The sequence below is a fragment of the Planococcus sp. MB-3u-03 genome (genome assembly GCF_002833405.1).
GTDB lineage: Bacteria > Bacillota > Bacilli > Bacillales_A > Planococcaceae > Planococcus.
In genome coordinates this window covers 852892-1775637 of record NZ_CP025135.1, presented here as the reverse complement: position 1 = coordinate 1775637, position 922746 = coordinate 852892, and the positions used below count along the sequence as shown (strand labels likewise).

The window sequence follows — 922746 nt, the reverse complement described above, 5'->3', positions numbered from 1 at the left end:
TTCAGTTCGAGCGATGATATGAGCGTGATGAGGGCCGATGAAAATCCGGCTCGCCAGTATCGCCGCTGCGACGCCAAGTGAGATGACAAACGGCGGAAAAGGATCAATTGCACGAAAAAGATGTCTAATGTGCTGAGCCATTGCATGATGATGCCTCCTGTTTAGCGCAGTTTTACGGGAAGACCCGCGTATCCTGATTTTAAACTAAGTGAATAATCTGTCAATAAAAATACTCATGTGAAAAGTTCGGGCTATGATCGACGGGCCGATGGAATCGCTCTTTTCGCAGATTTTCAGCAATAGAAAAAGCCGGCGCATCAAGCGTCGGCTTTCTTCCACGCAGCATCCAAGAACTCATCGCGCCCGGACTCGGCGCGGTCTTGTGCGTAATGATCTGGATTTTTCAAGTAGAAATCCTGATGGTAGTCTTCGGCTGGATAGAAAGGCTCGGCATCCTGGATTTCAGTGATAACCGGTTTATTGAAGCGGCCGCTTTCGTCGAGTTGTTTTCTGGAAGCAAGCGCCAATTGCCGCTGCTCTTCATTATGCACAAAGATGGCAGGGCGGTAGGAAGCTCCGCGGTCCTGGAACTGGCCATCATTATCGGTTGGGTCGATTTGCTGCCAAAAAATATCCAGTAGTTGTTCGTATGGGAAGACAGCTGGATCAAACATGATTTCAACCGCTTCCAGGTGGCCGGAATGGCCGCTTTTCACTTGTTCATATGAGGGATTCGCCAAATGGCCGCCAGTATATCCGGAGATTACGGACTCAATGCCATCGAATTGATCGAATGGCTTGACCATGCACCAAAAACAGCCGCCAGCGAATGTGGCTTTTTCTAACATCGGATTGCCTCCTTCTATAATATAGGCAGCCGTCTTTGCTTCCATTAGAAGATGTCCGCAGCTTCGGCAAGCCGGTCGGACATTTCCATAGAGGCAGAGTGGCGCGCCTGAGAATAAGAAGAATTTTACCACTCCAGTAAAGCGCAGACAATAAAAACGTGTTGCAAAGGGAAACCTCTATCTATTTATATACGTCTAAACAAGTTGTACAGCTCAGAAAGGAATGTAATCATCATGGAAGAACAATACGAAACAAGGCAGACTAGAAAGCGCAGACGATTCCGCCCGAGAGGCAAACTTTTCTTATTATTGATCATTTTATTGCTCGGAGCCGGAATTTATTTTTTCATCCAATATCAACAAGGGCAAAACATAGCCGGTGAAACCGAAATCGAACCGGAACCGTTTGCAGGAGATGCAGACAATAGCGGATACCAGAATATCCTCGTACTCGGGGTGGATTCGCGCGGAGAAGAACAGTCGCGTACGGATACGATGATGATGGTGACCCACGACCGTGAAAACAATGAAGTGAAGATCACATCGTTCATGCGTGATATTTATGCAGACATCCCAGGTTATCAATCCTATAAATTAAACACCGCCTATTATTTGGGAGGCGTCGATTTGCTGGCGTCGACTTTGCGTGAAATGTTTGGTGTTGAAATCCACAATTATGCGCTTGTCGACTTCACGAGCTTTGAAACGCTCGTCGATATCGCAGCGCCGAGTGGTGTCGAAATCGATGTTGAAAAAGAAATGTCCGAGAAGATCGGCGTGACTTTGTCTCCAGGCGTCCAGAATTTGAATGGCCAGGAATTGCTCGGCTACGCGCGCTTCCGTTCGGATAATGAAGGCGACTTCGGCCGTGTGCGTCGTCAGCAGCAGGTGATTGCCGCATTGAAGGATGAATTGATCAGCGTTTCGTCGATCCCAAAACTGCCGAAACTAGCAGGAGCGGCACAAGGCTATGTGCAGACCGATATGCCTTTGGTCGACCAAATCAAATTGGCGACACAGCTTGGAACAGGTGGCAGCGGGGAGATCGAACGTTTGACGATTCCGGTGGAAGGCGGCTACAGCTATGCGAATTACCCGCAGGCTGGCTCGGTTCTTGAACTCGACATAGAACAAAACCGCCGTGCGCTGGAAGAATTTTTGTCCCAGCCACTCAACTAATTTTTCAGATAATATGGTAAACTACAGGTAGAAGCCTATACAAAGAAGGGGATCGCCATGCCGCCAGATGACAATAGACCGCCGTTTTTTGCTACCAATTATATCCGCTTTTTGGGCGGGAGGAATACGCTCTTTACCTTACTGATTTTGATTTTGATCGGGCTTGTCGTATTCATCTTCAGGGAAGTGTCATTCATCTTCAACCCGCTCAATGTATTCATGAAAACGGTCGTCTTGCCGGTTGTCCTGGCGCTTATCTTGTATTATTTGCTGCGGCCGGTGCTGCGTTTGCTGGAACATTTCAAAATCCCGAGGATCTGGGGCATCCTCATCATCTTCCTCGGCGGGATTGGGCTCTTGACTTTGTTGAGCGTTCTGGTGTTTCCGTTTTTGAGAGACCAGTTCCAGAACTTGATCGAGGAATTTCCGGAATATTTCATGCGCTTATTGAACAATATCGACCAGTTCTTGCGCAATTCCATTTTCGGTGATTATTACCGGGATTCAAGCTTCAATATCGAAGCCTTGATCGCCACCTTGCCGACCAGCATAGCGGATACACTGCAAGCGACAGTGACGGGCATCATCGCTCGCGTCACGAGCTGGATTTCGACCATCACGGGCGTCATCCTGTCGATTGTCATCGTGCCGTTCATCCTGTTTTATCTATTGAAAGACGGCGATAAGCTTCCCGACTATTTCCTGAAGTTGCTGCCGCCAAGATTTCGGGACGATACAAGAGAAGTCCTAAGGGACGCAGACAAGCAATTGGGGGCTTATATCCAGGGGCAGCTGATTGTCGCTTTCTGTATTGGCGTAATGGTCTATATCGGCTTTTTGATCATCGGTATGGATTATGCACTACTGCTCGGCGCGCTGGCGATGGTGACAAGCATCGTGCCGTATATCGGGCCAGCTATTGCGATTACGCCCGCTGCGATCATAGCACTCGTCACTTCGCCGTTCATGCTCGTGAAACTCGCGATCGTGTGGACCGTCGTGCAGCTGGTGGAAGGCAATTTGATCTCCCCGCAAGTAATGGGCAAGACGATGTATATCCATCCTGTGACGATCATTTTCGTCCTGCTGACAGCCGGCTCCTTGTTTGGCGTCGTCGGGGTCATTTTGGGAATTCCGATGTACGCCTTGCTGCGGGTCATCGTCAGCCATCTGTATAAGCTGTTCAAACGGCGTTATAACCGTTACGAAACGGACTTGGATAATCAATACGACTACACCGAGCTTTAAGCTTCCTGTTTACAGGGGGCAGGAAAGTGGTATGGAGAATTATCAAATTTTGGGGGTATAGATTTTTATGAAATTCAAAGACTTTTATCTTCGATCGGCATCGGTTCGATCAAAGTGGACACTGTAGTGGAGAGGCCGCATCTTGAAGAAGGTGAAACCTTGAACGGCACGGTCTACTTGGACGGAGGAAGCGGCGATCAGGAAATCGATTATATCGAACTTCAAGTGATTCGCTTAGTGGAAGACTACCGGGAAGACAGTGATTTCGATTTTATGAAACGCCCGTTGCCAAGCAGAGCTTGGAATTTGCCGGATCTGTAAAATCGAAGAACACCGTCATGCAGCAATTCGAAATTGTACCGGATGAACGCTGGGTGCTCGAGAATGTGAATGCCAAGTTGATTTTACGGACGATCGTCCACGTGAAAACGGCGTCAATGTCCAGGACGAGGACGAAATCACTTACGGCAAAATCGACAGTTGAAGATAGTTTGATGATAATCTTATTATGTTAACCCAAACAACACCTCCGCAGTTGGATTATGAACTGAGCCCCATTTAGTGGACGATTTAATAAAGCACCCGGCAGCTAGGCTGCGATTAGATGACTTCGGTATTGTGCCGGAGTCATCTTTTAGGTTCCATTGTTTGCGCGTTCCGTTGTAATACTCCATGTATTCATCCACCAGCCCTTTAATTCGGCTAGGCTGGTCGCTTGTTTAAACTCGACTTCATCTTTAAAGTGACCAAAAACGATTCGATGGGGCGTTGTCGAGACAGTTGCCCCTGCGGGACATCGATTGGGTCAATTTCATTTTCTTCACGCGTCGTTGGTATTCGGGGTGGGTGTGGTGGAAGCCTTGATCGGAATGGATCATCGCTTCCGGGTGAACATTGTCATCAATGCTTCCTTCAGTTTTGTAACGTGCGGTACACAATTTCCATCGTAAGCGTCGTCGTCACTTCGTAGGCGACGATTTCGCGGGTGGCGATATCTTTTACAGCGGACAGATACGCCATTTGTCCCGACCAGTTCGGTAGATACGTGATATCCGTGACGAAGACCTTGCCGGGTTCGTCTAGTTTAAACTTACGGTCTAACAGGTTTGGACAGACGGCGTGTTCTGTGGGCTTTGGCGATTTGCTTATAAGGATTCGCTCGCCGGATTTTGGCAAAGAGATTGAATTTGCGCATAAGGCGCAGAATCTTCTTGTGATTCATCGGGGTTTCCAGCAGTTCCGTAAGGATCATGTAAAGGTGCGATACCCGACTTTCCCACGATGCGCATCGTAGATGCTTTTCAGCAACAGGTAATCTTCATAGTCCTGTTCTTCGCGAATGGCGTGCTGTTCCACTTTCTTCAGCCAAGCATAGTAGCCACTTCGACTGACTTCCGCTGTCTGGCAGAGGGCATCCACCATATTCTTCAGTTGGAATTTCCGGACCACCACATTGATCGCTTCGAATTTTCCGCTGGGGTCAGCTGCGTTTCTTCGCCTGCCTCTCGAGTTCCTCGAGCTTTTAGCAACTCATTTTCGGCTTCCAGGTATTTTATGCGCGCTTCCGCCTTTTCCAACTTTTCTCGGCAGAGAGCTTTTTGGGTAGACGGCCGGCCGGTACTGCCTTTTCCACGGCGCTCTTCCCAAAACCCTTCTTCGCCGTAAAGTCGGAACGTTTTCCGCCAACGTTTTAATGTCTCTTTCGGTTTGTCCGATCCAATTACCGTCAGGTCAAATCCATTTTCGGCAAAATTTGCGCCGGACCTTTGCCCTGCAAGTTTTCATTGACGGCTTTCACCTTAAATTCAGGTGTGTATTGAATCGTTCGATCCGAGACCGTTTTGACATTCGGTTCGCTTCCAATGTGCGTCGTTGATGTTCGTTAAAGATGATTTTACTCATGACAACCTCTCCCGTTCCAGTAGATATGTTCAGTATACCGGGGTCTGAAAACAGAAAAACCCCAAATGGGGCACTTTTAAAGTGTCTACCATTTGGGGTTCAGTTCATTATTCACTGCGGAGGTGTTGTTTTATTACGTCCAAAAAACTGCACTGCAACTTAAGGCGAGCACCAATGAAAACATGCCGAGCAATGCATAATCCTTGTGCCCAAGCTTGATTTCCTGGTAATGAGATCTTGCTGCGCCGGTAAACGCCCGCGCTTCCATCGCGAAGGCGGCGCGCTCGGCTTTTCTGACAGCACCGGCAAGCAGGGGGATGAGCAGGCGGCGCAAGGCTGTGATTCGTTTGAATGGCGTTGGTTTCGCACCCGGACCCCTGAGCCGGTGAGCTTGCTGCAACTGCTCGAATTCCGTTTTTAGAACAGGAAGGAATTGATAGCTGATCAGCACACTGAAAGCCAATTTCGGAGACAGTTTTCCTTGCTGCATCAAGCTTTGGATAAAACGGACCGGATTGGTCGTGAAGGCAAATAATAACGAAATGCTTGAAAACGCCAGGACGCGTAATGACAATGACCACGCATGCTCCCATTTTTGAGCGGTTATTTCGATCATGCCGATTGTCCATAATACAGGCCCATCACCAGACTCGCCGAACACCAAGGTCGTCCAGAAATAACCGAATGCGCCGAACACAAAAGGCAGCATAACGAGTGACCAAAGTTTCCAATTGGTTTGGCTAAACAGCAATTGCACCAGTACGATGCCTAGAAAAAACATCAGTGGCGTCCAAGGGTTGAAAAAAAACGCGAGCGCCAGCATACATGCAGTGACAGCAAGAAATTTTAAGCTGGGGTTCATTTCATGTAAAAGACGTCGCATAGGATTCCTCCTTTTCCGGCCAATATAACCGGTGCTCTGCCAGCAGGGCAGGGCTTGAAAAAAGCTCTTGTGGTTCAAGAGGAGCGGATAATCTGCCGTCTTTCATCAGGCAAATCGTATCCGCAATGCTCAAGGCAAAATTCATATCGTGCGTCACCACAATCAACGCGCAGCCGTCTTGCGCCCGGCTAGTGATTTGGTGATGGAGCTCCATCAATGCCTTGAGGTCTTGCCCTGCCGTCGGTTCATCTAGCAACAGGACTTGGCGACGGTCGGCTAGCATCGCGCCAATGGCCACACGGCGTTTTTGACCATGGCTCACGGAAAAAGGATGGGCTTGAGCAATAGGATCCAAGGCAAGTGCCTCGAGCAGACCTTTCACATCATGAGGAGAGGAATTTCCGGAATACGACAATTCTTCTTCTACAGTCTTCGACAGAAACAGCTGCTCGGGCGATTGTGGGACAAATCCGGCAAACGCTCCCGAAATCGTGCCGCTATCGGGTTTCATTATCCCGCATAAGGCTTTCAGCAAAGTCGATTTCCCGCTTCCGTTCGGCCCTGCAATGACCATCACTTCACCTACATAAAGTTGAAGGCTTGCGCCGTGCAACAAAGCTTTTGATGCTCGTGTAATGGATATATCCCTGGCCTCAAACAAGAGTTTTGTATGTTTTGCTGCCTCGCGTTTCGATAGTAAAGGCGCGTGTCTTTTGGTGTAGGCTTGGTCTTTTTGGATGGTGCCGTTTTCCGAAAGGCTGATCTCCCGTTCGAAAAATTCTCCCCATAGCTCTAATTTATGCTCGACGGCGACGATTGCAAGACCGTTTTCCTGTTGCAATTGATCCAACCAAGCGACAAACTCTTTCGCCGTCACCGGATCGAGGTGGGCGAGCGGTTCATCGAGCAACAAACAGTCAGGCTCCATGATCAACGCGCAAGCTGTGGCGATGCGTTGCTTCATCCCTCCTGAGTAAGTTTGGATGATGCCATGGCGAATTTCGTCTAGGCCTGTCAAGTGCAAAATCCGGTCGATGCGTTCAGACATATCTTCTCTGGGCACTTGAAGATTCTCCAAAGTAAACGCGAGTTCTTCTTCGACCGTCGGCATGCAAAATTGGCTGTCGGGATCTTGAAAAACGGTTGCGACTTTCCGGTTGGCTTCACCAGGTTCGTATTCTTGTGATGTACGCCCGAAGATCCTGACGGTGCCAGAAACTTGGCCATCGCAATTATGCGGGTACAGCCGGTTCAGCACATAGAGAAGCGTGGACTTTCCGCATCCACTTGGCCCTGTAATGACCAAGCGCTCCTGTGGATGAATCACCAGCGTAATAGTATGCAAAGTTGGCTGTGCCGAATCGGGGAAGCGAAAGCTGAAGTCGTCCAATTGAAAAATCGGCTTAAGCACGGGCATCGCCTTTTTCCGCTTTCGCGATGGCATAGCCCCGGAGTGACCCGGTCGCAAGTAGCGCATCAGCGATGTACTTGCCGCCAATACCGGCAATGATCGCCCCGCTCGCGACGCGCAGCGTGAACATCAAGGCAACGAAAGAAGGATCCAAGGCAGCATAGCCCGATAGGAAATAGCCGTAAACAAAACTGAAAACTCCTGCCCCTGCACCAGCAAGCATCAAGATACCGACATGGAAATGCCGATAGCGTGTAAGTGCGAACGCCGCTTCTGCCCCAAGCCCCTGAATGATGCCTGATAGGATAAGCCTCGGGCCGATCGCGTTGCCAAGCATCACTTCGATAGCAGCGGCCAAGGTTTCTGGCAAAAAAGCGGCACCGGGCTTTCTGATGATGTACATCGAAATGATGGACACAATAAACCAGATGCCGAACATCCATTCATAGGCAAGCGGCCCGATGACGCCTGCCCATAAGTTGCCGATATGTAAAAACAGCAAATAGACAATGCCGAACACGACGCCAAATAATGACATAAGGACAATTTCTTTCAGCTTCCATTCCTTAAGCATGATCCTCACCGCCTGTTTTGTGTGAAGGACTGTTGATGCTCATGGATAGGGTCATCACGAGATGGGGGTGTTTAGCGGAGCGCGCGCTGGAAAAGCTCGTTTCGTAAAAAGAAAAGACCTTATGGATATCCCCGTGGATGCCGCTAGCATAATGCATGGAATCGTTCCATACCCCGAACTCTTTTGCACGTTCCACTTCGCGGTAGATAACTTTCATATAATCGGGATTGTTCATCGGGTAAAGTGCGAATTGGGATGAAACGTATTGCTTGCTGTCGTCTTGGTTTGCCGGTTCATCCGGGGCGTCCAAATACGCATCGCCCGCGGTATCTCCTGGACATCCAGCTGAAAAGGTGCCGGACAGGGCGATATGTTCCTTCGTCTTCGCTGCATGCAGCGTGAGCGCCTTCGCGACATTGAAGACATGCTGTTGTTTGCCCCGGATGACGGTGGAGACATCATCGGTCTGCATCCACACATTGGACGTGTCGATGTCCTTTAACGCGCCTTTGATGATGTTGATGAAATTGCCGCTCATCGGATGCAAGGAAAAGCGAAATCCGACGATCGGGCTGGTGCCGCATGAATATGGTTCCATATGGAATCCCTCCTAAAAATATGCACAAAAAAGCCGCATCCGTGAAGATGCAGCCACTATTCCATATTTCGTAGTCATGTCGGAAAGTCACCGCACTTCCTCACGCAGGTCCTAACCTGATCGAGTCATAAGGGATCGGAGCGAAAGCTCTCATCTCAGCAAAATATGCACCCCCAGTGCAGAAAAACGGTATGCGGTTTTGAGTGTCGGGTTTTCCCGATGGCTAAAGTGTAAGTCAAATACTTTCCCAAGTAAAGGGATTCTACTATTTTCATCGAGAATGAGAAAATGATGGCTGAGGTGAATACTCCCTAAAAAATCGGGTAAACCTAAAGCAGACAAGCATTTGAGGAGGAATCCAATTATTATGGCATCAACAAAAAAATTCCGCGTCGTTTATCATTTCGGCGCAGGCGTCGAAGCGGTCAGCACCGTCGAAGCCGATACCCCGAAACAAGCGGTCAGCGGTTTGGATGCGGATGATTTCCGCGAATTTATCGGCGACAACGATACGTATTACCAATTCAAGATGGACGAAGTCAAAATGGTCAGTGTCTCTGAAGTCACAGACGGACAGTGATCGAATCGACAAGCACAATAGAGAAAATCCCCTGCCGATAAAGAGGCAGGGGATTTTTTTGGTTCATGTTCCGCAATAGGTCTGGTATGGAGGCGTCGAAGGCGGTGGAGGCGCCGTATACGGCTGCTGTTCTTCGGAATGGGCATATGGATTTCGAAGGATATCCAAAAGCTTTTCCATCACTTCATAATCGCCTTGCGCTGCCGCTTCCAGTGCCGCTTCCACGCGGTGGTTGCGCGGGATAACAGCCGGATTCCGGCTTTTCATCAATTCCAGAATTTCTTGTGCTGGGCGGCCTTCTTGTTGCTGGCGGGCTTTATAGCGGTTGTGCCAGGCTTTAAAAGCCGGGTCGTTTGCCAGTTGGGGCTCTTCAACTGCTTCGAAGGTCAAGGAACGGAATGTATTGGTATAATCCGCTTGCTTTTCCTGCATCAATTCCAGCAACGCATCGATCAATTGTTCATCTTCTGGCGTTTCTGTAAACAAGCCGAGTTTTTCGCGCATGCCTGCCAAATATAATTGCTTTTGCGAATTTACATATTCCTCGAGCGCTCCTTGGAGAGACGACAAGGCCTGTTTTTCCGGAATCTCATCTAAAAGAGGAAACAGAGACTCTGCAAAACGCGCTAAATTCCATCCGCCGATGAGCGGCTGGTTGCGATAAGCATAACGGCCGCCAGCATCAATCGAGCTGAAGACCGCGGATTCATCATAGCGGTCCAGAAAAGCGCACGGGCCATAGTCGATCGTTTCGCCGCTGATCGCCATATTGTCCGTGTTCATGACGCCATGGACAAAACCGGCGAGCTGCCATTTCGCGATGAGTGGAGCTTGCCGCTGCGCTGTCCGGCGGAATAATTCGATATAGCGGTCTGGCCCGGGGATGTCTGGGAAATGCCGTTTGATCGTGTAATCCGCCAAAGCTTTCAAGTCCTCAGTCGAACGGTATTTCGCTGCGAATTGGAAAGTGCCGACGCGGATATGGCTCGAGGCCACCCGCGTGAGGATTGCTCCAGGCTCTGCGGAGTAGCGCTGGATCTTTTCTCCTGTCAACACGACTGCCAGGCTTCTGCTCGATGGAATCCCGAGCGCATGCATGCTTTCGCTGATAATGTATTCCCGCAACATGGGCCCGAGTGCAGCGCGGCCGTCTCCGCTTCTGGAAAAGGGCGTGATGCCGGCGCCTTTCAATTGGATATCGAAAATCTCGCCATCCGGTGTATGCTGTTCGCCGATTAGGATGGCACGGCCGTCGCCGAGCATCGTAAATTGGCCGAATTGATGGCCGGCATAGGCTTGGGCGCGTGGGAAAGCGCCTTCAGGAAATTGATTGCCTGCAAACATTTGCAGGGATTCAGCGCTGTCTAGCTGTTCAGGGTCCAGGCCAAGTGATTTTGCCAATGCTCGGTTTGCGATAACAAGTTCAGGTGATGGGACCGGGTTGGCTTTCATCGGGGCATACAAGGTTTTTGGCAGGCCTGCATAACTATTACGCAGTTTCCAGCCGCTCTCTGTATGATTCATGCGAGCGCCTCCTATCATCGATTTTTTGGTATGTCTTTCCTGTTATTATAGCCGCAATGAAATCCATGAAACAACCAAAGGGGGCTAGCTGTTCAAATAGAAAAGCTTGAGCCATACACCCTAGTCGAAGGTGAGGCTCAAGCTTGTGCTAATTGATTTAACGTTCTTCAACCGGCACATAGGTCTGCATGCCAGGCCCGATGTATTCCGCACGCGGGCGGATCAAGCGGTTGTTCGAGTATTGCTCTAGGATGTGCGCGAGCCAGCCCGACGCACGGGATACCGCGAAGATCGGCGTGAACAAGTCATGCTCGATGTTCAACGAGTGATAGACCGAAGCCGAATAGAAATCGACGTTTGGCGGAAGCGGTTTTTCGCTGGTCACCAATTCTTCGATTTTCACGGACATGTCATACCATTTCGATTCGCCGCGAAGCTCTGTGAGCTTTTGCGACATTTCACGCAAATGCTTCGCGCGCGGGTCGCCTTTTTGGTAGACGCGGTGGCCGAAGCCCATGATTTTCTCTTTGTTCGCCAGTTTTTCTTTGATGACCGGTTCGACGTTCTCGACGGACCCGATTTCTGTAAGCATCTTCATGACTTGCTCGTTGGCGCCGCCGTGTAGCGGGCCTTTCAAGGCGCCGATCGCTGCCGTCACGCCGGAATAGACGTCAGACAAGGTCGCGACTGCGACACGCGCCGTGAACGTCGAAGCATTCAGTTCGTGGTCGGCGTGAAGTACAAGCGCTTTATTGAACGCTTCGACTTCGATGTCTTTTGGCTCTTCGCCAGATAGCATGTACAGGAAGTTCGCCGCGAAGCTGTAATCCGTTTTCGGCTGGATCGGTTCTTTGCCGGCGCGGATGCGGCCGAATGCCGTCACGAGCGTCGAGATCTTCGCCTGGATTTTGATCGCTTTGCGGTAGTTCGCCGCATCTTCCATCACTTCCGCTTCTTCGTCGAAGAGGCCGAGCATGGAGACCGCTGTGCGCAGTGCCGCCATTGGATGGACGTGTTTGATGTCGTATGTCTTGAAGTGGTCAAGCACCGCTTGCGGTACCGCCATGTTGTCAGCAAGCTGCTGTTTCAGCTCTGCTAGTTCGTCTGCCTTCGGCAAACGCTGGTGCCACAAGAGGTAGATCACTTCTTCGAAGCTGGCGTTGTCCGCCAGATCGTCGATATTGTAGCCGACGTATGTAAGGGTATCATCGATGATCGAGCTGATCGCCGATTGTGTTGCGACTACACCTTCTAAACCTTTAGTTGTTGCTGTCATAAAAATCTCTCCTTTTGATCATTCTGGTTTGCCGGTCAGGGGCTTTAAGTTGCGCTATTTTTAAAGCGCTTTCATCTGGTTTCAAAAATAAAGCCTGCGCTTTCACGACCGGATTTAACTGATTATTATGTAAGTTTACAGGAAATTAGCAAGTCGCAGGAATTGGGGAGCTGAAACACGGAAAACGGCTTGAGGCAGTTAATTGATGAGCTGAGAGACAGGGGAATTATAATTTATGCGCATCAAATGGTACAGTAAAGCATATAAGAAATTCACAAGGATGCCAGCGGGTCAGCTATCGGAATGTTTACGCGGTGTGAAAAAAGGGAAAAAGCTCTTGCTTGTGTTTTTGAAAAGGTTTTTCTTATAATAGGGCTAACCATATGAGAATGGAAATGACTTGAAAAATGGAGAAAGATGGACATACACAGAAGGAGTTAAACCATTGAAAACTACGGAACAAGGGATCCGCTATATTGAATTAATGGATGGAGAGCCGGGAATTGATATTCCGGCGATGGTGAAAAAAGCGAAAACAGCGTATAAACCGTTTAATTTCAAAGATAAAATTGAACTTCTTTTCTTTTACAATGAGCGCAAAGATTTCAGCCATGCGATCTTCACTGAATACGGCATCATCGACGATGAATTTGACGGCAAGAAAGCCGTCCATCATCCGTTTGGCGTCAAAAGCATCATCGGAATCGAAATATCGGGAGATGACACCATTCCCTTGATTGCCTTTGTCATCGGACAGGCAATTGAGCATTTCAAGCAGAACATGGACATCCGGCGGCATGCCGAATGGCAGGATTTGGACAAGAGTGACAGCTACCAATGCTGGCAGACGTATTTCTGTCAGGTCCATAGTTCAGTGATCCGACACGAGATGGAAGGCTCGGCAGATTTGTTCTTGAGAAGCTTGCCGTTTGTCTTGGCGAAAAAGGAAGAAAGTTTTTCTACCCCATACATTACAGGCACATTCCGCCATTTGATCCATACCTTAAGCGAGCTGTATGTCATGAGGCAAGCGGGCGAAACGGAACAGGCGGATGACTATACGAAAACGATCAGCGAACTCACCGACCCGGCATTCATGGAAATCTATGAGAAGCTTTACGCCGAACTGGCTGAATATTTGGAAACACTCGGCATCAAATACAATGAAGTGCACGATTGTGCAATTTTCACTGCCATCGAGCAGCGCAAAAGTCAATTCGCCACATTATACGGCTAAATTTCATTCGATACTATAACACCGTTCAGTAAAATTAAGATAGCTCGACTTCTGAAGAAGCCTTTGCAGTAGCGAAGGCTTCTTTTTTATTGAAAGGATATTCAGAAAATCAAAATGGTGGTAGCATTTTACTGCTTAAGTACGGTACACTTTTTATTAACGGAATGATTAAGGTTTATTTCCTTAAATACGAAAAGTAGGTGACAGCCATGAAACAACAAGCACAAGAGTTATTTGAAGAAATACGCGCGTTTCGCCGGGATCTCCACGAACAGCCTGAACTGAGCGGCGAAGAAATGGAAACTTCGAAAAATACAAGAAAAGCTCGATGAATATGGCATCCATTACTTTACTGGATATGCAAAACAGGTGTACTGGCCGTTATCGAAGGAGCAAGCCAGGAAAACGGTCGGCTTGCGCGCCGATATCGATGCCTTGCCCATTACGGAGAAAGCGGATGTTCCATTCAAATCCAAAGTTGATGGAAAAATGCATGCATGCGGACATGATGCGCACACAGCGATGCTTTTGGGCGTTGGGAAACTGCTCCAGCAACAAAAAGACGAAATCGCAGGAACGGTATTGCTCATTTTCCAGCCAGCCGAAGAAAATGCGCCGACTGGCGGTGCGGATCAGATGATGGCAGACGGCGTGTTCGAACGGTACCAGCCGGACGTCATATTGGCACAACACGTATGGCCTGGACTTCCGGCCGGTCAAGTCGGCGTCATTGACGGGGCGATCATGGGGAATTCTGACCGTTTTCACGTCACGATTCATGGAGCGGGCGGCCACGCATCGATGCCACATCAAACGATTGATGCAATCGTCATCGCCAACCAAGTGATGTCTGCTATCCAAACCATCATTAGCCGAAACGCCAACCCGATGGACTCTGGTGTCATCACGATCGGAAAAATCTCGGGAGGCTACCGTTATAATGTCGTGGCAGATAGTGTGGTGTTGGAAGGCACAATCCGTTCCTTATCAGACGAAACGAAGAAATTATTGAAAAAACGCTTCCACGAAGTCGTCAAAGGCACAACTGAAATGATGGGCGGCTCGTGTGAAATTGATTATTCGGATGGCTATCCGGCGACTGTCAATACGAAACGCTGGGCTGAAGTGGTTCGTGACTCTGCCAAGAGGCAATTAGGTACTGAATCTGCTCCAGAAGTGATCGGAAGCATGGCAGGCGAAGATTTCGGGCGCTTCTTGAAAAAATACGAAGGCGTTTACTACTGGCTCGGAACATCGGTTGGGGAGAACCAGAAGCCGCTCCATGACCCGGGCTTTATGATCGACGAACAGGCATTGTCGATCGGAACCGGCCTGATGGCACAGGCAACGCTTGATGTGCTCGCAGAATTGAATAAATAGGAGGAATGGACATGGCAGATGTTATTGAGCGGTTTATGGAAGAAATCGAACCGCATCTCATCGAGCAAAGGCGTAAACGGCATAAATATCCTGAAATCGGCTTTGCGGAATATGTGACAACTTACGAATTAAGTGAACAGCTAGCCAGTAAAGGCTTTGAACAGTTTTATGGCACCGATCTTTTGACGAGCGATGAACGCATGGGCGTACCGGAACAGCAATTTCTGGAACAACAAGAACAACGTGCACTCGACTATGGCGTACCTCCTGATTTTCTGGAGCGGATGAAAGGCGGGCATACCGGATTTGCTGCTGTGCTTGATACCGGAAAAAAAGGGCCGAATTTCGCATATCGCTTTGATATCGATGCCTTGCCGATTGAAGAAGACGATACCTCAGGCCATGTGCCGGCTCAGCAAGATTTCCGCTCGGATATTTCCGGCATGATGCACGCCTGCGGCCACGACGGGCATGCCGCTGTCGGGCTCGGGCTCGCTGAATACCTAGCGAAAGAAAAAGACAATCTTCGGGGCAAATATACGATTTTATTCCAGCCAGCTGAAGAAGGCGGGCGCGGTGCAAAAGCCGTTGTCGATAAAGGCTGGCTGGACGATGCCGATTATTTCCTGAGCGGCCATGTCGGTATACACGATTTGCCGTCCGGGACCGTCGCCGCGGCCACGTCCAAGTTTTTGGCAAGTTCCAAAATCAACGCGAAATTCAGCGGCAAATCGGCACATTCCGGATTAGAGCCGAATGCTGGGCGTAATGCTTTGCTCGCAGCGGCATCCGCCACAATGCATTTGCACGGCATTTCGCGCCATAAAGACGGGGCGACGCGTGTCAATGTCGGCACCTTGCATGCGGGATCGGGACGCAATATTATCGCCGATCGAGCGCTGATGGAAATCGAGACGCGTGGCGAGACCAACGAGTTGGATGAATACATGCAGGAAAATGCATTGCGCATCCTACAGGCGAGTGCAGCGATGTTTGATGTCGAACTGGAAATCGAGCATATGGGAAAAGCGATTTCGGCCGACGCAGATCTTGAGTTCGCTGAAATCGTGGAACGTGCCTGCACCGGGTCGAAACGCTTGAACATTGTGCCGTATTTGCCAATCGGCGCCTCAGAAGATGTTACCTATATGATCGAGCGCGTCCGCGAACGCGGAGGCAAAGCGACTTTCATGATTTTTGCCAGCCCGTTGCCAGCCGGCCATCACCATCCGCGCTTTGATTACGACGAACAGGCATTAACGGCAGGGTTGGAAACTTTGATCCGGACGACCGATCATTTGCTGAAGGAGGACGAAACCCGTGAAAAACTGGCTGATTGAGCAATTACAGCGGATGAATTTAAGTAATGTATTGGTCCAGCCGCAAGGGTTTACGCGGGAAGGTTATACAGCGGAAGAAACGGAGGCCATCGAAGTCTTTAAAGCGATCGCTGAAGGACTGGGGCTCGACGTTTCAGAGGATGCCGCTGGAAACGCCATCGCCCGCTGGAACGTCACGGGCGGGAATGCGGCAGTAGCAACAGGGTCCCATCTCGATACTGTGCCAAACGGCGGGGCATTCGACGGCGGGGCAGGTGTCGTCTGCGGACTCGGGGCTATCAAGATGTTGAAGGAAGCCGATTTTAAACCGCAGCGCCCGATCGAAATCATTTGCTTCCGTTCGGAAGAATCCTCGCGTTTCGGTGTCTCGACAATCGGCAGCAAAGCGATGAGTGGATTATTGGATCCGTCCATCGGCACGCTTAAAGACCAGCATGGCGTCACGCTCGCGCAGGCTGTCGAAAGCCAAGGGTTTGTATGGCAAGACCTGGTGAATGCGAAGCGTTCGAAACAAGAGTTGAAATGCTTTGTCGAACTGCATATCGAACAGGGGATGCACATCGTCAACCATGAAAAAGATTACGGGGTCGTCAAAGGTGTCGCCTGCCCAGTCCGTTTGGCGGTTACATTTAATGGAAAAGCGGGCCATACGGGTACGACGCCTATGGACCAAAGACAAGATGCACTGGCTGCCGCCGCGCCGTTCATTTCATTCGTCCAGGAGACGGCGCTTCAAATGAATGACGCCTACGAAAATCGCTGGTCGCGACCGTTTCGACCTTGACGGCTTCACCGAATTCGATGAACGTCATTCCGCAAACGGTCACGGCAGGCGTCGATATCCGCAGTGTGGATGATGTATTGAAAAACAAGATGGCAGATGCCGTACGGAGCGAAGCGAAGCGCATCGCAGAAACAACAGGCGTGCAGATCGATATCGAAGTGCTGGTCGACAACCCATCCGTGTTGCTCGATGACGGAATCGCCCAACAATTGGTCGATGCTGGCGACCATGAAGCTTATTTGGCACATCGAATGGACAGCGGCGCCGGACATGATGTCATGAACATGGCACAAACTTGGCCAAGCGGGTTGCTGTTTATTCCCTGCAAGGATGGATTAAGCCACCACCCCGACGAATTCGCGAGCGCTGAAGATTTGAAGATGGGCGTCGAATTATTGTCCCGCTTCTTGATGGAGGCCACCGGACATGACGGAAAACGTTAAAGTCGGGCTGATCGGGCCGAATGATTCGGTCAATGAAACGATGAAAGCGGCAGGCAGCTTAGAAGGCATCGAACTGATTCCTTTCATCTACCAGCACACTGAAGAAACGAAAAACATTATCAACCAACATTCGGCACGTATTGGCCATTGGCTCTTTTCAGGCCCGGCGCCTTATCATTTTGCGTTGAAAGAAAAATTAATCGATGCGGATCATGCGGATTATATTCTACTGCACGGGTCAAGCCTGCTCGGAACGATGCTCGACGCCTTTATGCAAGAAGGCGCTGTGTTATCGAGCATCAGCGTCGACTCGGTTCCGCGCCGCGAAGTGCTGAAAATGCTTAAGGATTTTGATCTGGAAAAATTGGAGATCCATACCGCGCCGGAGCTTGGCTATATCCCGGCAGAAGAATTGATCGATTACCACGAAAAACTGTACCGCTCCGGGCACATCCAAGCAGCGCTTACTTGCGTCCATGCCGCTTATAACGGCTTGAAGGAGCGCGGCGTGCCGGTCTACCGGATCAGCGTATCGGAACTGGCCGCCCATCGTGCGATTTCCGTCATCAAGGAAAGAAGCCTGTCAGACTTGTACCGAATGAAGCAATTGGCGATGATTGGCATCGAAATTATCTACCCGAGCCAAGCGCAGCAGCGCAAAACGCCGTTCAAAATTGAACGGCAGGAACTCGCGGTGAACCGGGTGCTCATCGATTTTGCCGAAGAAGTCAAAGGCTCAAAAGTCGGAATGGGCAATGGCATCTACTTCATCTATACGACTCGCGGAGAATTGGAACTTTACAGCAAATCACATCATCCGGAAGAGCTGAAGGAAGAGATTTTTGCCAACAGCAAGTTCCAGGTGCGCATCGGCATCGGCTATGGACGGACCGTCACGGACTCGGAGCAGAATGTCCGCCTGGCGCTTGACTACGCCCGAGAAAAAGAGAACGGCGTGGTCATCAATATCGACGAAGGCGGAAAAGTGACGGAAATCAACTCATCAGGTGAGCGTCTCCGCTACAGCCGCCGCAGTTCCGAGTCGAAATGGCAAGAAGCGCTGAAAGGCGCAGCGATTAGCCAGACCGTCATTTCCCGCATTGAATCATTGTCCCACCATTACGCGAAAGTTGAACTCACTGCGTTGGAATTATCGCAATGGATGAACAGCACAGAACGCAATGCGCGCAGGATCTTAACGGAGCTCGAGAGCATCGGCCTCGCCGAAGTGGCGGGGGAAGAAGCCGGGCGTCGCGGCAGGCCGCGGAAATTGTACCGTTTGCTATTCGGTGCATAAAACGAAAAGGGAGGAATGGGAATGGCGACACCGACAGAGCAACAAGACAAAAAAGGATTTTTGAATTTCATTGAAAAGTGGGGCAACCGCTTGCCCGATCCATTCTTCATTTTTGTATACTTAGCAGTTTTTGTCGTTTTGCTGTCATGGCTGGTCAGTTCGCTCGGGACGACCGTTGTCCATCCGGGAACGGGCGAAGAACTGGCGATTCAAAGCATCGTCTCAGGGGAAGGGATCCGTTATATCCTCGCAGAGACGATCAATAACTTCACCGGCTTTGCGCCGCTCGGACTCGTGCTTGTCATGATGCTCGGCATTGGTTTGGCTGAACGTGTCGGGCTGATGGAGACCGCCATCAAAAAATCCATCCTGAATGCACCGAAATCACTGATCACTTACGCGGTCATTTTCACAGGGATCATGGGGAACTTGGCGTCAGACGCTGCCTTTATCTTGGTGCCGCCTCTTGCGGCAATGGTCTTCGCCTCTGTTGGCAGGCATCCGCTCGCTGGACTTGCGGCAGGGTTTGCCGGAACGGGCGCAGGGTTCACTGCGAACATCCTGATTACCGGAACAGATGCATTGCTATCCGGGATTTCCACAGAAGCTGCCAGAACCATCGACGATACCATGATCGTAACGCCTGTCGATAACTGGTATTTCATGAGCGCATCCGTCGTCGTCATGGCGATCGTCGGTGCGATCATTACCGAGAAATTGGTCGAGCCGCGCCTTGGCAAGTACACGGGCAGAACCGATAACTCATTTGAACCGGTGACAAAACAGGAAAACAAAGGCTTATTGAATGCCGTGATTGCAGGTGCCGTATACATCGGCTTGATCGCTTTGCTGCTGTTCTTCCCAGGATCGCCTGTCCGTAACGAAGACGGCGGTATCATCCCGTCGCCATTCCTATCTGGCATCGTGCCGATCATCCTGTTCTTCTTCATTACAGTGGCTGTCGCATACGGCATCACTGTCAAGAAAATCACTGAATCCAAAGATATTCCTGCTTATATGGGAGATGCCATCAAGGACATGTCCGGCTATATCGTCTTGATCTTCGCCGCAGCCCAGTTCATTAGTTACTTTAACTGGAGCAACCTGGGCATCTGGCTCGCCGTCAATAGCGCTGAATTCTTGACGAGCATCAATATGACGGGCTTGCCGGTCATGGTCGGCTTCAGTATCCTCGCAGCCCTTCTGAATCTGCTGATTTTCAGCGGGTCCGCACAATGGGCATTGATGGCGCCAATCTTCATCCCGATGTTCATGCTGCTGGATTATCATCCGGCATTTGTCCAATTGGCATTCCGCATCGCGGATTCATCGACGAACATCATCACGCCGCTCAATCCGTATATTTTGATCGTGCTCGCCTTCATGCGCGAATACGACAAAAAAGCGGGCCTCGGCACCTTGATTTCTTTGATGCTGCCGTATAGCCTCATATTCTTTGGCGTATGGCTTGTCATGATGATCATCTTTGCATTGACTGGGCTGCCGATCGGCCCTGGCATCAGCTTGCGTATGTAAAAGAAAAAAATCCGCCTCTTGCAGGCGGATTTTTTGGGGAGTTGGGGTCTGATTCAAGATCAACTGACTAACGCTTTTATAGCGCAGCAAATGAAAATCGCTTATTTTGAAAGTTTTTTCCGTTTGTTAATAGTTTGTTCATAGTTGCCCTGTATACTGGTCTAGGAAGTCATCCGAGTGGAGGGTGTGTCGAATGAACCGTCAGTCCAATCAAATGAAGCAATTAAAGAGAATGTTCGATGAATCGTATGAAGCGTACAGAAAAACCAACGGCGCCATCGTTTCCGAACTGCGAAAACAAGGCGTCAACGCTTCACTTTGCAAAAAGCCGGCAATGCTTGAACCGTCTGTATAAACCTGTACGCGATCCGAATTGCCCCTAATGAACTTGAAATGACCAACAAAAAAGCTGTCCCTGCTGCCGATTCGGCAGAGGGGCAGCTTTTTCAGTTAATAGCTCAGCCCTTTTTCGTAAAGCCACATTTTCAGGCTCCCGAATGAAGGGAAGGAGATGGATTCGCCGGTTTCAGGATGCTCGGCGCGGACGATGATGTCCAATTCGTTCGGTGTAAAAGACCAGCCTTCTTCCATAAGGGAACGCACTACTTTCACCATCATGCTCGAACCTTTAATCGTACCCATTTCCATCGCTATCATCTCCTTCAGTGATATCTCCCATTATAACAGGGAAATCATTATTAGTAGTACACATATGCTTTCTGTAGTATTCCTGTAATCGCGTTTTTTTAAACCTGCCTTGAGAACAAAGGATAAAAGCAAGGAAAATTTGTGTTAAAAGGCTAACAGACCAGCTAGCGAGGAGGAATCTTAAGGAGTTTCTTTCCAGTGTGACGGGGAGAATGTAAGCTTTCGTCAAACAATTGGGAATTGGTAAAACTGGTTGACTTTGTTGGAAACCACCTATAATTCACAATAACAGCACCATTTATAAGGAAGAGTCTCTGGCCTTGTTTCAAACAATCGGCGATCGAGGAGGAAGACTGATGAAGTTCATGCCCAGAAAGCGGGAGGATTTCTTCCCGAAACTATTCCAAAGCGATTTGGATTCGGATTTCTTTGACAGATTCTTTAAGGAAAGCAATTATCCGCAAGTCGACGTAAAAGAAGCGAACGGGCAGTATGAAGTGGTGGTCGACGTTCCAGGTTTTTCAAAAGATGATATCCAGGTCGATTTTAAAGACGGTTATTTATCAATCAGCGGCAAAAAAGAAGAAAGCTCGGAAACTTCGGAAGACGAAGGCCATTACATCCGAAAGGAACGCTCTTTTGGATCGTTCAAGCGCAGTTTTTATGTCGGTGATGTCGATGACCAGGCCATCAAAGGGAATTTCAAGGACGGTGTCTTGCAATTGACGGTGCCAAAGCCGGAAGAAAAAGACTCCGGCAATGGCAAACGCATCGAAATCGAGTAAAGAGCCCGGCCAGAGGCTCTTTTTTCATTGAGCTAAGAATAGCGGAGTAAAAAGGAGGCGCATATATGGCAAGTAAGGAACAGGTAATCGCAGATGAAACGGCCCACAAACTCCAAAAGAGGAATTTCTGGTCCGGCATATTGTTCGGGATCGGCTCGATGGCGTTCGTCGATGAAGTGATCTTCCACCAATTGCTTCAATGGCATCATTTCTATGATTTGGCGACACCGCAAATCGGCATCTTTGCAGATGGTTTGTTGAATTCATTTGCCTGGTTTGCGGCAATCGGCGGTCTATTCATGTTTGCAGACTTGAGAAGGCGGCAAGCGGTCCGCATGCGGTATTGGATTGCCTCAATCCTCATCGGCGCCGGGGCATTCCAGCTGTTTGACGGCATCATTGACCATAAGGTGTTCAGGACCCACCAGGTACGTTATCAGGTCGAATTATGGCCTTATGACTTGAGCTGGAATTTATTTGGCGCAGCTTTGCTCATTGCCGGGATCGTCCTTGCAAAATCCGCCAAGGAAAGGCGGTCTGCATAACGCGATGATTCACCATTACCTCGGACCCATAGCACCTTGGTTTCAGTTGACAGCAGCATTATTACTCACCTGGGCGATGATATTTTACCCGATGCTGGCGATTTGGACCAATGAACGCTATAAAAGATGGCCCAGGCATCGTTATGTGTTTTGGTTTGCTGGCGTGATTGCGGCAGGCGCGTCATTGGTCGGCCCTTTAGCGGATGCAACACACACAAGTTTTTCCGCCCATATGACGGGGCATTTGCTGCTCGGCATGCTGGCACCGCTATTATTGCTTCATGGCAAACCGTTGACTTTAGTGATGAGGGGCTTGCCGACCAATTCCGCGCGCCGTCTGAGCCGTCTATTGAATAGCCGATTCATTGCAGTCGCCAGCCATCCTGTCAGCACCGCTTTTTTGAATTTTGGAGGATTGTTTATTCTTTATAGAACCGATCTGTTTATATGGATGCACCAATCGACATGGATTTATGCCTTGGTCCATATTCATATTTTATTGGCAGCTTACGTGTTCACTTGGTCGATTCTATATACCGACTTGACTGGCCATCGGCATTCGTTCCGTTTGCGCGCAGCGGTCTTGATCGTGGCGTTTGCTGGCCATAAAGTGTTGGCGAAGTCGCTTTATGCCATGCCTCCAGCAGGCGTCACGACCGGCGACGGGGAGACGGGAGCGCTGATCATGTATTATGGGGGCGATGTCATCGATCTGGCCCTCATCGTCCTTTTTTGCTATAGCTGGTATAAGGCGACTGCGCCTGGTCGAATCGTCCGCGCTGTTTGACAACCATTTCCTTCTAGGAGATGGTTTTTTTCTTGGCTATCATTCGTTTTGTTTGCCGTGGGACCGGGCGGAAACGGCAAAATGATGGTAGAATAGAAGAAAGCAATTGTCAGGAGGCACGTAATGAATAGCTACATCGTCATGCAGGGGGAAACCTATAGAGAAGAAAAACGCCTTGGAATTCTCCGGGCGCCTATGAAAGATAAATCGGGGGCCACGCCACATTCGTGGGAACGTGTAAAATCATTGCAAAAAGGGGATCGGACCTTCCATTATGTCCGGGGCGCACTTGTTGCGGTCGGCACTATCCAGGAAGATGCGCGCGAGCAGGCAGTAGGCACGCCAAATGCTGAATGGCTTGCACCTTGTGAATACTTGGAGCTAGACGATCCATTGGAAATTGCCTCGTGCATCAAAATAGTGGCAGAACACTTGCCGGTTAAGTATTCCGCTTTCCAGCCGGACGGCAACGGCAATTCAGGCTATGTATACCCGTGCAATGAATCATTGGCATTGGTGTTTTTGGAGTTATTATCGTCATCAAAATGGCGTAATATCGAGCAATTGGAGTTTGTTTACGATGCCGTGCGCGAGGAAAAATACAATTCCTTGACTGCCTGGATGATGGATTCCGAATACTTGCTGCGGCGAAAATTCAGAGATTTAAAGAGGCAGTTTAAAGCAGTGCAAATGGAGCGGTGGGAAAGAAAATGTGCCATTTGCAGCCTCGACAATCCTGCTCTGCTGAAGGCGGCCTACAGCAAACCATGGAAAGACAGCAGTGATGCAGAACGGATCGACCCAGCGAATGGTGTGTTACTATGCGCCAATCACGCAGCGCTTTATGAAAGCGGCCAGATTTCCTTTACCGGGGCAGGCACGCTCAGGATGTCAGCTGCCCTTCAACCACAAGCGAGCCGGTATGGCTTGAAGAAAAACCTGCGCATCGCAGCGAAGGATTCGAATACAGCTTTTTTCAGATGGCATAGAAATAATTTCTTTATTGATGAATAATGAGTTCAGCGTACAGCGATTGCTGTACGCTTTTTATTCATAAATTATTCATAAAGGTATAAATGATTAATTAACACCTAGGGTGAAGGAGCGAATCTCGAAAGGGTTAATAGCAAATTTTATTTGAATAAAATGAATAAAGAAGGGGGATTTTGAATAATTATATTCATAGAATTATTTTTAAATTCAATGAAACCACTTTGATTGATCACTATATTTCCTCGAGCAACTTACAGATCGCGGAAATTTTTGAATGTCCTCCTGAATATCGTGGTTAGATGTGGTATAGTATATTCAACAAAATGAATGAATGGAAAGGGTGGTAAAAATGGTATCGACCACAGAAGTTGCGAAGCATGCAGGAGTCTCTCAAACGACGGTGTCCCGGGTGTTGAATCGGCCTGAGCAAGTTAAAAAGGAAACTTATGACAAAGTGATGCAAGCCTTAGCTGAGTTGGATTACGGAAATGCCAGCACCACAAATGCTCAACCCGCCGAAACGCCAAAACGCATAGCCGTTGTTTTTTCGAAAGATTGCACCCCCGACGAATTCGCCCGCTTGCGCGAATTTGCTGAATCGGCACAGGCTGACGGATATCAGCTGACGGGCCATGCATTGACTGGCAGTGAATCAGTGGAAGACAGCAAAGCTATAGTGGAAGATGTTGCTGGAGTCATCGGCATCGGTAGCCTTCCTGTTGAATTGAAAGAATATTTGAATGAAACAAGTGCATTTTTGCAAGCCGAAGAAGCAGCGAATGAAGTAAAACCATTTGACGGGCGCAAAGCGGCATATCTTGCCACCAGCCATCTTGCTGAAAAAGACCACCAGCAGATCGCATGGGTAGGGAGAGATTTGCCGGATGGCGGTGAAAGGCTACAAGGTTATTATGAAGCCTTGGCACATCATCAATTGAAGCTGCGCAAAAAACGCATCCACTCGACACAAAGCCCTGCCGATTTCGATGCCATTGCGGCTGAATTGCGTTCATTCAAAAAACCGACAAGCGCGTTTGTCGCGGCGAGCTACGAAGACGGACTGCAATTATTCGATTCCTTGAAAAGCGCTGGATTCAAAGTGCCGAAAGATATCAGCATCGTGGTGGTGGGGGAACCTGAAGAAGGGGATGACGCCGAATTGACGGCCGTCAAGCCGCCAACCGCTGCACAGCCATTTGTCCAACAAGTAGTGGATCGCCTGCTGCAGCAGATCGAAGGAAAAGAGACAGAGATGCAAGCTGTCGAGGATGAATTGCAACTCGACAAGGGCAAAACGGTTAAGAAGTTTAAAGAGCGGCAAAAAAATAAAGCCTAACCATAAAAAAGCGTCGGTACAGTTTTCCTGTACCGACGCTTTTTTATGGTTAGAGTTCTTTATGCGAAAACGGGCATTTGCCTTTGACCGGCTCAACATCATCTCCGATGAAGAACTGCTTCCATTCATTATGTTCAGGGTCGCCAAAGTGGCTGATGTCTGGATGGGTCGGCAATTCATCCCATTTCTCGACACGTTCCCGAACCTTCTCGCGCGACATAATGCCGCCTTTTTCCGTCCCTGTCAGTCCTTCGAAAATCCTTCTCGGCTGGAATCCGAGCACCATCGAATTGCCGAGGTGGCGGGTGCGGCGCTGTTTGTAGGCAGGCGCATTGCCGAAGATGAAAATGGGTTCCCCTTTGAAGTTGAAATCCCATAAATAATGATCAGGATCACGCGGCGCTTGTTCCGGCCATTCGGTATCATCCATATCATGAAGATACTGCAGAATCTCCCAGAACTGCTCACGGTAAGCGTCCAGCGGCCCTTCCGATTCGAAAGGTTCTACGAACACGAACAGCCCATGCCGCTTATGTTTCGGGTCTTCGAATAAAGTCAAAAATTCCGCAACGGCTCCAGGCAAGTTTGACCAATCATCTTGGCTTATATATGCATAGCGCAGCTCGCTTTTCAATTCACCGCTTCTGCCGAAATAGCATGGGAAGGTCTTGTCTGTCACCGTCTCATGGAAAGTTTTGTATTCGCGCAGCAACCAGTCAGGCAAGTCGTTGCGGTTCGTGAAATCTTCTTTTGTCAATAAAGCAGGTATAGTCGTTTGCATTGATTAGCCTCCAATTTCAAAATCTCATCCCTCAAATTGTTCCCTGAAACTTTTAAATGAAACACCTTATTTTAATTTGTTGGAAACAACGACAAAACAGGAAATGAAAAAGCGCCAGGATCCGGCGCTTTTACAACCATCTACTTGTTTGCTTTGGAGCAGAAAAGCTATTTATTCATTCCAGGTCGTTTGATGTTCCTGGCCATTTCCTCGCCCGTCATTTCCACAAGGCCGAGGAGCTTTCTTCTGCGCCGTTCAAGTGATTCCATTGTTTTTCATAGGATTCTGCATTCACTGTGGGAATCGACGCGTCGAGGTTCGCAAGCACTTGATGGGGCGGAATCACGGTGGAGGCGTCGATCGATGAACTATGCAAAGTATCCAAATAACTGGTGATGCTGCTCGAGAGTTCCTGCATCAATAAGGTATTGGGCTGAATTTCTTCCGGAATGCCGTACTTCAAAAAAGTCAATGATTCATCCAACACGACGATATTGACCGGCAGCGAACGGTCATGCGTCGAGCTGCGGTAATAATGGAGGACTGGATAGGCGTTGTATTTCGACACTGCATTGCTTAATTCATTCGCGAATGTATCGAGCAATAGATTGAGGTTGTCGAAGTTTTTCCCGTTCCATGAATTGTTGACGAAGGAAGCGGGATCTTTTGCAATGCCGCTGATGCTCGATGCAAGCGAACGTTTTTCCGATACGGCGCTCAACACTTGCAGCAAATAAGTCACCCCAAATGTAATGAATAGCATGCCGGTGCCAGTCGCAAAGATCGCCACGATCTGCCAGATGCCGTCATCCGGGGCGAACTCACCGTTGCCGAGCGTAAAAATCAAGTAGCCTGCATAATAGGCATATTCAACCCACGACAAAGGCCCGCCGTCTTTGGTATCGACGATCATGTTGGAACTTGCAAAAATGAAGGTCCAGCCCGCCCATAGCAGGAAAATCCATGTCGCCAAGGTGGAGACCAAAATAATGGGCCCCGCGAGGCTCAGGAATTTCGAGTTGTTACGGCTCACTTGCTTATGGAGCGTCCAGTAGGCGGAAGTGAGCTTATGGGTCAATGGCCCAGCACCGCCGTCGACCCATAAAGTCGTCCAGATGAAATCGGTCAGCGTGAGGACGACGATGATGATGCCAATAACTAGATAAAGCTGATCCATCAACACCCCTCCTTTATGTTCTAGTTGTCCATACCCTTCCAGCCCTACAGGTTATGCATATAAGCATGAAAAGGGAAAAGAAACAGGCAGATATGCTAAAATAAAGAGATACGAAAGCGAGGGGGCGTGCAGAAGATTGGGCAAGAATTTCCGATCGAGTGCCCTTTATCAAAAGGCACTCAGACGTAAACAACGCAATGCGACAAGACCGCGACATATAGATAAAATCGTCATTCTTGGCGATTCCGTAGCTTATGGCTACGGGACAAAGGGCGGGATTGCGAGACATTTGGAAGACAGCTTTCCGGATAGCGAAGTGCTGAACTTCGGCATCAATGGATTGACGAGCGATGGCCTCGTCGAACGGCTGCGGGCCGATCATTGGCAGGCGGAATTGGCTCAAGCCGATCTCGTGCTGCTGAATATCGGCGGCAACGACTTGCTGCGTCAATACCGCGATGGGGGCGCAAGCGAGCTGATCCGCCAGTTTGCTGCATTGAAAAAGAAATACCGCCGCAATTTGTTGGAGATTTATGGATTCATACAAAAAAGCAATGATCAAGTGCTCATTGTCCAGAATAGTTTATATAATTCGATGAAAAAAGAAGTGCAGTATTTCGGTTTCACCAACCTGCTGTTCCGCATGTGGAATTCGGCGATCGGCGCGAAAGGCGTCATCGTCACGAATACGCGGAAAATGGGAAAAGTGCCGTCCATTTGGCTGGATTCGATCCATCCGAACGAGGAAGGCTATGCGATCATGCATCAATTGCTGCTAGAAACCTTGCAGACGACCGGTATAGCGGTCATAAAAGACCGTCGATAAACGACCAGACCCGGGCCATCCATGGTTTCCGGGTTTTTTTATGGCTGAAATAGGACAGCGCCAAAGCTCTAGCAGATAATGGGAGAAAATACTTGTGGTTTTAATGAAACGTGGTATATTATGTCTATAAATTTTAAATACAGATTAGGCTCATGGTTTATATTAGGTCTTTTGGCGAGTGTTTGAATTTGCGGTAGAGGGGTGGGGCGTGTGAGAAGAAAGCTGGTGCTGATTCAATTGTCCAGGGCATTGGTGCCGTTATTGGTCATGCTTCACCATTTATCGACGACCATGATGGATTACTACGGATTCAATATGTGGAATCTGGCTTATTTGCCGTTGACGGGCGGCGTCTATTATTTCTTTTCCTTGTCAGGGTTTATGGCTTATTATATTTACCGTCAAAAATTCGGCAAGAAAGGGCAATTAGCGGATTTCCTGATTAACCGTTTTATCCGGATTTATCCGCTGTATTGGGTCGTGACCTTGGTGTTCCTGATCTTGGCATTCCTGTTGCCTTGGTTCGCAACAGGGGCGGAGCGGGATATGGATGTCATTTTGACTTCGATCTTTCTTGTTCCGAATCCTGAATGGCAAGACCCGTTCTTGATCGTGGCATGGTCATTGGAATACACGATTTATTTTTATCTAATGTTCTCCGTGCTGTTTTTGAGCCCGCGCTTGATCGGCAAGGCGCTGTTCGCCGCCTGGGGCATTCTTTCGCTATTGGGCGTCATCGGCATTGTTTATATCGATCATTTTCTGTTCGATTTTCTGTTTGCCTCCTATAATTTAATGTTCATAGCGGGTGTGTTTTGTGCGTGGCTCATCCTCCATGCCAAGATACCGGTCATCATCGGGTATCTATTCATCGCATTTGGATTGATCGGTTTTCCTGTAACGTGGATGAATGCGTTGAACCCCTTCATGGAAGTCAGCTTTGAAATGAGCGCCAGCATTTCGATCATGTTGTTGTTGATCGGGCTTGGCGTGATCGATTTGAAAAAGGATGTCACTATTCCAAACGCGTTCCATCAACTCGGCAATGCCGCATTTGCGATTTATCTCGTCCACAATGTAGTGCTCGATGTATTCTCTGAATGGATGGACCAAGCCGGTTTGCATGAAGTATTGGGCAATATCGGCATGAGCCTGGTGCTCGTGGCTTTGATGATGTTTTTCGGGATTTTGGCGCATTTCAAGCTGGAGCTGCCGCTGCACCGGCTCTTTAAAGGCTGGCTGCAGAAAAACAAGATGCCTGCAGTCGCGCCAAGTGATAGAGACGCTGCGACAAAAAATACTTAAAAAACCCCTAAGCGCTAAGGCTTAGGGGTTTTAATCTTATTCAGGCTTATTCAATAAATTCTGCAAAGCCTTTTTCTCGCGGTTGATTTCGTCGACGGTGCGGACGCCCATTTTGCGGAAAATGACGATCGCCGGTGTCCAGCCTTGCAGCGCGTGCTGAATGATGGCTGCACTTGACGCTCCGGCTAGAAGCGCCCATTTTCTATTAGACCGGACAGCGAGAAGAGCGGAAACGGCTGCAACGGACGCCATATTTACTTTCATTAGGCGTTCAGTGTCCCATTCGTTGTCCAATTCGTTAATGCGCGTCCGGATCTCACTTTCGCCTTGGCGCTTGTAATAATTGACCGAGGCTTCCGTTTCCCGTTCGATTTGCTGATTGATGTGGTCGGGTGTGTGGTCGTTCACTTTAGATTGTGTCGATGGCAATTGTTCTTTTGCTAAATCAAGTTCCATGAAAAAATCCTCCATTTCATTGCAAGTCCTGCTTTTAGTATTCCGCAAATGGCTTTTCTTTAAACCCTTAAGTTCATGCAAGCCTTACGGAGAAACTTAGTCGATGCTGTCTGTCTGGTCTTTCATGATCTGTTCATCCATCGGGCCGACAATTTTTTGGGCGATTTCGCCTTTCGTGTTAAGGATGTAGGTTGTCGGCACGGTACGGATTTGATAAGTTTGGGCGGTGCTGCCGGTTTCGTCCATTGGAATGGAGAAAGTCAACCCGAATTCATCGATAAACGAGCGAATCGCTTCATCGCCGTTATCCTGTGCGGTCAGGTTAACTGCCAGGATAACGACGTCGCCGTCTGCGTTGTTTTCGTGGAATTCCTGCATATGCGGCATTTCAGCTCGGCATGGGGGACACCAGGTCGCCCAGAAGTTTAAGATGACTTTTTTGCCGCGGTAATCGGATAATTTGACCGTCTCGCCATTTTGGTCAGTCAATGTGAAATCGGGAGCTACCTGCCCTTGTGAGAGGCCTTCGGCAAGTGACTCGTCTTCTGCGCTTGCGGAAGTGGCGGATTCGCTCGTATCGATTGGCTGAGCATCTTCTTCAAAGAAATTGATGGCTATGATGGCGATCGCTGCAACCAGCAATATGCCGATGATAGCTTTTTTTATCATATGCTCGGTCCTTTCTGTTCAAAACGTATGTACATGGCGATTGTGAATGCGGCAACAACAATGAGCGTCGCATTTTGCCAAGTCACTAGCGGGCCGAATGCGCTTAGGATGAGCAGTTCCACTGTGAAAAATGCGGCAAGCAATAAGCTGTTCGGAACGTCTGGCCGTTTTCCCAGCACGCGGATGGCCACGATAGCTGCTGCGAAAAGAGCGGTTTGAAGGGCTGCTTGCACAAACTCGGCGTCAAAATATTGCAGGATGGACTGATACGCCAGAAAAAACAATAACCAGGCAGTGGCAGCCTGTTCCGCCACAGCAGCCTGTTTTCTTTGTGCCAGGGCCAAATAGCCGATAAGCAATGCTATGGCGAGCAAATGGCCGTACAACCCGCCGTTGAAATAAAGAATCGATAAAGGCATGTCAAGAAAATGCTGTAAATTGAAAACGATGTAGCTGAGCTTCCACGTCAAGATGTAAAGCGCCAAAGCGTTCCAGTACCATTCGCCAGGTTTATGCCCAATCGCGGCGCGCATCAGCAAGCTTACTGCAGCGGCTGCCAACAGCACAGAAACCCATACCGCAGGCACCGTCAAGTGAAGTATCCGAACATAGTTCACTAACTTTGTCCCGCCCGGTGTCTATTCATTATAAAGATACCTCCGTCCGTATTGAAAATCTTATGCCTGGCGATTTCCATTATAGCGGAAAGTATGAGCTTTTCATCTCTTTTGATTGTCAAAATAGTGAGCAGTTTTATCCAATAAATGAACAATAGCCTAGCTGCGAACTAGTTCACAGCCAGGCTATTTCACGTGACGATTTTCTGAACAAAGGATCACTCGTATTGTTTCCATACTTCCGGCAGCAGCTTTGCGATATCGTGTGCAAGCATTGTGTGGGGAGCGGGTTTTGATGAATTCGTCCGCACAGGCACCGTGCAAGTAGACGGCATTTAAGACGGCATGGCGCCAGTTTTCGTGACAGCACAGCATGCCGAGCATCATGCCGGTCAGCATATCGCCCGTGCCGCCTTTGCAAGCGCGGCATTTCCTGTCGGGTTGTGGAACAGTTCGCCGTCCGGGAAAGCGATTGTTGTGCGGGGCCTTTCAAGACGATGGTCAAGTCATGCTCCATGGCAAATGCCGAGGCACATGCACCGGGAGACTCGGCCATCTGGTCTGTTGAATATCCTGAGATCCGGCTGAATTCACCGGCGTGCGGCGTCAAGATGAGCGGTGCGCTTCTTTCACATAGCTTCGTTCACTCAATGCGCCGGCGTCGAGTATGAGAGGGGCAGGTGAATTCAGCAAACTGTCAATAGCCGCTTCGGTCACTGCATCCGGTAAGGTGCCAGGCCCACATGCGATGGCTTTATAGGAAGTGAGTGAATGGGTGCCATTGGCGATATGGATCAGCGCATCTGGCACATACGTCGCTTCGGCCGCCGCGTGAGCGATGCTGCGGATGGTTTCGCGGTAAGTCCCGATTGCCAATTTTCCGACGCCGCTTGTTAGCGCCCGAGCCCGAAATCAAGGCAGCCCCGGGCATGTCCGGGCCTCCAGCTACTAATAACGCAGTGCCAGAACACGCCTTTATGGCTGTCTTGTGCGCGTTTTGGCAATGTGCTGCGCACCATTTCCTGCGACCAGATGATGCTGTCTTGCGGATTTGTGGATCATTCATATGATAACCTCCAGTTTCTTCCTTGATGGTATAACTGTAGCCGATTCAGGGCAATAGGCAAACCCAAAAGCGCCAATTATAGAAACTGACGGAGGGACCAGTTTTTTACTGATGAATATCTTCAGCCTTCAACTGGATGCTGCGGGTATTTCGTCCCACGAAACAATGAAAATCAGCGAGCTCAAAATTTGCTCTCCGGCATTGGTAACGGGCGAAGGACGGTTGGCGCTGTGGATTATATATCCAAAGGACTGAAATTTCTGACAACTATAGGCAAGCTTAACAAGCTTTGCTATACTCAGCCTATTCAATTAAAAGGAGTGGGGATAGTGAAAAAACACATATTCAAGACAATGACCATGGCGGGGCTTTGTGCCATGCTTGCGATGCCAGTGCAAGCGGCAGAACCTGCACAGCCGACTGAACACCATCACGACAATGCCATTTCCGGGTTTATCGATTATGCGGAGCTGCAAAAAGAACTCCAACGCATCGAAGCCAATAGCAAAGGCTCAGTTTCTGTTGATGTTGCTGGCCAATCATTCGAAGGCCGCGATATTTATACTGCGACTGTCGGGACGGGTGACAAAGTGCTGCTGATCCAAAGTGAGATTCACGGAAACGAAAAAACAGGCACCGTGGCCATTTTGAATATGTTGAAAACCCTATCTGGCAACTCGAAAGCGGCTAAAGCCTTGCGCGATGAAGTGACGATCGTCTTCATGCCGATGATGAACCCAGATGCCTCAGAAGGCGATAAGCGCCGCAATAGCATGACATGGAGCGATGTCGTGGCGGATTATCCCGAACTCGCCGCTGCAACGCCATCATGGAATTATTTAGACCGCGGCGTCAGCCAAAGCTATGATTACGGCGCCAATCCAGGCTTTGATGTGAACCGCGACTTTAACCCAGACCTGGATTATGTACCACAAGCCGAAGATTTCCCAGGCGCATCGAACGAACCGGGCTGGTTTATCACGAAAGAAGCCCAAGTTTCACGCGACGTCTATAAATCATTGCAAGCAGAATACGGCACCGTCGACGTCTTTATCGACCTGCATCATCAAGGGATGTATTATGTCGATGGCACGCCAGATCCAGTCACATTATCGCTGTCCGCCCAATTCGTTCCGGACCCATCCAGTGCTGAAGGGGCGAAATACAGCGACTATGCAGACCAATACGATTATGATTTTTCACGCCAGTTGAATGTGGCGGCGTATGAGGAGCTGCAGTCCTACGGCAATTCGAAATTCACCAATATCTCGCTTTATTCACAAGGGCTCGATTTGCCGGGCACAGCGCTTGGCAGCTATGCATTGAATGGCAGCGGCACCGTGTTGTTTGAAGTACGCGGCCAAACCCAGTCGCTTGGGCAGAAAGAAAAAGGCCAATTGGTCAAATCGGTAGAGCGCGGCTTGACGGCCATTGTCGAAGGGGTAGCCGATGACAGCGTCTATTCATTGGACCCGGAAGACTATGAAGACATTCCATTGACTTCCTATAGCCCATCCAGCAATTGATGAGAAACGCCGCCGAATTCTGGCGGCGTTTTTATGTGCCGAGTTGTGGGGCAAGCAAGAGCTTTGGTAGACTGAAGACAAACAGAAAGGGGTGCCAGCATGGCAATCAGCAAGTTGAACGACCGCATTCAGTTGATCGATGGTTTCGATCTCGGCCTGGAACAGCGAACAGGCAGCTACGTCATCATGGAACAGCAGCTGACCATTATTGAAACAGGTCCGAGCCCGTCGGTGGAGCATGTGAAACAAGGATTGAAAGAACTCGGCATTTCACTCGATGAGGTCCGCTACATCATCGTGACCCATATCCACCTCGACCACGCCGGTGGAGCGGGCTTATTATTGCAGGACTGCCCGAACGCGACGCTCATCGTGCACCCGAAAGGCGCCAGGCATCTGGCAAACCCGAGCCGACTCATCGCCGGCGCACGCGCAGTATACGGCGACAAATTCGATGATCTGTTCAATCCGATCGTTCCGGTGCCCGAACACCGCATCGCTATCAAAACGGAAGGCGACCGGCTGCAAATCGGTCCGGACTGTTCGCTTGAGTTCTGGGATACGCCGGGCCATGCCAAGCATCATTTCGGCATCTTAGACCCGGTATCGAATGGGTTTTTCGTAGGGGATACGGCCGGCATCCGTTATGCACAGCTGATTGAAGACGGCATCGACTTTTACTTGCCGTCCACCTCACCGAACCAATTCGACCCGGAGGCGATGAAGGCATCCATCGAACGAATGGAAAGTCAGCAACTCGATGTACTTTATTTCGGGCATTATGGTGCTGCAATGAATCCGCAAGCGGCGCTTCGCCAAGTGCTGGAATGGCTCGAGCTGTTTGTCGAAGAAGGGGCGGCTGCCTATCGACATGATGAATCCGCGGATCAATTGGCAAAACGCCTGGCGGCACCCGTCATGGCGCAATTGGCGGAAAAAGGAGTCAAACAGCCCCACCGCGTGATGCCCTATATCGAAATGGATTTACAGGTCAGCGCACAGGGCTTGCTGGATTATTTCCGCAAACAAAGCTGAGGCTACTGTCCTAAAAAAAATTTATCCTCAGTCAATCGGCCGGTTTACCGCCGCCGGTTTAGGGGCAAAGACTAGGGCAGAGAAAATTCATTTAGCTGAAGGGCGGAAAATAAAGTGGGACAAGTGTTAACAGAAAAGACAGCAATCATTACAGGAGCAGGGCGCGGCATCGGCCGGGCAACCGCCCTGGCACTGGCCAATGAAGGCGTGGCCGTCGGGTTGATTGCCAGAACCCGAAAAGAAATCGAACAATTGGCGAAAGAGATCCGTTCATTGCGGGGCCGCGCAGCATTTGCGGTTGCGGATGTGTCGGATCCCAAGCAAGTCGAAGCGGCCGTCCAGAAATTGACCGGCGAACTCGGCACGATCGATATCCTCATCAATAATGCAGGAATCGGGAAATACGGCAAGTTCATGGAACTTGATACCGAGGATTGGCAAAATATGCTCAATATCAATTTGATGGGCATGGTCCATATGACAAAAGCGGTGCTGCCGCAGATGATCGACAAGCAGGGAGGCGATATCGTCAACATTTCCTCTTCATCAGGACTCAAAGGCACAAGCGGCTCGAGCGCCTATAGCGCATCGAAATTTGCGGTGCTCGGCATGAGCGAGGCCTTGATGCAGGAAGTGCGCCCCGACAATATCCGTGTCTTCGCTTTGGCCCCGAGCCGTGTCGTCACAGGCATGACCGATTCTGGCAATGAAACGGAACAGGAAAAGAGAAGTTCATGCAGCCGGAAGACATCGCGGAATACATCGTTTCGCAATTGAAATTGAATCCGCGGATCTTTATCCCATTGTCGAAACAATGGGCCACCAACCCATTTTGATCACAAAACCCTGAACGCCTTTGCGGCATTCAGGGTTTTTAGCTAATTCCTTTAACGTACGCTTCGACCTCTTGTGATGATGAAAGTGCAAGGATTTGGTCGGTATGCGAAGCCATTTCTTGTTTTGACAAACGGCTGATCTGTGCACGCGCCTTCAAGACAGAAGAAGCGCTCATGGAGAATTCATCCAAGCCGAGCCCGAGAAGAATCGGGATAGCGATTTCATCGCCGGCCATTTCGCCGCACATACCTGCCCATTTTCCTTCTTTATGCGCTGCATCGATGACCATTTTCACTAAGCGTAAAATCGCCGGGTTAAACGGCTGGTACAGATACGACACCCGTTCGTTCATGCGGTCTGCAGCCATTGTGTACTGGATCAAGTCGTTCGTGCCGATGGAGAAGAAATCCACTTCTTTGGCAAAGACATCCGCCATGACGGCAGTGGAAGGAATCTCCACCATGATGCCGACTTCAATGGAGTCGCTGACTGGGATGCCTGCATCCAGTAATTTGGCCTTTTCTTCTTCCAGCAAAGCTTTTCCTTGGCGGAATTCTTCTACCGTTGCGATCATCGGGAACATGATCTTCAAATTGCCATGCACACTTGCGCGCAAGAGGGCGCGCAGCTGGGTTCTGAAGAGCTCCGGCATTTCCAGGCACAAACGGATTGCGCGCAGGCCGAGGAATGGGTTCATTTCTGTTGGCAAGTCCAGATACGTGAGTTCCTTATCGCCGCCGATGTCAAGTGTCCGGACGACGGTCGGCTTGCCGTCCATGCCTTTCAAGACCTTTGAGTAGGCGTCAAACTGCTCGTCTTCTGTCGGGAAGGCATCTCTTCCCATATAGAGAAACTCGGTGCGGTAAAGGCCGATGCCTTCCGCGCCATGTTCGAGCACGCCGGCAAGGTCTTTTGGCGTGCCGATGTTGGCGGCAAGTTCCACATGTTGCCCGTCGGCACTTACCGTCGGCTCATCTTTGAGTTTGGCCCATTCGGCTTTTTGGGCGTCATAGGCCAACTTTTCCTGTTGGAACTCCTGGATGGTCGCTGCGTCGGGCTCGACGATGATTTTGCCTTCCAAGCCATCGATGATCACCGTTTGGCCATTGCGGATCGTTGCCATGGCGTTTTGTGCGCCGACTACTGCCGGGATTTCCAAAGTGCGTGCAAGGATGGCGGAATGCGAAGTGCGCCCGCCGATATCGGTGATGAAGCCTTTGACGAACTGGGCATTCAATTGGACGGTATCGGACGGTGTCAAATCTTCGGCGATGACAATGACTTCCTCATCGATCATGCTCGGGTCTTGGATTTTAACGCCAAGCAGATGGGACAGCAGGCGTTTACGAACGTCCCGGATGTCGGCTGCGCGTTCTTTCATATACTCATTGTCCATCGCTTCAAACATCGTGATGAACATGTCACTTGTTTCCTGTAGGGCAAATTCCGCATTGACGCTATCCGCTGAAATGCGCTCTTTGATCGGCCCAATCAGTTCAGGGTCGCTCAAGACCAGCAAATGGGCGCCGAAAATCGCGGCTTCCTTGTCGCTGATCTGTTGGGCGGTCTTTTCCTGGATGACTTCAAGTTCGGCGGCCGCTTGTATCACGGCCGCATCGAAGCGGGCGATTTCTTCAGCAGGATTGCCCACTTTTTGCTGTTCGACGGTCAATTCCGGATTTTCCAGGCGGAACGCTTTGGCGATAGCGATCCCGGTGGAGGCTGCGATACCGGAGAGGGCTTGTCATTGGTTGGAGATCCTTCCGCTTTCAGCACTTCGTCGATTTTAGCCATCGCTTCTTCTTCGTCCGTTCCGTCCGCAGCAATCGTAACGGTTGACCCCGAAGCAATGCCAAGCGACATGACGCCGAGAATCGATTTCAAGTTTACTTGCTTGCCGTTGAAGCCGAGCGTGATGTCCGATTGGAATTTCGAGATCGAACCGACCAGTGCGGATGCCGGGCGAGCGTGGATGCCTGCTTCGTCTGTAATTGTATATTGTTTTCTACCATGATGATTTCCTCCTATAATATGCGTGTATTTGAGCGGGATTCATTCTTTTTGAATGAATTTGACTGCTTATGAATGATTATGATTGATTTTGTAAACGATTTCAAGTATTATCTATTTAATCAGAAAAGAAAAGAAGGTGACTGAATGCTGACCACGGAGCGGCATCAACTGATTTTAAACCTTTTGAAAGAAAAGCAGAGCATCAAAATCCAGGAGCTGGTCGAACTGACAGCGGCTTCAGAATCCACCATCCGCCGGGATTTGACGGAACTTGAGGAATTGCAGAAGCTGGAACGCGTTTTGGCGGTGCCAGCCGGATCGCCTCAAATGTGCCGGAACCGAGTTTGTCGGATAAAGCGGCCAAGAACCTGAAGGAAAACAGCTGGTTGCGCGCTATGCGGCCTCACTCGTCAAAACAGGCGATTCGTTGTTCCTGGATGCAGGCACGAGAACAAGACTAGTAAGGTGGGCTAGGAGAAGTGAATAAGAGACAGCAAATGGCCTGAGCCATCTGGAAGCCTTGAACGAGCACGGGATCACTTCCTATTTGACGGGCGGATTCATCAAGTCGCGCACGGGTGCTTTGGTTGGTCCTCAGGCGACCCAGTCACTGGAGAATTACCGGTTTGATAAAAGCTTTCTCGGCGTCAACGGGATTCACCCCGGACACGGGTTCACAACACCGGACCCCGAAGAAGCGGCCGTCAAACGAAGGGTCGGCGAATTATCCAGAAGCTGTTACGTGCTTGCGGACCAATCAAAATTCGGCAAAGTCAGTTTTGCGCACATATTCGACTTAAGCCGGTCCGCACTTATCATCGACGGCTTGCCGGATGATGCATTAGAAGAAATCGAACGACAAACTACAATTAAGGTGGTGACACAATGATCTACACATGCACATTCGCTCCATCCATTGATTACACAGCCTATTTGCCGCATTTTGAAAGCGGCGCCTTGAACCGTTCGGAGGAAGTGTATTATTACCCCGGCGGCAAAGGCATCAATGTCTCGCGTGTACTCAGCCGTTTGGGCCTGAAAAGCCGGGCGCTCGGATACGCTGGTGGTTTTACAGGGCGCTTTATTGAAGAGTTCCTTGACGCAGAAGGCATTGAAACCGATTTTATCGACACCGGCGCCATCACGCGGATCAATGTCAAAATCAAGACCGACCAAGAAACTGAATTGAATGGGCCCGGCCCGGTGCTAAAGGAAGCGCAGCTTGAACAATTGAAAGAAAAGGTTGCCGTTATGGCACAAGGTGATTGGTTCGTCTTGGCGGGCAGCTTGCCGTCATCGGTGCCGACCCAATTCTTTAAGGATCTTGCGGATCGTTGCCAGGAGCGGGGCATTCACTTCGTGCTCGACACGTCCGGTCCCGCGCTGAAGGAATTGCTGGATACAAAGCCTTTCCTCATCAAACCGAACGAGCATGAACTGGGGGATATTTTCGGAGTCGAAATCACCACCCAAGCACAAGCTTTCCATTATGCCAGCCAGCTGGTGGAGAGAGGGGTCCAACATGTCGTCGTCTCCATGGGCGGGGCGGGAGCGATCTATGCTTCCCGTGAACATTACTACACAACCCAAGTGCCAAAAGGCAAAGTCGTCAACACTGTCGGCTCGGGAGATTCCTTAGTCTCAGGATTCATCGCTTCATATATTCAGCATCAAGATCCGAGCAAAGCATTCCAATACGGCGTCGCTAGCGGAAGCGCCACTGCTTTTCGGACAGATTTGTGCGAACAGGCAGATGTGGAACAATTGCTCTCTGAAGTGACCGTAACACCATTCGAAAAAAAGGATGTGACAAAATGAGAATTACACAATTATTGACGGAAAACACCATCATTCTGGATCTGAAAGCCGGCTCCAAACGCGAGGTATTGAACGAATTGGTCGAGCAATTGGACCAAGCCGGGAAATTGAACGACAAGAAGCAATTCACTAAAGATATCCTGGCCCGTGAAGAACAAAGCACGACAGGGATCGGCGACACGATCGCCATCCCTCACGCGAAGTCCGAAGCAGTCAAAGCGCCAGCCATCGCGTTCGGCCGTTCTTTTGAAGGAATTGACTTCGAATCATTGGATGGCCAGCCTGCACAGCTGTTTTTCATGATCGCGGCAACGGCAGGGGCGAACGATGATCACCTGGAAGCCTTATCACGCCTGGCGACTTTCCTGATGGATGAGAAATTCCGCGTCAATATCTTGGAAGCCGAGTCAAAACAGCAAGTGCTCGACATCGTCTCTGCGGAAGAAGCGGAAGTGGATGGGCCGGAACAAGCAGATGACAGTGCACCGGTTGCCGGCACAGTAGAACCCGCTGCAGGCGGCAAGATCCTGGCTGTGACGGCTTGTCCGACAGGCATTGCGCACACCTATATGGCGGCTGAGAAGCTCAACGGGCGTGCAAAGAGCGCGGCATCAATTTGAAAGTGGAAACAAACGGCTCGAGCGGCGTGAAAACCGTTTGACCGATGCAGAAATCGCGGAAGCGGACGCCATTATCGTCGCGGCCGATACGAAAGTTGAAATGGCGAGATTCGATGGAAAACATGTCATCCAGACGCAAGTCGGCAAAGCGATCTATGAAACGGACCAATTATTGGACCGCGCACTTGCACAAGATACGCCTGTCTATAAGCATGACCGCACAAAAGACGCAGATGCCGGCACAGAACCGAAATCCGGATTCTATAAGCATTTGATGAACGGCGTTTCGAACATGCTGCCATTCGTTGTCGGCGGCGGGATCTTGATTGCCCTGTCGTTCTTCTTCGGCATCAACGCGGCAGATCCGGATAGCCCGCAATACAATGAATTTGCCGCGATGCTCGACCATCGGCGGCGGCACGGCGTTCTTCTTAATGGTCCCTGTCCTTGCCGGATTCATCGCGATGAGCATTGCCGACCGTCCTGGTTTTGCTCCTGGTATGATCGGTGGCTTGCTTGCCATTACTGTCACGGGTGTTGAAGAAGCAAATGGCGGTTCTGGATTCCTTGGCGGCTTGATTGCCGGTTTCCTTGCCGGTTATGTCACGCTGTTGGTGAAAAAGTATTCGCTGTCATTCCACAAAGTCTTGAAGGATTGAAACCGGTGCTGTTCTATCCGGTCTTCAGTATCCTCATCACCGGGGTTGTCATGATGCTGATCAACCCGCCATTAACACAAATTTACACAGGGATTTCAGCATTCCTTGAAGGGCTTGGCGGAACCAACTTGGTCCTTGTAGGACTTTTGCTTGGCGGCATGATGGCAGTCGATATGGGCGGCCCTGTCAACAAGGCGGCTTTTACACGTTCGGCATCGCCATGCTTGATGCACAGAACTTCAATTTCATGGCAACGGTCATGGCAGCGGGCATGGTCCCACCGCTTGGACTGGCCATTGCAACGACGATGTTCAAAGAAGAAATTCACCAAGACAGAACGCGAAGCTGGTAAGACCGCGTATGTTCTCGGCGCTAGTTTCATCACCGAAGGCGTTATCCCGTTTGCTGCAGCCGATCCGGCGCGGGTCATCCCGTCAGCGGTTGCAGGAGCGGCAACGACCGGAGCGCTCGTCATGCTATTCGATATCGGGCTTCGTGCACCACACGGCGGCGTATTCGTCATCGGTCTGGTGGACGGGGAGCGGCAAGCATCTTGACGTACTTGGTTGCTATCCTCGCCGGTTCATTTGTAACAGCGATCCTCGTCGGCTTGCTGAAGAAAATGTTACGGTAGCTGCATAATTGAAAACCGCCATCCGGTAAGTTCCGGATGGCGGTTTTTGCGTTTATGGAAAAGCTATGGAAAAGCTATGGAAAAGCTATGGAAAAGCTATGGAAAAGCTATGCAAAAGCTATGGAACAGCGACTGCCAAATGCCTTCCGTGGCTGAAAGAGTTACTGTCCGGAATTGATCATGCCTTGCGCTTCCAGTAGGGTGGCTGTGCCAAGTATTGCTTTTTGTGCGTCCTGGCCGTCTGCATGGATCGTGATGGTAGAACGGGTCGGAATCCCAAGCCCCATGACGCCGAGTATGGATTTCAAGTTGACGGTCCGGTCTTTAAATTCTAGCGATAATTCGCAGTGGAAGCGGTTCGCTTCACTGACGAGTGCTGCAGCCGGACGCGCATGCAAGCCTTCTTCTGCGGTAATGAAAACTGTTTTGGCCATATGGATGTATCCTCCCAGTGCTTAATCTAATAATGCATTTTCCATTATAACCATTTAAGGACAGCAATGAAAAACAAGCTTTACAGGGAAAAGATCAAGCGGAAGAAACATGATAAAACGGAAACAATAGACTAGGCAGGGTGCAGCAAAGAGAGTAAACTAAAAGAAAGTTGAATATTCAGATAAAAATGATTTGCTGTCAAGTAAAAGAAGGTTTACCAGTGCGAGGGAGGAAAAACCATGAAGACGAGCAGCACCACCGACTTTTAAGGAGTTCAATGATGCTTTTTCAAAGGCAAGAAGGACTTCATTGAACAGCATGTTTCGGACGATGTGGAATGGATCATGGTCGGGACGATGCCTTTAAAGGGAAGGCAGGCATTAGTGGATGCGGCTTTCGGGATGCAGGATTACACAAAAATGGCGTTTGAGGTCGACACCATCATTGCGGCGGGGCAGGAAGGGGCGGTAAAAGGCGTCATGACCGCAAAAGGCGGAAATGACAGGGAGCGTAAATACTGCTATTGTGATTTTTATGAATGGCAAGGAGAAGGCGAGCTGCAAATAACAAAAATGACGTCGTTCGTGGTTGAAACGAAATAGAGCCGAAATGGGCTCTATTTTATTAGTGTCTTATTTTTTAATTTACATGTATTAAACTACATAAGGTTATTAAAGAATTCAAAAATAAGCACACAAGACAGTATACCAGTAGAGGCAACTGGATGCTGACAATTCTTGCGTTCTCGGGAAAACTTCGGCAAGATGGAATAATAAGCAACAAGAAAGGGTGCGAGACAGTGGATTATCTGAAATCACGAAAAAATGCATATGCCGTTTTACTGAGCGGGCTCGTAGTGGGCGTCGTCATCGCATTTTTAATCAACGATGACCCGGATACATCGACTTTGGTCGCTGCAGGGGCGATCGGTGTGGTAATCGGGGAAGCGATCATGTTCTGGCGCTGGAGCAAACAACGCAAAACGAAACAACGCGAAGATTGATGGCTAGCAGTAATGAATCAATTAGCAACGGAAGGGAAGTAGAGTACGATGACGATTATCTGCCTGATTCGGCACGGAGAAACAGAATGGAATAAAATCGGCCGCATCCAAGGGACGACGGATGTGCCGCTGAACGAGACAGGAAAGCAGCAAGCACGCGCGTGTGGATCTCACTTGACGGGAGAAGCGTGGGACGTCATCGTGACGAGCCCGCTCACGCGCGCCAAAGAGACCGCGGCGATCATCAATGAAACGATGCGTCTGCCGGTATTTGAAATGGAAGAGTTCCAGGAAAAGCATTTTGGCAAAGCAGAAGGCATGACAGCGGAGGAGCGTTATGGCTTGTATCCCGACAAAAATTACCCAGGCCAAGAACAGGCAAAAGAGTTCCACGGCAGGCTGTCAAAGGGGCTTGCACAACTCAATGAACGCTTCGGGAACCAGCGTGTGCTCGTCGTGGCGCACGGCGGCGTCATCAATGCCATACTTGAACAATTGGCGCACGGTGAATACGACGGCGAAGTTCGTTTGCAAAATGGCGGCATGAATCATTTGGCGTATGCTAGTGAGCGCTGGGAGATCCAAAAATATAATTTCATTGATCACCTTGAATTGAAAGATACGAACATAAAGTGATCGCAATAAGCTAAAAGGAGCTTGGCAGGCATATGGGGTACGGTGAATCGGAAAGTTTGCATGAGGAAATCGAAAAACTGAAGTTTCACAACCGGACTTTATTGGCATTGCTCGGGGATGTAATGGAAGATAAAATGCGTGAGCCGACCATCCATGAAGCCATTGTGGTGCATGATTTGTCAAAAACTGAACTCCAGCAATTCACGCAATTAATCCGTGGCTATAACGGCGATATAAACGCTTTTAAACAGCAGGCAGCTTCCATGGGCCCTAAATTCACGAACCTGACCGTTACGGGCTTGATGCAAGGCTTCGCTGGGTCTGGCATACTGTCCGGAAAATGTGAAGAAAATTCTTCAATCATATGAAAACAATTGAATGAAAAACACCGCCGATTTCAGGCGGTGTTTTACAGAGTATTGATAAATTGCTGATGGCGCCAAATCATTTGCGTTTTTTGGCAGGTTCAGACGTAGGCGCTTCTTTGGCATCGAATATGCCGCGCCGGTAAACAAACACGGCCAGCGCCGCCATAAACAAGGCGGAATTGAACCAGAACAAGAGATCATTTAAATTGCCGCCAAACAACAAAGTGTTGAGGACGGTCAATAGATGCATCACCAGTATAAAAATAAACAGAATCGTTGAGGTTCTCATCAAATCACTCCATAATCGTTTTGCTGTTTCCATTGTAACGGAATCAAAGGGCAGCAGTAAGCATTTACGAGAATTGTAGAAAAGAGTTCATGAAAGGATGAGAAAAATGGTCAAATGGAAAGAGCAAATGATTATCGACGCACCGATTGAAAAGGTTTGGAATTTGTTCCAGGACGAGCAGATCCAGCGCATTATGCCAAAAGTGGAATCGCATGACCTGCTCGAAGGGGAGAATAATGCCACAGGCGCTAAACACGCGCAAGTGTATACAGAAGGCAAACAGCAGCAGCGCTATATCGTTGAAACTTTATCCTATGTGGATGAACCCGACAGAAAATACCGCGAGACGGCTTTTGAGATGGGGCACATGTTCAAAGTGCGCTATGCGTTCAGTTTGAAACAAGAGTCCGCACAAAGCACGCGCTTTATTTATGAAGGGCAAAACAAAGGCATAAGCGTTACGGGAAAGATGATGCTTTTGGCCGGCAGTAAAAAAGCAGCCCGAAATACCGTGTTAAACTTCATGAACAGGGTTAAGCAACAAGCGGAATCGCAAAATGAATAAAAGATGACCGCATAAATAAGCTGGAAATCAAAAATAAATGTAATAAATTACATAAGGTACAATGCGGAAAAGAAAAACAGCCATCAACCAAAAAACATTCACCGCAAAGAAAAAGCAGGAAGGACTTACCGATACCTCGAAATTACTTATATGGAAGGGCTATAGCTTTATTCCAACGAAAGACAAACCGATAATTCATTGCATGTTCGGTGGTTCAGGGAAAGGAGTCCGCGAATGGTCATATATGTACGGATGATTGCTGAAATGCTGGTCATCGCCATTTTCATTTATTTCGTCAGCGGCCGGTTGATGGGGTCGAAAGTGAATTTCACAAAACGCATATTGTCCGTCGTGCTCGGGATCGTCCTGACGACATTTGTTTATTGGTATTCCTATTTGCGTTATACCGAATTCATGGACGATGCCTTCGCCACGATGCTGACAGACACAAGCACCGTCATTTGGATCGGCAGCATGTTAATGATTTCCATGCTATTTTACTTGATACTGGAACTATTCGATCCGATTGAACTTGGGGACCGCGGCGAACGCATCACGAACCGCAAATTCATCTGGAAACGGCTGCGCAGCCGCTGGAGACGCCAGAAACGCTTAAGCAAGGTACTTGAGATTGCGGTCAAGAACGGCATTTCCAGCACCTTGAAATATGCGCGTCATCGTGAAAACAACTATGAGCTGGCGGTCGCTTTCCGCAGGACGCTTGAAGAAGCTGGAGGTGTGTTCGTCAAATTCGGGCAAGTATTGTCAACCCGAACGGATTTGTTCGCACCGGTATTTATCGAGGAACTGAGCCAGTTGCAGCAAAACGTCAAAGCCTTGCCCAAAGAACAAGTAACGGAAATCCTGCGAAAGTCCATGACACAGCCCATTGAGGAAGTGTTTTCGAAGCTCGAAAAAGAACCGCTCGCATCGGCATCGATCGGCCAAATCCACCGCGGTGTGCTGCGCAAGACCAATGAAGAAGTCATCATCAAAATGCAGCGGCCAGAAGTGAGTGCCATCATGCGGGATGATTTGGACATTCTCGTGGAATTTGCCGAATGGGTGTCCAGTAAATCCACTTGGGCACAGAATATCGGTTTCCGTGAACTGGCGGTCGGATTCGCCAATGGCTTGCGTGAGGAAATCGACTTTGAAATCGAAATGCGCAATATGATCCAAGTGAGCAATGCCCTGGAAGACAGCAAAAATCACGTCAAAATTCCGAAAGTCTACCGGGAATACAGCAATTCGACGATTATTGTCATGCAGTATTTCCAGGGCAAGAGCATTTCAAAAGGCGATGCGGTGTTTCGCCATTTCAATGTCGAACCGAAACAATTCGGCCGCACGGTGCTGTTTTCATTTCTGGAACAAATGCTGTTTTCGGGTATTTTCCATGCAGACCCGCATCCTGGGAATATTTTCATCGACGAAACGGACGGCAAACCGATTTTGCTTGATTTTGGCTCGGTCGGTCGCTTAACAGCGCCTCAGCAAGAAGCGCTCAATCATTTCATCATCGGCATCCAGCAAAACGATGCAAGCATCGTCCATGATGCGGTCAGAAAGCTGGTGGAAAACAGTGAGAAGATTGATGGGGCGAAATTTGAACAAGCTATCGGGGAGATTTTACTGAAGATTTCCTATGTCGACCGCATACCGACCGCCGAATTGATCCATTCCTTATTCGATGTCATTCGCGAATTCGGCTTGGCGTTTTATCCGTCCGTCGGGATTGCGCTAAGGTCGTTGATTAGCCTCGACAGCACCTTGCACACCATCGACCCGAATTTTGATATGTTCACGGAAGCGAAAAGCTTCGCGAAAGAATACAAGACATCGGTGTTGAAAAACCATTTAAACAGCCGCTCGCGACAAAAGAACGCATCGAAGAGGAATTGGTGCTCATCTTGCCGGAAGTCGCCAAACTACCGAAACGCATCGACCAATTGATCCGGCGCGTAGAGGGCGGCAAGATCATTTTGCACCATGATGTGTTTTCCGATAAACACAACTCAGGGTTCGTCATGCAATTATTCTCCAGGTTTGTCTTGTTGATGTCGGGGATCACATTCGGGTTCATATCGGCAGCCTTATTGGCCATCGCCCAATTCATCGATACCGTGTACGCGATTTATTTGAATACAGCTGCATATGGAGGGCTGTTCTTATGCGTCATTTTGCTCGTCAGATTGTCGATTCAGGCAATTCGGGACATGAAACGCAGCAATCAGTATAAATAGCTTGAATAGTATTTGTCAGATGATAACAATACAGCGAAAAACCCCATTCTGGAATCAATTCCGGGATGGGGTTTTTTTATGGAGTGGATGAACTCCTTTACGTTATGGCGGATTTCCGGACAGCAACTGAAGGCTTCCGCTCAGATCCATTCTCTAAGCTGCGGCTCCACGCACTCAGCAACACGGCGCCAAGGACCATAACCGCACCAATCCAAGGCGTATGGATCAGGCCAATCGAATCTGCCACAGATCCGCCAAGCACCGCTCCAATGGCGATTCCTGCATTAAAGGCAGCAATATTGATGGCAGAAGCTGTGTCTACAGCGCTCGGCACGTACCGTTCAGCAAGCATGACCGCATAGACTTGAAGCCCCGGAACGTTCATAAACGCGAATAAGCCCATAAAGAGAATGGTGATCAAACCGGCGATTTTGAAAGGGGCTGTAAACGACAAAATGAGTAAGATGACGGCTTGAATCAAGAACATATAGAATAATGCCCGAATGGGGTTGCGATTGGCCAATTTGCCGCCGATTGTATTGCCCGCCGCAATGGCGATGCCGTATCCGAAGAGGATGATTGTGACGGTTCCAGCTGCAAACCCCGTGACTTGCTGAAGCAAGGGAGACAGATAGGTGAAGACGACAAACGTGCCGCCATAGCCGAACGCCGTAATGGCAAAGACCAACAGCAAACGGCCATTGGTGACCAGCTTGACTTGATCACGCAATGTGGTGCGCGCCGCTTTTTTCAAATCACTCGGCACGAGTAAAGCGTTTCCGATCAGTGCGGCAACACCAAGTGCGACAATCGCCATGAACGCAAAGCGCCAGCCGAACTGTTGGCCCAGGAAAGTGCCGAAGGGGACACCGGTCACCGTAGCTACCGTCAACCCGGTGAACATCATTGCAATGGCGCTAGCTCGCTTGTTTTCCGGTACCAGATCCGCCGCAATCGTTGCGCCAATTGCCATAAAAACGCCGTGCGCTAATGCGGAAACGACTCGTGCTGCGAGTAGAACGCCAACAGTCGAGGCTGTTGCCGCAATCAAGTTCCCGATAATGAAGACGACCATAATCCATAGCAGCAAAGACTTCCTAGGCATATTTGCGCTGACAGAGGTCAGTACCGGGGCGCCAATCATGACACCGAGTGCATATAATGACACAGTCAAACCCGCTGTGCTGACGGAAATCCCTAAATCTTCGGCGATCAATGGCAGCAAGCCGACACTGATGAATTCGGTGGTGCCGATGGCAAAGGCACTAAGCGCCAATGCCAATAAAGCGAAATTACTTCTTTTTTGTGATGCAGACATTTTTTCTCCTCCAAAAACGTTTTTATCGATCGATTTCGTTCGATACATGCTAGTATGGATGACGAGGATTTTAAAAGGAAGTACGTACTTTAAAGTGCTGTAGGTACTTTTTAGTGCCTATTGGAGGGATAAAACATGGTGAAAAAATACAATATTTCAGTGGAAGCCACGTTGGAAGTAATCGGCGGCAAATGGAAAACGGTGATTCTCTGTCATTTGACGCACGGCACGAAACGGACGAGTGAATTGAAGCGCCTGATGCCGAACATCACGCAAAAGATGATGACACAGCAATTGCGTGAATTAGAAGCTGATGGCGTCATTAACCGAATCGTCTACAACCAAGTGCCGCCAAAAGTCGAATACGAACTAAGTGAATACGGCTGGAGCTTGCAAGGTATTTTGGATTCGTTGTGCCAGTGGGGTGAAATGCATATCGAGAAAGTGCACGGTGATAAATTCGATGTGCTGGAAGAAGGAATCTTAAACGACCATTTGAAATGAACACCAGCCGGTCTACAGAAAGGCAGCGCTTGGGTGATGGGGACCGGCTGAATGTTCTTTAATAGGCTTTTAAATTTTAGTTTACATAATATAAATTATAGGAAGTTGTGTTTCATTTAATAAGTATACTCATGACAGTGAGACGAAAACCGAGATTTTCAGTGAAACCGGCTGTTTTCCATTCGCCGAGCGATTCGTTTGTTTTAGTGATTTTATCGGTTTTATCTAAGAACGCTGCGTTCTTTAAAATAATATGCGAATTTAAAACCCAAACCGGTTCAGCTGTTGATCAGCCGTTCCGATTTGGGTTTAATTGATTGTCAGCTTCTCAAAAATCAATTCGACTCGTAAGTCGTCAGCCTGCTGATGAATCCGTGGTTCATTTATGTATCGCTGTATTTCCGTAATCATTCAGTGTCTTTTGGTTCCGTCGGTTTTCAGTTGCCGTAAACCGCTCCGGCTGGCTCCTAGCTGTAGTTTAGATTTGGTTGCTGCCTGTTATCAATCCACAACATTCTTTATTCACTTAAATCCGCCATCATATTCCTTCATATGGCTTTTCCAGGAATTGCCGCTTCCTGCCGCTTTTCGGGCCAATTCACCAAGAAAATGCCTGTAAAGATCAACGCGCCCCAATAATCAGCGACACCCCGACTTGCTCCCTAAAACGAGCCATCCTGAGATGACACCAAAAATGGCGCCAGGAATAAAAGGCACTCACTTTCCCGGGATTGCCGTTTTGCAGCAGGAAAACCAAATCGCAAACTGGATGATCGACGCCGGAATCGCCAGCCAGAAAATGATGAAGAGCGATTCTGTATTGATGGCCAGTCGCTGGGTTTCCAATAAGCTGCTTGCCATCAGCAAAATCAAGCCGCCAAACAGCATTTGATACGCCGTCAGCACCCATGTATCAAGCTGAATGCCCCAATGCTTAATCAATAAGGTGCCGATTGCCCAGGACACGGCACTGCCGAAACCGAATAACGTGCCGACTTCCAAGTTCACTTGGCTGCCCATCGTAATGAAGACGCCGAAAAACCCGAGCAGCACCCCTCCCCATTGAATGATGCGGTAGCGGATGCCGAGTGCGACAGTGCCGAAAATCACCACCAATAAAGGATTGGTGAATGTCAAAATGGCGGATTCCCCGGCCGTGATCGTCCGCAGGCTCAGAAAAATGCAGCCCATGACACCAGCGGTCTGGAAAAAGCCGATGATGAGGATATGCAGCCATTCGGAACGCTGCAGTGGATGCTTGCGCTTGAACAGTTTGACGAATATGGCCATCAAGATGCCTGCAATCGTGAAACGGATCCCGACCAACAGCAGCGGCGAGACGTGTTCGAGGCCGATTTTGCCGACCGCGAACGAAGACCCCATCAAACTGGTGGTGATGATGACGAGAAACGCGAAAAGGAATTTATTGTTCACAGTACACCCGCTCCTAGCTGCATGAAAAGATTCATCCAGAAATAGTCAAAACCTTTGATCTATTCATCTATCGTACCGCAATTCCGCTCCATGTGCCTCCCTATCGTTGAAATCTGCCATTATTCATTCCAGGCGAAAGTCCATGCCACAGAAAAAAACCGGAAGCGCCTCCTGATGTGCGCTTCCGGTTTTACATTATATTAAGAAAACGGATTAAACATCCATCACCAAAAAGTTCCAGCGATGCCCATCCACATCTGAAAACCCCGCTCCGTACATGCCGTTTCGTTCACCCGGAGGCGCAAAGACGGTGCCGCCTGCCTGTTCGATGCGGAACATGAAGTTATCGACTTCTTCGCGGGTTTTTGCGGATAACGAAAACAAGACCTCTGAGCCGATCGATGTATCCGCGATCGCTTGCTGCGTAAAAGCTTCAAAGCTTTCTTCAGGAAACAGCATCACGTAGAGGTGCTGGCCCTCTAAATAAAATGCCGCCTGCTGGGCATTGCTGGCATCCGCTTTGGGGAGCAAAAAACCGGCTTGCTCATAAAAGGCTTGAGCTGCCTGCAAATCCTTCACCGGCAAATTGATTCATAATCGATTGTCCATGGTACTTCACCTCGCTTTCGTTCCTAAAACCACCATCTACCGGACCATTGAATACTATCTATTGAGTGTCTTCACATTTTTCTCCAGAACCAACTAGCAGCAGTCCGCAGACGTATTATCCTTCTATTCCCCGGCCCTTCTTCTACAAACCTTCTCAATTCCCTGCTAGATGCAAGCCGCTCCGTTGACTTTCCCGAAACGCTCCTTTAATATAATGTTTTATTCCCTACTATATCACTCAGAAAAGGATGTTTTACATGACAACTAGCACACGGGTCCAACCCGTCAATGAAGTAAACGATCCCGTCTACCGGGACACCACCGCCTTGAACGCACCGCAGAAATCCTTGATTGCCGGGGGCATCGCGGTAGCGGCGTTATTGACGGTGTATTTACTCGCCACGCAGCATATCGCACAAACCGTGCTGCTTGGCATCGGGCTGTTGCTCGGTTATACCTTATTCCATGCACGGTTCGGCTTTACCTCGGCGTTCCGCCGCTTCGTGTCGGTCGGCAATGGCCAGGCGATGCGCTCGCATATGCTCATGCTAGCGGTTGCCGTAACCTTGTTCGCGCCGATACTGGCGTATGGTTATTCGTTCTTCGGAACCGGGGTATCAGGTTACGTTTCCCCGGTCGGCGTGAGCTTAGTGGTCGGTGCGTTCATTTTTGGCATCGGCATGCAACTCGGCGGCGGCTGTGCTTCCGGTACGCTGTATGCGATCGGCGGCGGACGTTCGGTCATGTTCATCACGCTCTTGTTCTTTATTATCGGAACGACGATCGGCGCGTATCATCTGCCGTTTTGGACAGAAGATTTACCGGCTTTTGAACCGGTGTCACTGGCCACCTCGACCGGTCTTGGCTACGGCGGTGCGTGGCTCGTCTCGATCGCATTGTTTGGGCTCATCGCTTGGATTACCTTGATCATCGAGAAAAAGAAACGCGCACCGAAAATGGCGCCGCTTCCGACCACTACGGGATGGAAACGCATTTTCCGCGGTTCATGGCCGTTGTTCGCTGCAGCGATCGCACTCGCTGTATTGAACGCATTGACATTGATGACGCGTGGAACGCCTTGGGGCATCACGTCGGCGTTCGCATTATGGGGCTCGAAAATTGCTGAATTCTTCGGTGTAGACGTTGCAAGCTGGGGCTACTGGCAAGGGGCGAACGCAGCAATGCTTGAATCATCCATTTTCGCAGACTCCACGACCGTGTTGAACTTCGGGGTCATCCTCGGCGCCTTTCTCGCATCAGCGGCTGGCGGCTTGTTCAAGTTCACCAAAATCACGATGGGCAATTTCTGGGCATCCGTTGTCGGCGGCTTGTTGATGGGCTACGGAGCGCGTCTCGCGTTCGGCTGCAACATCGGCGCGTATTTCGGCGGCATCGCCTCGTTTAGCCTGCACGGCTATATCTGGGGCATTCTCGCACTCGCCGGTACGTTCTTCGCACTTTACTTGCGGCCTTTGTTTGGCCTGTCTGTCCCGAAATCCAACGATTCGGTTTGCTGAACATTCACGATCCGTTTTTAAAAGAGGTTTCCGCTCATCGGAAGCCTCTTTTTTTATGGGCATGCAGCGAAACGGGACGCAATATGACTCGCTTTTTTTTTTAGAAAATGGGCCAGTCTGTTAAATGAAATTCGCCCGGATTACCAATTCTTGCGGTTCATGCAGCGGATTTTGGTATTTCCCCCGAAAATTTTCCGTTCTTTTTCTTGTTTCTTGCTATAATAAACATATTCTTTCCCTGAAAGTTGGCTGAACATGACCCGTGATTTTGAATTGCATGCTATTGAATCGAAGACCGTCGCGACCGGACAGTCCGTGCATATCCCGCTCCACCGCCACCAGCAACTGGCAGAATGGCTATGGGTGGAGTCAGGTGAACTCGAACTCACCGCAAACGCTCAATGCCTAACCCTCGGGACAGGAGCACTCGCGCTGATTCCTCCTGGCCAATGGCATGCACTGTCTTTTTCTTCTAATGGTGAACAGCGCTATCAAAGACTGCTAGTTACGCATCCCCTTGAGTCAGTAAATGACACGATCTGTTTCACTTATCCTACTCACCCTGCTTTTCTCACATCCGTCTTGGACGAACTGGGCCGTGAACTGCAACAAGTGTGCCCTGCCTCGTCAAGACCAGTGCAGCTTTTGCTGAACTGGTTGTATGCTGCAGCCAAACCACCAAGCGCCCCGGTTCAAACGGTGGCTTCTTCCAAAACGGCACGCACCTTGCACCAAATGGAAGAAACCTGCCATTTACCCTTTTCACTTGAATCCATCGCTGCCGCTTCCGGACTCAGCAAATTCCATTTCAGCCGCCATTTCAAGGAGTCGGTCGGCCAGACACCGCTGCAATTTGTCATCAGCTGCCGCATGGAGCGCGCCATGCAGCTGCTCCTGGCTTCAGAGCAATCGGTTTCGGACATTGCCGGGCTCTGCGGCTATAAGAGCGCGACGCAGTTTCACGCTGCTTTTACACGCCATAGCGGCAGCACGCCGAAACGATTTCGCGAGCAGCAGCAAAACCTCGAGGCCAAACGATGAGACCCTCTTTCTTGCCCGTAAATGAGGTGACGCGCTAATGGATTGGCTTCTCCGCTTTTTGGAATTCGTCTTGTTGTTGATCGGTAATATCGCCATCGGCACGCTTGGGTTCATCCCGAGCATTCTCATCACCCCGGTCAACCTCGACCGCTTCGGATTAATCGGCGGCAGCGCATTGTCCATCAGCGGGGAAATCATCGGCGCGCTGTTTGGATTTTGGCTGTACCGCTACGGGACGAAACATATCCCAGTTGCGTGGCAACAGAGTTCGTGGTTCCGGTTTTCCGCAATCAACCCCCTGCAAGCGTATGGTGGGCGGTGTTATCGCTGCGCATCTTGCCGTTTGTCCCATCAGGCGCCGTCACGGCAGGCGCTGCCTTGACCCGCATTTCCGCGCTGGCGTTCTTTTGGGCCAGTTCGATCGGGAAACTGCCGGCGATGGCCATTGAAATCGCGGTCGCTTTTGGGCTGGTTTTGTGGCTGCCGCGCTCCGTCTTGTATAGCGTACTCGGCATGTGCTTGGTCATCTTGTTGTTAATTGCGATGATTCGCAAACGCAGCCGGAAAAGAATGCGCCCCATTAAAAAGCGAGAGCCCCCGTTGAGGAGTTCTCGCTTTTGAATCCCTAATTGACTTTCTTGCCGCCGCCCCAATACATTTCACGCAATTGGAACTTCTGCAGCTTGCCGGTTGCGGTCTTCGGCAAGGATTCCACGAAGTCGACCGATTTCGGCACTTTGAAGCGCGACATGTTGTCGCGTGTATAGTCGAAATTTCCTGCTCGGTCACTTCCGCTCCCTTGTGCAGCACAATGATCGCTTTTGGCACTTCTCCCCATTTCTCATCCGGTACGGCAATGACCGCCACTTCTGCGATCGCCGGATGCTTATAGAGCACGCCTTCGATTTCAGTGGAGGAGATGTTTTCACCGCCCGAGATGATCATGTCTTTTGATGCGGTCCTGGATTTCGATAAATCCGTCCGGATGCGTCACAGCGAGGTCGCCGGTATAGAACCAGCCATCGCGGATCGCTTCCGCGGTTTTCTCAGGATCTTTGTAATAGCCCGCCATGACGACATTGCCGCGGGTGATGATTTCCCCGAGCTCCTTGCCGTTCCAGGCGACTTCTTTTCCGTCTCCCTGATTGACGACTTTCGTTTCGCCGTTAAAGGCCAGTTCAATGCCTTGGCGCGCCTTGATGCTCGCTTGCTGGTCAGCATCCAGCGCATCGAATTCGTTTTTCCATTCGCAATACAAAATGAATGGCGAAGTCTCGGTCAGCCCGTAAACGTGCATCATGTTGAGGCCGAGCGTTTGTTGGGCCTTGGCGATGAGTGCCGCAGCAGGCGGCGCACCGGCCGTGCCCATACGGATTTTGGTCTTCAATTCAATGGTTTTTGCCTTCGGTTCATTGACCAGCATATTGACGACTGTCGGCGCGCCGCACAGTGAGGTGATGCCGTGGCTCTCAAACAGATCAAGGATGAGCGGCGGGTCGACTTTGCGCAAGCACACATGCGTTGCCCCAGCTGCGGTGATCGCCCAGACACCGCCCCATCCGTTCGTGTGGAACATCGGCAAGGTATGCAAATAAACATCGTCGAACTTAATCTCCAAATGATGCAGGAAGTTCGCGCCGTTCAAATAATTCGTCCGGTGCGTCTGCATGACGCCTTTCGGATTCGAGGTCGTGCCGCTCGTGTAATTGAGCGACAGCATCTGGTTCTCGTCGAGTTCGACGATTGGCAATTGCTCGTCGTCAGTGACCGCTCCGATAAATTCCTCGTAGCCAATGCCCGTAAGGCTTGTCTCATGCCCTTCAGCCGGCACGATGATGTAGTTCTCGATCGGCAAGTCGCCTTGGATTTCTTCGATGAACTTGGCGTATTCCGCATCGACGATCAGCATTTTCGCGTCGCTGTGCTTGATGATATAACCCAAGTCTTTGGCCGATAGCCGGTAATTGAGCGGCACGATGACCGCCCCGAGCGGCGGGATGCCATAGAACGCTTCGAGCATGTAATGGGTATTCGGCAACATCACGGCGACATGGTCTTTTTCCTTGACGCCTGCATTATGTAGGGCAATTCCCAACTGGTCGGAGCGGCGGGCAAACTCCTTGTACGTGAAACGCTTGTCTCCGTCGATCACGGCTACTTTCTCCGGGTAATACTTGACCGCGCGTCGTTTCCAGTCCAGCGGTGTCAATGGTACGATCATTTCGAAAACCCCTCTCGTGTCTCTTGTGTCCAACTGTTATATATCAAGTATAGAAAGGCAAACACGGGCTGTCAACGGAAGTTTCGGAATTGAAGGAAAAATCAAATAATATAGTTTGTGTGTTATAGCACAATTACATTCACTACAAGGGAATCAATTTCCCATCAGCTACTGATGAATTCAAAAGGAGCGGCAGGTATTCAAAACGGCGTGTCTTGTTGCGTCGTGCTGTAATCCTGTTTCAACAATGCCAAATAATCAATATCTTCATTAGCGCCGTCCATGAAAAACTCCTGTTTAAAACGGCCTTCAAACGCCATGCCCGCCTTCTCGAGCACCCGCCTGGACGCAGGATTGCGCACGAGGCAGCGGCCGAACACGCGGTTCAGGCCGTGTTCGGTGAAGGCCTGTTCCAGCACTTTTCGGCACGCTTCTGTCGCATAGCCCTGCCCCTACTCGGCGGGATCGATGAAATAGCCGATTTCTCCGGAGTGATGGGCTTTTGACACCGCGATCAATCCGCAATTGCCAATATAGCGGGCGGGCTGGCCTTTCGTGTAGACCGCGTATTCAAAGGCGTGGCCGATGTCAAAGCTTTTCTGGACATAGTCGAGCCACCTTTCGAGTTGTTTTCTCGGATACGGATGCGGAATCATCAGCATCGTATCGGCAATTTCGCGTTTTTGAACCACGGCGTAAACGCTATCCGCCATGTCCGCTTGATAAGGCTTCAACCACAGCCGTTCGGTTTCCAGTATCGTCATATACACGCCTCCTGTTTGATGCTTCATATTGGCTTGAATGCTGGCAAAAAGAATGTATTCAATACGCTATTCAGTGATCATTCTGGCGATTTTCCCAATGAATAGATGAATATATAACAAAAAGACGTTGAATGATTTATTCATTCAACGTCTTTTCAAACTATTCAGTAACGGGCACTAAGTAAGCTGCCGTGACGGCGCCGTCTGTTGCTTCGTCTATGATAAACGACCCGTTGGAATAACGGTCGACCGCTTTCAGGCGGCCTGGCGCAATCGGGATGCGCAAGCCTTTGGCCGTTTCGAGCAGAATCTCTTCTTTTCCTGTCGTGCCGATGACAGCAACCACACGGTGGGGATTGGATTTCAATTCCCGCAGCATGATGACGCCGCGTTTGGCACGGCTGCCGCTTTCGAATTCCGTTAGTTTCATCTTTTTGGCGGCTCCGCGCTGTGTGGCGAGCACAAGATCTGGCTGCTGTTCCGCGTCGATCATGACCGCAGACACCGCTTCGTCGCCTTCTTTCAAGTTCAAGCCTTTAACACCGGCAGTCCGCAGCCCTGTTACGGGCACTTCTTCGAGTGGGAAACGAACGCCGTACGCCATTTTCGTGGCCAGGAACAATTCGGTTTCGTTCGTCACGAGCCCTGCGAAGATCATGTCGTCGCCTTTTTTCAAGTTCATCGTCTTGATGGCGCGTGAATAGCGCTGCACCTGGTAGTCTTTCAGCGCCGAACGCTTCACTTGGCCGAATTTGGAGACGGTCAAAATGGTCGCATCCTGTTCAAAATCTTCGAACGGGAATACCGCGAGCACCGATTCGTTGGAATCCAATGTGACGATGCTCGACAAATGCTGGCCGAGGTCTTTCCATTTGATGTCCGGCAGTTCATTGACGGGCTGGAACACGAAATTCCCACCGGTCGTGAAGATCAAGACGGTATGCTGCGTATTGAGATTGCCTTCGAACAATAGATGATCGCTGTCTTTCATGGCGAAATCCTTGCCGTTCGAGGCCGCATGGGAGCGGGTGCTCGTCCGTTTGACGTAGCCTTCTTTCGTCACGGTGACGATGACTTCTTCGCTTGGAATCATGATTTCACGCGTAATGGTCAATTCTTCGATCTTTTCCTCGATTTCGGAGCGTCTCGGCTCGGCAAATTTCTTGCGAATTGCCTGCAATTCCTTTTTGATGAGGTTTTTCAATTTTGTCGCGCTCGTCAAGATGCCAGTCAGCTCTGCAATCAATTTGCGCAAGCTTTCCTCTTCTTTTTCGAGCTCGGTGATATCGGTATTCGTCAGTCGATAAAGCTGCAAGGAGACAATCGCTTCTGCCTGCGCTTCCGAAAACTCGAATTTCGCGATCAAATTGTTTTTCGCATCGCGTTTGTCTTTGGACGCACGGATCGTTTTGATCACTTTATCGAGGATGGATAACGCTTTGATCAAGCCTTCGACGATGTGCATGCGATCGCTCGCTTTTTGCAGGTCGAATTCCGAGCGTTTCGTCACGACTTCTTTTTGGTGTTCGATATAGGCATCGAGCATCGTCGGCAAGGTCATCATCGTCGGGCGGCGGTGATGGATTGCCACCATATTGAAGTTATAGCTGATTTGCAGGTCGGTGTTTTTGTACAAATAGTTCAAGATGCCGGCTGCCTGCACTTCTTTTTTCAATTCGATGACGATGCGAAGACCCGTGCGGTCGGATTCATCGCGCACTTCGGAAATGCCGTCGAGTTTGCGGTCGAAGCGGTGGTCATCAATTTTCTTGATAAGGCTCGCTTTGTTCACCTCGAACGGGATTTCCGTAATGACGATCTGTTCTTTGCCGCCCTTGAGCGGTTCAATGGCCGCTTTCGAACGGACGACGATTTTGCCGCGTCCCGTTTCATAGGCTTTTTTGATGCCTTCGACGCCTTGGATGATGCCGCCGGTCGGGAAATCCGGGCCTTTGATGACGGTCATCAATTCATCGATTGTCGCATCCGGCTTGTCGATGCGCATGAGGACAGCATCGAGTGCTTCGTGCAGCGCATGCGGCGGGATGTCGGTTGCATACCCAGCAGAGATCCCAGTCGAGCCGTTGACGAGCAAGTTCGGGAAACGCGCCGGGAGGACGGTCGGTTCGACGTCCACATCGTCGAAGTTCGGGATGAATTCGACGGTGCGTTTTTCGATGTCTCTTAACAATTCGCCGGAAATCGCGGAAAGCCGGGCTTCCGTGTAACGCATCGCGGCCGGGGAATCCCCGTCCATCGAGCCGTTGTTGCCGTGCATTTCCACGAGCATGTGGCGGATTTTCCAGTCCTGGCTGAGCCGCACCATCGCTTCGTAAACGGAGCTATCGCCGTGCGGATGATAGTTGCCGATGACGTTCCCGACCGTCTTGGCGGATTTCCGGAACGCTTTGTCGTTGGTATTACCTTCGTGGTGCATGGCATAGAGGATGCGGCGCTGTACCGGTTTGAGCCCGTCGCGGGCATCCGGCAGCGCGCGGTCCTGAATGATGTATTTACTATAGCGGCCAAACCGATCGCCGATGACTTCTTCTAAGGGCAGATCTTGGAAACGTTCGGTTTGTGTCATACGAGTTCCTCCTCAGCGTGAATCAAATCATTTTCTAGAATATTGCTGTCGTCTTCCAAACCGAAGTCGACATTGTTTTCGATCCATTTGCGGCGCGGTTCGACTTTATCGCCCATCAAAGTCGTGATGCGGCGTTCGGCGCGCGCGCCGTCTTCGATCGTCACACGGATCAAGGTGCGCGATTCCGGGTTCATCGTCGTCTCCCACAATTGGTCGGCGTTCATTTCCCCGAGACCTTTATAGCGCTGGAGCATATAGCCTTTGCCGATTTTTTTGATCGACTCGTCAAGATCCGCTTCGGTCCAGGCGTAATCGACGACTTCTTTTTTGCCGACGCCTTTGGACACTTTATAGAGCGGCGGCAGCGCGATAAATACTTTACCCGCTTCGATGAGCGGCTTCATGTAGCGGTAGAAGAAGGTCAACAGCAGCACTTGGATATGCGCGCCGTCGGTATCGGCATCGGTCATGATGATGACTTTGTTGTAAGCGATGTCGTCTACGGAGAAGTCGGAAGACACGCCGCCGCCGATCGCGTGGATGATGGTGGCGATTTCTTCGTTTTTCATGATTTCTTCCAGTTTCGCTTTTTCGGTATTGACGACTTTTCCGCGCAGCGGCAAGATCGCCTGGAATGTCCGGTCGCGGCCTTGCTTGGCCGAACCGCCGGCCGAGTCGCCCTCGACTAGGTACAATTCGTTCTTTTTGGCGTTGCGCGACTGCGCCGGCGTCAATTTGCCGGACAATAAAGTATCGGACTTCTTGCGTTTTTTGCCATTTCGGGCATCTTCCCGCGCTTTTCGTGCGGCGAGACGCGCCTGAGACGCCCGTATTGCTTTGCGGACGAGTGATGCACTGTGTTCGGCGTTCTCCTCGAGGAAATACATCAATTGCTGGGAGATCACCGCATCAACGGCACCGCGGGCTTCGCTTGTGCCGAGTTTGCTTTTTGTCTGTCCTTCAAATTGCAGCAAAGCTTCCGGGATGCGCACCGAGACGATGGCCGCTAAGCCTTCGCGGATGTCGGAGCCTTCGAGATTTTTGTCTTTATCTTTCAATAAATTGATTTTGCGTGCGTAATCGTTGAATACACGGGTCATGGCCGCTTTTGCGCCGGTTTCGTGCGTCCCGCCGTCTCGTGTGCGGACGTTGTTGACGAACGACAGGATCGTTTCGGAATAGCCGTCGTTGAACTGGAAAGCAAATTCGACTTCGAGGCTGTCGCTCTGGCCTTCCATATACGCCACTTTGTGGAGCACGTCTTTTTCTTCGTTCAAGTATTCGACGAAGGCTTTGATACCGGTTTCATAAAAGAAGCTCTCGCCGGTTTGGCTGCGCTCATCGATCAACTCGATGTTCATGCCTTTCATGAGGAACGCGGATTCACGCAAGCGTTCGCTCAGCGTGTCGTAATTGTATTTGGATACGCTAAAGATGCTTTCGTCCGGCAGAAAGTGAATCAAGGTGCCCGATTCTTTCGTTTTGCCGATCTCTTCCAAAGTTGTTACGGGTTTGCCGCCGTTTTCAAAACGCTGGCGGTATTTGCGCCCGTCGCGGTGGATCGTCACTTCCAAAAAACTCGACAAGGCATTGACGACAGATGCGCCGACGCCGTGAAGCCCGCCGCTCGTCTTGTAGCCGCCCTGGCCGAATTTCCCGCCGGCATGGAGCACCGTCAAAATGACTTCCGGTGTCGGTTTGCCGCTTCTGTGCATTCCGGTGGGCATGCCGCGGCCATAATCGCGCACGCTGATGCTATTGTCTTCGTGAATGGTCACCGTGATGCGGTCGCCAAATCCCGCAAGCGCTTCATCGACGGAATTGTCGACGATTTCGTAGACCAAGTGGTGAAGCCCGCGGGCATCGGTCGAACCGATGTACATCCCTGGGCGTTTGCGTACAGCATCCAGCCCTTCTAGAACTTGGATCGCTTCTTCGTTGTATGCATTGCTGTTCGTTTTTGCCATCTATTTCCCTCCAACAAACATTTGTTCGTATACTGTCTTCTTTTAATCGTATGCCATTCTAGGCGTTCCTGTCAATGTTCATAGAAAAAGAGCGCTAGGCGCCCTTCGTGAAAGCTGCTATTTCAGGATGGCATGTTCGACTTTGATGCAGCGGTCCATGATGACCGTATAGCCGGCGCCCTGGAGGCGATTGAAGACCTCTTCATCGACGACGTTCAGCTGCGTCCAGAACACCGGGGCTTCGATTTTGAGAAAATCTTCTGCAATGGCCGGCAAAAATTCGCTGCGGCGGAATACATTGACGATGTCGACCGGTTCCGGAATGTCCGTAAGCGTCGCGTAGCTTTTCTCCCCAGCACTTCATCCGCCATCGGATTGACCGGGATGATGCGGTAGCCGGCATCTTGCATCGCTTTGGATACCATATAAGAGGTTCTCATCGGATTCGGGCTCAAGCCCACCACCGCAATGGTTTTAGCCGTGTCGAGCACTTCTTTGATTTCTGTGCGGTCTGGATTCTTCAACAAAATCACCTGTCCTTTTAGTCTATCATACATGAAACGGGGCCGTTTGTTGAATAATCCGTCATCTATTGTTTCTGTCTCTTCGGTCATGGTAAACTGTAGAAAGAAAACAGTGTACGTCAAAGGAGTCAATCATGGACATTTTGCTTCCGGTAATTATCGCTTATTTACTCGGATCCATCCCTTCAGCGCTATGGATCGGAAAACTTTTACAATACGGACATTCGGACGAAGGGCAGCGGCAATTTAGGGGCGACCAACACATTCCGCGTGCTCGGCCCGAAAGCCGGATTTGTCGTCACCATCCTGGATATTTTAAAGGCACCGCCGCGACGCTGTTGCCGCTCGTGATGGTCACTGATGTTCACCCGCTTATTCTGGGCGTCATCGCGGTCATCGGCCATATGTTTCCGGTGTTCGCGCTTTAAAGGCGGCAAAGCCGTTGCCACATCCGGCGGGATCCTGCTCGGCTATCAATGGCCCCTATTTTTACTCGCCGTGGCGGTCTTGTTGATTGCGTTGAAGATCACCAAGATGGTATCCTTGTCGTCAATCATCTTGGCTGTCGTCTCGGTTATCTATACGATCATCTACACGATCAATACCGGTGATTACCTGTTCATGGCTGTCATTTTACACTGGCCACGTTCATCATTTACCGGCATCGCGCGAACATCGCGAGAATCCGCGCAGGCACCGAACCGAAGATCAAGTGGTAGAACCCGAAAGGACGTGTATACATGGAGATCCATTTGAGCAAAGATGCACGAGATTGGTTCCATAACGAAATGGAAGTCGAGTCTGGGGAAGCGGTGCGGTTTTTCGTCCGCTTACGGAGGCGCCGGCCTACAGCCGGGCTTTTCACTTGGTGTCACGAAAGACAGCCCTTACGAAGCGGTGGTCCGCCTCGAAGAAGGGGACGTGCTGTACTTTATTGAAGAAGCCGACCAGTGGTATTTCGATGAACACGACCTGCACGTCACTGTGGACGATGCATTAGGTGAATTAAGTTATTCATACGAACCAAAGAAGCATGACGCCAAATGGCGTCATGCTTCTTTTTATTCAAATTTATTCACTTTCATTTTGGTTAATCTATTCAGTTGATCCAAGCGGCCTTCTGCCTCCAGGATTTCGGCCTGTCTGTCGCCGAATAAGTCGAAATGCGGGTAGTCATTGCGCAAATCCAGCCATTCACGCTGCAAGCCGTAGCGGCTGCCCCAATCAGCGAGTTTGTCGATATCGCTGCAGCCCACTTTCGTTACCGTGTTGCAGCCAGGGAATCGATGATCCACCCAGTAATGGGTAAGAAAGGAAATATGGCCGTCTTGCACATCCTGTTTCCAGCGTTCTAATTCAGGTCGTCGGATTCCGAACGCCATCTGCTGCCCCCCTCACCACTTCCTTGTATTTTGCATCCCATTCAGGTGCCACTTTGGCTAGCGGAACTGGGCGGAAGTTGTCTTTTTTCACCACGACATGCTCTGATGTCGCTTTAGCGGCCAGTGTGCCATCTTCGTGGAGCACTTCGTAGCCGTATGTGGTCCGCAAGCGGCCGTGAGACTCCACCCAGGTCTTGACGCGTGCTTTCTGCCCGTAGCGCAGCGCTGCTTTGTATTGGATGGAGATATCCGTCACCGGAGACAAGAACCCTTGCGATTCCATCCCGGCGTACGTAAACCCGAGATCCTCGATCAATTGGGTACGCCCGAGTTCGAGCCAGATCAAGTAATTGGCGTGATAGACGACGCCCATCTGATCCGTTTCCGCGTAGCGGATTTCAATTTCTTTCTCGCTTATGTACATTTTCCTTCACCTCTCCTCTAGTATACAGGACATGTCTCGGGATCAAAAAGCACAATGCCCTGAAATCATCCTCGTGGAACAAAGCTCATCGCCCGTTTGCAGAAAGTACGCGGATAAGCAAGCTCTCTTGCTCACTTCTGGCTCTCCCTGCCGTCTTTTTACAGAAACGCGTGGCAATTATTGTTGGTCGTCAAATACTGTTCGATGTGTTGCTGTCCAAAATAAAAAGGCCGCCCGAAGGCAGCCTTTTTATTTTTTTTATGCTTCTAGCAATTTGTTGCGGAGCACCATTTGCAGGATGCCGCCGTGACGGAAGTAGTCGACTTCCACTTCAGAATCGAAGCGTGCGAGGACTTTGAATTCCGTTACTTTGCCATCTTCAGCAGTAGCTGTAACCGTCAGTACGTCGCGCGGTTTCACATCGTCGGACAAGTTGACGCTGATTGTTTCGTGGCCTGTAAGACCAAGGGAATCAGCGCTTTCGCCGTTGACGAATTGAAGCGGCAAGACGCCCATCATCACAAGGTTCGAACGGTGGATACGCTCATAGCTTTCCGCAATGACTGTTTTGACGCCTAGAAGGAATGTTCCTTTAGCAGCCCAGTCACGGGAAGAGCCCATGCCGTAATCTTTACCGGCTAGAACCACAAGGCCAGTGCCTTGCTGTTGATACTTCATGCATGCATCGTAGATCGGCATAACTTCGCCAGTCGGCCAGAATGTCGTGAAGCCGCCAGTAGTGCCTGGTGCGACTTGGTTACGGATGCGGATGTTCGCAAACGTACCACGCATCATGACTTCGTGGTTACCGCGACGGGAGCCGTAGGAGTTGAAATTACGCGGCTCAACGCCGTTTTCACGCAAGTACAATCCAGCTGGTGTATCTTTGCCGATCGCGCCTGCCGGTGAAATATGGTCCGTCGTGATCGAGTCAGCGAATTTCGCCATGACACGAAGGCCGGATAGCGGCTGGATCGGTGCCGGTTCTTTCGACATGCCTGTGAAGAACGGCGGGTTTTGGATATACGTAGAGTTGTCATCGAATGCATACAATGAATCATCGTTTGTTTCGATTGCATTCCACTCTGCGTTCTCAGTGAAGACATGCTCGTATTCTTTACGGAACAATTCAGGCGTTACCGTGTTGTGCACGACGTCTTTCACTTCTTCAGTTGAAGGCCAGATGTCTTTGAAGAATACATCATTACCGTCTTGGTCTTGCCCGATTGGGTCAACTTCAAAGTCGATATCCACTGTACCGGCAAGTGCATAAGCCACAACAAGCATCGGGGATGCCAAGTAGTTTGCTTTTACAAGCGGGTGGATGCGTCCTTCAAAGTTACGGTTACCGGACAATACGGATGAAACGAGCAAGTCGTTTTCAACGATCGCTTCTTCGATTTCAGGAAGGAGCGGGCCGGAGTTACCGATACATGTTGTACAGCCGTAACCGACCAAGTTGAAGCCGATTTGGTTCATGTAGTCAAGAAGGCCAGAATCGCTCAAATAGCCTGTAACGACTTTCGAACCTGGTGCCAATGACGTTTTCACGTATGGCGGCGGCGTCAAGCCTTTTTCAACTGCTTTTTTCGCAACTAAGCCAGCACCGAGCATCACGTACGGGTTGGACGTGTTTGTGCAAGATGTAATTGCAGCAATCGCCAAAGCGCCAGTATTCATTTCAGCTGTTTTGCCGTCGTTGAATTTTACGGTCGCTGTTTTGTTGATTTCGTTTTGATCCAACGCGAAGCCGTGAGGGCCTTCTGCAGCTGTAATTGCCGTGTTGAATTCTTTTTTCATTTGCGACAATGGAATCAAATCTTGCGGGCGTTTCGGGCCGGACAAGTTCGGTTCGATCGTCGTCAAGTCGATTTCGACAAGGTCCGTGTAAATCGGATCTTCGTTGTCGACTGTGAAGAACATGTCGTTTGCTTTTAAGTATTCTTTAGTGACAGCGATTTGCTCTTCAGTACGAGCAGTCAAACGCATGTAAGTCAGTGCTTCTTCATCCACTGGGAAGAATCCGCAAGTTGCGCCGTATTCAGGTGCCATGTTGGCGATCGTCGCACGGTCTGCAAGCGGCAATGTCGTAACGCCAGGCCCAAAGAACTCGACAAATTTGCCGACTACGCCTTTTTTACGCAAAGTTTCAGTGACTTTAAGTGCCAAATCCGTCGCAGTTGCGCCGTTTGGCAGTTCGCCAGTCATTTTCACGCCGATAACTTCAGGAATCGGGAAGTATGAAGGCTGTCCGAGCATGCCTGCTTCCGCTTCGATTCCGCCGACGCCCCATCCAAGTACGCCGATCCCGTTGATCATTGTCGTATGGGAGTCCGTACCGACAAGTGTATCCGGGAAGGCTTCGAATGTGCCGTCTTCATTTGGGATGGCGTGGACAACATTCGCCAAGTACTCAAGGTTTACTTGGTGAACGATACCTGTTGCTGGTGGAACCGCACGGTAGTTGTCGTAAGCTTTTGAGCCCAGTTAAGGAATTGGTAACGCTCTGCATTGCGTTCGAACTCAAGTTCCATGTTCGCGCGCAGTGCATCTTCAGTGCCGTAACGGTCAACTTGCACCGAGTGGTCAATGACCAAATCAACTGGAATTTCCGGGTTGATCTTGTCCGGGTCGCCGCCCATTTCAGCCATTGCTGAACGAAGCGCCGCCAAGTCGACAACTACCGGTACGCCGGTGAAGTCTTGAAGGATGACACGGGAAGGTTTGAATGGAACTTCCGCTTCTTTGTTCGCGTCTTTGCCCCATTTTGCTAGTTCTTCTACATGTTCGTCTTTGATGACATATCCGTCGTGCTGACGCAATACGGATTCCAATAGTACTTTTACAGAGTACGGAAGGCGAGATACTTTCGCGATCCCCGCTTCTTCGAGTGCAGCGAGACGATAATAATTATACGTCTTGCCGTTGAGCTCGAACGACGTGCGGCTGTTGTGCAAACTGCTCTTTGCCATAATCGTGTTCCTCCTTTAAATCTTCTGAAAAGGCGTGTTACCGCGTCTTTTCTCCTCTTCCATCATACCGAAACAACATGCATAAGTAAATTACATTAAAATTATACATTCCGATAAGTTTTTCTAATGACTATTTCTTTTTCTCATCGATTTTTCTTAAGGTCTCTTCCAGTTGAATTAGATGACGTTTCTCATGATAGCCGATAAATGGAAACCATTGAACAAGCGGCACGTCGCCAAAAACAGGATGCGGCATGGAGTTGTTCTGGAGCGTCTCTTCGTCTGTATGCGTGTAGACTTCATACAGGCGATTTCTTGATTCATTCAACTTCTCTTTCATTTCCTTTAAGGTAAAAAATTTCTCTTCAGGCACCGTATGATTTGGCGCGTCAACTTTCACTTTGCGGCTGACCGATAATTGGATCGGTTTCTTCATGGCTTTCTTGCGTTCGTTTTTCTTCGCTGTCTTTGCAACGCCTGCTGTAATCGCCTCCTCCATTTTAAGGAGATGATCCAAAATCTGCATGGCAGACCATTCGCCTTCCGATGGTTTTTCATTCAGCGCATTGTCATCGAATGATTCGACTTTCTTCAAGATGGTATGGCGTATTCTTGCGTTTTCTTCGTTTTGCAATTACTGCACCTCATTTCTAATTCCCATTATCTTTCTTTATACCCGCTTTGTCGATTATCATTCGTTTTTTCACTTCCATTTCGAACTCCTTGTGGGCTGCTTTTGATTTTTTTGTAATACCCTTAAGTAGTTTGTTACTTATGAATGAATAAAGAGCTTTTTCAGTCATTCCCTTGCTGGACAAGGGAAAGTACGTTCTATTTCATCCGAAAACTGGTACAATGAATAAAACCTAGTTAGAGAGGTGAATGTCCATGCCATACGGTTATGAAAAATACAGATTGGATAACGGCATCAGCCCGAACACGGTTATCCATGAAGTCCAATTGATCCGCGCGCTTTTTGCCTTTTTGCGAAAGACCTATAAAAAATCGGTGGAGCCCCACGAAATCCGACCTTCCGACATTCAGCAATTCCTATTGGAGCAAAAAGAAGCCGGCATCAAAGACAGCACCTTGAATCGCAAATTGATCTACATCCGTCGCTGGTTCGATTATATGTGGCAGATCGGCAAAATCCCGAATGATTTCATGCCGAAATTCAAATTGAACCATAAGCTTGATTTAAAACCCCACGACATCGAAGTCGATTACGGGCATCTTTTGGAAAAGAAACCGGACGTGTTGAAGTCCGCTAAACTGCCACTCAATGCCAAGCTGCTTTACGTCTTCTACTTGAGAGGCTTGCGCCTTCGCGATATGGTGACAATCGATATCGATAATTTCCTGAATGACGCAGACGGCCTCCACCTGGACGTCGAAAAGAAAGACGGTTATCATTGCACGCTGCATTTCGATGAACACGAAGAAGCAGTGATGGAGCAAGGGATCGAACGGGCGAAAACGCGCGGCACATCCTTCCTGCTATCGTCGAAAGTGAAAGACCAATTTACCAATTTTCAGATGGGCTCCCTATCCGACTATACGGAAGCACTCTCCGAATTTGTCGGCGCCCCGATGCGTTCGGGTGATATCCGCTTCGCCTATGTCCACCATTTGTATGCGGTCGAACACAAGAATCTGGAGGAGATCCAGGAAATCCTCGGCGTCTCCCTCGAATCCGCTTCCCGCATGCTGAAGGATTCGCTCGTGCGCATGAAACGCCAAGCCCATCCACCCGCATAAAAATCCACCCGTTCCATTAGGAACGGGTGGATTTTTATGGATCCGTTTTAATTGTCGGGTGATGCCCTTCCGTTCGTCCGTCTGTTAGGCAAGAAAACCGAAATCGAGCGCGAAGCTGAAAATGATGAGTGTGGATGACCCGTAAACCATAGTCCCTGTTTATTGAGTTTTCCAAGTTTTCATATTCCATGGAGCACACCCTCTTCTTTTATTTATTATAGTTAGTTTTCAGAATATTGGCAAGATATTTAACTGCGACTGCCCTGCACTTTTCGCATCCGTTAACAGTGCGTGTGGAAAGGGTATACTAGAAAAACAGGAGGCGATTCAAATGAAAAAGCATTGCTGGTAGTAGATTATACGGTGGACTTTGTCGCACAAGACGGTGCGTTGACATGCGGCGCACCCGGACAGGAAATCGAGGAGGCACTTTGCTTCATCACGGAGCAATTTCTCGAAAACGACGATTTTGTGGTCATGCCTGTTGATTTGCACGAGGAAAAAGATCCCTATCACCCCGAAACCAAGCTCTTCCCGCCCCACAACATCAAAGGAACGGATGGCCGCAAATTATACGGCCGTCTACAGGAAGTTTACGACCGCCATCAAGAGGACATCGTCTGGATGGATAAAACCCGCTATAGTGCGTTCGCTGGTACACGCCTTGAACTGATGCTGCGGGAACGCAGTATCGAAGAAGTCCATATCATCGGTGTCTGCACGGACATCTGCGTATTGCATACGGCGATTGACGCCTATAATGAAGGATTCCAAATCGTCATTCACGAATCAGCTGTTGCAAGCTTCGATGATGCCGGCCACCGCTATGCCATGCGGCACTTTGAAACTATTTTAGGCGCCCAAATACGATAATTTTTACTGTTCCATGTTTTAAAAGTCCTGAATGTGGTTATACCTAGAGTGTAGCACTTATAACAATAAAACACTTAGAAGGAGCTGGAAAAAACATGGGAATCATTTTATATCTAATCATGGGCGGTATCATCGGTTGGTTGGCCGGCCTAATCCTCGGGAAAGACATTCCTGGCGGCATCATCGGTAACATCATTGCAGGTATCATCGGTGCATGGCTAGGCGGCATGCTCTTAGGAGACATGGGACCAGTCATCTGGGACGTAGCAATCATCCCGGCATTGATCGGCGCATTGATCTTCGTCTTCGTTCTTAGCTTGATCCTTGGATCAATGAACAAAGGACGCAAACGCGCATAATAAAAAAAGAGTGGACTTCGGTCCACTCTTTTTTTTATCGAAAAAGTTAAGAAGGCGAATCCTCCGAAGCTTATCGCTCGCTTTCCGTGGGGCGGGAATCGAGCCTCCTCATTCGCTACGCTCACTGCGGGGTCTCTCAAACCCGCTAGTCCCACAGGAGTCGAGCGAACGCTTCTCCAAATATTTATAAATGTAGAGAAGCAATCATCGTTCTAATTTATAGCGTTTCATAGAATTCTTCAACAATTTGAAAAAAAGAGTGGACTCCGGTCCGCTCTTTTTTTTATGAATTATTATATTGTTCTTCAAAACGCCCGTAATAATGAAGGATGTCTTCCACGTATTCATCGCTATGGTTGTAGCGGTAAATCGCCCGCTCCAAATCCCCTTCTGCCGCACCGTTTTGCGCCAGATAATTGGCGGCGCTGTGGAGGGCATCTTCCAGGTCATACGGGTCGGCTACGCCGTCGCCGTCGGCATCCACCCCGTATCCCCCGTATTTCGCGATGACTTCCGGGTCGGTCTTGTCCGCTTCCGGTATTTCACCTTGCCCCTGTCCAGAACAGGTCGGGTGGCTCCAGCCCACGAACGTGCAGGGCATGAACTGCATATGCCCTTCTGCCCCGACCGGCGACAACAACGGATCCATCGTCGAGAATTTCGTTTCAATTCGGTGGTGTGCGGCCAATAATGTCCAAGGAATTTCGTAACGGTCTGCCGCTTCCTGGTAGAGCGTAATATTATCTTCCGGAAACGGCACTTCAAATACGCGGTCCTGCCCTTTTTGCACCGTTTCCTTCACTGTATCGCCGTAATAGGAATACGCCACCACCGCGACAAGCGTGAAAGCTACGATCGCCGCAGGAAATAGCATCAATAAAAAGAGGAACCTCAAAAGAAGCGAAGGTTTTTTTCGTTTTTTCTGTTTCATATGTTCACACCTATAGTTTCATTTGCCTCAGTTTACCATAGCCCGCAGGTCTTTGCCCATTTGCTGAAAGTTTTTAGAGGCCGGTGCAGGAGAAATTTTAGTTGAAGAGAATATGTATAATGACAACTGCAGAAAGGAGGAACAGCCTATGTGGGAAGATTTCAAGAAATTCGCCTTGAAAGGCAATGTGCTGGACTTGGCGATTGCGGTAGTCATCGGTGCGGCGTTCGGGAAGATTGTCACTTCGCTTGTCGAAGACATCATCATGCCGGCCGTGGGGATTCTGCTTGGCGGATTCAGTGTCGAGGATTGGACTTATACTTTTAATGGGGCAGAACTCCGCTATGGCGCATTCACGCAATCAGTCATCGACTTTTTCATCATTGCGTTCTCCATTTTCCTGGTGATCCGCTTGTTCACGCGCATGAAGCGCAAAAAAGATGTGCCGGCTGAGGAAGAACCGGAAGTGCTCGACAAGAAAGAAGAACTATTGATCGAAATCCGCGACCTTCTGTCAAAAGAAAAAACCGGCCAATGACCGGTTCTCCCCTGAGCTGCCGAAGCGATTCGGCAGCTTTTCATTTTGTTCATTCTGGCTTCACTGCGCCAATTCCTGCATGTCTTCGATGATTTCCGCTGTCGGCACATTCTCAAAGCCGTCATAATTGCCGACGACTTCCCCTTGCTGATCGACCAGGTAAAAAGAAGTGCCATGGATGACCTGGTCGCTGTTCGGGTCGTTCTTGACCAGGGATTTGAAATTCTCCGTGGCAAACTCCGCAATCTCATCCTGTGAATAACCGGTCAGCAAATGCCATTTGCTTTCATCCGGAATCGGGTAATGCGACAAGTATTCCTGCATTTTTTCCGGCGTGTCCTCTTTCGGGTCTACGCTGAAAGCGATAATCTTGTAATCACTCAAGCCCTTTGCTTCCATTTCCTTCTGCAAATCGGCCATATTGAACGTCATCGGCGGGCACACCGTCTCACAATTCGTGAAGACAAATGTCGCCAGCCAAGGCGTCCCTTCCAATTGCTGTTTGCTTACTTGTTCGCCGCGGTGGTCGGTGTAATTGAAATCTTCGACCGCATCCGCGCCGCATGCTGCGAGAAACAGCATCAGCGCCGACAGCAGCACCGCCCATTTCCACTTCATATGATTGCCCCCACTCTCGTAACTGCCTATATCATAGCCGAACAAAGGCTTGAAAACAATCCGGGTTCCCGCTTCAGAAATCACAACTTTGTGAATTACGGCGTCTTCATCATAATGAGCGCGTCATGGATCGCGACAAGCTTACCTTCCACGCGGTGCATCAGGTAAAACGAAACGAATATCGGAAATCCGAGTTCCTGTATCCATTGCATCCACTCCTGCATCCCAGCGCCTCCTTTCTTTCTAAAAAGCCTTCCCGCATTTGCGGAAGGCCCTGTTCATTAAACTTCGTATTCGACGACAGTGCGTTCGACGACGCGTGCGCCTTTAGCGAGCGCAAACGGCGATCCGCCGACTTCAAAATGTTCTGGTCGACGATCGTCTGCATGCCGGTGATGATTTCCTGCGCCGTCAAATCTTCGCGCGGCTCATCAACCGTTAAGGTGACCGCTTTGTTCGCGGCCGTTTCAAAATCAATTCCAGTGTTTTCGCCATGTTTCCACTCCCCTCATTATTGGTAGATGCTTGAACCGGAGATTTTCTCCAATTCCATAAGCGGTTTCGTGCCGAATGTCTCCAACACTTGCGCTGCCTGGAAAATCCCATCGGCAGTAGCCGCTTCCGCCACGTTCTGATACGCTTTCACTTTGCGCTTCAAGCGCCCTTGCTCGTCAAGCCCGTTATCGAACGTCAAGCGCATGCTCGCGTTCTTAAAATCGCTGAATGCCATATTGCTCACCCCTTTCATTCGCTATATAGACATAAACGCGAAAAAGGATACATTTCAGGTGAATTTTTCGTGGGCTTCTATAATGGTATAGAGAATGATTGAGGTGAGATGAAGTGGAATTAGAAGGCTGGTTTTATGGTTCATATTATTCTGGGTCGTTGTGTTGGTCGGGCTGTTCGCGATCGGCGGCTATTTTATGTTCCGAAATTCCTGAAATCGATGCCAAAAGAAGACGGCTTATCGGATCTGAACTGGGAAGAATACTACGTAGAAAAACGATCCACCTATGGGGAGCCGAAGAAAAGAGCTCTTGAACGAATTGGTACAGCCGGTGCCGGACCTTTTCCGCCCGGTGGCGAAACAGAAAATCGCGGGGCGCATCGGCGAGATCCTGCTGGAGGAAAAGCCAAGAAAATGGAATTGCAGCACATCATCCGCGGCTATATCCAAGCGACGCCGAAGCGTGACCACAAATTCTTGCGCAAAAATGGCCGAACTCGAAATCGATGTCACGCCATATGAGCAATATTTCGAATAATAACTATAAAAAGCTGTCCCCTTATTCGGGGACAGCTTTTTCAAAGTATTTATGAATTCCGTGATTTGCTGTGAATAAAAGGAGATCACTTATTCTTTATTTAAAGCTCAATATTCTCTCAAGTATTTGGAGAAGCGTTCGCTCGTAAACCCTTCTGCTCAATAATGCTGCGCATTACTTCCTCAAAGATAAGGTCTCCCGTAGGTCGACCTTGTCTTTCCAGTGGAGCAGCGTAAGCGACAAGACGACCGGGACCCCGCAAGAAATGAATGAGCGAAGCTTAGCTGAGCGCATTCATTTGCGACGCATCTGCCACGCAGATGTGGGAGCAAATTTTCTGCGATGCTCGAACGTAGTGAGAGTTGAGCACAAGGGTTTCAAGGCGGCTGAGGAGGTTTGGGCGCGAGCCCACGGAGTCGTGCGATAAGCTTCGGAAAATACGAGTTCTTACCTTCCTCGACAAGCTAAAACGCTGCTCCCTATTCGGGAACAGCGTTTTTGTCCTGCAATCAATTGGTATTTGCGCAGCATCGCGAGACGCCACGGCACAAGCATGCCAAAAGCGAGCAGCCAGAACATGCCGCCAAGCTCCCCGACGTCAATCGACGAGCTAAGGATGACTTTGCCAGCAAGCGCACGAGCAATAACCCAAGCAAAATGAATACGAAAGCTTTTGAGCGCTTTAAATAGATTTCCCCGTCACGCACTTCAAATTTCGATGTGCGGATCAAGATAATCGAAAACAAAGCCCCGACGAGCAGCGCTTCGGCAATTTGCAGCGGCGCTACCCGGAAAAACGGGAAAATGAACATCAAAGCTCCGGTCGACATGAACAAAGGCGGCAAAATGATCTTTTGACCGATGCCGGCTTTTTGCCGATTTTGATCGGACAATGATCGCGAGCGTACCCATGACGAGCGCGCCGATGGTCGTCACGGCCAAGAAAATGGCTGGCGGGATGCGATTGAATAATTCATCCATTCAATTCTGCCTCCAATTCGCCGAGGCGGCTCTCCAACTCATCCATGCGCACGAAACGGGCAAAGCGCAGCTGTTCTTTCCCTTGCTTGAAAAGGATGACCACAGGCGCCGTAAACAGCATCAACTGCCCGGCGATTTCCGGAACACGCGCTGCATTCACCAAGTAGAATGGAATAGATGCATTCGGCTCCAATCCCTCGACTTGCGGCTTCAGCCCTTCGCATACTGAACAATGGTCGGTTTTGACGAATAGCAGAAACGATTCGCTGCTTTCTATTTTCTGTTGGAATTGATCCATTGAAGAAATGGTTTCCATCTCGTCACCTACTTTTTAGAATCCTTGGAAATCCCCGAAAATCGGGCTCAAAATACGGATGATGTACGTCATGCCGTCAAAGAACAGCAAGATTCCTACCGCAATCATGACGAATCCGCCGACTTTCATGATCGTGCTGTGATGCTTGCGCAGCCAGCCGAGACGGGTAACGAAAAACGACAAAACGAAAAATGGAATCGCAAAGCCGAGGACGTATGCGAGCATATACCAGATGCCTGATCCGGGGTTGGCCGCAGCGAGCGCATAAATCGCCGCTGTGATCGGCCCGGTGCATGGCGTCCAGCCAGCCGCAAACGCAAGGCCGATAACGAAAGTGCCTAAAAATCCGGAAGGCCGGTTCTTGAATGAGAACTTGCGGTCTTGCATCAAGAATTTCGGCGTAAAGACACCGACGATCATCAGCCCGAAAATGATGATGAACAATGCGCCCACTTGGCGAATCAATTCATCGTAGCGCACGAACCATTCATAAAAGAATGATGTGCTGAAGCCCAACGCGATGAAAATGGTGGAAAAGCCCAATAGGAAAAATAAAGTATGGAACATTCCACGGCGCTGCATTACTTTTCGGTCATTTTTAATCTCATCCATGGTCATGCCCGTAATATAAGATAAAAAGGCAGGATACAAAGGCAATGTACATGGCGAGATGAAACTCAAGAATCCGGCACCGAAAGCCAAAAGTAAATTAATATCGGTTGCCATTCGAACACGCTCCTCTCTCTCACGAACTCTATCTTATCAGAGATAGTGCGCAAAAACCGCCAAATTGCCTGTGAAATCTTTATGGACATTTCCGTAATCTTCACGCTTTCGCCCTATATGTTAAGGATACACGCAAAGCGCCATAACGCCATAAAAAAACCGGCTCTCTTTAGGGGGAAGAGAGCCGGGCGCAAGTAACTTGCCTGTTGTACCGAACAGAACAAGCGCGCATATAAATGGACTAATGATCACCCGATGAGTTTCTTGGCTAGTCCCAATTGATGATGTACTTGATCAAATCCTGTGCCGCCTAGTGAGTTGCGGCGTTTGACGGCCGTCTGCGGAAGCAAGGTTTCGTAAATATCGTCTTCAATGAGCGGGCTGGCTGCCTGGAGATCCTCAAGCGGCAGGTCTTTCAAATAATAGCCGCGCTGGATGCACGTGAAGACCAGCTTGCCGGTGACATCGTGCGCTTCGCGGAACGGCATGCCTTTCGCCGCCAAATAATCCGCAAGCTCTGTGGCATTCGAGAAGTCGGAGTTCACCGCTTTTTCCATGGAGGCGGTGTTGACATTCATCGTCCGGATCATCCCTTCAAAGATCGGCAAAGATCCCATCAAGGTGTGGACCGTGTCAAACATCCCTTCTTTGTCTTCCTGCATATCTTTATTGTATGCAAGCGGCAGGCCTTTCAAAGTCGTCAGCAAGCCGAATAGATTGCCATAGACACGCCCTGTCTTGCCGCGGACAAGCTCCGCCATATCCGGATTTTTCTTTTGCGGCATGATGCTCGAGCCGGTCGAGAATGTATCATCGAGTTCGATGAAACGGAACTCTTCGCTCGACCAAAGGATGATCTCCTCTGCAAAGCGTGATAAGTGCATCATGAGCATCGATGAGTTGCTGAGAAACTCCAGGATAAAGTCGCGGTCGCTGACGGCATCCAGGCTGTTTTGATAGACGCCTGAGAAGCCGAGCAGTTCAGCGGACAGTTCGCGGTCGATCGGGAAACTCGTCCCGGACATCGCTCCTGCTCCTAAAGGCGACACATCGATGCGCTTTAAGGATTCCTGCATACGTTCTTTATCACGTTGCAGCATCCAGAAATAGGTCATCAGATGATGGCCGAATGAAATCGGCTGCGCGCGCTGAAGATGCGTATACCCTGGCACGACCGTCTCAACATGCGTTTCAGCCTGCTCGACGATCGCCGACTGGAATCCTTCGATCAGTTCGATGATTTCCGTCACGCGGTTTTTCAGATACAGATGCATATCCGTCGCTACCTGGTCGTTGCGGCTTCTGCCGGTATGGAGTTTGCCGCCGACAGGGCCGATCTCATCGATCAGGAGTTTTTCTAAATTCAAGTGGATGTCTTCGTTCGATACGCTGTACTCAAGTTCTCCGTTCTCCGCTTTTTTCTGCAGCGTCTGAAGCCCTGACAAGATTAAGTCAGCGTCTTGCTGCGGCAGGATCTTACAGGAAGACAGCATGGTGACATGCGCCATGCTGCCCTGGAGATCCTCGAGCACTAATTTCTGGTCAAAGGAAATGGAAGCCCCGAACTCGTCGACCCACTGTTCAGCTGTCTTTTGGAAACGACCGCCCCACAGTTTGGTCATAGCTGCACCTCCTCTTTGACTTGTGCCGTGACCGCAACTTCTTTCTTGTTGATTTTAGAGTTGACGACTGTCGGCAAGCCCCATAGCTCGATGAATCCGACCGCAGACTCGTGGTTAAAGGTATCATCTGTTGAATACGTCGCCAGTTCTTCGCTGTACAAGGAGTTCGGTGACTTACGCCCTTCCGTGATGGCATGGCCTTTGAATAGTTTTACACGCACGGTGCCGTTGACGAATTCCTGTGTTTCTTTCAGGAATGCTCCAAGTGCTACACGCAGTGGAGAGAACCAAAGCCCTTCATAGATCAATTCCGTCATTTTCTTCTCGATGACCGGCTTGAAATGAGCCATTTCTTTTACCAAGGTGATATCTTCAAGTTCTTTATGCGCGGCGATCAAGGTCATCGCTGCTGGTGCTTCATAGATTTCACGGGATTTGATGCCGACCAGTCTGTTTTCCACATGGTCGATTCTGCCGACGCCATGTTTGCCTGCGACATGGTTCAATTCAAAGATCAGATCCGTCAATTTATAGTCGATGCCGTTCAATTTGGTCGGTACGCCTTTGACGAATTCGATTTCCACGATATCCGGCGTATCCGGCGTGTCTTCTAGTGCGTTGGTGATATCATATGCGTCTGCTGGCGGTGTTGCCCAAGGATCTTCGAGGATGCCGCATTCGTTGGCACGGCCCCATAGGTTCATGTCGATGGAGAATGGCGAATCCAAGTTGACCGGAACCGGTACGTCATGCTGTTTGGCATAAGCGATTTCCTCGTCACGCGACCAGCCCCACTGGCGAACAGGTGCGACGACTTCAAGGTCAGGGTTCAACGATTTGATGGAAACTTCAAAACGAACTTGGTCGTTGCCTTTTCCTGTGCAGCCATGGGCAACAGCCGTTGCGCCGCTTTCCACTGCAATTTCCACGAGTTTTTTGGAAATCAACGGACGCGACAATGCAGAAACGAGCGGGTATTTGCCTTCATATAATGTATGGGCTTGAAGCGAAATGAGTGCATAGTCTTCGGCAAATTCGTCTCTTGCATCGATCATATAGCTTTCGACCGCTCCGACCTGCAGCGCTTTTTGTTTGATGAAGTCCAAGTCTTTTCCTTCTCCGATGTCGAGACAAACAGCGACGACGTCATAGCCTTGTGATTTGAGCCATGGAATGGCCACCGATGTATCTAGTCCACCTGAGTATGCGAGTACGATTTTTGTTCATATAATATGACCTCCTGTATTTTTATGCGTTATATGCGATTAATATACACATAATAACATGGCATTTTTATAACGCAAGGAAGACGCGCATAAATTTTCATGTTTTTAGGAAATATGCAAAAAAACCGTGTTTCTTCTATAGAAAGAACAACTTCTGTACACGCAAAAACCCGGACGGCTCGCTGCCATCCGGGTTTCCTGCTGCCGGGGTCTGCCGTTCGGCTTATTCCTCGGTGTCTTCTGCTTGTTCTTCCTCTTCTTCATTGCCCATTGTATATTCCAGTGTATTCATATCGATGCGTACTTCCATTAAATCGCCGGTTTCCATGTCATTGAATAAAAACCCGATTTCATCGCCGCGCACAAGCGGCTGGCCCATCAAAATCAATTTGGACAATTGCTCTTCATTAATGAATGCCTGCAAAGCTTCTGATTGGCGCTGGGATTCTTCGTCCTGCAAAATCGTGATCTTTTCCGCTTCGCCTTGCATCGGGAACGATTCTTCAAGCGGGCCAGTATAATCCGTCGTGACTTTCATGCCGGTACGCAAATCACTGATGACAGCTTCTGACGTTTCGCCGCCTTCTGCAAACTGGACTTCGACATCTTCCGGTACAGAGAAGTAAATATTGCCAATGAGAATGCGTCCATCCCCGATTTGCGTAATAAATCCTTCTTCCGTCATGCCCTCTTGTTCAACTGCAATTTCCGGTTCTTCTTCATTGCCTGCCGGTTCCGCCGGTTCTGTCGGTGCGGCATCATCGGAGCAACCCGCCAATAGCAGGAATCCTGCGAGAAATAAACTAGCTTTTTTCACTTTATCCCAATCCTTTACGCTTAGATTCTTGTTGCAACTCTTAATTTTCAGTTTACCTGCTGAAGCCTGCGCATGCAACTCTGTACATTAAGCCTGGCGGTAGACGAAAATGCCCCGGTCGTTCAATCGCTCTTCGATCAAGCCGTCTTCGAGCAGGTAATCGACCTGGCCGATCGTCTCGGACAGCGTCAGGCCTAGTTCTTTTTCGTAAGCATGCGGAAACAGCTGCTGCGTCAATTCATAAACTGACTGCTCGTTCGACCGGTCGAGCATGGCGAGCACTTTCATTGCCCGCAAGTGCTGTTTTTCAAGGCGTGTGGAAACGAGTTCGTGGACATTGCGCACATCCTCCCCATGTCCGCTGTAGATGACGTCAATCGGCATCTTCAATAGGCGGCTGAGGGATGCATTGTATTGCAGCAAGGATTTCGGTCGCCCTTCTTCCGGGTTATACGGCGGTTCAATAAGCGGGTTCGAGGACACTTTCGTGATGACATGGTCGCCGCCGATCATCGTGCGTTCTTCCGGATTCCAAAACGACAGATGGCTCTGGGCATGCCCCAAAGTCTCCATGACATGCCAGTCCGCGTGGCCCGGAATCGTATCGCCTTCATTGATGGCCATATCGAGCGGGCGGTTCCCCATCAAATTGAGCGGCCGCTTCATCTTCTTCATCCAGAACATCAAATCACCCGGCACGCCCTCTTCTTTCAAGCGCTCCTGATAGAACGCGTCATGATAATCGAAAAAAGCTTCGTCCCGGCGCAGCCATAGATCGTTATATGGATGTCCGTACAATTTGGCGGCGTCGAAGCCGTCGACCCATCCTGCGTGATCCGGGTGGTGGTGCGTCAAGACCACTTGCTCGATGTCTTCAGGGACGACATTCGCCGCTTTCAGCCCGGCCTTGAGCGCTTCCCAGGCTTCTGGTGTTTTCGGTCCTGCATCGATCAACGTCAACGCGTCGCCTTTCAATAGATAAGAATTGACATCTCCGACGGCAAATGGCGTCGGGATGGTGATTTTGATCGGTTCCATCATTCCCACTCCCTTAAAATGAATGTCTATTCACTTATCATACCTTGAATGGCAGGCGCCGTCACGCCGGCTGGCCAATTTGACAAATAAAATTTCTTTACTTATAATTTAATAACATATGTAAGCGTAGATGAAGATTAGTACGGAAGATGATGGGTACAAGAGAGTGCAGCCAACGCTGAAACGCCGCACCCCCGCTCCCTTCCTGAACCTGCTTCTGAGCTGCCGTGCAAACACGGCCGTCTGTCCGCGATAAGGATATCGAGTTGTGCAAATGTGCAAACTTAGGTGGTACCGCGGAAACAAGCGTTTTCGTCCTTGGAATAACAGGGATGATTGCGCTTTTTATTTTGAGAAAAGGAAGTGGAATGTATGAAAATTGTATGTGTAGGGGCCGGATCGATGGCCGAATCCATGATCCACGGCTGGATCAATAAGCGAATTATGAAACCCGATGAAATCTCCGTCATGAACCGGTCAGATCAGGACCGTTTGGAATTTTTGCATGATGAATACGGCGTCAATATCGTCTGCGACGACAAGACCGAACTGAGAGATGCTGATTTCATCCTGCTTGCGATGAAACCGAAAGATGTCGAAGTGGCATTGAAAGGCATCCGTGAAAAATTGACCGGCGATACCGTCATCGTTTCTGTCGCGGCAGGCGTTTCGATCGAGACGATCCAAAAGCATGTCGGCGATTTCGCCGTTGCCCGTGCGATGCCGAATACATCGGCGCAAATCGGCAAGTCGGCCACAGGCGTTGCCTGGAGCAAATTTGTCACCAAAGAACAGCAACACTTGCTGAGAAAGCTATTGTCGTCGATCGGCGGCGTGACGGTCGTGGAAGAAGACCAATTGCACGCGGTGACAGGCATTGCAGGAAGCGGCCCCGCGTATCTCTATTATTTCGCAGAATCCATGGTGCAGGCAGGGATCGATAACGGATTGTCTTCTGCAGATGCAAAGAAACTTGTGCGCCAAACCTTCGACGGCGCAGCGGAAATGCTCCAGCAGGAAGATTTCGGCGAATTGCGCAAGCGCGTCACGAGCCCGAACGGCACGACCGCCGCTGGACTTCAAGCCCTCTATGATAACGACTTCAAGCGCATCGTCGGCGATTGTGTCACCTCCGCCGCCAACCGCTCCCGGGAGCTCGGGAAAGAATTCGAATAATAAACCTCCCACAACCCGCAGAAGCGACGACTTTTGCGGGTTGTTTCCATTTACCGAAGGTTTTAAGCGTTAAAGAAGCATGCCAAGCAAGGCTTGCGAATCGAAGCCGCGTGAACTTTCCGGTATACTATTCTCTTGTATAGATACTGAAGGAGGAATTTCACGTGGCAAAACTTTTCGAAGAATTTGAGCTTAAGGGCGTCCATTTCAAAAACCGCATCGTCATGGCCCCGATGTGCATGTATCAAAGCGACAAAGAAGACGGGCATGTCACCGATTGGCACCGTGTCCATTATCCGACGCGCGCAGTCGGCGGCGTCGGTTTGATCATCACTGAAGCCACCGCCGTCCAGCCGATCGGGCGCATTTCATCGCGCGACCTCGGCATATGGGATGATGCCCATATCGACGGACAGGCGGAAATCGTCCGCTTGATGAAAGCGAACGGCGCAAAAACAGGCATTCAACTTGCCCATGCTGGCAGAAAAGCGACCGTCGACGGCGATATCCAGGCGCCGAGTGCGATTGCCTTCAACGATAAATACAAAACGCCAAAAGCGATGACGATAGAAGAAATCGATGAAACCGTCCAAGCGTTCCGAGACGGCGCTGTACGCGCCAAAAAAGCCGGCTTCGACGTCATCGAAATCCACGCAGCCCACGGCTATTTGATCAACCAGTTCTTATCTCCACTGACCAATCAACGCACCGACGAGTATGGCGGCAGCAGCGAAAACCGCTATCGCCTGCTGCGCCGCGTATTGGACGAAGTGAATTCAGTTTGGGACGGGCCATTATTTGTGCGCATTTCGGCAGAAGATTACACAGACGGCGGCATGACGCCTGCACAATACGTCGAGATGACCCAGTGGATGAAGCAGCAGAACGTCGATTTGATCGATGTCAGTTCAGGAGCTGTGGTGCCGGCACAAATCCCCGTATTCCCTGGCTACCAAGTGAATTTTGCGGAAACGATCAAAAAAGAAACACCCATCACAACCGGTGCAGTCGGCTTGATCACCGAACCTCGCCACGCAGAAGAAATTCTTCAAAACGGCCGTGCGGATTTCATCTTCCTGGCACGCGAATTGCTGCGCAACCCGTATTGGGCCTATACAGCCGCACGTGAGCTCGGAGCCGATATCGAAGCTCCTGTGCCTTATGAGCGGGGTTGGTTATGAGACAGTTGCAAAATAGCTGTAATTTAGTATACTGAAAGTAACGAAAAAAACCGGATGCTGTGTGCATCCGGCCAGCTGCATGCAGCCTTTCGAGGGCGGTCGGCTGGACACTATAGGTTTATGAAATAACCGTCAGCCCACGCCAATGGGACGGTTATTTTTTTTTCGGAATGACCAGAATCAAGGATAGGACAAGCGTCAATGCGCTGATCGTCAACCCGACACTCGTGAACACAAGCGAAAATGCTTCTGCCATGGTCATGCTACCACCCCCTTTCTATAGGGAATGGCCAAACCGCCCTCATGCAGCTGTACCTTTATTTTACCACAAACAGAACACTTGTTCTATTAATAACTGTAAAAATAATCAGTAAAAATAACCCAATTCCCCGTAGCCATCCTGATGCGAGATCGATTCGGATCGCAAGCTCTCGGTATATAGCACAGTTTACAAAGCCCCTTGCCACGAACGCGGCAAGGGGCTTTGTGCTTGAATGATGCTATTCTTTCAGGAACCAAACTTCCTTCATATCCACCAGCAAATCGATCGTTTCCCCGACTGCTGTTTTTTCAGCTTGGGAGGTGGTAAACACACATTCCAACAGCTGGCTGCCTGTTTTTACTTTCAGGCTGTACATGCCGCGGCCATATTTCATTTCCTCGACGATGCCGCTGATTCGGACATGGCCTGATTGATCCCCCTGCGCCGCTTTGATCGCTTGTGGCCTGATGACCATGAAATAGTTGCCATCTGCCAGCCTTTCATTGACAGCTGCTTCAATTATTCTATCGAAAGAGGCAAAACGGCCATTTTCTATCGCGCCGCTCAAGATATTCCGCAAGCCAAGAAAAGAAGCGACCGCAGTGCTTTCAGGGTGTTCATATAATTCTCTCGCACTGCCGACCTGACGCAATTCTCCTTCGCCCATGACCGCGATCCGGTCGGATAACGCGAAAGCTTCATCACGGTCGTGCGTTACGAACAGCACGGTCACACGAAATTCTTTTTGGATGCGGCTCAGCAAATCGCGCATTTCTTCCCGCAATCCCGGATCGAGCGCGCTGAATGGCTCATCCATCAACAAGACGCGCGGATTCGCCACTAAGGCTCTGGCGAGTGCCACGCGCTGCTGTTGCCCGCCGCTCACTTCGTCGGGAAAGCGGCTGCCGAATCCTCCAAGCCCCACGTGTTCGAGCATATCGCGCGCTGCTTTCAAGCGCTGCTGTTTGCCGACTTTCTGCATTTTCAAGCCAAACGCGACATTGTCTTCAATGGTTTTATGTGGAAACAGCAAGGATTGCTGAAACACCATGGCGAATTTTCTCGATTCAGGCGGCACATTCGTCAGGTTTTCATCCCCCACCCAAATCTCTCCGCCATCTGCTTCCAATAAGCCAGCGACCAGTTTCAGCAAAGTCGTCTTGCCGCAACCGGAAGGCCCAAGAAGCGAAAAGAACTCTCCTTCACGGATGGTCAGCTGGACCGGGCGAAGCATGAACGACGCTTCGTCTTTCGGCTGTGCAGCTCGGTAGCGCTTTTTCATATCGATAATGCGCAAATCGCTCACGGTTTCACTCCTCTCGCCTGATCCTGTGAGGCTTTATTCATTTGATAATAGCGTTTTAATGCGGCATCCATTCCAACCAATGCCGCAATGGCGATAGCTGCATAGAGCAATGAATAAGCTGATGCTACCGCTGGGTCTCCTCCACTGATGAACGGAAACAGCAAGATCGGCAAGGTGACCACTTGGCCGGCACCGATGATGAAGGTGATCAAGTATTGGCTCAAGGAAATCAAGACACTTAAACTCGCGCCTGCCATTATGCCCGGAAGGAGATGCGGCAGCACGACATGAAAGAATCGCGGCATCGCACCTGCCCCCAACATGCGCGCCTGGTCTTCCCAATCAGCTGACAGGGTTTGATAGCTGATCATGACCGCACGGAACATATACGGCAAAGTCGGCGCGATATGCGCCAATACAACCCCAAGAACGGTTTCAGTCAATCCGAGCCGCAAAAAGGTCAAGTGGATTCCCATGACCGAGATAAAAGGCGGAATGATGATCGGTGCAAAAATAATCGTCTCGAACAACCACCTGCCGCGGACCGGATAACGCGCCAATGCGTTGGCCGCCGGGACCGCCAGCAGGATATTCACAGCCGTTACAATCAGTGCGATCCATAAGCTGATACCGACCGCTTGCCAAGTACGCCCGTCATTCACGACATATTCCCATGCACGAAGGCTCCAGACTTGCGGAAAAACCTCCGGCCAGCGCCAGCCGAATGACAGGCTCGATAAAATCAAGGGAACAAACGGGACGATGACAAAAATGAATAATCCGATGAATAATAACAAGGACATAAGTTTCGGATGTTTTTTCATTAGCCCCACCCCTTCAGTACATTCCAGCGCTTACTGAAGTAATACGCTACCAAGCCCAGCAAAATCGTAATAGCCGCGAGGATCATATTGACCGCAAGCGCTTCCGGACGGTCCGAAAGCATGCCGCTTGTGTAAAGCTGATACGAATAAACCGGCAGTACACTTGGGTAGGTGACGCCGAGCAGATACGGCACTTCAAAAGCGGAAAAAGTAAACACAAAGACGATGAACGTAGCAATCGCCCATGCCGGCATCATGATCGGCACGACTACTTCCCTGACGAATTGCCAAGTGCCCGCACCGAAAACACGCGACACTTCACGCCAGGAGCCGTGGATCCGCGACAGCACCGGATATAGCATAAGTGCCACAAAAGGCGCTTCTTTCCAAGCGTAAGCGAGGATGATCCCCCACCCGAACGGGTCATTGACGAGCACTGGAAAATCCGTAATTTCGTCGATCCACCCAAAAGCCGCAAGAAGTCTCGATACAAATCCGCTTTGCATGAACAGCAGCACGACGATATAGCCAGCGACCAGATGCGGTATGGTCAATGGAAATTGGAACAAGCGATGCCATGCCTTCGGCGACGCGGTTTTCATCGAATCATTGAGAAAAAACAAAGCCACGGCAACGAGCGCCCCGATGACTGCTGACAACAGCGAAGACAGCGCCGCTACCCGCAGCGTGAGCGCCATCGATTCCCAGAAAGCGCTGGAATGCAAGAGCCTGTCATATGCCGCCACGCTCAAATCGGTCTCCCCGATCGCCGGAAAATAGCCAAAGCTTTTCAGCAGGCCATCAAAAATCCCCCCGAAAAACAGGAGGATGATCGTACCGGCGGCCGGCAGCAGTAAAAGATACGGTTTACTCTTTCGCCACATATTCCGTCCACCCTTTTTCGATGATGTCGATATAATCAGAAGACAATTCAGGCAATCGGTTTTGTTCCAATTCTTCTATTGAAAGTGTCGCTTCCCCCAGATCCACTTCATTCATCGCTTGTTGCTGTTCGGGCGATAATTTCTCCAAATCGAGCGCCGTCAAATCGCCCCAGTTCTCAGGCGATAATTTAGAGGTTTGAGCAGCTGGCGACATCAGTTCATTGATTGCGACAAGCGCTCCCGCTTTATCCGAAGCGTTGAAAGGAATTGACAGGAAATGCGTATTCGCGAGTGTTCCCCCGTCCAATAGATAGGTGCGGGTCGACTCAGGGAAACGTCCCTTCAATACTTCACTCGCAGCGAGTGCCGGATCGTAGCTCATGGTCATGCCAATTTCACCGCTCGCAAACAACTGATCTTGTTTTGCCAGGTTCTCCGGTTAAGTTTCTCCCCCGCGCCATAAATATGGCTCAATGCTATTCAAGTATTGCCACATCGGTTCAAGGCGTTGTTCCAAATCTTCAATATCTGCAGCGGGCTGCTGGTATTGCTCGTGTCCTCCGGTCGTTTCATACAATACCTGGCGGACAAAAGCGCTTCCTGTGAAATCAGGCGGTGCAGGGTACGTGAACTGTCCCGGATTTTCCTGTACCCAATCGGCGAGTTCAGCCATCGATGTCGGCGGGGATTCGTGTTTATCTTCTTCATGCACGAACACGAATTGTGCCTTGCCCCATGGTGCTTCCAAGCCTTCCACCGGTTCTCCGAAATCTTGGGAAACTTCCGGTGCATCTGCATCGATGTAGTCATTGAAGTTTGGCAATTGCCCGGTGAAATCTCCCCACAACAAGCCATTGTCTTTCGCGGCTTTGAAATTTTCGCCGTTGATCCAGACGATGTCCATGCTGCCGTCGGTTTTACCGGCCGTTTTTTCGTCGAGCAATTGGTTGATGATGTCTTGCGCGTCATTCATCGGCACACGGGTCAACTCGATGCCGTGCTGTTCTTTCATGCGCGGCGCGACCCACTCATCCAAATAAGTATTGATGTTGTCGTTCCCGCCCCACATGTACATATTGACTTCCTGTCCTTGCGCCGCGTCTTGAATAACGCTCCAGTCATCTGTCAATAAGCTGTCTGCATCGGTTGCGTTTCCTGCATCTCCGGATGAACAAGCTGACAAGGCGAGTGCCAGGATGCCCAATGACGCTATTGGATATTTCTTCATTAATTCCACTTCCTAATTCCTTTTATGCTAATCTATCTCTTCTACTGGTATTCATTGTGACTAGCATCGATTATGACTCTTGATCCAATTGCACTCGCTGGTTTTCCGCATTCTTACTGTTCCAACGATTGCGGATCAAAATCGGGATGACCGTCAAGATAATGAATACGGCGATCGCTGCCGTAATCACTTTTGGATTGCCGCTGACAAAGCTGCTGCCGAGAAAATTATAGGCAAAGGTTCCGGGGATGATACCGATCAAAGTCGCCAATGCAAACGAAGCGAAACGCACCTTGGCGATCGCCGCCATATAACTGATTAAGTCGAAATTGATGACCGGGATCAGCCGGAACAGCAGCACGTATAAAAAGCCGTTCTGTTCCATTTGCCTCTGAAATTTTGCCGCATTTCCTGTCCATTCTTTTGTAACGATGCTTTTGCCCACCGAATTGGCGACTAGAAAGGACAACATCGCGCCCAAAGTCGCGCCCATGATGGTATAAAGGGTGCCCATCCAGGCACCGAAAGCCAAGCCGCCGGCAATCGATAATACCGATGCCGGGAAGAAAATCAGCGGCCTGACAGTATAAACGATGATATAGATGACTGGCGCCCATAGCCCGAACGATAATATCCAGCTGCGGAGGTCTTCCGCCTCCACATCGAAGACTGAACGGCTGAGCCAGATGACCAAGCCGATGGCCACAGCCGCCAGCAGCCATTTTGCAATGCGCTTTTTATTCATGAATTGCGCGTGTGCGTCGAAATGCTTGAATAACGTTTTCTCATCTCATCATAGCGCTTGCGGTTAAGCCCTTGGTCTGAATAACCGACGCGTGATGAGGAGCGGAATTCGATTTGCTGCGCTGCGTCATTAAAATAAAATTCGATGTCATCCTTGAATTTCATCAATTTTGTCGTAGCAATTGCATAAACATAATCATTATTCACTTGTACAATCCGGATGCCTTCATAGCCTTTCAACATGCCGATCAAGTTCTTTTCGCTTGCTCTTTGCTGCCATTATACGGCCATGCTGGAACGAATTTGTCCCGGTCAGTCGTTTGCGACGAAACGGCATTGGGCGTGGAAGGCATTTCCTTGAAGGCCATTTTAACACCAAGTTCTGGTTTGGTGTTATTTTGGATCGCCATATTGGCGATGCCAAGACCTGCAGCCGCTGCTGCCCCGTATAAACCGATTTTTGACAGGCAACTCGCCCGCTTTTGCTTTATTGAAGGTTTTGACGACCGGTTGATTGAGCAGGTTATCGACATAGACTTTCTTGCCGATCTTCACCAGTACTTCGCTATAGGTCGGATACGGATGGATGACACTGGATAATTTACCCATATTGATGCCGAGTGTTTTGAGTGTCTGGATTTGGCTAATGATTTCGCCAGCTCTGTCGCCCAGAATGCTCGCCCCGAGAATATGGCCTTTTTTATCGAGCACGATCTTCACCTTGCCGATCGAGCCTTGTTTCGTATTGGCACGGTCGATATCCGCATAATCATGTTCATAGACGCGGATTGAATCGCCGTATTGTTCGCGTGCCTGTGCTTCGGACAAGCCAGAGTGGCCGAGTTCCGGGTCTGTGTATGTACACCAGGTCACATGGTCGTAATTCATTTTGCGGTTGATCGGCAAAATGGCGTTCTGCGTCGCTGTAATGCCTTGTGCGTTCGCCATATGCGATAGTTGATAAGGGCCGACGACATCGCCGATGGCATAGATGCCTTTGGCGGTCGTTTCCATATGTTCGTCCACTTGGATACGTTTCTTATCGTACTTGACACCGGCAGTTTCCAGGTTATAGCCGGAGACATTCGCTTGGCGGCCGAGCGCAACGAGAAGCCCTTCATTTGAAACTATGATTTCCTTGCCGTCTTTTTCGACAGTCAGTTCAATTTGACCGCCTTGTTGGGCAGCTTTTACCGCTGTTGCGCCGGCATGGATCGTCACGCCTTCATCGATGAGCCGCTGCTGGATCATCAGCGTGAGTTCTTCATCGTCGTTGGACAAGATGCGCTCTGATTTTTCAACCAGCGTCACCTCAACGCCAAGACGGTTGAGCGCTTGGCTCATCTCGACGCCGATCGGGCCTGCGCCTAGGATGGTCATCGTTTTCGGGAATGATGACAGTTTGAAGATCGATTCATTGGTCAAGTAATCTACTTCACTCAAGCCATCGATTGGCGGCACCAATGGAGTGGATCCAGTCGAGAGAATGATTTTTTTCGCTTCAATCGTTTCCCCTTCCACTTCCAATGTATTCGGCCCAGTGAAAGTGGCGTAGGCGTTCACGAAGTCGATGCCGGATTCTTTCAGCACTTCCGGTGATTCACCTGCGTATACTTTTTGAATGACTTCCTGGATATCTTTCAGCACTTCCGATGTATCGACTTTCAGCTCAGGTGAATATTTTTTGGCGTGATGGACTTCCTTCGCGATATTGATGAGCGATTTGCTCGGAATGCAGCCGGACCATGTACATTCCCCGCCTGGCAGATTCTTGTCGATCAGCACGGTCTTTTTCGAAAATCCTGCGGCTGTAAAAGCGGCTGTTAGGCCTGCTGCTCCCGCTCCGATAATTGCGATATCATACTTCTTGGTCATATCCGTCAAATCCTTTCTTGATCCTGAATTAAATATATCTTAACAAAGACTTCTATACACTTACCCTTATTTACCCTCGAATAGTCTGCTTATAAAAATCCTCTCAGTCTAAAGAGTTCTGTGGGGGTGTGAACGGTGATATGCTTTATACTTAGAATATCTTTTACATGAAAAGGTGAATTATATGCTCGATACATATGCCAGAAAACATGTACAACCAGCAGTCGACAAGACTGCCGACTATCTATTGAAAAAAGGATGGACCGCTGATGGCGTGACCAAGACGGCTTTTGCCATCGGTCTGTCATCAGGTGTCTTCATCTACTTGGACCAGCCGGTTTTGGCGCTCATCGCGCTTTGGCTATCCGGATTTTTGGATGTAGTCGACGGGACGATGGCGAGAAAAACAAAACCTTCTCCTTGGGGAACGCTCCTCGATATCAGTTTTGACCGATTGGTGGAAATCAGCGTTATCCTCGGCCTTGCCTTCCGCTTTCCGGACTCGATGTGGGCTTTATTGTTGTTGAGCGCATCGATTATTGTCGCCATGACTGTCTTCTTGACCGTCGGGGCATTATCCGAAAAACAAGGGATGAAATCGTTCTATTATCAAGCCGGGCTTGCGGAACGGACAGAAGGGTTTATCCTGTTTACTCTGATGATCGTCTTTTCTCCTTATTTGACGGCGATCACCCTATTGTTTATCGCCGTTCAGATTTTCACTATTTTTCAGCGCATGGCCGAAGCCAAACGGATTTTGTCCTAGATTGGAGTGTTGAACTTGAAGATTGTCGTCTTGGTTGGGGGCGGCCATGCACATTTGCACGCCCTTGCACAATTCGCAAAAAAGCCGCGAAAAGATATACAATTGGTGCTCATCTCGCCTGCGCTCCATCAATATTATTCAGGGATGTTTTCAGGATTCACTGAAGAGGTTTACGGATTGGATGAGATCCGTATTGACTTGCATCAACTCGCTGAAAAAATCGGCGCGGCTTTCTATCAAGACACCATCTGCGCCATCGATCCGGAATCCCGCACACTGACGGGCCAATATGGCGAGATCTATCCTTATGATGCAGTGTCCTTCGATATCGGATCACAGACGGATAGCCCGGAAGCGTTGAAGAAACACATCTCGCCGATCAAGCCCAATTACCATTTCCCAGATCAATTAATGAAGTTCCGAACATCCGCCGCCCCCGTCATTGTCGGGGGCGGCGCATCGGGCGTGGAATTGGCCTTCTCTACACACGCCTGGCGAATGCGGCGGCATTTTAGCGATGCGTTACTGTTTAGTTCTGGAGAGTTGCTATCGGCTCATGGAGCGGCCGCTTCTAGAAAACTCGAGGCGATTGCCCGGAAAAAAGCGCTGTCTTTTTTCACAAACGTAAAAATAGAAGACATCGACGAAACTTCTGTCACCGCAAGCAACGGTACATCCTATCCCCAGTCAGACGTGCTCTGGCTGACTGGCCCGAAAAGCCCTGCCTTATTCGAGCGCTCAGACATGCCGGTCGACCGTGCCGGATTTTTGGCCGTCAGTGAGACGCTTCAATCGATTCGTTTCCCCGAAGTCTTCGGTGCCGGAGATTGCGTCTCGATCGACCGTTATCCGGGCCTTGCGAAAAACGGTGTCTATGCAGTCCGCCAAGGCCCCGTGTTGTGGGGAAATCTACTGAATTTTCTCGACGGAAATCCATTATCGGCCTTCGTTCCGCAAAAACGCTATGTAGCCATCCTCTCCACGGGCGGCGGCGAAGCGTTCTTGACTTACGGACAGTGGAGCATGCACGGCAAACTCCCATGGAAACTTAAGCAGTATATCGACAAGAAATTCATGAAGTCCTATCAAGCGATCTATAAGTAAATTGGTCCATCCCGCATTCAAGATGGGGCCAAACTGGCGGAAAACCTGTTCACTTAATATCGCTTGGCGAAAATCTTCATGTGAGGCATGTGCCCATTCCGGAATAGCATCTTGAAATTTTTTCCCTTTCTCGCTATAATTCTTTATACAGTAGTTGAATCATCTCCCGCGAACATCTAGCGGGCTTCATCGAACAGTTGAGTGGAAATTAAAAATGCAGCACGGGCTGCCATATTGGAATTGCGCAGAGTATATACCTGACAATAGAGCTGGGAATAACGCCAAAGAGAATGAATCATTCTTTTTGGCGTCTTTTTTTATTTCATATCCCCGGCTTGAGTCGGCCGAATACCAGCAACAGTTGGATTTTCATTTCCATCTACCCAATAATGCCCCTTCCCCGTTTGGTTTTGACTAAAGATTTTAAACGGAATGAAGAACTACAGTTAAAAGAACCATTTTCTGGACGCTGAAAAGAGCGATTGAAAAGCAAAGAACTAGCCGGTCGTCACATGCCGGGAAGGAGCCAGTTATTATGCAGGAAGCAAGATCTATTCAATCAGAGGTTTCGGGCTATATTTCAAACCTACTCCGAAAGCATTTCGGAAAAGGGCCTGCTTCTGTTTACGTCACAATTAAAAGGCCTTATATCACCATACATTTCCGCGGATTTGTCAGTCCCATGGAAAAGATTCTACTCGATCAAGAAGAAGGCAAACGTGTATTGGAAACCAGGGATTTCATGTTCAATGCCTTAAAGCCTGAAATTTTAAATGAGCTCTTGGCTATCACGCAATTGGAATTTACCGAGTTATACGCCGATTGGAACTTGCCGCTAAAAAGCGGGATTTTTATCGGGGTAATGGGTGAAGAACACATCGCGGATCCATTAGGATGGCCGGAAGATGGAGAACGGGACATCTTCCATAAACAACTGGAACGTGTCAGTGAAGAAGCCGGCCGCATCCCGGATAGCATTGAAACTTTATGGATGAGCAATCGGACCTTGCTGTTGAAGCGCAGCGGCATTTTGGTAGGGATTGAAAAAGCTTTAATAGAGGGGGGCTTCTCTGAAATCCTCAAATTGACCAAACGCCCTCTTGAACGGAAGCTTCTCAAAGCTGCCCCCTTGAACCACTCTTTACAGAGGAACATCGATGAAGTTTTCATGGACTGGAATTTCAGCCAAGACGTCGGATACATTGCGTTCATCCTATCCGCTGACCCTCGGTAATTGAAATAAAGCAAAATCTTCTCTATGAATAAGCGGTTGGTACATACAACTTTAAAGTTTTCCCCCAAAAAATTGGATCCGCCGAGATTAAACGCTCTCCTTAGTTTTGTGTTAAAGATTGCCTAAAACGGGTATGGCTTAATACACAAACGAAAAAGGAGGAAGTTTATATGGACCCGATAATTTGGCTTTACATAGCACTAGGAATCATTGTCCTTGGCCTGATCGTCGCCGTCGTCGGTGTCGTGATGCTGCTATCCGGCATCAAGGAGCCGATGAAAGAAATGAAAGGTTCGGCAGATAACTTGAAAGGCCGCATGGACAAGCTGATGCTTGAAACGACTCATTTGCAGCACACGACAAATGAATTGAAAGAAGACATCCAACAAAAATCCGAGAAAGTGGCCGTCCTGGTCGACGGGGCGAAAGGAACGATCAATTCAGTCATCGATATGAATTCGGTGGTCCGCAGCATCACGTCGGGCATTTCGAAAAAAGTCGAAGACGACCCTGCCAACCGTTTCCAAGTCAACCAGTACAGTAATAACGCAGCCGGCTTGATGAAATACTTGGATAAGAAGAAAAGCCAGGATCAAGCTTATAATCCAGAATCCACCGTCCGAAAAGAACAAATCAAAACCTATTAATTGTTTTGCAAACAGCTCACCCCTTCCCGTCTCGATTACGGAAAGGGTTTTTAATGTTTTACGACTAAACGAATGTTTATTTATCCATACTTAATTTGACAATACATATTAATAAAAGATAATATGAATATATTACCATTTACATTATACAAATACGCCGCCCACTCTATTAGCGGCATTGATGGATTTTCACATTGACCTGGAGGTGCTTCTGTCCACATGATCAAAAATGAACAAATTATTTATTCTTCCCGCAACGCTTATCTGGTTGGCAGGCTGCTCTGCAGCAGATGACAATGCACAGCAAGGAGAAGAAACGGCCGTCGACTCCCCTTCTGCCACGGAAGATGCGGCTGCAGAAAACAATACAGGCGATAATACGGCTTCGCTTCAATTTTCAACGATTGAAGAGCGATTGAAGCTGGATTTAGCAAATGCACCGTATAGCGGTGAACACTATGAGAAAGACGCCGTGATGGAACAAATGGCAGATCAGACTGAAGACCAATCAGCAGAAGCTGTTTATTTGGAAATGCTGGCACTGGCCGGCGAAGATTACCGGGAATTCGAGGAATTTATCTCCAATGTCGATACGTCTTTTGAATCGGCAAGTGCACAGCCGGGCGAAGTGAATGGACAAGGATCCCCTGAACAACAAGTTAATATTGCAGTTCTTTTTGACTCCAGCGGTAGCATGGCAGGCGATGTCGGTGGTATCCCTAAAATTCAATCCGCAAAAGAGGCAGTCAGTTCCTTCGTTAGTGGACTGCCTGACTCGGCAAATGTCTCTCTCACCGTATATGGCCATAAAGGGACAGATAAAGCCGCGGATAAAGAACAGTCCTGCGAAGCGATTGAAGAAGTGTACGAATTGGGCGAATTCGATGAACAACAGTTCACCGCTGCGCTCGATTCGTTCTCACCCGCCGGCTGGACTCCCCTTGCCTCTGCTTTGGCCTCCGCACAGAATCATTTTGGTGACCAAGCGTCTGAAAACTTGATCTATGTGGTGAGCGATGGCATGGAGACGTGCAATGGCACCCCGGTAAAACAGGCGGAACAATTGAACCAGTCCGGCGCAAAAGCGATTGTCAACATCATCGGTTTCGACGTAGAAAATGATGGGCAGAAACAATTGAAAGATGTAGCTGATGCTGGCGACGGCACTTATTCCACCGTGCGCAATGACCAGGAGCTAAAAGCATTTTTTGAGAAGGAAACGACGAGAATCATTAACGAATGGTACCAATGGGAATCCGAGAATCTAAATAAAGTGTACAAATCCGAAACCGAACGGATCAACGAATTGTACGACCAGGAGACCGAATTCATCAATGCGACATATGACGAAGAAACCCGATTCAAAGAACTGACCTATGAATTGGAAGATACCGCGAAAATCGACGGGGCGGCAGTTCGCAAGTTGATTAGTGCAACGGCCATTGATTTGAGGCAATTTGCAAGAGACACTGCCACGAATTTGCGCAATGAACTCCGCAGTGGCGGCAATGAACATAGAAAAGAAACACGAGATCAAGCGAAAGAAGAACGTGAAGAGTTGCGGGAAGACGGCGATTGAAACGTAGCCGTTTTTAAATTTACGAATCTGCTGACTTCTTCGGCACTTTCAATGGTCAAGAATATAAAAAGACAGCCACTTGGCTGTCTTTTTATGAGCTAAATTATGATCCGTAAAAAAAGAACTTCCGGGACATTATCAACCCGCTTGCGAACAGCACTAAGGCCACGTACGCCGGCAGGATATGGATAAAGCTCGTATAGCCGATTACGTAATGAATGATGATGGCCGCCCCAAACGCCGGCAGCCCGCCGAACAGGAACGTGTACCAGACCCACCGCTGCCCTTCCTGAAATCCCCATAACGCGAGCATCAACACAAGCAACCCAACACTGATCAAGGCGCTGCCAAGCCCCGGCCGGTCATGCGCGATTACAGGAATGAGCCGTTCGTTGATGGCAGCGATTTGTTCAGGGCTCATGCAGATATAGGCGATGTCGGTTTGGACGAAAACGCCGTTCACGCCGATTGTCGAAATGACAAGCCCAGCTGCTGCGAGTGCAAATCCCAGTGAGACGAACGCCAGCTGTCCCCACAAGCTGCGTTTCCAGGCTTGGTGGTTCGTGCGGTTGCGCGAAGACGAATGTTCGCTATGGTTTTTGGATGCCTGGTAGCCTTTCCAGAAAAATGGCAGTAGAACGAGCCAAAGAAAGCCGTGGAGCCAGTCGAAATAACCGAATCCGATAAATAATAAAATACCGAGGAACCCTAATACCCCTGCGATGTGAATCGCGCGTTTTGCCCATTCTAGGCCGTAACGGACGCCATGCCTTGCCAATTGCATATAGAGAATGCCGCCCGAAACCATCGTACCGGCTACGGTCATCCGGTCATGCTGCATGAAATGATAAATATTCGGATTGATCGCAATGAGCTCTTCTCGCGATAAGTTCAAAAATGTCTCGTCATAAGGCATGAGGACGATGGTCATACTGACGAGCATTGCCAATGCCAAATCCAGCCATCGTACACAGGAGGCGCCGTTATTCGTTGATCCAGCAATCCTTCATTGATGCGCTTCGGCAAACCGGGGCCTGTCCTGACATAGCCGCTAGAGAGCATCACCAAATCCGCTCCTGCCCCGTATAAAGCCAGGGCGTCTTTCGGTTCAGCGATTCCGCCTGAGACGATGATCGGAATTGTGCTGGGCTGCCGAATGGCAGACACTTGTTCAGCCAGCAGTCCAGCTTGTTCGATTGGATATTCCATGCCTTCGCCCGTGTCTATTCCCAGTTCATCGATGACGATTCCGTCTATGTATATTTCATTAGCTGCCAGTCCCATAACAGCCGAATCGATTTCATCCGCTGAACTGGCATATAATAGCGGCTTGCTGCCGACTGCTTCTTTTAAAGACTGCCGCTGTTCCTCGCTGAACGGCTCTTCAATGACAAAAGCATCTCCATACGCAGACAGCTTGTTCAATAAAGAACGCGTTTGTTCAAAAGAACCGCTTTTCCCTATCCGGATGAAAATCGGCTTACTGAACGGTTTCAGCTTCTCGAGCTTATCGATCGTTCGCTTGAGGCCGGGTGATTCCAGATGGTATGGAAAAAGCAAATTATCTTTTGAGTCGGTGAATGCCGGCGAACCCGCTTCCACTGGCTTCCACGACACCGGGCCGATTTCGATAAAGCCCATTCCCAAATGGCTGAATGCCTTGGTTCCGGAAAGCAAGGGATCGATTTTTCCGCTTAAGCCGACGGGGTTGGCGATCTTTAAACCGAAAATCTCCGTTTCCAGCTGCTTAGCTGGAGCCGTGTGCCCCAAATATTCGATGAGTTTGCTTCCGCCGGGGATCGAGGCGATCCGATGCATGTCTTTATGGATAAATTCTCTCCCGGTTTTTGCCGGCAAGCGGGAAAGTGTGGGTTCAAACATCGTATGATAAGTCCAATCCGGCAAGAAAATCACGTCCTAAAACAAAGTATGCTGTTATTTTACCGCATTTCACGCAACGAAAGCGTAAATTTCATGAAAAACCCGTTTAGATCCACACATCATTTTCTGCCGTCTGCCCACTTTGAATATCGCCTGTATTGACGACGCCTTTAGGTTCAACCAGCAAGATGCTCGCTTGCGTTTTCGCAAATGGCTTATGCTCTGTATTTTTGGAACGACAAACATTTCGCCTGCTTTCAATTCCACTTTTCCGCCCCGAAATTCAATGGCCAGTTCTCCTTCTAACACAATGAACACTTCATCAGTTTCGTCGTGCTTGTGCCAGACGAAATCCCCTTGCACTTTCACGGTTTTGAATTGATAATCATTCATTTCTGCGATGACTTTCGGCGACCATAGATCGTCGAATTTCGAAAGTTTTTCGTTGAAATTGATCGAGTTAAAATTCATTAGATCCACTCCTCTCTATGCCTTTAATGCTTCAGAAAGTGCTGCTGTTGTGTACTCAGCGATTTCCCTATTTTTATAAATGAAGCAATGTTCCAATCCCAAATCGCCTTTCAGCAGCGAAGGCAGATAGGCACGTAAATTAGCGGCTACTCCGCGATTGTCTTTTTGCAGAATCCAGTCGATTGACTTCCAATCCAATATGCCTTCACGGGTTCCAAGAGGCGTAGCCAAAACTTGTGTTTCCGGCAAATCCGCCATAAACAAGTACATTCCTTGACGGCTGCTTTCATTCGTGAAAAGAACATTTCCTGCATGCAGCATATCTGTCAATCGAATGCCGGTCTCTTCAAAGGTTTCCCTGATGGCACTTTCAAGCGGCGTTTCGCCGGGCTCGATTTTTCCGCCGACGCCATTCCACATGCCGATTTGCGGCGGCTTCTCCCGGTTCAGGAGCAGAATCTTATCACCATTTCGAATCAAGCACAACGTATATTTCAACATGTGATGCCCTCCCGTAGCTTTCAGCTGGCTCAGCTGAACATTTTCTATACGTGCTTTTGATCCCATTGTGCTAAAGACATCATGTCGAATTCTTCCTCAACCTTGAAATCTAGCGGTGCGATAAATTCCAGTGAATTGCCATCCGGGTCATGAAAATAAACTGCTGCGTGGGCATAAGGACGGTTCGGCAAGATCACTGGTTGTTCTTCCGGTGAAAATCCGAAAGCCGTTCTTCCTTCGATTCCTCTTTCGGCCAACCAGTCCATAGCGTTGCGGATCGCTCCTATATCCACATGAAAAGCGATATGGCGAAGCGAAGGGGGATAAGGCGTTTCCATTTTATCCGTTTCCCATAAGCCCACCCAACTTTGCCCTTTGACAATCCAAAAGAAAGCCAGCTTTGGAGTCTCATAAGCGAGTTCCAATTCCAAACTAGTATAGAATTCAATGGAGCGTTTTAAATCCCTGACCGGTAAATGCGCTTCGTAAAGGCCTTTAATCATTGATTTGCCTCCTTTATTTTTTTAGATCACCTTGAAAAAAAGACTGAGTTCCTTCCTAATATTCCTACATAACCTGTTTCAAAAATAACCGAACTACTCCACCATCTTTTTCAAAATCCCCAAGTTGGTTCCATAGAATGCAAAATTCTTCTCCAGGCCCCGTCTTTGACTCCAGCCGATGCTGTTAAAGGCATCAATGAAGCGATAAAAGGGCAAGACGGCTCGCAAATCGATCATCGGCCGGATGCTGTTATAGCCCATCTGATAAGAATTCAGCAGGGCAGGATCCGACTTTAAAAAATCACGGTAAATTTTAGTGAAATCAATTTCCGTCGAACCGAAGCGCACACTTTCAAAATCGATCATGCCGGAAACCTGGCCTTCCTCCACAATGATATTAGCTGGGCGGAAATCCATATGGACAAAACTCGGCCCGTCTGGTGCTGGAAGTTCCAACTTCATTTGCTCAAACTTGCGCAAGCTGGCCATATATAAATCTTCATCCAATACTTCTTTTGCATCTTCCGCAAAGCTATAAAACTGCCTTTCGATGAATTCATGCCAATTGGGAAATTCATTTTGTATGGCGCCGAGTGCTGTTTTGTTAGAAGGTTTGATTTGATGCATAGATGCTTGCATTGTCCCGATTTGATACGCGATTTCCGGAGAAGCTGTTGCGGACAAAGGCTTCCCTTTCAGTTCAGACAGCAGTAAAGCTCCCGGACATTTAGCATCCCCCTCCCAAAAACCGAGCAGCTTTGGAATCGGGACATGCCCAGCGAGGATTTCATAAGCGGCCAGCTCGCGTTCATATTTCACGCGGGTATACGGAATTTTCACAAAGACCGATTCGCCATTCGATAAAGTGCATTTGTATACCGTTGAACTGAAAGAATCTTCGACTTCGTTGAAAGTAACGACTTCCAAACGGAATTGCTTCAACACTTGATCCAGCATAGGCCTCTCACCTCGTTTCTTATAAATGTCCTAACGTCTATCTGGCTGGTTTTATAAAAGGCCTACTATCGTTTTTCTACAAGGTAAAGCGATCTTTGATCGTTTTGGCGACAGCTTCTGGACCTAGATGTGTGTTATCGATTCGTATGTAATTTTCTTCTCGGATTTCATTTGGCCAAGAGTTGAGCCGGTTCAATTTATGTGTTTCGATTAAATGCACTTCGGATTCTTCGATATTGCGTTTCGTTGCCTTATGTTCGAGACGATGAGGCGTTTGGTTCCGTATCAAGCGTTCGCTTTGATTGGCTTCAAGTTCTACGAAATAGACTTCTCCACCCGCTTCTTCAAAAATAGAACGAACATGGTTTATGAATTCCCAATCCTTTTTTGACTCGAACGACCAGACGAAAGTGAAAACAATGCCTTCCAGATCACTTTTATCGGCCGCTTTAAATATTTCTTCCCGAATAATACTGGAGATTCGCCACGTGTCTTCACCGAATCCAAAGAACGGATGCAGCAAGTCAATCGTCATATGATTATGAAGTAATTTGAGGTGCGTTATCTTTTCTAATTCATGGCCTATGGTCATTTTGCCGACAGCTTGCGGGCCGAATAATAAAACGAGTTTCATACTGCCTCCTATTGTGTATGCCAGTAATCTATCCAGCCCAGCATCCACCTTTACTTGTAAATATTAGTATATCAAAAGCTCCTTCTCATCCGGCTCGTTTTCAGAACTTTTCCATAAAAGCTCGATCAACTTTATAATAAAATTAATCGTCGGATTAGAAAAACCCGAAGCCATTAAGCTTCGGGTTTTCTTCTTATTTCATATGCTTCCGCTGGAAATCGGAAATGCTTTCGTATTCTTCTGTCAGCAAACGCGACAAGCGGATGTAAATCGGAAGCAATTCACGGTAAATATTGCTTGCTTCCGTTTCCGGATGATTCGTATGGGTGCGGCTGATCATCTCAGAGACAATGCTGAAATCCTCGATCTCTCCAGTTGCATACACGCCGAGGACCACTGCGCCGAGACAGGAACTTTCAAAGCTTTCCGGGATGATGACCGGCTTGTCGAAGACGTCGGCCAAGAGCTGGCGCCATAACTCGGAGCGGGCAAAACCACCGGATGCTTGTATGCGTGCCGGTTCTCCCGTCAATTCTTCAACAGCGAGAAGCACAGTATAGAGATTGAAAACGATGCCTTCCAGTACAGCACGGATCATATGCTGCTTTTGGTGATGAATGCTGAGGCCGAAAAACGATCCTCTGGCATTGGCATCCCATAGCGGAGCCCGTTCCCCTGTCAAATAAGGGTGGAACAATAGCCCGTCAGCTCCCGGTTTGACCGTTGCGGCGATCTTTGTCAACACATCGTACGTATCGATCCCGAGGCGTTTCGCCGTTTCCACTTCGGATGACGCAAATTCATCGCGCAGCCAGCGCAAAATGATGCCACCGTTATTGACCGGCCCACCGATCACCCAATGGTTTTCCGTCAATACATAACAGAAAGTCCGCTCTTTCGGATCGGTTTTCGGCACAGGAGAGACCGTGCGGATGGCACCGCTCGTCCCGATGGTCACAGCAATGACGCCGGGGTCGATGGCATTGACGCCGAGATTGGCCAACACACCGTCGCTTGCCCCGATAACAAACGGAACGTCTTCCCGAACACCCATAAACGCAGCGAACTCCGGGGCGACTCCTGCAAATTGCTCGGTCGTTGGCACGAGGCGCGGCAATTTCTCGGCCGTTACACAAGATACATCGAGTGCGCCTTGGTCCCAGTCAAGCTGTTCCAAATTGAACAAGCCGGTAGCAGAGGCAATTGAATGATCTTCGACGTACTCTCCGAAGAATTTATGGAAAATATAGCTCTTGATGCTAATGAACTTCGCGGTCTGTTCACAGATTTCCGGTTTTTCATCCTGCAGCCACAAAAGTTTCGATAACGGCGACATCGCATGGATCGGGGTACCGGTCCGCAAGTAAATGTCATGGCCATTCAAGTTTTCTTTAATGTGCTTCGCGTGCTTTGAACTTCTCGTATCTGCCCAAGTGATGCTATTTGTTAAAAGCTCTCCTTGAGCATCCACCGCAATCAGGCTGTGCATGGCCGAACTGAACGACAAGAGCTTTAATGACTCCTTGCTGATGTCGCTTTTTCTCAAAGTTTCCCGGACAGCTGTCAGCACGGCGCGGAAAATTTCTTCCGGGTCCTGCTCGGCGGTCAATTGGTTCGGCGTGTGCAAGGGATAGAAAACTGTATGGCTGTCTTTGATTTGTCCCGCTTTATTGAATAGGACAGCTTTTGTGGAAGTGGTCCCTATATCGACCCCTAAATAATAGGATTGTTCAGGCATGTTCTTCTTCCTTCCTTATAACAGAAAAAGAAAAAGGAGGATCCCTTTTTCTTTTTCTGTACTCATGTGATAAAGAAACTCAAAATCAATACTACCACGAATCCGGTGAGGCCGATGATGGTTTCCATTACGGTCCAGGATTTCAAGGTGTCTTTGACGTTCATTCCGAAATAGCGGTTAACAAGCCAGAAGCCGGAATCGTTTACGTGAGACAAGACCGTAGCGCCTGCAGCGATGGAAATAACGATCAAGCCAAGTGCTGGGCCAGTTGTTCCGGTAATTTCTAGAAGCGGTGCGATCAAGCCAGCTGCCGTTACCATGGAAACGGTAGCTGAGCCTTGTGCCACGCGGACTGCAGAAGCAATCAGGAATGCCAGGACAATCGGCGGAAGCGCAGAATCGCCCATCATTTGGCCAAGCACATCACCGACACCTGAGTCGATGAGCACTTGTTTGAACACGCCGCCAGCCCCTGTAACGAGGATGATGATCCCTGCAGGTTCAAGTGCTTTCGTTGCAATGTCTTGAACTTCCTGGCGTGAGTAGCCGCGGCGTGTGCCGAGGAAGAAAAACGTCAGAATCGTAGCGATCGTCAAGGCGACGAATGGATGGCCAAGGAAAGTCAAAATCTCACGGATCTGGTTTCCTTCATCAAACACGACGGCTGACAAGGTGTTGAAGAGAATCAACACAAGCGGAATCAAAATCAAAGAAATGATCATGCCGAAGCTTGGCAATTCCTTATCGTATTCTTGTTCTTTGATATCCATGTAATCCGGAATCGTCAAATGAATACGCTTCCCTATGTAGCGTCCAAAAACAGGTCCCGCTAAAATCATCGAAGGAATCCCTGCAAGCACCCCGAACAGGATAACCCAGCCAAGTTCTGCACCGACCAGTTCCGCAACCGCAATCGGTCCCGGGGTCGGCGGGATGAAGCTATGTGTAACAGCAAGACCCGCCAATAGCGGAATCCCGTAATGCAAAAGCGATTTGCCGGTCTTTTTCGCCAAGCTGTAAACGATCGGCACCAAAATGATGAAACCTACATCGAAGAATACGGGAATGGCAACGATGAAGCCTGTCACGCCAAGAGCCCAAGGAGCTTTGTCTTCCCCGAATTTGCCGATCATCGTTGCCGCTAAGCGCTCAGCGCCGCCGGAAACTTCAAGCATTTTCCCGAACATAGCGCCAAGGCCGACGACCACTGCGACAAAGCCGAGTGTTCCGCCCATGCCGTTTTGAATCGATTGGATAACATCCCCAAGCGGCATGCCTGCCGCGATGCCGAGCAGTAAACTTACCAATAATAACGCCACGAACGCGTGCAATTTCGTGCGCATGACCAAAAATAGCAAAACGAAAATGCTTGCGACCGCGATCATGATCAATGTTGAACCAGCCATTTGACTTCCCCCTATCCGATAAACAATGGTTTATTTTTTGACGACTGCGTGCCCGCCGAATTCATTGCGAAGTGCTGCGACGACTTTTCCTGTAAAGGTATCATCTTCGAGCGAACGGTAGCGCATCATCAGCGACATTGTGATGACCGGTGCCGGCACATTCAAATCAAGTGCCGTTTCCACTGTCCATTTTCCTTCTCCCGAAGAGTTCATGACCCCTTTGATGCCATCGAGCTTTTCATCTTTCGAGAAGGCGTTTTGCGTCAAGCCCATCAAATAAGAACTGATGATTGAGCCGTTGTTCCAGACACCCGCCACTTTTTCGTAGTCGTAGTCGAAATCACTTTTGTGGAGGATATCGAATCCTTCAGCAATCGATTGCATCATGCCGTACTCGATGCCATTGTGGATCATTTTCATGAAATGCCCGCTGCCTGATTTGCCGGCATAGAGGTAGCCGCCTTCGACTGAGATGTCGCGGAAGAGCGGTTCGATGTCGTTGAACTTCTCTTCATCCCCACCGATCATTGCGCAAATGCCGTGGCGCGCGCCTTCTGTCCCGCCGCTTGTGCCGCAGTCGAAGAAATAAATTCCGCTCGCTTTCAATTCCTCGGCACGGCGCACCGATTCTTTGTAGTTCGAGTTGCCTCCGTCAATAATAGCGTCGCCTTTGTCCAAAAGCGGCACCAATTGTTCGATGACCGATTCCGTAATTTCTCCAGCCGGCACCATCAACCACACCGTACGAGGCGCCTGAAGGTTCTGCACCAATTCCTCGAGCGATCCTTCCACTTTGAAATCGCTTACTTCCAAGGCGTTTGCGTCATGCCCTACCACTGTATGGCCATGATCTGTTAAATTGAGTGCCAAGTTTTTCCCCATCTTGCCCAAACCGATAATTCCGATTTCCATCATATAACCTCCTGTTGAATAAAAGAATATTTTTCCTTAATGAACTCAGTATATCAAATATTTTTCCACATACAAGCATGTTATGATAGAAATATAAAAAAACTCCAAGTAGCAGAAAGAGGCGTGGCAGAATGAAACAACAACAATTCGCATTAGCAGCCATCCGTGGCAGTTACCGCAATTTCAGTGAAAAGGAAAAGAAAATCGCCGATTACATCTTGAATGACCCCCGCAACATCATCCATTTGACGATCAACCAAATTGCCGATGAGCTCGGGCTGGCAGAATCGACCGTCTTCCGCTTCTGCCAGCGCCTCGGCTTCAAAGGCTTCCAGGCATTCAAAATCGCCTTGGCTGCCGAAGTTGTAGCACCATTAAAAGATATCCATGAACAGATCGAAGAAGGCGACGAAGTTAAAACAGTGGCGGAAAAAGTGTTCCGCTCCAATATCAAGACACTCGAAGATACCTTGCAGATTATCGACGAAGAAGCCTTGAAACAAACAGTCGCTGCAGTGCTGTCTGCACGCAAGATCGAGTTTTTCGGAAACGGCGGGTCTGCGATGATCGCTATGGACGGCTATCATAAATTTGTCCGCCTCGGCCTTCATGTGGCGATGAATATGGACGCCCATTTGCAGCTTATGTCCGCATCCCAGCTCACCAAAGGCGATGTGGCCATTGTCATCTCCCACTCCGGCAGCACGCGCGATGTCCTGGAAGTGCTTCACGTCTTGAAGGAAAAAGAAGTGACGATCGTCTGTGTAACCAATTTCGCTAAATCACCTTTATCCAAAGAGGCGGATATTGTCCTGTACACTTTGTCGGAAGAAACGGATTTCCGCTCGGAAGCCCTCGCTTCCCGCATCGCGCAACTCAGCTTGATCGATGCGCTCTACACGAACGTCATGATCGCCCGTGGAGACGAAGGCAAGACGGCACTCCGCCATATGCGCGAAGCCATGTCACAGAAGCGCTTGTAGGCCTTGAAAACTTCGGGCAAATAAAGAAGCTGGAACCATTTTAGGTTCCAGCTTTTTTCAGGTTGTCGAGAAAGATAAGAAGTTGTATTTTCCGAAGCTTATCGCTCGCTTTCCGTGGGCTCGCGCCCAAGCCTCCTCAGCCGCTTCGCGTCTTGCGGGGTCTCGGTCGTCTCGCTGATCCACAGGAGTCGAGCGAACGCTTCTCCAAATACTTAGATAGATCATTGAATTTTGAATGTAGAAAAACAATTCTATTTTAATTCGTACTGGAATAGTAGACTTCTTCAACCCACATTCCACACGTAACTATCACAAATTATAAGATCGGGCTCAATAAGCGGGCAAAACCTTCGCGCAGCTTGATGGTCCAGTCGCGCTCTGCGTAGAGTTCTTTCGTCAATTTGCGGCAATCGGCCGTATCCGACTCGAACAAAGACTCCAGTTCCAGCGCAATCCGGCGGTTGAACACCAGCGTATTGATTTCGAAATTCAAGCGGAAGCTGCGGGCATCCAGATTCGTGGTCCCGACGGTTGAAATCTCGCCGTCCACGGTCATCGTCTTGGAGTGCAAAAAACCACGATCGTATAAATAGACGTCCGCTCCGTAATCGAGCAATTCGCCAAGGAACGACCAGGATCCCCACATAACAAATGGATGGTCCGGCTTGCCGGGAATCATAATATTCATTTTTACACCGCTCAGCAAGGCCATCTTACAGGCGTCCATAAAACTTTTATCAGGAATGAAATACGGTGTCTGGATGTAGATTTCACGTTTTGCCGAAGAGATCATTTTGATTTTCATGTTTTTCAAATGCTCGGTATGGGAATTTGGCCCGCTCGTAACGATTTGCATCGGCGAGAAGTTCTTGATTTGATGCGTGGGAAAGCAGAAAATGTCATCGCGGCTCTTATACTGGTTGGCATAATTCCAGTCCAAGACGAAACGGTCCTGGATGTGTTGGACGACATCGCCTTCTATGCGCAAATGGACATCACGCCAATACCCAAATTTCTCCACTTCGCCTAAATATTCCGTCCCAACATTAAACCCACCAATATAGCCGATTTTCCCGTCAACGATGCATACTTTCCGGTGGTTGCGGTTATTGAGGCGGAAATTGATTCCCAATTTGGACGGAAAAAAGATTTCCACTTCGCCGCCATGTTCGATCAATTCCTTGAAATCCGATTGTTTTAAACTCTTCGACCCGACTGCATCATAGAGAAGCCGTACCTTGACTCCGGCTTTGGCACGCTCGAGCAAAGCATCGAATAACCGCTGGCCGAGCGCATCTCGTTTAATGATGTAATATTGGACATTGACTTCTTCCTGCGCATGGCTGATGTCTTCGATCATCGTATCGAACTTCTCGTTGCCTTCAGAGAATATACGGGTTTCGTTGTAGAAGCTGACGAGCGATTTGGACGACCGCAAATTCATAATCAGCAATTGCTCATATTTGTTCAACAGCTCTTCATCATACTCCGCTTCCCCTGTCTGTATGCGCTGGACTTGTGATTCGACTTGCCGCGTGTAATAAGATTGTTCGTCTTCGCTCAAATTGTAAAAGTTGTTGTTGGTCAAATGCCTGCCGAAAAACAAATAGACAATAAATCCGAGAATCGGCAAGAAAAACAAAATCAATAGCCATGCCCAAGTAGTCCCTGCATCCCGCCTTTCATTGAAGATGATTACCAGCGCGAGCACGATATTCAACAGCAACAAAGAGTTCAATGTCCAGCTCAGTACGACTACCCAATCCATCCCCGCCACCCTTTCTTCTATGTCCCCTTCTATTCTCTAAATATGCAATTAGTCCTCTATTTAAAACCGAAAAGCTGCCGGAAACGGAAGCTTTTCCGTCCTCTGCAGCTAGTTTATGAACTGATTCAGTTGTCTTCAGAAACTGTTTTTAAAGAGGCAGCGGAATATCCCGTACTGAACCGCAAATAAAAAGAAAGCAACTAAGCATAAATTGATATAATACCAAACGCCGTCCCCGAAGAAATCCAAGGGCGAGACGGTAGATGGCCGCTGCGACAGGTAAAGATAATTCGAGCCAGTCTGTGGATTGACCCAAAAGCCGATGAACGCGGCATAGACGAGCAAAAGGCCATAAACCGAAAACACCGAGCGCCATGTAAGTGCGTTTGGCATAGCCAAAGCCAAAAACCAACATGCCCATGCGATAGCGGTATGATGGACAAAGAATTTCCAAAACCGGTAATGCTGGTAATCATACGGCATATCCGGCGTCACCAGTGCCAAAGCCGCGGGCACGATGCCGATGAAAAAAGATAGGCGGATCCAAAATGGGTGCAAAGTGACTAAGCCGATCATGGCGGTGATAGAAGCGACGCCGCATAGATGGAGCGGCATATAACGGTTGAAGCTCCAATACTCGTGGCTAATGGCCCAATATTGATAGGACACTTCAGAGATGAGCAGCACAAGAAAAAGCAGCCAGCGTAATTGCTGGAACAAGGCATTTTTAGCGGCTAAATTATCTCTCAAAAGGATCAGGCAAAGGAACCCTGTCAAAGCGATTGCCAGTACCACTAGATGGCTTACGGAAAAAAGCTCGAACGGATAATCGGATCTTGCACCAAACCACGTATCCATCGCTGCCCCTCCTTCTGTATCCAGTTCGAAAACCACTTCAATATGCGCTTAAAACCTTATTCCCCTGTCCCTTTCTTCAACACTTTATAAATGTCCTTCTTGTGTTGCAGAAACTCTTCTGTCAAAGTGATGTCTTCTGCTCTCGGCCTCGCGAAACCCACTTTAAACTCAGCGAGGACACGCGCAGGTTTTTCCGATAACACCAGAATTCGGTCTGCGAGAAACAAAGCTTCTTCTATATTATGCGTGACGAAAAGAATCGAGCGTTTATTATGCTGCCAAATATCAAGCAGCCATTTTTGCATTTCTGAACGGGTGAATTCATCGAGCGCTGAAAACGGTTCGTCCAGCAAAATGAGCGGCTGTGGGCTCAATAGGCTGCGGATAAAGGCGGCGCGCTGCTTCATGCCGCCGGACAATTGGTGCGGATACGATTGCTCATAACCTGCCAGGCCTGCTTTTTCCATCATTTGAATGGCTGCTTGCTGGTCTTTGTGACCGGCGATCTCAGCCCCTAACAAAACATTGTCCAGCACGGTGCGCCACGGAAGCAGCGACGGGCTTTGCGGCATATAGCTGACGGAGCCTTTTTGGCCGTTGATGTTCTCGCCGCCCAATAGAATACTTCCTGCATCCGGCTCATAAAGCCCGCCAATTAAATGAAATAACGTGCTTTTACCGCTGCCGGAAGGGCCGAGCACGGCGACAAATTCATCGTCTCCTATATTCAATGATAACTCTTTCAGCACTTCGGTCCCGTCAAAGCTTTTCGTCAATTGCTCAATCGCCAATTCAGCCATTCAAATTCCCTCCCCCGCTCGTTTTCCAGCGGATGACCCGCTTTTCGAGTAACACGATCGCCGCAAAAAATAGCATGCTCAAACACATGATCAACAGGATCGCGACAAATACTTGCGTCGTCCGGAATGACGACGAGGCGAGCGTCATATAGACGCCGATGCCTTCCTGCGCCCCGAGCCATTCAGAAATGACAGCGCCCATGACGCTATAGGTCGCCGCACATTTCCAGCCTGAAAAGATCGACGGCATCGCATGCGGCCATTCGAGTTTCCAAAAATCTGGCGTCTGTTAGCTCCGGCCATTTTCATATAATGCAGCAACTCGCCACTCGTCTGCCTGAACCCGTCAAGTGCCGCGATAGTGATCGGGAAAAACACACGAGAATGATGATAATCAGTTTCGGCACAAAGCCGAAGCCGAACCAAATGACCAATAGCGGCGCCAAAACGATAATCGGGATATTTTGCGATAAAATCAACAAAGGATAAAAGGTCTCCCGCAGTTTCGGCACGAGATGGAGGAGCATCGCGACGCCGAGCCCTATCGACGATCCGATAAAAAGCCGAGGATCGACAAACGAATTGTCGCAATCAGATGCCCGCTGTAGTTTTGGCCAACTTTTACCGCTTCCAGCCCGATCTGATAAGGGTCGGCAATAGCCAGTCCGGCACTTCAAACAGTGGCACCAGCACTTGCCAGATGATCAATAAAAGGATGAGGACCAGAACCGGTCTCCATCCTTTTCGCACAATCATCACGGCCGGTATTTCTCCGTCAATTTATCCATCGACGCGCCGCTCGGCTGATACAGCACTTTGATTTGTGAGATGACGTTCGAACTGCCGCACTCGATCATCGCTTCGTTCATTTCTTCGACGATTGAAAACAACTGCGCCAGATCCCCTTCCATCGTCGTCTCCAATGGATTGACTTGGTACGGGACGCCTGACTTTTCAATGACGGCAATCGCTTTGTCCACATACGGAATAACGTCTTCCCCGTTTTTGGTTTTCGGGATGATTTGAATACTTAATAGTGCATTGCCCATCAGTTTTCCTCCTCCGGTAAAAATTCATTGGTGTATGCCTGCTCGACGTCCAGTTCCTCATCCAGCAACCCGTTGCCGAACATCCAAGCTGCATAATCCGCCCACACTTGCTCTTGTTGTTCGCCGAATTTCGCGGCATCGTCCTGATATTTCGGCGACAGCCATTTCTGGCTCGCATTCACCAGTTCCGGGTCCAAATCTGGTACCGCTTCGATCAAGATCTCAGCTGCTTGTTCCGGCTCATCGATGGCGAATTCATAGCCTTGCGACACTGCTTTGGTGAATGCACGAACGGTTTCCGGATTTTCTGCAATCAAGTTTTCATTGGTCATCAGAATCGGGGTGTAATAATCCAGTTTGTCCGAGTAGTCCGTCAAATACTGCATGTTCAATTCATCGCCGCGCAGTTCGGCTTCAATTCCCGTCCAGCCGTAATAGATCCACGCAAAATCAATGTCGCGTTCGACCGCTGTGAAAAAGTCGCTATTGCCGATATTGACGATGTCGACTTTTCCCACATCGGCATCGTCTTGTTCCATGATGGACCCAAGCACTGCTTTTTCGACCGGCGCGCCCCATCCGCCGTAAGTTTTCCCTTCATAATCACTCGGCGATTCGATGCCTTTGTCTTTAGGTGATGCAAATCCGGACGTGTTGTGCTGGATGAGCGCCGCGATCGAGACGATCGGGATTCCCTGGACTCTCGCTTCCGTCAAGCTTTCCTGTGCCCCGATGCCGAATTCCGCCTGGTTGGAGGCGACCAATTGATTGGCGCCCGCTTCACCCGGCAAGATGATTTCGACATCGAGCCCTTGCTCTTCAAAATAGCCCTTTTCCTGCGCCACATACAATCCGGTGTGGTTGGTATTTGGCGTCCAATCCAACACCATCGTCACTTCTTGTAATCCCTGTTGTTCATTCGCCACATCGCTGCCCGGATTTTCCGCTTCGTCTGTACATGCCGCCAGCAGCAATACCGGCGCAATGGCAATCGTCCATTTTTTCATCTTGTTTCCCCCTCTGAATGAATTCATAAAAGATGATTTCAGGAGCTGATTCAGGGGACATATCCAATTGCGGATACAAAAAAGCGCCCAAGGTTATAGAAACCTTGGGCGCATATCATCGCAGAATAGACCGATTTGAATATGTTCCCTCCGCTGGTATTAGCCAGTTCAGGTTCCAAGGGTCAATATCTCACGGATATTCTCTCAATCGGCAACACCGATTCCCCACATGTGTTTTATGAAATTAGCATTTGTCTTTCAAGGTCTATCTTGTCACAGTTCACCGAGATGTTCAAGCACTGTCTGGCATCTCATTTGAACAAACAAGTTTTTCTTACATTGGGACAGCTTCACCGCTATAGACTTTGAGTTCCATCGGCGCGCTCATGAATCCGGCTGCTTTTTTCGAAAATGCCGTGAAATGCTCGCTCGCGTTATGGGCTTCGATTGCTTGCGCATCTTTCCATACTTCGACCATCGTGTAATGGCCGTCCTGCTCGACCGATTTCATCAAATCGTATTGTACATTGCCTGGTTCTTGACGCGATGCTTCAATAAGAGTTTTGCCTTCATCTAAAAACGCTTGTTCTTGGTCAGGTTTTACTTGCAAATGTGCGTGGATAATCATCATATGTTTTCGCCATCCTTTAATTTATATTTTTTTAATAATCAACGATATTGTCTTGCATACGTTGTAGCATATCGCTTAGCGCATCCACTTCCTCAGACGTGAAATCGTGGAGCATTTGCTTAACGAAGCCCATATTTTCTTTCCGGTATTCGATGATGCGCTCGCGGCCTTCATCGGTCAGGCTGACAAAAATCACGCGGTTGTCCTCTGGATTTCTGCGCTTCGTGACCATTCCGCTCGCTTCTAGCTGTTTCAAATGACGCGTAATCGCGGCGCCGTCGATATTGACCAATTTTTGAAGCGTCGATTGATTGATTTCATCCACCTTATACAGTTGGGACAATAATTCATAGCGTGACGCACTGATACCTGTGCAGCGCTCGAACTTTGGGCTGATCTGATTGGTCAGGCCCTTAAACTGGTGCAGCATTTGTTCCTGCTTTGAAAATGAACACGGCATAGAAAGACCTCCTAAATAATCGATGAAGTCAATTGATAGCTGTGCCCACTATTCATTGACCAGTCAAATATAATACATAAATACCGAATACTCAAGATTGGCTGGCTTAGCTCCAGGTCGTGGTCGTCTCGACCGGCAAGCGGTACGACTGGAAGCCTTCGTTGGCGGCTTTACCAATCGTGAGAAGCATGACTGGCACATACCGCTCTTTGTCCAGGCCGAACGTTTCAGCGATTTTTTCCTTGTCGTAGCCACCGATTGGGTTGGTGTCGTAGCCGAATGCACGGGCAACGAGCATCAATTGCATAGATACAAGCCCTGAGTCCAATAGCACGATGTCTTTCATCTGCTCTTTGGACATGCCTTCATACAAAGGTTTGAAGTAGCCGACTTGGAATTCTTTCACTTCTTCCGGCATATAACCGAGTTCTACAGCTTTTCCATAAATCTCTTCTGCGTACTCAATGTTGTTGAGGTCGCCGAACACGGCAATGACAGCTGATGCACTCATCACTTTTTCCAAGTTGAAAGATGCCAGCGGCGCAAGCTTTTCTTTTCCTTCTGCGCTGTCGATAACAACAAAACGCCAAGGCTGCATATTGATGGAAGATGGCGCCGTGGAAGCCTGTTTCAGGATTTCGGTCATTTCCTCGCGGCTGATTTTCACGTCCGGATCGTATTGTTTAATGGAACGGCGCCCATTGACGATTTCATTGAAATCATTGGTTTTTGTTTTGCAGTGTTCATGGTAAATTGCTCCTTTTCTATCCTAATTGTTTTGAGAAATATTAATTGACCCCTCATTAATTGATGCCTCACATAATATAAACCCGTTAAAGAAAAATGCAACCAGAAAGTTTTACAGGATTTTTATCCATAAAAAGAAAGGCTTCTGCAGCCTTTCTTGCTTTTGCTTTTGATAATCGCTTCGATAATTGCCATGATGATTTCGTCTGAAAACGCCCCGTTGTAATGGAGCACTACCCGCAAGACCCTTCTCTTTAAGCCGTTCTTTTCATAAGCGCGTATGCCCCGCTCATTATGGCTGAACACTTCCAATTGCAGGCGGTTGAGCTTCAGCACATCAAATACAAATTTCAGCTCCAGTTCGATCGCTTCTGTGCCATAGCCTTTGCCCGTCAGTGCCATCGCATTCATGGTGATCCTAAACCCTGCACTCTGGTTGCCCTGGTCAATATCCAATACTGACAATTCACCAATCAATTGATCCGTTGCGTACAAACAGATCGTAAAATCGTAGCGCGTGTCGTCCTGTTGGATCTGTTCGATATGGTCTTGGATTTGCTCAAGCGAAAACCTGGCTTTTGTTCCGGTCATGTATCGAATTTCCTCGTCTTCGGTGTGATCCAAGAACAGCTGTGCATCTTCTGCCTTAACTGGCCTCAAGTATATCCGTTCATTGATTAGCTTCATGATTCTATCTCCAATCAAAATATTAAGTTGAAGCATCTGGGTGAAGACATCACCCAAAAGAATTCTGGGAAAAAGGCATGGCACTATGTGTAAAAGACGCTGAGGAATTTATTCGGCTTAGCGAATTGGCATCAGCAGATTAATAAAGGGAGTCAAAATATATCAAGATTTTAATGAGCATCCCTTTAAATATAGAAAAGCATCATATAAAATAGGATTGGCAAAAACTAATGATTAATCCGTAAATGACTGTCTTTTGATGAAAGATAGAACGCACCCTATCCCCATACCAAGATGGGCAAAAGCCATTGGGATTTGGAAAAGCATTATCTGTATAATTTTCCCAAGCCCGCCGGATGCAAAAAGTAGAAATCAGAATAGTGACAGCTCCAGTGAGCAATAAATGAATTACCCGATAAATTTGAAAACCATTGTCTCCTCCTAGCCTATTTCTTACAAAAGCGTGAATTTCAAATCCTGAACTTATTTTTAGGTATCTCTTTTTTAAAAATGGGATTAAAACCGGTGAGCTAACATCAACAGAATACCAGAAATAACCATAAAAGGTTATCAATCTATTGTGTTTAACAAAATATAAACAGGGAGGCAGCCATATTATTGGTTGCCTCCTGTTTTATACAATCAATCTAAAAGACAATTTGATAACTCAATTGCGTTCAATTTGGAACATTGACGAATTTTTAGTAATAATCAGGAAGTTTCAAATAATTCTTCCCCAATAATTACAGCGTAGTTTATTTTTGGAGATTTAAGTATGGAATAGTAAAAGTGATCGAAGAAAGCAAAAGAAAATAAACGCCGATGAACATAGGGATATATGTATAGGCATCAATCAAATTGCTCGATGTTTCCCAAGATTCAGCTCCATAAGGTCTTGATGTTACAATAGCAAAGAGTCTCCGTTGAAAGCAACGATTAAAGAGATAAGTGCGATGAAAAGAAGACGATCGATAGAGCGAATGACTTCAACAAGCGAATAATCATAAGTGGTTCTCCTTTAATAGTTTTGATCAATCCTTCGGTTAAACCAAGATAAAAGACATCATAGAGTGAAGGTACTTTCTTACTTTTGAACTCTATTCAGTAATGGCTGTAAATATTATACCTTCCATGCTAATTTGAGTTTCCTTTTTCATTTCACCTATTTCAGCCCATCCGATATATACTATGCCGCTTATAAATGCAATAATACTCAAGGCATGTAAAGAAGTTCCTGTGTAAGACAAAATATATCGAATAACTCTTCGTCCCACGTGGTAGTGGCGCTTCCAAATATGGCTGCGCTTATATTTTTTGCAGAGTACAACATCGCAGCAATCAAGATAAAATCGTTCCAGTCCCTCTTCGATTCAATCTAATTACCCCTTATCTACTAAAATTTAGTATATATGCGTGTCTATTATATGTATATAAAAATCTTGTCGATTAAATAGATTTAGTAATAAAATAATTTATAGTAAAGAAGTTTGATACATAATTATCAGAACTATGGATATAGGCGTCATCAAATTCACCACTCAAACCTACGAACATCTCCAGGAAGAACTTTTCTAGAAACGCTATTTGTTCTGCGTTTAACTTGTAACCAATCAATTCCACTCCACAATGTTCAGACGAAAATAGCGGTTCGCCTTGCTTTTCTAAAAATAAGGAGAACCACTTCAGCCTGCCTTTAGTATCAAGAGAACGCGTAAGAATAAATTCTTTCGCTTTTTCATTTAATTGTCCACTTGCAATAAGCAACTGGCCATCGTTATCATGTTCTACATTCGGCAACGAATTTATAATATCTTCGAATTTTGCGCTTTCTTCTTTCCAACAATGGATTTCAAATGAATCTGCATACTCAAAGAAATACTCGATCATCGGTATCCAAAACGAATAGTCTTCTGCGTAAGAAAATGTTTCAGGCGTATCCGCCATGCTTGTAAGTTCATAATGCATATTGTCTTTCATCTTCAGCCTCCGAAATTTTAGTCATTCGACTAGATTCTCTTTCTTCACTAAAAAACCCTATCGTCTTATTAAATATAGTTTCAACTGCGCAACACTTCTGAAGATTAAAAGGTTATTCATTATTTGGAGTCGAAGCAGTACAATATAAAAAACCATCACATATTAATCATGATATTTTTTTAATTTCATGAAATTCTGCCATTCACCAGATCATTCCATCTGACAGGAGGCTTGGGTCATGCTGTTGATACCGTTCTTGATCGGCATAGTATTTATCTTGATCCATTTCTTCGCGAGCGTCCTGGTGCCTCGAGATAAACTGAAGCAAGTGAAATGGTTCTCGTTTTCAGGCAGGCTAGCTGTTTCGTATATTTTTATCTACCTGCTCCCCACACTTCATAAGCAGCAAGCGGCGATCGAAGAACCGTACCGGCAGCTAACGATGGAGTCGGAAATCTATTTCATCGGCCTTCTCGGTGTCGTCTTATTTGTCGGCATTCAAATCGTCATTCAGCAAAATTATATTTCCCACACCTCTACTTTCTGGTCTGTCATCGTGTTTTATGCTTTCTATAACGCGCTCGTATCCTACTCTGTCCTGTCATTTGAAGTGTCAGCCATTCAAGCTTTGTTCTACTGCGTCGCGATCGGTCCGCATTTCATGGCGGTCGCCCATGATATGTGGCGGAAGTTTCCTGTGGAGTACAATAAATACGGTCGTTATATACTGGCTGTCGGCATTGTCGCCGGCTGGATTGTCGCTTTGACGACTGAACTGACGCCGCTGTTCAAATCGATCGTCTTCTCGCTCGTTTCCGGCGCCATGATCTTCACCGTATTCAAGCACGAATTGCCGAGCGAAAAGGACACGCATTTCCCGACTTTCCTTATTTCCGTCATCCTATACTCTGCGATTACGATTACACTGAAATTTGTGTTCGAATGGTAGATATCAAAATAAGCCCGGCACAGTTATGAACTGAGCCGGGCTTGTTTATTTTCGCTTCTCTTTTTCATAAACCGGTTCCATCATTTCAAAACAGATTGATTGCTCTATAAGGAATGATGTCTGTAAAGAACAAAATAAACGAGAACACCGTAATACCTATTCCTAACCAAAAATACTTTTTCCAACATTGTATGACGACGCCGAGCAAGAACACTGCAGCGGGGATTAGCCAGAGTGGAAAGATAACTTCAGGTGATTCCGGTCCATATTCGGAGATGAAGCCAGCTGCAAACCAATAAGATATGGGAAGTATAAAAAGTCCAGCTATAGGAAGGTATACAATACGCAGAAGTATGATGGTTAATTTTATAAAGAAACCTCCTCTTCATAAAACTGAATACGAAGCATAAATAACCTTATTAATGAAATGTTTTCGTATTAAAGCAATCGATAACCCCTTGGTAATTTGGGTAATTATACCATAAAAGACAATGAGAGTTGCTGATGGTTTCAAGCCCCTTCTCCTACAGCCATTACACTTTCAATCTATTCAAACAGCAAAAAAACAGGCATTCATGAGAATACATGAATGCCTGCTTATTTAATATTTTCATACCGCTCAAATTAATGACGCTGATATGAGAGTGGATGCTTTTAGAGAATAATAAATTATTCTGCTGCAGTAATCTGGTAAATCAGACCGCCATCAGTGCTTGCGATAAGCGCGCCATCTTCAGTTACAAGAATATCACGGAAACGTTGGACTTCATCAGTTAATAGACGTTCTTCTCCAACGATGATGTCATCTTCAATAACGACACGTACAATATAGTTCGGCGCTAAACCACCGATGAACAAATTGTTTTCCCATTCAGGAATTGCGTCATTATCATAGAATGACATACCACTTGGCGCACTTGTTGGATCCCAATAATATCTTGGTTCGACAAAGCCCTGCGCCTCATGCTCTGAAATACCATCATTGATTAATTCACCAGTGTACTCGATACCATAAGAAACAATTGGCCATCCATAGTTGTTCGCTGGTTCAATGATATTCAGTTCATCCCCAGCTTGTGGACCGAATTCAACAATCCATAAGTCTCCTGTTTCAGGGTTGTAATCTATGCCTTGAATATTACGGTGACCATAGCTGTAAATACCATCCAGTGCGTCTTCATCTTCGACAAATGGATTTGAATCTACTGGCTCTCCATCTTGTGTAATGTGAATGACTTTACCTAAGTAAGCGTCCAAGTCTTGTGCACGTTCACGAATTGGATCGTCTGAACGCTCACCAGTTGTTAGGAATAGGTTGCCTTCCTCATCAAAGATAATACGGCCACCATAGTGTAAGTCACCCTCATATGCAGGTGTTGCTTGGAAGATCACTTCAAAATCTTCAAGTGAGGATTCATCTTCTGATAAAACACCTTTACCAACAGCAGTGACAGTACCACCTTCAACATCTTGAGAAAATGTCATGAATACTGCTCTTGATTCGTCAAAATCAGGTGCAACGGCTACATCAAGCAACCCGCCTTGGCCTGAGTTATTTACTTCTGGCGTACCTTCGATTGGATCTGAAACAGAGCCCTCTTCAAGGTTTACAATAAGAAGTTCTGCTGCATCTCTTTGTGTAACAAGTAAGCGGTTTGGTTCAAACTCTACCATACCCCAAGTCACGCCAAGACCCTCAACCACAACTTCCTCATTAAGTTCTGTTTCAGTCTCTACTGCAGGTGCTCTAGTTTGTTCTGGAAATGCTGGTTCAAACTCAGTGACTTTGGGTTCAGTTTCTGCACTTTCATTTGCGCCCTCGTCTGCACTTTCCTCTGTTGTAGCACCCTCATCTGTACTTTCTTCTGTTGTAGCATCAGAGTCATTCGTTGACTCTTCTTCTGAAGCATCTTCATTGCCACAAGCTGCCAAAGCCAACACAGAACTTAGAACTGTGAGGGACATTAATCTTGACCACGAATTTTTCGTCATTAGTGTTCCTCCCTTTTTCTATTTAACACACTATATTCCTTTCCCAAAACCCATTATTAAAACTTGGTTAAGAATTCCATATCCTAAGTAACATATGAAACTCCTTTGAAAATAATGTCATCATAATTACTTGAAAATGAAAATAGTGTGATCTTTTCATGATTAAAGGAAAAAGAAGTTTATGATAAAGAAATCACTTCTATAATCGTTGTTACATATTTCTCCATATTAAGAGCGGCTGTAAATGTGCTTTTAGGCAAAATAGCAAAGGAGAGATTCGGCTTACCGCTTTCTCCTCTCCCTTCTATATTTATAGCTTCCGATAATCCGGCATTATGTAAACGTACGGATATTAAAATTTTTACTTCCTAATTTTGTGAAACGGATATTTTCAATCATTTTGTTTTATTATGGTTAGTAACAATATTAAAGAAGACTATTCAATAGAATCTAAGGAGGTTACTTGATGTACGTATGGGCTAAGGAAGTCGAGGATGATTATAAGTTACCAAAACTTCAGAAGCAGAGATTGAAAAATAGAAAAGCAACTAGATATGGAATTGCCAGCTTCTTATAAAGAGATTCTTTTAGAACAAAATGGCGGTATTATACAGTACAACTCAGTGAAGAAGGAAAGTCATCTTGAAACCAATGCGTACATTGAGATTAATCACATTTATGGTTGTGGTCAAGGTGGTATTTTAGATTCAGATTATCTCATTGATGAATGGGGTCTTCCGAAAATATTCTTATTTTCAGCGGAGATGGGAATAGCTTTTTGCTCTTGATTACAGAAAGGATTCAGCAAACCCTTCGGTGATTTATTTGGAACCAGAAACTGAAGAAATTATTGAAGTAGCCCATACGTTTGATGATTTCTTAAATAACCTTTGAAAGAAGAAGTGTTTTTCGAAAATGACGAAGACGACGAAGATTGGGGCACTTCTGAAGAAGCAGCTGAAACTATCTTTTCGGGAATGATATTCTATTAATCGAAGAGACCTTATTAAATCTTCAATATCCAGAAAACCACAAATGGTATTTCGAACAGCTCTTGAAATGCACTACTCATTCAGAGGTACTAATTAGGGAAACTATTACTAATATCTTAAATAACAATCTTGAAATTTACATTATTGAGTCGGATAAAAGTTGCATTTTTACTTGAAGAAATAACCGAGAAATTAATCGCAGACAAGAACGAAAGCATAAGCTCAGAAGCCAGGGAAATAAGAAAAGAATAAAGTATAAACACTTTTGAGAAAAGGTATCCTATTTCCAATGTGTACTTCTTCTCTCAAGGATTCTCAGTGCTTGTAGGAGAATGTCCGGTAAATTTGCTAAGTAGTAGGAGATTAAATGAATACTACACTAAAAAGACTTCTTCTAAACAGAGGAAGTCTTTTTAAATATTCTTCAATACCGCAAAAGGACAACCTCTAGTTTAGCTTCTCCACTTCCGATAAGGGTCATATGTAAACTGGATAAGTGTTGACGTTATCAATACTTAAATTAAAGTCCCCAGCTTTCTTTTAGCAGCCGAATTCCCTCTTCGATTTCAAGTTCGGATAACCCGCCAAAACCCAGCAGCACTTCCGGTTCCGTTCTTTCCCTTTCGCCTCCGTAATACACCGAAGTCGGATAGACTTTCACCCCGTTCCGGCTGGCGCTTGCGATCAACTCGTTTTCGGACATGCCATTCTGGACGTTCAGGATGATATGCAACCCTGACTTCGCCGATGATTGTTACGCATTCGCCCAAATCTTCCTGTATTGCTGCCAGCAGCCGAGCCTGCTTTTTCCGGTATAAGGTCCGCATTTTATTCAAATGTGGCCCAATGTCCGTTGCTCATGAAGCGGAACAGCGTGTCTTGATGAAGACGGGATACCGTTTGTTTATACAAGGAAAATTCGTGCGGTATTTCTCAGTAAGCTTGACGGCAAAACAAGGTAGCTGATTCGAATCGAGGGGATCAACGATTTCGAGAACGTGCCCATGTAAATGACACGGCCATTGGAATCAAGCCCGTGCAGCGATGGAATCGGTTTTCCTTTGTAGCGATATTCACTGTCGTAATCATCTTCGACAATATAGTTATGTTGTTCTCCAGCCCAGTTTAACAATTCCATCCGGCGAGAAATCGGCATAACCATGCCATAAGGAAATTGATGGGACGGTGTGACAAAGACTACTTCGGCTTTACTGCTCGCCAACTCTTTCACTGATAGGCCCTCTTCTTCAACCGGAATCAACTCGACATCAACGCCTTGATCTTGTAAAGCGACCCTAGTCCGGTGGAACCCTGGAGACTCCAGCGCATATGTCTTCTCTTCCGATGACCATACACAACAAAACCAGTCAGCACTTGCGTACCGGCTCCGAGCAGAATTTGATCTGCAGAACACCGAACCCCTCTTGATTGGAACAGATACTGGGCGATTTGTTCCCGGAGACACGGCTCCCCTTGGGATTTCCGTTGTAAAAGTTCACTTCCGTCCAAATAAAGACTCTTCACCGACAATTTTCGCCAGACTGAATAAGGGAACTGCTGCAAGTCTACGTGGCCGGAATTGAAATCAATTTTGTATTGTAGGTTCTTCTCTTTCTTAGCGGTTTGAGAAGAAGGCACAGAATCGCCAATCAGCTCTTCTACCTCCTGTACGTAAAAGCCTTTCCGCTGTTCACTTCGGACATAGCCTTCTGCCACTAATTGGTTGAAGGCAGCTTGGATCGTGTTTACACTCACTCCTAGATGAATCGCCAAGTTTCTTTTAGAAGGCAGCTTTTCTCCAGCCGGTATGTTGCCTGCACCCATCTCCTGTTTTAAGAAAGACGCTAATTGGAGGTATAAAGGATTCTCTTTTCACTTTTGAAATCAAGGGTAATTTCAAGCATGCATATGCCTCCAATATATTCTGGTTCTTTTATTTTTCTGTAATCTGATACTTTTGATTATACCAGTTTGCTAATAAGATAGGATTTAAAGGAGGGAAAAATGAACCCATTATCGCTTTCAATCAAAGAGTTGATGACGGAGGACGACTGGCGCAAAGCCTTTCCGGTCATGAACCAACTGCGAACGCACCTGACGGAAAATCTCTATCTGGAGCTAGTAAGAGACGCCCGAAAACGGATGGCTACCGAATGGCCGCAATATTTGAGGAAGAACAGCTTGTCGCGGTCATTGGCTTTAAGCCAATGATCACTCTATATTATGGAAGATTTATTTGGGTCTGTGATTTAGTCACCGATCAGGCACGACGCTCAAAAGGATACGGTGAAAATTGCTTGCCCATGTACACCAATGGGCGAAGGAGAACCAGTATGAAAGCGTCGCTTTGTCTTCCGGCTTGCAACGGACTGATGCTCATCGCTTTTATGAGCAGAAAATGGATTATGAGAAAGTGAGCTATGTTTTAAAGCCCCTTTACACTAATTCTTTTACTCAATACTAGGGACTAGAGAAAAGGAATGGAATTGATTCATCCTCTTTCCGGTTCATCCCGTATCTTGAGGGTAGTACCTCTTCAATGAGATTTTACTTCGACGAACATCTCTTAAATACAAAAGGACAAATGGGAGAGAAAATCCATTTGTCTTTTATCGTTTTTACCAAGATCTAGCCTCAGCCTGCTTGCGCCTATCAATTCACTTCCGATAAATTGATGATATGTAAACTGATTTTGAAGAGAAAATCTCTTTATAAATTTTCCGGTACAAAATCACAAATCAAATATCAGTAAGGTTCCATCTGCCTGGAAATCAGTGCTGGATTAATTCTAAGTGGCATATCTAAATAAACCGGTTTCCTGTACTGAGTACAGTATTTCATCGCATCCATGGTATTTTCTAAAGTTCTACCTTGAAAACTTCCATTGATTCGACACGTCAATCCAATATTTAATGAAGTGTCAATAAAATTGTTATATAAAAACTCCATTTAAAAACGGATTTCATTTTAATTTTAATGAAATCCGCTTTTATTTTATTCAGCTATTTTAAATACTAACTAACTTAGTTGTTTTCTATTTGCTGATCCAAGTTTTGCTCGATGTATTCTTTGCCCCATTCGTACATGGAATCAAGAATTGGAATAAGGCTTCTTCCTTGTTCGGTAAGTGAGTACTCCACTTTCGGCGGAACCACAGGGTATACTTCCCGGTGGACAATCAAATGATCTTCCAGTTCACGCAATTGATTCACGAGCATCCGTTGCGTGATGCCTGGCATAAGACTTTTTAATTCCCCAAAACGTTTAGTTCCTTCTTTTCCTAAATGCCATAGCACTAGCATTTTCCACTTTCCTCCGATGATGGAAAGTGTCAGCTCTTTTTCACAATTAAAAACTTTCTCTCCTAAATTAGGCATCTATTTTCTTTCCTTCCTTGTTATATTTCTATCGTATACTTTTCGATACTATGTGATAAAAAAGTCAGTACTATAATTAATGTAACTTACTAATTATACTAGATATAGAATGGTTAGTAAATTTTTTTAGCATTGCAATAATGTCTTTGCAATTGTGGGCGATAATGCAATAAAGACAGAAAAGAGGATAAAAAATGATACGAATTGGCATAGTGGGTACTAATTGGATTACAGAAAGATTGCTTGAAGCGGCAAAAGGGATTGAGAATTTTAAATTAGCAGCCGTTTATTCCCGAACGTTGGAAAGAGCAGAGGAATTTGCCAGTCAATATGGAATAACTAAAATTTTTACCGACTTAGAAGAAATGGCAGTCAGCGATGAAATCGATGCGGTTTATATTGCCACACCCAACTCATTCCATGCTGACCAAGCCGTCTTGTTTTTAAAAAACTCCAAACATGTATTATGTGAAAAACCGATGGCTGCCAATGCAGCAGAAGCAGCGAAAATGATTCAAGAAGCGAAAGATCATAATGTGCTGCTTATGGAAGCGATGAAATCTACGTTGCTTCCAAACTTTAAGGCCATTCAAAATAATCTGCACAAAATCGGCCCTATCCGCAGATACTTTGCTAGCTATTGCCAGTACTCATCGCGTTATGATGCATACAAAAAAGGAACAGTATTAAATGCATTTAATCCAAATTTTGCGAACGGTTCATTGATGGATCTGGGCACCTACTGTTTATACCCTCTCATTTTACTGTTCGGCGAGCCAAAAGAAATAAAGGCCACAGGTCTTACCCTGGATTCCGGTATAGATGGCGAAGGAAGTGTCCTATTGAAATATGATGACAAAGATGCGGTTATCATTTATTCAAAAATCACAAATTCCACTTTACCAAGCGAAATCCAAGGGGAAAAAGGAATTATGGTGATTGATAAAATACATTCAGCCGAAAAAGTGGACATTCATTACAACGATGGCACTGTTGAATCAGTGACAGTAGAACAACCTCAGCCCGCTATGTATTATGAAGTGAAAGAGTTTATCGATTTAATCAGCCAAAAGAAAACGGAGTCACTTGTTAATTCCTTTGAAAACTCCTATACCACCATGTGCGTAATGGATAAAGTCCGCCAAGAAATCGGCCTGTCCTATCCAAGTGATTCCAAGTAAACGGTCTTCAATTGATCAGGCCGTCGGAAGCGAATCAGAATTTTTTTCTTCTATATAATTGGAAGTATTCACTGGCTCTAAAATAAACTTTTCTAATACGTGAAGCACCCCTTCTTCATTGTTCGTAAAGGTCGTATAATCAGCCATAGCTTTCACTTCCTTTACGGCATTTCCCATTGCTATACCGAGACCGGCTGTCTCAATAAGTTCGATGTCATTATAGTTGTCACCAATACCGATTATTTCTGAACGGTCTATACCAAGTTTTTTCGCTAAGCATAATAGGGCACTACCTTTGTTTGCCTCGGGATGGGTGATTTCAAGGTAGTGTTTTTTTGATTTTGCGATGTGAGCATACTTGCCGAATAAGGTTTGCAATTCATTTTGTAAGTAATCGAGGACGATTGGTTCTTCGATAAAAAGTAGTTTTGTCACGCCTTTTTGGGCAAGCTTGATGAGATTGGGCTCTATCCTATATGGCACTTTAACTGCTTCAGAATAAGCAATCAGCTTGTCATTTTCTACGGCACTGTAGAGAATATCATCTTGGTATATTTGTAGATGTAATTTTTTCTCACGAGAAATTTCGATTAACTTTTGTGCAATATCGGGAGGAACAGTGCGCTCATATATTACTTCTTTTTCATTAACATCCTTGATCAATGCACCTTGATAAGTGATGAGCGGTACATTTATACCCAACTGCAGGGCAATGAGTTTCGCAGAGGAAAACATGCGGCCCGTAGCAATCGTAACAATTGTCCCCGCTTCCACCGCTTTTTTAATAGCGGTTACTGTATTTGGTGAAATCATTAAATCGTCTGTGAGCAATGTCCCATCGAGATCGATCGCGACCAATTTATACATAGGCTCTCTCCTTACAATTATGTTTTATCTTTCATGGAAAAATAATTGAAACAGAAAAATTCAACTTAATCCTTCAAACAACAATACTCGCGCAGGTGAAGCCTCCGTACCTACTAATTTCAAAGGCGCGGCAACCATAAAGTATTGTCCCTGCTCCACTTCCTTCAATCTCAGGCCCTCTATGATGATGATGTCATTTGCAAATAAGGTTTTATGCGTCGGATGCCCTTCTTGGCTTCTTTCAATTCCAAGCGCATCTATTCCAACCCCGCGAATCCCTAACTCAGCAAGATAGCTTGCTCCATCTTTTGCCAGAAAGACAAAATCAAAATTAAACTTTTCCTCAAACGAGTTTTTCGTTTTTAATAAAATAAAATCTCCTTTTTGAAGCTTGAATCCTTCTAAGTCCGTTTTTGAAATTCCGTTCTTTACTGCCGTCAAATCGAGAACTTGACAAGGCCCTACAAGACTGTCCAGCGAAAGCGATTCGAATGTCTCTCCATTCACATTCATATGAAGCGGCGCATCGATATGCGTTCCGGTGTGCACATCCAGATCCAGCCGCGTTTCCGTAACATAGCCGTTTGTCTGCTGATTGATTTTTGGCTGTTTTTCCGGTTTGTCCTTGTAAACGGTCATGCCTTCATAGATCGCCCCTGTTACATCATACATTTTCATGTAATCCAACCTTCCATTACTAATATTGTCTTCAATGATACCTTCACCTTCGCATGCCATTTATACAGTTGTCCAATGAAAATACTTTGGTGCAAAAAAGTTCAAGCTTGATAAACAATTAAAAATAAGCTTGAGCTTAAAAAATCTTAAACTCAAGCTTATTCGTTGTTCTATTCTAAATTCGCATGTCTGCCATACATGACATCGGATTTGAGTCCCTTTTTATCCATGAATCTCAAAATCACCGCGTCATAAAACACAAGAAGCGACTGTTCAAACAATGATCCCATCGGTTGAATCGATTTGCCACTAGTGCCCTCCCCTTTTGCTTGTGCCGGTATTTCAATTCGAATATCCGCCAGTTTGCCTATTGTAGACTCAGGGTTTGTAGTAACAGCCACTATGGTTGCACCGATGCTTTTGGCTTTCTTCGTCATGGCTGCGAGGCTTTGGGTCTCCCCGGAACCAGAACCGACAATGAAAATATCATCGACTTCCAGGTTAGGTGTCACCGTTTCTCCAACCACATACGCATCCAGGCCTACGTGCATCATACGCATCACAAATGCCTTAGCCATAAAGCCGGATCGGCCCCCGCCTGCCACAAATATTTTCTTTGCACGCAGGATGCCGTCCACTGCCTTTTCGGCTTCCTCATCATCAATGAGAGCAGTGGTCCGCTTCAATTCAGCCAGTATTTCGTCTGTATAGCCCGCCGTGTTCATATTACGCCGTCACACTTTCTTTCATCATCTTTTGAATTTTTTCCGCTTCCGCGCCCTTGTTCTCTTTACTTGTAATTCCACCGCCGACAATGATTAAATCCGGTTGTGCTTTAATGACTTCCGGCAATGTCTCCAGTTTGATGCCGCCTGCAATAGCAGTTTTGGCATTTTTTACGACGCTTTTGATTGTACGAAGATCTTCGAACGAATCTTTCCCTTCCGCTTGCAGATCGTAGCCTGTGTGGACACAGATATAATCCGCGCCAAGTTCATCAAGCTCTGCGGCCCGTGTTTTGATATCTTTTACGGCGATCATATCCACCAGGATTTTCTTGCCTTGTTTTTTCGCTTCTTCAACTGCGCCCTTGATGGATGAGTCTTCTGCCTGAGCAAGAATCGTAACAATATCTGCTCCTGCAGCAGCAGCATTTGATACTTCATAAGCTGCAGCGTCCATAATTTTCACATCTGCAAGAACTTCCAGGTTAGGGAAAGCTGCTTTTATTTCTGCGACAGCTTTAAGACCTTCTTTATTGATGACTGGCGTTCCGATTTCAACGATGTCGATAAACGCCTCTACTTCTTTAACCACTTCGATTGCTTGTGGAATGTTTACTAAGTCTAAAGCTAATTGTAATTTCATACGTCATTCTCCTTGTTGTCGTATTTTTGATTCTAACTTAGTGTAAAACCTACAAGCATTGTTGTGAAGTACGCACTTTAATTTCACATACTGACAAAAAGTATACTGTCGGCGCCTATCACAATGGTAATCTGTTTAATTTCATATATGCATTTATTTCCTAATGTATCTGATTAACTTTATAGTTCTATTAAGACCGCTTTAAGATAATCCAATTACTTTTCCTTTCACTAAACACTCAACACGACTTATCCAGTTTGAAAATCAATTACTTGTTTCTTATCCGAATGAGCTATTGTAACTTTTTGCAATAGATTACTTTCGATAATGGGATTTAACCTTTGTTATTTCTCCCTCAAAATCCTAAATTCCTTAACTTCTAAAAATATTTCATGATAGAGATATTTTGTATATCAGATAAGTTTTAAGAACCGGATCCCTGGTGAATTTCCTCCTCTTTCCCTTGCGACAGTATACTTTTTGTAAGTATATGTTTATAAAGTGCGTACTTACATAAAAACTTTGAGTCATTATACTAAAACCTGTTGCGATTATCAGTCATGCCAGAGACACATGATTTTAAAAGTAGGAGGTTTTAACATATGCACACCGAGAATCTGCTTGAAGAATTTAATTTTCAAAATGATTTATTTGAATTTAAACAAGAACGGCCCCTGCAAAACATGACATTTGTCTTGTTCGGAGCAACAGGAGATTTAGCACAACGCAAGTTATTTCCCGCTCTGTACAATCTATACCTGGACGGGAAGTTACCTGAAACCATCTCCGTTGTCAGTACCGGCAGAGACTATTGTTCGGATGAAACCTTTCAGTATAAAGTGGAAAAAGCACTTCGCAGCTATTCGAGAAGAGCCATTCACGCTTCATCTTTGCCGGATTTCTTAGAGAAATCCGGTACTGCAGCTTTGATGCAACAGAAAAGAGTCTTACCACAAGTTGCGCGAACTTATAGAAAACAGGGAGAAAGAATTGGGCATTCCACAAAACCGGCTGTTTTATTTGTCTGTGGCCCCTGTTTAATTGATATTATTACGTCCAACCTTAGTAAAAGCGGAATCAGTCAAAACAACGGGTGGAAACGCCTCATTGTTGAAAAACCGTTTGGAAACAGCCTAAAAACAGCCAGAAAATTAAATGAACATTTGAGCCACGTGTTCCGTGAAGAGGAAATCTACAAATTGATCATTACCTCGGGAAGCCTATGGTACAAAATCTAAGAACTTTATTCTTAGCGAATCCGATCTTGGAATCTTTGTTGAATCATAAACAAATTTCAAATGTCCAAATTACAGCAAGTGAGACTGTAGGTGTAGAAAACCGGGCTGATTATTATGATAAGGCAGGAGCCATCCGGGATATGGTTCAAAACCACCTTCTTCAGTTGGTCACGATGACAGCCGTTTATCTATCGGATAACTTCATGGAAAATAAGGGCCGGGTGAAAAGACAGACATTATTGCCTCTCCAACCCATCCGGAAAGAAAAGCATACCAATGCGTTGTCCGCGGCCAGTATGGTCCGGGAGAGGTTCAGGGCAACCCTGTCATTGGCTACAAAGAGGAGCCGGGGTTAATGATTCCTCAACGAATGATACTTTTTGCGGCACGCCTATCTATCAATCATCCATCCTGGCAGGGGATTCCCTTTTATATACGAACAGGCAAACGGATGAAACTGAAGTCGACACAGATTGTCATTGAATTCGAGAACAAGGTGATGGATTTAAATACACAGTTAGGAAGCTCTCCAAATTTAATGATTCTTGAAATTAGTCCAAATGAAAGCATTTCGTTGCGCGTAAATTTAAAAGATCCATCCAGCACTCGATACAAACCTGTTTGGATTGATTTCTCAACCAGCTCAGAAAATCAGCCGGAAGCATATGAACTTCTGCTCTATGATGCACTGCGGGGCGATTCAACGTTCTTTGCCGATTGGAGAGAAGTGGAACTATCATGGAAGTGGATTCAACCACTATTAGAAGCTTACCAAGAGGAGTTATTGCCTTTATATTCTTATCCAGCCGGTTCAACAGGTCCAGAAATGGCAAATGAGTTATTGCTGACGGATCAATCGAATTGGTGGTAAAAAATAGTTCATTCAAAAGGAGAGAGATTACATGACCGTTTCATTTGATTTCACCAATGTATTATCGTTTATGACGAATAGCGAGTTTGAAAATATTAGCGAATTTGTCAAACAAGCGCATAACCAACTTCACCAGCAGACAGGACCGGGTTCTGACTACTTGGGGTGGATCGACTGGCCGATTAACTATGATAAAGAAGAGTTTCTCCAGGTGAAACTGGCTGCCGAAAGAATTCAGCAACAATCAGATGCGCTGATTGTGATTGGCATCGGCGGCTCTTATCTAGGTTCCAAGGCAGCAATAGAAGCCTTATCGCATACGTTCCATAACCAAGTTAAAGGAAATACGGAAGTTTATTTTGCCGGACATAACATTAGCCCAGCTTATATCACACATTTGCTTCAGATACTGGAAGGGAAAGACATTTCAATCAATGTGATCTCCAAGTCAGGCACGACCACTGAACCCGCTTTAGCATTCCGGATATTCCGCACCTTTCTGGAAAAAAAGTATGGAAAAAAAGAAGCCGGAAACCGAATTTATGTCACAACCGACCGGAGCAAAGGCGCGCTTCGGAATCTTGCAGTTGAAGAAGGATACGAAACATTTGTCATTCCTGATAATATCGGAGGACGATACTCCGTTTTGACTCCAGTCGGTTTACTTCCGATGGCTGTAGCCGGGCTTAATATCGACCAAGTGATGCAGGGGGCAAAAGCTGCTTACCACAAATACAACAATCCCGTACTAGCTACAAACGAAAGCTACCAATATGCTGCAGGAAGGAATATTTTTTATAATAAAGGAAAATCGATTGAACTGTTTGTAAGCTACGAGCCTGGCCTGCTATCTACAGCAGAATGGTGGAAACAACTTTTCGGGGAAAGTGAAGGGAAAGATGAAAAAGGACTCTTCCCCGCTTCTGTCAATTTCTCCACTGATTTACATTCAATGGGGCAGTATGTGCAGGAAGGGCGCCGTCTATTCTTTGAAACAGTTTTGCAAGTGAAGAAACCTTCCCTCGATCTTGTCATACAAGAAGATCCAGCCAATATGGATGGGTTGAACTTCTTAGCAGGAAAAACGATGGATGAAGTGAACAAAAAAGCGGCACTTGGAACTTCCCTTGCTCATGTCGATGGAGGTGTGCCGAATCTGGTCATTGAGCTAGACGAACTCAATGAATTCACCTTTGGCGAAATGATTTATTTCTTCGAAAAGGCCTGCGCGATCAGCGGCACTTTACTCGGTGTCAATCCATTTGACCAACCAGGAGTAGAGGCATATAAAACCAATATGTTTGCATTGCTTGGCAAAGAAGGATTTGAAAAAGAAAGAGAAAAGCTGGAAAATCGGCTGTTGCCGTCTGGCAACTCACAAAACGATGAGGTGAAAATACAATGAAGCAGCAAATTGGAGTCATCGGTTTAGGGGTAATGGGAAAAAACTTAGCCCTGAACATGGAGAGTAAAGGTTATTCTGTATCTGTCTATGATTATTGGACAGACCGAATCGACGAATTAGCTGAAAAAGAAGCACAAGGAAAAAAGATTTTGGGAGCATACAGTGTTGAAGAGTTTGTCCTTTCATTGGAACCCCCCCCGCAAAATCTTGTTGATGGTGAAATCTGGAGACACGACGGATTCGGTCATTGAATCCCTCCTTCCCCACCTTCAATCAGGGGACATTCTAATAGACGGAGGAAATTCGTTTTTTGAAGACACGAATAGGCGAACAGCAAAATTACAAGAAGCAGGCTTGCACTTTCTAGGCGCCGGAATTTCCGGCGGAGAAGAAGGTGCCCGCAACGGTCCTTCCATCATGCCCGGTGGACCGAAAGAAGCATATGAACAAGTCAAACCTATTCTGGAAGCAATTTCGGCAAAAGTAGATGACACTCCTTGCAGTGCCTATATGGGTCCTGATGGAGCTGGCCATTATGTAAAAATGGTTCATAATGGCATTGAATACGGCGATATGCAATTGATATCCGAAGCCTATTTCATCATGAAACACGCGCTTGGCCTTTCTGTCCTAGAAATGTCCACTATATTCTCGGATTGGAACAAAGGGGAGCTTGACAGTTACCTTGTCGAAATTACCGCGGATATTTTGAACAAGCGGGATGAAGATACCGGGAAGCCGCTTGTTGATCAGATTTTGGATGTGGCCGGACAGAAAGGGACTGGGAAATGGACAAGCCAAAACGCGTTGGATTTAGGTGTTTCCCTTCCAATCGTCACAGAGTCCGTTTTCGCAAGGTTTATTTCCTCGGTCAAGGAAGAACGGGTCGCGGCAAGCAAAATTCTGCAAGGCCCTGAACCGAAAAAACAGGCAGGCGACTCCCAAGAAATGATTGAAGCCATCCGCAAAGCCTTATACATGAGTAAGATTTGCTCGTATGCCCAAGGTTTTGCCCAAATGCGTGCGGCATCTGAAGAGTATGGCTGGAATATTCCTTACGGGGACGTTGCCATGATCTTCCGTGGAGGATGCATCATCCGGGCGCAATTCCTGCAAAAGATCAAAGAAGCATTTGACGGCAATCCCGAACTGCCTAACTTATTAATTGATCCATATTTCCAGGAGATTATAGGGGAGTATCAGCATTCTCTACGAAAAGTGCTGACGCTGGCCATTCAGCAAGGAATTCCGGCGCCCGCTTTTTCAAGCGCATTGGCTTACTATGACAGCTATCGCTCTGAGACATTGCCAGCCAATTTAATCCAGGCACAGCGGGATTACTTTGGTGCCCATACGTACCAGCGTGTAGACAAAGAAGGTTTCTTCCACACCGAGTGGCAAGTAAAATAACCAGAAACAATAAGTATGTAGAAGCTTGTTAGAACATCACGTAATCAGACTGAAAGGCCTGTTGGAAAAAGAAAGTTTTCCAGCGGGCTTTTTTGAATACATTGCAGCCTCCATGCTCATTGACGCCTTCTCCAATAGATTTTAATTGTCGATAAACAATTATCTGGAATCTGGAACCTTCAGGAAAATCATCTTTTTATGTTTGAAACTTTAACTCTATGAAAAAATTCTACCGTTAAAAGGGGCGGAATCCCTAAAAGAACCAATCTGCTAAAGGGTATGCTATTTTGATTATTTTTAAGTTGATAAACTACCGCAGATCTAAAATGATAGCACTCGCTCGATGCATTCCTACAGGAGCAAGCGAACCGGTAAATTCGGCAAAAAAACAAACGCCCCTAAACATTTGGGGCGTTTGTTCGTATAAAATCTCCATTTATTTATGGGGTTACGGTTTTAGGATGACTTTCGTGCAATCATCCGTATGGTCATTGAAAATCTTATAAGCATCGCTTGCTTTTTCAAGCGGCATTATATGGGAAATGATTTCACGCGGATCAAATTCACCGTTTTCAATTTTTTCGTACAGCATCGGCATCAAATGAATAACCGGTGCCTGTCCCATCTTCATCGTCACGTTGCGTTCGAATATATTGCCGAGTGGGAACATATTGTACGTAAGACCGTAGATACCGGTCAGCTGGATAACGCCGAATTTGCTGACGGCATCTTTTGCAATATCGATGGCACTAAGTGTTCCGCCCTGCAGCTTCAGTTTCTGCTGGACTGCTTCAGCCGTGGATTTTTTGCCGTCCATCCCTACACAGTCAATAACGACACGCGCACCGCCGCTTGTAATTTCATGAATGTATGCACCCATATTGTCATACTGGTTGAAATCGAATACCTCTACGTTATTCATCTTTTTCGCCAGATTCATGCGATATGGAACTTCGTCAACTGCAATCACGCGTTTGGCGCCTTTCATCCAGGCAAATTTCTGTGTCATTAAGCCAATCGGTCCACAACCCAGTACCACGACCGTATCGCCCTGTTTTACTCCTGCATTCTCCACGCTCCACCAAGCGGTTGGCAGAACATCTGACAAGAAAAGCAACGACTCGTCTTCAAGTTCTGAGGATTCCGGAATGACGTACGGCATGAAGTTGCCATAAGGAACCCGCAAGTACTCTGCCTGACCGCCCGAGTAACTACCGTAGCGTTCAGTAAATCCGAAGTAGCCACCCGTATCAAAGTGAGGGTTGCCGTTTGAGTTGTCGCACTGGCTTTCCAGATCATGGTTGCAATAGAAGCATTGCCCACAGCTGACATTGAACGGCAGTACAATCCGGTCGCCTTTTTTCACCTTGGTGACTTCTGGTCCTACCTCTTCTACGATTCCCATCGGTTCATGGCCGATGACATAATCTTTTCTGGCAGGTAAAGCTCCTTGATAAATATGTAAATCGGATCCACAAATCGCGGTTGAAGTAATTTTTACAATGATATCGTCCTTTTTTTCAAGTTCAGGATCTTTCACGTTTTTCACTTTCATGTCCTTCACGCCTTGGAAAGTTACGGCTTTCATCTTTATCCCTCCATTTCATCTTACTACAGTCTCCTTTCCCTTTCTCTATTTAAATAAACGTATTAATCAGGATACAGTGATTTACTCTCGGCTTCTCACAACACCATGCGTACCCTTCGGCACACGGTGGTTCATTTAAGACGCATAATCAGTTTCTATCAATTTCTTCTGCATTTTCAAAAGTTTTTTTATATGGGGCATTTAACTTCCTATATACAATTCAATGCGTTTCTCCTAATTATAATCAATCCAGAATTAGTTAACTATACAACAACGAAAATAGAACCGTTCGTAAAAGTACACCTTTGCGAACACATCAATACAACAAATAATGAAAAAAAATAACGTTCGTAAATGTGCAGAAACACTTTACGAACGTTCGGCAAATTGTAGCCACTATTGCGAACTATTTCAAGCTTATCAAGGAAGAAGTATCGTTTTAAAGACTAGTGAGCGAATATATTCCTTCCACTTGCTGGATCATTAAAAATATGATATTAAGAATTAATGAGCAGCCAATTTATTAAGTACTAAACTCTCGATTTTTCTATTCGCTTTCACTAAATTCAAAATCTGCAATCCATCACTTGGACCGCCACCTAAAAAGCGCGGATAAGTCCACGGAATTAATGACGTGATAAAGAGAATAAAGTTTACTCCTGCGCTATTGATGATGATATTTCCCTCTACTCCGTAAACAAAATGAGAGGCAATGAATAATGCCACAAAACCGAGCAATGACGCGATTGGCCCGCCGATGTAGAAGAAGAGTTTTTGTTTGTATGTAAACGCTGGATACTCTTTTGGAATGGAATACTCACAATAGCCAGATATGGCGACAGTCAGGTAACAGGTAATTCTTCCAAAAGATAGCCTTAGCTTATTCGCTTTGCTGGATGAACCCAGAAACACTTCGGCTTTGGAATTTTTGCTCGCCGTGACTGTTGCAACAGCATGTCCCATTTCATGTATAAATAAAGAACAGCTCACAACGAGTAAGACTATAATTATTTCAAGCAACATCAAATTAAATTCCCCGTTTCTATATTTATGCTTTTACAGCATTTTTTCTCGATCTGGCTCATTTGAAAAGACGTCTTCATCCATATCAAATCCTTCTGGCCGCCAACTGCTTTCAGGCAATTGACTTTCCTCAAACAATGTTCGGAGATAGCTGTGTGGCATGATAAAACGCATCTCCAGCCATTTGAAAAATGCCAAAAGTGTTTTCTGAAGTAATCTCCCAGTTTGCGTAGCCCAATTCATTGGAAAACTGGTCGTATTTTTCGAAAATCCACTTATGCAATACTTTCCACAATCGGTTCATCTCATCACTTCCCGACTTTACTGAACACGTAGAGAGCTTATCAGACCCATGTAAGACGGCAATCAGACGACATTAAAAAAGCCCCCAATTAACCTAACGATTCCCCTGACCGCCATAAAGAGGATTCTGAAGGGTAGAAATAGCAGTTCCGGGATCCAAAATAAGATTACCTCAAAAAAATCACTCTTATTCGTATTCTTCTTTTTCTGCTTGTTCATTGGTACAGTCCCCTTTCAATTTTACTTGCACCCTTATTTGTTTAGAAACGACTTGGCCATATAATAAGCGCTGGCTGTAAATAACTGAGTTTCGATAGTCCGATTCAGTATCAAATCGTCAAACTCTTCGAAATCGAACAGTTTAACATCGATTTTTTCGGTATCATCTAATTGCTGATTGCTCGTTTTGAATGCATCGGTGATAAGGTATGTAGAAATTTTATTGTTTTGAACGGCCGGATTCACCATATGTTCTCCGAGCAATATCGGGTTTTCGTTTGAAGTAAATCCGGTCTCCTCAAGAACTTCCCTTAGAATTCCTTCCTCATTAGTTTCGTTTTCTTCAAGCTTTCCAGCAGGAATTTCTAAATAAAAACCTCTTGTCCCGTGCCTGTATTGCTTTACAAGTACGAGTTGCATTCTCTGTAAGGACTACGGCATTCACCCAATCCGCATACTCGTTTACGTAAAAGTTATCAATGATAATTCCGTTTGGCAGCCTACATTGCTCTTTCCTCAAATTTCCGAATGTATTTTATATAAATATTCTGTAGAGAGCGTCGCCCATGTTTTCATCTTTGAATCCCCGCTCATTATGGTAGAGATACTATTAATTTATCAGGTCTATTTTTGCGGCTGATCCACTGCGAGATTTTTGGCTCAACACTTCCGGTTTCTCCCAATAGATATCGTGGGAAGTATCTTTCACTTCTTCCACAGAGAGCTAAGTACTGTTTGAGTCTCGCAGTTTCACTTTCACGATGGGAATTAAACTCCTGCGGCAAAGTGCTTCTAAGCAGCAAAACCGGTACTTCGACAGCACTTAAAGTATCAATGCTTGGCTCATTGAAATGTTGTTTCACATAATATCCGGCATGTTCACTCGTTAAAATCAACTTAATGGCATCAGGTTCTGTTTTCATACTCGGTTTCATCATTTCAATCAATCGTTCAGCCAAGCCTTCCTCGGCCCTCTTCCTCGAACTGAACCCAGGATGCAAAGGTGTAATTTTCACAATGCTCTTTTGCAAATCGAATCTCTTCAGTGATTGAACTACCCGGAATACTGCTTGAGCGTATATAACCGCCATCCAAGAGAACAACCGATTGAACTGAGAAAATTTTGGCAAACGCCAACGCTATATTTCCGCCTATAGAATGTCCAATTACATGAAGATCTTTAATATCAAGTTGTTCCATTGCTTCCTTTACCCACCTAGCCAAAGATGCCGCTGAAAAGGATTCTTCTGCTTGTTCAGCTGTTGATGAACCATGGCCAGGCAAATCTAATGCGATGATTCTGAATTCTGGAGAAAGTGGTTGGCTAGTTCAGTAAAGCTTGCTGCCGAACTCCCAGGCCGTGAAGAAAAGAAGCGTTATTTGGCTCGCATTCCCCATGAGCGCAGGCCTATCTGTAATCCAGTTTCAAATTTAATGATTTCCTTTTCATAAGATACCTCTTTTATACATACTTATTTTACCATTTAATGTTTTAAATACAGTACTAAAATCATAATTATTAAATAACTCGAGCTATTAATGAGCATGCAAAAAGAAGCTTCTCATCATCAGCTTCTTTTACGTTCTATATTTCATTTACTCAGTATGCTTTTCAACTCTTTTGTTTGTTCTTGATCTAGAGTATAGAACTCTTGCTTTTCTTCTCCTACCACTGCGTTTTCTCTATTGGACAAAACGGCACTGCCATCATCCATATACCATATGTACCGCCAAAGTTCAGAAGCATTTTCTTGCGGTTTATCCAATGTAAGAACGAGATCCGCGACTGGCGCTAACTCTTTGGGCGGTTCTATTTTCTCTTCCATTTCAATAATCGCCCGCAACTCAGATATTGTTTCTGAATCCGTGAAACCTGTATTAAACTCCGCTCCCGTCGTGCCTTCATCGTTAAAAGGAGTACCTACACGAACTATTTCCTCTTCAGAACATCCTATTACCATCATCACTGGAAGACATGCAACGAGTAATACTAGAAACTTCCTCATCCAAGTTCACCTCTTAACTATTATTACGATTCTTCACTCCGGGTTGTTATAATTAGATTAAATCAATAGCAGATTACTTGATGCTAGGAGCCATAATATGATAAAAGCTTTCTCGAACGATTTTCAGTGCGGTTATTTCTGCCCCGCTTTACGTAATGTTGATGTTCTTGTGGCAGCTCCTCATTATGAATGAACAGGAGCTGTTGTCTGATACCACATTATTTAAAGTGTTATGGTCAACTTACGTATTTATTTTCCCGGCATTTTTTGTGCTGGGTATTCCGATGTCGTATTTAGTGGACTTCCTGATGCGGTTCGTACCGTCCAGTAATTGGATCATCGCCTATTGCTGCAAGCTTGTCTTATATGTTTTGTTTACAAGCCTCGTATTCTTCGTGATGTTCCGGGTCTTTATACTTTCTGATGTTGAATTGGTAAACACGAGCCTAGTCCCTGCGTTAATTGGATTTCACGTTCTGTTTATGGTGCGGAAAGAATACCGAATGAGGCATTCGTAAAATTCGCTAAAGAGACTGCTGATAAAGCAGTCTTTTCTTATGAACAAAAATCTTGTTAGTTTAAGGTGTACTCCAAAACAATGTAGAGATAAATGGAATAATGACAGCTAAAAGAAGAACCAATGAATTTCCAACTAAGCCCACTACTCTGAGCGATCTGTTCTTGGCAAAGAGTGCTGCCACGATTCCGATTAGCGGCAGAGCAACAGCTACAATCATAGCTGAATTAGAGAATAGATTTTCATTAAAGAACCAAACTGTATAAACAGCCAAAGAAATCAAAAACGCTGCAACCGAGATTGTGCCTGAGTTCATTATTGTCTACCTCCTCTGGTCAAAGAATCAAATTCACTTTTTAAAATGGAAAAGATTTTGGTATCTCGAAATTCTCCCTTGATGCGTTCATTCTTTCTCAAAACGCCTTCAAAGGCCATGTCGGCTTTTAGCATGACTTTTTCAAATCCAATATTGTCTACATCGCAGCCGCCTTCGATCCGGTTCAACTGAAGCACGCCAAAACCGTAGCTTAGGACTTCCTTTAACGCTTCTGTGGCGATTCCCGCTCCCCAAAATCCACGATTTAACACGTAGCCTATCTCTGCTTTTTGATGTTCATTTGACCACCCAACCAACGAACAGGTCCCGATGACTTTCTCGCTATCTTTATAAACAATCGCCCATACACCGCTTTGGCCATCTTTGTATCCGTCCACAGTCGGCTGCAGGAAGTTGGATAGGGTTTATTCTTTGGAATCGTTCTTCTCCCAGGTCATGCGATGCGCCACTTCGGGGTCGGAAGAGAATTCGAACACATCATCTAGGTCGTGTTGCGTTACTTTTCTTAGTAGAAGACGCTCCGTTTCGAATGATGGCATGTCTTTTAAGTGGTTTTCAATTTTCATGGTGAACCTCCTTTCGTTACATACTTTGAAAACTTTTATATGTTTAGTTGGGAAATGTGAAACCATTCCTTATTTTGTCAGTATAACCATATAGATATAAATATATTGAGGAGCGAATAATTATGGAGTCTTTTGAATTTCTTAACTGGGGAGATATGATTTTCACCTTTGTATTTTTTATGGTATTGCTCATTGTAATCCGATTTTTCGTTAAAAAGAAGCCGATCTTAATTTTAGTAGGATTGATAGAGTGTGGGAGGATCAGCATTTCTTTCACGCTTTTTCATTTTATACTCAAGCTCATGCTGACAGTCTTTGTTGTAAAACCCATATTCTCATACATATGCACGGCTGGATTTTCAGCTTTTGCGCTTAACCGGACTTCTGTATATCCGTCCTCTTGAAAATGCTCGATGACCGCATTCATCAAACGTTTTGAATGTCCTTTGCCACGATATGGTTGTCGGATATACAGTTCGTAGATAAACCCGTTCGGCTTTTCGGTAAACTGGTCTTTGTCGTGCCTACTAGTACCCAGCCAAGGATTTTATCTTGTTCTTCCGCAATAAAATAAAATCCACCTTTTCCAATAGAGGCTGAACCAAACTTTCGACTTTTCATTTGAAGGCATCACTTCACCCAAAGTCCCATCGTAAATAGCTTGTGGCGATAAGGTTAAAATAGCGTTCAAGTCGCTGTGATCCGCTTTTCGGATGTTCATTTTGGTGACATCTCCTTTAATGGGGCTATATTTGTTACACGATTTTATCTTTTTTCACACTCGTATATTGGAAAACAGCTAAAAACATCGAGAGTTTTGCGTCGAATAGTCATCCTGTTTTATGAATGAAATTCGTATGACGTAAAATTACTTATCTGGATAAAAAATGTATGTTCTTTATACTATAATACATTAGCGATTAATTGGAGGAGATACAATGAAGAAATTTGCCATAGGATTAGGAATCTCATCCGTCTTGCTGGTGGCAGGATGCAGTGATTCTGAAGGCTCGGCTAATATTGGTGGTAATGAAAGTGAAACAACGCCTGAGGAATCCACAACTGAGGTCACGGCTGAGGAAGAGACTCCTGAACAAGAAGATGCGCAACTGGAATCTCCTTATCAAGAGATCAAGGAGCATTTCGACAGTTACGAACTGCCTGAGGAAGGTCGTTTGGCGGACAGTGAATTTGTGAATGCGGTTGAATACGAAAATGGCTATACCTTCGATCAAGACACGAAAGCCATGGTGGCCCGAATTCATTCGGAGTCTGGCCCCGCTGAACCAACGGATGGCCAAAATACGGGTGTCGTTATGGGCTGGCTTCAAGATGCTTCGGCAATACCGACGCCTGAGAATCGGACAAAAGGCAATGCCGCAGGACAAGTCGACCCTATCCTTAACAGGCTCCAGCAGATCAAAGAACTGAATGACTTTGAACCCTTAGAACAATGGGTTATCGAGACGGAAAACAGCCTTATGAACTTCGATGAGATCGAAACCGAACAAGAAAGAGCCGAGGTCTATGCAGATACCTATGAAAGGCTTGAGAAGATGAGCTCACTGATACAGGAACCTTGAGGAATAAGGAGGAATTACATGATTTTGATTTTAGCTGCCTATATCGCTATTTTAAGTTTTGCAGTCCATAAGTTTGCAGGAAAAAACAGGGAGAAGTGGATCAATGCCGGGTTTCTTACCGCTTTTGTCCTTCCTTTGGTTGTCTTCTTTCTCCTTCTTAACATTCTAGGCACTTTAACAGGAGCTGGAATGGGTTCCGCTGCTGCAGGATTGTTATTTGGAGCCGCCACATGCATCACTGGGTTCGTCTTTTTGTACATTGGGTACACTATGAAACCAGCAGGAAATCATTAATTTATAAAAGTATTGAAGATCAAAATGAAAGCAGAATGGAAGGATAGAATGCCTACTATCGAAATAAATAATGCGACATTATATTACGAAGTTAAAGGCGCTGGTGAAACGCTTCTTTTTACACACGGTGCTTCATGGGACCTTCAACAATGGAAACCTCAAGTGGAAGAGCTATCAAAATCCTTTAAAGTTATTACGTGGGATGTGCGTGGCCATGGGAAATCCTCATTGCCAAAAGGAAAAGTAGACTCCGAAGATTTTGTTAAAGATTTAGTAGGTTTATTGGAGCACTTAGGAGTAAAGCAAGCGCATCTTTGTGGGTTATCTATGGGTGGCCATATTTCGCTTCAAACTGCGGTCAGGTACCCCAAGCTGGTGAAATCCCTCATTTTAATTGGTACTCCCTACACCAATTCATATAATTGGATTGAAAAAGTGTTTGTACCTATAAATAGATGGTCAAATAAATTTATACCTATGTACATGATGGCTAGCATTCAAGCAAAAACTCTTTCAAAATTTAATCACAATAATAAGCAATATATTAAAGAAACCGTTAGTTCGATCCCTTTAAACTACTGGATACGTATATGGGACTCGGTTTCAAAATGGAAAGCGGAGAGGATTTAAGTAAAATAAATTGTCCTACTCTCATTCTCCAAGGTGACCATGACAATATGACTGAAAGACAACAGAAAGAAATGGCTTACCGTATTCCTCACTCTAAAATGATTTATATAAAAATGCGCACCATGCAACAAATCTCGACAATCCTAAAGATGTAAACTATGAGATTATGAAGCATTTGTCAGCCTTATCAGTACAACACTAGAGATTAGAAGAGCTCTTTTAGAAATTACAAAATCCGTGTTTCATTACCGTCTATCAGTTTAATGTGGATACTGAATGACGTCCCTGAGTCGATATGGTTGGGAACGTTCGACAAGTCGAGTAATTCTTCTAGATGAATATGCTTTTGACTATTGGGCGCCAAAGTAATCGTGTATGGACCCGCCAAGTTCATAAGCGACTCCATCCGCACGTATTTTCTTCCATAAATAACGAATCGATAAATTCCAATTCCACTGTCACAGCCTCATCACTGCGATTATGTAATACCAGATTACATTCGGCGTCCATGGAATCATCCATCGTGACAAAGTCGCACTGGCCATTTCCGTCATAAGAGATAGCTGAAATGCCATTTGCTAGTGTTTCCTGGTATGCCACAACCAATAGATTCGGTAAAACATATAGACAATGACGACTGCGAACACTATCCGAAATCGATATTTTCCAGGCTATTGAACAAGAAAATGATAGCGCCAATAAACATGATAGACCCAATGATTCCCAACAAATTATATCCTTCTTGATCTTGAATGGGAAACGACATAAAGACAAATTGAGCCTCTTTATCGCTGTATTTGAAAACGGAAAAATAAGTACATGCAAATAGCGAATATAATAAACGAACCCACGAATGCCGCTTTATTTTAATCATGGTTTTCCTCTCTTCTAGTCGTAGTCATCTTCCTTTGGATGTATCTTTTCCTAGAATAATAGTACGCGTCAAGTTGAGCATATTGTCTTGAACCTGCTCCGTATTTCTTTTCCGCTCAATTAAATAACCAATGTGGTAAACGAAGCCATCATGGTAGGAATAAAATTCGTTTGCGGCGGTACCGACGACATTCAACTGTTCTTCCTCTGCATCATATTCATAGTATCGGTACAATAAAGCACTATTTGTTGTCAGCACTTGCTGGAAAATAAAATCATCTCCGCTCAGCTCTTGTTTTCAAATCGATTTCCAACCGAATCAGTTGCTTCTGCAACTTCATAATTCTCAACCGGATTTTTCCATTTCAGTTACAGAGATAATAAAAACTCATCTACAATGCCCTCTTCCGATTTCCCGAGGTAGCTTAACTGGACTTGATGAGTCACTTTTCCGGTTCGGTCTTCGGAAGTGACTACATACGCATTTTCCTCATTTACTTCAAAAGGTATTAAATCAGAATCGATCCCTTTTCGAGCAGGTGATGTTCACCTAAAATCGAAGGAGGCAATTGATGTGCTTCTGCAGGTTTATAAAACTCCACATGTTCTCTCATTCAACCCGTCATAAGCATTGAAATTTTCGCTGAACGCCAGCCCAGTCCCCTCTACTTCTTCTAATCCGTCCGGAGCACTAGAACAGCCACTACATAGGAAGATACTCATCATTATCGACATAACAGGTACAGAATGGTTTCATCATTTGCGTTTTAGCCTCCCCAATATGGCTTCCAAAACAGTTCCACTTCTGCGATAACATGATGGCGTGAATTGCGTTAAATCCTGAGGCCACATCAATCGGTGTAGCTTCATCATTTACAAAACCTCAATGATTTCGTGATCTTCATCGAGGGTTAATTTATAGATGGTTTGTTCAGATCAGTTCTCCCTTCTTCAGCCACATTCAAATTCATTTTCATCGTTTTCCTTCTTCTTCAATATCGGCGGCTATTATCTCGTCAAACTGATAAACAACATAAGCACTATCTTCTCCTCCGTTGATAAGCTGGAGCGGGGCCGCGGGATCAATTAGGTTCTGCAGTTCTTCCTGAGACAATTTCAGTTCACTGAAACTGAGTACAGTATAGGTAAGCTGCAATAAAAACTCATTTCATCAGTTATGAAAATCTAATGAAATGAGTTTGCAGCTTAATGCTTCAGTTCTTGATGACAGACTCTAGAAGACCCGGAATGCCGTACATAGGAGCATCAATATTTTGGAGATACATGCCAAGCCCCACAACTAAAATGATGATAACAATAGATAAGATCAACTTCATGCTTTCTCGAGACACCCGGCCTTCGCTCCTAAATAGACTGCAACTAAAATTGAACTTGTTAGAGGAATTCGTTTACTATTTTAGCTATTAATAGAATACCACTAGTATTTGGAAAGTAAATATTTATTAGAAAATATTTCATTACTAGTTACAATGATCTTCATGAAAAGCCTGAATTGAGTCTAAATGACTTGTTTCTATCTTTACATCGATTGATATAGAAAAGTTTCACCAATGACCTTGAGCATTTAATCACCAAAAGAAAATCCAAATAAAGTAATCAAAAATAGCGCGAGTAAAATGACGCTAACAATCGTGGTCACCCAAGGTACGATGAGGCTTCTGCCGGATTCTTTTACTATGCCGCTTATTCCAAAAGCAGTCCGAGAGGTGCGGTAACAAATGAATACAAAATAATCGTTAAAGCCCTAAGCCATTGATGAACAACATGTTTACGATCGAGATGATTTGAATGATGAGAATCAAAAGCATGGCAAAAGAGATTTTGCCCATGTTCGTTCTTGGCACAGAATCCCTCCTTTTAAGCAAATCCGTACAGAAATCAAGTGAATTTTGCGGTGATGGCAATTTAGCCATTTCTTTTAAAATTCATGTTAATACTTATTAAGGTGTTGAATTTCAGTGAAACCCCTGCCTCTTCCAGTAAATTCATGATAAGTTCTCTCGATATACTCGAAGGCATAATAAACCGATAACGCTTATTGTCATCTAAAATAAACAACAATGTCCCGTTGTCCTGCAAAATGAATGAGAAGTGGGTTTTCATTTACTTCAACGCTCTTGATATCAACTATATTGAGTTGAAAATTATTTTATGCTTTAGTAGTTCTAGTTGATCGTTTTGAACTGCCTGGTCAATCTTGTTTTCGCTGCGCTTAGCTGATTTTTGTAAATCATATCACGCAACATGTAAATCAACCCGAATAGGGAAAACAAACGTCATTGTCCTCATCAGATTTATAGTCAATTTTAAAGAAGAAAAGCTTCCCTTCTTTAATAAACACTTTATAGCTCTTATCGAATGTAAAAGTACTTGGTTTCTTTAGATAAAATGACTGATGCATTTGGTGCTCCTTTTTTATTTGGTTTATTCTAATGTCCGGTTTATTAAATTAGATAAAACACAAGTACGGACATCAGGTCTTGAACAGCACTCCATTTAATGCATCTACATATCTTTTCGCCGAGTTTTGTACGGCTTCCCGCGCATCGTTCACTACGATTCGGTGAAATGCATCATCACGCGATCAAAGCGGATTTCATTAAACTGTGCCGCCATTCTTTCGACAGTGGACGCAGGCAACGGAATGAAGTTCGGGTAGCTATACATAAAACTGACCCACTGGCGGTCTGCTACAACGCGGACGATATCGCCTGTCAATAACACGCCTTTGCCGGCACTTCCATCTTTCCATTCCAGGATAGCTGCACCTTTGAAATGGCCACCGATCCGGTGCAGCGTGAACCCTTCTGCAACTTCGAGCGTTTCGCCTGACCAAAAGATAATGCGATCGCTTGTTCTCGTCACCCATTGCTTGTCATCTTCGTGAATATAGATTACCGCATCGAAGGTTTCAGCCCATTCCACTTGGGTTGAATAATAATGCGGATGGGACAAGGCGATGGCATCGATTCCTCCCAGAGCTTTAATTTTTTCAATAGTTGGAGCGTCGAGATATGTTAAACAATCCCACAGGATATTGAAGTTCTCCCCTTGAACCAAATACGCCGTTTGACCAATCGCAAAACTTGGTACAGTCCTTATGCTTGAGAGCCCTTTCTCTTCTGACAGAATTTCATTGCTATAAGTATTGGATGCGACCATCTCTTCCAAAGTCGTCCAACTTTGCCCTTTTACGCTGACGTATTGCCGCTCCTCGGTGCAGATTAAACAATGCTCAGGTGCTGCGCCAGCACTTTCGGTTTGTACGCCGCATGTATTGCAAATAAACTTGTTCATGTTCTCCATCCTTCCTATTCCAGTTATCTAGTTAAAATTAGTATATCCTAAAATTTTCAATTTAAATTCATTTATAGGTCTGGTTTTTCTATTTATTTGCAACTTCGACTTCGAATCAAAATAGAAAATACTAGCCGTAATCTTATGAATTGCCGTGTGAAAAAGCAGGTTTGTCTGGGAGCTTGTTTTGCTTAAAAAAAAAAAAAAAAAAGAAAAAAAAAAAAAAAAAAGAATCTCATAAGAAATTCTTTTTCGTTACTGGTTCTATCTATATTTAACTACATCTATTTATTCCCATGCCATTGCACTGTTGGTCAAAGAAACACAATGAATGCCAAAACGCTGGCGAGCACAATACGGTAAATGGCAAAGGGCACCAGCTTGATGTGTGAGATTAATTTCAAGAAAAACTTGATGGAAATCAATGCAAATACAAAAGCAGTGGCAAATCCTGCAGCATAGAAGCTGAGATGATCGAATGATATGGCTTCCCAATTTTTCACGAGCGAGACGATTGATGCCCCGAGCATGATCGGGACGGCCATGATAAATGTGAAATCAGCCGCGGTTCTATGGTCCAGCCCGAGCAGCACGCCGCCTGAAATGGTCGAGCCTGAGCGAGAGAAACCCGGCCACAGGGAGAAGCATTGAACGGTGCCTACGGTTAAGGCTTTAAGGTAACTGATTTCATCCAATGAATTGATCGACGGGTTTTTGGGTCCGAATTTATCGGCGATGATCATGAAAAATGCTCCTATGACCAAACCGATCAACACGGTTTCAATGCTGAATAGATGCTCATCGATGAAGTCTTCAAACATCAAGCCGAAAACCCCAGCTGGAATGATGCCGATCAAGACGTGCAAGATATTGAATGTCGTGGGCGTATCTTGCTTTAGTTTGTATAAGCCGACAAGGCTCAGCATGCGTTTCCAAAAGACGAAGACGACCGCGAGTATAGATCCGAGCTGAATGACGATTTTGAAGGTATTAGCTGACGGCCCGCCTAAAAACCCTTCGGTGTTGAGCCATAAATCATCAAAAATGATCATATGCCCTGTTGATGAGATGGGTGCAAACTCGGTTAGGCCTTCCACTATTCCTAGCACCAATGCTTTCAATATTTCGATGATCTCCATAGTTGCTCCTTCTAAACGTAGTAGACTGACAATATGAAGACGCTCATTTTTTAAAATTGGTTCCGCACAAAGTTCTCATTTTAAATTTATTTTTCTTCAGTCCAATTGGTTCTCGATTTCTTGCATAAACGACTGCTCCAGCACCTTTCTCAACTAATTTCTCTGAAAACCAAAACCCGCGAGTCGTCTGTCTATTAAGACAAACAACTCGCGGGTTTAAAAATCCTTATTCGTTAATGCCTACATCGTCAAATCCTTTAGCCGTCGCTTTTTCTTCTGCGCTGCCTTCTCCGTAGATGTCAGCCGCTGACTGGACAATGAGTTTGCGGGCTTCGCTGAAGTTGGAAGTTGGCGTCAAGTAGACCGTCAATGCGCGGTAGAAAATCTGGCCAAGTTTTCCTTGCCGATCTCTTCGCCGATCAAGTAAGCTGCGTGGTTGGTAATGGATGAATTGATATGGACGCCGCCGTTATCCAAATTTATTGGCAAGTCATAGAATTCATCCATATGGGATGGGTAATTGCCTTCCCCGTCGCCATACGGTACGTAATCTTCATTAACCGGGTATTTGCTTGGGTCGCTCAAGCTACGCAACGACACTCTACCGTCTTCTTTGGCATCAGGGCCCATGATGTCTTCCCCGACTTCCCAATCGTCTTCATCGACCAAAGCGCCGAAAATATCCGCAAAGGATTCATTCAACGCACCGGATTCAAAGCGGTACTGGAGATTCGCTGAATTGGAGATCACGCCGTGCGTCATTTCATGTGCTGCGACGTCCAAGCCGGCTGACAATGGCACCATGAACGAGCCATCGCCGTCGCCGTAAGTCATATGGCGACCATTCCAGAATGCGTTATTATAGTTTTCGCCGTAATGCACATAGGAAATGATCGCCATGCCGTTGTCGTCGAGCGAGTTGCGGTCGTGTTCATCATGGAAATATTCATACACTTGCTCCGAGTTATAATGCGCGTCTACAGCTGGGCGCAAGTATTCATCTTTCCACGAGGCACTCTGATTCGTGAAAATTTCACCATCGTTGGCATCGAAAGTATAGATGCCTTCCAAGCCTTCATGCGACTCATCGGACAAGCTGAAAGTCGTGCCTCCCTTGGCTTCTTTGCTCTTCGTTGTGTGAATCTTGCGTTGCTCGCCGAGTACACCTGTTCCGACAGACTGATGGATGTCTTCTGCATGCATGATCGCGTTGTACTGATCGATCACTTTACCGCTTTTCGCATCCACAAAGACAAACCAGTTGCCGGGCTTGTCCCCGAGGAAGTTGACGTTGACCTTATAAGCCAGATGGTTTTCACCGTCAAACGGATAGACGACGACTTCCGATTCAGGCGCATACTCGAGCTCTTCTGGAGCGTCAACTGCGCCTTTCGCTGTTTGAACGGCCTTGACGACGCTCACAGTCGGCGTTGTGTCAACGTTGCTGGCGGACGCTTCAGGGAAATGGCCGCCGTTAACGGAAACCAATTCGTCCTGTTCGTTGTAATGAACGACTACTTCCGCCCCTTCCACCGGGACGCCGTTGACTGCTTGGTTAAAGCGGACATGCGTCATGCCGAGTGCATCCTTTTCAATCTCTTTTTGCTTTAAGTTTTTCTTGGGATTTTTCAGTCCGGTCTTGTTCTCGTTTTCCGCTAGGTAATCAAGCGCATTTGACGCATTGCTTGAAGCCCGCTTCTCAGCGATTTTCTCTTTGACGAATACAGGGACATTGGCATTTTCATTCCATGTTTTATCTGAAGCTCCATTCCCCTGTTGGCCATTTGCTAATGTGGTGCTGGCTGTGAACGAACTTGCGACGAGAGCAGATGATAAAATGACAGGTACAATATATTTTTCTTCAAATTTTTCCTCCTCGACTTTGATAAAATTTAGTATACCGAAGTAAATTTGGACAAGCAATAAGATTACAGATTATTTGGTATATTTGAAAAATACTACCTAGCAATTTTGAAGAGCCTCTACCCTTTTACACAAAGGAAAATATTGGATTTATCAAAACAGCTCTATGCAGGATGAAAGGCATATGTATAAATGGAAAAGGAAACGCTGAATGTATCAGCATTTCCTCTTATTTGTGTGGACTTATTGAGAGTTTCATTTGCCATCCTCGTTTTATAAGTACTACTTTATAGCGAACTCAATTCTTCAACGCACTTCCACGACTTCGTCTAAAGGCAGTTCCAAGGCGCGCAGGCATAAGTCTTTCTTGAGCGTTTCCAAGGTTTCTGCTTCCTCCTGTGTGAGCAGGCAGTCCCTTTCTTTTTCACCAAGTCGTAAAACACAGCAGGCAGGAAATCTTTTTCAAACTGACTTCCACTTCTTCTCCTGTGGCCCGCGAAAAGATGAATGCATAGGAACTTTTCGTGTAAGGATCGAACCTGGCAGCGGGATAGTCTGGATCTACGAAGTATTTTCCGCGCGTTTCGGCTCTTGTGATGAATTCGAAGGCATCTCGGAATCCCGCGCCCCTGTCCTGCTTGGATGGATAGTTCTTGCCGCTCGGGCACATCCATGCCGTAGAGCGCCTCGAATGCGGCTTCAGCCATGCGGTAAGCGACGCCAACCGACGCCATTTCCTTGGCTCCGTGGTATTTTCGGATATCATCAAAAGCGATGTGGACCAATTCCTGTTCATCGTAGATTTGAATAGCTGTCATTTCCAATACCTCCTGCAATGAATGATGTGTATATAAGACTTTTCCGAATTCCTTATTCTAGCTCAATCAAATTCCTGCTTTTTCTTTTTGTTCAGCCAATAGGCGAATACAGCAGCGGCTACCATAACGGCAAGTGTCGTCTTATTTACCTTTCCTGCTTGTTCATCAATTTCTTCTTTGATAAGAACGTTCGTCTCTTGCCCGGTATTCGCAGACTTCAAATCACTTGAAGTAAAGAGCCACTCCAGCAGGTCCGCTGCTTCACCAGGGTTCTGCGCAGTTTCACGGCTTTCAATTTCAATCCTTGTATCCTGCAGCATTTCAGCAGTGGCTGTGCTGGAAAGCGACAAGCCAACAATCAACAAGAAGAGGAATTTTTTCATCTGCTCGCCCCATTTCTCCAGTGGAACTCAGCACCTTTTAAAAGACCCTGGCATAAGCCGAGGTTTCTCTATTGCTGTGCCACTTCAATCTACCACCACTGAGAACCGTTATCAACTAGGTGATTGATACTCATAACTGATTTTTCCCTTTTCGACCGTATGCTGCGGCTAGCTGCATTATTGTTTGTGATGGCACCATAAACATTTCTTATAATAGAAAAACTCCCCTCATTAAAATGAAGAGAGCTTTTCCGAAATGTGATCGCAATAGGCTTGTTCTGCTTCGGTTAATTGTTGTTCCGTATCAATGATGAGCCCGTTTTGCCGGACAATGCGCAGCCCTTTGACGGAACGGTAAACCAAGGAAGCGTCCGTTGAATCGAGCGCTTTTAGCGGAAGAAAGGAAACCGAATCACTTTGCCTCAGCGCTTTTTTGATGATCTTGAAATCGGTCATCTGCATATAGAAAGCCTCGACGCCTTTCGCTTCGAGCGCCTGCTGGATGAGTGTTTGCATATGCCTGCTTTGTGTCTGCAACACCGCTGCATGTTTGAGGTCTTTGGCATAGATCACTTTTCGGGTCGCCAAAGGATGGCTCGCGGAGAAGACCAACTGGAATTCTTCCTCAAACAAGCCTTGAATGTCATACGATTGGTGTAATTTCGCATCTGCAGGATAAATCGGCATGACAGCGAACTTGGCTTTCTTGGCCATTAACTGCCCACGCAATTCCGTATAGCAACGGCCGTTGATTTCAAAAGGGCAGGCCTTGCAGCAAGCCGCGTGGACATCGAATAATTCTTCGTAATAATTTTCGGCAATGTGGTTGCTCATATAAATGGCAACTGGCTTTTGGGCGGCAGGCGTGGCCATGAGTTGCTGCGTCGCCTCAAACAAGTCGAGCAGCTGCCTGGCTTGTTTTTGTAAGAGAATGCCGCGCTCTGTCAGCTCAATGTGCTGCTTTTTGCGGATGATGAGTTTCACGCCGTAGTATTCTTCCAAATAGCGGATGTGCTGGCTGACGGAAGGCTGCGAGCAATACAGCTGTTTCGCCGCCTCGGTATAGGACCCGCATTCAGCCAGCACTTGAAAGGTATGTAATTTCCCCAGCACAGCATTCACCCCTTTAACTGATAATAACTCTCAATTAATCATACCATAAAAATCCCGCTCTCCTGTTCGAAAGTAAGATTTGCAGCAGCTGCATTCATTTATTGAAAGCTTCAAAGCCCGAACCTTCGACGCTTTCGAGGGCATCATTGGATTGGTTGTCTTGCTTTGGATAATGGACGATTGCTTCATGTATCCCTCACATCCTCCGCTCCTTTTTATTAAACGGCTGCGGCATAAACAAAAAGACGGAGAACCCGCTCAATTTCAGCTAAGTTCCCATCTGCAAAAGCATGATTATCTTATTGAAGCCAACTATCCAAAAATGCCTGCTGGTCCCCTTCAAAATATGTCTCAAAGAACTCCTGAATTGTTGTTTCGTCACCCGCTGAAATTGAAACTCTTCGTAATAATCCGCTAGAAACTCCAGCGCGGCCTCGTTTCCGCCCCGTTCATCGAAAAGTCTTTCAGCAATAAAGGGACTTTGCCATAGACGGTCGCATAATAGGCCGGGGTGTCAAATTCATCAAGCGCCAAATCAGCATAGGTTTCCGTTTCGTAAGATTCTTCATAGGCTTTTGCATTTTGAAAACCGCCGTCCTCATCACCGTAATAGTCGTTAAGAAACAAGCCGGTACTAAACTCGGTCAAACTCTCATCAAGCCAAGCGTTTTCGTATGGATCATTAGCGACCAAATAGTAAAACCATTGATGGGCAATTTCGTGTACTAAGATCGAATCAAGTAATTCTTCATCCATCGGCACTTCCACAATGTTCGGATATTCCATATAGCCGTCATTCGCAATCAAATCCAGTTCAGCAAACGGATAATCGCCGATGTTTTCTTCGAAATAAGCAAATGCTTCGACTGACAGTTCAGCCGTCTCCTCCAGGATTTCCGACTCACCTGGCACAAACACACGCAACTCCGTATTTCCAGAGGTGCGTTCTGCGACTTGCCAATCGGTTGGATCCAAAACGCCGCATAAAATCCCTTGATGGCTTCTCCAGTTAAGGTTCCAGATGAACTGGCCTCTGCCAGACCGTCTGGTGCAGAAGTGGCGATCAGGTAATCCTCTGGCAATTGATAAGTGACCGTATAATCGCCGTACCCCGTTTCATAGGATTCTCCTTTAGGATCATAGTCATTGACTTGCCAGCCCCGTCATATTCAGCAAGCATCGGATACCAATGGGCTAAGTAATAATTGTTTTCCACCCGCGCCAAGCGCATGCCGTTTTCAGGTAAGGTGAGTGTGTATTCAATCGTGACAGCTTGTTGCTCGCCTGGTGTTAAATCGGATTCCAGTTCGATGAATAAACCACCGCCATTCAATTCATATCGCAATTCATCTTCACTCGAAGTGATTGAATTCACTTGCAGGTTTGTTGATTCGACCGAATAACCTTTAGTCATATTTTTATTCATAGCGTTGGGGACAAGGTGGAAGGCGATGTCTGCCCAACTTTCCTGTGAGTTGTTTGTAATTAGGATGTCTGCAGAAACCTGGAAAACTCCTGCTTCTTTCATATCGAGGTCAATGTTGTAGCTAGTGTTGCTTTGTGGAATGCTGGCATTTCCCGCCTGCTCACTCGGTTCCTCTGAATAATATTGAATAACCAAATAAATGAAAACTGCAATGAAGAACAGAAAAGCCGAGAACCCGATGTTCCTTTTCACTAGCACACCTCCTTCACTCAACAAGAAGTTGAATAATTATATTCATTTGCGGTATTTACCACTCCTCCTTTTTGAATAGTTCTATTCAATCAAATTTTAAAGACGCGCGTTCGCGTATGGCTGTCCCTATCAATGGTTCATTTTCATCTTGTGTTCGTTTTGCTGAGTTGATCATCGCCATAGCCAATTCTTCAGTGGGAAGCGGCTGTTGTGAACGAAACAATCCTGCTTTATTCATGAATTGAATGGCTTTTAAGCCCAGCACTTCGAAGGTGCGGTCGCTTCCCTTCCTCATCAAGATCGGCGGCTTGATGATGGTTAACTTCGGAAAGCCTAACTCTTTAACCGCTTCCTCCAACTGCCCCTTCATCTTCGAATAAAAGCTGCGGGCTTTTGGCGAGGCAAATTCAGCCGATACCAATACATACCGGTCGACTCCATTTTCTCTTGCGGCTTTCGCAAATTCATATTGATAGCCATAATCGACTTTCCATTGTGCCTCTTTGCTTCCTGCGGCTTTAATTGTCGTGCCCAAGCAGGAAAACAACACATCCCCTTTGACCAAGTCGCGCCATGTATCCGGCTGGTCAAAATCGATGACATGGACTGTTAATTTATCATGCTGATTATCCAGTGGACGCCTTACGAATACATCGACTCTTTCAAATGAATCATCTTTCATCAATTGCTCTACAAGGTCTTTTCCTGTCGCTCCTGTTGCACCGATTACTAATGCGTTCATAATGGGCCTCCTTTATTGTCTCTACTCATTTTAGTTTTTTCTCCAGCATCTGTGTTCGCTCAACCGCCTCTTTTAATCCTGGTGCGCGTTCAAGCATTTGTTTGTAAGGGGCTGACGCTTTGTTGTAATGCGCTTCTGCCAGATCCGCTTGGCCAGAAACTGCATAGACATCCGCTAATTGTTCGTGGGTCTTGCCAATGCTGTTATGCGAATAGATATAATCAGGTGTTTTTTCCATCACTTCAGCGCTTAGCGTTAACGATTCACTGAGGCTTGCGATCGCTTCTTCCACATGGCCTTGCTTCATATACAGCTTGCCCCTTTCGCGATAGGCAGAAGCGAGCCGATTGCGCGAGCCGCCTTGCTTAGGCGACAGCTCGATGGCCTTTTCGAATGCTTCGACGGCTTCATGGAATGATGCGTGAGCTTCGGAGAATAAGTTCAATTCGATTTGAAGATTCATATAATCGACTGCTGCATGGCCTTTTTTCTCCAACGCATCGATGAAATCAGGTGATTGTTCAAGTACTGCATCATAAATAGCCAAAGCACGAACAAAACTTTGAATTTTTTTTGCTGGTTCGTCTACTGCTGAATACTGCTCTGCAAGACGTTTATGGGCAAGTCCCATATTAGCTGTGATGCGGATGCTGTCTTGAATGTCTTCTGACCGGAGCGCCCGCTCATAATATTCAATCGCTTTCATATAGTACTCTTCGGCAGTTTTCTCGGCATCGATCTCAGCAAGCTCGCCTAGTTTTTCGTACGCCAACGCCGTCAATGCATCGATACTGGAAACGTCAGCGAGGCGATCTGTTGCCTGTTCGCCCGCTTGGATAGCGTGCCGGTAATTTTCCATTGCTTCCTCATAACGGGCGAAACGGATATTTAATTTCCCGAGCCGCACCGACTGCATCATTACGACTGTAAAATATGCTTCGTCTTTATTGCCGTGAAAATCCGTAATGTAGTTCTTCCCTTCGTGTAACTGGCGATAAGCTGTATCGTAATGACTCAACTGTATGCTGATTTCAGCTAAGTCGATAGAGCAACGGGCGAGCGATTTGGCGTTGTCCGGGTTCGCTTGCACCTTTTTATATTTGTCGAGGGCGGCCTCGTATCGGGAGACCCCTTGCTCGTAATTGCCTTGGAGCAAATACGTTTCACCGAATAGCTGATGAATGGCTCCCTGCAATTTTTCATGTCCATCCTCTGTTAAAGCCATTTGCAATTTCCCGTAATGGGCAGACAGCCACTGGAAATGGCCGCTATTTTTTAAGTGCTTCCCTATTGCGAGGAACCAGGACAAAAAATCATCTGTCGTAAGTGCGAGTTTGCCATGGTAAAACGCCTCTTCAAAATACAGTTGCTTAAATTGGCCGCTTGTTTTGGTTAATTTTTTATCATAATAAGCAAAGAGCACGGCATGCACTTGCTGGCATAGATCGGCATCTTGCTCGTGAACTTGTTCTTGCAGACTGGTGCGCATCATTACGTGCATTTGCCATTGCTGTTCGTTTTCTTTTGTAATGAAGGAAAAGCGGAACAACTCGGTGTACGCGGTATGCGGGAAGCCGGTATGGAATTCGGTCACCAAATGGCGGAACAGCTCAATCGTCCAATGCCTCGTAAACGACAACACTTTCAAGGTCTCTTTTTCAGGCAGCTCTAAATAAACGAGAAAACGGTCCAAGATTTTCTGTGGTGTTCTCGAAAATTCATGCAGTTGCGGTTCATGTGTTTCTTCCAATAGATTATACGTATCGACCATGAGATCAAGGTAATATGGAAGGCCGTGGCTCGCTTCAATGATTACCTTACGGATTTCTTCGGAATGGATGCCGCAAGATTGCAGGAACTTGTCGGAATCCATTGGCGACAAGGCACCGATCAAATGCTGTTCCAAATACAGTTCATCGTCCCAGGCCGGATTTGTTTTGGCCCATTGTATCTTTTCGCGTCCACAGATGACCCATAGCACTTCAGGCAATTGCAGCACCAATTCCTGCACCCACGCGTCTTTATCGTAAAATGACCCTTGCTGTCTCGATTTCTCCCATAGGGCTTCATATGTATCAATAAAAATGACCGCGCCCGCTTGCTTGCTAGCAAGATGCGCCCTCAAATCGGCTGCCCAATAAGCCGGCAGCCGCTCTTCTATTTCATGCGGCAATAAATCCTGCAGCTGTTCGAGAATTGCTTTTCCGTTGCCCATCCACCATTGCAGGATTTCTTTATATTTCGCAATGCCGCTGATGAACTTCAAGGTCTTCGGGAACCATTGTGCAACCGGGACATTCTCCAATTGATGGATGACTTCGCCGATAAAACTGCCTTCTTCCAAGAATGGAAGCGCCTCGTCTTTTGCCTTCATGCTGACTTGCGGATTGAGTTTTTTCCAGTAGATGATATACGCAAGGTCAAAACTAGTGAATTTGATGTGATGTTGTTTTTTCAGCTCTTCCCGCAGCCAGATCATGGCTTCGCTTGGCGTGCGGTGCTTTTCTTCCTTAAAATCCAAGATGGTTTTGACGATAAACGGATCACGCAATTCGAGCTTCCGGTCCAATTCACGAAGCAGCCTGGACTTGCCGATACCGCCGACTCCGTAATACGTCAGCACTTTATAACGTTCTTGTATCTTCTCATCCACCGCATCCATAAATGCTTTAGTCGGTTCCTCGCGGTCGGTAAATTCCCGCATCGCAGAATGTTTTTGGTTCTCTGGTGCATGTAATGAAAATCTCGGGCGCAGTTCCATCGAGTTCCCTGCTTTCTGAATGGTCTATTGGTATGTAAGAATTTTTTGTCAACTTATTTTACCATATAGAACTTATTGGAAACTGTGTTGGCTTCTATAAATATTTGCAGTACTTTAATTTCTCCTTCTATGTATTTTCTCCAAAAAAATAACGCAGATCCCTTTTAGGACCTACGCTCTTTTGATTTTATTTAACACCTAACAAATTTCCGCTTAAATCCAAGACGCCCTTCTCCAAGCCTTGCTGGATGCTGTCATAGGCATATAGCTGAGTCGGTTTCTTATTTTCCCGTTTGAGCTCGACTCTGCCGACAGCTCTTGCGGTTTCGGCCGCTTTGTTGCTCAAGGGCTTATAGGAAATGCCGACGGTGTAGAGAAAATTATTCATCGATGCTTTCGTCCGTTCAGGGGATTCGTGGATCGTTTCTTTCACCGTATCGAGCATGGCGGAAATTTTGTCTTCCGAGAATTCACTGTCCTTGCGGTTGCCGAGAAGCCAGCAATAACAGCTCCAGCCAGCAGACATTCTCAGCTCATCGCCGCTTGCAATCCATTTATCAGCAACTTGCTGCGCGATATCGGATTCCGACAAGGTAACCGCCACAACATAATCCGACACCATATAGAAATAAGCCCCGTCCATCCAGCGGTCGAAGTCAGCTTCCGTCATCGCTTTCGGGTCGGCAATGATGCCCGCAAAGTACATCGCGTCGTAATTGCCCGTCGCATACAACTCTTCTGCTAAAGGCTGGTCGATTTTGATTTGTTTAGCCATTGGCTTCATCGCGCCCGTAGCGACACCAAACACCGGCTCTTTCGCCCCGCTCGACAGGTACATGTTTTTCGTCCGTTCTTTCCCTAGCGCTTCGAGTTCTTGCATGACTGTATGGAAATCCATGATTTGCACTTCCCTTCAAGTATTCTTCTATAAATAAAAAACGCTTTCCTTGCTGCTTTATTCGATCTTATCGAAAACAACCGGAAAACGCGTATTATGTCAGTTATCTAGAATTTTCATCATTTTACGCTCTTTTTTATTCCATCCAAATTCATCAAAGTCGTGGGCGATTTCACTATCCTCGTGGACTTGGCGCATGCTTTTCAACAATTCTTTTTCATGTTCCACCATAAACCTCGCACTCATATGGTTGACGATGAGTTTTTGAGCACGGGCTCGTCTTGCCACATTGGCCGCATCCAAAGTCGTCGAATGTCCGTATTCCTTGGCGAGTTTTTCCGTTTCGCCGTCGAACGTCGCTTCATGGACGACTAGGTCGGCATCTTGCGATAATTGTTCCGACTTCGCGCAATACTGGGTGTCGCCGAGGATTGCGACCGTAAAGCCGGGTTCTGCCGGGTCGGTCACTTCTTTGGATTCCACTTTACGGCCATCCTCAAGTTCTACGGTTTCGCCCGCCTTTAACTTGGCAAGCAGCGGGCCTTTGGGAACACCGAGCTGTTTCGCTTTGTCCATATCGAGCTTCGGCAACAACGGTTTTTGCTTGATGCGATAGCCGTAAGTCGGGATGACGTGCGCCAAGAGACCCGCTTCGACGGTCATCGTGTCATCTTCAAAGATGATGCCTTCTTTCACTTCATGGAAACGGATAGGATAAGTCAAGTGCGTTCGGCTCAAGCGCAAGGTCATTTCCACATATTCCTTCAGCTCTTTCGGGCCGTATAAGTCGAGCGGCTCATCGCCGCCTTGAAACGATCGCGATCCCAATAGCCCCGGCAAGCCAAAAATATGGTCACCGTGCATATGGGTAATGAAGATCTTCTCGATTTTTCTCGGCTTGATGGTCGTTTCGAGGATCTGGTGCTGGACCGCTTCCCCGCAGTCAAACAGCCAGACAGCTCCCCGTTCTTCATGTAATTTCAAGGCAAGCGCCGAAGTATTGCGTTGTTTCGACGGCATGCCTGCCCCTGTTCCTAAAAATAATACTTGCATTAGCGTTTCTTCCTCTCGTGGTCACTCAGAAAATCTTTGCTTAAACTGGTTTGTGCGTCATGCTTCGACTGATGATACGGAATTCCTCTAGAGACAGAGCCTTTGCCAAAACGGCTTTCAAGCTTGGCGACCAAATCCAGAATTGGTTCATCTTTCGCATGCTCCTCGAAATTAAAGAGTGATAATTGCTCGGTCATGTCGCCTTTATCGACAACGTTTGAGACGGTCACGCCAACAAGCCGCAGCGGTTCGCCGTTCCAATGCGTCTCGAATAATTGCCACGCCTGCACCATGATGTCTTGCTCTTTCCATACGGTATTGTTCAAGGTGACGCTGCGGGTGCGGTTTTTCCAGTCTGCGCTGCGCGTTTGAATGCTGACAGTCGGCCCTGCCAGGTTTTTTGCATGCAACCTGGCTGCGACTTTCGAGCTTAAAGTCTTGAAGATTTTCTGTAAGCTTTCCAGGTCGGTTTCATCGAATGGCAAAGTTGTCGACGTGCCGACACTTTTGCGGTCATAGATTGAATCCGGGTCGACTTCGCGGCTATCTTCTCCTCTGGCACGCGCCTGCAGCCGCACGCCGTTTTTCCCCATTTTCTCCTTGATCAAGCCCTCGGGCGCATTCGCCAAATCGCCGATTGTATACAGCTTCAAGCTATTGAGCTTTTTCGCGGTACTTTCTCCGATGCCGTGCATTTCAATAACTTCTCTTGGCCATAGGATGCGCTGGATATCGCGTTTTCTGAGGATGGTGATGCCAAGCGGCTTTTTCATGTCGGACGCCGTTTTGGCCAGGAATTTATTCGGCGCGATGCCGATGGAACATGGCAAGTCGAGTTCTTTCAGGATGCGCTGCTGCAACTCTTTTGCAATGTCCACCGGATGCTGGTCAGCTGAGAGTTCCGTCACGTCGATATAAGCTTCATCGATCGACACTGGCTCGACGGCATCGGTATAGGTGCGCAAGATCTCGAACATTTGCCGCGACGCTTCCCGGTAGCGGTCGAAGTTCGGCGGCATCAGCAAGAGCCCCGGGTATTTCTTCTTCGCCTCGTGTACTTGCATCGTCGTGTAAATGCCATGCGCCCGCGCCTCGTAAGAACAAGTGACGATGATGCCTTTACGCTCTTTCGGATTTCCCGCAATCGCCAGAGCTTTTCCCTTCAGCGACGGATCATGCGCCTGCTCGACGGATGCATAAAAGCTATTCATATCAATGTGGAAAATAACTCGCCCCGCCATAACAATCGCTTCGCTTTCCTTTTTCTTTCAGTGTATCAAAAAAAAGGCGAACAGGCATCCTGTTCACCTTTTTGTTGTGGAGCATGGAGCACTGTTACATCAAGTATATCCGCTTATTGTAATTCTTAGTTGGACTTGTGAGTGTAGTGTTCTGGTTATTGTTTGTTTCATCTATTAAGTAGCCGCCTCCCGCTTTGGGCTGGCCTTTGGCAATAAGCCAAGAAAATCACTTGTCTTATTGCGTCGGCTCGCCCTTGTGCGCGGTTCGGCTTTTAGATTTCATTGGATGTTTCATGCGATGAAGCATCTCTATTGAATGGGATCATCCACTGGTCGATATCGCCTAGCTAGACTTGTGAGTGTGGTGTGTGGTTCGGTGTTTGTTTCATTTTTAAGTAGCCGCCTTCCACTTTGGGCTGGCCTCTTGCAATAAGCCAAGAAGAACACTTGTCTTATTGCTTCGGCTCGCCCGTATGCGCGGTTCGGCTTTTAGATTTCATTGGATAGTGCGTGCGAAGACGTATCACTATTGATTGAATTCATCCTCTGGTGGGGACGCTTAGCTAGGCTTGATGGTTATGAAGTTGCCGTGGCTATTCAATTTGAACTTACAAACCTGAACAAAACTATTCAAATTAATTCCATTGCCAGATGCATTTGATTTACTTTCTAAAACTAGAGATGAAGCGGAAAGGGGCACGCTTGCAGCGTATCTCCAGTACTAAAAAACTGCCCCGATAAGCCATGTGTAATGGCCTGTCGGGGCAGTTGTTATGGTTTGATTAACGTGTGGCTGCTTCTTTGACGATTTCGACCAATAGCTCGGTCAGTTTCTCAAGCTCTAGGACCGGCATGCGTTCGTTCGTTGTGTGGATTTCTTCATAGCCGACACATAGGTTGACCGTCGGAACGCCGTGGCCGTTGATGATATTGGCATCGCTTCCGCCTCCGCTTGTGAGGACAGGCGATGGGCGGCCGATGCGTTCAGCTGCGGCTTTCGCGATATCTACGACAGGGTCCATTTCATCAAAACGGAAGCCTGGGTACATGAGCTGGACGTCTGTTTCCGCACGCCCGCCCATTTCCTTGGCAATATCTTCGAACACCGATTCCATATGAGCCGTTTGGTCAGCCAATTTGTCTTCGCTGATCGAGCGGGCTTCAGATAGGATATGGACTTCGTCGCAGACGATATTGGTTGCCTTGCCGCCTTCAAAGCGGCCGATGTTGGCGGTCGTCTCTTCATCGATGCGCCCGAGTTTCATGCGCGCGATCGCTTTTGACGCAATGGTGATTGCGGAGACGCCTTTTTCTGGCGCAACGCCGGCATGCGCCGTCTTGCCGTAGATCGTTGTCCACAATTTCGCTTGGTTCGGCGCAGATGTCACGATGCCGCCGACTTGGCCGTCGCTATCGACTGCATAACCGAATTTCGCTTTCAACAGGGATGCGTCGAATTCTTTCGCCCCGACCAATCCGCTTTCTTCGCCAGCTGTGATCAGGAATTGGATATCCCCGTGCTCAACGCTTTCTTCTGACAAATGGCGTGCGAGTTCCAATAATGCTGCGACGCCAGCTTTATCATCAGCGCCTAAGATGGTCGTGCCGTCTGAATACACATAGCCGTCGCGGACTTCCGGCTTGATGCCTTTGCCTGGAACGACTGTATCCATATGTACGGTGAAATAAATCGGCGGCGCGTCTTTTTTCGTGCCTTCAAGCGTCGCCACTAAATTTCCTGCCCCGTGTCCTGTGCGTTGTTTCGAATCGTCTTCGATTACGCTAAAGCCAAGAGCTTCCAGCTTTTTCGTCAATATTTCCGCAATGGCGGATTCTTCTTTTGTTTCGGAGTCGATTTGCACAAGCTCCAAAAATTCTTCCAATAAGCGATCGGTTTTCATTCCAAAAACTCCTCTTCTATTCCATTTATTCCAGTTCCTATTATAGCCTTAGCACTTGCCGACTTCATGCAAAACGCATCAATCTCTTCCCTTTGACAGGAAGAGATTGGTTGCGAGATCTGTTATAGCGGCATATTGCCGTGTTTTTTCTTCGGCCGTTCATCTTTCTTGTTGCGCATCATTTCGAGAGCCTGTATGAGTTTGATGCGTGTTTCGCGCGGGTCGATGACGTCATCGACCATGCCGCGGGCAGCGGCGACGTATGGGTTAGCGAATTTCTCGCGGTATTCTTCGATTTTCGCTGCACGTGTCGCTTCGGGATCGTCGCTTGCGTCGATTTCACGGGCGAAGATGATATTCGCTGCGCCATTCGGGCCCATGACCGCGATTTCAGCATTCGGCCAAGAGAACACCAAATCCGCTCCGATTGATTTCGAGTTGAGCGCGACGTATGCTCCGCCGTATGCTTTGCGCAAAATGACGGTCATTTTCGGAACGGTCGCTTCCGAATATGCATAGAGGATTTTTGCCCCGTGGCGGATGATGCCGCCGTGTTCTTGTTTAATGCCCGGGAAGAACCCAGTGACATCTTCGAAAGTAATAAGCGGGATATTGAAGCTGTCGCAGAAGCGGATGAAACGCGCCGCTTTATCGGAAGAATCGATATCAAGCCCGCCTGCCATCACTTTCGGCTGGTTGCATACAAGCCCGACCGTTTCGCCTTTGATGCGGGCAAGGCCGATCACGATATTGCGTGCGAATTCCGGTTGCACTTCCATGAAGCTGTCCTTATCGACAACTTGTTCAACGACTTTCCGGACGTCGTATGGGCGAATCGCTTCGTATGGGACGATATCGGCCAGATCCGGACGGTAATCGTCTTCATTGTCGACTTCAAGGCGCGGTGGCATTTCCTGGTTGTTCTGTGGCAAATAGCTGACCAATTGGCGCACCATTTCGAGAACTTCCTGCTCTGAACCTGAACGGAAATGGGCATTTCCGCTGATGGCGGTATGTACACGTGATCCCCCGAGATCCTCAGAGGAAATTTTTTCTCCTGTAACTGTTTCGATGACTTTCGGGCCCGTGATGAACATCTGGCTCGCTTTGTCGACCATGAAGACAAAATCCGTAATAGCTGGCGAATAGACCGCTCCGCCTGCAGATGGTCCCATAATGACGGATATTTGCGGGATGACTCCTGAATAAATCGAATTGCGGTAGAAAATATGGCCGTAGCCATCAAGCGATAATACGCCTTCCTGGATGCGCGCACCGCCGGAATCGTTCAAGCCGATAAATGGAGCGCCGTTTTCGCTGCCATGTCCATGACGTTAGCGATCTTTTCGCGTGCATTTCACCCAACGCACCGCCAAAAACGGTGAAATCTTGAGAAAACAAGTAAATTGGGCGGCCGTTGACTTTACCGTAGCCGGTGACGACGCCTTCTCCTGGGCCTTTCCCATGCCAAAGTCGGTCGTGCGGTGTTCGACGAATGGGCTTAATTCGACAAAGCTGCCTTCATCGAGCAACAAGTCGATGCGTTCGCGGGCGGTCAGTTTGCCTTTTCGTGCTGCTTATCAATGCGGGCTTCGCCGCCCCTAATTCAATTTCTCTTTTCTGTCATACAACTCATTGATGCGTTCATAAATGTCCATTTCCCACTCCTCTGTCACTTCTTTTCGCAAAGTTCGTACAAGACGCCGTTTGACGATTTCGGGTGTAAAAGCGACCATTGCGCCGCCCGCTCCCGGTTTCGGTTCGTCACTCAATAAATTGACACCGTTTTCACGAAGTTCCGCCATGCGTTCTTCGATGCCGTCGACACCGAATGCGATGTGATGGATGCCTTCGCCTTTCTTCTCGATGAATTTGTGGATCGGGCTGTCTTCGCTCATCGGCTCAAGCAGTTCCAGCTTGATGTTGCCCGCGTCGATAAAGGCCACTTTCACTTTCTGCCCTTCCACTTCTTCGATTTTCATCAACGGACATCCGAGTGTCTCTGTGTAATAAGGCAGGACCTGCTCCAAATTTTTACAGCGATTCCGATATGATCGACTTTCTTCATCCTTATTCACTTCCTTTTTGGCTTCCTCTTTATTGTACCCATTCAAAGGCAAAACTCTAGTTGTTATCGAATATTAAGAAAATGGCAAAGCTGGCAGTTTAAAATCCTGCCTGGATGTGGTATGATTCTCTCAAAGTACAGGAATAAAGGAGCTATGCTATCCATGAGAAACCAAGCTTTCCGTAAAGTCATTGTCTATGCAATGGTCGGATTGATGCTGCTGTCGAGCCTGATGATGGGCTTAAGCTTCGTCATTTAATTTGAAATCTGCTGAAGGGCTTTTTACGCGCATGATTTACGCGCTGTAGAGGCCCTTTTTTCGTGTGCACACAAAAAAACGGCCAGAGCGTGATTTCTCTGGCCGGTTTTTAGGCTAGGCTTGGGTTGAGCCCTTTTTTATTGTGGAAGCCTTTATAGCTCTGCTTAATTTCGAGATAGGTTTCCATTTCCTGGATGATGGCATTCAAATCCGCCATCGCGAGGAATTTTTCGTGTGTGTCCGGAAGCGGCATTTCGGCGAAATTCGCTTTCAGCCGGTCCAATTTGGTGATGTACTGGTCGGCGGTATTGCCGGAATGCACGTGTTCTGACAAGTCTTCCAAAAAGTCAGCAACAAGCTGGGTCTGTCCGACGATCACCGGGAGTGCCGTGATTTTCGGCAAGATGCGTTCGATGATTTGAAGCTGTTGCTCGCGCATATCGAAATAATGATAATACTTGTTTTCGTGTCGCAGCAAGTGATTCTCAACATCCTGATAAGCGAGCGCTTTGGCTTTATCGATCAGCTTTTCCGATTCCATCAATTCCTTGCCGGTCCACCCCGATTCCCCGTGGCGCAAGTATATGGTCGTTTCACGGAAAATCGTCGAATAAAGCCGTTCGACTTCTTCACGGTAGCGGTCAAGCTTTTTCTCGATGCTCGGCATATACATATTGACAATCAACGCCGTACCGAAACCGATCATCATCAACATCACTTCGTTCAGGAATAATGCGCCGGTCAAATTTTTGGCGTCGTATAAATGAAGCAAAATGACCGCACTGGAGACGAATCCATCCGAAAACCCGAGACTGACGAGCACCGGAATGAACAGCAAGATTAAGATGCCCAGCGTAATGGGATGATACATGCCCAGTTCAAAAAAGACAAAGGCGAATCCGATGGCGATCATGCTGGCGACAAAGCGCGAGAACGCGGCACGGACCGACTTCTTTTTCGTCGGCTGGATGCACAGGATCGCCAAGATGCCGGCTGATACATAATATTCGAGTCCGATCAACTGGGCCAAATAAATGGCGATGGCGGCCCCGAGCGCTGTCTTCATAGTCCGGTAGCCGATGCGGTAAGGTTTCAGTTTCATAAGGCGTCTCCCCTCAAAATACAAAATGCCCCGCAACCGGGGCATTTTTCTTACATTCTTCGCAATGCTCTTCGAAAATTGACTGGATATGCGTAATGACCGACATCGGATCGTGCCCTTCGATTTCGTGGCGGCCGATTTCATCCACTAATTTGCCGTCCTTCAAGAAAGCGAACGATGGTGACGATGGCAAATGGTCATCGCCGAACAAGTCACGCGCTTGCGCTGTTGCTTCTTTATCTTGGCCGGCAAACACCGTATACAAGTGATCCGGGCGTTTATCGTAATGGACCGAGTGAAGAGCAGCCGGGCGTGCGATGCCGCCTGCACATCCGCAAACTGAGTTGATCATGACAAGGCTCGTGCCGGGTTTTGCGAATGCCTCTTGCACGTCTTCTGCCGTTTCGAGCTGTGTATAGCCACCGTCTGTTAGTTCTTGGCGGGCTTGTGTAACAATATCATTCATCAGAAAGTTAAAATCCATGCTCATCTGTACCACTCCTTCATTATTGCTGTTCTTATCATATCAGGACGGCGGCACAGTTGCAAAAAAGCTTACTTGAACAGTTCCGTGACCGCCTGTGAGACCGTCAATCGGTCATTGAGAATCCGCTGCTCCATGTCTTTCACCTGCTGTTTGCGCTCAGGGTCCCCGTAGAAACGCCCAAGCAACTCGTCGGTGATCATCGAACGGAACCAATCGCGTGTCTGTTCCTGGCGTCTGGTGCTCCAGTAGCCGCTTTCTTTGACCGCTTGCTCAAATTCCTTAACCATATCCCAGACTTCCTGCATGCCGGTTCCTTCGATGGAAGAAACAGCCAAAGGGCGTGTCGTCCATCCTTCAGTCGCCGGCTGCAGGAAATGCAACATCTGCTTGTATTCCCGCACCGTTTTCTTGGCGAGCGGCAAATTGTCCCGGTCCGCTTTATGGACGATCATCGCATCCGCCAACTCCAAGATGCCTTTTTTCATGCCTTGCAATTCATCACCAGCACCCGTCAACACAAGCAACAGGAACATATCGACCATGCCGCGCACGAGCGTCTCGCTCTGTCCGACACCGACCGTTTCGACCAAGATCACATCGTAGCCTGCCGCTTCGCACAAGAGCATCGTCTCGCGTGTCTTTTTATGGACGCCGCCGAGTGTTCCTGCAGTTGGCGACGGCCGGATGAACGCTTTAGGGTTTCGCGCCAGTTCTTCCATGCGCGTTTTATCACCGAGTATGCTGCCGCCGGTTCGCGAGGAACTCGGATCGATCGCAAGCACCGCCACGCGGTGGCCGAGCTCTGTCAGCATCGTCCCGAAGGTTTCGATGAACGTGCTTTGCCGGCTCCTGGAACTCCAGTGATGCCGATGCGGATGCTATTGCCCGTTTTCGGCAGCAGCTCATTCAATAATTCCTGTCCGCGCTTTTATGCTCGGGGTTGGTGCTTTCAAGCAAGGTGATCGCCTTCCCTAAATGTAAGCGCGACCCGCTTTCGACGCCGCGCGAGTTCGCCCAAATCAAACTGGCTCGTACTGGGTTTCTTGAATTTCTTCCTTGGCAATGCATTCATGCCATCATGCTTATCCGAAACACCCGACATGACCTGTCTGGACTGCTTCTCGCGATCCATCAGTCTGCCTCTTCCTCGTACCCGAGGCGCGCATAGATTTCTTCGATAACTTTTGGGCAGCAACCGGGATAACCGTCCCCGGACCAAAGATGGCACTGGCGCCGTTATTGCGCAGGAACTCGTAATCCTGGGCCGGGATGACGCCGCCGACGACGATCAAAATGTCTTCGCGCCCGACTTTTTCAACTCTGCCGCGAGATCCGGAACAAGTGTCATATGGCCAGCCGCAAGCGAGCTGACACCGATGACATGAACGTCATTTTCTGCTGCCTGTTGGGCTGTTTCTGCAGGCGTTTGGAACAATGGCCCGATGTCGACATCAAAGCCGAGATCGGCGAACGCAGTCGAAATGACTTTCGCCCGCGGTCGTGTCCGTCCTGGCCCATCTTGGCGATCAAGATACGCGGGCGGCGGCCTTCATTTTCAATGAATTCCTCCGTCATTTGTTTGACGATCTGCATTTCTTCCTGGTTGGAGAAGTTTGAACTGTATACACCGCTCACGGAACGGATCACCGCCTTATGCCTGCCGGAAGCTTTTCGATAGCATCCGAAATCTCGCCGAGTGATGCCCGGTGGCGTGCTGCTTCAATCGCGCAGGCGAGAATATTGTCTTCGCCGGTTTCGGCTGCTTTTGTCAGCTCGAGCAGCGCTTTCTCTACTTTTTTCTGGTCGCGCGTATCACGCATTCGATCGAGTCGCTCTATCTGCTTTTTACGCACCATCGTATTGTCGATATTCAAAATATCGATTGGGTCCTCTTCGTCAAGGCGGTAACGGTTGACGCCGATGATCGTCTCTTCATTCGAATCGATTTGCGCTTGCTTTTTCGCAGCCGCTTCTTCGATACGCATTTTCGGGAGGCCCGTTTCGATCGCTTTCGCCATGCCGCCAAGTTCCTCGACTTCCTCGATTAATGTCCAGGCTTTTTCCATCAATTCTTCTGTCAGTTTTTCGACGTAATACGATCCGCCCCATGGATCGATCGTATTGTTCATCAAGGTCTCTTCTTGAAGGAATAATTGCGTGTTACGCGCAATGCGAGCGGAGAAATCAGTCGGCAAGGCAATCGCTTCATCGAGTGCATTGGTATGCAAGGATTGTGTGTGGCCCATCGCTGCCGCATTCGCTTCGAGCAGCGTGCGCGTCACGTTATTGAACGGGTCCTGCTCGGTCAAGCTCCAACCCGAAGTTTGGGAATGTGTGCGGAGCGCCAAGGATTTGGCATTTTGCGGATCGAAGCTCTTCATCATCTTCGCCCAGATTTCGCGTCCAGCACGCATTTTTGCTACTTCCATGAAATAGTTCATGCCGATTCCCCAGAAGAATGACAGGCGCGGCGCGAACTGGTCGATGCCGATTCCTGCACCCAAACCGGTACGGACATATTCCAATCCGTCTGCCAAAGTATAGGCAAGTTCGATATCTGCTGTGGCTCCAGCTTCTTGGATATGGTAGCCCGAAATGGAAATTGAGTTAAATTTCGGCATGTGATCGGATGTGTATTTAAAGATATCCGCAATGATCTGCATCGACATCGCTGGAGGGTAGATATACGTATTGCGCACCATGTATTCTTTCAAAATATCGTTTTGGATTGTGCCCGCCAATTGTTCGGGAGATACGCCCTGCTCTTCTGCAGCGACAATGAAAAATGCCATGATCGGCACTACTGCACCGTTCATCGTCATCGAAACCGACATTTGGTCAAGCGGGATGCCGTCGAACAAGATTTTCATGTCTTCGACGCTATCGATGGCCACACCCGCTTTACCGACATCGCCGACAACGCGCGGATGGTCCGAATCATAGCCGCGGTGCGTCGCGAGGTCGAATGCCACTGACAAGCCTTTTTGCCCCATTGCCAAATTGCGGCGGTAAAAGGCGTTGCTTTCTTCAGCTGTCGAGAAACCGGCATATTGGCGAACAGTCCATGGCCGTGACACGTACATTGTCGGGTATGGTCCCCGGACGTTCGGCGCAAAGCCAGGAAAGCTCGTTTGTTCTTTATTCAAGTCTTTCGAAGAATAAAACGGTTTCACGGCAATGCCTTCATTGGTCATAAAAGCGCTCTCATCCCGGTCGCCCAATTTAGCCGTATCGAGTTTTGAGACGTCAATTTTCGTAAAATCAGGTATCGTCATTTACAGCGCCTCCTTTCCAAGTGACAAAACTGCTTCCAATTTGTCAATTAACGGTTTACCCGCATAAAGAGAGTCGCGGATGCCATTTGCTTCCCAGTTCTTCAAGAGATCAGCATCGATTTTACCGGCAACGTCAATCGCCGCTTTCGCATCGAGTTGCGGAATGATCTTGTCGAAGGTGTCACGGCTTCCGCACAGAACGGCGTAGTCGAGCTCTTCAGAACGGATGTATCGGTTGACTTCGTCAGCGGATGAAAGATACGGGCTGATTTCAGGTTCGATTCCTGCAACGGATAGAAAACCTTGTACAAAATCTGCCTGCGGTTTCACGGCTTTTAATGGCTCTAACAAGATAATGGCCGATTTGACGCTCGTTTCGCGGCTTTTCGCACGTAATTTTTCGAATGGCGTCGCCAAGCGTTTAGCTGTCATATACTCCAAATGGGCCGTATCGATTTTTGCATCTTTCACCGGCTCCTGGGGATTGGCGTAAATATTCGTGCCGATCAAGGAAGCTTTGCGGTTGGCCACTTGCTGTTCGCGATCGAGCCATTTGGCTTGAATATCGTCTGTCAGCCAGCCGCTCCTCTTGACTGCCGAATAGCCTCCTGCTTCCTGGATTTCCAAGAAATAGCTCCATGCGGCATCGACATATTCACGTGTTAGGCTTTCGATGTAATAAGAGCCAGCTGCAACATCGGTGACATGCGACACATGGGATTCTTCTTTAATAACTAATTGCACATTGCGCGCGATGCGCCGGCTCGAGCCGGTCGGAACTGTCAAGAAATCATGCGGATGCACGGTATGGCCGTCCGTTCCCGCTAGCACTGCGGAAAAGTGGGCATTGCCTGCACGCAGCAAATTGACGTAAGGGTCCAGTTTGGAATACGAGCGCACTGACGTTTCCGTAAATACCGGGATGCGCGGCGCTTGTTTTCCGTAAGCGGAACAGAATGCCTGCCATAATACGCGGAATGCCCGTATTTTGGAAATTTCCTGGAAGAAATGAGTGTCGACTGCAAACGTACCCAGAAGCTCTTCGCCGCTGATTCGAAATTCTGCTGGTTCAGTGCTTCGGCCATCATGCTAAGCGCCACGCCAAGTTCATGGATGATCGTCCCGCCGGCATTATGCGTCGGCAATGTATCAATCAAGCCGGTACGGACATTTTCCGGTGCCTGGATTGGCTCTTCCGTGAAAATGACGCCTTGTACGTTGGCCCGCTGTTCGTCTGACAACCGTTCTAACACACGTAAAATCGGATCTTGATCTTCCGTCAGCAGAAATAAATCGGATAGCGGACGATCAATTCCGCAAGCTGTTCGAGCTGCGCTTCGGTCCAATCGAATGGCTGCGCACCGGAATAGACGACCGCTTCATTGCCGCGTGCGGACAAATCATCTTCTGTCACGGCCAAAATTCCTCCGCATCATGCGCCGTGATTTCTTGTGCCACGATCCAGGAAGGGCCGAACTTTCCGCTCTGGACGGCGGCTACTTGCGCATCCACGTCGGATACGGATCGCTCCAGCATGTCTTTCGTATAGAGGGTTCGAGGGTGATGTCTTCAATGGTGCTGGTTTTCATCACCTTTTCAAAATCTTTTCCTTTCAGTGCAGCTTCTGCCGCTTGTTTCCATTCTTCGTATGTACGCTCAGGAAACTGAATGTTTTCATCGATTCAATCGTCAAACTATTCCCTCCTCAAAGCTTTCTGTCTCCATTTTACCTGACGTTGCAAGTTACTGAAAGAAAAAGCTTGAAGTCCGAAGACTCAAACTTTTCATCAATAAACAGATGTATTGTCTTTGTTCATTTTTCAAGGATTTCTTTGACGCGTGCCAAGAACTGCCCGCAAACGAGGCCATCGAGAACACGGTGGTCGAGCGATAGGCACAAGTTGACCATATCACGTGCAGCGATCATTCCACCTTGCATGATGACTGGGCGCTTGACGATTGACTCGACTTGGATGATGGCAGCCTGCGGATGGTTGATGATGCCCATCGATTGAACAGAACCGAACGAACCGGTGTTGTTGACGGTGAATGTGCCGCCCTGCATATCTGCCGATTTCAATTTGCCTGTGCGCGCTTTTTGCGCCAGTTCGTTGATTTCACGCCCGATGCCTTTAACGGATTTCTCGTCAGCATTTTTGATGACCGGCACGAACAAGGCGTTGTCTGAAGCGACAGCGATTGAGATGTTGATGTCTTTCTTCTGGATGATCTTGTCCCCTGCCCACATCGAGTTCATCATTGGGAACTCTTTCAATGCTTGGGAGATCGCTTTGACGAAGAACGCGAAATACGTAATGTTGAATCCTTCTTTTTTCTTGAAGTCGCCTTTGATGGAATCGCGGAATTGCGCAAGGTCCGTCACGTCGACTTCGATCATCATCCACGCATGCGGCGCTTCGTGCTTGCTCTTGAGCATATTGGCTGCAATCGCTTTGCGCACGCCGGTGACTGGGATTTCGATATCGCCAGGAGCTGATTCGATTGATTCTTCCTTAGCAGCTGGCGCTTTCGGTGCTTGTTGCGGCGCTGCTTGTTGAACAGGTTCAGCTGTTTCAGCCGCTTGCGGCGCTTGTGCAGTTTCGCCGCCAGCTTGTGGGATGTTGCCGCTGTCGATCAATTGCATCAAATCTTTGCGGGTGATGCGGCCTTCGTTTCCAGATCCTTCGACTTGATTCAAGTCGATGTCGTGATCTTGCGCGAGGCGAAGAACGGCTGGTGAATAACGCGCTTTGCCGCCCTGTGGCTTAGCCGGTTTTGACGAGCCTTGTTCACCTTCGAGTTTTTTCGTCGGTGCCGCGCCTGCAGCCGGCATTTCATTGGCTTTTTCGCCTTCAGCGGGTTTTGCTTCTTCCACTGGGGCAGAATCTCCGCCTTCAGTTTCGATCGTGCAGACCACTTCGCCGACTTCCAATGTATCGCCTTCAGAAGCGATCAATTCCTTGATCGTCCCCGTAAAGGATGAAGGAACTTCTGCCGTTACTTTATCGGTATTGACTTCCGCCAACGGATCATACTTGTTTACATGGTCGCCTGGCTGGACGAGCCATTTTTCGATCGTGCCTTCTGTTACACTTTCGCCAAGTTGGGGCATCGTGATTTTTTCAATAGCCAAAGGGATTCCTCCTTTTCAATCTGTGATGCGTATTCATTTATAAGGGTTATGCGTTAACGGCCAGCTTCTCGGGTCATAAGCCATCCCGGCTGTGCGGCAAAAAGCGCCGCTTCGCCAGCCTGCTTTATGCCTGTCGAAGCTAAACGGCCATTTCCGCTTTTCTTCTGTCTAGCTCCGTTGCCCAGCCCCTCGAGGTCGCTTCGGTCCCGCCTGCACTGGCAAAAAGCGCCAGTGCCGACATGACCTCCAGCGCTTGTCGGGGCTAGATGGGCAACTCCGCTTTTCTTCTTAAAACTCGGCTAGTTCTCTCATGGCTTTTTCTACTTTGTCCGGGTTGATCATGAAGAATTTCTCCATGGTCGGTGCGTATGGCATGGCCGGGATGTCCGGTCCTGCGAGGCGCTTGATCGGTGCGTCGAGGTCGAATAGGCAGTTTTCAGCGATGATCGCTGCCACTTCTCCGATGATGCTTCCTTCTTTATTGTCTTCTGTGACAAGAAGGACTTTACCGGTCTTTTTCGCTGCTTCGATGATGCCTTCTTTATCTAATGGATAGATGGTGCGCAGATCCAAGATGTGAACGGAGTAGCCATCTTCCGCTAAACGTTCTGCAGCTTGCAATGCGAAATGGACAGCCAATCCGTACGTGATGACGGTGATGTCTTCGCCTTCGCGTTTAACATCGGCTTTGCCTATTTCGATTGTGTAATCATCTTCCGGCACTTCGCCTTTGATTAGGCGGTAAGCGCGTTTATGCTCAAAGAACATGACCGGGTCTTCGTCGCGGATCGCGGCTTTCAGTAGTCCTTTAGCGTCATATGGAGTGGATGGGATGACGATTTTCAATCCAGGCTGGTTGGCAAATACCGCTTCGACGGATTGCGAATGGTAAAGTGCGCCGTGGACGCCGCCGCCGAATGGTGCACGGAAGACAATCGGGCAAGACCAGTCGTTATTTGAGCGGTAACGGATGCGCGAAGCTTCCGAAATGATTTGGTTGACTGCTGGCATGATGAAATCCGCAAACTGGAATTCAGCGATCGGGCGCAGACCGTACATGGCCGCGCCGATTCCGACTCCGGCAATAGCTGATTCAGCTAGCGGCGTATCGACTACGCGGTCTTCGCCGAATTCGTCGTAAAGCCCTTGTGTCGCTTTGAAGACGCCGCCTTTTTTCCCGACATCTTCCCCGAGTACGAAAACGTTTTCGTCACGCGCCATTTCTTCTTTCATGGCAAGCGTGATGGCATCGATATAACTCATAACTGCCATTATTCGTTTCCTCCTTCTTCAGCATAGACGTATTTCATTGCACTTTCTGCTGGTGCATATGGTGCGTTTTCTGCATAATCTGTCGCTTCGTTCACCAACGCCATAATACGGTCGTTGATTTCTTTTTCAAGTTCATCGTTCATGATGCCATTTTCTTTCAAATAAGCACCGAACAAGAGAATCGGATCTTTTTCTTTTTGTGCAGCGAGTTCGTCCGCTGAACGGTATTGGCGGTGGTCATCATCAGATGAGTGAGCCGTCATGCGTTCTGAAACCGTCTCGATCAAGCTCGGGCCTTCGCCGTTGCGTGCGCGGTCTGCCGCTTCTTTCACGTGTTTATAGACTTCGATCGGGTCGTTTCCGTCGATCGTCACGCCCGGCATGCCGTAGCTTGCCGCACGGTCTGAAACGTTTTTGCTCGCCACTTGGCGTTCAAATGGCACAGAAATCGCATAGCGGTTGTTTTCAACCATCGTGATTACCGGCAATTTATGGACGCCGGCAAAGTTCAAACCTTCATGAAAATCTCCTTGGTTGGAAGATCCTTCACCAAGCGTGTTGAACGTGATGAAATCTTTTTTCTTCATTTTACCTGCAAGCGCAACGCCCACTGCATGCGGAAGCTGAGTCGTTACAGGTGAAGAACCTGTCAGGATGCGGTTTTTCTTCTGCCCGAAATGCCCAGGCATCTGGCGGCCGCCGGAGTTCGGGTCTTCTGCTTTGGCAAATGCCGACAGCATCAGATCTTTCGGCGTCATGCCGAAATGAAGAACTACGCCAAGGTCGCGGTAATACGGTGCGACATAATCTTTCGTGTTGTCGAGCGCATAAGCCGCTCCGACTTGTGCTGCTTCCTGCCCTTGGCAAGAAATAACGAAAGGAATTTTCCCTGCACGGTTCAGGAGCCACATGCGTTCATCGACACGGCGTGCCGTCAACATCGTTTCGTATATTTTCAAGACATCTTCGTTCGTCAAACCTACTTCTTCGTGTTTCGTAGCCATTGAATTTCCTCCTTTAACTATGGATCGCTTTGCCGTCTACTGCTAAAGCTGCTTCGCCCATGACCTCTGAAAGCGTCGGATGCGGGTGGATTGTATCTGCAATTTCCCAAGGCGTTGCGTCAAGTACCATGGCAAGCCCGGCTTCTGAGATCATGTCCGTCACATGCGGCCCGATCATATGGACGCCGAGGATATCGTTCGTTTCTTTATCTGCAATGATTTTCACGAAACCATCCGATTCTCCGTAGACCAGCGCTTTGCCGATCGCCTTGAACGAGAATTTTCCAGTTTTCACATCATAGCCTTGCTCTTTCGCTTGGTCTTCTGTAATGCCCACGCTTGCCGCTTCAGGGTTCGAGTAGATGCAGCGGGACACAAGGTCATAATTGATGGCATGTGGTGCGTTGCCTTTGATATGTTCGATCGCTGTAATGCCTTCATGAGAAGCTACGTGCGCGAGCTGCATGCCGCCGATGACGTCGCCGATTGCGTAAATATGGGATTCTTTTGTTTGGAACGTGTTCTTCACATGAATAAAGCCTTTTTCGACAAGGATATCCGTGTTTTCAATCCCAATGTTTTCCACATTAGCTTGGCGTCCGACCGATACCAGCATTTTTTCAGCAGTGAAGGTTTCGTTGCTGCCATTGATTTCGGCTTGGATCGACACTTGGCCTTCGCCTTTTTCGACGGTTTCCGGCAAGACTTTCGCGCTAGTTGCGAATTTCACGCCTTTTTTCTTCAACAACTTCTGCATTTCTTTGGAAATGTCTTTATCTTCAGTTGGCACGATGCGGTCTGCGTATTCGAGAACCGTCACATCGACGCCGAAATCGTTGAGCATTGATGCCCATTCGATTCCGATAACGCCCCCGCCAACAATCAAAATGGATTTCGGCAGTTCGGTCATCGCGAGTGCTTCCTCTGAACTCATGACGAAGTCACCGTCGATATCAAGGCCCGGCAATGTCCGCGGTCGCGAACCTGTTGCAATGATGACGTTATTCGGAATAAGCATTTCGTTTTCTTCCCCGTTATTCATTTCGACGGAAATGGTTCCTGGGTTTGGCGAGAAGATCGATGGCCCGAGAATGCGGCCGATGCCTTCGTAAACATCGATTTTGCCTTTTTTCATCAAGCCTTGTACCCCTGCATGAAGCTGGTCGACGATTCCTTGTTTGCGCTGTTGCACGCGTGAGAAATCGAGCGATACTTCACCGGTATTGACGCCAAAATCGGCAGCATGGTTTTTTGTCGTTGCATATACTTCGGCACTGCGGAGCAATGCTTTACTCGGGATGCAGCCTTGGTGCAGGCATGTGCCGCCCAGCTTGCCCTTTTCGACAATCGCAGTTTTGAGGCCGAGCTGGGCTGAGCGGATTGCCGCTACATAGCCGCCCGTACCGCCGCCTAGGATGACGACATCGTAATTTTGAGCCATTGGGTATTCCTCCTTTGGAATGTTAACCGTTTGGATAGATTCTCGCTTGTTCTTCGCCGTCGAGAACTCGGCTGGCGCCTTCTGCGAGCGCTTGCAGTTCGTTTTCGCCCGGATGGACCACGACATCGGCGATCCAGGAAATCCGGTCTGAAATCGCTTTAACAAAGTCTTTTCCATAAGCGAGGCCGCCCGTTAAGATGATGGCATCGACTTGCCCTTTAACACGGCGCTTGCAGAACCGATTTCCCGTGCGACTTGATAAGCCATCGCATCGTAAATCAAGGCTGCTTCTTTATCGCCTTTTGGATGCGTTTTCGACCGTCACGGCATCATTCGTGCCAAGATAGCCTACTAATCCGCCTTGCCCGACTAATTTTTCATGATTTCGTGGCGGTAATATTGGCCCGAAAAGCACAACTCGACCAAATCACCTGCCGGCACCGTCCCTGCCCGCTCTGGGCTGAAAGGGCCGTCGCCGTGCAAGCCGTTATTGACGTCGATGACTTTGCCGTCTTCATGGACGCCGACCGTGATGCCGCCGCCCATATGCGTGACGATGAGGCGCAGGTCTTTATAAGCGCGCCCAGTTTCTTTGGCGTAGCGCCTTGCGACTGCCTTTGGTTCAGCGCATGGAAAATTGATTTACGTTCGATCAATGAAAAGCCCGAAACGCGTGCGATAGGCGACAATTCATCGACGACCACTGGATCGACGATAAATGCCGGAATGTTTAACCCTTCGGCAATTTCATGGGCGATGATGCCTCCGAGATTGGAAGCGTGCTGGCCTGAATAGCCTTCTCGCAAATCTTCCAGCATCGCTTCGTTGACAGCATAAGTGCCGCCTTCGATTGGCCGCAGCAATCCGCCTCTTCCGCATACTGCCGAAAGTTTGAGACGTTCATGCCTTCCTCATCAAGCGCTTCTAATATAGTTTGTTTTCGAAATTGAAACTGGTCAATAATGGCGGGAAATCCGCCAGCTCTTCTGTCGAGTGGCGGATAGTCTTTCAAGGATCTGGACATCGTTGTCAAAACGCCGATCTTTGTCGAAGTTGAGCCGGGGTTAATGACCAGAATTCGATTCAGCTGTTTTGCACATCGATTCCTCCGTTTCTTCCTTCAATCTTAACGTCTGCTTAAAATGTCATGGCCGTGGCCGTTGCGCAAGAATTGGCTTCTTGAGTTGCGTACGCGCTCAATGCGTTCTTCCGCCATGCGGTCAGCTGCGATATAGCTTGGGATTCCGTCGCGTTTAGCAATTTCAAAATGCGTGTAATGCTGTCGTAGATCGTTTCGACTCGCTTCATCGCACGTTCGTTATTGTAGCCGTAAAGCTCATCTGCTACGTTGATGACGCCGCCTGAGTTGATGACGAAGTCCGGTGCGTAAACGATGCCGCGTGCTTCGAGTTCATCGCCGTGACGCTGTTCTTTCAATTGGTTATTCGCAGATCCTGCCACCACTTTCACTTTCAATTGTGGAATCGTCTCATCGTTGATGATGGCACCCATTGCACATGGTGCGAAGATATCAGCATCTACCGAATAGATTTCGTTCGGCTCGACAGCCGTAGCGCCGAATGCTTCAACAGCACGTTGAACCGCTTCTTTGTTGATGTCAGTGACGATCAATTTCGCGCCTTCTTTGTGCAAGTACTCGCATAGCGGGTAAGCGACATTTCCGACGCCTTGCACTGCTACTGTTTTGCCTTCAAGTGAATCGTCGCCGTAAGCTTCCATCGCAGCTGCTTTCATGCCGATGTACGCACCGTAAGCAGTCACTGGTGACGGGTTGCCTGATGAACCGAATGCTGGTGAGATGCCTGTAACGAAATCTGTTTCTTCGTGGATCATGTCCATGTCAGCGACAGTCGTCCCAACATCTTCAGCTGTGATGTAACGCCCGTTCAAGCCTTGGATGAAACGGCCGAAAGCGCGGAACATTTCTTCGTTTTTGTCTTTCAACGGATCGCCGATGATCACTGTTTTGCCGCCGCCGAGATTGAGTCCGGCTGCTGCGTTTTTGTAAGTCATGCCGCGGCCAAGGCGGATGGCATCTTCAATCGCTTCTTCTTCAGTTTCATAGTTCCACATGCGCGTGCCGCCAAGTGCTGGCCCAAGCGTCGTGTCGTGGATGCAGATGATGGCTTTTAGTCCAGAGTTTTTATCTTGGCAAAATACCAATTGCTCGTAATCGTGTTCTTCCATCTTTTTGAAAATTTCCATCGTAAATTCCTCCTAATAGTGTATGCTGTGTGTTTTTATATAAATCCGGTTAGAGGCAGGCCAGCAAGGTTTCCCTTGGCTATGTGCTGCTTTTTATAAAGTCGCCGAGCGCAAGGCTAGGGCGAGAGAAAATAATTTACTTTCTGCACTGTCGGCGCGTGATGTCAAAACGATCGGTGCTTTAGCACCCGCAATGATGCCGCCGACTTTGGCTTTAGAAAAATAGACGAGCGATTTATAGAGGATGTTGCCGGCTTCGATATTCGGCACCAGCAGGATGTCTGCATGCCCCGCCGTATCCCCTTCGATTCGTTTATGCTTCGCCGCTTCAACAGAAACTGCATTGTCCAAGGCAAGAGGGCCATCAACGATACAATCCGTAATCTGCCCGCGCTTGTTCATAGCGGTCAGTGCTGCAGCATCCAAAGTCGCCTGCATTGCAGGATTGACGACTTCCACCGCCGCAAGTGCCGCTACGATCGGCAATTCAACGCCAGTCGAACGCGCCACCTGAACGGCATTGCGGATGATCTGCGCTTTTTCCTGCAGCGACGGTTCAAGGTTCATGCCGGCATCGGTGACGAAAATGAGCCGGTCATAGCCATCGACTTCAAAAGCCGCTACATGGGACAACACCGAGCCTGTGCGAAGGCCGTAATCAGAGTTGAGTGCCGCTTTCATCAATGTTGCGGTCGGGATATGCCCCTTCATCAAGACGCTGGCATCGTTCATGAAAACTGCCCGTACCGCTTCTTTAGCCGCTAGTTGAGGCCCTTTGACATGATGGATCATCAGTTTCGGATGGCCTTTCAAATGTGGGAACTCATCTGCGATTAATTGCTTCAATGTTGCTTCGTCATCATATAGATGAAAGCTTGCAAGATTCTGGTCGAGCGCTAATGAAATGGCTTCCATTACTGCGTGGTCAGCAGCTGCTGCTACTGCGACGGCGTGTTCATCCTGCAAGTCGATTTCATCGACGATGTTCTGCAAAGTGGTCATATCTATCACCTCATTCTTTTTAATTAAAACAGATGAAAGCCTGAGATATAAGGGATGTAAGCGTTTTATTTGCAAAATACGGCAGTTCTCTTTGCAAATTCTTGCAAAACCTTGCAAAGAGTTGCAAAACCTTATAGTAGTCCGAATTTTTCCAATTTATAGTATAAAGTACGCAATGAAATCTGAAGCTGTTTAGCGGTTTTCGACTTATTCCCTTTCGCTTCTTCAAGCGCACGGTGGAGGATGCCGCGCTCTACCGTTTCCAGCTGCTCCTGCAAAGGCGCAGATGCCGGAATGACCACTTCGTTCTTCGCTTCTTTCGCCTTCAGCATATTCAAAGGGATATGTTCTTCTGTCATCGTTTTATCGTTCATCTGCATGAAAATCATCGAGCGGCTCAGAATGTTTTCCAGTTCCCGTACATTGCCCGGCCAATCGTACATTTTCAAGAATTGCACAGCTTTCTCCGACACACTTTCGACGTTGCGGCCATATTCCTGGTTAAGCTTCAACAACAATCGGTCGACGATGCGCGGAATGTCTTGTTTCCTGCTGCGCAGCGGAGGAATCAAGATCGGCATGCGGTTCAGCCGGTAATACAAATCTTCACGGAATGTTCCGTCAAGCAGCGCTTTTTCCATATTGGCGTTGGTCGAAGCGATGACACGGACATTGACGGGAATCGGCTTGGTCCCGCCGATCCGCATCGTTTCGTGTTCCTGTAAAACGCGCAGCAGTTTGCTTTGGATCTGCGGCGACAATTCCCGATTTCATCGAGAAAGATGCTGCCGTTGTTTGCCTCTTCCAGCAAGCCGCGCTTTGCCCCGGTTCGGTGTTCAATCGTCGCGCCTTCCTCGTAGCCAAACAATTCGGCATCGAGCTGCTCACTCGACACCGCCGCACAATTGACACGGACAAATTTATTGAATTGGCGCTCGCTGGCGCTATGGATCGCATGGGCGAACAATTCCTTGCCCGTTCCCGACTCCCCGCGCAGCAGCACCGTCACAAGCGTCTGGGCAGCGAGTTTCGCTTGCTGCAGCGATAATTGCATTTCGGGGGACAAGCCGATAATGTCATCGAAAGTATATTTGGATTCAAGCGTCCGGATGATGCTCCTCGCCCGGCCCAGTTCTTTCATGAGCGACCGGATCTCCGTCGTGTCGTGGATGACCCCGACACTTCCTTTTAACTGGTTATCGACGATGATTGGCGCCACGTTGACGATGACTTCACGCTTTGCCGGGCCAACTTTTAAATTGACGCCGCGCACCGGTTTGCGGGTTTGCAAGGCTTTGAAGTGCATGCTTTCGCCTTCCGAGATATCCGCAGATGCCGGCCGGCCGATCACTTGCTCCATCTCGAGCCCCGTGATTCGTGTATAGGCCGGATTGACAAGCAAGCCATTGCCTTTTTCGTCCACCACCGAAATTGCATCGTCGCTCGATTGGATGATCGCTTGCAGCATCGTCTGGATTTCTTTCAAGTCGGTAATTTCCTCGGCGAGCGAAACCACTTCCGTAATGTCCTTGAACACGGCAAACGCACCGATCAACTCGCCGTTTTCATCGATCATCGGGAAACGGCTCGTGACAATTTTCGACCCGTCTTTCAGTTCGAGCTCCCGGTTCAATTCCGTCCTGCCCGTCTCGATGATCCTCGGCAATTCGCTCATCGAGATCAGTTCGTGAATATGGCGCCCGATGGCTTCGTCCTGCTTAACCGAGAGCATCCGTGCGGCACTACGGTTGATAAAGTTAATATGGTTGTCAAGATCGATACCGACCATGCCTTCATCGATTGAATTGAAAATGATCGATCCCTTATGGCTCTCGTTGCTTAGGCGATTGATATAATGCTCTTTCTCATCCATCAGGCGGACAAAGATATTCGCGACGCTCCCGGGAATGATGACAGTCCTCGGGGGATAATAGCGCCTTAGCCGCTGCGTTAAGTCATCGTCGCCAGTTACATTAAAGACGATGTCGACCGTTTTCGGCAATTCCCGGTAATCTGTGCCTGTGGCAATGCGAAACTTTTCAGCTTCTTTAATGCCGGCGCATCTGCATGAATATCCGCAACTCCCTCGACATGAAACCAGCCGGACTCGACGAGCAGTTTTAAGATTGCGGACCCGCCAATGCCGCCGCCGATAATGATCACTTTTGCAATTCTCTTCAAACCTTTCTGTCCCGATTCGTGCAATGGACTGCACACATATTTCTAGACTACCGCAGGGGACAATTCTTGACAACTTTAAGCGGATTGGAAACAATGGAACATGAAGGATGTGGAATAGATGGGACGATTGATTGCATTTATCATTTTGCTCATTCCTGGCGTCATGGCCGCTTACGGCATCAAACTAATGCGGGATACGCTTTTCAATAAATTGCTCGAACCGTATCCGGCCTTGTGGATGCAATTTACGTTAGGGACGCTTTTCACAGTGATCGGCATCGGCTTTTTCGCCGGGTTCCTGTTGAACCGCGACCGCAAAAAAGGCAATGTGTCTGAACGGTTCCAGAAGCGATAAATGACTGCAGGCATGTGAACAAACTAAAAAGAACGCCCGGAACTATGGTTCCGGGCGTTCTTTTTCCATTACGGTTGTAATTTTGTGGTTTCCTGTGCCCATACGGCTTTTACGCGTGCAGGATAATCTGTGATGATCCCTTTGACAGAAGGATGAAGACTCCGCAGCAGGCGTTCATTCCCCGATATGCCGTAAAGACGCACCGGTTTATCCAAATTGGCTATCGGTTCAAGCCATTTCGACTTATGGAATCTCTTATGGAAGTGAAAGCTGTCGAGCCACTGGCAATTCTCCAGTTCATTCCACTGCACGGCGCGTTTCAAGATCCACGCTATTTCAATATGCGGCAGCAAGCTTTTCATCTTTTTAAGAAGCTGCGCATCAAAAGAAGAGAGATGGACATCTTCTGCCCCTTCCAACAACGCGCAGACAATCTCAGGACCCTCCGGATGCCTGGCAACGGATGACTTCAACTCGATATTCAGCGGAATGTCTTTCTTTTTCGCCCAATCGATCACTTCATAGGCAAGTGGAATCGAATGGCGCCCGAAACGCTTGAACCTTTTGCGGATCGACAGCGACTTCAGCGAGTCATATGGCATTTCATAAATGTCTGCTTGCGTCCCCGCCAATCGCTTTAATTGATCATCGTGGTAAATGATCGCAATGCCATCCTGTGTCATCTGGACATCCAACTCGATGCCGACCTGCAATTGATGCGCCAATTCAAATGCTTGCCATGTATTTTCAAGCGCATGCCCCGAGGCGCCGCGATGCGCGTAAATTTCAATTTCAGACATAGCTTCCTCCCCTTTTTTGGATAGGACCTAGCTTTAATCATTTATTTTATCATTTCACTGACTGGCTGCAAGTGTTGGGCTTTCTTGTGGGCGGTTTTTTGTTTTTTCGTTATTACCTTATGTAGTTTAATACATTTATTACTGATGCGCTGCCGCGCAAAAAAAAACCGACGCTCTTAATAGGCGCCGGTTCGTAGTTATGATTATTCGTTAGTGCCAAGGCTGTCGACGATCATGGCGATAAATTCGGAATTGGACGGCTTCGACTGGAGGTGCGATTCACTATAGCCGAAGACACTTGCGATATGCGCGACGGACTCGCTGCGCACCCATACTTGCCCGATGGCATGGCGGATCGATCTTTCCACCCGCGCCGCCGTCGTATCGAATTTCAAGGCGATTTTCGGGTACAGCTCTGTCCCTTATAAACATCTGACGCTGACTGACGGAGGTTCATCCACGACAATCGACACCGCCGCTTTCAAATACATATAGCCCTTCAAATGCGGCGGCACGCCGATGTCTTTCAATCTCAAGGTAATGAGCTCATCTTTTGTCACCATGCCGCTTTTTGCTGCTTGATCACCATTTTTCATGATGTGGTTGATCTGGACGACCAGTCGCTCAGTCTCGAACGGTTTCATGATGAAATATGAAGCCCCGTAATCAGCAGCTTGGCTCATGATCGACTCCTGGCCGAATGCGGAAAGCATGATGACGTGGATTTTGCTCATACGCTCATCGGATCGCAAGACGTCGAGCACCGCGATCCCATCGAGATGGGGCATGATGATGTCGAGCAGCAAGATATCCGCTTCGGTCTGTTCCAGTATGCCGATGCATTCCCTGCCATCGTAGGCAACACCCACCACTTCCATATTCGGCTGTAATTCGAGAAATTCGGTCATCAATTCGACAAGCTCGCGGTTGTCATCGGCAATGGCGATTTTTATTTTCTCCATATTTTTCTCTCCTAAAATATAGGCTCCGGACCCTTATTTCATCAACAGCTTCCGGTCCCTCGCCAAAGTCAGCAATTCATCAGCATGCTGCAAGGTCAATTCGGTGATTTCCGCCCCTGACAGCATGCGGCTCATTTCTTCAGTGCGCTTGCGCCCTGCCAATTCTTTCACCGATGTTGTCGTGCGGTCTTTCGATACTTTTTTCTCGATAAACAGATGCTGGTCTGCCATGGCGGCGACTTGCGGCAAATGGGAAATGCACAGCACTTGTGAATGGCGGGCAATGGCGGCAATTTTCTCGGCAATTGCCTGCGCCACGCGCCCGCTGACTCCTGTGTCGACTTCATCGAAAATGATCGATGTGATGCCTTGGTGCTTGGAAAAAATCGTCTTCAGCGCGAGCATCATGCGCGACAATTCGCCGCCTGAAGCTACTTTCGTCAACGGCTTCAAAGGTTCCCCGACATTCGTCGAAATATGGAAGGCGATGCTGTCCTGGCCGAAACGGTCTAACTTGCCTTTTGGCAGCAAGTTGAATTGTACCGAAAATGAAGCTTTGCCCATATGGAGCTCTTTTAGCTGCTCCATGATGGCCTTCGATAATTTGGCTGCCGCTTGCTTTCTAAGCATTGTCAGTTCTTCCGCTTCGATGCGCAAATCCTCGGTCAATTCCTTGAGTTTCTCCTGATCGAGGCGCAAGCGCTGATCGCGGTTGAGCAATTTATCGAGTTCGTCCGCTTGCTCTTCCTGGTACAAAAGCATGTCTTCGACCGATGCGCCGTATTTCCGTTTTAAAGATTGCAATAATGCAAGGCGCTGTTCGATTTCATTGAGCCGTTCCGGGTCGAATTCCAACTGGTCCAGTATGCGCTTGATTTCCGTCGATGTGTCCTGGAGCTGATAGAATGCCCCGGTAACCGATTCCGACGCTTCTTTGAATTGCTCATCGACAGCAGCTGCGTGTTCAAGTTCGCTCATCGCATTGCCAACCCAATCGAGCCCCTTCGACTCCCCTTGAATCGCTTCATGGGCTTGTGAAATCGATTCGAAGATCTTGGTGAAATTCTGCAGTCGTTTGCGGTCTTCCAGCAAGGTCTCTTCTTCTCCCGGCACGAGCTGGGCTTCTTCGATTTCATTCAATTGGAATGTCAATAAGTCGATGCGCTGTGCGATCTGCTGTTCGTTTTCATTATAGCTGGCAAATTCACGCTTTAATTTCGTGTATTTTTCAAATGTATGGCTATAGCCTTCTTTGGCTTTGGTTAACAGTTTCCCGGCAAATTGATCCAATAGATGAAGATGCTGCTTTTCATCCATCAATTCCTGCGTCTCGTGCTGGCCGTGGATGTCGATCAATGCGGCACCGACTTCACGTAAAATGGAAATGGTGACAAGTTTTCCGTTAATGCGGCAGACGTTTTTGCCTTTGCCATTCAACTCGCGACGCAATAAGACATCCCCGTCACTTGCTTGGATCCCGAAATCCTCCAGTTTTTTATGGACCGGATGCTTTTCGCTTTCAATATGGAACAAGCCTTCAATTTCTGCTTTTTGGGCCCCGTGACGAATGAATTCTTGGCTTCCTCGCCCTCCGGCTAGTAAATGCACGGCATCGATGATAATCGATTTCCCTGCACCGGTTTCCCCTGTCAGAACTGTCATGCCTTCTGTAAAACTGACCGATAATGTATCGATAATCGCAAAATTGCGGATATCCAATTCTCGCAGCATATACATCCACCTCTTTAATTAAAGCATTTCAATCAAACGCTGTTTCAACACTTCACGATGTTCCACATCACGGCAAATGATCAAACATGTATCATCTCCGCAGATGGTCCCTAAAATTTCTTCCCAATCCAAATGGTCGATCAACGAACCGATTGCATGGGCATTGCCCGGCAAGGTTTTCATGACCAGAAAATGGCTGGCCCCATCGATGCTGACGAATGCATCGGTAAGCGCACGGTGCAGTTTCTGCATCGGGTTAAAGCGCTGGTCAGCCGGCAAGCTGTATTTATAGCGCCCGTCCTGCAACGGAACTTTCACCAAATGCAGTTCCTTGATATCGCGAGAAACGGTCGCTTGCGTCACTTCATAGCCCGCAGCTTTCAATAAGTCGACCAAATCATCTTGCGTTTCGATTTCGCGATTTGAAATCAAGTCGCGGATTTTGATATGACGTTGTCCTTTATTCATGGTGCTCCCCCTTGAGTGAATAATTATTCCATATACTTTATATCGTACATCTAAACCGCTTTGAAAACAAGGAAACTTCCTGCCCATACTAGAACTATTTACCCCTTATGAACAAGCTTCACTCATTTTCAACGGCCAAGCAGAAAAAAAGGGCGGGGAATAAATTCCCCTGCCCTGTTAATTGGATTGTGTGTTTTTTTCCTTAAATGCAGAATGGGCATGGTCGACCGTTTGTGCAATCGACTGTGCATCCGGCAATTCACTTTTTGTTGCCTGTTCATTGGAAACAAGATGGAATAAAAACTCGATATTGCCTTCTCCGCCGGTAATCGGCGAATGGGTCATGGCCTTCACTTCGAAACCGCAGTCGACTGCATAGGCAGCTACTTTTTGCAGCACTTCCTGATGCACTTTCGGATCGCGGACGATGCCTTTTTTGCCGACTTTCTCACGCCCCGCTTCAAATTGCGGCTTGACGAGTGCGATGCAATCGCCGCCTGGAACCAAAATGGTCTTCAGCACCGGCAGGATAATGCGCAGCGAAATGAAGGAAACGTCGATGGTTGCCACTTCCGGCAAGCCTTCCTGAAAATCTTCAGGTTTTGAATGACGGAAGTTGGTGCGTTCCATGACGGTTACGCGCGGGTCTTGGCGGATGGTCCATGCCAGCTGGTTATAGCCGACATCCAGTGCATAGCCGTGGCGTGCGCCGTTTTGCAACGCACAATCGGTGAACCCGCCAGTCGATGAACCGATATCAAGCATCATTTTGCCTTCCACCGTCACATCGAATTCAGCGAGAGCTTTTTCCAATTTCAAGCCTCCGCGGCTGACATAGCGCAGATCATTGCCCTTTTTTTCAAGCGGCGCATCTTCAGGGATTTTTTCGCCGGGTTTCTCGAGCCGTTCAGTCCCTGAGAAAATTACCCCGGCCATGATGGCGCGCTTTGCTTTTTCACGTGTCTCGCAAATGCCCCGCTCTACTAGCAGGACATCCACCCGTTCTTTTTTCACTTTATTCATAGAACGTTCGACCGCTCCTGCTGTTGTGAATTCTGCTGGACGCGAACTTTCACTTTCTTGACCACTTCGTCGCTATTGAGGTGGATTTCGTCCATCAATTCAGCGACATCACCGTGTTCAACGAAGAGATCCGGAATTCCCATGCGGTCGATGACAGCGCCTTCGTGGCCGTTGTCATGCGCGTATTCAAGCACTGCGCTGCCGAAGCCGCCTTGCAATACCGCTTCCTCGATTGTCAGAACCGGCACATTGCGGCCGAAAATCGATGCAAGCATTTCTTCGTCCATCGGTTTGATGAAGCGTGAGTTGACGACTTCCGCGTGGATTCCTTCTTCGCGCAATTGCTCAGCAGCATGAAGTGCCATCGGGATTGTCGTGCCGAATGCCAAAATGACGGCATCCGTTCCTTCTTCCAACACTTCCCAGCTGCCGATCGGAATCGCCTTCAGCTCATCGTCCATAGGCACGCCGAGGCCATTGCCGCGCGGATAGCGCAATGCGATCGGGCCGCCGTTATAATCGATTGCCGTTTTAACCATATGCTGTCCTTCGTTTTCATCTTTCGGCATCATCAAGACCATATTCGGGAGATGGCGCAAGAAGGCGATATCAAAGACGCCTTGATGCGTTTCGCCGTCCGCCCCGACCAATCCAGCACGGTCGATGCCGATAAAGACATTCAGGTTCTGGCGGCAAATGTCGTGAACGACTTGGTCATACGCGCGCTGGAGGAATGTCGAGTAAATGGCTAAGAATGGCTTCATTCCTTGCGTCGCAAGTCCTGCGGCCATCGTGGTCGCATGCTGCTCGGCGATGCCCACATCAAACATGCGCTCAGGAAACTCAGAGGCAAAGCCTTCCAATTTCGAACCGACCGGCATTGCCGGTGTAATGGCGACGATGCGCTCATCGGTGCGTGCAAGCTTGCGTGCGGTTTCAGCGATCAAGCCGCTCCACGAAGGCGCTGTAGATGAAGATTTCACTAAATCGCCCGTTTCCATTTTATAGGGCCCAATTCCGTGCCATGTGCCGATTTTATCTTGTTCAGCCGGCAAATAGCCTTTGCCTTTTTTCGTGATGACATGAAGCAAGACAGGGCCTTTCGTTTTCTTCGCATATTCCAGGTTGTCTTCGAGTTCCTCGAGGTCATGTCCGTCGATCGGGCCGAGGTACGTAAATCCGAGCTCTTCGAAGAACATGCCGGAGACGACCAAATATTTCAGGCTGTCTTTGACGCGCTCTGCTGTTGAAGCGAGCTTGCCGCCGACTGCCGGCACTTTTTTCAGCAAGTATTCAAGATCGTCTTTGACTTTATTGTATTTTCCGGCCGTCCGCATGCGTCCAAGAACGCTATGGAGCGCTCCGACGTTTGGTGCGATCGACATTTCGTTATCGTTGAGGATGACGGTCATATCGGTTTGCGCGTGCCCAATATGGTTCAGCGCCTCGAATGCCATGCCGCCGGTCAATGCGCCGTCGCCGATGATCGGAATGACGTAATTTGTATCTTTTTTGATATCGCGCGCTGCCGCCATGCCCATTGCTGCAGACAAAGAAGTCGAACTATGGCCGGTTTCCCAGACATCGTGATCGCTTTCATTGCGTTTCGGGAATCCGCACAGGCCTTTGAATTTGCGCAGCGTGTCGAATTGATCTGCACGCCCCGTCAAAATTTTATGGACATAGGACTGATGCCCGACGTCCCAGATCAGTTTGTCGTCTGGGCTGTCGAAGACACGGTGAAGTGCAATCGTCAATTCCACCACGCCGAGGTTCGGGCCGATATGGCCACCGGTTTTCGAAAGATTTTCTATAAGAAATCGACGGATATCTTCACTTAAGAGCTCCAATTGCTCTGGATTCAGCTCTTTTAGGAAAGATGGACCAGTTATTGAATGAAGATCCATTTGCCATCACACACCTTTTTTCTATATTTTCCTGTATTGTTGTCTCCCCATATTATAGCAAGACAGGGCAAATGTACAAACAAGAGCCCTATTTTCAGCTTTTTCGCTGGACGATCAGCTCAGTCAATTCCTTCAATAGCTGCTGTTCACCAGGCAATTCCGCAAGCGCATCGAGCGCTTGTTGTGCGTGATAATCCAGTTTTTCTTTCGCTTTCGGCAAGGTCAAAATGCCGGGGTACGTGCTTTTATCGCTTGTTTCGTCTTTGCCGGCTGTTTTTCCGAGCTCCTCGGAAGTGCCTGTGACATCCAAGATATCATCCTGGATTTGAAACGCCAATCCGAGATGGCGGCCGAATCTTGAAAGCGCCACCAATTGATCAGAACTGGCTCCTGCCAGGATGGCTCCTGAAATGATGCTATAGGTCAATAAAGCGCCTGTCTTCAATAAATGCACTTGCTCCAATTGTTCCAAGCCCAGCTGCTTTTCTTCCCCTTCGATATCCAGGACCTGGCCGCCGACCATGCCTTCTGCACCGGCCGCTGTCGACAATAAGTCGATGAGCCGCACTTTATCTTCTGCGGAAACATCGTCCAGACGCGCCAAGATGCCAAAGCTGAACGTCAACAGGGCATCTCCCGCTAAAATAGCGACAGCTTCCCCGAACACTTTATGGTTGGTCGGCATGCCGCGGCGCAAATCATCATTGTCCATGCTCGGCAAATCATCATGGATCAAGGAATATGTATGGATCATTTCGATCGCAGCCGCCACTTTCAAGGCATCTGGATGGGCTGCGCCTTGTTCATGCATGGTGGCGAGCACGAGCATTGGGCGGATGCGCTTGCCTCCTGCTTGCAATGAATAATGCATCGATTCTTTTAAAGATTCCGGAATGGCCAATTCACTGATCAATTCCGCCATCTCCTGCTGGATGACCGGTTCATAATGGGTTCTGAATTGTTTTAAGTTCATTGCGCATTTCCTTCCCCTTCGATTTCAGCCGGGACTTCTTTTCCGTCTTTCATCATCGTCACCAGCTGGGTTTCGGCATTTTTCAATTTATCGTGGCATAGCTTCGATAACTCCATGCCTTTCTGGTAAAGCGTCAACGCTTCTTCGAGCGGCACATCGCCTTGTTCGAGCAATTTGACGATTTCCTCCAACTGCTCCATTGCGTCGTTGAACATCATGTTATTTTCTGCCATTTAGTCGCGCTCCTTATCTTTTGGGTTGATCGCTTCGATGACGGTTTCGATTTCTCCGTCCTTCAATGAAAGGCTGAGCCGGTCGCCAAGCTCCAGCTGATCGACCGATTTCACCACTCCGCCCTCTTTGAACGGAATCGCATAGCCCCTGTCCATGATCTTCAAGGGGCTGAGCGCATCCAGCGTGCGGATGGCAGACTTCAATTGCTGCTCCCGCTGCCGGAAGACATGAGTGATGCGCTGGTCGAGCCGTTCTCCAAGAATGGCTAAATCGCGTTCGGACTGGCGGATGCGGTCAGTTGGGTTGCGATTTTCCAATTGGCGTGAAAGCATTGCCAGCCGGTCGCCTGAACGCCTTGCCGTCAACACGGTCTCGCGCTGCAGAGCATCCGTGGCCCGTTCGATGCGTTCGATGAATGGGCGGTAGAGCCGGTCCGGGTAGGCCATCGGATATGAATTTTGCAGCTGCGTCAGGCGGATGCGGCGCTGTTCCAAATCGTTCGACATGAGCCGGAACATCACTTGGCGCTGCCCCATGACGCGCTCGAGCAACTCGATGCGGCTCGGAACCGCGAGCTCTGCAGCGGCTGTCGGGGTAGCTGCGCGCAAATCGGCTACAAAATCAGCGATTGTCGTGTCGGTTTCGTGACCGACCGCCGAGATGACGGGAATGGCCGAATCATAGATTGCCCGCGCTACTGCTTCTTCGTTGAATGCCCATAGGTCTTCGATCGACCCGCCACCTCGCCCGACAATCAAGACGTCGCTGTCTGTACGGTTGGCTTGTTGGATGGACTGGACGATCGATTGGACGGCTCCCTGGCCTTGCACTAATGTCGGAAACAGCACAATTCGCGCAAGCGGGTAACGCCGCCTGAGCGTCGTGATGATATCGCGCACGGCAGCCCCTGTCTGTGCGGTGATGACTGCCACTTTTTCGGGGAACTCAGGCAACAGCTGTTTATGCGCAGCATTGAATAAGCCTTCTTTACTGAGCTTTTCCTTTAATTGTTCAAACGCCAAATAATAATCGCCGATGCCGTCGGGCTGCATCGACTGGGCATATAATTGGTATTGTCCCGACGCTTCGTATACGGAGATATCCCCGCGGATCAGGACGGTCATGCCGCTTTCCGGACGAAATTTCATCGATTTCGCTTTCGCCGAGAACATCACCGCCGGCATGCGTGCTTTCTGGTCTTTCAATGTGAAATAGATATGCCCGCTCGTATGGATTTTTACGTTCGACAGCTCCCCTTTTACGTAGACGTCACGCAAATGCGGGTCGGCATCGAATTTCTTTTTTATGTATTTCGTTAACGCTGCAACACTTAAGTACGGGTCGGTCGCCAAAATGTCAACCCCTGTCTATAGAAAGTAAAAAGCTGTCTTTCTTTCGAAAAACAGCTCTATTTGCTATTCATTTTACACGCTTTCGGCAGCTTTGTCTTTCGATAATCCTTTTTCAGCCGACAGCAATGTATTTTCCATCAGCATCGCGATGGTCATCGGCCCAACGCCGCCCGGTACAGGCGTGATGAAGCTGGCACGCTCGCGTACCGCTTCGAAATCCACATCGCCACAAAGCTTGCCGTTTTCGTCACGGTTCATGCCTACATCGATGACGACCGCGCCTTCTTTGATGTGGTCTGCCCCGATGAACTTCGCACGGCCAATTGCCGCAATGATGATGTCCGCCTGCTTGGTCATCGCCTTCAAGTCCGGTGTCTTGGAGTGGCAGTAAGTCACAGTCGCATCTTTTTGCAGCAGCAGCTGGCCGACCGGTTTGCCGACGATATTGCTGCGGCCGATGACGACCGCGTGCTTGCCTGCCGGGTCGATGCCGTAATGCTCAAGGAGCACCATCACCCCGTGCGGCGTACATGGCAAAAAAGTGTCTTTGCCGATCATCAAATTGCCGACGGAAATCGGGTGGAATCCGTCGACATCCTTTTCGGGAGCGATTGCCGTGATGATCTTGAATTCATCGATCTGGGCAGGAAGCGGCAATTGCACCAAAATGCCGTGGATGTCCGGGTCGTTATTCAATTCAGCGATTTTTTCAAGCAGCTCTTGCTCGGTCAGTGAAGCAGGGTATAAATGAAGATCCGAACGCATGCCCAGTGATTCACATGTTTTCTTCTTGTTTTTGACATAGGTTTGCGAAGCGGAATCATCGCCCACTAAAACGACCGACAGGCCAGGAGTGATTCCGTTTGCTTTCAGTTTCTCTACACGTTGTTGCACTCGCTCTTTAATTTTCAGGCTTACGGCTTTTCCATCAATCAATTCAGCAGTCACGTAGATTCCTCCAATGATTAGTTCGCAGTTTGGTCAGTGAATTTCGAAAGCACGCCGTTGACGAAACGGCTTGATTTATCGTCCCCGAAAGTTTTGCTCAGCTCGATCGCTTCGTTCAAGACGACGCGGCTCGGCGCATCGTCCATATATTCTAGTTCGAAAACAGCCATGCGCAAAATGGTGCGTTCGACTTTCGGCAAGCGCTCAAGCGACCAGTTTTCCAAATGGCCTTTCAGTTTTTCATCGATTTCCTGCTGCTTGCTGTTTGTGCCTTCTACCAGCAACTTATAGAACTGGTCGGTTTCCCCGTCCATGACATGTTCCATCGCTTCTTCAATTGTCAATTCGGTTCCATCGAGCTGGAATAGCGTCTGAAGCGCTTTTTCCCGTGCTTCGTGTCGTTTCATCATAATTCCGGTCTCCTTTTTCAAGCTGATTATCCCCCCATTATACAGGTAATCGCGTGGAACTTCCAAGTTTGAAATGTTCCAACAAATCACTGCGGGCACAGCGTATCCATAAAAAGAAGGCTGGCCGAAACATGCATCAGCATGTCCGGGCAGCCTGCTTATCAGTCCACTTGGGGATTGTCGAAATGTATACCGGTAATGTGTACATTCACTTCCTGCGTCTGCAGGGAAGTCATTGTCTCCAAGGTCTGGCGGACTTGTTCCTGAATTTTCTTGGCAGTATTCGGGATCGATACGCCGTAATCGATGACGCAATAGACGTCAATCGCCAGCCCTTCGTCCGACAGTTCGGTTTTGATGCCTTTGCCATGGACTTTTTTGCCCAAACGTTCAACGACGCCTGAAGCAAAATTGCCGCGCATGCTGGCGACGCCTTCGATATCGGTCGCAGCGATGCTGGCGATTATTTCCAGCACTTCCGACGCGACTTCGATATTCCCGAGATCCTGCGCACCGGGTGATTTCATTTTTACATAGGGGATTACTTTTTCTGCCATTTGAATGTTCCTCCTCAGGAGCCCATTACATCGTATTTTTCCAGGAATTTCGTATTGAAGTCCCCGGATTTGAACACCTCATGATCCATGAGGCGAAGATGGAATGGAATGGTCGTGAAGACGCCCTCGACAACGAATTCGTCCAGTGCGCGCTTCATCTTGGCCACGGCTTCTTCGCGTGTATCGGCGAATGTGATGAGCTTGGCTACCATGGAATCGTAATACGGCGGGATCGTATAGCCCGAATACATCGCTGAATCGACGCGCACGCCCATGCCGCCTGGCGGCAAGTACATATCCACGCGGCCTGCTGACGGCATGAAGTTTTTCAACGGATTTTCGGCGTTGATTCGGCATTCGATGGACCAGCCTTTGAACGTCACGTCTTCCTGTTTATAAGCGAGCGTTTCGCCGGAAGCGACTTTCAATTGCTGCTGGATCAAATCGATGCCCGTGATCATTTCGGTGACCGGGTGTTCGACTTGGATGCGTGTGTTCATTTCCATGAAATAGAATTTTTGGTTTTCTACGTCAAAAATGAATTCGACCGTTCCAGCACCGCGGTAATTGACTGCTTGCGCAGCTTTTACTGCTGCTTCGCCCATTTCGGCTCTTAGTTCGGGTGATAAAGCCGGTGATGGCGCTTCTTCGACGAGCTTTTGCATGCGGCGCTGGATCGAGCAATCACGCTCTCCTAAATGGATAACATTGCCATGCGAATCGGCAAGCACCTGGATTTCGATATGGCGGAAATCCTCAATGAATTTCTCGATATAGACACCCGGGTTGCCGAATGCTGCTGCTGCTTCTTTTTGCGTCATATTCAAGCCTTTGACGAAATCTTCGCGCGTTCTCGCCACGCGGATCCCTTTTCCGCCACCGCCTGCGGTCGCTTTGATGATGACTGGGAAACCGATCTTCTCGGCGATTTCCAAGCCTTCCTCTTCGCTTCCGACGATTCCAGTAGAGCCCGGAACGACCGGTACATTGGCTTTGCGCATGGTTTCACGGGCTACGTCTTTAGTTCCCATTTTCGAAATCGCTGCTGCTGTCGGGCCGATGAACATGATGTCGCACGCTTCGCATAATTCGGCAAAGCTCGAGTTTTCAGCGAGGAAACCATATCCCGGATGGATGCCGTCGCAATTCGTCAGTTTAGCGACGCTGATGATATTGGAAAAGTTCAAATAGCTGTCTTTTGATAGTTTCGGCCCGATGCAATAAGCTTCATCGGCCAGTTCAACGTGGAGCGCTTCTTTATCCGCTTCTGAATAAACCGCTACAGTTTGATATCGAGCTCTTTACAGGCACGGATGATCCGAACGGCGATTTCCCCGCGGTTGGCAATCAATACTTTTTCATCATCGTCAGCCCCCCTTAGTTTGCTTTTACGAGGAACAAAGGCTGACCGTATTCGACCAATTGTCCATCTTTGACTAGGATCTCAGCGATTTCCCCATCTACTTCTGCTTCGATTTCATTAAAGAGCTTCATCGCTTCAACGATGCAAACAACTTGGTCTGCAGAAACTTTCGTTCCGACAGCTACATAAGCATCTTCTTCCGGTGATGGCGATTGGTAGAACGTGCCGACCATCGGAGACAGGATTTTGTGCAAGTCTTCGTTCGATGCGTCGCTAGTCTCAGCCGCTTCCGTTTGCACCGGTTGTTCTGTCGGTGCAGCTTCAGCTGCTTCAGCTTGTTTTGGAGCTGCTGGTGCAGGTGCCTGAGCAGGCTCTTCAACCGCTTTTGACTTTACAGCTGTTGATTGTGAAGGGTTGGATGAATTTTTCTTCATCTTGACTTTGACGCCGTCGAATTCATAGCTGAATTCGTCGATGGATGAATGATCCACCAATTTGATGATTTCGCGAATTTCCTGGATTTTCATATTATACCTACTCCCCTGTTATGTATTTAATTTTAGCTACTCCACCATTTTAGACTTTTTCGAATCATTTTGAAATAGCAAGGCAGACATTTTAAAAAAGGCCCCTTAAAAGAGGCCTTTCCTACTTATTGGGCACGCGAGACGTATGAAGAATCGGTCGTATTGATGATTAGTTTATCCCCTTGGTTGATGAAGAATGGCACCTGGACAGAGAGCCCTGTTGTCAAGATTGCCGGTTTCGATCCACCGCTAGCCGTATCGCCTTTGATGCCCGGGTCTGTTTCAGCGACTTCCAAGACGACTGTGTTCGGCAGTTCGACGCCCAGCACTTCGCCGTGGTATTGGATGACTTGTACGTCCATGTTTTCCTGCAGGAATTTCAGCTCATATGCGATGCTCTTTTCCGGCAATTCGATCTGGTCGTAAGTTTCTGTATCCATGAATGCGTGCATATCGCCATTCGCATACAAATACTGCATTTTGCGGTTGTCGATTTGCGCTTTCGCCACTTTTTCGCCGGCGCGGAATGTTTTTTCATTGACCGCTCCCGTGCGCAAATTGCGAAGCTTCGAACGGACGAATGCCGCCCCTTTGCCCGGTTTAACGTGCTGAAATTCCATCACGCGCCAAATATCGTTATCCACTTCGATGGTCAATCCTGTTTTAAAATCGTTTACTGAAATCATATTAGTAGTTCCTCCGTTTGTTATAAAATGCGAAGCTCTTTTGAAGAATGCGTCAAGCGCTCATTCCCCGTTTCGGTAATCAGTATATCATCTTCGATGCGCACTCCGCCAATTCCCGGCAAATAGATGCCCGGTTCGACCGTGACCGCCATCCCGGGTTCAAGGACGGTTTCTGAGCGGAACGATAGTCCTGGGCCTTCATGGACTTCGAGGCCGATGCCGTGGCCGGTCGAATGCCCAAACGCTTCTCCGTAGCCTTTTGACTTGATGTAATCGCGTGCGATGGCATCCGCTTCGATCCCGGTCATGCCCGGCTTGATTTTCTCAAGTGCCAACACTTGTGAATCCAAGACCACCTGATAAATTTCCTTGAGCTTGTCGGATGGTTCACCGACTGCAACCGTGCGCGTGATGTCCGATACATAGCCATTATACAAAGCACCGAAATCAAGCGTGATAAGGTCGCCTTGTTCGATTTTCTTGTCTGATGCGACACCATGAGGCAATGCTGAACGCAAGCCCGATGCGACAATGATGTCGAACGAAGAAGAAGTTGCACCTTGTGAACGCATGAAGAATTCCAGTTCATTTGAAACTTCAAGTTCTGTCATCCCTGCCTTGATGTAGGAGCAAATATGCTCAAACGCATCGTCGGCGATCTTGGCTGCTGCTTTTAGCACTTCAAGTTCTTCAGGCGATTTCACCATGCGCAGCTTTTCGATCAACCCGCTGACCGGTTCGAGCGTAGCAGATAATTTTTCCTGATACTGCGAATAGGTCGCAAAGGTCATATAATCCTGTTCGAATGCCAGCCGCTCGACTGCCGCTTCTGTAGCAATGCGCGCCACTTCGTCAATCAAGCCTTTTTGCGCTTGGACCACTTTGAATTCTTTGACTTGCTCCCCTGCCTGTTCCGTGTAGCGGAAATCGGTAATGAACCAAGCATCATTCGGCGTGATGAGCGCAAGCCCAGCCGTTCCGGTGAAGCCTGTAATAAAACGAAGATTGTACGGATTTGTCACCAGCAGGGAATCCAGTTCCCGCTTTTGCATTTGTTCGCGCAGTTTTATCAATTTCATCAGTTTCATCCTTTCTGTTGTCGAAGCAAGAGCGACTGGAGCCCCAGCCGATAGACGTCCTTGCCGAAGCCGGCGATTTGCCCGATGGCTACGGGCGCGATATGGGAATGGTGGCGGAACTCTTCACGTGCATGGATATTGGAAATATGTACTTCAACGACCGGCACTTGGACCGATGCGATGGCGTCGCGTATCGCGATGCTCGTATGCGTATAGGCACCGGCATTCAAGACGATGCCGGAAATGGCATCATCGTCAGCACCGTGGATCCAGTCGATCAGTTCGCCTTCGTGATTCGACTGCCGGCAGATCAGCTCAAAGCCTTCACTTTCTGCGAAATCCGCCAGTTCCTGCTCCAGCTCCTGCAATGTAAAACTTCCGTACGCTTTTTTTTCGCGTTTGCCGAGACGGTTCAAATTGGGACCGTTCAACACCAGGACTCTCATGCCCTTGCACCCCTTTCTTGGCTTTCCTTTTCCATTTTAGCATACGATCAATTCGCAGCAAGCTAGAAGACGGTCTCAAGAGGGGACATAAAAAAAGCGGGAGCCTATTTGGCTTCCGCTTTTTGTCACTGGAGAATATTGCTCCGGCTATTTGAAGTTTTTTGTTACAGTCCGCATTTCAATTGGGCTGCGCAGTTCGTGCATGTATTGCATCCGCCCATTTCTTCCACTGTCCCTTTACGGCAGACAGGGCAAGTATTCCCTACTTCCGATCCGATCGTGACATTGGTCGAGCGCAAGTCTTGGATCGTGTCGATCAAGACGACCGGGCGCTTGCCAGTGTCTTCTTCTTGGTGGTCTTCTTCGAACGTATTGTCTTCAGCTTTTAATGTCAGCACTTGTGAATCACGGCTGCCGTCGACGTAGACTGTGCCGCCTTTGGCACCGCCTTTGTAGAGACGCTCATAGACACCTTCAACTTGTTCGACGGTATAGCCTTTCGGCGCATTGACCGTTTTCGAGATCGAGGAATCGATCCAGCGCTGGATGATGCACTGGACATCAGCATGTGCTTCAGGCGCGAGGTCCATCGACGTAATGAACGCCTGCGGCAAATTGTCTTCATCCGCGTCCGGGTTGTTCTTCAAGTATTCACGGACGATATCCGCTTTTACTTCGATGAATTTCCCGAGACGCCCGCTGCGGTAATAAGTAAATGAATAATATGGTTCCAAGCCTGTCGATACGCCAACCATTGTGCCAGTCGAGCCTGTCGGCGCAACCGTCAATAGATGGGAGTTGCGGATCCCTTTGTCGAGCACCGCTTGACGGATTTCTTCTGGCATTCCTTGCATAAAGCCGGTTTCGGTAAATGCACGGCGCAAGTTCTCCGTTTCTGCATCTGTTTCGCCGACGAGGAACGGGAAGCTGCCGCGTTCTTCAGCGAGCTCTGTAGAAGCTTCATAAGCTGCGACTGCAATCGTCTTGAAGATCTCATCGACCAACTCGTTGCCTTCTGGAGAGCCGTATTCACGGTCCGAATAGATGAGCAGGTCAGCAAGGCCCATGACGCCAAGGCCTACACGCCGTTCGCCAAGTGCCTGGATGCGGTTTTCTTCTAAGAAATAAGGAGTTGCATCGATGACATTGTCTTGCATGCGCACACCGACGCGCACCGTTTCTTTGAGTGCTTCAAAATCCACTTGCTTCGTTTTCGGATCTGCAAAGCGTGCCAAGTTGACGGCCGCCAAGTTACACACGGAATAAGGCGCAAGCGGTTGTTCACCACACGGGTTCGTCGCTACGACTTTTTGGCCGTATGCAGTGGCGTTCGTTTTTTCATTGGCATTATCGATGAAGAAGATGCCAGGTTCTGCAGAATATGTCGCGCATACATTGATCAAGTTCCATAGTTCGCGCGCTTTGATCACGCGGTATGTCCGGACTTTATGGCCCATTTTTTCCCAATCGCGGACATCGCCGATCTTATGCCATTCTTCGTTATAAACTGCCATTTCTTCTTTCGAATACGATTCAACTGCCGGGAAGCGCAATTCGAAATCTTCGTCTTTTTCGACTGCTTCCATGAAGTCTTTCGTCAAGGTGACGGAAATATTGGCGCCAGTGAGGAATTCTTCGTTATGAACGGAGAATGTGCCGCCATCGCGCAATTTCGTTTCCGCATCGCGCATGATTTTTTCATTGAATCCACCCATGCCCGGAATGGTCCGGTAGTTGAGCAAACCTTGATACATCGCTTCTTCCTGTTCAGTTAAAGGCTTGAATTTCAATTTATCGTTCGCCAGGCGTTTGATCGTTTCGTCTTCGCTGTTTTCGATCAAATAGCGCAAAATACGCGGGTTTTGCATTTTGGAAATGATGAATTCCGCGATATCCGGATGCCAATCAGCAAGCATGATCATCTGGGCGCCGCGGCGTGAGCCACCTTGTTCGACCAGATGCGTCAGCTTCGCGATATCATCGAGCCATGAAACAGAACCGGATGATTTGCCGTTGACGCCACGAGCCAGTGTATTGCGCGGGCGAAGTGTCGATCCGTTCGTTCCGACACCGCCTCCACGGCTCATGATTTCCATCACTTGCTTGCGGTGGTCTGAGATGCCTTCGCGTGAATCAGCGACAAATGGCATGACGTAGCAGTTGAAATACGTGACGTCGGTGTCAGCGCCTGCCCCGTACAGCACACGGCCGGCAGGGACGAAATTCAAGTTAACGAGCTGCTCATAGAATTTCGTGAACCATTCGCTTTGCTTTTCAGGGGTTTTCTCGACTGCAGAAAGCCCAGTGGCATTACGTTTGGCGATTTGCTCGTAAAATACTTCGAGCGGTTTTTCGATGACATCAATCGGTCGGTTGACGATGCCTTGCTCTACTTCTTCAGGGTTGTCGATGGCGCTGCGGTAATCTTCTTCGATCCAGACGCGTGCTTTGTTCGCGTCTTGGTCGATCGAGACGATATATCCGAGGCCGCGCGCTGGAAATTTCGGGTCTTCCTTGACTGTCAACACGACGAAATCGCCAGGCTTCAATGTACTTTTGCTAGTGTCCTTGAAGGAATAGCGGTCAATCATGACCAGGCGGGATACGCCTTTATGGGTTTTCTTCATGTCCTTCGTTACCGCGTGGACTTGCGGGAAAGCTTCAATGTCTTTGTTCAGGGACTCGACGTTTAATGTATATTCGGATTGTGTGGCGGAAACCATTTGACAAATCCTCCTTTATATTATATGGGCTTAACACTATATATAGTATTATTACAATTCCCATGATACTATATATTGAAACTCACTCGCAATAACATTTTTCTGATGGAAAATTTGCGCGGCGGGATAATCGAGCAATGGCAAGGGTTCTGCGTTTTCCCTTTCGTTAAAATGAGACGAAAGACACGTATGTTCGCATTAATCAGCACAAAAATCGATTTATTTTCCTGTTGAAAGCACTTGACAACTGAAAGTCCAGCCACAGCGCGCCTCCTGCCCACATGCTTCACAGGATTGCCTCTGATTTGCCCAGATTACTGTAACATAGCCATTGAATATCCGTCACCATATCTCTTATAATGAGTAAGTATAGAAAGGGGCAAGAACAGTGGAATTATTGTATATCACATTGGGTGTCGTCATTGCCATCCTCATCTTTGCGGTCGTCTCCTTCCTGCGCATCCGCAAAGCAGTCACCGATCTGAACCAGGAAGAATTCATTCAAGGCTACCGAAAAGCGCAGCTCATCGATGTCCGGGAACCAAAAGATTTCGCAGCCGGCCATATTCTTGGGGCGCGCAACATCCCGCAATCGCAATTGCGCCAGCGCTACAAGGAAATCCGTGCCGACAAACCGGTCTATCTTTATGACCAGAACGGGGCAAGAAGCGGACGCGTTGCACTGTTCCTGAAGAAAAAAGGCTATGAGCAATTATTCCAATTGCAGGGCGGCTTCAAAAAATGGACAGGCAAAATTAAATCCAAATAATCAAAAACCCCGGAAGCAATTGCTTCCGGGGTTTTTTTATATCATTCGCTGTCTGCAGGTTTCTGATAACGAAGAACTGGCTTACGAGCCGCTTTCGTTTCATCCAACCGGTTGATGACCGTCGTATGCGGTGCATTTTGGACGATCTCCGGGTTTTCTTCCACTTCACGCGCAATTTGGATCATCGCATCGATAAAGTCATCGAGCGTTTCTTTCGATTCCGTCTCGGTAGGCTCAATCATCATGCCTTCTTCCACGTTAAGCGGGAAGTAGATCGTCGGCGGATGGTAACCGAAGTCAAGCAGGCGTTTTGCCATATCGAGCGTTCTGACGCCGAGTTTTTTCTGGCGGCGTCCGCTAAGCACAAATTCATGCTTGCAATGGCGGTCGTATGGCAAATCGAAATGAGGCGCGAGGCGGCGCATCATATAATTGGCGTTCAATACAGCGTATTCCGTCACTTTTTTCAAGCCGTCCGGCCCCATTGTGCGGATATAGGTATAGGCACGGACATTGATGCCGAAGTTGCCATAGAACGGCTTGACGCGCCCGATGGACTCAGGGCGGTTGTAATCGAATGTGAAGCCTTCCTCGGTCTTGATGAGGATCGGCTTCGGCAAATACGGGATCAGGTCTGCGTTGACGCCGACTGGTCCGGATCCTGGGCCGCCACCGCCGTGCGGGCCGGTGAAGGTTTTATGCAAGTTCAAATGGACGACATCAAAGCCCATATCGCCAGGGCGTGCTTTTGACATGACCGCGTTCAAATTCGCTCCGTCGTAATACAGCTTGCCGCCGACTTTGTGGATGATCGATGCCATTTCAAGGATATCTTCTTCGAAAAGGCCGAGCGTGTTCGGGTTCGTCAGCATGAGTGCCGCTGTATCGTCTCCGACTACGCGCTTCAAGTCTTCCAGGTCGACAAGACCGTGTTCGTTCGATTTCACAGTCACTGTCTCGAAACCAGCGACTGTCGCAGAAGCTGGGTTTGTTCCGTGGGCAGAATCCGGCACAATGACTTTCGTGCGGTTGAAATCACCATTCGCTTCGTGGAAAGCACGGATCATCATGAGGCCCGTCCATTCACCGTGCGCACCAGCGGCCGGCTGAAGTGTCACTTCGTCCATGCCGGTAATTTCCTTCAAGTGTTCCTGAAGGTCATACATCAATTCCATCGCGCCTTGGACAGTCGATTCTTCCTGCAGCGGGTGGATGTTCGCGAATCCGGAGTAACGGGCAACGGATTCATTGATTTTCGGATTGTATTTCATTGTGCACGAGCCGAGCGGGTAGAATCCGGAATCGACGCCGTGGTTGCGTTTTGAAAGTGCTGTGTAATGACGCATGATGTCGAGTTCCGAGACTTCCGGCAGTTCGGCAAACTCTTCGCGTACTAGTTCTTGGCCGAGCAATTCAGTCAAATCCACTTCCGGCACATCAAGTTCCGGCAAGCTGTAGCCGACACGGCCTTGTTTGGTCATTTCAAAAATGAGTGGCTGGTTGTCTTTATGCATGGGAAGCCTCCGTTTCTCGCACGAATGCATCGATTTCCTGTACAAACGCGTCGATTTCTTCTTTAGAACGCTGCTCAGTGACCGCAATCAGCACATGCCCTTGCAGCTCGTCGTAGCTCAAGCCGAGATCATAGCCGCCGATCATGCCTTTTTCAAATAAAGCCACATTCAATTCCTTGACCGATGAGCCGAGCTTGACGGCAATTTCATTGAAATGGGCGCCATCAAATGCAATCTCGAAGCCGGATTTCTTCAGCTGCTGCTTCATGTATTGCGTTTTGGCGATGTTTTGCACCGCGATTTCTTTCGTACCTTCCTTGCCGAGCGCCGTCATGGCAACAGATGCCGCCAGGGCGTTCAATGCTTGGTTAGAGCAAATATTCGATGTCGCTTTGTCGCGGCGGATATGCTGTTCGCGCGCTTGCAAAGTCAATACGAATCCGCGTCTGCCTTCATCGTCTGTCGTTTCGCCGACAAGACGCCCCGGAACTTTGCGCATCAATTTCTGCGTTACGGCGAAATAGCCGCAATGAGGCCCGCCGAATGCTTCAGGAATGCCGAACGGCTGTGCATCGCCGACTGTAATATCTGCGCCGAATTTACCTGGAGGCGTAAGTGCGCCGAGTGCCAGAGGATTGGATGATACCGTGAACAAAGCGCCTGTCTCGTGGACGATCGGTTCGATTTCCTTCAAGTTTTCTATTTGACCGAAAAAGTTCGGGTATTGGACCATGACGGTCGCGGTGTTTTCATCGACCATTTCTTTCAAGGCATCGTTATCCGTGCGGCCGTCTTTGAGCGGAACCTCTACAACATCGATTGACTGGCCGAGTGCATAAGTGCGGACAACGTCTCTCGACTCCGGATGAACAGCACGGGAAACGAGGATTTTCTTGCGGCGCGTCTGGCCGGCTGCGAGCATGCCCGCTTCTGCTAGCGCTGTTCCGCCGTCGTACATGGAAGAGTTCGCGATATCCATGCCGGTGAGTTCAGCGATCATCGTCTGAATTTCAAAGATCGCCTGCAATTCCCCTTGGGAGATTTCCGGCTGGTAAGGCGTATAGGCTGTGTAAAATTCAGAACGGGAGATGACGTGATCGACAATGATCGGTTTGTAATGGTCATAGACACCCGCGCCGAGGAAAGAGGCGTAGCGGACAGAATCCGCATTCTTGCCGGCGAGCTGTGCCAATTCTTTCGTCAAGGCCGATTCGGATTTTGCAGGCTTGATGTTGTATTCGCCTTTAAAGCGTACTTTTCAGGAATGTCTGAAAACAATTCGTCGATCGATTGGACGCCGATCGTCTCGAGCATGTCTTTTCATCTTGGGAAGTCATTGGTAGATAGCGATGTTTCATCGTGTGCAGTCCCCTTCTTTATTCGGATTATTTAGAGCGTTTATAAAATGGCGCTGCGATAATTTTGCTTTAAGCCGCTTATTGCGGATTTCGACATCCACTTCCGTGCCCAGCTCATTATGCTCAGCATCCAGCAAAGCCAGCCCGATATTCTTTTCAATGTCGGCGACTGTGTACCGGTCGTGACTTCGCCGATTTTCTCATCGCCCTTGTAAACCGCATAGCCATGGCGCGGGATGCCCTTGTCGATCATTTCGATGCCGACGGATTTGCGGGGTACCCCAGCTTCTTTTGATCCATTAAAGCCTGTTTCCCGATAAAGTCGGATTCTTTTTCAATTTGACCGCAAAACCGATGCCGGCTTCGAGCGGCGTGATTTCTTTGACAATTCTTGGCCGTATAGCGCAAGCCCTGCCTCAAAACGCAGCGTATCGCGTGCACCGAGTCCTGCCGGTACGACGCCTTGTGATTCACCCGCCTCAAGAATCCGGTCCCATAGAGCCGTAACGGCTTCTGGACTGCCATAGATTTCAAATCCATCTTCTCCCGTGTAGCCAGTTCGCGAAACCAATACTTGCTGTCCAGCGACCGCTACTTGGTCTTTAAAGCGGAATGGACGGATTGATGACAAATCTTCTTCCGTCAACGCAGCCAATACTTTTCAGCCAGAGGCCCTTGCAGCGCCAACAAGCCAAAACGTTCCGAGGCGTTATCAAGTTCGACTTCGCCTTCGTGATGTTTTGCATCCATTCGAAATCCTTGTCGATATTCGATGCATTGACCACCAGCAAATAGCGCTCATCTTCGAGTTTGTAGACGAGCAAATCATCGATCGTGCCGCCATCTTCATAGCACATCGCCGTGTATTGCGCCTGGCCGTCCTGAAGCTTCGATACATCATTGGTCAGCAATTTCTGTAAATAAGACAGACTGTCCGGGCCCGAGACGAATATCTCGCCCATATGGGAAACATCAAACAATCCCGCTTTAGTGCGGACTGCTTCATGCTCGTCCTTGATGGAAGAAAATTGCACCGGCAATTCCCATCCGCCGAAATCGATCGTCTTTCCGCCGTAGCGGGCATACGAGTCAAACAAAGGTGTTCGCTTCAATTGTCCCAATCTCTTTCCCTCCTGTTTTCAAAGCACACAAAAAAGGACAGAAAATCCCCTTTACAATAAAAGGGAATTCTCTGTCCTGGCACCTGAAAGTTTACCGTAACGGCTTTCCTCATCGGTAGCTGCACATCGTCAGCATTCTCCAGAGATGCGTCCTGTACGAGTCTTTTTGCCTGAGAGATTCATGATTTACTCATTTGCTCCTTCGGCGACGCCAATGCGTTCTCTCCCCGTACAATCATCCGCCCAAATCAATGTTGAATTGGTCCATCCCGCTATACAGAATAGTATAACTTCGACTACATCCTAACATTGAATCGACGGAAGCGCAATCTTTTTTACCTTAATGCCTCAAACACGAATGTTTTGTTATTATGCGTGCTGATCATTCGTCTTCAGCCGTTTAACTTGAAATGCAGCATATTGGGTAATCTGCCGCAGCGTGCGGTGTTCGGTCCGGATGGTAATATGCGCCGTCCGTTTGTAATCGCGGTAACGCGATTTATGGAGCGCTTCGATTTCCTCGCGCGTCGAGCGCCTGACGATCGGGCGGTTCGGGTCTTTGTGAATACGCCGCCAAATTTCCTTGAAAGGCGCATCCAAAAATAACACGAGCCCTGTCTGGCGCATGAGACGCTGGTTCACTTTGCGCATCGTAACCCCGCCGCCAGTAGAGATGATGCAATGATCCTGTTGCAAATTTTGCAAAAATTCCGTTTCGAGATTCCTGAAATATTCTTCGCCGAAACGTTCGAAGATTTCCGGTATCGTCATGCCCATTTGACGGACAATTTCTTTGTCCATGTCATAATAAGGCATTTTCAATAAAAAACTTAGCCTCCTGCCGACCGCACTTTTTCCACAGCCCATAAAACCGATTAAATATATTCTGTTCATTGTTCCCACCCGTACTACCCTACTCAGGGATTTTATTTTGCCCAATTTCCATCAGTAGTTGTATAGTAGCATTTCTATGAACATTTTCCAAACTATCATAAGTTTGATATTCAATCGCATAAAGCAGCACCATATGGGATAACAAGGTCAGTGCGGACAGAAAAAACACGAGAGACAGTGGATAGACTGCACCGGATTGGCTAGTCAGGAAGCGCAAGCGCATAATCGACCTCCTCTTTTGCGCCGCTTTGGAATTCCAGCTGAATGGTTAAACGCTTGCCTTCTAATTGAAACATGCTGTTTTTCACATCGGTCAGCATGATTTCATGACCGAGCTGGTTTTTCCGCTTACGTACGACGCTACCGTACAATTCGACATCGTAAACAATGGCGCCTTGGACAATGCGCATGCCTTTCCCATCGCGCACGATATAAATTTGTTCGCTGCCATTCAGATACTGCTGCAGCTCCAGCGTAAACAAACGGAACTCCGTGGCGCCGGAATCCAGATCTAACATAAAATGTGTGCTGAATAAATAAAACAGGACGGCAAGCGGCAGCATAATCGACAATGCCAACAACTCCAATAGGCTGTCAAGAAACGTAAATCCTTTTGATGAACGAATGTTCACTCGATGCATAGACGCACCTGCTTGCCTTGAAAATCCACGTAGTCAACACAAGGGCCTTCCGCTTGCCAGGAATACAAGATGCCGTTCACTGAGCGCTGGCCTTCTGTACTGCCTGCAGAGGCAATGGTTTTTGCCGCTTCATGCAAAGTCTCATAAGCCGTGAGACGCTCTTTCTTCAGTTCGAGCCTGACCTGCATCTCATGGGCTAGCGGCAGGAGCGAACCGAATACGAGAAATACCATAAACAGGCTGAGCATCGTTTCCGCCATAGAGATGCCCTTGTCATTTTGAAACCACCACACGCCCTTTTCAAGATGGATTGTCACCGTCCTTTCACCGGTGCTGGTCGAAAAGCGCATTGTGCCTGGCTGGAAAATCGACCCACTCGGCGTGAAGTATACTTGACGAATATTGCTGGCCGCGTTCAAGTGGATCGATTTCGGCATGGCCCTGGAATATCCTGGATAGCTTAATCCATACGTCACTTCATAACCTGGCTTGTGGTTCCAAAACCAAAGTTACGGATGTACTGAGTGAATAACTCTGGCTTTGCGCATAATGAATATCTTGCTCCAGCAATGCGAAAAAACGGTCTTCTTCCCGCTTTCTTTCGAGCGATGCAGCAGAAGCCACAACAAGTGAGGCACTGATTCCGACCGCCATCAACACCAGTAGCATTTCAATCAATGTAAAGCCTGAACTGCTTTTTAGGATCCTTTTGATGAGCTCACCACGCCATCAACTGAAATATTGATCACTTCCCCGTTCGGGCAGCTCGTCTCACCTGTTTTTAAATAGCCTTCAGACACCAAATCTGCCATCGCCGGTATCGCTTTTTTATCCATTCGGTAAGATTCTACTTGGCCCTGAACCATCTGGACGAATGCCTTGCAGCCTTTTTCATCGACCGCTGATGTCTGTTTCGAGACATTCGGGATGGCGATTGCGATCAATACTGTGATGATCAACATGACAATCAACATTTCAATAAGCGTAAAGCCTCGTTGGTTTTTTAATTTGTTCATCGTATTCCTCCTTAAATCGTATGGACGAGATTGTACATCGGCAAGAGAATGGCCAAATAGGCGGCAACGATACAAACAGCAATCAACACAAAGAAACTGGGCTGGATGATTTTCAATGAACGTTGGGCTTGCAGTTCAATTCGGTCGAGCAACACTTCGCTATAGAGCATCAATTCTTTCCCGAGCATGCCGGTTGCTTCACCGTGGCGGATGAATGCCGCCATGTCGTTTGCCGCAAAGTCATGGCGCCCAACAGCAACTGACAGAGCGATACCGGTCTTGACTTCGTCGTGCAACGATTCAGCAATCTGGCTGATGATAGCGTGGTGCCGCTGGACGCGCAATAATTTTAGCGCTTCCTGCAAGGAAATCCCGCTATGCAATAACGTACCAAGTTCCCGCGAAGCGATTTGCGACCAATAAAGACGCATTACGGGGCCAATGACCGGCAATTTGATCAATAGTGAAATTTGACGCTCTGCAGGCTGCCGCTTTATATATTCACGAAAGCCAATAATTATTAACGCAACAGCCGTGAAAGCAGCGATTGCCACATCCGGAATGCGCAGCAAATAAACCGGAACCCCTTCGCCTTCTTCGCCGTGCTGCAGCGAAGAAATCAACGCAGTCAGATTGGGGACATAATTGGTTCTAAAAAACAAGAACAACGCAGCGGTAAGAATTAACAGCGAGACCGGATAGACAAGGATATTGCGCAGTTTTTTCTGCACTTCTTCGGTCCGCTTGAACCCTGCAGCGATGCCGGTCATCGCTTCACTGAGTTTGCCATGAAACTCGGCAATCTCAACCGGAAACAACACACGCTCGCGGAATCCGAGAAACTTTAGCACTTCTGCTGCGTTGCCGCCGCCTTTTAATATGCGGTCCATGCCCGCGAGCGCTTCATCTAATCGTTCTGTGTGCATGGGCAAAAGGAGCGTCATGGCAACAGGAAACAAATAACCTTCTGACATCAACACCGAAAGCCTTGTTAGAAATTGGCCACGTTCACGAAACGGCACGCGCCTAGAATTCGAAACCGGAATGAAGCGCACCGATCCTCACTCCTTCCCGGATCTGTCCGCCAAACGATAAATGCTCCGGCAATTGATAATCCTGCTGCTGTTTCGCGGAACGGATGGCGTCCGCTAAACTTTCATCGCATAAAATTTCATACAACGCGCGATGCTTCGTCTCGAGCTGCTCCAAATCCTCATACATCGGCACAATTTTCTGGGCTGCGATGCCGATGAGTGTCTGCAGCATGTCTTCGTATGGAATGCCTAAATCATGGAGTCTATGAAGACAGCCGACCGAATGCCTAGCATGGATCGTTGAAAACACTAAATGCCCTGTCAAGGCGGCCCTGACGGCTATTTCAGCGGTTTCGGCATCACGGATTTCGCCGATCATGATGATGTCGGGATCATGACGTAAAATGGCTTTCAAGCCAGTCGCATAATTCATTCCCGACTTTTCGTTTACTTGGATTTGAAGAAAGGCAGGATTTTGCCGCTCCACAGGATCTTCGAGGGTGATGACATTGCGGTTGAGCCGCTCGGAACAATGGCGCAAGAGAGAATACAAGGTGGTCGATTTGCCGCAGCCGGTCGGGCCTGTCAAAAGCATCAAACCCTGCCGTTCGCCGGCAAGCTTCTCGAGCAGCCTGGCCGAATCGCGGAATGCCGCCAATTCGTCGAGGAACAACGCTGTGCTGTCGGGAATGACACGGATGACGATGCTTTCTTTTGTCATCACGGAAGGCAATGTTGAAATCCGGAAATGATGGGTATGGCCATTCATCTGGAGATGGAATGAGCCGGTTTGGGGTTTTCGTTTTCGCTCATGTCCAAAAGTGAGAGGTATTTGAAGTAAGCAATCATGCGATCGCCTAAATCGAAGGGGATTTTCGCCACCGGCTTGAATTGGTTATACGTCCGGTAGGTGATGCTGTAATCGCGGGGTTCTGGCCTGATGTGTATATCGGTGGTTTTTCTTCTACGGCGGAATGCAATAGATCGAAGCATCGCCGTTCAATGATCTCTTGCATATTCACCTCCTGTCCGGGTCTCCGAGCGGAGGCTGCCTCTCCGCTCCCCATTATTATAAGCACATGGATGGCCCTTGAATATCGAAAATACCAAAATAATTATTTGAACGCCTTTACGGCCGGAAATCCAGGTTTTCAGGGCATGTATCCATAGCAAGAGAACGCTTTATGGATACGCCTACACCGCTTTGTCACAAACTACCCCGAAGTCCTTGTTTACACATAGACTCGTCTTCCTATATAATGAATAGGAGATTATTGTATTGTGGCAAAGGAGGGATTACCCATGGATAATATGTTTAAATTAATGGGATGGTGGACTGGAATCTTTGCAATTTTATTTTATGTCGGCGATATGGTAGAAGTATCATTGTTGATGGTTGCCAATACCGGCTTCTTCGTTCTTCTTGGATACTTAAACATTTCTGAACGCATGTACATGTATATTTTTGGAGCCTATCTGACAGTCTTTTTCGTTGGCTTTACTTACTACTCTACGTTCATCCACGTCCCAGGAGCAGGTCATTAATAGTAATTGAATGTGAACGCAAAAAAACGGCCATCTCGGCCGTTTTTTTTATGCCCTTTACATACGCAGGAAAGGATTATGCTGTTGTTCCTGTTTTGGGGTCGTTTCCGGGCCGTGCCCGGGGAACAGGAAGGTTTCTTCGGGCAACGTCAATAACGATTCACGGATTGATTTTAGCAGCACCTGTTCTGAGCCTTCCGCCAAATCGGTGCGCCCAATGCTTCCGGAAAACAAGGTGTCCCCGACAATCGCGAAACGGTCTTCCGGAAAATAAAAGCTCACGCTGCCTGGCGAATGCCCGGGTGTATGGAATAGCTCCATTTTGAACGGGCCGATTTCAAGCGATTGTTGATCGGTGATCAATTCATCCGCATCCGCTACACGGTAATCCGGCAATGCCGCATATTTACCCGAGCCATTCAAATTCGGGCGTCCAAGGAAATCGCGTTCTTTGTAATGAAGATAGACAGGGATTTTATATATCTCCCTCAATTCATCGACCGCCCCGATATGGTCGAAATGGGCATGTGTCAGAAGAATCGCAAGCGGCGTCAATTGCTTGCGTTTTAAGACTTCCTGGATTTTCCCAGCTTCCTCACCGGGATCGAAAATGACACATTGCTTGCCTTCCCCTGATATGATGTAGCAATTCGTTTGCACTGGGCCTAGTTCCAGCCGATCGATTTTTAACATGACTTTCACCTCATTAGCAGTATATCATGAACACATTCTTTTGCTTGTTCAATAGAATGACATTTTTACGCCTCGACAAACTTGCAGAATTTCTTTACAATATAAAGAGTAGAAGACGGCACTGGCTGTTAAAGTTGAAGGGAGTGTCATAAGATGAGTTGGATTTTGATGGTTATTTTCGGCCTCACTGCAGTTCTTGCTGCAATCGGTACAGTTCAAACCCTAAGAAACAAAGAAGTTTTAGGATTCTTATTTAATTTTGGGACCTTTGTTATTTTCGGCGGTTTCACCGTTGCAACTCTCATTACACAGGGTTACCCACCTGGCCTTCATTAAGAAAAAAGAAACCGGCGCATTCATTGCGCGGGTTTTTTTATTGGCCATAAAGAAAAGGGCTGCCATAACCATACCGGTTTGGCAGCCCTTTTTGTCTTACGGTTGTTCTTGTTCATCCAATGTTTTCAATTGGCCGTTTTCCTCTTCGTAGAACCTCAGCAAGTCGCCGTTGATGATTGATTCGGAATACTGGAGCTCCTCGAGGGCACGTTCAGCATATGGGTCGCACACGCTTTGGTCTTCCATCGGTTCGCCTGTTTCGATATCGTAGCAGACATTCGCTGCATAGACATATTCATCGGTAACAAAGCGCCCGTCACGGAAAATGACGAATTCCTCGTGTTCTTCAGAGAATAAATCTCCGCCGAATTGAATGTCTTTTTCGGTTTCCATGCCCATCAAATGAAGGATCGTCGAACGCATATCCACTTGGCCGCCGATTTCCTCATCTACATAGCCCTTTTCATAACCTGGGATATGGACGAAAAATGGCACTTTTTGCAATTGTGCCGATTCATACGGCGTAATTTCCTTGCCTAGATACTGCGCCATCGCTTCGTTGTGGTTGTCGGAGATGCCGTAATGGTCGCCGTACATCACGATGATGGAGTTTTCATACAATCCTTGTTCCTTCAAATCTTCGAATAATGATTTGACCGCTTCATCCAAATAACGCACCGTTTGGAAATAACGGTTCAACGTGCCGGAATTGGAGTCGAATTCGTCGATCAGTTTGTCTTCTTCATCCAATGTGAACGGATGGTGGTTTGTAAGCGACAACAGGCGCGTGTAGAACGGCTGCTGCATTTCAGACATATGGCCGACTGATTGCTCGAAGAACGGAATGTCCTTCATGCCCCAGTTGACGGCTTGCCCTTCGCCTACTGTGTAGCTCTGGATATCATAGAACTTGTCGATATTAAGCGATTCGTACATCATGTCGCGGTTCCAGAAACTTTTCGTATTGGCGTGTTGGACATTGGTCGTATAACCTTCGTTGCCCATCTTTTCCGCCATGGAATTGAATGTATTGCCGCTGTGCGTAAAGAACACGGCGCCTCCGCTCAACGGATACATACCGGTCTCAAGCAGGAACTCGGAGTCGGAAGTTTTTCCGAGCCCGGTCTGGTGGTAAAAGTTCGGGAAGTAAATCGTATCTTCATCTTGTGTCAATTCGTTCATGAAAGGCGTGATGGTCTCGCCGTTCATTTCATTGTTCAAAACAAAGGTCTGTAAAGACTCGAGTGTGACAACGATCAAATTACGCCCTTCCGCAGCGCCGAACATTTCTTCAGATGGTTCCGCTTGGTTCGAACGGACGTAGTTGGTCACTTCCGTCAATTCCGAGCCGTCCGCAAGCGCTCGTTGTGCTTGTGATTTCGATTGAATATAGACATCATACAGATGGTAATTGTACATCCCCAGGTTCTTGACGAGCATTTCGCGGTCAAAGCTTCTCGTCAATAATTGCGGGCGTTCTGCTTCGGCAAGGCCGAGGTTAAAGAACAGCACAGCTGCTGACAAGACAAAATATGCTTTGCGGTGTGTCGCTGCCGATTTGACTGCTGTCTCCTTCTCCTTCACGAAGCGCATCGCCAACAGGATGATGATGATGTCAGCGAAATAGAGAATATCGGTCCAGAAGATGCTCGCGGCAGCACTATTGCCGATGTCACCAAAATTATCCGTTTGGAACAATACGGGCAGCGTGATAAAATCCGTAAAGAAACGGTAGAACGCTACATTTCCGTATAAAATGACCGAAGTCAAAACGGCAATGGCTAGGATATAGCGATTTCTTGCTTTCTTGCTCTTGAAGAAGAGCGCGCCTCCATAGGCGAATAATAGTAAGCTTAAGGGGTTCAAGAACAGGATGAATTCCTGCAATGCATTGTCGATTGTAATGGAAAAGGCCGTTTTGTAGACGACATATGTCGTCAGCCATGTCGCTATGACTGCGATGGCCAGGACCGAATGCTTAGGCCATTCTTTGTTTTTCATTGCCGCACATCCTCCTCGTCTTACCGGAGCGTTTGTCCGGTTCGTGCGAATTTCAGTTTCAAGTAAAATGGAAATTCAATACCTTATAGTATAGAACAAATCACCCTCGAGCGAAAGCAATTACCCTTAATAGACGCGCCAAAACGCTTTCGGTTTCATGATTTTCCTTTTTTCTCATATTCTGTGCGTTTCTGCCGCAAGATCATCAAGGCAGACGCGTATTCGCGCGGCGTGATGAAATCGTGGTCGTACAGCTCGCGGATGTCGGATTCCATCAAATCGAGATCCGAAATAAAATCCGCCGTGTAGACGATCGTTCCGTACCTTTTTAGCAATTGCATTACATCGTAAAGGTCTTTCATGCTCTCACCGCCTTTGAGTCGATTGTTCTTTTTTCCGTGATGATGCCATCGACTGGGATGTCGTGGCTTTCGATAGGCAATTCGCCAGTCAGCTGGAAATCGAACGCCAGTGAACGGGTGTTGCCATTAAATCCGCTCAAATACCGATCATAATAGCCTCCGCCGAAGCCAATGCGGTAGCCGCTTTGCGTAAAGACAACGCCGGGCACAATCAATAAATCGAGGCTTTCCGGGCCGATAGCTTCCGTTAGGGCTTCGATCGGTTCCTGGAGGTCCATGTACACCACTTCCAATTGGCCGAGTCTGTTGAACAGCCGGAAATCCATCGTCCGGTCTTTTGCAAAACATTTCGGGGCGGCGACTCTTTTGCCCAGCCGCCAACACGTTTCGATGAGCGGAATCGTATCCACTTCCGGCCAGCGCGAGATGGTCACCCCGATAGTTTCGGCTTTTTGAAAATCGGGATCTTCCAGAAGTTTCTCCAAAATCACCGATGACATTTGGGCATGTTGTGATTTTGTAAGTTCACTCATTTGGCCGATGACCGATTTCCTCAACACTGCTTTTTCCATTACGCAAACGCCCCTTCTGCTGAACTGTGGGTTATCTCTATGTATAATTTCTATAGTAAACTGCGCATAACAAAAGAAAAAGCCAAAACCCCGAGAGGTTTTGGCAGTCAATTACTTACTTCGTTTCACGGTGTGTTGTCATTTTCTTTTCACGTGAGCAATATTTTTTCAATTCAAGACGCTCAGGGTTGTTGCGCTTATTTTTAACAGTGCTGTAGTTTCTTTCGCCACAGTCTGTGCAAGCTAGTGTAATGTTTACACGCATCGATATCCCTCCCAATTCTTTCAAAAAATCCATTTCATTAATAAGCGTGATCTATACGACTTAATTATTATAGCATACCTTCAGTGATTGTCTACTGAAAAATGCCGCTTCCCCATGATTTCCCTAAATTTAAAACCACAGCCCAGGCTATGGTTTTTTGTCATTTGTTCAGATCGTAATGGCGGCCGCGGACGAGGTAGAATAATTGCTCCGCGATATTGGTTGCATAATCCGCCGATCGTTCCATATAGCGGCAGATAAACGCCAGCTGCGTCACTTGGCTGAGCTGTTCAGGCTCTTTTGCGCTGTGCTGGAACAAAAGCCGGATCGCTTCGCCGTATAAATCATCGACTTCGTCATCGAGGTCCGCGATTTCTTTCGCTTTTTCCACATCTTCTTCTATCAAGGCATCAATACCCTGGCGCAGCATGGATGTTGCGAGTTCGTGCATGCGCTGGATCTTGTTGATTGGCTCAAGCAGGTCCTGCTGCCCGATGCGGATCGTCTCTTTTGCGATGTTGACGGCGTAATCCCCAACCCGCTCCATATCCGATGCGACTTTGATCGTGACGATCAAGCGCCGAAGATCGGTCGCAACCGGTGATTGCTTGGCGATCAAGAGAATCACCTGGTCGTTGAGCACTTCTTCGAGGCGGTTGATATTGGCATCATCGTCGATCACTTGAAGCGCCTTGTCGATGTCATGGGCGATGAGCGCCTTCATCGATTTGTCGAGTGCATCGATTGCCATCGTGCTCAGTGTAATCAATTGTTCCTGTGCTGAGTGCAGTTCATATTCAAACTTTTCGCGTACTGCCATTTAAAGTTCCTCCCATTCATCCATTTCTAACGGCCAGCAGGAAGCTCGTTCCCGCTGATTAGAGTTGCGGGTCAGCCGAATCGACCTGAAATATAATCCTCTGTCCGTTTATCGGCAGGGTTAGAGAAAATTGTATCCGTGCGGTCATATTCGATGACTTCCCCATTCAAGAAGAAGGCAGTTTTATCAGAAATCCGCGCAGCTTGCTGCATATTATGTGTCACGATGATGATGCTGTATTGCTCTTTCAATTCCTGCACCAATTCTTCAATTTTCAAAGTCGAAATCGGATCAAGTGCAGATGTCGGCTCGTCCATCAAGATGACGTCCGGTTCGATCGCCAAGGTCCGCGCGATGCAGATCCGCTGCTGCTGGCCGCCCGAGATGCCGTATGCATTTTCATTCAGGCGGTCTTTCACTTCGTCCCAGATGGCTGCGCCGCGTAAACTTTTTTCGACGATTTCATCCAGAATTTTCTTGTTTTTGATGCCATGGATGCGCGGGCCGTAAGCGATATTGTCGTAAATCGATTTCGGGAACGGATTCGGCTTTTGGAACACCATTCCGACGCGTGTGCGCAATTCTTCAACACCGTAACTGGATTCGAAAATATTGCGGCCGCGGTATTGGATTTCCCCTGAAGTCTTCACAGAAGGCACCAGTTCCACCATGCGGTTCAATGTTTTCAAATAAGTCGATTTCCCGCACCCTGATGGCCCGATAATCGCCGTGACTTCATTTTCCCCGATTTCCAAGTCAATGTTTTTCAAGGCATGGTTATTGCCATACCACAAATTCAACTGGCGCGTGCTATAGACACTTTCTTTTTCAGCTTGTTCTACTGAAGTAGGCTCTGCTGTATTGATTTTCGTTTTGATCGTTGCTGTGTTCATAATGAACTCCCCTTCCGCATGACACTTTAATAGGATTTATCGAATTTGTTTCGAATGAAGACTGCTATTGAATTCATGAATAACAACACGACCATCAAGACGATGATCCCGGCAGCTGCGACCGTCTGGAACTCAGCTTGCGGGCGGCTCGACCAATCGTAGATTTGCATCGGCAAGGCGGTGAATGTGTCCATGACGCCTTCAGGCAAAAACTGGATGATAACCGGGATGCCGACCACGATCAGCGGCGCCGTTTCGCCGATGGCACGCGACAAGGCCAAGATGCTGCCTGTCAGGATGCCGGGAATTGCTGCCGGCAAGATGATGCGCACGATGGTCTGCCATTTGGTTGCACCCATTCCGTACGATGCATCACGCAATTCGCCCGGAACCGAACGAATTGCTTCCTGTGCCGCTACGATAATGACCGGCAGGATGAGCAAGCTCATTGTAAATCCTGCTGCAAGGATGCTGTTGCCGAGCGCTAATGCGCGGACAAAAATCGTCAATCCCAAAAGTCCGAAGACCACTGACGGAACCCCCGCCAAATTGGAAATATTCATTTGGATAAACGTCGTGATGCGCCCTTTTTTGGCGTATTCTTCTAAATAAATCGCTGATCCTACACCAAGCAAAATGGATGTAGGAGCGACCACTGCCATCAGCCAGATCGACCCGACGAGCGCCGCTTTAATCCCCGCTTGATCCGGGAAGCGTGAAGCAAAATTAGTAAGGAAGTCGAGCGACAGATGACCCGCTCCTTGACTGACGATCCGGTACAGCAAGATCACCAGCGCCAGCAGCGCGAGCGCCGTCGCAAACATGAAGAGCCCTTGAAAGACCCGGTTGACGACCATCCGGCCGTTCATTCGCCGGACGACCTTTTCGTGTTCAATGTATCTCATATTAATATTCCTCCCGGAAACGTTTTGATATATACCCAGCCAGGATATTCATCGCCATCGTGAAGAGGAATAAGGTAAACCCGACCGCATAGATGGAATAATAGATCGTCGTTCCATAGCCGGCATCGCCTTTGGATACTTGCACGATATAGGCGGTCATCGTCTGGATCGAACCAGTGAAATCGCCATCGAATTTCGGCGTTGACCCTGCCGCAAGCGAAACGATCATCGTCTCGCCGATCGCACGGGACAAGCCGAGCACAACCGACGCAATGATGCCGGACAATGCTGCTGGAACGGTGATTTTCCAAGCGACTTCAAATTTCGTCGAACCCATGGCAAGTGCGCCATCGCGAATGCTTTTCGGGACAGACGACATGGCGTCTTCCGACAACGAAGCGATCATCGGGATGATCATGATGCCAACGACAATCCCTGGTGAAATCGCGTTGAAGATCTTGATTTCCGGAAAAAAGCTTTGCAATACAGGTGTCACGAACGTCAGTGCGAAAAAGCCATAGACGATGGTCGGAACTCCCGCCAGCACTTCAAGAACCGGCTTGACGATACGCCGTACGTTGTCAGAAGCGTATTCGCTCAAATAGATGGCAGCCGAAATGCCGATCGGCACAGCTACGACAATCGCGATGCCGGTAATTTTCAGTGTGCCGACGATTAATGGCCAAATGCCGAACTGCGCTCCGCTATTGGCGAACGGCAGCCAAGTCGTGCCAAAAATGAAATCAGAAAGCGGGACCCGTGTAAAGAACGTGACCGTTTCAATGATTAATGTCAGGACAATGCCGATTGTTGTCAAAACCGAAACAGAAGCGATCAAGAACAATAGAAACGGTATGAGTTTCTCAATAAATTTTTTACTTTTCTTATCTTTCGACTTTGCGATCAGTTCTTGAACCGATGTCCGCATAATAGAATCCCCTTTCAACCGCAAAAGGCGAGCAGCAGCTGCTCACCCTAAGACTGAACTTGCAACTTAATTTATTTCAACGCTTCAAGATCTGCCAGGCCTTGCTCGTAATCCTCTACTGCCAATGGGACGTATCCGACAGCTTCAGCCATTTGACCAGCATTCTCTAAAGTGAACTGCATGAAATCGTAAGCCGCTTCATCTTCAGCAATTTTCGCATTGTTGGCGTAAGTGAAGAGTGGGCGCGACAGTGGTGAATAATCACCGGATTCAATTGTTTCTGGAGTTGGCTCGACGCCATCAATCGTTACGACTTTCAATGTATCTTGGTTTGCGATGTAGTATGCATATCCGAAGAATCCGATCGCATTTTCATCTCCTTGGATTCCTTGTACGAGTGTGTTGTCGTCTTCAGACAATGTCGCCGATTCGACGATATCTTCTTCTTCTAAGATGACTTCATTGAAGTAATCGTAAGTTCCAGAAGCTGTACCTGGGGCATAAAATACGACTTCTTCATCCGGCCATTCCGGGTTGATGTCAGACCACATTTTTGTGCTGCCGTCTTCTACCCAAAGTTTTTTCAGATCTTCAACTGTCAAATCTTCCACCCAGTCGTTTTCCTGGTTGACGACTACCGAAAGTCCGTCATAAGCAAGAAGGAATTCCGTGTATTCGATGCCTGCTTCTTCTAGAGCAGCAACTTCTTCTTCTTTAATTGGTCTAGAAGCATTCGAGAAAGCTGTTTCACCTTGGACGAATTTTTCGAATCCGCCGCCCGTACCGGAAACACCGACCGTTACTTGGACTTCAGGTTGAACTGCTGCGTATTCTTCAACAATGCCTTCAAGGATTGGCGCGACTGTGGAAGAACCGTCACCAGTGACCGAACCTTCTACCACTGCTTCGTCTGAAGCGGAATCAGCCGTTTCGCTGCCTGTTGCAGTTTCTTCCGTGCTGCCGCATGCTCCAAGTACCAGTGCCGATCCAAGAATTGTTGATGCCATAGCGAACTTCCAGTTTCTCATTTTAATGTTTCCCCCTAATATGGTTAGTTGTTTACAAGACCAACTATACGATTCCATTGTTGAGGACATATGAAGCCATTGTTAAGAAATTGTAAATGACCAAAGTCTTATTGAAAAAAACAAAAACCGCCCAACCAGCGTCCGTTTCAGGACTTTGGTTGGGCGGTTTAGTTTATCTAGATAAAAAGCTTGTTTATTCAATTCGTGTTCCGCTGAAAGGCGGCTTGATTTCATTCGCTTCGTCTTCGCTGCGCTGTTCTTTCAATTCGAAATACTTGTCTGCCGCAGCTCGAGCGATTTCATTATTGGTCTTTGGCACTTTGGTTGGATCGGTCGTTACGTATGGAATGACAACCGCATACGCGATTTCCGGGTTTTCATATGGGGCGAAGCCAACATGCGCGATATTGACGTTCACCGTACCGTGCAATTCATGGCCGCGCTCAAAGAAATAAGCTTCTGCTGTACCAGTTTTGCCGGCTGCGGTATACGGCGTATCGCTGAACTGCGCGCGCGCCGAGCCGGAGCTTCCGATATACACATTGCGCATGCCTTCTTTAACGCGGTCGATTTCTTCTTGCGTATTATTGATGCGGTTCATGATCTTCGGTTCGATGACCGTCTCGATCGGCCCGAGCGTCTCGCCATCTGGAGAAGCTTTGCGGATCTCCTTGACGACATGCGGCTGCACACGGTAGCCATCATTGGCGATGGTGGAGATATACTGTGCCAATTGCATCGGTGTATACGTATCAAATTGTCCGATCGCAAGGTCCAATAATTTCGGCCCAGGATACGTGCCGCCAAGATAGCCGGTGCCTTCGTTCGGCAAATCGATGCCAGTCTCAACACCGAGCCCAAATTGCGCGAAGGAATTGCGCATAACGGCAAAACTTTCCGGGGCGACGCTCAACGGCCGGTTGTATTGATATTGCCGATCGGCGATATCCAAAGCGATTTTGAACATATAAACGTTGGATGACCGTTCAATTGCCATCAAATCGTTCATCGGGATGCGATTGAATGGAGTCGTATTGAAAATCGAGTTTTTCTGGGTGGTGCCCGCAAATTTCAGCGGTTCGTCGATCTGCACTTCCCCCATCTCCACGGCATCTTGTTCATATCCCGTCAGCAATGTGGCACCTTTGATGGTGGAACCCATCTCATGGGCAGCCGTGAACGTACCGAACGCATAATCATTGACGACGCGTCTGCCGTTTTCATCTTCGCCGACGCGTTTACCGACCATCGACAGCACATCACCTGTTTGCGGATTCATCATGACCAAGTATGCATCTTTGACAAGCTGTGAGTTTGGCCCCGCCTTCAATGCGAGCAACTTTTCTTCCACGATTTTTTCCAGCTCATACTGGAGTTCGCTGTCGATCGTCATAACCAAATCTTTTCCGGGTTCGCCTTCATCAACCGGTACCGTTTCGATGACGCGGCCTCGGCCGTCGGTAACGTTTTTGACGCTCGATTTCTGCCCTTGCAGCACATCTTCATATTGCTGTTCCAAGAAGCTCGTGCCGACGCGGTCATTACGTGAGTAGTCGCGGCTTAAATAATAATCGAGGCGGTTGGCCGGGATCCCTTGGTCAGGCGACGTCGTGCTGCCGAGGATCGTCAAATCGGTCATTTTCACGCGCTTCCAGTCAGCGACCGTATTGACACCTTCTAATTTCGGGTCCGTTAAACGCTCCGACACGACAGCGAATTCTTCGTCGGTAACGCCCTCGCCTTTGATGATCTGCGGCGACAACGCATAGCCAGAGGTCATTTCCCTGTATATCGCGAGAACTTCCAATTGTTCCTCCGTCAGGCTGTCGAGTTCTTCATCCGTGATTTTCTCACGGACCAAGGCATCAAGCTTCTGCTGCTTTTCCTTTTGAGGAATATCTTCCGCTTCAATCGCAGCGCGCTCTTCAGCGGTTACTTTTTCAGTTGCACTTTCGGTATTCAATTGTATGTAAAAGTCTTGCTTATCGCGCAAGGTCACTTTTTCAGTATCTTTTTCGATCAATTTAGCGAGCTCTTCAGCCACTTCCATCATCTCACTGCTTTTCGTCGTTTGCATCTTTGTGTAGGTAATGCTGTTGACGGGCTCGTTATCGACTTGCAAACGTCCTGCAGAATCAAAAATCCGTCCCCGCGGCACGCTGGTGTTCACGGCCACTTCCTCGGTTCTGGCAATTGCGCGGGCGTAATCCTCACCTTTAACGATCTGCAAATACCCTAGGCGCAGGATGAGCATGGAAAACAGCAGAAAAATAGCAAAAAAGAGGATGTTCATCCGGAAGGTCGTATTGGACTGGAGTTTGGACTTCGCCAGCGAAACACGCCGTTTTTGAGGGGTTTTCATGAGCGCGTAGCTCCTTTCAAAAAAATATCCATTTGCTAGTATAGCACCGGACATAAAAAAACACACACTTTTTCAGACGAAAAAGTGTGTGTCGAGGTTTCAATATTTAACAATTATTTAGTAGCTTCGTAGCGCTTGGACACTTCGTCCCAGTTGACAACGTTCCAGAATGCTGCCAAATAGTCCGGGCGGCGGTTCTGGTATTTCAAGTAGTATGCGTGTTCCCAAACGTCTACTCCAAGCATCGGCGTGTTTCCTTCAGATAGAGGAGAATCTTGGTTTGGCGTTGACGTGACTTCGAGCTCGCCGTTAGAAACGACTAGCCAAGCCCAGCCAGAACCGAAGCGTGTTTTACCTGCAGCTTCGAATTTTTCTTTGAACTCGTCAAAGCTTCCGAATTTGTTGTTGATCGCGTCAGCTACTGCACCAGTCGGCTGTCCTCCACCGTTCGGGGAAAGAAGCTGCCAGAATAGCGAGTGGTTCGCGTGGCCGCCGCCGTTGTTGCGGACAGCTGTGCGGATATCTTCCGGCACTGCGTTCAAGTCAGAAATCAATTCTTCGATTGATTTTGAAGAAAGATCGTCATGACCTTCCAAGGCCGCATTTACGTTTGTTACGTACGTGTTGTGGTGTTTCGTGTGGTGGATGTTCATTGTTTCTTTGTCGATGTGCGGTTCTAGCGCATCGTACGCGTAAGGTAGTTCCGGTAGTTCGTATGCCATGATTAAATTCCTCCTTGAGTCTATTGTTCTACTTTCCTAGCGTATCAAAATTTTCAGACCGACACAAATATAAAGCATATCGACCTGCCTTTTTCAGACCTTAGTCGGAGGCGGCAGTCAAATCACCCAGAAGAACAAACCGACCATCACTGCCTGAATAATACCTTTCGTCAGTGCAGAAGTGATAAAGCCGACTACAGAGCCGATTCCAGAGCGGATCGATTTTTAATCGACGATTTGTTGACGAGCATCTCTGCAATGATGGCACCGAGGAACGGGCCAATGAGGATGCCGGCAAACGGGATGACGAATGGCCCGAAGATCAATCCGACCGTGCTGCCCACCAAACCTGCTTTTGAACCGCCGAATTTCTTGACGCCGACCGCATTGGCCAAAAGTCTGCACCGAACAATAACAGGACGAATAAGATTTCGATGAGCCAGAACCACCACGGCAAATCAGCAAAGCTGAAAAACAGGCCATAAATGATAAATCCGCCGAAAATGAACAGCGACGCCGGGATGACCGGGTACACAAGTCCGATGAAACCGATGGCAAAAAACACAAGCACAAAAACCCAGCCGACAATTTCGAGCATCACGAGCCCTCCTTTTCCGATATAAAAACTCCCTTTCATCGTGCCCTACATTTCAAGAAATGTAAAGGATGAAAGGGAGTGTGGATCAAGTACGGTTACCGAGTATGGCTTCCGCGATATTGACGGAGTGGTCGCCGATCCGCTCCAAGTTGCTGACGATATCGACAAAGACGATTCCCGCTTGAGCGGAACATGCGCCTTCGTTCAGGCGAAGGATATGTTTTTTACGGAATTTGCGTTCCATTTTGTCGATCAAGTCTTCCTGCTCTGCCACTTCACGTGCAAGCTCATGGCTTGTCGTGTCAAGTGCATCAAGTGATTTCGACACCGTCGCAATGGTCAATGTGAACATTTCGTCCAAGTCTTCCATCGCTTCCCCGGTCAATTTCACTTTATTGGCTTCCTGGTAATCGATCAATTCGATGATGTTCTCGAAATGGTCGCCGATCCGTTCGATATCACGGACCGTTTCCATCAGCATCGTGTGGCGAGTGGAATCCGCTGCTGAGATCGATTCTGCAGAAATGAGTACCAGGTAATCGGTAATTTTGCCGTCCAGGTTATTGATGGCATCTTCTAATTGATAGCCCATTTCAGCATGTTTCTTGCTTTTCGTTTTCAAATATTCATACGTTTCTTCCAGTCCTTGCACAGAATATTTACCCATGCGCAATACTTCTTCTTTGGCTTGGCCAAGAGCGATCGATGGCGATTGCTCGATGAAGTTCAAGTCCAGATGCTTCGGCTTGAATTCGACAAGCACTTCGTCGCCAGGGATCACTTTTGTCACGAGGTATGCCCAAGCGCCAATCAACGGGAATTGGATCAATGTGTTCGCGACGTTGAACGTCCCGTGTGCGAATGCAATCTGCATTTTTGGCTCGAGATCCAAAACGCCCGTAAGCCACTCGACATACGCTGTAAACGGCACGAGCAGGATCAGGAAGATGACGGAGCCGATGACATTGAACAAGACGTGGACAGCTGCTGCACGGCGCGCTGCAATGGATGTACCAAGTGCTGCGAGCACCGCCGTAACGGTCGTCCCGATATTGTCACCGAATAGAACCGGCAATGCGGCATCAAGCGTAACCAAGTTCTCTGCATAGAGCCCTTGCAAGATGGCGATCGTTCCGCTGGAGCTTTGGACGATGAACGTGAAGATTGTCCCTGCTGCAACGCCGAGGATCGGGAATTCACTCAAGTTGACGGTCATGTCGATGAAAGCCGGCAATTCACGCAGCGGCTTCATTGCCCCGCTCATCGTTTCCATCCCGAAGAATAGTCCGCCGAAACCGAAGATGACTTGCCCGATATTTTGGATCTGGTTTTTCTTGACGAAGAAAATCAAGAATGCACCGACCGCCATGATTGGCAATGCGTATGCCCCTACGTCCAAGCCGATGATGAATGCTGTAACGGTCGTCCCGATATTCGCACCCATAATGACGCCGATCGCTTGTCTCAGCGTCATGAAGCCTGCACTTACAAGGCCGACGACGATAACGGTCGTGCCCGAACTCGATTGGATCAAAATCGTTACTACGATACCGACCAAGACACCCATGAACGGATTGGTCGTAAAACGGTCCAAAATGTCCCGCAGTTTATCGCCTGCAGCTTTCTGCAAAGCGTCACCCATATACTTGATTGAGAATAGGAAAATACCGAGACCCCCGAAGAAGGTAAACAGCAATTCCTGCCAATTCATTTCCACGATTCACATTCAACTCCTAATTATAACGTAATCACACCTCACCTATTATGAAGACTTCGCTAAGTAAATGTAAATACCTTTATTGAAAATTTACAAACCCGTAACATAAGCCCGAATTTTCCGTTTCAGGCATGATAATATTACAATACAACCGGAAAGGAAGATTGCTGTGAATCTCTACCAACTATTGAAAGCAAGCTTCATGGAACCGAAAAAACGGGCGGCGGTCCGTATTATGCCGATCGGCCGCATTTTGAAATTCGTTTTTTTGTTCATCACATTGCTTTCACTTATCTCATTTGCCGAGTTCGTGCTTGGCATCGGCTCGAGCTCCTCTGAACTAGAAGGCCTGCTGCAATTCATAGAAGAAATCGAATGGCTGCTCTACCCGTTTGCGCTCGTTTTTTTATTTGTCTCGACGACGCTCTACCATTTCATCAAAATCAGCGTCTTTGCGGTGTTCGGCTATGGCTTCCTCGCCTGGCTCAAGCGCCGCGGGGAATACCGCCATATGTGGCGCACAGCGGCACTCGCCGTTACTGTGCCGACTATCGCTGCGTATGTAGCGAGTTTCTGGGTCAATAGCTTGTGGATTTCGCTGTTGACGAGTTTATGGACACTGTTTCTTCTATATAGTGCAGCACGTTTCTATCCGAAAGCCCCACCTGTAAAAAAACCGAGCTAATATTGCATGGCTGTAAAGAATCTGCACGGAACAGCCGTCTTTCTTGTCTTTTCAAACGAGACACTGCTAAAATAGCTATAGGCAAGAGAAATAGACCCGCACGTGAATTGCGTGCAAGGGTAAGCTGAGTAACCGTCCGGATTACCGGAAACTCACAAAAAGGAGAGATTTTTAACATGAGCGAAATGACTCACCGTTCAAAAACACGCCCCGTCAAAGTCGGCGATATAACGATTGGCGGCAGTAATGAACTATTTATACAAAGTATGGCGACAACGAAAACACATGACGTAGAAGCAACGGTTGCGGAGATTCTCCGCCTCGAAGAAGCCGGATGCCAAGTCGTCCGTGTGGCTTGTCCTGATGAGCGGGCAGCTTATGCCATCGGCGAAATCAAGAAGCGCATCAATATCCCGCTTGTTGTCGATATTCATTTCGATTACAAACTGGCTTTGATCGCCATCGAGCAAGGTGCCGATAAAATCCGCATCAATCCAGGCAATATCGGCCGCCGCGAAAAAGTCGAAGCGGTCGTCAATGCAGCCAAAGCGAAAGGCATCCCGATCCGCATCGGTGTCAACGCCGGTTCGCTCGAACGCAAAATCCTTGAGAAATACGGCTATCCGACAGCGGACGGCATGGTGGAATCAGCATTGCACCATATCAAGATCCTAGAAGACCTTGATTTCCATGACATCATCGTCTCGTTGAAAGCATCAGACGTGAGCCTTGCTGTCGAAGCATATGAAAAAGCATCGAAAGCATTCGACTACCCGCTCCACCTCGGTATTACAGAATCCGGCACATTGTTCTCCGGAACTGTGAAAAGTTCTGCCGGGCTCGGGGCATTGCTCGCTAAAGGCATCGGCAATACACTCCGCGTCTCCTTAAGCGCAGACCCTGTCGAAGAAGTCAAAGTAGCCCGTGAACTATTGAAAGTCTTCGGTTTGTCTTCAAACGCAGCGACGCTCATCTCATGCCCGACTTGCGGACGCATCGAGATTGACTTGATTTCCATCGCGAACGAAGTGGAAGAATACATCTCCCACATCAAAGCACCGCTTAAAGTCGCTGTTCTCGGCTGTGCCGTTAACGGCCCAGGTGAAGCACGTGAAGCCGACATCGGCATCGCCGGCGCACGCGGTGAAGGCCTGCTCTTCATGCACGGGAAAACAGTCCGTAAAGTGCCTGAAGAAACAATGGTCGAAGAATTGAAGATCGAGATCGATAAATTGGCAGAAGAATATTTCGCCAAACAAGCTGAAGAGAAAAAGCAAAAGGAACTTGAACAACAACAAGCATAAGGTTGTGATCATATGTACCGATTTGGCATCGATATCGATGGCACCGTCACCTGCCCCACTTCATTGATTCCCCATATCAATGAAGCATTCGGCAGCGAGCTGACCATCGAAGATATCCGGGAATACGACCTGACAGCGGCCTTGCCGCAGCTCGATAAAAAAGAGTTCTACTCCTGGTTCAAAAAGCACGAACCGAAAATTTACGCGGCTTCTCCTATTTCGAAAGACGCCAAGCAAATTATCAATAATTGGAAAGACCAATACGAACTTTATTTTATCTCCGCTCGCGGAGATAACGTTCGAAGCGTTACATTCGATTGGTTCGAACAGCATGCCATTGCTTACGACCATATCGAATTGATTGGCACGCATAAAAAAATCAGCACCGCCAAAGCGCATAATGTCGATTTGTTCTTCGAAGACAAACACGACAATGCGGTAGAAATTTCCGAGGAACTGGACATTCCGGTCATCTTGTTCGACACCCCTTACAACCGTGAACCGGTGCCGAATAAGGTAGTCCGCGTCTATGATTGGCTCGAAGCCGAGCAATGGGTGAAAAAAGAGTTCGGCGTCCAACAGGAATTGCTCAAGCGGTAAACGAAGAGCGCAAGTCTAACTTGCGCTCTTTTTTATTTGTCCGTTTCTATTGTGAGCAGATAAAAAGGGCCTGGCAGCATTAGCTGTCAGGCCCTTTTTCATTACTAGCGTTTATTTACATTCCGGGCATTTCCCGTAGATTTCGAATTTGTGGTTGTCGATTTCATAGGCCGGCAACGCCGCACCCAACAAGTCCATCGGGCAAAGCGGAATTTCCTTGATCTTGCCGCAATCCATGCAAATAAAATGATGGTGGTGATGGTCGCTTTCGCAATGCATGCGGAAATGCTTTTCGCCGGACAACTCGGTCGCCTCCAAAATATCGAGCGACACAAACGTCGCCAAGTTGCGGTAAACGGTATCGTAGCTCATGCTTGGATAGTCTTTTTGCATGACATCCAAAATATCACGGGCGGTCAGATAGCGTTCGTCCCCTTCGAAAATTTCCAGGATCTGATTGCGTTTTGTCGTTTCTTTAAAACCGTTTTCTTTCAGGATGCCCCACGCTTTTTGTAAATTCATGCGGCTGCCCCCCTTTTCTTAGATAACGAGATTTTTCGATAAGCCAGAATGACCAGCAAAATGGCAATGGATGTGACGACAATCGTGCCGCCTGGCGCTAAATCGAAGTAAAACGCAGCGACCAGCCCGGTCAGGACCGATATTTCACCGAATAGGATCGATAGCCAGATGGTTTGCTTGAAGCTTTTGGCGACGCGCATTGCCGTCGCTACCGGGATGGTCATCAGTGATGACACGAGAAGTATGCCGACGATGCGCATCGAACCGGCAATGACTAAGGCCGTGACGATCATGAACAGGAAGTGGATCCATTTTGCAGGCAGGCCGGATGCCCGTGCGTATTCATCGTCGAAGGACAAGACAAATAATTCCTTGAAGAAGATACGGATAAACGCCAACACGATCACGGCGATTCCTGCGACGATAAATAAATCCTGCCGGCTGACGGCTGAGACCGTGCCGAAGAGGTAGCCGAACAAATCGCTCGAAAATCCTTCCGCCAGGGAAATGAAAATGGCCCCGAAGCCAATGCCTGCGGAAAGGATGATCGGGATGGCCAGTTCTTCGTAATGCTTATAGACACTGCGCAGCCGCTCGATGAGCATCGAGCCCATCACCGACGAGGCGATCCCGAGATACAGCGGGTTCAGTAACGCCAGTGCCCCGACACTTTGGCTTAGATAAAGGCTTCCGGCAATGCCGGCAAGCGTCACATGGCTCAAGGCATCTGCGATCAGCGACAGCCTTCTCACGACGATGAAGACGCCGAGCAGCGGCGCAATGACGCCGATGATCAAGCCGGATGCGAATGCGTTTTGCAGAAATTCATAGGACAGTATGGCGTCAAGCATGCGTATGGCTTCCTTCCGTATGATGGATTTTCCGGACGGAATGGCCATACCACGCTTCGCGCTTCTCATCGCTCATCATATGCAATTGGTCTTTAAAGCCGTGGAAATGGATGGTCTGGTTCAAGCATGCGACGTGCGAGATGCGATCGGTCACCGTATCGACGTCGTGCGTCACGAGCACCAGCGTAATATTACGTTCCCGATTGAGCGCAGCGAGCATGTCGAAAGCTTGGACATTCTGGACATCGATGCCGACTGTCGGCTCATCGAGTATAAGCACTTTCGGCTTGGCGACGAGCGCGCGTGCGATAAAGACGCGCTGCTGCTGGCCCCGATAGCTCACTGATGCTGCGGTTTTAAATGATTTCATGCCGACCGCATCGAGCGCTTCTTCGACTTGCTGTGATGTGTTTTCGGCAATTTATGGAACAGCCCGGCCTTTTCGCCAGGCCCCTGCCACCACTTCCTGCACAGTGGCCGGAAAAGCCGAGTTGAATGAATTCGATTTTGCGACACATAACCGATCCATTCGCGGTGTTTGGATTGCCTCGAATCAATGCCGAACAATTCCACGCTGCCTTCGGATGGCCGGATGAGCCCGAGCATGATTTTCAATAAAGTCGATTTCCCCGATCCGTTCGGGCCGAGTATCGCCAGGAAATCGCCTTCCTCCACCGTCATCGATATGTGGTCCAATGCTTTCGTTTGTTCATATTCATAGCTAACTTCTTTAATGTTGATCAATGGCGCTGCCATAGGGACGCCCTTTTCCAATAAGAATGATTACGATTTACTATAGAAAGTATAGAGCAGTTGTGTGCTCCTGTAAACCGTTTGGGCTTTTAAATAAAGCTTTGATAAGTTGGGACGGGAGAATGCAAATCGTAAAGACCCGTAATGCATGATCTTGCGCAGCTATTTTTACTGGCGTCTGCATTAGCTTTCAAATAGAAAAAGGCTGTCCGAAATGCCATGTTTCATGACTTTTCGGAATAGCCTTTACCCCTCATTATTGTGATTCGATCGGCAATTTCATCTTTTCGATGTCATCAGGCGCAAAGATGCCGTTTTTGAACATGTCGATTTCGTATGCATATGGCGCTTTTTTCTTTTTCGCATCCAGTCCGACATACGGCGTCTCGAGTATTTTCGGGACATGCATCAATTGTTTATGGTGGACAATCGAATTGAGTGCATCAAAACCGATCTCGCCGAAGCCGATGTTTTCGTGGCGGTCTTTCCCTGCCCCGCGCACGTTCTTGCTGTCGTTGATGTGCAGTACTTGCAATCGGTCGATTCCGATGATGCGGTCGAATTCCGCCAGCACACCGTCGAAATCTTCTTTGATGTCATAACCGGCATCGTGGACATGGCATGTATCGAAACATACCGACAAGCGCTCGTTATGCGTCACGCCGTTGATAATCGCTGCCAACTCCTCGAAATTGCGGCCAATTTCACTGCCTTTTCCAGCCATCGTCTCAAGGGCGATATTGACCGGAAAATCCTGCGTCAGCACTTCGTTCAAGCCGTCGATGATTTTCTGTGTGCCGGCTTCCACTCCCGCGCCGACATGCGCACCGGGATGCAAGACGATTTGTTCCGCCCCAAGTGCTGCCGTACGTTCGATTTCCGACTGCAGGAACTCAACGCCGAGTTCGAACGTTGCAGGTTTGGTCGTGTTGGCGATATTTATGATATAAGGTGCGTGAACGATGATATTCGACAGGCCGTTCTCCGCCATATGCGCCCGTCCCGCCTCGATATTTAGTTCTTCGATCGGTTTGCGGCGCGTATTTTGCGGTGCGCCCGTATAGATCATGAAAGTCGTGGAGCCGTAGGAAGCGGCTTCCTCGCTCGCGCCGAGAAGCATCTTCTTGCCGCTCATCGAGACATGCGATCCTCATAGCATTTGATTAACCCCTTACTTTTTGCGGTTTTTGCGTCGTTCCGCTTTTTTGATTTCGTCCATTTTCCATTTCATTTTCTTCTTGTACATCGGTTTTACGCTTTTCGGTTTGTGGACCATTGATTTCGCCTTAGTATCGGCTTCATTCTCCGTGCGCACACGTTTTTTACGGCCGTGGCGCTCTTTCATATCGACAAATTCGCCTTTGACGATATCCTTTTGCTGGAACGGGATCCCCATCTTCTCGACGCGGACAATGGCGTCTTCATCTTCCGGGCTGAACAAGGTGATGGCGACGCCTTTAAGGCCCGCACGCGCTGTCCGCCCGACGCGGTGGATGAAGAATTCCAGGTCTTCCGGCAATTCGTAGTTGATGACATGGCTGACGCCTTGGATATCGATTCCGCGTGCGGCAAGGTCTGTCGCTACGATGTATTGATACTCCAGATCACGTACTTGCTTCATCACCTTGACGCGCTCGCGCGGTGCCAGATCGCCATGGATCTTCCCTACGCGGATGCCGCTTTTCGATAATTCTTCAGCGATATAGTCGGCATTGGTGCGCGTGTTGACAAAAATGATCGCAAGGTAGGGATTGATGATTTTCATTATTTCCTGTAAACGCTCGACTTTTTTCTTGCTGCGCACTGGCACTAAATAAAAGTCCAGCCCTTCAGCCGTCGGGCGTTTGTCGCCGATTTTGATATGAGCCGGGTTGGCCATGTATTTCTTCAAGAACGGCTTGAGTTTCTCTGGAATCGTGGCAGAAAATACGTACATTTCCAGATCGTCGCGCATTTTCCCTGCGACTTGGTCGATCTCTTCGATAAAGCCCATGTCGAATGCCAAGTCAGCCTCATCGACGACTAAGATCTTAGCGGTATGGACGAGCAACGCATTTTCGTTGACGAGGTCTTTCAAGCGTCCTGGTGTCCCGATAACGATATGCGGCTGCGTTTTCAATTTATTGATCGAACGCTGTTTATCCGTTCCGCCGATGAACGATTTCACTTCGATGCCGGAATCGCCAATCAATTTCTGGATTTCGTTGAAAATTTGCGTCCCAAGTTCTCGCGTCGGTGCAGCGATTACTGCTTGGACTTCCTGTTTCGAAACATCTATGCGTTCGACGATCGGGATGATAAAACTATGGGTCTTGCCTGTACCTGTATGGGACTGGCCAATGGCACTGTTTCCACTCATGATTTGTGGAATCATTTCCTTTTGGATAGCTGTCGGTTCTGTGAAACCGAGTTTTTCGACCGCTTCAAGCAAAAATGGCTTGAGACGGTATTCGTTGAATTTTGTCATGGGATATAGTTCCCTCCTTAAGCTCTAGCTATTATAGCATAAAATGGCTCTCCTTAGCGATGCATCTTTTGTAAAGAGACGGCGTCTCCGTTATAATGAAGTCATGATGTTGAAAGGAGTGCGGTTTGATAATGAAAGTAAAAAAGATATCGCCAAGAGGCTATTGCTACGGGGTAGTGGACGCCATGGTCATCGCGAAAAATGCAGCCATGGATGAAACCTTGCCGCGCCCGATTTATATACTGGGCATGATTGTCCACAATAAACATGTGACGGATGCATTTGAACAAGATGGCATCATCACCCTTGATGGCACCAACCGCCTAGAAATTTTGGAGAAGGTTGAAACTGGTACCGTCATCTTTACAGCACACGGCGTATCCCCACAAGTGCGCGAACTGGCCAGAAGAAAGGGCTCGTTTCGATCGACGCCACTTGCCCGGATGTTACCGTGACGCATGACTTGATCCGTGAGAAAACGGCAGAAGGCTACCATATCATCTACATCGGCAAGAGCGGCCACCCGGAACCGGAAGGCGCAATCGGCGTCGCTCCGGACCTAGTCCATTTGGTTGAAAAGCTCGAAGACGTCAATGCCCTAGAGTTGAATGAAGACAAAATCATCATCACCAACCAAACGACGATGAGCCAATGGGATGTTGTCCATTTGATGGAACGCTTGAAAGAACGTTTCCCGCAGGCAGAAGTGCATAAAGAGATCTGTCTTGCTACACAAGTTCGCCAGGAAGCCGTCGCGGAACAAGCCGGGGATACCGATCTTTTATTGGTTATCGGCGACCCGATGAGCAATAACTCCAACCGCCTGGCGCAAGTTTCACAAGATATCGCAGGCACGCCGGCTTACCGAATCTCTGATTTGTCTGAATTGAAATTGGAATGGCTGGAAGGCATCGAAACGGTCGCCTTGACCGCTGGCGCCTCAACGCCTACACCGATTGTCAAAGAAGTGATGAAGTTCTTGGATCAATACGATCCGGAAGATCCGGAAACGCACACTCGAGCGTTCCGTACCACTTAATAAAATCTTGCCGAAGATCAAGCATCCGAAACCATCGGACCGCATCGAACCCTATCCGGTGAATGAATAACACGTAAAAAGAGGCCCTGAATGGGGCCTCTTTTCAGGCTGTCGAGAAACTCAGAAACCCGTATTTTCCGAAGCTTATCGCTCGCTTTCCATGGGGCGGGAATCGAGCCTCCTCGTCACTTCGTTCCTGCGGGGTCTCTCAAACCCGCTAGTCCCACAGGAGTCGAACGAACGCTTCTCCAAATACTCAGATAGCACATTGATTTTGAATGTAGAAATCGTATCTCCTTTTTCATTTATGGCGGATTATAGACTTCTTTAACACTCTTTTATATCTTCACTTTAAGCGAAACGGCTCTGTATTTACTTCAGACGGCAGGAATTCGCATTGCCAGTTTGCGCCCTTTTCCGTCATATGGTCTACGACTCCTGGATCATCACTTTCTCGACATGATGCCCAGGGTCGATTACCGGCAAGCCGATTGCCTGTGCATCCTGTGCCACGTGGAAATAAAGATCACCCGTTACGTAGACATCCGCTCCGGCGCGTTTTGCCTGCTGGATATATTTATTGCCGTCGCCGCCAAGCACCGCCACTTTTTTGATCGTTTCATCGCCAGTTCCGACGACACGGACAAACGGCACATCCAAACTTGTTTTCACATGCTCCGCAAACGTATCCAAGTTCATCTTTTCTTTCAAGCGCCCGATGCGGCCAAGCCCCATCGGCAGCTCTTTGTTTTCCAAGGTGAACACGTCATATGCCGGTTCCTCATAAGGGTGGGCTGCCATCATCGCACGGATTACGCGGTCTTTTTCGGCTTTCCTGACAACGACTTCAATTTTCGATTCCGCTGTCTCTTCCATTTTCCCTGCTTCCCCAATATACGGATCGGCTGAAGTATTTGGCCGGAAGCGCCCAGTGCCATACAAGGTATAGCTGCAATATTCGTAATCGCCGATTGCTCCGGCACCCGCTTCGCCAAACGCTTTTCTCACTTGGTCTTCATGGCTTTCAGGCACGAATACCGCAATCTTCACGAGCTCCGCTTCATAGGTTTTCACCAATACTTCCGTGTCGCTCAATCCAAGCGCATCCGCCAACAGGTCATTGACGCCGCCCCACGCAACATCGAGATTTGTGTGTGCTGCATATACCGCAATATCATTTTTGATCAATTTTTCCATCAATTGGCCATGAGGAAAATCTGTCTGGAGATTTTTCAAGGGCCGAAAAATCGGCGGATGGTGCGCAATGATGAGGCCAGCGCCTTTTTCGATCGCTTCGTCTACCACTGCATCATCGACATCCAGCGTCACCAGCACGCGTTCAATCTTTTTGTTCAAGGTACCGACGTGCAGCCCAATTGGATCTCCTTCCATCGCCAAATATTTCGGCGACCATTTCTCGAACTGTTCGATAATCTGTTGCCCGTTAGGAATTTTCATCCGCAAACACCTCTTCCATCAATGCGATTTTTTCGAGCAATTGCTCTTTTTTCGTACGAATGTCTTCGGTTTGTTGTGTGTTCTCCAAGCGCTCGGCGATCGCTTTCCACTGTGTCGCCTCGCGCTGCCACTTTTCCTTGAAAATTTCGGTTTGCTGTTTTAATAGCTCCGGGCCGAATAGCAACTCTTTCGCATCTAGCTGCACTTCTTCAGCAGTCGGCTCCAGCACTAGGATCTCATAGATCTTGTCTTTTTCCTTCAAGATCTCTTCTGCGACAATGTGCCAGCCGTTTTGGACTGCCCATTGCCGTATCGCTTGGGCGTGGACGTTCGGCTGCAGGATCAAGCGCTCCACGCCTTCGAGCCGGTCTTTTCCTTCTTCCAGGATGGATGCAATCAGTGAACCACCCATCCCGGCGATGGTCACCGCCGTAATCCCGTCTGCCGGTTCAATCGCTTCAAGCCCAGGGGCGAGCCGGACCGTAATTTTGCCTTCAAGCCCTTCCGCGCGTACTTGCTTTTTCGCCGATTCATAAGGGCCTTTGACGATCTCTCCGGCAACCGCACGGCTCGCGATGCCGTGATGGAGAAGGTGGCATGGCAAATAGGCGTGATCTGAGCCGATATCTGCCACGACCGCACCTGCTTGCACATATTCTGCCACTTTCATTAATCGAACTGATAATTGCTGCGCGTTCATAAAGTTCCTCCTAATTGACAAAAAACCCTTAGCTCCAGAAGAACTAAGGGTTTTTGATGCTATTCGAGTGAAAGTACCCACTCAGCCATTGCTGGTACGTTCTCTTCAGGGACAAGTCCAGCTGGCATTGTTCCTTTACCGTTGATCAGAATCTCTTCAATTTCTTCTTGCGAAAGTGCTGTGCCTACAAGTGATGGGCCGACTCCGCCTTCATAGCTTGAACCGTGGCAAGAAACACAGCTTGCTTGTGCTGTAGCTTCCGGGTCGAAGTCGCCGCTTGCCGCTTCTTCTCCGCCTTCGCCTTCAGCTGCTTCTTCTCCGCCGCCTTCTTCTGCCGCTTGTTCTTCAGCAATTTCAGCTTCATTGCCGACTCCTTCCAATGACAGGAAGAAAATCAGGCCAATACCGAAAGCCATGATTAAGATATAAGGTACAATTGCATTCTTTTGCATCCGTAACCCTCCTTCTACTGTGTTCTGCTTGATGATAGTATAAGTATCATTCATTATTGTACTGTATTATCCAGTAAACGAAAAGCCATAACGAATAATAATTGCCGTATTGTGACAAAATCGGTAAATTCGAAGGATTCAGTTGACGGCATCGAACAAGCAGTTAAAGCTTCACAGTTTTGCAAATCCGATCAGCAGCCGACAAGGCGTGAAATGACCATGCGCTGCACTTCAGATGTCCCTTCACCGATCTCCAGGAGCTTGGCGTCGCGCATATAGCGCTCCACTTCATATTCCTTCATATAGCCATAGCCGCCATGGATCTGGATCGCTTCGTCCGCCACTTCCATCGCCATCTCGGAAGCATACAGTTTCGCCATGGACGCTTCTTTTGTAAACGGGCGCCCTTGGTCTTTCAACCATGCCGCTTTATAGACCATATTGCGGGCGAGTTCAATCTTCATTGCCATATCGGCCAATTTGAATTGCGTCACTTGGAATTCCGACAAAGACTTGCCGAACTGCTTGCGCTCTTTTGCGTAAGCGAGTGCTTTATTGAATGCGCCTTGTGCAATCCCGACTGCCATCGCGGCGATGCCGATGCGCCCGCCATCAAGCGTCACCAAGAATTGCTTGAAGCCTTCTCCACGTTTGCCGAGCAGGTTTTCTTTTGGCACACGGACATTTTCCAGTACCAATTCCGTTGTATTGGATGCGTTCAAAGCCCATTTTCTCGTAATTATCGATGATCGTGAAGCCTTCTGCGTCCGTCGGCACGATGATCGCACTGATTTCTTTTGCCGTCGTTCATGCCGGTGATGGCCGTAATCGCCAAATGCTTCGCATGGCTTGCGTTCGTGATATATACTTTCGATCCATTGATGACCCAGTCGTCCCCGTCTTCTACTGCACGTGTCTCTGTTCCCCGGCATCCGATCCGGCATTCGGTTCAGTCAGACCGAACGCGCCGAACGATTCCCCAGAACAGATCGGCGTCAAATACTTCTGTTTTGCTCTTCTGTGCCGAACAGGCTGAGTGGAGCTCCACCGAGTGAAATATGGGCGGAATATGTGATGCCTGTTGAAGCGCAGACGCGGCTCAATTCTTCTGTGACGATGGCAAAACTTGTCGAATCCGCTCCAGCCCCGCCATAAGCTTCATCAAACGGCAAGCCCATCATCCCCATGTCGGACAGCTGCTTGAAGGCCTCTTTCGGAAATTCTTTCGTGCGGTCTCGGTCGACGGCACCTGGTGCCACTACTTTATCGGCGAATTCTCGCATCGTCTTCTTGATCATTTGCTGTTCTTGTGTCAAATCGAAATTCATATCTTACATCCCTTTGCTATGAATACGCTTACAATATTCATTATATAGCTAAAATTCCGACACAAGCAAGGCATAACGGAAAGTTATTCCAATATGCCGTTGTGCGGATGGAAAACATACTTGTTCACCAAGGGCTACGCCACTATCGCGATTGTATTTAAACACAAAAATCCTTCCAGGCTTTTGGCCCGGGAAGGATTCATTCAGTTTATTCCAAGAAATCTTTCAAGCGCTTGCTGCGCGATGGATGGCGCAGTTTGCGAAGTGCTTTCGCTTCGATTTGGCGGATGCGCTCGCGCGTCACGCCGAATACTTTACCGACTTCTTCGAGTGTCCGCGTGCGGCCGTCATCCAAGCCGAAACGCAGGCGCAATACATTTTCTTCTCTGTCAGTCAATGTGTCGAGCACATCTTCCAACTGCTCTTTCAGCAATTCATAAGCTGCATGGTCAGATGGCGACTGTGCATCGGAATCTTCGATGAAATCTCCCAAATGCGAATCGTCTTCTTCACCGATCGGTGTTTCAAGCGATACCGGTTCTTGGGCGATCTTCAGGATTTCACGCACTTTCTCAGGCAATAGATCCATCTCTTCGCCGATTTCTTCCGGTGAAGGTTCGCGTCCAAGGTCTTGCAACAGCTGGCGCTGTACGCGGATCAGTTTGTTGATCGTCTCGACCATATGGACCGGGATGCGGATGGTCCGCGCCTGGTCGGCGATGGCGCGCGTAATGGCTTGGCGGATCCACCACGTGGCGTAGGTACTGAATTTAAAGCCTTTCGAGTAGTCGAATTTCTCGACTGCTTTGATAAGCCCCATATTCCCTTCCTGGATCAAGTCCAAGAACAGCATGCCGCGGCCCACATAGCGTTTCGCAATCGAGACGACGAGACGCAAGTTGGCTTCTGCGAGGCGTTTTTTCGCTTCCTCGTCGCCTTGTTCGATCAATTTCGCAAGGCGCACTTCTTCTTCGGCCTTCAATAGGTCAACCCGGCCGATTTCTTTCAAGTACATGCGGACCGGATCGTTGATTTTGACGCCTGGCGGAACGCTCAAGTCGTTCAAGTCGAACTTCTCTTCCGTCGGCTTCATGAGACGATCCAAATGCTCTTCATCATCACTCTTGCGTTCGAGTTCGATGCCGTGCCCTTCCAATTGATCAATGAATTCCTCTACTTGGTCCGATTCCATTTCAAAAATAGCCAATTTATCGGCAATCTGTTCGTAGTTCAATTCTCCGGTTTTTTTCCCTTGTTCGATCAATTGCTTTTTCGCGTCTTCTACACTTGCTTCCGGGCCTTCAGCAGGCAACGGGATGCTGTTTGTTACGACTTCTGTTTGGCGTTCGGATTTCTCAGCCATACAACTTCCTCCTTTAGAAAAAACCGGAATAATCTACAATGATTTCCGTAAAGCAATCACTTCTTGTGCTAGAAGCAAAGCGCGCTTCAAATCATGCTGTTTTTCCGCTACTTTTGATTGCTGGATTTTTAAATTGATTTGTTGCTCGATACGGTGCTTGTTCAAATGCTTCAGGCAATCTTCGATCTCTTCTTCCGGATGTTCGGGATCTCTTTCGGCCATGGCCGTCTCCATCACTAACTTCCGGAGCTCCTGATCCGTTAGGGTTTCCAGGAACTTATGGAAATCCGCTTTTCCCATTCCTCATAAAACCGAGCAACTGAACGTAAAGCGCCTGGTATTCTTCACTGATGAACGGGATGGTTTCCACTTCACGGGCAAGCTTGTCCATCACGGCCGGGTCTGCAAGCGCGTGTGCGAACAGCAAGCGTTCTGCGCGGTGCAGCGACGTAATTTTCTTCTGCTCCCTTTTCGGGGCTGCCTGTACTGATTCAGCGGCTTTTGGCCGGCTGCGTTCGATGCTGCGTGTTTCTAAGCGCCTGTACTGCTGCAATATGGCTTCTTCCGAGAGTTCGTTTCTGCCGACAGCTGCTTAATATACAAATCCCTTTCAACAGGAGAGGATTTACCGGCCAATAATTGGAGCACCTCTTGGATATATTGAAGGAGATCGTTTTCATATTGAAAGTTCTTATGGCGGCGCGCATGCATCATCGCGAATGCGATAAAGGTTTGCGGCTTTTCGATGACGTTCTCCCGAAAAGCATCGGCGCCGTTTTAGCGGACATAGTCGTCGGGGTCCATGCCATTCGGCAGCACCGCAATCCCGACTTTGAAATTCGCTTCCTCAAGCGGCACCGCCGCCCTTTGGCCGCTTCCCATCCGGCATCATCACCATCAAAGCAAACGACCACTTCCTGCGCAAAGCGCTTCATTTGGCGGATATGCTGCGATGTCAGCGATGTCCCCATGGTCGCGAGCGCATTGTCGATGCCAGCCTTTCCGGCAGCAATGACATCCATGAATCCTTCAAACAGGACAATTTTCCGGTTTTTCCGGATGGCCCCGCGTGCTAGATGAACATTATAAAGAACTTGGCTTTTTTGGAAAATCGGTGATTCTGGGCTATTCATGTATTTCGCTTCCTGCTTCGACTGCTCAAGGACCCTTCCCGAAAACGCAATGGCCTTGCCGTTTTCGTTCATGATCGGAAACATGATCCTGCCGCGGAAACGGTCGAACCAGCCATCGGATTTCTCACGCTTGATGGCTAGTCCGCTCGCTTCCAATTGTTCATCATCGTAGCCTTTTCTGCGAAGGGCAACTTCCATATAGTTCCATTCAGGAAGCGCCCAGCCGATCCGGTATTTTTCGATGATTTCCTGGGTGAATCCCCGATTCTCCAAATAATCAAGAGCTGCTTGCCCTTCTTCCGTATTCAGCAAAATGTGATGATACATATCTGCAGCGAATTCATGCATCAAAATGAGCGGATCGTCATTTCTTGCCTGGGCCGCCCCTTTGCCTTCGCCTGGCTGGACATCGATTTCAATCCCTGAACGCTCGCCGAGTTTGGCCAGCGCTTCCTGGAAGCTGATGTTTTCGATATCCATCAAGAATGTGATGGCGTTGCCGCCAGCCCCACAGCCGAAGCAATGGAAAATCTGCTTATCGGCTGTCACAGAAAAGGACGGTGTACTTTCCCCGTGGAAAGGGCAGAGGCCAAACCAATTGCGGCCTCTTTTCGTCAATTGGACATATTCGCCCACGACGTCCACAATATCCGCTTTGGAACGGATTTCTTCGATCACTTCTTCAGGAATTCGATTGGACACCTTATCACCATCTTTATTTGCTTACTTTACTTTATTCGTTGAAATCCATTAAAATCCTTCAAATTTCGACAAAAAGATGGGAAAGCTCATCATGTTGTTATTAAGCTTTAGCCACAATTCTTCATTATAAAACGTTTTTGTAAAATCCATAGAAAGGCGTAGAAAACGGTCTTTCTATTATACAAGATAAGAAAACCGCCCTGATAGGCGGAATCCTCTTATTGTTTCTGCAGTTTTCCGAGAATTAAATTCGCAGTTTCCTCAACGGCGCGGTTGGTGACGTCTAGCGTTTCACAGCCGATGCGGTCGACCACTTTGCGGAAATGGACAATTTCTTCATGGATGCGGTCCAATTTTGCATAATTGGCATCATCGTTCAAACCGAGCGCAATCAAACGCTCTTTGCGGATATTGTTCAATTTCTCCGGCGAAATGACCAAACCGAAACATTTTTTCGGATCCACGTCGAACAGCTCATCCGGCGGGTCCACTTCAGGCACTAACGGCACATTGGCGACTTTCAGCCGTTTATGGGCCAAATACTGCGATAATGGGGTTTTCGATGTTCTCGACACCCCCACCAAGACGATATCCGCAAGCAAGATGCCGCGTGGGTCGCGCCCATCGTCGTATTTGACCGCAAATTCGATCGCTTCGACTTTCTTGAAATAATCATCGTCGAGCTTGCGCACCAGCCCGGCTTCACCGATCGGTGCCGAATGCAGCTCTTCTTCTAGCGCATCGAGCTATGGGCCCATCAAATCGATCGCTTTGATGCCGTGGCGCGCAGTTTCACGTTCAACGAAATGGCGCAACTCTTTGGATACGAGCGTATAGACGATCACTGCCCGCTGCCCTTCCGCCAGTTTGATGATCTCCTGCAAGTGTTCGATGGAATCGATGTACGGGAACCGTTTCAAGACGGCATTTTGTTCTGTATTTAAGTATTGGCTGATGGCCGCTTTCGCGACAAGCTCTCCAGTTTCGCCCACCGAATCGGAGACGATAAAAACACGCAATAAACTCATATTCTGCACCTCACAGTTCGTGGTTTTCCGAAAGGGACAAAAATGCCCGCGTAATATTGGTCTTTGTCAGCCTGCCGACGACCTTATACCCTTCCGGTTGTTCTTCGACGACCGGCAATGCGTCGATTTGCTGGTTGATCAGCCGGTTTGCAGCCTGTATGAGCGAATCATTGCGCAAACAATAAGTGATATTCGGCATGCGCGTCATGATGATATGTACAGGAATTGCATTCAAGTCCTGATTGCCGAGGCTGGTGCGCAATAGATCTTTGCGCGACAGGACACCTGCAAGGCAGGATTTTTTATCCACAACAAAAAGCGTCCCGACGTCATCCAGAAACATCTGGCTGATGGCATCGTATACGCTGACATCTTCCCTGACTACGACAGGGATTGACTGGAAATCCTTCACTTTCATATTGTTCATCGTATCGGTTATATCCTGGCCTGGTTTCTTGCCCGAATAAAAATAGCCGACACGCGGCCTGGCATCTAAAAAGCCTGCCATCGTCAAAATTGCCAGATCCGGCCGGAGCGTTGCACGCGTCAAATTCAGACGGTCTGCGATTTGCTCACCTGTAATCGGGCCATTGCCTTTGACGATCTGTAAAATTTCCTCTTGCCGCTTATTGAGTTCGATTGGACTCACCGCCTCAAATTCAAATATGTTATACTCAATACCAATTATTATATACTATTACATGCCATATTGCGAAGAAAAGATTGCCATGATACAATAATCGGGAATCAAATAATGGCAATGATGGATCGATAAGTACCGCGCATAAAGCGAGCAGGGATGGTGAAAGCCTGCAAAGCGGGAAACGGCAATCCGGAGCTATAGGTAATGCGAGCGGGCTGGACTTTCAGCCAATCGAGGTGGAACCGCGGGTAACGTACTCGTCCTCGGACATTTGTCCGTGGCGTGTGCGATTTTTTTATTTTATGGAGGTAATGAAGATGTCAATGGAAAAAGTAGTATCATTAGCCAAACACCGGGGATTCGTCTTCCCGGGCTCTGAAATTTACGGCGGGCTCGCCAACACGTGGGATTATGGCCCACTCGGCGTCGAGCTGAAAAACAATATCAAAAAAGCATGGTGGAAGAAATTCGTCCAGGAATCCGTCCATAACGTCGGACTAGACGCTGCCATCCTGATGAACCCTAAAACTTGGGAAGCATCCGGCCACCTCGGCAACTTCAACGACCCGATGATCGATTGCAAAGCCTGCAAATCGCGTCACCGTGCCGATAAGCTGATCGAAAACGCATTGGATGAAAAAGGCATTGAGCTGATTGTCGACGGCTTGTCGTTCGAGCGCATGAAAGAATTGATCGACGAACATGAAATCACGTGCCCGACTTGCGGCAAAGCTGATTTCACTGAGATCCGCCAGTTCAATTTGATGTTCAAGACTTTCCAAGGCGTTACTGAATCATCGACGAACGAAGTGTATTTGCGCCCGGAGACGGCACAAGGGATCTTCGTCAACTATAAAAACGTCCAGCGCTCGATGCGCAAGAAAATGCCGTTCGGGATTGCACAGATCGGCAAGAGTTTCCGCAACGAAATCACGCCAGGGAACTTCACGTTCCGCACACGTGAATTCGAGCAGATGGAGCTTGAGTTCTTCTGTAAGCCAGGCGAAGACCTTGAATGGTATGCGTACTGGCGCGACTTCTGCAAAAACTGGCTGGTCGAGCTGAACATGGGCGAGGACAATATGCGCTTGCGTGAGCACGACGCGGATGAGTTGTCCCATTACTCGAACGCCACTGTCGACATCGAATATAAATTCCCATTCGGCTGGGGCGAACTGTGGGGCATCGCTGACCGCACCGATTTCGATTTGAAGCGCCATATGGAATATTCGGGCGAAGATTTCAATTACATCGATCCACAGACCAACGAACGCTACGTGCCATATTGCATCGAACCATCACTCGGCGCAGACCGCGTAACACTCGCTTTCCTTGTGGATGCATTCCAGGAAGAAAGTTTGGACAATGATGATACACGCACCGTGTTGAAGTTCCACCCGGCACTTGCGCCATACAAGGCCGCGGTATTGCCTTTATCGAAAAAACTTTCTGAAGGCGCGACGGAAGTATTCGCAGACCTTGCGAAGCATTTCATGGTCGATTACGACGAATCCCAGTCCATCGGGAAACGCTACCGCCGCCAGGATGAAATCGGTACGCCGTTCTGCATCACCTATGATTTCGACTCGGTCGAAGACGGTGAAGTAACCGTGCGCCACCGCGATTCCATGGAACAAGTGCGCATGCCGATCAAAGACGTGCAAGCGTATATCGAACAGCATATCCAATTCTAATCCAAAAAAGACATCCCGAGGCTAGTCGCCTTCAGGGATGTCTTTTTTCGGTTCCGGGAAAAATTCCGGCGTCCGCTCGAGCTGCTCGAGAAACGAACGCGACTTGAGCCGGATGCCTGCCTGTTCCTCGTAAATGGTCCGGACGATTTGCTTGAGCAAAGTTTTCGACTCTTTCTTCAAGGTCAATGCCCCGACCCGTTCGATCGGCACGAAATAAAACGTGCGGATCAATTTCACGAGCGCCGGGCTCAAGCGGATGATGTAGCGGTCAAGATGGAAGCAGCGATGGCACAAAAAGCCGAGTTCCTGGAAAGAGAATGCGAATTCCCCTTCCGTCGCCCCGCAATTGGCGCATTCGTGCAAAGTCGGGGTCAGCCCCGCCACGCGCAGCATTTTCCATTCGACAAACAAGGTGATCGCTTCCGGGTCATAGCCGTCCGAAATCGCATGGAGCGCTTGATACAGCATATCGTAGATGGCCGGCTGCGGCTCATCCTGCTCCGTGAGACGGTCGATCAGTTCTGTGACGTAGCTCGCGTATGCTGTGGCCATGATGTCCTCGCGGATATGGCGCAGCGACTCCAATTGGTCGCCTGCCTGCAAAGTGCCCATGCCACGGCCTTTATAGATTGAGAAAACGCCATGTGTGAACGGCTGCGTGATGGCTGCCAGGCGGCTTGCAGGCTTTTTCGCCCCACGCGCCATGCAAGTGATTTTCCCTGCTTCTTTTGTGAACAAGGTGACAATTTTATTCGTTTCCCCGTAGGGACGCGTTCGGATGACAATGCCTTCGAGTTGGTTCTGCATGAGCCAGGCTCCTTAGTATTCGTCGTCTCTGAAACCGAAATCACGGAGATGCATTGCTTTATTGCGCCAATCTTTCTGGACTTTGACCCAAAGCTCCAAATATACTTTCGTGCCGAGCAAGTTTTCGATATCCTTGCGCGCACGCGTGCCGATTTCCTTTAAAAGCACGCCTTTTTTGCCGATGACGATGCCTTTTTGGGAATCGCGTTCGACCATGATCGTCGCCTGGACGCGGATCATGTTTTCGTTTTCTTCATCCTTGGCAATTTTATCGATGACCACAGCGATTGAGTGCGGGATTTCCTCGCGCGTCAAATGCAAGGCTTTTTCACGGATCAATTCCGAAATGATGAAACGCTCCGGATGGTCCGTCACTTGGTCGGACGGATAGTATTGCGGCCCTTCCGGCAAGCGCTCTTCGATTTTCGCGAGCAAGTTCTCGACATTATTGCCCTGCAAGGCGGAGATCGGAATCGCTTCAGCGAAATCGAATTCGTTGCGGTAGGATTCCACGATCTTCGGCAGATTGTCCGGATGCACTTGGTCGATTTTGTTGAGCACCAAAAATACCGGCACATCGATTCCTTTTAGCATATCGAGCACATAACGGTCCTGTTTACCGATGCGGTCCGCTGCACTGACGACAAATAGCAGCACATCCACTTCACGGAAGGTGTTTTTTGCGACTTTCAGCATGAAATCCCCAAGCTTATGTTTCGGCTCGTTGATTCCCGGCGTGTCGATAAAGACCATTTGGCTGTTTTCGTTCGTTACGACACCCTGAACTTTATTGCGCGTCGTCTGCGGCTTATCGCTCATGATGGCGATTTTCTGCCCGACCACACGGTTCAAAAAGGTCGATTTCCCTACATTCGGACGGCCGATGATTGAGATGAATCCTGATTTATATCCGTTATTTCCTTGATGCATAGTCTAAATCCCCCGTTGTGAAGGCGCCCGGAAGCAATTCTGCGATGGTCGTCTCAGACACCGCTCCTTCTAGATTCGTTAAATAAACCGGCATGTCCGGCGCACAAAATTCCACCAGCACTTGGCGGCATGCCCCGCACGGCGCGACCGGTCCTTTCGTATCAGCAGCCACTGCCAATGCTTCGAACTGCTTGACGCCTTCCGATACAGCCTTGAAGACAGCTGTGCGTTCTGCGCAATTGGTCAGCGAATAACCGGCATTTTCAATATTGCATCCAGTATAGACTTTGCCATCCTTGGATAATAGCGCCGCCCCTACCGGGAATTTCGAATACGGCACGTAGGCATTGCCGCGCGCCGAGATTGCTTGTTCCATCAATTGTTGTTTGTCCATTTTCATCACTCACTTTTCTATGATCACAGCAGCATCCAGCTGCCGGACGATGTTTAAAACCATTTAGGCAAAAAGATCAGCAAACCGATTATAGCACTTGTCACAGCAAATACCAAAACGGCTCCTGCTGCCATGTCTTTCGCTTGCTTCGCCAGCGGATGGCGCTCTGCAGTGACGAGATCGACGGTCCGCTCCAGCGCCGAATTAACCAGTTCAAGCGCCAACATGCCGCCGATCAGCACAATCACCAGCATCCACTCCGTGCGGTCGAGACCAGTCCAGATTGCGGCGATCAAGACAACCACTGCCGAGACCGCATGTACTTTCATATTCTGTTCCCGCTTTATGGATGTGCCAACCCCTTGCGCAGCAAAACGGAATGAGGATAGAAACCTACTCAGCTTCATGCGCATCACGCGTAACGCCAAGGGAAGCTAAAATTTCTTCCTGTCTACCAAACATTTCCTTTTCATCCTGCTCATTCATATGGTCGTAGCCGAGCAAATGCAAAAATCCGTGCACTGCCAAAAAGCCGAGTTCGCGTTCGAAGCTATGCCCGTATTCCTCTGCCTGGAGCTTGGTGCGCTCCACAGAGATGATGATATCCCCTAGCAGGCGCGGGCCTGTTTCACCGATGATGGCCACTTCATCTTCCCCTTGTTCTTCCATTGAAAAGGAGATGACATCCGTTGCCTGGTCCTTCTCCCGGTAATCGCGGTTGATCGCACGGATCGATTCATCATCCGTAAATGTGACCGATACTTCCGCTTCTCCTGTTTCTTCATGCTGTGCCGCATGCTCCAATACCTTGCTCACAAAGGCAAGCGCCTTGTCATCCAATTGTTCCGTTTCGTCTATGAAATCGATTGTCAGCATCGCTTTCCCTCCTCCATTAAATTATTTTTTATCATCGGGATAGGCGATCCTCGAATGGAAGATCCCGTTCAAAGTTTCGCACATGACGCTCTTGACCCGTTTCAGTTCTTTTAACGTTATATCACATTCGTCAAACTGTCCATCTTTCAATTTATCTTCCGTGATGGAATCGACCATCTTGCGGATCTTTTCCGTACTCGGTGATTCCATCGAGCGCACCGCCGCTTCTAAGCTGTCGGCCACCATGATGATGGCAAGCTCCCGCGTCTGCGGCTTCGGACCCGTGTAGCGGTATTCTTGCTCGGGCAGCTCCTCGTTATGCTCTTTCGCTTTATAATAGAAGAACTTCAATAAAGTCGTGCCATGATGCTGCTCTGCAATATCGATCAATTCTTTCGGCATTTTCTGCTTGCGCAAAATCGCCGCCCCGTCTTTGCCGTGCGCCAGAATGATGTCACGGCTTTGTTCCGGACTGAGTTGATCATGCGGATTGCCATGTGATTGATTTTCAATAAAGTACTGTGGGTTGATGGTTTTGCCGATATCGTGGTAATAACAGCCGACCCGCGCAAGCAAGCCATTCGCCCCGATTGCTTCGCACGCCGCATCCGAAAGGTTTGCCACCATGACACTGTGGTGGTAAGTTCCCGGCGTCTCGGTTAAAATCTTTTTCAGCAAAGGATGGTTCGGATTCGACAATTCGAGCAGCTTCATCGTCGATAGAATGCCGAATGCCGTTTCAAACAGCGGCAATAAACCGGTCGCAAGCGTCCCGGACAAAAGACCGGCTGTCAGAGCCGCTGCGACGTAGAAAGCAATTTCTTCCACCGTGTACTGGCTTTGGTTCATCAGCAGGTAAAATGCCACATACAGCAAATGGACGCCGCCGACTGCCAAGCTGATCGGCAAGATGCGGATACTTCTATGGCCATTACGTATTAAGTATATCCCCGTCAGGCCGCCAAACAACACATACAAAGCGGAATCCATCTGAAAAACGCCGGCATAGCCGCTTTGCAGCATCATTCCTGCACTGGCGCTAAGCAAAACCGTCACATAGACCGCTGTCCGCTCATCGATCAATAAACGCACCAAAATGCCGGCTAATGCTGTCGGGTAGATAAAATCGATGACCACCTCAAAATTGCCGCTGATGATTTCGAGCAGCTTCATGATTGCCAAAGACAAAGCGAAGACGACAAAAACAATCGTCAGCCGAATGGCTTTTTTAACGCCTTCGACTTTGGCGCTCTGCAACACCAGCAGCAATAAGCCCGCCGCGATCAGCACAAACAAGCTCAAGGCAAACACTGGACGGTAATTCGATTGCTGCTCGGTCATTCCCGCCAGTTCAAGCTGGCGGTAGACTTCACGGTCGATCAATTGGCCTTCCTGGATCAGGACTTGCCCCTGCAAGATGCGTGTCGGCTCGACACTCGCCCGCGCTTGTTCGGTTTGTTGCTCCGTCAATTCTTCATTGATGAGTTCATTCGGGACAATATTGGCCCTGGCAATCGCCGCTGCCGCCGGAATCGCAGAAGCAGGCACCTGGTCGTCCCCGCGGATTTCCTGCTCGGCTGAATTGCGCGCTTGCGTAAGCCCGGCCTCGCGGAGCGGATCCTGCAGAACTGCCAGCACCTGGTTGCGCACTTCACGTTCAACGCGCATAAGCACATCATCTTCCAATGCGAGCAGCGACAAGAGCATGTCGTCCGTCAAGCGAAGCCCGTTTTCATTTTGTTCGAGCAGGCGGATCGATTCACGAAGGCTGCTTAAAGCCTCATCTAAATTACGCGGATCCGGTTCATCCTCGTCGTCCGCTTCAGTTGTCCGCTTTGCTTCCAGCACATAGCCAAATAGCGAATCGACGACTGCTGCCTGGTTATCGGCGATTTCTTCGATATACCGGTAGCTCGGCTGCACTTCCGCTGCTGCCCGCTCGCGTTCAAGTTCTGTCCTCACCGGGTCTTCAACAGTTTTTGCCGCCCGTATCGTCTCCTCGGACAATTGGAATAATTCCACTTCATATGTATCGGTTGCCATCGTATCGTATAAAAATCCAAACATGAGCAGCGCTGTCATGAAACTGATGCCGATCAAGACTACAGGAGCCCCGAACCGCAAATAAATGCGCCTGATCCATCCCGCCATTTGACCACCTCACTATTCTTCTTTCATCATACCAATACCTCGTGCTTTTTTCATCGCCCCTTACAAATTAATAACAATTTCATGGACCTGGATGCGCTATTTGCTTATTCATTTTGGTGATAAACATGAACATAAACCCATTGGAAAAACTTTCAAATAAAAAGAACCAGCCTTAACTAGGCTGGTTCTCGTAAGCTTCGATAATTTTTGAGACGAGCGGATGGCGGACGACATCGCCTTTTTCCAGGTACTGAAATTCAATGCCTTTGACGCCGTGCAAATTTTTCTCTGCAGCGATCAACCCGGACTCCGCCCCGCGAGGCAAGTCAATCTGGGTTTTATCGCCGGTGACGATCATTTTCGAGTTAAAGCCGAGGCGCGTCAAAAACATTTTCATTTGTGCTTTCGTCGTGTTCTGGGCTTCATCCAAGATAATGAACGCTTCTTCAAGTGTCCGCCCTCTCATGTAAGCGAGCGGTGCCACTTCGATCGTTCCGCGTTCAATTAGGCGGTTGGTCTGTTCTTGACCGATGACGTCATGCAATGCGTCATATAAAGGGCGCAAATACGGATCGACTTTTTCCTTCAAGTCGCCCGGCAAGAACCCGAGGCTTTCTCCTGCTTCAACTGCAGGGCGCGTCAAGACGATCTTTTTGACATGGCCGTTTTTCAAGGCTTGCACTGCCAACACGACGGCTAGATAGGTTTTTCCGGTTCCGGCCGGGCCGATCCCGAAGACCATATCGCTTTTTTTGATGGCGTGGATATAATGGCGCTGCCCAATCGTTTTGGCGCGGATGGAACGGCCGGTCGCACTGCGTGCCACTTCTTCATCGTAAAGTTCAGCGAAATATTCAATCGTCCCGTTTTTCGCCATTTCAATAGCCGACACGATATCGCGCTGGTCGATATTGATGTTTTTGCGGATAACTTTCAATAATTGCTCCAACAACAACTTTCCGGTCTGTCGGCCTTCTTCGGACCCTTCGAGGCGAATCACTTCGCCGCGCGTGATGATGTGTATATCAAAACTCTCTTCGATCAGCGACAGATGGCTGTCGGATGTGCCGAGAAGCAGGACTGCTTCGTTCGGGTCTTTCACATGCAATTCGAGTAGGTTGTTTTCTGTCATTTAGACGCTCCTTGGATCGTGTTTTTACTTCTCTTCAACTCTATCATTTTCTTTATATAAATGTAAATTAATTCAGATGATATAAGTTTACATAATATTAATATGAGAATTAATTAATCAAAAAGAAAAGACCGGCATTAAATATGCCGGCCTTGCTTTTGACGTTTTGATTTTGGCGGCTGCAGAATCTCCGCCATGATGATGCCTTTTCTTACATCTTCTTCATTCAACGGCAATAGATCCCGCTCTTTTTCTTTTGCGACCGCCCGTTTCAATGGCTCTTTTTGATGAGCGCTCAATCTTCCAGGGCGGTTTTTCGGTTCAGCGGCTTGCTTCACCTGGGCTGGAGTCCGTTTTTCCACTTCGTCCATCGCCCGCGACTTGGCTCGTTCCGCCTGTTCCTTGACTTGGCGTGCCTGTTCTGCCCGTTTCGGGTCGCTCTCCATCTGGGTTTGAAATTCACCGTATATTTCCTTGGCGTAATCTTCAATGCGCTTAAAGCTTCGCTGACCGCCTCTTGGCGCCTGCTCTTGCCTTTGCTGTGCCTGTCTGGGAGGAGCGCCTGGGACTTGTTGGCGCTTAGTCTGCTGGGTAGTCTGCTGATTTGCATCAGGTTTCTTGTTTTTACTGAACAATGCACTGACAGCCGCAATGATCAGCATCATGATGAGGGGTTCCATTCCAAAACCTCCCTTGAGTTATGGCGGAGCTTGTTAGTTTTCGTCCTCTTGTTTTTCCGTTCCGCTTTTCGAAATGGATTCGCGCATGCTTGTATCAGCTTGGACATTCTTGTAATTGATATAATCCATCACGCCGATGTTTCCTGAACGGAGTGCTTCTGACATCGCCATCGGCACTTCAGCTTCTGCTTCGACAACTTTCGCGCGCATCTGGACGACTTTCGCTTTCATTTCCTGCTCGCTAGCGACAGCCATTGCACGGCGCTCTTCGGCTTTCGCCTGAGCGATTTTCTTATCGGCATCCGCTTGCTCAGTCTGAAGCTCGGCACCGATGTTTTTGCCGATATCCACATCTGCGATATCGATGGACAAGATTTCAAAAGCTGTACCGGAATCCAGTCCTTTGCCTAGTACGGTTTGGGAGATGAGGTCCGGGTTTTCTAGAACTTTTTTATGGTTCGTGCTTGAACCGAGTGTAGAAACGATCCCTTCACCAACACGGGCGACGATTGTCTCTTCACCGGCACCACCGACGAGTCGGTCGATATTGGCGCGCACGGTAATCCGCGCTTTTGCTTTCACTTCGATCCCGTCCATTGCAACACCGGCAATGAATGGCGTTTCGATAACTTTCGGGTTAACCGACATTTGAACCGCTTCAAGTACGTCACGGCCGGCAAGGTCGATTGCTGCTGCGCGTTCGAACGGCAAATCGATATTGGCACGGTGTGCTGCGATCAATGCGTTGACGACACGGTCGACGTTACCGCCAGCCAAGTAATGGCTTTCCAATTGGTTGATCTGTACGGAAAGACCGGCTTTTGAAGCCTTGATCAACGGGTTGACGATGCGCGATGGGATAACCCGGCGCAATCTCATCCCGATCAATGTGAAGATGCTGATGCGGACGCCGGCAGCTAAAGCCGAGATCCATAATGTGACTGGTACGAATGTGAAAAAGATGGCAAGTACAACGATAATACCAATTATCGCGGCGCCTAAGCCGATTGCTTCAAGTCCCATTTATTCTTCCTCCTCTTGTTTTTCGAGTTCACGCACAACGATGCGAGACCCTTCTACCTTGATAATCTTAACATCTTTGTTGCTGTCGATAAACCGTCCTTCGGATACCGCATCGATGTATTCATCATCGAGCCGGATGGTGCCAGAAGGCCTCAGGGCATTGGTCGTTCGGGCGATCTGGCCGATAAGTTCCGGCCGGTTGACGGCCGATACATAGCCATGCTCCGTATCGGTGGCATCGGTCAGGATAATCCGTTTGAACATGTTCAACTTTTTCCCGAAAAATTTCACTAAAATCACCATCCCTGCTGAAGCTACAAGTAATGCAATCAAAATTGCGACCGCTGTTGACTGGACGTCTTCACCCGCTAACAGAACACTTCCGATGACAGCCAGTATCCCGAGAATTCCGAGTATGCCGCCTGGAACGAAAAATTCCAGCAGGATCAGACCGAGCCCGAAGACCAACAGCAAAATCGATTCATACCCGGCAAGCCCTGCCACTAAATGCCCGTAGAAGAACAGCATTAGTGAAAACAAGCCGAAGAATCCAGGGATCCCAACTCCAGGCGTGAACAGCTCAAGCAGTAAGCCGAGACCGGCCACCGACAGTAAGATCGGGACCACAATCGGGCTCGTCAGAAAACGCGCGAGCGTCTCTGACCAGTTTTCTTCCACTTGGATGACCTCAGCACCTGAAAGGCCTTTCATTTCAAGAAGTTCATCGAGAGACGACACGGTCCCTTCCGAATAGCCGACATCGAGCGCTTCCTGAGCGCCGAGTGTCAATAAATCACCTTCAGCAGCCCGGTATTCCGGAAGGTCGATGCTGGCATCCGCCATCGCCAAGGCAAATTGCGGATCACGGCCTGACGATTCAGCAGCGCTTCTCATCGAGGACAACCAGGCAGAGTTCGCCTTATCGGCAGCCGCATTGCCCGACTGGTCGATGACTTGCGCCGCGCCCATCCGGCCATTCGGATGCATATAGATTTCATCATTATGCAAGGCCAGAAATGCGCCAGCCGAGAGGGCGTCCTGGTTGACGAAAGCAAGTGTCTCAGGCTCGGCTTCATCCAATAGGCGAGCGATGCCATCTGCTGCATTGACAAAACCACCCGGTGTATCGATCTCAAAGACAATGGCTTCCGCACTGGCTTCTTCGGCTTCATCGATGCCCTGCTCCAGAAACGACTGCAAGCCCTGCTCCACTTCCGCTTCAATCGGAATGACATAAACTTTTCCGTTATCCGCCGAGATGGCCGGAATGGCTAAAGTGAATGCCATCACCAGGAACAAAAAGCCGATCCAAGCTTTTTCTACGCACGGCAAGTTCCCCTCTCCTTCATGAAAACTTTAGGATAATTATGTATACGGATGAGTCGAGCTGCGGTTTCAAAAGTCGGCTTCTTTTTCATTATAAAGCAATTTTCTCAAGTTACGATGGAATGCGCTTACATCTTCTGCATTTAGTGACCGTTTTAAGTCATAAAAACCGGAAGCACATTTGTGCTTCCGGCCTTAGCTGTTCGTTGCTATTTTAAAAGTCATTTAAGATCAAAGTCAATTAAAATTTACGTTTACGCGCAGCTTCTGATTTCAATTTACGTTTCACGCTCGGCTTATCATAATACTCGCGCTTTCTTACCTCTTGCATTGTTCCGGACTTCGAAACAGTGCGTTTGAAGCGGCGAAGAGCATCTTCAATTGATTCGTTTTACGAACTGTAGTTTTGACATCTCTTTTCCCTCCCTCCGAACACACGTTGAAGCAAATAACAACAAGTGTTATATACTAGAAAATTATAACGCATGAACAGACCTTCGTCAATACTTAATAATCGTTGTCTGAAGTGAGGCCTTGCATGATCTGGACTCCTGAACTTGCGCCGATGCGAGTCGCTCCTGCTTCGACCATTTTCTCTACATCTTCAAGGCTGCGGACGCCGCCAGAAGCTTTGACGCCAAGGTCAGGGCCGACCGTTTCGCGCATTAGGCGCACGGCTTCGACAGTTGCGCCGCCAGTGGAAAAGCCAGTCGATGTTTTGACGAAATCAGCTCCCGCTTCTTTCGACAGGCGGCTGGCCAATTTGATTTCTTCATCCGTCAGCAAGCAGATTTCAAGGATCACTTTTACGATCGCTTTCCCTTTTGCTGCGTTCACGACCGCTTCGACATCCGCTTTCACGACATCTTCCTGGCCGCTCTTCAATGCGCCGATGTTCAAGACCATATCGATTTCGCCTGCGCCTTTTTCGATGGCATCCTTCGTCTCGAACGCTTTTGTTTCAGAAGTCGAGGCGCCGAGCGGGAAGCCGATCACCGTGCAGACTTTCACTTCGCTCTGGTCAAGTTGTTTTGCGGCAAGCGCGACCCACGCCGGGTTGACGCAAACAGAAGCGAAATGATATTCTGCCGCTTCTTTGCAAAGCTGTTCGATTTGCGGTGCTGTAGCTTCCGCTTTCAATAAAGTATGGTCGATTAAAGATGCAATATTCGTCATGATTCAATTCTCCATTCTACTAGTAGGTTTTCTTTCAGACAGGCAAACTGTCCATCACGCGGACAAACTGCCCTTCGTTCATCGGATACCCCGGCTTGGTGATTTTCACCTTGACGATTTTCCCAATCAGCGATTCGTCGCCCGGAATGGCGACTTTCAAGTAATTATCCGTGTAGCCGACAAGCATGCCGCCTGACGGATGGTCTTTCGACTCTTCTTCCGGAATGATTTCCAAGAGCTCGCCTTCATATCGGCTGGCGTATTCCTTCGCCAGCTGATCGTTCAATTCGATCAGGCGGTGGACGCGTTCATTTTTGACCGCTTCATCGATCTGGCCATCCATGCGCGCTGCCGGCGTGCCGGTGCGCATCGAATACGGGAATACATGAAGCTCCGAGAACCTGTGGTCGCGGATAAAATTGAAAGTGTCCATGAATTCTTCTTCCGTCTCTCCAGGGAAACCGACGATGACGTCAGAAGTGATCGCCAAATCCGGTAAGGCATCGCGCAGGCGCTCGAGGCGATTTGCGAAAAATGCCATCGTATATTTCCGCCGCATCCGTTTCAACACCGTATCAGAACCGGATTGAATCGGGATGTGAAGATGCCTCACGACAATGTCGGATTGTTTCAAGACGGCGATCACTTCGTCCGTCAGCTGGCTTGCTTCGATCGAAGAAATGCGCAGGCGTTTCAAGCCCTTGACGTCCGCTTCCAAATCGCGCAGAAGCTGCGCCAGATTATACTCCTTCAGATCTTCCCCGTAGCCCCCTGTATGAATGCCGGTCAAGACGATTTCCTGATAGCCGGCATCGACCAATTGCTGTGCTTGCCGGATGACTTCCTGGGGGTCGCGCGAGCGCATCAATCCACGCGCCCATGGAATGATGCAGAAGGTGCAGAAATTATTGCAGCCTTCCTGGATTTTCAATGAGGCGCGCGTACGGTCTGTGAAGGCGGGCACATCCAATTCTTCATAGACGCGGTTCTTCATGATATTGCCCACGGCATTGATCGGCTTGCGCTCTGCACGATATTGCTCAATATAGTCCAGCAGCTTTGTCCGGTCTTGCGTACCGACAACGATATCGACGCCGGGAATTGCCATGATTTCAGCGGGCGAAGTCTGGGCATAGCAGCCTGTAACGCAAATGACCGCATCCGGATTGGAGCGGACGGCACGGCGTATCACTTGGCGGCTCTTTTTATCCCCTGTGTTGGTGACGGTGCAGGTGTTGATGACATAAACATCGGAAAGACGTTCAAACTCAGTGCGCTCATAACCCTGTTCTTTGAATAACTGCCAAATCGCTTCGGTTTCATAATGGTTCACTTTGCAACCTAGAGTATGAAATGCGACTGTTGACATCGGTGGCCACCTCTTTCATTCAAATTCATAGGATATTGCAGACAATGCATAAAGCGGAGCCGTCTCTGTGCGGAGAATGCGCGGCCCAAGCGCAGTGAACTGTGCGCCAGCTTCCTTGAGTGCGGCTGCTTCTGTTTCCGAAATGCCGCCTTCCGGCCCGAAAACAAGCAAGATTGAGTCTTTATCATACAATGATTCCAGAATTTCGGCAAACCGCCTTCCGCCGCTCTTTTTCGCTTCTTCTTCATAGGCGACGATGACCGCATCGTAATTTTTCGCGGCGTTCGCCAGCTCTTTAAAGCTGTGTACGGTATGTATGGCAGGAATGCGGCTGCGATGCGATTGCTCAGCCGCTTCCTTGGCGATTTTCTTCAACCGCTCGATTTTCTTTACACTTTTGGCGCCGTCCCATTTGACGATCGAGCGCTCCGCCGAATAGGGCAATAACGCGCTCATCCCCAGTTCCGTCGCTTTTTGGGTGATCAGTTCGAGCTTATCGCCTTTCGGCAGTCCACAGGCGATCGTCACTTTTTTCGGCAATTCGCTTCGGTCCTCGAGCTCCCGGATGAGCTTGACTTGAACATCCAAGTCAATATCCGTGATCTCCGCCAAATGGACTTTACCGGAAACGACGGCAATCAATTGTTCACCTACTGATTGACGCATCACTTTCGCGATATGTTTGGCGTCGTCTCCTGTAATCGTCAAATAGCCATTGCCAGATTCTTTATCTTCCAAAAAATATCGTTGCATGGTCGCACCCCGTTATAGCGGTTTTTTTGAAATGATCGTTACCCAGTCTTCCATCATCATAATATCCTCAATGACAAAGCCCGAAGCTTCGAGCGCTTGCTTCACGTCATTTTTCTTCTGCGCGATGATTCCGGACGTGATGTAGATGCCACCCGGCTTGACGGCCTGGTAAGCGTCATCCGTAAACGACATGATGATCTCAGCGAGTATATTGGCCACGACTACATCTGCCGGGTCATCGATCGCTTCGAGCAAATTGCCATGGAATACATGGACATGGTCTTGTACTTTGTTCAATTTCACATTCAGCCCTGCCGCTTTCACCGCAATTTCATCGAGGTCCAGCGCTCTGACCGACGCTGCTTCAAGCAAGGCTGCACCGATTGCGAGTACGCCCGAACCGGTCCCCACATCGATGACCGTATTGCCTTGCTTGACATGCTTTTCGAGTGCCTGCAGGCTCATGACAGTTGTCGGATGCGTTCCCGTACCGAATGCCATGCCCGGATCGAGTTCGATGATCAATTCATCGCTTGAAACTGGATGATAGGTTTCCCATGTCGGCACAATGGTGAATCTTTTGGAGATTTTTACCGGATGGTAATACTTCTTCCATGACGTTGCCCAATCTTCTTCATTCACTTCACTGATCGTGACGACATTGCGCCCGACATTGATATTGAATTCCGCAAGATTGTTGATGGCCAGCTTGATGCCTTCGACGGCTTCCCCGAGAAAGCTATTGACCGGCAAATACGCTTTCAAAATGACGCCTTCCGTCGGGAAATCTTCAGGATCGAGTGAATAAATTTCACCGAATACGTCTTCACGGTCTTTCGTCAGATCTTCGGAATCCTCGATGACGACTCCGCTCGCCCCTGCTTCATGCAGAATGTTGGAAATTGATTCAATCGCTTCATTCGTTGTATGAATCGACAGCTCGGACCATTTCACTTACGACCAGCTCCTTTATCGAACAATTATGTAACAGACAGAAAACTCCCTATTGCACGGGAGTTTTCCATTTGTCCAAGGCTCTATCTGCCTATTAATCACCTTTGATGGTTCTTTTGATCTTGTCGAACAATGAACTGCTTTGCTCTTCTGGGATATCCCCGGAAATTTCGGCAAATTCGCGCAGCAATTGTTTCTGTTTCTCGCTCAACTTGGTCGGCACTTTCACTTTGATGGTGATGTGCTGATCGCCGACGCCATATCCGTGAACGTTTTGTACGCCTTTTCCACGCAAGCGGAAACGGGCGCCGTTTTGTGTTCCGGCCGGAATCTTCAGTTTCACTTTACCGGAAACAGTCGGGACTTCGATTTCATCCCCGAGCGCTGCTTGCGGGTATGTGATTGGCAATTCCAGATGGATGTCATCCCCGTCGCGTTCGAAATGCTGATGGGGTTTGACGCGGAACAGCACATAAAGATCTCCGGCTGGCCCGCCATTGAAGCCTGGGCCGCCTTGTCCTGATACGCGCAATTGCTGCCCGTCATCGACGCCGGCTGGAACTGTCACTTTGATCTTCTTCATTTTTCTCACTTTGCCTGCACCGCGGCAAGTTGTGCATTTTTCTTCGATGATCTGGCCGCTGCCTTCACAGTGATGGCATGCACGGCGGTTGACCATGCGGCCGAATGGAGTATCTTGCGCTACATTCAACTGGCCCGTTCCTTCGCAATATGGGCAAGTCTTCTTGCTCGTTCCGGGCTTCGCTCCTGAACCGTCGCAAGTTTCGCATGTTTCATCTTTCGGGATTTCAATTTCCGTCTCTTGGCCGAATACCGCATCCAGAAAATCAATGGTCATGGAATATTGAAGATCATCGCCTTTTCTAGGTGCATTCGGGTCGCGTCGGCGCGTGCCGCCGCCGAAGAAAGTACTGAAAATATCATCAAAGCCGAATCCTTCTGCACCGCCGAAGCCTCCGCCGCCAAAGCCTTGGTTCGGATCTTGGTGGCCGAATTGGTCGTATTGAGCGCGTTTTTGCTCATCGCTCAACACTTCGTAGGCTTCTTTGACCTCCTGGAACTTTTCGGAAGCATCCGCTTCTTTATTGATGTCCGGGTGATATTGTTTGGAAAGCTTCCGGTACGCTTTCTTGATTTCCTCTTTTGAAGCATCCTTAGAAACGCCAAGGACTTCGTAATAGTCTCGCTTATTCATAGGTCACTCTCCCTCTTGCAGTCAACTGTAATTGTACACGGTTTAAATTACGCTTGCAAAGACATTGAAAAAGCCAAAGCAGTTGCTTTGCTTTGACTTTTTCGGCCTTGCATATCTTACTTGTTTTTATCGTCGTTTACTTCTTCAAAGTCAGCATCGACAACGCCGTCATCGTTTCCTTGCTGCGCTTCGCCTTCAGCCCCTTGCTGGTTCTGAGCTGCCTGCTCATAAGCTTTCATGGCAAAGCCTTGAAGAAGCTCCTGCAGTTTGTCTTTCTTCGTACGGATATCTTCGATGTCCGTACCTTCTAGCGCTGTTTTCAACTCGTCGCGCGCTGCTTCAGCTTGTTTCTTTTCATCTTCAGAAACAGCTTCGCCAAGGTCTTCGATCGTTTTATCTGTCGTAAAGACTGCTTGGTCCGCTTCGTTGCGAAGTTCTACTTCTTCTTTACGCTTCGCGTCTGCTTCGGCATTTTCTTCCGCTTCTTTCACCATACGGTCGATCTCATCATCCGTAAGCGTTGTGTTGGATTGGATCGTGATTGTTTGTTCTTTTTGCGTGCCTAGGTCTTTCGCTTTTACGCTGACAATGCCGTTTTTATCGATATCGAAGCTGACTTCGATTTGCGGCACGCCGCGCGGTGCAGGCGGGATATCAGCCAATTGGAAGCGGCCGAGTGTTTTATTGTCCGCTGCCATCGGGCGTTCACCTTGCATGACATGGATGTCAACTGCCGGCTGGTTGTCCGCTGCAGTAGAGAATGTCTGCGATTTAGATGTCGGAATCGTCGTGTTGCGCTCGATCAATTTCGTGAACACGCCGCCCATTGTTTCGATACCAAGAGACAATGGAGTTACGTCAAGCAATACTACGTCTTGAACGTCGCCAGTCAATACGCCGCCTTGTACAGCAGCACCCATTGCGACAACTTCATCCGGGTTAACGCCTTTATGCGGGTCTTTGCCTGTTTCTTTTTTAACAGCTTCTTGGACAGACGGGATGCGTGTAGATCCGCCGACCAGAATGACGCGGTCAAGTTCTGATGCAGAAATGCCTGCATCTTTCAAGGCTTGGCGAGTCGGCCCCATCGTGCGTTCGACTAGAGAAGAAGTCAACTCGTCGAATTTCGCGCGTGATAGGCTCATTTCCATATGAAGCGGCCCTGCTTCACCAGCTGTGATAAATGGCAATGAAATTTGAGTCGATGTAACGCCAGACAAATCTTTCTTCGCTTTTTCAGCTGCATCTTTCAAGCGCTGTGTCGCCATTTTGTCTTTCGACAAGTCGATGCCGTTTTCTTTTTTAAATTCCTGGACTAAATAGTCGATGATCAATTTATCGAAATCATCGCCGCCCAGACGGTTGTCGCCGGCAGTCGATTTTACTTCGAAAACGCCATCGCCAAGTTCTAGGATCGATACGTCGAATGTACCGCCGCCAAGGTCATAGACCAAGACCGTTTCGTCTTTTTCCATTTTATCGAGTCCGTAAGCAAGCGCTGCCGCTGTCGGCTCGTTGATGATACGTTCCACTTCAAGGCCGGCGATGCGCCCAGCGTCTTTTGTCGCTTGGCGTTCTGCATCGTTGAAATATGCCGGTACCGTGATGACGGCTTTCGTCACTTTTTCGCCGAGATAATCTTCAGCATAGCCTTTGATGTATTGAAGAATCATCGCTGAAACTTCCTGTGGCGTGTATTCTTTGCCTTCAGCCGTCACTTTTTCCTGTGTGCCCATCAAACGTTTTACGGATTGGATGGTGTTCGGGTTCGTGATGGATTGGCGTTTTGCCACTTCACCGACTTGGCGTTCGCCGTTTTTGAACGATACGACCGATGGTGTCGTGCGGTTGCCTTCTGGGTTTGGGATGATTTTTGGCTCGCCGCCTTCTAAGACTGCGACCGCTGAGTTTGTTGTACCTAAGTCAATTCCGATAATTTTGCTCATTTAAAATTCCTCCATTAACATTAGATTCTTGAGTTTCAGTTATTCGTTCACTTTTACCATTGCCGGGCGGAGCACTCTGCCATTCAGGGTATACCCCTTTTGAAGCTCCTGTAACACCGTTCCCGGTTCGCTGTCTGCATCGCTTTCCTGCATGACTGCCTGATGGAAATGAGGGTCGAATGGTTCGCCGACTGATTTGATCTCTTCCAAGCCTTCCGCCGCTACAGCGTCAGCCAAGGATTTCTTGACCATTTCGAGGCCCTTCAAAAGAGAGGCGGATTCTTCGCTTTTCACTTCAACAGCAAGCGCACGGTCAAAATTATCCATGACTGGCAAAAGATCCGTCAACAATGATTGGGAACGGAATTGCTTTGCCAATTCCTGGTCTTTTTTGGTGCGTCGCTTGAAATTGTCATAATCTGCCAAAAGACGCAAGTATTTGTTCTGCTCTTCTTCAAGCTGTGCTTGAAGTTCGGCTTTCTCATCTACCGGCGCTTCCGTCTGTGCCTGATCGGACGATTCGACCGTGCCGGGCTCTGTTCCTTCAGTGGTTGCTGTTGTTTCATCCACAGCATCGTGCGCTTCTTGTTGTGCAGTATCCTGCTCTAGGTCTTGTTGTTTGAACGTTTCTTTTTCATTCGACAAAATATGTGCCTCCTTTGGTTCACTTTCCTTGAAACAGCCGTGTCAGCTCTTTCGATAAATCGCCGCTTACATAATCAAGCAACGAGACGATCCGGCGGTAATCCATTCTTTTCGGCCCGACAATTGCGATGGAGCCCATCTGCTCATCCCCGATATCATAAGATACCGTGATAACCGAGCAATCTTCCATGGCCGCCAGTGCATTTTCCGAACCGATGCGGATTTGAAGCCCTTGAGCGCCGATCGGCAGGATTTCAGGAATGTGCTTCCCTTCTTCTATCACATCCATCAACTCACGGATTTTTTGGATATCATGGAAATCCGGCTGCTTCAAAATATTCAGCTTGCCTCCATAATACACATTATCCGAGCGCGGAAGCAGCAATGCCTGCTGGAACGTACGGAACAATTCCCCGTAGCGTTCGATATGCTGGCGCAAGAGAGCGAGCGTTTCCTGCTCGAGGCGTTTGTGCAAATCATGCAGCGAGACGCCGATGAGCCGCTCGTTCAAGATATTGACCATCTTTTCGATGTCGGATGGATCCAAATCCGGCGGGATGGAGAATACCCGATTTTCCACGTGGCCTGAGTCGGTAACGATGATCGCCACCGCCATTCCCGGGGACAAGGGCACGATCGACAATTTCTTGACGACGTGTTTGCGGATATCCGGCCCGAGAAGAATCGACGTGTAATTCGTCAATTCGGACAGGATGCCAGCCGAACGTTTGATGATTTCCTCGGTTTCGGTCACTTTTTCCTCGAAAACCGAACGAAGCTGGACAATGTCCTGTTGCGGCATAGGATTCGGCGTCAGCAAATGGTCCACATAATAGCGGTAGCCTTTTTGAGACGGAATCCGGCCCGAGGATGTGTGAGTCTTTTCGAGGTAGCCCTGGCCTTCGAGCTCAGCCAATTCATTGCGAATGGTCGCCGAACTGGAAGTGATGCCCGGCTTTTTAGCTAGTTGGTTCGATCCTACCGGCTGCGCTGATTGGATGTAATCATCGACTGTCACTTTCAAAATGAGCAGCTGCCGTTCTGTTAACATGATCATCACCTCTGTTAGCACTCTATGAGTTCGAGTGCTAAGACTACACTAAAATTACCAAATCTTTTTTTGCTTGTCAACGGATGCGCTTCTAGGAAAGCAAAAATTGCTCGAAAACTTCATTGCCGACGAATCGGCCTTTATGCGTCAATTTGACATGGCCCTGTTCGACCGCCAAATTGCCTTTCGTTGTTTCATTTCGGAGAATCTCGCCGTACACTTTTTCCAGTGGCGCGCCGAACTTCTCTTCAAAATGGGCGATGTCGACACCGGCCGTTTTGCGAAGGCCAAGGAACATCTCTTCTTCCATCTGCGCCTTGGTGCTAACTGGTGTCGCGTCAAGCACCGGCCGTTCCCCTGATTCCAACGGCTCCATGTATTTTTTCAATGGCCCGTGATTGGAATAGCGGACGCCGTTCACATAGCCGTGAGCGCCGGCGCCGACACCGATGTATTCTTCATTGTCCCAGTACAGGAGATTGTGGCGGGATTCATGGCCAGGCTTTGCGAAATTGGAAATTTCATATTGATGCAAGCCATGCTTTTCCATTTCCTCCATGAGGCGCTCATACATATCGCCTTCTAAATCTTCCGTGACCGTATTGAGCTTGCCCTTGACCATCAAGTTGTAGAACACCGTTTTCGGTTCGATGATCAACGAGTACGCAGAGAAATGCGGCATGCCGAATGCAAATGCCCGTTCAAGCGTTTCGTCCCATTGCGCCATTGTCTGTCCGGGCAGCCCGTACATCAAGTCAAAGCTGATATTCGAAAACCCGACTTCCCGGGCGGTTTCAACGGCACGCAGCACATCGTCATTGGCGTGTGTACGCCCGAGCCGCTTCAATAAATCCTGGTCGAAAGTCTGGACGCCCATGCTTAGGCGGTTGACGCCGCCTTTATACAGCACTTCCATTTTCTCGCGCGTCAATTCATCCGGATTCGCCTCAGAGCTCCATTCGAAGCCTTCAGCCATCGGAACGTATTGATGGATCAACTCAAGCAAGCGCCCGAGCTGCTGAGGCGTCAGGGCAGTCGGTGTCCCGCCGCCGAGAAAAACCGTCTCAAGCGGATGGTCCAGCGCGCCTTCTTGCTTCCACAGCGCCAATTCCTTGCCGATCGATTCGATATAGGCGTCCACTGGCTGGTCTTTGAAGAACACTTTATTGAAATCACAGTAAAAACAAATCTGATGGCAGAATGGGATATGGATATACATGCCTTTTACCATAAAAAATCCTTCTTTCTAATAGGAAAAGGAGGCAGAAAAACCGCCTCCTTTTTTTCGTTTATTTGGATTGGTCATCCATTTTGAGAACAGCCATAAATGCTTCTTGCGGGACTTCCACGGAGCCTACTTGCTTCATCCGCTTTTTCCCTTCTTTCTGCTTGTCCAACAATTTACGCTTCCGGGAAATATCGCCGCCGTAGCATTTCGCGAGGACGTTTTTCCGGATGGCGCTGATGGTTTGGCGGGCAACGATCTTCTGGCCGATTGCGGCTTGGATTGGAACTTCAAACTGCTGGCGGGGAATCAATGTCTTCAATTTGTCGACAATGATTTTCCCGCGCTCGTACGCAAAATCCCTATGGACGATAAAGCTCAAGGCATCGACTTTCTCTGCATTCAGGAGAATGTCCATTTTCACCAATTTGGAATCCTTATAGCCGATCAATTCATAATCGAACGAGGCATAGCCTTTGGTGCCCGATTTCAATTGGTCGAAGAAATCATAGACAATCTCAGCGAGCGGCAATTCGTAAATGATGCTGACACGTGAGTTGTCGAGGTAATCCATGGTCATGAAATTGCCGCGCTTCTGCTGGCAGATTTCCATGACGGCGCCGACGAAATCGTTCGGGACCATGACAGTCGCTTTGACGTATGGCTCTTCGACGTATTCAATCTTTTGCGGGTCCGGCATCATCGCCGGGTTATCGATATTAAGAACTTCCCCGTCCGTCATGTGGACGTGGTAGATAACACTTGGTGCCGTCGTGATCAAGTCGATATTGAATTCACGTTCGATGCGTTCCTGGATGATTTCCATATGCAATAGGCCAAGGAATCCGCAGCGGTAGCCGAAGCCAAGCGCTTGAGAGGATTCAGGTTCGAATTGCAATGCCGCATCGTTCAGTTCCAATTTTTCCAGAGCATCGCGCAAATCATTGTATTTCGATGTATCAATCGGGTACATCCCGCAGTAAACCATCGGGTTCAAGCGGCGGTAGCCAGGCAATGCTTGTTGTGCCGGGTTTTCCGCAAGCGTGATCGTATCCCCGACGCGGGAATCTGAGACATTTTTAATGGAAGCTGTCAGGAAGCCAACATCGCCGACGGTCAATTCGTCGCGCAATGTCACTTTCGGCGTGAAGACGCCTGCTTCGACGACATCGAACTCTTTGCCGCTCGCCATCATCTTGATCTTGTCGCCTGGCTTGACTGTGCCTTCCATGATTCGGATATAAGCGACAACGCCGCGATATGGATCATACAAAGAATCGAAAATCATCGCTTTGAGCGGTGCTGATGGGTCGCCTGTCGGCGGCGGAACTTTTTCGACGATCTGCTCAAGGATCTCTTCGATGCCGATTCCCGCTTTTGCGGAAGCCAGCACTGCTTCAGACGCATCAAGGCCGATAACGTCCTCGACTTCCTGGCGCACGCGCTCAGGGTCGGCTGCAGGCAAATCGATTTTATTGATGACCGGAAGAATCTCGAGATCGTTATCGAGCGCCAAATAGACATTGGCAAGCGTCTGCGCTTCAATGCCTTGTGCCGCATCGACGACCAGTACGGCGCCTTCACATGCTGCGAGGCTTCTTGACACTTCGTACGTGAAATCGACGTGGCCCGGGGTGTCGATCAAGTGCATAATGTATGTTTCTCCGTCTTTTGCTGTATAATTGAGCTGGACGGCGTTCAATTTGATGGTGATTCCCCGCTCACGCTCCAAATCCATGGAGTCGAGCAATTGGGATTTCATTTCGCGTGCTGTCAGTGCATTGGTTCTTTCCAAAATGCGGTCGGCCAGCGTCGATTTTCCATGATCGATGTGTGCGATGATGGAAAAGTTGCGGATCTTCTGTTGTCTCGCTAATCTCTGTTCTTGGTCCATTTTCTTCACTCCCATATAAACTACTTTGAATTATAGCAGTCAAGCGGGTAATGGGCAATGAATCACCGCATAAAGCTTTTAGTGTCAAGGGAAACTTCTTTCCACGTAACTATTGCATTCGGCCAGCCGATTTGATAAAATAACTTTTGTTGTATAGAGACACTGAAGAGCAAGGGCTTGTGCCTGCCGCTCAAATTGTCTAGGAGGTGAAAGATATGCCAAACATTAAATCTGCAATCAAACGTGTTCGCACGAACGATACGAAAAATGCTCAGAACTCATCTGTTAAAACTGCAATGCGTTCTTCTGTGAAAAAGGCTGAGAAAGCTGTAGCCAATAATGAAGAAAACAAAGGGGATTCCCTTAAAGCAGCAATCAAACAAGTTGAGAAAGCAGCTTCTAAAGGTTTGATCCACAAAAACACTGCTGCCCGTAGAAAATCAAGCCTCATGAAAAAAGCGTAAAACGCATCAAAAAGCCGGCCCTATATTGGGTCGGCTTTTTTCTGTGCGAAAAACAACAAAAGCGCCGCCAGTTAGAGCAGGCAGCGCTTTTTTTCGATAGATGATTCCATATTCAAGAGGATTTCTTCGCATGCCCGGCGCGTTTCATGAGGAAGAACTCCACCACCCGCTCCCGGTTGCCGGAAACGGTTTTCAATTGCAGGTCGATGTCCGCCAAATCGCCGAGCACTTGAAGCAAGCGCGCCTCGGAAATCTGCCGGCGCTTTTCCACCAATAGCTTGACGCGGTAAGGATGCGCCTTGAGCTGTTTGGAGATTTGCTGCGCATGATAGCCTTTTTTCTGCAGATAATAGACATGCACCATGAAGCGGATCTGCGACGCGAGCAGCGCGGCGAGTGCGACCGGCTCTTCCTTTTGCCGCAGCAAGTCGTAATAGACGCTGAGCGCCGTCTGGATGTCTCCGTCCAGATAAGCCTGCAGCATCTTGAAGGCATCCTGCTCGAGGGTCCGTGCCGTCATGTCTTCGATGAGCGCTTGTGAGATTTCTTCTTGTTCCGAGCCGAGGTATAAGGACATTTTTCGATTTCCGAAGCGAGCAAAGTTAAATTGGTGCCCGCCATTTCTATGAGCTTTGCGCACTTTGCCGTTCCAGCGTCTTGCCATGGGATTTTGCCTCGTGCGCAATCCAGCTTTCCAGTTCATGCGGCTGCAGCGACTTCGCTTCGATAAGCACGACATTCTTTTCATCAGCTTGACGATTTTTCGTTCGTCCAATTTTCATATGGTGCCACGAAAACCGTCACGCTCGTCGCCGGTGGATTCTCGAGCCACGCTTCCAAGGATTTGAGGTCATGGTTGATCTTCTCTTTCCCGCGCTCCGCTGCTTTCAGGAACGACGCATTGCGCGCGATGATCAGCTTGCGGTCGCTGAAAAATGGGATCGTGTCCGCTTCTTCCAGCACATGGCCGACCGGCACTTCATCCAAGTCGAAATTGGAGACATCCGTTTCCCCCGCTTCCGCCATTTGCGCTTTTAGCAATTCAATCGTCTTGGTGATGAAATAGCTCTCTGTCCCGACGATCAGGTAAACCGGATCGATTTTATCCGCGCGTATCGACTTCCAAATTGATGTAATCATACGTTTCACTCCCTCTGCTCTTAACTATACCGGATTTCGCCGCATCGGTCTGCCTCGCAGGACAAGTCCGCTTTTGACAGTTGTGTGACGTCGGCCAAAATCGGCGGACATTGTTTAGTTCGATATGGATTTTTCGTTATCGTTCCCTTATAATAAAATCAACTAGGAGGGATTTTCAATGAATGAATTTGAACAGAACGTTCAGTCCAAACGCAACGATGCCATCGATGCAGGGATGGGCTTCGTCGTTTCCTTTGGTTTCTTCGCACTTATTTTCATCATCGCTGGCGTCGTACAATTCGTAGCCCGCTGATTATAAAAAAAGCTCCGGCCTACGCCGGGGCTTTTTTTATTTTCGGCTGGTCTCGGCAGAAACACTCCCGTCTTCTATCGTCATACGGATGGTCCCGTTTTCGGCTGTCGACAGAAGCCGCAAACGCAGTTCACTAAACCGCCCTGTCACTTCTGGGCTCGGATGCCCGTAGCGGTTGTCGATTCCTGCAGAGACGACCGAAACTTGCGGACGCAAGGCTTCCAGAAAAAGTTGTGAGCTCGACGTCTTGCTTCCGTGATGACCGACTTTCAGGACAGTCAGGTCGGCTAATTGTTCACCGTAGCGCTCAACCACCCCGGACTCACCTTCACTTTCCAGATCACCTGTAAAGAGGAATCGCTTCCCCTTGTGCTCCATCAACAAGACCAATGAATCATCATTGCCTTCATACAATTCATCATCCGGCGATAAATAGGTGAATTGCGTTTCGCCCACTTGCCAACCTGCACCGCTCTTGGGCAACTCCACACGGGCTTCACGGGCAGACGGCACAAGCTCGGCCATCAAAGCATTCGTTTCAGAGCCAGGCGTAATATGCAGGCGCTCCACAGCCAGTTCTTCAAAGACCTCATCCGCGCCTTCAGCATGATCCGCATCCGGATGGCTCAAGATGAATAGATCAACGCCGGAGACGCCGCGCCCTTTCAGATACGGCACCACCGTTTGCCGCCCAACTTCAAACGGCCGGCTTTTTCCCTGGAATGGCTGACTGTCAAAGCGCAGCACTCCCCCGGCATCGATCAAATACACCGCCTTGCGATAAGGCAGCTCAATCAACGCACTGTCGCCCTGTCCGACGTCGATGAAACTGACATGGAGCCTAGGATCGATAAATGGTTTCATCGTCAGCAGCAGTGCCGGAATCAGCAGGATGAGTAATAAACGCAGGCGGAAGCGTTTTTCCGCCTGGACGAAAAATAGCAGCACGCTGGCAGCCATGAACAACAACCAGCCAAGAGACGGCCTGCCCGGCGTCCATACTTGATGGGGCAAGCCCGCCAAAGACGAAGTCAGCCCTTCAATCCAGCTGCGCAGCGGCTCATAGGCCGCAAAAAGAATGGCATCGATGCCGAGCGGCAGAAAGGTCGCAGCCAATGGAATGAAATTCGCTGGCAATATCAGCAGCGTGAACAAAGGGACATAGATGGCATTTACCAAAAAGGAGGATAAGGAGATTTCAAAAAAGTGGTATAGCAAAAGAGGATATAGGCATAGCTGGGAAACTGCCGTGACAATCAAGCCGCTTTTAACGAAAGAAGCCCCTTCCATCAATTTCATCGAGGCGATGATCCCGAAACTTGCCCCGTAAGACAATTGAAAGCCGATATCCTGCAATAGGCCGGGATCCATCCATAAAAACAAAATAAAGCTCGCCGATAAGGCTTGGATGACGGATACATGCAGCCGAAAAAGCCGTGCGCCCAAAACTAAAGCCACCATGGCACAAGCCCTCATAACCGATGGCGCAGCTCCTGCCAACACTGCATACAAAGGCAGCAACACCAGCAATAATACAGCCGCGCTTTCTTTCCTGACGCGCAAGCGCAGCAAAATAAAATAGATCATGCCGGTGACGATGCCGACATGCAGCCCGGAAATCGCAAAAAGGTGGGTGATGCCGAGCGTCCGCTGGATCCTGGCCTGTTCAGCATCCATCCCGCTGCGATCCCCGAGCAGCAGCGCCTGGGCTTCTACTGCCAACGACTCGGGAAAGGAGGTCTCGATATGTTCGATCAAAGCGCTGCGCTGACCTGCCAAGCGCGCACGGAACCCTGTGTTTGATATTGCCGTCTCGAGCGATTCAATCTCGAGCATGCCCGATGCATTGTGGCGCTCCAGGTAGCCCAGCATATCAAACGCGTATTGATGAGCAGGCTTTCTCGGCTCTTCGTATGTCCCCGCCACTTGTAGCGTCGCTGATGGGCCCAATGCCTGCAATCGCTGCTGTTCTTCAATCGAACGGATCCGGTAGCTAGCATACATGACTTGGCCGGAATCGAAAGATGCAAATCCTGACAATCGGTCTCCGTCGATTGATAGTTCATCGAAAACAAGTGCCCCTTGAAAGCTTCCGCTTAACAAGGGACCTTGCACCTCACGGACATCCATATTAATGAAGGAAATCAATGAAACCGCTAGAACGATTGCCAGCCAAACTCTACTTTCTTTCTGGTATATCATCCAGCAAAAAAGCAGCACCATGAGCAAAAGCTTATCAGCTGAGCCATGTGCTGCTTGTGCGGCAATTGCCGTCGCAATTGCTGCATAGAGAAATAAAGCCTCCGTTAGACGAGAAGTTCTCCGAATAATTCCTTCACCCGTTCTTTATAATGGGACAACTCTTCTTCGCTCGCCCCTTTTGCGCCAAGCTTTTCAATCAATTCCATATAAAGCGCCGTTTTCTCGACGCTAAGGAAATCGATCGTCCGTTCATCGAACACCACTTGGATCACTTCAACATTTGCCTGTTCCAGCAGTTCGATCGCATATTCATGATTTTTATAATCAGCCGCATAATAGAGACGCGAAATGCCTGCCTGGATAATGGATTTCGTGCATTGGAGGCAAGGGAAATGGCTGACATACATATCCGCACCGCTCACGCTGACCCCGTATTTCGCACATTGTAATAGCGCGTTCATTTCCGCATGGATGGTCCGCACGCAATGGTTATCGACGACATAGCAGCCTTTATCGATGCAATGGTCCCCACCGGAAATCGAACCGTTATAGCCGCCAGCCATGATGCGCCGGTCTCGGACGATCGTCGCTCCGACGGCCAGCCGCGTGCAAGTGCTTCTTAGCGCTAAAAGATGGCTTTGAGCCATAAAAAATTGATCCCACGTTATTCGCTTCATCTGATTGCCTCCTGCTGTTTCGTTAAATTAAGTGTAGCAGAGGCAGTTGTTTCGTCAAGGGCCGTCCGTCCCTATCTAACACGGACCAGTTCTTTCAATTGTTCAAAACTCTTTTCGCCGATGCCCGTCACGTCCATCAATTGATCGGTGGTTTTGAAAGGCCCATTTTCAGTCCGGTGCGCCACGATTGCCGCTGCTTTAGCCGGCCCGATCCCGGGTAGTTCGGTCAACTCATCTTCGCTTGCCGAATTCAAATTGATGAGCCCCGGCTCTGCGCTGCCGCCCGGTGCTGCGGCTGCCAGCTCAACGCTTTCTTCGCCTTGTTTCGGCACATAGACCGATGATTCATCAAGCACGATGACCGCCAGATTGATCGAGCGGCTGTCTGCCTCAGGCAAAAAGCCGCCGGCAGCTTCAATGGCATCATTGATACGCGAACCGGCAGGCAATTCATATAAGCCCTCTTTTTTGACTGCGCCTTTCACGTCGATCATGACGCTTGTCGGGATCACCGGATCGGTTTCCGGTGGCGGCGGTTGTTCAATGGTTTCAGAAGTGAGTTCATCGAGGTTTGTGGCCTCAGGGGGATCGTGCAGGAGGAAGAAATAGAGAAGCGCCAAAACGGCGGCAATCGGCACAACGATGCGGCCGTATTTGGCGAATTGCGGAGACATATTCAGTGGGCATCCCTCGTTTCCGCAGAAAGCAAACAGCTGAAGCTGTCTGAATTATATAATAACAACCGATCGGAAGTCCATCTTTCCGTGAAAAAACCCGCATATAAAAATATGCGGGTTTGGTGTTGGTGATTATTTTTTCGCACGGAAAAAGATCCGTTCGCTTTCGTCGTTTGGTGCATCCGCAGTGAAATCAGCAGTTACTGATTCCACCGTGAATCCAGCTTCCGTGAGCCATTCTTTGTAAACGTCAACCGGGAAAGTCCGTTGTTCATGCGTTTCTTCAAAACGCTCGAACATCCAGCCTTCACGCACGAAAAATGTCAAATCGTGAATGACGCTGTGAGGCGCTGAGCCTTTTTCAGTGTGCCACATATAGGCAAGATCTTCTCCATCGTAAACGAACGGGCTATGCATGAAGATCTCGTCAACTTTGAACACCGAATGGACATCGAAAAAGAAATATCCGCCCGTATTCAATGCCGCATAAACCTGTTCGAAAGTCTTCTTGACCTGCTCTTCTTTCGCTAAATAATTCAAGGAATCGATCGCGATCGTCACGGCATCGAAGCCTTCCAGGCCTTCCAGATTGTCCATGGACAATTGTAGCACCGAAATATCCAGTCCTGATTCTTTGAATCTCTTTTGTGCAACTGTGAGCATGTCAGCGGATAAATCACTCGCCGTCACGTCATAGCCAAGTTCAGCCATCAATTCAGACAACACGCCGGTGCCGCACGCTAGATCGAGTACAGATCCGGAGCGCATCGTTTCAGCAATCCATTCCACATATTGTTCGTATGGAATATCTTCCATCAAGTCATCGTAAACTGCCGCAAACCGTCCGTAGTTCATACTTCGAGCTGCGGGGCGTCGCGCCATAGACGCTCGAGGTTGTAGTAAGAGCGCTCATCGCGATGGAAGACATGTGCCACGACATCGCCAAGGTCGACCAAAACCCAGCGTGCTGCGTCGAAGCCTTCGATACTTTTGACTTCATAGCCGGCTTCTCCAGCCTTATCCATCAATTCACGGGCGATCGACTGTACTTGGCGGTCTGAGTTCGCGCTGCAGATCAGGAAATAATCCGCCAAAAGCGAAATTCCTTCCATATTCAATACAACGATATCCTCTGCTTTTTTATCCTCTGCGGCTTGGTACGCCACTTGCAATAATGTATCTTTAGTCATTCTTCACGTTCCCTTTCTGTTGCTCAAAATGCTCTAGGCATTTCAAGGAATCCGGATAAACCGGCTGATTTTTTGATGCGAGAAATTCGATCGATTGCCGGATCGAGGCTTCCATCAAGCGATCGAGGCCATCATGTTTCATGGCTCTCAACCGGTCAACTCCCGGAAACTTGCGGCTCGGTTCGATCATGTCTGCAATGTAAATGATTTTTTCAAGATCCGACATGCCTGCACGCCCTGTCGTATGATAGCGGATGGCGTCAAGGATTTCTTCCTCTTCGACACCGAATTCATAGGAGGCCAGATAAGCGCCAACCGGGGCATGCCATAATTCGTGATGATAGTCGAGCAATAAAGGATCCATGTTTTCTTTTTCGATAATGCTGTGCATCCACTCACGATCGGCAAATTTCGCCACGTCATGGAGGATCGCCGCAATACGCGCTTGCTCTTCTGGCACATTATAATACTTCGCGAGCGCAACCGCCGTATTCATCACGCCCAGCACATGGTTGAATCGTTTTTCAGGAAGGCGTTCTTTGACTTTTTGGAGCATCAGGCTCGGGTCCATACAATCGCTCCTTCCGGATAAAAGTTTCCACTTGTTCGGGAACGAAAAAAGTCAATGGCTTGCCAGCCAAGACGCGCTCCCGCAGCATCGTCGAAGACAAATGCATTTCCGGTGAATCAATCATCATCACCGGATAATCCGTTTCAGCGATATAACCCGGACGCCCGATGCCGACGAACTGGACCAATTCAGCCAGCTCGCCGATCCGGTGCCAGGTATGCAGGCTCTCCACCATATCGCCGCCGATAATGAAATAAAATTCGCATTCTGGTTCACGTTCGATGAGCTTGACCATCGTCTCATACGTATACGAGACGCCGCCGCCCGACACTTCAATATCTTCTAGGCGGAAATGGGCCTGTCCCTCTATAGCAAGTTGCGTCATCTTGACACGTGTTTCCGTATCGATGCCGCTCGATTCCTTATGAGGGGCGATGGCATTCGGCATAAAACGCACTTCAGCCAAGCCCAGTGCGTAATAGGCTTCATTCGCCATGATCAAATGGCCGAAATGCGGCGGGTTGAACGTGCCGCCGAGAATGCCGATTTTACGTTTTTTCACGGAAGCTCAATCCGTTTATTGTTGACGGACAATTTGTATAAAACGACAGTATGGCCGATCAATTGCACCAATTCCGCTTTTGTTCCCTCTGCCAAATGCTTCGCCACTTCGTGCTTGCCGTCTTCATTGTTTTGCAGAATGCTGATTTTTACGAGTTCGCGTTTTTCAAGGGCTTCCCCGATCTGTACGAGCATCGCTTCATTGACGCCGCCTTTTCCGACTTGGAAAATCGGGTCCAAATGATGCGCTTCACTTCTTAAAAAACGTTTTTGTTTACCTGTTAACATGATTTCCTCCTAGTTTTTCCGTAATCAATTGAATCATTTCTTCTGTATCCGGGCGAATGCCGGTCCATTTCTCGAAAGCGATGGCGCCTTGATTGACGAACATGCCGACGCCGTTCAGCACCAGGCAGCCTTTCGCTTTCGCTTCTTTCAGAAATGGCGTTTCGAGCGGGTTGTAAATAATGTCCGCCACGACCGAGCCGCTTCCAAGATGTGTTAAGGACAGCGGCAATGCTTCTTCAGTCAACCCGACGGAAGTGGTCTGGACGATCGTAGCGAATTCGCTTAGATTCGCTTCGGCTTCTGCCAGCACAACCGCCTTGCTGCCGGTTTCATCCGCGAGTTCCTGCGCCCTGCGGAATGTGCGGTTGGTGATGGTGATATTGCTGAAGCCGGCACACGAGAGCGCAAAACTGATGCCTCTTGCTGCACCGCCTGCACCGATCACTAGCAACGCACGTTCTTTATCGACAGGATAACTTAATAGCGAACGGACAAACCCGTCGCCATCTGTATTGAATCCCTTCAACCGCCCGTTTTCTGCAGCGACTGTATTGACCGCATTCATGATGCGTGCCGTGTCGTCCAGCTCATCCAATAGCGGGATTGCCGCCTGCTTATGGGGCAAGGTGATATTAAACCCGCTGATCCCGAGCAATTTCATCGAACGAAACGCTTGTTCCAGCTGTTTCGGTTCGACATGCACTGGGATATAGGAAGCATCGATGCCGTGTTTTTCGAACCAATGATCGTGCATAAAAGGCGATAATGAATGAGAGATCGGATCTCCGATGACCGCATACCATTTCTTCATTGTGAAAACCTCCTATATAAGAGACGGGCGGACGATGACTTCTACCCCTTTTGGTGCGTGGGCAGCGATCGTCACGTCATCATGCTGGACCGTGATCCAACCGAGCCCGGAAAAGACGATGTCTGTCTTGCCTTCTTTGATGCGGAATTCATGGCGCACCAATTCAGGGAAATCTTCTTTATATTTAGCAGATGGCGGGGCAAGCATGCCACCCAAGTGCTGTTCATACAATTCATCTGCATTATCCAGTTTGGTCCGGTGGATATTCAATGAATTTGCGGCATGCACCGTAAAGGATGAACGTTTGCCGCTGATGAAATCAAAACGCGCCAACCCGCCAATGAATAATGTCTGTTCAGGATTCAATTGGAAAACACGCGGCTTGATCTCTTTTTTCGGCATGATCGCCTTAAGGTCTTCCGTGTGCAAATGATGCGCTAGCTGATGATGGTTGATGATGCCCGGCGTATCGAATAGCGAGCGCTCATCATCAAGCGGGATGCCGATCATATCAAGCGTCGTGCCAGGGAAATGGGAAGTCGTGATAACGTCCCCTTCGCCTGTCGCCTGTTTGATAACACGGTTGATGAATGTGGATTTCCCAACATTCGTACAGCCGACCACGTACACATCGCCCCCATCGCGGTATTGTTCAATCGCATCCATCGCTTCTGCGACGCCGGTTCCTTTATGGGCGGAAACAGCTAAAATGTCGGTCGGGTTCAAGCCCAATTTACGCGACTCCTGTTTCATCCAATTGATCAATTTTTTCTCTTTGACCGATTTCGGAAGCAAGTCCGCTTTGTTGGCGATCAGCAAAATCGGGTTGTTTCCGACAAAGCGGTGCAAGCCCGGAAGCCAGCTGCCGTTGAAGTCGAAAATGTCGACGATTTTACGATCAAGCCTTTACGTTCCCAAGGCCGTTCAAAATACGCAGGAAATCGTCATCCGTTAAGGAAACCGGCTGCAATTCGTTATAGTTTTTCAAACGGAAGCAGCGCTGGCAGATGATTTCTTCTTTATCGAGCGAAGACGGCGGCGCGTAGCCGATATTGTCTTTCCGCTCTGTTTGGATCTGTACACCGCAACCGATGCAATATGGCATTTCTGTCAATTTTCTTCCTCCCACATCAATTGTTTTTCTTTCAATCTCTTCATGATCCGGCGTTCGACCATCCGGTTAAAACGTGTAAAGAAGCCGTCCGATTGCGCGACCGGCAACACGAGAATCGTATGAAGCTTATTGCGGTTGCCGCCGAAAATGTCGGTCAGCATCTGGTCGCCAATAACGACGACTTGTTCGCGCTTAACGCTCATGATTTTCAGCGCTTTTCGGAAGGCTTTACCCATAGGTTTTCTCGCCTGGTAAATAAATGGAATGCCGAGCGGGTCTGAAAACGACTTCACGCGCATTTCATTATTATTGGAAACGATGACTACTTGAATTCCCGCATCTTTCATCGATTTCAGCCATTCGATGAGGCGCGGCGTCGCTTCAGGGCGGTCCCATTCGACCAATGTGTTGTCCAGGTCGGTGATGATGCCGAGCACCCCTTTTTCTTTCAATGACTCTGGCGTAATGTCAAAAACCTCTTTAACGTATTGCCTTGGAATAAAATATCGATACACACATAACAACTCCTGTTTCTAGGGACTTAAGTCCATTGATTATACCATATATGCAAGGGGTTCTCCCACCTTGACACGGTCGCCGGCATTGATTTTCGCATCGAATTGAAGATGTTCCCCTTCGAAGAATAAAGCGACCGTCGAACCGAAGCTGAAATAAGCGACTTCCTGGCCTTTTTTCCAAACCTTTCCGAACTCCGTCAATTCGATGGAGTTGACGTACATCGCCCCGACTTTCACTACTAATACGCGGCCGTGCGGCGTTTCAAGTTCAGTGATAAGCCGGCGGTTGCCGCTGATCGGTGATTTGCCGTAGGTCAGCCCAAGGCGATTGACCGGGTAGGATTTTTCGCCGAGCATGTATTGCTTCACGACTTGGCCGTCTGCCGGGCTATGGATCCGGTGATAATCTGCAGGCGATAGATAGAGAATCGCGTACTCGCCGTTCGCATAGCGCTTCGCCGATTGCTCGCTGCCGAGCAGTTCAGCTAGTGAATATTCGATGCCTTTGACCTTGAACCGGCTGTCGCCTTGGATAGCGCCGTGAATCTCAAGACGCCCGTCGACCGGAGATACCAGTTCGGCACCGGCAACAGGACGCGCGTCTGCTTTCAAACTGCGCGTAAAGAAGTCGTGCAAGCTCGTATACTGGCCGCTCGGGCGATCGATATCGCCCAGTTCGATTTTATAAGTATTAATGAATCCAGGGATGGCCTTTCGGCTGATTGCTGATTGGGCAAAGCGTTTCAACGCAGCGGAACTGGCCTTGCCGTTGCCCAATTCAATCATCGATTGGTATAGCCGTTTTTTCATGCTTGCACCTCCGTCGTTAAAATAGTCTACCATTTTTTGTCGATTCGCAGTATAATTGTCGAAAGCATATCGAAAAAGGGGCGCTTGCATTGATATTGATCGACAAAATGGATCACACCATTAAACGGCTGAAAAGCCAGGCAGCCAACACATTGACGATCGGCAATATGGTCTTCGGTGGTGCCTCATTGATGGCGACTTTGAACGAATACTACAGTTATAGTGTGCTGTTTATTTTTATCGCTGCGTTTTTGGATCGTTTTGACGGGATGGTCGCGAGAAAATACAATCAGGAATCCGAACTCGGCAAACAATTGGATTCCATGGGGGATATCATTTCGTTCGGCGTGGCCCCTGCGCTCTTGATCCATCAATTGGCATTGCAGGATTTCGGCCTGGCCGGCATGGTGTTTACCGTAATCTATATTTCATGCGGCGCATTCCGCCTCGCACGCTTTAATATCACCGAATCAAATGGTTATTTTACCGGCTTGCCGATCACTGCAGCCGGAACTGTGCTAACTTTGTCATATTTCGGGTTCAGCCATTGGTCGCCCGCTGTCTATATGTTCATCCTATTGATTTCTTCATTATTGATGATCAGCACATTTTCATTACGGAAAGTATAAAAGCTGAGGGCTTGATGCCCTCAGCTTTTTAAGGCTAAAAACCGTGTTTTCCTATGCTTACCGCTTGCTTTCCGTGTGGCGGGAATCGAGCCTCCTCACCCGCTATCGCGGTCTGCGGGGTCTCTCAAACCCGCTAGTTCCACAGGAGTCAATCGGACGCATCTCCAAACACTCAGATAAGTCGTTGATTATATCATACTAAACAAGAGTTAACTTTAAAAAAATAGATTAGATCACTACCCTATTTAACATTTTGAAAAGCTGAGGGCTTGATGCCCTCAGCTTTTTTGCTTGTTTTGGGATGAAGTTTCTTTTATATGCGCTGGAGCATTTTTTCGATGACACGCAGGACGATTTCAGTCGAGTGCTTGGCGGCAACCGGGAGAAATTCATCGAACGAGACCGAGGATTCCTTGCCGGCGATATCCGACAAAGCGCGGATGACGACAAACGCTGTATCGTATTGGAAACAGACTTGCGCGACGGCAGCCGCTTCCATTTCCGCTGCTTTCATCTCTGGAAACTGCTGCTTTACCAATGCTACGCGTTCGGGATCGCTCATGAACGAATCGCCCGTTGCGATAAGACCGACGGCATGCTGGTGTTCACCGATCTCATCGACCGCTTGGACCGCCAGTTCGATCAATTCTTTGTTGGCGATATAGGCAGCTGGCATTTGCGGCACTTGCCCCAGCTCATAGCCGAACACTGTCGCGTCGACATCGTGATGACGTACTTCATCCGAAATGACCACTGCGCCGACTTCCAACTCCTCATCAAAGCCGCCTGCAGACCCAATATTCAATACGAGATCCGGTTTGAACTCCTGCATCAGGATCGTGGTCGTCATCGCCGCATTGACTTTACCGATGCCGCTTTTCAAGAGGATGAGTTCTTGCCCTTTGTATGTACCTGTCGTGAATTCGCTATTGGCGATTTCACGGACTGACGTGTTCGCTAATTGATTGCGCAACAACTCTACTTCTTCTTCCATTGCGCCGATTACACCGATTCTCATTGTATCCGCTCCTTGCATCCATGATTACGCCGGAAAAACGGCGCCCTCTTAATAGGCGCCGTCCAGCGTTTTAAGTACATCCATTTTCTCAGGCTTCCAACCTTCACCGTCTACCCATTCGAGATAGACGCGATACTTCTCGGATTGGTCTTTCGACTGGACTGTCGCGATGGATTTTTGCGGGCCGCCGCCATTTTGGACCATCATGACATACATGTCATTTTGGGATAGGCCGGTAGCATAGGTGACCGCTTCAATTTTTTCGTTCCAATCAACCGAGTTTTTCTGGTATGAAGAAACATGGTCGCCGCTTTGGCTTGTGCCGACAGGCTCCCAGCTTGTGTTGACGATGGTTTCACTGACGATCGGGTCGTTGGACTCTTCACGTGTGATGGTACCGCCTTTGGTTTCTTCTTCCTCTTCTGCTTCTTCTTTTTCTTTTTCTTCAGCTTCTTTTTTGGCTGCTGCTTCTTCTTCAGCCTTGGCTTCCTCTTCAGCTTTCTCTTCAGCCTCGAGGTCATTTTCTTCTGCTGTCACTTGCGTATCATCATCGCCGCTCGTTTGACTTTCTGTTTCCGGCGTTGTTTCTGTGGATTCAGGATCTGCTGAATCGTCGCCGCCTCCGAATAGCAATGTCGCCCCGATGATAACCACCAAAGTAAATACTAAGGCGATCATGATATTCAGGATGGAATTCGAACGATTTTTATTGTTCTTATTCTTATTCAAACGAGAGGGATAAGATTTTTCTTCGTTAGCCATGAAATGCCCCCCTTTACAGATATTTTATCATATTTAGCCCATGACAAATTTGACGTTTCAACTAAAGTTTTGTTTCATCCATCAAAAAAACAGCCACTCCCAAAGGAATGGCTGGGTGCATCAACTGATCGAAACGATCTTGACTTCCATTTCCCCGCCTGGCGTCAATACTTTCACACGGTCTCCGACAGTGCGGCCAAGCATGCTTTTGGCAATCGGCGAGTCGTTTGAAATACGCCCTTCCAACGGGTCTGCTTCTGCAGAACCGACGATTGTGTAGGCTTCTTCTTCGCCGTCTGGAATTTCCATAAACGTAACTGTTTTCCCGAGGCGCACGACATCGTTGCCGGCTTCCTCTTCATTTATAATTACCGCATTGCGGATCATGGATTCCAATGTAGAAATACGCCCTTCGACAAAGGCTTGGTCTTCCTTGGCGGAATCATATTCGGAGTTCTCGGACAAGTCCCCGAAGCTTCTTGCGACTTTAATGCGTTCCACCACTTCTTTGCGTTTGACCGTTTTCAAATAATCCAGTTCATCTTCCAACTTCTGCTTTCCGGCAGCTGTCATCGGAAATTGTTTATCGTTTGCCATACTCTTCCCACTCCTTCAACTGCTGACTATGGATGCGCTAACACCCGTCAGTCTCGTATCATTCTATTATAAATTACCAATCTATTCAAGAATTGTTTTAATTTTTGTAACCATTAGATCAATTGCGACTTCGTTTTGGCCGCCTTCCGGGATGATGACGTCTGCATAGCGCTTGGTCGGTTCGATAAATTGATTATGCATCGGGCGGACCACCGTCAAATATTGTTCGATGACCGAGTCGATCGTGCGGCCGCGCTCATTGATGTCGCGCATCAAGCGCCGTATGATGCGGAGGTCTGCATCGGTATCGACAAATAGCTTGATGTCCATCAGCTCACGCAGGCGCTCGTCTTCTAGGACCAGAATGCCTTCAAGGATGATGACGTCTTTCGGGTCGATCACTATGCTTTCTTCTGCACGTGTATGCAATGCGTAATTATAGATCGGCTTTTCGATCGCACGCCGTTCAAGCAATTCGTTGACATGCTTGATCAATAGATCCGTATCGAAAGCGAGCGGATGATCATAGTTGGTCTCGAGGCGCTCTTCAAACTCGAGGTGGCTTTGGTCTTTATAGTAGTAATCCTGCTCGATGACCACCACGGAATGCTCTTTGAACACTTCATAGATGGAATTGGTGACACTGGTCTTGCCTGATCCTGAACCGCCAGCGATGCCGATGACGACCGGTCTGTTTTTAGACATATACGTTAACTCCTTGTGTTTCGATTTTCATTTTTTTCTGCAGACGAGAAGCCCGTCGCCGACCGGCAAAAGCTCACAGTCGAAGCCGGGATGCCCATCCATTGTTTCACGGAACGAGCGGATATTGCGGATCATCGTGCGTTTGCGTCTCGGCACTTGTTTAATCGGCTGTTCTGCCATGCCGTGCATCGACATATTATCGCAATAAATGATGCCCCCTGGGGATAGTAAAGTTTCGTATTTATTGAAGAAACGCTCATATTGCCCTTTGGCTGCATCGATGAACATGGCATCGTAAGAAGCGGTTAATTCGGCAATGTCCAGTTCGAGCGCATCGGCACAGATAGCCTGCACCCGGCCTTCCATTCCCGATTCCCGGATGAACCCAAGCGCCTTGCTGTGGCGGTCTTCGTCCCGTTCAATCGTGTCGATGCTGACATCAGGCAAGGCATCGGCCATCCGGAGCGCCGAATAGCCGATTGCCGTTCCGAGTTCAAGCAAGCGCATCGGCTTTTGACGCTGCAATAATTCCAGCAGCTCCTCCATACTCTGCTCTTCCATGATCGGCACATGATTCTCTACCGCATAGGAGCGCATCGTTTTGAATAATGCTTCTATTGTTGATTCAGGCATTGTGGATGTCCGCTCCTTTCGTGCTCTTTGCCTCATTTGAACAGAAAAGAAGAAGGGAAACGGACGCTCCCTTCCTTCTTAGATCAATTTCCGATATGTTCATCGCGGTATTCTAGATGCTGTTCGTAGCTGGTCGAGAAATAGTTATTGCCTTCTGAGTCAGCCAGGAAGTACAGATAATCCGTTTGGTTCGGGTCGAGCACCGCTTCGATGGATGATGCGCCAGCAGCGGCGATCGGCCCAGGCGGCAAGCCTTTATTCGTATAGGTGCTGTAAGGATCTTCGAACTCGTAATCCGAGTTGAACAGGCGGTCCTTATGCTCGCCCATCGCGTAAATGACGGTCGGGTCTGTCTGCAGCGGCATGTCTTCATCCATGCGGTTGTAGAACACGCTTGCGATGGTTTGGCGATCTGATTTCGCAGTCGCTTCTTCCTCTAGTAGCGAAGCGAAAGTCAATAGCCAATGAGGCGACTTTTCCTCTTCCTGCAAAACGCTTTGGTACGGTTCGATATTCGCTTTCGTGGCATCGAGCATTTGCTCAATCAACACGGTAAGTGAAGGATTTTCCTCATAGATCGGATAAGTGGCAGGGAACAGATAGCCTTCGAGCGCAAATTTGACGTTCTCTCCTTTGATTTCCTCTGTCAGCAAATCAGGGTATTTGACCATCAATTCGTCGATATAAGCTTCATCCTGCACTTGTTCCATAAATTGCTCGGCCGTGTATTCCGTATTTTCCGCAATCACGCGCTCGGCAATCTCTTCCAAGGTCAAGCCTTCAGGAACGTTGATTGTATATAAAGGTTCGTGGTAAACTTTCCCACTTTTTAAACTTTCCGTAATTTCGTCCAATGTCATCGATTGAGTCAAGCCGTAATTGCCTGCCTGAAATTCCGATTCATTTTTGAACTTGACGTAATACTTGTAGATTCTGGCATCTTTAATGACGCCATTGTCTTCAAGCAAAGCGGCAATGCTGTCCAGGTTGGAACCGATCGGCACTTCGACATCGATGACTTCCTCGGAATCCGGATCGACAGGTTCCAGTGCGTCGGTGACATAGCTATAAGTTTGCCAACCGGCCACCGCGACGACCACAAGAAGGACAAGCGCTACGATCAGCACGATGCGCCGCACGACTCTCACTTCTTTTTTTTCCTTCATCCTGTCGAACATGACATCTTTTTTTGACTGCTTTTCCACGGGTGTTCCCCCTCAGCTATTCATCTCTCCAAAACAGAAGACGATTCAAACGAAAGGGACGGAATCAAGGTTCAATTCCGTCCCCCTTATGGTTATTGCTCTTCGTTTTCTTCTTCATCCTCAAGGAAAGTATTGAGCATTTCTTCGATCATGTCCCATTCCTCTTCGGTTTCTACCGGGCGAAGTTCGCCGCCGGAAACTTTCTCGTCAGCATCCAGGTTTTCAGTGAAAGAAGATGCGTGGATTTCAATCTCGCCTTCTTCGTCCTCATCTGCCCCTACTGGGAAGTACAAAACGTATGATTTTCCGAAATCTTCCGATTCAAATGTGAACAACACTTCGAATAATTGCTCGTTCCCGTGCTCGTCCACTACTGTAATATGCTCTTGACCATGTTCCATTTGTGTCACCTCATCATTTTTTTGAATCAAGATAGCCTTGTAAAATCATCACTGCGGCCATCTTGTCGATTACTTTTTTGCGGTTTTTCCGGCTGACATCGGCAGAAATCAGCATTTTCTCTGCTGCCATCGTCGTCAGCCTTTCATCCCAAAGCACTACCGGTATATCATATCCTTCTTTTAGCAATGCTGCAAATTTTTCGGAAGCTTCCGCCCGTGGCCCGATTGAGTTGTTCATGTTCTTCGGATAGCCCACGACCGCTTCCGTTACTTTGTATTCCTTGATCAATTCGCCAAGGCGCTCAAGCCCGAACTGGCCGTTCGCCTCGTCGATTTTGACGGTTTCGATGCCTTGTGCCGTCCAGCCCAGTGCATCGCTGATCGCCACTCCGATCGTTTTGGAGCCGACATCCAATCCCATTGTTCGCATAATTATTCCTCGTTATTCTTTTTGATATAGAACTTCACCAGTTCTTCCAAAATTTCATCCCGCTCCAGTTTCCGGATCATGTTCCGGGCATCCTGATGGCGAGGGATATAAGCCGGATCACCTGAAAGTAGATACCCGACGATCTGATTGATCGGGTTGTAGCCTTTTTCCTCTAGAGCAGCATGAACTTGCAGCATGACCTGCTTTACGTCCTGCTCCATCGATTCATCGGATGAATCGAATTTCATCGTGCGATCAAATGAGCTCACGACAAGCACCTCACTTCCGGAATGTGTATTGGCAATTCGTTCCTCTTGCTGAATCCCATTATAACTGAAAGCGCAGATTTGTTAAACCTATTTGACTAAAGTGTAGACCGATTCGAGCGCTGCATCCAATTGCTCCGGATTTTTCGCCCCGGCCATCGCCATGTCCGGACGCCCGCCGCCTTTGCCGCCGCATTGTTCAGCGACCGCTTTGACGATATTGCCGGCGTGGTAATCCTTGCCGGCGATGTTTTTCGACACGCCCGCTGCGAGCATGACCTTGTCACCGTCGCTCGCGCCGAGAACGATGACCGCTTGCTCGAATTTCGCTTTCAGGTCATCGACCATCTGGCGCAGCTGATTATTGTCTTTTGCTTGAACTTTTGCGGACAATACTGTCACATCTCCGACTTTTCTTGCCGACTCCAGCAATTCACCGGACTGTGCATTGGCGATTTTCTGCAGCAGCGATTCGTTTTCTCGCTGCAATGATTTGATATCGGCTTGTGTGGATTCGACTTTTTGCACGAGGTCGCGCGGGTTGGCTTTCAATAAAGAAGCTGCCTCATCCAAAGTTTTCTCGCTTTGCTTCATGTTCACATAAGCGCCTTTTCCGGTCAATGCTTCGATGCGGCGGACGCCAGCACCGATGCCGCCTTCCGAGACAATTTTGAAGACGCCGATTTCGGACGTATTCGCCACGTGGATCCCGCCGCATAATTCGAGCGAGTAATCGTTGATGGCGACGACGCGGACGACATCACCATATTTTTCGCCGAACAAGGCCATCGCGCCCATGTCTTTGGCTTCCTGCAAGTTATGGTAGCCGGATTCGACTTCGATGCCTTCCCAGATCTTTTCATTGACTGCCTGCTCGATCGTCGCCAGTTCCTCTTTCGTCACTTGGCCGAAATGAGAGAAGTCAAAACGCAACCGGTCCGGGCCGACATATGATCCTGCCTGGTTGACATGCGTGCCGAGCACATCTTTCAACGCCTGGTGCAAGAGGTGGGTCGCCGTATGGTTCTTGATTGTATGGCGGCGCTCGGATGCATCGACTTTCGCTTTGACGGCCGTTTTTGTCAATTCGCCGGAATCAACTCGCACATTATGCAAGTTCTGGCCGTTTGGCGCTTTTTTCACATCGAGTACTGAAGCTGACACTAAATCATTCGACAAAGTTCCTTTATCGGCAATCTGTCCGCCGCTTTCCGCATAGAATGGCGTGCGGTCCAGCACGAGCTGCACTTCTTCGCCTTCTTGTGCGCTGTCGACCAATTCCCCATCTTTGACGATAGCGACGATTTCAGCGTCCGCGACTGTGTGCGAGTAGCCGATAAATTCGCTTTCTTCTTTAATATTGCCGAGCACTTCGGATTGTGTCTGCATGGAATTGACGTTTTGGCGTGCGTTTCTTGCACGTTCACGCTGTTCATTCATCGCACGCTCAAATCCTGCATGGTCGACGGTCATTTCTACATCTTCTGCATATTCTTCCGTCAACTCCACTGGGAAGCCGTACGTATCATACAAACGGAACACATCTTCACCAGGGATTTCACTATGGCCCGCCTGTTTTTGCTTTTCGGCAACCGTGGACAAGATTTCCAAGCCGTCATGCAAGGTTTCGAGGAAACGTTCTTCTTCGAGTTTCATGACGCGGACAATGAAATCTTCCTTGTCTTTGACTTCTGGATAGAAGCTCTGCATGATCTCACCGACAACCGGAACTAGCTGGTACATGAACGGTTTTTCGATGCCCAATTTCTTCGAATAGCGGACTGCACGGCGCAATAGGCGGCGCAGCACATAGCCGCGTCCTTCATTTGATGGCAACGCGCCGTCTCCGATGGCAAATGCGACGGTACGTACATGGTCGGCGATGACTTTAAATGCCATGTCCTGTTCCTGGCTTTCGCCGTAGGATTTGCCGGAAATTTCCGCTGTCTTCTCGATGATCGGCACGAATAGGTCCGTATCGTAGTTGGTTGGCACGTCTTGCACAACCGACGCCATCCGTTCCAAGCCCATTCCCGTATCGATGTTTTGTTTCGGAAGCGGCGTGTACGTATGGTCCGCATTATGGTTGAACTGGGAGAACACCAAGTTCCAGATTTCCAGGTAGCGCTCATTCTCGCCGCCCGGATACAATTCAGGGTCTTCCGGGTCATTGCCGTAGCTCTCGCCGCGGTCATAGAAGATCTCGGAGTTCGGTCCGCTCGGGCCTTCCCCGATATCCCAGAAGTTCCCTTCCAGGCGGATGATGCGTTCAGCCGGCACGCCGACTTCGTTGAGCCAGATGGCATAAGCTTCCTCATCTTCCGGGTGGATCGTCACCGACAACTTATCGGCATCAAATCCGATCCATTTATCGTCCGTCAGGAATTCCCACGCCCAATGGATCGCTTCTTTCTTGAAGTATTCACCGATGGAGAAGTTTCCGAGCATTTCGAAGAATGTATGGTGGCGTGCTGTTTTGCCGACGTTTTCGATATCGTTCGTGCGGATCGATTTCTGCGCGTTGACGATGCGCGGATTTTCCGGGATGACGCGCCCGTCAAAATATTTCTTCAAGGTTGCGACTCCGCTGTTGATCCACAATAGCGACGGATCTTCAAACGGCACAAGCGGCGCGCTCGGTTCCACGTCGTGGTCTTTTTCTTTAAAAAAGTCGAGATAGAGCTTTCTGATTTCTTCAGCTTTCAAATTCTTCATCAAAATTCCTCCTTCTGCATAATAAAAAGCCTTCATCCCCTAATAAAAAGGGACGAAGGCTCGATTCGCGGTACCACCCTGGTTACACAGGAAAAAATATCCTGTGTCTCTCAAGCGCCTTAACGCGGCGGGACGGCAGTGATTAGCTGCACTCGGGAGTAGCGTTCAAAAGATGCGGCAGAAGGCCCTTTCAGCCAAGGGGAGCCTTTTTCTAAGCAGCCGGAATCTCTTTACTGTCTCCGTCTAGGTGTTGTGTATCTGATATAAATTGAATTATAGAAAACCAAGCGGGCCTTGTCAAGCACGCTCACGCTTCTTGGAAGTCGCGCGGCGTGATGCCTTCCATGCCGATCATCGGATGGATGCGGTGGGCGTTTTGCTGCGTCAGGCTTTTCGGCCCTGCAGCTTCTGCTTCTGGCTCCGGTTTTTCGGCTGATGCTTCTAGCGCATCCGAGGCTGCGCCTTGATCTGGAACAGCCGCCGTGCCCAATCGGTCCGCCAATGTCGTCAGGCGGCTCGAATCATCGGTGCGCTCGACACCGTAGCGGAACACGCCCGGGTCGCCGCACAGGATGAGAAAATCCCGGCTTCTCGTGATGCCTGTGTAGAGCAGGTTGCGCCGCAGCATTTTCATATAGCCGCGGACGACCGGCATGATGACCGTCGGAAATTCCGAGCCTTGCGCTTTATGGATCGAACAGCAATAGGCGAGCGTCAACTGGTTCAAATCGCTGCGCTGGTAGGTCACTTCGATGCCATCAAACGACACGACGAGCAGGTCCTGCTTTTCCACCGTCTCTTTCGCTTTCATGATGGCGACCACTTCGCCCATATCGCCGTTGAAAACATTGCTCTCAGGCTGATTGACCAGTTGCAGCACTTTGTCATTGATGCGGTAAGTAATATCGCCGAACACCAGCTCTTTTCGAGAACCGTCATCGTTCGGGTTGACCATCTGCTGGATCATCTGGTTAAGCGCATCGATCCCGGCTGGCCCTTTATACATCGGCGCAAGCACTTGGATGTCTTTGATCGTATGGCCTTTTGACAATGCGCTCTTGACTACTTTTCGACCACCATCGGAATCTGGTCCGCGCCTGCTCGGATGAACGAACGGTCGGACGTCTTCGCCTCAATATTGTCGGGAAGCTTCCCGGCTTTCATCTGGTGTGCGAGTTCGATGATCGATGAGCCTGAGCTTTGGCGGTAGATTTCCGTCAGCTCAACCGTCGGAATGCGGCCGGATGCCAGCATGTCCCGCAGCACTTGCCCGGGGCCGACCGGCGGCAATTGGTCCTGGTCGCCGACAAAGATCAGCTGGGCGTCGACAGGGACCGCTTTTAATAATTGATGGGCAAGCCAAGTATCGACCATCGACATTTCATCGATGATGATCAATTTGCCTTCGATGTCTTTTTCAGTTTCCTCTTCCCGTTCCTGCCCGTTAAAGCCGAGCAGCCGGTGAATCGTCATCGCCGGCAAATCAGTCGACTCGCTGAGGCGTTTTGCTGCGCGTCCTGTAGGAGCTGCCAAAATGATCGGGAACGGTTCTTTTTTCTTGGCGTAGTCTTTCGGGTCAAGCGACAGGCCGTGCAGTTCTGCATATACTTCGACCAATCCCCGGACGACTGTCGTCTTGCCGGTTCCCGGGCCGCCGGTGAGGATCATGACACTCGAATTCAAGCTTTTCTCGATGGCGTCGATTTGCGTCTCTGCATAATTCACGCCGAGCCGCTCTTCGGCTTCGCCGAGCGCTTTGCGGATTTCGGATGATGGGAACCCATCGCGTGTCTCTTGCTCAGCAATCAAGGTTTCCAGCTTCGTCGCGATGCCGACTTCCGAATAATACAGCGACGGCAAATAAAGGCGGGTTTCTTCCCCCGCCACTTTGCCTTCTTCGTTCAATTCAATCGCTGCCTGGGAAATCGAATCGACCGGAATGTCTTCGCGTTGGCTCGCTTCGAGCATTTGCTTGACGAGCGGAATCAAATTCTTCGCATCGACAAAGACATGCCCTTCTGACAACGACGCCTGGTTCAATACATGCAGGATTGCCGCTTTGATGCGGTCGGGATGGCTGCCGGTGATGCCGAGTTTCGCCCCGAGCTCGTCCGCCCGGTGGAACCCGATGCCTTCGATTTCCTCGATGAGCTGGAATGGATTTTTCGTCAGGATATCAATTGTTTCCTCGCGGTAAGCCTGGTAGATCCTCATGCCGATTTGCGGTCCGAATCCCCAATCGTTCAATTGGATCATCACGCGTTCAAGGCCTAAGTTCATCTGCAATGTCGAGCGGATCGTGTCTTTTTTATCATCCGACAGGCGCGGGACGCCATCCAGCGCATCGGGGTCTTCCAGGATTTTCTTGATGGCATCGCTGCCGAGTTTCTTGACGATCGTCTCGGCGGTTTTACGCCCGATGCCGTTGAACAAATCGCTCGATAAATAATGGACGACGCCTTGTTCTGTTTCCGGCACTTCTTTCTTGAAGGTTTCAGCCTGGAACTGCACGCCGTATTTCGGGTGGTTCTTGACGCTGCCCGTGAACTTGTATTGTTCTTCAAGCGACAGCTTCGGGAAATAACCGGAGACGATGATTTCCTTTTCGGTGTACGGGGTGTTGGTTTGCTGGATTTTCACTTTGATGATGGAGAAGAGGTTTTGGGGATTGTGAAAAATCGAGACGACCGGACGCCCCAGCACAAATTCACTTTCTTTTTGGAATAAATCAATCTGTCCGGACATGCGGCCGTCTCCTCTCTTTCATTTGTTCAATTCAATCGTTCGTTAATCATATCGTAGGCATAGCGCGCCATTTCATTTTTATCATCCAATGTGTACGCACGCTGCAAATGGTACATGGCATCTTCGGTACGGTCGCTCGATACGGCATACAATACGCCCAAGTTGTAATGGACGTCTGAGTTATCCACATCGATTTCAAGCGCATAAACAAATTGTTCTTCCGCCATGTCAAACAACTCAAGCGATGCCAATGCGATGCCGTAGCTGAGACGCGCTTGCAGGTCATTTGGATCCAATTCGACAGCCCGCTGCAAATAAGGCAAAGCGAGCTTCGGCTGGTCGATGCGTTCGAAGCATTTGCCGACCATATAATGGGCATCCGATCCTTCGATGCCATTTTGGATCGCTTTTTCATATAGCTTCAACGCTTCTTCGTAGCGTTCCGCGTTGTAATAGAGATTCGCCAATCCGTAATAAGCAGTCGCAGACGTTTCATCGAGCGTCAAGGCTTTCTGGAAAAAGCGTTCAGCGCGCTCGGTTTCGTTCATCGACGCCAATACATGCCCGAAGTTGATATAGCCAAGCGCGTCTTCCGGCTGTTGTTCGATGGCGTTCGTGAACGCCTGGATAGCATCTTCCGCCCTGCCTTCTTGCAAGGCTTTGATGCCGATTTCGTTATAATTCATCGCCGATTCCCCCATTATCCTACATAGTCCAGCTGTGAACCGTTTTTGAAGACACGGTCGATCGTGCCGCCTCCGAGGCATTCGTCACCGTCGTAAAAAACGACTGCTTGGCCCGGTGTAATCGCACGGACCGGCTCATCGAATGTAACGACTGCTTCGCCGTTTTTCATGTCGACCGTGACGCCGACGTCCTGCTGGCGGTAGCGGAATTTCGCTGTGCACTGGAAACTCGCGGACGGTGCATCGCCCGTCGTGAAGCTCAAGTTGACCGCCGTCAAGCTATCGGAAAACAGTGCATCGTGGTGGATGTTCTGCCCAACATACAAGACATTTTTCTCCAGGTCTTTCCCGATGACGAACCACGGGTCGCCTGCTCCGCCGATGCCGAGGCCTTGGCGTTGGCCGATCGTGTAATACATCAAACCGTCATGGGATCCTTTTTTGACGCCTTCCAAGGTTTCCATAGAACCTGGTTGAGCTGGGAGATATTGGCTGAGGAACTCCTTGAAATTGCGTTCGCCAATAAAGCAAATGCCCGTTGAATCTTTTTCGTCGCTGTCGCAAGTCCTGCTTCAAGGGGCGATTTCACGTACTTCCTTCTTCTCGATCGCACCAAGCGGGAACATGACTTTCGACAATTGTTCTTGGTTCAGCTGATTCAAGAAATACGTTTGGTCTTTATTATTGTCAACGCCGCGCAACATGTGCGTGACGCCGTTTTCGTCGGTTTCGACGCGTGCATAATGGCCCGTAGCCAGATAATCCGCACCGAGGCTTAAAGCATGTTCAAGAAATGCCTTGAATTTGATTTCCTTATTGCACATGACATCCGGATTCGGCGTGCGTCCTGCTTTGTATTCCTCGAGGAAATACGTGAACACTTTATCCCAATACTGCTTTTCAAAATTGACCGCATAATACGGGATGCCGATCTGGTTGCAGACGCGGATGACGTCTTCATAATCTTCCGTCGCGGTACAGACGCCGTTTTCGTCGGTATCGTCCCAGTTTTCATGAAGATGCCGATGACGTCATAGCCTTGCTGCTTCAATAAATAAGCGGCAACCGAAGAGTCAACCCCTCCGGACATGCCGACGACTACGCGTGTATCTTGTGGAGCTTTTGTTTCCATTTTATTCACCTTTTCTATTTTGCGCCAGGCGCTTCGTGATTTGAGCCGTTTTTCGGCTGCTTGTGTAATATCCGTGGCGGTCAGGCCGATGCCGAAACTGAAGCGGATCGAATTGCGCAGTTCTGCGGCGTTTTGCCCGTACATCGCAACGAGGACGTGTGACGGGTCGATCGAACCGGCCGTGCATGCCGAACCGCTCGATGCGGAAATGCCGGACAGGTCCAAATTGACCAAAAACGATTCGATGTCGATGCCGTTCAAGGAGACATTGAAAATATGCGGCAATTGATCGATGCCGTTCTCTTTAAAATCGATGCCGTTCTCCTTGAATTCGGCCCGAAAATCTCCTTGAATCCGTTAAACGCTTGCCGTTTATCTTCCATTGTTTCCTGCGCGATTTTCACTGCGCTTGCGAATGCTTGGATGGCCGGCACGTTTTCCGTTCCAGCGCGGCGTTTACGTTCCTGTTCGCCACCGTACATCAAGGGCTTAAGTGCCGTGTTTTTGCGTTGGTATAAAAATCCGATGCCTTTCGGGCCATTCACTTTATGGGCAGAGACCGAAAGCAAGTCGACGTTCAACTCATCCACATCGATTGGCAACAGGCCATACGCCTGAACCGCATCGGTATGGAAAGTGACATTCGTCCCTTTCAATAGCTCCCCGATTTCGGCAATCGGCTGGATCGTGCCGATTTCATTATTGGCGAGCATGACCGTCACGAGAATCGTATCATTCCGGAGCGCTTGTTTCACGTCTTCCGGCTTGACGCGGCCCGTTTCATCCACCGGCAAATACGTCACATCATAGCCCTGTTTCGCCAATTCCTCACAAGCGTGAAGAACCGCGTGATGCTCGGCTTGCGTGGTGATGATATGGCGGCCTTCCTTGGCGCTTGCTGTTCCGAAGATCGCCAAATTATCCGCCTCTGTGCCGCCGGATGTGAAGATGATCTCGGTATCGTCTGCCTGAATGCTTGTGGCGAGCGTACGCCGTGCTTCGTCCAAAATGCGCCGCGCATCGCGGCCGGTCTGATGGATACTTGAAGGGTTGCCGTAATGCTCACTTAAGGCTTGGGCGAACACCGAAGCTGCTTCCGGATGCATCGGCGAAGTCGCCGCATGGTCCAAATAGATCTGTTTCATAATTCATTAACTCCTTATATATAGAACATATAATGTTCGGTGTCGCCTTCTTCTGTCTGTGCCAAATCCTCGATCGTCGTCGTGTCCAAGACGTTCTTCACGGCATCGCGTATGCGTCCCCACAGTTCACGCTGGGGCTGCTTTTCGTCTTCGATGCCTTCGACCGGCTGGATCGGCCCCTCGAGCACACGGATGACGTCTCCAGCTGAAATCTCTTTCGGATGGCGCGTCAGCATATAGCCACCGTATGCGCCGCGTACGCTTTTCACGAGCCCCGAATTGCGCAGCGGTGCCACGAGCTGTTCGAGATAGGCTTCCGACAACTCATTGTCCGCGGCAATCTTGCGCAGCGGCACCGGGCCTGCCCCATATTGTTTTCCTAATGCGATCATAATTGTTAAGCCGTAACGGCCTTTCGTTGATATTTTCATCTAAAACTACTCCTCTGGAACCTAATCGTCAATTCTTCAAATAAGTATAGCATATCTTACTGTACATAGGCTTTCAATGACTTTCGGCGCCCGATTCGCTATACTGATGGAATGAATAGACGGAAGGAGTTTTCCTCGTGCAAAATGAACCACTCGCGTTCCGTATGCGTCCGCGGACGATTGACGAAGTCGTCGGCCAAAAAGACGTCATCGGCCCCTCTACTGCATTGTATAAAATGATCAAAAGCGGCCACGTGCCGTCCATGCTCTTATATGGCGACCCCGGCATCGGCAAGACTTCTATCGCCCACGCCATCGCCGGCACGTCCGACCTGCCGTTCATCGCGCTGAACGCGACCACGTCCGGCAAGAAAGATGTCGAATCGGTCGTTCAAGAGGCGCGCATGACCGGCAAGGTGTTGCTGTTTTTGGATGAGATCCACCGCTTCAATAAATTGCAGCAAGACGCGCTGTTGCCTCATGTCGAATCCGGCTCGATCGTGCTGATCGGCGCGACGACCGAAAATCCGTTCCACGACGTCAATCCAGCAATCCGCTCACGCTGCGGCGAAATCAAGCAGCTTAAGCGGCTGACACAAGACGATATTGTCGAGCTATTGAACAGCGCATTGGCGGATGAAAAGCGCGGGCTCGGCCGCGAAAAAATTCGGATTTCCAAAGAACAAGTCACCCGCATCGCCGAAGGGACGAACGGTGACGCGAGAAAAGCTTTGACGATGCTCGAATCGATCGTCATCGCGTCAGATGAAGAAGACGGCGAATACCTCGTCGATGACGGAATCATCGAGCAGATGATCAAACGCGTCGGCGTATTCGGTGACAAAAAAGGTTCCCACTTCTTCAACCTGTTATCGGCTTTGCAGAAATCCGTACGCGGAAGCGACGTCAATGCGGCGATGTATTACCTCGCCCATTTGCTTGAAAACGGCGACTTGACCGCTGTGACGAGACGCCTGCTCGTCATGGCTTACGAAGACATCGGACTTGCCAATCCGGCGGTCGGCGGCCATGTGCTCGCGGCTTGCCAGGCAGCGGACCGGCTCGGGTTACCGGAAGCGCGCATCCCGCTCGCCCAAGCGGTCGCGGAGATGTGCCTATCGGAAAAATCCAACTCTGCTTACCGCGCCATCGATGCAGCCACCGCCGCCATCAATAAAGGCCAGGTCGGGGACATCCCGCCGCACCTGCGCGATACCCATTACGCGGGCAGCGCCGAACTCGGTCATCGCGGCTATAAATATCCCCATGATACGCCGATCGGCTCGTTCGGCGGCTGGGCCGACCAGGACTACCTGCCGAAAGAATTGAAAAAAGCGGAATTCTACAAGCCCGTCGTCGCCGGAGAAGAAAAGAAATTCGCCGGCATCTACGAAAAACTGAAAGGCTTCCGCAAAAAATAATGCACAAAAAAGGCCGGAGAATGTGATCATTCTCCGGCCTTTTTTCTATTGTCTATTGATTGACGCGCTGGATATGGATTGATTTGGTGATTTGGTTGACGACCCAGCTCGCGGCGATCAAGCCGACAGTCGATGGGGTGAACGCGTTGGAAGATGGCGGCATCTGCGCTTTGCGGATCGCTGCGTCTTTTTTGCCAACGGTTTCGACGACATCTTCACGCACCACAATCGGGCTTTCGTCAGAGAAGATGACCGGTACGCCTTTGCGGATGCCCGCTTGCTTGAGTTTCTTGCGAATCATTTTGGCCAACGGATCGGTATGGGTCTTCGAGATGTCCGCAATTTTAAAGCGCGTCGGGTCCGTCTTGTTGGCGGCGCCCATGCTCGAGATGATCGGAATGCGGCGGCTGTAGCATTCTTTGATCAGGTGCACTTTATAGATCAGCGTATCCGAAGCATCGATAACATAGTCGGGTTTGTGGCTGAAAAATTCTTCATAGGTCTCTTCTGTATAGAACATATGAAGCGTTACCACTTCACAGTCCGCGTTGACATCCAGAATGCGCTTTTTCATGACCTCAACTTTGGACTGGCCAACCGTGGAAAGATTCGCCACCAATTGGCGGTTGATGTTGGTGATGTCGACATCGTCTTTATCGACGAGGATGATTTTTCCGACGCCGCTTCTTGCGCAAGCTTCGGCTGCAAACGATCCGACCCCGCCGACGCCGAGAATGGCGACCGTCGAGCCTTTCACCAGGTCCATCCCTTCTTTGCCGATGGCGAGTTCATTTCTTGAGAATTGATGTAACATATTCACACTGCCTTTCCGATTCGATATTAAATAGGGATACTAGGGATTATACACATTGAAAATCCCTCCGGCAAATGCCGGAGGGATTTGGATTGCTTATGTAAGAAGAATCCCGATCGTGCCGTCCTTTGTGTTGCGCATCGTTTGAACCCGCTTATAGCAGGTGGGTGACCGCATCACCACTTATAACTTCCCGTTAAGGCATGTTAGCCATGGCGATATGTAGGTCTCCCGACGACAAAATGTTGGGTCAAAATCGAATTGCTAAAAACGTACACATCAGGATTCTCTCTACAAGTATAGTAGCATACCCGAAAAAGATGTACAAGCCTTTTACTCTGAATCTTTTTCACTATTCTGAATAGTTACCGATAGGTTTAATTCTTCCAATTGGGCCGATGATACTGCACTCGGCGCTTCCGTCAGCATATCGCTTGCAGAAGCGGTCTTCGGAAATGCGATCGTGTCGCGCAGGTTGGTGCGCCCTGCCAATAGCATCACCAAACGGTCAAGGCCGAATGCAATGCCGCCGTGTGGTGGCGTTCCGTATTCAAATGCTTCGAGCAAGAAGCCGAATTGCTCTGTCGCTTCTTCTTTCGAGAAACCAAGCACTTCGAACATTTTCTCCTGGATGTCACGTTTGTAAATCCGCGCCGATCCCCCGCCCAGTTCATAGCCATTCAATACTAGGTCATATGCTTGCGCACGGACGTTTTGCGGTTCCGTCGACAACTTGTCGAGGTCTTCTTCGAACGGCATCGTGAACGGATGGTGCGCCGCGTAGTAGCGGCCGTCTTTGTCGTCGTATTCAAGCAGCGGCCAGTCGGTGATCCACAGGAATTTGAAGATCGATTGGTCGATCAAGTCCAAGTCTTTGCCGAGCTTCATGCGCAAGGCGCCTAGCGCGTCCGCAACGACCGTTTTGGAGTCAGCGACAAACAACAGCAAATCGCCTGCTTCAGCTTCTGCTGCTGCAATCAAATTGTCAGCCGTCTCGCCTTCGAAGAATTTAGCGATCGGCCCTTTGACGCCGCCTTCTTCCACTTTCAGCCACGCCAAGCCTTTCGCTCCGTAACGGGCAGCGAATTCGCCAAGGGCATCGATGTCTTTACGTGAATAATTGGCGGCTTGTGCTTTGGCGTTGATCAATTTGACTTGTCCGCCAGATTCCACGGCACCTGTAAAGACTTTAAACGCGGAGCCTTTCACCAGTTCCGATACATCGGTCAATTCCATGCCGAAGCGGACATCCGGTTTGTCGGAACCGAAACGTTCCATGGCATCACGGTAGCTCATGCGCTCGAATCCTGCATCGATGTCGATGCCTTTGACATCCTTCATGACTTGTATCATCAAGCGTTCGTTCAATTCAATGATGTCTTCCATTGTCTGGAAGCTCATTTCCATATCGATTTGCGTAAATTCCGGCTGGCGGTCAGCGCGCAAATCTTCATCGCGGAAACAACGTGCGATTTGGTAATATTTATCTACTCCTGAAACCATCAGCATTTGCTTGAACAATTGCGGTGATTGCGGCAAGGCGTAGAATTCGCCGTCATGGACGCGGCTTGGCACCAAATAATCACGCGCGCCTTCCGGAGTGGATTTCGTCAAAATCGGTGTTTCCACATCCAAGAACCCTTCACTGTCGAGGAAATTGCGGATCGTTTTCGTAACGTCCGAACGCATTTTCAAGGTTTCGAACATCGCGGGACGGCGCAAGTCCAAATAACGGTATTTCAAGCGCAGGTCTTCGCTGACATCCGTTTGGTCTTCGATCGCAAACGGCGGGTTTTTCGCGGCATTGATGATTTCTACATTGTCCACTTGCACTTCGATTTTGCCGGTTTTCATCGCGGCGTTCACTTGGCCTTCTGCCCGTTCAACGACAAGCCCATCAATATGGACAACAAATTCATTGCGCAATGATTCCCCGATTTTTGACGCAGTTTCCGAAATTTCCGGGTTGAAGACCACTTGGACGATCCCTGAACGGTCGCGGACATCGACGAAGATCAATCCGCCGAGGTCGCGGCGTTTGCGGACCCACCCTTTCAATGATACGCGCTGGCCGATTGCCGTTTCGTTCACTTCTCCACAATAATGTGTTCTCGACATATTTATTCCTCCAATGATTTCTTTTTCTGGATGTTTTCAGCCAATTCACCGAATGGCACTTCTTGCTGGTCACGCGTCGCCATTTCTTTGACAGCCGCTTTACCGCTTTCGAGCTCCGATTCACCGATGACGATGACAAAACGCGCCTTTTTGCGGTCGGCAGACTTCATCTGTGCTTTCATCTTGCGGTCAGTGAAATCCATATCCGCCGAGATGCCATTTGCGCGCAAGTCGCGGACAATAGATACGGCTTTCTTTTTCGATGCCGCATCCATTGCGATGACGTATGCATCAAGCGATTGGTCTTGCCCGATTTCCACTTTTTCCATTTCCAGTGCGAGCAATAAGCGTTCGATGCTCATCGCAAAGCCGATCCCCGGGGATTCCGGGCCGCCGAGGTCTTCGACTAGCCCGTTATAGCGGCCGCCGCCTGCAAGCGTCGTAATTGCCCCGAAGCCTTCTGCCTCGCTCATGATTTCAAAAGCGGTGTGGTTGTAATAATCAAGCCCTCTTACCAGGTTCGGATCGACGACATAGCTGATGCCGAGTTCGTCCAAATAGTCCTTAACCTGCGTGAAATAAGCAGCCGACTCTTCGTTCAAATAATCTGCAAGAGAAGGAGCCGTCGCCATCAAGGGATGTTCGCGGTCCACTTTGCAATCGAGAATGCGCAGCGGGTTCTTGTCCAGGCGATTTTGGCAATCGCCGCAGAATTCTTCAATCGACGGCGCGAAATGTTCAATCAGCGCTTGTTTATGCGCCAAGCGGCTTTCGGTATCGCCAAGTGAATTCAAGACGAGCCGCAAACTTTTCAGCCCGCTCGATTTATAGACGTCCATGGCGAGCGCGATGACTTCCGCGTCGATGGCAGGGTCTTTCGAGCCGATTGCTTCCACGCCGAACTGCACGAACTGGCGCATGCGGCCGGCTTGCGGCCGCTCATAGCGGAACATCGGGCCGGTATAATATAGCTTCACCGGCTGGTCAGGTTGGCCGAAGAGTTTGTGTTCTACATATGAACGCACGACGGATGCTGTTCCTTCCGGGCGCAATGTCAAAGAACGGTCTCCACGGTCCTGGAATGTATACATTTCCTTTTGGACGATATCGGTCGTGTCGCCGACGCCGCGCTGGAACAATTCCGTGTGTTCGAAAACCGGCGTGCGGATTTCCTTGTACTGATACAGATTGCATAATTCATTGATCGTCCGTTCGACTTCCTGCCATTTGGCAGATTCTTGCGGCAGCACATCATATGTGCCGCGCGGTGCTTGGATATTGCCCATTTTCATCTCTCCTTTTCCATACAAAAAAGCCCCCGCCCCTTGCTTGCGCAAGGGACGAGAGCTAAAAATTAGCTTCCGCGGTTCCACCCTAGTTGACGCAAGTTTCTGCGCCCTCTCTGTCCGGATAACGGCCGGAACCGTCTTAGCCTATTAAGCGCAGGGCGCCGTTCAGTAAAGAACCTCAAGAGTGTTTTTCGTTGCAGATCTCTGCAGGAAAGCTTTCAGCCCAGGGCTTTCCCTCTCTTTTCAGTCGATGCCAGCAATTACTTTCTCCGTCTTCAGCAAAAATTATATAAGTAGAATAAATCAATCTTAATCAGCTGAAGAAATCTTGTCAAGCTTTTGCATACATTGCCTGATTTTTTTGATATTATGATGAAGATGAACTTAATTTAGGAGGGCCGCTATGCAACGACGATTATTACTCACCTTGCTGGTTTTTATTTTAGCCTTATCTGGCACGATCCCATTAGCCGTTTCGAATTCTGCCCATGCAGATAACGGCGAGGTGTCCGCGACTGGCTCGACGGTCAACATCCGGACCGGGCCGGGTCTGAGCTATGAAGTGATCGGCTCGATGAAACAAGGCGACAAAGCACAACAGGTTTCACGCAGCGGCGATTGGATCGAGATCCGCCACGGCAATACAGAAGGCTGGGTCGCTTCCTGGCTCGTCAATACAGAACAAGCACAAGACACATCAGCCCAAACCGCCGTATCGTCCGTCGACAGCTTGAACATCCGCGCGCAGGCAGATCTATCTTCTGCGGTGCTGTCAAAAATGAATGCCGGCGAACAAGCGGAAGTCATCGCGAGCCACGGTGACTGGACAGAAGTGCAATTCCGCAATGTCCGCGGCTTCGTCTCCACACAGTACATAAGCTTGACTGAGAAAGCTGCGTCTCCTGAAGACTCGTCTTCCGAAGAACCGGCAGAAACTGCTCAAGCTCTTGAAAAACTTTCTTCATTCCGCATCGCGGTCGACGCACTGAATGTTCGTGCCGAACCGAGTTTAAACGCAGAAATCCAGGCTTCCGTTAAAGAAGGCCAAGTGTTCAACGTAAAAGGCATGGACGGCAATTGGGTCCAGCTTGAACTTGCAGACGGCAAAACCGGATGGGTCTATGCCTTCTACGGCGAATTGTCCGACCAGCCGGCACAAAAAGCGAGCTCTACGGATGAACAAGTGACCGTCCTTACCGACGGCACGAATCTCCGCGCACAAGCGAACACATCTTCAGAAGTGGTCACGCGGGCTGATGCCGGCATGCAGCTGTCGGTGGCAGGCAAAGAAGGCCAATGGTATTTAGTGGCGCTTGAAGACGGCCGCCAAGCTTATATTGCCGATTGGGTCGTGCGCACAGGAAAAGCCATTGAAACAGCCGAGTCCGAAAAAGAGCAACCCGCAAGAAAAGCCGGCACACTGAACGGCTTGACGATCGTCTTGGATCCGGGCCACGGAGGCAATGACGGCGGCACAGTGGGCGTCCGGAAAACGAATGAAAAAGACCTGACCTTGAAAACTGCGGAAATCCTGTCCCACCACCTGCGCTCTGCAGGGGCGGAAGTCGTCATGACAAGACAATCCGATGTTTACGTCGATCTTCGCCACCGTGTTGCCGAAAGCCATCAAGTGGCAGCCGACGCCTTCATCAGCATCCATTACGATGCCACTGAAGACAGTACAGTTTCAGGCTTCACTTCGTATTATCAGCATCCGTACCAGCAAAAATTGGCCGAGCACCTCAACGGAGGATTGGCCGGTAAATTAACGCTCGATGACCGCGGCGCGAGAAAAGGCAATTACCTCGTCTTGCGGGATAATCGCCAGGCTGCGGTGCTCGTCGAACTTGGCTTCCTCAGCAATTTCAACGAAGAACGCATCGTCTCGAGCGACCAATTCCGCGAACAAGCGGCACTTGGCCTTTACAACGGCATTATCAGCTATTTCGATTCTGAATTAAGCGAATAAATATAAAGAGGCTGTCTGAAAAGATCATGAAACCCGATCTTTTCAGACAGCTTTTTTGCATTGAAATAATGGCAGATGTCCATTGCGACGGACGCTTTCCACGGGCACGGCTTCAGCCGCTTCCCTCACTACGCTCAGTCCAGGGTCTTCAGCTCGCGCTTTCCCGCAGGAGTCGCCGTCTTCATTCCCATCTAAAGTTCTACATCATAAATAGCGTAAAACTCAGGCTACAATAAAATAGCGGAAGAAAAGAGATTCTTTTCTTCCGCTATTTCATTTGAGGTATGCATGAGACATTTCCATCTATACGTTCATTTATTTCTTAGCACCATCCGAATCGACGATGATGGTGACCGGCCCGTCGTTGACGAGCTGGACGTCCATCATCGCGCCGAATACGCCGGTTTCAACCTGGAGGCCGTGGCTTGTCAATTCCTCATTGAATTTCAGCCATAACGGTTCCGCTTGTTCCGGGCGTGCCGCTTCGACGAAGCTCGGGCGCCGCCCTTTTAACGTCTCCGTACAGGGTGAACTGAAATCGACAGCACGCTGCCCCGCTTCCTCGATCGAGCGGTTCATCTTGCCGTCTTCATCTTCGAACAAGCGAAGCCCGGCAATTTTCTTGGCGGCGTATACCGCATCCGCTTGTGTATCGCTATGGGTGATGCCGACCAATAAGACATAGCCGGAATCGATTGCCCTGTAATTTGCCCGTCAACGGTGACGGACGCTTTTTGAACGCTGCAATACGACTTTCATGGCTCCTCCTTAATTCGTCACGCGTGTAACCGAATAAACGTCCGGAATTTGCTTGATGCGTTCCACGACACGATTCAGGTGGGAGATATGCGGAATCATGATCGACAAATTGATCGTCGCGATCTTGTCTTTGTCAGCACGTCCGCTGACGGCGGTAATCGTCGTCTTCGTCTCGCTGACCATGTTGCATCACTTCGTTGATCAAGCCGGTACGGTCGTATGCCTGCACTTCGATATCGATTTGATACGATTTGTTTTCAGGCGATCCTGCATTTTCCCACTCGACCGGAATCAGCCGGTCGGATTCATCTGCCTGGATATTCGGGCAATCCGCCCGGTGGACCGAGACGCCGCGGCCTTTGGTAATAAAACCGAGAATGGCATCACCCGGCACCGGGTTGCAACATTTCGACAAACGGATCATCATATTGTCGATGCCGCGTACGATGACGCCGGATTCCGTCTGTTTTTCGGCTGGCTGGACTTCATTTCCACGGTGATTTTTCGATGGCTTCTTCCTGCTCGCGCTTTTGCGCTGGCGCTCCGCCAAACGGTTGACGACTTGCTGGGCGGTGATGCCGTTGAATCCGACAGCCGCATACATATCATCTTCGCTGGCGAAATTATATTTCTCAATGACGCGTTTGATGTTCTCTGCTGTCAGCACTTCTTTTGAGTGAATTCCTGTGCTTTGATCTCTTTTTCGACGAGGTCACGCCCTTTATGGACATTGTCCTCGCGCACTTGCTTTTTGAAGAATTGCTTGATCTTGTTTTTTGCCTGTGTCGATTTGGCGATATTGAGCCAATCGCGGCTCGGGCCGACCGATTGCTTGGACGTCAAGATTTCGACGATGTCACCGGTATGCAACTCGTGATCGAGTGGCACCATTTTGCCGTTCACTTTCGCGCCGATCGTCTTATTGCCGATTTCGCTATGGACGCGGTAGGCAAAATCAATCGGGCAAGAACCGTCGGGCATTTCGATAACGTCGCCTTTTGGCGAGAACACGTAGACCATATCCGAAAACAAGTCGAACTTCAGTGATTCCATGAATTCTTCTGCATTGTCGGATTCGTTCTGGAAATCAAGGATTTCGCGGAACCACGACAGGCGGGAATCCACGGAGCTGAGCGGCTTGTCAGAAGTCTTGCCTTCTTTGTAAGCCCAGTGCGCCGCGACCCCGTATTCGGCGATGCGGTGCATTTCTTCGGTGCGGATCTGCACTTCCAAAGGATCGCCCTGCGGCCCGATGACCGTCGTATGGAGCGATTGGTATAAATTCTGTTTCGGCATGGCGATGTAATCCTTGAAGCGCCCCGGCATCGGCTTCCATGTGGAGTGGATGATGCCAAGCACCGCGTAACAGTCTTTGATGCTGTCGACAGTGATGCGCACAGCGAGCAAATCATAGATTTCATTGAATTGCTTGTTTTGCATCGCCATTTTCTTGTAAATGCTGTAAATATGCTTTGGACGCCCGAATAGATCGGCTTCAATGCCGACCTCATCAAGCTGGACGCGGATTTCGCCCATGACGTTATTCAAATAATCTTCCCGCTCCGTGCGTTTTTTCTTCATTAAATTGACGATGCGGTAATATTGCTGGGGATTTAAATAACGGAGAGCCGTGTCTTCGAGCTCCCATTTGATCGTATTGATCCCTAAGCGGTGTGCAATCGGCGCAAAAATCTCCAGCGTCTCATTCGCTTTGATGCGCTGCTTTTCGGCCGATTGGTATTTCAAGGTCCGCAAATTATGCAGGCGGTCAGCCAGTTTGATGAGGATGACGCGAATATCCTGCGCCATCGCGACAAACATTTTGCGGTGGTTTTCTGCCTGTTGTTCTTCTTTCGACATATACTTGATCTTGCTCAGTTTCGTCACGCCATCGACCAATAATGCGACTTCCTCATCGAATTCGCGGACGATGTCTTCGCGGCTGACGTCGGTATCTTCTACGACGTCATGCAAAAAACCCGCTGCGACTGTGGCCGGATCCATCTGCAATTCTGCGAGGATCCCGGCCACTTGCACCGGATGCACAATATACGGTTCGCCGGATTTCCGGAATTGGCCATCATGGGCTTCATAGGCAAGCTGGTACGCCTTCTTAATCGTTTCTACGTGCTCTGCATTCATATAGGACGCAACCATTTCGAATACATCTTCAACTGTTCTCACTTGATCTTTCGCCATAATTGCCCACCTTGCTTTATTTATTTCCAGAAGAGTATTTCTTTATTATAGATAACTTTCCGCTAAAAAGTAAAGCTTTTGCGTGTTTTCATCTATCTTCCAGAAATACCCCAGGGGCTACAGGCGGTCTGCTTTTTGTTTGCGGATGCCGTCGACCATGATCCATTTGCTGTCGTCGCCCACTGCGACGGTCTTGTTCGATGAGTCGACGCTCATGATGTTTTTGACGCGTACGTTGCGCGCGCTCTGCTGGCCGCCCATGATCGAGATGTCCGACCCCGCCGTGCGAAATCCGCGCACGACGCCATTTGACAGTGAAATGTGCTCGGCACGGTATTGTACGGCGGAAGCGGGCCGTCCTTTGTAATCATAGAGCGGGTCGCCTTCGAACAGGAATCGGTTAATCGCAACGTTGCGGTAACCGGAAATGACCAGCGAGCGTGGGGACGAATCTTTATAAAGCCGTGTTTCCACAGGCGCCAATGAAACAAGCCGCTGCGCCTTGATATTATAGGCCGACAAGGATTCGGGATCTTCCCGCAGGTGATGGCCGATATGGCGAAAGTTAAATGAGCGGTTGTCATTGACCGACAAATGGCCGGAAATGAAGACGCCGGACGCTGCCGAAGAATTGGCATGTGCTTTGATTTCGATGCCACCGAAGCAGCGCGTAGTGGAATTATTGCATAGCCAAACATGCCTGGAGCCGTCATCTATTTCAATGCCATTGGAATTTGAATAGCCTTTTTTATGGGCTTTTCCACTTGGATCGGAGAAATGGCAGTTCGAGACGAAGACATAATCGCTATGGTGGGTCGTCAAGCCATCGTCCCCGAAACCGAAGCCGTTCACTTTATCGACCCAGATATATTTGCTGCCGCCCCTACCGCGCATGCCGTCGCCTGCGTAATTATAAAGCGGCGACGTGATGTCGACGCAGTGCAGTCCGGGATTGATCGCTTCCACGTCTCGCACCCACCCGTACGTGACGCCCGCAAAAGTGACACAGCTCGAATAATTGCCCCAGGCATTGGTGCGTTCCGTCTGGCCGAGCCGTTCCACATTCCAATCGAGACTCAAGCTTTCGATCGAGATATTGCGGTTGCCGGTCACATAATTGGAGTTCGTCAATAAACGCGAACGCTTCGGTGCTTTCGGATGCAGCTTGATGACGGAAGCGGTCTTGCCCGCCCCGACGATCCGGCTCCATGACGGGACGCGGATGCCTTTGACAATATAGATGCCCGGCGGGACCGTCACTTCCACGCGGCCGTTGCCGATCGCTTTTTTGAACGCTTCGGTGCAATCCGTGATGCCGTCGCCGACCGCCCCGTAATCGCGGATATTGACGCGCCGGTTGATCGTCGAATCGAGCTTTTTGTATTCGCGGTCCAGTTTGCCTTTCCATTCCGGAAACAGGTCCTGGCCGAACACAATGGTGCCATAACCGTTATCATCCGCCACTTCATACTCATCGGCAAATACGGACCATAGTTTCTCGAAGAAATGGACCGGCCGCTTGATGCGTACGCGGGGAAGATCTTTCTTGATGTCATTGAACAGTGCTTCGGTCTCCCTGGTAGTCTGTTCTAGAGGAGTCGCATCGTTTAGCAGCTGCCCGATCAATTCATTATTTTGCCCAGGGTCATACCGTCTGTCCAATTCGATCATGGAAATCACCTCTCTCGCAAGTTTCTTTCTCTACCATACCCTACCGTCAGAAAAAAAATCACCTTGCCCAAAAAGGCAAAGTGATTTTCTTAATATTGCATCAAAGTTGTGACGTCATAGCCGTCTAGGTTCTTGCGGCCATCCAAATAAGTCAATTCGATTAAAAATGCGCAGCCGACAACAACGCCGCCAAGCTGTTCGACCAGGTTGATCGTTGCGTTGATCGTTCCGCCGGTAGCCAAAAGATCGTCCGTGATCAAGACGCGCTGTCCCGGTTTGATGGCATCTTTATGCATCGTCAATACGTCTGTCCCGTACTCGAGGCCGTATTGTGCGCGAATCACTTCACGCGGCAATTTGCCTTCTTTGCGGACTGGCGCAAAGCCGATTTCAAGAGCATAAGCGACAGGGCAGCCGATGATGAAGCCGCGAGCTTCCGGCCCGACGATGATTTCTGCATCAACTGTCTTCGCATATGCGACGATTTGATCCGTTGCGTATTTATAGGCTTCGCCGCTGTCCATCAAAGATGTAATATCCTTGAACTTGATTCCTGGCTTCGGCCAATCTTCTACGATGGTTATATATTGCTTTAAATCCATAATTCTTCCTCCTTGGCTGACACTTGGGCGTCAAACCAGTCTTTTAGATCCCGATAGGATGCATACAAGAGCTTTTGTTCCAAAGCAATCTGCCGCTCGCGCTTTTTATAAGCTGGCGCTTCTGAAAGATCACGTTTTCCCGGAGCCTGTGCAATCTCGGTAATTCCATTGTTAAGTGTAACAAAACCGAGTTCAAAAAACACCTGAAGCATGAAAAATAAAGTTTCCCGGCTCCAGCCTTTATGTTTGGCGAGTTCTTCGCCGTTCTTTTTGAAATCGAAAGTGCCGCGCTTCTTGACGAAACCGAACAGCCATTTGAATTGGTCACGGTCCGGAATGCGCTCGAAATACTGGGATTCCTGCGCATAGAAATGGGCATAGACGCGCTTCGGCCGCAACTGTTTGAGTACGGACGACAGCTGCTCTTCTGAATCCGGCAGATCCAATAGCACGAGATGGTCTTTCGCAGAATCTGATTCAGCGAGCGCTTGTGCCGTAACAATCGGCCCTTCAAGCAGCGAGCTGAATACCGCTTCCGTTTCTTTCTGGAAAGCGACGAATACCTGGTTCTGTTTTGGGATAAGCTTCGACCAGCGGCTGACTTGGCGAATGCCACGGATGTCGAATAATTGCCATTCGTCCGTACGGATATCTTCCACCAATAGCTGCGGTTTTTTACGCCCGTTCCATTCGTTGATCTGCAGGTCGCCGATGACATCGATTTTAACATCAGGCGTCAGTTCGTCGCCAAGCTCACCGATGCCGAAGCCGACTGCATCCAGGGTGGAGCCGTTTTGCGCCAGCTCCATCTTCAAATGCGCTTGGCTGGCGCCGATTTTACGGATGCCGGCAACCTTTACGCCGCTTAAATAAAATTTCGGCTTGGCAAAGCCCATGCCAAAGGGCGCTAGACGGCGCATGCCTTCGATCGTATCCGTATCCACTTCATCAAGCGTCACGGGAATATCGATCGACACGACCGGTACCAAATTTTCTGCGGTCAATGAAGTTTTCGCTTGCTCGTTCAAACGCTCGCGTAATTCGTCGACGTCTTCCGCGGCAAGCGTCATGCCTGCTGCCATCGGGTGGCCGCCGAAATGCGGCAGGATGTCACGGTTTTTGGCGAGTTCATTGTATAGATGAAAGCCTTCGATGCTGCGCGCCGAGCCTTTCGCTTTGCCGTTTGCCAAGTCGAGCGACAGCACAATCGACGGGCGATAGAACTTCTCGGTCAATTTCGAGGCGACGATGCCGACGACGCCGGGATTCCAGCCTTCCTGCGCAACGACGATGACATGCGGCAGCTGTTCCCCATAACGCGCTTCCACTTGCTCGATCGCCTGCTCGGAAATCGCCTTGACGATCGCCTGGCGTTCTTTATTCAAGACGTCCAAGCCATCTGCAAGCGATCTCGCTTCCGATGGATCGTCGGTCATGAACATCCGCACGGCCGGGTCTGCTGATTGCAGGCGACCGATCGCATTGATGCGCGGGCCGAACATGAAGCCAATCGTCTCTTCCGTAATGTCGCGTTGCTTAACGCCTGCAACATCCGCGAGCGCCGCAATCGCGGGCATCGGCGAATCCTGCAAGGCACGCAAGCCTTCTTTCACGAGCACGCGGTTTTCACCGTGCAATGGCACCAAATCGGCAATCGTGCCGATCGCGACCAGCTCCGTCAAATGGTCCGGGATGTCCCCGTAGAGCGCCTGTGCCATCTTGAATGCAACACCGACACCGGCCAGTTCGCCAAACGGGTAATTGCCTTCTGGATGCCGCGGATGAATGACCGCGAGTGCTGCGGGAAGTTCATCGCCGATATCGTGGTGGTCACTGATGATGACATCCATCCCCAGTTCATTCGCCAAGCGCACCGGTTCGATTCCTGAGACGCCGTTATCGACTGTGACGATCAAGTTGATGCCTTCCGCATGGGCTTCCTTGAACAGTTCTGCATTCGGGCCGTAGCCATGGTCGAAGCGGTTCGGGATCTTAAAGGACACATCAGCCCCCAGGTCCTGCAGCACTGTCATCATCACTGTCGTACTGGTCACCCCGTCTGCGTCGTAGTCACCGTAGACGAGAATTTTTTCTTCCGCTTCAATCGCCTGTTGGATACGCGCCACAGCGACGTCCATATCCTTCATCAGAAACGGATTATGTATGCCGGATAATTCGACATCCAGAAATTCCTGCGCTTTTTCCACCGTGTCGATCCCGCGCGTGACGAGGATCTTCGCCAGCACAGAGGACAAGGATAGCGCTTCTTGTAAGTTCTGGACGGATTGTTCATCCGGGCTTGTCAATTGCCATCTTTTTTTCGATTCAATCATTGGATCTCACTTCCTCACCCGTACATTATACAACATCAGCGGGCAGACAAAAACCTTTCGGCGCTTAGCCGAAAGGTTCATTTTTTACAATCCGTCGCGGCGTGTGTCCGGACGGCGGTCTTCTGTGTCGTTGACGCCGAACTCGTCGCGTTTAGGCTGTGACCGGAGCGAGTCGTCCGCATCTTGCGTCCGTTCTTCCCCGGTGACGACCATTGCATCAGGCGTAACGCCTGCGCGCTGGTATTCAGCGATTTCGTTCTGCTGTGTGGCGATAAGCGATTCCTTGACCGCCACTTCTTTTTGGAGCGTCTTCACTTTGCGCTTCAATTGGTAAGTGCGCGTCATGGCGAGAATGCTCGATAACAGGAAGCCGAGCAATGCGGACACGAGAATGACCAGGATCAATGGCCATTGTGATTCGCCGAACACATAATTGACCGGCACATTATCGACATTAAATACTGCAAATACCGCGATGATGATAGCAAAAACAAGTCCGAGCAATAAGAGCCATTGCAATTTCATGTGAACCATCCTTTCTTTTTTCAAGCTGCGTACACCGTGCCGCTTTTTTGCATAAAAAAAGGGACAAGGTATCAATACTCTATACCCTGTCCCTTTCTCCTATTAAACTTAAACGACCGGTTCGTCAGAGCCCCATTTGGACTCTTGTTCTTTCTTCTCGATATCGATCGGCCCCTTCTTGTTCAACTCGCGTTTTTTCAATACGAGCCATAGCTGGGCAGCGATGAAGATCGATGAATACGTTCCTGCGATCAAGCCGATCAATAATGCGATCGAGAAATTCGTAATCGATGCAGCGCCGAAAATCAGAAGCGCGAGCACGACAAGGAATACCGTCATGACGGTATTGACCGAACGCGTCAAGGTCTGGCGCAGCGAAGTATTGACGATTTTCTCCAATTGCTCCACTGTTTCCACCTTCTTGACGCGGCGCATATTCTCGCGGATCCGGTCAAAGGTGACAATCGTGTCGTTGATTGAATAACCAACAATCGTCAGAACGGCTGCAATAAACGTAATGTCCACTTCCAGCCGCAGCAAGCTGAATGCCGCGACAATGAAGAACGCATCATGCAGAAGCGCGACGACCGAGGCCACACCCATGCGCCATTCGAAGCGGAATGCCACATAGATGATAATGCCGACTGCCGCAATGGCAAGTGCCATCAAGGCATTTTGTGCGAGTTCAATGCCGACGGTCGGTGATACGGTCGAGACATTCGGCTCGATGCCGTATTCGTCTATAGCCGCAGATTTCAATTCTTCAATTTCCGTTTGGCTGAATTCTTCGCTGTATCGGACGACGCCGATTGAAGAATCTTCCCCTGCCATGACGATATCGTCAGACGGGTAGCCCGCACTTTCCACGAAGCTCTCCACTTCATCTTTTGTCAATGAAGATTCAGAAGTGACTTCGACGCGTGTACCGCTGGAGAAATCGATTCCTAAGTTCAATTGGAAAATCGACAGCACGACCATGCCTGCTAAAATGAGCGCAAGCGAGGCAGCGAAGAATTTGCGGCGGTTGCCGGCAAAATCAAAGCGGTCGTAAGGCGTCGTCAAATCCGTGATGTGAAGATTTTCTTCTTTTGAGTGAATCTTGTTTTTCGATAAGCCGAACCATCCCGGTTTATCATCCAGGAATCCGCTCCATACCCACAAACCAAGCAGAAGACGAGAACCCCATACAGCAGTCAGGAAGCTGGCAAGAATGGAAATAATCAGCATCGTCGCAAACCCTTTGACGGAGCTTGTGCCGAAATAGAACAAGACGGTGGCAGCTAGAAGTGTCGTGATATTCGCGTCGATGATCGCAGAAAATGAAGATCTTGCGCCTGTACGAAACGCATCCCGCACAGACTGACCCGTCCGCAATTCTTCGCGTATGCGCTCATAGGTGATGATATTGGCATCGACTGCCATCCCGACACCGAGCATGATAGCTGCGATACCTGGCAAGGTCAGCACCCCGCCAATCCACTGGAAGATCACAAGGATCAAATAGACGTAAGCGGATAGCGTGACGACTGCGATCGCGCCTGGGAAACGGTAGAACAAAAGCATGAAGATGAGAACTGCCGCGATGCCGATTCCGGCAGCGAAAGTCGTCTGGTCAAGCGCCTGTTCACCAAATTGCGCCCCGACAGAAGTCGAATACACTTCTTCGAGTTTTACCGGAAGCGCCCCGGCGTTCAAAATACCGGCCAAATTCTGCGTTTCCTCAACTGTAAAGGAACCGGAGATTTCAACACTTGGTGAATTGATGCGTTGCGACACACGCGGGTCGGAAACGAATTTCGGATCCGCTTCCAGGCGTTCTTCCTGATAGGAATCGACGCCTTCTTCAAAATCGAGCCAGATGACCAGGACATTATCCGGTGCCGGCTTTTGAGCGATTTCGCCCGTCACTTCAGCGAATTTGCCCGGTTCGTTCAGTTCAAGCGTGACGATCGGCTGGCCTTCCTGGTTGAAAGTAGCCGTCGCACCGCCTTGCGCGAGGTCATTCCCCGATAGCATGACATTATCATCTGCATCGCGGAACGATAAATTCGCTTCTGTTGAAAGCAGCTCACGGGCAGACGATTGGTCTTCAATACCCGCCAATTGAACGCGTATGCGGTTGCCGCTTTCGATTTGGATGCTCGGCTCACTGACGCCGAGCACATCGATGCGGCTTCTCAGCGCATCTGTCGTATCAGAGACGACTTCTTCTGTAATTTCCTGTCCTTCTTCGAGCGGTTCGACTTGATAAAGAACTTCAAATCCGCCCTGCAGATCAAGCCCGAGATTGATGTCTTTGGCAATCGGCAGGCTGGTCGTGCCAATCAGGCCAATGAGCATGAATACCAGCAGGAAAAAGGCGATGATGCGAGATCTTGCTTTCATATGTATAGTTCCTCCTCAATATAGAACACAGCACTTACATTATCGGTGACGTGCCAAAAGGTGTCAAATCCCACGCGGTTTCTGGCGCGCCGGACGAAGAAGCTGCTGCAGATCCTCCATGCTGTCTTCCGTGAAAAAGTTCGCGGTTTTAAAGGCTTCCACCTGATGGTAAGCGACAAAATCGGAGGCTGTCAGATCCATAATATCCGACACCATCTCATGCAAGCGCATGTCTTCGACTTTTTTCTTTTTCCACGCTTTTTTCAGGCAATAATCCCACAAGGCTTCCGGGGTGAATGTTTCATATTGCAAATACGTGAATTCGCTGCATTTGCTTTCCAATGCTGGCAGCACCTGCTCGTATTTTTCCGGATAGCTCATCATGTCGGTTCTCCTTTCTGCAGTTCTGTTTCCATTGTAACTCCCAGATGGAAATTTTAGAACAAATGCATAAAAATTTTTGGAAAATTGTTTAATTTATTTTGGTTAAAATAAGTTAATGAAATCGCTGCATGCGGACGCTTTCCGCGGGCATGGCTTGAGCCTCCTCGGTCGCTTCGCTCCCTGTGGGGTCTCAAGACTCATGCTATTCCCGCAGGAGTCGCCGCCTTCCGCTCTTTAATTTGAGTATATACATTAGATAAGAAACTAACCAAAATAGGCTACTTAATCTACAGCTTCATTTATTTTACATAATATTGTTCTTATAAAGGCTATAAATAGCTTTGTTCAGTTAGAGTATAGTGGATTTCCCAATGGACGAAAAACGCCTCCCGAAAGGAAGACGGTTTTGCGGTTACTTATTCAACGATGCGGGCGATTGCTTGGCGCTCGAATTGCATACGCGTGCCGTCAGCTACCGTGATGTAGATGGTTGAATCGTCTACTGCGTCGACTTGGCCATGCAAGCCGCCGATCGTCACGATGCGGTCCCCACGCTTCAATTCCGACTGCATGTTGGCTGTCGTTTTTGGCGTTTTGCGCCGGGCGGATGATGAAGAGCCACATCAGCAAGAACATCAATAGTAAAGGTGATAACGCAATTAATGTTTCCATTGTTCAATTTCCCCTTTCGTGTTCTCTATCGTTTCGAACTCAGAAATTTTTGCATTCGGCTTATTGAATCCGTACGCTTCAAAAATTCTTCGCGGAAATCTCCCAGGCGGTCTTCGCGGATCGCTTGACGCACCTGTTCCATTAAGTTTAACAGAAAATGCAGGTTATGATAACTCGTAAGGCGAATTCCGAAGGTTTCATCTGCACGCAATAAATGATGCACATATGCGCGTGTAATTGGTGCATGTATAGCACGTGCATTTCTCGTCGATCGGCGTGAAATCGCGCTTGAATTTCGCATTTTCAAATTCAGTCGGCCTTCACTTGTCATCAGCGTACCGTTGCGGGCGATGCGTGTCGGCAGTACACAGTCGAACATATCGATGCCGCGGATCGCACCGTCGATCAAAGAATCGGGCGAGCCGACGCCCATCAAATAACGGGGCTTGTCAAACGGCATGAATGGCGTCGTGAATTCGAGCGCACGGTTCATGACATCTTTCGGTTCACCGACCGACAATCCGCCGATTGCGTAGCCCGGGAAGTCGAGCGCCACCAGGTCTTCTGCGCTTTGTCTGCGCAAGTCCTCGTACTCGCCGCCCTGGATGATGCCAAAGAGCCCTTGGTCCTGCGGGCGCGCGTGTGCCTCGAGGCAGCGTTCCGCCCAGCGCGACGTGCGCTCGACGCTGGATTTCATGTATTCATGCGTTGCCGGGTATGGCGGGCATTCGTCAAACGCCATCATGATGTCCGATCCGAGGTCGTTCTGGATTTGCATCGCTTTTTCCGGGCTCAAGAACAGTTTATCGCCGTTCATATGGTTACGGAAATGAACGCCTTCTTCTTTGATATTGCGGAACTCACTCAGTGAGAATACCTGGAAACCGCCGGAATCTGTGAGGATCGGACGGTCCCAGTTCATAAATTTATGAAGGCCGCCCGCTTCCTTGATGACGTCATTTCCTGGGCGCAGCCACAGGTGATACGTATTGCTCAGGATGATGCCGGCGTTCATCGCCTTCAATTCTTCCGGGCTCATCGTCTTGACGGTCGCTTGTGTGCCAACCGGCATGAAGGCAGGCGTTTCGAAAGAGCCGTGCGGCGTATGGACGATGCCAAGGCGTGCGCCTGTTTGTTTACATGTTTTGATGTGTTCGTATGTTACTGCATGGGTCATGATTCGGTCTCCTTTTTCTGCGGTTCAATAAACATCGCGTCGCCGAAGCTGAAAAAGCGGTAGCGCTCTTGGACAGCTTCATTATACGCATTCAAAATGGCATCTCGGTTCGACATGGCGCTGACGAGCATGACAAGCGTCGATTTCGGCAAATGGAAGTTGGTGATGAGTCCGTCCACTGCTTCAAAACGATAGCCTGGGTAGATGAAAATATCCGTCCAGCCATTGTCTTCCTGCAAGTTGCCGCCGAATTTCTTCGCGACCGACTCGAGCGTGCGCGTCGATGTCGTGCCGACGGAAATGACGCGGCCGCCTTGCTGTTTTGTTTCATTGATCAGATCCGCGGTTTCTTTCGTGATGCGGTAGAATTCTGCGTGCATTTCGTGGTCTTCGATCGATTCCACTGATACCGGGCGGAACGTGCCGAGCCCGACGTGCAAGGTGATGAATGCGATATTGACGCCTTTGTTGCGGATTTCTTCCAATAATTCATCGGTAAAATGAAGCCCAGCGGTCGGTGCTGCGGCGCTGCCCCGCTCTTTCGCGAACACCGTCTGGTAACGGTCCTGGTCTTCCAGCTTTTCGCGGATATAGGGCGGTAGCGGCATTTCGCCTAATTGGTCAAGGATTTCATAGAAAATACCGTCGTAGATAAATTTAAAATGGCGCCCTCCATGGTCCAGGACCCCTGTGCATTCAGCGCGCAACAAGCCGTCGCCGAATGACACGACCGTGCCGATTTTCACTTTCTTGGCCGGCTTGACGAGCGTTTCCCAAACATCTTCTTCCGTCTGCTTCAACAGCAGCACTTCAATGTTGGCACCGGTCTCTTCTTTCGTGCCCATGAGGCGCGCCGGAAGTACGCGGGTATCGTTCAACACGAGTGTGTCGCCAGCATGCAGATGGCCGAGGATGTCGCGGAAATGCTTATGTTCGACCGCTCCTGTTTCTTTGTCCATCACCAGCAGGCGGCTAGACGTTCGGTCAAGAAGCGGCGTTTGCGCGATCAATTCTTCCGGCAATTCAAAATCAAAATCATTTACATTCAATTGCTGTTCATTTGTTAGTTTAGTCATTCAGGCATCTCCATTTTAAAGTGTTCGTATGCAAGAGGCGTCACAGTGCGCCCTCTCGGTGTCCGTTGAATAAAGCCGATCTGCAATAGATACGGTTCGTAGACGTCTTCGATCGTCGTCGATTCCTCGCCGATGCTTGCAGCGATCGTGTCCACGCCGACAGGCCCACCGCGGAAACGGCTGATCATGCCGGTGAGTAGCTTGTGGTCGATATGGTCAAGACCGAGCGGGTCTACTTGCAGCATCTCCAAAGCTTGCTCGGCCATTTCGGTCGTGATCGAGCCATTGCCGCGCACCATCGCGTAATCGCGCACGCGTTTTAGCAAGCGGTTCGCGATACGCGGGGTGCCGCGGGAACGGCGTGCGATCTCAATGGCAGCATGCGGGTCGATATCCGCTTCGAACAAAGCGGCGCTGCGTTCGACGATATCCGTCAAGGCTTCCGTGTCGTAATACTCGAGCCTTGATAAGACGCCGAAACGATCGCGCAGCGGGGCCGATAATGCGCCTGCGCGCGTCGTCGCCCCGATCAAAGTGAACGGCGGCAAATCGAGCCGCACAGAACGTGCAGTCGGGCCTTTGCCGACAACGATATCGAGGCAGAAATCCTCCATCGCCGGATACAGCACTTCTTCGATCGAACGGTTCAATCGATGGATCTCATCGATGAACAATACGTCTCCCGGCTCGAGTGACGAAACGATCGCCGCCAAATCGCCGGGCCGTTCAATCGCGGGGCCAGAAGTCATCTTCACGCCGACTTCCATTTCATTGGCGATGACGGTCGCCAGCGTCGTTTTCCCGAGACCCGGCGGCCCGTAAAGCAGCACATGGTCAAGCGATTCGTTGCGCATTTTCGCCGCTTCGATGAAAATCTCCAAATTGTGCTTTACTTTCTGCTGGCCGATATATTGCGACAAACGCTGTGGACGCAACGATTGTTCAAAGCGCTCATCAAATTCCGAAATCTCGCCGTCGATAATGCGTTCTTCCATGGCGTTCGCCTCCTTGTTAAGTTTGTTTCAATAATAATTGAAGCGCTTTTTTCATATAGCCTTCGGTGTCGAGTTCCAGGCCTTTCAATTGAGGCTTCACTTTCGTGATCTCGCGTTCGGAATAACCAAGCGCCCCAAGTGCGAGCATCGCTTCTTCAAGCTCTGATTCGTCGCCACCGAACAAGTCCGGCTGCCCGGCTTCTGCATAGGATTCCCCGAAGAAATCCGTCAGCTTGCCTTTTAGATCCAAGATCATCTGGCGGGCGGTTTTCTTGCCGACGCCAGGGAATTTCACTAAATACTTCTCATCTTCCTGCTCGATCGCCTCGATGACGAATTGCGGCTGGCCAGATGCCAAAATCGCAAGTGCGCCTTTAGGGCCGATACCGGAAACGCTGATGAGCTTGCGGAACAATTCCCGCTGCTCGAGCGTTGGAAAGCCGAATAGAAATTGTGCGTCTTCCCGCACATGATGATGCACGAAAATCTGCAGTTCATCCGATCCGAATGAATACGGGTTCGGGGCAAAGATCTGCCAGCCGACTCCCTGCTGTTCCACTACTAAATATTCAGGCGTCACACGCGTGACTTGGCCTTTTATGTAATCGTACATTGCACTCGCCCTTTCATTTTCAACCTATTGATTATACCATATTCCACCCGCTCCTACGAAGAAAGCTATCCGGTTCGGCTGGACATTGTGAAGCGCTAAAAGAGCTCCTCGCTGATTGAAGTTTCTCTTTATGTTAAAATAAAATTATATGGTGAAGTCAAATTCACTCACTCAACGCATTCCGCAAATCTGCTAAAAGAAAAGCTTTGCTCAACTCTCTCTGCGTTCGAGCATCGCAAACGCATGGACTCACTTACTTTCGTCCATTCGTTTCCTGCGGGCGAGCGCCAAGCCTCCTCAGTCGCTTTGCGACCTGCGGGGTCTCGGCTTTCTCGCTTTCCCGCGGGAGTCTTCGCAGTTTTGCTACATTATATATATTGCTGAACACACCAGGAGTGGCCTTAAATGATTTTTACAGAAAGGCAATTTCAGAGTACAATATGTAATTTGGTAATCAACGGAGGGTTTTCATGAAAAAGTTATACGGTGAAGAACGCCGCAATGTTTTATTGGATGAGCTGAAGCAGGCGGGTCGGCCGATGACCGGCAGCGCACTTGCAAAACTCGCGCAAGTGTCGCGGCAAGTGGTGGTCGGCGACATGACCTTATTGAAAGCGAAAGGCGAGCCCATCATTGCGACGAGCCAAGGCTACCTGTACTTGGACCCAAGCGGCAATAAACAAGTGAGCCGGCGCATCGCCTGCAATCACCAGCCGCAAGAGACGGAAGCGGAATTGCGTCTATTGGTCGACTGCGGCGTCACGGTCAAAGACGTCTCGATCGAACATCCTGTCTACGGCGAACTGACGGCTGGGATCCACGTCTCGACGCCGCTTGATGTCGATTTGTTCATGCAGCGCATACGCGATACCGGCGCCAGCTATTTACTGGAACTGACAGAAGGCACGCATATCCACACCATCACGGCAGACCTTCCTGAAACACTTGCGCAAGCAGTCGAAGCGATGAAGCAGCACGGCTATCTGCTCGAAGAAGTAGAATAAGCAAAATCCCCGGATGCCAATGAGGCGTCCGGGGATTTTTCGTGCGTGCTTCTTATGAATTATACGTATAGTAGGAACCGAGCGTCTTGACGCCGCAGCCGAGAGCCTTGAGCTCTTCGAAGGCACCGCGCATCATCGCCGCATTCTCATCTTCCAATACGTCGGCGATAAAGAAATAATTGCCGAGCCCTGTTTTCAAAGGGCGCGATTCGATCTTCGACAAGTTCAATTGGCGCCACGCGAATACCGACAATACCTGGTGCAAAACACCAGACCGGTCGTCTTTTGGCGGCGTGATCATCAAGGTCGTCTTGATCTGCGCTTCGTGTCCCGGATCGGTCAATTTATGGTTGCTTCTCGACAACACGAAAAAGCGCGTGTGGTTGAAATGAAAATCGTGGATGTCGCGCTGCACGATGTCCAAGCCGTATTTTTCCGCTGCGTAATCATTGGCGATCGCCGCAATATTGCGCTCAGGCAGTTCTGCCACCATTTTAGCAGCCGCCGCTGTCGAGCTGTATTGCTCAAGCGGCGTGTGCTTGTAAGTGTAGTACAGGAATTTATGGCATTGCGCCAAAGCGTGCGGATGTGAATAGATCGCTTCGAACGATTCCGCGCCGCGGTTTTCCGGATGGACCAGCAAATGTTGCTCGATCGGCGACAGCACTTCCGCCGTCACATAGAGCTCCGCTTCGTGGAACAAATAATCCACCGTCAGCGGCACCGATCCTTCGAGCGCATTTTCCAGCGGCACAACCGCATAATCGACCGTGCCATCCGCGACCGCTTCGATGCATTCGGGAATGGTCGTATACGGCATCAACTGTTCTGTTGGAAATACTTTGGAAGCTGCCAAATGCGTAAACGACGCTTCCGGGCCTAAAAACGAAATTCTCTTTTTCTCTCTAGTCATGGACTCATTCCCCCTACATTTATGACGAACCGCTCGATACCACATCGGCCGACTCTACAAAGTCGAGTTTTTTCAATTGCTGCAAGAACATGTCCAAGTCGACGTCCATCGCCGTCACATCGAGTGACAAGGTCACGTTCGCACGCCCTTGGATCGGAATGGTCTGATGGATGGTCAAAATATTGCAGCCCATTTCCGCAACGGATTGAAGCAAAGTTGCAAGCGTGCCGGAACGGTCTTCCAATTGCAGGAAAACCGTCAAGATCCGCTCTTTGACGATGGAATGAAACGGAAAAACCGCGTCACGGTATTTATAGAATGCCGAGCGCGACAATCCGGTCTGTGCGACCGCATCCAAAATGGACATCCGGTCCCGCTGAAGCAGTTTTTTCACTTCCAGCGTCTTGACCATCGCTTCCGTCAGTACATCTTCCCGCACCAGGTAATAGCGTTGTTCCGAAATATCCTTCATTCAAGTACCCTCCGCATCAGTCGGTGAATTCGAACTCAAATTCAAGCAAACGGACCGTGTCGCCGTTTTCTGCCCCGCGCTCGCGAAGAGCATCATCAATGCCCATGCCGCGCATTTGGCGGGCGAATCGGCGAATCGAATCTTCACGAGAGAAGTCGGTCATCTTGAACATCCGCTCGATTGCGTAACCGGAAAGAACAAAAGCACCGTCCGGGTCGCGTGAAATATCGAATCCGTCGCCTTGCAATTCGTGCTTGTAAAGAACCGTATCCGCTGCATCCGGATCTGCCTCGTCTTCCATCGGGAATTCAGGCGTCACTTCAAGCAAGTCGGCTACCGCAAACATCAGATTGTTCAAACCTTTTCTCGACAATGCGGAAATCGGGAACACTTTCGCGTCTTCCGGCAATTTTTTGCGGAACTCTTCCAAGTTTTCTTCCGCATCCGGCATGTCCATCTTGTTCGCCACAATGAGTTGCGGGCGTTCAGTCAAGCGCATATTGTATTGCTTCAGTTCTTCGTTGATGGTCACATAATCCTCATAAGGATCGCGGCCTTCCATGCCCGACATATCGATAATGTGGACGATAACGCGCGTCCGTTCGATATGGCGCAGGAATTGATGGCCAAGGCCGATTCCTTCATGTGCGCCTTCAATCAATCCAGGCAAATCGGCCATGACGAAGCTGCGTTGGTCTTCTGTTTGGACCATTCCGAGATTCGGGACGATCGTCGTGAAATGATACGCACCGATTTTCGGTTTGGCTGCAGTGACGACCGACAATAGCGTCGATTTCCCGACACTCGGGAAGCCGACAAGGCCGACATCCGCCAATACTTTCAATTCCAAGACAACATTGCGCTCTAAGCCCGGTTCGCCCTTTTCCGAAAGTTCAGGAGCCGGGTTTTGAGGCGTCGCAAAACGCGAGTTTCCACGTCCGCCACGCCCACCGCGTGCGATGACGGCCGTTTGTCCCTCTTCGACCAAATCGGCGATCGTTTCGCCAGTTTCTGCGTCTTTGACGACAGTGCCCGGCGGAACTTTGATGATTGTGTCATGTGCTTTGGCGCCGTGCTGGTTTTGCTCATGCCGTGCGTCCCGCGCTCGGCTTTAAAGATCCGTTTGAAACGGAAATCCATCAACGTGCGCAAGCCTTCATCGACTTGGAAGACGATATCAGCGCCTTTCCCGCCGTCGCCTCCGGCTGGCCCGCCGTTCGGTACATATTTTTCGCGGCGGAATGCTACCATGCCATCCCCGCCGTCGCCACCTTTTACATATACTTTTACGTGATCGACAAACATATTATCCCTCCATCTGTGCGTGGATCTCAACTTTCGAGCGATCCGATCCGCACGCTTTACCAATTGCTAATTGCGGTGAATCCAAAATCAGGGACGACCAATCGCCAGGACCTGACAGTTCCAGCGAAAACCGGTCGTCCGCTTCCATTATGTGCAGCTCTACCGGATACGGCCAAGCGTCAGAAAATGCTCTTTTGACACTATCCGCAAATGTTTCGAGCCAGCTGCAAAGCGCCGCATCCAATTCGCGCGGCGCCCGCTTAGCTTCGCAGAAAACCGCGAGGCGCAACTCCGGAAAACGCCAGCCAGCCGTCAATAGCCACTCTTCCGTTTCAGGCATAGAGAGAGCCGACAGCCGGCTTTGGTGCATAGCCGCTTCGGCATACGTACGAATGAGCGCCTGGGCTCTATCTGTGCGCCCCAAATCCAGATTCAATTTGATCATCTGCAGCTCATTCAAAAAATCATGGCGCGCATGCCGAAGCGATTGTGCCACCGTTAGCCTTTCGTCCATAATGCACTTCCTTTTCACACACTTTCCACCAGTATACCAAGTTTCCGGCCGGATTTCCCGGCACGGGTTTTGGCATATCTCTTGTTTCAAAAGAAAAAGGACTGCGAAAGCAGCCCTTTTCGTTTTTTATTAAGCTTCCTGAGCAACCGGGTAGACGCTCACTTTTTTCTTATCGCGGCCGTAGCGCTCGAAGCGTACTGTTCCGTCGATTTTCGCGAAAAGTGTGTCATCTCCGCCGCGTCCAACGTTCTCGCCTGGATAGATTTTCGTACCGCGTTGACGGTAAAGAATAGATCCGCCAGTTACGATTTGTCCGTCAGCGCGTTTTGCGCCAAGGCGTTTTGATTCCGAATCACGACCGTTCTTCGTTGAACCAACACCTTTTTTGGATGCAAAAAACTGAAGATTTAATTTCAACATATGTCCCACCTCCTAAGCTGTGAAGGTTATTTTTATAAAGTCTGCATATTCATGTTCAATCGTTTCCAGAGAAATGATCATAGCGCGTACCAGCAGTTGAACCTGCTCATCCGTCTTTTTGTCCATGTTCTCCGGAAAGGCGATTTTCAAAAAACCGCTATCCGCCTGTTCGATGTCCGGTTCAATTCCCGTCAGCTCCATAATGGCGTTCACTGCCCCGAAGGAAACAGCTGAAGCCCCGGCACATACAAGATCCTGGCCGTGTTCGGCAAAATCCGCATGCCCCGACATTTCAAAGCCATGAATATAGCTGTCGGTTTGATGAATAGTCACCTGGATCATTTTTACAGGTTGATTGCATCAACAGTCAATTTCGTGAATGGCTGACGATGGCCTTGTTTTTTGTGGTAGTTCTTTTTCGCTTTGTATTTGAAGACAGTGATTTTCTTGCCGCGGCCCTGTTTTTCAACTTTCGCTGTAACAGTTGCTCCTTCTACGAAAGGAACACCCACTTTAGTATCGTCTCCACCTACAAATAGAACTTTGTCAAATGTTACTGTGTCACCAGCTTCTGCGTTCACTTTCTCAACGTAGATTTCTTGGCCAGCTTCCACTTTGATTTGTTTTCCACCAGTTTCAATAATTGCGTACATATCCTTGCACCTCCTCTTAGACTAAGACTCGCCTATCCAGGTGATCTCGCGATGCTTCAAGACCTGGTTCGAGCGGTTGTAGCACGGGTGCGCTACAAACATAACATTAGAATAATATCATGCGGGAGAGACCCGCGTCAACAGAGAACTGAAAAGAGTTGGTGATGTGCTCTTTCGATTCCTGGGATTGTGGTCAAGGAATTAAATATCGCTTCTTTACTAGTTTGTGATTTTGGGAATGAAGAGTGCGGTGATGTTGTTTATGTTCGAGTTTGCGTCAATTTGGAACGTCGCCTCCCTGCTTTGGGTTGGCCTCTTGCCATAAGCCAAGAAGAACGCTTGTCTTTCGGCATCGGCTCACCCTTGGCGCTGGTCGGCTGGGAGATTCCGTTGATCCATGTTTGTTTAAACGGATCTGTTTCTAGAGGTAGTTGCCGGCTAGTGGGGAAATCGCTTCCCTGTCATGATGTGTGCTTTGCGAGATCCAATTTGAGCGGTGTTATGACCGAGAGAATACGTGTCATTTTGGAATATCGGTGCAGGGCATAGGGTTTTCGCCATTGCTAGACTTCTTGCCATGCTTTCCGTCATAGAAAAAAGACTATACATTTTTTGGTTTAGCACTAGCAAGATTCTGCGTTTATAAAAATCCCTGTTTCAACAATATGTTATGAATTGTTAACTACATCTCTCACTTCAAACTAACAGTGAGGTTGTAAAGATCCCGCTCACAACAATGGCTGGAGTGCAGGGCGGTGACTCCTGAGGGATCAGTGGGTTTGAGAGACCCCGCAGGAGCGTGTTCTTTGCGACGAGGAGGCTCGATTCCCACCCCTCGGAAAGCATCCGCCCGGAGCGCAAGCCATTCGCTACACTTCTTCTTTATTAAATTCTAGAAAACAAAAACGCCACCGCAAATGCAGTGGCGTTTCTACTATTGAATATTATTTGCTTGAGAAAATAGATTTGAGTTTGCCGAACATGCCGGGTTTTGGCTTATCCATGGTCATGAGCGGAACCGATTCACCTAGCAGGCGGCGCGCGATGTTGCGGTAGCCGAGTGCTGCAGGATTCGATGGGTCCATGACGACTGGTTCACCTTTGTTCGAGCTCGAAATGACGCGTTCGTCATCCGGCACGATACCGAGCAAGTCGATCGACAAATGCGTCGTGATCTCATTGACATCGAGTGCATCTCCCGCTTCCATCAAATGCGGGCGGATGCGGTTGATGATGAGTTTCGGCGCTTCCAGGTTTTCTTCCAACTCCAGCAAGCCGATGATGCGGTCAGCATCGCGCACTGCGGAGATTTCCGGAGTCGTGATGACAATTGCGCGGTCAGCACCGGCAACGGCATTTTTATAGCCTTGTTCGATTCCGGCCGGGCAATCGATGATGATGAAGTCGTAGTCCGCTTTCATCCCTTCGATCAATTCTTTCATCTGCTCCGGGTTGACGTCGTTCTTGTCGGCCGTCTGTGCTGCCGGAAGCAGGAATAATTTGTCTTCAAAACGCTTGTCTTTCACAAGCGCCTGATGGATTTTGCAGCGGCCTTCGAGCACATCGATCAAATCGTAGATGATGCGGTTCTCGAGGCCTAAAATAACATCCAGGTTGCGAAGCCCGATGTCGGTATCGATCAAGCACACTTTTTTGCCTTGAAGAGCCAATGCAGTGCCGAGGTTCGCAGTCGACGTCGTTTTGCCGACGCCTCCTTTGCCTGATGTAATTACGATAGCTTCTCCCACACTAGCTTCCTCCTTTAAACGTAGAAATTTGCGGACGCAGGAATCTCAGTTCCTGCAGTCGGTCGATGATGATTTTGCCGCTGGTATGTAAATAGGCGCATTCCATTTCCGGCTGCTCCGACAAGCTGTCGAGTTCATCGGTCATCGTCTCAAGTTCATCGGCAATCTTTAGATGCGTCGCTTCAAGCCAAGATGCGGCGATGACCGCTTCTTTGTTGCCGCTCGCGCCTGCATGGGCAAAGCCTTTGAGGCGCCCGAGCACATAGACGTTTCCGCCTGCTTCGATGCGGCCGTTCTGGTTGACGTCGCCGATGACGACGAGATCGCCTTTTGCCTTGACGACTTGCCCTGAGCGGACGATGCCGACGTAAGTTTCCGACTGGCGCTCAGCGATCATCCGGTTGCATTCTTCGACAGTGACGACATCGCATTTCGTGCCGATCACTTTCATCTTCGAATTGTCATGGATGACTTTCTTGATTTCTTCCAACTGGGCTTTGCTGTAATGGCGATTCGCCAATTGGACCTGTACTTCCGCGTCCCCTTCGAGCGCAGGGTCGGATACTTTCTTCTTCAGCTCATCGAGGATTTCCGTATAGGAGGCCATATCATTGAGCTGGATGAGAAGCCCTTTGTTCGTTCCTTTGATATTCACGATATTTTTCAAAAAACCTGTCACCTGCGCTTTCATTAATATAACCCGAACTTAGTGCCACGCTGTGGATCTTGCGTGACCATCATCGACCTGAACACCCAGCCAAGCAATCCTAAGTACAGGGCGTTGGCGATTAAGGTCGGCCACAATCTGGATGTCAGGAACGTCCCGGCCGGCGCATCGGTCAAGCCGATCAATTGGAAGAACAAGTAAAGTGCCACTTCCATTGCGAGCAGAAGACCGAGTGCCAGCAGCGTCGCCGATAGCAGATTTTGTGGAATCTTTTTGAAAAAGTACGCGGCGATCAGGCAGACGGCCGGATACAGAAAAGAATATAATCCAATAATATCAATGTAAAAGACATCATACAAGAGGCCGAAGAACAAACCGTAAAACAACGCATGGCGCAGTTCATAGAAAACGGTCAAAAAAATTAGGAATAAAATGAGGAAACGCGGGACGACGTAATAAAACGATCCACCGATCGACAGGGGCGAAAATAGCCCGAAGATCGGTTCGACAAAAAACAGCACGAGACAGACGATGGGAACGAGGAAGCGGATCATGTTTCCTCTTCCTCTTCTTCTGTCATTCCGTTGTCTTCACCGTCAACTTCCGGTACGAGACGGTCTGCGATGACGACGTGATTGAGCATTGAGAAGTCAGCTGCCGGTTTGACATAAGCCAGTTTCGTCAAGCCGAATTCATCGATCGTCACTTCCGTAATCTCCCCGATGACGATGCCTTTCGGGAAAATGCCGCCGAGCCCGCTCGAGACGACCTGGTCGCCTTCTTTCAAATCGACCGAGAAATCAATGCGCTTCAGCAGCAGCTCACGGCGCTCAGCGTCATAGCCTTCGATCAAGCCGAACACATCGTCCTCACCAAGCACCATCGCCGATACGCGGTAGTTCGGGTTTTGCGTCGTCACCAGTTCCACCGTCGACGTGGTCGGCGTGACGATCGTCACTTTGCCGATCAAGCCGCCGGCGGTCATGACGGCCATATTTTCCTTGACGCCGTGGTTGGTGCCTCGGTTCAAGATAATTTTCTCTTCCCATTGATCCGGGTTGCGGGCGATGACGACCGCCTGGATCGGGTTGTATTCACGTAAATCTTCTTCTTTGTCGACCAGTTCTTTCAGTTCCTCGTTTTCGGAACGGAGATCGGTCACTTCTGCCTGCACGCCCGCAAATTCCTCAAGGCGCGCTTTCAGCAGGCGGTTTCTTCAAATGTGTTGATCAGCGAGTCGATATTGTCAAAACACCGGTCACAAAATGTGCAGGCCGTGAAAATACCGATGGTCCGGCGCCTACCGCTTCCTGGACGATCTGTTCGGGCAACGACACTTGGCCGCGGTCCCGGAGCGTCAGGGAAATCAAGGCGACGAGCAGGATGACGCCGATCAACAGCAGGATAAGCCGCTTATTCGATAAAAATTGTGGCATATGAGGCCATCCTCCTTATTGATTGGCTCGTTTAGAGCAGTAAAACTCAGCGTCTTTCGATCGCCGTGCGGTAACGGTCGAAGTCCTCGAGTGCGCGCCCTGTTCCGAGCGCGACACAATCGAGCGGATGGTCCGCAGTGAACACCGGCATGCCGACCGCATCCGCGATCACCTTGTCGAGGTTTTTCAAAAGCGCTCCGCCGCCCGTCAAGACGATGCCGCGGTCCATGATATCAGACGCCAGTTCAGGCGGCGTCTTCTCAAGCGTGGTACCTAGGCCTTCAACGATGCGCGCTACTGATTCTTTCAGCGCTTCTTCCATTTCTGTTGCGGTGATCGTCAAGGTTTTCGGGAAGCCGGTCACAAGGTCGCGCCCGCGGATTTCCATATCCAGCTGAGCCTCTTCCTCACTTAAGACCGCAGCAGTGCCGATGCCCATTTTCAAGTTTTCGGCCGTACGTTCCCCGATGACGACATTATAGCGCTTGCGGACGTATTGCTTGATCGCCTCGTCCATCTCGTCCCCGCCGACGCGGATCGATTCACTCGATACGATGCCGCCGAGCGAGATGATGGCGACTTCCGCTGTTCCGCCTCCTATATCGACGACCATGCTGCCGACAGGTTCCCATACCGGAAGCCCTGCGCCAATTGCTGCAGCGAAGGGCTCTTCGATCGTATAAGCTTCCGCTGCCCCGACTGCACGCGCAGCATCGAGTACGGCACGCTGTTCGATGGATGTCACGCCGTAAGGAACACAAATCATCACCTTGCCGCCGCGCCATTTGCCAGGCGCTTTGCCGGTCGCTTCCGCGATGCAATGTTTGATCATCGCAAGCGTCGTGTCGTAATCGGAAATGACGCCGTCCCGCATCGGCCGCAGTGCGACGATATTGGCAGGCGTTCTGCCCATCATTTCGCGCGCGCGTTTCCCGACGGCGACGATTTCATTCGTGCGGGTATTTTTGATGACAATCGATGGTTCCCGGAGCACGATGCCGCGCCCTTTTAAATAGACGAGCGTATTCGCCGTCCCGAGGTCGATGCCGATATCTTTTGAAGCAAATCCAAACACATGAATCGGTCCTTTCTTATGTAAACCGGGGGTACCGGCAACAGCTTTGCGCAATACCACCCATTATAGAACATCCGGAAAAAAATATACAGTGCTACATGAACCCCTTTTCTTTTAATGAAGTGAATTGATGGTCGCCGATGATGATATGGTCGAGCAGTTCGATGCCGATGATCGAGCCTGCTTCCATAAGCCGCTTCGTGACATCGATGTCTTCAGGGGAAGGTGCTGGGTTGCCGGACGGATGATTGTGCGCGCACACGATTGATGCGGTCGAGCGTCTGACAGCTTCGCGGAAGATTTCGCGTGGATGGACGATGGAGGCGTTGAGGCTGCCGACAAAGATGGTTTGGCGGTGCATCACTTGGTTTTTGATGTTGAGGAATAAACAGACGAAATGCTCTTGCTTGAGCGAAGTCATATCATCCATTAAATACGTAGCGGCGTCTTTCGGGGAACGGATCGTGAATCGTTCATCGGTTTGCTTGGAAGCAAGCCTGCGTCCCAGTTCAATAGCAGCGAGCAGCTGAACGGCTTTTGCTTCACCGATGCCGTTGATAGCGGTCATTTCTTCAATCGCGGCGTGTTTTAATTCGTGGAGATGCTCGAATTGCTTGAGTACACGGTTCGCGAGATGCAAAACCGATTCTTCACGGGTGCCGGTGCGCAACAGGATGGCGATGAGCTCTTGATTGGACAGGCTCACCGCTCCTTGTTTAATGAGCCGTTCGCGCGGCCGGTCAGCAATGTGGACATCGCGGATCATCATCGCTTGGTCATTTGGCATAATCATGCGCCCCTTCGACTTTTACATAGCCCGCGCGTGTCAAGTGCTGGAGCAGTCGTGCGATAGGCAAGCCGACGACTGCGTTGTAATCGCCTTCGATTTGTTCCACAAATAAACCCGATACCGTTTGGATGCCGTACGCCCCTGCTTTGTCGTAAGGATCTTCTGTATCGGTATAGGCGTCGATCCAAGACTCTGGCAATTCGTAGAAACGCACTTGTACGCGTTCATGGAACGATACTTCCTCATCGCCTTGGCGCACGCAGACGGCAGTGATGACTTCATGGGTCTTCCCAGACAGCTTGTGCAAATACGCAGACGCTTGCTGTTTGTCTTTTGGCTTCAATAAAATTTCCTCGTTTAATACGACGACTGTATCCGAGCCGATGACGAGCGCTTCAGGGTGGTTCCCTGCGATATCATTCGCTTTTTGGACAGCGCATGCGTTGACATAATCGACTGGCGACTTGAAGCCTTGTGGATCCGGTTCCGGGATATCGCTTGGCACGATGTCGAACGGAATTCCGAGCAGGCCGAGCAATTCTTGGCGGCGCGGCGATTGCGAGGCCAGGATGAGTGGATGTTTAGCTGTGAACTTCATAAAAAATACCTCCTTTTTTCAAGCCATCATACCATTATCAAAAAGCCGGGGCAAAATGGTGAAATACTGAATTTCATCCGAAAACAGCTGATAAATATCGTTTTTTAAGATAGCGCTTTCATGTGAACTTGGGGTATTTCAATTTTTTTATTGTTTTATTAATGTTATTGCACACTTCTCTAGCCCCGTCCTAAGTGCATTCTCAAGACTTGTCAAACATTATCCAAAATTAGCGCAATTGGCACTTCCTTAAATTGCTTTTCTTATGTTTCTTAAGGTTTTATAATGGGTAGAGTCTTTAATTTTTGAAAATTACTATTACACAATAATTTGATAGTTGTTTTCATATTTATGTTGGAAGGAGTTTGTCTATTTTGAAAAACAAAACGAGGATTGTTCCAAAATCCCTCGACCGTATCGAAACGATCGGTAATAAACTGCCGCATCCGGTGACCTTGTTTGCGGTTCTCGCAATCATCGTCCTCGCGGTTTCCGCTTTGCTGGCGAATCTCGGCATCTCAGTCGAACACCCAGGGCAAGAAGGCGAAATCGTGGAAGTGAAGAACTTATTGAACGCAGAAGGCATTCAATACATCTTCGCGAGCATGGTCGATAACTTCATCGGCTTCGCACCGCTCGGCGTCGTGCTCGTCACAATGCTCGGGATCGGGTCGCGGAACGCACAGGCCTCATCTCCGCTGTCTTGCGCGGATTCGTCCTGTCGATTCCGAAATTCCTCATCACTGGCGGACTTGTCTTTGCTGGTATCATGTCGAGTGTCGCATCAGATGCTGGATATGTCGTCTTGCCTCCACTGGGCGCGGTGATCTTTATCGCACTCGGGCGCCATCCGCTTGCCGGCCTTGCCGCAGCGTTTGCCGGTGTCTCTGCCGGGTTCTCTGCCAACTTATTGCTATCCGCAACGGATGCAATGCTTGGGGAACTGACCATCGCAGCCGCTTCGATTATCGATCCGGGCTATGCTGAAGGCATGAACATTGCGATGAACTATTACTTCATCATCGTCTCCGTGTTCTTGTTGACGATTGTCGGCGCCGTCGTGACGGAAAAGTCGTCGAACCACGCCTTGGCGAATACAAAGGCGAGTTCCGCGAAGAAATGACCGGCCTGACAACGCTTGAGAAAAAGGCTTGCTATGGGCTGGTATTACGACTTTGGTCGGCGTCATTTTGACGGCACTCCTTATCGTTCCGGAAAACGGCGTATTGCGCGGAGAAGACGGCGGCATCGTCCAATCTCCGTTCATGAGCTCGCTCGTTCCGATCATCACCATCCTGTTCTTCTTGCCGGGCCTTGCTTACGGTATTGCCACGAAGAACATCAAGAGCGACAAAGACGTCGCTGCACAAATGTCTGACACGATGGCATCGATGGGCGTCTTCATCGTCCTGGCGTTCACAGCCGGACAATTCGTCGCTTACTTCGCTGAATCAAATATGGGCATGGTGCTCGGCGTCTACGGTGCACAAGCACTGGAATCCATGAGCCTGACGGGCATTCCGTTGATCATCGGCTTCGTCATCGTCGTCGGGATCATCAATTTGTTCATCGGCTCCGCTTCCGCGAAATGGGCAATGCTTGCACCGGTCTTCGTGCCGATCATGATGCAGCTCGGCTATTCCCGGAATTGACGCAAATGGCTTACCGTATCGCCGATTCATCGACGAATATCATAACGCCGCTTATGACGTATTTCGCGATCGTTATCGCATTCGCACAGAAATACGACAAGAAAATGGGCATCGGTACATTGATCTCGGTCATGTTCCCGTACTCGATTTTCTTCATGATTTTCTGGACATTGATGTTGATCGTCTGGATGTTGTTCGGCCTTGATCTTGGGCCAGCTTCACCGATTCGCTATAACGGTTAATAGTAAAAGCGACAGAACCGATTTGGTTCTGTCGCTTTTTGCTTTTAATATACTTTATATCATTATGTTTTCCGAAGCTTACCGCTCGCTTTCCGTGGGCTCGCGCCTTGAGGGGTCTCGGTCGTCTCGCTGATCCACTGGAGTCGAGCGAACACTTCTCAAACATCTAGATATCTCATTATTTTATGAAATTTTAATGCGCTTGAATATTGTAACTAAAACACTAACATCAGTAAATGTTTCCTTACTTTACATAATAAAATTATAATCTACATAAATAAATTAATGTACCAGCCGATGAATTGTTCGCCCCATAAATATACGAGTACGGCGGACAGGGCAATCGATGGGCCGAACGGGATCGGTGTTTTCTACCTTGTTTTCTCTCTCAGCAAAACGATGCCGGCGACCGCCCCGATGAACGATGCGAGGAATAAAGTCAGCAAGGTCCCGGCGGTTCCGAGCACGAGCCCGATGACGAAGAACAGTTTGATGTCGCCTCCGCCCATGCCGCCTTTAGATATTGTCGCAATCAACAACAACACCGAAAATCGACGGCTGCGCCGAGCAGTGAATCCCACCACGGATCGAGGTGGAATAACAAAACGCAACACGAGCAGCACCGCCGCGAATGGCAATAGCACTTTATCGGGGATGAGCATATAGGCGATGTCGGATACGGTGATGATGACGAGCATCGACACGAACAATAAACCGACGATGAGTTCTGGCGTAAAGCCGAATTTTAAGAAGACGGCAGTAAACAGTACGGCGGTGATCGCTTCCATTAAAGGATAAACCCAGTGGATGCTTGAACCGCATTTCCGGCATTTGCCGCGCAGGAACAGATAGGAAAACACCGGCACGAGATCGAGCGCCGTCAAACGCCGGTCGCAGGTGGTGCAATGCGAAGGCGGATAAGCGATTGACTCATTTTCGGCACGCGCAAGCCCACGACATTATAGAACGAGCCGAACACCAAACCGAAGACAGAAGCAAAACGGAATATACAGCAATCATAATGTCCCTCTTTACTAGTAGAATTTGTTAGCTATCAGTACAACTTAAATTTCCAGCTTTTTAATGTTCCGCAAAACTACTTCGCTTTCCTGCGGGCGAGCGCCAAGCCTCCTCAGAAGCTCCGCTTCCTGCGGGGTCTCGGCTGTCTCGCTTTCCCGCGGGAGTCTCAGCAGTTTTGCTATATAATATGGTGAGTTTTATTCTGCAATTTAGGAAAGTCTATAATCGAAGGATTTTCCAATAAATGAAGAAAAGGAAATCGCGATGATTTCCTTCACTCTTCCCCTGATGCACTTTCTTCGACCGTAACATCAACATCCACGTCAGAATCTGTTTCTTCCTCTTCGTCATCGGCGTATTCCGTGCCATCGTTCGCCGGCAGCGGATCTTGCTTATCCGCAGGCGCCGGTGCATCGATTTTCGGGACGGTGTCTTCCAATGCGATGAGGTCCGGGCGGTAATACGCCGCAAACGACAGCGTCACTTGCAGCCGTTCGGTTTCTTCAACGACTTCCCGCACTTCCGGATTGGCGCCGAAATTGATCGACTCGATGACAAGAATGCGTTCCATTTCCTCGATTTCAGAAATGAAGTCCGTAATTTCGTTATAATTTTCTGCCGTAAACGCGACAGTTGTTTCCACTTCTTTTAAATTCTCCAGTCCTTCAACTGGAACCGGGAGGGCGACGTCTGCTTCTGCGAGCTGGATCGCTTCGACGCGTGTTCCGGAAATGAGTTCTGCTTCTTCAATCTGCAACACCATCAACTCGGACAGCGGGTCGATCGATACTTTCTTCTGCAGTTCAAGGGTGCTGACGGCTTCGCCTTCCGGCAATTCCTTCATTTGTGTCTTCAAGGCCATCAATACATCGCGTTCCGAGCGCAGCGATTGCTGGGCTTGTTCGCGCGCATCTTTCGCCGGCGCATATAGCAAGAAGTATGAATAAAACCCAAGGGCCAGTAAGAACAAGACGGCTAATGCGATGAGCGCTTTTTCTTTTTGGTTTTTTGTCATGCTGCTCATGCGGATTCATCTCCCGATTCTGCATCGTCTGTCTCGACATCCACATCGACTTCAACATCGGTTTCTTCCGTCTCTGTTGAATCTGCTGGTTGTTCGGCCGGTCCGTCAGTTGGTGCCGCTTCGTCCACCGCTTCACCTTCTGCTTCTTCACCTTCTACCGGGATGCGTTCGTCCTGGAACAAGAGCGTGTAAGTCGCCAAATAGCGCGGTTTGCTCGGGTCGACAATGATTTCCTCTTCTTCTGCTTCGTCAAAAGTTTCGGTTGCGACGTTATCGAGTGTCGCGGAAGTGAGCAGTTCAGATGATTTCAGCTGCGCCAAATAATAAGCCGCTTCGCGCGAAGAGTCGAACTGGACGACAAGCTGCGCCTGGTCCAGCCCCGTATACGAGAAGGTCTGGAAAAAGCCGCGTGCCGGGAGCAGCGATACGAGTTCTTCTAATAGCGGAATCGTATCGAATTGGTAGCTTTCCGCCCATTCGACAGTCGCCTGCAATTGCTGTTCTTCGTTCATCCCTTGGCGCGCTTCGAGTTCACTGCGGATTTGCGCCTGTTCAGCCATGACGCCTTGCGCCTGGACTTGCAAAGCCTGTTGTTCATTCGCTTCAGCTCGTGACATCATAGCGAAAACTGCCCAAATAATGATCGCCAATAATAAAATCGCGACCGCCGCGATTAAAACAGCTGGCCGGTCGCGTTCTTTTTGTGGAAGTAAATTAATATCGACTAACATGCCTACACCTCTTTCAACGCCAGGCCGATTGCCCGGTTAAAGCGCGGTGGCACGATTTTGCCGTCCGCTTCAATGCCGTCTTTGACGAGCGGCTCAACGTCTATCAAAAACCGGTCGGACAAGCGCCCGCAAAATGCGTGCCAATCGCCGAACTCCCCGTTGCAGATGACTTTTGTGATACCTTGCTCGCCTTCATTCATATTATAACGGTAGAAATTGCCGAGCTTTTCAGCTTCTTCTTCGACAGCCTCAAGCAGTTGCGCCGGATCTTCCGGGTCGGCGACGAGCACAGTAAGGTCGACCGGCCGCATGAACATCGGGAAATGTTCATGGAAAATCGATACCGTCATTTTCTTGCCTTGCATATCGATGAGCATGATGTGTTCATCTTCCGGAAAATCATGTTCGAGATACGCCAAGCGGTAAAGCGCAAGCGGCGTAATATCCGCGACGAGCGGTTTTAGTTTGGCACCGTCGAATAGATCTTCGTAATCTTTGATGACCGATTCTTTTGAGGCGATGATGATTGCTTCCGGTTCATCGGAATCCAAGTGGTATGGCACCACATCGAATACCGGGTCTTCGAATGGCAAATACAAAGTGGATCCGATCTCGATAAAGAAATGCCCTTTTAATTCGTCGGCTTCGACGTCTTCGGGGTAAGGGACTTTGCGGATGATAACAAATTCGTCAGGGGCGAGGAATCGGACTGACTTTTTGGAGAGACCCCACTGATCGACCGCCTTACCGAGTTCCACAGAGAGCGCTTCTGGGTCTGCGATTTTGCCGCTGTCCATGATTCCTTTGGAAGAAACAATTCTTCCGCCTGGATCAACGACACCGGTTCCGCAGACTTCAGCTCAACATAGCGGATTGCATCTTCTTCTATTGTAATCGTCGCTACGCGCTTTTTCTGGAAAACGGTAAAGCCATTTGATCAGCTCCTATATTTTAAAATTATTCAGCAGTTGTTGTGACTGTAGTAGTAATAGTTACGGTAGCTACATCACTGCCTTTTGTAGTATCACCATTGATAGCGTCTAGAGTTGCCCCAGTAAAAGCAATCGTTTTGTCACCTGAGTATTCTAAAGATGGAGCCGTTAAAGTGTTCGGATTTGCTTTAGTTACATAAACATCAGTTTCAGTTGTAGCATCATCGAAAATACCTGCAGATTGAAGATAGCCTGCTTTTAGCTCTGTTAAAGTAGCAGAATCATCCTCAGGATTTTCTGTAAAGTAGATATTTGCTGCACTTAATACGTTAGATGCATCAGACTTCGCTGCACCATACCGGCTATTCTCAATAATATTTCCTATCGCAGGAATCGCAATCGCCGCGATAATCGCGATGATAACGATAACCGCCAAAAGCTCGATCAGCGTCATCCCTTTTGGTCTTTCAATTTCTTCTGAAGAAATTTCTTCATTCTCTTTTCCCCTATCATTTTGTTAAGTAAGTACCACTTTCAGTACAGCTTAATTATATCAATGGTCGCAGATTAAACAATATCTTTTAATATTTTTAGAAATTATTTCTTGTTAATATTGCTAAATTACCTACAAATTATCTACATTATTGAACATCTCGAACATTGGCATCATAATCGCCAAGACGATAGTCCCGACGAGAGCCGCGAGCACGACAATCATCAATGGTTCGATTAAGGCTTTCAGTCTGTCGGTTTCTGCTTCCACTTCTTTCTCGTAAAATTCCGCTACTTTAGCAAGCATATGATCGAGTGATCCGGTTTGTTCACCGATTGAAATCATATGCGGAATGAGCGGCGGAAATGCCCAGTGCTGCTTCATCGGCGCCGTTAATGAACCGCCGCGTTCGAGTGAATCGCGCGACGCGAGCAGCACTTTCGACATCACCGCATTGCCGACGACTTTTTCGGTCATCGTCATCGCCTGCAAGATCGGCACCGAACTGGTGAACAGCGAACTGAGTGTGCGGGTGAGCCGGGCGAGCGCGGATTTCTGCAAGAGCTTGCCGAAAATCGGGATTTTCAGCACGACTGTATCGAGCACCATACGCCCTTGTTCGCTGCGTTTCATGAGCCAAATCGCACCGACAAAAACGAGTGCGAACAGCACAAGCAAATACCAATACTGCACTGTGAAACGGCTCGCTCCCATGACGAGTTGTGTCACAAGCGGCAATTCACCGCCAAAGCCTTGGAACATATCGACGAACATCGGAACGATTGTCGACAATAGGAAAATGACAACACCGATTGCGAGAATGCCGACGACGACCGGATAGCTCATCGCCGAGATGACTTTCTGTCTCGTTTGGTACGCTTTATCATAATGCGTCGCAAGGCGGTCGAGCGAGTCATCGATATTTCCGGACAGTTCCCCTGCGCGCACTAAGTTGACCGTTAATGGTTCAAAGATCTTCGGATATTTCGACAACGAGTCGGATAAGGAATTTCCTTTACGCAGTTCTTCTTCGATTTCCGCGAGCGTTTTGCGTAATTGTTTCGATTCAACTTGCTGGGACAAAATTTTCACCGAATCGACGATGGTGACGCCGGCGCGCATCAAAGTCGAGAACTGACGCAAGAACATGATGAACTGGTCACGCTTGACCGGGCTGCCGAACGAAATGTCTTTTTGCAAAGCGCCGACTGGCACTTCACGGATATCGATGACACGAATGCCTTCTTCGCGCAATTTTTGCACCGCCTCCTTGCGGTTCGCAGACGTCACGTAGCCGGCGCGGATCTTTTTCCGATCGCGTCCTTCGTATTTAAAGCGCGCCACTTATTCTTCGCCTCCAATCAAATAAGGCGCCGCAATTTGTTTCGTGATGCGGCCTTTATTCAAAAGCTCCTGGACCGATGTCTGCATGAGGTGCATCCCCGCCGCCCGGTTCGTCAAGATGACGTTTGGGATCTGGTGGACTTTCTCGGTACGGATCAAGTTGGCGATCGCCGTGTTGTGGATCATAATCTCGGTCGCGGCGACGCGCCCTTTGCCATCCGCTGTCGGAAGCAGTCGCTGCGAGATGACCGCTTTTAAGATGCCGCCGAGCTGCGTGCGGATTTGTGCGTGCTGTTCTGGCGGAAACACGTCGATGATCCGTTCGACGGTCGAGGCAGCGCTCGAGGTGTGGAGCGTGCCCATGACCAAGTGGCCTGTTTCTGCGGCCGTGATGGCGGTCGTGATCGTCTCGAGGTCGCGCATCTCCCCGACCAGGATGACATCCGGGTCTTGACGGAGTGCGGCTCTAAGTCCGTTGGCGAATGATTTCGTATCAAAGCCGACTTCGCGCTGGTCGATGACCGATGAGCCGTGCTTATGCATATACTCGATCGGGTCTTCAAGTGTGATGATGTGCTTGGTCATATGTTCATTCATATGGCGGATCATCGCAGCTAAAGTCGTCGATTTCCCGGAACCGGTCGGGCCGGTGACGAGGATCAAGCCTTGATGCGTATCAGACAATTTTTTCAAGGTATCCGGCATTTTCAAATCGTCGATCGACGGAATGACCGTCGGGATTGTCCGGAACGCGTGTGAAATGGAGCCGCGCTGGTGGAACGAGTTGACACGGAAACGCGCGACGCCAGGGATCGAGTAGGAATAATCCATCTCGCCTTTTTGCAGGAAAGTGTCCCACAAACTTTCGGGCATCAAGGCTTTCGCGATCGCTTCAGTGTCTTCTGGCAACAGCCGCTCCTCCCCGTAGCGCTTGAGCGAGCCGTGCATGCGGAAAACCGGCGGGATGCCGGTGGTCATATGGATATCGGATACGTCGAGTTCACGCGCTGCGGTCAAAACTTTATCGATAAAATCAATAGCGGTTTCAGTCATATTAGTCACTCATGGCAACGCGGAGCACTTCTTCCGTCGTCGTCATGCCCTCCTTTACTTTTAATAGGCCATCATCAATGAGGAAAATCGTTTTATTGGCCACGGCGATTTTGCGGATCTCGGCAGCCGTGCCGCCGCGGTTAATGACGTCTTTGATGGCATCGTCGACAACGAGCACTTCGTGGATTGCCATGCGTCCTTTATAGCCGCTCATATTGCATTGCGGACAGCCCGTGCCTCGGGAAATCGTATCGATCGACAAGCCCCTTCTTGCGAAAATCTCTTTCTCACGGACGGTCGCCGGCTGGGTTTCCCGGCAATCCCGGCACACGCGGCGGATCAATCGCTGTGCGATGACAGCATTGAGCGACGCGGTGACGAGAAATGGTTCGATGCCCATATCCATGAGTCGTGTGATCGAGGCGATCGAATCGTTCGTATGGATCGTGCTGAGCACCAAATGCCCTGTCAGCGAGGCGCGTATGGAAATATCTGCTGTTTCCTTGTCGCGGATCTCCCCGACCATGACGATGTCCGGATCTTGGCGCAGAATCGAGCGCAATCCTGCCGCAAAGCTCAAACCGACATTGGCGTTCACTTGGATTTGGTTGATACCTTCCAATTGATATTCGACGGGGTCTTCAACGGTGATGATGTTCACTTCTTCGGAATTCAACTTATTGAGCGCCGCATATAATGTAGATGATTTCCCAGAACCGGTCGGGCCGGAAATCAACACGATGCCGTTCGGTTTATCGATTTCGCGCATAAAACGTTCCATATTCGTCTCGTTGAAACCGAGCTTGGAAATATCGGTTAAGTTCTGACTCAAATCCAAAATCCGCATGACGATTTTTTCCCCAAATACTGTCGGAAGCGAGGATACGCGGAGGTCGATCGCACGGAAATCGACAGTCGTCTTGATGCGGCCGTCTTGCGGGATGCGGTTTTCGGTAATGTCGAGATTCGCCAGGATTTTAATGCGCGCCGTGATCATCTGCTGCATCGATTTCGGCAAAGTCCGTTCGGTACGGAGCGTTCCGTCGATTCGGTAGCGCACCAATAACTTTCCTTCATGCGGGTCGAGATGAACATCGGATGCTTTCATCGCGACCGCATTCGACAGCAGCTGATTGACAAGGCGCACGATCGGCGCATCGAGGTCGGTCAGGGCATCCTCTTTGTCTTTTTTGGCATCCGGCATTTCCTCTAAGAGTTCATCGTAGGATTCTTCTTCGTAATATTTGGCGATTGTTTTCATGATATCTTCTTTCGACGCAATCGTCGGTTCGATCTGGAAGCCTGTCGCCAAGCGCAAATCATCAATTGTGATGAAATCGGTCGGGTCGGTCATCGCGATAAACAAGCGGTCGCCTTCCGTTTTCAACGGCACGAGCAATTTGCGCTTCGCGAATTCCTTCGGCACGACGTTGAACAGCATCGGGTCGAATGGATAGCGGAACAGCGAGACATGCGGAATGCCGAGCTGCACTTCAAGCGTTTCGATCAATTGCTGTTCAGTGATGAGCCCACGGGACAACAAGGCATCGCCTAGTTTCTGGTCATTCTGTTTTGAATCGAGCGTCCCTTGCAAATCTTCCTGCGTCAATAAGCCTTGCTCGACGAGGATATCACCGAGCCTTCTCCGTTTAATTACCATTCAAATCCCCCTTGCTCTAGCGTCATTTGTCGACTCGTTTTCCCGCTTTATCGTAAACTGGTTCATCGTCTTGCGATGGATCGTTTTCACTATTTGTCTCGTCATTTTCACCGTCTGTATTTGTGCCGCCATCTTGAGTGGAGCCGTCAGTCGCTTGTCCCGCTCCAGCATAAGCGCCTTCTTCATTTCCAACAACCGTTTCGTCTTCCGCACTTTGTTCTGCAGGGTCATGGATGCCGTTGTTGTTTGCATCAATAAAGCCTTCATCTCCTGGCTGCGGAATCGGTTCACCGTTGGCATCGGTCGCTGGTGCTTCAGGTACGTTGAGCGGATACACTTCGACGCGGTGGACCGGCGGATAGAAATCGCTCGACACCGGTTCGACGCGCACTTCTTTATCGCCTTCCAACACACTTCTCACCACTTCGATGCGCTTGCCGTCACGGCCTTGTTCTTTCACTTTTTTGCCGCTCGAGACGAATGCGCTGTATTGCTTGATGAGACGCGGTTCTACTTCTTTATCGGCTGCGCTCGAGATGTAATAGGTGTGGACGAACGGCTGCCCGTGGATGGATGCCGTCAGTTCCCCATTTTGCAGATAGACATTCAATGTGAATGAACTGGCATTCGGATTGGAGAAGGCGAAATCGACACCCAATGACCGGTTGATCGCCGCTTCTTCCCCGGCAGGCACATTTTCCGGCACTTGTTCGCTGATGCTGCGCTGCTCAATGAGGAAATTCGTCCGCAATACGGCTCCATAAATGGCTGAAGCGATTTCTGTCAGTTCCGCATCGGTCGCATCAAGCAAAGCCAATTCTTCAAGTTTTGACAGAAAGTCGAATTGCTCATCTGGAGCGATGACTGTGCCGTCGATAACCTCGATCAATTCTTCTGCGCCAGCGCTGTTTATATCATGGGAGAAACTCGATTGGGCCACTTCTTCCGGGCTCATTTCAAGAGAATCGCTGCTGATGTCGATGCGGGTCACTGACTGTCCGCCTTCAAGGGCCGTTTCAAGCTGCTGGTGAATGTTCGCGATATCCGCTTCTGTAAACGGCACATCGGTGAACTGCTTTTTCAAGAACGAACGCGTCGTCGTTTCCGACAAATCGAATACAAAGTCATTCTGAGAGCCGCTCTGTGCTCTTTCCAAAGTTTCATCCAATGAAATTTCAACATCTTTCAATGGGTATTTTGCAGTCGCATCCAAATACGTCACATGCAGTTCCGACGATTCCCGGACCGCAGAAGCCTGGCTCAAAAACAAAGTCTTGGCGTCCGCGACCGCCATATTCGATACGTCGGTCGTGCCGATATATGTATATTCACCGTATTCCGCCGACGGGAACACCCATTCATCGACCGCATACGCCCCGGCATTGGCTGTGCCAAATACGACAAGGGCGGCTCCGAATACGCCGCAAAACACTTTTCCGAATTGCTTATTGTCCATCTTAATTCCCCTTTCCGACCTGGCCGATGGACTCCATGCCAAATACCTTCTCGGATTTCTCTTTAACTGGTTCTGTTTCTCGTTCTGGCGCCTTTTCAGCTTCTTTTTCCGACTTTAGTGGTTCCGCAACTTGCTTCTTGCGATCTTTGCGCTCCTGTTTCAAACGCTCTTTTTCCTGCTGCTCGCGTTCTTCCATTTTCATGAAGAGAAGCGCTATCACAAGTGACAGACCGAGAATCGCGAGCAGGCTCATGTGCCAGGCGAAATTCCCTTGCATCCAAAGCGCCACGGCTGCAGCTAAAAGACTACCGACTGCTACAATATAGGTCTTTTTCTTATTCTCTATTTTCTTGAAAAAGACCACTCCTGCCATGACACCCGCTGCGATCATGACCCAAATTAATAGTTTAATCATTACTCTTCCCCCTACGCCTTGCTCATTTCTTTATTAATATTCAACTTCCAGACCAAAACCGGATCCGATCGGTTCTGGAACCGAGACATCAATCGGAACAATCTTGCTTTCTTTCATCGAGATGCCGCAGTTTTCTAAGAATGTTGAATAATCGCTGGCTCTCGTTACATAAATGCTAGTTAGTTCTTGATTGATTCTTCCTTTTTTATCCCTTAAAACAAAATTCTTCTCTGCCACTTCCGTATAATAGATCAAATGGCCGCTATCCGAGAACGCGACTTCTCTCCAAACGTGACAGATCATCCGGGTCAATTCGGTCAATATCTATGCAAAAGTTGGAATGATTCGAGACTTCAATATGGTTTTTCCAATCTATTTGCGCTTTTCTCGTTTTGTCTTGATACCCCAGTACGAGAAAATTTGTGTTGTACATGTTTTTCAGGTTTACGTCGACATCCAGCTCTTTTACGACAATTGTCTGTTTTTCTCCGTTCTTGCCAAGGTTTATAATATTATTTCCGACTGAGAGCTTGCCCGAAATAAATAAATTGGCATTGACCAGATTATTCATATTGTTAGGTGCCCCTGCATCGTTTTCGTTCACGACTATATTGATACCTTGGAAATCTGTATTGTTACAATTTTTCTCACAAACAAAGTCCGCATAGTCATTTGTAAAAACACGAAAATCTTTCGGATCCATATCATCATCAAGTGAGGCTAGAAATCCTTTTAACGTTTCATCGGCCTGTGCTTTGCATTCATAAGGTGCTTCCGCTGTCTTGTTTTTAACAGCAGTTACTAAGTCTGCGCACGAGATTGTAGGCGGTGTCAGCGAAAACACTTTATCGTACGTCAAGTCTTCATCTTCAGTGATGACTATGGTGTTAATCTTTCGTGTTTCTGTGCTGTCGAGGAAACTATCTGGAATTTCCACTTGAAAAATTGCGTTTAGTTCTTTTTGGTTACCCAATGCTTTTCCTTCAACATTTAGGACGATCTCTACCCATTTGACTTGTTTGTCGCTGACCAGAATATCATCCACATCATTTTGTGCTGCATTCATTTTCTTGGCAGTTGCTGATTTGACATGGTATTTCACTTGTTCTCCATCAAATGGATTTTCTTCACCAGCTAATTTCAATGCATCTAACTCATTGCTTTTTTCAAGAATCTTTTGGACGTAAAGTTCTTTCATTTCTCTATCGATCTTTTCTTCCCACATAGTGCGTTCTAATTCACTATCGCAAGTTGCGCCTAATGGCAATTCAATGCATGCAATGAGTTCGTTCAATTTGAGTTGTGTTTCCTGCTGCATTTCTTCTTTCAACAACTTCAATTCGCGTTCAAAGTCCGAACTATAATAGATCGTGCCCATTTCAGCGGCTGCGACCGCTTGGTTTCCCGTATCCACAACTTTTTCCTGTTTCGCATGATTCAATGAGCCCGCCATGAACGTGGCCGCTAACCCCATAAACAGCACGATGATGAGCAGGACGATGACAAGCGCATAGCCTTTTTCATTTTTTACCTTTTCCATATAGCGCCTCCTATGGCCGGTCAGTGCGGATGCGGGTCAACGTCGTCTGGATGCTCAAGTTTCGGCCGTTTTCGTTAAATTTAAATGAATATTAGCGTGTTCTTTTTCGGTTCGATCAATGTTTCAACAGTCAGGTCTGGATTGCCGGCTATTACAGTGCCGGTGTAGTCATATTCCTTATCGAGCACTCGCTCAAAACTCCCCACTCCTGTTGCATCTTCAGTTTTCATCATTAATTGGCCGCCTTCAAATTTGAGTGAATACGTCTCGTTCTGGCGATGAGCGGCCGATAACTTCGTAATGATGATATTGGCATCTTGCTGGATTTCCGTTTTGCTCGTTTCTGCAGTGGTGTGTTTCATTCCAATGGACAATGCCGTCAAAGCCGCAGTTGCAATGATGGATACAAGGAGAAGCGCTGCCAGTACTTCGACAAGGCTAACCCTTTTCATTTAGCCTCTCCATCAATTTTGTTCCTCTACACGGTATTGAAGATAGCCATATGTTTCACTATTCACTTGGCCGTCCTGATAAATTTTAAATGCATTTTGTGCAGCTGGGCAAGAGTAGGATCATCGCATTTTAAAGGCTCGTCTCGCTCTCAGTCAAAAAGGCGTACAGGCGAGTGCAAGTTCTACTTCGTATGTGTAGCCATCCTGCTTTTCGAATCGAGCATAACCGTTTTGTTCTGAAACTTTGTATAACTCAAACTGTTCATCGTCACTTCGTATTTATCGACGAATTTTCATAAATGACTGGATCCGCTTCGTCGCGGTCGCCCAGCCAGTCAGCATTGGTGATATTCGCCATCTCCTGCCTGGCCAAGTTCATCGTGTCGAGCTTCGCTTCGGTCTTGTTGTTGAACAAGGTCATTTGGGAAATACGGTCATGATGCCGACGAATACGATGCCGAGGATGACGAGCGCCGCCAGCACTTCGACGAGCGTTAAAGCCTTGTTGCGATTTCAGCTTGTTCATTTCCTGCATTCCCCTAAAATTGCATCGTTTATTGTAATTAATTTCCTTATTGTGAAGTCTTTATATCTAAATCCTGCTACGCCTATATTATTGCATGTTTACTTGGTTTTGACACGGTATTTTACAGGATAATCTATACTTTTAATAAAACTTTAGCTTTTATTCCCATCTTTCCTGAGAGAAAAAGACTACAGAATCGGCAAAAGCCGTTCTGTAGTCTTATTTCGTGTAGGCTGCGACCTTATTGCGTCCTGCCTGCTTGGCACCGATATACAATGCCCGGTCTGCATTTCGTATCATGGCCATGGCGTCATCGCTATCTTCTGGCGCTGAAGAGACGCCGATGCTCATGGTGATCTTGATGCCCACCGTACCGCGATGATCATCCAGGTCACTATGGATGGTGAACTCATGCTTCTCTATTTCTTTGCGGATATTCTCAGCGAACAGCATGGACACGTCCTTGCTATAGCCGGGCAACAAGATGACAAACTCTTCGCCCCCGTAGCGGGCAACGGTTCCTTCATCTCCGACCATTTTCGTCAGTAGATTGGCCAGCGCGACCAGAATTTCATTGCCGCTTTGGTGGCCGTATTTATCGTTGATGGCTTTGAAAAAATCGATGTCCATCATCACTACGGACAGATGGTCGAGTTGGCCGCTATTGACTTGCTCCATGCATTTTCCGATGGCTTCGTCCAAGTAGCGGTAATTGTACAATTTGGTCAAACCGCAGCGTTCACTCTTGGCGATCGCTTTTTGGACGAGGACCGCTTTTTCCAAGGATACGGCAAAATAAGTGCTCAAGATATCCAGAATTTGAAGTTGATGGTGGACAAACGCATGTTTTCTCCGTGCGGCGAGTACCAAGACCCCCTCGATTTTATTATTGCGTGAGATGGGCATCGCCATGAGGCTTTCCGAATCTGCACGGATATAATCCGTCTGAATGCTCTTCCACTGGGTTTTGCTGCTGAACATAAAGGAATCGTTTTCGATGATCGCTTTTCCCGCGATCCCTTGATCGTAGTCGAAGGGCTCTGCGTCGAGCGGCTTGAATTCATTGTCTTCGAACACTCGTAGCATGACTAGTTGTTCATGATTGCGGTAATCGATTACATAGGCATAATCCACTTTGAATAATTGAGCGACTTGAATGACGAATTGATCGAGCACTTCATCCGAAGACAGGCGGTCAGCCAATTGATGGCCAATCTCTCCCGCTTTTTTCAAATCGTTGTTCACTTTTTCTGAATTGGTGTACATGCGGATCACGGCGGTCATCGTAAAAAACGGGATGCCGAGAAGCAATAATGCTGCTAGGCCAAAATAAGCTTCTGACATATAGAGGGCGATGGAGAATGGAAACACCAAAAAGGTGATGGCAAAATCCCAAATGGAATCCAGCGAGAAAAAGTCCTTATGCTCCCCGAGGATCCGTGCATACCCATAGAGGATCAATTGATTGGAAATAACCGACACGGTCTGGAATATCAATCCGAATATAACGACATCGACCAGATTCAACGAACCGATCTGTCCGCCAGCAAACAGGAATGACAAGCCGGCAAGCACAGAAATGAAGTAGAACATCATCGAATTGAAAGGGATTCGGACCGACAGGCTTTCAGACGTGCGAAGCCTTAAAATGACAATGATCATTGTGATTTGGGACAGAACCACTTCCACGAAAAGCCCATACTTCAAAAATACTGCAACCGTCAGCCATTGGACGAGGTAAGTCGGCACGCCGCTGATGTTCATCGGGAACAGGCAAGCCAATACAAAAAAGGCCAAATAGGCTAAAACATCGGCCATTTCCATAGAAGGCGGCGGGTAATATTGATAGATGAGGTAAAGTCCTGGCGGAACGACTAATAACCATGCCGTCCACAGGATTCTCCTCCTTTTTGATAAAGGATCCATCGCTCTTCTCCCTTGCTATGTTCTCGCATCGCCCCCGTTTTTGCTGATCAGCGGTTTTTGTAATGCCGGAACATTTGATAATGTTGTTTTTTCAATAGGCTCAATAGATAAAGAGATCCTGTGACTATTGTCACTTCTCCATTGTTGCATACAGGTAATATATCATAATCATTTTGAATTGTCTTTATTTTACTTATATTTTCTGAAAATAAAATCTGTGCCGGCATAGCACGCTCATCAGCGAAATCAATAAAAGTAAAGTGACTGCTTATTTTTTCCAAACTCTTTAAAATGGATAAATAGTCCTTTTCTTTAATTAACCCCATAACGATATGGATTTCTCTGTTCGGATAATTTTCCGTTATGGTCTCCACTAAAGCATTAATGCTCGCTTCATTATGGGCACCGTCGAAAATGACATCATGGAAAACTTCTTCAAAGCGGAACGGAATGCTTGCTTGCGTGAGGCCGAAAGCGGCTTGTTCTTCTTCGAACGCTTGTCCCAGCAATTGTTGAACCGCCGTCCAGGCCAATGCAGCATTGGCTTTCTGGTGCTCTCCCTTTAATTTCAGCGGGCCTTCGTAACTGTGATCCACAGCTACGAGGGAGGAATTGTTTTCTTGTGATATTTCATCGATGATCTTGTGAGCTGATTGCGGCACTGGGCCGATGACGACAGGCTTGTCCTGTTTGATGATCCCCGCTTTATGCCAGGCAATTTCTTCAATACTGTCGCCGAGAAACTTTGTATGTTCTTTGGAAATGCTGGTGATGATCGCAATGAGCGGCTCGATGACATTGGTGCTGTCGAATCTGCCTCCCATGCCTGCTTCGATGATCATGTAATCTGGAGATTTTTCCTTCAATATAAGAAAGGCAGCCGCCGTCAACAATTCAAAATCCGTCAATGGCGTTTTTACTTTCGCCAGCTGCTCCATTGCCTTGTCGAATTCCGCTGCTCCGACCGGCTGCCGATCTATTTGGATTTGGTCATGGATATCTTCGATCGCAGGCGAAAAGAAATTCCCGACACGTTTTCCGTGCGCCATGAGAATGGATGAAACGAAAGCTGCCGTTGAGCCTTTGCCATTGGTTCCAGCAATGTGGATAAATGGCAGCCCGTGGTGGGGGTTCCCCAATTCAGCTAACGCGGATTCCATTGCTTCTAGTCCAGGTTGAATCGAAGCGTCCGACCGGACACCCCATTTATCTTTATAGTAATCGAGTCCTGTAATCATAAAAAAACCTCTTTCTGTAAGTAAACATGATACACTTTTTTAGTATGAGTATATCATGAAGGTGGAATGGAAATGCTGAGTTGTTGGGTTATCTATAACGGAAGCCTCGTTTCCGATAAATTTCAAGACCAAGCGCAATTGATGGCAGAAGCCGCCGAGCGCCAAGGCATCCAAGTGTCAATTATGAAAAATTATGAAATCCAAATGTCGCTGTCTGAACAGCAGATATTTCCGGATTTTGCCGTATTGCTCGACAAAGATATCTTGCTTGGCTATTTCCTGAAAAGCCGCGGCGTCCCTGTCTATAACGATCCTGCGATCATCGATTTATGTGACAATAAGGCAACGCAATACATTCGCCTGTCGGAACGAAAGATCCCGATGCCGAAGACGATCGTCGCACCGAAAGTGTACCCGAACTTCCCGATTCAGGGTTCGGGTTATTACGAAGGCGTCTTGGATCAACTCGGCTTGCCGATGATCATCAAGGAAGGGCACGGGTCGTTCGGCATGAAAGTGTATCTGATCGAAACCGAAGGACAGTTTTACGAAAAGTCGAAAGCTTATCGGGCATCGATTACGTGTTCCAGGAATTCATCGCAGAAAGCCGGGGCGCGACATCCGCGTCAATATCGTCGGCGAAAAATCGTCGCTGCCATGAAACGGCAATCCGATACCGATTTCCGTGCAAATATCACAAATGGCGGCCGGGCATTCCCTGTCGAACTAACTCCCCAGCAAGAACAACTCGCACTGGATGCGGCGCAAGCAGTCGGTGCCGTATTTGCCGGCGTCGATCTGCTCTACGGACCCGACGGCCAGACGCTCGTCTGTGAAGTTAATGCCGCTGCGCATATCCGCAATATCCTCAATGTCACAGGCGTCAATGTCGCAGATGCGATGATGCGCTATATCCAGGAGGATTTGGCATGATCGTTTTGTATGAATCCGCTGCCGCACAGCACAATCAAGGATTTATCGATGAGCTGAAGCGCTTTTGTTCAATTGAGTTACTCACCTGGGATGACTGGAGCAAAGATGGGCTTGAACAATTAATCCAGCGCGTCCATGGGCAATCGGTGTTTTATCGTGTACGCCAGCCTCATGCTGCCCGTTTTTGGAAGATCGCGGCGTCCGGCTCATTAACCGTGCGGAAGTGAACCGCATCGCCAACGATAAATGGCAGTGTTATCAATTTTTCCAAGTTCTTGGCCTCCCGCAATCCCGACGTATCGATCGGCTCCGCCGTACCCGTACATCGCCAAAAGTGTGGATGGCCACGGCGGCGCGGAAGTCTGGCTCGTCGAATCACAGCAAGATGTGCCTGCGGTTGAATCGCCGCTCCTCTATCAGCCTGTCGTTCCGCATATAGCCGATGTCCGAGCATATGTGATCGGCAAGAAAATCGTCGGCGCTGTCAAACGCAGTGCTACCGGTTCATTTAAAGCGAATTATTCGCTCGGCGCTTCCGTTGATCGCTTCGAGCTGACGGCCCCACAGCGAAACGACGTCGAAAAATCGCCAAAGCCTTGAACAGTGATTATCTCGGCATCGATTTTTGCTATTGGAAGACGGCCGCCATGTGTTCAACGAACTTGAAGACCCCGTCGGCGCCCGCTCCTTTACCAAACACACGATGACAATATTGCCGAGCTCTTGTCACAGCATTTCACGAACTTGGAACAAAACTATCCATTCCGTGACAGCGACCGGAACTAAAAAGTGATTTCCATTTAGGGGAATCATTTTTTCCAGAGCGTTGATTAAGTCAAAGCTTTTCATTCATAAATTATATATTCCATTTACTATTAATAAAAGGTATGTCAAAGAAATTCATCAATGCTAGTGAAGTGAAAGCCGGCGACTCCGGCGGGAACAGCGCGAGCCGAAGACCCTGCAGGAGCGTCAGCGACGAAGCGGCTGAGGCCGTGCCCGCGGAAAGCGTCCGGCTGTAACGGAACCTGAAAGACTGCAGAAGTTTCTCAACACCTAAAAAGCGATTCCCATTTAAAGGGAATCGCTTTTCCTATTACAAGTTCTTTAATTCTTCCATGCGTTTTCAACGGTTGCGTGCTTCTCGAGGTAATCCGCTTCTTTCTTGCGTTCTTCTGCCACTACCGCTTCCGGTGCTTTCGACACGAAGCGTTCGTTCGACAATTTGCCTTGAACGAGCTTGACTTCTTTCGCCCATTTGTCGAGTTCTTTTTGCAGGCGTTTCAATTCTTCTTCGATATCGATCAAGCCTTCAAGCGGCATGAACAATTCCGCTCGGACACGACTGCTGACATCGATTTCTCTGGTGCTTCGATGTTGTGGCCAATCGTCAAAGTCTCCGGATTGCAGAAACGTTCGATGTACGCGGCGTTTTCTTCGAGCACCGACAAAGTTGTCGCGTCTTTCGCGCTGATCGTCATCGGCACTTTCTTGCTCATCGGCGTCTGGACTTCGGCACGGATTGTGCGGACCGAACGGATAACGTCCATCAAGAGCTTCATGCTGTCAGCTTTCTTGTTGTCGCTAAGTTCAGCGTTCACTGTCGGCCAAGCCGCAATCGTGATTGATTCGCCTTCTGTCGGCAAGTTCTGCCAGATTTCTTCCGTGATAAACGGCATGAACGGGTGAAGCAAGCGCATCGTGTTATCGAGCACATAAGCGAGAACGGAACGCGTCATCGCTTTCTCTTGTTCGTCTTCTCCGTACAATGGCAATTTCGCCATTTCGATGTACCAGTCACAGAAATCATCCCAGATGAAGTTATAAAGCAGGCGCCCGACTTCCCCGAACTCATAGCGTTCCGCAAGGCCTGTCACTTGCTCGATCGTTTCGTTGAGGCGCGTCAAGATCCATGTATCAGCCACGGATTTCTCGCCTGACAAATCGATGTCTTTGTGCTCCATACCTTCCATGTTCATCATTGCAAAGCGCGATGCGTTCCAGATTTTATTGGCAAAGTTCCAAACCGACTCCACTTTGTCATTCGAATAGCGCAAGTCCTGTCCTGGAGATGATGCAGTCGCCAGGAAGTAGCGCAAGGAATCTGCGCCGTATTCTGCGATAACGTCCATAGGGTCTACGCCATTGCCGAGTGATTTCGACATTTTACGGCCTTCTGCATCCCGAACGAGGCCGTGGATGAGCACGTCTTTGAACGGTTTTTCGCCAGTGAATTCAAGCGCTTGGAAAATCATGCGTGATACCCAGAAATTGATGATGTCATAACCCGTCACGAGTGCATCGGTTGGGTAGTAACGGCTCAACTCATCGTTTTCTTCCGGCCAGCCGAGTGTCGAGAACGGCCATAGGGCGGATGAGAACCACGTATCCAGTACATCTTCATCTTGCGTCCAGTTTTCTGCGTCCGCCGGTGCTTCGTGACCAACATAGATTTCGCCGGTTTCGTTATGATACCAAGCCGGGATCTGATGGCCCCACCACAATTGACGCGAGATGCACCAATCGCGGATGTTTTCCATCCAGTGCAAATAGGTTTTTTCGAAACGGTCCGGCACGAAATTGACACCGTCGTCGCTCTTCTGGCTGTCGACCGCTTTTTTGGCGAGTGGCTGCATGTCTACGAACCATTGCGTCGACAAATATGGTTCTACAACAGCACCGCTGCGCTCGGAATGCCCGACCGAGTGAAGATGTTCTTCGATTTTGAACAGAACGTCCATGTCCTGTAAGTCTTTAATGATTGCTTTGCGGCATTCGAAGCGGTCCATGCCTTCGTATTTGCCGGCATTTTCGTTCATTGAGCCGTCTTCGTGCATGATGAGGACGCGCTCCAAATTGTGGCGATTGCCGATCTCAAAGTCGTTCGGGTCATGCGCAGGCGTGATCTTAACCGCGCCGCTTCCGAATTCACGATCCACGTAATCGTCGGCAACGATTTCAATTTCACGGCCGATGATTGGCAAGATGACTTTTTTGCCGATCAAATGCTGATAGCGTTCATCTCTCGGGTGAACCGCTACTGCTGTATCGCCGAGCATCGTCTCCGGGCGAGTCGTCGCGATTTCGATATGGCCAGAACCATCAGCAAGCGGATAGCGCATATGATAGAACGCGCCTTGTACGTCTTTGTAGATAACTTCGATATCCGAGATCGCCGTTTTAGTCGCCGGGTCCCAGTTGATGATGTACTTGCCGCGGTAGATCAATTTCTTCTCGTATAATTTGACGAATACTTCACGCACCGCTTTTGACAAGCCTTCATCCAAGGTGAAACGCTCGCGTGAATAGTCGAGCCCAAGCCCGAGCTTCGACCATTGCTGGCGGATATGGCCTGCGTATTCTTCTTTCCATTTCCACGACTCTTCAAGGAACGCTTCGCGGCCCATTTCGTGGCGTGAACGGCCTTCTTCTTTCAGCTTGCCTTCGACTTTCGCCTGTGTCGCGATGCCGGCATGGTCCATCCCAGGGAGCCACAAGGCGTCGTAGCCTTGCATGCGCTTCATGCGTGTCATGATGTCCTGCAAGGTCGTATCCCAAGCATGCCCCAAGTGAAGCTTACCCGTTACGTTCGGCGGCGGGATGACGATCGTATATGGCGTTTTGCCGCTTTCCGGTTTCGCTTCGAAGAATTTATTCTCCACCCACCAGTCGTAACGCCCTTGTTCGATTGCTTGCGGTTCGTATTTCGTTGATAATTGCTTGCTCATCCAAATTCCTCCTCTTGGCCAACATTCGGCTCTGTTTACTGTCGAACTTGAAAATGAATACAAAAAAACTCCTGTCGTCTCGTAAAGGACGAAGGAGTTTTTCGCGGTACCACCTTTATACACAGGCAGAATTCGCCTGGCTCTCAAGTTCGATAACGGATTCGCATCCGGTTCCCGCTACTCATTTCACGGCAACTGCTCCGAGGTGACATTCAAATGCGGAACATGGAAGCTTCTCACCACTCGGCTTCCTCTCTGAAATGTACCGGACACTTTACTATCCTCATCAACGCATCAATATCCTGTTAAGCTTATTGTACTCAATAGCCTGATTTAGCGTCAAGCTTTTTCACGTAGTAAGACACGAGCGGCGCCGCAACAAGCAAGATGAAGAACAGCCGGAACAAATGGAAGCTCGTGACCAGCGGCACATCCGCCCCCGCTTCGAGTGCGGTAATGGTCATCTCCGCCATGCCGCCGGGAGCTGCACTCAAGAAAAAGTCGAGAAATAGATAATCCGGCAATAACAGTTCCAGCCCGTAAGCAAGACCCGCTGAAAACGCGATGAGCAGTATGGTATTGAGGAGCACCGCCCCTGCAATCCGCCCGTCCAAGGAATCGCCGAGCTTTTCCATCGACAAGCCGAGATGCGTCCCGATCAACACTTGCGCGATGACGACGACAAGACTCGGCAGATCGACCAAATCACTACCTGTCAAAGTCTGGACGACCGCCATCGCAAGAACCGGCGCCATCAATTCACGCGCTGGAAAAGAAATGCGCTTCATGATCCAGTACAATACATAGCCGAAGACGAGCGCGATACCGAATGCATATGGTGAGAAACGGAAGCCTGCCTCCACGATATCACCAGGCGCACGTCCCGACAAGAGTCCTGCTGCGAGCGGCACGGTGAAGACAATGAGCAGGATGCGGAAGGTCTGCATGACCGACACGATCGTTACATTAGCGGATTTCACTTCTTCAGAAATGAGCACCATCTGCGACAAGCCGCCCGGCATCGAGCCAAGCAAGGCCGTCGACATCGTCACGCGCGTCATGCGCTGAAACAACAAGCCGAGCCCTAAGGAAAATGCGACGACCGCGATCGTCATGATGAACATATACGGCAAATCCGCCGCCATCAACAATACCGACTCCTGCGTAAAGGCTGCACCGATTTGAACACCGAGCAGCAATAGCCCGAGCGTACGGAACACTTTCGGCCAGTGGAACTTCATATCGGTCACTTGACGCAAGATAAGAAAAGCCGCCATCGGGCCCAACAGCCACGGCAGGAACAAGCCGGTCAAACTGAACAAAAAGCCAGCGCCCAGCGCGATGGCCAAAGTTATAAGAAAACGTTTCAATGCGTTACCAACTTTCACTAATTAAAATTACCATTAGTTTTATATTACCAGACTATTAGATAGAAAATGAACTTCTCAAAAATATGGAAGCGTATTAGATTTGAGAATATCGATTGAAGCAACTCCGAATCAGCTTTTTTATCATGGTATGTACGTAATAAAATTAAACTCTGAATAAAACAACGATATGGTTTATTTTACATACAGAGATGGAGCGGAAGGGGCCGACTCCTGGAGGAATAGCGAGACAATTGAGACCCTGCAGGAACGTAGTGACGAAGCGGCTCAATGCGAGCCCTCCGGAAAGCGTGCCCCTGAAGCGTAATCTCCAAACCCCACACTCTCTATTATTAATGCACAAGCCATGATTAAAATTTAACTCAACTACAAAAACCGCCCCCAAAAGCCAGTCAAACTGGCCTTCAAGGACGGTTCATTTCAGTTATCTCGCCAGTTTTGCAAACACATTATGGAATGCTTGGACGGTGCGTTCGATATGTTCAGGTGTATGGGCAGTCGATAAGAACATGCCTTCAAACTGGGATGGCGGCAGGAAAATGCCTTCTTCCGCCATCAAGCGGTAATAATCCGCAAACAATTCGAGGTCGGAACTGGAAGCTGTCTCGAAGTTCGTCACTTCCTGATCTGTGAAGAAGAAACCGATCATCGAGCCTGCACGGTTGACCGTGTGCGGAATATTGTATTTTTCAGCCGCTTCGCGGAAACCTTTTTCCAGCTGGTCTGCGCGTTCAACGAATGTTTCGTAGCTTGCTTCGTTCAACCGCGACAAAGTCTCAAAGCCTGCACGCATCGCGAGCGGGTTTCCGGACAATGTGCCCGCCTGGTAGATCGAGCCGCTTGGTGCGACTTGTTCCATGATTTCACGCTTGCCGCCGAATGCGCCGACAGGCAAACCGCCACCGATGACTTTGCCGAGGCATGTCATGTCCGGCGTGACGCTGTAATGGCCCTGTGCACAATTATAGCCGACGCGGAAGCCAGTCATGACTTCATCGAAGATCAAGACCGTTCCGTTTTCATGCGTTAAGTTGCGCAGCTCTTGAAGGAATCCTTCAGCTGGCGGCACGACGCCCATATTGCCGGCAACCGGCTCGACGATCACTGCCGCCAAGTCATCGCCGAATTCCTGAAACGCAAGGCGCACACTTTCCAAATCATTATAAGGAACCGTGATCGTGTTTCTCGCCACTGATTCCGGAACGCCTGGTGAGTCCGGCAAGCCGAGTGTCGCAACGCCAGATCCCGCTTTGATCAACAGGCTATCGCCGTGGCCGTGGTAACAGCCTTCAAATTTCAGGATCTTGTTGCGTCCTGTATAGCCGCGCTACGCGAAGTGCGCTCATCGTCGCTTCTGTACCGGACGATACCATACGGACCATTTCAATTGATGGCACGCGCTCTTGGACGAGTTTTGCCATATCGTTTTCAAGGATCGTCGGTGCGCCAAATGAAGTGCCAAGTGTTGCCTGTTCCTGGATGGCTTTCACCACTTCAGGATGGGCATGGCCCAGAATCAGCGGGCCCCAAGACAAGACGTAATCGATATACGTGTTACCGTCGATGTCCGTAATGGTTGCTCCGCTGCCGGATTGCATAAAAATCGGTTCCATATTGACCGATTTAAAGGCGCGCACCGGGCTGTTGACGCCGCCTGGCATCAGTGGTTTTGCTTCTTCGAATGCTTGTTTAGAGTGTTCGTATCCCATATTATTTTCCCTCCAGCCAGCGTACCGCGTCTTTTGCGTGGTACGACATCAGAATATCTGCCCCAGCACGTTTCATGCTGAGTAAAGTTTCAAGGACGATTTTTTCTTCATCGACCCAGCCGTTTTGCGCGGCTGCTTTAACCATCGCGTATTCGCCCGAAACATTGTAAGCGACGATCGGGATGTCAAAGTTATCGCGAACTTCGCGGATAATATCAAGATAAGACAAGGCCGGTTTGACGATCATGAAATCTGCGCCTTCATTAACATCGGATGATGCTTCGCGCAGTGCTTCCATGCGGTTTGCCGGGTCCATTTGGTAGGTTTTGCGGTCGCCGAATTGAGGCGTTGAGTGTGCCGCTTCGCGGAATGGGCCGTAATAAGCGGAAGCATATTTCACGCCGTATGACATGATTGGAATATGGCTGAATCCTGCTTCATCAAGACCGTAGCGGATCGCTGCGACAAACCCGTCCATCATGTTCGATGGCGCAATGATGTCTGCCCCGGCTTTCGCTTGGGATACTGCTGTACGCGCCAACAGGTCGAGCGATTCATCGTTCAAGATGACGCCGTCTTCGATGACGCCGCAATGGCCATGGTCTGTATATTGGCACAGGCATGTATCGGCAATGACAACGAGTTCCGGATGGCGCTGTTTGGCAAAACGGATCGCTTCTTGCGTGATCGCGTGGTCATGATAAGCTTGCGAACCGACTGGGTCTTTATCTTTTGGAACACCGAAAAGAATGACGGACGGGATGCCGAGCTCGACCACTTCGTCCAATTCTTCGCCAAGGCGGTCAATTGAATAATGGTAGACTCCTGGCATCGAAGAAATTTCTTTTTTATAGTTTTCGCCTTCCACGACAAATATTGGGTAAATGAAATCCTCTTTTTGAATAGAAGTTTCACGGACCATTGCACGAAGATTCGCTGAACCGCGCAAACGGCGGTGGCGATCGAATTTCAAGTCTTTCATAAGTTGCAACTTCCTTTCGCTATTGTCTGGATGATTTCAAAATAGGTATAGGTTTCAGGGCGGAAATCGACCTCTCCCCCTGCTTCCGTAATGGCTCGTTCAGTAATATGCCCAATCGCGGCAGTCTTGATGTTCTTGAAATTCCCGCCCGCTTCCGTATAAGCGGAAACTGCCGAAGGGCTGGCGAAAATAATCGTGACATCGGACATCCCGGCGAGCGCTTGTGCGTTGCTGTGCTTTTTGACGGTATCGTAGACGGTCCATTCATCGATCGCAAGAGGCATCGACAAAATGGTGTCTTTGGCGAGAGCCCCCCGGACAAGCAAACAGCGTTCCTTGCCGGCGATGTCCGGAAATTCCTGGACAAAGACATCGGCACTGAACGTTGATGGGATGAAGTCGACCGTATAGCCGTGTTCTTCAAGCATTTCAGCGGTCTTATCGCCGACAGCCGCTATTTTTGCATGAATTTCGGGACGCAGCTTGCAAAATGCTTGTGCGCTATTGCGGCTCGTGAAAATAAGCCAGCCGTAACGTTCGAAATCAGGCGCATATGTGTTTCGCAACACCGTTTCGATCAGCGGAAAATATTCCACTTGCGCCCCGTTTTGCTGTGCCAGCTCTGCCGCTTCTTTCGGTAGCCGGCTGCCGGTAAAAATGATGACCGGTTTTTTCTTACACATTGCTTTCTGCGATGACACGCTGGATCAAATCATATCCGCCGTGTGCACTCGTTTTTTCAGCTACGATGCGGCCCGCTTCAATCGGGTCTTTTCCAGCCGCTGATTCTTTATACACTTGGTCGCCTTCTGGGCTGAGATTAATCCTGTGAACGAAATTTCATCACCTGAAACCGTCGCGTATCCCGCAATCGGCACTTGGCAGCTGCCGTTCATGTCTTTCAGGAATTTACGTTCCGCCGTGACGGCAAGCTCTGTTTCTTTATCGTTCACTTTCGCAAGTTCCGCCAGAAGCTCTTCGTCGTCTTCGCGGCATTCGATGGCTAGTGCGCCTTGGCCGATTGCCGGCAGGCAGTCTTCTGTCGTCATGAATTCAGTGACGATGTCATCGCCCCAGCCCATGCGTTTCAATCCGGCTGCTGCCAGGATGATGGCATCGAAATCTCCTGCATGGAGCTTCGCGAGGCGTGTATCGATATTTCCGCGGATCCACTGGACATCAAGGTCCGGGCGCAGTAAAAGAAGCTGCGAGCTTCGGCGCAAGCTGCTTGTGCCGACGACAGCGCCAACTGGCAAATCCATCAATTTCACATGATCATTCGCGATGAATGCATCGCGCGGGTCTTCACGGTCCGGGATACAGCCGATGACAAAACCTTCGGGAAGAACAGCTGGCATGTCTTTCATGCTGTGGACGGCAAAATCGATTTCCTTGGCATAAAGCGCCTGCTCGATTTCTTTCACGAATAGCCCTTTGCCTCCTACTTTCGACAATTGGACATCCAGGATGCGGTCGCCTTTTGTGACGATTTCCTTGATCTCGAATTCAAACGGCGCACCTGCCGCTTTCATTTTCTCGATGAATTGGTTGGTTTGCGTCAACGCAAGCTTGCTTCTTCTTGACCCTACAATGATTTTTCTCAACTGAATCCTACCTTTCTATTAATACCAAAAATGAAATTCCGATAAACGGCTGCCGAAAAAGAAATTAAGCAGCAATAACAAAAATGCATACAAATGGGCCCAGGCATAATTCATGCCATTCAAGTTGCCCCGCCGGTGACGCCATAGAATGAAGCTATAGACAATCAACAGGATGAACGAACCCACAATTTTTACATCTAAAATGGAAAATTCCTCCAATGATACCACTGCCCATTGGAAGCCGAGAACGAGAGAGACGAACAACATCGGGATCCCGACCAGGATGGAAATGGTCATGCCCTGTTCGGTCTGCCCGAGTGACGGCAAGCTGCTCCATTGCTTCGTCCATTTTTTCTGCTTCAACAGCCTGTACAACAGCAAGTGAAGCGCGGAAAAGACGAACGACAGAGAAAATGCGGCATAAGACAGGATGGCGAACGTGATGTGGATGAACAACAACTCCGACACCAAAGCTTCCCCGACCGGCGACCGTTCGATCTGGACCGGCGCAAAAGTATGGATAACCATAAAGATGAATCCGATGATATTGATCAAAAATACCGCAAAGTCGAAGCGATAGAAAATCCGCAAGACGAGCGATAGCGTAACCAATAGCCACGCATAGAAATAAATGCCTTCAAACAAAGTCAGTACCGGGAAGCGCTGCGTCTCGATGATATAGAGCACCAGGAACACGGTCTGCAATAACCACACGGCCCCAAGAAGTGACATGGCGATCCGGATGGCTTTTTTCGTAGTATATAAATAATCGACAAAATAAAAGACAAGGCTGATAGCATATAGTATAACCATAGCTTCATGCAGCCTTGCCATTGTTATATCAGCCATCCTATTCCCCTTCGTTTCCATAATTAAAGGCGTTTCGCCTCTACATTTTAACATATAGATTCGAAAACGCCTCATTATAAGATAGCTCTATCCCGCTTTCGCGGCCCAGTTGGGTCATTTACGGCGATGGAGATGAAAATCCACGCCAATTGGAAATGCTTTTATACAGTATAGCCTGGATTTTCTTGTCCTTGCAGTGCTTCCTGTTGCTTTTCAAGGCGTGCACGCTCCGCTTTTTGGCGCGTCGCAAGCGCTTGTTTTTCACGCTGTTCTTCGACTTCATCTTCAATGCCGAAAATCTGCATGAACAATTCAAGCTGTTCGCGTGATTTCTTGGCCGTACCCATTTCCTTGGCCTGCAAAATCGGCTCTTTCAATAATTGGTTGATGATCGATTTCGTGTGCTTGTTGAGGATCTTCTTCTCGCGATCCGTCAAATCCGGCATTTTGTTCTCGATACTTTCCATCGTTTCCGCCTGGATGCCAAGCGCTTTTTCACGCAGTGCGGAAATGACCGGAACGACGCCGAGCGTACCAAGCCAGTCGTTGAACTGCTCTGCTTCTTGCTCGATCATGCCGGTGATTTGTTTCGCCGCACGTTCACGTTCAGCGAGATTCGCTTCGACAATGCCCTGCATATCATCAATATCATATAGGAAGACGTTCTGAAGATCGCCGATGCGCGGATCCATATCGCGCGGTACCGCGATATCGACCATGAACAATGGCTTGCCTTTTCTCAGCTTCTCGACAAACTGCATCAATTCGAGGTCGATGACAAAATCAGTCGAGCCAGTAGAAGAAATCAGGATGTCCGCTTCCAGTAAGGCGCATTGCAATTGATTCAAAGGTTTCGCCGTGCCGCCGAATTTACCGGCGAGCACTTCCGCTTTCTCGAATGTGCGGTTGATGACCGTGATGCGGTCCGCTCCGCTTCCTTGCAGGTTCTTGATGGCGAGTTCGCCCATCTTCCCTGCCCCGAGAATGACGACATGCTTGTTCTTCAATGAACCGAAGATTTTCTTGCCAAGCTCGACCGCTGCGTAGGAAACCGATACGGCATTCTCGCCAATCGCTGTTTCGCTATGCGCACGTTTCGCCAGCGTCACCGCTTGCTTGAACAATTGATTGAAGACGGTTCCCGTTGTGCCGATTTCCTGGCCTGCGAGGAAACTCGATTTCACTTGCCCGAGGATCTGCGTCTCGCCAAGGACCATCGAATCGATTCCGGCAGTGACACGGAACAAATGATCAATTGCTTCGTCCTGTTCATGAAGGAATAAATACTGGGAGAACTGCTCCATCGGAATGTCGAAATAGGAAGCCAAAAATTGCTTCACGTAAAAACGCCCGGTATGCAGTTGGTCCACGACGGCATAGATCTCCGTACGGTTGCATGTCGATACGATGACGTTCTCCAATATGCTTTTTTGTTGTTGCAGGGCTTGCATCGCTTGTGGAAGCTCGCTTTCGATGAACGATAGCTTCTCACGGATCGATACAGGCGCTGAACGGTAGTTGACCCCGACTACGAGTGTATGCATGGGCTTAAAACACCTTTCGCGTTCAATATTTCATTTCCCTAAGTATACCACTTTTCCATCAGATTATGCCTGCGATTTTGTGAACAAGGCATGAACCTACTTGAACTTTGCTTTATCGTACAAGGGTTTCCGCTGTGGAAACTCCACTTTATAATCATTCTAAACTTAAGCTAATTACAATTCTAGCAAAGCGATTATGGTGTCACAAGTATAACGCTCGTAGTCGGAATTAACTGTGAACTTATGCACAATGAATGATGATTTTCATGGTGTTGAATTAGGAAAAAGATATGTATATTATCAAAATTAAGTAGGAGATGTATGTGGTGGAGATTGCGCTTCAGGGAGGACGCTTGCCGAGGGGCGGGTGTTGAGCCAATGTGCCAAAGTGCGCGGCACATTTGTCTCGCCAGCCCGCGCAGTCCCTCCGGCGTCGCCTCCTTCCGCTCCATCTCTAGTTTTAGCGAGGAAATGAAATTCATCACACATTGAAGTAAGTGTGATGAATTTTGTTCAGCTTCGTAAATCCAAATTGAATAGCCACACAGGTTCATAACTATCAAGTCTAAATAAGCGTTCCCACAAGCTGATGAAGACAACTAACAGTGACACTTCCTCACAAATAACATCCAATGAAATCTAAAAGCCGAGCCGATGCAATAAGCCGAGTGCTCTTCTCGGCCTATTGCAAGAGGCATGCCCTAAGCGGGAGGCGGCTATCTCAAACGAACCCTACAAAACCAATCTATCTCACTCCACTTATCTAATTATCTCGTCCATATATTTCAGCTGGTTACTATTTGCAAAACAAAAAACAGGGCCCGGAAAATCATTGATTTTCCGGGCCCTGTTTTATTTCAAGCCAGTAAGGTGAACTGCCTACTTATTTACATGCGTTTTCGATTTCCTGCCAGGCGGCTTCTTGGCCGAGCCCAGTTTCGGAAGAAAAGACGATTAATGGATCGCCTTTCTCCATATCAAGTCCTTCACGGACGATTTTCTTGTGCTTGTCCCATTTGCCTTTCGGGATCTTGTCGGCTTTTGTCGCAATGATGATGCACGGAATATTGTAATGTTTCATGAAATCATACATCATCTGGTCATCTTTGCTCGGCGGATGGCGCAGGTCGACGATTTGGACCACTGCACGCAATTGTTCGCGGCTAGTAATGTATGTCTCGATCATCTTGCCCCATGCTTCGCGTTCGGTTTTGGATACCTTTGCGTACCCGTAGCCTGGAACGTCGACAAAAACAAGTCTTCTTCGATCTTGTAAAAGTTCAAAGTTTGCGTTTTGCCGGGTTTGGACGAAATACGCGCCATGCTTTTACGGCCTATCAGCTTATTGATAAAAGACGATTTTCCGACGTTCGAGCGTCCGGCGAGTGCAAACTCGGGAAGCTCGGTTTCGGGGTATTGCGCTGGACGAACCGCACTAATCACCAGTTCTACTTTATGGACCTTCATTCTTTTGCTCCTTCCAGCGCAATTTCGAGCGCTTGTTCTGCTTGGCTGACGAGGTGGAATTCCAATTCTTCACGGATGGTTTCCGGAATATCGTCGAGGTCGCGTTCATTTTCCGCAGGGACGATGATCGTCTTCAATCCTGCACGGTGGGCGCTCAAAGTTTTTTCCTTCAGTCCGCCAATCGGCAAGACGCGTCCGCGAAGCGTGATTTCCCCTGTCATGCCGACGTCGCGGCGCACTGGCCGCTTCGTGAGTGCTGAAACGAGCGCTGTCGCAATTGTCACACCGGCGGATGGGCCGTCTTTTGGAACGGCTCCTTCCGGCACGTGGATATGGATATCGTGTGCTTCCTGGAAATTCGGGTCGATGCCAAGCGATTCTGCCTGTGCACGGACAAACGATAGCGCCGTCTGTGCCGACTCTTTCATGACATCGCCTAATTTACCGGTCAATTGCAGCTTGCCTTTGCCTGCAGATAACGACACTTCGATCTGCAAGGTGTCGCCGCCGACATCGGTGTATGCAAGTCCGGTCGCAACCCACATCTGGTTTTGTGTTGCAGCCACGCCGTAGCGGAATTTCTTCTTGCCGAGATAGCTCTCGACTTCTTCCGCGCCGACCGTCACCTGTTCTTTTTCTTTCGAAACGATTTGCTTCGTCACTTTTCGGCAGACAGAAGCGATTTGGCGTTCCAGCCCGCGCACGCCGGCTTCCCGCGTGTAATAGCGGATCATAGAAACGAACGCTTCTTCTTGGAAATCCAATTGCTCCGGCGTCAAGCCGTGTTCTTTCAATTGTTTTGGTGCCAAATGGTTTTTGGCGATCAATTTCTTCTCAAGCTCTGTATAACCTGCAATCGAAATAACTTCCATACGGTCGCGCAATGGTCCTGGAATCGATCCGAGATCATTGGCGGTCGCGATGAACAGCACATTCGATAGGTCATAGCTTTCTTCGATGTAATGGTCGCTGAAGGAATTGTTTTGTTCCGGGTCCAAGACTTCGAGCATCGCTGACGACGGGTCGCCGCGGAAGTCATTTGACATTTTATCGATTTCATCAAGCAGGAATACCGGATTTACAGTGCCTGCTTTTTTCATTCCTTGAATGATGCGTCCCGGCATAGCGCCGACATACGTGCGGCGGTGGCCGCGGATCTCGGATTCATCGCGCACACCGCCGAGCGAGATGCGGACGAAATTGCGGTCGAGTGAATCGGCGATCGAACGGGCAAGAGAAGTTTTCCCGACGCCCGGAGGCCCGACAAGGCAAAGAATCGGCCCACGCAGCGATTTGGTCATCTGCTGGACAGCCAAATACTCAAGTACGCGTTCTTTTACTGTTTCAAGGCCGTCATGGTCGCGGTTCAATACTTCTTCTGCATAATTGATATCCAAGCGGTCTTCTGTTGCTTCAGACCAAGGAATCGTTACAAGCCATTCGATGTAATTGCGGATGATGCCGCTTTCCGCCGCAGCGGATGGCAGTTTCTCATAACGGTCCAATTCTTTCAACGCCGTCTTCTCGGTCGACTCTGGCATGCCGGCTTCTTCGATACGTTTTTTCAGGTCGGCCACTTCTGCGCCTTTGCCGTCCTTGTCACCAAGTTCGGTTTGGATCGCTTTCATCTGTTCGCGGAGATAAAACTCTTTTTGGGTTTGCTCCATCGCTTTTTTCACGCGGTCGTTGATGCGTTTTTCGATATCTGCCACTTCCTGCTCGTTATGCAGGCGGCTGATCAATAGTTCAAGGCGTTTCGTGATATCGAAAGTTTCAAGCACTTCCTGTTTCCCCTGCAACTTCAGCGATAGATGAGAAGCGATCATGTCCGCCAAACGGCCAGGTTCTTCGATATCTGCCACTGTATTGAAGGTCTCGGTCGTCACTTTTTTCGAGCCTTTGCCGAAGATTTCAAATTGCTCCAGCAAAATGCGCATCAAGGCATCTTGCTCTGCATCGCGCTCCGGTTCATCCGGGAATGACGTCACTTCCACTTGCGTGAATTTCTCGCCGTCCTCGTACTGGTTCCACTGGCCGCGTTCAAGGCCTTCCACCAACACGCGGATCGTACCATTCGGCAATTTCAGCATTTGTTTTACGTAAGCCAAAGTACCGATTTTATGCAAATCGTCTTTGTCTGGCTGTTCTACTGCCATATCTTTCTGGGTCGCCAAAAAGACGATTTGGTCATCCATCATCGCTTGCTCAAGCGCTGCTACTGAACGCTCCCGGCCGACATCAATATGCAGGACCATCGACGGGAAGACGAGCAGTCCGCGGAGTGGCAAGAGCGGGACTTGTTTTGTCACTTTTTTCTTCGCCATAATTAAGTGCACCTCCGTCATTTCTCTTTCTCTCTGTCAGTCTGCGCCAATTATCTCGAAGACTGTTGTTTTTTCGTGGAAAAAGGGCTGACTCCCATACGCGCGGATGTGCACGATTCAGAGTCAGCCCGTATCATCCTATTCTTGTGCATCAGCCCAAAACTTAAGCGGATGTTTTTTCGTTATTGCCGTTATCGTACTCAGTGCCGTCTTCCAGCATCAATTTCGGCTGTGAATTCTCGGTCACTGTTTCTTTCGTAATGATGCATTCGACGATATCTTCACGGGATGGCAAATCATACATGACATCAAGCATGATGTTCTCGATGATTGAGCGCAATCCGCGAGCGCCTGTTTTCCGCTCGATGGCGAGGCGTGAAATTTCGATCAGCGCGTCGTGTTCGAATGTCAATGTAACACCGTCAAGCTCCATCATTTTCTGGTATTGCTTGATGAGTGCGTTTTTCGGCTCTGTCAAAATCTGCACGAGTGCATTTTCATCCAATTGCTCAAGGCTTGCGAGCACTGGCAAACGGCCGATAAATTCAGGGATCAAGCCGAATTTCAACAAGTCCTCTGGGATTAATTGGCTAAGAAGGGACTTTTCATCCATTTCTTCTTTGTTCGGATCTGCACCGAAGCCGATGATTTTATTGCCGAGGCGGCGTTTGATGATTTGGTCGACTCCGTCAAACGCACCGCCTACGATGAACAGGACGTTCGTCGTATCGATTTGGATGAATTCCTGATGAGGATGCTTGCGCCCGCCTTGTGGGGGAACGCTCGCCGTCGTGCCTTCCAGGATTTTCAATAAAGCTTGTTGTACGCCTTCACCGGAAACGTCGCGTGTAATCGACGGGTTCTCGGATTTGCGTGCCACTTTATCGATTTCATCGATATAAATGATGCCTTTTTCTGCACGATCCACATCGTAGTCTGCAGCTTGGATCAATTTGAGCAAGATGTTCTCGACATCTTCCCCGACATAACCAGCTTCAGTAAGCGATGTTGCATCCGCAATTGCAAACGGCACATTCAGGATGCGCGCGAGTGTTTGCGCTAGCAAGGTTTTCCCGCTCCCTGTTGGCCCGATCAAGACGATATTCGATTTCGAAAGTTCGACATCGTCGATCTTGCTTTGGGAATTGACGCGTTTGTAATGGTTGTAAACCGCTACTGCCAAGGATTTTTTCGCCTTGTCCTGGCCAATTACATAACCACCAAGGATATCCATGATTTCTTTAGGTTTTGGTACTTCCTTGAACTCAGTTTCTTCTTCTGTTCCGAGTTCCTCTTCTACGATTTCCGTGCAAAGCTCGATGCACTCGTCGCAAATATATACACCTGGCCCTGCGACCAGTTTACGAACTTGTTCCTGCGGTTTTCCGCAAAACGAACATTTCAAATGTTCTTTTTCATCATTGAATTTGAACAATGTAGTCACCCCCTATTCAAGCCATTATCTTACAAGATTAATATGATTGTATCAACTAATTAGAACTATTCCAAAGAAACTGCCTTTATATGTAGGAACTTGAATTTGTCGGCAGTGTCATAACGCAGTTGTTTAGAAAACCACACTTCTTCAGCTGGTAAAATCGCCGTAAAACTACTACGCTTTCCTGCGGGCGAGCGCAAGCCTCCTCAGAAGCTACGCTTCTTGCGGGGTCTCGTCTGTCTCGCTATCCCGCGGGAGTCTCCGTAGTGTTACGGCTAATTTAAACTCATTAAAAGTATAAATATTTATGAGATCAGCAAAAGCCATTCATTTTTGTTTGCCATTATGTATAGAAAACAAGGTGCGGTTGCCGCACCTTGTCCTATTAAAAATCTTATGTGTTATTCAGCAGCTTTTGCGTCAGAGATTTTAGCGTTCTCCACTAGGAACTCAACCGTGTTCTGCATACGGATGTCGTTTTCTAGCATTTCAGTGCCGCCTAGAGCTGTTTTGATTTGTTCAGCGTCCATGTTGAATTGGCCAGCCATTTTCTCAAGCTCTTTGTCGATGTCTTCAGAAGTGACTTCCATGTTTTCTGCTTTCGCGATTGCTTCAAGCGTCAATGATACGCGTACGCGTGTTTCAGCATCAGCCTTCATTTGCTCGCGAAGAGCGTCTTCGTCTTGGCCTGAGAACTGGAAGTACAATTCCTTGTTCATGCCTTGCTGGCTTAGGCGTTGTTCGAAGTCTTGCATCATGCGGTCGATTTCAGAATCGATCATCGCTTGCGGGATTTCAACTGTAGCGTTTTCTGCCGCTTTTTGTACAAGCTGATCGCGCATTTGTGTTTCAGAAGCGTTGTCTTTCTCCGCTTTCAAGTTTTCTTTCATTTTCGTGCGAAGTGCGTCAAGGCCGTCTACTTCTTCGTCAAGTTCTTTAGCGAACTCATCGTTCAGTTCAGGAAGTTCTTTCGCTTTCACTTCGTTTACCGTCACTTTGAATGTTGCCGATTTTCCAGCAAGCTCTTCAGCGTGGTATTCTTCAGGGAAAGTGACTTCTACGTCTTTTTGTTCGCCCGTTTTAGCGCCGATCAATTGCTCTTCGAAGCCTGGGATGAATGAGTTAGAACCGATTTCTAGGGAGTAGTCGTTGCCTGCTCCGCCTTCAAACGCTTCTCCGTCTACGAATCCTTCAAAGTCGATGACAGCTGTGTCGCCGTTTTCAACTTGTCCGTCTTCTTTGACAGTCAATTCAGCCATGCGTTCTTGGCTTTCTTTCAATTGCTCTTCGATTTCCTCATCCGTCACGTTCGTGTCTTCTTTGGAAACTTCAAGGCCTTTGTATTCGCCAAGTTCTACTTCAGGTTTCACTGTTACTTTAGCAGTGAATACCAACGGCTCGTTCTTTTCCAATTTTTCAATGTCGATTTCAGGGCGGTCAACCGGGTTGATGCCTGCTTCTTCGACTGCGTTCGCGTAAGCGTCAGGCAGGATGAAATCAAGTGCATCCTGGTAAAGAGATTCTACACCGAAACGTTTTTCGAACATTTGGCGTGGCATTTTCCCTTTGCGGAATCCTGGTACGTTAATTTCCTTAACGACTTTTTTGAACGCTTTATCAAGCGCGCCGTTTACTTCTTCAGCCGGCACTTCTACTGTAAGAACTCCGACATTACCTTCTTGCTTTTCCCATTTTGCTGACATGTATAAGCCCTCCAAACATTTTTTTACAAAGTCATGTACGATATTTGTACGATTTTTGACAACCTCCACATTATATCACACATATGAGCAGGTTCAACTATTTCTATCCATTGCGCAATTCTATGTATGCCTCGGCCTGCATGAGCATTTCCAGCAGTTTCGGATCAGCTTTTACATCGGCGTCGCCGCTGAACAAACTATCGAGATACGCATGGTAGGCTTCAGCGATTTCCGCTTCCTCAAACTCTTCAAAGAAAAACGGATACAGCAGATAAATATGCCGGTCGACCAGTTCCATCGCCATCTGCAGCTTGGCCGGCTCTTTTTCCAACGCCTCTTCCAAACGCTTGCGAATCCCGAGGAGGCGTTCGTCCTTCAGCGGATCCGGCAACTCGCTGATGGCAAGCTCGTTTTTGTAATGGAATTTTTCAACACGCACAGTCCCGCTTATTTGCTGTTCACGCAGCATGAGCAAAAGATAAGATTTCGCCACCCAATCCACTTCCGGATGCTTGATCAATTCGATCAGCTGGTTCCTTATGGCACTATATGCTTCTTTCGGCAATTCAGTCACCCGCTGCTCCTGTTCGGCAGCACTAAGCGGCAAAAATTGCTCCAGGCTGAATTGGCCGGTTTCCCTTTTGGCAGAAGCTGCGCTTTCGGCGATGCGTTCATTGAGATCGCGCAATTGATGGAATTGCTCCAAACGCTCTTTCGGCAGGACGTTTTCCTCGATGAGCACTTCGATCATCTTCTCGGCTTCTTCGAATTCCTTTACTTGCATTAAAATGCTTATGTATAGCTCCATCGTCTCCAAATAATGGATCGGCCCGACGCGCAGCAATTCCTGCACGACTTCGAGCGCTTCCTCGAATTCCCCCAGCTCGTACAAGCTGTAGGCATATCCGCCGAGCGCCGCTGCATGGTCCGGCTCGTAGACGAGCACTTGGTACAGCTTATCGCGGGCGTCGGCGTATTGTTCATTTTTTAAACTCGTCATCCCTTCCGATAAAAGCCGTGTGACCGTTGTCGGAAAGACGATGACATTGCCCCTGCGCTTCAAATCCCCAAACTTCTTCCGCATCCTACCACCTCTTTGTCCATTCATCATACCATAGGAAAATACACTGTGAAAACGAAAGCCGGCGCTATTTTGCGCCAGCCTCTTCGCCGTTTAAAACCAGTTTGTACGCGACCTCCGCTTTTAAGGAATGGGCGACCGGGCAGTATTTCTCCCCGCTCACTTTGATGGCATGCCAGACTTTATCCGCGTCGATGTCCCCTTCCACGATAAAAGTCACCGTAATCGCCAAGAATTCCTTCGGCGGGTTCCGGCGCTTGTCTCCTTCCGTGACGATTTCGATAGAGCGAACCTCTTTCATCCTGGCGCGCAGAATCATCACGACGTCCATACCGACGCATCCGGCAAGCGAGCCGAGCAGCGCCTGCGTCGGAAGCAATCCTTGCTCGTTCCCGACTCCTTGATGGGCATCCATCCGGAGCGTATGGCCGCCTTGTCCCGCAGCCTCAAATACAAAATCCCCTTGCCATTTCGTGCTGAGCTTCAGTTGATCGGTTTCCATCTACAACACACTCCTCACAGCTTTTTATCAGTGTATCACTAGGGGCAGCCGTGTTCATCTGTTAAATTAAAAAACCTGTCCACGCATCAGCGGGACAGTTTCGTTAAATGACAGCGTGCATCGCGACGTAAGCCATATAGCAAACGACTTCACGCGCGAAGAACGGCGCGATGTTCGCAAAGCCCTTGAATTCGGTCGAAGGCGTCGGAGAGGAGTGGGCATCGATTCCGGCGTGTTCCGCCATGAGGAGTGCACGTTTCATATGTAAGGGATCGCTGACGACGAGAAAGCTCGACAATCCGTTTTCATCCGCCAGTTCACCGGCGAAACGGAAATTCTCTTCCGTGATGAGCGATTGGGTTTCGATCAGAATATCTTCTTCAGGGACATGATTGCGGATCGCGAAATCGCGGCTCACGACCGACTCAGCGAGGTCCGCTCCGTCCGTGAGGCCTCCTGTAAAGATGATCTTCTCGACATAGCCCGCCTCATATAGATCGATGGCGTGGCGAATGCGCTGCTCGAGCACCGGCGAAGGCTCCCCGCCGACGACTTTCGTGCCGAGCACGATCGCCGCGTCAGCTTCCATTAACTCAGATTCACTGGCAAAGGTCCAAATGCTCGTCGCCGTCGCCGCAATTAAAATGGTTTGTATGAGGGAAAGTACGATCAAAATCCGTTTCCATTTGTTTCTGAACACGTTTCATTTCCACCTTTTGGTATGTTTTTCTCTATCTTTTCCATTATACGACATACCTCGCAAATAAACAGCGAAAAATCAAATGTCCATCATTTCTTCACAAGCGTTTTCACAAAATGAAAAACCTTGCTTTCCCGATAAGGGAAAACAAGGTTTTGAGACGTCCCAGGAGGGATTCGAACCCCGACCGACGCCTTAGAAGGGCGTTGCTCTATCCAGCTGAGCTACTGAGACATGACTTTCCTCACGAAAGTGGGATTAGAACATTTCCCGAACTAAGACCGTTATTATCTTCTTTCCTTATTATATGTTAATTTCTATTTAACTCAATCCTTTATTTTAGTTCAATGCACTAACTATTGTTAATACAGCTGAAATAAAACCAACAATTTGCAAGATTATAAGACCTATTTTACAAATATCTCACTTTTGCTGTCATTTTCTTTTAAAATCCATATACCAACTTTAAAACCACTTACAAAGCCATACATTCCAAAAACAAAATAAAGATACTTATAAAGTTCAACCATGTATAAAGGAAATAAAAGTAGATGAAAGACCATACTATTAGAAACCCTAACCCCAAACCTAAATCATCAAAACCTATATTCTTCCCACCCATTTTAGACAATTCAATACTCAAAATAATAATCCCACTACAAGAGAGAAACTACACCTACAATGACAGTGAGAATTTCAAAATAAAAGAAAGTAGGCACAAAATATAATGCTGTTCCTATACCTATAAATACTATAGATAAACTAATTCCTTCTATAATGTCTTCAGCTCTGCTCTTTTCGCTTTTCTCTTTTTGTAAGTTTTCGATTACATTCACCTCATTCCTATTTACCAACTAAGCTGCTAACCATTCTATTTACACGGAATCATTGCCTCGTTAAAATGAGTTTTCCAGTAATCACTTTTACTTTAAAGTTTATTGTTTCCCTCCTCTAACACATAAATCATCATTTATTTTAAGAACTATTATGACAAAAGTTTAAGAATCATATAGTAGTCTATTTCATATTCTCTCTCATCGTTAGTATTTGTTCCATGTAAATACTTATTTCGAATGTCATGACCATTGGTGAACTTAGATTTATTTAGATAATAGTCAATGTAATCTTGTTCGTTTCTTGAAAAGAGACTAGTTTCTATATCAACAAGATTTCGACTTTCTAACTCCTCAATTAATACTTGTATTTCATGAGGATAATGCCAGTAACTCATTACTTCTGAATCATAGAGTTCTTTAAGAATATATTGTTTTCCAGTCAACAAACTCAATATGACCCGAGAAACTTTCAAAATTAAATCGTTATCAAACAACCATTGCAGCTTTCTCAATTGATGTTCGTGAAATTCACTTTTACTTAACTTTTCAGCATTTATCAAGTTGAAAAATTCAGTGTTTCTTACTTCTGTTCGGCAAACGAAATATGCCACTTTGGTCAGAAAACAATAAATTGGAAACTGTTTTAAACCAATTACTAGTTGAATAAACATATTTTTCTATTAAAGGATATAATCTCTTTAGTTTTAAAACTAGAAGATGACATTTGGATTAAGTCATGGTCTATCACTCCGTCTTCAACCAAAGTATTATACTGTTTAAAATTCTATCTATCTCAGGCAGAATAGTCCTACACTTTTCGAAGTAAGATGCATCTGTCGACGGCATTTTAACTATAAAATCATCAATTTGAAATTCTTCTTTCATATAAATGTCGAAGAACCATTCAATCATTTCTTCCAAATTTACCCCAAAACTCCTTAAAACTTGAGCATAACTCTGTATCTGAATATTAGACACCATTTCTTTGGTATCGAAAGTGGATGATTTATAATATAAGTGCGCTGCTTGTGGGATAAATAGAGATTCTAGAGCAGAGCTTTCTTTTCTAGAATCGAGAAATAACCTCATAGTTTCATCAACAAATCCAAATAGATAAATGAAATTGTTCCAAAGTGTAGGGTAATCAGTATTTTCTTCAATCCACTTTTACTCACCTTTATAGATATATTTCTACCTTCCGTTCTAAATGAGACTTCTTCTTCTTGGTCTCCCAAATAAGAAATCATTATTCTAGACTCGATTCCTGTTTCGTTAGCAAATACCCTTTCCTCCTCTTCGTTTACTTTCCTCTTAGCATACAACTTGATTTTGTCAGGTATTTTCATACCCTTATTAGGTGGAAAAGTGATTATTTTCCTTAATACATTTGTATTAACTTGTGGGGAAACTATATTCTTGAATCAAAATTAAGATATCTGATTCTGTCAAAGAAGGCGGCATGAACAATTCATTTTCTTTTAAATACTTTGACAGAACTATTTCTGCATTACTAGGGTCAGATATTAATACACTCCTAACTACCTCATCAAAAATTAGTTAGCCTCTTCGACTTTAGGAACGCGTAAATATGCACATTTTCTTTTTCGAAAATTGTTGGAGACATTCCGCTTTAATGCTTTTATATACCTTGTAGTCTTCAAAACTTCAAAGAAGTCATCTGAATTATCAAAGTCGATATTGTGGAATAAATGGAGAAAATCATCGTTGTGATTGCTTAGAAAGATACCAATTTTCCGCTTAATCTTTTCCTCGTATTTTTATATCTATCTTAGTTTCTTGGATAATATACTCTCTAAAACTTTCAACCTTTATGTATTTTAAAATATTATGAAATTCCAACAAATCATTAATATCCCACTTGGCATCAATATCTTCGTTGTTAATCTTTTCTGCTATTTTTCTAAATCTTCCATCATACCGAAACTATACTCAGAATAGAATTTTATTTTGGACATATAATCTCCTTTAAACCTTTCTTGTTAGTACGCATTTTTGAATAAAGGTATTTTTCCTAGGTACTCTCCACCTGAATATTTTTCATTATCATTTTCAAATTTTAGTTTATGTTGGTCTTCTTTTTCTCAATATATCAGTCTTATTACCATCAGTCTCAGATTCTATAATTACATCATCGTGGTAATTATGAATATGAATATCTTGCTCGTTTGCTTGCAAAAGTTTACAATTGCAATTATTGTAGCTATTTTATTAAGTAAATCCCATATATGCGCCTGCTATTTTAGTATCAATTGCATTACACATGTTTCTTAAAGAATTGCTTAGCTCGAAAAATCTCGATTTGTTCATGCGTCCATGTTAATAATTCCTGCTCAAATTCAGTTGGGTTAGACGTCACGTTAGTCTCAATATCAATGCGTGTATCCTCGAGTACATTATTCACTACCAATAAACTTTCACTAAAATCAAATGATTGTGTTTTAGATTTACTCTCTATAGAAGACAATATCTTTTGCAATTCAATTTGTTGTTGGTTGAACTCCTTAATTGGGCTTTTCCAACCTTGCACTATTGCATCTATTGTTCTTTGATGTTGGTTGAACTCCTTAATTGGACTTTTCCAACCTTGCACTATTGCATCTATTGTTCTTTTGATGTTGGTTGAACTCCTTAATTGGACTTTTCCAACCTTGCACTATTGCATCTATTGTTCTTTGATGTTGGTTGAACTCCTTAATTGGACTTTTCCAACCTTGCACTATTGCATCTATTGTTCTTTGATGTTGGTTGAACTCCTTAATTGGGCTTTTCCAACCTTGCACTATTGCATCTATTGTTCTTTGTTGTTGGTTGAACTCCTTAATTGGACTTTTCCAACCTTGCACTATTGCATCTATTGTTCTTTGATGTTGGTTGAACTCCTTAATTGGGCTTTTCCAACCTTGCACTATTGCATCTATTGTTCTTTGTTGTTGGTTAAACTCCTTAGAAAAATCATCCATTATCTTCCCCTCCTACAATCAGTCCATATATACTACAAATTAAATCATAAAAACCACAATATACCAATTTGTGTATTCAAAGTTTTAAAATAAGGATAGAGAGGCTCACCATATACTTTGTATAATATGCAATCCTATTCTGGGAGCGTAACAGCGTATGTATATAGGGTAGTAGGTAGTAATGATTTGGTCAAATGTACCCCCCATACTTTTTTGTAATTCGAAAACTCTTTCAACTTTTACTTACACTTCTTAACTAAAAATCTGTAAATACTAGACGCATCAATTCTAAACCTCATTAGAACTTATCTAACCTTTGCAACCATTCTTCAGAAGATGTATACAACCTGTAAAAAAATTTAATAATCATGAGTGCTAACGAAGAAGTTACAAGAGCTGCCGCTTTTCTTTTTTCTCTTTTATTGCTCTATAAATAGTTGCTTTGCTTATATTGGTAATCTTAGCAATTTCCTTTACGGTCTTCTTATTGGTCTTTCTTTGTTCATACAGTTCTATAGCGTGCTTTAGGCCACTATGCCTCTCTGTATAAGTATGCGGTCTGCCTTTATACACTCCTCTAGCCTTAGCTTCTGCTATACCTTCTATTTGCCGCTCCCGTATCATATCTGCTTCAAATTCAGCAATCCCAGATAACACCGTTATCATTAACTTACCAATCGCTGTGCTTGTGTCTACTCTGTCCCCTCCCATATTCAATACAATCAATGAGACTCCTTTGTTATTTAAAAGCTCAATAGTATGTAATGCATCCTTAGTGCTTCTGGCAAACCTATCAAGTTTTGTCACAACAATAGTATCACCTTCACAGACAGCATCAAGTAAGTTGTTAAACTGTTCTCTGTTTGCTGTCTTCCTGCCAGATACTTTCTCTTGGAAGATGGTAATACATCCTGCTTCTTTCAATTGATTAATCTGCGCAGATAAGTTTTGTCCTGTTGATGATACCCTTGCATACCCTATCTTTTTCATGTGTTATCCACCCTTCATTTTGATTCATGTATATGAGACTCTGTGCAGTCAATCATATCAATGACTCAGAAGTGTTTCAAGTAGGTGTAGTCAAATGATACACAATAAAAAAAGAAGCTCCTGCAACATCACAGGTGCTTCCTTATTTAATCTTTTCTTTTGCAGGAATCAAACTTATTAAAGCAAGCGATTTTATTTCTATATGGCTTTGTGCTGTCTATTCTTCGTATTCCAATCCATATTTATCATAAATTTTTGCAAGTTCATATCTTGGAACTTGAAGGTCATATACAAATTGTTCTACATCAACTGTTTCGCCTCCCATAGATTCGTTAAAGTTAGCGATGCCCAGGGTAGACAATTGAAGATGCATCAGATGAATATTTAGATTAACCAGTTCTTCTTCTTCTGTTTCAGATGACGCTGAATCAATATAGGAAATGATTTCACTTTCATTCGAAAAATGTTTATCAAATGCTATATCAACATGTTCCCCACCATCTAAAGCATCTGTTGCTTTACTCATTGATTCATAAAAAAACCAAGTTTCTTTTATGTAGGGTGGAGCTTTTTCTAAAGCACTTTCATTAGAGGAACATCCACATAGCAGAACTAGCATTAATAAGAGATTAACTAACATCAATTTCTTCATCTTTTTTCCTCACATTCATTTTAGTAGTTCAAATATATCACTTTTACTTCAGCATATACCTTTCTCGTCATAGTATTATGTAAGTTTTCCAATCTCAATTTTTTTCAGAAGCTTAATTCCTTTAATAAGTAAAACTTCGTGCATCCATTTAAGATAGTATTGTTACTCAACAATGATAAGCCTTTTTCAATTGATAGAAACAAAAAGAAAAACTCTATAATTTTAGGTTTTTTTCATACAATCAAGACTTTCAATCTTGAACTGTTTTCTTTTGTATTTTAATGAAGCGTCTAATGCTGATAAAATATTATAAAATCCATGGATAAAAACTTCTTTATCATAATTCGATATTTGGTCTGGTCTATTATGTCTTATATTAAACCTGTTTAAAACTTCAAACAGTTCATTTTCATCCTTTTATATAAGTTTAATTTACTTGTTTTTGTATTTTCTCAAGAACTCCCCTAATAAATTGATAGCAGCCCACTTTTTAACATCGTCTGATTTATGTGAAAGAAATAGGTTCTTCGCTTCCTTTATTTTTCTTGAATCTTCATCGTCTCTAACTCCTGTTCAGAGTCCACTAACACTTCTAATCCGTTACTTATTAAGTCGCGAATGTACCCCTCAATTGTTAATTCATACCCTAATCCATACTTAGATATAATTTTATTGATTTTGACACGATAAACTGCCTGTAAAATTCTTTTGGCAACACACTATCATCGATAAGTCTGTTTGGAACTTGTTGTCCGTTACTATAGTATGAAGGAGGACTTTCAAATTCCTCTAACTGGTCATAAAAGAACTCTATTAAATCAAACATCTCTTCTTCTGAGTATTCCTTTAACTTGTTAAATGGAAGTATACTTTTCTTATTGAAGTAATCAATTGAAAGTAATACACTTTCTCCACTCTCTTCTTGAGGTAGATTATTTAAGCCACCTTCTACTTTAAAGTGTTCATATACCTCACTTACATAATCAATTAACTCATTGAGGTTAATTGTTACTTTAGCTTCTAGAACCATTTTTCTTTCCGAGTAGTATAATTTTTTATTCATTCTAGTCTCCTTATCTACTTAAGTCCTAACTCATTTACAGGCTTTTTTTAAAAAACCTTTATAGGTTTTCATTAATACTTACTTTTTTAGCGTCATTAGTAGAGAAAAAGCCGCCCCTTTAAATTTTTAGGACAGCTTTTTTCTCAATCAAGTTACTGAGTATTGTTTTTACGCTTTCTCTTCCAGAAATACAATCCACCTACTGCTGGTGCTCCAATGGCGCCTACGGCTAACATGAGGTTACGTTGTTCTGTTTCACGCTCTTCTTTAATATCCTGGCCTTTTTCAAATAGAGAATCGTAAAGACTGATTGAGTCTTCATTGACCTGGTATTCTTCTGCAATGACGTACTCCTCGCTTTCTTCCCCAAGAGTTTGAGCATTCGCCTTTATCTCTTTGGCAATGTCATTGCTTTCGTACCCTTCTTTGTACCATGTACCAAGAACTTCATTATCTGTATAGGCTTCATCTACAAAATCTACTTGTTTGAAAGCAGATTCATATCCTTCCACCTTCACTTCTTCCTGTCGTTTATTCTTCCCTGCTTCATATCCTTCTTCAAAAGCAGCTTGATAACTTGGCTTTACTGCACCTTCAGGAACTACTAGTTCTGAAACTTCGTAACCCGCAACTTCGCCTTGTTGAGTCAGCTTCTCGATTTCTTCAGTATCCCTCTCCTCGACCCCTTCTTTGTGGCCTTGTTCAAACTCAGAACGTAAGGACTCTTCTTTGCAGTCTTCTGAAACAACTACTTCATCTTGCTTCATTCCTTGATTATATCCCTCTTCAAAACAGACTTCTTCATTCTTGGCTGTTTCCCATGAAGCAATAAACGTTTTATTATAAGCCTTGATATACGCTTCAGAGTCATCAACTTCGTGAGTGAAGGCATCTACCGCTTTTCCTGCAATAAAAGCGGCCTTTCCATCAACTTTGCCTTTTTCTGCACCCTCTTTTTTATCTTTCGCTAACTTTTCCTCAGCTTCTTTTTTCTCTCTTGCTAATTTTTCTTCAGCCTCTTTTTTCTTTAGGCCTTCTGCAAAGCCTTTATCATAGCCATCAGTCCATCCTTCTACATAGTCATCATTGGAATCTGTAGACTCCATATCAGCGTTACCGTCACGATAACCCTGCTCCATTCCTTTAGAGTAACCAGCTTTATATCCATTGTCATAGTAGACTTTCGGATTGTAAACTGGTTCCTGTACTTTCGGCGTTGTACTTGTACTTGGTTGGGAAGACTTTGGAGTTGTACTAGCTCCCCCACCATTGTGATAGTGATAGCCTGTACATAACCCTTTCGCCACGGATTTTTCCGAACAGTTATGTCCGCCATTACCATCTGTGCGACCAGAATGGGCTTCTGCATTTAAATTAAACGAAAAGAATAGCAATAAAACGAATAGCAAAGACCATTTCTTCATATATATCCCTCCAATTTGGATTACTTTACTATATTATACTATATAATTACCGTTAAATTGGTAATTATTTTGCGCATGTATTAAAAAATTTTTCATTCATGTGAAGTACTTTGAAGATAAATGACTATAAACTATTGCGCACGAAAAAAAGCCCTCATTTGAGAGCTTTATTAATGCTTTATTTAAGCTTTGCACGGTGCACTATTTAACAAGAGTCTGTAGCTGCTACACCTTTTATGGTTAAAACTGTTCTTTTAAATAGCTAAACTAAAACAATAACATCTTATGAAAGTAATTCAGTTTAAGGTACAAGAGAATTAATTACTAAAATATTAATACCGAAAATCATTGAACAAAGGGAGCTTTTCATTTAACTTTATGAACATAAAATCATTTCACAGAGCGTGAGATTAATTTTAGATAAGACTTCTACTTTCATTTCCAAATTATTGTCAATATAAAAACTGCTGCAAGAGAACATACTTTTAAAAGGTTTTCGAAACCAATATCATAAAAATATACACCCCAGTTATTTCAAAAATCTAACATGATTTCAAAACACTCTTAGATATCAGAATATTTTGATATAATATAGTCTACTCACTTTACTTTAGGAGATGACACGTTATGGTCAGAAAAGTAGGTATCACCGACCAAATGATTTTGAACAAGTATACTGAAGGATTTTCTAATGCAGAGCTTGCTGCTTATGCAGGTTTGACAGAGCGCGCAATTCAGAACGTACTGTATAAGAGCGGAATTGATAGCATTCAGCGTCCGCGCAAGCATAAAGTGAATGAGGATTTTTAAAACTTGGACTGATGACATGGCCTGGGTATTAGGTTTAGTTATAACAGATGGCTGTATTGCTAACGACGGTAGAACATTAATTTTGATTCAGAAAGATGAATTTATGCTTCAAAAGTAGCAGTTATTATGCAAGCTGATTTCGTAGTAGCTAGACATGAAAAAGAACCCCCGCACTATTAATTAATTCAAAAAGATTACAAATGACCTCGCTAATTATGGGGTTCTTAAGAGCAAGTCCATAAGTGTGGGGTTTCAAACGTACCTGAAAATATATGCCTCATTTCATAAGGGGTTGTGGATGGCGATGGTTGGGTGCAAAAACAGGCTACACAATGAACGTTACTTCTGGCAGTAAGGATTTTGCTAACGGTTTACATGATGTTTTCGTAAATGGAATCTTAACTCATCAATACGCATTTCTAAAACGCCCCTTGGTAGAGTATTATACAGAGTTTTGTTTCTGGTAAGCATGATATTCCAAGGTTAGCCGATATAATCTATAAAGATTGTGGAGAAATGTATGTCTTTCAAAAGAGAGAACGCATGTCACAGAGATGTTTTAAAATCCTGAACCTATGTAACTTAATATATTCGAAGACGGTTACCTTTGAATCAAATTTAAATCATAGAAAAGGAATTAAATATAGCTTATGAGGAAGTCAATTGTACTTAAGTATAAGACCTAAGCACAATAAACAGCATCTCTAGTTAAAATTACTACTTTAACTAGAGATGCTGTTTTGGTTATTTGGGATTTTGACAGGATATATTAGTTCACACCCTTTGTCCTGCCAGAAACCCATTTAAGTATTAACTTATATTTTCATAAGATGGCGTAGAAAGGATTTTTCAGTGCTCCAGTTGGCTGTCATTCTGGATACCAATACTTTTAGGGATACCTAACTTTTCTGCCCACAAAGTTATCGACAAATCCTCCCATTGTAAGCAATTTTTGTTCTAGTTGTGTTATTCATCTGCACTTTTTGAGTCGTCCATCTACAATTACTTGGCTGATAATTCCCATTTGAATCGATTCTATCGATTGACAACTCATCAGTATATCCATTGTTAAGAGACCAAATCATAAAAGGCACAAAGTTCAACCACTCCTCGCAAACCCTTATTCCGCGAGGCTCCGTAGTATTGATAATTAGTGCTACTAACTCTTCCACATCTACCTTTCATACCAGACCAGATATTATAAAGCCTACTTTTGACATACCATGAGTTATTCTAGCTGCTTTAATATTCTTTATGCTTGTACAACCACAACTTTTTGCCCTTTTCTCTCATTAACTCTGAAGCTAAAATGTAGCGGATATTTCCACAGCTACATTGACATCTCCACTTTTTACCATTTTGTCTTTTATGTCACTAAGATTTAAAACAGTAAATTCTTTAAATTTTGTCCTGTTAATTCATACTTTCTTTTCGTCATTTTTCCTTCCTTATTTTAAGTAAAGATATACATACCTCTTACTACTTTATTTTCCTTTCATATTTAATCTTAATTTTCATTCATTAACGTTTGAAATTCTCGATTAAATTTACGTTTTTATGTTTTATGTTTCACCTAAAGTTAATCCAAAATTTCAGAATAATTTAAACTTCTTGGTGTTTCCTTTCCTTCTTCTACGTACTTCTTTTGACGGATTATATAACTGAATCCCTTGCTATCAATATCTAATTCTATCTTTAAGCCTTTGTTCAAACGAATCCTTTCAAGGTCGTATCCTTCTATCATTTCACCCATGCAAATCTTAAATTGCTTTTTCTTAAATTTATTTTGTCCCTTGAAGTATAGTTGCACTGTATCAAGAATTTCTTGTTCTGTAGTAAAGCCATACTTTTCAATTAACTGCATAGTAGACATGGTGATAATCTTTGTTACGTGTTCACCCAATTTAGTAATGTTCCGACCTTTATCTTGGGGAAAGTTCTGTCTGCTTCTTCTAAACCAAAATTCCTTAAAACGCCTTCATAGTTCATTGAATTTGTTGTACAACCTTTTTCCAGCCAAATGATGCTCATCTTCTCCAGTTCGCTAAAGAAATCATAATTATGGAGTGGCAGTTCATAAGTGGAATTTCTATATTTATGTCTTTTCTTTGCTTGCTCGCCTGCTGTATTTCCAATAATTGGGGTGGCACTTCATGTGATTCAAGCTTTGTAACTAACTTAAAGAATGCAAAATATTAATTCTCGTATGTGTAGAACTGGTACTTCTCCCTAATTTCTTAGCTATGGTTTCAAGCGAATGATGAAATAGCAATCTAGGGTCATCTCCAGCAGGAAGATGTTCTTTTACTAAATCCAATATTACATACAAATCCGAGAAATAATTGTATCTCGAAAATAGTTTATAAAATTCGGATATAATTCCTCTAAGTCTTCAGACTGCAACAGCTCTTTATAACAATCGATTTCTATTCGCAACTTTTGCTGTGTTTCATTCTCTACCAAATTAACTCGATATACTTTCATCAAGAAATTTCTAGTTTCCCCATGGAACAGCCTAGCAAGGACTGCGCAATATGGAATATAGTCCCTACATAAGGGTGGGAGTCTGAGTGGCACTTATATAGTTGGTGACCGTTATCTTTACTTGACAGAAATATTCCCGCACTCGGCTTTGATTCATCGTGAAATACATCGATAAAACTTCCGCTATGTTCAATGCCTAGAAAAGACGTAAATCTTGTTGCTTTAGATAGTCCATCATTTCAAAGTTGTTATTCACTTCTCTTGGTTCTGCGTTAATTCTTCTATGTAATTCATTGAGATTCTTTTGTCTAATCAATTCTATGTTTTGGCTTTGTTCTTGTTACTATATGATTTTGAATCGGCTTTTGGTATTAGGGCTGTTTTGATTGTTTGAGGTTTTGACAGGATATATTAGTTCACCCTCTTTTGTCCTGCCAGAAACCCTATCATTAAAATCTGTTACCTTAATCCGATTGTTGTAATTAAACTCTATAATCTCTGTTCCACCATAAAACAATCTGGTGGAATCTTTGCACTGTTTGTCTGCTGCCGGATAAGCAACAAGTAACCGATTCAGTAATTTTCTAGTGCTTCAATACTGTATGTAGGCTTATCCAAAGCAAATACTACTCTAAACTTATGTCGATGTGCTGTATGCGAAAGGTTTTGTAGATGAATACAGCTTTGTCAGAAAATAAATTAACTGCTTCTTCTAATGTTACTCCTTCATCAAAATCTAATGCCACTACCTGCTGGGAATGCCAGTAAGACTTTTGCCTCTTCACTGCCCCTTCATTTTCTTGAAAATACGCCGGGGTAAATGCCTTCCCTTTAGCTATATTCTTTGCTAATTTTTTGGTGAAATATCTACAGGATATTTGATTATCCTGTTATTGATATTTCCTACTTCTCCCCTTCTGGTTTCTTCATAAACTCTTTTACGTCTAACATTAACTTCATCTTTATCCTTCCTTATTTTTATTTTTCTAGTAGTTGTATAAATCCATCAGCTAAACCTTTATAGTCTTCCGATATTGCTGTTAAAGGAAGACCTCCCAATTCTTCGTCAATACTTAGTATATAGACGATAACTTTAAATTTATTTGCTAGGCTTTCGTTAGTCATAATTCTCATTACTTTACTCAATGTTTCTGTGTCTGATGAATCTGTCAGCAAGGGGTTTTATTGATTTCATAATTTTCTAATTCCTCGAAATTAAAGACTGATTCATTAGACATTAGAGATTCGACAATTTTCTAATGTCATTTTGTTTTTCTTTCTTTTAGTAAACTCTTTAGAAATTCTATCTCATCTTCATAACTTTCTTTTATGTAGTAACCTTCTATTTTCCGACTTTCATTAGACGGAAGTTCAGATTGCTTCTCTGAAATACTTTTGATGTATTGCATTCGTATTTCTGTCATTTCTTCGAAATTTAATTCCTTTTGAAAATAATTTTAGGGCAAGAAAATAGATTCTCTAGCTGGTCTAGTCGTTTGTCTGGAATCTTCTTGTTTTATTGACCCAATCATTAAGTGTTGACGGAGTTACACCAAGATTCCTTGCAATTTCTTTGTAGTCCATTTTAAATTCTTTTGATATATTCTAAACCCTTCATTGATTCTTCATCTCCTTTTTCATACTCACCTCAAAGACCTTTAGTATGAGGTTGAATAAAATATAACATACCTCATTTAATGAGTCAAAATGTTCACTACCTAACTCTAACTTTTTCAAATTGTTATTTTTACTTGAAAGCTTCAGTCAAAATAAAAATCCAACCCCAAAAGGAGTCAGATTTTCTAGTCTTTTATAGTTTCTTTCTTGAAAGTAATCTTTATACTTCCATTCCTTTGTTTGTTACTCTTTTAACTCAAATTTGAAACTTCAAGATGCTAAGAATCTTACAACTCGTTTTATAAAAATCCCTTAATTTTTCGATACTTCCTCAATATCTAAATCTAAATACAGGGTCGTAACTGCTAAATTCAATGCGAAAGAGCCTTACTAATTAAAAAGCAATATCTGCCCCTTATCGAGTAGATTTTAGCGAACCCCTTCTATAGCATGTGGATTAACATTCTCCAAACAAAATTCCTGACTGTATTTGTGCAATCTTTTAGAAATTGCATTGTTTGTAGACTTTGTATTAAGAGATGTGCCTTTTTGACTAACAAATAGAAACCTATTTGTTTTACTAAACCTCCTTCTTACTTTCTCATTATGACTAATCAAAACTTTAAATAAATCTGCCATCTGTTTGTCAATTGGTAACTGTAGTAGCTTATGGTTTTCAAGATAGAACCATCAATATTTAAAGTTAAGTTATCGAAATCAATATGCTTCTCTTCCAACTGTCCTAGTGTGTTAATTCTTATGCCAGTCTTATATAGCGTTATTATAGCTACAGCGTCTCGTAGACCGACGAAAGAGTTCAAATCAAGCAGAGACAACAGAATTTCTATATCATCGCTTGTAGCCCCTTTTTTGACGTTTTTATCAACCTTGATACTAATTGTTTTCCAAAACTTCTGTTCTATCCATCCATTGTCGAAACATTTCGTTAGAATAGCCTTTAAACACTTCAAACGAGTGAGTTTCGTTTGATTGGTTACTGACATTGACTCAAGCCATATATAAATAGTATCTGCTGCTATCTCATTTAAATAAGTAGTTCCAGTGACTTTTTCAAAGTGACGCCAGTGCAGCTGGTAATCCTTCATCGTACGTTCTCTAAAGCCGCTCACTTGCATTTGCTTAACTATTACCTCCATTGCTTTCTCAAGTGTCACAGAGCCATTCTTGCTGCTTTGCCCCTGCCTATTGTTACGTATTAACTTGCTAACATCCACTTGTACATCAAATGCACCACTTCTTTTAGACATAAAAAAACCTCCTAATCAATTTTGATTAGAAGATAATTCCGGTCTGTGTTTGGTGAGTAGGTCGAAAACAGGGATATTACTATAAGGTTCGTATCCCCGTTCTATTCCCTACATGCTTCAAAACCCTATCACAGCAATGCTTAGTCAGCATTTCTTTTACGTCCCAGGAGGGATTCGAACCCCCGACCGACGCCTTAGAAGGGCGTTGCTCTATCCAGCTGAGCTACTGAGACATGACTTTCCTCACGAAAGACAATTTTAATTATAGAAATCATCAGAGGAAAAGTCAATGCTATTTCAAAAAAATATCTAAATTCTTATTTCAGCCACTCTGGCATCGCTTCGCTGAGCTCGCGTAATGCTTGGCCGCGGTGGGAGATGGCCGCTTTTTCTTCGGGTTCAAGTTCCGCCATGGCACGCTCCTGGGCAGGAACGTAGAAGATCGGGTCGTAGCCGAAGCCGTTGTCGCCTCTGCGCAAACGCAAGATTTCGCCTTCACATGATCCGGAGAAGGTTTGAGTTTCTTTACCCGGCGCCGCAACTGCCAGGACGCAGCGGAATCGCGCGGTGCGCTCGCCGTCAGGTACGCCGGACAATTTCTCCAGCACTTTATCGATATTGGCGTCATCGCTCTTTTCGCCACCCGCATAGCGGGCGGAATAGACACCCGGCTCTCCATCCAATGCATCGATCTCGAGGCCGCTGTCGTCGGCAATCACCGGGATGCCGAGTTCTTTGGCAACACCTTCCGCTTTCAGGATGGCGTTGGCTTCGAATGTCGTGCCGGTTTCTTCGATGTCCAGGTCTTGTGCCACATCTCTCAAGGTCAATACTTCATAACCTAGAGGAGACAACAAAGTTTCAAAGTCTTTGGCTTTTCCTTTATTCTGTGTCGCAATGACGATTTTTTTCATAGGGCAGATTCCACCTTTTCGCCGATCCGCGACGACAATTCGCCGATCGCTTGTTGTTGGATTTTGATCAATTGCTGGATCCCCGCTTCTCCGAGGTCGAGCATTTCGTTCAATTCCTTGCGGCTGAATGTCGCTTCTTCGCCGGTGCCTTGCATTTCGACGAATTCGCCGGATCCTGTCATGACCAGGTTCATATCGACCGCTGCCGTTGAATCCTCTTCATAGTTCAAGTCCAGGATGGCTTGCTTGCTGTTATTGATGCCGACACTTGTTGCAGCCAAATAATCCGTCACTGGGAATACCGGCACGTCTAATTTGCCGAGTGCGATGGTCATGGCGATAAAAGCTCCGGTGATGGACGCTGTACGCGTCCCTCCGTCCGCCTGGATGACGTCGCAATCGATCCACAGTGTACGTTCGCCGATTTTCTCGAGATCGACGACAGCGCGCAAGGAACGGCCGATCAGGCGCTGGATTTCCATCGTGCGCCCGCCAAGTTTGCCGCGCGTTGCTTCGCGTTGGTTACGGCTACCTGTCGCGCGTGGCAACATGGAATATTCCGCAGTTACCCAGCCTTTGCCCTGGCCTCTCAAAAAGCTTGGGACACGCGGCTCGATTGTCGCTGTGCAGATCACTTTCGTCTGGCCGACCGTAATCAGGACCGATCCTTCTGGATGGATCAAATAATCCGTCTCTACTTCCACCGGGCGCAGTTCATCTGCTTGTCTATTATCAATTCTCATCATATTGAATCCTCCTCATGTACTCAAAAATCTTACCATAATTCTGCCTTGACGACAAAAACCGGCGGCTATGCCGTCAGGTTTTCGGGAACTGGATCGAACGGATGCATGGATCTTCGATGGCAAGCCATTTTTGATGATCGTGCGGAAAATCTCCGTCGAACCGGATGTATAAAATTGATGGACGGGCGGTTTGCGGCGATCCGCAAATTTGTCCTGGTAGCTTAAGTGGCGAGAGACATCTTTGGCCGTTTCCTCAGCTGACGACAGAACCGTCACGGTGCTGCCAAGTTCTTGCTCGATAAAGCCCTGCAATAGCGGGTAATGGGTGCATCCGAGGATGGCGGTATCGAATTCCTTCGATTTGAACGCCGATAACGTTTCTGCCACCATGCGGCTGGCGAAATCCCTTCATACTCATCACTTTCCACGAGCGGCACAAACCGTGGGCATGCCAATTGGACAACGTCAGAAGCTGAAACGAGCGACTTGATGGCTTTTCGTAAGCCCCGCTCTTGACGGTTCCGGATGTGCCGAGCACCGCAATTTTCTTCGTCGAAGACGATTTGATGGCAGCGCGGGCACCCGGAAAATAACTCCGATAACTGGGATCGGCAATTTTTCTGCAAGGAATTGAGCGCTGCCGCTGTTGCCGTATTGCAGGCGATGACCAGCATTTTAATATTCATTTTCACAAGCGCTTCTGCCATTTGCCATGTAGCGCCGAACTTCCGCGAGCGGACGTGGGCCATACGGGCACCGTGCATTGTCACCGATATAAATAATTTTTCATTAGGCAAAAGTTTCATGATTTCCTTGGCGACGGTCAACCCCCGACGCCCGAATCAATGACTCCGATTGGCGCATTCAATGTCATAGCCCTGCTCCTATTTCATGTTGATGTGCATTTTCTCCAACAAGCTTGAAAATTGCTCGACTTCCTCTTCACTGAAGTCTTCCAGTACCGCTTCTAAATAATCCTGGCGCTTCTTGATGACTTCCTCAATGATCCGCTCGCCTTCTTTCAATAGCTTGATGCGCACCACACGGCGGTCCTGTTCTTCGCGGATGCGAACGACCAAATCGTTCTTCTCCATCCGGTCGACCAGGTCGGTCGTCGTGCTGAACGCCAAAACATTTTGTTCGACAAGTCGCCGATGGTCATGTCGCCATGTTCGAACAGCCATTGAAGCGCTACGAACTGGGGCGGCGTGATGGTATACGAATTGAGGATTTCACGGCCTTTTGTTTGATGATTCCCGATATAACGCAATTCCTTTTCCATAAATGCCACACGCCCAAGTCGTGGCGGCGGTTTGTTGTCTTCAGTCATGGACTTGGTTCACTCCCTAGCTACTGGTATTTGTTCCATCGTGACGCTTTCGTTCTTGCATGACACGGACGGCTTCATTTGCCGGAAGAAGCCATATTTCCACTTTGCAGCATCGTCTTCTCCTCGTCGCTCCACGGATGGCCTTTGCCGCTTGTTTTGGAAATCTGGACGATAGCACCCCTGCCGGTAAAACAAGTTTCCTGCTTATCGTTTACCGCCCAATAATGAATGTCTGCGGAAGAGCTTCCGATCGACTCGACTTTTACGTAAATCCTCAATTGTTCATCGAAGAATACCTGGCGGACGAAATCGACCTGCATATCCGCCACCACCGGGATCAAGTCACTGCCTTGTGAAAGCCACCCTTGCATCAAGCCCATTTCTTTCATGAACTCGATCCGTGCATATTCAAAATAAGCGATTGGCACCGTGTTGTTGACGTGGCAAACATATCCGTCTCGGAAAAGCGCACATGAACCGGCGCGTAAAAGAAAAGCCTTTCTGCCATTCATTGAAATCGTTTATGTAAGACGCTCTCATTCCAGTTCCCCTGTATACGTTACTCATTTTGTAAGTATAGCAAAACTGGCGCAAAGGACATCTGTTTCAGCCAAGCTTAAGGATTTTCAGTTGAAACAAAAAAACTCCGCCATAAAGGCGGAGTGTAACTCTTAGTCGACCATATGATCGCTTCCGAAGAAGTTGCGGAACATCTGGATGTTCGTGTCGCGGTTCAAAGCTGCGATGGACGTTGTCAAAGGAATGCCTTTCGGGCAAGATTCCACACAGTTTTGGGAGTTACCGCAAGCCGCAAGGCCGCCTTCGCCCATGATAGCGTTCAAACGCTCGTCACGGTTCATGGCACCTGTTGGATGCGCGTTCATCAAGCGGACTTGAGAAAGCGGAGCCGCACCGATAAAGTCGGATTTGTCGTTGACGTTCGGGCAAGCCTCGAGGCAGACGCCGCACGTCATGCATTTAGACAATTCATAAGCCCATTGGCGTTTGCGCTCTGGCATACGTGGACCTTCGCCAAGATCATGCGTACCGTCGATCGGCACCCACGCTTTGACTTTCTTCAGTGAGTCGAACATGCGGCTGCGGTCTACGATCAAGTCGCGGACGACCGGGAATGTTCTCATCGGCTGAAGGCGGATCGGCTGCTCCAGCTGATCGACAAGAGCTGTACACGACTGACGTGCTTTGCCGTTGATGACCATAGAACATGCGCCACAAACTTCCTCAAGGCAGTTCATGTCCCAGTTCACTGGAGTTGTTTTCTTCCCGTCCATGTTGACCGGGTTGCGTCGGATTTCCATCAACGCGGAAATGACGTTCATGTTGGCGCGATATGGTAATTCGAACTTTTCCCAGTACGAACTTTCGTCAGTAGAGTTCTGTCGTTCGATTTCGAAAATAACCGTTTTTGCTGCTTCACCCATGGTAAATTAGCTCCCTTCTTATTGCTATGCTTTCGCGGAATAATCGCGTTTGCGTGGCGGGATCAAGCCAGTGTCGACTTCTTCATAATGGAAGATCGGCGCATCGTAACCGTTGAATTTCGCCATAGTCGTCTTCAGGAATTCCTCATCATTACGTTCCGGGAATTCCGGTTTGTAATGAGCGCCGCGGCTTTCGTTGCGTTTGAGCGCCCCGATAGTGATGACACGTGCTAAATGTAGCATATTTTTCAGCTGGCGGGTAAACATTGCCCCTTGGTTGCTCCAAAGTTGTGTATCCGTCATGCTGATGTGGTTAAAGCGTTCAAGAAGCTCCTGGATTTTACGGTCTGTTTCTTCGAGGCGGTCATTATAGCGTACGACTGTCACGTTGTCCGTCATCCATTCGCCTAGTTCCTTGTGCAGGACGTAAGCATTTTCAGTTCCGTCAAGCGCCAGGATTTCATCCCATTTACGCTGCTCTTCAGCTTCGTGCTTCGCGTAAATATCGTTTGGCAGGTCTTCAGCTAGGACGTCCAAGCCTTTGACATACTCAAGAGCATTCGGTCCAGCGACCATGCCGCCATAGATGGCTGACAGAAGCGAGTTTGCGCCGAGACGGTTCGCACCGTGCTGGGAATAATCGCATTCGCCGGCTGCCAATACGCCAGGGATATTCGTCATCTGATGATCATCGACCCATAGACCGCCCATTGAATAGTGGACTGCCGGGAAGATCTTCATCGGAACTTTACGCGGATCGTCGCCTGTGAATTTCTCATAGATTTCGATGATGCCGCCCAGTTTGATGTCGAGTTCTTTCGAATCTTTATGGGAAAGGTCCAAGTACACCATGTTCTCGCCGTTGATGCCGAGTTTTTGGTTAACGCACACATCGAAGATTTCGCGTGTCGCGATATCACGAGGAACCAAGTTTCCGTAAGCCGGGTATTTTTCTTCCAGGAAGTACCAAGGTTTGCCGTCTTTATACGTCCAGATCCGTCCGCCTTCACCGCGTGCAGATTCTGACATCAAGCGGAGCTTGTCGTCGCCAGGAATCGCTGTCGGGTGGATTTGGATGAATTCGCCGTTCGCATAATAAGCGCCTTGCTGGTACACGATCGATGCAGCAGAGCCTGTGTTGATAACAGAGTTCGTGGATTTTCCGAAGATGATCCCTGGTCCGCCGGTTGCCATGATAACAGCATCCGAACGGAACGATTTGATCTCCATTGTCGTCAAGTTCTGTGCAGTGATCCCTCTTGAAACGCCTTCGTCATCGATGACGAGGCCAAGGAATTCCCAGCCTTCATATTTTGTGATCAAGCCTGCGACTTCATAGCGGCGGACTTGTTCATCTAGTGCATATAGCAATTGCTGGCCAGTTGTCGCGCCGGCAAATGCCGTTCTGTGGTGCATCGTGCCGCCGAAACGACGGAAGTCAAGAAGTCCTTCAGGCGTACGGTTGAACATGACGCCCATGCGGTCAAGCAGGCGGATGATGCCAGGTGCTGCATCGGCCATCGCTTTAACCGGCTTTTGGTTAGCTAGGAAGTCACCGCCGTAAACGGTGTCATCCAGGTGAATTGCCGGGGAATCCCCTTCACCTTTTGTATTCACCGCTCCGTTAATGCCGCCCTGTGCGCACACAGAGTGAGACCGTTTAACTGGAACGATGGAAAATAGATCGGCAGGTGCTCCTGCTTCGGCAACTTTGATCGCTGCCATTAGGCCAGCTAGGCCCCCACCGACGATAGAAATTTTGCCTTTCGCCATTGTAGTGTTCACTCCTCTTTTAATTCACCAATGTTTGGGACATCCTTAAACGAATGCAAACAATGCTCTGATACCAATGATCGATAATACAATAAAGACTAGAAGTGTGAAGTAAGTTGAGTAGCGCTGTGCTTTCTCTGAAACCGTGATTCCCCACGTCACAAAGAAAGACCACAATCCGTTCGCCAAGTGGAACGTCGCGGACAGGACACCCAATACGTAGAAGGCGAACATGAACGGATTCGACAGGATGTTTTCCATCATGTTGAAATCTGCCTCTGCTGCACCAATCGCAACTTGGAATCTTGTCTCAAACACGTGCCATGCGATAAAGACCACAAGGAAAATCCCGGTGTAACGCTGTGCAACAAATAAGATGTTGCGCATGTAGCTGTAATGCCCCGGGTTGTTTTTCGCTGTGAACGCTATGTATAATCCGTAAAAAGCATGATACATGAGCGGCAAGTAGATGACGAAAATCTCCAGGAAGATGACGAATGGAAGATTTGCCATGAAGTGGGCAGCTTGGTTAAACGCTTCCACGCCTTGCGTAGCGAAATGGTTGACGATCAAATGCTGCGTCAAGAACAATCCGATTGGAATGACCCCGAGTAAAGAGTGCAGCCTGCGCATTAAAAATTCACGATTGTTATCCAAAAATTTTACCCCCCTCAAAACATTAGTTGGCAGCGCAAAGTTTTCCTATATCAGGAAAATATCTCTGCATTGCTATAAGCATCATGTACAAGAATATGACATATTTATTGTACTCCCCCCCTCTAGGAGCGTCAAGGCAAGGAAGCCTTTTTGGACGCATCCAGTCTAGGGTCTGTGACGATTTTTGCGGATATTAAATAGGAAGGAATTCATGAAAAGCTATATTTTTATTTCGAAACAGGCGGGATACAGGCATCCGTTTCACTGTTATATAAGCCCATATAGGACCGTAACGGCATCATTTCAAATTTGAACAAATTGTGAATTTTTGCACAAACTTTAGGGAACATAAAAAAGCCCAGCTTGGCCGGGCTTTTTGCTTATCTGACAGACGCTGGCGTCAGTCCGTATGCATCGTGGAGCGCATTCGCTGAACGTTCCATTTCACTCGCCGGCACGACGACAGATACTTTGATTTCGGAAGTGCTGACCATTTTCACCGGTACGTCTTGAGCGCGGAGAATATCGAACATTTTTGCCGCGACACCCGGATTCGATACCATGCCGGATCCGACGATCGACACTTTCGCCAATCCGGTTTCGATATCGATGGCGTTATAGCCGATCTGCTCCTGCGCTTCCGACAATACGCGCTGCGCTTCTGCCAGGCTATCTTCTTTGATCGAGAAGGAGACCGACGGAGGAAATTCCTCACTGATGCTTTGAACGATGATGTCGACATCGATCAAATGATCCGCCAGAGTCGTGAAGATGTTGGCAAGCGACCCGTTAAATGGCTTCGTATAGCTGACAGTGATGCGGGCGATGTCTTTTTCGAATGCCACACCGCGCACGATTAGATTTTTTTCCACAGTGATCACCTCTTGTATGATAGTTCCCGGTTCATCCGAGTAGCTGGCCCTTACAGAGAGGGGCACTTGGTTATTCTTGGCGAATTCCACGGCGCGCGGATGAAGGACTCCCGCTCCGAGATTGGCCAGTTCGAGCATTTCGTCGTATGAAATCTGTTCAAGTTTGCGTGCGCCTGTGACATAACGCGGGTCGGACGTGTAAACTCCGTCAACATCTGTGTAGATCTCGCATTTTTCAGCACCAAGCGCCGCCGCCAGCGCTACAGCGGTCGTATCGGATCCGCCGCGGCCAAGCGTCGTGATGTTGCCGCTCTTGTCGACGCCCTGGAATCCTGCGACCACGCAGAACAAGCCGAGGTCAAGTGCCTCCTCCAAACGCTGGGTATGGATTGTTTCGATGCGCGCATTGCGCGGAACGGATTCCGTTTCGATGCCCGCCTGCCAGCCTGTGAAACTCAATGCATCGTGGCCGAGTTTTTTGAACGCCATCGCCAAAAGGGAAATGGTCACTTGTTCACCTGTCGCCAGCAGCATGTCCATTTCACGCTTTGGCGGCTCAGCGGAAATCTCTCCCGCAAGGCCAAGCAGCGTGTCTGTCGTTTTGCCCATTGCCGAGACAACGATGACGACACGCTTGCCTTGTTGTTTTTCCCGGATGGCACGTCTTGCCACGCCGACGATTTTCTCCGGAGACGCCACTGACGTCCCCCCAAATTTCATTACAATTGTTGTCATTTTCTCCACTCCCACTTAAGATAAGTGGCCCTCAATAAAAAAGAGGCAACTCGCCGATTGCCCGGCAAGCTACCTCTCTTCTCATGTACGATTTCAAACGTCCATGTGAGATAGCCCTCCAGAGTCAAACTCTGACAGCCCTGCATCTCTTAAATGCAGGACCAGCATACGCGCAAGCAGTGCGCCGTAAACTTCGGCGAGCGTCCCTTTTGGCATCCTTCACAGATTCTGCAAATCTCGGAATGCTTACTATTGACGTCCGCTCCTCTATCATCACTTTTTACAAGTGATTCAATTGTGTTATTACAATACCACGAAGTTATTCCTGTTGCAACGGCTGTTCTTTGAAATGCCGTTCAATTTCCATGGCCAGTTTCTCGGGAATGCCGGCCTGCTGGATCTCTCCGGCGTTCGCTTCCTTGATTTTTCGCACGGAACCGAAATGCTTCAGCAATTGCTGCTTGCGTTTCGGGCCGACACCTTGCAAACCGTCGAGCGCAGACTGAATCGAATTCTTGCCGCGCAATTGGCGGTGGAACGTGATGACAAAGCGGTGGACTTCGTCTTGGATGCGCTGCAATAAATAAAACGCTTCACTAGTCCGCTTGAGTTCCACCATTTCGACGGGGTTGCCGTACAAAAGCTGAGACGTTTGGTGCTTGGCATCTTTTGCAAGCCCTGCAATCGGGATATCGAGTCCGAGTTCGTCTTCGATGATTTCACGCGCCGATTCGATTTGGCCTTTGCCCCATCGATGATGATCAAGTCGGGCAGCGGCAAGCCGTCCTTCAACACGCGGCTGTAGCGTCTGCGGACTACTTCACGCATCGCCGCATAATCATCGGGCTTCTGAGCGGAGCGGGTTTGTACTTCCGGTAATCTTTCTTCGATGGTTTGCCGTCAATAAAGACGACCATCGCCGACACCGCGTCCGCACCTTGGATATGGGAGTTATCGAACGCTTCGATACGCAGCGGCGTGTGGATGTTCATCGCTTCGCCGAGTTCATTGCACGCACCGACTGTCCGTTCTTCCTGGCGCTCTAGCAATTGGAATTTCTCCTTGATGGCGATTTCCGCATTCTTGCGCGCAAGCAGCACCAAATCTTTCTTCTTGCCGCGCTGCGGGACAAGCACTTTCGCGCCGAGCCATTCTTTCAGGAATTCTTCATCTTCCGCTTCCTGCAGCAGGATTTCATTCGGTTTGATATGATCCGGCTTTTCATAGAACTGGCCGAGGAATGTCAAAAATTCTTCTTCAGGATCCCGGTATAACGGGAACATCGAGACTTCGCGCTCGATCAGCTTTCCTTGGCGCACGAAAAAAACTTGCACGCACATCCAGCCTTTATCAACAGCGTAAGCAAAGACGTCGCGGTTGGTGAAATCGTTCATGGCCATTTTCTGTTTTTCCATGACCGATTCGATATGGCTGATCTGGTCGCGGTATTCTTTCGCCCGTTCGAACTCCAGATTCTCCGCCGCTTCGCTCATCTTCTCGGTCAGGTCCTGCTTCACTTCGCGGAAGCCACCGTTTAGGAACCGGCTGATGCCGTCGATCATTTCACGGTACGTATCCTTTTCCACCGGCTTAACACAAGGCGCGAGGCATTGGCCGAGATGGTAGTACAGGCACACGCGGTCCGGCATCGTATGGCATTTGCGGAGCGGGTATAAACGATCCAGCAGTTTTTTCGTTTCGCTTGCTGCATAGGCATTCGGATAAGGGCCGAAGTATTTCCCTTTATCTTTTTTCACCTGTCTGGTGATGACCAATTTCGGGTGGCGTTCACCTGTAATTTTCAAATACGGATAGGTCTTATTGTCTTTCAGGCGGATATTGTATTTCGGGTCATGCTTTTTGATCAGGTTCAGTTCAAGGATCAGCGCTTCTTTGTCGGAAGACGTGACGATGTATTCAAAGTCCTCGATTTCATTGACGAGGCGCTGTGTTTTCGTATCGTGGCTGCCGGTAAAATAGGAGCGCACACGGTTTTTCAGCACTTTTGCCTTGCCGACATAGATGATGGTCCCTTGGCGGTCCTTCATCAAATAGCAGCCCGGCTGGTCCGGCAATACTGCCAATTTATGTTGAATCATCTCATTTTTCATTTCCTCACCCTATTTAAAAAACCGGGTTCCACGAATGGGACCCGGTTTTGGAATTATGCGTGTTTTTCAACCAATTCAGCCAAAGCTTCTTTTGGACGGAAGCCGACGACTTTATCGACTGTTTCGCCGTTTTTCATCAAAAGAAGTGTCGGGATGGACATGATGCCGTATTCGCTAGCTGTCTGTTGGTTTTCATCAACATCCAATTTCACGATTTTCACTTTATCGTCCATATCTGCATCGAGTTCTTCAAGAACTGGAGCGATCATTTTACAAGGTCCGCACCATGCTGCCCAAAAGTCTACCAATACGAGACCTTCTGAAACTTCCTGTTTGAAATTCTGATCTGTTCCTTTAACGATTGCCATGTATAATTCCTCCTTAAGTGATAACCAAACTATATTTCGATTATAGCAGACGTGATTTACGCTAGCTATTTATATGCCTAGTCCTTCCATACCCGGCTGTTGTTGGCGTTAAACTGCCTGGATTTGATGTAGTTAATGGATTTGATGTAGTCAATGTATTTAAAGACTGAGAGATTCCGCTACAGGGGCACGCTTTAGGCTCGCAGGATGCGAGTCATGCAGTGTATGCGACAGGACGTCGCGCTTTACACTGCCCGTGATTGGAGTGGGCATCGAGCCTCCTCATTCGCTACGCTCATTCCGGGGTCTCTCAAACCCACTTTTTCCGCAGGAGTCGGCCCCTTTCGCTCCATCTCCAGTTACAGACAAAAAAACAACCCGCATAAATGCGGGCTGCTTGGATTACATGACTTTCTTGAATTCTTCCGTGAGCAATGGGATGACGTCGAATAGGTCTCCAACGATTCCGTAGTCTGCCACTTTGAAGATATTCGCTTCCGGGTCTTTGTTGATCGCAACGATGACTTTGGAGTTGGACATTCCTGCCATGTGCTGGATCGCGCCGGAAATTCCCGCTGCGATGTACAGATCAGGTGTAACGACTTTCCCTGTCTGTCCGATTTGCAAGGAATAATCGCAGTAATCTGCGTCACATGCGCCGCGTGATGCTCCGACTGCGCCGCCGAGAAGGTCAGCCAGTTCCTGCAATGGTTCAAAACCTTCCTTGCTCTTGACGCCGCGTCCGCCGGCGATGATGACTTTCGCTTCAGAAAGGTCGACGCCTTCTGCGGATTTGCGGACGACGTTTTTGATGATCGTGCGCAAGTTCGTAATATCGACCGACAAGCTCGATACATCGCCAGAACGCTCTTCGCGCTCAAGCGGCGTGATGTTGTTAGGGCGCACGGTAATGAAGACAACGCCATTTTCTTTCAGTTTCACTTTTTCGAATGCTTTACCGGAATAGATCGGGCGGATGAAGACAGCGTCAGCACCTTCCCCTTCGATATCGGTTACATCGGAAATCAAGCCGGTTTGCAATTTCGATGCGATTTTTGGCGACAAGTCTTTGCCGACCGCAGTATGGCCAAAGACGATTGCTTCAGGCTGTTCCTGGTCAACAACTGCCATGAACGCCTGGCCGTAACCATCGGATGTATAGGATTTCAAGTGCGGGTGCTCAACTGTGATGACGCGGTCAGCGCCGTAAGCTACCAATTCGTTTCCAAACTCGCTCACTGCTTCCCCAAGCAAGACAGCAACAACTTCTCCGCCGCCTGAAATTTTCTTGGCTGCGGCAATTGCTTCAAATGATACGTTGCGCAAAGCGCCTTCACGCGTTTCGCCCAATACTAATACTTTTTTCGACATAGTCCGTTAACCCCCTAAGTAGATGTGAAAATGAATGATTGGCGTACGTTTATATAACTTTCGCTTCAGAGCGAAGCAAGCTGACCAGTTCAGAAACTTGGCTTGGAATTTCGCCTTCCAAAATACGGCCGGCTTGTTTTTTCGGTGGCAAGTAAACTTCGATTGTTTCCGTCTTCGCTTCTACATCATCTTCTTCAATATCCAGATCATCGAGCTCAAGCTCTTCAAGCGGCTTTTTCTTCGCTTTCATGATTCCTGGTAGAGATGGATAGCGCGGCTCGTTCAAGCCTTGTTGGGCTGTCACCAATAAAGGCAATGAAGTTTCAAGCTCTTCTGCATCCCCTTCGATATCACGGACGATTTTCACTGTTTCGCCTTCGATTTCAAGGCTTGTGATCGTCGTCACGTAGTTGATATCAAGCAAGTCAGCTACACGCGGGCCGACTTGTCCGGACCCGCCGTCGATCGCTACGTTACCTGCAAGAATCAAGTCCGCTTCTTTGTCTTTCAAGTACTCTGCCAGTATGTAAGCTGCCGTAAACTGGTCCATTTCCTCGACATCATCTTCTGTATTAATCAAGACCGCTTTGTCAGCGCCCATGGCAAGTGCTGTTCGCAATTGTTTTCAGCTTCTTCGTCGCCGATTGTGACTACTGTCACTTCGCCGCCGTGAGCGTCGCGGACCGTGATGGCCTCTTCGATCGCATACTCGTCATATGGGTTAATGATGAATTCAGCACCGTCTTCTTGAATCTGGCCACCGGAGACAACCAGCTTTTCTTCTGTGTCAAACGTACGTTTTACCAATACATAAATGTTCATGAACGTAAACCTCCCAAGTATTATTTCCCTTTAAATTGTGCTTCGCGTTTTTCCAGGAAAGCGCTAATGCCTTCCTTCGCGTCTTCCGATACGAAAACCGTACCGAACGAATCCGCTTCTGCTTTGACCCCTTCTTCAAAAGCCCCGCGCTTCGAATACTGAAGCATGTCGATAGCTGCCTTGACGGATACCGGGCTCTTTTTCGCAATTTTCTTCGCAATTGAAAGCGTTTGCGAAAGAAGGTCTTCTTCGCCGTAAGAACGGTTGGCAAGACCGAGCTGCACTGCTTCTTTGCCAGTAATCGGATCGCTCGTCAAGAGCATCTCAGCGGCTTTGGCCACTCCGACATATCGCGGCAAGCGCTGTGTTCCTGCAAATCCAGGAATCAAGCCCAATTGCAGTTCCGGCAATCCCAGTTTAGCATTTTCTGTGACAAAACGCATATGGCAGCTCATTGCAAGCTCCAAACCTCCGCCGAGTGCGGCGCCGTGTATAGCGGCAATGACCGGCTTGTGGAATGTTTCCACACGTTCGAATACGGCTTGGCCGCTCGCTGACAGTTTCGAGAATTCTTCGCCTGAAGTCACTTCCGTGAACTCCTTGATGTCGGCGCCTGCCGAGAAGAAACGGCCTTCCCCGTGCAAGACGATTGCACGAACATCCGAGTCGTTTTCCACTTCATCCAGAAGTGCATCGACTTCCAAGATTAGCGCGCGAGACAATGCATTTGCCGGCGGCCGGTTGATCGTCGCGATCGCTACCCCATCTTCTTTTTTCCAGCTGATAAATTCCACCTGCTCATCCCCTCCCTTTACGCTTGCATGCCTTTCAGCAATAAGCGCTGCACTTTTGGTGCGAGTTCGACCAAATCATACTTGTGATCGTTCATCACCCAGGTAGTAATGGTCTCATCCATTGTACCAAAAACCATCTGGCGGGCTAAACGAATATCCATATTTTGATCAAATTCCCCTGACTCGATGCCGCTGATCAAAATCCGGTCCATCAATTTCAAATACCCCCGCAAGACATTATTGATCTTCATGCGGATGTCATGATTGGATTGCCGGAGTTCAAGCTGCGTCACGATCGCCAGATGCAGATCGTTTGCGAGCAAGCTGAAATGGCTGTTAATCATCATGCCGAGCTGGTCGGCAGCGCTTGCGTCTTTCGCGATGATTTTCTCTAATTCGCTGACGAACACGCCCATCTTCTCCTGGAAGACGGAAATGAGAATGTCTTCTTTATTCTTGAAATACAAATAAATCGTACCGTCCGCTACACCGGCTTGCTTGGCAATTTTCGAAACTTGCGCTTGGTGGTAACCATTTTCTGCGATGACGATGACCGCAGCATCGATAATTTGCTTGTATTTCGGTTTATCCTTCTTTACCATCCTGTCACCACCAAAAATATGAAAATATGAATGGCGATTCATTCATATTTTCATATTATCGTTTTGTTTAAATTGTGTCAAGCTTTTGCCTTAGTTAAGAAGGAACTGCTTCATTGCGTTTGGCGATTTCTTCATCCACCAGCGATCTGCGCAATATTTTACCGACCGCCGTCTTCGGAAGTTCTTTACGGAACTCGTAGATACGCGGCACTTTAAACGCAGCGAGATGTTCGCGGCAATGTTTATCCAATTGTTCTTCAGTAACAGTATACCCTTCTTTTAGCACGATGTATGCCTTTACTGTTTCGCCGCGGTATGGGTCCGGAATTCCGGCAACGACGCATTCCTGGATCGCTTCGTGTTCATACAGCACTTCTTCGATTTCCCTTGGATAGATATTGAAGCCTCCTGCAATGATCATGTCTTTTTTGCGGTCGACGATAAAGAATTGCCCTTCGTCGTCCATATAGCCAAGATCTCCAGTTAATAGCCAGCCGTCAACAATCGTAGCCGCCGTAGCGTCCGGACGGTTCCAATAGCCTTTCATCACCTGCGGCCCTTTAATGGCGATTTCACCGATCTGGCCGTTTGGTACAGGATCAGTCGTTCCCGGAAGGAAAATTTCACAATCCGTATCCGGATACGGCATGCCGATCGAACCTTTTGTCCGTTCGCCCCATACGAGATTCGAGTGGGTGACCGGTGATGTTTCGGTCAGGCCATAGCCTTCGACAAGCTTGCCTCCCGTGATGCGTTCGAATTTCTCCTGCACTTCTGTCGGAAGCGGCGCTGATCCGCTCAAGCATGCTTCAATGGACGACAAATCGTATTTCTTGATGTCCGGATGGTTCAACAAGCCGATGTAAAGAGTCGGTGCGCCAGGGAACAAAGTCGGCTTTTGCTTGTTGATGGTCTTTAAGGCCTGCTCTGGGTCGAATTTCGGTAAGAGCACCATTGTATTGCCCTGCATGACAGATAAAATCAAGACCGTTGTCAATCCGTACACGTGGAACAAGGGAATGATGCCCATGATCGTTTCTTCGCCACGCTTCGATTTATAAAGCCATGCGTCGCACATCGTTGCATTGGAGATTAAATTGCGGTGCGTCAGCATGACGCCTTTTGGCGATCCGGTCGTTCCGCCGGTATATTGCAAAAGCGCCAAATCTTCTTCGAAATCAAATGGCGGCTTAGTAATTTGCGGCGAAGCTGTTTTCATGATTTCCGTAAAGAGGTGATTGATCCCCCGGTGTTCGACTTTCACCGTCATGCCGTATTGCTTTTTCTGGATGAACGGGTACACGAGGTTTTTCGGGAATGTCAGGTAATCCTTGATGCCCGTGACGATGACGTTTTCAAGATCCGTTTCTTTGATCACTTTGTTGATCCGCGGGAACAAAATATCAAGCGCAATGATTGCCTTGGCACCGGAATCTTTCATCTGGTAGGAAATTTCCCGCTCTGTATAAAGCGGGTTTGTCATGACGACGACTCCCCGGCATATAGGATCCCGTAGAAACTGATCACTGCCTGTGGACAGTTCGGCAGCATGATGGATACCCGGTCGCCTTTTTGGATGCCAAGCTTCTGAAGGTAATTGGCCATCTTCATGGCAGATTCGTACAACTCTTCATAGCTGAGGTCCTTGCCTAGGAAATGGATTGCGTTCTTTTGCGGAAAGTCTTCATAGGCTTTCGTCAAATATTCCTGTACTGGAATGCTCGGATACGTAAGCGTGTGCGGTACTTCCGGCGGATAATGGGCTAACCACGGTTTTTCGGACATACTTTCTACCTCCCCCTCTTTTATCGGAATCGTGAGAATATTCCTACTTTAAGTATAAAGAATTATGATAACGCTTTCAAACATTATTTTCCTTCGAAATGAATCCATAAAAAAAAACGGCGCACAGGCCGTTTTTAAAATACGAATAGGAAGATGATTCCTACAAGCACAAACAAGATGCAAAAAACGATTAAGATTTTGATCAGGTTTTCCATTCGCTCCAACTCCTATGAAATACTGGCACCGATCACATACGACAAGCCGACTGAGATGGTCATCGAAATCAAGCCGACCGAACGGTTATCGCGCGCGATTTCTTCATCCACTTTGAACTTCGGCGTCAAGAACTCAAAAAGGATGTAGGCAAAGATCAACAACACGAACCCGAACAGCCCCCAGCCAATCATCTCAAACAGCGTCGTGTGCTGCTCAATCGAAAAGCGGAAAATATTCGTGACGCCGAAAATCTTTCCGCCCGTCGCCATCGCTACAGCCAAATTGCCGCTCTTGATTTCTTCCCAGTTCTTATATTTCGTCACGACTTCAAAGATGACCATCGCTACGATCAAGCATAAAACCACCACACTGAAATAGCCAGCCGTCTCGACAAGCGGGTGGGTCCAAAATCCTTCTTCGAACATTTACAAGCTCCCCTTCCGCCCTTACTTCAATTCAGCGACCGTCACTCCGGATCCGCCTTCACCCGCTTCGCCAAAGCGGTAGCTTTTGACGCGTGGATGTTTCTTCAAATACTGCTGCACGCCTTGCCGAAGCGCACCCGTTCCTTTGCCGTGGATGATGGATACTTGGTGGTAATTCGCCAATAAAGCATCATCCAAATATTTCTCCACGCGCGACAAGGCATCCTCATAGCGCTCACCGCGAAGGTCCAACTCCATTTTCGTGTAGCCTTCCCGGCCTTTTAAGCTAGTCATCGTGCGTGTTTCTTTTTGCTTTTCAGGTTTTGTGTAGCTGAGGTCGGATTCAGGCAGCTTCATTTTCAAGATCCCGACCTGGACGACCCATTCAGTGTCGGAAACTTTTTCGACCAAGGTCCCTTTTTGCCCGTAAGACAGCACTTTCACTTCGTCGTTCGGTTTCAAGGCGACCGGTTCGTTTTTTTTCTTCGCTTTTTTCAAGACGCGGTTTTCCGGCATGGCATTCTCCAGCCGTTTTTTCGCATCTATCAGCTGGTGCTCTTTCACGCCGGTCTGCTGTGCAAGCTGCATTTGGCGCAGTTCCTTAATGACCGCTTCCGCTTCCGCTCGCGCCTGGTCGACGATTTTGCGCGCTTTTTCTTTCGCTTTGTCTTCCAATTGCTCTTTGCGGCTGTCATATTCTGCGAGGCGTTTCGCCAAGTCTTCTTTCAGCGTCTCGGATTCTTCAAGCACAGAACGGGTTTCTTCTGCATCGCGTTCCGCCTCGCGCCGGCTCTTCTCAAGCGAGGCGATCATCGAGTCGACTTCTTTGCGGTCGGTTCCCGTGAAGCTCTTCGCATGGGAAATGATATGCTCCGGCAAGCCGAGGCGCTTGGAGATTTCGAATGCGTTGCTGCGCCCCGGCACGCCGATCAGCAACCGGTAGGTCGGGCTCAACGTCTCTACATCAAATTCGACGCTGGCATTGGCGACGCCTTCCCGGTTGTAGCCATAAGCTTTCAGTTCCGGATAATGCGTCGTCGCGATAACACGCGCGCCTCTGCCATGCACTTCATCGAGCAAGGAAATGGCAAGCGCCGCCCCTTCCTGCGGGTCAGTGCCGGCACCAAGTTCATCGAAAATGACAAGTGAGTTCTCATCGAATTTCTCGAGGATGTCGACGATGTTGACCATATGGGAAGAGAATGTACTCAAACTTTGCTCGATCGATTGCTCATCGCCGATATCGGCGAAGATCTGATCGAACACGGCAAGTTCCGATCCTTCAAGCGCCGGCACGGGAAGCCCCGCCTGCGCCATCAATGTCGACAAGCCGACCGTTTTCAAGGTGACCGTCTTCCCGCCTGTATTCGGCCCGGTAATGACAATCGCCGTGATGTCCCGGCCGAACTCGATATCGTTCGGCACGACTTCATCTTGTGGAATGAGCGGATGGCGTGCTTTCTTCAAATTGATATAGCCTTCCGTGTTCATCTCAGGTTTCGAGCATTTATGCGCTTGTCCGTATTTCGCTTTTGCCAGGATCAAATCGACTTCCGCCAATACGCCGACCAAAGTGAACAATTCATGAGCGACTTCCTGCACTTTCATAGACAACATCAGCAGGATGCGGTCTATTTCTTCTCGTTCTTTCAGCTTCAGCCGCCGCACTTCATTGTTGGCCTGCACGACTGCATCCGGTTCGATGAACAGCGTCTGGCCCGATGAGGATTGGTCATGCACGATGCCGCCGTAATGGCTTCTGTATTCTTGCTTGACCGGGATGACGAAACGGTCATTGCGGATGGTGACAATCGAATCCGACAGCATTTTCGATGCATTGCGCCCGCGGATCAAACTCTCGAGTTTTTCGCGTACGCGGCTTTCCTGCGCACGCAGCGATTGGCGAATGCTGCGCAGTTCTGAGCTCGCGCTATCGACCACGGTCCCGTTATCGTCGATGCAGGCATTGATATCGTGTTCGAGCTGCGTCAAAATCGGCATGCTTTCTTTTTTCTCCATGAAATGCGGAATGTCGATATCTTCTTCCGCGTCGATGGCTTCTAGGAAATGGCGTAAAATGCGGCTTGCGCGGATCGTCGAGGAAACTTCCATCAACTCTACCGGGCTCAGACTTCCGCCGATTTGTGCACGTTTGGCGTGTGGGCGGATATCGGAGATCCCGCCCATCGGCACATTGTTCTTGATGCGCAATAATTGCGCCGCTTCATCCATTTCTTCCAGCAAACGGTTCACTTCCGCGATGTCAGTAGACGGCAACAATTCTTTCACTAATCCTTTTCCAAGTGATGAGGTACAGAATGCCGCCACTTCTTCGCGGATTTTATAGAATTCGAGAGTTCGTAATGCGCGCTCTGCGATCATATAAACTCCTCCTTTATCGTTTCAAGAAATCTCTTAACTTCTCAAGCGGCCATGTATTGACCACATTGTCTTTTTTCAGCCATGCTTTCTGCGCGTGGCGCACGCCTGTGGCCATGACCTCTAGCCCTTCGATTGCATGGGCATCGGTATTGATGGCGACCGGCACGCCTTTTTCCTGTGCCATGACCAGCCATTCGACGGCGAGGTCGAGGCGATACGGGCTCGCGTTCAACTCAACGATTTTGCCGTATTCTTTTGCCCAATCCAAAATTTGTTCAACATCCGGATTATAGCCGTCGCGTTTTCCGACGATGCGACCGGTCGGATGCGCGATCATATGCACATACGGGTTTTTCATCGCCGTCAAAATGCGTGCCATGATCTGTTCTTGCGGCTGTTGGAAACTCGAATGGATGCTCGCGATGACAAAATCCAATTGCGCGAGCACTTCGTCGTCAAAATCCAAACTGCCATCCGGCAAAATGTCCATTTCCGTTCCGGACACCACTTCGATGCCATCATGGCGTTTATTGGCCTCTCGCAATTTCCCGTTTTGTTCCATCAAGCGCTCAGGCGTTAATCCGTTCGCGACTTTCAGGTATTGTGAATGATCGGTGATGACCATGTATTCGTAACCGCGGTCTTGGCAAGCATTGATCATTTCATCGATGGAATGTGCACCGTCCGACCAGGTTGTGTGCATATGCAAGTCGCCGCGGATATCGTCGAGTGAGACAAGCGACGGCAATTCGGCAATTCGGTCGATTTCACGGCCATCTTCGCGCACGGTCGGCGGGATGAACGGCAAATCGAAATGGGCGAAAAATGCCTCTTCTGATTCGAATGTCAACACGGAACCGTCTTCCTGTTCCACGCCGTATTCGCTGATTTTCTCTTTTTTCGCTTTGGCCAATTGGCGCATGCGGACATTATGGTCTTTCGATCCGGTAAAATGATGCAGCGCCGTCGCAAATTCTTCAGGTGCAACGAGGCGGAAATCGACATCAATCGGCTCGACCACTTCTACTGCTACAGAGACTTTCGTGTCCCCTGATGCGATGGTTTCTTTTACCGGCAAGCCGGCAAGCAGCTGTTCTTTCACTTTTGCCGGTTCATCGGTCGCTACGATAAAGTCAAGGTCTTTGCTCGTCTCTTTCGTCCGGCGGAAGCTTCCGGCAACTGAAAACTCCGCAACATCGGAAATCGTCGTCAACAAGTTTTCGATGAATGCCACGGTTTCTTCCGTTTTCCAGATCGGGTGGCGTCCCGGGTCGGTTTCGAAGTTTTCCAGCTCAAGCAAGATTTTCTCTTCGGATTTTGCGCCGAACCCCGGAAGCGCTTGGACACGCCCATCGATGCACGCCTGCTTTAAGGATTCCATTGAATCCACGCCAAGTTCTTTGTAGAGCTTGGCAATTTTCTTGCCGCCAAGCCCTTGCAGTTTCAGCATTGGCACAAGCCCTTTCGGCACTTCTTCCTGGAGTTCTTCGAGAACAGAAGATTTGCCGTCGGTAAGCAATTCCGTGATGACATCGCCTGTGCCTTTTCCGATGCCTTTTAGCTTCGTGACATCTTCAATCTCATCCAAGCTGCGCTGGTCGAGTTCAAGTGCTTGGGCGGCTTTGCGGAAAGCTGATACTTTAAACGGGTTGTCCCCTTTTAATTCCATATATAACGCAATATTTTCCAATGTGCGGATAATGATTTTTTTATTCATGCCAAACAAACCTCCCTAATCGGTTCATAAAAAAACTTCCCTCGTAAGAGAGAAGTTCCTACTACATATAAATATACCACCATTCCTTCACTTTCTCAGAGAAATAAGGCGTATGTTCGAGGATGGCGCGGGCGATCCCGGAATTTTCGATCTGGTTTTGAATCCCATCGATCGGCAATAACGCAAATACGTAGAGTCCGATGAACAACAGGATGTGCGCTTCGATGAGCCCGAGGACCGCACCGAAAATGCGGCTCAGGAAGCCGAGCACAGGGATGTATTTGATGAAATCGAACATCGATGCGATCAGCGTCAGCAAAAATTTCACAACAAAGAAAATGAGTGCGAAAGCCAACAGCTGATAAAATGTCTCGTCCAAATTCAATTGTTCGACAGCGATCGCAAAGCGCGAGCTTTCGTCGACCGTCGGATATGGAACCCATAATACAAAGTTTTCCGATAGCGGTTTATAATACGTATAGGCGACAATGAGCGCGACAACAAAGCCGACCATGTGCAGAAACTGCAGCACCAGCCCTCGCTTGAAGCCGACCAAAATCCCCGCCAGAAGCAATACCAATAAGATTAAATCAAGCATATCCGTCAGCCCTTCAAGTTATTCAATTCAATTTCCATTTGTTCTAGCTGCTCTTTCAGTTTAAGATATTCATGTGTCGCATTTACCGCGGTCAATACGGCTAGTTTCGCTTGGTCAAGCGATGGATTGGCGGCGTTGATCTCCCGCATCTTGCTGTCGACCATGGAAGCGACAAGCCTCATATGGCCGGATGTCTCAGTACCGAGCATCTTGTATGTATGGCCATATATATCAACGACAGTGCGAATTTTATGCTGCTCTTGCAATGCGCGTTCCCCCTTTGGAATTCTATAGACCATCATAACACGAACTCGAGCGGATTGTGAATCATAAGAAAGGGGACTCCCAATGACCAACAGCGTCTTGAAACTGCCAGAAGAAGCCTTGAAACGGCTGATTGCACATTACCAAAACAAGGAAATAAACACCAAGAATCCCCATGCCCGCTTTGCTGCGAAACTGCCGGATGCGATGATCACCGTCTACACATCCGGCAAAGTGATGTTCCAAGGCGCCGGCGCTGAACGCGAAACAGCAAAATGGGGCGCTGCCGACAAGATCAAAGAGAAAACCGCAACAGCGAAAGGCGATCAATTGCCGCCCGATTTTGCCAACCGCTCTGTGCTCGGCTCAGATGAAACCGGCACAGGCGATTTTTTCGGCCCAATCACCGTCGCCGCCTGCTTTGTGCCCGCACAGCAAGTTGAACTTGCAAAAGAACTCGGCGTCAAGGATTCCAAGCAATTGACGGATGATTATATGCGGAAAATCGCGCCCGACCTGAAAGCGGCGTTCACCTATAGCGTGCTAACCTTGGACAACGAGAAATACAATCAAGTACAGGCACAGGGCTGGTCGCAAGGCAAGATCAAAGCATTGCTCCACAATCAGGCGCTGAAGCATGTATTGCGTAAGATGGCACCAGAAAAACCCGAAGCGATCCTGATCGACCAATTCGCAGAGCGCGGCATCTACTATCGGCACATCGCACAAGAACCCGACATCATCCGCGAGAATGTGCTGTTTTCCACGAAAGCGGAAAATCTCCATGTATCGGTCGCCTGCGCATCGATCATTGCGCGTGTCGCTTTCTTAGATGAAATGGACCGGCTCAGCACAGTTGCCGGTGTGGCCCTGCCAAAAGGCGCCGGGGCGATCGTCGATGAAGCTGCAGCAAAGATCTTGTTGTCGCGCGGCGAAGCCTTCCTGAAAAGTATCACGAAAGCCCATTTTGCCAACACGAAAAAAGCGCAAGCCTTGGCAGCAAAGAAAAAACGCAACTAAAAAAAGCTATCTTGGGCTCATCGTGAGCCCAAGATAGCTTTTTGGTTTTAACGGAGTTCCGCTCCTGATTCTGTGAGCGCTTTGATGATTTTCTCATGTGCTGCGTTCACTTCTTCATCGGTCAGTGTTTTCTCCGGGTCGAAATATCTTAGCGAGAACGCCAGGGATTTCTTGCCTTCATCCATGCGGTCGCCTTCGTATAGGTCGAAGACGCGGACATCTTTCAAAAGCTTGCCGCCCGCTTTGCGGATGACCCCTTCAATCGTCTGCGCTTCCACGATATTCGACAAGACCAAAGCCACGTCGCGTGAAATCGTCGGGTAGCGGGATACTTGTGTATAGACAAGCGCTTCCGTTTCGCGCGTCAGCAAAGTTGCCAAGTTCAATTCCACCACGATCGTTTCTTTCAAATCGCGTTTTTTCTGCTCGGACGGGTGCAAGGCGCCAATGACACCGATGCGCTTGCCATCGAGCAGGATGAATGCGGTTCTGCCTGGATGCAAACCGTCCATTTCGCCGCGTTCGAATGACAATTCAAGGCCCAGCTTTTCAGCAAGCCCTTCTACAATGCCTTTTGCCACGAAAAAGTCGACAGCTTTCTTTTCGCCCTGCCAGCTATGGTCGAGCCACAGTCCAGTCATGACGATCGCCAAATGTTCTTGTTCATCGAGCAGTTCATCCTGCCCCTTCAAGAACACCGAACCCGTTTCATACAATGCTGCCGAATCGATGCGGCGAGCCGTATTGTACGAAAGCGATTCGAGCAAATGAGGCAATAAGCTTTGGCGCAAAATGCTGCGCTCTTCGCTCATCGGCATCAAGAGACGGGTCGTTTCCGTAGGCTCCAGCGCAAATTGCGTTGCAGCCGCTTCCGAGGTCAAGGAATATGTCGTAGCCTGGAGTAAGCCAGCACCTTCAAGGAAATGGCGTGCAATGCGGCGTTTCGCCTGGTAAGGGCTCAATCCGCCAGGTGTAGCATCGGTACGCGGCAACGTTGCCGGAATCTCGTCGTAGCCGTAAAGACGTGCGATTTCCTCCACGACATCCTCTTCGATCTGGATATCCTGTCGGCGTGTCGGCACTTCAATGACCAATTGGTTGTTCACCGCTTCTGTCTTGAACTTCAAACGGCTGAGGATGTCGAGCATGTCCTCAAGGCGGATCTTCATGCCGAGGCGGCTATTGATGAAGTCCGGAGAAACTTTGACGATGCGCTCTTCTTTATCGAGCTGGTCGAAGATGAGCGATCCGGCAAGCACTTCCCCTTCTGCAAGTTCAGCCAGCAATTGGGCAGCGCGTTCTGCAGCCGGGATGACGCGGTTCGGGTCGACGCCTTTTTCATAGCGTGAGCTCGCGTCGCTTCTCAAGTTATGGTCTTTCGACGTACGGCGGATCGAATCTGAAGCAAAATAAGCCGATTCGATGACGACCGTTGTCGTCTCGTCGCTCACTTCCGAATTCGCCCCGCCCATGACGCCGGCAAGTGCAACAGGATCTGTGCCGTTGGTGATGACCAATTGATGCGCAGATAAGGTGCGTTCCGTGTCATCAAGGGTTGTGATTTTTTCGCCTTCTTTTGCCTGGCGAACGGTTATGTTGCCTGTCCCAAGGGAATCATAGTCAAACGCATGGAGCGGCTGGCCGTATTCCATCAAAATGTAGTTGGTCACATCGACGACATTATTATGCGGGCGCACGCCGGCTGCCATCAAACGCTGTTGCAGCCAAAGCGGGGATTCTTTCACTTTGACGTTGCGCACGACTTTCGCGACATAAAGAGGGTTCGCTTCTGGTGCATCCACTTCGAGCGACAGCATGCTTTCCGCAGAGTCTGCTGCTTCAGCATATTCGATTTCCGGCAAGCTAACCTCTTCTTCTAAAATGGCGCCGACTTCATAAGCGACACCGAGCATGCTCATCGCATCCGCACGGTTCGGCGTGAGGCCAAGTTCAAGGACCGTATCGTCCAAGTCCAGATAAGACAGCACATCTGTGCCAGGCTCTGCTTTTTCAGGCAAGACATAAATGCCTTCTGCATAACTTTTCGGCACAAGTTTCGTTTCAATGCCGAGTTCCTGGAGCGAGCAGATCATGCCGTTCGATACTTCTCCGCGCAGCTTCGCTTTTTTGATCTTCATGCCGCCCGGAAGCTTCGCGCCCGGACGCGCCACGATGACCGACTGCCCTTTAGCGATATTCGGTGCGCCGCAGATGATCTGGTCGATTTCCCCGCCGCCGACGTCCACTTGGCAGATTGACAGTTTATCGGCTTCCGGATGCTTCACGCAATCCGTCACATAACCGACGACTAAATTCGCCAGTCCTTCCGAACGGTCAATTACGGCGTCAACTTCGATTCCTGCGCGCGTGATTTTTTCCCCTAGTTCCGCTGGGGCCAAATCTTGTGTATTTACATATTCTTTCAACCATTTTGTCGATACTAACATGAAAGTTCCTCCTTAAAGTTCCGTCCGTTGAAATTGCGTCAAGAAACGCACGTCGTTCGTGTAGAAATGGCGGATGTCCTCGATGCCATATTTCAGCATCGCAATACGCTCCGGCCCCATGCCGAATGCAAATCCTGTAAGGCGCTTCGAATCATAGCCGGCCATTTCCAGAACGTTCGGATGCACCATGCCGGCGCCCAAAATTTCGATCCAGCCGGTCTTTTTGCAGACATTGCAGCCAGACCCGCCGCATTTGAAACAGGAAATATCCATTTCAACGGAAGGCTCCGTGAACGGGAAGAAGCTCGGGCGCAGGCGGATTTCGCGGTCTTCGCCGAACATCTTCTTGGCGAAGACGGACAAAGTCCCTTTTAAATCGCTCATGCGGATATCTTCGCCGACAACAAGCCCTTCGATTTGCGTGAACTGATGCGAATGCGTTGCGTCGTCATTGTCGCGTCGATAGACTTTGCCCGGGCAAATGATCTTGATCGGTTCCCCGCCTTTTGCTTCCATCGTGCGCGCCTGTACCGGTGACGTATGCGTACGCAGCAAAATATCTTCTGTTATATAGAAGGAATCCTGCATATCGCGCGCCGGATGCCCTTTCGGCAAATTGAGCGCTTCGAAATTATAATAATCTTTTTCGACTTCCGGGCCTTCTGCGATCTCGTAGCCCATCGACAAGAACAAGTCTTCGATTTCCTCGACGACCCGTGTCAACGGATGCGGATTGCCTGTCTTCGCAGGACGCCCCGGCAAGGAAATATCGATCGTTTCGCTTTGCAGCTTTTCGTTGATCGCCTGCTCTTCCAATAGGACCATGCGTGCATCGAGTGATTCTGTCACTTCTGCACGCACTTCGTTTGCGAGCGCGCCCATTTTCGGACGCTCTTCCGCCGGCAATTTGCCCATGCCTTTCAAGACGTCAGTGATCGGCCCTTTTTTCCCTAAATACGCTACGCGCACGTCCGTCAATTCCTTGACCGTTTGCGCCGCTTGGATTTTCTCCAATGCTTCATTTTTCAATTCCTGCAATCTTGCTTCCATTTTCTCTCCTCCTTGAACATAAAAAAGCCCCGCCCCCAAAAAGGGACGAGGCATTGATTCGCGGTACCACCCTAGTTATCGCACGCATGCGATCACTTCATTGAATAACGGCTCATCACCGGCCAGACTTTACGGCACACGGCCGGTCCCCGTCTAGCAGCTCGCGGGGTGAACTTCCGATGGCCCTGCATATCCGCGCTTTCAGTCGAGGGCGGACTTCCTAGGATGCAGGGGAACAAGGTACTTTTCCCGGTCAACGCTTTTGCTATTTCTCTTCAATTATAATGAACTTTCCCCCGTTAATCAAACACCAGTTTTCGGAACGAGGCTATACAATAGAATTCCAGTTGCCACGGCCACGTTCAATGATTCTGCCGGGCCGTACAGCGGCACCATCAAATTCTGGTCAGTTTGCTCGAGTAGCTGCGGCTCGACGCCGCTTCCTTCATTTCCGACGATGAGCGCAAAACTTTCTTTCGACTCAGCCTCGTACATCGGCACTGATTGGTAAAGCGCCGTTCCATAAACCGGAATGCTGCGGCTCTTCAAGCGTTCGACCCAGTCGAACAAATCACCTTTGACGATCGGCACTTGGAAATGAGCGCCTTGCGCCGAACGGACCGTTTTTGGATTGTACGCATCCGCCGAACCTTTTCCGAGAACGACAGCGTCAATCCCGGCCGCTGCGGCGGTGCGGATCATCGTCCCGACATTGCCCGGGTCTTGCACGGCGTCGATCAAGAGCAGCGTCTTCCATTGCTCTTGCATAGAGTCGCCATACTCCGGCTGAGCGCAATGTGCGAAAATGCCTTGCGTATGTTCGGTTTCCGCAATCTCTTTCGCAATCTGTGCCGTTACCACATAAAGCGTGAGGCCTTCGATGTCCCAAGCATCCGGAATATCCGTGCCTTCACGGACGATCAAACCTTTGATGCCGTCTTTCTTGTTCAATGCCTCTTCCGTCAAATGAAATCCTTCGATGAGGAATTCCCCGAATTTATCACGCTCTTTACGGGTCGTGCTCAGTTTCTTCCAATGTTTGACGAGCGAGTTCTGCAATGATTCAATTCGTTTCATAATACGTTCACCACTTTTTTCAGAATAGCTCCAGTATAGCATAGGGCCGATTTACGCAGTAAAGAAATCAAAGCCAAGTGCTGTCAAAATCCCAAACGCGAGCGTCCAGACCCCGATGCTGATAATCATCCATACGGTCGTATTGCGCTTCGTCGCACCCAAAGTCATGCCAATGAACGCCGCGATATGCGTACCGATCAGGATTGGCCCTAAAAGCGACAGCCCCGGCAGCCCGTATTTATTCCAGATGCGCACCGCGCGTTCGTTTTTCTTCGACGGCTCCTTGCCTTTCGCTTGCTGGCGCTTGTCGTACCAGATGCGGAATTTGTCGAAACCGATAATGAGCAGCATCACCGTCAGCATATTGCCGACGAAGGCCGTGATCATGACCCATACCGGCGACAAGCCCCAGACGATGCCGAGCGGGATGACGAGTGCGATTTCAAACCACGGAATCGCCGCCCCGAGGAATATTAATGCGTATTCATAAATCATTCAGCCGCCTCCTTCAGATGCCTGCGCATCTCCATATAGTAAATCAGGTTCTGGCCGAATGCGACCGCGAGGATTCCCCAGACGATAAAGAGTCTCGGAATCGGGAAAAGCATAACAATCAATGCGAAGAACGGCAATGTCCAGGTAATGAATGTATATACTTTCTGCACCGCTTTCCTTGTGATGAACGTCATTCCCTCGTCTTGTTCCATGTATTCAGGAGGGCGCATCGAAAAGGGGGGAATTTTCTTATCCGGATTCTTCCGGTTATAGGATTTCAGTGCAAACAAATAAATCGTGATCAGCACCAAATAGGCAATCAGGGCAGCGAAAGTCAAAAATCCTTCAAATGCCTGCGCTTCGATACTCAAGCTCGCCTCTGTCTTGGTGACATTGACGAAGCTTGAAGTGAATCCGACCGCCATCACAGCCAGTATCAATATAAACGCCATATTCCAAAGCGGGTACGTCATCCGAAAATCCTGTTTCATCATTATTCCTCCTCCAGCCAAAATAAGTCGCCTACTTCCACTTGCAAGACCTTAGCGAGCTTCAAGGCCAATGTAATCGATGGTGAAAATTCGCCTTTCTCAATAAATGCGATCGTCTGCCGCGTCACATCCACTTGCTTGCCCAGCTCGCTTTGCGTAAACCCATAGCGCGCCCGCAGCTCTTTCACCCGGTTTTTCAGCATCAGCATCCCTCGTTTCATGTATAGTTTATTTAACATAATGTAATGTATAATTAACATTAAGTCAAGTTTACCTAACATCTTTTTCCTAATGCTTAAGTGTGAAAGTGCATCAACCTTTTTTCGAACATCCAATTGGAAGTCGCCGCCCAGCTTTGGGTTGGCCTCTCACAATGAGCCAGAAAGAACATCCGTCTCATTGCATCGGCTCACCCCTGGCGCGCTGGGCGGCTGAGAGATTTCGTTGTTGTTAGCTTGTTCAACTGGTTCTGCTTCTATAGTTAGTTGCCGGCTAGTGGGGGAATCGCTTCCTGGAGCTAGCGTAGAACTCGAGAATAAGAGTTTTCCTGTGGATATGTTGCTGGAGTTGATGTGTGCTTCGCCTTGGTATTCGCCGCCCTGCTTTGGGTTGGCCTCTCACAATGAGCCAGAAAGAACATCTGTCTCATTGCTTCGGCTCACCCTTGGCGCTGGGCGGCTGAGAGATTTCGTTGTTGTTAGCTTGTTCAAATGGTTCTGCTTCTATAGTTAGTTGCCGGCTAGTGGGGGAATCGCTTCCCTTTTGAAGTATTTGAAACATGAGGAGGCATTGGCTTTATAAATACTCAAAGAAAGTTTAGATCCACACTGTTTGGTCATTGGCTTTTCGATTTTATTCTGGACATAAAAAAAGCCCGGCATCTGCCGGGCTTCAAAATCAGTCGAATGTAATTTTTGTTACCGTGTCGCGGTCGAGCTTCTTGATTACTTCAATGATCAATTTCACAGCATTTTCGTAATCGTCGCGGTGCAAGATGCCTGCGTGTGAATGGATATAGCGCGTCGCTACACCGATCGACAAGGCCGGTACGCCATTTGCTGTCAAGTGGATGGAGCCGGCATCTGTTCCGCCGCCTGCAATCGTTTCGAACTGGAACGGGATTCCTGATTCTTCCGCTGTATCGACGACCAACTCACGCAAGCCGCGGTGAGACACCATCGAGGCGTCGAACAACAGGATTTGCGGGCCGTCGCCCATTTTGCTGTTGGATTCTTTTGATGTGACACCTGGCGTATCTCCTGCGATGCCGACATCCACTGCAAAACCGATGTCCGGCTGGATGAATGAAGTCGCCGTTTTTGCGCCGCGCAGGCCGACTTCTTCCTGGACCGTTCCGACGCCATAGACGACATTCGGGTGGTCGACGCCTTTCAAGCCTTTCAAGACATCGATGGCGATGGCGCAGCCAATGCGGTTGTCCCAAGCTTTTGCCATCAACAGTTTATCGTTGTTCATGACCGTGAACTCGAAATAAGGAGTGACCATATCGCCTGGCGTTACCCCCCATTCTTTTGCTTCTTCACGTGAAGATGCGCCGATGTCGATGAACATGTCCTTGATTTCCACCGGTTTTTTGCGTGCTTCCGGAGACAGGATATGCGGCGGTTTGGATCCGATAACCCCTGTGATTTCTTTTCCACTGCGCGTTGTAATCGTCACGCGCTGAGCAAGCATGACCTGGTTCCACCAGCCACCGACCGTTTGGAATTTCAGGAATCCTTTGTCGTCGATTTGGGAAATCATGAAGCCGACTTCATCCAAATGTCCGGCGACCATAATTTTCGGCCCATCTGCAAGCCCTTCTTTTTTGGCGATCAAGCTGCCGAGATTATCCGTCTCGATCGTGTCGGCAAATGGCTCTATGTATTTCTTCATAACCTCGCGGGATTGGCGTTCATTGCCGGGAATGCCATTCGCGTCTGTCAAATCTTTCAACATTTGTTGTGTTTCATCTAATTTCGACATTATTTCGACCTCCTAAATAGTCATTGCTTTTTCAGTATATAGGAAAGCGGTTACGTTATCAAAAGATTCATTCAATACCCTTGCTGCTGGCGTTTGTAGTTGGTTTCATTCTTTTCAACATAAGCCGTCAGCACTTCCTCATAGCTGAAGCCGAGTGCTTCCGCCAGGGCGCCGAACGTCCGCCACAAGCTTTGGTATTCTTCCGGGGTCGCTTGTTCTGCAAAGCGTCCGACTCCTTGATGCGCAGAGAGGAACAGTTCCGTCAAATCTTGTTCACTGGTCGGAGCTGGCCATTGCTCTAGTGAATCAAAGCCCTTTTCAATGCCGAGCGACAGGATGAAATGAATGCAATCGACGTACTCCTCGAGCAAAACGCTTTTATCCGACGGGCCTTTCGTGCTCCAGAACTTAAAGCATCTCGTTTCATTAGCAAGCTCCGACAATTCCACTTGAAGCGCTAGCACTTTCTTGCGGAACACCGATTCCTCGACGTTTCTGTTCGATTGGATATAGCGGTCGAGCTCCCGCTGCATGTGAAATAATTCCTGAAGGTTCATAGACTTTCTCCTTTTCGATAAAAATTGTGAAACTTCCAAGCTTCTGTTACGTATTATACACAAGACTATCCTGATAAGGGGGGCAATCCGATGGCATTTTTGATCCGCTTGATCATCATCGCCTTGATCATCTACCTATTTTACCGTCTCCTCAAATTCATTTTTGACCCGAAGCGCAAGCTTGATGCCGCGCTCGAATCCGGCACTTATTATTTCCATGATGATGTGGGGAATGTCCGCAAGAATTTTTTCATCGCCATGCGTGGCGTTCTTTTTGAAGGCGAGAAATATTTAGGGACCACCAAAGAGGCATTTGATGTCGTATCCATTTTCATATGGACCGAGACGCCCGACAAGCTGATCGGCTTCTCTAAAGAGGATTTTCATTTTCTGGAGAAGGAGATCCGCATGAACTATCCGGATGCGGACATTTCCTGGAAAAGCCCAATCGAACAATTGATGAAAAAAGAGGAAGAAGCCTGAGCTTCTTCCTCTTTTTCTATTGAGACGCCACCCAAACAAGCAAAACTGCCTGTATCAATGCCAAGGCAAAAAAGCCAAGGCGGAAATTCGTGTGCTTCGTTTTATGCCTGAACAACATCATGCCTGCGTATGCCCCGATGCCGCCGCCAATTGCCGCGACAAGCCACAGGCGTTTTTCTGGGATGCGCGGCCCGCGTGCTTGCGCCTGCCGCTTGTCCGCCCACATCATGATAAAGGCAAAACTCGACATGGCGGCCAAATAAGCTGCCAATATGATCATTATCTTCCCTCCCCATCGGCTTCAATAAAAAAAGGCCGGCAATTAGCCGGCCTTTTTTCTATCGAACTAGGCGCTGGGCCCAGTGTGAATTAGTTGTTAGATGCTTTTTTCGCTTGGTCAACCAAAGCTGTGAAAGCAGCTGCATCAGATACAGCGATTTCAGCTAGCATTTTGCGGTTGATGTCGATGCCAGCAAGTTTCAACCCGTGCATCAAGCGGCTATAAGAAATATCATTCAAACGAGCTGCTGCGTTGATGCGTGTGATCCACAATTTGCGGAAATCACGTTTTTTGTTGCGACGGTCACGGTAAGCATAGTTACCTGACTTCATGACTTGTTGGTTCGCTACTTTAAATAGTAAGTGCTTGGAACCGTAATAACCTTTAGCTAATTTTAATACTCTTTTACGACGCTTGCGCGTCACTGTTCCGCCTTTTACGCGTGGCATATTGAATTACCTCCTGCTTGAATATGAAAAATTCGATTTTTGTAGTAGTTGGTGATGTCTAGACTTCAACGGCCAACTCCTCGGCCTTAAGCTGCCCTTCCTGTACGGCATAGAGCGCCGCTTCGGAAGTTCATCTTAAGTCTGCCGGAGCTGAGCGGCCGTTTCCGCTTTTCGTTCTTACTTCATGTTGTAGATCAATGATTTGATGCGTTTCAAATCGCCTGCAGAAACCAATGAGCTCTTGCGAAGCTTACGTTTTTGCTTAGTCGATTTGTTTGCGAACAAGTGGCTAGTGTGGGAACGGTTGCGTCTTACTTTACCAGTTCCAGTTTTCTTGAAGCGTTTAGACGCTCCACTGTGGCTTTTCATTTTCGGCATTTCGGGTTCCTCCTAAACAAATATACTGTTATTCCTTCTCGTTGATCGGGTTCAGCATCAAGAACATGCTGCGACCTTCCATTTTCGGGCGCTGTTCAACCGTCGCGACACCCTTGCACTCTTCTGCGAAGCGTTCAAGGACACGTTGTCCGATTTCTTTGTGCGTAATCGCACGGCCTTTGAAACGGATTGAAGCTTTCACTTTGTCGCCTTTTTCAAGGAACTTGATCGCGTTGCGGAGCTTCGTGTTAAAATCGTGGTCATCGATGCCAGGGCTCAAACGAACCTCTTTGACGTTGATGATTTTTTGGTTTTTACGAATTTCGCGCTCTTTCTTTTGCTGTTCAAATTTGAACTTGCCGTGGTCCATGATCCGTGCGACCGGCGGCTTAGCTTGAGGAGCCACTAGTACTAGATCCAAGTTGACACGGGCTGCAATCTCGAGCGCCTCGTTGCGTGATTTGATTCCGAGCTGTTCACCATTTTGGTCAATAACCCGTAATTCACGTGCACGAATGCCTTCGTTTACATTGTTGTCTCTGCTAATAATGATCCACCTCCGGGTAGTGTCGCGAATAGCTTAAATGTGTAAACCGGACGATCCGGTTCACAGGCGCAAACAAAAGCGGGCGAACCCCGAGGAGTTCGCCCGCCATAATATGACACATGCTAGTTGCATGTAAAGTCAATCGTGTCTACCTGCCAACATTCGGTCGATCAGGTGAGAAGCGGGCGCTCCTGCTTGCACATATAAGTATTCAATAACCTAAATAAGAATATCACGCAGCACTTTTACTGTCAAGCACTTTAGCGAAGTTCGATTGGACGAGTTTAAGGAACTCTTCAAATGGCATGCTCTCGGAGTTCTGCTCGCCATATTTGCGGACATTGACCGAGCCGCTTTCAAGTTCCTTATCGCCGATAACGAGCATATAAGGAACTTTCTGCATTTGTGCTTCGCGGATTTTATACCCCAGTTTTCATCGCGCTCATCGATGTCGACGCGCAATTTATGCTGCTGCATTTTTCCTGTAGCTCTTTTGCGTATTCGCTGTGCACATCGAGCGATACCGGGATGATTTCCACTTGTACCGGCGCGAGCCATGTCGGGAATGCGCCTTTGTATTCTTCGATCAAGAATGCGACGAAACGCTCCATAGTCGAGACGACCCCACGGTGGATAACAACCGGGCGGTGCTGTTTGCCATCTTCGCCGATATACGTCAAATCAAATTTCTCAGGCAATAGGAAGTCGAGCTGGACAGTCGATAAAGTCTCTTCTTTGCCAAGCGCTGTTTTCACTTGAACGTCGAGTTTTGGCCCGTAGAATGCCGCTTCGCCTTCTGCTTCGAAATAATCGAGGCCGAGTTCATCCATCGCTTCTTTCAGCATCGATTGCGCACGGTTCCACATGGCGTCATCGTCATAGTATTTTTCTTTGTCTGCCGGATCGCGGTAGGATACGCGGAACGAATAATCTTTCAAATCGAAGTCTTTGTATACTTCGATGACGAGATTGACGACACGTTTGAATTCTTCTTTGATCTGGTCCGGGCGCACAAAAAGATGGGCATCGTTCAATGTCATGCCGCGCACGCGTTGTAGGCCGGACAAGGCACCCGACATCTCATAGCGGTGCATCAATCCAAGTTCTGCGATACGGATCGGCAATTGGCGGTAGGAATGGATTCCCTGCTTGTAGATCATCATGTGATGCGGGCAGTTCATCGGGCGCAGCACCAAGTCTTCATTGTCCATTTGCATGACCGGGAACATATTTTCCTGGTAATGATCCCAGTGGCCGCTAGTCTTATATAGTTCGACACTGCCCATGACCGGTGTATACACGTGGTCATAGCCCATGCGCTCTTCTTTGTCGACAATATAGCGTTCGATGATGCGGCGGATTGTTGCACCCTTCGGCAGCCACATTGGCAAGCCTTGTCCGACTTTTTGGGAGTTCATGAACAAATTGAGCTCTTTGCCGATTTTGCGGTGGTCGCGCTCTTTCGCTTCTTCAAGCATTTCAAGATGGGCTTTCAATTCTTCTTTTTTAAAGAAAGCTGTTCCGTAGATGCGCTGAAGCATTTTATTGTCGCTATCGCCGCGCCAGTAGGCACCAGCGACACTTAGTAATTTGAATTCCTTCAATTTGCCAGTTGACGGTACGTGGATGCCGCGGCACAAATCGAAAAATTCGCCTTGTTCGTAGATCGACACTTGCTCATCTTCTGGAATTGCTTCTAGAAGCTCCAGCTTGTATGGGTCGTTGATCGCTTCAAAGCGTTGCTGCGCTTCATTTCTCGATACTTCCACACGGACGATGTCCAAGTTTTCGTTGATAATTTTCTTCATTTCTTTTTCAATGACCGGCAGATCTTCAGCTGTAATCGCCGACTCTGTATCGATATCGTAATAGAAGCCGTTTTCGATGACCGGCCCAACGCCAAGCTTGGCATCCGGATACAGGCGTTTGACTGCTTGAGCCATCAAATGCGCTGAGCTGTGGCGAAGTACTTCCAATGCTTCTTCGGATTCTGGTGTGATGATCGCGATGTCGCCATCCGCCTCAAGAGGGGCTTTCAAATCGACCAAGTTGCCGGAAAGCTTGCCTGCTACCGCTTTTTTGCGAAGGCCCGGGCTGATGGATTGAGCAATTTCTTCTGTAGATGTTCCTTTGGCGAACTCTTTTACTGCGCCGTCTGGGAATGTTAATTGAATCATGTCTGCCATATGAATCTCTCCTTTGAATGATATCGGGTGAATCGAGAACCACAGGGTCTGGTTCAGCGCTTCAGGTTTTTTGATGTCTAGCTTCAGCTTTTCTTTTTTTCCACACAAAAAGCCCCATCCCAAAAGGGACGAAGCTCTGTTCGTGGTTCCACCTTCTCTTCCGCACAATTTTGCGCGGAATGAAGCTCTGCATCGGCTAACGGGCCGGTACCGTCGCCTGTTACTGAAGTTCGCAGGCGCTGCTCGAAGGGGGTAAACGAAAACGCTGTGCCGGGAAGCTTTCAGCCATGTCTTCCTCTCTGTGTGCCGCGCGATCGCTCATGTCCTTGTCATTGCATGTAAATCATTATTGATGTTTCTTACTATACGATGAAAAATCAAAAGGCAATAGTTTCTCTTACTTGTTGCGGCGGTTTTCGCCTTCAAGTTTGACTGGGACGGTCAATGCCTGATCCGTTCCATAATGCGCGCCGCCTTCAGGTCTTCTTTTTCGCCACGCTGTGAATAGGTCAAATGGTGCGCGAGTTCAGAATAGCTGAAGTTCGAGCTCATGAAAGTCGGCAATTTTTCCGCCATCCGGTAATGAAGGATCGTACCGAGCACTTCGTCACGCGTCCAGCTCGACATCGCTTCAGCCCCGATATCATCGAGCATGAGCACATCGGCTTTTTGACGTATTCGATTTTCTCCTGAAGTGTATGGTCGCCGATCGCTTGCTTCATTTCGCGCATGAATTCCGGCACGAACACGAGAACCGTTTTCACGTTGATCTCTGCCAGCTCATTCGCGACAGCGCTCAGCAAATAGGATTTGCCAGTCCCGAACTTGCCATATAAATACAAGCCTTTTTCAGGAGCGAGTCCGGGCCTGTCGCTTTCTCCAGGAAATCATCAACTGCACGGAAAGCAGGCAGCCTGCGGTCGTCCAGCTCGAAGTTTTCGATTCTCGCCGCCATCACTTCTTTGGCATGTACATGCTGTGGATCAAAGAGGATGCATGCCGCTTATTGTCTTCAGCGGTCTTCAACCGGCATTTGGTGTACGAAATGCCGATATTGCCGCGCTCCAATACAAGATTCGGTTCGAATCCTTTTAAGTGATTGATGCATCCGCCGAGGTTCGGGCATTTATTGCAGTCATGCGATTGGTCGATATACTCGTATAACTTGCCCATCCCTTTTTCTACTGTCGGCCCGTCGATTTCCTCTTCGTGTTCTTTGAGGAATTTGAGGACGCCGGGATGTTCCAGCACTTCTTTCTTCATCGCATCATAGCGCTCGGAAAATGAGGGCGCATTGACCACTCGCTTCATCGTTTCACGAATCGGTTCCATCTAATCACCCTTCCTTTTCTTCAACGCAAGCTTCGCAAGCAATTTCTGTTTTTCCTGTTCGAGCTGTTCACTTGAAGCTCCTTGTCCAGGCGTTTCCACTTCGTCTTTCTTATTGAACCATTCAGGCAACTTTTCTTCGCGGATCGGCTTGCGGCCGGAAGATGCCGCTTTTTTAGGCGCGGCGCCTGATTCATTTTTCCATTTCATATACTGCGTATGCTCGATGCGTGCAAATTCCATTGCCTGCTTGGCTGTCGTGACATTTTTCCTCAACCAATGCGATGCAATTTTTTCTACATACGCTTTTGTCAGTTTCATATCCGTACGCAATAGGACGTATTGAAGCAATACATTAACGACAGCCGGCTCCATGCCATGCTGCGTCACCAACTGGTTCGCTAATTGCACATCGGCCGGCAGCGGTTCTTTGCCGTCTGCGATATCGCGCAGTACTTGAATCGGCGAGGCTGATTCCAAATATGCGATCAACTCGTCTTCTTTGTTTACAGGGCCTTGTTTTGCTTCAGGTTGTTGCGTTTTCGGTTCTGCCTTTTTAACCGGCTCGAGTTTCGGTGCAGTCGTCGTGACGGTCATTTTATAATAATCGGAAGCAGCCTTGCGCAGCCCTTCCTCATCTATCCGGTAATCATCTTCGATCGCCAACAATACGACTTTTTGCATTTCAAGCGGGCCGAAACCGTAGAGGAACGAAAGTTTTACGATAAAGTTGCGGATGGCCGGCGTCAGCACGCGCTTCGGCACGAGTTGTTCGGACAGGCCCTGGCGCAGCAGCGCAAAGTCAAAGTCCTGTTCCATCTCATATTCCCCGTCTGTCCGTGATTCAAGCTCTTTTTGGTCTGCAGGGTATCCGGACTTCGCATGCACCGGTTGGAAAATATCCGTGAAGGTCCTGGAGACTTCCTCGTATCCTGAAGCGAGCGGCGTCTGGATGACAAACCGGTCGCGGACCCAGCGGTAAGACGATTCCCCGATTTTACTGAACAGGAACATCGATAAAAGCGGATCGGCAAAAAAGGTTTTGGGGTCGAGCGGCGGACACAGCTCATATATGAAGGAACGGTTTTCCCCGTCTTTCCGGAAAGTTTTCAATAAGCCGATTGCTTCCAATTGGATGCGGGATTCGAAAATCGCCTTGACCGGTTTTCCGAGCGTGTTCATTAATGTATAATGCGTGGAATCCTCGGACCGCATTTCCGCATCTGCCCACAGTGTCAAGTAGAGGGAGATGGCATCCGATCCGATCATCGGCTGATAGAGAAGCGTCAGCAATTGTCGGTCGTAATTGGAAAATGGATACGGCATGCGGATCCGGTACAAGTCGGCGGGCTGGAGTTCTTTGTACATCGTCATGTGCTCACCGCCTTATTTGCTGTCCTTGTCACCGGGATTGCGGTCAAGCAGATCCTTGAGTTCATCGATGAAGACCGTAATGTCTTTGAACTGGCGATAGACGGATGCGAAGCGGACATAGGCCACTTCATCGATATCCGCTAACCGGTTCATGACCAGTTCTCCGACTTCTTCCGATTTCACTTCAGGATTTCCGCTCCGGCGAAGTTCTTTTTCGATATCGAAAACGACCCCTTCAAGCATGTCGAGCGAGACTGGGCGTTTTTCACACGCGCGAATCAAGCCGCGCAACACTTTCTCGCGGCTGAATTCTTCACGGGATCCATCTTTTTTCACGACGATCAGCGGCATCTCCTCCACCTTCTCGAACGTGGTGAAGCGATAGCCGCATGCTTCACATTCACGACGCCTGCGGATTGATTTCATTTCATCTATTGGCCGCGAATCTACTACGCGGGTGCCGTTATGCTGGCAAGCTGGACATTTCATGGTAGACATCTCCCCGAAAATTCTCTATCTGGTAGTAACAGTATAACAAAAAAATTCCCCAAACATTAGAAAAAGCAGAGGATTTTCTCCTCTGCTTGTGTTTTGCGTTATTAGCGGCCAGTTACACCGTTAGTGACACTTTTGTCGCTCCGGCGCCGACTGGTCCCATGCCGCGTGGCACTTCAGTTACTTCGCTTTGTTTTGAATCCAAAGCTTGTGCAATGTAATCAGCTGCAATTGTTGGATCAAGATCACCGCAAGTATACACATCGACACTCGCGTACCCGTGTTCCGGGAAGCTGTGGATAGTCAGGTGTGATTCCGAAATGATGACTACGCCGCTGACACCCTGTGGTGCAAATTTATGAAAAGCGACTTCGCGGATTTCCGCACCTGATTTGAGTGCTGCATCAACAAAAGTCTTTTCGATATAATCCATATCGTTTAATTTGTCAAAATCACACTGCCAAAGTTCTGCGATTACGTGACGTCCCATAGTTTCCATGGTTCGTTTCCCCCTTTGATAACATTTTGGTTTTGCGCAAAATATTCAAAGTTGACTACCACGGGGGAAAGTTAGTCCAGAGAGGTCCTAACCCTTTAAGCAGTCATAAGAATAATAATATACGCTCCTAATTCCTTGCTCTACATAATAAATAGAATTGAGAAGTGGTAGCCGTTTTTGGCTACGATTCATAGTATATGATGAATGTTTTCGAAATGCAATAAATAAATGCTCCAGCGGGCATTTTTTTTAATACAACGACAAAAAAAGATTCCGCTATTCTAATAAGAAGAAAAGCGGAATCTTTTTGCATTATTTTGAAGCGACAGCCATAGAATTGGCTACCTTTTTCATTAAGTCAACAACGCGGGCCGAGTAGCCCCATTCGTTATCGTACCAAGCGAGCACTTTCACTTTGCGGTCGCCCATGACAATGGTAGTCAAGCCGTCAACGATTGCAGAACTTGGGTTCGTATTGAAGTCGATCGACACAAGCGGCTCCATCGTCAAATCGAGAATGCCTGCAAGCGCGCCTTCCGATGCATCCGTGAATGCACGATTGACGTCTTCTACCGTCACATCCTGCTGGACATCAACGACAAGGTCGACGAGCGACACATTTGGCGTCGGGACACGAAGCGCTAGGCCATGCAATTTCCCTTCCAATTCAGGAAGAACGAGCGACAAAGCTTTGGCAGCCCCCGTTGAAGTCGGAATAATCGACTGTCCACAAGCGCGTGCGCGGCGAAGATCCTTATGCGGGTTATCCAAATTCTTTTGGTCATTGGTATACGCATGAACCGTTGTCATCAAGCCGTTTTCGATGCCGAATGCATCATTCAGCACTTTAGCGACAGGCGCCAAGCAATTCGTCGTGCAGCTGGCGTTGGAGATGATGTGATGTTTGTCGACATCCAATTTATCATCATTGACACCCATCACGATCGTGATGTCTTCATTTTTACCAGGAGCAGTCAAGATGACTTTCTTCGCTCCCGCATCCAAATGAAGCGCAGCTTTATCGCGCGAGTTGAACTTGCCTGTCGCTTCGATGACGATATCGACGCCCATTTCCCCCCATGGGAGTTTCAATGGATCGCGCTCGTTAACCAATTGAATACGCTTTCCGTTTACAACCAACGCATTTTCTTCCGCTTTCACTTCACCGGAGAAGGTACCGTGATTTGTGTCATACTTAATCAAGTGAGCAAGTGTTTCTGCCGGATAACCGGCGTTGACCGCCGAAATTGTCACGTCATCCATCAAAACTGCTTGTCTGAAAACCATACGGCCGATGCGGCCAAACCCGTTAATTGCAATCGAAACTGTCATGTATTTGTCCCCAATTAAATAAGTCATACTTATATTTTAATTCGATATATAGTATAACACATTATTTACTTAAGAGAACCTGAAAACAAAAGAAAGCGCATACTTTTTACGGATGTGTCTGCCAATTGTCTAATATGCGCATTAATTGGCGCTTTGTGTTATCAAGAGAACCGTTGTTATCGAGCACTTCATCCGCCCCTTGTTCTTTAACGCTTAACGGCAATTGCGAAGCGATCCGCGCTTTTGCTTCCTGTTCAGCCAATCCATTGCGCTCCATCAGGCGTTTTAGCTGTTCCTGCTCCGATACAGTGACGACCAGGATCTTGTCGACCATATGCTGGAGTTTGCTTTCGAATAACAGCGGAATGTCCATGATAACGGTTTCATATCCTTCATCCAAAAATGCTTGGCGCTGCCTAAGCATTTCCCGGCGTATTGCCGGGTGGATGATGTCATTCAATTTTTTTCGGCTCGCTGGATCGTTGAAGATGATTGCCCCGACTTTCTCGCGGTCCATCGACCCGTCAGCGCGTATCACTTCCGCGCCGAAAGCTTGCTCGATGCTGTTCAATGTTTCCGTTCCGGGCTCGACCACTTGTCTGGCGACCAGATCTGCGTCAACGACCGGATATCCCAATTCCTTGAGCATTTGCGAGACGGTGCTTTTGCCGCTCGCGATGCTGCCGGTCAATCCGATGATCATGTATTCTCCTCATTTCTGGCAAGATGGGCAATAGACAGACGCCCGGCTTGCGATTTTCACTGTTTTGGTCTCTGTCCCACAAACCGTGCACGTCTTCTTGCCGTACATGCCAAAACGATTCTGCATGCTGCCTGATTCTCCGTTGATCTTTCGGTAATCGGAAATCGTGCTGCCCCCCGCTTCGATGCTCTCGAGCAAAATGGCGGCAATGGCCTGGAACAATTCAATTTTACGCTTGCGGCTGATGCGGCTTGCGGCGCGTTTCGGGTGGATCTTCATGCGAAATAGCGCTTCTGTGGCGTATATATTGCCACATCCCGAGATGACCGTGCCGTCCATAATAACTTCCTTGATCGGCTTGTTGCGGAATTTCGGGCTTTCCGATTGCTGCAAAAACCATTCAAGTGCCCCGTCGGCAAAAGGCTCCGGCGCCATCAATAGAAGCGGCGGAAAATCCGCTTCGGTTCCGAGCACACGCATTTCCCCGAAACGCCGGATATCCGAGAATGCCAGCAAGTTGCCGTCATCGAGCGTCAGCACCACATGAACGTGCCGCCTGAACTTATCTTCCGGGATCGACAGCAGGCTATCGACGAAAAACCAGGCCCCCGACATGCCCAGATGGTTGACGAGCAGGAATTCCTGCTCGTTTTTCATGGTCATGTAAATATATTTGCTGCGCCGTTCGACGGCGAGTATTTGGGCACCGGTCAGACGCTCTTGAAAGTCATCCGCTTCGATGCGCTTCAAGATCGCTTCTTTGCCCGATTGCTTTGATTTTCGGATCGTATCGGACACATCGACCGAGACGATGCGTTTGCCGATCGACACAGGGCGGATTTGCCGGACCACCCCTTCTACTTCCGGAAGTTCCGGCATCATACATTCCTCCTTATTTTGTATCGTACCAAGTATCGCCTGATGCGATATCGACTTTCAATGGCACATTGAGTTTCACGGCAGACTCCATGACTTCCGGAACCAGTTCCATGAGTTTTTCGAGTTCTTCGGCAGGTGCTTCAAAGATCAGTTCATCGTGCACTTGCAAGATCATCTTCGACTGCAGCCCTTCGCGTTCAAGTGCAATATCCATTTCGATCATCGCCTGCTTGATGACATCGGCCGCACTTCCCTGAATCGGCGTATTCATCGCGGTGCGTTCCGCAAAACTGCGCAAATTGAAATTCGAGCTGTTGATGTCCGGCAAATAGCGGCGGCGGTTCATCAATGTCGTGACAAAACCATCTTTTTTCGCCTGTTCGACAATTGAGGTCATATAGCCCTGCACGCCTGGGAAACTTGCCAAATACCGCTCGATAAAGTCAGCCGCTTCTTTGCGGGTGATATTCAAGTTTTGCGACAAGCCGTAGTCGCTGATGCCATAGACGATGCCGAAATTGACCGCTTTGGCAGCACGGCGCATGTCGGAAGTCACTTCTTTGAGCGACACATTGAAGACGTCGCTAGCTGTTTTCGTGTGGATATCCATATCCGATTGGAAAGCTTCGATCAAGCTCTCGTCTTTCGACATATGGGCAAGCACGCGCAATTCGATCTGTGAATAATCCGCCGCAACCATGACCCATCCAGGTTCTGAAGGGACGAACGCTTTGCGGATTTTGCGTCCTTCTTCCAGGCGCACCGGGATGTTTTGCAAGTTCGGGTTCGTGGAACTGAGCCTTCCGGTTGTCGTCAAGGCTTGCTGGAAACGGGTATGGACTTTGCCGTCTTCGTGAATCTCTTTCAATAAACCTTCAATATACGTCGACAGCAATTTGCCGAGCTGGCGATACATCAGGATATGGTGGATGATTTCGTGTTTGCCTTCCAATTTCTCCAGCACATCCGCTGCAGTCGAGTAGCCGGTTTTGGTTTTTTTGATCGCCGGCAAGCCCAATTGTTCGAATAGGATGACCCCAAGCTGCTTCGGCGAATTGATATTGAACTCCTGTCCGGCAAGCGAATAGATTTCCTGTTCGATCATGCCGAGCTTGCGCTTCAATTCCACGCCCATGTCAGCCAATTGGCCGCGGTCCACTTTGACGCCGAGCGATTCCATTTGCCCGAGCACTTTTGCGAGCGGCAGCTCCAATTTATCGTATAAGTCAAATTGCTCGTTTTCTTCCAGCTTTTTGACGACCACGGGGCGCACATTATAGATCGCCCTCGCTTTTCTCGCCATATGTTCATTCAATTCAGCCGCTTCAGGAACTTTCTTCTTCGCCCCTTTGCCATAGACCTGCTCGTTGGTCGAGACATCCGAATAGCCGTATTCACGGACAATATCAGCCAAGTCCGTATACTTCAGCGACGGATTGACGATATAGGCGCCGAGCATCAAATCAAAGTCGACCCCATCGATCTTAATGCCTTTTCTGAGGAATGCCGCAGTCGCCGCTTTGAATCGGACATATTTTGTTGGCCGCCGCGTCTTCGAGCCACGCCTTCAGCGCTTCCGATTGTTCCGCCACTTCCATCGGGATGACATAAGTCGCTTTGTCGGATGCCAATGAAACGCCCAGTAAATCGCAGCTATGGTAATGCTCATCATATAGTTCCAGATGGACCGCCATGCCGTCTTCGAGCAAGCTCTTATCGACCGTTTCAAGCACTTCGAAATGCAGCTCTTCCTTCTCAGTTTCCTCTGCGGTATAATCCAGCTTCTCCAGCAATGATTTAAAGGCGAGCCTCGTTCCAGATACGCACCAATTCATCCTGGTCAGGGCCTGCATAATCAAGTTCATCGATCGACACTTCCACTGGTGCTTGACGTTCGATCGTCGCGAGCTTTTGGACAGATAGGCAAGCTCTTCATTTTCCACGAGCTTTTCTTTCATTTTGCCTTTTGCTCTTCGATTGCTTCAGACTCCTTCAACCGATCCGTGTTTGGCGAGCAGCTTCAAAGCCGTCTTTTCGCCGACGCCCGGCACTCCCGAATGTTATCGGAGGAATCGCCCATCAAGCCTTTCATATCGATAATCTGCAGCGGCGTCAGGCCGTATTTTCTTGGATATGGTCCACCGTATATTTCTCGATATCGGTGATACCTTTTCGTGTAATGTAGACGACTGTCGAATCTGAAGCGAGTTGCGTCAAGTCCTTGTCTCCCGAGACGACGACGACCTGATCGCCTGCCTGTTCGGCTTGAAGGCTCAGCGTGCCGATAATATCATCCGCTTCGTAATTATCAAGTTCGTATTGTTTGATTTGGTAGGCTGAAAGCAGCTTGCGCAAATATGGGAATTGCTCGGACAGTTCAGGTGGAGTCTTTTGCCGTCCACCTTTGTATTCTTTATATGCTTCGTTGCGGAAAGTTGTTTTCCCGGCATCGAATGCCACCATCATATGTGTCGGCTTTTCTTCCTCCAATAGCTTTTGCAGCATCGTCGTGAAGCCGTAAACTGCATTCGTGTGCACTCCGTTGTCGTTCGTCAATAATGGCAGCGCGAAAAATGCGCGGTATGCCAGGCTGTTGCCATCGAGCAATAAGATTTTCTTTGACACAAAATTACCCCTTTCCATAAAAAAGCCGTCATTCCCTTTATTTTACCACGCAGGCAAATAGAAGAGAAATGACGGCTCCAGGCGCTATTCAAGATTTCCGGATAACAGTCTTGCATATGGTGAGTCCGACGGCATGATGATGACCGTATCTTCACCGACCGTTTTCGAATACGATTCGAGTGAACGGTATAGCTCATAAAATTCAGGGTCTTTCGAGAACGATTCGTTGTAGATCTGGGCTGCTTCCGATTCGCCATCCGCTTGGATCAAGGCCGCTTCTTTTTTGGCGGTCGCAATGACTTCCTGGGCTTCGCGTTCGGCTTGCGCCTCGATTTCACGCTTGCGTGCATCTCCTTGCGACAAATAATCCTGCGCAGTCGAATCCCGCTCCGAGATCATCCGCGTAAAGACGGCTTGTTCGTTTTCCGATGGCAAATCGGTACGCTTCATCCGCACATCGACAACCTCGATGCCATATTGATCTGTGTTGAGCAATTCATTGACTCTTTCGGTGACCGTATCGTTTAAGCTTCCGCGCGATGAATTCTCATCGTTGATGATTTCGTCATAATCCAGCTGGCCGAGCTCGGTGCGCACGACGGAATAAATGAACTCTTCCATGCGCGACTCGGCATTGACGATCGTGCCTGCATTCGAAATCATGCTCAGGGGATCGGTCACTCGCCATACGGCGTAATTATCGATCAAAATACGCTTTTTGTCTTTTGTATTGATTTCCGCTTCCGACACATCATAGGTCATCTGGTATTTCGGAATCGTCGTGACGCTCTGGATGAACGGGATTTTCATTTTGATGCCTGGATCTTCCTGGATTTTGACGACTTCGCCGAACTGCCGGACAACGCGGTACTCGTTTTCCTTCACGACGTAGGTATTGGTCAGGACGATCAACAATGCGAAAAAGACGATGGTTGAGATGAGGATCGGTTTCCAGTATTTCCGGTAATTGATCGGTTCTCTTGGCTCTCTCGGTTTTTTGGCCCGATTTTTATTGCCGAAGATATCCGTCGTATTGGAATTGCCGAATGGCTGTTTTGGATCCATCAGTTGCCGCCCCCTTCTTCAGTTGTTTCTTCTTCCGCTGCCGGCGGTATTGCGGTCTGCATTTCACCGAGCGGCAAATACTTCATCGTTCCTTCATCGTCGTTCATGATATACAATTTGGCGTCCGGCAGCACAGACTCCAAGGTTTCCATGACCAAACGCTGCCTGGTCACTTCCGGATTGCTTTCGTATTCGGCATACAGTTTATCGAATACCGCTACGTCGCCACGCGCCTGTTCGACCCGTTCGACTTTCTGCGCTTCCGCCCGTGAATTAATGGCTGATTTCTCACCTAGAGCTTCGTTGCGTTTCTGGTTTTCGTATTTATTCGCTTCGTTGATTTTCGTATTCATCGTTTCCCTTGCGTCCGTCACGTTCGTGAACGCTGCGCGGACTTCTTCGTTCGGCAGCTCCACATCCTGAAGCTTCACGGCCAAGACGGAAATGCCGATATCGTATTCTTCGATAAGCGATGATAGCAGGTCGCGTGTTTCCGCTTCGATTTCCGCTTTTCCTGAAGTCAAGGCATCATCGATCAAGGAGCTTCCGATGATTGAGCGGATGGATGCTGAGGTGGCATCGTGAAGCATCTCCCGAGGGTCTTCCGCATTGAAGAGAAATTTTTTCGGATCGGTGATTTTCCACTGGACGACGAGATCCGTCAAGACGATGTTTTCGTCTCCTGTAATCATTTTGGTCTCTTTATCGTATGCAGTAACTTCGCCGTCCTCGTTTTGGTCATAGCCGAATTGAAGACTATAGGTTTCTTTCGACATCACTTCCGCTTTTTGGATTGGCCAAGGCATCTTGAAATGAAGGCCTGATTCCGTGACCGTTTCCCCCGCTTCTCCGAAGGTTATGATGACTGCCTGTTCCGATTCATCGACCGTATACCAGGAAGTAAAGACAGCGACCAATAAAAGTATGCCCGCAATCGATAAGCCAATAATCGTCAGCACTCGTTTCGTAGTCATGGTGTTTCCCCCTTTTATCTTTATAACTATGTATACGGAATGATAGTGAAATAGTTTCAGGAAAATAGAAAAAGAGCCCGGGGAGGGGCTCTTTTTCAAGTCATGCGGTTGAAGGGGGTTCTATTAAAGAATAGCACCTGATTGTGAAGCTGGTGTTAAGCCTTTGTAAACTTACCATTGATTGTTTTTGTATTTTTTATAATAATTCACTTGGCGCGCAAAAAGATACAGTTTGCGCTTCATATGGGTATCTTTTTTATAGAACAGCGGATTGCCGTATTTCTTTTCCTTGATCAAGCGCTTGATGTCTTTTTGAACAGCTTGGTTTTGGACGAAGTTGCGCAATACCACTTTCGGGACCACTGTGAATAAGAAATCTTCATTTAAATATGTGATCGGCTTTTCTGTTTTGTAGATCAAGTCATCGACCAAGTACTGTGCCATATTGTGGCCAAGCGCCGTCACGTAATAGCTCGAGCGCCCTTGGCGGATATTCACTTCGAAGACCTTGAACTTCTTGTCACGCGAATCGTATTTCAAATCGAAATTGGCGAAGCCGGTATAGCCGACCGCTTCGAGGAAATGCTGGAGCTTTTGCATCATTTCCTTGTCGAAGCGCGTGATGAGCGCCGTGTAATTGCCGATGGCCGTCACAGTATGCTCCTGCAAAACAACTTGTGCGAAGGTCACCAATTGCGTCTGGCCTTTCGAATTGGCGTAAATGACAGAATCCCACATATATGTATCATCGCCTGGAATGAAATCCTGAATGATCAATTCATCACGGTAGCCGCTTGCCTTGATTTTCTGAACGACTTCGAACAACTCTTTCGGGCTATCCACTTTATAGACTTTTTCCTGGCCTTCGAACTTATTGCGGCTGTATTCGATGCCATTGCTCGGCTTGACGACGACCGGATACATCATATCGCTATCGTCGAACGGCACATCCTGGCTGCAGTCGTAAAAATAAGTCGTCGGTGTATCGATGCCGTGCTCTTTGCATAATTCGTAGAAATTCGCTTTCATTTGCAGCTGGTTCATCAATGCTTCGTTTGGATAGTTGAACACATAATGCTCGCGCAGCACTTTGGCATTTTCGATGATCAAGCGCACGTATAAATCGTTCGTGCCGACCAGCAGCAAAGTTTTGCCGGGAGCTCTGTATTTATCCGCCATGCCGATTAAAATATCAGCGAAATGTTCCGGCTCGGATAGTTTTTTATCAAATTCGATGGTTTCAGTGATCGAGCTCATCTCCGTGAAGGATAATGGCTCTTTGCCGATCAAAATCGGCTTGATGCCGTATGCTTCATGAAATGAAATCGCCATATTATAAGCATTCATATCGGTGCCGACGATGATCGGCAAAAATGGGTGTTTGGTTTCCATATGTTCCTCCTAAATTTCTTCCGCAAGCGGCAAATAAACGGTAAAGGTCGTCCCAACGCCGACTTCGCTTTCCACTTCGACATTGCCATGATGCGCTTCAATGATATGTTTGACGATCGAAAGCCCCAGTCCCGTGCCTCCCGAATTCCGGCTGCGGGCCCGGTCGACTCGGTAAAAACGTTCAAATAAGCGGCCGATTTCGGATGCTTCGATGCCGATGCCTTGATCTTCCACTTTCACGATGGCCTGATCCCCTTCAGCATAAAGCTTCAGCGAAACTCTCGTGTTTTCCTGTGAATAAGTGGCGGCATTGATCAATAAATTGACGATTACTTGGATGAGCCGGTTCCCGTCGCCGTTCACGATAACTGGTGCCAGATCCAATTCAAGGCGAATATTCTTTTCTGTCAGTTTCGGGTGCACCGTTTCGACGGCCCGTTCAATGACGGCTTTCATGTCCGTCGGCTCTAATTCGATATGAAAAGCAGAACGTTCCATATTCGACAGGTTGAGCAAATCATTGATGAGCATTTCCAAGCGGTTGCTTTCCGTCTGGATAATTTCCAAAAATGACAATAAGGTATCCGTATCCTGGTAAGCGCCATCCAGCAAGGTTTCGGAAAACCCTTTGATGGAGGTGACGGGCGTGCGCAATTCGTGGGAAACATTCGCCACAAAATCCTTGCGCACTTGCTCCAATTTTTTCAACTCGGTAATATCGTGGAAAACGATGACCACACCGAGCCAGCGTTCGTGTTCGCCGATGACCGGCGCCCCGTAGACATCCAGGTTCTTCATTTTCAGCCCTTCGGCAAACTCGATTTGATCGCGCGAACGCGTTTCAGTCATGAACACAGTTTCAATGAAGGATTTCAGCTCGGGCGCAATATTAATTTCACGATACAAACTGCCAAGAACCGCTTCACTGCTCAAGCCGGTTTCTTCGAGAAAAGCCCTGTTGACCAAGGAAATCGTCCCTTGTCGGTCAATCATGACCAGTGCACTGCCCATATTCTCAATCAGGGTTTTCAGCCGCTCCTGCTCCATGAGGCGGACAGTCGCGATTTCCTGCAGATTGCGGGCAAGTACGTTGATCGTCTTGTTCAACTCCAAGCTGCCCTGGGCATCGGATTCATAAGCGCGTGCGCGGTAATTCCCCTTCACGAGCTCCACTGCGGTCGCCGTAGCATTTTCTACCGGCTCTACTTGCAAACGGATGATACGGTTTCCGATGACAGCGGATGCCCCGAGGCCTACCAAGAAAATAAGCCCCAACGCCAACCACACAGCGGATTTATTTGCCGCCTCCTCATATAAAGGAAGAAACTGAAGCACGATCAAATAGAGCCCGACGAGCAGCGTACCGATCCACAGCAGCAAGGAGATCAGCAGGCGGCGCCGGAAAGTCATGAACTTTTCGGCTCCTCGAATTTATAACCCAAGCCACGGATCGTTTTGATATAAGTCGGCTTGCGCGTATTCGCTTCGATCTTTTCGCGCAAATGGCTGACATGGACATCGACAATGCGTGTATCGCCGGCAAAATCGTACTTCCATACGGCACTCAATAATTGATCGCGGGTCAACACCCTATTTTTGTTTTCGGCCAAGTAGACGAGCAGTTCGAATTCTTTAGGCGTGAATTCCAATTGCTTGTCGTCCAAAAACACTTCAAATCTATCTGGGAAAATCTGTAATTCTCCGAACACATACGGGACAGACCCATCCTGCTGAATGACAGGGCTTGTCTCTGCCCGGCGCAATACCGCCTTGATGCGGGCAACTACTTCACGCGGGCTGAACGGCTTGGTCATATAATCATCGGCGCCAAGCTCCAAGCCAAGCACTTTATCGAATTCATCGCCTTTTGCCGTCAGCATGATGATCGGAGTGTTCACTTTCTGCTGGCGCAGTGATTTGCACACTTCCACGCCATCCATTGACGGCAACATCAAATCCAGCACGATCAAATCCGGCTTTTCGCTCAGCGCAAGATCGTAGCCTTGTTTTCCGTCATTCGCGATAATCGTTTCATACCCCGCCTGCACCAAATTATACGATAATAGCGTTGCAATCGAATGTTCATCTTCAATGATCAAAAGTTTCTTCGGCATTTTGCATCCTCCACACTCAATTTGGAACCCCCATCCCAAACCGCTTTAGAAATTCTCCATCGCCTGCGTCGTCAATTTGTTTGAGGTCTTCGGCGGTTGTGCCACGATCTTTCCTTCTATGCAAATGGCGCCTTCTTCATCTGTGCCTTCTACACGGATGGTCGCCAAATTCCCCCTTACATCCACATCGGTCACTTCCAATAGGAAATCGACTGTCGCGTAATGGTAGACAGGCTTTTTGAAAACCAAATGCTGTTCGCAAATATACGAACCTGGGCCTGGCATGTACTTGGATACCGCTGATGTGACGATTCCCGTCAACATGATGTTCGGCACGACCGGTTTTTCAAAACTGGTCGTTGATGCAAAATCATGCTGGATATACAAAGGATTTCCATCGTTCGTCAAGCCGAGATACAAGAGCAAATCCTTATCTTCGATCTTTTCCGTCAACTTCAACTTCTCGCCGACTGTAATGTCTTCAATCTTCCTGCCTAATTTGCGTTTTTTTCCGAGCAACACAGGCTTTCCCTCCCCTAAGTGGTTCATATCCTTATAGTATCAATTCCATGCGCACAAGTGCAAGTTCGCTCGCTTTGATGCCCATTGAACGAACGCTCGAATTAGCTTGTCTATATGTATAGAAAAAGCCGGACAGGAAATCCTGCCCGGCTCCGTGTTTTACGCTAATACATCCATGACCGCTTTGACTGATGCAGCGGACTTGTCGAGCGCTTGTTTTTCTTCTTCGTTCAATTCGATTTCAATGATCTTTTCGATCCCGGATGCACCGAGCACTGCCGGAACACCCAGATAGATTCCGTCCATGCCGTATTCTCCTTGAAGATAAGCGATCGACGGCAAGACGCGTTTTTGGTCCTTAAGAATCGCTTCAGCCATTTCCACCAAAGAAGCGGCAGGCGCATAATACGCGGAGCCATTGCCGAGAAGGTTGACGATTTCTGCCCCGCCTTTTCGCGTCCGCTCCACAATTTGCTCGATCCTGTCTTTCGGGATAAGGGTTTCAAGCGGGATGCCGCCAGCAAATGAATAGCGGACAAGCGGCACCATATCATCCCCGTGGCCGCCCAGCACGAATCCTGTAATGTCTTTGACGGACAGATTGAGCTCTTCTGCTACAAAACTGCGGAAACGTGCCGAATCAAGCACGCCGGATTGGCCGATGACCCGTTCTTTCGGAAAACCGGATTCTTTAAAAACAGTGTAAGTCATTGCATCCACCGGATTGGTCAGCACCAAAATTGTCGCATTTGGCGAATGGGCGACGATTTCTTTTGTGACGGATTTCATGACTTTCTGATTGGTCTGCACTAAATCATCGCGGCTCATGCCCGGTTTTCTGGCTACGCCCGCCGTGATGATGACGAGGTCGGAATCTTTCGTGTCCCCGTAATCCGAAGTTCCTGTAATATGTGCATCAAAATTCAACACAGGCGCTGCTTCCGCCATATCCAGCGCTTTTCCTTTGGCCGGATCTTCCATTGCAGGAATATCAACGATGATGACATCCCCCAATTCTTTCTGCGCCAGCAGGAATGCTGTCGTGGCGCCTGTGAATCCAGAACCGATTACCGAAATCTTTTTGCGTTTGAATGTCATGAAAAACTCCCCTTTCCGTCGGATGATACAACAAAGAGGAGGCAGAAGCCTCCTCTTTCATTTTACATGTTTTTAATTAGCTCATCAGCGAATGCAGATGTTTTCACTTCTGTAGCGCCGTCCATTAGACGAGCGAAGTCATAAGTGACAACTTTAGACGCGATCGTTTTTTCCATAGAAGATGTAATCAACTTCGCAGCTTCTGTCCAGCCAAGATGCTCAAGCATCAAGACGCCTGAAAGGATAACAGAAGATGGGTTTACTTTATCTAGTCCAGCATATTTCGGAGCCGTACCGTGAGTCGCTTCGAAGATTGCGTGTCCTGTGTCGTAGTTGATGTTCGCGCCAGGTGCAATTCCGATTCCGCCGACTTGCGCAGCAAGTGCATCAGAAATATAGTCGCCGTTCAAGTTCATTGTTGCAACAACATCGAACTCGCTTGGACGTGTAAGGATCTGCTGAAGGAAGATATCAGCGATGGAATCTTTAACAAGGATTTTGCCTGAAGCCAAAGCATCTTCTTGCGCTTTGTTCGCAGCATCTGTTCCTTTTTCGTCTTTGATTGCATCGTATTCGTTCCACGTGAAGACTTTGTCGCCGAATTCTTGCTCAGCCACTTCATAGCCCCAGTTTTTGAAAGCTCCTTCAGTGAACTTCATGATGTTCCCTTTGTGTACAAGCGTTACGGAATCGCGGCCTTCAGTCAACGCGTAGTTGATAGCAGCACGTACCAAACGTTTTGTTCCTTCTTCAGAAATCGGTTTGATGCCGATACCTGATGATTCAGGGAAGCGGATGTTTTTGACGCCCATTTCGTCAGTAAGGAATGAGATCAATTTTTTCACTTCGTCGCTGCCGTTAGCGTATTCGATACCAGCGTAGATATCTTCAGTGTTTTCACGGAAGATGACCATGTCAGTATCTTCAGGGCGTTTAACTGGTGAAGGCACGCCTTCGAAATAACGTACAGGACGCAAGCAAGTGTATAGGTCAAGCTCTTGGCGAAGTGCCACGTTCAATGAACGGATACCGCCGCCGATTGGCGTAGTAAGAGGCCCTTTGATTGCGATCAAGTATTCGCGGATAACGTTAAGAGTTTCTTCTGGAAGCCATTCGCCAGTTTCGTCGAAAGCTTTTGGCCAGCCAAAACTTCTTTCCAGACGATTGATTTTCGCCGTTATAAGCTTTGTTTACCGATTCTTCCAATACGCGTGAAGCTGCGTTCCAGATATCCGGTCCAGTTCCGTCACCGATAATGAATGGGATGACTGCATTGTTAGGGACGTTCAAGACGCCATTTTCTACTGAGATTTTTCGCCGTTCGTCATGTGTAAGTTCCTCCTGAGTTCAAAGTCATAGGGCTGCACATTGTGTCAGCCCCATCAAATTTTATTGTATTGCCTGAATTAACGTTCTTCAACCGGCACATAGGTCTGCATGCCAGGCCCGATGTATTCCGCACGCGGGCGGATCAAGCGGTTGTTCGAGTATTGCTCTAGGATGTGCGCGAGCCAGCCCGACGCACGGGATACCGCGAAGATCGGCGTGAACAAGTCATGCTCGATGTTCAACGAGTGATAGACCGAAGCCGAATAGAAATCGACGTTTGGCGGAAGCGGTTTTCGCTGGTCACCAATTCTTCGATTTTCACGGACATGTCATACCATTTCGATTCGCCGCGAAGCTCTGTGAGCTTTGCGACATTTCACGCAAATGCTTCGCGCGGGTCGCCTTTTTGGTAGACGCGGTGGCCGAAGCCCATGATTTTCTCTTTGTTCGCCAGTTTTCTTTGATGACCGGTTCGACGTTCTCGACGGACCCGATTTCTGTAAGCATCTTCATGACTTGCTCGTTGGCGCCGCCGTGTAGCGGGCCTTTCAGGCGCCGATCGCTGCCGTCACGCCGGAATAGACGTCAGACAAGGTCGCGACTGCGACACGCGCCGTGAACGTCGAAGCATTCAGTTCGTGGTCGGCGTGAAGTACAAGCGCTTTATTGAACGCTTCGACTTCGATGTCTTTTGGCTCTTCGCCAGATAGCATGTACAGGAAGTTCGCCGCGAAGCTGTAATCCGTTTTCGGCTGGATCGGTTCTTTGCCGGCGCGGATGCGGCCGAATGCCGTCACGAGCGTCGAGATCTTCGCCTGGATTTTGATCGCTTTGCGGTAGTTCGCCGCATCTTCCATCACTTCCGCTTCTTCGTCGAAGAGGCCGAGCATGGAGACCGCTGTGCGCAGTGCCGCCATTGGATGGACGTGTTTGATGTCGTATGTCTTGAAGTGGTCAAGCACCGCTTGCGGTACCGCCATGTTGTCAGCAAGCTGCTGTTTCAGCTCTGCTAGTTCGTCTGCCTTCGGCAAACGCTGGTGCCACAAGAGGTAGATCACTTCTTCGAAGCTGGCGTTGTCCGCCAGATCGTCGATATTGTAGCCGACGTATGTAAGGGTATCATCGATGATCGAGCTGATCGCCGATTGTGTTGCGACTACACCTTCTAAACCTTTTGATGATGTCATGTAAATCTCTCCTTCTACATTCTACTTCATCATTCCAAAAAGACAGAATAATGAGCCATCTGCTTTCATGCACTTTTCCGTAAATGGACTTACCTAGTCATTATAATCAACTTTGTACAATTTGTGAATGAAAACGCTTGGTAAAATTTAAAACGATTGCCTTATGATGAATGAACCCGGAATTATCCTACGATAATCCGGGTATTTTTCATCTTCTTCTGAAGCATCCGATAAACGAGAGGCTTGTAAAGTTTTTGCGTCGGGGTGAACAATAAGCTGAACCCGACTGCATCTGAAATAAATCCAGGCGTCAGCAGCAATGTACCGCCGACCAAAATAAAGGCTGCGCCAATCAGGCGGTCGCCCGGCGGCTGCATCTGGTTCATGCTCGATTGGATATCACGGATCGCTTTCAGCCCTTGGCGTTTTGCCAAGAAAGCCCCGAGCAATCCAGTCGCCACAATCAAGGCGAGTGTCCAGAAGAACCCGATCTGCCCGCCTGCCCAGATCAAAATCGCAAGCTCAAGAGTCGGTACGATCACCAATGCCAGAAAGATCCACTTCATCATAATAGTCAATCGACCTCCAAACTTTCTTTACTTATACACTTGCATGACCGTGATAAATGACGCCGGCATCTGCATCGATCGTGATATCCTGGCCGGATTCGACTTTCGTCACTGCATCTTTGACGCCGACGATTACCGGAATCCCAAGGCTTAACCCCACTACTGCTGCGTGGCTTGTCAAACCGCCTTCTTCAGTCACGATGCCTGCACAATTATTGATGGCGTCCATCATGTCGCGGTCAGTACCGTAAGTGACGATGATTTTGCCTTCGGTGTCCATTGCCAATGCTTCTTCAGCATTGCGCACAACCACTGCTTCGCCGAAGCCGACGCTCTTGCCGATGCCTTGCCCTTTCGCCAAGATGTCGCCGATGACGCGCAGCTTCATCAAGTTGGTTGTTCCTGCTTCACCAACTGGAACGCCCGCTGTGATGATGACAAGGTCACCGTGCTTGATCAAGCCGTGCTTAAGCGCTTCTACCACTGCGACATCAAGCATTTCATCTGTCGATTCAACGCGTGTTCCAACAATCGGCTGAACGCCCCAGATCAAAGTCAGTTTGCGTGCAGTCCGTGCAGTTGATGTCACTGCAATGACTGGCGAACCTGGACGGTATTTCGAAATCATTTTAGCCGTTTGGCCGCTTTCGGTCGGCGCTAAAATTGCCTGCACGCGCAAGTTAAGCGCGGTGTATGCAACTGCCTGTCCGATCGCTTCTGTCATATTCGATTCTTTTTCTTTGCGGCGGTTGGAAACGATTTGTTTATGGTCAAGTGCAGCTTCCGTTGTCTCTGCAATGCGGTGCATCGTTTCGACTGATTCTACCGGATAAAGCCCTGCTGCCGTTTCGCCTGATAGCATAATTGCATCCGTGCCGTCAAAAATGGCATTCGCGACATCGCTTGCTTCTGCGCGTGTCGGGCGCGGGTTGCGCTGCATGGAATCCAGCATTTGAGTCGCCGTAATTACCGGCTTCCCTGCACTATTGCATTTGTTTATCATCGACTTTTGAACAATCGGCACTTCTTCTGCAGGAATTTCTACACCAAGATCTCCACGTGCAACCATCAGGCCGTCTGAAACCATGATGATTTCATCCAAGTTATCGACGCCTTCCTGGTTTTCGATTTTCGGAATGATTTGGATATGAGATCCGCCATTTTTCTCCAGCAAGCTGCGGATTTCCATAACATCTGAACGTCTGCGAACAAATGATGCAGCGACGAAGTCGACATCCTGTTCAATGCCGAATAAAAGATCAGCCGCGTCTTTCTCAGTGATTCCTGGCAATTGAACGGATACGCCTGGAACGTTAACGCCTTTTTTCGTTTTCAATGTACCGGCATTTTCAACGACCGTATGGATTTGGCCGCGTTCTTTATCGATGCTTGTAACGCGCAATTCGATCAATCCATCATCCAGCAAAATCATCGAGCCTTCATGGACATCTTCAATCAGTTTTTCATACGTGATCGAAAACATTTCTTTTGTGCCCAGCACTTCTGTCATGGAAATCGTGATTTCCTGATTAGTTTCGAGTTCGATGGAATCATTTTCCATTTTATGAGTTCTGATTTCCGGGCCTTTTGTATCCAAAAGAATCCCTACTGTGATGCCAGTCTTCTCTGAAGCTTCGCGGATGCGCTTGATGCGCAAGGCATGCTCCTCGTGGTCGCCGTGCGAGAAGTTCAGACGGGCAACGTTCATGCCCGCTTTCATCAATTGTTCTAGTACTTCCGGTGATTCACTTGCCGGCCCGATTGTGCAGACGATTTTCGTTTTCTCAATAGACTCACTCAATTAACTGTTTAAATTGATAATTCTTTAGAAAGCTTGTACAAACTCATATCGGCATCGTGCTCTTTTTCGAACGCCGTTGTCATATCATAGTCTACCACCTGATGATTTTTCATGCCAATCGCCAGTCCGCCTTTTCCTTCGAGCAACACTTCTACTGCACGTGCGCCGAATAGGCTGCCGAGCACACGGTCGCGGGCAGTGGGCGTACCACCGCGCTGGATATGTCCAAGAACCGAAACGCGCGTTTCTACATTCGTCTTGCCCGAAATCAGCTCAGCCAGCTCCCCGCCGCTCATGACACCTTCTGCCACGATGATGATGCTGTGTTTTTTGCCGCGCTTGCGCCCGCTTTCGAGCCGTTCAAGCATATCGTCGATATCAAACGGTTCTTCAGGAATGAGGATCGTTTCGGCACCGCCTGCAAGCCCAGCCCATAAAGCCAAATCTCCGGCGTCTCTGCCCATCACTTCGACGATGAATGTCCGCTCGTGGCTTGTCGCCGTGTCGCGGATCTTATCGATCGCTTCGATGACAGTATTCAATGCCGTATCAAAACCGATCGTATAATCCGTCCCGGGAATATCGTTATCGATCGTTCCCGGCACCCCGATGCTCGGGAATCCTTTTTTCGTCAAAGCCATCGCGCCGCGGTATGAACCGTCTCCGCCGATGACCACTAAGCCTTCAAGCCCGTTTTTCTTCATCTGTTCGATTGCTTTCCATTGCCCTTCGTCTGTCCGGAATTCGTCACAGCGGGCAGAATAGAGCTTCGTGCCGCCGCGCTGGATAATATCGCCGACATCTCCTGCTTGCAAGTCTTTAATATTGCCTTCAATCAAGCCTTGGTAGCCATAATAGACGCCAGCCACTTCGATGCCATGGTAAATGCCTTTCCGGACGACTGCACGAACCGCTGCATTCATCCCCGGCGAATCGCCGCCACTTGTCAACACTCCAATTTTCTTCACCAAAACCGCCTCCTGCACTTCCTTTTTACTTTATTCACCTTACCACGCAGGGCTTGCGCTGTCAGTCCATAACTCCTGTTCAGCATGCGTTTTTTATTGAATTCCGAAAAATAAAAAGGCCGCTTTACGCGGCCTGATTTTTATTCTGTGAAAACACCGATTGCCCTGAATTTCTCATAGCGCTGTGAAATCAATTGTTGTGCGCTCAAGCCTTCCAATTCCTTCAATGAATAACGGATTGCGCCGCTGATCAATTGTGCTTGGCGGGCGGTATCGTGATGCGCGCCGCCGCGTACTTCGGGAATCATATGCTCGATGATGCCCATCTCCAAAAGATCGGGCGCCGTGATCTTCATGGCTTCCGCAGCAGTTTTCGCAAGCGCCGCATCTTTCCATAGGATCGATGCCGCTCCTTCAGGCGAAATGACCGAGAACGTCGAGTTTTCAAGCATCAAGATCTGGTTGCCGACGCCAAGCGCGAGTGCCCCGCCGCTTCCGCCTTCCCCGATGACGATCGACAGCACCGGCACTTCAAGCCCGGCCATCTCCACAAGGTTGCGGGCGATCGCTTCACTTTGCCCGCGTTCTTCTGCAGCTCTTCCCGGGTAAGCGCCTTTCGTATCGATCAGGCAAATGACCGGACGGCCGAATTTCTCTGCCTGCTTCATCAAGCGTAAAGCTTTCCGGTAGCCTTCAGGATGCGGCATGCCGAAATTGCGGCGGACGTTTTCTTTCGTATCCTTGCCGCGCTGATGGCCGATGATCGTCACCGGCTGCCCTTCAAAACTCCCGATGCCGCCGATGATCGCCTCATCGTCTCCGTAGACACGGTCGCCGTGCAGTTCGATAAAATCCTTGAAGACGAGTGGCAAATAATCCAAAGTCGTCGGGCGTTCCGGATGGCGCGCCACTTGAACGCGATCCCATGGTTTCATGTTCTCATAGATTTCTTCCTCGAGTTTTGCAAAACGTTCTTCTAAAGAAGTGATTTCCGAACTAAGATCGACATCCGCCGTTTTCGTATATTCCTTCAATTCTGAAATCTTTTTCTTAATTCAATCAAAGGTTCTTCAAACGCCATCGTCTTCATTTTCTTTTAGGCATCGGATCCAGCCCTTTCACATGCAATTGCACAATAGTCGACAGCGTCTCGCGCATTTTAGAGCGATGCACGACCGCATCGAGCTGGCCATGGTCAAGCAAAATTCCCGCCGTCTGGAAGTCTTCCGGCAATTTCTCGCGCACAGTCTGTTCGATGACGCGCCGCCCTGCAAAGCCGATCAATGCTTTCGGTTCCGCCAAATTGATATCGCCGACAGAAGCAAAGCTCGCAGATACGCCGCCAGTCGTCGGATGCGTCAAGATCGATACGAACAATAGGCCTTCATTCGAATGACGTTTTAATGCAACACTCGTTTTCGCCATCTGCATCAGCGACAGCACGCCTTCTTGCATGCGCGCTCCACCGCTTGCTGTAAAGATCAAAATGGCACTTTCAATTTAGTGGCCAACTCGACAGCACGCGTGATTTTCTCGCCGACCACTGAGCCCATCGAGCCCATACGGAAATGCGAATCCATTACGGCCACGACCACTTGCTGGCCATTGATTGCTCCAGTCCCCGTGAGAACGGCTTCGTTCAAGCCGGTTTTTCACTGTCGGCCTGGACTTTTCGCTGTATCCCGGGAAATTCAGCGGGTTTTCAGACTTCAAATGATCGTCTACCGAATCAAAGCTTGAATCGTCTAACAGGTGGGCGATTCGTTCACGTGCCGTCATCTTGAAATGATGGTCGCATTTCGGGCATACTTTGCCCAAATTCTCCAATTCCTTCGTCAAGGTGATGTGCTTGCAGTTCGGGCATTTCGTCATCAAGCCCTCCGGCACATCTTTTGCCGCTTTGGAAGGGATCGTCGCTTCTTTTCATCTCGTTTTCGCTTGAATATATCTCGTATCATTGCCATTGTGCATCTCTCCTTTAATTAAGACGCTGCTCCAGGCTTTAAACTCCCGGATGGCCGTTTCGGCATCCTGCTGCTCGATCGCCTGCAGGATGTTTTCAGCAAGGGTCTCTCTTCCGGCATGACTTCGCCGTCATAAGGGTTGCCCCATATTGTTTTAATAAGAACCAAATTTTCAGCGACAGGCGGTTGCCGGACAGCACCATCAATTCGCGGACAAAGTCTTCCCTTATGAATTCATCCCCATCAAGCCGCTCACGTAAACTTTCCCATACCGGAAGTTTGGACGCATCGCTTGCGCAGATGGCCTGGATTGCCGCGGTTTCGTGTATGCACATCGTCTCCCGCACATCTTCCAAGGTTTTATTGTCCTGCAAAATGAAGGTCGCCAGCAATTCGACGAGCCGATGCTTTCTCGGGTCAGCTAAAATGTCCCTTCCCTCGCCGGGTTTCGATAAGCCCCAGCAATTCCAGGCTGCGGGCGCTTCGGATCGTCGAACGCCCGACCGCCAACTTTTCAGCCAACTCCCGTTCGGAAGGGATCCGGTCGCCCGGCCGAATGTTCTGTTCCCGAATCATGTCCCGCATTTCACTTACAATATTTAAATAGCGTTTTGGCTGATTCATGAAAACTCCTTTTGTTTCCATTTTTGAAAGTGGTCTGACCACTAATCTTTCTATACCTTACAAAAATTTCGGCTGCCGTAAAGAAAAACTGCATTTCTTTTTGAAATGCAGTCCAGCTTGTCTAGAAAGGTAAAAGCCGTATTTTCCAGAAGCTTATCGCTCGCTTTCCGTGGGCTCGCGCCCAAGCCTCCTCATCTGCTGCGCGTCTTGCGGGGTCTCAGGTCGTCTCGCTGATCCACCGGAGTCGAGCGAACACTTCTCAAATACTTAAATAGCTCATTGATTTTGAATGTCGAAAAGATCATCCCATTTTAATTCATGACGTATTAATAGACTTCTTTAACACTCTGGACTGCATTTCTTTTAAGAAATGCAGTCCGTTGTCGATTCTGTTATATGAATGTGGCTCATTTTGTTCTTTCACAATGGTTTTGCAGATGATGGTCGTCTTGCCTTGGCGGATTTCAGCTGTTCCTGGATTTCGAGCAAGGCATCTTTATCCAGCATTTCGTTGTATTGCGCATACTCTTTCGGGAACAGCGTAACCGATGCCACCGGTTTCATCCTGCAAGGTGACAAAAGCCATCGCATCGCCTTTTTCGTGCGGATGCGCCGCACATCTTCCACCAGCCCGAGCACTTCCACTCGCTCGCGGTCTTTTTCTTCGGCAGGTCATTGAGCGCTATGTAGGCTTTGTTGCGCTGCTCTTTTCCGTTCCACGGGATGTGTGCTCAAATAAAAGCCGAGTGCTTCTTTTTCAAAGTCGAGCTTGAGCCCGTCCGGCATCGGTTCGGCTTTGGTGTATTTCGGTTTCATGAAGCTAGATCCCATGTCATCGAACAAACCGGGGTCTTCATTCGGCTTGACCAGTTCCGCATGCTTGATTGCGCTGTCAAGCGACGCGAGCAGGACGGCCCGGTCTTTCCCAAGATCGTCCAGTGCCCCGGCCTTGATGAGCGGCTCGAAAGCCTTGCGGGTGAAATGAACTGCCGATATCCGTTCCGCGATATTGAACAGGCTTTGAAAAGGCCCGTCTTTTCTCGCTGCGAGAATGGCTTTGACAGCTGTGCCGGGAACGCCTTTTACAGCGCTTAGCCCCGTGCGCACCTGTTTTTCTTCCGATGAAAAGCCGTAGCGGCTCTTCGCGATGCATGGCGCGGCGAGCTGAATTCCGCGTTCTTTCATTTCACGCATGAACTGTGCCGTTTTCTCATTATTTCCTTGGCTGTTCGATAACAGCGCGGCATAGAACTGCACAGGATAACGGGCTTTCATATAAGCCAGCTGATAGGAAATCATACTGTAGGCGACTGCGTGGCTTTTCGGGAAACCGTAATCGGCAAAACGCACGATCAAGTCATAGACGTCTCCCGCTTCATTTGCAGTATAGCCTTTTGCGGTAGCGCCGCCGACGAAATGCTGGCGCTCTTCGTCGAGGATTTGGCGATTTTTTTTGCTGACAGCACGGCGCAATAGATCGGCCTCGCCTAAGCTGAAGCCCGCCATTTCAGCGGCGATTTTCATGATCTGCTCCTGATAGACGATGACGCCGTATGTTTCCGACAAGATCGGTTCCAGCACCGGATGGATATAGGCAACCGCCTCTTCGCCATGCTTGCGGCGCGCATAAAGCGGGATGAAATCCATCGGGCCTGGGCGGTACAAGGCATTGACCGCGACAATATCGCCGAATGCGCTCGGTTTGATGAGCATCAAAGCGCGCCGCATGCCCGGCGACTCCAGTTGGAAAATGCCCGCTGTATCGCCTTTCGCCAGCAAGGCATATGTTTCTTTGTCATCGAGGGGCAGGCTTCGGTAATCGACCGAGAAATTCAAGTCGCGCTTCAGCATATGTGCCATGTTTTCCAAAATCGTTAAATTACGCAATCCGAGAAAATCCATTTTCAATAAACCGATCGCTTCAAGTTCCTGCATCGGCCATTGAGTGATGAAAACATCGTCATTCCCTTTTTCAATCGGGACATAATCCACCAAAGGCCCCGGGCTCAAAATGACGCCCGCTGCGTGAATCGAAGAATTCCGGGGCAGGCCTTCCAGCTTCAGCGCCGTCTTGAACCATCGTTCACGCGCTTCATTGCCGATGATCCATCCCTCCAGCGCCTTCGATTCGCGGAGAGCTTTGCGCAAGGTGATGCCCGGCCGGCTCGGGATGAGTTTTGAAATCTTCTCGAGTTCTTCAGCTTCAAAACCGAACACCCTTGCCGTGTCTCTCGCGACCGCTTTTGCGGATAAAGTGCCGAATGTGATGATTTGGGCCGTCTGCATAGCACCGTATTTTTTCGCAACGTATTCGACGACTTCATGGCGTCGGTGATCCGCGAAGTCAATATCGATATCCGGCAAAGTGACACGCTCCGGATTCAGGAAACGCTCGAATAATAATCCGTGGGCGAGCGGGTCCACATCCGTAATGCGCAGCGCGAAGGCAACGAGCGAACCGGCAGAGGATCCGCGGCCCGGGCCGGTCAGGATGCCCCTTTTTCTCGCATAGGCCATGAAATCGGAAACGATGAGAAAATAATCGATATAGCCCATGGCCGAAATGACGCCCAGTTCGTAATCGAGCCTGTCCGAATAGCTTTGTTCCAATTTCCCGAGACGCTCTTCCAGCCCCTTCAGGCAAACCGCACGGATGAGCTCGTTTTTGTCGTTGCCTTCCTTTACAGGATATTTCGGCAGCAATTGGCGGTTGAGCGGAATGGTGACATGACAGTTCATAAGCAGCGCCTTGCTTTGTTCCAGCCATTCAGGGTGGTCTGAAAACCACTCTGATAATTGTGCTTGCGTCGGCACGAATGCCGCTGAATGTTCGGGCTTCGGGCGTTCAGGGTCGCTTAACTTGAACCCTTCTCCGATCGACCTCGCCACTTCATACGCAAAGGCATCTTCTTGTTTCACATAACGGCATTCCTGGCTCGCCATGAATTGGAGTCCGAATGACGAGCAGAATTCGGTAAATGCTTCTTCGGTTTCCTGCACACTCCCCCCAGGCCGCTCGATACTGGCATATAAACGATCCCCGAATAAACGCGACAAGCTGCCGAGCGCTTCGCTGCGGTCTGTCAGTACCCACACCGCATTGTCGGGAATCACGCATAATAAGCCTTCCTGATAAGCTGCCAACCATTTTTGTGGGATGGCTTCCACATCGCGAGTCGATAATGCACTCGTCAGCTTCAATAGCATCTGGTAGCCGGTATTGTTCTGTGCATACAGCACCACAGGCAATGCGGCACCGTCAAAGTCGACGGGCACGGAAAGACCGAGCACCCCGTGGATGCCGGCCTTTTTGCAGGCGTCCCAAAATGGCAGGACGCCGTATAATTTGGAATTGACTAAGGCTGCCGCGCTCGCGCCTTGTTCGGTGAGAACTGCAAACAGTTCTTCCAGGCGAATCGTACTTTGCAGCGGATCAGCCGCCGTCACGATATGCGGGTAGACCATTTCAACACCTTCTTTCCTTATGCCTTCGCGCAAATTTCCTCCAGGCGCTGGATGACCCGGTCAGCTTCGTCCCAGGAATAGGCGACTGCGCCGGACGCCATCGGATGCCCGCCGCCGCCGAATTCTTTTGCGAGCGTATTGATGACTGGCCCTTTTGAACGCAGCCGGACACGTATTTCAGTGTCTTCTTCTATTAAAATGACCCAGGCTTTGATGCCTTTGACGTTTCCGAGCGAACCGACCAGCAAAGACGTATCTGTCGGAGTCACATCGAATTTCGCCAAAATGTCCTGTGTAATTTTTACAAAAGCCGCGCCATTTTCATCTATTTGGAAATTTTGGTACATATAGCCTTGTAAATGAAGCAATTTGCGGTCCATCTCGTACATACCGTTATGGAGCTCGTTGCGGTCAAAATCATATTTGATCAATTCGCCTGCCACGTCGAAGGTTTTCTGAGTCGTGCTCGGAAACAGGAAGCGCCCGGTATCGCCGATGATTCCTGCATAGAGCAGCCTAGCACCCGCATCGGGCATGGCCCAGTTTTCTTCCGCTTGCCCATATGTAAATAATTCATAGATCATTTCGGAAGAGGAACTCGCCTGTGTATCCACTTGGCAAATATCGCCGTAATTGTCGTCGTTCGGATGATGGTCGATTTTCACCAATTTCGCCCCGCTATGGTAGCGCTGGTCGTCGATTCGGTCCTTATTCGCGGTGTCCGTAACGATGACCAATGCCCCTTCGAAATCTGCATCTTCGACCATATCCGGAAAATCAAGGAAATCCATCGTGTAATCATGCTCTCCTGCGGCCAGCACGCGCTTGTTCGGGTAGTTGTGGCTCAGTATGTATTTCAGGCCGATCTGGGATCCATATGCATCCGGGTCGGGACGCACATGGCGGTGGATGATGATCGTATCGAATTGTTTAATTGTGTCGATGATTTGACTATACATTGCTTCAATCCTCCAGTGGACAGGGAAATCCATTCGCATTTTCTGATCATCCCCATTACAATGGAAATAGATTTGCATAACAGGAGGTTCCCCATGCTCATATTCGTATTTTTGATTATCATTTCTGCTGTATTCTATCTTTACTATAAAACGAAACAGATCCGCACGCGGCTGCCGGTGCGCAAAAACTGGTATGCAAGCCGCGCTCAGATTGCGCTCGGCAGTTTTATTACCTTTTTCGGCATCAACCAGCTGTTCGTTTTCCAAACCGTCGTCACTTACATCATTGCCGGCATCTTTATCGTTCTTGGCTTGGCGCTGATCGTCCATAATTTCAAGGCGAACCGCCATTACCAAGCGTTTCTCGACGAAGAAACCCGCTTGAACCCATAAAACAGCCCCTCCCTTGCGGAGAGGTTGTTTTTTTGTGGGCGCTTGTTGCACGCCAGAGGCTCCTATCCTGTCAAGCTAGCGCTCATTAGCGGTCGAGCAATTGGAAGGTCAGCATCGCTTTGCCGATCACTTGCTGTTCGTACAACACTTCGACATCGACTTTTGCTGATTTGCGGCTGATGTCCAGGATTGTCGGCCGGATGATCAATGCCGCATCCAGCTGCACCGGTTTCAGGAAATAAACGGTGATGTTTTCCAGCACGCTGTCTTTTCGGTTTTTCGTCTTGAGTGCTGTGGCCGCCGCTTCTGTTAGCACCATCGTATAAGCTCCGTAAGACAGCGAGCCGTATGCATTGGTCATTTGGGGCGTGACGCGGAATTCCAGGCTGAGCTTGTCTTCTTGCACTTGGTTCAATTGGCTTTTGATGATGTCGTCGATCGTCTCGCCTTGCTGCGGCTGGCGCTGGGCTGTTTGGATTGCTTTCAATACGTCCTGACGGCTGATGATGCCCATCAAATTATGGTGGTTATCAGTGATCGGCAGCAAGTCGATGCCTTCCCAGATCATCCGGTGCCCTGCTGCCGCGACGCTTGTCTGCAGCGACACGGTGATCGGGTCTTTGGTCATCACTTTATCGATCAATTCCGTATCTGACGCGCCGATGACATCCCGTGAGGTGACGATTCCGACCAGCCTGCCGCTGCTGTCGACGACTGGAAATCCGCCATGCGTCGTTTCGTTATTCAGTTCATTATAGCGGCTGATTGGATCTTTGACGTGCAGGAAATGAGTGTTTTCCAGCGGGATCAAGATGTCTTCAATGAGCAGAATCTCTTTTTTGATCAATTGGTCGTAAATCGCACGGTTGATCATGGTGGCCACTGTGAAGGTGTCGTAGCTGGTGGAGATGACCGGCAATTCCAGTTCATCGGCCAGCTTTTTCACTTGGTCAGAGGCATCAAAGCCCCCTGTCACAAGAACTGCCGCTCCTGCCTGCAAGGCATATTCATGGGCTTTGTAGCGGTTCCCGACAATCAGCAGGTTGCCCGCTTCCGTATAGCGCATCATGTCTTCAAGCTGCATCGCCCCGATAACGAATTTGTTCAATGATTTATGGAGCCCCGCACGCCCGCCGAGCACTTGGCCGTCGACGACTTTAACGATTTCCGCATACGTGAGCCGTTCGATATTCTCCTTTTTCTTGCGCTCGATGCGGATGGTGCCGACCCGTTCGATCGTCGAGACCAGTCGCTTGTTTTCCGCTTCTTTAATGGCCCGGTAGGCAGTACCTTCTGATACTTGAAGCTCCTTGGCAATCCGGCGAACGGAGATTTTCTCCCCCACAGCCAAAGTCTCGATATAGTCCAAAATCTGTTCGTGTTTCGTTGCCATTATTTCACCAATCTTTCTGCTATCCTTATCACTTAGTTTATCATAATCCGAATGGAAGTCGACAATCGCTGAAAGCGCCGTTGAAAATGGAATCCTCAAAATCGAGGCAATAAAAAACGGGCAAGGGAAATGGCTTCTTCCCCTCGCCCGCTTTCATATGCTTGTTACCTGTCAATGGCTTCTATAAGTCGATGCTGTCTCCAGGCTCCATGATCTTGACTTCCGCCTGCTTGACTGCCTGCTTGAATTGCTCCGGATCCTGCTTGATCGGCGGGAAGGTGTTGTAATGGATCGGCACCGCCGTCTTCGGATTGATCAGCTCCACTGCATAGGCCGCATCTTCCGGGCCCATCGTGAAGAAATCGCCGATCGGTACGAACGCCAAGTCGATCGAATGGCGTTTGCCGATGATTTCCATATCCCCGAACACTTCTGTATCCCCCGCATGATACACCGTCTTCCCTTCCGCTTCGAAGAGGATCCCAGCCGGCATGCCGCCGTAAATGACTTCACCGTCTTCTGTCGTATAGGACGAGCTATGGAACGCTTTCGTGAATTTCACTTTACCGAATTCGAACTCTTTGGCGCCGCCGAGGTTCATGCCTACCGCATCCAAGCCTTGTCCGCTAAGGTAGTTTGCCAGCTCCACAGGCGCCACAACGACAGCACCACTTGATTTTGCGATGTCCACCGTATCTCCGACATGGTCATTATGCGCATGCGTCAACAGGATCGCATCCGGCTTTTCTTCGCTTGCCGTCAGGTCCGTCAATTCGTTTCCGGTAATGAACGGATCGATGAGGATCGTTTTGCCTCCAGTGTGGATTTTTACCACCGAATGGCCGTGATATGAGATTTTCATGATATCCCTCCAATAGAGTTTTGGCTCATTGCTTTCTGCTGTTTTATACCCTGATTTTTGATATGCTACACATGAAGGGGAGGAATACATATGAACAAATTGACTAACTTGCAAAAATTTTTGAAACAGCAGCAACTAGACGCGGCGCTCATCACGGACCCGCACAATATCTTCTATTTGACCGGCTTTAATAGCGATCCGAAAGAGCGGCTGCTCGCCGTTATGGTGTTCGCAGAGGCAGAACCGTTCCTCATCTGCCCGGCAATGGAAGCGCCGGATGCGAAAGCTGCCGGATGGACGGGCGAAATTGCAGGACACGCCGATACGCAAGACGCGATGCAAGTGTTATACGAAACGGCAGCCAAACGCAACCAGCCGATGGAACGCATCGCCATCGAGAAAGCGCATATGATCGTCGAGCGCTACGACGCGATCAACCATTATTTCCAGTCGCCCGAAATCCATTCGATCGATGCCCAGATGAATGCCATGCGCGTCATCAAAGATGAAGCAGAACTCGACATCCTGCGCCATGCTGCCTCACTTGCGGATTACGCCATCGAAGTGGCAGCCGACGTGATGCAAGAGGGAATGACCGAAATCGAATTGATGACCGAAATCGAAACGGCATTGAAAAAACGCGGCATCACCCACATGTCATTCGATACCACCGTTTTGACAGGGCCAAAAGCCGCTTCACCACATGGCAAAACAGGGCAACGCCAAATCGAACGGGGCGATCTTGTGCTAATGGACCTCGGCGTCATTTATGAGGGTTATTGCTCGGATATCACCCGTACACTGGCTTTTGGCGAACCGAGCGAACAAGCGAAAAAAGTGTATGATATCGTCAAGCGCTCAGAACAAGCGGCACTTGATGCGGTGCGTCCTGGCGTTACAGCAGCTGAGCTTGACGGAATTGCCCGCAAGACCATCGAAGACGCAGGCTACGGGGAATATTTCACGCACCGCCTTGGCCACGGCCTTGGGATTTCTGTCCATGAATTTCCGTCGATCCACGGGGGCAACGATATGCCGCTCGAGGCGGGCATGGTATTTACGATCGAACCCGGCATTTATGTCACGGATCAAGTCGGCGTGCGCATCGAAGACGATCTGGTCGTCACTGAAGATGGCTACGAAGTGCTGACCAAATATCCGAAAAGAATTGACGATCATCAACCGAAAAGAGCTGTCCCGAAAATCCGTATGATGGATTTTCCTGGGACAGCTCTTTCCATTGTTATTGAAGCAGTTCGTCGACTGATTTGTATTCAAGGCCTTGATCATCGGCCACGGCTTTATACGTTACATAGCCGTCCATCGTGTTGACGCCTTTTTCAATGCTTCGTTATCGAGGACTGCTTGCTTGAGCCCTTTGTTGGCGATTTGCACTGCGTAAGGGACCGTTACATTCGTCAAGCCGATCGTCGATGTGCGTGGAACTGCACCCGGCATGTTTGCAACAGCGTAATGAACGACATCATGCTTCACATAAGTCGGCGCATCGTGAGTGGTGATGCGGTCGCTCGTTTCGAAGATGCCGCCTTGGTCTATGGCGATATCGACAACGACTGAACCTGGCTTCATCGATTTGATCATGTCTTCAGTGATCAATTTCGGTGCTTTCGCTCCCGGAATCAATACAGCTCCGATGACCAAATCCGATTTTTCAACCGATTGGGCGATATTCAGCGGGTTTGAAATCAATGTTTGCACATCTTTGCCGAACAGATCGTCCAATTGGCGCAAGCGTTCTGGGTTCAAGTCAAGAATCGTTACATCAGCGCCCATGCCGATCGCCACTTTTGCAGCGTTCGTTCCAGCTACACCACCGCCGACGATCGTCACTTTTCCGCGCGAAACGCCAGGGATGCCGCCGAGAAGGATGCCCCCGCCACCGTGGATTTTCTCAAGGAACTGAGCACCGATCTGTGTCGACATGCGGCCGGCCACTTCGCTCATCGGCGTAAGAAGCGGCAAGGAATTATTCGGAAGTTGAACCGTTTCATAAGCTACGCCCGTCACTTTCGACGCGAGTAAAGCATTCGTCAATTCCACTTCAGGTGCCAGGTGCAAGTAAGTGAAGAGCACTTGGCCTTCACGGAAATGCTTGTACTCGCTAGCTACCGGCTCTTTTACTTTCATGACCATATCCTGCGCCCACGCCTGGTCAGCATCGGCGACGATTACTGCGCCAGCTGCTTCATAATCGGCATCCGTAAAGCCCGATCCGAGCCCTGCACCGGATTGGATGAAAACTTCATGGCCGAAAAGTGCCAAGTTCACTACTCCCGCCGGCGTCATTGCCACACGGTTTTCATTGTTCTTAACTTCTGTAGGTACCCCGATACGCATTACAAAACCCTCCATTATATTGTGTCTGAAATAATAAAATGAACCAAACTATCAGTATTTGAAACCACATCCATTCTAACAGATTCTGTTTGATATTGCTCCATTAATTTGCCTTTTCAAAAGATAATTTTTAATGCGTCAAAACGCGGCATAATCCCGTTTGGCAGAAGAAGGAAAGATATTTCGAAATAGTGAATGAAAAATAAATCGATAAATTTCATTCTTAAAGAAGGAACAATTTGCCTATCCCTCGAAAGTTACAGTATAGACAAAGGAGGAATGTACAGATGACATTAAAGTATAATCAAATCATGGTAGCCGTCGACGGGTCGAAAGAAGCGGAATGGGCTTTCAAAAAGTCCATCGGCATCGCAACACGTAACCACGCGACGCTGAATCTGGTAAACGTGATCGATACCCGTTCGTTCGCCGCAATCGAAGCATACGACCGTTCGATTGCTGACCGTGCCCAGAAATTCGCTGAAGACTTGCTCGGGGATTATAAAAAAGAAGCCGAAGCCGGCGGTGTTGAAAATGTCAATATCGTGGTCGATTACGGTTCCCCTAAGACAATGATTCCCCGTGAACTGGCCGAAAGAGTCGAAGCCGACTTGATCGTCTGCGGCGCGACCGGTTTGAATGCAGTCGAACGTTTCCTCATCGGCAGTGTTTCAGAACACATCGTCCGCTCTGCTAAATGCGACGTACTCGTCGTCCGTACAGACGAAGCGCAAAGCGATGCACCAGACGATTATTATTCGGAAGACCGTTCCGGAAAACCTGAATAACACATATAAAAGCACGCGGCATCCAAGCCGCGTGCTTTTATATGTGTTATTGCTTCACTTTAATGACGATTTTTCCTCTGGCGTGATGGGATTCGCTTAATTCATGCGCTTCCCGTACGCCTTCTTCCGTCAACGGATAGATATGGCCGACTTCCGGCTTCACTTCCCCGCTGACGAACAAATCGCCCAATTTCTTCAATTGCTGGCCATTCGGCTCGAGCCAGAAACTGCTGACGTGGATGCCGAGCTTCTCCGCTTTTTCCTCATCAGGCTGTCCGGCTATGCTGACAAGCCTGCCGCCACGCTTCAATACGCCGTAACTTTTTTCGAGCGTTTCGCCGCCCATCGTATCCAATACAAAATCAAAATCCTCCAGCACTTCGGAGAAATCCTCTTCACGGTAATCGATGACGCGGTTCGCGCCGAGAGAAGTGACGAGTTCATCATTTTTATCGCTCGCGGTCGTCGCTACATAGCAGCCGATGCTATTGGCGATTTGGATCGCCATGCTTCCGACGCCGCCAGCCCCTGCATGGATAAGCACTCTATCGCCTTTCTTGATATGGCCGATCTCCACCAGGCATTGCCATGCGGTAAGCCCCGTCAACGGAATCGCTGCGCCTTCCTCGAAGCTCATGCTTTCAGGCATGCGCGCCAGTAGATTTTCATCTACCGGGACAAATTCTGCATAGGTTCCTTGCCGCGTTGTGTCAGGACGCGCAAAAACCCGGTCGCCTGGATGATAATGCCTGACCTCATCGCCGACTTCCTTGACGACGCCTGCGACATCCCATCCGAGAATGATCGGGAATTCCCATGGCAGCATTTCTTTCAAATAGCCTTCTCTCAGCTTCCAATCAATCGGGTTGACTGAAGTTGCATGAACTTCCACCAACACTTGATGCGCTGAAATAGCTGGCGTTTCCATCTCACGTTCCTTCAATTGCTCTTTTCCTCCGTACTGGTCAATGACTATAGCTTTCATCTGCAGCCACTCCTCCCTTTTACCACCTGTATACCCTGACACCATTTTGCTACACCTGAAAAAGCACAGGAACTTGCCTAATTATGCTATTATGGTAACTGTTTCATAAAAGAGGTTCGCAAACTCCCTCTCTAAAAAACTAAGGAGCTGTATTTAAATGAAAAATGAAAAAGCAGTCGTTGTCTTCAGCGGCGGGCAGGACAGCACTACTTGCCTATTTTGGGCGCTGGAACAATTCAGCGAAGTGCTCGCCGTCACTTTCGATTACGGCCAGCGCCACTCGCAGGAAATCGACCACGCAAAACGCATTGCCGAGACGCTCGGCGTGTCGCTTCAAGTGCTCGATATGGGGCTTATCAACCAATTATCCGCCAATGCCTTGACGCGTGATTCGATCGAAGTCGAAGAACAAAAGGATGGGCCGCCTTCCACTTTCGTTCCCGGGCGCAATCTATTGTTCCTGTCCTTTGCGGCGATTTACGCTGATGCATTCGGTGCGCGCCACCTCGTGACCGGAGTCAGCGAGACGGATTTCAGCGGTTATCCGGATTGCCGGGATACCTTTATCCGTTCGCTCAATGTCAGCCTTAATTTATCGATGGACAAGCAATTCGTCATCCATACGCCGCTCATGTGGCTCGATAAGGCAGGCGTCTGGGAATTGTCCGACCAGCTCGGCGCATTCGATTTCGTGCAAACTGAAACCTTGACCTGCTACCACGGCATTCCGGCAGCAGGCTGCGGCACATGCCCGTCTTGTGTGCTGCGAAACGAAGGATTGCAGACGTATTTGGCCCAAAAGGCAGGTGCGAAATCTTGATGCAGCAATTCTACCCTTCCGTCCCGCATCCCTATAGCTTTGAATTGAATAAAGACATGCATTTTTCCGCTGCGCATTATATTCCTGCCGATGAAGCCGGCAAATGCGCAAAAATGCATGGCCACACCTATCATTTGAATATAACGATTGCTGGCGACCAATTGAACAGCACCGGCTTTCTTATCGACTTTAAACAATTGAAAGACTTGATCCATAAACGCTACGACCATAGCGTGTTGAATGACCACCCGGAATTCACAGATACCTTTCCGACGACTGAACAGCTGGCACAGCAAGTGCACAAGCTGATCCAGGACACACTCGACCATTCGGACAACCAGCCGGCTTGCGTACAAGTCATCGTCCGGGAAACCCCGACAAGCTATGTCATCTACCGGCCGAAAGAGGTGTCTTCATGAAAATCCCTGTAATGGAAGTATTCGGCCCGACAATACAAGGCGAAGGCATGGTCATGGGCCAGAAGACGATGTTTGTCCGGACCGCCGGCTGCGATTATTCTTGTTCATGGTGCGATTCCAAGTTCACTTGGGACGGTACCGGAAAAAGCGTCATGTTGACCGCAGAGGAAATTGCCGAGCAGCTTGAGGAGCTCGGAAAAGACGCCTTTTCACATGTCACCATTTCAGGAGGCAACCCGGCACTTCATAAAGGCATCGCGGAACTGGTCGCATTGTGCCAAGAGAACGGCTGGCGCACAGCTGTCGAAACGCAAGGCAGCATCTGGCAGGACTGGCTCTCGGAAATCGATGAAGTCACCGTCTCTCCGAAGCCCCCGAGTTCGGGCATGATTTTGGACTACTCCAAGCTGGATGCGATGCTCGGCAAGCTATCCTCGGCTCAAGCCAGCCTGAAAGTTGTCGTTTTCGACGAAACCGATTTCTTTTTCGCGGAACAGCTGCACCTGCGTTATCCGTTATTCCCGTTCTTTTTGCAAGTCGGAAATGACGACACGCAGACGACCGAAGACGACAAGCTGGTCCAGCATCTGCTCCGGCGCTATCAATGGCTGATCGACAGGCATTTGGTTTCCGCCCCTCTCAATGACGCTAAAGTGCTGCCACAGCTCCATACACTGTTATGGGGCAATAAGCGCGGCGTGTAAATAGCAATAAAAAACCGGCCATTCCCGCAATATTTGGGGAATGGCCGGTTTTTATTTTATTGCGTTCAAAACTTAAAAGATCAGGCTTTTTTCACAAATTCCGATTTCAGCTGCATCGCACCGAATCCATCGATCTTGCAATCGATATTATGGTCTCCGTCCACGAGCCGGATGCTTTTGACTTTCGTGCCGATTTTCAAGGTATTGGAACTGCCTTTCACTTTCAAATCCTTGATGACCGTAACAGCGTCACCGTCTTGCAAAATGTTTCCAACGGCATCCCGCACCGCTTCTTCTTGCGCTTGTTCAGCCGGGTTCCATTCGTGTGCACATTCCGGGCAGACCGCCATTCCCGCATCTTCGTACGTATACTCAGAACCGCATTTAGGGCAATTCGGCAACTCCATCATCTATCTTCTCATCTCCCATAATTCACGATGCTCTAGGCACCGACAGATGCATTAAGTATACCAAATCAACGAGTCGCGCGGGACTGTTTTTACCTGACCACCAGGACCGGGCATTCTGCATGATTGACGACTTTATGGCTGACGCTGCCAAGCATCACTTCGCGGATCGGTGACAACCCCCGGCTGCCGATAACAACAAGATCGTATGCCTTTTCCTTGGTCATCTTGACGATGGCAGGGCCAGGAATGCCATGCAGCACTTCAATTTGGTAGAATATTTTTTCCCGGTCCAACATCTCAGTAACGGGCTGGATTTTTTTCCGCCTGGCCAAATCGAATTCCATCGCCGACGCGTCGTGGATCACTTCATTCTCATCTTCCTTATAATCGGAAACATAGACGACCGTCACTTCCGCTCCATCGACCAATCCTGCAATTTTTGTCGCTTCCTTGGCTGCACGTATCGAGTTTTCCGACCCGTCGACGGCCAATAAGATGTGCTGATACATACTCCCACTCCTTTCAAGCTGATCGTTCTCTCGTCTCTTTACGCTATTCGCCGTTTGCTTGAAAGTTCCTGCCTTTTTCCAGAAACGAAAAAACCAGCCCTATCCGGATAGGGCCGGCTTGTGTCATGATTTGTTTTCTTTGAACCATCCATTGACTTGCGTGAAGAACTTCGCCATCGTCTCCGGCTTCGACATATTCGGGACACGCGCAAGAAGCACTTCTTTCGGTGCTTTTAGGCCATCCTTTTTCTTCTGCAAAACCAACACGGCCTTAGCGTGCTGGGCATTTTTGAAGATGTTCTCCGGCAGCTCCATCACAGCCTGGATATGCGCCTGCTGTTTCAGGAAACTGTGCAATTGCCCGGCAAGCGGAGATTCGAAAATATTCCTTGGTATGACAAAGAACAAATAGCCGCCTTCTTTTGTATGCTTCAAGGATTGCTCGATGAACAGATGATGGGCGTAGGACATGCCTTCTTCCGCTTTCAATTCATAATTCGAGGCAGTTGCTTCGTCCGGGTAATAACCGACCGGCAAATCGGAAACGACGCAATCGACCGGATCGATCAGCAGCGGCTGCAGGGCATCCTGCAAATAAAAGGTCACTGGCTGCTCGATCAAATTGCCGATATTCGAAGCAAGGCGGATCAACAGGTCATCCAGTTCGACAGCTGTCCCGCTCATGCGGCCATCCAAATAATTCATCACCGTAAACAGCAGATTGCCCGTGCCCGCAGCTGGGTCCAGCACAGTCGCTTGTTGTTCCTTGACGAATAGCTCCACCAGATAACCGATCAACAGCCCGAGAGCATCCGGCGTCATCTGGTGATGGGGCTGGACATGCTCTTTCATGCCTTTCAAAATCGACAACTGAATCGCTTTTCGCATATCTTCTTTCGTTGCGCCTTCTGCGATACTCAATTGCCCATCCAGCCAGCGCTCGGTCGTCGTGAGCAAACTTTCTAAATAGGAAGTTTCTTCCTGTTTTTGGATCGATACCGTTTCATTGTCAATCGCCGTAAAAATGCTTTCCATCGATGAATTCATAAATCTCCGTCCTCAATAAGGAAACCCACTCGGCAAGAGTGGGTTTCCTGGTATTAGTTTGTTAGTTCTTTGACTGCTTCGAGTGCTTTGTCGTAATCAGGGTGATCGGTGCCTTCTGCTACATATTCCACATACGTCACTTTTCCGTCTTTGTCGACAACGAAGATGGAACGTGCCAATAAACGCAGCTCCTGCATCGTCAGTCCGTATGCTTCGCCGAAGGAAAGGTCGCGGTGGTCGGACAATGTCGTGATCGAATCTACGCCATTGATCTCCGTCCAGCGTTTCTGCGCGAATGGCAGGTCGCAGGAAACCGTCAATACTTCGACCTCGTCACCCAATGATGCCGCTTCATCGCTGAATCGTTTCGTCTGATCGGAACATACTCCTGTATCTAGCGACGGGACGACACTGATCAACAGCACTTTGCCTTTGAAATCGCTAAGTGTCTTCGGTTCCAGGCTGTTCGATAGCACCGTGAAATCCGGTGCCGCATCGCCTACTTTCACTTCATTGCCTGGCAATGTTACAGGGTTTTGCTTGAATGTGATTTGTACCAAATTGCAACGCCTCCCTTTCAGATTATCCCTATCATACTAAATGCTTTCACTCTCTTGCAACTGAGACCCTTCCAGCCGTTTTCTTGCCATCTGCTGTTTCCGGTAAGAATCCTCGTGGACAACGGTCGTATCTGCGATGAAATCATGCACGCCTTGCTTCAACGGCGTAAAGCCGACAATCCAGTACAAAGGCAAGATCGTTACCGAAATAAAGCGGCCGATCCATTCGCGGAACAATAAAGTGGACCATGATAAACGATCCGTTTTCAGGGAAACGACGCGCAGGCCGAAAATCATCTTGCCGACCGTCTGCGCGAAAAATTTGGTCATCAGTACAAAATAGCCGTAAAAGACAATCGCTGTCAAGATCGCATAAGGCGCGTACCATGACGTTTCAGACGTGTCCCACCCGAAGAGCGCAAACAGCGGGCGGATCAAAATAGACGAAACTGCCGAAATGACCAGGATATCGATCAAATACGCCCAGAAGCGCATCCAGAAACCAGCCGGCTTGCGTTCATAAAAAAGGATTCTATCGTTTTCCGGCCGGACCGGCGGAGTTGCAGCCGCTCGCTCCGCCGCATCATTATTGACGTGATCAGTCATGCTTCTCCACCTCCTTAGTTTTCACCGTATAGATACATCATGCGCGGACCGCTGTTTTGGGACAGCATATCTGAGATGAACTTCGTTTCCATGTCCATGCCGAAAAGTGAGCCAGCCTTCATCGCGAAGAGTGAAGACCAGTCATCGCCGGCACCGTACTCAAAGACTTCGCCATCAGCTAGATCGAAATCATCACGCATCGCCTGGATGACATCTTCTTCAAAGCCGAAATCGTCCGCGAGGTTCGCTTCAACAGCTTGGCGGCCGTTCATGATGCGCCCGTCCGCGTATTCTTTCACTTCCGCTTCGGTCATATCGCGGCCTTCTTCGATGACATCTACGAATTCCTCATAGGAACTGTCGAGCATATCCTGCAGGAGCGCCCGTTCATCATCCGTCATTTCACGCGTCGGGCTCATGATATCTTTGTAAGGCCCCGATTTAATGGTGACGAAATCCACGCCGTAGCGTTCGGCAAGTTCACCGTAATTGACGCTTTGCATGATTACGCCGATCGATCCCGTCAAAGTTTCTTCGCTGACGAAGATTTTTTCAGCCGGTGCGGCAATATAATAACCGCCTGAGGCAGCCATAGCGCCCATCGAAACGTAAAGCGGCTTGCCGGTTTCTTCCTGGATTTCCGTAATCTTGTCGTGAATCTGTGCAGACTCAACGACGCCTCCACCCGGTGAATTGACTTTCAAGACAACGCCTTTGACGCTGCTGTCTTCCTTAACAGCTTGCAATTGCTCCATGAACAAATCATGGTTATAGCCGGCAGCGGCAAAAACGGAAGCTTCCCCTGTATCCTGGATCGCCCCGTCCACGTTCAACACGGCAATCCGGTTGGAAGCATCGCCTGACTCAACCACTTGTTCGCCTAAAGCCGTTTGTTCCATGCCTGTCCAATCGTCAAATCCTGAAGTGAAATCCGACTGCAGCACTGAAAAGGCCGAGTTAATGACTAGAGATATCACCAGCAAGGCAGCAGCGGCCAGTAAGGCAATCCATCGTTTTGTGTTCATCATGTTTCAGTTCCCTCCTTAAGTATTCCATTTAACTATACGCTGTAGCATTCAAAATGTTTCACTTTCTGCTAAATTCGGCACCAACTAAATGGCGGTTCTTTCTCGTCCGCCTCGCTTCCATGATTTTTGAGCCGGTGAACAGGATCAAGGCACTCCAGATAAACGAGAAGGAAATGACCGAGACCAAGCCGAACTGCTCCCCGTACAGAAAGACGCCGATCAGCAGCATCAAGCTCGGGGCAATGTATTGAAGGAAGCCGATCATATACAAAGGAATCAGCGGCGCGCCCATGGCGAATAGCAATAGCGGCAAAGCAGTCAGGAAACCACTGAGGATGACGAGCAGGTCGGTCGACACGCCGCTATGCAGAAATGCCGCACGGTCGATCGAAAACAAATAGACGTAATAGGCCGTCGCAAACGGCGGCACGAACAGTGTCTCGATCGCAAGGCCCTCAACGCATTCAATTGAATGGTCTTCTTGATCAATCCGTAGAACGCAAAGCTGAATGCCATGCCAAGCGCCAGCCAAGGCAGCGTCCCATAGGAAATCGTGATGACCGAGACGCCGATTGCGGCAAGTACAAACGCAATTTTACGGCCGGCGACAGCTTTTCCTTTAAAAGAACGAGCCGAGCAGCACGGAGATCAGCGGATTGATGTAATAGCCGAGGCTCGTTTCGACGATCCGGTCGTTGGTCACGGCATATATAGAAAAACCAGTTGGCCGAAATCAGAAACGAAGCGAGCATGAGCAGGAAGAAGGTTTTCTTCGATTTCCACAAAGACTTTACATCATCCATAAACTGCTTGCTGCCCCTGTCAGCACAATAAAGCCAAGCGTCAGCCAAAACGCCCAAAAATACGGCCAGCCAATAATTCATCAGCGGGCACATGGTCGACTTGCTTCCAGAATATCGGGAGAAATCCCCAAATCGTGTAAGTTAAAATCGTCAACAATGTTCCTTTTTCTCATCAGTCATCTTCGCATCGCGCACCATTCTTAAAATATTTTATTCACGAAATAATAGACCCATTATATGCCTGCCCTATTGGAAAGTAAATACAGCAAAAGCCCCCGGTATAAGCGGAGGCTTTTGGCTAAATTATTATTTTTTTGCGTTTTCGGCTTGCCGCAGTTCGACGCGGCGGATTTTGCCGGATGCGGTTTTCGGTAATTCGGTGCGGAACTCGACTGCGCGCGGATATTTATACGGCGCCGTCAATTCCTTGACATGGTTCTGGAGTTCCTTGATAAGCTCTTCTCCGCCATCATGTCCTTGAGTCAAGACGACGAATGCTTTCACGATCGTCCCGCGGATTTCATCCGGCGAACCGACGACGGCGCATTCCTGTACGGCGGGATGCTTGACGAGTGCATCTTCCACTTCGAACGGCCCGATCGTGTAGCCTGAGGAAATGATGATGTCATCGCCGCGCCCTTCAAACCAGAAAAAGCCGTCTTCGTCTTTCGACGCTTTGTCGCCCGTTACATAATAATCACCGCGGAACTGCATTTGCGTCCGCTCGGCGTCTTTGAAATATTCCTTGAACAGCGCCGGCGTCTCGACGTGCACAGCGATGTCCCCGACTTCTCCAACGGCACAAGGCTCGCCGTTGTCGTCGATGATTTCCACCCGGTTGCCCGGCGTCGGTTTGCCCATCGAGCCTGTGCGCCCCTCTGTGCCTTTCATCGTGCCGACAAGCAATGTGTTTTCGGTCTGCCCATAGCCGTCGCGCACATCCAACTCGAAATGCTTCCGGAACACATCGATCACTTCGGCATTCAATGGCTCACCGGCCGAGACGGCACTGTGGAGCGCGCTTAAATCGTATTTCGCCAAAACTTTCTGCTTCGCCATCAGGCGGTATTCTGTCGGCGTGCAGCATAGCACATTGATTTTCCGCCGTTCCAGCAACTCCAAGTAAACTGCTGGGTCGAATTTGCCGTTGTAGACAAATGCCGTCGCGCCGCTTCCAAGCGTCGCGAGGAACGGGCTCCAGATCCATTTCTGCCAGCCCGGGCTCGCCGTCGCCCAGACCAGATCCCCTGTTTTTGCCCCAAGCCAATGCTCTGCAGAGGTGCGCAAATGTGCGTAAGCCCAGCCATGGCTATGGACGACGCCTTTTGGATTGCCCGTCGTCCCCGATGTGTAAGAAAGAAACGCCATATCGTCATTCTTGGTCGGTGCCGCATCGTAACGGTCAGAGGCTGAAGCCATTTCGTCTGTCAATGAAATCCAGGAATCCGATCCTTGGCCGATGACGAAATTCGTCAGCCCATCCATTTCTGCGACTCCCTCGAATTGGCCCAGAAACGGTTCATACGCGATGACCGCTTTGGCCTCGCTATGGTTCAGGCGGTAAGAGATGTCTTTCGCCCGCAACATTTCAGAACTTGGAATGACAACGAGCCCTGCTTTCAATGCCCCAGTGTAAACTACATAGGCTTCGATAAGGCGAGGCACCATGACCAATACGACATCGCCTTTTTTCAAGCCTGCCGCTTCGAAGCTGTTCGCTGCACGGTTCGCTTGTTGGATCAATTCGTCATATGTAAGTTCTTTCTTTTCCCCTTGGTCATTTTCCCAAATGATCGCTTTGCGCCCATCCCCTGTCGCAAAACGTTCGAATTCTTCCACCAAATTATAGCTTTCAGGTGCCAGCAATTGTTCGCGTTTCATTCCAATCTCCCTTTGCCAATGAACTAATATTATTCTTATATTATTATACAATGAATATTTAATTATTCAAAATAATTATTTAAAATAAAGCGAGCTCCAATTCGATTGATTTTCTCCTTAATTTTTTGACTCCATTGATTTCCTTCTAAAACCAATATCAATATTTCGTGCGATTGTTCTAATAGAATAACGAATTCTTCTCATAACAAAGCCCGGCCAAGAACAGGATGCTTGTTCTTAGCCGGGCTTTTCTGCTAAATCGGATTACAGCAAGTCTTCGAAGCGCTGTTGTTTCTTTCTCGGGAATTCGATGATCTCGCGTTCTGCTACCGCTTGTTCGATCATTTCGTCGAACGAGACAAAGCTTTCATAATGCTCTACTTTATCCGTTTTCGGTTTCGTTTTCGGGTTGGCTGGCGTGAAGATCGTGCAGCAATCCTCATATGGCCGGATGGAAATATCGTATGTGCCGATCGCTTGTGCCGTTTCGATGATTTCGAGTTTGTCCTGTGCGATCAAGGGGCGCAAAATCGGCGTCGTCGTCACGGCGTTGATCGCCTGAAGGCTTTCAAGCGTCTGGCTGGCGACTTGGCCGAGGCTTTCACCGGTGATGATTGCTTTGGCGTCCGTTTTTGCGCGCACGGCATCCGCTATGCGCATCATCATGCGCCGCGTGGACGTCATCGTGATATTATCCGGCACCTGTTTATGGACTTCCTGCTGGATTTCGGTGAACGGGATGATATGCAAAGTGACAGGGGATCCGAAGCCGCTCAATTTCTCCGCGAGATCGAGCACTTTCTCTTTTGCGCGTTCTGTCGTAAACGGCGGGCTGAAGAAATGGATCAGTTCAAGCCTTACCCCGCGCTTCAGCATATGATAGCCGGCAACGGGGCTGTCAATGCCGCCTGACAGCATCAATAGCGCCCTGCCGCCTGCGCCGATTGGCAAGCCGGCTGCGCCTTGGATCGTTTCAGCCATCATATAAGCGGCGTCTTGGCGGATTTCGACATTCAAATCGATGTCCGGATTTTTCATCGCGACTGTCAGTTCGGGCGTATTGCCGAGTACATAACCCCCGATCGTGCGCATGATCTCCGGCTTTTCGTAGGGAAATTCCTTATTCGGCCTTTTGACGGAAACTTTAAAGCTCTTGTCCGCAGTGTCCATCTTACTGACAATCGACAAAGCGGTATGCTTCATCTCATCCAATTCTAGGCTAGTCTGTGTCACAGGGCTGAATGACTGGATGCCGAATACGTAAGGCAAGCGAGACAAAATATCTTCCATGCCTTGTTCATCGTCGCAGAATAAGAACATCCGGTCGCGTTCTGCTTTGATGCGCAATGTCGGCGTGCCTGCGAACAAAGTCTGTATATTATTGCGGAGCCGTGAGATGAACGCTTTCCGGTTGCGGCCTTTTGTCGACAGCTCGCCGTAGCGGATAAGTATTTGATTGGTTTTCATGATTGTTCGACTCCTTTGATCAATTGATGCGCTTTATGGAAACGTTTCTTCAATTCGCTGATGTCTTCATGGGTGGTCATAGCGCCAAAGCTGATGCGGATTGTGCCGTCACGGTATTCGCGCGGCAAGCCGATTGCTTCAATGACGTGGCTTGCCTGCCTATTCTTGGAAGAACAGGCGCTCGAAGTGGAAACGATGACGCCTTCTTGCTGCAAGGCACCGACTAAAGTCTCCCCGCGCATGCCAGCGATCGCCACAGCCAGGATATGCGGCGCTGCACCGGATGGGCTGACGATGTAAATGTCTTTGTATCCAGCGAAAAAGCTGCGCAATTCCGCATTCCATTCTAGATGATCGGGGTTTGGTGTTGCAAGGCGCAATGCTTTTGCCAATGCTGCAGCATTCGGAACCGAGACCGTGCCACTGCGAAGTCCGCCTTCTTGGCCGCCGCCGAACAAGATTGGTTCGAGTTCCGCCTTATGGACGGCCAAAACCCCGCTGTTCTTCAACCCATGAAACTTATGTGCAGAGACGGTTAGTAAATCGGGCATCTCTTGCTCGCTTAGTGGCAGTTTACCGGCGCCTTGCACGGCGTCAACATGAAACAGCGCCCGGTGGTTGTTAAGCATGCGCCGAATGTCTGCCAGCGGATGGATCGTGCCGATTTCATTATTGACTTGCATCAGGCTGACGAGAATTGTATCTACCCGAAGCGCCTGCTGCAGGTCAGCGAGATCGATCGCGCCTTTTCTATCGACTGAAAGCAACGTGATTTCAAATCCTTCTTTTTCGAGTTGCTTCAACGGTTCCAAAACCGATGGGGGTTCGGTTTTGCACGAGATGATGTGCCGGCCTTTTTCTTGATTGGCATGAGCGGCCCCCCGAATCGCCAGGTTATTCGCTTCGGTGCCGCCGGATGTGAAAATTATTCGCCCATAGCCGAGCAGACCCTTGATCTGGCTGCGCGCCGACTCGAGCAAGTCTTCCGCTTGGTTTCCCAAGCGATGAAGCGATGCCGGATTCGCGAAATAGCGGCTGCTCGCCTTTACATAGGTTTCGAGCACTTGCGGGTCGGGTTCGGTCGTTGCGCTATTATCCAAATAAATCATTTGCAATCCCTCCGAAAAGAAAACCACCAGCTTATCTGCTGGTGGTTTCGTTATTTTCTTAGTCCTTATCTTTTACGAGCACTTCAATGCGTTTCATCGAACCGGGTTCGAAATTCTCGACAGCCGTCGCCGCTTCTTCGAGCGCTTTCGTATAGCGCATTTGGCGGAACGATTCTTCCGCTTCCAAAAGATGGGCGTGAAGCTGTGGATTCGTCTTCCGGTAACGGTTTCCGTACTGGATAATGCGTTCCACCAGCAAGACGTTTTCGACCATTTCTTTCGCTTTGATCTCCACATCCGTAATGCTAGTTTCTGCTTGCTCCATGTAATTATCGACTAGCTTCATATTAAGGGGCACTTCGCGAAGCGCGCGCATCGCAACAAACAAATGCTCTTCTGCTTCCTCGAGGCGGACATCCATGTCTTCCGGAATGCCCGGGATGTTCGCTTTATGCAGCATGCGGTCCGTTTCCTGAAGGCGGCGCCTCAATTCTTCTACATGAATACGGGCTTTGTTTTCCTCAACACGCAGGTTTTTCAATGCATCGGTGAAGTCCATCTGTGTGGAATCGACGATCGTCAAATCTTCACGGATGTGCATCAATTCGTCCTGAAGGCTCGAATAGGCGGATTGGTCTTCTTCCAAGCGGTTCGCCAATAATTCAAAGCGCTTTGCAAGCTGTTCGACTTTCTCTAAGCAAGTCTTCGGAATTGCCGCTTCTTGGACCGTGATTTTATAGCTGTGCTGCACATAACGGCTTTCTTCTTCCAGTTCCTGGGTATCGCGCGCAACCACTTGCAGGTGGCGCTCTGTGTCCATCAAATGCTGGTCGATATAATGTTTTGCCGCCACTTCTTTTTCAAGCAGGTCGTACATGGCGTCGATCCGGTCTTTAATTTCGTCGACTTGGTTTTTGCTATCGGTTACTTCTAAAGTTTCCAGTTGTTTTTTCAAGACAGCCAGCTCTTGCTCGATTTCTTCGATTTTCTCGGTCAACCCAAGATGGTTGAGGTAATACGACTGCTCTTCCATCTCTTGTTTGCCTTGGCGCAGTTGAGTCAAATCCTGCGGAATCTTCTCATCGATTTCCGTCAGCATCATCGGGATATCGTCTACCAGCATAAAGGCTTGTGCGCTGTCAGCCGACAAATTGATGACCGTCTCCCGTGCTCTTAAGTAATTGCCTTCTTCCGTCAACTGGTCGTATTCCTCGAAGCGTTGGACAAATGATTCCAAGCGCTTCTCAAGCGGCCCGGCAGCCGCGCCGTACGAAGACTTATGCGCGAGCAAGTTTTTGCGGGCGCGAACGTATTTATCCTGGATTAGATCCATTTCGCTGCGGTTCTTCTCTTCACTGCCGATCAACTCGTCCAGTTCCGCGAAAATGACCGCGATTTGCCGGTCGGCATCATCTATTTTCACTTCGGCTTGTTTTTCGAGTTTGGAAGCTTTCGGGAAATTAAAACGTTTGATCGATTCTTCTGCGTCATAGAGTGTTGCGTCTATTTTCGGGATATCGACATCCATGATTTCGTCCCATTTATTGCGCCAGCGCTCGAACATTTCTTCTGTCTGGCCATTCAAGTTTAATTGTTTCACTTTAGTAAGTTCTTCCATAATTGGTTTCTCTTTTAGTTGCAGTTTCAGTTGTTCCAGACGCTCGATTTCCGCATTGTGTTTTTTTCGAAACACCATGCCGATGATAAGCAGCGCCAATAGAATGATGACCGCAATGATGATATACTCCATCATAAGTCATTTAGCCCCCTGTTCCAAATACATTACCGGTTACATAAGTATGTTTAATGATTCTTTTATTTTAACATGTATTCTACTCTTTTGTTTGCCAAATTAGAAGAAAACAGGGAATAATTTTATCAAATTGAAAAGATGGTGAACTTTATGAATAAACGCGATGGCCATATCCACACCCCCTTCTGCCCCCACGGAACAAACGACCCGTTCCATGCTTATATCGAAAAAGCGGAAAAAAATGGATTCTCAGATATCAGTTTTACCGAGCATGCCCCTCTGCCTGCCGGCTTTACAGATACGACGCCCGATCAAGACAGCGGCATGGAGCTGGGCGAATTGAACACTTATTTCGAGGCGCTCGATGATGCGAAAGCGCAAGCTCCGGACATGCGGATCCGCAGCGGCTTGGAAGTGGATTTTATCCAAGGCTTCGAAAAACAGACAGCTCAATTGCTCGAACAAGCCGGGCCAAAACTGGAAGACGCCATTCTGTCGGTCCATTTCCTGCGCTATCAGGACCGCTGGATCTGTTCGGATTTTAGCCCGGAAGTGTTTATGGAAGTTGCGAAAGACATGGGTTCGGTGCAGGCCGTCTATGATCTCTATTATGATACGGTCGAAGCTTCCATATTGGCGGACCTCGGCCCCTATAAACCGAAACGCATCGGACACCCGACTTTATGCCATAAATTCCAGCACGTCCATCAGGAACAGATCGATGACGATGCCCGCATCCGCAAGATCCTCAGAATGATCAAACAACACGGCTACGAACTGGACGTCAATTCCGCAGGGCTGTCAAAACCAGGCTGCCTGGAATTCTATCCGCCGGAGCCTTATATCGCCTATGCACGAGAACTCGGCATCCCGCTCGTCTTCGGATCTGATGCCCATAGTGCTGAAGGCTTGCACAAATACGCAGATCGCTTTTATACTGAACACTATTAAATAGAAACTTTTAGAAATGAGATGATTCCATGTTTGCTACATCTACTTATAGCGGCACACGCGAAGAACAATACAATCTGCTCAACAAACAATTGGACGCCCTGCTTGCAGGCGAGCCGAACCGCATCGCCAATTTATCGAACGCTTCCGCATTGCTTGGCCAATTCCTCGACCGCATCAATTGGGTCGGATTTTATTTGATGGAAGAGGGCGAGCTTGTCCTCGGCCCATTCCAGGGAATGCCGGCTTGTGTCCGCATCCCGGTCGGAAAAGGGGTATGCGGTACGGCCATCGACAAAAACGAAACAATGCTCATTGATGATGTCCATGCTTTCCCTGGCCATATCGCCTGCGACGCAGCTTCCCGTTCGGAAATCGTGGTCCCACTATTCAAAGACGGTGAAGCTTACGGCGTGCTCGACATCGATAGCCCGGAACTTGCCCGTTTTACGGAAGAAGATCGCATTGGACTTGAAAAGTTTGCAGAAACATTATTGAAGCACATCTAAACGCATGAAAGATCCCGGCAGATTGTCTGCCGGGATCTTTTTTAGATTTCCTGCAAATTGGATTTGATTTGCGCGAAAGCCTGCTCAAGATCGGCCATTAAATCCTCGACGTTCTCAAGCCCGACCGACAAGCGCACAAGTGAATCGCTAATGCCCATCCTTTCCGCTCTTCCGGAGGTACGACCGCGTGGGTCATCGTTGCCGGATGCTGGATTAAAGTTTCGGCATCCCCAAGGCTTACGGCAATCTTGATGAGCGACAGGGCATTCAGAAATTCCTGCGCCTGTTTTCCGCCTTCTAGCTCGAACGAGATCAATCCGCCGCCGCGGCGCATCTGGTCTTTGGCAATCGACATTTGCGGGTGCCCCGCATCAAATGGATACAAGATGCGCTTGACCGCCTGTTCGCCATGGAGAAACGAAACGATCTTTTCCGCATTGTCGATATGGCGGTCCATCCGCACATGCAAAGTCTTCAATCCACGGATCAATAGCCAGGCATCGAATGGCGACATGATGCCCCCGAAATCTTTTTGGACGGTCATGCGGATCAATTGCATCTCATCCGCATCCGCCCCGACGAGTACCCCGCCGATGACATCGCCGTGGCCGTTTAAATACTTGGTCGCGCTATGGAGCACAAAATCAGCGCCGAACTCGAGCGGATTTTGCAAATACGGCGAACTGAAGGTATTATCGACCACCACCCGCAAGCCATGTTTTCTGGCGGCCGCTTCAACCGCGCGCAAATTGACCAGTTCCATGGTCGGGTTGATCGGCGTTTCGACGTAGATCACTTTTGTCTCCGGCCGGATCTCCTGCTCAATTTGCTGTTGTGTCGTCATCGCAATGAGCGAATGCGTAATGCCGTACTTTTCTTCCATGATTTCCAATAAGCCGAATGTGCAACCGTAAATCCCACGTGAACACAGCACATGGTCGCCTGCTTTCGTCAAATGGACAAGGATCGCACTGACGGCAGCCATCCCCGACCCAAATGCCAGCGCGCCTCCCCCTCCTTCGATTTCCGCCATGCGCTGTTCCAAGACGCGCACTGTCGGATTGCCGAGGCGCGAATAAATATTTCCGTCCTGTTCCCCAGCAAAACGGGCTTCTCCTTGTTCTGCATTCGCGAACGAATACGTAGACGTTTGATAAAGCGGCGTAGCCAAACTGTCATGATGCACAGAACTGTCATAGCCCTCATGGATTACGGCCGTTTCAAACTTCTTCTTTTGTTTCATCATCCATACACCCCTCGCTATAAATAGAAAGCGCTTACATTTACAACTATCTCCATTTTACTCTGAGGACGCAAAAAAAGAAAGCGCCATTTCTGCGCTTCTTGCCCATTATCCATTGACTGCCGTAGTTCATATCGGTTATACTAGCCTTTGTGTAAAATAATCGCAGCAGTTGTATGTGCGGGTTTGCCCATTTTGTTCCTTGTGCAGAAAAGCGTAATGCTTTCATCTGCCCAGAGGTGTATCGCGTAACTCTTGGCTGCTGAGCGAAGGTACATGAAAACAAAATGGCTTGCAGCATGAATACATCTGGTTTTTATTTTACTCTAAAAACCAAATTAGAGGAGGAGACTCACTATGTCTCGTTATACAGGTCCAGCATGGAAACTGTCACGTCGCCTTGGAATTTCTTTGAGCGGCACAGGTAAAGAACTCGAAAAACGCCCTTACGCACCAGGTCAACACGGTGCTAACCAACGCCGTAAAGTTTCTGAATACGGTTTGCAATTGCAAGAAAAACAAAAACTACGCTTCATGTACGGAGTTAACGAACGCCAGTTCAAAACTTTGTTCAACAAAGCTGGTAAAATGGAAGGCAAACACGGCGAGAACTTCATGATCTTGCTTGAAGCACGCCTTGACAACGTCGTTTACCGCCTCGGCCTTGCGCGCACTCGCCGCCAAGCTCGCCAATTGGTAAACCACGGCCACATCCTTGTTGATGGCAAACGCGTAGACATCCCGTCTTACGCTGTAAAACCAGGACAAACAATCGCTTTCCGCGAAAAGTCCAACAACCTTGATGTTGTGAACGAAGCGATCGAAGTAAACAGCTTCGTTCCAGAATACGTTTCAATCGACGCTGACAAAAAAGAAGGCACATTCGTCCGTCTCCCAGAGCGCAGCGAATTGTCTGCTGAAATCAACGAACAATTGATCGTTGAGTTCTACTCACGTTAATCGATTGACGAAAACCCTCCAGGTTCGCCTGGAGGGTTTTTTCTATGGCGTTTATTTCGCGAGTATCTTTTCAGCCTTTCGTTTGAAAAATGCCAGGTTCCCCTGGTTTCGTCGATTCCTTTCTCGAGCTGTGCTAAACTGAATCCATAAAGGAGGCGTCTTTATGCGAATCGTATCCATTTGCCCAAGTAATACCGAACTGCTCGCTTTTGAATGCCGATCATTTGCTGGTCGGCGTCGATGATTATTCCGACTGGCCGAAGAGCATCGAACAGCTTCCGCGTCTCGGACCGGATCTGTCCATACGCATGGATGAAGTCGAAACCCTCGCACCGGACCTTGTACTGGCATCACTCAGCGTGCCCGGCATGGAGAAAAATATCGAAGAGCTCGAAAAACGCAAGATCCCGCACCTCATCCTGGACCCGCAATCGCTTGCGGATATCCGCCACGATCTGGAGACGGTGGCCGAAGCGATCCATTTTGACAGCTCGCCTGTTCTCGCGGAATATGACGCAGCGATCGCGGAACTGAAAAAACGCGGCGACAGCGCCACTTCCTCCCCGTCCCTGTACTGGGAATGGTGGCCAAAACCTGTGTTCACCCCAGGAGGCGTCAACTGGCTCAGCGAAATCAGCCGGCTGGTGGGCGCCCGCAATTGTTTCGAAGATGAGGAAACTGCGAACATCCAAACAGACTGGGAAGCCGTGAGACAACGCGAGCCAGATTTTATCCTTCTTGCTTGGGTCGGCATCATGACCTCGAAAGTCAAACCGGAACTTGTCTTGAAACGCCCCGATTGGCAGTCGATGAAAGCGATCGAACAGATCCATGTCATGGAAGAGGCTTTGTTTTGCCGCCCGTCCCCTAGGCTGATCGAAGGGGCCATCAAGCTCGGCAAACTGGTCCATCCACAAGCATTCGAGGATTTCCCGCTCCCTTCCTTCATTAAAGAAAAACAATCGCATCTATAAATCCAAAACCTTAAAACCCCCGCGGCGCATAACAGCGCCGCGGGGCTTTTTCGTCTATCCAACTTTACAGCCGGTCGCGCCCCGGCCCGGCATCACCGCGAATATTTGTTGAGCGTTCCGTGTCGATCAACGGATCATCATTTTCTGTAAACCGGTCCACATCATTGCGGTCGGGCTGTTTCGCTTCATCGTCTTCCACTAGTACGAGTATCCGCCCTTCCTTGAACTGGGCTTCATAGCTTTTGGCTTCGTCTTCCGGGACGCCGAGACCGATCAAGGCGCCAGCTATCCCGCCGACGCCTGCTCCCGCTGCTGCTCCTGCTAAACCGGCTGCGATCGGTCCGGCTGCTACGATCGGCCCGATGCCCGGAATCGCCAGCGCCCCAAGCCCCGCCAAAACGCCGCCGAGACCGCCGAGCGCGCCGCCAGTAGCCGCGCCGGCTGCTGCTCCTTCGCCGGCTTGTGTACCGGTTTCTTCGGTTATATGCTCCACGTCTCTTTTATCTTTGCTGAGAACCGAAATGTCTTCGTCGCGGTAGCCTTGCCGCTGAAGATCTTCTATCACTTCCACCGCTTCCATTTCCGTACCGTAAGATCCGACAACTCGTGACATGTTCTTCGTCCTCCTTTTAATGGTTTAGAATCCTGTTGATGTGCCTAGTGATTGTCTTTCCCCGTCGAGGGAGCGTTAAACCTTCGCCTGCACGCAAAAAGCCGCCTGCATGTGCAAGCGGCTTTCGGGTTTAAACGAAATGGATCATATGGTATTTCTTCTTGCCACGCCGGACGATCGCGAATTCGTCATCCAGGCGGTCTTTTTCATCGACGACGTACTCGAGGTCGCGGATTTTCTCGCCGTTGATGGAAATCGCACCGTTCGTGATATCTTCACGCGCTTGGCGTTTTGAAGGAGACACTTTGCCATCAACGATCAAATCAACGATCGGCTTCGCTTCTTTTGGCATTTCGACAGAAGGAACGTCTTTGAAAGCCGCCTTCATTTCATCTGCACTCAAGCTTTTCAAATCGCCGCTGAACAAGGCTTTCGTGATGCGCTGTGCATCCGCGAGCGCTTCTTCCCCGTGGATGAGCTTGGTCATTTCCTCGGCGAGAACAGTTTGCGCTTTTCTGAGATGCGCTTCCGTTTCAACGCTTTCTGCAAGGGCTTCTATTTCTTGTCTTTCGAGGAACGTGAAGATCTTCAAGTATTTGACGACATCCGCATCCGCCGTGTTGATCCAGAACTGGTAAAACTCGTAAGGGGAAGTCTTTTTGGCATCGAGCCACACTGCACCGCCCGCTGTCTTGCCAAATTTCGTGCCGTCCGCTTTTGTCACGAGCGGGATTGTGATGCCAAACGCTTTCGCTTCTTCTTCGTGCGTCTTACGGATCACTTCAAGGCCAGAGGTGATATTGCCCCACTGGTCCGACCCGCCGATCTGAACGCGGCAATTGTATTCATTGTAAAGATGGTTGAAGTCGATCGCTTGGATCAAGGTATAGGAAAACTCGGTGAACGAAATTCCTCCTTCAAGACGCGATGCGACCGAATCTTTCGCCAACATGTAATTGACGGAAATCAATTTGCCGAAATCGCGCAGGAACTCGATAACGCTCATGCCGCCGATCCAGTCACGGTTATTGACCATTTTCGCACCGTTCTCCGTCTGGAAATCAAAGATCTGTTCCATTTGCTTTTGATCGAATCGACATTGCGGTCGATCTGTTCCGTTGACTGCAATTGGCGCTCTTCGTTGCGTCCGGAAGGATCCCCGATCATGCCGGTTGCTCCGCCCACCAAAAGGATCGGGCGATGGCCGTGCAATGGAAACGACGCAGCGTCAAAAGCGGCACGATATGTCCGATGTGCATGCTGTCAGCAGTCGGGTCGACTCCGCAATATAATGAAATCTTTTCCTGGTCCAACACTTCCGCCATGCCTTCTTCGTCTGTTTGCTGGTACAGAAGCCCGCGCCAGTTTAAATCGTCGATCAATGAATTCGTCATGTAAATTTCCTCCTTTTCTGCTTCGCCTGATTGCCGGGACACAAAAGCCCCTGCATGAAATTCATGCAGGGACGCATATGCGCGGTACCACCCAGCTTGGAGGACGCATCCTCCCACTCGAATGTGCCAGACGGGGCACTTCCGCAAACTCAGGCCTGTAATTCGACGCATGCATTTTGGCCGGTTCGCACCTTCCACCGGCTCTCTGGTTTCAAAATTGCATGCCCTACTGCGGGCCGTTCTCCGTTTGATTATGAAGATTCTATACTGTAGTGTACTTGAATCCTAAAGATTGTCAATATCTTTCGTTTCAATTATCGGATTATGCTATAATGAAAAGATTTTAGGAGGGGATAATGTGCAAGATAAATTAAGAAGATGGTTATTGAAGGCAGAGGAAACAACCGATAGATGGACTTCCCATAAGTGGTTCAAGCGTTTTAAAATTACCACGGGAGTCATTTGGAATTTGGCAATCATTCTAGCTATTATACTGGTGGCAGGCGGCGTATTTGCCGCATCGGCAGGAGCTGGCTATTTCGCTTCACTGGTGGACGAAGAACAGCTGCGGACCGAAGATGAAATGCTGTCGGACATCTATAGTTATGAAGAAACTTCCCAACTGTACTTCGCCGACAATACGTATCTTGGCAAATTGCAGACCGATCTTGACCGAGAAGAAACCACTTTGGAAGATGTCTCCGACGTGGCCATCGACGCAGTCCTGGCTACAGAAGATGAATATTTTTATGAACATGAAGGAATTGTCCCGAAAGCGATCATGCGCGGCTTGTTCCAGGATGTCTCCAATTCAGACAGCCAAACCGGCGGATCGACTTTGACGCAGCAATTGATCAAAAACCAAATTTTGACAAATGAAGTATCTTACGAGCGAAAAGCGAAAGAAATCCTCCTGGCCATGCGCCTTGAGAAATTCATGAACAAAGAAGATATCATGGAAGCTTACCTGAATATCATTCCATATGGCCGAAACTCGGCAGGCATGAATATCGCGGGAATCGAAACGGCAGCAAAAGGCATATTCAATGTGCCTGCAAGCGAGTTGAACTTGCCGCAGGCAGCATTCATCGCCGGAATCCCGAAAGCGCCTTTCAGCTATACACCATACGGGCCCGGCGGTACGCCTAAAGAAGGCGAAGCTTTAGAACCTGGCCTTAACCGCATGAAAACAGTGCTGTACCGCATGCTTGAAACGGGCTATATCACGGAAGCGGAATATCAAGAAGCTTTGGAATACGATATTGTCGCTGATTTCCGCAAAGATGAAACCCGTTCATACGAAGACTTCCCATTTGTGACAGCCGAGCTTGAAAAACGAGCCACCCGCATCATCATGGATGTATTGGCGGAACAAAACGGCGTAGATCCCGAAACACTGAAGCAAGACCAAAACCTTTATGAGGAATATGCGATTCTCGCAGACCGGGCCGTACGGTCGAACGGCTACCGCATCCATTCCAGCATCAATAAAGAGTTATATGTAGCGCAAGAAAACACACAGAAAGCCTACCAAGGATACGGCACGACTTTATCTGAAGATTATATTGATGAAGACGGCGAAACGCAAACCCGCCAATTGCCCGTACAAGTCGGCAGTGTCACATTGGAAAACGATACCGGCCGTATCTTGAGCTTCGTCGGCGGGCGTGACCACGAAATCGAGAACTTGAACCATGCAACGCAAGCTTACCGTTCGATCGGTTCGACGGTGAAGCCATTGCTAGTCTACGGCCCCGCACTGGAAAATGGCGTAATCGGCGCAGGCAGCCCAGTAGTCGATGTGAAGTTCACCATGAACGACAACGGCAGTAGCTACGAACCGGCAAACTTCATCCCGACAAGTGAACAAGGCATCATGCCGGCACGCGATGCACTCGCGCAATCCCAAAACCTTCCCGCTTTGCGTTTGTTTGCACAAATGCGTGATGAGATGCCGATCCAATACATGATCGACAACGGCTTCTCCCGCGTTGATGAAAACGATGGCGTCGTCTCAGCAGCACTTGGCGGCGGCATCGAAGGGTCGGTGGAAGAAGTCGCCAATGCCTACGCCACCTTAGCTAACGGCGGCAAGCATATGGAAACGACCATAATCGATAAAATCGAGGACGCAGACGGCAATGTCATCTATGAACATGAGGCCGAGGCGAAAGACGTTTTCACCCCTCAAGCTTCTTACGTATTGACCGATATGCTGCGCGATGTCTTCAAGACAGACCGCGGAACGGCAAACCGTGCAAACGGCATGCTCAAATTCAATGCTGATTTTGCAGGCAAGACCGGAACTACACAAGAAACACGCGACGTCTGGCTCGTCGGCTACAACCCTAACATCACGATGGGCGTCTGGCTCGGCTATGACAAGGAAAAATATTCGCTGGATAATTTCAGAAACCAGAACTTGCAGCCATCCGTCCGCGTCAACCAATTATGGGCGAACTTGATGAATACGACCTATGATGTTGCTCCTGACGCAATCGGTACCGGAGACAAATTCCAGGAACCTGACGGCGTCGTCACCCGCTCGTTCTGCGGCATTTCAGGCTACGCACCGAGCGATGCTTGTAAAAAAGCAGGTTTAGTCCGCTCCGACTTGTTCATCGCTGACATCATGACACCGAAAGACGGCGATGACAGCTTGAGCAGCGGATCGTATACGACCATCAACGGCAAACGCTATGCTGCCCTATCGAATACGCCAAGTGAATTTGTATCAGGCGGCGGCCTCGGTGTCTCGGAAGAATATGTCGACCGCATGCTCGCTCCATTTGGCGGAGACGCCGGCAAATTATTCCCTGGTAGCTCCAGGTTCAGCAATGTCGTTTCCAGCGCGAAATTCGACGCAGACAGCGCAGCCCCTGCACCGGTCGGAACATCGATCAATGGGCGCACAATCACTTGGAGCGATTCCGCTTCGAACGATGTCGTCGGCTACCGTGTTTTCCGCGGCGGCAGCAGAGTCGCTTCTGTTTCCGAATCAAGCAGCAACTCCTATAACGCACCTGGCCCCGGCACATACACAGTCGTCGCCGTGGATATCACAGGCCGGCAATCGGCCGCATCCAATGGCGTGACGATCGAAGCGCCAAAACCAGAGCCGAAACCGGAGCCTGCACCGGAACCGGAAAGAGAAGAAACTCCGGCTCCATCTCAAGAAACTGAAAGACAGGAACCGGAAGAAGAGCCGGAAGAAGAGCCTGTTGAGGAAGAACCGGCAGAAGAAACTCCAGCTCCAGAAGAACCGGAAGAAGAGGAAGAAGCACCACCTGAAGAACCTGAAGAACCGGAGGAACCAGAAGAGCCGTCAGAACCTGAGACGGAGGCTCCGGAAAGTGAAGAAGACGCAGCATAATCAAAGCCCCTCTGCAAATGCAGAGGGGCTTTTTTTAATCTTCCATTGTGGACAAATCGCCAGTCGGCAAGTCCAATTCCCAAGCTTTCAGGACGCGGCGCATGATCTTGCCGCTTCGTGTTTTCGGAAGCTTGTCTTTGAATTCGATTTCACGCGGCGCTGCGTGGGCCGCCAATTCCTTCTTGACGAACTGGCGGATGTCCTCGATCAATTCATCCGAAGGCTCATGGCCTTCAACAAGCGCGACGAACGCCTTGATGATTTCCCCGCGCACAGGGTCAGGTTTTCCGATGACGCCTGCTTCAGCGATTGCCGGATGCTCGAGCAGCTTGCTTTCCACTTCAAACGGCCCGACACGTTCGCCTGAAGTCATGATGACGTCATCCACTCTGCCCTGGAACCAGAAATAGCCGTCTTCATCCATGTAAGCCGAGTCACCGGATACATACCACTCATCATTCAGGAAGTAGGAATCATACTTTTGCGGGTTATTCCAGATTTGGCGCATCATGGACGGCCAGCCTTTCTTGATCGCCAGGTTGCCCATTTGGTTTGCCGGCAATTCCTTGCCTTGGTCATCGACAATCGCCGCTTTAATGCCTGGAATCGGTTTGCCCATCGAACCGGGCTTGATAGCCATCGACGGGTAATTGCAGATGACCTGCGCGCCGGTTTCCGTCATCCACCACGTATCGTGGATCCGTTTATCGAACACTTGCGCTCCCCATTTGACGACTTCGGGGTTCAGCGGTTCACCGACAGACAGCACGTGGCGCAATGTCGACAGATCGTATTCTTTCACCAATGCATCCCCGGCGCCCATCAGCATGCGGAATGCTGTCGGTGCACTGTACCAGACCGTAACGCCGAAATCTTCGATCGCTTGATACCAGGCATCCGGAGAAAAGCGGCCGCCGAGAATGACCGTGGTCACGCCGTTCAGCCACGGCGAGAACACGCCATAAGCCGTACCCGTCACCCAGCCCGGGTCAGCTGTGCACCAGTAAATGTCCTGTTCCTGGAAATCGAGCACCCATTTGCCTGTCTGGTATTGCTGAACCATGGCATATTGTGCGTGCAGGACGCCCTTCGGTTTGCCTGTAGAACCCGAGGTATAATGAAGCACCAACCCGTCTTCTTTGTCGAGCCATTCGACATCGAATTTATCTGAGCAGGAATGAAGATGCTTCAGCACATCGATATGGCCTTCAGTTTCTTCTGCCCCTTCCTCCCCGACAAGGAAGATCGTCTTCAAATTCGGAAGCCGGTCTTTCGGGATGCGCGGGAGCAATTCCGGCGTCGTGATGATCGATTTAGCGTCACTGTCGTCCAGCCGGTCATAGATCGCCCCTTCCATGAATGCTTCAAATAATGGCCCGACAATCAAGCCCATCTTCAAAGCCCCGAACATGAGGAAATACAGTTCAGGAGAACGCGGCATGAAAATGAAAATGCGGTCCCCTTTTTCCAAATCGGAATGTGCTTTCAACAAGTTCGCCGCACGGTTCGTCATCCGTTTCATCTCATAGAATGTATACGTTTCATGGCGATGCTGGTCTTTATAATAGAGAGCGACTTTGTTCTTGCGGTCCGATTCAGCGTGACGGTCAATCGCCTCATGGGCCATATTGATCTTACCGGTTTTCGACCAGCTGAACTCTTTTTCAACTTCCGACCAATCGAAATCCGCCGATTGCTCTTCGTAATTATGTAAATAATGCTCCCCTGGTTTTGCTGGTAACGCTTCCACTTTCACATAAATCACCCTTTCCCTTTGTTTCTCTATATTCTACATCAACCTGGAAGGGAAATGCTAATAATTTTAATTCTTTAGAAAATACGGTGTATTTACCCAAGCAACTTTCTTTTCCTGACGACCTTCATGTATAATGAAGCTAATTGCAACCACAGGCGGTGAAATGATGGAACATAAGAAGACGTATAATGCGATGGAATTGAAAACGAAACACGGGCCACTCATCATCGAAGGGCCGGTCCCATCAAAGGAATTGAAAGAGCTTGATTTCCATGAAGATTTGGTCGCTTTCCGCCCACCGGAACAGCAGCATAAAGCCATCACGGAAATAGCGAATTTACCGGAAGGGCGCATTTTGATTGCGCGCGACCAGAACACGATTGTCGGGTATGTTACATACCTCTACCCCGATCCACTTGAACGCTGGTCCGAAGGAAAGATGGAAAACTTGATCGAGCTCGGGGCGATCGAGGTCATTCCGAAATATCGCGGTGCCGGTGTCGGCAAAGCACTGCTGCAAGTATCGATGATGGATGATGCCTTTAACGATTTCATCGTCATCACGACCGAATATTATTGGCATTGGGATTTAAAAGGAACCGGACTGAATGTGTGGGAATATCGAAAAATTATGGAAAAGATGATGCAAGCAGGCGGGCTTGAATATTTCGCTACTGACGATCCGGAAATCAGCTCGCATCCAGCCAATACGCTGATGGCGCGTATCGGTTCTCGCGTCGATCCAGAGTCAGTTCAGAAGTTCGACCAGCTGCGTTTCATGAACCGCTATATGTACTGATTACTAAAGGGGTGTTTGTATGTTAGTAGAAGAAATCATGAAGAAGGATGTTTTCACGCTGCGCTCAGACCAGACCGTCCAAGACGTGCTGGATCTGTTCGAAGAAAAACGGATTCGCCACGCGCCCATCGTTGATGACGGGAAAGTGGTCGGCATCGTCACTGACCGCGACTTGAAAGATGCCATGCCCTCCATGTTCACGGTATCCCCGAAAGGCGAACCGTATAAAAAGAAAGTATCGGAGATCATGACCAAAAATCCGATGATCGCCCACCCGCTCGATTTTGTCGAAGAAATCGCCTTGCTGTTCTATGAACAGAAGATCGGCTGCCTGCCGGTCGTTAGCCAAAACGAACTCGTCGGCTTTCTGACAGAAACCGACTTATTGTATACGTATATCGAATTGACCGGCGCACACCAGCCGGGCTCTCAAATCGAAATCAAAGTCCCTAACCGTTCAGGCGCACTCTATGAAGTGAGCAAAGTGTTCTATGAGCACAAAGTCAATGTATTGAGCGTACTCGTCTACCCGGATCGGGAAGACAATTCCAATAAGATCCTGGCTTTCCGTATCAAAACGATGAACCCCATTTCCATTATTGAAGATCTGCGCAAAGAAGGTTTCGATGTCTTATGGCCGAATCTCATGCAGGAATGAAAAAACACGCTGTCTTCATCTATTCAGAAGATCAATTGGGGTATAAATTTTCTGATACGCATCCGTTCAACCAAAAACGGCTCATTCTTACCATTGATTTACTTAGGGAAATGGACGCCCTTCCAGAGGATTTGATTGTGCCTGCACGGACTGCAACAGATGAAGAACTATTGCTCGCGCATGACCAGCGCTATATCGATATCGTCAAGAAAGCAAGCCGCGGCGAAATCACTCCGGAAGCCGGGGAAGGTTACGGCATCGGTACGGAAGATACGCCGATTTTTGAAAATATGCATGAAGCGAGTGCCCGTTTGGTCGGCGGCACATTGACCGCTGTCGACCAAGTGATGGAAGGCAAAGCCGAGCATGCCTTGAATCTCGGCGGCGGTTTACACCACGGATTCCGAGGAAAGGCGTCCGGATTTTGCATCTATAACGACAGCTCGGTCGCCATCCATTACTTGAAAGAGAAATACGGTGCACGCGTCCTCTATATCGATACGGATGCCCATCACGGCGACGGCGTGCAATGGTGCTTCTATGACGACCCGGATGTATGTACCGTGTCGATCCACGAAACGGGACGCTACCTATTCCCCGGCACCGGCAATATCAATGAACGCGGAAGTGGCCAAGGCTATGGCACTTCATTCAACTTCCCGATCGATGCCTTCACTGAAGATGAATCGTTTTTGGATATTTACCGGACCGCCATGCGTGAAATCGTTGAACATTTCAAGCCGGATGTCATTTTAAGCCAGAACGGTGCCGATGCACATTATTTGGATCCCTTGACCCATTTGAGCAGCACGATGGAAATCTACCGCGAAATCCCGAAAATCGCCCATGAATTGGCGCATGAGTTCTGCGATGGCAAGTGGATAGCGGTCGGCGGCGGCGGCTATGACATCTGGCGGGTCGTACCGCGTGCCTGGTCGCTCCTATGGATGGAAATGAACAGCCATCCTTTGCCGCACGGGAAGCTGCCTGAAGCATGGCTCAAGCGCTGGCAGCCCGAATCCCCTGTTCCCTTGATCGAGACATGGGAAGATCCAGAGAATATGTACAAGCCGATTCCGCGAAAAGAGGAAATCACCGAAAAACCAGCAAATGCTCGATAAAGCGCTGTATATGATCCGCAATCAATAAGCCACGCATGGTTTAGTCGGAATATTCCGCAGTTTGAATAAAAACCGCCCTTGCTTCAGGATTGATTCAATCCCGTCGCAAGGGCGGTTTTCAATGGCCAAAATTTTGTTTAAGCCTATTCGTGTTTCGTCGACTGCCGCTCTTCGAGACGATAAGGCAACACGACTTGGTTTTCTTCAATTTCTTCGTTGTTCATGTATTTTGTCAACAAGCGCATCGACACCGCGCCGATATCGTAGAGCGGCAACGCTACAGCCGTCAACATCGGGCGTGCCATGCGTGCAAGCTTCGAGTTTTCATACGTGATGACTTCTACATCTTCCGGAATCCGTTTGCCGAGCGCTTCCACTTGATGGATGACGCCGATCGACATTTCATCATTGCTGACGAAATACGCTGTCGGTTCAATCGATTCCAGTGTGCTTACAGCTTCCAGGCCTTCCTCGTATGTGTTATTGCATTCGACGACAAGGCGCTCGTCATAATCGAGTCCTGCTTCCTGCAATGCATCCTGATAGGCTTTCAGCTTATGTTCCCGGTTGATCTCGGACGATAAGGGGCCTGAAATATAAGCGATTTTCTTATGGCCGCTGTCGATGAATTTCTTGACTGCTTCGTAAGCCGCTGCATAATAATCGATATTAACGGAAGCGATCGATGCTGTATCATCGATTGAACCCGCCAATACGATCGGTGTCGGGGAACGCTGCATTTCCTTGCGCAATTCATCCGAGATGACATCGCTCATGAAGACAATCCCATCCACTTGCTTGCCGAGCATCGTTTCAAGCAATTGAAGCTCTTTGTTCGGATTTTGATCCGAGTTGGAGAGAATGATATTGTAGCGATACATCGTCGCGATATCTTCAATGCCCCGTGCCAGTTCAGAATACGTGCTATTGGATATATCCGGTAAAATGACGCCGACCGTTGTTGTTTTCTTGCTCGCCAATCCACGAGCTACGGCATTCGGACGATAGCCGAGTTCTTCGATCACTTTTAATACTTTTTTTCTTGTGGCTGGTTTTACATTCTGGTTGCCATTCACTACCCGGGATACGGTAGCCATGGAAACATTTGCCTCACGTGCCACATCATAAATCGTAACGGTCATTTTGCGCCCTCCTGTTCCATTCTTTCATTCAATGATACGATAACAGCTTTATGAATATCAACTCTTATTATGTAATGCAGCAGCGCTATTCGGGAAAGTTCATGAAACTGTCCATCTTTAAATACTTATTCCATGACCTTTTCCCGCTGCCTGCCTTTTAAAACACAAAAAAGCCGGAACGAGTCCGGCTTTTGCTCATACTTTCAATTCGTACTGCTTCATGAATTTCATCAATGAATCGTAGTATTCATCGAATTGCGGCAAACTCATTTGCTGCTGTGCGTCAGAAAGTGCGACTGCAGGATCTGGGTGGACCTCTGCCATCACGCCGTCAGCTCCGATGGCGATTGCCGCTTTAGCTGCAGGCAATAGCAAATCGCGGCGGCCAGTAGAATGCGTAACATCTACGAAGACCGGCAAATGCGTTTCTTGTTTCAAGATCGGCACCGCGGAAATATCCAGCGTGTTGCGCGTCGCTTTTTCGTATGTGCGGATGCCCCGCTCGCAAAGGATGATCTGGTCATTGCCGTTAGCGATAATGTATTCAGCTGCTTTGATGAACTCATCGACCGTAGCAGACATGCCGCGCTTCAAGAGCACCGGTTTGTTAATCTGCCCAACAGCTTTCAATAGTTCGAAGTTCTGCATATTGCGTGCACCGACTTGAACGACATCCAGGTAATCCAACGCTTCTTCCAGATGATGCGGTGTCACGATTTCTGTCACAACGCCAAGCTTATATTGATCAGCTGCTTTTTTCAGCATCTTCAAGCCTTCTAACCCTAGTCCTTGGAAATCATATGGCGATGTACGCGGCTTGTAAGCCCCGCCTCGAATCAGTTTCAAGCCTTTGTCGCTGATAGCTTGTGCTACTTGGTCAACTTGCTCTTGCGATTCAACAGCACATGGGCCGAAGATGAACGATGGTGTGCCTTCGCCGATGTTCTCGCCGTTGACGGAAACGACTGTGTCTTCCGCTTTTTTCTTGCGGGAAACGAGAAGTGCTTTGCGGCTGTCCTCTTCTTGCATATCGAGTGCCGATTTGAAGATTTCCTTGAAAATATGATCGACCGTCTTTTGATCGAGTGGACCATTGTTATTGTCTTTCAATAGATTAAGCATATGACGCTCGCGTAATGGATCGTACTTAGTAGCGCCTTGCTTTTCCTTGATTTTCCCGATCTCTTGGATCACGGAAGCTCTCTCGTTGATAAGAGAAAGAATTTGCAGGTTTACTGCATCCACTTGTTCTCTAAGCTGTTCCAATTCTGTCTGACTCATTCTCCACTTCCCCTTTCAAGAGTGACCCTATAATAGGTGTCATATTAACACGATATGACCATTATAAGCAAACTATTCAGCAAAGTCACGAAATATGTTTAGCGATTCAACGCGCTAAAGCGTTTTCACAAGGTGTTTCGAAGGCAAAATGTACGTGTGGCGGGGCGCACAGCCGTTTCAAGAAATATTTTTTCCACAGAAAAACGGATGGAATAAATCCATCCGCTCTTCCTATTATTGCATTTGGGCTAGGCGATGAATGCTTCCATCGCTTTGCTTTTGATTTTATTATGGCTCGCATGCCAGTCAACTTGCTCGCTGGCAAAATGGAAGAGTTGAGGCGATTCATGGCGAACCCCTGTTATTTCCTCGATAGACGTCGAAAGTTCTTTATCTTCCTGGACGACGAGATAAAGGAATAATTGATGGGGATGCAATGATGCATACTCTGAATATTCTTTCCATGCGCCTGCTGAGACCGGGCAAGTGCTGCTATGTTTCAACAGCCAATAATGCTGTTCATTGCCGACCGCTTGCTTAAGCTCATCCAAGTTTCTCACATGTACGAAGTTTTCCATTTCAACCGCTCCCAAAATTAATTCTTTTTGTTCTGATTGCTTTGTGGATTTGAAGATCCCTTTGTATTCGAGGATCCTTGTGAATTAGAAGATCCTTTAGCATTTGAAGATCCTTGTGAATTAGAAGATCCTTTAGCATTTGAAGATCCTTGCGAATTTGATGATCCTTTTGCAGATGAGGATCCTTGTGAAGATGTAGAGCCTTTAGCGCTTGAGGAAGATTTTGCATCAGCCGAGCCTTGAAGGCTTGCAGAAGCATTTGTGCCCGCTGACGTATTCGAGTCGTTATGGCTCGATTTGTTTTCTTCCTTCACTTCTTCAACCGCTTCTTTTAAAGCATTGGCTGTAGATGTGAACGCATCGTTTCCGGCTTTGTCGCCGTTATCGACTTTGTTTTGTACTGTCTCCAGCAATTCTACGCTTTCTTCACCTTCAGATGAAGCTGTTCCGTCATCCATCGGTGAATTGCTGCCTTTCATGTTCTTCACTTTATCGACCACTTTTGTCGACTGTTCTTTCAATTGCTGCGTGAAGCCAGGGCCATCATTTGAATCGCTTGAGTCCTTCGACTGCTGCGCTTTTTCTTTGATAGTAGTCGCTTGCGTCTTCAAGTCAGCTTGCAATTCTTTGCCTGCTTTAGGCGCGAAGAACAATGCTGCTGCCGCCCCGACAAGACCACCGACGATCATGCCTGTTAAGAAGCCTGATCCACCGTTCGATTCTTCGTAATCGTATAAATCGTCATAGCGGCTTGATGAACCGTATGATTGCGGTACGTATTGGCTTTGTTCGTATTGTCCGCCTTGGTCGCTGTATTTGCCGCCTTGCGTATAATACTCGCCATTGTACTGGGATTCATTATAATCAGGTTTCGAATAAGTATTTTTGTTTTTTCCCATTGTCCATTCCTCCATTATGTTGGTGATTTGATGGTATTAGTACTGGTCGCTGCTGCCTGGCAATTTCTTCTGGCCAGGAACCGGCGTGTATTGCTCTGTGCTGCGTGTTTGGTATACTTTGCGCTCTTTCCATTTATCAGCAATGCCCATTGCAACATTGCTCCACTGGACCACTTGAGCAATTTTGTCTTCGTTCTGCTCAACTTGCACGCCGACGCGTGAAGTGATGTGGCGAACTGTAGAGTTCAGGTCTGTTACAGAGTTTCCGACTCCTTTGACTGCATCGACGACACCGTTCAATTTTTCTGATTTGACTGTGATGTCTTCTGCAAGTTCGTTCGTCTTATGCAATAAGTTCGTCGTCTCCAACGTGACTCCCTGCAATTGATTCTCTAGCCCTGAAACAGTGCCGGAAACCTCTTTTAATGTGTTCTTGAGTGAGTTCAAAGTCATCGCCAGCGCTACGCATAGAATTAAAAATCCAACAGCGGCAACAATCGCGGCAATGTAAAGCAAGATTGACCAATCCATTCTGTTTCCTCCTTCGGTTTAGTTAAATTTCGTATACCTGTTTTCTACCCTGCCCTATACAGGTTTAAACACGCCTCTAATATTATTCGGCAAAAGCTTTTAAATGCCTGCACGCATTGCCTAACATTTTCATATTTGCGACGCCTTTTTTGTCTCCATAAGAAAAAAGCCTAACCATATGTAATGGTTAGGCTTTTTTCGGCGTTGTTAAAGCTTCTTCATATGCTTGCTGGAATTTTGTTACATCTCCAGCTCCCATGAAAAGATATACTGCATTATTGTGGATAGCCAGTTTTTCGATATCTTCCAATTGCAGCAGCTGGCTGCCTTCGATTTTTTCCTGAAGGTCCCGGATTGTCAAAGTGCCGGCTTCTTCTCTAGCAGAACCGAAGATATCGCATAAATAGACATGATCTGCTTCCTGCAGGCAATCAGCAAATTCCTGGAGGAAGGTCTGCGTACGGCTGAATGTATGCGGTTGGAAAATCGCGATCAGTTCGCGCTCCGGATACTTCTGGCTCGCCGACTGCAAGGTTGCGCGGATTTCCGTCGGGTGGTGGGCATAATCATCGATCAACACGCGATCATCGATAACTGTTTCCGTGAAGCGGCGTTTAACACCTTCATAGCTCACGAATTGGCGCTGGATGATATCCGCAGGGATGCTTTCATACTGGCATAGCGAAATAACAGCGAGTGCATTCAACACAGCGTGATCGCCGTACATCGGAATGGTGAACGTATGGAAGAATTCATTGCGGATGACCACATCAAATGTCGTGCCTTCCGTCGTTTTGACGATATTACGCGCCTGAAAATCATTTTCCTCGCCAAAACCATAGTAGACGACCGGCACCGGTGCCTGGATTTGTTGCAAGTATTCGTCATCCCCACAAGCGATGATGCATTTCTTCACTTGCTGCGCCATTTCCTGGAACGCCTTGAAGACATCGTCGATGCTGCCGAAATAATCGGGATGGTCGAAATCGATATTAGTCATGATCGCATAATCTGGGTGATACGCCAAGAAATGGCGGCGGTATTCGCATGCTTCCGCTACGAAGAAATGGGAATCTTCCTGGCCCGAGCCTGTTCCGTCACCAATTAGGTAAGAAACTGGCTTATAGCCGTTCAGCACATGTGCCATAAGACCGGTCGTCGAAGTTTTCCCATGTGCGCCGGTGATGGCGACCGATACGTATTGCTTCATCAAATCGCCAAGGAATTGATGATACCTGATGATGGTCGCGCCGCTTTCACGGGCTTTGACCAGCTCTGGATGTTCGTCGTTAAATGCATTCCCGGCGACGATCGTCATATCCTGCGAAATGTTTTCGGGATCGAAAGGCAAAATTGTGATGCCTCTCTCCCGCAGCCGCTCTTCCGTGAAGAAATGCTGCGCGATATCAGAGCCTTGCACCGACTCGCCCATATCATGCATGATTTGGGCCAGCGCGCTCATGCCAGAGCCTTTAATGCCCGTAAAATGTAATACTGTCATAAATGAACCTCCTGTGGGAGTGGAAAATTAGTCTAGTCAAACCGCCTGTGCGGAATCAATAGCTGGGTGGTTTTTCACAATGCTCCGATTATATCACAAAGTTCGGAGGCACTGAAATAATCAATAATTCCTGTAATTCTGGCGGCGCCTAGGTTCAACGGAACACTTCTTCGATATCGCTTTCCGTAATTAGCACCGTTCTCGCCTTGCTGCCGTTCTGTTCGGAGATGAAGCCATATTCTTCAATCAGGTCCATCAAACGCGCAGCCCGGTTATAGCCGATATGGAATTTCCGCTGCAATAATGAAGTCGATGCGCTTCCTTGCGACATGATGAAACGGCACGCTTCCTCGAACAAATCGTCCTGTTCGGCAGGCGACTGGCTGCGCTGGATCAATTCCTCTTCTTTAAAAATATAATCGGGCTCTCCTTGTGCACGCACATGGGCAATAACTTTTTCGATTTCATCATCTGTCACGAAAGTTCCCTGCAAGCGGTTCGGCGCGGCCATGCCGTTCCCCAAGTAGAGCATATCCCCTCGCCCGAGCAAACGCTCAGCTCCTTGGGTATCCAAGATCGTCCGGCTGTCCACTTGAGACGAAACGGAAAAGGCGATACGTGTCGGGATATTGGATTTGATCAAGCCTGTAATGACATCCACTGACGGGCGCTGTGTAGCGATCACTAAATGGATTCCGCACGCACGTGCTTTTTGGGCGATGCGGCAAATGGAATCTTCCACATCTGAAGGCGACATCATCATTAGATCGGCCAATTCATCGATGACGATCAGGATATACGGCAGATGCTGTGCCGGCTGTCCTTTGTCATTGACCATTTTATTGTAACGATCCAAATCACGAACCCCTGTATGGGCAAAAAGCTGATAACGGCGTTCCATTTCCTCCACGGCCCATTTCAAGGAAGCGGTCGCTGCCTTGACGTCTGTGATGACCGGGCTGACCAGATGCGGAATGTGGTTATAAGGAGCCAATTCGACCATTTTCGGGTCGATCAACAGCATTTTCAAGTCGCGCGGCGAAGATTGGTACAGCAGGCTGACGAGCAGCGAATTGATGCATACGCTTTTCCCGGACCCTGTAGCTCCCGCGATCAAGCCGTGTGGCATCTTACGCAAATCAAGCGTGACCGGATTCCCTGCTAGATCTAGCCCGAGAGCTGCTTCAAGCGGTGAATCCGAAGCCTTGAAGTTTGGGCTCCCGATGACTTCCGACAAACGCACTGCGCGGCTTTGGCGGTTCGGGATCTCGATGCCAATCGAACTTTTTCCAGGAATTGGAGCTTGTATGCGGATATCCCGCGCCGCAAGCGCCAATTTCAAGTCGTCGGCCAAGTTGCGGATTTTGCTCACTTTGATTCCTTGCGCGACACGCAGCTCAAAACGGGTGACGGCCGGCCCTTGCACCGTTCCGACAATCTCCGCCTTGATCTGGAAATGTGACAAAGCTTCGACAAGGCGCTCGCCCTGTTCTTCCATCCACGTTTCATCTTTCAAGTCATTTTCAGGCTCTAGTAGATACTCCTGGCCAGGCAATTGATAGCCGGCATAGCTTTTTTCATCCTCACTTACCGGTTCAGCTGCGGGTTCCTCTATTAATGCCGTTTTTTTTTCCGCTGTCGGCGCTTGTTGCTGTTTCGGCAAACGCTCTTTATCCGATTTCAGCATCAACACATTAAATGGCACCGTTCGTTCCTTTTTGCCATTATCCTGTGTTTTCGGCTGCGGCAATACCGGTTTCGGCTCCGGGCTATGTATAGGTTCTTCACGCTCGGATTCCGGCTGGGCAGTTTGCGCCGCTTCTGTATGCGTTGCCGATTCCGTTAAAGGCGGTTCAGCAATTGCCGACGGGCCACCCTTTCCAGTATCTTCCTGGGTGATTTCCTCATTTTTTTCAGCGTTGCCGGCATCCTCCACCTCGTTCGATGGCTGTTCTTGATCTGTTGTGCGGTATACCGTTACTTCCGCTTGTTCAGATACTTGTTCAGGTGCTGCTGCGGCTTTTTGATTTTTCGGCAATAAGTCCTGAAGGCTGCGGTCTGCCCATTCATACTGGGGTTCAGGCTTTTTTTCCGCTTGCTGGTCTTCTTCAGGTTGCGTCTTTTCATGTGTTTTTTCGCTAACAGTTGCCATTTCTGGCGCTTGCTCTTGATGTTCTACAGGCTTATACACCGTTGTTTCCATGCTGGAACGCGGTTTTTTCGCCTGTGGCAACCGATCATCGCTTTTCTTGTACAATTCTTGGAGGCTGCGTTGCGACCAGTCATTTTTACGTTCAAGTTCGGCTCTCTTTTTCGCTTCCTGTTCCAATAATTCATCGATTGGCGCCGGACGGTCTGTAAATCCGTGCACAGGGGAAGCTACACGCGTCGGCTGGAAGCGCCGCGTCGTGTTGCCCGGCAAATCAAGGCCTTGCGGTTCAGCTGTTTTCGGCACATGGGGGCGCTTTTTCTTATTACGCCCTACATTCGGTTTCGGCAATTTACCACTCGGCTCCAAGGCATCGAGTTCGTATGCTTTTTCTTCCGTTTCTTTTAAAGGCGCATCAAAACGCGGCTTTTCTTCCCGTCGTTCAGGTTTACTGTTCTCTACAGGCATGCCTTTCGCTTCTTCATCGGAAATGAGCGGAAACCGGAACGGAGCCGGCTTGCTGTCCTGTGGTTTCGGCTCGACATGCTGTGTTTCTTCACTGCGCACGTACGGCTTTTCTTCTGTTTCCGTGTCTTCTGAGAACATTTTATTCCACATATTTTTCATCCAGCTCATCGTTACACCTTCATTTCAAATGGAGATCCTGTTTGCGCATCTTCCGGCAATACCAAAATTCCTTTTTCCGCCGGTGCATCCGGCAAGTCCAATTCTTTCCCTGAGCAGATCATGCCGCTAGAAGCGACGCCGCGTAGTTCTGCGTCGCGGATGATCATCCCAGAAGGCATGACCGCCCCTACTTTAGCAACGACCACTTTTTGGCCCGCTTCCACATTCGGCGCGCCGCAAACGATTTGCAAGGTTTCTTCGCCGACTGCCACTTGGCACACATTCAATTTGTCGGCATTCGGGTGCTTGTCTTTAGACTCCACATAACCGACGACAAATTTCGGGGTCAAATCGACTTCCAGGGTATGAGAAACACCGTTTTTCTCCAATGCATTTTGAAGCGCTGTCACGAGTGCTTCCGTCACTTCTACAGGCTGCCCTTCCTGTAAGTCTGCATAATCGCTTGCTTGGAACAAGTTGAAACCGGCGATTTCCTGTTGGTCATTTTTGATCAAGGTCACATCCCCAAATTGTTCCGTATGGATTTTTTCCGGTTTTTCCAATGTCAATTGGACGAGCAGCACATCGCCGACGCCTTGTTTATTATAGAATGCATTCATTTTTTATCGTTCTCCTTCTCGGGTCTGTTTTTCGCTAAGATGAATATCGGTTCAAGCGCCTCGTTTTCATAGACGAACGACAAGGACGTAATCGGCACTTTGCCATTCGTGAAGAAATGCATTGCCATCTGGGCAAGCACATCGTATCCGGTCTCGTTGCGGATATCACCGATGATCAAGACGTCCTGATGGGGCACTGAGACTGTCATGTCCCCTTGTACTTTCTTTTTCATGTCTTTCAAAAATGTTTCATTCAAGATGCGCGTGGCATCATAACCATCGTTTTCGTTCAGGAAATAGAAGACATTTCCTGCCACATGGTCTTCTTTGACAGCCGTCTTCAACTTCTTCACTTGGAATTTAGCGATCTCCTGCACTTGTTCCGCTGTCAGCGCTAGGCTTTCCAACACTTTTTCATCGATCAGCCGGTAAGTCGTCCCGGCATCGAGTGCGTAATAAATACGCGTTTCTGCTGTATGCGGCGAAGTCAGGAAGCGATGGCCTTCACGCGATTCTTCCGGAAACGAAGTCGAGCGGATGACCGGGTAAATATGTTGTTCGCCTGGCAATTCCCCTGCTGACTCCCGTTCCATCGCTTGGAAGGTCTCGGAAATTGTATAGGCGATTTCTTCGATTGCTGAATCGCCTTTCGTTTCGAAACGGTTGATCACTTGCGGCAAGGAAATGGTCATGCCTTTCCCCAGCTTTTTATGCCTAACATTTGCGATATCTTTTTGGCGGTCCAATGTCCAGCTCAACTGGTCATTTGCAACCCGCTCTTTCAGTATAGTAAATAACTCGGCGGATTTCATTCCTAATTTCCTCCTTTTCACAAACAAACGGTTCATCCTGCAGACAGGAGAACCGTTTTCCCTTTTATTTCGACAGGTTGGAGATAAACGATTCAATTTCCTCCTGCGTCTTGCGGTCGCGGCTGACGAAACGCCCTTGTTCTTGTCCCTCACGGAATCCGAGGAAGCTCGGGATTCCATAAATATCTTTTTCGATGCATAGATCGATGAATTCGTCCCGGTCGACCGAGACAAAAGTATAGTCGCTGAATTTCTTTTCAATGTCTGGCATGATGGGATCGATCACCCGGCAATCGGGGCACCATCCAGCCGTAAACATGAAGATGACGTTCTCTGAGTTTGCCAGCTGCGTGAATTGCTGGACTGACTGCAATTTTTCCATGTTGTTCACTCCTCTTGTGCCGCTTCGATGGAACGGGTGGTTTTCATCATCCATTCCATATGGTTTCGAAGCGCTGCTTGCTCTGTAATCGTTGAAAGTTTCGCGCCTCCGGAACTGACCACCAATTCATAGCGGTCTTCTGCAACCGTCCGCACAGTGACGAACCCGAACCGGCCATGCTGGCTGAATTTCTCATCAGCAAGCCATGTTTCTTCCGGATTCGCTTTTTGCAAATCATAGAAGAACGTGCTGTCCGGTGCTTCGTTTGGGTTGAGGAACAACGCAAACGCTTGGCTGCCGCGGGTGATCAATACATTATGATCATCTGAAGGCTGTTCCACTTCATAGCCCCCGGGCACATAGAGCTCCGTTTCGCCGGCCGTTTCATTCGGTTCCGGCGCTTCCTCTTCAAATGCCGCCCTGGCGCTTGAAACGCCTTCCACCAGATCGTCCTCAGGACTGACGCAGCCGGCGAGAACCAAGACTGACGAAAACAACATCATTTGTAAACCCATTCGAAGCACAGCATTTCCCCCTCTTTTCTCCATCGGCCGCCCGTTTCCTCAATAGCACAGCGAAATGGGCTTGATTGAATATGCTTTTCTTTTCTAGCTACATTTTAAAGATGTTTATGGGCACATGCAACTTAATCGCTGTTTGCCTGCCATTGCCCGAACAATAAAACGATGATTTGGGAAAACATCTCGACACGGTTCAGCTTGCCGGCAGTCAAAATGCCGATCGCCCCTTTATGATGGCGGATGCCTGTTTCCTGTGCATAGCGGTCCATGACAGGCCCGAGCTCTTCGCCAGCACGCAAGAGCATGGCAACTTCCGCAGGCAATGGAACTTGCGCACCGCCTGCAACATAAACTGCTCCACCAGACGTAACGAGTGCTCCCCAATTGCATAGATACAATGTCCCTTCGAGTTCAAAGACGCCGCCTTCCAATCCGATCGCCGCGTCACAATCCCCAAGCACATGATGCGCGCGATTGATCGCTCCCACTCTGGTTTCTTCAATGGAGAATGGCTGTGCTGAAACACCTGATTGTGCTTCTTGTTGATTAATCTCTGCCTGAATGCCTAATTTCTCAAGAGCTGATGCGACTGCCCCGGTTTTAGCCGGATTGGTCGATGCCACACATAATTTCATAGTTGCCTCTCCTTTACATCACGTCAAATTTGTATTCGTAACCAGATAAAAAGCGGCCCGGGGGCCGCTTTTCGTCAGACGTTTTGTTTGATTGTGTCAATCGTCGACCGGTCTGTTGCTTTCACCAGTTTCACGAGCAGCTCTTTGGCTGCTGCGTAATCGTCTGTGTGGATGACCGAAGCGGAAGTATGGATATAGCGTGAGCAGATGCCGATGACAGAACTCGGAATCCCTTCGTTGGCGATGTGGACTTTCCCAGCATCGGTCCCGCCTTGCGAGACGAAGTATTGATACGGGATGTTATGCGTTTCGGCCGTATCCAAAATGAATTCGCGCATGCCGCGATGCGTGACCATCGTGCGATCGAGGATGCGCAAAAGCGCCCCTTTCCCTAGTTGGCCGAATTCGTTCTTGTCCCCTGTCGCATCGTTTGCCGGGCTTGCGTCCAGCGCATAGAAGATATCTGGCTGGATCAGATTAGCTGCCGTCTGCGCTCCGCGAAGGCCGACTTCTTCCATGACCGTCGCACCGGAGAACAATTGGTTCGGCAAGGACTCGCCTTGCAATTCTTTCAGCAATTCAATCGATAAGCCGCAACCATAGCGGTTGTCCCACGCTTTTGCCATGATTTTCTTGTCATTGGCCATCGGCGTGAACGGGCTGAATGGGACGATTTGCTGTCCAGGGCGAACGCCCATTGATAATGCATCTTCCTTATCATCTGCGCCGATATCGATCAGCATGTTCTTGATGTCCATCGGCTTTTGGCGCGTCGCTTCATCCAGCAGATGCGGCGGGATTGACCCGACGACGCCCGGAACGATGCGGTCTCCTGCAACCACGTCCACACGCATGGCGAGCATGACTTGATTCCACCAGCCGCCGAGGGGCTGAAAGCGCAGCATGCCATTATCGGTGATTTGCGTGACCATGAATCCGACTTCGTCCATATGGCCGGCTACCATGACGCGCGGCCCATCTTGTGCGCCTTTTTGACGCCGAATATGCTGCCGAGGTTATCCGAAATAATGTCGTCCGAATATTTTCAAGCTCGCTGCGCATGAACTTGCGCACGGCGTGTTCATTGCCGGGTGCTCCTGGAAGCTCGGTTAAAGTTTTAAACATCGCTCTTGTATCCTGGTTCATTTTGTTCCCCTTGAAAAATATGTAAGTGTATCCTTTATCAGTTTAGAGCTTTTCCTTGTGAATGCCAGTTCAGGTAGTTCGATTGACGAAATATTTTGAGTGTTTACAGTTCGTGGCGTGTATTTTCCGCTTTATGGTACAATTTAGCCAGAATGCAAAGGAGGGTTTTCATGAAAATCGTGATTTGCTCGTTGGATTTGCTGCCGGTGCAGCCGCAGCCTATATCGCAAAGGAAGTTTACGAAAACAAACAGACGCTTTACCCGGCCGATGATGTGTTGAAGAAAGTCAAACAGTCCTTCAAAGAAGAAGGACCGATCGACGGTTCGTGGATCTTTATGAAAACCGAGCCTTACAAACAACATGCGGTCAAGACCGAAGTGTATAAAGGCGGCATCACGCGCCACCGCAACGATGAACTCGAGCAATATGAGTTTCTGGCCGATGCCTATACAGGAGCTGTCTTGAAGTCACCAAATCATAGAAGACCCACGTTAAAACGCCCTGCGGTATATCCGCAGGGCGTTTTGGCTTTTTATTCAAACACTTTATCTTTACGTTCCAGTGCATCAATGATTTCTTTGCCGTCCTCGTTCCATTTGATGAGGCGGTAAAAGCATCGTGATAGAAGCTGAAATAGAAATTGCCCGGCAGCGCTTCTTTCATCAGCTTGTCTTTTGCATAGATCGAGTCCATCGGGTAATCGTCAAACGCCAATACCCACAGTGGATTTTGGTGTGCATGGGTCGGCATGATGTCACCCATGTGGAGAACCGTCTCCCCATTCTGTTCAAATTTGATGACACTATGCCCGTTTGAATGGCCCCCCGTATGGATCATGGTGATTGCATCGAAAACGGTCACTTTGTCGGCAAAGGTTTCGACCTGTCCGGTGATCGGCTCCCAATTTTCTTTCCAATACGTATTGCGTGAGCGGATGTTCGGGTTTTGCATTTCCTCCCATTCCACAGCCGATACGTAAATTTTTGCGTTCGGGAACGCAGACACATATGCCTCGCCCTGCTTTTTCGTCAGGCCAGCCGCGTGATCGCCGTGTAGATGCGTCATCAAGACCGTGTCGATATCTTGTGCAGACAAGCCAAGCTCTTCCAGCTCCTCTTCCACACGTGATTCCGAGGAAACGCCCAGATTGCGCTTTTGGCGATCGGTCAATTTGCCATTGCCGAGGCCGCTGTCGACGAGGATGTAATGCCCATCGAATTGCACCAAAATCGGATGTGTCGGCAATTCGATCTGGTTCTGCTCATTTGCAGGATAGCGTTTCGACCACACCACTTTCGGGACGACCCCGAACATCGTGCCTCCGTCGAGCCAAGTCGTTCCCCCATCAAGCCAAGTTAACAACATGTCGTGAAATTGAAATTTCTGCATACAAACTCCCCCTTATGAGTTGATGTTACGCTTGGAATTTCGCCTCCAGCCGGTAGATCGGCTGCCCTTTTTTCAAAAACTTCTCTTCATATTCCGTCATGATATTCCATTCCGGTTCATTGGCATGAAGATCCAGCGATACATCCTTCAATAACATACCATATTCGGAAATGCTCGTGAGCGAATATTCAAAAAGCCCGCGGTTATCGGTCTTGAAATGAATTTCGCCCCCTTCAGGCAACACACGTTCATACAATTTCAAAAAACTCTCATGCGTCAAACGCCGTTTCGCGTGTCGCGTCTTCGGCCAAGGATCCGAAAAGTTCAAGTAAACGCGATCGATCTCGCCTGCTTCGAAAAACGTTTCAAGTTCCTGCGCGTTCACTTGCAAGAGGCGCAGGTTCGGGATGCCGCCTTCCGGCTCTAACGCCCCTTGAAGTGCTGTCACGATCACGCTTTCGAACAGTTCAATCCCAATGTAATTAATATCCGGATTGGCTTGTGCCATGCCCGTAATGAAACGGCCTTTCCCGCTTCCGGCCTCGATGTGGATCGGGTGGTCATTGCCGAACTCTTCGTGCCATTTGCCTTTTAGCGCTTCCGGGTTCGGAATGACGATTTCCGGATGGGCTTCGATCAAATCCGCCGCCCATGGTTTATATCTTGCTCTCATGTATAGACATCCTCTTTCTGCTTATAATTTTGCTTGTTGCCATTGTTTTGTTGATACGCGAAACTCGAGTGGTTCTTGCGCATCCGCCATTCCCGCATCGTCCCCATCCATATGGCGCGGCACTGGGCGATCCACTGCGAGCGAAAAATGTTTACCGCTGAACTGCACGACTTCCGAAAATTTCGTATGGCTTCCGCTAAATACCGTACCAAAAACGGCCAGTAGTTTCAATCTCGGCAGACGGTGAACGACCGTCAATTCGAGCTGGCCATCATGGACAGACGAATTAGGTGAAATCTTCATACCGCCGCCAAAATACGGCTGATTGCTGACGGTGGCGAGCCATACGTCCTCGTAATGGTACAGCGCTTCATCCGATTCGACCGTCAGGCGGAACTTCTTGAATGCAAACAATGTCGTGACGACGAAAATCAAATACGCCAATTTGCCGAGACCGAATTTATTCAGCCATCGTTTCATTCGCGAATGATTGACAGCATGTGCGACAGCTGCGTCAAAGCCGATGCCGGAACTGCTGGCAAATAGCTGCTCCGATTTAACTCCTACTTGCCCGATATCGGTCAGCAATCCTCCAGGGCATGCCAAAAAACGGCTGATTTCATGCGCCATGGCAAAACAGCTGAAGCTGCGGGCAAAATCATTGCCCGACCCGGCGGGAACCGAAGCGATGAATAAAAGCTCCGCCCCGGCCGCAGCTGCAGCAATTTCACGCATCGTCCCATCTCCGCCAAAGCCGATCACCAAGGTTTTCCGTTCCCTTTGTTTCAATTGTTCGACCAATTGAAACGCATGTCCTGGAGAACGAGTGACGAATTGTTCGTAGGGGAAATCGATCGTTTCGGAAAACTTGCGCCATTTCCTAAGTGCCGCCCCGTTGCCGGCTGTTGGATTAATGATAAAGACAATCTCCATAGTAGTTTCCCTGACGCTTAAGCGCCGCCTTTCAATCGATAAGTTTGAATTTCTTTGTATCGCGGGGTTTCGCGTGGATGAATCTCGAATAAAGAGAACGAATCGACCGGAAATTCCAGCTCTTCCAGCGGCCAGTTTTCCGGCAAGCTTCCGCCTTTCCAGCGGCTGGCGAGCGTGATATGAGGGACAAACGGTTTCGGATCAGTAGCAAGCTGCAATGGATCCAGCTGTTGCTGCACAGCGTGTTGAAGTTCCATCAATTCAGGGCTGTCAGAAAGTGCGGCATAGACGATGCGTGGAGTTTCGGGATTGCCGAACGTCTTCACGCCGGCGAGCTGTAAGCGAAACGGCGCTTGATCGATTTGCCTGAGCCGTTCGGCAATCTCTCCCAATTCATCGAAGCGGTCTTCACCAATAAAAATCAAGGTAATATGCATATCTGCAGGAGGCGTTGAACGCTTATGGGTAGTCAGCTCCCACGAATCTCTCGCTTGCCCAATTTTTTCAGCTGCTTGTTGCGGAATCCGGATCCCAATAAAATAATGCGTGCTCATTGTCATCACCTCTATTCATTATAACTGACGGGCGTAAAAAAAGGACCAGCTCTTTGCTGGTCCCGGGATTGCATAATAAGTGCAGGAATCAGGAAATAACGCCCAATTTAATCCGCGCTTCAAAAGCTTTTTGCAGTTTGCGCGTCAATTCGCCAGGCGTGCCGTCCGCAATTTTCTGACCAGAAATTTCAATGACCGGCATGACTTCGGAAGTTGTCGAAGACATGAAGAATTCATCCATCTCAAGTGCCTGCTGCTTCGTGAACGCCGTCTCCACTACGTCGATCCCCAATTCGTCGCATAGCTCGAAAATGACGCGTCTCGTGATGCCGTTCAAGATCAAGTTGGTCGCTGGGTGTGTGTAAAGAACTCCGTCTTTGATACCGTACATATTCGATGACGAACCTTCCGTCACCGTATCGCCGCGGTGAAGGATCGCTTCGAAATAGCCTTCTTCATAAGCCTGCTGTTTCGCCATCACATTGCCGAGCAAGTTCAAGCTCTTGATGTCGCAGCGCAACCAGCGTACATCTTCGACCAAGAGCGCTTTCACGCCGTTTTCCAGGAATTCCACAGGGCGCTCGACCGATTTCGTGTAACCGACAACAACCGGCTCAGCATTTTCCGGGAATTGATGGTTTCGCGGAGCCGCTCCGCGTGTAATCTGTACATACACTTGGCCGTTGTCGATATTGTTCAATTCGACTAAGTCATGGAGCATCTTATGGAACACATCTTTCGTGTAAGGAACCGTTATGCGGATTTTCTCTGCGCTGGCATAGAAACGGTCGATATGTTCCGTTGCCGTGAACAAGTCACCTTCGTAAACGCGGATGACTTCGTAAATGCCGTCGCCGAACTGGTACCCGCGGTCTTCTTTTGAAATCTCCAAATCCTGTTCTTTTACAATCTCTCCATTGGACAAAATCCATTCCATTGCCATTCCTTCTTTCCTGTAATTATTTGCAAGCCAGTTGATAAATGGCTTCTGCATATATCGCTGTTGCTTTTACCAAATTGTCGATATCGACGAATTCGTCTGCTTGGTGGGCGACATCCGGCTCTCCCGGGAACAACATGCCGAAAGCGACGCCTTTATCGAGCACGCGTGCATATGTGCCGCCACCGATCGCCAATAGTTCTGCCGGTTCGCCGGTCTGCTTCTCGTAAGCCTGCTGCAGTGTTTGAATGAATGGATCGGCTGCATCGACATGATGCGGTCGTGAGTTGGATAATATATCCATTTCAACCCCATCTATTCGATGGCCAGCCACCAAGTCATCGAATGGGCAGCTGACCGAGTAGCGCATGCTGACGCGAACAGCGGCAAGTTCCCCCGCCTTAAAGCGCATGATTCCGGCATTGAATGTCGTGTCGCCGGACGCTTCATCCGAAAACGAGAGCCCGAGTTTTCGGCCTCTGGAATCACCGCTGAAATAATGGGCGATGAAGCGGACGAATTCAGCTCCGTCTCCTGAAACTTTATCCTGCAAAAATTTCGCGAGCAAAATGCCCGCATTAACGCCTGCATCCGGTTCCATCGCGTGGGCCGATTTGCCATTTAGGGTCAAAATTGCACCATCAGCATTCGGCGTGCAGTCGCCCGACACCTTTTCCGTTTCGCAAAATTTCCGGAATGCCGCATCAATCTCGCCGCTTTCTAGTGCAACTCTTGCCACCGCACGGTCCGGCACCATATTGGTCCGTTCCCCTGAAGTGAATTCCAGCAATTCGCCAGTTTCTGCAGCACCAAGCGTGTACTTGATGTCCGCGATGCCTTTCTCTGCATTGATGATCGGAAAATCCGCATCCGGCGCAAATCCGATATCCGGCATTTCTTCTGTTTGGAAATAACGCTCCACGCAGCGAAAGCCGCTTTCTTCGTCAGTGCCGATGATCAACCTGACACGGCGTTTGAACTCGAATCCTGCATCTTTGACCATATTCAGCGCCATCCATGCAGCGATTGTCGGGCCTTTATCATCGATGGCACCGCGCCCGAACAATTTCCCGTCGGCGATTTCGCCGCCAAACGGCTCTTTTGTCCAACCGTCTCCGGCTGGAACGACATCGACGTGGCCAAGAATCCCGAGAAGTTCCGGCCCTTCGCCTGTCTCCAAATGCCCTGCGACATTGGCGATGTTTTTCACTTTGAAACCTGCACGGTCTCCTTTTTCCAAAAACCAATCCAGCGCTTGCCGAACTTCTTTTCCGTAAGGAGCGTCAGGATTTCCGTCTTCGCTTAATACGCTCGGAATTGCGATCAACTCCTGCAATTCACTGAGCAATTCTTCTTTACGCCGCTCTGCTTCCTGCTGCCAATCCATGCCTCACACTCCTTTTTGTTATGGCTATTGTACACCTTTTTCAAATAATTTAAAGAACAGCCGGTTATTTTCGGGGATTTTTTTCTATATCATTCATATTAAGTTCTAGTAAAGAAACCCAAAATCATGGAATTTGAGAAGTTTTTCCGATATAATCAAATTGTCAGACAAGTCAAATTGACGGATTTTCTAAAAAAAAGGAGCTGTCTACCGCTATTATTCCTTAATCGCTGTATACACCACACTCACGCGTCCGCTAGTCTTTGCCATTGGTACTAAAGATGAAGGAGTGGTTCTTAACTTATGAAACCCACAACTGACCGCATGCTCATTCGAATCAAAGACATGTACAAGTACATTCTCGAAAACGGGACTGTGACCACACAGGATCTGGTCGATGAATTCGGCATCACTCCTCGCACCATTCAAAGGGATTTGAATGTGTTGGCCTTTAACGAACTGATAGAAAGCCCGGTTCGGGGCAAATGGACAACGACGAAGAAAAAAGTCAAAATGACGTCCTGAAAACAAAGAAAATGACCGCCTAGGCGGTCATTTTCTTTGTTTTAATTTAGTTAATTCATCTTCCGTTAGTTCGCGGTATTCTCCGAGTTCGAGCGTTTTGTCTAATTGGAGCGTGCCCATCGACAAACGCTTCAAAAATACCACTTGCTTATTCACGCTTTCGAACATGCGCTTGACCTGGTGGAATTTCCCTTCCGTAATGGTCAATTCGATTTCGGATTCTTCCCCGCTGTGTAAAATGTGCAGCTGCGCAGGCTTTGTCTCGTAACCATCATCGAGCACGACGCCTTGTTTGAATGCTTCTATATCTTCATCCGTTACGGGGCTGTCGATTTTCGCGTAATAGGTTTTATCGACATGCTTTTCGGCGACAGCAGCTCATGGGCCAATTTACCGTCGTTTGTGATCAGCAGCAGCCCTTCCGTATCTTTATCGAGGCGCCCGACCGGAAACGGCTCAAAGCGCTGCTCACCTTCTGTCAGCAAATCGATGACGGTTTCATCGAAGCGGTCTTCTGTCGCTGAAATGACGCCTTGCGGTTTGTTCATCATAAAATAAATAAACTCCCGGTAGACGACCGGTTCACCGGCGACCGATACTTCATCCGCTTTTTCATCAACGTGAAACTTCGGATCGCGCACCGTTTCCCGTTCACTTCCACCGCTTTCGATTTAAGTAAGATTTTCACTTCTTTTCTTGAGCCGAATCCTGAATTCGACAATAGTTTATCGATTCTCATATTAGTTCCTCCTAGAAGCCGAAGCGTCTTGTAATGCGCGTAATTCTCGCGCCGAGCAGCTTCTGGGCAAGCCCTGTCTTCAAGCTGAGGTATCCGTAGACAATAGCGCCCACTCCGCCGATCAAGACGATGCGGATCATCGACAAGAATTTATTGTCCATGCCGATAATATAATCGAGGCCATTCATTGCAAAATACACAGCGAACGCCATGACGGCATTCAAGATGAGAATGAGTAAAATGCGGCGGAACACCATTTTCGAGCGATAATTCATCGTCTTCGAAATGACGATCATATTCATCGTAATTGCGACGACATAGCCGATGATTGTCGCAGCGATCGCGCCGTCCGTCTCGAACCACATAATCAGCGGCGTATTCAGCAAGGCCTTAAGCCCGAGGCCAATCAGCAAGTTGATGATGATCCATTTTGTTTGTTGATGCCTTGCAAGATCGATGCTGTCACAGGGAATGCGGCAAACAGGATCGCGACCGGCAGATAATGCGCCAAAATCTCAGAACCGACATCACTGACTTTGTAGAAGACGTGATACAGCTCATCCGACAGCATCGTCATGCCGATGACTGCAGGCAAGGTCAAGAACAAGATCAACTGGAACGACTGATCCAATGTTTTGGTCACTTGCAAGTGTTCATTGCGCGTGAAATGCTTCGTGATGAGCGGAATGAGCGCCATCGAAAAGCCTGTCGCAAGCATAACTGGAATCATGACCAGTTTATGGGCAGTCAAATTCAAGATACCGAGAAGGTCCGTCTCCATGATATTATTGCCGGCTGCCATTGCCCGGTTGAAGGTCATCAAATCGACGAACTGGAACAACGGGTTGGCGATGCCGAGGAAAATGACCGGTACGGCATATAGTAGGATTTCGCGGTACATATCACGCAACCGCACATCATAGGATTCAACGGATGTTGCAAGTAAGTGATTGTATTCCGGCTTCTTTTGCGCCAGAAATAATACAAGGTGACAAGCCCGCCAAGCGCCCCGACTGCAGCCGACAAAACGGCGAACTGGATAGCGGTCTTCGGCGTGCCATCAAAAGATAAATGACAGCGAACGCGCCGCCGAGCAGGAAGATGATGCGGACAATCTGCTCGATCAATTGCGAAACAGCGGTCGGCATCATGTAGTTATAGCCTTGGAAAAGCCGCGCCAAAGACTCATGAACGGAACGACGATCAAGGCGAAGCTGACCCAGCGGATCGCATCTGCGATATCATCTACCGAGTAGATGAGCTCATCTTCCGAAATGGTGATGCGTGCGAGTGGCTCAGCCAGCAGATAAAGTGCCAAAACGATAAGATGCCGGTAACCATCATCGTCAACAAACCTGAACTCAATAATCGCCTCCCGGTTTCGTAATCACCGAGTGAATTGTATTTAGCCGTGAACTTGGAAAAAGCGATCGGTGCACCGGATATCGCCAGTGCAAGCATCAAGTTGTACGGTATGTATGCATACTGGTAAAGTCCGATATTATCTTCCCCGACCATACTGTAAAACGGGATGATGTAGATGACGCCGAGCACTTTCGACAGAAATAAACCTAAAGTTAAAATGGCGGTACCTTTAATTAATGAGGACATTTTGCACTCCTGACTTTGTTCAAAATAAAAGCAATCTACACGATAGTTTACACCTATAGACAAAATTACTCAACGTGTTTTGCCTCATCGTGTATACTGAAAAGAAAAACGAAAGTGAGTTTTTATTATATGTATGACATCATCATCATCGGCGGAGGCCCATCCGGTTTAATGGCTTCCATCGCTGCCGCATCGAACGGCAAGCGCGTGCTGCTCGTCGAAAAGGCAAAAGCTCGGCAAGAAATTGATCATCTCCGGCGGCGGGCGCTGCAATGTGACCAACCGCCTGCCTTTGGAAGAAATCGTCCGCCACATTCCTGGAAATGGCCGCTTCATGTACAGCCCGTTTTCGGTATTCAATAACGAGGACATCATCCAGTTCTTCGAAAATCTCGGCGTTGCCTTGAAAGAAGACCACGGCCGCATGTTCCCTGTGTCAAACCGCGCACAAGACGTTGCTGATGCGATGTTTGGCGAGATGGACCGGCTCGGCGTTGAGCGAAAACTCGATTCCCCGTCAAAAGCTTATTGATGAACGACGAAAAAGTGACCGGCATCCGCCTGCACTCTGGCGAGGAATTCGAATCGCACGCAGTGGTGGTCGCAGTCGGCGGCAAAGCGGTGCCGCAAACCGGATCGACCGGAGACGGCTATCCTTGGGCAGAAAAAGCGGGACACACAGTCACCGACCTCTATCCGACGGAAGTTCCTTTGTTGTCGAATGAACCGTTCATCAAATCACGCGACCTGCAAGGGCTTGCCCTGCGCGATGTCGCCGTCACGGTGCTCAATAAAAAGCAAAGCGCTCGTCACGCACCAGATGGATATGCTGTTCACCCATTTCGGCTTGAGCGGGCCTGCCATCCTGCGCTGCAGCCAATACGTCGTCAAGGAAATGAAGAAAAACGGTGGCCAAGCTGTCACCGTCCGCATCAATTCCATGCCGGATGACAATGCGGAATCGGCTTTCCAGCTGCTTCATAAATTGATGAAAGACGAACCGAAAAAGCGTTGAAAAATGTCTGGAAAGGTTTGGCTCAGGAACGCTGGCTATTGTTCCTGTTGGACCGTGCAGGCATCGACCCGCAATTGACCGGCGCAGAATTGCCGGCAGATAAAGTCCGTGCGCTCGCTGCTGAAATGACGGCATTCACGATGACCGTCTCCGGAACACAGCCGATCGAAAAGCGTTTGTTACAGGCGGCGGCGTATCGATCAAGGAAATCGAACCGAAAACGATGCATTCGAAGAAAAACCCGGCTTGTTCTTCTGTGGCGAAATCCTCGACATCCACGGCTACACCGGCGGCTATAATATCACTTCCGCCCTTGTTACCGGGCACGTGGCAGGAAAAACGCAGCCGAGTTCGCTGCTTCTTATCAAACCCAAAGTCCCATTGCTTAAGCAATGGGCTTTTTATGGAATGAAGTTGAAAGAGCAAATGAGGACTCACTTCTTAAAGTAGACAGAATCAAAGATAGCGGGAGTTTTCTTGTGGAAATGTTACTGAATATTGAAGTACAGTTTCCTTCATAGTCGCCGCCCGGCTTTGGGTTGGCCTTTGGCAATAAGCCAGAAAGAACGTCTGTCTTATTGCGTCGGCTCACCCCTTTACGCTCGGCGGCTAAGAGATTTCATTGTATGAAGACGGTTTAAGCAGATTAGCTTCTTTATTCAGTTGCCGGCTAGCGGGGAACTCGCTTCCTGGATAAGTTTGGAATAGATAGTGAGAGTTTTCTTGCGGAAATGTTATTGAACATTGATTTAAGTTTCATCTTAGTATTCACCACCTAGCTTTGGGTTGGCCTTTGGCAATAAGCCAGGAAGAGCACCTGTCTTATTGCGTCGGCTCACCCTTGACACTCGGCGGCTGAGCGATTTCGTTGTGTGAAGACTGTTTAATCAACTCTACTTCCGTATCCAGTTGCGGGCTAGTGGGGAATCGCTTCCCAAGAAGCGGCGTCTGGTCATATGATGTTCTATTCGGCCAGCTTTTGTTGTATTTAGTGGACGATGACCATTTCCATTTTTATCTCTACATGAAGCAAGCTAAAAATGATGCAGTTCCACACCTTCTGCTGAGTGAGCTAAAGAAATTATTTTCCACTCTAAAACTAGGAGACGGAGTGAAAAGGGGCGACGCCTGGGGGACCGAGCGGGCTGGCGAGACAAAGGTGGCGCGCTATTTGCCACCTTGGCTCAACACCCGCCCCATCCCCGGGCAGCTGAAAACGCGACGTCCTGTCGCATCAGCTGCATGACTCGCATCCTGCGAGCCCCAAGCAGTCCCCTGAAACGCAGTCGAAAAGCGGAAGCTTTTCCACTCACTTTTCTAGAATTGACTCTTCCAGTCTCAAGAATCTCTAAAATTTCACTGTCCCATTGTTATTCAATATGAAAAAAACCGCCAGAGAAATTTCCCTGGCGGCTTTCATTTTTCATCCTACAACGATATTAACCAATTTCCCTGGAATGGCGATGACTTTGCGTACTTGCTTGCCTTCTGCCGCCTTTTGGACGTGCTCGTCGGCGAGTGCCGCTTCTTCCAGTTGTTCCTTCGTGCTGTCTTTTGCGACAGTCAGCTTGCTTCTCACTTTGCCGTTCACTTGGACGACGATTTCGACTTCGTCATCGACCAGTTTCGACTCGTCATATGTCGGCCACGCTTCATACGTTACCGTCTCGCTATGCCCAAGTTTGTTCCAAAGCTCTTCGGCCAAATGCGGCGCGATCGGCGACAGCATCTTCACGAAGCCTTCGATATACTCTTTCGGTAAGTTGTCGGCTTTATACGCTTCATTGATGAATACCATCATTTGCGAAATTGCCGTATTGAAACGAAGGCCGTCGAAGTCTTCGGTCACTTTCTTGACGGTCTGGTTGTAGATTTTCTCCAGTTTGCCGTCATTTTGGTCGCTGACTTTGCTCGAAATCGCATCGTCTTCGATCAGTAAACGCCACACGCGGTCAAGGAAACGACGAGATCCGTCTAGTCCGTTTGTCGACCAGGCGATGGACGCTTCGAGCGGCCCCATGAACATTTCGTACATGCGCAACGTATCCGCGCCGTGGCTTTCGATAATTTGGTCCGGGTTGACGACATTGCCTTTGGATTTCGACATTTTCTCGTTGCCTTCACCAAGAATCATCCCTTGGTTGAACAATTTCTGGAATGGCTCTTTTGTCGGCACGACGCCAAGGTCGTACAATACTTTATGCCAGAAACGCGCATACAATAAGTGAAGGACGGCGTGTTCCGCCCCACCGATGTAGACATCAACCGGCAGCCAGCGTTTCAATAACTCCGGATCTGCGATGGCTTCGTCGTTGGTCGGATCGATAAAGCGCAAATAATACCAACAGCTGCCTGCCCATTGCGGCATCGTGTTCGTTTCGCGGCGGCCTTTCATGCCGGTTTCAGGATGCGTGACATTAACCCATTCCTCGATATTGGCAAGCGGCGATTCGCCTGTCCCGCTCGGCTTGATATCCGTTGTGACTGGAAGTTCCAGCGGCAGGTCCTTATCATCGACCGGAGACATCGTGCCGTCTTCCCAGTGGATGATCGGAATCGGTTCGCCCCAATAGCGTTGGCGGCTGAACAGCCAGTCGCGCAAACGGTAGGTGATTTTCTTCTCGCCTACGCCTTGTTGCTCGAGCCAGTCGATCGCTTTTCCAATCGCTTCGTTTTTGTTCAATCCGTCAAGGAAACCGGAGTTGACGAGTTCGCCGTCGCCAGCGTAGGCTTCTTCGTCGATGTTGCCGCCTGAGACGACTTCGACGATCGGCAAGTCGAATTGTTTCGCAAATTCATAATCGCGTTCATCATGTGCCGGCACGGCCATGATCGCGCCTGTTCCGTATGTCGCAAGGACATAATCTGCAATCCAGATTGGCATTTTCTCGCCGCTTGCCGGATTGATCGCATAAGCACCAGTGAAGACGCCCGTTTTATCTTTCGCGAGATCCGTGCGCTCCAAATCACTTTTCGTTTTTACTTTGTCGATATACTCAACTACCGCTTCGCTCTTATCAGATGTCGTAATTTCCCCAACCAATTTATGCTCTGGGGCAAGTACCGCGTAAGTCGCGCCAAAAATTGTATCCGGGCGCGTCGTGAATGCACGGAATGAAAGCCCGGTGCCGTCAATCTTGAATTCGAGCTCCGCGCCTTCGGATTTGCCGATCCAGTTGCGTTGCATGTCCTTCAAGCTTTCCGGCCAATCGAGTTCGTTCAAGTCTTCCAGCAAGCGGTCTGCGTATTCAGTGATCCGCAACACCCATTGACGCATCGGGCGGCGTTCGACCGGATGGCCTCCGCGTTCAGAAACCCCGTCGACCACTTCTTCATTGGCCAAGACGGTGCCAAGTGCCGGGCACCAGTTGACCGCTACTTCATCGACATATGCCAAGCCTTTATTGTAAAGCTGGATGAAAATCCATTGCGTCCATTTATAATAGTTTGGGTCGGTCGTGTTGATTTCACGGTCCCAATCATATGAGAAGCCGAGTTCCTGGATTTGGCGCTTGAAGGTCTCGATGTTTTTCGCCGTGAATTCCGCAGGGTCATTGCCGGTATCGAGCGCGTATTGTTCTGCCGGCAAACCGAATGCATCCCAGCCCATCGGATGAAGCACATCAAAGCCTTGCATGCGTTTTTGGCGGCTTAAGATATCGGTCGCCGTGTAGCCTTCCGGATGCCCGACGTGAAGCCCGGCACCTGACGGATACGGGAACATATCAAGTGCGTAGAATTTTTCTTTGCCCGGCGTGTTCTCCGTTTTGAAGGTTTTGTTTTCTTGCCAATGTTGCTGCCATTTCTTTTCGATTTCCTTGTGATTAAAAGACATTTCCAATTTTCCTCCTCTAAATACAAGCGGATGTCCGCTAGCGTAGCAAGTTTTCAGCAAAATAAAAAAATCCCGCCCCTTAAACTAAGGGACGGGATTTTTCCCGCGGTACCACCCAAATTAGCGCTCTGGCGCTCAACTTGATTCCTTAACGCGGAAAACGGCGCAATCATTGCGCAGACTCCAAGGCGAGTTCAGACATCCTGCATGCCGGCTCGCACCATCCGCCGGCTCTCTTTTATGCATATATGTCCTACTGCTCCTCTTCACGGCCATTTGCTATTGATTTCATTTTAGCTGAGCGCCTGTTTTTATGCAATAGCTCAGTGTACTTTGACGCTATCAGTATTCAACTCGGCATCGGTTGCAGCGACGACGTCGTCGACCGAGAAGCCTTCGAATACTTCTTTCAACACGAGGCCAGTATCCGTCACTTCAATCACCGCGCGTTCTGTGATGATCAAATTAACGACCGCTTTCCCGGTCAGCGGCAATTCGCACGCTTTTTTGATTTTCGCTGAACCGTCTTTTGATACATGGTCCATGATGACGATGACTTTTTTCGCGCCATGGACAAGATCCATCGCGCCTCCCATGCCTTTGATCATTTTCCCTGGGATCATCCAGTTGGCTAGATCGCCGTTTTCTGCGACTTCCATGCCTCCAAGAATGGCGACATCGATATGCCCGCCGCGGATCATCGCGAATGACTCGGCGCTCGTGAAAAATGCGGAGCCTGGGATCGTCGTGACGGTTTCTTTTCCGGCATTGATCAAATCGGGATCGACTTGGTCTTCTGTCGGATACGGCCCGATGCCGAGCAATCCGTTTTCGGACTGCAAGACGACTTGCTTATTATCGGAAATGAAGTTTGCGACCAAAGTTGGCATGCCGATGCCAAGGTTGACGTAATCTCCGTCGTTGATTTCTTTTTCCGCTCGTTTTGCGATTCGTTCTCTGATAGCCTGTTTGTCCACTTCTGTCCCCACCCTTTCTTAACGCGTCGTCAAACGCTCGATTCGTTTTTCTTGGTCTGCTTGCAGCAAGCCTTGTACGTAAATGCTCGGCGTTTGCACGTGGTTCGGGTCGATATCGCCGATTTCCACTATATGCTCGACTTCCGCAATCGTCACTTTCCCGGCAGCTGCCGCTAGCGGGTTGAAGTTCTGTGCAGTCTTGTTGTAGACGAGATTGCCCATTTTATCTGCAGTATGTGCACGGACGAGTGAGAAATCAGCTTTCAACGCCATTTCAAGCACGTGTTCCTTGCCATCGAATTCGCGTATTTCCTTGCCTTCAGCGACGGTTGTGCCGACGCCTGCCGGTGTGAAAAACGCCGGAATTCCGGCTCCGCCTGCGCGCATTTTTTCAGCAAGCGTGCCTTGAGGCGTGAGCTCCACTTCGATTTCGCCCGACAACACTTGGCGTTCGAATTCTTTATTTTCGCCGACGTACGAGCCGATCATTTTCTTGATTTGCTTGTTTTTCAGCAATAAGCCAAGGCCCCATTCGTCGACCCCACAGTTATTGGAAATTATTGTTAGATCTTTTACCCCTTTATCGACAAGCGCTAGGATCAGCTGTTCTGGAATGCCGACCAGCCCGAATCCTCCAACCATGATGGTGGCACCGTCTTGTATCGGTTCGACTGCCTCTTTGGCAGAATTGTAAATCGGTTTCATCGCGCGTTTCCCCCTCTGCAACATTAACTGAATTTTGATTCAATAAAACGCTTCCATTAACAATTTAACCAAAACTCCATGGGAAACGCAACAAGGACAATGGGCACACGATTTTTGGCGGCTTTTCGGGCAGCAACTGCGTGTTATAATGACAGCTAAGGAGTGGTTTTATTATGGACAATGAATTCCCCTTCCCGAGTGACGGGAAGCGTTATTATACATGGAACCGCCATTTGCGCGGGCAGTTCGGCGAAAAGATCATGAAAATCTCGCTCGATGCTGGATTTGACTGCCCGAATCGTGATGGCACAGTTGCATTTGGCGGCTGCACATTTTGCTCTGTCGCTGGTTCTGGTGATTTTGCCGGAGACCGTGTTGACCCGATTCCTGTGCAATTCGAGCAAGTGAAAGCGAAAATGCACCGCAAATGGAAAGATGCCAAATACATTGCCTATTTTCAAGCATATACGAATACCCATGCGCCGATTGACGTTATCAAAAGACAATTTGAAGCGGCACTCGCACAGGAAAATGTGGTCGGCATTAGCATCGGCACACGGCCCGACTGCTTGCCGGATGAAGTTGTTGAATACTTAGCTGAACTCAATGAACGCACGTATTTATGGGTGGAACTCGGCCTGCAGACTGTTCATGAGCGCACTGCGCAGCTCATCAACCGTGCACATGATTTTGACACGTACAAACAAGGTGTCGACAAACTGCGTGCACACGGCATCAATATATGCAGCCACATCATCAACGGCTTGCCGCTTGAAGACAAAGACATGATGATGGAAACGGCACAGACAGTCGCAAAACTCGATGTCCAAGGAATCAAGATCCACCTCTTGCATCTATTGAATGGCACGCCGATGGTTAAACAATATGAAAAAGGCATGCTCGATTTTATGGAAAAAGATGCCTATATCCAACTCGTCGCCGACCAGCTGGAAATCATCCCGCCCGATATGGTCGTCCAGCGCATCACCGGCGACGGCCCGATCGATTTGATGATCGGCCCGATGTGGAGCACGAATAAATGGGAAGTGCTAAACGGCATCGATAAAGAACTCGAAACTCGCGGCAGTTGGCAAGGCAAGCATTATGCGGGGAGTGTGGCATTATGACCTTGCAACGCGTCTTGCCTTTCACCAAATCCTTGCTCGAACAAGTTGTCCAAAAAGGAGATACAGTAGTGGATGCCACTGCCGGAAACGGGCATGATACCCATTTCCTGGCTGGGCTTACCGGTGACTCCGGAAAAGTCTATGCATTCGATATCCAGCAACAAGCAATCGAAGCGACCAGGCAGCGCACAGAAGCGTTTCGTCATGTCGAATTGATTTGCGACAGCCATGCGAAAATCTCTCAATACGTAGCGGAACCGATTTCGGCTGCCGTTTTCAATCTTGGCTATTTGCCAAAAGGCGACCACACCATCATCACCAAAGCCAACAGCACTTTGCAGGCAATCGGGCAATGCCTCGAACGTTTGAAAGCTGGCGGCTTGGTGTTAGCCGTCATTTACTCCGGCCACGAGGGCGGCAGCGAAGAGCGCGACGCGGTGATGGATTACGTCAAGCAATTGCCGCAAACCCGCTACGACGTCATGAAATACGAATTCATCAACCAACAGCATTCTCCGCCATTTTTAGTCGCGATCGAGAAAAAACAGCAACGCCAAAAGAAATAACAGCTAAATCAAAAGAGCAGCGTGCATGTGCACGCTGCTCTTTCACTTATTTCTCGACAGGACCTTCGAGAACAATTTTCCCGATCGTCTTGCCAGCCATCAATTTTCCGTAGGCTTCTTTCAAGTTTTCCGGATTGATTGGCGCCATCTTTTCATTGAGCGTTGATTGGACCTTGCCGCTATCTGCCCACTCTGACAGCTCATTCAATAAATGATGCTGCTCGATCATGTCTTCGGTCTGAAACATCGAACGCGTGTACATCAATTCGTAAACGAAGGTCACGCTTTTTCCGAAGAATCCTGGATCAAGCGGTTCGAACGCTGGCAGGATTGAACAGATTTTTCCTTGCGGCCGGATCGCTTCGGCCATGCCTGCCATATGGTCATCGGTATTGGTCAGGCAGAAGATATAGTCCACGCCGTCCATACCCCGTTCCTTCAATTGAGGCAGCAATTCCTGGTGATGGTTAATCGTGTGATGGGCGCCATGATCTTTGGCCCACTCGACCGTCTCCTGACGCGACGCGGTTCCGATTACGGTGAGCCCTGCTAATTTGGCGATCTGCGTGGCGATCGAACCGACACCTCCCGCAGCGCCGATGATTAGAATGTTCTTGCCTTCGTTGTCCTGAGGGTTTTCCGAGATGCCCAAGCGGACAAACAAGGCTTCCATTGCGGTCAATCCCGTCAATGGCAAGGCGGCTGCATGCGCAAAATCCAAGTTTTTGGCTTGTGGCCGACGATGCGCTCATCAACTAAATGAAATTCGCTGTGGCCGCCTGCCCGGACATTGGTGCCTGCATAAAATACTTCATCGCCTTCTTTGAACAAGGAACAATCGCTTCCCGTCGATACTACAACACCCGCGACATCCCTGCCGACGATCGTCAAGGAATCGTCGTCCGGTTTTTTCGAATCACGCGTTTTGTAATCGGTCGGATTCACCGATACCGCCTTTACCTCCACAAGCAAATCGTGACCTTTTGGCTCTGGCTTGTCCAATTCCACCGCTTCGAACTGAGGCGGTTGTTCCGTATTCCCGGGTTTATAAAATCCAAGTGCTATCATTTTCGAATTCAATCCATTTCGCCTTCCTTTCATCTATTCATATGCCTGTTGCATTTTCTTCTATAATACAGCCGAGATGTCTTCCACGTATGCATCGATGACGACTGGCTGTTTGCTTGCTTTCGCTTTTGATAAAACGTCCTGCAATTCGGCACGTGTTTTTACTGTGTAGCCTTCACCGCCGCAAGCAATGGCAAACGCCGCAAAGTCGATATTGGCAAGCTCAACATTGGTCGGCTTATTGCCTGCCATTTTTTGTTCGTCTTCAATCAATTGAAGCTTCTGGTTGTTGAAGACGACGATGATCATCGGCAGCTCGTATTTAACTGCAGTGACAAAATCCTGCATGCCCATGGAAAATCCGCCGTCCCCGACGATGGCGATGGCCTGTCTTTCCGGATATGCCAGTTTCGCTGCAATGGCTCCCGGCAAACCGCAGCCCATCGTGCCGAGCCAGGACGACAACACCAACTTCTGGCCAGTCAACTGCAAGTACTTCGCTGTCCAGATGGTGATGCTCCCGACATCCAGTGAAACGACAGCGTCCCGCTCCATGATGTGCTGGATTTCCCCCAGCACTTGCTGGGGTTGGAGCATGTCGGTTTGCTTATCGATATCAGCACGCAGCTTGTCATGCCAAGCACTTCTTTTCTCCTGAAATTGATTCAAGAATCCTGGATCTTTTTCGCCGAGCTGGCTTGTCAACCAGGCAAGCGCTGGCCCGAGTTCCCCGACTACGCCTACCGTCGCCGGATAATATTTTCCGATCACACGCGGCTCGAGATCAATTTGGATGGCAGGCGCTTTGTCCGGCAAATACTCCCTGTACGGGTAGGCTGTACCGGCTAGGATCACCAGGTCGGCTTGTTTCATCGCCTGTTCAGCCGGTTCTGTCCCGAGTTGCCCAAGCTGTCCTAGGTTATTCGGGTGATCATCAGGAATCAGACCTTTAGCCGGAAGCGATGCAATGATTGGCGCTTTCAGCCTTTCCGAAAATGCCAATACTTCGCCAGGTGCGTCCTGTGCGCCTTTGCCTGCCAAGATGACTGGCTTTTTCGCAGTCTCCAATAGCTTCAGCGCTTCCTTCAAATCTTCTTCCGCCGCCCGGATATGCGGCACGGAATATTGCGGAGAGGTCATCTCCTTTTCCCGTTTGATTTTCGTGCTGAATAGATCGTCCGACACAACGAGCACAGCCGGGCCTTTTTCTGCGTAAGCTGCGCGCACCGCCTGATTCAGCATATCCGGCAATTGCTCGGCATTTTGCACGCGGCGGTTATAGACCGAAACGTCTTCAAACATTGATTCCAATTTCAACTCTTGGAAGGTATCGGTCCCGACAGAACTGCTTGTCACTTGCCCGACGATCGCGAGCATCGGTGTTTTGTCTTTCTTCGCATCATACAACCCGTTTTGCAGATGGATTGCTCCAGGTCCTGCGATCGATAGGCACACGCCGATGCGCCCAGTCAATTTCGAATAGGCCGAAGCAGCGAGCGCCCCTGTCTCTTCGTGGCGGATCTGGATAAAGCGAATATCCACTTTGCGCAGTTCCTCCATCAATTCATTGATGGAATCCCCCGGCATTCCGTAAATATGGTCTACGTTCCATTGCTTCAATAGCTCGACAACGTGGCTGCCTGCGGTGCGTTCAAACATATACATTCCCTCTTTCCTTATTTCTGCTCTTCCATCTCTTTATCCCTCCAGCTCATCTGTAAACCTTTTTCTACAAACATGCAAAAAAGCAGCCGGCTGTTTTTTCAGCCTACTGCTTTTTTTCGGACGTTCTTTTGCTCATTTCTTCAGCGATCAATCGGAACGTCGTTAACTTATCATTGAAATCATAGGCGACGGAAACGATCATCACTTCATCGGCGCCATATTCCTCTCCAAGCGCTTCCAATTGATCCACAACTTGCACGGCATCTCCGACGACCATGCGCCGTCGATTATCCGCAACGAGCAGCTTTTCGAATTTCGAGTATTCGTAAGCGGCTGCCTGTTCTGGAGGCGGGGTACCGTCAGACGGCATGCCCTGCGCTCCCATCGCAAGCGACAGGTCGAGTGAAGACGCGACATATTCCGCCTTTTCACGAGTTTCCTGGCAAACGGCGAAAATCGCAAAACCTGTATACGGTTCATTGCCATTATGGGAAATGAAATTTTTTCTGTAGTTGGCTGCAAATCCCTGTCCGCCTTCGCCGTTGATGAAATGGGCGAACATATAAGGCAAGCCTTTTTCTGCGGCCAATTGCGAAGATCCCTCCCCTGAGCCAAGCATCCAGATCGGCGGCGCTTGCGGCGGCACCGGGGTGGCGTTCATTCCATAATAATCATGACTTTCCGGAATGCTATTTTCCAAATACATGCGCAGCTCATCCAGCTGTTCAGGAAAGCGCCCCGCATCCCGCAAGCGGCCATTCGATAAAGCGAACGATGCTCTTGGCATGCCGCCAGGCGCACGGCCCACTCCCGCATCGATGCGTCCGGGATAAAGGTTCTCCAATAAATTGAAGTTCTCTGCCACTTTAAACGCCGAATAATGCGGCAGCATGACACCGCCAGAACCCAAGCGGATCGATAAAGTCCTGGCGCCGATATGGCTGATCAGGATTTCCGGCGAAGAGCCCGCCAAAGTTTTGGCATCGTGATGTTCTGATACCCAAAAGCGCGTATAGCCCCATTGTTCTGCGTGTTGCGCCAACCGGACCGTATCGGCCAAAGCTTCGCTAGCTGTCTGGCCTTGCGAAATTGGGGATTGGTCTAATATGCTGAAACGAAGCGGCATCTCCATCTCTCCTTTTTATCATTACCTATAATTATGAATATACTATAGGATTATTGGCTGCGGCGCATTCTTTCCGCTTCGGCTGCGGATTCGGCAAAGTATAGGACTGCCTTGAAAATTTCGTCCCGTTCCGGTTCCTGCAGCAGGTCGTGATAGCAAAACAGCCATTCCTTGAAATGGAACTCATTCACCGCTTGCTTGGACAGCCAAGTGCGCCCAGCTGATGTCCGTGTAATCAAATCGCGCTGGCCCACGTGGAGCATGACCGGCAAATCAGGAAGCTGTATTTGTGCGGCTCGCTCCAAATAGCCTTGCAATTCCTTCCACCAGGCCGGTGAACTGAGCGATTGGATCGCTCGATCGGCACCCACCGATTCGTCCTGGAACTTGCGTCTCGTCAAATGGCGCAATTCGATGCCATGATCGATTTTCCCTTTTCCGGTAAGCTTGCTGATTCCGGACAAGGCAAGTGTTGGCTTGCTCGGCACTTTTTGCAATTCAAACCATGGCGACGTGAGAATAAGCGCCGCTATCGGATGGCGGTTTTCAGCAAGGGCCTGGATGGCAATCGCTGCTCCGAGCCCGTGTCCTGCGAGTATGATCGGCAAGTCATTTCCCGCTGCCAACCGCAGCAGTTCAGCGGCTGTTTTATCATACGCGAAAAATGGTTCGCGGTGCACAGCATCATCTGCTGCTTGCGTCCCATGCCCCGGCAGATCGCCCATATAGACATGAAACCCGTTCCTGCGCCATTTCTCGATTTGCCATGCATAGCGCTTATGCTCCTCGTATGCACTATGGATCAACACGATAACGCCTTTCGCATCGCCTTCCGCTTGCCATTTCCACATAATCCGCGCCTCCCCTATACAGCTTGATCGATTGACCTTTTCCGTTGTTTTGATACGATTAGAACTAATTACATCTTATCAATGATAAAGGAGCTTTGCCATGATCTATCCATATAAAGACAAATCACCAAAGATTGACAAATCGGCATTCATTGCCGATTATGCGACCGTCACCGGCGATGTGACAATCGGCGAGAACTCCTCAGTATGGTTCAACACAGTCATCCGCGGCGACGTCGCCCCGACTATTATTGGAAAAAACACCAATATCCAAGATCTGTCGATGCTCCACCAAAGCCCGGACAATCCGCTCATCTTAGAAGACGATGTCACCATCGGCCACCAAGTGACGCTTCACAGCTGCAAAATTAGAAAAGGCGCTCTAGTCGGCATGGGCTCGATCATTTTGGATGGTGCAGAAATTGGCGAAGGAGCATTTATCGGCGCAGGAAGCCTTGTGGCACAAGGAAAGAAAATCCCGCCGGGCACATTGGCTTTCGGCCGGCCCGCAAAAGTGGTGCGTGAACTGAACGAGGCGGACAAAAGATATGGAACGCATCGTCCGAGAGTACGCAGAAAAAGCCGCTCATTATAAATCACTTCAATAGAAAAAGCAGGCGGAAAATATCCGCCTGCTTTTTCAGAGTGTAGAGGAAATTTACGATCTGCTATAAATAAAAGGTGCACCTACTTTTCTACATTCAAAATCAATGTTCTAGCTGAGTATTTGGAGAAGCGTTCGCTCGACTCCTGTGGATCAGCGAGACGACCGAGACCCCGCAAGGCGCATAGCGACTGAGGAGGCTTGGATGCGAGCCCACGGAAAGCGAGCGATAAGCTTCGGAAAATACGACTTATCACCTTTCTCGATAAACTAGAAAAAGCAGGCGGAAAAATATCCGCCTGCTTTTTTCTTATGCGTTAGCCTGTTGTTTCAAAGCATCCGCTTTGTCTGTGCGTTCCCACGGAAGGTCAACATCTGTGCGACCGAAATGGCCATAAGCCGCTGTCTGTTTGTAGATCGGGCGGCGCAGGTCGAGCATCTTGATGATGCCGGCTGGGCGCAAATCAAAGTTCGCGCGTACGAGTTCGATGAATTTGTCTTCGCTGACTTTCCCTGTGCCGAACGTATCGACAGCAATCGATACCGGATGTGCCACGCCGATTGCATAGGCTAGCTGCACTTCACATTTATCGGCAAGCCCAGAAGCGACGATATTCTTTGCCACATAGCGGGCTGCATAGGCACCGGAACGGTCGACTTTTGTCGCGTCCTTACCGGAGAATGCTCCCCCGCCATGCCGTGCATAACCGCCGTACGTATCGACGATGATCTTGCGGCCTGTAAGCCCTGCATCACCTTGAGGTCCGCCGATGACGAAGCGGCCTGTCGGGTTGATGAAGTATTTGGTTTCAGCGTCTAGCAGTTCAGCCGGCACGACTTCATTGATGACGTATTCTTTCAAGTTGCGCTGGATTTGCTCTAGGCTGACTTCTGGATGGTGCTGCGTCGAAATGACGATCGTATCGACACGCACTGGTTTATTGTTCTCATCATATTCAATCGTTACTTGCGTTTTGCCATCAGGACGCAAATACGGCAAGATTTCTTCTTTGCGCACTTCTGCCAAGCGGCGTGCGAGTTTGTGCGCCAGGCTGATTGGCAATGGCATCAATTCTTCTGTTTCGTTTGACGCATAACCGAACATCAAGCCTTGGTCGCCTGCTCCGATTTCATCCAATTCCTTATCGGTCATCTGGCCTTCACGCGCTTCGAGTGCTACGTTGACGCCTGCAGCGATATCTGCCGACTGCTCATCGATCGCTGTCAACACTGCGCTTGTCTCGGAATCGAATCCGTATTTCGCGCGTGTATAGCCGATTTCTTTAACTGTCTGGCGGACCACTTTCGGAATGTCTACATATGTGGATGTCGTGATTTCGCCTGCGACAAGGACGAGCCCTGTCGTTACAGTCGTTTCGCATGCGACACGCGCATTCGGGTCTTCTGTTAGGATCGCATCCAGGATTGCGTCTGAAATCTGGTCGCAAATCTTATCCGGATGGCCCTCTGTTACTGATTCTGATGTGAATAATCGACGGTTTGTCAAAAAAAGTTCCTCCTTATATCCTGCGAGATTGCTCTCGAAATTGATACGGTACTCGTTTTCCCATGTCAAGTCCGTTTCCGTTTATAGGAATTGAACTTCCAGCTTTTTCAGCCTGCACACGAGGATTAAGGGCATTCCATAAAAAAATCCCTTCACTCATCCATTAGTAATGAGGAAAGGAATAATCATCATAAGCACCTTTCACTCTTATCGTCCAAGGCATTCGCCTTGCTTCAGGTTGGGCACCATCGCTGCAATTGCAGCAGGTTGCCGGGTTTCATTGGGCCTGCACCCTCCACCAGCTCGGAATAAGAGTATCCGTTCAATTTCCCATCATACGGAATGCAGCAAGCACTGTCAACGTTTTTACCGGAAACGATTGTCAGACTTTTAAGCATGCATCTTTTTCTACTATTGAAAGAACACAAATCATGAACATTGACAGATTTCTAGTTATTAGTATAGACTAATCGCGTCAATGTGTTATACTAATGTTCGAATATACATCTTCCCCATTCATTTGGGAATAAACGAAAAGGAAGGTACATATATATGACTTCAGTGAACCTAACAAATGATTTGAAAGAGCTTTTGAACGGCTCGAATATCAATATGCAATTATCCGTTCCACAATTGGTGGAAGCTGCAACATCCCGTGGGGAGGCAGTATTGACGCGCGAAGGCGCAGTCAAAGCGGAAACCGGCAAATACACTGGCCGTTCGCCTAAAGACAAGTATATGGTAGAAGAGGCAATTTCGAAAGACAAAATTGACTGGGGCAGCGTCAACCGCCCGATCTCTGCTGAAATCTTCGAAAACCTATATGCTAAAGTCCTTAATCATTTGAAAGAAAAAGACGCTTTGTACGTCTTCAAAGGCTTTGCAGGTGCAGATCCTGAGTCCCGCCTGGCGATTCAGACGATCAACGAATATGCATGGCATAACCTGTTTGCCCATCAATTGTTCATCCGCCCGACTGCGGAAGAACTGAAGGCGCATGAAGCTGAATTCACTGTTGTTTACGCCCCGACTTTCCACGCAGACCCTGCGGTGGACGGAACGGATTCCGAAACATTCATTATCGTTTCGATTGAAAAGAAAATGATCTGGATCGGCGGTACGGAATACGCAGGCGAAATGAAAAAATCCATCTTCTCGATCATGAACTACATCCTTCCTGAAAAAGGCATCCTGCCGATGCACTGCTCGGCGAACGTCGGCAAAAACGATGACGTTGCTTTGTTCTTTGGCCTTTCCGGTACAGGGAAAACGACTTTGTCGGCTGACGAAGACCGCAAATTGATCGGTGACGATGAGCACGGCTGGTCCGATAACGGCGTCTTCAACATCGAAGGCGGCTGCTATGCAAAAACGATCAACTTGTCACGTGCTAACGAACCGCAAATCTTCGATGCTATCCGTTTCGGCTCTGTTCTTGAAAACGTAGTCGTTGACGAAGACACGCGCATCCCGGATTACGACGACGGATCGTTAACAGAAAACACGCGTGCAGCGTACCCGATCGATGCTATCGATAATATCGTTGTCCCTTCTGTTGCGGGCCACCCGAAAACGATCGTCTTTTTGACTGCGGACGCATTCGGCGTATTGCCTCCGATCAGCAAATTGACGAAAGAACAAGCGATGTATCATTTCCTTAGCGGCTATACATCGAAACTGGCCGGCACAGAGCGCGGGGTCACTTCACCGGAAGCGACATTCTCGACATGCTTCGGCTCACCATTCCTTCCACTTCACGCGACAGTATACGCTGAAATGCTCGGCGACAAAATCGACGAGCACGGCGCAGACGTTTACCTAGTAAACACAGGATGGACTGGCGGAGTATACGGCGTCGGAAGCCGCATGAAACTATCATACACTCGCACAATGGTCCGCGCGGCGATCCGCGGCGACTTGAACGGCGTCGAAATGGAACACGAATCCGTCTTCGGCTTGAACATGCCAAAAGAAATTCCAGGCGTGCCAACTGAAGTATTGAATCCGCGCAATGCATGGGCTGATAAAGAAGCTTATGAACAAAAGCACAGGAATTGGCAAAGAAATTCAAAGACAACTTTGAAAAATTCGGCACTGTGGATGCTGGCATCAGCCAAAAGGCGGCCCTACCCATAATTAATTACATCATAAAGGATGGAGAAAATCAATGATTTCTCCCATCCTTTTTATTCTCAACTACCGCGTTAAACTTATGCATTATTGCAGACAGCTTCGGTTAAATCTTCTTTGCGCTTCTCCTGCTCTTTCATCCATAGCGTCAGCGCCTTTGCAGTCTTGCGATTAGCCGTAGGAGGAAAAATGCGTGTACCCTGGGAAATACCACGTTTCACACGGCTGATGGTTAAGGTGCAACGCTTCTTCCAACAGGAAGGCTTGCTGGGGCGAAACATTGTCGTCTTTCAAGCCGTGAATGATCAAATAAGCGGCATCGCTTTCCCCGATGCGCATCAGAGGGTTGCGTTCTTCATATGCCGGAAGCGCAGTATTCGGCGTGCCGCCGTATAGACGCTTCATCATGCGGCGCATATCCAGCCGCTCTTTATATGTAAGCACCGTGTCTGTGACACCTGCCCATGTCACGACGGAACAAATATCGCTTCTCAGCACTGCGGTCCATAGCGCCATGATGCCGCCTCTTGAAAATGCCAGCAAATGCACTGGTCCTGCACTGAATTTTTCAGCACTTCCACGGCATTCACGGCGTCATAGCGGTCGCCACCGGCAAACTCATCTTTCCTTCGCCGCCGCGGTTGCCGCGGTAATAAGGGCGAAAACGGTAAATCCCATTCCCGCAAATTGCGCGATCCGTGCCGGCCGCACCATGCCGATGGACTGGATGCCTCCGCGCAGGTACAAGATGGCACTTTCGGCATCATCTGTTTTCGGCTGCGCCAGCAAACCTTTGATACGCAAGCCTTCAGACCAATACGTCACTTCCCGCAAGCGTACGTTCGGATTCGGTGACGGATACCATCTCATTGATTCAATATCACCATTTTTCAACAGTCTTCACCTTCTCTATAATCGCTTCCATGCCTTCGTCGCGCATCAGGAAGCTGTAATTTTCATCGATCACAAGGTCAGGCACAAGCACCGGACCGTCAGTTTCCATCCATGCTACTTTCTCCAAGCTCTCAATAGTGGCTGTAAATACCGTTTTACTGAAAGCTTTATCGGTATAAACCGTATATTCCGCTAGCCATTTTAATTTATTCACGCTGGCTCCGGTTTCTTCGAATACTTCCCGCTTCGCCGCCTGCTCCAGCGATTCGTCTGGTTCGGCTTTGCCCCCGGGAAATTCAAGGCCGCGCACGGAATGGCTCGTCAACAGCCAGTTGCCATTATATTTTCCTATCACCAACACATGCCGGCTTTCAATCTGTGACTGTCCTTTTTCAAAAAATAGGCGGCAAGCGCAGCCATTCAAGTCTTTATATTCCATCAAACATCCTCCCGGCTTCAGAAAAAGCGTACAACCGGCTAACGGTCGTACGCCCATTTCTTCTATTCTACTTCTTTTCGCCGAGAAATGCAGACAGCATCCACGAATGCTTCTCTAAGTTTTGATGGATGGCATTCAGCATATCCTCTGTCATGTCATCGCCGTCTTCAGCAGCAAGTTCCATGCCTTTTTTCAAGGATTTCATGATCTTATCGTAATCAGAAACGATGGTATCGACCATCTGCTCCGCGCTCTCGCTGCTGGTCGCTTCATCTACAACCGACAATTCCAGCTGCTCTTTCATTGTCGCTATCGGCTTGCCGCCGAGTGCTAGCAGGCGCTCCGCAATTTCATCCATATGGAGCGTCGCTTCATTATACAGCTCCTCAAACTTTACATGCAAGGTAAAGAAAGATGGCCCTTTGACATACCAATGGAAATTATGTAATTTCGTATAGACGACTGACCATGTAGCGACTTGTACGTTCAATTCTTCGTTTAATGCTGTTGACACAATTCATCACTCTCCATTTTTTGATAAGCTCTTATGCTTTATAATTACCTCTAAAAGCCCTACAATAAACATCAAAGAACCGCAACCAAACTAGAAAAGAGTGGAATCACGATGAAAACCGCATTAGTGAAGCTGTTCCGTTTCTATCAACGCTTCATCTCCCCACTGTCGCCGCCGAGCTGCAGATTCTATCCGACGTGCTCCCATTATGGGATTGAAGCGGTGGAAAAACACGGCGCATTAAAAGGCGGCTATCTTGCCATCCGCCGCATATTGAGCTGCCACCCGTTCCATAAAGGCGGAGTGGACTTTGTCCCGGAAGAATGGCCCCCTAAAAAATAGGCGGGTTTTTTTCTTGTGTTCAATCGGATTGTATTGTATGATTCTAAGAGTCAACAAAACGTAACGATTACATTTTATGAACACGCATTAAATTTGGAGGGACATTTTATGAAGAAACTAGCATATTTTGCAGGAATAGCACTCATTTTATTATTGGCTGCGTGCGGCAGCAACACAGAAACCGACAGCGGGGCTGAAGGCGAAGCGGCAGAAGGAAAACTCGACGTATATGCAACGGTTTATCCGCTCGTCTATTTTGCAGAACGCATCGGCGGCGAGCGTGTCGACGTCAAATCCGTTTACCCGGCTGGCGCCAACGAGCATAGCTTTGAACCAACTCAAAAAGACATGATCAATATGGCGGACGCCGATCTGCTCTTTTATGTCGGTTTAGGGCTTGAAGGCTTTATCGACAGCGCACAGGAAACGCTGCAAAATGAAGATCTCAGAATTTGTCGCTACGGCAGATGGAATCACCGATGAACAACTCGAAGCTGTGGCTGGTGCACAAACTGAGGCACATAGTGAAGACGAACAGGGGCATGAAGAAGGGCCACGAAGGTCATGACCATGGCTCCACTGATCCACACGTCTGGATCTCACCTGTCCTGAGCCAGGAACTCGCCGCTTCTGTCCGTGATGCTTTAGCGGAAAAAGATCCGGAAGGCGCGGAGGAATTCGATAAGAATTATGAAGAACTCGTCGCTGAACTAGAAGCGCTTGATGAATCATTCCAAAACTTGGGCGAAAAAGTCGAACGTGACACCTTCTTCGTGTCCCACTCAGCATTCGGCTATATTGCAGCACCTTACGGATTTGAGCAAGTGGCCGTCGCGGGCTTGAATAGCCAAGACGAACCATCCCAGAAAGAGTTAACGGAAATCGTCGACATGGCGCGGGAAAAAGACATTCAATACATCGTCTTCGAACAAAACGTCTCGTCGAATTTGACGGAAGTCATCCAAAACGAAGTTGGCGCCGAAGCGATTGAAATGCATAACCTCGGAGTGCTGACACAAGAGAATATCGACAACGATGAAACGTATTTCACTTTGATGGAAAAAAATCTGCAAGCACTGGAAACAGTCTTGAAATAGTAAAAACTCGCCGAATGATCGGCGAGTTTTTTATATGTTCAGCTTATATCCGATTCCTGGGCTTTCGCTTAATTTGATTTCCCCATGCTCCACACGGATTTCCGGAGAAACGATATCTGCCTGCCAAAAATGGCCTGAATCTGAAAAATCCCCAGTCAGTTTCACTTCGGGCAGCGATGCAAGCGCCAGATTATGCGCTTTCGATACGCCAAACTCGATCATGCCGCCGACCCACATCCCGATCTGTTCATTTCTGCAGAACTCGACGACTTTCAAGGTTTCTGTCCAACCACCGAGACGACCCATCTTCAAGACGATAATATCCCCTGCTTGCTGTTCTGCCATGCGTTTCACATCGTCGAGGCTATGGATACTTTCATCCAGGCAGATCGGCGTCGTCATTTTAGAACGTGCAGCACTATGGGCATCCCACTCCTGTTCGCTATAGGGCTGCTCGATCAACGCAAAACAGGCCTGGTCGAATGCCAGCAGCTCTTCCAATGCCCGCCCTGAAAAACTGCCATTGGCATCGGCATAGAACGAAATCTCTGGATTGGCCGCAACCAAGCTTTTCAATAAAGCCGCATCGGTTTCAGGTGAAATTTTCAGCTTGATGCGTCGATAACCTCTGCCGATCGCTGCTTTTACGTTGGGTGCCAGTTCATCGCTCTCTCCTGCAACAACCACACCTGCAGGGATTGTTTTCCGAACTCCCCCGATGAATTCATACAGCGGCACGCCTTGACGTTTCGAAAATAAATCCCATACAGCCATTTCTAAAGCGGCTTTAGCCATATGATTGCCTTTTACTTTGGAAAATAATCTTTCCAGCTCTGTCGGATGCTCCAAACGTTCATTTAGCAATAGCGGAGCCAGCACCTGTTCCATCACAAAGCGGCTGCCCGTTACGGTCTCTTCAGTATACCAAGGTGTATCAAAAGCAACACATTCACCGTAGCCTTCGCGCCCTTGAGCATCCCGGACGATCACTATTGTCACTTCCCGCTCCCGTACTTTCTGCAAGACAGTAATGAAGGGCTGGTTCAAAGGCTTCTTCACTTTACGAAATTCAATGCCGGCAATTAAAGCCATTTCTTCAATTCCCTTCTGAGCAGTTTATTCGATGCATTCCGCGGCAACTCATTCACTGCTCTGAACAGTTTTGGCACTTTATAGCCGGCCAGCTGACCGCGGCAAAATTCCGCCAGCTCATCCAACACTGCAGGATCATCGAGCACGACAAATGCAGCTGGCACTTCTCCCCACGTGCTGTCTGCCATTGCGCAAACCCCGGCTTCCCGGACGGATGGATGTGCCATCAAAACCTTCTCGATTTCTGCCGGATAAACGTTCTCCCCGCCAGAAACGAGCAGATCCGAGCGCCTGTCGACGACGAATAAAAATCCTTCTGCGTCTAAATAACCGATATCACCTGTTGCAAGCCAGCCGTCTTTTTGCACGTCCCGGTCTTTGAACTTGCCGATATAGCCAGGGGTCACTTGAGGCCCCTTTATGAGGATCTCTCCCGCTTCCCCTGTCTTTGCCCCGTCGATTTTTACTTGGTATAAAAATAGCGGCTTGCCGGCAGAACCGATCTTCGTTTTCGCATCAGCCGGCTGCAAAGTCGTCGTCTGCGAAGACGTTTCGGTCATGCCATAGGTTTGGAGCACTTGAATGCCATGCGCTTCCGCCATTTGCAAATAAGACACCGGAACCGGGCCGCCCCCCGCAAGAACCTGCTTGAAGCGAGTGGAAACGCTCAGTTCGCGCTGCTCGATTTCCCGTAGCACTTGATCAAGTGTGACAGCGACCATCGAACTGTGCGTCACTTGCCCTTTGCACAATTCATCCGCACACACCGCGGGGTCGAATTTTTCGTAAAGCCGGACGCCCATTCCATAAACAAGCGAACGCATCAAAATCGAGAATCCGCTGATATGGAATAAAGGCACTGTGCATAGCCAGACATCGTCGGGAGACACGCCCAAATTCAGCGCAGAAGACACCGCGCTCGAAAAATGGTTTTCAGCTGTCTGCCTGACTCCTTTTGGATTGCCTGTCGTTCCCGAAGTATACATGATCGACACGGTGCGGTTCCTCGCCCACTCCGCTTTTACTGTAAAGTCCACAGATGGCGCCTGTCTCAATTGTTCAAAAGAAACCGGCTGCGATGCCGCCACCTTCTCGCAGAGTTCACTAGTTGCAAATACCTGGTCCACCTTGGCATCTTCGATTTGGTAAGCAAGTTCCGCTCCAGCCAGCCGTTCATTAAGCATGACCATTTCACAGCCGATATGCAGGCAGCCGTACATGACAAAAACAGCTTCGGCATTCGATCTAGCGAGCAAGGCCACACGCGAATGTTCCGTAATGCCAAAATGGGCCAGCTTCCCGGCATAATCGAGCGCTATTTTGTTCACTTCCCCAAACGTCCATTCATCCTCGCCGAACGATAAAGCCAATTGATTTCCCGTCAGGTAAGCACGCTGCGAAAGCCAATTCGGATATGTCATTTTCAAAATCCTTTCCTCAAGCAAGTTCATTTATTCGCCGTTGATTGAAAAAAGCTGCCTTCGAAGAAGACAGCTCAATTCATTCATATAATCAAGGGAAACGCGGGAATTGGCCGAAGTCCGGTTTGCGTTTTTCTTTAAACGCATCGCGGCCTTCTTTCGCTTCATCCGTTGTGTAATAAAGCAAAGTCGCGTCGCCAGCCATTTGCTGAAGTCCAGCAAGGCCATCTGTATCCGCATTCATTGCCGCTTTGACGAAACGCAATGCAGTCGGGCTCATTTCAAGCATTTCCTCACACCATTTAACGGTTTCGTCTTCCAACTGCTCGTAAGGTACCACTGTGTTGACAAGGCCCATATCAAGCGCTTCCTGTGCATCGTATTGGCGGCACAAGTACCAGATTTCGCGAGCTTTCTTATGTCCGATGATGCGTGCCAAATAGCCGGAGCCATAGCCTGCATCAAATGAACCGACGCGCGGTCCAGTTTGTCCGAAGCGTGCGTTGTCTGCAGCAATCGTCAAATCACAAACAACGTGAAGCACGTGTCCGCCGCCGATCGCGAATCCAGCAACCATTGCAACAACCGGTTTTGGAATGACGCGGATCAAACGCTGCAAGTCCAAGACGTTAAGGCGTGGAATTTCATCTTCCCCAACATAGCCGCCGTGTCCGCGGACGGATTGGTCTCCGCCTGAACAGAATGCTTTTTCGCCTTCACCTGTCAAAACGATGACACCAACATCCGAGTTGTCGCGCGCGCGTGAAAACGCGTCGATCAATTCATGAACCGTTTTCGGGCGGAATGCGTTGCGTACTTCCGGACGGTTAATGGTGATTTTTGCAATCCCATTATATGTTTCGTATTTAATGTCTTCATATGTAAGTTCTGTAACCCATTGACGTGTTGACATACTAGTCCTCCTCATTAATTCCATTTAATCGTTCCATAACCATTGTAGCAAATTCAGCCGGTTTTTCCACATGAATCGCATGTCCCGCTGAAATGATGCGATGTTCCACATTCGGCAATAACTCCTGCATCTCAAGCGCGGTGGCGCAAAACTTCAGATCTAGTTCTCCGGTCACCAGCAAAACTGGCATCTCCAATTCCGGCAAACAGTCCCAATAAGATCGCTGTGAACCTGTGCCCATGCCTTTCAAGCTATTCGCCAAACCTTGTACAGTCTGTGCCAATCGTTCTTGTTTTACTTGCTGCCGCACATGTTCAGGCAATGATTTCTGGCTGTCGAACAACGGGATGTTCTCCCATTTCTCAACGAATTGCTCTAGTCCACCATCAAGGATATTAGTGGCTAGCTGAGCATCACGTTCTCGCCGCTCTTCTCTTGCAGCTTCTGATTTCAAGCCAGGTGAAGCACTTTCCAAAACAAGCTGGTCAATGCGGTGTGGAAATTCACAAGCATAGGCAAGCGCCGTGCGACCGCCCATTGAATAGCCGAGCAATGTGAATTTCTCCAACTTCATTTCCTTAAAAATGAAATCAAGGTCATCCAGTTGCCGCTCCATCGCATAACGGCTTTCGTCTGCCGGGCTTTCTGTCTGGCCATGCCCAATCAAGTCGATCGCCACTATCCGATAGTCTCTCCAGTTTTCAATGGCCGTTTTCCATGTAGCAGTGCTGCCCGTAAAGCCGTGAAGCAAAACCAGAACAGGATGGGCTCTATCTCCCACTACTTCAATATGGTAGCGGACACCATTCGCTATCAATTTCATGTATTTAGCACCTCATCGAGCCGGCCCCACAATTTCCGGTGAACCGTTACGTTATTGACGCGGTTTGTTGCCACTTCAATGATGCGCACCGGTTTGTCTTTCGGTGTTCTAAGCGCCGACTGCAATTCTTCCACAGTCTTCGCTGAGTAATATTCCGCATCGTACATTTCAGCTGCTGCTTTGAACTGGATTCCTGTCGGCGTGCCGAAGAGTTCCTCGTAGTAGCGCTCTTCTTTTGACTGCGGCAAATAAGAAAATATCCCGCCTCCATCATTGTTCATGACAACGATCGTCATATCGGCAGCTTGCAGTTTCGATGCAAGCAAACCGCTCATATCATGCAGCAAAGCCAAATCACCGATCAATAGATAGCTAGGCCGTTTATTCGCTGCCTGGATCCCGAAAGCAGTCGATACCACTCCGTCTATGCCATTGGCGCCGCGGTTGGCATAAATCCGGACGTCCCGTTGCGTCACCTGGAAATAGGTATCTGCATCCCGTATCGGCATACTGCTGCTCACAGTTAAATCACACCTGTCGAGCTCATCAAAAAAGGCTTTCGCCAATACGCCTTCATCCAATTCTTGCTGGCAATGGATAGACATCGTCTCCTGCACAAATTCCCCTGCTTTTATCCATTGTTCGAGATACGGATTCGACGATTTCGCTTCCAAACTCAACTTCCATAGGGCAGAAGCATGCTGTTGGATGTGATGCGTGACAGCTGATTGGGGGTCTCTGAGCATCGGGCTTTCATCGAGCACGACATAACTTGCAGGCTCGGCTTTCCCTAAAAACAGGCTGAGCGGCTTGGACACAGGCTGAGGTCCAATTCTTACCACCACGTCCGGCGCTACACTGTCAGCAAATTTCTCATTCTTCAGCAAGGCATCATACGAATCGACGATGATACCCATTAGATCATCAGGTACATTCGAGCGCAGATTCGACAACGGATCGGCAAGCACTGGCCAACCGAGCCGGCGGATAAACTCCCATTGCTCCGATGAAACCAGAGCCGTATTTTCCCCAGCGATCAGCAAGCCCCGTGAATGGCTGAACACTCCTCGTAAAAATGCCACAGCTTCATCAGTCAGCTGCTGACCGCTTTCAAAACGGTATAGCTCTCTTTTGCTTTCATAAGGCTGTTCGAAATCAATGCCAAGCGGTTCACGGAATGGCACGTTCAAATGAACCGGTCCCTTCGGCGCGGTTTCAGCCATTGCTGCTGCACGCCCCAAATGGCGCTTCAAAAACTCTAAACGGTTGCCTTGCTCAGGCAACGGCAAATCAGCCGACCATTTGACATGGGAGCCAAATAAATTGATCTGGTTGATTGCTTGTGGAGCTCCGACATCACGAAGTTCATGAGGACGATCCGCTGTCACCACGAGAAGTGGCACACGCGCATAATAGGCTTCCACAATCGCGGGAAAATAATTGGCTGCCGCAGTCCCTGATGTACAAATCAAAACAACTGGACTGTTCGAAGCTTTTGCCAAACCTAGTGCATAAAACCCAGCCGATCGTTCATCGATTTGCCGGTACGTCTCTATCCCCTCTTGTTTCATGAAAGCATAGGCAAGAGGCGTCGAACGCGAACCCGGACTGATAACCGCCTTTTTCACCCCTGCATGTAACAGCGAATGTGTAAATGCCGAAACATATTCAGTTAAAAACTCACGATTCGTCATGCAAATTTCCTCCCAGCACACGAAGCATCGGGCGGAACTTCACCCATGTCTCATCATATTCGGCTTCTGGTGTAGAATCTGCCACAATGCCGCCGCCTGCGAATAAATACGCTTTATCTCCATCAAGCAAAGCGGAACGGATCGCCACAGCGAATTCACCATCGCCTTTTGCGTCGATCCAGCCGATCGGCGCCGCATAATATCCTCTATTCAAGGGTTCATACGAACGAATTAAGCTCAATGCCTGCTGTTTTGGCTCCCCACCGAGTGCGGGTGTCGGATGTAGCGCTTCAACAAAATCCAGTAACGAACTGCCTTTTTTCAGCTTGCCTTCCACCGGTGTATACAAATGTTGTATATCCCGAATTTTCATCAGCTTAGGATTTTGCGGAATGCGCGGATCTGAACAATGCTCCTCGAACACGTCACCGATCATCTGGACAACATACTGATGCTCAGAACGGTTTTTCGAATCATTTAATAAGGCTTGCCCCAAGGCCTCATCCTGTTCAACGGATTGACCGCGGGGTGTAGAACCTGCCAAACACGTTGACAATGCTTTTTGTTGTTCCACTTTAACGAGGCGCTCCGGAGTCGCCCCAAAGAAGAATTGCTCGCCAGCTTCCAGCCCGAACAAAAAACTTTCAGGCTGTTCATTTGCTGCTTGGTAAAGGGCAGATGCCGGCGCCAAAGCTTTTGTAAAACGAAGCCCCAGTGCTCTTGCGATAACCACTTTATCCACTTCTCCTGCACGGATTACGTCCGTCACTTTTTCGATGGAGCGCATATATTCGTCTTTTTTCAGTTCCTTCTTTTCTGAAACTTGAGGTTTTTGATACGCTTTCGGCTCCGAAACTTGCGCGCCATGGATCAACCGGTCACGTTCTTTACGCAACATTTCAAAATCCATAAAGCTGTTTGGCTGCTTAGTAATCAAATGGACACTGACATACGCCTGCTCTCCTTTGATAATAAGCTGAAATGTCGGCACAGCAAAATAAGCCTGCGGGAAATTTCGCCACTCGCTCGGCTGATTATTCAAAGGATCAAATGAAAAACCGCCGAATAGCACTGGCTGAACGGCTGTTTCTTCATTCACCAATTGGGCACTCAGCGCTTTCCAGTCCTTCTGAATGCTGCTGAATCGTCCTTTATAATCGTCAGCCGTCAGCACATAAGCATGTCCAAGGCCCACCATCGTAAAGGACTTTTCACGATTCTGCCAAAACATGCGCTTACCTTCGTACTGTTCCTGCCCAGCTTCGAAAAATGCCAGAGCAGACATGGTCGATACTTCAATTGTTTCTGTATAGAAGCGATAGCCGCTGAAGCGATTCGCTTCCATTTGTTCAGTTGATGAATACGATTGTGAATTCACCGGATTACCTCCGTTTACTGCAGCTTCAATTCACTGCGATACATTTTATCTCTACCTTCTATCATACCCCTTTCTCTGGAATTCAGCACAACATATGCTGTAAATCTCTGTGTTTTGAAGTACAATATAGGTTGGATAGAAATGAATAGGAGAGATAGAAATGACACATTCCATACAAGCTGATAGTGGATGGCGCGTCTGGTGGCAGCTCACCCGGCCCCATACTTTAACGGCATCTTTTGCCCCAGTATTCCTAGGGACAATGATTGCAATCCATTATACCGCTTTAAATTGGGCGCTGTTCTTAGCCATGCTGATCGCAAGCCTACTGATTCAAGCAGCAACCAATATGTTCAATGAATACTATGATTACGCGAGAGGGCTCGATACTGAAGAATCCGTTGGCATTGGAGGCGCTATCGTCCGGAATGGTGTTTCACCGAAAACCGTTCTCGTTCTGGCATTCCTGCTTTACGCTATCTCTGCTGTATTAGGACTTTATATTGCAGCTTCCACCAGTTGGTGGCTATTGGCAGTTGGTGGCATTGGTATGCTAGTCGGTTATTTTTACACCGGTGGGCCATACCCGATCGCATACACGCCATTAGGTGAATTGTTTTCAGGATTGTTCATGGGCTTCCTTATAGTGATCGTAGCTTTTTATATCCAAACAGAAACAATTACCTCTACCGCTGTTATGTTAGCTGTACCCAGCACATTACTCGTAGCCGCAATTATGATGGCCAATAACATCCGCGACATGGTCGGAGATAAAAAAAGCGGTCGGCGCACTTTGGCTATATTGGCTGGCAGACCGGCTGCAGTTACCATCTTCATGTGGTTCTTTATCTTATCTTATGCTTGGATTATTTTATTGGTGATCCTTGGCATCGTTACACCTTGGGCTTTATTGGTGCTATTGAGTGTTATTAAGCCACTTAAGGTAATTATGGCTTTTAAGCGCTTCACTGAACCATTGCAAGTAATGCCTGCCATGAAGGATACAGGCATCACGAATACTTTATTCAACTTCCTGTTGGCAATCGGTCTACTAGTAGATTATTTTTTATCTTAATACTTAAAAGCTGATGGCAATGAGCCATCAGCTTTTAAATATTGAAAATAACTCTGGGAAGTCTTCTATTAATAAGTGTGGTGAAAACTCTTTGAATGCGATATATTGTATCTAATATATACAAAAGGGGTTTTCTATGAAACCAATTTTATTAGGCCTTGCCGGAGCAATGTTTTTGCAGTTACTTTTGTTGTTAATGCTTTAATGGAGGCACAAGGAGGCCATTGGGTATGGAGCGCGTCCCTGCGCTATCTATTTATGATCCCTTTCCTCTTATTAATTGTAATACTTAGGGTAATATACCCCCTCCTCCAGGAAATGAAGAAACATAAAGTAAAATGGTTATTGTGGAGTTTCATAGGATTCGGTCTTTTTACGCCCCACTGTGTTTTGCAGCAGCACACTCTCCAGGCTGGCTAATAGCTGGAACTTGGCAATTTACGATTATTGCTGGAACTTTACTGGCTCCTCTTTTATCGTTAAAATTCATATATCCGGTCAAACCGTAATACAAAAGCAACGCATCCCCATTAAAGGCTTATTATTCTCAACTATTATCTTAGCTGGAATAGCCCTTCTTCAACTTGACTACTTAACCAATGTTACTATTTCCACGTTGCTGCTCGGGTTAGTACCCGTTTTGATAGCAGCTTTGCCTACCCCTTGGAAATCGTAAAATGATGGAGGTTTGCGAAGGTCGTCTAGATGCATATCAACGCGTGCTTGGAATGACGATTGCCAGTCTCCCGCTTTGGTTGGTTCTCTATTTATGGGTTCTCGACAACTGGGTTGCCTTCTAACTCTCAAATTTATCAATCTTTGATAGTTGCCATCTGTTCAGGAGTAATAGCGACTGTTCTATTCTTTATGGCGACCGATATGGTCAGAAACAACATGTCAAAGCTTGCCGCAGTTGAAGCCACGCAATCTATGGAAGTTATATTTGCATTAATAGGTGAGTTTCTTCTTTTAAGCATAGCTTTTCCTTCCCAATAGCATTAATTGGCTTAACCATGGTAATACTAGGAATGGCAATACACAGTTTCGCTTCACACAATGAACAAAATTAGAAAAGAAAAAGCGTCATGCATATGAATGCATGACGCTTTTAATATGACCCTACGGGATTCGAACCCGTGTTACCGCCGTGAAAGGGCGGTGTCTTAACCCTTGACCAAGGGGCCAAATACTGGCGGAGAAGGAGGATTTGAACCCTCGCGCCGGTGTTACCGACCTACACCCTTAGCAGGGGCGCCTCTTCAGCCACTTGAGTACTTCCCAGTATGGCTCCGAAGGTGGGACTCGAACCTACGACCATCGCATTAACAGTGCGGTGCTCTACCACTGAGCTACTTCGGAACAATGGTGGGCCTAAGTGGACTCGAACCACCGACCTCACGCTTATCAGGCGTGCGCTCTAACCAGCTGAGCTATAGGCCCATTATTGGGCGGGTGAAGGGAATCGAACCCTCATCATCAGCTTGGAAGGCTGAGGTTTTACCACTAAACTACACCCGCAATATGGTGGGTCAGGACGGAATCGAACCGCCGACACTTAGAGCTTCAATCTAATGCTCTACCGACTGAGCTACTGACCCACATATTTATAAAATGGCGGTCCCGACCGGGATCGAACCGGCGATCTCCTGCGTGACAGGCAGGCATGTTAACCGCTACACCACGGGACCATTTGGTTGCGGGGGCAGGATTTGAACCTGCGACCTTTGGGTTATGAGCCCAACGAGCTACCGAACTGCTCCACCCGCGATAATAGTATTGAATAAAATAATTGTCCACTCATTTTTAAAATGGAGGAGGAAGAGGGATTCAACCCCGCGGGATTTGACTCCCCTGTCGGTTTTCAAGACCGATCCCTTCAGCCAAACTTGGGTATTCCTCCGTGATAAATATTAAATGGTGGACCTTGCAGGACTCGAACCTGCGACCGGACGGTTATGAGCCGTCTGCTCTAACCAACTGAGCTAAAGGTCCTAAAAGTGGCGGCAGAGGGATCGAACCCCGACCTTACGGGTATGAACCGTACGCTCTAGCCAGCTGAGCTACGCCGCCAGGATCTTTAAATTGTATAGTTGGTGGAGCCTAGCGGGATCGAACCGCTGACCTCCTGCGTGCAAGGCAGGCGCTCTCCCAGCTGAGCTAAGGCCCCATAAAGTGGTCGGGAAGACAGGATTCAACCTGCGACCCTTGGTCCCAAACCAAGTGCTCTACCAAGCTGAGCTACTTCCCGACTAAATAGGATGATGACAAAATATGGCGCGCCCGAGAGGACTCGAACCTCTAACCGCTTGATTCGTAGTCAAGTACTCTATCCAATTGAGCTACGGGCGCATAATATAAAATTTGATAAAACAGTTGGTGCCGAGGACCGGAATCGAACCGGTACGGTAGTCACCTACCGCAGGATTTTAAGTCCTGTGCGTCTGCCAGTTCCGCCACCCCGGCGGGGCATTGGACAGATAAAAATTGGAGCGGAAGACGGGGTCGAACCCGCGACCTCCACCTTGGCAAGGTGGCGTTCTACCACTGAACTACTTCCGCTTGGTGCGGGTGAAGGAGTCGAACCCCACGCCCGAAGGCGCTAGATCCTAAGTCTAGTGCGTCTGCCAGTTCCGCCACACCCGCGTGGCAATTATGAAATTAAAATGGTGAGCCATGAAGGATTCGAACCTTCGACCCTCTGATTAAAGTCAGATGCTCTACCAACTGAGCTAATGGCTCAAACATGAGTGGTGCCGGAGAAAGGACTTGAACCCTCAACCTACTGATTACAAGTCAGTTGCTCTACCAGTTGAGCTACTCCGGCATAGAGTAAAAATGGTGGAGGATGACGGGATCGAACCGCCGACCCTCTGCTTGTAAGGCAGATGCTCTCCCAGCTGAGCTAATCCTCCATATGTATGCCCAGCGACGTCCTACTCTCACAGGGGAAACCCCAACTACCATCGGCGCAAAGAGCTTAACTTCCGTGTTCGGGATGGGAACGGGTGTGGCCTCTTTGCCATCATCACTGGACTATAAGGTTTTGAAAGACAAGTTTTTTATTATACCAACTCTGACGAGTTTTACAAGTCTTTTTGCCTAAAGGCAAAAGTCCTTGTTCTTTCAAAACCGGATAAATCGACATTGGGGAAACGCGCGTTTCAGTTTGTTGGTTAAGTCCTCGATCGATTAGTATTCGTCAGCTGCACGTGTCGCCACGCTTCCACCCCGAACCTATCTACCTCATCGTCTTTGAGGGATCTTACTTGCTTGCGCAATGGGAAATCTCATCTTGAGGGGCTTCGTGCTTAGATGCTTTCAGCACTTATCCCGGCCACACATAGCTACCCAGCGATGCTCTTGGCAGAACAACTGGTACACCAGCGGTGTGTCCATCCCGGTCCTCTCGTACTAAGGACAGCTCCTCTCAAATTTCCTGCGCCCGCGACGGATAGGGACCGAACTGTCTCACGACGTTCTGAACCCAGCTCGCGTACCGCTTTAATGGGCGAACAGCCCAACCCTTGGGACCGACTACAGCCCCAGGATGCGATGAGCCGACATCGAGGTGCCAAACCTCCCCGTCGATGTGGACTCTTGGGGAGATAAGCCTGTTATCCCCAGGGTAGCTTTTATCCGTTGAGCGATGGCCCTTCCATGCGGAACCACCGGATCACTAAGTCCGTCTTTCGACCCTGCTCGACCTGTCCGTCTCGCAGTCAAGCTCCCTTGTGCCTTTACACTCTGCGAATGATTTCCAACCATTCTGGGGGACCTTTGAGCGCCTCCGTTACTCTTTAGGAGGCGACCGCCCCAGTCAAACTGCCCGCCTGACACTGTCTCCCAAGCCGCTAAGGCTTGTGGGTTAAGTTCAATACAACCAGGGTAGTATCCCACCGACGCCTCCCCGAAGCTGGCGCTCCGGGTTCTCTGGCTCCCTACCTATCCTGTACAAGTTGCACCAAAATTCAATATCAGGCTACAGTAAAGCTCCACGGGGTCTTTCCGTCCTGTCGCGGGTAACCTGCATCTTCACAGGTACTATAATTTCACCGAGTCTCTCGTTGAGACAGTGCCCAGATCGTTACGCCTTTCGTGCGGGTCGGAACTTACCCGACAAGGAATTTCGCTACCTTAGGACCGTTATAGTTACGGCCGCCGTTTACTGGGGCTTCGGTTCGCACCTTCGCTTGCGCTAAGCACCCCCTTAACCTTCCAGCACCGGGCAGGCGTCAGCCCCTATACGTCACCTTACGGTTTTGCAGAGACCTGTGTTTTGCTAAACAGTCGCCTGGGCCTATTCACTGCGGCTCTCTCGGGCTATTCACCCTACCAGAGCACCCTTCTCCCGAAGTTACAGGGTCATTTTGCCGAGTTCCTTAACGAGAGTTCACTCGCTCACCTTAGAATTCTCTTCTCGCCTACCTGTGTCGGTTTGCGGTACGGGCACCTCCCGCCTCGCTAGAGGCTTTTCTTGGCAGTGTGAAATCAGGGACTCTGAGGTAAACCTCTTGCCATCACTGCTTGATGTTATATAGAAACAGGTTTGCCTCGTTTCTCATCTCTAACTTGGACGTGCACAACCAACGGCACGCTCACCCTATCCTTCTGCGTCCCCATTACTCAAACGGCGGGAGGTGGTACAGGAATATCAACCTGTTGTCCATCGTCTACGCCTATCGGCCTCGACTTAGGTCCCGACTAACCCTGAGCGGACGAGCCTTCCTCAGGAAACCTTAGGCATTCGGTGGACGGGATTCTCACCCGTCTTTCGTTACTCATACCGGCATTCTCACTTCTAAGCGCTCCACCAGTCCTTCCGGTCTGACTTCAACGCCCTTAGAACGCTCTCCTACCACGGACATCTACGATGTCCATCCACAGCTTCGGTAATCCGTTTAGCCCCGGTACATTTTCGGCGCAGTGTCACTCGACCAGTGAGCTATTACGCACTTTTAAATGATGGCTGCTTCTAAGCCAACATCCTGGTTGTCTAAACAACGCCACATCCTTTTCCACTTAACGGATATTTGGGGACCTTAGCTGGTGGTCTGGGCTGTTTCCCTCTTGACTACGGATCTTATCACTCGCAGTCTGACTCCCAAGCATAAATCACTGGCATTCAGGTTTGTCTGAATTCGGTAACCCGGGATGGGCCCCTAGTCCAAACAGTGCTCTACCTCCAGGATTCTCTATCTTGAGGCTAGCCTAAAGCTATTTCGGAGAGAACCAGCTATCTCCAGGTTCGATTGGAATTTCTCCGCTACCCACACCTCATCCCCGCACTTTTCAACGTGCGTGGGTTCGGGCCTCCAGTAAGTGTTACCTTACCTTCACCCTGGACATGGGTAGATCACCTGGTTTCAGGTCTACAACTGCATACTCACTCGCCCTATTCAGACTCGCTTTCGCTGGGCTCCGGCTTCTCACCTTAACCTTGCATGCAATCATAACTCGCCGGTTCATTCTACAAAGGCACGCTATCACCCATTAACGGGCTCTAACTACTTGTAGGCACACGGTTTCAGGATCTATTTCCTCCCCTTCCGGGGTGCTTTTCACCTTTCCCTCACGGTACTGGTTCACTATCGGTCACTAGGGAGTATTTAGCCTTGGGAGATGGTCCTCCCGGATTCCGACGGAATTTCTCGTGTTCCGCCGTACTCAGGATCCACTCTGGAGGGAATGAACTTTCAGCTACGGGGCTATTACCCTGTCTTGCGGACCGTTCCAGGTCGCTTCCTTAATCCATTCCTTTGTAACTCCGTATAGAGTGTCCTACAACCCCAGAAGGCAAGCCTTCTGGTTTGGGCTGATCCCGTTTCGCTCGCCGCTACTTGGGAATCGCATTTGCTTTCTCTTCCTTCAGGTACTTAGATGTTTCAGTTCCTGAGTCTGCCTTCTCATGTGCTATGTATTCACACATGGATACTGCTCCATTACGAACAGTGGGTTTCCCCATTCGAAATCCCCGGATCACAGCTCACTTACAGCTCCCCGAGGCATATCGGTGTTAGCGCCGTCCTTCTTCGGCTCCTAGTGCCAAGGCATCCACCGTGCGCCCTTATTAACTTAACCACTGAGGGTCAAAATAAGTTGATCGCGAAGCGATCACGCTACTTGATGCTTGTTTCTTAATCAATGTCGATCTATCCAGTTTTCAAAGAACAAGTTCGAAAGTCAATCCTTGCGGAGTGAACCTTCAAAACTGAACGCAAAACGTCAACCCGATCCGAAGATCGGTTCCGATATAATCCTTAGAAAGGAGGTGATCCAGCCGCACCTTCCGATACGGCTACCTTGTTACGACTTCACCCCAATCATCTGTCCCACCTTCGGCGGCTGGCTCCCGTAAGGGTTACCCCACCGACTTCGGGTGTTACAAACTCTCGTGGTGTGACGGGCGGTGTGTACAAGGCCCGGGAACGTATTCACCGCGGCATGCTGATCCGCGATTACTAGCGATTCCGGCTTCATGCAGGCGAGTTGCAGCCTGCAATCCGAACTGAGAACGGTTTTCTGGGATTGGCTCCCCTCGCGGGTTTGCAGCCCTTTGTACCGTCCATTGTAGCACGTGTGTAGCCCAGGTCATAAGGGGCATGATGATTTGACGTCATCCCCACCTTCCTCCGGTTTGTCACCGGCAGTCACCTTAGAGTGCCCAACTGAATGCTGGCAACTAAGATCAAGGGTTGCGCTCGTTGCGGGACTTAACCCAACATCTCACGACACGAGCTGACGACAACCATGCACCACCTGTCACCGCTGTCCCCGAAGGGAAAGCCTAGTCTCCTAGGCGGTCAGCGGGATGTCAAGACCTGGTAAGGTTCTTCGCGTTGCTTCAATTAAACCACATGCTCCACCGCTTGTGCGGGCCCCGTCAATTCCTTTGAGTTTCAGCCTTGCGGCCGTACTCCCAGGCGGAGTGCTTAATGCGTTAGCTGCAGCACTAAGGGGCGGAAACCCCTAACACTTAGCACTCATCGTTTACGGCGTGGACTACCAGGGTATCTAATCCTGTTTGCTCCCCACGCTTTCGCGCCTCAGCGTCAGTTACAGACCAGAAAGTCGCCTTCGCCACTGGTGTTCCTCCACATCTCTACGCATTTCACCGCTACACGTGGAATTCCACTTTCCTCTTCTGCACTCAAGTCCCCAGTTTCCAATGACCCTCCACGGTTGAGCCGTGGGCTTTCACATCAGACTTAAAGGACCGCCTGCGCGCTTTACGCCCAATAATTCCGGACAACGCTTGCCACCTACGTATTACCGCGGCTGCTGGCACGTAGTTAGCCGTGGCTTTCTGGTGAGGTACTGTCAAGGTACCAGTAGTTACTTGGTACTTGTTCTTCCCTCACAACAGAGTTTTACGATCCGAAAACCTTCTTCACTCACGCGGCGTTGCTCCGTCAGACTTTCGTCCATTGCGGAAGATTCCCTACTGCTGCCTCCGTAGGAGTCTGGGCCGTGTCTCAGTCCCAGTGTGGCCGATCACCCTCTCAGGTCGGCTACGCATCGTGGCCTTGGTGAGCCGTTACCTCACCAACTAGCTAATGCGCCGCGGGCCCATCCTGCAGTGACAGCCGAAACCGTCTTTCCGTGCAGCCTCATGAGGGCCGCAAACTATTCGGTATTAGCACCGGTTTCCCGGAGTTATCCCGATCTGCAGGGCAGGTTGCCCACGTGTTACTCACCCGTCCGCCGCTAAACCAAAGGAGCAAGCTCAATGGTTCCGCTCGACTTGCATGTATTAGGCACGCCGCCAGCGTTCGTCCTGAGCCAGGATCAAACTCTCCATTATAGAGTAGTATTGATTGCTCAATAGTTGCTGGCGTATCGCCGTCTAAAAGACGCGCGATTCGCTTTGATCTGCATACGCTGATCAGTAGTTAAGTCACGAACACCGAAGTTTGGAATGGCTGATTGCTCCGACCGCCCAAGGGCGACCATCGCAAAAGCCGTTCGCGCGCCAAGGCGCTCGTGACGTCTTTCGTTGACGTTTTGCTGTTCAGTTTTCAAGGTTCATGTTGTGCGCCTTGTTTTGGCGACTTGATTACTATATCCTTTTTAAAACTCGATGTCAATACTATTTCAAAATATTTTTATCGGCTTGTTTCGAGGACATTTACAACTATAAACCGCATACTTAAAAAAATCAAGCACTTTTTCGAAAAAAGATTTTTCTAATTCTTCTATAATCAGTAACAAACAATAACAGCCCTGCAATCACAATGCTTCCACCAATAATTTGTGATTTGCTAACCAGTTCTCCAAGTATAAAATACGCCAATATTGCCGCCCCTACTGGCTCAAATAGAATAGCGATCGAAATTACGTTTGTGCTCACCCACTTTACTGCCCAATTAAATAAAGTGTGTCCAAGAAGATTCGGAATAAGAGCTAATAGAAGAAACCACATCCACTCTTCCTTAGGATAAGGACCAAACGACTCTCCTTTAGCAATAATATAGAAAAATAGCGTTACGGTACTAAAACCATACACAATAAACGTATAGGTCACTAAAGATAATCGTTTCCGGACATCTTGACCGAATAATAAATATGCAGTGATCAACGCACATGCAATGAGCGCCAATATGTCACCAAACAAAGCACTTCCACTTACCTGAAAGTCTCCATATGCAATTACAATACTCCCTGTGATTGCAACCGCCCCAGAGATTAGGGTTTTTGCAGAGAGGCGCTCTTTAAAGAAAAAGTATGTGCCGGCAAATGCAAAAAGAGGCTGCAATGTTACCAGAACAGTAGAGCTCGCTACAGAAGTGTAGTTAAGCGATTCAAACCAGAGTATAAAATGGAAAGCCAAGAAGATGCCGGCGATTGCCGAGAATACCCAGTCTCTTCTATTTAGTTTCTTTATTTCGGGCAGATAGCTATAGAGGAATACCGGGGACATTAATAGAATAGAAAATAACATCCGGTAAAAGGCAGTGACGCCCGCATCAGCTGTGGTCATCTTCACAAAGATTGCAGACATCGCAACTGAGATAACTCCGACCAGAATGGGTATATAAGGATGAATCGTTGGTTTTTCCATTAGGCACCTCTTGCTACATTAGATTTTGACATCACTTTTCAGTTTGCCATTTGCCGGCTCCACATTCAACCGCAAAGTGAAATGGAGGTTGTGATCTTGGAATTTTTCAGCGCGCTCGAAATCTCCTCATTCGAGACATTCATGAAATTAACGATTGCCGCCGTTTTAAGTTTAGTTATAGGGTTGGAAAGGGAATTAAAGAGGAAGCCTGTTGGTTTGAAGACAAGTATGGTCATTGCCACATTCAGCTGTTTATTGACCATTATTTCAATTGAGTCTGCTTATATTGCAGAATCGAGCAGCAATGAAGGTGTAAATATCACAATGGATCCGCTCCGGCTTGCAGCACAAATTGTTTCAGGGATTGGATTCTTAGGCGCCGGGGTTATCTTGAAACGAGGGAATGATTCCATATCGGGATTAACGACGGCAGCGATGATTTGGGGATCTGGCGGAATTGGCATTGCTGTCGCTGCTGGCTTTTACATTGAAGCATTGACCGCTGTCTTGTTAGTGCTCATTGGAATTGAGGTGATACCTCCTCTCCTCTTCCGTTTTGGCCCTAAACGACTGAGACAGACAGAAGCGAAACTGACTGTGTATGTTTCGGGAGAGGAGGCTATAAGCGAAGTATTGGAAGAGCTTAAACACAGTGGCATGACTATTGAAGACTTGTCGATTCTTCATCCGGAACAGCAAAATGGAACTTTGTACTACAAACTTTCGATCCGCATGTCCTACGCACAGGGAAAAGAAACCATCGACCTGTATAAGGAGATTTCTTCTATTAGTAGCGTGAAGCAAGTGGATATCGAAATGATTAACTAAAGGGGGAATTTTTTTGGGAGAATTTTTTGGATTGCTAAAGGGAGGAAATAAACCTTCACTTTACGCAGCACTCATTAATACGTTTATTGCTATCATGAAAGGCGTCGCCTTTACTTTTACCGGAAATGTTGCCATGTTCGCTGAAACGATGCACTCTATCGGTGACGCGGCGAACCAATATTTTGTTTTCATTGGATCTGCATTATCGAAAAAAGCCCCGACTAAGCGTTTTCCAAATGGTTTTGGCCGCCTGTTGAATTTAGTTTTGCTTGCAGCAGTTCTAATAGTTGGGATCATGGCTTATGAAACTATTCGTGAGGGCTGGCATCAGATGACCCACCCGATCGAAGCAGATGGCTTTATTATCAGTGTTGTTGTATTATCAATCGCTATTTTACTTGAATTATTCGTAATGTATAAAGCCGGAAAAGAAGTATTGCATGAAGCTGGCGTAAAAGGCGGCGCTCTTGCCCCGCTAACTACGAGCTTTGGGCATTTGAATCGCGCTAAACCGGCAACGAAACTCGTGTTTTTGGAAGATTTGGTTGCTACGGCTGGCGGAATTTTAGCTTTGATCGCCGTTCTAATCGCACACTATACTGGATTCCTGCAAATTGAAGGCGCAGCATCCATCGCAATCGGCTTTATGATGTTCTACGTCGTGACGAAAATTTTCTTGGATAATGCACGTGGTGTCATTGGAGAAACGGATGAACAAATGGTTAACCATATTGCACATCTCCTTTCCAATCGACCTTCCGTCAAAGACATCCGTGAACTGGAAGTAGTCAAAGAGGGTGAATTTCTTCACGTTGAAACCTTAGTGGAGGTTGACCCTAACCTGACCGTCAAAGAAGCGGACGAGTTGCAGAACCGTTTGGCTGAACTTATTTTGAGCCAGCCTAGCGTAGATGATGTAATCGTCTCACTCGATGCAGACGATGGTGAAAAACACTGGGTACACGTTAGTAAGCGTCCTGATTCATTGAAGAAACCCGAATAAAAAAATCCCGATGCATCATGCATCGGGATTTTTTATATTATAGCGAAGCTTGTAGGATTTTCTCTACATCTTCCCCGTTCAATTTATTGAAGTTACCGAATTCGCCGTAGACGAGTGTTTTGTCGACGATGTCTGAGAAACGGGAATCATCGATATCGTAATCTTTCAGGCTGCTTGGAGCCCCAATCGATGTCCAGAACTCTACGAGACGGTCGATTCCTTCGTTTGCGATTTCTTCCTCGGATTTGTTTGCAGCGTCGACGCCGAATACACGGACAGCCATTTGTGCGAATCGTGACGGGTTGACCGGCACGTTATGGCGCATCCATTGAGGGAACAAAATTGCCAAGCCGCCTGCATGTGGAATGTCATAAATCGCAGAGACCGCATGCTCGATATTATGGGATGCCCAGTCTCCGTTATAGCCCATCTGTAGGAAGTTGTTAAGCCCCATCGTTCCGGCAAATAGAATGGTTTCACGGTGCTCATAGCTTTCAAGGTCTTCCATGAGTTTCGGAGCTGTATCGATCACAGCACGCAACACGCCTTCGATCATCTGGTCTTGTACTGGCGTGTTCGTTGCATTATGGTAATACTGCTCGAACATATGCGACATCATATCCACTACCCCATAGACTGTATGGTCGCGCGGCACGGATTTCGTGTAGCTCGGGTCCAAAATAGAGAATTTCGGGAATGTCAGCGGGCTGCCCCAGCCGTATTTTTCTTCTGTTTCTTCATTCGTGATAACAGAACCGGCGTTCATTTCAGAGCCTGTTGCTGCCAAAGTCAAGACTGTGCCAAAAGGCAATACTTCTTCAGGTGTCGCTTTGCGTGTGACAAAATCCCATGCGTCGCCATCGTATTTAGCTCCGGCCGCAATAAGTTTTGTGCAATCGATGACAGAACCGCCGCCGACTGCTAGCAGCATATCGATGTTCTCTTTTTTGCAAATTTCAATTCCGCGTTTTGCTGTTGAGAGGCGCGGGTTTGGCTCTACACCAGAAAGTTCATGGATTTCGACGCCCATTTCATTTAGCTTGGCCATAACTTCATCGTAAAGGCCGTTTTTCTTGATGCTGCCTCCGCCGTATACGACCAATACTTTTTTGCCATAATTCGGCACTTCGTTTTTCAATGCTTCCAATTGCCCTTTGCCAAAAATCAATTTGACTGGGTTATAGAAAGAAAATGCGTTCATCTAATCTCCTCCTCCGATATACGTTCAGATTTCATTATGAATTTTCAATCCTGAAAAAGCAAAACATTGAGCATAAGAAAACCGCCCGGCAAATGCCGAGCGGTTGGTTTTTATACCCATCCACGGAAGCGTGAAGCTTCTGCAGTTCTCCTTGCACCGACCATATACGCGGCAAGGCGCATGTCGATATTCCGGTTGGTGGCTACATTGTATACGTTCTCAAAAGCTTCCACCAATTTCTTCTCGAGCTTCTCGTCGACTTCTTCCTGCGTCCAGTAATAACCTTGGTTATTCTGCACCCATTCAAAGTAAGAAACTGTTACACCGCCGGAACTTGCAAGCACATCAGGCACAAGCAAGATTCCGCGATCCGTCAAAATCTTTGTTGCTTCAGCCGTTGTTGGCCCGTTTGCAGCTTCGACTACGATAGAAGCTTTGATATCGTGTGCGTTTTCTTCTGTGATCTGGTTGGCGATTGCTGCCGGTACCAGGATATCACAGTCGATTTCGAACAATTCTTTATTGGTGATGGTATTGTCGAAAAGCGTTGTGACGGTCCCGAAGCTGTCGCGACGGTCGAGAAGATAATCGATATCCAAACCTGCTGGATCGTGCAGTGCACCGTAAGCATCGGAAATGCCGACAACTTTGGCTCCTGCATCGTGAAGGAATTTCGCCAAGAAACTGCCAGCGTTACCAAATCCTTGAATAACGACGCGTGCGCCTTTCATGTCAAGTCCGCGTTTTTTCGCCGCTTCATTGATCACGATCGTGACGCCTTGTGCAGTTGCTTTGTCACGGCCTTGTGAACCGCCCAGCACAATCGGCTTACCTGTAATGAATCCTGGTGAGTTGAATTCGTCAATCTTGCTGTATTCGTCGAACATCCAGGCCATGATTTGCGAGTTTGTGAAAACATCCGGCGCTGGGATGTCCTTGTTCGGCCCGACAATCTGGCTGATGGCGCGCACATAGCCACGGCTCAGCTTTTCGATTTCGTGCATGGACATTTCGCGCGGGTCGCAAATGATGCCGCCTTTACCGCCGCCGTATGGCAAGTCCACGATTCCGCATTTCAATGTCATCCACATGGAAAGCGCGATAACCTCGTCGCGGTTCACATCAGGGTGGAAGCGGACTCCCCCCTTAGTTGGGCCGACAGCGTCGTTATGCTGCGCACGGAATCCCGTGAACACTTTGGTTTTCCCATCGTCCATCCGGATCGGGATACGCACTTCCAAGATCCGCATCGGTTCCTTCAGAAGTTCATACATCGAATCTTCGTATCCAAGTTTATCCAATGCAATTTTAATGACATCCTGCGTTGACGTCAACAAGTTCAAGTTTTCAGCCATTGTTTAGTTTCGCCTCTTTGTATTTTAGTAATTACTCGCATCTAGTGTAACATGGCAAACTTCCATTTGCCACACCGATTGTTATTTTGTGAACACTTGGTGAATGCGCTCTAGTGCCCAGTCTAGCTCTTCTTTCGTGATGATCAATGGCGGTGCAAAACGGATGACTGTATCATGCGTTTCTTTGCACAAAAGCCCGAGTTCTTTCAGCTGTTCGCAGTAAGGGCGCGCAGCTTCAGTCAATTCCATTCCGATAAATAAGCCGCGTCCGCGGACTTCTTTGATTACAGGATGGTCGAGTTTTTTCAGTTCATCCATGAAGTAAGTGCCGAGCTCCTGCGAGCGTTCCGTAAGGTTTTCATCTTGGATGACTTGCATGGAAGCGATGGATACGGCGCATGCTAACGGATTGCCACCGAAAGTGGAGCCGTGTGAACCCGGATTGAATACGCCAAGCACTTCATTGTCTGCGACGACACAAGAGATCGGGAATACTCCGCCTCCAAGTGCTTTCCCGAGAATGTACATATCCGGATCTACATCTTCCCATTCGCAAGCGAACATTTTGCCGGTACGTGCAAGGCCGCACTGGATTTCGTCAGCGATGAACAAGACATTGTTTTCGCGGCAAAGTTCGCGTGCTGCTTTCAAGAAGCCTTTTGGCGGCATGATGATTCCAGCTTCGCCTTGGATCGGCTCGATGAGGAAGGCTGCAGTGTTTGGCGTAATGGCATTTTTCAATGCTTCCAAATCGCCAAACGGCACGATGTTGATGCCAGGAAGCATCGGGCCGAAGCCTCTGCGGTATTCAGGGTCAGATGAAAGTGAGACGGCAGTCATCGTACGGCCATGGAAGTTGCCTTCGCATGCAATGATTTCTACCTTGTTCTCTTCAACGCCTTTAACGTCGTATGCCCAGCGGCGTGCAGCTTTGATGGCTGTTTCCACAGCTTCCGCTCCCGTGTTCATCGGCAAGGCCATTTCTTTGCCAGAAATCTTACAGATCATTTCATACCACGGCGCCAATTGGTCGTTATGGAAAGCGCGCGACGTAAGAGTCACCCGGTCGGCTTGGTCTTTCAAAGCCTGGATGATTTTCGGATGGCGGTGGCCTTGGTTCACTGCTGAATAAGCAGAGAGCATGTCCATGAATTTATTGCCTTCCGGATCCGTTACCCATACGCCTTCCGCTTTCGAGATGACGATCGGTAGTGGATGGTAGTTCTTTGCCCCGTACTGCTCTGTTTTTTCAATGATTGACTGTGTTTGTGTCATTCCAAATTCCTCCTTAAATTAAGGCGAGACCCGCTGAGCCTGAAAGTTTTGTGAAATATTTCATCTAGATGAATGCGCTTAACGGTACCTTTTTTAAAAAAAGGCAGACACGGAGTCTGCCTTTTGTGCATCATTATACCATCAAACGAATAATCAAAACATCTCAGAAGTTGTTTGTGCTTGCATATGAAGAACCAAGTAATCTGGCCCGCCTGCTTTTGAGTCGGTACCGGACATGTTGAACCCGCCGAATGACTGATAACCTACGATTGCGCCTGTGCAGCCGCGGTTAAAGTACAAGTTACCGACATGGAATTCTTCACGTGCATACTCGAGGTGTTCGCGGTTGTTGGTGATCACGCCGCCAGTCAAGCCGTATTCTGTGTTGTTGGCGATGTCAATCGCTTCTTTGAAGTCTTTTGCTTTCATCAATCCGACAACCGGCCCGAAGATTTCTTCCTGCATGATGCGGGCTTGTGGATCCAAGTCCGCGAAGACTGTTGGGTTAACGAAGAATCCTGTTGAATCGTCTCCGTCTCCACCCGCAACTAGGCGGCCTTCGCCTTTGCCGATTTCGATATAATCCATGATTTTCTTGAATGAGTTTCCGTCGATGACAGGCCCCATGAAGTTCGATTGGTCAACCGTGTTGCCGATCGTGAGTTCATTCGTCAATTCCACAACACGCTCAAGTACTTCGTCGTAGACATCTTCTACGATGACAGCACGTGATCCTGCAGAACATTTCTGGCCGCTGAAGCCGAAAGCAGATTTGACAATGGATTGTGCAGCAAGCTCGAGGTCTGCATTGTTGTCAACGACCATCGTGTTCTTACCGCCCATTTCAGCGATCAAGCGTTTCATCCAGATTTGGCCTTCATTCACTTTAGAAGAACGTTCTGCGATGCGCAAGCCGACTTCTTTTGAACCTGTGAATGAAATGAAGCGAGTGTTCGGGTGGTCGACCAAATAGTCGCCGACTTCAGATCCCGGTCCTGGAATATAGTTGACGACGCCTTTAGGCATGCCTGCTTCTTCCAATACTTCGATGAATTTATAAGCGACAACCGGAGTTGTTGAAGCTGGCTTCAAGAGAACCGTATTGCCTGCTACCATCGCTGCAACTGTCGTACCCGCCATGATTGCGAATGCGAAGTTCCATGGAGAGATGACAACACCTACGCCGAGTGGAATATAGTCGTAACGGTTATATTCGCCTGGACGGCTTTCCATTGGCATACCGTCTTTGAGGCGCAGCATTTGGCGGCCGTAGTATTCTAGGAAATCGATCGCTTCTGCAGTATCTGCATCCGCTTCATTCCAAGGCTTGCCTGCTTCTTTTGTGAGTAGCGCCGAGAATTCGTGCTTGCGGCGGCGAATGATTGCAGCTGCTCTGAACAAGACATCTGCACGTACTTCAGGTTTCACTTTTTTCCATGTTTTGAATGCAGCATCCGCTTCTTGCATCGCTTTTTCTGCGAGTTCTTTATTTGATTTGGAGACGCGCCCAACGATTTCTTCTTTATCCGCCGGATTGAATGAAACGATTTTGTCTTCAGTCGTTACGCGTTCTCCGCCGATGATCAACGGGTAATCCTGGCCGAGGTATCCTTCAACCGTTTTCAGGCCTTCCAAGTATGCATTGCGATTCTCTTCGATCGAGAAGTCTGTAAATGGTTCATGTTTGTAGGGAATCATTGGGAATCCTCCTTATAATTGAGCGAGCGCAAAAAAAATTTGCACTCTTAATCTGTTTCCACTTATAATAATGCAAAAGATTGTTGCGTTTTTCAAGCATTTTAATCTAAAAAGTCAAAATAATTTTGAGGTGATGGCCATGAACGAACAGCAAATAGACTTGGCCCCTTTTTATAAATTCGCTGGAGATCACGTGGCTGTAGGGATACACGCCATCGACAGCAAAGGGAAAACCATTTTGTACAATCGCAAGATGCGGGAAATCGAAGGCTTCGATTTTCAGGAATTAACGGACCGGTCGCTCTTGGAGATGTTCCGTTTCGACCAAACGCAGAGCACATTGCTTCAAGTGCTGACGAGCGGAACCCCCATATTGAACATCAAGCAAACCTATTGGAACCGCAAAGGGCAAGAAATCACCACCATCAATGACAGTTACCCTGTCTTTGAAGACGAAGTGCTGATTGGAGCGATTGAGCTGGCACGAGATGTCACAACCTTGGAGCGCGTCATCTATCAACCGCTGAAGAAATACGAGGAACCGATTACCTTCGCCAGCCTGACTGCCGTATCCGCGAGCATGAAAAACATCATTGCCCGTGCAGAAAAAGCTGCCGCCGCCAAACTGCCGGTGTTATTGGTCGGCGAATCCGGAACGGGCAAAGAGTTGCTTGCAGAAGCCATCCATTCCGCCCATGCTTCTGAGCTTCCAATGCATATTCTGTATTGCCATGGGACCGATAGCCGGTTGATCGATGAGTTGGATAAGGAAATCGATCGCATGCAGCACGGCACGATTTATTGTGAGCGCATCGACTTGTTGCCGCGCGCCTTGCAAGTGCAGCTCCTAGAAGTAGTCGAACGGCATGCAGCGGGTGATTGTTATTTCGTTGCGAGTGTTGGCGATGATCCGGTCGAATTGATTTCTTCCAATACATTGGTGAAAGACCTGTATTATTTCTTCTCGGCGATGACCATCAAGGTGGAGCCGCTGCGCCGCAGGAAAGAAGACATTTTGCCGTTTGTCGATGATTATTTCTCCCGGCACCGGATGAAAGTCGGGTCGGTCATCCGTTCCTTGTCGGATGAAGTGGAGAAATTATTCCTCAGCTACGACTGGCCGGGAAACCTAAAGGAGCTTGAATTGCTGTTGATGAAATCACATCACTCGTCACGACACAGGAAATCGTGACGGCTTCCATGCTGCCGCATCATTTCAAGCTAAAACGCAAAGAGGCTCGCTGCAGCCAGAAGACTTCCTGGTCAGCTCCGATAAGGATTTGCTGCCGCTCGAGGAGTATTTGCAGGAAGCGGAAATGTATTATTTGGAGAAAGCGATGGATCTTTACGGAGGCAATGTGACGAAAGCTGCCCAGGCACCAGGCATGAGCCGCCAGAACCTTCAATACCGTTTGCGGAAAATCAAAAACGCACAATCGACTTAATGTCGGTTGTGCGTTTTATTATGCTTATTGGCCGGAACGTTTGATCCATTCCTGCATTTTGTCTTTCAATGAGTTGAAACCTTCTGAGTCGTTCTCGTTCACATGTGATTGAAGAGATTGACGTGGTTTTCGTTCTTTTGTGCTGCCGGCGGCTGTTCTTGCAACGCGGGATCGACAAGCTGATTTTTCGATTTAGCATCGACGTCCAAAACTTTCACGTCTACTTCCTGTCCAACAGACAAGTATTCGCTGACTTCTTTCACATAACCGTGCGTGATTTCTGAAATGTGGACAAGTCCTTGTGTTTGGTCGTCCAGTGCAACGAATGCACCGTATGGCTGGATTCCTGTTACTTTGCCGGAGACTTTATCTCCTGCTTGATACGTTTTTGTCATAGTTAACCGCCCTAGTCTATATCTAATTACTGTACACCTATTGGCATCTGTATATTATAGCACAGGTTGCATATAAGAGTAAAATCAGTAACTAGGAAACAACTCGAAGCGCCAGCCATCCGGCGTGAGGGCCATCTGTAGATGTTCATACCATTCTTCGGTTTCTTTTGTTTCATAAAGAATTTCCAAGCTGGCCTCAATCTCGTTTTGGATATTCAAATCCGTTGCCGTAAATGACATTGAGTTTAAGTTTTCAAAACCGGCGACCTGATGGCTGCTGGCAAAATTGCGCCAGAACGCGACTTCCTGTTCCTCAGATTCATCACTAAGCAAACTATTTGCGACCTCAAAATTTTCTTCATCTATCGCATGCAATAAGGCATAGGTGACGATGAGCGGTGACGTATCTTTTGGCAATTCTCCTTTATCCGCCAACGACTCATAAGCTTTCACGCCCTTTCCCTGTAACTCCGGATCCGATCCTTGAGAGAATTCTTGCTGCTGATATTGTACAAGCCAGATATGATCCTGCTCCGTCACCAAAGCAGGCTGCAGCGGATTGGCTCGATGGAATCCGATATCTTGCTCTTCATACGCCACCATTGGCTGAATCAACATTTTCTTATAGATGCGCTGTATGGCTTCTTGCTGGATTTCAACCCATAGAGCGTTTTCCGTCAGTTCTGGAAGCGGGTCCCAGTCTTCCATATACTGTTCCAGGCTTGGCTTGAGTTCACTGTCTGCCAAAAGATGGTACATTGTTTCCGGGTCTTTTATGTGATTGGCGTAAAAATAAAGAAAGTAGATGTCCAATGGCTGCACACCGGCAAGCAAGTCACGATCATAGGATTTTGTAAAACGCGCATGCAACTCCTTGACGCGGCTGTAATCAAAATCTGCCAAGTCCACCAATTCCGACTCTAATGGAAAATCACCGTTTGGCAAAGTTGAACTCAGCTGCCCTTGCTGTTCCAGTTTCAGCATTTCCAAGCTGTCTCCATATTCCAAGTTATCCAAGGAAGCGGATTGACGCCAGCCGCTGTCTTCCATTTCATCGATCACCGGCAGTAGGATGGCCGCTAATGGGTCGTAAGTGGTCAGCGTTTTCCAAAGCTTGCGAATTTCAGGTTTGACAACACCGTCTGCGTAAATTTCATGTTCCAAGCCTTTAGTGATTTGCCAGACTGTCTGTTCATACATTACTTCGATTTCAGCTTTTATCTTGCTATCGGTTGGCTCTGTGTTCAACAGCGACAACATTATGTGCAATGCATTGATGAGATGGGAAGGTTCCACCAGCCAGCCCTGTTCATCAAAATAAGGGTAGAACATGAATAGCTGTAAGTAGTCAAAAGCAAACGGATGCGTTTGGAATTGCGGGAGCTGCTGTAATTGATCAATATCTTTCGTCAATAAATGCATCCGCTCAGGATCCGCCAGACGAAAGCGCAGCCCGTATTCCAGCCAGGCAGCGAGCAATTGTTCCAGTTCTGCCGATGCGTCCGGGATATCTTCTATTAAAGCTGCGGCTCGCCGTAATGAGCGGATGCGGCGGGCAAATGTTCTTCATTATTTTCAAAATATTTTCTGCAAAGTCCTGCAGTTCGTTTGTTTTCGCGAAATACAGTTCCATAAAACGGTCCATTTCATCGACAGGCATATGGCCGGAATTTGCCAAGATTCGCCCATTCCTTTCGGCGTTTCAATCCTCCAGGTCAATTCTTCCATCTGTTTAGTGAAGAGTTCCGCATCGTCTTCGTGCTGCTTCAGGTTGCTGCGGCTAAATAGCTCGTCTTTTCTTGGTCAGCATCAGCGACGTAGGCAAACTCTGCAAATTCCCCCTCGCCCAACCCGAGGCGTTGTTTCGCGTTTTCTCTCGTCTCCGCATATTGTTGTTCCATTTCATTTGCCATTTCCTGCGTCAGCTGTCCTTCTGATGCTTCCGATGCAGCAGGCAAACGGAAACTGTCGAAGAAAAAAGAACTACCGACGACTGCTGCAAGCAAGGCTATCGATGCCGCGACCAACCAGATGGCCGGTCTTTTCACTTTCGGGACCTGCTCTATTCGCTGTTCGTCAGCACCCAGAGTTTCTTGAATCGGCGCTTCCCTTTCCGAGAACTTAATCCGCTTGATGGATTTCTCCAGGAATTGCAGCCGCTGCACAAGTTCTTGTTGATCCTCCACAGATAACTTTTCTGCTAATTTATGCTTCGCGCTGTCCGCTAGTTCGAGCAGCTCCCGTTCATCGAGGTGAAGCGCCTGGGCAGCAAACGATAATTCACGGCCATTTACCAAATACAGAACGGCAGCCATGCGCTCATTGAGCGGCAGTGACTGCAGCGCCAAATGGCTTTCCCGGTCTTCCTGAAACCCAATCGCGCTCCCATCGTTATGGAGCTCGGGATATTGAGCCAATTGCGCTGCAGCTGCACGGTGGAGCATCAGCTCTAAATTACCGCCTTTCTCCTCGCCGGCGGCAAGGTCCTGAACCCGATTGAAAAAAGGATTCGTCTTGTCCGCCGCCATGCCATTTTGATAGGCAAACCGCCTGAGCTCTTCTGCCAATTGAACCATTTCCCGATCTTCATTTCGATTATTTCCGCTTACCGGTTTGCTGTTTTCATCCATCTCCCCATCAGCTCTCTTTCTAGTGAATTTCCTTTTATTTCTATTATACAGAAGAAATTCAATGCATTTTTAAATAATTCTATTTTTTTCTGAAGGGCTCGTGTACAATAGTGAAATCTAATCGATTTAGGAGGAACCAATTATGATAGCACGTGAACAATGGACGTCCAAGACCGTTTTCATACTCTCAGCAGCCGGCAGTGCAATCGGCCTCGGGGCGATCTGGCAGTTCCCGTACTAACCCGCTGCCAAACGGGGCAGCGTTTTATTTTGCTGTTCATCTTGAGCACCGTCTTGATCGGTTTGCCGATCTTGCTTGCTGAATTCGTCATCGGGCGCCGCGGACAGGCAGATGCCGTTAGCGGACTCAAAAAACAAGCACCCGGAAAGCCGTGGTATTTGATCGGCTGGTCCGGATTTATTTTTTCTTTCTTGATCCTTTCCTTTTACAGTGTAGTCGGCGGCTGGGTGCTATCGTATCTGGTACGCGCCGTCACTTTGCAATTGTCGGGGCTGGGCGATGCAGATTTCGCCGAATTGTTCGGCGGCATCATCAGCAATCCATTGGAAGTGCTGATCGCACAAGCCGCATTCATGGCATTGACGATCTGGATCGTCCAAGGCGGCATCAAGGCCGGCATTGAACGCGCCAGCAAAATCATGATGCCAGCCTTGCTCATCTTCTTCGTCATCTTAATGATCCGTTCATTGACACTCGACGGCGCGATGGAAGGCGTTCGCTTTATGTTCGTTCCTGACTGGTCGTTCTTCAATTTCGAAACGGCTTTAGTGGCACTCGGGCAAGCGTTCTTCTCCTTGAGTGTCGGTGTTGCTGGAATGATCACTTATGCATCGTATTTGAAGAAATCCGAGAATCTAACGCGGTCAGCCGTCAGTGTCGTATCTTTGAATATTGTCATTTCCATCATGGCCGGGTTGATCATCTTCCCAGCAGTATTCGCACTTGATTACTTGCCGGATCAGGGGCCAGGGCTGGTCTTCATCATTTTGCCAGCCATTTTCGACCAGTTGTTCATGGGACAATTCCTGATTATCATTTTCTTCATCCTGTTATTGTTCGCTACCTTGACTTCATCCATCTCGATGCTTGAGATCACCGTGTCGATTGCCGTCAAAAACAAATACGACCGCCGCCGCCGTTTGGCATTCATCATCGGCTTGGCGATCTTTGTTGTCGGTATCCCAAGCGCCCTATCGTTCGGTGTTATGAGCGAACCTGTATTCTTCGGCTATACATTCTTTGATTTCGTCGATATCTTGACGAGCCGAATCGGCTTGCCGCTCGGCGCATTGTTCATCTCTCTATTCGCCGGATATGTCCTGAGCAATAAAGATGCGCATGATGAATTGACCCAGCAAAAGACATGGGTCGAAGTATGGCGTGTCTTAGTCCGCTACGTCGCACCGGCCGCTATCGTCATCGTCTTTATCAATGGCATCATCGATATCTTCAGTTGATTCCATTGTTCGAAAAATGCCACAACTCTTTATGTAAGAAAACACTCCCGCGTGGTATGATGGGGCTAGAAGGAAGTCTTTAAGAAAAGGAGTGTATGACTTTGAAAAAAGATTTGCACACCCAATTGAAAATGCTGCGGGAAGAACGCAACTTGTCGCTCGATGACTTGTCTTTAAAAACACGCATCGGCACAGCACGCCTTGAATCCTATGAAAGCGGCGAAGAAGTACCATCCGTCCAAACGATCCTAGTGCTATCGAATGCACTCGAAGTACCTGCTTCCAACTTGCTTGACGGACTGGAAACAACAAAATAAAAAAGCTTCGGCAATGTGCCGGAGCTTTTTTATTTTGGCTTTTTTCAAATGATGTGTTTCGCTTCATACTTTACAGCCAATAGCTTATAGGAGACTTCTACGCATTTCTCCAGTGGAATCCATTGCTTGAAGCTTGATTCGTATATGCCTTGGATCGCTTTCGCTAAATCTGACGGATGGTCGATATCGTGCAGCCTGTCGATGACATCGGCCGCTTCTGTCTTGTATTCGCCCGTGCCGACAGAAAAGGGATCCCACCCCTCCATGATCCTTAGCGCTCTTTTATCCATGTCCACCGTATCCATTCGTTTTCACCTATCATTCCTGTATCGTTACCAGCTATAATATCATAGAAACCCAAAAGAAATGAGGAGATTGCTTTGAATTTGTTCGAACAAGTGCATGACCGCAGGAAAAGCCGTTCCGTGAAATGGGAGCGGATGGAGAAAATATACGGGATCCAGGATGCATCCGACATATTGCCAATGTGGGTAGCGGATATGGACTTTCCGGCTCCGCCTCCAGTGACTGACGCTTTGCGAGAACGATTGGAACATCCGATTTTCGGTTATTCATACATATGCGAGGAGTGCAAGACGGCAGCTGCGAACTGGCTGAAAAAACGCCACGGCTTAACGGTCGAAACGGATTGGATGCTGTTTCATCAAGGCGTCATCCCGGCCATGGCAAGCATCATCGATGTCTTTACCGACGCCGGCGATCACGTACTGGTGACACCGCCTGTTTACCCGCCATTTTTCTCCATCCCTACAAATCTCGGGCGCGGGGTGCTGTACTCCGAATTGACAGAGCAAGACGGCGAGTACACCATCGATTGGCAAGATTTCGAAGCCAAGCTTGAAAAAGCCCGTTTGTTCATTCTGTGCAACCCGCATAACCCTGGCGGCAAATTATGGACAGCGGATGAATTGGAGAACATCGTCCAGTTATGCGCACGCCATGATGTCTTGATTCTTTCGGATGAAATCCATAGCGACTTGATCCATTCAGGGGAAAGCCATACCCCTCTACTGTCGGTTGCCGGCAGCGAGCATGACCGCATCTTCACGTGCATCGCCCCGACAAAAACGTTTAACCTGGCCGGCATTCAAGCGGCCATGATCGTTGCTCCCGATTCCGATAAGCGCATGCGGTTGGAACAGCATATGCAAGCACACGGCACCGGCTCTTTGAATGCATTTGCGCCTGTTGCATGGAAAGCCGTGTACGAACAGGGCGAACCGTGGCTGAATGAATTGCTCGAAGTGTTAGCCCACCATATCGATTATGCGGTGGAACGGCTCGAACGCGAAGTTCCTGGCTTGAAGATCCGCAAGCCGCAATCGACTTATTTATTATGGATCGATTACCGGGCGCTTGGTGTCAGTGAAGACGAAGTAATGCAACTCCTGCTCGAAAAAGGCAAAGTGGCGCTTGAACCGGGATCAAAATACGGTGAAGCTGGCCGCGGGTTCTTGCGCATGAATATCGGGTGCCCTCAACAGACTTTGGAAGATGGCGTCAGCCGGATCGTCCGCGCGCTCCGTTGATGATTCATCATAAACAGACAAAAAGCTATCGCTCGAGGCGATAGCTTTTTTCTTATTGCTCGATGATATCAATCGATTCGATGACGATGTCTTCAAGCGGTTTGTCTTTATCACCCTTTTCGACTGCAGCGATTTTGTCGACGACATCCATGCCTTCGTCGACCTGGCCAAAGACGGTATGCATCCCGTCCAGCCAAGGCGTTCCGCCCATTTCTTCGTAAGCGGCAGTGATTTCCTCTGGATAATCAGAGGCGCTGCCTTCTTCAATTTCTGTTGCCTGCACAATAAAGAATTGGCTGCCGTTCGTTCCCGGCCCTGCATTTGCCATCGACAAGGCGCCGCGGAAATTGAACAGCTGATCGCTGAATTCATCTTCGAACGGCTCGCCGTAAATGCTCTCGCCGCCGCCCCCTGTGCCTGTTGAGTCACCGGTCTGCAACATGAAATCCTCAATGACACGGTGGAAAATGACGCCTTCATAATAACCGGATTCGGCATGTCCAAGGAAATTCTCTACCGCTTTTGGCGCGATTTCCGGGAATAGCCGGATGCGGATCGTGCCTTCGGATGTATTCATATCCACTAGCGTTTCTTCCGTTATGCCTGGTTCAAGCTGCGGATAGCCTTGCACTTCTTCTGTTGAAGCAGGCTCCGTGCCGCTTGTTTCTTGTGGTTCCTCCGAGCTGCCGCAAGCTGCCAACGCAACTGCAGAGACCAGGAGCATTACTGACCATAAACTTTTTCATTTCGTTTCACCCCGCTTTATTCTAGCATAGAATAATTCAGAATACAGTGGTAATTTATTCTGCTTTTTCGGGTAACGAACTATTATATAATATAGGAAGAGTTTTGGTTTTCAGAAAGAAGGGGTTCCAACTGGATACTCAAAAAGAAATTTCTATATCATCATGTTTACCAATTTCCTGGTCGCCGGCAGCACGACGATGATTATGCCGTTTTTATCGCTGTACATCGAATCACTCGGCAATTTTTCGGATGAATATGTGCAGCGCTGGTCAGGGCTGGTATTTGGCGTGACCTTCGTTGCTGCGTTGTTCATGTCGCCGGTTTGGGGGCGCATTGCAGACAAATACGGCTTTAAACCGATATTGATCATCAACGGCTTCGGAATCGCCACCAGCATCTTTTTGATGGGGACGGCCGATTCCGTGCTCGGATTGTTTATGATCCGCTTGTTCATGGGGGTCGTCACGGGATTCATCCCGACTTCACTTGCTTTCGTCAGTTCCCAGACGTCCAAGGAGACCGCCGGCAAGACGCTCGGCACGCTTCAAATGGGCAGTGTGTCGGGCACTTTGTTCGGGCCGGTGATTGGCGGCTTGATGGCGGATGCGTTCGGTTTCACTTACACCTTCCTCATCACCGCCACCATCATTGGCATCGCCGCCTTGTTCGTCGTTTTCGGGCTGAAAGAAATCCGCAAGCCAAAACGAAAAGGTGCACATGTCTATGCGCGCAGCACCGTGATCCAAGGCATCTTGCACCACCGCTTGCTGCTGAATGTTATGATCATCACTGCTTTGATCCAAATCGGCAATTTCAGCATCCAGCCCTTATTGTCTTTATATGTGGCGGAATTGACGGAAGGCACCGCACAAGTGGCCTTTCTCGCAGGTGTCACGTTCAGCGCGACGGGCGTCGGCAATTTGCTGTTTGCTAGGCTCTGGGGACGGCTCGGGGATTCGGTCGGCTATGAGAAGATTCTCGGCTTGCTGTTGCTGCTCGCGTTCTTGTTCATCATCCCGCAAGCTTTCGTCACTGAGCTTTGGCAGCTGATCGTTCTGCGCTTGTTCTTCGGTGTAGCGGTCGGCGGCATGATTCCGACAACGACTGCCCTGATGCGCCGTGAAGCGCCGATCGATATTCAAGGCGAAGTGATGGGCTATAACACCAGCTTCCGTTTTCTCGGCAACATCGTCGGCCCGATGTTCGGCGGCATCATCAGCGGATTTATCGGGATTTCCTCCGTCTTCATCGTAACCGGCACATTATTCGTCTTCGCCTTCGCTTTCCTCTGGTATACAAAAAAACAACCAGACCAGGATTTCGAGGATGTGCTCTTGGAACAGGAATTAAAACATTCCTAGCTTCAGCCAAATAGCACCGGTTGAAAGAAGAAACCTTCCTTCAGCCGGTTCTTTTTTTGTGCTTTTTTAAATTCGCAATAGTCAGATTACTGAGTTTCTTCCTATTACAAAATGCGAGAAATCTTCACGTTCCTCCTCCTTGCCGCGAGGGTGTGCGGTGCAAAACCGCTCTGAATGCGTTATACTTTTAATTAGAAACTCATCACGTACCACTTTGGAAGGAGGATTCATTTTGTCTCTTGTATTTCTGATTTTCATACCGATCCTTGCAGCGCTGTTTATTCCGCTGCTATTCAAACGACTCGGCCAGATCCACACAGGCTGGTTCGTTTTGCTGGTTCCGGCAGCGCTGTTCTTATACTACGCCACCCGCCTTCCTTCAGTTATGGAAGGTGGCACTTATGTATCTGAACTTTCCTGGATCCCTTCCCTCGATATCGCCTTTGTCGCGTACCTCGATGGGTTGAGTTTATTGTTCACTTTGCTGATCACCGGAATCGGCGCGCTCGTCGTGCTTTACTCAATTTTCTATTTGGACAAGCACCGCGAACAATTACATAATTTCTATGTATATCTATTGATCTTCATGAGCGCCATGCTTGGCGTCGTTCAGTCGGATCATCTGATTACGCTGTACTTGTTCTGGGAATTGACTTCGATTTCCTCATTCCTGTTGATCGCCTATTGGTATACGCGCGACCGCTCTAGATTCGGCGCATTGAAGTCGATGATGATTACCGTCTTCGGCGGATTGATGATGCTGGGGGGCTTTGTGTTGCTCAGCATCATGGGCGGCACGTATTCGATCCGCGAATTGATCGCGCAGGCACCGGAACTCGCACAGCATGATTTCTTCATCTGGGCATTGGTCCTTGTGCTGCTCGGCGCATTTACGAAATCAGCACAGTTTCCGTTCTACATTTGGTTGCCGGATGCGATGGAAGCGCCGACGCCTGTCAGTGCCTATCTCCACTCCGCGACGATGGTTAAAGCCGGCATTTATTTGGTCGCCCGCTTGACCCCTGTGTTCGCCTTGTCTGAAGTATGGATGTGGCTCGTTGCCGGCGTTGGGTTGTTCACGATGGTGTGGGCATCATTCTTCGCCTTGAAGCAAAAGGACCTGAAAGGGATCCTGGCCTTCTCGACTGTGTCCCAGCTCGGGCTGATCATGTCCTTGCTCGGTGTCGCTGCAGCCGCTTATCACGTGGAAGGCGCTGCCGATAGTTATCTCAAATATGCAGCGTTCGCAGCGATCTTCCATTTGATCAACCACGCAACCTTCAAAGGAAGCCTGTTCATGATCGCGGGCATTGTCGACCATGAAACAGGGACGCGCGACATCCGGAAACTCGGCGGTTTGATGAGTTTGATGCCGGTCAGTTTCACGGTCGCATTGATTGGCTCCTTGTCGATGGCTGGCCTCCCGCCTTTCAACGGCTTCCTCAGTAAAGAAATGTTCTTGACGGCGATGCTGTCGCTGCAGGAATTCAATATGTTCTCGATGGACGTCTGGTGGGTCTTGTTCCCGATCATCGCTTGGATCGGCTCGGTCTTCACGTTCATCTATAGCTTGTATTTTGTGTTCCATACATTTGCCGGCAAACATCAGCCGGACCAATTGCCGAAACAAGCGCATGAAGCACCGATCGGCATGCTTATTTCACCGGTCTTCCTTGCCGCGCTTGTCGTATTGATTTTCTTCATCCCGAACTTGATCGGCGACTGGCTCGTCAAACCGGCCGTTGCGGCAATCCAGCCGTTTCTTTACGATTCCCCGCAGAATGTGGACATCCACGTTTCAGCGTGGCACGGATTCAATACCGAATTGTTCATGACGCTTGGTATTTTTGCGATCGGCGGCTTGATGTTCTGGACGCTGCGCAAGTGGCAGCACCTATACGATTTGTATCCCGATTCAATTTCACTGAACCGTCTCTACGATGAAATGATGCTGCTCAGCGACGGAGGGGCCAACCGCTTCTCCCGCATTTATATGACAGGGTTTATCCGTTCATACCTCGTCTATATGTTCAGCTTCATGACCTTCATTGTTTTGCTGACATTGTTCTTGAACGAAGCGTTCCAGATCGATTTCAGCAATTTGGCGCCAATTGGCGTCTACGAAATCGTCATTCTGCTGGCATTGGTCGGCGCAACCTTGACGATTCTCGGTTCCAAGTCCCGCTTGACCGCGATTATCGCACTTGGGGCTGTTGGCTATTCAGTGGCGCTGTTGTTCGTCATCTTCCGCGCACCTGACTTGGCGTTGACACAACTCGTCATCGAAACCATCTCGGTCGCCCTGTTCTTGCTGGCGTTCTACCATTTGCCACAGATCAGCCGCAAGGAAGAGCGCATGAAATTCCGTTTCGGCAATGCACTCGTTGCACTTGGCGTCGGCGTTACGATGACCTTGGTTGCATTATCCGCCCATTCACAGAAAGCATTGCCTTCGATTTCCGAGTTCTACAAGGAAACGGTTTACTCTGAAGCAGGCGGCGGGAATATCGTCAACGTCATTCTTGTCGATTACCGCGGGTTTGATACCTTGTTCGAGATTGCAGTACTCGGCATTGCGGGCATCGGGATTATTACGATGATCCGCCTTCGCCTCACGAAAAAGGAGGGTCAGCATGAGAACAAATGATGTCATGCTTCAAACCGCCACGAAAGTGGTGACCTTCATCATCTTGATGTTTGCTGTCCATATTTTCTTCGCCGGCCACTATACGCCGGGCGGCGGGTTTGTTGGGGGATTGCTAACCGCAAGTGCCATCGTCTTGTTGATGCTTGCGTTCGACATCCCGACCATCAAGAAGATCCTGCCGATTAATTACGTCGTGCTGACTGCTGTCGGCTTGTTGATTGCCATCGCAACTGCCAGCGCTTCGGTCATTTTTGATGTCCCATTCTTCACGCATGCCTATGATTATTTCGATTTGCCGCTGTTCGGCGAAACGTCCCTGCACTCGGCATTGTTATTTGATATAGGCGTCTATTTGGTTGTTGTAGGAGTAACGATGACCATTATTCAAACGATTGGAGAGGATGAATAATGGAAATAGTCATGTCGGTTGCCATCGGCTTATTGTTCATGGCAGCTGTATATTTAATGCTATCGAAAAGTTTGATCCGCATCATTATCGGCACAGGCCTCCTGAGTCATGGCGCACACTTGCTGCTGCTGACGATGGGCGGCCTAGGCGGCACTGCGCCGCCTGTTGTGGCTGACGGGGTATCGGTTAGCGATTATGCCGATCCCTTGCCGCAGGCGCTGATCCTGACAGCGATCGTCATTTCGTTCGCGGTCACTTCATTCTTCCTGGTGCTCGCCTACCGCGCCTACCAGGAACTTGGCACAGACAATATGGAGCTATTGAGAGGTACAGAAGATTATGAGTAATTTAGTCTTGTTCCCCGTAGTCATCCCATTGATTTTTGCCGCCATTTTGATGCTGTTCCCAAAAAAGCTGCACATGCAGCGCGCAGTGGCGATTGTAGGCGTTGTCGCGACACTCGCTTCGGCGCTTGTGCTATTCTCGAAAGTTAACAGTGACGGCGTCCAAGCCGTGACGCTCGGCAGCTGGCCTGCCCCGTTCGGTATTTCCATGGTATCCGATATGTTCTCGGTGCTATTGGTGCTAAGCTCCACCATCGTCACGCTGTTCGTGCTGTTCTACAGCATCCCGACGATCGGCGTGAAACGGGAGCAGTCGTTCTACTACCCGGCTGTGCTGTTCTTGATGACCGGAGTCAACGGCGCCTTCACGACAGGCGATATTTTCAACTTATTCGTCTTTATCGAAGTGCTGCTGATGGCTTCCTATGCATTGATCGTCCACGGCGGTGAAAAACCGCAGCTGCGCGAATCAATCAAATATTTGCTCGTCAACATCATTTCATCGGCCTTGTTCGTTTCCGCAGTCGCTTATCTATACTCTGTCACAGGAACGCTCAATATGGCCGACTTGGCTGTCAAGATCCCGCAAATCGAAGCAGTCGGCATCCTGACGGTCATCGCCGTACTGTTCCTGGTCGTCTTCGGTTTCAAAGCGGCGATTTTCCCGCTTTACTTCTGGCTGCCAGGTTCCTATTTTGCACCGCCAATGGCCATTCTTGCCTTGTTCGGCGCATTGCTGACAAAAGTCGGCGTCTACGCCATCATGAGAACCTATACCTTGTTCTTTACGATGAATACCGGATTTACCCACGAACTGCTGGCGATCATCGCAATTTTGACGATCCTGGCAGGCTGCGTCGGTGCCCTTGCCTATTTTGATGTGAAAAAGATCATCATCTACAACATCATCATCGCAGTCGGCGTCATCTTGTTCGGCATTTCGCAAATGAACGCAGCGGGCGTCGAAGGCTCCATTTTCTACTTGGTGCACGACATGCTCATCAAAGCGGCGCTGTTCCTTCTGGTCGGCATCTTGACCGTCATTTTCAGAACCAGCGATTTGCGCAAGATGGGCGGATTGATCAAGAGCTACCCAGTCTTCGGCTGGACCTTCCTCGTTGCGGCATTCGGCCTTGCCGGAATCCCACCGCTCAGTGGATTCCCCGGCAAATTGCTGATCGTCCAAGGCGGCTTTGAAGGCACTCATTTCTGGGGCAGCCTCGTGATCCTGGCGACTAGCTTGCTCGTGTTGTTGAGCGTTGTCCGGATCTTCATCTATGCATTCTGGGGCGAGCCGGTTAAAATTGCCACGATCGACCGGAAACATTATCTGTCGATGTTCGTCCCGACAGCTATACTCGTCGCCTTGACTGTATTCCTCGGCGCCGGTGCGGAACTCTTCATGCCGTTCATTTCGGACGCAGGTGAAGTGCTGCTGAATCCATCGCTCTATATTGATGCGGTATTAAAGGAGTAGGTCAATATGTCTTTACAAGTTCTATTGAATTTCTTCCTGGCGCTCGTCTGGATGTTCATGACCGTGTCGTTCACTCCTTCCGGATTCGTCATCGGCTTTTTGATCGGCCTCGGCATCATCGTCCTGATGCGCCGGTTTTTCTCAAAACGGTTGTACATTCTTCGCGTCTGGGCGTTGATCTCACTTTTCCTGTTGTTCCTTCGTGAACTTTTCATGTCGAGCATCCAGGTCCTTTCCATCGTCATCCGCCCGAAAATGAACATCAAACCGGCCATTTTTGAAATGGAAACGGAACTCAGCGACGACTGGCAAATAACTTTGCTTTCAGCGCTCATTACATTAACGCCAGGCACTTTGGTCATCGGCATTTCCGAAGACCAAAAACGCCTGTATATCCATGCCTTGGATTTTGAAGACATCGATTCGGCCGTGTCATCCATCAAGAACACATTTGAACGGGCTATACTGGAGGTGAGCCGGTCATGATCATGTTTTATTGGATCGCTTTGATGATTGTCAGTTTTTCTTTTGCTGGCCTTCTATTCCGCCTCGTCAAAGGCCCGACGGTTGCAGACCGCGTCGTCGCACTTGATGCGATCGGTGTGACGCTCGTGTCGATCGTCGCTTTATTGTCATTGATCATTGAGACGGAATTTTTCCTGGAGGTCGTTTTGCTGATGAGCATCCTGTCCTTTATCGGAACGGCCGCCTTTGCGAAATTCCTGGAGAGAGGGGAGATTTTCGATCGAGATCCTCGTTGATATCCTAATCATCCTTTTAATCAGCACTGGCGTCCTGTTTAGCGCCGCCACCGCCCTCGGGCTCATCAGGCTCCCGGATGTCTACACACGGACACACGCAGCCTCTAAGAGCTCGACACTCGGTGTGTTATCGATCCTGCTCGGCACCTTCGTCCATTTTTGGTTTAATGAAGGCATCTTCAATACGCAGATGGTCATTGCCATCGCCTTCCTGTTCATCACGCAGCCCGTCGCTGGTCATTTGATCGGCCGCGCCGCTTATATGACAGGTATCAAAGTCGCGGAAGAAACTGTGCGCGACGATATGGGCCCAGCAATTGGAAAACGCAAAAACAACCAGCAGGAAGAACTGGAAAACGAATAAAAAAACTGCAGCCGATTTGGCTGCAGTTTTTTTATTCCTTGTTACCCAACTTCTCCACAAATAACGCCAGTGTTCTTACCATGGCGCCAGTGCCTCCAGCAGGGCCCAAATCATGCGCCGCATCAGCGTGTGAGGTTCCGGCGATATCCAAATGGATCCACGGTGTGTCGCCGACGAACTCGCCGACAAAGCCGCCACCGAAAATCATATGGCCGTCGCGTCCCGGTGAATTGTTCAAGTCTGCGACATCGCTTTTGCGCAGCCGCTTTTTGTCGCTTTCAGTGAGCGGCAATTGCCAGATGAACTCACCCGTTTTCTTCGAGACGTCAAGCAACTTTTCGTAAAACGCGCCATCGTTCGTCAACGCGCCTGTTTTGTCTTTGCCGAGTGCGACGATGACGCCGCCTGTCAAAGTCGCCACATCCACCACTTGGCTTGCGCCGAGCTGTTTGGCGTACGTGACAGCATCCGCCAATACCAAACGCCCTTCTGCATCGGTATTGAGGATTTCGATGGTCTTGCCGCTCATCGACGTGATGACATCATCCGGTTTGAAGGCATTGCCTGACACCATATTGTCAGTGGAGGCAATGACAGCTACTACGTCCTTATCCGGCTTCAGCTCTCCGATGACACGCATTGCACCAAGCACAGCCGCAGCTCCGCCCATATCCCCTTTCATGCCGACGATGCCGTCTTTCGGCTTGAGGGAATAACCGCCGGTGTCAAAAGTGATGCCTTTTCCGACGAGTGCAAGCGGAGCTTCAAAACTGTCTGTCGCTTTGTATTTCATGACGATGAGACGCGGTTCTTCGACAGAGCCTTGGTTGACTGCAAGCAGCGCGCCCATGCCGAGCTCTTCGATTTCGCTGCGACCGAGGATATCCGTTTCAAATCCGTAAGCTTCGCTAAGCTCTTGTGCATATTCAGCCATTGCTGTTGGCGTCAGGATATTCGCGGGCATATTGACGAGCGTTCTTGCTTCATTGACTGCTTCCGCATGGACTGTGCCGACGAAAGCTGCCTGGCGGATGGCATCTGCTGACTGTTCTGTCAGAAAGCTCAGCGATTCCACACGGTGATCCACTTCATTGGAATTGGTTTTATAATCAGCAAAGCGGTAAGCGCCCATTTGGATGCCTTCAGCCGCTAGATGCGCGACTTGTTCGCCGGTCACTTCCCCATTTTCGAAAGAAGCCGTATAGATGGCGGCATGGCGAATTTTTTCTTTGACCAACTGCTTTCCTGCTATGCCGAACGAACGGCGCAAATCATCTTCCGACAATTTTTTGCGGTCGCCGATCCCGACAAACAACACACGCGGGATATCGCCTTTTAAAGTAGGATAAATGCTCAGGGAGTTCGAATCGAATGACAAGCCGCCTTTGACCCAATCAGCAAGGCGTCCGTCAAAGCGCTTCTCCAAGCCTTTCCAGCCATCCGCATTTTCGGGATGGCGGCTCAAGCCGACGATTAGAATTTCTGCTTCGTTCTGTTCTGTGGATTTCAATACATTGATTTCCATACGTATCCTCCTTTTAACTGCATATTTAGTGTAACATTATTTCGGCTTCCGGAATAGCTTGACAAAGCGCGTGTTACCACAGGCATATGGTATACTTTCTGTACGGAATTTAAGTGGAAGGGGCTGCTTGCCAAATGGAACTCTTATCCAATACGCCATTAATGATTGCGTTGTTCGCGATTTTTTTCGCCCAATTCGTTAAAATTCCCATTCAATATGCGGTCACCCGGGAATTGAATTGGGGGCTTTTCACATCGACTGGCGGAATGCCGAGTTCTCATTCTGCTGCGGTGACATCCCTAACGACCGCGGTCGCTTATGAGGCAGGCATTTCATCCACGGTATTCGCGGTGTCCGCCTTGTTTGCGGTGATCACCATGTATGACGCGACAGGGGTGCGTTTTCAGGCTGGACAACAGGCATTGACAATCAATCGCTTGCGCCAGGATTTGAATAATTTTATGGAAGAAACCCGTAAATGGCCATCGAAAAAAGAGGAAGAGAAAATTGAGGAGCTCAAAACGCTGCTCGGCCATAAACCGAGTGAAGTGTTCATGGGGGCGCTGACAGGAATTGCGCTGTCCGTTGTCTTCTATAGCATGCTCTAGAAAAAAAGCCGGCCCGCAAATGCGGACCGGCTTTTTCTATAAGCGGCATCAAAACATTTGATACCCCATCTTGCGCAATATTTTCATGACGATTCCAGAAGTGACTGCCCCGAGAAAGCCGGCCGTCAGTACGGCAATATCGCTGCCCGTTAGCGAGCGGATAGTCTCCCCGAGCATCGAAAAGGACTCGCCTGGGGCTCTAAAATAATCAAACACGCCAACGTCGTCAATGACGAGCAGGATGACAACCGGATACACGACCGCCATCAGCCACGTCATGCGCAGCAGCATGTTCAGCAAGAAGCCGATGCCGAAAAACATCACGTAAAAAAGCAGGATGGAAATGATCAATTGGACAATGGTAAATGAACTGTTCATGGACTCTAACCTCCGTTATTCCTTTCCTCAGTTTACCCGAAAGGCAAAGCCCTTTCAATGTGGAGGAACAGTATTCATGACTTTGTCACAGAAGCACTGTCCATATAAAAAAGAGCAGCTATCGCAGCTGCTCTTTCGTGTTTTCACAGTTTATTTGTTTTTCCCGGATCCTGAACAGCAGGAGCACGTTTCGGAGCCGCCCAACCGTAGTTGGAAATATCCTTGGCCCGCGCAGTATGGGCAATGGTTTGCAGTAGTTCTCTTCTTGAAGACTGTCATTCGAAACACCTCCTCTGTTGTTTTTAATATTCTGATAATTGGTAATATATCACGTATCGCAAATCGCTGCAAATAAAAAAGAACGTTTGTAAACGGATACAAACGCCTTTATCTCCATTATTCTCTTTTTTCCTTTATCATTCTATCTTTTTCTAAATTATCTGTTAATTATAATCTAGTATTTATGCCGGAAAAATAGTTTATAGTCTGTGTAGCCAAAAATATGCCCAGGGTCGACGTCTTCGATCGACTCAAACCCTTCCTCTACTATGTATGAAGCCATTTCATGGAGCATGACCGAGGCATCTTGATCTTCCGACAAATCTTCCGGAGAGCGCCATGCAGCTTCGTAAAGTTCTTCTTGCTGCGCTATGACGGGTTGTTCGTTTTCAAGCGGACGCAGCAGAAATACCGCCATATTATCGCTGATTCTGCCCTTGATGACCCCCGAGCGGAAACCGATCATGCCAAGCACCGTACAGTCGATCCCGGTTTCTTCTTTCACTTCCCTCAAGGCTGCTTGGTCGACTGTTTCATCTTTTTCAACAAACCCTGCTGGCAACGACCATTTCCCGTGAAGCCCGCCGTAGCGCTTCTTGACGACGAGCCATTCGTTCCGTTGGTTTACGACCAGCCCGGCAGCACCGAGCCAGACATCTCCCCTTTTGTTTCTCGACATGGCCTCCACTCCTTATCGCGATGTGAAAAAAAGCCCCCCGCACTGGGAGGCTTTCATTCTTATAGTACCTTGAATTTACCTTTTTTCAAGACCAATCCAGGGCCACCGATCATGTACAATGCACGGTTATCGATCATTTTCTTCATGAACGACGCGCGTTTGCCTGTTACTTTCTTGCCGAAGACAACGCCGATCGCATCTTCTTCTCCAAGTGAGCACACAGTTCCTTTCAAATTAGGAACAAACTCTTCTGTCGTACCGTCGCCTGCAAGTGCTTTGATGTTTTTCGCAATGCGCTCACCTTGCTGCATCGCAATTTGTGCAGTTGGCGGGTACGGGCGATTTGTTTCTTCGTTGATCATCAATGCGCAGTCACCGACGATGAATACATCGGAATAGCCTGGTGCACGCATGTCTTTTTCGACTTTAATGCGCGCGCGCATGCTTTCGATGGATGTTTCTTCAATCAAGCGGTTCCCGCGGACGCCTGCTGCCCAAACGACTGTACCGGCATAGATGAATTCGAACTCATCATCATTCTTCTTGATCTTCACGCCTTCAGGAGTCGCTTCAACGACTGGCGTTCCGATAGAGAATTCAATGCCTTTCGCTTGAAGATGGCCGACTGCATAATCCACCAATTCAGGGTCGAATCCTGGCAAGACCATCGGTGCAGCTTCTACACAGATGACACGTACTTTTTCGCGCGGCACGTCGAACTCTTTGCAAAGTTCCGGCACGCGGTTTGCAAGTTCCCCAAGGAATTCGATTCCTGTGAATCCAGCTCCGCCGACAACGATCGTCAAGCGGCTGTCGTTCTTCACTTCTTCAGTGGACCATGTCGCAAACTGGAATTCGATGTGCTCGCGGATATAGCGCGCAGCTTTGACATTGGCGATGGACAACGCATATGTGTCAAGGCCTTCGATTCCGAATGTTTCTCCTTCAAAGCCAAGCCCGATGACAAGGTAATCATATGTGAACTCCCCGTTGTCAGTCGAAACTTTCTTGCTGTCTACGTCGATGCCTTCGACAGTGGCTTGGACGAAATTCACTTTGCCGGTATCGATGACGTCTTTGATGTCGTAGCGCACTTGTTCCGGAAGCAATGTACCTGCTGCTGCTTCATGGAGCCATGTGCTTTCGTAATGATATTCGTTTTTGTTGATGAGCGTAATGTCCGCAGCGTCTGTCCCAAATTCTTTTTGCAAGTTCACTACAGTAGTCAATCCACCATAGCCTGCACCTAATACTAATATTGACGGTCTTTTCAACACAATCGCAACCACCTTCAAGTCATTTTATGTACCGGAAATAATAAAACAGATTCCAGTAAACACCTATCCTCTATATTAGCCCTTTTGCAAATGCTTTTCAACAGTTGAATGCCCTTACACAAGATGCGCGACAAAAGGGAAAATTGAAAAAACCCGCTTCTGTGAAGGAGCGGGTCGGTTCATCAGCAATTTTCAGGCGTTCCTGCTTTTTTCGCGGTGCGGAAACTCGTGCCGCAGCCGCATGAGGCGATGGCGTTTGGGTTGTCAATCGTGAACCCGCCGCCCATCAAGGACTGCTTATAGTCCACTACAGTCCCTTGCAGGATCGGGGCATCTTCTTTGTTGATCAGGATGCGGACGCCGTGCTGTTCGTATTGATCGTCCGTTTCTGCCACTTCCGGCTCGAAACCCATGCCATAAGTCAGCCCGCTGCAGCCGCCGCCTTTTACAGCCACGCGCAGGAAAGATCCTTCCTCTTCGTTATGGCGCATCATTTCCTTGACTTGGAAAGAAGCGGCTTCTGTAATTTCTACAACTTGTGTCATCTACGTTCACCCTTTCTTTTCCATTTTACCGCCTGTCTGATGGCGGACATAAAAAGGGACCTGCAAAAGGCCCCTGGACATTAAAAGACTTGTTCCACTTCAACGACGCCAGGAACTTCCTCGACAAGCGCGCGTTCGATGCCCGCTTTCAATGTGATTGTTGAACTTGGGCAGCTGCCGCAAGCACCGAGTAAGCGGAGCTTCACGATACCGTCCTCTACATCCACCAATTCACAGTCTCCCCCGTCGCGCAAAAGGAATGGCCGTAATTTATCTAAGACTTCCATTACTTGATCTTCCATCATAGCTTCAGTCATTTTTATCGACTCCTTTCATTACAATCATTATAATGTGAATAAGCACAAAAAGCCAATAATGAATTTCCAGGAGGCCAATATCCATGACAAAAATCCCGAACATCGAAGTTTACGGAACCGACCAGATCTGCGCCAGCTGTGTAAATGCCCCGTCGTCCAAGGATACCTACGAATGGCTCGAGGCCGCCATCTCGAGAAAATACAAAGACCAACCATTTTCAATAAGCTATATCGATATTGAGAAACCGCTGCAAGATGCCAAGCAGCAAGAGTATGCGGAGCGCATCTTGGAAGATGAATTTTTCTACCCGCTTGTGCTAATCGAAGGCGAAGTGGTCGGTGAAGGCTATATTCAATTGAAGCCTGTCTACCAGGAACTCGAGAAACACGGCTTTGCCGCTGCTGAATAAATAAAAAAAGCGCTTAGGGGAGCGCTTTTTTCCAGGCTGTCGAGAAAGGTAAGAAGTCGTATTTTCCGAAGCTTATCGCTCGCTTTCCGTGGGCTCGCGCCCAAGCCTCCTCAGCCGCTTCGCGTCTTGCGGGGTCTCGGTCGTCTCGCTAATCCACAGGAAAGATAAAGTCGACCTACGGGAGACATTATCTTTGCGAAAGTAATGCGCAGCATTATTGAGCAGAAGGGGTTACGAGCGAACGCTTCTCCAAATACTTAGATTGATCACTGATTTTTGAATGTTGTAAAGATATTCTCCTTTTAATTCATAATGGGTTGATAGACTTCTTCAACACTCTGAAAAAAGCGCTCCGGGGAGCGCTTTTTTCTTTACCCATTATGCCATTTGTACATCCACAAGACGCCCGATTTCATCAAACGCGCAATGCGTCCGGTGACGGTGCGGTCTGCGAGGTAGGCAAAGCCTTGTTTTTTCCCGAGCGAGCCGAGGAAGCCTTTTAGCTTGATCTCTGGCATTGTTTCAGGCAATTCCTCGCCTTTCCATTTCATGCGCAGCACTTTGACGATCTGTTCGGCTTGTTCTTCCGCCAGCTGTGCAGAAGGCGCCATCGGAAGTGCCGCACAATCGCCGACGACATAGACATTTTCATCGTTCGGCAATTGGTGGTATTGGTTGATGATGATGCGCCCACTGCCGTCGCTTTCCAGATTCAAGTCGCGTACCGGCTTGACCGGCTGGATACCCGCCGTCCAGACGACTGCGTCGACCGGAATCGTTTCTTCGTGGTTGTGGAGAAGGTTCGGCTCCACTTTCGTGATGTTCGAATTGGACACGACATCAACGTTATTATTATCGAACCATTTCTTGACGAAATTGCTGAGACGTTCCGGGAAGTCGCGCAAAATCCGCGGGCTGCGGTCGAACAGCTTGATTTGCAGGTCACTGCGGCTTTCGCGTAGTTCACTGGCGAGTTCGATGCCGCTAAGCCCAGCACCGACGACGCCGACAGTCGCGCCTGATTTCAATCCAAGCAAGGCTTCATAGGTTTTCCGCGAGTTGCCGATAGTTTGGATGCTGTAGGTGAATTCATCTGCCCCCGGAACACCGTGGTATTTATCGATACAGCCGAGCCCGATGATCAATTCATCGTATGCGATGCGCTGGCCATCTTCGAGGAAGATGCATTTTTCCTCAAGGCCGATTTCCCGAATCTCGCCATTGACGATTTTCAGGCGTTCGTGCTCCGGAAACGGCACACGCACTTCCTGGTCGGATTCGGTCCCTGCAGCCAGGGCGTAAAACTCAGTTTTCATACTGTGAAAAGGTGTACGGTCAATGAGAATAATTTCCATATCCTGCGGGAAATTATTCGGCAAGAGCCGAAGCAAGACCCGCATATTGCCGTAGCCGCCACCTAGTAAGACTAATTTCTTCATAAAATTCTCCTTTAGCCCGTCATTCTGCTCTTGATTCCAAATATGAGTATAGCTGATTGTGATAACTTTCACAATCCTTTCCGGGCAAAATCAATTAATTGACGGTTGCACGGAAACACGTTAGGATTTCCTAGTAGTGAGGTGAGCTGGAATGAACCCGATTATAGAATTTTGCATGAGTAATCTCGCCAATGGTTCAGAAGAGTCTTTTGCAAAATTAGAACAGGACCCGAATTTGGACGTGCTCGAATATGGTTGTTTAAGCTACTGCAGCCAATGTGCCGAATCCTTGTTTGCACTCGTGAACGGTGAAATTGTGGAAGCGGACAGCCCTGAAGAGCTGACCAAGAAAATATATGAGTTCATAGAAGAAAACCCGTTATTTTAAGCCGCCTTTTGGACGGCTTTTTTTAATGCTTCCAAAAACTGAGGTTCTCTAGCATGTGCGTCGCAGGATGGTCTTTTTGCATAACGGCATCCATCGGGGTCACTCCAGTGTTGACATGGACAGTATCAATACCGAAGCGGATGCCCGCTTGAATATCGGTGTCATAATTATCCCCGATCATCACCATTTCCCCTTTCTCGAATCCCCATTCATGCTGGATGGCTTCGAGCATATGGATTTCCGGCTTGCCGATAAATACCGGGTCGACGTCTGCCGCTTTGGATACGACAGCTGTTATGGCCCCGTTGCCTGGCAAAACCCTTCTTCCGTTGGATATGCCAAGTCCTGGTTGGTCGACAAGAATACTGCTCCTCTTTGCACCTCAAGGCAAGCGCGCGATAGTTTCTCGTAAGTAATCTGTGGGTCGAGCCCCATCAGGACGATGTCTGCCTGTTTCTCGACGCAGTCGATTCCTTCCGCATCAAGCGCTTCCTTCAAGCCATCTGAACCGATCAGGTAAACCGTGCGGCCCGGGTACCAACGCTTGATGTATTTTGCCGCCGCGACCGCTGATGACATAATGCGCGATTTATCGGCATTGACACCGACCCTTTTCAGCTTTTCATATAATTGCCCTTGCGTTTTGGAGGCGTTGTTCGTGACATAAAAAGCTTCGATGCCTTGTTGTTGCAAGCGGCTGACAAATTGCGCAGCTTCCTGAACCGGCGCCTCGCCCCGGTACACCGTACCATCCAGATCCAGGCAATACGCCTTATAGCGCTTAATTTTTTCCATTGTCGTTCTCCGGAATGAACGCAGAGACCGGCCCAAGTTCATGTTCAAGATAATGGGCCACTTTAGGGCCGAATTGTTTCAGGCTGTCTAACTGCGCATCCATTACGCGCTTGATTTCTGTATGGTCGACCGCAATGAATTCTCGTACAAGCATCTTGCGCAGGCCGACGAGTTCTTTCAAGGGCTGGTCCATTTCTTCGGTGATCACTTTTTCATCCACCAATATATCGATGATATCTTCGTAACTACCCGGATCGCGCATAATAAAACCATCGATCATTGAATTCCCGACATCGATCACCGCTTCAATCGCCCCGAGTGCCAGACGCTCCAAAGCCAATTGGTCTTTCAACGAATTCCACTGGCCATTCTCTTCATATAAAGCGATGAGCGCATCCATATACGTGATGGCTTCCTTGATTTTTCCGCGGTCGATAAAATACATAATGAGTCCCTCCATTTTGCTGTTTCTCGCTGTTGCGTTTCTTCTCTATCATATCATATGGGCACAAAAAAACCCCCAGCGGCTTAATCCGCCTCGGGGGGTTCCGGTTGTTCCTGCACTTCTGGTTCCGGCGCTTTTCCAGCCTTTTTCAAGACGAAGTAAGAGCAGCCGAAATTGCAGTATTCATATAAATAATCCTGTAGCGTGCTGATCTTCGTGTCATAGCTTGCTTTGTTATTGCTATCTTCAAAAAAACCTTTAAGGCGAAGCTGCCCGTATCCCCAGTCGCCCAGGATGTAATCGTATTTGGCCAGAATATCACTGTACCTGTTCTGGAATGCTTCTTCCTGAAATCCTTCGCGATGATCCTCGATCACCTCGTAATTCCACTTTTCAATTGTGATCAATGTCCTCACCACCCATACCTAGTAATGACAAAAGCCTGGGCCCGCATCATCCTGCTTTACCTGCTTACATCCTGCTTCAAATGTATCACACCAAGGCTTTGTGGACAAGCTGTGCTATCGTCGCATAAGTAAACAAAAAACCTCCAGCAAGCGTTCTGCCAGAGGTTTTCCATTTTATCCTAAGTCTTCTGCTTTGTTTGCTTTGCTCGATCTTACAGCGTGGAAAATGCTCGCTGCAAGCCCTCCCCAGAGGAGGATCATACCGATAATCATAACTACAATCGCGCTAACTGACATGTCGATCCCTCCTTATTCTTTTTCTCGTGCTGGATGCTCGGAATGCTCATCGTAATAGCGATAGTTTTTATGCCATTTGCCGAGCGAGAACAAAATCCCGAAGAGCAGAGCGCCCGCTGCGACGGCTACGCCGCCGAACAATGTGAACATATTCGAATAGCCTTCATAGTTCCCTGTTTCCGTTTCGAATTGCTGGAAAATATTTAGGCGCAGCAAGCCGAACATCATATAGCCAAGAACGATCGGAGTGATGACGCCCAAACTGAATTTCCACCAGCCACCAAGCCGGATATCGGAAATTGCATTGGCATGCTCTTGAAGGTCTCCTGTTTTGCGCAGAATCCATACTACCATGATAACTTCTACGAGGCCAAGAGCCGCTACACCGAATTGGTTGATGTAGTAATCAGCGATATCCAGGAAGAACAATCCGCCCTGCGTAGCAAAAAGTATTGAAATCAATGCTGCAAGACCACCGCCGAAGGCAACCGCTTTTCTGCGTGAAATCCCAAACTTCTCAGTAAAACCTGCGACATATGTTTCTGTGATCGACATAAGAGATGTCAATCCAGCAAGTGTTAGTGATAGGAAGAACAAGAAACCGAACAGCCCGTTCATGCCCGGGAATTCATTGATGATTGCCGGGAACACCACAAAAGCGAGCCCTACGCCAGCTGATGCAACATCCGCCACAGCTACACCAGATTGGGTCGCCATGAAACCGAGTACCGCAAACACCCCGATACCTGCCAGCAACTCAAAACTTGAGTTTGCAAAAGCGGTAATGAAAGCATTGTTAGTGATATCCGATTTTTTCGGAAGATAGCTGGAATAAGTAATCATGATTGCAAAAGCAATCGATAGACTGAAGAAAATATGCCCATAGGCCGCAACCCACACGGTTGGATCCATTATGGCGTCGAAATTCGGGCTGAAGAATGCATCCAGTCCGAGCATTGCCCCATCAAGCGTAACCGCACGGATAACGATGATGGTAAAGATGATGACCAAAGTCGGAATGAAAATCCGGTTCGCCATCTCGATTCCTTTTTTAACGCCTGCAAGCAAGATGCCCAGCGTAATGACCCAAACAAGAACTAACGGAATAAAGATTCCCCAGACGATTCCCCCCGTCTCGCCTGGTGACACCGTTAGTTGGAGAAAATCATTGAATAAGAAAGCTTCTGTATCCTCTCCCCATGCCTGATTGAATGAAAACAAGGTATAACGCATTGCCCAAGCAATGATGACTGCGTAATACACCGATATGACGAACGAAACGAATATTGCCCACCAACCGAGCCATTCAGATTTTTTCCCGCTCATTCTAAAGAATGACAATGGCGCTGATCCGCGATAACGATGGCCTATAGTGAATTCCAGAATCAAAATTGGAATCCCGGCAGTTAAAAGTGCGAACAAATAAGGAATTAAGAAAGCTCCACCACCATTTTCATATGCTACATACGGGAATCGCCAAATATTCCCTAAACCTACTGCTGAACCGACCGCCGCCATGATAAAACCGGCTCTCGTTCCCCATGTAGAACGTTCCATTTCTCTTCCCCCTTTGTTGTAAACTTCCAATTTTTTAACAGAAAAATAGGAAGTTTGTTTATATTCAGATTATTTTGGAATCTAAATTTAGTATAACTAGGACCCTGTTCAAAGTAAAGATAATTTCTGAAAATTTTTCAAAAAAACTATTATGACAATAATAAAAAGCCGGAGATAGAATATCTCCGGCTTTCAAATCTTAGTTCTGTTCATGTTTTTCCATTAAGGTTGTGCGCTTAGACCAGAAAACGAATAGTATTGCCAAGGTGATGGCCACCGCTCCAAGAGCCAATGGCAAGGAGCCGGTGAAGCCTATGACGATATACCCTACTGCTGCAATCGCTGCAGAAGTCAATGCATACGGAAGTTGCGTGACCACATGGTCCATATGATTGCTTCCTGCGCCTGTTGACGACAAAATCGTCGTATCCGAGATCGGTGAACAATGATCTCCAAATACTGCCCCTGCCAATACAGCCGAAAAGGAAGCAAGCAATAGTTCCGGTTCTGCCTGAATCATGATCGTGCCGGCAATCGGCAGCAAGATCCCAAACGATCCCCAGGAAGTGCCCGTCGAAAATGCCATGACGCCAGCTAACAAGAACAATAGGACCGGCAAGACACTCGTTGGCACATTGCCACGAGCCACAGCATCAGCCAAGAAAGTACCTGTTTCCAACGCATCAATCAAATACGTTAGCGACCAGGCAAAGATTAGGATGAAGACAGCGCCCGCCATCGATTGGATTCCCGCCCAGATGCCTCTGGCGATCCAATGCGCTTCTGCCGCTTCATTGCGCTTGATTTGCATCGCATACAAGACGATTGCAGCGAGCGCCCCGATCAACCCACCGGCAAGCAAGGACAAAGGAACATCCGTGTTTTCAAAAATGAGCCATATGTCAAATACTCTATCGGCATTTACATAACCCGTCCACATCATCGCTGCGACCGTTCCGACGATCAATAACAAGATCGGCAAGAGCAAATCGCGGACGCGGCCGTGTGAATGGCTCGGGAAATCTTCTTTCATTTCCCCAGGAATCACTTTATTTGGATTGAACAACTGGCCTTCTGTAATTGCCAGGCGTTCATGTTTTTTCATTTCCCCGAAATCCACATCACGGATTGCGACGAAGAACACGATGGCAAGTGCCGCGATGACGTAGAAGTTCATCGGTGCCATCCATAGGAACGCTTCCAGGGCAGAATAATCCAGGAAGGTCTGTCCAGCCAGGATCGTCCCGATGATGCCGATGATCGCAGCTCCCCAGCTGGATACGGGAGACACGACACAAATTGGTGCAGCAGTGGAATCGATGAAATAAGCTAGTTTTGCACATGATACTTTATAGCGGTCCGTAATCGGCCGTGCAACTTGCCCAACGGCCAATGCATTGAAATAATCATCAATGAAAATCAAAATGCCAAGAAATACGGTAACCAACTTCGCCCCGCGGCGTGTTTTCACGCGCGCAGATGCCCAATCGGCAAACGCATGGCTGCCTCCAGACAGGCTGACGAATGCTGTAATGACCCCTAGCAGCAATAAGAACAAGATGATGAAGACATTGTAAGCGTTAAAGCCTTCGTTCCAAAAGATCACCGCAAACGAAGTGAATAATTCATTCACTGCCTCAACCGGGGCAAACGATGTCAGGATAAGCGCAGCCGCTACGATGCCGACGCCGAGCGACAGCAATACACGACGCGTCAACAGCACCATCGCAATCGCGATAATCGGCGGCAGAATCGAAAAGATTGTATTTTCCATAATTAGATTTCCTCCTATTCATTTTGATGGTAAGGCTTAGACCAAAAAGCCGGCTTATCCAATGGATAAACCGGCTTCCTACAATTCGTCTGTGTGCACAAGCATCAAACAACCCTGTAGCTCTCCATCCGCAGTTAACTGCAAATGACAGTGGCATTCCTGTTCGAAATGTCCCCAATCGCCGCCCTTGACCCGGAGACGGTAATTTCGGCAAGCTTCCCTTTCGAATGCGGTCTACGCGGTCAAACTCGCACATTCTACTGATGAAGGCTGCAGCCTCTACCCATCGATATCTAATTCATAAAAAGCATAGCCCAAAAGCACTTGAAATCAACTAACAGTCCATTTTGAATGTTCCTTCTATTTAACAGTTTTCATGCGAAAATAATCACCAAAGACGTCACGCAGGAACTCAGGCATGAAATAGCTTTTCGGCGCACGCTTCAATGCCGGGAAAAATAGCCAAATGTAAACAGGTCAAGCGTCGCCAGCCGGTAGATGCGATCTGGGTCGGCAGGCTTGCCGCCGACCATCAATTGATGATCGTCCATAGCCATTCCGCTATGGATCATTCGGCCGAACACCGCTCCCCGAAAGCCCATGCCTTTGAGCTCGAGCTGCGGCCAGTCTTCGTTCAAGGATTGGAGGTAAATTTCCTTCAGCTCCGCGCCGCTGAGATCGATCACGCACGGATTGATCGGATGCGGCAGCATGCGGTGGAAATCATAGCGCGTCATCTCCCCTTGCGGCATATCTTCCATGAAAATGCCGGCATTGAACAATCCACAATCTGCCGAGGCGAACGAGACCAGTGCATCGCCAAACAGCTCAGCCATAGGAGAGGGCTTGAACCATTCAGCTTTCAAATGCTGTTCGTTGAAAAATACCGTCTCAGCCATTTGCTGCTTGCCGACGCCGACCAAGTATTCATTGAACCCTTCATCGGCTTCCGGCAACTGGTCGGTCTCGATCACTTCCGCTGTCATCTTGCGTGTCTTTATATCAATTTCAATATGGCCGATGTAATAGCCGAACTTGCCGGCTGCGCCGAGCAAGGTCCCGCCGATTTCTTTTCCTTGATGGAAGAGATGGTGGGTATGAGCCCCCAAAATGATGTCGAGTTCGGGGCATTCCGCTGCCAACAGTTCATCTTCCCGAATGCCGAGATGGGACATGCAGATAAGGAAATCGACCGATTGGCGGATTTCCGTCGCTTCCCGTTTGATGGCTTCCCTGCCGCTCGTCACTTGCCAACCGAGGCGGCGGTAAAACGGGGTGAATTCTGCAGTTGCAGCGATGAGCCCGATTTTCGTGCCATCATTCGTTACGATGATCTGATTCGGGCTTGCCCATTCTGGCTGCTTGCCGTCTAAGTCGAATAAATTAGCGACCACGACAGAAAAATCAGCCTGCACATATAATTCGTCCAGTTCTGCTTTGGACAGCGTAATCCCCTCGTTATTGCCGATGGTCACTGCATCATAACCTGCTTCATTGAGCAGCTGGACATTGCCTTTGCCGGCTGTGCCTTCCGTAAAAGGGTGCGAACGGTCAGCGTGGTCCCCAATATCGAGAACCAAACACACATCGCCCGCTTCTTCGTGCCAGCGCCTGCGCTCCGTCAGCAAGGATTTGATGCGGGGCCAGTGCGCAAAATGGCTATGCAGATCGTTCGTATGATAAATATGGATGATTTCACTCATGTCAAACACCTCATTATGAACTGAAAATTCCTTCGTAAATCGAGCGGAGCCCGAGTAATAATAATGCGAGCCGCAGCACGACAACCAGAGTCTCGGATTTGATGCTGCGGTTCAGCCTCGCCCCGATCTTCGCTCCGATATATGCTGAGGGGATGATGGCCAAGGTATAGATCCACGGGACATTGCCGAGCGAAATATGCGTGATGGAATTGACGATGGCCGACAGGAAGACCATCAGCATCGACGTTCCAACGGCTACGTGAGGCGGAAATAAAAATAACAGGATCATGGCGGGAACGAGGATCGAACCGCCGCCGATACCGAATAGCCCGGATGCAAAGCCGATGAAGAAGGTCAATGCGAGCGCGAACCATATCGGATAGCCGTAGACGTATTCCTGATCGGTTTTGCGGTCATAGAAACTTTGCTTTTTGCCGTTATCGACAAACCAGCTCACCGCCTTCAAGCGATCCCGGAGCAACAGGAGCAGCGATAAGCACACCAACAGCAGGCCGAAATATAATTGAAAGGACGGCACATCCAGACTGCGGTTGACGAGGGCGCCTAAAATCGTGCCCGGCGCACTGCCGAGAAAGAAAATGAAACCGCTCCGGTAATCGACAGTGCCCACTTTCATGTAGGCAATCGTCGAAGACAAACCGGTGAAAATCATCATGACGACCGAAAGCCCGACAATCTGTTGAGGGGATAAGTCTGGAAACAAGCTGACTGAAGAGCTGAGGAACAGCAGCACAGGCACCAAGATGACGCCTCCGCCAAGGCCGATGAGCGCTCCGACGACCCCTGAAGCAAGCCCGGTCACTAGAAGGATCACAAATACCATCAGAACCCGCCTTCGAACAGGTCAAGTTGTTTCGGGGATAATCCTTCAAAATGCAAATCGTTCAATTCCTGGAACTGTTTCGCATCGCCCGCTGCATGCCCGCCTGAATTATTGTTGAAAATCACATATACCTGCTCTGCCTGTCGTTCAAGACGCTTCACGGCCCGGCTGATCTCTTCTAGTTCCTCACGGTTATAATCGTATAGATAGCGCACTTCCCGCCATTTTTCGGCATTTCCGGGATTCAGCCAGCCGTGGACATTGCGCCCGTGCAGACGCAGCAGCACTTTGTCTTTGCGGCTGGACTCGGGGACAAGCGGAATGGAGCCATCCCCTGCCTGCGGCTCATCGCAGACCGAATGGATCAATCCATGTTCGCGAAGAAATTCCAGCGTCTTTTCTTTCATGCTGTCCGCATACCATGACTGATGGCGGAATTCGATCGCCAAGTCAAATTCTTGCAGCTCCGCGATGATCGCGCGTATTTCATCGACATGATCTTTCTGGCAGTCGAACCAGGGTGGAAATTGCAATAGCACCATGGCTAGCTTCCCTGCTTCTTTAAGCGGCCTGACAGACAACCTGTAAGCTTCGAACATCTCCTCGCGGGTGGCGAATGGATTCTCCCCGCGCTGATGCCCGGTCATGCCTTGATAAGCTTTTACGACGAACTGGAAATTGTCCGGCGTCTCGCGAATCCATTTGCTGATATTGCGCTCAGGCTGGACTGCATAAAATGAAGAATCCAGTTCCACAATCGGAAAATGCGCACTGTAATCGACCAATTTATCTTTTTGTTTCGACCCGGGGCTATACACATCTGGATGATCTCCCCAGCCCGTCAATCCAACATAAATCATCGCCCTGCCTCCATTTTCGTTATTATTTTATGATAGCATAGAACAAAACAGGCGTCCTTTTTGAGATTCGCTGAAGCACGCCAGGCGAAGCTCCCTATTTCGCACATGGTTACAATCACATATCAAGCCATTCTTTAGGAGGTTTTTGGAAATGAAAAAACCATGGAACACAGAGGCTCTTATCTCAAGCTTTGAGGACCATCGCAACCCGGAGCTTGCCGCTCCGATGGCCGCTTATATGAAACACAACTTCCCATTTTTAGGAATCCAGAAACCTCTGCGTACTGCGTTAATGAAAGAGCAGCTATCCACATATCTCCTCCCTGAAAAAGCACAATTGAAGTCCATTGTCCAAGCACTGTACGCACTGCCGGAACGCGAATTTCATTACGCAGCCATCGAATTGCTGGAACAAGCAAAAAAGGAACTGACTCCAGACGACTTGCCGTTTTTGCGCCTGCTGGTCGAATCCAATTCCTGGTGGGACAGTGTTGATGCCATCGCCCCCAAACTCGTCGGTCATATTGTGTTGCTTGACCGAACAACCACTGCACCGCTCCTTGTTGAGTGGGCACATGCAGAAAACTTATGGACCCAGCGCGCTGCAATTTTGCACCAACTGAAATTCAAGCAACGCACCGACACGGAAATGCTCGGCTCCATCATCTCTCTACATGCCGAATCCCGCGAATTCTTCATCCAAAAATCCATCGGCTGGGCTTTGAGGGAATACGCAAAAACCGATCCCATGTGGGTCTTGGACTTCGTCTCTGCCCATACGCTTCAGCCACTGAGCAAGCGGGAAGCTCTAAAACACATAAAAAAATAAGCTTCGGCATCCATGAAGAGACGCCAAAGCTTATTTTTTTAATTGGGCTGCAGGCTCTTAGAACAACCCGCCGAGCCCGCCGCCGCCGATTTTGGATTTAGCGAGTTCCATCAATTCGTTCTTTTCGTTTTCATCGATTTTGCCGTCGTCGTATGCTTGCTTGACTTGAGTGATGATTTCTTTCGCTTCTCCCATGTCAGCGTTGCTGATTTTCTCTTTTAATGCATCAAAAGTTTGGCTCATTAGAAAAATCCCTCCTCAATTTTTTGCTTCATCCTTTGTATACCCTTAGGAAAAACAGTAAAACGAAATTTATACAAATGAGGAAATCCACTCCTCCTAACCGGCATAAAAAATCCCCGGCATTTTCCATGCCGGGGATTGATTGATTGATTAACCGATTGAACCTTCCATCTCGAACTTGATGAGACGGTTCATTTCGACTGCATACTCCATCGGCAATTCTTTAGTGAATGGCTCGATGAAGCCCATGACGATCATTTCTGTCGCTTCCTGTTCAGAAACGCCACGGCTCATCAGATAGAACAATTGCTCTTCAGAGACTTTCGATACTTTCGCTTCGTGTTCAAGCGAAACGTTATCGTTCATGATCTCGTTGTAAGGAATTGTATCGGATGTCGACTGGTTGTCCATGATCAACGTATCGCATTCGATGTTCGAACGTGCGCCGTCCGCTTTGCGGCCGAAGTGCACGATTCCGCGGTAAGAAACTTTCCCGCCTTGTTTCGAAATCGATTTGGAAACGATCGATGAAGATGTATTCGGCGCCAAGTGGATCATTTTCGCGCCTGCATCCTGGTGCTGGCCTTTGCCGGCGATCGCAATCGACAATGTCATGCCGCGTGCGCCTTCGCCTTTAAGGAAGACTGCAGGGTATTTCATCGTCAATTTCGAACCGATGTTGCCATCGATCCATTCCATCGTGCCGTTTGCATCTACGAAAGCACGTTTCGTTACCAGGTTGTATACGTTATTCGCCCAGTTTTGGATTGTTGTATAGCGGCAATAAGCATCTTTTTTCACGATGATTTCAACAACTGCAGAGTGCAGTGAGTTCGTCGTGTAGACAGGAGCTGTACAGCCTTCTACGTAATGGACGCTTGCGCCTTCGTCGACGATGATCATCGTACGTTCGAATTGGCCCATGTTTTCCGAGTTGATGCGGAAATAGGCTTGCAGTGGCGATTCCACTTTGATGCCTGGCGGTACATAGATGAATGAACCACCCGACCAAACAGCCGTGTTCAAAGCAGAGAATTTATTGTCTGCTGCTGGAATGACTGTCTGGAAGTTTTCTCTGAAGAGGTCTTCATTTTCACGAAGTGCTGCATCAGTATCTTTAAAGATGATGCCCATCTCTTCCAAATCTTCTTTCATGTTGTGGTAAACAACTTCGGATTCGTACTGTGCAGAGACACCTGCAAGGTACTTCTGTTCAGCTTCAGGAATGCCCAGTTTATCAAACGTACGCTTGATTTCTTCAGGAACTTCATCCCATGAAGTCTGGCTCGCTTCAGAAGGTTTGACATAATACGTGATTTCATCAAAATCCAGCGAGTTCAAATCTCCGCCCCATTGCGGCATTGGCATGGAATAGAATAGTTTCAACGCTTTCAAGCGTGATTCGAGCATCCATTCCGGTTCTTCTTTAATCTTCGAAATTTCTCTGACAATGTCTTCCGTCAGACCGCGTTTTGATCTGAAGATGGAGACGTCCTTGTCATGGAACCCATATTTATAATCTCCGATTTCCGGCATTTTTTTCGCCATCGTCGTTCCTCCGTTCTCTGTTACGATTTTTCTTCGTCGTGCACACCTTTTTCCATGGCTTTCCACGCTAAGGTCGCGCATTTGATACGCGCCGGGAATTTAGATACACCTTGCAATGCTTCAATATCCCCAAGGTCCACTGAATCGTCGTACTCTTTGCCAAGCATCATGTCCGAAAAGATTCCGGACAGCTTCAATGCTGTATCTACATCTTTGCCTTTGACGGCTTGCGTCATCATGGAAGCAGATGCCATGGAAATCGAGCAGCCTTCCCCGTCGAATTTGGCGTCTTTGACGATGCCCTCTTCTACTTGCAGCGTCAATTGGATCCTGTCGCCGCAAGTCGGGTTGTTCATTTCGATATTGACACTGTCCTGTTCAAGCGCGCCCTTGTTGCGGGGCGTCTTGTAATGGTCCATGATCACTTGTCGATATAATTGATCTAAATTATTAAAAGACATCGCTAAAATACTCCTTTGCAGAACGCAAACCTTCCACTAGGCGATCGATATCCGATTCGTCATTATAAAGATAGAAGCTTGCGCGTGCTGTCGCTGTCACGTCAAGCCATTTCATCAATGGCTGTGCGCAGTGATGACCTGCTCTGACAGCGATGCCGCTCATATCGAGCACAGTCGCTACATCGTGGGGATGGACTTCTTTCAAATTGAAAGTGACGATCCCTGCACGTTTTGCTGGGTCTTTCGGGCCGTAAATCTCAAGCCCTTCAATAGCCGACATCTTGTCCATCGCGATGGCTGCCATATGGTGTTCATGTTTTTCGATTTCATCCAATCCGATTTCCTGCAGGAAGTCGATGGCCGCAGCCAGTCCGACTGCCCCAGCAATGATCGGCGTGCCGCCTTCGAATTTCCAAGGCAACTCTTTCCAGGTCGAATCGTATAATCCGACAAAGTCGATCATCTCGCCGCCGAACTCGACAGGCTCCATGGCTTCGAGCAAATGCTTTTTGCCATACAAGACGCCGATGCCGGTCGGGCCGACCATTTTGTGGCCGGAAAATGCGAAGAAGTCGCAATCCAAGTCCTGGACATCGATTTTCAAGTGAGGCGCAGCCTGTGCACCGTCCACCATCATGACAGCGCCATGTTCGTGGGCGATTTTCGCCACTTCCTTCACCGGGTTCATCGTGCCGAGCACATTGGATACATAAACCATCGACACAATTTTTGTCCGGTCGGTAATGGCTGCACGGACATTTTCAAGCGAGATGGTACCGTCTTCTTCGAGCTCGATGTATTTCAAGACAGCGCCGCGTTCTCTTGCCAGCTGCTGCCAAGGAATGATGTTCGAGTGATGCTCCATATACGTGATGACGATTTCGTCGCCTTCTTCCACATTGGCACGTCCATAGCTTTGTGCGACCAGTTGATCGCAGTCGTCGTGCCGCGGAGAAAGACGATTTCCTGCGTCGATCTGGCATTGATGAATTGCTGCACTTTCTCGCGGGCGCCTTCATATTTCTCTGTTGCCCGGTTGCCGAGCGTGTGGACGCCGCGGTGGACATTGGAATTATCAGACTCGTAATATTCTTTCAGCGCCTCGATGACTGGCGTCGGCTTCTGGGAAGTCGCCGCGCTGTCCAAATAGACGAGCGGATGTCCATTGATTTCCTGGTTGAGTATCGGGAAATAGCTCTTGATCTCTGGATTCATTAGCGGACTTTCCTTTCGATAACCTCCGTCAATTGCTTTTTAACGCCTTCGATTGGCAACACGTTTACAACCGGTGCCAGGAAGCCGTGAATAACAAGACGTTCAGCTTCTTGTTTTGTAATGCCTCGGCTCATCAAATAATACAATTGAAGCGGATCGACGCGTCCGACTGATGCCGCATGTCCTGCCGTTACATCATCTTCGTCAATCAAGAGGATCGGGTTCGCATCGCCGCGCGCTTTCGGGCTCAACATCAGCACACGTGATTCCTGTTCTGCGTTAGCTTTCGTTGCGCCGTGTTCAATTTTGCCGATGCCGTTGAAGATCGCAGAAGCGGAGTCTTTCATGACGCCGTGCTTCAAGATCTGTCCATCGGAATTTTTGCCCCAATGGATGACTTGAGTCGTGAAGTTCTGCTTTTGCGTGCCTCTTCCGACCACTACTGTTTTCGTATCGCCGACTGAATTATCGCCGATGAGGAACGTCGTGTTATCGGAAATAGTATCGCTATCGTTCATCATGCCGAGCGCCCATTCGATGCGTGCATCGCGCTGTGCTACTCCGCGGCGGTTCACATAAGTCGTGAATCCTTCAGCGAGTACGTCCACCGCACCGTAAGTGACAGACGCATTGTCTTCTGCAAATACTTCTGAAACGATATTCGCTTGGCCTTTTGCATTCGGTACTGTGGAAATATAGTTCTCCACGTAAGTTACTTCACTGCCTTTATCTGCAACAATCAATGCGTGATTGAACAGGGAAGCTTCCTCATTGTCATGCACGAAGATCGCTTGCACCGGATTCTTTATAGCAAGATTCTTTGGCACGTATAGGAACATCCCGCCATTTAGAAGCGCTGCATGAAGAGCCGTCAATTTATGTTCTTCAGCTTTGACTGCTTCTGTCATGAAATACTTAGCAACCAAATCACCGTGCTCACGGATCGCTGTTTGGATATCTGTCAAAATGACACCTTGTTGCTGAAGGTTCTTATCCAATGAAATATAAGCCGGTGTATTATTGTGCTGAATGTATAGATTTTTTTGATCAGTATCAACAATGGACTTTACCTGCTCCGGCAACTCATCCAATGACGCATAAGTTGAGCTTTCCACAGTATGGACCGGGAAGTCCGTGAAGTTCCAGTTGATGATTTTCGTTTTATCGGGTTTTGGGAGCGGCAACGCTTCGGCAGCAGCCAAAGCCTGTACGCGCAAGTTCGTAAATTCTTCTGGTTCTGAGTGCGAAGCCGAGAAGGAGCGTACATCCTGCTCGGTCATCGTTAGTTTTGTTTCAACCGTCACGTTAGTCTCTCCTTCCAATTATGCTTCTTGTCCGACAGTCTCGTCTTCGATGCCGAGTTCTGCCTTGATCCAGTCATAGCCTTCCGCTTCCAATTTATGCGCTAGTTCAGGTCCGCCGGATTTCACGACGCGGCCTTGCATCATGACATGGACGTGATCTGGCGTGATGTAGTTCAACAGGCGTTGATAGTGAGTGATGATCAAGCAGCCGAAGTTCTCGCCCTTCATTTGGTTGATGCCGTCAGAAACGACTTTCAATGCATCGATATCAAGACCGGAGTCAATTTCATCAAGTACAGCGAATGTCGGTTTGATCATCATCATTTGGAGGATTTCGTTGCGTTTCTTCTCGCCGCCAGAGAATCCTTCGTTCAAGTAGCGCTGTGCCATGTCCTGGTCCATTGCAAGAGTTTCCATTTTGCTGTCAAGTTCACGGATGAATTTCATCAATGAAACTTCGTTGCCTTCTTCGCGGCGTGCGTTCATCGCAGAGCGCATGAAGTCAGCATTTGTGACGCCGGAGATTTCGCTCGGGTACTGCATAGCTAGGAAGAGTCCTGCGCGTGCGCGCTCGTCGACTTCCATCGCCAATACGTCTTCTCCGTCCAATTCGATCGTACCTTGTGTTACTTCATATTTAGGATGCCCCATGATTGCTGACGCCAAGGTAGATTTCCCTGTACCGTTCGGCCCCATGATGGCATGGATTTCGCTCGTGTTAATTGTGATGTTTACACCTTTTAAAATCTGTTTTCCTTCGATTTCAACGTGTAGATCTTTAATGACCAAAGTTGACATGTAAATACCTCCATAATGTTATTGAAGAATGCCTCGCACTCTTAATTAGTATCATTCTAATCTTAACTTATATCGACTTCAGTAGCAAATGTTAAAATCGGCCGCAAGTCTTAGCCAAAACCATTTTGAAATCCGTATTTCCTAATGTCTACAAGCAAATTCCAGCTGGCCTCGCGGATTTCCTACATTTTCAATAAAGTTAGGCTAAATGAGAATTCATTTCAATAAACTTCGTGTAAGACACTAGATTCCACATGCTTGGGCATAGAAAAACCGGACAGAGAAATCACTCTGTCCGGCAGCTTCATTTTAATGTTTGAATGTATGTGGATCGTGTATCTATTGCTATTCGCGGTGCGCTTGGCGCTCGATCTGTGCCGCAACCGACTGGCCTTGGCGATAATCCTGCTCACGGCGCTGTTCAACTTCAAGGATTTTTTGCGGGTCATTTTGGTATTCGTTCAGTCCGTACCCGTGTACGTCTCTGAATGCCTGTTCCATTTTTTCCGTCTTTTCAATACCTTGAGAATCGATAATAAACCATTCCTTTCGAGTTATCTTATTTTTACTTTTACAAGTATACCCGACCGTCCAAAGATTAAACAAGATAAATAATCTAATTTATCTGAAAATAGACCTATCGTCATAGTTATTGGGAATATATAGAAAAAGCTGCCCGTTATACGGACAGCTTTCATAAATTATTGGCTTACTTCGTTATATAAATTAGATGCAACCAAGCCGTTTTCTTTCAATATTTCATTGAAAGTAGCATCCGCTTCGGCAAATTTATCAGCAGCCGCTCCGAATTCAGGTGCATCTGTTCCAAGTTCTTCGATTTTCATCTCGTAAGATGAAGCGATCGAAGCCAATGCCCCGTCGATTTCCTCTTGATGATCGCTTAGCGATTCAGGCACTTCGATTGATTTTACCGCTTGCATCGCTTGTTCAGCAGAGCTTGCAGCCGCTTCTTTCATCTCAGCAAGTTCTGTACCGCTTGGCAGTGTATCTTCAGCTTGGGCAATTTCAAAATCGTTCAGCTGTGCGTCTTCTTTATTTATTTCTTTGGAAACGGATAGATAGAATTGCATCAATTGGCTTTTGATGCTTTCTTTTCCGGATTCCATCGTGGCAGATCCAGAAGCCGTTTCAGTTGTGTCAGTGGATTGTTCGGTTCCGCATGCCGCGAGCAACAAGGCCGCAGATAGGCCGAGGATTGTGATTTTTTTCATGATCGTGCCTCCTGATTTTCATATCCAGCATATGATAGCATAGCCCGATTTATCCGTATAGAGAGCATGAAAAAGCCGGAATTCATTGAATTCCGGCATAATTCATGCTTTTTGGGATGGAGTGAAACGGTCGACGATATTCGCGAGCGCCCCGTCTCCTGTTACATTGGCTGCAGTTCCGAAACTGTCCTGAGCCATGTACAAGGCGATCATCAAAGCGACCATCGTCTTGTCGAAGCCGAGCATCACTTCCAGCAAACCAATGGCTGCCATGACAGCGCCGCCTGGAACGCCGGGAGCCGCAATCATCGTCACGCCAAGCATGAGGATGAACGGGAAGAAGCTGCCGAATGACGGCGACTGCCCTGTCAATAAAATCACGCCGATTGCACAAGTGACGAGCGTAATTGTACTGCCCGATAAATGGATCGTTGCAAACAATGGGACCGTGAAGTCAGCCACACGTTCTTTCACGCCCGTTTTACGTGCTTGGCGCAAAGTGACAGGAATGGTAGCTGCTGATGATTGAGTGCCGAGTGCCGTGAAGTAAGCCGGCAGCATCGTCCGGATCAAAGCGAACGGATTTTTCTTTCTCAATACCCCTGCAGTGGTGTATTGGCCCGTGAGCATGACCCAATGCAAAGCGATGATCAGGATGAAGACCACCGCAAATAGTGAAAGGATCTCCATTACAGCCCCACCGTACGCCATGTTCGCAAAAATACCGAAGATGTGGAATGGCAATAGCGGGATTATGATGTATGAAATAACTTTTTCAATGATCTCCTGGAACTCTTCGAAGAATGATGCCATCGTCTTGCTTCCTGTAGAAGCCATGCCGATTCCGAGCAAGAACGCCAAAATCAAGGCGCTCATCACGCCGAATAATTGCGGAATTTCCAGTTCAATGAAGCTTGAAGCAAGCGCATTTGCCGGGTCATCCAAGTTGTTCAGCGAACCGCCTTCCATCAAATTAGGCAAAATGGAAGAAGCTACGATAAAGGCCAGGACGCCTGCCACGATAGTGGATAGATACGCGACTGCAGTCGCAAGGCCCAATAATTTCCCCGAACCTTTGCCGAGTTTTGCAATACCTGGTGCAATAAAACCGAGAATGATCAATGGCACGATAAAATTCAAGAACCCTCCGAAAATTCCTGTGAACGTAGCAAATACACGGACGAGCGCTTCTGGCGCAACAGAGCCGATGAGTACGCCAAGCACGATGGCCAGCACAATCCGCGGCAGCAAACCGAATTGAAATTTCATAATCTTGTCCTCCCTGTGAAAACAGTTGTTTATTCGTTATTATGTGAAATTACCATAGTTTTCGAAAAGCTAATAGCTTTTTCCTAAATCACGTAATATTTTTATTATTTCGAAAAAATAATAAAATGTTTTGAAGGATTGCTGAAAGTGTTTTATTCCGCAAGCTCTTCCGTTCCCCCCCTGTTTTTCAACATAAAAAAACGCGATGCATTCCTCTCGGGAATGCATCGCGTTTTATGGTTTATTGTTCAACAGGAATGACAGCGCCGTCCCATTCTTCAAGGATGAAGTCTTGGATTTCTTGTGAAGTCAAGACTTCGACTAGTGCTTGAATGTCTTCGTTTTCTTCATCACCGGATTGAACGACGATCAGGTTGGCATAAGGAGAATCCGAACCTTCAAGTGCGATTGAATCTTCCATCGGCTTCAAGCCTGCATCGATAGCATAGTTGGCGTTGATGAATACTGCATCGCCTTCATTTGCTTCGTACATTTGCACGAGTAGCGCCGGTTCGTATTCTGTCTCGAACTGGATGTTTTTCTCGTTTTCAACGATGTCGCTGACTTCAGCTGTTGTTTTGTCAACATTTTCATCAAGCTTGATCAATCCTTCTGCTTCAAGAATTGACAGCATACGACCGTGCTCCGCGACAGAGTTGCTCATAAGAATCGTTCCATCTTGTGGAATCTCATCCAAAGACGCAATGTCTTTTGAGTAGATGCCCATTGGCTCGATGTGGACCGCGCCAGCATTGGCGAAGTCATATCCGTGATCGGCAATTTGTGCTTCCAAATAAGGAATGTGCTGATAATAGTTGGCATCCAGATCCCCTGATTCCAAGTCTTGGTTCGGAAGGATATAATCCTGGTATGTTTCGATTTCAAGCTCAATTCCTTGTTCTGCAAGGATTGGTTTTGCCTGTTCTAAAATCTCTCCGTGAGGCACGTTAGAAGCGCCGACTGTCAACGTGCTTGTTTCTTCGCCTTCTGAACCGCCGCCGTTGCTTTCTTCAGCGCCGCAAGCCGATAACGCCAATACTGCTGCAAATGAACCGAATACTAATTTTTTCATTACAAAATTCCCCTTTTCTTCTATTAAATGTAGTTTTATATAATACCGGGCAATGACTGCCCCTTTTTATTTAATCGATCCGCCCAAGACGGCTTAGCGTTTATCGGCTCTGCTGGTCAAGAAGTCACCGACAAATTGGACGGCGAAGACGATGACCAAAATCAAGATCGTCGAGACGAGAGTTACGTCTTCGCGGCTTCGTTGGAACCCGTCCAAGAACGCGAGCGTCCCGAGCCCTCCAGCGCCGATGATGCCTGCCATGGCGGTATAGCCAACCAAGGCGATGGCGGTTACGGTGATTCCGGAAATCAAAGCGGGTTTTGATTCAGGCAGCAGCACTTTGCGGATAATCGTCCACGTCGTCGCTCCCATCGAGCGCGCGGCTTCGATGACGCCTTTGTCGATTTCTTTCAAGGCGATCAGCACCATGCGGGCATAGAATGGAGCTGCCCCGATGATCAATGCCGGGAGTGCAGCGTTCGGCCCACGGATGCTGCCGATCAGGAATTTCGTGAATGGGATAAGCAAAATGATCAAGATGATAAATGGAATCGAACGGAATATATTAACGAACGCTCCTGATAGCCAGTTGACCACTTTATTCGCCCATAATTGGTTGGGTGCAGTCAAAAACAGGATAACGCCTAGCACGAGCCCGATGATAAAGGTGAACAGCGTGGACACTGCCGTCATGTAAATCGTTTCGAGCGTCGCTTCCCACATAGCTTGCCAATCAACGTTCGGGAACAAATTCTCAAGCATTGCCCATCACCTCCGTCTGTACATCATGCGCACCGAGGAAGGCAAGTGCCTTTGCGATCTCATCTGCTGTTCCCTTCAATTGAAGGATCAGTGTGCCATAAGCACCGCGCTGTGTGTGAGAGATATTGCCGTGGACGATATTGACTTCCACTTTGTATTCCCGGATCAGCTGCGTCAGGATCGGCTGCTCCGCCTGGTCACCGACGAATATCAATTTGACCAATTGCCCTTCCGGATATTGCTCGCGCAAATGGCGGACGGTCTCTGCCGAATCTTCCGTCTCGGTCACTTGGGCAACAAAGCGCTTCGTGATATTTTCCTTCGGATGCTGGAAGACATGCAGCACTTCGCCCAGTTCGACGACGCGGCCGCCTTCCATGACGGCAACCCGATGGCAAATCTTCCGGATGACGTGCATTTCGTGCGTGATCAAGACAATCGTCAAGCCAAGGCGCTTGTTGATGTCGACCAACAAATCCAAAATCGCATCGGTCGTTTGCGGATCGAGTGCCGATGTCGCTTCATCGCAAAGCAAGACTTCAGGGTCATTGGCCAGTGCCCGGGCTATGCCGACGCGCTGCTTCTGCCCGCCGGAAAGCTGGGCTGGATAGGCGTTTTCACGCCCTTCCAAGCCGACCAGTTCAATCAGCTCTGCAGAACGCTTGCGCCGCTCCTCTTTCCCCACTCCGGCAATCTCGAGAGGAAATTCAATGTTCTCCCGCACGGTCCGCGACCACAGCAAATTGAAATGCTGGAAGATCATGCTGACCTTCTGGCGGGCTTTGCGAAGCTTCGGTCCCGAAATCGCCGTGATGTTCTGGCCGTTGATCTCAACAGAACCTTCACTCGGCTTTTCAAGGCCATTCAGCAGGCGGATCAAAGTACTTTTCCCTGCTCCGCTATAGCCGATGATGCCAAAAATCTCGCCTGCCGGCACTGTCAAATCGACATGGTCGACAGCCGTCAAACGCACTTTGCCGGTATCGAATATTTTTGTCAATCCTTTTAACTCAATCATGATTGGGCACTCTCCTAAATCTTTTGCTAATAAAAAAACCTTCCTGCTCAGATAAGCAGAAAGGCACATGTGTAAACACAATAAACCGTTCTCTCATCTTTCAAAGCCTGAACTTTGAGTGACTTGGCACCATTTCATTTTCATGACGGTTGCCGGGCTTCATCGGGCACTTCCCTCCACCTCTCTTTATAAGAGTTACGCTATTAAGTTAATTTCAGAAATTAAATTTATCATGGCTGGCTATATTCGTCAACCGATTTCAATTTCTCATACAAATAAGGCACCGATTGGAAAGCATAGACCTTATCCGTCACTTTGCCATCCTGGGAGATCAGCAGGCATGGCACGCTTTCCACTTCGTAGAGCTCCGCGACTTCCTGTACATAATTCAAATTGGCTTTGCCCATCGGGAGGCCCGGCAAAAGTTCCGCAACTACGCCAAGCATCTTGCTCGCGACTTGGCAGGTGCCGCACATCGGCGTATACAGATAATACGCTGCCACAGGCTGTGTGTTTTTTTCCTTGAGCCATTCTTTATGTGTCCATTCGTTCATAATAGTCATTCCCTGCTACTGGATTTAAGACCTGTACATCGGCTGCGATGAGCACATCGATCAGCTTGCGCAGCGGCGTCGTCGCCACCTCTTTATAACTTCGGTCGATGTGGAAATGGCGGGCTTCCGGAAATTCGCGCTTGATGAGCTTGCGCAGTTTATCGCCGGAAGCGTCCGCATCGACCAGGATGATGATATCCTGACCTTCAAAAGGCAACAGCATTTCCTCGAGTCTTGTAGCACTTACTGTACCATTTGTGCAAAGAATCGTCACGGGTTCTGCAATCAAGGGAGCTATCCGGGTCTTGTCGCTGATCCCTTCAACCACTATCACTTTCTCCATACGTATCCCCCCAGAAAACGATATATGAAAAAAAGCGCCATAAAGAGGCGCTTTCCGAACTTACTCGTTTGTCATTTCTTTATATTCGTCAGCTGACATCAATGCATTGACCTCATCTTCGGAAGGGGCTTCCACAACGACCATCCACGCTTTTTCATAAGGGGATTCGTTGACGAATTCCGGGCTGTCTTCAAGCTCAGAATTGACTTCGACGATTTTGCCGCTGATCGGCGCATACAATTCCGATACCGTTTTAACGGACTCGACGCTGCCGAATGGCTCGTCTTTTTTCAGCTCGTCGCCGACTTGCGGAAGCTCGACAAATACGATGTCTCCAAGTTCATCTTGCGCGAAATGAGTAATGCCGATACGTGCTTTGCCGTCTTCGACTTTGACCCATTCGTGTTCTTTTGAATAGCGAAGCTCTTGTGGTGTGCTCATCCAAACCCCTCCAAATATGTAATTGACTCAATTTCAGTTTGCCACAACCAAGGATGAAAAACAAGACGACAAACTTGTCAACTCCATGTATTTGCGTATACGTCTTCCTTGAAGCCGAGTGTCGCCTGAGAACCGTCCCAAGCGAGCGGGCGTTTGATCAGCATGCCGTCCGACGCCAGCAATTCATATTGCTCATCTGCGGACATGTTCGGCAGTTTTTCCTTCAATCCGAGTTCGCGGTATTTCTTGCCGCTCGTATTGAAAAACTTCTTCAGCTCGATGCCGCTCGTTTCGTGGATTACTTTCAACTGTGCTGCGGAGGGCGGGGTTTGCGAGATATCGATGTAGTCGAACTCCGCACCATTCGCCTCAAGCCATTTCTTGCCTTTTTGGCAGGTCGAGCATTTCGGGTAAGCGTAATACTGGATCATCAAATCTCCTCCTGTCTTGTAACCAAGCATATCAAAATGCCCCGGGCCAGTCGACTGCCGAGAGATTGGTTTTATCCGAATAAAAACAGGAAGGGTTTCCCCTTCCCGTTCTTTGTGGTCGATTAAACGACGTATTTTTCTGTGTTGATCAATTTTTCGGATGCTTCGCGTTTTTTCGCGATCAAGTTATACGGTGTTGAACGCGTCAATTTGCGGAGGGCGGACAGCATCATGCGCTGATTGTCGCCATCGATTGCTGCGATCAAGGTTTCTTTCGCATCTTTTTCGATTTCTTCCAAAGCTTCCTGGCAGAAGATCTGCGTATAAAGAAGTTTCTGCTTCGCTTTTTCTTCGCCGCTTGCCGCAATGGCTTTTTCTGTGCGCAAGACGACAGATTCCATCGCGAACACATTGCTGACGATATCAGCGATGTTCACGAGCACTTCCTGCTCCGCTTCCAGTTTCTTGCCATAAGTTTGTGCGGCAAGGCCGGCTGCCAAGATGGCGATTTTCTTGGCGTTTTTCACCAAAGCTTTTTCCTGGGCCAAGGCTTCCGTTCCGACTTCTTCCGGCATCATCATCAAAAGCTCTTCCTGCAATGCTTGTGCATGCTCAAGAAGCGGCAACTCGCCTTTCATCGCTTTACGGAGCAGCGTACCCGGTACGAGCAGGCGGTTGATTTCATTTGTTCCTTCGAAGATTCGGTTAATGCGGGAATCGCGGTAGATGCGCTCGATTTCATACTCCTGCATGAATCCGTAGCCGCCGTGCAGCTGGACGCCTTCATCGACGATATAATCCAAAGTTTCCGTTCCGAAGAATTTATTCAATGAACATTCGATGGCAAATTCAGCGATGGAATCCGCGACCAGTTTGCCGTCAGCTTGCTGCTCATCCGTGAAGCCGCTCATGCGGTCTTCGAACAAGCCGACTGTACGGTAAACGGAACTTTCAACAGCATACAATTTAGAGGCCATTGTCGCCAACTTCTCTTTTGTCAGGTTGAAAGAAGAGATCGGCGTCTTGAATTGCTGGCGCTGGTTCGTGTAAGGAATCGTCAATTCCATTGCGCGCTTGGATGCGCCGATTGTGCCGACGCCCAGTTTGTAGCGCCCAATGTTCAAGATGTTGAAGGCGATGATGTGTCCGCGCCCTGCTTCGCCGAGAAGGTTTTCCACTGGCACTTCTGCATCTTCCAAGATCAATGTACGTGTGGAAGACGATTTGATGCCCATTTTCTTTTCTTCCGGGCCAACCGATACGCCCCCGAAGTCGCGCTCGACGATAAATGCCGAGAACTGTTCGCCGTCGATTTTTGCATAGACCACGAAGACATCCGCAAATCCTGCATTTGTGATCCATTGCTTTTCGCCGTTCAAGACGTAATGCGTACCCGCCTCGTTCAGTTTCGCGACGGTTTTCGCACCCAAAGCATCCGATCCGGAGCTCGGCTCAGTCAAGGCGTAAGCTGCGATTTTCTCGCCCGTTGCAAGAACCGGCAAGTATTTCTTTTTCTGTTCTTCGTTACCGAATAATACGATCGGCAGCGATCCGATCCCGACGTGTGCGCCGTGAGTGATGGAGAAGCCGCCCGCTTTGGACATTTTCTCAGCAATCAAAGCCGATGCGATTTTGTCGAGACCGAGCCCGTCGTATTGTTCCGGAACATCTGCCCCAAGAAGCCCGAGTTCGCCCGCTTTTTTCAAGAGCTTAACGGAATGCTCGAATTCATGGTTCTCCAACTTTTCGACCAAAGGCATAACTTCCGTGTTGACGTAATCCTCTGTCGTTTTGGCGATCATCTTATGCTCTTCCGTGAAATCTTCCGGCGTGAACACACGCGATAGGTCTGCATCTTCGATCAAGAAGCTTCCGCCTTTGATCAATGTTTTTTCTTGTTCCATTTTCCATTCCTCCCAATTTATCGTTTATCTTGAATCCCCTGTTAATCGTATCCCCCAAAGTTCTCTTTACAACATTTCAAAGACGCCGGCTGCGCCCATTCCGCCGCCGATGCACATCGTGACGACGCCGAATTGTTTGTTCTGGCGCTTCAATTCACTGAGCATGCGCAAAGTCAGAATCGAACCTGTTGCACCAAGCGGATGGCCGAGTGCGATGGCGCCGCCGTTCAAATTGATCTTGTCCATGTCCAAGCCAAGCTCGCGGATGACGCCGAGCGATTGAGACGCGAATGCTTCGTTCAGTTCCCATACATCGATATCGTCTTTCGTCAGGCCGGCAAGTTTCAAGGCTTTCGGAATCGCGACGACCGGGCCGATGCCCATGACTTCCGGCGGAACACCGCCTGTTGCGAATGAACGGAATTTTGCAATCGGCTTAAGGCCAAGCGCTTCCGCTTTTCACGGTCCATGACGAGCACTGAACCTGCTCCGTCAGAGGTCTGCGAAGAGTTGCCCGCTGTTACCGTGCCGCGCCGAGAATGCTGCGCGCAGTTTATTGAGTGTCTGGATGGAAGTGCCGTGGCGCACCCCTTCATCCATTTCGAACATAAATGATTTTTCCTGGTATTTGTTCTGGCTGTCGACATAGCGCTGGATCACTTCGACTGGCACGATTTCATCGACGAAATGTCCTTTTTCGATTGCCCTAGCCGCATTTTCATGGGACCGGACCGCAAAAGCATCCTGGTCTTCCCGGCTGAGGCCGTATTGTGTCGCCACTTGTTCTGCCGTATGGCCCATGCTCATGTAATATTGCGGGGCTGTTTCGGCGATTTTAGCGTTCGGACGCAGCACATTGCCCATCATCGGCACCATGCTCATCGATTCGACGCCGCCGGCAACGATTGCTTCGGCGTGACCGACCATGATTCGTTCAGCGGCATAAGCGATCGACTGCAGGCCTGATGAACAAAAGCGGTTGACCGTGACAGCCGGTGTCGTATCCGGAAGCCCCGCGAGCGCCCCGATATTACGGGCAATGTTCATGCCTTGTTCTGCTTCCGGCATGGCACAGCCCATGATCAAATCATCAATGGGACCGTCATATCCAGCCCGCTTCAATGTTTCCCGTACGACGAGTGCCCCGAAATCATCTGGACGCACCGAGGCGAGAGAACCTTTTTTTGCTTTCCCGACCGGCGTTCTGGCTCCGGCCACAATTACTGCTTCGCGCATATCATTTCCTCCTCTATCTAATCGGCGATCAATTGCGTAATGGTTTCCCTTTGACAAGCATATGCTGCATGCGCTGCTGTGACTTCGGTTCAGCAACGAGGCTCAGGAATGCTTCACGTTCCAAATCGAGCAAATACTGCTCATCGACTTTCGTACCGTATGGCAGCTTGCCGCCTGATAATACATAAGCCAGTTTTTTGGCAATTTTCATATCGTGTTCGCTGATATAACCGGACAACAGCATGCCTTCAGCACCTAGCAGCATCGCGGCATAGCCCGCTTCTCCTGCGACCGGCACTTTTTCTCTTCTCGGCGCCTGGTAGCCATTATCATGGAGCGACAATGCCAATTGCTTCGCATCGTAGATCAAGTGGTCGCTATTGACGCTGATGCCGTCGACGAAATTCAGGAAATTGTTTTCGCGTGCTTCATCTGCGGATGTCGACACTTTGGCAGTCGCGATCGATTCGAATACGCCCGCTGCCAAATTGACATAGTCTGCCGTGACATGGTTCGGCAAGCCTTTCAATTGCTTCATATACAATTCTTTGTTTCCACCGCCGCCTGGAATGAGTCCGACGCCTGCTTCCACTAAGCCCATATAGGTTTCCATAGATGCCTGTACGCGTGCTGCCGGCAGGATGACTTCCGCCCCGCCGCCGAGCGTCATGCCGAATGGTGCTGCAACGACCGGCTTCGAGCTGTACTTCAATTTTAGCATCGCGTTCTGGAACGTACGGATCGTCAAATCCAGTTCAAAGATATTGTCGTCTTGTGCTTCCATCAAAATCATGCCGAGGTTGGCGCCGACACAGAAGTTCTTGCCTTGGTTGCCGATGACGAGCCCTTTGTAGTTTTTCTCGACTTCGTCGACCGAGAAATTGATCATCTGCATGATATCGAGCCCGATCGCGTTCGAACGTGAATGGAATTCGAGCAATGCGATGCCGTCCCCAAGATCGATCAAGCTTGCACCGGAATTCGATTTGATGACGCCGTGCTTTTTCTTGTAGCGCTTCAAGTCGATCACTTTTTCATTGACTGGAACGGGCTGGTAATCTGTCCCGTCAAAATAATACAGATCGCCGTTCTCTTCTTTATAGAAGGAATCGAACCCTTTTTCCACTAGCGCTTGTGCAAATGCCGGCACTTCTAAGCCTTGTGCGGCCATTTTTTCTGTTGACTGCTTGACGCCGATTGCATCCCACACTTCAAAAGGTCCCTGTTCCCAGCCGAAGCCCCATTTCATGGCGTTGTCGATGGCGACGATATCGTCTGCAATCTCGCCGTGAAGCTGTGCGGAATAGACGAGTGTCGGAGCGAGGATGCTCCACAGCAATTCGCCTGTGCGGTCGTCTGCATAAACCAGCGTCTTCATTTTCGCGGACAAGCCTTTTTGCTGCTTGGCCAGTTCCTGTGAAGGCGTTTTCAATTTTTGCGATGGGCGGTATTCCATCGTGTCCGGGTCAAGCTCCAGAATTTCTTTGTCTTTCTTCTGGAAAAAGCCTTGTTTCGCTTTTGCGCCGATCCAGCCGTTTTCGACCATGTTTTTCATGAATTCAGGCGTTTTGAACACTTGCTGTTCTTCGCCTTCGGTTTGATCGTAGACGTTTTTCGACACATGCATGAAGGTGTCGAGCCCGACTACGTCCAGCGTGCGGAAGGTAGCGGATTTCGGGCGGCCGATCAATGGTCCGGTAACAGAATCCACTTCACCGACAGAATAGCCGCGGTTTTGCATTTCACGCACCGTGACGAGCAAGCCGTATGTGCCGATGCGGTTGGCGATGAAATTCGGCGTATCTTTTGCCAGGACGACGCCTTTCCCTAAGCGGTCTTCGCCGAATTGCTGCATGAATACAACGACTTCCGGAGCTGTCGCGTCTGCCGGAATGACTTCAAGCAGTTTCAAGTAGCGCGGCGGGTTGAAGAAATGAGTGCCGAGGAAATGCTTCTGGAAGTCTTCCGAGCGCCCTTCTGACATCGCATTGATGCTGATGCCTGATGTATTGGAGGAAATGATGGTGCCGGGCTTTCTGACTGCATCCATCTTTTCATATAGTGATTTCTTAATATCCAAGTTTTCTACGATGACTTCGATGATCCAATCCACTTCGGATAGTTTCTCGAGATCGTCTTCCAAATTACCTGGCGTGATCAGCTGCAAGTTTTTCTTTTGTGTCAGCGGAGCAGGCTTTTGCTTCAATAGTTTTTGAGTGGCAGTCGCTGCAATCCGGTTGCGGACTGCTTTGTCTTCTAGTGTCAGCCCTTTCGCTTGTTCTTCTTTCGTCGCTTCTTTCGGGACAATGTCGAGCAGCATGACCGGAATTCCGATATTGGCTAGATGAGCTGCGATTCCAGATCCCATGACGCCAGATCCGAGCACGGCTGCTTTTTGATTTTGTATGACACGAGCAAACCCTCCTATTTTGAATGAACACTCATTCATTTTCTGGGTAAAAAGAAATACTTTCCTTCTCGTTCTTAGTGTAAATTATTTTCCCTATTTTCGCAATATTTAATCGGAAGATTTTTCTGCCGCTTTTATTCAAGCGCTTGGAGAGAAAGCAAAAAAAGGGTAAGATTAAAAAGACTATTAAAGGAGGCAATTTAATGAAATCCCTAAAAACAACTGAACAGTTTAACGATACAATTCAAAACGGCCAACCGGTCATCGTGAAATTCCAGGCTGGATGGTGCCCTGACTGCACGCGCATGGATATGTTCATCGACCCGATCATCGAACAATACGACAATTACCAATGGTTTGACGTCAACCGCGACGAACTTCCGGAAATCGCAGAGCAATATGAAGTGATGGGCATCCCGAGCCTGCTGATCTTCAAGGACGGCGTAAAACAAGCACATCTCCATAGTGCCAATGCCAAAACCCCCGCTTCTGTCATCCACTTCCTGGAAGAACAGCAAGCTTAAAGGCGTAAACCCGATACATTCATGAATAATAAAAAGCAGAGGTGCCGAAATGGATCCACAACAAGAAATTAAGGAATTGCAAGATCTCGTGGCGTATTATCAAGACGTCATTTACAATATGTCGGCACCGATCATCCCTTCGATTGTCCCGAATACCATTCTCGTGCCGATTGCCGGGTACATCTTCCGCGACCGCTTCGAGACGATCCGGACGAAAGTGCTCGACTATGCCGATAGCCACCGCGATACAGAACAAGTGGTTTTCGACTTCACCGGTGTGGCGATGCAAGACGTCCAGTCATTTGATTTCAATGAACTCGCACTCGAACTGACCCAATTGAACAGCGCCTTGAAATTGATGGGCTTGCGCGGCATTTATGTCGGCTTTAACCCGCGTTTTGTAAGGGAAATAGTTCATGCAGGCATTCATGTCGATTTGGAAGTCTATACAACATTCCGCAGCGCCTTGCAGACTTTGCTCAATGAACGAGAAGCCAAGCTGCGCTGAACCGTTTAGAAGGAGGATGCATCATGAAAGTGCTGCTGCCTTTTCAATCAATGAACCAATACGCTGAACATGTACCGGCCGCCTACCGTGCTTCTGCATGCGGGCCGGTCACCGCTGCCTCCATCCTGCTCTACCACGAAGGCATGGCACCGGGGATCGGGCCGCTTTATAAAAACTCGGGACGACGCCAATCGGCTTGAGCGCGTTTTGCCTGATCCGGCGATTGAGAAAACTGGCCGGGCCGCGGTATGATATCAAACGGGTTCGCTCAACCGAACAGATCAAACAGCAACTCGATGCCGGCTATCCGCTCGCTGTGAAATTCGACCGTTATTTTTCATTGCGCTGGCGCCAAAAAACCACTTTCACTTATCATTGGGTCCCGCTCATCGGCTATGAGGAAACTGGGGACGATTTGCTGCTGTTCATTCACGACAACGGACAAAAAAACCGCCCGAGCAAGCTGCGGGCGGTGTCGTTCCGGGAAAACCGGGGCGTATTGAGTTTCGTCCAGATTTCACCGGTGTCGAAGTCAGATAAATGATTTTTCCAAAAGTCTTGCGAGCAGGCGGAATTCCCGTTCGTCGCATATCCTTACCAAATCAGAAGAATAATCGGGCACTGCGATTTCCTCGAGTGCCACATCGAGCTGGAGGTCATCTTTAATGACCGCCAGCTTTTTCGATAGCGCGAGCATATCCTGATGCTCTTCGATTTTCTTTTTCTGGGCCGGCTTCAGCTCCTCGATATGTTCAAGGACCCCTTCGACCGAACCGTAGCGCCGGATCAACTGGAGTGCCGTCTTAGGCCCGATGCCTTTGACGCCAGGATAGCCGTCGCTCGGGTCGCCCATGAATGCTTTCACATCAGCGAACTGTCCCGGCATGATGCCATACTCTTCCCCGAATCGTGCATCGGTATAGAGATCATAGATATGAAAGCCTTTTTTCATGAAGGCGATCTTGACCGACGGGTTCAATAGCTGAAGCATGTCTTTGTCGCCGGTGATGATCGTATAATCCGCCTCGTCCGGCCATTTTTTCGTAAACGATCCGATAAAATCATCTGCTTCGATGCCCTTTTCGCCGTAATTTTTCCATCCGAGAAGCTCGGACACTTCACGCGCCTGGTCGAATTGATGCACCATATCTTCAGGCGGCGCCGGCCGGTTTGCTTTATAGCCGTCGAACATCTCGGTGCGGAAGGTATGCGCGCCCATGTCCCAGCACACGGCGATATGGGTCGGCTTCATCAATGATTTTGCGGTGAGCACGTGGCGCGCGAATCCTTGTACGCCGTTTGTGGCGAGCCCGCTTTCTGTGCGGAAAAACTGCCCGACGCCTGCTGTTGCAAAATACGAACGGAACAATACCGCCATTCCGTCTACAAGCATAATATGTGGTTTTTCCAAAAAGTACTCCTCCATTCAACACGATTTCCATTATCCATTATACGCGACTTTCCATAGAAAAAGGGTGCCGGACTTCCGGCACCCTTTTCGTTCTGTGTTTTCCGAAGCTACTTGCTTGCTTTCCGTGGGGCGGGAATCGAGCCTCCTCAACCGCTTCGCGGTCTGCGGGGTCTCTCAAACCCGCTGATCCCACAGGAGTCAAGCAAACGCTTCTCCAAACACTTTGAAAGTTCACTGAATTTTTTATGCAGGATAAGCTTTTGCTCACTTTTACATATAGAGAGCTATCCTCTAGTTCAGCATCTTTTCATAGTTTATCGTTTGCGCTTGATTGCTTTGTATTCAAGGTTCAAGGCTTTGTAGAACGACGCCATCATCATTAGCATGATGAATGAGAACGGGAAGGCGGCGATGATTAATGCCGTCTGCAAGGACCCGAGTCCGCCTGCAAAGAGCAGGATGACCGCGATGGTCGATTGCGCAATCCCCCACGTCAACTTCACGGCGTTCGCTGGATCCAAAGATCCGTTTGAGCTTTGCATGCCGAGAACAAACGTCGCCGAGTCGGCAGATGTGATGAAGAAGGTCGAAATGAGCAAGACTGCAACAATCGACAACAACATGCCAAGCGGCAATTCATTGAACACCGCAAACAAAGTTTCTTCTGTCAACAATCCAGTCAAATCGACGCCGCTGCTTTGCACATCGATTGCCGTTGTACCAAATGCTGCGAACCAGATGAAGCTGATGAACGTCGGAATGAGCAAGACGCCAAACAGGAATTCACGAATGGTCCGGCCTTTGGAAACGCGGGCGATGAAAATCCCAACAAACGGTGACCAAGAAATCCACCAAGCCCAATAGAAGATCGTCCAGCCATCAATCCATGACCGGTTTTCCCCATTGATTGGAGCTGCACGGAAACTCATATTGATCAAGTTCTGGAAATAGCTTCCGAGTGAATCGGTGAACATATTGAAAATCAACAAGGTCGGCCCAAGAACGATGACCAACACCAATAGTGTAATGGCAAGCACCATATTGGTATTCGACAAGTACTTGATCCCCTTGCTGATGCCTGACCAAGACGATGCCATGAACAGCACAGTGACAACTGCGATGATGATGATTTGCGTGATCAGGCTATCTCCTGGAATGCCATCAAACAAATACGCGAGCCCTCCGTTAATTTGAATAGCACCGAAGCCAAGAGTTGTCGCAACGCCGACCGCTGTTGCAAATACAGCGATAACATCGACCAACACACCCCATGGGCCTTTCATGCGGTCGCCGAACAATGGGCGAAGCGTCGAAGAAATAAGCCCCGGCTCGCCTTTACGGAATTGGAAGTATGCCAACGATAACGCAACTACCGCGTAAATCGACCATGCATGGATGCCCCAGTGGAAAAATGTAAAACGCATGGATTCCCGGAACGCTTCCTGAGATCCCGGCTCAGCTGTCGCCGGGTCGATCGCAAAATGCGAAAGCGGCTCTGCCGCACCCCAGAATACGAGCCCGATACCCATGCCCGCTGAAAACAGCATCGCAATCCATGTTGCAAATGAGTATTCCGGCTTGTCCGTGTCTTTACCTAAGCGAATCTGCCCCATTGGGCTGACAAGGAAGTACAGGCAAAACAGAACCATTACTGAAACGATCAATAAATAATACCAACCGAACGAAGTAGTCAGGAATGATTCCATATTGCCGGTAACTTCCGCAAAATGTTCTGGAGCAAGCGCACCGTAGCCAACTGCCAAAGCAATTAGAACGATCGAGATCCAAAACACGTTTGTTACTTTATTCATATAGTCTCCTCCTTTTAATTTCTTCACAAGATATTACGCTACGGAACATTGGCGCGCTTGTCAACTGTCTGAATTATGTATCAACATAGCGCTTAGCTTCAATATCAAATACCCCTAGCCATGCGCCATGAAACAATGGAAAACAAGCCCAACTGCCCAAGACGACCGATAGGATTGCCTTGGGCAGTTGGATGCCCCATCTTTAAAACGGTTCGCTGAATCCGAGTGAAATGCAAATCAGCCAGAGAGGCAGCCGCCCCGTGCCTTATCGAGCCGCAGCAGCAAACAGGCCTGGCTTGTTTAGACAAACGGCGATTGCGGGTAAAGAAATGGGATGTCTATATTAAAGGATATTTACCATTATCTATAACAGAACTGGAGCTGAACAGAATATGGCACAGAAAAATACGGCAATCGTCACTGGGGCCAGCAGTGGTATTGGCCAAGCTACCGCAAAGGAACTGGCTGCAAAAGGCTACCATGTCATGCTCGCTGCACGGCGAGAGGAGCGCCTAGTGGAACTGAAGAAAGAAATCGAAGCTGAAGGCGGAAGCGCAGATTACAAAGTGACCGACGTGACTTCAGTAGACGACATGAAATCACTGGCACAAGAAACACTTGAGAAAACCGGGAGAATTGACGTATTTGTCAATAATGCCGGGCTCATGCCGCTGTCATTCATGAATAAGCTGAAAATCGATGAATGGGACAAGATGGTTGATGTCAACATTAAAGGAGTCCTCTACGGGATCGCAGCTGTACTGCCGATCATGGAACAACAAGAATCCGGCCATATCCTGAATGTCTCTTCTGTTGCGGGGCATCAAGTTTCAAAAGGCAGCGCCGTGTACAGCGGCACGAAATACGCGGTGCGCGCCATTTCAGATGGGCTGCGCCAAGAGATCGATCCATCGCATGAAATCCGCGTGACCATCGTATCGCCAGGTGCGGTCGCAACCGAATTGACAGATACCATCACTGATGATGATGTACTCGACAGCTTCAAGAGCATGTCCATGGAACCGCTACAGGCGGAAGATATCGCGAATGCTATCGGCTATGCGGTGGAACAGCCATCACACGTCGACGTTAACGAAATCTTGATCCGCCCGAGACAACAGCCTTAAGAAAAAGAATGGAGACGATCTAAATGAAAACCGATTTTTCCAAGATTTTTATAAACGGCGAATGGACTTCTGGGTCCAGCGACAGCCAAATGAAAAACACCAATCCGTTCACCGGTGAAGAGCTAGTGACGACACAAGCAGCCGATAAGAACGATTTGGATGCTGCCTACAAAGCAGCAGAAACCGCACAGCTTGAGTGGGCGAAGGAATTGCCGCAAGCGAAACAAGCGGTCATGGAAAAAGCCATTGAAGTCATGAAAGAAAACAAAGAATTGATCATCGAATGGCTCATCAAAGAAGCTGGCAGCACGAAGATCAAAGCGACGGTCGAATTCGGCGCATCGATGAACATTTTGAAAGAAGCGGCGACCTTCCCGTTCCGCATGGAAGGAAAAATCATGCCTTCCCAGCAACCGGGCAAAGAAAACCGCGTCTACCGCAACCCGCTTGGTGTCATCGGCATCATCAGCCCGTGGAACTTCCCGTTCCATTTGGCCATCCGCTCGATCGCGCCGGCACTAGCCACTGGCAATGCCGTCGTCATCAAACCGGCAACCGATACGCCGGTAACTGGCGGGCTCCTGTTTGCGAGCCTGTTCGAAGCAGCTGGGCTACCTAAAGGATTGCTCAATGTAGTCGTTGGCCGCGGTTCTGAAATTGGCGATGATATCGTCACTCATCCAACACCGCGTTTGATCTCATTCACCGGCTCGACTCCTGTCGGCAAACACATCGGTGAACTGGCTGGCGGCGCATTGAAGAAAACCGCCTTGGAACTTGGCGGCAATAATAATTTCATCGTGCTCGGCGATGCCGATATCGACCAGGCCGTAGACTCTGCCCTATTCGGCAAATTCTATCACCAAGGCCAGATTTGCATGTCGATTAACCGCATCTTTGTCCACAAGGATATTTACAATGACTTTTCTGAGCAGTTCATTGAACGCGCTGGCAAGTTGAAATACGGCAACCCTGCAGAAGCAGATACGCAAGTCGGCCCGCTTATCAACCGCGACCAAGTCGACCGTATCCTAAAAGATATCGATGCCACGGTCGAACAAGGCGCGAAGATCCGCCTCGGCGGTAAAGCGGACGGCAATGTCCTTGAGCCGACAGTCTTAACCGGCGTCACGAACGACATGCCGCTTGCAGAGAACGAAATCTTTGGCCCTGTCGCCATTCTCATTCCGTTTGAAAGCGACGAGGAAGTCATCGAACAGGCCAATAAATACCCGTTCGGTTTGAGCGGTGCTGTGCATTCAGCGAACATCGAACACGGCACGAACATCGCCCACCAAATCGAGACGGGCATGATTCACGTCAACGACCAATCGGTCAACGACGAAGCGCATATGCCATTCGGGGGCGAAAAAGACTCTGGCCTCGGCCGCTTTAACGGCGAATGGGTGCTTGAGGAATTCACTACCTTGAAATGGCTGTCCGTGCAACATCAGCGCAGACAGTACGGGGCATTTGTGGATAATACGAAGAAATAGAATAGAAATGGAAAACCGGCAGTTCCCACTATAGGAGCTGCTGGTTTTGCTCTAACAGCATATTTTATAAGGAGTAAATCTAGCTTATTATTTTGCTTGGTAATATACTCCTTTAAAATTTGATCATCATTGTTCTTTTCCAACTTCAAATACGCAACGAATTTATTATAGTAGAAGAGCAATGAAATTTTAACAGCCTATCCGCGGAAAGCATCCGCCTGAACGGAACTCAACAGCTTTCTATAAGGTACAAAAAAAAGCCAAAACCCTTAAAAAAGGGATTTTGGCTTTTCGTAGTAAACTCCATAAAATTCTATGGAGACGGCGGAGTCGAACCCGCGTCCAGAAACTCAGCTACTTGAGCATCTACGCGTGTAGCTTACTTATTTATTAAGGTTTAACTCGTTAAGGAGTATTACATATTTACGAACTTGGTTCAAAGACCTTCTATTTTTCATTATATACTAATTAACACTAATTTTATAGAAGAAACTCATAAAATGTTGCAAAGATGAGAGTGCTTATACCTTCAATTTTTGGGGCATAGATCATCCCCAGAAAAGTTTGTATCTCTGCTCTCATCCTACAGATTTTATAATTCTCTCTGCCCAAGGTTTCAAAATTTTTAAGGATGTATATGATCAGATCTTTCTACTTTTGGAGGGTCTTGAAATTTAGTTGCCTGAAACTCTAATTGATTTTCTATAGTAGAATTTATTTCTATTAATTGATAGGAAGAAATAATTGTATTCTTTCCTTTATTAAACGGTGCCACAATTAATCTTTTATCATATTCAGCAATAACTATATAATCTTCCCGTTATCTTTGAAAACAAGATATTCATCTTTTTGAAGCATTAGCCATACCTATTAGACTAGCGAAAGAACCAAGTAAAATAAAGGTCACAAAACAAGATAATTATAAAGCCTTTAGTAGATTCAAAGAACATAAATCGCATTACTTCTATAAACGGAGTTTTCTTTCATTATTTCACTTTTGAAGTTATTTCTATAATTTCTAATACCACCACTAAAAGAAGAAATGATTATCGGCAATATAATAAATAAAAGTATAGAGACCCTAACATAATAAGAGTAGTCCTACCCAAATTAAGGTAGGTTTGTAATACCATCCACAAAAGTAACGGCAACAGAATCAATATTTAAATATATAGCGACTGATAATTTTATTTTCATTACTTTTATCTAGCATAATTACTGTTTGTACAATAGGAGACAAATTAAAACGCCAACTGCAACAGCCAATATTGAAGCAATAGATATAATTATTGATGTTACTGTAATATCATTCATAAAATATCATCTAAATAGTAATGAGTTCTAAAACCACTTTGATATTTATAAGCTACCAAATAACCCATTATAGTTGTTAAACCTATTATTATTGTAGTGTCTCTAAGAAAATCTAGATGTAGAGGTTTTGCCATTTCTTTTTCATCTTCCATTTAGATTATCAGCTCCATTAAATAAACGTTTTAATATTCTCTTTGCTTACGTATTAAATGCTCATTACAATTAAAGAACACTTTTAGACAATATTATATTAATCCCCAAAATTCGCTAAAACTTACATCACTTTTAGGAAAGTCATCTTTGGAAGATAATTATCTATAGTTCTTGGCTTATTTAATCCGCAATACGAACAATTTAGACGGTGTTGTATACTCTGAGATTGAATTATACTATTTACTACTATAATATAGATTCTCGAACTTTGAATAAATCAATTTATTTAACGTAACCAAATAACTAAAGTTCTCCTTAAATAGATATTAGTATTTCTCTAAAGATTACATAATTTCTTTACTTCAAAGAATGCATCCCAAGCTTTTGTATTGGAAAATGAATTTCATCAAAACTATCATTTGACACTTTTGTTTGTATCTCTTTAAACATTTCCATTTCATCAGATATCAAATTCGTGTGATTTTCGATATTTTCGGTTTGATAAATTTCTGTTAATTCATCAATATTATCAACATTTAAAATACGCTCATTGAAATCTTCCCTAGTAAATTCATTAGTTAAATTAGGTAATACCTTATTTAATAAGTTATCGCTTGTATATTTATATAAGTTAATTTTTCTTGTAATTCAGTTAATTTAGAACTTATAATGTTCAAATTCATAATTATCTCTTTAGTATCAAGAAGTTCACTCGTATATTCATCACCTCTATTTTCATCTATGATATTATAACTTTTAAAATGGAATCTTTTATAGGTTGAATTGACAATCTTAAATCCATTGATTCTATTGTATTATGTTCAACACTACCTAATTTTAAATCTTTGAAATAATTTATACATTCTTGAATATCTTCTTTATCCGTCAAAATAACTCCTAACTCATTACTTTTGTTATAAACCAAATTTTGAGACCCTATGTAAACTGCATTTTCAGTTATCACCATCTTAGAATGGTTTTTGATTAAAATATGCCTTAAACCCTCTGAGACAATACTTTAATGGATTTAACTTCAAAGAATAATCATCTTTTTACCATTGGGTATATTAGAAACTAGTTGCACATCTATTGATTTAGAATAAGTAACTATTTTATTAAAATAGGATCTTTTTCAGAATCAGGCAAACTAAACGTAGAAATGTATAGAAAACTAGAATTTTCTATGTATTCCTTCATCTCATCCAATATGTTAGAAGGAATATTATCTTTTTATAATGACAACATTATTTTCTTTTAAAGATTTAATCATTTTGTTACTCTCCTTTATTTATTATTTCCAATCAATTTTAAATTTAGTTTTGCTAAGTTTCTCTAGTGCCTTTATTAAAGCAAAGCACACGCAGTTTATAAATATTTGTAATTTAGTCAGAGTTTATAGTATTCAAATCTTGTTCTACTTTTAGCAATTAAATTTAAATTGCAGCTTCTTCTGAATACTTTTAGAATATGAAAATATTTAAAGTTTTTACTCATGATTATTCGCTTTACAATTTCTACTAAAGCAATTTTGTTTTAATCCAAAACTTCTTCTTTCGACTGTTTTGAGACCGTCAATAATTATGTGTAAATAAGTAAATCCTTTTCTTGTATGTATACCGATTAGGCTTATTTGAACATCTCAGCCAGAGCTGCACGAGCTTGATCGAATCCGATATGGCAACGGGTGGAGAAATTCTGGTTATAGATTTCGAACTGGGAAACCAGGAAGCGATCGAAGGAATCTTCGTTCGGAAATCGCTCCTTGCGCTTGCTGTATTTCTTTACGTTCTTATTAAACGATTCAATCAGATTCGTTGAATAGATGCTTCGCCAAATAGATTTTGGGAAGCTGTAGAAGGTGAAAATATAGGGATTCGCTTCCAACGATTTCGTCACTTTGGGATAGACCGTTTTCCATTTATCGACAAATGTTTTCAACGCTTTTTCACCCAGTTGTCGATTCTCTGCCCGGTAGACCGATTTGAAATCATCGAGAATCTCTTTACGATCAGAGACACGAACTTTATGGTGGATCCCACGCGACAAGTGGACGCAGCACGCCTGATATTGAGCATCGGGAAAGACTGCGAAGATGCGATCAGTGATACCTTTCAAGCCGTCGGAGATAAACAAAAGCACCTCTTCGACACCGCGCTCTTTCAAGTCCAACAGGACTTCTTTCCAAACAAATGCGGATTCCATAGGCGCTACTGTATAGGCCAACACTTCTTTTGAACCGTCCTCTCGGATACCAACCGTAACATAGACGGCTTCCTTGGAGACCGTGTCGTGCTTGAGGGCAATGTAAGTTGCATCCAGATAGACACAAGCGTAGCGCTGCTCTAACGGACGAGATTTAAACGCTTCGACCTGTTCGCTCATCACTTTCGTCATATTGGTAATGGTTTGTGGCGTGTAGTGATGGCCGTACATTTTCTCGATCAGATCCGAAATTTCGGACATGGTGACGCCTTTTTGGAACATGTGGATGACGAACGACTCCAGCGTATCATTCGAGCGCTTGTACGGAGCGACCGTCTGTTGGTTGAATTCGCCGTTCCGGTCCCGTGGCATCGAAAGCGCTAAATCCCCATACTCTGTATGGAGTGTCCGCGTGTAGGCACCGTTCCGCGAATTGCCCGAATTGAACCCGATGCGGTCGTATTTTTCGTAATCCAGGAACGCCGTTAGTTCCGTTTGAAGAAGTGTATTCACCGCTGTCTCCAAATGCTTGCGAAAAACTTCGGGGATGTCTTCTTTTTTTACTAGAGCTTGCATAAGATCTGTTGTAAACTGAGTCATAGGGAAGGCCTCTTTTCTGTGAATTGGTTGTGGTGACTTAATTCTACAAGAAAAGGTCTTCCTTTTCTATTTATTCATTTACACAAGATAATTTACGCTCTCATTAATGGGTAATTTTAAGAATTTATGATTCTTTAATGTTGATCCGTCCAGATTCAAATGCAAACTATCAAAGTCAATATGAGATTCTCTCAATTCTCCTAAAGTCCGTATACGAATACCAGTTGTATACATCAGTTTGATAGCTGCCATATCACGAAAGCCAATGAACGAACTTTGGTCAATAACTGAAAACAATTTTCAATATCCGATTCCTTTGTTCCTTTCTTAACTTCTTTATCAATTTTGATATGAATGTTATTCCAAAACTTCTTTTTATCCATCCATTATCAAAAATTACTTAATACTGCTTTAATGGTTTTAAACGAATTAATTTTGTGCTCGCCGATACTTGTAAGTTATCAAGACAACTATAGATTGAATCAATGGTAATTTCATCAACATATTTTAACAAGGACATATCAGTAAACTGATTAAAAATATAACTGTAGCTTTCAATTGTCCGTGGATGGTTACCACTAATTCTCATTTGTTGGTAAATGGTTTCAAGGGCATCACTTATTGTTAAAGCATCCCTCCTTTTATCCTTTCTACCAACTGGAATTGATACCACTACCTCTTCACTAACTGCAAATACACCATGCTTTCTACTTTTAAACACAAAAAAACCTCCCAATTCATGGTTTGAATTAGAAGACCTATGAAATAAACTTGCTAAAATATGTAGGGATGAAAATAGGGATACCGCACAAGAGTTCAACTCCCGTACAATATCCCTAACTTCTTAAACCGTTGATACTACTGCCTTAAGCAGCTATCTCCAAATGGAGACGGCGGGAGTCGAACCCGCGTCCAGAGACTCCGTTACTTGAGCATCTACGCGTGTAGCTTATCTATTGGAGTTTCGCCGCTCAATCTGCCGACAAGCAGGCGTCATGAGGGCTAGTTCGAGAATCTCTTGCAGTCAGCTCAAACGGCACTGACTGCCGTATCCCACTAAAAGTGAGCTCTATGCAGCCACATGGGCGATGGTTACATAAAGCAGATCCGAGCTTACGCTGCGAATGCTAGGTTGTTGTTAGTTTTGCCAGTTGTTATAAGTTACGTTGATGACGGAGCCGATCCTCCGACGCGCAACCCAAGCTCGAACCATCCCTGTCGAATCCGTAACGTCCCCTCATTAAAAGAGAACACGGAAGTGGTTTAGCTTCGGTGTACTGTTACCAGTATAGGACAAAACAGGTCAGAGTTCAAGTTTAACGGCTTCTCTCTTTAAGCGCGCGGTCGATTGCCCGCTTCGCGTCTTTCTTCTTCAGGTCTTCGCGCTTGTCGTATTTCTTCTTCCCTTTACCGACGCCGAGCAGCACTTTGGCATATCCGTCTTTCAAATACATCTTGAGCGGGACGATTGCCGCACCTTCGACTTTCGATTTGCCGACAAGTTCGTTGATCTGCTTTTTATGGAGCAAGAGCTTGCGCGAGCGCAGCGGGTCGTGGTTAAACTGGTTGCCTTGTTCATACGGCGAGATGTGCATATTGGAAATCCAGGCTTCGCCATTCCGTACACGGACAAATGCATCTTTGATCTGTACTTTACCCTGGCGCGCTGATTTAATCTCCGTGCCGAGCAGGACAATCCCCGCTTCGATCGTTTCTTCAATCGCGAAATCGAATCCCGCTTTTTTGTTCTGGGCAATGACTTTGCCTTCTCCTTTGGCCATTTCTGTTCACCTCAAACTGTTGGAAAAAGCGGCACGCGGCCGCTTTTTTTATTTTTTCTTGCGGCGCTGCTGTTTTTTCGCAGCCCCTTCGTAAAACTTTTTCTTTTCGTTTTTCGGCTTGCGTGTCGGGCCGCCTTCTCCGCGCTTCTTCCCATCTTTCGGCTTGTCGCCGCCTCTGCCGGTACGGATCACTTTCGGGCTATCCTTGCGCGAGCTGCGGCGCGTATTTTGCGCCATGCCGACGATTTCGAAATCGATGGACGACTCTTCCGGTTTGACCCCGATCACGCGCACTTCGACTTCATCACCGATGCGGAACTGGCGTTTCGTGCGTTCGCCGATCATCATCATCTGGCGGTCGTCAAACTGGTAGTAATCATCGGTCAAATTGGATACATGTACGAGGCCTTCGATCGTGTTCGGAAGCTCGATGAACATGCCGAAATTCGTGACAGACGACACGATGCCCGTGAATTCCTCACCGACTTTATCTGCCATATACTGCGTTTTCTTGAGTGCATCCGTATCGCGCTCAGCTTCTACTGCACGTCTTTCGCGGTCGGATGTGTGCTGTGCGATATCATCCATTTCCGCTTCCCAGTAGCGGATTGTCTTTTTCGATAAGTCTTTTTCGATCAAATACGTACGGATCAAGCGGTGTATGATCAAGTCAGGATAACGGCGGATCGGCGACGTGAAATGAGTATAGTACTCTGTCGACAAACCGAAGTGGCCGAGACTTTCCGATGAATATTTCGCTTGCTGCATCGAACGCAGCATCATCGTCGAGACGACCGGCTCTTCCGGTGTGCCGGCGATGGAATCGACGATTTCCTGCAAGGCTTTCGGATGGATTTCATTGCCTGAGCCTTTGACAACAATCCCGAAGTTCGTGATGAACTCGAAAAAGCGCTGCAGTTTTTCCGGTTTCGGGTCTTCGTGGATGCGGTATAATGCCGGCACATCCATATGGTGGAAATGCTCAGCGACCGTTTCATTCGCTGCGAGCATAAACTCTTCAATCAAGCGTTCCGCCACCGTCCGTTCACGGACGACGATATCGACTGGATAGCCTTCCTCGTCAACGATCACTTTGGATTCCTTGAAATCGAAATCGATCGCCCCGCGGGTCATGCGGCGCTGGCGCAAGATGGCAGCCAAATCTTTCATCAACTCGAACATTGGTACGAGTTCTTTGTATTGCTCTTTCAAGTCCTGGTTGTCCTGTTCCAGGATTTCGTAGACGTCCGTATAGGTCATGCGAGCTGACGTGTTAATGACGCTTTGGAAAATATCGTGCGACAATACTTCCCCTTTGTCATTGAAAATCATTTCACAAGACAATGTCAAACGGTCGACGTTCGGATTGAGCGAGCAAATCCCGTTAGACAAGCGGTGCGGAATCATCGGGATGACGCGGTCCGTAAGATAAATGCTTGTCGCTCGGTCGTATGCTTCGCGGTCGATTGCCGACCCTTCCGTCACGTAATGGCTGACATCCGCGATATGGACGCCCAACTTATAAGTGCCGTCTTCGAATTTTTTCACTTGTACGGCATCATCCAAGTCTTTTGCATCCGCGCCATCGATTGTGACGATCTGCTCGTCACGCAAATCGCGGCGGCCATTCAGGTCTTCAGGGTCGATTTGGTCCGGTACGGCATTCGCCTGATCGAGCACATCCTGCGGGAATTCGACTTCGATACCATATTTATGGATGATGGACAAAATATCGACGCCTGGGTCGTTTTTGTGCCCGAGCACTTGTGTAACCATGCCCGTTGCGGACAAACGCCCTTCCGGCCAGCCGGTGATTTCGACGACGACTTTATGGCCGTCGACGGCACCAAGTGTATCGTCTTTAGCAATAAAGATATCCATATTCATTTTCTTGTCATCCGTGACGACAAAGCCGAAGCCTTTGTTCGCCTGGAACGTGCCGACGACTTTCGTTGTGCCGCGTTCCAAGATGCGGATGACGGATCCTTCGCGGCGGTCTCCAGATGACCCTTCAGAAACACGGATCATGACTGTGTCGCCGTTTACCGCTCCGTTGACTTCATTCGGTGGGATAAAGACATCGTCGAGGCCTGCTTCTTCAGGCGCAAAAAAGCCGAAGCCTTTGGCATGGCCGATGAATTTGCCGCGCATCAAGTTCATGCGGTCCGGCACACCGTAGCGATTCGAACGTGAACGCACCAATTCGCCTTTTTCTTCGAGCTTGACGAGTGTCTTCACCAATTCCTTAAATTCGTCGGCGTCTTCAAAGCCGAACTGTTCTTCAATTTCTGTCACCGTTAATGGCTTGTATGCTTCTTCGCGCATAAAGGCCAATAAACGCTGATCCAATGACTGTTCATTCTTGCCCAATCCTAACTCCTCCTTTTGAGACCGTCTCACACGCTCCAGTCGAGCGATTCGAGAAACTCGTATATATCTTCATGCAATTGCTTTTTCTCCTGATCCAGCGTAATGACATGGCCCGATTTCTCGTACCATTTGATGCGCTTGTCAGTCGACTCCGCTTCGTCGTGTATGATGTTTGCAGACTCTGTATTGATGACTTTATCCAATGAGCCTTGTACGACGAAAAGCGGTGCATAGACATGATCGACATGGTTCCGTACTTCACCGATCAACTCACGCAGCTCTGCGAGTGTTTCCATCGGCTTTTCCTCGAACTTCTTCATCTCTTCTTCGATAAGCTTATCATCTTTTCCTTCATATTTCTTGTATTCGCGGGCATACTCCAAAACGCCTTGGTACATCAGGTCGGTGGATTTCATGTGCATCGGCGCACACATCGTCACAATGCCCTTTATAGGCTTTGTATACCCCAGTTTCAAACTGAATACGCCGCCAAGCGACAAGCCGGCCACTGCAATCTCCTGGTATCCCTTGTCGACCAGTGTTTGATACGCTTGTTCGACATCTTTCCACCAATCCACAGGTCCTGTCTCCACCAGCTTCTCCGGCGCCACGCCATGCCCTGCATAATGCGGCGCGATGCTTGTATAGCCTTTCGTTTCCAAGAATCGCCCGAGCATCCGGACGTCTGCGGAATTGCCGGTAAAGCCGTGCAATAACAGAACCGCACGCGGCCCTTGCTCAAAGAAGAATGGTTTTGGTTGTGAAATGCGCATAAACTTTCCCTCCAACTAAATTTACTTACTATTATATAGGCCTGTGCCCAATTTCCCCTAAAAGAAAACGCCCAACCACTAAATGGTCAGGCGATGTGCTCTACATTATACTTTCGTTACGGCGATAGCCAGAATAAAGAATAAGGCAGCAAGGACGATCGTCACCCGGTGTAGGACAAGATCCAACCCACGGGCTTTTTGCTTGCCGAAAAGTTGCTCTGCTCCACCGGAGATGGCTCCTGAAAGGCCTGCACTTTTCCCTGATTGCAATAGAACGACAACAATCAAAGCGATCGAGACGATAAGAAGTAATGTCATTAACAATGTATGCATAAATACCACCTCCTGAAAAGAACCTTCACAACAAACTCTAGTTTACCAAAAATTGAAACCTCTAGCAATAGAGCCCCTAAAAAATACAAATAGTTTAGACCATTTCAATATTTTGTGTTCACTCTTTTTTGGAAACGGTTGATGAGTAGCATTTGCTTTTTTAGTACAGAGTAGAACAAGATTTCATTTAGACGTCAATACGCAAAATCGCTACAAAAGTTTTATTCAGCTCTTACTAAGTTCAAGCATCACAAATGAAATTATAAACGATTTTTATAGTACCTATCCTATAGGCGGAGTGTAGGGGCGACTCCTGCGGAAAAGTGGGTTTGAGACCCCGCAGGAAGCCGCAGCGAACGAGGAGGCTCGATGCCCACTCCGCGGAAAGCGTCCCCTGGAACGCAGCCTCTATATTCCTCGCATATTCTAACAGAAAAGCTGCCGGAAAAAATCTCCGGCAGCTTGTTCTCAGCTATTCGCTATTATTTCTTCAAGTTGTAGAAAGTTTTAACGCCCAAGTATTTCGCTGTGTCGTGCAATTGGTCTTCGATGCGAAGCAATTGGTTGTATTTCGCTACGCGGTCCGTACGTGACGGTGCGCCTGTTTTGATTTGTCCTGCATTTGTCGCAACTGCGATGTCTGCAATCGTCACATCTTCCGACTCGCCTGAACGGTGGGAGATGACCGCTGTGTAGCCTGCGCGCTTCGCCATTTCGATTGCATCAAATGTTTCTGTCAATGTACCGATTTGGTTTACTTTGATCAGGATCGAGTTGCCGATGCCTTGCTCGATGCCTTGCGCCAATTTCTTCGTGTTCGTTACGAACAAGTCATCGCCGACCAGCTGTACTTTATCGCCGATACGTTCTGTCAATAGCTTAAAGCCATCCCAGTCGTTCTCGTCCAACCCGTCTTCAATGGAAACGATTGGGTATTTGTTTGCCAACTCTTCATACCAGTCGACCATTTCAGCTGAAGTCTTGACCAAGTTGTCGCCAGCCAATGTGTAGACGCCTTTTTCTTTGTCGTAGATTTCAGAAGCAGCTACGTCCATTGCGAGCAAGACGTCTTGGCCTGGCTTGAAGCCGGCTTTTTCGATCGCAACCATGATCGTCTCAAGCGCTTCTTCGTTCGAGCCAAGGTTCGGTGCGAATCCGCCTTCATCGCCTACAGATGTGTTATAGCCTTTGTCTTTCAGTACAGTTTTCAAGTTGTGGAAGATTTCTGCACCCATGCGAAGAGCATGGCGGAAAGATTCAGCACCTACTGGCATTACCATGAATTCCTGGATGTCGACATTGTTATCCGCGTGCTCACCGCCGTTGAGGATGTTCATCATCGGCACTGGCAATTGCTTGGCGTTGAATCCACCTAGGTATTGGTAAAGGGGCATGTCCAGATAGTTCGCTGCTGCATGGGCAACTGCCATGGAAACGCCAAGAATCGCGTTTGCGCCAAGACGGCCTTTGTTTTCAGTTCCGTCAAGTTCGATCAACGCCTGGTCGATAGATACTTGATCAAGTACTGAGTAGTTTTCTTCCAACTCATCAGCGATTTCGTTATTTACATGATCCACCGCTTTGAGGACGCCTTTTCCAAGGTAACGGCTCTTATCGCCATCGCGAAGTTCAACCGCTTCGTGTTCTCCAGTAGATGCGCCAGATGGCACGATTGCACGGCCGAACGCGCCGCTTTCTGTGAATACCTCAACTTCAACAGTCGGGTTCCCTCTGGAATCGAGTACTTCGCGTGCTTGGATGTGTGTAATAATTGGCAATGTCAACAGCTCCCTTTTCAAATGGTTTGTACAATTTCGTTTATAAGTTATTCGAAATGTGCAGATTTTAAACTATATGAGTTAATGATAAGTTTTATTCATATTATTTCAATGCAAATGATATTCCACAAAACAGTTGAGATGAAAGAGTGTAAGGCAGCGACTCCTGCGGGAACAGCACGAGCTGAAGACCCTGGACTGAGCGTAAGCGAGGGAAGCGGCTGAGGCCGTGCCCGCGGAAAGCGTCCGCCTGAAACGAGTTCATCACTCTCTTTCACAAACATTTTATAACTATTTAAACTTTTTAATACAACGGTTTTCCAGTCATCTCTTCCGGCTGCTTAACATCAAGCAGTTTAAGAATCGTTGGTGCGAGATCCGCTAGAATTCCGCCGCTGCGCAAGACTTCGCCATGCTTGGTCAAAATGACCGGCACTTTGTTAGTCGTATGCGCCGTCATCGGCAAGCCGTCTTCTGTCAGCACTTCGTCTGCATTGCCGTGGTCGGCCGTGATGAGCGCCGATCCGCCTTGGCGGTGGAGTGCTTCAACAATACGGCCGAGGCATTCATCCACGACTTCGACTGCCTTGATTGTCGGTTCGAGCATGCCGCTATGGCCGACCATGTCTGGGTTTGCGAAGTTTAAGATGATCGCATCGTGTGCGCCTGCGTCGATTTGTTCGACGAGGCGGTCGGTCACTTCATAGGCGCTCATTTCAGGCTGCAAATCATAGGTCGCCACTTTCGGCGACGACACGAGAATGCGGTCTTCCCCTGGGAAAACTTCTTCTCGCCCGCCGCTCATGAAGAACGTGACGTGCGGGTATTTTTCTGTTTCGGCAATGCGCAATTGCGTCATGCCGTTCGCTGATAATACTTCCCCGATGGTGTTCACCAAATTGACGTTGCCATAAGCAATCATGGTCTTCAATTCTTCACTATAGGTAGTAAAACTGATGAACACCAGATCTTTCGGATGCTGGATGCTCAGCGGGAAATGCGCAAAATCAGGACGCGTCAACACAGTCGTCAATTGGATGGCCCGGTCCGGACGGAAATTGAAGAAGATGACGGAATCGCCAGAGTCGATGACTGCAGGCGCTTCTCCTTCTTTCACGATCGTAAACGGCAGGACAAACTCATCGACAATGCCTTCAGCGTAGGATGCTTCGACACCTGCAACAGCGGAACTGGCGCTTGGCCCGATTCCGTCAACTATCGCGCGGTAAGCAAGTTCCACGCGTTCCCAGCGCTTGTCGCGGTCCATTGCATAATAACGCCCGCTAATGGAAGCGAAACGCCCAATGCCGATTTGCTGCATTTGTTTTTCAGTTTCTTCAATATAATGGAGCGCAGTTTTCGGCCCGACATCGCGGCCGTCCAAAAATCCGTGTACATACACTTCGCTTAAGCCTTGCTGTTTCGCTAGTCGCAATAAAGCGAACAGGTGCTCATAATGGCTATGAACGCCGCCGTCGCTTAGCAAGCCCATGACATGCAAAGCTTTGCCGTTTTCTTTAGCGTTCATGACAGCATCCAAAAATGCAGGATTTTCATAGAAATCGCCATCTTTGATCGACTTATGGATTCGTGTCAAATTTTGGTAAACAACCCGGCCTGCACCGATATTCAGATGGCCGACTTCGGAATTTCCCATTTGCCCGTCCGGCAAGCCGACCGCTTCGCCTGAAGCCGTCAGCAGTTCATGGGGATATTCGTTCCAAAGCCTGTCGAAATTCGGTTTATGCGCTTGTGCAACTGCATTTCCAGCGGTTTCTTCGCGGCAGCCGAAGCCATCCAAGATGATTAACGCTGCCGGATGTGCCGTTTTACGCATTCGAACCCGCCTCCAACAATTTGACGAACGAGTCCGTTTCCAAGCTCGCTCCGCCAACTAATGCCACTGCGATATGCTCCATCGAGAGCAATTCCTGGATATTGGCAGGTTTCACGCTTCCGCCATACTGGATGCGGACTTTTTCGGCCGTTTCATCGCTGTAAAGTGAAGCGATTTTCTTGCGGACGATGCCGCACGCTTCGTTGGCATCTTCAGCTGTTGCTGTTTTGCCTGTACCGATTGCCCAGATTGGCTCGTAAGCAATGACCAGTTCTGCGATTTGTGCGTCGGTCAAGCCCTCTACGGCCTTCTCAACTTGCGCTTCCACGATGCTTTCCATTTGGCCCGCTTCTCGCTGTTCGTCGGTTTCGCCGACACAAAGGATCGGCGTCAATTGATGTGAAAATGCCGATTTCACTTTTGCATTGACTGTTTCGTCTGTTTCATTGAAATACTGGCGGCGTTCTGAATGTCCGATAATGACGTAGTCAACGCCGATATCTGCCAATTGCACAGGGCTGATTTCGCCAGTGAATGCGCCTTCGCCTTTGTCGTGCATTGTCTGTGCACCAATTTTCAATGCGCTGTTTTCAGCAGCATCGACTAATTGAGTCAGGTAGAGGGACGGCGCACAAATGACAGAATCAAGCTTGTCTGCATCCGGCACTAAGCCGTTTACTTTTTCTACAAATTCCTTTGCTTGTGATGCTGTTTTATACATTTTCCAGTTACCTGCAATAATCGGTTTTCTCACAAAAACACTCCCTTTATTTATCGGTTAATGCGGTGACGCCTGGCAAATCCTTGCCTTCCATGAACTCCAGAGAAGCTCCGCCGCCTGTTGAAATGTGGTCCATTTTATCTGCTACATGGAATTTCTCGACTGCCGCTGCGGAATCGCCGCCGCCGATGACTGTATAGCCTTCAGTTTCTGCCATTGCTTGAGCGACGGATTTCGTGCCATTTGCAAAAGCTTCCATTTCGAACACGCCCATCGGCCCGTTCCAGATAATGAGTTTCGACTGGTTGATGACATCGGCATACAACTTAGCTGTTTCCGGCCCGATATCCAGCCCCATCCAATCGGACGGAATTTCTTCGATTTTCACCGTTTTGGTCTCTGCGTCTTTTGAGAACTCGTTCGCGACTGTTGCATCAACCGGCAAATAAAACTTCACGCCTTTTTCCTTTGCCTTGTCGATAAACGACTTGGCAAGGTCGAGTTTGTCTTCTTCGACAAGAGAATTGCCGATTTCATGGCCGAGCGCCTTGATGAAGGTATACGACAGCCCGCCGCCGATGATCAAATTATCGACTTTATCGAGCAAGTGGTCGATGACGCCGATTTTGTCTTTCACTTTCGCCCCGCCGATGATAGCAGTAAACGGGCGATCCGGTTCGGATAAAGCTTTGCCGAGAACGTCCAGCTCTTTTTCAAGGAGCAGGCCTGATACTGCCGGCAAATGTTCAGCGATTCCTGCAGTGGAAGCATGCGCTCTGTGTGCAGCGCCGAATGCATCGTTGACGAAGACGTCGGCAAGTGCCGCAAACTGTTTCGCGAGTTCCGGATCGTTCTTTTCTTCGCCTGCATGGAAACGGACGTTTTCAAGCAACAGAATTGCGCCTGGTTCAAGAGCAGAAATTTCCTTCTCTACAGTGTCCCCTACAGATTCCTCTAGGCATTTCACGTCGCTGCCGAGCAATTCGGACAATCGTGCGCCTGCCGCAGCAAGTCTCATATCTTCGTTGACTTGGCCTTTCGGGCGCCCGAGATGGCTTGCCAAGATGACTTTTGCGCCTTGTTCGACCAAATACTCAATCGTCGGCATCGCCGCACGGATGCGCGTGTCGTCAGTCACTTTCCCGTCTTCCATCGGTACGTTGAAATCTACACGGCAAAATACGCGTTTTCCTTTCAAATCCAAGTCTTTCATGGTCATTTTCTGCAGCATGAAAATACCTCCCAATTATATTCAAAAAAATAAGGGGTGGGGTAAATTCCCCACCCCTTTTACCCTCTTTATTATAGAGGTTCATTGGTAATTAAGCTATGATTTTCAGCTTACAGCCCTTTTTTGTACATGTGAATTGCCAAGTCAATGCAGCGGCCTGAGTAGCCGGATTCGTTGTCGTACCAAGCAAGAACTTTAACCATGTTTCCGCCCAACGCCATCGTGGATTGTGCATCCACTGTTGAAGAAGCGGTATTGCCGTTATAGTCGCGGGAAACAAGTGGCAACTCGCTGTAATCCAAGTAGCCTTTCAACTCGTTTTCAGTCGCTTCTTTAAGCGCTTGGTTCACATCTTCGATTGAAGCGTCTTTTTCAAGTTCAGCGACAAGGTCGATCAAGGAAACGTTCGGCGTTGGCACACGGATAGCCATGCCATCGATTTTGCCTTCAAGTTCAGGCAATACTTTTGCAACGGATTTCGCTGCGCCAGTTGTTGTCGGGATCATCGACTCTGCTGCTGAACGCGCACGGCGGTAGTCAGAGTGAGGCGCATCAAGCAACGCTTGGTCGTTTGTGTAAGAGTGGATCGTCGTCATCATGGCTTTCTTGATGCCGAATTTTTCGTTCAACACTTTAGAGATTCCAGCCAAGCCGTTTGTCGTGCAAGATGCGTTTGAAACGACGTGGTGCTCTTCAGGGTTGTAAGTTTCTTCGTTTACGCCCATTACGAGCATTTTCATGCCGTTTTTGCCTGGTGCAGAAACGATGACTTTTTTCGCGCCGGCTTCGATATGTTTCGAAGCTGCATCTTCAGTTGTGAAAATCCCTGTAGATTCCACTACGATATCGATGTTGTGCTCTTTCCACGGCAATTGTGCAGGATCTTTTTCAGCGAATACTTTTACTTCCTTGCCGTCCACGAAGATCGAACCATCTTTAGCAGAAACGTCTGCATTCAAAGTGCCGTGCACAGAATCGTACTTCAATAGATGCGCAAGCATTTCCGCATCAGTTAGGTCATTTACTGCAACTACTTCCACTTCATCGTTTAATAGCGCTTGACGGAATACTACACGGCCGATACGGCCAAAGCCATTGATTGCTAATTTGATTGTCATTTATAATTCCTCCAATTTTGTTGTTGGGTTGAGTATTGCCCTAGCTGCACCTTCATCCGTAATCAGGATGGTACGTTCAGGCGCGGCCCGGAAATAAGATTCGATGGCGCGCGCTTTTGTGCGTCCTCCGGCAACGGCCATGATGCCCGGTGCTTTTTGGACCTGCTCTAATTGAATGCCCGCTGTTGGGATGCGATAAACTATGTTTCCGGTTTTATCGAAATAATAACCGAAGGCTTCGCTAACAGCTCCGCCTGTTTTGATCTTCTCGACTTCGTTCACGGAAGAACGGCGCCTGATGGCCATCTCTTCTGCATCGCCGATTCCATGGATGACTAAGTCCGTCTGGTCATACAGCTCCATCATTTCTTTGATGACGGGTTCCCTCATCATCATTTCGAGCGCTTCTGCACTCAAATGCTCAGGCAGATAAAGCGTGCGGACAGCTCCGCCTGTTTTTTCGGCAAAGGATGAAGCGATGGTGTTCGCCTGGTGAAGCATTTCTTCACCCAGGCCGCCTCGTGCAGCGATAAACTGCATGGCGGGGTTTTTCTTCGCCGTGCGGATTTCAGCTGCCACGGCGGCCATCGTACTGCCGCCAGTGACGGCGATTGTTCGGTAGCTTTCGAACATTTCTTCCGCAATGCGGGCGGCCTGCCTGCCGATCGCAGCTTTGGCCGATGACAGCCGGTCGCTGTCACCCGGAAGGACGACTGCTTGCTTGATGCCGAGTTTCGCCTGCAGCCCGGCTTCAAGTTCCGCCGTTCCGGCAAGTTCCTTGACCAGCTCACGGAGTTGGTCAAGAACATCGTCTCCCATTATCGTCAAGCTCATGCCGCTCTTGCTCATTTCGATCAAAGCTTGATCCCTCAATAAGTCGGTCTCTTTGCGGATTTCCCTTTCAGCTGCGCCTGTCATCTCGCTGATTGTGCGCCTTCCGACGGGCTGTTCGGTTTGAATCAGCTCGAGGATGCTATAGCGCTTTTTCAGCAAGCTTGGCAGTTCAGGCAATAAATGCACTTGCGCTTGCAGAACTGGATCCATCGCTCCACCCCTTTGTTGGACGTTTTTTGTCCCACTACATATAATTACGTCCCACTAGATTCATTGTAGCCGAGCTATTAGATTTATGCAAATAAAAAGAAGCGTTAAAGAATTAACGCTTCCAAAAGTTCGCCATAGCCAAAATTTCCATAGAGCAGCACTTTTTCCTGTTTCGTGAGCACTGGAATCATCAGCATATACTGTTCATGCAATTGTTCATCTTCTTCAATATTGATTTCCCGGAAGTCAATCGGGTAATCTTCCTGCAATAGCGTCAGTGCAGACTTGGCCTCTTCGCAAAGCCCGCAATTTGGTCGAGTATAGAGTGTATACATGCCATCCCTCCTTATTAGAAGCCTCGCCCGGCTCCGCCGCCTCCTGAAGAGCCGCCACCGCCGCCGCGGAAACCTCCACCGCCGGAACCGCCTCCGAAGCCGCCGCCAAAACTGCCGGGTCCGAAAAATCCGCCGCGCCTCATCGTTCTGCCGCGGCCGCGACGTCCACGGCCGCCGCCTCCTCCTGTAAACAGGAACAACAAAACAAGTACGATCAGGAAGGTGACGACCGGCTGCATAAAGCCGCCTTCACCTTCACCGCTGCCGGGCGTCACTTCATTGAGCGGCTGGTGGCTAACTGTTTCTCCGTCCCAACCGTATTCCGCAGAAACTTCACTGTACAGAGCTTGATACGTATTAAGGATTGCTTCGTCCGGCTGGTCTTCACGCAAATATGGAACGGCGTAATCATCCAAAATGCGCCCGACTTTTCCGTCAGGAAGCGCGCCTTCCAGGCCGTAGCCGATTTCGATATAGATCTCGCGGTCCGTCATCGATAGCACGACCAGAACGCCGTTGTTCTCTTCCGCTGAACCTACACCATAATGACGCAATGCTTCGTTGGCGTAGCTTTCGATGGGCTCGCCTTCCAAAGAATCGATGACCATGACAGCAATCTGTGCAGTTGTCGCATCTTCTAAGCCAGCGCCCAGGCTCTTGATCTCAGCTTCCTGTTCTTCGCTCAAGACGCCCGCGATATCCTGGATGTAAATATCATCAGTCAACTCCGGAAATTCTGCCGCCTGTGCGGTTCCGGCGATCATCAGCAGCAATAGGAGCAAAACAGGAATTCTTCGGATCATTCTTCGTCAGTCCCAAAGTCCACATCCGGTGCATCTTCCGCTCCGGCATCCGCTTCGAAATATTCCTTTTCGTCAAAGCCGAAGATTCCCGCTACCATATTGCCTGGGAAACTGCGGACTTCCCGGTTGAATTCCGTCACTGAGCCATTATAGTCCTGGCGGGCGACCGCGATCCGATTTTCCGTCCCGGCGAGTTCATCGGATAATTGCTGGAAGTTCTCGCTCGAACGAATTTCCGGATAGTTCTCGACGACAACGAGCAAGCGGCTGAGCGCCCCGCTTAGTTCGGCATCTGCTTCTGCCTGTTCTTCAACCGATCCGGCATTCGCCATGCTTGAACGGGCTTCTGTGACGCTATCGATGACCTCTTGTTCCTGGTCAGCAAAGCCTTTCACCGTCTCGACCAAGTTCGGGATCAGATCGAGCCTGCGCTGCAATTGGCTTTCGAGTTGCGCATACGATTGGTTGACGTCCTCTTCCAATTGAACGAAGTTATTATAACTTGAACCGAATACGGCAACGGCAATGACGATCAGCCCAACCACCAACAGCAATGGAATAAGTAATTTTTTCATTTTCCTGTCTCCTTTTCTTTTACAATAATATTTTTTGTTTTCCCTGATTGCCTGTTTCTTGAAACACCATACGTTGGATTCTACGTTTCAGCCGCTAAAAAGATTCAATAAAAAAACCGCATAGCCTTTGGCAGGCTATGCGGTTTTTCAATTTTTACACCCTCGGAGGGAATCGAACCCCCATCTCAAGAACCGGAATCTTACGTGTTATCCTTTACACTACGAGGGCAAATATTGTTCGCGACTTTTCTATTATACAAAAGCTTTCCCCTTATTTCAAGCGCCTATTTTCAATTCGTTAGATTTGACCTTCATTGACCATGATGTGTATGATGAATGTACGGCTGAACAGTGTTTCAGCAGCACTTACATTTACCCGAAGGAGGAAATTATCCATGAATTTAATCCCTACAGTAATCGAACAGACAAGCAGAGGCGAACGCGCTTACGATATCTATTCCCGCCTATTGAAAGACCGCGTTATCATGCTCGGCAGCGGAATCGATGACAATGTCGCCAACTCCATCGTTGCGCAATTGCTATTCCTTGAAGCGGAAGATCCGGAAAAAGATATTTCCATCTACATCAACAGCCCAGGCGGCAGCATCACAGCCGGTATGGCAATCTACGATGTTATGCAATTTATCAAGCCAGATGTCCAAACAGTATGCATCGGCATGGCTGCATCCATGGGTGCTTTCCTTCTCGCAGCCGGCACAAAAGGCAAACGCTACGCATTGCCGAACGCTGAAGTCATGATCCACCAGCCACTTGGCGGAGCTCAAGGGCAAGCGACTGAAATCGAAATCGCCGCAAAACGCATCCTGTTCTTGCGCGAGAAATTGAACCAAATTCTATCTGAACGCACTGGCCAGCCGCTTGAAGTGATTTCTCGCGATACAGACCGCGATAACTTCATGACTGCAGAGCGTGCACTCGAATATGGTCTCGTCGACCAAATCATCACGCGCAACAAATTGCCGGAAAACCACGAAAAAGAAGATTAAGTTACACAAAAAGAGCTGTCCCGCTTGCGGGGCAGCTCTTTTTTGGTGCTTAAAGCGCTTGGCTTTAAGCTTCTTTATCGATCAATTGCGCCAACGCATCAACGGCTGATTCTTCGTCAGCGCCGTCGGCCGAAATCGTCACGTTCGTGCCTTTGCTGACGGCTAGGCTCATGATGCCCATAATGCTCTTGGCATTGACTTTCTTGTCGCCTTTTTCTAAGTATACATCCGAACTATAACGATTGGCTTCCTGTACAAACAATGCTGCCTGCCTCGCTTGTAATCCTGATTTCAATTGCACTTCCACTTGTTTTTCTACCATGCATATCCTCCTCCGAAAACTTGACTCTCACGCAATCTATAGAAAAGAGCAGCCCTGTTACCGGCTGATCGTTTCGCCTTTTCTCAACGACTCGGCAATCTCATCGATTTTCCGTAGCCTGTGGTTGACACCTGATTTGCTCACTTTTCCTGTCGATACCATCTCGCCCAGTTCTTTCAGTGTGACATCCTGGTACTCCACACGCAAGCGGGCTATCTCTTTCAGACGGTCCGGCAATTGGTCGATTCCGATTACTTGGTCGATAAAGCGGATGTTTTCGATTTGCCGCAGCGCCGCATCGATGGTCTTATTCAAATTGGCCGTTTCGCAATTGACTAAGCGATTGACGCTATTGCGCATATCGCGGAGAATTCGGACATCCTCGAATTTCAATAGCGCCGAGTGGGCGCCTGTCAGGCTGAGGAAATCGGAAATTTTCTCTGCTTCCTTCAAATAGGTCACAAATCCTTTTTTTCGCTCGATCATTTTCGCGTTCAATTGGAAATGGTTCATCAGGATGACCAGCGCTTCAGCGTGGTCTTTATAGGAAGAATACACTTCCAAATGATAAGAGGAGGTTTCGGGATTGTTGACCGACCCCCCGGCCAAAAAGGCACCGCGCAAATAAGAGCGCTTGCAGCACGTCGTCGAGATCAGCTCAGGGGAGATATCCTGCTGAAATTGAAAGCCTTCCGACAAGATCAACAAATCCTCAAGCACGAATTTCGCGCCTTCCCGCAAGCGGCAAATATAGACATTGTTTTTTTTCAACCGCATCTTTTTGCGGACTAACAGTTCCACTGGATACGCTTTGTAGAAGCGCTTCAGCAATGTATAGATCCTTCTGGCAATAGCTGCGTTTTCCGTTTGGATATCCAGGCTTAACTGGCGATTGGAAAATGACAGCGTACCGTTCATCCGGATCATCGCCGACAGCTCTGCCTTGCCGCAGCAATCGTCTACTTCAATCTGGGTCATTTCTTTTTTTGTTTCTGATGCAAAAGACAATTATGCCCCCCCTTTCAAGCTTTAGGAATACCGGCGCTGCGAGGGTTCCTGCGATTCGCTGCTGGTGTATTCGAAAAGCCATTTCGCCACTTTCATCGGTTCATGCCGGACGGCTTCCCCGAAAATATTCGCAATGTCATGGCGATATACTTCAAGCCCCATATTTTTCAGGCGTTCTTCATCGTATTCCACCGGCCATGCTTTTTCTTTTTTGTATCTTTCGGCCACTCCTTGCGGCATTTGGACTTTATCGATCAAAATGGCATCGAGAAAGTTCACACCTACATGGTCGTACAGAGCTTTCACATGATCCGAGGCCGTATAGCCGTACGTTTCACCCGCCTGGGTCATCAAATTGCAAATATAGATTTTTCTCGCCTTCGCCTCAAGCAGCGCTTTTTTGATATCCTTCACAAGCAAATTCGGCAAGATGCTCGTGTACAAGGAACCCGGCCCGATGACGATGACATCAGCGGATTGAATCGCCTGTATGGTATCCGGCAAGGTCTTGACGCCGGCCGGTTCCAGGAATACGCGCTTGATCGGCTGCAAATAGGCAGGGATCTTGGATTCGCCTTTAATGATGGTTCCGTCTTCAAGCTCAGCGTTCAAGGTCACCAATTGATTGGCGGCAGGAAGAACGGTGCCGTTGACGTTCAAGACGCGGCTCATTTCGCGGACAGCGTGCGAAAAATCACCTGTCAAATCGGTCAATGCCGCAAGCATCAGATTGCCCAGTGAATGCCCTTCCAAATCAAGCGAATGCTTGAAGCGGTATTGGAACATTTCAGCTACTAAAGGTTCGGCATCCGACAGCGCAGCCATGACGTTGCGGATATCGCCCGGTGGCGGGATATCCAAGTCATCGCGCAAACGCCCGGAGCTTCCGCCGTCATCTGCCACTGTCACAATTGCCGTCAAGTCGAGCGGAAAAGTTTTTAAGCCCCTCAGCAAAGTGGACAGACCGGTCCCGCCCCCGATGATTACGACTCGTTTTTGCTGGAGACTTTTTTCCATATGCTCAGCCCTTTCTGATTTTCACATCTCTATGCGTAATGCTGACTTTGTTGTTTTTCGATAGGTATTTCCCGAAATACTCTGCAAGCGTCACGGATCGATGCTGGCCGCCTGTGCAGCCAAAAGCGATGACCAATTGCGCTTTGCCTTCTTGCTTGTACTGGGGAATCATGAAATCGAATAAATCCTCCAGCTTACTCACCAGCGTCTGTGTTTCCTGCCACTTCAAAACATAATCGGAAACCGGCTGATCCAAGCCCGATTGCGGATTCAATTCTTCTATATAATAAGGGTTCGGCAGGAAGCGTACATCGAAAACCAAGTCAGCGTCAATCGGCATGCCATGTTTAAAGCCGAAAGACATCAAATTGACCGTAAAGACATTGCTCGTTTTGGAAGCGAAATCCGACGTGATTTTCTCTTTCAGCTGGCGCGGGCTCATTTCTGAAGTGTTATACATATAATGGGCCCGTCCTTGCAAGTCTTTCAGCATATCCCGTTCTTTTTTGATGCCGCCGAGCACAAGCCCGCCTGGCGACAGTGGATGGGAACGCCGTGTTTCCTTATAGCGGCTGACGAGCGTCTGGTTTTCCGCATCGAGAAACAGGATGGTGATCGCCACTTCCGGTTCTTTCGATAGATCATCGATTGCATCGACGAGGCTGGCGAAAAAATCGCCGCCGCGAAGGTCCATGACCGCTGCGACGCGCTTCATCGATTTGCCCGAATCCCGCATCAATTTGATGAATGTCGGGAGAAGCGCCGGGGGAAGATTATCGATCGTGAAAAAACCGAGGTCTTCAAAACTTTGGATCGCCACTGTCTTTCCTGCACCGGACATGCCGGTGATAATGATCAATTCGGTTTCTTCGATATGCTTATCCATGCTGGCGGTTCACCTCTTCAGTCGATGATTGGATGTTCTCTTCTAGCAGTTCGAACTCTGGCGTATAATAGAAGGTTCCGTATTGGACCCCTTCCTGATAAGCCGCAAACAATAGGTTTGTCCGGTCCCCTTCCGCCATCGGCAGGGTATGCAGGCTTTCTACTGGATGCCATTCGAGAATCCCTTCACGCGTTTCTTCGAATGGCGTCCCGCGAAGCTGTGTCGCCCGGAACGTAAACAGCATCCATTCATCCACTGTCTGGCCGCTTTCCTGGATCATCATGGTGTAAACGCCTTTCAAGTGAACGCCAAACGGCTCTGCATCCGTTTCTTCCCTGAACTCACGGATGGCCGCTTCATAAATCGATTCGCCGCTTTCCATTTTGCCGCCAGGAGCTACGTACCAATCCCTGCGCGGCTTTTTCATCAATAATACTTTGCCATTCTCTATTAGCAATAAATTCGCGATTCGCTGCACATTTGCCACTCCGCATCTAATATAAACTATTTTCATTATACATCTATCCTGGCGTGTCATGCAAAAGAATGCAAAAAAAGAGGCCACTCCCCGGACAATCCGGAAAGCAGCCTGTCAAAAATAACTATATAAAAAGGGGGTTGATTTACATTACTTACTATACCTCTTTTGCATGACAATGCTGTTACAAAGGGATTAAGAAAGCGTTAAGCTTGCGCTTTTGAAGCGATCTTTTCTGCAAGCTCTTCTACATAATGCTGGACGCTTTGCGCGGCGATGCTGCCGTCGCCAGTCGCAGTCACGACTTGGCGCAAAGTTTTATCCCGTACATCGCCTGCCGCGAAGATTCCCGGCACAGAGGTTTGCATTTCTTCATTCGTTTCGATATAGCCCAGGTCATTCAAGATGCCCAGCGATTCAAATGGTTTTGTCAACGGCAGCATGCCGATGTAAATGAACACGCCGTCCGCTTCGAATTCCCGTTCGGAATCGTCTTTAGTCGATACCAAGGTAACGCTTCCGACCTTGCCGTCTTTATCGTGAATCTCTTTTACGGTATGGCTCCAGATAAAGTCGATCTTGTCGTTGGCAAATGCGCGGTCTTGAAGGATTTTCTGTGCGCGCAATTCATCTCTGCGGTGGACGATCGTCACTTTATCCGCGAAACGTGTCAAATAGACTCCTTCTTCAACTGCAGAGTCCCCGCCGCCGACAACGACCAGTTCTTTGCCTTTAAAGAATGCGCCATCGCACACTGCGCAATAGCTGACGCCGCGGCCGCCAAGTTCGTTTTCGCCTGGAATGCCCATTTTCTTATACTCGGCTCCAGTCGTCAAAATGATGGCGCGGGCTTTGTATTCTTTCGAACCGGCTTTGACGGTTTTGAATTCATCGCCGTCGATGATTTCAGTCACGTCGCCATAAGCATACTCGGCTCCGAATTTTTTCGCATGTTCAAACATTTTGGTGGATAGGTCAGGACCGAGAATATGGTCGAATCCTGGGTAGTTTTCAATTTCTTCGGTGTTGGCCATCTGTCCGCCAGGGATCCCGCGCTCAAGCATGAGCGTCGAAAGATTCGCTCGGGACGTATAGACCGCCGCTGTCATGCCCGCCGGCCCTGCACCGATAATTAACACATCATAAATATTAGTCGTTTCTGTCATTATAGGCCCTCCTCGTTATCACTAGCTAAATCGTAAAGCAATAAACTGCCGCCTTCAACTTTTATGCCTAGTCCTTGAAATTCGGCAAAAACCCGCTCAATTCATCGACATATTTGGACATCGTAGCGGCAGAAGTACCGAATTTCACGGCGACTGCTTTTTTTGTCGTTTCCCGTTTTTCCGCTGATTCAACCATATAGCTGACGGCAGCGGCAAGTGCTGTTGGATTGCGGAACGCATAATCGCCATCGAAAGCCCGTTCCGCCAGCATGAACCATAATTGGAAGATGGCGTCATTTTCGCGGTCAACCATCCCTTTCTGGTAATACAGACGCTCTGCTGTTTCCATCGCACGCAAAAAGGCTTTTTCTTCCTTGACCGATTCGCGGAATGGATGGCCAAGCGCATAACCGAGCATATAGGTTTCCAAAACGGAAGGCTGCTCGGATTTCAGCCAATTCGGATGCGAAATGATTTCTTGCTTGTGGGAAGATTTTCCAAGCAAGAACAAACCGTAAATCCGTTCGCTTAAATGAGGATGGTCAAGTTTGTGGATGAGAAAATCGCGGTCATGTTCAAGCGCATCGACATGCGGCATTACAGCCTGCTCTCCCCACGGCTCGTACCCTTCTTTTGCCGGGTCCATCCGCTTCAATTGCTCCCACGCATACTTTGCGGTTTCTTCATGGCCCGAATGGTACGCTGCATGAGACAACCAGAAATAAAACGCGGGGTCTCCGTCAAACCCACGTTTTTGCAAGCTTTTCAACCAACGATACGCTTCCTTGTATTTTCCGACCAAGGCGAAGGTCGCGCCCAATTTATAGCGATGCTCAAAGACATATGGCTGGATCTTTTTCAGCAAGCCAAGGATATCGTCCAACTCATCATTTTTCTCATAATAATGGAACACCGCTAAATTGCATAAGGCGTGCAAGTTGCCGGTGTTTCTGCGGAGCACTTCATGAAGCAGCGATTTCGCCATTTCCGTTTCCCCGATATAAAAATACGCCAGCGCCAGGTTATTATAAGCCCCCCAGAAATCCGGCTTTTCCTCGATGACTTCTTCCAATAACTCAATCGCTTCTGGAAACTTGCCCTGTTCCATCAACCGGCGCGCCTTTTCCTGCAAATAATAATACTCGCTATTATGGGCTTCGCCTTCGTCATCGAACAGCTGCCAGTCTTCCTGCTCGGCAAAATCGATGATTTCCATCGCTTCCGCCGCGTAGCTCCCGCGGGTATCCTTTTCAAGATAAGCCTTGGCATATTTCCGGGCATCAAAAACAAGCCCAGATGTGCATGGACTTCAGCCAAAAGAATAAAATATTCGGTTCTTCCGGATCGAGCTTATGGGCAGTGCGCAGTTCATCCATCGCCAGCTCAAATTCCTGCCGCTCCATCAGCACCACTCCGTAATGCATCAGGATGAGCGGATCATCCGAGTCAGTTCTTTCGCCCGCTGCAAATACTTATACGCTTTATCGTAGTGTTCGCACTGCAGCTCCTTGAGTGCTTTTGATAGTAAAATTCCCCTGTCGGAATGAATGACACGACATTATCGAAATTTTTCTTTGTTTTCTCCAAAATATGCCTCCGTAACAGGAAAAGGAACGATCGAAATCGTTCCTATCCCTAAATGTGCTGTTATTATAGCATATTTCCTATTATTTACTTGTCCTTTTCGCGGCATGGCGTTCTTCGAGCACACCCGTCACTTCTTTGAAATCAACTTTCTGTTCCTGCAGCAAAACAAGTAGATGGTAAAGCAGGTCTGCGCTTTCCGTTGCCAGTTCTCGTGCATCACGGTTTTTGCAGCAATGATGACTTCTGCTGCTTCTTCCCGACTTTCTTGCAGATCTTATCGACCCTTCTTCAAACAGATAAGTCGTATAAGCGCCTTCTGGCAAATCGCTTTCGCGTTGTTTGATCAAAGCGCTAAGTTCTGTAATCATGTCTGATGCTGAAGCCGTGCGTTCCCCTGCTAAGGTTTCATGGAAGCAGCTCGTCTCCCCAGTATGGCAGGCCGGGCCGTTCGGAATCACTTCATAAATCAAGGAATCGCCCGTCGCAATCGATCTGCACGGATTGGACACGCTGCGTATTGCCGCTGGTCGCGCCTTTATTCCATAGTTCCTTGCGGCTTCTTGAGTACAGCCAGGTTTCTTTCGTGTCGATCGTGCGCTTGACCGCTTCTTCGTTGGCATAAGCCAAAGTCAGCACTTGTTTTGTAGTTGCATCCTGCAATATGATGGGCACTAACCCGTTTTCATCGTATTTCACATTTGTCACCGGACATTCACTCCTTCTCGCTGCAGATACTGTTTCACTTCTCTGACGCTCGTTTCTTTATAATGGAAGATCGATGCCGCAAGTGCTGCATCAGCATCTGCCTGTTCGAATACTTCCTTGAAATGCTCACGGTTTCCTGCACCGCCGCTTGCGATGACAGGCACCTCCACGGCATCACGCACCGCTTTGGTCAGCGCGACATCAAATCCGTCTTTCTGGCCGTCGCTGTCCATGCTGGTCAAAAGCAATTCCCCAGCACCTAAAGCGACCGCTTTTTTCGCCCATTCGATCGCATCCCATTCGGTCCGGTTGCGGCCTCCGTGCGTGTAGACGTCCCAGCTATCGCCATTTCTTTTCGCATCGATAGCGACGACAATGCACTGCGATCCGAAGAAATCCGCGCCTTCTTTGATCAATTCCGGCCGGTCCAGCGCTGCTGTATTCAAGGATACCTTATCTGCCCCTGCACGCAACATGCGTTTCATGTCATCAAGCGTCCGGATGCCTCCGCCCACGGTAAATGGAATCGATAGTTCGGTGGCGACAATGCGCACTACTTCGACCATCGTCTCTTTGCCTTCGTGTGAAGCGGAGATGTCGAGGAAGACCAATTCATCCGCGCCTTGTTCGTCGTAGAATTTGGCGAGTTCCACAGGGTCTCCCGCATCCCGAAGCTCCACAAAACTCACGCCTTTGACGACGCGCCCTTCTTTAACGTCGAGGCACGGAATGATGCGTGTTGTCAGCATGATAGCGCCTCCTCGAGTGTAAAACGGTTTTCATACAAAGCTTTGCCGATGATGAGTCCGGCAATCGGGCTGTCGGCAGCCGCTTGTTTCACTTTCTTTACGTCATCGAGCGTTCCGATGCCGCCGGATACGATGACTTGCGAAGCGTCGTCGGCGACGAGCTTCCGGTTAGCGTCGATATTCGGGCCAGCAAGCGTGCCGTCCGTCGAAATATCGGTATAGATGAAATGCTTTGTCCCTTTTGAAGCAAAATAAGCGGCCACTTCAGATGCCGGCTTATGCGAAGTTTCGATCCAACCCTCTGTCGCCGCCATGCCGTCTTTCGCATCGATGCCGATGACGATCCGCTCTGCGCCGAATTCCTCGATAAATGAAGCAACCAGTTCCGGCTCCCGCACAGCCAGGCTGCCGATAATGACACGGGCAACGCCGTTCGATAAATAATGGTTGATGTCTTCACGGCTGCGGATGCCGCCGCCCACTTGGATGTTGGCATCGAGTTTCGCCGCTTCGATGACCACTTGATCGTTGATTCGGCTGCCATCTTTCGCGCCGTCCAAATCGACCATGTGGATCCATTTGGCCCCGGCTTCCACAAAACTTTTCGCCATTTCAACCGGCGAATCTGCATAGACCGTCTCCTGGCCGTAATCTCCTTGGAACAAGCGGACGCATTTTCCGCCCCTTAAGTCGATCGCCGGATATATTTGAAATTCACTCATGGAAATCCCTCCTGACATTTGCAATCCACTGCGCCAATAAATAATGCCCGAACTCGCCCGATTTTTCGGGATGGAATTGCATCCCCGTAATCAATCCGCCGCCGACAACACCCGGCACTTCAAGCCCGCCGTATTCGGCAGTCGCGAAGACTTCTGCGCGAGCCGTCTCTGTCGCGAGAAACGAGTGGACAAAATAGACATGTGTATCTTCCAGTACATCTTCAAGCCAATATGGCTGTTGCGTGAAACTCAGGCGGTTCCATCCCATATGCGGGATGCGGTAAGCGCCTTTTGGAAAGCGCCGGATATGCCCTTTCAATAAACCAAGCCCTTTAACCGCCCTGCCTTCTTCACTGTCTTCATATAATAATTGCATACCGAGGCAAATCCCGAGCAATGGGATCTTCTGCTCCGGCAGCGAACGGATGAATTCAGCTAAGCCTTTTTCATCCAAGCGCTTCATCGCATCCGGAAATGCGCCGACGCCCGGAAGTAAGATCGCATCCGCTTCTGCCAAGACTTGTGCATCGTCTGAGGTGATGACGGTGCAATCGAGTTTTTTCAATGCCTGTTCGACGCTGAATAAATTGCCCATGCCGTAATCGACAATACCGACGATCATGTTAATAGCCCCTTTGTCGAAGGGACGCCTTCTACGCGCGGGTCGATCATCGTTGCGTCATCCAGCGCGCGGGCAAGCGCCTTGAAAACCGCTTCGATGATGTGATGCGTATTGCGGCCATAATGGACGATGACGTGGACGTTCATGCGTGATTCCAATGCAAACTTCCAAAGAAATTCATGGACGAGTTCACTATCGAATGCGCCGACTTTCGCGTTTGGGATATCTCCCCGGAACTCCAGGTGAGGTCGGTTGGAGCAATCGATGACCACTTGTGCCAGCGCATCATCCATCGGCACAAAGGCGTTGCCGTAGCGGCGCAAGCCTTTTTTATCGCCTAATGCTTCAAGCACTGCCTGGCCAAGGACGATCCCGATGTCTTCTGTCGTGTGATGATCGTCGATATGGGTATCACCGTTTGCGTGGATGCGCCCGTCGAACTGGCCATGCTTGATGAAAAGATCCAGCATATGGTCCATAAATGGTACCCCTGTATTGATATCCGCCTGCCCTTTTCCATCGAGTGAGAAGCTGACGGCAATTTCCGTTTCATTGGTTTTTCGCGTAATGTCCGATTTCCTCATGATTGACTCTCCTTTTTCCAAGCGCGCGATTCGACTGCACGTGCGTGTGCTTCGAGGCCTTCTAGCCTTGCGAGCCTTGCAATTTTCTCTTGGTTTTCACGCCATGCCTGCTCGCTGTAATGGACGATGCTCGTCCGTTTAACAAAATCATAGACGGACAAGGCACTTGAAAAGCGCGCCGTGCTATTGGTCGGCAAAACATGGTTCGTGCCGGCGAAATAATCGCCGATCGGCTCCGATGAATAACGGCCGATGAAAATCGCACCGGCGTGATCGATTTCTTCCGCTACTGCTTCCGCATCTTCCGTCATGATCTCCAAATGCTCTGGCGCCAATTGGTTGGCTGCGTTAATCAATTCAGCGCGGCTGTCCGCCACATAAATAGCGCCGTGGTCACGGATCGACGCCGCAGCAATCGCTTCGCGCGGCAAAGTTGCCAATTGGCTTACCACTTGCGCTGCGACTTGTTCGGCAAACGCACGGCTCTGTGTCAATAATACCGCACTTGCCAGCGGATCGTGCTCTGCTTGGGACAATAAATCCGCCGCCACTTCATCCGCATATGCGCTGTCATCGGCGATGATGGCGATTTCGCTTGGCCCTGCGATCATGTCGATCGCGACGTCGCCGTTCACTTCGCGTTTTGCGAGCGCTACGAAAATATTGCCGGGCCCCGTGATCTTATCGACCGGCTGGATCGATTCCGTCCCGTAAGCGAGTGCCGCGATTGCTTGTGCCCCGCCAGTTTTATATAGTTCTTTAATGCCAAGGATATGTGCCGCAACAAGCACGCCGTCCGACAAATTCCCTTCGCTATCAGGCGGGGATACAACGACGATGCGCCCGACTCCCGCTACTTGTGCCGGAATGACATTCATCAAGACGGAGGATGGATAGGCCGCCGTGCCGCCCGGAACATACAATCCAGCAGATTCGATCGCTGTGACGCGCTGTGCGACATACGACCCGTCCGCCCGGTCTTGGCGGTAGCCTTGTTGCTGTTGGCCTTCATGATAGCCGCGGATATTGTCCGCCGCTTCTGTCAGGTCGGCAAGCAGTTGGGGATCGAAACGCTTAGCTGCTTGCTGGATTTCTTCTTGCGTGACCTTTAATGCGGTCAACTCCGCTTTGTCCCATTTTTTCGAAAAGCGGTACAAGGCTGCATCGCCTTCGCTCCGCACCGCTTGAATGATTTCTTTTACCGCTTGCAATTGCTGTTCTGTGCCATCGGCTAACTGGCGCCGAATCGACAACTCGTCTGTCAGGCGCTGGATGTTCATCGTTCCACCTGCTCCCGCAGTTTATCGACCAGCTCCGTAATGCGCTGCTGCTTCAAGCGATAGCTCACCGGATTCGCGATGAGGCGCGATGTGATGTCCGCGATCTTTTCGTATTCCACCAGGCCGTTGTCTTTCAACGTGCGGCCGGTCGATACGATGTCCACGATGCGGTCGGACAAGCCGATCAGCGGCGCCAATTCGATTGAGCCGTTCAATTCGATGATCTCGACTTGTTCGCCTTTGCTGCGGTAATAATGAGAAGCCACCGCTGGATATTTCGTCGCAATGCGCGGCGTCACTTCGTCCATTTCCGTATCCGGCAATCCGGCAGTCGCGATATAGCATGCACTGATGCCGAGGTCCAATAATTCGTGTACGTCTCTATCGTGCTCGAGCAAGACGTCTTTTCCGGCAATGCCGATATCCGCTACACCGTGCTCGACATAAGTTGGCACATCCATCGGCTTCGCTAGAATAAAGCGGAATTTTTCATTCGGCGCTTCGACGATCAGCTTGCGCGAGTCGTCGAGCTCTTTCGGCAGGTCATATCCCGCACCGACTAATAGTTCATAGGCTTCTTCAAAGATTCTGCCCTTTGGCATGGCAATCGTCAATTCATCCATTGTGCAGCTCCTCCCCTCTGATGACTTCGGTGAACAAGGCAGTGAATGGCTCCAGCGCTTTAACGGCCGGTGCATATTGCAAGGTCACTCGTTTTCCTGAATTTCTTAGTTGTTGTGCTTTATCGAATGCCTATTGCTCGTTTTGTTCATCGAATAAGATCAATGTGTGCGGTTGCTCCGCTTTTTCAGGTGTCACCGATTCCAGCAAACGGTCGACACGCAACCCGAATCCGGTCGCGCCGACCTGCAAGCCGAACTGCTCCATCAAGCCGTCATAACGCCCGCCGCTGCCGAGTGGAAATCCACTGCCGGCTCCGTAGAACTCGAACACCAATCCAGTGTAATAGGTCATGTGGCTGCTGAAGGAAATATCGAAAGTGACTGCATCCCCGAGTCCATTGCGTCCAAGCAATTGTTCAAGGCGCTCCATGTCGCGGTAAAGCTCGCGTTGTTCTTCGTTTTCTTCGTTGATCCACTGTTTCCAATCAGCTACTGTTGTTGCCTGCATCAATTTCAGGAACGATGACAGTTTACCTTCAGGGATCGGCAGCTCTTTTGCCAATTGTTCGACCCCTACACCGTTCTTCGCGACAAACAGTTCACGCACTTTGCCGCTTTGTTCCGCATCCAACCCGAAATCTGCCAATATCAGTTCAAGCAGCCTTGTGTGGCCGATGACGGTGCGTGCAGAACCAACGCCCAATTCCTTCAGAATGTCCCAAGCCAAGCTGATCACTTCCGCATCCGCATAAAGGGAATCATCGCCAATCAACTCGACGCCCATCTGCTCGAATTCTGCAGGGCGTCCGCCTTCGCGCTTTTGCGCACGGAATACATTGGAATAATAGCCGAGTCGGATCGGCATTTTCTCGCGCAATAATTTCGATGCCGCAACCCGTGCGATCGGGGATGTCATATCCGGCCGCAAGACGAGCGTCTTACCTTGGCTGTCGAGCAGCTTGAATAACGCGTCATCTGAAATCGCGGAGATCTTCCCAATCGTTTCGTAGTATTCCAAAGTCGGCGTTTGCAGCAGTTCATACCCTGCCCGCTCGATCAATTGAGTGCCTTGTTTTCTCAAATCTGCTTTTGCTTTGCAATTAAAGGAAAATCGTCACGCATGCCTAATGGTTTTCAAACATTTCGATGGTCATCGTTGAACACTTCCTATTATCGGTTATTTCACTTTAGTTCACTAGAGTGATGAATCGTTAAAGTGATTCTTATTTTAGCGCAAGCCGCTTTGGCCCGTCAAGCAAGGAGGATACAAAAATCCTGAAAGCGCTGAGCTTTCAGGATTTTGCTTTTGTCGATCGGCCATTTCTTCGGCTGTATAGATGATTTTCATCGGATTGCCGCCGACAAAAGCCCCAGCCGGTACATCTTTATGGACGAGCGTGGCAGCGGAGACGATGGCGCCATCCCCAATCTTGATGCCGGGCAAAATCGTACTGTTTGCTCCGATCATGACACGGTCGCCGATCAAGACGTCGCCGAGCCGGTATTCTTCAATCAAGTATTCATGTGCAAGAATGGTCGTATTATAGCCGATGACGGTATTATCACCGACCTGTATGCGTTCCGGAAACATGACATCGGGCATGACCATCAGCGCAAACGACGTTTCCTTGCCGATCTGCATGCCAAGAAATTGGCGATACAGCCAGTTTTCATCGGCAAGAACGGCGTGTAGCGCGGTCTGGATGACCAGAAAGTTTTCGCGACTTTCCAGAACGGCACAGTTTTGTAGATATGCCAAAGCGAATTCGCCCCTTGGACAGGATATCGCTCGGTGCGTCTCATTTTACGCCCGCTTTCGTCAATTCCAGGAGATCGGAAATATGCTGCAGCATGAAATCCGGTTCAAAGCTCGCTAAAACTCTTCTCCTTTGGCAGTCAAAGCAACACCCGCTGTCCGGACACCGGCATTTTTCCGCCTTCGATGTCATGTGAGTTATCGCCGATCATCAAGGCTTCGTGCTGATCCGCTTCCAATAAGCGCAGGGCCAACTCGAGCGGCTCGGGATGAGGTTTTGGATTCTGCACATGATCCAATGCTACCAAGGCATCGAACACATCATGTACCCCCATCAACTTCAAGCCGTGCAAGATCGTTTCTTCTCGTTTAGTGGAAACGATCGCCATTTTCAAGCCTCTGGATTTCAAAGTCCGCAAAGTTTCCGCAACCCCGTCGTATTCAGAGACCAATTCATCGTGGAGCGTCCGGTTCAAACGGCGGTATTGATCGCTCAGTTCGCTGACTTTGCCTGGAGCGATTTCAGTAAAAGTTTGTTCCAATGATGGCCCGATAAAATGCAAGACATCTTCCCGGCCGTATTCGCCGGGAAAATGTTCGCCGAGCACCGATAGGAATGTCTGGATGATCAATTCATTCGTATCGAGCAAGGTTCCGTCAAAATCAAATAATAAAGTCGTTATATCCTTATTCATGTAGAGACCACTTCCTTCCGATTGTCTTCAGCCCGCCGCCACAGATAAGAGATGAATATCGTCAAAGCGAGGGCGGTGATGACCCGAATCAGCAGCAGCGGCCAAATCGGGATGCCGAGAGGGATGAAAATCAAAGTATCCTCGACGATCGCGTGACATGCCACCAGGAAGATAAAGGCGAGTGTCGCATCTTTGCGGCTGACGCCGTCTTCCTGAACCGCTTGGATCATCACGCCCGCTCCCATTGCCAAACCGAAAATCAATCCGGAGGCGAGCGTCAATGAGGTATTTTTCTCGACGCCGATCAGCCGTGTGAGCGGCCCCATCATATTCGAGATTTTCTGCAAATAATGGCGATCTTTCAATATTTGGATCATCAGCATGAGCGGGATGACGATCATCGCCAGCTGAAGCACGCCGAAACTCGCTTTTTCCAAGCCCAGCAAGAAGATGCCCAACCAGGTTTCCGGAGCAGCGGCGACTTCAGGCGCAAAACCGTATTGCGCAATTTCCCCGCCGCCTGACCAGAACAGGTTAATCAAGATGCCGGACAAAGCCGCAAGCCCGAAACGCACCACTAAGACGACCCATAAACGGACGCCGACTTTCAAGGCGACGCCGGTTTCGATAAAGATGTTATGGGAAAACGATAACATGACCGCCAGGATGAATACTTCTTTAACGGTCAGTTCAAGCGATAAAATTCCGGCGATTCCGGCATACAGATTAAGCGCGTTGCCGAGCACAAGCGGAACGGCCGCTTCGCCGCTCAAGCCGAATATCCCCATGACCGGTGCGATTAAATCGATGATAAATGGCAATACCGGTGTGAATTGCAGCATGGTGATGAGCAAAGTAATCGGGAAAATGATTTTCCCGAGTGACCACGTAGTCTTTAATCCGGCTTTCAAGCCATTTTTCACTGTCGACATTCAATCTCTTCTTTCCTAGTTATTTATCCAAATAGCGCGGCGGGTTTTTGATGGCTACGCGCCGGTAGATGATGAATGCAAGCCCGATGACTATCGCCACGACCGACACAAGCTGTGCAGCGCGCAATTCGCCGATGACGTACAGGCTGTCGGTGCGCATTTCTTCAATGAAGAAACGGCCGACTGAATACCAGATCATATAGAAGAAGAACATTTCCCCGCGCACCAAATTGACTTTGCGCAGCAGCAGTAAAATAATGATCCCCACCAAGCTCCACATCGATTCATAGAGAAAGGTCGGGTGGTAGTAAGCACCATCTATGTACATATGATTGATGATCCAATCGGGGATGAATAGATTCTCAAGAAACTGGCGCGATACTTCTCCGCCGTGCGCTTCCTGGTTGATGAAATTGCCCCACCGCCCGATGGCCTGGCCGATCAAAATACTTGGCGCCAATATATCCGCCACTTTCAAAAACGGCGTATTGCGGCGTTTCGTGAATATATAGGCGACGATGACCGAAGCAATCAGCGCCCCATGTATTGCAATCCCGCCATTCCAGATGGCGATGATTTGGCCAGGCTGGTCTTTATAATTTTCCCATTCGAACATCACATAATAAATGCGAGCGCCAACAATGGCGAGCGGCACAGCCCAGATCAATAGATCGGTCAGATAATCCGGATGCAAGCCGCGCTTGACCATTTCTTTCTGGCCGACGAGAAACGCAATGACGATCCCGGTCGCAATGATGACGCCATACCACCGGACGTCGATCGGCCCGAGTGAAAACGCCACCGGATCGATCGCTGCTAAAACTGAATACATATAATGCACCTTCCCATTCGCTTAATTTGTATCTTGCGAGATGACATCATCAAGCCGCTTGGAGAATTCCTCAGCAGCGTTGACCCCCATCCGTTTCAGGCGGTAATTCATCGCGGCTACTTCGATAATGACAGAAAGGTTACGTCCTGGACGTACAGGAATCGTCAGTTTCGTCACATCCGTATCGATGATTTTCATCGTCTCTTCCTCAAGGCCGAGACGATCGTAAGTTTTATCTTGATCCCAAATCTCGAGATCAATGACAAGTGAAATACGCTTAAAGTTACGTACGGCACTCGCTCCGAATAAAGTCATAATGTCGATGATGCCGACACCGCGAATCTCGAGCAGATATTCGATCAGCTTCGGTGGATGACCAACAAGCGTGCTTTCGCCTTCTTGGCGGATCTCCACGCAATCATCCGCTACGAGGCGATGGCCTTTCTTGACGAGTTCCAAAGCAGTTTCACTTTTCCCGACTCCGCTTTTTCCGGTAATGAGCACACCGATGCCATAAATATCGACCAACACACCGTGTACGGCAGTCGTCGGAGCCAGCCGGCTTTCCAGAAAATTCGTCAGCAAACTGGAGAACCGGGTGGTCGTCATGTTCGTTCCGAGCACCGGCACATGTTTTTCAGAAGAGGCGATGACCAATTCCTCCGGCACATCGACGCCATGGGAGACGATGATGGCGGGCGTATCCTCCGCACACAATTTCATCATCCGGTCTAGCCGTTCTTCCGGTTTTAGCATGGCGAAAAACGACAGTTCCGTTTTTCCGAGCAATTGCATGCGATTCGCTGGATAATGGGTGAAATAGCCTGCCATTTCCAGTCCCGGTCTTGAAATATCACTGATGGCAATATGGCGCCCGATGCCTTCTTGTCCGCTGATCAGTTTCAAGCCGAACATCTCCATTACTTGTTTCACTGTTACTTGTCCCATAGTTTTCCCTCATTCCCCCGGCTGCGCAAATTAGATCTTCCAAATAATTCCTTCGTTTTGCGGTCGGTTTGTTTTTATTTTAACATGGAAAAAAAGAAATTGAAGAATTTCGTCCCCTTTCTCGCCCTTTCCTTCTATATAAGGAATGAAGGGGGAATGTTAAATGAAGATTATCATTGATGCAGGACACGGGCCGGGGACGATCGGCAAACGGACACCCGACGGCAGGATGCGCGAATTCCATTTCAACAACGCTGTCGCTGAAGAAGTGAAAAAGCGCTTGGCGGCAGACGGTTACACGGTGTTGTTCAGCCATCAGCAAGACCGCGATGTGCCCTTGAAAGAAAGGACGAATTTTGCCAACCGGTCCGGCGCAGAACTATTGGTGTCAATCCATGCGAATGCAGCAGGAAATAGCTATAGCCCCGCACAAGGCATCGAAAGCTTCATTTATTCGACAGCTCCTGCCCGTACGCGCAAATTGGGCCAGCTGCTCCAGGATTCGCTGATCTTGTCGACACAGCGGAAAGACCGCGGTTTGAAAACAGCGGATTTCGCCATGCTGCGGGATACCATCATGCCTGCGGTCCTTGTCGAATGTGGATTTATGACCCACAAACATGAAGCGGCTTTGCTACAATCCGACGAATACCGCAAGCGCTGCGCACGCGCCATCAGCTTCGCCATCACCTGCATGGAACTATAACGCAAAAAGCCCAGTGGAGAAAATTCTCCACTGGGCTTTTTTTATGTTGTTCAGTCGATTGTCAAATAACGCACGAGGATAGAACCGGTTTTGGTTTCACCGTAGACGAGCAATGGCCCGCCTGCAGACCCAACATCCCCTGTTTTCGTGAAATGCATTTTCTTCTGCATGAACTGGCCTTGTTCGTGGCTGCTGTTGATGTCCGACAACATGACGTCCATACGTCCAAGATTCGAAGATACTTCCCCTCGTAGCGCCAAATGCTGAGGGATGTAAATCTCCACATTGCCTGCCAGGGTTTTCGCTTCGAGCTTTTTCGCCTCTTTGCTGCGTGTCGTCGCAACGACATTGCCATTCAAGGACTTCGCATCGATGTCTTCGATATCCCCATCGACATAAATGCGTCCGTTCAAAGTTTCCGCTTCAACTTCACGGCCTTTTACTTCCATCATCTGGATTGGGCCGTTAGCCGTTTCAAGCTCGGCTTCTTCAAATTGGATCGTCTTCAAGTCAATCTTGCCGTTTGCAGTTTTGACTTTGATCAAGGCCGAATCGAGACGCTTCATCGTGAAGCCGCCATTGAACAGACGGACGACGATTTGTTCGAATGCCGCTGCCGGCACGTACAAGACGATATTCACTTGCGTCGTTTTCAGGTCACTGATGATGCGTAATTTGCGGTCATCCGCAATGAATACGAATTTTTCCAGAAAATCCTGTTTTGCCTGCTCCGGAGATTCTGCGCGGAATGCCTTGACGCTGCATTCTGCCCGGATCGAACCGTCCTGTGAAGGAAATACTTCCAATTGCCCGTTAGCGATATCGGCAATGATCGTGTGGAGTTCCGCACTTTCTTCCGTAAAAGTATGTTCAAAACGTACGGCTTCACCGAATGGCGAATCGAATTCCATTGTTTTCAGCTTATCGGCGGACGTCTGCATGAAATGCATCATCCGGTCTCCAAGTTGATTGAAATCCTTGGACATGTTCTTGGAAAAATCCTTCGAAAAGTCTTTCGAGAACTTTTTGAACATGTCTTCAGGACGGAAGAATCCGCGTTTCCCGCGTGAATTGCGGTAAGTTTCACGGCCATAATCTTTGGAAGAATTGCTCGTTTCCCCGCCATCGACCGCTTTCAATAGCTCAACCGCTTCGCGTGCCGAGATGGTACCATTTTCAACCATGTCCAAAATGCGTTCTTTTTCACTTTGCATATCGTTTGGCCTCCTCTTCGGATTTCTGCCTTCGCAGAAATTCCTGTTCTACTTTAATGATACGTTTGGACTGAAGGAAAGTTTCACTTTGCTTTTCTTTTCTTAGTGCTTGCCTTGCCGACAAGTTCTTTCATGCGTGCACTGTCCCGCTCGAGGATCGGCTTCAAATACATGCCTGTATAAGATCCTTTGACTTTAGCGATATCTTCCGGCGTGCCAGTGGCCAAGATCGTGCCGCCTTTGTCTCCGCCTTCCGGGCCAAGGTCAATCAAGTAATCGGCCGTTTTGATGACATCGAGATTGTGCTCGATCGTCAACACGGTATCGCCATTGTCCACTAGTCTTTGCAGCACTTTCAATAAGCGTGAAATATCATCGGCGTGGAGCCCGGTCGTCGGTTCATCCAGAATATAGAACGACTTGCCATTGGAGCGTTTATGCAACTCTGAAGCCAATTTGACACGCTGCGCTTCCCCACCGGACAGTGTAGTCGCCGGCTGCCCGAGTGTCACATAGCCGAGCCCGACATCGACGATGGTTTTCAATTTACGGTTGATTTTCGGGATATTCTCGAAGAATCCATAAGCATCTTCCACCGTCATTTCCAACACGTCTGCAATGTTTTTATCTTTATATTTCACTTCCAGCGTTTCGCGGTTATAGCGTTTGCCGTGGCAGATTTCACACGGCACGTAGACATCCGGAAGGAAATGCATTTCGATTTTGATGATGCCGTCGCCGCGGCAGGCTTCACAACGCCCGCCTTTGACGTTGAAGCTGAAGCGTCCTTTTTTATAGCCGCGCACTTTCGCTTCATTGGTCGTCGCGTAAACATCCCGGATATCATCGAACACGCCTGTGTAGGTCGCCGGGTTGGAACGCGGTGTGCGCCCGATCGGTGACTGGTCAATATCGATGACTTTTTCCAGTTCTTCGATACCTTCCACCGATTTGTGCTGGCCTGGCTTGACCCGCGCACGGTTCAGTTTATGGGCCAATGATTTGTAGAGGATCTCATTGATCAAGGTACTTTTCCCAGAACCCGAAACTCCAGTGACCGCCGTGAACAACCCGATTGGAATGTCGACATCGACATTTTTCAAGTTATTTGCGGAGGCTCCGCGGATTGAAATCTTCCGTTCATTCGGCTGCCTGCGTTCAGCTGGCAATGGAATGAACTTCTTGCCGCTCAAATACTGGCCGGTCAACGATTTCTTGTTTTTCATCACTTTTTCGGGCGTCCCGGCTGCGATGATTTCCCCGCCATGTACACCGGCTCCAGGCCCGACATCGATCAGGTAATCCGCTGCCATCATCGTATCTTCATCATGTTCAACGACGATGAGTGTATTGCCGATATCGCGCATATTTTTCAATGTGCTGATCAATCGGTCATTATCGCGTTGATGAAGGCCGATTGAAGGTTCATCGAGAATATAAAGAACGCCTGTCAGCCGTGATCCGATTTGCGTTGCCAGGCGGATGCGCTGTGCTTCGCCGCCTGACAATGTGCCCGATGCGCGGTTCAATGTCAGATAATCGAGTCCTACATTGATCAAGAAACCGACACGCTCTTGAATTTCGCGGAGGATCATAGTAGCAATCTGGCGGTCTTTCTCCGAAAGCGTCAAGCTGTCGAAAAACGCTTGCGCTTCCGTAATCGAATATTCAACAACTTGCCCGATGTGAAGATCATTGACTTTGACTGCCAATGACTCCGGTTTCAACCGGTAGCCTGAACATGTCGGGCATGGCTGCTGTCCCATGAATTTCTCCATCATGTCCCGAATATAATCGGAACTGGTTTCCCGATAGCGCCGGTCGACATTCGCGAGCACGCCTTCGAAGAAAATATGGCTGTCGCGGATTTTGCCGTAATCATTTTCATAACGGAAACGAATTTTTTCATTATCGGAACCATGCAGGATGATGTTCACCTGGTCTTCAGGCAATTCTTTCATCGGCACGTCCATTTCAATTCCAAAATGGCTGCATACTGCCTGCAGCAATTGCGGGTAGTATTGTGAACTCGTCGGGCGCCACGGGGCGATGGCATGATCCGCGAGGCTGACATCCCAATCCGGTATGACCAGTTCAGGGTCGACTTCCAGTTTCATCCCAAGCCCGTCGCATTCAGGGCAGGCCCCGAATGGCGAGTTGAAGGAAAACATGCGCGGTTCCAATTCGCCGATGGAAAATCCGCAAATCGGGCAAGCATGATGTTCGCTAAACAGCAATTCCTCTTCGTCCATGACATCCACCAGCACGCGCCCTTCCCCGAGACGCAAGGCAGACTCCAGCGAGTCGCTCAAGCGCGGGGCAATTCCGTCTTTCATGATGACGCGGTCAATGACCACTTCAATGGAATGCTTTTTGTTTTTATCGAGTGAAATATTGTCATCCAAATCGATGAGTTCGCCATTGACGCGAACCCGTACATAGCCTTGTTTCTTAACGTCTTCCAACAGTTTCACATGGGTGCCTTTGCGTCCTGATACGAGCGGCGCCAGCACTTGCATGCGCGTCCGTTCCGGATATTCAACTAAGCGGTCGACCATCTGTTCGACCGTCTGCGATGAAATCTCAATGCCATGGTTCGGGCAGATCGGCTTGCCGATCCGTGCGTACATGAGCCGGATATAATCGTAGATTTCCGTAACAGTCGCTACGGTCGATCTCGGGTTTTTGCTTGTCGTCTTCTGGTCGATCGAAATCGCCGGAGACAAGCCTTCAATCAAATCGACGTCAGGTTTGTCCATTTGGCCAAGAAATTGCCGTGCATAAGACGACAAAGATTCGACGTAGCGGCGCTGGCCTTCCGCATAGATCGTATCGAACGCCAGGGATGATTTCCCCGAACCGGATAAACCGGTCATGACGACGAGCTTATCGCGGGGGATCGTAACGTCGATGTTTTTTAAATTATGGGCACGCGCACCTTGTATGCGTATCTCTTGGTTTTTCAAGTCCTATCATCCTTCCGCTTTCAATTCCAACACTGTATCACGCAGTTCTGCGGCACGTTCGAAATCGAGCGCTTTCGCCGCTTCTTTCATTTCCTTCTCAAGCAATGTGACGAGCTTCATGCGGTCTTCTTTTTTGAGCTTCTTGCCTTCGACCGCTTTGCTGACATACTCTTCCGCTTCTTCCGCCGCTTCTGTTGCACGGATGACATCGCGGATCTTTTTCTTTATAGTTACCGGCGTAATGCCGTGTTCTTCATTATAAGCCGCCTGGATGGTTCGGCGTCGGGTTGTCTCATCGATCGCTTTCTGCATCGAATCCGTGATCCGGTCCGCATACATGATGACGTGGCCGTTCTCGTTCCGCGCAGCACGCCCCATCGTCTGGATCAAGGAACGTTCCGAACGCAAGAAGCCTTCTTTGTCGGCGTCGAGGATGGTCACCAATGAAACTTCCGGAATATCGAGACCTTCACGCAGCAAGTTGATGCCGACTAGCACATCGTATACGCCCATCCGCAATTCGCGGATGATCTCGATGCGCTCGAGCGTCTTGATCTCGGAATGCAGGTAATTGACTTTGACGCCCGCTTCTTTCAGGTAATTCGTCAAGTCTTCCGACATCTTCTTCGTCAAGGTCGTGACCAATACACGTTCCCCGCGCTCTTTGCGCTGCTGGATTTCGTCCATGAGATCATCGATTTGCCCTTCGATCGGCCTAATTTCGATTTCCGGGTCAAGTAAGCCCGTCGGACGGATGATCTGCTCAACCATTTCCGGTGTATGTTCGAGTTCATAAGGGCCTGGCGTTGCTGAAACGAACACCGCCTGGTCGATATGATCCTCGAACTCATCGAATGTCAGCGGGCGGTTATCCATGGCGGATGGCAAACGGAAGCCGTGGTCAACGAGCACTTTTACGCGCTTGGTCACCATTGAACATCCCGCGGACTTGCGGCAAGGTGACGTGACTTTCGTCGACGACCAGCAGGAAATCATCCGGGAAATAATCAATCAATGTATATGGTTGTGCGCCTGCCGGACGCAACGTCAAATGGCGCGAATAGTTTTCGATGCCTGAGCAGAAGCCCATCTCGCGCATCATTTCCAAATCGTAGCGCGTACGCTGCTCGAGCCGCTGCGCTTCGAGCAATTTATCTTCCGCGCATTTCCTTCAGGCGTTCTTCCAGTTCCGCTTCGATATTTTCGATGGCTCTGACCATCTTGTCTTCCCGCGTAACAAAGTGGGATGCCGGGAAAATAGCGACGTGTTCGCGGTCGCCGATAATTTCCCTGTCAGGCATCAACTTCCTGTATGCGGTCGATTTCATCGCCAAAACTCCACGCGCAAGCAGCGCTCATCGCGCGAAGCCGGGAAGATTTCGACCACATCGCCACGTACGCGGAATGTCCCGCGGATGAAATTGATGTCGTTGCGCTCATATTGCACATCGACCAATTTGCGCAGCAGCTGGTTGCGTTCGATCTCCATCCCTTGCGCAGTGAGACGACGAGTTCCCGGTATTCTTTCGGGGAACCGAGGCCATAGATGCAGGAAACGGAGGCGATGACGATGACATCATCGCGCTCGAACAAGGAACTGGTAGCTGAGTGGCGCAATTTGTCGATTTCATCATTGATGCTCGCATCTTTTCTATGAATGTATCGGACTGCGGCACGTATGCCTCAGGCTGATAATAATCGTAATAGCTGACGAAGTATTCTACGGCATTGTCAGGAAAAATTCCTTGAACTCGCTATAGAGCTGCCCTGCCAATGTCTTGTTATGTGCCATGACCAATGTCGGCTTTTCACTTGTTGAATGACATTCGACATCGTATAGGTTTTCCCGTACCGGTCGCACCGAGCAAGGTCTGGAACCTTTGCCGTCGATGATGCCTTTGGTTAATTGGGCGATGGCTTCCGGTTGGTCGCCCGCCGGTTCATAAGGGGCTTGCAGGTTAAATTCCTTTCATGGATATGTCCTCCCGTATTTTCACTACTTCTACTTTAACATATGCCTAAAATTCCCTAACAAAAGCGAACGTATGTTTTCTCAAGTATATTCAACTGATTGCCTGTTTACAGGACAGATTTTGCATTCCATTGAAGCACAGCTGCCCTAATCAGGCATAAAAACCGCCCGGAGAAACTCGGGCGGTTCTGTTATTCTTCCGCTTCAGCTCTTGCAGCTGCGCAGTATATGTGTCAAAAGATTTGCGGTCGTTATGATCCAGGGCTTCGTCGATAAGTGCCAGCAATTGCGTTTCCTGCTGTTCGCGGTGAACATGCTTCAAGAACAGATCCAGATAGATCTCATTCAGCAGCTTTTCCGCTTCCGTGATCTTTTCGTTTGAGCCATCGCTTTCATGAAGTCAGCATAAGAATAATAGTTTTCCATTCTTCTTCACCCCGAATGCTTTTCATTAGTATACACGAAAGCGCAAGAAAGAAGCAAGAGTTTTTGAAAATTACAACGAGATTGAAAAATAATTTTTCGAAAATAATTATTGTGTATTTTCCATTTTATTATAATGATGTATGTAAAGTAAATTTAGGGGTAAATATTCATGGGCAAGAAGAATCAATATCCTGTCTCTTATACAATTTGCAGCAATACGTATGCGCTGCTTCCGTATATGGACGGCCACCGGCTCTTGACACGGGTCATTGAAGACCGCAGCGAATTCCTGGTGGAGGAATCGGTCTATAAAATTGTGGCGAAATCGTGCTCTTTCTATCGCGGCTCCCTCGCCAGCGCCACACTCTACGCACAAAAGCGATTGGCGTAAACACAAGCCGCCGATCATCGTCGGCGAGTATTACGGCAATCCGTTGATTTTCTTTCCTACCCACTCTCCGAAAACAAGGATTCCATCTGGTTCAATTTCGATGCCATCGATTTGATTGCTGCGGATGACAGCGGGCGTGGCAGTTTGGTATCGCTCAGCAATGGCGTCGTCGTCCCTGCGGACATCTCTCCTATCGCGCTTCGCAGCCAGCATTCATTCACCGGGTCTTTGCGCCGCTATTTCAAAAGCCCAGCGCGTCCATAACCACCGGATGAATTATGTAACGAAACGTGCGTTTCCGCCTCGCAGCCAGCAGCCGCTGGATTAAAAGATTTAGCGGCTGCTGTCAGGTAAAGCCTCAATTGATCTTCAACGGCATTTTCAAACGGATATTCAAATAGCGGCGATGGTCTTCATAGCCGCCATGGCAAAATACATATTCCGAGAAATTGTCGTCTTTACCTCCCCGCCTCACCTTCATGCCATTGGCCCTCATCAACTCGATGGTTTCGGCCAGGTCGCCTTTGCCCGTTCGATCGCCCGGTCTAATAATTCCACATAAGGGGCTTTCAGTTTGAAGGGCTTTTGGATCCACTCGCGATCCTGTTCCAAAATGAGGAGCACCATCGGCAATTGCACCCGCTTCTCAAACACGGCTATTTCCGCCCTTGAAATCAGGGGCATTTCCTCACCCCAGTTAATAGGAACAAGCGTTCTTATTTTCATTTTAACCGGGAATTCTGAAATTGCAAGAGGCGCCAGTTAAAGGACGATTTCGTTTGATTTTGCTATAACTGAAGAACCGGGCAGAATTTGTCCACCGCATAAAAATCACCTTCGGCATGCAGGTCCATACCTGCATTTCGATAAGGCGATTTTGTTTACCTGATGGCACGGAATGCCCACAAGGAGCCGACGAAAAGACCGACGAAACCCAGAGGAACGGTTCGTGCCAGAACCAGACGGATAATGAAATCCCGGAAAACGATAATAGCGAGAAGATGCCAGCGAACATCCTGCTCTGCAGATTGCGCTGATGCTCGCGCTCCTGCCTTCCTTGTTCTCCAAGTAATGGCGGATGCGTTCCGGTTCATCGAGAAAGTTGATGAGTTTTTTCGGGAATGCCCGCGCCGGCCCTGTGGAATTGAGGATCCAGCGGAAGACGTCTTCCTTGCCGAAAATCCCTTTCCCTTCCCGTTTGGTCGAAGCCCATTCCAGAACGCGCGGACGTGCCAGCGCGAATAGATCGACGTTCGGATCCAAAACATGCAAGACGCCGACAAAGATCGAAGCGGCGCGGCCGAAGAATGCGAATTCGGCTGGCAGTTGCACCGGCTGCGTCCGGACAATATCCTGCATGTCCTTCAATAGCCTTTCGACGACAAAGCTGTCCATCTGCATCAATTCATTCGATTCGTAAGCAGCGACGAGCCGCTCCACAGCATCCGCTAGTAAGTCGCGGTCAGCATGCGGCAGCAGGAAACGCAGATCTTCCAAGCCATCGAGCACTTGTTCATAGTTTTTGAACAGGATGCCTTCTGCAATCAATAGAATCGCTTGCGAATCGCGCTCGGAGATCGTGCCAATCATGCCAAAATCGATCAGCACGATGGTGCCGTCCGGCTTCAAGAGGATATTGCCGCCGTGTGGGTCGGCATGGAACTGGCCGCCGTACAGCACTTGCTCTAAGAACAGGATGAACAACCGCTCGGAAATTTCGTGGCGGTTAAGCCCATGCTCTTCGATAAAGCTGATGTCGGTGATCCTTGCGCCTTCAATCCATTCCATCACCAATACGCGGCGCGTCGTGTATTCATCGTAATAGACCGGGATGTGGACACCGGACATTTCCGCGAAGCGGTCCGCAAAAGCACGGCCGTTCTGAAGTTCGCGGACGAAATTCAGTTCAGCGCCGATCGTTTCAGTCATCTCGACGTATAATTGGTCAAAATCGACTTGTTTGGTGAACGGGGTAAATTTTTTCGCGAGCCAGATAACGATGCGCATCGCCTGGAAATCGGCGCGGATGATGCGGTCGGTTCCTGGTCGCTGGACTTTGACAGCGACTTCGGTGCCGTTTTTCAATCGGCCTTTGAACACTTCGCCAATGGAGGCGGAAGCGATCGCTTGATCCGATAATCCATCCAAATAATTGCCGTGCTCGACATTCCATTCCTGCTCCAGCACTTCAATGATGTCTTTTCGCGGCACGGATGGTACGCGGTCCGTCAATCCCTCAAGTTCCGCCAAGAAGCTCGGCGGCATGATATCCGCACGGGTTGACAGGAATTGGCCCAATTTAATCATCAAGCCGCCCAGCTTGAGCGCCAGTTCCTTGTATTCTTTTGCCTGGCGGGTGACGAGCTCATTCCAGCGTTGTTCAACGACTGGAGTCCACTTGCCCCTATTGCGCCTTTGGAACAGCGCCACTTGCAAATAAAATCGGATCGCCATGGAAACGATGCGGTAAATACGGAGATATGTAACCTGGTTCATGAATGAGCTCCCCCTTGTTGTTCCCATTATAGAGTTTGGTGACAGATTAGTCCAAAAAGTGGTATGTTTTTAACGGATGGATTATCAAAGGGGGATGGATATGGAAACAATTCATTATGAACAAAAAGGAAATTTAGCGTTCATCACATTGAACCGGCCGGATGCGATGAATGCATTCAATTACGATATGCTCGCTGAACTCGGCCAAGTGGCAGAAGCGATCCGCATCAATCCGGACATCCGGGTCGTCGTCTTCACCGGCGCCGGCGACAAGGCTTTCAGTGTCGGGGCCGACTTGAAAGAACGCAAGACCTTGACGCAAGACCAGGTCAAGCGCAATATCTATAAGATCGGCGAAGTGTTCACGACCATCGAAAACTTGCCGCAGCCGACAATTGCCATGATCAATGGCTACGCGTTCGGCGGCGGTATGGAGCTCGCCTTGGCGTGTGATTTCCGCATCGCGTCGGACGACACACTGCTCGGCTTGACCGAAACGAGCCTTGCGATCATTCCGGGCGCTGGCGGCACGCAGCGTCTGCCGAGATTAATCGGCGAAGCGAAAGCGATGGAGCTGATCTTGACCGCGCGCCGCTTGAAATCTTCGGAGGCGCTTGATTACGGCCTCGTCACCCGCCTCGCTGCGGGCGATGACTTGGCGCAAGTGACAGGCGAATTCGCGGACTCGATTTTAGCGAACGGGCCGATCGCCTTGCAGCAGGCCAAATTCGCCATCAAAAATGGCATGAACGCCGATATGCAGACAGGCCTTCAAATCGAACGGAAAGCATACGAAATCACCATCCCGACAGAAGACCGCGTCGAGGCGCTGCTCGCGTTCGGCGAGAAACGCAAACCGGAATTCAAAGGGCGTTAACAAGAAAAAAAGCCAGGTGGAGAAATTTCTCCGCCTGGCTTTTTTTATACTTACAGTCGCTTCATCCAGCCGACAATTTCCTGCAAACGTGCAAAACGCAAATTCGGTTTGCCGGTGCGCGATAAATTATGGTCGGCTTCCGGGAAACGGACGAATTCAGCTTCCTTGTGCATGCTTTTCAGTGTGATGAATAATTGCTCCGCTTGCTCGATCGGGCAGCGGTGGTCGTTTTCCGAATGCAAAATGAGCAGCGGCGTGTGGATGTCTTTCGCGTATTTCAGCGGAGAATGCTCCCACAGCTTATCGACATTGTCCATGGCGGCTCCGTGCTGCCATTCGCTGAAATAATAGCCGATGTCTGAAACGCCAAAAAAGGAAATCCAGTTGCAGATCGAACGCTGTGTCACAGCCGCTTTAAAGCGCGCGTCATGCGAAACGATCCAATTGGTCATGAATCCGCCGTAGCTGCCGCCGGTCACGCCGAGACGCTCCGTATCCACCCAGTCATTTCCTGCGAGAACATTGTCGAGCGCCCCCATGATATCGCGGTAATCCCCGCCGCCGTAATCGCCGCGAACGGCATCGACAAAGCTTTGTCCGTAGCCGTGGCTGCCGCGCGGATTGACATACAAGACGCCATAGCCGCTTGCTGCGAGCACTTGCATTTCATGGACAAAAGTATTGGCGTACATGGCATGCGGCCCGCCGTGAATATTGATGACGAGCGGATATTTTCCGCCTGGCTCGAATCCACGGGGCTTCATGAGCCAGCCATGCACTTCAAAGCCGTCTTCTGTTGTATACGAGACAGTTTCCGGTGCAATCAATTCCGTTTGTTCTAAGTAATTTGAGTTGCAGGAAGTAAGTGCTTCGCGCTCTCCAGTCGAAATAACGAGTTTGTAAAGTTCTCCGGGTACTACCGGGTTGCTGATGGCGGCAAGCGCAAAGCTGCCATCTCGCGCAATGTCGTAGCCGTAGACATGTTCACCTTCCGGAGAAGCCGGATACACCGCGCCGTCAAGCGAAGCGAAATACAGACGCACATCGCCATCTGTAGACACCTGAAAGTATAAATGGTCATCTTTCGTCCAGACGACGCCTGGCGCCTGCGCGCCTTGTTGATGGTCCGCGACGACATAATCGCCGATTGGGGCATCGATGCCTTCTGTCAGGCATTGCGTCGTTTGGTTTGCCGCATCGTATACATACAGTTCGGCTTGTGTGGCATTTTCGTAAGCGCGTGAATGGCCGACAAACGCCAAGCGTGCATCATCGAAGGAAAACGCAGCATTCCCGTAATATCCGTCTTGTTCGATGATGGCCGTTTCTTCTCCAGTTTCCAGATCGCGCATGTAGAGCGACTGGCGGAAAATAAAATCCTGATTTTCTTCTTCGGCCGATCCATACACCAGTTTTGTGCCGTCATGGGAAATGGCTTCCAGGCCGAAATGATACGGCCCTTCCGTCAACTGCTCCACCGTTCCTGTCTCCAGGTCCACAAAACCGATTTGGCGGTGGTAGTCCTGCTTGACCAGGCCGTTGCCGTCCATTTTGTATTTCATGACTGTTGTGCGGTAAGGTTCAGGCTTTTTCTTGCCATCCTCTTCTTCCGGTTCTTGATCAGTGAATGTTTTGCCGTCCTGCGCCAGCGCATTGACCCAGATTTTCTTATTGCAAGGCGACCAGCGGAAACTGCTTACCCCTTTTTCAAAATCCGTCACAGCGCGTGCTTCCCCGCCGCCTGCCGGAAGGACGTACAATTGATTGTTGTCATCGCGGTCGGATAGAAAAGCGACGTGGCGGCCGTCTGCTGACCAAGCCGGTTGGCTATTGCCGTTTTTTCCGTAAGTCCAAGGAATCGACTCGCCGGTTTCCAGCGAGATATGGTGCACATGCGAATAATATGTATTTTCTTCTTCGTCCATCTTTGTTTGGACAAATACCGCTCGTTTCCCGTCAGGTGAAATCTTCGGGTCGGTCACGGACACTAATTCGAGTAAATCTTCTATTTCAACAGCTTTTTTCGACACACACTCAGCCTCCTGGATAATTATTTCGTTTTTCGTAGTAGTTGCCCTTTCACTATATCGATAATTGTCTGTCTTTTCAATTAAAGCTCTTTGGAAACATGGATATCGGGTGTTCCAATACAAAGAAAAACCGCTTTCCAGCAAAAGCGGAAAGCGGTCCATGGTTATTTTTTTACGGCCTGGTCTTTCAGCGAACGGCGCAAGATCTTGCCGGTCGTGTTTTCGGCAATTCATCGAGAATCTCCATATGGCGCGGCACTTTGTATTTCGCCAGATGTTCTGCGCAATACGCCTGCAGCTCCTCGGTGGAAACTGCGTCATCTTTCAACACCACATAAGCGTTGACCGATTCGCCAAAATCAGCGTCCGGCAAACCGACCACTGCCGCTTCGACAATCGCCGGATGGGCGAATAGCACTTCTTCCACTTCGCGCGGATAGACATTATAGCCGCCGACGATGATCATGTCTTTTTGCGGTCGACGATGTAGAAATAGCCTTCCTCATCGACTTTCGCCAGATCTCCGTGTAAAGCCAGCCGTCTTTGATCGCTGCTTGGGTTTCCTCCGGCATTTTGTAATAGCCTTTCATGACGTTCGGGCCGCGGACGATCAACTCGCCCACTTCCCGACCGGCACTTCATCGCCGAGTTCATTGACGACTTTGTTTTCGACATTGATGATCGACGTGCCGATCGATCCGGCTTTGCGTTCGCGGTCGATCGGATTGAAACAAGTGACGGGCGAAGCTTCGGACAAGCCGTAGCCTTCGGAGATCCGCACATTGAATTTGTCTTCGAAATTATGCAGCAATGCAACAGGCATCGCGGACCCACCGGAAATCGCCAAGCGCACAGAAGCGAAATCGGCCGGATCCACATCCGGCAATTGATACATAAAGTTGAACATGGTCGGAACGCCTGCAAAGACCGTAGCCTGTGACGCTTTTGTCGCGGCGAATACGTCTTGCGGCGTGAAGCGCGGAACGAGGACGATGGTTGCCCCTTGCATCAATGGGGCATTGACGACGACCGTCAAGGCAAACACGTGGAACACAGGTAGCGTCGCCACTACGCGGTCATCCGGCGTAATCTGGAGATACTCGGCGACATCCCGTGCATTGGAATAGAGATTGCCATGCGTCAGCATCGCGCCCTTTGGCTTTGCCGGTCGTCCCAGACGTATAAAGAATGACGGCGTTGTCATCTTGTGAAATATCAGCTGTTCCACCAAATGCATTGGAAGTTGTAAGAAGCTGTGTGAATGAACGGACCTTTCCTTTGACTGCTTCCGGCAGCTGTGCCATTTTTCAGCAGTCGATGGGTCGGTCTCACAAATGACGTATGTTTCCACTGCAGGCAAGGCCTGGTGCGCTTTTCAACGAGCGGCAGCAAAGCGTCCAGCGCGATGACCACTTTGCATCGCTATTGTTGACGATGTAAGCGATTTCATCTGGGCTATAGATCGGGTTGACCGGGACAGCTGTGGCGCCCAGGCGCAACGTCGCATAAAGCGAAATGAGAAAATGCGGGTATTGCTCAAAAGAAATGCGACGTGGTCCCCTTTTCCACGCCGAGATCTTGCAACGCACCAGCGAATTTCGATACCGATTGGTCGAATTCGCCGTAAGTTGTGTCTTTGCCCATGAACGTATAGGCAACTCGTCCAGCTTCCTGTTGTGCAATTTCGTGAACACGTTCTCCCAAATTCATTGAATATCCCTCTTTCTGTTGAATGAATACTCATTCATATTTACTTTTTCATTATAAAATAAATCTTCAGACAATACAACTACCCACCAAAATTCCCCAGTAAAATTCCCCAGCAAAAAACCGCCGGAATGATTCCGGCGGTTCGTTTAGGTCAATATGCTTTTAAATGGGCAATATAGCGCCAGCGGATCAAGAAGAAATAGAGAATCTGCATAAGCGTAAAACCGCCAAGCACAATCGACATCTCAGACAAAATTGACAGCTCTGCAAACTCATCCCACACCACTTGAAGCGAAATGAACGCAAAAGCACTGTGAAGAAGCGCGAGCGCCCAAGGCAGGAAAAACAGCGGCACGAGCTGGCGGTTGACGATTTTGCCAAGTTCCCGCTCCGTCATCCCGAGGCGCACCATCAACTGGTACTGCCTGCGGTCGCGTTCGAGCCCGGTGTACAATTTAAAGTAAATGAAGCTTCCGGCTGCCAGCAGGAACACCGCGGCCACCATCAAGCCGATGAACAATAGCAGCGCAAAGGAAGATTTGAACCAGCGGTATTCGTAGCCCGGATTCTCAAAATAATAATTGAGGCCGGCAAAATTGCCGCTGACCATTGCCTCGCTAATCGGGTAGCGGACGTTTTCGCCGATTGCCACGGTCTCTGTCCAATCCGGCACATGGAAGGCATAATAGCGGAAATCCGATGCGCCTTGTGGGTAGCCCATTAACGGTTCATCGACTTCCCCGAAATCTTCATTGTTCATGATGATCGTATTGGCATTCAAGGTATGCGCCGGAAACAGCACTTGCGGGTAGGTCTGGTCGATCGTCAGCTCCACCCCGCTTTCCAACAGTTCCGTCTCCGCATAACTTTTCTGCAGTTCACGGAGTGATTCCTGTGAAAACGGAACAAACATTGCTTCGCCGGCTTGAAGCCGTGCCGGTTCGTGGCCGAGAGCTTCGGCCAGTCGGTTGAACTGGGTCAAGGACATGATGTCGACGTCATTGCCGCTTGCGCTCGATGTCTGACGCTTCACTTCCAAAGGCACGAGCGTGTAAGCAAGCTGCTGTTGTTCAAGCTCTCGTTTCAGCTGGTCCAATTGCTGCTGCTCGAGTCCATTGCCTTCAAAAGAAACATAGATCAACCCGAGCGGATTGCTTTGGCGAAACTCCGCTGTATAGGAAGTGAACGAGGCAAGCGTCCCGACCGTCAGGAAGGCGACGGTCGAGACGATGGTCACGATAAAGAACATTTGCGCACTGTCTTTTAATTTGACCGCTGCTTCGGCAAGCGACACAAGGCGGGTTTTATGCCAATAGATGCTTCTGCGCTTCTTATACAATTGAAGGAAAGTATGGATCGAATGCGTGAAAAACAAATACGTGCCGATTGTCGCGAGCGGCGGGACGATGAACACCATGATGTAAACGGTGCGGTCGGACACCGTCGCCGCGAGAAAATAGGCAACGCCTAAAAGCACCAATCCGAACGCTGATAAAGCTGGTGAATACGCCGCTTCCTCTTCGGTCTTCCAAAAACCCTCCAATAAATCGACGACGCGTTTCGTGCGGATAAAGGAGACGCTGATGAGCGAAATGATGATGAACAAGCTGGCAAATGCGCCAACCGTCAGGACAAACGGTTTCCAGGAGAAATACAACGGCAATTGCTCCAATTGCATGATTTCGCGCCCGATCATGAAAAAGAATTTCGTGAATGCGAAACCGAAGACAATCCCTGCTGCTGTCGACAAGCCGCCAAGGATCATCGTCTCGAAAAACACCAATTTATTAAGCTGCTTTTTGCTCATGCCGAGATGCATCAAGACACCGAATTCTTTTGTCCGCGCCTGTAAAAACGCGCTTAAGGAATAGAACAGGAAAAACAGCGTGAAAATATACAGCACGATTTCCGCGATGAACATGCCGCGCACGGCCAATACACGGAACCCTTCTTCTTCGAATAACGGGTGGAAGATGAACATCGAATAGATGAAGAACACCATGACCGAAAAGACGCTGGCCAATAGGAAGGCTGCGTAGCTTCTCAAATTCCTGAAAACGTTACGGAAGGCGAGTTGGCGAAAGGTCATTGACGGAGCCTCCCAATAGAGATAACACGTTGAGAATCTTTTGATAGAAGGTTTGGCGGCGGTCATCACCGTAAATTTCATTGAAGAATTCGCCGTCTTTGATGAACAGCACACGGTCGCAATAGCTCGCTGCGATCGGGTCGTGCGTCACCATGATGATCGTCGTCCCTTCCTCCCGGCTCAAGCCGCTCAATAACTCGAGCACATCTTTCGAAGCTTTCGAATCGAGATTGCCGGTCGGTTCGTCCGCAAGTATGAGCGCCGGGCGGTGGATGAGCGCGCGGCCGATTGCTGTACGCTGCGCTTCCCCGCCCGAAATTTCATTCGGCTTCTTATGGAGAAATGGCTGCAAATGAAGCCGTGCCGCCAATTCCTGGACGCGGCTCTCCATTTCTTTGATCGGCATGCCGTCAAGCGTCAGTGGCAGCACCAAATTTTCTTCTACAGTCAGCATCTGCAGCAAATTGAAATCCTGGAACACAAACCCTAGCTGGCGACGCCGAAACAGCGGCAGCTCATCTTTATCTAACGAATGCGGATTGATGCCATTGATGAGAATGGTGCCAGAAGTCAATGAATCGATTGTTGAAATCAAGTTCAATAGCGTCGTCTTGCCGCTGCCGGAAGGGCCCATCACTGCTAAGAATTCCCCTTTTTCCACTTCGAAGCTTAATTGGTTCAACGCACGATGCGTCACTTTTCCTTCATAGACTTTGGTCACTTCATCGATTTTCACTACGGTCATGTTGATCCCCCTACATTCTGTTCCTGATAAGGAAAGACGATCGATACGGTCGTCCCTTCCCCTGGCGATGAAGTGATTTCCAGCTCATGGCCGAGCCGGTTGCATACTTCCTGCGCCAGATATAGCCCCATCCCGGTCGACTCGCCGCTCAGGCGCCCGTTCTCTCCCGTAAAGAAGGCTTTCGTAACGCGCGGCAAATCCGATGGCGGGATCCCGATGCCTTCATCCTGCACGGACAAGGTAATGGTTCCTTCTAGACAGCTGGCCCGGATGTATAGTTTCTTATTTTCTTCGAATGTATATTTCACCGCATTGGTCAGCAATTGGCCGATGATGAATTTCATCCATTTGCGGTCTGTCGCCACTTGGTAGCGTTCTTCGATATTGATTTCCGGATAGACGCGGCGCGAGATGAACAAGCGTTTGTTTTCCGTCACCATTTCGGACACCATCCCGCGCAGCGACGCTTGCTCGATTTGCATATCCTGCTCGAATGTATCGAGACGGGCATTCATCAATACTGTGTCGAGCCCTGCGCGCAGACGGTCCACTTCTTCCCGGATGCTCGCCTTATCCAGTTCTTCCGGTTCCTGCAATAGCAGATGCATGACGGATAGCGGCGTCTTCATCTGGTGAACCCATTGATTGATGAATTGCAAATGGCGGGTCTGCCCCGCATAAAGCGATTGCACTTCGTATTGATAAAGGCGATACAGCTTCTGCATATACAATTCTGTTTGCACCGTTTCCGGAGAACGCCCTTCGCGCTGCAAAGCATGCTCCATATTCGGCGGATCGCTGAGGAGGCGCTCGTAATAACGGTAGCGCATCGCAAAGCGGACGCCGAGAAAACTGGCCAATAGCAATAAGCTGATGATGAAGGAATAGATGGCCGTGTCCGTATTGCGGAATCCATCGAGCCAGTAAAGCATGAGGATGAACCCGACGAGCAGGAACTGGAAGACGATAAATGCGGCATGTTCACGCAGGAATAACCGCAGCATCATTGCTCCTCCCTGCCAAGGATCAACCGGTAGCCGGCGCCGCGCACCGTTTCAATGAAACTCTGGATGCCATAATCCGTCAATTTCTTGCGCACGCGGGCCATATTGACATTCAATGTGTTTTCATCGACGAACGCCTGGTCATCCCATAGCTCCTCTAACAATTGTTCACGCGTCACCACTTTCGGATACGCGGCAATCAACAGTTCTAAAATAGTGCTTTCTTTTTTCTGGAGCGGGATTTCCGTTTCCCGGCAATGCAATTCCAGCCGCTCCATATATAACACGAGCCGCCCTGCACGAACCGTGCGCTCTTCTTGTTTCGGTGCATATTCCCCATAAGCCCTTCTTAAATGGCTTCTTATTTTTGCAAGGACGATTTCATAATGGAAAGGTTTCGTAATGAAATCATCGCCGCCGTTTTCAAGCGCAAATACCTGGTCCATTTCCCCTGACCTGGCGGAGATGAACAGGATCGGGCAAGTTGTCTGCTGTCTCAACTGCCGGCACCAGTAATACCCATCATAAGAAGGCAAATTGATATCCAAAAGAATCAAATGGGGGTCGAACGCAGCGAATTCCTCCAAGATGCGGTCAAAGTCTTTCGCCGTTTCCACTTGGTAATGATATTTGCGCAATGTATCCGACAATAGCGAAGCGATCTTCGTATCATCCTCGACAATGAATATCCGCTGTTCACCCATATTCACTCCCCCTCCCGTTTCCTTCTATTCTAACAAAAGAGCCTGCTCGAAAGCAGGCTCCACAGAAAATCTTAATAAATCAACTTGAGGAAATCTTCTGTCGTGATCCCTCCGAGCAATTTCGGGATGTCGATGCCTTCGATTACTTCAGCCAGCGCGGCGCGTTCGTATTTCACGCCGGTAATCGCCTGTTCGATTTCCGATACATCGCCGACCCCGAAGAAATCGCCATAAATGTGCGCTTCCTGCACGATTCCTTTTTCCACTTGCAGGCGAACATCAATGCCGCCGACCGGGAAGCGATGGGATTGTTTGATATTGAATTTCGGTGATTTGCCGTAGTTCCAATCCCAATTAGCATAGCGTTCTTTCGACAATTCGTGGATATTGTTCCAGTCTTCATCGGTGAGTTCCCAGAAACGGACATTTTCCTCACCGGCAAAAATCGAATGCAGCACAGCTTCACGGAATTGTTCCACTGACATTTCCTGCTCGAGGAATTCTGAAATATTCGCTACACGGCTGCGGATCGATTTGATGCCTTTCGATTCGATTTTTTCTTTATTGACCTTCAAAGCCGACACGACTTCATCCATCTTCGTATCGAATAACAGCGTGCCGTGGCTGAACATGCGTCCTCTTGTCGCAAACTGGGCATTGCCGGAAATCTTGCGCCCTTCAGCGAGGAGGTCGTTGCGCCCGGAAAGCTCTGCATTGACGCCCATATCTTGCAAGGCTTTGACGACCGGTTCTGTGAACTTGCGGAAATCACGGAAACTATTGCCGTCATCTTTCGTGATAAAACTAAAGTTCAAATTGCCATGGTCATGATACACGGCCCCTCCGCCTGAAAGCCGGCGCACGACGTGAATGCCATTCGAATCGACATAATCGGTATTGATCTCTTCTGCCGTGTTCTGGTTTTTACCGATGATGATGGATGGTTCGTTGATATAGAACAGCAGGAATGGATTCTGGTCGACATCCATCGTTTTCAATAAATACTCCTCGATGGCCAGGTTGATGCGTGGATCTGTGATGCCTTTATTATCTACGAAATACATGATCTCTCTCCTTTTTTACTGTTGACTGACTTTATTTTAACGGAATTTTTAAAAATAATCACGGTTGAGGGTTGACGGATCTAAACTGTTATAATACACTGTGTTTATCACTTACAGTACTATAACAAAAAGGAGCTGGTAGAAATGATTGAGAACGTAGTCGAATTCTTCAAGAACTTGCCCCCGAAACAGTGTGCCACTTGCGGAGAGAAAATCGAAGAGCAGCACGAGTGCTACGGCAATCACTGCCAGACCTGTAACGAAATCTAAACAGACAAAACGGCCGGAGAAATTCTCCGGCCGTTTTTTTTTATGCGTTACCTTCCAACTGTTGTGCAACAGTAGCGAAGACCGAAGAATCAATGACCCATCTTTTCCATGGCATCTGCATCTTCGCTATCATCAGGCACAATCGTTTCAGGGTCCGGATTGCCTATCGTCAATTCCATTTTCGGCATAACGTGCATGCGACGGGCCGTTGTATGGGCTTGGATGAAATACAGCCCTTCTTCTCCTGCCGTCCATGCATATTCGTAAACCCCGTCTTGCGTATGGCTTGCCTCTAGCATCTCGCTATTGTCACGAGCTCCCGATTGCCATACTTCAAAGACCACTTCATCCGCATCTTCTACCGCCTCTGTGCCTTGCGTGACAGTGGCCGATAGCAACATTTCTTCGCCAGGGTCGGCGGTTTCTTGTGTATTGAATTCGACTTCCACTTCCTGCGGCAATTCTCCCGCACCAGCCGATGAATCTTCTTCGCCGCATGCTGCCAACAGCAATACCAGCATCAGAGCGATCCACTTTTTCATGTGATTTCCTCCTCGCAGCGGGCGCATATTGCGCCCACTAGCCGCAATTTCTGCCCATTCATTGATAAAACGCCGCCGCAGTTAACTGCCGAGCGGCGTTTTAATAACGGTTTATAGCTTGAAAGCTTGCATCCTAGACGATTTCGACAGGATTAGTTTTCGTTTAATTTGTTCAAGACGACATTGGCCATTCCATCGATAAACAATGGATCGACGTTCGGCATTTCCGGACGGCGGTATGTTGCGCCGATTTCATCACAGACGACTTTACATTCGTAGTCATTATCGTACAAGACTTCCAAATGGTCTGTAATAAAGCCTACTGGCGTGTAGACGAATGAGTTATAGCCTTTTTCTTCGTGCAACTCGCGCGTCAAATCCTGGACGTCTGGCCCGATCCATGGCTCTGGCGTCTGCCCAGCACTTTGCCAGCCGATTTCATAGTTTTCAACGCCCGCCGCTTCGGCGATCAAGTCCGCTGTTTCTTTCAATTGGTCTGGGTACGGATCGCCATTTGCGATGATTTTCTCCGGCAGGGAATGCGCAGAGACGATCAGGCAGGATTTCGCGCGTTCTTGTTCTGACATTTCAGCAAATGCCGCGCTTACTTTCTCGCTCCAGAATTGGATGAATTTCGGCTCTGTGTACCAGCTTTCCACTGAAGTCAGCTTGATGCCGAGTTTATCGGCTGTTTCTTTTGCACGGCCGTTATAGGATTTAACGGAGAATGTCGAGAAATGCGGCGCAAGAACGATTGAAATCGCTTCTTCGATGCCGTCTTTTTTCATCTCTTCCACGCCGTCTTCCACGAATGGCTCGATATGCTTCAAGCCGAGATACATTTTAAACTCGATGTCATCCTGCAATTCGTTCAAACGGTCACACAAGCCATTCGCTTGGTCTTCTGTAATTCTAGCCAGCGGTGAAATGCCGCCGATCGCTTTGTAGCGGTCTTTCAAATCCTGCAACGCTTCTTCGCTCGGCTTGCGGCCGCGGCGAATATGCGTGTAGTAGCGCTCGATGTCATCTTCAGAATACGGCGTACCATACGCCATTACCAATAATCCCATTGTCTTTTTCATCACAATCACCTCGTCAAAAGTTTGTTAGTTCTGTTGTTTATAAGCTGCACTGTATTCGTGGACAAATGCCGTCAGACGCTTCAGCGTGTCCGGCTGCACTTCTGGGAAGACCCCGTGTCCAAGGTTAAAGATATAGCCATCATTTTGCATGCCCATATCCAGGATTCTTTTCGTGCGTTCTTCGATGACAGACCAATCCGCCAGCAAATAAGATGGGTCGAAGTTGCCCATCAAGGCTTTCGTCAAGCCTCTTTCACGTGCTTCGGTGATCGGCAAACGCCAATCCAGTCCTACCACATCTACCGGCAGGTCATGCCATTCATTCGCCAGGTGGCTTGCACCGACGCCAAAAATCGTCATCGGCACGCCTTCTTCGCCAATTTCTTTGAAGATGCGGTCCATGACCGGTTTGATGAAAATGCGGTAATCTTCCACATTCAATGCGCCGACCCATGAGTCGAAAATCTGGATCGCTTTTGCACCGGCATGGATCTGTGCCTTTACGTAAGGGATGATCGTGTCGGCCAGTTTGTCCATGAGCGCAAACCACATTTCCGGTTCTGATACCATCATCGCTTTCGTTTTGTTATAGCTCTTCGATGGGCCGCCTTCGATCATATAGCTCGCGAGCGTGAACGGCGCGCCGGAAAAACCGATGAGCGGCACGTTCAATTGCTCTTCAGTCAAAATCTTGATTGTCTTCAGCACGTAGTCGACATCCTGCTCAGGATTGATTTCACCGAGGCGGTCGATGTCCGCTTTTGTGCGGATCGGATTGCTGATGACCGGCCCGACGCCGCCTTTGATCTTGACGTCCACCCCGATGGCTGGAAGCGGTGTCACGATATCTTTGTAAAGAATCGCTGCGTCGACGTCATATTGGTCGACCGGCAGCTTCGTGACGTAAGCGCAAAGTTCCGGCTGATGCGTGATTTCTTCCAACGAATATTTCTCTTTGATCTTGCGGTATTCTGGCTGTGAACGCCCAGCCTGGCGCATATACCATACCGGTACATGATCGGTCTTCTCTCCACGCGCTGCGCGCAGGTACGTATCATTAAAAATCATGAATTAGTCATCCCTTCAGTCTTTGCGGCTATAGTTTATCCTTCATTATCCGTCTATACTATAGACTCTCCGCCCCTTATTGTATAGAATCCGGCGGCAATTGTCATAAATTAGACCCGATTCCCTTCACCGATTTGACACCATCTGTTTCAAGCGCCGTATTTTAGGGAAAAGTGAGGTAGCAATTCAAAATGTATCCCGATGATTAGGAGGCTTTTTCAATGAATATTTATATGACGACAGGAACTTACGAATTCATGAAAAAAATGCGTGAAAAGCATGCGGATGAAACGATGGTGCTGATGCAAGGCGAAAACACGACTTTGCTATTGCACGAGACCGAAGGGAAATCCATTTTCCAAACTCCTCGCCGCTTTGAAGTGGTCGATGGCACGGGCGAGTTCCGCGAAAAAGGATTTTTCGTCATGAACAATATCCCGGTTGCCGACGAAGGGCGGCCTGTTTTTGAGCACCGCTTCAAGAACCGTGCCGGCGCGATTGAAAACGAGCCCGGATATGTCGCTTTCCGCGTCTTGCGGCCGCTCGATTCCGACACGTATGTCGTCTTGACCGAATGGGAATCACCGGCATTCTATGAGAAATGGAAAGAATCACAAGCTTTTGCCAAAGCACATTCCGAAAAACCACAGGAAGAAGCGGAAAAACCGCGCGCCAATATCTTCTCCGGTTCTTCTTACGTTACCATGTATAAAGCGAAACCTGAAGAAGACGAGTAATCAACGGCCGGCCAGCCCGGCTGTTTTACTGTGTATATAGAAGAAACCCATTTAGGAGGAACAACAATTGGTATTTATTTATTTTCTGCTGGCTGCGGCAGTCACCGTGTTCGCTGCCATTAAACTGTCCCAGTATGCGGACGTCATCAGTGAAAAATCAGCGATGGGCGGCATGATGGTCGGCACGCTCTTGCTTGCAGGTGCCACCAGTCTCCCAGAAATCTCCACAAGCTTCTCGGCAGCTGCCATCGGCAATGCCGATATCGCAGTCGGCAATATGATCGGCTCGAACTTGTTCAATTTATTCATTTTAGCCGGATTCGATTTGCTGCTGAACCGCAGACGCATGCTCGAGCGTGCATCTAAAGACCATACCTACTCTTCCCTGCTCGGCATCTTTCTGACCGTGCTATTGCTCTTGGCATTATGGCTGCGTACCGATGTCACGGTCCTCGGGATCGGCCTCGATGCGTTGGCGATCGGCATAACCTATGTGATCGGTATGCTGATCATCAATAAATTGCCGAACTTGGATACAATCGATATGGATGATGAGCCGGTCGATGCCAAGGCGCCTAAAAACCCGAGCGCCCATCTATCGCCAAAACACGCGGGCATTCGTTTCGCGATTGTGGCTGTGATCATCATGGCGGCAGGGACCGCCCTTTCCATCACAGGTGATGAAATTGCGGTTGTGACAGGAATCGGCTCGAGCTTTGTCGGCAGTTTCCTGGTGGCCGCTGCCACTTCCCTGCCGGAAGCAATTTCGGTTTTCGTCGCGCTGCGACTGTCCAATGTCAATATGGCGGTCGGCGCTGTTCTCGGAAGCAATATTTTCAACATGGTCATTTTGGCTTTGTCGGACCCGATTTATGTAGAAGGCTCGATTCTTGCTGAAGTTTCAGGCGCCAATTTCATTATTGCAAGCGCAGTACTCGTCATGAGCGTGCTGGTCATGTTCTCGCTCTACAGACCGAAGACCGCTTCCACATGGGCATATAGCGTGCCATCCATCCTGGTTATCCTGCTTTACTTTGTCGCTTCATATTTGAATTTCACTTACTGACAGGACGGGGCTTCCCCGTTCTGTTTTTTGCTATGTTAAACTAGAGAAAATCCAGAAAATTAGGAAGGATATGATCCAATGATTGAAAAGATCTTTGCTGAACTCGATAACGCCTACCCAAAGATGGTGGAAATCCGCCGTCACTTGCACATGAACCCGGAGCCATCATTCCATGAAACCAAAACAGCTAAGTACATCCGTGACTTCTATGAAGATCTCGGTGTCGATATCCGCCACGGCGTCGGAGGCAATGGCGTCATCGCGACTATCCGCGGAGGACAACCTGGCAAGACAGTCGCCTTGCGCGCCGATTTCGATGCCCTGCCGATCCAAGACCAGAAAGAAACCAGCTATAAATCCACTGTCCCGAACGTGGTCCATGCTTGCGGCCATGACGGCCATACGGCGACCTTGCTTGTTCTCGGCAAAATCCTCCACGGCTTGCGCGATGAACTCCCTGGCACGTATGTACTCATTCACCAGCACGCAGAAGAGCTTGCCCCAGGCGGCGCAAAACCGATGATCGAAGACGGGGCGCTTGACGGCGTCGATGTCATCTTCGGCACCCATCTTTGGTCGACGACGCCATTCGGGCGGATCGATTATCGGACAGGCCCGATCATGGCAGCGGCGGACCGTTTTGAAATCACTGTCCAAGGGCGCGGCGGCCACGGCGCGATGCCCCACGAAACTGTCGATGCCGTCGTAACAGGCGCACAGCTCGTGACCAGCCTGCAGCAGCTTGTCGCACGCCGTGTGGACCCGCTCGAGTCCGCAGTTTTGACGATTGCATCATTCATTGCAGAGAACCCGTTCAATATCATTGCCGACCAATCGAAACTGAACGGAACAGTCAGATCCTTCACCGAAGAAACGCGCACCCTTATGGAGCAGGAAATGGAGCGCGTTGCTAAAGGCACTGCAATCGCGACTAATAGCGACATCGACTTTAAATTCCATCGGGGCTACCCGCCGGTCGTCACTCACGAAAAGGAAACCGAATTCCTGAGAGACCTTGCTGAAGATGTGCCGGGTGTTGAGGAAGTCTTCAATTGCCCGCCGCAAATGGGCGGCGAGGATTTCGCCTATTACCTCGAAGAGATTCCGGGCACATTCTTCTTCACAGGCGCGATGCCGGACGGTGAAGTCTATCCCCACCACCACCCGAAATTCGACTTTAAAGAAGAAGCGATGCTGATTGCCGCAAAAACGCTTGGCAAAGCCGCAGTCACTTGCCACGAATAAATGACATAGCAAAAGGGCTGGAGAAAATGAAAATTTTCTCCAGCCCTTTTATGGTTATTATCGTTTTTTGAGCTGTGCTGACTTTCTTCTGGCTCCTGCAAGCGTCACAACAGAAACGACTGCAACGACTGCCGCGACAAGTAGCGCTGTCGCAAACTGTCCGAGTGCTAGCAACAAGACCAATGCCGCTGCAGCCTGGATCATCTGGACCGCGAGCACCCAATTCCATACCGCTTTTTCACGGCTATGCGTGCTAAGCGGGAATAATTGGTCCATGCGGAAATGCTGAGACTGATTCAAGCCTTGCCATAATTGGATCGTTGAAGCGAACGCCAATGCCCCAGCAAATAAAGCAATTGCGATTTGGAACGGGATGAGCCAAGCGCCGACCAGGATGATCAGCGTCAAACGAACCCATAGAAAGAACAATTCATCGGAACGAATGAACGTCCGGCTCACTAAATACAAATGGGCATTCGAAGCCTTGCTCTTGATCAGCCGGTAAACCGGGTTAAGCCATCTGCGTTCCCTCACCTTCCCTTTCAAATGCGGGACGTCGGTGAAATAATTGGCGAACTGATAAAAGCGCAGCATGCGGTTCTCTTCCAATTCGATGAAATGCCCATAGGGGAATGCTTTTCCCGCAGCACGGCGCTCCAGCCATTTGCCGTAGAAAATCATCGCGAACAAAAAGACGGCCGAAACAACAATCCATCCATCGACATACGACCAGGCAAACCCGGCAACGAGCAGAAAGCGGACCGCGCGCTCGAGCCATACCTTATGGCCATCGCTTGCTTTTCGCCAGTGGAATTCGCTCCTGACATTCCACCATTTCACAAGCAGCAATAGAATCGGAAACCCGATCAAATAAGACGAAGGCAAGCCGTATAAGGCGTTGATGAGCGGCAAGGAGACGATAAATACGACAATCGGCAAATACAGCTGCGACACATAAGTCCAGCGAAGTGCCGGTTTCAAATATTCATCAAGCCGGCTTTCAAGAGGGAGTAAATACACCCCGTCCGCCTGTTTCAATAAAGTTACCGGCGGGCTGTAGGACAATAGCGCCCCGAACAATACTGCCATCAATAGCGCTGCCGGAAATTCGGGCGGGACATTTTGCACCCATTCGCTATAGGCATACCCGGCCGCCCCGATGGCGAACAACATGACGACCGCAATATGGCCGGTGACGATGAATTTTAAATAATTCTGGACTTCAGCGGTATAGCGACGGAGCCGCTTGTCCCATACTTCATGCAGGTTCTTCATTATCGTCATCCTCGGTCATCGCAATATACAAATCATCGAGTGAGGCATCTGGCATGCCGAATGCCTGGCGCAACTCCGGCATCGTGCCGATTGCCCGCACGCGCCCGTTGTGGAGCAGAATGATACGGTCGCAATAGCGTTCTGCAGTCGACAGGATATGGGTCGACATGAGCACTGATGCGCCGCTGCGCTTTTGCTGTTCCATCTGGTCGAGAAGCGATTTGATGCCGAGCGGGTCGAGCCCGACGAAAGGTTCATCGATGATGTACAAATCCGGGTCGACTAGAAATGCACTCATGATCATGACTTTCTGGCGCATCCCTTTTGAGAAATGGGACGGAAACCATTTCAGCCGCTTCTCCATGCGGAATTCCTTCAATAAAGCTGCGGAACGCTGTTCGAACACCTCTTGTTCTAAGCCATAAGCCATCGCCGTCAGTTCGAGATGTTCGCGCAAGGTCAATTCCTCATACAGCACAGGCGTTTCCGGAATATAGGAAAAAGCGGAACGGTAAGCGTCAATGTCTTCCCCGAACGTCCGGCCATTGAGTCGGATCGTCCCGGATTTTGGCTGCATGATGCCGATGATATGCTTGATGGTTGTACTCTTCCCTGCTCCGTTCAAGCCAATCAAGCCGACCAATTCACCTTTTTCTATAGAAAAACTTACGTCTTTTAACACGGGCTTTCGCGTATATCCGCCCGTTAAATTTTCTACTTCCAATATTGCCACTTTCAACACCTCTTTCTTCGTTTACTATTGTATCAAAACTGCGTGGCGAATTCTTTCGGGAAATGGGACGCTTTATGAACCCGGTCGGGACCAGTTGAAATGTAGAATGACTCGCTCACTGAATATGGTAAACTGAAAAAAGAACGGCCAACCCCTTACAGAAAGGATGAGTTTATGAGCAATTGCATTTTTTGCAAAATCATTGCAGGAGAAATCCCGAGCGTCAAAGTGTACGAAGATGAGCATGTCTACGCCTTTATGGACATCATGCCTTTGTCAAAAGGGCATACGCTGCTGATTCCGAAAACCCATCGCGAGTTTGTTTACGATATGACGCCGGAAGAAGCGGGCCAGTTGTTCAGCGTGGCGCCGAAGATTGCCAGCGCCATCAAAGAGACCTTCGAACCGGAAGGCATGAATTTATTGAACAACAACGGGCCAAAAGCCGGGCAAAGCGTGTTCCATTTCCATCTGCATTTCATCCCGCGCTACGGCGCAAGCGATGGATTTGGCGCGAAATGGATGACCAAAGAAAAAGAGTACACCACGGAGAAGATCCAGGAGCTTGCTGAACAGGTAAAAACCAAGCTAGCCTCTGAGGCTTGATTTTCTGTGCTGCACGAGATAAGATCGTAATACGTTTTTCGCCGGCGGCCACGAGGGCACGTCCGGGAAAAAGAAACTAGCTTGAGCTGAGGAGAGATGAGAAATGAATACGAAAAATCTTGTGTTAATGGCGCTGCTTGTCAGCGTCGGTGCGACATTGTACGTAATGATCCCGGGCATCAACGGCGGGATGAAACCCGACTTTATGCTGACGATGATGTTTATCGGCATACTGCTATTCCGTGACGTGAAAAGCGTCTTTTTGCTCGCTGTCACTACCGGAATTATTTCCGGATTGTTTTCAAGCTTTCCGGGAGGCTTTTTCCCGAATATCATCGATAAATTCGTCACCGCATTCGTCTTTTTCGCGCTTGTGACATTATTGAAAAAGCATGCGGCCAAGCTGCCGGTTGGCATTGCGCTCGCTGCTTTCGGAACGGTGCTGTCAGGAACCATTTTCCTGTCGGCCGCCATCTTCATCCTAGGCGCCGATATTCCGTTCACGCTCCTGCTTGCAACGGTAGTCGTTCCGGCGACCATCATGAACGGCGTTGCCTTTGCGGTCATGTTCCCAATCGTCACAGGGCTCATGAAGCGCTCGAACTTCCAAAATGCCACAACCGCCAACGTCCGCTAATGCTAAAATACCTTTCCCTTTCACAGGGAAAGGTATTTTTTATTGAATAGCCATTCATTCCATGTTTTAATTAAGTGAAATAAAGGAAAAGAAAGATAGACGACGAAAGGAGCGCTTACACTTATGAAAGTTACGAATTTTTTTGCCGGCTTGGGTGCCGGTCTAATTGCCGGTGCCGTTACAGCCATCCTCTCCACTCCGAAATCCGGTGAGGAAATGCGCACTTCCATCAAATCAAGCGGCTCGGAATGGAAAGAATCGATGAACGAGCTGAAAGCCCGCATCAATGAATTGAAGGAATCGATCAACCATTTGACGGAAGAATCGAAAACACAAGTCCCTGAAGCGATGGATGGCTTGAAAGCATCCCTCCAATCATGGCAGGAAGGCACAGCGCCAGCGAAAGAACATTTGCAGCTCGAGATCAAAGCGATCCAGAATTCCATCGAGCAGCTGCAGGCGGCGATCAGCAAAGATAAAGACGAAGAAGAGAAGAAAAAAGACAAACCGACGAAAATCGACCAGAAAAAAGCGGAAGATGACGACGATTCCGAGACAGCTTGACCATCATTGGTCAGGTTGTTTTTTTTTGACTAAATTATTTTACTATTCTCACTTTAATTCACTTTGCTTTATTGCTATAATAAAGAAAATATTCCCGGTGAAAGTTGGTGCTCGTGTGAATGACAAAGAATATACAATGAAAGAAGCTATGCTGTACAGCCAAAGAATTGGGCAATTATCGAAAGCATTATGGAAAGCAGTGGAGAAAGATTGGCAGATGTGGATAAAACCTTATGACCTGAATATTAATGAACATCACATTTTATGGATTTCCTACCATTTGAAAGGAGCCTCTATTTCCGACGTGGCAAAATTCGGGGTCATGCACGTCTCTACGGCATTCAATTTTCGAAAAACTTGAAGAACGCGAATTGCTGTCCTTCTCGAAACGCGATACCGACAAACGCAATACATATGTAGAATTGACGCAAAAAGGCGAAGAGTTGATGCAGGAGATGATCGAACGCTATCACGACACGCCCCACTCGGTCATCGACGGTTCCCTCCCACTGCGCAATCTATACGGGAAATTCCCCGAGTTCATGGATGTCATGGCGATCATCCGCAATATTTACGGCGATGATTTCATGGAGATTTTCGAAGCTTCATTCAAAAACATCGAGAACCGTTTCAATGAGGAAAACCACGTTTTAACCGAGAATAAAAACGCCTGAAAAACACGGCAAAAATTTTCGCTGAAGAAGCTTGCATTCCCCCAGGAAACGTTGTATTGTATGTATCGGCTCAACAACACTATACATCAATGGGAGATACGCATATGCATTGCTGGAAAACAATCAACGTCAAAAAACAATACGGTTCTGACCGCCTGTTCTTCATTTCCGCGCTGATCGGCGCCGGGGTTTTCACCAGCTATTACATGCTGCTGGCCATCATGTATGCCGACCCGTTATCCGACCAGAACTTTTTGCTGTTCATGATCGGAATGCTGGCGATCTACCCTATCCATAAACTTTTGCATCTTCTGCCTTTGCTCGGAAGCCGCAAATGCTTGAAAATCAGCATGCGCAAACAATTGAAGCTGTGCCCGACGATTTCTTTGTATATCAAAGAACCGGTCCGGAAATCACGCTTCATGCTGGCGCTTGTGGCACCATTTGCGGTCATCAACACGACCATTATCGCGCTGAGCATCATTTGGCCGGCCTATAGCCATTATTTCGCCATTTTGCTTGCGTACCATAGCGCTTTGTCCGTTACGGATTTGATCTACATCCGTAATTTGGCGCGCTCGCCGCGGCACGCACTCATTGAAGAAACGGATACTGGATTTGAGATCCTGGTGCCGCAGCCAATTGCCTGACCTGCTTTTTTCTTTCCATTTTGCTATAATGGGAGTTAAGGTCAGAGGGGAGGAAACTCATGATAGTCGCATTCGTCGTAATGTTCTCCGTATTTTATCTATTCCAGATCAATCGGATGACATTAGCACTTGTTACATCCCGGGAAATTCCCGAAGAAAACCATGAAAAGATTTTTCGTACCATTAACATACTAATTCTAATCCTGCTCGTTTCATTATATGTCGGGGTTGAATTCACCCCGTAAGCACTTGCCCGAGCAAGTGCTTTTTCTATGGAATCAGCCACAAGCCTCCTACTCTTTAACGGATTCGCAATTTTTTGGAACTTTTTATTTTTTCATTCGTTTATGATATAGTAACTACGGCATCTATTGAAAATAAACGCAAAAATAGCCCGCTGCACAATGCTCGCGGCAATCATCCTTTTGCGGAAAATCAACAGCCCACACCTATAAATTCAACTTAGATTGAAAGAAAGTTAGGAGCGAACATTGATGAAGAAATCAGCCTTTACCCTTTCCATCGCGGCAGCGGTTCTTGCACTTTCCGCATGCAGCGACAATGGTTCCGATAGCGAAGTGCTCGTCACTTCCGATGCGGGAGATGTGACAAAAGAAGAACTATACGAAGAGATGAAAACCTCTGTCGGCGATCAAGCCATCCAAATCCTGATGATTGAAAAAGTATTGGGTGCAAACTACGAAGTTTCAGATGAAGAAGTTGAAGCGGAGCTTGAGAGCAATAAAGAAGAGATGGGCGAAAACTTCGAACAATTTCTCGCTCAGAACAACCATACAGAAGAAAGCTATAAAAAAGTCATCCGCCTGAACTTGCTTCAGGAAAAAGCGTTGACAGAAGACGTCGAAGTAACGGATGAAGAAATCGAAGAACAATACGAGCGCCAAGGAACTGAACTGAATGCGCGCCATATCCTGGTTGCGGATGAAGAAACAGCCAACGAATTGAAAGCGGAACTTGACGAAGGTGCAGATTTCGCTGAACTAGCGGAAGAACATTCCACAGACCCAGGCTCTGCCGCTAACGGCGGTTCCCTTGACTGGTTCGGCACAGGCGCCATGGTTCCTGAATTCGAAGACGCGGCTTATTCGCTTGAAGTCGATGAAATCAGCGAACCTGTCCAATCCCAGCACGGTTTCCACATTATCCAAGTGACCGAAACCCGTGAAGTCGAAGGACAGGAGCCGCTTGAAGACCAACGCGAAGCTTTGCGTTCTGAAATCGCCATGGCCAATGCAGATCAATCCACGCTGCTCCCGAAAGTCGCAGCTTTAATGGAAGAAGCGAATATCGACATCAAAGATGAAGAACTTGAAGGCGCATTGGATGAAATCCTCAATACGGAACCAGCTACTGAAGAAGGAGCCCCAACTGAAGAAGAGACGGAAGAAACTCCGGCTGAATAAGCAAAGCAAAACCCCCGACATCTTTGTCGGGGGTTTTTGTGTATTTCTGCTTTATAGTTTCGGCTTGTAGAATGAGCGGTTGTCGAGTGCGAAAACGCGTTCCGAGAACTCGCCTTCTTTCGTTTTTCCGAGCACACGGTCGAGCATCATCATTTTCGCATCGATATTGTCGATATAATGAAGGATTTCCGCCTCTTTCACCATCGGTTTTTTCGGGCTTCCCCATTCTTCCTTGCCGTGATGCGACAAGACGATATGTTGGAGGATCATGACTTCTTCCCCTTCGATGCCGAGCTCTTCCGCAGCTTTTGCGATTTCGGTCACCATGATCGAGATATGGCCGAGCAAATTGCCTTCTACGGTATAAGTAGTTGCAACCGGCCCTGAAAGTTCAAAGACTTTGCCGATATCGTGGAGAATGATTCCGGAATACAATAAATCCTTATCCAGGCTCGGATACACTTCACAAATCGCTTTCCCGAGCTTGAGCATCGAGACAACATGATCTGCAAGGCCTGACACATAATCGTGGTGATTGCGCGTCGCGGCCGGGAAGGTCAGGAATTGCTGCTGGTATTTCTTCAGAATATGGCGCGTGATGCGCTGAATTTGTGGGTTTTCCATCTCGAACAGGAATTTTGTCACTTCTTCGTGCAATTCATCTGCACTTTGTGACGCCGAAGGCAGAAACTCGGCAATCGTCAAGTTCTCCTCCGGCTTTGCCGGGCGGATGCTTTTAATGCGCAGTTGGTTTTTGCCGCGGTAATTATGGATTTCCCCGCCGACTCTGACAATCGTTTCTGCCGCATACATCCGTTCATGTTCGTCTTTCGTGTCCCATAACTTTGCCTCGATGTCTCCGCTCTTGTCTTGCAGAACGAGTGAAATGAATGGGTTGCCGGTCGTCGTGACGCCTTTGACCGATTGTTTGATCAGAAGAAAATCATCGACTGTCTCCCCGACAGCGCGGGTTGTAATTCCTTTTGTCATGCTTGGATGCTCCTTTCAGGATTCGCCACGTCGATTTGCTGGGCACTTGGCCAAGCTTGCCTCATCGCTTCGTGGCATGTGAAATAAATGAACTGATGGTCTGCCTGCAGCTCTTCCACTAATTTTATCACTTGCTGGCTTCTTCGGCGATCAAAATGGACAAACGGGTCATCCATGATGATCGGAAACGGATGGGATTCCTTCAAAGAAGATGCCAGTGCAAAACGCAATGCCAAGTATGCCTGCTCTTTTGTCGCTTGGCTGAGCTCGATGACGCGGAAGCGCAAGCCATCTTTCCGCAGCGCTTCAAAATTCCCTTCCTGACTGAGCAGCAAACGCACATACTCGCCGCCCGTCAATTGAGTGAAGTACGATTCCGAAAGCTTTAGCACTGCCGGCAGCTTCGTCTCTTTCAATTCATCCATCGTCTGCTTGAACACCTCGACGATCGCGCGGTTGACAGCCCATTCCTTGGCCGCGTCCTGGAACTCCGCTTTTTTCGCTTCCAGTTCCTGAAGTTTCATCGAATGCCCTTCGTCCGACAATAAATGCCTCGTCAACTGAAGCTTTTCTGCTTGCTCTTCCCATAATGACTGGCGTTCATCCTGTAATTCATCCAGTTGTTGCTGCGAACGCTCGAGAAATTGTTCTGTGCCCTCTTCTGCATCACCGAGCGCAGCAGGTTTTTCCACTTCTCCGATGGCAGAAAGCTGCGACAGGACCATTTGCAATTGTTCCTGTGCAGACCTTGCTTGTTCCGACAGTTTGGCAGCGCGGTAAAACGAATCCTCATCTTCCACTGCCGCCCTTTTGAATAGCTCATCCATCGCTTCGGAAAGCTTGGCCAATCGCTCGGCACATTTTCTGGATTGTTCCGCCAGCTGCTGGTTTTTTTCGCGGATTTTTCCGGCGTGCTGGAGTTTCTGCTGGCGGGCTTCCCATTCCGCACGAAGCACGCTGATGACATTGCTTGCACTTGCAGGCTTGCCGCATGCCTCCTGCGCCTGTCCCAGCCACGCCTGTTGTTCGCTTTCCAATTTCCCGATTTCTTCCGTAATGCGATCCAGCCGGCTAGAAGCTGCATGCACATCCCGCAATTTATCGAATAACGTGAGGACGGTAACGCGTGAGGTTTCTTCCGGAAAACCGAGCGATATCAACAATCCCCGATATTGCTGCAGTTCCCGGCTGCTGTCTGTCTGCGGCAGCGCAGCAATTTTCCGCTTGCTTGCCTCGATGGCGTCAAAACGTTCATCAAGCCCTTTATCGTATTCCGCTAGCTTGATGAGCAAAGCTTCGTATTCCGCTTCCTGCCCGCCGTAGCGTTCCACTAGATCATCCGTGCTGCCTTTTGGTGATTTCCTGTCACGCAGCCAGAGCCACACCGATGCGCCGAGCGCCATGGCCGCAAGAAGCCCCGTAAAAGCGTCTGCAGAAACCACAGCGATGATCAAGCCGGCAATTCCGATAGCCCCTAACAGAAATTGGGCAAGACGGTTATTGGCAGCCGTTCCCGCTTGCCGTTTTTGCTGCGCTTTAGCGAGCGTCAGCTGCGGCTCGATGTCGGCCCATTGTTCTGCGCGCCGCCGCTGTTCTTCGGGCGGCTCTGCTGCAAGGTATTGCTTTAAAGCGTATTCAGCTTCTGACAGCCGTTGCCGTTCTTCTTCCAATCGGCGCTGCCCGAAAGCTTGTTCTTGTTCAGCGGTTTGCAGCGCATCCAATACGATCTTCAATCGCTCTTCCTGTTCAAGCGAGGCATCCGAGAGGAGTGCCTGCTCTTTGTTCATGCCGCATAATTTCAATAGGCAGCCAAGTTCATCCTGTAATCGGCTGAGCTCTTCTTGTTTCACTTTCAAGGAAGAATTTATCTGATGCCATTCGGCTTCGCGCCCGAGCAGATCCGCCATCGAATCTGTTCCAGGCAGCTCGCCGGCCGGCTCTAACCGGCCTATTTCATTTTCCAGAAAGGCAGCTTCGGCCTGTAATTCATTTTTCTGGTCGAGCAATCGTTCATACTGACGGATGCCCGATTCCGGAAAATTCACCGGGCCGTTTTCCGCCAAGCGCTCGAGTTGTTGTTTTCGCGCTAATAGCGGTGCTGCTTGCTGCCATTTTTCCGCTTCCTTCATGTCTTGAACGAGCATGCTTTCAGCTTGGCCCAGCTCGGCCAATCGCTTTTTGATGTGCTCCAGCCGCTCTGTTGCCGGACGGAAGGTATCCGCGCGCAGCTTGTATTCACGCAACTCCATTTCAAGTTCCCGCAACTCTTCGGTCAAACGGTTGATTAGCGGCAACTTACCAGCTTTCTTAAACAACTCGCCCATTTCGCGTTCGAGCTGGCTTTCCATTTTCCCAGCATGGTCGACACCGGCAGTCCCGGAGGACAACAGCGTGCGCGTCAGCTCCTGTTCAGTCATTTGGTCGAGATCTTGGAGTTCATGGACAGAGAACGAATAAATCGCTTCATAGGAGGCTCTGTCATATCCTCTTAATAGCTCCGCCAGTTCTGTCTCGCCTCCGCGGCGCCCGTCTTCAAACCAGACCGTCACATCGCCTGCCGATTTACCGGCTGTCCGCTCGATCACGACACGGCCATAAATGGGATCGCTCAGCTGCAGCTGGCCGCCGTATTTGCCGCCCGCTTTCGGTTCGTAGCGTTTATGCGGCTGGTTGCGTGCCGAAAAGCCAAACAGCATCTGCAAGACAAATTGCTGGATGGTCGTTTTGCCTGCTTCATTCATTCCGTAGAATACGGCCATCGGTTTTTGTTCAGCTCGATGGTCCTGTTTTCGTGGCGGCCAAAACCGTAAATAATCAGTTTTTCAAGTTTCATCGCTGGTCCTCCAATGCCATCATCTTGCGGATCTTCGCTTCCGCTTCCGCCCGCAGTTCCTCCTGCAGCCCGTCGTTCAACTGCGGCAGGAAACGCCCGCTTTTCGGATGGTTGTAAAGCTCCTTCAATGCCTGTTTCCAGTCGCCCGACTCCCAGTGCGCCAGACGGCTGGCGAGCTGTTTGCCAAAAGGCGATAATTCCGCTGAGAGGGCATTCCTGTCCAGGTATACCTTAGATATATGAAGGAAATCTTCCCCCTCACTAAGCGCTTCACCCAAAGCATACACGAGCTCTGCATTCGGGATATCTTCAAGCATATAGATCGTTGCTTCGTCCAGATTTTGGAGCTCCAGTTCCGCCACGAGTGCCTCAGCATCATGCGCTTCGAGCTGCTCTTTGACAATGCTGAATAATTCATTCATATGCTGGACACTGCTGCAATCGACACTGATTCGATCAAAGCGCACCGCTTCTGCCGCAATGAATTTCAGATCGGCATGGCCATCCGTCAGCACGACGTCATAAAAACCTTTAGGGCCGGATTCTTTCCTGTGGCGCCCTTGCAGATTCCCGGGATAAACAATTGGTGGATCCGTCGATAACTGCTGCCGTTTATGGATATGGCCGAGCGCCCAATAATCGTAGTTTTTGGCTAGCAATTGCTCTTTGCGGAATGGCGCGTATACGGCGTGCTCGGTATCGTTTTCCTCAGAGCCATGGAGCATGCCGATCTGGATGACGCCTGATTCTTTGCTTGGATAATGTTCAATCATCGATTCCGTTACATGACGGCGGCCGTAGCTGAATCCGGCAATTTTCACCGTTGCGCCGCCCACTTGCAGCGTCATATTTTCTACACTGTCCTGAAAGACATGGACATTTGACGGCAATTCAAAACTAGCCGCACCCCCACTTAAATGATCGTGGTTGCCATGACTCAAAAAAACCGGGATGCCCGCTTCGTCTAATTGCTCCATGCCTTGCTGAAAACGATGCTGTGCGCGCAAGTTGCGGTCTTCCCCGTCGTAGACGTCCCCGACAATCAATAAAAAATCAGGCCGCGTTTCAAGCGTGTAGGAAATCAACCGTTCAAAAGCGGCCAATGTGCTGTTCTGCAGCTTTTTCCATTGCTCGCTGCCGAGCCCTTTCATGCCGCTGAACGGGCTGCCGAGATGCAGGTCGGCGCTGTGGATAAATCGAATGCTTGCCATCGTGATCCCCTTTTCAAAAGCGAATATTTGTTCTTATCTTACCATTTTCGCGGGCGAAAAAAAACTGCCTGCGGAAACTTCCCGCAAGCAGCATCTTCATTATTTTTCGTTGCCAAGCTTGATCGCCCGGCGGATATCTTTCAGTGATTGCGATGAGCCGTACATCAGGACGCCACCGCGATAAACGCGGGCGCCGAACCAGCCAAGTATGCCAATCGTCAACAGCATGATCGCAATGGACAAAAGTGGTTCCCATAACGGAATATCGAGCAGGCCGACACGCAGGAACATGACGAGTGGCGCGAAAAACGGGATATAGGAAGCGACCGTTACATAACCCGCTTCCGGCATGGAGATGCCGGAGAAAGCGATGAATGAGGCAATGATGATCAAAATCATCATCGGCAGCATCAATTGCTGGACATCCTCTGTCCGGCTAACGAGCGAGCCGAGCAACGCCGCGAGCACGGCATAAAGGAAATAGCCCAGCAAAAAGAACAGAATAGCGTAGAAGAACGTGCTGAATTTCACTTCAGAAAAGCCCATGACGCTAAATACGCCTTCGGTCAGATCCGATCCTGAACTTTGGATCGCCAAATATCCGGCAAGTGCAAAAATCATCATCTGCAAAATGCCGAGCGAGCCGATGCCTGCAATCTTCGCAAACATATGCTTGACCGGTGAGACGCTGGAAATCAAAATTTCCATGACGCGCGAAGATTTTCGTTCGCTACTTCCATGGCGATCATATTCGGATAGTAAATGACCGCGATATAGATGACCATAATCAAAATATAGACAAGGCCGCGCGCTTGGCTTAATTCTTCCTGAGATTTGGAGGATTCGGCAAGCGCTTCACGCTCCATTTCAACTGGCGCAAACAACTGGGCAAGCTCCGTTTCTTCCAGCTCCAGCTGCTCGGCTACCCTTGCTGTCTGTAAGCTCTGGAGGGCGTTTTCAAGTTCTGCCGCCTGAGCCGATTCAGTTGCGGACTCCACTACATAACGGGCAGTGATTCCATCAGCGCCTTCGATAATAAGAAAAGCGTCCATTTCACCTGCTTCCATATCCACCCTCAATTGTTCTTCAGAAAGTTCGCTCGCTTCTAATTGAATGGCGCTGTCTTGCTGGTCGAGCTGGGCTTGCAAGGCTTCAGTATACTGTCCTGTTTCATCCACCACTTGAAGCGTTTGCTGTGAACCATCATCTCCATCGAATGACTCGATGATCGACGGCAGATTGGCCAGCAGGAAAAATGAAGCGACAACGACCAGCGTGGTGATCATGAACGATTTCGTCATCGCTTTCGTTTTGAATGCCTGTTTGAAAATGATCCAGAAACTATACATGGGCACGCCCCACCTTTTCAATGAAAATCTCTTCGAGGCTCGGCTCTTCCAAAGCAAACTGGCGCACAGGGCCGAGCTCTAAGGCACGGGCGAGTAAGTTTTGGCCGACCGCTTCATCGGCAATGCGGAACACGCCGCCGTTGCGCTGAGCGGTAAATTTCTCGACGCCTGGCAATTCGCCAAGCGAGGTGATATCGGCATCTGTGTGGATGCGGACGTTCTGTTTGCCGAATGTGCGCTTCACTTCCCGTATCGATCCGTGGACGACAAGTTTGCCTTTGTCCAAGATGCTCATGTCGTCGCATAATTCTTCGACATGGTCCATGCGGTGGCTGGAGAACACAATGGTTGCCCCTTGTCTTTGAAAATCGAGTATCGCTTTTTTCAGCATTTCCACATTGACAGGATCCAGCCCGGAAAACGGCTCGTCCAAAATCAATAGTTTTGGGTTATGTAATAGAGACGCGATCAACTGGATTTTCTGCTGATTGCCTTTCGATAATTCTTCCACTTTTTTATTGGCGTAATGAGGCACTTCAAAGCGCTCCAGCCAATCCTTTGCGCCTTGCTCCGCCTGTTTTTTATCCATGCGCCGCAGCCGTGCCAAATAGACGAGCTGGTCCTGTACTTTCATCTTCGGATACAAGCCGCGCTCTTCCGGTAAATAACCGATGTCCGGGCTGTCTGCATAACTGATCCGGCGGCCCTGCCACAACACCTCGCCTTGTGTCGGCGTAAGGAGCCCGAGCGCCATGCGGAAGGTCGTCGTCTTGCCAGCCCCGTTCGCGCCAAGAAAGCCGTGCATCTGCCCTTCGGCTACATCGAGGGAGATATCGTCTACAGCTGTAAAATCGCCAAATTGTTTTGTTGCGTTTCTAATCGATAAAGTCATCATTCATATCCCCTTTCCACCTTTATATACGGCAGTAAAGCCGAAATGTTTCAAATTTGCAGGACATTTCCATGTAAACCCTTTATACTTAAACTGAATAACCGTTCAGAAAGGGGTGCCGAATATGAGAACTTATAAACTGACTGCTTTCGAAAAAACCGGCGAATTGATTACAGAAGAAACTTTCACCGCGGAGACGGACGACGAGGCGAAAGAACAAGGGCTTGCGCTGCTCGAAGAAAAAGCGCTGAGCGAAAAAACCCACCGGCTTGCATCTCCAGCCGGCAAACTCTTATTGTTCCATACCTAAAAAACACGGCAGCCGCCGTGTTTTTTCTAGCTTGTCGAGAAAGGTAAGAAACCGTATTTTCCGAAGCTTATCGCTCGCTTTCCGTGGGCTCGCGCCCAAGCCTCCTCAGTCGCTTCGAAAACCTTTTGCTCAACTCTCACTGCGTTCGAGCATCGCAGAAAACCCGTTTGCTCAACTTTCGCTTCGCTCAAGCGTCGCAAATGAATGCGCTCAGCTAAACTTCGCTCATTCATTCCTTGCGGGGTCTTGGCCGTCTCGCTGATCCACTGGAAAGATATGGTCGACCTACGGGAGACCTTATCTTTGCGAAAGTAATGCGCAGCATTATTGAGCAGAAGGGTTTACGAGCGAACGCTTCTTCAAATACTTAGATAGATCATTGATTATTGAATGTAGAAAAAACGACTCCATTCTAATTCGTAATGGATTAATGGACTTCTTCAATACTCTGTAACAAACACGGTTGTCGTGTTTGTTCTTTTTGTTCTTTTTTCTCCATAGAAAAAAGAATGGCGGAAACCCGCCATTCTTTTCATTTCCCTTTAAAAGCAGGCTTGCGCTTTTCGACAAAGGCTTGTATACCTTCGAGATGGTCTGCCGTTTTACGCATCGCCGATTGCCCGGCTGCTTCGCCTGCGAGCACTTCATCCAACTCCGAAAGCTTCAAGCCGTGCAGGATTTCTTTCGATTTCAGCATCGCAGCAACCGGAGAGGCAAGCACTTCATGCGCGTATTTCTCCGCCTGTTCCAAGCCCCTGCCTTCCGCCGTCACTTCTTCGATCAATCCTTTGGCGAGGGCATCATGCGCTGTCAGCACTTGGCCAGCCCAAATCAATTGCTTCGCCCGCGGTACGCCGACACGCTCTTTCAGGAAGAAATGGCCGCCCCCGTCCGGGATAAGCCCGATGCCGATGAAATTCATCGCCAATTTGCTGCTTTCTTCCGCCACCACATGGTCGCAGGCAAGCACCATGCTGAACCCGAGCCCCGCGGAAGCGCCGTTCACAGCCGCAATGGTCACTTGTGGCCGCGTATACAGCGCTTTGGCCAGGCGGCTGCCGTCTCCCATGACCACATCCATATCCATCGGGTTTTCGGGATCGACCATTTCTTTAATATCGCCTCCGGCAGAAAACGCCCGCCCTGCCCCGTGAATGATCAGCGCGTGAACCGAATGGTCATTTTTCAAGCTTTCAAAGCAATCCGCGAGCTCTCCCATCATTTTCGCGTTCATTGCATTCATTGAATCCGGACGATTCAGCACCAAGTGCGCCAAACGCCCATCTTTTTTCAGCATTATCGTTTGATACATAAGAAAAAGACACCCCTTCGTAAAAATGAATTAGCATTCATCTTTACGTATTCGGTGTCTTTTCCGTAAATCCTTTTTTTTCCTAAATTACATGCTTTCGTAAAGTTCTTGTACTGGCTTGATCAAAACACGATTTACTTCTTCGATCATTTGGCTAAGGGCCATTTCAGCTTCGAGCATAGACAAGATTTTCGGGTTTTCCTGAGCAGCTTGTGCTGTCGCTTGAGCACCCATCATTTCTTCTTCCGTGATTTCTTCGCCTTGCTGTTGTTTTTGCTGCAATGTAACTTGCAAATCGCGGAACTTCTTGAACAATTCGTTCGCTTCGCTATCTGCTGTTACTTGTGCAACCGCTTCTTGAAGTTTTTGGAATTCCTCTGTTGAACGGAATGTTGATTCCAATTTGTTAATGTCGTCATAAATGTTTACTGCCATGTAAATCTCTCCTCTACCCTAAATTCAGTACCGTGACGAGCAAACCCTGGAGTATGCCGATAAAGCCCCCCAGAAATGCGCCCAATACCGTGATCATCTTGAATTCTCTCCGTGAAATCCCGAGCACCAATTCTTCCAATCGGCTGAGCGGCAGAGAATCGACTTGCTGTCTGACCATATTTTCCATGTCGATTTTCAATATGGCCTCTTCTAACTTCTGCTCTCCCATTTCAAACGCGAAGTCCGTAATGAGAGGCGTAATATTGACACTTGTCCATTCTAACCCCCGAGGCCATGTCTCTGCAAGTGATGCGTCCAGCCTGCGTGAAATGCCTGCCTGATCGCGGACATACTGCTTGATGGCGAGAATGGCCGGCTCGGCGTCGAATTCTTTCAGCAGCTCGTCTGCACGCTTGTCCTGCAGCTTTTCCCATTCGCGGAACGCCAAGGTGCCAAGCAGCTCGAAAGTTTTCGGGGAATTGAGGAATTTGATGATTTCCGATTGGGTCTTATTCGTGATCGACTGCGAATCGCCGAATAAATTGTGGAGCACGGATCCGAAACGGCCGCGCGATACCAAAAATTCATCCAGTAAACTTTTGACGGTCTGACGCCCTGCAGGCGAGGCGAAATAATCTGTTCCTCTGCCGATAGTGTATTTGACGCCGCCGAAAATCTTTTCTTCGATTCCCGGCTTCCAGGCTTCCGGAAGCAATTCCCGGACGGTTTTTCCGGCGATATACTCATCTATGGCATCCCGGTTGCGGTCGACCAATCCATCGAGTTTCGCTTCAAGCTTTTGGTCAATGTGTTGTTGATTGGCAAGCTCCAGCCATTCGTTGAACGTGCGAGGCGAGGAAAACAGATGCAAGTCCAATTGGCGATTGAGCCAATTCTCGGTTTTCTTGTGCATCGCTTCATTGAAAAAACGCTTCTTAAACGTTTCTGGCGTCAGCAAATGTTCGACCACTGTGCGGCCGAGCTGGCGCGACAATTCATCCCGGCGCTTCGGGATCAGCCCTGGCGTAAACGGCAGGCGGAACTTGCCGATATATTTCGCTTCGTATGGCCAGAATAGCATCTTGATGGCCAAATGGTTGGTCATGCCGCCGATCAAGGCACCGATCAGCGCCATCAGCACTAATGTCAGTAGAATATTCAACTAAGGTCACTCATTTCTTCTTTGTCTATTGCGCCGCTTCCCCTATAATGGAAAGAGACGATCAAAGGGGGATTCCGATGCTGCAGCATTTTAAATTCAAGCCGATGTTCGAGGACAGCCGGCTTCCCGGCTGGAACATCTCATTCTTTTACCGCAATGAACGCATTCGCGGCGAGTATCATCCGGATGGCTCGATTGTTTGGCAATCCGCGCCGCCTCAGGACGAGGAAGCCATCAAGAAAATGGTCCATGAGCTGATGCTCTATCATGTATACGACTGAAGCGCCGGGAAAGTTCCGGCGCTTTTTTCATTTATGCCATGAGCCGTAGCTATATTATAAAGATAGAGCCGCCGGTTTCACAACAATAGCGTATTGCTTCCCCTAAAAAGAAAAAAAGGGGTGGCCCCTTACCCAACGTTCTGGGTAGAAGCCATCCCTGATTGGATGCGATACATCTGGCGGTAGATGCCATCATGATCCATCAATTGATCATGCGTGCCGGATTCAGCGATTTCGCCCCGGTCGAGCACCAAGATGCGGTCTGCATTCTTGATGGTCGACAGACGGTGGGCGATGATGAACGTCGTCCGGCCTTTCTTTAATACATCCATCGCATGCTGGATGATTTCCTCTGTCTCGGTGTCGATATTCGACGTCGCTTCGTCCAGGATCAAAATCGCTGGATCGAATGCGAGCGCCCGTGCAAATGACACGAGCTGGCGCTGTCCGGAAGAAAGCGTGCTGCCTTTTTCCACTACGGGCTCATCGATGCCATTCGGCAAATGCTTGGTGACCCGCTCGCCGCCGACCGCCGCAAGTGCCGCTTCCGCTTTTTCACGGCTGACGCGTTCGTCTCCGAGCGTGATATTGGATTCAATTGTTCCGGTGAACAAATATGGATCCTGCAGCACAATGCCCATGTGTTCACGCACTGCCTGCCTTGGCAGATCATTGACATTGACGCCGTCGATTAAAATCTGCCCTTTTGTCGCGTCGTAAAAACGGAACAGCAAATTCATGATTGAACTTTTCCCTGATCCTGTATGGCCGACAAGTGCGACAGTCTCCCCTTGCTTCGCTTCAAATGATAAATCCTTCAGTACATAGTCTTCATCTTTATACGCAAACCATACATGCTCAAAGCTCACATTGCCTTGGTAGCGTTCGACCCGTTCGTCGTTGACCGGTTCACCGGGACGGTCGAGCAAGCGGAACACACGCTCAGCTGCCACGAGTGATTGTTCCAGACGGCTGAATTGGTTGACGATGCCGCTGATCGGATTGAACAGCCGGATGATGTAGTCGACGAATGCATACAGGACGCCGACCGTCACTACCGTGTTGCCGCTCATCGAAGCACCGCCGAAATACCAGATGAATAGAACGAAAATCATCGAGCGCAAGACGCCGACCATATTATGCGAAGCGGCTGCTTCTAGCACCAATAATTTCTGCTGGAATTTGAAATGCTTTTGGTTGAGCTCTTCAAATTCGCCTTTCATCTGCTTCTCGCGCCGGAACGCCTGGATGATGCTCATGCCCTGGATCGATTCATTGATCATGGCATTCATCTCACTGACTTTTTCACGGACGACATGATTGAAGTTCGAAGCATACTTCCGGTAAATGAGCATCCATCCATACAATAGCGGCACGAGCACGAAGGCAATCGCCGCCATGCGCCAATCCAGATAGAAAAGGGCAGCATATATCCCTGCCATATACATGAAGCTTGTCGCGAATTGCGCAAGCACCGTGACGAATAACTCACGGATCGCTTCGGTGTCGTTGGTGATGCGCGCGACCACTTTCCCTGCCGGCAAATTATCGAAATAGCTGATCGGCAAACGTTGGACATGTTCAAAGACATCGGTCCTCATTTTACGGATGACCCGGTTCGCGCCTTTTTGCAGCAAGATATACTGCAAATAGCGGAACACTGCCGTGACGACCGATAAGCCGAAGAATAAGGCCAAAAGCTGTGCGATCGGGCCGAATTCGATTTCCCCGGCACCCGAGATGTGTTCATCGATGATTTCCATGGCAATCAAAGGCGCTGCCAAATCGGCGGCCACCGCCACCGCAAGGAACACCAAGCCCCAGATGATGACGCCCTTGAATTGCAATGCGTAATTCGTTAATCGTTTTCCTGTTCCCATCTTATTGCACCTCCCCGATTTGCTGGCGGAGGAATTGTTCATGATACCAGCCTTGTTTTGCCACTAATTGCTCGTGCGTACCTTCTTCGATGATGCGCCCATCATCCAGCACGACGATCCAATCGGCGTGTTTGATGGCAGACAATCGGTGCGTCGTGATGATCGTCGTCTTGCCTGCCCGTTCGCGTTGGATGTTCTCGATGATTTTGGCTTCCGTCTTGGCATCAACTGCCGAGAGGGAATCATCCAAAATGAGGATTTCCGGATTTTTGATAATCGCCCGTGCGATCGAAATGCGCTGCTTTTGCCCCCCTGAAAGCGCGACGCCTTTTTCGCCGACCAGTGTTTCCAGGCCGTTTGGCAACATTGCCAAATCTTTTTCGAAATAGGACAGCTTGATGGCCTGGGACACTTCCTCTTCCGTCGCATCCGCTTTTCCAAACAGGATGTTCTCCAGAATGGTCCGTGAAAATAGGACGTGATCCTGCGGGACATAGCCGACCCAATCGCGCAATTGCGCTTTGCTTAGTTCGTTGATTTCGATGCCGTTCATCGTCAAGGAACCTTCACCTGTCGGGTATTCCTTCAGAAGCTGTTTGACGAATGTCGTTTTGCCGCTTCCCGTCTTGCCGACGATGCCGAGCGTCTGCCCGCTGTTCATCGATAAATTGATGCCTTGAAGGTTGATCGATGTCGACTGTGGATATGTGAAACCGAAATCACGGAAGCCGATGCGCTCCGGATGCCCGGTTTCTTTTGTCGTTTTCGGGTCAACCACGTCTTCTTCGTAATCCAAAGTTTCATTGACGCGGTCGATCGATGCATTGCCGCGCTGCAGGATATTGATCAATTCACCGATCGCAAACATCGGCCAGACGATCATGCCGAGGTAAACGTTAAAGGCAACCAAATCGCCCAAAGTCATCGTCCCTTCGGAAACAAGAAACGCGCCATAACCGAGTCCGATGACATAACTGATGCCTGTCAGCACTTTCGTGACCGGCGCGAACAGCGCATCGATGCGCTCGACCGCCATGTTCTTTTCGTAAACATCTTGCGTCATGTCTTGGAATTCCTTTTCAGATGAACGTTCCTGCACATATGCCCGAACGACGCGGACGCCACCGACCGATTCCAAGACGCTGTCGTTCATATCCCCGAATGCATCCTGTGCCAACGTGTAGCGCTCGTGGATTTTCTTGCCGAGCAATTGGACGACAATCGCGAGAACCGGCAATGGCAAAATGGCTAAAAAGGTCAATTCCCATGACACGAGAATCCCCATCGCCACGATGATCGTCGCCATGTATAAAGTCGAGTCGACAAGTGTCAAGATCCCAAATCCTGCCGTCTCGGAAATCGCCTTTAAATCATTGGTCGAACGGGCCATCAAATCCCCCGTCCGGTTCTTCTCATAGAATGTCGGCGTCATCTTGAGGAAATGCCCCATCAGGCTTGAGCGCAATTGCCGTTCGATGACATAAGCCCCGCCGAACAATTGGTATTGCCAGATGAAATTGATGACATAAGCCAGCACCATCGCGACAAGTAAAACGACGACATACTGCCAGAGCAGATCACCCGTCAGCTCCTGCTGGGCGATGGCATCGATGGCCACCCCGATCAGCCAAGGCGGGACGATCTCGAGAATATTCGCTACAAATAAGAGCACCACTGCGATTGTATAGCGCAGCCAGTTTTCTTTAAAAAACCATTTCAATTTCCATAAAACATCAAACATACATTACGCCTCCTTTCCATTTTCAGTTTGGCTAATCGCCTTCAAGCGATTCCTTGATGAGTGCTTTTTTCACATGAGGCTTTTCCATAATGCTTCTCTCCCTTAGTTTCGATTATTTATTTAAGCAGCCAGGCTGTTTAAACCACACAAAAAGAGCGCATACCTGTTTTCAGGCATGCGCTCTTGAAAATAGGACTGGATGCACAGACCCAACCCGAATATTTCTAGTTACGAAGTAAATAGCAATTAAAAATCATCGGAGTGCCTGGCAATGCTATGCAATTGGTTTTTAACGCCTTTTGAATTTTTTTCATTGTCCAAACCTCCTTTTCCATATATTTGTTAGTTCAAGAGTACCACTCGTTTTTTTGAATTGTCAAGCTATTTTGAACTGAAATGACAATTCAGCCAAAAGTCGTACTGCCGCTCCCCCAGCTACCGCCAGTTGTGCCCGAAAGGTTTGCAACTACAATATTTGGGGGAACAAAAGAATAACAGCAAATTGAGGCGGTGAAAGAAATGTATAAGAATATTGCAATCGCATATGGCGGGTCGGAGGGCAGCCGGCTGGCACTGGACAAAGGCATAGAACTTTCCAAGATTCTTCCAGGCTCCAAGCTGACAGTCATCTACGTCAACGAAGAAGCGCAGGAACGCACAGGCTATATGGATGTAGGACATGCTTCAGCACCAGTGACTTCAGCAAATGTAGACAGTTCGTATGCACAATTCATGCCGCAGGGAATCGGCGATGATGGCTACCGGCCGCCGCCGGAATTGGATACAGCCCGTGCTTCGGAATACTCGAAGCATATGCACAACTCCATTCAACAGCAGCTCGACGCCAAAAACGCCGAAGCGTCTGTTTTGGCGCTTGAAGGCCCGGTCATCAAGACGATCACCGGATTTATAGACGAGCAGAACATCGATCTATTGATTGTCGGCAACAGCGGGAAATCCGGATTGCAGAAATTTTTCGTCGGTTCTGTCAGCAGCAAGCTGATCAAAGATTCCAATTCTACCGTTCTTGTGGTGAAATGATCCCCCTAGGATGTGGACTCCCCCATCCTGAGGGGATGTTTATTTTATGACATATTTTGACATAATTAAATGAATATCATATATTTATCTGTTTGCCAGATTCCCTACATGGGTAAAGAATACTAATTAAACCAGCTGGAAAATAAAGAAAGGAAGAAGGGGTCAGCCATGCCGAGACATACTGTATATTTTCTATCATCACATCAACATCGCGGGCTGATGGCTGAAATTTGGGCGAGCCGCTTAATGCTGCCGGACTGGGACATCAGAAGTGCGGCATGGAACCAACCATCTTTCAACGACATTCCGATAGAAGTGCTAAAAGAGATCATCTTGGAGATTCCGCCAGTCGAGCAGCGCGTATATAATCCGGACGAAGTGAAACAGGCGGATTTGATCATCGCCCTGCATGACGGGGAATTCGAACAAGCTGATATACCGGACGATTTGCCGATGCAGAAATTGGTGCGCTGGGATATCCCAAACCCTGAAATCCGCAGCACGGACAATAACGAAAATGGGCTTTATATCAGGAAGTCTGCGATGCCATCGCGATGAATATCAAGGAAATGGAACCGTTTCTCAGATCACAATATGCACAGTGAAAAATATAAAGAAAAGGCCGACAAGTCAAAATGGACTTGTCGGCCTTTTCTTTATTCTTTATACAGCACTGCACGAACAGGGCTGCCTTCCCCGCCGCGGATCTTCAAAGGCAATGCAGCCAGTTCGTAGACACCCGCCGCGACATCATCCAATACGATGCCTTCCAAGATGAAACGTTGATTGCGGTTCATTGCGTGATGCATCGGCAGCTCCTTGCTCGTCTCAGGATCGACAGACGGTACATCGACACCGAGCAGCCGGATGCCCTTGTCTTTCATCCATTCGGCGATCGCCGGGTCGAATACCGGCCAAGCTCCAGGAAACGCGCTGCGGTCTTGCCACGCTGCCGTCTTCAACAGGACCGCATTGACACCTTGCACGAGCTCATCCAGATCATCCAGCTGCACTTGTTCCAGACCTGACACGTCCATCACTTGGGCTGTCGTCAAATATACCTCAAGCGGCAATTCGTCAGTCTTCAAGCCATTTTCATCATAATGGAACGGCGCGTCAATATGCGTGCCAATATGCGTGCTTGAGCTGAGTTCGCCGATATTCACCGAACCGCTTTGCTGTTTCGTGACCGATAAGCGATAGGAAAACGGCGTATCCCCCGGCCATTCCGGAGTAGAACTGTCCAGCGCCATCGAAATGTCTATGATCGATTTTGCCATTTAGGCCACCACATTTCGTTCGTTGCTGAATTCTTTATAAAGTTCGTGCTCGATAATATCCTGCAAGGCGAGCGCTACTTTCTCTACATCTTCAAAGCTCGTGTAGAAAGCGATCGGCGCAAGGCGGATAATATCCGGCGCACGGAAATCCGGGACGATTCCTGCTTTTTTCAACGCTTTGCAGATGCGCGCCGCTTCAGGATGCGCGAGTGCGATATGGCCTCCGCGCTGTCCATCCGCTTTTGGCGTGACGTCTATTAAAGAAGGCACAAGAGCCGCAAGCCTTTCGCGCAGCATAGCCGTCAACTCCAGCGATTTGTTGCGGATCTCACCGATCCCTGCTTCTTCGAATAATTCCAGGCTGCCAATCAGCGGTGCCATGCTGAAAATATTCGGCGTGCCGACCTGATAAGCACCGGCGCCTTCAGCCTTCGTGAAACTATGGTCCATGTCGAATTGCTTCGCCTTGTCCGAACCGAACCAGCCAGCTATTCCAGGATTCAAATCGTGATGGCGCTCATGCAAATACAAGCCGCCTGTTCCGCCCGGACCGGAATTCATGTATTTATAATGGCACCACACAGCGAAATCCACGCCGTCCGCATGCAAATTATGCGGCATGGCGCCTGCCGAGTGAGCCAAGTCGAATCCCGCGATGATGTTGTGCTTGTGTGCAGCTTGCGTAATCTCACGGATCGGCAGCAATTGCCCGCTTCGGTAAAGAACCGACGGCAGCAACAGGACCGCAACATCGTCTTTCATTTCCGCTAAAATATCTTCCAGCTCGAGCGTATAGCCGTCGCGGCTTGGTACTTTGCGCATTGCGATTGCCGGATCTTGCCCGCGCAGGCGCAAATGGCTCTCTACTGCATAAATGTCAGACGGAAAATTCAGCTCGTCGACCAAAATGACATAACGCTCATCTGTCGGCGCATAGACCGTCGACAGCATCTGGTGGATATTCGACGTGATCGAGCCGGTGACCATCACTTCATGTGCTTCTGCCCCGAACAAAGGCGCCGCTTTTTCGCTCAGCGTCTCTGCCAGCGTAAACCACGGATGCTCGCCTTCTGTCCAGCCTTCGATGCCGAATTGTTTCCAGCTATCCATAAGCGCAACCAGCTTTGCTTCAGCACGCTTTGACATCAGGCCGAGTGAATTCCCGTCCATGTAAATGGTTCCTGGTTCTACAAAAAACTGTTCTTTGAATTTAGCTAACGGATCTTGTTGGTCTTTCTGCATTGCCGTATTCAAATCTCATCTCTCCATTTCTATAGAGCATAAGCCAGCGCACCGAGAAGCGCCGTAATCAAGACGACTTTCCACGGAGCCAGTTTCAAATAGACTAACATTCCGAAGGCGGCAATCGCAATGGCGAAGTCAACCGGCCCTTGAATGGCGGAGGTGAAAACCGGATCATACAGCGCCGCAAGCAAAATGCCGACAACGCCTGCATTGATGCCTTTTAAGGCTGCTTGAATGCCAGGCTTCGTGCGGATGACGCTCCAAAACGGCAAGGTCCCGATGACCAATAGGAATGAAGGCAAGAACATCGCGATGACGGCGATCAATACGCCGCCAGCCCCGTTCATCAATTGACCCAAATAAGCAGACAAAGTAAACAATGGCCCCGGAACAGCCTGTGCTGCACCGTATCCGGCGATGAAGGCGTCTGCCGTCATCCATTCAGGCACGACTTCACGCTCGAGCATTGGCAAGACAACATGGCCCCCGCCAAAGACGATCGCACCGACACGGTAGAAAATATCAAAAATCGCGAATGCGCTCGATTCGATGAACGGGCGCATAAGAGGCAAGCCGATCAGCAATGCCCCGAAAATCCCCCACGCGGCGAGACCGGTCTTTTGCCGAAGGTCAAGGCGAGCTTGACGGCCTCAGGCGCTTGTTCTCTCCGGTACAATAAAACCCGATGACGCCTGTCAATAGAATGACGACGATTTGCGCCCAGGCAGTCGGCACCAGCAAAATGGCGATGGCCGCACCAAAGGCGATCATCAACCGCTGAACATCCGGTGTCAATGATTTCCCCATGCCGAGCAAGGCATGCGCGACGACCGCCACTGCGACGATCTTCAAGCCTTGCAGCCAAGCAATGTCGACCGAACCGCTGCTGATCAGCATGGCGAAAATCATCAAGGCGACGACAGAAGGCAAAGTAAACCCGAGCCAGGATAAAATCCGCCCATAATCCCTCCGCGCAGCATGCCGATCGAGATGCCGACTTGTGAACTTGCAGGACCCGGCAAGAATTGGCACAATGCCACCAAGTCTGCATACGCTTTATCGTCTAACCATTTTCTTCTATGTACATATTCATCCCGGAAATAGCCGATATGGGCAGCTGGCCCGCCAAACGAGGTCAAGCCTAGCTTGGTCGAGGCTTTCAGGATTTCCATCCAGCGTTCTTTTCGATTCACTATCCATCTCCTTTCTCTTTGGATTCTTCTCTATCATAACGGTTTGCTTATATGTTTCAATATTAAATCCATGTAAATATTTTTACTGAATAATTAGTCTTTTGGTGGTATACTTTTAAAAGCTTTACCTGCCACAAAGGGTCCGATCCCACCCATGAATATGCCATGCATTTGCTAGCGGAATCGTCTTCATTTCTACCATCTTTCATTTTCAGGAGGTGCAAACTTTGCGTCCTTCCTTAACAGGACCGGCGCAAAGGAGTCATTTGGACATACCTTTTACGAATTGCGGCGATCGCCGCTTTGATCGGTTCTGCCGCATTCTTTTCTGCATGCGAATACGCCATCGTCAATATCCGCACGGCACGTCTTGATGAATCGATTGCCAATAATAAAAACAAGCACAAGCCGCCGTGAAAATTGCGGGGCAGGCCGATACGTATCTATTCGCCTGCCAAGTGGGCATCGCCTTATCGGTACTTGGGCTCGGCTGGGTTGGCCACGCGCTCGTACAGGAAACGGTGCAGCCCATTGCCGAAAATCTCGGATTCCCAGCAGCAAGCGCTGGATGGATAAGCTTTTGGCGGCATTTCTGGCGGTAGCTTTGCTATTAGTCATATTCGGGGAGCTGTTTCCGAAAGACCTTTGCCATCCGCAATCCGGAACAGGTCATTCTCTTGCTTGCTAAACCGCTTACTTTGCTTATGCCCTTTTATTTCCATTCATTTTCCTATTCAGCGCCATCGCCCGCTTGATATCGGCTTTGTTTGGCATCCAAAATTATCACGCAGCGAAATGGGCCATACCGAAGAAGAATTGAAATTGCTGTTATCCGAAAGCCTGAAAAGCGGTGAAATCAATGTATCTGAATTTGATTACGTCAACCGCATCTTCGAATTCGATGAGCGCATCGCCAAAGAAATCATGGTTCCGCGGATGGAAATGAGCACGATCGCCCATGATGTCAGTTTGCGCGAAGTATTTACATTGGACGGAATCGAGCAATTCACGCGCTATCCGATTACGGACGGCGGCAAAGACCATGTCCTCGGCGTCGTCAATATGAAACATTTATTAAGCGCTTACGTGAAAAACCGCGACACCGGGAATTTGCCGGTGTCCGCGTTTATCCAGCCGGTCATCCAAGTCATCGAAACAATGCCGGTTAATGAACTATTATTAAAAATTCAGCGTGAACGCATCCATATGGCCATTTTGCGCGATGAATACGGCGGTACTTCGGGGCTTGTCACCATTGAAGATATACTCGAAGAAATCGTCGGCGATATCCAGGATGAGTTCGACGTCGACGAAGCGCCGGACGTCCAAAAGCTCGGCGAAGACCATTATATTTTCAACGCCAAATTATTGCTTGATACCGTGAACGCCATTCTGGGGATTCACATCGACGAGGAAGACATCGATACGATTGGAGGCTGGTTTATGGACATGCATTTCGATGCAGTCGAAGGCCAGAAAATTATCGAACAAGGCTATGAATTCCGCATCCAAGAAGTCGACGGCCATCATATCCTTTATTTAGAAGTTCAAAAAGCACCTGCTGAAGATCTTCCTGTATAATAGTATTTGCGATACGGCCCTCTTTGGAGGGTCGTTTCCGTTTTCCCCACAATCCAATCTGGAGATGAATTGCAATGGAATTATACGATAATCTCCGCAAAGGAGAAAAAGGCGCCTGGCTCAGCATCGGGGCTTACCTGTTTTTAAGCGCCCTCAAACTCGGCGTCGGGTTTTGGGGCGGCTCTGAAGCGCTAAAGGCTGACGGATTGAACAATGTTACCGACATCGTCGCTTCCGTCGCTGTGCTGATCGGATTGAGGATTTCTCAAAAACCGCCGGATGACAACCATCACTACGGCCATTTGAAAGCAGAGACCATCGCTTCCCTATTGGCGTCGTTCATTATGGCTGTCATCGGCCTTCAAGTGCTGTTGAATTCAGTGAAGACGGTGTTCAATCCTTCTCTCGAACCGCCTTCCCCATTGACCGCTGTCGTCGCGTTTTTCTCGGCAGCCATCATGTATGGCGTTTACCGCTATAACTTGAAGTTGAGCCGCGAAATTAAAAGTTCAGCCGTCCGGGCCGCTGCCTACGATAATCGTTCGGATGCGCTTGTCAGCATCGGCGCCGGAATCGGCATCATCGGGGCCATCTTCGGGGCACCGCTGATCGATTCGATCACTGCTTTTCTCGTCGGGCTCATCATCATCAAAACGGCTTTGGATATTTTCCGCGAATCGGTGTTGACCTTGACCGACGCGTTTGATGAAGAAGCCGTCGAATCGCTTTCGGTTGTCATTCGACGCGTGCCGGGCGTACTGGATCTGCGCGATTTCAAAGGGCGCACACATGGAAATGTCATGTTCATCGACTTGACCGTCAGCGTCGCGCCTTATTTGAATGTGGTCGAAAGCCATTGGATCACCGAAGAAATTGAACGGAAAATCCAGAAAGTGAAACCAAATTGCGTCGTCCTCGTACATATAGAACCGGATTACTCGATAGAGGAGGACGAAGAGGATGGTTGATTTTTACGATCAGAAAAAAATCATTTTGGTTACGTTCGGCATCATTCTGCTTATTTCCGCTTTATTTGTTCCAGCTGCCGTGTTCTACCCGGCAAAAGTCGTCACCATCACACCGGAGGCAGAAATCGTCGGCACGTCGTTCTGGTCGCTCGTGCTTGGCGGTGTGGGCATGGTATTGCTAGCGGCCTCATTGTTCATCGCAGCACTGATCGAACGGCCCTTGAAATCCTGGCTATTGTCTGGCGCTGTTGCCGTCATCGGGCTCGTGTCGATCGCTTTTTCTCTCGGTGATTATTACTATATGACCAATGACGGCTTCACGTACAACCCGCCTCTCTCCTTCACTTCCTCTAGCTATACATGGGAAGAGTTTGAAAGGGTCGAAGAACGGCTTCAAAAACAAGACGGGACCAATTCGATCGAGTCGGTCGCCTATTATTTCCGCGACGGCGACATGATCGAATTCTCCAGCGGCCGGATTTTTGAAATGCACAACGACTTAGTTCACCGCGTCGAAGCGGCAGGTGGTGAATTCACCCGTATCCAAGCACAATAACAGAGAAAAACGCCTGATCTTCTGAGATCAGGCGTTTTTTCTTACTTTTATTCCGTTCTTTCGCCTGGTAAAGACGCAAGGCGAATGCCGTGTTCTACAAACAAGGCAGCGATGCCATGGCGGATCCGACTTTCTAAGCGGTCTTTCATTTCGACGTTCAAGACGCGCGCTTCCACTTGGAAATCCATCGAGGAATTGCGGAAATCGATGAACTGGGCGTCAGGCTTTTCATCAGGTACACCGTCGACTTTTGTGATTTCGCGTTCCGCTGCCTGCACCAGTAATTCTGAGACCAATTCCGTATCACAGCCGTACTCGACACTGACGACCACACGAGCGAACAGCCTTGCCCCCGAGCGGTTCTTGACGATTTGCTCGATAAAATACTGGTTCGGCACAACAAGCGTCCCGTCTTTGGAGGTTTCGACGATCGTCGAGCGCAATTTGATTTTCGTGATGCGCCCGATTTTCTTGTCGATTTCGACCATTTCACCGACTTCCATCGGCCGTTCAAATAAAATGATTATGCCCGAGACAAAGTTTGCGGCGATGTTGCGGACACCGAAACCGATGCCGATCCCGAGCACACTGAAGACAATGCCTACTGCCCGCAGGTCCAGCCCGACGATTGTAAAACTGACCGCAATCGCCAGAAACATCACGGCGTAGTAAATGAGCCGGTTGATCGTATAGCTCATGCCCAGCTCCACATCGAACTGGCCATAGACATAAGGCATGACAAAACTATTAAACGCCTTGACGACGCGGCTCGAAAACGTGACGATCATGATGGCGACGACGATCAGCAAAATGGAGACGCCGACCCCTTCCGTTTCATAAAAAGGCGTCGTCAGCCATTCTTCCTGCCCGAAATAAAACAGGAATAGCATAATGCTGCCGTATAAGGCGACCCAATTCAGAATATCTTCGAGAATCGGATAAATCCGCTCCTGATAACCGTCATGCGTCACGATCCGTTTCAGCACGGCTTGGGCAATCCATTTTCCGATGAGTATCAACAATAAATAAACAAAGAACAAGAAAAACTCAATGACCGATAAATTTCTCAGAACACCGATGCCTTCAAATAATTGCAGGTTTTGCATAAGTCCCTCCTTTACAGGCAGCACCATGAACCATCAGATGCTGGTGCTCATCATGCTTCCTGCTCCAGCAGGTAATCGCTGAGCAAAGCCGGACGACGATCCACCGCTTTTGCCAGCGCATCCAATTTCCCTTGGATGTATCTGCGGTCCAGACGTTTAAAGGGCGAACCCTTCAAATGTTCAAGCACGTGCAGCTGTGTTTCCCAAATGGCCTCGTGATTCGCCGCATCCGATAATTGCGCAGCGTTTGTCAAAGATTCAAGGATAGCGGCCACAACTGATACATCTTCTTTTCCGTAATGGATCAGTTGATGGAACGTCAGGTAAAGAAAATGCGGGAATGTGAAGAACGGATAGCGCACGCGGCCTCTTTGCTCTTCGTCCCGGATGGTGATGGCTCCGGTCTCGAGATGGCTTATCTTTCCGAGCAGCCGCCCGATCCGGATGATGATGCCATTCGCTGTATTCGGGTCGTTGATGCCTGGGGAAATCGCCCGCAGCGCCACTTCGACCATTTTCTGAATAGCAAAATCGAGATCCTGGTCCGTCGTCCGCTCCGTGCCGATCGTGATAAAGCGGCGAAGATCGATGTCTTCTTGCTGTCGTTGGTACACGCGGAATAACGGCGTATTCTCATGGACATACGAACCGATGCCGTGGAAAATTTCAACTTCCAGGTCGTGCTCCACCGCATACTCCGTCAATTTATCGAAATACAGGAATTGGATATACCCATCATTTTCTGCCAGGATGGTTTCCGCGAAGCCGTCGGGATTCCACTCTGTTTCAATCTCCATTTCCTGCTGTTGTTTTTCACTATACGTATCGATGATGCGCTCCGTATCTTCTTCAAGTTCCTCGATCAACTTCTCCACCTGCACGTTCGTTGCTATGTGATGGATAAAATATGCAAACGTCGCCAAACAGATAAACGCAATGACGATCCCAACAAAAGTGGAAATGACGTCATGCGTATAAAGGGCGTCGCGCATGAACAATAAAGACAACGTGTTATAGATGAAACCGCCCAAGAAGACACCGAGCACGCGCCATGTCAGGCGGTCGTGGACAAAATTCTTCAATGTCCTCGGTGAAAATTGGGAAGAATACATCGTCAGCACGACGAGAATCGTGGAAAACGTAAACGTCGTCATCGTCAACAACGCACCGGCGAGCGCGCCCATGATCGTTTGGGCCAATTGTACATTGGTCAGCAGGATATCCGGAATGAATTCACGGTATTGCCGAATGACCAATAAATCCACATAAAAAAATCCAATGGATAATAACACGGCAAGGAAGCTGTAGAGAGCTGGCGTCACCCATAATTTTTCCCGCCAATTGTAAAGAATCTTTTTCATAACTTCCCCCCCCCTAAAAAAATAGTCACTTGTTCCCCTATTCCATTTGGGGCAAACGCTGGTTGTACGGCACTCCACACCGACAGCAAAGTCGCTTACCTACTATAGCATTTTCGGACACTTATGGAATAAACGCTTTCACTCGTCGGAATATTGTCAAAATACTCTCAAAAAATTATTGACCTTCACTTCAATTGCGCTTATCATTATCTTAACTTATGGAAAGAGGTGAGGCAGTATGGTGACAATTTCAGTTCGTGCAACCCGCAACTTAATGATGTTTGCTATGATGTCTCCCTCTGTGTATCGCTGACGATACGCTTCTTTCCTATGCGCGGAGACCATGGCAGGCATTATTGCAGCCATGGTTTTTATTATGCATTTTATAGGAGGAAGTTACATTGTCGATTATCAAACAATACGGATGGAATGAATCATTCCAACAAGCATTGCCTGAACAGAAAATACCGGGCCGCGTCATTCTCGAACATAAGAGCGGCTACCGCGTCATGACCGATTTCGGTGAATGGCCGGCCACTTTATCCGGAAATTACCGCCATAGCCACAGTCGCGATGAATTCCCGAGCGTCGGAGATTGGGTGGCACTGGAACAAATGCCTGGAGAAGACAAAGGCATCATCCACCAGCTGCTGCCAAGAAGTTCGCGCTTCGCCCGAAAAGCGGCAGGGGAAACGTCCGAGATGCAGACCATCGCCGTCAATCTCGACTACGTCTTTCTGGTCATGTCGCTCAATCACGATTTTAATGTCCGGCGCCTTGAACGCTATATGGTCGCAGCTTGGGATTCAGGCGCCATGCCGGTCGTCGTGCTGACAAAAAGCGATCAATGCGAAGACCCGGCAGTTTACTTGAAAGAAGTCGCCGCTACTGCATTTGGTGTCGATGTGTTTGCCGTTTCAGCTTTGACTGGTGCTGGCATGGACGCCTTCAATCGCTATTTAACGGATGGCAAAACCGGCGCGCTGCTCGGTTCTTCGGGCGTCGGAAAATCATCGCTCATCAACGCCCTGACCCATAGCGATAAAATGGCGGTGCAGGACATCCGGGAAGACGACAGCAAAGGCCGCCATACGACGACACACCGCGAACTGGTGCTGCTGCCAGGCGGCGGTTTATTGATCGATACGCCGGGCATGCGCGAATTCCAGCTTGCCGATTCCGCCGACGGGCTTGATGCAAGCTTCCAGGACATCACGGGCTTCGCGGCCGAATGCCGTTTCCGCGATTGCAGCCACCAACAAGAACCGGGCTGCCGCATCCAATCCGCTCTTACTTCCGGCGAATTGCCGGAAGAGCGCTATGAAAGCTATTTAAAATTACTGCGTGAGCTCGACTATATCGAACGAAAAAGTGATGCTGCCAAACAACAAGCAGAACGCGCAGTATGGAAACAGCGCACGAAAGAATACCGCAGCCGCCCCGTCAAGAAAAGATAAAAGACTGCCGGATTTCCATCCGGCAGTCTTTTTCTAGTTCCATTCAATTGGCGTATTCCGTCAACCCATGCTTGACGGCGTAAAGCGCCGCTTGCGTCCGGTCCTGGACTTCGAGTTTGATGAAGATATTGGAAATATGCGTTTTCACCGTCTTCTCGGTCACGAACAAAGCAGACGCCACTTCCCGGTTGCTTTTCCCTTTGGTCAGCTCCGCGAGCACTTCCGCTTCCCTTGGCGTTAAAGGATGGAGAACGTGCGGCGGCGGGTCTTCCGGCGCTTTCGCCAATTCCGACGAAGCTTTCGGATGCAGCGTATTCTCCCCGCGCATCAAGCTGCGCAGCGACTCCACCAATTCGTCCGGTTCGATATCTTTCAACTGATAGCCTGCCGCTCCTGCTTCGATCGCCGGAAGGATGTGGTCGCGGTCGGAAAAGCTCGTGAGCATCAACACAATGATATCCGGATAAGACTCTTTGATTTTCCGAGTTGCCTGGATGCCGTCCATTTCAGGCATGACCAGATCCATCAAGACGATATCCGGCTGCAGCTCGCCTGCCATCTCGACAGCTTCGACGCCATTCGCAGCCTCCCCGACCACTTCAATGTCTTTTTGGGTTTTCAGGAAAAACAGCAATCCTCTTCTTACTACGTGATGGTCATCCGCAATCAATACTCTCATCTTGCCACTCCTTTAATACGGAATCCGGACAAGGATTTCCGTTCCTTTGCTTAATTCGCTGGACCAATCGGCAGTGCCGCCTTCTGCTTTCGCCCGATCGCGAATGCTCTGTATGCCGATCGACGGGATCGTGCCGTGTGCAGGGGAAAAACCGAGCCCTTCGTCTTTAATGACCAATAAGACATCTGTCGGTGTAATCGTCACATAGATTTGGGCAGCGCTTGTGCCCGCATGCTTGCGCACATTATTCAATGCTTCCTGCGCAATGCGAAATAAGGTTTCTTCTGTACGCGACGGCAATTGGATCACGCCGGTCACTTTCGTTTCCATCGACAGCCCGAGCATTTCCCCGTACGCTTTGATCGCATCGATCAAGCCGCTCTCCAGCCCTTTCGGCCGCAATTGCCAAATCAACGCCCTCATTTCGTTGAGCGCTTCCTGGCTGAGATGCTGGATGTCCCGGAACGTGCTCTTTTGCGCTTCGTCTTCCGCCATTTCGATGCCGCCCCTCGCCGTCAACGTGACCGAGAATAACAGCTGGTTGACGGAATCGTGCAAATCCCGCGCGAGCCTATTGCGCTCTTTGACGAGTGCCAGCTCTTGTTCTTGTTTGGTCAGGACGATGCGCTTGATGGCGGATCCGATCTGGAATGCTACCGATTCCAATAAGGCCAGTTCGTCTTTTGAAAAGCGCACCGTATCGGCCGCAGCAATATTGAGCAAGCCGAACTTTTCCTTGCCTGACTGGAGCGGTACAGTCGCGTGATGAGAAATATTACCGATTTTCCCGTGTGCTGCTTTGGCGTTTTCAATGCGCTGGCAGGCGATGATATTCGACGCCTTTTCCAAATCGCCGTCATGATAGCGTTTGACGCACCAGCAGCCGCCTTTTGTTAAATGGCGGCAGTCCCGCTCCTCGAGGGCATCCGGCAAATTGGCTTGTGCCACAAGTCTGTGCTTGCCTTTTTCATCTATGAAAAAGATCCATGCCGTTTCAAAATTGGAGTTTTGCAGCAGCTTGTCGATCGCACCGCCGAGCATGCGCTCCATATTCGTTTCTTCGTTCAACAACTCCGCGATCTCTTTCAATAAAATGACGTCCGAATGCTGTTCAGGCACCATGGGGCTGATCCCTCCTAGTTGCTATTGTAACCATAAGAACCGGCGTTTGCCTCATTCTTTCGAATGAAAAAGCTCCCTCTATGGGGAGCTTTTTCAGCGGTTCGCAACGATATCGAGAAATGATTCTTTCAATAGTTCGAGCTTTTCGTCGCTTTCCTGCTGGGTTGCTGCTTTGACGCCGAAATAGTATTTCACTTTCGGCTCGGTGCCGCTTGGGCGCACGCAGACCCACGAACCATCCGACAGGAAGTATTTTAGGACATTTGATTGCGGCAAGACGATCGCTTCACTCGTCCCCATATCGACAAGCGTCCGTGTCCGGCTATCATAGTCTTCGATTTTTTCGACCGCGATGCCGGCAATGGATTGTGGCGGCGCCGTGCGCAAGCCGTCGAGCAGCTGCGTGATTTCACGTGCCCCTTCGATGCCTTTTTTCGTCACGGAAACGAGCAATTCGCGGTAGAAGCCGTGGCGTTCATATAATTCATTCAATACGCCGTAAAGATTTTTGCCTTGCTTCTTATAGAAGGCAGCCGCTTCGACCAATAGCAATGTCGCTTGCACGGCGTCTTTATCGCGCGCAAAATCGCGGATCAAATAGCCGTAGCTTTCCTCGTAGCCGAATAAGAAGGTGAATTCGTGCTGCGCATCATTTTCACGCAATTTTTCGCCGATGAATTTAAAGCCTGTCAACACGTCTTCGCTCTCTATGCCGTAGCTTTGTGCGACCGCTTCCCCGAATCCGGAAGTGACGATGGTCTTAAAGATGCGTCCGTCTTCCGGCAGTTCGCCTTTTGCTTTTTTCTGGCTCAATAAATATTCCAGCAAGATGCCGCCGGTTTGGTTGCCCGTTAACAATTCGTATTGCGTACCGGTCCAAACCGCAGCTCCGACGCGGTCGCCGTCCGGGTCAATGGCAATCAATAGATCTGCGGTCTGCTCTTCACCGTATTTTCGGGCAAGGTCAAACGCTGATGATTCTTCCGGGTTCGGTGATTCCACCGTCGGGAATTCACCGTCTGGCGCCATTTGTTCTTCGACATAGCTGATGCCGCTATAGCCTGCTTCCTCAAAAACCCGGCGGACGGTCGTGCCTGATGCCCCATGGAGCGGCGTAAAGACGACGCTGATCGGCTCAACACTTGTTTCCTGAACCGTCAACACTTGGTCGATATAGGCGCGGTCGAGCTGTTCGCCGAGAATTTCCAATAAGGAGGAATCATATTCTTCATTTTGGATGGCTAGTTCATCTTCCACTCGGCTGACAAATCCGATGACCTGGTCTGCCGCTTCCAAATCCAATTGTGCGCCGTCTTCGCCGTATACTTTATAGCCATTGTATTCAGGCGGGTTGTGGCTTGCGGTGATGACGATGCCCATGAAGGCATTCAATTCGCGCACCGTGAACGATAATTGCGGCGTCGTGCGCGCCGCTTCATATACATAAGCACGAATGCCCGCAGCAGCAAATGTTCGCGCCGCTTCTTCGGCAAACTCCGGTGACATGCGGCGGCTGTCGAACGCGATTGCCACGCCACGCTTCATCGCCTCTTCGCCGAAGCTTTCAATATAATCGGCAATGCCTTTTGACGCTTTTCTGACGGTATAGACGTTCATGCGGTTCGTGCCTGGTCCAATTTCACCGCGCATCCCACCTGTTCCGAACACCAAGTCCTGATAAAACGCATCTTCTGCCAGCTGCTCGTCTTCCGATAATAATTGCAGCTGTTGTTTCGTGTTCACGTCCAGCCCCTCGTGTCCGAGCCATTTTTGCATTCGCTGTTTCCATGTCATGGTTCATCCCTCCAATTACTTATCAGTTTACCAAATTTTCCGCAAAAAAGCCGCCCCGATTCGGAGCGGCTAAAGTTAATCTTGTTTATATTCAACACGGTAGACGTCATGGCGGCGGTCCTTCAACTGCTTGACAGTGCCGTCTTGGCGTTGGCGTCTGAGGATTTCAAGGTCAACATCCCCGATCAACACCATTTCCAGGTTCGGATTGGTCTCTCCGACGATGCCATCACGCGCAAATTCGAAATCAGACGGCGCGAAGATGCCGGACTGGGCATATTGGATATCCATGTTTTCCGTTTGCGGCAAGTTTCCGACCGTTCCGGAAATGACTGTGTAGATCTGGTTCTCGACTGCGCGGGCCTGTGCACAATAACGCACGCGTAAATAGCCTTGGCGGTCTTCCGTACAGAACGGCGAGAATATGATATTGGCGCCCATATCGGTGGCGATGCGGGCCAGTTCCGGGAACTCGATGTCGTAGCAGATCTGGATGGCGATCTTGCCGCAATCCGTATCGAAGACGCGCACGGAGTCGCCTGCTGAAATGCCCCACCATTTACGTTCATTCGGCGTGATATGGATCTTGTACTGTTTATCGATTGAACCATCGCGACGGAACAAATATGCGATGTTGTAAATCTCATCGTCTTCTTCTTTAACGAAATGCGAGCCGCCGATGATGTTGACGTTATAGCGGACGGCGAGATCCGTGAACAGCTCGATATACTGAGGAGTGAATTCCGTCAGTTTGCGGACCGCTTGGCTCGGCGATGGTTCATTCAAGAACGACATCAATTGCGTCGTGAAGATTTCCGGGAACACGACGAAGTCCGAATGCGCATCGGAGGCCACGTCGACAAAGTACTCGACCTGGTTCGCCAAATCGTCGAATGAATTGATGGCACGCATCAAATATTGGACGACACAGATCCGCACAGGCAGACTCGTCTTGAAATGGCGCTTGGAGATCGGTTTGTAATCGACATTGTTCCACTCCATAAGCGTTGCGTATTTGCCCGATGCTTTATCGTCCTGCAAATAGCCTGGGTTGATCCGCATGAGCTGGAAACCGTTCATCAATTGGAACGTCAGCACCGGATCATAGATTTTATGGCGTGACACCGAATCGACGTATTCACGCGGCGACATTTCGTCTGCGTGTTTATGGTAGTTCGGGATGCGCCCGCCGATGATGATCGATTTCAAGTTCAATTCACGCGCGAGTTCCTTGCGCGCTTCGTACAAACGCTGCCCGACTTGCATGCGGCGGTATTCAGGATGCACCATGACTTCAATGCCGTACATATTATAGCCATCTTGGTTATGGTTCGTTATATAGCCGCCGTCTGTGACATCGTCCCATGTATGGCGGTCATCGTATTCATCAAAATTAATCAATAGGCTCGAGCAGGAGCCGATTACTTTGCCGTCAAGTTCCGCGACGATCTGCCCTTGTGCAAAAACGCCTAAATGGCTTCTGAGCTGCTCTTCTTTCCAAGGTTCCATGCCCGGAAAGCAAAGCTGCTGCATTTCCAGAATGGCAGGTATATCAGCATAGCTCATCTCACGGATGATCATGCTTTTTTCAAAATGGGATAAATCGAATTGTTCTGCCACGTTACCGCGCTCCTTCACAAAAGTTTCAAAGTTAATTATAGCCCATACGCCCGGTTGTTGATATTATTTTACTTGTATGGTTTTAAGAATTATACTTCAAAAGGAAAGCTTTCCGGAAAAGAGGGACAAAAGATGACGAAGCGTCAAGAAAACAGTTTGCTGTTCATGTGGGCGGTGTCCCTAGTTGCGACACTTGGCTCGCTGTATTTTTCCCAAGTGCGCGGGTACATTCCGTGTGAGCTGTGCTGGGTGCAGCGCATCTTCATGTATCCCCTCGTCTTTGTGCTCGGCGTTGCCTATGTGCAGAAAAACCCGCGCATCGCAATGACTTCGCTCGTGCTGTCCGTCATCGGCGGCTCGGTTTCGCTGTATCATTACGGCATCCAAAAACTCCGGTTCTTATCGGATTCCGCACCGTCATGCGGGCAAGTCCCATGCACAGGGGAATATATCAATTACCTCGGATTCATCACCATCCCGTTTCTCGCGCTCATCGCATTCGCTTTGATTGCCGGAACGAGTGTTTATCTGTGGAAATCATTGAAGGAGGAACAATAAGATGAAAAAATTGCTGATTATCGCCGGCGTCGTACTTGCCATTTTTGCCTTGATCGTCTTTTTGACCAATCAATCGCAAGACGAGAAACTGGCAGACAACCCGTACGGCACGGATGATTTGAACCCGGCCACCATCGATCAGCTCGATGACGAAAACTACCAGAACATCGCATTGCCGGAAGATGTGAACGAACAGATCCAAAGCGGCGATCCGACGACTGTCTATTTCTTCAGCCCGACTTGCCAATTCTGCCAGCAGACAACACCGATCTTGATGCCTGTCGCAGATGATATGGATGTCGAGGTGCTTCAATACAACCTGCTCGAATTTGAGCAAGGCTGGTCTGATTATGCACTTGAAGCGACACCGACACTTGTCCATTATGAAGACGGGCAGGAAGTTGCCCGCTGGACAGGCGCACAGCCGAAAGAGAATATCGAACAATTTTTCCAGGAAGTCGTGAAAAAATAAACTGAAACGGGATCATGTGCCGCGCGCATGATCCCGTTTTTATGGAGGACTGTATGATGAATTGGACTTACCAAATTCCGGAACAAGGCATGACCGTCACGGACTTATTGAAAAACGAATGGGGCCTTGGCAAAAAGACCGTGCACGAACTGCGCATGGCCAAAGGCATCCGCCTAGCCGATGGCACAGAACCGCGCTGGCAGGAACCGCTCGACAAAGGGACGGAATTGACTGTTACGATTCCCCAAGCTGAGTCGCCGTACCAGCCCAACCCATCGATCGAACCCGAGATTTTATTTGAAGATGAGCACTTCATCATCGCCAATAAACCAAAAGGGCTCGCCACCCACCCGAACGACAACCACCAGGATGATACATTCATCAACGGCTTGATGGCTTACGTCCAGCAATCCGGCGGTTCATATATCGAACATATCCACCGGCTTGACCAAGGCACTTCCGGCGTGTTGCTATTGGCAAAACACCCGATCGCCAAAAACGTCATGGACCGGATGGTTGAACAAAAGCTTGTTCAGCGTGAATACGAAGCACTCGTCAAAGGCTTGGTCCGCGGGCAATCCGGGACGCTCGACTTCCCGCTCGGCCGCGACCGCCATCACGCTACGCGCCGCCGCGTATCGCCGAACGGGCAAAGCGCCGTCACCCATTACCAGGTCATCAACCGTGCAGACGGCCGCTCCCTGCTTCATTTAACTCTGGAGACGGGGCGCACGCATCAAATCCGCGCCCATTTATCGCACGTCAAACACCCGATCATCGGCGATGAATTGTACGGAGGGCCGCCGACTGAAGACGGCGAATACTTCCTGCACGCATTCCGTATCGCTTTTAAACACCCATTTACCGGTCAGCAAATCGATATCGAAGCAAAACAATAGCAAAAGGCCAGCGAACCCATTCGCTGGCCTTTTTTCTTAAACTTTGATTTCATCCGGATGGGTTCCGCTGCGCCAATCCTGGTTAAGCGCTGAAATCTGTTTCATCTCTTCTTCACTTAATTCAAAATCAAAAACATCGGCATTTTCAACGATGCGCGACGGCGTCACCGATTTAGGGATGACAATCAAGTCATTCTGGAGATGCCAGCGAATGATGGTCTGCGCGATGGATTTCCCGTACTTTTCGCCGATTTCCGACAGCACCGGATCTTCGAGCAGGCGCCCTCTCGCAAGCGGCGACCAGGAAGTGACCGCAATGTCTTGTACCGCACAAAATTCGCGCAGTGACTCCTGCGTCAATTGCGGATGCAACTCGATCTGGTTGACCATCGGTTTCGTATTGGCCTTGCCCAAAATCTTCTCCAGGTGATGCTGCTGATGGTTGGATACCCCAGCTGCACGGATTAATTTTTCATCATAGAGCCGCTCGATCGCCCGGTAGGTTTCCTCGAACGTGTCGGGGATCGCCCAATGTGTCAAATACAGATCCAGATAGTCCATATCCAGCCGTTTCAATGAAGCTTCGAATGCACGCAAGGTCTGGTCGTAGCCCTGGTCGGTATTCCATACTTTCGACGTGATGAACAGCTTTTCACGCGGCACGTCTCCTGCACGGATTGCTTCCCCGACTTCTGCTTCGTTGTCATATACTGTAGCGGTATCGATCGCTTTATAACCTGTTTGGATCGCTTTTACCATCGCTTCGACCGCCGCTCCTTTATCGGTCATCTTGTAGACGCCAAGGCCGAAACGCGGCATTTCCACTCCATTATGTAAGGTTTTTGTTGATTCAATCGTCAGATTCATAAAAATTCTCCTCCTGTTCTTTTCCATTGTACAAATTGTCGAAAGGAATTTCGACTATTCGCCACCAGATTGAGAAAAGCTCTTGCATCCGATATTAAAACGAATATTATTAAACGTGTTGTTCAAAATGTTCGTGTTTATAAGGAGGATATTCCATGTTTCAGTTAAAGAACACGGAACTGACGTCAGAACCGAGATCACTGCCGGTATGACGACATTTTTGACGATGGCTTATATCGTCATCGTCAACCCGGTGATTTTAGGTGCTGCCGGCGTTCCGTTCGATCAGGTTTTTCTTGCCACCATCATAGCAGCAGTTATCGGCACATTGTGGATGGCACTGCTCGCCAATTACCCGATTGCCATCGCGCCGGGCATGGGGCTTAACGCATATTTCACTTCCATGGTGCTCGCCTCTGACGGCGCCATTGATTATACGACTGCTTTTGCCGCAGTCTTCGTTTCCGGATTGCTGTTTGTCGCGTTGTCTCTAACCTCAATGCGGAAAATCTTGATTGAAGCCATTCCGGAAAATTTGAAACACGCCATCACGGCAGGCATCGGCTTGTTCATCGCCTTTATCGGCATGCGCCTCAGCGGATTGATCGTTGCCAATGAAGCGAATCTCGTCGGGCTCGGTGACCTGACTTCGCCGCCTGTCGCATTGACACTCGCAGGGCTTGCCATCACGCTCATCTTCATGTCCTTGAACATTCATGGCGGGATTTTCTTCGGCATGATCGCAACCGGCATCATCGCCTTCTTCACCGGGCAATTAAAGTTTGCGGAAGGCTTCATGAAATTGCCGTCGCTTCCGGAAGGCATCATCGTCTGGAATCCCATCGAAGCCTTCCTGCTCGTCGCTGAATTCGGCCTCTACGGCGTCGTGTTCTCATTCCTGCTCGTCACGCTCTTCGACACAACCGGAACGATGATCGGTGTCGCGAAACAAGCAGGGCTCATGAAAGACAATAAACTGCCACGCGTGCGCCAGGCGCTTCTCGCCGATTCGGTTGCCGCCAGTGCAGGCGCCATGGTCGGCACAAGCCCGACCAGCGCTTATGTCGAATCTTCCGCCGGCGTCGCTGCAGGCGGGCGCACGGGGCTCACGACTTTGACCGTCGCCATCCTGTTCATCGCAGCCGCCTTTTTCGGGCCGCTCGTCGGCTCCCTTTCCGGCGTCGCCGCCATCACCGCTCCCGCTCTTATCATCGTCGGCAGCTTAATGATCGGCGCCGTCAAGCAAATCGACTGGGATCAATTCGATGAAGCGTTCCCGGCGTTTCTGATCGTTCTCGCCATGCCGCTCACATCAAGCATCGCAACCGGCATTGCACTTGGGTTTATCTCTTACCCGCTCATGAAGATCTTCAAAGGCAAATGGAAATCCGTCCACCCGATCCTTTATATTTTTGCTGTGCTGTTCACGATCCAGATTCTCATTGCACCGCATTAAAAAATCCCCTGCATTTTTCTTGAACTGAACCCCAAATGGTAGACACTTTAAAAAGTGCCCCCCATTTGGGGTTTTTTCTGTTTTCAGACCCCGGTATACTGAACATATCTACTGGAACGGGAGAGGTTGTCATGAGTAAAATCATCTTTAACGAACATCAACGACGCACATTGGAAGCGAATCCGAATGTCAAAACGGTCTCGGATCGAACGATTCAATACACACCTGAATTTAAGGTGAAAGCCGTCAATGAAAACTTGCAGGGCAAAGGTCCGGCGCAAATTTTTGCCGAAAATGGATTTGACCTGACGGTAATTGGATCGGACAAACCGAAAGAGACATTAAAACGTTGGCGGAAAACGTTCCGACTTTACGGCGAAGAAGGGTTTTGGGAAGAGCGCCGTGGAAAAGGCAGTACCGGCCGGCCGTCTACCCAAAAGCTCTCTGCCGAGAAAAAGTTGGAAAAGGCGGAAGCGCGCATAAAATACCTGGAAGCCGAAAATGAGTTGCTAAAAAAGCTCGAGGAACTCGAGAGGCAGGCGAAGAAACGCAGCTGACCCCAGCGGAAAAATTCGAAGCGATCAATGTGGTGGTCCGGAAATTCCAACTGAAGAATATGGTGGATGCCCTCTGCCAGACAGCGGAAGTCAGTCGAAGTGGCTACTATGCTTGGCTGAAGAAAGTGGAACAGCACGCCATTCGCGAAGAACAGGACTATGAAGATTACCTGTTGCTGAAAAGCATCTACGATGCGCATCGTGGGAAAGTCGGGTATCGCACCTTTTACATGATCCTTACGGAACTGCTGGAAACCCCGATGAATCACAAGAAGATTCTGCGCCTTATGCGCAAATTCAATCTCTTTGCCAAAATCCGGCGAGCGAATCCTTATAAGCAAATCGCCAAAGCCACACAGGAACACGCCGTCTGTCCAAACCTGTTAGACCGTAAGTTTAAACTAGACGAACCCGGCAAGGTCTTCGTCACGGATATCACGTATCTACCGAACCGGTCGGGACAAATGGCGTATCTGTCCGCTGTAAAAGATATCGCCACCCGCGAAATCGTCGCCTACGAAGTGACGACGACGCTTACGATGGAAATTGTGTACCGCACGTTACAAAAACTGAAGGAAGCATTGGATGACAATGTTCACCCGGAAGCGATGATCCATTCCGATCAAGGCTTCCACTACACCCACCCCGAATACCAACGACGCGTGAAGAAAATGAAATTGACCCAATCGATGTCCCGCAGGGGCAACTGTCTCGACAACGCCCCCATCGAATCGTTTTTTGGTCACTTTAAAGATGAAGTCGAGTTTAAACAAGCGACCAGCCTAGCCGAATTAAAGGGGCTGGTGGATGAATACATGGAGTATTACAACGGAACGCGCAAACAATGGAACCTAAAAAAGATGACTCCGGCACAATACCGAAGTCATCTAATCGCAGCCTAGCTGCCGGGTGCTTTTATTAAATCGTCCACTAAATGGGGCTCAGTTCATTTTTTGTACCTTAATCGAAAGGGACGCTTACAAACCAATTTTCATCGTCTTTACATTTGCCCACAAAAAACACCGATTTCTCGATGCTTTTCTTGTTAGACTCTAGCTGAACGCCCGGACATGGCTGCGGAGAGCAATAGCACGATTGCTGTCAATAAGTGCAGTGCCCAGCCGATCAACGGAATCCAAGCGAGTGCACTTGTAATGATCCCCAGAATCGAGCCGAACTTCGGCGAATATTCTTTAAAGCAAAAGAACAACGTAATGGCATGCAGCACGAACATGATGCCGAGCGGTGCATAGCCTGCAGAAATTACAAATCCGCCTCCGATGAACGGAATGGCCAGAAATGCCTCCGCAAGGCCCGTAATCCAAAGCAGTGCAACGGATGTCTTCATTTTCATATCAGTTCATCCCTTCCTTTTCTTCCTACCCCTATATACGCATCACATCCAAAAAAGTTTCAAGTTTCTTGGATGGACGGAAAATGTCCATATTTTCGAGTGGGTTCCATATTTCATTTTTCCCTTTGGTACGCTATACTAAACACAGATGCAAATTTCAAGGAGGTCGTCATTCATGAACTTGATCTTAATCTTGGGGATTTGTGTATCGTTTTTGGTAGCTATCTTCACTGCTGGATACGATGACAAACCAGGCACAGACAAAAGACAATAATGTGAAATGCAAAAGGACAGCGCCCACGCGCTGTCCTTTTTTGTCGTTTATTTCAAATTCGGGAAATCCTGTTGGCGCAGCGCTTCATACATCAAAATCGCTGCCGTGTTCGACAAATTGAGTGAACGGATATGTTCATTCATCGGAATGCGCAAACAACGGTCTAAGTTGGCATCAATCAATTCCCTCGGCAAGCCCTTTGTCTCCTGACCGAAGACGAAGAAATAATCTTCCCCGGTATCCGAAAAATTGAACGAACTGTATGTCTTCGTGCCAAACTTGGTGATGTAATGGTATTTGCCGTCAGGATAGGCTGTAAACAACTCATTGAGGCCATCGTGGTAATGAATATCCACGTGCTCCCAATAATCGAGCCCCGCCCGTTTGAGCATTTTATCGTCCGTCGAAAATCCGAGCGGCTTGATCAAATGAAGGCTGACCCCTGTCCCCGCACAAGAGCGTGCAATGTTCCCGGTATTCGCCGGAATTAATGGCTGATATAAAACAATGTGTATTCCCAAGTTTCTTCACTTATCCTTTCGTTTCTGCAGAAAAGAATGCCAGCCCTTTTTCGATCTCTGCCAGCACCTCTTCATCTTTCTCTTGCTGCCGTGCATGTTCAAGCGCTTGTCTCCCCTCATCCGTTCCGATGCGGCCGATCGCCCAAGCCGAGGTCCCCCGGATGACCGGACGCGGATCCGTGTTCATCAATTCGATCAATGCAGGCACCGCGGACTGTTCTTTAAAATGGGCGAGCGCCAAAATGGCGTTGCGCTGAATCGGCTTTTTGCCACGCCAAGAACCTGACACATGGCCGAATTTCTCTTTGAACTCCCGGTTGGAAATGGTCAACAGCGGCTCTAAAAGCGGCTTGGCAATTTCCGGGTCCGGGTCAAATTCCGGATGAATGCGATTGGCCTTGCGCTTATTTTTCGGGCACACGGTCTGACATGTGTCGCAGCCATAGATGCGATTACCTATTTTCGACCGGAACTCATCTGGCAGGAAGCCCTTCGTCTGTGTCAAAAACGAAATGCAGCGCTGGGCATTGAGCTGCCCGCCCTCGACAATCGCGCCGGTCGGGCACGTATCGATACATAAGCGGCAGTCGCCGCATTGATCTTCCATCGGCTCGTCGTATTCAAAAGGGATGTTGGTGATCATCTCGCCCAAATAGACATATGAACCGAACTCCGGCGTGATGATATTGGTATTTTTCGCACTCCACCCGATACCGGCCCGTTCTGCCACGGCACGGTCAGACAATTCGCCAGTGTCGACCATCGATTTCATGCGCGCCTCCGGATAATGGGCAGCGATAAAAGATTCCAACAGCGCCAGCCGGTCCCGAAGTGCCGCATGGTAATCCTTGCCCCAGGAAGAACGCGAGAAAATACCACGCCGTGCCCCTTTGACACCAGGCGTCGCCCCTTCCATTTTGGAAGGATAGGCAATCGCAATGGCAATGATGCTCACAGGCTCTTCCATCAATAATTCCGGACGCGTGCGTTTCTCCACATCCGATTCCTCAAAACCGGACTGGAAATTCAATTGCTGCTGGCGGATCAAACGATGCTTTAAACTAAAAAAAGGTTCGACCGAAGCAAAGCCGATTTTATCAATCCCGATTTCCGCGGCATACGCAACCAGTTGTTGTTGGAATTGATCCAAGTTCATGTCGATAACTCCTTGCTCCAATTTATGGTAAGATAAGGCTATTATTCACGGAAAGGATGATTGCTGTGGACTTTCGCGTAAACCCTGAAATTACAGAGATTGTGCCTGATTTCAAAATCGGCATTATTCATTATAACAATATCACCGTTTCGGATTCACCTCAAATGTTAAAAGGCCGCCTCCAACTGTTCCAGGAGCAATTGTTCTTCGATATGGACGATAAGGAATTGACGGATTTCCCTGGCCTTCTCGAATGGAAGCTGGCCTGGAAAGCGCTCGGAGGCGATCCGAACCGCTACCGGCCTTCTGCGGAAGCCTTGTACCGCCGTGTGCGCAAACAAAACTATCTGGCCCCTGTCAATTCAGCGATCGATATGAACAGTTTTCTATCGCTTCAGTACGAAATTCCACTCGGTTTATACGATGCAGCTCAAATTGAGGGCGATATCGAAATCGCCCTCGGCAAGCCTGACGACCGCTATGAAGGCTTGAATAACCGCGACAATACGCTCGATAACATCATCGTTACACGCGATGCAAAAGGCGCTTTCGGTAGCCCATACGTCGATTCAAAGCGCACTGCTGTGACACCACAAACAACAGACGCGGTACACGTATTTTACCTCCGACCGTCCATGAACCGCGACAATGCCCTTCAGCTATTGACCGCTGCCGGCAATATGTTCACCGGAATCAATGGCGGCGAAGCGACAAGCTACGTCCTTTAATTGCCTGAAGCATACGCTTCAGGCATATTCTTTTTATTCTCCTCAAAACTCTAGTATTCTTTTGATACTGAGATAAAAAAGAGGGATGCCACATGAAGAAAGTGCATAGCGACGTTATCCAATTCCGCGGCAGCCATTACGATTTCGGCTATCATCAAGGGGAATTGTTGAGAGATTCACTGCTATTGCCGAACCGAAAAATACAGCGCGGCCAGAACAGCAAGCAATTATTGGTCGACGAAACAAAAGCTATTGATATGCTCGAACGTTTCGCCCCGCGCATCTGGGAAGAAATCGAAGGCTTAGCAGACGCCCTGAAATGGCCATTTTACGACGCCTTGCGCGAATTCGGCGGCTATTATATCGAATATACACGAAGCGGCTGTTCCATCTTGAGCCGCTCCGATTTTCTAGTCAGGAATTACGATAGTTCTCCTCAAGGCTATGAAGGCAGGTTTGCCTTGTACGAACCGACTGATGGGGGCTACGCATCCATAGGGCCTTCTATGCAAATTACGGGGCGCACAGACGGGCTCAACGAGAAAGGGCTCGCCATGGGCTATAATTTCATCAATCGCCGCAATTCAGCAGACGGGTTTATCTGCAATATGATCGGCCGCTTGATCCTCGAGCATTGCGCAACGATTGAAGAAGCCGTCGATCTATTGAAAGAACTGCCCCACCGCCGTTCATTCAGCTATGTATTGCTCGATAAAAGCGGGCGTTCGGTCGTTGCCGAAACTTCCCCGCGCAATGTCATCGTCCGGGAAGCGGCCGTATCAACAAACCACTTCGAAGTGTTATCGGAAGAAAATCGCTATCAAATCGATGATTCCAAACGCCGTGAGGACGCACTGCTTACGCATGCTACCACTTCCAACGATGCGTATTCAGCTTTCCGCTTATTGAACGATTCAGACCAGGGCGTGTTTTCCACCAAATACAGTACCGCATCCGGCACATTGCATACAGCTTCCTATTTCCCAAATAGCCTGGAAGTCGGGTTCGCCATCGGGCCTGACCGCTTGCCGCTCATGTTCAATTTCCAAAAATGGCTTCAAGGCGAACGCTTGCTGGCAAAACGCATCAACGGGAAAATCGACACCCATTTCCCGTTTCCATATCTCGATGACCTGTCTGCATTGCAACAAAAAAACGGCTAGAGCACCCATGTGCTCTAGCCGTTTTTCATTTAAACAAGCTATCTGTGTGGGCAAACCCGATACCCGTATCGATCTGCCCGTGGACGGATTTAGTGCGCACAGGCTTTCCGGCAAGCCATTCTCCGAAATTGAACACTTCAGGCTCCTGGTCGCCGCCAAGCGCGAACCATACTTCCCCTTCTTTCGGCAAATAGACAGAAGTATGGATGGTCCCCGCCCAACTTTTATAAAGATCCGAAAACAAGCCGCGGCCTGTATCATTGAATAAGCGATAAGCACGATACGCTTCTGCTGCATCTTCCGCATTTCGCTCGATAACCGACAACCGGTCGTAAGAGTCTTTCAAATAATTGCGGTTTTCCTGATGCTGGATTTCAAAATGATTCGTACAAACTGAAGCATCACGCACTGCCACTTTGCGAGGTGTTGCCTCAATAACTTTTGTAACGCCGCTCTTATCCGTCACCACATAACTGAATGACCCGCGATGAGGGATATCTTCGACTAAAGCCACAGCCTCATCGACAGTTGAGCAGCTCTCGAGAATGATGCGCCCAATCATATAGCAAACAAAACCATCCCCTGGGTTTTTCCGGTGCATAAAATTATAGCCCATCACCAGGCCATGCTCGTTCATGCCATCCATGCGCCCTAGAATGCGCTGGCTTGGCCCAATGATGGCATTTCCCTCATCAGGCTGAAACAAACAGAACCTGCCTTCATATGTCTGCGGATGGAAATCGTAATTGCGTACCAAGAAATCCTCCCCGCTGACGATCGAACAGCCGGATGGCGGCGCATCAATCCGGTAACCGCCAAAATCACGAAGCACCTCATCAATCGGCAGCTTGAGGCTATCTTCAAGGCCCTTCAACTCCTCCCACAATTTCGGGGCATATGCGTTGAACGCAGCTTGCGCTTCAGCCGGGTCGATGACAAAGCGCGGCCTCTTGCTCTTCCACTGCCCCCTGCGGTTATGCAGCGTGATCGATTCTTTAAGCGCGTTGCCTTGCATCATTCCGTAATCATAATGGCTTCCTCTGAACTCGACGACTTCACTATGTATCTGTCTCATAATTCCTCCTCATTACTGATCGTATTTCTATTTATTCGAAAGATCAACATCCTTACTCATTCGGCGCACCACCCATTTTTCCAGCTCCACGATAATAAACACGCTCACCCCGATCAGCAACGGCCAAATCCAATACCTGAGCCCAATCGGTTCCGTGCCGAGCAGCGTATTCATAAACGGCACATACGTCACCGATAGCTGCACTAAGATCAATATGGCCGAGACGATAAAAGCCGCTTTATTGGAAAAGAAATCACGATTCAACGCAAAACGCCGCTCACTCCGGCAGTTGAATAAATAAAATAGCTGTGAGATGACCAGTGCCTGTAGAGTCATGGTCTGCAAGATGCCTTGATCATAATCTCTAGCTTCCAGCATACTGTTCATCCATAAGATGCCCCCTCCGATAATCGCCGATGCAAAAGCGATGCGGAAAACATAATAACCGCTGAGCAATGGGCTATTGGCTTTCCGAGGTGGCCGCTCCATTGTACCAGGCTCGAGCTTCTCAAATGCAATCGCCAAGGAAATCGTCACAGCCGTAATCATGTTGACCCACAAAATCTGTACCGCAGTGAGCGGAATCGTGGTGCCGAATAAGATGCTGATAAAAATGAGCAGCCCTTCGGATACGTTAGTCGGCAATATGAACAGGATGGTCTTTTTCAAATTATCATAGACGCGCCGTCCTTCCTTCACTGCATTGACAATCGTGCTGAAATTATCATCAACCAGCACCATCTCTGCCGCTTCTTTTGATACTTCTGTTCCTTTGATTCCCATCGCAATGCCGATATCAGCCCGTTTCAAAGCCGGTGCATCATTGACCCCGTCACCGGTCATTGCGCACACTTGTTCCTTGGCTTGAAGAGCTTTAACCAATTGCAATTTATTTGTCGGGCTGGTACGCGCGAAAATATCATATTCCATGGCTGCAGTTTCCAACTGTTGTGCGTTTAAGCCATCCAATTCCCTGCCTTCAAGCGCCTTGGCCCCATCGCCGATTCCAAGCTTGGCTCCAATCGCCACAGCGGTGTCTTTATGGTCTCCAGTGATCATCTTGACGCGAATTCCGGCTTTTTTGCATTGGGCAATTGAATCGATCACTTCTTCGCGCGGAGGATCAATGATGCCAGCCATGCCCAGAAACTCAAATCCGCACTTCATATCTTCGTGGCTTATGGCTTCCACTGTATAATCGACCTGCTTAACAGCAGCTCCCAAGAGGCGTTCTCCGCGTTTTGCATGGGAGGCTATCTTCGCCTCCCATTCATTCCTTTCTTCGCTTGGTATCATCCCCAACAGCTTTTCAGGGGCACCCTTTACATAGATCCATTTAGTTCCCTGCTCTTCCACCAAAGCAGCCATATATTTGTAAGAAGAGTCAAACGGGATCTTCTCAATCACCGGCAACTTCTCAACTGGGACATCCGCTTTCTCTGCAAGCGTCAACAAGCAGCCTTCCGTCGCACCCCCACTGATTGACCACTTCCCCTTTTTCCCTTTGACCAAATGAGCATCGTTAACTGTTATCACACAGGCTAAAAACTTTGCCAAGCGAGGATGGTCCGTTAAACGAATGCCTTCTCCGTTTTTCTTTAACATTCCTTCGGGTGAATAACCGACCCCACTAACATCGATCTCTTCGTCTGCCAGAATAACAGAAGTAGCCGTCATTTCATTTTTCGTCAAAGTCCCTGTTTTATCTGAGCATATTACCGTCACGGCTCCTAAAGTTTCGACTGACGGCAAGTTTCTTACAATGGCATTCTTTCCAGCCATCGTCTGGACACCCAAAGCTAAAATAATAGATAGAACCGCAGGCAAGCCTTCTGGAATAGCAGCTACAGTCAAACCGATAATGGCCAATAACAACTCAGCTGTGGCGTAGTCGTGGAACCAATAACCGATAAAAAACATGCCGATTGCACTCAGTACGATAACCACTGATATCAATTTTCCGAATTGAGCAGTCTGTTTTAATAATGGAGTCTGCAATTTCTCAACCGACTCCATGGCGCTGCTGATTTTTCCGAGTTCAGTATTTCCTCCAGTTGCAATGACAACACCGAACCCTGATCCGGATGCGACAGCAGTTCCTGCGAATGCCATATTGGAGCGATCGCCAAGCACCGTATCGTTCGATAGTCTTTCAGTCTGTTTATTTACTGCATCCGACTCACCAGTCAAAGACGACTCCTCCAGCTGGAGATTCGATGCTTCTATAAGCCGCATATCTGCGGGCACTTTATCACCAGCCCTTAAATAAACAAGATCTCCTGGCACCAAATCAGTCGCCAGAATATCCTTTCGTTTGCCCTCTCGCAATACTCCCGCTTTGACCGATAGCATTTCTCGTATGCTATCCAGTGCTTTCTCAGCTTTATTCTGCTGAATATAGCCAATTGCCGCATTGATTACGACTACAGCTAAAATGACGCTCGTATCAATATAATGTCCAAGTGCGACCGTAATAACTGCAGCTGCCAACAATACATATATCAGCACATCGTGAAAATGCTTGAAAAACTTTATAACTCCAGATTCTCGCTTTCCTTCAGGCAATTCATTAGCTCCCAAAGCCTCTAGCCTCTTAGCAGCTTCAGCTTCGCTCAAGCCTTCTTCTAAGCGGACTTCCTGATCATCGAGTATAGCCTTAAACTCCTGGTCAAACCCTTGTTCTTCAGCCATCTTGCCACCCCCGCCAAGATCGTAATTTTGCTTATTATAACACGCAGCCTACTATCTCCCACGGGTTCCTATTAAATATTCCAATACAGTAAAAGGGCAGCCTCAATGGAAGCTGCCCTTTTCTAAAACGCGAATGAAGGGACTCGAACCCACTGTGTTTCCACCACTGGCCTCTGAACCTGGCGTGTCTGCCAATTCCGTCATGATGAGACAAGAAAAGCCTAACTGAAGTTAGGGCTTTTCAATACATTGCGCAGAGCAATGAAATGATACCGGCGGTCGGGGTCGAACCGACACTCCCGTGAAGGAACGGGATTTTGAGTCCCGCGGTCTGCCAATTCCGCCACGCCGGCAAAATCAAATCCATAAGCATTTACTAAATGCTTTGAGGAACATTATATTATATTAGTAAACCGATTATTTTGCAAGGGCTATTCATTATTTTTAAAATTCTAGCTATGATGAACTTATAATTACTTACTTGAATAAAGAAAAGCCCTGACTTTAAGAGTCAGAGCTTCAAACTTTCAACACTTGGCAGAGGATGATCATGTGATACCGGCGGTCGGGGTCGAACCGACACTCCCGTGAAGGAACGGGATTTTGAGTCCCGCGTCTGCCAATTCCGCCACGCCGGCAAAATAGTTTGGAGGCGGCAACCGGACTCGAACCGGTGGTAAGGTGTTGCAGACCCATGCCTTACCGCTTGGCTATGCCGCCTAAATAATGGAGCGGAAGACGGGGTCGAACCCGCGACCTCCACCTCAAGGTGGCGTTCTACCACTGAACTACTTCCGCAAAGCTGGGGTACCTGGATTCGAACCAGGGCATGACGGGATCAAAACCCGTTGCCTTACCGCTTGGCTATACCCCAATAATACTGGGGCGGACGAGGGAATTGAACCCCGAATGCCGGAATCACAATCCGGTGCGTTAACCACTTCGCCACGACCGCCACGCTATTATTATGTATGATATTAAAATTTCTAGAAAACATGGGGCGGACGAGGGGAATTGAACCCCGAGTGCCGGAATCACAATCCGGTGCGTTAACCACTTCGCCACGACCGCCAACATAATATTTTAAAATGGCAGGGCAGTAGGAATCGAACCCACATCGGAGGTTTTGAGACCTCTGTTCTACCGTTAAACTATGCCCTAAAACTGGTGGTGGGGCAGATTCGAACTGCCGAACCCGAAGGAGCGGATTTACAGTCCGCCGCGTTTAGCCACTTCGCTACCCACCTAATGGTGCCGGAGAAAGGACTTGAACCTCAACCTACTGATTACAAGTCAGTTGCTCTACCAGTTGAGCTACTCCTGGCATGGAGAAAAATATGGTGGGTCAGGACGGAATCGAACCGCCGACACTTAGAGCTTCAATCTAATGCTCACCGACTGAGCTACTGACCCATATTAATTAATAAAATGGCGGTCCCGACCGGGATCGAACCGGCGATCTCCTGCGTGACAGGCAGGCATGTTAACCGCCACACCACGGGACCATTTGGTTGCGGGGCAGGATTTGAACCTGCGACCTTTGGGTTATGAGCCCAACGAGCTACCGAACTGCTCCACCCCGCGATAATATTTATTTTCCTTCTATATTATATGCATAAAGAAATGGTGGAGGATGACGGGATCGAACCGCCGACCCTCTGCTTGTAAGGCAGATGCTCTCCCAGCTGAGCTAATCCTCCATTGAATGGTGACCCCTACGGGATTCGAACCCGTGTTACCGCCGTGAAGGGCGGTGTCTTAACCGCTTGACCAAGGGGCCTTTATTTGAACTTAAGATACTGGCGGAGAGCAAGACTTCGAACCCTTGAGACGGTTGCCCGCCTACATGATTTCCAATCATGCTCCTTCGGCCACTCGGACAGCTCTCCATAATTGGCTCCGAAGGTAGGACTCGAACCTACGACCATCGCATTAACAGTGCGGTGCTCTACCACTGAGCTACTTCGGAATAATAACCAGACTAGCGACGTCCTACTCTCACGGGGAAACCCCAACTACCATCGGCGCAAAGAGCTTAACTTCCGTGTTCGGGATGGGAACGGTGTGGCCTCTTTGCCATCATCACTAGACTGCATTAATTTGAAAGACAAGATTTATTATATCAATAATACCGATTTTCAAGTATTATTTTAAAATTAATATCTTATTCTTTCAAAACTGGATAAATCGACATTGGGAAACTTGCGTTTCAGTTTGTTGGTTAAGTCCTCGATCGATTAGTATTCGTCAGCTGCACGTGTCGCCACGCTTCCACCCCGAACCTATCACCTCATCGTCTTTGAGGGATCTTACTTGCTTGCGCAATGGAAATCTCATCTTGAGGGGCTCGTGCTTAGATGCTTTCAGCACTTATCCCGGCCACCATAGCTACCCAGCGATGCTCTTGGCAGAACAACTGGTACACCAGCGGTGTGTCCATCCAGTCCTCTCGTACTAAGGACAGCTCCTCTCAAATTTCCTGCGCCCGCGACGGATAGGGACCGAACTGTCTCACGACGTTCTGAACCCAGCTCAGCGTACCGCTTTAATGGGCAGAACAGCCCAACCCTTGGGACCGACTACAGCCCCAGGATGCGATGAGCCGACATCGAGGTGCCAAACCTCCCCGTCGATGTGGACTCTTGGGAGATAAGCCCGTTATCCCCGGGTAGCTTTATCCGTTGAGCGATGGCCCTTCCATGCGGAACCACCGGATCACTAAGTCCGTCTTTCGACCCTGCTCGACCTGTCCGTCTCGCAGTCAAGCTCCCTTGTGCCTTTACACTCTGCGAATGATTTCCAACCATTCTGAGGGAACCTTTGAGCGCCTCCGTTACCTTTAGGAGGCGACCGCCCAGTCAAACTGCCCGCCTGACACTGTCTCCCAAGCCGCTAAGGCTTGTGGGTTAGAAGTTCAATACAACCAGGGTAGTATCCCACCGACGCCTCCCCGAAGCTGGCGCTCCGGGTTCTCTGGCTCCTACCTATCCTGTACAAGTTGCACCAAAATTCAATATCAGGCTACAGTAAAGCTCCACGGGGTCTTTCCGTCCTGTCGCGGGTAACCTGCATCTTCACAGGTACTATAATTTCACCGAGTCTCTCGTTGAGACAGTGCCCAGATCGTTACGCCTTTCGTGCGGGTCGGAACTTACCCGACAAGGAATTTCGCTACCTTAGGACCGTTATAGTTACGGCCGCCGTTTACTGGGGCTTCGGTTCCGCACCTTCGCTTGCGCTAAGCACTCCCTTAACCTTCCAGCACCGGGCAGGCGTCAGCCCTATACGTCACCTTCGGTTTTGCAGAGACCTGTGTTTTGCTAAACAGTCGCCTGGGCCTATTCACTGCGGCTCTCGGGCTATTCACCCTACCAGACACCCTTCTCCCGAAGTTGCAGGGTCATTTTGCCGAGTTCCTTAACGAGAGTTCACTGCTCACCTTAGAATTCTCTTCTCGCCTACCTGTGTCGGTTTGCGGTACGGGCACCTCCGCCTCGCTAGAGGCTTTTCTTGGCAGTGTGAAATCAGGGACTCTGAGGTAAACCTCTTGCCATCACTGCTTGATGTTATATAGAAACGGATTTGCCTCGTTTCTCATCTCACACTTGGACGTGCACAACCAACGGCACGCTCACCTTATCCTTCTGCGTCCCCATTACTCAAACGGCGGGGAGGTGGTACAGGAATATCAACCTGTTGTCCATCGTCTACGCCTATCGGCCTCGACTTAGGTCCCGACTAACCTGAGCGGACAGCCTTCCTCAGGAAACCTTAGGCATTCGGTGGACGGGATTCTCACCCGTCTTTCGTTACTCATACCGGCATTCTCACTCTAAGCGCTCCACCAGTCCTTCCGGTCTGACTTCAACGCCCTTAGAACGCTCTCCTACCACGGACATCTACGATGTCCATCCACAGCTTCGGTAATCCGTTTAGCCCCGGTACATTTTCGGCGCAGTGTCACTCGACCAGTGAGCTATACGCACTCTTTAAATGATGGCTGCTTCTAAGCCAACATCCTGGTTGTCTGAGCAACGCCACATCCTTTCCACTTAACGGATATTTGGGACCTTAGCTGGTGGTCTGGGCTGTTTCCCTCTTGACTACGGATCTTATCACTCGCAGTCTGACTCCCAAGCATAAATCACTGGCATTCGGAGTTTGTCTGAATTCGGTAACCCGGATGGGCCCCTAGTCCAAACAGTGCTCTACCTCCAGGATTCTCTATCTTGAGGCTAGCCCTAAAGCTATTTCGGAGAACCAGCTATCTCCAGGTTCGATTGGAATTTCTCCGCTACCCACACCTCATCCCCGCACTTTCAACGTGCGTGGTTCGGGCCTCCAGTAAGTGTTACCTTACCTTCACCCTGGACATGGGTAGATCACCTGGTTCGGGTCTACAACTGCATACTCATTCGCCCTATTCAGACTCGCTTTCGCTGCGGCTCCGGCTTCTCACCTTAACCTTGCATGCAATCGTAACTCGCCGGTTCATTCTACAAAGGCACGCTATCACCCATTAACGGGCTCTAACTACTTGTAGGCACACGGTTTCAGGATCTATTTCACTCCCCTTCCGGGGTGCTTTTCACCTTCCTCACGGTACTGGTTCACTATCGGTCACTAGGGAGTATTTAGCCTTGGAGATGGTCCTCCCGGATTCCGACGGAATTTCTGTGTTCCGCCGTACTCAGGATCCACTCTGGAGGAACGAACTTTCAGCTACGGGCTATTACCTATCTTGCGGACTGTTCCAGGTCGCTTCGCTTAATCCGTTTCTTTGTAACTCCGTATAGAGTGTCCTACAACCCCAGAAGGCAAGCCTTCTGGTTTGGGCTGATCCCGTTTCGCTCGCCGCTACTTGGGGAATCGCATTTGCTTTCTTTCCTTCAGGTACTTAGATGTTTCAGTTCCCTGAGTCTGCCTTCTCATGTGCTATGTATTCACACATGGATACTGCTCCATTACGAACAGTGGGTTTCCCATTCGGAAATCCCCGGATCACAGCTCACTTACAGCTCCCGAGGCATATCGGTGTTAGTGCCGTCCTTCTTCGGCTCCTAGTGCCAGGCATCCACCGTGCGCCTTATTAACTTAACCACTGAATGGTCAAAAATAAGTTGATCGCTAAGCGATCACGCTATGATGCTTGTTTCTTAATCAATGTCGATCTATCCAGTTTTCAAAGAACAAGTATTGGTGGAGCCTAGCGGGATCGAACCGCTGACCTCCTGCGTGCAAGGCAGGCGCTCTCCCAGCTGAGCTAAGGCCCCTAAGAGGAAATATGGTGGGCCTAAGTGGACTCGAACCACCGACCTCACGCTTATCAGGCGTGCGCTCTAACCAGCTGAGCTATAGGCCCTCTTGAGAAATCATCTATTATATAGAAGAAACACAAATCAACAGAGTTGATTCCTGAACCTTCAAAACTGAACGCAAAACGTCAACCCGATTCGTGAGAATCGGTTCCGATATTATCCTTAGAAAGGAGGTGATCCAGCCGCACCTTCCGATACGGCTACCTTGTTACGACTTCACCCCAATCATCTGTCCCACCTTCGGCGGCTGGTTCCGTGGGTTACCCCACCGACTTCGGGTGTTACAAACTCCGTGGTGTGACGGGCGGTGTACAAGGCCGGAACGTATTCACCGCGGCATGCTGATCCGCGAATTACTAGCGATTCCGGCTTCATGCAGGCGAGTTGCAGCCTGCAATCCGAACTGAGAACGGTTTTCTGGGATTGGCTCCCCTCGCGGGTTTGCAGCCCTTTGTACCGTCCATTGTAGCACGTGTAGCCCAGGTCATAAGGGGCATGATGATTTGACGTCATCCCCACCTTCCTCCGGTTTGTCACCGGCAGTCACCTTAGAGTGCCCAACTGAATGCTGGCAACTAAGATCAAGGTTGCGCTCGTTGCGGGACTTAACCCAACATCTCACGACACGAGCTGACGACAACCATGCACCACCTGTCACCGCTGTCCCCGAAGGGAAAGCCTAGTCTCCTAGGCGGTCAGCGGGATGTCAAGACCTGGTAAGGTTCTTCGCGTTGCTTCGAATTAAACCACATGCTCCACCGCTTGTGCGGGCCCCGTCAATTCCTTTGAGTTTCAGCCTTGCGGCCGTACTCCCAGGCGGAGTGCTTAATGCGTTAGCTGCAGCACTAAGGGCGAACCCCTAACACTTAGCACTCATCGTTTACGGCGTGGACTACCAGGGTATCTAATCCTGTTTGCTCCCCACGCTTTCGCGCCTCAGCGTCAGTTACAGACCAGAAAGTCGCCTTCGCCACTGGTGTTCCTCCACATCTCTACGCATTTCACCGCTACACGTGGAATTCCACTTTCCTCTTCTGCACTCAAGTCCCCAGTTTCCAATGACCCTCCACGGTTGAGCCGTGGGCTTCACATCAGACTTAAAGGACCGCCTGCGCGCTTACGCCCAATAATTCCGGACAACGCTTGCCACCTACGTATTACCGCGGCTGCTGGCACGTAGTTAGCCGTGGCTTTCTGGTGAGGTACCGTCAAGGTACCAGTAGTTACTTGTACTTGTTCTTCCCTCACAACAGAGTTTACGATCCGAAAACCTTCTTCACTCACGCGGCGTTGCTCCGTCAGACTTTCGTCCATTGCGGAAGATTCCTACTGCTGCCTCCGTAGGAGTCTGGGCCGTGTCTCAGTCCCAGTGTGGCCGATCACCCTCTCAGGTCGGCTACGCATCGTGGCCTTGGTGAGCCGTTACCTCACCAACAGCTAATGCGCCGCGGGCCCATCCTGCAGTGACAGCCGAAACCATCTTTCCGTGCAGCCTCATGAGAGGCCGCAAACTATTCGGTATTAGCACCGGTTTCCCGGAGTTATCCCGATCTGCAGGGCAGGTTGCCCACGTGTTACTCACCCGTCCGCCGCTAAGATAATGGAGCAAGCTCCACGATCTCCGCTCGACTTGCATGTATTAGGCACGCCGCCAGCGTTCGTCCTGAGCCAGGATCAAACTCTCCATTATAGAGTAGTATTGATTGCTCAATAGTTGCTGGCGTATCGCCGTCTAAAAGACGCGCGATTCGCTTGATCTGCCGAAGCTGATCAGTAAGTATGCCGCGATCACTCGCGGCTGTATTGTTGACGTTTTGCTGTTCAGTTTTCAAGGTTCAAATTCTCACGTTGCTTCAAGAGCAACTTCTATAATTTAGCATCGCCAGACGAAAGAGTCAAGTCTTTTTTATTATTGTAAAAAACTTAATCTGTTCGAGCGACATGTAATATCATAATACATTAGTTGTTTAATTGTCAACGCTAAAACCGAAAATATCTTCAAACTGTTTTCAAGTATGCCTATTCTTGTACAGTAATTTGCTATTCTTAAACTTGCTATAATGAAGAAAGCTGACAAAGTGACCTCCCTTGTCAGCTTTCTTCCTGTGAAAATTTTTAGCGCTTGTTTGAATAATAACGATGGAAGATACCTTCGCTTTTTGTCTTTACCCCGTTAATTGCGATTAAATCTTTTTCGATTAAAAACTCAATTAGCACTTCAAGATTGGAAGAATAATTTTTTAACTCTTCCTGTTCGTGCAATTCCTGAATCGTCCAGCTGCTTTGTTTCTCCATTACTTCACGAATATGCTGTGATCCGTCTTGTGTGCGGGAATGTATGAAAAATTCGCTAGCTAAGAATAAAAGCTCCAAGCGCTTGTCAATCGGCTCATCGCTTGAAATGAGCTCTTCGTATAATTTGTAGATTGCTGGCTCCATCTTCTTCACTTGTGACCACACTGTCACCTCAGGTGGAAGCCCGTTCTCAAGAACGGATAATCGAGCCAAATGATGAAGTGACTCTACCATGTGATGATACGCATCTAAATAATTTTTTTCTTCGAAGAACATTTTACCTTCTAGGTACCGGCGGATCAGTTTAGCAAACTCCAGCCCCATTTTGATTTTTCTGCCGTAGAAGGGATACTCTTTCAATTCTGTTTTAAGCTTTTCCATAAATTCATTGCGATCATATATGACACGGCCGTTAAAGAGCCAGTCGACAATTTTGCGGTTTGTTCCCAATAGAAGCCATTTGTGTAATTGCTTTTCTGTGATGATATGCATAGCTGCTTTTTTATCCATGTACGTATAATGTTTTGTAAAAACCGGTGTTTCATTTTCTTTTGTAATGATCAGAAGGATTGAATCGAATGTATCTGTAATTGGGCTGATGTCTTCTCTCTTCTCTATTAGGATGACACCGAGTGTTGTTTCCTGGCTCGCGCGTTCTTGGTATAGCGGTCTCAATATTTGTTCCATCCGTCGTCACTCCCTGCAGTCTATCTTTGTATGTTTTATCATGCCCTGTATGCTCGAGGCATGCAAATATTCTAAGGCGTTTTTCTTTATTTCGACATATTTCTCTTATATTCCTTTAACGGAATTAGCTTAACCCTTTTTACGGACGTTTATGATATAGTATGATGGACGCAAGGAGGAACCGCTCATGAAATCTTATAAAAACAAAATCAACCGCATCCGGACCTTCGCTTTGGCATTGATTTTCATCGGCATCGTAATTATGTATGTCGGTATATATTTCCGTAACCAACCGATTGTAATGGTCATCTTTATGCTGCTCGGTGTTGTCGCTATTATCGGAAGCACGGGTGTCTATGCTTGGATCGGCCTGCTGTCGATGAAAACCGTGCCTGTACAATGCCCGAATTGCGAGCGCCATACAAAAATGCTCGGACGTGTTGACATCTGTATGCATTGCAATGAACCGTTGACAATGGACCCTTCTCTTGAAGGCAAAGAATTCAACGAAGAATATAATAAGAAAAAGCCGCAACTATAAAAAGAATGCCCGCCAAATCGGCGGGCATTCTTTTTTATTGGGCTTTAGCTGACTCGCTATAACAATCGCGGCATGTACCGTAGATTTCCAAACGGTGGTAATCCACCTGGAAGCCTGTTACATGGGACGCCAGATGTTCCACTTCGTCCAATCCAGGATAATGGAAATCGACAATCTTCCCACACTCGTTACAGATCATATGATAATGATCGTGTGTGACAAAATCAAAGCGGCTTGAAGAATCCCCGTAGGTTAATTCTTTTACCAGCCCTGCTTTTTTGAAAACACGCAAATTATTATAAACGGTGGCTACACTCATATTGGGGAAGGCTTTTTCAAGCGCGCGATAAATATCATCTGCTGTCGGATGCGATGTAGAATGAATCATAAACTCCAAAATCGCATGACGCTGTGGTGTAATTCTGACACCTGTAGACTTCAATGTATCGAGTGCGTCTTTCAATTGGGCTTCAGACATCGCTGGGCACCTCACTTCATATATATTCTTACATTGTAATCGTTATAATTAGTGTACCTAAAAAAACCTTGGCGTGTCAAGAAATCGCTATAGGACGCTAATTTCCTGTTTATTCAACTGCCTAATTTTTGAATTAAAAAAGCAGCCGGGTATAGAACCCAACTGCTTGAAGTTTCTGCTTACTCTGCGTGAAGCCCTTTTTCTTTAGAACCTAGTTGCTGGTTGACGAATCGTGCTGCGACAAAGAGAAAATCGGAAAGCCTGTTCAAATATGCCAGTACGTTAGGCGAGACGCCTTCCCCTATTGCAATAACATTGCGCTCGGCGCGGCGCACGATCGTCCGGGCTACATGAAATGCCGCTCCTGCGGGGTGGCCGCCTGGCAAGATGAAGTTACTAAGTGGTTGGAGTTCTGCGTCATATTCATCGATCCAAGTTTCCAGTCGAGAGATATGTTCCTCCTCAAGTTTCCATTTCACTTCTTTTCCTGCTGGGGTCGCTAATTCTGCTCCAACGTGGAAGAGAATTGTTTGGATCTGGTGGAAGATTTCACAAAGAGCTTCTTTTTGCTCGAAAAATTCTCCATTCAAATGCCCTACACCGAGACCGATCATCGTGTTCGCTTCGTCGCACGTTCCGTAGGCTTCGACGAGCGGGTCGTTCTTTTTGACGCGGCTGCCGTATACAAGTGAAGTCGTTCCTTTGTCTCCTGTTTTCGTATAGATTTTCATCTTCAATAACCCCTTTTCATATCCACTGGATTTGATGGTGATTTATCGCCTTTGATCCAAGCGTGTAAATTCGGAATGAAAACATCCAAGGCGCGCTCGACGTATTTTCCCGAATGGCTCGAAACATGCGGGAAATGATGACATTGTCCATCTTCCAATACGGGTGGTCTGCCGGCAGCGGCTCTTCCGAAAACATCCAATATGGCATAACCAATTTCGCCGTTTTCCAGCGCTCCAAGCATCACTTGGTCTTCCACCAGATCACCGCGACCTAAATTCATGAAAATCGCATCTTCTTCATCGCCTGAAATGCTCTTTCTTCAATAGATGATAAGTTTCTTTCGTGCTCGGCAATACGGAGAGCACAATATCAGCATCTGGAAGAACAGCTGATACATTTTCAATAGAAACCATTTCATCCATATATTCAGCATCATTTCCCGAACGGTTGCAGCCGATCGTCTTAACTCCGAATGCTTGAAGCAAGCGGCCGATTTCCGAACCGATTGCCCCAGGTCCAAACAGGACGGCGGTGGAGCCTGCCAATTCGGATGATTGGGTTTTCCGGTTCCATTCTCCGTTGCGCTGGCTCTCATAAATAAACGGCAATGAACGTTTGAGTGCCAGCAAATGCGCTAAAGCGGATTCCGCCATCGGGGTTTTATGAATCCCTTTGACGTTCGAAACGATGATTTCCTTTTTTGCTATAGCAGCATGGGGCATTTTTTCGATGCCTGCACTTGCCACCATGATCCATTTCAAGTTTTCGGCACTTTCGATATCTTCCGCCGTTAAATCTTCTCCGTAAGTGACAACAATATCTGCTGTCGGCAGAAATGACTTGTTCTTATATAAGAAGCGGAAATTCACTTCAGGGAATTCGGCTTGAAGCTGTTCCTGCTGGTTCTCTCTTGGCACAAATGTAAATAGGACATCCATCAGATTCTTCCTCTCTTAGTCACCGCTGATTACTTTTACAGTTTCCAACACTTCTTCAATATGCTCTTTCACTTTCACTTTTCGCCATTCCTTGATGACGGTGCCTGTCGGGTCGATCAAGAATGTCGAGCGCTCGATGCCCCAGAATTCTTTTCCATACATTTTCTTCAGCTTCCAAACTCCGTAAGCCTCAGACACTTGGTGATCCTCGTCAACGAGAAGCGAAAACGGCAAGCCGTGCTTGTCGATGAATTTTTGATGGCGTTCTTTGGAATCTGCACTGACGCCCAAAATCTCTGCGTTAAGCCCCGAGAAATCTTTTTCGGCATCGCGGAAATCGCATGCTTGGGTCGTACAACCCGGTGTCATGTCTTTCGGATAAAAATAGAGCACGACATATTTTTTCCCTGCGTAATCCGATAGGGAAATTGTTTCGCCCTGTTCATTTTCCATTGTGAAGTCAGGTGCTGCCAATCCTTCTAATGTAGCCAAACCCATCACTCCTTTTCTTTCTTCTATCGTACCGGACGGTTTCATTACTTTCAATTTCTTTGGCGTTTGCGGCTGATTTTGTCTACAATAAGGAATAGATTATTTTAGGAGGCATTTTATGGATCACTCGATTTCCGAACAATTGCACCAAGAAGCGCTAGAACATATTGTCGGCGGGGTTAATAGCCCTTCCCCTCTTATAAAGCTGTAGGGGCGGCTCCCCTATCGCGATGGATTATGGAAAGGCGCCCATTTTTATGATGTGGATGGAAATAAATACATCGATTATCTAGCAGCTTACGGCCCGATCATCACAGGCCATGGCCACCCACATATCGCTAAAGCCATTGCACATGCTGCTGAAACCGGCGTGTTATTCGGCACCCCGACAAAGCACGAAGTGACATTCGCCAAAATGCTGAAACAAGCGATGCCTGCGATGGATAAAGTGCGTTTTGTCAATAGCGGGACGGAAGCGGTCATGACGACCATCCGTGTGGCACGTGCATACACGGGACGGACCAAAATCATGAAGTTCGCCGGGTGCTATCACGGCCATTCCGACTTGGTACTCGTTGCTGCCGGTTCCGGCCCTGCTACACTCGGTACTCCTGATTCGGCAGGCGTCCCGAAATCGATTGCTGAAGAAGTCATCACGATTCCCTTTAACGATCCGGGGGCATTCAAAGAAGCGATTGACCATTGGGGAGACGAAATTGCCTGCATCCTCGTCGAGCCGATTGTCGGCAACTTCGGCATTGTCGAACCGGAAGAAGGGTTTCTTGAAGAAGTCCATGCACTGGCTAAAGAGAAAGGTGCATTGATCGTCTATGATGAAGTCATTACAGCTTTCCGCTTTCATTACGGCGGTGCGCAGAATCTGCTCGGCCTCGAGCCGGACTTGACGGCGCTCGGAAAAATCATTGGCGGCGGCTTGCCGATCGGCGCATACGGCGGGAAGCGCGAAATCATGGAAACGGTCGCACCGCTCGGACCCGCTTACCAGGCAGGAACGATGGCCGGCAACCCTGCTTCGATCCAAGCAGGCATCGCCTGTCTCGAAGTGCTGCAGGAAAAAGGCGTTTACGAACGAATGGACCAACTCGGCGAGCGCCTTGAAGCAGGCATTTTGGCTGCTGCTGAAAAGCACGGTATCACGATTACCATCAATCGTTTAAAAGGCGCATTGACGATTTATTTCACCGATCAAAAGGTGAAAAATTACGAACAAGCGGAAGCAACGGATGGCGAAACTTTCGGGCGTTTCTTTAAACTGATGCTCGAACAGGGCATCAATTTGGCGCCTTCCAAATACGAAGCCTGGTTTTTGACCACTGAACATACAGAAGAAGATATCGATACGTCGATCCAGGCGGTAGAGCATGCATTTGCCCAATTGTAAAAACGGATCTCTTCCTGAAGGAGGTGTTTGCCGATGAAACTCGGTGCGCGCATATTCAAAACCGGTATCGCCATATCACTTGCCTTGTTTCTGGCGACGCTTCTTGAACTTCCGACGCCGGTATTCGCAGGGGTAGCGGCAATTTTCGCCATACAGCCTTCCATTTACCGGTCATACCTGACTTTACTCGACCAAGTGTACGGGAATTTGATCGGGGCCTCGATTGCCGTTATCTTCGTGTTGACGCTCGGGCCGAACTATTTGACGATCGGTGTCGCCGCCATTTTAGCGATCATCATCATGCTGAAATTAAAGCTGGAAAACACAGTGCCTCTGACATTGGTGACCTTGATCATCATCATGGATTCGCAATCGGATGACTTTCTGATTTTCGCCTCTTTGCGATTCCTGACGGTTTTATTGGGCATCTTATCGGCTTTTATCGTCAATATGATCTTTTTGCCGCCAAAATACGAAACGCGCTTGTTCCAGTCAATTCACTCCGTTAGCGAAGATGTCATTCGGTGGATCCGGATTTCGATCCGCCATGCTTCCGATCATTCCTCGGTAAAAGAAGACATCGACAAATTGACCGAGAAACTGGTGAAAGTCGACCAATGGTATTCATTTTATAAAGAAGAGCGCAGTTATACGAAAAAGCAACAATATACAAAAGCCCGTAAATTGGTTCTTTACAGGCAGATGATTGCCACATCAAAAAAGAGCCTCGAAGTTCTTCGACGCCTGAACCGTTATGAGAATGAACTGCGCGACCTGCCCGAACAATTCCACATGATGGTGCAGGAACGGCTTGAGAGCTTGGCAAGTTATCATGAACAGCTTTACATGAAATATATCGGGAAAATTCGTCCGGAACATAGCGAAAGTTCAGGGCCCGATGCGGTGTTGAAACGCAACGAAGTGATGTCGATTTTCGTTAAGGAAATCAATTTATCTACCGAAGTCGAAGAAGACGAATTTTCGGTTTACCATTTGATGCATGTCTTATCTGCCCTTCTCGACTACGAAGAGCATTTGGAGCATTTGGACTTGCTGATCATCGCATACCATAATTACCATAGCGAAGAAGTCGACAGCGACATCGAAAACGCCATATAAAAAACGCCCGGAAATTTTCCGGGCGTTTTTTTATGATTTCATTCGTGGGTCGAGTGCATCGCGCAGCCCGTCTCCCATTAAGTTAAAGCCAAGTACAGTCAACATGATCGCCACACCCGGGAAAATCATCGTCCACGGGGCATTGGTCAAGTACGAGCGGGAATCGGCCAGCATCTTGCCCCATTCCGGGGAAGGTGCCTGCGCCCCGAGCCCGAGGAAGCCGAGTGCCGCTGCTTCAATGATCGCTGTCGCAATCGCGAGCGTGCCTTGGACGATAACCGGCGCCATGGAGTTCGGCAAAATATGCGAAACCAAGATCCGGTTATCTTTCATGCCGATCGCTTTGGCCGACATGATGTATTCGTCTTCCTTGATGCTCAATACTTTCGATCGGATCAAGCGCCCGAAGTTCGGTACGTTGATGATGGCAATCGCAATCAACGCGTTGCGCAGTGACGGCCCAAGAACCGATACAACTGCAATCGCAAGAAGGATACTCGGAAATGCCGACATGATATCGAACAGCCGGGAAATGATGGTGTCGACCCAGCGCCCGTAATAGCCGGCCAAAATACCGAGAATACTGCCGACAACTACCGAACCGATGACCGCCAAGAATCCAACCCAAAGCGAGATGCGAGCCCCGTATACGACACGCGATAAAATGTCGCGGCCGAAATCGTCTGTGCCCATCCAATGATCACTAGAAGGAGGCAGAAGCCGCTGGGAAAGATTCTGTTCGTTGATGCCTTGCGGTGTAAATAACGGACCGAAAATCGCCAAAAGAATGAAGAAAATGACGATGCCCATACCGACGACCGCGACTTTACTTTTGCGGAATCCGCGCCACGCCTCTTTCCAAGGGCCGGCGACTTTTTGCATTTCCTGCTTGTCTGCTGCTGCTGTTTCAGCCAATATGCTCCTCCCCCTTCCTAATCATATTTGATCCTCGGATCGACCAAGCCGTAAAGCAAGTCGACGAAGAGATTGATCATGACGAATATAAATGCGACGACTAGAATGCCGGATTGGATAACCGGATAATCGCGGAAACCGATCGCTTCGTAAATATAGCGCCCAATGCCTGGCCATCCGAAAATGGTTTCGGTCAAAATTGCGCCTCCGAGCAATAAGCCCATCTGCAAACCGATAATAGTCAATACAGGAATGATCGCATTTTTTAATGCATGCTTGTAGACGACCCAGAACATTTTGACGCCTTTAGCGCGAGCGGTCCGGACGTAATCCGAACGCATGACTTCAAGCATTGAAGAGCGTGTCATCCGTGCGATGATCGCCATCGGAATGGTGGCTAGTGCCGTGCCTGGAAGCACCAAATGCTTCAATACGGTCGCCAATTGGTTGAAATCGCCTTGAATGATGGTGTCCAACACATAAAAATTGGTGATGTTATTGATTGGGTCCCGGACGTTTTCCCGGCCAGTCGTCGGCAATATGCCGAGTTCAATCGAGAAAATCCATTGGTTCATGAGGCCGAGCCAGAAGATTGGCATGGAAACACCGATCAAAGCTAGCACCATCGCTGTGTAATCGAACCACGAGTTTTGGAACCATGCAGAGATGATGCCCGCATTAATGCCGATGACGACGGCAATGATGATCGCGAATAAAGATAATTCAAATGTCGCTGCTAGATATGGCCAAATTTCATCCGAAACAGGTGAACGCGTGCGCAGTGAATCCCCCATGTCTCCTGTAACCAGGCCTTTTAAGTAATCGAAATATTGGATGTACCAGGGATTATCAAGCCCCAGACTGGTCCGTAATGCTTTAATTGCTTCTTCGGATGCTTGTTGCCCAAGGATGACTTGTGCAGGATCGCCTGGAATTGCCCGGATGATCATAAAGACGATAAACGTCATTCCGAGCAAGACAGGAATCAATTGCAAAAGCCGCTGCCCGATATAGTGAAGCATCTTCTTCACCTCTCCATCTCAATTGCATTATGTATTGAAAAGGGGGAGAAATCAGTATGACCTCTCCCCCCAAAGAAACGCCTACTCCAAATCTACTGATGCTAGTTTATCAGAGCCAGTTGGATGCGCTTTAAAGTCGATTACGTTCGTCCCACCGGCAAGAAGCGGTGTAGAGTGCGCAAGCGGTACCCATGGCGCGTCTTCGTGGATGATTTCCTGAGCCTGCATGTACAATTCGTTGCGGGCATCTTCATCAACTTCTGTTTGAGCTTCGATCAAGATATCGTGAAGATCCTGGTTTTCGTAGTATGTGTAGTTGTTTGAACCGATGTTGTCTTGGTCAAGCAATACATACAAGAAGTTATCAGCATCGCCGTTATCGCCTGTCCAGCCAAGAAGGAATGCATCAGCTTCTCCTGCTGCAGCTTTTTCGAGGTATGTTGCCCACTCGTAGGAAACGATTTCAGCTGTGATGCCGACTTCTGCCAAATCACTTTGGATTGCTTCCGCTACTTTTTGGCCATCTGGCATATACGGACGCGGAACTGGCATTGCCCATAGTTCCATTGTGAAGCCATCTTCAAGTCCTGCTTCAGCCAATAGTTCTTTGGCTTTTTCAGGATCGTACTCATAACCTTCGATGCTGTCGTTATAACCGCTGATTACCGGAGGCATCGGGTTTTTCGCGACTTCTGCACGGCCTTCGAAGAATGAATCAACAATCGCCTGGCGGTCAATCGCATGGTTCATCGCCTGGCGGACTTTCGGATCGTCGAATGGTTCACGAGTAGTCGTCAAACCAAGGTAGCCGACGTTCATCGACGGACGCTCGAACAATTGCAGGTTTTCATCGTTTTCGATCGTTTCTGAATCTGATGGTGTAATACCGTCAGCCAAATCGATTTCGCCAGACAATAATGCATTCAAGCGAGCTGAGTTATCCGGAATTGCACGGAACACGACTTGGTCGAGTTTCGGCTCTCCATCAACCCAGTAATCATCGAATTTTTCGATTGTTACCGTGTCATTGCGCTGCCATTCAACAAACTGGAATGGGCCAGTGCCGACTGGATTGTCGCCGAATGATTCGCCGGCTTCTTCAAATGCTGTCGGTGATGCGATGCCAAACGGGCTCATCGCCAAGTTTTTCAAGAATGGTGCTTGTGGACGCTTCAATGTAATGACGATTTCGTAATCGCCACTCGCTTCAACAGATTCGATGACGTGTTCTTCTTCATCGCCAAATCCGCCAAACATTGATTTATAGTACGGGAATTGGTCTGCATCTCCAGCAGCCCAGCGTTCAAAGTTCGCGACAACTGCTTCTGCGTTGAAATCCGTTCCATCATGGAACGTGACGCCTTCTTGCAATTGGAACGTGTAAGTCAAGCCATCTTCAGAAGCTTCCCAATCGCTGGCAAGACCTGCTTCAATTTCCGTGTCCTGCTCGCCGAAATTGATCAATGTATCGAAGATGTTTTTCGTTACTTTGAAAGACTCTCCATCTGTAACCGTGATCGGATCCAGTGACACCGAGTCGCCGCCACGTCCAAAGATCAGGACTTTTTCGCCGCCTGATTCAGAATCTCCGCCTTCTCCGCCTGACTCCGAATCACCGCCTGAACAGCCGTAAAGCGCTGTCGACAGCAAAAGCAGCATCAGGAAAGCGATTGATACAATTTTCTTTTTCCCCAAAATAACCCCTCCGTTTTGTTTTTTTATTATCATTGCGGCCTGCATTCCTCATAGAGGTGGCAAGCCACAGAATGACCTGGTTCAACTTCCGCGAAACGCGGAATTTCCTGCGAGCAAAATATCCATCTTGAATGGGCAGCGTGTATGGAAGCGGCAGCCCGATGGCGGGTTGGCCGGGCTCGGCACATCCCCTTTGATCACCACTTCTTCGCGGACAAAATCAGGATCCGGAACAGGCACTGCCGAAAGGAGCGCTTGCGTATATGGGTGAAGCGGTTTTTCATACAGGCTTTCTGTATCCGCAAGCTCCGCCATATTGCCCAAATACATGACGCCCACGCGGTCGCTGATATGGCGAACGACGCCCAAATCATGGGCGATGAATATGTAGGTCAGTTTCAAATCGTGTTGCAGATCCTGCATTAGATTGAGCACTTGCGCTTGAATCGACACATCAAGCGCAGAAACCGGCTCATCGGCGATGATCAGTTTTGGGTTGGTCATGAGCGCACGCGCAATGCCGATGCGCTGGCGCTGGCCGCCGCTGAATTGGTGCGGATAGCGTTTGGCGTGGTAGCTGCTGAGACCGACGATTTCGAGAAACTCGTGCACTTTCCGTTTGCGCTCTTTCGGGTCGCCGATATTGTGGACATTCAGCGGCTCCATCAAGATCTTTTCGATGCTGTGGCGCGGATTGAGTGACGCATATGGATCTTGGAACACCATCTGGATGTCGCGTCTGGCCTTGCGCATTTCAGACGCTGACAAACTGGTCAATTCCTGGCCGTCAAACGTCACTTTGCCTTCTGTCGGATCGAGCAAACGCATAAGCATACGCCCTGTCGTCGACTTGCCGCATCCTGATTCGCCGACGATTCCGAGCGTTTCGCCTTCATTTACATAGAAGGAGACATCATCAACCGCTTTAACCTGCCCTGTCACACGGCCAAAAATGCCGCCCGTAACCGGGAAATATTTCTTTAAGCCTTCAACTTTCAACAACGGTTCTGTCATGCGACTCGGCCTCCTTTGGATCGAATAGGAAACAGCGCGTCTTGTGGTCTTCTGCCGTCTGGTATAATGCCGGGTCTTCCACGCGGCAGCGATCGAAGGCAAATTCACAACGTGCTGCGTATTTGCAGCCTACTTTGATCGATCCCGGTTTTGGCACGTTTCCTGGAATAGAGTATAGCCGCTCTTTCTTGAAGCGCATATCGGGCACGCTTTCCAGAAGGCCGCGGGTATATGGATGCTGGGGATCATTGAAAATGGTATGTACTGGCCCTTCTTCGACCACTTTCCCTGCGTACATGACGACGACGCGTTCGCATGTTTCAGCGACGACCCCAAGGTCATGAGTGATCAGCAAGACAGCGGTATCGAGCCGTTCGTTTAAATTCTTGATCAATTTAAGGATCTGCGCTTGGATCGTCACATCAAGTGCCGTGGTCGGCTCGTCAGCGATCAGCACTTTCGGGTCGCACAGCAAAGCCATCGCGATCATGACGCGCTGGCGCATGCCTCCCGATAATTGGTGAGGATAATCATTAAGCAAAGCTTCTGCGCGTGGCAGGCCGACCAGTTTCATCATTTCGACGGCGCGTTCCTGGATTTGGCTTTTCGACCAATCCTTTTTGTGGATCTTCAACGCTTCGCGCAATTGATTGCCGATGGTAAACAATGGGTTCAGTGAAGTCATCGGCTCCTGGAAAATCATCGCTATATCGTCGCCGCGAATCTGGCGCATTTCTTTATCGGATAGTTTTGTCAAATCCTTATCTTGGAATAAAATTTCCCCGCTCACAATCTTCCCTGGAGGACTTGGCACCAGCCCCATTATGGACAATGAGGTAACACTTTTGCCGCAGCCTGATTCCCCTACAATGCCGAGCACTTCCCCCTGGCGGATATGGAAATCCACGTTGTCGACTGCCGGTACTTCTCCATCATCAGTGAAAAAGGAAGTGCGCAGCCCTTTCACATCCAAGATGGTTTTACGTTCGTCCATAGAGATCCTCCTTCTTCATTTTAAATTATTCAGAACATTCTCCATCTTTCCATTATACGTAATATTAGTAGTAATGCAATAGTTTTCAGAAGATTGGCGAAAGCCTTCCTTCCTATTAAAAAAGCTCCCCAAAAATTGGGGAGCTTGAAATAGTTAACCTATGTTCTGTACTTGGAATAGTTTGTAATAGACGCCGCGCTTTTGCAATAGCTCTTCATGCGTACCTTGTTCAGCCAATTGGCCGTTGTCGATGACCAGGATTTGGTCAGCATGGGTGATGGTCGATAAGCGGTGCGCGACCATCAATGTCGTGCGGTCGTGCGCAAGGCGCTCCAAGGAATCCTGGATCAGCGCTTCGCTTTCCAGGTCGAGTGCGGATGTCGCTTCGTCCAAGATGAGGATTGCCGGGTCTTTCAGGAAGACACGGGAAATGGCGATGCGCTGTTTTTGGCCACCGGATAACTTGACGCCGCGCTCGCCGACTTTCGTGTCGTAGCCTTCTGGCAAGTTTGTGATGAATTCATGGGCGTTCGCCGCTTTGGCTGCCGCGATGACTTCCTCGTCGGTCGCATCGGGTTTGCCCATCAGGATATTTTCTTTAACCGATTCGCTGAACAGGATCGAATCCTGAAGGACCAGGCCGATTTGGTCGCGCAAGGAATGGATCGTCACGTCTTTTAGGTCGTGGCCATCCATGCGGATCGTACCCTCCGTGGCATCATAGAATCTCGGGATGAGCGAGACGATCGTCGATTTCCCGCCGCCGCTCATGCCGACAAATGCCACTGTCTCTCCCGGACGGACCGTGAAGTTGAGGTTCGACAACACTTCGCTTCCCCCATCATTATAATGGAACGAGACGTTATGGAATTCAAGCTTGCCGTCGACGCGCCCAAGTTCGCGCGCGCCTTGTTTATCCGTCACGTCGTATTCCTCATCGACCATCTCGAAGACACGGTCCATAGAAGCAAGTGATTGGACGAGCGTCGTCGAAGAGTTGACGAGGCGGCGCAATGGATTATACAGCCGTTCGATATAGGCGATGAATGCGACCATCGTCCCGAGCGTCAAATTCCCCTGGATGACCTGGTAGCCGGCATAGCCGATGACCAATAGCGGCGCCACGTCGGTGATGGTGTTGACGACTGCGAACGCCTTGGCATTCCATTTCGTATGATCGATCGCTTTTTCCAGGAATTGATCGTTCGTGTTATTGAAAATCTTTTCTTCGTGCTTTTCGAGCGCAAAGCTTTTGATGATGCTCATGCCCTGCACGCGTTCGTGCAAATAACTTTGGACATTGGCAAGCGCCTGGGAACGTTCGCGCGTCAAGTCACGCAAGCGGCCGAAGAAATATTTGACGCTGAATGCATAAAACGGAAACGCCAAAAGCGCAACAATCGTCAAGGAGACGTCCATGGTGAGCATGATGATGATGGCGATGAGGATCGTCGCGACATCGAGCCAGACGTTCATCAAGCCGATCATGACGAAATTTTTCGTCTGCTCGACATCATTGATGACCCGTGAAATGATTTCCCCGGCCCGTGTGTTTGCATAATAGCGCAAGCTTAGCCGCTGCAGGTGGCTGTAAAGATAGCTGCGGATATCGTAGAGAATTTTATTGCTGACATATTGTGCATAATATTGCCGGAAATATTCGATCGGCGGGCGCAGCAGGAAGAACACGATCGCCGTGCCCCCGAGCCATAGATAAAGCTGGCTGAGTTTTTCCGCATCCGACAATGCCTCTGCGCCGATGATATCATCAATGACGATTTTGATTAAAAGAGGGATAAAAAGAGGGATCGCAAACTTGAATATCCCGATGAAGATCGTCAAGGCAATCTGCCAATAATAGGGCTTGACGAATTTCATATAGCGTTTCATACTGCTCAAACTGTTCACTCCATTCTGTTCAAAACGAAAAACCTGTTGGCAGGCAACAGGTTTTCCATGTTAATCATGAATCCGGTTATGCTTATGAAATTCATACCGGCTCGTCCATACTTCGATAAAGTCCTGGGCAAAAGGGCCTCTTCTTTGCTTAATCCAGCTGATCAGCTTGTCCACATTTCGGTAGAGTATTTGATCGATGACTTCTGGGTAGCCCATTTGCCGCTTATGGTCTTCAAATTCGTCTTCATCCAACAGCGTGTAAGACATATCCGGAAACACTTTTACATCCAAGTCATAATCGATGTATTTCAACGATCCATTATTGTAGACGAACGGGGAGCTGATATTGCAATAATAATAAACGCCGTCGTCACGCAGCATGCAGATGATGTTGAACCAATGTTCAGCATGGAAATAACAGATCGACGGTTCTCGCGTCAACCATGTCCTGCCGTCCGATTCCCTCACCAGCGTGCGTTCGTTTGCGCCGATTACAATATTGTTCGTCCCTTTCAGTACAGTTGTTTCCTGCCAGACACGGTGGATGCGTCCGTTGTGCTTGTAACTGTGGATCTGGATTGTTTCACCCTCCGCAGGAACCGCCATGCACCATCCCACCTTTTCGTCTAACTATCACTATATGTTATCTCCCGTTCATTATATCAATCAATTCTGAAAACATACAGCAATAAGCCGAAAGTTGCGAGAATCACATGACGATAGACCGACCTCCATCGACGATAATCGTCTGTCCACGGATCATATCCGCATGGTCGGAAATGAGGAACATCGCCGTTTTCACCATGTCATCGATTTCCACCATGCGCCCTGCTGGCGTGTTGTCGCGCGCATCGCCGAGCAATTCCTCGCGGTTCGGGAAATGCTTCAACGCTTCTGTATCGAGCGCGCCGCCCGAAACGGTGTTGACTGCGATATTTTTTGGCGCGAGTTCCACCGCCAAATAACGGGTGATCGATTCGACGGCTGCTTTCGACACGCCGATCGTCGTATAGTTTTCCAAATAGCGGATCGAGCCGAGCGAGCTGATGCCGATGATTTTGCCGCCTTTGTCCATCAGTTTCGCCGCTTCCTGGGCGCCGAACAACATCGCTTTGGCGTTGATGTTCATTGTCCAATCCCAATGCGATTCTTCCAGTTCCATGACCGGGCGCAAAACGCCGGATGCCGCGTTTGACACGAACACATCCAAACGGCCGAACTCTTCCTTGATCGTTTCGAACATGGCGCGCAGTTTCTCGACATCGCCGACATTGGCGCGTACGAGCAAGGCTTTTCTTCCTCTCGCTTCGACTTCTTTTACCGTATCAAGTGCAGCTGTTTTGCTGCGCGCATAGTTGACGACGATGTCATAGCCTTCTTCCGCAAGCGCAATTGCCATCGCTTTTCCTAGCCCACGGCTGCTGCCTGTTACTAACGCCACTTTTTGTTCTGTCATTTTACTACATCTCCTCTTTGCTCTAAAGCTGTCTTCATTTTTTGTCCCGGACCTGCAATTGGCAGATTCTCCAATTGTTCCGGCGTCACCCATTTCATGTTTTCGGGCGGCGTGAATTCTTCCGCGCTGGCCAAATAGCCATCCACATTCCATGTTAAATGAGAAAAGACATGTTTGAAAGCGGTAATTTTCTCGACATCAGAAAGCGCGCCATTCAATGTCTCTGCATATAATTCACCGACTTCATTCGCTTCGAGCGCTGCAGTCAGCTCGAGCATCGGATACTGCCACATGCCTGCAAGCAAGCCTTTTCCGGGGCGCTGCTCCATCAAAAGCTTGTCCCCGCTCCGAATCGCCATCATGGCAAAATCGGCATTGCGATTTTTCTTCGCTTTCGTCTTAACCGGCAGTTCCGTTTCCTGGCCGGCATGAAATGCCTCGCAATGGTCGCGTACTGGGCATAATAAGCATTTCGGTGAAGTTGGGGTGCAGATGAGCGCACCGAGTTCCATCAATCCTTGGTTGAATGAAGACGGGTCTTCATGGCTGATCAATTCCGTTACCGCCTGTTCGAACACTTTGCGCGTTTTTGGCTTGGCAATGTCTTCTTCGATCAATAGGATGCGGCTGAGTACACGCATGACGTTGCCGTCGACTGCATGTTCCGGCACACCATAGGCAATGCTCAATACTGCGCCTGCCGTATAAGGCCCAACGCCTTTCAATGACGAAATCTCCTTGCGCGTATTCGGTACGATGCCTCCGTACTGTTCGGCGACTTCGCGCACACCTGCTTGAAGATTGCGCGCGCGCGAATAATACCCAAGCCCTTCCCACAGCTTCAATAAGCTTTCTTCTTCTGCCTGTGCCAAAGATTCGACAGTGGGAAATTTCTCGACAAAGCGTTTATAATAAGGGATAACCGTATCGACTCTCGTCTGTTGCAGCATGACCTCGGAAATCCAGATTTGATAGGGGTCAGCTGTACGTCTCCAAGGCAGGTCCCGCTGTTCTTTCCGGAACCAGCCGATCAGGTCCTGCTGAAATTGCTGCTTGTTCATATTTATGTTTTCTGCCTCCGTTCATGCTGATTATTCCGGCCCTGAAGCGGGTATGTATACTTAAGGAATATGCTTATTTTATCAAATGGCGGGCACACAAGATATTATAAACGCTCGCAAAGAAGGGGGATGCGTCGATGGATACAGGAACACATATCGTCATGGGCATTGCGCTCGGCGGCCTGGCAATGGCCGATCCGGTTGTCGCTGCTCATCCGGCAACTTGGACTGCCGTCATGACCGGCACCATTTTCGGCTCACAAATCCCCGATATCGATACCGTTTTGAAACTGCGCGACAATGCCGTCTACATCCGCCATCACCGAGGCATTACGCATTCCGTGCCGGCCGTACTGTCATGGCCGATTTTGCTCTCTGGCGCAATTTACCTTATTTTCCCAGAGGTTAATCTACTTCATTTATGGCTATGGACTTTTCTTGCCGTGTTCCTGCATGTATTTGTGGATATATTTAATTCATACGGAACACAGGCATTGCGGCCATTTTCCAATCATTGGGTGGCGCTTGGGGTCATCAATACCTTTGACCCGATCATTTTTGGCGCCCATGTCGTGGCTCTCATGATTTGGGCGTTCGGAGCCGATCCTGTTTGGACGATGAGCATTTTGTATATTATTTTGTTCTTCTATTATGTCTCTCGCTTTGCGCTGCAGGCAGCGATCAAGCAAGCGATACGCAATACGATCCCAGGCACAAACGATGTATTTGTCGCGCCGACGATGCGCTATTTTCAATGGCGCATCGCCGCTGACACCGACCGGCACCATTATGTCGGACAGGCTTATGGACGTTCGATCAATATTTACGATAAATTCCTGAAAAAACCGATGCCTGAAAACGCCTTGATCCAAACGGCGATGAAAGACAAGAATTTGGATGCTTTCGTTTCGTTTTCCCCGCTTTACCGCTGGGAAATCAACCAATACGGGGAAATCTATGAAGTGCGTTTGATCGATTTGCGCTACCGCAGCAACGATTATTATCCGTTTGTTGCAGTTGCCCATCTGGACGAAGACCATAATATCCTGAACTCCTATACAGGATGGATCTTCAGTGAAGACAAATTGAGAAAAAAGCTCGATTTCAGCCATAACTGAACAGAAAAACGGCCGGGGTGCTCGCCCCGGCCGTTTTTTGTCGTTTAAGAATCGTGCAAAAGATGTGCGTATTTTGGGTTGTTCCCCGCAAATTCGTGGATTTTGTCGCCATAGCTTTCAATCCACTGGCGCACGACTTTTTCCACGACGGCAGTGCCTTGGTAATCATAGCCTGCTTTTGCATAAGAAGATTCAAAGTCAGATACTAAAAGTTCAATCCATGTCCGGGCTTTGTCTTCCGACAGCTCCGGATTTTTTTCCCTTAACTCGATGATTAATTGCTCAATGACTTCTTTCATCGATTCACTTCCCTTCCTTCAATGGGCGCAGCATGGAAATTGGCAGCGCTTCTGTGTGCTTATCGCCGCCCATGCGGTAGCCCCAGGCAAAATTGCCTTTTAGGTAATCAATTTGAAAATAAACATTCGGGTCGCCTTCCACGCGGTAAACTTCCCCTGGTTTGAAATCTTTTGGATCCAGCAGGAACGAAGCCGCCATGATGGCTTTCCGTTCGAGCACCGCGAATTCATTGACGATGCCGAGCTGTTCCGCCTTGCGCGCTTTTTCTTTCAGACGGGCGATTTCGTTGCGCAGTTCCGTCTCGTCCATTTGTGAATATGGTTTATGCTCACTCATCTTCAAGCTCCTTTTCTTCGATGTACTGGCTGATTACATCGCCCGGGAAGCCTTTCTGGTACAGGCCTTGCTTCACTTTCCGGCTAAGGTCGTTCCCCGACAATTTGCTTTCGTGCTTGCGCCATAATTTATCCCCTTGCTGGCGGACGCTGTCGAGCCATTGGTCTCCGTCGCGTTCAAGATCCAGCGTTTCAATCGCTTGCTTGATGATCCCGTAAGGATAGCCTTTTCTCATCAATGAATCATTAATTTTCTGTTTGACCTGGCTCGGGGTTTTCGACTGTTCTTTCGCGGCGATTTTTTCCGCAAGGCCTGTGGCGACTTCAAGCTGTTCTTCCTCACTGTAATTTGTTAAGACATCTTTTTGCATAGCCTTATCAATTCCTCTCGTTTGCATGGCCTGCTGGATTGCGCGCGGCCCTTTTTGACCGGATTTGATTTGCGTCCGGAGCAATGCTTCTGAAAACTGCTGGTCATCTAGGAAGCTGAGTTCATAGAGCTTCTTGACCGCTTCGTCGATGACGGCTTCGCCGAATTCCTTTTCTTTCAGTTTCTTCCGGACTTCGCCTTCGCTGCGCATGCGGAAGCCGAGGTAATGCAAAGCTTTATTGAATGCTTTTCGGACTTCATCCTCAAAGTTCATTTCTTCGATCGTCCACTGGTCGAGTTCTTTGCCTTTGGTCAATTGGTAGCGGATGATCAAGGTTTCGTCGACACTGAACGCAAATTTTTCTTCCAAATAAATATTATAGCGTTCCGGATTGTTTTTTCCGCGGGTTATTTTCGTAATGATCGGCATCAATTTCCCCTCGCTTCTCCTACCATTATACACTTTGCACGCCCTCTTGGCATATGCTTCGCTCGAATTGGGTATGGGATAGAAATGGAGGCGATGGAAATGAAAATAGCGATAACTGGCGGCACCGGGTTTCTCGGTTCTGTCTTAACGGAACTGCTGATGGAAAAAGGACATGAAGTGTTTATTTTAACACGTTCAGATAAACCGAAGGAACGGGGCATCACGTATGTCCGCTGGCTGTCTGACGGGGCGCGCCCGGAAGCGCAGCTTGAAGGCATTGATGCGATCGTCAACTTGGCCGGTACGTCGATCAACGACGGCTTATGGACAGATAAACAAAAGAAGAAAATCTACGAAAGCCGCGTATCGGCGACAAAAGAAGTGCTGCGCATCATCTCAGCGCTTGAAAAAAAACCGGAAGTGCTCGTCAATGCAAGCGCGATCGGAATATATCCGGCTTCTGAACACAAAACCTATACCGAAGCTGACCGCGAATATGGCAATGATTTTCTTGCAGAAACGGTGCTCGCCTGGGAAAGCTTGGCCGAACAGGCGCAGCTTGATGGCGTCCGCGCCGCTTATGCGCGCTTCGGCATCCTGCTCGGAAAAGAGGAAGGCGCCCTGCCATTAATGGCGCTTCCGTATAAATTGTTCGCCGGCGGCACAGTCGGCAGCGGCAGGCAATGGCTGTCTTGGATCCACGTCCGCGATGCAGCGCGCGCGGTCTTTTTTGCCATCGAACACGAAGAGCTCACCGGGCCCTTCAATGTGGCGGCACCGAATCCTCAGCGCATGAAGGCGTTCGGCAAGGAAATCGGGCGGGCGCTCGGCAGGCCTCATTGGATCCCTGCCCCTTCGTTTGCGTTGAAAGCGGCGCTCGGCGATAAAAGCAGGCTGGTGCTCGAAGGCCAGCGGGCACTGCCAACCGTCCTTCTCGCCCATGGGTTTAAGTTTGAGTTCCCGAATTTACCGGAAGCACTGGCTGACATATACAAATAAGCGTATAATGAAGGGATGACCAACTGAAGGACGTGACCTGCATGACTGAAAAACCAATCATTGAAATGGGGCAGAAATTCCCCTTAACCATTAAAAAACTCGGCATCAACGGAGAAGGCGTCGGCTTTTTCAAGCGCAATGTCGTCTTTGTTCCGGGGGCACTGCCAGGCGAAGAAGTTACCGCGCAAGTGACCATTGTGAAACATAATTTCGCACAAGCGCGGATACTGAAAATCCGTAAAGCTTCCCCTCACCGCCAGACACCGCCGTGCCCGATTTTTGAAACATGCGGCGGATGTCAATTGCAGCATTTATCCTATAGCCAGCAGCTCGTTGAAAAACGCGACCTGGTGCTGCAATCACTTGACCGTTATTTGCGCGGGACAGACATCCAGGTACGTGAGACGATCGGCATGGACGACCCGTGGCATTACCGCAATAAGAGCCAGTTCCAAACACGCAAGAAAGACGGCAAAGTAATGGCTGGCTTGTTTGCGGAAGGCTCCCAGCAGCTGCTCGATATCGAACAATGCCTCGTCCAGCATCCGGACACGGTGAAAATCACCAATGCCGCGAAGCGCATCATCGAAGAATTGAACTTATCCATCTACGACGGCAAATCGATGAAAGGGCTGGTCCGGACGATCGCTGTCCGTACGGCAGTCAAAACGGGCGAAATCCAGCTTGTGCTGATCACGACGCGCAAAGACATCCCGAAAGAGAAAGTGCTCGTCGAACGCTTGAGCGCAATCGACCCGAACCTGGTGTCCATCGTCCAAAACGTCAATGACGAGAAAACTTCACTCGTATTCGGCGAGGCAACGCGTACGCTGTTCGGCAAACCAACCATTCACGAAGAACTAGGCGAATTATCGTTCGACTTGTCTGCCCGCGCATTTTTCCAATTGAATCCGGAGCAGACCGTGAAACTCTACGATGAAATTAAGCGTGCAGCGAAACTGACCGGCAAGGAATCCGTCGTCGATGCCTATTGCGGCGTCGGCACAATCGGCCTGTGGCTGGCTGATTCCGCCCGTGAAATCCGCGGCATGGACACCATCCCGGAAAGCGTTGCCGATGCAAAAGCCAACGCAAAAAAACAAGGCCATCAAGCGACTTATGTGACGGGCACGGCAGAAAAATGGCTCGAAACCTGGCGCAAGGAAGGTTATGTGCCGGATGTATTGACAGTCGACCCGCCGCGCACCGGACTTGCCGATTCGCTTTTGAAAACCATCTTGAAAGTAAAACCGAAACGTTTTGTCTATACATCCTGCAATCCTTCGACACTCGCGAAAGACTTGCAGCAATTGACGAAGGTCTACCGCGTCGAATACATCCAGCCAGTCGATATGTTCCCACAGACTTCGCAAGTTGAAGCGGTGTGCTTGTTGACCTTGAAATAAAAAGTTTCCCGCTCTTTGATTCGCGCTTCGCATAAGCTTGACTCCACATTGCGTTTGATTTTAGCCGACTATTACGTTTTGAAGGCATCCACTGCAAAAGCCCAGGTGAAATCAGCTAACCAGGAGGAATCGCCATGAAGCCGTTAATCGTCTACTACTCCCATTCCGAAAACAATCAAAAGCTAGCGATAGAACTGCAAAGTCGGATCGGGTGCGAGTTGCGCGAAATCAAGGAAAAAAAGAAACGGAAGGATATATCGATCTTGATGGATTTTCTCATCCAGCGCGACTCCCGTTTGGCGCCACTGGATTTTGACCTGAAAGAATACAGCCCAGTGATTTTGCTGGCACCGATTTGGGCAGGGAAAATTGCGGCGCCGATGCGGACCTTTATCAAGAAGTCAAAAGATGAGTTAACCGATTACTCATTTATTACCATTTGCAGCGGTGGGCCTGGGCAGCGGGAAAAGATCGGCGCCGAACTGCTTGCGCTCACCTCCCGCGAACCATCGGCATTAGCCGAATTGTGAATCAACAACCTGCTTCCTGAAGAACAGCGCAATAAAATTAAGTACACCAATAAGTTCCGACTCAAGCGTGAGCATTTCAGCCAATTCGATCAAGAAATCAGCTTCTTTATTGAAATGGCGCTGCCTGCAGACAAAGATCCCAAAACGCTGACATAATTCAAGCCACTGGCCAAACCGTTGAATACGGGCCTGTGGCTTTTTTTATGGAACTAAAAAAGTTTAGGAAGCACCTGCTCCTAAACTTTGACAGCACAATATTAATTTCAGAATCTAGGCCGTCTGCTTGCGCGGCCCTTTAAAAGCGATGATGGTGAATAAAGTCAATAGGATTCCGGTGATCAGCAATAGGAAACTCAGCTGCTCGGTGACTTCAAGGAACAATCCCCCTGCCGCTGGGCCGAGCAAACTGCCGACGCTGAATGCTACGCCGCATAATAAATTCCCCGTAGGCAGCAATTCTTTCGGCATCAAGTCGGTCATATAAGAAATGCCAAGCGAAAAAGTGGAACCGACAAACATGCCGGCTACCACAAACAAAGCGAGCGTGAGCCAGGCATTCGATTCGAAGAACGTCGCCACCAAAAATGTGAGTCCCCCACCGCTTAGCGCAATCATCAATACCTTTTTCCGTCCGATGCGGTCACTGAGTTCACCGAGCGGCAATTGTGTCGCAATCGCTCCGATGGAAAAGGCAGCGAGAATATAGGAAACCATGCTGATATCGAATGATTGGCGCAAGGCGTAGACCGGATAGATCGCGCTCAGCGATGCTTCCAAAAACCCATAGCCGAGCGGAGGCAAAAAAGCGACCCAGCCGATGACAAGAGCCGTCCGAAAGCGCTGCAAAGTTCCTTTGGCCCCCATGGAACTGGCGGAATGCTCCGGAAAATCATTGCGCAGGAAAAACACCAATGACCAGGCAATCAAGCAGAGAACCCCGGAAATGATGAACGGCAATGCTTCGAACACTTCGACGAGCGGCACGAACAGCGGCCCTGCACCAAAGCCGACACTGAACGACATGCCATAGATCGCGATATTGCGGCCCAGTTTATGGTGAGGCGAAGTGCTGGTGATCCAGGTCTGCGTCGAAAAATGCAGTGCCTGGTCGCCCACGCCGATCAAAATGCGCAAAACAAACCAAAACAAGACGCTTTTCCATAACGGGAACGAAAGCAAAGCGAGGATCACCATCGCCCCACCGACGAGAATAAGCGGTTTAAAACCGAACTTCCTTAGCTGCGGCTCCATGAACGGAGCGACAGCGATAATGCCTATGTATAAGCCAGTCGCACTGAGGCCGTTTAGTGCAGACGACACGCCGTCCTGTTCAAAAATGACGGCAATCAGCGGCAATAACATGCCTTGCGAAAACCCTGATATCGACACAATGGCGACCAAAATCCAAAAGCGGGCGCGTTCGCTTGATAAGAAATATTTCATAATGCCTCCCCGAACGAGCACGTTCTTTTCTATTTTTGGAAGTTTCCGCTACAATTTTAACATAAGGAGGAGATACAAAATGAAATTTTCCATGAATGAACACGGATTTACCGGGCATTTGCCTTTGGCGAGCTCCACGTATCGACCAATGAAGAATACGGGTTCCGCCCTTATCAATTGCTGGTCTCTTCACTGGCCATCTGCAGCGCAGGAATTATCCGCAAAGTACTGGACAAGCAACGGATGCCGGCAGAAGACATCGAAGTGGAAGTGAAGGAAATCGTCCGCATCGCCGAAGAAGCGGACCGCGTTTCAAAAGTCCATCTGCATTTCCGCATCAAAGGCGATATCAACGAATCGAAAATGCCGCGCGTGATGGAATTGACGCGTAAAACTGCTCGATGGTCCGTTCTGTCGAAGATACAATTGAAATTGTAGAGACATACGAATTGATTTAAACGCATAAAAGGCTCAGTCCGTTTCTGCATAGCAGATTGCGGGCTGAGCCTTTATGTTTTATGTTTACAGTTCGTTTCCATAATCGCACTGTCGGTGAAGCCACCCAAATGCTCGAATCGCCTCCTCTTTCCTATCGCGTTCTTTTATGGTTCGGTGATCCGTCTTGTCCTCCCCTCGTAAAGGATTGATGTCACTATATCACATTAATTGAATAGTGTAAATATTCAATTAATGATTTTCGTTATTTCTGCATTTTTCTGTCCTATTGATATTCCTTTAGTTATCAGCTACTATATACAATGGAAACGAGGTGGAATCAATGGGAAAATCCATTACAGATAAGGAACAGCAAGTAAGTTATATGAAACAAAGGCTCAGCATGTTCCTCGATGTGTTAGATGCCATCGAACCGGAAAGCACGGAGCTTGAAGATATTGACCGGCTGATTGCCATGGTCGACGATCTGGACAGCAAAATGCAACAGTTCAAAAACCGTCCTTCTACTGAAAACGAATAATCCCAAGCCCTGAAGCTTCGATCGAAGCTCCAGGGCTTTTTTATGCTGTCTTGCGGCAACCATATTTTGAATTGACACACAATAAGCAAAATCTGCCATCTATCCACAGCGCCATATGGTAAACTGACAGTAATTACCGATACCCGAACATTTGATGGAGGAGTGCGTATGTGGAGTAAAGTTCGGCCTCATATAGAATTGATCGCTGCGGTGTTATCAGGGATCCTGATCATCATCGCCTATATCCTGGAATTGCAGGATATCGCTCTTCCTTCCGTCGCGATCTATTTGCTGGCATTTGTGATCGGCGGCTATGCAAAAGCCAAGTACGGCATCAAAAAAACCATCGAAGACAAAGAATTGAATGTCGAATTCCTGATGATCCTGGCAGCTGTCGGCGCATCCATTATCGGCTACTGGACAGAAGGCGCCATCCTGATCTTCATCTTTGCGTTAAGCGGTGCACTCGAAACTTATACAATGAACAAAAGCCGCAAAGAACTGTCTGCCCTCATGGAGATGCAGCCGGATGAAGCCTGGCTATTGAAAGAATCCGGCGAGACGGTGCGCGTTCCGGTCGGTGAATTGAACACAGGAGACCTCGTCGCCGTTCGTCCCGGCGAGCGCATTCCTGTCGACGGCGAAGTCCATTCCGGACAAACCGCTGTTGACGAATCCGCCATCAGCGGCGAAGCTATTCCGGTGTCCAAATACCAACACGATAATTTATTTGCTGGCACCGTCAATTTGTCCGGCTCAATTACCATGATCATGACCAAACCGAGTTCGGAAACAATGTTCCAAAAAATCATCGAGCTCGTGCAATCCGCTGAAAGCGAGAAGTCCCCTTCCCAACAATTTATCGAACGCTTCGAAGGCCGTTATGTCAAAATTGTCTTGATCGTCTTCGTGCTCATGCTGTTCCTGCCGCATTTCCTGGCGGGCTGGAGCTGGAATGAAACCTTCTACCGGGCCATGGTGCTGCTTGTGGTAGCATCTCCATGTGCATTGGTCGCTTCCATTATGCCCGCCACACTTGCCGCCATCTCCAACGGTGCCAAAAGCGGTGTCATCTTTAAAGGCGGAGCGCATCTGGAGAATTTAAGCGTCATCAAAGCCATCGCATTCGATAAAACCGGCACATTGACCCGCGGTAAACCCGAAGTGACCGCTTTCATCATTCGCCAAGATGCAGACCGCGAACAAGTGATGGCGCTGGTCGCAGGAATTGAATCCCAATCCAACCACCCACTCGCAAAAGCGATGACTGATTTTGTCATTCAGCAAGGATTCGAGCCGCTGCGCAACCTGCAAGTCGTGGATGTGCCCGGAAACGGGTTGAAAACGCAATTCAATGGCGATGAAATCCTAATCGGCAAGCCTGGCTTTGTCGGTGAACAAGAAGCTTACGCTTTTCAGGGCGGTATTCTTGAAAACCTGGCGAATCAAGGAAAGACCGTCACTTTTGTAAGGGACGGGCATGGCATACTCGCTGCCATGGCACTTAAGGATACTGTCCGCGACATTACCAAATCCACCATCGCTGAACTTCAGGACCGCGGCATTTATTGCATCATGCTGACTGGGGATAACCGCAAAACCGCAAAAGCCATTGCGGAAGAAACCGGTGTCGATGAATACATCGCCGAATGCCTGCCTGGCGATAAAGTGCAGCACTTGAAAAAATTATTAGCTAAATACAAATATGTGGCAATGACGGGAGACGGCATTAACGACGCTCCGGCTCTTGCGACGGCCACGACCGGCATCGCCATGGGCGAAGGAACTGACATCGCCCTCGAAACCGCCGACGTCATTTTAATGAAAAATGATTTATCCCGCATTTCCTACTCGATCCGGCTGGCGCGAAAAATGCAGCGCATCGTCAAACAGAATATCTTTTTCTCTATCGCTGTCATCCTGGTGCTGATCTTGTCGAATTTTTTCCAGGCGATTTCTTTGCCGCTCGGCGTAATCGGACATGAAGGCAGCACCATCCTGGTCATCTTGAACGGATTGCGCATGCTCAACCGCAATGTCTAAAATTCCACGAAAAAAGACGGCTCTCCCTCACTTATCGGGAAGAGCCGTCTTCTTTTTATGCAGCCGTTTTCTGGATTGCCGCCTTCCTTGCATGACGGCATTGATTTGTCCGCCAATGATCAATAGCATCGCGGAAAGGTAAAGCCACAGCAATAGCAGGATAATCCCGCCGATGCTTCCGTAAGTGGCTGAGAAATTGCCGAAATTATTGATGTAGATGGAGAACAAAAATGACAGCAATAGCCAGCCGAGCGATGCAAAAGCCGCCCCCGGCAGGACTGTCCAGAAACTGATCCGGACATTCGGCGCAAGCCAATAAATCACGGCACATACAATGAATGTAATCAAGGCTGGAATGGTGAAACGGATCATTCCCCATAATTCCAAAAACCCTTCTTCAAGACCGAGGAATGCGAAAAAGAACAGGCCGATCTGGCGGCCGAATATCGGCAGCGCAAGCGCTACCACCAGCATGATGATCAACAGAATGGTCATTAAAATCGACATGCCTCTTGCTACTAACAACGGCCTGCTCTCCTTGACTCCATATGTAGCATTCAAGGATTTGATCAATGCATCCATGCCCAGGCTCGCTGACCAGATTGTCGCGAGCACACCGAATGATAGCAAGCCGCTGTTTTGGTCAGTCAAGATTTCATTCAAGGTCTGCTCGATCAGCACATACACCTCTGATGGAATAACATCTTCCATGAACAGGAAGACTTCTTCCCTCGGCAAATTCAAATATGGAAGCAAAGTGACGAGAAAAATCAGCAACGGGAAAATCGATAATAGGAAAAAAAACGCCAATTGCGCTCCGAGTCCCTGCACATCGACGTCTTTAATCCGTATTCCTAATTCTTTTATAAATCCACGGCCAGTCAGTACGTCATATCTCGGTTTCCGTACTTGGGGCTGGCCGCCTTTTCTATGTGTTGCCATGAACCTGTCCTTTAGTTGCGGTTCTGGTTCTGAGAGTTAGTATTGCTTGATGAAGAGTCGTTTGTAGAAGAATCATCCGTTAGTGAAGAACTCGGTGACGGCTTGTCTTCTTTAACTGCTGATACGACATCTTCTTTGGATTCGACAACCGCATCTTTTGTTTCCATTACGGCGCCTTTCGCTTCCATTGCCACTTCTTTCACTTCAGGGACAAGCTTTTCACTTGCTCTACTTTGCCGCCGACATATGAAGCATCTTCTGAAATGCGGGCATATAGGTTTTGCGCACGCTCTGCCTGTTCTTTAAATGCTGATTTCAATTCATCTTTATTGTTCGCATAGTATTTTGCGTTTTCGCTCGCTTTTCTTGATTTGTCCATAACATCCTCGCGGGTATTCCGGTCAAGCAGCGATACAAGCACTCCGACTGCCGCCCCTATTAATAATCCTGTCATCAATTTGTTTTGGCTCATTCCAAATTCCTCCTAGTATAAATTATAGTTTCTATCATACTTCGAATTTTTCCCTCTTCCTCCATAATCTAAACACTTCACAAATTATTTTTTAAAAATAACTTGACTATGATATAAAACTTTCGGAATATTAACTCTACAGGAGGAATTTTTCCTAAAGAAAAGAGTAATGAAAAGGGGGAGAAAAGATGGAAGCATTAACAGAATTTCTAGGCACGATCAGCGGTTATGTATGGGGACCGCCGCTTTTGATTCTCCTGGTGGGGACAGGGATCTTCCTGACTGTACGCTTAGGGCTCTTGCAATTGCGTCTTTTGCCGTATGCATTAAAGCTGACGTTCAGCAAAAACCCCGATACTGAATCACAAGGCGATATTTCCCATTTCCAAGCTTTGTCGACGGCAATGGCCGCGACAGTCGGTACAGGGAATATCGTCGGCGTCGCGACTGCCGTCATTCTCGGTGGCCCGGGTGCCGTATTCTGGATGTGGTTTTCTGCATTCTTCGGGATGGCGACGAAATACGGGGAAGCCGTACTCGCCGTCAAATACCGCATCGTCGATCCAAAAGGACAAATGGCCGGCGGGCCGATGTATTATCTTGAACACGGCTTGAAACAAAAATGGCTGGCCGTACTATTCGCCATCTTCGGCTCTATCGCAGCGTTCGGTATCGGAAACGGCACACAGTCCAACTCCGTTGCATCCGTCGTGCGCGATACGTTCTCTGTGCCGACATGGATTACGGGCATCATCCTGACGATTTTCGCTGCAGTCGTCATTATCGGCGGAATCAAGACCATCGGTAAAGTTACAGCATTTTTCGTTCCATTTATGGCCTTATTCTATATCATTGCCGGAATCATCATCATGATCCTCAATATGGATCTTATTCCCGCAGCGATCGGCACGATTTTCAGCGCAGCCTTTACCGGCGAAGCGGCGGTCGGCGGTGCCATCGGTGCTGCGATCCGCTATGGTGTCGCACGAGGCGTCTTCTCCAACGAAGCAGGCCTTGGATCTGCCCCAATCGCGGCAGCTGCAGCAAAAACCGATATGCCTGGTCGCCAGGCTTTGGTATCGATGACTCAAGTATTGTTCGATACCTTGATCATCTGTTCGATCACAGGAATCACAATCGTCATGTCCGGCCTGTATTTGGATGACAGCCTTGAAGGCGCTGCGCTGACTACTGCTGCATTCGAGCAGTTCCTTGGCGGTGCTGGCCCGATCATCGTAGCAATCGGCTTGATCTTCTTCGCTTCTTCGACGATCATCGGGTGGTCGTACTACGGCGAGAAATGTTTCCAGTATTTGTTCAAGAATCCGAGCTTGTTGATTATCTACCGTATCGCTTTCGTCGCGATGGTCTTTGTCGGTGCAACCGTTTCGCTTGATGTTGTCTGGACATTCTCGGATGTCATGAACGGCTTGATGGCTTTCCCGAACTTGATCGGCCTTCTCGGACTTTCCGGCGTCATCGTTTACGAGACGAAGAAAATCACGGCGAAGATCAAGGAAGAGAAAGAACAAGCACGTTCTGGCAATTGACATTCTATTTGAATAATGAAATGATAAAGCATACCCACCCGAAAGGCAGGAATGGATCATGGATTTATCCAAACAATCACCTGAGAACGTCGATTTTATGATTGAAGAAATAAAAACGAAACTGCGCATGGTTAATGTGGATGCAATGAAAGCCGAGCATTTCAATACTTCCGAGTACGAAGACTTGCGTGAAATTTACGAGATGGTCAAAAATCGCGATAATTTCAGCCCGAACGAAATGCAGGCCATTGCCTCTGAACTCGGCTCATTGCGCAAATAAGAAAAGCCCTGAAGCTAAATGCTTCAGGGCTTTTTTGTGCTTTGCTTCGGAAACTCGCCTTATGCCTGTCGAGGGGCCACAGGATGTGGGTCAGCTAACCGTTGCGACACGACGTCGCGTTCTTAGGTTAGCTTCCTAAAAAAGGCTGCTTCAGCTTTTCTTATTGTCTAGCTTCAATGGCCTGACTCTCGGGTCGTAAGCCAATTCCCCTGTGCGGCAAAGAGCGCCGCTTCGGGGACTCGTTTTACGCCTGTCGAGTCATAACGGCCATTTCAGCTTTTCTTTTCGGCTAGCTTCGACAGCCAGACCCTCGAGTTCACAAGCCATTTTGCTTACGCGGCAAGTAACGCCGCTTCAGCAAACCGTCTTGTGCTTGTCGGGTCTATATGGCTGTCTCAGCTTTTCTTTTCATATTGCACGATGTACCAGCCGCCTTCTTTGATGACGGTGCGGAGGCTTAGGAATTCTAGGTTTGATTCTTCTCCCCATTCGATGAGTTCTTCTCTTTTTGGCAACCGATAGAGATTGTCGAATGATGAGAAGAAGCTATTGAAAACATTGGCGAACGGCGGGCTGTCCGGGCCGCCGGCAATCGGGGTGACAACGGAGAAAATGCCGCCTGGTGCGATCCAGCTGCTGATTTCCTTGAACAAGGCCTGGCGCTTTTCGAGCGGGATGTAATGGAGCACATTATTAAGCATGACCATATCCTGTGGGGATTCCGGCTTGTAATTCCACAAATCCGCCTGCTCGATGGAAACATTATTTTGGTTTGCTGTCAGCTCTCTTGCCTTCTCAACGACTTCCTCACTAATTTCGATTCCCGTGAATTGCGTTGTTGGGAATCGCTGGCCTAATTTTTTTATGTAGCCGCCTTCCCCGCAGCCGATATCAAGCACACGGCGGCAGTCTTTTTCCTTCAATCTCTTGGCCATTTTTGGATACGCCAATACTTCGAGCAAACGGCTCGTTTCTGCGACAGTTGATGCGTGCTCATCCTCGTCAAAGTGAAGGCGGCTTTGGTTGCGCATCATTTTCGGGTATTCCAGAAGCGTTGGGATATGCAGTTCCATCATTTCTTTTAGCAATACACCTGATGAATTATTGCCTTTCGATTTCGGCAACTTCCAGCGGTTCTTTATTTGGTAACGGTTGCGCCCAGTCTCTTTTAAATAGCCGATCGAAACGCCGATCGCTACCCATTGTGCAAGCAGTTGCTCATCGAGTGACAATGCATCTGCCACATCGTATTGAGTCATTGGCCGCTCAAAAGCCTTGAACAGATCCAGTTCATAGCCTACATATGCATGCCAGCTGTACAGGAAGGGCTCATTGCGTTTCATATACGTTCTTGCTTTTACCATCTTCATTATATCGATCATATAAGTCCCTCCACTTTCCACGGGTAGTCATCTTCCGGTTTGTAGTATTTCAGTTCTTTCGTGTCTTCTGTCAATTCCTTCGCGCGCACCGGCATGAACCCGCCTTGGATAAAGCGGTCCCGGACGTTTTCTTTCCATAGACCGAGCCCTGATACATTTAGCATCTGCTTGAAATGAAGGATCGGATCTTCTTCCATGCGCTCAAAAGTGCGTTGGCGCAAATAGCTGACCGGGCGATACGGGAATGAATAGGCAAGCGCTGCCAGATGGCTCAGCTGGATGACATGGTCTGCCCGGCGGTAGCGTACTTTTTCATACCATTTCAAGTTGCTCTTATCCGTTTTTTCCTCGGCCAGCATATCCGCAGCCAATTCACCAAGCACATCAGCATCCTGTATCGCCATGTTCATGCCCTCCCCTGCCATCGGATGGACGGCATGGGCCGCATCCCCGATGATCGCTTTATTGCCTTTTACATAGGATTCCGCATGGTACATGACAGGAATCATCAGCTGGATTTTTTTCCAGTCGGTCAATCGCTGGACATACCCGTCCACGGCCGGTGCCAAATCAGTGTAAAGCTTATGGAAATGGCTGATTGGCTTTTCCTTCAAGGTTTTATAATCCCCTGGCGGTATCAAATAGACGCTGCGCACTTGATTGTCAGGCAGCGGGAATAGCCCGAGAAAGCGGTTATAGGTCGAAATGATTTTGCCGTCCGTGAAATTTTCCGCGCGCGGAAAGGTTACTGTCAAAAAATGATGGTTATATGTCGTCTGCTTTACTTCGATTTCCATCGCTTTTCTCGTTACTGAAGACCTTCCTTCCGCGCCGAAGAAAAACTTGGCTTCCACCTCGGACTTTTCGGTTCCTTTTTGAAGAATGGCCGTATTTTCTGTATAGCCTTTGCAGGCAGTGCCTTTTAGGTAATGGAAGTTATCGTATTCATAAGCCGCTTTCCGAATGATGGTCTTTAGCTCTTCATGGTGGATCATATAAGCGGCGTTGTATTTTCCGGGCAACACGCTGTAATCCATGAACGATTGATCTTTCACTTTCAAAGTACTGGAGAGTTCCAGCATATCGAGCACCTTGATTTCGTTGGACCGGTCACAAATCGCGTCATATACGCCGAGGCCGTCGAAAATCTGCATGCTCTTCGGCTGCAGCAGCTCCCTTTATAGGTCGGCGAGCGGACAGCCATGCGTTCGGCAAGAACGACATCAAAGCCTCTTCTTCCAGTTTCAATGCGAGCGTCAGCCCCTATTCCCCTCCGCCGATGAACACATCCGTTTTCATGGGCTTCAACTCCTTGACTTTCCTTACCCTGAAAAAGAGCTCCTGAAAACAGAACAGCCGGCAAACAATAAAAAGACCCTCGAGGGTCTTTTTCACAATTTGTCCTTATAGTGCTCCATATGAAGCGGCCAATTCGGCGCCGACTTTGGCATTGTGCTTGACGAGTTCGATATTGGCAACCAAGCTCTGTCCTTCCGTCAACTCTTTCACTCTGCCGAGCAGGAATGGCGTGACTTCTTTGCCGTTGATGCCGTTTGCTTTCGCTTCCGCCATGGCTTGTTCGATGATGCCATCGATAAAGTCTTTATCAAGCGCATGTTCTTGAGGGATCGGGTTGGCAATGACTGCGCCGCCTTTCAAGCCGAGCGACCATTGCGCTTTCAGGATAGCTGCAAGCTCTTCAGTCGATTGCGAGCCGTAGCTTAGCGGGAAGCCGCTGTGGCGTGTATAGAACGCCGGCATCTCGTCCGTCTGGTAGCCGATGACCGGAACGCCTTTCGTTTCCAGGTATTCGAGTGTCAGGCCGATATCGAGAATCGACTTCGCGCCAGCACAGACGACAGCAACCCCTGTATTCGACAACTCTTCCAAGTCTGCCGAAATATCCATTGTCGTTTCCGCCCGCGGTGGACGCCTCCGATACCGCCGGTCGCGAAGACGCGGATGCCGGCAAGCTCAGCGCAAATCATCGTCGCGGCAACAGTCGTCGCGCCGATTTTTCGTTGCGAGCAATTGGCCGATGTCGCGGCGGGATACTTTCGCAACGTCCGGTGAATTGCCCAGAAGTTCGAGTTCTTCGTCTGACAAGCCGATTTTGATATGGCCGTCCATCAAAGCGATCGTTGCCGGAACGGCTCCATTGTCGCGGACGATTTGTTCGACTTCACGGGCTGTTTCCACGTTTTGTGGGTAGGGCATGCCGTGTGAGATGATCGTCGACTCTAAAGCGACGATCGGTTTTTCTGTTCGATGGCTTCCTGCACTTCTGTTGAATAGCTGATCATGTTTGTCATTTCAATTCCTCCAGTTCTTTTATTAACACCGTTTCATTTAATTCCGGCCGCACTGTCTGGCTGCTTGCGAGCGTTCTGGCCGCATTCAGCATGCCCATCTGCACGGCTTGATGAAAATCATAGCCCGATAGATGGGCGTGAAGTAGGCCGCCTGAGAAGGCATCTCCAGCCCCTGTGACATCTTCTACTTGCTGCGTTTCGATTGCCGGGAAATGCAACACGCCATTTTCGTCGCCCGCCATGGCGCCGTCTTTTCCGCCGGTCACGACGGCTGTTTTTGCGCCTTGATCGAGAAGCATTTCAACCGAGCGCTTCCAATCCGCTTGATCCCGGATGGAAATGCCGAGCCTGAGGGCTGCTTCATCGCGGTTCAGGATCAAAAAAGAGACACCGCTCAAGTCTTCTCCTAAGCGTTCCATTTTAGGGGCTGATACAGGAATTACAGCAAGCGGCACATCGGCAGCCGCTGCGAGATCCTGCAAATACGCTACGGTTTCCTTCGGGCAGTTCAAATCGACTGCCAGCAATTTCGCGCGCATCAATTTGCTGCGGTGAGGCTCCAGGTAGCCAGGCGTCAATTCCGCGTAGATGTCCATGTCCGCTAATGCTAAAGTCATCTCGCCGTCGGGTTCCAGCACAGCAGTATAGCTGCCTGTCGCCCCTTGCGGCAGCGCCTTGGTCATGGCGGTATCCATGTAAGGCGAAGACACTTCTTCGATGAAGCGCCATTCCGGATCATCTCCAGCTACCGACATCAACTGGACTTCATGCCCAAGCCTGCCCAGGTTTTCAGAGATATTTCGCGCCACGCCCCCGACGCTTCTCGTCACCGTTGCCGGATTCGAAGTGCCGTGGACAGACGGTGCTTTCAGATGGAACTTACGGTCGACATTCGCGCCGCCGATGCATAGGATCGCATTTTCTTCAGGCAGTACGTATGCGCGGCCGAGAATCTTCCCTTGCTTGATAAGCCCCGAAATCAAATTGGCTAAAGATGGCCTTGAAATCCCGAGCGCATCCGCCATTTCCTGCTGGGACATATATGGATCCCGTTCAATCAACGCAAGGATTTTCTGTTCGTTGCGGTTCATTGGATTCCCTCCCTTTTGAACTTTTGTTTATATTATAAACTTTTATAATATAAATTGCAACTCTTATTCCCTTTCAAGCGGCCGGCTATTGCGCAACGTGTTTGAATATTGCTACTATAGAAAGGATGAGAGGAGTGTTTTTGGAAATGACTACATTTGATGAAAAGTTATCCCGCTACGCTGAATTGGCGGTAAAGGTAGGCGTCAATATACAGCCTGACCAGAAATTGTATATTGCAGCTTCCATAGATGCCGCACCGTTCGTCCGCTTGATCGTTAAGAAAGCTTATGAAGAAGGTGCAAGACAAGTATTCGTGGATTGGAGCGATGATGTGATTTCCCGCACGCGCTTCGAGAAGGCACCGGAAGATTCGTTTGGGGAATTCCCGGAATGGAAAGTCCAGGAAAGGGAGCAATTGGCCGAACAAGGCGCGGCTTTCATCAGCGTCGTTTCACAAAGCCCGGACTTGCTGAAAGGCATCGATTCCAAACGCATTTCAGCGTCCCAGAAAGCGACCGGGCAAGCGCTGAATAAATACCGACAGTACGTGCAATCCGACAAAATCAGCTGGTGCGTCCTTGCTGCACCGTCTGCGCAATGGGCAAAGAAAGTGTTCCCGGACCTTCCGGAAAACGAGCAAGTGGATGCGTTATGGGAAGCGATATTCAAGGCTGTCCGCGCAGATACGGACAACCCGATCGAAGCTTGGCTTGAACACGACCGCACGCTCCACACCAAAGCTGATTATTTGAACGACAAGAAATACGCCAAGCTTCATTATCAGGCACCAGGCACAAACCTCGAAGTCGCCCTGCCAAAAGGCCATCTATGGGCAGGCGCAGGTTCGGTCAACGAAAAAGGCCATACCTTCATGGCCAATATGCCGACAGAGGAAGTCTTCACCGTGCCGCATAAAGACGATGTCAACGGCTTCGTCTCAAGCACCAAGCCGCTCAGCTACGGCGGCAATATCATCGATGGCTTCAAAATCACATTCGAAGGCGGCCGCATCACTGAAGTCACGGCCGAACAAGGCGAAGAAGTGCTCAAGGAATTGGTGGCTACGGATGAAGGCTCCCACCGCCTCGGCGAAGTGGCATTAGTGCCCCATCAATCGCCGATTTCCGATTCAGGCATCTTGTTCTTCAATACCTTATTCGATGAAAATGCGTCCAACCACTTCGCGATCGGCAGCGCCTATGCGTTCTGCCTAGAAGGCGGCAAGACGATGTCAGCGGATGAATTGAAAGAGCACGGCTTGAACCAAAGCATCACCCATGTCGATTTCATGGTCGGCTCTGCCGATATGGACATCGATGGCATTTTGGAAGACGGCACGCGTGAACCGATCTTCCGCAGCGGCAACTGGGCATTTTAAAGGTCGATAATTCGACACTTAATTTTCCATGCGTTTTCATGTATACTGAGTATGATAATTACAGTTTAGAGAGGGGTTATCACGATGCTATACGGTATTACTGTTGTCCTCGGATTCATGGCTGTGATCTTCATGTTCTTCTTCACCCTGCTTCATTTCCTTGGCAAAGAGCTTCATAGCCATGATGCAGAGCATATCGATCCGCTTCCGAAAGAGCGTCATTAAGCAAAAAAGCTCTGCCCCGCATACACGGGGCAGAGCTTTTTTCTGTTTATCGTGCCCCTATCACATCTCACTGAAAAGTGATAAAATTTGAATAAGCAGTGTTTATACCGATTAGGAGGAATTCATCCATGTTTTCTGCAACGGATATCGGGATCGATCTCGGTACCGCCAATATTCTCGTCTATACTAAGTCAAAAGGCGTCATCTTGAACGAACCATCCATCGTCGCCCTCGATGCCCGCAGCGGCGCTGTCATCGCCATTGGCAACGAGGCGAAAGCGATGCTCGGCAAGGCGCCCGATTCCATCCGTATCGTGCGCCCGATGAAAGAAGGCGTCATCGCCGATTTTGACGTGACCCGCGAGCTCTTGAAGCTGGTCATGCAAAAAGCGGCGAAACAGCTCGGCGGCTCTCTCAGGAAGCCAAAAGTCATGGTCTGTACGCCGTCCGGTGCCACCGCTGTCGAACGACGCGCCATCCATGATGCCGTCAAACAAAGCGGCGCAAAATCCGTACATTTGATTGAAGAGACGGTAGCTGCAGCAATCGGCGCCAATCTGCCGATCACGGAACCTGTCGCTTCGGTCATCGTCGATATTGGAGGGGGCACGACAGAAGTCGCCATCATTTCATTCGGCGGCGTGGTGTCTTCCAATACGATCAAGATTGCCGGCGACCGGATGGATGAAGACATCATCCAATACGTGCGCAAGCATTATAATTTATTGATCGGCGAGAAAACGGCGGAAACGATCAAAAAAGAAATTGGCTATGCGCCGATCCCTCACGAACCGAAAAAGATGAACATCCGCGGCCGTGACGTATTGAGCGGATTGCCGAAAACGATCGAATTGAGTTCTGACGAAATGCAAAAAGCGCTCAGTGAGTCCTTGTCAGCCATCTTGGAATGCATCCGTGCCACGCTGGAAAACTGCCCCGCTGAATTGTCGGGCGATATGGTCGACCAAGGCGTCGTCATTTCTGGCGGCGGTGCCTTGTTGAAAGGCTTGCAGGAATGGCTGGCGCAAGAAATTTCCGTACCCGTCCATATCGCGCCGGACCCATTGGAATCCGTTGCGATCGGCACTGGCCGGTCGCTCGGCATGATCGACCAGCTCGAAAAAATGTCGCGTTAAATCCCAAACCACCATCAAGGAGGAAAAACGATGTCTTTATTGAATGAGATTTTGGATTACAACGAAAAATTTGTAGAAGAAAAGCACTACGAGGAATTCATCACCACCAATCTCCCGGATAAGCGGATCGTCATCTTGACTTGCATGGATACCCGCCTGCTTGAACTCTTGCCAAAAGCGATGAACTTCAAGAACGGCGACGTGAAAATCGTCAAAAGTGCCGGTGCTATCATCAACCATCCGTTTGGCGGCATCATGCGCAGCTTGTTCGTGGCCGTATACGAATTGAAGGCAGATGAGATCTATATTGTCGGGCACCACGACTGCGGGATGGCCAAAGTAAAACCGGAAGGCATCATCGAAAAGATGAAAGAGCGCGGCATTGAAGAAAGCACGATCGAACAGATGAAATTCTCAGGCGTCAATCTCGACGAATGGCTGAAAGGCTTCGATAACGTAACGGACAGCGTGCGCCACAGCGTCGACATGGTCCGCCATCACCCATTAATGGATAAAACCGTTCCTGTTCACGGCCTCGTCATCGACCCGAAAACCGGAAAACTCGACGTCGTCATCGATGGCAATAAAGACGAAAACCGCTGAGAAATCTCAGCGGTTTTTTTTCGGCTTGTCGAAAAAAGGTCAGAAGTCGTATTTTCCGAAGCTTATCGCTCGCTTTCCGTGGGCTCGCGCCCAAGCCTCCTCAGCCGCTTCAAAACCCTTGTGCTCTCACATCTGCGTGGCAGATGCGTCGCAAATGAATGTGCTCAGCGTTGCTTCGCTCATTCATTCCTTGCGGGGTCTCGGTCGTCTCGCTGATCCACTGGAAAGATAAGGTCGACCTACGGGAGACATTATCTTTGCGAAAGTAATGCGCAGCATTATTGAGCAGAAGGGGTTACGAGCGAACGCTTCTCCAAATACTTAAATAGGTCATTGATTTTGAATGTTGAAAAGCTGTTTCTACTTTTAATTCATAACGGATTAATAGAGTTCTTCAATATTCAAAGAAAACCGCTGAGAAATCTCAGCGGTTTTCTTTTGAAATAAATATAATCAAGCGGGATTCCGGCTTTGCCGAATTGGCGCAATAAGGAAGTGATTTGCCCCGGTGGTAGCTCGCGTGGTTGACGACGGTGAAAAGCATTTCTTCGCGGCTGTGGCGGAACTCGTCGCCTTTCATATTGCGGTAATCCAGCTCTTCTTGCCAGCTTTCTTCTGTCAACGAGGCGAAATACAATTCCATCTCTGCGTGAAGCAAGAGCATTGCCTTTTGCCTTCTCTACGGTGTCTACGTCGAAATGTTCAAATTCTGGGCTCTTGACCCCATTCATCCGTTTGAACCACATCTTTTCGACGCCAATGACATGGGCAACCGTTTCCCGGATCGATGGAAATGAATTCTGACCCGCTTTCGTGTAATACTCTTCGCCTGAGTCTTCCACCAATTGCAGCACCTTCTGGCTCGCCCATTGATGATAAGCAAATAATTTCTGGGGATCCATATAGCATCCTCTCCCTTCATTATCTTTCAAACCATCTCCGCATATCCTTCCACCATCTCAGATAGGCGGCCTTGCCCTTTCAAAAATCCTGTTCGAGCAATGCGTAATAATAATGGTCTTTCCATTCCCCATTGATGAACAGGAATTGCTTGAGCAAGCCTTCTTTTTCAAACCCCGCTTTTTCGAGTACGCGCAGCGAGCCGATATTATCCGGAGCGACATACGCTTCCACGCGATGGAGCCGCAATTGCTCAAATCCGAAAGCCGTGATCAAGCGGACCGCTTCGCTGGCAATCCCTCGGCCGATGAACTCTTCGTCCATCGAGTAGCCGACCAGGGCGCTGAGGAACGGCAGGCGCTTGATGCTGTAAATGGATATATGGCCGATCAGCTGATTGGTGTCGTGTGAGAAAACCCCAAAACTATATTCCCGATTTTCCCGCGCTTGGTAGATCGACTCGCGAATTTTCTCGCGCTGTACGGCAATCGTGAAATAACTATCGCGATGCCTCGGCTCATAAATCGCCCAATAATCACGGTTTTTCACCAGGATCCGCACCATGTCTTCAGCGTCTTCTACGGTAAGTGTGCGCAGATAACAGGTTTTCCCTTCAAAAAGCAGATTCATCTTATCCCTCTTCTGCAGTCAATTTGATGAATTCCTCGACATCTTTTGTACATAAGGCAATGCCTTTTTCCCAGAATCCTTTTTCGGTAATGTCTTCCCCGAGATGCTTCATGGCCAATTGTTCTGTACTCATGATCGCTGTGTCACGGAGCAAGGCCATATATTTCTCTTCGAACCCTTCTCCTTCTTCTAGCGCTTTCGCGTAAACGCTGAGCGAGAAGAGATAGCCGAATGTGTATGGGAAATTGTAGAACGGCACATCGGTGATATAGAAATGCAATTTGGATGCCCAGAAATGCGGATGCCCTTCCGATAAACTGCCGGCAAACGCTTCCTCTTGGGCCTGTTCCATCAATTCGTTCAAGCGGTTCGCCGGGACCACGCCGTTTTTACGCTCTTCATAAAATCTCGTCTCGAACAGGAAGCGGGCATGGATGTTCATGAAAAATGCCACGCTGCGCTGGATTTTGTCTTCCAGCAAAGAGATTTTCTCTTCTTTGCTCACAGCATTCTTGACCGCTGCATCCGCTACGATCATTTCTGCGAAGGTCGATGCCGTTTCGGCGACGTTCATCGCATAGCTGCGGTTCAAATCATGCATAGGCTTCAGTGCATGCGTATGGAAAGCGTGACCCAATTCATGGGCCAATGTCGCGACATTCGACATCGATCCGCTATAGGTCATAAAGATGCGCGATTCGCTGCTTTTCGGGAGCGATGTGCAAAAGCCGCCCGGCATCTTATGCGCACGGTCTTCCGCTTCCACCCAACCATTTTTCAGCGCGTGGCGGAGAATTTCTCCAATTCCGGGCCGAATTCCCGAAATGACGGATGATGAATTCCGATCCTTGCGCGTAGTCGAACGACTGGGAATTTTCCACGACCGGCGCGTCGACATCGTACCAGGCAAGCTGGTCTTTGCCGAGCAATTGCGCCTTGCGTGCCAAGTAATCCGCAAATGGCTGTTTATGTTCGCTGATGGCCTGCCACATGACGTCCAAGGTTTCCTGTTTCATGCGGTTCATCTGCAACGGCTCTTCTAGCACATTATCGACGCCGCGCTTTTATACATCTGCAGCCGGAATCCCGCGAGCGAGTTCAAGGTTTTGGCAAACAGCTCTTCTTTTCGCCCCATGCCGCTTCAAGCTTGTCGTAGGCTTCTTTCCGTACGGTTGCATCTTGGTGGGAGCTCAAATTATTCGCCTGCCCCACCGACAAGGTCTTGTCTTCACCGTCAACATCCACTTGGACCGAGATCGAGGCGATCAGCAAATCGTATAATTCGCTCCACGCGTGATAGCCATCGATGCCGAGCGATGTAATGAGCCCTTCCTCTTGTTCAGACAATAGCCGTGTCGCTTCTTGGCGCCATTCGTCCAAGATGAAGGCAAATTCCTTCAAGTCTTCAGTCGAAAGCAGCTCTGACCAGACATTCGGATCCGTCTCCATGAGCGCCTGCTTGAATTTCAAGAAAGCACTTTGGAAACGGGATCGCATCAATGCATGTTCACTTTGCAGTAATGCCGCTTTTTGTCTTCGGTGTTTTGCGCCATCAAGCAGCCGATAAACGCTCCGGCTTGGCGAAGGTCCACCGATACATCACTGGTCTTTTCCAATAACGCCGCCACCTGCTGCGCGTCTGCTGTTCGTTTCGAACACCGAATGTTGCAGCGGCTTGTTCGAAATCGGCCAGCTTATCTGCTGTTGCGTCCAGATGCGTTCTCAATTCAGCTGAATCGCTTCCCCTGAAAACAAACTATCAAGCTCCCATACTTCCGGATATGTATTCGTCATCTTTTTCCCCTGCGGTCACGAATTTTCAAAATACATTAATAAGTATAACATCTCCTTCACCGAACGGGAACGGCGACCGCCTTGTACTTTTCACGATATCGCCATTTTCAAAACTTCCTGCACTTTCTTGTTGGTCGTGCGGGCTGGCGAGTTTATACTGATATTTGAGGAGGGATTTCATATGATTCGCGTACTGCTGATGACGCTGGCATTTATCGCTGTCGTCACCATGAATGCCTTGGCGAATATACTGCCGATCAACGGTCAGACTACCGGTGAAATCTCCGACCGTGTGCCGGTCCTCTTTACGCCGGCCGGTTATGCATTTTCCATCTGGTCCGTTATATATTTTATTGGCTATCTGGATCATCGGCTTTTGGCTGCGCTTGAAAAAGGAGTGCACCCTTCAGCAAAAGTCTCATTGTATTTCATCTTGAGCGCTGTTTTCAACATCGCCTGGCTGCTTTGCTGGCATTATGAGTTCTTTATTTGGTCGATCACTGCAATGATTACCTATTTATTGTCGCTGATCGCTTTGTACTTGGAATACGGAAACGACGAACGGGGCTTTACGGAACGTTTGCCGGTCTCTGTCAATCTGGGCTGGATCAGTGTCGCGACCATCGCTAATATTAGCTATGTTTTGACTTTCTACAGCTGGAGCGGCTGGGGGTTGAGCGATCAATTATGGACGGTCATCATGCTGACCGTAGCGACCGCATTGGCGCTTCACATACGCTTCCACCATTCGGACATCCCGCTGACTTTGGTATTCATCTGGGCGTTCGTCGCGATCGCCGTCCGCCACGGCATGGACGAGATGCTGGTCAGCACGGCAGCTTTATTCCTGAGCGGCGTTTTATTGACTGGCATCTTGTTGATCAAGAAAAAGCCGGCAAAACCAATTATGACGCCATAAAAAAACAACCATCGGCTGATGGTTGTTTTTTTATATTCGATGATTTTATTTTTCGAGTTTCGTCAGCAAAATCGGTTCGCCTTTTGTGACGAGTACGGTATGTTCGATTTGTGCGACGAGCGATTGGTCCGGCGTGATAAAGGTCCAGCCATCGCCTGATTCGATGATATGCTCGGCCTTTTGGGAAATAAACGGCTCGACTGCAAGCACCATGCCTTCTTTCAAGATTGTCGTTTCCCACGCATCGTAATAATTGAGGATATATTGCGGCGCCTCGTGAAGCGATTTTCCGACGCCATGCCCTGTCAGGTTCTTGATGACGAACAAGCCTTGGTCTTTCGCTTCGCGTTCGACTGCCTTACCGATCTGGTTCAGCTTGGCACCCGCTTTCACTTTCATCATGGCGCGTTCGAATGCGGATTCCGCCGCTTGGCAAAGCTTTTCTTTCGCTTCGTGCCCTTCTCCGACCACGAATGAAATTCCAGTGTCCGCAAAATAATCACCGTATGATCCGGACACGTCGATATTAACGATGTCTCCGTCATTTATGACGCGCTTTCCTGGAATCCCGTGCGCCACTTCTTCGTTGACGCTGATGCATGTATAACCGGGGAAATCGTATTCTGATTTCGGAGCAGAGACCCCGCCCCATTCTTTGAACAGGCGGCCGCCCAATTCATCGAGTTCTTTCGTCGTGATGCCGGGCTTCACGGCCGCTTTCATCGTTTCGCGGATTTCTGCCACCATCTGTCCGGCTTTTTTCAAACCTTCAATATCTTTTTCATTAGTCGCTATCATACTGACCCTTCTTTCAAACTATTCTATTTGAGCATTATAACATAGAATAAGCCGCTCTCGCCTCTCATACCTTTCGGGAAATTCCCATAAATAACCAATGAAGAGCGTTCATTATTTTCTTTATCCATCAAAAAAACCGCCTATCACTAGGCGGTTTTAATCATGAATCGGGCTGCGTCAAACGCGGCGCTGTAATGAACAGCAACGAGCAAACGATGGCCGCGACAATTGCGACCGGAATCATATAGGTGGCGTTGTAGACGGCTGAATAGATGAAGACATTGCCATCAGCAAACATGCCGAAGAACAGGATCCCCGTAATGACGTGGATCACATAACGGAGAAATGAACCAATCAAGACACCGAGTGCGACCATGACAATGATTTTCCCGGTCTTTTTCGCCTCCACGGCTTCCAAGTAGCGGCCCCGCATCATTCCGGCCAAACCGACGACGCCATATGCCAGCAAATAATCCAAAATGACTTGCATGACGACAAAGCCGAACGACAGCGGCGCAACCGAGATGAAACCAGTGACAATCTGCAGCAAGCCGACCAGAAGACCCGTGACGACACCGGCTGCGACGCCCCTCCGGAATGCCATCAGCACGATCGGAATCATGACCAAGCTGACCGATCCCCCTTGCGGCATGCGAAAGGCGATAAAATCCAATACAAAGCCGAGAGCTGCAAAAATCGCAATTTCGACCATTAACAATACACGTTTATTTCTCATTCAAACTGCCTCCTTTTGGATTTGCACATCACCAGAAGGGCCGTTTTTAAAAACCATATAAAAAACGGCGCCAGGACAGATCCTGGCGCCGCTTGGGCCGGTTTTCCATCCACATCCCTGCGCAAGCATTAACTTGCAGGTTCGAAGGGTAAGAACTTAATCGTTCACTCTCAGCCAAAGCTCCCCTTGTGGTGCATACAATTATTCCGCTATTATGTGTATTGTACACAACGTAAGTTTGGCTTGCAAGGCCGTTTCAGCCAAACGGATTAGGGTAGTTAGAAAATAGCAAACTTTGTGGAAGGTGGTGGAGGCAGTTTAAAAACTGCCGGATCAATGATTGATTTATTGAAGGATTTGATCAAAATCGAAAGCGATACGAAAGAAGGGGCGAATGAAGCGCTGATGTTCTGCTCTGCCTGGCTCAAGGCGAAAGGCGAAGAAGTCGAAGTACACGATAATGACGGCTACCTCATGCTGACAGCAGCTAAAGGGCAAGGTGCCGAAAAGATCATCTGGAACGGCCATGTCGACGTCGTGCCGGGACATAAAGAGCAATTCTCCCCAATCGAAGAAGGCGACAAACTGTATGGCCGCGGGTCGGCCGACATGAAAGCCGGGGTCGCGGCGATGATGCAGGCATTTGTTGACCTCGATGCTTCCGCCTTGCCGCGCGAAGTGCACCTGCATATCGTCACAGACGAAGAAATTGGCGGGCGCAATACATCGAAATGGCTGGTCGATCAAGGTCATTACGGCGATTTCGTCATTTGCGGCGAGCCGACCCATTTGAAGATCGGCTTACAATCAAAAGGCATACTAAGAATGGATTTGACATTCAAAGGCAAACCGGCACACGGTTCGCGCCCATGGGAAGGCATCAACGCCATCGAATCGGCGATGAAATTCCATGCCGGCATGAAAGATTTGCCGTTCCGTAAAGAATCGACGGAATACTATGAGCAGCCTTCCGTCAACTTGCCGATCATCAATGCCGGCGACCGTTATAATGTCGTACCGGAAATCTGCAAGATGTCCTACGATATCCGCTTCATGCCCGGGCAAGACAAAGACGAGATCGTCCGCCAGATGGAACAGCTGGCCGAAACACTCGATGTTGACATGGAATTCAAAGCGAGCGGTTCGACCCCTGCTTTGACGACGACGGACGACCATCCGTACATCCAGACCTTGATGAAGGCCGTCGAATCGACGCTTTCGGAACAGCCGGTATTGTTCGGCCAGCACGGTGCTGCCGACACCCGTTATTATGCCGAGAAAATCGGCGGACAAGGCGCCATCGAGTTCGGGCCGAGCGGAGACGACTGGCACGGCAACGCAGAATACGTCTCCATTTCAAGCGTCCATTCCTACAAGGATATTTTAATCGCGCACGCCATCGCCCCGACCGATGTTTAATAAAGGCTGAAACCGGGAAAACTCTACTAAACCTCAATACGAAAAATGAATGGAGCGATAAATATGGCTATTGGAAGACTTGTCAGATCTGCGATTAAATACGGACCGATTGCTTACCCGATCATCCGCAAAGTGATGAACAACCGCAAAAGAACAACGCAAACAATGAAAACGATGCACGCAACCGCAGCGATTCACGAAAAGCCGCTGAACGATAAAGGCCGGAGAAAATGATCCATTTTCTCCGGCCTTTTTATATGGTTCAAGCTTTTAAATGAGCGGCAATGCTTGGCGGATCGCTAGATAATCCAGATCCTCGCCGTCGGAAGGCTTGGCGGCAGCCTCGTCACCTGAAGCGTCTTCAGAAGCAGGCTCTTCTTCTGCTTCATTCGCTTCACTTGATGGCTGTTCCTGTTCCTCTTCCTGCATTTGCTGGATTTCTTCAAAAGTAACAGGCGCCGGTTCCGGCAGTTCTGCATCTTCCACTCTAAACCCTTCCCCGTAATACTCGAAGAATGCGTTCGCCATCTCCTGATAGCCATTCATATTCGGATGGACATCCGCGGGATTCGGGACGAGGTCCACCGCATCCTCACCGAAACGGTCGGCTACATCGACAAATGTTGCGCCGGCTTGTTCTGCTTCCTGTTTGAGAATGGCGTTTAATTGTTCCAGCTGCCCAGCCGTGCCTTGCTTTTGGCTATCACGGGCGTGGGGATATGCAAAATAATAGCCCATGACATAGATATCGGCTGATGGGGCAAGCTCTTCCAGTTCAGCCAGAATCGTTTCGACGTTTTCACGCGCCGCATTCAGTGCGTAATCTGCCTGGATCTCTTCAAAACTCAAAGCGCCTTCAGCGGCATTTGCTTGCACAAGGCGCAACAAATCATTCGCACCGGCAGAAACTGTGATGATGTTCGCCTGGCCGAGCAGTTCTTTTGCTTCATCCGACTCGATGCTTTCCAAGACATCACCTGTGGTGAATCCAGGAAACGCCAAGTCTTTCGAATAAAACGCCAGCGGCTGGTTGCGCGTCAATTCCTGCGCAATCAAATCCGAATAGCCGCTGTCGATCGCCCGGTTCGGCGTCTGGCCTGCCGCCAGCGAATCGCCGATGGCTACATAAGCGGCAGGTATTTGTGGCTCCGCAGATGCCGGGTTTGCAGCCAATAACAAAAGCCCTGCCGCCATCACACTCATCGTCTTTTTCATATGCTCACCTCGTTAGAATGCCCAATTTCCTTTTCGGAAAATCGCTTCGGTCTTGCCGTCTTCCGTAATGCCATCAATATCCATCTCGCTCGAACCGATCATGAAATCTTCATGGACGATCGACGTATTCAATCCGTAATCCTTTAATTGATCGCGTTCCAAGTCTTTTCCGCCTTCGAGGCAAGTCGGGTAGGAATCGCCGATTGCCAAATGATTCGATGCATTTTCATCGAATAGGGTATTGTAGAACAAAATGCCGGAAGCCGAAATCGGCGATTCAACCGGCACAAGTGCTACTTCCCCAAGATATGCTGCGCCTTCGTCGGCTAAAAGCAATTCATCCAATAGTTCCTGGCCGATTTCCGCTCGCGCTTGTGTGATACGGCCGTTTTCGAAGCGCAACGTGAAGCCATCGATGATATTGCCTTGGTAAACGAGCGGCTTCGTATTGCGCACGGTGCCTTCGACTTCCAGTTTGGCCGGCACGGTATACACTTCTTCAGTCGGCATATTGGCGATGAACGGCACCTGGTCCGGCGTGCGGGAAGCGCCGCTCATCCAAATATGGCTATCTGGCAAACCGATCGTCAAATCGGTTCCTGGCGCACGGTAATGCAATTTCCGGTAGCGCCGTTCGTTCAATGCGGCCGCCCGCCGTTCCAAGTTGGCGATATGCTCCTGCCACAATGCGACTGCGTCACCGTCTCCGATGCGCACGGTCTGGAAAATCGCTTGCCACAGAGCGGCCATTTGATCCTGTTCATGTGGGAACACTTTTTGCGCCCATTTTTCAGAGGGGATCGCAACGATCGACCAAGCGATCTTATCGGATCCGACAGCCTGGCGATAGCGTTCCAATGCCTTTCCAGCGGATTTTTGCGCATCGCTTAAGCGTTTTGCCGGAATGCCTGTAAGCAAATCCGGGTCTTCCGCATCGATCCACAAGAATGCGCCTTTATGGTCGATGATAGCGTCGCGCTGTTTGACGACCCAATCCGGAAATTCGTGGAACGCGGCGTCCGGTGCCAATTCGTAATGCGTCCGTATAACTGACGGGTCCGAAAACGCGACATGGACTTGCTTAGCCCCGGCTTCGTAGGCTTTCTCAACGACCAAGCGCGTGAATTCCACGGTATCCGTCGTCGTCGCAATCAATAGCTCCTGCCCCGGCTGGATGTTGACGCCGACACGGACAGTCAATTCCGCATATTGCGCTAACTTGTCCTGAAAGCTCATCATTTTTTCCCCTTTGCTGTCATGGTTTTGCTATTGCCTTCGATCAACTCGCCGCCATGCATGATTTTTTGCACCGGCTTGTTCGGCAATTCTTTCGTCAGTTTCTTATAATGCTTTTCGTCCGCATAAGCCAGAAGCGTCAATACTTCACCATCAGCCCCTGCGCGCCCGGTTCTGCCCGAACGGTGCAAATACTGCTCGACTGTCATCGGCGCATCGACATGGATGACGTGCGTCAATTGGTCGATATCAAGGCCGCGTGCTGCCACTTCGGTCGCGATCAATACAGCCGTCTCGCCTTTGCGGAAATCGTCCAATGCTTTCTTGCGTTCTTCTTTTTTCATTTCAGAATGCAAAGTCGCGATTTTTGCGTCGCGGAATTTCAACTTACTTTCCTTCATCAGCACTTGGTCGAGGTTGTTGACGAACGCCAGTGCTTTTACGCCTGTCATATGCGACAAACTGCGAAGCAAATCGGTCTTGTCGCGCTCATCGACTTTGATGAATGAATGCGTCACTTTGCCCTGCTTCGGCAACTGTTCTGCCGATACTTGCAGGCGCGTCGGTTGCTTCATCATGCGCTCTGCGACCAATTCGATTTCCTCTGTAATGGTCGCCGATACCAACACGAGCTGGCGATCTTGCTGCGTTCTTTCGATAAGGTCCTTCATGATGCCGCGGTGTTCACGGGCCATCAATTGGTCACCTTCGTCGAGCACCATGATGCGTACTTCGTGCATCTTAAGTTTTTTGGTCTTGACCAATTCATTCAGGCGCCCTGGTGTGCCGACGACAATTGTCGGTTTTTTCTTCAACTTGTCCAATTGGCGCTGGATATTCGCTCCACCGATCAACGGCGTGACAGTGACATCCGTTCCCGTTGTCCATTCACGCAAAACGTTGACGATTTGCATCGCGAGCTCTTGTGACGGGGCGATGATCATCGCCTGCGTATTCGGTTTTTTCGGATCAACGCGTTCCAAGATCGGCAACAGGTAAGCCAAGGTTTTTCCCGAGCCGGTCGGAGATTCCGCTACGATGTCATTTCCTGCGAGCATTTCCGGAATCATCTGTTCCTGGATCGGCATCGCCTCGGTAAAACCGGTTTGTTTCCATTTATCTTGCCAGACAGGACTTAGTTCTTCTATAAAATTCATGTGTCATTCCACCTTCTTTTCGATGCCTTAAGTGTACCATATCCGGCTCTTGGCCGCCTTTTTCGGCAAATGAAAAGGCGGTTCCTTTTTAAAAGGAACTGCCTCTTTTCAATCTGCATAGCGTTGTTTGTACACGCGTTCTTTTTGTCTTTCCGTTGCTTTCTGGTCGGGCTTTTTAATGAATAACGCCAACAGGAAAGCAGCGAGCGCGATGTAAGTCGACACCGTAAACGAAAAGTTGATGCCTTCAAGCATGGCAGGGATGGTGGCTGCCTGTGCACTTGTGCCGGAAGCCACCAAATCTTGTGCTGCCGACTCCGTACGCGTATTCATCAAGGTCACTAGAAATGCAGAACCGATCGCGCCGGAAACTTGCTGCAAAGTATTATTGATGGCCGTTCCGTGCGGATAGGATTTCATCGGCAATTGATTGAGCCCATTGGTCATGACCGGCATCATGACCATCGAAATGCCGAACATGCGCAATGTATAGATGGCCATGATTTCATAGTAACCCGTATCCAGCGTTAGATTACTGAACAGGTAGGTGGTGATGACAACAAGAGCCAAGCCAGGCAGTGCCAGCACTTTAGCTCCGTATCGGTCAAAAATGCGTCCGGTAATCGGGGACATGACCCCCATGACGAGCGCACCCGGCAGCATCATCAAGCCGGATTGAATCGGGGAAATGCCTTTAATGGTCTGGATGTAGATCGGCATGAGGATCATGGCCGAGAACATTGCCATCGACAAGGTAACCGATATGACCGAAGACAATGCGAACATCGGGTACTTATAGACGCGCAGCTCCAATAACGGCTCTTTAAGCTTCATTTGGCGGAACACAAAGACCGTTAAGGACAAGAGGCCGATTGCTACCGTCAAGTAAACAGCTGGATTTTCCCAGCCGAGTGAGCCGGCCGAACTGAATCCGTAAAGCAACCCGCCAAACCCAAGGCTCGATAGCACAAGAGACAATGGGTCAAGTGACAGCTCGCGGTTTTGGAAGGTCAGATTTTTCAATTTGAAGATCCCGAGGAGTAACGGAATCAAGGCTACCGGCAATACGATAAAGAACAGGATTCTCCATGAGTAGGTTTGGACGATGAAGCCCGAGAGCGTCGGGCCGATTGCTGGCGCCACGACCATGACCATCCCGAAGACGCCCATCGCCTGCCCTCTTTTTTCAACCGGGAAGGCGGCCAGCATGACATTCATCAATAAAGGCATCATGAGTGCAGCGCCTGACGCCTGGACCATACGCCCGATCAACAGAATAGCAAATGTCGGCGACAATGCGGCAAGCAAAGTCCCGAGTGAGAACAGGGACATGGCGACAATGAAAATGACCCGGTTTGAATAACGCTGGATCAAATAAGCGCTCGCCGGAATCAAGATGCCGTTGACGAGCATATAGCCCGTTACAAGCCATTGCGCAGTGGCAGCGTCGACAGATAAGTCGACCATGATTTCCGGAAGGGCAATATTCAGCAGTGTTTGGTTGAAAATCGCCACAAATGCTCCGGTGAACAAAATGGCGATGATTCCATAAGGTGGTTTCGTTGTTTCTTTCATCTTTCTTTCCTCCGTCTCGCCGATTTGATTCGGCTGATTATACTCTATCGACATATTTTATACTCACGGTATAATTTTTACAAGAAAGACGGACTGAGAACGGGCAATAAGTTTGGAACATTGATTTCATCAGCTTTTGACGGTATGCTTTTTCTATACTATCAGTCCAAAAGGGGATATTATGAATCCTAAAACAGCAAATCATCAATGCCGCCCATCGTCTGTTCATCCAGAAGGGCTATAACGCTTCTTCCATACAGGACATTCTGGATGAAGCCGGCATCTCCAAAGGTACTTTCTATAATTACTTCACGTCGAAATCGGGTGCCTGATCGCTTTGATGGAATCGATCAGCGAAGATATCCGCGCACAACGCATTGCCGTTGCCTTCGGGAATCTCCATCCGACACAGACCTGTTTGCGAGGCAATTGGCGATTCGCATCCGCATGAATCATGAGAAGAATCTGTTCTCCTTGTACGAAAGCATCTTCTATTCCCAAGACGAAGAATTGAAAGCTTTCAGGAAAGCCAGTACATTGCAGAGCTCAAGTGGCTGAGCAGCCGCATTGTGGATATGTTCGGTGAAGAGGCGCGTCCTTATGCCCTGGAAAATGCCGCGATGGCCAACAGGGCGCTCCAGCAATTAATGCATGTGTGGCGGCTCGGCACCGGCCAGCAGCTGCCGCTTGATGAACTGACCGTCTATATCGTCCATCGCATGAAGCAAGCGGTCGAGACCCAATTGAAAGACGGCAAGCGATTTTATCCGAGCATCTATTGGATCAAAACAAGCAGTTGCCGACTTTAGCCGACAGTGCCAAGCAATTGCAGACGCTTGCCGCTGGCGCGGAAGATCCTGACTTGCAGCAATTGCTTGCGTTTCTCGCCGATGAACTCACGGCTGAAAAGCCGCGCAAAGCCATCGTCAATAGCGTGCTGACTTCTTTAGGCCAAAGCACAGACGATACGGAACTGCAGATTTTTGGAACAAGTATGGCGTCAAATCAAATGAAAATCCCCTCCTTGGAATTTCATCCAAGGAAGGGATTTTTATGATGGGCGCCTCCGCCCCGCTGCCGCTTGCTCAAAAGCATAAGCATATTCAATCAGCTTCGGCTCATCGAATGCCTGCCCGGCAAACGTGATACCGAACGGTTCGCCTAATTCCGTTAATCCAGACGGCACCGTGATCGAAGGGAACCCGGCAGCGGCACCGATATTGCAGCCAAAATCCTGCGGCAGAAGAAGCGCATCTGCCCCGGCTTGCCCGAGGCGCTTATTCATGCCCTGTTCAGCAGCCAAGAAACGGTTGCGTTCAAGCGCCTCGACATATTCCCTCTCCGTCAAGTTCCCGCTCATGCCATTGGCTTGCTCCAATAAATTCTGGCCAAATTTTAACATCCGCTCGGCATGCTCTTCATTATATGAAATGATGTCACTCATTGAACGGATCCGGTGGTCAGGACTTGAGCGAGCCAAATAGGCATTCAAGTCCGCCTTGAATTCATGGAGCAGCACCGCAAAGCCGAGATCTTCCTGATCGGCGCCAAGGTCGACTTCCTTGATGACGGCTCCGCATGCACGCAGCTGCTCCATGGCCTGTTCGAATGCAGCGGACTGCTCTTTTGTGATATCCGTGAACAATTGATGGTCCACGCCGAGTACAGCGCCAGACAAGCCGTCTTCTTTCAAATGCTGCTGCCAATCATAGCCCTTGAACTGTTCGGCAAACAATGTGATTTCGTCTTCCGGATCTGTTCCGATCAAAGCTGCGAATACCGCCACTGCATCTTCCACTGTGCGCGCAATCGGGCCGGCAGTGTCTTGCGTATGCGATAAAGGAATGATCCCAGTGCGGCTGATCAAACCGATCGTCGGCTTGATGCCGACAAGGCTGTTCTGTGCCGCCGGGTTAATGATCGAACCGGAAGTTTCAGTCCCGACCGCAGCCGAAGCCAAATTCGAAGCCACTCCGGCTGCCGATCCTGAACTCGACCCGCCGACATCGAAAGGGCCGTACGGGTTCTTCACTTGGCCGCCGCGCGAGCTATAGCCGTTGGTCATTTTATCGCTCATGAAATTCGCCCACTCGGTCATATTCGTTTTTCCAAGGATGATCGCCCCCGCCGCACGCAGCTTTTCCACCACTTTCGCATCGCGCAGCGCGTAATGGTCTGCCATGGCGAGTGAACCGGCACTTGTATGCATTTTATCGCCGCTGTCCATATTGTCTTTCACGAGCAGAGGGATGCCATGCAGTTTCGAACGCGGCCCTTTATGCTTGCGCTCAAAATCCAGCGCCTGGGCAACAAGCAAGGCGTCCGGATTGATCTCGAGCACGGCGTGGGTATTTTTATCGCGCAGCGAAATATTTTCTTTATACATCAGCACAAGCTCTTCCGAAGTCAGCTTGCTTGTTTCCATTTCTTTTTGCAATTGGGCAATCGTCATTTCGTCGAGCTTGTTTTTGCGGTAGTCTTCCAGTTTTTGATGGTGCATGCCTGTTCCTCCCACATGGTGCAAAATAAGCCCTTTATCCAGGACCGTATATATCTAAAAAAGCCTGAGCTCATGAGCTTAGGCTTTTATCGGTGTATTCCTTTAACAGTTCATATAAGGACAGTTCGTAAAGCTGCCTGCCGTTGATCTTGAAGACATTCTTCGAAACGAGCTCATCAATGACCATCGACCGTTTGTCTTCGAATTTCGACTCGGGTATGTGTTCCATCGTGCTTCTTCTCTCCTTGCAGATAGTGTCACTATTTCTATACCCGAAACGATAACAGCCTAAAACCTGCCAAAAGAAAAACTGCCGATAATTTTTTCGGCCGCCCCAGTTTCGACAAATTTCTGCTTAGGCTTTGCCGGGATAGCGCTCCTGCAAATAAGAAACTGCATTGCGAATCAATTCTTTCAGCACTTCCGGATCGATATCGCTGAGCTTATTGATGTAAATGCAGGATTTACCGGCCGTGCATTTTCCCAATCGCTCGAGCGCATCCGGCTCTTTGTCCGCACATCCCGTCAAATACAGGCTGATTTTCGCTTTGCGCGGGGAAAACCCGGCGAGAGGCGCGTCGCCTTCATGGCCTGTCGCGTAGCGATAATGGTAAGACCCGAAACCGATGATGCTATCGCCCCACATTTTTGCTGGATGGCCGGTCGCTTGTTCGAAAATCTCCAGCAGCCGGTAGGCATCTTCTTTTTTTGACGGCTTTTCGACCGACTCGATGAATTCAATGACACTGCCTTCGTGTTCTTTCGTTTTTTGTTCGTACATCGCTCATCCTCCTCCTGAAAGCTCTCCACTCTACTTCCATAGTTAGCGCCTGTTGTCCTGCTTTTACAAGGCGCACTAAACAACTAAGATGGCTGTCATTCATTTTCCTCTAGCTTGAAATCAAAATGCAACACATCTTCCCGCGTGCCGAGCGAGCTATAAAGTTTCACGGCAGCCGTGTCTACAGGATCCGCTTGGACAAAGACAACCCATGCGCCTAAACCTTGCGCTTCCGCCTGGACAAACTGAATCAGCCCGGTCGCGACTTTTCTCCTGCGGTATTTGCTGGCCACTGCTAAGTCATAGATGTATACTTCCTTCCGCTGCTGCTCGAATTTATCCAGTACGTATGCGACAAGCCCGCCTGCAAGTTCGCCGCCGGACAATGCCGCACAAACGAGGACATGCTCTTTTGCCAATAAAGATTGGAGATAGCCATCGGACGGCGGGTTTCCGAGATACGTTTCGTCCTCTTCAAATGCATCCGCAAACAAAACATTCAACTCCCTGAACAATTCCAGTGACTGCGCATCATCCACCAGCCGTTTAAATTGGGTTTTTGACATGATCTCCGGCTCCCTTTCTTGCTACCTAAAATGCTCCCTTGCCACTGGCTAAACTTTGTACTGGCCGCTGAAGCGTTCCGCCAATTCCTCGATTTGCTGTTCTCTTTTTTTATGGGACCAATTGATGATGGCGGTCGATTTGACCACTGCCCCTTTTGCTTCAAGCGATGTCTTCATTTTGGATATGGCCCTATTGCCGCCCATCCATTTATAGCGGAATTGCTGCGTCAAGAAACAAGATACCGGTGTTTGGCCGAGATCCGGAAGTTGTTCCGCATACTTTATAAATCCAGGACATAGCGTAAAGCCCTGTACCCATGCGCCAAAAATCAAAGCATCATATCCTTTGGTGTCCGGCAATGAATCCAATTGTACATCTGTTGGATTTTTCGCGTCTTCGTTCTCGAAATTTTGTATCCTCATTAAACGAACTTCATGGCCACCGCTTTGTAATTTTTCACGAAGCCGTTCGCCGACAAGCAAGGTATGCCCCGTCTGGGAATGCACAATAATGCCGATTTCCATACCGTTCCCTCCTTCGTTGAAGCATCCGCAATTCCTTTTCGACGCTTCATCCATCATTGCCTGACTACTTCCCTGCCACGCAACATATTCATTCCACCTAAAGTCCTCAGTTTCGTTTTCCTCTTCCATAATAAAACCCCCAATGCTGTTCAAAGAACAATCATTGGGGGTCGACTATTAAATTACATTATTTTTCATAAATCAATAATTCATTCTTATCGGAAGCCCATCAGCTTCTCGTCAGCCACGCGACACATTCGACGTGGGTCGTCTGCGGGAACATATCGACCGGCTGAACTTCCTGGGTCCGGTAGCCGCCATCTTCCAAGATGCGCAAGTCGCGTGCGAGCGTTGCTGGGTTGCAGGAGACGTAGACGATGCGCTCTGGCTTCTGTTCAAGCATCGTCTGCAACAGTGCTTCGTCGCAGCCTTTTCGCGGCGGATCGACGACAAGCACATCGGCTTGTTTGCCATCTTTGTACCAGCGCGGAATGACTTCCTCGGCTGGCCCTGCTTCGAATAAAGTATTTGTGAAGCCGTTCAAGTCGGCATTGCGTTTGGCATCTTCGATCGCTTGTGGGACGATCTCGACGCCCATGACAAATTTTGCGCGCTGTGCAAGGAATAACGAAATCGTGCCGATGCCGCAATATGCATCGATTACTGTCTCGCTTCCTGTCAGCCCCGCATAGTCAAGCGCCTGCCCGTACAGCACTTCTGTCTGTTCCGGATTGACTTGATAGAATGACCGCGCAGAGATCTCGAAGCGCACATCGCCAATGCGGTCTTCAATGATGTCTTTGCCCCATAGATTGATCGTTTCGTTTCCGAAGATGACATTGATCTTGTCTCCGTTGACGTTTTGCATGATCGATGTGACCTCAGGCAATGCGGCGCGGATCGCTTCCACGGCACGTTCTGCTTGCGGGAATTTCTGCTTCTTCGTCACCAATACGACCATCAATTCGCCCGTCACGCGCCCTTTGCGGAGCACGACGTGGCGCAGCATGCCGCGGTGCGTCTTTTCTTCATACGGCTCGATGCCCATGTCCTGCAAATTGCGCTTGAGCGACGCCATCAAAACATCCGCTTCCGGTGTTTGGATCAAGCAGATATCGGTATCCGCAATGCGATGCGACCGCGGCTGGTAGAAACCGGCTACGACGCGCCCATCTTCTTGGCCGAACGGAATCTGCGATTTATTGCGGTAGCGCCACGGATTGTCCATGCCTTTGACCGGATGGACCGGCACGTCCGGCAATTTCCCGAGCCGCGTCATGGCATCGCGCACAACTTTCTCTTTGTATTTCAATTGGCCTTCGTAGGACAAATGCTGCAGCTGGCAGCCGCCGCAAATTTCAAATACCGGGCACGGCGCGTCGATGCGGTCCGGGGAATTTTCTTCAATCGAGATGAGCTTGGCAAACCCGTAGGACTTCAAGGTTTTCAATACGTGCACTGTCACGGTCTCGCCGGGCAGTGCATCTTTGATGAACAGCGGATAGCCGTCCACTTTGGCGACGCCCGCCCCGTCATGCGTCAAGTCTTCGACATAGACCGACAGACGGTCATTTTTCGTTACTGGTTTCATTACGTTCACTCCATTTCACATTGACTTATTGTAACATATCCGCTTTTTAAGCAGTAAAAAACTGCGGCGGGAAATTCCCGCCACAGTTTTATTTTTTGTCTTTCGTTACCGGGCCATCTTTCAGTGATATCCAGAAACCGACGGCAATCGCCAGGATGATCACCAGAAACGGCGCATAGAAAATGAAAAAATCATTCATCTTTCACAGCCTCCTTAGGCATGATAATCCGATTTCCCTTTGACATCATCTTTGTCGAATAGGAACAGGCGGAATAAGAGATACAGCGATGGCAGCAATAGCCCAAGCCCTGCAATAAAGGCGATGATCAAGGCGATCGCCATCGATTCATTCGTGAAGCTATCATAAATCGTCAAATGCGGATACAACAGATATGGGTAATGCGACGCTCCGTAGGCAAAAAACGCGGTAAAGAACTGGCCGACGAGCAAGATAAACGCCAAGCCATAATTGCGCTTTTTCCAAATCAAAAATACAGTGCCAAGGAACAACAGGAACGACAGCGCGAACATCCACCACAAATCGAGCAAGCTCGCATAATGTTCCGGATTGTGCCCGCGAAGCTCGAAAATGATGCCGGTCGCCGTGACAATCGTCGGGCCTGCCCAAACCAATGCGTATTTGCGGACGAGCTGCGTCGCTTTCTCGTCTCCTGCTTTCCACGCATACCAAGTCAAGAACACAGCGGAAATATACAATACTGCGGCAATGCTCAAGACGACGATGCTCCACATCAAGGGGCTTGTAAACAGCGCCCAGTAATCAAGCGACGGCTGCCCGCCCTCAAGGCGCATAAAGCCGCCTTCTGAAATGGCCAGCACCGGCGACAGTGCCGCCGGAAGCAATAGGCCGGATAAGCCGTACATATAGATATAACCACGGTGATTGATCTTCGCGCCGTAAGTGGCGAAGGCATAATACGAACCACGCACTGCCAGCAAAATAAGCGCAATGCTTGCCGGTACGAGAAGCGTCGTGCCGTAGTAGAACGCTGTCTGCGGAAAGAACCCGATGATGCCGACAAAGAAGAAAACGAAAAAGACGTTCGTCACTTCCCATACCGGCGACAGATAGCGCTGGATGATGCCTGTCAGAATATGCTGTTTGTCGGAAAAAGCACTGTAGGCGTTAAAGAATCCGGCGCCGAAATCAATCGACGCCACGATGACGTAGAGGAACAAAAACAGCCAAAGAACGGAAATCCCGATAATTTCGAGTGTCATTATTCCTCACCGCCTTTTACAGATTCACGCTGTGCCAATTCCTTCTCGACCGGATTGCGTTTGTACATGCGTGACAAGACGACAACCGTCCCGATTCCGAGAATGACATAGAGGCCGGCGAACATCACGATCATCAAATCGACTTGCCCGCTAGTCGTTGCCCCTTCACTGGTCTTCATATAGCCGCGCAAGATCCACGGCTGTCTGCCGACTTCCGTGAACCACCAGCCGGCCTGAATCGCGAGCATCGCGAGCGGCCCGCTCAGCACGGTCAGCCAGCGGAACCATGTTCTCGTGACAATGGACCAGCCGCGCCACGCTCCGACGACGTACACGAAGGAGAAGAACGCGAGCCACATGCCGAGCGTGACCATCGTATCGAAGAGATAATGGATCCACAGCGGCGGAATTTCATCTTCCGGGAAATCATTCAAGCCGATGACTTCACCGCTTGGAACACCATGCGCCAAAATGCTTAGCGCGTATGGAATGCGGATCGCGTATTTCGGCTCTTCGCCGTCCAACACCGAACAGCACAAGTTCAGCTTCCGATCCTGTTTCAAAATGCCATTCAGCAGCCGCCAGCTTCTCTGGCTGGTATTCGGCCAAAATATTTACCTGAAAAGTCGCCGATGATGGCAGTCGCAACCGAAAAGATCAGCGCGAGCTTCATTGTCAGGAACAATGCTTTTTTGTGGTAAATATGATTCGATCCGCGCAGCAAACGGAAAGCAGCGATCGACGCCAATATGAAAGCACTCGTCATGAACGCTGTCGACAGGACGTGTGCGACTTTCGTCGGCACGGCCGGGCTGAACATCGCGAGCAATGGGCTCACATTGACCAGCTCGCCGTTCAACACATCAAAACCTTGCGGCGCATTCATGAATGAATTGACGATGGTGATAAATACAGAGGAAGCAGCCGCTCCGAGTGCGACCGGAACCAGCAATAGGAAATGTTTGCGCTGGTCTTCAAAACGGTCCCACGTATACAAATAGATCCCGAGGAAAATCGCTTCAAAGAAAAAAGCGAAGACTTCCATGAACAGCGGAAGCGCAATGACATTCCCTGCCATCTGCATAAAGTTTGGCCACAGCAAGGATAATTGCAGCCCGATTGCGGTACCGGTCACGACGCCGACCGCTACCGTGATGACGAACCCTCTCGCCCAGCGGCGTGCCAGGAGGATATAATGCTCGTCATTTTTTCTGATCCCGACCCATTGGGCAATCATGATCATGAGCGGGACCCCCACACCGATCGTCGCGTAGATGATGTGGAATGATAGGGTCATCAAGGTCAGTATCCGGCTTTGTAAAGCCACATCTTCAAATCCCAAAATTCTCGTCCCCTTTACATGGGCCAAAGCACAGCCCGTTATATGTTTTATTGTACCTTAAAGGCCCTCCCGTAGACTTCTGCGAGGCATCCGATTCCGCCCGATGTTTGAATAAGCTGTGACAAAATGAAAACATCCCCATTGAAATTTTGCTGAATTTTTAGTATTCTATAATGAACAAAAGAAAAGGATGATTCATATGGAAACAAGTAGAAAGGTATTTGCCTATATTACCAGAGGCGAAGAAAACAACCGAGAATTGCTCGTATTCGAGTACAAAGGCGAACCCGAAGTCGGATTGCAGGTCCCAGGCGGAACGATTGGTGAAGACGAATTATTGATCGATGCCTTATACCGCGAAGTGAAGGAAGAAACCGGCTTGCCTCGCGATGTGCTGGAATTTGTCGGGAAAATCCACAAATACAATTACTACCCGGCGCATAAAGACAAAGCGTACGAGCGCAACATCTTCCATTTTGAATACACTGGCGAAAAAATCGACGAATTTGAACATACCATCAAAAGCGAAGGACGCGATAACGGCCTTATCGTGCAGTATCGCTGGGAGCCGATTGAAGGCTTGCCGAAACTTGCGGCTGACCAGGACGAAGCCATCGAATTGCTGGAATACTGAGCTATCAAAAAAAAGCGATCCACTCATCCCCATTCGGGTTAAGTGGATCGCTTTTTTATTTGCGGTCTTTTTCTTTGATATACTCCAGCGGCACGAACATTTCAATATGGCGCTCCAGGTTTTCGAAAGTAGCCGGCAAAATACCGCCGAATTCGCCATCGAGGTTCAGCAATACGCGTTCATTGGAAGTCACTGAAATCTTGCTCGCTTTCACATACAGCACGTGCGGATCGGATAAATGCTCTCCGCGAAGTGCAAGCGACGCCACACGGATAAATTCCGCCATGTTCAATTCCTTCAAGATGAGCAAGGTGAATTTGCCGTCGTTGATACTGGCATCCGGCGCCAGTTTTTCAAAGCCGCCGACGGAATTGGTCAAGCCGATCAAAAACATCATTGCTTTATCGTCGAACACTTGACCATCGTATTCAATGCGGACACGGGATGAGCGAATCGAAGGAATCATCTCGATGCCTTTCAAATAATACGCCAATTGGCCAAGCACCGTCTTGAGCTTGCTCGGAACTTCATACGTCAACTCCGTCAAGCGCCCGCCTCCGGCAATATTGACGAAATAGCGGTCATCGTTCATAACCCCAATATCGACAGGGATCGATTCGCCTTTGATGATGATGTCGACAGCGCGGTTGATATCGCGTGGGATGCGCACGGCCCTTGCAAAATCATTGGTCGTGCCCATCGGAATCAAGCCCACTTTCGGGCGTACCGGGTATTTGGCGATTCCGGAAACTACTTCATTGAGCGTCCCGTCCCCGCCGACTGCCACCACCAAATCAAATTTGCGCTCGACTGCATATTCCGCCGCTTTCACTGCGTCTCCTTCACAGGTAGTCGCGTGGCAGGACGTTTCGTATCCTGCGATTTCCATCTTTTCCAATACTTCCGGGAGGTGGCGGCGGAACAATTCCCTGCCGGATGTCGGGTTATAAATTATGCGTGCTCGTTTCATCGGATTCAGCCTTTCTGGACCATTCTATAGAAACAGGACATGACAGGGCTGCAGAAAGTTCCCGCGGACGGGACATTCTGCAGCCGGCTGTCTGTATAGGGTTAAGCCAAGCTTTTCTGCAAGCTCTTGCGAATGTCTTCATACGTATCTTGCCAGAGCTCTGGATCGGACGTGAAACGGTCGGATATCTCCCCGATTACCGTTTTCCAATGCAGCTCGTATTGGTGATCTTCTTTTTCCGGCAGTTTCGCTTTCTTTTCATCGACCATCTGCTGGACTTTCGATGAACGCGGCCCCCACGAACCTTTTACTTCCCCGCTTTCGGACAAGAAAATATATTTCGGGATCGACTTTCCGCCATCCGTCAAATAACGGTCCATGAGTTCGGGATTGTCGTCGCGGTAAACGCAGCGGACTTCGAGATCCGCCGATTCCGCCAATTTCCGGAGAATCGGGTTGACCATCATCGCATCGCCGCACCAATCTTCGGTAATCGCCAAGATCTTCAATTGCCGCTGTTTCAGCATATCGATAAATTCCGGATCGTCCGGCAACTCGAATTTCTCATAGATCGTGTAGGTTTTTTCCTGATTGGATTCCATCTGCGCCATATATTTCTCCAATGAGATGGCATGCTCAAAATATTCCAGTTCCGTCATCATTCTATCACGTCTCCTTACAAAACAGTTTACCTGTTCTTTTCCCTTTGCGGCAAACTTTTAAGCAAAAAGCTGTGGAATTGTTCCAATTAACCTTACATTTCGCAGTCGGTTGATGTTTTATAATGCAGAATGTGGAGCAGCGAGTTAGACGTGAGAGCGAGATGGATAATTCATTATCCATTTTATCACGAGATAGCCGCCTCCTGCTTTGGACTGGCCTCTTGCAATAAGCCAAGAAGAACGCTTGTCTCATTGCTTCGGCTCGCCCGTGTGAGCGGTTCAGCTTTTAGATTTCATTGGATGTTACGTGCGAAGAAGCATCACTGTTGATTGTCTTCATCCGCTGGTATCGTCGCTTAGCTGGACTTGTTAGTGAGATGAATGGTCCGTTGATTATTTCATCGTGAAGTAGTCGCCTCCCGCTTTGGGCTGGCCTCTTGCAATAAGCCAAGAAGAACACTTGTCTCATTGCTTCGGCTCACCCGTGAGCGCGGTTCGGCTTTTAGATTTCATTGGGTGTTGCATGCGAGGACGCGTCTTTTTTTATTATATTCGTCCGCTGGTGAAGACGCCTAGCTAGACTCAATATTAATATTAAGGATGATTCATCTTTTCCGCGCATTTATCGAACAAATCAAAACTGTTCACATAATTTCAATGCAGAAAACATTTGAACTTCCATTCTATACCTAGAGATGGAGCGGAAAGGGGCGAATGGATGGCGAGGAGGAGCCGAGTCCATTCATTTGCGACGCATCTGCGTAGCAGATGTGGGAGCAACGCTTTTCATCTGATGTTCGAACGCAGTGACATTAGCCACCTTGGCTCAACACCCGCCCTGTACCCGGGCAGCTGAAAACGCGACTTCCTGTCGCATCAGCTGCATGACCTGCATCCTGCAGGCCTCAAGCGTCCCCTTGCAGCGGAATCTCAAGGAAAGAACATTTCGACTACCAGATTTAACTTTTGGATCGCATTCACTAAAACAAACCACAAAAAAAGGATGGCTGAGTGAGCCATCCTTTTTCTGATTAACGTTTCGCGATTTCCTCGAGGAGGATTTTGTTCAAGAGCGGCGGGTTAGCCTGCCCTTTTGTCGCTTTCATGATTTGCCCGACGAGGAAGCCGATTGCGCGGTCTTTCCCGTTCTTGTAATCTTCGATCGACTGCGGGTTGGCATCCAAAGTATTGGTGACGTACTCGAGCAATACCTTTTCGTCCGAGATCTGCACCAAGCCTTGCGCTTTGACGATCTTGTTCGGGTCGCCGCCTTTTTCGATCAATTCCTTGAAGACTTTTTTTGCAATCTTAGAAGAAATCGTGCCTTCGCCGATCAATTTGATCATGCCGGCAAGTCCTTCCGGTGTCAGTTCCGTCTCCTCAAGCTCTTTATTCTGAGCATTGAGGTAAGCGGACACTTCGCCCATGAGCCAGTTTGATGCCAGTTTCGCATCAGCGCCAGCTTTGACGGTCGCTTCGAAGAAATCGGAAATCGGCTTCTGCAAAGTCAACACCATGGCGTCATATGACGACAAGCCAAGTTCTGATACGTAGCGGGCTTTGCGGGCATCCGGAAGTTCCGGAATTTCTGCGCGCACGCGCTCGAGCCATGCGTCGTCGATGACGATATCGACCAGGTCCGGTTCCGGGAAGTAACGGTAATCATCCGAACCTTCCTTGATGCGCATCAGCAGGGTTTTGCCAGTCGATTCATCGTAGCGGCGTGTTTCCTGCTCGATGATGCCGCCTGCAAGCAATACTTGCTCTTGGCGGATCTGTTCGTGTTCTAAGCCTTTTTGACGAAGTTGAACGAGTTCAAGTTCTTCAGCTCAGTTTTCGTGCCGAATTCATCACGGCCGTATGGGCGCAAGGAGATATTGGCGTCGCAGCGAAGCGAGCCTTCCTCCATGCGCACATCGGAAACGCCTGTGTATTGGATGATCGATTTGATTTTCTCCAAATACGCATACGCTTCTTCCGGCGTGCGGATATCGGGCTCCGAGACGATTTCGATCAATGGCGTGCCTTGGCGGTTAAAGTCGACAAGGGAATGGCCGTTTCCGGTATGCGTCAGTTTACCAGCATCTTCTTCCATATGCAGGCGCGTGATGCCGATGCGTTTTCTCGCCATTCACTTCGATTTCCAGCCAGCCGTGTTCACCGATCGGCTGATCGAACTGGGAAATCTGGTAGGCTTTCGGGTTATCCGGATAGAAATAGTTTTGCGGTCGAATTTGGTGTGGCGCGTAATCTCACAGTTTAACGCAAGTGCCGCTTTCATCGCCCAATCGACTGCCGTTTTATTGACGACCGGCAATACCCCAGGGTAGCCAAGGTCGATGACGTTTGTGTTGGTATTCGGTTCAGCACCGAAATGAGCCGGGAAGGCGAGAACATTTTGGATTCCGTCTTCAGTTCGACGTGGACTTCAAGCCCGATGATCGTTTCGAAATTCATTGTGCTGCTCCCTCCCATGTTTGCGGTGTTTCTTTATGGAACTCGGTCGCCTGCTCAAAAGCATCCGCGACGCGGTAGACGGTCTCTTCATCGAAATAATTGCCGATGATCTGCAATCCGAGCGGCAAGCCGTTCTCGAATCCGCATGGGACTGAAATGGCTGGAACGCCTGCCAAGTTGACAGGGATCGTCAAGATATCGTTCGCATACATTGTCAATGGATCATCGATGATCTCGCCGATCTTGAATGCCGGTGTCGGCGTTGTCGGCCCGACGATGACATCGAAGTTTTCGAACGCTTTATCGAAATCCTGCTTGATCAAGGTACGCACTTTTGCGCTTTTATAGTAAGCGTCGTAATAGCCGGAGCTGAGTGCGTAAGTTCCGAGCATGATGCGGCGCTTCACTTCGTCGCCGAAGCCTTCAGAGCGTGTGTTCATATAGAACTCAAGCAGGCTGCCGGCTTTTCCGTACGATAGCCGTAACGGATGCCGTCGAAACGGGACAAGTTGGATGATGCTTCAGATGAAGCCAAGATGTAATACGTGGAAAGCGCGTATTTGGAATGCGGCAAGGAAATCTCTTCCCATGTTGCGCCTTTTCTTCCAATACTTTCAGTGCATCTTTCACAGCTTGTTTCGATGCTTCGCTGACGCCTTCTGCGAAATATTCTTTCGGCACGCCGATGCGAAGGCCTTGGATATCGCCAGTCAGTGCCGCTGTGAAGTCAGGCACTTCAACATTTGCGGACGTCGAGTCTTTTCATCATGGCCGGAAATAGCATTCAAAAGCAGGGCGTTGTCTTTGACTGTGCGGGTGATTGGGCCGATCTGGTCGAACGATGACGCATAGGCAATCAACCCGAAACGGGAAACACGTCCGTATGTCGGTTTCATGCCGACGACGCCGCAAAAAGCAGCCGGCTGGCGGATCGATCCGCCTGTATCGGAACCGAGTGTGAACGGAACTTCACCGGCTGCTACAGCCGCAGCTGAACCGCCTGAAGAACCGCCTGGAACGGTTTCCAAGTTCCATGGGTTTTTCGTATTTTTATAGTAAGAGTTTTCATTGGAAGAACCCATTGCGAAGTCATCCATATTCAATTTCCCGACGATGATCATTCCGGCTTCGCGCAATTTATCCACAACCGTGGCGTTATAGATCGGGTTGAAGCCTTTCAGGATCAAGCTTGATGCTGTCGTCTCCAATCCTTCCGTGACGATATTATCCTTCACGCCGATCGGCAAGCCGAAAAGCGGACCGCGTTCTCCCGTATCCGTTTGGTCCATTTCAGCCGCTTGTTTTGTCGCCTGCTCTTCATTCAAAGCCAAAAAGGCGTCGACTTGCGGGTCCAATTCCTTGATGCGCTTGAATGTCGCTTCCGTCAAATCCGCAATCGTCAACTCTTTGCTATGTAGTAATTCCTGCAATTCTTTTGCAGTTTTATCAGCTAACTTCATCTTTTTCCCTCCTCACAATCAGTCCAGAATGGTCGGCACACGCACTTGGCCGCCTTCATGCTCTTTCACGTTTTTCATCACCAATTCACGCGGCAAGCCTTCGATCGACTTGTCTTCGCGCATCACATTGACTAGCGGCAATACATGCGTCGTCGGTTCTACATTTTCCGTATCTAATTCGTTCAGCAATTCCATCGCATTGGTGATCGCTTCCAATTGATCCGCAAAATGCACAGCTTCCTCGTCGGTAATTGCCAAACGCGCCAAGTGAGCTACTTCGATTACTTCTTCTTTTGTCATTTTCGCCATTTTCTACACCTCCGGATTCAATAAACATACGGTCTATCATACCATTTTTCTAAAAAAATGAATAGAGACAGCCAGCTGGCTGCCCCTTTAAATTACAGACTTACTCGTAAATATGGACAACCGGTTCCGTTTCCCCGGCTTTCCGTAAAATGAGTGCTTCCGCGCCATTGGTCGACGTGACGTTCACTTCAATCTGGATATCGTCCGGGAAATGATCGAGGATCAGGCCGGTGACATATTGCGTAAAGCCGATCACTTCGGCCGAACCATAAAATTGGATTGGGATTTCGATTTTCATTTCCTGCAATTGGCCGCTTTGGTAGAAGCCTTTGCCGATGACGCTCGTGAAATTCGAGAAATACAATTCGACATCTTGCTTGAAATTGCGGAACGCCGTATCGATATCCCGGTATTGCTCGTCCGTCCCGGAAGTCGGGAATACGACATACTCTTCGTCGACATCATTCCAGTTCGCCACTTCGGTCTCGCCTTTCGGGGCAGCGCCGTAAGAGAAGTACGTGCCGGGTGTCATCGCGTTGCGGCTGTTTTGCGCGAATAAAGCGACGAGGATCGGCACATCCGCCATGCCTTCTTTCTCCCTTATGCGCTTGACGATTTCATCAGCCATCCGTTTGCCTTCTTCAGCGATCTGATCTTGAGGGATCGATTCTTCATAGGGGATGTTGTCCGTCGAACTATAATAAACCGTATTCATCGCAAGCCCGATGGAAACCCCGCCCAGACGGATTTTGTCTTCCTCGGTTTTGACGAGGTAATTTTGCTCAAGGATATGCGCCAGCAGTTCCGGTTGCGGGCGTTCGCCCCCGTCCGTCTCAGCTTTGCTGCGGCCATCCTCCGGGTTTAGCCCTTGTGGATTATCTTTGCTTTTGCGCTGGAGCCAAAGCGAGGCTTCTTCATCGGTGATTTTTTGGCCTTCCTGGAAATAATAATCATCCGGCGAGAATTGCTGCTGCGACAGGCGCAATAATCCATGCTCCGCTTCCTTGATATCGTAGCGCGAATTCAGCCGGCTGACGATTTTTCCGCGAGTGGCGCTCTGTTTATACGGCAACAGCGTCCGGTAATATTGATCATCGAGCTGCATGCTCGGAATGATCGCCGTTTCTGCCTCTTCTTCTTCTGTGTTGATCACTTCCGCCTCGTCATTTCCGGAAGGGACACATCCCGAAAGCAGCAATATGCTGATCGGGATCCACCAAATGCGTTTCATATGCTAATCTCCTTATTCGTTCAATTCCATAAGCAGGCGTGCTTCATTCCACACTTCCACGCCGAGCTCCTGCGCTTTGTCGAGTTTGGATCCGGCTTCTTCGCCGGCAATCAGCAAATCGGTTTTCTTGCTGACGCTGCCGGTCAATTTGCCGCCGAGCGCCTCGATTCGCGCGCGGGCTTCCTGGCGGGTCATGTTTTCCAATTTGCCGGTCAGCACGATTTTCTTGCCGGCAAACGCATTGGCGCCTTCTTCCACTCGGACAATCGTGCCCGTATAGGATAAATTGACGCCCCGCTCGCGCAAACGTTCCACAAGTGCCGCAACTTCTTCTTTTTCAAAATACGTGACGACGGCATCGGCCATCTTATCGCCGATTTCATGGATGGCAATCAATTCTTCCAAGTTTGCCTGCATCAACTGATCCATCGAGCCGAAATGCTCCGACAAGATCCGCGCCCCGCGTTCGCCGACGTGACGAATGCCAAGGCCGAACAACAAGCGTTCCATCGAATTGCTCTTGGAAGCTGCTATCGCCTCGATCAAGTTGGTGGCAGATTTATCGCCCATGCGCTCGAGTTCCAACAATTGCTCTTTCGTCAAAGCGTAGAGATCCGAAATATCCTGGATGAGCCCTTCGCGATATAATTGCTCAATCACTTTCTCACCGAGCCCATCAATATTCATGGCATTGCGCGAAACGAAATGGATCATGCCCTCGACGATTTGCGCCGGGCATTTCGGGTTGACGCAGCGGAGCGCCACTTCGCCTTCTATCCGGACGAGTTCACTACCGCAGGCCGGACATTCGGTCGGCATTTCAAACGGTTGTTCATCCCCAGAGCGCATTTCGATCAGTGCTTTGACGACTTCCGGAATGATATCGCCCGCTTTACGGATGATGACTTTATCCCCGATGCGGATGTCGCGCTCCCGGATCAAATCTTCATTATGGAGCGACGCACGCTGCACCGTAGTGCCGGCAACAGCGACCGGCTCAAGGATAGCTGTCGGGGTGACAACGCCGGTCCGGCCGATGCTCAGCTCGATATCACGCACGGTCGTCATCACTTCTTCTGCCGGGAATTTATAGGCGGTCGCCCATTTCGGGCTTTTCGCCGTGAACCCGAGGTCTTGCTGATGGAGAAAGCGGTTGACTTTGATGACGATGCCATCGATTTCATAGCTCAACTCATTGCGCCCGTCCGTCCATTGTTCGATGTATGCCAGCACTTCTTCCACCGAGCGGCAAACTTTCCGCTCGCCGTTCGTCTTAAAGCCGAGATCCGTCAAATATTGAAGGGACTCGTTATGGTTGTTCAAGCCGTAAGTTTCCCCGTCTCCGCCAATGCCGTAGATGAAGACATCCAAATTGCGCTTAGCGGCAATTTTCGAATCCAATTGGCGCAAAGAACCGGCTGCAGCATTGCGCGGATTGGCGAATAATTCTTCGCCCCGCTCCTCGCGGTCTTCATTAAGTGCATGGAACGATTTTTTCGGCATGAACACTTCGCCGCGCACTTCGATCGATACCGGCTCTTTTAATTTAAGCGGAATCGAGCGGACTGTGCGGAGGTTGACCGTAATGTCTTCTCCGACACGGCCGTCGCCGCGCGTCAAACCGCGCACGAATTTGCCGTTCTCGTAATGAAGCGAAACGGCCAGGCCGTCAATTTTCAGTTCGCACACATATTCCACCGAGTCTCCGGCACCGCCGCGCACACGTTTATCGAAATCACGCAAATCTTCTTCGTTAAAGACATTCGACAAACTGAGCATCGGCCGCTCGTGGCGGACTTTCTCGAAATTCGACAAGGGTGTCCCGCCGACCCGCTGCGTTGGGGAGTCCGGGAAAATCAAGTCGGGATATAGGTTCTCCAGCTCGATCAATTCGTTGAGCAATTGATCGTACACGGCATCCGGCACGCTTGGCTTATCGAGCACATAATAGGCATGCCCGTAGTTCCGGAGCAATTCATTCAATTCGGTTACACGTTCTTCAGCTTTGATGCGGTCCATTCGGGTTCCTCCAGATCATTCTTTTTCGATCGGCGCAAATTTTGCGAGCAGCCGCTTGATGCCTGTCGGGCTTGGGAAGGCGATATCAAGTTCTGTTTGTTCGCCGTCGCCTTTGACATTAACGACAGTGCCTGTGCCCCATTTTTTATGCTTCGCGCGGTCGCCTGTTTTCCAGCCCAGCCGATCGCCGCCGGATGCTTGGTAGGAAGGCTTTATGACCGCTTTGCGTTTCGGTGCCTGCTTATAACTCGTCGCTGCGCCTGCACGGTGATTGGCAAACGTCTGCTCGATGAGATCTTCCGAAATTTCAGAGATGAAGCGCGACGGCATATTGAAATTGCTCTTGCCGAAAATCGTCCGTGACGAAGCATGCGTCAAATACAGCCGTTTCTCGGCGCGCGTGATGCCAACATATGCCAAGCGCCGTTCTTCTTCCAATTCTTCCTCGTCATTATTCGAACGCGAATGCGGGAAGACGTTTTCTTCCAGCCCAGCGATAAACACGACCGGGAATTCCAGGCCTTTCGCTGCATGCATCGTCATGAGGATGATCGGGCCATCGCCTTGTTCTTCTTCCTCGTCCAATGAATCGATATCTGCAATCAAAGCCAAATCGGTCAGGAACGCTACCAATGACTTGTCATCGCTTTGTTTTTCGAACGCTTGCGTCACGGTCAAGAACTCATCCAAGTTTTCGAGGCGGCTTTCGCCTTCGATGGTCTTGTCGTTTTGGAGCATCTGGCGGTAACCGGATTTCTTCAGCACTTCTTCCACCAATTCCGTCACCGACAGAAATTCCTGCATTTCGGTGAATCCGGCGATCATCGCACGGAATTCAAGCGCGGTCTGTGCGGTTTTCGCCGTCAAGCCCATGAAATCCGCTTCCTGCAAGGAATCCATGATGGTGCGGTCCTGTTCGATGGCAAAGCGCGCCATTTTCTCGAATGACGTCGCACCGATCCCTCGCTTCGGTTCATTAATGATGCGCGCGAGCGACAGGTCATCTTCGTTATTGGCAATCAAGCGCAAATACGCGAGCAAGTCCTTGATTTCCTTGCGGTCATAGAACTTCGTGCCGCCGACGATTGTATAGCTCATATTCGATTTAACGAACATTTCCTCTAAAATACGCGATTGGGCATTGGTCCGATAGAGAATGGCGAAATCAGAGGTTTTGTATCCTTCTTCCTGCATGAGGTTTTGGATGGTCTGGACGATGTACTGGGCTTCCTGGCGCTCATCACCCGCTTTATGGAGCGTGATCGCCGGCCCTTCGTCGTTGTCGGTGCGCAATTCTTTCGGATAGCGGCTCGTGTTTTTCTGGATGACGTCGTTTGCCGCCTGCAAAATGCGTTTGGTCGAACGATAATTCTGTTCGAGCATGATCACTTTGGCGTCCGGATAATCCTTTTCGAACGACAGGATATTGGTGATATCCGCCCCGCGCCAACGGTAAATCGACTGGTCGGAATCGCCGACAACGCAAATATTCTTGAATTTCTTCGCCATTAATTGCACCAGTTGGTACTGGGCGTTGTTCGTATCTTGGTATTCATCGACATGGATATAGTGGAATTTATCCTGATAATATTCCAGCACATCCGGGACCGTTTCAAAGAGCCTTAAAGTCATCATGATCAAATCGTCGAAATCGAGCGACTGGTTTTTCTGGAGGCGCTTCTGGTAGCCCGTGAACACTTCCGCGACCGTTTTTTCATACGGGTTGAATTGATTGGCATTCGCTGCGAAGGTTTCCGCATCGATGCATTCGTTTTTCGACGACGAAATGGCATTCAGCATCGTCCGCGGCTCGTATTTTTTCGGGTCCAGGTTTTGCTGCTTCAAGACGTTTTTGATGACCGTCAATTGATCGGTCGTATCCAAAATCGAGAAGCTTTTCGAAAAGCCCAAGCGGTCGATATTGCGGCGCAGGATGCGCACGCACATCGAGTGAAAGGTTGACACCCACATGCGGTCGCCTGTTCCGTGGCCGAGCAGCCCATCGATCCGGTTGCGCATTTCGCGCGCGGCTTTATTGGTGAACGTGATCGCCAGGATATTGGATGGGTAGACTTGTTTTTCCAGCACCAAGTATGCGATGCGATGTGTCAACACACGCGTTTTCCCGGATCCCGCACCGGCCATGATCAATAGCGGGCCTTCTGTTGTTTTGACTGCTTCTTCCTGCTCGGGGTTCATCCCCCGCAACAGATTTTTTGTGATTAATTCCATTGTGCACCACCTCGAACGTTTGTTCCTGTTATTATAACGATTGCTCAGCCGTTTCCGCAACTGCCTTGACGGTCGCAAGCGCTTTGTTTAGATCTTCATATATGATATTGCCGACAACGATCGTGTCGCTGATGGCTGCCATTTCCTTGGCGCGCTCCGCTGAATCGATGCCGCCGCCGTAAAATAGCCGTGTATCAGACAGCACCGACGCGGTTTTTCGGACAAGTTCCGGATCGCCGAACATGCCGCTGTATTCCAGATAAAAGACCGGGAGCCGGAAAAAATGCTCCGCCATGCGCGCATATCCGAGCACATCCTCTTCAGTCAAGGATGCATCCGCCCCGGTCAAGCTTGCCGCTTTGCAGTCCGGATTCAAAATGCAATAGCCTTCCGGAACGATTTCCGTCCAGTCCATGATCTCGCCGTATTCGCGGATCGCTTCATGGTGAAGCCCTTTGATCCATTTCGGGTCGCTACTGTTGAGCACCGTCGGAATGAAATAATAATCGAAGCCCGGCGTCACCGATTCGACCGTCGACACTTCGAGCGCAACCGGCACCGAATAGCGGCGCACACGAGCCATCAATTCTAAGACATTGTCGAGTGTGACATCATCACTTCCGCCAATCAAGATGGCATCAGTCCCGGATTCGCAAATTCGTTCCAAATGTCCATCTGAAATTTCTTTCGCAGGGTCTAATTTAAAGACATGCCGCCATGTTTGAAAGTCCACAGGTATTCTCCTAACTGTACTTTGGTTTTCATCTTTCTATTATAACAAAAGATCAGCCAACACTCTGTTCCCATCCATCCACAAATGAGGGATTTAGCGCATAAAAAAACCGACCAGCGCCATTCGCCGGTCAGTCTTTTGGAAGTTCGATTTGTTTTTCTTCCGGATACAGCACATCGAGCATTTCCTCGTATGCGTCATTGCCGTAATTCAAACAGCGGCGCACGCGGGAAATCGTCGCTGTGCTCGCACCCGTTTCGTTCTTGATTTTTTCGTAGGTCTTTTTCAAGCGCAGCATATGTGCGACTTCAAAGCGCTGCGATAACGATTGTATTTCACTGATCGTGCACAAATCATCAAAAAATCGGTAGGCTTGTTCTTTGTTTTCCAATGCCAGCACCGCTTCGATCAATTGATCGGTCTGCGGCCCTCTAATCTTATCAACTTGCATGCACATTCAACGTCCTTTCATTGCTCTTCGATTGATCCCGCTTCTACGGGCTATACTGAACCGCCTGGCCAATTCCCGGCGAATCCGGAATAATATGGACCCAGGTTTTTCCTTGCGTCAATTCGGTTATCCCGTTTTCCCCGACCGGCACAAGCATACCGTTTTCTGCGCGCCACGTGATTTCCTGTACGATTCCTTCACGGAACAATAATGCCTGCCCCCCGGAAGTCAGGTCGATCTCCTGGCGTCCTTTGGCATCGATCGTGTCATGCGCTGTTTCAATGACCAGCACATTGGCGACTTCGATCCGCTGCGAAGTTTCCTTATCTGCAGTCGCGGTTCCTCCCGATGACCGGCCGTAAAGCTGCGACTCAGCATCGTAAGTATAGGTGCTCGCAAAAAGCGGGTCTCCGCCGTAGGTTACTTCTATGGAAGCAGCTTGTTCCCCTAGTTTATCATTACTGCCCGGTGCAGAGAAAGTATAAGGTGCTTTCATGCTGTAATTGGATGAAGCGTCTGTCATCTCCATCGCAAGTTCGACGTTTTCATAGGTGATATAGGAATTATGCGGCGCCACACGGTCCAATGAACGCTTGAACAAAGTTCCGTCATATTGTATGCCGTTAATATGGTCGACCACTCCCGAATCAAGCAATTGCTTTGCTTCCGGGCTATAGCCATGCGCAACGAAAAATGCATCATACGCATCGGCCAGTTCAACAAAATAATCGCGCGCACTGCGCACCGGCCCGATATTCACCGGAAACTGGCTTTGATACAAGGCCAAAAATCGCGTGATATTGTATTCGGCAATTAATTCAAATACCATATCAGCTTCCACCAGGCCTGTTTGCGGACGAGCCGCTGGATGATTATTGATGACTGCCATCACCGCCCGGCTGTCATACGGCCCATCTCCTTGCATGCCGGTGAACGGGGCTGTGGTGAGCACTTCCTCCGGCACCTCAGGCGTTTCCGGCGCCTCCGGAGTTTGTGGAGTTGCGGGCATTTCCGGCTCTCCCGCTTGTTCCCTTCCGACCAGCCAAACAACCAAGACAGCTGCAACGATCAGCAAAGCAAGCAAGATCAGCCATTTTTTCATCCCTGGCCCCTCATGAATGCCGGGAATAGAATGGTTTTGTTCATGACGTCATAAATCCCTTTTTGCGTAATGCGGACATAGGGCAAATGCGTCGCCATCAAGAACAATAAAGTATAGACAGCGTCGCCATGTTCATAGCCGCGCTCTTTCAACGCTTTCTTCAACTCGGTTTCTTGCTCCATCAAGGTCTCCATCGATAAATCGGACATGATGCCGCCAATAGGAAGCGGCAATTCGCAGACTGTCTCGCCGCCTTCAATCAAGACAATGCCCCCTTTGAGGCGCTTCACTCGTTCAAACGCTTTCCACATGTCTTTACGGCTTTTGCCGATCAACACGATATCTCCGGTATTCGTATAGGAAGAAGCAAATCCATCGACTTCCGTGGCGAAGCCTTTGATCAAGGTATTGACACGCCATTTGCCGTTGCGGTCGATAAGCATCAGAAAGCTTTCACCATGTTCTTTCGATAAGCGTTCGACGTTCGTGTCGACGCTTACGGAGTATGGTTTGGTGATGACATCATTGACCATCTCCACACCGAACGGCATCGAAAACTGGAAGTCGTCATCGGTCAATTCAAAGTCGAGATCCAACTCCGGCAGCACCGACCAATCCACATCATCGAGCGAACGCACTTTCTTGCCATCGCGCTTGAGCCAGACCCCTTTGGAAATCACGCCGCTCGGCACTGGGTTATCGATCGAATCGAGAATATTCAAATTCGCATAGCGCCCGGTCGCGATCAAGCCGTGCAAGCTCGTCAAGTTGTAATAGCGCGCCACATTATAAGAAGCCATCATATAGGCATCGATCGCCGGAACGCCAGCGTCAAGCGCGATTTGGATGCACAAATCCATCACGCCGTCTTTGTGGAACACCGGCGTCGAGCCGTCTGTCGTCATCATCAATTTATCGAACACATTCAATTCCCGCTCGACAATTCCTGACAATAGTTCCGGCAAATCCGGGCGTATCGATGAATGGCGCAGCGTCACGCCGTAGCCATGTAATAGGCGCATCTCCACTTCATCGACGGTCATCGCTTCATGGTCCCCGTCAGCGCCCAGCAGCTTCATGCGCGCCAAAGTCTTCTCGGAAGCTCCCGGGAAATGCCCTTCTATCTTTTTCAAGCTGATTTTCGCTTTTTGGATCCAATACAGCATTTGGTCGTCGCCAGCCAATAGTTTCGGCCAACCCGTCAATTCACCGCCAAGAATGACGTCCGGGCGTTCTAGCCACTCGCCAACTGCTTTCGAGGTGAATTTTTGGTCTTCCCCAACAAGTTCCGTCTGGGAATCGAACCTTGTCCACCAATAAAACGTGAACGGCAGCTCTGCCATGCGATCAAGCAATGTAAACGCTTTCTCGTTTTCTAATGATAAAAATAACGGCAAGTTGTCTGAGATGAACCCGGTAGTTCCGCCTTGTGCAGCATAATCAGCGAATTGCTGCGGGTTGTAGAGTTGATACGGATGGACATGCGGCTCGATGTAGCCAGGCACGATCCACTTGCCGCTGACATCCACGACTTCAGTCGAATCATCGATCTTCGGCATATCTTGTCCTGCATAGATGATGCGGTCTCCGTTGACCCATATATTTCCGGTCATCCATTTTTTAAATATCCCGTGCAGATATGTGGCATTCGTCAGCACAAGATCCGGGGACAATTCTTTCGACACAATCTTCAATTGTTTACGTATTTCTGTATTTCTCCATAAAGGGTTTACCATCCGAAGGCACCTGCTCTCTCTTCAATATCCATACATCGTATACTAGCATAATTATGCATTTTTTTACAGAGAATGACGTGAAAATGCTCCTCTCTTGTGCAGCGTCGGACATAAAAAATCCACGTCTCAGTGACGTGGATTTTTGTTTATTTATTGACCGGATCGCTGAAAGGCTTCAGGATATCCTGCTGGTCTTGTTCTTTTCTCGTCAAGACATCAGAAACCGGATCATATGACTCCCCGTAAAAATGCTCGTCTTTGTACGTATGGATGTCCTCATACATTTTCTTCATCGCTTCGAAAATCTCTTCTTCGGTTTCGCCATTTGGCGCCCAGTAAAGAATCTCCATCGAGTTTTCTTCGCCAGTCGCCAGTGAACGGCGGCAATAGCCGATTGACGAGGCATGCTCAAAGCCTTCACGCGCGTAGAAACGCAGACGTTTTTCGGAATCCGTATCTTCGTAATCGACCGGTTCGACTTCCAAGATGATCGGCTTGTCCTTATCCTTGAGCATTTGCAAGGTTTTCTTGCCAATGCCCATGCCGCGCGATTCTTTCGAGACGAATAAATAGTCAACGAATGAGAAGCTTGGGAATTCCGCATACATCAAGACGTGATACGGGCCCTCATCTTTGTAGTAGACACTGCCTTTTTCCTTCAGCAAGGTGTCCATATGTTCTTTCGATTTCATTTCCTCCACTGGGAAATATTGATTCAGTTTTTCATACCAGTTCATCATTTTTGCTCCTTCCGAGTTTGAATGCCCTGCTGGTTTTGTTACTTCCGGGGTAATGCTAGGTGGAAATTGGAGTTTAGTAATAGAGGTAAAAGTGGGCTTGTGAAAATCCTCCGCGGCGCGTTGCCGCATAAATAAAATGACACAGCTTCGTGACGAAATTGTGTCATTCTATTATAGCAACTATTCACTTAGATTGCACGCCAACCGATATCTGTGCGGTAAAAGAAACCGTCCCACTCCAATTTGCCAAGTGCTTGATAGACGATAGACTGGGCATCTTCCAACGTTTCCCCGCTGCCTGCGACAAGGAGCACCCGGCCGCCGTTAGCAGTGAAGCGGCCTTCGGAGCGTTTCGTGCCGGCATGGGTGACGGTTACATCCGGTAATTCATCCAGTTCCGGTAACACGGCTCCTTTTTCCACAGTTCCCGGATAGCCGTCCGCTGCAATGACGACACCGAGCACAGGGCGCGCATCCCATTCAAGCTCCATTTCTCCGCCGTCCAAAATGGTCGAAATAAACGCGCCAAGGTCGGTTTTCAGGCGCGGCAATACCACTTGCGTTTCCGGGTCTCCGAAACGCGCATTGAATTCGATGACTTTCGGGCCCTTGGCCGTCAAAATGATGCCGGCATACAAAATCCCGTTGAACGGAGTGCCTTCATGATCCATTGCCTCTACCGTCGGGCGGACAATTTTCTTGAAAGTCTCCTCGACGACCGATTCCGAAATCTGCGGCACCGGCGAGTAAGCACCCATGCCGCCCGTATTCGGCCCCTTATCGCCATCAAACGCGCGCTTATGGTCTTGCGAGATGACCATCGGATAGATCTTGCCATCTTGGACGAAGGACATAAAGGAAAATTCTTCTCCGTCCAAGAATTCCTCGATAACGACGGTCGATCCCGAGTCGCCGAATTTCTGGCCGTCGAGCATATCCTTTACGGCCTCAATTGCTTCTTGTTCGCTTAATGCCACGACGACGCCTTTTCCGGCTGCGAGCCCATCCGCCTTGATGACGATCGGCGCGCCTTGCTGCTTGATGTAATTAATAGCTTCCTCGGTATCCGAGAAGCTTTCATAGGCAGCGGTCGGAATGGAATACTTTTTCATCAATTCCTTGGCGAAAGCTTTGCTGCCTTCGATGCGCGCTGCCGCTTTGTTCGGCCCGAAGATCTTCAAGCCGCGTGCTTCGAAGAAATCGACGATGCCTTCTGAAAGCGGCTGTTCCGGCCCGATGAATGTAAAGGCGATTTCATTGTCCTTGGCGAACGCTGCCAAGGCTTCGAAATCCGTCTCGTTTATGTCTACGATCTGTGCATCTTTTTCCATGCCGTCATTGCCAGGCGCCACATAAACTTTCGCGACCGATGGCGAGATGGCGAATTGATGGGCAAGCGCGTGTTCGCGCCCGCCTTTACCGATGACCAATACGTTCATAGCCGTGCACCTCCGATTAATGTTTGAAATGGCGGACGCCCGTGAAGACCATCGCGATGCCGTGTGCATTTGCCGCATCGATCGACTCCTGATCTTTTTTCGAACCGCCCGGCTGGATGATCGCTTTGATGCCGGCTTTCGCTGCTGCTTCCACCGTGTCAGCCATCGGGAAGAAAGCGTCCGATGCCATCGCTGCGCCTTGCGCTTTGTCAGCTGCCTGTTCGAGTGCAATGGCGGCTGCGCCGACGCGGTTCATCTGCCCTGCACCGACGCCTAACGTCATCGACTCATCGCACACGACAATGGCATTCGATTTAACATGTTTGACGACGCTCCAGCCTAGTTTCAAGGCTTCGAGTTCTTGTTCTGTCGGCTGTCTTTCCGTCACGACACGGATATCTGCATCCCCGTAGCCGAATGTATCCGGCTCCTGGACGAGCAATCCGCCTTCGACTGTCACCGTATTCCATTTGTCGCGGCGTTTCGTTTCAAACGGCACCGTCAACAAACGGATGTTTTTCTTTTTACCGAGTTCTGCAAGTGCATCTTCCGTGAACGATGGCGCAATGACGATTTCAAGGAAAATCTGCGACAATTGCTCAGCTGTCTCGAGGTCGACTTCACGGTTCAAGGCGACGATGCCGCCGAAGATGGAAGTCGAATCCGCCTCATACGCTTTTTTGAATGATTCGGAAAGTGTAGCACCGGTCCCGACGCCGCACGGGTTCATATGCTTCACTGCGACGCTTGCCGGCATCGTGAATTCCTTGATGATCTGCAGCGCAGCATTGGCGTCTTGGATATTGTTATAGGAAAGCTCTTTGCCGTGCAATTGCGTGGCATGTGCGATCGAGAAATCCGAACCGAGCGCGCTCTTATAGAACGCTGCTTTTTGGTGCGGGTTTTCCCCGTAGCGCAGCGCTTGGGACAATTCATATGTAAGGGTCAACTGCTCCGGATACTGTTCATCGGTCAGTTCCGTTAAGTAATTGGAAATATAAGCATCATACGCCGCGGTATGGCGGAATACTTTCGCTGCGAGTTTCCGGCGCAGCTCGGGGCTTGTTGTTGGCTGCTCGCGCAGTTCTGCAAGTACCGCTTCGTAATCACCGGAATCGACGATAACCGTCACGTAAGCGTGGTTTTTCGCCGCCGAACGCAGCATCGTCGGGCCGCCAATATCGATGTTTTCAATCGCATCTTCATTTGTCACATCCGGTTTTGAAATCGTTTCGCGGAATGGGTACAAATTGACGCAGACAAATTCGATCGGTGCGATGTCGTTATCGTTCATTTGCTGCTGGTGTTCGCTATCGTCGTGTTTCGCGAGCAACCCGCCATGGATCAGCGGATGCAAAGTTTTCACACGTCCACCTAAAATCTCAGGGAAACCGGTCACTTCGTCCACTGCCGTCGTCGGGACGCCATTGTCCTCCAAATGCTTGCGCGTGCCGCCTGTCGATAAGATTTCTACATCCATTTTTACTAGTTCACGGGCAAACTCCAAAATGCCGGATTTGTCCGATACGCTCATCAATGCTCTTCTTTTCATTCATGGACCTCCTAGACCGACTGCTGCCGGCTGAATAATTGCTGCAAACTCTCAGGGTATAATTGGTGCTCGATTTCATGGATTTTGCGTTCTACTGTCTCACGATCCGCGCCGTCTACAGGAAACGAGTGCTGTGCGATGATCGCTCCCGTGTCCATGCCTTCGTCAACAAAATGCACGGTAACTCCAGCCTCTTTTGCCCCGGCTTCTAGCGTCTGTCCGATTGCGTCTTTACCCGGAAACGCCGGCAGTACCGATGGGTGGATATTGACGATGCGGTTTTCATAAGCCCCAAGCAAAACAGGTCCGATCAAACGCATAAATCCGGCCAATACGAGCCATTCGACACCCGCTCCAGCTAATTTTTCCACCAGCATCGATTCATATGCCTGTTTGGACGCATACTCACGCGGTGTAAATGAAAATGCCGGCACTCCTGCTTGCTTCGCCCGTTCCAACACAAACGCGGACGGCTTATCCGCCACGACCAAAACGATGTCCGCATCCAGTCTTCCGTCTTGAGTTGCTTCGTAAAGCGCTTGAAAATTAGAGCCGTTTCCAGATGCGAAAACGGCCATTTTTGTTCTATTTTTCATGTAAAGTCCCGTCCTGACTGCCTTGGAACTGGACACCTTCCAATTGCGTCACACGGCCGATCACATACGCCAAGTCACCATTTGCTTCAGCAGCCTGGATCGCTTGTTGTGCATCCGCTTCAGAAACGGCCACTGCAAATCCGATGCCCATATTGAACACCGAATACAGATCACGGTCTGCCAATTCACCTTTTGCTTTCAACAGGTCGAACACCGGAAGCACCGGCCAAGAGCCAAGCTCGATCTCAACGCCTAGCCCCTCAGGCATCATGCGCGGCAAGTTTTCGATAAACCCGCCACCCGTGATATGCGCCATTCCGTGGACGTCCGCTTGTTTGCGGATTGATTGCACGGTCTTGGCGTAGATTTTCGTCGGCTCGAGCAGTAAGGATTCGAGTGTGCCGAGCTCTTCAAAGCCCGCTACTTTCTCGTCCAACGAACCTTCCTGGTCGCCGAATAAAATATGGCGGACGAGCGAATAGCCATTCGAGTGGATACCGCTAGAAGCAAGCCCCACCAAAACATCACCCGCTTGGATACGCTCGCCGGTTACGATATCCGCTTTTTCAGCAGCACCAACCGCAAAGCCGGCGATGTCGTATTCATTCTCATCATAAAGCCCCGGCATTTCAGCCGTTTCTCCACCGATCAACGCCGCTCCGGCATCTACGCAACCATCCGCGACGCCTTTGACGATTTGTTCGATTTTTTCGGGAACCGCTTTGCCACAAGCAATATAATCGAGGAAAAACAACGGTTCCGCACCTTGTGCGACGATGTCGTTGACGCACATCGCGACGCAATCGACACCGATCGTATCGTGCTTATCCGCCATGAAAGCCAGTTTCAGCTTCGTGCCGACACCGTCTGTTCCGGAGACGAGAACCGGTTGTTTCAAATTCAGCTCGGACAAATCGAACATGCCGCCGAACCCGCCGAATGCACCCAGCATTCCTGTACGCGCGGTGCGTTCGACATGGGATTTCATCCGCTTGACGGCTTCATAGCCCGCTTCGATATTGACGCCTGCTTTTTCATACGCTTTAGACACTTCGGTTCCCCCTATTTCACTTTTTCTTTTTCATGCGGCAAGACGGTATCCGGATAGATATTTGTTGGATAGTCGCCTGTGAAACACGCCAAGCAATGGCCGCATTTCGAGCCTGGATCGGTGCGTCCGATGTTTTGGACCATGCCATCGACCGACAGGAACGTCAGCGAATCGGCACCAATGATTTCACGCATTTCTTCTACTGTATTATTCGCGGCGATCAACTCGCCGGATGTGCTGATATCTATGCCGTAAAAACATGGGTTCTTGATCGGCGGTGAACTGATGACGACGTGAACTTCCGTCGCGCCTGCTTCTTTCAGCAATGCGACGATGCGGCGGGAAGTTGTGCCGCGGACGATGGAATCATCGACCATGACGACGCGTTTGCCGTTGACGACTTGGCGCACTGGAGATAGCTTCATCTTGACGCCGCGTTCGCGCATTTCCTGTGAAGGCTGGATGAACGTCCGCCCAACATAACGGTTTTTGATCAACCCGAGTTCGTATGGAATCCCACTCTGCTCAGAAAACCCGATCGCTGCGGAAATACTGGAATCCGGCACACCCGTGACGACGTCCGCTTCGATATGAACTTCCTTCGCCAATTGCTTGCCGAGCCGTTTTCTCGCTGAGTGGATATTGATGCCGTCGATATCCGAATCCGGACGGGAGAAATAAACATACTCCATCGTACAGATCGAGCGCTCTTCCGGATACGCAAAACGTTCTTTGCGCATGCCGTCATCGTTGATAATCAAGAATTCACCCGGTTCGACGGAATGCACAAACTCTGCCCCAACGATATCAAATGCGCAAGTTTCCGAAGCGACAACCCAAGCATCCCCCATCTTTCCGACAGATAAGGGACGCAAGCCATTCGGGTCGAGCGCCACAAACATGGCCTCTTCTGTCAAAACCAAGCATGCAAACGCCCCTTTCAATAGAGACAAGGCGTTTTTCGCTTTTTCTTCAAAGCTTTCGTAACCGCTGCGCTTGATTAAGTGTGCGAGCACTTCCGTATCGGATGTCGTTTGGAAAATACTTCCTTGACGCTCCAAATGCCCTTTTAATTGCGTCGCGTTAACCAAATTGCCGTTATGCGAAATTGCCAGGCTTCCTGTCGTCGAATTGAACAGCAAAGGCTGGACATTTTCGATGCCGCTGCCGCCTGCTGTTGCATAGCGGACGTGGCCGATGGCTGCAGTACCGGTGATCTTCTCCAATTTCTCTGGAGTGAACACTTCACTGACCATGCCTTCACCTTTTAATGCGCGTAAAGCCTCTCCATCAGTCGAAACGATTCCTGCGCCTTCTTGGCCGCGGTGCTGCAAAGCATGAAGCCCATAATACGTGAGTTGCGCTGCGTTGGTGTGGCCCCAAATGCCAAAAATCCCACATTCTTCGTTTAAGCCTCTGATTTCAGCAAGCATGGTATAGCCCCTTTCCAGGCGGAGCGGAGCGTTTCGACCGATTCATCGATCCAGACGGCTCCGTCTTCCCCTTTGACGATCATGCGATCACCCGTGACTTCACCGATTTTCCGTGCATCTTTCACTGTATTCTCGAATGCTTGTGCTTGCTCAGGCGATACCGTGAGCAAAAAGCGCGATTGTGTTTCACTGAATAACGCCGTAGTTTTTGACCCGGCAAGGCTTACGTCTACGCCAAGCCCGTTACCGAAAGTCTTCTCAGCCAAAGCGACAGCGACGCCGCCTTCCGCCACGTCGTGAGCCGACTGGACCAAGTCTTGTTGAATGGCAGTAAGGATAGCGGATTGGCGTTGTGCTTCGACGTCCAAATCGATAGACGGCGCTTTACCGAAAATACGGCCTTCTACCATTTTCTGCAATTCGCTGCCGCCGAATTCTGTCATGCTGCCGCCGACAAGATAGACGAAATCGCCTTGCTTTTCGCATCTTGCGTCGTCACATGCTTCAAATCTTCGACAAGCCCGACAAGTCCGATTGTCGGCGTCGGGTAAATCGCTGTGCCGTTTGTTTCATTATATAAAGAGACGTTTCCGCCAATAACTGGTGCGTTCAATTGAAGGCAAGCTGCCGACATGCCGTCAGCCGCTTTTCAAGCTGCCAGAAAATCTCAGGTTTTTCCGGGTTGCCGAAGTTCAGGCAATCGGTGATCGCAAGCGGGCGCCCGCCTGAGACGACGACGTTACGCGCCGCTTCTGCGACAGCGATCTTGCCGCCTGTTTCTGGGTCAAGGTAAATATAACGGGAGTTGCAATCCGTTGTCATCGCAAGCCCTTTATTCGTTCCGCGCACACGGATCACCGCAGCGTCAGAGCCAGGGGATACGACCGTGCTAGTACGCACTTGGTGATCGTATTGATTATAAACCCATTCTTTTGAAGCGATGGTCGGCTGCTTCAATAACGAAAGCAATGTCGCCTGATGGTCTTCCACTTTAGGCTCTTCGTTCGGCAAGCTTTGGAATTCGCGGTAATATTCCGGCACGCTTGATTTTTGGTGATAGACCGGCGCATCTTCTGCCAGTGCATCGACCGGCACTTCTGCGACGATTTCACCTTTATGCTTCAAGCGCAACGTGGAATCGTCCGTTACCCGTCCGACTGTCACGGCGTCAAGCCCGTATTTTTCGAACAACTCGACGATTTCCGGTTCGCGCCCTTGTTTGACGACGATCAGCATACGTTCTTGTGATTCCGACAGCATCATTTCGTAAGCCGTCATGCCCGTTTCGCGCTGCGGTACGTGATCCAAATCCATCTCGATGCCGGATCCGGCTTTTGAGGCCATTTCCGCTGAAGATGAAGTGAGGCCAGCTGCACCCATATCCTGTATGCCGATGAGCGCATCGGATTTCACGAGTTCCAGGCAAGCTTCAAGAAGCAATTTCTCCATGAACGGATCGCCCACTTGAACGGCTGGGCGTTTTTCATCGGATGCGTCCGTCAACTCTTCTGAAGCAAATGTCGCGCCGTGGATACCGTCGCGACCTGTTTTAGCGCCGACGTACATGACCGGGTTGCCGGTTCCTTTAGCGACGCCTTTTTGGATATCTTTATGGTCGATCAAGCCGACGCACATGGCATTGACAAGCGGGTTGCCATCATACGATGCATCAAACTGCACTTCGCCTCCGACCGTCGGAATGCCGATGCAATTGCCATAGCCGGCAATGCCTGCGACCACTTCCTCGAACAAATACTTGACGCGCGGCGTTTCAAGTTCGCCGAATCGCAAGGAGTTCAACAGCGCGATTGGACGTGCGCCCATCGAGAAAACGTCGCGGATGATGCCGCCGACGCCTGTTGCTGCTCCTTGGTAAGGTTCGATTGCAGACGGATGGTTATGGGATTCCATTTTGAATACAGCTGCCTGGCCGTCACCGATATCGACGATGCCCGCGCCTTCTCCAGGTCCTTGCAAAACGTGTTCGCCTGAAGTTGGGAATTTCGATAAAACCGGTTTTGAATTTTTATAGGAACAATGTTCAGACCACATAACAGAAAACAAACCGGTCTCGGTGTAGTTCGGCGTTCTGCCGAGTATATCTTCGACCATTTTGAATTCAGCGTCCGATAGACCCATTTGCTTATAAAGCTGTTGCTCTTTAATCTGTTGTGTGTTCGGCTCAAGCGTGACTGACATGTGATTCCCTCCACTGTTTGACGATTGATCTGAATAATGGCAAGCCGTCCGTTCCGCCAATCAAGTCGGAAACGGCACGTTCCGGATGCGGCATCATGCCGAGCACGTTTCCGCGTTCGTTGATGATGCCGGCAATGTTATTGCGGCTGCCGTTAAAATCTTCTGCGTATGTGAAAACGATTTGATTATTGTCTTTCAAATGCTGATATGTCGCATCGTCGCAATAATAATTGCCTTCCCCGTGAGCGACCGGAATGCGGATTTCTTCGCCTTCTTTGTATTCATTCGTGAACAAAGTATGAGCGTTCTCTACTTTCAAGCTGACTGTGCGGCAAGTGAACTTCAAGTCTTTATTGCGCATCAGCATGCCAGGAAGCAATCCGGCTTCTGTCAGGATCTGGAATCCGTTGCAGATGCCGAGAACCGGTTTGCCGGCCTCCGCTGCTTTGCGTACTTCGTCCATGACACCTGAAAAACGGGCAATCGCTCCTGCACGCAAATAATCCCCGTATGAGAAACCTCCTGGAAGCAAAATTCCGTCATAACCGCTTAAGTCATGCGTATCATGCCAGACATATTCCGCTTCTTCTCCAAGCTCATCTTTGATGGCGTGATACATGTCCAAGTCACAATTCGACCCTGGGAAAACAATCACTGCGAATTTCATTGCGAGACAACCTCCTCGATTTCGTACCTGTAATCTTCAATCACCGTATTCGCAAGCAGCCTGTTGCACAATTCATCGACCAAAGCATCGACATCACGTTCACTGTCTCCAATGACCAGTTCCAAATATTTGCCGATCCGGACATCCTGGACCTCGTCATAGCCCATTTTATGGAGCGATCCCATCACAGCAGATCCTTGTGGGTCGAGTACACTTTCACGCAAGGTCACATACACTTTTACTTTTTTCATCAGTTTTGTCCTCCCAGTCGAGATAAAATGAGTTCATAAGCATCCGTCAAATTGCCGAGGTTCCGGCGAAATACGTCTTTATCGAGTTTCTGTTTCGTTTCCTTATCCCACAAGCGGCACGTATCGGGTGAAATTTCATCCGCCAACAGGATCTCACCGTTCTCATCACGGCCAAATTCGATTTTGAAATCGACCAAATCGACACCAATATCCTGGAAAAAGCCGATCAATACATCATTGATCTTCCGCGCTTTGTCTTTCAAGACCGCCACTTCCTGCTCTGTCGCAAGTTCAAGCATGGCGACATGATCATCCGTAATCAACGGATCGCCCAGCTCATCGTCTTTCAAGTAAAACTCCACGACCGGCTTTTGGATCTCTTTGCCTTCTTCGAGCCCAAGGCGTTTCGCCATGCTGCCGGCGACGATATTGCGGACGACGACTTCGATAGGTACGATGCTCACTTCGCGCACCAATTGCTCGCTATCGGACAACTGCTTTACAAAATGGGAAGCGATGCCGTTTGCTTTTAATTTCTCAAACAGCAAAGAGGTGATTTGATTGTTCAAGCGCCCTTTTCCTGAAATCTCTTCTTTCTTCTCTCCGTTGAACGCAGTGGCGGAATCTTTGTATTCCACCCAAAGAACGCCTTGCTCGTCCGTTTTATACAGACGCTTCGCTTTTCCTTCATACAATAGCTGAGCTTTTTCCATGATTGATGCCTCCGTTTAATTTAATCCGAGACGGTTGAAGATCATATCGACTTGTTGCAAGTGGTGGTTGTAATCAAAGCAATCGTCCAGCTCTTCTTTCGTCAGCTGCGAAGTGATCGTCTCGTTCGCTTCCACGACTTTACGGAACGAAGTCTGCGTTTCCCATGCTTCCATCGCGCAAGGCTGCACGGTATCGTATGCCGCTTCACGCGCCATCCCTTTATCAATCAATGTCAACAGGACACGCTGTGAGTAAATAAGCCCCAATGTCGAATCCATATTGCGCTTCATATTCTCCGGGAACACCGTCAAGTTCTTGACGATATTGCCGAAACGGTTGAGCATATAGTTCAACGCGATCGTCGCATCCGGCAAGATGACGCGTTCAGCAGAGGAATGAGAAATGTCGCGTTCATGCCACAACGATACGTTTTCGTAAGCCGTCACCATATAACCGCGGATCAAGCGCGCAAGGCCTGTCATGTTTTCAGAACCGATCGGGTTGCGTTTATGCGGCATCGCCGATGATCCCTTTTGTCCTTTCGCAAAAAACTCTTCGACTTCACGTGTTTCAGATTTCTGCAAACCACGAATTTCCGTCGCAAATTTTTCAATTGAAGAAGCGATCAAGGCAAGCGTGCTCATATACTGTGCATGGCGGTCACGCTGTAAAGTCTGTGTGGAAATACGCGATGCAGCGATTCCTAAGTTTTTGCATACATATTCTTCAACAAATGGGTCGATATTCGCGTACGTTCCAACCGCACCGGACATTTTGCCCGTTTCGATCGATTTCGCTGCTGCTTCAAAACGCTCCAGGTTACGCTTCATTTCCTCGTGCCAAAGCGCCAATTTCAAACCGAATGTCGTCGGCTCTGCGTGAACACCGTGTGTACGGCCCATCATGACCGTCATTTTATGCTCTTTCGCTTTCACCGCTAAAATATCGATGAAGTTTGTCAAATCTTTGCGCAGGATTTCATTCGCCTGCTTCAACAGATAAGAAAGTGCCGTATCGACAACATCTGTTGACGTCAATCCGTAATGCACCCATTTGCGTTCTTCCCCAAGCGTTTCGGAAACCGCACGCGTAAAAGCAACAACATCATGGCGCGTTTCCTCTTCAATTTCTAGAATTCGGTCGACTGAAAACCCTGCATTCTCACGGATTTTCGCCACGTCTTCTTTCGGGATATCGCCAATTTCTGCCCAAGCTTCACATGCAAGGATTTCTACTTCCAACCATGCTTGGTATTTGTTTTCTTCTGTCCAAATGGCACCCATCTCCGGGCGTGTATAACGTGCGATCATAATCTATATCCTCCAATTATTCCGGCCAAATGCCAGATGCGTCGATTTCGTTTAATGTTCGATCTATGTCTTCCGTCAAAATGGTCACATGCCCCATTTTGCGTTTATGTTTTGCTTCGTCCTTGCCGTATAAATGAATCGACCAGTCCGGATAATGTGCGATTTTCGTCGTGAGCGGCGCTACATGTTCTCCGAGCACATTAACCATGACAGCTGAACTCCAAAGCTTCGGCTTGCGCAACGGCCACCCGCAAATCGCGCGGATATGCTGGTGGAACTGCGAAATGTTTGTCGCTTCGATTGAATAATGCCCTGAGTTATGAGGGCGCGGTGCCAGTTCGTTGACCAGGATTTCGCCATCCGGCAAAACGAACATTTCAACCGCAAGTGTTCCGACCATTTGCAGATGTTCAGCAATTGCTTCTGCCGCCTTTTTCGCTTTTGTCAGCGTTTCCTCGCCAACTCTTGCAGGGACAATGGTTTGATGCAGTATATGATCTTTATGGATATTCTCTCCAATCGGCAATATAGCCGTTTCACCTAAAGTATTGCGCTGGATGACAACCGATATCTCCATCGTGAAATCGATAAATGCTTCCGCGACACAATCCCCGTTCTGGAACAGGGCTTCCGCCTCTGATAACTGGTCTGCATTCTCCACAATTTGCTGGCCTTTGCCGTCATATCCACCTCTAGCCGTTTTAACGACAAAGGGATAATCCAAAGTTTCAATCCGGCTTTTCAACTCTTCAAATGTAGAAGCTTCTATATAATTCGCTACCGGCACTCCGGCTTCCCGAATTTCCTGCTTCTCAAAAATCCGGTTCTGTGTGACGCCGATCAACTCAGCCCCTTGAGGCACATAAGCGATTTCAGCTAAATGGCGGAGCCCGTCCACATCAATATTTTCAAACTCATAAGTGATGACATCACTCACTTCTGCCAATTCTTCCAGCGCTTCCGAATCATTGAACGGAGCAACGATCTGAATATCCGCCACTTGTCCGGTCGGCGAATCCATGCCCGGATCCAAAACCGCAATCTTAAATCCTGCTTCCTTCGCAGCCAACGCCATCATGCGGCCTAACTGCCCTCCGCCGATGATACCGATCGTCTGTCCAGGTAAAATCGTTCTTGTCATACCAGATCACCTGAACTTTCCAACACAGCCTCCGCAGTCCGCTTGCGTCTATCTTCCAAAGCTTGCGCTGCTTCTGGGTCGACCGTTCCAAGAATTTGGGCAGCCAGGAGGCCCGCATTGATCGCGCCGGCTTTCCCGATCGCTACAGTTGCAACCGGCACCCCACCGGGCATCTGAACAATCGACAATAATGAATCCATCCCGTTCAAGGCTTTAGACTGAACTGGAACACCGATAACCGGCAAAGTTGTTTTGCCGCGACCATTCCCGGCAAATGAGCAGCACCGCCAGCACCTGCAATGATCACATGCAAACCTTTACCGCGTGCTTCCTCTGCATAACTGAACATCAAATCCGGCGTCCGATGGGCTGATATCACTTTTTCATAGTCGATCTTCAGTTCATCTAGAACCTCGCATGCATGTTTCATCGTTTCCCAATCACTCGAACTTCCCATAATAATGCCAATTCGCGGATTCATTCAATAACCTCTTTTCAAAAGTAAAAGCCCTCAAATAAACTGCTCACATGACGTGAAAAGCAGTTTACTTAAGGACTTTGATTCAACGAAAACATACGTGATGGCATAAAAAGCATCCTCCGTTATAAGTACCATAAGTTGCTTTCCCGCATAGTCCGACATTTACGGTGTCCTGGTAGAGACGCAGAGGCCAATTCCTCTGCATATATGGGGTTTCCTCATTAATCATAACAAGATGGTTCATATGCGTCAATGGTAAAGTCGAACGATAAACAAGACCTCTTTTTAACGTTCGTGTTTTTACCCATCATCTGCTATTTTCGATTTTATTACCTTTAAACTTGATAATCTGGCGGACAGGTACAGGCTCTCCATTAATTTCTTCAAACAAGGGCTCTTCTTTACGGCCAACAGCCATATAACCCTCTTGTTTCATTCGGTTCAGGCAGTCTTCCATCGTCTCGTGTTCCTGCACTTCGAACCAGATTGTCTTTTACTCATTTAAATAATCTACCTCTTTTCACTTGTTTTACCCAGAATCCACCATGAATCGTTTTCGGTTCATAGGCGATAATAAAAGCCTTAGGATCTATTTCTTGGATGGTTTTGTATAATTTTAATTCCATCTTCCGAGGAGTCAAGATCTGCATAGCCTGCCTGCCGCCATCTCTTCCGTTTGCATCCCAATCGGTTACACCGTAGCCTTTTCACGCAACTTCCGGGAGATAATCACTTTCATCGTTGCTAATAACATTAACCGTTATATATCCTAACGCCATTTTCTCTTCGATTTTAGAACCGATCACAACCCCAGATCCATAACCAATCGCATAAGCGACCAAGTTCTGTATCTGATCTAAATTATCTAGCACCAAGCCGAGCCCTACTATATATGACCACTTCCACCATGCTGACAAGCGCCGCTAAATAACGGAAGCCTTTGAGTGTCATAATCATTCGCACAGTAAAGAAGGTGACATAGACTATATTGATTGAAAATATTATGAGAACCATTAACCACGGATTAATATCCATTTCTGCACCCTTTCCTTCGCAATTAAATTTCATATTAGGTCAATCAAAGTACGAATGCAAGAGGAATAGGCCTTGTTTCAGCAAAAATAAAATGATTTCAAAGAAAAGACCACTACCGGAATAAACCGGTAACGGCCTTTCTACTTGCCCAGCGACATCCTACTCTCAGGGGAAACCCCAACTACCATCGGCGCAAAAGAGCTTAACTTCCGTGTTCGGGATGGGAACGGGTGTGGCCTCTTTGCCATCATCACTGGACTATGTTGAGCTTGTTCGCTCAAAACTGGATAAATCGACATTGGGGAAACGCGCGTTTCAGTTTGTTGGTTAAGTCCTCGATCGATTAGTATTCGTCAGCTGCACGTGTCGCCACGCTTCCACCCCGAACCTATCTACCTCATCGTCTTTGAGGGATCTTACTTGCTTGCGCAATGGGAAATCTCATCTTGAGGGGGCTTCGTGCTTAGATGCTTTCAGCACTTATCCCGGCCACACATAGCTACCCAGCGATGCTCTTGGCAGAACAACTGGTACACCAGCGGTGTGTCCATCCCGGTCCTCTCGTACTAAGGACAGCTCCTCTCAAATTTCCTGCGCCCGCGACGGATAGGGACCGAACTGTCTCACGACGTTCTGAACCCAGCTCGCGTACCGCTTTAATGGGCGAACAGCCCAACCCTTGGGACCGACTACAGCCCCAGGATGCGATGAGCCGACATCGAGGTGCCAAACCTCCCCGTCGATGTGGACTCTTGGGGAGATAAGCCTGTTATCCCCGGGGTAGCTTTTATCCGTTGAGCGATGGCCCTTCCATGCGGAACCACCGGATCACTAAGTCCGTCTTTCGACCCTGCTCGACCTGTCCGTCTCGCAGTCAAGCCCCTTGTGCCTTTACACCTGCGAATGATTTCCAACCATTCTGAGGGAACCTTGAGCGCCTCCGTTACTCTTTTAGGAGGCGACCGCCCCAGTCAAACTGCCCGCCTGACACTGTCTCCCAAGCCGCTAAGGCTTGTGGGTTAGAAGTTCAATACAACCAGGGTAGTATCCCACCGACGCCTCCCCGAAGCTGGCGCCCGGGTTCTCTGGCCCTACCTATCCTGTACAAGTTGCACCAAAATTCAATATCAGGCTACAGTAAAGCTCCACGGGGTCTTTCCGTCCTGTCGCGGGTAACCTGCATCTTCACAGGTACTATAATTTCACCGAGTCTCCTCGTTGAGACAGTGCCCAGATCGTTACGCCTTTCGTGCGGGTCGGAACTTACCCGACAAGGAATTTCGCTACCTTAGGACCGTTATAGTTACGGCCGCCGTTTACTGGGGCTTCGGTTCGCACCTTCGCTTGCGCTAAGCACTCCCTTAACCTTCCAGCACCGGGCAGGCGTCAGCCCTATACGTCACCTTACGGTTTTGCAGAGACCTGTGTTTTGCTAAACAGTCGCCTGGGCCTATTCACTGCGGCTCTCTCGGGCTATTCACCCTACCAGAGCACCCCTTCTCCCGAAGTTACGGGGTCATTTTGCCGAGTTCCTTAACGAGAGTTCACTCGCTCACCTTAGAATTCTCTTCTCGCCTACCTGTGTCGGTTTGCGGTACGGGCACCTCCCGCCTCGCTAGAGGCTTTTCTTGGCAGTGTGAAATCAGGGACTCTGAGGTAAACCTCTTGCCATCACTGCTTGATGTTATATAGAAACGGATTTGCCTCGTTTCTCATCTCACAACTTGGACGTGCACAACCAACGGCACGCTCACCTTATCCTTCTGCGTCCCCCATTACTCAAACGGCGGGAGGTGGTACAGGAATATCAACCTGTTGTCCATCGTCTACGCCTATCGGCCTCGACTTAGGTCCCGACTAACCCTGAGCGGACGAGCCTTCCTCAGGAAACCTTAGGCATTCGGTGGACGGGATTCTCACCCGTCTTTCGTTACTCATACCGGCATTCTCACTTCTAAGCGCTCCACCAGTCCTTCCGGTCTGACTTCAACGCCCTTAGAACGCTCTCCTACCACGGACATCTACGATGTCCATCCACAGCTTCGGTAATCCGTTTAGCCCCGGTACATTTTCGGCGCAGTGTCACTCGACCAGTGAGCTATTACGCACTCTTTAAATGATGGCTGCTTCTAAGCCAACATCCTGGTTGTCTAAGCAACGCCACATCCTTTCCACTTAACGGATATTTGGGGACCTTAGCTGGTGGTCTGGGCTGTTTCCCTCTTGACTACGGATCTTATCACTCGCAGTCTGACTCCCAAGCATAAATCACTGGCATTCGGAGTTTGTCTGAATTGGTAACCCGGGATGGGCCCCTAGTCCAAACAGTGCTCTACCTCCAGGATTCTCTATCTTGAGGCTAGCCCTAAAGCTATTTCGGAGAGAACCAGCTATCTCCAGGTTCGATTGGAATTTCTCCGCTACCCACACCTCATCCCCGCACTTTTCAACGTGCGTGGGTTCAGGCCTCCAGTAAGTGTTACCTTACCTTCACCCTGGACATGGGTAGATCACCTGGTTTCGGGTCTACAACTGCATACTCACTCGCCCTATTCAGACTCGCTTTCGCTGCGGCTCCGGCTTCACCTTAACCTTGCATGCAATCGTAACTCGCCGGTTCATTCTACAAAGGCACGCCATCACCCATTAACGGGCTCTAACTACTTGTAGGCACACGGTTTCAGGATCTATTTCACTCCCCTTCCGGGTGCTTTTCACCTTTCCCTCACGGTACTGGTTCACTATCGGTCACTAGGGAGTATTTAGCCTTGGGAGATGGTCCTCCCGGATTCCGACGGAATTTCTCGTGTTCCGCCGTACTCAGGATCCACTCTGGAGGAAATGAACTTTCAGCTACGGGGCTATTACCCTGTCTTGCGGACTGTTCCAGGTCGCTTCGCTTAATCCATTCCTTTGTAACTCCGTATAGAGTGTCCTACAAACCCCAGAAGGCAAGCCTTCTGGTTTGGGCTGATCCTGTTTCTGCCTGCCGCTACTTGGGGAATCGCATTTGCTTTCTCTTCCTTCAGGTACTTAGATGTTTCAGTTCCCTGAGTCTGCCTTCTCATGTGCTATGTATTCACACATGGATACTGCTCCATTACGAACAGTGGGTTTCCCCATCTGAAAATCCCCGGATCACAGCTCACTTACAGCTCCCCGAGGCATATCGGTGTTAGTGCCGTCCTTCTTCGGCTCCTAGTGCCAAGGCATCCACCGTGCGCCCTTATTAACTTAACCACTGAGGGTCAAAAATAAGTTGATCGCGAAGCGATCACGCTACTTTGATGCTTGTTTCTTAATCAATGTCGATCTATCCAGTTTTCAAAGAACAAGTTCGAAAGTCAATCCTTGCGGAGTGAACCTTCAAAACTGAACGCAAACGTCAACCCGATCCGAAGATCGGTTCCGATATAATCCTTAGAAAGGAGGTGATCCAGCCGCACCTTCCGATACGGCTACCTTGTTACGACTTCACCCCAATCATCTGTCCCACCTTCGGCGGCTGGCTCCCGTAAGGGTTACCCCACCGACTTCGGGTGTTACAAACTCTCGTGGTGTGACGGGCGGTGTGTACAAGGCCCGGGAACGTATTCACCGCGGCATGCTGATCCGCGATTACTAGCGATTCCGGCTTCATGCAGGCGAGTTGCAGCCTGCAATCCGAACTGAGAACGGTTTTCTGGGATTGGCTCCCCTCGCGGGTTTGCAGCCCTTGTACCGTCCATTGTAGCACGTGTGTAGCCCAGGTCATAAGGGGCATGATGATTTGACGTCATCCCCACCTTCCTCCGGTTTGTCACCGGCAGTCACCTTTAGAGTGCCCAACTGAATGCTGGCAACTAAGATCAAGGGTTGCGCTCGTTGCGGGACTTAACCCAACATCTCACGACACGAGCTGACGACAACCATGCACCACCTGTCACCGCTGTCCCCGAAGGAAAGCCTAATCTCCTAGGCGGTCAGCGGGATGTCAAGACCTGGTAAGGTTCTTCGCGTTGCTTCGAATTAAACCACATGCTCCACCGCTTGTGCGGGCCCCGTCAATTCCTTTGAGTTTCAGCCTTGCGGCCGTACTCCCCAGGCGGAGTGCTTAATGCGTTAGCTGCAGCACTAAGGGGCGGAAACCCCAACACTTAGCACTCATCGTTTACGGCGTGGACTACCAGGGTATCTAATCCTGTTTGCTCCCCACGCTTTCGCGCCTCAGCGTCAGTTACAGACCAGAAAGTCGCCTTCGCCACTGGTGTTCCTCCACATCTCTACGCATTTCACCGCTACACGTGGAATTCCACTTTCCTCTTCTGCACTCAAGTCCCCAGTTTCCAATGACCCTCCACGGTTGAGCCGTGGGCTTTCACATCAGACTTAAAGGACCGCCTGCGCGCGCTTTACGCCCAATAATTCCGGACAACGCTTGCCACCTACGTATTACCGCGGCTGCTGGCACGTAGTTAGCCGTGGCTTTCTGGTGAGGTACCGTCAAGGTGCCAGTAGTTACTTGGTACTTGTTCTTCCCTCACAACAGAGTTTTACGATCCGAAAACCTTCTTCACTCACGCGGCGTTGCTCCGTCAGACTTTCGTCCATTGCGGAAGATTCCCTACTGCTGCCTCCGTAGGAGTCTGGGCCGTGTCTCAGTCCCAGTGTGGCCGATCACCCTCTCAGGTCGGCTACGCATCGTGGCCTTGGTGAGCCGTTACCTCACCAACTAGCTAATGCGCCGCGGGCCCATCCTGCAGTGACAGCCGAAACCGTTCTTTCCGTGCAGCCTCATGAGAGGCCGCAAACTATTCGGTATTAGCACCGGTTTCCCGGAGTTATCCCGATCTGCAGGGCAGGTTGCCCACGTGTTACTCACCCGTCCGCCGCTAAACCAAAGGAGCAAGCTCCAATGGTTCCGCTCGACTTGCATGTATTAGGCACGCCGCCAGCGTTCGTCCTGAGCCAGGATCAAACTCTCCATTATAGAGTAGTATTGATTGCTCAATAGTTGCTGGCGTATCGCCGTCCGAAGACGCGATTCGCTTTGATCTGCATACGCTGATCAGTAGTTAAGTCACGAACACCAAAGTTCGGAATGGCTGATTGCCCCGATCGCCCAGGGCGACCATCGCAAAAGCCGTTCACGCGCCAAGGCGCTCGTGACGTCTTTCGTTGACGTTTTGCTGTTCAGTTTTCAGGTTCATGTTGTGCGCCTCTCTTGGCGACTTGACTAATATAGCACGCTAGAAAATCCCGTCAAGCTTTTACGAGAAACTTTTACTCTTCTTATTATAACGTAATATTCTTAATATTCAACTAAAAGATTATTACAGTTTTGAAAGGAGCTCGCTTCCTTTCATACAAATACTTCCCTCCTTCCCAATCGTTAATAATAATAGTGTATGTATATAGAAAATAATCATAAATGAACTACTTATCACCAATTCATTTAAATGGGTTTCCTACTATATAGAAGAAAGATTTCTTATGGACATAAAAAGCCGCCGACATAAGTCGACAGCTTCTATTAAGCAAGAAATATAAAATACAAAACGAAGATAACAAACAGTCCATACATGATAGGGTGGATTTCTTTCCTTCTTCCCGCGACCATCATCGTGATGGGATAGAAGATGAATCCGATTGCGATCCCGGTTGCGATACTATAACCGAGCGGCATCGCAATCATTGTGAGAAATGCTGGAACAGCAATTTCAAATTTGCCCCATTCAATCTGGCCAAGAGCCGACACCATCAAGACTCCGACGATGATCAACGCTGGTGCAGTTACTGCACTGGTGATGACTGATAACAACGGATAGAAAAGAATTGCAACCAGGAAAAGGATCCCTGTAACCACTGAAGCAAAACCGAACGCGCTCCAGCCGCTACACCGGCTGTCGACTCGATGTATGAAGTTGTTGTTGACGTCCCGAAGATCGCCCCACTCACTGTCGCAATTGAATCTGCAAGCAAAGCTTTTCCAGCGCGCGGCAATTTATTATCTTTCATTAAGCCCGCTTGGTTCGCTACTGCCACCAACGTTCCAGCTGTATCAAAAGTCTACAAACAAAATGTTAGGACGATGACAAGGAACTGAATGGTCATCAATGAACCTGGGTCGTTGAAGATCGGTTCAAGCGCAACACCGAATGTCGGCGCGAGGCTTGGAACATTCAAATCAATGATAGCAGTCGGCAAGCTGACTACTTGGAAGATCATCCCGACTACGGCAGCGATTAAGATTCCAAAGAAAATCCCGCCCTTCACTCCGCGGACCATCATGATCACAGTGATGAATAATCCGAAAATCGCGAGAAGAGCTGAACCGGTCGTCAAATCGCCAAGTCCAACAAGCGTATCAGGATTGCCTACAACGATCCCCGCATTCTGGAGGCCAATAAACGTGATGTAAAGCCCAATGCCGGCACCCACTGCATATTTCAGTTGAGCCGGGATGGCGTTGATGATTGTTTCACGAATGCCTGACAAAGTCAGCAGAATAAAAATCAATCCGGAAACCAGCACCCCGGTCAATGCAGTTTGCCAAGGCACTCCGTACGTAAGAACAACTGTATAGGAGAAGAAAGCGTTGAGCCCCATCCCCGGCGCTAGAGCAAGCGGGTATCTAGCAACGATTCCCATTAAAAGGCTGCCGATAGCGGCTGCCAAAGCTGTGGCCATAAATACTGCTCCGTAATCCATGCGAAGGGCAGGATCCAAATCAGGAATCGAGTCCATAGTCAGCGTCAACGGGTTGACCACCAAGATATAAGCCATTGCCAAAAATGTGGTTAAGCCCCCGATAAATTCCTGACGGTAGTTTGTTCCAAGTTCTTCAAACTGAAAATACTTCTTCATGCATGATTCCTCCGTATGCTTTTGTATAAGTCTACGCAAAAAAACGCATACAGCGATTTGCCGTATGCGTCCGATTATCCCCGTCCGAAAACAGAGAGTCCGCCTATTTTATAAGGCGGACAAAAAATCGTAGTCGGATCATTTACGGTGAACCGGTAGAGACTCTCAGGCCATATCCCTGAATTTATACGACAAGCTTATTTAATTTCATTTATAGAATACCACGATAGGTATGGAAAAACAAGACGAAACACGAACAATTATCTATTTTTTTAACTGAAAGTTCGTGAAATAGAAAAACGGCCGCTAATGGCAGCCGTTTGTTTCTATTCCCACTCGATTGTTGCAGGTGGCTTGCTCGTAATATCGTATAATACGCGGTTGATGTGATCTACTTCATTGACGAGACGGACGCTGATTTTTTCGAGTACATCCCACGGAATACGCGCCCAATCAGATGTCATGCCGTCGATTGAAGTAACTGCGCGGATACCGATTGCGTAATCATATGTGCGGGCATCGCCCATGACGCCGACGCTGCGGATATCCGGAAGCACTGTGAAGTATTGCCAGACGTCGCGATCAAGGCCGGCTTTTTTGATTTCATCGCGCAAAATCCAATCCGATTCGCGGACGATTTCAAGTTTTTCTTCAGTGACAGCTCCCATGATGCGAATGCCGAGGCCAGGGCCTGGGAATGGCTGACGCCAAACGATTTCATCCGGCATGCCAAGTTCGGTGCCGAGTGCACGCACTTCATCTTTGAATAACGTGTTGAGCGGTTCGATCAACTCAAATTGCATGTCTTCAGGCAATCCACCCACGTTGTGGTGGGATTTGATCGTTTGGGCAGTCGTTGTGCCGCTTTCGATAATATCTGTATAAAGTGTGCCTTGGGCAAGGAAGTCCATGCCTTTCAGTTTTTCTGCTTCATCGTCGAATACATAGATGAATTCATTACCGATGATTTTGCGTTTCTGTTCAGGGTCGCTGACGCCTTCAAGTTTTTTCATGAAGCGCTCGCGGGCATCAATTTTGATGACGTTCATATGGAAACCGTCTGCAAAAGTTTTCATGACGCTTTCAGCTTCCCCTTTACGGAGCAAGCCGTGGTCTACGAACATGCACGTCAATTGATCGCCGATCGCTTTGTGGATCAAGACGGCAACAACAGAAGAATCGACGCCGCCGCTTAGTGCGCAAAGGACTTTCTTGTCGCCCACTTGCTCACGGATTTTCGCGATTTCCAATTCGATGTAGTTTTCCATCGACCATTCGTCTTTCATGCCACAGACATCGAAGACGAATTGGCGCAGCATTTCGTTTCCGTAAACGGAATGGCGGACTTCAGGATGGTACTGGACTCCGTAGAGTTTGCGCTCTTCGTTTGCCATTGCTGCAATCGGGCAGCCGGGGCTTGTAGCGATGACGTCAAATCCAGGAGGTGCCGCTGTGACGAGGTCGCCGTGGCTCATCCAGACGATTTGTTCTTCTGGTACATCTTTGAAAATGGAGCTTTCTTTCGTCAAGGTCAATTCGGCTTTGCCGTATTCGCGGTTGGAAGCTTTTTCGACCTTCCCTTCCATACGCAATGCCATCAATTGCATGCCGTAGCAGATGCCGAGTATCGGCAGTCCCATTTCAAAAATTTCCGGATCGATGGAAAATGCATTTTCGTCATAGACGGAATTCGGTCCGCCTGAGAAGATGATTCCCGTTGCGTTCATTTCCTTGATTTCAGTCGCGGTAATCGTGTGCGGGTGGAGTTCGCTATAGACACCGATTTCACGGATGCGGCGCGTGATCAATTGGTTGTATTGGCTGCCGAAATCCAAGACGACGATTTTTTTCTGTTCCTTCAACATAGGGCTGACTGGCAAATCCTTCACCTCTTCTATTCGATTCAGGCCACAATATAAAAAAGAACGCGAAAAAATCACTCCTCGCGTTCTTGTCCTCTACGTTAAAAAGACGAATGCGCATGCAAATAAGCATGCGTCATCCGCCTTCATAGTCAAGTCATTTCCGGTGACTTGGTAGAGACATCCGAACCGTATCATCGGACATATATGAGGGCACTGTATTCTATAATTTTCTCAATTGTACAGGCTAGTGTTTTCAAAATCAACCGCTTGTCCGATTGATTAAATTTTCCCAACTTTCCTTCAGTTTCGGCCAATCAACTGATTCGGCGTCCCCGCCGTAAACGGATTTTTCATACGCTGCCGTCAATTCCGTCATCTCTTTCGTTCCATAAAATGAATCGACGTATTCGGCGTATGAACGCAATGTTTGACCCGGCGCCCGTTTTATTCCATAAAGCTCCAATTGTTTCAAGAGACGCAGATAGGCTTTTTCAAAAGTTTCTGCGCCCCCCTCTTTCCGGCGGTAATACGGAATCAGCACTTTGGGCAGCCATTTTTTACGGATCTTGAATAGCATGAATGCGAGCAGCAGCAAGCCGATGGTGGCTGCGATGAGCTTGCCTGCCTGTTCGGATACAAAAGCAAGGAAACGCTCACCCGCTGTCGGGCCGGCATTTGTTCCTGTACCGCCATCCGGTTGTTCAGGCTGTGCTTCGGGTTCAGGTTCAGGGCGGTCCGGCATCTCCTCTTCTTCCGGTTCGGAGGTATCGATTTCCAAATCAAAATCAATGGAAGAGGCACCGGTAAAGCCGATGGTCGGTTCGAACATCATCCAGCCCACCCCTGGCATATAAGCTTCTACCCATGAATGCGCGTTATTATTCGTGACTTCGTATACGTCGTAGCCATCCACTGTATCGATGACTTCCCCTTCATTGAAGCCTTTCACCCAGCGCGCAGGAATATCCAGCGAACGCAGCAAGACGACCATCGAGGTGGAGAAGTTATCGCAATATCCACGCTGCGTTTCAAAAAGGAATTGATCAACATAGTCTTGGTCTTCCGCAGGGACAGCGATGTCGCTTTGGCTATATTCAAAACCGTTGGTGCTGAAATAACGTTCGACCGCTTGTGCTTGTCCATAAACAGTGTCTGAACCGGCAGCGATTTCTTCCGCCAATTCCCCAACCCGCTCAGGCAATTCATCAGGCAATTGCAGGTAGCGGTCGTATTCCGGCGGCAGTTCAGACAATTCTTCTGCATTTGTTTCACGCAATGCTGTCAGGCTATAGGAAGGTTCGCTATAGAAAACTTCATAGACGTCCGGTTCAAAAGCTGCATTCTCCTGCAATGTGTCGAAACGCTGTTGAATCGGATCGTAACGATAATCCAATGTTTCTTCCATTAAGAAAGAAGCGGTCCCATAAGGATAGAGAACGAACGGGAATGGCAGCTGCATATCCACTAGGGCTGAGGAACGCTCCTCGTCTTCCGGCGGAAAATCTGTCGTAACTTCATCACCGTTTTGGTAAAGCTGCTCTTGTGCATCTTCTTCCGAGAGCTCCCAGCCCTTTGTCGTATAGACATCTTTCACTTCAACTTTCCAATATTGCCCTTCTTCGACTTCCGCTCTGAAGACAGTTGTATCATCAGAGACAAAAGAGCCGCCGAGCTGTGAATCATCAACGCCATAACCGATGCGCCCGACGCCTCCTTCACCGACACCGCCTTTTCCGGAATAAGAGGTGATGTACGGAACAGGGTCCGGCCAAATTGGCTCTGCTTTCGGTAAATAGAAAGCAAGTGCGGTTGAAGCGACCAACAGCAATAATAAGGGAATCGAAAAGACCAGCAATTTATCCGTCTTGGCTGCTGCTCCGTGACGTTCCATCCATCTGGCCAAATGCAATAAGCCTGCCAACAATAAGCCGATGACCATGATGCGGACAATCGCCGCATCGCCCGAATAAGGGCTAAATGTATCCAGAACGGCAACGAAAATGACCGTCAAAAGATAGAATAAGAAGATGCTCAGGCGAAAACTGACCCAATAATGGATAAGATAGATAGCCATCCACAACAGCGCAAAAAACAGGACGGTGCGAAATACATCAGTGGTCGCTTGCCAATCTTGGCTGAAGAGAGCCGATAAGCTGATGCTCGCCTGCTCCACGATAAAAGCCAGGCTTTCTGCCGTAAAAAATAGATTGCCGGTATAGACATACACAATAAACCATAGAATATAAAATAATTTCAGCGGGCCGGTGATCCACCACGGAACGTCGAAGAACGCCATAACGAGACCCAATGCCACGAAAGCTAAAAATAGCCGATGATGGCCGGTTTCGGTTAATTCGATGACAGGGCGCAGCCATTCAGACAACAGGAAAAACACCAAGATATACAATAAGCCCATAAATACTTTATTTTTTCCGATCGATGTCATGAACGGTTCGCCTCCATAAACGCCGAAGCGAAATTCTCTGGCCCGATAACTTTCACGTGGAAACCTTTAGATCTCGCATATTGATGGTTTTTTTCATCTTCCGGCCTGATCGACTGGCCTGCTTCTGTCACGACCAGGCACAAGCACTGGCTCAAGCTCGTTACGTTCCGCCGGATTTCATCGACCATTTCGCGTGACAATGAACCTGTCACATAGACTAGGCTCGACACGCGGACTTGTTTCAAATCCTGTCCGACAACTGCTTCGATCGGCCGGTCCAAATCATCCTGGACTTTCGCCAAATGATAAAGCGCACGCTGCAATTGTTCATCGCTTTGGATCAGCGGGAAAAAGGCGCGTGGCGTGCCGGCGGATAAATAGGCGACACTGGCATGGGATGCCACCACAGAAGTGAGAATCGAAGCGATCAGCTCGACTTGAATTTCGAAGCTTTCGGATGGGGACCGGTCATCAAGCAAGAACAAATCTTGCGATTGACGGTCTTCGAATTCTTTCGTGCGCATCGTCTGTGTTCGTGCAAACGATTTCCAGTGTATCCACGAGACCCGGTCTCCCGGCTGATAATCGCGGATACCGCTCGCCATCGTGGTATCTTTCACTAAAGTAAATGGCGCCGCGATCGAGCCTTGGTCAAAACTGGAACCGATCGGGCGGTACATCATTTCAACAGTGTTCGGATAAACCAGGACGGACTGGCGGGCTGGCAGCAGCTGGCGTTTTTTTACCCATCCTAAAAAATCGACGGTTTCTACCGTAACGCCTTCTCAAACATGTTCGCCTCTTGGCATTTCGCCGCTTTCATAAGTCCAGGAAAATTCACGGCAAAAACAAGGACACAGCAGCTGACGGCCTGCATCGGACATGCGAACTTTAAGCCGTGCAGACTGTGCCTGTTCCTCGAGGATGGTGTAAAGCAACGGGAACGGAAACGCCCGCCGAACGGTGACAGTGGCCGAAAAGCGGTGGCCGCTCCGCACTCGTGGCGTATGGACTACCCGTTCTGCGTGCAAATTCCGCAACGGATAGAAAGACAACAAGACAGAATAAAGAATGAAAGGAACAGATACGTAGAAAATGAACCAACTGACGAAGCCGCCTTGGAACATGGCGAATGAAAAAGTCAAAAAAAGCAGGATGAGCACAAATATCATCCTGCCCGAAGAACCTAAAATTTGTTTGACCCGCTTCATTGATTCACAAGCCTTTGTACAGGAACACGCGTCTTGGCAATGATGCGCTCTGTCAATTCTTCGGCTGTAATTCCATCATAGCGGGCTTCCGAACGAAGCATAATGCGGTGGCCGAAGACGAATTTCGCCAAATATTGGATATCATCCGGAGTGACATAATCACGCCCTTTGAGCATGGCATAGGCTTGAGCCGCTTTCATCAAGGCAATCGAACCACGCGGACTGACACCAAGATAAACATAAGGATCGCGGCGGGTTTGGGTCGCGAGTTCTACAATATAGGTACGGATTGTATCATCCACGCGAATCGTCCGCACTTCTTCCTGTAATTTAAGCAATTCTTCCAAAGTCAGCACCGATTCAAGTTCTTCGATTGGCGGAATCGACTGGGAACGGGTCAATACTTCGATTTCTTCTTCCCGCGTCGGATAGCCCATTTTCACCCGCAGCAAAAAGCGGTCCAATTGCGCTTCCGGCAATGGATAGGTTCCTTCGTATTCAATCGGGTTTTGGGTCGCCATGACGAAAAACGGTTTGGGAATCTGCATCGTCACACCATCTGTCGTGACTGACGCCTCCTCCATCGCTTCCAATAACGCGGACTGCGTTTTAGGTGACGTCCGGTTGATTTCATCCGCCAAGACGATGTTGCCCATGATCGGGCCTGGGCGGAAATGGAATTGCATGTCTTTCGGGTTATAGATGGAAACGCCTACTACGTCTGAAGGCAAGAGATCCGGTGTGAACTGGATGCGCTTGAAATCCGCTCCGACTGATTTTGCCAAGGCCCGGACAAGCATCGTCTTGCCGACGCCCGGAACATCTTCAAGCAAAACATGGCCATGCGATAACAAAGCGACCAAACTCAACTCGGCGATTTCGCGTTTTCCAATAATCACTTTTTCGATATTATCTATGACTTTTCCTAATCGTTCTGTCGCTTTCATATCGGTTCCTCCTATATAAGTGAAAAAGGTTTTGAATAATCACAATCTTATTGCCATCATATCGGATTCCAGGCGATAACTCAACTGAGCCATCACGGCATTCAGGTTTGACGGGTTCCTTTGAACCACTCTTGAAATTGAAAAACGGGAAAAGCATATGCTTTTCCCGTTCATCGGTCTTATTAATTGTTTTTCCAAAAGTCATCGAAAATCGTCACCGGCAGATTACGCTTATGCTGGGTTTTCAAGTAATAGCCTTCCAGCTTTTCACGTGCGTCTTCAGCAATTTCCTTGCCTTCAAGATAATCGTCAATTTGCTCATAAGTGATGCCAAGCGCGACTTCATCCGGAATGGCCGGTTTGTCTTCTTCCAGGTCGGCTGTCGGGACTTTTGTATACAAATGCTCCGGCGAGCCTAGCGCCTTCAGCATTTCACGGCCCTGCCGCTTGTTCAACCGGAACAAAGGTACTACATCGGCTGCGCCATCCCCGTATTTCGTATAAAAACCGGTAATCGCTTCAGCTGCGTGGTCAGTACCGAGCACAACCGCATTGTGCATGGCGGCAACCGAATATTGTGCTTTCATGCGTTCGCGTGCTTTTTCGTTGCCTTTAGCAAAATCCGTCAACTTAATGCCTTCCGCCTCTAGCGCGCGGTCGCTGCCATCGACAGCTTCTTTGATGTTGATGGTATAGACTTTCGTCGGCTGGATAAATTTGATGGCATCCTGAGCGTCATGCTCATCGGCTTGGACACCGTATGGCAGGCGCACACCGTAAAAGCTATAAGTTTGGCCGCCTGCTTCCTCGTTCAGTTCATTAACGGCCATTTGTGCCAGTTTGCCGGCAAGCGTCGAATCCTGGCCGCCCGAAATGCCGAGCACAAAGCCTTTCAGGAATGAATGGTGTTGTAAGTATTCTTTGAGGAATTCAACCGTGCGCCTGATCTCTTCCTGCGGATTAATAGAAGGCTGCACCTTCAATTCGTTGATGATCTGCTGTTGTAATGTCGACATGTGGATCCTCCTTATTTGTTCATGAATTCCTGAACCGATTCCCGTACTTCCTGGATATTCCGCATTTTATTGTTCCAACATTTTTCGCTTAAATCAACTGGGTACTCCTCTGGGTTAAGCGACCGTTTATACTCATCCCACAGCAAATCGAGCGTCCCTACCGCATACTTCTGTATTTCCTCGAGCGGCGGGTTTTCATACACGACTTCTCCTGACTTGATGACTTGTTGATGGATGTTCACGGCATCGAAATTGGTGACGAACTTCGAGACGAATGTATGGACTGGATGGAACATTTTCAAACGTTCTTCAGAAGTGGGGTTTTCATCGTGCATCGTGATGTAATCACCTTCTGATTTCCCATTTTCCCTATCTATAATCCGGTAAACGTTTTTCAATCCAGGAGTCGTCACTTTCTCTGCATTGCCGGAAATCTTGATGGTGTCTTCCATTTCGCCTGCACTGTTTTCAATCGAGACGAGTTTATATACCGCACCCAACGCCGGCTGGTCATAGGCAGTAATGAGCTTCGTCCCGATTCCCCATGCATCGACCTTTGCTCCTTGCGCTTTCAAGTTGAGGATGGTGTATTCATCCAAATCGTTGGAAACGACCACTTCGGTGTCAGGGAACCCTGCCTCATCGAGCATTTTCCGTGCTTCCTTGGATAAAAAGGCAATATCTCCGCTGTCTAAGCGGATGCCGCGGAAGTTGATTTTGTCACCGAGCTCCTTCGCCACTTGGATAGCGATCGGCAAGCCGGATTTCAACGTGTCGTAAGTATCGACTAAAAAGACGCATTCACGATGGCGCTTCGCATATGCATGGAACGCCTCGTATTCGTCTTTATAGGCCTGGATCATGGAATGGGCATGGGTGCCGGCTGCTGGAATGCCAAATAATTTGGCGGCACGGGTGTTGCTCGTTGCTTCCAAACCGCCAATATACGCTGCGCGTGTGCCCCAAATCGCTGCATCCATTTCCTGTGCACGGCGCGTACCGAATTCCATGACGCGTTCTGTTCCAACGACTTGTTTGATGCGGCTTGCTTTGGTGGAAATCAAAGTCTGGTAGTTGACGATATTCAGAAGCGCTGTCTCGACCAATTGCGCTTCCAAAAGAGGCGCTTCAATGCGAATCAGCGGTTCATTTTGGAAAACGAGCTCGCCTTCGACGACTGAATAAACATCCCCCGTAAAACGGATTTCTTTTAAATAATTTAAAAAATCATCCTTATAGCCAAGTTCGTTGCGCAAATAATCAATGTCACTTTCCGAAAAATGGAAGTTATTCAAATAATCGAGTACTCGCTCAAGTCCCGCAAATGTGGCATAACCATTGCCGAATGGCAATTTCCGGAAAAACAATTCAAAAACCGCTTTCCGTTCATGCATCCCATCCGCCCAATAGGTTTCCGCCATATTGATTTGGTATAAATCGGTATGTAATGCCAAGCTATCATCTGCATAACGCGTTTCCACAAAAATCCCCTTCTTCCACAGTAATGACTATCATTATACATCAAATTTCTTATTTTATAAGATGATGAATTGCCACATAGGCCCTATCATTGACATATACCCAAAAATATGAGATAGTATTCAGAGTTAACTACGAGGTAACACATAAATTTTGATGACTGGCATTCTACGCAATGTTTTTGAAGATACTTATTCACACTGGCGCGATTACAGGATCGCAAGGACGTAAAAGAAGGCAGGGTTTACGTTGCTTAAGTTTAAAGCACCCAGTGGAACTATTACCGCGGCAATGAAAGCAAACACTTTCAATGGAAATGATTCCCCGTTCGTTACGGGTTAATATTTAAGTCAAAACACATGATTGTTACCTAATAAACAAAGGGCTGTCCTCATTTGAGGACGGCCCTTTTCCAATTGTATCAGAACTAAAAAGCGCCGATCCGGTTTTATGCCCGGATCGGCGCTGCTTATTTCTATTATCGGTTCAAGTAATCGGTAACGGCTCCCTTGGAAGAACAGGAAACATTATGCGCGTATTTGCCGAGAACGCCTTTACGATGAAGCGGCGGTGCGACCCATTCGCTTCTGCGCTTTTCAAGTTCTTCATCAGAAACGTCCATAGAGATTTCCTGCAGATCCGAATCGATCGTCACCATATCCCCTTCGTGGAGCAAGGCAATCGGGCCGCCCGACTGCGCTTCCGGTGAGATGTGTCCGACGACCAAACCATGCGTGCCGCCCGAGAACCGTCCATCGGTCAGGAGCGCAACCGATTCGCCCATGCCTTTTCCGACGAGAATTGCAGAAATCGACAGCATCTCCGGCATGCCCGGACCGCCTTTTGGCCCGACATAACGGATGACCAAGACGTCGCCATCATTGATTTCGTTCGCCATGACCGCCGCAGTCGCTTCTTTTTCATTATCGAAGACGCGCGCTGGGCCTGTGTGGCGGTTGACTTTGACGCCAGACACTTTGGCAACCGCGCCTGTCGGGGACAGATTGCCTTTCAGGACGATCAACGGGCCGTCTTTTCGTTTCGGATTATCGAAGGACATGATGACGTCCTGGCCTTCTGTCAGGCTCGGCGCTTCCTGCAAATTCTCTGCCACGGTTTTACCGGTGACGGTCATGCAATCGCCATGCAAATAACCCGCTTCCAATAGCATTTTCATGACAGCTTGAACGCCGCCTACGCGGTGAAGATCCTGCATGACGTATTTGCCGCTCGGTTTCAGGTCCGCAATATGTGGAACTGTTTTTTGAAGGCGGTTGAAGTCATCGATTGTCAAATCCACTTCCGCAGCGTGCGCAATCGCAAGCAAGTGAAGGATGGCATTGGTAGATCCGCCAAGCGCCATGACGACCGTGATGGCGTTTTCGAACGCTTCTTTGGTCATGATGTCTTTAGGATAGATACCAAGTTCGAGCAAATTGTGCACCGCAGCACCTGCCGCCTCACAGTCCGCTTCCTTGTACTCAGACACTGCCGGATTCGAAGAACTTCCAGGCAAACTCATGCCCATCGCTTCAGCTGCTGACGCCATTGTGTTCGCCGTATACATGCCGCCGCATGAACCCGCACCAGGGCATGCACTGCATTCGATTTTGCGCAGCGCCGCGTCATCGATGGTGCCGTTATTATGCTGGCCGACGCCTTCAAAAACAGAAACGATGTCGATATCCTGGCTATTATAGCGCCCGGCCGCGATGGTGCCACCGTAAACGAATACTGCCGGCACTTCGGAATTGGCGATGGCAATCAAACAGCCGGGAATGTTTTTATCACAGCCGCCGATTGCGACAAGCCCGTCCAGACTTTCTGCGCCGACGACCGTTTCAATGGAATCCGCGATGACGTCGCGGCTCGATAGCGAATATTTCATGCCTTCGGTTCCCATCGAGATCCCGTCAGAAACAGTGATCGTGTTGAAGATGAACGGAACTGCCCCGGCCTCTTGAGCGCCTTTTTTTGCAGCTCTTGCCAGTTCGTCGATATGTATATTACACGGTGTGACTTCGCTCCATGTGCTTGCGATGCCGACCATCGGCTGCTCGAAGCCTTCATCCGTCACTCCGACCGCCCGCAGCATTGCCCGGTTCGGGGCTTTCATCGGCCCTTCGCTGAAAACCTTACTCTTGATGCGCAAATCCTTCTTCATAAGTATCCTATCCTTTCTTTTTTATGTATCTGCTCCGCGGATTCACAGGGCACCTATTAACGGCCCCTTAGATCAACTAGCTAGCAGCGAGGAAGTGATTTCCTGGCTGATTTGAGTTTCTCTTTATTATAGAGGACATTTTTCAGAATTCAACGAATAAAACGATAATTAATAATAATATTTCACAATTTGTCACAGATATTATATATGTATCCGCTTTCATATGATATAAAAGCTTTTCTGCCCATTATTGATTAATTCGACGCCTAAATTTACATAGTGCGCTATAACAATGAAAAAGCACATAGCTTTCCGGCTATGCGCTTCGTGCTTCAGCTATCCCAATTTAAAGCAGACCACTTTCGTGTCAGTCATTTCCTGGACGGCAAATTTGACGCCTTCCCTGCCGAGCCCCGATTGCTTAACGCCGCCGAACGGCATGGCATCGATCCGGAAATCGCTGCTGTCATTGATCATGACACCGCCCACTTCGAGTTCTTCGATCGCACGGTGGGCATAGTCGAGATTTTTCGTAAAGATTCCGGCCTGCAGCCCATAATCGACGGCATTTGCCCGTTCGATCGCTTCATCCAAACCAGCCACTCGATAGAGCAATACGACCGGGCCGAAGATTTCTTCTGCTGCGAGCGTGCAATCTGCAGGCACATCGGCGAGTACCGTCGGCGAGTAAAATGCGCCGTCACGCTCGCCGCCCGTCTCGAGCGTAGCACCTTTATCCAACGCTTCCTGGACCAGCCCTTCGACACGCTTCGCTTCTTTTTCTGTAATCAACGGTCCCATATCCGTCATTTCGGATTGCTTATCGCCGACGATATAGCGTTCCGTTTGCTCGACGAATCGTTCTTTAAACAGATCGAATACAGAATCTTCAACATAGACCCGCTGTACGCCGAGGCAATTTTGCCCGGCTGCCCAAAATGCGCCCGAGACAGATGACGCCACCGCGTCTTCCAAATCGGCGTCTTGCAAGACGATGACCGGCGAATTCGATCCGAGTTCCATGCCCACTTTTTTCAGCCCTGCTTTTTTGGTGATCGCAAGCCCGGTCTCGACGCCTCCGGTAAAGCTGATCATCCGGACAGCCGGATGTTCGACTAAGACATCGCCGATTTCTCCGCCTCGCCCGGTGATAACAGAAAGAATTTTTTCCGGCAGCCCCGCGTGTGAAAAGGCTTGCGCCAATAACAGCGCGCTGAGCGGCGTGACAGTTGCCGGTTTGACGATAATGGCATTGCCCGATGCAATCGCTGGGCCGACTTTGTGCGCCACCAGATTCAGCGGGTCGTTAAACGGCGTGATCGCCCCGATGATGCCGAGCGGAAAGCGCCGGTAATAACCGACTTTACCGATTCCGCCGGGCGATTGGTCGAACGGAATCGTTTCACCGGTGATGCGCCTTGCTTCTTCTGCGCTCAAGCGCAAAGTTTCAACTGCCCGTCCCACTTCTTTCCGAGCTTCGCGAATGGTTTTGCTGCTTTCTTTGGCGATGGTGCGCGCATAATGTTCTGCGTTCGTTTCGATATAATTCGCTGCTTTCCCGATAATTTGCATGCGTTCAACGACCGGCATCCGTGCAGCAACTTCTGCGCCTGATTTAGCTGCCTCGATGCACGTCTCCATATCTTCTTTCGTTGCGGCGGGAACCCGATCGACAAGAGATCCATCCTGAGGATCGGTGACGTCGATCCATTGTTTTCCGTCTACCCATTCACCTGCCAGAAACATTTTCCGGCCTTCAACATGTGTCGCCATCTATTCCTCCTCCTTTCATGACCGCACCGCTTTCCTGGCTTTCGCGATCGTCAATAAGTCGATGAGCAAGGAAAAGCCGGTTTCTGTTTTGCCAGCCCCTGCGCCGCTCAAGGTGACCGGCCCCAGCAGGTCGGTCTCGTAAGTGATGGCGTTGAGGGCTCCTGAAACACCAGCGAGCGGGTCATCCAGTGGCACTTTTTCCGCCGCGACTTTCGCTGAAACCAGCCCGTTTTCTTTCTTTGCCGAAGCGATCAGCTTCCAGCGCTTGCCTTCAACGCGCGCTTGTTCGATCAGTTCCGGCGTCATTTTCGAGATGCCTGTGCATTCGACGTCTTCGACCGATAAAGGCATGCCCATGACATGCTGCGCGAGAATGACGATTTTATAGCGCGCATCGAGCCCTTCGACATCACTCGTCGGATCCGCTTCAGCATAGCCAAGCTTTTGTGCTTCCTTGAGCGCAGATTCATAGCTTTCGCCCTCGTCCATTCGCATGAGCATGAAATTGGTCGTGCCGTTCAAGATGCCGCGAATCTCGGTGATGTCATTTCCGGCAAGCGCCAGTTTAGGCATCCGCAGGGCAGGCGTCCCACTCATGACCGTACCTTCAAAGCCCCAAGAGACGTTATGCTTATTTGCCAAAGATGATAGTTCCTGGTACGCGAGCGCAACCGGCCCTTTATTGGTCATGACGACATTCTTGCCGCTTTGGAAAGCTGCGCGGCAATGGTCGATTGCCGGCTGGCCGGTTTTCACGTCGGTATAGGACACTTCCACCACCGTATCGGCATTCGATTGCCGGATTGTTTCCAGGCTGTTCCATCCTGTGACGAGCCCTTCTGTTTTCGGATAGCTTTCCAAACTTCCGGTCTTTTGTACAGCGTCCAAGACCGTTTCGAGATCGAGCCCGTCCGGATGGTATAACGAGCCTTTCTTGAAATCGGATATCGCGACGACTTTCGCTTCAAAGCCTTCCCGGTCCCGCAGGCTTTGCCGTTTATTGTGCAGGATTTCCGCGAGCCCTTGGCCGACGACGCCGAACCCGATAAATGCCAGTTTATGTGTCATGCTTTCCCTCCTGTTCTCCTTGCTCGCCCGTTCAAGTGAAAAACTCGATTGCCGCGTTCGCTAAAATGGCAGCGCCCAGCGGCAAACTGCGTTCATCGATATCGAAATGCGGCGTATGCAAATCCCGCTCGATTCGGTCATCCAGCGAACAGCCGAGGAAAAACATTGCCCCCGGCAACTGCTGCGTGACATAAGCGAAGTCTTCGCCTCCCATGCCGAACGCCTGATGAATGAACTTTATAGATGGATCCGTTTTTTGGATAGCTTTTGTGATCTGTTCATTCACATGGCGATCATTGATTAACGCAGGCTCTCCCCGCTGGTAATGGAAGGAATAATCGCCGCCCAGATGTTTCGCGAGTGCGAATGCATCGCGGATTTCCGTTTCGAGCAGATCACGCGTGCTGGCTGAATAGCTTCGCACAGTGCCTTCCACTTGAACTTCGTGCGGGATTATATTGCTGGCAGTTCCTGCATGGATTTGCCCGACACTGACGACTGCGGGTTCGAGTGCGGATACTTTCCGCGGCACGATGCCATGCAGCGCCTGCAAAATGAGGCCGAGCATCCAAGTCGGGTCGCTGCCGAGTTCTGGGTAGGCACCATGCCCCCCGGTTCCATGAATCGACCCATGAAACACATCGACGTTCGCCATGCTGATGCCGTCATGCATTTGGACTGCACCGACTGGTAGCCATGGGCACATGTGAAGAGCAATCGCCAGCTCCGCTTCGTCGTAAGCACCCGCTTGCAACAGATACGGTGAGCCTGACATGGACTCTTCGTCAATCATTTCTTCTGCCGGCTGGAAAATGAACTTGACCGTTCCGCCCAATGGCTTGTCCTGAAAGTAGTCCGCGAGAAGCGAAGCGGTGCCGAGCAGGATGGCGGCATGCGCATCGTGCCCGCAGGCGTGCATAATTCCTGGAGTTTTCGACCGGTAATCGCATGTATTCGCTTCGTCGATGGGTAAAGCATCGATATCCGCACGCAGTGCTATTACCGGGCCCTCGCCTTTTCCGAGGGTTGCGATTACGCTCGTCTCAAAGCCGATCCCCCGTTCGACGGTAATGCCATCGATAGTCGCCAAAACAGATGCGATAAAATCCGCTGTCTCGAATTCCTGGAAGCTCAGCTCCGGAAATTGGTGCAGCGTCCGCCGCCATTCGCTAAGCTTTTCGTTCATCTTTTCCGCTTCTTTCAGAAGTCTATCTTTGTCCTGCATCTTGTTCACCGGCTTTCCGATTAGACGTTCATCACCGTTTCGACGTGCTGGAATGCCTGCTCAAAATCGTTGATGATGTCTTCGATTTCCTCGATGCCGCAAGAAACGCGGATCAAACCTTCTGGGATGCCCATAGCGGCGCGTTCTTCCGGTGTGCATTCCACATGGCTTGTCGTACGCGCCGGGCCGACAGTCGTCTCGACCGCCCCGAGATTTGCGGCACGGTTCGCATATTGGAGTTTCGGCAGCAAATCACGCACAGTGTCGACGCCGCCTTTTACGGAAAAGCTCAGCATGCCGCCGAAGCCTTTCATTTGGCGTTTCGCGATATCATGGTTCGGATGCGTTTCGAGCCCTGGATAAAAGACGTCTTCGACGATGTCTTTCGTCTGCAAATACTTGGCGAGCGCCATGGCGTTCTTGCTTTGTTCGCGGATGCGCAAATGCAAAGTTTTCATGCCGCGCAGTAGCAGGTAAGCAGCCATCGGGTCCATCGTCGCGCCGTTGATTTCGCGGTAATGATAAACCTGTTCGACAAGTTCATGCGATCCGACCAGTACACCGCCGAGCGCATCCGCATGCCCCCCGAGGAATTTAGTCGCGCTGTGGAGAACGAGATCGACGCCATCTTCAAGCGGATTCTGGTTAATCGGTGTGCCGAATGTGTTGTCGATAATGACCAGCGCCCCTACTTCGTGACCTGCTTTTGCCATGCGTGCAATGTCCGTGATTTTGACAGTCGGGTTGGTCGGCGTTTCCAAATAGAGGATCTTGCAGCCCTTTTTGAGTTCCGCTTCAATTGCCTCATGATCACCAGTATCGACGAGTGCAACATCGATTTGCTGGCGTGGCAGGAATTCCGTGAAAATTTTATTCGTGCCGCCGTAAGTATCTTTGATCGAGACGATGCGGTCGCCAGGCACGAGAAAAGTCGCAAGCGTATTGCTAATGGCTGCCATGCCCGTTGAGAAGCTGGTCGCCGATTCCGCGCCTTCGAGCAATTTCACTTTGTCTTCGAAAGCCTGAACGGTCGGGTTCGTATTGCGCCCATAAATATGGCCTTTTTTCTTGCCAATCGCAACGTCGTACCATTCATCCATATCGTCGTACGTATAGGCCACGCTCAAGACGACCGGCACTTGCGATGCCCCGTGTACCAAATAATCTTTTTCCCCGCCCCAGACTGCTTGTGTTGATTGATGGATTTTGTTGTTAGTCATGAACTCACTCCTCATATTTTTAATTGCTTTCAGTTTTTCATTGCCGATGATCAGGCACCGCCTTGATAGCCGATCAAATGCCCTTTCGTGAACAAGCCGCGCGGCATATTCGCCAGCGTTTCACAGCCGGTTTCCGTCACGCGGAAGGTTTCGCTCACTTCAAATCCCGAATCATCGAACCACATCGCCGGAATCATATGGAAGGCCATGTTCGGCTCAAGTATCGTGCGGTCGCCCATCCGGATGCTTGCGGTATGCTCGCCCCAGTCGGGCGGGTAGTTCAAGCCCACCGGATAGCCGATGCGTGCTTCTTTTTCAAAACCGTAACGGGCGATCGTTTTTGTCCAAGTGGCACAGATTTCTTCCAAGTATATGCCCGGCTTGATCATCGCCAGGCATTCGTTGATGCCTTCTGTCGTCACATCCGCAAGATGCTGAAGCTCTGCATCAGGCGTCCCGATAAACACGGTGCGTGCCAGCGGCGAATGATAACGTTTATAACAACCCGATAATTCTAGCGTGACCGATTCTCCTTGTTTATAGCGCTTGTCGGTCCACGTGAGGTGGGGAGCTGCTGTCCGTTCACCCGTCGGCAAAAGCGGCATGATCGATGGATAATCGCCGCCGTGTTCTTTCGTGCCGCTCACTTGTACTTCAAGTATCCTCGCCGCGACGTCGCATTCACGGACACCTTCCCCAATCATTTCCATGCCTGCTGCCATCGCTTTTTCTGAAAAACGTGCCGCACGTTTCATGTAGACGATTTCGGTATCGGATTTCACTAACCTTACCCAATTGACCAAGGAGGTGGCATCGTGAAAACGGGCATTCGGCAGCCCTTTTTGCAGACTGGCAAAACATTTCGCGGTAAAGTAATAACTATCCATTTCAACGCCGATCGAACGCCGGTCCTGGCCGATTTGCGTCAAGATTTCCGCTACGAAATCCATCGGGTGGCGCAATTCTGTTTGGACGTAGATTTCTGGATAGGCAATGATGTTGTCGGGATAAAGCCAAGTAGTGATCTTCGCTCCATTTGCATCCATAATGCGGCCAACCCATATTGGCTGATCTTCGTCTTCAATGACAATGAGCATCTGGTGTACATAGAACGACCAAGCATCATATCCAGATAAATAATTCATATTGGCAGGATCGGTGATGAGCAGCACTTCAATGCCTTTGTCTGCCATCCGCTGTTTCGTATTTCTGATACGCCCCTGATACTCTGCAGTTCCAAACGACATGGGGAATCCCCTCCTTGTATTCACAAATTAAAAGTCGGAATAGTCAATCTATTATTCTTGTTTTCACTATACCTGCCAGGCTCTTTTTAATGCATCCGTCATAGTGTATGAAAATGCGCGTTGCCCTTTAGTCAATTTTTCCACATAAAAAAAGCCTTCTTGAGCAGAAGGCTTTCATTCAAGCGTCGTTCGGTTCAGAGGCACGGATGCGATGGGTGCGGACGCATAATTCCAATAGAAACAAATCGTCCGGGTCGACAAGCGATAACCCTGTCAATGACTCGATTTTGCGCAAGCGGTATAGCAGCGATTGGCGATGCAAGTTCAAGGCACGCGCCGTTTGGCTAACATTTCCTTGATAATGGTTATAGGCCGAAAAAGTGCCGATCAGATCCATTTGCCGCTGCTGGTCGTAATCGACAAGCGGCTGGATCGTCGACTCGATGATGTCTTTCATCCCTTCGGTTTTGGCCAATTGCAATAGCAGCCGGTCTGCGCGGGTATCGCGGTAATCCATCCGGTGCCCCGGCCCTTTTTCATGCGCCCGATTTCAAGTGCCGCCTTCGCATGCTGAAAACTGCTGCTGAAGCCGGCAAAGTCTTGCGCGTGATCGCCTATGCCCCAGGACAGCAGGACTTCCGGCAATAAATTCCCAACCGCCGTTCGATCAAATCCAAAAATTGATCTGGTTTTCCTGCCCGCTTTCGGGTGGCTTTTCCAGGAAGATGATCAAATACCCGTCTACATAACCCGTCATCACCGTGCGTTTCATGGCATGGGCCGCGTAATGGATTTCTTCTTCGATATAGGCAATCATGCTTTTCGACCAATCAGTATACGAACTATGATCCGGCTTTCGGCGTCCAAATAATTCACGTAAATTCTCCGGGCTGCCCGCCAGTCCAATATATGGGAGCTCCAGGTCATAGCCGAGTGCGCGGGCACGGGAAGCCGCCTGCTCTTTGGTCGTGAATTCCCCATTGGCAAGTTCGCGGACGAAATCCATGCGCAGCGCCGCTTTTGTCTCTTCGACTGCATTTTGCCTTGAGCGCCATAAGGAAATGGTCGTTGCCGCATGCTCCAGCACGTGAACCGAAAAGACATCAAGACGCCCATCGCCTGCATTTTCCGGCAGTTCGACGAATAGATAACCCTGAGCTTCCTCTGATACTTGGAGCACCGGGACTTGGACGATCCTTCGGCCACCCAATTCGCCCCTGCGGAATTTCTGGATCATCGGGTCACGGTTTCCTTTCGAGGCCGCTTGGCGAATCGGGAAAAGCCCTTGACTGACCTGCTGTTCCCATTCTTCCAGTTTGGCACGTGAAAAACCGGCTGCTGCTTGTACGACACCGTGTGCATCCGTAATGAGCAGCGCATTGTCGAGTTCGCGGCGGATATAGGCAGCTATTTTCTCCAATTCCGCATCCGCCAAGATCAATTTCAATAAATCCTGCTGCACTTGCTCTGATCGCTGCCGCTCTTGACGGTGCAAATCGTTCAAATCGATCATCACTTCTTCGATGACCGTTGAGAAGCGCAGCTCCCACGGCAGTTCAATGAGCAGGAATGCCTGCTCTTCGGCCATTTCTGCAATCTCTTTGGGAATTTCAAAAACGTGCCGCCCCATCGCGATCATGAGGGCCGCTGCCCCAGAATCGATGATGTCCTGGACAAATCCGCGAAATGTCTCCAACTCATTTTTACATCCCATCGCAGTCGTCAATACCAGCTCATTGCGGCGTACGAAATTCTCCACCGGCATTTCCATGACAGACACCCAGTGCACGGGCCGCGCATGTGCATATTCTTTGGCTGTCCGGACGACCGCTCCTTCCAGCAATTCATAATCCAAAACATCCTGCACGGTCAGCTGCATTTGATCCCCTCCGCGCCTCATTGGTTTCTGCCAGTATAGCAAAAATAAAGACTTCGAAAAAGGATATGTCCGAATAATCAGAATAAATTAGCAGTAAAACGGATTTTTCCATTCCATCAATAAAGCATAGTCATGGGATTCTTCATCATCTAAATACCCAGGAACTAGGGTCACCGGCATGCGGCCGCAGCTGAGCAAGAAGCTGATAACTGGATCTTTCACATCACCGGCCAGCACTCTTTCGATGTATTGTTCAGCAGACAGTTCGTTCGCATATCGATGATACCCCGGCATCCGCCCGCCGCCGATGAGCCGTTCGAGCCCGTCCGCAACGACCCGCTCATACATTGCTTCCATCAATAGCTTGCCAAGTTTCAATTTACGGAATTTCGGCTTGATGCCGATGTCGACGACATATAGTGATTCGCCTTCCGGGTCATGCGTTCCGATCGATCCCGAATCAGTCACTTGTTCCCATTTATGTAAAGGACGCTCAGGATCAAATTTCGTAAGCATCCCTGTCATGGAACCCGCGATTTCGCCATCGATTTCGACGCAAATTGCGCCTTCAGGATAAAGTGCGATATGGTTTCCAAGTTGTTGCTCGTTCCATAGCAAGTCTGGCGGGAACGGCGGCGGAAAACTTTCGCGCTGCACTTCGATCAAGCCTGGAAAATCTTCCTCTGTGTAGGTCCTGATAGTCGCTAAAACCGGATGCCCATCCTTAAAAACGTATTGCTGTTTTTTATACATTGAGTCGCCGCCTTTCTTTTGTTTAGTTTACCCGAAGACGGTGTGCATACACAGTAGAAGGCATGAGATGAAGGAGGCAAATGGTTTTGGCAACTTGAAAATTTACCCAAAAGAAAAGCTTGCCGAATTGGCAAGCTTTTTTTGTTCTTCTATTATACTGGCGGCAATACTTGTGGTCCGTTGATTGTTACGTTTCCGTCAGCATTTTCTGCTTGTGCTGCGATTTGAGGCAATCCTGCCGACAAAGCCAAGATTAGCGCTAATGTGGCACCAACCAATAATTTTTTCTTTTCCATGTTAATCACCGTCGCTTTCCAGAAATTGAGTTTGGTAGTAATAGGCTTTCTGCCAATCCTGCTGCTCTTTGTAATGAGCCGCAAGTTCTTCAGAAAGATGTTTGGTGTCTTTTATATAACCATATTTTTTGAAAAATGGAAACATTTTATCTTCTTTATAGTTCAAAAGTTCTTGTTGGGAAAATTCTCGTTTTCCGTAGTAATCGCTGTATAACTTAAAGTATTCTTCATCTTTCGGGGTCCCGGGCATACGCAATTGTTCGATCAGGCCAACTGTTTCTTCTTCACTTACGCCTTTTAGTTCCAGCAGATTGACGATGACCGCTTTGTGTATATAGCTTCCTGGCTGCAACACATCTTTGAGCTCCGAAAACAGCTCGAATGCTTGGCTGTCTTGCTTCTGGCTCTTCATCAATTCCGCATAATTGTAAAGAACCGATTGATACAATTCATGCTGATGGGTCAAATGGGCGTTGCGTTTTACCACTTCATATAAGCTGGCGGCTTGAGTGCTTAGATTGCGCCTTGTGTAATTAATCGCGAGCAGCAATTGCGCATGCAGCAGACGGATATAATTGTGGTGCATCTCGTAAGAACGCACTGCCCGCTCCGCAAAATATGCAGAAAGTTCCAGACGGTCATGTACTATTAAAATTCTTGCTTTTTGATAATAAAATTCTCCTTCCAGTTTTTGCGGAATGCTTTGAAGCCCTTGATCCAACCTGTACATCAAGTCCATTGCTTCTTTTTGCTGGCCTAAAGTAGTGAAATAGAGCGCCTGAAAAAATCGGCTCATCCATAACTCGGGTGCTGTAAAAGAAGCTTTCAGCTTTTCAAGCAGCTTTTGCTGTGCTGACGCTTTGTCCATCTGCAAATCCGGGACATAATAGCGGAATTTATACAATTCGTATTGATTCACCAGGTCGGTTGATTGCAGGTAATCGTCCTCATCCAAAAGCTCTTCATAGATTTTATGCAAATTGTCGAGATCGTAATGAAGTGCGCAATCAATAAACCGCCCTAATTGCTGTTCAAGCCGCTTCTGGTGTTCCAGTTCTTTTTTCAATTGCACGCCCATTTTGGAAAGCAGCGCTTCGTAAGTTTCTTCGTGCGGCGTATAGGTATTGGATTCGATTTTGCTCAAATGCGATACGGAACAGATGCCATCAGCGAGCTGTGACTGTGTGAGGTTGTGCTTGAGCCGATAGTATTTAATCACAGAACCGATGTTCATAAACTCACCTTTCTTTGTCAGAATATAAATATTAACACAAAAACAAGCCTGGCTGTTACAGCCGGGCTTGTCTTCAGTCTAACTCTTATGGCAGGCGGTAGAATCCGAATCCAGAAGCGGAGTCGTCTCCAGATCCTGCATAATAGCCGGATAGAATGTCGTTGTTCGCTGCGCGGTTTTGAAGGTCGCCGCGGACTTGCGTGTGCGTTGCAGATGGGTTTGCTGCCCAGATTTTCGCTGCAAGGCCGGCTGCATGTGGAGATGCCATCGATGTCCCACTGATTGTTGCATAGCCTCCGTCATACCAAGCGGAGTAAATGCTTGCGCCTGGAGCCGATACTTCTACATCATATTTCCCGATGGAATAATCGCCAGCATATTGGCTGTATCCGCGTGAAGAGAAATCCGCTACGCGATACGTGCCATTTTGCTGAACGTTTTCAAGAGCTGCTACCGCTACGGCATTTTGCAATGCACCCGGGAAGCCGATCGATCCTTGGTACGGGCCTTCGTTGCCTGCTGCTGCAATGACAAGCACGCCTTTACTGTATGCGTAGTTGACCGCATTCGTGATCAAGCTGCTTTCTGCTGAAGAGCCAAGAGACATATTGATAACCGTCTTCTGGTTCAAGGCTGAAGCCTGGTCGGCTACGTGACGGATGGCCGTTGCGATATCATCGGCAGAACCGGATCCGTCATCGCCAAGCACTTTGTATCCCCAAAGGTCCGCTTGCGGCGCTACGCCGTACAAGCCGCCATTGCCGTTCGCAAGTGCTGAGCCGGCTACGTGCGTCCCGTGCCCTTGACGGTCCGTGCAAGAACCGTTGCGGATGCTGGTTCCGATAGTGAAGTCTTTACATTGTTCAACGTTCGCTGCAAGATCCGGGTGGCTAGTGTTGACGCCTGTGTCCAGGACTGCAATGTTGACGCCTGAACCGCCGCTTGTTTTCGTGATGGAACTATTGTTATAAACCGCTTTGATGCCCCAAGGTGTGGACTGGGAAGCTGCGGCTGTTTTATAGCGCGCTTGCGGTTCCAATGTTGTCGTTTCCACTGTATATTCTGGAACTTTTTCGATCGTTACATTTTTGTTTTTCTTCAAGGCTTCGAATTGCTTTTCAGTCATATCGGTCGTGAAGCCCTCGCTATTGAAATCCCAGTGGATGCCGTATTGGTCTTTCGCTTTTTCAAGCTCATTTTTCCCTGGCATATCGACGAGTACACGGATCTTGTCGTTTGCGTTCGCATTTTGTGCGTCTGGAGCTTCATTTGCTGAAACCCCCATGGCCGGTACGAGCATAGTCGCTGCCAGCATTGCTGTAGTAATGAATTTTGCCGATTTTTTCATCTTTCGAATCCCCTTTTCCGAATAGATTTGTATGGCTCGGTGCAGCAAGCGGCGTCCCGCCTGTTGTCCTGCGGCTGTTGCCATGCTTTAAATCTAGCAGAGAAAAACGGATTGCGTAATTGGGAAAATCCATATCAGCAAAATGGTACTTCAATCAAAATGGTCTTTTATACCCAGAACTATATTCCCTTAAAAAAAGATACAAAAAAAAAGCCGCTCAATGCGGCTTTTCAGTGTGTTGAAGAAGTCTATGATTCGCCATGAATTAAAAAGAGAGTCATCTTTTCTACATTCAAAAATCCATGGTCTATCTAAGTATTTGGAGAAGCGTTCGCTCGACTCCTGTGGGACTAGCGGGTTTGAGAGACCCCGCAGGAACGCAGTGACGAGGAGGCTCGATTCCCGCCCCACGGAAAGCGAGCGATAAGCTTCGGAAAATACGGTTTCCTGGGTTTCTAGACAGCCTGAAAAGCCGCTCAATGCGGCTTTTACTTTAATAGATAAACACGCGCTTCGTATGGCTGCAGTTTGCCGTCTACATGGCGATCATAATTCGACAATAGCAATTCGCCGTCTACCGGGCTCCACCAAGGACATGTATCATCATCGAGATGCGAAATGACCAAATAACGCGCTTCCCCGTAAACTCGTGTATAGGCATAAACATACGGGCATTCCAGAAATGACAAATGCGTGCTTCCATACACCAAGGCTTCGTGCTCTTTTCGCAGTTGCAGCATCTTCTTATAGAAAGACAGGACCGATTGGGAATCTTTCTGCTGCGCTTTTACATTGAGCCAATTAAAATTTGGGTTGACCGGAATCCACGGCTTGCCGCCTGTAAAACCGGCGTTTGCGCCAAAGTTCCATTGCATCGGCGTCCTCGCGTGGTCGCGGCTTATTTTCTTGATAGTCTTCATCAAATCTTCGTGAGGGACGCCTTTTTGGCGGTTATAACGGTACATATTCTTCGTCTCGATGTCCCGGTACATATTGATATCGTCGAATGGCGCATTGGTCATGCCAATCTCCTGTCCTTGATAAATGAACGGCGTGCCTTGCATGAAAAAATACATGCAGCCGAGTGCGGTCGCGCTTGCCCGCCAATGCTCCCGGTCATTGCCCCAGGTCGAAACCGTTCGCGGGCGGTCGTGGTTTTCCAAGTATAAGGAATTCCAGGCGATTCCTTGCGCATTGCGCTGCCAACGATCGAGCACCATCCTTAAATCATCGACATCGACGCCCGCACTTTCTTCATCCCATGCTTCTTCATGCGCTTCCAAATGGAAGATCATATTGAATTTGCCTTCTTCTTCGCTGATCCATTCGCCGATTTCATGCGCTCTTACGCTGTTCGCCTCGCCGACTGTCACCACATCATAGCGGTCAAAGGTTTCACGCCGCAATTCTGCCAGAAGCTCCTGGATTCCTTGGACGTTCGTCATCTTCTCCCAGGCCGGCACGTAATTCAGCCCATCCGGATTCGGCATGTCCGTATAATCTTTCTTCAAATGATTGATGGCATCTACACGGAAGCCGTCAATTCCTTTATCGAGCCACCAGCGGATCATCTCGTACAGCGCTTGCCGCAATTCGGGATTTTCCCAATTCAAATCGACTTGGTTCTTGGTGAATAAATGAAAATAATACTGGCTCGTTTTCGGGTCATATGTCCAAGCCGGCCCGCCGAATATGCTTTCCCAATTCGTCGGTTTGTCGCGCCACACATACCAATCGCGCTTCGGGTTATCGCGCGATGATTTTGATTCCAGAAACCACGGATGCTGATCGCTCGTATGGTTCAAGACCAAATCCATCATGATCTTCATGCCGCGGGAGTGGATATCCTCAAGCAACCGGTCAAAATCATCCATCGTCCCCATTTCATCCATGATCGCCTGATAATCGCTGACGTCATACCCGTTATCGACATTCGGCGATTTATAGACTGGGCATAGCCAAATCATGTCGACGCCGAGTTCCTGCAGATAATCGAGCTTTGCCCGGACGCCGTTCAAGTCCCCGAACCCGTCGCCGTTCGTATCGAAAAAGCTGCGCGGATAAATCTGATAGACCACTGCTTCTTTCCACCATGTCTTTTTCAAGCTCATCCCCCTCTTCCTGCTGTTGCGGAATTGATGTGCTCATAATAACTGCTGGCAACCGTTGTTTTTTTATATAGTATACGCCTTTTTCCATGAAATTCCTCTTTGCTTCCATAATAAACACCGCCCGCGAGATGCGGACGGTTTCGGTCAATTATTCAAGTAATACTGTTCCATGGCATTGGCGGAAAAGCCTGCGACGTAATCGCTGCCGCCATCGTCTTCGATCGATTCGATCATCATCGCTAAAATGAAGTCCTGCTGCTCAGCGTGATAGGAAACGAAGAAGCCATTCTCTTGCCCCTCTTCGCCGAGAGCGCCTTTCAATTCAGCGGTGCCGGTTTTTCCGGCAATCGGAACAGCGTCAATATCGGCTGATTTAGCGTAGCCGTCCGTGACAACATTGCGGAGGTTCTCTTGAAGCACAGCCGCATTGCCTTCACTGATCAAGCCTTCTTTCCACACTTGCCCAGCTTCTTCACTGGCGTAAAGCGTCGGCTCATAAATCGTGCCGCCGTTGAGGAATGGTTCGTAAGCCGAGGCGAGATGCAGGATATTGGCGAGCATCTGCCCTTGGCCGAACGATGTATCCGCCAATTGCCCTTCGGATCCGAGAGTCCCGTTATTGGAAATCTGTGAACTTTCCAGCTCGATGGCAAACGGCAATTCCTCTCCGAAACCGTAGGCAGCCAGGCCGTCAATCAAAGTTTCTGAACCCATCTCAAGTGCCTGTCTTGCAAAGTAAATATTATCCGAGTAGACAAGCGCACGATTCAAATCAATCGGTTTGGCGCTTCCGGATGCAATCGGGATACTCGGTACGATCCCCATGAACTGTCTTTTTGCCAAGTCTGCCCGTTGATCTCGAGCCCTTGCTCGGGGTCGAGCGTTCCCCGCTTCCATGCCGATCGCCGCTGTCACCGGTTTAATGGTCGACCCTGGGGCATAACTTGCGGCAAAACGCGTAAATAGCGGATTCAACGGATCTTCCGACAATTCCGTGTAGCGCTCTCCGCTGATGCCTGCGATGAATTCATTCGGGTCAAATCCCGGAGAGCTGATGAGTGCCAAAGTTTCGCCGTTTTCAGGCGATACCGCAGCAGCGCTTCCCGGTTCCCCTTGCATCGAATCATAGACGGCCGTCTGCAATTCAGCGTCGATGGTCAATTCGACATCTTCTCCGGCTGTCGGCTCCTGTTCAGCGAGGACGATATCTTCCGCTCCTTCTTCCTGCTTTTGGATCAGGATGCGTGCGCCGCTCTCACCGCGCAGGCGTTCTTCCAAGCGCCGTTCTAGGCCTTGGCGGCCGATCAGGTCATTCGCCCCGTAGCCTTGGCCTTTTAATTCTTCCAATTGCTCGGCCGTAATGGAACCGATATAGCCGGTCAAATGGCCGAATGCTTCGCCGTACGGATATTCACGCATCGCCGTTTCCTGATAGGTCACGACATCGCTCGCTTCCACATCAGCAATCAGTTGTTCCGCTGATTTCGACGCTTTTGTCAGCGGCACGAATTGATCCGGCTGAACCCAACTTTGGTTCAGGCTTTCTTCAACCGATTCCACCGTCAACCCAAGAAGTTCAGCAGCCTCAGCTATATCGCTGTCTCCTTCCAGCCGGTCCGGCACCACGCCAAGATTATAGCCGGTGCCATTGATAGCCAAGCCGCGCCCTTCACGGTCCACAATCTCCCCGCGCTCAGCGGCTTCAGTCAGCACTGCGACTTCATCGCCTTCTTCAAGATTCTTGAAGATCAATGACGGGTCCCATTCGACAAACCAGTTCTCTCCACTTTCCTGCTCTTCATGGATCAACGAGACCTTCTGGTCGAATTCAACCGGCCCGGCAAGCGTCTCCATCGTGATAGTAAGCGGAAACTCGGCCGGCTCCGCTTCGTCCCATTCCGCATCTTCCTGCGCGGTATAGCTGACTTCAAGATTCTCGATGCCGAGGTCCTCAATCAATTGCTGCTGCCGCTCATCGAACGCTTCTTGGGGAAACGCTTCTTTCGAGCCTTGCGTCAAATAGTCTTCATACATCGCAGTGAACTCCTGCTCATTCCAATGGCCGACGTATTCACTCAATCGATCTTCCGGTGTCGGCTGCGGTTGGCATCCTGCCATGGCGAGTACCCCTGCACCCGCTGCTATTGCTATGTATCGTTTCATTTCGATGACCTCCTGTAGCTTTCTAGCTAACGCTCTTGCATTGCCCCAAATCTCCCTCAATTAAGCGGAAAATTAATAGGACGCAAAAAAATAGCCAGTCTGACTTCATTAACTGCGTGAAACACCCAAGCTAATTGAAGTTTCTTTTTATTTTACCAATAAGTGGCACCGAAGCAAACCCGATTCACTCGGTTTCAAAGCTTTTCAGTTTTTCTTGCCGGATATGCTTTCATTTCCTCCACTATGGTAAAATCAGTAATCATAGAATAGGAGGATGCTTATGATCAACTTAACATATTCACAAGCCATTGAGTCTGCAGTAGATCTCAAAATGAAAACACGTTTGCAGCAAATCCAGGAGGATCTGTATGCGAAAAAAGGAGCCGGCTCCGATTTCCTCGGCTGGCTCGACTGGCCTTCGTCATTGCCGGAAGATTTCCTGGCAAAAATCGAAGACACTGCCAAAGCGATCCGTGAAAAAGCCGACGTTTTGATCGTCATCGGAATCGGCGGTTCCTATCTAGGGGCAAAAGCCGTCCTTTCTGCGCTATCGCCTTATTTCCCGAAAGACGAGCAATTGGAAGTGCTGTTTGCGGGACATCAAGTGAGCGGTGAATACTTGAAGCAATTGCTTGCCCATTTAGAAGGCAAGGAAGTGGTCGTCAATGTCATCTCCAAATCCGGCAAGACGACTGAACCGGCCATCGCGTTCCGTTTCCTGCGCGAGTATATGGAAAAACGCTACGGCGACGTGGCGGCGGAACGCATCATCGTGACGACCGACGCTGAAAAAGGGGCGCTTCGCCAATTGGCCGAAACAAAAGGCTATGAACGCTTTATCGTGCCGGATGATGTCGGCGGGCGCTACTCCGTCTTCACGGCAGTTGGGCTGTTGCCGATTGCTGCTGCCGGACATTCGATCCGCCAGCTTCTGGACGGCGCAAAAGAAGCGGAAACGACTTACCGGGAGGCGGGCCCTGACAATAACCCAGCGATGCAATACGCTGCGATCCGCCATCACCTGTATGTCCAAGGCTATACGACAGAAGTGAACGCCATTTTCGAGCCGAAGCTATCATTCGTCCAGGAATGGTGGAAGCAATTATTCGGCGAAAGCGAAGGTAAAGAAGGAAAAGGCATCTTCCCGGCATCGGTCGTCTTCACGACTGACTTGCACTCGCTTGGCCAATTCATTCAGGACGGGCAGCGCAACTTGTTCGAAACCTTCCTGCTGGTAAAAGAAGCACAGCAAGATTTGGAGATTTTCGAAACGCCTGAAGACGGCGACGAATTGAATTATATCGCCGGCTTGTCCTTGCAGGAATTCAACCATATCGCCCATAAAGGCACGTCAAACGCCCATTTGTCAGGCGGCGTACCGCAATTGAGCTTGACCGTGGACCGCATCGACGAATCCCAGATCGGCCATTTGCTGTATTTCTACATGCTGAGCTGCGCGTATAGCGCGTACCTTCTCGGCATCAACCCGTTCGACCAACCGGGCGTCGAAGAATACAAGAACAATATCTTCAAGCTCTTGAAAAAACCAGGATTCTAAAAAAAAAACGCTTTTCCCGAACAGCCTTTTGGCCAATCGGGAAAAGCGTTTTTCAATAGAAAAATGGATATTCCTGTTGCACAACCATTAAGCGAGCTTGTACACCCGTGCTTCATACGGCTTTAATTGATGCAAGTCACGGTCGTGGTAATTGGCCAGCAGCAGTTCTGCGCCTTCCGGTTCCAGCCAAGTGCATGTGGTGCTTCCAAGGTTCGAAAGGACGAGCACTTGTTCCTCCCCTTGCGTACGGGTATAAGCGTAAACATCTTCGCAATCGGTCTCGGCCAAATCGTAGCTGCCATAGACCAGCACATCCATGTTTTTGCGCAGGAAGATCATTTGCTTATAGAACGACAAAACGGATGCCGGATCCTGCTTTTGGCTTTCGACATTGAGCCATTCGAAATTCGGGTTCATCTGCAGCCACGGAGTGCCTGTCGTGAATCCGGCATTTTCTGCTGCGTTCCATTGCATCGGCGTGCGGGAATGGTCGCGGCTTGTCGATTTCAATAAAGTCATGATCGCATCATGTTCCATGCCTTCCGCCAAATTATAGAAATACAAATTATGCGTATGGACATCGTCATAATGATGGATTTCCTCAAACGGCGCATTGGTCATGCCGATTTCCTGGCCCTGATAGATGAACGGTGTTCCTTGCATGAAGAAATACATGCAAGCGAGCGCTGTCGCACTTTCGCGCCAGTATTCCCCGTCATTGCCCCAAGTCGAGACGACGCGCGGCTTGTCGTGGTTTTCGATAAACAACGCATTCCAGCCGACGCCGTCGACCGCTTTTTGCCAGCGCGTCAAGACGGTTTTCAAATCATTGACGTTAATCCCTTGTTTGACATCATTGTCCCAAAGCGTCAAATCTTCGAATTGAAACACCATGTCGAATTTGCCGTCTTCTTCGCTGATCCATTCATCGATATCTTCTGCATAGACCCCATTCGCTTCCCCAACCGTCATGATGTCGTATTTCGCAAATGTCTCATCGCGCAATTCAGCGAGCAACGGCTGGATGCCATCGACATTCATCATTTTTTCCCATGCCGGCACCCATGGCTTGCCCTCTTCTATCGGCAGATCGCTGAAATCTTTCTTGATATGGCTGATCGCGTCGACGCGGAACCCGTCGATGCCTTTATCCAGCCACCAATTGACCATTTTATATAAGGCTTTGCGAACTTCCGGATTTTCCCAGTTCAAATCCGGCTGCTTTTTCGAGAAAATGTGCAAATAATATTGCCCCGTCTTCTCGTCGAACTCCCATGCCGGGCCGCCGAAAATGCTTTCCCAATTCGTCGGGCGGTCGCGCCAAACATACCAATCGCGTTTTGGGTTATCGAGTGACGAGCGTGATTCCAAAAACCACGGATGCTCATCGCTCGTGTGGTTGATGACTAGGTCGATGATCAATTTCATGCCGCGCGCGTGCACTTCATCGAGCAAACGGTCGAAATCAGCCATCGTCCCGAGTTCATCCATGATTTCCTGGTAATCACTGATGTCGTAGCCATTATCGTCATTCGGCGATTTATACATCGGGCAGAGCCAGATGACATCGATCCCCAGTTCTTTCAAATAATCCAGTTTTTCCGTGACACCGTTGATATCCCCGATGCCGTCTCCATTTGAGTCATTGAAGCTGCGTGGATAGACTTGATACGCCACTGCTTCTTTCCACCATGTTTTGTTCATAATCTTGTTCCTTTCAAAGACTTTGACAAGATCCTCTTTCGATCAATGTTGCCGGAACGATGATGTTCCGGGGAGGGGCATTGTCATCGTTTATTTTTTCCAATACCAGATTCGCCGCTTCCATTCCAAGGTCAAAAATCGAAATATCCACCGTACTGAGCGGCGGCTTTAAATGGCTCGACAAAGCATGGTTGTTGAACCCGACAATTGACACATCGGTAGGCACGGCAATATTCAAATCTTCCAGATAACTGATCACTTCATAGGCGACCAGGTCATCGTGCGTGACGATGGCTGTCGGCGGATTTTTTTGTTCCATCAAGTTGCGGATCGCCTGCTGTTCGTGTCCTTCCATTTCTTCCTGTGTGACCACATAATCTGGAGTGAACGGGATCCCCGCTCCGTCCAGCGCTTGCCGGTAGCCACTCAAACGGTCAGAAGACACGATAAAATCGGATGCGCCACCGACGAATGAAATGTCCCGGTGGCCCAGTGAAATCAAATGGCCCACCACTTCTTTCGCAATGGCGACATTATCATTATCGACATAGGAGATGGCGTCCGGGCGCGTGTATGGCCGCCCGACCACTGAAAACGGAATGCCATTTGCCAGTAGGTAGTCCAAGATTTTATCATCAATTTTCGAATACAGCAAGATAACGCCATCGACGCGTTTTCCTTGTGTCATCGCCACCACTTCCTCATAGATTTCCTGTTCAGTCGCGCTTGTCGACAGGTACAGACCGTACTGGCTATGATGGGCACTGACGGAAATGCCGCGCAACACTTCCGGGAAGAATGGATTCTGGAAAGCAAGCGTCGTGGAATTTTCCATGATGACGCCGATCGCTTTGCTTTTTTTCGCTACCAAATTGCGTGCCTGGAAATTCGGGTAATAGCCGAGCTCTTCCATGGCTTTTCGCACTTTGCGCTTTGTTTTCGGGGTGATCTTCGGATGATCCGCAATAACCCTAGAAACTGTCGCCGGCGAAACTTCCGCCAGTTTCGCGACATCTTTAATTGTAATTGCCATTGCGATTGCCCCCTTATTTTACAGCGCCATCCGAGACACCTTTGATAATCGAGCGCTGCGCAAAGAAATAGAAGATAATGACCGGAATGATCGCCAGCGTAAGTCCCGCAAGCGCCAAATGCCATTGCTTCGTATATTCGCCGAAGAAGAAGAACATCTTCAACGGAATCGTTTCACTGCCGGTCGTATTGATGACCAGCGACGGCAACAGGTAATCGTTCCAGATCCAGATGATATTGAGTATGGCGACCGTGACAGTGATCGGCTTGAGGATCGGGAAAATGATATGCCAAAACACTTGCCAACGGTTCGCCCCGTCGATTTTCGCCGCTTCATCGAGCGATTTCGGGACATTATTCAAAGCACCATGATACAGGAAAATCGACAGGCTCGCACCGAAACCGATATACATGAAAATCAATCCGCCGCGGTTCAGCATATCGAACTGGCCGAATACCGTGACGAGCGGGATCATCACCGATTGAAACGGGATGAGCATCGCCGAGACAAACAGGAAAAACAAGAATGTGGATATCTTGCTTTTCGCTCGCGACAACGCATAAGCAGCCATCGCCGAGAACAAGACGATGAGCACGACGCTGACAACGGTGATCAATAAAGAATTGAACAAAGTTCTGAGAAAGTCGAGTTCCTGAAATGCCACGATGTAGTTATCGAAGCTCCACGCTTCCGGAGGGCTCGTCGTGTCGAGGAAAATTTCCTTTTTTGATTTGAAGGAATTGACGAACATTAAGTAAAAAGGCAATAGCCATAGAATCGCCAGTGCGACGCCGAGCACTTCAACTTTTATATTCCAGCGGTTGCGCATTACATTTCGACCTCCCGGCGTTTATTGATATACACTTGAACGAGTGCAATAATAGCGACGATCAGGAAGAAGATGATCGCTTTTGCCTGAGCATAGGCGAAGGCATTTTGCACAAACGCTGTCTTGAAAATTTCCATGGCGACCATTTCCGTCGAATTGTATGGGCCGCCCGCTGTCAGCGATAAGTTCTGGTCGTACAGCTTGAATGTATTCGATAAAGTCAAGAACATACTGACTGTGAACGCCGGGGCAACAAGCGGAAAGATGATGTAGCGGAAGCGCTGTACGGTCGATGCGCCGTCAATTTCAGCCGCTTCGATCAACTCTTTCGGCAAGCCTTCCAAATAAGCGATGTAGATGACCATGATATAGCCGGCCATCTGCCAGCTCATCAGTATGACCAAGCCCCAGAACCCGGTTTCGGTCGTCGACAGCCATGCCTGCAAGCTTTCCATGCCGACTGCTTCGCCGACGCTCGCGAACACTTTCAGGAAAATGAACTGCCAGATGAACCCGAGGATCAAGCCGCCGATCAAGTTCGGCATGAAGAAAGTCGTGCGCAGCAAGCTGCTCGTCTTGATCTTCGATGTGACGATCAAAGCGAGTGACAGTCCGATGAAATTGATCAAAATAACAGATATGACCGAGAATTTCGTCGTGAACCAAAGCGAATCGAGGAAGCGCTCATCTTTAAATAAGTTCAAGTAATTCTGGAAGCCGACAAATTCGCCGGTTTGGATGCCGTTCCATGCCGTGAACGAATAGAAAAGCCCGAGCAGCATCGGCACGACGACGACAAGTGCCAGCGCCAACAATACAGGCGCTAAAAATAACCAATAGGAAAGATCCCGTGTACGCATAGTTTAGCCTCTCTTTCTATTTAAACCCTGAAACAAAGCAAAGCAGCACAATGGCTGCTCTGGTTTGATGGACAAATTACTCCCCACGGCTCGTTTCCCATGCCGCTTTTGCTGAATCGACCACTTCGTCCCAGCTCGCTTCATCGCTCAAGTATTTCTGGATGTTCGCGCCGAGTTCATCTTCGCCCCATCCAGTCGGATAGCCCATGAAGACCCAACCGATTGTTTCGCCAGCTTCTGAAGCATCATAGATCGCTTTGGACATTGAATCGGTGATTTTGGATGTGTCATAACCTTCATATGCCGGGATGAATTTAAAGTCTTCCAAAACAGCTGTTTTCCCAGTGTCGGACGTGTATAGCCAATCAAGGAAATCTTTTGCTGCCGTTACGACTTCTTCGTCTTGGTTCGAGTTGACGCCCCAATACATCGGCACGCCGACTGGTAATCCGCCATCTTCCAAGCCTTCAACTGGGATCGGCATCATGCCAACACCTGAATCTGCGAGTTCCTGGTCAATTCCTGCAATCGAACCGTAAACCCAGTTTCCTTGTTGGATGATCGCCACACGTTCAAGCGAAAATAGCTCTTCAACTTGCTGTGAATAGTCGAGGCTCACAGTCGGCTGCTTCGAATACTCGTTTTGCAAATCGAGGATTTTCTTGAAGCCTTCGCCGTATTCAAATTCCACTGTATCTGCATCGTATGCCGTCAAGACATTATTATCGAATTCAGGCGCGAGGAAAGTGTTCGACAAATGAAGCCCTGTCACCCACGTCTCTTTTCCTGGCAACGCGAAGACCGATTCAAGGCCGAGTTCTTCTTTTTTCGAATCAAGCGTTTTCACCGCTTCTTCTAAGCTCGCATAATCCGTAATAGAGGCGGCATCGATTCCAGCTTCTTCGAACAAGCGTGTATTGTAGATAAATCCGTAGCCTTCCTGGTTATACGGCAAGCCGAGCACTTCCGATTCGACTGTCACGCCGTCTAGTGTGCCCTCGAGTGCTGCATCCGCTGCGCCTGTATCGGACAAGTCAGTCAAGTTATCTTTCCAGTCCGTTACGTCCTGTGGCCCGCCGATGTTGAAGATCGCCGGCTCATTGCCTGAAGCGAAACGGGAACGAAGCGCAGCGCCGTAATCTTCTCCGCCGCCGACTGTCGTGATTTCGATGTTGACATCAGGATTTTCTTCTTCGTATTGTGCGACGACATCTTCAAACTGGTCTTTAAACTCTACTTTGAATTGGAAGATATCGACGGTCACTTGCTCGCCGCCGCCTTCTGCCGTTGATCCTTCATCCCCTGAACTGCATGCTGCAAGCGCCCCGCTGATAGTAAAACAGATGCCAATAACCCCTTGCTGAACTTTAATTCCTTCACTTGAACTCCCCTTTGAGTTGTTGTGCAAACGATTGCACGATAGAGCAGAAAAATGGAAACTCCTTGGTAAGCGTTTCCAACTAATAATTATTAACAGATTATCACAATGAAAACGTTTGCGCAATCTATTTTAAAATATTTCAATTGTTTTTATGTCGTGCAAGCAATCTATAGTCAACCGGCACCCTTCACGGCCTGCGCCAGCCTTTTCACTCGGGCATGGCTCAGGCTTCAGGACCTTGAACTCTTATCTTTATTTCTCCAAAACGAGCAGCGCTGCCCCAAGCATGCCGGCATCGTTTTCGAATTGTGCCACTTCCACCGGTAATGGATTCAATAGCACTTCCGCCAATTGGCGCTTTAGTTCATCCATCCATGCAGAGGCCGATTCCGATACACCACCGCCAATGATGAGCATGTCCATATCGAAGATCGCCTGTAAGCTGCTGATGTAGATTGCCAAGTCCTCGGTGAAGTCAATGACCAGCTTTTGCGCTTGGGCATCTGTTTCAGCCAGTTCGAATAATTCTGGCGGCGTCACCGAAAGCCCCGTTTCCTTGATGCGGCGCACAAGGGCCGTACCCGACAGGTATTGCTCTGCACAGCCAAGCCGGCCGCAAGCGCAGCGTGAACCGTTTGGATACAAGATCATATGGCCCAGTTCTGCAGCCCCGCCGTGCGGGCCGCCGCTCAAGAGCTTGCCGTCCCAGATGATGCCGCCGCCAAGCCCCGTGCCGAGCGTAATGCATACAACGCGTCCAAGCCCCCGTGCTGCGCCAAATTTCGCTTCAGCGAGCGCCGCGCAATTGGCATCGTTCTCCACTTCCACGTGTCGCCCTGACGCTTGTTCGAGTGGCGCTTTGACCTCTGTCCCAGTCCATCCTGGCAGCATGTCGCCCGCAAAAACGATGCGCCCTTCTTTCGGGTCGACAAACCCGTGCGTTCCGATGCCGATTGCCGACACGTCAGGATGCTCCTCTAAAAACAACAGCACTTGACGCTCCAAATGCGGATACAGCGGAAACTCCGTCTTCACTTGCCGCTCTGCGAGTATCCGCCCTTCTGCATCGATGACCCCCATGCGGATTTTCGTTCCCCCAATGTCTACTCCGATTACTTTACTCATTCTCTCCATCCTTCCTTAAACTCATTCATCCATTTTTCTGGTGCCATCATAAAAGCATACAGCTTCATATGGCTCGAGCAACACTACATCCTGATTTTCCTGCGGCGTGTAATTCCCGATCAACACTTGGCCCTTTGGCATTGGCAGTTCACGCGGCGTTTCGGAAAAATTGCAGTAAACCGTCAATTGCTCATCCGGCGTATTGCGTGTGTAGGCGAAAATCTCTTCATCCTCACGGTGCAATAAGTTGAAATCGCCTTCTGTGATGACTGCCAAGTCTTTTCTGAGCGCGATCAATTTTTGGTAATGGCCGAATACTGAATCCGCTTCATGACGGTTTTCTGCATTGATCTCCGGGTAATTCGGATTGACTGAGATCCACGGCTCCCCATCGGTAAAGCCGGCGTTTTCAGAAGCGTTCCAATGCATCGGCGTTCTGGCATTGTCCCGTCCTTTTGCGTGAATCGCCTTCATGAGCTCTTCGTGCGGAATACCTTGTGCCCGCTTTTCCTTATACATATTCAAAGTCTCGATATCCTGGTAATCATCGATCGACGAAAACGCTACATTGGTCATGCCAAGTTCTTCTCCTTGGTAAATATACGGCGTCCCTTGCAGGAAATGAAGGCAAGTGGCAAGCATTTTCGCCGATTGTTTACGGTACTGGCCGTCATCCCCGAAACGCGAGACGATGCGCGGCTGGTCGTGATTGTTCCAATACAAACTGTTCCAGCCTTTCTCATAAAGCTCCACTTGCCATTTTTCCAGGTTTTCTTTTAAATCCGTGAGGCGCAGCGGCTGGAGCTCCCATTTCCCGCTCGGTCCCTGGTCCAAGTTCATATGTTCGAAAGTGAAAATCATATTCAATTCATTGCGCCCTGGACCCGTATACAGTTTGGCGTCTTCCGTCGCAGCGCCTGGCATCTCGCCGACTGTGACGATATCGTAATCGGACAGCACTTTTTTGTTCATTTCCTGTAAAAACTCATGGACGCGCGGCCCGTTGAAGAAGTGTGGTGTGCCATCGCCATCGATGCCATCCGGGAAATCCTGATCTTTGGAAATCATATTGATGACGTCCATGCGGAAGCCGTCAACGCCTTTATCCAGCCACCAGCGCATCATCTTATACACTTCATTTCGCAGTTCTTCATTTTCCCAATTCAAGTCCGGCTGTTTCTTGGAAAACAGGTGCAGATAGTATTGCTGTCTCTTTTCATCGAATTGCCACGCCGATCCGCTGAAAAAAGAGCGCCAATTGTTCGGCTGGTTTTTCCAGATGTAATATTCAGGCCGTTCCGTGAACCAATGGTGTTCGTCAGAAGTATGATTGACCACCAAATCCATGACAAGGCGCATCCCGCGTTCGTGAATTCCGTCAAGCATCCGGTCGAAATCGTCCATCGTCCCGAACTCCTGCATGATTTTTTGGTAATCGCGGATGTCGTAGCCATTGTCATCGTTCGGGGAATCGTAGACAGGGGAGAGCCATAACACATCCACGCCGAGCTCCGCCAGATAATCCAGCTTGCGGATGATCCCTTGGATGTCGCCAATCCCGTCGCCATCAGAATCCATGAAACTTCTCGGATAAATTTGATACACCACTGCTTTTTTCCACCACTCCGTCATAGTCTCGCCTGCTTTCCTGAAGATTCATTCATTTCTTTTTATCATACGGAAAATTGGAAAAGAAACACAGAACTTTTTAAGTAAACCTTTTATAAAAATAAGTTGACTTAAAATAACTCATTCTTTATACTCGGTTTTAGTACATACGAAGTGGAGGATTTTCATGACAACTTCAATAACCAGATCCAGCAATCATTCGCGTACCTTAACACTCGTTCACATCGCCATGTTCGCAGCGCTCATGGCGATCGGCGCCAATATTTCCTCTTTCCTGATCGTCGGGGGCGTGCCGATCACCTTGCAGACCTTCTTCGCAGTTCTTGCCGGCATTCTGCTTGGCAAGCGTCTCGGCGCTGCTGCGATGATCGTTTATGCCGCAATCGGCCTTGCCGGCGTCCCGGTCTTCGCCAAGTTTTCAGGTGGTATGGACACATTGATCTCGCCGACATTCGGCTTTATCCTATCTTATATCTTTACCGCTTTTGCAGCAGGTTGGATTGCAGAAAAAATGCCTTCAAAAAAAGGGTTTATCTTCGCAGCTCTTGTAGCGACAGCGATCAATTACGTGTTCGGCACCAACTGGATGTATGCCGCTTATAAACTATGGTTTGCCGCGCCGGAAGGCTTTACTTACGGGATGGCTTGGGCTTGGATGGCGGTGCCTCTTCCAAAAGATGTGCTGCTCGCTGTCTTTGCCGGCCTGTTCGGCTTCCGGATGCAGCCCATCATCAAGAAATACTTGCCTTAACAGGAACAGCCAGTTGCCGGAATCCCGGCAACTGGCTTATTTTTGTACGCTCGATTCGTCGACGCGCAGCTTGTAATTCTGTTCGATGATGCGGATCAACCCAGCCAAGCTGGCATTGACGGGCGTTTCGATTCCGTGTTTTTTCCCCAGCTTCACGATGCCGCCATTGATGACTTCGATTTCGGTCTGGCGCTTCTTCAAGATGTCCATGAGCATCGATGATTTATTGCCGCCGATATCCTGGCGGCCCATTCTCAGGCATTCCTCTGCGACCGCTTCTGCGTCCGCATCCACCCCTTCCGCACGGGCGACGAGCACCGCTTCTGCCGTGACCGCACGCAGCAAGTCTTCTCCTTCCTGCGTATTGAGGATGTCGCCGTTCTTCAGGCGGGTGAGGGCGGTCACGGAGTTGAAAGCGGCATTGACGAATAATTTATTCCAGATGACGGCGTTGACGTCTGCCGACACTTCCGTTTTCATGCCCGCTGTACTCAATTTTTCGGCAAAAGCTTTGAGTTTCTCGCTGGCAGCTTCTTCTTCGACATTGCCCAAATAGTTTATGCCCCAGCCCCTATGCAGAATTGTGCCATCGTGTTCAACGCTCGCGCCATGGCCAAGTGTTCCGGAGACGACCGTATTCATCGGAAACAATTGTTGGATCGTTTCGGCGTTCCCGATGCCATTTTGCATCGTGACGATCACCGTCTCCTCAGCCAGCTTGCCGCGCAGTTTTCCAAGCACCGCTTCATTGGCCTGGGCTTTCAACAGGACGAGCAGGATATCCACCTGCTCATCGGCTTTCAACTCCTGTACAATCTCCAGCTCGATTTGCGTAACCGAATTATCTTTTTCGACGATGCGCAAGCCTTGCTTATTGATGGCTTCCACGTGTTGATTCAAGCGGTTGTATAAGCGCACTTCTTCCCCGCTTGCCTTCAGTTTGCCTCCAGCTAAACACGCCATCGCGCCGGCCCCGGCAATTAGAATCTTCATCCCATTCCTCCTATATATGTCTACTTTCTTTCTTCACTATACCAAAAAGGCCTTCTGCGTGGCAGAAAGCCTTTTCTTAGTTTGACAAAAACTCGTAATAATCGTATTTTCCGAAGCTTATCGCTCGCTTTCCGTGGGCTCGCGCCCAAGCCTCCTCATCCGCTTCGCTGCTTGCGGGGTCTCGGTCGTCTCGCTGATCCACTGGAGTCGAGCGAACGCTTCTCCAAATACTCAGATAGAACATTGATTTTTGAATGTAGAAATGGTGATTTCCTTTTTCATTCATAACGGATTATAGACTTCTTCAACACTAAGAAAAGGCCTTCTGCTTGGCAGAAGGCCTTTTCTTAGTTTGTTGCTTCTTTGTCGCGCTTGGCTTTGTCGTTTTTGCCAACTTTGCGGATATCCGCCAAGATCAATGCCCCGATCAACAGCAAGCCGAGATAGCCGACTGCTGGGTACAGATAATTGACCAAAGCAGTGAAGCCGACGAAGCTGAGTGCAAAAGCGATCAATCCGGCAATGATAACAAAAATCCGGAATTTCTTCGTGCCGATTTCCGTGAACCGTGCAGAGAACGACAGCAGCATGCTGACAGCCGTATTGTAAATCATCGCAAAAATAACAACAGCCATGATGATTCCGAGAATTGGGGAGATATCATCCCCGATAGCGAGCATTGGCAAATCCGCTCCCCCGACAACATCCACTTTCGCGAATATCGCCACATAGCTGAGCAGGATCAACACGCCGAAACCGAGCCCGCCGATCAAACCGCCGCGGGCTGCTACTTTCTCATCTTGTTCGGCACCACCCATCACGAGCGACATCGATGCCCCAAGCGCGATGGCGAGTGACACGTAGTTGATTGCCGACAATAGCCAGTTCGGTGTAGCGGACAGTTGTTCTTTCGCAACCGGGTCGAGTGCGCTGAAACTGCTGTCCATCGTGATGACACTGTAAATGGCGATGCCCACTACCATTAAAATCAAAAACGGCGTAATGCTGGAAATGACCGTGATGACTTTTTTGACGTTCATCATGATGGTCACGATGACCAATACAATCATGATGCTGCGCCCGAATGCTGGCGCTAGATCGAATTGTTGGGAAAATATCGATCCAGCTCCTGCGATCATAACGACTAAAATACCGAATAAGGTCAAAATCAATGTATAGTCGATCACTTTTCCGAGCCATTTCCCGCTGATTCGGTAGACAACGTCTTCATGTGAGGTGGTTTGCATACGGCTTCCTAGACGGGTCAGAATCATCCCGATATAGCCGAATAATGCAGTAGCGACCAGGACGCCGCCTACACCCCAATAGCCAAAACTGGTAAAATATTGCAAAATCTCCTGTCCGGACGCAAAGCCAGCGCCGACAACGATCCCGATGAAGGCACTGGCTATTTTCAAGCTTCTTTTCATAAAACCCTCTCCCTTTTCCTGATGATGGTTAACATAGATGCTTATCAAAATGTGTTTTATGTAGATAATTTTTCATACCCCTAATTTGGGGGGGATCAAACAAATCCTTGCTTTTCCGGACCTTTTCGCTTATTCTTCCTTATTAGTAATAGAAGCTGAAAGGCGGGGAGAACAGTGGATTTGGCTGAGTTCGAGCAAGCGATAGAAAACTTCATTGGGCATGCGGGACTTTGGGCGCCTCTTTTGTTCATTTTGCTCCATTTGATCCGGCCGCTGCTGTTTTTGCCGGTGATCGCCGTATGCATTGCAGGCGGTTTCTTTCAGTTTTCCAAGGCGCCATCCTGTCTTTTATCGGATTGACGCTGATGAGTTTCATTTCTTATATGATGATCAATAAATTCCCGCGCTTCCGTGCCAAACTCGCCGCTTTGAAAGACAAATGGTTTCCTGACCGCAACCTAACCGTTTCCCAGGTGATGATTCTGCGGGTCATGCCCTTTGTCCATTTTCACCTTCTGTCGTTTTATTTGATGGAGATGACCAATACACGCAGGGAATACATGTATTATTCCGCACTTGGTTTGATCGCTCCAGCTATCCTCTATACCGCTTTCGGCAGAGCCATTTCGGAATTCCCTTGGTATACGACCCTCAGCATGTTCTTATTGCTCGCTGCGATTTTCAGCTTTATCGATAAATGGCAAAGCCGCAAGCATAAATTGGACAAAACCTGACAAGCGCAGACGGCTTCCCGTTTGCGCTTGTGTTATTGAGGTATAGTAAAATAGTAGATAGAGATGAGAGGAAGAAACTAATGCCTATATTCACCCAAAACGATATTAGCCTGTATTACGAAGATATTGGAAGCGGCCAGCCGCTCCTCCTGTTTCATGGATTAACTACCAGCTCCTCCATGTTTTACCGCGAAATCAATTTTTTCCGTACGAAGCGCCGCATTATCGCACTCGATTCAAGAGGTCACGGCCACTCGGCAAAACCTGATTCCTATACACTCGACAACCACATCGAAGACGCCGCCGCTTTATTGGACCAGCTGGGGCTGGAGTCGGTCGATGTCATCGGTGTTTCCATGGGAAGTTATATTGCACAAGGATTGGCTGCGAGACGCCCTGAACGCGTGCGCAAATTATTGTTGGTCGCCACCAAATCCTACGGCGAGCAATCATCCATGGCTGAATTATTCGATCGCCATGAAGACGAGTTTAACGGCTTATCTATCCACGACAAGCTCGATAAAGCTCAAGCCTATATGTTCCATCGCTTGACGGCCGTTAAGAAATGGCAGGAGAAAATGGCCCAAAATAGCCCCCAACTGACGATGGAGCAGCAAGGCATCGCGTCAAACGCCTTAGAGCGCTTTGATTTGCGCCCGGAACTTTCGAAGATTTCAGCAGAAACCTTGGTCATCAGCGGACGCTATGATGAATTGAACCCACCGGACAAAGGACGCGAGACGGCGCAGCTCATCCCGCACGCCAGCTTTATGGAATTCAAGCATTCGGGCCATGCCCCCAACGTCGAACAGCCTCGCCTGTTTCTCGGCATCGCCGAAAATTTTCTCGACGATTGAGTTTCATTTAACAGACTATATTAAAATCAAAAAGCACGGCGCAAAATGCGCCGTGCTTTACCATGCCATCGAGAGTTTAGGAAACCGTATTTTCCGAAGCTTATCGCTCGCTTTCCGTGGGCTCGCGCCCAAGCCTCCTCAGTCGCGATGCGCCTTGCGGGTCTCGGTCGTCTCGCTAATCCACAGGAGTCGAGCGAACGCTTCTCCAAATACTTAGACAGATCATTAATTTTTGAATGTAGAAAAAACGACTCCATTCTAGTTCGTAATGGATTTATAGACTTCTTCAACACTCTGAAAAGCACGGCGCAAAATGCGCCGTGCTTTTATTGTGCTGTATAGCCGCCGTCAAGGACCGCTGCCTGCCCGGTGATGCCAAGGGCTTTATCGCTCGCGAGAAACATCGTGTAATCGGAGATTTCCTGCACCGACAACAAGCGTTTCTGCGGAACCAATGGGTAGATGACTTCTTCTAGCACTTTTTCCAGCGAGACATTGCGCGTCTTCGCCAAATCGCCCAGCTGATTGCGCACGAGCGGCGTGTCGACATAACCCGGGCACATCGCATTGACCGTGATGCCATGCTCTGCGCCTTCTAGCGCCGCGACTTTCGTCAAGCCGATGACGCCGTGCTTGGCGCTATTATATGCTGCTTTCCCGGCGAAGCCGACGAGACCGTTGATCGACGCCATATTGATGATGCGCCCGAAGCCTTGTTTCTTCATGATCGGGAAGGCATGCTTGGTCGCGATAAACGGTGCAACCAGCATAATCTTAATCAGCAATTCGTATTTCTCGGTCGGAAATTTTTCGATCGGCGAGACGTGCTGCATCCCCGCATTATTGATCAGTACATCCAAGGAACCGAATGTTTCCACCGTTTTATCGATAGCTGCTTTGATTTCTGCTTCACTGGTAACATCGCATTTGATGCCGATGCAATCAAAGCCTTGCCCCTTCAACTCATCCGCAGCTTGTTGCACTGCTTCTTCGTTGATATCGGTCAACACGATCTTTGCGCCTTCTTTGGCAAAATCCACGCTGATTTCATAGCCGATGCCGCTCGCGGCGCCGGTGATCAATACCACTTTCTTATCTACCATGATGGAGTCCCTCCAAGTGAAAAATTAAATGCCTAGCCCTAAGGTGAACAGTACAATCGCAATCGCCAACCCAATCAGCGGCACGATCACCGTTACAGCCCCCATAGCGCCGTATGCTGCTTTATGGGTCTCGCCGCAAATCCCTTGGATCGTCGTAACGACGTAACCGTTATGCGGCAATGAATCGAGTGCGCCGGAAGAAATCGCGATGGTCCGGTGAAGTGCTTCTGTGTTGACGCCCATGTCGATGTAATGAGGAGCAATCAATGGCAAGGCAATGACCTGGCCGCCGGATGCGGATCCTGTGAGGCCTGCGATGACACTGACCGCCACGGCGCCGCCGATCAACGGGCTTCCCGGAATGCTTGTCATGGCATCGACTGCCACTTGGAAAGCCGGTACTGCTTTTGCAACGCCGCCGAAGCCGACAACCGCTGCCGTATTGCCGATGGCGATCAACGCGCCGATCGTTCCATCGGTCAATGCTTTGCCGAGATTCGTGAAGTATTTCATATTCAATAGGTATGTCGTGATGACGCCGCCGAGCAATGCCAAGATCAAGGCAGAAGTGCCGAGTGAATCGTGGAAGATGAATGAAATGGCCAGAACGACCAGCAACGGAATCAAGCCCGTCACTGGATGCGGCAATACTCGGTCCGTCAATTGCGGGTCAGTTTCTCTTGCCTCGAAGCGCTCGCCTTTATTCACGGCTTTATTGATCATGCGCTTCAGCCACCAGTAGCCGAATACCGCCATAAAGACTGCAACGATAATGCTGACTTCCCAGCCGGCGTATGGGCTCGTGTTCAAATACTCAATCGGGATCCAGTTTTGGATCTCCGGTGATCCTGCAGAAGTCATTGTAAAAGTGACAGACCCGAGCGCAAGCGCTGCCGGGATAAAACGGCGAGGCAGGTCCGCTTGCTTGAACAAGCTGAGCGCCATCGGGTAAACCGAGAAAGCAACGACGAACAAGCTGACGCCGCCATAAGTCAGAACGGCACAGGCAATAACAATCGCCAACACCGCTTTTGACAAGCCGAACTTTCCGACCAGCCATTTGGAGACGCTGTCTGCCGCTCCTGTATCTTCCATGACCTTACCGAAGATAGCCCCGAGCAAGAACATCGGGAACCATGAGGTGATGAATCCGGAGAAGCCGCCCATATAGTTCGACAATAAATTAGCTTCCCCTTCCCCCACTAATTGCGGAAACAACGGCAAGCCGCTGAGAACCGCGACGAATAATGCCGACAATGGGCCAGCGATCAACAAGTTGACGCCCCTCATCGTCAACACGATCAATAGAATAAGTCCTCCAACCATTCCGATCATACTTAACATGATTAATCCCCCTTTTGAATGTATTACGGTTTTTCTAACAAATTGGAAACGCTTACTTTTCTCCCTGAAAAGCATAGATGAATTGTCTAAATATTTAGTCCTGAAACCTTTTAATACTATACAACGAAGAAATCGATAGGTAAAATGAATAATAATAATAGCTTCCATAGACATTAGTTATAGATAAGGAGCATTCACATGGATATCCGACAGCTCAGCTACTTCATCGAAGTGGCCAAGCATCAAAGTTTTACAAAAGCTGCACAAGCCCTTCACGTGACCCAGCCGACACTCAGCAAGATGGTCAAAAACCTGGAACAGGAAATGGACGTATCGTTATTCGACCGCTCTTCGAGGAAAGTACGCTTGACCGACGCCGGAGAAGTCGTCTTCATCCAGGCGCAGAAAATCGTCAATAGCCTCGACGATTTGTCTTCTTCGCTGTATGACGTCATGAACTTGAATAAAGGCAAGATCAAAATCGGCTTGCCGCCGGTCATCAGCACCTTGTTTTTCCCGACGATCATCGCAGCGTTCCAATCCCGCTACCCCGATGTCACCGTCATCCTGGTCGAAGACGGCGCAAAGAAAGTGGAGGAAAAGTGGCCGATGGCGAAGTGGATTTGGGGTTTGTCATGCTCCCGGTCGACGCCGAGCGCTTTGACGTCGTTCCCTTTGTCGACCAGGAAATCAAACTGCTCGTCCACGAAGACCATCCGCTCGCGAACCAGGAAACACGCGATTTGATCGATTTCAGAAACGATCCGTTCCTGCTTCTCAGCAAGGAGTTCACGCTCAACGGGCGGACAGTCGAATTTTGCCGGAGCGAAGGATTCGAGCCGAAAATCGCCTATGAGAGCTCGCAATGGGATTTCATCGTCGGCATGGTCGAGAAAACCTCGGCGTCACGTTGATGCCCAAGCTGATCTGCGACCGCGTACAGGACGGCCCCTTCAAAACCGTCTCCCTGACCCAGACATTCCCGTGGCGGCTCGGCATCATCATGGCCAAAAACCGCTACGTACCTTATGTCTCCCGCGAATTCATCACACTCGTCAACCAGTTGCCGAAAGTTTGATCCGTACAAAAAGAAGCTGCCCATGAAGGCAGCTTCTTTTGCTTAGGGTTATTTCCGGTCGACGAGTGTTTGGATCATTCTTTTCAGTTCGCCGACCTCTTTTCTCAAGTCTTCGATTTCCGATGTGTCTTCTTTGATGCCTTCAAGTTCAGCCGTCTCTTTGTCGATTTCATCTGAAATCTTCTGCGCATTGTTGACGATTTCCCCGACGATCAAGTTGATCATCAGGAAGGTCGATACGACGATGAAGGAAATGAAGTACAGCCAGGACCATGGCTCAGACTCAAAGACCGGGCGGAAAATCCCGCTGGCCCAAGATTCCAATGTGAAGATCTGGAATAGCGAGATAAGCGAAAGCCCGAGATCTCCGAAATATTCCGGTTCAATATCCGCGTAAAAGAATGTGCCGATGACCGCATAGACGTAAAAGATGATCGACATGAGCAAGATGACGCTCGTGATGGTCGGAATGGCCATGAACAAGGCGGTCACGACGCGGCGCAGTGACGGAATGGTCGACACGGTCCGCAGCACACGCAGCACGCGAAAAATCCGCAATACGCTGATGAATGGCGAATTATAGAGGATAAGGCTTCCGACAACGATGATGAAATCGAAATTATTCCATGCATTGCCGAAGAATTTCGCCCGGTAAACGAATAACTTAGCGAGGATCTCCAAGGCGAAGAATGCCAGGATGATGATATCCAGCATCAACAGCCATGACCCGTAGTTTTCCGCAATTGACGGATAGGTCTCCAAGCCGACCAGCAAGGCATTGATTAAAATCAAAACAGTGATGAATGTATTGAACCGCGCACTTTCCACGATCCGCTTCAGTGATTCCTTCATAGGGCGATAGACGACTCCTTATTTAATCTTATGTAACCGATACGCTCATCGCGCAAAAAAGTTCCCTCCAATTATATCATGCAGTTATGCGGAAGTTGCTTTTCAGCCGGGCGCTCCCTCAGGTAATGTTGCGAAAATGTGACGGCCGCAGACTGCATCTCCTTCAGCGGCAAAGCAGAACCCTAAACAGCCACTAAAAAAAAGCGCCTCCAAGGAGACGCTTTCCTATTCTTGTACAAGCGAGGCGTAGACGATCAAGCGTTCTTCCCTCGTGCCCCGGTCATAATCATAGGTTCCGGAGCAGGTAATCAGCACCAGTTCGGGGGACGAATGATAGCCGAAGACCGAATCGACATCCGCCAAATCGAGCGGCACTGACTCCATCGTGTGGACCTTGAACCGCAGCTCGCGATCGTCGCCGGAGACGAAAATCTCATCTCCCGGCTCGAGCTCCGTCAAATCCCAAAACACAGCCGGGCCGTCCAAATCATCGACATGTCCCGCTATGACCGACCGCCCTCTTTGGCCCGGTCGGTAGCCCGGAGAAAACCAGCTCAGTTCCTCGCCGTTATCCGGCACCGCCATTTCCCCCGTATCGGTCACGCCGAGATGCGTGACATCCGCTTCCACCCCAATGGATGGGATGGACAGCGTCTCTGGCGCGATGCCTGGCTGGTTCAGTTCATTGATCGGGTTGCCCGCCTGCTTTGACTTCGGCTCAGCCGCCGGTTTTTCTTTCTCAGCGGCTTTCGCCTCCCCTGCTTCTTTCGGTTGTTCTGATATCGCCGCTTCCGCTTTGGCGGAAAAGCCGACTTCCGCACTGCGGATACTCACTTCATCTTGCGGGGCAGACGTACATCCCGCAAGAAATACGGCAGCGAGGAGCAATGCGAATTTATTGAAATCGTTTTCTCCACACAAGCCCGCTAGCTGCTACCAAGAACAACGCGCCACCGACCAGCAGCCACATGGACTGGGATTGTTCAGGCGTGCTAAGTCCAGTTGTCGGCATTTCATCCGGCGATGCAGCCGCTTCGTAATCGACAAGGGCGATCACTTCAAGGGAATCGACTGTGTTGACTGCAAAGACAGAGTAGACAGTATCTGCAGCAAGTTCAGTTCCTTCGAGCGGCAATACTTGTGTGCCATCCGGCAAACGGATTTCCAAGTCGTACGTGTCAGGAGCTACTTCTGCATAATCCGTGATTCCCGGGAACTCGGCTCCGCTGAACAGCGCATCTCCTCCGATGATCCCAACATCAACTGCCGGGGCATCCGGGGACAAATGGCCGACGCGGATTTTCGCCTGGCCTTCAGTGACTTCCATGGAATCTTCAGCTACTACAAATTCGATGGACTCCAAGAGGTTGGCTGCTGCGACTGTATAAGCTTTACCGGCTTCCACTTCCAGATCAGCCTGCAAAACGCCTTCTCCTGCTGCATATTCAGTACCTGCAGCGAATACTTCTACATCATGTGTTCCAGCCGGGACTTCCAAATATCCGGAATCCGTCTTGAATGGTACTTCTTCGAGCGTTAAATCCCCGTTGACGTACACATCTACTGCAGGGGCATCAGGTGAAGCGTGCAACACCCGAACTTTTGCCATGTCACCGTGTTCATCCGCCATGACCAAAGATCCGAGAAGCGAAAACAGCACCAGCATTGCGACAAGAGAGACAGATAACTTCTTCATGTGTCCAACCTCTTTCCATATAGTATTTGTATAACTTTTGTACACCTCATTTATACACCCTACACAAGATAATTTCAATAGATATCTAACTATTCTGATAAATTTGAGTGATTTGGCATGTAAAGTGATACAAACTTACGTGGAATAGAAAAAGTTGCCAGGAGTCCTTATTCCTGGCAACCACCCATTATTTATTCATTTATCAGCATTCAAGTCAATCAAGCTCTCAATCACCGTTTCGCCAAGTGCCTGTGTTGCCAAACGGTCAGCTTCCGCGTTTTCCTTTCTCGGGACAAATTCGTATTCGGGATGGATGCCGAGCTTTTCCAGGCGCTGGTCGATCCGGTCTGCCCACCTTGCCAAGCTTTGTTCCGGCACTGCCCATTCACCGCTCATCTGATTGACCAAGGTCCTCGAGTCTCCGATAAAGCGGACAGGCAGATGGTGGACGCCGAGCAATTCGATTTCCTGGACCGCCATCGACAGCGCTGCGTATTCTGCCTCATTGTTCGAGTCGATCTCGTCGATGACCGCATTTTTTCTCAACCGGTAGTCCTTGCCGTTTTGCTTGAAGTAAACCGCGCAGCCGAGTCCCGCTCGTTTCGAATGGCGGTCAAAGCCTCCATCGTAATAGGCAATGACGTCATGCGGCTCCGTTTCGACTTCCTTGACGTAATTTTTCAGTTCCTTGACGCTCCAATTGCTGTTATGCCGGTCGGCAAACTGAAGTCGCTTGGTGCGCCCTGTGCGTTCCAGGTCCTCGGCCACCATCAGCGCTTCGTTTGCTCCAAGCTCTTCTGAGAGAAATTGCACGACTTTGTTTTCGGTGATTTATACGTCCAATCGATCCGTACTTTCATTGAGCCACCGCCTTTATCCGTCGATTGGGCTGTCGTTGTTTACAGCCCTTTGTCTTCAAAGCGTTTGAGGTCGTCTTTATGCCCCATCGCAATCAAAATATCTCCTGCTTCCACTTGGTCTTCGAGCAGCGGCGCGATATTGACATCTTCGCCGTGCTTGATCGCCAAAATCATGCAGCCATAATCTTTGCGGATATTCAGTTCGCCGAGGGTTTTGCCAATTACTTTTTGAAGCTGCCAATTCGATGATGCTGTAGTTTTCCGATAGATTGATATAATCGACCACTTTTCGGAATCGATGTGATGTGCTGTCCGGACGCCCATTTCATATTCCGGCTGGATGACGCGGTCTGCCCCGATGCGTTCGAGGATCTTTTGATGCTGCTGGTCGCGTGCCTTAACCCAAACTTTCGGTACACCGAGTTCCTTCAGCATGAGCGTGCACAAGACACTCGCTTGCAAGTCATCGCCGATTGCGACAATGGCGTACTCGAAGTTCCGGACACCTAGCGACTTCAGGCTGCCTTCATCCGTCGCATCGGCTGTTGCCGTATGGCTCGCATAATCGGACATCGTACTCACCGTTTCCGGATTGGAATCGATCGCCATGATATCGTGCCCCATTCCGTAAAGTTCCTTGCAGACACTGCTTCCGAAGCGCCCAAGCCCGATTACCACTATTTGTTTTTCACGTCTGTCCCTACTTTCCGTTGCATGATTCGAACGATTTCCCGTTACCAAAATAGTACGCTACTCTTTGGCATTTTGTCGAAGATTTCACCCCGTTTTGCTTATTTAACCGAGCAAGGACCGACAAACTTTCTTCTAGATTATATTGACGCATTCTCCAACTCCTGAAACAAGCGAATGGCACAGCCTTTCGCTTTGTACTACAATGGAAGGTAATATCCTTTATATCCGATAGAAAGGTTGTTTAGTTAATGAAACCATTTGATTCCATTACAGACCTGATTGGCGATACGCCTGTCGTTAAATTGAACCGCATCGTCCCTGAAGGCGCAGCGGATGTCTATGTAAAACTTGAAATGTTCAACCCGACCAAAAGCGTCAAGGACCGGGCGGCTTACAATATGATCAAGCAAGCTGAAGAGTCCGGCGAATTGAAGGCAGGGTCGACAATCATCGAACCTACGAGCGGCAATACCGGCATCGGCCTGGCGATGGTCGCTGCAGCAAAAGGCTACCGCTCCATCCTCGTACTGCCGGACAATGCCACTCAAGAACGCATCAATTTGCTGAAAGCTTTCGGTTCGAAAGTCGTCTTGACGCCAAGTGACGATAAAATGCCTGGCGCGATCCAAAAAGCGCTTGAATTGCGGGAAACGATTCCTGGAAGCTTTATCCCGCAGCAATTTGAAAATCCAGCCAACCCCGATGCCCATCGCGGCACGACGGCGCTTGAAATCCTTGAGCAAATGGACGGACAGCTCGACGCATTCGTCGCTTCGGCTGGAACAGGCGGCACCATTACCGGAACCGGCGAGACCTTGAAAGATCACTTGCCGAACCTCCACATTACAGTCGTCGAACCGAAAGGCTCACCTGTCCTGTCAGGCGGCAAGCCCGGCAAGCATAAACTCGTCGGTACTAGCCCTGGATTCGTGCCGGATACCTTAAATACGGCAATCTACGATGAAATTATGGCGATCGAGGATGAAGACGCCATCGAGATGTTCCGCCGCTCCGCTCGGGAAGAAGGCGTCTTTGTCGGCCCTTCTGCCGGCGCGACTATTTATGCGGCAATCGAGATCGCCAAACGGCTCGGAGCCGGCAAAAAGGTATTGTGCATTGCACCGGACACCGGTGAACGCTATTTGAGCATGAACCTATTCGAATGAATTTTGTTTTGGAAAGAGAGGCAGATGCCTCTCTTTTTTTATTGCCCGAAACTTTTTTGCGCGAGATTATTGACAATCCCTATAAAACTACTATACTTTATTAAATGATATCCGATTGGAAAGGTAGGTTTTATAGCCAGTGAATTATTTTGTTTATTGAAATCCAGCACATCAACAAGATCTATACCGATAAAGACAATAATGCCAATACCGTATTAAAGATATAAACCTTGAAATCCCGAAAGGCCAATTCGTCTCGATTCTTGGCCCATCCGGGTGCGGCAAGTCGACTTTGCTGTCGATGATCGCCGGCCTCACCTCCGCTTCGTCCGGCGGCATCGTCGTCGACGGAAAGAATGTCCAGAAGCCCGGCAAAGACCGCGGCATGGTGTTCCAGGAAGCAGCCTTGTTCCCTTGGATGTCCGTGACGGAAAACGTCGTGTTTCCGTTGCGCAAGGACATGAACAACAAGCAAGCTGCAGAACGCGCACGCCATTTCCTGCAGATGGTCCAGCTCAGCAATTACGCGGGCCACTACCCGCATGAATTGTCGGGCGGCATGCAGCAGCGCGTCTCGATCGCGCACCTTAGCGATGGACCCCGCTGTGCTCTTGATGGACGAACCGTTCGGCGCGCTTGATGAACAGACGCGCAGCCGGCTCCACGGGCAATTGGAGAAAATCTGGATCGATACGCAGAAAACCATCGTTTTTGTCACGCACAGCATTTCGGAATCGATCAAGCTATCGGACCGCATCGTCGTGATGGGCACCCGTCCCGGAACTGTCATCGCGGACATCGAAGTCGATATCCCACGCCCGCGCGATGAACATAAACAACAAGTCGCCGCGCTCGAAGAACGCATCATGGGGCTGTTGAAAGGTGAAATCGATAAAGTCATAAACGAGGAGCTTGCTTATGAAGCCCGCAGTTAAGCGCCTCCTGTTTTTCACTGGACTGATTGTTTTCTGGGGTCTCGGTTCCCAATTCGAATTATGGCATGAAACGATCCTGCCTTCGCCGTTCAGCGTATGGGACGCACTGGTCGCAGGATTCGCCGATATGACTTTGGTCTATGACCTGGTGGCGAGTTTCCGGCGCCTGTTGATCGGCCTCGCCGTTTCACTTTTGATTGGGACGGCACTCGGCATTTTGCTGGCCCGCTCCAAAACGGCCGATGACACGATTGGCTCGATGGTCCTGGCTTTGCAAAGCGTACCGAGCATCATCTGGCTGCCGCTTGCGATGATGTGGTTCGGCCTCGGGGAAGGCGCCATCATTTTCGTCGTCATCCTCGGCGGTACATTCGTCATGACGCTCAATGTCCGGACAGGCATCAAAAACGTCAACCCGCTTTATATCAAAGCAGCCCGCACGATGGGATCCGGCGGCATCGACCTATTCTGGAAAGTCATCATCCCGGCGTCGGTCCCTTATCTTGTAACCGGCGCGCGTCTCGCCTGGGCTTTTGCCTGGCGCGCGCTCATGGCCGGTGAATTATTAAGTGCCGGGCCAGGGCTTGGCTATACTTTGCGCTATGCTTCCGATTTCGGCAATATGGCACTCGTCATCGGTGTCATGATCATCATCGGTGTCGTCGGTGCAGTCGTCGACCAATTGATTTTCCAACGCATCGAAAAGAATGTCCTGAAACGCTGGGGACTCGAATCCTAATATCCAAAACCATTTGAGGAGGAATCATTTTATGAAAAGATCCGGACTTATTTTAACTTCACTCGCGGCTGCGGGGATCCTGTCAGCTTGCGGAGCTTCAGGTGCCGCAACAGGCGATTCCGAAGATACCATCGTACTCGGCTATTTCCCGAACCTTGACCACGCCACGGCAATGGTCGCAAAAGACCAGCAGTTCTATGAAAGCAATTTGCCGGAAGGCACGAATGTCGAATACGTCACATTCGCTGACGGCTCCGACTTCATGACCGCCTTGAAAACCGGCGACATCGACGGCGGCCTGGTCGGCCCGGGCCCAGCGATGAACAACTATACGAACGGTGCGGATGTGCGCATGATCGCTGGCGGCGCGAGCGGCGGAACAGTCGTCATGGCACGTGACGGCAGCGGCATCGAATCCATCGAAGACATCCCAGGCAGCACGTTCATCACACCGCGCGTCGGCTGCACGCATGATGTCCAGTTCGAAACTTATATGAAAGAAAACGACATCACATCAAACCGCATCGGCGGCGAAATGATCCACCAAACCGGCAAGCCGGCCCAATATGAAGCCATGTTCGAAACGGGCAAAATTGATGTTGCGGTCGCCCCGGAACCTTGGGCATCTGTACTCGCTCAAAATACCGGCGCCAAAGTGATCATCGAACCGGATGAAATTTCCTTCGGCACGACGCTTCCGGCATCGGTTCTCGTCACTTCCAGCGAATTGATCGAGTCCGATCCGGAAACCGTGCAAGCGATTGTTGACGCACATGAAGAAGCAACTGCCTATATTGAAGAAAACCCGGAAGAATCCAAGGAAATCGTCATTTCCACAATCGACGATATCACCGGCCAAGAGCTTGAAAAATCCGTTATCGACGGCGCTTGGGATAATATGTTCTTCAGCACGGACATCGATGGCGAAGAAATCCAAGCCTTCGGCGATTCATCCTTCGACTTGAAATTCCTGAAAGAAAAACCTGACTTCAGCGAATTGACCGATACACAGTTTTTAAACTAAATGAATGAAAGAACAAAAGCCCCCACCAATTCAGGTGGGGGCTTTTGTCATGTCCGCTGTGCTTTTTCAAGCCGCGCAACAGCTCGCCAAGCATGATAGATCAAGCGGTCGAACCATAATAAGGCATCGACTTTTTTCAAGACCGTCGCAAGCTCTGCTTCGTTTTTAGCAGCACGGATATAGTATTCGTTGCGCCGCGCTTTCCGTTCGGCGGCCATTTCTTCCGAAGCACCACGGAACTCTTGCGCCAGCTCCGGCAATTGTTCGTCTTCGGTTATTTCGGTTTGCGCTTTGTCGAGCAGTGGCATCCATTTGCCGGTGAGGCCCGGGTGAACCTGGTATGCTTCCCGGCCAATCGGCTCTTCAATCACTTGCAGCAGGCGGTCGACATGGTCTAGCGTATGGAGAATCTGCACATGCCGCTGAAAAGCCTCTTGCGGCATGGACTGGATTTGGTCGAGGAAAGTACGGACTTCCATCGCTGCCCCATGCAAAGTATCCACTTTGCGCCGGTCCACCGTGCCGTCCCGCAGCACCATCCGCATCAGCTGCATCAATTCCGATAAGATTAATTGGATTGTCTGATGAACCGCTTCAAGCGCCACTTCCGGAAGTTTAGCTACTTGAGGATTTAAATGCTGGACGAACGGATTGCCTTTTCGGGAACGATTTTTTCGATCAACCGGATGAACGGGCGAATCAACAGCGCAAAAACCAGAACACCGAGCACATTGAACAAAGTATGGAAAATGGCGATGCCGAATGCCGCGTCGAATTCATCAAATATCAACCGGGTGATGGCAGCGGTCGCCTGCAATAATTGAGGTGTTAGAATTAACGCCAACAGGGCTGTCCCGATATTGAACAACACATGCGTCAAGCCCGCCCGCTTCGCTGCTGTCCCTGCCCCGACAGCGGCAAGAATTGCGGTGAGCGTCGTTCCGATATTTTGCCCGATAACGAGATACGCCGCTTGTTCGAATTCGATGACGCCTGAAAATAAAGCCGTCAATGTGGTAGCCACAGCGGCACTTGAAGATTGCATAATGACGGTCATGATGATGCCGATCAAAACGAGCAGGAAGATGTTTGTCAGCCCGGCAAAGGAAACAGCATGCTGCAGCTCCCCCATTCCTTCTTGCAAAACCCCGATGCCAAGAAACAACAGGCCGAATCCGGCAAGAACCGACCCGTAAGCCGGGCTTCGCTCGGGAAGGAAAGTCTTCAACAACACTCCGAATCCAATGATCGGCAGCGCCCACCCTTGAAGATCCACCTTGAATCCAATAAGTGAAACGAGCCATCCGGTGCTGGTGCTGCCGATATTCGCCCCCATGATGATGCCAACAGACTGGGCAAAACTGAGCAAACCGGCACTGACGAAGCCGATTGTCAAAAGCGTAACAGCTGTGGAGGATTGGATGATGGCCGTGATGAAAGCGCCTGAAAAGATGGCGCGCCCGGTGCCTCCCGCAAACCGGTTCATCCATCCTTTGATGAATTCTCCAGTCAGCTCTTTCAAGGAGCCGGTCATCATTTGCATGCCTAGAAGAAATAAGCCGATTCCGCCTAAAATCGCCAAAAGCATCGCCATCACGCCCACCTCCTTTGTTTTACAGTGTATACGAAAAGCTGAATGTTTACCGAAAGAAAATCGGCTGTTTTGATTTCACTTTGCCGTGAATTTAAATCCACATAAAAAAAGCCTTCCGCAGAAGGCTCTTCCTCTTTACTTCATATCATGGGAAAACTTAATTTCTTCGCCGCCCCGGTAATCGACTTCGAGATCGAAATCCTCTACTTCAGCCGCATCGATCGACAATGCTTGCAGAACTTCAGCTTTCATATCATCGATGGAACGGGCTGTCGTGACGTTGACTTGGCCGAGCAACTGCTCCATCTCATCGAGTGCTCCTGCCCCTTCGCTTTCCGATCCATCACGGCGCTCGATTTCCGCTTCCCGCTCATCGCTTTCGAAATCATAACTCGATTCGCCGCCTCCCATAAATGTCAGTTCGAGCGAGAATTCATCGAGCTCTTCAGATCTTGCGCCGTTTCTCACATCGTGGTCGATTTCCATTTCTTCCCCCGACTCGAATTTCACATCCAGCTCAAACTCCCGGACATCCGCTTGCTGGGCATTGACCGCCTCCAACACTTCACGCTTGATGTCTTCAAGCGGGCGTGCCGTTGAAAACTGAATGGCTTGGAAAAGTTGCGCAAATTCATCTTGGGCTTCCTGGCCAGATAGCCGGTCTCCAGAATCGCGCTCGATCGAAGCTTGGTTGCGGTCGTAATCGAATTCCCATTCACGGTCATCCGTGAACTTCAAATCCAAGTCGAATTCGCGGATCTCGCCGCTTGCTGCTGGAGATGATGCCTGTTCATCTTGCGCTGCTTGTTCCGAACTGTCCGCTTGTTCAACAGATTCTCCCTGCGCTGCGTCGCTATCTCCGTTCGTTGCATCCCCTTGTTGCTGCGTCGCATTTTCAGTATCCGCTGTTGTCGTTTCGCTCGTATCTTGTCCTGTGCCGCATCCTGCCAATAAAATCACTGCGGCCATTCCTGCCGTCATTTTCTTCATCTTCAAACACCCTTTCTCGCTTTATGATAGTTCTATCATATCCGCGTGGACTGAGTGACTGCTGAGGAGAACATTAAAATTCCATGAGAATGAAAAAAGCGGGGGCATCCAAGCCTCCGCTCCTTATGAAATACTGGTTTCTTGATTGCGCCAAAACCAAATGACGACAGGCACCAATAACAATGACAGAATCCCGCCGGCAAGCGACAGCACCGCAAAGCTGGTACCGGCTACGACCATTCCCGACATGCCGCCGCCAGTCGCACCGGCCAAGGCGATCAGGACATCGACCGTCCCTTGTGTTTTCGCTCGCGCTTTCGGTTTTGTCGAATCGACGATCAACGCCGTACCGCTGATCAAACCGAAGTTCCAGCCAAGCCCGAGCAACGCCAAGGCGAGAATCAGGACAAACAGCGAATCTCCAGGGGCGAAGGCCGCAACAAGCCCTGCTGCGAGCAAGGTCACCCCTGCTGCGAGCAAGGTCACCCCTGCTGCGACGACCATCGCGACGCGCCCAGCTTTGTCGACCAGCACCCCGGTCACGAGCGAAGGCAAATACATCGCCGCTACATGGATGCCGATGACCATGCCGATCGCATTGAGGCTATGGCCATGATGGCCCATATGCACCGGCGTCATGGTCATGATCGCGACCATGACGATTTGCGTGATGACCATGACTGTTGCACCGAGAAAAACGCCGCGGCTATTGACCGCTGGGCCTGCCACTTCTTCTTCTCCTGACGCAGCCTGATCCCGTTTTTGCTGATCGCTGATAAAACGCGACACCATGAGCGGATCTGGGCGCAATAGCGCAAATAACACGATGCCTGCCAGTATGTATGCGACTCCCGCTAAAATGAACGGGCCGGCAAGTGCCGGCACCCCGATCGATTCAGCGAAACTTCCCATGACGCCAACCAGATTCGGGCCGGCAAATGCGCCGAACGTGGTCGCCACCATTGCAACGCTGATGGCCGTGCCGCGCTGCTTCGTGCTTGCCAGGTCGGTTCCTGCATAACGTGCTTGAAGATTCGTCGCCGTTCCCGCACCGTAAATAAGAAGCGATAGGAACAGCAGAAAGACATTGCCCCATATCGCGGCAAATACGACACCGATCGAGCCGATGCCCCCCGTAAGAAACCCAGCAGCCAAGCCAGTCCTGCGGCCGAAACGCTGAGACAAGCGCCCGACAACGAGCGCAGCCCCTGCCGAGCCGAGTGTGAAGAGAAAGACCGGAAGCCCAGCATAGCTTTCTGTGCCGAGCATATCCCGCGCGAGCAAGGCGCCGACCGTAATCCCGGCAGCCAGTCCCGCTCCCCCGAAAATTTGCGAGAGCATGACAATCCACAAGGTGCGCTTATACAAGCCCTGCAGTTTTTCCGGCGACTCGATATAGCTTTCAAGCGTGTGACTGCCTGCTTGCGTTCTTTCGTTAGCCATCGTTCGGCCTCCATTCAAAGTTAAATAACAGCTTCATTATAGCGCGTTTCCTTTCGCTTTGGAGGATGGAATTGCAGACAATAAAAAAAGAGCCACTCACGGCTCTCTTGTCTTAAACAGCCTGTTCGCTGCTTTCTTCCACTTCGCGTCGCCATTTTCTCAGCGCACGCCGTTGTCTTGAGTCCCGGCTTGTGTAGTCTTTGGCACGGCCAAGCAATTGGATGCGCTCTGCTTCATGTGCGGAATCGATTTGCCCGAGATGGATCGCCAGAAAGAATTCCAAAAAGCGGATCGCTTCGATTTGTTCTCCGGTTGAAGTTGGATTTAACCTGTCCAGGTTCAATTTCATTCGCTGCAAATCCCTTGTCCCCGGTTCATGGACCTTGGAAAAGCGTTTATAAAAAGCCATCATGTCCGAATATAAACTGCTGGTTTCTTTGCGAAGCTTGCTTCTGGTAATTGGCGTCGTCACGGGAAATCCCTCCTTATTTTCATTTCGTCCGCATGCGCATATATGCTTGGGGCAGTTAATGATTTCTACCCCGTTTCGCATTTTGTTACACCTGTTCCGAAATAAAAATTGTGCGGATGCTTAATCGGATTGTGGATGATTGTCCAAATAAGCGTTGAGAATTTCCGATGCCCGTTTGCGCACATGCACAGAGGCGTTGTCCATCGATTGTTTTTCGGTCACAGCCCCACCTGATACTGAATGCACTTCTTCGAAAAAGCGCATCAAGTCCTTGCGGCTCTCGGGATCGATCGCACCTGACAATAAGATGACCGGCTTGCCGTGGACAGCTGCCATTTGGGCAATTCCAAAAGCTGTTTTTCCGGATAAGGTTTGGCGGTCCGATTTTCCTTCACCCGTGAAAATCAAATCACTCGACGCCACGCTTTCTGAAAATCCAGAAGCTTCAAGAACGACATCGATGCCGCGCCGCATGACTGCTGGAAAGAATGCCAAAAACGCGCCGCCTGCACCGCCCGCAGCCCCTGCCCCCGCATAGTCATGCAAAGACACTCCAGTCTGTTTCTCCACGATATCGGCGTAATGCCTTAACTTCCGGTCCAGCGCTTCCGCCATTTTATCGGTCGCGCCTTTTTGCGGGCCGAATATATGCGAAGCGCCGTTCGGGCCGACCAGTGGATTGTCGACATCACTCGCGATGACAAAGCGGCAATCCTGGATGCGCGGGTCAAAAGAGTGTGCATCTATCGCATACAGTTTATCCAGCGCCCCAGCTCCTGGCAGCAGCGCCTCACCTGCAGCATCGAGAAAACGCATGCCGAGCGCGCGCAGTAATCCTGTGCCTCCGTCATTCGTCGCGCTCCCTCCAAGCCCGATGATAAAATCCCGAAACCCGGCGTCGAGGGCATGGCGGATCAATTCGCCGGTGCCTTCCGTCGATGCGCGTTCCGGGTTGCGCTCTGTTTGTGAAAGCAAAGTTAATCCGGATGCCTCAGCAATTTCAATGACGCAAGTCTCGGCGTTTCCGAGCACTCCATAACTGGCAGCAACCGGCTTTCCGAGAGGCCCTGATACTTGGTTTGTGACCATGCGGCCATTTGTCGTTGCGACCAGATTCACCATGGTCCCTTCACCGCCATCCGCGGACGGCAATTCGATGACCTCGCTATCTGGAGCTGCCTCTATTATCCCTTGTGCCATTGCACGGGCAGCTTGCTCAGCTGAAATGCTGCCTTTAAAAGAATCCGGCGCCACAATAATTTTCATCAAACTCCCCCTAACTATGAATGCGATCGATCTAAAAATCTATCTATATAGAATGTACAAGTTTCAAAAGTTGCGGCAAGATGTTTGAGCACCATCGGCATGTGGTAACTAGTAAACAGAAGCGTTTAGTGAGCTTCCCTTCACCCCAAATTTTTGAAGGCCCGCTGCAGGCGACTGCAGCGGGCCATTTCTTTTGCGCTCAATCAAAGAAATCCCGCAGCAAATATCGCTGCGGGGATTTTTCTTTAGATAATACCTTGCCAGCGCAAAATCACTTCAGCGATAAGGGCTGAGCCGATGAAGGTCCCGAGAAAGACCGCGATGGCGACCAAAAGCTCCGGAATCCCAGCTTGCGGAAATCCGCCCAGTTCGATCCGACCGAGATGCCGGCGTAGGCAAGGATCGGCGTGGCAAGGGCCAAAATGCCGATCTGGCTTGTCCAGGCAACGACATAATCCGAACCTGGAAACCATGGCAAGGAAATGATGATGGCGAGTATGCCGATATAGCCGACGGCCGGCATGCTGAAGGGCAATGCCTTCTCCAGCATCAAACCAACAAGGCTCACGGCGATCAAGACAAGCATTCCCGGAATCGCTTCCCATGGCAAGACATCCATGCCGAACCAGTTGCCGATCAAGGCGGCGACGCCGAAAATGGCCAATACCCACGTCCATTCGATTACGCTTTTAAGCATTCGGTCCACCTCCTTTCGCAGCTTTGCGTTCCGCTTTTCTCATCATGATGCTGTACAATTTCTCCGTCAGCGGCAAACCGATGAAGATACTGAAATACAAGCCGGTGGATAGCGACAGCAAATTGCTTGCTCCCGCAAAGGCAACGATTTGTTCTTCCAATTCGGGATATGCCCCGATCAGCGAACCACTCGCCGCAGCCATCATCGATCCGCTACCGACGCCGGATGCCATGGCGAACGACAGAGGATGAAGCGGCGTCGCAGTCGCTAGCAATCCGGATATCAAGCCAAGAAAACGGCTCCGAACACCGTTCCGAAAATATAGACCGCCATGACGCCGCGGCCTTCTGGTGAAGAAAACCGAATTTATTGACGATCAGCCCGACATTCGGCTCACGCGCAATCGAGTGGGTCATGCCGATGCTTTCACGACGGAATCGAGCAGCACCGCAAGCGGCAGCGCCAGGAAAATCGTCCCCAAATTGCCGAGTTCCTGCAACAACAGTGCCGGTCCCGCTGCGATAATCGCTTCAATCTGCGGCCCGATCGTGACGCCGATTTTGGCAATGAGCAAAGTCACCCCTAAAATAATGAGCGGTTCTGCATTTTAGCGTTTTCTCGAAATGAGCGGCGTGAAATACAAGCCAAGCCCCAGAAAGAATGCATATAGCATCGGTAATAATAGAATAACTCCTGGCCCTACAGCAATGCTGAACTGGCCGATCGCTTCGGTAATGGCTACCAAAATGAATGCAATGGCATGCAAACGCCAATCCTTGATGACAGTTTTCAATTCTACTTTCTCCATCTCTTCTCCTCGCTTTCTTCGGAACTGACAGCGATTTTCAATTAAACCGCAATCCATAAACCTAGTTACGCTATATAACGGACGTTTCAATAGATTTCTGAAATTTTGTTCGCTTTTATTCTGAAGAAAGCATGTCATTTACAGAAGTGACAGATTTTCAATCTAAATGAAAAGCAGAAGCCTAAGCTTCTGCTTTCCAGAGTGTTGAAGAAGTCTATAATCCGCTATGAATGAAAAAGGGAATCATCATTTCTACATTCAAAATCAATGTTCTATCTGAGTATTTGGAGAAGCATTCGCTCGACTCCTGTGGGACTAGCGGGTTTGAGAGACCCCGCAGGAACGCAGTGACGAGGAGGGCTCGATTCCCGCCCCACGGAAAGCGAGCGATAAGCTTCGGAAAATACGGTTTCTTAGTTTCTCGACAGCCTGAAAAGCAGAAGCCTAAGCTTCTGCTTTCATTCCGTCGGATCGTACAAAGTGACGCTTTCGATGTAATTGATGTATTTCCTTAGTTCTTTCGCTTGCTGCCGTGTGATTTCCGCGGCATCGTACATGTCGTAGATTTTGGCGCGTCCCATGTCCATGACGTTGATGCGCAATTCTTCTTTTTGCATCTCATAGCGCTCATCATACAAGGTTTCGGGCTTTCTCAAACGGCTGATCATTTTCCGGTACTCGGTCAAAACCGCTTCGACGATATCTTTGCGGGACGCTTTTTGATGGTAGGCTTCCAAATTCTCCAGGGCGGCTTCAAGTGCCTTCAATTGCACTTCGCGGCCGACCTGGTATTCAACCAGCCGGATTTCCTCGTCCTGCCAGTTTTCCCCACGGAACCTGCGCCAAGCACGAATCAGCTTGCCTTGCAAATACAATAAAGTCGAACGGGCGTTATGGGCAATCGCTTCCTCGCGGCGGTTCAGTGAATGCTCGAATGCCTCATAGACCTCGCGTTCCATCCCTTCTGTCTTCTTCAGCCTTTCGATAAAGCGGCGCTCGGATTTCAAAGCCCGCAGCCGCACTTCCTTCATGCGGCGCTGGTATTTCTTGTTCGCTTCTTTTGCTTCCTCGCCTTCAGGCTGGACTTGCTGGAAACGCAAACGGTATTCATCCATTAACTCATAAGCTGCCGTTTCATTCGCTTCGGTCATTTCTGATTTGATGCGGGCGATCGATGCCAGCAAAATACGCCGTCTTGCTTCTTCCAAATCGATCGTATCACCGTCATCGCTTCCCGCCAATTTGCCTTTGCTGAGTAGCGGCAAGCAAGCGGTCGCAAGCAGCAGCGTCAAGAGGATTGTCCCGACTGCCAGGAACAGCAGCATGGAACGCTGCGGGAAAATATAGCCGCCTTCAATGATCACCGGCAAGGACAAGATCCCGACCATCGTCACCGTTCCGCGTACGCCTGTCAGGCTGACGAATAAAGTCAGCTTGAGGCTCGGCTTTGCGGCGTCTTCCATTTTTCCGAAGCGATATTCGTATTGGGAGAATAAATAAGCCCAAATAAAGCGGATCCCCAGCAGCATGGCAGTAATCGCCAAGACATACGACAGCAGGACGCTTTCATCCATATTCGGGTTTTCCAGCGCGCCGCTCATCGCCCCCGGGATATTGAGCCCGAGCAACAGGAAGATGATGCCGTTCAGCACGAAGGTGATGATCGTCCAGATGTTTTCCGTCAGCATCTGCTCTTCTGCGACCAGCGCTTCGGTGTCTTCCTGCACAAGTGAATGGACAATCCCGCCGACGACGACGGCGATAACACCGGATGCCCCTAATAATTCCTCCGCCACAACAAAGATAATGAAAGGCGTCATGATTTGCAATAGCGAATGGAACGTGATGTCATTGATCCCTTGTTTGCGGAACAATAAGCGGATGCCAACAAACAGCAAAGCGATCACGGCTCCAAGAAGTGCACCCGCCAAAAATTTATAGGAAAAATTAAAAATAGCGGAATATAACGAGAAGGTTCCGGTGACGACTGCAGCGACCGCATAATTAAATGCGACGAGCCCTGAGGCGTCATTGATCAGCGATTCTCCGCGCACCAAGCTTAGGACATTGCTTGGGATGCGGACGCGCTGTGATATGCCGTTCACGGCGACAGGATCCGTCGGCGACAGGATGGCAGCAAGTGCGAACGCAGCGGCAAGCGGGATATCTCCAATGAGCCAGTGGATAAAGTAACCGCCGATCAAGGTCGTCAGCAGTACGAGAATGACTGCATTCCCGAAGATTGGCCCGCGCATGCGCCATAATTCCTCACGCGGAAAATGCCGCCCATCGTTGAACAGGAGCGGTGCAATGAACAACAGCAGAAACCATTCGGCTTCCAATTCAAATGTAAAATCCTCGAAGACCAGCACGATGATCGTCCCGAGCGCCACTTGGATAAGCGCTGCCGGCACTTGCGGCACATAGTGGCTCACTACATTGGAGACGAGTAGCGCGATCAGCAGGACCATTATAGTCAGCAATAATTCCATCGATATTCCCCATTTACTTGTGATGATATATGTATACCCCGATTATGTTTTCGGTTATCCATTTCTTGCTTAGTTTCTAATTAGAACACATACGTTTCGGGTAAACTATAAGAAAGCACCGGCCGCATGGTCGAAGGGGGTCCAAAACTTGTCACGGCAATCATACCGGAAAGAAAAAAACCAACTGACTTATACCCAGCAACATCTGGCGAACGAGCGCACCTACCTCGCCTGGATTCGCACGGCGATCTCCATCGTCGGTGTCGGCTTCCTTGCGACGAGCCTGCATTTCACAATGGGCGTCGTGCGCAATCCCTTTGTCGATTTGTTTACGATCATCCTCGGCATTTTTGCCTGTGTTTTCGGCCTGGTCATCATTTTCACGGCTACACGCACCTACCGGGAAAAACGCCAGCAAATCATCCAGGAAACCTTCTATTCATCGAATTTGCGCATCAGCATGATTTCCACGATGCTGTCAATCATGATCATCATGGTCATCATCTATTTCTTTATCATTATGTGAATCATTTGCGCCTATAGCTCGGTTTGTTCTCGCGCTCTCCGCAAAAGCAGGCTATTTATCACAGCGAAACCAGAAAAACCTAGTGATTTCCTCACGGTTATAGTATTCTGAAGTCAATCAATTTAACGAATACAAGCTGTTCCCGCCCCGTGATTTGAGGCAGGACACCCGAAAGGAATTGACTCATGGCGACTTTCCCAAAATGGTTTATCGTATGCCTGGCTGCTCTCGGAACTTTGGCTATCAGCGGTGAACAGCCCTCTGCGGCTGAATCTGCCCCGTATGAATTTACAGTGCACACTGTTCCGCTTGCGGTGATGCCGGAGCGTTTGGCGAGAAACCACCGCGTGAGCTTATCGGCAATTGGCGATGTGCTCATCCACGAGCCTCTTTACGAAGATGCCAGAACAGGTAGCGCATATGACTTTGATTCCATGTTCGCGCCAATCCAGCCCTTCCTTGAATCTTCCGATATCACCGTCGCCAATTCCGAAAGCATTATTGGCGGCAGCGAAATCGGCGTGTCCACCTATCCATCGTTCAATAGCCCATTCGAGCTCGGCGATGCCATGAAAAATGCCGGAATCGATGTTGTCTCCATGGCAAACAATCATACCTTGGACCGTGGCGTACAGGCAATTGAGAACGCCATCTCCCATTGGCGGGATATTGGCATGGTGTCAACCGGTTCTCATCTGTCCGCACAACAGCGCGCCGACATCCCGGTGATCGAGCGCAACGGCATCACTTTATCATTTTTATCCTATACATATGGCACCAATGGCGTCCCGACACCCGCCGGCCGGCCGTATTTAGTCAATCGCATTGACCGCGAGTTGATCCAACAGGATTTGGCGTATGCACGCAAGATATCCGATGTGACAGTGCTGAGCCTCCATTTCGGCAATGAATACGAACCGATGCCAACACAAGAACAAGCGGAACTCGCCCGTTTCGCCGCTGAAAACCGTGCAGACATCATCCTCGGCCATCATCCTCACGTCTTGCAGCCGCCGGACTGGATTGACACTGCAGATGGCCGCCGCAGTTTCGTCTTCTACTCGCTCGGCAATTTCCTGTCTGGGCAAAAAGGCGTCGAGCGACGGATCGGCGGCATCGCCCATTTGGATATCGAGAAACTGGAAACTGCAGAAGGCTCAAGCATTGCCATCACGAATCCAGCCTTCACCCCGACCTTCGTCCAGCACGATGGATTTACGGATTTTGAAGTTTTATTGTTGAAAGACATCAACGACGAATGGAACGCCAATACGAAAGCCCATCTTGCTACTTGGATGACAGAACTGGAATTCCGTGAATAGAGGAGTGAATTGATGATGCAGGACTGGAAAACGGAGGAACGTAAATTATACACCCCTGCCACCGAGGCGCACGCCGTACACATCCCGAAGCAATTCTATTTTGTCATCGACGGCCGTGGAAGCGTCGGGTCTGAGGATTTCCATGAACGCCTTCGTGTATTGACTGCCCTATCGGAAGCGGTTCGGACCATTCCAGGGCACGGCTATTGTCCGCCAGGGTTTGCGGATTACTCGATTTATCCGCCGGAAACCCTTCATCACGCAGAAAACCAGGACGGGCTGCCGGCGACTTTCTCGCTGATGATCCGCCAGCCGGATTTCATCGATAACGAAACGATCGACCGCGCGTTCAACTTGATCCACAAAGAGCGCAAGTTCCCGCTGCTTCCGGAAGTCGCATTCGAAGAGTTCGAAGATGGCCCATCGGTTCAATTGCGCAGTTCCAAAAAGCTCGAACCGGCCGTAGAAGCATTCAGGAAAATCGATCATTTCCTGCTGGCCAATTCTCTAAAGCGCCGCAACTCCCAGCACCGCGAGATTTATCCGGGACATGATATGGCATTGTTCGATGAAGTGTTGTACCGCGTTTTTGTTGAGGAAGCACAGTAGCTTTCTTGCGTGCATGGGATTCAGCAAACACTGGAAAAGCCGCCCCAAAAAGTGTCTTCGCACTTTTTCCGGACGGCTTTTTCCCATTACATCGGATTTTTCTTATAGTTTTCGTCTCGCCGGAAGTTCCCGACCACTTCCATCGTCTCGGTGATGCTGACGAAGGCATTCGGATCGATTTCCCGGATCAAGGGGCGGACAAATGCCAGTTCGTAACGGGTGATGACGCTATGCAGCACCTTCACCTTGGCGCCGGTATAAGCGCCTTCCCCGTCCGTTACCGTGATGCCGCGGTAGAGGTTCGTCAATAGCTTCTTCTTCACTTCGTCGCCTTTTGCCGTCACCACCATCAAGCTGAGCTTGATATGGCGCGTGTGGATGCGGTCAACGACGATGCCAGTGATATAGATCGATGCCATCGTATACATCGCGAGCTCCCAGTTGAAGATAAAGCCCGAGATGAAAACGACGCCGCTGTTCAACGTGAAAACCATGAAGCCAAGCGGGATGTCGCGCTTCATTGTCAGCAACAGGCCGATGACATCAAAGCCGCCGGTCGATCCGTAAAAGCGGATGATGATCCCGACTGCAGCGCCTGAAATGACGCCACCGAAGACCGATGACAATAGTGCATCTTGTGTCACTTGGACAATCGGGATATAAAGCATGGCAATTGACGTGACAGCTACTGAAAAAATGCTGTTGCCGATAAAGGTCTTGCCGAGCTTCATCCAACCGATGACCAAAATCGGCAAGTTCAGCAAGATCAGCCAGATCCCTGAGTTGATCGGCGTCATCAAACCGAAGATCATGGCGATGCCGGTGACGCCCCCTGATAGAATTTCATGTGGCAGTAAAAACATATTAAAAGCGATCGCCATAACAATGGAAGCAATGAAAATTGCCCCGAGGCGGTAAAATTTGTCCATTTCATATTCTCCGTTCATCTAATGGTAATGAGCGATGCCTGCATTCCGTTGAAGGCGATGAGGCAAGGCAGCGACTCACATTATAGGGGGTGCCATCATAGAAAAGCAAGCACTTCTGGCTGGATTTACAGTATCTTTTCATTCACGGAATATTCGTCATTTGAACGGTGTTTCAAAAGCTTCAATTGAATGCTGGAAAAATTAAGATTAAAATAGAAGAAGACAGTGCACGGCAAGGAGAGATATTATGGATCCGTTAGACATCATCGACAATATGGACAAAATCATGCCGGTGTTCCAGCCGATCGTCAGTGCCGTTAAACACGACGTCATCGGTTACGAACTGCTCGGCCGCTACATAGAACCGGACGGAACCAAATCACTCGGCGATTTCTTCAACGACCCGGAAGTTCCGGACGAGTTCAAAACAGAAGTGGACCAAAGGCTGCTCGAAATGGCACTCGATCAATTGCTGCTGCAAAACAACGGCTGCCTGTTGTTCATCAATCGCAACGCCCGCCAACTGATGGCAGGAGACGGCGAAGATTTCCTGAAAACCTTGCTCGAATACCGCAAACGCGGATTCCCGCTCGAACGCATCGTCCTTGAAATTACCGAGCACGATTTCAATGACGATTTCGATACACTCAACCACTTGCTCTTGTATTTCAAAACATACGGCATCCAGATCGCTGTCGATCATGTCGGTGCGAAAAGTTCGAACATCGACCGCATCCGCCAATTGCGGCCACATATCCTGAAAATCGATATGAGCATCAGCCGGCACCACCAGCCCGATGCATTCCAGGACATCATCCATTCCTTATCGATGCTTGCCCATCGCATCGGCGCACGCTTGTTATACGAATATATAGAAGACAACCATCAATTGTATTTCGCCTGGAAACACGGCGGCCATTATTATCAAGGCTATTATCTGGCCCATCCGGACCCGGAGCTGCTGACGACAGATTCCTTGTCCATTCACGTGGGCGATCAAGTAAAGGAGTTTGTCCACCGCGAAAAAGCGATGGTCAGCGAACGCTTGGCCTATACCGCCCGTTCCGAAGAAAAACTCAAACGCTTGATGGGCAAATGGCAAAGCCCAGACTACGCCGACCTGTTTATCCAGGAAGTGCTGCCGCTTTTCGAAGCGGAAAGTTTCCGCATCTATATTTGCAACAGCGACGGAGAACAAGTCTCCTCCAACTTCCGGAAAACAGCCGGAAGCTGGCATGGCGAAGCACAGCAAATCGGTTCCCATTGGGCTTTCCGTCCGTATTTCCTGGAGAATATGATGCTCATGAAAGCAAGCCATAAAGGCCGTCTGTCGGACATCTATGCCGATATCGAAACAGGGGAAATGATCCGCACATTCAGCTACCCGCTATCGGACGAATGCTTCCTGTTCATCGATTTAAGCTACGAATTCATTTCCGAAAATGATTATCTATTATTTCAATAAATCACAGTCAAAAAACCCGAAGCAGCATTTGCCGCTTCGGGTTTTATCATTCCGCTTCCTTTTCGAGCTTGTCGATATAATGCTTGAGCTTGTCTTGTTGCTCACCGCTGATCTCAGGCAATTCCGGGTTGATTTCCTCCAGCATTTCCACCATCACCCGGGCGATGATCAAACGGGAATACATTTCATCATCTGCCGGCAATATGTACCACGGGGCATGATCTGTAGAGGTGTGTGTCAGCATATCCCCGAAGATGTCCTGGTAATCCTCCCAATGCTCGCGTTCTTCGACATCGCTGAAGGAAAACTCCCAATTCTTCTCCGGGTTTTTCATCCGCTCGAGGAGGCGCGTGGTTTGTTCTTCTTTGGAAATGTTAAAGAAAAATTTCACGAACGGAAAACCGTTTTCGAACATATACCGCTCAAATTCGTTAATCTGGCGGTAGCGACGGTTCCAGACTTCATCGTCGATCAATTGATTCGGCAAGGGCTCTTCTTCGAGCAGATTATGGACACGCGTCGCAATGACTTCTTCGTAATGGGAGCGGTTTAAAATGCCGATTTGCCCGCGCTCCGGCAAAGCCTTGTGCAAGCGCCATAAATAATCATGCTTCAATTCCTCTTCGGTCGGTTTTCCGAGCGTCGTCACTTTCAGCCCTTGGGCGGTCAAGTTCGAGAACAGGTAAGTGATGGCTTCATCTTTTCCAGCCGCGTCCATTGCCTGGAGGGCCACCACAATGCCCTTTTCTTCTTCTGCATGAAGCCGTACATGCCATTTTTTCAGTTCTTCAATCGTTTCCTTCAATTGCTGTTCGATGTGTCCGGATTCGCTTCCTTTATCTTCATGTGTCGGCCAGTCTGCCAAATCCACTTTGCGTCCAGCCTTCACTTTATATTGTTGGGTATCCATGAAATGCCTCCTTGAGAAATAGGTGTTCCCTCCCTATACCCGTTTTCAGCATTTGGAATTACAGGACTTTTTTCTCAATCTAACTTTTACAGGTTTTCCGCATCGAAACGTGAGACGGGACATATGCGTATCGCACAAAAAAGCCCCTTCGAGATCCGCTGGGGATTTCGAAGAGGCTTATTCGCTTGTAGATTATTCGTAGGCGATCGAACCGTCTGCCTTTTGTTCGTACCTAATGTCTTCTTGTTCCATGAGGGAAATCAAGATTTCGGCTTTGTCGTCCGCCTTCTCTTTTTGGCGGTCCAAAATCTCATCGAGTCTCTCATGTACTTCTTCGACATGGTTTTTCTGCAAAGTCTTGGTCATTTCACGCGTCAACTCGATTTGGGCAAAATGATAGGATTCCAATTGCGCGAGACGCGGGTCGTCCGTGTCGAGTTCTTTGGACAATTGCTCTAACTTTTCTTCCATCTCATTGATATGGAGTTCAGTGAGCGAGTTGTGGTCATACAAGCGGATGAGTGAATTGCTCACTTCTTTGAGCACTTCCTCGCTCTTCTCGCTTTGGAAAATGTATTGCTGGATTTCATCCTGTTCGGCATCCGCCATCGAGCGTTCATTACTCCACGGAGCGACATAACTCGCGAAGGAATACACATTCCAAAGAATGACCAACAGTAAAATACCGCCACCGGCCTTCAGCCAAAGTTTGCGGCGCTGCGGATCTTTTTTATTAGGTCGAAAATTTGGCGGTTCAGCACCGGTTTCGGCGCTTTTTTCCGCTTCGATTCGATTGGATTCATTATGCGGATTACTGTCTGAAAACTGATTGTAATTAGCCATGTTACCCTCCGGACATCTATTCGTAACACGATTGTAACAAAAAACATTAAAAATAGCATCCGTTTTTTTAAGAAATACAGAAATTATGACAAAATTCGACAAAGTCATGGCATTTTTCGTGTCTGTCGGGGCACATCAAACATCTTCCACATACCCAGTTTCAAAGGTTAGCCTTCCGCTTTTTTCGGGTAAACTACTTGCAAACATCACTAGCGGATCGAATTACTTTTTCATTTATCAGCCATCCTCTTAGCGATTAGAAAGAAAGGCGGTCTTTTTATGCGCATTTCCTGTATGGGGAGTTTACTGATTTCCATTATCCTATCGATTGTATTGACCATTTTGCTGAATATACTATTTTTCTAGCTGCCGCTATGCTTGTGCGAAAGCTTTGCATGATTAGAAATGGAGGAACTCCAGATGACAAGAACATTTGTGATTCTATTGATCGTGTCGGCGCTGTTGTTCATCGGATTCTATTTTGCCATTACGCTCTATAACCGTTTTGTCGGAGGGTTTGTTTCAGCGGGGCTGGAGTTCCAAACAGCAGCCACCCTATACGAAATGCTGTCATCCCCATTCCAGTCGTAAACTTCTTCAGCTAAAGAACCCCATCGCTTGAGCGATGGGGTTTCTTTTATTCACCGGAATTTTGTTCTGTGTTTCCGGCTTCAGATTTACGATAATCGAATTGCCATTGCACGCCGAATTTATCCTGCACGACGCCATATGCTTCGCTCCAATAGCTTTCTTCGAATTCAAAAATCACTTTGCCGCTTTCTGCCAGCTTCTTGAAATCGGCTTTCATTTCACCCAGCTCTTCTGAACGGATGGATACATGAAAATTACTGCCGAATGTGGCAGGCTTCCCAGGCATCGCGTCCGATAGCAATAAGTAATTGCCATAAAGCGGAATCGCCGCCTCTAAGATCAATTCCTTTAAATCCTCATCGAGTTTCGATCCCGGGTTGTCGCCATAATGGATGACGGAAACATCGGATACGCCAAAGACGCCTTCGTAATAAGACAGCACTTCTTTGCAGTTTCCGTTAAAAATGATTTGCGGATGGATCGCCACCTCTTCGCCCCCTCTTGAACTTTTCGTATCGTCCTCTTTTCCCTTCCATTTCCAGCACTAAACTCGCGCTTTTATTTCCAAGCGGGCAATTTTTTCAAAAACGAATAGACGATCGGCCCCAGGAAGACTGCCACCAAGAATAGATAAAACGATACCGAAGCGATCAGCACCGTGAAAATGCCGCTCCATAAAGCCGCCACCAAATACAAAAAGAGTAATAGCACTGCCCACACGATGCTTATGCGAAGTGCCGCGTTTTTCATCCGGATCCTTCTCAATGCCGACAATCCCAATGACAATAGAAAAGCGGGGACCACCATCCACAATAAGGTGCTTGTCGCCATGTCGCCTCTTACTTCATCGTTCAATAACAGCGTATCCGATCCGCGAGAAGTCGCCATCGTCACAAATAGACCGACGACAGTGATCAATGCATAAAGCCCCAAGCCGAACAACAGATCTTTGACCAGTTCCACCGCTTTCCAGTTTTCCAACGCCTTCCCTCCTTATCGTTCCCGGAACTTTCCAGCTATCCAGCCTACCGGGAAACTAATTGCTATTTCGATTAGTTCGCCGCCATCCCTTGTTTCCCCTGCCAGACTTTCAAATCACCACACGGGCTTTGCCGGTTCCGGTGAGCATGCCCTTTAAAATATTTTCAGTTTGATAACTGTTTCCGCTTTGTAGTCATGCGCGGAATACACTAAAATTATTATGCAACTATTGATGACTTAAGGAGTGACGATACATGAACGAAACGATCCGCCAGTTGACCGGTGATGATTTACAAGCTTTGCAGGACATGGATACCGGCATCGACGATGATTATGTCATCCGGGTATTCGACCGGATTTCCACAGGGCCTAACCGTTTGTTCGGTTTGTTCCATGACGGCCGCCTGGCGAGTATCGGCGGCTATACCATTTTCGCAGGCAGCTATGCCATGCTTGGGCGCATGCGGAGCGATGTGCGCTTCCGTGGCCAAAGCCTATCCTCCAAGCTGATGGCTCATGTCCGTGATGGGGCACTCGATCATCCGGGCATCCGTTTTGTCGGCGCCAATACACAAGAGTTTAATCTTCCGGCACAGCGTGTACTTGAAAAAATCGGGCTGTCCCGCCAAGCTGAATTATTTTCCGCCATCGCAATGAATGTGGAAACATTCGAAAGCGACGCAGCGCCTTGGCGCAAAATCGAGAGCGCCGATGAAAAAATGCGCTGGCTCGAGTCGGTCTACATCCGTTCAGGGCGGGTCTTTCCTTTCGAATGCTATTATCCGTTCCCGGCAAGCCCGGATCTGTTTTCCGGCCAAGCGCTTGAACAATGGGACTTCTATGAAAATCCGGACGGTGACCGGATCGTCATCACCAAGCACGATGTGAAAAAATACGATTACTTGCATACGCTTTACCCTTGGGAAGATTTATTCGAACAGCCGGGATTATGGGAAACTTTGCACGCACCACTCGAGAAGATCCGCCTTGATTCCGAGGAAGGCGCTTTTGTCTGGATGGATCTGACACGCAAGCAAGCAGGCAAACTGCCCGAAGGCCATCCGTTCGAGCTTCCATCGCCTTGGTTTTTATACGGTACGGATATCCATTAAGTTGTTCTCCTCCCCTTCTAATGTTTAAGCGCCATTCTTAATAGGAAGACATAAAGTATAGAAGGAAATCAGCCAAGGAGGAGAATATCATGACACAACAGGAACATCGCCAAGAAGAAGTAGCAGAAGACTTGAAGCAGGAAATGCCTGCGAAAGAAGTGAGAAACGGCGTCGAGCTTTCGAACCCGCTCGAAATCGTCCAGCGCATGCTCGAAGTGGCGACGCAGGAACTCGACTTGCCACAAGGAGTGTACGAAATCCTCAAAAAGCCGAAGCGCATCTTGAAAGTGTCGATTCCGGTACGCATGGATGACGGGACGTATCGCGAATTTGAAGGCTATCGCTCCCAGCATTTGGACGTGCTCGGCCCGACAAAAGGCGGCGTCCGGTTCCACCCGGGCGTGACAGAAGACGAAGTCGCAGCCTTATCGATTTGGATGTCGATGAAAGCGGCCATTCTCGGAATCCCATACGGCGGCGGCAAAGGCGGAATCGTCGTCAATCCGAAAGAGCTGTCCGAACGGGAACTCGAGGAATTGTCCCGCGGCTTTATCCGCGAACTCGAACCGATCATGGGGCCTGAAAAAGATATTCCGGCCCCCGACGTCAACACGACGCCTCAGATCATGGGATGGATGATCGATGAATTTTCCCGCCTGAAAGGGAAAAATGTGCCCGGTACAATCACCGGCAAGCCTTTGATCCTCGGAGGATCGGAAGGCCGCGTCGAAGCGACCGGCCGCGGCGTCGTCTTCACCATCGAAGATGCCGCCAAGAAACTGGGGCTCGAACTCGAAGGCATGACCGCAGTCGTCCAAGGCTTCGGGAATGTCGGATCGATCACCGCCAAACTCTTGCATGAGCGCGGCGTGAAAGTGCTCGGTATCGTCGACGCTGGCGGCGGCCTCTACCATAAAGACGGGCTCCCGATCGAAGAGTTAATCGGCTACGCCCAGACGACCGGCACAGTAGCCGGATACAACGGCTACGAATCGCTCAGCAACGACGATTTATTCGCAGCCGATGTGGACATATTGGTGCCCGCAGCGCTTGAAAACCAGATCACTTCAGTCACCGGCCCGACCATTCGCGCGAAAATCGTGGCAGAAGCAGCGAATGGCCCAACGACACCGGACGGCAATGCCGCGATGGAAAAGAACGGCGTCACCGTCATTCCGGATATTCTTTGCAACGCTGGAGGCGTCACGGTTTCCTATTTCGAATGGGTGCAAAATACAACCCATCTGCGCTGGACCGAACAGGAAGTGAATGAACGGCTCCACACCGAAATGACTGAGGCTTTCGATGATGTCTACGAAATGAAAGAACAAAAAGGCTGCACGATGCGCGAAGCAGCGTATTTGGTCGCTGTTGAACGCATCGCACAAGCGATGGAAGCACGCGGCTGGATTTAAGAGAAGAGGCTGTTCCAAGAGCTCATGAAACAGGGCTCTTGGGGCAGCCTCTTTTGTCTTTTTTCCCGCCGATGTTTCCGAAGGGCTGTTTACAGGTAGTGAATAGGAAAGGTCCTCACCGCCAGAAAAGGAGAACGACCATGAAAACAATCGATTACTGGGTCTATTTGGCCTTTTCCGCATTTAAATTATTTCTCTTCAGCTTATACACCGATACCCCGTTCAGCTTCGGCTTTTTCCTGATCAGCTTCTCGAGCGCATTGATTCTTTCAAGCTGGACTTTGCTCATTGATGCCCGCAAGCGGCGCTGGATTTTACTGTCGCTTTTGGCGCTGCACAGCATCCTGCTGATTTCGGACGTCTGGTATTACCGCTATTTCGGGGATCTATTATCCGTTCAATTGATTCCCTCGATGACGCAAATGAATGACGTAGGCGGCGGTTTTTTGAGTTTGATCCGCTGGACGGACTTTTTCTTTTTTGCTGACTTCCTGCTGTTCCTCGCTTTCATTTTCGCCTTGAAAAAGCGCAGCATAGCACCAAGGCAGACCAAGAACGGCAAACTGGCAGCGGCGATCGCTGCAATCGGGCTGCTAATATTTGCCGCCCCGCTTCTCACGAGCATTGCAAAAGGCGAACGCTGGCTGACAGGAGATGCCACCAGCAATATGCGTGAATACTATGAGCTGGGATTTTGGGGCTACCATGGCTATGATTTCGGAAAAGGCGTCGTTTCCATTTTCCGTGAGCCCGAACCATCCGATCGGGACAAAGCCCTGCTCCAAGAAGCTGCCGCAGAAATCAACACTGAAAACAACGGCGAGCAGCCGAATATTATTCTCGTTCAGTTGGAATCCCTGCAGAGCTCTGTCATCGGCCAGGAGATCGGCGGCGAAGAAGTCACGCCTTATTTGAATGAACTTGAGGAAGAGATGCTGTACTTCCCTTCCTTCCATCACCAGACCCATGAAGGGCGCACATCGGACGCGGAATTCGTCATCAACACCTCGCTGCATCCATTGCGCACTGGTTCTGTCTATACGCGGTTCCCAGACAGCACATTCGCGCCGCTTCCGGAAGCTTTGCGGAAAAGCGGCTATGATACAGCTGCCATGCATGCCTATGAAGCGAGCTTCTGGAACCGCAATACTGTCTATGGGAATATCGGCTTTTCCCGCTTCTTCAGCGAAAAGGATTACCCCGATACGGAAAAGATCGGCATGGCGATCAATGATGAGGATTTCTTCCGGACATCGATCGAGCACATCCAAAAGCTGGAAGAACCGTATTATGCGTTCATGATTGCCTTGAGCAGCCATATCCCCTTTAAGATTCCAGAAGACAAAAAACAATTGGCCTTGCCGGGCTATGAAGACGAATTGGTCCGGAATTATTACCACACCATCCATTATGTCGATGGCGCAGTCGAGGTGCTCGTCGACGAATTGAAACAGCAGGGCATGTGGGACGATTCGCTCGTCATTTTCTATGGCGACCACGACAGCGGATTGACTGAAAAAGGCCGCGAGATGGCAAATAAGCTAGACGCCAACGGAGCGACGGAGCAGTTTGAATTGTTCCGGACTGTCCCGCTATGGATCAAGCCGCCAAACCTGCCGGAAGGCGAAACGGTCGAGACCGCCGGCGGACAAATCGATTTGGCGCCGACCATCCTGGAGCTTGCAGGCATCGACCAAGGTTTCATGCTCGGCAATTCCTTGCTGTCGGGCACCGAAAAGCCCGTCGTTTTCCGCGACGGCTCGTTCCGGAAAGGCGATGTGTACTTCAAGCCGGACCTGACCTCGCCCCCCGGTTCTGGTGAATGCTATTCGATCGAAAGCGGTGAAAAAATCGATAGCGCGGATTGTGAGCCTTATATCGGCGATGCGCTCGATCAATTGCGTATTTCGGATACCGTGATCGAAGACAATGCCCTGGACTATATCGAACAATGAAAAAGCTGGGCTCAGAAATCTGAGCCCAGCTTTTTTCATCTCATGACGCTGCCGCCGGAAATCTTCACCGATTCCCCGACGATATTCGGTGCGGCATCTGTTAGCAGGAATGCAATCGTTCGGGCGACTTCCTGAGGAGTTGACAGCCGGTGCGAGGGGATCCCTGCCTCCGCTTCTTCCATCGCCTGCGCAAATGGAATCCCTTTGCGCTCCGCTTTTCTCTGGATGCTGGCCCTCGCCATTTCCGTATCGACATATCCCGGGCATACTGCATTGACGCGGATGCCATGCTCAATCGCCTCCAAGGCCATGGATTGCGTCCAACCGACCACCGCGAATTTGCTTGCCGCATAAGCCGTGTTTCCGGCCGTGCCGCGAAGCCCCGAAAGAGAAGCGAGATTGACGATGTCCCCTCGGCCTTCTTCCATCATGCGCCGGTACACCAGTTGCGTCAGCAAAAAAGTGGATGTGTAATTGATGTTCATCAGATGCTCCAGAAATTCCTGGTCCAGTTCTTCCACTTGCTTTCCGCCAGCCGCTCCGGCTGAATTGACCAAGCCGCCAATAAACCCGAGCTTCGCTTCAGCGGTTTCGACCAGCTGTTTTCGGTCGCCGGGATCCGTCAGATCCGCCGCGTGGACATGCAGCCGCCTGCCATCCATCATGCCCTTCAATTCTTTTTCCAATTGCTTCAGTTTATCCGCATCACGCCCCGTAACCGTCAGTTTCGCCCCCATCTGTGCAACTGCCTTGGCCGTTTCCCAGCCGATGCCGCCTGTTGCGCCCGTGATCAATAGATGTTTTTCAGCTAATGCTTGTTTATCGAAAATGCCCATGTATACGCCTCCCTTGCCTGCAGTCATTCCCTTAACTGCACGGCATTCAAACATGCACAAGGGCGGACGGCTTAGAAGCGACGTGAATGCACCTTGTAGTATATACTAGCAAGAGGTACACAAGTGCTGTCATTTTTTTCACTTCCAGCCATCCTATTCCAGGCTGAAGACAAATCTTATCACTAATTGGAAAACGTGTTACATGGAGGGAATAAAATGAACCAAAAAATGAGCGACTTTACAGAAACCTTGCGCCATACCGATTATGCGCATATCTTTTACCTGACCGAACAAACAGATCCTTATATAGAAAATGCCGTGTCTTATGTCCTGGATGGCGTCCAGAATGGCGACTGTGTCCTGTTCGTCGAGAACCCCCGGGTCTATCCCCAGATCCAGAAAAAGCTCCAGCAAGTGTTGTCTGCTGAGGAATTGGAATTAATCCACTACGTCAATAACTTCGATTTCTATTGGCGCAAAGGGAACTTCCATCCCACGGCCATTCTGGAATACTTCGAAAGCGTTGTCGGGTCTTTCACTGCCGATGGCCGGCAGTGCCGGACATGGGGCCATATCGAATGGGGCAGCCAGGAAGACATCAGCCAGGAAATCATCGAATATGAAACGGAAATTGACCGCTCCGCCACCCAACGGAAAGTCATCTCCATCTGTGCATACGATGCGCACCGGGTTTCGGAGAGCTTGCGCGAGCGGCTGATGCATTGCCATGGCTACTTGATGAAAGACCAGAGCATTTCTGCAATATCTTTTTATGGCGATAAAAAAGCCCGGAAATAACAATTCCCGGCTTTTTTTATTTTTCAATGCAAGGCTCTTCCAGTTCGATGCATAATTTCCATGTACTCAGGGAATACTGAAACAACTGCCATCAACTGGCACTGCCTATATAGAATGAAGCGGAGGATACAACCATGAAAAAAGAAATCACAGTCGGCGCAGCCGAGTTGAAATGGGATCTGGAAACCGGGGAAGTGCTCTTCGATGGGGGCGATGTCGTCTTTTTCTGGACTTCCGCCATGGAAACCTTTTTCGACACGATCCGGGAAATCACCGGCGCCGAAGCCACCGACCTGGTGCTTGAGACGACAGGGTTCAGGCAAGGCATCGTCGTCGGAGAGGGCTTCCGGGAATTGAAGAATATCGATGCCAGCAATGTCGTCGAGTGGATCTCCAATACCTATGCCCCGGCCGGCTGGGGCAAAGTGGAGATCGTCGAGATGGACATCGAGCAATACACGTTCACGATGCATATACAGGATGATTGGGAATTCAAGATGAACCAATTGAACCATAAAGGCACCAAAGGGATTTTCGTCCCATCCCATTACGCAGGCGTCTTGACGGGATTGTTCGGCCAGAATTTCTGGTACCGGACCATTCGCTATCAAAATGACGAACAGCCTTACAGCATTGTGGAATATTATCCGTCGGACGTTACTGTACAGCAAAACATCCGGGAACTTGCGAGACGCCAGGAAGACAAGCAGATCCGCCAGCTTGAGGAGATGGTCGATGAAAAGACCCAAATGCTCCAGAAACTGGTGCGCGAACTTTCTTCCCCCGTCATCCCGGTGCTTGAAGGAATTATCGTCGTGCCGATGATCGGAAGCTATGACGAAGACCGCACAGAAGACTTGATCAACAATACATTAACCGAACTGCCCAGACATAAAGCGGAATTTTTGCTTCTCGACCTGACAGGATTGAACCGCCATATTTCAGAGCATACCGCGCAACTGATCGATAAATTGGCCGCAGCCGCGCGCTTGCTCGGCACAGAGACCATTCTGGTCGGTGTCTCGCCCGAGCTTGCCATGATCATTACGCGGACGATGCAGGACCTGTCGAAATTCGAAGCATTGCAAAGCCTGCAACACGGCATCTACTACGCGCTTGGGCGCAGCGGGCGCTCCATCAGCCAAAAAAACAAGTAAGGCGATGCCTCTCCTCGCCTTACTTGTTTTTTTCATGCTCGCTGGCAGGCGGCTGTTTCAAAAATCGCCCGCCTGTATTCATATAAATCAAAGCCCCTCCGGTAAACCCCAGAAACAAGGCCACACCGATATAGAACATCCAATTTTTCTCAAGCAGCATGCCAGCAAGCCAGAACAGCATGCTGAATGCCAAGGCGAATAGGAGTTTCCCGACAAAACGGGCCATGGCGGGACCGTCGTATATCGACTTTTCTTCTTTAGGCATCGTGTTATAGCCAGCGATCAAAAATGCGCCTTTTCCCTGCAGCATATAAAACCCGAGGAACACCAATAGCAATGCCACACCACCGATGATCAAAGCTCCAGAATTCAATTCATCCATCCAATCCCCGCCTTGCCTCTTTGATTCTTTCCTTGTTTTTCACTCGGCAAAGATGCGAAAATCCCTTTTCGAGCACTAAAAAATCCCGCACCCGTCTATCCTGTGCAGGATTTTCCAAGAACCGCTTCCATATTCCCCGTTAATGTGTCCAATTTTTGAATGAGAATACCATCCCGATGATGACAACAGCTATCCCGCCGAAAATGAGCATGGGCAAGAGCCCAACAATATCGGTCATCTCAAGGGCACCTCCTTTTCTTCGATCATACGCCCTTATAAAGAAAAACGCCACATAATTGTTTGATTTTTCAGTTATTTTTAGTTGCGCCGGCTAACGAATAAAACTAAGATGGCATTAAGGAACACCATCAATCCGACCAGGACAACCTAACTGATCGGGATCCTGCATTCAGGTTCAATTCAACTGCCCTCGTTTGAGACAAGCGCGTCCCCTAGGGGATGGAAACTCCCCCAGTGTCCCGGCTGTCTCAATCTTAAAAAAAGCCGCCGGCAAAACCGGCAGCTTGGTACTTATAATTTATCGATGACGGCCCGGTAAAGCGGTGCCAATACTTTCCGCAAAGCTGTGACAGCCGGCACCGGGCTTCGCTGCTGCCATTGGATCCATTCAAGCGCCACCAGGCTCAGCACAAGCCAGATGGTACCGGCGATATAGCCTGCCAAGACATCGCTTGGAAAATGCGCGCCCAGATAGATCCGGCTGATGCCGATCAGCACGATCAGCACACCGAGCCCGAAAACGGATACCCATTGCAGCCACGGTTTCTGCCGCGTCCGGATAACCAGGTAAATGAGGAAACCATAGAAGATTAGTGACCCCATCGAATGGCCGCTCGGGAAACTATAGCCGACCGCATCGATTGTTTCATTGATGCTCGGCCGCTCCCTGCTGAAGAAATGCTTCAACAAAACCGTTAACAGCGAGCCGCCGCCAACCGCCACCAAATAGAACAAGACGCCCCATTTGTCGCGCATCCTGACTCCCAATATCCATAAGACGCCAATCGACAATAATACAAGAAACCACACTGACCCGAGTTCTGTAATGATGAACATTGCCGTATCCATCCAGCTGCTCCCGATCGCTTCGAGCAATCGGATGGTGACCGCATCGAATACCGCCAATTCCTGATCGAGCATTTCATCAGCCAGTTCCGCGAACAAGACAATGAATAAAGCTGCAAGCCCAAGCCCGAATAGAAGCACAATAAAAGCAAACCCTGATAATTTCGTTTCCTTATCCATCCAACCGCCCCTATATTTTTACTTACACTCAGTTTACCCGGCTTTGCCGATAAGTATGCCAAATCCTTGCAGTTCCAGGGTTCAAGGGCCCTTGATTGGGGAATAGCTCAAATAGATAGCAAGTCAAGCAAGAAAACGCCAAACCCTTGCTGAGCCCCCACCTGGAAGGATGATCACCATGAAACTACCACTTCGGCTGCTTATACTAGCCGCCCTTCTGCTTGCCTTCACTTCCTGTTCGGAAGCTTTATCGGAAAACCGCGGACCTGCAGCGCCTGACTTTGCATTGCCTGACCTCAACGGCACTGTCCATCACCTCGATGATTACCGGGGCAAGAAAGTCTACCTCCACTTCTGGGCTTCCTGGTGCTCCATTTGCCTTTCGGGCTTGAACGAAATGGAAGAACTGATCGAAAGCGAAGAAGATTTCACTGTCCTGACGGTCGTCTCCCCTGGAACGTACGCCGAACGAAATGCCAATGAATTCAAAGCCTGGTTCTCAAGCATCGACCATGACGGTGATTTCATCGTCCTGCTTGATGAGGGAGGAGAAGTATATGGCCAATACGAGATGGAAGCTTACCCCAGTTCTGTCTGGATCGGCTCTGACGGCAGGATCACCGAACGACGCACCGGCCATGTGACCAACTACGAGATACTCGAATTGATGAATTCGATTCGCTAGAAAGGCGGAACCCCCGATGAAACGATATTTTCTGCCTGTGCTCTTATTATTATTGCTGCTGGCTGGCTGTTCAAGTGAAGCGGTCAGCGACTCAAGCACCGCCTCTTCTTCAGAATCCCGTTTTCCCGACAACCCGAACGAAGAGCTCGAATTCGATACGGAAAACCTGGAAGACATTTGGTTTGCGGGCGGCTGCTTCTGGGGCGTCGAAGCCTATATGGCACGCATCTATGGTGTTTACGATGTGACGTCGGGCTATGCCGGGGGCACCATCGAAGACCCGACTTACGAAGAGGTGCTGACAGGCGATACCGGCTATGCCGAAACCGTCCATTTGCGCTATGACCCCGAACGTGTATCGCTTGAAGAATTGCTTGACCGCTATTTCCTCATCATCGACCCGACACTCGTCGACCAGCAAGGCAACGACCGCGGCAATCAATACCGGACCGCTATCTTCTACGATGATCCTGCAGCGGTAAGCACGATCGACAAAGCCATCGCCGAAGAGCAGCAAAAATACGAGAAACCGATTGTCACGGAAGTCGAGCCGCTGAGGAATTATTATCTTGCCGAAAACTACCATCAAGACTATTTGGAAAAAAACCCCGATGGCTATTGCCATGTCGACTTCACGAGCCTCGAAGACCAGGAAGTCCCGCAATTGGTCGATCCGGCCGATTACCCGAAACCTGATGAAGGGGAAATCCGTGAGATGCTGACGGATGAACAATACCGCGTCACACAGGAAGACGGGACAGAGGCCGCATTCGATAATGAATACGATGGTTTTTACGAGCCGGGTATCTATGTCGACATCGTCACCGGTGAGCCGCTCTTTTCGTCCAAAGACAAATACGATTCGGGGACCGGCTGGCCAAGCTTTACGAAGCCGATCGATCCCGCAGTCGTGACCGAACATGATGATCTTTCCCTGTTCGGCATGCAGACGGAAATCCGGAGCCGCACAGGCGACAGCCATTTGGGGCATGTCTTTGAAGACGGGCCGGAAGATGCCGGCGGTTTGCGCTATTGCATGAACAGTGCAGCACTGCGTTTCGTTCCACTCGAAGAGATGGAAGCGCAAGGCTACGGATACCTGACGGACAAAGCACTTGAGTGAGCAAGATAAAAGCCGGAAACCCGTTTGAATGGGCTTCCGGCTTTTTCGGTTTTCATTTCAGGTTTAGAGGCTTTCGGCCCGCTTCACCGAGCGGCGTTCCAAAATGCCTTCGACGATCATGAAATTTTCATGGCATTTCGGGCGGTATCGGCCTTTGGCGATGCCTTCGATCGTCAAACTGCTGACGCCATATTTCATGCCTAAGTGTTCGGCGGGAAATCCTTCAATATGATAGAAATACAAGATGCTGTAGACGGCCTCATCGCTGAGCCTGTTCAGTTCGTGTGCTGTTGTCATAGCGTTCGACCTCCCCATCAGTATGCTGCCGGATGTGTTCCGCTTTATACTGCTGATAGCCTTTTATAAAGCGCTCATAGCGGGCTGCAAAAGCAGCGCTGATTTTCTTCATCTCGTTGCGGTTCCCCATATTGAACACTCCCCATCATAAATTTACCGCTCAGTAAGTTTCCACCAAATATTTTTCAATCCGGTTGAAGTCCCTGTAGCAATCTCTCCTCGCATGCCCTGACAGCAAATCATCCACAGAATCGGCGCTGATATGGAAGCGCTGTGCCAATTCTTTTGTTTCACAGCCTTTTACTTTCCACAAGTATAGAATCAGGTAAATGTCTTCATCACCCAGTTTGATCAGGTCACTCCGATTATCCATTTAAACTACCGCCTTCCACTTGATTTGGATTGTTTACGCCGGCTGCTCGAGACAGCCAATCGCCGAACTCAGCCTTGAAACGAATACTTTCGGTGATTCATGGGAACGGATCCGGACACAAAATCCATCGTCCCGGGGTTCAGCCGTCTGCAGGTAATCCGTCGGCAGTGGCATCGGGTGGGTGACCAGTGCCTCGATAAATACAGACAGTTCTTCCCGAGTCAGCCAGAGCTCCACTTGATTGACCGCACGCCCCCCGCTATCGTATCCAAGAAAACGAATCGTTCCCCCAGTCCCGCCGCTGAACCCAGGGCGGCCCTTCATTGATGTTTCTGGTTCTTGCCAAGCGTTCCCCAACGGCTCGACAAGCCCTTCCCTTTCTTCCATAACCTTCTCTCCCTTTATTCCGTACTAAAAAAGCACCGGAACAGACTCCTCTATCCAGAGGAGAATATTTCCGGCGCTGCGCACAGCACTATAGTCTGTCACATTCAACCAAAGCTTAAGTTTCCAACTGCACAGAACCGGCAATCCTGGTTCCCTGCCTTATCCGGAAGTAGCCATTCAATTTTATTGATGCCATCTTCCCATAAAGCGCTAATAAAGATGGCAATTGATATTTTGTATAAGATAATGTGATAGTATCAGCCTACAATATTTCACATTTCTTGTAAACCCTAAATTACTGAATATTTAAATTAATATTTTATTATCATCTTTCTGTTTATTATTGATAGGAAATGATTTCTTTTAGTCTAAGTGAATCAAAAGCTTAATAATTCGCCAGGTATGAAAAAACTGTGTTCCCTGCCCCACATGCACGGCAGAAAGCACAGCCATCAGATCAGCAAATTGAACAGCAATGAATCGTTATTGATGTCTTTATACGGAAAGCCGTTTTTCGCCATGCGTTCAACGAGCGGCCCGTAATCTGCCGGGTCTTTCAATTCGATCCCCACCAAGACGGGTCCGTGTTCCCGGTTATTTCGTTTTGTGTACTCGAAGTGGGTGATGTCATCCTGTTCACCAAGCACGTCTCCCATGAATTTCCGGAGGGCACCCGCACGCTGCGGGAAGGTCACGATGAAATAATGCTTCAATCCTTCATAGATCAAGGACTTTTCTTTGATTTCCTGCATGCGTTCGATATCGTTATTGCCACCGCTGACAACGCAGACAACATTTTTCCCGCGGATTTCTTCCCGGTAAAAGTCGAGTGCCGCTACCGATAACGCGCCGGCCGGTTCTGCGACGATGGCATTTTCGTTATATAGCTCAAGGATAGTCGTACACACTTTGCCTTCTGGGACCGGCACGATGTCATCCAGTACTTTTTGGCAGATCGCCATCGATAAATCCCCGACTTGCTTGACCGCCGCCCCGTCGACAAACGTATCGATCGTATCTAGACGGGTCACTTGGCCTTCCTTAAGGGAAGCTTTCATGCTCGCCGCGCCTTCCGGTTCGACGCCGATCAGTTTCGTTGCAGGAGAAACGCCTTTCAAATACGTTCCGACGCCAGACGCCAATCCCCCGCCGCCGATTGCGCAAAACATGTAATCGACCGGTTCCTGCATATCATTGAGCACTTCGACTGCGACTGTTCCTTGCCCTGCGATCACAGCTTCCGTATTGAATGGATGGACGAAGGTCTTGCCTTCTTCCGAACAGACTTCCATCGCTGCAGCAAAGGCATCATCAAAGCTATCGCCGATTAAGACGACTTCTACATACTCGCCGCCAAAGCGTTTCACTTGAGAGACTTTCTGGCTCGGTGTCGTAAGCGGCATGAAGATCTTGCCTTCGATGCCGAGCGCCTTGCAGGAATATGCAACGCCTTGCGCATGGTTGCCTGCGCTCGCACAGACGACGCCTTTGGAGCGTTCGGACTCGGTCATGCTGCGGATGAAATTATAGGCGCCGCGCAATTTGAACGATCGGACCACTTGCTGGTCTTCACGCTTCAAAAAGACATTGCAGCCATAACGTGCCGAAAGAATCTCGTTGCGCTGTAAGGGCGTCCGGATGATGACATCCTTCAGCGCCTGATTGGCGACCATAATATCGGCCACGGTCACCTCTTTAGCAACGACTTCCCTTTCCAGCTCTGTGATGTTTTTTGCCATCTGATTCACCCTCTTCATTTTGATTATTGAATTACTCTAACACATCAGCGAGCTTTGTTGTGTAAAAATTTAGACAATTTGATGATCTTTTCACAAGATTTTCGGTTTTTCTCGAATGTATGCGGTTTCAATTTTCAAATGGGGTAAACTAGATAGAAAAAGAAGCTTTACGCAGCATTTATTTTTTAAAAGGGGAGCTGATTTCTTGGAGGACGTCCATCATAAAATCGCCATTATCACAGGCGGCAATAGCGGCATCGGATGGGAAGCCGCCAACATGCTCGCCGGTCGGGGCTTCTCGATCCTACTGGCAGTCCGCGACCTGGTCAAAGGCGAAAACGCTAAACGGGAGATCCTCGATTACCATCCGGAAGCGACGGTCGCCGTCCTGAAGCTCGACTTGGCCGATCTCGCAAGCGTCCGTCATTTTGCCGTCAGCTATAAAAAGCATTTCCGTTCACTCGATTTACTGGTCAATAATGCGGGGATCATGATGCCGCCTTACGGAAAAACGAAAGACGGCTTTGAATTGCAGTTCGGCAGCAATTACCTCGGCCATTTCGCGTTGACCGCCCACCTTCTTCCGCTGCTCGCGAAAACCCCAGGCTCGCGCGTCATCACGCTCGGCAGCCTGGCGCATAACCGCGGCACCATCGATTTCGATAATCTTGACGGATCGAAAGGCTATCGCCCGAAAAAATTCTACAACCAAAGCAAGCTCGCCAATATGCTATTTGCGATGGAACTCGACCGGCGGCTGAAAAAGCACCACATCCAGACGATCAGCGTCGCCTGCCACCCTGGTGTTTCCGCCACCAATATCTTCAAGATCGGCAAATACGATGCGCCGGTCTTGCTGAGGGATTTCGCCAACCGCTTTCTGCAGCCGCCGGACATGGGAGCGCTCGCCACCGTCCACGCCGCAACAGAACCGGATCTCACTGGCGGCGAATACATCGGCCCTGCCGGCAAAGGACGCAGAAAAGGCTATCCCGCCCTGGATACGCCCCACCCGACGGCCGTCGACGAAGCGCTTGCCCGAAAACTATGGGACGTATCCGAGCAGATGACAGGCGTCCGCTTCGACTTTGAAACAGCCAAAAATCCAGACGGTACCACTGGCGACTAACATGCACGACAATTCTGAAATCTTTTTTTGATGAAAAACCCGATTATTGGTACACTTAGCAGGGAACAGGATTAATGGAGTCAAAATTTCTTAATCTAAGGAGCTGAGACGATGAACACAAAACAATTTGAAGTAATGAAGAACGGCAAAGGCTTTATCGCTGCACTCGACCAAAGCGGTGGCAGCACGCCAAAAGCGTTAAAACTTTATGGTGTTAATGAAGATGCTTACTCCAACGAAGATGAAATGTACGACCTGATTCACGAAATGAGAACGCGCATCATGACGGCCCCGGCATTTTCGTCGGATTATGTGCTAGGCGCCATCCTGTTTGAACAGACGATGGACCGCGAAGTATACGGCAAATATACAAGTAATTATCTATGGGACGCGAAAGGCGTCGTTCCCTTCCTTAAAATCGATAAAGGCTTGGCTGACGAACAGAACGGCGTTCAATTGATGAAGCCGAACCCGAATTTGAACGAATTGTTGAAACGTGCGGTTGAACGCAATGTCTTCGGCACGAAGATGCGCTCCGTCATCAAAGAACCGAATGCGGAAGGCATCAAGCAAGTCGTCGACCAGCAATTCGAAGTGGCGAAAGAAGTCATCGCTGCTGGACTCGTGCCGATCATCGAGCCGGAAGTTGACATCAACAGCGCAGACAAAGAACGCATCGAGGCCATGCTGAATGATGAAATCCTCAGCCATCTTGATAAGCTTAGCGACGACGAGTACGTCATGTTGAAATTGACGATTCCGACGCTGGCGAATTTCTATAAAGAATTGATCGACCACCCTCGTGTCGTGCGTGTTGTGGCATTGTCCGGCGGATATCCGCGCGAGCAGGCGAACCAGAAGCTTGCTGAAAACAAAGGATTGATTGCCAGCTTCTCACGCGCCTTGTCAGAAGGTTTGAGCGCTGACCAGTCGGATGAAGAGTTCAACACGATGCTCGAGAAGTCCATCAAAGAAATCTATGAAGCATCCATTACATGATATAAAAAGCGCTCCCTTTGTGGTGCGCTTTTTCTTATGGATTGGATTGTATAAATAAAATCAAACCCAGCCCTTATAGTAAATTCTTCATGTTTGAGATTCCGCTTCAGGGAGGACGATTGGGGCTCGCAGGATGCGAGTCATGCAGCTGATGCGACAGGACGTCGCGCTTTCAGCTGCCCGGGGATGGGGCGGGTGTTGAGCCAATGTGCCGCAAAGAGCGCGGCACATTTGTCTCGCCAGCCCGCGCGGTCCCCCAGGCGTCGCCTCCCTTCCGCTTCATCTCTAGCTTTAGAATGGAAGGCATGTTTTCTTCCATTGGAATTTGTGTCAATAATTTTATATATCCTTCCAAGATGAAAGGTAAAAGTTATAACATCTTTATAATTGCCATATCTAAATAAGCGTCTCCCACCAGCAGATGAAAATAAGAAAAAGAGATGCTTCATCACTTACAAAAGTCAGTGGAATGTAAAAGCCGAACCGCGCACAAACCCGTTCTCAACTTTCGCTATGCTCAAGCATCACGAATAAAGAGCTGCTCCCACATCTGCGAGCAGATGCGTCGCAAATGAATGGGCTCAACTTCCTTTCGCCAATTCATTGGCTCATTGCGGGAGGCCTGCCCTAAGCGGGAGACGGCTGCTTGGTGATGGAGTCATCAATGAAGATATCTGCTCGCATACTTATTTAATTATTTTTACTTGTTTCATTTGCGAACACCCCACTAAAAAGGAGGAATTGCACGTTCTATTTCCTGGTTCCGATCGCTATTGTGGTGGGCCTTGGCTTTATCGTCGACCGCCGGCGCAGGGCTTCTGCCTATTATGACAAGCCGACGCATCCCGACGCCAAGCCTGGCGATAGCGCCAACTACACGATGGGCGACAACCGCTATACGAGCGGCGGCGAGTAAGCACCAAGCAAAAAGCCGCAGCACCCGATTTGGGATGCCGCGGCTTTTCGTTATGGACGATAATTGAGCGTGATGCCTTTAAGGAGAGTGCGCATGAGCTGGTCGTCCAGTTCCTTATAGTTTTTATGGCCTTCTTTCCGGAGAAAGGCGCCGAGTTCGCCTTTGGAGACGTTGATCCCGGCCAGCTTCCATAAATCGAGCAAGTCTTCGCTCGTCAATTCCAGCGCGATGCGTAGCTTTTTCAAGACCAGGTTGTTGATGTGCTCGCCGCTTACTTCGGGCGGGCCGGAGTCGCCGGGTTTCGGTCCGCGGTTGAAGGTGATCAGCCCGTTCAAGAAGCGCTCCAATTGGTCGTTTGCCAATGGGATATTGGCTTCTGCCCCTTCATCGTCTGGTTCCGGCGTTTTCGTTAAAATCAATGGTACATCGACGGCATCCACTTTCTCGCCACCGAGTGCGAAAATTTCTTTTACATCGCTATTTTTCAAATCCAGCGCATAGCGCAGCCGGATCAAAATATCGTTATTGTCCATATGAAAAATCCTCCTGCCATGTTCTATTCAAATCCTGTTCCATCATAACACAGAGAAATGGCGCCCCGGAGCATCAGGGCGCCATTTTTCAGCGTTCGACAAACGTATGGCGGAACCATGTATATTCACTGATATGCAGTTCGCGCAATTGGTATTTCAAAATCTTGCCTGAAGCATTGCGCGGCAATTCGTCCGCGAACCTGAATTTCTTGGGCGCTTTATGCTGCGGCAAATGCTCGAGCAAGTATTCGGAGAGTGCTACTTCGTCGATCGGCGACCCGTCCTTTGGGACAATGACGACACCGACGATTTCGCCCCATTCTTCTTCCGGAATGCCGACGGTCGCCGCTTCCTGGACTTGCGGATGACGATTCAACACTTGCTCGATTTCGATGGAATAAATATTATTCCCAGCAGAAATGATACGGTCGGATTTGCGGTCGACAAGCGTAATGTAGCCGTCTTCATCGATTGTCGCGAGATCCCCCGTCAACAGCCAGCCGTCCCGGAACGCTTCTTCGGTTTCTTCCGGCATATTGTAATACGATTTCATGATCGTCTCACCGCGCATGACGAATTCGCCGACTTGGCCAGGCTTAACGTCGTTCATTTCTTCGTCGACCACACGGACGTGGGTCATATACATCGACTTGCCGCCCGCTCCCTCTTTATGGGCATGCTCGCTTGGCAGCAAATAGACGCCTCCCGGGCCCCCTTCAGTGAGGAAGCACAAATTGTAAAATTGTTCGTGGCCGAAGAATTTCATAGCCCGCGCGACAAGGCCATTGGGCATCGGGTCGGTCCCGTACATGCATTTCCGGATTGTGCCCAGATTATAATTTTCGCTCTCAGGTGCTTCCATCAACGCATGGTACATATCCGGCAGTCCGAAAAACACCGTGCAGCCGTCCTGGTGGATTGCGTTGACTACATCTCTCGTCGCGAATTCACGGAGAATGGTTTGTGGGATGCCGAGCATGACCCCGGTCACGAGAAATAGATTGAGTTGGGAAGGATGGAAAAACGGCGCCGCATGAAGCAAGCGGTCATCATGGTTGACGCCCATTCCGAGAATGAACGAAGTGCTGACATTGACGATGCGCTGATGGTCAAAAAGCGCTCCCTTGGGCGGGCCGGTCGTCCCCGAAGTATAAAGGATTTCTGCATCGTCTTCCGGCAAGATGTCGACTTTTGGCTCCGAGCGGTCATCGTCCAGTATTTCGTCCCAACTGAGATGCGCTTCAATTTGTGCTTGCGGATAGACGATCACCTGATGCAGCAGATCGTCCAATTCTTTCGCTTCCGCCACTAAGCTTTCGAATTCATTGTCGCAAAACACATAAACTGCATCCGACTGGCCGAATAGATAGCCCGCTTCCTCGGCATTCAGCCTGTAATTGATCGGAACCACGACGCCGCCTGCTTTCAACGCGGCAAAAAATGCAATAACGTACGCATCCGAATTCTTCATGAACAGCGCCACTTTATCGCCCTTTGAAATTCCCTCCCGCACCAAGCCGTTCGCCAAGCGATTCACTTCCGCGTTCAATTCTTGATACGTATAGGATTTCCCTTCGAAATTCAATGCGGGTAAATTGGGCTGGCGCGTCGCATTCATCGTCAACGATGTTGTGATGTTCATTTCCCATTCCTCCTTTGTTTGCTCATGAATCTCCCCTTCTGCCTGATCGGTAGTTCTTCAATATTATAATATTCTGAAAATATAGTCAATATACCAATAATTGGAAATGAAAAAAGACTCTTTTCAGAGCCTTTAATGTCTCAATTAATTCATCATTAAGTAGATGAGATACAGCGGAACCAATCCCATCGCCATATATTTGGCGACTGTGAATGTACTCATGCCGAGGCATTTCATCTTTGCAAACAGCGCTTCACGGAAATCATTGAATAATCCGGGCATTACAACGCCCTCCTTCAGGGTATAGTGCTAGTATAGGACAGCAAGAGGGCCGAAAAACAGCACAATGCATTTGTTTCTGTAACTTTTTATGGCCTCTTGCGGTCTACTCTATAGATAAAAAAGGGGGCGAACCCGATGATGCAAAAGGCCGCAATCGGCTGGCTACTGCTATTGATGGCCGCTTTGATGCTCGCTGCATGCGGCACCGAAAGCGACAATTCGCCGGAAGATCCGGAGTCAGGGGGTGAAATCATCGAAGGTGAAGTGACATCGACTATTGAAAAGACAGACAACGGAACTTACCGCTATACCGTCAAAAACGATACGCAAGAAGCGGTGACATTCAACTTCACGAGCGGGCAGCGCTATGATTTCACATTGACCGATGAACAAGGCAACGAAGTGTTCCGCATGTCGTCCGTCAGCATGTATACCCAGGCACTCGGCGAGGAAATCCTGCGCCAAGGCGAGGAGCTCCAATACGAGATCCAAGTTCCGGAAGCCAATCTTGAACCAGGCACCTACACGCTTGAAGTGTGGATGACGCCGACAGAAGGCACGAATTATCCAGCGGAAATTGAGCATACGATCGAATAGAAAAACCGAACCGCCAAGCGCGGTTCGGTTTTTTGATCCATTCAATTTCAAGCGCTTGCCGGAACTTTTTCAGCCAATAACTTGCGCAATGACTCCAGCTCAGGCACTGCCTTTTTCGGGATGATCAATGCAGACATGGCGCTATTATATAAATACACATTGTCCGCATCCTCCCCATATTTTTCGATGCCTGACCAGCGCACATGCGTCTCTCCATTTTTCGTCACTTCACGGATTCCTTGTGAATCAATGAACAATTCATGGGTGCCAAGCAAGCCTTCATTTTTCCCTTCATTGACCATTTTCCGGCTCATGCGTTTAATATTCCAGTGGAAATAGGGCGGAAAGAAGATGATCCACAAAGCCGCGAATAGGATAAAGGGAACCATCAGCCCCCACACCGACCAATCAAAAATTGGCGCCATCACGAACGGCATCATCAAATAAATAACGGGAATGACAAAGCGCTGGATCGTCAACGAACGCTTAACCGCTTCGGAATGTTTAGCATGATAAAGGTTAAAATCAACAAATTGCTGTTCCGTCAACTCGTACGAAAATTCCTGCATCGTGCAGCTCCTTTTGGCAAGATCAATTAATTATTGCCATTTTCTTCTATTATACGATGGTTCAGTGGAGAATATATTATATTTTTTTGATACGCTAATACTCTGCAAATGCATTTATGTGAAAGGAGCCTTCTCTTGGAACTTACACCCATACCCGACCATTTGAAAGACCATCTCGACATCCTGTTCGTCGGATTCAATCCAAGCATCCGCTCGAGTGAAACCGGCTATCATTACGCCAACCCAAACAACCGCTTCTGGAAAATCCTTTTTGAATCCGGGCTGACGCCCAGAAAATACGCACCCGAGGAAAACCACGATTTGCTCGAGCTCGGCTATGGTTTGACCAATATTGTCCCCCGTCCGACCAAAGTGGCAGCCGATATCACAAAGGAAGAATACAAAGAAGGTGCCGAACAATTAAAACGCAAAATTGAACGCTACCGGCCAAAAGCGGTTTGTTTTGTCGGCAAAGGTGTCTACCTTCAGTTCAGCGGCAAGAAATCAACGCACTGGGGCAAACAGCCGGATTCGGTCATTCCGGGAATCATCGAATACGTCGCCCCTTCCTCCAGTGGGCTCGTACGCATGAAACAGGCCGAAATTGTGGAAATATATGAAGGCTTGCACCAGTTGATCTATAATAACGAGTAACTTCTTCATATAAATGAGTCACAAAACAGACACTTACGAAATTCACTTCCCTATTGCTATAGTGTTGGAATGGTTGTTGAAACAACACCTTTTGCCCTGCCTTTTCACTGGGCGCCAATACAATAGAAACGGGGAACATTCATGCTACAAGACAAACGACTGCCTCATAACGGCAAAGAAGGGCTGCTTTACGGCTCGCTTATAGTGACGATGACTGTGCTGTTGATGACCAGCTACAGCGTGCTGCTTCATGCAGACCATTTCACGATGGAGACGATGTGGATGATCCTCAAAATCATGCCGGTCATGTGGATCATAGCGATGGTTCTTGAAGGAACTGTCTTCGGAAGAATCGCCGACTCTTTGACAGGCAAATTGACGAAACACTCCTCATCTTTCCATAAGAAGATTTTATTGCGCATCGTTTTCACGGTTATCGGCATGTCGGTCGCGATGACCTTTATCGGCGACCTGGTCGCCAACGGTTTGCACGGTGAGATCTTCAGCAACTGGCTCGCCAATTGGCCGCGCAATTTCATTATCGTTTTGCTGGCGGAAAGCCTGCTCATCCAACCGCTGGCTCGCCTCGCGATGGTCAAGCTGCACGAGTCAAAAGACCGTAAAACAGCCATCGCGCAATAAGCCCATACTCCTCGTCCCTGCTGATTATCCAGGCTTTATTGCGGGTAAAGAAAACAATGAAGCTACCAGCACAAGGAGGAGATTCTACATGGCAAAAACAGCTATCGTCACAGGAGGCGGAAGCGGGCTTGGACAATCGGCCGCATTGCGTCTCGCACAGGAAGGCATCAATATCGCTGTTGTCGATATCAGTGAGAAAAGCGGCAACGATACCGTCCAGAAAGTGAAAGAACTCGGGCCGGACGCTATCTTCATCAAAGCGGACGTGTCCCAATCAGAAGAAGTCAAAAACTATGTGGACAAGACGGTCGAGCATTTTGGCTCGATCGATTATTTCTTCAACAACGCAGGCATTTCGGGGAGCGGCAAGTACTTCCTCGAAACCGATATAAAAGAAATCGAGCAGATCGTTGGCATCAACTTGCTCGGCGCATTATACGGCCTTCGCTACGTCGCAGAAGTGATGGTGAAAAACGGCGGCGGCTCCATCGTCAATACCGCATCGAGCGCCGGCGTCATCGGCCAGGATACAGTCGTCACTTATTCTGCCACCAAGCACGGCATCGTCGGCATGACGAAATCACTCGTCGCCGAATACGCCAAAGATGGCTTGCGCGTCAACGCCATCGCGCCAGGCCCGACGGAAACGCCGATGGTCAAAGCCTATTTCGATGCCAATCCGGAAATGAAGAAAAACGCAGAAGCAGGTATCCCGCAGCAACGCCTCGGCACCGCAGACGAAGTCGCAGAACTCGTGGCGTTCCTGTTGACATCAAAAGCGCAGTACATTAACGGCGACGTCATCCGCATCGACGGCGGATTTACCAGCACGAAGTAATAAAAAAGGTTCCAGGGGATTAATTCCCTGGAACCTTTTTGTTATGCGCCGATTCCTGCACCGCCGCATACTTTCAATACTTCGCCCGTTACATATCCCGCAGCTGGTGATGCCAAATAGGCAACGGCTTCGCCGATGTCTTCCGGCTGTCCGGGACGCTTGATCGATTGAAGCTCAAGCGGGTAATTGACGCCTTTGGTGATGGCGGTCTCAACCGGTCCTGGCGCGACGCTATTGACCGTAATGCCGAACTCGCCCACTTCTTTCGCGACCCATTTCGTAAAGGCGATGATGCCGCCTTTTGACGCAGCATAGGCAGGGCCAGAACGCCCTTGCCGTTCGCCATCTTCTCCGTAGGAAATGGCGCCGCCCATCATGCCGGAAATCGAGCTGATGTTGATGATGCGCCCCCTTCCCTGCTTGACCATATGCGGGTAAATGGCTGCTTGCGTGAACAAGAACGTACCGCGCAAGTTGGTGTCGATATCACGGCTCCAATCCTCATCCGTCATGTCCTTTAAACTGAAACGCGAGACAGTGCCGGCATTATTGACGACAATGTCGATGCGCCCGAATTCCTCTACTGTTTTGTTGATGGCTTGTTCGACTTGCGCCCGGTCGCGGACATCAACTTGCTGCGCCAACACGCGAATGCCTGGAAACTCTGTTTCGAGTTCTTGCTTTGCTTCATCGCAATCCAAAATATCCGTGAGGACGATCGAAGCTCCGCGTTTTGCGAGTGCTTTCGCGCAGGCAAAGCCGATGCCGCGTGCGCTACCGGTAATGAGTGCGACTTGATTATTCAACACATCCTCCATTAAGCCTTCGCCCTTTCTATTCATGCAATTTTTTCAATTCGATTTCCTTCAGTTTATGCTTTTGGATTTTCCCGACAGAAGTGCGTGGGAAGTCTTCGACAAACTCGATTGCTGAAGGCACTTTGAACTTGGCCAACTGGCCTTTGCAATAGTCGATCACTTCCTGTTCCGTTGCCGTTTGCCCTTGCTTCAGGATGACGAATGCTTTCAACGCTTCGTCATGCATCGCATCCGGAATCCCAATGACGATTGCTTCATAGACGGCTCGATGCTCCATGATGACATTCTCCACTTCGCTTGCGGCGACATTCTCACCGGCGCGCTTGATCATATCTTTTTGGCGGTCAACGAAATAATAGAAGCCATTCTCCGATTTGCGCGCCTTGTCTCCTGTATGAAGCCAGCCGTTCTGCAAAGTTTGATTGGTCGCTTCGGGATTATTGAAATAAGCTTTCATGATCGTCTGGCCGGGAATGCCCTCAAGCAAAATCTCTCCCGGTTCCCCGTCCGGCACTTCATTGCCTTCTTCATCAATCAGCTTGATGCGCGAACCTGCGATCGGTTTGCCGATGCCTGTATTATCTTTAGCGCCTTGCAATGGATTCATCAAAGGCGGTGCAATCGTTTCCGTCATGCCATAGATTTGGTAAAGCGAAGTGTTATAGCGCTGTTCAAATGCCTTCAGTTCTCTTGCTGTCACCGACTGGGCGAAAATGACTGCCCGCAACTTATTGTTGCGCTCTTCTTCGTCGTATGGCTGCGCGAGGATCATACGGATCGGTGCGGCGAAAAGAGAACCGAGCGTTGCGCCGAGGCGCTGGACTTGGCGTCCGTAGCGGCTCGCGCTGAAGCGTTCGGTGATGGCGACGCTGCCTCCCGCAACCAAACTCGGCATGATCATATAATATTGGCCGTTGCCATGGAACATCGGCAAGACGACAAGCGCCCGGTCTTGTTCCGTAAAGCTGATATGCTCTGCCACAGCATGCCCAGTGTAAATGTAATTGGCGTGTGTAATGAGGCAGCCTTTCGGTTTCGATGTCGTTCCGGAGGTGTACAAAATCGCTGCCACGTCTTCCGGTTGGATGCTGGCTTCCGGCACTTCGCCCGAGAATTCCCCAATCATTTTGTTAACGCTTTCAAATTCACCCGACTCGTCCGTACGTGCCAGGACAATCTGACGCAGCTTTGGGAGATTCCCTTGGATGGATTTGAACTTCTCGATGTATTCCGATTCCGTGATGAGCATGACCGATTCCGAATGGCCGATCAAATAATCCATTTCCGCTGCAGTCGACAGGATATTCGTCGGCACCATGATGGCCCCGAGCTTTGCGAGCGCGAACCAGCACACGACGAATTCCGCTGAATTCGGCAAATGAAGCGTCACTTTATCACCCTTGCGGATGCCGCGTGCGTATAGCGCACCGCTGAATTTTTCCACCCGCTCCAAAAATTCGCCGTAACTGTATTCTGTCACTTCTTCCTGATTATCTTCAAAAACCAGAAATGGCTGCGCGCTGCGTTTTTTGCATTGGGCGTTTAAGAGATCGATCAATGTCCGTTCCGCTGTCAAAATCATCAACATCCTCTCTCATCTTGTCAATTCCATAGACCGCAGTCTATAATCTATAGACTATAGTCTATTCAATCCAACAGAGCTTTGTCAATTGTTTTCAAACAATTCAGTCGAATTATAGAATACACTCCATTACAGATACCTTTGTTATTTGAAATTCTACTGTAGACGATATTCCGCAAAACAGCTGGCTTTCCTGGGGCTTGCGCTGAACTAATTCGGGCTTACTGCCCGAATGGATTTCAGCACTTCGTCGAAACGAAGTTGGAAAGCCACCTCCGTTTCTGCTCCCCAAGGAGTCTGCGCTGTTTTGCTCCATATCTATTGAATAGTTCAGATGAAACGACTTCATCACTTTCTTTTACTATACCGATATCTCTCATTAGTGTTATATGCTTAAACTAGAAGAAAGGTGGCCAATATGACGAGCAGACAGGAAAAAGCGATTGAAACGAAAAAACGCATCCTCCGCACGGCTCTTGACTTGTTCAGTGAAAAGGGGTTTGACCGGGTATCGGTTGATGAAATCGTCCGGGAAAGCGGAACTTCCAAAGGGGCGTTCTATGGGCATTTCACGTCCAAATACGATATCTTCCTTGAAAAATTCAAGGAAATCGACCAATTCTATCGAGACTTCCAGGAGAGCCTGCCAGAAAGTTTGTCGGCAGAGCAGAAGATCCGCAAGCTCGCGATCGCCCAAATGGAATATTTGCGGGATGAAATGGGACGGGATGGCATCCGTTCACTCTATGCTTATGCACTCACTCCATCTGTCGATAATTATTTGTCCGATACGGAACGCCCGCTTTACGCCATTCTGGAACAACTGATTTCCGAAGGGCAGAAAAAAGGCGAATTGACATCCTCTGTATCATCCGGCCGGCTTGCGCTGCTGTTATCCCGCAGCATGCGCGGAACGCTGTATGATTGGGCAATTTTCGATGGCGACTTTGACTTGTCCGGTGAAATTGATGGCTGGCTGGAGCTGCTGTTCAGCGGAATCCGGAACTAGCCAATAAAAAACAGGAAGTGAGCGATAAGCTCTCTTCCTGTTTTTTTGCTTCCTATTCGGCCAGCTTCTGTCCGCAGTTTGGGCAGAATTTAGCGCCGCTCACTTTCTCGCCGCAATTCGGGCAGAAGTTCGGGCCTTTTTGCCCTTCGCCGCCCTCTGCCGGATGCCCGCCCGTTTGGGTGCTTGCACCTGATGATTCTTTTTGATCGTCCATCATTTCCTTGGCGATGTTCATCCCCATCATCATGCCGGCCATATCGGATGCGGTATTTGAACCTGAAGATTTGCCCATCGCATCCGCGACCGACATCTGCTGGTATTTCGAGACGTCGCCGACCATGCCGTGCGATGCGTTTTTATTGATCATGTCCTGGATTTCTTTCGGGTAATTAAAACTCATCACTTGGAAGCCGGTCACTTTCATGCCGTCGTCCATGATCTCCATATTCAAATCATCTTGGATCCCCTTGCCGATTTCGTGGGAATTCGACTGCAAATTGAACATGTCCTTGCCTTCGCGCGTGATCCATTTCATCAATAATTGATCGAGCCGTGCCGTAATGCGCAGCTGGACATCTTCGACGAGGTAGCTGTCTTTGACACCGGCGACTTTGTCGATCAAATTGACATAATCATTCACTTTAAAATGAAAGGTGCCGTTCGCGCGGATCGGCATGCCGCCAGGAAGCTGCGGTGCAGGAATATTAATTGGGCTTTTCGTGCCCCATTTGACGGTGAATTCTTTCGTATTGACGAACAGCACTTCGACACGCATGCCGCTGTTGAAGCCGAAGCGGAAGCCTTTCAAGGTCGATAGGAACGGCACGATTTCAGAGACAATATCGTACTCGCCTTCTTTTTCGAAAATCCCTTCCACCTTGCCGTTATTGAGGAATATCGCATCTTGGCCCGGCCGGATGATCAACCGGCTGCCTTTCTTGATTTCCTTATTCGTCCATTTCCAAAAAATCATATCGTCGCGGAATTCTTCCCATTCCACCACATCTGAAAATTGATTGCCGAAAAATGCCATGTTCTTCATTCCTTCCTTCTTTCGATTGCCTAGAAGCTGCGGCCGCCACCGCTGAATGAACGCCCGCCGCCGGTCATGCCGCCGCCTCCGCCGAACCCGCCGCCATCCTTATTCTTCGGAATCTTGCTGCGGGTTACGGTTTTATTGCGGAAGCGGTCATCCTGGCTGCGCACGCGGGTATGGTCGCGGTCGACATATGTGCCTGGGGTCGTCGTCACCCTGCCGCCAACATTATAAAGCATCGATCCGACGATGATGCCTGCGAGCAGCAGAGCGATAGCTAAATGAAACCAGGTTTTCAAAAAAATGCTCTCCGGATTGACACCCGGCCGGTATTCCATATATTCACTTGAAGTAACGACGGTTTCTTCGAACGCATCCGCATAATCGCCCGATTGCATCTCAGGGATAATCCGGTCAAGCACGAGATCGACACGCTCTGCATCCAAGGTCCGCTCAGCCGTGCCGAAACCAGCGAGATACACTTCACGGCCCCCAATATCGATTGTCAGGAGTACCGCATCTTCACGACCGGTGCTGTCAGCGCGATCATCGAAAAAATCGCCCATATAGCCTTCAATCGATTGGCCTTCCGTACTATCGGTCGTCAAAAACAGAAAGTCCACGTTTTGTTCCGCACCGTATTGTTCCGCCAAGGCTTCCAGTTCCTGCGCTTCTTCGCTGCTAAGCAAGCGGGCTTCGTCGTATATCAAATCACCGGTTTGTGCTGAAACGGACAATCCACCAATGAAAAACAACAGCAAGCCCAATGCTGAAATCCATGCCCATTTCCAAGAAGAATTCCTCACCACAAGACACCCCCTACCGCAAAGGCGATGGCTTTCATGGCTACAAAGCTCGAGGCGGCGATGCCGGTGAACCATAGGGCGACCTTGCCCGCGCTGATCGGCGGCTTGCCTACCACTTTTCCGGTCTGGCCGTTCATCGCAAAGGTATGTTCTTTATTGTCGAAATCGTAATACACCATCCACACCGGAAATAAGGTGTAATAGACTTTCTTTTTTTGTGCATCGATTTGCTTGTTCGTGTAGCTGACGGATGAATAACCCGATATGGTCGTGCTGATATAAGCGTCGATATACGGGACGATTTTCGATTCGACGCGGGAAAACAATTGCTCGTCATCGAAATCGTATTTCTCAGCTAAATAGCCCGCCAAATACGGCATGCGGAAATCTTTTAATTCGCTGTAATCGTAAGGCTCTAGCTTGTCCATCAGCACGTCGTCCATTTTTTCGGAAGCATCCGCCGGCACTTTCAAATAGCTCAAATCGATTTCCCGGAACACGTCATAAAAATTCGTTTCCGTATAAATCGTATCACCGCTTTGATAGGTCCGGACTTGCGTGCCGATCGCCTGGATATGGGCTTCGCCTTCGATATCGTAAAGCCAGAATGGCACATACATGCCGGTCATTTTCTTGATACGGTCGCCGCTCGTAAAACCGCGCGGGGTCAATCGTCCGCCGCGCGTCCATTTCTTGAACGCTTCGACCGCTTCGTCTTTGCTGACGGTAAACGGAATGACTTTGGCCGGGGCGAGATTTCCGTCAACCGGTCTGCCAATACGACCGGTGCCCCGCAGAAGCTGCAATGGGTCGCGGTCGTTTCAGCTTCTGTCAGGATGATCGCCCCACAGTTTTCGCAATGGTATTCTTTCGCTTCGCCTTCATCGAATTTCCGTTCGATGTTCTGTTCCGAAAGGTCTCGATGTTTTCTTCGTGGCCGCAGCTCGGGCAGCTTAAATGGCCCGAGTCGCTATCAAACGCCATGTCGGCCCCGCAATTCGGGCATTTATAATGGATGACCAAACGAGTTTCCTCCCTTCGTGCTTCAGGATCGCGTCCAGTTGCCGGACATTACTCGTTCTTTCCGATTTGGCTTTTCAGCGCTTCGAGTTCGGCGTCCACATTCGTTCCTGATTTCAGGGACTCCAGTTCCTCGTCGACATTCGGGCCGTCATCGTATTTCTTCGTCAAGTCCTTGATGCTCGTCTCGGAGCTTTTATTGAGTTCAGCCATCGCTGCCGATTCATCCAATTGCTGGTTGATTTTCTTCTCCATCGCATCGAATGCCGAGATGCGTTCGCCTGCCCTCCGACACTGGATGCGAAATCGTTCATGCGCTGCTGCGTCTTCGCGACCGTTGCTTTGCCTTTCAGTTCCTGGCGGCGCGATTCGAGTTCGCCGATATCACTCTCAAGCTTATCGTGCATTTGACGCATCTGCTGCGTATTTGTTGCCGCGAGTTCGACCGCCGTCTCCTTGTCCGTCACACGTTCCGACAGTTCCGCCTTGCGCTGGAGGAATTTCCGCGCGTCATCTTCATTGCCCGCTTCGAGCGCTTTTACCGCATAGCGCTGCATATCGTCCATCTCTTTTTACTTCATCAAGCTCACGGCGTTCTCGTTTCTCCGCTGCCATGATGGCAGCCGTCTCGGATTTCACTTTGCCTAGGTCGCTATTCAAATCGCGCAAATACTGATCGATCATCTTTTCGGGATCTTCCGCTTTGTCCAGCATTGCGTGGATGTTGCTCGTCATGATGTCTCTGAAACGTTTTAGAATTTCCATTTTCATTCTCCTCTTCCATTGATTTAGTTGGCCGTCGCACAAGCCTTGTTACCTGTCAGATTACCCTCTGCGCCATACACTTAACCCTTCCGTCCAAGTTGTTGGCGGAATAGTATGAATACGGAATAGCCACTTGAATGGTTTCATTTGATTTGGCTGGAATGAAAAGAACCATCCTCTGGCGCTGGTGAAAATCACATCTCTTTTGAACTAAAGATATTTCAATTAAAGATTATTTTCGTTTTAAGTTTACAGAAACTTCGAAAAGGAAATAGAAGGGAGTAGTTAATCAAAACTCTAGGAGGAACTTTAGTGGGACATTATATTCAAGTTGAAGAAAACGTGAAAATTCATGTAGAAGATATCGGTTCAGGACAGCCGGTTGTATTTCTCCACGGCTGGCCGTTGAACAACAAAGCGTTCGAATACCAGACGAGCCTGCTTGCGAAGAACGGCTTCCGTTATATCGGCGTTGATATGCGCGGCTACGGAAAATCCGATAAGCCATGGTCAGGATACGATTACGACACAATGGCCAAAGACCTTGAAGCGGTCGTCAATGAACTTCGCCTGGAGCAATTCGTGCTCGCCGGCTTTTCGATGGGCGGCCCGATCGCGATCCGCTATTTGACGAAATTCGGCCAGGATAATGTCGCCAAGCTCCTTTTGATGGGCGCTGCAGCTCCGATCTTCACGCAGCGTGACGATTTCAATGTCGGCATGAAGCCTGAAGAAGTGGACGACATCATCGCACAAATCGAAAAAGACCGCCCGGCGTTTCTTGCAGAATTTGCAGACCTGTTTTTCGAACAGAAACATTCACCGCAATTCCTGGATTGGTTCCAGTCACTAGCGCTTGAAGCAGGCGCACACTCCACACTGAACTCGGCCGTTGCCCTGCGCGACGAAGACTTGCGTGGCGAACTATCATCGATTACAGTTCCGACAGCCATCTTCCACGGCAAAAAAGACCAGATCTGCCCTTACGAACTCGGCGAACTCCTGGACAAGGAAATCCCGAACTCTGTACTCGTACCATTCAAAGACAGCGGACACGGCATCAACGCCGATGAACCGGAGCGTTTCAATAATGAACTCCTAAGCTTCCTGAAAAGTTCAGGCGTCTAATCCATATTCATGCCAAAGCAAAATTCAGCCTCCCGCATTCGGGAAGGCTGGATTTTTTAATTCACACGGAATGCCGCCGCAAATGATCGCACGATGCTGATCAAGGTGCCGGTCATTTCTTTCGGGGATTTCTCATAGCCCGTTTTGGCCCATTCCAAAATGAGGCCTGCGGTGCCATGTGCCATATACAGTTTGAATGGCGTGGAGTTGATATCGTCGCTTCCGATCCCTTCGAACGTAAACCCTTCATCGAGCATCTCGAAAATCGCTTGCGGCAATTCCCCGTGAAGTCCCGGAATGGTATCTTCCACTAAATACAAATTGAAAAAAGAGCGATTGTCGTACACAAAACTGATCAGCTCGAAGGAATCCGCATCCATGGCCGAAGTGAGAATATCCGCTCCCTTCTCATACCGTTCGGTGCTCGTCCGTTTGATTTGCTGGAACATTTCTCTAAGCAGCTCCTCGGTGAGGTCGGGCTTGTCGAGATAATACAAATAGAAAGTCGCCCGGTTATACTGTGCTCGTTGGACAATATCCGTCACCGACACATGGCTGTATCCTTTTTCATTAATCAATTCGATGTACGCTTCTTTTAGATGGTGTTTGGTCCGTTCCGCCTGCGGAGACAATTTCTCTTTCTTGCTTTTCATCGCCCATCCCCCTAAAACTCGACACTTCTCAAAAATGTGTCGAATTGCTCGACACATCTGGAAATTCTACTGATTGAGAGCTATTTTGCAAAGGCTTACAGTGAATGAGTAGCCTATTTTCAGTTTAGCATACCCATTAAAAGGAGAGATATTTCCATGATTAATTACCAAGACAAAGTTATCATCATCACTGGCGGTGGATCCGGCCTTGGCCGTGCCGCTGCCCACTCCATCGCAGCTCAAGGCGGCAAGCTCGTCCTTGTCGACATGAACAAAGAATCACTCGAAGAAAGCCGCAAAGCAATCTTGGCACATTCGAAAGATGCTTCCGTTGAAATTGTCGAAGCGAACG

At 49.0% G+C, this 922746-nt stretch carries 830 protein-coding genes, 41 tRNA genes, 9 rRNA genes, 2 other RNA genes, 112 pseudogenes, 12 riboswitches and 5 other annotated features (2 of these 1011 cut by a window edge); of the genes and pseudogenes, 231 read left to right on the top strand and 763 right to left on the bottom strand.

The window, feature by feature from the left end; genetic code table 11:
- Both CW734_RS10195 and msrA read right to left on the bottom strand, forming a co-directional pair.
- Positions 1 to 141, bottom strand: partial view of a hypothetical protein gene (locus tag CW734_RS10195; protein ID WP_101190386.1) — the beginning only. Its footprint begins 144 nt before the window's first position; only the first 141 of its 285 coding nucleotides appear in the window; its start codon is at positions 139 to 141; its stop codon lies off the left edge, out of view.
- 176 nt (positions 142 to 317) lie between these two features.
- A complete protein-coding gene (gene msrA / locus CW734_RS10190; RefSeq protein WP_101190385.1) occupies positions 318 to 848 on the bottom strand; it encodes a peptide-methionine (S)-S-oxide reductase MsrA in 531 nt (176 codons plus the stop codon).
- 234 nt (positions 849 to 1082) lie between these two features.
- Here msrA and CW734_RS10185 point away from each other — a divergent pair, with 234 nt between their 5' ends.
- From CW734_RS10185 to CW734_RS18970, 4 genes are all read left to right on the top strand, one after another.
- Positions 1083 to 2027: an LCP family protein gene (locus tag CW734_RS10185; RefSeq protein WP_101190384.1), complete on the top strand. Its 945-nt coding sequence runs from the start codon at positions 1083 to 1085 to the stop codon at positions 2025 to 2027.
- A 57-nt stretch (positions 2028 to 2084) separates the two neighbouring features.
- The gene (locus tag CW734_RS10180) at positions 2085 to 3275 is read left to right on the top strand and encodes an AI-2E family transporter (protein WP_101190383.1); all 1191 of its coding nucleotides are present in this window, start codon (positions 2085 to 2087) and stop codon (positions 3273 to 3275) included.
- A gap of 126 nt (positions 3276 to 3401) precedes the next feature.
- The gene (locus tag CW734_RS18975) at positions 3402 to 3596 is read left to right on the top strand and encodes a sporulation protein (RefSeq protein WP_232787020.1); all 195 of its coding nucleotides are present in this window, start codon (positions 3402 to 3404) and stop codon (positions 3594 to 3596) included.
- Between the two features lie 17 nt (positions 3597 to 3613).
- Complete coding sequence (locus CW734_RS18970) at positions 3614 to 3790, top strand: hypothetical protein (protein ID WP_232787019.1); 177 nt, start codon at positions 3614 to 3616, stop codon at positions 3788 to 3790.
- 74 nt (positions 3791 to 3864) lie between these two features.
- On the opposite strand, the pseudogene CW734_RS10170 reads toward CW734_RS18970, so the two are convergent.
- The 5 genes and pseudogenes from CW734_RS10170 to CW734_RS10150 form a co-directional block, all read right to left on the bottom strand.
- A pseudogene (locus CW734_RS10170) lies at positions 3865 to 5177 on the bottom strand (IS3 family transposase).
- A 133-nt stretch (positions 5178 to 5310) separates the two neighbouring features.
- Positions 5311 to 6000 (bottom strand): energy-coupling factor transporter transmembrane component T family protein, encoded by a 690-nt coding sequence (locus tag CW734_RS10165; protein WP_232787264.1) that lies wholly within the window; start codon positions 5998 to 6000, stop codon positions 5311 to 5313.
- Between the two features lie 40 nt (positions 6001 to 6040).
- Entirely contained in the window at positions 6041 to 7471 is a 1431-nt protein-coding gene (locus tag CW734_RS10160) for an ABC transporter ATP-binding protein (RefSeq protein ID WP_101192176.1), read from the bottom strand.
- Complete coding sequence (locus CW734_RS10155; RefSeq protein WP_101190381.1) at positions 7464 to 8045, bottom strand: ECF transporter S component; 582 nt, start codon at positions 8043 to 8045, stop codon at positions 7464 to 7466. The genes CW734_RS10160 and CW734_RS10155 overlap by 8 nt, the downstream gene beginning before the upstream one ends.
- A complete protein-coding gene (locus CW734_RS10150; RefSeq protein WP_101190380.1) occupies positions 8038 to 8643 on the bottom strand; it encodes a YkoF family thiamine/hydroxymethylpyrimidine-binding protein in 606 nt (201 codons plus the stop codon). Before CW734_RS10150 ends, CW734_RS10155 begins: the two co-directional genes overlap by 8 nt.
- A gap of 80 nt (positions 8644 to 8723) precedes the next feature.
- Positions 8724 to 8828, bottom strand: a riboswitch (TPP riboswitch).
- Between the two features lie 182 nt (positions 8829 to 9010).
- Between CW734_RS10150 and CW734_RS10145 the strand changes: the two genes are divergently transcribed.
- Complete coding sequence (locus CW734_RS10145) at positions 9011 to 9223, top strand: hypothetical protein (RefSeq protein WP_101190379.1); 213 nt, start codon at positions 9011 to 9013, stop codon at positions 9221 to 9223.
- Between the two features lie 63 nt (positions 9224 to 9286).
- On the opposite strand, the gene CW734_RS10140 is transcribed toward CW734_RS10145, so the two are convergent.
- Together CW734_RS10140 and citZ are read right to left on the bottom strand one after the other, a co-directional pair.
- Positions 9287 to 10747: a protein adenylyltransferase SelO gene (locus tag CW734_RS10140; RefSeq protein WP_101190378.1), complete on the bottom strand. Its 1461-nt coding sequence runs from the start codon at positions 10745 to 10747 to the stop codon at positions 9287 to 9289.
- Positions 10748 to 10904: 157 nt separating this feature from the next.
- Positions 10905 to 12023: a citrate synthase gene (gene citZ, locus CW734_RS10135; RefSeq protein WP_101190377.1), complete on the bottom strand. Its 1119-nt coding sequence runs from the start codon at positions 12021 to 12023 to the stop codon at positions 10905 to 10907.
- A 445-nt stretch (positions 12024 to 12468) separates the two neighbouring features.
- Here citZ and CW734_RS10130 point away from each other — a divergent pair, with 445 nt between their 5' ends.
- The 9 genes from CW734_RS10130 (at position 12469) to CW734_RS18300 (ending at position 20395) form a co-directional block, all read left to right on the top strand.
- Entirely contained in the window at positions 12469 to 13260 is a 792-nt protein-coding gene (locus CW734_RS10130; protein ID WP_101190376.1) for a hypothetical protein, read from the top strand.
- Between the two features lie 209 nt (positions 13261 to 13469).
- On the top strand, positions 13470 to 13592 hold the full coding sequence (locus CW734_RS19715; protein ID WP_332870990.1) for a hypothetical protein: 123 nt from the start codon (positions 13470 to 13472) through the stop codon (positions 13590 to 13592).
- 37 nt (positions 13593 to 13629) lie between these two features.
- On the top strand, positions 13630 to 14640 hold the full coding sequence (locus CW734_RS10125) for a M20 metallopeptidase family protein (protein WP_332870989.1): 1011 nt from the start codon (positions 13630 to 13632) through the stop codon (positions 14638 to 14640).
- A gap of 11 nt (positions 14641 to 14651) precedes the next feature.
- Positions 14652 to 15980 (top strand): amidohydrolase, encoded by a 1329-nt coding sequence (locus CW734_RS10120; RefSeq protein WP_101190375.1) that lies wholly within the window; start codon positions 14652 to 14654, stop codon positions 15978 to 15980.
- Positions 15961 to 16764, top strand: coding sequence for a hydantoinase/carbamoylase family amidase (locus CW734_RS19710; protein ID WP_332870988.1), 804 nt, complete (start codon positions 15961 to 15963; stop codon positions 16762 to 16764). Before CW734_RS10120 ends, CW734_RS19710 begins: the two co-directional genes overlap by 20 nt.
- 17 nt (positions 16765 to 16781) lie before the next feature.
- Positions 16782 to 17207 carry a M20/M25/M40 family metallo-hydrolase gene (locus CW734_RS19705; protein ID WP_332870987.1) on the top strand — a complete coding sequence of 142 codons (426 nt, stop codon included), beginning with the start codon at positions 16782 to 16784 and terminating at the stop codon, positions 17205 to 17207.
- Positions 17191 to 18504 carry a helix-turn-helix domain-containing protein gene (locus tag CW734_RS10110; RefSeq protein WP_058380678.1) on the top strand — a complete coding sequence of 438 codons (1314 nt, stop codon included), beginning with the start codon at positions 17191 to 17193 and terminating at the stop codon, positions 18502 to 18504. Before CW734_RS19705 ends, CW734_RS10110 begins: the two co-directional genes overlap by 17 nt.
- 21 nt (positions 18505 to 18525) lie before the next feature.
- Positions 18526 to 20040, top strand: a complete 1515-nt coding sequence (locus CW734_RS10105; protein WP_101190374.1) for an AbgT family transporter — start codon at positions 18526 to 18528, stop codon at positions 20038 to 20040.
- A gap of 193 nt (positions 20041 to 20233) precedes the next feature.
- Entirely contained in the window at positions 20234 to 20395 is a 162-nt protein-coding gene (locus tag CW734_RS18300; RefSeq protein WP_157824149.1) for a hypothetical protein, read from the top strand.
- A gap of 95 nt (positions 20396 to 20490) precedes the next feature.
- Here CW734_RS18300 and CW734_RS10100 read toward each other — a convergent pair whose 3' ends face one another.
- Positions 20491 to 20688 (bottom strand): hypothetical protein, encoded by a 198-nt coding sequence (locus CW734_RS10100; protein WP_058380680.1) that lies wholly within the window; start codon positions 20686 to 20688, stop codon positions 20491 to 20493.
- 356 nt (positions 20689 to 21044) lie between these two features.
- Between CW734_RS10100 and CW734_RS10095 the strand changes: the two genes are divergently transcribed.
- The 5 genes from CW734_RS10095 to CW734_RS10075 all read left to right on the top strand — a co-directional run bounded on the left by CW734_RS10095 (position 21045) and on the right by CW734_RS10075 (position 25134).
- Entirely contained in the window at positions 21045 to 21473 is a 429-nt protein-coding gene (locus CW734_RS10095) for an Hsp20/alpha crystallin family protein (protein WP_101190373.1), read from the top strand.
- A 65-nt stretch (positions 21474 to 21538) separates the two neighbouring features.
- On the top strand, positions 21539 to 22018 hold the full coding sequence (locus CW734_RS10090) for a DUF2243 domain-containing protein (RefSeq protein WP_101190372.1): 480 nt from the start codon (positions 21539 to 21541) through the stop codon (positions 22016 to 22018).
- Between the two features lie 4 nt (positions 22019 to 22022).
- Positions 22023 to 22805: a cytochrome c oxidase assembly protein gene (locus tag CW734_RS10085; RefSeq protein WP_101190371.1), complete on the top strand. Its 783-nt coding sequence runs from the start codon at positions 22023 to 22025 to the stop codon at positions 22803 to 22805.
- 123 nt (positions 22806 to 22928) lie between these two features.
- A complete protein-coding gene (locus CW734_RS10080) occupies positions 22929 to 23819 on the top strand; it encodes an HNH endonuclease (protein ID WP_101190370.1) in 891 nt (296 codons plus the stop codon).
- Positions 23820 to 24147: 328 nt separating this feature from the next.
- Complete coding sequence (locus CW734_RS10075; protein ID WP_180956264.1) at positions 24148 to 25134, top strand: LacI family DNA-binding transcriptional regulator; 987 nt, start codon at positions 24148 to 24150, stop codon at positions 25132 to 25134.
- Positions 25135 to 25183: 49 nt separating this feature from the next.
- Here the strand turns inward: CW734_RS10075 and CW734_RS10070 are convergent, their stop codons facing one another.
- Both CW734_RS10070 and CW734_RS10065 read right to left on the bottom strand, forming a co-directional pair.
- Positions 25184 to 25915: a YqcI/YcgG family protein gene (locus CW734_RS10070; RefSeq protein WP_101190368.1), complete on the bottom strand. Its 732-nt coding sequence runs from the start codon at positions 25913 to 25915 to the stop codon at positions 25184 to 25186.
- A 217-nt stretch (positions 25916 to 26132) separates the two neighbouring features.
- Positions 26133 to 27092 (bottom strand): ion channel, encoded by a 960-nt coding sequence (locus CW734_RS10065; protein WP_101190367.1) that lies wholly within the window; start codon positions 27090 to 27092, stop codon positions 26133 to 26135.
- 136 nt (positions 27093 to 27228) lie between these two features.
- On the opposite strand from CW734_RS10065, the gene CW734_RS10060 reads away from it, so the two are divergent.
- A complete protein-coding gene (locus tag CW734_RS10060; protein WP_157824148.1) occupies positions 27229 to 27918 on the top strand; it encodes an SGNH/GDSL hydrolase family protein in 690 nt (229 codons plus the stop codon).
- Positions 27919 to 28128: 210 nt separating this feature from the next.
- Entirely contained in the window at positions 28129 to 29223 is a 1095-nt protein-coding gene (locus CW734_RS10055; RefSeq protein WP_101190365.1) for an acyltransferase family protein, read from the top strand.
- Between the two features lie 36 nt (positions 29224 to 29259).
- Here the strand turns inward: CW734_RS10055 and CW734_RS10050 are convergent, their stop codons facing one another.
- The 4 genes and pseudogenes from CW734_RS10050 to CW734_RS10035 form a co-directional block, all read right to left on the bottom strand.
- A complete protein-coding gene (locus tag CW734_RS10050) occupies positions 29260 to 29679 on the bottom strand; it encodes a DUF2892 domain-containing protein (RefSeq protein ID WP_101190364.1) in 420 nt (139 codons plus the stop codon).
- Between the two features lie 96 nt (positions 29680 to 29775).
- A complete protein-coding gene (locus CW734_RS10045) occupies positions 29776 to 30348 on the bottom strand; it encodes a peroxiredoxin family protein (RefSeq protein WP_101190363.1) in 573 nt (190 codons plus the stop codon).
- The gene (locus tag CW734_RS10040) at positions 30345 to 30965 is read right to left on the bottom strand and encodes a hypothetical protein (RefSeq protein WP_101190362.1); all 621 of its coding nucleotides are present in this window, start codon (positions 30963 to 30965) and stop codon (positions 30345 to 30347) included. Before CW734_RS10040 ends, CW734_RS10045 begins: the two co-directional genes overlap by 4 nt.
- Before the next feature lie 186 nt (positions 30966 to 31151).
- Positions 31152 to 31841: pseudogene (locus CW734_RS10035) on the bottom strand (ADP-dependent NAD(P)H-hydrate dehydratase).
- Between the two features lie 576 nt (positions 31842 to 32417).
- Between CW734_RS10035 and CW734_RS10030 the strand changes: the two are divergent.
- The 3 genes and pseudogenes from CW734_RS10030 to CW734_RS10020 all read left to right on the top strand — a co-directional run bounded on the left by CW734_RS10030 (position 32418) and on the right by CW734_RS10020 (position 35428).
- Positions 32418 to 33557: a M14 family zinc carboxypeptidase gene (locus CW734_RS10030; RefSeq protein ID WP_232787263.1), complete on the top strand. Its 1140-nt coding sequence runs from the start codon at positions 32418 to 32420 to the stop codon at positions 33555 to 33557.
- A 99-nt stretch (positions 33558 to 33656) separates the two neighbouring features.
- Positions 33657 to 34592 (top strand): MBL fold metallo-hydrolase, encoded by a 936-nt coding sequence (locus CW734_RS10025; RefSeq protein WP_101190361.1) that lies wholly within the window; start codon positions 33657 to 33659, stop codon positions 34590 to 34592.
- Between the two features lie 114 nt (positions 34593 to 34706).
- Positions 34707 to 35428 (top strand): annotated as a pseudogene (locus CW734_RS10020) (3-ketoacyl-ACP reductase).
- Positions 35429 to 35466: 38 nt separating this feature from the next.
- Here the strand turns inward: CW734_RS10020 and ptsP are convergent.
- Together ptsP and CW734_RS10010 are read right to left on the bottom strand one after the other, a co-directional pair.
- Positions 35467 to 37158: a phosphoenolpyruvate--protein phosphotransferase gene (gene ptsP, locus CW734_RS10015; protein WP_101190360.1), complete on the bottom strand. Its 1692-nt coding sequence runs from the start codon at positions 37156 to 37158 to the stop codon at positions 35467 to 35469.
- Between the two features lie 29 nt (positions 37159 to 37187).
- A pseudogene (locus CW734_RS10010) lies at positions 37188 to 37457 on the bottom strand (phosphocarrier protein HPr); the annotation flags it as partial.
- 129 nt (positions 37458 to 37586) lie between these two features.
- Here CW734_RS10010 and CW734_RS20000 point away from each other — a divergent pair.
- The 6 genes and pseudogenes from CW734_RS20000 to CW734_RS18950 all read left to right on the top strand — a co-directional run bounded on the left by CW734_RS20000 (position 37587) and on the right by CW734_RS18950 (position 41096).
- Positions 37587 to 38331, top strand: a pseudogene (locus tag CW734_RS20000) (DeoR/GlpR family DNA-binding transcription regulator).
- Positions 38328 to 39260 (top strand): 1-phosphofructokinase, encoded by a 933-nt coding sequence (gene pfkB / locus CW734_RS10000; RefSeq protein ID WP_101190358.1) that lies wholly within the window; start codon positions 38328 to 38330, stop codon positions 39258 to 39260. The pseudogene CW734_RS20000 and the gene pfkB overlap by 4 nt, the downstream one beginning before the upstream one ends.
- Positions 39257 to 39880 (top strand): PTS sugar transporter subunit IIA, encoded by a 624-nt coding sequence (locus CW734_RS18965; RefSeq protein WP_232787018.1) that lies wholly within the window; start codon positions 39257 to 39259, stop codon positions 39878 to 39880. Before pfkB ends, CW734_RS18965 begins: the two co-directional genes overlap by 4 nt.
- Positions 39855 to 40421, top strand: coding sequence for a PTS fructose transporter subunit IIBC (locus tag CW734_RS18960; RefSeq protein WP_232787017.1), 567 nt, complete (start codon positions 39855 to 39857; stop codon positions 40419 to 40421). Before CW734_RS18965 ends, CW734_RS18960 begins: the two co-directional genes overlap by 26 nt.
- Complete coding sequence (locus CW734_RS18955) at positions 40393 to 40539, top strand: hypothetical protein (protein ID WP_232787016.1); 147 nt, start codon at positions 40393 to 40395, stop codon at positions 40537 to 40539. The genes CW734_RS18960 and CW734_RS18955 overlap by 29 nt, the downstream gene beginning before the upstream one ends.
- A gap of 5 nt (positions 40540 to 40544) precedes the next feature.
- On the top strand, positions 40545 to 41096 hold the full coding sequence (locus CW734_RS18950; RefSeq protein WP_232787015.1) for a fructose-specific PTS transporter subunit EIIC: 552 nt from the start codon (positions 40545 to 40547) through the stop codon (positions 41094 to 41096).
- A gap of 238 nt (positions 41097 to 41334) precedes the next feature.
- Here the strand turns inward: CW734_RS18950 and CW734_RS09990 are convergent, their stop codons facing one another.
- Positions 41335 to 41607 carry an HPr family phosphocarrier protein gene (locus CW734_RS09990; RefSeq protein WP_101190357.1) on the bottom strand — a complete coding sequence of 91 codons (273 nt, stop codon included), beginning with the start codon at positions 41605 to 41607 and terminating at the stop codon, positions 41335 to 41337.
- A 303-nt stretch (positions 41608 to 41910) separates the two neighbouring features.
- On the opposite strand from CW734_RS09990, the pseudogene CW734_RS09985 reads away from it, so the two are divergent.
- The 4 genes and pseudogenes from CW734_RS09985 to CW734_RS09970 all read left to right on the top strand — a co-directional run.
- Positions 41911 to 42210 (top strand): annotated as a pseudogene (locus tag CW734_RS09985) (nuclear transport factor 2 family protein); the annotation flags it as partial.
- Positions 42211 to 42407: 197 nt separating this feature from the next.
- Positions 42408 to 42611 carry a hypothetical protein gene (locus tag CW734_RS09980; protein ID WP_058380702.1) on the top strand — a complete coding sequence of 68 codons (204 nt, stop codon included), beginning with the start codon at positions 42408 to 42410 and terminating at the stop codon, positions 42609 to 42611.
- Positions 42612 to 42659: 48 nt separating this feature from the next.
- The gene (locus tag CW734_RS09975) at positions 42660 to 43247 is read left to right on the top strand and encodes a histidine phosphatase family protein (RefSeq protein ID WP_101190355.1); all 588 of its coding nucleotides are present in this window, start codon (positions 42660 to 42662) and stop codon (positions 43245 to 43247) included.
- A gap of 32 nt (positions 43248 to 43279) precedes the next feature.
- On the top strand, positions 43280 to 43615 hold the full coding sequence (locus tag CW734_RS09970) for a hypothetical protein (protein WP_101190354.1): 336 nt from the start codon (positions 43280 to 43282) through the stop codon (positions 43613 to 43615).
- A 76-nt stretch (positions 43616 to 43691) separates the two neighbouring features.
- Here the strand turns inward: CW734_RS09970 and CW734_RS09965 are convergent, their stop codons facing one another.
- Positions 43692 to 43904: a hypothetical protein gene (locus CW734_RS09965; RefSeq protein ID WP_101190353.1), complete on the bottom strand. Its 213-nt coding sequence runs from the start codon at positions 43902 to 43904 to the stop codon at positions 43692 to 43694.
- A 106-nt stretch (positions 43905 to 44010) separates the two neighbouring features.
- Between CW734_RS09965 and CW734_RS09960 the strand changes: the two genes are divergently transcribed.
- Positions 44011 to 44469, top strand: a complete 459-nt coding sequence (locus CW734_RS09960) for an SRPBCC family protein (protein ID WP_101190352.1) — start codon at positions 44011 to 44013, stop codon at positions 44467 to 44469.
- 234 nt (positions 44470 to 44703) lie between these two features.
- Positions 44704 to 46715 (top strand): annotated as a pseudogene (locus CW734_RS09955) (ABC1 kinase family protein).
- Between the two features lie 97 nt (positions 46716 to 46812).
- Here CW734_RS09955 and CW734_RS09950 read toward each other — a convergent pair.
- Positions 46813 to 48033: an MFS transporter gene (locus tag CW734_RS09950; protein ID WP_101190351.1), complete on the bottom strand. Its 1221-nt coding sequence runs from the start codon at positions 48031 to 48033 to the stop codon at positions 46813 to 46815.
- 135 nt (positions 48034 to 48168) lie between these two features.
- Here CW734_RS09950 and CW734_RS09945 point away from each other — a divergent pair, with 135 nt between their 5' ends.
- Positions 48169 to 48537 (top strand): winged helix-turn-helix transcriptional regulator, encoded by a 369-nt coding sequence (locus CW734_RS09945; protein ID WP_101190350.1) that lies wholly within the window; start codon positions 48169 to 48171, stop codon positions 48535 to 48537.
- A 717-nt stretch (positions 48538 to 49254) separates the two neighbouring features.
- Here the strand turns inward: CW734_RS09945 and CW734_RS09940 are convergent.
- Together CW734_RS09940 and CW734_RS09935 are read right to left on the bottom strand one after the other, a co-directional pair.
- Positions 49255 to 49971: a DMT family transporter gene (locus CW734_RS09940; RefSeq protein WP_332870984.1), complete on the bottom strand. Its 717-nt coding sequence runs from the start codon at positions 49969 to 49971 to the stop codon at positions 49255 to 49257.
- A 213-nt stretch (positions 49972 to 50184) separates the two neighbouring features.
- On the bottom strand, positions 50185 to 50550 hold the full coding sequence (locus CW734_RS09935; protein WP_232787014.1) for a VOC family protein: 366 nt from the start codon (positions 50548 to 50550) through the stop codon (positions 50185 to 50187).
- Positions 50551 to 50837: 287 nt separating this feature from the next.
- Here CW734_RS09935 and CW734_RS09930 point away from each other — a divergent pair, with 287 nt between their 5' ends.
- From CW734_RS09930 to CW734_RS09915, 4 genes are all read left to right on the top strand, one after another.
- Entirely contained in the window at positions 50838 to 52097 is a 1260-nt protein-coding gene (locus tag CW734_RS09930) for a YeeE/YedE family protein (protein ID WP_101190349.1), read from the top strand.
- A 255-nt stretch (positions 52098 to 52352) separates the two neighbouring features.
- Positions 52353 to 53138 (top strand): AraC family transcriptional regulator, encoded by a 786-nt coding sequence (locus CW734_RS09925; protein WP_101190348.1) that lies wholly within the window; start codon positions 52353 to 52355, stop codon positions 53136 to 53138.
- A gap of 37 nt (positions 53139 to 53175) precedes the next feature.
- A complete protein-coding gene (locus CW734_RS09920) occupies positions 53176 to 53520 on the top strand; it encodes a TVP38/TMEM64 family protein (protein ID WP_101190347.1) in 345 nt (114 codons plus the stop codon).
- The gene (locus CW734_RS09915; protein ID WP_101190346.1) at positions 53517 to 53759 is read left to right on the top strand and encodes a TVP38/TMEM64 family protein; all 243 of its coding nucleotides are present in this window, start codon (positions 53517 to 53519) and stop codon (positions 53757 to 53759) included. The genes CW734_RS09920 and CW734_RS09915 overlap by 4 nt, the downstream gene beginning before the upstream one ends.
- 4 nt (positions 53760 to 53763) lie before the next feature.
- Here the strand turns inward: CW734_RS09915 and CW734_RS09910 are convergent.
- From CW734_RS09910 to CW734_RS09890, 5 genes and pseudogenes are all read right to left on the bottom strand, one after another.
- Positions 53764 to 55359: pseudogene (locus CW734_RS09910) on the bottom strand (long-chain-fatty-acid--CoA ligase).
- Between the two features lie 200 nt (positions 55360 to 55559).
- Positions 55560 to 56123: pseudogene (locus tag CW734_RS09905) on the bottom strand (GNAT family N-acetyltransferase).
- 160 nt (positions 56124 to 56283) lie between these two features.
- Positions 56284 to 58710, bottom strand: coding sequence for a DNA topoisomerase IV subunit A (gene parC, locus CW734_RS09900; RefSeq protein WP_101190345.1), 2427 nt, complete (start codon positions 58708 to 58710; stop codon positions 56284 to 56286).
- A complete protein-coding gene (gene parE, locus CW734_RS09895) occupies positions 58707 to 60677 on the bottom strand; it encodes a DNA topoisomerase IV subunit B (RefSeq protein ID WP_101190344.1) in 1971 nt (656 codons plus the stop codon). The genes parC and parE overlap by 4 nt, the downstream gene beginning before the upstream one ends.
- Positions 60678 to 60794: 117 nt before the next feature.
- Positions 60795 to 61207 (bottom strand): annotated as a pseudogene (locus CW734_RS09890) (CoA-binding protein).
- Between the two features lie 128 nt (positions 61208 to 61335).
- Here CW734_RS09890 and plsY point away from each other — a divergent pair.
- A pseudogene (plsY, locus tag CW734_RS09885) lies at positions 61336 to 61920 on the top strand (glycerol-3-phosphate 1-O-acyltransferase PlsY).
- 43 nt (positions 61921 to 61963) lie between these two features.
- On the top strand, positions 61964 to 62308 hold the full coding sequence (locus CW734_RS09880; RefSeq protein WP_332870983.1) for a HesB/YadR/YfhF family protein: 345 nt from the start codon (positions 61964 to 61966) through the stop codon (positions 62306 to 62308).
- Here CW734_RS09880 and CW734_RS09875 read toward each other — a convergent pair.
- From CW734_RS09875 to CW734_RS09860, 4 genes and pseudogenes are all read right to left on the bottom strand, one after another.
- Complete coding sequence (locus CW734_RS09875; RefSeq protein ID WP_101190343.1) at positions 62263 to 62583, bottom strand: hypothetical protein; 321 nt, start codon at positions 62581 to 62583, stop codon at positions 62263 to 62265. The genes CW734_RS09880 and CW734_RS09875 overlap by 46 nt on opposite strands.
- A complete protein-coding gene (locus CW734_RS09870) occupies positions 62558 to 63007 on the bottom strand; it encodes an acyl-CoA thioesterase (RefSeq protein ID WP_101190342.1) in 450 nt (149 codons plus the stop codon). Before CW734_RS09870 ends, CW734_RS09875 begins: the two co-directional genes overlap by 26 nt.
- A gap of 258 nt (positions 63008 to 63265) precedes the next feature.
- Positions 63266 to 65979 (bottom strand): annotated as a pseudogene (acnA, locus tag CW734_RS09865) (aconitate hydratase AcnA).
- Between the two features lie 130 nt (positions 65980 to 66109).
- Positions 66110 to 66613: a DinB family protein gene (locus CW734_RS09860; protein WP_101190341.1), complete on the bottom strand. Its 504-nt coding sequence runs from the start codon at positions 66611 to 66613 to the stop codon at positions 66110 to 66112.
- Between the two features lie 254 nt (positions 66614 to 66867).
- Here CW734_RS09860 and CW734_RS09855 point away from each other — a divergent pair, with 254 nt between their 5' ends.
- From CW734_RS09855 to CW734_RS09845, 3 genes are all read left to right on the top strand, one after another.
- Positions 66868 to 67737, top strand: coding sequence for a site-specific integrase (locus CW734_RS09855; protein WP_101190340.1), 870 nt, complete (start codon positions 66868 to 66870; stop codon positions 67735 to 67737).
- A gap of 342 nt (positions 67738 to 68079) precedes the next feature.
- Positions 68080 to 68610, top strand: a complete 531-nt coding sequence (locus tag CW734_RS09850) for a cysteine hydrolase family protein (protein ID WP_232787013.1) — start codon at positions 68080 to 68082, stop codon at positions 68608 to 68610.
- A 95-nt stretch (positions 68611 to 68705) separates the two neighbouring features.
- Positions 68706 to 68969, top strand: a complete 264-nt coding sequence (locus CW734_RS09845) for a GlsB/YeaQ/YmgE family stress response membrane protein (protein ID WP_101190338.1) — start codon at positions 68706 to 68708, stop codon at positions 68967 to 68969.
- A 283-nt stretch (positions 68970 to 69252) separates the two neighbouring features.
- Here CW734_RS09845 and CW734_RS09840 read toward each other — a convergent pair whose 3' ends face one another.
- Entirely contained in the window at positions 69253 to 69900 is a 648-nt protein-coding gene (locus CW734_RS09840; protein WP_101190337.1) for a lytic transglycosylase domain-containing protein, read from the bottom strand.
- A gap of 148 nt (positions 69901 to 70048) precedes the next feature.
- On the opposite strand from CW734_RS09840, the gene mscL reads away from it, so the two are divergent.
- A complete protein-coding gene (mscL, locus tag CW734_RS09835; RefSeq protein ID WP_101190336.1) occupies positions 70049 to 70438 on the top strand; it encodes a large conductance mechanosensitive channel protein MscL in 390 nt (129 codons plus the stop codon).
- Positions 70439 to 70498: 60 nt separating this feature from the next.
- Here mscL and CW734_RS09830 read toward each other — a convergent pair whose 3' ends face one another.
- The 4 genes from CW734_RS09830 to CW734_RS09815 form a co-directional block, all read right to left on the bottom strand.
- The gene (locus CW734_RS09830; protein ID WP_101190335.1) at positions 70499 to 71056 is read right to left on the bottom strand and encodes an SCO family protein; all 558 of its coding nucleotides are present in this window, start codon (positions 71054 to 71056) and stop codon (positions 70499 to 70501) included.
- A 95-nt stretch (positions 71057 to 71151) separates the two neighbouring features.
- A complete protein-coding gene (locus CW734_RS09825; RefSeq protein ID WP_232787262.1) occupies positions 71152 to 71268 on the bottom strand; it encodes a YvrJ family protein in 117 nt (38 codons plus the stop codon).
- A complete protein-coding gene (locus CW734_RS18945; protein ID WP_232787012.1) occupies positions 71217 to 71471 on the bottom strand; it encodes a hypothetical protein in 255 nt (84 codons plus the stop codon). Before CW734_RS18945 ends, CW734_RS09825 begins: the two co-directional genes overlap by 52 nt.
- A gap of 96 nt (positions 71472 to 71567) precedes the next feature.
- Positions 71568 to 71786, bottom strand: coding sequence for a DUF1659 domain-containing protein (locus CW734_RS09815; RefSeq protein ID WP_058380731.1), 219 nt, complete (start codon positions 71784 to 71786; stop codon positions 71568 to 71570).
- A 160-nt stretch (positions 71787 to 71946) separates the two neighbouring features.
- Between CW734_RS09815 and CW734_RS09810 the strand changes: the two are divergent.
- A pseudogene (locus CW734_RS09810) lies at positions 71947 to 72224 on the top strand (DUF2621 family protein); the annotation flags it as partial.
- The gene (locus tag CW734_RS19995; protein ID WP_442956943.1) at positions 72139 to 72324 is read left to right on the top strand and encodes a hypothetical protein; all 186 of its coding nucleotides are present in this window, start codon (positions 72139 to 72141) and stop codon (positions 72322 to 72324) included. The pseudogene CW734_RS09810 and the gene CW734_RS19995, both read left to right, overlap by 86 nt.
- A gap of 447 nt (positions 72325 to 72771) precedes the next feature.
- Here CW734_RS19995 and CW734_RS09805 read toward each other — a convergent pair.
- The 7 genes and pseudogenes from CW734_RS09805 to CW734_RS09775 form a co-directional block, all read right to left on the bottom strand.
- A pseudogene (locus tag CW734_RS09805) lies at positions 72772 to 73217 on the bottom strand (CcdC family protein).
- 80 nt (positions 73218 to 73297) lie between these two features.
- Positions 73298 to 73621, bottom strand: a complete 324-nt coding sequence (locus CW734_RS09800; RefSeq protein ID WP_058380732.1) for a thioredoxin family protein — start codon at positions 73619 to 73621, stop codon at positions 73298 to 73300.
- 15 nt (positions 73622 to 73636) lie between these two features.
- Complete coding sequence (locus CW734_RS09795) at positions 73637 to 74347, bottom strand: cytochrome c biogenesis CcdA family protein (RefSeq protein ID WP_058380733.1); 711 nt, start codon at positions 74345 to 74347, stop codon at positions 73637 to 73639.
- A 248-nt stretch (positions 74348 to 74595) separates the two neighbouring features.
- Positions 74596 to 75969, bottom strand: a complete 1374-nt coding sequence (gene argH / locus CW734_RS09790; RefSeq protein WP_101190332.1) for an argininosuccinate lyase — start codon at positions 75967 to 75969, stop codon at positions 74596 to 74598.
- Complete coding sequence (locus CW734_RS09785) at positions 75966 to 77186, bottom strand: argininosuccinate synthase (RefSeq protein WP_232787261.1); 1221 nt, start codon at positions 77184 to 77186, stop codon at positions 75966 to 75968. Before CW734_RS09785 ends, argH begins: the two co-directional genes overlap by 4 nt.
- A 232-nt stretch (positions 77187 to 77418) precedes the next feature.
- Positions 77419 to 78012, bottom strand: a complete 594-nt coding sequence (locus tag CW734_RS09780; protein WP_101190331.1) for a DUF3221 domain-containing protein — start codon at positions 78010 to 78012, stop codon at positions 77419 to 77421.
- Positions 78013 to 78099: 87 nt separating this feature from the next.
- Positions 78100 to 79050, bottom strand: coding sequence for an MBL fold metallo-hydrolase (locus CW734_RS09775; RefSeq protein WP_101190330.1), 951 nt, complete (start codon positions 79048 to 79050; stop codon positions 78100 to 78102).
- Between the two features lie 372 nt (positions 79051 to 79422).
- Between CW734_RS09775 and proC the strand changes: the two genes are divergently transcribed.
- Positions 79423 to 80226 (top strand): pyrroline-5-carboxylate reductase, encoded by an 804-nt coding sequence (gene proC / locus CW734_RS09770; RefSeq protein ID WP_083509133.1) that lies wholly within the window; start codon positions 79423 to 79425, stop codon positions 80224 to 80226.
- Between the two features lie 164 nt (positions 80227 to 80390).
- Positions 80391 to 81407, top strand: a complete 1017-nt coding sequence (gene namA / locus CW734_RS09765; protein WP_101190329.1) for an NADPH dehydrogenase NamA — start codon at positions 80391 to 80393, stop codon at positions 81405 to 81407.
- Between the two features lie 500 nt (positions 81408 to 81907).
- Here namA and CW734_RS09760 read toward each other — a convergent pair whose 3' ends face one another.
- The 8 genes from CW734_RS09760 to CW734_RS09735 all read right to left on the bottom strand — a co-directional run bounded on the left by CW734_RS09760 (position 81908) and on the right by CW734_RS09735 (position 88530).
- Entirely contained in the window at positions 81908 to 82975 is a 1068-nt protein-coding gene (locus CW734_RS09760; RefSeq protein ID WP_101190328.1) for an ABC transporter ATP-binding protein, read from the bottom strand.
- Positions 82972 to 83799, bottom strand: a complete 828-nt coding sequence (locus CW734_RS09755; RefSeq protein WP_101190327.1) for an ABC transporter permease — start codon at positions 83797 to 83799, stop codon at positions 82972 to 82974. Before CW734_RS09755 ends, CW734_RS09760 begins: the two co-directional genes overlap by 4 nt.
- Positions 83799 to 84683, bottom strand: coding sequence for an ABC transporter permease (locus CW734_RS09750; protein ID WP_101190326.1), 885 nt, complete (start codon positions 84681 to 84683; stop codon positions 83799 to 83801). Before CW734_RS09750 ends, CW734_RS09755 begins: the two co-directional genes overlap by 1 nt.
- Complete coding sequence (locus tag CW734_RS18940; RefSeq protein WP_232787011.1) at positions 84667 to 85071, bottom strand: type 2 periplasmic-binding domain-containing protein; 405 nt, start codon at positions 85069 to 85071, stop codon at positions 84667 to 84669. The genes CW734_RS09750 and CW734_RS18940 overlap by 17 nt, the downstream gene beginning before the upstream one ends.
- A 51-nt stretch (positions 85072 to 85122) precedes the next feature.
- On the bottom strand, positions 85123 to 85911 hold the full coding sequence (locus CW734_RS18935) for an ABC transporter substrate-binding protein (protein ID WP_232787010.1): 789 nt from the start codon (positions 85909 to 85911) through the stop codon (positions 85123 to 85125).
- A 70-nt stretch (positions 85912 to 85981) separates the two neighbouring features.
- Positions 85982 to 86656 carry a TVP38/TMEM64 family protein gene (locus CW734_RS09740; protein WP_101190325.1) on the bottom strand — a complete coding sequence of 225 codons (675 nt, stop codon included), beginning with the start codon at positions 86654 to 86656 and terminating at the stop codon, positions 85982 to 85984.
- The gene (locus tag CW734_RS18930; RefSeq protein ID WP_269801508.1) at positions 86653 to 86907 is read right to left on the bottom strand and encodes a DUF1499 domain-containing protein; all 255 of its coding nucleotides are present in this window, start codon (positions 86905 to 86907) and stop codon (positions 86653 to 86655) included. The genes CW734_RS09740 and CW734_RS18930 overlap by 4 nt, the downstream gene beginning before the upstream one ends.
- 141 nt (positions 86908 to 87048) lie before the next feature.
- A complete protein-coding gene (locus CW734_RS09735) occupies positions 87049 to 88530 on the bottom strand; it encodes a dihydrolipoyl dehydrogenase family protein (RefSeq protein WP_232787233.1) in 1482 nt (493 codons plus the stop codon).
- Between the two features lie 184 nt (positions 88531 to 88714).
- Between CW734_RS09735 and CW734_RS09730 the strand changes: the two genes are divergently transcribed.
- The 5 genes from CW734_RS09730 (at position 88715) to CW734_RS09710 (ending at position 93860) form a co-directional block, all read left to right on the top strand.
- Entirely contained in the window at positions 88715 to 89296 is a 582-nt protein-coding gene (locus tag CW734_RS09730) for a CDP-alcohol phosphatidyltransferase family protein (RefSeq protein ID WP_101190324.1), read from the top strand.
- A gap of 15 nt (positions 89297 to 89311) precedes the next feature.
- On the top strand, positions 89312 to 90400 hold the full coding sequence (locus CW734_RS09725) for an FAD-dependent oxidoreductase (RefSeq protein WP_101190323.1): 1089 nt from the start codon (positions 89312 to 89314) through the stop codon (positions 90398 to 90400).
- A gap of 535 nt (positions 90401 to 90935) precedes the next feature.
- Entirely contained in the window at positions 90936 to 91634 is a 699-nt protein-coding gene (locus tag CW734_RS09720; protein ID WP_101190322.1) for a Na-translocating system protein MpsC family protein, read from the top strand.
- Positions 91635 to 91804: 170 nt separating this feature from the next.
- Positions 91805 to 92281 (top strand): DUF948 domain-containing protein, encoded by a 477-nt coding sequence (locus CW734_RS09715; protein WP_101190321.1) that lies wholly within the window; start codon positions 91805 to 91807, stop codon positions 92279 to 92281.
- A 229-nt stretch (positions 92282 to 92510) separates the two neighbouring features.
- Complete coding sequence (locus CW734_RS09710; protein ID WP_101190320.1) at positions 92511 to 93860, top strand: VWA domain-containing protein; 1350 nt, start codon at positions 92511 to 92513, stop codon at positions 93858 to 93860.
- Between the two features lie 103 nt (positions 93861 to 93963).
- Here CW734_RS09710 and CW734_RS19690 read toward each other — a convergent pair whose 3' ends face one another.
- From CW734_RS19690 to gnd, 10 genes and pseudogenes are all read right to left on the bottom strand, one after another.
- Positions 93964 to 94815 carry a hypothetical protein gene (locus CW734_RS19690; protein WP_308302137.1) on the bottom strand — a complete coding sequence of 284 codons (852 nt, stop codon included), beginning with the start codon at positions 94813 to 94815 and terminating at the stop codon, positions 93964 to 93966.
- Positions 94788 to 95765 (bottom strand): beta/alpha barrel domain-containing protein, encoded by a 978-nt coding sequence (locus CW734_RS19685; RefSeq protein WP_308302138.1) that lies wholly within the window; start codon positions 95763 to 95765, stop codon positions 94788 to 94790. Before CW734_RS19685 ends, CW734_RS19690 begins: the two co-directional genes overlap by 28 nt.
- Positions 95766 to 95847: 82 nt before the next feature.
- Positions 95848 to 96212: pseudogene (locus CW734_RS09700) on the bottom strand (cupin domain-containing protein).
- Positions 96213 to 96227: 15 nt separating this feature from the next.
- Positions 96228 to 96713, bottom strand: coding sequence for an NUDIX hydrolase (locus tag CW734_RS09695; RefSeq protein ID WP_101190319.1), 486 nt, complete (start codon positions 96711 to 96713; stop codon positions 96228 to 96230).
- 44 nt (positions 96714 to 96757) lie between these two features.
- Positions 96758 to 97216, bottom strand: coding sequence for a VOC family protein (locus CW734_RS09690; protein ID WP_101190318.1), 459 nt, complete (start codon positions 97214 to 97216; stop codon positions 96758 to 96760).
- A gap of 93 nt (positions 97217 to 97309) precedes the next feature.
- A complete protein-coding gene (locus CW734_RS09685) occupies positions 97310 to 98173 on the bottom strand; it encodes an aminoglycoside phosphotransferase family protein (protein WP_101190317.1) in 864 nt (287 codons plus the stop codon).
- Between the two features lie 76 nt (positions 98174 to 98249).
- The gene (locus CW734_RS09680; protein WP_101190316.1) at positions 98250 to 98807 is read right to left on the bottom strand and encodes a P-loop nucleotide/nucleoside kinase family protein; all 558 of its coding nucleotides are present in this window, start codon (positions 98805 to 98807) and stop codon (positions 98250 to 98252) included.
- Positions 98808 to 99000: 193 nt separating this feature from the next.
- On the bottom strand, positions 99001 to 100545 hold the full coding sequence (gene gntK, locus CW734_RS09675) for a gluconokinase (RefSeq protein WP_101190315.1): 1545 nt from the start codon (positions 100543 to 100545) through the stop codon (positions 99001 to 99003).
- A 62-nt stretch (positions 100546 to 100607) separates the two neighbouring features.
- The gene (locus tag CW734_RS09670; protein WP_101190314.1) at positions 100608 to 101951 is read right to left on the bottom strand and encodes a GntP family permease; all 1344 of its coding nucleotides are present in this window, start codon (positions 101949 to 101951) and stop codon (positions 100608 to 100610) included.
- A 30-nt stretch (positions 101952 to 101981) separates the two neighbouring features.
- Complete coding sequence (gene gnd, locus CW734_RS09665) at positions 101982 to 102863, bottom strand: phosphogluconate dehydrogenase (NAD(+)-dependent, decarboxylating) (protein WP_101190313.1); 882 nt, start codon at positions 102861 to 102863, stop codon at positions 101982 to 101984.
- A 131-nt stretch (positions 102864 to 102994) separates the two neighbouring features.
- Between gnd and CW734_RS09660 the strand changes: the two genes are divergently transcribed.
- On the top strand, positions 102995 to 103846 hold the full coding sequence (locus tag CW734_RS09660) for a MurR/RpiR family transcriptional regulator (protein ID WP_101190312.1): 852 nt from the start codon (positions 102995 to 102997) through the stop codon (positions 103844 to 103846).
- 316 nt (positions 103847 to 104162) lie between these two features.
- On the opposite strand, the gene cls is transcribed toward CW734_RS09660, so the two are convergent.
- The 11 genes and pseudogenes from cls to CW734_RS09600 all read right to left on the bottom strand — a co-directional run bounded on the left by cls (position 104163) and on the right by CW734_RS09600 (position 113830).
- A complete protein-coding gene (gene cls, locus CW734_RS09655; RefSeq protein WP_101190311.1) occupies positions 104163 to 105614 on the bottom strand; it encodes a cardiolipin synthase in 1452 nt (483 codons plus the stop codon).
- 135 nt (positions 105615 to 105749) lie between these two features.
- The gene (locus CW734_RS09650) at positions 105750 to 106472 is read right to left on the bottom strand and encodes a YwaF family protein (RefSeq protein ID WP_101190310.1); all 723 of its coding nucleotides are present in this window, start codon (positions 106470 to 106472) and stop codon (positions 105750 to 105752) included.
- A gap of 56 nt (positions 106473 to 106528) precedes the next feature.
- Positions 106529 to 107272 carry an ABC transporter ATP-binding protein gene (locus CW734_RS09645; RefSeq protein ID WP_101190309.1) on the bottom strand — a complete coding sequence of 248 codons (744 nt, stop codon included), beginning with the start codon at positions 107270 to 107272 and terminating at the stop codon, positions 106529 to 106531.
- Positions 107265 to 108028 (bottom strand): annotated as a pseudogene (locus CW734_RS09640) (ABC transporter permease). Before CW734_RS09640 ends, CW734_RS09645 begins: the two are co-directional and overlap by 8 nt.
- Positions 108028 to 108321, bottom strand: coding sequence for a thiamine-binding protein (locus CW734_RS09635; protein WP_101190308.1), 294 nt, complete (start codon positions 108319 to 108321; stop codon positions 108028 to 108030). The pseudogene CW734_RS09640 and the gene CW734_RS09635 overlap by 1 nt, the downstream one beginning before the upstream one ends.
- Positions 108321 to 109328 carry an ABC transporter substrate-binding protein gene (locus CW734_RS09630; protein WP_101190307.1) on the bottom strand — a complete coding sequence of 336 codons (1008 nt, stop codon included), beginning with the start codon at positions 109326 to 109328 and terminating at the stop codon, positions 108321 to 108323. Before CW734_RS09630 ends, CW734_RS09635 begins: the two co-directional genes overlap by 1 nt.
- Positions 109329 to 109455: 127 nt before the next feature.
- A riboswitch (TPP riboswitch) is annotated at positions 109456 to 109566 on the bottom strand.
- Positions 109567 to 109662: 96 nt separating this feature from the next.
- Positions 109663 to 109959 (bottom strand): putative quinol monooxygenase, encoded by a 297-nt coding sequence (locus CW734_RS09625; protein WP_101190306.1) that lies wholly within the window; start codon positions 109957 to 109959, stop codon positions 109663 to 109665.
- Positions 109960 to 109990: 31 nt separating this feature from the next.
- Complete coding sequence (locus CW734_RS09620; protein ID WP_101190305.1) at positions 109991 to 110419, bottom strand: MarR family winged helix-turn-helix transcriptional regulator; 429 nt, start codon at positions 110417 to 110419, stop codon at positions 109991 to 109993.
- Positions 110420 to 110525: 106 nt separating this feature from the next.
- Positions 110526 to 111173 (bottom strand): nitroreductase family protein, encoded by a 648-nt coding sequence (locus CW734_RS09615; protein ID WP_101190304.1) that lies wholly within the window; start codon positions 111171 to 111173, stop codon positions 110526 to 110528.
- A gap of 116 nt (positions 111174 to 111289) precedes the next feature.
- Positions 111290 to 111853, bottom strand: a complete 564-nt coding sequence (locus CW734_RS09610; protein ID WP_101190303.1) for a GNAT family N-acetyltransferase — start codon at positions 111851 to 111853, stop codon at positions 111290 to 111292.
- 1446 nt (positions 111854 to 113299) lie between these two features.
- Positions 113300 to 113830: a hypothetical protein gene (locus CW734_RS09600; protein WP_101190302.1), complete on the bottom strand. Its 531-nt coding sequence runs from the start codon at positions 113828 to 113830 to the stop codon at positions 113300 to 113302.
- Between the two features lie 238 nt (positions 113831 to 114068).
- On the opposite strand from CW734_RS09600, the gene CW734_RS09595 reads away from it, so the two are divergent.
- Positions 114069 to 114779, top strand: coding sequence for a hypothetical protein (locus CW734_RS09595; RefSeq protein ID WP_101190301.1), 711 nt, complete (start codon positions 114069 to 114071; stop codon positions 114777 to 114779).
- Between the two features lie 669 nt (positions 114780 to 115448).
- Here CW734_RS09595 and CW734_RS09590 read toward each other — a convergent pair.
- Positions 115449 to 116771 (bottom strand): PQQ-dependent sugar dehydrogenase, encoded by a 1323-nt coding sequence (locus tag CW734_RS09590; RefSeq protein WP_101190300.1) that lies wholly within the window; start codon positions 116769 to 116771, stop codon positions 115449 to 115451.
- 536 nt (positions 116772 to 117307) lie between these two features.
- On the opposite strand from CW734_RS09590, the gene CW734_RS09585 reads away from it, so the two are divergent.
- Positions 117308 to 117559: an SMI1/KNR4 family protein gene (locus CW734_RS09585; protein WP_269801513.1), complete on the top strand. Its 252-nt coding sequence runs from the start codon at positions 117308 to 117310 to the stop codon at positions 117557 to 117559.
- A 28-nt stretch (positions 117560 to 117587) separates the two neighbouring features.
- Positions 117588 to 117665 carry a hypothetical protein gene (locus CW734_RS19990; protein WP_442956970.1) on the top strand — a complete coding sequence of 26 codons (78 nt, stop codon included), beginning with the start codon at positions 117588 to 117590 and terminating at the stop codon, positions 117663 to 117665.
- 618 nt (positions 117666 to 118283) lie between these two features.
- On the opposite strand, the gene CW734_RS18925 is transcribed toward CW734_RS19990, so the two are convergent.
- The 3 genes from CW734_RS18925 to CW734_RS18915 all read right to left on the bottom strand — a co-directional run bounded on the left by CW734_RS18925 (position 118284) and on the right by CW734_RS18915 (position 119587).
- Entirely contained in the window at positions 118284 to 118496 is a 213-nt protein-coding gene (locus tag CW734_RS18925; RefSeq protein ID WP_232787232.1) for a hypothetical protein, read from the bottom strand.
- 171 nt (positions 118497 to 118667) lie between these two features.
- Entirely contained in the window at positions 118668 to 118994 is a 327-nt protein-coding gene (locus CW734_RS18920; RefSeq protein ID WP_232787231.1) for an aminotransferase-like domain-containing protein, read from the bottom strand.
- A gap of 26 nt (positions 118995 to 119020) precedes the next feature.
- Positions 119021 to 119587 (bottom strand): GntR family transcriptional regulator, encoded by a 567-nt coding sequence (locus CW734_RS18915; RefSeq protein ID WP_232787230.1) that lies wholly within the window; start codon positions 119585 to 119587, stop codon positions 119021 to 119023.
- A gap of 180 nt (positions 119588 to 119767) precedes the next feature.
- Here CW734_RS18915 and CW734_RS09575 point away from each other — a divergent pair.
- Positions 119768 to 120227, top strand: a pseudogene (locus tag CW734_RS09575) (GNAT family N-acetyltransferase).
- 559 nt (positions 120228 to 120786) lie between these two features.
- On the opposite strand, the gene CW734_RS09570 reads toward CW734_RS09575, so the two are convergent.
- Complete coding sequence (locus CW734_RS09570; protein ID WP_101190298.1) at positions 120787 to 121140, bottom strand: winged helix-turn-helix transcriptional regulator; 354 nt, start codon at positions 121138 to 121140, stop codon at positions 120787 to 120789.
- A 194-nt stretch (positions 121141 to 121334) separates the two neighbouring features.
- Between CW734_RS09570 and CW734_RS09565 the strand changes: the two genes are divergently transcribed.
- The gene (locus tag CW734_RS09565; protein ID WP_101190297.1) at positions 121335 to 122321 is read left to right on the top strand and encodes a Gfo/Idh/MocA family protein; all 987 of its coding nucleotides are present in this window, start codon (positions 121335 to 121337) and stop codon (positions 122319 to 122321) included.
- 15 nt (positions 122322 to 122336) lie between these two features.
- Here CW734_RS09565 and CW734_RS09560 read toward each other — a convergent pair whose 3' ends face one another.
- The 4 genes from CW734_RS09560 to hxlA all read right to left on the bottom strand — a co-directional run bounded on the left by CW734_RS09560 (position 122337) and on the right by hxlA (position 125234).
- Positions 122337 to 123188 carry a Cof-type HAD-IIB family hydrolase gene (locus CW734_RS09560; RefSeq protein WP_101190296.1) on the bottom strand — a complete coding sequence of 284 codons (852 nt, stop codon included), beginning with the start codon at positions 123186 to 123188 and terminating at the stop codon, positions 122337 to 122339.
- A 60-nt stretch (positions 123189 to 123248) separates the two neighbouring features.
- Complete coding sequence (locus CW734_RS09555) at positions 123249 to 123866, bottom strand: cyclase family protein (RefSeq protein ID WP_101190295.1); 618 nt, start codon at positions 123864 to 123866, stop codon at positions 123249 to 123251.
- Positions 123867 to 124036: 170 nt separating this feature from the next.
- Entirely contained in the window at positions 124037 to 124591 is a 555-nt protein-coding gene (gene hxlB, locus CW734_RS09550; RefSeq protein ID WP_101190294.1) for a 6-phospho-3-hexuloisomerase, read from the bottom strand.
- A gap of 1 nt (position 124592) precedes the next feature.
- Positions 124593 to 125234 (bottom strand): 3-hexulose-6-phosphate synthase, encoded by a 642-nt coding sequence (gene hxlA / locus CW734_RS09545; protein WP_101190293.1) that lies wholly within the window; start codon positions 125232 to 125234, stop codon positions 124593 to 124595.
- A 602-nt stretch (positions 125235 to 125836) separates the two neighbouring features.
- On the opposite strand from hxlA, the gene CW734_RS18910 reads away from it, so the two are divergent.
- Genes CW734_RS18910 through gndA form a run of 6 tightly spaced genes read left to right on the top strand, consistent with a single transcriptional unit; the run spans position 125837 to position 130158 of the window.
- Entirely contained in the window at positions 125837 to 126472 is a 636-nt protein-coding gene (locus CW734_RS18910; protein ID WP_232787229.1) for a glucose-6-phosphate dehydrogenase (NADP(+)), read from the top strand.
- Positions 126457 to 126828, top strand: a complete 372-nt coding sequence (locus CW734_RS18905; RefSeq protein ID WP_232787228.1) for a hypothetical protein — start codon at positions 126457 to 126459, stop codon at positions 126826 to 126828. Before CW734_RS18910 ends, CW734_RS18905 begins: the two co-directional genes overlap by 16 nt.
- Positions 126711 to 127343: a glucose-6-phosphate dehydrogenase (NADP(+)) gene (locus CW734_RS18900; protein ID WP_232787259.1), complete on the top strand. Its 633-nt coding sequence runs from the start codon at positions 126711 to 126713 to the stop codon at positions 127341 to 127343. Before CW734_RS18905 ends, CW734_RS18900 begins: the two co-directional genes overlap by 118 nt.
- Positions 127344 to 127374: 31 nt before the next feature.
- Positions 127375 to 128748, top strand: coding sequence for a glucose-6-phosphate isomerase (locus tag CW734_RS09535; RefSeq protein ID WP_101190292.1), 1374 nt, complete (start codon positions 127375 to 127377; stop codon positions 128746 to 128748).
- Positions 128745 to 128999, top strand: coding sequence for an NAD(P)-binding domain-containing protein (locus CW734_RS18895; RefSeq protein ID WP_232787227.1), 255 nt, complete (start codon positions 128745 to 128747; stop codon positions 128997 to 128999). Before CW734_RS09535 ends, CW734_RS18895 begins: the two co-directional genes overlap by 4 nt.
- Positions 128911 to 130158 carry an NADP-dependent phosphogluconate dehydrogenase gene (gene gndA / locus CW734_RS09530; RefSeq protein WP_232787226.1) on the top strand — a complete coding sequence of 416 codons (1248 nt, stop codon included), beginning with the start codon at positions 128911 to 128913 and terminating at the stop codon, positions 130156 to 130158. The genes CW734_RS18895 and gndA overlap by 89 nt, the downstream gene beginning before the upstream one ends.
- A 448-nt stretch (positions 130159 to 130606) precedes the next feature.
- On the opposite strand, the gene CW734_RS09525 is transcribed toward gndA, so the two are convergent.
- From CW734_RS09525 to CW734_RS18875, 12 genes and pseudogenes are all read right to left on the bottom strand, one after another.
- Entirely contained in the window at positions 130607 to 131746 is a 1140-nt protein-coding gene (locus CW734_RS09525; protein ID WP_101190291.1) for a zinc-dependent alcohol dehydrogenase, read from the bottom strand.
- A gap of 504 nt (positions 131747 to 132250) precedes the next feature.
- Positions 132251 to 132769 carry a zinc metalloprotease gene (locus CW734_RS09520; protein WP_101190290.1) on the bottom strand — a complete coding sequence of 173 codons (519 nt, stop codon included), beginning with the start codon at positions 132767 to 132769 and terminating at the stop codon, positions 132251 to 132253.
- Between the two features lie 130 nt (positions 132770 to 132899).
- Positions 132900 to 133073, bottom strand: a complete 174-nt coding sequence (locus CW734_RS18890) for a DUF5363 domain-containing protein (RefSeq protein ID WP_232787225.1) — start codon at positions 133071 to 133073, stop codon at positions 132900 to 132902.
- A 251-nt stretch (positions 133074 to 133324) separates the two neighbouring features.
- Positions 133325 to 133711: an NUDIX hydrolase gene (locus CW734_RS09510; RefSeq protein ID WP_232787224.1), complete on the bottom strand. Its 387-nt coding sequence runs from the start codon at positions 133709 to 133711 to the stop codon at positions 133325 to 133327.
- Between the two features lie 173 nt (positions 133712 to 133884).
- Positions 133885 to 134250 carry a hypothetical protein gene (locus CW734_RS09505; RefSeq protein WP_101190289.1) on the bottom strand — a complete coding sequence of 122 codons (366 nt, stop codon included), beginning with the start codon at positions 134248 to 134250 and terminating at the stop codon, positions 133885 to 133887.
- A pseudogene (locus CW734_RS09500) lies at positions 134243 to 134596 on the bottom strand (alpha/beta fold hydrolase); the annotation flags it as partial. The gene CW734_RS09505 and the pseudogene CW734_RS09500, both read right to left, overlap by 8 nt.
- A gap of 287 nt (positions 134597 to 134883) precedes the next feature.
- Positions 134884 to 135297: a hypothetical protein gene (locus tag CW734_RS09495; RefSeq protein WP_101190287.1), complete on the bottom strand. Its 414-nt coding sequence runs from the start codon at positions 135295 to 135297 to the stop codon at positions 134884 to 134886.
- 578 nt (positions 135298 to 135875) lie between these two features.
- Positions 135876 to 136130, bottom strand: a complete 255-nt coding sequence (locus CW734_RS09485) for a hypothetical protein (protein WP_101190285.1) — start codon at positions 136128 to 136130, stop codon at positions 135876 to 135878.
- Entirely contained in the window at positions 136130 to 136528 is a 399-nt protein-coding gene (locus CW734_RS09480; RefSeq protein ID WP_232787223.1) for a GNAT family N-acetyltransferase, read from the bottom strand. The genes CW734_RS09485 and CW734_RS09480 overlap by 1 nt, the downstream gene beginning before the upstream one ends.
- Before the next feature lie 27 nt (positions 136529 to 136555).
- Entirely contained in the window at positions 136556 to 136717 is a 162-nt protein-coding gene (locus CW734_RS18885) for a GNAT family N-acetyltransferase (RefSeq protein ID WP_232787222.1), read from the bottom strand.
- A 283-nt stretch (positions 136718 to 137000) separates the two neighbouring features.
- The gene (locus tag CW734_RS18880) at positions 137001 to 137255 is read right to left on the bottom strand and encodes a GNAT family N-acetyltransferase (RefSeq protein WP_269801512.1); all 255 of its coding nucleotides are present in this window, start codon (positions 137253 to 137255) and stop codon (positions 137001 to 137003) included.
- Positions 137256 to 137264: 9 nt separating this feature from the next.
- Positions 137265 to 137438 (bottom strand): hypothetical protein, encoded by a 174-nt coding sequence (locus CW734_RS18875; protein ID WP_232787221.1) that lies wholly within the window; start codon positions 137436 to 137438, stop codon positions 137265 to 137267.
- Positions 137439 to 137655: 217 nt separating this feature from the next.
- Here CW734_RS18875 and CW734_RS09470 point away from each other — a divergent pair, with 217 nt between their 5' ends.
- Genes CW734_RS09470 through CW734_RS09460 form a run of 3 tightly spaced genes read left to right on the top strand, consistent with a single transcriptional unit; the run spans position 137656 to position 139224 of the window.
- On the top strand, positions 137656 to 138300 hold the full coding sequence (locus CW734_RS09470; protein ID WP_101190284.1) for a hypothetical protein: 645 nt from the start codon (positions 137656 to 137658) through the stop codon (positions 138298 to 138300).
- 18 nt (positions 138301 to 138318) lie between these two features.
- A complete protein-coding gene (locus tag CW734_RS09465) occupies positions 138319 to 138594 on the top strand; it encodes a hypothetical protein (protein ID WP_101190283.1) in 276 nt (91 codons plus the stop codon).
- Positions 138595 to 138618: 24 nt separating this feature from the next.
- Entirely contained in the window at positions 138619 to 139224 is a 606-nt protein-coding gene (locus CW734_RS09460; RefSeq protein WP_332871043.1) for an alpha/beta fold hydrolase, read from the top strand.
- A gap of 3367 nt (positions 139225 to 142591) precedes the next feature.
- On the opposite strand, the pseudogene CW734_RS09435 reads toward CW734_RS09460, so the two are convergent.
- From CW734_RS09435 to mce, 17 genes and pseudogenes are all read right to left on the bottom strand, one after another.
- Positions 142592 to 143415 (bottom strand): annotated as a pseudogene (locus CW734_RS09435) (MBL fold metallo-hydrolase).
- 314 nt (positions 143416 to 143729) lie between these two features.
- Positions 143730 to 144554, bottom strand: coding sequence for an undecaprenyl-diphosphate phosphatase (locus CW734_RS09430; protein ID WP_101190279.1), 825 nt, complete (start codon positions 144552 to 144554; stop codon positions 143730 to 143732).
- A 226-nt stretch (positions 144555 to 144780) separates the two neighbouring features.
- Positions 144781 to 144912, bottom strand: a complete 132-nt coding sequence (locus tag CW734_RS19680) for a M4 family metallopeptidase (RefSeq protein WP_332871042.1) — start codon at positions 144910 to 144912, stop codon at positions 144781 to 144783.
- Between the two features lie 8 nt (positions 144913 to 144920).
- The gene (locus CW734_RS09425; protein ID WP_332871041.1) at positions 144921 to 146477 is read right to left on the bottom strand and encodes a M4 family metallopeptidase; all 1557 of its coding nucleotides are present in this window, start codon (positions 146475 to 146477) and stop codon (positions 144921 to 144923) included.
- A 269-nt stretch (positions 146478 to 146746) separates the two neighbouring features.
- Positions 146747 to 147235: a hypothetical protein gene (locus CW734_RS09420; protein ID WP_101190278.1), complete on the bottom strand. Its 489-nt coding sequence runs from the start codon at positions 147233 to 147235 to the stop codon at positions 146747 to 146749.
- Between the two features lie 62 nt (positions 147236 to 147297).
- Positions 147298 to 147618: a hypothetical protein gene (locus tag CW734_RS09415; protein WP_101190277.1), complete on the bottom strand. Its 321-nt coding sequence runs from the start codon at positions 147616 to 147618 to the stop codon at positions 147298 to 147300.
- A 231-nt stretch (positions 147619 to 147849) separates the two neighbouring features.
- Positions 147850 to 148731, bottom strand: a complete 882-nt coding sequence (locus CW734_RS09410) for a LysR family transcriptional regulator (RefSeq protein WP_145990598.1) — start codon at positions 148729 to 148731, stop codon at positions 147850 to 147852.
- 414 nt (positions 148732 to 149145) lie between these two features.
- Positions 149146 to 149706: a M1 family aminopeptidase gene (locus CW734_RS09400; protein ID WP_157824144.1), complete on the bottom strand. Its 561-nt coding sequence runs from the start codon at positions 149704 to 149706 to the stop codon at positions 149146 to 149148.
- Between the two features lie 88 nt (positions 149707 to 149794).
- Complete coding sequence (locus tag CW734_RS09395; protein WP_101190273.1) at positions 149795 to 150409, bottom strand: gluzincin family metallopeptidase; 615 nt, start codon at positions 150407 to 150409, stop codon at positions 149795 to 149797.
- Positions 150410 to 150494: 85 nt separating this feature from the next.
- Entirely contained in the window at positions 150495 to 151151 is a 657-nt protein-coding gene (locus tag CW734_RS09390; RefSeq protein WP_101190272.1) for an NAD(P)H-binding protein, read from the bottom strand.
- A 25-nt stretch (positions 151152 to 151176) separates the two neighbouring features.
- A complete protein-coding gene (locus CW734_RS09385; protein ID WP_101190271.1) occupies positions 151177 to 153912 on the bottom strand; it encodes a tetratricopeptide repeat protein in 2736 nt (911 codons plus the stop codon).
- A 191-nt stretch (positions 153913 to 154103) separates the two neighbouring features.
- Positions 154104 to 154810, bottom strand: a pseudogene (locus CW734_RS09380) (DNA alkylation repair protein).
- Between the two features lie 99 nt (positions 154811 to 154909).
- Entirely contained in the window at positions 154910 to 155863 is a 954-nt protein-coding gene (rnz, locus tag CW734_RS09375; protein ID WP_101190270.1) for a ribonuclease Z, read from the bottom strand.
- Positions 155863 to 157104: a DNA polymerase IV gene (locus CW734_RS09370; protein ID WP_101190269.1), complete on the bottom strand. Its 1242-nt coding sequence runs from the start codon at positions 157102 to 157104 to the stop codon at positions 155863 to 155865. Before CW734_RS09370 ends, rnz begins: the two co-directional genes overlap by 1 nt.
- Before the next feature lie 782 nt (positions 157105 to 157886).
- Positions 157887 to 159005: a M20/M25/M40 family metallo-hydrolase gene (locus CW734_RS09365; RefSeq protein ID WP_101190268.1), complete on the bottom strand. Its 1119-nt coding sequence runs from the start codon at positions 159003 to 159005 to the stop codon at positions 157887 to 157889.
- A 122-nt stretch (positions 159006 to 159127) separates the two neighbouring features.
- Positions 159128 to 160663, bottom strand: a pseudogene (locus CW734_RS09360) (acyl-CoA carboxylase subunit beta).
- A 14-nt stretch (positions 160664 to 160677) separates the two neighbouring features.
- A pseudogene (gene mce, locus CW734_RS09355) lies at positions 160678 to 161073 on the bottom strand (methylmalonyl-CoA epimerase).
- A 163-nt stretch (positions 161074 to 161236) separates the two neighbouring features.
- Here mce and prli42 point away from each other — a divergent pair.
- Positions 161237 to 161332, top strand: coding sequence for a stressosome-associated protein Prli42 (gene prli42, locus CW734_RS18295; protein WP_156889046.1), 96 nt, complete (start codon positions 161237 to 161239; stop codon positions 161330 to 161332).
- Between the two features lie 109 nt (positions 161333 to 161441).
- Here the strand turns inward: prli42 and CW734_RS09350 are convergent, their stop codons facing one another.
- The 15 genes and pseudogenes from CW734_RS09350 to CW734_RS09290 all read right to left on the bottom strand — a co-directional run bounded on the left by CW734_RS09350 (position 161442) and on the right by CW734_RS09290 (position 178446).
- Complete coding sequence (locus CW734_RS09350; RefSeq protein WP_180956267.1) at positions 161442 to 162434, bottom strand: aromatic acid exporter family protein; 993 nt, start codon at positions 162432 to 162434, stop codon at positions 161442 to 161444.
- Positions 162435 to 162447: 13 nt separating this feature from the next.
- Positions 162448 to 162924, bottom strand: a complete 477-nt coding sequence (locus CW734_RS09345; protein ID WP_101190267.1) for a BrxA/BrxB family bacilliredoxin — start codon at positions 162922 to 162924, stop codon at positions 162448 to 162450.
- Positions 162925 to 162989: 65 nt separating this feature from the next.
- Positions 162990 to 164053 (bottom strand): annotated as a pseudogene (gene meaB, locus CW734_RS09340) (methylmalonyl Co-A mutase-associated GTPase MeaB).
- A pseudogene (gene scpA / locus CW734_RS09335) lies at positions 164053 to 166196 on the bottom strand (methylmalonyl-CoA mutase). Before scpA ends, meaB begins: the two co-directional pseudogenes overlap by 1 nt.
- A complete protein-coding gene (locus CW734_RS18870) occupies positions 166197 to 167183 on the bottom strand; it encodes a methylmalonyl-CoA mutase family protein (protein ID WP_232787257.1) in 987 nt (328 codons plus the stop codon).
- 292 nt (positions 167184 to 167475) lie between these two features.
- On the bottom strand, positions 167476 to 167610 hold the full coding sequence (locus CW734_RS19420; RefSeq protein WP_269801507.1) for a hypothetical protein: 135 nt from the start codon (positions 167608 to 167610) through the stop codon (positions 167476 to 167478).
- Positions 167607 to 167732: a hypothetical protein gene (locus tag CW734_RS19415; RefSeq protein WP_269801506.1), complete on the bottom strand. Its 126-nt coding sequence runs from the start codon at positions 167730 to 167732 to the stop codon at positions 167607 to 167609. Before CW734_RS19415 ends, CW734_RS19420 begins: the two co-directional genes overlap by 4 nt.
- Before the next feature lie 251 nt (positions 167733 to 167983).
- A pseudogene (locus tag CW734_RS09325) lies at positions 167984 to 169329 on the bottom strand (dihydrolipoamide acetyltransferase family protein).
- Positions 169330 to 169617: 288 nt separating this feature from the next.
- Entirely contained in the window at positions 169618 to 170601 is a 984-nt protein-coding gene (locus tag CW734_RS09320; RefSeq protein WP_058380859.1) for an alpha-ketoacid dehydrogenase subunit beta, read from the bottom strand.
- The gene (locus tag CW734_RS09315) at positions 170601 to 171605 is read right to left on the bottom strand and encodes a thiamine pyrophosphate-dependent dehydrogenase E1 component subunit alpha (RefSeq protein WP_101190266.1); all 1005 of its coding nucleotides are present in this window, start codon (positions 171603 to 171605) and stop codon (positions 170601 to 170603) included. The genes CW734_RS09320 and CW734_RS09315 overlap by 1 nt, the downstream gene beginning before the upstream one ends.
- A 13-nt stretch (positions 171606 to 171618) precedes the next feature.
- Positions 171619 to 173046 carry a dihydrolipoyl dehydrogenase gene (lpdA, locus tag CW734_RS09310; RefSeq protein WP_101190265.1) on the bottom strand — a complete coding sequence of 476 codons (1428 nt, stop codon included), beginning with the start codon at positions 173044 to 173046 and terminating at the stop codon, positions 171619 to 171621.
- A 22-nt stretch (positions 173047 to 173068) separates the two neighbouring features.
- Positions 173069 to 174133, bottom strand: a pseudogene (buk, locus tag CW734_RS09305) (butyrate kinase).
- Between the two features lie 39 nt (positions 174134 to 174172).
- Positions 174173 to 175272, bottom strand: a pseudogene (locus CW734_RS09300) (Leu/Phe/Val dehydrogenase).
- A gap of 93 nt (positions 175273 to 175365) precedes the next feature.
- Complete coding sequence (gene yqiS, locus CW734_RS09295; protein ID WP_257968672.1) at positions 175366 to 176298, bottom strand: phosphate butyryltransferase; 933 nt, start codon at positions 176296 to 176298, stop codon at positions 175366 to 175368.
- 107 nt (positions 176299 to 176405) lie between these two features.
- Positions 176406 to 178446 (bottom strand): annotated as a pseudogene (locus tag CW734_RS09290) (sigma 54-interacting transcriptional regulator).
- A 127-nt stretch (positions 178447 to 178573) separates the two neighbouring features.
- Here CW734_RS09290 and CW734_RS09285 point away from each other — a divergent pair.
- Positions 178574 to 178810 (top strand): DUF2627 domain-containing protein, encoded by a 237-nt coding sequence (locus CW734_RS09285; protein ID WP_101190263.1) that lies wholly within the window; start codon positions 178574 to 178576, stop codon positions 178808 to 178810.
- A 68-nt stretch (positions 178811 to 178878) separates the two neighbouring features.
- Here the strand turns inward: CW734_RS09285 and CW734_RS09280 are convergent, their stop codons facing one another.
- From CW734_RS09280 to CW734_RS09195, 18 genes and pseudogenes are all read right to left on the bottom strand, one after another.
- Entirely contained in the window at positions 178879 to 179610 is a 732-nt protein-coding gene (locus tag CW734_RS09280) for a glycerophosphodiester phosphodiesterase (RefSeq protein ID WP_101190262.1), read from the bottom strand.
- A gap of 203 nt (positions 179611 to 179813) precedes the next feature.
- Positions 179814 to 180572 (bottom strand): annotated as a pseudogene (spo0A, locus tag CW734_RS09275) (sporulation transcription factor Spo0A).
- A gap of 33 nt (positions 180573 to 180605) precedes the next feature.
- Positions 180606 to 182303 carry a DNA repair protein RecN gene (recN, locus tag CW734_RS09270; RefSeq protein ID WP_101190261.1) on the bottom strand — a complete coding sequence of 566 codons (1698 nt, stop codon included), beginning with the start codon at positions 182301 to 182303 and terminating at the stop codon, positions 180606 to 180608.
- 18 nt (positions 182304 to 182321) lie between these two features.
- Complete coding sequence (gene ahrC, locus CW734_RS09265; RefSeq protein WP_058380870.1) at positions 182322 to 182771, bottom strand: transcriptional regulator AhrC/ArgR; 450 nt, start codon at positions 182769 to 182771, stop codon at positions 182322 to 182324.
- A gap of 177 nt (positions 182772 to 182948) precedes the next feature.
- Positions 182949 to 183794, bottom strand: coding sequence for a TlyA family RNA methyltransferase (locus CW734_RS09260; RefSeq protein ID WP_101190260.1), 846 nt, complete (start codon positions 183792 to 183794; stop codon positions 182949 to 182951).
- Positions 183791 to 185701 (bottom strand): 1-deoxy-D-xylulose-5-phosphate synthase, encoded by a 1911-nt coding sequence (gene dxs, locus CW734_RS09255; RefSeq protein ID WP_101190259.1) that lies wholly within the window; start codon positions 185699 to 185701, stop codon positions 183791 to 183793. Before dxs ends, CW734_RS09260 begins: the two co-directional genes overlap by 4 nt.
- Positions 185702 to 185795: 94 nt before the next feature.
- Positions 185796 to 186674 (bottom strand): polyprenyl synthetase family protein, encoded by an 879-nt coding sequence (locus CW734_RS09250; RefSeq protein ID WP_101190258.1) that lies wholly within the window; start codon positions 186672 to 186674, stop codon positions 185796 to 185798.
- Complete coding sequence (gene xseB / locus CW734_RS09245) at positions 186671 to 186907, bottom strand: exodeoxyribonuclease VII small subunit (protein ID WP_058380874.1); 237 nt, start codon at positions 186905 to 186907, stop codon at positions 186671 to 186673. Before xseB ends, CW734_RS09250 begins: the two co-directional genes overlap by 4 nt.
- Positions 186908 to 188260 carry an exodeoxyribonuclease VII large subunit gene (gene xseA, locus CW734_RS09240; RefSeq protein ID WP_101190257.1) on the bottom strand — a complete coding sequence of 451 codons (1353 nt, stop codon included), beginning with the start codon at positions 188258 to 188260 and terminating at the stop codon, positions 186908 to 186910.
- 72 nt (positions 188261 to 188332) lie between these two features.
- On the bottom strand, positions 188333 to 189208 hold the full coding sequence (gene folD / locus CW734_RS09235) for a bifunctional methylenetetrahydrofolate dehydrogenase/methenyltetrahydrofolate cyclohydrolase FolD (RefSeq protein ID WP_101190256.1): 876 nt from the start codon (positions 189206 to 189208) through the stop codon (positions 188333 to 188335).
- A gap of 17 nt (positions 189209 to 189225) precedes the next feature.
- Complete coding sequence (gene nusB / locus CW734_RS09230; protein ID WP_101192173.1) at positions 189226 to 189615, bottom strand: transcription antitermination factor NusB; 390 nt, start codon at positions 189613 to 189615, stop codon at positions 189226 to 189228.
- Positions 189616 to 189779: 164 nt separating this feature from the next.
- Positions 189780 to 190175: an Asp23/Gls24 family envelope stress response protein gene (locus CW734_RS09225; RefSeq protein WP_058380877.1), complete on the bottom strand. Its 396-nt coding sequence runs from the start codon at positions 190173 to 190175 to the stop codon at positions 189780 to 189782.
- Between the two features lie 14 nt (positions 190176 to 190189).
- Positions 190190 to 191589, bottom strand: a pseudogene (accC, locus tag CW734_RS09220) (acetyl-CoA carboxylase biotin carboxylase subunit).
- Complete coding sequence (gene accB / locus CW734_RS09215) at positions 191553 to 192065, bottom strand: acetyl-CoA carboxylase biotin carboxyl carrier protein (protein WP_101190255.1); 513 nt, start codon at positions 192063 to 192065, stop codon at positions 191553 to 191555. The pseudogene accC and the gene accB overlap by 37 nt, the downstream one beginning before the upstream one ends.
- Before the next feature lie 125 nt (positions 192066 to 192190).
- A complete protein-coding gene (efp, locus tag CW734_RS09210; protein WP_058380880.1) occupies positions 192191 to 192751 on the bottom strand; it encodes an elongation factor P in 561 nt (186 codons plus the stop codon).
- Between the two features lie 20 nt (positions 192752 to 192771).
- A complete protein-coding gene (locus tag CW734_RS09205; protein ID WP_101190254.1) occupies positions 192772 to 193830 on the bottom strand; it encodes a M24 family metallopeptidase in 1059 nt (352 codons plus the stop codon).
- A gap of 5 nt (positions 193831 to 193835) precedes the next feature.
- Positions 193836 to 194276 carry a type II 3-dehydroquinate dehydratase gene (gene aroQ / locus CW734_RS09200; RefSeq protein WP_101190253.1) on the bottom strand — a complete coding sequence of 147 codons (441 nt, stop codon included), beginning with the start codon at positions 194274 to 194276 and terminating at the stop codon, positions 193836 to 193838.
- 164 nt (positions 194277 to 194440) lie between these two features.
- Positions 194441 to 196999 (bottom strand): vitamin B12-dependent ribonucleotide reductase, encoded by a 2559-nt coding sequence (locus CW734_RS09195; protein WP_101190252.1) that lies wholly within the window; start codon positions 196997 to 196999, stop codon positions 194441 to 194443.
- A gap of 388 nt (positions 197000 to 197387) precedes the next feature.
- Here CW734_RS09195 and CW734_RS09190 point away from each other — a divergent pair, with 388 nt between their 5' ends.
- Positions 197388 to 197768 carry a rhodanese-like domain-containing protein gene (locus tag CW734_RS09190; RefSeq protein ID WP_058380884.1) on the top strand — a complete coding sequence of 127 codons (381 nt, stop codon included), beginning with the start codon at positions 197388 to 197390 and terminating at the stop codon, positions 197766 to 197768.
- 41 nt (positions 197769 to 197809) lie between these two features.
- Here the strand turns inward: CW734_RS09190 and gcvPB are convergent, their stop codons facing one another.
- The 11 genes and pseudogenes from gcvPB to CW734_RS09135 all read right to left on the bottom strand — a co-directional run bounded on the left by gcvPB (position 197810) and on the right by CW734_RS09135 (position 206115).
- The gene (gene gcvPB / locus CW734_RS09185; protein WP_101190251.1) at positions 197810 to 199282 is read right to left on the bottom strand and encodes an aminomethyl-transferring glycine dehydrogenase subunit GcvPB; all 1473 of its coding nucleotides are present in this window, start codon (positions 199280 to 199282) and stop codon (positions 197810 to 197812) included.
- Positions 199275 to 200640, bottom strand: a pseudogene (gene gcvPA / locus CW734_RS09180) (aminomethyl-transferring glycine dehydrogenase subunit GcvPA). Before gcvPA ends, gcvPB begins: the two are co-directional and overlap by 8 nt.
- Positions 200641 to 200667: 27 nt before the next feature.
- Positions 200668 to 201761 (bottom strand): annotated as a pseudogene (gene gcvT / locus CW734_RS19410) (glycine cleavage system aminomethyltransferase GcvT).
- Positions 201762 to 201909: 148 nt separating this feature from the next.
- Positions 201910 to 202000, bottom strand: a riboswitch (glycine riboswitch).
- Between the two features lie 130 nt (positions 202001 to 202130).
- Entirely contained in the window at positions 202131 to 202655 is a 525-nt protein-coding gene (locus CW734_RS09170; RefSeq protein WP_101190250.1) for a shikimate kinase, read from the bottom strand.
- 19 nt (positions 202656 to 202674) lie between these two features.
- Positions 202675 to 202878 (bottom strand): hypothetical protein, encoded by a 204-nt coding sequence (locus CW734_RS09165; RefSeq protein WP_101190249.1) that lies wholly within the window; start codon positions 202876 to 202878, stop codon positions 202675 to 202677.
- On the bottom strand, positions 202856 to 203296 hold the full coding sequence (locus CW734_RS09160) for a ComGF family competence protein (RefSeq protein WP_101190248.1): 441 nt from the start codon (positions 203294 to 203296) through the stop codon (positions 202856 to 202858). Before CW734_RS09160 ends, CW734_RS09165 begins: the two co-directional genes overlap by 23 nt.
- Entirely contained in the window at positions 203284 to 203733 is a 450-nt protein-coding gene (locus tag CW734_RS18855) for a GspH/FimT family protein (protein ID WP_232787220.1), read from the bottom strand. Before CW734_RS18855 ends, CW734_RS09160 begins: the two co-directional genes overlap by 13 nt.
- 40 nt (positions 203734 to 203773) lie before the next feature.
- Positions 203774 to 204001: a prepilin-type N-terminal cleavage/methylation domain-containing protein gene (locus tag CW734_RS09150; protein WP_269801511.1), complete on the bottom strand. Its 228-nt coding sequence runs from the start codon at positions 203999 to 204001 to the stop codon at positions 203774 to 203776.
- The gene (gene comGC, locus CW734_RS09145; RefSeq protein ID WP_101190246.1) at positions 203995 to 204312 is read right to left on the bottom strand and encodes a competence type IV pilus major pilin ComGC; all 318 of its coding nucleotides are present in this window, start codon (positions 204310 to 204312) and stop codon (positions 203995 to 203997) included. The genes CW734_RS09150 and comGC overlap by 7 nt, the downstream gene beginning before the upstream one ends.
- Positions 204313 to 204323: 11 nt before the next feature.
- A complete protein-coding gene (comGB, locus tag CW734_RS09140) occupies positions 204324 to 205367 on the bottom strand; it encodes a competence type IV pilus assembly protein ComGB (protein ID WP_101190245.1) in 1044 nt (347 codons plus the stop codon).
- Positions 205339 to 206115: an ATPase, T2SS/T4P/T4SS family gene (locus CW734_RS09135; RefSeq protein ID WP_232787219.1), complete on the bottom strand. Its 777-nt coding sequence runs from the start codon at positions 206113 to 206115 to the stop codon at positions 205339 to 205341. Before CW734_RS09135 ends, comGB begins: the two co-directional genes overlap by 29 nt.
- A gap of 533 nt (positions 206116 to 206648) precedes the next feature.
- On the opposite strand from CW734_RS09135, the gene CW734_RS09130 reads away from it, so the two are divergent.
- The gene (locus tag CW734_RS09130; RefSeq protein WP_058380895.1) at positions 206649 to 206891 is read left to right on the top strand and encodes a DUF2626 domain-containing protein; all 243 of its coding nucleotides are present in this window, start codon (positions 206649 to 206651) and stop codon (positions 206889 to 206891) included.
- A gap of 57 nt (positions 206892 to 206948) precedes the next feature.
- On the opposite strand, the gene CW734_RS09125 is transcribed toward CW734_RS09130, so the two are convergent.
- Positions 206949 to 207584 carry an MBL fold metallo-hydrolase gene (locus CW734_RS09125; protein WP_101190244.1) on the bottom strand — a complete coding sequence of 212 codons (636 nt, stop codon included), beginning with the start codon at positions 207582 to 207584 and terminating at the stop codon, positions 206949 to 206951.
- 153 nt (positions 207585 to 207737) lie between these two features.
- Here CW734_RS09125 and CW734_RS09120 point away from each other — a divergent pair, with 153 nt between their 5' ends.
- Positions 207738 to 207920: a DUF2759 domain-containing protein gene (locus CW734_RS09120; protein ID WP_101190243.1), complete on the top strand. Its 183-nt coding sequence runs from the start codon at positions 207738 to 207740 to the stop codon at positions 207918 to 207920.
- A gap of 96 nt (positions 207921 to 208016) precedes the next feature.
- On the opposite strand, the gene CW734_RS09115 is transcribed toward CW734_RS09120, so the two are convergent.
- The 13 genes and pseudogenes from CW734_RS09115 to CW734_RS09055 form a co-directional block, all read right to left on the bottom strand.
- A complete protein-coding gene (locus tag CW734_RS09115) occupies positions 208017 to 209921 on the bottom strand; it encodes an LTA synthase family protein (protein ID WP_101190242.1) in 1905 nt (634 codons plus the stop codon).
- A gap of 155 nt (positions 209922 to 210076) precedes the next feature.
- Positions 210077 to 210283 carry a YqgQ family protein gene (locus CW734_RS09110; protein WP_101190241.1) on the bottom strand — a complete coding sequence of 69 codons (207 nt, stop codon included), beginning with the start codon at positions 210281 to 210283 and terminating at the stop codon, positions 210077 to 210079.
- Positions 210280 to 210855, bottom strand: a complete 576-nt coding sequence (locus CW734_RS09105; protein WP_101190240.1) for a 5-formyltetrahydrofolate cyclo-ligase — start codon at positions 210853 to 210855, stop codon at positions 210280 to 210282. Before CW734_RS09105 ends, CW734_RS09110 begins: the two co-directional genes overlap by 4 nt.
- A gap of 115 nt (positions 210856 to 210970) precedes the next feature.
- On the bottom strand, positions 210971 to 211120 hold the full coding sequence (rpmG, locus tag CW734_RS09100; protein WP_082799233.1) for a 50S ribosomal protein L33: 150 nt from the start codon (positions 211118 to 211120) through the stop codon (positions 210971 to 210973).
- Positions 211121 to 211280: 160 nt separating this feature from the next.
- A complete protein-coding gene (gene phoU / locus CW734_RS09095; protein WP_101190239.1) occupies positions 211281 to 211940 on the bottom strand; it encodes a phosphate signaling complex protein PhoU in 660 nt (219 codons plus the stop codon).
- 71 nt (positions 211941 to 212011) lie between these two features.
- Positions 212012 to 212833: a phosphate ABC transporter ATP-binding protein PstB gene (pstB, locus tag CW734_RS09090; protein WP_101190238.1), complete on the bottom strand. Its 822-nt coding sequence runs from the start codon at positions 212831 to 212833 to the stop codon at positions 212012 to 212014.
- Between the two features lie 26 nt (positions 212834 to 212859).
- Positions 212860 to 213738, bottom strand: a complete 879-nt coding sequence (gene pstA / locus CW734_RS09085; protein WP_101190237.1) for a phosphate ABC transporter permease PstA — start codon at positions 213736 to 213738, stop codon at positions 212860 to 212862.
- Between the two features lies 1 nt (position 213739).
- Complete coding sequence (pstC, locus tag CW734_RS09080) at positions 213740 to 214666, bottom strand: phosphate ABC transporter permease subunit PstC (protein ID WP_101190236.1); 927 nt, start codon at positions 214664 to 214666, stop codon at positions 213740 to 213742.
- A 71-nt stretch (positions 214667 to 214737) separates the two neighbouring features.
- Positions 214738 to 215694, bottom strand: coding sequence for a PstS family phosphate ABC transporter substrate-binding protein (locus tag CW734_RS09075; protein WP_101190235.1), 957 nt, complete (start codon positions 215692 to 215694; stop codon positions 214738 to 214740).
- Between the two features lie 193 nt (positions 215695 to 215887).
- On the bottom strand, positions 215888 to 218056 hold the full coding sequence (locus CW734_RS09070) for a penicillin-binding transpeptidase domain-containing protein (protein ID WP_101190234.1): 2169 nt from the start codon (positions 218054 to 218056) through the stop codon (positions 215888 to 215890).
- A gap of 113 nt (positions 218057 to 218169) precedes the next feature.
- Positions 218170 to 218778, bottom strand: coding sequence for a superoxide dismutase (locus CW734_RS09065; protein ID WP_101190233.1), 609 nt, complete (start codon positions 218776 to 218778; stop codon positions 218170 to 218172).
- Between the two features lie 117 nt (positions 218779 to 218895).
- Positions 218896 to 219376 (bottom strand): annotated as a pseudogene (locus CW734_RS09060) (DUF456 domain-containing protein).
- Between the two features lie 85 nt (positions 219377 to 219461).
- A complete protein-coding gene (locus tag CW734_RS09055) occupies positions 219462 to 221093 on the bottom strand; it encodes a Na/Pi cotransporter family protein (protein WP_101190232.1) in 1632 nt (543 codons plus the stop codon).
- A 169-nt stretch (positions 221094 to 221262) separates the two neighbouring features.
- Here CW734_RS09055 and CW734_RS09050 point away from each other — a divergent pair, with 169 nt between their 5' ends.
- From CW734_RS09050 to CW734_RS09040, 3 genes are all read left to right on the top strand, one after another.
- Complete coding sequence (locus CW734_RS09050) at positions 221263 to 221778, top strand: DUF1189 family protein (RefSeq protein ID WP_101190231.1); 516 nt, start codon at positions 221263 to 221265, stop codon at positions 221776 to 221778.
- Positions 221779 to 221954: 176 nt separating this feature from the next.
- Positions 221955 to 223082, top strand: coding sequence for a flavodoxin-dependent (E)-4-hydroxy-3-methylbut-2-enyl-diphosphate synthase (gene ispG / locus CW734_RS09045; protein WP_058380911.1), 1128 nt, complete (start codon positions 221955 to 221957; stop codon positions 223080 to 223082).
- A 12-nt stretch (positions 223083 to 223094) separates the two neighbouring features.
- Complete coding sequence (locus CW734_RS09040) at positions 223095 to 223682, top strand: hypothetical protein (RefSeq protein ID WP_101190230.1); 588 nt, start codon at positions 223095 to 223097, stop codon at positions 223680 to 223682.
- A gap of 111 nt (positions 223683 to 223793) precedes the next feature.
- Here CW734_RS09040 and CW734_RS09035 read toward each other — a convergent pair whose 3' ends face one another.
- From CW734_RS09035 to CW734_RS09015, 6 genes and pseudogenes are all read right to left on the bottom strand, one after another.
- Positions 223794 to 224204 (bottom strand): Fur family transcriptional regulator, encoded by a 411-nt coding sequence (locus CW734_RS09035; protein WP_101190229.1) that lies wholly within the window; start codon positions 224202 to 224204, stop codon positions 223794 to 223796.
- Positions 224201 to 225055: a metal ABC transporter permease gene (locus CW734_RS09030; RefSeq protein WP_058380914.1), complete on the bottom strand. Its 855-nt coding sequence runs from the start codon at positions 225053 to 225055 to the stop codon at positions 224201 to 224203. The genes CW734_RS09035 and CW734_RS09030 overlap by 4 nt, the downstream gene beginning before the upstream one ends.
- Positions 225048 to 225425: an ATP-binding cassette domain-containing protein gene (locus CW734_RS19985; RefSeq protein WP_442956962.1), complete on the bottom strand. Its 378-nt coding sequence runs from the start codon at positions 225423 to 225425 to the stop codon at positions 225048 to 225050. Before CW734_RS19985 ends, CW734_RS09030 begins: the two co-directional genes overlap by 8 nt.
- Positions 225422 to 225811: an ATP-binding cassette domain-containing protein gene (locus CW734_RS19980; protein WP_442956961.1), complete on the bottom strand. Its 390-nt coding sequence runs from the start codon at positions 225809 to 225811 to the stop codon at positions 225422 to 225424. The genes CW734_RS19985 and CW734_RS19980 overlap by 4 nt, the downstream gene beginning before the upstream one ends.
- Positions 225812 to 226064: 253 nt before the next feature.
- Positions 226065 to 226958, bottom strand: a pseudogene (locus CW734_RS09020) (deoxyribonuclease IV); the annotation flags it as partial.
- Between the two features lie 21 nt (positions 226959 to 226979).
- Entirely contained in the window at positions 226980 to 228275 is a 1296-nt protein-coding gene (locus CW734_RS09015) for a DEAD/DEAH box helicase (protein ID WP_101190227.1), read from the bottom strand.
- Between the two features lie 131 nt (positions 228276 to 228406).
- Between CW734_RS09015 and CW734_RS09010 the strand changes: the two are divergent.
- A pseudogene (locus CW734_RS09010) lies at positions 228407 to 229384 on the top strand (4-hydroxy-3-methylbut-2-enyl diphosphate reductase).
- Positions 229385 to 229660: 276 nt separating this feature from the next.
- On the opposite strand, the pseudogene CW734_RS09005 reads toward CW734_RS09010, so the two are convergent.
- The 11 genes and pseudogenes from CW734_RS09005 to CW734_RS08970 all read right to left on the bottom strand — a co-directional run bounded on the left by CW734_RS09005 (position 229661) and on the right by CW734_RS08970 (position 238127).
- Positions 229661 to 230772, bottom strand: a pseudogene (locus CW734_RS09005) (Nif3-like dinuclear metal center hexameric protein).
- Positions 230759 to 231472, bottom strand: coding sequence for a tRNA (adenine(22)-N(1))-methyltransferase (locus CW734_RS09000; protein WP_101190225.1), 714 nt, complete (start codon positions 231470 to 231472; stop codon positions 230759 to 230761). Before CW734_RS09000 ends, CW734_RS09005 begins: the two are co-directional and overlap by 14 nt.
- A gap of 59 nt (positions 231473 to 231531) precedes the next feature.
- Positions 231532 to 231924, bottom strand: a complete 393-nt coding sequence (gene cccA / locus CW734_RS08995) for a cytochrome c550 (RefSeq protein WP_101190224.1) — start codon at positions 231922 to 231924, stop codon at positions 231532 to 231534.
- Positions 231925 to 232115: 191 nt separating this feature from the next.
- Positions 232116 to 233252: pseudogene (locus CW734_RS08990) on the bottom strand (acyl-CoA dehydrogenase).
- Positions 233253 to 233460: 208 nt separating this feature from the next.
- Positions 233461 to 234615: an RNA polymerase sigma factor RpoD gene (rpoD, locus tag CW734_RS08985; RefSeq protein WP_058380923.1), complete on the bottom strand. Its 1155-nt coding sequence runs from the start codon at positions 234613 to 234615 to the stop codon at positions 233461 to 233463.
- A gap of 33 nt (positions 234616 to 234648) precedes the next feature.
- The gene (locus tag CW734_RS19975; RefSeq protein ID WP_442956960.1) at positions 234649 to 234915 is read right to left on the bottom strand and encodes a hypothetical protein; all 267 of its coding nucleotides are present in this window, start codon (positions 234913 to 234915) and stop codon (positions 234649 to 234651) included.
- On the bottom strand, positions 234893 to 235168 hold the full coding sequence (locus CW734_RS19970; RefSeq protein ID WP_442956959.1) for a hypothetical protein: 276 nt from the start codon (positions 235166 to 235168) through the stop codon (positions 234893 to 234895). The genes CW734_RS19975 and CW734_RS19970 overlap by 23 nt, the downstream gene beginning before the upstream one ends.
- Positions 235147 to 235326, bottom strand: a complete 180-nt coding sequence (locus CW734_RS19965) for a hypothetical protein (protein ID WP_442956969.1) — start codon at positions 235324 to 235326, stop codon at positions 235147 to 235149. The genes CW734_RS19970 and CW734_RS19965 overlap by 22 nt, the downstream gene beginning before the upstream one ends.
- The gene (gene dnaG / locus CW734_RS19960; RefSeq protein ID WP_442956958.1) at positions 235326 to 236450 is read right to left on the bottom strand and encodes a DNA primase; all 1125 of its coding nucleotides are present in this window, start codon (positions 236448 to 236450) and stop codon (positions 235326 to 235328) included. The genes CW734_RS19965 and dnaG overlap by 1 nt, the downstream gene beginning before the upstream one ends.
- Before the next feature lie 218 nt (positions 236451 to 236668).
- Positions 236669 to 237478: pseudogene (locus tag CW734_RS08975) on the bottom strand (pyruvate, water dikinase regulatory protein).
- Between the two features lie 10 nt (positions 237479 to 237488).
- Complete coding sequence (locus CW734_RS08970; protein ID WP_101190223.1) at positions 237489 to 238127, bottom strand: transcriptional regulator CcpN; 639 nt, start codon at positions 238125 to 238127, stop codon at positions 237489 to 237491.
- Between the two features lie 311 nt (positions 238128 to 238438).
- On the opposite strand from CW734_RS08970, the gene CW734_RS08965 reads away from it, so the two are divergent.
- A complete protein-coding gene (locus tag CW734_RS08965; RefSeq protein WP_101190222.1) occupies positions 238439 to 239815 on the top strand; it encodes a glycine--tRNA ligase in 1377 nt (458 codons plus the stop codon).
- A gap of 21 nt (positions 239816 to 239836) precedes the next feature.
- Here CW734_RS08965 and recO read toward each other — a convergent pair whose 3' ends face one another.
- The 21 genes from recO to lepA form a co-directional block, all read right to left on the bottom strand.
- Complete coding sequence (gene recO, locus CW734_RS08960; RefSeq protein WP_101190221.1) at positions 239837 to 240622, bottom strand: DNA repair protein RecO; 786 nt, start codon at positions 240620 to 240622, stop codon at positions 239837 to 239839.
- A gap of 12 nt (positions 240623 to 240634) precedes the next feature.
- The gene (gene era / locus CW734_RS08955; RefSeq protein ID WP_058380929.1) at positions 240635 to 241552 is read right to left on the bottom strand and encodes a GTPase Era; all 918 of its coding nucleotides are present in this window, start codon (positions 241550 to 241552) and stop codon (positions 240635 to 240637) included.
- Positions 241536 to 241946 (bottom strand): cytidine deaminase, encoded by a 411-nt coding sequence (locus CW734_RS08950; RefSeq protein ID WP_101192171.1) that lies wholly within the window; start codon positions 241944 to 241946, stop codon positions 241536 to 241538. Before CW734_RS08950 ends, era begins: the two co-directional genes overlap by 17 nt.
- A gap of 53 nt (positions 241947 to 241999) precedes the next feature.
- Entirely contained in the window at positions 242000 to 242353 is a 354-nt protein-coding gene (locus CW734_RS08945; RefSeq protein WP_101192170.1) for a diacylglycerol kinase family protein, read from the bottom strand.
- Complete coding sequence (gene ybeY / locus CW734_RS08940) at positions 242340 to 242822, bottom strand: rRNA maturation RNase YbeY (RefSeq protein ID WP_101190220.1); 483 nt, start codon at positions 242820 to 242822, stop codon at positions 242340 to 242342. The genes CW734_RS08945 and ybeY overlap by 14 nt, the downstream gene beginning before the upstream one ends.
- 21 nt (positions 242823 to 242843) lie before the next feature.
- A complete protein-coding gene (locus tag CW734_RS08935) occupies positions 242844 to 244973 on the bottom strand; it encodes an HD family phosphohydrolase (RefSeq protein WP_101190219.1) in 2130 nt (709 codons plus the stop codon).
- Positions 244974 to 245145: 172 nt separating this feature from the next.
- Complete coding sequence (locus CW734_RS08930) at positions 245146 to 246105, bottom strand: PhoH family protein (RefSeq protein WP_101190218.1); 960 nt, start codon at positions 246103 to 246105, stop codon at positions 245146 to 245148.
- A 137-nt stretch (positions 246106 to 246242) separates the two neighbouring features.
- A complete protein-coding gene (locus CW734_RS08925) occupies positions 246243 to 246785 on the bottom strand; it encodes a hypothetical protein (RefSeq protein ID WP_101190217.1) in 543 nt (180 codons plus the stop codon).
- A 33-nt stretch (positions 246786 to 246818) separates the two neighbouring features.
- Positions 246819 to 247808, bottom strand: coding sequence for a flotillin-like protein FloA (gene floA / locus CW734_RS08920; protein ID WP_058380934.1), 990 nt, complete (start codon positions 247806 to 247808; stop codon positions 246819 to 246821).
- Positions 247809 to 249095, bottom strand: a complete 1287-nt coding sequence (locus CW734_RS08915) for an NfeD family protein (protein WP_101192169.1) — start codon at positions 249093 to 249095, stop codon at positions 247809 to 247811. It abuts the gene before it with no gap.
- A 280-nt stretch (positions 249096 to 249375) separates the two neighbouring features.
- Positions 249376 to 249516, bottom strand: a complete 141-nt coding sequence (gene rpsU / locus CW734_RS08910; RefSeq protein WP_101190216.1) for a 30S ribosomal protein S21 — start codon at positions 249514 to 249516, stop codon at positions 249376 to 249378.
- A gap of 125 nt (positions 249517 to 249641) precedes the next feature.
- Entirely contained in the window at positions 249642 to 250310 is a 669-nt protein-coding gene (deoC, locus tag CW734_RS08905) for a deoxyribose-phosphate aldolase (RefSeq protein ID WP_101190215.1), read from the bottom strand.
- Positions 250311 to 250344: 34 nt separating this feature from the next.
- Positions 250345 to 251679 carry a tRNA (N(6)-L-threonylcarbamoyladenosine(37)-C(2))-methylthiotransferase MtaB gene (mtaB, locus tag CW734_RS08900; protein ID WP_101190214.1) on the bottom strand — a complete coding sequence of 445 codons (1335 nt, stop codon included), beginning with the start codon at positions 251677 to 251679 and terminating at the stop codon, positions 250345 to 250347.
- Between the two features lie 15 nt (positions 251680 to 251694).
- A complete protein-coding gene (locus CW734_RS08895) occupies positions 251695 to 252432 on the bottom strand; it encodes a 16S rRNA (uracil(1498)-N(3))-methyltransferase (protein WP_101190213.1) in 738 nt (245 codons plus the stop codon).
- Positions 252433 to 252444: 12 nt separating this feature from the next.
- The gene (gene prmA, locus CW734_RS08890; protein WP_101190212.1) at positions 252445 to 253386 is read right to left on the bottom strand and encodes a 50S ribosomal protein L11 methyltransferase; all 942 of its coding nucleotides are present in this window, start codon (positions 253384 to 253386) and stop codon (positions 252445 to 252447) included.
- A 94-nt stretch (positions 253387 to 253480) separates the two neighbouring features.
- The gene (gene dnaJ, locus CW734_RS08885) at positions 253481 to 254602 is read right to left on the bottom strand and encodes a molecular chaperone DnaJ (RefSeq protein ID WP_101190211.1); all 1122 of its coding nucleotides are present in this window, start codon (positions 254600 to 254602) and stop codon (positions 253481 to 253483) included.
- A 116-nt stretch (positions 254603 to 254718) separates the two neighbouring features.
- Entirely contained in the window at positions 254719 to 256548 is a 1830-nt protein-coding gene (gene dnaK, locus CW734_RS08880; protein WP_101190210.1) for a molecular chaperone DnaK, read from the bottom strand.
- Positions 256549 to 256587: 39 nt separating this feature from the next.
- On the bottom strand, positions 256588 to 257193 hold the full coding sequence (gene grpE / locus CW734_RS08875; RefSeq protein WP_101190209.1) for a nucleotide exchange factor GrpE: 606 nt from the start codon (positions 257191 to 257193) through the stop codon (positions 256588 to 256590).
- A 19-nt stretch (positions 257194 to 257212) separates the two neighbouring features.
- Entirely contained in the window at positions 257213 to 258244 is a 1032-nt protein-coding gene (gene hrcA, locus CW734_RS08870; RefSeq protein WP_101190208.1) for a heat-inducible transcriptional repressor HrcA, read from the bottom strand.
- Positions 258245 to 258335: 91 nt separating this feature from the next.
- A complete protein-coding gene (gene hemW / locus CW734_RS08865; protein WP_101190207.1) occupies positions 258336 to 259475 on the bottom strand; it encodes a radical SAM family heme chaperone HemW in 1140 nt (379 codons plus the stop codon).
- A 58-nt stretch (positions 259476 to 259533) separates the two neighbouring features.
- Complete coding sequence (lepA, locus tag CW734_RS08860) at positions 259534 to 261363, bottom strand: translation elongation factor 4 (RefSeq protein WP_101190206.1); 1830 nt, start codon at positions 261361 to 261363, stop codon at positions 259534 to 259536.
- A 215-nt stretch (positions 261364 to 261578) separates the two neighbouring features.
- On the opposite strand from lepA, the gene rpsT reads away from it, so the two are divergent.
- Entirely contained in the window at positions 261579 to 261827 is a 249-nt protein-coding gene (gene rpsT, locus CW734_RS08855) for a 30S ribosomal protein S20 (RefSeq protein WP_101190205.1), read from the top strand.
- Positions 261828 to 261939: 112 nt separating this feature from the next.
- Here the strand turns inward: rpsT and holA are convergent.
- A pseudogene (holA, locus tag CW734_RS19955) lies at positions 261940 to 262967 on the bottom strand (DNA polymerase III subunit delta).
- Positions 262968 to 263145: 178 nt separating this feature from the next.
- Between holA and CW734_RS08845 the strand changes: the two are divergent.
- On the top strand, positions 263146 to 263280 hold the full coding sequence (locus tag CW734_RS08845) for a YqzM family protein (RefSeq protein ID WP_082799234.1): 135 nt from the start codon (positions 263146 to 263148) through the stop codon (positions 263278 to 263280).
- Between the two features lie 36 nt (positions 263281 to 263316).
- Here the strand turns inward: CW734_RS08845 and CW734_RS08840 are convergent, their stop codons facing one another.
- Positions 263317 to 265383 (bottom strand): DNA internalization-related competence protein ComEC/Rec2, encoded by a 2067-nt coding sequence (locus tag CW734_RS08840; protein WP_232787216.1) that lies wholly within the window; start codon positions 265381 to 265383, stop codon positions 263317 to 263319.
- A 31-nt stretch (positions 265384 to 265414) separates the two neighbouring features.
- Between CW734_RS08840 and CW734_RS18840 the strand changes: the two genes are divergently transcribed.
- The gene (locus CW734_RS18840; RefSeq protein ID WP_232787215.1) at positions 265415 to 265570 is read left to right on the top strand and encodes a hypothetical protein; all 156 of its coding nucleotides are present in this window, start codon (positions 265415 to 265417) and stop codon (positions 265568 to 265570) included.
- A 16-nt stretch (positions 265571 to 265586) separates the two neighbouring features.
- Here CW734_RS18840 and CW734_RS08835 read toward each other — a convergent pair whose 3' ends face one another.
- The 11 genes and pseudogenes from CW734_RS08835 to CW734_RS08785 all read right to left on the bottom strand — a co-directional run bounded on the left by CW734_RS08835 (position 265587) and on the right by CW734_RS08785 (position 272699).
- Positions 265587 to 266159: a ComE operon protein 2 gene (locus CW734_RS08835; protein WP_101190203.1), complete on the bottom strand. Its 573-nt coding sequence runs from the start codon at positions 266157 to 266159 to the stop codon at positions 265587 to 265589.
- A 71-nt stretch (positions 266160 to 266230) separates the two neighbouring features.
- Positions 266231 to 266833, bottom strand: coding sequence for a helix-hairpin-helix domain-containing protein (locus CW734_RS08830; protein WP_101190202.1), 603 nt, complete (start codon positions 266831 to 266833; stop codon positions 266231 to 266233).
- A gap of 135 nt (positions 266834 to 266968) precedes the next feature.
- Positions 266969 to 267691, bottom strand: a complete 723-nt coding sequence (locus CW734_RS08825) for a class I SAM-dependent DNA methyltransferase (RefSeq protein WP_101190201.1) — start codon at positions 267689 to 267691, stop codon at positions 266969 to 266971.
- A complete protein-coding gene (gene rsfS / locus CW734_RS08820; protein ID WP_101190200.1) occupies positions 267688 to 268026 on the bottom strand; it encodes a ribosome silencing factor in 339 nt (112 codons plus the stop codon). The genes CW734_RS08825 and rsfS overlap by 4 nt, the downstream gene beginning before the upstream one ends.
- The gene (gene yqeK, locus CW734_RS08815; RefSeq protein WP_101190199.1) at positions 268019 to 268597 is read right to left on the bottom strand and encodes a bis(5'-nucleosyl)-tetraphosphatase (symmetrical) YqeK; all 579 of its coding nucleotides are present in this window, start codon (positions 268595 to 268597) and stop codon (positions 268019 to 268021) included. The genes rsfS and yqeK overlap by 8 nt, the downstream gene beginning before the upstream one ends.
- Entirely contained in the window at positions 268551 to 269159 is a 609-nt protein-coding gene (locus CW734_RS08810) for a nicotinate-nucleotide adenylyltransferase (RefSeq protein WP_101190198.1), read from the bottom strand. Before CW734_RS08810 ends, yqeK begins: the two co-directional genes overlap by 47 nt.
- Complete coding sequence (gene yhbY / locus CW734_RS08805; RefSeq protein ID WP_101190197.1) at positions 269156 to 269446, bottom strand: ribosome assembly RNA-binding protein YhbY; 291 nt, start codon at positions 269444 to 269446, stop codon at positions 269156 to 269158. Before yhbY ends, CW734_RS08810 begins: the two co-directional genes overlap by 4 nt.
- Positions 269433 to 270257 carry a shikimate dehydrogenase gene (gene aroE / locus CW734_RS08800; RefSeq protein WP_101190196.1) on the bottom strand — a complete coding sequence of 275 codons (825 nt, stop codon included), beginning with the start codon at positions 270255 to 270257 and terminating at the stop codon, positions 269433 to 269435. Before aroE ends, yhbY begins: the two co-directional genes overlap by 14 nt.
- Before the next feature lie 12 nt (positions 270258 to 270269).
- Positions 270270 to 271371: pseudogene (gene yqeH, locus CW734_RS08795) on the bottom strand (ribosome biogenesis GTPase YqeH).
- The gene (locus tag CW734_RS08790; RefSeq protein WP_101190195.1) at positions 271368 to 271886 is read right to left on the bottom strand and encodes a YqeG family HAD IIIA-type phosphatase; all 519 of its coding nucleotides are present in this window, start codon (positions 271884 to 271886) and stop codon (positions 271368 to 271370) included. Before CW734_RS08790 ends, yqeH begins: the two are co-directional and overlap by 4 nt.
- A gap of 39 nt (positions 271887 to 271925) precedes the next feature.
- Positions 271926 to 272699 carry a phosphatidylserine decarboxylase gene (locus tag CW734_RS08785; RefSeq protein WP_101190194.1) on the bottom strand — a complete coding sequence of 258 codons (774 nt, stop codon included), beginning with the start codon at positions 272697 to 272699 and terminating at the stop codon, positions 271926 to 271928.
- Positions 272700 to 272806: 107 nt separating this feature from the next.
- Between CW734_RS08785 and pssA the strand changes: the two genes are divergently transcribed.
- Positions 272807 to 273328, top strand: coding sequence for a CDP-diacylglycerol--serine O-phosphatidyltransferase (gene pssA, locus CW734_RS08780; RefSeq protein WP_407952173.1), 522 nt, complete (start codon positions 272807 to 272809; stop codon positions 273326 to 273328).
- A 313-nt stretch (positions 273329 to 273641) separates the two neighbouring features.
- Here pssA and mtnN read toward each other — a convergent pair whose 3' ends face one another.
- The 17 genes and pseudogenes from mtnN to cymR form a co-directional block, all read right to left on the bottom strand.
- Complete coding sequence (gene mtnN / locus CW734_RS08775) at positions 273642 to 274346, bottom strand: 5'-methylthioadenosine/S-adenosylhomocysteine nucleosidase (protein WP_101190192.1); 705 nt, start codon at positions 274344 to 274346, stop codon at positions 273642 to 273644.
- 48 nt (positions 274347 to 274394) lie between these two features.
- Positions 274395 to 275108, bottom strand: a complete 714-nt coding sequence (locus tag CW734_RS08770; protein WP_101190191.1) for a YrrS family protein — start codon at positions 275106 to 275108, stop codon at positions 274395 to 274397.
- Between the two features lie 120 nt (positions 275109 to 275228).
- Positions 275229 to 275705 (bottom strand): transcription elongation factor GreA, encoded by a 477-nt coding sequence (greA, locus tag CW734_RS08765; RefSeq protein ID WP_101190190.1) that lies wholly within the window; start codon positions 275703 to 275705, stop codon positions 275229 to 275231.
- 81 nt (positions 275706 to 275786) lie between these two features.
- Positions 275787 to 276410 carry a uridine kinase gene (gene udk / locus CW734_RS08760; RefSeq protein WP_058380962.1) on the bottom strand — a complete coding sequence of 208 codons (624 nt, stop codon included), beginning with the start codon at positions 276408 to 276410 and terminating at the stop codon, positions 275787 to 275789.
- A gap of 27 nt (positions 276411 to 276437) precedes the next feature.
- Positions 276438 to 277043, bottom strand: coding sequence for an O-methyltransferase (locus tag CW734_RS08755; protein WP_101190189.1), 606 nt, complete (start codon positions 277041 to 277043; stop codon positions 276438 to 276440).
- Positions 277044 to 277126: 83 nt separating this feature from the next.
- Positions 277127 to 278248 carry an endolytic transglycosylase MltG gene (gene mltG, locus CW734_RS08750; RefSeq protein ID WP_101190188.1) on the bottom strand — a complete coding sequence of 374 codons (1122 nt, stop codon included), beginning with the start codon at positions 278246 to 278248 and terminating at the stop codon, positions 277127 to 277129.
- 92 nt (positions 278249 to 278340) lie between these two features.
- Entirely contained in the window at positions 278341 to 278649 is a 309-nt protein-coding gene (locus CW734_RS08745) for a DUF1292 domain-containing protein (protein ID WP_101190187.1), read from the bottom strand.
- A gap of 13 nt (positions 278650 to 278662) precedes the next feature.
- Positions 278663 to 279079 (bottom strand): Holliday junction resolvase RuvX, encoded by a 417-nt coding sequence (gene ruvX, locus CW734_RS08740; RefSeq protein WP_068461903.1) that lies wholly within the window; start codon positions 279077 to 279079, stop codon positions 278663 to 278665.
- Positions 279080 to 279081: 2 nt separating this feature from the next.
- Complete coding sequence (locus CW734_RS08735) at positions 279082 to 279348, bottom strand: IreB family regulatory phosphoprotein (RefSeq protein ID WP_058383651.1); 267 nt, start codon at positions 279346 to 279348, stop codon at positions 279082 to 279084.
- Between the two features lie 87 nt (positions 279349 to 279435).
- Positions 279436 to 282060 carry an alanine--tRNA ligase gene (gene alaS / locus CW734_RS08730; RefSeq protein ID WP_101190186.1) on the bottom strand — a complete coding sequence of 875 codons (2625 nt, stop codon included), beginning with the start codon at positions 282058 to 282060 and terminating at the stop codon, positions 279436 to 279438.
- Positions 282061 to 282367: 307 nt separating this feature from the next.
- Positions 282368 to 284805 (bottom strand): annotated as a pseudogene (gene recD2 / locus CW734_RS08725) (SF1B family DNA helicase RecD2).
- A gap of 26 nt (positions 284806 to 284831) precedes the next feature.
- Positions 284832 to 285491, bottom strand: coding sequence for a tetratricopeptide repeat protein (locus CW734_RS08720; RefSeq protein WP_180956268.1), 660 nt, complete (start codon positions 285489 to 285491; stop codon positions 284832 to 284834).
- A 14-nt stretch (positions 285492 to 285505) separates the two neighbouring features.
- The gene (locus tag CW734_RS19950; RefSeq protein WP_442956957.1) at positions 285506 to 285955 is read right to left on the bottom strand and encodes an aminomethyltransferase beta-barrel domain-containing protein; all 450 of its coding nucleotides are present in this window, start codon (positions 285953 to 285955) and stop codon (positions 285506 to 285508) included.
- 108 nt (positions 285956 to 286063) lie between these two features.
- On the bottom strand, positions 286064 to 286441 hold the full coding sequence (locus CW734_RS19945; RefSeq protein WP_442956968.1) for a hypothetical protein: 378 nt from the start codon (positions 286439 to 286441) through the stop codon (positions 286064 to 286066).
- A pseudogene (locus tag CW734_RS19940) lies at positions 286345 to 286569 on the bottom strand (hypothetical protein); the annotation flags it as partial. The pseudogene CW734_RS19940 and the gene CW734_RS19945, both read right to left, overlap by 97 nt.
- Before the next feature lie 55 nt (positions 286570 to 286624).
- A pseudogene (locus CW734_RS08710) lies at positions 286625 to 287768 on the bottom strand (cysteine desulfurase family protein).
- 14 nt (positions 287769 to 287782) lie between these two features.
- Positions 287783 to 288199 (bottom strand): cysteine metabolism transcriptional regulator CymR, encoded by a 417-nt coding sequence (cymR, locus tag CW734_RS08705; protein WP_058380971.1) that lies wholly within the window; start codon positions 288197 to 288199, stop codon positions 287783 to 287785.
- Between the two features lie 137 nt (positions 288200 to 288336).
- Between cymR and CW734_RS08700 the strand changes: the two genes are divergently transcribed.
- A complete protein-coding gene (locus CW734_RS08700; RefSeq protein WP_101190184.1) occupies positions 288337 to 289620 on the top strand; it encodes a replication-associated recombination protein A in 1284 nt (427 codons plus the stop codon).
- 52 nt (positions 289621 to 289672) lie between these two features.
- Here CW734_RS08700 and CW734_RS08695 read toward each other — a convergent pair whose 3' ends face one another.
- The 4 genes from CW734_RS08695 to hisS form a co-directional block, all read right to left on the bottom strand.
- Entirely contained in the window at positions 289673 to 290434 is a 762-nt protein-coding gene (locus tag CW734_RS08695) for a tRNA threonylcarbamoyladenosine dehydratase (protein ID WP_058380973.1), read from the bottom strand.
- Positions 290435 to 290539: 105 nt separating this feature from the next.
- Positions 290540 to 290723: non-coding RNA, 6S RNA (ssrS, locus tag CW734_RS08690), on the bottom strand.
- 44 nt (positions 290724 to 290767) lie between these two features.
- Complete coding sequence (gene aspS, locus CW734_RS08685; RefSeq protein ID WP_101190183.1) at positions 290768 to 292552, bottom strand: aspartate--tRNA ligase; 1785 nt, start codon at positions 292550 to 292552, stop codon at positions 290768 to 290770.
- Positions 292553 to 292554: 2 nt separating this feature from the next.
- Positions 292555 to 293838: a histidine--tRNA ligase gene (gene hisS / locus CW734_RS08680; protein ID WP_101190182.1), complete on the bottom strand. Its 1284-nt coding sequence runs from the start codon at positions 293836 to 293838 to the stop codon at positions 292555 to 292557.
- A gap of 47 nt (positions 293839 to 293885) precedes the next feature.
- Positions 293886 to 294126: a binding site (T-box leader), on the bottom strand.
- Between the two features lie 118 nt (positions 294127 to 294244).
- Here hisS and CW734_RS08675 point away from each other — a divergent pair.
- Complete coding sequence (locus CW734_RS08675) at positions 294245 to 295810, top strand: N-acetylmuramoyl-L-alanine amidase family protein (protein WP_101190181.1); 1566 nt, start codon at positions 294245 to 294247, stop codon at positions 295808 to 295810.
- A 315-nt stretch (positions 295811 to 296125) separates the two neighbouring features.
- Here the strand turns inward: CW734_RS08675 and dtd are convergent, their stop codons facing one another.
- The 13 genes and pseudogenes from dtd to ruvA all read right to left on the bottom strand — a co-directional run bounded on the left by dtd (position 296126) and on the right by ruvA (position 311201).
- Positions 296126 to 296506, bottom strand: a complete 381-nt coding sequence (gene dtd / locus CW734_RS08670; RefSeq protein WP_101190180.1) for a D-aminoacyl-tRNA deacylase — start codon at positions 296504 to 296506, stop codon at positions 296126 to 296128.
- Positions 296507 to 296578: 72 nt separating this feature from the next.
- Positions 296579 to 298768 (bottom strand): annotated as a pseudogene (locus CW734_RS08665) (RelA/SpoT family protein).
- 117 nt (positions 298769 to 298885) lie between these two features.
- Positions 298886 to 300439, bottom strand: coding sequence for a glycosyl hydrolase family 28-related protein (locus tag CW734_RS08660; RefSeq protein WP_101190179.1), 1554 nt, complete (start codon positions 300437 to 300439; stop codon positions 298886 to 298888).
- Positions 300440 to 300528: 89 nt separating this feature from the next.
- Positions 300529 to 301041: an adenine phosphoribosyltransferase gene (locus CW734_RS08655; RefSeq protein ID WP_101190178.1), complete on the bottom strand. Its 513-nt coding sequence runs from the start codon at positions 301039 to 301041 to the stop codon at positions 300529 to 300531.
- Positions 301032 to 303374, bottom strand: coding sequence for a single-stranded-DNA-specific exonuclease RecJ (recJ, locus tag CW734_RS08650; RefSeq protein ID WP_101190177.1), 2343 nt, complete (start codon positions 303372 to 303374; stop codon positions 301032 to 301034). Before recJ ends, CW734_RS08655 begins: the two co-directional genes overlap by 10 nt.
- Positions 303375 to 303458: 84 nt before the next feature.
- Positions 303459 to 303899: a LapA family protein gene (locus CW734_RS08645; RefSeq protein ID WP_101190176.1), complete on the bottom strand. Its 441-nt coding sequence runs from the start codon at positions 303897 to 303899 to the stop codon at positions 303459 to 303461.
- Positions 303900 to 304007: 108 nt separating this feature from the next.
- Entirely contained in the window at positions 304008 to 306284 is a 2277-nt protein-coding gene (secDF, locus tag CW734_RS08640) for a protein translocase subunit SecDF (protein ID WP_101190175.1), read from the bottom strand.
- 63 nt (positions 306285 to 306347) lie between these two features.
- The gene (locus CW734_RS08635) at positions 306348 to 306668 is read right to left on the bottom strand and encodes a post-transcriptional regulator (protein ID WP_101190174.1); all 321 of its coding nucleotides are present in this window, start codon (positions 306666 to 306668) and stop codon (positions 306348 to 306350) included.
- 416 nt (positions 306669 to 307084) lie between these two features.
- Positions 307085 to 307340: pseudogene (yajC, locus tag CW734_RS08630) on the bottom strand (preprotein translocase subunit YajC).
- A 25-nt stretch (positions 307341 to 307365) separates the two neighbouring features.
- Positions 307366 to 308517 carry a tRNA guanosine(34) transglycosylase Tgt gene (gene tgt, locus CW734_RS08625; protein WP_232787214.1) on the bottom strand — a complete coding sequence of 384 codons (1152 nt, stop codon included), beginning with the start codon at positions 308515 to 308517 and terminating at the stop codon, positions 307366 to 307368.
- Positions 308514 to 309566, bottom strand: coding sequence for a tRNA preQ1(34) S-adenosylmethionine ribosyltransferase-isomerase QueA (queA, locus tag CW734_RS08620; protein ID WP_145990601.1), 1053 nt, complete (start codon positions 309564 to 309566; stop codon positions 308514 to 308516). The genes tgt and queA overlap by 4 nt, the downstream gene beginning before the upstream one ends.
- Positions 309567 to 309589: 23 nt before the next feature.
- Complete coding sequence (gene ruvB / locus CW734_RS08615) at positions 309590 to 310588, bottom strand: Holliday junction branch migration DNA helicase RuvB (RefSeq protein ID WP_058380986.1); 999 nt, start codon at positions 310586 to 310588, stop codon at positions 309590 to 309592.
- 16 nt (positions 310589 to 310604) lie between these two features.
- Positions 310605 to 311201, bottom strand: a complete 597-nt coding sequence (gene ruvA, locus CW734_RS08610; protein WP_058380987.1) for a Holliday junction branch migration protein RuvA — start codon at positions 311199 to 311201, stop codon at positions 310605 to 310607.
- A 470-nt stretch (positions 311202 to 311671) separates the two neighbouring features.
- On the opposite strand from ruvA, the gene CW734_RS08605 reads away from it, so the two are divergent.
- Positions 311672 to 312205 (top strand): transcription repressor NadR, encoded by a 534-nt coding sequence (locus CW734_RS08605; RefSeq protein WP_101190172.1) that lies wholly within the window; start codon positions 311672 to 311674, stop codon positions 312203 to 312205.
- 52 nt (positions 312206 to 312257) lie between these two features.
- Here the strand turns inward: CW734_RS08605 and pheA are convergent, their stop codons facing one another.
- The 14 genes and pseudogenes from pheA to CW734_RS08535 form a co-directional block, all read right to left on the bottom strand.
- Entirely contained in the window at positions 312258 to 313118 is an 861-nt protein-coding gene (gene pheA, locus CW734_RS08600; protein ID WP_101190171.1) for a prephenate dehydratase, read from the bottom strand.
- Positions 313119 to 313137: 19 nt separating this feature from the next.
- Positions 313138 to 313590, bottom strand: a complete 453-nt coding sequence (locus CW734_RS08595) for an ACT domain-containing protein (protein ID WP_058380990.1) — start codon at positions 313588 to 313590, stop codon at positions 313138 to 313140.
- 16 nt (positions 313591 to 313606) lie between these two features.
- A pseudogene (obgE, locus tag CW734_RS08590) lies at positions 313607 to 314895 on the bottom strand (GTPase ObgE).
- A 1-nt stretch (position 314896) separates the two neighbouring features.
- Positions 314897 to 315409, bottom strand: coding sequence for a Spo0B domain-containing protein (locus CW734_RS08585; RefSeq protein ID WP_101190170.1), 513 nt, complete (start codon positions 315407 to 315409; stop codon positions 314897 to 314899).
- A 129-nt stretch (positions 315410 to 315538) separates the two neighbouring features.
- Positions 315539 to 315829, bottom strand: coding sequence for a 50S ribosomal protein L27 (rpmA, locus tag CW734_RS08580; RefSeq protein ID WP_068461850.1), 291 nt, complete (start codon positions 315827 to 315829; stop codon positions 315539 to 315541).
- Between the two features lie 12 nt (positions 315830 to 315841).
- Positions 315842 to 316171 carry a ribosomal-processing cysteine protease Prp gene (locus CW734_RS08575; RefSeq protein WP_101190169.1) on the bottom strand — a complete coding sequence of 110 codons (330 nt, stop codon included), beginning with the start codon at positions 316169 to 316171 and terminating at the stop codon, positions 315842 to 315844.
- Positions 316172 to 316173: 2 nt separating this feature from the next.
- Entirely contained in the window at positions 316174 to 316482 is a 309-nt protein-coding gene (gene rplU, locus CW734_RS08570) for a 50S ribosomal protein L21 (RefSeq protein WP_068488425.1), read from the bottom strand.
- 14 nt (positions 316483 to 316496) lie between these two features.
- Positions 316497 to 316570, bottom strand: a sequence feature (ribosomal protein L21 leader region).
- 856 nt (positions 316571 to 317426) lie between these two features.
- Positions 317427 to 318230 (bottom strand): septum site-determining protein MinD, encoded by an 804-nt coding sequence (minD, locus tag CW734_RS08565; protein ID WP_058380996.1) that lies wholly within the window; start codon positions 318228 to 318230, stop codon positions 317427 to 317429.
- A gap of 1 nt (position 318231) precedes the next feature.
- Complete coding sequence (minC, locus tag CW734_RS08560) at positions 318232 to 318921, bottom strand: septum site-determining protein MinC (protein ID WP_101190168.1); 690 nt, start codon at positions 318919 to 318921, stop codon at positions 318232 to 318234.
- Positions 318921 to 319451 (bottom strand): rod shape-determining protein MreD, encoded by a 531-nt coding sequence (gene mreD, locus CW734_RS08555; RefSeq protein WP_101190167.1) that lies wholly within the window; start codon positions 319449 to 319451, stop codon positions 318921 to 318923. The genes minC and mreD overlap by 1 nt, the downstream gene beginning before the upstream one ends.
- A pseudogene (gene mreC, locus CW734_RS08550) lies at positions 319448 to 320333 on the bottom strand (rod shape-determining protein MreC). The gene mreD and the pseudogene mreC overlap by 4 nt, the downstream one beginning before the upstream one ends.
- A 46-nt stretch (positions 320334 to 320379) precedes the next feature.
- A complete protein-coding gene (locus CW734_RS08545) occupies positions 320380 to 321408 on the bottom strand; it encodes a rod shape-determining protein (protein WP_101192168.1) in 1029 nt (342 codons plus the stop codon).
- A gap of 94 nt (positions 321409 to 321502) precedes the next feature.
- Positions 321503 to 322195, bottom strand: coding sequence for a RadC family protein (gene radC, locus CW734_RS08540; protein WP_101190166.1), 693 nt, complete (start codon positions 322193 to 322195; stop codon positions 321503 to 321505).
- Entirely contained in the window at positions 322185 to 322796 is a 612-nt protein-coding gene (locus CW734_RS08535) for a Maf family protein (RefSeq protein WP_101190165.1), read from the bottom strand. The genes radC and CW734_RS08535 overlap by 11 nt, the downstream gene beginning before the upstream one ends.
- Positions 322797 to 323167: 371 nt before the next feature.
- On the opposite strand from CW734_RS08535, the pseudogene CW734_RS08530 reads away from it, so the two are divergent.
- Positions 323168 to 324690 (top strand): annotated as a pseudogene (locus tag CW734_RS08530) (AbgT family transporter).
- A gap of 371 nt (positions 324691 to 325061) precedes the next feature.
- Here CW734_RS08530 and CW734_RS08525 read toward each other — a convergent pair.
- The 16 genes from CW734_RS08525 to CW734_RS08450 form a co-directional block, all read right to left on the bottom strand.
- Positions 325062 to 325574, bottom strand: coding sequence for a prepilin peptidase (locus tag CW734_RS08525; protein WP_232787213.1), 513 nt, complete (start codon positions 325572 to 325574; stop codon positions 325062 to 325064).
- A gap of 410 nt (positions 325575 to 325984) precedes the next feature.
- Positions 325985 to 326734, bottom strand: coding sequence for a pilus assembly protein PilO (locus tag CW734_RS08520; protein WP_101190164.1), 750 nt, complete (start codon positions 326732 to 326734; stop codon positions 325985 to 325987).
- The gene (locus CW734_RS08515) at positions 326731 to 327465 is read right to left on the bottom strand and encodes a PilN domain-containing protein (RefSeq protein WP_101190163.1); all 735 of its coding nucleotides are present in this window, start codon (positions 327463 to 327465) and stop codon (positions 326731 to 326733) included. The genes CW734_RS08520 and CW734_RS08515 overlap by 4 nt, the downstream gene beginning before the upstream one ends.
- 2 nt (positions 327466 to 327467) lie before the next feature.
- Complete coding sequence (pilM, locus tag CW734_RS08510) at positions 327468 to 328262, bottom strand: type IV pilus biogenesis protein PilM (protein WP_232787212.1); 795 nt, start codon at positions 328260 to 328262, stop codon at positions 327468 to 327470.
- A gap of 160 nt (positions 328263 to 328422) precedes the next feature.
- Positions 328423 to 328851, bottom strand: coding sequence for a prepilin-type N-terminal cleavage/methylation domain-containing protein (locus CW734_RS08505; protein WP_332871040.1), 429 nt, complete (start codon positions 328849 to 328851; stop codon positions 328423 to 328425).
- Positions 328852 to 329022: 171 nt separating this feature from the next.
- Entirely contained in the window at positions 329023 to 330234 is a 1212-nt protein-coding gene (locus CW734_RS08500) for a type II secretion system F family protein (protein WP_101190162.1), read from the bottom strand.
- On the bottom strand, positions 330235 to 331287 hold the full coding sequence (locus CW734_RS08495) for a type IV pilus twitching motility protein PilT (RefSeq protein ID WP_101190161.1): 1053 nt from the start codon (positions 331285 to 331287) through the stop codon (positions 330235 to 330237).
- A 1-nt stretch (position 331288) separates the two neighbouring features.
- Complete coding sequence (locus CW734_RS08490) at positions 331289 to 332947, bottom strand: GspE/PulE family protein (RefSeq protein WP_180956270.1); 1659 nt, start codon at positions 332945 to 332947, stop codon at positions 331289 to 331291.
- Positions 332948 to 332969: 22 nt separating this feature from the next.
- A complete protein-coding gene (locus CW734_RS08485) occupies positions 332970 to 334403 on the bottom strand; it encodes a VanW family protein (protein ID WP_101190160.1) in 1434 nt (477 codons plus the stop codon).
- Position 334404: 1 nt separating this feature from the next.
- A complete protein-coding gene (locus CW734_RS08480) occupies positions 334405 to 334818 on the bottom strand; it encodes a hypothetical protein (protein WP_101190159.1) in 414 nt (137 codons plus the stop codon).
- 33 nt (positions 334819 to 334851) lie between these two features.
- Complete coding sequence (locus CW734_RS18835) at positions 334852 to 335073, bottom strand: hypothetical protein (protein ID WP_232787211.1); 222 nt, start codon at positions 335071 to 335073, stop codon at positions 334852 to 334854.
- 7 nt (positions 335074 to 335080) lie between these two features.
- Positions 335081 to 336358 (bottom strand): hypothetical protein, encoded by a 1278-nt coding sequence (locus tag CW734_RS08470; protein WP_101190158.1) that lies wholly within the window; start codon positions 336356 to 336358, stop codon positions 335081 to 335083.
- Between the two features lie 80 nt (positions 336359 to 336438).
- Positions 336439 to 336810, bottom strand: a complete 372-nt coding sequence (locus CW734_RS08465) for a hypothetical protein (RefSeq protein WP_101190157.1) — start codon at positions 336808 to 336810, stop codon at positions 336439 to 336441.
- A gap of 268 nt (positions 336811 to 337078) precedes the next feature.
- The gene (locus CW734_RS18830; protein WP_232787210.1) at positions 337079 to 337336 is read right to left on the bottom strand and encodes a hypothetical protein; all 258 of its coding nucleotides are present in this window, start codon (positions 337334 to 337336) and stop codon (positions 337079 to 337081) included.
- A 219-nt stretch (positions 337337 to 337555) separates the two neighbouring features.
- On the bottom strand, positions 337556 to 339262 hold the full coding sequence (locus CW734_RS08455; RefSeq protein ID WP_101190156.1) for a sensor domain-containing diguanylate cyclase: 1707 nt from the start codon (positions 339260 to 339262) through the stop codon (positions 337556 to 337558).
- 47 nt (positions 339263 to 339309) lie between these two features.
- Positions 339310 to 340500, bottom strand: a complete 1191-nt coding sequence (locus CW734_RS08450; protein WP_101190155.1) for a bifunctional folylpolyglutamate synthase/dihydrofolate synthase — start codon at positions 340498 to 340500, stop codon at positions 339310 to 339312.
- A 72-nt stretch (positions 340501 to 340572) separates the two neighbouring features.
- Between CW734_RS08450 and CW734_RS08445 the strand changes: the two genes are divergently transcribed.
- Genes CW734_RS08445 through CW734_RS18820 form a run of 3 tightly spaced genes read left to right on the top strand, consistent with a single transcriptional unit; the run spans position 340573 to position 342033 of the window.
- A complete protein-coding gene (locus CW734_RS08445; protein WP_157824142.1) occupies positions 340573 to 341433 on the top strand; it encodes an ATP-grasp domain-containing protein in 861 nt (286 codons plus the stop codon).
- The gene (locus CW734_RS18825; RefSeq protein ID WP_232787209.1) at positions 341430 to 341660 is read left to right on the top strand and encodes a hypothetical protein; all 231 of its coding nucleotides are present in this window, start codon (positions 341430 to 341432) and stop codon (positions 341658 to 341660) included. Before CW734_RS08445 ends, CW734_RS18825 begins: the two co-directional genes overlap by 4 nt.
- A 25-nt stretch (positions 341661 to 341685) precedes the next feature.
- Complete coding sequence (locus CW734_RS18820; protein WP_232787208.1) at positions 341686 to 342033, top strand: ATP-grasp domain-containing protein; 348 nt, start codon at positions 341686 to 341688, stop codon at positions 342031 to 342033.
- Between the two features lie 496 nt (positions 342034 to 342529).
- Here the strand turns inward: CW734_RS18820 and CW734_RS08435 are convergent.
- The 23 genes and pseudogenes from CW734_RS08435 to CW734_RS08315 form a co-directional block, all read right to left on the bottom strand.
- A pseudogene (locus CW734_RS08435) lies at positions 342530 to 345161 on the bottom strand (valine--tRNA ligase).
- Positions 345162 to 345242: 81 nt separating this feature from the next.
- Positions 345243 to 345460: a binding site (T-box leader), on the bottom strand.
- A gap of 21 nt (positions 345461 to 345481) precedes the next feature.
- Positions 345482 to 346531 (bottom strand): AbrB family transcriptional regulator, encoded by a 1050-nt coding sequence (locus CW734_RS08430; RefSeq protein WP_101190153.1) that lies wholly within the window; start codon positions 346529 to 346531, stop codon positions 345482 to 345484.
- A gap of 442 nt (positions 346532 to 346973) precedes the next feature.
- Positions 346974 to 348258: pseudogene (gene hemL, locus CW734_RS08425) on the bottom strand (glutamate-1-semialdehyde 2,1-aminomutase).
- A gap of 1 nt (position 348259) precedes the next feature.
- Positions 348260 to 349240, bottom strand: coding sequence for a porphobilinogen synthase (gene hemB, locus CW734_RS08420; RefSeq protein ID WP_101190152.1), 981 nt, complete (start codon positions 349238 to 349240; stop codon positions 348260 to 348262).
- Positions 349237 to 349923, bottom strand: a complete 687-nt coding sequence (locus CW734_RS08415) for a uroporphyrinogen-III synthase (RefSeq protein WP_101190151.1) — start codon at positions 349921 to 349923, stop codon at positions 349237 to 349239. Before CW734_RS08415 ends, hemB begins: the two co-directional genes overlap by 4 nt.
- Positions 349916 to 350844, bottom strand: a pseudogene (gene hemC / locus CW734_RS08410) (hydroxymethylbilane synthase). The gene CW734_RS08415 and the pseudogene hemC overlap by 8 nt, the downstream one beginning before the upstream one ends.
- An 18-nt stretch (positions 350845 to 350862) precedes the next feature.
- Positions 350863 to 351693, bottom strand: a complete 831-nt coding sequence (ccsA, locus tag CW734_RS08405) for a cytochrome c biogenesis protein CcsA (RefSeq protein WP_101190150.1) — start codon at positions 351691 to 351693, stop codon at positions 350863 to 350865.
- 161 nt (positions 351694 to 351854) lie between these two features.
- Positions 351855 to 353237, bottom strand: coding sequence for a glutamyl-tRNA reductase (hemA, locus tag CW734_RS08400; RefSeq protein WP_101190149.1), 1383 nt, complete (start codon positions 353235 to 353237; stop codon positions 351855 to 351857).
- Between the two features lie 883 nt (positions 353238 to 354120).
- Positions 354121 to 354704: pseudogene (yihA, locus tag CW734_RS08395) on the bottom strand (ribosome biogenesis GTP-binding protein YihA/YsxC).
- Positions 354701 to 357028 (bottom strand): endopeptidase La, encoded by a 2328-nt coding sequence (lon, locus tag CW734_RS08390; RefSeq protein ID WP_101190148.1) that lies wholly within the window; start codon positions 357026 to 357028, stop codon positions 354701 to 354703. The pseudogene yihA and the gene lon overlap by 4 nt, the downstream one beginning before the upstream one ends.
- 163 nt (positions 357029 to 357191) lie before the next feature.
- Positions 357192 to 358463, bottom strand: coding sequence for an ATP-dependent protease ATP-binding subunit ClpX (gene clpX, locus CW734_RS08385; protein ID WP_101190147.1), 1272 nt, complete (start codon positions 358461 to 358463; stop codon positions 357192 to 357194).
- Between the two features lie 404 nt (positions 358464 to 358867).
- On the bottom strand, positions 358868 to 360169 hold the full coding sequence (tig, locus tag CW734_RS08380) for a trigger factor (protein ID WP_101190146.1): 1302 nt from the start codon (positions 360167 to 360169) through the stop codon (positions 358868 to 358870).
- 103 nt (positions 360170 to 360272) lie between these two features.
- Positions 360273 to 361253, bottom strand: a complete 981-nt coding sequence (locus CW734_RS08375; RefSeq protein WP_101190145.1) for a tetratricopeptide repeat protein — start codon at positions 361251 to 361253, stop codon at positions 360273 to 360275.
- A gap of 64 nt (positions 361254 to 361317) precedes the next feature.
- Positions 361318 to 361752 carry an OsmC family protein gene (locus tag CW734_RS08370; RefSeq protein WP_101190144.1) on the bottom strand — a complete coding sequence of 145 codons (435 nt, stop codon included), beginning with the start codon at positions 361750 to 361752 and terminating at the stop codon, positions 361318 to 361320.
- A gap of 103 nt (positions 361753 to 361855) precedes the next feature.
- On the bottom strand, positions 361856 to 362452 hold the full coding sequence (locus CW734_RS08365) for a YdcF family protein (protein ID WP_101190143.1): 597 nt from the start codon (positions 362450 to 362452) through the stop codon (positions 361856 to 361858).
- 161 nt (positions 362453 to 362613) lie between these two features.
- A tRNA-Arg gene (locus CW734_RS08360) sits at positions 362614 to 362686 on the bottom strand.
- Between the two features lie 422 nt (positions 362687 to 363108).
- A complete protein-coding gene (locus CW734_RS18290; RefSeq protein ID WP_157824141.1) occupies positions 363109 to 363288 on the bottom strand; it encodes a hypothetical protein in 180 nt (59 codons plus the stop codon).
- 149 nt (positions 363289 to 363437) lie between these two features.
- Positions 363438 to 363959 (bottom strand): hypothetical protein, encoded by a 522-nt coding sequence (locus CW734_RS08355; RefSeq protein ID WP_101190142.1) that lies wholly within the window; start codon positions 363957 to 363959, stop codon positions 363438 to 363440.
- Between the two features lie 1914 nt (positions 363960 to 365873).
- Positions 365874 to 366269, bottom strand: a complete 396-nt coding sequence (locus CW734_RS08335; RefSeq protein ID WP_101190138.1) for a hypothetical protein — start codon at positions 366267 to 366269, stop codon at positions 365874 to 365876.
- A 387-nt stretch (positions 366270 to 366656) separates the two neighbouring features.
- On the bottom strand, positions 366657 to 367259 hold the full coding sequence (locus CW734_RS08330; protein WP_101190137.1) for a recombinase family protein: 603 nt from the start codon (positions 367257 to 367259) through the stop codon (positions 366657 to 366659).
- 217 nt (positions 367260 to 367476) lie between these two features.
- On the bottom strand, positions 367477 to 367911 hold the full coding sequence (locus tag CW734_RS08325; RefSeq protein ID WP_101190136.1) for a hypothetical protein: 435 nt from the start codon (positions 367909 to 367911) through the stop codon (positions 367477 to 367479).
- 646 nt (positions 367912 to 368557) lie between these two features.
- Positions 368558 to 368974: a hypothetical protein gene (locus CW734_RS08320; RefSeq protein WP_101190135.1), complete on the bottom strand. Its 417-nt coding sequence runs from the start codon at positions 368972 to 368974 to the stop codon at positions 368558 to 368560.
- Positions 368975 to 369126: 152 nt separating this feature from the next.
- Positions 369127 to 370398 carry a YHYH domain-containing protein gene (locus CW734_RS08315; protein WP_101190134.1) on the bottom strand — a complete coding sequence of 424 codons (1272 nt, stop codon included), beginning with the start codon at positions 370396 to 370398 and terminating at the stop codon, positions 369127 to 369129.
- Between the two features lie 627 nt (positions 370399 to 371025).
- Between CW734_RS08315 and CW734_RS08310 the strand changes: the two genes are divergently transcribed.
- On the top strand, positions 371026 to 371208 hold the full coding sequence (locus tag CW734_RS08310) for a hypothetical protein (protein ID WP_101190133.1): 183 nt from the start codon (positions 371026 to 371028) through the stop codon (positions 371206 to 371208).
- Between the two features lie 1579 nt (positions 371209 to 372787).
- Here the strand turns inward: CW734_RS08310 and CW734_RS08305 are convergent.
- From CW734_RS08305 to zapA, 25 genes and pseudogenes are all read right to left on the bottom strand, one after another.
- Complete coding sequence (locus CW734_RS08305; RefSeq protein WP_101190132.1) at positions 372788 to 373111, bottom strand: hypothetical protein; 324 nt, start codon at positions 373109 to 373111, stop codon at positions 372788 to 372790.
- Between the two features lie 2069 nt (positions 373112 to 375180).
- The gene (locus tag CW734_RS19935; RefSeq protein ID WP_157824140.1) at positions 375181 to 375276 is read right to left on the bottom strand and encodes a helix-turn-helix domain-containing protein; all 96 of its coding nucleotides are present in this window, start codon (positions 375274 to 375276) and stop codon (positions 375181 to 375183) included.
- Between the two features lie 647 nt (positions 375277 to 375923).
- Positions 375924 to 376577 (bottom strand): tyrosine-type recombinase/integrase, encoded by a 654-nt coding sequence (locus tag CW734_RS08300; RefSeq protein WP_232787207.1) that lies wholly within the window; start codon positions 376575 to 376577, stop codon positions 375924 to 375926.
- A gap of 159 nt (positions 376578 to 376736) precedes the next feature.
- Positions 376737 to 376810, bottom strand: a tRNA-Arg gene (locus CW734_RS08295).
- A gap of 84 nt (positions 376811 to 376894) precedes the next feature.
- Positions 376895 to 377491 carry an XTP/dITP diphosphatase gene (locus CW734_RS08290; protein WP_101190131.1) on the bottom strand — a complete coding sequence of 199 codons (597 nt, stop codon included), beginning with the start codon at positions 377489 to 377491 and terminating at the stop codon, positions 376895 to 376897.
- Complete coding sequence (rph, locus tag CW734_RS08285) at positions 377488 to 378237, bottom strand: ribonuclease PH (RefSeq protein WP_101190130.1); 750 nt, start codon at positions 378235 to 378237, stop codon at positions 377488 to 377490. The genes CW734_RS08290 and rph overlap by 4 nt, the downstream gene beginning before the upstream one ends.
- Before the next feature lie 12 nt (positions 378238 to 378249).
- Positions 378250 to 379105 (bottom strand): annotated as a pseudogene (racE, locus tag CW734_RS08280) (glutamate racemase).
- Positions 379106 to 379121: 16 nt separating this feature from the next.
- Positions 379122 to 379567 (bottom strand): annotated as a pseudogene (locus CW734_RS08275) (MarR family winged helix-turn-helix transcriptional regulator).
- A 74-nt stretch (positions 379568 to 379641) separates the two neighbouring features.
- Positions 379642 to 380107, bottom strand: a pseudogene (locus CW734_RS08270) (acyl-CoA thioesterase).
- A gap of 131 nt (positions 380108 to 380238) precedes the next feature.
- Positions 380239 to 381009 carry a succinate dehydrogenase iron-sulfur subunit gene (sdhB, locus tag CW734_RS08265; protein ID WP_101190129.1) on the bottom strand — a complete coding sequence of 257 codons (771 nt, stop codon included), beginning with the start codon at positions 381007 to 381009 and terminating at the stop codon, positions 380239 to 380241.
- Between the two features lie 24 nt (positions 381010 to 381033).
- Entirely contained in the window at positions 381034 to 382782 is a 1749-nt protein-coding gene (gene sdhA / locus CW734_RS08260) for a succinate dehydrogenase flavoprotein subunit (protein WP_101190128.1), read from the bottom strand.
- Positions 382783 to 382827: 45 nt separating this feature from the next.
- The gene (locus CW734_RS08255) at positions 382828 to 383439 is read right to left on the bottom strand and encodes a succinate dehydrogenase cytochrome b558 subunit (protein ID WP_058381039.1); all 612 of its coding nucleotides are present in this window, start codon (positions 383437 to 383439) and stop codon (positions 382828 to 382830) included.
- A gap of 380 nt (positions 383440 to 383819) precedes the next feature.
- The gene (locus CW734_RS08250) at positions 383820 to 385046 is read right to left on the bottom strand and encodes an aspartate kinase (protein ID WP_101190127.1); all 1227 of its coding nucleotides are present in this window, start codon (positions 385044 to 385046) and stop codon (positions 383820 to 383822) included.
- A gap of 103 nt (positions 385047 to 385149) precedes the next feature.
- Positions 385150 to 385324, bottom strand: a riboswitch (Lysine riboswitch).
- 41 nt (positions 385325 to 385365) lie between these two features.
- Positions 385366 to 387157: pseudogene (gene uvrC, locus CW734_RS08245) on the bottom strand (excinuclease ABC subunit UvrC).
- Between the two features lie 53 nt (positions 387158 to 387210).
- Positions 387211 to 387525, bottom strand: coding sequence for a thioredoxin (gene trxA, locus CW734_RS08240; protein WP_058381042.1), 315 nt, complete (start codon positions 387523 to 387525; stop codon positions 387211 to 387213).
- Between the two features lie 402 nt (positions 387526 to 387927).
- On the bottom strand, positions 387928 to 388896 hold the full coding sequence (locus CW734_RS08235) for an electron transfer flavoprotein subunit alpha/FixB family protein (protein WP_101190126.1): 969 nt from the start codon (positions 388894 to 388896) through the stop codon (positions 387928 to 387930).
- Between the two features lie 49 nt (positions 388897 to 388945).
- Positions 388946 to 389718, bottom strand: a pseudogene (locus CW734_RS08230) (electron transfer flavoprotein subunit beta/FixA family protein).
- 20 nt (positions 389719 to 389738) lie between these two features.
- Positions 389739 to 390512 carry an enoyl-CoA hydratase gene (locus CW734_RS08225; RefSeq protein ID WP_101190125.1) on the bottom strand — a complete coding sequence of 258 codons (774 nt, stop codon included), beginning with the start codon at positions 390510 to 390512 and terminating at the stop codon, positions 389739 to 389741.
- A 17-nt stretch (positions 390513 to 390529) separates the two neighbouring features.
- Complete coding sequence (locus CW734_RS08220) at positions 390530 to 391114, bottom strand: fatty acid metabolism transcriptional regulator FadR (protein WP_101190124.1); 585 nt, start codon at positions 391112 to 391114, stop codon at positions 390530 to 390532.
- 94 nt (positions 391115 to 391208) lie between these two features.
- Positions 391209 to 392899, bottom strand: a pseudogene (locus tag CW734_RS08215) (AMP-binding protein).
- Between the two features lie 227 nt (positions 392900 to 393126).
- Entirely contained in the window at positions 393127 to 393540 is a 414-nt protein-coding gene (locus tag CW734_RS08210; protein ID WP_058381048.1) for a DUF350 domain-containing protein, read from the bottom strand.
- A gap of 21 nt (positions 393541 to 393561) precedes the next feature.
- The gene (locus CW734_RS08205) at positions 393562 to 395922 is read right to left on the bottom strand and encodes an endonuclease MutS2 (protein ID WP_101190123.1); all 2361 of its coding nucleotides are present in this window, start codon (positions 395920 to 395922) and stop codon (positions 393562 to 393564) included.
- Between the two features lie 13 nt (positions 395923 to 395935).
- Positions 395936 to 397639, bottom strand: a complete 1704-nt coding sequence (polX, locus tag CW734_RS08200; RefSeq protein ID WP_101190122.1) for a DNA polymerase/3'-5' exonuclease PolX — start codon at positions 397637 to 397639, stop codon at positions 395936 to 395938.
- A 61-nt stretch (positions 397640 to 397700) separates the two neighbouring features.
- Entirely contained in the window at positions 397701 to 398237 is a 537-nt protein-coding gene (locus CW734_RS08195; protein WP_101190121.1) for a CvpA family protein, read from the bottom strand.
- A gap of 5 nt (positions 398238 to 398242) precedes the next feature.
- Positions 398243 to 398503 carry a cell division protein ZapA gene (gene zapA / locus CW734_RS08190; protein WP_058381052.1) on the bottom strand — a complete coding sequence of 87 codons (261 nt, stop codon included), beginning with the start codon at positions 398501 to 398503 and terminating at the stop codon, positions 398243 to 398245.
- Between the two features lie 82 nt (positions 398504 to 398585).
- Between zapA and rnhC the strand changes: the two genes are divergently transcribed.
- Complete coding sequence (rnhC, locus tag CW734_RS08185) at positions 398586 to 399521, top strand: ribonuclease HIII (protein ID WP_101190120.1); 936 nt, start codon at positions 398586 to 398588, stop codon at positions 399519 to 399521.
- Between the two features lie 47 nt (positions 399522 to 399568).
- Here rnhC and pheT read toward each other — a convergent pair whose 3' ends face one another.
- The 8 genes from pheT to CW734_RS08145 form a co-directional block, all read right to left on the bottom strand.
- Positions 399569 to 401968, bottom strand: coding sequence for a phenylalanine--tRNA ligase subunit beta (gene pheT, locus CW734_RS08180; RefSeq protein WP_101190119.1), 2400 nt, complete (start codon positions 401966 to 401968; stop codon positions 399569 to 399571).
- A 12-nt stretch (positions 401969 to 401980) separates the two neighbouring features.
- The gene (pheS, locus tag CW734_RS08175) at positions 401981 to 403018 is read right to left on the bottom strand and encodes a phenylalanine--tRNA ligase subunit alpha (RefSeq protein ID WP_101190118.1); all 1038 of its coding nucleotides are present in this window, start codon (positions 403016 to 403018) and stop codon (positions 401981 to 401983) included.
- Positions 403019 to 403056: 38 nt separating this feature from the next.
- Positions 403057 to 403284: a binding site (T-box leader), on the bottom strand.
- A gap of 37 nt (positions 403285 to 403321) precedes the next feature.
- Positions 403322 to 404095, bottom strand: a complete 774-nt coding sequence (locus CW734_RS08170; RefSeq protein ID WP_101190117.1) for a TrmH family RNA methyltransferase — start codon at positions 404093 to 404095, stop codon at positions 403322 to 403324.
- A gap of 51 nt (positions 404096 to 404146) precedes the next feature.
- Positions 404147 to 404590, bottom strand: a complete 444-nt coding sequence (locus CW734_RS08165; RefSeq protein WP_101190116.1) for a small multi-drug export protein — start codon at positions 404588 to 404590, stop codon at positions 404147 to 404149.
- Positions 404587 to 405081, bottom strand: a complete 495-nt coding sequence (locus CW734_RS08160; RefSeq protein ID WP_101190115.1) for a hypothetical protein — start codon at positions 405079 to 405081, stop codon at positions 404587 to 404589. The genes CW734_RS08165 and CW734_RS08160 overlap by 4 nt, the downstream gene beginning before the upstream one ends.
- 2 nt (positions 405082 to 405083) lie before the next feature.
- Positions 405084 to 405284: a helix-turn-helix transcriptional regulator gene (locus tag CW734_RS08155; RefSeq protein WP_101190114.1), complete on the bottom strand. Its 201-nt coding sequence runs from the start codon at positions 405282 to 405284 to the stop codon at positions 405084 to 405086.
- Between the two features lie 694 nt (positions 405285 to 405978).
- Positions 405979 to 407067: a M42 family metallopeptidase gene (locus CW734_RS08150; RefSeq protein ID WP_058381059.1), complete on the bottom strand. Its 1089-nt coding sequence runs from the start codon at positions 407065 to 407067 to the stop codon at positions 405979 to 405981.
- A 71-nt stretch (positions 407068 to 407138) separates the two neighbouring features.
- Complete coding sequence (locus CW734_RS08145; protein WP_101190113.1) at positions 407139 to 407624, bottom strand: dUTP diphosphatase; 486 nt, start codon at positions 407622 to 407624, stop codon at positions 407139 to 407141.
- A 90-nt stretch (positions 407625 to 407714) separates the two neighbouring features.
- On the opposite strand from CW734_RS08145, the gene CW734_RS08140 reads away from it, so the two are divergent.
- On the top strand, positions 407715 to 408107 hold the full coding sequence (locus CW734_RS08140; RefSeq protein WP_058381061.1) for a hypothetical protein: 393 nt from the start codon (positions 407715 to 407717) through the stop codon (positions 408105 to 408107).
- Between the two features lie 16 nt (positions 408108 to 408123).
- Here the strand turns inward: CW734_RS08140 and CW734_RS08135 are convergent, their stop codons facing one another.
- From CW734_RS08135 to CW734_RS07990, 34 genes and pseudogenes are all read right to left on the bottom strand, one after another.
- Positions 408124 to 408387 carry a DUF1294 domain-containing protein gene (locus tag CW734_RS08135; protein ID WP_308302152.1) on the bottom strand — a complete coding sequence of 88 codons (264 nt, stop codon included), beginning with the start codon at positions 408385 to 408387 and terminating at the stop codon, positions 408124 to 408126.
- An 89-nt stretch (positions 408388 to 408476) separates the two neighbouring features.
- Positions 408477 to 408836 (bottom strand): 50S ribosomal protein L20, encoded by a 360-nt coding sequence (gene rplT, locus CW734_RS08130; protein WP_058381063.1) that lies wholly within the window; start codon positions 408834 to 408836, stop codon positions 408477 to 408479.
- A gap of 177 nt (positions 408837 to 409013) precedes the next feature.
- Positions 409014 to 409214 carry a 50S ribosomal protein L35 gene (gene rpmI, locus CW734_RS08125; RefSeq protein ID WP_101190111.1) on the bottom strand — a complete coding sequence of 67 codons (201 nt, stop codon included), beginning with the start codon at positions 409212 to 409214 and terminating at the stop codon, positions 409014 to 409016.
- Positions 409215 to 409242: 28 nt separating this feature from the next.
- Positions 409243 to 409761 (bottom strand): translation initiation factor IF-3, encoded by a 519-nt coding sequence (gene infC, locus CW734_RS08120; RefSeq protein WP_101190110.1) that lies wholly within the window; start codon positions 409759 to 409761, stop codon positions 409243 to 409245.
- A gap of 232 nt (positions 409762 to 409993) precedes the next feature.
- Positions 409994 to 411947: pseudogene (gene thrS, locus CW734_RS08115) on the bottom strand (threonine--tRNA ligase).
- 397 nt (positions 411948 to 412344) lie between these two features.
- A pseudogene (gene dnaI, locus CW734_RS08110) lies at positions 412345 to 413279 on the bottom strand (primosomal protein DnaI).
- Positions 413280 to 414650 carry a replication initiation and membrane attachment family protein gene (locus CW734_RS08105; protein WP_101190109.1) on the bottom strand — a complete coding sequence of 457 codons (1371 nt, stop codon included), beginning with the start codon at positions 414648 to 414650 and terminating at the stop codon, positions 413280 to 413282.
- A 12-nt stretch (positions 414651 to 414662) separates the two neighbouring features.
- The gene (nrdR, locus tag CW734_RS08100) at positions 414663 to 415139 is read right to left on the bottom strand and encodes a transcriptional regulator NrdR (protein WP_101190108.1); all 477 of its coding nucleotides are present in this window, start codon (positions 415137 to 415139) and stop codon (positions 414663 to 414665) included.
- Positions 415140 to 415260: 121 nt separating this feature from the next.
- Positions 415261 to 415644: an adenosylmethionine decarboxylase gene (gene speD, locus CW734_RS08095; RefSeq protein ID WP_068868886.1), complete on the bottom strand. Its 384-nt coding sequence runs from the start codon at positions 415642 to 415644 to the stop codon at positions 415261 to 415263.
- Between the two features lie 312 nt (positions 415645 to 415956).
- Positions 415957 to 416976 (bottom strand): glyceraldehyde-3-phosphate dehydrogenase, encoded by a 1020-nt coding sequence (locus CW734_RS08090; RefSeq protein ID WP_101190107.1) that lies wholly within the window; start codon positions 416974 to 416976, stop codon positions 415957 to 415959.
- 106 nt (positions 416977 to 417082) lie between these two features.
- On the bottom strand, positions 417083 to 417679 hold the full coding sequence (coaE, locus tag CW734_RS08085) for a dephospho-CoA kinase (RefSeq protein WP_101190106.1): 597 nt from the start codon (positions 417677 to 417679) through the stop codon (positions 417083 to 417085).
- A 9-nt stretch (positions 417680 to 417688) separates the two neighbouring features.
- A complete protein-coding gene (mutM, locus tag CW734_RS08080; RefSeq protein WP_101190105.1) occupies positions 417689 to 418558 on the bottom strand; it encodes a bifunctional DNA-formamidopyrimidine glycosylase/DNA-(apurinic or apyrimidinic site) lyase in 870 nt (289 codons plus the stop codon).
- Between the two features lie 13 nt (positions 418559 to 418571).
- Positions 418572 to 421201 (bottom strand): annotated as a pseudogene (gene polA, locus CW734_RS08075) (DNA polymerase I).
- A gap of 66 nt (positions 421202 to 421267) precedes the next feature.
- Positions 421268 to 422248, bottom strand: a complete 981-nt coding sequence (gene hflC, locus CW734_RS08070; RefSeq protein ID WP_101190104.1) for a protease modulator HflC — start codon at positions 422246 to 422248, stop codon at positions 421268 to 421270.
- Positions 422248 to 423222 (bottom strand): FtsH protease activity modulator HflK, encoded by a 975-nt coding sequence (gene hflK, locus CW734_RS08065; protein WP_101190103.1) that lies wholly within the window; start codon positions 423220 to 423222, stop codon positions 422248 to 422250. Before hflK ends, hflC begins: the two co-directional genes overlap by 1 nt.
- A 171-nt stretch (positions 423223 to 423393) precedes the next feature.
- On the bottom strand, positions 423394 to 424614 hold the full coding sequence (locus CW734_RS08060) for a carboxylate--amine ligase (protein WP_101190102.1): 1221 nt from the start codon (positions 424612 to 424614) through the stop codon (positions 423394 to 423396).
- A 9-nt stretch (positions 424615 to 424623) separates the two neighbouring features.
- Positions 424624 to 426024, bottom strand: a complete 1401-nt coding sequence (gene pnpS / locus CW734_RS08055; protein ID WP_101190101.1) for a two-component system histidine kinase PnpS — start codon at positions 426022 to 426024, stop codon at positions 424624 to 424626.
- Positions 426021 to 426728, bottom strand: a complete 708-nt coding sequence (locus CW734_RS08050; protein ID WP_101190100.1) for a response regulator transcription factor — start codon at positions 426726 to 426728, stop codon at positions 426021 to 426023. The genes pnpS and CW734_RS08050 overlap by 4 nt, the downstream gene beginning before the upstream one ends.
- 45 nt (positions 426729 to 426773) lie before the next feature.
- The gene (locus CW734_RS08045) at positions 426774 to 427250 is read right to left on the bottom strand and encodes a MaoC/PaaZ C-terminal domain-containing protein (RefSeq protein WP_101190099.1); all 477 of its coding nucleotides are present in this window, start codon (positions 427248 to 427250) and stop codon (positions 426774 to 426776) included.
- Between the two features lie 159 nt (positions 427251 to 427409).
- Positions 427410 to 428348 (bottom strand): malate dehydrogenase, encoded by a 939-nt coding sequence (gene mdh, locus CW734_RS08040; protein WP_101190098.1) that lies wholly within the window; start codon positions 428346 to 428348, stop codon positions 427410 to 427412.
- A 62-nt stretch (positions 428349 to 428410) separates the two neighbouring features.
- Positions 428411 to 429676: pseudogene (icd, locus tag CW734_RS08035) on the bottom strand (NADP-dependent isocitrate dehydrogenase).
- Between the two features lie 78 nt (positions 429677 to 429754).
- Positions 429755 to 429919, bottom strand: a complete 165-nt coding sequence (locus tag CW734_RS19930; RefSeq protein ID WP_442956956.1) for a citrate/2-methylcitrate synthase — start codon at positions 429917 to 429919, stop codon at positions 429755 to 429757.
- Between the two features lie 134 nt (positions 429920 to 430053).
- Entirely contained in the window at positions 430054 to 430110 is a 57-nt protein-coding gene (locus tag CW734_RS19925) for a hypothetical protein (protein WP_442956967.1), read from the bottom strand.
- Positions 430104 to 430864, bottom strand: a pseudogene (locus CW734_RS08030) (citrate/2-methylcitrate synthase); the annotation flags it as partial. The pseudogene CW734_RS08030 and the gene CW734_RS19925, both read right to left, overlap by 7 nt.
- A gap of 182 nt (positions 430865 to 431046) precedes the next feature.
- A complete protein-coding gene (locus CW734_RS08025) occupies positions 431047 to 431433 on the bottom strand; it encodes an FxsA family protein (RefSeq protein ID WP_058381084.1) in 387 nt (128 codons plus the stop codon).
- Positions 431434 to 431464: 31 nt separating this feature from the next.
- On the bottom strand, positions 431465 to 433222 hold the full coding sequence (gene pyk, locus CW734_RS08020; protein WP_101192165.1) for a pyruvate kinase: 1758 nt from the start codon (positions 433220 to 433222) through the stop codon (positions 431465 to 431467).
- Between the two features lie 20 nt (positions 433223 to 433242).
- Entirely contained in the window at positions 433243 to 434202 is a 960-nt protein-coding gene (pfkA, locus tag CW734_RS08015; RefSeq protein WP_101190097.1) for a 6-phosphofructokinase, read from the bottom strand.
- Between the two features lie 140 nt (positions 434203 to 434342).
- Positions 434343 to 435292 (bottom strand): annotated as a pseudogene (gene accA, locus CW734_RS08010) (acetyl-CoA carboxylase carboxyl transferase subunit alpha).
- Positions 435289 to 436166 (bottom strand): annotated as a pseudogene (gene accD / locus CW734_RS08005) (acetyl-CoA carboxylase, carboxyltransferase subunit beta). Before accD ends, accA begins: the two co-directional pseudogenes overlap by 4 nt.
- A gap of 95 nt (positions 436167 to 436261) precedes the next feature.
- Positions 436262 to 436540 (bottom strand): hypothetical protein, encoded by a 279-nt coding sequence (locus CW734_RS18815; protein ID WP_232787206.1) that lies wholly within the window; start codon positions 436538 to 436540, stop codon positions 436262 to 436264.
- A 43-nt stretch (positions 436541 to 436583) separates the two neighbouring features.
- Positions 436584 to 436790, bottom strand: coding sequence for a FadR/GntR family transcriptional regulator (locus CW734_RS18810; protein ID WP_232787205.1), 207 nt, complete (start codon positions 436788 to 436790; stop codon positions 436584 to 436586).
- Between the two features lie 420 nt (positions 436791 to 437210).
- Positions 437211 to 437435, bottom strand: a complete 225-nt coding sequence (locus CW734_RS18805) for a single stranded DNA-binding domain-containing protein (RefSeq protein WP_232787204.1) — start codon at positions 437433 to 437435, stop codon at positions 437211 to 437213.
- Positions 437436 to 437462: 27 nt separating this feature from the next.
- Positions 437463 to 440255, bottom strand: coding sequence for a DNA polymerase III subunit alpha (gene dnaE, locus CW734_RS07995; RefSeq protein ID WP_232787203.1), 2793 nt, complete (start codon positions 440253 to 440255; stop codon positions 437463 to 437465).
- 17 nt (positions 440256 to 440272) lie between these two features.
- Complete coding sequence (locus CW734_RS07990) at positions 440273 to 441214, bottom strand: DHH family phosphoesterase (protein ID WP_101190096.1); 942 nt, start codon at positions 441212 to 441214, stop codon at positions 440273 to 440275.
- Positions 441215 to 441307: 93 nt separating this feature from the next.
- Here CW734_RS07990 and CW734_RS07985 point away from each other — a divergent pair, with 93 nt between their 5' ends.
- Positions 441308 to 441607 (top strand): YtpI family protein, encoded by a 300-nt coding sequence (locus CW734_RS07985; protein ID WP_101190095.1) that lies wholly within the window; start codon positions 441308 to 441310, stop codon positions 441605 to 441607.
- A gap of 85 nt (positions 441608 to 441692) precedes the next feature.
- On the opposite strand, the gene CW734_RS07980 is transcribed toward CW734_RS07985, so the two are convergent.
- Both CW734_RS07980 and CW734_RS07975 read right to left on the bottom strand, forming a co-directional pair.
- On the bottom strand, positions 441693 to 443000 hold the full coding sequence (locus CW734_RS07980) for a DRTGG domain-containing protein (protein WP_101190094.1): 1308 nt from the start codon (positions 442998 to 443000) through the stop codon (positions 441693 to 441695).
- 181 nt (positions 443001 to 443181) lie between these two features.
- A complete protein-coding gene (locus tag CW734_RS07975) occupies positions 443182 to 443862 on the bottom strand; it encodes a metal-dependent hydrolase (protein ID WP_101190093.1) in 681 nt (226 codons plus the stop codon).
- Between the two features lie 90 nt (positions 443863 to 443952).
- Between CW734_RS07975 and CW734_RS07970 the strand changes: the two are divergent.
- Positions 443953 to 445032 (top strand): annotated as a pseudogene (locus CW734_RS07970) (M24 family metallopeptidase); the annotation flags it as partial.
- Between the two features lie 73 nt (positions 445033 to 445105).
- Here the strand turns inward: CW734_RS07970 and ald are convergent.
- Positions 445106 to 446220 (bottom strand): annotated as a pseudogene (ald, locus tag CW734_RS07965) (alanine dehydrogenase).
- A gap of 287 nt (positions 446221 to 446507) precedes the next feature.
- Between ald and CW734_RS07960 the strand changes: the two are divergent.
- Positions 446508 to 447008, top strand: coding sequence for a universal stress protein (locus CW734_RS07960; protein ID WP_101190091.1), 501 nt, complete (start codon positions 446508 to 446510; stop codon positions 447006 to 447008).
- Positions 447009 to 447054: 46 nt separating this feature from the next.
- On the opposite strand, the gene CW734_RS07955 is transcribed toward CW734_RS07960, so the two are convergent.
- Entirely contained in the window at positions 447055 to 447993 is a 939-nt protein-coding gene (locus CW734_RS07955; protein WP_101190090.1) for an NADP-dependent oxidoreductase, read from the bottom strand.
- 105 nt (positions 447994 to 448098) lie between these two features.
- Positions 448099 to 448142, top strand: a riboswitch (PreQ1 riboswitch).
- Positions 448143 to 448150: 8 nt separating this feature from the next.
- Between CW734_RS07955 and queC the strand changes: the two genes are divergently transcribed.
- From queC to queE, 3 genes are read left to right on the top strand one after another with little or no spacing between them, the layout of a single operon-like run.
- Positions 448151 to 448813 (top strand): 7-cyano-7-deazaguanine synthase QueC, encoded by a 663-nt coding sequence (queC, locus tag CW734_RS07950; RefSeq protein WP_101190089.1) that lies wholly within the window; start codon positions 448151 to 448153, stop codon positions 448811 to 448813.
- Positions 448810 to 449232: a 6-carboxytetrahydropterin synthase QueD gene (gene queD / locus CW734_RS07945; protein ID WP_101190088.1), complete on the top strand. Its 423-nt coding sequence runs from the start codon at positions 448810 to 448812 to the stop codon at positions 449230 to 449232. Before queC ends, queD begins: the two co-directional genes overlap by 4 nt.
- Positions 449229 to 449936, top strand: a complete 708-nt coding sequence (gene queE, locus CW734_RS07940) for a 7-carboxy-7-deazaguanine synthase QueE (RefSeq protein ID WP_101190087.1) — start codon at positions 449229 to 449231, stop codon at positions 449934 to 449936. Before queD ends, queE begins: the two co-directional genes overlap by 4 nt.
- An 80-nt stretch (positions 449937 to 450016) precedes the next feature.
- Here the strand turns inward: queE and CW734_RS07935 are convergent, their stop codons facing one another.
- From CW734_RS07935 to ezrA, 11 genes are all read right to left on the bottom strand, one after another.
- Positions 450017 to 450346, bottom strand: a complete 330-nt coding sequence (locus tag CW734_RS07935) for a zinc ribbon domain-containing protein YjdM (protein ID WP_257968653.1) — start codon at positions 450344 to 450346, stop codon at positions 450017 to 450019.
- 89 nt (positions 450347 to 450435) lie between these two features.
- Entirely contained in the window at positions 450436 to 450855 is a 420-nt protein-coding gene (locus CW734_RS07930) for a universal stress protein (protein WP_101190085.1), read from the bottom strand.
- Positions 450856 to 450978: 123 nt separating this feature from the next.
- Positions 450979 to 451902: a class I SAM-dependent methyltransferase gene (locus CW734_RS07925; RefSeq protein WP_101190084.1), complete on the bottom strand. Its 924-nt coding sequence runs from the start codon at positions 451900 to 451902 to the stop codon at positions 450979 to 450981.
- A 53-nt stretch (positions 451903 to 451955) separates the two neighbouring features.
- Positions 451956 to 452462, bottom strand: a complete 507-nt coding sequence (tpx, locus tag CW734_RS07920) for a thiol peroxidase (protein WP_101190083.1) — start codon at positions 452460 to 452462, stop codon at positions 451956 to 451958.
- Positions 452463 to 452498: 36 nt separating this feature from the next.
- Entirely contained in the window at positions 452499 to 453068 is a 570-nt protein-coding gene (locus tag CW734_RS07915) for an RDD family protein (RefSeq protein WP_101190082.1), read from the bottom strand.
- Positions 453069 to 453082: 14 nt separating this feature from the next.
- Positions 453083 to 454093, bottom strand: coding sequence for a signal peptide peptidase SppA (sppA, locus tag CW734_RS07910; protein ID WP_101192164.1), 1011 nt, complete (start codon positions 454091 to 454093; stop codon positions 453083 to 453085).
- Between the two features lie 61 nt (positions 454094 to 454154).
- On the bottom strand, positions 454155 to 454628 hold the full coding sequence (locus CW734_RS18800; protein WP_232787202.1) for an EamA family transporter: 474 nt from the start codon (positions 454626 to 454628) through the stop codon (positions 454155 to 454157).
- A gap of 577 nt (positions 454629 to 455205) precedes the next feature.
- Positions 455206 to 456780 carry an acyl-CoA synthetase MbcS gene (mbcS, locus tag CW734_RS07900; RefSeq protein ID WP_101190081.1) on the bottom strand — a complete coding sequence of 525 codons (1575 nt, stop codon included), beginning with the start codon at positions 456778 to 456780 and terminating at the stop codon, positions 455206 to 455208.
- Positions 456781 to 457044: 264 nt separating this feature from the next.
- Positions 457045 to 458247, bottom strand: a complete 1203-nt coding sequence (thiI, locus tag CW734_RS07895) for a tRNA uracil 4-sulfurtransferase ThiI (protein ID WP_101190080.1) — start codon at positions 458245 to 458247, stop codon at positions 457045 to 457047.
- A complete protein-coding gene (locus tag CW734_RS07890) occupies positions 458244 to 459356 on the bottom strand; it encodes a cysteine desulfurase family protein (RefSeq protein ID WP_101190079.1) in 1113 nt (370 codons plus the stop codon). Before CW734_RS07890 ends, thiI begins: the two co-directional genes overlap by 4 nt.
- Positions 459357 to 459414: 58 nt before the next feature.
- Entirely contained in the window at positions 459415 to 461109 is a 1695-nt protein-coding gene (gene ezrA, locus CW734_RS07885; protein WP_101190078.1) for a septation ring formation regulator EzrA, read from the bottom strand.
- A gap of 150 nt (positions 461110 to 461259) precedes the next feature.
- Here ezrA and hisJ point away from each other — a divergent pair, with 150 nt between their 5' ends.
- Both hisJ and CW734_RS07875 read left to right on the top strand, forming a co-directional pair.
- On the top strand, positions 461260 to 462060 hold the full coding sequence (hisJ, locus tag CW734_RS07880; protein WP_101190077.1) for a histidinol-phosphatase HisJ: 801 nt from the start codon (positions 461260 to 461262) through the stop codon (positions 462058 to 462060).
- 29 nt (positions 462061 to 462089) lie between these two features.
- Positions 462090 to 462569: a GAF domain-containing protein gene (locus CW734_RS07875; protein WP_101190076.1), complete on the top strand. Its 480-nt coding sequence runs from the start codon at positions 462090 to 462092 to the stop codon at positions 462567 to 462569.
- Positions 462570 to 462610: 41 nt separating this feature from the next.
- Here the strand turns inward: CW734_RS07875 and megL are convergent.
- A pseudogene (gene megL, locus CW734_RS07870) lies at positions 462611 to 463812 on the bottom strand (methionine gamma-lyase).
- A 357-nt stretch (positions 463813 to 464169) separates the two neighbouring features.
- Between megL and rpsD the strand changes: the two are divergent.
- Both rpsD and CW734_RS07860 read left to right on the top strand, forming a co-directional pair.
- Complete coding sequence (gene rpsD / locus CW734_RS07865; protein ID WP_101190075.1) at positions 464170 to 464772, top strand: 30S ribosomal protein S4; 603 nt, start codon at positions 464170 to 464172, stop codon at positions 464770 to 464772.
- 163 nt (positions 464773 to 464935) lie between these two features.
- A pseudogene (locus CW734_RS07860) lies at positions 464936 to 465746 on the top strand (helical backbone metal receptor).
- 64 nt (positions 465747 to 465810) lie between these two features.
- On the opposite strand, the gene CW734_RS07855 reads toward CW734_RS07860, so the two are convergent.
- Positions 465811 to 466359 (bottom strand): general stress protein, encoded by a 549-nt coding sequence (locus CW734_RS07855; protein WP_101190074.1) that lies wholly within the window; start codon positions 466357 to 466359, stop codon positions 465811 to 465813.
- A 130-nt stretch (positions 466360 to 466489) separates the two neighbouring features.
- Positions 466490 to 467753: pseudogene (tyrS, locus tag CW734_RS07850) on the bottom strand (tyrosine--tRNA ligase).
- 358 nt (positions 467754 to 468111) lie between these two features.
- On the opposite strand from tyrS, the gene CW734_RS07845 reads away from it, so the two are divergent.
- The gene (locus CW734_RS07845; protein ID WP_101190073.1) at positions 468112 to 471126 is read left to right on the top strand and encodes a transglycosylase domain-containing protein; all 3015 of its coding nucleotides are present in this window, start codon (positions 468112 to 468114) and stop codon (positions 471124 to 471126) included.
- Between the two features lie 34 nt (positions 471127 to 471160).
- Here CW734_RS07845 and acsA read toward each other — a convergent pair whose 3' ends face one another.
- Positions 471161 to 472882, bottom strand: coding sequence for an acetate--CoA ligase (gene acsA / locus CW734_RS07840; RefSeq protein ID WP_101190072.1), 1722 nt, complete (start codon positions 472880 to 472882; stop codon positions 471161 to 471163).
- A gap of 166 nt (positions 472883 to 473048) precedes the next feature.
- Here acsA and CW734_RS07835 point away from each other — a divergent pair, with 166 nt between their 5' ends.
- From CW734_RS07835 to CW734_RS07825, 3 genes and pseudogenes are all read left to right on the top strand, one after another.
- Complete coding sequence (locus tag CW734_RS07835; RefSeq protein ID WP_101190071.1) at positions 473049 to 473681, top strand: GNAT family N-acetyltransferase; 633 nt, start codon at positions 473049 to 473051, stop codon at positions 473679 to 473681.
- Positions 473682 to 473700: 19 nt separating this feature from the next.
- Positions 473701 to 474339 carry an acetoin utilization AcuB family protein gene (locus CW734_RS07830; RefSeq protein WP_058381120.1) on the top strand — a complete coding sequence of 213 codons (639 nt, stop codon included), beginning with the start codon at positions 473701 to 473703 and terminating at the stop codon, positions 474337 to 474339.
- Positions 474336 to 475488: pseudogene (locus CW734_RS07825) on the top strand (acetoin utilization protein AcuC). The gene CW734_RS07830 and the pseudogene CW734_RS07825 overlap by 4 nt, the downstream one beginning before the upstream one ends.
- Positions 475489 to 475603: 115 nt before the next feature.
- On the opposite strand, the gene ccpA reads toward CW734_RS07825, so the two are convergent.
- The 14 genes and pseudogenes from ccpA to CW734_RS19675 all read right to left on the bottom strand — a co-directional run bounded on the left by ccpA (position 475604) and on the right by CW734_RS19675 (position 488711).
- Entirely contained in the window at positions 475604 to 476602 is a 999-nt protein-coding gene (gene ccpA / locus CW734_RS07820; protein WP_101190070.1) for a catabolite control protein A, read from the bottom strand.
- Between the two features lie 195 nt (positions 476603 to 476797).
- Positions 476798 to 477883, bottom strand: a complete 1086-nt coding sequence (locus CW734_RS07815; RefSeq protein WP_101190069.1) for a bifunctional 3-deoxy-7-phosphoheptulonate synthase/chorismate mutase — start codon at positions 477881 to 477883, stop codon at positions 476798 to 476800.
- A gap of 248 nt (positions 477884 to 478131) precedes the next feature.
- Positions 478132 to 478461, bottom strand: coding sequence for a bacillithiol system redox-active protein YtxJ (gene ytxJ / locus CW734_RS07810; RefSeq protein WP_058381123.1), 330 nt, complete (start codon positions 478459 to 478461; stop codon positions 478132 to 478134).
- Between the two features lie 17 nt (positions 478462 to 478478).
- Positions 478479 to 479360 carry a YtxH domain-containing protein gene (locus CW734_RS07805; RefSeq protein ID WP_101190068.1) on the bottom strand — a complete coding sequence of 294 codons (882 nt, stop codon included), beginning with the start codon at positions 479358 to 479360 and terminating at the stop codon, positions 478479 to 478481.
- Between the two features lie 36 nt (positions 479361 to 479396).
- Entirely contained in the window at positions 479397 to 479891 is a 495-nt protein-coding gene (locus CW734_RS07800) for a DUF948 domain-containing protein (protein ID WP_058381125.1), read from the bottom strand.
- 187 nt (positions 479892 to 480078) lie between these two features.
- Complete coding sequence (murC, locus tag CW734_RS07795; RefSeq protein ID WP_101190067.1) at positions 480079 to 481392, bottom strand: UDP-N-acetylmuramate--L-alanine ligase; 1314 nt, start codon at positions 481390 to 481392, stop codon at positions 480079 to 480081.
- Positions 481393 to 481546: 154 nt separating this feature from the next.
- Positions 481547 to 484177 (bottom strand): DNA translocase FtsK, encoded by a 2631-nt coding sequence (locus CW734_RS07790; RefSeq protein ID WP_101190066.1) that lies wholly within the window; start codon positions 484175 to 484177, stop codon positions 481547 to 481549.
- Between the two features lie 2 nt (positions 484178 to 484179).
- Positions 484180 to 484788, bottom strand: coding sequence for a YtpR family tRNA-binding protein (gene ytpR / locus CW734_RS07785; RefSeq protein WP_101190065.1), 609 nt, complete (start codon positions 484786 to 484788; stop codon positions 484180 to 484182).
- Positions 484785 to 485600 (bottom strand): DUF1444 family protein, encoded by an 816-nt coding sequence (locus CW734_RS07780; RefSeq protein ID WP_101190064.1) that lies wholly within the window; start codon positions 485598 to 485600, stop codon positions 484785 to 484787. The genes ytpR and CW734_RS07780 overlap by 4 nt, the downstream gene beginning before the upstream one ends.
- Positions 485601 to 485664: 64 nt before the next feature.
- Positions 485665 to 485982 (bottom strand): thioredoxin family protein, encoded by a 318-nt coding sequence (locus CW734_RS07775; protein ID WP_101190063.1) that lies wholly within the window; start codon positions 485980 to 485982, stop codon positions 485665 to 485667.
- 5 nt (positions 485983 to 485987) lie between these two features.
- Complete coding sequence (locus CW734_RS07770; RefSeq protein ID WP_101190062.1) at positions 485988 to 486497, bottom strand: hypothetical protein; 510 nt, start codon at positions 486495 to 486497, stop codon at positions 485988 to 485990.
- A gap of 131 nt (positions 486498 to 486628) precedes the next feature.
- A complete protein-coding gene (locus CW734_RS07765) occupies positions 486629 to 487138 on the bottom strand; it encodes a DUF84 family protein (RefSeq protein WP_101190061.1) in 510 nt (169 codons plus the stop codon).
- 74 nt (positions 487139 to 487212) lie between these two features.
- Positions 487213 to 488284 (bottom strand): annotated as a pseudogene (locus CW734_RS07760) (M42 family metallopeptidase).
- A gap of 103 nt (positions 488285 to 488387) precedes the next feature.
- Complete coding sequence (locus CW734_RS19675; RefSeq protein WP_332871055.1) at positions 488388 to 488711, bottom strand: hypothetical protein; 324 nt, start codon at positions 488709 to 488711, stop codon at positions 488388 to 488390.
- On the opposite strand from CW734_RS19675, the gene CW734_RS19670 reads away from it, so the two are divergent.
- On the top strand, positions 488601 to 488897 hold the full coding sequence (locus CW734_RS19670) for a PepSY domain-containing protein (RefSeq protein WP_332871049.1): 297 nt from the start codon (positions 488601 to 488603) through the stop codon (positions 488895 to 488897). The two genes, CW734_RS19675 and CW734_RS19670, sit on opposite strands and share 111 nt — an antisense overlap.
- Here CW734_RS19670 and CW734_RS07750 read toward each other — a convergent pair.
- The 6 genes and pseudogenes from CW734_RS07750 to pepV all read right to left on the bottom strand — a co-directional run bounded on the left by CW734_RS07750 (position 488819) and on the right by pepV (position 494162).
- Positions 488819 to 489675 (bottom strand): annotated as a pseudogene (locus CW734_RS07750) (YtnP family quorum-quenching lactonase). The gene CW734_RS19670 and the pseudogene CW734_RS07750 sit on opposite strands and share 79 nt — an antisense overlap.
- Positions 489676 to 489700: 25 nt before the next feature.
- A complete protein-coding gene (gene trmB, locus CW734_RS07745) occupies positions 489701 to 490348 on the bottom strand; it encodes a tRNA (guanosine(46)-N7)-methyltransferase TrmB (RefSeq protein WP_101190059.1) in 648 nt (215 codons plus the stop codon).
- Positions 490349 to 490369: 21 nt separating this feature from the next.
- Positions 490370 to 491281 carry a diacylglycerol/lipid kinase family protein gene (locus CW734_RS07740; protein ID WP_101190058.1) on the bottom strand — a complete coding sequence of 304 codons (912 nt, stop codon included), beginning with the start codon at positions 491279 to 491281 and terminating at the stop codon, positions 490370 to 490372.
- Between the two features lie 17 nt (positions 491282 to 491298).
- Positions 491299 to 491835 carry an RNA 2',3'-cyclic phosphodiesterase gene (gene thpR, locus CW734_RS07735; RefSeq protein ID WP_101190057.1) on the bottom strand — a complete coding sequence of 179 codons (537 nt, stop codon included), beginning with the start codon at positions 491833 to 491835 and terminating at the stop codon, positions 491299 to 491301.
- Positions 491836 to 491923: 88 nt separating this feature from the next.
- Positions 491924 to 492772, bottom strand: coding sequence for a D-amino-acid transaminase (gene dat, locus CW734_RS07730; protein WP_101190056.1), 849 nt, complete (start codon positions 492770 to 492772; stop codon positions 491924 to 491926).
- Positions 492773 to 492794: 22 nt separating this feature from the next.
- On the bottom strand, positions 492795 to 494162 hold the full coding sequence (gene pepV, locus CW734_RS07725) for a dipeptidase PepV (RefSeq protein ID WP_101190055.1): 1368 nt from the start codon (positions 494160 to 494162) through the stop codon (positions 492795 to 492797).
- A gap of 303 nt (positions 494163 to 494465) precedes the next feature.
- Between pepV and CW734_RS07720 the strand changes: the two genes are divergently transcribed.
- Positions 494466 to 494687 (top strand): DeoR family transcriptional regulator, encoded by a 222-nt coding sequence (locus CW734_RS07720; protein WP_101190054.1) that lies wholly within the window; start codon positions 494466 to 494468, stop codon positions 494685 to 494687.
- 27 nt (positions 494688 to 494714) lie between these two features.
- On the opposite strand, the pseudogene CW734_RS07715 reads toward CW734_RS07720, so the two are convergent.
- Both CW734_RS07715 and CW734_RS07710 read right to left on the bottom strand, forming a co-directional pair.
- Positions 494715 to 495426: pseudogene (locus CW734_RS07715) on the bottom strand (pseudouridine synthase).
- An 11-nt stretch (positions 495427 to 495437) separates the two neighbouring features.
- Positions 495438 to 497037: pseudogene (locus CW734_RS07710) on the bottom strand (putative polysaccharide biosynthesis protein).
- A 129-nt stretch (positions 497038 to 497166) separates the two neighbouring features.
- On the opposite strand from CW734_RS07710, the pseudogene CW734_RS19920 reads away from it, so the two are divergent.
- Positions 497167 to 498502, top strand: a pseudogene (locus CW734_RS19920) (NAD(P)/FAD-dependent oxidoreductase).
- A 973-nt stretch (positions 498503 to 499475) separates the two neighbouring features.
- Here CW734_RS19920 and leuS read toward each other — a convergent pair.
- The 3 genes from leuS to CW734_RS07675 form a co-directional block, all read right to left on the bottom strand.
- The gene (gene leuS / locus CW734_RS07685) at positions 499476 to 501887 is read right to left on the bottom strand and encodes a leucine--tRNA ligase (RefSeq protein ID WP_101190050.1); all 2412 of its coding nucleotides are present in this window, start codon (positions 501885 to 501887) and stop codon (positions 499476 to 499478) included.
- Positions 501888 to 501971: 84 nt separating this feature from the next.
- Positions 501972 to 502166: a binding site (T-box leader), on the bottom strand.
- Between the two features lie 44 nt (positions 502167 to 502210).
- Entirely contained in the window at positions 502211 to 502864 is a 654-nt protein-coding gene (locus CW734_RS07680; RefSeq protein WP_058381144.1) for a 3-oxoacid CoA-transferase subunit B, read from the bottom strand.
- Between the two features lie 18 nt (positions 502865 to 502882).
- On the bottom strand, positions 502883 to 503569 hold the full coding sequence (locus CW734_RS07675; RefSeq protein WP_101190049.1) for a CoA transferase subunit A: 687 nt from the start codon (positions 503567 to 503569) through the stop codon (positions 502883 to 502885).
- A 173-nt stretch (positions 503570 to 503742) separates the two neighbouring features.
- Here CW734_RS07675 and CW734_RS07670 point away from each other — a divergent pair, with 173 nt between their 5' ends.
- Both CW734_RS07670 and CW734_RS07665 read left to right on the top strand, forming a co-directional pair.
- Complete coding sequence (locus CW734_RS07670; RefSeq protein ID WP_101190048.1) at positions 503743 to 504696, top strand: tRNA modification radical SAM protein MnmL/YtqA; 954 nt, start codon at positions 503743 to 503745, stop codon at positions 504694 to 504696.
- Complete coding sequence (locus CW734_RS07665) at positions 504693 to 505262, top strand: tRNA 5-(aminomethyl)-2-thiouridylate-methyltransferase MnmM (RefSeq protein ID WP_101190047.1); 570 nt, start codon at positions 504693 to 504695, stop codon at positions 505260 to 505262. The genes CW734_RS07670 and CW734_RS07665 overlap by 4 nt, the downstream gene beginning before the upstream one ends.
- A gap of 46 nt (positions 505263 to 505308) precedes the next feature.
- Here the strand turns inward: CW734_RS07665 and CW734_RS07660 are convergent.
- The 4 genes and pseudogenes from CW734_RS07660 to CW734_RS07645 all read right to left on the bottom strand — a co-directional run bounded on the left by CW734_RS07660 (position 505309) and on the right by CW734_RS07645 (position 509972).
- Positions 505309 to 506330 (bottom strand): annotated as a pseudogene (locus CW734_RS07660) (zinc-binding alcohol dehydrogenase family protein).
- Positions 506331 to 506390: 60 nt separating this feature from the next.
- Positions 506391 to 507989, bottom strand: a complete 1599-nt coding sequence (locus CW734_RS07655) for a pyruvate oxidase (protein ID WP_101190046.1) — start codon at positions 507987 to 507989, stop codon at positions 506391 to 506393.
- Positions 507990 to 508098: 109 nt separating this feature from the next.
- Positions 508099 to 509121 (bottom strand): LLM class flavin-dependent oxidoreductase, encoded by a 1023-nt coding sequence (locus CW734_RS07650; RefSeq protein WP_101190045.1) that lies wholly within the window; start codon positions 509119 to 509121, stop codon positions 508099 to 508101.
- Positions 509122 to 509171: 50 nt separating this feature from the next.
- Positions 509172 to 509972, bottom strand: coding sequence for an alpha/beta hydrolase (locus CW734_RS07645; protein ID WP_101190044.1), 801 nt, complete (start codon positions 509970 to 509972; stop codon positions 509172 to 509174).
- A 100-nt stretch (positions 509973 to 510072) separates the two neighbouring features.
- Between CW734_RS07645 and CW734_RS07640 the strand changes: the two are divergent.
- Positions 510073 to 510580: pseudogene (locus tag CW734_RS07640) on the top strand (gamma carbonic anhydrase).
- Between the two features lie 306 nt (positions 510581 to 510886).
- Here the strand turns inward: CW734_RS07640 and metK are convergent.
- Positions 510887 to 512083 (bottom strand): methionine adenosyltransferase, encoded by a 1197-nt coding sequence (metK, locus tag CW734_RS07635; RefSeq protein WP_101190043.1) that lies wholly within the window; start codon positions 512081 to 512083, stop codon positions 510887 to 510889.
- 204 nt (positions 512084 to 512287) lie between these two features.
- Positions 512288 to 512398, bottom strand: a riboswitch (SAM riboswitch).
- Between the two features lie 237 nt (positions 512399 to 512635).
- Between metK and pckA the strand changes: the two are divergent.
- A pseudogene (gene pckA / locus CW734_RS07630) lies at positions 512636 to 514254 on the top strand (phosphoenolpyruvate carboxykinase (ATP)).
- 39 nt (positions 514255 to 514293) lie between these two features.
- On the opposite strand, the pseudogene CW734_RS07625 reads toward pckA, so the two are convergent.
- The 3 genes and pseudogenes from CW734_RS07625 to CW734_RS07615 all read right to left on the bottom strand — a co-directional run bounded on the left by CW734_RS07625 (position 514294) and on the right by CW734_RS07615 (position 516060).
- Positions 514294 to 515083, bottom strand: a pseudogene (locus CW734_RS07625) (alpha/beta hydrolase family protein).
- Between the two features lie 10 nt (positions 515084 to 515093).
- Positions 515094 to 515546 (bottom strand): NUDIX domain-containing protein, encoded by a 453-nt coding sequence (locus tag CW734_RS07620; protein ID WP_101190042.1) that lies wholly within the window; start codon positions 515544 to 515546, stop codon positions 515094 to 515096.
- A 67-nt stretch (positions 515547 to 515613) separates the two neighbouring features.
- A complete protein-coding gene (locus CW734_RS07615; protein WP_101190041.1) occupies positions 515614 to 516060 on the bottom strand; it encodes a Dps family protein in 447 nt (148 codons plus the stop codon).
- A 111-nt stretch (positions 516061 to 516171) separates the two neighbouring features.
- Here CW734_RS07615 and yidD point away from each other — a divergent pair, with 111 nt between their 5' ends.
- Together yidD and CW734_RS07605 are read left to right on the top strand one after the other, a co-directional pair.
- Positions 516172 to 516402 carry a membrane protein insertion efficiency factor YidD gene (yidD, locus tag CW734_RS07610; protein WP_058381158.1) on the top strand — a complete coding sequence of 77 codons (231 nt, stop codon included), beginning with the start codon at positions 516172 to 516174 and terminating at the stop codon, positions 516400 to 516402.
- Positions 516403 to 516510: 108 nt separating this feature from the next.
- Positions 516511 to 517499 (top strand): annotated as a pseudogene (locus CW734_RS07605) (metal ABC transporter solute-binding protein, Zn/Mn family).
- Positions 517500 to 517529: 30 nt separating this feature from the next.
- On the opposite strand, the gene menC reads toward CW734_RS07605, so the two are convergent.
- The 6 genes from menC to CW734_RS07575 all read right to left on the bottom strand — a co-directional run bounded on the left by menC (position 517530) and on the right by CW734_RS07575 (position 524820).
- A complete protein-coding gene (menC, locus tag CW734_RS07600) occupies positions 517530 to 518591 on the bottom strand; it encodes an o-succinylbenzoate synthase (RefSeq protein WP_101190040.1) in 1062 nt (353 codons plus the stop codon).
- On the bottom strand, positions 518582 to 520012 hold the full coding sequence (locus CW734_RS07595; RefSeq protein WP_101192163.1) for an o-succinylbenzoate--CoA ligase: 1431 nt from the start codon (positions 520010 to 520012) through the stop codon (positions 518582 to 518584). Before CW734_RS07595 ends, menC begins: the two co-directional genes overlap by 10 nt.
- Positions 520013 to 520103: 91 nt before the next feature.
- A complete protein-coding gene (gene menB / locus CW734_RS07590) occupies positions 520104 to 520925 on the bottom strand; it encodes a 1,4-dihydroxy-2-naphthoyl-CoA synthase (protein WP_058381162.1) in 822 nt (273 codons plus the stop codon).
- Position 520926: 1 nt separating this feature from the next.
- The gene (menH, locus tag CW734_RS07585) at positions 520927 to 521748 is read right to left on the bottom strand and encodes a 2-succinyl-6-hydroxy-2,4-cyclohexadiene-1-carboxylate synthase (RefSeq protein WP_101190039.1); all 822 of its coding nucleotides are present in this window, start codon (positions 521746 to 521748) and stop codon (positions 520927 to 520929) included.
- Complete coding sequence (gene menD / locus CW734_RS07580; protein ID WP_101190038.1) at positions 521745 to 523442, bottom strand: 2-succinyl-5-enolpyruvyl-6-hydroxy-3-cyclohexene-1-carboxylic-acid synthase; 1698 nt, start codon at positions 523440 to 523442, stop codon at positions 521745 to 521747. The genes menH and menD overlap by 4 nt, the downstream gene beginning before the upstream one ends.
- Positions 523429 to 524820, bottom strand: coding sequence for an isochorismate synthase (locus CW734_RS07575; RefSeq protein WP_101190037.1), 1392 nt, complete (start codon positions 524818 to 524820; stop codon positions 523429 to 523431). Before CW734_RS07575 ends, menD begins: the two co-directional genes overlap by 14 nt.
- A gap of 160 nt (positions 524821 to 524980) precedes the next feature.
- On the opposite strand from CW734_RS07575, the gene CW734_RS07570 reads away from it, so the two are divergent.
- Together CW734_RS07570 and CW734_RS07565 are read left to right on the top strand one after the other, a co-directional pair.
- Positions 524981 to 525895, top strand: a complete 915-nt coding sequence (locus CW734_RS07570) for a 1,4-dihydroxy-2-naphthoate polyprenyltransferase (protein ID WP_101190036.1) — start codon at positions 524981 to 524983, stop codon at positions 525893 to 525895.
- 136 nt (positions 525896 to 526031) lie between these two features.
- A pseudogene (locus tag CW734_RS07565) lies at positions 526032 to 526965 on the top strand (DMT family transporter).
- A gap of 43 nt (positions 526966 to 527008) precedes the next feature.
- Here the strand turns inward: CW734_RS07565 and CW734_RS07560 are convergent.
- The 23 genes from CW734_RS07560 to CW734_RS07445 all read right to left on the bottom strand — a co-directional run bounded on the left by CW734_RS07560 (position 527009) and on the right by CW734_RS07445 (position 534953).
- Positions 527009 to 527080 (bottom strand) — tRNA-Glu (locus CW734_RS07560).
- A gap of 99 nt (positions 527081 to 527179) precedes the next feature.
- Positions 527180 to 527254, bottom strand: a tRNA-Asn gene (locus tag CW734_RS07550).
- A 4-nt stretch (positions 527255 to 527258) separates the two neighbouring features.
- A tRNA-Ile gene (locus CW734_RS07545) sits at positions 527259 to 527335 on the bottom strand.
- Between the two features lie 7 nt (positions 527336 to 527342).
- A tRNA-Gly gene (locus CW734_RS07540) sits at positions 527343 to 527413 on the bottom strand.
- A gap of 4 nt (positions 527414 to 527417) precedes the next feature.
- Positions 527418 to 527493: transfer RNA gene (locus CW734_RS07535), tRNA-Phe, on the bottom strand.
- Between the two features lie 14 nt (positions 527494 to 527507).
- Positions 527508 to 527583: transfer RNA gene (locus tag CW734_RS07530), tRNA-Asp, on the bottom strand.
- Between the two features lie 3 nt (positions 527584 to 527586).
- Positions 527587 to 527662 (bottom strand) — tRNA-Met (locus CW734_RS07525).
- Between the two features lie 42 nt (positions 527663 to 527704).
- Positions 527705 to 527795: transfer RNA gene (locus CW734_RS07520), tRNA-Ser, on the bottom strand.
- Positions 527796 to 527810: 15 nt separating this feature from the next.
- A tRNA-Ile gene (locus CW734_RS07515) sits at positions 527811 to 527887 on the bottom strand.
- A gap of 6 nt (positions 527888 to 527893) precedes the next feature.
- Positions 527894 to 527965 (bottom strand) — tRNA-Met (locus CW734_RS07510).
- Positions 527966 to 527986: 21 nt separating this feature from the next.
- A tRNA-Ala gene (locus tag CW734_RS07505) sits at positions 527987 to 528062 on the bottom strand.
- Between the two features lie 6 nt (positions 528063 to 528068).
- A tRNA-Pro gene (locus CW734_RS07500) sits at positions 528069 to 528143 on the bottom strand.
- A 24-nt stretch (positions 528144 to 528167) separates the two neighbouring features.
- A tRNA-Arg gene (locus CW734_RS07495) sits at positions 528168 to 528244 on the bottom strand.
- Positions 528245 to 528269: 25 nt separating this feature from the next.
- Positions 528270 to 528358 (bottom strand) — tRNA-Leu (locus CW734_RS07490).
- A gap of 22 nt (positions 528359 to 528380) precedes the next feature.
- Positions 528381 to 528454 (bottom strand) — tRNA-Gly (locus CW734_RS07485).
- 1 nt (position 528455) lies between these two features.
- Positions 528456 to 528538: transfer RNA gene (locus tag CW734_RS07480), tRNA-Leu, on the bottom strand.
- A 21-nt stretch (positions 528539 to 528559) separates the two neighbouring features.
- Positions 528560 to 528634, bottom strand: a tRNA-OTHER gene (locus CW734_RS07475).
- Between the two features lie 9 nt (positions 528635 to 528643).
- Positions 528644 to 528719 (bottom strand) — tRNA-Thr (locus CW734_RS07470).
- Positions 528720 to 528731: 12 nt separating this feature from the next.
- Positions 528732 to 528807: transfer RNA gene (locus CW734_RS07465), tRNA-Val, on the bottom strand.
- Positions 528808 to 528815: 8 nt separating this feature from the next.
- Positions 528816 to 528928: ribosomal RNA gene (gene rrf / locus CW734_RS07460) — 5S ribosomal RNA — on the bottom strand.
- Between the two features lie 136 nt (positions 528929 to 529064).
- Positions 529065 to 531973 (bottom strand): 23S ribosomal RNA (locus CW734_RS07455).
- 183 nt (positions 531974 to 532156) lie between these two features.
- Positions 532157 to 533696, bottom strand: a 16S ribosomal RNA gene (locus CW734_RS07450).
- The 16S, 23S and 5S rRNA genes sit together here with 19 tRNA genes alongside, the layout of an rRNA operon.
- Positions 533697 to 534050: 354 nt before the next feature.
- Positions 534051 to 534953: a DMT family transporter gene (locus CW734_RS07445; RefSeq protein ID WP_101190035.1), complete on the bottom strand. Its 903-nt coding sequence runs from the start codon at positions 534951 to 534953 to the stop codon at positions 534051 to 534053.
- Positions 534954 to 535049: 96 nt separating this feature from the next.
- Here CW734_RS07445 and CW734_RS07440 point away from each other — a divergent pair, with 96 nt between their 5' ends.
- Both CW734_RS07440 and CW734_RS07435 read left to right on the top strand, forming a co-directional pair.
- The gene (locus tag CW734_RS07440) at positions 535050 to 535781 is read left to right on the top strand and encodes an MgtC/SapB family protein (RefSeq protein WP_101190034.1); all 732 of its coding nucleotides are present in this window, start codon (positions 535050 to 535052) and stop codon (positions 535779 to 535781) included.
- Positions 535782 to 535794: 13 nt separating this feature from the next.
- On the top strand, positions 535795 to 536784 hold the full coding sequence (locus tag CW734_RS07435) for a cation diffusion facilitator family transporter (protein ID WP_101190033.1): 990 nt from the start codon (positions 535795 to 535797) through the stop codon (positions 536782 to 536784).
- Positions 536785 to 536821: 37 nt separating this feature from the next.
- Here the strand turns inward: CW734_RS07435 and CW734_RS07430 are convergent, their stop codons facing one another.
- The 4 genes from CW734_RS07430 to pruA all read right to left on the bottom strand — a co-directional run bounded on the left by CW734_RS07430 (position 536822) and on the right by pruA (position 542313).
- On the bottom strand, positions 536822 to 537985 hold the full coding sequence (locus CW734_RS07430; RefSeq protein WP_101190032.1) for an iron-containing alcohol dehydrogenase: 1164 nt from the start codon (positions 537983 to 537985) through the stop codon (positions 536822 to 536824).
- 110 nt (positions 537986 to 538095) lie between these two features.
- The gene (locus CW734_RS07425) at positions 538096 to 539340 is read right to left on the bottom strand and encodes a Glu/Leu/Phe/Val family dehydrogenase (protein WP_101190031.1); all 1245 of its coding nucleotides are present in this window, start codon (positions 539338 to 539340) and stop codon (positions 538096 to 538098) included.
- A gap of 81 nt (positions 539341 to 539421) precedes the next feature.
- Positions 539422 to 540615, bottom strand: coding sequence for an ornithine--oxo-acid transaminase (locus CW734_RS07420; RefSeq protein ID WP_101190030.1), 1194 nt, complete (start codon positions 540613 to 540615; stop codon positions 539422 to 539424).
- 153 nt (positions 540616 to 540768) lie between these two features.
- On the bottom strand, positions 540769 to 542313 hold the full coding sequence (gene pruA / locus CW734_RS07415) for an L-glutamate gamma-semialdehyde dehydrogenase (RefSeq protein WP_101190029.1): 1545 nt from the start codon (positions 542311 to 542313) through the stop codon (positions 540769 to 540771).
- Positions 542314 to 542452: 139 nt separating this feature from the next.
- On the opposite strand from pruA, the gene CW734_RS07410 reads away from it, so the two are divergent.
- Positions 542453 to 543505, top strand: coding sequence for a sigma 54-interacting transcriptional regulator (locus CW734_RS07410; protein WP_332871036.1), 1053 nt, complete (start codon positions 542453 to 542455; stop codon positions 543503 to 543505).
- Between the two features lie 124 nt (positions 543506 to 543629).
- Positions 543630 to 543758: a helix-turn-helix domain-containing protein gene (locus CW734_RS19650; RefSeq protein WP_332871035.1), complete on the top strand. Its 129-nt coding sequence runs from the start codon at positions 543630 to 543632 to the stop codon at positions 543756 to 543758.
- Between the two features lie 24 nt (positions 543759 to 543782).
- Here CW734_RS19650 and yugI read toward each other — a convergent pair.
- The 4 genes and pseudogenes from yugI to CW734_RS07390 form a co-directional block, all read right to left on the bottom strand.
- Positions 543783 to 544153: pseudogene (yugI, locus tag CW734_RS07405) on the bottom strand (S1 domain-containing post-transcriptional regulator GSP13).
- An 84-nt stretch (positions 544154 to 544237) separates the two neighbouring features.
- On the bottom strand, positions 544238 to 545566 hold the full coding sequence (locus CW734_RS07400; protein ID WP_157824139.1) for a hypothetical protein: 1329 nt from the start codon (positions 545564 to 545566) through the stop codon (positions 544238 to 544240).
- A 13-nt stretch (positions 545567 to 545579) separates the two neighbouring features.
- Positions 545580 to 545831 (bottom strand): hypothetical protein, encoded by a 252-nt coding sequence (locus tag CW734_RS07395; protein WP_101190027.1) that lies wholly within the window; start codon positions 545829 to 545831, stop codon positions 545580 to 545582.
- 88 nt (positions 545832 to 545919) lie between these two features.
- Positions 545920 to 546729, bottom strand: a complete 810-nt coding sequence (locus CW734_RS07390; RefSeq protein WP_157824138.1) for a hypothetical protein — start codon at positions 546727 to 546729, stop codon at positions 545920 to 545922.
- A gap of 196 nt (positions 546730 to 546925) precedes the next feature.
- On the opposite strand from CW734_RS07390, the pseudogene CW734_RS07385 reads away from it, so the two are divergent.
- Together CW734_RS07385 and CW734_RS07380 are read left to right on the top strand one after the other, a co-directional pair.
- A pseudogene (locus CW734_RS07385) lies at positions 546926 to 548262 on the top strand (sodium-dependent transporter).
- Between the two features lie 101 nt (positions 548263 to 548363).
- Positions 548364 to 548579 carry a helix-turn-helix domain-containing protein gene (locus CW734_RS07380; RefSeq protein ID WP_171900955.1) on the top strand — a complete coding sequence of 72 codons (216 nt, stop codon included), beginning with the start codon at positions 548364 to 548366 and terminating at the stop codon, positions 548577 to 548579.
- A 44-nt stretch (positions 548580 to 548623) separates the two neighbouring features.
- Here CW734_RS07380 and CW734_RS07375 read toward each other — a convergent pair whose 3' ends face one another.
- Positions 548624 to 548884 carry a DUF1871 family protein gene (locus CW734_RS07375; RefSeq protein ID WP_101190025.1) on the bottom strand — a complete coding sequence of 87 codons (261 nt, stop codon included), beginning with the start codon at positions 548882 to 548884 and terminating at the stop codon, positions 548624 to 548626.
- A gap of 75 nt (positions 548885 to 548959) precedes the next feature.
- Here CW734_RS07375 and CW734_RS07370 point away from each other — a divergent pair, with 75 nt between their 5' ends.
- A complete protein-coding gene (locus tag CW734_RS07370) occupies positions 548960 to 550129 on the top strand; it encodes a MalY/PatB family protein (RefSeq protein ID WP_101190024.1) in 1170 nt (389 codons plus the stop codon).
- A gap of 52 nt (positions 550130 to 550181) precedes the next feature.
- Here CW734_RS07370 and CW734_RS07365 read toward each other — a convergent pair whose 3' ends face one another.
- Entirely contained in the window at positions 550182 to 550853 is a 672-nt protein-coding gene (locus CW734_RS07365; RefSeq protein WP_101190023.1) for a peptidylprolyl isomerase, read from the bottom strand.
- Positions 550854 to 551037: 184 nt separating this feature from the next.
- Between CW734_RS07365 and CW734_RS07360 the strand changes: the two genes are divergently transcribed.
- From CW734_RS07360 to mnhG, 8 genes are all read left to right on the top strand, one after another.
- Positions 551038 to 552237 carry an MFS transporter gene (locus CW734_RS07360; protein ID WP_101190022.1) on the top strand — a complete coding sequence of 400 codons (1200 nt, stop codon included), beginning with the start codon at positions 551038 to 551040 and terminating at the stop codon, positions 552235 to 552237.
- A 232-nt stretch (positions 552238 to 552469) separates the two neighbouring features.
- Positions 552470 to 554884: a Na+/H+ antiporter subunit A gene (locus CW734_RS07355; protein ID WP_101190021.1), complete on the top strand. Its 2415-nt coding sequence runs from the start codon at positions 552470 to 552472 to the stop codon at positions 554882 to 554884.
- Entirely contained in the window at positions 554871 to 555293 is a 423-nt protein-coding gene (locus tag CW734_RS07350) for a Na(+)/H(+) antiporter subunit B (protein WP_101190020.1), read from the top strand. The genes CW734_RS07355 and CW734_RS07350 overlap by 14 nt, the downstream gene beginning before the upstream one ends.
- Complete coding sequence (locus tag CW734_RS07345) at positions 555293 to 555640, top strand: Na(+)/H(+) antiporter subunit C (RefSeq protein WP_068461472.1); 348 nt, start codon at positions 555293 to 555295, stop codon at positions 555638 to 555640. Before CW734_RS07350 ends, CW734_RS07345 begins: the two co-directional genes overlap by 1 nt.
- Positions 555633 to 557114 (top strand): Na+/H+ antiporter subunit D, encoded by a 1482-nt coding sequence (locus CW734_RS07340; protein ID WP_101190019.1) that lies wholly within the window; start codon positions 555633 to 555635, stop codon positions 557112 to 557114. The genes CW734_RS07345 and CW734_RS07340 overlap by 8 nt, the downstream gene beginning before the upstream one ends.
- 6 nt (positions 557115 to 557120) lie before the next feature.
- On the top strand, positions 557121 to 557600 hold the full coding sequence (locus CW734_RS07335) for a Na+/H+ antiporter subunit E (protein WP_101190018.1): 480 nt from the start codon (positions 557121 to 557123) through the stop codon (positions 557598 to 557600).
- A complete protein-coding gene (locus CW734_RS07330; protein WP_101190017.1) occupies positions 557597 to 557875 on the top strand; it encodes a Na(+)/H(+) antiporter subunit F1 in 279 nt (92 codons plus the stop codon). Before CW734_RS07335 ends, CW734_RS07330 begins: the two co-directional genes overlap by 4 nt.
- On the top strand, positions 557826 to 558239 hold the full coding sequence (mnhG, locus tag CW734_RS07325) for a monovalent cation/H(+) antiporter subunit G (RefSeq protein WP_232787198.1): 414 nt from the start codon (positions 557826 to 557828) through the stop codon (positions 558237 to 558239). The genes CW734_RS07330 and mnhG overlap by 50 nt, the downstream gene beginning before the upstream one ends.
- A 31-nt stretch (positions 558240 to 558270) precedes the next feature.
- Here mnhG and CW734_RS07320 read toward each other — a convergent pair whose 3' ends face one another.
- Positions 558271 to 559764 carry a leucyl aminopeptidase gene (locus tag CW734_RS07320; RefSeq protein WP_101190016.1) on the bottom strand — a complete coding sequence of 498 codons (1494 nt, stop codon included), beginning with the start codon at positions 559762 to 559764 and terminating at the stop codon, positions 558271 to 558273.
- A 134-nt stretch (positions 559765 to 559898) separates the two neighbouring features.
- Between CW734_RS07320 and CW734_RS07315 the strand changes: the two genes are divergently transcribed.
- Positions 559899 to 560372: a divergent PAP2 family protein gene (locus CW734_RS07315; protein ID WP_058381190.1), complete on the top strand. Its 474-nt coding sequence runs from the start codon at positions 559899 to 559901 to the stop codon at positions 560370 to 560372.
- Positions 560373 to 560420: 48 nt separating this feature from the next.
- Here the strand turns inward: CW734_RS07315 and CW734_RS07310 are convergent, their stop codons facing one another.
- The 6 genes from CW734_RS07310 to CW734_RS07290 form a co-directional block, all read right to left on the bottom strand.
- The gene (locus CW734_RS07310) at positions 560421 to 560750 is read right to left on the bottom strand and encodes a YuiB family protein (RefSeq protein ID WP_101190015.1); all 330 of its coding nucleotides are present in this window, start codon (positions 560748 to 560750) and stop codon (positions 560421 to 560423) included.
- A 150-nt stretch (positions 560751 to 560900) separates the two neighbouring features.
- Positions 560901 to 561029, bottom strand: coding sequence for a YuiA family protein (locus CW734_RS18275; RefSeq protein WP_157824137.1), 129 nt, complete (start codon positions 561027 to 561029; stop codon positions 560901 to 560903).
- Between the two features lie 175 nt (positions 561030 to 561204).
- A complete protein-coding gene (locus tag CW734_RS07305; RefSeq protein ID WP_101190014.1) occupies positions 561205 to 561708 on the bottom strand; it encodes an NUDIX domain-containing protein in 504 nt (167 codons plus the stop codon).
- A 59-nt stretch (positions 561709 to 561767) separates the two neighbouring features.
- Complete coding sequence (locus CW734_RS07300; RefSeq protein WP_101192161.1) at positions 561768 to 562982, bottom strand: NAD(P)/FAD-dependent oxidoreductase; 1215 nt, start codon at positions 562980 to 562982, stop codon at positions 561768 to 561770.
- Between the two features lie 185 nt (positions 562983 to 563167).
- Positions 563168 to 563530: a HesB/IscA family protein gene (locus tag CW734_RS07295; RefSeq protein ID WP_101190013.1), complete on the bottom strand. Its 363-nt coding sequence runs from the start codon at positions 563528 to 563530 to the stop codon at positions 563168 to 563170.
- Positions 563531 to 563610: 80 nt separating this feature from the next.
- Positions 563611 to 563847 carry a NifU family protein gene (locus CW734_RS07290; RefSeq protein ID WP_058381195.1) on the bottom strand — a complete coding sequence of 79 codons (237 nt, stop codon included), beginning with the start codon at positions 563845 to 563847 and terminating at the stop codon, positions 563611 to 563613.
- An 83-nt stretch (positions 563848 to 563930) separates the two neighbouring features.
- On the opposite strand from CW734_RS07290, the gene CW734_RS07285 reads away from it, so the two are divergent.
- Complete coding sequence (locus CW734_RS07285) at positions 563931 to 564257, top strand: YuzD family protein (protein ID WP_101190012.1); 327 nt, start codon at positions 563931 to 563933, stop codon at positions 564255 to 564257.
- A 371-nt stretch (positions 564258 to 564628) separates the two neighbouring features.
- Here the strand turns inward: CW734_RS07285 and CW734_RS07280 are convergent, their stop codons facing one another.
- Positions 564629 to 565696, bottom strand: coding sequence for an NAD(P)/FAD-dependent oxidoreductase (locus CW734_RS07280; protein ID WP_101190011.1), 1068 nt, complete (start codon positions 565694 to 565696; stop codon positions 564629 to 564631).
- 151 nt (positions 565697 to 565847) lie between these two features.
- On the opposite strand from CW734_RS07280, the gene CW734_RS07275 reads away from it, so the two are divergent.
- On the top strand, positions 565848 to 566084 hold the full coding sequence (locus CW734_RS07275) for a YuzB family protein (RefSeq protein WP_068868765.1): 237 nt from the start codon (positions 565848 to 565850) through the stop codon (positions 566082 to 566084).
- A gap of 22 nt (positions 566085 to 566106) precedes the next feature.
- Here the strand turns inward: CW734_RS07275 and CW734_RS19645 are convergent, their stop codons facing one another.
- From CW734_RS19645 to CW734_RS07235, 10 genes are all read right to left on the bottom strand, one after another.
- On the bottom strand, positions 566107 to 566400 hold the full coding sequence (locus CW734_RS19645; protein ID WP_332871034.1) for an HAD hydrolase-like protein: 294 nt from the start codon (positions 566398 to 566400) through the stop codon (positions 566107 to 566109).
- Entirely contained in the window at positions 566379 to 566879 is a 501-nt protein-coding gene (locus CW734_RS19640) for an HAD-IIA family hydrolase (RefSeq protein ID WP_332871033.1), read from the bottom strand. The genes CW734_RS19645 and CW734_RS19640 overlap by 22 nt, the downstream gene beginning before the upstream one ends.
- Positions 566866 to 567324 (bottom strand): DUF86 domain-containing protein, encoded by a 459-nt coding sequence (locus CW734_RS07265; protein ID WP_101190010.1) that lies wholly within the window; start codon positions 567322 to 567324, stop codon positions 566866 to 566868. Before CW734_RS07265 ends, CW734_RS19640 begins: the two co-directional genes overlap by 14 nt.
- Before the next feature lie 83 nt (positions 567325 to 567407).
- A complete protein-coding gene (locus CW734_RS07260; protein ID WP_101190009.1) occupies positions 567408 to 567731 on the bottom strand; it encodes a YutD family protein in 324 nt (107 codons plus the stop codon).
- A 174-nt stretch (positions 567732 to 567905) separates the two neighbouring features.
- Positions 567906 to 568028 carry a methionine/alanine import family NSS transporter small subunit gene (locus CW734_RS18270; RefSeq protein ID WP_145990591.1) on the bottom strand — a complete coding sequence of 41 codons (123 nt, stop codon included), beginning with the start codon at positions 568026 to 568028 and terminating at the stop codon, positions 567906 to 567908.
- A gap of 12 nt (positions 568029 to 568040) precedes the next feature.
- Complete coding sequence (locus CW734_RS07255) at positions 568041 to 569585, bottom strand: sodium-dependent transporter (protein ID WP_101190008.1); 1545 nt, start codon at positions 569583 to 569585, stop codon at positions 568041 to 568043.
- A gap of 199 nt (positions 569586 to 569784) precedes the next feature.
- A complete protein-coding gene (locus CW734_RS07250; protein WP_101190007.1) occupies positions 569785 to 571359 on the bottom strand; it encodes a Na+/H+ antiporter NhaC family protein in 1575 nt (524 codons plus the stop codon).
- Positions 571360 to 571468: 109 nt separating this feature from the next.
- A riboswitch (Lysine riboswitch) is annotated at positions 571469 to 571649 on the bottom strand.
- Positions 571650 to 571802: 153 nt separating this feature from the next.
- Complete coding sequence (locus CW734_RS07245; RefSeq protein WP_332871032.1) at positions 571803 to 573062, bottom strand: bifunctional metallophosphatase/5'-nucleotidase; 1260 nt, start codon at positions 573060 to 573062, stop codon at positions 571803 to 571805.
- A 13-nt stretch (positions 573063 to 573075) separates the two neighbouring features.
- Positions 573076 to 573906, bottom strand: coding sequence for a sulfite exporter TauE/SafE family protein (locus CW734_RS07240; protein ID WP_101190006.1), 831 nt, complete (start codon positions 573904 to 573906; stop codon positions 573076 to 573078).
- Positions 573906 to 574766 (bottom strand): DUF72 domain-containing protein, encoded by an 861-nt coding sequence (locus tag CW734_RS07235; RefSeq protein WP_101190005.1) that lies wholly within the window; start codon positions 574764 to 574766, stop codon positions 573906 to 573908. Before CW734_RS07235 ends, CW734_RS07240 begins: the two co-directional genes overlap by 1 nt.
- A gap of 151 nt (positions 574767 to 574917) precedes the next feature.
- On the opposite strand from CW734_RS07235, the gene CW734_RS07230 reads away from it, so the two are divergent.
- On the top strand, positions 574918 to 575595 hold the full coding sequence (locus tag CW734_RS07230) for a DNA alkylation repair protein (RefSeq protein WP_101190004.1): 678 nt from the start codon (positions 574918 to 574920) through the stop codon (positions 575593 to 575595).
- A 57-nt stretch (positions 575596 to 575652) separates the two neighbouring features.
- Here CW734_RS07230 and CW734_RS07225 read toward each other — a convergent pair whose 3' ends face one another.
- The 19 genes and pseudogenes from CW734_RS07225 to CW734_RS07140 form a co-directional block, all read right to left on the bottom strand.
- Positions 575653 to 575838: a hypothetical protein gene (locus CW734_RS07225; protein WP_101190003.1), complete on the bottom strand. Its 186-nt coding sequence runs from the start codon at positions 575836 to 575838 to the stop codon at positions 575653 to 575655.
- Between the two features lie 150 nt (positions 575839 to 575988).
- The gene (sufB, locus tag CW734_RS07220; protein ID WP_101190002.1) at positions 575989 to 577386 is read right to left on the bottom strand and encodes a Fe-S cluster assembly protein SufB; all 1398 of its coding nucleotides are present in this window, start codon (positions 577384 to 577386) and stop codon (positions 575989 to 575991) included.
- A 20-nt stretch (positions 577387 to 577406) separates the two neighbouring features.
- Positions 577407 to 577847 carry a Fe-S cluster assembly sulfur transfer protein SufU gene (gene sufU / locus CW734_RS07215; protein ID WP_101190001.1) on the bottom strand — a complete coding sequence of 147 codons (441 nt, stop codon included), beginning with the start codon at positions 577845 to 577847 and terminating at the stop codon, positions 577407 to 577409.
- Positions 577837 to 579062 (bottom strand): annotated as a pseudogene (locus CW734_RS07210) (cysteine desulfurase). Before CW734_RS07210 ends, sufU begins: the two are co-directional and overlap by 11 nt.
- Positions 579062 to 580366 carry a Fe-S cluster assembly protein SufD gene (gene sufD, locus CW734_RS07205; protein WP_101190000.1) on the bottom strand — a complete coding sequence of 435 codons (1305 nt, stop codon included), beginning with the start codon at positions 580364 to 580366 and terminating at the stop codon, positions 579062 to 579064. Before sufD ends, CW734_RS07210 begins: the two are co-directional and overlap by 1 nt.
- Before the next feature lie 18 nt (positions 580367 to 580384).
- Positions 580385 to 581164, bottom strand: coding sequence for a Fe-S cluster assembly ATPase SufC (gene sufC, locus CW734_RS07200; protein WP_058381212.1), 780 nt, complete (start codon positions 581162 to 581164; stop codon positions 580385 to 580387).
- Between the two features lie 345 nt (positions 581165 to 581509).
- On the bottom strand, positions 581510 to 581665 hold the full coding sequence (locus CW734_RS18470; protein ID WP_167399234.1) for a YuzK family famiily protein: 156 nt from the start codon (positions 581663 to 581665) through the stop codon (positions 581510 to 581512).
- A gap of 200 nt (positions 581666 to 581865) precedes the next feature.
- Complete coding sequence (locus tag CW734_RS07195) at positions 581866 to 582396, bottom strand: hypothetical protein (RefSeq protein ID WP_101189999.1); 531 nt, start codon at positions 582394 to 582396, stop codon at positions 581866 to 581868.
- Between the two features lie 102 nt (positions 582397 to 582498).
- Positions 582499 to 583665: a dicarboxylate/amino acid:cation symporter gene (locus CW734_RS07190; protein WP_101189998.1), complete on the bottom strand. Its 1167-nt coding sequence runs from the start codon at positions 583663 to 583665 to the stop codon at positions 582499 to 582501.
- Between the two features lie 241 nt (positions 583666 to 583906).
- The gene (locus CW734_RS07185; protein WP_101189997.1) at positions 583907 to 584737 is read right to left on the bottom strand and encodes a MetQ/NlpA family ABC transporter substrate-binding protein; all 831 of its coding nucleotides are present in this window, start codon (positions 584735 to 584737) and stop codon (positions 583907 to 583909) included.
- A gap of 93 nt (positions 584738 to 584830) precedes the next feature.
- On the bottom strand, positions 584831 to 585499 hold the full coding sequence (locus tag CW734_RS07180) for a methionine ABC transporter permease (protein WP_101189996.1): 669 nt from the start codon (positions 585497 to 585499) through the stop codon (positions 584831 to 584833).
- A complete protein-coding gene (locus CW734_RS07175; protein ID WP_101189995.1) occupies positions 585492 to 586517 on the bottom strand; it encodes a methionine ABC transporter ATP-binding protein in 1026 nt (341 codons plus the stop codon). Before CW734_RS07175 ends, CW734_RS07180 begins: the two co-directional genes overlap by 8 nt.
- 90 nt (positions 586518 to 586607) lie before the next feature.
- A riboswitch (SAM riboswitch) is annotated at positions 586608 to 586712 on the bottom strand.
- Positions 586713 to 586747: 35 nt separating this feature from the next.
- Entirely contained in the window at positions 586748 to 587071 is a 324-nt protein-coding gene (locus CW734_RS07170; RefSeq protein ID WP_101189994.1) for a thioredoxin family protein, read from the bottom strand.
- Positions 587052 to 587414 (bottom strand): ribonuclease M5, encoded by a 363-nt coding sequence (locus tag CW734_RS07165; protein ID WP_101189993.1) that lies wholly within the window; start codon positions 587412 to 587414, stop codon positions 587052 to 587054. The genes CW734_RS07170 and CW734_RS07165 overlap by 20 nt, the downstream gene beginning before the upstream one ends.
- A 60-nt stretch (positions 587415 to 587474) precedes the next feature.
- A complete protein-coding gene (gcvH, locus tag CW734_RS07160; RefSeq protein WP_058381220.1) occupies positions 587475 to 587855 on the bottom strand; it encodes a glycine cleavage system protein GcvH in 381 nt (126 codons plus the stop codon).
- Positions 587856 to 587932: 77 nt separating this feature from the next.
- On the bottom strand, positions 587933 to 588289 hold the full coding sequence (locus CW734_RS07155; RefSeq protein WP_101189992.1) for an arsenate reductase family protein: 357 nt from the start codon (positions 588287 to 588289) through the stop codon (positions 587933 to 587935).
- Between the two features lie 119 nt (positions 588290 to 588408).
- Positions 588409 to 590190: an acyl-CoA dehydrogenase family protein gene (locus CW734_RS07150; RefSeq protein WP_101189991.1), complete on the bottom strand. Its 1782-nt coding sequence runs from the start codon at positions 590188 to 590190 to the stop codon at positions 588409 to 588411.
- Positions 590191 to 590256: 66 nt separating this feature from the next.
- A pseudogene (locus CW734_RS07145) lies at positions 590257 to 591426 on the bottom strand (acetyl-CoA C-acetyltransferase).
- A 28-nt stretch (positions 591427 to 591454) separates the two neighbouring features.
- On the bottom strand, positions 591455 to 593794 hold the full coding sequence (locus CW734_RS07140) for a 3-hydroxyacyl-CoA dehydrogenase/enoyl-CoA hydratase family protein (RefSeq protein ID WP_232787197.1): 2340 nt from the start codon (positions 593792 to 593794) through the stop codon (positions 591455 to 591457).
- Positions 593795 to 594039: 245 nt separating this feature from the next.
- Between CW734_RS07140 and CW734_RS07135 the strand changes: the two genes are divergently transcribed.
- From CW734_RS07135 to CW734_RS07125, 4 genes are read left to right on the top strand one after another with little or no spacing between them, the layout of a single operon-like run.
- Positions 594040 to 594360, top strand: coding sequence for a thioredoxin family protein (locus tag CW734_RS07135; RefSeq protein WP_101189989.1), 321 nt, complete (start codon positions 594040 to 594042; stop codon positions 594358 to 594360).
- A gap of 49 nt (positions 594361 to 594409) precedes the next feature.
- Positions 594410 to 594868, top strand: coding sequence for an STAS domain-containing protein (locus tag CW734_RS07130; protein ID WP_101189988.1), 459 nt, complete (start codon positions 594410 to 594412; stop codon positions 594866 to 594868).
- Between the two features lie 23 nt (positions 594869 to 594891).
- On the top strand, positions 594892 to 595068 hold the full coding sequence (locus CW734_RS18765) for a hypothetical protein (RefSeq protein ID WP_232787196.1): 177 nt from the start codon (positions 594892 to 594894) through the stop codon (positions 595066 to 595068).
- Positions 595065 to 595412, top strand: coding sequence for a cysteine peptidase family C39 domain-containing protein (locus tag CW734_RS07125; RefSeq protein ID WP_232787195.1), 348 nt, complete (start codon positions 595065 to 595067; stop codon positions 595410 to 595412). The genes CW734_RS18765 and CW734_RS07125 overlap by 4 nt, the downstream gene beginning before the upstream one ends.
- Here the strand turns inward: CW734_RS07125 and CW734_RS07120 are convergent.
- On the bottom strand, positions 595401 to 596279 hold the full coding sequence (locus CW734_RS07120; RefSeq protein WP_101189987.1) for a 5'-3' exonuclease: 879 nt from the start codon (positions 596277 to 596279) through the stop codon (positions 595401 to 595403). The genes CW734_RS07125 and CW734_RS07120 overlap by 12 nt on opposite strands.
- Positions 596280 to 596593: 314 nt before the next feature.
- Positions 596594 to 598090 (bottom strand): glycine betaine uptake BCCT transporter, encoded by a 1497-nt coding sequence (locus tag CW734_RS07115; RefSeq protein WP_101189986.1) that lies wholly within the window; start codon positions 598088 to 598090, stop codon positions 596594 to 596596.
- 392 nt (positions 598091 to 598482) lie between these two features.
- Here CW734_RS07115 and CW734_RS07110 point away from each other — a divergent pair, with 392 nt between their 5' ends.
- Positions 598483 to 599217 (top strand): SDR family oxidoreductase, encoded by a 735-nt coding sequence (locus CW734_RS07110; RefSeq protein ID WP_101189985.1) that lies wholly within the window; start codon positions 598483 to 598485, stop codon positions 599215 to 599217.
- A gap of 23 nt (positions 599218 to 599240) precedes the next feature.
- Positions 599241 to 600713, top strand: a complete 1473-nt coding sequence (locus CW734_RS07105; protein WP_101189984.1) for an aldehyde dehydrogenase family protein — start codon at positions 599241 to 599243, stop codon at positions 600711 to 600713.
- A gap of 1310 nt (positions 600714 to 602023) precedes the next feature.
- Here the strand turns inward: CW734_RS07105 and CW734_RS18265 are convergent.
- From CW734_RS18265 to CW734_RS07015, 19 genes are all read right to left on the bottom strand, one after another.
- Complete coding sequence (locus CW734_RS18265) at positions 602024 to 602179, bottom strand: hypothetical protein (RefSeq protein WP_157824136.1); 156 nt, start codon at positions 602177 to 602179, stop codon at positions 602024 to 602026.
- 1627 nt (positions 602180 to 603806) lie between these two features.
- Positions 603807 to 604982 carry an IS256 family transposase gene (locus tag CW734_RS07100; RefSeq protein ID WP_101189983.1) on the bottom strand — a complete coding sequence of 392 codons (1176 nt, stop codon included), beginning with the start codon at positions 604980 to 604982 and terminating at the stop codon, positions 603807 to 603809.
- A 78-nt stretch (positions 604983 to 605060) separates the two neighbouring features.
- The gene (locus CW734_RS18760; RefSeq protein ID WP_232787250.1) at positions 605061 to 605216 is read right to left on the bottom strand and encodes a hypothetical protein; all 156 of its coding nucleotides are present in this window, start codon (positions 605214 to 605216) and stop codon (positions 605061 to 605063) included.
- A 166-nt stretch (positions 605217 to 605382) separates the two neighbouring features.
- Positions 605383 to 605703, bottom strand: a complete 321-nt coding sequence (locus CW734_RS18755; RefSeq protein WP_232787194.1) for a hypothetical protein — start codon at positions 605701 to 605703, stop codon at positions 605383 to 605385.
- A 161-nt stretch (positions 605704 to 605864) separates the two neighbouring features.
- Positions 605865 to 606219: a transfer-messenger RNA gene (ssrA, locus tag CW734_RS07090) on the bottom strand.
- A 79-nt stretch (positions 606220 to 606298) separates the two neighbouring features.
- A complete protein-coding gene (gene smpB, locus CW734_RS07085; protein ID WP_101189982.1) occupies positions 606299 to 606763 on the bottom strand; it encodes an SsrA-binding protein SmpB in 465 nt (154 codons plus the stop codon).
- A gap of 48 nt (positions 606764 to 606811) precedes the next feature.
- Positions 606812 to 609133, bottom strand: coding sequence for a ribonuclease R (gene rnr, locus CW734_RS07080; protein WP_101189981.1), 2322 nt, complete (start codon positions 609131 to 609133; stop codon positions 606812 to 606814).
- A 26-nt stretch (positions 609134 to 609159) separates the two neighbouring features.
- Entirely contained in the window at positions 609160 to 609906 is a 747-nt protein-coding gene (locus tag CW734_RS07075) for an alpha/beta hydrolase (protein WP_101189980.1), read from the bottom strand.
- A 105-nt stretch (positions 609907 to 610011) separates the two neighbouring features.
- Positions 610012 to 610239 (bottom strand): preprotein translocase subunit SecG, encoded by a 228-nt coding sequence (gene secG, locus CW734_RS07070; RefSeq protein WP_058381240.1) that lies wholly within the window; start codon positions 610237 to 610239, stop codon positions 610012 to 610014.
- Positions 610240 to 610721: 482 nt separating this feature from the next.
- Positions 610722 to 612017 (bottom strand): phosphopyruvate hydratase, encoded by a 1296-nt coding sequence (gene eno / locus CW734_RS07065; RefSeq protein ID WP_101189979.1) that lies wholly within the window; start codon positions 612015 to 612017, stop codon positions 610722 to 610724.
- 304 nt (positions 612018 to 612321) lie between these two features.
- Positions 612322 to 613854 (bottom strand): 2,3-bisphosphoglycerate-independent phosphoglycerate mutase, encoded by a 1533-nt coding sequence (gpmI, locus tag CW734_RS07055; RefSeq protein WP_101189978.1) that lies wholly within the window; start codon positions 613852 to 613854, stop codon positions 612322 to 612324.
- Entirely contained in the window at positions 613847 to 614608 is a 762-nt protein-coding gene (gene tpiA, locus CW734_RS07050) for a triose-phosphate isomerase (RefSeq protein WP_101189977.1), read from the bottom strand. Before tpiA ends, gpmI begins: the two co-directional genes overlap by 8 nt.
- Positions 614609 to 614621: 13 nt before the next feature.
- A complete protein-coding gene (locus tag CW734_RS07045; protein ID WP_101189976.1) occupies positions 614622 to 615806 on the bottom strand; it encodes a phosphoglycerate kinase in 1185 nt (394 codons plus the stop codon).
- 110 nt (positions 615807 to 615916) lie between these two features.
- Entirely contained in the window at positions 615917 to 616924 is a 1008-nt protein-coding gene (gap, locus tag CW734_RS07040; RefSeq protein WP_101189975.1) for a type I glyceraldehyde-3-phosphate dehydrogenase, read from the bottom strand.
- Positions 616925 to 617968 (bottom strand): sugar-binding transcriptional regulator, encoded by a 1044-nt coding sequence (locus tag CW734_RS07035; RefSeq protein WP_101189974.1) that lies wholly within the window; start codon positions 617966 to 617968, stop codon positions 616925 to 616927.
- 104 nt (positions 617969 to 618072) lie between these two features.
- Positions 618073 to 618303: a glutaredoxin family protein gene (locus CW734_RS07030; RefSeq protein ID WP_101189973.1), complete on the bottom strand. Its 231-nt coding sequence runs from the start codon at positions 618301 to 618303 to the stop codon at positions 618073 to 618075.
- 14 nt (positions 618304 to 618317) lie between these two features.
- Positions 618318 to 619106, bottom strand: a complete 789-nt coding sequence (locus tag CW734_RS07025) for a TPM domain-containing protein (RefSeq protein ID WP_101189972.1) — start codon at positions 619104 to 619106, stop codon at positions 618318 to 618320.
- Positions 619103 to 619681, bottom strand: a complete 579-nt coding sequence (locus CW734_RS07020; protein WP_101189971.1) for a LemA family protein — start codon at positions 619679 to 619681, stop codon at positions 619103 to 619105. The genes CW734_RS07025 and CW734_RS07020 overlap by 4 nt, the downstream gene beginning before the upstream one ends.
- Before the next feature lie 157 nt (positions 619682 to 619838).
- A tRNA-Arg gene (locus CW734_RS07015) sits at positions 619839 to 619910 on the bottom strand.
- Positions 619911 to 620076: 166 nt separating this feature from the next.
- On the opposite strand from CW734_RS07015, the gene clpP reads away from it, so the two are divergent.
- On the top strand, positions 620077 to 620688 hold the full coding sequence (gene clpP / locus CW734_RS07010; protein ID WP_068868719.1) for an ATP-dependent Clp endopeptidase proteolytic subunit ClpP: 612 nt from the start codon (positions 620077 to 620079) through the stop codon (positions 620686 to 620688).
- A gap of 64 nt (positions 620689 to 620752) precedes the next feature.
- Here the strand turns inward: clpP and CW734_RS07005 are convergent, their stop codons facing one another.
- The 23 genes and pseudogenes from CW734_RS07005 to hprK all read right to left on the bottom strand — a co-directional run bounded on the left by CW734_RS07005 (position 620753) and on the right by hprK (position 637600).
- The gene (locus CW734_RS07005; RefSeq protein ID WP_058381251.1) at positions 620753 to 621010 is read right to left on the bottom strand and encodes an HPr family phosphocarrier protein; all 258 of its coding nucleotides are present in this window, start codon (positions 621008 to 621010) and stop codon (positions 620753 to 620755) included.
- Between the two features lie 57 nt (positions 621011 to 621067).
- Positions 621068 to 622018: a DNA-binding protein WhiA gene (gene whiA, locus CW734_RS07000; RefSeq protein ID WP_058381252.1), complete on the bottom strand. Its 951-nt coding sequence runs from the start codon at positions 622016 to 622018 to the stop codon at positions 621068 to 621070.
- A gap of 21 nt (positions 622019 to 622039) precedes the next feature.
- A complete protein-coding gene (locus CW734_RS06995) occupies positions 622040 to 623035 on the bottom strand; it encodes a gluconeogenesis factor YvcK family protein (protein ID WP_101189970.1) in 996 nt (331 codons plus the stop codon).
- 4 nt (positions 623036 to 623039) lie between these two features.
- Entirely contained in the window at positions 623040 to 623921 is an 882-nt protein-coding gene (rapZ, locus tag CW734_RS06990) for an RNase adapter RapZ (protein WP_058381254.1), read from the bottom strand.
- Positions 623914 to 624399 (bottom strand): NUDIX domain-containing protein, encoded by a 486-nt coding sequence (locus tag CW734_RS06985; protein ID WP_101189969.1) that lies wholly within the window; start codon positions 624397 to 624399, stop codon positions 623914 to 623916. Before CW734_RS06985 ends, rapZ begins: the two co-directional genes overlap by 8 nt.
- A gap of 206 nt (positions 624400 to 624605) precedes the next feature.
- A complete protein-coding gene (trxB, locus tag CW734_RS06980; RefSeq protein WP_058381256.1) occupies positions 624606 to 625565 on the bottom strand; it encodes a thioredoxin-disulfide reductase in 960 nt (319 codons plus the stop codon).
- Positions 625566 to 625632: 67 nt separating this feature from the next.
- A complete protein-coding gene (locus tag CW734_RS06975) occupies positions 625633 to 626781 on the bottom strand; it encodes a tetratricopeptide repeat protein (protein ID WP_232787193.1) in 1149 nt (382 codons plus the stop codon).
- A 64-nt stretch (positions 626782 to 626845) separates the two neighbouring features.
- Positions 626846 to 626968 carry a hypothetical protein gene (locus tag CW734_RS19405; protein WP_269801504.1) on the bottom strand — a complete coding sequence of 41 codons (123 nt, stop codon included), beginning with the start codon at positions 626966 to 626968 and terminating at the stop codon, positions 626846 to 626848.
- Positions 626969 to 627232: 264 nt separating this feature from the next.
- On the bottom strand, positions 627233 to 627622 hold the full coding sequence (hisE, locus tag CW734_RS19915; protein ID WP_442956955.1) for a phosphoribosyl-ATP diphosphatase: 390 nt from the start codon (positions 627620 to 627622) through the stop codon (positions 627233 to 627235).
- Positions 627612 to 627857, bottom strand: a complete 246-nt coding sequence (locus CW734_RS19910; protein ID WP_442956954.1) for a phosphoribosyl-AMP cyclohydrolase — start codon at positions 627855 to 627857, stop codon at positions 627612 to 627614. Before CW734_RS19910 ends, hisE begins: the two co-directional genes overlap by 11 nt.
- The gene (gene hisF, locus CW734_RS06965) at positions 627854 to 628606 is read right to left on the bottom strand and encodes an imidazole glycerol phosphate synthase subunit HisF (protein WP_101189968.1); all 753 of its coding nucleotides are present in this window, start codon (positions 628604 to 628606) and stop codon (positions 627854 to 627856) included. The genes CW734_RS19910 and hisF overlap by 4 nt, the downstream gene beginning before the upstream one ends.
- The gene (hisA, locus tag CW734_RS06960; protein WP_101189967.1) at positions 628600 to 629328 is read right to left on the bottom strand and encodes a 1-(5-phosphoribosyl)-5-[(5-phosphoribosylamino)methylideneamino]imidazole-4-carboxamide isomerase; all 729 of its coding nucleotides are present in this window, start codon (positions 629326 to 629328) and stop codon (positions 628600 to 628602) included. The genes hisF and hisA overlap by 7 nt, the downstream gene beginning before the upstream one ends.
- A complete protein-coding gene (gene hisH, locus CW734_RS06955) occupies positions 629321 to 629950 on the bottom strand; it encodes an imidazole glycerol phosphate synthase subunit HisH (RefSeq protein ID WP_101189966.1) in 630 nt (209 codons plus the stop codon). The genes hisA and hisH overlap by 8 nt, the downstream gene beginning before the upstream one ends.
- A complete protein-coding gene (gene hisB / locus CW734_RS06950; protein WP_374703193.1) occupies positions 629947 to 630534 on the bottom strand; it encodes an imidazoleglycerol-phosphate dehydratase HisB in 588 nt (195 codons plus the stop codon). The genes hisH and hisB overlap by 4 nt, the downstream gene beginning before the upstream one ends.
- Positions 630531 to 631814, bottom strand: a complete 1284-nt coding sequence (gene hisD / locus CW734_RS06945; RefSeq protein WP_101189965.1) for a histidinol dehydrogenase — start codon at positions 631812 to 631814, stop codon at positions 630531 to 630533. Before hisD ends, hisB begins: the two co-directional genes overlap by 4 nt.
- Positions 631811 to 632437 (bottom strand): ATP phosphoribosyltransferase, encoded by a 627-nt coding sequence (gene hisG / locus CW734_RS06940; protein WP_101189964.1) that lies wholly within the window; start codon positions 632435 to 632437, stop codon positions 631811 to 631813. Before hisG ends, hisD begins: the two co-directional genes overlap by 4 nt.
- The gene (locus tag CW734_RS19905; RefSeq protein ID WP_442956953.1) at positions 632430 to 632525 is read right to left on the bottom strand and encodes a hypothetical protein; all 96 of its coding nucleotides are present in this window, start codon (positions 632523 to 632525) and stop codon (positions 632430 to 632432) included. The genes hisG and CW734_RS19905 overlap by 8 nt, the downstream gene beginning before the upstream one ends.
- 42 nt (positions 632526 to 632567) lie before the next feature.
- Positions 632568 to 633518, bottom strand: coding sequence for an ATP phosphoribosyltransferase regulatory subunit (locus tag CW734_RS06935; RefSeq protein WP_232787192.1), 951 nt, complete (start codon positions 633516 to 633518; stop codon positions 632568 to 632570).
- A 147-nt stretch (positions 633519 to 633665) separates the two neighbouring features.
- Positions 633666 to 634240, bottom strand: a pseudogene (locus CW734_RS06930) (acyltransferase).
- Between the two features lie 93 nt (positions 634241 to 634333).
- Positions 634334 to 634888, bottom strand: a complete 555-nt coding sequence (gene ppaX / locus CW734_RS06925) for a pyrophosphatase PpaX (protein ID WP_442956952.1) — start codon at positions 634886 to 634888, stop codon at positions 634334 to 634336.
- Entirely contained in the window at positions 634885 to 635820 is a 936-nt protein-coding gene (locus CW734_RS06920; protein WP_101189963.1) for a nucleoside recognition domain-containing protein, read from the bottom strand. The genes ppaX and CW734_RS06920 overlap by 4 nt, the downstream gene beginning before the upstream one ends.
- 19 nt (positions 635821 to 635839) lie before the next feature.
- Positions 635840 to 636652: a prolipoprotein diacylglyceryl transferase gene (gene lgt / locus CW734_RS06915; RefSeq protein WP_101189962.1), complete on the bottom strand. Its 813-nt coding sequence runs from the start codon at positions 636650 to 636652 to the stop codon at positions 635840 to 635842.
- 21 nt (positions 636653 to 636673) lie between these two features.
- Positions 636674 to 637600 (bottom strand): HPr(Ser) kinase/phosphatase, encoded by a 927-nt coding sequence (gene hprK / locus CW734_RS06910; RefSeq protein WP_101189961.1) that lies wholly within the window; start codon positions 637598 to 637600, stop codon positions 636674 to 636676.
- Between the two features lie 163 nt (positions 637601 to 637763).
- On the opposite strand from hprK, the gene CW734_RS06905 reads away from it, so the two are divergent.
- Entirely contained in the window at positions 637764 to 638306 is a 543-nt protein-coding gene (locus tag CW734_RS06905) for an N-acetylmuramoyl-L-alanine amidase family protein (protein ID WP_101189960.1), read from the top strand.
- 50 nt (positions 638307 to 638356) lie between these two features.
- On the opposite strand, the gene CW734_RS06900 is transcribed toward CW734_RS06905, so the two are convergent.
- The 4 genes and pseudogenes from CW734_RS06900 to CW734_RS19635 form a co-directional block, all read right to left on the bottom strand.
- Positions 638357 to 639520: a DUF4097 family beta strand repeat-containing protein gene (locus CW734_RS06900; protein ID WP_101189959.1), complete on the bottom strand. Its 1164-nt coding sequence runs from the start codon at positions 639518 to 639520 to the stop codon at positions 638357 to 638359.
- 83 nt (positions 639521 to 639603) lie between these two features.
- Positions 639604 to 642486 (bottom strand): excinuclease ABC subunit UvrA, encoded by a 2883-nt coding sequence (gene uvrA / locus CW734_RS06895; RefSeq protein ID WP_101189958.1) that lies wholly within the window; start codon positions 642484 to 642486, stop codon positions 639604 to 639606.
- A gap of 6 nt (positions 642487 to 642492) precedes the next feature.
- Positions 642493 to 644443, bottom strand: a pseudogene (gene uvrB, locus CW734_RS06890) (excinuclease ABC subunit UvrB).
- Between the two features lie 166 nt (positions 644444 to 644609).
- Positions 644610 to 644744 (bottom strand): IDEAL domain-containing protein, encoded by a 135-nt coding sequence (locus CW734_RS19635; protein ID WP_332871046.1) that lies wholly within the window; start codon positions 644742 to 644744, stop codon positions 644610 to 644612.
- A 309-nt stretch (positions 644745 to 645053) separates the two neighbouring features.
- Here CW734_RS19635 and CW734_RS18750 point away from each other — a divergent pair, with 309 nt between their 5' ends.
- On the top strand, positions 645054 to 645275 hold the full coding sequence (locus CW734_RS18750; protein WP_232787191.1) for a competence protein ComK: 222 nt from the start codon (positions 645054 to 645056) through the stop codon (positions 645273 to 645275).
- A gap of 30 nt (positions 645276 to 645305) precedes the next feature.
- Here the strand turns inward: CW734_RS18750 and CW734_RS18745 are convergent, their stop codons facing one another.
- From CW734_RS18745 to CW734_RS06870, 4 genes are all read right to left on the bottom strand, one after another.
- Positions 645306 to 645488 carry a hypothetical protein gene (locus CW734_RS18745; protein WP_232787190.1) on the bottom strand — a complete coding sequence of 61 codons (183 nt, stop codon included), beginning with the start codon at positions 645486 to 645488 and terminating at the stop codon, positions 645306 to 645308.
- A gap of 145 nt (positions 645489 to 645633) precedes the next feature.
- Positions 645634 to 645756 (bottom strand): YhjD family protein, encoded by a 123-nt coding sequence (locus CW734_RS19400; protein WP_269801503.1) that lies wholly within the window; start codon positions 645754 to 645756, stop codon positions 645634 to 645636.
- A gap of 14 nt (positions 645757 to 645770) precedes the next feature.
- Positions 645771 to 645929: a YhjD family protein gene (locus CW734_RS18465; protein ID WP_198551102.1), complete on the bottom strand. Its 159-nt coding sequence runs from the start codon at positions 645927 to 645929 to the stop codon at positions 645771 to 645773.
- Positions 645930 to 646106: 177 nt separating this feature from the next.
- Entirely contained in the window at positions 646107 to 647771 is a 1665-nt protein-coding gene (locus tag CW734_RS06870) for an ABC1 kinase family protein (RefSeq protein WP_232787189.1), read from the bottom strand.
- Positions 647772 to 647871: 100 nt separating this feature from the next.
- Between CW734_RS06870 and CW734_RS06865 the strand changes: the two genes are divergently transcribed.
- Positions 647872 to 648648 carry an enoyl-CoA hydratase-related protein gene (locus tag CW734_RS06865; protein ID WP_101189957.1) on the top strand — a complete coding sequence of 259 codons (777 nt, stop codon included), beginning with the start codon at positions 647872 to 647874 and terminating at the stop codon, positions 648646 to 648648.
- A gap of 50 nt (positions 648649 to 648698) precedes the next feature.
- Here CW734_RS06865 and CW734_RS06860 read toward each other — a convergent pair whose 3' ends face one another.
- From CW734_RS06860 to CW734_RS06830, 7 genes and pseudogenes are all read right to left on the bottom strand, one after another.
- Positions 648699 to 650678, bottom strand: coding sequence for a S9 family peptidase (locus CW734_RS06860; protein WP_180956252.1), 1980 nt, complete (start codon positions 650676 to 650678; stop codon positions 648699 to 648701).
- A gap of 164 nt (positions 650679 to 650842) precedes the next feature.
- Positions 650843 to 652388 (bottom strand): annotated as a pseudogene (locus tag CW734_RS06855) (fatty acid--CoA ligase family protein).
- Positions 652389 to 652539: 151 nt separating this feature from the next.
- Positions 652540 to 654477, bottom strand: a complete 1938-nt coding sequence (locus CW734_RS06850) for an FtsX-like permease family protein (RefSeq protein ID WP_101189955.1) — start codon at positions 654475 to 654477, stop codon at positions 652540 to 652542.
- Positions 654449 to 655222, bottom strand: a complete 774-nt coding sequence (locus CW734_RS06845; RefSeq protein ID WP_058381282.1) for an ABC transporter ATP-binding protein — start codon at positions 655220 to 655222, stop codon at positions 654449 to 654451. Before CW734_RS06845 ends, CW734_RS06850 begins: the two co-directional genes overlap by 29 nt.
- On the bottom strand, positions 655219 to 656226 hold the full coding sequence (locus tag CW734_RS06840; protein WP_101189954.1) for a HAMP domain-containing histidine kinase: 1008 nt from the start codon (positions 656224 to 656226) through the stop codon (positions 655219 to 655221). Before CW734_RS06840 ends, CW734_RS06845 begins: the two co-directional genes overlap by 4 nt.
- Positions 656226 to 656930 (bottom strand): response regulator transcription factor, encoded by a 705-nt coding sequence (locus CW734_RS06835; protein WP_101189953.1) that lies wholly within the window; start codon positions 656928 to 656930, stop codon positions 656226 to 656228. The genes CW734_RS06840 and CW734_RS06835 overlap by 1 nt, the downstream gene beginning before the upstream one ends.
- Before the next feature lie 71 nt (positions 656931 to 657001).
- The gene (locus tag CW734_RS06830; RefSeq protein ID WP_101189952.1) at positions 657002 to 657994 is read right to left on the bottom strand and encodes a lipoate--protein ligase; all 993 of its coding nucleotides are present in this window, start codon (positions 657992 to 657994) and stop codon (positions 657002 to 657004) included.
- 144 nt (positions 657995 to 658138) lie between these two features.
- Between CW734_RS06830 and yhfH the strand changes: the two genes are divergently transcribed.
- Positions 658139 to 658264 (top strand): protein YhfH, encoded by a 126-nt coding sequence (yhfH, locus tag CW734_RS06825; protein ID WP_083509120.1) that lies wholly within the window; start codon positions 658139 to 658141, stop codon positions 658262 to 658264.
- 89 nt (positions 658265 to 658353) lie between these two features.
- On the opposite strand, the gene CW734_RS06820 is transcribed toward yhfH, so the two are convergent.
- The 3 genes from CW734_RS06820 to hemE form a co-directional block, all read right to left on the bottom strand.
- Entirely contained in the window at positions 658354 to 658806 is a 453-nt protein-coding gene (locus tag CW734_RS06820; protein ID WP_058381286.1) for a FixH family protein, read from the bottom strand.
- A gap of 152 nt (positions 658807 to 658958) precedes the next feature.
- Positions 658959 to 659891, bottom strand: a complete 933-nt coding sequence (hemH, locus tag CW734_RS06815; RefSeq protein WP_058381287.1) for a ferrochelatase — start codon at positions 659889 to 659891, stop codon at positions 658959 to 658961.
- A gap of 21 nt (positions 659892 to 659912) precedes the next feature.
- The gene (gene hemE / locus CW734_RS06810; protein ID WP_101189951.1) at positions 659913 to 660956 is read right to left on the bottom strand and encodes a uroporphyrinogen decarboxylase; all 1044 of its coding nucleotides are present in this window, start codon (positions 660954 to 660956) and stop codon (positions 659913 to 659915) included.
- Positions 660957 to 661177: 221 nt separating this feature from the next.
- Here hemE and CW734_RS06805 point away from each other — a divergent pair, with 221 nt between their 5' ends.
- The 3 genes from CW734_RS06805 to CW734_RS06795 all read left to right on the top strand — a co-directional run bounded on the left by CW734_RS06805 (position 661178) and on the right by CW734_RS06795 (position 664004).
- A complete protein-coding gene (locus CW734_RS06805; protein ID WP_101189950.1) occupies positions 661178 to 661693 on the top strand; it encodes an antibiotic biosynthesis monooxygenase family protein in 516 nt (171 codons plus the stop codon).
- Between the two features lie 67 nt (positions 661694 to 661760).
- Positions 661761 to 662759 (top strand): sodium:calcium antiporter, encoded by a 999-nt coding sequence (locus CW734_RS06800; protein ID WP_101189949.1) that lies wholly within the window; start codon positions 661761 to 661763, stop codon positions 662757 to 662759.
- A gap of 78 nt (positions 662760 to 662837) precedes the next feature.
- Complete coding sequence (locus CW734_RS06795) at positions 662838 to 664004, top strand: M20 metallopeptidase family protein (protein ID WP_101189948.1); 1167 nt, start codon at positions 662838 to 662840, stop codon at positions 664002 to 664004.
- 57 nt (positions 664005 to 664061) lie between these two features.
- On the opposite strand, the gene CW734_RS06790 is transcribed toward CW734_RS06795, so the two are convergent.
- On the bottom strand, positions 664062 to 665279 hold the full coding sequence (locus CW734_RS06790) for an ABC transporter permease (protein WP_101189947.1): 1218 nt from the start codon (positions 665277 to 665279) through the stop codon (positions 664062 to 664064).
- Positions 665263 to 666012 (bottom strand): ABC transporter ATP-binding protein, encoded by a 750-nt coding sequence (locus CW734_RS06785; RefSeq protein WP_101189946.1) that lies wholly within the window; start codon positions 666010 to 666012, stop codon positions 665263 to 665265. Before CW734_RS06785 ends, CW734_RS06790 begins: the two co-directional genes overlap by 17 nt.
- A 174-nt stretch (positions 666013 to 666186) precedes the next feature.
- On the opposite strand from CW734_RS06785, the gene CW734_RS06780 reads away from it, so the two are divergent.
- From CW734_RS06780 to CW734_RS06750, 7 genes and pseudogenes are all read left to right on the top strand, one after another.
- Complete coding sequence (locus tag CW734_RS06780) at positions 666187 to 666618, top strand: HIT family protein (RefSeq protein WP_101189945.1); 432 nt, start codon at positions 666187 to 666189, stop codon at positions 666616 to 666618.
- 103 nt (positions 666619 to 666721) lie between these two features.
- Positions 666722 to 667255 (top strand): tryptophan transporter, encoded by a 534-nt coding sequence (locus tag CW734_RS06775; protein WP_101189944.1) that lies wholly within the window; start codon positions 666722 to 666724, stop codon positions 667253 to 667255.
- Between the two features lie 123 nt (positions 667256 to 667378).
- Positions 667379 to 667819: a YtxH domain-containing protein gene (locus CW734_RS06770; protein WP_101189943.1), complete on the top strand. Its 441-nt coding sequence runs from the start codon at positions 667379 to 667381 to the stop codon at positions 667817 to 667819.
- Positions 667820 to 667955: 136 nt separating this feature from the next.
- Positions 667956 to 668493: pseudogene (locus tag CW734_RS06765) on the top strand (HTH-type transcriptional regulator Hpr).
- A gap of 104 nt (positions 668494 to 668597) precedes the next feature.
- Entirely contained in the window at positions 668598 to 669143 is a 546-nt protein-coding gene (locus CW734_RS06760; RefSeq protein WP_101189942.1) for a DUF3267 domain-containing protein, read from the top strand.
- Positions 669144 to 669202: 59 nt separating this feature from the next.
- A complete protein-coding gene (locus tag CW734_RS18740; RefSeq protein ID WP_068868672.1) occupies positions 669203 to 669388 on the top strand; it encodes a hypothetical protein in 186 nt (61 codons plus the stop codon).
- A gap of 249 nt (positions 669389 to 669637) precedes the next feature.
- Positions 669638 to 670567: a peptidylprolyl isomerase gene (locus CW734_RS06750; RefSeq protein WP_101189941.1), complete on the top strand. Its 930-nt coding sequence runs from the start codon at positions 669638 to 669640 to the stop codon at positions 670565 to 670567.
- 51 nt (positions 670568 to 670618) lie between these two features.
- Here the strand turns inward: CW734_RS06750 and yhaM are convergent, their stop codons facing one another.
- The 5 genes and pseudogenes from yhaM to CW734_RS06725 form a co-directional block, all read right to left on the bottom strand.
- Positions 670619 to 671557: a 3'-5' exoribonuclease YhaM gene (gene yhaM, locus CW734_RS06745; protein ID WP_101189940.1), complete on the bottom strand. Its 939-nt coding sequence runs from the start codon at positions 671555 to 671557 to the stop codon at positions 670619 to 670621.
- Positions 671554 to 674316: an AAA family ATPase gene (locus CW734_RS06740; protein ID WP_101189939.1), complete on the bottom strand. Its 2763-nt coding sequence runs from the start codon at positions 674314 to 674316 to the stop codon at positions 671554 to 671556. The genes yhaM and CW734_RS06740 overlap by 4 nt, the downstream gene beginning before the upstream one ends.
- Before the next feature lie 70 nt (positions 674317 to 674386).
- Positions 674387 to 675601, bottom strand: coding sequence for a metallophosphoesterase family protein (locus tag CW734_RS06735; protein WP_101189938.1), 1215 nt, complete (start codon positions 675599 to 675601; stop codon positions 674387 to 674389).
- Between the two features lie 99 nt (positions 675602 to 675700).
- A pseudogene (locus tag CW734_RS06730) lies at positions 675701 to 676950 on the bottom strand (ABC transporter permease).
- A complete protein-coding gene (locus CW734_RS06725; protein WP_101189937.1) occupies positions 676943 to 677842 on the bottom strand; it encodes an ABC transporter ATP-binding protein in 900 nt (299 codons plus the stop codon). Before CW734_RS06725 ends, CW734_RS06730 begins: the two are co-directional and overlap by 8 nt.
- A gap of 124 nt (positions 677843 to 677966) precedes the next feature.
- Here CW734_RS06725 and CW734_RS06720 point away from each other — a divergent pair, with 124 nt between their 5' ends.
- Positions 677967 to 678152, top strand: a complete 186-nt coding sequence (locus CW734_RS06720) for a YhzD family protein (protein ID WP_101189936.1) — start codon at positions 677967 to 677969, stop codon at positions 678150 to 678152.
- Between the two features lie 532 nt (positions 678153 to 678684).
- Here the strand turns inward: CW734_RS06720 and CW734_RS06715 are convergent.
- The 3 genes from CW734_RS06715 to CW734_RS06705 form a co-directional block, all read right to left on the bottom strand.
- Entirely contained in the window at positions 678685 to 679464 is a 780-nt protein-coding gene (locus tag CW734_RS06715; protein WP_101189935.1) for an enoyl-CoA hydratase, read from the bottom strand.
- 87 nt (positions 679465 to 679551) lie between these two features.
- Complete coding sequence (locus CW734_RS06710; protein ID WP_101189934.1) at positions 679552 to 679899, bottom strand: YlbF family regulator; 348 nt, start codon at positions 679897 to 679899, stop codon at positions 679552 to 679554.
- Positions 679900 to 679912: 13 nt separating this feature from the next.
- A complete protein-coding gene (locus tag CW734_RS06705; protein ID WP_232787187.1) occupies positions 679913 to 681061 on the bottom strand; it encodes a DUF445 domain-containing protein in 1149 nt (382 codons plus the stop codon).
- 77 nt (positions 681062 to 681138) lie between these two features.
- Between CW734_RS06705 and CW734_RS06700 the strand changes: the two genes are divergently transcribed.
- Positions 681139 to 681342 carry a YheE family protein gene (locus CW734_RS06700; RefSeq protein WP_058381306.1) on the top strand — a complete coding sequence of 68 codons (204 nt, stop codon included), beginning with the start codon at positions 681139 to 681141 and terminating at the stop codon, positions 681340 to 681342.
- Positions 681343 to 681470: 128 nt separating this feature from the next.
- Here the strand turns inward: CW734_RS06700 and CW734_RS06695 are convergent, their stop codons facing one another.
- Together CW734_RS06695 and CW734_RS06690 are read right to left on the bottom strand one after the other, a co-directional pair.
- The gene (locus CW734_RS06695; protein ID WP_101189933.1) at positions 681471 to 683222 is read right to left on the bottom strand and encodes an ABC transporter ATP-binding protein; all 1752 of its coding nucleotides are present in this window, start codon (positions 683220 to 683222) and stop codon (positions 681471 to 681473) included.
- 1 nt (position 683223) lies between these two features.
- Positions 683224 to 684963 (bottom strand): ABC transporter ATP-binding protein, encoded by a 1740-nt coding sequence (locus tag CW734_RS06690; RefSeq protein WP_101189932.1) that lies wholly within the window; start codon positions 684961 to 684963, stop codon positions 683224 to 683226.
- A gap of 519 nt (positions 684964 to 685482) precedes the next feature.
- On the opposite strand from CW734_RS06690, the gene CW734_RS06685 reads away from it, so the two are divergent.
- Together CW734_RS06685 and CW734_RS06680 are read left to right on the top strand one after the other, a co-directional pair.
- Positions 685483 to 686004, top strand: coding sequence for a universal stress protein (locus tag CW734_RS06685; protein ID WP_101189931.1), 522 nt, complete (start codon positions 685483 to 685485; stop codon positions 686002 to 686004).
- A gap of 168 nt (positions 686005 to 686172) precedes the next feature.
- Positions 686173 to 686562, top strand: coding sequence for a low molecular weight phosphatase family protein (locus tag CW734_RS06680; protein ID WP_232787186.1), 390 nt, complete (start codon positions 686173 to 686175; stop codon positions 686560 to 686562).
- Positions 686563 to 686660: 98 nt separating this feature from the next.
- Here the strand turns inward: CW734_RS06680 and kynB are convergent, their stop codons facing one another.
- The 5 genes and pseudogenes from kynB to CW734_RS19630 form a co-directional block, all read right to left on the bottom strand.
- On the bottom strand, positions 686661 to 687284 hold the full coding sequence (kynB, locus tag CW734_RS06675; RefSeq protein ID WP_101189930.1) for an arylformamidase: 624 nt from the start codon (positions 687282 to 687284) through the stop codon (positions 686661 to 686663).
- Positions 687285 to 688526, bottom strand: a complete 1242-nt coding sequence (gene kynU, locus CW734_RS06670; protein ID WP_101192157.1) for a kynureninase — start codon at positions 688524 to 688526, stop codon at positions 687285 to 687287.
- A gap of 29 nt (positions 688527 to 688555) precedes the next feature.
- Positions 688556 to 689113, bottom strand: a complete 558-nt coding sequence (locus CW734_RS18735) for a chromate transporter (RefSeq protein WP_232787185.1) — start codon at positions 689111 to 689113, stop codon at positions 688556 to 688558.
- A gap of 46 nt (positions 689114 to 689159) precedes the next feature.
- Positions 689160 to 689701: pseudogene (gene chrA / locus CW734_RS18730) on the bottom strand (chromate efflux transporter).
- A gap of 260 nt (positions 689702 to 689961) precedes the next feature.
- Positions 689962 to 690123, bottom strand: coding sequence for a hypothetical protein (locus tag CW734_RS19630; protein WP_332871030.1), 162 nt, complete (start codon positions 690121 to 690123; stop codon positions 689962 to 689964).
- 12 nt (positions 690124 to 690135) lie between these two features.
- Between CW734_RS19630 and CW734_RS19625 the strand changes: the two genes are divergently transcribed.
- The 4 genes from CW734_RS19625 (at position 690136) to CW734_RS06650 (ending at position 692827) form a co-directional block, all read left to right on the top strand.
- Positions 690136 to 690324, top strand: coding sequence for a hypothetical protein (locus CW734_RS19625; RefSeq protein ID WP_332871029.1), 189 nt, complete (start codon positions 690136 to 690138; stop codon positions 690322 to 690324).
- Between the two features lie 193 nt (positions 690325 to 690517).
- Positions 690518 to 691303, top strand: coding sequence for a hemolysin family protein (locus CW734_RS19620; protein ID WP_332871028.1), 786 nt, complete (start codon positions 690518 to 690520; stop codon positions 691301 to 691303).
- Positions 691304 to 691377: 74 nt separating this feature from the next.
- Complete coding sequence (locus CW734_RS06655) at positions 691378 to 692271, top strand: cation diffusion facilitator family transporter (RefSeq protein ID WP_101189929.1); 894 nt, start codon at positions 691378 to 691380, stop codon at positions 692269 to 692271.
- The gene (locus CW734_RS06650; protein ID WP_101189928.1) at positions 692264 to 692827 is read left to right on the top strand and encodes a hypothetical protein; all 564 of its coding nucleotides are present in this window, start codon (positions 692264 to 692266) and stop codon (positions 692825 to 692827) included. The genes CW734_RS06655 and CW734_RS06650 overlap by 8 nt, the downstream gene beginning before the upstream one ends.
- 47 nt (positions 692828 to 692874) lie before the next feature.
- Here the strand turns inward: CW734_RS06650 and CW734_RS06645 are convergent, their stop codons facing one another.
- Complete coding sequence (locus CW734_RS06645) at positions 692875 to 693933, bottom strand: mechanosensitive ion channel family protein (RefSeq protein ID WP_101189927.1); 1059 nt, start codon at positions 693931 to 693933, stop codon at positions 692875 to 692877.
- Positions 693934 to 693983: 50 nt separating this feature from the next.
- Positions 693984 to 695294: a DUF2254 domain-containing protein gene (locus CW734_RS06640; RefSeq protein WP_101189926.1), complete on the bottom strand. Its 1311-nt coding sequence runs from the start codon at positions 695292 to 695294 to the stop codon at positions 693984 to 693986.
- 401 nt (positions 695295 to 695695) lie between these two features.
- On the opposite strand from CW734_RS06640, the gene rsgA reads away from it, so the two are divergent.
- On the top strand, positions 695696 to 696751 hold the full coding sequence (gene rsgA / locus CW734_RS06635; RefSeq protein ID WP_101189925.1) for a ribosome small subunit-dependent GTPase A: 1056 nt from the start codon (positions 695696 to 695698) through the stop codon (positions 696749 to 696751).
- Between the two features lie 43 nt (positions 696752 to 696794).
- On the opposite strand, the gene CW734_RS06630 is transcribed toward rsgA, so the two are convergent.
- The 4 genes from CW734_RS06630 to CW734_RS06615 form a co-directional block, all read right to left on the bottom strand.
- A complete protein-coding gene (locus CW734_RS06630; RefSeq protein WP_058381319.1) occupies positions 696795 to 697430 on the bottom strand; it encodes a response regulator transcription factor in 636 nt (211 codons plus the stop codon).
- A 12-nt stretch (positions 697431 to 697442) separates the two neighbouring features.
- Positions 697443 to 698552, bottom strand: a complete 1110-nt coding sequence (locus tag CW734_RS06625) for a GAF domain-containing sensor histidine kinase (RefSeq protein WP_101189924.1) — start codon at positions 698550 to 698552, stop codon at positions 697443 to 697445.
- 93 nt (positions 698553 to 698645) lie between these two features.
- A complete protein-coding gene (locus tag CW734_RS06620; protein ID WP_101189923.1) occupies positions 698646 to 700346 on the bottom strand; it encodes a phospho-sugar mutase in 1701 nt (566 codons plus the stop codon).
- Between the two features lie 75 nt (positions 700347 to 700421).
- Positions 700422 to 701966 (bottom strand): carbon-nitrogen hydrolase family protein, encoded by a 1545-nt coding sequence (locus CW734_RS06615; RefSeq protein WP_101189922.1) that lies wholly within the window; start codon positions 701964 to 701966, stop codon positions 700422 to 700424.
- Positions 701967 to 702098: 132 nt separating this feature from the next.
- On the opposite strand from CW734_RS06615, the gene CW734_RS06610 reads away from it, so the two are divergent.
- The 3 genes from CW734_RS06610 to CW734_RS06600 are packed head-to-tail and all read left to right on the top strand — an operon-like array spanning position 702099 to position 703895.
- Positions 702099 to 702524, top strand: a complete 426-nt coding sequence (locus tag CW734_RS06610; protein WP_058381323.1) for a disulfide oxidoreductase — start codon at positions 702099 to 702101, stop codon at positions 702522 to 702524.
- Position 702525: 1 nt separating this feature from the next.
- A complete protein-coding gene (locus tag CW734_RS06605) occupies positions 702526 to 702996 on the top strand; it encodes a thioredoxin family protein (RefSeq protein ID WP_101189921.1) in 471 nt (156 codons plus the stop codon).
- Positions 702997 to 703049: 53 nt separating this feature from the next.
- Positions 703050 to 703895, top strand: a complete 846-nt coding sequence (locus CW734_RS06600) for an RluA family pseudouridine synthase (RefSeq protein WP_308302134.1) — start codon at positions 703050 to 703052, stop codon at positions 703893 to 703895.
- 36 nt (positions 703896 to 703931) lie between these two features.
- Here CW734_RS06600 and CW734_RS06595 read toward each other — a convergent pair whose 3' ends face one another.
- Entirely contained in the window at positions 703932 to 704762 is an 831-nt protein-coding gene (locus tag CW734_RS06595) for an aldo/keto reductase (protein WP_101189919.1), read from the bottom strand.
- Between the two features lie 127 nt (positions 704763 to 704889).
- Here CW734_RS06595 and CW734_RS06590 point away from each other — a divergent pair, with 127 nt between their 5' ends.
- Positions 704890 to 706218, top strand: a complete 1329-nt coding sequence (locus CW734_RS06590; protein ID WP_101192156.1) for an NCS2 family permease — start codon at positions 704890 to 704892, stop codon at positions 706216 to 706218.
- Positions 706219 to 706349: 131 nt separating this feature from the next.
- Positions 706350 to 707677 (top strand): IS3 family transposase gene (locus tag CW734_RS06585; protein ID WP_101189918.1). Its coding sequence is split into 2 segments (ribosomal slippage): positions 706350 to 706728 and positions 706728 to 707677, totalling 1329 coding nucleotides; the frame shifts between segments, so codons are not numbered across the junction.
- 143 nt (positions 707678 to 707820) lie between these two features.
- On the opposite strand, the gene CW734_RS06580 is transcribed toward CW734_RS06585, so the two are convergent.
- The 3 genes from CW734_RS06580 to queG form a co-directional block, all read right to left on the bottom strand.
- On the bottom strand, positions 707821 to 708129 hold the full coding sequence (locus tag CW734_RS06580) for a hypothetical protein (protein WP_101189917.1): 309 nt from the start codon (positions 708127 to 708129) through the stop codon (positions 707821 to 707823).
- Positions 708130 to 708450: 321 nt separating this feature from the next.
- A complete protein-coding gene (trmL, locus tag CW734_RS06575) occupies positions 708451 to 708924 on the bottom strand; it encodes a tRNA (uridine(34)/cytosine(34)/5-carboxymethylaminomethyluridine(34)-2'-O)-methyltransferase TrmL (protein ID WP_101189916.1) in 474 nt (157 codons plus the stop codon).
- Positions 708925 to 708934: 10 nt separating this feature from the next.
- Positions 708935 to 710080 carry a tRNA epoxyqueuosine(34) reductase QueG gene (gene queG, locus CW734_RS06570; protein WP_101189915.1) on the bottom strand — a complete coding sequence of 382 codons (1146 nt, stop codon included), beginning with the start codon at positions 710078 to 710080 and terminating at the stop codon, positions 708935 to 708937.
- A gap of 65 nt (positions 710081 to 710145) precedes the next feature.
- Here queG and CW734_RS06565 point away from each other — a divergent pair, with 65 nt between their 5' ends.
- Together CW734_RS06565 and CW734_RS06560 are read left to right on the top strand one after the other, a co-directional pair.
- Positions 710146 to 710808 carry a B3/B4 domain-containing protein gene (locus tag CW734_RS06565; RefSeq protein WP_101189914.1) on the top strand — a complete coding sequence of 221 codons (663 nt, stop codon included), beginning with the start codon at positions 710146 to 710148 and terminating at the stop codon, positions 710806 to 710808.
- A gap of 92 nt (positions 710809 to 710900) precedes the next feature.
- Positions 710901 to 711971: a C45 family autoproteolytic acyltransferase/hydrolase gene (locus CW734_RS06560; RefSeq protein ID WP_101189913.1), complete on the top strand. Its 1071-nt coding sequence runs from the start codon at positions 710901 to 710903 to the stop codon at positions 711969 to 711971.
- Positions 711972 to 711996: 25 nt separating this feature from the next.
- Here CW734_RS06560 and CW734_RS06555 read toward each other — a convergent pair whose 3' ends face one another.
- From CW734_RS06555 to CW734_RS06440, 25 genes are all read right to left on the bottom strand, one after another.
- The gene (locus CW734_RS06555) at positions 711997 to 713046 is read right to left on the bottom strand and encodes a C45 family autoproteolytic acyltransferase/hydrolase (protein WP_101189912.1); all 1050 of its coding nucleotides are present in this window, start codon (positions 713044 to 713046) and stop codon (positions 711997 to 711999) included.
- 27 nt (positions 713047 to 713073) lie between these two features.
- Positions 713074 to 715737, bottom strand: a complete 2664-nt coding sequence (locus CW734_RS06550; RefSeq protein WP_101189911.1) for a cation-transporting P-type ATPase — start codon at positions 715735 to 715737, stop codon at positions 713074 to 713076.
- Between the two features lie 270 nt (positions 715738 to 716007).
- Positions 716008 to 716090: transfer RNA gene (locus CW734_RS06545), tRNA-Leu, on the bottom strand.
- Positions 716091 to 716293: 203 nt separating this feature from the next.
- Positions 716294 to 716375 (bottom strand) — tRNA-Leu (locus CW734_RS06540).
- Between the two features lie 9 nt (positions 716376 to 716384).
- Positions 716385 to 716457 (bottom strand) — tRNA-Cys (locus CW734_RS06535).
- A 7-nt stretch (positions 716458 to 716464) separates the two neighbouring features.
- A tRNA-OTHER gene (locus CW734_RS06530) sits at positions 716465 to 716535 on the bottom strand.
- A gap of 4 nt (positions 716536 to 716539) precedes the next feature.
- A tRNA-Gln gene (locus CW734_RS06525) sits at positions 716540 to 716611 on the bottom strand.
- Positions 716612 to 716618: 7 nt separating this feature from the next.
- Positions 716619 to 716692 (bottom strand) — tRNA-His (locus CW734_RS06520).
- Between the two features lie 41 nt (positions 716693 to 716733).
- Positions 716734 to 716808: transfer RNA gene (locus CW734_RS06515), tRNA-His, on the bottom strand.
- A gap of 18 nt (positions 716809 to 716826) precedes the next feature.
- Positions 716827 to 716897, bottom strand: a tRNA-OTHER gene (locus CW734_RS06510).
- A 5-nt stretch (positions 716898 to 716902) separates the two neighbouring features.
- Positions 716903 to 716983: transfer RNA gene (locus tag CW734_RS06505), tRNA-Tyr, on the bottom strand.
- A 3-nt stretch (positions 716984 to 716986) separates the two neighbouring features.
- A tRNA-Thr gene (locus CW734_RS06500) sits at positions 716987 to 717062 on the bottom strand.
- A gap of 13 nt (positions 717063 to 717075) precedes the next feature.
- Positions 717076 to 717150, bottom strand: a tRNA-Phe gene (locus tag CW734_RS06495).
- A gap of 16 nt (positions 717151 to 717166) precedes the next feature.
- Positions 717167 to 717242: transfer RNA gene (locus CW734_RS06490), tRNA-Asp, on the bottom strand.
- Positions 717243 to 717245: 3 nt separating this feature from the next.
- Positions 717246 to 717321 (bottom strand) — tRNA-Met (locus CW734_RS06485).
- A 40-nt stretch (positions 717322 to 717361) separates the two neighbouring features.
- Positions 717362 to 717437, bottom strand: a tRNA-Val gene (locus CW734_RS06480).
- Between the two features lie 6 nt (positions 717438 to 717443).
- Positions 717444 to 717517 (bottom strand) — tRNA-OTHER (locus CW734_RS06475).
- Between the two features lie 20 nt (positions 717518 to 717537).
- A tRNA-Ser gene (locus CW734_RS18260) sits at positions 717538 to 717626 on the bottom strand.
- Between the two features lie 5 nt (positions 717627 to 717631).
- Positions 717632 to 717706 (bottom strand) — tRNA-Asn (locus CW734_RS06470).
- Between the two features lie 10 nt (positions 717707 to 717716).
- Positions 717717 to 717827: ribosomal RNA gene (gene rrf / locus CW734_RS06465) — 5S ribosomal RNA — on the bottom strand.
- A 127-nt stretch (positions 717828 to 717954) separates the two neighbouring features.
- Positions 717955 to 720837: ribosomal RNA gene (locus tag CW734_RS06460) — 23S ribosomal RNA — on the bottom strand.
- Between the two features lie 97 nt (positions 720838 to 720934).
- A tRNA-Ala gene (locus CW734_RS06455) sits at positions 720935 to 721010 on the bottom strand.
- A 12-nt stretch (positions 721011 to 721022) separates the two neighbouring features.
- Positions 721023 to 721099, bottom strand: a tRNA-Ile gene (locus CW734_RS06450).
- A 122-nt stretch (positions 721100 to 721221) separates the two neighbouring features.
- Positions 721222 to 722745: ribosomal RNA gene (locus CW734_RS06445) — 16S ribosomal RNA — on the bottom strand.
- Between the two features lie 425 nt (positions 722746 to 723170).
- Positions 723171 to 724037 carry a nucleotidyltransferase-like protein gene (locus tag CW734_RS06440; protein WP_058381333.1) on the bottom strand — a complete coding sequence of 289 codons (867 nt, stop codon included), beginning with the start codon at positions 724035 to 724037 and terminating at the stop codon, positions 723171 to 723173.
- A 187-nt stretch (positions 724038 to 724224) separates the two neighbouring features.
- On the opposite strand from CW734_RS06440, the gene CW734_RS06435 reads away from it, so the two are divergent.
- The gene (locus CW734_RS06435; protein WP_058381334.1) at positions 724225 to 724578 is read left to right on the top strand and encodes a YgzB family protein; all 354 of its coding nucleotides are present in this window, start codon (positions 724225 to 724227) and stop codon (positions 724576 to 724578) included.
- 34 nt (positions 724579 to 724612) lie between these two features.
- On the opposite strand, the gene perR is transcribed toward CW734_RS06435, so the two are convergent.
- From perR to bcp, 5 genes are all read right to left on the bottom strand, one after another.
- The gene (perR, locus tag CW734_RS06430; protein WP_058381335.1) at positions 724613 to 725056 is read right to left on the bottom strand and encodes a peroxide-responsive transcriptional repressor PerR; all 444 of its coding nucleotides are present in this window, start codon (positions 725054 to 725056) and stop codon (positions 724613 to 724615) included.
- A 179-nt stretch (positions 725057 to 725235) separates the two neighbouring features.
- Positions 725236 to 725787, bottom strand: coding sequence for a cob(I)yrinic acid a,c-diamide adenosyltransferase (locus CW734_RS06425; RefSeq protein ID WP_101189910.1), 552 nt, complete (start codon positions 725785 to 725787; stop codon positions 725236 to 725238).
- A 2-nt stretch (positions 725788 to 725789) separates the two neighbouring features.
- Entirely contained in the window at positions 725790 to 726068 is a 279-nt protein-coding gene (locus CW734_RS19395) for an NAD(P)-dependent oxidoreductase (protein ID WP_269801502.1), read from the bottom strand.
- 16 nt (positions 726069 to 726084) lie between these two features.
- A complete protein-coding gene (locus CW734_RS06420; protein WP_269801501.1) occupies positions 726085 to 726726 on the bottom strand; it encodes an NAD(P)-dependent oxidoreductase in 642 nt (213 codons plus the stop codon).
- 15 nt (positions 726727 to 726741) lie between these two features.
- Positions 726742 to 727218, bottom strand: a complete 477-nt coding sequence (gene bcp, locus CW734_RS06415; protein WP_101189909.1) for a thioredoxin-dependent thiol peroxidase — start codon at positions 727216 to 727218, stop codon at positions 726742 to 726744.
- A 118-nt stretch (positions 727219 to 727336) separates the two neighbouring features.
- Here bcp and CW734_RS06410 point away from each other — a divergent pair.
- Together CW734_RS06410 and CW734_RS06405 are read left to right on the top strand one after the other, a co-directional pair.
- Positions 727337 to 728620, top strand: a pseudogene (locus tag CW734_RS06410) (glutamate-1-semialdehyde 2,1-aminomutase).
- A 33-nt stretch (positions 728621 to 728653) separates the two neighbouring features.
- Positions 728654 to 729739 carry an aromatic acid exporter family protein gene (locus CW734_RS06405; RefSeq protein ID WP_101189908.1) on the top strand — a complete coding sequence of 362 codons (1086 nt, stop codon included), beginning with the start codon at positions 728654 to 728656 and terminating at the stop codon, positions 729737 to 729739.
- A gap of 30 nt (positions 729740 to 729769) precedes the next feature.
- On the opposite strand, the gene nikC is transcribed toward CW734_RS06405, so the two are convergent.
- The 9 genes and pseudogenes from nikC to mutY form a co-directional block, all read right to left on the bottom strand.
- Positions 729770 to 730621 (bottom strand): nickel transporter permease, encoded by an 852-nt coding sequence (gene nikC, locus CW734_RS06400; RefSeq protein WP_180956306.1) that lies wholly within the window; start codon positions 730619 to 730621, stop codon positions 729770 to 729772.
- A 50-nt stretch (positions 730622 to 730671) separates the two neighbouring features.
- The gene (locus CW734_RS06395; RefSeq protein WP_101189906.1) at positions 730672 to 731676 is read right to left on the bottom strand and encodes an ABC transporter permease; all 1005 of its coding nucleotides are present in this window, start codon (positions 731674 to 731676) and stop codon (positions 730672 to 730674) included.
- Positions 731677 to 731757: 81 nt separating this feature from the next.
- Entirely contained in the window at positions 731758 to 733371 is a 1614-nt protein-coding gene (locus tag CW734_RS06390; protein ID WP_101189905.1) for an ABC transporter substrate-binding protein, read from the bottom strand.
- Between the two features lie 29 nt (positions 733372 to 733400).
- Positions 733401 to 734385 (bottom strand): annotated as a pseudogene (locus CW734_RS06385) (ABC transporter ATP-binding protein).
- Positions 734360 to 735379: an ABC transporter ATP-binding protein gene (locus CW734_RS06380; protein ID WP_058381345.1), complete on the bottom strand. Its 1020-nt coding sequence runs from the start codon at positions 735377 to 735379 to the stop codon at positions 734360 to 734362. The pseudogene CW734_RS06385 and the gene CW734_RS06380 overlap by 26 nt, the downstream one beginning before the upstream one ends.
- A gap of 153 nt (positions 735380 to 735532) precedes the next feature.
- Complete coding sequence (locus tag CW734_RS06375; RefSeq protein ID WP_101189904.1) at positions 735533 to 737278, bottom strand: ABC transporter ATP-binding protein; 1746 nt, start codon at positions 737276 to 737278, stop codon at positions 735533 to 735535.
- Between the two features lie 60 nt (positions 737279 to 737338).
- Positions 737339 to 737884: a nucleoside tri-diphosphate phosphatase gene (gene ntdP / locus CW734_RS06370; protein ID WP_058381347.1), complete on the bottom strand. Its 546-nt coding sequence runs from the start codon at positions 737882 to 737884 to the stop codon at positions 737339 to 737341.
- Between the two features lie 103 nt (positions 737885 to 737987).
- Positions 737988 to 738734 (bottom strand): enoyl-[acyl-carrier-protein] reductase FabL, encoded by a 747-nt coding sequence (fabL, locus tag CW734_RS06365; RefSeq protein ID WP_058381348.1) that lies wholly within the window; start codon positions 738732 to 738734, stop codon positions 737988 to 737990.
- A complete protein-coding gene (gene mutY / locus CW734_RS06360) occupies positions 738731 to 739795 on the bottom strand; it encodes an A/G-specific adenine glycosylase (protein WP_101189903.1) in 1065 nt (354 codons plus the stop codon). The genes fabL and mutY overlap by 4 nt, the downstream gene beginning before the upstream one ends.
- Positions 739796 to 739932: 137 nt before the next feature.
- On the opposite strand from mutY, the gene CW734_RS06355 reads away from it, so the two are divergent.
- The gene (locus tag CW734_RS06355; RefSeq protein WP_101189902.1) at positions 739933 to 740913 is read left to right on the top strand and encodes a metal-dependent hydrolase; all 981 of its coding nucleotides are present in this window, start codon (positions 739933 to 739935) and stop codon (positions 740911 to 740913) included.
- Between the two features lie 44 nt (positions 740914 to 740957).
- Here the strand turns inward: CW734_RS06355 and CW734_RS06350 are convergent, their stop codons facing one another.
- The 3 genes from CW734_RS06350 to recX are packed head-to-tail and all read right to left on the bottom strand — an operon-like array spanning position 740958 to position 742348.
- Positions 740958 to 741212: a YfhJ family protein gene (locus CW734_RS06350; RefSeq protein ID WP_101189901.1), complete on the bottom strand. Its 255-nt coding sequence runs from the start codon at positions 741210 to 741212 to the stop codon at positions 740958 to 740960.
- 4 nt (positions 741213 to 741216) lie between these two features.
- Positions 741217 to 741549, bottom strand: a complete 333-nt coding sequence (locus CW734_RS06345; protein ID WP_101189900.1) for a YfhH family protein — start codon at positions 741547 to 741549, stop codon at positions 741217 to 741219.
- Positions 741542 to 742348, bottom strand: a complete 807-nt coding sequence (recX, locus tag CW734_RS06340; RefSeq protein ID WP_101189899.1) for a recombination regulator RecX — start codon at positions 742346 to 742348, stop codon at positions 741542 to 741544. Before recX ends, CW734_RS06345 begins: the two co-directional genes overlap by 8 nt.
- 99 nt (positions 742349 to 742447) lie before the next feature.
- On the opposite strand from recX, the gene CW734_RS06335 reads away from it, so the two are divergent.
- The 3 genes from CW734_RS06335 to CW734_RS06325 all read left to right on the top strand — a co-directional run bounded on the left by CW734_RS06335 (position 742448) and on the right by CW734_RS06325 (position 745283).
- Complete coding sequence (locus tag CW734_RS06335; RefSeq protein ID WP_101189898.1) at positions 742448 to 743347, top strand: TIGR01777 family oxidoreductase; 900 nt, start codon at positions 742448 to 742450, stop codon at positions 743345 to 743347.
- A gap of 41 nt (positions 743348 to 743388) precedes the next feature.
- A complete protein-coding gene (gene rlmD / locus CW734_RS06330; RefSeq protein ID WP_101189897.1) occupies positions 743389 to 744753 on the top strand; it encodes a 23S rRNA (uracil(1939)-C(5))-methyltransferase RlmD in 1365 nt (454 codons plus the stop codon).
- Between the two features lie 134 nt (positions 744754 to 744887).
- Positions 744888 to 745283: an NADPH-dependent FMN reductase family protein gene (locus tag CW734_RS06325; RefSeq protein ID WP_101189896.1), complete on the top strand. Its 396-nt coding sequence runs from the start codon at positions 744888 to 744890 to the stop codon at positions 745281 to 745283.
- Between the two features lie 270 nt (positions 745284 to 745553).
- On the opposite strand, the gene CW734_RS06320 is transcribed toward CW734_RS06325, so the two are convergent.
- Positions 745554 to 746726 carry an MFS transporter gene (locus CW734_RS06320; protein ID WP_101189895.1) on the bottom strand — a complete coding sequence of 391 codons (1173 nt, stop codon included), beginning with the start codon at positions 746724 to 746726 and terminating at the stop codon, positions 745554 to 745556.
- Positions 746727 to 746805: 79 nt separating this feature from the next.
- Between CW734_RS06320 and CW734_RS06315 the strand changes: the two are divergent.
- From CW734_RS06315 to CW734_RS06305, 3 genes and pseudogenes are all read left to right on the top strand, one after another.
- Positions 746806 to 747184 (top strand): annotated as a pseudogene (locus CW734_RS06315) (OsmC family protein).
- A gap of 320 nt (positions 747185 to 747504) precedes the next feature.
- Entirely contained in the window at positions 747505 to 747702 is a 198-nt protein-coding gene (locus tag CW734_RS06310; RefSeq protein WP_101189894.1) for an SE1561 family protein, read from the top strand.
- A 168-nt stretch (positions 747703 to 747870) separates the two neighbouring features.
- On the top strand, positions 747871 to 749745 hold the full coding sequence (locus CW734_RS06305; protein ID WP_101189893.1) for a heavy metal translocating P-type ATPase: 1875 nt from the start codon (positions 747871 to 747873) through the stop codon (positions 749743 to 749745).
- Positions 749746 to 749772: 27 nt separating this feature from the next.
- On the opposite strand, the gene CW734_RS06300 is transcribed toward CW734_RS06305, so the two are convergent.
- The 3 genes from CW734_RS06300 to CW734_RS18720 are packed head-to-tail and all read right to left on the bottom strand — an operon-like array spanning position 749773 to position 751159.
- Positions 749773 to 750687, bottom strand: a complete 915-nt coding sequence (locus CW734_RS06300; protein ID WP_101189892.1) for a YihY/virulence factor BrkB family protein — start codon at positions 750685 to 750687, stop codon at positions 749773 to 749775.
- An 11-nt stretch (positions 750688 to 750698) separates the two neighbouring features.
- Positions 750699 to 750890, bottom strand: a complete 192-nt coding sequence (locus CW734_RS18725; RefSeq protein WP_232787183.1) for a hypothetical protein — start codon at positions 750888 to 750890, stop codon at positions 750699 to 750701.
- Positions 750887 to 751159 carry a YtxH domain-containing protein gene (locus CW734_RS18720; protein WP_232787182.1) on the bottom strand — a complete coding sequence of 91 codons (273 nt, stop codon included), beginning with the start codon at positions 751157 to 751159 and terminating at the stop codon, positions 750887 to 750889. The genes CW734_RS18725 and CW734_RS18720 overlap by 4 nt, the downstream gene beginning before the upstream one ends.
- Positions 751160 to 751347: 188 nt before the next feature.
- On the opposite strand from CW734_RS18720, the gene CW734_RS06290 reads away from it, so the two are divergent.
- Together CW734_RS06290 and CW734_RS06285 are read left to right on the top strand one after the other, a co-directional pair.
- Positions 751348 to 752709 carry an alanine/glycine:cation symporter family protein gene (locus CW734_RS06290; protein WP_101189891.1) on the top strand — a complete coding sequence of 454 codons (1362 nt, stop codon included), beginning with the start codon at positions 751348 to 751350 and terminating at the stop codon, positions 752707 to 752709.
- Between the two features lie 58 nt (positions 752710 to 752767).
- The gene (locus CW734_RS06285; RefSeq protein WP_058381364.1) at positions 752768 to 752989 is read left to right on the top strand and encodes a DUF1128 domain-containing protein; all 222 of its coding nucleotides are present in this window, start codon (positions 752768 to 752770) and stop codon (positions 752987 to 752989) included.
- Between the two features lie 395 nt (positions 752990 to 753384).
- Here the strand turns inward: CW734_RS06285 and CW734_RS06280 are convergent, their stop codons facing one another.
- The 4 genes and pseudogenes from CW734_RS06280 to CW734_RS06265 form a co-directional block, all read right to left on the bottom strand.
- Positions 753385 to 754371 carry a class I SAM-dependent methyltransferase gene (locus tag CW734_RS06280; RefSeq protein ID WP_101189890.1) on the bottom strand — a complete coding sequence of 329 codons (987 nt, stop codon included), beginning with the start codon at positions 754369 to 754371 and terminating at the stop codon, positions 753385 to 753387.
- Positions 754368 to 755525, bottom strand: a complete 1158-nt coding sequence (locus CW734_RS06275) for an FAD-dependent oxidoreductase (protein WP_332871026.1) — start codon at positions 755523 to 755525, stop codon at positions 754368 to 754370. Before CW734_RS06275 ends, CW734_RS06280 begins: the two co-directional genes overlap by 4 nt.
- A gap of 250 nt (positions 755526 to 755775) precedes the next feature.
- Positions 755776 to 756683, bottom strand: a pseudogene (locus CW734_RS06270) (pseudouridine-5'-phosphate glycosidase).
- Positions 756680 to 757774, bottom strand: coding sequence for a carbohydrate kinase (locus CW734_RS06265; RefSeq protein ID WP_101189889.1), 1095 nt, complete (start codon positions 757772 to 757774; stop codon positions 756680 to 756682). Before CW734_RS06265 ends, CW734_RS06270 begins: the two are co-directional and overlap by 4 nt.
- Before the next feature lie 146 nt (positions 757775 to 757920).
- Here CW734_RS06265 and CW734_RS06260 point away from each other — a divergent pair, with 146 nt between their 5' ends.
- The 4 genes from CW734_RS06260 (at position 757921) to CW734_RS06250 (ending at position 761117) form a co-directional block, all read left to right on the top strand.
- Complete coding sequence (locus CW734_RS06260) at positions 757921 to 759153, top strand: aminopeptidase (protein ID WP_101192155.1); 1233 nt, start codon at positions 757921 to 757923, stop codon at positions 759151 to 759153.
- An 84-nt stretch (positions 759154 to 759237) separates the two neighbouring features.
- Positions 759238 to 759378, top strand: coding sequence for a hypothetical protein (locus tag CW734_RS18460; protein WP_167399246.1), 141 nt, complete (start codon positions 759238 to 759240; stop codon positions 759376 to 759378).
- A 128-nt stretch (positions 759379 to 759506) separates the two neighbouring features.
- Entirely contained in the window at positions 759507 to 760514 is a 1008-nt protein-coding gene (gene mreBH / locus CW734_RS06255; protein WP_101189888.1) for a rod-share determining protein MreBH, read from the top strand.
- A 30-nt stretch (positions 760515 to 760544) separates the two neighbouring features.
- Entirely contained in the window at positions 760545 to 761117 is a 573-nt protein-coding gene (locus tag CW734_RS06250; protein WP_101189887.1) for a beta-class carbonic anhydrase, read from the top strand.
- Between the two features lie 424 nt (positions 761118 to 761541).
- Here the strand turns inward: CW734_RS06250 and CW734_RS18715 are convergent, their stop codons facing one another.
- The 4 genes and pseudogenes from CW734_RS18715 to CW734_RS19900 all read right to left on the bottom strand — a co-directional run bounded on the left by CW734_RS18715 (position 761542) and on the right by CW734_RS19900 (position 764441).
- Positions 761542 to 761781 (bottom strand): DinB family protein, encoded by a 240-nt coding sequence (locus tag CW734_RS18715; RefSeq protein ID WP_232787290.1) that lies wholly within the window; start codon positions 761779 to 761781, stop codon positions 761542 to 761544.
- Between the two features lie 40 nt (positions 761782 to 761821).
- A pseudogene (locus tag CW734_RS18710) lies at positions 761822 to 762019 on the bottom strand (DinB family protein); the annotation flags it as partial.
- Positions 762020 to 762098: 79 nt separating this feature from the next.
- Positions 762099 to 762647: a GNAT family N-acetyltransferase gene (locus CW734_RS06240; protein WP_101189886.1), complete on the bottom strand. Its 549-nt coding sequence runs from the start codon at positions 762645 to 762647 to the stop codon at positions 762099 to 762101.
- Position 762648: 1 nt separating this feature from the next.
- Positions 762649 to 764441: pseudogene (locus CW734_RS19900) on the bottom strand (M3 family oligoendopeptidase).
- 181 nt (positions 764442 to 764622) lie between these two features.
- Between CW734_RS19900 and CW734_RS06230 the strand changes: the two are divergent.
- Positions 764623 to 765360 (top strand): hypothetical protein, encoded by a 738-nt coding sequence (locus CW734_RS06230; RefSeq protein ID WP_101189885.1) that lies wholly within the window; start codon positions 764623 to 764625, stop codon positions 765358 to 765360.
- 45 nt (positions 765361 to 765405) lie between these two features.
- Here CW734_RS06230 and map read toward each other — a convergent pair whose 3' ends face one another.
- On the bottom strand, positions 765406 to 766158 hold the full coding sequence (gene map / locus CW734_RS06225) for a type I methionyl aminopeptidase (protein ID WP_101189884.1): 753 nt from the start codon (positions 766156 to 766158) through the stop codon (positions 765406 to 765408).
- 160 nt (positions 766159 to 766318) lie between these two features.
- On the bottom strand, positions 766319 to 766894 hold the full coding sequence (gene thiT, locus CW734_RS06220) for an energy-coupled thiamine transporter ThiT (protein WP_101189883.1): 576 nt from the start codon (positions 766892 to 766894) through the stop codon (positions 766319 to 766321).
- Between the two features lie 97 nt (positions 766895 to 766991).
- Positions 766992 to 767091, bottom strand: a riboswitch (TPP riboswitch).
- 139 nt (positions 767092 to 767230) lie between these two features.
- On the opposite strand from thiT, the gene CW734_RS06215 reads away from it, so the two are divergent.
- Positions 767231 to 768313 (top strand): M20 family metallopeptidase, encoded by a 1083-nt coding sequence (locus CW734_RS06215; protein ID WP_101189882.1) that lies wholly within the window; start codon positions 767231 to 767233, stop codon positions 768311 to 768313.
- A 63-nt stretch (positions 768314 to 768376) separates the two neighbouring features.
- Positions 768377 to 768547, top strand: coding sequence for a hypothetical protein (locus CW734_RS18255; protein ID WP_157824135.1), 171 nt, complete (start codon positions 768377 to 768379; stop codon positions 768545 to 768547).
- 36 nt (positions 768548 to 768583) lie between these two features.
- Here the strand turns inward: CW734_RS18255 and CW734_RS06210 are convergent, their stop codons facing one another.
- The 4 genes from CW734_RS06210 to CW734_RS06195 form a co-directional block, all read right to left on the bottom strand.
- The gene (locus CW734_RS06210; RefSeq protein ID WP_101189881.1) at positions 768584 to 769528 is read right to left on the bottom strand and encodes an SGNH/GDSL hydrolase family protein; all 945 of its coding nucleotides are present in this window, start codon (positions 769526 to 769528) and stop codon (positions 768584 to 768586) included.
- Between the two features lie 12 nt (positions 769529 to 769540).
- Positions 769541 to 770764 (bottom strand): aminopeptidase, encoded by a 1224-nt coding sequence (locus tag CW734_RS06205; protein WP_101189880.1) that lies wholly within the window; start codon positions 770762 to 770764, stop codon positions 769541 to 769543.
- Positions 770764 to 771921, bottom strand: a complete 1158-nt coding sequence (locus CW734_RS06200; protein WP_101189879.1) for a DEAD/DEAH box helicase — start codon at positions 771919 to 771921, stop codon at positions 770764 to 770766. Before CW734_RS06200 ends, CW734_RS06205 begins: the two co-directional genes overlap by 1 nt.
- A 108-nt stretch (positions 771922 to 772029) precedes the next feature.
- Positions 772030 to 773496, bottom strand: coding sequence for a DHA2 family efflux MFS transporter permease subunit (locus CW734_RS06195; protein ID WP_101189878.1), 1467 nt, complete (start codon positions 773494 to 773496; stop codon positions 772030 to 772032).
- 185 nt (positions 773497 to 773681) lie between these two features.
- Between CW734_RS06195 and CW734_RS19895 the strand changes: the two genes are divergently transcribed.
- Positions 773682 to 773828 carry a TetR/AcrR family transcriptional regulator gene (locus tag CW734_RS19895; RefSeq protein WP_442956966.1) on the top strand — a complete coding sequence of 49 codons (147 nt, stop codon included), beginning with the start codon at positions 773682 to 773684 and terminating at the stop codon, positions 773826 to 773828.
- On the opposite strand, the gene CW734_RS18250 is transcribed toward CW734_RS19895, so the two are convergent.
- The gene (locus tag CW734_RS18250) at positions 773806 to 773952 is read right to left on the bottom strand and encodes a hypothetical protein (RefSeq protein WP_157824134.1); all 147 of its coding nucleotides are present in this window, start codon (positions 773950 to 773952) and stop codon (positions 773806 to 773808) included. The two genes, CW734_RS19895 and CW734_RS18250, sit on opposite strands and share 23 nt — an antisense overlap.
- Positions 773953 to 774065: 113 nt before the next feature.
- Between CW734_RS18250 and CW734_RS06185 the strand changes: the two genes are divergently transcribed.
- Both CW734_RS06185 and CW734_RS06180 read left to right on the top strand, forming a co-directional pair.
- Complete coding sequence (locus CW734_RS06185) at positions 774066 to 774305, top strand: hypothetical protein (RefSeq protein WP_101189877.1); 240 nt, start codon at positions 774066 to 774068, stop codon at positions 774303 to 774305.
- On the top strand, positions 774275 to 774553 hold the full coding sequence (locus tag CW734_RS06180; RefSeq protein ID WP_198551101.1) for a hypothetical protein: 279 nt from the start codon (positions 774275 to 774277) through the stop codon (positions 774551 to 774553). Before CW734_RS06185 ends, CW734_RS06180 begins: the two co-directional genes overlap by 31 nt.
- Here the strand turns inward: CW734_RS06180 and CW734_RS06175 are convergent.
- The 9 genes and pseudogenes from CW734_RS06175 to CW734_RS06140 form a co-directional block, all read right to left on the bottom strand.
- Entirely contained in the window at positions 774548 to 775996 is a 1449-nt protein-coding gene (locus CW734_RS06175) for an amidase family protein (RefSeq protein ID WP_101189875.1), read from the bottom strand. The genes CW734_RS06180 and CW734_RS06175 overlap by 6 nt on opposite strands.
- Positions 775997 to 776066: 70 nt before the next feature.
- Positions 776067 to 776225 (bottom strand): Fur-regulated basic protein FbpA, encoded by a 159-nt coding sequence (fbpA, locus tag CW734_RS06170; protein WP_083509116.1) that lies wholly within the window; start codon positions 776223 to 776225, stop codon positions 776067 to 776069.
- 126 nt (positions 776226 to 776351) lie between these two features.
- Positions 776352 to 776777: a DUF1801 domain-containing protein gene (locus CW734_RS06165; RefSeq protein WP_101189874.1), complete on the bottom strand. Its 426-nt coding sequence runs from the start codon at positions 776775 to 776777 to the stop codon at positions 776352 to 776354.
- Between the two features lie 95 nt (positions 776778 to 776872).
- A complete protein-coding gene (locus tag CW734_RS06160) occupies positions 776873 to 777343 on the bottom strand; it encodes a GNAT family N-acetyltransferase (RefSeq protein ID WP_101189873.1) in 471 nt (156 codons plus the stop codon).
- Between the two features lie 48 nt (positions 777344 to 777391).
- Entirely contained in the window at positions 777392 to 777868 is a 477-nt protein-coding gene (locus CW734_RS06155) for a flavodoxin family protein (RefSeq protein WP_101189872.1), read from the bottom strand.
- A 229-nt stretch (positions 777869 to 778097) separates the two neighbouring features.
- A complete protein-coding gene (rlmD, locus tag CW734_RS06150; RefSeq protein WP_101189871.1) occupies positions 778098 to 779459 on the bottom strand; it encodes a 23S rRNA (uracil(1939)-C(5))-methyltransferase RlmD in 1362 nt (453 codons plus the stop codon).
- A gap of 88 nt (positions 779460 to 779547) precedes the next feature.
- Positions 779548 to 779658: a cytochrome bd oxidase small subunit CydS family protein gene (gene cydS / locus CW734_RS19890; RefSeq protein ID WP_374703198.1), complete on the bottom strand. Its 111-nt coding sequence runs from the start codon at positions 779656 to 779658 to the stop codon at positions 779548 to 779550.
- 14 nt (positions 779659 to 779672) lie between these two features.
- Positions 779673 to 780701 carry a cytochrome d ubiquinol oxidase subunit II gene (locus tag CW734_RS06145; protein ID WP_101189870.1) on the bottom strand — a complete coding sequence of 343 codons (1029 nt, stop codon included), beginning with the start codon at positions 780699 to 780701 and terminating at the stop codon, positions 779673 to 779675.
- A pseudogene (locus CW734_RS06140) lies at positions 780701 to 781998 on the bottom strand (cytochrome ubiquinol oxidase subunit I). Before CW734_RS06140 ends, CW734_RS06145 begins: the two are co-directional and overlap by 1 nt.
- 244 nt (positions 781999 to 782242) lie before the next feature.
- Between CW734_RS06140 and CW734_RS06135 the strand changes: the two are divergent.
- On the top strand, positions 782243 to 782677 hold the full coding sequence (locus CW734_RS06135; RefSeq protein ID WP_101189869.1) for an NUDIX hydrolase: 435 nt from the start codon (positions 782243 to 782245) through the stop codon (positions 782675 to 782677).
- Between the two features lie 55 nt (positions 782678 to 782732).
- Here the strand turns inward: CW734_RS06135 and CW734_RS06130 are convergent, their stop codons facing one another.
- The 53 genes and pseudogenes from CW734_RS06130 to CW734_RS05890 form a co-directional block, all read right to left on the bottom strand.
- The gene (locus CW734_RS06130; protein ID WP_058381391.1) at positions 782733 to 783647 is read right to left on the bottom strand and encodes a diacylglycerol kinase; all 915 of its coding nucleotides are present in this window, start codon (positions 783645 to 783647) and stop codon (positions 782733 to 782735) included.
- Positions 783648 to 783748: 101 nt separating this feature from the next.
- Positions 783749 to 784309, bottom strand: coding sequence for a thioredoxin family protein (locus CW734_RS06125; protein ID WP_101189868.1), 561 nt, complete (start codon positions 784307 to 784309; stop codon positions 783749 to 783751).
- Between the two features lie 1031 nt (positions 784310 to 785340).
- Positions 785341 to 785736, bottom strand: coding sequence for an Asp-tRNA(Asn)/Glu-tRNA(Gln) amidotransferase subunit GatB (locus CW734_RS19600; RefSeq protein WP_232787248.1), 396 nt, complete (start codon positions 785734 to 785736; stop codon positions 785341 to 785343).
- A 234-nt stretch (positions 785737 to 785970) separates the two neighbouring features.
- Positions 785971 to 786706: pseudogene (gene gatB / locus CW734_RS19595) on the bottom strand (Asp-tRNA(Asn)/Glu-tRNA(Gln) amidotransferase subunit GatB); the annotation flags it as partial.
- A 56-nt stretch (positions 786707 to 786762) separates the two neighbouring features.
- A pseudogene (gatA, locus tag CW734_RS06115) lies at positions 786763 to 788226 on the bottom strand (Asp-tRNA(Asn)/Glu-tRNA(Gln) amidotransferase subunit GatA).
- Between the two features lie 18 nt (positions 788227 to 788244).
- Positions 788245 to 788535 (bottom strand): Asp-tRNA(Asn)/Glu-tRNA(Gln) amidotransferase subunit GatC, encoded by a 291-nt coding sequence (gene gatC / locus CW734_RS06110; protein ID WP_058381395.1) that lies wholly within the window; start codon positions 788533 to 788535, stop codon positions 788245 to 788247.
- A gap of 100 nt (positions 788536 to 788635) precedes the next feature.
- Entirely contained in the window at positions 788636 to 789766 is a 1131-nt protein-coding gene (locus CW734_RS06105) for a CamS family sex pheromone protein (protein ID WP_101189867.1), read from the bottom strand.
- Between the two features lie 12 nt (positions 789767 to 789778).
- Entirely contained in the window at positions 789779 to 791785 is a 2007-nt protein-coding gene (gene ligA / locus CW734_RS06100) for an NAD-dependent DNA ligase LigA (protein ID WP_101189866.1), read from the bottom strand.
- 15 nt (positions 791786 to 791800) lie between these two features.
- On the bottom strand, positions 791801 to 794017 hold the full coding sequence (gene pcrA, locus CW734_RS06095; RefSeq protein ID WP_101189865.1) for a DNA helicase PcrA: 2217 nt from the start codon (positions 794015 to 794017) through the stop codon (positions 791801 to 791803).
- A gap of 31 nt (positions 794018 to 794048) precedes the next feature.
- Positions 794049 to 794750, bottom strand: coding sequence for a heptaprenylglyceryl phosphate synthase (locus tag CW734_RS06090; protein WP_101189864.1), 702 nt, complete (start codon positions 794748 to 794750; stop codon positions 794049 to 794051).
- Between the two features lie 130 nt (positions 794751 to 794880).
- Positions 794881 to 795201: a YerC/YecD family TrpR-related protein gene (locus CW734_RS06085; RefSeq protein WP_068489075.1), complete on the bottom strand. Its 321-nt coding sequence runs from the start codon at positions 795199 to 795201 to the stop codon at positions 794881 to 794883.
- 43 nt (positions 795202 to 795244) lie between these two features.
- Complete coding sequence (locus tag CW734_RS06080; RefSeq protein WP_101189863.1) at positions 795245 to 796303, bottom strand: DUF3048 domain-containing protein; 1059 nt, start codon at positions 796301 to 796303, stop codon at positions 795245 to 795247.
- Positions 796300 to 798039 (bottom strand): adenine deaminase C-terminal domain-containing protein, encoded by a 1740-nt coding sequence (locus CW734_RS06075; protein ID WP_101189862.1) that lies wholly within the window; start codon positions 798037 to 798039, stop codon positions 796300 to 796302. Before CW734_RS06075 ends, CW734_RS06080 begins: the two co-directional genes overlap by 4 nt.
- A 146-nt stretch (positions 798040 to 798185) precedes the next feature.
- Positions 798186 to 798776, bottom strand: coding sequence for a GNAT family N-acetyltransferase (locus CW734_RS06070; RefSeq protein WP_101189861.1), 591 nt, complete (start codon positions 798774 to 798776; stop codon positions 798186 to 798188).
- Positions 798777 to 798967: 191 nt separating this feature from the next.
- A complete protein-coding gene (gene purD, locus CW734_RS06065; protein ID WP_101189860.1) occupies positions 798968 to 800218 on the bottom strand; it encodes a phosphoribosylamine--glycine ligase in 1251 nt (416 codons plus the stop codon).
- 16 nt (positions 800219 to 800234) lie between these two features.
- The gene (purH, locus tag CW734_RS06060; protein WP_101189859.1) at positions 800235 to 801770 is read right to left on the bottom strand and encodes a bifunctional phosphoribosylaminoimidazolecarboxamide formyltransferase/IMP cyclohydrolase; all 1536 of its coding nucleotides are present in this window, start codon (positions 801768 to 801770) and stop codon (positions 800235 to 800237) included.
- A gap of 11 nt (positions 801771 to 801781) precedes the next feature.
- Complete coding sequence (gene purN / locus CW734_RS06055; RefSeq protein WP_101189858.1) at positions 801782 to 802366, bottom strand: phosphoribosylglycinamide formyltransferase; 585 nt, start codon at positions 802364 to 802366, stop codon at positions 801782 to 801784.
- Entirely contained in the window at positions 802356 to 803417 is a 1062-nt protein-coding gene (gene purM, locus CW734_RS06050; RefSeq protein ID WP_101189857.1) for a phosphoribosylformylglycinamidine cyclo-ligase, read from the bottom strand. Before purM ends, purN begins: the two co-directional genes overlap by 11 nt.
- 11 nt (positions 803418 to 803428) lie before the next feature.
- Positions 803429 to 804850, bottom strand: a complete 1422-nt coding sequence (gene purF, locus CW734_RS06045) for an amidophosphoribosyltransferase (protein ID WP_101189856.1) — start codon at positions 804848 to 804850, stop codon at positions 803429 to 803431.
- Positions 804826 to 807049 (bottom strand): annotated as a pseudogene (gene purL, locus CW734_RS06040) (phosphoribosylformylglycinamidine synthase subunit PurL). The gene purF and the pseudogene purL overlap by 25 nt, the downstream one beginning before the upstream one ends.
- On the bottom strand, positions 807033 to 807716 hold the full coding sequence (gene purQ / locus CW734_RS06035) for a phosphoribosylformylglycinamidine synthase subunit PurQ (RefSeq protein ID WP_101189855.1): 684 nt from the start codon (positions 807714 to 807716) through the stop codon (positions 807033 to 807035). Before purQ ends, purL begins: the two are co-directional and overlap by 17 nt.
- Positions 807713 to 807967 (bottom strand): phosphoribosylformylglycinamidine synthase subunit PurS, encoded by a 255-nt coding sequence (purS, locus tag CW734_RS06030; protein WP_101189854.1) that lies wholly within the window; start codon positions 807965 to 807967, stop codon positions 807713 to 807715. Before purS ends, purQ begins: the two co-directional genes overlap by 4 nt.
- Complete coding sequence (gene purC / locus CW734_RS06025; RefSeq protein WP_101189853.1) at positions 807967 to 808680, bottom strand: phosphoribosylaminoimidazolesuccinocarboxamide synthase; 714 nt, start codon at positions 808678 to 808680, stop codon at positions 807967 to 807969. The genes purS and purC overlap by 1 nt, the downstream gene beginning before the upstream one ends.
- A gap of 15 nt (positions 808681 to 808695) precedes the next feature.
- Complete coding sequence (gene purB / locus CW734_RS06020; RefSeq protein WP_101189852.1) at positions 808696 to 809991, bottom strand: adenylosuccinate lyase; 1296 nt, start codon at positions 809989 to 809991, stop codon at positions 808696 to 808698.
- A gap of 16 nt (positions 809992 to 810007) precedes the next feature.
- Complete coding sequence (gene purK, locus CW734_RS06015) at positions 810008 to 811132, bottom strand: 5-(carboxyamino)imidazole ribonucleotide synthase (protein WP_101189851.1); 1125 nt, start codon at positions 811130 to 811132, stop codon at positions 810008 to 810010.
- Positions 811129 to 811613, bottom strand: a pseudogene (gene purE, locus CW734_RS06010) (5-(carboxyamino)imidazole ribonucleotide mutase). The gene purK and the pseudogene purE overlap by 4 nt, the downstream one beginning before the upstream one ends.
- 131 nt (positions 811614 to 811744) lie before the next feature.
- Positions 811745 to 811844: riboswitch (purine riboswitch) on the bottom strand.
- A gap of 76 nt (positions 811845 to 811920) precedes the next feature.
- Positions 811921 to 812100 (bottom strand): NETI motif-containing protein, encoded by a 180-nt coding sequence (locus CW734_RS06005; protein ID WP_269801510.1) that lies wholly within the window; start codon positions 812098 to 812100, stop codon positions 811921 to 811923.
- A gap of 10 nt (positions 812101 to 812110) precedes the next feature.
- Positions 812111 to 812648 (bottom strand): annotated as a pseudogene (locus CW734_RS06000) (DUF2179 domain-containing protein).
- Between the two features lie 146 nt (positions 812649 to 812794).
- Positions 812795 to 812906 (bottom strand): 5S ribosomal RNA (gene rrf / locus CW734_RS05995).
- Between the two features lie 65 nt (positions 812907 to 812971).
- A 23S ribosomal RNA gene (locus CW734_RS05990) occupies positions 812972 to 815888 on the bottom strand.
- Between the two features lie 184 nt (positions 815889 to 816072).
- Positions 816073 to 817617: ribosomal RNA gene (locus CW734_RS05985) — 16S ribosomal RNA — on the bottom strand.
- Positions 817618 to 818160: 543 nt separating this feature from the next.
- Positions 818161 to 819494: pseudogene (locus CW734_RS05980) on the bottom strand (NCS2 family permease).
- A 110-nt stretch (positions 819495 to 819604) separates the two neighbouring features.
- Positions 819605 to 819706, bottom strand: a riboswitch (purine riboswitch).
- Positions 819707 to 819820: 114 nt separating this feature from the next.
- Entirely contained in the window at positions 819821 to 821359 is a 1539-nt protein-coding gene (guaA, locus tag CW734_RS05975; protein WP_101189849.1) for a glutamine-hydrolyzing GMP synthase, read from the bottom strand.
- A 126-nt stretch (positions 821360 to 821485) separates the two neighbouring features.
- A riboswitch (purine riboswitch) is annotated at positions 821486 to 821587 on the bottom strand.
- A 31-nt stretch (positions 821588 to 821618) separates the two neighbouring features.
- Entirely contained in the window at positions 821619 to 823805 is a 2187-nt protein-coding gene (locus tag CW734_RS05970) for a transglutaminase TgpA family protein (protein WP_101189848.1), read from the bottom strand.
- The gene (locus CW734_RS18695) at positions 823802 to 824488 is read right to left on the bottom strand and encodes a DUF58 domain-containing protein (protein ID WP_232787181.1); all 687 of its coding nucleotides are present in this window, start codon (positions 824486 to 824488) and stop codon (positions 823802 to 823804) included. Before CW734_RS18695 ends, CW734_RS05970 begins: the two co-directional genes overlap by 4 nt.
- A gap of 102 nt (positions 824489 to 824590) precedes the next feature.
- Positions 824591 to 824968 carry a hypothetical protein gene (locus CW734_RS18690; RefSeq protein WP_232787180.1) on the bottom strand — a complete coding sequence of 126 codons (378 nt, stop codon included), beginning with the start codon at positions 824966 to 824968 and terminating at the stop codon, positions 824591 to 824593.
- A gap of 44 nt (positions 824969 to 825012) precedes the next feature.
- Positions 825013 to 825963, bottom strand: a complete 951-nt coding sequence (locus CW734_RS05960) for an AAA family ATPase (RefSeq protein ID WP_101189847.1) — start codon at positions 825961 to 825963, stop codon at positions 825013 to 825015.
- A 182-nt stretch (positions 825964 to 826145) separates the two neighbouring features.
- Complete coding sequence (gene nadE, locus CW734_RS05955; RefSeq protein ID WP_101189846.1) at positions 826146 to 826979, bottom strand: ammonia-dependent NAD(+) synthetase; 834 nt, start codon at positions 826977 to 826979, stop codon at positions 826146 to 826148.
- An 11-nt stretch (positions 826980 to 826990) separates the two neighbouring features.
- Positions 826991 to 828460 carry a nicotinate phosphoribosyltransferase gene (locus CW734_RS05950; protein WP_101189845.1) on the bottom strand — a complete coding sequence of 490 codons (1470 nt, stop codon included), beginning with the start codon at positions 828458 to 828460 and terminating at the stop codon, positions 826991 to 826993.
- A 476-nt stretch (positions 828461 to 828936) separates the two neighbouring features.
- Entirely contained in the window at positions 828937 to 830622 is a 1686-nt protein-coding gene (ilvD, locus tag CW734_RS05945; RefSeq protein ID WP_101189844.1) for a dihydroxy-acid dehydratase, read from the bottom strand.
- Between the two features lie 336 nt (positions 830623 to 830958).
- Positions 830959 to 832395 (bottom strand): aldehyde dehydrogenase family protein, encoded by a 1437-nt coding sequence (locus CW734_RS05940; RefSeq protein WP_101189843.1) that lies wholly within the window; start codon positions 832393 to 832395, stop codon positions 830959 to 830961.
- A gap of 15 nt (positions 832396 to 832410) precedes the next feature.
- Positions 832411 to 833484, bottom strand: a pseudogene (locus CW734_RS05935) (homoserine dehydrogenase); the annotation flags it as partial.
- A gap of 10 nt (positions 833485 to 833494) precedes the next feature.
- On the bottom strand, positions 833495 to 834688 hold the full coding sequence (locus CW734_RS05930; protein ID WP_101189841.1) for a M20 metallopeptidase family protein: 1194 nt from the start codon (positions 834686 to 834688) through the stop codon (positions 833495 to 833497).
- A 20-nt stretch (positions 834689 to 834708) separates the two neighbouring features.
- Positions 834709 to 835908 carry a cystathionine gamma-synthase family protein gene (locus CW734_RS05925; RefSeq protein WP_101189840.1) on the bottom strand — a complete coding sequence of 400 codons (1200 nt, stop codon included), beginning with the start codon at positions 835906 to 835908 and terminating at the stop codon, positions 834709 to 834711.
- 50 nt (positions 835909 to 835958) lie between these two features.
- Positions 835959 to 837155, bottom strand: a complete 1197-nt coding sequence (locus tag CW734_RS05920; protein WP_101189839.1) for a M24 family metallopeptidase — start codon at positions 837153 to 837155, stop codon at positions 835959 to 835961.
- A gap of 178 nt (positions 837156 to 837333) precedes the next feature.
- On the bottom strand, positions 837334 to 837672 hold the full coding sequence (locus CW734_RS19590) for a helix-turn-helix domain-containing protein (protein ID WP_332871023.1): 339 nt from the start codon (positions 837670 to 837672) through the stop codon (positions 837334 to 837336).
- Positions 837673 to 837822: 150 nt separating this feature from the next.
- Positions 837823 to 839034: a PucR family transcriptional regulator gene (locus tag CW734_RS05915; protein ID WP_332871022.1), complete on the bottom strand. Its 1212-nt coding sequence runs from the start codon at positions 839032 to 839034 to the stop codon at positions 837823 to 837825.
- Between the two features lie 87 nt (positions 839035 to 839121).
- Positions 839122 to 839787, bottom strand: coding sequence for a GNAT family N-acetyltransferase (locus CW734_RS05910; RefSeq protein ID WP_101189838.1), 666 nt, complete (start codon positions 839785 to 839787; stop codon positions 839122 to 839124).
- Positions 839788 to 839939: 152 nt separating this feature from the next.
- Positions 839940 to 840092, bottom strand: coding sequence for a hypothetical protein (locus CW734_RS18245; RefSeq protein ID WP_157824133.1), 153 nt, complete (start codon positions 840090 to 840092; stop codon positions 839940 to 839942).
- Positions 840085 to 841317, bottom strand: a complete 1233-nt coding sequence (locus tag CW734_RS05905; protein WP_101189837.1) for a helix-turn-helix domain-containing protein — start codon at positions 841315 to 841317, stop codon at positions 840085 to 840087. The genes CW734_RS18245 and CW734_RS05905 overlap by 8 nt, the downstream gene beginning before the upstream one ends.
- An 85-nt stretch (positions 841318 to 841402) precedes the next feature.
- A complete protein-coding gene (locus CW734_RS05900; RefSeq protein ID WP_101189836.1) occupies positions 841403 to 842665 on the bottom strand; it encodes a S8 family peptidase in 1263 nt (420 codons plus the stop codon).
- A 488-nt stretch (positions 842666 to 843153) separates the two neighbouring features.
- Positions 843154 to 844776, bottom strand: coding sequence for an alpha-glucosidase (locus tag CW734_RS05895; RefSeq protein ID WP_232787179.1), 1623 nt, complete (start codon positions 844774 to 844776; stop codon positions 843154 to 843156).
- Between the two features lie 144 nt (positions 844777 to 844920).
- A complete protein-coding gene (locus CW734_RS05890) occupies positions 844921 to 846939 on the bottom strand; it encodes a penicillin-binding transpeptidase domain-containing protein (RefSeq protein WP_232787178.1) in 2019 nt (672 codons plus the stop codon).
- Between the two features lie 274 nt (positions 846940 to 847213).
- Between CW734_RS05890 and CW734_RS05885 the strand changes: the two genes are divergently transcribed.
- A complete protein-coding gene (locus tag CW734_RS05885; RefSeq protein WP_101189835.1) occupies positions 847214 to 848497 on the top strand; it encodes a glucose-6-phosphate isomerase in 1284 nt (427 codons plus the stop codon).
- Positions 848498 to 848584: 87 nt separating this feature from the next.
- Here CW734_RS05885 and CW734_RS05880 read toward each other — a convergent pair whose 3' ends face one another.
- The 7 genes from CW734_RS05880 to CW734_RS05850 form a co-directional block, all read right to left on the bottom strand.
- Complete coding sequence (locus tag CW734_RS05880) at positions 848585 to 850201, bottom strand: alpha-glucosidase (protein ID WP_101189834.1); 1617 nt, start codon at positions 850199 to 850201, stop codon at positions 848585 to 848587.
- Positions 850202 to 850214: 13 nt separating this feature from the next.
- Positions 850215 to 851234, bottom strand: a complete 1020-nt coding sequence (locus CW734_RS05875; protein WP_101189833.1) for a LacI family DNA-binding transcriptional regulator — start codon at positions 851232 to 851234, stop codon at positions 850215 to 850217.
- 13 nt (positions 851235 to 851247) lie between these two features.
- Positions 851248 to 852063, bottom strand: coding sequence for a carbohydrate ABC transporter permease (locus tag CW734_RS05870; RefSeq protein ID WP_101189832.1), 816 nt, complete (start codon positions 852061 to 852063; stop codon positions 851248 to 851250).
- A complete protein-coding gene (locus tag CW734_RS05865; RefSeq protein WP_101189831.1) occupies positions 852063 to 852923 on the bottom strand; it encodes a carbohydrate ABC transporter permease in 861 nt (286 codons plus the stop codon). Before CW734_RS05865 ends, CW734_RS05870 begins: the two co-directional genes overlap by 1 nt.
- A gap of 76 nt (positions 852924 to 852999) precedes the next feature.
- Positions 853000 to 854331, bottom strand: a complete 1332-nt coding sequence (locus tag CW734_RS05860) for an ABC transporter substrate-binding protein (protein WP_332871021.1) — start codon at positions 854329 to 854331, stop codon at positions 853000 to 853002.
- Between the two features lie 225 nt (positions 854332 to 854556).
- Positions 854557 to 855429 carry an ROK family protein gene (locus CW734_RS05855; RefSeq protein WP_101189830.1) on the bottom strand — a complete coding sequence of 291 codons (873 nt, stop codon included), beginning with the start codon at positions 855427 to 855429 and terminating at the stop codon, positions 854557 to 854559.
- 21 nt (positions 855430 to 855450) lie between these two features.
- On the bottom strand, positions 855451 to 857061 hold the full coding sequence (locus CW734_RS05850; protein WP_101189829.1) for a glycoside hydrolase family 13 protein: 1611 nt from the start codon (positions 857059 to 857061) through the stop codon (positions 855451 to 855453).
- A 163-nt stretch (positions 857062 to 857224) separates the two neighbouring features.
- Between CW734_RS05850 and CW734_RS05845 the strand changes: the two genes are divergently transcribed.
- On the top strand, positions 857225 to 857809 hold the full coding sequence (locus CW734_RS05845; protein ID WP_101189828.1) for a biotin transporter BioY: 585 nt from the start codon (positions 857225 to 857227) through the stop codon (positions 857807 to 857809).
- A 36-nt stretch (positions 857810 to 857845) separates the two neighbouring features.
- On the opposite strand, the gene CW734_RS05840 is transcribed toward CW734_RS05845, so the two are convergent.
- Together CW734_RS05840 and CW734_RS05830 are read right to left on the bottom strand one after the other, a co-directional pair.
- Positions 857846 to 858802: a ketopantoate reductase family protein gene (locus CW734_RS05840; RefSeq protein WP_101189827.1), complete on the bottom strand. Its 957-nt coding sequence runs from the start codon at positions 858800 to 858802 to the stop codon at positions 857846 to 857848.
- A 347-nt stretch (positions 858803 to 859149) separates the two neighbouring features.
- On the bottom strand, positions 859150 to 860232 hold the full coding sequence (locus CW734_RS05830; protein ID WP_101189825.1) for a YkvI family membrane protein: 1083 nt from the start codon (positions 860230 to 860232) through the stop codon (positions 859150 to 859152).
- Between the two features lie 174 nt (positions 860233 to 860406).
- On the opposite strand from CW734_RS05830, the gene CW734_RS19585 reads away from it, so the two are divergent.
- From CW734_RS19585 to CW734_RS05820, 3 genes are all read left to right on the top strand, one after another.
- Positions 860407 to 860592, top strand: a complete 186-nt coding sequence (locus tag CW734_RS19585; RefSeq protein WP_332871020.1) for a TVP38/TMEM64 family protein — start codon at positions 860407 to 860409, stop codon at positions 860590 to 860592.
- A gap of 5 nt (positions 860593 to 860597) precedes the next feature.
- A complete protein-coding gene (locus CW734_RS05825; protein ID WP_332871019.1) occupies positions 860598 to 860966 on the top strand; it encodes a TVP38/TMEM64 family protein in 369 nt (122 codons plus the stop codon).
- 80 nt (positions 860967 to 861046) lie between these two features.
- Positions 861047 to 861823, top strand: coding sequence for an alpha/beta fold hydrolase (locus CW734_RS05820; protein ID WP_101189824.1), 777 nt, complete (start codon positions 861047 to 861049; stop codon positions 861821 to 861823).
- A gap of 326 nt (positions 861824 to 862149) precedes the next feature.
- Here the strand turns inward: CW734_RS05820 and CW734_RS05815 are convergent, their stop codons facing one another.
- Positions 862150 to 862926, bottom strand: coding sequence for a 3-hydroxybutyrate dehydrogenase (locus tag CW734_RS05815; RefSeq protein WP_101189823.1), 777 nt, complete (start codon positions 862924 to 862926; stop codon positions 862150 to 862152).
- 24 nt (positions 862927 to 862950) lie between these two features.
- Positions 862951 to 864270, bottom strand: a complete 1320-nt coding sequence (locus CW734_RS05810) for a GntP family permease (protein WP_101189822.1) — start codon at positions 864268 to 864270, stop codon at positions 862951 to 862953.
- A gap of 198 nt (positions 864271 to 864468) precedes the next feature.
- Between CW734_RS05810 and CW734_RS05805 the strand changes: the two are divergent.
- A pseudogene (locus tag CW734_RS05805) lies at positions 864469 to 865348 on the top strand (LysR substrate-binding domain-containing protein).
- A 48-nt stretch (positions 865349 to 865396) separates the two neighbouring features.
- Here the strand turns inward: CW734_RS05805 and CW734_RS05800 are convergent.
- The 5 genes and pseudogenes from CW734_RS05800 to CW734_RS05780 all read right to left on the bottom strand — a co-directional run bounded on the left by CW734_RS05800 (position 865397) and on the right by CW734_RS05780 (position 869497).
- Entirely contained in the window at positions 865397 to 866200 is an 804-nt protein-coding gene (locus CW734_RS05800; protein WP_101189821.1) for an ion transporter, read from the bottom strand.
- Positions 866201 to 866425: 225 nt separating this feature from the next.
- Entirely contained in the window at positions 866426 to 867121 is a 696-nt protein-coding gene (locus CW734_RS05795) for a class F sortase (protein ID WP_101189820.1), read from the bottom strand.
- On the bottom strand, positions 867096 to 867896 hold the full coding sequence (locus tag CW734_RS05790) for a DUF4397 domain-containing protein (RefSeq protein WP_101189819.1): 801 nt from the start codon (positions 867894 to 867896) through the stop codon (positions 867096 to 867098). Before CW734_RS05790 ends, CW734_RS05795 begins: the two co-directional genes overlap by 26 nt.
- A gap of 195 nt (positions 867897 to 868091) precedes the next feature.
- On the bottom strand, positions 868092 to 868709 hold the full coding sequence (locus tag CW734_RS05785) for a reverse transcriptase-like protein (protein ID WP_332871018.1): 618 nt from the start codon (positions 868707 to 868709) through the stop codon (positions 868092 to 868094).
- Between the two features lie 86 nt (positions 868710 to 868795).
- Positions 868796 to 869497, bottom strand: a pseudogene (locus CW734_RS05780) (potassium channel family protein).
- 200 nt (positions 869498 to 869697) lie between these two features.
- Here CW734_RS05780 and cysK point away from each other — a divergent pair.
- From cysK to CW734_RS05760, 4 genes and pseudogenes are all read left to right on the top strand, one after another.
- Entirely contained in the window at positions 869698 to 870615 is a 918-nt protein-coding gene (gene cysK, locus CW734_RS05775) for a cysteine synthase A (RefSeq protein WP_101189818.1), read from the top strand.
- A gap of 149 nt (positions 870616 to 870764) precedes the next feature.
- Positions 870765 to 871550 (top strand): annotated as a pseudogene (locus CW734_RS05770) (ABC transporter ATP-binding protein).
- Entirely contained in the window at positions 871534 to 872289 is a 756-nt protein-coding gene (locus CW734_RS05765) for an ABC transporter permease (protein ID WP_101189817.1), read from the top strand. Before CW734_RS05770 ends, CW734_RS05765 begins: the two are co-directional and overlap by 17 nt.
- 31 nt (positions 872290 to 872320) lie before the next feature.
- Entirely contained in the window at positions 872321 to 873313 is a 993-nt protein-coding gene (locus tag CW734_RS05760; RefSeq protein WP_101189816.1) for an ABC transporter substrate-binding protein, read from the top strand.
- A gap of 47 nt (positions 873314 to 873360) precedes the next feature.
- Here CW734_RS05760 and CW734_RS18680 read toward each other — a convergent pair whose 3' ends face one another.
- The 9 genes and pseudogenes from CW734_RS18680 to CW734_RS05720 all read right to left on the bottom strand — a co-directional run bounded on the left by CW734_RS18680 (position 873361) and on the right by CW734_RS05720 (position 883075).
- Positions 873361 to 873918, bottom strand: coding sequence for a hypothetical protein (locus CW734_RS18680; RefSeq protein ID WP_232787176.1), 558 nt, complete (start codon positions 873916 to 873918; stop codon positions 873361 to 873363).
- A gap of 26 nt (positions 873919 to 873944) precedes the next feature.
- Positions 873945 to 874907 carry a Na/Pi cotransporter family protein gene (locus tag CW734_RS18675; RefSeq protein WP_232787175.1) on the bottom strand — a complete coding sequence of 321 codons (963 nt, stop codon included), beginning with the start codon at positions 874905 to 874907 and terminating at the stop codon, positions 873945 to 873947.
- 135 nt (positions 874908 to 875042) lie between these two features.
- A complete protein-coding gene (locus CW734_RS05750) occupies positions 875043 to 875897 on the bottom strand; it encodes a YusW family protein (RefSeq protein ID WP_101189815.1) in 855 nt (284 codons plus the stop codon).
- Positions 875898 to 876020: 123 nt separating this feature from the next.
- A complete protein-coding gene (locus CW734_RS05745; RefSeq protein ID WP_101189814.1) occupies positions 876021 to 877340 on the bottom strand; it encodes an MFS transporter in 1320 nt (439 codons plus the stop codon).
- A 112-nt stretch (positions 877341 to 877452) separates the two neighbouring features.
- Positions 877453 to 877812 carry a hypothetical protein gene (locus CW734_RS05740; RefSeq protein ID WP_101189813.1) on the bottom strand — a complete coding sequence of 120 codons (360 nt, stop codon included), beginning with the start codon at positions 877810 to 877812 and terminating at the stop codon, positions 877453 to 877455.
- Positions 877813 to 877932: 120 nt separating this feature from the next.
- Positions 877933 to 879078 (bottom strand): glycerate kinase, encoded by a 1146-nt coding sequence (locus tag CW734_RS05735; protein WP_101189812.1) that lies wholly within the window; start codon positions 879076 to 879078, stop codon positions 877933 to 877935.
- Positions 879079 to 879349: 271 nt separating this feature from the next.
- Positions 879350 to 879775 (bottom strand): hypothetical protein, encoded by a 426-nt coding sequence (locus CW734_RS05730; protein WP_332871017.1) that lies wholly within the window; start codon positions 879773 to 879775, stop codon positions 879350 to 879352.
- Positions 879768 to 880583, bottom strand: a pseudogene (locus tag CW734_RS05725) (DUF3100 domain-containing protein). Before CW734_RS05725 ends, CW734_RS05730 begins: the two are co-directional and overlap by 8 nt.
- A 458-nt stretch (positions 880584 to 881041) precedes the next feature.
- Positions 881042 to 883075, bottom strand: coding sequence for a Na+/H+ antiporter (locus CW734_RS05720; protein WP_101189811.1), 2034 nt, complete (start codon positions 883073 to 883075; stop codon positions 881042 to 881044).
- Between the two features lie 148 nt (positions 883076 to 883223).
- On the opposite strand from CW734_RS05720, the gene CW734_RS05715 reads away from it, so the two are divergent.
- From CW734_RS05715 to CW734_RS05705, 3 genes are all read left to right on the top strand, one after another.
- A complete protein-coding gene (locus tag CW734_RS05715) occupies positions 883224 to 883601 on the top strand; it encodes a YidH family protein (protein WP_068488018.1) in 378 nt (125 codons plus the stop codon).
- Positions 883602 to 883786: 185 nt separating this feature from the next.
- Positions 883787 to 884923: a CapA family protein gene (locus CW734_RS05710; RefSeq protein ID WP_101189810.1), complete on the top strand. Its 1137-nt coding sequence runs from the start codon at positions 883787 to 883789 to the stop codon at positions 884921 to 884923.
- 12 nt (positions 884924 to 884935) lie between these two features.
- Complete coding sequence (locus tag CW734_RS05705) at positions 884936 to 885532, top strand: hypothetical protein (RefSeq protein WP_101189809.1); 597 nt, start codon at positions 884936 to 884938, stop codon at positions 885530 to 885532.
- Between the two features lie 86 nt (positions 885533 to 885618).
- Here the strand turns inward: CW734_RS05705 and CW734_RS05700 are convergent, their stop codons facing one another.
- Positions 885619 to 886461 carry a YitT family protein gene (locus CW734_RS05700; protein ID WP_101189808.1) on the bottom strand — a complete coding sequence of 281 codons (843 nt, stop codon included), beginning with the start codon at positions 886459 to 886461 and terminating at the stop codon, positions 885619 to 885621.
- A 247-nt stretch (positions 886462 to 886708) separates the two neighbouring features.
- On the opposite strand from CW734_RS05700, the gene CW734_RS05695 reads away from it, so the two are divergent.
- A complete protein-coding gene (locus CW734_RS05695; RefSeq protein ID WP_101189807.1) occupies positions 886709 to 887926 on the top strand; it encodes an EAL domain-containing protein in 1218 nt (405 codons plus the stop codon).
- 46 nt (positions 887927 to 887972) lie between these two features.
- On the opposite strand, the gene CW734_RS05690 is transcribed toward CW734_RS05695, so the two are convergent.
- A complete protein-coding gene (locus tag CW734_RS05690; RefSeq protein ID WP_101189806.1) occupies positions 887973 to 888836 on the bottom strand; it encodes a PPK2 family polyphosphate kinase in 864 nt (287 codons plus the stop codon).
- Positions 888837 to 889028: 192 nt separating this feature from the next.
- The gene (locus CW734_RS05685; RefSeq protein ID WP_101189805.1) at positions 889029 to 889679 is read right to left on the bottom strand and encodes a hypothetical protein; all 651 of its coding nucleotides are present in this window, start codon (positions 889677 to 889679) and stop codon (positions 889029 to 889031) included.
- Between the two features lie 420 nt (positions 889680 to 890099).
- On the opposite strand from CW734_RS05685, the gene CW734_RS18240 reads away from it, so the two are divergent.
- Entirely contained in the window at positions 890100 to 890270 is a 171-nt protein-coding gene (locus tag CW734_RS18240; protein ID WP_157824132.1) for a hypothetical protein, read from the top strand.
- A gap of 46 nt (positions 890271 to 890316) precedes the next feature.
- On the opposite strand, the gene CW734_RS05680 is transcribed toward CW734_RS18240, so the two are convergent.
- Positions 890317 to 890757, bottom strand: a complete 441-nt coding sequence (locus tag CW734_RS05680; RefSeq protein WP_101189804.1) for a VOC family protein — start codon at positions 890755 to 890757, stop codon at positions 890317 to 890319.
- Between the two features lie 71 nt (positions 890758 to 890828).
- Positions 890829 to 891251: a hypothetical protein gene (locus tag CW734_RS05675; protein WP_101189803.1), complete on the bottom strand. Its 423-nt coding sequence runs from the start codon at positions 891249 to 891251 to the stop codon at positions 890829 to 890831.
- A gap of 254 nt (positions 891252 to 891505) precedes the next feature.
- Between CW734_RS05675 and CW734_RS05670 the strand changes: the two genes are divergently transcribed.
- The 3 genes from CW734_RS05670 (at position 891506) to CW734_RS05660 (ending at position 895733) form a co-directional block, all read left to right on the top strand.
- Positions 891506 to 892363: a GNAT family N-acetyltransferase gene (locus tag CW734_RS05670; protein WP_101189802.1), complete on the top strand. Its 858-nt coding sequence runs from the start codon at positions 891506 to 891508 to the stop codon at positions 892361 to 892363.
- An 89-nt stretch (positions 892364 to 892452) separates the two neighbouring features.
- Positions 892453 to 893778: a Glu/Leu/Phe/Val family dehydrogenase gene (locus CW734_RS05665; protein ID WP_308302136.1), complete on the top strand. Its 1326-nt coding sequence runs from the start codon at positions 892453 to 892455 to the stop codon at positions 893776 to 893778.
- Positions 893779 to 893918: 140 nt separating this feature from the next.
- Positions 893919 to 895733 carry an LTA synthase family protein gene (locus CW734_RS05660; RefSeq protein WP_101189801.1) on the top strand — a complete coding sequence of 605 codons (1815 nt, stop codon included), beginning with the start codon at positions 893919 to 893921 and terminating at the stop codon, positions 895731 to 895733.
- Between the two features lie 35 nt (positions 895734 to 895768).
- Here CW734_RS05660 and CW734_RS05655 read toward each other — a convergent pair whose 3' ends face one another.
- A complete protein-coding gene (locus CW734_RS05655) occupies positions 895769 to 896569 on the bottom strand; it encodes an SDR family NAD(P)-dependent oxidoreductase (RefSeq protein WP_101189800.1) in 801 nt (266 codons plus the stop codon).
- 216 nt (positions 896570 to 896785) lie between these two features.
- Here CW734_RS05655 and CW734_RS05650 point away from each other — a divergent pair, with 216 nt between their 5' ends.
- Positions 896786 to 897367 (top strand): MEDS domain-containing protein, encoded by a 582-nt coding sequence (locus CW734_RS05650; RefSeq protein ID WP_232787174.1) that lies wholly within the window; start codon positions 896786 to 896788, stop codon positions 897365 to 897367.
- A gap of 134 nt (positions 897368 to 897501) precedes the next feature.
- Positions 897502 to 898524: an STAS domain-containing protein gene (locus CW734_RS05645; protein WP_101189799.1), complete on the top strand. Its 1023-nt coding sequence runs from the start codon at positions 897502 to 897504 to the stop codon at positions 898522 to 898524.
- A 19-nt stretch (positions 898525 to 898543) separates the two neighbouring features.
- On the opposite strand, the gene CW734_RS05640 is transcribed toward CW734_RS05645, so the two are convergent.
- Positions 898544 to 898906 carry a DUF3784 domain-containing protein gene (locus CW734_RS05640; protein WP_101189798.1) on the bottom strand — a complete coding sequence of 121 codons (363 nt, stop codon included), beginning with the start codon at positions 898904 to 898906 and terminating at the stop codon, positions 898544 to 898546.
- A gap of 531 nt (positions 898907 to 899437) precedes the next feature.
- On the bottom strand, positions 899438 to 900172 hold the full coding sequence (locus CW734_RS05635; RefSeq protein WP_101189797.1) for a phosphatase PAP2 family protein: 735 nt from the start codon (positions 900170 to 900172) through the stop codon (positions 899438 to 899440).
- A 178-nt stretch (positions 900173 to 900350) separates the two neighbouring features.
- Between CW734_RS05635 and CW734_RS05630 the strand changes: the two genes are divergently transcribed.
- Together CW734_RS05630 and msrB are read left to right on the top strand one after the other, a co-directional pair.
- Positions 900351 to 900857, top strand: a complete 507-nt coding sequence (locus tag CW734_RS05630; RefSeq protein ID WP_157824131.1) for a TlpA family protein disulfide reductase — start codon at positions 900351 to 900353, stop codon at positions 900855 to 900857.
- A gap of 16 nt (positions 900858 to 900873) precedes the next feature.
- Complete coding sequence (gene msrB, locus CW734_RS05625; RefSeq protein ID WP_101189795.1) at positions 900874 to 901980, top strand: peptide-methionine (R)-S-oxide reductase MsrB; 1107 nt, start codon at positions 900874 to 900876, stop codon at positions 901978 to 901980.
- Between the two features lie 63 nt (positions 901981 to 902043).
- Here msrB and CW734_RS05620 read toward each other — a convergent pair whose 3' ends face one another.
- The 5 genes from CW734_RS05620 to ilvA all read right to left on the bottom strand — a co-directional run bounded on the left by CW734_RS05620 (position 902044) and on the right by ilvA (position 904776).
- Complete coding sequence (locus CW734_RS05620) at positions 902044 to 902277, bottom strand: hypothetical protein (RefSeq protein ID WP_068872481.1); 234 nt, start codon at positions 902275 to 902277, stop codon at positions 902044 to 902046.
- Complete coding sequence (locus tag CW734_RS18235) at positions 902240 to 902407, bottom strand: hypothetical protein (RefSeq protein ID WP_157101624.1); 168 nt, start codon at positions 902405 to 902407, stop codon at positions 902240 to 902242. Before CW734_RS18235 ends, CW734_RS05620 begins: the two co-directional genes overlap by 38 nt.
- A 30-nt stretch (positions 902408 to 902437) precedes the next feature.
- Positions 902438 to 902650 carry a hypothetical protein gene (locus tag CW734_RS05615; RefSeq protein WP_068872480.1) on the bottom strand — a complete coding sequence of 71 codons (213 nt, stop codon included), beginning with the start codon at positions 902648 to 902650 and terminating at the stop codon, positions 902438 to 902440.
- Between the two features lie 33 nt (positions 902651 to 902683).
- On the bottom strand, positions 902684 to 903037 hold the full coding sequence (locus tag CW734_RS05610; protein WP_101189794.1) for a hypothetical protein: 354 nt from the start codon (positions 903035 to 903037) through the stop codon (positions 902684 to 902686).
- Between the two features lie 452 nt (positions 903038 to 903489).
- Entirely contained in the window at positions 903490 to 904776 is a 1287-nt protein-coding gene (gene ilvA, locus CW734_RS05605; RefSeq protein ID WP_101189793.1) for a threonine ammonia-lyase IlvA, read from the bottom strand.
- Positions 904777 to 904981: 205 nt separating this feature from the next.
- Between ilvA and CW734_RS05600 the strand changes: the two genes are divergently transcribed.
- The 3 genes from CW734_RS05600 (at position 904982) to CW734_RS18230 (ending at position 907820) form a co-directional block, all read left to right on the top strand.
- Positions 904982 to 905905, top strand: coding sequence for an oxidoreductase (locus CW734_RS05600; protein ID WP_232787173.1), 924 nt, complete (start codon positions 904982 to 904984; stop codon positions 905903 to 905905).
- 111 nt (positions 905906 to 906016) lie between these two features.
- Positions 906017 to 906904 carry a fructose bisphosphate aldolase gene (locus CW734_RS05595; protein WP_101189791.1) on the top strand — a complete coding sequence of 296 codons (888 nt, stop codon included), beginning with the start codon at positions 906017 to 906019 and terminating at the stop codon, positions 906902 to 906904.
- A gap of 775 nt (positions 906905 to 907679) precedes the next feature.
- Positions 907680 to 907820 (top strand): hypothetical protein, encoded by a 141-nt coding sequence (locus tag CW734_RS18230; protein ID WP_157824130.1) that lies wholly within the window; start codon positions 907680 to 907682, stop codon positions 907818 to 907820.
- A gap of 50 nt (positions 907821 to 907870) precedes the next feature.
- Here CW734_RS18230 and CW734_RS05590 read toward each other — a convergent pair whose 3' ends face one another.
- From CW734_RS05590 to CW734_RS18455, 3 genes are all read right to left on the bottom strand, one after another.
- Entirely contained in the window at positions 907871 to 908353 is a 483-nt protein-coding gene (locus CW734_RS05590) for a YehS family protein (RefSeq protein ID WP_101189790.1), read from the bottom strand.
- A gap of 88 nt (positions 908354 to 908441) precedes the next feature.
- On the bottom strand, positions 908442 to 910025 hold the full coding sequence (locus CW734_RS05585; RefSeq protein WP_257968664.1) for a class I adenylate-forming enzyme family protein: 1584 nt from the start codon (positions 910023 to 910025) through the stop codon (positions 908442 to 908444).
- Positions 910026 to 910139: 114 nt separating this feature from the next.
- Positions 910140 to 910277: a hypothetical protein gene (locus CW734_RS18455; protein ID WP_180956257.1), complete on the bottom strand. Its 138-nt coding sequence runs from the start codon at positions 910275 to 910277 to the stop codon at positions 910140 to 910142.
- Between the two features lie 135 nt (positions 910278 to 910412).
- On the opposite strand from CW734_RS18455, the gene CW734_RS05580 reads away from it, so the two are divergent.
- Positions 910413 to 910874 (top strand): BsuPI-related putative proteinase inhibitor, encoded by a 462-nt coding sequence (locus CW734_RS05580; RefSeq protein WP_101189788.1) that lies wholly within the window; start codon positions 910413 to 910415, stop codon positions 910872 to 910874.
- 47 nt (positions 910875 to 910921) lie between these two features.
- Here the strand turns inward: CW734_RS05580 and CW734_RS05575 are convergent, their stop codons facing one another.
- Positions 910922 to 911443 carry a YcxB family protein gene (locus CW734_RS05575; protein WP_101189787.1) on the bottom strand — a complete coding sequence of 174 codons (522 nt, stop codon included), beginning with the start codon at positions 911441 to 911443 and terminating at the stop codon, positions 910922 to 910924.
- A 108-nt stretch (positions 911444 to 911551) separates the two neighbouring features.
- On the opposite strand from CW734_RS05575, the gene mug reads away from it, so the two are divergent.
- The 3 genes from mug (at position 911552) to CW734_RS05560 (ending at position 913577) form a co-directional block, all read left to right on the top strand.
- Complete coding sequence (mug, locus tag CW734_RS05570; RefSeq protein ID WP_101189786.1) at positions 911552 to 912097, top strand: G/U mismatch-specific DNA glycosylase; 546 nt, start codon at positions 911552 to 911554, stop codon at positions 912095 to 912097.
- A gap of 141 nt (positions 912098 to 912238) precedes the next feature.
- The gene (locus CW734_RS05565) at positions 912239 to 912739 is read left to right on the top strand and encodes a DUF2798 domain-containing protein (RefSeq protein WP_101189785.1); all 501 of its coding nucleotides are present in this window, start codon (positions 912239 to 912241) and stop codon (positions 912737 to 912739) included.
- Between the two features lie 88 nt (positions 912740 to 912827).
- Positions 912828 to 913577, top strand: coding sequence for an SDR family NAD(P)-dependent oxidoreductase (locus tag CW734_RS05560; RefSeq protein ID WP_101189784.1), 750 nt, complete (start codon positions 912828 to 912830; stop codon positions 913575 to 913577).
- 41 nt (positions 913578 to 913618) lie between these two features.
- On the opposite strand, the gene CW734_RS05555 is transcribed toward CW734_RS05560, so the two are convergent.
- Positions 913619 to 914395 (bottom strand): SDR family NAD(P)-dependent oxidoreductase, encoded by a 777-nt coding sequence (locus tag CW734_RS05555; protein WP_101192150.1) that lies wholly within the window; start codon positions 914393 to 914395, stop codon positions 913619 to 913621.
- A 16-nt stretch (positions 914396 to 914411) separates the two neighbouring features.
- The gene (locus tag CW734_RS05550) at positions 914412 to 915977 is read right to left on the bottom strand and encodes an AMP-binding protein (RefSeq protein WP_101192149.1); all 1566 of its coding nucleotides are present in this window, start codon (positions 915975 to 915977) and stop codon (positions 914412 to 914414) included.
- 418 nt (positions 915978 to 916395) lie between these two features.
- On the opposite strand from CW734_RS05550, the gene CW734_RS05545 reads away from it, so the two are divergent.
- Entirely contained in the window at positions 916396 to 916986 is a 591-nt protein-coding gene (locus tag CW734_RS05545; protein WP_232787172.1) for a TetR/AcrR family transcriptional regulator, read from the top strand.
- A 52-nt stretch (positions 916987 to 917038) separates the two neighbouring features.
- Here CW734_RS05545 and CW734_RS05540 read toward each other — a convergent pair whose 3' ends face one another.
- The 4 genes and pseudogenes from CW734_RS05540 to CW734_RS05525 form a co-directional block, all read right to left on the bottom strand.
- The gene (locus CW734_RS05540; protein ID WP_101189782.1) at positions 917039 to 918019 is read right to left on the bottom strand and encodes an SPFH domain-containing protein; all 981 of its coding nucleotides are present in this window, start codon (positions 918017 to 918019) and stop codon (positions 917039 to 917041) included.
- A gap of 29 nt (positions 918020 to 918048) precedes the next feature.
- The gene (locus CW734_RS05535) at positions 918049 to 918828 is read right to left on the bottom strand and encodes a TPM domain-containing protein (protein WP_232787171.1); all 780 of its coding nucleotides are present in this window, start codon (positions 918826 to 918828) and stop codon (positions 918049 to 918051) included.
- Positions 918825 to 919851, bottom strand: a pseudogene (locus CW734_RS05530) (TFIIB-type zinc ribbon-containing protein). The gene CW734_RS05535 and the pseudogene CW734_RS05530 overlap by 4 nt, the downstream one beginning before the upstream one ends.
- 48 nt (positions 919852 to 919899) lie before the next feature.
- Positions 919900 to 920613, bottom strand: a pseudogene (locus CW734_RS05525) (PspA/IM30 family protein).
- Positions 920614 to 920925: 312 nt separating this feature from the next.
- Here CW734_RS05525 and CW734_RS05520 point away from each other — a divergent pair.
- A complete protein-coding gene (locus tag CW734_RS05520; RefSeq protein WP_101189780.1) occupies positions 920926 to 921741 on the top strand; it encodes an alpha/beta fold hydrolase in 816 nt (271 codons plus the stop codon).
- Positions 921742 to 921797: 56 nt separating this feature from the next.
- Here the strand turns inward: CW734_RS05520 and CW734_RS05515 are convergent, their stop codons facing one another.
- Complete coding sequence (locus CW734_RS05515) at positions 921798 to 922394, bottom strand: TetR/AcrR family transcriptional regulator (RefSeq protein ID WP_180956258.1); 597 nt, start codon at positions 922392 to 922394, stop codon at positions 921798 to 921800.
- A gap of 156 nt (positions 922395 to 922550) precedes the next feature.
- Here CW734_RS05515 and CW734_RS05510 point away from each other — a divergent pair, with 156 nt between their 5' ends.
- Positions 922551 to 922746, top strand: the start of a protein-coding gene (locus CW734_RS05510; RefSeq protein ID WP_101189778.1) for a glucose 1-dehydrogenase. Its footprint extends 587 nt past the window's final position; 196 of the gene's 783 nt are visible here — the first part of the coding sequence; its start codon is at positions 922551 to 922553; its stop codon lies off the right edge, out of view.

Coding starts and splice junctions, on each gene's coding strand:
- msrA (WP_101190385.1), bottom strand. CDS start 848: ATGTTAGAAAAAGCCACATTCGCTGGCGGCTGTTTTTGGTGCATGGTC.
- CW734_RS10185 (WP_101190384.1), top strand. CDS start 1,083: ATGGAAGAACAATACGAAACAAGGCAGACTAGAAAGCGCAGACGATTC.
- CW734_RS10180 (WP_101190383.1), top strand. CDS start 2,085: ATGCCGCCAGATGACAATAGACCGCCGTTTTTTGCTACCAATTATATC.
- CW734_RS18970 (WP_232787019.1), top strand. CDS start 3,614: ATGCAGCAATTCGAAATTGTACCGGATGAACGCTGGGTGCTCGAGAAT.
- CW734_RS10165 (WP_232787264.1), bottom strand. CDS start 6,000: ATGCTGGCGCTCGCGTTTTTTTTCAACCCTTGGACGCCACTGATGTTT.
- CW734_RS10155 (WP_101190381.1), bottom strand. CDS start 8,045: ATGCTTAAGGAATGGAAGCTGAAAGAAATTGTCCTTATGTCATTATTT.
- CW734_RS10150 (WP_101190380.1), bottom strand. CDS start 8,643: ATGGAACCATATTCATGCGGCACCAGCCCGATCGTCGGATTTCGCTTT.
- CW734_RS10145 (WP_101190379.1), top strand. CDS start 9,011: ATGGCATCAACAAAAAAATTCCGCGTCGTTTATCATTTCGGCGCAGGC.
- CW734_RS10140 (WP_101190378.1), bottom strand. CDS start 10,747: ATGAATCATACAGAGAGCGGCTGGAAACTGCGTAATAGTTATGCAGGC.
- citZ (WP_101190377.1), bottom strand. CDS start 12,023: ATGACAGCAACAACTAAAGGTTTAGAAGGTGTAGTCGCAACACAATCG.
- CW734_RS19715 (WP_332870990.1), top strand. CDS start 13,470: ATGAAACAACAAGCACAAGAGTTATTTGAAGAAATACGCGCGTTTCGC.
- CW734_RS10120 (WP_101190375.1), top strand. CDS start 14,652: ATGGCAGATGTTATTGAGCGGTTTATGGAAGAAATCGAACCGCATCTC.
- CW734_RS19705 (WP_332870987.1), top strand. CDS start 16,782: ATGAACGTCATTCCGCAAACGGTCACGGCAGGCGTCGATATCCGCAGT.
- CW734_RS10110 (WP_058380678.1), top strand. CDS start 17,191: ATGACGGAAAACGTTAAAGTCGGGCTGATCGGGCCGAATGATTCGGTC.
- CW734_RS10105 (WP_101190374.1), top strand. CDS start 18,526: ATGGCGACACCGACAGAGCAACAAGACAAAAAAGGATTTTTGAATTTC.
- CW734_RS18300 (WP_157824149.1), top strand. CDS start 20,234: ATGAACCGTCAGTCCAATCAAATGAAGCAATTAAAGAGAATGTTCGAT.
- CW734_RS10100 (WP_058380680.1), bottom strand. CDS start 20,688: ATGGAAATGGGTACGATTAAAGGTTCGAGCATGATGGTGAAAGTAGTG.
- CW734_RS10095 (WP_101190373.1), top strand. CDS start 21,045: ATGAAGTTCATGCCCAGAAAGCGGGAGGATTTCTTCCCGAAACTATTC.
- CW734_RS10090 (WP_101190372.1), top strand. CDS start 21,539: ATGGCAAGTAAGGAACAGGTAATCGCAGATGAAACGGCCCACAAACTC.
- CW734_RS10085 (WP_101190371.1), top strand. CDS start 22,023: ATGATTCACCATTACCTCGGACCCATAGCACCTTGGTTTCAGTTGACA.
- CW734_RS10080 (WP_101190370.1), top strand. CDS start 22,929: ATGAATAGCTACATCGTCATGCAGGGGGAAACCTATAGAGAAGAAAAA.
- CW734_RS10075 (WP_180956264.1), top strand. CDS start 24,148: ATGGTATCGACCACAGAAGTTGCGAAGCATGCAGGAGTCTCTCAAACG.
- CW734_RS10070 (WP_101190368.1), bottom strand. CDS start 25,915: ATGCAAACGACTATACCTGCTTTATTGACAAAAGAAGATTTCACGAAC.
- CW734_RS10065 (WP_101190367.1), bottom strand. CDS start 27,092: ATGGATCAGCTTTATCTAGTTATTGGCATCATCATCGTCGTCCTCACG.
- CW734_RS10050 (WP_101190364.1), bottom strand. CDS start 29,679: ATGGAACTTGATTTAGCAAAAGAACAATTGCCATCGACACAATCTAAA.
- CW734_RS10045 (WP_101190363.1), bottom strand. CDS start 30,348: ATGATAAAAAAAGCTATCATCGGCATATTGCTGGTTGCAGCGATCGCC.
- CW734_RS10030 (WP_232787263.1), top strand. CDS start 32,418: ATGCCAGTGCAAGCGGCAGAACCTGCACAGCCGACTGAACACCATCAC.
- CW734_RS10025 (WP_101190361.1), top strand. CDS start 33,657: ATGGCAATCAGCAAGTTGAACGACCGCATTCAGTTGATCGATGGTTTC.
- pfkB (WP_101190358.1), top strand. CDS start 38,328: ATGATCTACACATGCACATTCGCTCCATCCATTGATTACACAGCCTAT.
- CW734_RS18965 (WP_232787018.1), top strand. CDS start 39,257: ATGAGAATTACACAATTATTGACGGAAAACACCATCATTCTGGATCTG.
- CW734_RS09990 (WP_101190357.1), bottom strand. CDS start 41,607: ATGGCCAAAACAGTTTTCATTACCGCAGAAGAAGGCTTGCATGCGCGT.
- CW734_RS09975 (WP_101190355.1), top strand. CDS start 42,660: ATGACGATTATCTGCCTGATTCGGCACGGAGAAACAGAATGGAATAAA.
- CW734_RS09970 (WP_101190354.1), top strand. CDS start 43,280: ATGGGGTACGGTGAATCGGAAAGTTTGCATGAGGAAATCGAAAAACTG.
- CW734_RS09965 (WP_101190353.1), bottom strand. CDS start 43,904: ATGAGAACCTCAACGATTCTGTTTATTTTTATACTGGTGATGCATCTA.
- CW734_RS09960 (WP_101190352.1), top strand. CDS start 44,011: ATGGTCAAATGGAAAGAGCAAATGATTATCGACGCACCGATTGAAAAG.
- CW734_RS09950 (WP_101190351.1), bottom strand. CDS start 48,033: ATGTCTGCATCACAAAAAAGAAGTAATTTCGCTTTATTGGCATTGGCG.
- CW734_RS09945 (WP_101190350.1), top strand. CDS start 48,169: ATGGTGAAAAAATACAATATTTCAGTGGAAGCCACGTTGGAAGTAATC.
- CW734_RS09930 (WP_101190349.1), top strand. CDS start 50,838: ATGACAACTAGCACACGGGTCCAACCCGTCAATGAAGTAAACGATCCC.
- CW734_RS09925 (WP_101190348.1), top strand. CDS start 52,353: ATGACCCGTGATTTTGAATTGCATGCTATTGAATCGAAGACCGTCGCG.
- CW734_RS09920 (WP_101190347.1), top strand. CDS start 53,176: ATGGATTGGCTTCTCCGCTTTTTGGAATTCGTCTTGTTGTTGATCGGT.
- parC (WP_101190345.1), bottom strand. CDS start 58,710: ATGACACAAACCGAACGTTTCCAAGATCTGCCCTTAGAAGAAGTCATC.
- parE (WP_101190344.1), bottom strand. CDS start 60,677: ATGGCAAAAACGAACAGCAATGCATACAACGAAGAAGCGATCCAAGTT.
- CW734_RS09880 (WP_332870983.1), top strand. CDS start 61,964: ATGCACGAGATTGGTTCCATAACGAAATGGAAGTCGAGTCTGGGGAAG.
- CW734_RS09875 (WP_101190343.1), bottom strand. CDS start 62,583: ATGGCGTTCGGAATCCGACGACCTGAATTAGAACGCTGGAAACAGGAT.
- CW734_RS09870 (WP_101190342.1), bottom strand. CDS start 63,007: ATGTACATAAGCGAGAAAGAAATTGAAATCCGCTACGCGGAAACGGAT.
- CW734_RS09855 (WP_101190340.1), top strand. CDS start 66,868: ATGCCATACGGTTATGAAAAATACAGATTGGATAACGGCATCAGCCCG.
- CW734_RS09845 (WP_101190338.1), top strand. CDS start 68,706: ATGGGAATCATTTTATATCTAATCATGGGCGGTATCATCGGTTGGTTG.
- CW734_RS09840 (WP_101190337.1), bottom strand. CDS start 69,900: ATGAAACAGAAAAAACGAAAAAAACCTTCGCTTCTTTTGAGGTTCCTC.
- mscL (WP_101190336.1), top strand. CDS start 70,049: ATGTGGGAAGATTTCAAGAAATTCGCCTTGAAAGGCAATGTGCTGGAC.
- CW734_RS09830 (WP_101190335.1), bottom strand. CDS start 71,056: ATGAAGTGGAAATGGGCGGTGCTGCTGTCGGCGCTGATGCTGTTTCTC.
- CW734_RS09825 (WP_232787262.1), bottom strand. CDS start 71,268: ATGCAATGGATACAGGAACTCGGATTTCCGATATTCGTTTCGTTTTAC.
- CW734_RS09815 (WP_058380731.1), bottom strand. CDS start 71,786: ATGGCATTCAGCGATTTTAAGAACGCGAGCATGCGCTTGACGTTCGAT.
- CW734_RS09800 (WP_058380732.1), bottom strand. CDS start 73,621: ATGGAAACCATTTCTTCAATGGATCAATTCCAACAGAAAATAGAAAGC.
- CW734_RS09795 (WP_058380733.1), bottom strand. CDS start 74,347: ATGGCAACCGATATTAATTTACTTTTGGCTTTCGGTGCCGGATTCTTG.
- argH (WP_101190332.1), bottom strand. CDS start 75,969: ATGACCAAACTGTGGGGCGGTCGTTTCCAAAAGACAGCTGAACAGTGG.
- CW734_RS09775 (WP_101190330.1), bottom strand. CDS start 79,050: ATGGAACCGATCAAAATCACCATCCCGACGCCATTTGCCGTCGGAGAT.
- proC (WP_083509133.1), top strand. CDS start 79,423: ATGAAAATTGTATGTGTAGGGGCCGGATCGATGGCCGAATCCATGATC.
- CW734_RS09755 (WP_101190327.1), bottom strand. CDS start 83,799: ATGAAAAAACATCCGAAACTTATGTCCTTGTTATTATTCATCGGATTA.
- CW734_RS09750 (WP_101190326.1), bottom strand. CDS start 84,683: ATGTGGCGAAAGAGTAAACCGTATCTTTTACTGCTGCCGGCCGCCGGT.
- CW734_RS18940 (WP_232787011.1), bottom strand. CDS start 85,071: ATGACCATGAGCTACGATCCGGCACTCGCTGCGAGTGAAGTATTGAAG.
- CW734_RS18935 (WP_232787010.1), bottom strand. CDS start 85,911: ATGAAGAAATATCCAATAGCGTCATTGGGCATCCTGGCACTCGCCTTG.
- CW734_RS09740 (WP_101190325.1), bottom strand. CDS start 86,656: ATGAATAAAAAGCGCATTGCAAAATGGCTGCTGGCGGCTGTGGCCATC.
- CW734_RS09735 (WP_232787233.1), bottom strand. CDS start 88,530: ATGACCAAGAAGTATGATATCGCAATTATCGGAGCGGGAGCAGCAGGC.
- CW734_RS09730 (WP_101190324.1), top strand. CDS start 88,715: ATGCTCGATACATATGCCAGAAAACATGTACAACCAGCAGTCGACAAG.
- CW734_RS09720 (WP_101190322.1), top strand. CDS start 90,936: ATGCAGGAAGCAAGATCTATTCAATCAGAGGTTTCGGGCTATATTTCA.
- CW734_RS09715 (WP_101190321.1), top strand. CDS start 91,805: ATGGACCCGATAATTTGGCTTTACATAGCACTAGGAATCATTGTCCTT.
- CW734_RS09710 (WP_101190320.1), top strand. CDS start 92,511: ATGAACAAATTATTTATTCTTCCCGCAACGCTTATCTGGTTGGCAGGC.
- CW734_RS09695 (WP_101190319.1), bottom strand. CDS start 96,713: ATGTTGAAATATACGTTGTGCTTGATTCGAAATGGTGATAAGATTCTG.
- CW734_RS09690 (WP_101190318.1), bottom strand. CDS start 97,216: ATGATTAAAGGCCTTTACGAAGCGCATTTACCGGTCAGGGATTTAAAA.
- CW734_RS09685 (WP_101190317.1), bottom strand. CDS start 98,173: ATGCTGGATCAAGTGTTGAAGCAATTCCGTTTGGAAGTCGTTACTTTC.
- CW734_RS09680 (WP_101190316.1), bottom strand. CDS start 98,807: ATGAAACTCGTTTTATTATTCGGCCCGCAAGCTGTCGGCAAAATGACC.
- gntK (WP_101190315.1), bottom strand. CDS start 100,545: ATGCCTGAACAATCCTATTATTTAGGGGTCGATATAGGGACCACTTCC.
- CW734_RS09670 (WP_101190314.1), bottom strand. CDS start 101,951: ATGGCTGGTTCAACATTGATCATGATCGCGGTCGCAAGCATTTTCGTT.
- gnd (WP_101190313.1), bottom strand. CDS start 102,863: ATGGAAATCGGAATTATCGGTTTGGGCAAGATGGGGAAAAACTTGGCA.
- CW734_RS09660 (WP_101190312.1), top strand. CDS start 102,995: ATGAAACAACAACAATTCGCATTAGCAGCCATCCGTGGCAGTTACCGC.
- cls (WP_101190311.1), bottom strand. CDS start 105,614: ATGGATTGGGTAGTCGTACTGAGCTGGACATTGAACTCTTTGTTGCTG.
- CW734_RS09650 (WP_101190310.1), bottom strand. CDS start 106,472: ATGGATACGTGGTTTGGTGCAAGATCCGATTATCCGTTCGAGCTTTTT.
- CW734_RS09645 (WP_101190309.1), bottom strand. CDS start 107,272: ATGGCTGAATTGGCGATTGAGCAATTGACGAAAAGCTTTGACGGGACC.
- CW734_RS09635 (WP_101190308.1), bottom strand. CDS start 108,321: ATGGGCAATGCACTATTAAGTATTCAAATCATCCCGAAAACCAAAAAC.
- CW734_RS09630 (WP_101190307.1), bottom strand. CDS start 109,328: ATGAAAAAATGGACGATTGCCATTGCGCCGGTATTGCTGCTGGCGGCA.
- CW734_RS09625 (WP_101190306.1), bottom strand. CDS start 109,959: ATGATGATTATCCACGCACATTTGCAAGTAAAACCTGACCAAGAACAA.
- CW734_RS09620 (WP_101190305.1), bottom strand. CDS start 110,419: ATGCCGTGTTCATTTTCAAAGCAGGAACAAATGCTGCACCAGTTTAAG.
- CW734_RS09610 (WP_101190303.1), bottom strand. CDS start 111,853: ATGAAGCTAATCAATGAACGGATATACTTGAGGCCAGTTAAGGCAGAA.
- CW734_RS09600 (WP_101190302.1), bottom strand. CDS start 113,830: ATGAAAGACAATATGCATTATGAACTTACAAGCATGGCGGATACGCCT.
- CW734_RS09595 (WP_101190301.1), top strand. CDS start 114,069: ATGCTGTTGATACCGTTCTTGATCGGCATAGTATTTATCTTGATCCAT.
- CW734_RS09590 (WP_101190300.1), bottom strand. CDS start 116,771: ATGACGAAAAATTCGTGGTCAAGATTAATGTCCCTCACAGTTCTAAGT.
- CW734_RS18915 (WP_232787230.1), bottom strand. CDS start 119,587: ATGGGTGCAGGCAACATACCGGCTGGAGAAAAGCTGCCTTCTAAAAGA.
- CW734_RS09570 (WP_101190298.1), bottom strand. CDS start 121,140: ATGCCTAATTTAGGAGAGAAAGTTTTTAATTGTGAAAAAGAGCTGACA.
- CW734_RS09565 (WP_101190297.1), top strand. CDS start 121,335: ATGATACGAATTGGCATAGTGGGTACTAATTGGATTACAGAAAGATTG.
- CW734_RS09560 (WP_101190296.1), bottom strand. CDS start 123,188: ATGTATAAATTGGTCGCGATCGATCTCGATGGGACATTGCTCACAGAC.
- CW734_RS09555 (WP_101190295.1), bottom strand. CDS start 123,866: ATGAAAATGTATGATGTAACAGGGGCGATCTATGAAGGCATGACCGTT.
- hxlB (WP_101190294.1), bottom strand. CDS start 124,591: ATGAACACGGCGGGCTATACAGACGAAATACTGGCTGAATTGAAGCGG.
- hxlA (WP_101190293.1), bottom strand. CDS start 125,234: ATGAAATTACAATTAGCTTTAGACTTAGTAAACATTCCACAAGCAATC.
- CW734_RS18910 (WP_232787229.1), top strand. CDS start 125,837: ATGCACACCGAGAATCTGCTTGAAGAATTTAATTTTCAAAATGATTTA.
- CW734_RS18905 (WP_232787228.1), top strand. CDS start 126,457: ATGGTACAAAATCTAAGAACTTTATTCTTAGCGAATCCGATCTTGGAA.
- CW734_RS09535 (WP_101190292.1), top strand. CDS start 127,375: ATGACCGTTTCATTTGATTTCACCAATGTATTATCGTTTATGACGAAT.
- CW734_RS18895 (WP_232787227.1), top strand. CDS start 128,745: ATGAAGCAGCAAATTGGAGTCATCGGTTTAGGGGTAATGGGAAAAAAC.
- CW734_RS09525 (WP_101190291.1), bottom strand. CDS start 131,746: ATGAAAGCCGTAACTTTCCAAGGCGTGAAGGACATGAAAGTGAAAAAC.
- CW734_RS09520 (WP_101190290.1), bottom strand. CDS start 132,769: ATGTTGCTTGAAATAATTATAGTCTTACTCGTTGTGAGCTGTTCTTTA.
- CW734_RS18890 (WP_232787225.1), bottom strand. CDS start 133,073: ATGAACCGATTGTGGAAAGTATTGCATAAGTGGATTTTCGAAAAATAC.
- CW734_RS09510 (WP_232787224.1), bottom strand. CDS start 133,711: ATGCAACTCGTACTTGTAAAGCAATACAGGCACGGGACAAGAGGTTTT.
- CW734_RS09495 (WP_101190287.1), bottom strand. CDS start 135,297: ATGAGGAAGTTTCTAGTATTACTCGTTGCATGTCTTCCAGTGATGATG.
- CW734_RS09485 (WP_101190285.1), bottom strand. CDS start 136,130: ATGAACTCAGGCACAATCTCGGTTGCAGCGTTTTTGATTTCTTTGGCT.
- CW734_RS18885 (WP_232787222.1), bottom strand. CDS start 136,717: ATGAAAATTGAAAACCACTTAAAAGACATGCCATCATTCGAAACGGAG.
- CW734_RS18875 (WP_232787221.1), bottom strand. CDS start 137,438: ATGAACATCCGAAAAGCGGATCACAGCGACTTGAACGCTATTTTAACC.
- CW734_RS09470 (WP_101190284.1), top strand. CDS start 137,656: ATGAAGAAATTTGCCATAGGATTAGGAATCTCATCCGTCTTGCTGGTG.
- CW734_RS09465 (WP_101190283.1), top strand. CDS start 138,319: ATGATTTTGATTTTAGCTGCCTATATCGCTATTTTAAGTTTTGCAGTC.
- CW734_RS09460 (WP_332871043.1), top strand. CDS start 138,619: ATGAAAGCAGAATGGAAGGATAGAATGCCTACTATCGAAATAAATAAT.
- CW734_RS09430 (WP_101190279.1), bottom strand. CDS start 144,554: ATGGAGATCATCGAAATATTGAAAGCATTGGTGCTAGGAATAGTGGAA.
- CW734_RS09420 (WP_101190278.1), bottom strand. CDS start 147,235: ATGACAGCTATTCAAATCTACGATGAACAGGAATTGGTCCACATCGCT.
- CW734_RS09415 (WP_101190277.1), bottom strand. CDS start 147,618: ATGAAAAAATTCCTCTTCTTGTTGATTGTTGGCTTGTCGCTTTCCAGC.
- CW734_RS09390 (WP_101190272.1), bottom strand. CDS start 151,151: ATGAACGCATTAGTAATCGGTGCAACAGGAGCGACAGGAAAAGACCTT.
- CW734_RS09385 (WP_101190271.1), bottom strand. CDS start 153,912: ATGGAACTGCGCCCGAGATTTTCATTACATGCACCAGAGAACCAAAAA.
- rnz (WP_101190270.1), bottom strand. CDS start 155,863: ATGCAAGTATTATTTTTAGGAACAGGGGCAGGCATGCCGTCGAAACAA.
- CW734_RS09370 (WP_101190269.1), bottom strand. CDS start 157,104: ATGGCGGGGCGAGTTATTTTCCACATTGATATGAATAGCTTTTATGCA.
- CW734_RS09365 (WP_101190268.1), bottom strand. CDS start 159,005: ATGAAAACCGATCGCTTATTGGAAGAATTTTTGGAGCTTGTGCAAATC.
- prli42 (WP_156889046.1), top strand. CDS start 161,237: ATGAGAAACCAAGCTTTCCGTAAAGTCATTGTCTATGCAATGGTCGGA.
- CW734_RS09350 (WP_180956267.1), bottom strand. CDS start 162,434: ATGAAACTGAAACCTTACCGCATCGGCTACCGGACTATGAAGACAGCG.
- CW734_RS09345 (WP_101190267.1), bottom strand. CDS start 162,924: ATGAGCATGGATTTTAACTTTCTGATGAATGATATTGTTACACAAGCC.
- CW734_RS19415 (WP_269801506.1), bottom strand. CDS start 167,732: ATGCTGGAGCGATCCGTATCCGACGTGGATGCGCAAGTAGCCGCCGTC.
- CW734_RS09320 (WP_058380859.1), bottom strand. CDS start 170,601: ATGGCAGTTATGAGTTATATCGATGCCATCACGCTTGCCATGAAAGAA.
- CW734_RS09315 (WP_101190266.1), bottom strand. CDS start 171,605: ATGGCTACGAAACACGAAGAAGTAGGTTTGACGAACGAAGATGTCTTG.
- lpdA (WP_101190265.1), bottom strand. CDS start 173,046: ATGGCTCAAAATTACGATGTCGTCATCCTAGGCGGCGGTACGGGCGGC.
- CW734_RS09285 (WP_101190263.1), top strand. CDS start 178,574: ATGGGACGATTGATTGCATTTATCATTTTGCTCATTCCTGGCGTCATG.
- CW734_RS09280 (WP_101190262.1), bottom strand. CDS start 179,610: ATGTCTGAAATTGAAATTTACGCGCATCGCGGCGCCTCGGGGCATGCG.
- recN (WP_101190261.1), bottom strand. CDS start 182,303: ATGCTGCGAGAATTGGATATCCGCAATTTTGCGATTATCGATACATTA.
- ahrC (WP_058380870.1), bottom strand. CDS start 182,771: ATGAATAAAGGACAACGTCATATCAAAATCCGCGACTTGATTTCAAAT.
- CW734_RS09260 (WP_101190260.1), bottom strand. CDS start 183,794: ATGAATAAAGTGAAAAAAGAACGGGTGGATGTCCTGCTAGTAGAGCGG.
- dxs (WP_101190259.1), bottom strand. CDS start 185,701: ATGGATCTTCATTCAATAACTGGTCCATCTTTCCTAAAAGAGCTGAAT.
- CW734_RS09250 (WP_101190258.1), bottom strand. CDS start 186,674: ATGAACTTAAAACAATTCAGAACCCATTATGAACCGGTCATCCAGCAG.
- xseB (WP_058380874.1), bottom strand. CDS start 186,907: ATGGCAGAAAATAACATGATGTTCAACGACGCAATGGAGCAGTTGGAG.
- nusB (WP_101192173.1), bottom strand. CDS start 189,615: ATGAAACGACACGAAGCACGGGAAAAAGCGCTTCAGACGCTATTCCAG.
- CW734_RS09225 (WP_058380877.1), bottom strand. CDS start 190,175: ATGGCAGAAAAAGTAATCCCCTATGTAAAAATGAAATCACCCGGTGCG.
- accB (WP_101190255.1), bottom strand. CDS start 192,065: ATGAAAATCCAGGAAATTCGCGAAATCATCAAATTGGTGGATCATTCA.
- efp (WP_058380880.1), bottom strand. CDS start 192,751: ATGATTTCAGTAAACGATTTTAAAACAGGATTGACCATCGAAGTGGAT.
- CW734_RS09205 (WP_101190254.1), bottom strand. CDS start 193,830: ATGAAATTGATAAAACTGCGCGAACAAATGCAAAAGCGGGAACTGGAT.
- aroQ (WP_101190253.1), bottom strand. CDS start 194,276: ATGAGAGTCCTGGTGTTGAACGGTCCCAATTTGAACCGTCTCGGCAAA.
- CW734_RS09195 (WP_101190252.1), bottom strand. CDS start 196,999: ATGGTTTCCGCCACACAATCCGAATATACATTAAACGTCGAGTCCCTG.
- gcvPB (WP_101190251.1), bottom strand. CDS start 199,282: ATGCATAAAGACAACCAGCCACTCATTTTTGAAATGACCAAACAAGGC.
- CW734_RS09170 (WP_101190250.1), bottom strand. CDS start 202,655: ATGAACAGAATATATTTAATCGGTTTTATGGGCTGTGGAAAAAGTGCG.
- CW734_RS09165 (WP_101190249.1), bottom strand. CDS start 202,878: ATGCGCTTGCGCTTCCTGACTAGCCAATCCGGTGCAGTCTATCCACTG.
- CW734_RS09160 (WP_101190248.1), bottom strand. CDS start 203,296: ATGCATCGAGTGAACATTCGTTCATCAAAAGGATTTACGTTTCTTGAC.
- CW734_RS18855 (WP_232787220.1), bottom strand. CDS start 203,733: ATGCCGAAATCGATCCACTTGAACGCGGCCAGCAATATTCGTCAAGTA.
- comGC (WP_101190246.1), bottom strand. CDS start 204,312: ATGAACAAATTAAAAAACCAACGAGGCTTTACGCTTATTGAAATGTTG.
- CW734_RS09135 (WP_232787219.1), bottom strand. CDS start 206,115: ATGAATGGCCATACCCATCATTTCCGGATTTCAACATTGCCTTCCGTG.
- CW734_RS09130 (WP_058380895.1), top strand. CDS start 206,649: ATGGATAATATGTTTAAATTAATGGGATGGTGGACTGGAATCTTTGCA.
- CW734_RS09125 (WP_101190244.1), bottom strand. CDS start 207,584: ATGTTAAAAATCGATCGGCTGGAACTAGGCCCAGTGCAAACGAATTGC.
- CW734_RS09120 (WP_101190243.1), top strand. CDS start 207,738: ATGAGTTGGATTTTGATGGTTATTTTCGGCCTCACTGCAGTTCTTGCT.
- CW734_RS09115 (WP_101190242.1), bottom strand. CDS start 209,921: ATGAAAAACAAAGAATGGCCTAAGCATTCGGTCCTGGCCATCGCAGTC.
- CW734_RS09110 (WP_101190241.1), bottom strand. CDS start 210,283: ATGAAAGACCTTTACGATGTAATGCAATTGCTAAAAAGGTACGGAACG.
- CW734_RS09105 (WP_101190240.1), bottom strand. CDS start 210,855: ATGGAAAAAGCAGTGTTGAGGAAATCGGTCATCGGCCAAATGAGTGAA.
- rpmG (WP_082799233.1), bottom strand. CDS start 211,120: ATGCGTGTAAACATTACACTAGCTTGCACAGACTGTGGCGAAAGAAAC.
- phoU (WP_101190239.1), bottom strand. CDS start 211,940: ATGGCAGTACGCGAAAAGTTTGAATATGAACTGCACTCAGCACAGGAA.
- pstB (WP_101190238.1), bottom strand. CDS start 212,833: ATGAACACAGCAACGATCAAAACGAAAATCAATACAGCAGAGCCTACT.
- pstA (WP_101190237.1), bottom strand. CDS start 213,738: ATGAGATACATTGAACACGAAAAGGTCGTCCGGCGAATGAACGGCCGG.
- pstC (WP_101190236.1), bottom strand. CDS start 214,666: ATGCGGACATCGGTTCAAGAACTGATCGCAAAGTCGAAAGATAAGAAA.
- CW734_RS09075 (WP_101190235.1), bottom strand. CDS start 215,694: ATGAGAAACTGGAAGTTCGCTATGGCATCAACAATTCTTGGATCGGCA.
- CW734_RS09070 (WP_101190234.1), bottom strand. CDS start 218,056: ATGAAAACCCCTCAAAAACGGCGTGTTTCGCTGGCGAAGTCCAAACTC.
- CW734_RS09065 (WP_101190233.1), bottom strand. CDS start 218,778: ATGGCATACGAACTACCGGAACTACCTTACGCGTACGATGCGCTAGAA.
- ispG (WP_058380911.1), top strand. CDS start 221,955: ATGAGCGAAATGACTCACCGTTCAAAAACACGCCCCGTCAAAGTCGGC.
- CW734_RS09040 (WP_101190230.1), top strand. CDS start 223,095: ATGTACCGATTTGGCATCGATATCGATGGCACCGTCACCTGCCCCACT.
- CW734_RS09035 (WP_101190229.1), bottom strand. CDS start 224,204: ATGAATTTACAAAAAGCGTGGGGCATCCTGAAAGAAAACGGTTTTAAA.
- CW734_RS09030 (WP_058380914.1), bottom strand. CDS start 225,055: ATGCTTGACGCCATACTGTCCTATGAATTTCTGCAAAACGCATTCGCA.
- CW734_RS19985 (WP_442956962.1), bottom strand. CDS start 225,425: ATGAAATCATTTAAAACCGCAGCATCAGTGAGCTATCGGGGCCAGCAG.
- CW734_RS19980 (WP_442956961.1), bottom strand. CDS start 225,811: ATGGCAGCGCCATTGATCAACATTAAAGAAGTTAGCTATGAATATGAA.
- CW734_RS09015 (WP_101190227.1), bottom strand. CDS start 228,275: ATGACAAAATTCAACGAATACCGTCTCAAGCCATTTTTGCTTGAAGCG.
- CW734_RS09000 (WP_101190225.1), bottom strand. CDS start 231,472: ATGAACGCGCAGCAATTATCAGTTCGATTAATGAAAGTGGCAGAATAT.
- cccA (WP_101190224.1), bottom strand. CDS start 231,924: ATGCAAAAGAATGCAATTGTACCTTATATCTTAATCATGGCTTTCGGT.
- rpoD (WP_058380923.1), bottom strand. CDS start 234,615: ATGGCTGAGAAATCCGAACGCCAAACAGAAGTCGTAACAAACAGCATC.
- CW734_RS19975 (WP_442956960.1), bottom strand. CDS start 234,915: ATGGGAAAAGCGGATTTCCATAAGTTCCTGGAAACCCTAACGGATCAG.
- CW734_RS19965 (WP_442956969.1), bottom strand. CDS start 235,326: ATGCATGCGCGCCGCCATAAGAACTTTCAATATGAAAACGATCTCCTT.
- CW734_RS08965 (WP_101190222.1), top strand. CDS start 238,439: ATGTCAATGGAAAAAGTAGTATCATTAGCCAAACACCGGGGATTCGTC.
- recO (WP_101190221.1), bottom strand. CDS start 240,622: ATGCAGAACCAACTCGAAGGCATTGTCATCCGAACGCGTCCCTACGGG.
- era (WP_058380929.1), bottom strand. CDS start 241,552: ATGCATCAAGGAAATAACGGATATAAATCAGGATTCATCTCAATCATC.
- CW734_RS08950 (WP_101192171.1), bottom strand. CDS start 241,946: ATGGACAAACAACAATTGATGGAACAAGCAATCTCGGCGCGCGGCAAT.
- CW734_RS08945 (WP_101192170.1), bottom strand. CDS start 242,353: ATGAAGCTGAGTAGGTTTCTATCCTCATTCCGTTTTGCTGCGCAAGGG.
- ybeY (WP_101190220.1), bottom strand. CDS start 242,822: ATGCTGACAATCGATTTCATAGACGAAACGGAACAATTGGATGACAAG.
- CW734_RS08935 (WP_101190219.1), bottom strand. CDS start 244,973: ATGGCGGGATGGATCAGGCGCATTTATTTGCGGTTCGGGGCTCCTGTA.
- CW734_RS08930 (WP_101190218.1), bottom strand. CDS start 246,105: ATGACAGAAAACAACCTACTCGAATTGCATGTGAAAGACCCGAACGAA.
- CW734_RS08925 (WP_101190217.1), bottom strand. CDS start 246,785: ATGGAACCCCTCATCATGATGCTGATCATTGCGGCTGTCAGTGCATTG.
- floA (WP_058380934.1), bottom strand. CDS start 247,808: ATGGGACTTGAAGCAATCGGCTTAGGCGCCGCGATAATTGGTATTATC.
- CW734_RS08915 (WP_101192169.1), bottom strand. CDS start 249,095: ATGGCATTCACTTTAGCCATTCCGGCCATCTCGGCGGATAACGGAAAA.
- deoC (WP_101190215.1), bottom strand. CDS start 250,310: ATGACGAATATTGCATCTTTAATCGACCATACTTTATTGAAAGCGGAA.
- mtaB (WP_101190214.1), bottom strand. CDS start 251,679: ATGTCAACAGTCGCATTTCATACTCTAGGTTGCAAAGTGAACCATTAT.
- CW734_RS08895 (WP_101190213.1), bottom strand. CDS start 252,432: ATGCAACGATATTTTTTGGAAGATAAAGAATCTGGCAATGGCTATTTG.
- dnaJ (WP_101190211.1), bottom strand. CDS start 254,602: ATGAATAAGCGAGACTATTACGAAGTCCTTGGCGTTTCTAAGGATGCT.
- dnaK (WP_101190210.1), bottom strand. CDS start 256,548: ATGAGCAAAATTATCGGAATTGACTTAGGTACAACAAACTCAGCGGTC.
- hrcA (WP_101190208.1), bottom strand. CDS start 258,244: ATGTTAACAGAACGGCAGCTGCTCATTTTGAAAGTGACAGTCGATGAT.
- hemW (WP_101190207.1), bottom strand. CDS start 259,475: ATGGTAAAAGGCATGTATATCCATATCCCATTCTGCCATCAGATTTGT.
- lepA (WP_101190206.1), bottom strand. CDS start 261,363: ATGGACCAAGAACAGAGATTAGCGAGACAACAGAAGATCCGCAACTTT.
- rpsT (WP_101190205.1), top strand. CDS start 261,579: ATGCCAAACATTAAATCTGCAATCAAACGTGTTCGCACGAACGATACG.
- CW734_RS08845 (WP_082799234.1), top strand. CDS start 263,146: ATGAATGAATTTGAACAGAACGTTCAGTCCAAACGCAACGATGCCATC.
- CW734_RS18840 (WP_232787215.1), top strand. CDS start 265,415: ATGAAGGAAATCAATGAAACCGCTAGAACGATTGCCAGCCAAACTCTA.
- CW734_RS08835 (WP_101190203.1), bottom strand. CDS start 266,159: ATGAAGCGAATAACGTGGGATCAATTTTTTATGGCTCAAAGCCATCTT.
- CW734_RS08830 (WP_101190202.1), bottom strand. CDS start 266,833: ATGTCTCCGCAATTCGCCAAATACGGCCGCATCGTTGTGCCGATTGCC.
- CW734_RS08825 (WP_101190201.1), bottom strand. CDS start 267,691: ATGAACTACGGACGGTTTGCGGCAGTTTACGATGACTTGATGGAAGAT.
- rsfS (WP_101190200.1), bottom strand. CDS start 268,026: ATGACTAAAGATACATTATTGCAAGTGGCGTACCAAGCCGCAGAGGAT.
- yqeK (WP_101190199.1), bottom strand. CDS start 268,597: ATGGACCCGAGCCTGATGCTCCAAAAAGTCAAAGAACGCCTTCCTGAA.
- yhbY (WP_101190197.1), bottom strand. CDS start 269,446: ATGTTAACAGGTAAACAAAAACGTTTTTTAAGAAGTGAAGCGCATCAT.
- aroE (WP_101190196.1), bottom strand. CDS start 270,257: ATGAAGAAATGGTATGCGGTCATCGGAGATCCGATCTCTCATTCATTA.
- CW734_RS08785 (WP_101190194.1), bottom strand. CDS start 272,699: ATGAAAAAACGGCTATACCAATCGATGATTGAATTGGGCAACGGCAAG.
- pssA (WP_407952173.1), top strand. CDS start 272,807: ATGGATCACACCATTAAACGGCTGAAAAGCCAGGCAGCCAACACATTG.
- mtnN (WP_101190192.1), bottom strand. CDS start 274,346: ATGAGAATCGGTGTAATCGGCGCAATGGAAGAAGAAGTAGAGTTGTTG.
- CW734_RS08770 (WP_101190191.1), bottom strand. CDS start 275,108: ATGGCTAACGAAGAAAAATCTTATCCCTCTCGTTTGAATAAGAATAAG.
- greA (WP_101190190.1), bottom strand. CDS start 275,705: ATGGCAAACGATAAACAATTTCCGATGACAGCTGCCGGAAAGCAGAAG.
- udk (WP_058380962.1), bottom strand. CDS start 276,410: ATGTCTAAAAACAGACCGGTCGTCATCGGCATCGCTGGCGGTTCAGGA.
- CW734_RS08755 (WP_101190189.1), bottom strand. CDS start 277,043: ATGCCTGAATCAACAATAGAAGCATTATTCAAAACGATGCGCTCCTAT.
- CW734_RS08745 (WP_101190187.1), bottom strand. CDS start 278,649: ATGGAACATGGTCAAGAGCATATTACAGTAGTGGACGAGCACGGGAAC.
- ruvX (WP_068461903.1), bottom strand. CDS start 279,079: ATGCGAACAATGGGATTGGATGTCGGCTCCAAAACGATCGGAGTGGCG.
- alaS (WP_101190186.1), bottom strand. CDS start 282,060: ATGAAGAATTTGAAAGCTGAAGAAATCAGAAAGCTCTATCTCGACTTT.
- CW734_RS08720 (WP_180956268.1), bottom strand. CDS start 285,491: ATGAATTATAACGAAATCGGCATCAAAGCCTTGCAAGAAGGCAGGGCG.
- CW734_RS19950 (WP_442956957.1), bottom strand. CDS start 285,955: ATGGAAACCTTGGAAGGCGTCAAAAAAGGATCCCATGACGGTTTGATG.
- cymR (WP_058380971.1), bottom strand. CDS start 288,199: ATGAAAATATCAACGAAAGGCCGTTACGGCTTAACAATTATGATCGCA.
- CW734_RS08695 (WP_058380973.1), bottom strand. CDS start 290,434: ATGTTACATCAATTCTCAAGAAATGAACTCGCCATCGGCAAAGAAGGG.
- aspS (WP_101190183.1), bottom strand. CDS start 292,552: ATGTCGAGAACACATTATTGTGGAGAAGTGAACGAAACGGCAATCGGC.
- hisS (WP_101190182.1), bottom strand. CDS start 293,838: ATGGGCAATATCCAAGCACCGCGCGGCACATATGATGTGCTGCCGCAA.
- CW734_RS08675 (WP_101190181.1), top strand. CDS start 294,245: ATGCAACGACGATTATTACTCACCTTGCTGGTTTTTATTTTAGCCTTA.
- CW734_RS08660 (WP_101190179.1), bottom strand. CDS start 300,439: ATGATCGAATTGGACAGACGGTATGACCCTGGGCAAAATAATGAATTG.
- CW734_RS08655 (WP_101190178.1), bottom strand. CDS start 301,041: ATGGATTTAAAGCAATATATAACCATCGTAGAAGATTGGCCGAAGCCA.
- recJ (WP_101190177.1), bottom strand. CDS start 303,374: ATGATTGAATCGAAAAAAAGATGGCAATTGACAAGCCCGGATGAACAA.
- CW734_RS08645 (WP_101190176.1), bottom strand. CDS start 303,899: ATGAAATTGCAATGGCTCTTATTGCTCGGACTTGTTTTTGCTATCATC.
- secDF (WP_101190175.1), bottom strand. CDS start 306,284: ATGAAAGCAAGATCTCGCATCATCGCCTTTTTCCTGCTGGTATTCATG.
- CW734_RS08635 (WP_101190174.1), bottom strand. CDS start 306,668: ATGATGAGCTATCCGGAAAAATACGAGCAGGTGCTGCCAGCATTGGAA.
- tgt (WP_232787214.1), bottom strand. CDS start 308,517: ATGACCCATGCAGTAACATACGAACACATCAAAACATGTAAACAAACA.
- ruvB (WP_058380986.1), bottom strand. CDS start 310,588: ATGGAAGAACGCATTATCGACGGCGAGATTTCGGAATTTGATGAGCGC.
- ruvA (WP_058380987.1), bottom strand. CDS start 311,201: ATGTACGATTACATAAAAGGCCAAGTCACGCGTGTGACGCCTGAATAT.
- CW734_RS08605 (WP_101190172.1), top strand. CDS start 311,672: ATGAAAAAGTTATACGGTGAAGAACGCCGCAATGTTTTATTGGATGAG.
- pheA (WP_101190171.1), bottom strand. CDS start 313,118: ATGACTAGAGAGAAAAAGAGAATTTCGTTTTTAGGCCCGGAAGCGTCG.
- CW734_RS08595 (WP_058380990.1), bottom strand. CDS start 313,590: ATGAAGGATATTTCGGAACAACGCTATTACCTGGTGCGGGAAGATGTA.
- CW734_RS08585 (WP_101190170.1), bottom strand. CDS start 315,409: ATGGACGAAAGGCTAACGGTGGCACAATCGCTTCGGCATGCGCGCCAT.
- rpmA (WP_068461850.1), bottom strand. CDS start 315,829: ATGTTGAAATTAAATCTTCAGTTTTTTGCATCCAAAAAAGGTGTTGGT.
- CW734_RS08575 (WP_101190169.1), bottom strand. CDS start 316,171: ATGATCCAGGTGACTATTCATCAAACCGACAGCTATATTCATGGCTTT.
- rplU (WP_068488425.1), bottom strand. CDS start 316,482: ATGTACGCAATTATTGAAACTGGTGGAAAACAAATCAAAGTGGAAGCT.
- minC (WP_101190168.1), bottom strand. CDS start 318,921: ATGAAAGCGCAGGTGACAGGTTTTTTGAAAAATATCGTGAATATCAAA.
- mreD (WP_101190167.1), bottom strand. CDS start 319,451: ATGATCCGCTTCCTCGTTCCCATCGTCTGTCTCGTGCTGTTTTTTGTC.
- radC (WP_101190166.1), bottom strand. CDS start 322,195: ATGCCAAATGACCAAGCGATGATGATCCGCGATGTCCACATTGCTGAC.
- CW734_RS08535 (WP_101190165.1), bottom strand. CDS start 322,796: ATGAAGTTCACAGCTAAACATCCACTCATCCTGGCCTCGCAATCGCCG.
- CW734_RS08520 (WP_101190164.1), bottom strand. CDS start 326,734: ATGAGCAGCATGACAAAAAACCAAAAAGAAAAAGCGCTCATCGCATTA.
- CW734_RS08515 (WP_101190163.1), bottom strand. CDS start 327,465: ATGTTAGTCGATATTAATTTACTTCCACAAAAAGAACGCGACCGGCCA.
- pilM (WP_232787212.1), bottom strand. CDS start 328,262: ATGGACAGCGGCAAAATCGCAGACCCAGAAGCGCTCTCTGTGGAACTC.
- CW734_RS08505 (WP_332871040.1), bottom strand. CDS start 328,851: ATGACGCTGATCGAGCTTTTGGCGGTTATCGTTATCATCGCGATTATC.
- CW734_RS08495 (WP_101190161.1), bottom strand. CDS start 331,287: ATGACTGAAACCGCTATTGATTTTATCGATAAAGTTTTGACCGCAGCG.
- CW734_RS08490 (WP_180956270.1), bottom strand. CDS start 332,947: ATGGTAATTAAACGGAGAAGGCTCGGTGATATCCTCGTCGAGCAAGGC.
- CW734_RS08485 (WP_101190160.1), bottom strand. CDS start 334,403: ATGGACAATAAGCAATTCGGAAAAGTGTTTTGCGGCGTATTCGGAGCC.
- CW734_RS08480 (WP_101190159.1), bottom strand. CDS start 334,818: ATGATTAAACTATTAATTTGGGTCATGATCGCAGCGGGTGTCATGGCA.
- CW734_RS08470 (WP_101190158.1), bottom strand. CDS start 336,358: ATGGAAAAGGTAAAAAATGAAAAAGGCTATGCGCTTGTCATCGTCCTG.
- CW734_RS08465 (WP_101190157.1), bottom strand. CDS start 336,810: ATGAAAAGGGTTAGCCTTGTCGAAGTACTGGCAGCGCTTCTCCTTGTA.
- CW734_RS18830 (WP_232787210.1), bottom strand. CDS start 337,336: ATGAACAAGCTGAAATCGCAACAAGGCTTTAACGCTCGTCGAAGTGCT.
- CW734_RS08455 (WP_101190156.1), bottom strand. CDS start 339,262: ATGGATCCTTTATCAAAAAGGAGGAGAATCCTGTGGACGGCATGGTTA.
- CW734_RS08450 (WP_101190155.1), bottom strand. CDS start 340,500: ATGATTACAGGACTCGATTACTATAAAGATAAATGGGGTGTCCGGTCG.
- CW734_RS08445 (WP_157824142.1), top strand. CDS start 340,573: ATGCTGAGTTGTTGGGTTATCTATAACGGAAGCCTCGTTTCCGATAAA.
- CW734_RS18825 (WP_232787209.1), top strand. CDS start 341,430: ATGATCGTTTTGTATGAATCCGCTGCCGCACAGCACAATCAAGGATTT.
- hemB (WP_101190152.1), bottom strand. CDS start 349,240: ATGAAAGACTTGAAATTCGATCGCCACCGCCGTTTGCGCGGTTCAGCG.
- CW734_RS08415 (WP_101190151.1), bottom strand. CDS start 349,923: ATGTGTAAGAAAAAACCGGTCATCATTTTTACCGGCAGCCGGCTACCG.
- ccsA (WP_101190150.1), bottom strand. CDS start 351,693: ATGGCTGATATAACAATGGCAAGGCTGCATGAAGCTATGGTTATACTA.
- hemA (WP_101190149.1), bottom strand. CDS start 353,237: ATGCATACACTCGTAGTCGGGGTCAACTACCGTTCAGCGCCTGTATCG.
- lon (WP_101190148.1), bottom strand. CDS start 357,028: ATGGCGAAGAAAAAAGTGACAAAACAAGTCCCGCTCTTGCCACTCCGC.
- tig (WP_101190146.1), bottom strand. CDS start 360,169: ATGTCAGCAAAATGGGAAAAGCAAGAAGGTAATGTCGGAGTTCTTACA.
- CW734_RS08375 (WP_101190145.1), bottom strand. CDS start 361,253: ATGCGGAAGAAGTTTGGGGATTTGAAGCGCAGGGGCAATGTCATCGTC.
- CW734_RS08370 (WP_101190144.1), bottom strand. CDS start 361,752: ATGGAAACCGATCAACTGAAGCTCAGCACGAAATGGCAAGGGGATTTT.
- CW734_RS08355 (WP_101190142.1), bottom strand. CDS start 363,959: ATGTTTATTCAACTAGTAATTGGTTTAAAACAGTTTCCAATTTATTGT.
- CW734_RS08335 (WP_101190138.1), bottom strand. CDS start 366,269: ATGGATGATTTTTCTAAGGAGTTTAACCAACAACAAAGAACAATAGAT.
- CW734_RS08330 (WP_101190137.1), bottom strand. CDS start 367,259: ATGAAAAAGATAGGGTATGCAAGGGTATCATCAACAGGACAAAACTTA.
- CW734_RS08325 (WP_101190136.1), bottom strand. CDS start 367,911: ATGAAGAAATTGATGTTAGTTAATCTCTTATTAATGCTAGTTCTGCTA.
- CW734_RS08320 (WP_101190135.1), bottom strand. CDS start 368,974: ATGAATAAAAAATTATACTACTCGGAAAGAAAAATGGTTCTAGAAGCT.
- CW734_RS08315 (WP_101190134.1), bottom strand. CDS start 370,398: ATGAAGAAATGGTCTTTGCTATTCGTTTTATTGCTATTCTTTTCGTTT.
- CW734_RS08310 (WP_101190133.1), top strand. CDS start 371,026: ATGGTCAGAAAAGTAGGTATCACCGACCAAATGATTTTGAACAAGTAT.
- CW734_RS19935 (WP_157824140.1), bottom strand. CDS start 375,276: ATGGACTACAAAGAAATTGCAAGGAATCTTGGTGTAACTCCGTCAACA.
- CW734_RS08300 (WP_232787207.1), bottom strand. CDS start 376,577: ATGTCTAAAAGAAGTGGTGCATTTGATGTACAAGTGGATGTTAGCAAG.
- CW734_RS08290 (WP_101190131.1), bottom strand. CDS start 377,491: ATGAAAAAAATCGTCATTGCGACACAGAATAAAGGAAAAGCCAAAGAC.
- rph (WP_101190130.1), bottom strand. CDS start 378,237: ATGATGAGAATTGATAATAGACAAGCAGATGAACTGCGCCCGGTGGAA.
- sdhB (WP_101190129.1), bottom strand. CDS start 381,009: ATGGGTGAAGCAGCAAAAACGGTTATTTTCGAAATCGAACGACAGAAC.
- sdhA (WP_101190128.1), bottom strand. CDS start 382,782: ATGGCGAAAGGCAAAATTTCTATCGTCGGTGGGGGCCTAGCTGGCCTA.
- CW734_RS08250 (WP_101190127.1), bottom strand. CDS start 385,046: ATGACAACAATTGTAATGAAATTTGGGGGGACGTCAGTGGCGTCTCCG.
- trxA (WP_058381042.1), bottom strand. CDS start 387,525: ATGGCAATCGTTAAAGGAACAGATCAGAATTTCAAACAGGAAGTTTCA.
- CW734_RS08235 (WP_101190126.1), bottom strand. CDS start 388,896: ATGTCGAAAAAAGTATTAGTATTGGGCGAAACGCGTGAAGGCGCTTTG.
- CW734_RS08220 (WP_101190124.1), bottom strand. CDS start 391,114: ATGGTAAAGAAGGATAAACCGAAATACAAGCAAATTATCGATGCTGCG.
- CW734_RS08210 (WP_058381048.1), bottom strand. CDS start 393,540: ATGTTCGAAGAAGGATTTTGGACCCACCCGCTTGTCGAGACGGCTGGC.
- CW734_RS08205 (WP_101190123.1), bottom strand. CDS start 395,922: ATGATCGCAGAGCGCGCATTACGAACTCTCGAATTCTATAAAATCCGC.
- polX (WP_101190122.1), bottom strand. CDS start 397,639: ATGAATAAAAAAATCATTATCCGCACATTGGAAAATATTGCGTTATAT.
- CW734_RS08195 (WP_101190121.1), bottom strand. CDS start 398,237: ATGCTTGATTTAATCTTATTGGTATTGCTTCTGGCGGGGATTTTGGTC.
- rnhC (WP_101190120.1), top strand. CDS start 398,586: ATGACCAACAGCGTCTTGAAACTGCCAGAAGAAGCCTTGAAACGGCTG.
- pheT (WP_101190119.1), bottom strand. CDS start 401,968: ATGTTAGTATCGACAAAATGGTTGAAAGAATATGTAAATACACAAGAT.
- pheS (WP_101190118.1), bottom strand. CDS start 403,018: ATGGAAGCAAGATTGCAGGAATTGAAAAATGAAGCATTGGAGAAAATC.
- CW734_RS08170 (WP_101190117.1), bottom strand. CDS start 404,095: ATGAAACGAATTGAATCATTGCAGAACTCGCTCGTCAAACATTGGAAG.
- CW734_RS08165 (WP_101190116.1), bottom strand. CDS start 404,590: ATGATTTATGAATACGCATTAATATTCCTCGGGGCGGCGATTCCGTGG.
- CW734_RS08160 (WP_101190115.1), bottom strand. CDS start 405,081: ATGAAACAGGATTTTCGGATGACGTACCCGCTTTGGAATATGGCGTTT.
- CW734_RS08155 (WP_101190114.1), bottom strand. CDS start 405,284: ATGCTGAAAAACCGGGTGAAAGAGCTGCGGGCGCGCTATGGGTTTACG.
- CW734_RS08150 (WP_058381059.1), bottom strand. CDS start 407,067: ATGTCGAAATTAGATGAAACACAACAAATGTTGAAAGATTTGACAGAC.
- CW734_RS08145 (WP_101190113.1), bottom strand. CDS start 407,624: ATGAACCTTCAGGAATTATTTCACATGCAGCGGGAGCTCGACCGCTAT.
- CW734_RS08140 (WP_058381061.1), top strand. CDS start 407,715: ATGGCATTTTTGATCCGCTTGATCATCATCGCCTTGATCATCTACCTA.
- CW734_RS08135 (WP_308302152.1), bottom strand. CDS start 408,387: ATGATCATATTGGCAGCTTATTTGGCCGCCATGTCGAGTTTTGCCTTT.
- rplT (WP_058381063.1), bottom strand. CDS start 408,836: ATGCCACGCGTAAAAGGCGGAACAGTGACGCGCAAGCGTCGTAAAAGA.
- rpmI (WP_101190111.1), bottom strand. CDS start 409,214: ATGCCGAAAATGAAAAGCCACAGTGGAGCGTCTAAACGCTTCAAGAAA.
- CW734_RS08105 (WP_101190109.1), bottom strand. CDS start 414,650: ATGACGATGTACAAAGAACTCCAGCCCGCCGACTTGTACCGGATCCGC.
- nrdR (WP_101190108.1), bottom strand. CDS start 415,139: ATGAAATGTCCAGCTTGCCAGCATAACGGCACCCGCGTAGTAGATTCG.
- speD (WP_068868886.1), bottom strand. CDS start 415,644: ATGGAAACTATGGGACGTCACGTAATCGCAGAACTTTGGCAGTGTGAT.
- CW734_RS08090 (WP_101190107.1), bottom strand. CDS start 416,976: ATGACAGTTTCGATTGCAATTAACGGGTTTGGCCGCATCGGCCGTATG.
- coaE (WP_101190106.1), bottom strand. CDS start 417,679: ATGATCATCGGATTGACCGGCAGCATCGCGAGCGGCAAAAGCACCGTC.
- mutM (WP_101190105.1), bottom strand. CDS start 418,558: ATGCCGGAACTTCCGGAAGTAGAAGGGGTGGTCCGGCAAATCCGCCCT.
- hflC (WP_101190104.1), bottom strand. CDS start 422,248: ATGGATCCAAAACAGCCATTCGGCAATTCCAATACGACGGATATCTTC.
- hflK (WP_101190103.1), bottom strand. CDS start 423,222: ATGACTACGAAACGAGTGCTGACGATTATTGGCTTATCGATTGCGGGC.
- CW734_RS08060 (WP_101190102.1), bottom strand. CDS start 424,614: ATGGAAACCAAACACCCATTTTTGCCGATCATCGTCGGCACCGATATG.
- pnpS (WP_101190101.1), bottom strand. CDS start 426,024: ATGACTTTCCGGCGCCGCCTGCTGATCTCCTTGCTGCTGTGGATCGGT.
- CW734_RS08050 (WP_101190100.1), bottom strand. CDS start 426,728: ATGCCGAAGAAACTTTTGATCATTGAAGATGAACATTCGATTGCAACG.
- mdh (WP_101190098.1), bottom strand. CDS start 428,348: ATGACATTCAAACGCAAAAAGATTTCGGTAATCGGTTCTGGATTCACA.
- CW734_RS08025 (WP_058381084.1), bottom strand. CDS start 431,433: ATGATGAAGTGGATCTTTCTGGCATTGGTGATCGTACCGACTCTTGAG.
- CW734_RS18810 (WP_232787205.1), bottom strand. CDS start 436,790: ATGAATCAGCCAAAACGCTATTTAAATATTGTAAGTGAAATGCGGGAC.
- dnaE (WP_232787203.1), bottom strand. CDS start 440,255: ATGGTCTACCCGCATATCGTGACGGCGGCTGATCCGCTGCAAAGTACG.
- CW734_RS07990 (WP_101190096.1), bottom strand. CDS start 441,214: ATGTATAGTCAAATCATCGACACAATTAAACAATTCGATACGATCATC.
- CW734_RS07985 (WP_101190095.1), top strand. CDS start 441,308: ATGCTCATATTCGTATTTTTGATTATCATTTCTGCTGTATTCTATCTT.
- CW734_RS07980 (WP_101190094.1), bottom strand. CDS start 443,000: ATGGCAACGAAACACGAACAGATTTTGGACTATATCGAGACTTTGGCT.
- CW734_RS07975 (WP_101190093.1), bottom strand. CDS start 443,862: ATGAAAATCTCATATCACGGCCATTCGGTGGTAAAAATCCACACTGGA.
- CW734_RS07960 (WP_101190091.1), top strand. CDS start 446,508: ATGACATTAAAGTATAATCAAATCATGGTAGCCGTCGACGGGTCGAAA.
- CW734_RS07955 (WP_101190090.1), bottom strand. CDS start 447,993: ATGAAAGCTATAGTCATTGACCAGTACGGAGGAAAAGAGCAATTGAAG.
- queC (WP_101190089.1), top strand. CDS start 448,151: ATGAAAAATGAAAAAGCAGTCGTTGTCTTCAGCGGCGGGCAGGACAGC.
- queE (WP_101190087.1), top strand. CDS start 449,229: ATGAAAATCCCTGTAATGGAAGTATTCGGCCCGACAATACAAGGCGAA.
- CW734_RS07935 (WP_257968653.1), bottom strand. CDS start 450,346: ATGATGGAGTTGCCGAATTGCCCTAAATGCGGTTCTGAGTATACGTAC.
- CW734_RS07930 (WP_101190085.1), bottom strand. CDS start 450,855: ATGTATCAGCACATCTTATTGGCCGTCGACGGGTCGGAAAACTCGATA.
- CW734_RS07925 (WP_101190084.1), bottom strand. CDS start 451,902: ATGAATTCATCGATGGAAAGCATTTTTACGGCGATTGACAATGAAACG.
- CW734_RS07915 (WP_101190082.1), bottom strand. CDS start 453,068: ATGACTGATCACGTCAATAATGATGCGGCGGAGCGAGCGGCTGCAACT.
- sppA (WP_101192164.1), bottom strand. CDS start 454,093: ATGAACACAAAACGATGGATTGCCTTACTGGCCGCTGCTGCCTTGCTG.
- mbcS (WP_101190081.1), bottom strand. CDS start 456,780: ATGAAACGCGAACAATTGCTGGCACCTGAAAGCTATAATTTGGTGGAA.
- thiI (WP_101190080.1), bottom strand. CDS start 458,247: ATGAAAACCAATCAAATACTTATCCGCTACGGCGAGCTGTCGACAAAA.
- CW734_RS07890 (WP_101190079.1), bottom strand. CDS start 459,356: ATGATTTATTTGGATAATAGCGCAACGACCGAACCCGACCCGCAAGTG.
- ezrA (WP_101190078.1), bottom strand. CDS start 461,109: ATGATGGAGTATATCATCATTGCGGTCATCATTCTATTGGCGCTGCTT.
- hisJ (WP_101190077.1), top strand. CDS start 461,260: ATGAATAAACGCGATGGCCATATCCACACCCCCTTCTGCCCCCACGGA.
- CW734_RS07875 (WP_101190076.1), top strand. CDS start 462,090: ATGTTTGCTACATCTACTTATAGCGGCACACGCGAAGAACAATACAAT.
- rpsD (WP_101190075.1), top strand. CDS start 464,170: ATGTCTCGTTATACAGGTCCAGCATGGAAACTGTCACGTCGCCTTGGA.
- CW734_RS07855 (WP_101190074.1), bottom strand. CDS start 466,359: ATGTCACGAGTTGTCGGATCTTACGGTACGGAAATGGAAGCGGTGGAA.
- CW734_RS07835 (WP_101190071.1), top strand. CDS start 473,049: ATGGAACATAAGAAGACGTATAATGCGATGGAATTGAAAACGAAACAC.
- CW734_RS07830 (WP_058381120.1), top strand. CDS start 473,701: ATGTTAGTAGAAGAAATCATGAAGAAGGATGTTTTCACGCTGCGCTCA.
- ccpA (WP_101190070.1), bottom strand. CDS start 476,602: ATGACCGTTACGATTTATGATGTGGCACGTGAGGCAAATGTTTCCATG.
- CW734_RS07815 (WP_101190069.1), bottom strand. CDS start 477,883: ATGAGTCAGACAGAATTGGAACAGCTTAGAGAACAAGTGGATGCAGTA.
- ytxJ (WP_058381123.1), bottom strand. CDS start 478,461: ATGGAAAACTTCGTACATGTGAGAAACTTGGATGAGCTTAAGCAAGCG.
- CW734_RS07805 (WP_101190068.1), bottom strand. CDS start 479,360: ATGGGAAAAAACAAAAATACTTATTCGAAACCTGATTATAATGAATCC.
- CW734_RS07800 (WP_058381125.1), bottom strand. CDS start 479,891: ATGGATTGGTCAATCTTGCTTTACATTGCCGCGATTGTTGCCGCTGTT.
- murC (WP_101190067.1), bottom strand. CDS start 481,392: ATGACAGTATTACATTTTACGGGCATTAAAGGCTCTGGCATGAGCGCG.
- CW734_RS07790 (WP_101190066.1), bottom strand. CDS start 484,177: ATGAGCTGGATGAAAAATATGTGGAATAAAATGTTCTCAGAAGACACG.
- ytpR (WP_101190065.1), bottom strand. CDS start 484,788: ATGAATGCATTCTATAATAAACAAGGCGTCGGCGATGTGCTGCTCGTC.
- CW734_RS07780 (WP_101190064.1), bottom strand. CDS start 485,600: ATGAAATCCGCCGAGTTATTTACTATACTGAAAGAGCGGGTTGCAAAT.
- CW734_RS07775 (WP_101190063.1), bottom strand. CDS start 485,982: ATGGAAAAATTGCAGTCAGTCCAGCAATTCACGCAGCTGGCAAACTCA.
- CW734_RS07770 (WP_101190062.1), bottom strand. CDS start 486,497: ATGGGTTTACAAATGATGTTGTTTTCGTCAGTCTTGGTTCTCGCCGGC.
- CW734_RS07765 (WP_101190061.1), bottom strand. CDS start 487,138: ATGAAATTATGTGTGGCATCGACCAATCCGGCTAAAACCGGGGCAGTC.
- trmB (WP_101190059.1), bottom strand. CDS start 490,348: ATGAGAGCAAGATATAAACCATGGGCGGCGGATTTGATCGAAGCCCAT.
- CW734_RS07740 (WP_101190058.1), bottom strand. CDS start 491,281: ATGGAGATTGTCTTTATCATTAATCCAACAGCCGGCAACGGGGCGGCA.
- thpR (WP_101190057.1), bottom strand. CDS start 491,835: ATGAGCACGCATTATTTTATTGGGATCCGGATTCCGCAACAAGCAGCT.
- dat (WP_101190056.1), bottom strand. CDS start 492,772: ATGGAATGGATTTTGTCCAATGGAGAGATTGTAAAAGAACAGGATTTG.
- pepV (WP_101190055.1), bottom strand. CDS start 494,162: ATGGATTGGCAGCAGGAAGCAGAGCGGCGTAAAGAAGAATTGCTCAGT.
- CW734_RS07720 (WP_101190054.1), top strand. CDS start 494,466: ATGAAACCCACAACTGACCGCATGCTCATTCGAATCAAAGACATGTAC.
- leuS (WP_101190050.1), bottom strand. CDS start 501,887: ATGTCTTTTAATCACAAGGAAATCGAAAAGAAATGGCAGCAACATTGG.
- CW734_RS07675 (WP_101190049.1), bottom strand. CDS start 503,569: ATGAAACCGATTTACAATTCTGCCAAAGAGGCAGTCGAACCGATACAA.
- CW734_RS07670 (WP_101190048.1), top strand. CDS start 503,743: ATGGACAATGAATTCCCCTTCCCGAGTGACGGGAAGCGTTATTATACA.
- CW734_RS07665 (WP_101190047.1), top strand. CDS start 504,693: ATGACCTTGCAACGCGTCTTGCCTTTCACCAAATCCTTGCTCGAACAA.
- CW734_RS07655 (WP_101190046.1), bottom strand. CDS start 507,989: ATGTTTGAACGCACCGCAGGCAGCCACGTTGTCGAGCTATTGAAGCAA.
- CW734_RS07650 (WP_101190045.1), bottom strand. CDS start 509,121: ATGCCGCTTCGTTTCAGCATATTAGACCAATCCCCAATTTCGCAAGGC.
- CW734_RS07645 (WP_101190044.1), bottom strand. CDS start 509,972: ATGTGGAAATGGCAAGCGGAAGGCGATGCGAAAGGCGTTATCGTGTTG.
- CW734_RS07620 (WP_101190042.1), bottom strand. CDS start 515,546: ATGGAATATAAAGACTTGAATGGCTGCGCTTGCCGCCTATTTTTTGAA.
- yidD (WP_058381158.1), top strand. CDS start 516,172: ATGAAAACCGCATTAGTGAAGCTGTTCCGTTTCTATCAACGCTTCATC.
- menC (WP_101190040.1), bottom strand. CDS start 518,591: ATGGCTTTAATTGCCGGCATTGAATTTCGTAAAGTGAAGAAGCCTTTG.
- CW734_RS07595 (WP_101192163.1), bottom strand. CDS start 520,012: ATGACATATCCGAATTGGCTTTCGCAGCGTGCTTACCTGACGGGAAAT.
- menB (WP_058381162.1), bottom strand. CDS start 520,925: ATGTCAACACGTCAATGGGTTACAGAACTTACATATGAAGACATTAAA.
- menH (WP_101190039.1), bottom strand. CDS start 521,748: ATGAAATTGATAGCGAATGGTGTCCGCTACCATATTGAAGTAGTGGGA.
- menD (WP_101190038.1), bottom strand. CDS start 523,442: ATGACGAATCGTGAGTTTTTAACTGAATATGTTTCGGCATTTACACAT.
- CW734_RS07570 (WP_101190036.1), top strand. CDS start 524,981: ATGACACATTCCATACAAGCTGATAGTGGATGGCGCGTCTGGTGGCAG.
- CW734_RS07445 (WP_101190035.1), bottom strand. CDS start 534,953: ATGGAAAAACCAACGATTCATCCTTATATACCCATTCTGGTCGGAGTT.
- CW734_RS07430 (WP_101190032.1), bottom strand. CDS start 537,985: ATGAACGCATTTTCTTTCTATAACCCAGTCAAATTGATTTTTGGCAAA.
- CW734_RS07425 (WP_101190031.1), bottom strand. CDS start 539,340: ATGGCTGAAAACTTGAACTTGTTGACGTCAACGCAGGATGTCATTAAA.
- CW734_RS07420 (WP_101190030.1), bottom strand. CDS start 540,615: ATGACACAAACACAGTCAATCATTGAAAAAACAGAGCAGTACGGGGCA.
- pruA (WP_101190029.1), bottom strand. CDS start 542,313: ATGATTCCCTACAAACATGAACCATTTACAGACTTCTCGATCGAAGAG.
- CW734_RS07410 (WP_332871036.1), top strand. CDS start 542,453: ATGAACGAACAGCAAATAGACTTGGCCCCTTTTTATAAATTCGCTGGA.
- CW734_RS19650 (WP_332871035.1), top strand. CDS start 543,630: ATGTATTATTTGGAGAAAGCGATGGATCTTTACGGAGGCAATGTGACG.
- CW734_RS07390 (WP_157824138.1), bottom strand. CDS start 546,729: ATGGTTCAATTGGCAGAAGAGCTCAGGCGGTTTGCCTATCAAAATGGC.
- CW734_RS07375 (WP_101190025.1), bottom strand. CDS start 548,884: ATGGATACGGTGGACATGGATAAAAGAGCGCTAAGGATCATGGAGGGG.
- CW734_RS07365 (WP_101190023.1), bottom strand. CDS start 550,853: ATGCTCCTGGTCTCTGCAGTTGCGTTGGCAGCTTGCGGCAGCTCGGAG.
- CW734_RS07360 (WP_101190022.1), top strand. CDS start 551,038: ATGTTTACCAATTTCCTGGTCGCCGGCAGCACGACGATGATTATGCCG.
- CW734_RS07350 (WP_101190020.1), top strand. CDS start 554,871: ATGAGAACAAATGATGTCATGCTTCAAACCGCCACGAAAGTGGTGACC.
- CW734_RS07345 (WP_068461472.1), top strand. CDS start 555,293: ATGGAAATAGTCATGTCGGTTGCCATCGGCTTATTGTTCATGGCAGCT.
- CW734_RS07340 (WP_101190019.1), top strand. CDS start 555,633: ATGAGTAATTTAGTCTTGTTCCCCGTAGTCATCCCATTGATTTTTGCC.
- CW734_RS07335 (WP_101190018.1), top strand. CDS start 557,121: ATGTCTTTACAAGTTCTATTGAATTTCTTCCTGGCGCTCGTCTGGATG.
- CW734_RS07330 (WP_101190017.1), top strand. CDS start 557,597: ATGATCATGTTTTATTGGATCGCTTTGATGATTGTCAGTTTTTCTTTT.
- CW734_RS07320 (WP_101190016.1), bottom strand. CDS start 559,764: ATGGAAATCAATGTATTGAAATCCACAGAACAGAACGAAGCAGAAATT.
- CW734_RS07315 (WP_058381190.1), top strand. CDS start 559,899: ATGGAACTCTTATCCAATACGCCATTAATGATTGCGTTGTTCGCGATT.
- CW734_RS07310 (WP_101190015.1), bottom strand. CDS start 560,750: ATGAACAGTTCATTTACCATTGTCCAATTGATCATTTCCATCCTGCTT.
- CW734_RS18275 (WP_157824137.1), bottom strand. CDS start 561,029: ATGACAGTCTTCAAGAAGAGAACTACTGCAAACCATTGCCCATACTGC.
- CW734_RS07305 (WP_101190014.1), bottom strand. CDS start 561,708: ATGTCGAGAAACAAAAGGGGAGATGTCTGGCTCGGTGCTGCCGGGCTG.
- CW734_RS07295 (WP_101190013.1), bottom strand. CDS start 563,530: ATGACACAAGTTGTAGAAATTACAGAAGCCGCTTCTTTCCAAGTCAAG.
- CW734_RS07290 (WP_058381195.1), bottom strand. CDS start 563,847: ATGACTGAAGCTATGATGGAAGATCAAGTAATGGAAGTCTTAGATAAA.
- CW734_RS07285 (WP_101190012.1), top strand. CDS start 563,931: ATGACAAAAATCCCGAACATCGAAGTTTACGGAACCGACCAGATCTGC.
- CW734_RS07280 (WP_101190011.1), bottom strand. CDS start 565,696: ATGAAGAAATTAGTCTTACTAGGTGGCGGCTACGGCAATATGCGGGTC.
- CW734_RS07275 (WP_068868765.1), top strand. CDS start 565,848: ATGAACCCGATTATAGAATTTTGCATGAGTAATCTCGCCAATGGTTCA.
- CW734_RS19640 (WP_332871033.1), bottom strand. CDS start 566,879: ATGGAAAAAATTAAGCGCTATAAGGCGTATTGCCTGGATCTGGATGGT.
- CW734_RS07265 (WP_101190010.1), bottom strand. CDS start 567,324: ATGTATTTTATCGACCGCGGAAAAATCAAGGAAGCCATCACGTATATG.
- CW734_RS18270 (WP_145990591.1), bottom strand. CDS start 568,028: ATGTCAGTTAGCGCGATTGTAGTTATGATTATCGGTATGATCCTCCTC.
- CW734_RS07255 (WP_101190008.1), bottom strand. CDS start 569,585: ATGGAACGTTCTACATGGGGAACGAGAGCCGGTTTTATCATGGCGGCG.
- CW734_RS07250 (WP_101190007.1), bottom strand. CDS start 571,359: ATGGAAAATACAATCTTTTCGATTCTGCCGCCGATTATCGCGATTGCG.
- CW734_RS07245 (WP_332871032.1), bottom strand. CDS start 573,062: ATGAGTGAAATCATCCATATTTATCATACGAACGATCTGCATAGCCAT.
- CW734_RS07240 (WP_101190006.1), bottom strand. CDS start 573,906: ATGGTATTTGTGATCCTTCTAGTGACCGGGCTTGCTTCAGGGGTCGTC.
- CW734_RS07235 (WP_101190005.1), bottom strand. CDS start 574,766: ATGATTTATGTTGGATTGACGGGCTGGGGAGATCATCCAGATGTGTAT.
- CW734_RS07230 (WP_101190004.1), top strand. CDS start 574,918: ATGAAAAAACCATGGAACACAGAGGCTCTTATCTCAAGCTTTGAGGAC.
- CW734_RS07225 (WP_101190003.1), bottom strand. CDS start 575,838: ATGAGCCAAACTTTTGATGCATTAAAAGAGAAAATCAGCAACGCTGAC.
- sufB (WP_101190002.1), bottom strand. CDS start 577,386: ATGGCGAAAAAAATGCCGGAAATCGGAGATTATAAATATGGGTTCCAT.
- sufU (WP_101190001.1), bottom strand. CDS start 577,847: ATGTCTTTTAATAATTTAGATCAATTATATCGACAAGTGATCATGGAC.
- sufC (WP_058381212.1), bottom strand. CDS start 581,164: ATGTCAACTTTGGTCATTAAAGATCTACACGTTGAAATCGAAGGAAAA.
- CW734_RS18470 (WP_167399234.1), bottom strand. CDS start 581,665: ATGGAACAGGCATTCAGAGACGTACACGGGTACGGACTGAACGAATAC.
- CW734_RS07195 (WP_101189999.1), bottom strand. CDS start 582,396: ATGAAAAAAATCACAATCCTCGGCCTATCTGCGGCCTTGTTGCTCGCG.
- CW734_RS07190 (WP_101189998.1), bottom strand. CDS start 583,665: ATGAAATTTCAATTCGGTTTGCTGCCGCGGATTGTGCTGGCCATCGTG.
- CW734_RS07185 (WP_101189997.1), bottom strand. CDS start 584,737: ATGAAAAAATTAGTATTCGGTTCATTTGCAGCAGTATTGGCGTTATCG.
- CW734_RS07180 (WP_101189996.1), bottom strand. CDS start 585,499: ATGCTTGAGAATTTGTTCCCGAACGTTGATTGGCAAGCTATGTGGGAA.
- CW734_RS07175 (WP_101189995.1), bottom strand. CDS start 586,517: ATGATTGAGTTAAAAGGATTGACAAAAATATTCGATACCGGCAAAGTG.
- CW734_RS07170 (WP_101189994.1), bottom strand. CDS start 587,071: ATGAACGAATGGACACATAAAGAATGGCTCAAGGAAAAAAACACACAG.
- CW734_RS07165 (WP_101189993.1), bottom strand. CDS start 587,414: ATGGAGAAAGTGATAGTGGTTGAAGGGATCAGCGACAAGACCCGGATA.
- gcvH (WP_058381220.1), bottom strand. CDS start 587,855: ATGAGCACACCACAAGAGCTTCGCTATTCAAAAGAACACGAATGGGTC.
- CW734_RS07150 (WP_101189991.1), bottom strand. CDS start 590,190: ATGGAACAAGAAAAAACATTGATCAAAGGCGGAAGCTTCTTGATCGAA.
- CW734_RS07140 (WP_232787197.1), bottom strand. CDS start 593,794: ATGGGATCTGGAATCGCAGCTCATCTAGCCAATATCGGAATTCCGGTC.
- CW734_RS07135 (WP_101189989.1), top strand. CDS start 594,040: ATGAAATCCCTAAAAACAACTGAACAGTTTAACGATACAATTCAAAAC.
- CW734_RS07130 (WP_101189988.1), top strand. CDS start 594,410: ATGGATCCACAACAAGAAATTAAGGAATTGCAAGATCTCGTGGCGTAT.
- CW734_RS18765 (WP_232787196.1), top strand. CDS start 594,892: ATGAAAGTGCTGCTGCCTTTTCAATCAATGAACCAATACGCTGAACAT.
- CW734_RS07115 (WP_101189986.1), bottom strand. CDS start 598,090: ATGAATAAAGTAACAAACGTGTTTTGGATCTCGATCGTTCTAATTGCT.
- CW734_RS07110 (WP_101189985.1), top strand. CDS start 598,483: ATGGCACAGAAAAATACGGCAATCGTCACTGGGGCCAGCAGTGGTATT.
- CW734_RS07105 (WP_101189984.1), top strand. CDS start 599,241: ATGAAAACCGATTTTTCCAAGATTTTTATAAACGGCGAATGGACTTCT.
- CW734_RS18265 (WP_157824136.1), bottom strand. CDS start 602,179: ATGGAAGATGAAAAAGAAATGGCAAAACCTCTACATCTAGATTTTCTT.
- CW734_RS07100 (WP_101189983.1), bottom strand. CDS start 604,982: ATGACTCAGTTTACAACAGATCTTATGCAAGCTCTAGTAAAAAAAGAA.
- CW734_RS18760 (WP_232787250.1), bottom strand. CDS start 605,216: ATGTATACAACTGGTATTCGTATACGGACTTTAGGAGAATTGAGAGAA.
- smpB (WP_101189982.1), bottom strand. CDS start 606,763: ATGGCCAAAGGAGAAGGCAAAGTCATTGCCCAGAACAAAAAAGCGGGA.
- CW734_RS07075 (WP_101189980.1), bottom strand. CDS start 609,906: ATGCGCATTTCACAACCAAAACCATTCTTCTTTGAGCAAGGGCCGCGT.
- secG (WP_058381240.1), bottom strand. CDS start 610,239: ATGCATACATTGTTAATGACATTACTTCTTATCGTCTCGATCGCTTTG.
- gpmI (WP_101189978.1), bottom strand. CDS start 613,854: ATGCGTAAAACGGCACATCCGGCAGCGTTAATCATCTTGGATGGCTTC.
- CW734_RS07045 (WP_101189976.1), bottom strand. CDS start 615,806: ATGCTGCAGAAAATGACCATGAAAGACTTGGATTTGAAAGGAAAACGC.
- gap (WP_101189975.1), bottom strand. CDS start 616,924: ATGACAATCAAATTAGCAATCAATGGCTTTGGCCGTATCGGCCGTGTA.
- CW734_RS07035 (WP_101189974.1), bottom strand. CDS start 617,968: ATGGATCCAGTTCTGCAAGCGCAAGTGCATTTATTGCCTGAACTGCCA.
- CW734_RS07030 (WP_101189973.1), bottom strand. CDS start 618,303: ATGTATACACTCTATACTCGACCAAATTGCGGGCTTTGCGAAGAGGCC.
- CW734_RS07025 (WP_101189972.1), bottom strand. CDS start 619,106: ATGATCCGAAGAATTCCTGTTTTGCTCCTATTGCTGCTGATGATCGCC.
- CW734_RS07020 (WP_101189971.1), bottom strand. CDS start 619,681: ATGAAAAAATTACTTATTCCATTGCTGTTGGTGGTTGGGCTGATCGTC.
- clpP (WP_068868719.1), top strand. CDS start 620,077: ATGAATTTAATCCCTACAGTAATCGAACAGACAAGCAGAGGCGAACGC.
- CW734_RS07005 (WP_058381251.1), bottom strand. CDS start 621,010: ATGGTAGAAAAACAAGTGGAAGTGCAATTGAAATCAGGATTACAAGCG.
- CW734_RS06995 (WP_101189970.1), bottom strand. CDS start 623,035: ATGGAAAAAAGTCTCCAGCAAAAACGAGTCGTAATCATCGGGGGCGGG.
- rapZ (WP_058381254.1), bottom strand. CDS start 623,921: ATGGATAAGCATATCGAAGAAACCGAATTGATCATTATCACCGGCATG.
- trxB (WP_058381256.1), bottom strand. CDS start 625,565: ATGACAGAAACGACTAATATTTATGATGTGTTAATTATCGGTGCAGGG.
- CW734_RS06975 (WP_232787193.1), bottom strand. CDS start 626,781: ATGGAAATCATCGATTTTGCCGAGCAGGAAGACTGGCAGCTGTTCGAT.
- CW734_RS19405 (WP_269801504.1), bottom strand. CDS start 626,968: ATGGAGCGGCAGGAATTTGAGCTGGCGATGGATGAACTGCGCACTGCC.
- hisF (WP_101189968.1), bottom strand. CDS start 628,606: ATGCTGACAACACGCATCATTCCGTGCCTCGACGTTAAAGAAGGGCGC.
- hisA (WP_101189967.1), bottom strand. CDS start 629,328: ATGAGTGAATTTCAAATATATCCGGCGATCGACTTAAGGGGCGGAAAA.
- hisH (WP_101189966.1), bottom strand. CDS start 629,950: ATGATCGTCGGTATTGTCGATTACGGCATGGGCAATTTATTCAGCGTC.
- hisB (WP_374703193.1), bottom strand. CDS start 630,534: ATGAGGAAATCGGACATTACGCGAAAAACCAATGAAACGGAAATTGCC.
- hisD (WP_101189965.1), bottom strand. CDS start 631,814: ATGAACATCCAGCGCCTGACAGACGAGTTGTCGATTCGGCGCCAGTTA.
- hisG (WP_101189964.1), bottom strand. CDS start 632,437: ATGGATGAATTGACGATTGCCATGCCAAAGGGCAGAATCTTTGAAGAA.
- ppaX (WP_442956952.1), bottom strand. CDS start 634,888: ATGAATAAGGATATAACGACTTTATTATTTGATTTTGACGGAACCTTG.
- CW734_RS06920 (WP_101189963.1), bottom strand. CDS start 635,820: ATGTCGACAGTGAAAAATGGCTTGAAAGCCGGATTAAAGACTACGTGG.
- lgt (WP_101189962.1), bottom strand. CDS start 636,652: ATGTATTCAGTTTTAGCAGCGATCGATCCGGTGGCGTTTTCACTCGGG.
- hprK (WP_101189961.1), bottom strand. CDS start 637,600: ATGGGACAAGTAACAGTGAAACAAGTAATGGAGATGTTCGGCTTGAAA.
- CW734_RS06905 (WP_101189960.1), top strand. CDS start 637,764: ATGAAGATTATCATTGATGCAGGACACGGGCCGGGGACGATCGGCAAA.
- CW734_RS06900 (WP_101189959.1), bottom strand. CDS start 639,520: ATGCAAAGTGAAAAAGAACGCATTTTGGACATGGTTGAAAATGGTACC.
- CW734_RS18750 (WP_232787191.1), top strand. CDS start 645,054: ATGGGCAAGAAGAATCAATATCCTGTCTCTTATACAATTTGCAGCAAT.
- CW734_RS18745 (WP_232787190.1), bottom strand. CDS start 645,488: ATGCTGGCTGCGAAGCGCGATAGGAGAGATGTCCGCAGGGACGACGAC.
- CW734_RS19400 (WP_269801503.1), bottom strand. CDS start 645,756: ATGAAGGTGAGGCGGGGAGGTAAAGACGACAATTTCTCGGAATATGTA.
- CW734_RS06870 (WP_232787189.1), bottom strand. CDS start 647,771: ATGAACCAGGTTACATATCTCCGTATTTACCGCATCGTTTCCATGGCG.
- CW734_RS06865 (WP_101189957.1), top strand. CDS start 647,872: ATGGAAACAATTCATTATGAACAAAAAGGAAATTTAGCGTTCATCACA.
- CW734_RS06850 (WP_101189955.1), bottom strand. CDS start 654,477: ATGACCTTTCGCCAACTCGCCTTCCGTAACGTTTTCAGGAATTTGAGA.
- CW734_RS06845 (WP_058381282.1), bottom strand. CDS start 655,222: ATGACCGTAGTGAAAATCGATGAAGTGACCAAAGTCTATGAAGGAAAA.
- CW734_RS06840 (WP_101189954.1), bottom strand. CDS start 656,226: ATGCTGCGGTTATTCCTGCGTGAACATGCCGCATTTATCGTCTTCCAG.
- CW734_RS06835 (WP_101189953.1), bottom strand. CDS start 656,930: ATGGGTGAACAGCGGATATTCATTGTCGAGGATGATACGAAGATCGCT.
- CW734_RS06830 (WP_101189952.1), bottom strand. CDS start 657,994: ATGTATTTCGTAGATAATAAAGGCATCACAGATCCACGCATCAACCTG.
- yhfH (WP_083509120.1), top strand. CDS start 658,139: ATGATTGAGAACGTAGTCGAATTCTTCAAGAACTTGCCCCCGAAACAG.
- CW734_RS06820 (WP_058381286.1), bottom strand. CDS start 658,806: ATGAAAAAGTGGATCGCTCTGATGCTGGTATTGCTGTTGGCAGCATGC.
- hemE (WP_101189951.1), bottom strand. CDS start 660,956: ATGATTTTTAATGATACGTACCTGCGCGCAGCGCGTGGAGAGAAGACC.
- CW734_RS06805 (WP_101189950.1), top strand. CDS start 661,178: ATGAATATTTATATGACGACAGGAACTTACGAATTCATGAAAAAAATG.
- CW734_RS06795 (WP_101189948.1), top strand. CDS start 662,838: ATGATTGAAAAGATCTTTGCTGAACTCGATAACGCCTACCCAAAGATG.
- CW734_RS06790 (WP_101189947.1), bottom strand. CDS start 665,279: ATGAAGAACCTGCATGAAGTATGGGACAAGCGGCTCCGTCGCTATACC.
- CW734_RS06780 (WP_101189945.1), top strand. CDS start 666,187: ATGAGCAATTGCATTTTTTGCAAAATCATTGCAGGAGAAATCCCGAGC.
- CW734_RS06775 (WP_101189944.1), top strand. CDS start 666,722: ATGAATACGAAAAATCTTGTGTTAATGGCGCTGCTTGTCAGCGTCGGT.
- CW734_RS06770 (WP_101189943.1), top strand. CDS start 667,379: ATGAAAGTTACGAATTTTTTTGCCGGCTTGGGTGCCGGTCTAATTGCC.
- CW734_RS06760 (WP_101189942.1), top strand. CDS start 668,598: ATGCATTGCTGGAAAACAATCAACGTCAAAAAACAATACGGTTCTGAC.
- CW734_RS18740 (WP_068868672.1), top strand. CDS start 669,203: ATGATAGTCGCATTCGTCGTAATGTTCTCCGTATTTTATCTATTCCAG.
- CW734_RS06750 (WP_101189941.1), top strand. CDS start 669,638: ATGAAGAAATCAGCCTTTACCCTTTCCATCGCGGCAGCGGTTCTTGCA.
- yhaM (WP_101189940.1), bottom strand. CDS start 671,557: ATGACAAAAGGAATTACAACCCGCGCTGTCGGGGAGACAGTCGATGAT.
- CW734_RS06740 (WP_101189939.1), bottom strand. CDS start 674,316: ATGGCCGTATTCTACGGAATGAATGAAGCAGGCAAAACGACCATCCAG.
- CW734_RS06735 (WP_101189938.1), bottom strand. CDS start 675,601: ATGGCAAGCATTCGATTTATCCACAGCGCCGACCTGCATCTCGGCAGC.
- CW734_RS06725 (WP_101189937.1), bottom strand. CDS start 677,842: ATGACTTTATCGATTAGAAACGCAACAAAACAATTTGGCGATTTTACA.
- CW734_RS06720 (WP_101189936.1), top strand. CDS start 677,967: ATGAGAACTTATAAACTGACTGCTTTCGAAAAAACCGGCGAATTGATT.
- CW734_RS06715 (WP_101189935.1), bottom strand. CDS start 679,464: ATGTATCAAACGATAATGCTGAAAAAAGATGGGCGTTTGGCGCACTTG.
- CW734_RS06710 (WP_101189934.1), bottom strand. CDS start 679,899: ATGGCAGTAAACATTTATGACGACATTAACAAATTGGAATCAACATTC.
- CW734_RS06700 (WP_058381306.1), top strand. CDS start 681,139: ATGCTGCAGCATTTTAAATTCAAGCCGATGTTCGAGGACAGCCGGCTT.
- CW734_RS06695 (WP_101189933.1), bottom strand. CDS start 683,222: ATGGGAACAGGAAAACGATTAACGAATTACGCATTGCAATTCAAGGGC.
- CW734_RS06690 (WP_101189932.1), bottom strand. CDS start 684,963: ATGTTTGATGTTTTATGGAAATTGAAATGGTTTTTTAAAGAAAACTGG.
- CW734_RS06685 (WP_101189931.1), top strand. CDS start 685,483: ATGTATAAGAATATTGCAATCGCATATGGCGGGTCGGAGGGCAGCCGG.
- CW734_RS06680 (WP_232787186.1), top strand. CDS start 686,173: ATGCCGAGACATACTGTATATTTTCTATCATCACATCAACATCGCGGG.
- kynB (WP_101189930.1), bottom strand. CDS start 687,284: ATGGCAAAATCGATCATAGACATTTCGATGGCGCTGGACAGTTCTACT.
- kynU (WP_101192157.1), bottom strand. CDS start 688,526: ATGCAGAAAGACCAACAAGATCCGTTAGCTAAATTCAAAGAACAGTTT.
- CW734_RS19620 (WP_332871028.1), top strand. CDS start 690,518: ATGGGCCATACCGAAGAAGAATTGAAATTGCTGTTATCCGAAAGCCTG.
- CW734_RS06655 (WP_101189929.1), top strand. CDS start 691,378: ATGGAATTATACGATAATCTCCGCAAAGGAGAAAAAGGCGCCTGGCTC.
- CW734_RS06650 (WP_101189928.1), top strand. CDS start 692,264: ATGGTTGATTTTTACGATCAGAAAAAAATCATTTTGGTTACGTTCGGC.
- CW734_RS06645 (WP_101189927.1), bottom strand. CDS start 693,933: ATGCAAAACCTGCAATTATTTGAAGGCATCGGTGTTCTGAGAAATTTA.
- CW734_RS06640 (WP_101189926.1), bottom strand. CDS start 695,294: ATGAAAAAGATTCTTTACAATTGGCGGGAAAAATTATGGGTGACGCCA.
- CW734_RS06630 (WP_058381319.1), bottom strand. CDS start 697,430: ATGAGAGTATTGATTGCGGATGACCATCACGTAGTAAGAAGAGGATTG.
- CW734_RS06625 (WP_101189924.1), bottom strand. CDS start 698,552: ATGGTGCCTGAACAGCATTCGGACGTCATTTTATTGAAAGAGATCGCG.
- CW734_RS06620 (WP_101189923.1), bottom strand. CDS start 700,346: ATGACATGGAAACAGCGAATGCAAAAATGGCTCGGACACGAGGGGCTG.
- CW734_RS06610 (WP_058381323.1), top strand. CDS start 702,099: ATGACGAAGCGTCAAGAAAACAGTTTGCTGTTCATGTGGGCGGTGTCC.
- CW734_RS06605 (WP_101189921.1), top strand. CDS start 702,526: ATGAAAAAATTGCTGATTATCGCCGGCGTCGTACTTGCCATTTTTGCC.
- CW734_RS06600 (WP_308302134.1), top strand. CDS start 703,050: ATGATGAATTGGACTTACCAAATTCCGGAACAAGGCATGACCGTCACG.
- CW734_RS06595 (WP_101189919.1), bottom strand. CDS start 704,762: ATGAATCTGACGATTGAATCAACAAAAACCTTACATAATGGAGTGGAA.
- CW734_RS06590 (WP_101192156.1), top strand. CDS start 704,890: ATGTTCGTGTTTATAAGGAGGATATTCCATGTTTCAGTTAAAGAACAC.
- CW734_RS06580 (WP_101189917.1), bottom strand. CDS start 708,129: ATGAAAATGAAGACATCCGTTGCACTGCTTTGGATTACGGGCCTTGCG.
- queG (WP_101189915.1), bottom strand. CDS start 710,080: ATGAACTTGGATCAATTCCAACAACAACTGGTTGCGTATGCCGCGGAA.
- CW734_RS06560 (WP_101189913.1), top strand. CDS start 710,901: ATGAAGAAAGTGCATAGCGACGTTATCCAATTCCGCGGCAGCCATTAC.
- CW734_RS06555 (WP_101189912.1), bottom strand. CDS start 713,046: ATGAGACAGATACATAGTGAAGTCGTCGAGTTCAGAGGAAGCCATTAT.
- CW734_RS06550 (WP_101189911.1), bottom strand. CDS start 715,737: ATGGCTGAAGAACAAGGGTTTGACCAGGAGTTTAAGGCTATACTCGAT.
- CW734_RS06440 (WP_058381333.1), bottom strand. CDS start 724,037: ATGGAACAAATATTGAGACCGCTATACCAAGAACGCGCGAGCCAGGAA.
- CW734_RS06435 (WP_058381334.1), top strand. CDS start 724,225: ATGAAATCTTATAAAAACAAAATCAACCGCATCCGGACCTTCGCTTTG.
- perR (WP_058381335.1), bottom strand. CDS start 725,056: ATGTCTGAAGCCCAATTGAAAGACGCACTCGATACATTGAAGTCTACA.
- CW734_RS06425 (WP_101189910.1), bottom strand. CDS start 725,787: ATGAAAATCTATACGAAAACAGGAGACAAAGGAACGACTTCACTTGTA.
- CW734_RS19395 (WP_269801502.1), bottom strand. CDS start 726,068: ATGAATTTAGGTCGCGGTGATCTGGTGGAAGACCAAGTGATGCTTGGA.
- CW734_RS06420 (WP_269801501.1), bottom strand. CDS start 726,726: ATGGATGTCCTATTTACATTTGTGCCAAGAGAGAACCAGCAGGAACAG.
- CW734_RS06405 (WP_101189908.1), top strand. CDS start 728,654: ATGAAACTCGGTGCGCGCATATTCAAAACCGGTATCGCCATATCACTT.
- nikC (WP_180956306.1), bottom strand. CDS start 730,621: ATGCAAAAAGTCGCCGGCCCTTGGAAAGAGGCGTGGCGCGGATTCCGC.
- CW734_RS06395 (WP_101189906.1), bottom strand. CDS start 731,676: ATGCTTCACTATATCGGGCAGCGGCTTTTGCAATTGATTCCTGTCTTG.
- CW734_RS06380 (WP_058381345.1), bottom strand. CDS start 735,379: ATGGACGAACGTAAAACCATCTTGGATGTGAAAGGGCTGCGCACTTCC.
- ntdP (WP_058381347.1), bottom strand. CDS start 737,884: ATGGCGGTTCCTGCGGAGGGTGAAACAATCCAGATCCACAGTTACAAG.
- fabL (WP_058381348.1), bottom strand. CDS start 738,734: ATGACAGAACAAAAAGTGGCGTTAGTAACAGGCAGCAGCCGTGGGCTA.
- mutY (WP_101189903.1), bottom strand. CDS start 739,795: ATGAACAAGCAGCAATTTCAGCAGGACCTGATCGGCTGGTTCCGGAAA.
- CW734_RS06355 (WP_101189902.1), top strand. CDS start 739,933: ATGGATACAGGAACACATATCGTCATGGGCATTGCGCTCGGCGGCCTG.
- CW734_RS06350 (WP_101189901.1), bottom strand. CDS start 741,212: ATGAAAGAAGTCATTGAGCAATTAATCATCGAGTTAAGGGAAAAAAAT.
- CW734_RS06345 (WP_101189900.1), bottom strand. CDS start 741,549: ATGAGTGAGCATAAACCATATTCACAAATGGACGAGACGGAACTGCGC.
- recX (WP_101189899.1), bottom strand. CDS start 742,348: ATGCCGATCATTACGAAAATAACCCGCGGAAAAAACAATCCGGAACGC.
- CW734_RS06335 (WP_101189898.1), top strand. CDS start 742,448: ATGAAAATAGCGATAACTGGCGGCACCGGGTTTCTCGGTTCTGTCTTA.
- rlmD (WP_101189897.1), top strand. CDS start 743,389: ATGACTGAAAAACCAATCATTGAAATGGGGCAGAAATTCCCCTTAACC.
- CW734_RS06325 (WP_101189896.1), top strand. CDS start 744,888: ATGAAGCCGTTAATCGTCTACTACTCCCATTCCGAAAACAATCAAAAG.
- CW734_RS06320 (WP_101189895.1), bottom strand. CDS start 746,726: ATGAAATATTTCTTATCAAGCGAACGCGCCCGCTTTTGGATTTTGGTC.
- CW734_RS06310 (WP_101189894.1), top strand. CDS start 747,505: ATGGGAAAATCCATTACAGATAAGGAACAGCAAGTAAGTTATATGAAA.
- CW734_RS06305 (WP_101189893.1), top strand. CDS start 747,871: ATGTGGAGTAAAGTTCGGCCTCATATAGAATTGATCGCTGCGGTGTTA.
- CW734_RS06300 (WP_101189892.1), bottom strand. CDS start 750,687: ATGGCAACACATAGAAAAGGCGGCCAGCCCCAAGTACGGAAACCGAGA.
- CW734_RS18720 (WP_232787182.1), bottom strand. CDS start 751,159: ATGAGCCAAAACAAATTGATGACAGGATTATTAATAGGGGCGGCAGTC.
- CW734_RS06290 (WP_101189891.1), top strand. CDS start 751,348: ATGGAAGCATTAACAGAATTTCTAGGCACGATCAGCGGTTATGTATGG.
- CW734_RS06285 (WP_058381364.1), top strand. CDS start 752,768: ATGGATTTATCCAAACAATCACCTGAGAACGTCGATTTTATGATTGAA.
- CW734_RS06280 (WP_101189890.1), bottom strand. CDS start 754,371: ATGATCGATATAATGAAGATGGTAAAAGCAAGAACGTATATGAAACGC.
- CW734_RS06275 (WP_332871026.1), bottom strand. CDS start 755,525: ATGCAGATTTTCGACGGCCTCGGCGTATATGACGCGATTTGTGACCGG.
- CW734_RS06265 (WP_101189889.1), bottom strand. CDS start 757,774: ATGAACCGCAACGAACAGAAAATCCTTGCGTTGATTGAACGGGATCCA.
- CW734_RS06260 (WP_101192155.1), top strand. CDS start 757,921: ATGACTACATTTGATGAAAAGTTATCCCGCTACGCTGAATTGGCGGTA.
- CW734_RS18460 (WP_167399246.1), top strand. CDS start 759,238: ATGCTATACGGTATTACTGTTGTCCTCGGATTCATGGCTGTGATCTTC.
- mreBH (WP_101189888.1), top strand. CDS start 759,507: ATGTTTTCTGCAACGGATATCGGGATCGATCTCGGTACCGCCAATATT.
- CW734_RS06250 (WP_101189887.1), top strand. CDS start 760,545: ATGTCTTTATTGAATGAGATTTTGGATTACAACGAAAAATTTGTAGAA.
- CW734_RS18715 (WP_232787290.1), bottom strand. CDS start 761,781: ATGCTCTTGCTTCACGCAGAGATGGAATTGTATTTCGCCTCGTTGACA.
- CW734_RS06240 (WP_101189886.1), bottom strand. CDS start 762,647: ATGAATCTGCTTTTTGAAGGGAAAACCTGTTATCTGCGCACACTTACC.
- CW734_RS06230 (WP_101189885.1), top strand. CDS start 764,623: ATGATTCGCGTACTGCTGATGACGCTGGCATTTATCGCTGTCGTCACC.
- map (WP_101189884.1), bottom strand. CDS start 766,158: ATGATAGCGACTAATGAAAAAGATATTGAAGGTTTGAAAAAAGCCGGA.
- thiT (WP_101189883.1), bottom strand. CDS start 766,894: ATGAGAAATAAACGTGTATTGTTAATGGTCGAAATTGCGATTTTTGCA.
- CW734_RS06215 (WP_101189882.1), top strand. CDS start 767,231: ATGATTGATTTATTGAAGGATTTGATCAAAATCGAAAGCGATACGAAA.
- CW734_RS18255 (WP_157824135.1), top strand. CDS start 768,377: ATGGCTATTGGAAGACTTGTCAGATCTGCGATTAAATACGGACCGATT.
- CW734_RS06210 (WP_101189881.1), bottom strand. CDS start 769,528: ATGAAAAAGACGATGAGTGTGATGGCGGCAGGGCTTTTGTTATTGGCT.
- CW734_RS06205 (WP_101189880.1), bottom strand. CDS start 770,764: ATGAGCTTTCAGGACAAGTTAGCGCAATATGCGGAATTGACTGTCCGT.
- CW734_RS06200 (WP_101189879.1), bottom strand. CDS start 771,921: ATGAATTTTATAGAAGAACTAAGTCCTGTCTGGCAAGATAAATGGAAA.
- CW734_RS06195 (WP_101189878.1), bottom strand. CDS start 773,496: ATGAAAGAAACAACGAAACCACCTTATGGAATCATCGCCATTTTGTTC.
- CW734_RS18250 (WP_157824134.1), bottom strand. CDS start 773,952: ATGATTCATGCGGATGCGAATCGCCAATTGCCTCGCAAACAGGTCTGT.
- CW734_RS06175 (WP_101189875.1), bottom strand. CDS start 775,996: ATGCACCATCAAAAACTGGAAGACTACCGCAAAAACAAGCTCGACGAA.
- fbpA (WP_083509116.1), bottom strand. CDS start 776,225: ATGGAACACATACCCGAGTCGAAATTCGAAGACAAACGGTCGATGGTC.
- CW734_RS06165 (WP_101189874.1), bottom strand. CDS start 776,777: ATGTACGAACAAAAAACGAAAGAACACGAAGGCAGTGTCATTGAATTC.
- CW734_RS06160 (WP_101189873.1), bottom strand. CDS start 777,343: ATGTCAAAAACCCAATTTAAACGGCTGGTGGATGATGCGCAGTCACTG.
- CW734_RS06155 (WP_101189872.1), bottom strand. CDS start 777,868: ATGGAAATCGGCATTATTGTGCATTCCCAGACGGGGCATACCTTGCTT.
- rlmD (WP_101189871.1), bottom strand. CDS start 779,459: ATGAAACCAGTAACGAAAAATGACCGTCTGTCGGTCTATGTCGAAGAC.
- cydS (WP_374703198.1), bottom strand. CDS start 779,658: ATGAATGATTTTTTCATTTTCTATGCGCCGTTTCTGGTGATCATCCTG.
- CW734_RS06145 (WP_101189870.1), bottom strand. CDS start 780,701: ATGACACTCGAAATTATCGGGATTTCCGTTCTTTGGCTGTTTTTGTTC.
- CW734_RS06135 (WP_101189869.1), top strand. CDS start 782,243: ATGGAAACAAGTAGAAAGGTATTTGCCTATATTACCAGAGGCGAAGAA.
- CW734_RS06130 (WP_058381391.1), bottom strand. CDS start 783,647: ATGAAACGAGCACGCATAATTTATAACCCGACATCCGGCAGGGAATTG.
- CW734_RS06125 (WP_101189868.1), bottom strand. CDS start 784,309: ATGATGACGGAACTGGAATATTTTGAGCATGCCATCTCATTGGAGAAA.
- CW734_RS19600 (WP_232787248.1), bottom strand. CDS start 785,736: ATGGGCGAAGTGTCCGCTTACCTCAATGCTCAGAATAAAGAGCTTGAG.
- gatC (WP_058381395.1), bottom strand. CDS start 788,535: ATGGCGAAAATGACAAAAGAAGAAGTAATCGAAGTAGCTCACTTGGCG.
- CW734_RS06105 (WP_101189867.1), bottom strand. CDS start 789,766: ATGAAACGCATTTGGTGGATCCCGATCAGCATATTGCTGCTTTCGGGA.
- ligA (WP_101189866.1), bottom strand. CDS start 791,785: ATGGACCGCATCAAAGCTGAAGAACGTGTAACCGAATTGAATGAATTG.
- pcrA (WP_101189865.1), bottom strand. CDS start 794,017: ATGGAATTAATCACAAAAAATCTGTTGCGGGGGATGAACCCCGAGCAG.
- CW734_RS06085 (WP_068489075.1), bottom strand. CDS start 795,201: ATGCAAGTTGATAAGATTAGAGGGCCGCAGACCGATCAATTGATCGAA.
- CW734_RS06080 (WP_101189863.1), bottom strand. CDS start 796,303: ATGAAAAAATGGCTGATCTTGCTTGCTTTGCTGATCGTTGCAGCTGTC.
- CW734_RS06075 (WP_101189862.1), bottom strand. CDS start 798,039: ATGGTAAACCCTTTATGGAGAAATACAGAAATACGTAAACAATTGAAG.
- CW734_RS06070 (WP_101189861.1), bottom strand. CDS start 798,776: ATGAACTGGTATGAAAAACTGAATCAATATTTCCCAGTGGAGGAAATG.
- purD (WP_101189860.1), bottom strand. CDS start 800,218: ATGAACGTATTGGTCATCGGTAAAGGCGGGCGCGAACACGCGCTTGCC.
- purH (WP_101189859.1), bottom strand. CDS start 801,770: ATGAAAAGAAGAGCATTGATGAGCGTATCGGACAAATCCGGCATTTTG.
- purN (WP_101189858.1), bottom strand. CDS start 802,366: ATGAAAAATAGAACAAAAATGGCCGTTTTCGCATCTGGAAACGGCTCT.
- purF (WP_101189856.1), bottom strand. CDS start 804,850: ATGCTTGCTGAAATCAGAGGCTTAAACGAAGAATGTGGGATTTTTGGC.
- purQ (WP_101189855.1), bottom strand. CDS start 807,716: ATGAAATTCGCAGTGATTGTTTTCCCAGGGTCGAATTGTGACTTGGAC.
- purS (WP_101189854.1), bottom strand. CDS start 807,967: ATGAAAAAAGTAAAAGTGTATGTGACCTTGCGTGAAAGTGTACTCGAC.
- purC (WP_101189853.1), bottom strand. CDS start 808,680: ATGGAAAAAGCTCAGCTATTGTATGAAGGAAAAGCGAAGCGTCTGTAT.
- purB (WP_101189852.1), bottom strand. CDS start 809,991: ATGATCGCACGTTATACACGCCCGGAGATGGGTGCCATTTGGACAGAA.
- purK (WP_101189851.1), bottom strand. CDS start 811,132: ATGACAAGAACGATTTTACCTGGACAGACGATCGGTATCATCGGCGGA.
- guaA (WP_101189849.1), bottom strand. CDS start 821,359: ATGTTGAAGGAACAGAAAAAAATCGTCGTCTTGGATTTCGGCAGCCAA.
- CW734_RS05970 (WP_101189848.1), bottom strand. CDS start 823,805: ATGACATCGATCGGAAAAAATAAAGTATTTATGGGCTTATTGTATATC.
- CW734_RS18695 (WP_232787181.1), bottom strand. CDS start 824,488: ATGATGTACCGCCCGATCGGTTCCAGTTTTGACCAAGGCTCGATCGCG.
- CW734_RS05960 (WP_101189847.1), bottom strand. CDS start 825,963: ATGAAAGCGACAGAACGATTAGGAAAAGTCATAGATAATATCGAAAAA.
- nadE (WP_101189846.1), bottom strand. CDS start 826,979: ATGTCGACATTACAACAGCAGATCATCAACGAATTGAAGGTGCAGCCT.
- ilvD (WP_101189844.1), bottom strand. CDS start 830,622: ATGAAGAAGGATTTGCGCATCAAGAGTAAGGTTTTCAGCGAAGGGCCG.
- CW734_RS05940 (WP_101189843.1), bottom strand. CDS start 832,395: ATGGCGACACATGTTGAAGGCCGGAAAATGTTTCTGGCAGGTGAATGG.
- CW734_RS05930 (WP_101189841.1), bottom strand. CDS start 834,688: ATGCAGGACAAAGATAGACTTCTGAAAGAAGCGGAAAAGATGAACGAA.
- CW734_RS05925 (WP_101189840.1), bottom strand. CDS start 835,908: ATGACTAACAACAAAATCCATCAATCAACACAAGCAGTCTGGGGCGGG.
- CW734_RS05920 (WP_101189839.1), bottom strand. CDS start 837,155: ATGTCGTTTGGAACTGCAGAGTATCAGGGGCGTATCAGAAATACGAAA.
- CW734_RS19590 (WP_332871023.1), bottom strand. CDS start 837,672: ATGGATTACCGCGATACCCGCGCAGACCGGCTGCTATTGCAATTGGCC.
- CW734_RS05915 (WP_332871022.1), bottom strand. CDS start 839,034: ATGCAGCTGACCGTGCAGGATGTTTTGGATTATGAATTGCTGGAAGGA.
- CW734_RS05910 (WP_101189838.1), bottom strand. CDS start 839,787: ATGTATAAAAAACAGCAATACGTTTTTAAGGATGGGCATCCGGTTTTA.
- CW734_RS05905 (WP_101189837.1), bottom strand. CDS start 841,317: ATGAACATCGGTTCTGTGATTAAATACTATCGGCTCAAGCACAACCTC.
- CW734_RS05900 (WP_101189836.1), bottom strand. CDS start 842,665: ATGAAAAAATCGGCAAAATTCATTACTACAGCAATGCTGGCAGCGACT.
- CW734_RS05895 (WP_232787179.1), bottom strand. CDS start 844,776: ATGAGCTTGAAAAAGACATGGTGGAAAGAAGCAGTGGTCTATCAGATT.
- CW734_RS05890 (WP_232787178.1), bottom strand. CDS start 846,939: ATGAAACGATACATAGCAATAGCAGCGGGTGCAGGGGTACTCGCCATG.
- CW734_RS05885 (WP_101189835.1), top strand. CDS start 847,214: ATGCTTATGATCAACTTAACATATTCACAAGCCATTGAGTCTGCAGTA.
- CW734_RS05880 (WP_101189834.1), bottom strand. CDS start 850,201: ATGAACAAAACATGGTGGAAAGAAGCAGTGGCGTATCAAGTCTATCCA.
- CW734_RS05875 (WP_101189833.1), bottom strand. CDS start 851,234: ATGGCAATTACAATTAAAGATGTCGCGAAACTGGCGGAAGTTTCGCCG.
- CW734_RS05870 (WP_101189832.1), bottom strand. CDS start 852,063: ATGCGCAACCGCTGGAATATAAAAGTTGAAGTGCTCGGCGTCGCACTG.
- CW734_RS05865 (WP_101189831.1), bottom strand. CDS start 852,923: ATGCGTACACGGGATCTTTCCTATTGGTTATTTTTAGCGCCTGTATTG.
- CW734_RS05855 (WP_101189830.1), bottom strand. CDS start 855,429: ATGAGTAAAGTAATCGGAGTAGACATTGGGGGAACGAAAATCCGCATG.
- CW734_RS05850 (WP_101189829.1), bottom strand. CDS start 857,061: ATGACGGAGTGGTGGAAAAAAGCAGTGGTGTATCAAATTTATCCGAGA.
- CW734_RS05845 (WP_101189828.1), top strand. CDS start 857,225: ATGACAACTTCAATAACCAGATCCAGCAATCATTCGCGTACCTTAACA.
- CW734_RS05840 (WP_101189827.1), bottom strand. CDS start 858,802: ATGAAGATTCTAATTGCCGGGGCCGGCGCGATGGCGTGTTTAGCTGGA.
- CW734_RS05830 (WP_101189825.1), bottom strand. CDS start 860,232: ATGAAAAGAAGCTTGAAAATAGCCAGTGCCTTCATCGGGATCGTTGTC.
- CW734_RS05825 (WP_332871019.1), top strand. CDS start 860,598: ATGAGTTTCATTTCTTATATGATGATCAATAAATTCCCGCGCTTCCGT.
- CW734_RS05820 (WP_101189824.1), top strand. CDS start 861,047: ATGCCTATATTCACCCAAAACGATATTAGCCTGTATTACGAAGATATT.
- CW734_RS05815 (WP_101189823.1), bottom strand. CDS start 862,926: ATGGTAGATAAGAAAGTGGTATTGATCACCGGCGCCGCGAGCGGCATC.
- CW734_RS05810 (WP_101189822.1), bottom strand. CDS start 864,270: ATGTTAAGTATGATCGGAATGGTTGGAGGACTTATTCTATTGATCGTG.
- CW734_RS05800 (WP_101189821.1), bottom strand. CDS start 866,200: ATGAAGGAATCACTGAAGCGGATCGTGGAAAGTGCGCGGTTCAATACA.
- CW734_RS05790 (WP_101189819.1), bottom strand. CDS start 867,896: ATGAAGAAGTTATCTGTCTCTCTTGTCGCAATGCTGGTGCTGTTTTCG.
- cysK (WP_101189818.1), top strand. CDS start 869,698: ATGAAACCATTTGATTCCATTACAGACCTGATTGGCGATACGCCTGTC.
- CW734_RS05765 (WP_101189817.1), top strand. CDS start 871,534: ATGAAGCCCGCAGTTAAGCGCCTCCTGTTTTTCACTGGACTGATTGTT.
- CW734_RS05760 (WP_101189816.1), top strand. CDS start 872,321: ATGAAAAGATCCGGACTTATTTTAACTTCACTCGCGGCTGCGGGGATC.
- CW734_RS18675 (WP_232787175.1), bottom strand. CDS start 874,907: ATGGCGATGCTTTTGGCGATTTTAGGCGGAATCGGCTTATTTCTTCTA.
- CW734_RS05750 (WP_101189815.1), bottom strand. CDS start 875,897: ATGAAGAAAATGACGGCAGGAATGGCCGCAGTGATTTTATTGGCAGGA.
- CW734_RS05745 (WP_101189814.1), bottom strand. CDS start 877,340: ATGGCTAACGAAAGAACGCAAGCAGGCAGTCACACGCTTGAAAGCTAT.
- CW734_RS05735 (WP_101189812.1), bottom strand. CDS start 879,078: ATGAAAATTATTGTGGCGCCGGATTCTTTTAAAGGCAGCATTTCAGCT.
- CW734_RS05730 (WP_332871017.1), bottom strand. CDS start 879,775: ATGCTTAAAAGCGTAATCGAATGGACGTGGGTATTGGCCATTTTCGGC.
- CW734_RS05720 (WP_101189811.1), bottom strand. CDS start 883,075: ATGGAATTATTGCTGACTATAATGGTCCTGCTGATCGCGCTACTCGTC.
- CW734_RS05710 (WP_101189810.1), top strand. CDS start 883,787: ATGGCGACTTTCCCAAAATGGTTTATCGTATGCCTGGCTGCTCTCGGA.
- CW734_RS05705 (WP_101189809.1), top strand. CDS start 884,936: ATGATGCAGGACTGGAAAACGGAGGAACGTAAATTATACACCCCTGCC.
- CW734_RS05700 (WP_101189808.1), bottom strand. CDS start 886,461: ATGGACAAATTTTACCGCCTCGGGGCAATTTTCATTGCTTCCATTGTT.
- CW734_RS05695 (WP_101189807.1), top strand. CDS start 886,709: ATGGATCCGTTAGACATCATCGACAATATGGACAAAATCATGCCGGTG.
- CW734_RS05690 (WP_101189806.1), bottom strand. CDS start 888,836: ATGGATACCCAACAATATAAAGTGAAGGCTGGACGCAAAGTGGATTTG.
- CW734_RS05685 (WP_101189805.1), bottom strand. CDS start 889,679: ATGGCTAATTACAATCAGTTTTCAGACAGTAATCCGCATAATGAATCC.
- CW734_RS18240 (WP_157824132.1), top strand. CDS start 890,100: ATGACAAGAACATTTGTGATTCTATTGATCGTGTCGGCGCTGTTGTTC.
- CW734_RS05670 (WP_101189802.1), top strand. CDS start 891,506: ATGAACGAAACGATCCGCCAGTTGACCGGTGATGATTTACAAGCTTTG.
- CW734_RS05665 (WP_308302136.1), top strand. CDS start 892,453: ATGACACAACAGGAACATCGCCAAGAAGAAGTAGCAGAAGACTTGAAG.
- CW734_RS05660 (WP_101189801.1), top strand. CDS start 893,919: ATGAAAACAATCGATTACTGGGTCTATTTGGCCTTTTCCGCATTTAAA.
- CW734_RS05655 (WP_101189800.1), bottom strand. CDS start 896,569: ATGGGCATTTTCGATAAACAAGCATTAGCTGAAAAACATCTATTGATC.
- CW734_RS05650 (WP_232787174.1), top strand. CDS start 896,786: ATGAACCAAAAAATGAGCGACTTTACAGAAACCTTGCGCCATACCGAT.
- CW734_RS05645 (WP_101189799.1), top strand. CDS start 897,502: ATGAAAAAAGAAATCACAGTCGGCGCAGCCGAGTTGAAATGGGATCTG.
- CW734_RS05640 (WP_101189798.1), bottom strand. CDS start 898,906: ATGGATGAATTGAATTCTGGAGCTTTGATCATCGGTGGTGTGGCATTG.
- CW734_RS05635 (WP_101189797.1), bottom strand. CDS start 900,172: ATGGATAAGGAAACGAAATTATCAGGGTTTGCTTTTATTGTGCTTCTA.
- CW734_RS05630 (WP_157824131.1), top strand. CDS start 900,351: ATGAAACTACCACTTCGGCTGCTTATACTAGCCGCCCTTCTGCTTGCC.
- msrB (WP_101189795.1), top strand. CDS start 900,874: ATGAAACGATATTTTCTGCCTGTGCTCTTATTATTATTGCTGCTGGCT.
- CW734_RS05620 (WP_068872481.1), bottom strand. CDS start 902,277: ATGACAACAGCACACGAACTGAACAGGCTCAGCGATGAGGCCGTCTAC.
- CW734_RS18235 (WP_157101624.1), bottom strand. CDS start 902,407: ATGGGGAACCGCAACGAGATGAAGAAAATCAGCGCTGCTTTTGCAGCC.
- CW734_RS05615 (WP_068872480.1), bottom strand. CDS start 902,650: ATGGATAATCGGAGTGACCTGATCAAACTGGGTGATGAAGACATTTAC.
- CW734_RS05610 (WP_101189794.1), bottom strand. CDS start 903,037: ATGGAAGAAAGGGAAGGGCTTGTCGAGCCGTTGGGGAACGCTTGGCAA.
- ilvA (WP_101189793.1), bottom strand. CDS start 904,776: ATGGCAAAAAACATCACAGAGCTGGAAAGGGAAGTCGTTGCTAAAGAG.
- CW734_RS05595 (WP_101189791.1), top strand. CDS start 906,017: ATGAACACAAAACAATTTGAAGTAATGAAGAACGGCAAAGGCTTTATC.
- CW734_RS05590 (WP_101189790.1), bottom strand. CDS start 908,353: ATGGACAATAACGATATTTTGATCCGGCTGCGCTATGCGCTGGATTTG.
- CW734_RS18455 (WP_180956257.1), bottom strand. CDS start 910,277: ATGCCCGGATTATTCAATGATTTCCGTGAAGCGCTGTTTGCAAAGATG.
- CW734_RS05580 (WP_101189788.1), top strand. CDS start 910,413: ATGATGCAAAAGGCCGCAATCGGCTGGCTACTGCTATTGATGGCCGCT.
- CW734_RS05575 (WP_101189787.1), bottom strand. CDS start 911,443: ATGCAGGAATTTTCGTACGAGTTGACGGAACAGCAATTTGTTGATTTT.
- mug (WP_101189786.1), top strand. CDS start 911,552: ATGCATTTATGTGAAAGGAGCCTTCTCTTGGAACTTACACCCATACCC.
- CW734_RS05565 (WP_101189785.1), top strand. CDS start 912,239: ATGCTACAAGACAAACGACTGCCTCATAACGGCAAAGAAGGGCTGCTT.
- CW734_RS05560 (WP_101189784.1), top strand. CDS start 912,828: ATGGCAAAAACAGCTATCGTCACAGGAGGCGGAAGCGGGCTTGGACAA.
- CW734_RS05555 (WP_101192150.1), bottom strand. CDS start 914,395: ATGGAGGATGTGTTGAATAATCAAGTCGCACTCATTACCGGTAGCGCA.
- CW734_RS05550 (WP_101192149.1), bottom strand. CDS start 915,977: ATGATTTTGACAGCGGAACGGACATTGATCGATCTCTTAAACGCCCAA.
- CW734_RS05545 (WP_232787172.1), top strand. CDS start 916,396: ATGACGAGCAGACAGGAAAAAGCGATTGAAACGAAAAAACGCATCCTC.
- CW734_RS05540 (WP_101189782.1), bottom strand. CDS start 918,019: ATGGCATTTTTCGGCAATCAATTTTCAGATGTGGTGGAATGGGAAGAA.
- CW734_RS05515 (WP_180956258.1), bottom strand. CDS start 922,394: ATGAAAAGCAAGAAAGAGAAATTGTCTCCGCAGGCGGAACGGACCAAA.